At 67.5% G+C, this 892,966-nt stretch carries 838 protein-coding genes, 7 tRNA genes, 6 rRNA genes, 3 pseudogenes and 3 riboswitches (2 of these 857 only partly in view); of the genes and pseudogenes, 499 read left to right on the plus strand and 355 right to left on the minus strand.

What is annotated here, in order from left to right:
* On the minus strand, positions 1-415 hold the 5' portion of the coding sequence (locus ACZ5Z0_RS10200) for a LysE family translocator (protein ID WP_464108317.1). It extends 272 nt beyond the left edge of the window; the window shows 415 of its 687 coding nt (coding positions 1-415); it begins with the start codon at positions 413-415; its stop codon lies beyond the left edge, outside the window.
* Positions 416-520: 105 nt separating this feature from the next.
* Here ACZ5Z0_RS10200 and ACZ5Z0_RS10205 point away from each other — a divergent pair, with 105 nt between their 5' ends.
* Positions 521-976 carry an Lrp/AsnC family transcriptional regulator gene (locus ACZ5Z0_RS10205; RefSeq protein ID WP_464108318.1) on the plus strand — a complete coding sequence of 152 codons (456 nt, stop codon included), beginning with the start codon at positions 521-523 and terminating at the stop codon, positions 974-976.
* A gap of 54 nt (positions 977-1,030) precedes the next feature.
* On the opposite strand, the gene ACZ5Z0_RS10210 is transcribed toward ACZ5Z0_RS10205, so the two are convergent.
* Positions 1,031-1,489, minus strand: coding sequence for an Lrp/AsnC family transcriptional regulator (locus tag ACZ5Z0_RS10210; RefSeq protein WP_464110765.1), 459 nt, complete (start codon positions 1,487-1,489; stop codon positions 1,031-1,033).
* A gap of 327 nt (positions 1,490-1,816) precedes the next feature.
* On the opposite strand from ACZ5Z0_RS10210, the gene gluQRS reads away from it, so the two are divergent.
* Together gluQRS and ACZ5Z0_RS10220 are read left to right on the plus strand one after the other, a co-directional pair.
* Positions 1,817-2,713: a tRNA glutamyl-Q(34) synthetase GluQRS gene (gene gluQRS, locus ACZ5Z0_RS10215; protein WP_464108319.1), complete on the plus strand. Its 897-nt coding sequence runs from the start codon at positions 1,817-1,819 to the stop codon at positions 2,711-2,713.
* A 9-nt stretch (positions 2,714-2,722) separates the two neighbouring features.
* Positions 2,723-3,334: an HD domain-containing protein gene (locus ACZ5Z0_RS10220; RefSeq protein ID WP_464108320.1), complete on the plus strand. Its 612-nt coding sequence runs from the start codon at positions 2,723-2,725 to the stop codon at positions 3,332-3,334.
* Positions 3,335-3,349: 15 nt separating this feature from the next.
* On the opposite strand, the gene ACZ5Z0_RS10225 is transcribed toward ACZ5Z0_RS10220, so the two are convergent.
* The 7 genes from ACZ5Z0_RS10225 to ACZ5Z0_RS10255 form a co-directional block, all read right to left on the minus strand.
* Positions 3,350-4,675: an ATP-binding protein gene (locus ACZ5Z0_RS10225; protein ID WP_464108321.1), complete on the minus strand. Its 1,326-nt coding sequence runs from the start codon at positions 4,673-4,675 to the stop codon at positions 3,350-3,352.
* A gap of 109 nt (positions 4,676-4,784) precedes the next feature.
* The gene (locus tag ACZ5Z0_RS10230) at positions 4,785-6,362 is read right to left on the minus strand and encodes an amino acid permease (protein ID WP_464108322.1); all 1,578 of its coding nucleotides are present in this window, start codon (positions 6,360-6,362) and stop codon (positions 4,785-4,787) included.
* A 27-nt stretch (positions 6,363-6,389) separates the two neighbouring features.
* Positions 6,390-7,805, minus strand: coding sequence for an aspartate ammonia-lyase (locus ACZ5Z0_RS10235; protein ID WP_464108323.1), 1,416 nt, complete (start codon positions 7,803-7,805; stop codon positions 6,390-6,392).
* A 35-nt stretch (positions 7,806-7,840) separates the two neighbouring features.
* Positions 7,841-8,848 carry an asparaginase gene (locus ACZ5Z0_RS10240; RefSeq protein ID WP_464108324.1) on the minus strand — a complete coding sequence of 336 codons (1,008 nt, stop codon included), beginning with the start codon at positions 8,846-8,848 and terminating at the stop codon, positions 7,841-7,843.
* A gap of 74 nt (positions 8,849-8,922) precedes the next feature.
* Positions 8,923-9,630 carry a FadR/GntR family transcriptional regulator gene (locus ACZ5Z0_RS10245; RefSeq protein ID WP_464108325.1) on the minus strand — a complete coding sequence of 236 codons (708 nt, stop codon included), beginning with the start codon at positions 9,628-9,630 and terminating at the stop codon, positions 8,923-8,925.
* A gap of 135 nt (positions 9,631-9,765) precedes the next feature.
* A complete protein-coding gene (locus tag ACZ5Z0_RS10250; protein WP_464108326.1) occupies positions 9,766-10,362 on the minus strand; it encodes a DUF305 domain-containing protein in 597 nt (198 codons plus the stop codon).
* A 113-nt stretch (positions 10,363-10,475) separates the two neighbouring features.
* Entirely contained in the window at positions 10,476-10,883 is a 408-nt protein-coding gene (locus ACZ5Z0_RS10255) for a DUF6153 family protein (protein WP_464108327.1), read from the minus strand.
* A 138-nt stretch (positions 10,884-11,021) separates the two neighbouring features.
* On the opposite strand from ACZ5Z0_RS10255, the gene ACZ5Z0_RS10260 reads away from it, so the two are divergent.
* Together ACZ5Z0_RS10260 and ACZ5Z0_RS10265 are read left to right on the plus strand one after the other, a co-directional pair.
* Complete coding sequence (locus tag ACZ5Z0_RS10260; protein ID WP_464108328.1) at positions 11,022-11,357, plus strand: ArsR/SmtB family transcription factor; 336 nt, start codon at positions 11,022-11,024, stop codon at positions 11,355-11,357.
* Complete coding sequence (locus tag ACZ5Z0_RS10265) at positions 11,354-12,448, plus strand: cation diffusion facilitator family transporter (protein ID WP_464108329.1); 1,095 nt, start codon at positions 11,354-11,356, stop codon at positions 12,446-12,448. Before ACZ5Z0_RS10260 ends, ACZ5Z0_RS10265 begins: the two co-directional genes overlap by 4 nt.
* Here ACZ5Z0_RS10265 and ACZ5Z0_RS10270 read toward each other — a convergent pair.
* The 3 genes from ACZ5Z0_RS10270 to ACZ5Z0_RS10280 all read right to left on the minus strand — a co-directional run bounded on the left by ACZ5Z0_RS10270 (position 12,434) and on the right by ACZ5Z0_RS10280 (position 14,922).
* Positions 12,434-13,390, minus strand: a complete 957-nt coding sequence (locus ACZ5Z0_RS10270; protein WP_464108330.1) for an L-lactate dehydrogenase — start codon at positions 13,388-13,390, stop codon at positions 12,434-12,436. The genes ACZ5Z0_RS10265 and ACZ5Z0_RS10270 overlap by 15 nt on opposite strands.
* Before the next feature lie 35 nt (positions 13,391-13,425).
* A complete protein-coding gene (locus ACZ5Z0_RS10275; protein ID WP_464108331.1) occupies positions 13,426-14,169 on the minus strand; it encodes a glucose 1-dehydrogenase in 744 nt (247 codons plus the stop codon).
* 135 nt (positions 14,170-14,304) lie between these two features.
* Positions 14,305-14,922 carry a uracil-DNA glycosylase family protein gene (locus tag ACZ5Z0_RS10280; RefSeq protein ID WP_138768029.1) on the minus strand — a complete coding sequence of 206 codons (618 nt, stop codon included), beginning with the start codon at positions 14,920-14,922 and terminating at the stop codon, positions 14,305-14,307.
* Positions 14,923-15,353: 431 nt separating this feature from the next.
* Between ACZ5Z0_RS10280 and ACZ5Z0_RS10285 the strand changes: the two genes are divergently transcribed.
* The 3 genes from ACZ5Z0_RS10285 (at position 15,354) to ACZ5Z0_RS10295 (ending at position 18,401) form a co-directional block, all read left to right on the plus strand.
* Entirely contained in the window at positions 15,354-16,487 is a 1,134-nt protein-coding gene (locus tag ACZ5Z0_RS10285) for an EcsC family protein (protein WP_464108332.1), read from the plus strand.
* 179 nt (positions 16,488-16,666) lie between these two features.
* On the plus strand, positions 16,667-17,887 hold the full coding sequence (locus tag ACZ5Z0_RS10290) for an exonuclease domain-containing protein (RefSeq protein WP_464108333.1): 1,221 nt from the start codon (positions 16,667-16,669) through the stop codon (positions 17,885-17,887).
* 4 nt (positions 17,888-17,891) lie between these two features.
* Entirely contained in the window at positions 17,892-18,401 is a 510-nt protein-coding gene (locus tag ACZ5Z0_RS10295; protein WP_464108334.1) for a hypothetical protein, read from the plus strand.
* A gap of 38 nt (positions 18,402-18,439) precedes the next feature.
* Here ACZ5Z0_RS10295 and ACZ5Z0_RS10300 read toward each other — a convergent pair whose 3' ends face one another.
* Entirely contained in the window at positions 18,440-19,801 is a 1,362-nt protein-coding gene (locus ACZ5Z0_RS10300) for an HNH endonuclease (RefSeq protein ID WP_464108335.1), read from the minus strand.
* Between the two features lie 111 nt (positions 19,802-19,912).
* Between ACZ5Z0_RS10300 and ACZ5Z0_RS10305 the strand changes: the two genes are divergently transcribed.
* Positions 19,913-20,437, plus strand: coding sequence for a hypothetical protein (locus tag ACZ5Z0_RS10305; protein WP_464108336.1), 525 nt, complete (start codon positions 19,913-19,915; stop codon positions 20,435-20,437).
* Between the two features lie 13 nt (positions 20,438-20,450).
* On the opposite strand, the gene ACZ5Z0_RS10310 is transcribed toward ACZ5Z0_RS10305, so the two are convergent.
* Positions 20,451-21,971, minus strand: a complete 1,521-nt coding sequence (locus tag ACZ5Z0_RS10310) for an amidohydrolase (protein WP_464108337.1) — start codon at positions 21,969-21,971, stop codon at positions 20,451-20,453.
* A 358-nt stretch (positions 21,972-22,329) separates the two neighbouring features.
* Here ACZ5Z0_RS10310 and ACZ5Z0_RS10315 point away from each other — a divergent pair, with 358 nt between their 5' ends.
* The 7 genes from ACZ5Z0_RS10315 (at position 22,330) to ACZ5Z0_RS10345 (ending at position 28,583) form a co-directional block, all read left to right on the plus strand.
* Complete coding sequence (locus ACZ5Z0_RS10315) at positions 22,330-22,710, plus strand: hypothetical protein (protein WP_464108338.1); 381 nt, start codon at positions 22,330-22,332, stop codon at positions 22,708-22,710.
* Complete coding sequence (locus ACZ5Z0_RS10320; RefSeq protein WP_464108339.1) at positions 22,707-23,762, plus strand: zinc-dependent alcohol dehydrogenase family protein; 1,056 nt, start codon at positions 22,707-22,709, stop codon at positions 23,760-23,762. The genes ACZ5Z0_RS10315 and ACZ5Z0_RS10320 overlap by 4 nt, the downstream gene beginning before the upstream one ends.
* Positions 23,759-24,208, plus strand: a complete 450-nt coding sequence (locus ACZ5Z0_RS10325) for a flavodoxin family protein (RefSeq protein ID WP_464108340.1) — start codon at positions 23,759-23,761, stop codon at positions 24,206-24,208. The genes ACZ5Z0_RS10320 and ACZ5Z0_RS10325 overlap by 4 nt, the downstream gene beginning before the upstream one ends.
* A complete protein-coding gene (locus ACZ5Z0_RS10330; protein WP_464108341.1) occupies positions 24,205-25,914 on the plus strand; it encodes a DUF4389 domain-containing protein in 1,710 nt (569 codons plus the stop codon). The genes ACZ5Z0_RS10325 and ACZ5Z0_RS10330 overlap by 4 nt, the downstream gene beginning before the upstream one ends.
* Before the next feature lie 95 nt (positions 25,915-26,009).
* On the plus strand, positions 26,010-26,789 hold the full coding sequence (locus ACZ5Z0_RS10335; RefSeq protein ID WP_464108342.1) for an SDR family NAD(P)-dependent oxidoreductase: 780 nt from the start codon (positions 26,010-26,012) through the stop codon (positions 26,787-26,789).
* Positions 26,790-26,900: 111 nt separating this feature from the next.
* The gene (locus ACZ5Z0_RS10340) at positions 26,901-27,629 is read left to right on the plus strand and encodes an SGNH/GDSL hydrolase family protein (protein WP_464108343.1); all 729 of its coding nucleotides are present in this window, start codon (positions 26,901-26,903) and stop codon (positions 27,627-27,629) included.
* 72 nt (positions 27,630-27,701) lie between these two features.
* The gene (locus ACZ5Z0_RS10345; RefSeq protein WP_464108344.1) at positions 27,702-28,583 is read left to right on the plus strand and encodes a cytochrome c oxidase assembly protein; all 882 of its coding nucleotides are present in this window, start codon (positions 27,702-27,704) and stop codon (positions 28,581-28,583) included.
* Position 28,584: 1 nt separating this feature from the next.
* On the opposite strand, the gene ACZ5Z0_RS10350 is transcribed toward ACZ5Z0_RS10345, so the two are convergent.
* From ACZ5Z0_RS10350 to ACZ5Z0_RS10365, 4 genes are all read right to left on the minus strand, one after another.
* A complete protein-coding gene (locus ACZ5Z0_RS10350; RefSeq protein ID WP_464110766.1) occupies positions 28,585-29,682 on the minus strand; it encodes a sulfite oxidase in 1,098 nt (365 codons plus the stop codon).
* A gap of 157 nt (positions 29,683-29,839) precedes the next feature.
* Positions 29,840-30,694, minus strand: coding sequence for an SDR family oxidoreductase (locus ACZ5Z0_RS10355; protein WP_464108345.1), 855 nt, complete (start codon positions 30,692-30,694; stop codon positions 29,840-29,842).
* Between the two features lie 3 nt (positions 30,695-30,697).
* Positions 30,698-31,702 carry an aldo/keto reductase family protein gene (locus tag ACZ5Z0_RS10360; protein ID WP_464108346.1) on the minus strand — a complete coding sequence of 335 codons (1,005 nt, stop codon included), beginning with the start codon at positions 31,700-31,702 and terminating at the stop codon, positions 30,698-30,700.
* A 40-nt stretch (positions 31,703-31,742) separates the two neighbouring features.
* Positions 31,743-32,315, minus strand: a complete 573-nt coding sequence (locus tag ACZ5Z0_RS10365) for a hypothetical protein (protein ID WP_464108347.1) — start codon at positions 32,313-32,315, stop codon at positions 31,743-31,745.
* Between the two features lie 213 nt (positions 32,316-32,528).
* Between ACZ5Z0_RS10365 and ACZ5Z0_RS10370 the strand changes: the two genes are divergently transcribed.
* A complete protein-coding gene (locus tag ACZ5Z0_RS10370; protein ID WP_464108348.1) occupies positions 32,529-32,921 on the plus strand; it encodes a YchJ family protein in 393 nt (130 codons plus the stop codon).
* Here the strand turns inward: ACZ5Z0_RS10370 and ACZ5Z0_RS10375 are convergent.
* From ACZ5Z0_RS10375 to ACZ5Z0_RS10390, 4 genes are all read right to left on the minus strand, one after another.
* Positions 32,918-33,841 (minus strand): YrzE family protein, encoded by a 924-nt coding sequence (locus ACZ5Z0_RS10375; protein WP_464108349.1) that lies wholly within the window; start codon positions 33,839-33,841, stop codon positions 32,918-32,920. The two genes, ACZ5Z0_RS10370 and ACZ5Z0_RS10375, sit on opposite strands and share 4 nt — an antisense overlap.
* Before the next feature lie 166 nt (positions 33,842-34,007).
* Positions 34,008-36,023, minus strand: a complete 2,016-nt coding sequence (locus ACZ5Z0_RS10380; RefSeq protein WP_464108350.1) for an acyl-CoA dehydrogenase family protein — start codon at positions 36,021-36,023, stop codon at positions 34,008-34,010.
* Positions 36,024-36,087: 64 nt separating this feature from the next.
* Positions 36,088-36,402, minus strand: a complete 315-nt coding sequence (locus ACZ5Z0_RS10385) for a hypothetical protein (protein WP_464108351.1) — start codon at positions 36,400-36,402, stop codon at positions 36,088-36,090.
* Between the two features lie 236 nt (positions 36,403-36,638).
* Positions 36,639-37,028: a PepSY domain-containing protein gene (locus tag ACZ5Z0_RS10390; RefSeq protein WP_464108352.1), complete on the minus strand. Its 390-nt coding sequence runs from the start codon at positions 37,026-37,028 to the stop codon at positions 36,639-36,641.
* Positions 37,029-37,177: 149 nt separating this feature from the next.
* Here ACZ5Z0_RS10390 and ACZ5Z0_RS10395 point away from each other — a divergent pair, with 149 nt between their 5' ends.
* Genes ACZ5Z0_RS10395 through ACZ5Z0_RS10405 form a run of 3 tightly spaced genes read left to right on the plus strand, consistent with a single transcriptional unit; the run spans position 37,178 to position 42,968 of the window.
* A complete protein-coding gene (locus ACZ5Z0_RS10395; protein ID WP_464108353.1) occupies positions 37,178-38,626 on the plus strand; it encodes a DUF3375 family protein in 1,449 nt (482 codons plus the stop codon).
* A gap of 2 nt (positions 38,627-38,628) precedes the next feature.
* Positions 38,629-39,483: a DUF4194 domain-containing protein gene (locus ACZ5Z0_RS10400; RefSeq protein WP_464108354.1), complete on the plus strand. Its 855-nt coding sequence runs from the start codon at positions 38,629-38,631 to the stop codon at positions 39,481-39,483.
* Positions 39,480-42,968: an ATP-binding protein gene (locus ACZ5Z0_RS10405; RefSeq protein ID WP_464108355.1), complete on the plus strand. Its 3,489-nt coding sequence runs from the start codon at positions 39,480-39,482 to the stop codon at positions 42,966-42,968. The genes ACZ5Z0_RS10400 and ACZ5Z0_RS10405 overlap by 4 nt, the downstream gene beginning before the upstream one ends.
* A 10-nt stretch (positions 42,969-42,978) precedes the next feature.
* Here ACZ5Z0_RS10405 and ACZ5Z0_RS10410 read toward each other — a convergent pair whose 3' ends face one another.
* Positions 42,979-43,473 carry an FBP domain-containing protein gene (locus ACZ5Z0_RS10410; protein ID WP_138768054.1) on the minus strand — a complete coding sequence of 165 codons (495 nt, stop codon included), beginning with the start codon at positions 43,471-43,473 and terminating at the stop codon, positions 42,979-42,981.
* A gap of 390 nt (positions 43,474-43,863) precedes the next feature.
* On the opposite strand from ACZ5Z0_RS10410, the gene ACZ5Z0_RS10415 reads away from it, so the two are divergent.
* Positions 43,864-44,688, plus strand: coding sequence for an SGNH/GDSL hydrolase family protein (locus ACZ5Z0_RS10415; protein WP_464108356.1), 825 nt, complete (start codon positions 43,864-43,866; stop codon positions 44,686-44,688).
* Position 44,689: 1 nt separating this feature from the next.
* Here ACZ5Z0_RS10415 and ACZ5Z0_RS10420 read toward each other — a convergent pair whose 3' ends face one another.
* A complete protein-coding gene (locus tag ACZ5Z0_RS10420; protein ID WP_138768055.1) occupies positions 44,690-44,977 on the minus strand; it encodes a YciI family protein in 288 nt (95 codons plus the stop codon).
* An 80-nt stretch (positions 44,978-45,057) separates the two neighbouring features.
* Between ACZ5Z0_RS10420 and ACZ5Z0_RS10425 the strand changes: the two genes are divergently transcribed.
* Genes ACZ5Z0_RS10425 through ACZ5Z0_RS10435 form a run of 3 tightly spaced genes read left to right on the plus strand, consistent with a single transcriptional unit; the run spans position 45,058 to position 47,799 of the window.
* Complete coding sequence (locus ACZ5Z0_RS10425) at positions 45,058-45,552, plus strand: MarR family winged helix-turn-helix transcriptional regulator (RefSeq protein WP_464108357.1); 495 nt, start codon at positions 45,058-45,060, stop codon at positions 45,550-45,552.
* A 49-nt stretch (positions 45,553-45,601) separates the two neighbouring features.
* Positions 45,602-46,363 carry an SGNH/GDSL hydrolase family protein gene (locus ACZ5Z0_RS10430; protein ID WP_464108358.1) on the plus strand — a complete coding sequence of 254 codons (762 nt, stop codon included), beginning with the start codon at positions 45,602-45,604 and terminating at the stop codon, positions 46,361-46,363.
* Positions 46,364-46,380: 17 nt separating this feature from the next.
* On the plus strand, positions 46,381-47,799 hold the full coding sequence (locus ACZ5Z0_RS10435) for a GH1 family beta-glucosidase (RefSeq protein ID WP_464108359.1): 1,419 nt from the start codon (positions 46,381-46,383) through the stop codon (positions 47,797-47,799).
* On the opposite strand, the gene ACZ5Z0_RS10440 is transcribed toward ACZ5Z0_RS10435, so the two are convergent.
* From ACZ5Z0_RS10440 to ACZ5Z0_RS10450, 3 genes are read right to left on the minus strand one after another with little or no spacing between them, the layout of a single operon-like run.
* Complete coding sequence (locus ACZ5Z0_RS10440; RefSeq protein ID WP_464108360.1) at positions 47,796-48,602, minus strand: FAD:protein FMN transferase; 807 nt, start codon at positions 48,600-48,602, stop codon at positions 47,796-47,798. The genes ACZ5Z0_RS10435 and ACZ5Z0_RS10440 overlap by 4 nt on opposite strands.
* Positions 48,586-49,131: an FMN-binding protein gene (locus ACZ5Z0_RS10445; RefSeq protein WP_464108361.1), complete on the minus strand. Its 546-nt coding sequence runs from the start codon at positions 49,129-49,131 to the stop codon at positions 48,586-48,588. Before ACZ5Z0_RS10445 ends, ACZ5Z0_RS10440 begins: the two co-directional genes overlap by 17 nt.
* Positions 49,128-50,480: a ferredoxin reductase family protein gene (locus ACZ5Z0_RS10450; protein ID WP_464108362.1), complete on the minus strand. Its 1,353-nt coding sequence runs from the start codon at positions 50,478-50,480 to the stop codon at positions 49,128-49,130. Before ACZ5Z0_RS10450 ends, ACZ5Z0_RS10445 begins: the two co-directional genes overlap by 4 nt.
* Positions 50,481-51,042: 562 nt before the next feature.
* Here ACZ5Z0_RS10450 and rpmB point away from each other — a divergent pair.
* The 6 genes from rpmB (at position 51,043) to rrf (ACZ5Z0_RS10480) (ending at position 57,881) form a co-directional block, all read left to right on the plus strand.
* Positions 51,043-51,279 (plus strand): 50S ribosomal protein L28, encoded by a 237-nt coding sequence (gene rpmB / locus ACZ5Z0_RS10455; RefSeq protein ID WP_011693744.1) that lies wholly within the window; start codon positions 51,043-51,045, stop codon positions 51,277-51,279.
* A complete protein-coding gene (gene rpmG, locus ACZ5Z0_RS10460) occupies positions 51,279-51,446 on the plus strand; it encodes a 50S ribosomal protein L33 (protein WP_056737121.1) in 168 nt (55 codons plus the stop codon). The genes rpmB and rpmG overlap by 1 nt, the downstream gene beginning before the upstream one ends.
* A 4-nt stretch (positions 51,447-51,450) precedes the next feature.
* Positions 51,451-51,756 carry a 30S ribosomal protein S14 gene (rpsN, locus tag ACZ5Z0_RS10465; RefSeq protein WP_043485315.1) on the plus strand — a complete coding sequence of 102 codons (306 nt, stop codon included), beginning with the start codon at positions 51,451-51,453 and terminating at the stop codon, positions 51,754-51,756.
* 664 nt (positions 51,757-52,420) lie between these two features.
* Positions 52,421-53,945, plus strand: a 16S ribosomal RNA gene (locus tag ACZ5Z0_RS10470).
* A 483-nt stretch (positions 53,946-54,428) separates the two neighbouring features.
* A 23S ribosomal RNA gene (locus ACZ5Z0_RS10475) occupies positions 54,429-57,552 on the plus strand.
* A gap of 212 nt (positions 57,553-57,764) precedes the next feature.
* Positions 57,765-57,881 (plus strand): 5S ribosomal RNA (gene rrf, locus ACZ5Z0_RS10480).
* Together the 16S, 23S and 5S rRNA genes form the textbook arrangement of a ribosomal RNA operon.
* Positions 57,882-57,995: 114 nt before the next feature.
* Here the strand turns inward: rrf (ACZ5Z0_RS10480) and ACZ5Z0_RS10485 are convergent.
* Positions 57,996-60,359 (minus strand): HAD-IC family P-type ATPase, encoded by a 2,364-nt coding sequence (locus ACZ5Z0_RS10485; RefSeq protein WP_464108363.1) that lies wholly within the window; start codon positions 60,357-60,359, stop codon positions 57,996-57,998.
* 616 nt (positions 60,360-60,975) lie between these two features.
* On the opposite strand from ACZ5Z0_RS10485, the gene ACZ5Z0_RS10490 reads away from it, so the two are divergent.
* From ACZ5Z0_RS10490 to ACZ5Z0_RS10515, 6 genes are all read left to right on the plus strand, one after another.
* Positions 60,976-62,500 (plus strand): 16S ribosomal RNA (locus ACZ5Z0_RS10490).
* A gap of 483 nt (positions 62,501-62,983) precedes the next feature.
* Positions 62,984-66,117: ribosomal RNA gene (locus tag ACZ5Z0_RS10495) — 23S ribosomal RNA — on the plus strand.
* 208 nt (positions 66,118-66,325) lie between these two features.
* Positions 66,326-66,442, plus strand: a 5S ribosomal RNA gene (gene rrf, locus ACZ5Z0_RS10500).
* Positions 66,443-66,792: 350 nt separating this feature from the next.
* On the plus strand, positions 66,793-67,080 hold the full coding sequence (locus tag ACZ5Z0_RS10505) for an HU family DNA-binding protein (protein WP_011776355.1): 288 nt from the start codon (positions 66,793-66,795) through the stop codon (positions 67,078-67,080).
* A 110-nt stretch (positions 67,081-67,190) separates the two neighbouring features.
* Positions 67,191-69,350: a bifunctional copper resistance protein CopD/cytochrome c oxidase assembly protein gene (locus ACZ5Z0_RS10510; RefSeq protein ID WP_464108364.1), complete on the plus strand. Its 2,160-nt coding sequence runs from the start codon at positions 67,191-67,193 to the stop codon at positions 69,348-69,350.
* A complete protein-coding gene (locus tag ACZ5Z0_RS10515; RefSeq protein ID WP_464108365.1) occupies positions 69,350-71,332 on the plus strand; it encodes an NHL domain-containing thioredoxin family protein in 1,983 nt (660 codons plus the stop codon). The genes ACZ5Z0_RS10510 and ACZ5Z0_RS10515 overlap by 1 nt, the downstream gene beginning before the upstream one ends.
* 180 nt (positions 71,333-71,512) lie before the next feature.
* Here the strand turns inward: ACZ5Z0_RS10515 and ACZ5Z0_RS10520 are convergent, their stop codons facing one another.
* The 4 genes from ACZ5Z0_RS10520 to ACZ5Z0_RS10535 all read right to left on the minus strand — a co-directional run bounded on the left by ACZ5Z0_RS10520 (position 71,513) and on the right by ACZ5Z0_RS10535 (position 76,012).
* Positions 71,513-72,505, minus strand: a complete 993-nt coding sequence (locus ACZ5Z0_RS10520) for a hypothetical protein (protein ID WP_464108366.1) — start codon at positions 72,503-72,505, stop codon at positions 71,513-71,515.
* A 106-nt stretch (positions 72,506-72,611) separates the two neighbouring features.
* Complete coding sequence (locus ACZ5Z0_RS10525; RefSeq protein WP_464108367.1) at positions 72,612-74,309, minus strand: helicase HerA-like domain-containing protein; 1,698 nt, start codon at positions 74,307-74,309, stop codon at positions 72,612-72,614.
* Positions 74,310-74,381: 72 nt separating this feature from the next.
* A complete protein-coding gene (locus ACZ5Z0_RS10530; protein ID WP_464108368.1) occupies positions 74,382-75,083 on the minus strand; it encodes a type 1 glutamine amidotransferase domain-containing protein in 702 nt (233 codons plus the stop codon).
* A 59-nt stretch (positions 75,084-75,142) separates the two neighbouring features.
* Positions 75,143-76,012, minus strand: coding sequence for an aldo/keto reductase (locus ACZ5Z0_RS10535; RefSeq protein WP_464108369.1), 870 nt, complete (start codon positions 76,010-76,012; stop codon positions 75,143-75,145).
* A gap of 178 nt (positions 76,013-76,190) precedes the next feature.
* On the opposite strand from ACZ5Z0_RS10535, the gene ACZ5Z0_RS10540 reads away from it, so the two are divergent.
* Positions 76,191-77,195 (plus strand): LLM class flavin-dependent oxidoreductase, encoded by a 1,005-nt coding sequence (locus tag ACZ5Z0_RS10540; protein ID WP_464108370.1) that lies wholly within the window; start codon positions 76,191-76,193, stop codon positions 77,193-77,195.
* Positions 77,196-77,284: 89 nt separating this feature from the next.
* Positions 77,285-78,622, plus strand: a complete 1,338-nt coding sequence (locus tag ACZ5Z0_RS10545) for a hypothetical protein (protein WP_464108371.1) — start codon at positions 77,285-77,287, stop codon at positions 78,620-78,622.
* Positions 78,623-78,647: 25 nt separating this feature from the next.
* Here ACZ5Z0_RS10545 and ACZ5Z0_RS10550 read toward each other — a convergent pair whose 3' ends face one another.
* From ACZ5Z0_RS10550 to ACZ5Z0_RS10565, 4 genes are all read right to left on the minus strand, one after another.
* On the minus strand, positions 78,648-79,706 hold the full coding sequence (locus tag ACZ5Z0_RS10550) for a GmrSD restriction endonuclease domain-containing protein (RefSeq protein ID WP_464108372.1): 1,059 nt from the start codon (positions 79,704-79,706) through the stop codon (positions 78,648-78,650).
* 177 nt (positions 79,707-79,883) lie between these two features.
* A complete protein-coding gene (locus tag ACZ5Z0_RS10555) occupies positions 79,884-80,810 on the minus strand; it encodes an AEC family transporter (RefSeq protein ID WP_138768070.1) in 927 nt (308 codons plus the stop codon).
* Positions 80,811-80,820: 10 nt separating this feature from the next.
* Positions 80,821-81,249: an aspartate 1-decarboxylase gene (gene panD / locus ACZ5Z0_RS10560; RefSeq protein WP_186372184.1), complete on the minus strand. Its 429-nt coding sequence runs from the start codon at positions 81,247-81,249 to the stop codon at positions 80,821-80,823.
* Positions 81,250-81,354: 105 nt separating this feature from the next.
* The gene (locus ACZ5Z0_RS10565; protein ID WP_464108373.1) at positions 81,355-82,263 is read right to left on the minus strand and encodes a LysR substrate-binding domain-containing protein; all 909 of its coding nucleotides are present in this window, start codon (positions 82,261-82,263) and stop codon (positions 81,355-81,357) included.
* Positions 82,264-82,405: 142 nt separating this feature from the next.
* On the opposite strand from ACZ5Z0_RS10565, the gene ACZ5Z0_RS10570 reads away from it, so the two are divergent.
* Together ACZ5Z0_RS10570 and ACZ5Z0_RS10575 are read left to right on the plus strand one after the other, a co-directional pair.
* Positions 82,406-83,869: an amino acid permease gene (locus tag ACZ5Z0_RS10570; RefSeq protein WP_464108374.1), complete on the plus strand. Its 1,464-nt coding sequence runs from the start codon at positions 82,406-82,408 to the stop codon at positions 83,867-83,869.
* Positions 83,870-84,090: 221 nt separating this feature from the next.
* Complete coding sequence (locus ACZ5Z0_RS10575) at positions 84,091-87,621, plus strand: bifunctional proline dehydrogenase/L-glutamate gamma-semialdehyde dehydrogenase (protein WP_464108375.1); 3,531 nt, start codon at positions 84,091-84,093, stop codon at positions 87,619-87,621.
* 92 nt (positions 87,622-87,713) lie between these two features.
* Here ACZ5Z0_RS10575 and ACZ5Z0_RS10580 read toward each other — a convergent pair whose 3' ends face one another.
* A complete protein-coding gene (locus ACZ5Z0_RS10580; RefSeq protein ID WP_464108376.1) occupies positions 87,714-88,052 on the minus strand; it encodes a hypothetical protein in 339 nt (112 codons plus the stop codon).
* A 265-nt stretch (positions 88,053-88,317) separates the two neighbouring features.
* Positions 88,318-89,172, minus strand: a complete 855-nt coding sequence (locus tag ACZ5Z0_RS10585; RefSeq protein ID WP_146336389.1) for a LysR substrate-binding domain-containing protein — start codon at positions 89,170-89,172, stop codon at positions 88,318-88,320.
* A gap of 157 nt (positions 89,173-89,329) precedes the next feature.
* On the opposite strand from ACZ5Z0_RS10585, the gene ACZ5Z0_RS10590 reads away from it, so the two are divergent.
* Positions 89,330-90,706 carry an MFS transporter gene (locus tag ACZ5Z0_RS10590; RefSeq protein ID WP_464108377.1) on the plus strand — a complete coding sequence of 459 codons (1,377 nt, stop codon included), beginning with the start codon at positions 89,330-89,332 and terminating at the stop codon, positions 90,704-90,706.
* A 26-nt stretch (positions 90,707-90,732) separates the two neighbouring features.
* Here the strand turns inward: ACZ5Z0_RS10590 and ACZ5Z0_RS10595 are convergent, their stop codons facing one another.
* From ACZ5Z0_RS10595 to ACZ5Z0_RS10605, 3 genes are all read right to left on the minus strand, one after another.
* On the minus strand, positions 90,733-91,893 hold the full coding sequence (locus ACZ5Z0_RS10595; protein ID WP_464108378.1) for a N(5)-(carboxyethyl)ornithine synthase: 1,161 nt from the start codon (positions 91,891-91,893) through the stop codon (positions 90,733-90,735).
* Positions 91,890-92,039 (minus strand): hypothetical protein, encoded by a 150-nt coding sequence (locus ACZ5Z0_RS10600; protein ID WP_186372181.1) that lies wholly within the window; start codon positions 92,037-92,039, stop codon positions 91,890-91,892. Before ACZ5Z0_RS10600 ends, ACZ5Z0_RS10595 begins: the two co-directional genes overlap by 4 nt.
* Positions 92,040-92,155: 116 nt before the next feature.
* Positions 92,156-92,229: transfer RNA gene (locus ACZ5Z0_RS10605), tRNA-Gly, on the minus strand.
* 550 nt (positions 92,230-92,779) lie between these two features.
* Between ACZ5Z0_RS10605 and ACZ5Z0_RS10610 the strand changes: the two genes are divergently transcribed.
* From ACZ5Z0_RS10610 to ACZ5Z0_RS10635, 6 genes are all read left to right on the plus strand, one after another.
* Entirely contained in the window at positions 92,780-94,357 is a 1,578-nt protein-coding gene (locus ACZ5Z0_RS10610; protein WP_464108379.1) for a sugar transferase, read from the plus strand.
* A gap of 11 nt (positions 94,358-94,368) precedes the next feature.
* Positions 94,369-94,827 (plus strand): FAD synthase family protein, encoded by a 459-nt coding sequence (locus ACZ5Z0_RS10615; protein WP_464108380.1) that lies wholly within the window; start codon positions 94,369-94,371, stop codon positions 94,825-94,827.
* Between the two features lie 121 nt (positions 94,828-94,948).
* Positions 94,949-96,157, plus strand: a complete 1,209-nt coding sequence (locus tag ACZ5Z0_RS10620; RefSeq protein ID WP_464108381.1) for a DUF1972 domain-containing protein — start codon at positions 94,949-94,951, stop codon at positions 96,155-96,157.
* 173 nt (positions 96,158-96,330) lie between these two features.
* On the plus strand, positions 96,331-96,954 hold the full coding sequence (locus ACZ5Z0_RS10625) for a CDP-alcohol phosphatidyltransferase family protein (RefSeq protein ID WP_464108382.1): 624 nt from the start codon (positions 96,331-96,333) through the stop codon (positions 96,952-96,954).
* An 847-nt stretch (positions 96,955-97,801) separates the two neighbouring features.
* On the plus strand, positions 97,802-103,024 hold the full coding sequence (locus ACZ5Z0_RS10630; RefSeq protein ID WP_464108383.1) for a PKD domain-containing protein: 5,223 nt from the start codon (positions 97,802-97,804) through the stop codon (positions 103,022-103,024).
* Between the two features lie 513 nt (positions 103,025-103,537).
* Positions 103,538-106,081: a right-handed parallel beta-helix repeat-containing protein gene (locus ACZ5Z0_RS10635; protein WP_464108384.1), complete on the plus strand. Its 2,544-nt coding sequence runs from the start codon at positions 103,538-103,540 to the stop codon at positions 106,079-106,081.
* A 169-nt stretch (positions 106,082-106,250) separates the two neighbouring features.
* Here the strand turns inward: ACZ5Z0_RS10635 and ACZ5Z0_RS10640 are convergent, their stop codons facing one another.
* From ACZ5Z0_RS10640 to ACZ5Z0_RS10660, 5 genes are read right to left on the minus strand one after another with little or no spacing between them, the layout of a single operon-like run.
* On the minus strand, positions 106,251-107,624 hold the full coding sequence (locus tag ACZ5Z0_RS10640) for an MATE family efflux transporter (RefSeq protein ID WP_464108385.1): 1,374 nt from the start codon (positions 107,622-107,624) through the stop codon (positions 106,251-106,253).
* Positions 107,608-108,702 (minus strand): glycosyltransferase family 4 protein, encoded by a 1,095-nt coding sequence (locus ACZ5Z0_RS10645; RefSeq protein ID WP_464108386.1) that lies wholly within the window; start codon positions 108,700-108,702, stop codon positions 107,608-107,610. The genes ACZ5Z0_RS10640 and ACZ5Z0_RS10645 overlap by 17 nt, the downstream gene beginning before the upstream one ends.
* A gap of 49 nt (positions 108,703-108,751) precedes the next feature.
* Entirely contained in the window at positions 108,752-109,453 is a 702-nt protein-coding gene (locus ACZ5Z0_RS10650; RefSeq protein ID WP_464108387.1) for a polysaccharide deacetylase family protein, read from the minus strand.
* 36 nt (positions 109,454-109,489) lie between these two features.
* Positions 109,490-110,482 carry a glycosyltransferase family 2 protein gene (locus ACZ5Z0_RS10655; protein WP_464108388.1) on the minus strand — a complete coding sequence of 331 codons (993 nt, stop codon included), beginning with the start codon at positions 110,480-110,482 and terminating at the stop codon, positions 109,490-109,492.
* A complete protein-coding gene (locus tag ACZ5Z0_RS10660; RefSeq protein ID WP_464108389.1) occupies positions 110,479-111,528 on the minus strand; it encodes a glycosyltransferase family protein in 1,050 nt (349 codons plus the stop codon). Before ACZ5Z0_RS10660 ends, ACZ5Z0_RS10655 begins: the two co-directional genes overlap by 4 nt.
* Before the next feature lie 122 nt (positions 111,529-111,650).
* On the opposite strand from ACZ5Z0_RS10660, the gene ACZ5Z0_RS10665 reads away from it, so the two are divergent.
* Complete coding sequence (locus ACZ5Z0_RS10665) at positions 111,651-112,583, plus strand: glycosyltransferase family 2 protein (protein ID WP_464108390.1); 933 nt, start codon at positions 111,651-111,653, stop codon at positions 112,581-112,583.
* Here the strand turns inward: ACZ5Z0_RS10665 and ACZ5Z0_RS10670 are convergent.
* Positions 112,554-113,246, minus strand: coding sequence for an arsenate reductase/protein-tyrosine-phosphatase family protein (locus ACZ5Z0_RS10670; RefSeq protein ID WP_464108391.1), 693 nt, complete (start codon positions 113,244-113,246; stop codon positions 112,554-112,556). The two genes, ACZ5Z0_RS10665 and ACZ5Z0_RS10670, sit on opposite strands and share 30 nt — an antisense overlap.
* Before the next feature lie 332 nt (positions 113,247-113,578).
* Between ACZ5Z0_RS10670 and ACZ5Z0_RS10675 the strand changes: the two genes are divergently transcribed.
* Genes ACZ5Z0_RS10675 through ACZ5Z0_RS10685 form a run of 3 tightly spaced genes read left to right on the plus strand, consistent with a single transcriptional unit; the run spans position 113,579 to position 117,771 of the window.
* Positions 113,579-114,949, plus strand: coding sequence for a glycosyltransferase family 39 protein (locus tag ACZ5Z0_RS10675; RefSeq protein WP_464108392.1), 1,371 nt, complete (start codon positions 113,579-113,581; stop codon positions 114,947-114,949).
* A gap of 41 nt (positions 114,950-114,990) precedes the next feature.
* A complete protein-coding gene (locus tag ACZ5Z0_RS10680) occupies positions 114,991-116,466 on the plus strand; it encodes a tyrosine-protein kinase domain-containing protein (RefSeq protein WP_464108393.1) in 1,476 nt (491 codons plus the stop codon).
* A 6-nt stretch (positions 116,467-116,472) separates the two neighbouring features.
* Positions 116,473-117,771, plus strand: a complete 1,299-nt coding sequence (locus tag ACZ5Z0_RS10685) for a hypothetical protein (RefSeq protein WP_464108394.1) — start codon at positions 116,473-116,475, stop codon at positions 117,769-117,771.
* A 73-nt stretch (positions 117,772-117,844) separates the two neighbouring features.
* On the opposite strand, the gene ACZ5Z0_RS10690 is transcribed toward ACZ5Z0_RS10685, so the two are convergent.
* On the minus strand, positions 117,845-119,080 hold the full coding sequence (locus tag ACZ5Z0_RS10690) for a glycosyltransferase (protein ID WP_464108395.1): 1,236 nt from the start codon (positions 119,078-119,080) through the stop codon (positions 117,845-117,847).
* A 263-nt stretch (positions 119,081-119,343) separates the two neighbouring features.
* Here ACZ5Z0_RS10690 and ACZ5Z0_RS10695 point away from each other — a divergent pair, with 263 nt between their 5' ends.
* Together ACZ5Z0_RS10695 and dcd are read left to right on the plus strand one after the other, a co-directional pair.
* Entirely contained in the window at positions 119,344-120,693 is a 1,350-nt protein-coding gene (locus ACZ5Z0_RS10695) for a glycerophosphodiester phosphodiesterase (protein WP_464108396.1), read from the plus strand.
* A 526-nt stretch (positions 120,694-121,219) separates the two neighbouring features.
* The gene (dcd, locus tag ACZ5Z0_RS10700) at positions 121,220-121,795 is read left to right on the plus strand and encodes a dCTP deaminase (RefSeq protein ID WP_464108397.1); all 576 of its coding nucleotides are present in this window, start codon (positions 121,220-121,222) and stop codon (positions 121,793-121,795) included.
* 12 nt (positions 121,796-121,807) lie between these two features.
* Here the strand turns inward: dcd and ACZ5Z0_RS10705 are convergent, their stop codons facing one another.
* Genes ACZ5Z0_RS10705 through ACZ5Z0_RS10715 form a run of 3 tightly spaced genes read right to left on the minus strand, consistent with a single transcriptional unit; the run spans position 121,808 to position 124,932 of the window.
* Entirely contained in the window at positions 121,808-123,004 is a 1,197-nt protein-coding gene (locus ACZ5Z0_RS10705) for a cation:proton antiporter (protein WP_464108398.1), read from the minus strand.
* A gap of 5 nt (positions 123,005-123,009) precedes the next feature.
* Complete coding sequence (locus ACZ5Z0_RS10710) at positions 123,010-123,492, minus strand: cation:proton antiporter regulatory subunit (RefSeq protein WP_138768089.1); 483 nt, start codon at positions 123,490-123,492, stop codon at positions 123,010-123,012.
* A gap of 39 nt (positions 123,493-123,531) precedes the next feature.
* Positions 123,532-124,932 (minus strand): MFS transporter, encoded by a 1,401-nt coding sequence (locus ACZ5Z0_RS10715; RefSeq protein ID WP_464108399.1) that lies wholly within the window; start codon positions 124,930-124,932, stop codon positions 123,532-123,534.
* A 200-nt stretch (positions 124,933-125,132) separates the two neighbouring features.
* Here ACZ5Z0_RS10715 and ACZ5Z0_RS10720 point away from each other — a divergent pair, with 200 nt between their 5' ends.
* Genes ACZ5Z0_RS10720 through mnhG form a run of 6 tightly spaced genes read left to right on the plus strand, consistent with a single transcriptional unit; the run spans position 125,133 to position 131,504 of the window.
* On the plus strand, positions 125,133-128,150 hold the full coding sequence (locus ACZ5Z0_RS10720; RefSeq protein WP_464108400.1) for a Na+/H+ antiporter subunit A: 3,018 nt from the start codon (positions 125,133-125,135) through the stop codon (positions 128,148-128,150).
* Positions 128,147-128,689, plus strand: a complete 543-nt coding sequence (locus ACZ5Z0_RS10725; protein ID WP_464108401.1) for a Na(+)/H(+) antiporter subunit C — start codon at positions 128,147-128,149, stop codon at positions 128,687-128,689. Before ACZ5Z0_RS10720 ends, ACZ5Z0_RS10725 begins: the two co-directional genes overlap by 4 nt.
* Positions 128,686-130,299 (plus strand): Na+/H+ antiporter subunit D, encoded by a 1,614-nt coding sequence (locus ACZ5Z0_RS10730; protein ID WP_464108402.1) that lies wholly within the window; start codon positions 128,686-128,688, stop codon positions 130,297-130,299. Before ACZ5Z0_RS10725 ends, ACZ5Z0_RS10730 begins: the two co-directional genes overlap by 4 nt.
* Positions 130,296-130,841, plus strand: coding sequence for a Na+/H+ antiporter subunit E (locus tag ACZ5Z0_RS10735; protein WP_464108403.1), 546 nt, complete (start codon positions 130,296-130,298; stop codon positions 130,839-130,841). Before ACZ5Z0_RS10730 ends, ACZ5Z0_RS10735 begins: the two co-directional genes overlap by 4 nt.
* Positions 130,838-131,116, plus strand: coding sequence for an MrpF/PhaF family protein (locus ACZ5Z0_RS10740; RefSeq protein ID WP_464108404.1), 279 nt, complete (start codon positions 130,838-130,840; stop codon positions 131,114-131,116). Before ACZ5Z0_RS10735 ends, ACZ5Z0_RS10740 begins: the two co-directional genes overlap by 4 nt.
* Positions 131,106-131,504, plus strand: coding sequence for a monovalent cation/H(+) antiporter subunit G (gene mnhG / locus ACZ5Z0_RS10745; protein WP_464108405.1), 399 nt, complete (start codon positions 131,106-131,108; stop codon positions 131,502-131,504). Before ACZ5Z0_RS10740 ends, mnhG begins: the two co-directional genes overlap by 11 nt.
* 37 nt (positions 131,505-131,541) lie before the next feature.
* Here mnhG and ACZ5Z0_RS10750 read toward each other — a convergent pair whose 3' ends face one another.
* Entirely contained in the window at positions 131,542-131,805 is a 264-nt protein-coding gene (locus ACZ5Z0_RS10750) for a DUF4235 domain-containing protein (RefSeq protein WP_464108406.1), read from the minus strand.
* A gap of 36 nt (positions 131,806-131,841) precedes the next feature.
* Complete coding sequence (locus tag ACZ5Z0_RS10755; protein WP_464108407.1) at positions 131,842-132,399, minus strand: heme-degrading domain-containing protein; 558 nt, start codon at positions 132,397-132,399, stop codon at positions 131,842-131,844.
* A 99-nt stretch (positions 132,400-132,498) separates the two neighbouring features.
* Positions 132,499-132,640, plus strand: a riboswitch (TPP riboswitch).
* 68 nt (positions 132,641-132,708) lie between these two features.
* Here ACZ5Z0_RS10755 and ACZ5Z0_RS10760 point away from each other — a divergent pair.
* From ACZ5Z0_RS10760 to ACZ5Z0_RS10780, 5 genes are all read left to right on the plus strand, one after another.
* Complete coding sequence (locus tag ACZ5Z0_RS10760) at positions 132,709-133,341, plus strand: ECF transporter S component (RefSeq protein WP_464108408.1); 633 nt, start codon at positions 132,709-132,711, stop codon at positions 133,339-133,341.
* 13 nt (positions 133,342-133,354) lie between these two features.
* Positions 133,355-134,974: an ABC transporter ATP-binding protein gene (locus ACZ5Z0_RS10765; RefSeq protein WP_464108409.1), complete on the plus strand. Its 1,620-nt coding sequence runs from the start codon at positions 133,355-133,357 to the stop codon at positions 134,972-134,974.
* Positions 134,971-135,774 carry an energy-coupling factor transporter transmembrane component T family protein gene (locus ACZ5Z0_RS10770; protein WP_464108410.1) on the plus strand — a complete coding sequence of 268 codons (804 nt, stop codon included), beginning with the start codon at positions 134,971-134,973 and terminating at the stop codon, positions 135,772-135,774. Before ACZ5Z0_RS10765 ends, ACZ5Z0_RS10770 begins: the two co-directional genes overlap by 4 nt.
* Positions 135,775-135,908: 134 nt before the next feature.
* Positions 135,909-137,432 (plus strand): UDP-N-acetylglucosamine 1-carboxyvinyltransferase, encoded by a 1,524-nt coding sequence (locus ACZ5Z0_RS10775; RefSeq protein ID WP_464108411.1) that lies wholly within the window; start codon positions 135,909-135,911, stop codon positions 137,430-137,432.
* A gap of 75 nt (positions 137,433-137,507) precedes the next feature.
* The gene (locus ACZ5Z0_RS10780) at positions 137,508-138,725 is read left to right on the plus strand and encodes a glutamate--cysteine ligase 2 (RefSeq protein WP_464108412.1); all 1,218 of its coding nucleotides are present in this window, start codon (positions 137,508-137,510) and stop codon (positions 138,723-138,725) included.
* Here ACZ5Z0_RS10780 and ACZ5Z0_RS10785 read toward each other — a convergent pair.
* The 4 genes from ACZ5Z0_RS10785 to ACZ5Z0_RS10800 all read right to left on the minus strand — a co-directional run bounded on the left by ACZ5Z0_RS10785 (position 138,722) and on the right by ACZ5Z0_RS10800 (position 141,841).
* Positions 138,722-139,930, minus strand: coding sequence for an O-succinylhomoserine sulfhydrylase (locus ACZ5Z0_RS10785; protein ID WP_464108413.1), 1,209 nt, complete (start codon positions 139,928-139,930; stop codon positions 138,722-138,724). The two genes, ACZ5Z0_RS10780 and ACZ5Z0_RS10785, sit on opposite strands and share 4 nt — an antisense overlap.
* Positions 139,931-140,347, minus strand: a complete 417-nt coding sequence (locus tag ACZ5Z0_RS10790) for a rhodanese-like domain-containing protein (RefSeq protein WP_464108414.1) — start codon at positions 140,345-140,347, stop codon at positions 139,931-139,933. It abuts the gene before it with no gap.
* Positions 140,344-140,634 carry a DUF1737 domain-containing protein gene (locus tag ACZ5Z0_RS10795; RefSeq protein WP_464110767.1) on the minus strand — a complete coding sequence of 97 codons (291 nt, stop codon included), beginning with the start codon at positions 140,632-140,634 and terminating at the stop codon, positions 140,344-140,346. Before ACZ5Z0_RS10795 ends, ACZ5Z0_RS10790 begins: the two co-directional genes overlap by 4 nt.
* 37 nt (positions 140,635-140,671) lie before the next feature.
* Positions 140,672-140,787: riboswitch (SAM riboswitch) on the minus strand.
* A gap of 88 nt (positions 140,788-140,875) precedes the next feature.
* Complete coding sequence (locus tag ACZ5Z0_RS10800; protein ID WP_464108415.1) at positions 140,876-141,841, minus strand: aminodeoxychorismate lyase; 966 nt, start codon at positions 141,839-141,841, stop codon at positions 140,876-140,878.
* A gap of 93 nt (positions 141,842-141,934) precedes the next feature.
* Here ACZ5Z0_RS10800 and cls point away from each other — a divergent pair, with 93 nt between their 5' ends.
* A complete protein-coding gene (gene cls, locus ACZ5Z0_RS10805; protein ID WP_464108416.1) occupies positions 141,935-143,410 on the plus strand; it encodes a cardiolipin synthase in 1,476 nt (491 codons plus the stop codon).
* Between the two features lie 17 nt (positions 143,411-143,427).
* Here the strand turns inward: cls and pabB are convergent, their stop codons facing one another.
* A complete protein-coding gene (gene pabB / locus ACZ5Z0_RS10810) occupies positions 143,428-145,497 on the minus strand; it encodes an aminodeoxychorismate synthase component I (protein WP_464108417.1) in 2,070 nt (689 codons plus the stop codon).
* Positions 145,494-146,063: a low molecular weight protein-tyrosine-phosphatase gene (locus tag ACZ5Z0_RS10815; protein WP_464108418.1), complete on the minus strand. Its 570-nt coding sequence runs from the start codon at positions 146,061-146,063 to the stop codon at positions 145,494-145,496. Before ACZ5Z0_RS10815 ends, pabB begins: the two co-directional genes overlap by 4 nt.
* A gap of 95 nt (positions 146,064-146,158) precedes the next feature.
* Between ACZ5Z0_RS10815 and ACZ5Z0_RS10820 the strand changes: the two genes are divergently transcribed.
* Positions 146,159-147,154, plus strand: coding sequence for a S1C family serine protease (locus ACZ5Z0_RS10820; protein WP_464108419.1), 996 nt, complete (start codon positions 146,159-146,161; stop codon positions 147,152-147,154).
* Here ACZ5Z0_RS10820 and ACZ5Z0_RS10825 read toward each other — a convergent pair.
* The gene (locus ACZ5Z0_RS10825; RefSeq protein ID WP_464108420.1) at positions 147,151-147,627 is read right to left on the minus strand and encodes a MarR family winged helix-turn-helix transcriptional regulator; all 477 of its coding nucleotides are present in this window, start codon (positions 147,625-147,627) and stop codon (positions 147,151-147,153) included. The genes ACZ5Z0_RS10820 and ACZ5Z0_RS10825 overlap by 4 nt on opposite strands.
* Positions 147,628-147,749: 122 nt before the next feature.
* Here ACZ5Z0_RS10825 and ACZ5Z0_RS10830 point away from each other — a divergent pair, with 122 nt between their 5' ends.
* The 6 genes from ACZ5Z0_RS10830 (at position 147,750) to ACZ5Z0_RS10855 (ending at position 154,365) form a co-directional block, all read left to right on the plus strand.
* Positions 147,750-148,685, plus strand: a complete 936-nt coding sequence (locus tag ACZ5Z0_RS10830; RefSeq protein ID WP_464108421.1) for an SDR family NAD(P)-dependent oxidoreductase — start codon at positions 147,750-147,752, stop codon at positions 148,683-148,685.
* Position 148,686: 1 nt separating this feature from the next.
* Positions 148,687-149,580, plus strand: coding sequence for an amidohydrolase family protein (locus ACZ5Z0_RS10835; protein WP_464108422.1), 894 nt, complete (start codon positions 148,687-148,689; stop codon positions 149,578-149,580).
* 1 nt (position 149,581) lies between these two features.
* Positions 149,582-150,814, plus strand: a complete 1,233-nt coding sequence (locus ACZ5Z0_RS10840; protein WP_464108423.1) for an acyl-CoA dehydrogenase family protein — start codon at positions 149,582-149,584, stop codon at positions 150,812-150,814.
* A 90-nt stretch (positions 150,815-150,904) separates the two neighbouring features.
* The gene (locus ACZ5Z0_RS10845) at positions 150,905-151,360 is read left to right on the plus strand and encodes a MaoC family dehydratase (protein ID WP_175322334.1); all 456 of its coding nucleotides are present in this window, start codon (positions 150,905-150,907) and stop codon (positions 151,358-151,360) included.
* A 38-nt stretch (positions 151,361-151,398) separates the two neighbouring features.
* Entirely contained in the window at positions 151,399-152,745 is a 1,347-nt protein-coding gene (locus ACZ5Z0_RS10850; protein WP_464108424.1) for an MFS transporter, read from the plus strand.
* A gap of 42 nt (positions 152,746-152,787) precedes the next feature.
* Positions 152,788-154,365: an acyl-CoA synthetase gene (locus tag ACZ5Z0_RS10855; RefSeq protein WP_464108425.1), complete on the plus strand. Its 1,578-nt coding sequence runs from the start codon at positions 152,788-152,790 to the stop codon at positions 154,363-154,365.
* 67 nt (positions 154,366-154,432) lie between these two features.
* Here the strand turns inward: ACZ5Z0_RS10855 and ACZ5Z0_RS10860 are convergent, their stop codons facing one another.
* From ACZ5Z0_RS10860 to ACZ5Z0_RS10880, 5 genes are all read right to left on the minus strand, one after another.
* Positions 154,433-155,056 (minus strand): LysE family transporter, encoded by a 624-nt coding sequence (locus ACZ5Z0_RS10860; protein ID WP_464108426.1) that lies wholly within the window; start codon positions 155,054-155,056, stop codon positions 154,433-154,435.
* A gap of 67 nt (positions 155,057-155,123) precedes the next feature.
* A complete protein-coding gene (locus tag ACZ5Z0_RS10865; protein ID WP_464108427.1) occupies positions 155,124-155,675 on the minus strand; it encodes a dihydrofolate reductase family protein in 552 nt (183 codons plus the stop codon).
* 126 nt (positions 155,676-155,801) lie between these two features.
* Complete coding sequence (locus ACZ5Z0_RS10870; RefSeq protein ID WP_464108428.1) at positions 155,802-156,272, minus strand: hypothetical protein; 471 nt, start codon at positions 156,270-156,272, stop codon at positions 155,802-155,804.
* A 492-nt stretch (positions 156,273-156,764) separates the two neighbouring features.
* Entirely contained in the window at positions 156,765-157,580 is an 816-nt protein-coding gene (locus tag ACZ5Z0_RS10875; protein WP_464108429.1) for a methyltransferase domain-containing protein, read from the minus strand.
* 80 nt (positions 157,581-157,660) lie between these two features.
* The gene (locus ACZ5Z0_RS10880) at positions 157,661-158,164 is read right to left on the minus strand and encodes a MarR family winged helix-turn-helix transcriptional regulator (protein WP_464108430.1); all 504 of its coding nucleotides are present in this window, start codon (positions 158,162-158,164) and stop codon (positions 157,661-157,663) included.
* A gap of 177 nt (positions 158,165-158,341) precedes the next feature.
* On the opposite strand from ACZ5Z0_RS10880, the gene ACZ5Z0_RS10885 reads away from it, so the two are divergent.
* The gene (locus ACZ5Z0_RS10885; protein ID WP_464108431.1) at positions 158,342-160,549 is read left to right on the plus strand and encodes an MMPL family transporter; all 2,208 of its coding nucleotides are present in this window, start codon (positions 158,342-158,344) and stop codon (positions 160,547-160,549) included.
* 52 nt (positions 160,550-160,601) lie between these two features.
* Here the strand turns inward: ACZ5Z0_RS10885 and ACZ5Z0_RS10890 are convergent, their stop codons facing one another.
* Complete coding sequence (locus ACZ5Z0_RS10890; RefSeq protein WP_464108432.1) at positions 160,602-161,564, minus strand: NAD-dependent epimerase/dehydratase family protein; 963 nt, start codon at positions 161,562-161,564, stop codon at positions 160,602-160,604.
* A gap of 132 nt (positions 161,565-161,696) precedes the next feature.
* Between ACZ5Z0_RS10890 and ACZ5Z0_RS10895 the strand changes: the two genes are divergently transcribed.
* The 7 genes from ACZ5Z0_RS10895 (at position 161,697) to ACZ5Z0_RS10925 (ending at position 168,300) form a co-directional block, all read left to right on the plus strand.
* Positions 161,697-162,428 carry a TetR/AcrR family transcriptional regulator gene (locus ACZ5Z0_RS10895; protein WP_464108433.1) on the plus strand — a complete coding sequence of 244 codons (732 nt, stop codon included), beginning with the start codon at positions 161,697-161,699 and terminating at the stop codon, positions 162,426-162,428.
* 114 nt (positions 162,429-162,542) lie between these two features.
* Positions 162,543-163,004: a hypothetical protein gene (locus tag ACZ5Z0_RS10900; RefSeq protein WP_464108434.1), complete on the plus strand. Its 462-nt coding sequence runs from the start codon at positions 162,543-162,545 to the stop codon at positions 163,002-163,004.
* 331 nt (positions 163,005-163,335) lie between these two features.
* Positions 163,336-165,198 (plus strand): molecular chaperone DnaK, encoded by a 1,863-nt coding sequence (gene dnaK, locus ACZ5Z0_RS10905; protein WP_464108435.1) that lies wholly within the window; start codon positions 163,336-163,338, stop codon positions 165,196-165,198.
* Positions 165,199-165,200: 2 nt separating this feature from the next.
* Positions 165,201-165,869, plus strand: a complete 669-nt coding sequence (locus ACZ5Z0_RS10910; RefSeq protein WP_464108436.1) for a nucleotide exchange factor GrpE — start codon at positions 165,201-165,203, stop codon at positions 165,867-165,869.
* Positions 165,870-166,136: 267 nt separating this feature from the next.
* Complete coding sequence (locus ACZ5Z0_RS10915) at positions 166,137-167,120, plus strand: DnaJ C-terminal domain-containing protein (RefSeq protein ID WP_464108437.1); 984 nt, start codon at positions 166,137-166,139, stop codon at positions 167,118-167,120.
* Between the two features lie 10 nt (positions 167,121-167,130).
* Positions 167,131-167,553, plus strand: coding sequence for a heat shock protein transcriptional repressor HspR (locus ACZ5Z0_RS10920; RefSeq protein ID WP_138768123.1), 423 nt, complete (start codon positions 167,131-167,133; stop codon positions 167,551-167,553).
* 348 nt (positions 167,554-167,901) lie between these two features.
* Positions 167,902-168,300 carry a hypothetical protein gene (locus ACZ5Z0_RS10925; RefSeq protein ID WP_464108438.1) on the plus strand — a complete coding sequence of 133 codons (399 nt, stop codon included), beginning with the start codon at positions 167,902-167,904 and terminating at the stop codon, positions 168,298-168,300.
* A 29-nt stretch (positions 168,301-168,329) separates the two neighbouring features.
* On the opposite strand, the gene ACZ5Z0_RS10930 is transcribed toward ACZ5Z0_RS10925, so the two are convergent.
* Entirely contained in the window at positions 168,330-171,713 is a 3,384-nt protein-coding gene (locus ACZ5Z0_RS10930; protein WP_464108439.1) for a DEAD/DEAH box helicase, read from the minus strand.
* Positions 171,714-171,876: 163 nt separating this feature from the next.
* Between ACZ5Z0_RS10930 and ACZ5Z0_RS10935 the strand changes: the two genes are divergently transcribed.
* Positions 171,877-172,779 (plus strand): DMP19 family protein, encoded by a 903-nt coding sequence (locus ACZ5Z0_RS10935; RefSeq protein ID WP_464108440.1) that lies wholly within the window; start codon positions 171,877-171,879, stop codon positions 172,777-172,779.
* Here the strand turns inward: ACZ5Z0_RS10935 and ACZ5Z0_RS10940 are convergent.
* Positions 172,776-173,354, minus strand: coding sequence for a COG4315 family predicted lipoprotein (locus tag ACZ5Z0_RS10940; protein ID WP_464108441.1), 579 nt, complete (start codon positions 173,352-173,354; stop codon positions 172,776-172,778). The genes ACZ5Z0_RS10935 and ACZ5Z0_RS10940 overlap by 4 nt on opposite strands.
* 154 nt (positions 173,355-173,508) lie before the next feature.
* Here ACZ5Z0_RS10940 and ACZ5Z0_RS10945 point away from each other — a divergent pair, with 154 nt between their 5' ends.
* Together ACZ5Z0_RS10945 and ACZ5Z0_RS10950 are read left to right on the plus strand one after the other, a co-directional pair.
* Complete coding sequence (locus ACZ5Z0_RS10945; RefSeq protein WP_464108442.1) at positions 173,509-174,009, plus strand: sigma-70 family RNA polymerase sigma factor; 501 nt, start codon at positions 173,509-173,511, stop codon at positions 174,007-174,009.
* Positions 174,006-174,689 (plus strand): anti-sigma factor family protein, encoded by a 684-nt coding sequence (locus ACZ5Z0_RS10950; RefSeq protein ID WP_464108443.1) that lies wholly within the window; start codon positions 174,006-174,008, stop codon positions 174,687-174,689. Before ACZ5Z0_RS10945 ends, ACZ5Z0_RS10950 begins: the two co-directional genes overlap by 4 nt.
* Before the next feature lie 76 nt (positions 174,690-174,765).
* Here the strand turns inward: ACZ5Z0_RS10950 and ACZ5Z0_RS10955 are convergent, their stop codons facing one another.
* Positions 174,766-175,470 (minus strand): DUF1206 domain-containing protein, encoded by a 705-nt coding sequence (locus ACZ5Z0_RS10955; protein ID WP_464110768.1) that lies wholly within the window; start codon positions 175,468-175,470, stop codon positions 174,766-174,768.
* Here ACZ5Z0_RS10955 and ACZ5Z0_RS10960 point away from each other — a divergent pair.
* On the plus strand, positions 175,432-175,653 hold the full coding sequence (locus ACZ5Z0_RS10960; RefSeq protein WP_464108444.1) for a hypothetical protein: 222 nt from the start codon (positions 175,432-175,434) through the stop codon (positions 175,651-175,653). The two genes, ACZ5Z0_RS10955 and ACZ5Z0_RS10960, sit on opposite strands and share 39 nt — an antisense overlap.
* A gap of 80 nt (positions 175,654-175,733) precedes the next feature.
* On the opposite strand, the gene trmB is transcribed toward ACZ5Z0_RS10960, so the two are convergent.
* From trmB to ACZ5Z0_RS10975, 3 genes are all read right to left on the minus strand, one after another.
* Positions 175,734-176,657, minus strand: coding sequence for a tRNA (guanosine(46)-N7)-methyltransferase TrmB (gene trmB, locus ACZ5Z0_RS10965; RefSeq protein WP_464108445.1), 924 nt, complete (start codon positions 176,655-176,657; stop codon positions 175,734-175,736).
* Positions 176,658-177,166: 509 nt separating this feature from the next.
* Positions 177,167-178,456: an MFS transporter gene (locus ACZ5Z0_RS10970; protein ID WP_464108446.1), complete on the minus strand. Its 1,290-nt coding sequence runs from the start codon at positions 178,454-178,456 to the stop codon at positions 177,167-177,169.
* A 24-nt stretch (positions 178,457-178,480) separates the two neighbouring features.
* Positions 178,481-179,734, minus strand: a complete 1,254-nt coding sequence (locus ACZ5Z0_RS10975) for a M20 metallopeptidase family protein (RefSeq protein ID WP_464108447.1) — start codon at positions 179,732-179,734, stop codon at positions 178,481-178,483.
* Between the two features lie 152 nt (positions 179,735-179,886).
* Between ACZ5Z0_RS10975 and ACZ5Z0_RS10980 the strand changes: the two genes are divergently transcribed.
* The 3 genes from ACZ5Z0_RS10980 to ACZ5Z0_RS10990 all read left to right on the plus strand — a co-directional run bounded on the left by ACZ5Z0_RS10980 (position 179,887) and on the right by ACZ5Z0_RS10990 (position 184,688).
* Positions 179,887-180,918, plus strand: a complete 1,032-nt coding sequence (locus ACZ5Z0_RS10980; protein WP_464108448.1) for an Lrp/AsnC family transcriptional regulator — start codon at positions 179,887-179,889, stop codon at positions 180,916-180,918.
* A 77-nt stretch (positions 180,919-180,995) separates the two neighbouring features.
* A complete protein-coding gene (locus ACZ5Z0_RS10985; protein WP_464108449.1) occupies positions 180,996-182,453 on the plus strand; it encodes an MFS transporter in 1,458 nt (485 codons plus the stop codon).
* 327 nt (positions 182,454-182,780) lie between these two features.
* On the plus strand, positions 182,781-184,688 hold the full coding sequence (locus ACZ5Z0_RS10990) for a DEAD/DEAH box helicase (RefSeq protein ID WP_464108450.1): 1,908 nt from the start codon (positions 182,781-182,783) through the stop codon (positions 184,686-184,688).
* Between the two features lie 113 nt (positions 184,689-184,801).
* Here the strand turns inward: ACZ5Z0_RS10990 and ACZ5Z0_RS10995 are convergent, their stop codons facing one another.
* The 5 genes from ACZ5Z0_RS10995 to ACZ5Z0_RS11015 all read right to left on the minus strand — a co-directional run bounded on the left by ACZ5Z0_RS10995 (position 184,802) and on the right by ACZ5Z0_RS11015 (position 188,116).
* Entirely contained in the window at positions 184,802-185,452 is a 651-nt protein-coding gene (locus tag ACZ5Z0_RS10995; RefSeq protein ID WP_464108451.1) for an MBL fold metallo-hydrolase, read from the minus strand.
* A 21-nt stretch (positions 185,453-185,473) separates the two neighbouring features.
* Entirely contained in the window at positions 185,474-186,484 is a 1,011-nt protein-coding gene (locus tag ACZ5Z0_RS11000) for an aldo/keto reductase (protein WP_464108452.1), read from the minus strand.
* 151 nt (positions 186,485-186,635) lie between these two features.
* A complete protein-coding gene (locus tag ACZ5Z0_RS11005) occupies positions 186,636-187,028 on the minus strand; it encodes a DMT family transporter (RefSeq protein ID WP_464110769.1) in 393 nt (130 codons plus the stop codon).
* A 2-nt stretch (positions 187,029-187,030) separates the two neighbouring features.
* Positions 187,031-187,354: a DMT family transporter gene (locus tag ACZ5Z0_RS11010; protein ID WP_464108453.1), complete on the minus strand. Its 324-nt coding sequence runs from the start codon at positions 187,352-187,354 to the stop codon at positions 187,031-187,033.
* 9 nt (positions 187,355-187,363) lie between these two features.
* Positions 187,364-187,430, minus strand: a riboswitch (guanidine-III (ykkC-III) riboswitch).
* A gap of 83 nt (positions 187,431-187,513) precedes the next feature.
* Positions 187,514-188,116 (minus strand): HutD/Ves family protein, encoded by a 603-nt coding sequence (locus ACZ5Z0_RS11015; protein WP_464108454.1) that lies wholly within the window; start codon positions 188,114-188,116, stop codon positions 187,514-187,516.
* Between the two features lie 106 nt (positions 188,117-188,222).
* On the opposite strand from ACZ5Z0_RS11015, the gene ACZ5Z0_RS11020 reads away from it, so the two are divergent.
* Positions 188,223-188,822 (plus strand): phosphoribosylanthranilate isomerase, encoded by a 600-nt coding sequence (locus ACZ5Z0_RS11020; protein WP_464108455.1) that lies wholly within the window; start codon positions 188,223-188,225, stop codon positions 188,820-188,822.
* A 58-nt stretch (positions 188,823-188,880) separates the two neighbouring features.
* On the opposite strand, the gene ACZ5Z0_RS11025 is transcribed toward ACZ5Z0_RS11020, so the two are convergent.
* The 7 genes from ACZ5Z0_RS11025 to ACZ5Z0_RS11055 all read right to left on the minus strand — a co-directional run bounded on the left by ACZ5Z0_RS11025 (position 188,881) and on the right by ACZ5Z0_RS11055 (position 197,215).
* The gene (locus ACZ5Z0_RS11025; RefSeq protein ID WP_464108456.1) at positions 188,881-189,615 is read right to left on the minus strand and encodes a hypothetical protein; all 735 of its coding nucleotides are present in this window, start codon (positions 189,613-189,615) and stop codon (positions 188,881-188,883) included.
* Positions 189,616-189,855: 240 nt separating this feature from the next.
* Positions 189,856-190,233: a hypothetical protein gene (locus ACZ5Z0_RS11030; RefSeq protein ID WP_464108457.1), complete on the minus strand. Its 378-nt coding sequence runs from the start codon at positions 190,231-190,233 to the stop codon at positions 189,856-189,858.
* On the minus strand, positions 190,223-192,130 hold the full coding sequence (locus ACZ5Z0_RS11035; RefSeq protein WP_464108458.1) for a hypothetical protein: 1,908 nt from the start codon (positions 192,128-192,130) through the stop codon (positions 190,223-190,225). Before ACZ5Z0_RS11035 ends, ACZ5Z0_RS11030 begins: the two co-directional genes overlap by 11 nt.
* The gene (locus ACZ5Z0_RS11040; RefSeq protein WP_464108459.1) at positions 192,127-194,247 is read right to left on the minus strand and encodes a glycosyltransferase; all 2,121 of its coding nucleotides are present in this window, start codon (positions 194,245-194,247) and stop codon (positions 192,127-192,129) included. The genes ACZ5Z0_RS11035 and ACZ5Z0_RS11040 overlap by 4 nt, the downstream gene beginning before the upstream one ends.
* Positions 194,244-195,344 carry a hypothetical protein gene (locus ACZ5Z0_RS11045; RefSeq protein ID WP_464108460.1) on the minus strand — a complete coding sequence of 367 codons (1,101 nt, stop codon included), beginning with the start codon at positions 195,342-195,344 and terminating at the stop codon, positions 194,244-194,246. Before ACZ5Z0_RS11045 ends, ACZ5Z0_RS11040 begins: the two co-directional genes overlap by 4 nt.
* Positions 195,345-195,414: 70 nt before the next feature.
* Positions 195,415-196,413 carry a glycosyltransferase family 2 protein gene (locus ACZ5Z0_RS11050; RefSeq protein WP_464108461.1) on the minus strand — a complete coding sequence of 333 codons (999 nt, stop codon included), beginning with the start codon at positions 196,411-196,413 and terminating at the stop codon, positions 195,415-195,417.
* Between the two features lies 1 nt (position 196,414).
* Positions 196,415-197,215: a glycosyltransferase family 2 protein gene (locus ACZ5Z0_RS11055; RefSeq protein WP_464108462.1), complete on the minus strand. Its 801-nt coding sequence runs from the start codon at positions 197,213-197,215 to the stop codon at positions 196,415-196,417.
* A 598-nt stretch (positions 197,216-197,813) separates the two neighbouring features.
* Between ACZ5Z0_RS11055 and ACZ5Z0_RS11060 the strand changes: the two genes are divergently transcribed.
* Positions 197,814-198,566 (plus strand): glycoside hydrolase family 16 protein, encoded by a 753-nt coding sequence (locus ACZ5Z0_RS11060; protein ID WP_464108463.1) that lies wholly within the window; start codon positions 197,814-197,816, stop codon positions 198,564-198,566.
* Positions 198,567-198,570: 4 nt separating this feature from the next.
* On the opposite strand, the gene ACZ5Z0_RS11065 is transcribed toward ACZ5Z0_RS11060, so the two are convergent.
* Positions 198,571-199,662, minus strand: coding sequence for a metallophosphoesterase (locus ACZ5Z0_RS11065; RefSeq protein WP_464108464.1), 1,092 nt, complete (start codon positions 199,660-199,662; stop codon positions 198,571-198,573).
* A 252-nt stretch (positions 199,663-199,914) separates the two neighbouring features.
* Here ACZ5Z0_RS11065 and ACZ5Z0_RS11070 point away from each other — a divergent pair, with 252 nt between their 5' ends.
* The 3 genes from ACZ5Z0_RS11070 to ACZ5Z0_RS11080 all read left to right on the plus strand — a co-directional run bounded on the left by ACZ5Z0_RS11070 (position 199,915) and on the right by ACZ5Z0_RS11080 (position 201,459).
* Positions 199,915-200,460: a YceI family protein gene (locus ACZ5Z0_RS11070; protein ID WP_464108465.1), complete on the plus strand. Its 546-nt coding sequence runs from the start codon at positions 199,915-199,917 to the stop codon at positions 200,458-200,460.
* Between the two features lie 63 nt (positions 200,461-200,523).
* Positions 200,524-200,925, plus strand: coding sequence for a YccF domain-containing protein (locus tag ACZ5Z0_RS11075; RefSeq protein WP_464108466.1), 402 nt, complete (start codon positions 200,524-200,526; stop codon positions 200,923-200,925).
* A 45-nt stretch (positions 200,926-200,970) separates the two neighbouring features.
* The gene (locus ACZ5Z0_RS11080; RefSeq protein ID WP_464108467.1) at positions 200,971-201,459 is read left to right on the plus strand and encodes an SRPBCC family protein; all 489 of its coding nucleotides are present in this window, start codon (positions 200,971-200,973) and stop codon (positions 201,457-201,459) included.
* A gap of 23 nt (positions 201,460-201,482) precedes the next feature.
* On the opposite strand, the gene ACZ5Z0_RS11085 is transcribed toward ACZ5Z0_RS11080, so the two are convergent.
* From ACZ5Z0_RS11085 to ACZ5Z0_RS11100, 4 genes are all read right to left on the minus strand, one after another.
* Positions 201,483-201,881: a VOC family protein gene (locus ACZ5Z0_RS11085; protein ID WP_464108468.1), complete on the minus strand. Its 399-nt coding sequence runs from the start codon at positions 201,879-201,881 to the stop codon at positions 201,483-201,485.
* The gene (locus ACZ5Z0_RS11090) at positions 201,878-202,030 is read right to left on the minus strand and encodes a ribbon-helix-helix domain-containing protein (protein ID WP_464108469.1); all 153 of its coding nucleotides are present in this window, start codon (positions 202,028-202,030) and stop codon (positions 201,878-201,880) included. The genes ACZ5Z0_RS11085 and ACZ5Z0_RS11090 overlap by 4 nt, the downstream gene beginning before the upstream one ends.
* A gap of 79 nt (positions 202,031-202,109) precedes the next feature.
* Complete coding sequence (locus ACZ5Z0_RS11095; protein WP_464108470.1) at positions 202,110-202,976, minus strand: DUF4031 domain-containing protein; 867 nt, start codon at positions 202,974-202,976, stop codon at positions 202,110-202,112.
* A 9-nt stretch (positions 202,977-202,985) separates the two neighbouring features.
* Positions 202,986-204,320, minus strand: a complete 1,335-nt coding sequence (locus tag ACZ5Z0_RS11100; protein WP_464108471.1) for an FAD-binding oxidoreductase — start codon at positions 204,318-204,320, stop codon at positions 202,986-202,988.
* 162 nt (positions 204,321-204,482) lie between these two features.
* Between ACZ5Z0_RS11100 and ACZ5Z0_RS11105 the strand changes: the two genes are divergently transcribed.
* The 5 genes from ACZ5Z0_RS11105 to ACZ5Z0_RS11125 are packed head-to-tail and all read left to right on the plus strand — an operon-like array spanning position 204,483 to position 208,658.
* A complete protein-coding gene (locus tag ACZ5Z0_RS11105) occupies positions 204,483-204,893 on the plus strand; it encodes a TOBE domain-containing protein (protein ID WP_464108472.1) in 411 nt (136 codons plus the stop codon).
* A complete protein-coding gene (gene modA, locus ACZ5Z0_RS11110) occupies positions 204,890-205,660 on the plus strand; it encodes a molybdate ABC transporter substrate-binding protein (RefSeq protein WP_464108473.1) in 771 nt (256 codons plus the stop codon). Before ACZ5Z0_RS11105 ends, modA begins: the two co-directional genes overlap by 4 nt.
* On the plus strand, positions 205,657-206,490 hold the full coding sequence (locus tag ACZ5Z0_RS11115; protein WP_464108474.1) for an ABC transporter permease: 834 nt from the start codon (positions 205,657-205,659) through the stop codon (positions 206,488-206,490). The genes modA and ACZ5Z0_RS11115 overlap by 4 nt, the downstream gene beginning before the upstream one ends.
* Positions 206,487-207,536, plus strand: coding sequence for a sulfate/molybdate ABC transporter ATP-binding protein (locus tag ACZ5Z0_RS11120; RefSeq protein WP_464108475.1), 1,050 nt, complete (start codon positions 206,487-206,489; stop codon positions 207,534-207,536). The genes ACZ5Z0_RS11115 and ACZ5Z0_RS11120 overlap by 4 nt, the downstream gene beginning before the upstream one ends.
* A gap of 39 nt (positions 207,537-207,575) precedes the next feature.
* On the plus strand, positions 207,576-208,658 hold the full coding sequence (locus ACZ5Z0_RS11125; protein ID WP_464108476.1) for an SDR family oxidoreductase: 1,083 nt from the start codon (positions 207,576-207,578) through the stop codon (positions 208,656-208,658).
* 28 nt (positions 208,659-208,686) lie between these two features.
* Here the strand turns inward: ACZ5Z0_RS11125 and ACZ5Z0_RS11130 are convergent, their stop codons facing one another.
* The gene (locus ACZ5Z0_RS11130) at positions 208,687-209,205 is read right to left on the minus strand and encodes a carboxymuconolactone decarboxylase family protein (RefSeq protein ID WP_464108477.1); all 519 of its coding nucleotides are present in this window, start codon (positions 209,203-209,205) and stop codon (positions 208,687-208,689) included.
* A gap of 482 nt (positions 209,206-209,687) precedes the next feature.
* On the opposite strand from ACZ5Z0_RS11130, the gene clpB reads away from it, so the two are divergent.
* Positions 209,688-212,357, plus strand: a complete 2,670-nt coding sequence (clpB, locus tag ACZ5Z0_RS11135; protein ID WP_464108478.1) for an ATP-dependent chaperone ClpB — start codon at positions 209,688-209,690, stop codon at positions 212,355-212,357.
* Positions 212,358-212,439: 82 nt separating this feature from the next.
* Here the strand turns inward: clpB and ACZ5Z0_RS11140 are convergent, their stop codons facing one another.
* Positions 212,440-212,799: a VOC family protein gene (locus tag ACZ5Z0_RS11140; protein ID WP_464108479.1), complete on the minus strand. Its 360-nt coding sequence runs from the start codon at positions 212,797-212,799 to the stop codon at positions 212,440-212,442.
* A 159-nt stretch (positions 212,800-212,958) separates the two neighbouring features.
* On the opposite strand from ACZ5Z0_RS11140, the gene ACZ5Z0_RS11145 reads away from it, so the two are divergent.
* Positions 212,959-213,726: a VOC family protein gene (locus ACZ5Z0_RS11145; protein ID WP_464108480.1), complete on the plus strand. Its 768-nt coding sequence runs from the start codon at positions 212,959-212,961 to the stop codon at positions 213,724-213,726.
* Here ACZ5Z0_RS11145 and ACZ5Z0_RS11150 read toward each other — a convergent pair.
* Positions 213,698-214,435, minus strand: coding sequence for a septum formation family protein (locus tag ACZ5Z0_RS11150; RefSeq protein WP_464108481.1), 738 nt, complete (start codon positions 214,433-214,435; stop codon positions 213,698-213,700). The two genes, ACZ5Z0_RS11145 and ACZ5Z0_RS11150, sit on opposite strands and share 29 nt — an antisense overlap.
* A 484-nt stretch (positions 214,436-214,919) precedes the next feature.
* Between ACZ5Z0_RS11150 and ACZ5Z0_RS11155 the strand changes: the two genes are divergently transcribed.
* Together ACZ5Z0_RS11155 and ACZ5Z0_RS11160 are read left to right on the plus strand one after the other, a co-directional pair.
* Positions 214,920-215,153 carry a DUF3073 domain-containing protein gene (locus tag ACZ5Z0_RS11155; protein ID WP_082492711.1) on the plus strand — a complete coding sequence of 78 codons (234 nt, stop codon included), beginning with the start codon at positions 214,920-214,922 and terminating at the stop codon, positions 215,151-215,153.
* Positions 215,154-215,471: 318 nt separating this feature from the next.
* Positions 215,472-216,251, plus strand: a complete 780-nt coding sequence (locus tag ACZ5Z0_RS11160; RefSeq protein WP_464108482.1) for a VOC family protein — start codon at positions 215,472-215,474, stop codon at positions 216,249-216,251.
* Between the two features lie 125 nt (positions 216,252-216,376).
* On the opposite strand, the gene purM is transcribed toward ACZ5Z0_RS11160, so the two are convergent.
* The 3 genes from purM to ACZ5Z0_RS11175 all read right to left on the minus strand — a co-directional run bounded on the left by purM (position 216,377) and on the right by ACZ5Z0_RS11175 (position 219,621).
* Positions 216,377-217,546, minus strand: coding sequence for a phosphoribosylformylglycinamidine cyclo-ligase (gene purM / locus ACZ5Z0_RS11165; protein WP_464108483.1), 1,170 nt, complete (start codon positions 217,544-217,546; stop codon positions 216,377-216,379).
* The gene (gene purF, locus ACZ5Z0_RS11170; RefSeq protein WP_464108484.1) at positions 217,543-219,231 is read right to left on the minus strand and encodes an amidophosphoribosyltransferase; all 1,689 of its coding nucleotides are present in this window, start codon (positions 219,229-219,231) and stop codon (positions 217,543-217,545) included. The genes purM and purF overlap by 4 nt, the downstream gene beginning before the upstream one ends.
* A gap of 63 nt (positions 219,232-219,294) precedes the next feature.
* Positions 219,295-219,621, minus strand: coding sequence for a hypothetical protein (locus ACZ5Z0_RS11175; RefSeq protein WP_464108485.1), 327 nt, complete (start codon positions 219,619-219,621; stop codon positions 219,295-219,297).
* Between the two features lie 158 nt (positions 219,622-219,779).
* On the opposite strand from ACZ5Z0_RS11175, the gene ACZ5Z0_RS11180 reads away from it, so the two are divergent.
* Positions 219,780-220,628 (plus strand): class I SAM-dependent methyltransferase, encoded by an 849-nt coding sequence (locus ACZ5Z0_RS11180; protein ID WP_464108486.1) that lies wholly within the window; start codon positions 219,780-219,782, stop codon positions 220,626-220,628.
* 90 nt (positions 220,629-220,718) lie between these two features.
* Here the strand turns inward: ACZ5Z0_RS11180 and ACZ5Z0_RS11185 are convergent, their stop codons facing one another.
* The 4 genes from ACZ5Z0_RS11185 to ACZ5Z0_RS11200 form a co-directional block, all read right to left on the minus strand.
* Positions 220,719-221,666, minus strand: a complete 948-nt coding sequence (locus ACZ5Z0_RS11185; protein WP_464108487.1) for a hypothetical protein — start codon at positions 221,664-221,666, stop codon at positions 220,719-220,721.
* 168 nt (positions 221,667-221,834) lie between these two features.
* Positions 221,835-222,314, minus strand: a complete 480-nt coding sequence (bcp, locus tag ACZ5Z0_RS11190) for a thioredoxin-dependent thiol peroxidase (RefSeq protein WP_464108488.1) — start codon at positions 222,312-222,314, stop codon at positions 221,835-221,837.
* A 105-nt stretch (positions 222,315-222,419) separates the two neighbouring features.
* Positions 222,420-223,232 (minus strand): hydroxypyruvate isomerase family protein, encoded by an 813-nt coding sequence (locus tag ACZ5Z0_RS11195; protein WP_464108489.1) that lies wholly within the window; start codon positions 223,230-223,232, stop codon positions 222,420-222,422.
* Between the two features lie 44 nt (positions 223,233-223,276).
* Positions 223,277-223,441 (minus strand): glycine zipper domain-containing protein, encoded by a 165-nt coding sequence (locus tag ACZ5Z0_RS11200; RefSeq protein ID WP_186372298.1) that lies wholly within the window; start codon positions 223,439-223,441, stop codon positions 223,277-223,279.
* A 102-nt stretch (positions 223,442-223,543) separates the two neighbouring features.
* On the opposite strand from ACZ5Z0_RS11200, the gene ACZ5Z0_RS11205 reads away from it, so the two are divergent.
* A complete protein-coding gene (locus tag ACZ5Z0_RS11205; protein ID WP_464108490.1) occupies positions 223,544-224,230 on the plus strand; it encodes a uracil-DNA glycosylase in 687 nt (228 codons plus the stop codon).
* A gap of 169 nt (positions 224,231-224,399) precedes the next feature.
* A complete protein-coding gene (locus tag ACZ5Z0_RS11210; protein ID WP_464108491.1) occupies positions 224,400-225,317 on the plus strand; it encodes a serine hydrolase in 918 nt (305 codons plus the stop codon).
* Positions 225,318-225,342: 25 nt separating this feature from the next.
* Here ACZ5Z0_RS11210 and ACZ5Z0_RS11215 read toward each other — a convergent pair whose 3' ends face one another.
* Positions 225,343-226,179 (minus strand): alpha/beta fold hydrolase, encoded by an 837-nt coding sequence (locus ACZ5Z0_RS11215; RefSeq protein WP_464108492.1) that lies wholly within the window; start codon positions 226,177-226,179, stop codon positions 225,343-225,345.
* 164 nt (positions 226,180-226,343) lie between these two features.
* Here ACZ5Z0_RS11215 and ACZ5Z0_RS11220 point away from each other — a divergent pair, with 164 nt between their 5' ends.
* Complete coding sequence (locus ACZ5Z0_RS11220) at positions 226,344-226,505, plus strand: hypothetical protein (protein ID WP_186372174.1); 162 nt, start codon at positions 226,344-226,346, stop codon at positions 226,503-226,505.
* A gap of 191 nt (positions 226,506-226,696) precedes the next feature.
* On the opposite strand, the gene ACZ5Z0_RS11225 is transcribed toward ACZ5Z0_RS11220, so the two are convergent.
* From ACZ5Z0_RS11225 to ACZ5Z0_RS11255, 7 genes are all read right to left on the minus strand, one after another.
* On the minus strand, positions 226,697-227,815 hold the full coding sequence (locus tag ACZ5Z0_RS11225) for a phosphotransferase (protein WP_464108493.1): 1,119 nt from the start codon (positions 227,813-227,815) through the stop codon (positions 226,697-226,699).
* Positions 227,816-227,879: 64 nt separating this feature from the next.
* Positions 227,880-229,607 carry an ABC transporter ATP-binding protein gene (locus ACZ5Z0_RS11230; protein WP_464108494.1) on the minus strand — a complete coding sequence of 576 codons (1,728 nt, stop codon included), beginning with the start codon at positions 229,605-229,607 and terminating at the stop codon, positions 227,880-227,882.
* Between the two features lie 155 nt (positions 229,608-229,762).
* Positions 229,763-230,938 carry a glycosyltransferase family 4 protein gene (locus ACZ5Z0_RS11235; protein ID WP_464108495.1) on the minus strand — a complete coding sequence of 392 codons (1,176 nt, stop codon included), beginning with the start codon at positions 230,936-230,938 and terminating at the stop codon, positions 229,763-229,765.
* A complete protein-coding gene (locus tag ACZ5Z0_RS11240; RefSeq protein ID WP_464108496.1) occupies positions 230,935-232,155 on the minus strand; it encodes a glycosyltransferase in 1,221 nt (406 codons plus the stop codon). The genes ACZ5Z0_RS11235 and ACZ5Z0_RS11240 overlap by 4 nt, the downstream gene beginning before the upstream one ends.
* Positions 232,142-233,314, minus strand: a complete 1,173-nt coding sequence (locus tag ACZ5Z0_RS11245) for a glycosyltransferase family protein (RefSeq protein WP_464108497.1) — start codon at positions 233,312-233,314, stop codon at positions 232,142-232,144. Before ACZ5Z0_RS11245 ends, ACZ5Z0_RS11240 begins: the two co-directional genes overlap by 14 nt.
* 302 nt (positions 233,315-233,616) lie before the next feature.
* Positions 233,617-235,149, minus strand: coding sequence for a sensor histidine kinase (locus ACZ5Z0_RS11250; RefSeq protein ID WP_464110770.1), 1,533 nt, complete (start codon positions 235,147-235,149; stop codon positions 233,617-233,619).
* A 5-nt stretch (positions 235,150-235,154) separates the two neighbouring features.
* Positions 235,155-235,835, minus strand: coding sequence for a response regulator transcription factor (locus ACZ5Z0_RS11255; RefSeq protein WP_464108498.1), 681 nt, complete (start codon positions 235,833-235,835; stop codon positions 235,155-235,157).
* Between the two features lie 287 nt (positions 235,836-236,122).
* Between ACZ5Z0_RS11255 and ACZ5Z0_RS11260 the strand changes: the two genes are divergently transcribed.
* The gene (locus ACZ5Z0_RS11260) at positions 236,123-237,043 is read left to right on the plus strand and encodes a 2-hydroxyacid dehydrogenase (protein ID WP_464108499.1); all 921 of its coding nucleotides are present in this window, start codon (positions 236,123-236,125) and stop codon (positions 237,041-237,043) included.
* A gap of 126 nt (positions 237,044-237,169) precedes the next feature.
* On the opposite strand, the gene ACZ5Z0_RS11265 is transcribed toward ACZ5Z0_RS11260, so the two are convergent.
* A complete protein-coding gene (locus ACZ5Z0_RS11265) occupies positions 237,170-237,502 on the minus strand; it encodes a VOC family protein (RefSeq protein WP_464108500.1) in 333 nt (110 codons plus the stop codon).
* Positions 237,503-237,530: 28 nt separating this feature from the next.
* Positions 237,531-238,331, minus strand: a complete 801-nt coding sequence (locus tag ACZ5Z0_RS11270) for an alpha/beta fold hydrolase (protein ID WP_464108501.1) — start codon at positions 238,329-238,331, stop codon at positions 237,531-237,533.
* Positions 238,332-238,705: 374 nt separating this feature from the next.
* Between ACZ5Z0_RS11270 and ACZ5Z0_RS11275 the strand changes: the two genes are divergently transcribed.
* A complete protein-coding gene (locus ACZ5Z0_RS11275; protein ID WP_464108502.1) occupies positions 238,706-240,442 on the plus strand; it encodes an ABC transporter ATP-binding protein in 1,737 nt (578 codons plus the stop codon).
* Positions 240,439-242,469 carry an ABC transporter ATP-binding protein gene (locus ACZ5Z0_RS11280; protein ID WP_464108503.1) on the plus strand — a complete coding sequence of 677 codons (2,031 nt, stop codon included), beginning with the start codon at positions 240,439-240,441 and terminating at the stop codon, positions 242,467-242,469. The genes ACZ5Z0_RS11275 and ACZ5Z0_RS11280 overlap by 4 nt, the downstream gene beginning before the upstream one ends.
* Before the next feature lie 34 nt (positions 242,470-242,503).
* Here the strand turns inward: ACZ5Z0_RS11280 and ACZ5Z0_RS11285 are convergent, their stop codons facing one another.
* Positions 242,504-243,145 (minus strand): GntR family transcriptional regulator, encoded by a 642-nt coding sequence (locus ACZ5Z0_RS11285; RefSeq protein ID WP_464108504.1) that lies wholly within the window; start codon positions 243,143-243,145, stop codon positions 242,504-242,506.
* A gap of 139 nt (positions 243,146-243,284) precedes the next feature.
* Here ACZ5Z0_RS11285 and ACZ5Z0_RS11290 point away from each other — a divergent pair, with 139 nt between their 5' ends.
* Positions 243,285-244,025: an alpha/beta fold hydrolase gene (locus tag ACZ5Z0_RS11290; RefSeq protein ID WP_464108505.1), complete on the plus strand. Its 741-nt coding sequence runs from the start codon at positions 243,285-243,287 to the stop codon at positions 244,023-244,025.
* 27 nt (positions 244,026-244,052) lie between these two features.
* On the opposite strand, the gene tcuA is transcribed toward ACZ5Z0_RS11290, so the two are convergent.
* The 3 genes from tcuA to ACZ5Z0_RS11305 all read right to left on the minus strand — a co-directional run bounded on the left by tcuA (position 244,053) and on the right by ACZ5Z0_RS11305 (position 246,859).
* Entirely contained in the window at positions 244,053-245,519 is a 1,467-nt protein-coding gene (gene tcuA, locus ACZ5Z0_RS11295) for an FAD-dependent tricarballylate dehydrogenase TcuA (protein ID WP_464108506.1), read from the minus strand.
* A gap of 182 nt (positions 245,520-245,701) precedes the next feature.
* Positions 245,702-246,124, minus strand: a complete 423-nt coding sequence (locus ACZ5Z0_RS11300) for a universal stress protein (RefSeq protein ID WP_464108507.1) — start codon at positions 246,122-246,124, stop codon at positions 245,702-245,704.
* A 75-nt stretch (positions 246,125-246,199) separates the two neighbouring features.
* Complete coding sequence (locus ACZ5Z0_RS11305) at positions 246,200-246,859, minus strand: GntR family transcriptional regulator (RefSeq protein WP_261382569.1); 660 nt, start codon at positions 246,857-246,859, stop codon at positions 246,200-246,202.
* Between the two features lie 313 nt (positions 246,860-247,172).
* Here ACZ5Z0_RS11305 and ACZ5Z0_RS11310 point away from each other — a divergent pair, with 313 nt between their 5' ends.
* The 6 genes and pseudogenes from ACZ5Z0_RS11310 to ACZ5Z0_RS11335 all read left to right on the plus strand — a co-directional run.
* Complete coding sequence (locus ACZ5Z0_RS11310; RefSeq protein WP_464108508.1) at positions 247,173-248,291, plus strand: PrpF domain-containing protein; 1,119 nt, start codon at positions 247,173-247,175, stop codon at positions 248,289-248,291.
* Between the two features lie 34 nt (positions 248,292-248,325).
* Positions 248,326-249,423: an ABC transporter ATP-binding protein gene (locus ACZ5Z0_RS11315; protein ID WP_464108509.1), complete on the plus strand. Its 1,098-nt coding sequence runs from the start codon at positions 248,326-248,328 to the stop codon at positions 249,421-249,423.
* On the plus strand, positions 249,420-251,195 hold the full coding sequence (locus ACZ5Z0_RS11320; RefSeq protein WP_464108510.1) for an ABC transporter permease: 1,776 nt from the start codon (positions 249,420-249,422) through the stop codon (positions 251,193-251,195). Before ACZ5Z0_RS11315 ends, ACZ5Z0_RS11320 begins: the two co-directional genes overlap by 4 nt.
* A gap of 37 nt (positions 251,196-251,232) precedes the next feature.
* On the plus strand, positions 251,233-252,348 hold the full coding sequence (locus ACZ5Z0_RS11325) for an ABC transporter substrate-binding protein (RefSeq protein WP_464108511.1): 1,116 nt from the start codon (positions 251,233-251,235) through the stop codon (positions 252,346-252,348).
* A gap of 300 nt (positions 252,349-252,648) precedes the next feature.
* On the plus strand, positions 252,649-254,094 hold the full coding sequence (locus ACZ5Z0_RS11330; protein WP_464108512.1) for an SLC13 family permease: 1,446 nt from the start codon (positions 252,649-252,651) through the stop codon (positions 254,092-254,094).
* Between the two features lie 49 nt (positions 254,095-254,143).
* Positions 254,144-254,783, plus strand: a pseudogene (locus ACZ5Z0_RS11335) (ABC transporter ATP-binding protein); the annotation flags it as partial.
* 72 nt (positions 254,784-254,855) lie between these two features.
* On the opposite strand, the gene ACZ5Z0_RS11340 reads toward ACZ5Z0_RS11335, so the two are convergent.
* The 4 genes from ACZ5Z0_RS11340 to ACZ5Z0_RS11355 form a co-directional block, all read right to left on the minus strand.
* A complete protein-coding gene (locus ACZ5Z0_RS11340) occupies positions 254,856-256,505 on the minus strand; it encodes an MFS transporter (RefSeq protein WP_464108513.1) in 1,650 nt (549 codons plus the stop codon).
* Between the two features lie 577 nt (positions 256,506-257,082).
* On the minus strand, positions 257,083-258,207 hold the full coding sequence (locus ACZ5Z0_RS11345; protein WP_464108514.1) for a GNAT family N-acetyltransferase: 1,125 nt from the start codon (positions 258,205-258,207) through the stop codon (positions 257,083-257,085).
* Positions 258,208-258,372: 165 nt separating this feature from the next.
* Entirely contained in the window at positions 258,373-259,509 is a 1,137-nt protein-coding gene (locus tag ACZ5Z0_RS11350) for a serine hydrolase domain-containing protein (protein WP_464108515.1), read from the minus strand.
* 212 nt (positions 259,510-259,721) lie between these two features.
* A complete protein-coding gene (locus ACZ5Z0_RS11355) occupies positions 259,722-261,311 on the minus strand; it encodes an ORC-CDC6 family AAA ATPase (protein WP_464108516.1) in 1,590 nt (529 codons plus the stop codon).
* Positions 261,312-261,643: 332 nt separating this feature from the next.
* Here ACZ5Z0_RS11355 and ACZ5Z0_RS11360 point away from each other — a divergent pair, with 332 nt between their 5' ends.
* On the plus strand, positions 261,644-262,255 hold the full coding sequence (locus ACZ5Z0_RS11360) for a DUF6308 family protein (RefSeq protein WP_464108517.1): 612 nt from the start codon (positions 261,644-261,646) through the stop codon (positions 262,253-262,255).
* Between the two features lie 125 nt (positions 262,256-262,380).
* On the opposite strand, the gene ACZ5Z0_RS11365 is transcribed toward ACZ5Z0_RS11360, so the two are convergent.
* Complete coding sequence (locus ACZ5Z0_RS11365; RefSeq protein ID WP_464108518.1) at positions 262,381-263,082, minus strand: SCO1664 family protein; 702 nt, start codon at positions 263,080-263,082, stop codon at positions 262,381-262,383.
* A 13-nt stretch (positions 263,083-263,095) separates the two neighbouring features.
* On the minus strand, positions 263,096-263,761 hold the full coding sequence (locus tag ACZ5Z0_RS11370; protein ID WP_464108519.1) for a histidine phosphatase family protein: 666 nt from the start codon (positions 263,759-263,761) through the stop codon (positions 263,096-263,098).
* A gap of 54 nt (positions 263,762-263,815) precedes the next feature.
* Between ACZ5Z0_RS11370 and ACZ5Z0_RS11375 the strand changes: the two genes are divergently transcribed.
* From ACZ5Z0_RS11375 to ACZ5Z0_RS11400, 6 genes are all read left to right on the plus strand, one after another.
* Positions 263,816-265,204 carry a sigma 54-interacting transcriptional regulator gene (locus ACZ5Z0_RS11375; RefSeq protein ID WP_464108520.1) on the plus strand — a complete coding sequence of 463 codons (1,389 nt, stop codon included), beginning with the start codon at positions 263,816-263,818 and terminating at the stop codon, positions 265,202-265,204.
* Between the two features lie 25 nt (positions 265,205-265,229).
* Entirely contained in the window at positions 265,230-267,233 is a 2,004-nt protein-coding gene (locus ACZ5Z0_RS11380; RefSeq protein ID WP_464108521.1) for a vWA domain-containing protein, read from the plus strand.
* 122 nt (positions 267,234-267,355) lie between these two features.
* On the plus strand, positions 267,356-267,679 hold the full coding sequence (locus ACZ5Z0_RS11385) for a YciI family protein (protein WP_464108522.1): 324 nt from the start codon (positions 267,356-267,358) through the stop codon (positions 267,677-267,679).
* On the plus strand, positions 267,676-268,911 hold the full coding sequence (locus ACZ5Z0_RS11390; protein ID WP_464108523.1) for an RNA polymerase sigma factor: 1,236 nt from the start codon (positions 267,676-267,678) through the stop codon (positions 268,909-268,911). Before ACZ5Z0_RS11385 ends, ACZ5Z0_RS11390 begins: the two co-directional genes overlap by 4 nt.
* Positions 268,912-268,998: 87 nt before the next feature.
* Entirely contained in the window at positions 268,999-269,340 is a 342-nt protein-coding gene (locus tag ACZ5Z0_RS11395) for a YciI family protein (protein ID WP_464108524.1), read from the plus strand.
* A 57-nt stretch (positions 269,341-269,397) separates the two neighbouring features.
* Complete coding sequence (locus ACZ5Z0_RS11400) at positions 269,398-269,745, plus strand: hypothetical protein (RefSeq protein ID WP_464108525.1); 348 nt, start codon at positions 269,398-269,400, stop codon at positions 269,743-269,745.
* Here the strand turns inward: ACZ5Z0_RS11400 and ACZ5Z0_RS11405 are convergent.
* Positions 269,742-270,833, minus strand: coding sequence for a cytochrome b/b6 domain-containing protein (locus ACZ5Z0_RS11405; protein WP_464108526.1), 1,092 nt, complete (start codon positions 270,831-270,833; stop codon positions 269,742-269,744). The two genes, ACZ5Z0_RS11400 and ACZ5Z0_RS11405, sit on opposite strands and share 4 nt — an antisense overlap.
* Before the next feature lie 130 nt (positions 270,834-270,963).
* On the opposite strand from ACZ5Z0_RS11405, the gene ACZ5Z0_RS11410 reads away from it, so the two are divergent.
* On the plus strand, positions 270,964-271,284 hold the full coding sequence (locus ACZ5Z0_RS11410; RefSeq protein ID WP_464108527.1) for a hypothetical protein: 321 nt from the start codon (positions 270,964-270,966) through the stop codon (positions 271,282-271,284).
* Between the two features lie 124 nt (positions 271,285-271,408).
* On the opposite strand, the gene ACZ5Z0_RS11415 is transcribed toward ACZ5Z0_RS11410, so the two are convergent.
* From ACZ5Z0_RS11415 to ACZ5Z0_RS11430, 4 genes are all read right to left on the minus strand, one after another.
* A complete protein-coding gene (locus ACZ5Z0_RS11415; RefSeq protein WP_464108528.1) occupies positions 271,409-272,392 on the minus strand; it encodes an electron transfer flavoprotein subunit alpha/FixB family protein in 984 nt (327 codons plus the stop codon).
* Between the two features lie 11 nt (positions 272,393-272,403).
* The gene (locus tag ACZ5Z0_RS11420; RefSeq protein ID WP_464108529.1) at positions 272,404-273,180 is read right to left on the minus strand and encodes an electron transfer flavoprotein subunit beta/FixA family protein; all 777 of its coding nucleotides are present in this window, start codon (positions 273,178-273,180) and stop codon (positions 272,404-272,406) included.
* 131 nt (positions 273,181-273,311) lie between these two features.
* Entirely contained in the window at positions 273,312-274,055 is a 744-nt protein-coding gene (locus ACZ5Z0_RS11425) for an ABC transporter permease (protein WP_464108530.1), read from the minus strand.
* A gap of 112 nt (positions 274,056-274,167) precedes the next feature.
* On the minus strand, positions 274,168-274,740 hold the full coding sequence (locus tag ACZ5Z0_RS11430; protein ID WP_464108531.1) for an MOSC domain-containing protein: 573 nt from the start codon (positions 274,738-274,740) through the stop codon (positions 274,168-274,170).
* Positions 274,741-274,822: 82 nt separating this feature from the next.
* Here ACZ5Z0_RS11430 and ACZ5Z0_RS11435 point away from each other — a divergent pair, with 82 nt between their 5' ends.
* The 3 genes from ACZ5Z0_RS11435 (at position 274,823) to ACZ5Z0_RS11445 (ending at position 276,686) form a co-directional block, all read left to right on the plus strand.
* Complete coding sequence (locus ACZ5Z0_RS11435) at positions 274,823-275,581, plus strand: GOLPH3/VPS74 family protein (RefSeq protein WP_464108532.1); 759 nt, start codon at positions 274,823-274,825, stop codon at positions 275,579-275,581.
* A 333-nt stretch (positions 275,582-275,914) separates the two neighbouring features.
* Positions 275,915-276,175, plus strand: a complete 261-nt coding sequence (locus tag ACZ5Z0_RS11440) for a hypothetical protein (protein WP_464108533.1) — start codon at positions 275,915-275,917, stop codon at positions 276,173-276,175.
* Positions 276,176-276,341: 166 nt separating this feature from the next.
* The gene (locus ACZ5Z0_RS11445) at positions 276,342-276,686 is read left to right on the plus strand and encodes a DUF3846 domain-containing protein (protein WP_464108534.1); all 345 of its coding nucleotides are present in this window, start codon (positions 276,342-276,344) and stop codon (positions 276,684-276,686) included.
* Here ACZ5Z0_RS11445 and ACZ5Z0_RS11450 read toward each other — a convergent pair.
* The 6 genes from ACZ5Z0_RS11450 to pxpA form a co-directional block, all read right to left on the minus strand.
* Positions 276,683-277,936 (minus strand): NYN domain-containing protein, encoded by a 1,254-nt coding sequence (locus tag ACZ5Z0_RS11450; protein ID WP_464108535.1) that lies wholly within the window; start codon positions 277,934-277,936, stop codon positions 276,683-276,685. The two genes, ACZ5Z0_RS11445 and ACZ5Z0_RS11450, sit on opposite strands and share 4 nt — an antisense overlap.
* Before the next feature lie 191 nt (positions 277,937-278,127).
* Positions 278,128-279,114: a 5-oxoprolinase subunit C family protein gene (locus ACZ5Z0_RS11455; RefSeq protein WP_464108536.1), complete on the minus strand. Its 987-nt coding sequence runs from the start codon at positions 279,112-279,114 to the stop codon at positions 278,128-278,130.
* On the minus strand, positions 279,104-280,009 hold the full coding sequence (locus ACZ5Z0_RS11460; protein ID WP_464108537.1) for a 5-oxoprolinase subunit B family protein: 906 nt from the start codon (positions 280,007-280,009) through the stop codon (positions 279,104-279,106). Before ACZ5Z0_RS11460 ends, ACZ5Z0_RS11455 begins: the two co-directional genes overlap by 11 nt.
* A complete protein-coding gene (locus ACZ5Z0_RS11465) occupies positions 280,006-281,358 on the minus strand; it encodes an acetyl-CoA carboxylase biotin carboxylase subunit (RefSeq protein WP_464108538.1) in 1,353 nt (450 codons plus the stop codon). Before ACZ5Z0_RS11465 ends, ACZ5Z0_RS11460 begins: the two co-directional genes overlap by 4 nt.
* Positions 281,359-281,360: 2 nt before the next feature.
* Positions 281,361-281,600 (minus strand): acetyl-CoA carboxylase, encoded by a 240-nt coding sequence (locus ACZ5Z0_RS11470; RefSeq protein ID WP_091248151.1) that lies wholly within the window; start codon positions 281,598-281,600, stop codon positions 281,361-281,363.
* Positions 281,601-281,636: 36 nt separating this feature from the next.
* Positions 281,637-282,326, minus strand: coding sequence for a 5-oxoprolinase subunit PxpA (gene pxpA / locus ACZ5Z0_RS11475; RefSeq protein ID WP_464108539.1), 690 nt, complete (start codon positions 282,324-282,326; stop codon positions 281,637-281,639).
* 186 nt (positions 282,327-282,512) lie between these two features.
* Here pxpA and ACZ5Z0_RS11480 point away from each other — a divergent pair, with 186 nt between their 5' ends.
* A complete protein-coding gene (locus ACZ5Z0_RS11480; RefSeq protein WP_464108540.1) occupies positions 282,513-283,997 on the plus strand; it encodes a PucR family transcriptional regulator in 1,485 nt (494 codons plus the stop codon).
* 28 nt (positions 283,998-284,025) lie between these two features.
* Here the strand turns inward: ACZ5Z0_RS11480 and ACZ5Z0_RS11485 are convergent, their stop codons facing one another.
* Positions 284,026-285,066: a LacI family DNA-binding transcriptional regulator gene (locus ACZ5Z0_RS11485; protein ID WP_146336573.1), complete on the minus strand. Its 1,041-nt coding sequence runs from the start codon at positions 285,064-285,066 to the stop codon at positions 284,026-284,028.
* 290 nt (positions 285,067-285,356) lie between these two features.
* On the opposite strand from ACZ5Z0_RS11485, the gene ACZ5Z0_RS11490 reads away from it, so the two are divergent.
* The 6 genes from ACZ5Z0_RS11490 (at position 285,357) to ACZ5Z0_RS11515 (ending at position 291,702) form a co-directional block, all read left to right on the plus strand.
* A complete protein-coding gene (locus ACZ5Z0_RS11490; protein ID WP_464108541.1) occupies positions 285,357-286,445 on the plus strand; it encodes an asparaginase in 1,089 nt (362 codons plus the stop codon).
* Positions 286,442-287,332, plus strand: a complete 891-nt coding sequence (locus ACZ5Z0_RS11495) for a polysaccharide deacetylase family protein (protein WP_146336574.1) — start codon at positions 286,442-286,444, stop codon at positions 287,330-287,332. Before ACZ5Z0_RS11490 ends, ACZ5Z0_RS11495 begins: the two co-directional genes overlap by 4 nt.
* Positions 287,329-288,723: an MFS transporter gene (locus ACZ5Z0_RS11500; protein ID WP_146336575.1), complete on the plus strand. Its 1,395-nt coding sequence runs from the start codon at positions 287,329-287,331 to the stop codon at positions 288,721-288,723. The genes ACZ5Z0_RS11495 and ACZ5Z0_RS11500 overlap by 4 nt, the downstream gene beginning before the upstream one ends.
* A complete protein-coding gene (locus ACZ5Z0_RS11505; RefSeq protein ID WP_464108542.1) occupies positions 288,720-289,487 on the plus strand; it encodes an SDR family NAD(P)-dependent oxidoreductase in 768 nt (255 codons plus the stop codon). The genes ACZ5Z0_RS11500 and ACZ5Z0_RS11505 overlap by 4 nt, the downstream gene beginning before the upstream one ends.
* Before the next feature lie 19 nt (positions 289,488-289,506).
* Positions 289,507-290,229 (plus strand): SDR family NAD(P)-dependent oxidoreductase, encoded by a 723-nt coding sequence (locus ACZ5Z0_RS11510; RefSeq protein WP_464108543.1) that lies wholly within the window; start codon positions 289,507-289,509, stop codon positions 290,227-290,229.
* Between the two features lie 369 nt (positions 290,230-290,598).
* Positions 290,599-291,702: an oxidoreductase gene (locus tag ACZ5Z0_RS11515; protein WP_464108544.1), complete on the plus strand. Its 1,104-nt coding sequence runs from the start codon at positions 290,599-290,601 to the stop codon at positions 291,700-291,702.
* A 116-nt stretch (positions 291,703-291,818) separates the two neighbouring features.
* Here ACZ5Z0_RS11515 and ACZ5Z0_RS11520 read toward each other — a convergent pair whose 3' ends face one another.
* From ACZ5Z0_RS11520 to ACZ5Z0_RS11530, 3 genes are all read right to left on the minus strand, one after another.
* Complete coding sequence (locus ACZ5Z0_RS11520) at positions 291,819-292,022, minus strand: hypothetical protein (protein ID WP_464108545.1); 204 nt, start codon at positions 292,020-292,022, stop codon at positions 291,819-291,821.
* Positions 292,023-292,357: 335 nt separating this feature from the next.
* Entirely contained in the window at positions 292,358-292,903 is a 546-nt protein-coding gene (locus ACZ5Z0_RS11525; protein ID WP_464108546.1) for a hypothetical protein, read from the minus strand.
* A 104-nt stretch (positions 292,904-293,007) separates the two neighbouring features.
* Positions 293,008-293,553, minus strand: a complete 546-nt coding sequence (locus tag ACZ5Z0_RS11530; RefSeq protein ID WP_464108547.1) for a P-loop nucleotide/nucleoside kinase family protein — start codon at positions 293,551-293,553, stop codon at positions 293,008-293,010.
* Between the two features lie 103 nt (positions 293,554-293,656).
* Here ACZ5Z0_RS11530 and ACZ5Z0_RS11535 point away from each other — a divergent pair, with 103 nt between their 5' ends.
* A complete protein-coding gene (locus ACZ5Z0_RS11535) occupies positions 293,657-294,037 on the plus strand; it encodes a hypothetical protein (protein ID WP_464108548.1) in 381 nt (126 codons plus the stop codon).
* 395 nt (positions 294,038-294,432) lie between these two features.
* Here the strand turns inward: ACZ5Z0_RS11535 and ACZ5Z0_RS11540 are convergent, their stop codons facing one another.
* Both ACZ5Z0_RS11540 and ACZ5Z0_RS11545 read right to left on the minus strand, forming a co-directional pair.
* Positions 294,433-296,139, minus strand: coding sequence for a phospholipase C (locus tag ACZ5Z0_RS11540; protein ID WP_464108549.1), 1,707 nt, complete (start codon positions 296,137-296,139; stop codon positions 294,433-294,435).
* A 60-nt stretch (positions 296,140-296,199) separates the two neighbouring features.
* The gene (locus ACZ5Z0_RS11545) at positions 296,200-297,222 is read right to left on the minus strand and encodes a DUF6454 family protein (RefSeq protein ID WP_464108550.1); all 1,023 of its coding nucleotides are present in this window, start codon (positions 297,220-297,222) and stop codon (positions 296,200-296,202) included.
* 175 nt (positions 297,223-297,397) lie between these two features.
* On the opposite strand from ACZ5Z0_RS11545, the gene ACZ5Z0_RS11550 reads away from it, so the two are divergent.
* Entirely contained in the window at positions 297,398-297,793 is a 396-nt protein-coding gene (locus ACZ5Z0_RS11550) for a DUF7793 family protein (RefSeq protein ID WP_464108551.1), read from the plus strand.
* 118 nt (positions 297,794-297,911) lie between these two features.
* Here ACZ5Z0_RS11550 and ACZ5Z0_RS11555 read toward each other — a convergent pair whose 3' ends face one another.
* On the minus strand, positions 297,912-298,787 hold the full coding sequence (locus ACZ5Z0_RS11555) for a helix-turn-helix transcriptional regulator (protein WP_464108552.1): 876 nt from the start codon (positions 298,785-298,787) through the stop codon (positions 297,912-297,914).
* A 169-nt stretch (positions 298,788-298,956) separates the two neighbouring features.
* Here ACZ5Z0_RS11555 and ACZ5Z0_RS11560 point away from each other — a divergent pair, with 169 nt between their 5' ends.
* From ACZ5Z0_RS11560 to ACZ5Z0_RS11580, 5 genes are all read left to right on the plus strand, one after another.
* The gene (locus ACZ5Z0_RS11560; RefSeq protein WP_464108553.1) at positions 298,957-300,336 is read left to right on the plus strand and encodes an MFS transporter; all 1,380 of its coding nucleotides are present in this window, start codon (positions 298,957-298,959) and stop codon (positions 300,334-300,336) included.
* 80 nt (positions 300,337-300,416) lie between these two features.
* Positions 300,417-301,298, plus strand: a complete 882-nt coding sequence (locus ACZ5Z0_RS11565; protein ID WP_464110771.1) for an aldo/keto reductase — start codon at positions 300,417-300,419, stop codon at positions 301,296-301,298.
* Positions 301,299-301,435: 137 nt separating this feature from the next.
* The gene (locus ACZ5Z0_RS11570) at positions 301,436-303,379 is read left to right on the plus strand and encodes an ATP-binding protein (protein ID WP_464108554.1); all 1,944 of its coding nucleotides are present in this window, start codon (positions 301,436-301,438) and stop codon (positions 303,377-303,379) included.
* A 52-nt stretch (positions 303,380-303,431) separates the two neighbouring features.
* Positions 303,432-303,806, plus strand: coding sequence for an ArsR/SmtB family transcription factor (locus tag ACZ5Z0_RS11575; protein WP_464108555.1), 375 nt, complete (start codon positions 303,432-303,434; stop codon positions 303,804-303,806).
* 22 nt (positions 303,807-303,828) lie between these two features.
* Positions 303,829-304,326, plus strand: a complete 498-nt coding sequence (locus ACZ5Z0_RS11580; protein ID WP_464108556.1) for an SRPBCC family protein — start codon at positions 303,829-303,831, stop codon at positions 304,324-304,326.
* Between the two features lie 68 nt (positions 304,327-304,394).
* Here ACZ5Z0_RS11580 and ACZ5Z0_RS11585 read toward each other — a convergent pair whose 3' ends face one another.
* A complete protein-coding gene (locus ACZ5Z0_RS11585) occupies positions 304,395-304,931 on the minus strand; it encodes a TspO/MBR family protein (protein WP_464108557.1) in 537 nt (178 codons plus the stop codon).
* Between the two features lie 93 nt (positions 304,932-305,024).
* Here ACZ5Z0_RS11585 and ACZ5Z0_RS11590 point away from each other — a divergent pair, with 93 nt between their 5' ends.
* The 3 genes from ACZ5Z0_RS11590 (at position 305,025) to ACZ5Z0_RS11600 (ending at position 308,503) form a co-directional block, all read left to right on the plus strand.
* Positions 305,025-305,804, plus strand: coding sequence for an SDR family NAD(P)-dependent oxidoreductase (locus ACZ5Z0_RS11590; RefSeq protein WP_464110772.1), 780 nt, complete (start codon positions 305,025-305,027; stop codon positions 305,802-305,804).
* A gap of 126 nt (positions 305,805-305,930) precedes the next feature.
* Entirely contained in the window at positions 305,931-307,619 is a 1,689-nt protein-coding gene (locus tag ACZ5Z0_RS11595) for a long-chain-fatty-acid--CoA ligase (RefSeq protein ID WP_464108558.1), read from the plus strand.
* A 2-nt stretch (positions 307,620-307,621) separates the two neighbouring features.
* Positions 307,622-308,503, plus strand: a complete 882-nt coding sequence (locus ACZ5Z0_RS11600) for an MBL fold metallo-hydrolase (RefSeq protein WP_464108559.1) — start codon at positions 307,622-307,624, stop codon at positions 308,501-308,503.
* Between the two features lie 41 nt (positions 308,504-308,544).
* Here ACZ5Z0_RS11600 and ACZ5Z0_RS11605 read toward each other — a convergent pair whose 3' ends face one another.
* Complete coding sequence (locus tag ACZ5Z0_RS11605) at positions 308,545-308,751, minus strand: hypothetical protein (protein ID WP_464108560.1); 207 nt, start codon at positions 308,749-308,751, stop codon at positions 308,545-308,547.
* A gap of 241 nt (positions 308,752-308,992) precedes the next feature.
* Between ACZ5Z0_RS11605 and ACZ5Z0_RS11610 the strand changes: the two genes are divergently transcribed.
* A complete protein-coding gene (locus ACZ5Z0_RS11610; protein ID WP_464108561.1) occupies positions 308,993-309,595 on the plus strand; it encodes a DnaJ family domain-containing protein in 603 nt (200 codons plus the stop codon).
* Positions 309,596-309,631: 36 nt separating this feature from the next.
* Here ACZ5Z0_RS11610 and arfB read toward each other — a convergent pair whose 3' ends face one another.
* Positions 309,632-310,054, minus strand: coding sequence for an alternative ribosome rescue aminoacyl-tRNA hydrolase ArfB (arfB, locus tag ACZ5Z0_RS11615; protein ID WP_464108562.1), 423 nt, complete (start codon positions 310,052-310,054; stop codon positions 309,632-309,634).
* Between the two features lie 279 nt (positions 310,055-310,333).
* Here arfB and ACZ5Z0_RS11620 point away from each other — a divergent pair, with 279 nt between their 5' ends.
* Complete coding sequence (locus ACZ5Z0_RS11620; RefSeq protein ID WP_464108563.1) at positions 310,334-311,029, plus strand: DUF4386 family protein; 696 nt, start codon at positions 310,334-310,336, stop codon at positions 311,027-311,029.
* A gap of 36 nt (positions 311,030-311,065) precedes the next feature.
* On the opposite strand, the gene ACZ5Z0_RS11625 is transcribed toward ACZ5Z0_RS11620, so the two are convergent.
* The 4 genes from ACZ5Z0_RS11625 to ACZ5Z0_RS11640 all read right to left on the minus strand — a co-directional run bounded on the left by ACZ5Z0_RS11625 (position 311,066) and on the right by ACZ5Z0_RS11640 (position 315,436).
* Positions 311,066-311,716 carry an NADPH-dependent F420 reductase gene (locus ACZ5Z0_RS11625; RefSeq protein ID WP_464108564.1) on the minus strand — a complete coding sequence of 217 codons (651 nt, stop codon included), beginning with the start codon at positions 311,714-311,716 and terminating at the stop codon, positions 311,066-311,068.
* A gap of 83 nt (positions 311,717-311,799) precedes the next feature.
* Complete coding sequence (locus ACZ5Z0_RS11630) at positions 311,800-312,117, minus strand: DUF6221 family protein (protein WP_464108565.1); 318 nt, start codon at positions 312,115-312,117, stop codon at positions 311,800-311,802.
* Positions 312,118-312,151: 34 nt separating this feature from the next.
* Positions 312,152-314,029 carry a Na+/H+ antiporter gene (locus ACZ5Z0_RS11635; RefSeq protein WP_464108566.1) on the minus strand — a complete coding sequence of 626 codons (1,878 nt, stop codon included), beginning with the start codon at positions 314,027-314,029 and terminating at the stop codon, positions 312,152-312,154.
* Between the two features lie 63 nt (positions 314,030-314,092).
* On the minus strand, positions 314,093-315,436 hold the full coding sequence (locus ACZ5Z0_RS11640) for an ammonium transporter (RefSeq protein WP_464110773.1): 1,344 nt from the start codon (positions 315,434-315,436) through the stop codon (positions 314,093-314,095).
* A 297-nt stretch (positions 315,437-315,733) separates the two neighbouring features.
* Here ACZ5Z0_RS11640 and ACZ5Z0_RS11645 point away from each other — a divergent pair, with 297 nt between their 5' ends.
* Positions 315,734-316,822 (plus strand): LLM class flavin-dependent oxidoreductase, encoded by a 1,089-nt coding sequence (locus ACZ5Z0_RS11645; protein WP_464108567.1) that lies wholly within the window; start codon positions 315,734-315,736, stop codon positions 316,820-316,822.
* On the opposite strand, the gene ACZ5Z0_RS11650 is transcribed toward ACZ5Z0_RS11645, so the two are convergent.
* The 3 genes from ACZ5Z0_RS11650 to ACZ5Z0_RS11660 form a co-directional block, all read right to left on the minus strand.
* Entirely contained in the window at positions 316,819-318,279 is a 1,461-nt protein-coding gene (locus tag ACZ5Z0_RS11650; protein WP_464108568.1) for a S8 family peptidase, read from the minus strand. The two genes, ACZ5Z0_RS11645 and ACZ5Z0_RS11650, sit on opposite strands and share 4 nt — an antisense overlap.
* A gap of 119 nt (positions 318,280-318,398) precedes the next feature.
* On the minus strand, positions 318,399-319,370 hold the full coding sequence (locus ACZ5Z0_RS11655; protein WP_464108569.1) for a CapA family protein: 972 nt from the start codon (positions 319,368-319,370) through the stop codon (positions 318,399-318,401).
* Between the two features lie 46 nt (positions 319,371-319,416).
* Positions 319,417-320,235 carry an IclR family transcriptional regulator gene (locus ACZ5Z0_RS11660; protein ID WP_464108570.1) on the minus strand — a complete coding sequence of 273 codons (819 nt, stop codon included), beginning with the start codon at positions 320,233-320,235 and terminating at the stop codon, positions 319,417-319,419.
* 259 nt (positions 320,236-320,494) lie between these two features.
* Here ACZ5Z0_RS11660 and ACZ5Z0_RS11665 point away from each other — a divergent pair, with 259 nt between their 5' ends.
* The 4 genes from ACZ5Z0_RS11665 (at position 320,495) to ACZ5Z0_RS11680 (ending at position 324,660) form a co-directional block, all read left to right on the plus strand.
* Positions 320,495-321,220, plus strand: coding sequence for a maleate cis-trans isomerase family protein (locus tag ACZ5Z0_RS11665; protein ID WP_464108571.1), 726 nt, complete (start codon positions 320,495-320,497; stop codon positions 321,218-321,220).
* A 67-nt stretch (positions 321,221-321,287) separates the two neighbouring features.
* The gene (locus ACZ5Z0_RS11670) at positions 321,288-322,610 is read left to right on the plus strand and encodes an MFS transporter (protein ID WP_464108572.1); all 1,323 of its coding nucleotides are present in this window, start codon (positions 321,288-321,290) and stop codon (positions 322,608-322,610) included.
* Entirely contained in the window at positions 322,607-323,881 is a 1,275-nt protein-coding gene (locus ACZ5Z0_RS11675; protein ID WP_464108573.1) for a CaiB/BaiF CoA transferase family protein, read from the plus strand. The genes ACZ5Z0_RS11670 and ACZ5Z0_RS11675 overlap by 4 nt, the downstream gene beginning before the upstream one ends.
* Positions 323,881-324,660, plus strand: coding sequence for an enoyl-CoA hydratase/isomerase family protein (locus tag ACZ5Z0_RS11680; RefSeq protein WP_464108574.1), 780 nt, complete (start codon positions 323,881-323,883; stop codon positions 324,658-324,660). The genes ACZ5Z0_RS11675 and ACZ5Z0_RS11680 overlap by 1 nt, the downstream gene beginning before the upstream one ends.
* On the opposite strand, the gene ACZ5Z0_RS11685 is transcribed toward ACZ5Z0_RS11680, so the two are convergent.
* On the minus strand, positions 324,648-324,899 hold the full coding sequence (locus ACZ5Z0_RS11685) for a DUF2630 family protein (RefSeq protein WP_464108575.1): 252 nt from the start codon (positions 324,897-324,899) through the stop codon (positions 324,648-324,650). The two genes, ACZ5Z0_RS11680 and ACZ5Z0_RS11685, sit on opposite strands and share 13 nt — an antisense overlap.
* 229 nt (positions 324,900-325,128) lie before the next feature.
* On the opposite strand from ACZ5Z0_RS11685, the gene ACZ5Z0_RS11690 reads away from it, so the two are divergent.
* Together ACZ5Z0_RS11690 and ACZ5Z0_RS11695 are read left to right on the plus strand one after the other, a co-directional pair.
* The gene (locus tag ACZ5Z0_RS11690) at positions 325,129-325,695 is read left to right on the plus strand and encodes a type 1 glutamine amidotransferase domain-containing protein (RefSeq protein ID WP_138768284.1); all 567 of its coding nucleotides are present in this window, start codon (positions 325,129-325,131) and stop codon (positions 325,693-325,695) included.
* Positions 325,696-325,855: 160 nt separating this feature from the next.
* Positions 325,856-326,272, plus strand: coding sequence for a VOC family protein (locus tag ACZ5Z0_RS11695; protein WP_464108576.1), 417 nt, complete (start codon positions 325,856-325,858; stop codon positions 326,270-326,272).
* Between the two features lie 61 nt (positions 326,273-326,333).
* Here ACZ5Z0_RS11695 and ACZ5Z0_RS11700 read toward each other — a convergent pair whose 3' ends face one another.
* Entirely contained in the window at positions 326,334-326,567 is a 234-nt protein-coding gene (locus ACZ5Z0_RS11700) for a hypothetical protein (RefSeq protein ID WP_464108577.1), read from the minus strand.
* Positions 326,568-326,772: 205 nt separating this feature from the next.
* Between ACZ5Z0_RS11700 and ACZ5Z0_RS11705 the strand changes: the two genes are divergently transcribed.
* Together ACZ5Z0_RS11705 and ACZ5Z0_RS11710 are read left to right on the plus strand one after the other, a co-directional pair.
* Positions 326,773-327,597, plus strand: a complete 825-nt coding sequence (locus tag ACZ5Z0_RS11705) for an alpha/beta fold hydrolase (protein WP_464108578.1) — start codon at positions 326,773-326,775, stop codon at positions 327,595-327,597.
* 5 nt (positions 327,598-327,602) lie between these two features.
* On the plus strand, positions 327,603-328,325 hold the full coding sequence (locus tag ACZ5Z0_RS11710; RefSeq protein WP_464110774.1) for an esterase/lipase family protein: 723 nt from the start codon (positions 327,603-327,605) through the stop codon (positions 328,323-328,325).
* Here ACZ5Z0_RS11710 and ACZ5Z0_RS11715 read toward each other — a convergent pair.
* On the minus strand, positions 328,322-329,056 hold the full coding sequence (locus ACZ5Z0_RS11715; RefSeq protein WP_464108579.1) for a GAF and ANTAR domain-containing protein: 735 nt from the start codon (positions 329,054-329,056) through the stop codon (positions 328,322-328,324). The genes ACZ5Z0_RS11710 and ACZ5Z0_RS11715 overlap by 4 nt on opposite strands.
* Positions 329,057-329,311: 255 nt before the next feature.
* On the opposite strand from ACZ5Z0_RS11715, the gene mgtA reads away from it, so the two are divergent.
* The 3 genes from mgtA (at position 329,312) to ACZ5Z0_RS11730 (ending at position 333,943) form a co-directional block, all read left to right on the plus strand.
* A complete protein-coding gene (mgtA, locus tag ACZ5Z0_RS11720) occupies positions 329,312-332,059 on the plus strand; it encodes a magnesium-translocating P-type ATPase (RefSeq protein WP_464108580.1) in 2,748 nt (915 codons plus the stop codon).
* Between the two features lie 117 nt (positions 332,060-332,176).
* The gene (locus ACZ5Z0_RS11725; RefSeq protein ID WP_464108581.1) at positions 332,177-333,526 is read left to right on the plus strand and encodes a phosphoribosyltransferase family protein; all 1,350 of its coding nucleotides are present in this window, start codon (positions 332,177-332,179) and stop codon (positions 333,524-333,526) included.
* Positions 333,527-333,529: 3 nt separating this feature from the next.
* Positions 333,530-333,943: a DUF302 domain-containing protein gene (locus tag ACZ5Z0_RS11730; protein ID WP_464108582.1), complete on the plus strand. Its 414-nt coding sequence runs from the start codon at positions 333,530-333,532 to the stop codon at positions 333,941-333,943.
* Positions 333,944-333,970: 27 nt separating this feature from the next.
* Here ACZ5Z0_RS11730 and ACZ5Z0_RS11735 read toward each other — a convergent pair whose 3' ends face one another.
* Complete coding sequence (locus tag ACZ5Z0_RS11735) at positions 333,971-334,384, minus strand: hypothetical protein (RefSeq protein WP_464108583.1); 414 nt, start codon at positions 334,382-334,384, stop codon at positions 333,971-333,973.
* Between ACZ5Z0_RS11735 and ACZ5Z0_RS11740 the strand changes: the two genes are divergently transcribed.
* Complete coding sequence (locus ACZ5Z0_RS11740) at positions 334,383-334,601, plus strand: hypothetical protein (protein WP_464108584.1); 219 nt, start codon at positions 334,383-334,385, stop codon at positions 334,599-334,601. The two genes, ACZ5Z0_RS11735 and ACZ5Z0_RS11740, sit on opposite strands and share 2 nt — an antisense overlap.
* Before the next feature lie 153 nt (positions 334,602-334,754).
* Here the strand turns inward: ACZ5Z0_RS11740 and ACZ5Z0_RS11745 are convergent, their stop codons facing one another.
* Both ACZ5Z0_RS11745 and ACZ5Z0_RS11750 read right to left on the minus strand, forming a co-directional pair.
* Positions 334,755-335,504: an SRPBCC family protein gene (locus tag ACZ5Z0_RS11745; RefSeq protein WP_464108585.1), complete on the minus strand. Its 750-nt coding sequence runs from the start codon at positions 335,502-335,504 to the stop codon at positions 334,755-334,757.
* Entirely contained in the window at positions 335,501-335,965 is a 465-nt protein-coding gene (locus tag ACZ5Z0_RS11750; protein WP_464108586.1) for a universal stress protein, read from the minus strand. The genes ACZ5Z0_RS11745 and ACZ5Z0_RS11750 overlap by 4 nt, the downstream gene beginning before the upstream one ends.
* 150 nt (positions 335,966-336,115) lie before the next feature.
* Between ACZ5Z0_RS11750 and ACZ5Z0_RS11755 the strand changes: the two genes are divergently transcribed.
* Both ACZ5Z0_RS11755 and ACZ5Z0_RS11760 read left to right on the plus strand, forming a co-directional pair.
* Complete coding sequence (locus ACZ5Z0_RS11755) at positions 336,116-336,988, plus strand: NAD-dependent epimerase/dehydratase family protein (RefSeq protein WP_464108587.1); 873 nt, start codon at positions 336,116-336,118, stop codon at positions 336,986-336,988.
* An 11-nt stretch (positions 336,989-336,999) separates the two neighbouring features.
* On the plus strand, positions 337,000-338,031 hold the full coding sequence (locus ACZ5Z0_RS11760) for an aldo/keto reductase (protein ID WP_464108588.1): 1,032 nt from the start codon (positions 337,000-337,002) through the stop codon (positions 338,029-338,031).
* A 46-nt stretch (positions 338,032-338,077) separates the two neighbouring features.
* On the opposite strand, the gene ACZ5Z0_RS11765 is transcribed toward ACZ5Z0_RS11760, so the two are convergent.
* Positions 338,078-338,815, minus strand: coding sequence for a FadR/GntR family transcriptional regulator (locus tag ACZ5Z0_RS11765; RefSeq protein ID WP_464108589.1), 738 nt, complete (start codon positions 338,813-338,815; stop codon positions 338,078-338,080).
* Between the two features lie 134 nt (positions 338,816-338,949).
* Here ACZ5Z0_RS11765 and ACZ5Z0_RS11770 point away from each other — a divergent pair, with 134 nt between their 5' ends.
* From ACZ5Z0_RS11770 to manD, 7 genes are all read left to right on the plus strand, one after another.
* Positions 338,950-340,245: an ABC transporter substrate-binding protein gene (locus ACZ5Z0_RS11770; RefSeq protein WP_464108590.1), complete on the plus strand. Its 1,296-nt coding sequence runs from the start codon at positions 338,950-338,952 to the stop codon at positions 340,243-340,245.
* Between the two features lie 122 nt (positions 340,246-340,367).
* Positions 340,368-341,342 carry a carbohydrate ABC transporter permease gene (locus ACZ5Z0_RS11775; protein ID WP_464108591.1) on the plus strand — a complete coding sequence of 325 codons (975 nt, stop codon included), beginning with the start codon at positions 340,368-340,370 and terminating at the stop codon, positions 341,340-341,342.
* Positions 341,339-342,235, plus strand: coding sequence for a carbohydrate ABC transporter permease (locus ACZ5Z0_RS11780; RefSeq protein WP_464108592.1), 897 nt, complete (start codon positions 341,339-341,341; stop codon positions 342,233-342,235). Before ACZ5Z0_RS11775 ends, ACZ5Z0_RS11780 begins: the two co-directional genes overlap by 4 nt.
* 7 nt (positions 342,236-342,242) lie before the next feature.
* On the plus strand, positions 342,243-343,391 hold the full coding sequence (dgoD, locus tag ACZ5Z0_RS11785) for a galactonate dehydratase (protein WP_464108593.1): 1,149 nt from the start codon (positions 342,243-342,245) through the stop codon (positions 343,389-343,391).
* 5 nt (positions 343,392-343,396) lie between these two features.
* On the plus strand, positions 343,397-344,071 hold the full coding sequence (locus ACZ5Z0_RS11790) for a bifunctional 4-hydroxy-2-oxoglutarate aldolase/2-dehydro-3-deoxy-phosphogluconate aldolase (protein WP_464108594.1): 675 nt from the start codon (positions 343,397-343,399) through the stop codon (positions 344,069-344,071).
* The gene (locus ACZ5Z0_RS11795; protein ID WP_464108595.1) at positions 344,068-345,042 is read left to right on the plus strand and encodes a sugar kinase; all 975 of its coding nucleotides are present in this window, start codon (positions 344,068-344,070) and stop codon (positions 345,040-345,042) included. The genes ACZ5Z0_RS11790 and ACZ5Z0_RS11795 overlap by 4 nt, the downstream gene beginning before the upstream one ends.
* 58 nt (positions 345,043-345,100) lie before the next feature.
* The gene (gene manD, locus ACZ5Z0_RS11800) at positions 345,101-346,330 is read left to right on the plus strand and encodes a D-mannonate dehydratase ManD (protein WP_464108596.1); all 1,230 of its coding nucleotides are present in this window, start codon (positions 345,101-345,103) and stop codon (positions 346,328-346,330) included.
* 126 nt (positions 346,331-346,456) lie between these two features.
* Here the strand turns inward: manD and ACZ5Z0_RS11805 are convergent, their stop codons facing one another.
* Positions 346,457-346,666, minus strand: a complete 210-nt coding sequence (locus ACZ5Z0_RS11805; RefSeq protein WP_464108597.1) for a hypothetical protein — start codon at positions 346,664-346,666, stop codon at positions 346,457-346,459.
* A 210-nt stretch (positions 346,667-346,876) separates the two neighbouring features.
* On the opposite strand from ACZ5Z0_RS11805, the gene ACZ5Z0_RS11810 reads away from it, so the two are divergent.
* A complete protein-coding gene (locus ACZ5Z0_RS11810; RefSeq protein WP_464108598.1) occupies positions 346,877-347,659 on the plus strand; it encodes a phosphatase PAP2 family protein in 783 nt (260 codons plus the stop codon).
* A 48-nt stretch (positions 347,660-347,707) separates the two neighbouring features.
* Here ACZ5Z0_RS11810 and ACZ5Z0_RS11815 read toward each other — a convergent pair whose 3' ends face one another.
* Positions 347,708-347,998, minus strand: coding sequence for a MerR family transcriptional regulator (locus ACZ5Z0_RS11815; protein ID WP_464110775.1), 291 nt, complete (start codon positions 347,996-347,998; stop codon positions 347,708-347,710).
* Positions 347,999-348,147: 149 nt separating this feature from the next.
* On the opposite strand from ACZ5Z0_RS11815, the gene ACZ5Z0_RS11820 reads away from it, so the two are divergent.
* The 4 genes from ACZ5Z0_RS11820 to ACZ5Z0_RS11835 all read left to right on the plus strand — a co-directional run bounded on the left by ACZ5Z0_RS11820 (position 348,148) and on the right by ACZ5Z0_RS11835 (position 351,158).
* The gene (locus ACZ5Z0_RS11820) at positions 348,148-348,573 is read left to right on the plus strand and encodes an Hsp20/alpha crystallin family protein (RefSeq protein ID WP_464110776.1); all 426 of its coding nucleotides are present in this window, start codon (positions 348,148-348,150) and stop codon (positions 348,571-348,573) included.
* Positions 348,574-348,645: 72 nt separating this feature from the next.
* Positions 348,646-349,002: a J domain-containing protein gene (locus tag ACZ5Z0_RS11825; protein ID WP_464108599.1), complete on the plus strand. Its 357-nt coding sequence runs from the start codon at positions 348,646-348,648 to the stop codon at positions 349,000-349,002.
* 64 nt (positions 349,003-349,066) lie between these two features.
* Entirely contained in the window at positions 349,067-349,456 is a 390-nt protein-coding gene (locus tag ACZ5Z0_RS11830) for a hypothetical protein (protein ID WP_138768306.1), read from the plus strand.
* A 115-nt stretch (positions 349,457-349,571) separates the two neighbouring features.
* A complete protein-coding gene (locus tag ACZ5Z0_RS11835) occupies positions 349,572-351,158 on the plus strand; it encodes a glycoside hydrolase family 1 protein (protein WP_464108600.1) in 1,587 nt (528 codons plus the stop codon).
* On the opposite strand, the gene ACZ5Z0_RS11840 is transcribed toward ACZ5Z0_RS11835, so the two are convergent.
* Together ACZ5Z0_RS11840 and ACZ5Z0_RS11845 are read right to left on the minus strand one after the other, a co-directional pair.
* Positions 351,155-352,249 carry an App1 family protein gene (locus tag ACZ5Z0_RS11840; protein ID WP_464108601.1) on the minus strand — a complete coding sequence of 365 codons (1,095 nt, stop codon included), beginning with the start codon at positions 352,247-352,249 and terminating at the stop codon, positions 351,155-351,157. The genes ACZ5Z0_RS11835 and ACZ5Z0_RS11840 overlap by 4 nt on opposite strands.
* A 50-nt stretch (positions 352,250-352,299) precedes the next feature.
* Complete coding sequence (locus tag ACZ5Z0_RS11845; RefSeq protein ID WP_464108602.1) at positions 352,300-353,055, minus strand: DUF72 domain-containing protein; 756 nt, start codon at positions 353,053-353,055, stop codon at positions 352,300-352,302.
* A gap of 89 nt (positions 353,056-353,144) precedes the next feature.
* Between ACZ5Z0_RS11845 and ACZ5Z0_RS11850 the strand changes: the two genes are divergently transcribed.
* From ACZ5Z0_RS11850 to ACZ5Z0_RS11865, 4 genes are all read left to right on the plus strand, one after another.
* Complete coding sequence (locus ACZ5Z0_RS11850) at positions 353,145-354,908, plus strand: glycoside hydrolase family 15 protein (RefSeq protein WP_464108603.1); 1,764 nt, start codon at positions 353,145-353,147, stop codon at positions 354,906-354,908.
* A 119-nt stretch (positions 354,909-355,027) separates the two neighbouring features.
* Positions 355,028-355,330, plus strand: a complete 303-nt coding sequence (locus tag ACZ5Z0_RS11855; protein ID WP_464108604.1) for a YegP family protein — start codon at positions 355,028-355,030, stop codon at positions 355,328-355,330.
* Positions 355,317-356,015, plus strand: coding sequence for an HAD family hydrolase (locus tag ACZ5Z0_RS11860; RefSeq protein ID WP_464108605.1), 699 nt, complete (start codon positions 355,317-355,319; stop codon positions 356,013-356,015). The genes ACZ5Z0_RS11855 and ACZ5Z0_RS11860 overlap by 14 nt, the downstream gene beginning before the upstream one ends.
* Before the next feature lie 221 nt (positions 356,016-356,236).
* Positions 356,237-356,998 (plus strand): SDR family oxidoreductase, encoded by a 762-nt coding sequence (locus tag ACZ5Z0_RS11865; protein ID WP_464108606.1) that lies wholly within the window; start codon positions 356,237-356,239, stop codon positions 356,996-356,998.
* 34 nt (positions 356,999-357,032) lie between these two features.
* Here ACZ5Z0_RS11865 and ACZ5Z0_RS11870 read toward each other — a convergent pair whose 3' ends face one another.
* Genes ACZ5Z0_RS11870 through ACZ5Z0_RS11880 form a run of 3 tightly spaced genes read right to left on the minus strand, consistent with a single transcriptional unit; the run spans position 357,033 to position 360,084 of the window.
* Positions 357,033-357,446 carry a sterol carrier family protein gene (locus tag ACZ5Z0_RS11870; protein WP_464108607.1) on the minus strand — a complete coding sequence of 138 codons (414 nt, stop codon included), beginning with the start codon at positions 357,444-357,446 and terminating at the stop codon, positions 357,033-357,035.
* 4 nt (positions 357,447-357,450) lie between these two features.
* A complete protein-coding gene (locus ACZ5Z0_RS11875) occupies positions 357,451-358,467 on the minus strand; it encodes an asparaginase (protein ID WP_464108608.1) in 1,017 nt (338 codons plus the stop codon).
* A gap of 36 nt (positions 358,468-358,503) precedes the next feature.
* Positions 358,504-360,084 (minus strand): molybdopterin-dependent oxidoreductase, encoded by a 1,581-nt coding sequence (locus ACZ5Z0_RS11880; RefSeq protein WP_464110777.1) that lies wholly within the window; start codon positions 360,082-360,084, stop codon positions 358,504-358,506.
* Between the two features lie 499 nt (positions 360,085-360,583).
* On the opposite strand from ACZ5Z0_RS11880, the gene purD reads away from it, so the two are divergent.
* Both purD and ACZ5Z0_RS11890 read left to right on the plus strand, forming a co-directional pair.
* Positions 360,584-361,897 carry a phosphoribosylamine--glycine ligase gene (gene purD / locus ACZ5Z0_RS11885; RefSeq protein WP_464108609.1) on the plus strand — a complete coding sequence of 438 codons (1,314 nt, stop codon included), beginning with the start codon at positions 360,584-360,586 and terminating at the stop codon, positions 361,895-361,897.
* Positions 361,898-361,899: 2 nt separating this feature from the next.
* The gene (locus ACZ5Z0_RS11890) at positions 361,900-362,847 is read left to right on the plus strand and encodes a phosphoribosylaminoimidazolesuccinocarboxamide synthase (protein ID WP_464108610.1); all 948 of its coding nucleotides are present in this window, start codon (positions 361,900-361,902) and stop codon (positions 362,845-362,847) included.
* Positions 362,848-362,931: 84 nt separating this feature from the next.
* Here ACZ5Z0_RS11890 and ACZ5Z0_RS11895 read toward each other — a convergent pair whose 3' ends face one another.
* Entirely contained in the window at positions 362,932-364,194 is a 1,263-nt protein-coding gene (locus tag ACZ5Z0_RS11895) for a helix-turn-helix domain-containing protein (protein ID WP_464108611.1), read from the minus strand.
* A gap of 130 nt (positions 364,195-364,324) precedes the next feature.
* Here ACZ5Z0_RS11895 and ACZ5Z0_RS11900 point away from each other — a divergent pair, with 130 nt between their 5' ends.
* Complete coding sequence (locus ACZ5Z0_RS11900; RefSeq protein WP_138768328.1) at positions 364,325-364,543, plus strand: hypothetical protein; 219 nt, start codon at positions 364,325-364,327, stop codon at positions 364,541-364,543.
* A 162-nt stretch (positions 364,544-364,705) separates the two neighbouring features.
* On the opposite strand, the gene ACZ5Z0_RS11905 is transcribed toward ACZ5Z0_RS11900, so the two are convergent.
* The 5 genes from ACZ5Z0_RS11905 to ACZ5Z0_RS11925 form a co-directional block, all read right to left on the minus strand.
* Positions 364,706-364,782: transfer RNA gene (locus ACZ5Z0_RS11905), tRNA-Pro, on the minus strand.
* Between the two features lie 91 nt (positions 364,783-364,873).
* A complete protein-coding gene (locus ACZ5Z0_RS11910) occupies positions 364,874-366,706 on the minus strand; it encodes an ABC transporter ATP-binding protein (protein ID WP_464108612.1) in 1,833 nt (610 codons plus the stop codon).
* Entirely contained in the window at positions 366,703-368,520 is a 1,818-nt protein-coding gene (locus ACZ5Z0_RS11915) for an ABC transporter ATP-binding protein (protein WP_464108613.1), read from the minus strand. Before ACZ5Z0_RS11915 ends, ACZ5Z0_RS11910 begins: the two co-directional genes overlap by 4 nt.
* A 447-nt stretch (positions 368,521-368,967) precedes the next feature.
* Positions 368,968-369,915, minus strand: a complete 948-nt coding sequence (locus tag ACZ5Z0_RS11920) for a metallophosphoesterase (RefSeq protein ID WP_464108614.1) — start codon at positions 369,913-369,915, stop codon at positions 368,968-368,970.
* Positions 369,916-369,923: 8 nt separating this feature from the next.
* Entirely contained in the window at positions 369,924-372,242 is a 2,319-nt protein-coding gene (locus tag ACZ5Z0_RS11925) for a transglycosylase domain-containing protein (protein ID WP_464108615.1), read from the minus strand.
* 37 nt (positions 372,243-372,279) lie between these two features.
* Between ACZ5Z0_RS11925 and ACZ5Z0_RS11930 the strand changes: the two genes are divergently transcribed.
* Genes ACZ5Z0_RS11930 through ACZ5Z0_RS11940 form a run of 3 tightly spaced genes read left to right on the plus strand, consistent with a single transcriptional unit; the run spans position 372,280 to position 373,969 of the window.
* Positions 372,280-372,435, plus strand: a complete 156-nt coding sequence (locus ACZ5Z0_RS11930) for a DUF4177 domain-containing protein (RefSeq protein ID WP_003797879.1) — start codon at positions 372,280-372,282, stop codon at positions 372,433-372,435.
* Positions 372,436-372,437: 2 nt separating this feature from the next.
* Positions 372,438-373,040, plus strand: coding sequence for a RidA family protein (locus ACZ5Z0_RS11935; RefSeq protein ID WP_464108616.1), 603 nt, complete (start codon positions 372,438-372,440; stop codon positions 373,038-373,040).
* 17 nt (positions 373,041-373,057) lie between these two features.
* Positions 373,058-373,969 carry an NUDIX hydrolase gene (locus tag ACZ5Z0_RS11940; protein ID WP_464108617.1) on the plus strand — a complete coding sequence of 304 codons (912 nt, stop codon included), beginning with the start codon at positions 373,058-373,060 and terminating at the stop codon, positions 373,967-373,969.
* Between the two features lie 278 nt (positions 373,970-374,247).
* Here ACZ5Z0_RS11940 and ACZ5Z0_RS11945 read toward each other — a convergent pair whose 3' ends face one another.
* On the minus strand, positions 374,248-374,925 hold the full coding sequence (locus ACZ5Z0_RS11945; RefSeq protein WP_011693220.1) for a Crp/Fnr family transcriptional regulator: 678 nt from the start codon (positions 374,923-374,925) through the stop codon (positions 374,248-374,250).
* 230 nt (positions 374,926-375,155) lie between these two features.
* On the opposite strand from ACZ5Z0_RS11945, the gene ACZ5Z0_RS11950 reads away from it, so the two are divergent.
* The gene (locus tag ACZ5Z0_RS11950; protein ID WP_464108618.1) at positions 375,156-376,337 is read left to right on the plus strand and encodes a MarP family serine protease; all 1,182 of its coding nucleotides are present in this window, start codon (positions 375,156-375,158) and stop codon (positions 376,335-376,337) included.
* A gap of 23 nt (positions 376,338-376,360) precedes the next feature.
* On the opposite strand, the gene ACZ5Z0_RS11955 is transcribed toward ACZ5Z0_RS11950, so the two are convergent.
* Together ACZ5Z0_RS11955 and aroQ are read right to left on the minus strand one after the other, a co-directional pair.
* A complete protein-coding gene (locus ACZ5Z0_RS11955) occupies positions 376,361-377,419 on the minus strand; it encodes a DUF2332 domain-containing protein (protein ID WP_464108619.1) in 1,059 nt (352 codons plus the stop codon).
* 2 nt (positions 377,420-377,421) lie between these two features.
* Positions 377,422-377,895: a type II 3-dehydroquinate dehydratase gene (aroQ, locus tag ACZ5Z0_RS11960; protein WP_464108620.1), complete on the minus strand. Its 474-nt coding sequence runs from the start codon at positions 377,893-377,895 to the stop codon at positions 377,422-377,424.
* Between the two features lie 134 nt (positions 377,896-378,029).
* Between aroQ and ACZ5Z0_RS11965 the strand changes: the two genes are divergently transcribed.
* Positions 378,030-378,977: an SMP-30/gluconolactonase/LRE family protein gene (locus ACZ5Z0_RS11965; RefSeq protein WP_464108621.1), complete on the plus strand. Its 948-nt coding sequence runs from the start codon at positions 378,030-378,032 to the stop codon at positions 378,975-378,977.
* Between the two features lie 109 nt (positions 378,978-379,086).
* Positions 379,087-380,091 (plus strand): IS481 family transposase, encoded by a 1,005-nt coding sequence (locus tag ACZ5Z0_RS11970; protein WP_464108622.1) that lies wholly within the window; start codon positions 379,087-379,089, stop codon positions 380,089-380,091.
* A gap of 19 nt (positions 380,092-380,110) precedes the next feature.
* Here ACZ5Z0_RS11970 and acs read toward each other — a convergent pair whose 3' ends face one another.
* Positions 380,111-382,144 (minus strand): acetate--CoA ligase, encoded by a 2,034-nt coding sequence (gene acs, locus ACZ5Z0_RS11975; RefSeq protein WP_464108623.1) that lies wholly within the window; start codon positions 382,142-382,144, stop codon positions 380,111-380,113.
* 189 nt (positions 382,145-382,333) lie between these two features.
* On the minus strand, positions 382,334-382,552 hold the full coding sequence (locus tag ACZ5Z0_RS11980; protein WP_464108624.1) for a hypothetical protein: 219 nt from the start codon (positions 382,550-382,552) through the stop codon (positions 382,334-382,336).
* 195 nt (positions 382,553-382,747) lie between these two features.
* Between ACZ5Z0_RS11980 and ACZ5Z0_RS11985 the strand changes: the two genes are divergently transcribed.
* From ACZ5Z0_RS11985 to ACZ5Z0_RS12000, 4 genes are all read left to right on the plus strand, one after another.
* Positions 382,748-383,002, plus strand: coding sequence for a hypothetical protein (locus tag ACZ5Z0_RS11985; protein ID WP_464108625.1), 255 nt, complete (start codon positions 382,748-382,750; stop codon positions 383,000-383,002).
* 149 nt (positions 383,003-383,151) lie between these two features.
* Positions 383,152-384,525 (plus strand): hypothetical protein, encoded by a 1,374-nt coding sequence (locus tag ACZ5Z0_RS11990; RefSeq protein WP_464108626.1) that lies wholly within the window; start codon positions 383,152-383,154, stop codon positions 384,523-384,525.
* A gap of 7 nt (positions 384,526-384,532) precedes the next feature.
* The gene (gene nth, locus ACZ5Z0_RS11995) at positions 384,533-385,417 is read left to right on the plus strand and encodes an endonuclease III (protein WP_464108627.1); all 885 of its coding nucleotides are present in this window, start codon (positions 384,533-384,535) and stop codon (positions 385,415-385,417) included.
* Positions 385,414-386,094 carry an NUDIX hydrolase gene (locus tag ACZ5Z0_RS12000; RefSeq protein WP_464108628.1) on the plus strand — a complete coding sequence of 227 codons (681 nt, stop codon included), beginning with the start codon at positions 385,414-385,416 and terminating at the stop codon, positions 386,092-386,094. Before nth ends, ACZ5Z0_RS12000 begins: the two co-directional genes overlap by 4 nt.
* 25 nt (positions 386,095-386,119) lie before the next feature.
* On the opposite strand, the gene ACZ5Z0_RS12005 is transcribed toward ACZ5Z0_RS12000, so the two are convergent.
* Both ACZ5Z0_RS12005 and ACZ5Z0_RS12010 read right to left on the minus strand, forming a co-directional pair.
* Positions 386,120-386,290 carry a YegP family protein gene (locus ACZ5Z0_RS12005; RefSeq protein WP_464108629.1) on the minus strand — a complete coding sequence of 57 codons (171 nt, stop codon included), beginning with the start codon at positions 386,288-386,290 and terminating at the stop codon, positions 386,120-386,122.
* Between the two features lie 247 nt (positions 386,291-386,537).
* Positions 386,538-388,247: a bifunctional 3'-5' exonuclease/DNA polymerase gene (locus ACZ5Z0_RS12010; RefSeq protein ID WP_464108630.1), complete on the minus strand. Its 1,710-nt coding sequence runs from the start codon at positions 388,245-388,247 to the stop codon at positions 386,538-386,540.
* A 163-nt stretch (positions 388,248-388,410) separates the two neighbouring features.
* Here ACZ5Z0_RS12010 and ssd point away from each other — a divergent pair, with 163 nt between their 5' ends.
* From ssd to ACZ5Z0_RS12045, 7 genes are all read left to right on the plus strand, one after another.
* A complete protein-coding gene (ssd, locus tag ACZ5Z0_RS12015; protein WP_464108631.1) occupies positions 388,411-389,541 on the plus strand; it encodes a septum site-determining protein Ssd in 1,131 nt (376 codons plus the stop codon).
* A complete protein-coding gene (locus ACZ5Z0_RS12020) occupies positions 389,538-390,863 on the plus strand; it encodes a TadA family conjugal transfer-associated ATPase (protein WP_464108632.1) in 1,326 nt (441 codons plus the stop codon). Before ssd ends, ACZ5Z0_RS12020 begins: the two co-directional genes overlap by 4 nt.
* Positions 390,864-390,871: 8 nt before the next feature.
* Complete coding sequence (locus ACZ5Z0_RS12025; RefSeq protein ID WP_464108633.1) at positions 390,872-391,687, plus strand: type II secretion system F family protein; 816 nt, start codon at positions 390,872-390,874, stop codon at positions 391,685-391,687.
* The gene (locus tag ACZ5Z0_RS12030; RefSeq protein WP_464108634.1) at positions 391,684-392,292 is read left to right on the plus strand and encodes a type II secretion system F family protein; all 609 of its coding nucleotides are present in this window, start codon (positions 391,684-391,686) and stop codon (positions 392,290-392,292) included. The genes ACZ5Z0_RS12025 and ACZ5Z0_RS12030 overlap by 4 nt, the downstream gene beginning before the upstream one ends.
* Before the next feature lie 169 nt (positions 392,293-392,461).
* A complete protein-coding gene (locus tag ACZ5Z0_RS12035) occupies positions 392,462-392,761 on the plus strand; it encodes a DUF4244 domain-containing protein (RefSeq protein ID WP_464108635.1) in 300 nt (99 codons plus the stop codon).
* 38 nt (positions 392,762-392,799) lie between these two features.
* A complete protein-coding gene (locus ACZ5Z0_RS12040) occupies positions 392,800-393,177 on the plus strand; it encodes a TadE family type IV pilus minor pilin (protein WP_464108636.1) in 378 nt (125 codons plus the stop codon).
* Entirely contained in the window at positions 393,177-393,590 is a 414-nt protein-coding gene (locus ACZ5Z0_RS12045; RefSeq protein ID WP_464110778.1) for an Rv3654c family TadE-like protein, read from the plus strand. The genes ACZ5Z0_RS12040 and ACZ5Z0_RS12045 overlap by 1 nt, the downstream gene beginning before the upstream one ends.
* 30 nt (positions 393,591-393,620) lie before the next feature.
* Here the strand turns inward: ACZ5Z0_RS12045 and ACZ5Z0_RS12050 are convergent, their stop codons facing one another.
* Complete coding sequence (locus ACZ5Z0_RS12050) at positions 393,621-396,041, minus strand: DEAD/DEAH box helicase (protein WP_464108637.1); 2,421 nt, start codon at positions 396,039-396,041, stop codon at positions 393,621-393,623.
* 83 nt (positions 396,042-396,124) lie between these two features.
* Complete coding sequence (locus ACZ5Z0_RS12055; RefSeq protein WP_464108638.1) at positions 396,125-396,817, minus strand: GNAT family N-acetyltransferase; 693 nt, start codon at positions 396,815-396,817, stop codon at positions 396,125-396,127.
* Positions 396,818-397,094: 277 nt separating this feature from the next.
* Between ACZ5Z0_RS12055 and trhO the strand changes: the two genes are divergently transcribed.
* Complete coding sequence (gene trhO, locus ACZ5Z0_RS12060) at positions 397,095-397,982, plus strand: oxygen-dependent tRNA uridine(34) hydroxylase TrhO (protein WP_464108639.1); 888 nt, start codon at positions 397,095-397,097, stop codon at positions 397,980-397,982.
* 28 nt (positions 397,983-398,010) lie between these two features.
* Here the strand turns inward: trhO and ACZ5Z0_RS12065 are convergent, their stop codons facing one another.
* A complete protein-coding gene (locus tag ACZ5Z0_RS12065; RefSeq protein WP_464108640.1) occupies positions 398,011-398,652 on the minus strand; it encodes a TetR family transcriptional regulator in 642 nt (213 codons plus the stop codon).
* A gap of 81 nt (positions 398,653-398,733) precedes the next feature.
* Between ACZ5Z0_RS12065 and ACZ5Z0_RS12070 the strand changes: the two genes are divergently transcribed.
* Entirely contained in the window at positions 398,734-399,516 is a 783-nt protein-coding gene (locus tag ACZ5Z0_RS12070) for a DUF981 domain-containing protein (protein WP_464108641.1), read from the plus strand.
* Between the two features lie 58 nt (positions 399,517-399,574).
* On the opposite strand, the gene ACZ5Z0_RS12075 is transcribed toward ACZ5Z0_RS12070, so the two are convergent.
* From ACZ5Z0_RS12075 to srmL, 3 genes are read right to left on the minus strand one after another with little or no spacing between them, the layout of a single operon-like run.
* The gene (locus ACZ5Z0_RS12075) at positions 399,575-400,111 is read right to left on the minus strand and encodes a hypothetical protein (RefSeq protein WP_464108642.1); all 537 of its coding nucleotides are present in this window, start codon (positions 400,109-400,111) and stop codon (positions 399,575-399,577) included.
* 50 nt (positions 400,112-400,161) lie between these two features.
* Positions 400,162-400,617, minus strand: coding sequence for a hypothetical protein (locus ACZ5Z0_RS12080; protein WP_464108643.1), 456 nt, complete (start codon positions 400,615-400,617; stop codon positions 400,162-400,164).
* Positions 400,618-400,667: 50 nt separating this feature from the next.
* Entirely contained in the window at positions 400,668-401,825 is a 1,158-nt protein-coding gene (gene srmL, locus ACZ5Z0_RS12085) for a PheS-related mystery ligase SrmL (protein ID WP_464108644.1), read from the minus strand.
* A 305-nt stretch (positions 401,826-402,130) separates the two neighbouring features.
* On the opposite strand from srmL, the gene ACZ5Z0_RS12090 reads away from it, so the two are divergent.
* On the plus strand, positions 402,131-402,886 hold the full coding sequence (locus ACZ5Z0_RS12090; RefSeq protein ID WP_464108645.1) for a MerR family transcriptional regulator: 756 nt from the start codon (positions 402,131-402,133) through the stop codon (positions 402,884-402,886).
* A gap of 74 nt (positions 402,887-402,960) precedes the next feature.
* Positions 402,961-404,598, plus strand: a complete 1,638-nt coding sequence (locus ACZ5Z0_RS12095) for a DUF7059 domain-containing protein (protein ID WP_464108646.1) — start codon at positions 402,961-402,963, stop codon at positions 404,596-404,598.
* 78 nt (positions 404,599-404,676) lie between these two features.
* On the opposite strand, the pseudogene ACZ5Z0_RS12100 reads toward ACZ5Z0_RS12095, so the two are convergent.
* Positions 404,677-405,894: pseudogene (locus ACZ5Z0_RS12100) on the minus strand (MFS transporter); the annotation flags it as partial.
* Positions 405,895-405,973: 79 nt separating this feature from the next.
* On the opposite strand from ACZ5Z0_RS12100, the gene ACZ5Z0_RS12105 reads away from it, so the two are divergent.
* The 9 genes from ACZ5Z0_RS12105 (at position 405,974) to ACZ5Z0_RS12145 (ending at position 416,050) form a co-directional block, all read left to right on the plus strand.
* Positions 405,974-406,627, plus strand: a complete 654-nt coding sequence (locus ACZ5Z0_RS12105; RefSeq protein WP_464108647.1) for an ArsR/SmtB family transcription factor — start codon at positions 405,974-405,976, stop codon at positions 406,625-406,627.
* 165 nt (positions 406,628-406,792) lie between these two features.
* A complete protein-coding gene (gene topA, locus ACZ5Z0_RS12110; RefSeq protein WP_464108648.1) occupies positions 406,793-409,522 on the plus strand; it encodes a type I DNA topoisomerase in 2,730 nt (909 codons plus the stop codon).
* A 138-nt stretch (positions 409,523-409,660) separates the two neighbouring features.
* On the plus strand, positions 409,661-410,680 hold the full coding sequence (locus ACZ5Z0_RS12115; protein WP_464108649.1) for a type IV toxin-antitoxin system AbiEi family antitoxin domain-containing protein: 1,020 nt from the start codon (positions 409,661-409,663) through the stop codon (positions 410,678-410,680).
* 130 nt (positions 410,681-410,810) lie between these two features.
* Positions 410,811-411,260: an SseB family protein gene (locus tag ACZ5Z0_RS12120; RefSeq protein WP_464108650.1), complete on the plus strand. Its 450-nt coding sequence runs from the start codon at positions 410,811-410,813 to the stop codon at positions 411,258-411,260.
* 66 nt (positions 411,261-411,326) lie between these two features.
* Positions 411,327-412,346 carry a Ppx/GppA phosphatase family protein gene (locus ACZ5Z0_RS12125; RefSeq protein WP_464108651.1) on the plus strand — a complete coding sequence of 340 codons (1,020 nt, stop codon included), beginning with the start codon at positions 411,327-411,329 and terminating at the stop codon, positions 412,344-412,346.
* Between the two features lie 101 nt (positions 412,347-412,447).
* Complete coding sequence (locus ACZ5Z0_RS12130; RefSeq protein WP_464108652.1) at positions 412,448-412,789, plus strand: YciI family protein; 342 nt, start codon at positions 412,448-412,450, stop codon at positions 412,787-412,789.
* A 242-nt stretch (positions 412,790-413,031) separates the two neighbouring features.
* Entirely contained in the window at positions 413,032-413,865 is an 834-nt protein-coding gene (gene proC / locus ACZ5Z0_RS12135) for a pyrroline-5-carboxylate reductase (protein ID WP_464108653.1), read from the plus strand.
* A 56-nt stretch (positions 413,866-413,921) separates the two neighbouring features.
* Entirely contained in the window at positions 413,922-414,500 is a 579-nt protein-coding gene (locus ACZ5Z0_RS12140) for an HhH-GPD-type base excision DNA repair protein (RefSeq protein ID WP_464108654.1), read from the plus strand.
* Positions 414,501-414,520: 20 nt separating this feature from the next.
* Positions 414,521-416,050, plus strand: a complete 1,530-nt coding sequence (locus ACZ5Z0_RS12145; RefSeq protein ID WP_464108655.1) for an FAD-dependent oxidoreductase — start codon at positions 414,521-414,523, stop codon at positions 416,048-416,050.
* 18 nt (positions 416,051-416,068) lie between these two features.
* Here the strand turns inward: ACZ5Z0_RS12145 and ACZ5Z0_RS12150 are convergent, their stop codons facing one another.
* Both ACZ5Z0_RS12150 and ACZ5Z0_RS12155 read right to left on the minus strand, forming a co-directional pair.
* Entirely contained in the window at positions 416,069-416,707 is a 639-nt protein-coding gene (locus ACZ5Z0_RS12150) for a potassium channel family protein (protein WP_186372291.1), read from the minus strand.
* Between the two features lie 40 nt (positions 416,708-416,747).
* The gene (locus tag ACZ5Z0_RS12155; protein WP_464108656.1) at positions 416,748-418,178 is read right to left on the minus strand and encodes a TrkH family potassium uptake protein; all 1,431 of its coding nucleotides are present in this window, start codon (positions 418,176-418,178) and stop codon (positions 416,748-416,750) included.
* Positions 418,179-418,278: 100 nt separating this feature from the next.
* Here ACZ5Z0_RS12155 and ACZ5Z0_RS12160 point away from each other — a divergent pair, with 100 nt between their 5' ends.
* Both ACZ5Z0_RS12160 and ACZ5Z0_RS12165 read left to right on the plus strand, forming a co-directional pair.
* A complete protein-coding gene (locus tag ACZ5Z0_RS12160) occupies positions 418,279-419,502 on the plus strand; it encodes an acetoin utilization protein AcuC (protein WP_464108657.1) in 1,224 nt (407 codons plus the stop codon).
* Positions 419,503-419,591: 89 nt separating this feature from the next.
* Positions 419,592-420,116: an ArsR/SmtB family transcription factor gene (locus ACZ5Z0_RS12165; RefSeq protein ID WP_464108658.1), complete on the plus strand. Its 525-nt coding sequence runs from the start codon at positions 419,592-419,594 to the stop codon at positions 420,114-420,116.
* Positions 420,117-420,119: 3 nt separating this feature from the next.
* Here the strand turns inward: ACZ5Z0_RS12165 and ACZ5Z0_RS12170 are convergent, their stop codons facing one another.
* On the minus strand, positions 420,120-421,478 hold the full coding sequence (locus ACZ5Z0_RS12170) for an alpha-hydroxy acid oxidase (RefSeq protein ID WP_464108659.1): 1,359 nt from the start codon (positions 421,476-421,478) through the stop codon (positions 420,120-420,122).
* A 293-nt stretch (positions 421,479-421,771) separates the two neighbouring features.
* Here ACZ5Z0_RS12170 and ACZ5Z0_RS12175 point away from each other — a divergent pair, with 293 nt between their 5' ends.
* The 3 genes from ACZ5Z0_RS12175 to ACZ5Z0_RS12185 all read left to right on the plus strand — a co-directional run bounded on the left by ACZ5Z0_RS12175 (position 421,772) and on the right by ACZ5Z0_RS12185 (position 423,593).
* Complete coding sequence (locus ACZ5Z0_RS12175) at positions 421,772-422,884, plus strand: 3-deoxy-7-phosphoheptulonate synthase (RefSeq protein ID WP_464108660.1); 1,113 nt, start codon at positions 421,772-421,774, stop codon at positions 422,882-422,884.
* Positions 422,885-423,087: 203 nt separating this feature from the next.
* Positions 423,088-423,300, plus strand: a complete 213-nt coding sequence (locus ACZ5Z0_RS12180; RefSeq protein ID WP_138768374.1) for a helix-turn-helix domain-containing protein — start codon at positions 423,088-423,090, stop codon at positions 423,298-423,300.
* Positions 423,301-423,494: 194 nt separating this feature from the next.
* Positions 423,495-423,593, plus strand: a complete 99-nt coding sequence (locus ACZ5Z0_RS12185; RefSeq protein WP_003792170.1) for a 30S ribosomal protein bS22 — start codon at positions 423,495-423,497, stop codon at positions 423,591-423,593.
* 72 nt (positions 423,594-423,665) lie between these two features.
* Here the strand turns inward: ACZ5Z0_RS12185 and ACZ5Z0_RS12190 are convergent, their stop codons facing one another.
* Entirely contained in the window at positions 423,666-424,484 is an 819-nt protein-coding gene (locus tag ACZ5Z0_RS12190) for an HAD family hydrolase (RefSeq protein WP_464108661.1), read from the minus strand.
* Positions 424,485-424,645: 161 nt separating this feature from the next.
* Between ACZ5Z0_RS12190 and ACZ5Z0_RS12195 the strand changes: the two genes are divergently transcribed.
* On the plus strand, positions 424,646-424,918 hold the full coding sequence (locus ACZ5Z0_RS12195) for a glutaredoxin family protein (protein WP_464108662.1): 273 nt from the start codon (positions 424,646-424,648) through the stop codon (positions 424,916-424,918).
* A 103-nt stretch (positions 424,919-425,021) separates the two neighbouring features.
* A complete protein-coding gene (locus ACZ5Z0_RS12200) occupies positions 425,022-425,717 on the plus strand; it encodes a redox-sensing transcriptional repressor Rex (RefSeq protein ID WP_138768377.1) in 696 nt (231 codons plus the stop codon).
* A gap of 46 nt (positions 425,718-425,763) precedes the next feature.
* Here the strand turns inward: ACZ5Z0_RS12200 and ACZ5Z0_RS12205 are convergent, their stop codons facing one another.
* From ACZ5Z0_RS12205 to ACZ5Z0_RS12215, 3 genes are all read right to left on the minus strand, one after another.
* Positions 425,764-426,570, minus strand: coding sequence for a GtrA domain-containing protein (locus tag ACZ5Z0_RS12205; RefSeq protein WP_464108663.1), 807 nt, complete (start codon positions 426,568-426,570; stop codon positions 425,764-425,766).
* Positions 426,571-426,795: 225 nt separating this feature from the next.
* The gene (locus ACZ5Z0_RS12210) at positions 426,796-427,440 is read right to left on the minus strand and encodes a hypothetical protein (RefSeq protein WP_464108664.1); all 645 of its coding nucleotides are present in this window, start codon (positions 427,438-427,440) and stop codon (positions 426,796-426,798) included.
* Between the two features lie 146 nt (positions 427,441-427,586).
* Complete coding sequence (locus ACZ5Z0_RS12215) at positions 427,587-428,135, minus strand: YceI family protein (protein WP_138768379.1); 549 nt, start codon at positions 428,133-428,135, stop codon at positions 427,587-427,589.
* A gap of 214 nt (positions 428,136-428,349) precedes the next feature.
* Between ACZ5Z0_RS12215 and ACZ5Z0_RS12220 the strand changes: the two genes are divergently transcribed.
* Genes ACZ5Z0_RS12220 through ccsB form a run of 5 tightly spaced genes read left to right on the plus strand, consistent with a single transcriptional unit; the run spans position 428,350 to position 433,354 of the window.
* The gene (locus ACZ5Z0_RS12220; protein ID WP_464108665.1) at positions 428,350-429,015 is read left to right on the plus strand and encodes a histidine phosphatase family protein; all 666 of its coding nucleotides are present in this window, start codon (positions 428,350-428,352) and stop codon (positions 429,013-429,015) included.
* A gap of 2 nt (positions 429,016-429,017) precedes the next feature.
* Positions 429,018-429,629 carry a TlpA family protein disulfide reductase gene (locus ACZ5Z0_RS12225; RefSeq protein ID WP_464108666.1) on the plus strand — a complete coding sequence of 204 codons (612 nt, stop codon included), beginning with the start codon at positions 429,018-429,020 and terminating at the stop codon, positions 429,627-429,629.
* A 16-nt stretch (positions 429,630-429,645) separates the two neighbouring features.
* The gene (locus tag ACZ5Z0_RS12230; RefSeq protein WP_464108667.1) at positions 429,646-430,401 is read left to right on the plus strand and encodes a cytochrome c biogenesis CcdA family protein; all 756 of its coding nucleotides are present in this window, start codon (positions 429,646-429,648) and stop codon (positions 430,399-430,401) included.
* Positions 430,401-432,251 carry a cytochrome c biogenesis protein ResB gene (gene resB, locus ACZ5Z0_RS12235; RefSeq protein WP_464108668.1) on the plus strand — a complete coding sequence of 617 codons (1,851 nt, stop codon included), beginning with the start codon at positions 430,401-430,403 and terminating at the stop codon, positions 432,249-432,251. Before ACZ5Z0_RS12230 ends, resB begins: the two co-directional genes overlap by 1 nt.
* Entirely contained in the window at positions 432,251-433,354 is a 1,104-nt protein-coding gene (gene ccsB / locus ACZ5Z0_RS12240; protein WP_464108669.1) for a c-type cytochrome biogenesis protein CcsB, read from the plus strand. Before resB ends, ccsB begins: the two co-directional genes overlap by 1 nt.
* Positions 433,355-433,651: 297 nt before the next feature.
* Here ccsB and ACZ5Z0_RS12245 read toward each other — a convergent pair whose 3' ends face one another.
* Positions 433,652-434,653, minus strand: a complete 1,002-nt coding sequence (locus ACZ5Z0_RS12245) for a hypothetical protein (protein ID WP_464108670.1) — start codon at positions 434,651-434,653, stop codon at positions 433,652-433,654.
* 597 nt (positions 434,654-435,250) lie between these two features.
* Entirely contained in the window at positions 435,251-435,670 is a 420-nt protein-coding gene (locus ACZ5Z0_RS12250) for a PLD nuclease N-terminal domain-containing protein (protein WP_464108671.1), read from the minus strand.
* Between the two features lie 166 nt (positions 435,671-435,836).
* Between ACZ5Z0_RS12250 and ACZ5Z0_RS12255 the strand changes: the two genes are divergently transcribed.
* Complete coding sequence (locus tag ACZ5Z0_RS12255; protein WP_464108672.1) at positions 435,837-436,145, plus strand: DUF4229 domain-containing protein; 309 nt, start codon at positions 435,837-435,839, stop codon at positions 436,143-436,145.
* Positions 436,146-436,236: 91 nt separating this feature from the next.
* Here the strand turns inward: ACZ5Z0_RS12255 and ACZ5Z0_RS12260 are convergent, their stop codons facing one another.
* The 5 genes from ACZ5Z0_RS12260 to ACZ5Z0_RS12280 all read right to left on the minus strand — a co-directional run bounded on the left by ACZ5Z0_RS12260 (position 436,237) and on the right by ACZ5Z0_RS12280 (position 440,590).
* A complete protein-coding gene (locus tag ACZ5Z0_RS12260; protein ID WP_464108673.1) occupies positions 436,237-437,118 on the minus strand; it encodes a 1,4-dihydroxy-2-naphthoate polyprenyltransferase in 882 nt (293 codons plus the stop codon).
* A gap of 59 nt (positions 437,119-437,177) precedes the next feature.
* Positions 437,178-438,341: an AMP-binding protein gene (locus ACZ5Z0_RS12265; protein WP_464108674.1), complete on the minus strand. Its 1,164-nt coding sequence runs from the start codon at positions 438,339-438,341 to the stop codon at positions 437,178-437,180.
* A 10-nt stretch (positions 438,342-438,351) separates the two neighbouring features.
* Positions 438,352-439,305 carry a 1,4-dihydroxy-2-naphthoyl-CoA synthase gene (locus tag ACZ5Z0_RS12270; protein ID WP_464108675.1) on the minus strand — a complete coding sequence of 318 codons (954 nt, stop codon included), beginning with the start codon at positions 439,303-439,305 and terminating at the stop codon, positions 438,352-438,354.
* Between the two features lie 21 nt (positions 439,306-439,326).
* Positions 439,327-439,767 carry a VOC family protein gene (locus ACZ5Z0_RS12275; protein WP_464108676.1) on the minus strand — a complete coding sequence of 147 codons (441 nt, stop codon included), beginning with the start codon at positions 439,765-439,767 and terminating at the stop codon, positions 439,327-439,329.
* A gap of 73 nt (positions 439,768-439,840) precedes the next feature.
* Positions 439,841-440,590: a lysostaphin resistance A-like protein gene (locus ACZ5Z0_RS12280; protein WP_464108677.1), complete on the minus strand. Its 750-nt coding sequence runs from the start codon at positions 440,588-440,590 to the stop codon at positions 439,841-439,843.
* Positions 440,591-440,802: 212 nt separating this feature from the next.
* On the opposite strand from ACZ5Z0_RS12280, the gene ACZ5Z0_RS12285 reads away from it, so the two are divergent.
* A complete protein-coding gene (locus ACZ5Z0_RS12285; protein WP_464108678.1) occupies positions 440,803-442,263 on the plus strand; it encodes an amino acid permease in 1,461 nt (486 codons plus the stop codon).
* Between the two features lie 73 nt (positions 442,264-442,336).
* Here ACZ5Z0_RS12285 and ACZ5Z0_RS12290 read toward each other — a convergent pair whose 3' ends face one another.
* Positions 442,337-443,107 (minus strand): dienelactone hydrolase family protein, encoded by a 771-nt coding sequence (locus ACZ5Z0_RS12290; protein ID WP_464108679.1) that lies wholly within the window; start codon positions 443,105-443,107, stop codon positions 442,337-442,339.
* Between the two features lie 118 nt (positions 443,108-443,225).
* Positions 443,226-443,402, minus strand: a complete 177-nt coding sequence (locus ACZ5Z0_RS12295; protein WP_138768393.1) for a CsbD family protein — start codon at positions 443,400-443,402, stop codon at positions 443,226-443,228.
* 224 nt (positions 443,403-443,626) lie between these two features.
* On the opposite strand from ACZ5Z0_RS12295, the pseudogene ACZ5Z0_RS12300 reads away from it, so the two are divergent.
* The 4 genes and pseudogenes from ACZ5Z0_RS12300 (at position 443,627) to ACZ5Z0_RS12315 (ending at position 447,326) form a co-directional block, all read left to right on the plus strand.
* Positions 443,627-444,295 (plus strand): annotated as a pseudogene (locus ACZ5Z0_RS12300) (pentapeptide repeat-containing protein).
* A gap of 123 nt (positions 444,296-444,418) precedes the next feature.
* Positions 444,419-445,630 (plus strand): thiolase family protein, encoded by a 1,212-nt coding sequence (locus tag ACZ5Z0_RS12305; protein ID WP_464108680.1) that lies wholly within the window; start codon positions 444,419-444,421, stop codon positions 445,628-445,630.
* Positions 445,630-446,451, plus strand: coding sequence for an enoyl-CoA hydratase/isomerase family protein (locus ACZ5Z0_RS12310; RefSeq protein WP_464108681.1), 822 nt, complete (start codon positions 445,630-445,632; stop codon positions 446,449-446,451). The genes ACZ5Z0_RS12305 and ACZ5Z0_RS12310 overlap by 1 nt, the downstream gene beginning before the upstream one ends.
* Before the next feature lie 2 nt (positions 446,452-446,453).
* Positions 446,454-447,326, plus strand: coding sequence for a 3-hydroxyacyl-CoA dehydrogenase family protein (locus ACZ5Z0_RS12315; RefSeq protein ID WP_464108682.1), 873 nt, complete (start codon positions 446,454-446,456; stop codon positions 447,324-447,326).
* A gap of 68 nt (positions 447,327-447,394) precedes the next feature.
* On the opposite strand, the gene ACZ5Z0_RS12320 is transcribed toward ACZ5Z0_RS12315, so the two are convergent.
* The gene (locus ACZ5Z0_RS12320; protein ID WP_464108683.1) at positions 447,395-447,835 is read right to left on the minus strand and encodes an SRPBCC family protein; all 441 of its coding nucleotides are present in this window, start codon (positions 447,833-447,835) and stop codon (positions 447,395-447,397) included.
* Positions 447,836-447,882: 47 nt separating this feature from the next.
* Between ACZ5Z0_RS12320 and ACZ5Z0_RS12325 the strand changes: the two genes are divergently transcribed.
* From ACZ5Z0_RS12325 to ACZ5Z0_RS12335, 3 genes are all read left to right on the plus strand, one after another.
* Positions 447,883-448,506 carry a GNAT family N-acetyltransferase gene (locus tag ACZ5Z0_RS12325; RefSeq protein ID WP_464108684.1) on the plus strand — a complete coding sequence of 208 codons (624 nt, stop codon included), beginning with the start codon at positions 447,883-447,885 and terminating at the stop codon, positions 448,504-448,506.
* 63 nt (positions 448,507-448,569) lie between these two features.
* Positions 448,570-449,250, plus strand: a complete 681-nt coding sequence (locus ACZ5Z0_RS12330; protein WP_464110779.1) for a tyrosine-protein phosphatase — start codon at positions 448,570-448,572, stop codon at positions 449,248-449,250.
* Positions 449,251-449,262: 12 nt separating this feature from the next.
* Positions 449,263-451,512 carry a S1 family peptidase gene (locus tag ACZ5Z0_RS12335; RefSeq protein WP_464110780.1) on the plus strand — a complete coding sequence of 750 codons (2,250 nt, stop codon included), beginning with the start codon at positions 449,263-449,265 and terminating at the stop codon, positions 451,510-451,512.
* Positions 451,513-451,521: 9 nt separating this feature from the next.
* Here ACZ5Z0_RS12335 and ACZ5Z0_RS12340 read toward each other — a convergent pair whose 3' ends face one another.
* On the minus strand, positions 451,522-451,938 hold the full coding sequence (locus ACZ5Z0_RS12340; protein WP_464108685.1) for a PaaI family thioesterase: 417 nt from the start codon (positions 451,936-451,938) through the stop codon (positions 451,522-451,524).
* A gap of 160 nt (positions 451,939-452,098) precedes the next feature.
* Between ACZ5Z0_RS12340 and paaZ the strand changes: the two genes are divergently transcribed.
* From paaZ to ACZ5Z0_RS12355, 3 genes are all read left to right on the plus strand, one after another.
* Positions 452,099-454,210 (plus strand): phenylacetic acid degradation bifunctional protein PaaZ, encoded by a 2,112-nt coding sequence (gene paaZ, locus ACZ5Z0_RS12345; protein WP_464108686.1) that lies wholly within the window; start codon positions 452,099-452,101, stop codon positions 454,208-454,210.
* 176 nt (positions 454,211-454,386) lie between these two features.
* Entirely contained in the window at positions 454,387-454,794 is a 408-nt protein-coding gene (locus ACZ5Z0_RS12350; protein WP_464108687.1) for a VOC family protein, read from the plus strand.
* A gap of 152 nt (positions 454,795-454,946) precedes the next feature.
* Positions 454,947-455,288, plus strand: a complete 342-nt coding sequence (locus tag ACZ5Z0_RS12355) for a hypothetical protein (RefSeq protein ID WP_464108688.1) — start codon at positions 454,947-454,949, stop codon at positions 455,286-455,288.
* A gap of 38 nt (positions 455,289-455,326) precedes the next feature.
* Here ACZ5Z0_RS12355 and ACZ5Z0_RS12360 read toward each other — a convergent pair whose 3' ends face one another.
* Genes ACZ5Z0_RS12360 through ACZ5Z0_RS12370 form a run of 3 tightly spaced genes read right to left on the minus strand, consistent with a single transcriptional unit; the run spans position 455,327 to position 457,860 of the window.
* The gene (locus tag ACZ5Z0_RS12360) at positions 455,327-455,932 is read right to left on the minus strand and encodes a TetR/AcrR family transcriptional regulator (protein ID WP_464108689.1); all 606 of its coding nucleotides are present in this window, start codon (positions 455,930-455,932) and stop codon (positions 455,327-455,329) included.
* A gap of 31 nt (positions 455,933-455,963) precedes the next feature.
* Positions 455,964-457,301: a phenylacetate--CoA ligase PaaK gene (paaK, locus tag ACZ5Z0_RS12365; protein WP_464108690.1), complete on the minus strand. Its 1,338-nt coding sequence runs from the start codon at positions 457,299-457,301 to the stop codon at positions 455,964-455,966.
* Between the two features lie 16 nt (positions 457,302-457,317).
* Positions 457,318-457,860: a hotdog fold thioesterase gene (locus tag ACZ5Z0_RS12370; protein WP_464108691.1), complete on the minus strand. Its 543-nt coding sequence runs from the start codon at positions 457,858-457,860 to the stop codon at positions 457,318-457,320.
* A gap of 91 nt (positions 457,861-457,951) precedes the next feature.
* On the opposite strand from ACZ5Z0_RS12370, the gene pta reads away from it, so the two are divergent.
* From pta to ACZ5Z0_RS12385, 3 genes are all read left to right on the plus strand, one after another.
* The gene (gene pta / locus ACZ5Z0_RS12375) at positions 457,952-460,087 is read left to right on the plus strand and encodes a phosphate acetyltransferase (protein ID WP_464108692.1); all 2,136 of its coding nucleotides are present in this window, start codon (positions 457,952-457,954) and stop codon (positions 460,085-460,087) included.
* Positions 460,088-460,096: 9 nt separating this feature from the next.
* Positions 460,097-461,266 (plus strand): acetate kinase, encoded by a 1,170-nt coding sequence (locus ACZ5Z0_RS12380; protein WP_464108693.1) that lies wholly within the window; start codon positions 460,097-460,099, stop codon positions 461,264-461,266.
* A 71-nt stretch (positions 461,267-461,337) separates the two neighbouring features.
* Positions 461,338-461,910, plus strand: a complete 573-nt coding sequence (locus ACZ5Z0_RS12385) for a GNAT family N-acetyltransferase (RefSeq protein WP_464108694.1) — start codon at positions 461,338-461,340, stop codon at positions 461,908-461,910.
* A 263-nt stretch (positions 461,911-462,173) separates the two neighbouring features.
* On the opposite strand, the gene ACZ5Z0_RS12390 is transcribed toward ACZ5Z0_RS12385, so the two are convergent.
* From ACZ5Z0_RS12390 to ACZ5Z0_RS12410, 5 genes are all read right to left on the minus strand, one after another.
* Positions 462,174-464,597 carry a hypothetical protein gene (locus ACZ5Z0_RS12390; protein WP_464108695.1) on the minus strand — a complete coding sequence of 808 codons (2,424 nt, stop codon included), beginning with the start codon at positions 464,595-464,597 and terminating at the stop codon, positions 462,174-462,176.
* Between the two features lie 7 nt (positions 464,598-464,604).
* Entirely contained in the window at positions 464,605-465,336 is a 732-nt protein-coding gene (locus ACZ5Z0_RS12395; protein ID WP_464108696.1) for a peptidoglycan-binding protein, read from the minus strand.
* A 119-nt stretch (positions 465,337-465,455) separates the two neighbouring features.
* Positions 465,456-467,672 carry a S9 family peptidase gene (locus ACZ5Z0_RS12400; protein WP_464108697.1) on the minus strand — a complete coding sequence of 739 codons (2,217 nt, stop codon included), beginning with the start codon at positions 467,670-467,672 and terminating at the stop codon, positions 465,456-465,458.
* Between the two features lie 60 nt (positions 467,673-467,732).
* Positions 467,733-468,803, minus strand: coding sequence for an LCP family protein (locus ACZ5Z0_RS12405; protein WP_464108698.1), 1,071 nt, complete (start codon positions 468,801-468,803; stop codon positions 467,733-467,735).
* Between the two features lie 74 nt (positions 468,804-468,877).
* Entirely contained in the window at positions 468,878-469,924 is a 1,047-nt protein-coding gene (locus tag ACZ5Z0_RS12410; RefSeq protein WP_464108699.1) for an LCP family protein, read from the minus strand.
* Positions 469,925-470,200: 276 nt separating this feature from the next.
* On the opposite strand from ACZ5Z0_RS12410, the gene paaA reads away from it, so the two are divergent.
* The 7 genes from paaA to galU (ACZ5Z0_RS12445) all read left to right on the plus strand — a co-directional run bounded on the left by paaA (position 470,201) and on the right by galU (ACZ5Z0_RS12445) (position 476,126).
* Positions 470,201-471,232, plus strand: coding sequence for a 1,2-phenylacetyl-CoA epoxidase subunit PaaA (paaA, locus tag ACZ5Z0_RS12415; protein WP_464108700.1), 1,032 nt, complete (start codon positions 470,201-470,203; stop codon positions 471,230-471,232).
* A complete protein-coding gene (gene paaB, locus ACZ5Z0_RS12420) occupies positions 471,229-471,534 on the plus strand; it encodes a 1,2-phenylacetyl-CoA epoxidase subunit PaaB (protein WP_091251167.1) in 306 nt (101 codons plus the stop codon). The genes paaA and paaB overlap by 4 nt, the downstream gene beginning before the upstream one ends.
* Positions 471,531-472,475, plus strand: coding sequence for a 1,2-phenylacetyl-CoA epoxidase subunit PaaC (gene paaC, locus ACZ5Z0_RS12425; protein ID WP_464108701.1), 945 nt, complete (start codon positions 471,531-471,533; stop codon positions 472,473-472,475). The genes paaB and paaC overlap by 4 nt, the downstream gene beginning before the upstream one ends.
* An 11-nt stretch (positions 472,476-472,486) precedes the next feature.
* On the plus strand, positions 472,487-473,071 hold the full coding sequence (gene paaD, locus ACZ5Z0_RS12430; protein ID WP_464110781.1) for a 1,2-phenylacetyl-CoA epoxidase subunit PaaD: 585 nt from the start codon (positions 472,487-472,489) through the stop codon (positions 473,069-473,071).
* 15 nt (positions 473,072-473,086) lie between these two features.
* A complete protein-coding gene (gene paaE / locus ACZ5Z0_RS12435) occupies positions 473,087-474,319 on the plus strand; it encodes a 1,2-phenylacetyl-CoA epoxidase subunit PaaE (RefSeq protein WP_464108702.1) in 1,233 nt (410 codons plus the stop codon).
* Between the two features lie 39 nt (positions 474,320-474,358).
* Entirely contained in the window at positions 474,359-475,138 is a 780-nt protein-coding gene (locus tag ACZ5Z0_RS12440; RefSeq protein ID WP_464108703.1) for an enoyl-CoA hydratase/isomerase family protein, read from the plus strand.
* Positions 475,139-475,235: 97 nt separating this feature from the next.
* Positions 475,236-476,126 carry a UTP--glucose-1-phosphate uridylyltransferase GalU gene (galU, locus tag ACZ5Z0_RS12445; protein ID WP_464108704.1) on the plus strand — a complete coding sequence of 297 codons (891 nt, stop codon included), beginning with the start codon at positions 475,236-475,238 and terminating at the stop codon, positions 476,124-476,126.
* A gap of 54 nt (positions 476,127-476,180) precedes the next feature.
* Here the strand turns inward: galU (ACZ5Z0_RS12445) and ACZ5Z0_RS12450 are convergent, their stop codons facing one another.
* A complete protein-coding gene (locus ACZ5Z0_RS12450; RefSeq protein ID WP_464108705.1) occupies positions 476,181-476,642 on the minus strand; it encodes an Lrp/AsnC family transcriptional regulator in 462 nt (153 codons plus the stop codon).
* Between the two features lie 159 nt (positions 476,643-476,801).
* Here ACZ5Z0_RS12450 and pdhA point away from each other — a divergent pair, with 159 nt between their 5' ends.
* The 7 genes from pdhA to ACZ5Z0_RS12485 all read left to right on the plus strand — a co-directional run bounded on the left by pdhA (position 476,802) and on the right by ACZ5Z0_RS12485 (position 484,992).
* Positions 476,802-478,019 carry a pyruvate dehydrogenase (acetyl-transferring) E1 component subunit alpha gene (pdhA, locus tag ACZ5Z0_RS12455; RefSeq protein WP_464108706.1) on the plus strand — a complete coding sequence of 406 codons (1,218 nt, stop codon included), beginning with the start codon at positions 476,802-476,804 and terminating at the stop codon, positions 478,017-478,019.
* Entirely contained in the window at positions 478,016-479,128 is a 1,113-nt protein-coding gene (locus tag ACZ5Z0_RS12460; RefSeq protein WP_464108707.1) for an alpha-ketoacid dehydrogenase subunit beta, read from the plus strand. The genes pdhA and ACZ5Z0_RS12460 overlap by 4 nt, the downstream gene beginning before the upstream one ends.
* Positions 479,129-479,130: 2 nt before the next feature.
* A complete protein-coding gene (locus ACZ5Z0_RS12465) occupies positions 479,131-480,537 on the plus strand; it encodes a dihydrolipoamide acetyltransferase family protein (RefSeq protein ID WP_464108708.1) in 1,407 nt (468 codons plus the stop codon).
* A gap of 73 nt (positions 480,538-480,610) precedes the next feature.
* Positions 480,611-481,426 (plus strand): MBL fold metallo-hydrolase, encoded by an 816-nt coding sequence (locus tag ACZ5Z0_RS12470; protein ID WP_464108709.1) that lies wholly within the window; start codon positions 480,611-480,613, stop codon positions 481,424-481,426.
* A 293-nt stretch (positions 481,427-481,719) separates the two neighbouring features.
* On the plus strand, positions 481,720-482,985 hold the full coding sequence (locus tag ACZ5Z0_RS12475; RefSeq protein ID WP_464108710.1) for a MinD/ParA family ATP-binding protein: 1,266 nt from the start codon (positions 481,720-481,722) through the stop codon (positions 482,983-482,985).
* Between the two features lie 16 nt (positions 482,986-483,001).
* Positions 483,002-483,736, plus strand: a complete 735-nt coding sequence (locus tag ACZ5Z0_RS12480) for a GAF and ANTAR domain-containing protein (protein ID WP_464108711.1) — start codon at positions 483,002-483,004, stop codon at positions 483,734-483,736.
* A 41-nt stretch (positions 483,737-483,777) separates the two neighbouring features.
* The gene (locus tag ACZ5Z0_RS12485; protein ID WP_464108712.1) at positions 483,778-484,992 is read left to right on the plus strand and encodes an MFS transporter; all 1,215 of its coding nucleotides are present in this window, start codon (positions 483,778-483,780) and stop codon (positions 484,990-484,992) included.
* A 15-nt stretch (positions 484,993-485,007) separates the two neighbouring features.
* On the opposite strand, the gene ACZ5Z0_RS12490 is transcribed toward ACZ5Z0_RS12485, so the two are convergent.
* Both ACZ5Z0_RS12490 and ACZ5Z0_RS12495 read right to left on the minus strand, forming a co-directional pair.
* Positions 485,008-486,237: an aminotransferase class I/II-fold pyridoxal phosphate-dependent enzyme gene (locus ACZ5Z0_RS12490; protein WP_464108713.1), complete on the minus strand. Its 1,230-nt coding sequence runs from the start codon at positions 486,235-486,237 to the stop codon at positions 485,008-485,010.
* 111 nt (positions 486,238-486,348) lie between these two features.
* On the minus strand, positions 486,349-487,350 hold the full coding sequence (locus ACZ5Z0_RS12495; protein ID WP_464108714.1) for a phosphatase PAP2 family protein: 1,002 nt from the start codon (positions 487,348-487,350) through the stop codon (positions 486,349-486,351).
* Positions 487,351-487,447: 97 nt separating this feature from the next.
* Between ACZ5Z0_RS12495 and ACZ5Z0_RS12500 the strand changes: the two genes are divergently transcribed.
* The gene (locus ACZ5Z0_RS12500) at positions 487,448-488,842 is read left to right on the plus strand and encodes a glycoside hydrolase family 32 protein (protein ID WP_464108715.1); all 1,395 of its coding nucleotides are present in this window, start codon (positions 487,448-487,450) and stop codon (positions 488,840-488,842) included.
* Positions 488,843-489,056: 214 nt separating this feature from the next.
* Complete coding sequence (locus ACZ5Z0_RS12505; protein ID WP_464108716.1) at positions 489,057-490,085, plus strand: o-succinylbenzoate synthase; 1,029 nt, start codon at positions 489,057-489,059, stop codon at positions 490,083-490,085.
* Positions 490,086-490,122: 37 nt separating this feature from the next.
* On the opposite strand, the gene ACZ5Z0_RS12510 is transcribed toward ACZ5Z0_RS12505, so the two are convergent.
* On the minus strand, positions 490,123-491,826 hold the full coding sequence (locus tag ACZ5Z0_RS12510; protein ID WP_464108717.1) for a LamG-like jellyroll fold domain-containing protein: 1,704 nt from the start codon (positions 491,824-491,826) through the stop codon (positions 490,123-490,125).
* Between the two features lie 4 nt (positions 491,827-491,830).
* On the minus strand, positions 491,831-492,448 hold the full coding sequence (locus ACZ5Z0_RS12515) for a hypothetical protein (RefSeq protein WP_464108718.1): 618 nt from the start codon (positions 492,446-492,448) through the stop codon (positions 491,831-491,833).
* 292 nt (positions 492,449-492,740) lie between these two features.
* On the opposite strand from ACZ5Z0_RS12515, the gene ACZ5Z0_RS12520 reads away from it, so the two are divergent.
* The 3 genes from ACZ5Z0_RS12520 (at position 492,741) to menD (ending at position 496,957) form a co-directional block, all read left to right on the plus strand.
* The gene (locus ACZ5Z0_RS12520) at positions 492,741-493,226 is read left to right on the plus strand and encodes a MarR family winged helix-turn-helix transcriptional regulator (protein ID WP_464108719.1); all 486 of its coding nucleotides are present in this window, start codon (positions 492,741-492,743) and stop codon (positions 493,224-493,226) included.
* A 231-nt stretch (positions 493,227-493,457) separates the two neighbouring features.
* Positions 493,458-495,230: an arginine--tRNA ligase gene (gene argS / locus ACZ5Z0_RS12525; protein WP_464108720.1), complete on the plus strand. Its 1,773-nt coding sequence runs from the start codon at positions 493,458-493,460 to the stop codon at positions 495,228-495,230.
* A gap of 65 nt (positions 495,231-495,295) precedes the next feature.
* Positions 495,296-496,957: a 2-succinyl-5-enolpyruvyl-6-hydroxy-3-cyclohexene-1-carboxylic-acid synthase gene (gene menD / locus ACZ5Z0_RS12530; RefSeq protein ID WP_464110782.1), complete on the plus strand. Its 1,662-nt coding sequence runs from the start codon at positions 495,296-495,298 to the stop codon at positions 496,955-496,957.
* Positions 496,958-497,040: 83 nt separating this feature from the next.
* On the opposite strand, the gene ACZ5Z0_RS12535 is transcribed toward menD, so the two are convergent.
* From ACZ5Z0_RS12535 to ACZ5Z0_RS12550, 4 genes are all read right to left on the minus strand, one after another.
* Complete coding sequence (locus ACZ5Z0_RS12535) at positions 497,041-497,817, minus strand: amino acid ABC transporter ATP-binding protein (protein WP_349412332.1); 777 nt, start codon at positions 497,815-497,817, stop codon at positions 497,041-497,043.
* Positions 497,814-498,776 (minus strand): amino acid ABC transporter permease, encoded by a 963-nt coding sequence (locus tag ACZ5Z0_RS12540; protein ID WP_464108721.1) that lies wholly within the window; start codon positions 498,774-498,776, stop codon positions 497,814-497,816. The genes ACZ5Z0_RS12535 and ACZ5Z0_RS12540 overlap by 4 nt, the downstream gene beginning before the upstream one ends.
* A gap of 35 nt (positions 498,777-498,811) precedes the next feature.
* On the minus strand, positions 498,812-499,765 hold the full coding sequence (locus tag ACZ5Z0_RS12545) for an ABC transporter substrate-binding protein (protein ID WP_464108722.1): 954 nt from the start codon (positions 499,763-499,765) through the stop codon (positions 498,812-498,814).
* Positions 499,766-499,968: 203 nt separating this feature from the next.
* Complete coding sequence (locus ACZ5Z0_RS12550; protein ID WP_464108723.1) at positions 499,969-501,387, minus strand: isochorismate synthase; 1,419 nt, start codon at positions 501,385-501,387, stop codon at positions 499,969-499,971.
* An 87-nt stretch (positions 501,388-501,474) separates the two neighbouring features.
* On the opposite strand from ACZ5Z0_RS12550, the gene ACZ5Z0_RS12555 reads away from it, so the two are divergent.
* The 4 genes from ACZ5Z0_RS12555 to ACZ5Z0_RS12570 all read left to right on the plus strand — a co-directional run bounded on the left by ACZ5Z0_RS12555 (position 501,475) and on the right by ACZ5Z0_RS12570 (position 505,955).
* Complete coding sequence (locus ACZ5Z0_RS12555) at positions 501,475-502,266, plus strand: demethylmenaquinone methyltransferase (protein WP_138768441.1); 792 nt, start codon at positions 501,475-501,477, stop codon at positions 502,264-502,266.
* Positions 502,267-502,278: 12 nt separating this feature from the next.
* The gene (locus ACZ5Z0_RS12560; protein WP_464108724.1) at positions 502,279-503,619 is read left to right on the plus strand and encodes a geranylgeranyl reductase family protein; all 1,341 of its coding nucleotides are present in this window, start codon (positions 502,279-502,281) and stop codon (positions 503,617-503,619) included.
* The gene (locus tag ACZ5Z0_RS12565) at positions 503,616-504,716 is read left to right on the plus strand and encodes a polyprenyl synthetase family protein (protein ID WP_464108725.1); all 1,101 of its coding nucleotides are present in this window, start codon (positions 503,616-503,618) and stop codon (positions 504,714-504,716) included. The genes ACZ5Z0_RS12560 and ACZ5Z0_RS12565 overlap by 4 nt, the downstream gene beginning before the upstream one ends.
* Positions 504,717-505,469: 753 nt before the next feature.
* Positions 505,470-505,955, plus strand: coding sequence for an endonuclease domain-containing protein (locus ACZ5Z0_RS12570; RefSeq protein ID WP_464108726.1), 486 nt, complete (start codon positions 505,470-505,472; stop codon positions 505,953-505,955).
* A gap of 129 nt (positions 505,956-506,084) precedes the next feature.
* On the opposite strand, the gene ACZ5Z0_RS12575 is transcribed toward ACZ5Z0_RS12570, so the two are convergent.
* Positions 506,085-506,513, minus strand: a complete 429-nt coding sequence (locus tag ACZ5Z0_RS12575) for a hypothetical protein (RefSeq protein ID WP_464108727.1) — start codon at positions 506,511-506,513, stop codon at positions 506,085-506,087.
* Between the two features lie 14 nt (positions 506,514-506,527).
* On the minus strand, positions 506,528-507,199 hold the full coding sequence (locus ACZ5Z0_RS12580; RefSeq protein WP_464108728.1) for a trimeric intracellular cation channel family protein: 672 nt from the start codon (positions 507,197-507,199) through the stop codon (positions 506,528-506,530).
* 61 nt (positions 507,200-507,260) lie between these two features.
* Here ACZ5Z0_RS12580 and ACZ5Z0_RS12585 point away from each other — a divergent pair, with 61 nt between their 5' ends.
* The 14 genes from ACZ5Z0_RS12585 to ACZ5Z0_RS12650 all read left to right on the plus strand — a co-directional run bounded on the left by ACZ5Z0_RS12585 (position 507,261) and on the right by ACZ5Z0_RS12650 (position 522,398).
* On the plus strand, positions 507,261-507,998 hold the full coding sequence (locus ACZ5Z0_RS12585; protein WP_464108729.1) for a sirohydrochlorin chelatase: 738 nt from the start codon (positions 507,261-507,263) through the stop codon (positions 507,996-507,998).
* Positions 507,999-508,072: 74 nt separating this feature from the next.
* The gene (locus ACZ5Z0_RS12590) at positions 508,073-509,818 is read left to right on the plus strand and encodes a nitrite/sulfite reductase (RefSeq protein ID WP_464108730.1); all 1,746 of its coding nucleotides are present in this window, start codon (positions 508,073-508,075) and stop codon (positions 509,816-509,818) included.
* Entirely contained in the window at positions 509,815-510,525 is a 711-nt protein-coding gene (locus ACZ5Z0_RS12595) for a phosphoadenylyl-sulfate reductase (RefSeq protein WP_464108731.1), read from the plus strand. Before ACZ5Z0_RS12590 ends, ACZ5Z0_RS12595 begins: the two co-directional genes overlap by 4 nt.
* Positions 510,522-511,481 carry a sulfate adenylyltransferase subunit CysD gene (gene cysD / locus ACZ5Z0_RS12600; RefSeq protein WP_464108732.1) on the plus strand — a complete coding sequence of 320 codons (960 nt, stop codon included), beginning with the start codon at positions 510,522-510,524 and terminating at the stop codon, positions 511,479-511,481. Before ACZ5Z0_RS12595 ends, cysD begins: the two co-directional genes overlap by 4 nt.
* Positions 511,481-512,932: a sulfate adenylyltransferase subunit 1 gene (locus ACZ5Z0_RS12605; RefSeq protein ID WP_464108733.1), complete on the plus strand. Its 1,452-nt coding sequence runs from the start codon at positions 511,481-511,483 to the stop codon at positions 512,930-512,932. Before cysD ends, ACZ5Z0_RS12605 begins: the two co-directional genes overlap by 1 nt.
* Positions 512,933-513,017: 85 nt before the next feature.
* A complete protein-coding gene (locus ACZ5Z0_RS12610) occupies positions 513,018-514,184 on the plus strand; it encodes an RtcB family protein (RefSeq protein ID WP_464108734.1) in 1,167 nt (388 codons plus the stop codon).
* 226 nt (positions 514,185-514,410) lie between these two features.
* On the plus strand, positions 514,411-515,574 hold the full coding sequence (locus tag ACZ5Z0_RS12615) for an ABC transporter substrate-binding protein (RefSeq protein WP_464108735.1): 1,164 nt from the start codon (positions 514,411-514,413) through the stop codon (positions 515,572-515,574).
* Between the two features lie 51 nt (positions 515,575-515,625).
* Positions 515,626-516,351, plus strand: a complete 726-nt coding sequence (locus tag ACZ5Z0_RS12620; RefSeq protein ID WP_464108736.1) for an ABC transporter ATP-binding protein — start codon at positions 515,626-515,628, stop codon at positions 516,349-516,351.
* Entirely contained in the window at positions 516,341-517,321 is a 981-nt protein-coding gene (locus ACZ5Z0_RS12625; RefSeq protein ID WP_464108737.1) for an ABC transporter permease, read from the plus strand. Before ACZ5Z0_RS12620 ends, ACZ5Z0_RS12625 begins: the two co-directional genes overlap by 11 nt.
* Positions 517,322-517,450: 129 nt before the next feature.
* Positions 517,451-517,699 (plus strand): SRPBCC family protein, encoded by a 249-nt coding sequence (locus tag ACZ5Z0_RS12630; RefSeq protein ID WP_464108738.1) that lies wholly within the window; start codon positions 517,451-517,453, stop codon positions 517,697-517,699.
* A gap of 223 nt (positions 517,700-517,922) precedes the next feature.
* On the plus strand, positions 517,923-518,219 hold the full coding sequence (locus tag ACZ5Z0_RS12635) for a putative quinol monooxygenase (protein ID WP_464108739.1): 297 nt from the start codon (positions 517,923-517,925) through the stop codon (positions 518,217-518,219).
* 234 nt (positions 518,220-518,453) lie between these two features.
* Positions 518,454-519,722, plus strand: coding sequence for a uroporphyrinogen-III C-methyltransferase (gene cobA, locus ACZ5Z0_RS12640; RefSeq protein ID WP_464108740.1), 1,269 nt, complete (start codon positions 518,454-518,456; stop codon positions 519,720-519,722).
* Positions 519,723-519,763: 41 nt separating this feature from the next.
* Positions 519,764-521,239 (plus strand): FAD-dependent oxidoreductase, encoded by a 1,476-nt coding sequence (locus ACZ5Z0_RS12645; protein WP_464108741.1) that lies wholly within the window; start codon positions 519,764-519,766, stop codon positions 521,237-521,239.
* Positions 521,240-521,408: 169 nt separating this feature from the next.
* Positions 521,409-522,398 (plus strand): DNA topoisomerase IB, encoded by a 990-nt coding sequence (locus tag ACZ5Z0_RS12650; protein WP_464108742.1) that lies wholly within the window; start codon positions 521,409-521,411, stop codon positions 522,396-522,398.
* Between the two features lie 5 nt (positions 522,399-522,403).
* On the opposite strand, the gene ACZ5Z0_RS12655 is transcribed toward ACZ5Z0_RS12650, so the two are convergent.
* A complete protein-coding gene (locus ACZ5Z0_RS12655) occupies positions 522,404-523,261 on the minus strand; it encodes a DUF1206 domain-containing protein (RefSeq protein ID WP_464108743.1) in 858 nt (285 codons plus the stop codon).
* Positions 523,262-523,426: 165 nt separating this feature from the next.
* Here ACZ5Z0_RS12655 and ACZ5Z0_RS12660 point away from each other — a divergent pair, with 165 nt between their 5' ends.
* Entirely contained in the window at positions 523,427-523,963 is a 537-nt protein-coding gene (locus tag ACZ5Z0_RS12660; RefSeq protein WP_464108744.1) for a hypothetical protein, read from the plus strand.
* A 23-nt stretch (positions 523,964-523,986) separates the two neighbouring features.
* Here the strand turns inward: ACZ5Z0_RS12660 and ACZ5Z0_RS12665 are convergent, their stop codons facing one another.
* Entirely contained in the window at positions 523,987-525,429 is a 1,443-nt protein-coding gene (locus tag ACZ5Z0_RS12665; protein ID WP_464108745.1) for a PucR family transcriptional regulator, read from the minus strand.
* Positions 525,430-525,588: 159 nt separating this feature from the next.
* Here ACZ5Z0_RS12665 and ACZ5Z0_RS12670 point away from each other — a divergent pair, with 159 nt between their 5' ends.
* The 3 genes from ACZ5Z0_RS12670 (at position 525,589) to ACZ5Z0_RS12680 (ending at position 529,548) form a co-directional block, all read left to right on the plus strand.
* Complete coding sequence (locus ACZ5Z0_RS12670; RefSeq protein WP_464108746.1) at positions 525,589-527,019, plus strand: aminobutyraldehyde dehydrogenase; 1,431 nt, start codon at positions 525,589-525,591, stop codon at positions 527,017-527,019.
* A 95-nt stretch (positions 527,020-527,114) separates the two neighbouring features.
* On the plus strand, positions 527,115-528,470 hold the full coding sequence (gene gabT, locus ACZ5Z0_RS12675; RefSeq protein WP_464108747.1) for a 4-aminobutyrate--2-oxoglutarate transaminase: 1,356 nt from the start codon (positions 527,115-527,117) through the stop codon (positions 528,468-528,470).
* Positions 528,471-528,675: 205 nt separating this feature from the next.
* Positions 528,676-529,548: a universal stress protein gene (locus ACZ5Z0_RS12680; RefSeq protein WP_464108748.1), complete on the plus strand. Its 873-nt coding sequence runs from the start codon at positions 528,676-528,678 to the stop codon at positions 529,546-529,548.
* 99 nt (positions 529,549-529,647) lie between these two features.
* Here the strand turns inward: ACZ5Z0_RS12680 and rarD are convergent, their stop codons facing one another.
* Positions 529,648-530,568, minus strand: a complete 921-nt coding sequence (gene rarD, locus ACZ5Z0_RS12685) for an EamA family transporter RarD (RefSeq protein WP_464108749.1) — start codon at positions 530,566-530,568, stop codon at positions 529,648-529,650.
* A gap of 292 nt (positions 530,569-530,860) precedes the next feature.
* Here rarD and ACZ5Z0_RS12690 point away from each other — a divergent pair, with 292 nt between their 5' ends.
* The 9 genes from ACZ5Z0_RS12690 to ACZ5Z0_RS12730 all read left to right on the plus strand — a co-directional run bounded on the left by ACZ5Z0_RS12690 (position 530,861) and on the right by ACZ5Z0_RS12730 (position 541,547).
* Complete coding sequence (locus ACZ5Z0_RS12690; RefSeq protein WP_464108750.1) at positions 530,861-532,297, plus strand: FAD-dependent oxidoreductase; 1,437 nt, start codon at positions 530,861-530,863, stop codon at positions 532,295-532,297.
* A 169-nt stretch (positions 532,298-532,466) separates the two neighbouring features.
* The gene (locus ACZ5Z0_RS12695) at positions 532,467-533,879 is read left to right on the plus strand and encodes a GAF domain-containing protein (RefSeq protein ID WP_464108751.1); all 1,413 of its coding nucleotides are present in this window, start codon (positions 532,467-532,469) and stop codon (positions 533,877-533,879) included.
* Between the two features lie 153 nt (positions 533,880-534,032).
* The gene (gene exaC, locus ACZ5Z0_RS12700; protein WP_138768468.1) at positions 534,033-535,556 is read left to right on the plus strand and encodes an acetaldehyde dehydrogenase ExaC; all 1,524 of its coding nucleotides are present in this window, start codon (positions 534,033-534,035) and stop codon (positions 535,554-535,556) included.
* Positions 535,557-535,670: 114 nt separating this feature from the next.
* The gene (locus ACZ5Z0_RS12705; RefSeq protein ID WP_464108752.1) at positions 535,671-536,078 is read left to right on the plus strand and encodes a DUF779 domain-containing protein; all 408 of its coding nucleotides are present in this window, start codon (positions 535,671-535,673) and stop codon (positions 536,076-536,078) included.
* A 172-nt stretch (positions 536,079-536,250) separates the two neighbouring features.
* Positions 536,251-537,861: an APC family permease gene (locus ACZ5Z0_RS12710; RefSeq protein ID WP_464108753.1), complete on the plus strand. Its 1,611-nt coding sequence runs from the start codon at positions 536,251-536,253 to the stop codon at positions 537,859-537,861.
* Between the two features lie 252 nt (positions 537,862-538,113).
* Positions 538,114-539,100 carry an ABC transporter substrate-binding protein gene (locus ACZ5Z0_RS12715; RefSeq protein ID WP_464108754.1) on the plus strand — a complete coding sequence of 329 codons (987 nt, stop codon included), beginning with the start codon at positions 538,114-538,116 and terminating at the stop codon, positions 539,098-539,100.
* Positions 539,097-539,939, plus strand: coding sequence for an ABC transporter permease (locus ACZ5Z0_RS12720; protein WP_464108755.1), 843 nt, complete (start codon positions 539,097-539,099; stop codon positions 539,937-539,939). The genes ACZ5Z0_RS12715 and ACZ5Z0_RS12720 overlap by 4 nt, the downstream gene beginning before the upstream one ends.
* Positions 539,936-540,709: an ABC transporter permease gene (locus tag ACZ5Z0_RS12725; protein WP_464108756.1), complete on the plus strand. Its 774-nt coding sequence runs from the start codon at positions 539,936-539,938 to the stop codon at positions 540,707-540,709. The genes ACZ5Z0_RS12720 and ACZ5Z0_RS12725 overlap by 4 nt, the downstream gene beginning before the upstream one ends.
* Entirely contained in the window at positions 540,699-541,547 is an 849-nt protein-coding gene (locus ACZ5Z0_RS12730) for an ABC transporter ATP-binding protein (protein ID WP_464108757.1), read from the plus strand. Before ACZ5Z0_RS12725 ends, ACZ5Z0_RS12730 begins: the two co-directional genes overlap by 11 nt.
* Before the next feature lie 70 nt (positions 541,548-541,617).
* Here the strand turns inward: ACZ5Z0_RS12730 and ACZ5Z0_RS12735 are convergent, their stop codons facing one another.
* Entirely contained in the window at positions 541,618-543,129 is a 1,512-nt protein-coding gene (locus ACZ5Z0_RS12735; RefSeq protein WP_464108758.1) for a catalase, read from the minus strand.
* A gap of 24 nt (positions 543,130-543,153) precedes the next feature.
* Positions 543,154-543,621: a Fur family transcriptional regulator gene (locus ACZ5Z0_RS12740; protein WP_464108759.1), complete on the minus strand. Its 468-nt coding sequence runs from the start codon at positions 543,619-543,621 to the stop codon at positions 543,154-543,156.
* An 81-nt stretch (positions 543,622-543,702) separates the two neighbouring features.
* Between ACZ5Z0_RS12740 and ACZ5Z0_RS12745 the strand changes: the two genes are divergently transcribed.
* Together ACZ5Z0_RS12745 and htpX are read left to right on the plus strand one after the other, a co-directional pair.
* Positions 543,703-544,974 carry an MFS transporter gene (locus tag ACZ5Z0_RS12745; RefSeq protein ID WP_464108760.1) on the plus strand — a complete coding sequence of 424 codons (1,272 nt, stop codon included), beginning with the start codon at positions 543,703-543,705 and terminating at the stop codon, positions 544,972-544,974.
* A gap of 59 nt (positions 544,975-545,033) precedes the next feature.
* Entirely contained in the window at positions 545,034-545,906 is an 873-nt protein-coding gene (gene htpX, locus ACZ5Z0_RS12750; RefSeq protein WP_464108761.1) for a zinc metalloprotease HtpX, read from the plus strand.
* A 61-nt stretch (positions 545,907-545,967) separates the two neighbouring features.
* Here htpX and ACZ5Z0_RS12755 read toward each other — a convergent pair whose 3' ends face one another.
* Positions 545,968-546,459 carry a YajQ family cyclic di-GMP-binding protein gene (locus tag ACZ5Z0_RS12755; protein WP_138768479.1) on the minus strand — a complete coding sequence of 164 codons (492 nt, stop codon included), beginning with the start codon at positions 546,457-546,459 and terminating at the stop codon, positions 545,968-545,970.
* A gap of 200 nt (positions 546,460-546,659) precedes the next feature.
* On the opposite strand from ACZ5Z0_RS12755, the gene ACZ5Z0_RS12760 reads away from it, so the two are divergent.
* The 3 genes from ACZ5Z0_RS12760 to ACZ5Z0_RS12770 all read left to right on the plus strand — a co-directional run bounded on the left by ACZ5Z0_RS12760 (position 546,660) and on the right by ACZ5Z0_RS12770 (position 547,761).
* Positions 546,660-546,914, plus strand: coding sequence for a hypothetical protein (locus ACZ5Z0_RS12760; protein WP_464108762.1), 255 nt, complete (start codon positions 546,660-546,662; stop codon positions 546,912-546,914).
* A 150-nt stretch (positions 546,915-547,064) separates the two neighbouring features.
* Positions 547,065-547,146: transfer RNA gene (locus ACZ5Z0_RS12765), tRNA-Tyr, on the plus strand.
* A 219-nt stretch (positions 547,147-547,365) separates the two neighbouring features.
* On the plus strand, positions 547,366-547,761 hold the full coding sequence (locus ACZ5Z0_RS12770) for a DUF7793 family protein (RefSeq protein ID WP_464108763.1): 396 nt from the start codon (positions 547,366-547,368) through the stop codon (positions 547,759-547,761).
* Positions 547,762-547,864: 103 nt separating this feature from the next.
* On the opposite strand, the gene ACZ5Z0_RS12775 is transcribed toward ACZ5Z0_RS12770, so the two are convergent.
* Positions 547,865-548,347 (minus strand): hypothetical protein, encoded by a 483-nt coding sequence (locus ACZ5Z0_RS12775; RefSeq protein ID WP_464108764.1) that lies wholly within the window; start codon positions 548,345-548,347, stop codon positions 547,865-547,867.
* 530 nt (positions 548,348-548,877) lie between these two features.
* On the opposite strand from ACZ5Z0_RS12775, the gene ACZ5Z0_RS12780 reads away from it, so the two are divergent.
* Positions 548,878-549,054, plus strand: a complete 177-nt coding sequence (locus tag ACZ5Z0_RS12780) for a DUF1059 domain-containing protein (protein WP_464108765.1) — start codon at positions 548,878-548,880, stop codon at positions 549,052-549,054.
* Positions 549,051-550,238 carry an EAL domain-containing protein gene (locus ACZ5Z0_RS12785; RefSeq protein ID WP_464108766.1) on the plus strand — a complete coding sequence of 396 codons (1,188 nt, stop codon included), beginning with the start codon at positions 549,051-549,053 and terminating at the stop codon, positions 550,236-550,238. Before ACZ5Z0_RS12780 ends, ACZ5Z0_RS12785 begins: the two co-directional genes overlap by 4 nt.
* Here the strand turns inward: ACZ5Z0_RS12785 and ACZ5Z0_RS12790 are convergent.
* Complete coding sequence (locus ACZ5Z0_RS12790) at positions 550,235-551,041, minus strand: hypothetical protein (RefSeq protein WP_464108767.1); 807 nt, start codon at positions 551,039-551,041, stop codon at positions 550,235-550,237. The two genes, ACZ5Z0_RS12785 and ACZ5Z0_RS12790, sit on opposite strands and share 4 nt — an antisense overlap.
* Positions 551,042-551,213: 172 nt before the next feature.
* Between ACZ5Z0_RS12790 and ACZ5Z0_RS12795 the strand changes: the two genes are divergently transcribed.
* The 5 genes from ACZ5Z0_RS12795 (at position 551,214) to trxA (ending at position 554,032) form a co-directional block, all read left to right on the plus strand.
* Entirely contained in the window at positions 551,214-551,750 is a 537-nt protein-coding gene (locus ACZ5Z0_RS12795) for a GNAT family N-acetyltransferase (RefSeq protein ID WP_464110783.1), read from the plus strand.
* 21 nt (positions 551,751-551,771) lie between these two features.
* Positions 551,772-552,176 (plus strand): VOC family protein, encoded by a 405-nt coding sequence (locus ACZ5Z0_RS12800; RefSeq protein ID WP_464108768.1) that lies wholly within the window; start codon positions 551,772-551,774, stop codon positions 552,174-552,176.
* 32 nt (positions 552,177-552,208) lie between these two features.
* Complete coding sequence (locus tag ACZ5Z0_RS12805) at positions 552,209-552,937, plus strand: Type 1 glutamine amidotransferase-like domain-containing protein (RefSeq protein WP_464108769.1); 729 nt, start codon at positions 552,209-552,211, stop codon at positions 552,935-552,937.
* Positions 552,938-552,987: 50 nt separating this feature from the next.
* Positions 552,988-553,533, plus strand: a complete 546-nt coding sequence (locus tag ACZ5Z0_RS12810) for an acyl-CoA thioesterase (RefSeq protein WP_464108770.1) — start codon at positions 552,988-552,990, stop codon at positions 553,531-553,533.
* Positions 553,534-553,627: 94 nt separating this feature from the next.
* The gene (gene trxA / locus ACZ5Z0_RS12815) at positions 553,628-554,032 is read left to right on the plus strand and encodes a thioredoxin (RefSeq protein WP_464108771.1); all 405 of its coding nucleotides are present in this window, start codon (positions 553,628-553,630) and stop codon (positions 554,030-554,032) included.
* Positions 554,033-554,144: 112 nt separating this feature from the next.
* Here the strand turns inward: trxA and ACZ5Z0_RS12820 are convergent, their stop codons facing one another.
* On the minus strand, positions 554,145-554,423 hold the full coding sequence (locus tag ACZ5Z0_RS12820) for a putative quinol monooxygenase (protein WP_464108772.1): 279 nt from the start codon (positions 554,421-554,423) through the stop codon (positions 554,145-554,147).
* 111 nt (positions 554,424-554,534) lie between these two features.
* On the opposite strand from ACZ5Z0_RS12820, the gene ACZ5Z0_RS12825 reads away from it, so the two are divergent.
* A complete protein-coding gene (locus ACZ5Z0_RS12825) occupies positions 554,535-556,211 on the plus strand; it encodes an AMP-binding protein (RefSeq protein WP_464108773.1) in 1,677 nt (558 codons plus the stop codon).
* Between the two features lie 13 nt (positions 556,212-556,224).
* On the opposite strand, the gene ACZ5Z0_RS12830 is transcribed toward ACZ5Z0_RS12825, so the two are convergent.
* On the minus strand, positions 556,225-557,202 hold the full coding sequence (locus ACZ5Z0_RS12830; protein WP_464108774.1) for a DNA-3-methyladenine glycosylase family protein: 978 nt from the start codon (positions 557,200-557,202) through the stop codon (positions 556,225-556,227).
* Between the two features lie 197 nt (positions 557,203-557,399).
* On the opposite strand from ACZ5Z0_RS12830, the gene ACZ5Z0_RS12835 reads away from it, so the two are divergent.
* Entirely contained in the window at positions 557,400-557,825 is a 426-nt protein-coding gene (locus ACZ5Z0_RS12835; RefSeq protein ID WP_138768492.1) for a VOC family protein, read from the plus strand.
* Positions 557,826-557,834: 9 nt separating this feature from the next.
* Here the strand turns inward: ACZ5Z0_RS12835 and ACZ5Z0_RS12840 are convergent, their stop codons facing one another.
* On the minus strand, positions 557,835-558,968 hold the full coding sequence (locus tag ACZ5Z0_RS12840; RefSeq protein WP_464110784.1) for an SLC13 family permease: 1,134 nt from the start codon (positions 558,966-558,968) through the stop codon (positions 557,835-557,837).
* Between the two features lie 141 nt (positions 558,969-559,109).
* Here ACZ5Z0_RS12840 and ACZ5Z0_RS12845 point away from each other — a divergent pair, with 141 nt between their 5' ends.
* The 7 genes from ACZ5Z0_RS12845 (at position 559,110) to ACZ5Z0_RS12875 (ending at position 567,325) form a co-directional block, all read left to right on the plus strand.
* Entirely contained in the window at positions 559,110-560,495 is a 1,386-nt protein-coding gene (locus tag ACZ5Z0_RS12845) for a cystathionine beta-synthase (protein WP_464108775.1), read from the plus strand.
* A gap of 17 nt (positions 560,496-560,512) precedes the next feature.
* Positions 560,513-561,727, plus strand: a complete 1,215-nt coding sequence (locus ACZ5Z0_RS12850; protein WP_464108776.1) for a cystathionine gamma-synthase — start codon at positions 560,513-560,515, stop codon at positions 561,725-561,727.
* Between the two features lie 6 nt (positions 561,728-561,733).
* Positions 561,734-563,011: a glycosyltransferase 87 family protein gene (locus ACZ5Z0_RS12855; protein ID WP_464108777.1), complete on the plus strand. Its 1,278-nt coding sequence runs from the start codon at positions 561,734-561,736 to the stop codon at positions 563,009-563,011.
* 123 nt (positions 563,012-563,134) lie between these two features.
* Positions 563,135-563,662, plus strand: a complete 528-nt coding sequence (locus ACZ5Z0_RS12860) for a winged helix-turn-helix transcriptional regulator (RefSeq protein ID WP_464108778.1) — start codon at positions 563,135-563,137, stop codon at positions 563,660-563,662.
* Positions 563,659-565,011 (plus strand): MFS transporter, encoded by a 1,353-nt coding sequence (locus tag ACZ5Z0_RS12865; RefSeq protein WP_464108779.1) that lies wholly within the window; start codon positions 563,659-563,661, stop codon positions 565,009-565,011. Before ACZ5Z0_RS12860 ends, ACZ5Z0_RS12865 begins: the two co-directional genes overlap by 4 nt.
* Before the next feature lie 92 nt (positions 565,012-565,103).
* Positions 565,104-566,534, plus strand: coding sequence for a glycosyltransferase 87 family protein (locus tag ACZ5Z0_RS12870; protein ID WP_464108780.1), 1,431 nt, complete (start codon positions 565,104-565,106; stop codon positions 566,532-566,534).
* Between the two features lie 8 nt (positions 566,535-566,542).
* Entirely contained in the window at positions 566,543-567,325 is a 783-nt protein-coding gene (locus tag ACZ5Z0_RS12875) for an SDR family oxidoreductase (protein WP_464110785.1), read from the plus strand.
* 27 nt (positions 567,326-567,352) lie between these two features.
* Here the strand turns inward: ACZ5Z0_RS12875 and ACZ5Z0_RS12880 are convergent, their stop codons facing one another.
* Positions 567,353-568,540: an acyl-CoA dehydrogenase family protein gene (locus ACZ5Z0_RS12880; RefSeq protein WP_464108781.1), complete on the minus strand. Its 1,188-nt coding sequence runs from the start codon at positions 568,538-568,540 to the stop codon at positions 567,353-567,355.
* A 66-nt stretch (positions 568,541-568,606) separates the two neighbouring features.
* Between ACZ5Z0_RS12880 and ACZ5Z0_RS12885 the strand changes: the two genes are divergently transcribed.
* The 6 genes from ACZ5Z0_RS12885 to ACZ5Z0_RS12910 all read left to right on the plus strand — a co-directional run bounded on the left by ACZ5Z0_RS12885 (position 568,607) and on the right by ACZ5Z0_RS12910 (position 573,835).
* Positions 568,607-569,260 (plus strand): MOSC domain-containing protein, encoded by a 654-nt coding sequence (locus ACZ5Z0_RS12885; RefSeq protein ID WP_464108782.1) that lies wholly within the window; start codon positions 568,607-568,609, stop codon positions 569,258-569,260.
* 390 nt (positions 569,261-569,650) lie between these two features.
* The gene (locus ACZ5Z0_RS12890) at positions 569,651-571,684 is read left to right on the plus strand and encodes a DEAD/DEAH box helicase (protein ID WP_464108783.1); all 2,034 of its coding nucleotides are present in this window, start codon (positions 569,651-569,653) and stop codon (positions 571,682-571,684) included.
* A gap of 275 nt (positions 571,685-571,959) precedes the next feature.
* Positions 571,960-572,031 (plus strand) — tRNA-Thr (locus tag ACZ5Z0_RS12895).
* A gap of 61 nt (positions 572,032-572,092) precedes the next feature.
* Positions 572,093-572,169 (plus strand) — tRNA-Met (locus tag ACZ5Z0_RS12900).
* 246 nt (positions 572,170-572,415) lie between these two features.
* On the plus strand, positions 572,416-573,036 hold the full coding sequence (locus tag ACZ5Z0_RS12905) for an alpha/beta hydrolase family protein (protein ID WP_464108784.1): 621 nt from the start codon (positions 572,416-572,418) through the stop codon (positions 573,034-573,036).
* A 139-nt stretch (positions 573,037-573,175) separates the two neighbouring features.
* On the plus strand, positions 573,176-573,835 hold the full coding sequence (locus ACZ5Z0_RS12910; RefSeq protein WP_464108785.1) for an NAD(P)H-binding protein: 660 nt from the start codon (positions 573,176-573,178) through the stop codon (positions 573,833-573,835).
* A gap of 99 nt (positions 573,836-573,934) precedes the next feature.
* Here the strand turns inward: ACZ5Z0_RS12910 and ACZ5Z0_RS12915 are convergent, their stop codons facing one another.
* On the minus strand, positions 573,935-576,511 hold the full coding sequence (locus ACZ5Z0_RS12915; protein WP_464108786.1) for an FG-GAP-like repeat-containing protein: 2,577 nt from the start codon (positions 576,509-576,511) through the stop codon (positions 573,935-573,937).
* Between the two features lie 154 nt (positions 576,512-576,665).
* On the opposite strand from ACZ5Z0_RS12915, the gene ACZ5Z0_RS12920 reads away from it, so the two are divergent.
* Positions 576,666-576,920, plus strand: a complete 255-nt coding sequence (locus tag ACZ5Z0_RS12920) for a hypothetical protein (protein ID WP_464108787.1) — start codon at positions 576,666-576,668, stop codon at positions 576,918-576,920.
* 175 nt (positions 576,921-577,095) lie between these two features.
* Here ACZ5Z0_RS12920 and ACZ5Z0_RS12925 read toward each other — a convergent pair whose 3' ends face one another.
* A complete protein-coding gene (locus tag ACZ5Z0_RS12925; RefSeq protein WP_464110786.1) occupies positions 577,096-578,307 on the minus strand; it encodes an ROK family protein in 1,212 nt (403 codons plus the stop codon).
* Positions 578,308-578,438: 131 nt separating this feature from the next.
* Between ACZ5Z0_RS12925 and ACZ5Z0_RS12930 the strand changes: the two genes are divergently transcribed.
* The 5 genes from ACZ5Z0_RS12930 to ACZ5Z0_RS12950 all read left to right on the plus strand — a co-directional run bounded on the left by ACZ5Z0_RS12930 (position 578,439) and on the right by ACZ5Z0_RS12950 (position 583,440).
* The gene (locus ACZ5Z0_RS12930; RefSeq protein ID WP_464108788.1) at positions 578,439-580,145 is read left to right on the plus strand and encodes a glycoside hydrolase family 13 protein; all 1,707 of its coding nucleotides are present in this window, start codon (positions 578,439-578,441) and stop codon (positions 580,143-580,145) included.
* A 77-nt stretch (positions 580,146-580,222) separates the two neighbouring features.
* Positions 580,223-581,140 (plus strand): aldo/keto reductase, encoded by a 918-nt coding sequence (locus ACZ5Z0_RS12935; protein ID WP_464110787.1) that lies wholly within the window; start codon positions 580,223-580,225, stop codon positions 581,138-581,140.
* A gap of 174 nt (positions 581,141-581,314) precedes the next feature.
* Positions 581,315-582,178, plus strand: coding sequence for an HpcH/HpaI aldolase/citrate lyase family protein (locus tag ACZ5Z0_RS12940; protein ID WP_138768521.1), 864 nt, complete (start codon positions 581,315-581,317; stop codon positions 582,176-582,178).
* A gap of 28 nt (positions 582,179-582,206) precedes the next feature.
* Positions 582,207-583,169: a DUF2797 domain-containing protein gene (locus ACZ5Z0_RS12945; protein ID WP_464108789.1), complete on the plus strand. Its 963-nt coding sequence runs from the start codon at positions 582,207-582,209 to the stop codon at positions 583,167-583,169.
* A gap of 46 nt (positions 583,170-583,215) precedes the next feature.
* Positions 583,216-583,440 (plus strand): DUF3188 domain-containing protein, encoded by a 225-nt coding sequence (locus ACZ5Z0_RS12950; protein ID WP_464108790.1) that lies wholly within the window; start codon positions 583,216-583,218, stop codon positions 583,438-583,440.
* Here ACZ5Z0_RS12950 and ACZ5Z0_RS12955 read toward each other — a convergent pair.
* Together ACZ5Z0_RS12955 and ACZ5Z0_RS12960 are read right to left on the minus strand one after the other, a co-directional pair.
* Entirely contained in the window at positions 583,430-585,109 is a 1,680-nt protein-coding gene (locus ACZ5Z0_RS12955; protein WP_464108791.1) for a SulP family inorganic anion transporter, read from the minus strand. The two genes, ACZ5Z0_RS12950 and ACZ5Z0_RS12955, sit on opposite strands and share 11 nt — an antisense overlap.
* Entirely contained in the window at positions 585,106-585,483 is a 378-nt protein-coding gene (locus tag ACZ5Z0_RS12960; protein WP_464108792.1) for an ArsR/SmtB family transcription factor, read from the minus strand. Before ACZ5Z0_RS12960 ends, ACZ5Z0_RS12955 begins: the two co-directional genes overlap by 4 nt.
* 144 nt (positions 585,484-585,627) lie before the next feature.
* On the opposite strand from ACZ5Z0_RS12960, the gene ACZ5Z0_RS12965 reads away from it, so the two are divergent.
* The 3 genes from ACZ5Z0_RS12965 to ACZ5Z0_RS12975 are packed head-to-tail and all read left to right on the plus strand — an operon-like array spanning position 585,628 to position 587,856.
* Positions 585,628-586,125, plus strand: a complete 498-nt coding sequence (locus tag ACZ5Z0_RS12965) for an FAS1-like dehydratase domain-containing protein (protein WP_464108793.1) — start codon at positions 585,628-585,630, stop codon at positions 586,123-586,125.
* Positions 586,126-586,128: 3 nt separating this feature from the next.
* The gene (locus tag ACZ5Z0_RS12970) at positions 586,129-586,566 is read left to right on the plus strand and encodes a MaoC family dehydratase (RefSeq protein WP_464108794.1); all 438 of its coding nucleotides are present in this window, start codon (positions 586,129-586,131) and stop codon (positions 586,564-586,566) included.
* A gap of 18 nt (positions 586,567-586,584) precedes the next feature.
* Complete coding sequence (locus ACZ5Z0_RS12975; RefSeq protein WP_464108795.1) at positions 586,585-587,856, plus strand: MFS transporter; 1,272 nt, start codon at positions 586,585-586,587, stop codon at positions 587,854-587,856.
* A gap of 5 nt (positions 587,857-587,861) precedes the next feature.
* Here ACZ5Z0_RS12975 and ACZ5Z0_RS12980 read toward each other — a convergent pair whose 3' ends face one another.
* Positions 587,862-588,866 carry an IS481 family transposase gene (locus tag ACZ5Z0_RS12980; RefSeq protein ID WP_464108622.1) on the minus strand — a complete coding sequence of 335 codons (1,005 nt, stop codon included), beginning with the start codon at positions 588,864-588,866 and terminating at the stop codon, positions 587,862-587,864.
* 166 nt (positions 588,867-589,032) lie between these two features.
* Between ACZ5Z0_RS12980 and ACZ5Z0_RS12985 the strand changes: the two genes are divergently transcribed.
* Positions 589,033-590,100 carry a UDP-N-acetylmuramate dehydrogenase gene (locus ACZ5Z0_RS12985; protein WP_464108796.1) on the plus strand — a complete coding sequence of 356 codons (1,068 nt, stop codon included), beginning with the start codon at positions 589,033-589,035 and terminating at the stop codon, positions 590,098-590,100.
* Between the two features lie 21 nt (positions 590,101-590,121).
* Here ACZ5Z0_RS12985 and ACZ5Z0_RS12990 read toward each other — a convergent pair whose 3' ends face one another.
* Entirely contained in the window at positions 590,122-590,607 is a 486-nt protein-coding gene (locus ACZ5Z0_RS12990) for a hypothetical protein (RefSeq protein ID WP_464108797.1), read from the minus strand.
* Positions 590,608-590,728: 121 nt separating this feature from the next.
* Here ACZ5Z0_RS12990 and ACZ5Z0_RS12995 point away from each other — a divergent pair, with 121 nt between their 5' ends.
* Complete coding sequence (locus ACZ5Z0_RS12995; RefSeq protein ID WP_464108798.1) at positions 590,729-591,841, plus strand: winged helix DNA-binding domain-containing protein; 1,113 nt, start codon at positions 590,729-590,731, stop codon at positions 591,839-591,841.
* Here ACZ5Z0_RS12995 and asd read toward each other — a convergent pair.
* The 8 genes from asd to ACZ5Z0_RS13035 all read right to left on the minus strand — a co-directional run bounded on the left by asd (position 591,838) and on the right by ACZ5Z0_RS13035 (position 600,116).
* Positions 591,838-592,980, minus strand: coding sequence for an aspartate-semialdehyde dehydrogenase (asd, locus tag ACZ5Z0_RS13000; RefSeq protein WP_464108799.1), 1,143 nt, complete (start codon positions 592,978-592,980; stop codon positions 591,838-591,840). The two genes, ACZ5Z0_RS12995 and asd, sit on opposite strands and share 4 nt — an antisense overlap.
* 73 nt (positions 592,981-593,053) lie before the next feature.
* Positions 593,054-593,272 carry an NF038396 family protein gene (locus tag ACZ5Z0_RS13005; RefSeq protein ID WP_464108800.1) on the minus strand — a complete coding sequence of 73 codons (219 nt, stop codon included), beginning with the start codon at positions 593,270-593,272 and terminating at the stop codon, positions 593,054-593,056.
* Complete coding sequence (locus ACZ5Z0_RS13010; protein ID WP_464108801.1) at positions 593,272-593,865, minus strand: dihydrofolate reductase; 594 nt, start codon at positions 593,863-593,865, stop codon at positions 593,272-593,274. The genes ACZ5Z0_RS13005 and ACZ5Z0_RS13010 overlap by 1 nt, the downstream gene beginning before the upstream one ends.
* Positions 593,862-594,665: a thymidylate synthase gene (locus ACZ5Z0_RS13015; RefSeq protein ID WP_464108802.1), complete on the minus strand. Its 804-nt coding sequence runs from the start codon at positions 594,663-594,665 to the stop codon at positions 593,862-593,864. The genes ACZ5Z0_RS13010 and ACZ5Z0_RS13015 overlap by 4 nt, the downstream gene beginning before the upstream one ends.
* Positions 594,666-594,801: 136 nt before the next feature.
* Entirely contained in the window at positions 594,802-595,770 is a 969-nt protein-coding gene (locus ACZ5Z0_RS13020) for an NUDIX hydrolase (protein WP_464108803.1), read from the minus strand.
* Between the two features lie 8 nt (positions 595,771-595,778).
* The gene (locus ACZ5Z0_RS13025) at positions 595,779-598,043 is read right to left on the minus strand and encodes an RNA degradosome polyphosphate kinase (protein ID WP_464108804.1); all 2,265 of its coding nucleotides are present in this window, start codon (positions 598,041-598,043) and stop codon (positions 595,779-595,781) included.
* Between the two features lie 102 nt (positions 598,044-598,145).
* Positions 598,146-599,144 (minus strand): mycothiol synthase, encoded by a 999-nt coding sequence (gene mshD / locus ACZ5Z0_RS13030; protein ID WP_464108805.1) that lies wholly within the window; start codon positions 599,142-599,144, stop codon positions 598,146-598,148.
* A gap of 273 nt (positions 599,145-599,417) precedes the next feature.
* Positions 599,418-600,116 (minus strand): winged helix-turn-helix transcriptional regulator, encoded by a 699-nt coding sequence (locus ACZ5Z0_RS13035; protein ID WP_146336841.1) that lies wholly within the window; start codon positions 600,114-600,116, stop codon positions 599,418-599,420.
* Between the two features lie 295 nt (positions 600,117-600,411).
* Between ACZ5Z0_RS13035 and ACZ5Z0_RS13040 the strand changes: the two genes are divergently transcribed.
* From ACZ5Z0_RS13040 to ACZ5Z0_RS13065, 6 genes are all read left to right on the plus strand, one after another.
* Positions 600,412-601,146: a permease gene (locus tag ACZ5Z0_RS13040; protein WP_464108806.1), complete on the plus strand. Its 735-nt coding sequence runs from the start codon at positions 600,412-600,414 to the stop codon at positions 601,144-601,146.
* A gap of 183 nt (positions 601,147-601,329) precedes the next feature.
* Positions 601,330-601,944 carry a nitrobindin family protein gene (locus tag ACZ5Z0_RS13045; protein ID WP_464108807.1) on the plus strand — a complete coding sequence of 205 codons (615 nt, stop codon included), beginning with the start codon at positions 601,330-601,332 and terminating at the stop codon, positions 601,942-601,944.
* A gap of 85 nt (positions 601,945-602,029) precedes the next feature.
* Positions 602,030-602,752, plus strand: a complete 723-nt coding sequence (locus tag ACZ5Z0_RS13050; protein ID WP_464108808.1) for a flavodoxin family protein — start codon at positions 602,030-602,032, stop codon at positions 602,750-602,752.
* Positions 602,753-602,774: 22 nt separating this feature from the next.
* The gene (ygfZ, locus tag ACZ5Z0_RS13055; protein WP_464108809.1) at positions 602,775-603,857 is read left to right on the plus strand and encodes a CAF17-like 4Fe-4S cluster assembly/insertion protein YgfZ; all 1,083 of its coding nucleotides are present in this window, start codon (positions 602,775-602,777) and stop codon (positions 603,855-603,857) included.
* Positions 603,854-604,312, plus strand: coding sequence for an ankyrin repeat domain-containing protein (locus tag ACZ5Z0_RS13060; RefSeq protein WP_464108810.1), 459 nt, complete (start codon positions 603,854-603,856; stop codon positions 604,310-604,312). The genes ygfZ and ACZ5Z0_RS13060 overlap by 4 nt, the downstream gene beginning before the upstream one ends.
* A 61-nt stretch (positions 604,313-604,373) precedes the next feature.
* A complete protein-coding gene (locus ACZ5Z0_RS13065) occupies positions 604,374-605,909 on the plus strand; it encodes a DHA2 family efflux MFS transporter permease subunit (protein ID WP_464108811.1) in 1,536 nt (511 codons plus the stop codon).
* Positions 605,910-605,946: 37 nt separating this feature from the next.
* On the opposite strand, the gene ACZ5Z0_RS13070 is transcribed toward ACZ5Z0_RS13065, so the two are convergent.
* From ACZ5Z0_RS13070 to ACZ5Z0_RS13090, 5 genes are all read right to left on the minus strand, one after another.
* Positions 605,947-606,657, minus strand: coding sequence for a GNAT family N-acetyltransferase (locus tag ACZ5Z0_RS13070; protein WP_464108812.1), 711 nt, complete (start codon positions 606,655-606,657; stop codon positions 605,947-605,949).
* A gap of 33 nt (positions 606,658-606,690) precedes the next feature.
* A complete protein-coding gene (locus ACZ5Z0_RS13075; protein ID WP_464108813.1) occupies positions 606,691-607,716 on the minus strand; it encodes a 6-phosphofructokinase in 1,026 nt (341 codons plus the stop codon).
* Between the two features lie 231 nt (positions 607,717-607,947).
* Positions 607,948-608,202 (minus strand): PspC domain-containing protein, encoded by a 255-nt coding sequence (locus tag ACZ5Z0_RS13080; RefSeq protein WP_464108814.1) that lies wholly within the window; start codon positions 608,200-608,202, stop codon positions 607,948-607,950.
* A gap of 3 nt (positions 608,203-608,205) precedes the next feature.
* Positions 608,206-608,460 carry a hypothetical protein gene (locus tag ACZ5Z0_RS13085; protein ID WP_464108815.1) on the minus strand — a complete coding sequence of 85 codons (255 nt, stop codon included), beginning with the start codon at positions 608,458-608,460 and terminating at the stop codon, positions 608,206-608,208.
* A 1-nt stretch (position 608,461) separates the two neighbouring features.
* Complete coding sequence (locus tag ACZ5Z0_RS13090; protein WP_464108816.1) at positions 608,462-610,030, minus strand: PspC domain-containing protein; 1,569 nt, start codon at positions 610,028-610,030, stop codon at positions 608,462-608,464.
* A 125-nt stretch (positions 610,031-610,155) separates the two neighbouring features.
* On the opposite strand from ACZ5Z0_RS13090, the gene ACZ5Z0_RS13095 reads away from it, so the two are divergent.
* Together ACZ5Z0_RS13095 and ACZ5Z0_RS13100 are read left to right on the plus strand one after the other, a co-directional pair.
* Positions 610,156-611,550, plus strand: coding sequence for an ATP-binding protein (locus ACZ5Z0_RS13095; protein ID WP_464108817.1), 1,395 nt, complete (start codon positions 610,156-610,158; stop codon positions 611,548-611,550).
* Positions 611,547-612,236: a LuxR C-terminal-related transcriptional regulator gene (locus ACZ5Z0_RS13100; RefSeq protein WP_464108818.1), complete on the plus strand. Its 690-nt coding sequence runs from the start codon at positions 611,547-611,549 to the stop codon at positions 612,234-612,236. The genes ACZ5Z0_RS13095 and ACZ5Z0_RS13100 overlap by 4 nt, the downstream gene beginning before the upstream one ends.
* 82 nt (positions 612,237-612,318) lie before the next feature.
* On the opposite strand, the gene ACZ5Z0_RS13105 is transcribed toward ACZ5Z0_RS13100, so the two are convergent.
* Positions 612,319-613,536 carry a pyridoxal phosphate-dependent aminotransferase gene (locus tag ACZ5Z0_RS13105; RefSeq protein WP_464108819.1) on the minus strand — a complete coding sequence of 406 codons (1,218 nt, stop codon included), beginning with the start codon at positions 613,534-613,536 and terminating at the stop codon, positions 612,319-612,321.
* Between the two features lie 287 nt (positions 613,537-613,823).
* On the opposite strand from ACZ5Z0_RS13105, the gene ACZ5Z0_RS13110 reads away from it, so the two are divergent.
* The 10 genes from ACZ5Z0_RS13110 (at position 613,824) to ACZ5Z0_RS13155 (ending at position 622,363) form a co-directional block, all read left to right on the plus strand.
* Positions 613,824-613,896 (plus strand) — tRNA-Trp (locus ACZ5Z0_RS13110).
* Between the two features lie 79 nt (positions 613,897-613,975).
* Positions 613,976-614,260 carry a preprotein translocase subunit SecE gene (secE, locus tag ACZ5Z0_RS13115; RefSeq protein WP_464108820.1) on the plus strand — a complete coding sequence of 95 codons (285 nt, stop codon included), beginning with the start codon at positions 613,976-613,978 and terminating at the stop codon, positions 614,258-614,260.
* 111 nt (positions 614,261-614,371) lie between these two features.
* Positions 614,372-615,178, plus strand: a complete 807-nt coding sequence (nusG, locus tag ACZ5Z0_RS13120; RefSeq protein ID WP_464108821.1) for a transcription termination/antitermination protein NusG — start codon at positions 614,372-614,374, stop codon at positions 615,176-615,178.
* 130 nt (positions 615,179-615,308) lie between these two features.
* The gene (gene rplK, locus ACZ5Z0_RS13125) at positions 615,309-615,740 is read left to right on the plus strand and encodes a 50S ribosomal protein L11 (protein WP_003803853.1); all 432 of its coding nucleotides are present in this window, start codon (positions 615,309-615,311) and stop codon (positions 615,738-615,740) included.
* A gap of 140 nt (positions 615,741-615,880) precedes the next feature.
* Complete coding sequence (gene rplA / locus ACZ5Z0_RS13130; RefSeq protein ID WP_138768556.1) at positions 615,881-616,588, plus strand: 50S ribosomal protein L1; 708 nt, start codon at positions 615,881-615,883, stop codon at positions 616,586-616,588.
* Positions 616,589-616,683: 95 nt separating this feature from the next.
* Positions 616,684-617,208 (plus strand): GNAT family N-acetyltransferase, encoded by a 525-nt coding sequence (locus ACZ5Z0_RS13135; protein WP_464108822.1) that lies wholly within the window; start codon positions 616,684-616,686, stop codon positions 617,206-617,208.
* Positions 617,209-617,876: 668 nt separating this feature from the next.
* Positions 617,877-618,986, plus strand: a complete 1,110-nt coding sequence (locus ACZ5Z0_RS13140; RefSeq protein ID WP_464108823.1) for a GNAT family N-acetyltransferase — start codon at positions 617,877-617,879, stop codon at positions 618,984-618,986.
* Positions 618,987-619,282: 296 nt separating this feature from the next.
* A complete protein-coding gene (gene rplJ, locus ACZ5Z0_RS13145) occupies positions 619,283-619,873 on the plus strand; it encodes a 50S ribosomal protein L10 (RefSeq protein WP_138768559.1) in 591 nt (196 codons plus the stop codon).
* 78 nt (positions 619,874-619,951) lie between these two features.
* Complete coding sequence (gene rplL / locus ACZ5Z0_RS13150; RefSeq protein WP_464108824.1) at positions 619,952-620,326, plus strand: 50S ribosomal protein L7/L12; 375 nt, start codon at positions 619,952-619,954, stop codon at positions 620,324-620,326.
* Positions 620,327-620,530: 204 nt separating this feature from the next.
* A complete protein-coding gene (locus tag ACZ5Z0_RS13155) occupies positions 620,531-622,363 on the plus strand; it encodes a bifunctional metallophosphatase/5'-nucleotidase (RefSeq protein ID WP_464108825.1) in 1,833 nt (610 codons plus the stop codon).
* A 109-nt stretch (positions 622,364-622,472) separates the two neighbouring features.
* Here the strand turns inward: ACZ5Z0_RS13155 and ACZ5Z0_RS13160 are convergent, their stop codons facing one another.
* Both ACZ5Z0_RS13160 and ACZ5Z0_RS13165 read right to left on the minus strand, forming a co-directional pair.
* Positions 622,473-623,006: an aminoacyl-tRNA deacylase gene (locus tag ACZ5Z0_RS13160; RefSeq protein ID WP_464108826.1), complete on the minus strand. Its 534-nt coding sequence runs from the start codon at positions 623,004-623,006 to the stop codon at positions 622,473-622,475.
* Positions 623,006-624,205, minus strand: a complete 1,200-nt coding sequence (locus ACZ5Z0_RS13165) for an acetyl-CoA C-acetyltransferase (RefSeq protein WP_464108827.1) — start codon at positions 624,203-624,205, stop codon at positions 623,006-623,008. Before ACZ5Z0_RS13165 ends, ACZ5Z0_RS13160 begins: the two co-directional genes overlap by 1 nt.
* Before the next feature lie 367 nt (positions 624,206-624,572).
* Here ACZ5Z0_RS13165 and rpoB point away from each other — a divergent pair, with 367 nt between their 5' ends.
* The 7 genes from rpoB (at position 624,573) to ACZ5Z0_RS13200 (ending at position 637,278) form a co-directional block, all read left to right on the plus strand.
* Positions 624,573-628,088 (plus strand): DNA-directed RNA polymerase subunit beta, encoded by a 3,516-nt coding sequence (gene rpoB / locus ACZ5Z0_RS13170; protein ID WP_138768564.1) that lies wholly within the window; start codon positions 624,573-624,575, stop codon positions 628,086-628,088.
* Positions 628,089-628,192: 104 nt separating this feature from the next.
* The gene (locus ACZ5Z0_RS13175) at positions 628,193-632,092 is read left to right on the plus strand and encodes a DNA-directed RNA polymerase subunit beta' (protein WP_138768565.1); all 3,900 of its coding nucleotides are present in this window, start codon (positions 628,193-628,195) and stop codon (positions 632,090-632,092) included.
* Between the two features lie 415 nt (positions 632,093-632,507).
* Positions 632,508-632,882, plus strand: coding sequence for a 30S ribosomal protein S12 (gene rpsL / locus ACZ5Z0_RS13180; RefSeq protein WP_011692814.1), 375 nt, complete (start codon positions 632,508-632,510; stop codon positions 632,880-632,882).
* Position 632,883: 1 nt separating this feature from the next.
* Positions 632,884-633,354, plus strand: coding sequence for a 30S ribosomal protein S7 (gene rpsG / locus ACZ5Z0_RS13185; RefSeq protein ID WP_026531948.1), 471 nt, complete (start codon positions 632,884-632,886; stop codon positions 633,352-633,354).
* Between the two features lie 69 nt (positions 633,355-633,423).
* On the plus strand, positions 633,424-635,538 hold the full coding sequence (fusA, locus tag ACZ5Z0_RS13190; RefSeq protein ID WP_138768566.1) for an elongation factor G: 2,115 nt from the start codon (positions 633,424-633,426) through the stop codon (positions 635,536-635,538).
* A gap of 269 nt (positions 635,539-635,807) precedes the next feature.
* Complete coding sequence (gene tuf, locus ACZ5Z0_RS13195; protein WP_138768567.1) at positions 635,808-636,998, plus strand: elongation factor Tu; 1,191 nt, start codon at positions 635,808-635,810, stop codon at positions 636,996-636,998.
* Positions 636,999-637,152: 154 nt separating this feature from the next.
* Positions 637,153-637,278 (plus strand): hypothetical protein, encoded by a 126-nt coding sequence (locus ACZ5Z0_RS13200; RefSeq protein ID WP_261375126.1) that lies wholly within the window; start codon positions 637,153-637,155, stop codon positions 637,276-637,278.
* A gap of 20 nt (positions 637,279-637,298) precedes the next feature.
* Here the strand turns inward: ACZ5Z0_RS13200 and ACZ5Z0_RS13205 are convergent, their stop codons facing one another.
* A complete protein-coding gene (locus ACZ5Z0_RS13205) occupies positions 637,299-638,726 on the minus strand; it encodes a GH1 family beta-glucosidase (protein WP_464108828.1) in 1,428 nt (475 codons plus the stop codon).
* Positions 638,727-639,138: 412 nt separating this feature from the next.
* Between ACZ5Z0_RS13205 and rpsJ the strand changes: the two genes are divergently transcribed.
* The 23 genes from rpsJ to map all read left to right on the plus strand — a co-directional run bounded on the left by rpsJ (position 639,139) and on the right by map (position 652,158).
* Positions 639,139-639,447 carry a 30S ribosomal protein S10 gene (rpsJ, locus tag ACZ5Z0_RS13210; RefSeq protein WP_003803825.1) on the plus strand — a complete coding sequence of 103 codons (309 nt, stop codon included), beginning with the start codon at positions 639,139-639,141 and terminating at the stop codon, positions 639,445-639,447.
* Between the two features lie 17 nt (positions 639,448-639,464).
* Positions 639,465-640,115, plus strand: coding sequence for a 50S ribosomal protein L3 (gene rplC / locus ACZ5Z0_RS13215; RefSeq protein ID WP_003803812.1), 651 nt, complete (start codon positions 639,465-639,467; stop codon positions 640,113-640,115).
* A 4-nt stretch (positions 640,116-640,119) separates the two neighbouring features.
* Positions 640,120-640,740 carry a 50S ribosomal protein L4 gene (gene rplD, locus ACZ5Z0_RS13220; protein WP_464108829.1) on the plus strand — a complete coding sequence of 207 codons (621 nt, stop codon included), beginning with the start codon at positions 640,120-640,122 and terminating at the stop codon, positions 640,738-640,740.
* A complete protein-coding gene (gene rplW, locus ACZ5Z0_RS13225; protein ID WP_018773664.1) occupies positions 640,737-641,042 on the plus strand; it encodes a 50S ribosomal protein L23 in 306 nt (101 codons plus the stop codon). Before rplD ends, rplW begins: the two co-directional genes overlap by 4 nt.
* A 29-nt stretch (positions 641,043-641,071) precedes the next feature.
* A complete protein-coding gene (rplB, locus tag ACZ5Z0_RS13230; protein ID WP_024366131.1) occupies positions 641,072-641,911 on the plus strand; it encodes a 50S ribosomal protein L2 in 840 nt (279 codons plus the stop codon).
* A 12-nt stretch (positions 641,912-641,923) separates the two neighbouring features.
* Complete coding sequence (rpsS, locus tag ACZ5Z0_RS13235; RefSeq protein ID WP_018773666.1) at positions 641,924-642,205, plus strand: 30S ribosomal protein S19; 282 nt, start codon at positions 641,924-641,926, stop codon at positions 642,203-642,205.
* 38 nt (positions 642,206-642,243) lie between these two features.
* Positions 642,244-642,609 carry a 50S ribosomal protein L22 gene (gene rplV, locus ACZ5Z0_RS13240; RefSeq protein WP_003803798.1) on the plus strand — a complete coding sequence of 122 codons (366 nt, stop codon included), beginning with the start codon at positions 642,244-642,246 and terminating at the stop codon, positions 642,607-642,609.
* Entirely contained in the window at positions 642,610-643,443 is an 834-nt protein-coding gene (rpsC, locus tag ACZ5Z0_RS13245) for a 30S ribosomal protein S3 (RefSeq protein ID WP_464108830.1), read from the plus strand. It abuts the gene before it with no gap.
* Positions 643,444-643,860 (plus strand): 50S ribosomal protein L16, encoded by a 417-nt coding sequence (gene rplP / locus ACZ5Z0_RS13250; RefSeq protein ID WP_138768571.1) that lies wholly within the window; start codon positions 643,444-643,446, stop codon positions 643,858-643,860.
* A gap of 2 nt (positions 643,861-643,862) precedes the next feature.
* Positions 643,863-644,192 carry a 50S ribosomal protein L29 gene (gene rpmC, locus ACZ5Z0_RS13255; protein WP_138768572.1) on the plus strand — a complete coding sequence of 110 codons (330 nt, stop codon included), beginning with the start codon at positions 643,863-643,865 and terminating at the stop codon, positions 644,190-644,192.
* Positions 644,189-644,497 carry a 30S ribosomal protein S17 gene (rpsQ, locus tag ACZ5Z0_RS13260; RefSeq protein WP_056737811.1) on the plus strand — a complete coding sequence of 103 codons (309 nt, stop codon included), beginning with the start codon at positions 644,189-644,191 and terminating at the stop codon, positions 644,495-644,497. The genes rpmC and rpsQ overlap by 4 nt, the downstream gene beginning before the upstream one ends.
* 509 nt (positions 644,498-645,006) lie before the next feature.
* Positions 645,007-645,375, plus strand: a complete 369-nt coding sequence (rplN, locus tag ACZ5Z0_RS13265) for a 50S ribosomal protein L14 (RefSeq protein ID WP_003803789.1) — start codon at positions 645,007-645,009, stop codon at positions 645,373-645,375.
* A 3-nt stretch (positions 645,376-645,378) separates the two neighbouring features.
* Complete coding sequence (gene rplX / locus ACZ5Z0_RS13270; RefSeq protein WP_066436866.1) at positions 645,379-645,738, plus strand: 50S ribosomal protein L24; 360 nt, start codon at positions 645,379-645,381, stop codon at positions 645,736-645,738.
* Positions 645,738-646,319, plus strand: coding sequence for a 50S ribosomal protein L5 (gene rplE / locus ACZ5Z0_RS13275; protein ID WP_056737813.1), 582 nt, complete (start codon positions 645,738-645,740; stop codon positions 646,317-646,319). The genes rplX and rplE overlap by 1 nt, the downstream gene beginning before the upstream one ends.
* 80 nt (positions 646,320-646,399) lie before the next feature.
* Positions 646,400-646,798 carry a 30S ribosomal protein S8 gene (rpsH, locus tag ACZ5Z0_RS13280; RefSeq protein WP_056737814.1) on the plus strand — a complete coding sequence of 133 codons (399 nt, stop codon included), beginning with the start codon at positions 646,400-646,402 and terminating at the stop codon, positions 646,796-646,798.
* 18 nt (positions 646,799-646,816) lie between these two features.
* Positions 646,817-647,353 carry a 50S ribosomal protein L6 gene (rplF, locus tag ACZ5Z0_RS13285; protein ID WP_028269576.1) on the plus strand — a complete coding sequence of 179 codons (537 nt, stop codon included), beginning with the start codon at positions 646,817-646,819 and terminating at the stop codon, positions 647,351-647,353.
* A 2-nt stretch (positions 647,354-647,355) separates the two neighbouring features.
* A complete protein-coding gene (rplR, locus tag ACZ5Z0_RS13290) occupies positions 647,356-647,739 on the plus strand; it encodes a 50S ribosomal protein L18 (protein ID WP_018773674.1) in 384 nt (127 codons plus the stop codon).
* Between the two features lie 26 nt (positions 647,740-647,765).
* Positions 647,766-648,446: a 30S ribosomal protein S5 gene (rpsE, locus tag ACZ5Z0_RS13295; RefSeq protein WP_173403037.1), complete on the plus strand. Its 681-nt coding sequence runs from the start codon at positions 647,766-647,768 to the stop codon at positions 648,444-648,446.
* Positions 648,447-648,449: 3 nt separating this feature from the next.
* A complete protein-coding gene (rpmD, locus tag ACZ5Z0_RS13300; protein WP_056626615.1) occupies positions 648,450-648,656 on the plus strand; it encodes a 50S ribosomal protein L30 in 207 nt (68 codons plus the stop codon).
* The gene (rplO, locus tag ACZ5Z0_RS13305; RefSeq protein WP_011692793.1) at positions 648,657-649,151 is read left to right on the plus strand and encodes a 50S ribosomal protein L15; all 495 of its coding nucleotides are present in this window, start codon (positions 648,657-648,659) and stop codon (positions 649,149-649,151) included.
* 184 nt (positions 649,152-649,335) lie between these two features.
* Complete coding sequence (gene secY, locus ACZ5Z0_RS13310; RefSeq protein ID WP_138768578.1) at positions 649,336-650,646, plus strand: preprotein translocase subunit SecY; 1,311 nt, start codon at positions 649,336-649,338, stop codon at positions 650,644-650,646.
* Positions 650,647-650,651: 5 nt separating this feature from the next.
* On the plus strand, positions 650,652-651,221 hold the full coding sequence (locus ACZ5Z0_RS13315) for an adenylate kinase (RefSeq protein ID WP_186372286.1): 570 nt from the start codon (positions 650,652-650,654) through the stop codon (positions 651,219-651,221).
* Positions 651,222-651,330: 109 nt separating this feature from the next.
* Positions 651,331-652,158, plus strand: coding sequence for a type I methionyl aminopeptidase (gene map / locus ACZ5Z0_RS13320; RefSeq protein ID WP_464108831.1), 828 nt, complete (start codon positions 651,331-651,333; stop codon positions 652,156-652,158).
* A gap of 85 nt (positions 652,159-652,243) precedes the next feature.
* Here map and ACZ5Z0_RS13325 read toward each other — a convergent pair whose 3' ends face one another.
* The 3 genes from ACZ5Z0_RS13325 to ACZ5Z0_RS13335 form a co-directional block, all read right to left on the minus strand.
* Positions 652,244-653,590: an ABC transporter substrate-binding protein gene (locus tag ACZ5Z0_RS13325; protein WP_464108832.1), complete on the minus strand. Its 1,347-nt coding sequence runs from the start codon at positions 653,588-653,590 to the stop codon at positions 652,244-652,246.
* Positions 653,591-653,676: 86 nt separating this feature from the next.
* Complete coding sequence (locus ACZ5Z0_RS13330; RefSeq protein ID WP_464108833.1) at positions 653,677-654,609, minus strand: carbohydrate ABC transporter permease; 933 nt, start codon at positions 654,607-654,609, stop codon at positions 653,677-653,679.
* Positions 654,606-655,556, minus strand: a complete 951-nt coding sequence (locus ACZ5Z0_RS13335) for a carbohydrate ABC transporter permease (protein ID WP_186466964.1) — start codon at positions 655,554-655,556, stop codon at positions 654,606-654,608. Before ACZ5Z0_RS13335 ends, ACZ5Z0_RS13330 begins: the two co-directional genes overlap by 4 nt.
* A gap of 235 nt (positions 655,557-655,791) precedes the next feature.
* Here ACZ5Z0_RS13335 and ACZ5Z0_RS13340 point away from each other — a divergent pair, with 235 nt between their 5' ends.
* From ACZ5Z0_RS13340 to ACZ5Z0_RS13375, 8 genes are all read left to right on the plus strand, one after another.
* Positions 655,792-656,823: a P1 family peptidase gene (locus ACZ5Z0_RS13340; RefSeq protein WP_464108834.1), complete on the plus strand. Its 1,032-nt coding sequence runs from the start codon at positions 655,792-655,794 to the stop codon at positions 656,821-656,823.
* A gap of 181 nt (positions 656,824-657,004) precedes the next feature.
* A complete protein-coding gene (gene infA, locus ACZ5Z0_RS13345) occupies positions 657,005-657,226 on the plus strand; it encodes a translation initiation factor IF-1 (protein WP_009358723.1) in 222 nt (73 codons plus the stop codon).
* Between the two features lie 69 nt (positions 657,227-657,295).
* Positions 657,296-657,409 carry a 50S ribosomal protein L36 gene (rpmJ, locus tag ACZ5Z0_RS13350; RefSeq protein ID WP_009358722.1) on the plus strand — a complete coding sequence of 38 codons (114 nt, stop codon included), beginning with the start codon at positions 657,296-657,298 and terminating at the stop codon, positions 657,407-657,409.
* A 183-nt stretch (positions 657,410-657,592) separates the two neighbouring features.
* Positions 657,593-657,970 carry a 30S ribosomal protein S13 gene (gene rpsM / locus ACZ5Z0_RS13355; RefSeq protein ID WP_011775569.1) on the plus strand — a complete coding sequence of 126 codons (378 nt, stop codon included), beginning with the start codon at positions 657,593-657,595 and terminating at the stop codon, positions 657,968-657,970.
* Between the two features lie 45 nt (positions 657,971-658,015).
* Positions 658,016-658,417: a 30S ribosomal protein S11 gene (gene rpsK, locus ACZ5Z0_RS13360; protein ID WP_018773682.1), complete on the plus strand. Its 402-nt coding sequence runs from the start codon at positions 658,016-658,018 to the stop codon at positions 658,415-658,417.
* A gap of 126 nt (positions 658,418-658,543) precedes the next feature.
* The gene (locus ACZ5Z0_RS13365) at positions 658,544-659,554 is read left to right on the plus strand and encodes a DNA-directed RNA polymerase subunit alpha (RefSeq protein ID WP_024366109.1); all 1,011 of its coding nucleotides are present in this window, start codon (positions 658,544-658,546) and stop codon (positions 659,552-659,554) included.
* A gap of 74 nt (positions 659,555-659,628) precedes the next feature.
* Complete coding sequence (rplQ, locus tag ACZ5Z0_RS13370) at positions 659,629-660,216, plus strand: 50S ribosomal protein L17 (protein ID WP_464108835.1); 588 nt, start codon at positions 659,629-659,631, stop codon at positions 660,214-660,216.
* 31 nt (positions 660,217-660,247) lie between these two features.
* Positions 660,248-661,138 (plus strand): tRNA pseudouridine synthase A, encoded by an 891-nt coding sequence (locus ACZ5Z0_RS13375; protein ID WP_464108836.1) that lies wholly within the window; start codon positions 660,248-660,250, stop codon positions 661,136-661,138.
* 35 nt (positions 661,139-661,173) lie between these two features.
* Here ACZ5Z0_RS13375 and ACZ5Z0_RS13380 read toward each other — a convergent pair whose 3' ends face one another.
* Complete coding sequence (locus tag ACZ5Z0_RS13380; RefSeq protein WP_464108837.1) at positions 661,174-662,856, minus strand: sensor histidine kinase; 1,683 nt, start codon at positions 662,854-662,856, stop codon at positions 661,174-661,176.
* Between the two features lie 232 nt (positions 662,857-663,088).
* Between ACZ5Z0_RS13380 and ACZ5Z0_RS13385 the strand changes: the two genes are divergently transcribed.
* A complete protein-coding gene (locus ACZ5Z0_RS13385) occupies positions 663,089-663,853 on the plus strand; it encodes a response regulator transcription factor (protein WP_464108838.1) in 765 nt (254 codons plus the stop codon).
* On the opposite strand, the gene ACZ5Z0_RS13390 is transcribed toward ACZ5Z0_RS13385, so the two are convergent.
* The 19 genes from ACZ5Z0_RS13390 to ACZ5Z0_RS13480 all read right to left on the minus strand — a co-directional run bounded on the left by ACZ5Z0_RS13390 (position 663,850) and on the right by ACZ5Z0_RS13480 (position 680,072).
* Positions 663,850-664,308 carry an Hpt domain-containing protein gene (locus ACZ5Z0_RS13390; protein ID WP_464108839.1) on the minus strand — a complete coding sequence of 153 codons (459 nt, stop codon included), beginning with the start codon at positions 664,306-664,308 and terminating at the stop codon, positions 663,850-663,852. The two genes, ACZ5Z0_RS13385 and ACZ5Z0_RS13390, sit on opposite strands and share 4 nt — an antisense overlap.
* A gap of 96 nt (positions 664,309-664,404) precedes the next feature.
* The gene (locus ACZ5Z0_RS13395; protein ID WP_464108840.1) at positions 664,405-665,286 is read right to left on the minus strand and encodes a type II secretion system F family protein; all 882 of its coding nucleotides are present in this window, start codon (positions 665,284-665,286) and stop codon (positions 664,405-664,407) included.
* 7 nt (positions 665,287-665,293) lie between these two features.
* A complete protein-coding gene (locus ACZ5Z0_RS13400) occupies positions 665,294-666,226 on the minus strand; it encodes a type II secretion system F family protein (RefSeq protein ID WP_464108841.1) in 933 nt (310 codons plus the stop codon).
* A gap of 7 nt (positions 666,227-666,233) precedes the next feature.
* Positions 666,234-667,757 carry a CpaF family protein gene (locus ACZ5Z0_RS13405; RefSeq protein WP_464108842.1) on the minus strand — a complete coding sequence of 508 codons (1,524 nt, stop codon included), beginning with the start codon at positions 667,755-667,757 and terminating at the stop codon, positions 666,234-666,236.
* A complete protein-coding gene (locus tag ACZ5Z0_RS13410; protein ID WP_464108843.1) occupies positions 667,758-668,951 on the minus strand; it encodes an AAA family ATPase in 1,194 nt (397 codons plus the stop codon). It abuts the gene before it with no gap.
* A complete protein-coding gene (cpaB, locus tag ACZ5Z0_RS13415) occupies positions 668,948-669,724 on the minus strand; it encodes a Flp pilus assembly protein CpaB (RefSeq protein ID WP_464108844.1) in 777 nt (258 codons plus the stop codon). The genes ACZ5Z0_RS13410 and cpaB (ACZ5Z0_RS13415) overlap by 4 nt, the downstream gene beginning before the upstream one ends.
* Positions 669,725-669,758: 34 nt before the next feature.
* Positions 669,759-670,736, minus strand: coding sequence for a pilus assembly protein TadG-related protein (locus ACZ5Z0_RS13420; RefSeq protein WP_464108845.1), 978 nt, complete (start codon positions 670,734-670,736; stop codon positions 669,759-669,761).
* Between the two features lie 47 nt (positions 670,737-670,783).
* Complete coding sequence (locus tag ACZ5Z0_RS13425; protein WP_464108846.1) at positions 670,784-671,158, minus strand: TadE/TadG family type IV pilus assembly protein; 375 nt, start codon at positions 671,156-671,158, stop codon at positions 670,784-670,786.
* A 103-nt stretch (positions 671,159-671,261) separates the two neighbouring features.
* On the minus strand, positions 671,262-671,498 hold the full coding sequence (locus tag ACZ5Z0_RS13430) for a Flp family type IVb pilin (protein ID WP_464108847.1): 237 nt from the start codon (positions 671,496-671,498) through the stop codon (positions 671,262-671,264).
* Between the two features lie 59 nt (positions 671,499-671,557).
* Positions 671,558-671,794, minus strand: a complete 237-nt coding sequence (locus tag ACZ5Z0_RS13435; RefSeq protein WP_464108848.1) for a Flp family type IVb pilin — start codon at positions 671,792-671,794, stop codon at positions 671,558-671,560.
* Positions 671,795-672,050: 256 nt separating this feature from the next.
* Complete coding sequence (locus ACZ5Z0_RS13440; RefSeq protein ID WP_464108849.1) at positions 672,051-672,932, minus strand: type II secretion system F family protein; 882 nt, start codon at positions 672,930-672,932, stop codon at positions 672,051-672,053.
* A gap of 17 nt (positions 672,933-672,949) precedes the next feature.
* Positions 672,950-673,897, minus strand: coding sequence for a type II secretion system F family protein (locus tag ACZ5Z0_RS13445; RefSeq protein WP_464108850.1), 948 nt, complete (start codon positions 673,895-673,897; stop codon positions 672,950-672,952).
* Between the two features lie 2 nt (positions 673,898-673,899).
* Complete coding sequence (locus ACZ5Z0_RS13450; RefSeq protein WP_464108851.1) at positions 673,900-675,372, minus strand: CpaF family protein; 1,473 nt, start codon at positions 675,370-675,372, stop codon at positions 673,900-673,902.
* Complete coding sequence (locus ACZ5Z0_RS13455) at positions 675,369-676,571, minus strand: AAA family ATPase (RefSeq protein WP_464108852.1); 1,203 nt, start codon at positions 676,569-676,571, stop codon at positions 675,369-675,371. Before ACZ5Z0_RS13455 ends, ACZ5Z0_RS13450 begins: the two co-directional genes overlap by 4 nt.
* Positions 676,568-677,359 (minus strand): Flp pilus assembly protein CpaB, encoded by a 792-nt coding sequence (gene cpaB / locus ACZ5Z0_RS13460; RefSeq protein ID WP_464108853.1) that lies wholly within the window; start codon positions 677,357-677,359, stop codon positions 676,568-676,570. Before cpaB (ACZ5Z0_RS13460) ends, ACZ5Z0_RS13455 begins: the two co-directional genes overlap by 4 nt.
* 29 nt (positions 677,360-677,388) lie before the next feature.
* The gene (locus tag ACZ5Z0_RS13465; protein WP_464108854.1) at positions 677,389-678,378 is read right to left on the minus strand and encodes a pilus assembly protein TadG-related protein; all 990 of its coding nucleotides are present in this window, start codon (positions 678,376-678,378) and stop codon (positions 677,389-677,391) included.
* Entirely contained in the window at positions 678,366-678,692 is a 327-nt protein-coding gene (locus ACZ5Z0_RS13470; protein WP_464108855.1) for a TadE/TadG family type IV pilus assembly protein, read from the minus strand. Before ACZ5Z0_RS13470 ends, ACZ5Z0_RS13465 begins: the two co-directional genes overlap by 13 nt.
* A gap of 196 nt (positions 678,693-678,888) precedes the next feature.
* On the minus strand, positions 678,889-679,086 hold the full coding sequence (locus tag ACZ5Z0_RS13475) for a Flp family type IVb pilin (RefSeq protein WP_464108856.1): 198 nt from the start codon (positions 679,084-679,086) through the stop codon (positions 678,889-678,891).
* 281 nt (positions 679,087-679,367) lie between these two features.
* A complete protein-coding gene (locus tag ACZ5Z0_RS13480) occupies positions 679,368-680,072 on the minus strand; it encodes a prepilin peptidase (RefSeq protein WP_464108857.1) in 705 nt (234 codons plus the stop codon).
* A gap of 266 nt (positions 680,073-680,338) precedes the next feature.
* On the opposite strand from ACZ5Z0_RS13480, the gene rplM reads away from it, so the two are divergent.
* From rplM to glmM, 3 genes are all read left to right on the plus strand, one after another.
* Complete coding sequence (gene rplM, locus ACZ5Z0_RS13485; RefSeq protein ID WP_015937805.1) at positions 680,339-680,782, plus strand: 50S ribosomal protein L13; 444 nt, start codon at positions 680,339-680,341, stop codon at positions 680,780-680,782.
* Positions 680,783-680,820: 38 nt separating this feature from the next.
* Positions 680,821-681,327 carry a 30S ribosomal protein S9 gene (gene rpsI, locus ACZ5Z0_RS13490; RefSeq protein WP_056737844.1) on the plus strand — a complete coding sequence of 169 codons (507 nt, stop codon included), beginning with the start codon at positions 680,821-680,823 and terminating at the stop codon, positions 681,325-681,327.
* Between the two features lie 140 nt (positions 681,328-681,467).
* The gene (gene glmM, locus ACZ5Z0_RS13495) at positions 681,468-682,829 is read left to right on the plus strand and encodes a phosphoglucosamine mutase (RefSeq protein WP_464108858.1); all 1,362 of its coding nucleotides are present in this window, start codon (positions 681,468-681,470) and stop codon (positions 682,827-682,829) included.
* A gap of 65 nt (positions 682,830-682,894) precedes the next feature.
* On the opposite strand, the gene mscL is transcribed toward glmM, so the two are convergent.
* The 3 genes from mscL to coaA form a co-directional block, all read right to left on the minus strand.
* Complete coding sequence (mscL, locus tag ACZ5Z0_RS13500; protein WP_464108859.1) at positions 682,895-683,296, minus strand: large conductance mechanosensitive channel protein MscL; 402 nt, start codon at positions 683,294-683,296, stop codon at positions 682,895-682,897.
* Positions 683,297-683,362: 66 nt separating this feature from the next.
* Positions 683,363-684,277, minus strand: a complete 915-nt coding sequence (locus ACZ5Z0_RS13505; protein ID WP_464108860.1) for a M15 family metallopeptidase — start codon at positions 684,275-684,277, stop codon at positions 683,363-683,365.
* Positions 684,278-684,282: 5 nt separating this feature from the next.
* A complete protein-coding gene (gene coaA, locus ACZ5Z0_RS13510) occupies positions 684,283-685,248 on the minus strand; it encodes a type I pantothenate kinase (protein WP_464108861.1) in 966 nt (321 codons plus the stop codon).
* Positions 685,249-685,369: 121 nt separating this feature from the next.
* Here coaA and glmS point away from each other — a divergent pair, with 121 nt between their 5' ends.
* From glmS to ACZ5Z0_RS13550, 8 genes are all read left to right on the plus strand, one after another.
* A complete protein-coding gene (glmS, locus tag ACZ5Z0_RS13515) occupies positions 685,370-687,262 on the plus strand; it encodes a glutamine--fructose-6-phosphate transaminase (isomerizing) (protein ID WP_464108862.1) in 1,893 nt (630 codons plus the stop codon).
* A 4-nt stretch (positions 687,263-687,266) separates the two neighbouring features.
* A complete protein-coding gene (locus ACZ5Z0_RS13520) occupies positions 687,267-687,614 on the plus strand; it encodes a holo-ACP synthase (protein WP_138768610.1) in 348 nt (115 codons plus the stop codon).
* 8 nt (positions 687,615-687,622) lie between these two features.
* A complete protein-coding gene (locus ACZ5Z0_RS13525) occupies positions 687,623-689,161 on the plus strand; it encodes an NAD(P)H-hydrate epimerase (protein ID WP_464108863.1) in 1,539 nt (512 codons plus the stop codon).
* Positions 689,162-689,235: 74 nt separating this feature from the next.
* Positions 689,236-691,476 carry a glycogen debranching protein GlgX gene (gene glgX / locus ACZ5Z0_RS13530; protein WP_464108864.1) on the plus strand — a complete coding sequence of 747 codons (2,241 nt, stop codon included), beginning with the start codon at positions 689,236-689,238 and terminating at the stop codon, positions 691,474-691,476.
* The gene (gene treY, locus ACZ5Z0_RS13535; RefSeq protein ID WP_464108865.1) at positions 691,473-693,797 is read left to right on the plus strand and encodes a malto-oligosyltrehalose synthase; all 2,325 of its coding nucleotides are present in this window, start codon (positions 691,473-691,475) and stop codon (positions 693,795-693,797) included. The genes glgX and treY overlap by 4 nt, the downstream gene beginning before the upstream one ends.
* A gap of 36 nt (positions 693,798-693,833) precedes the next feature.
* Positions 693,834-695,600 (plus strand): malto-oligosyltrehalose trehalohydrolase, encoded by a 1,767-nt coding sequence (gene treZ / locus ACZ5Z0_RS13540; RefSeq protein ID WP_464108866.1) that lies wholly within the window; start codon positions 693,834-693,836, stop codon positions 695,598-695,600.
* Positions 695,601-695,615: 15 nt separating this feature from the next.
* Entirely contained in the window at positions 695,616-696,653 is a 1,038-nt protein-coding gene (mgrA, locus tag ACZ5Z0_RS13545; RefSeq protein WP_464108867.1) for an L-glyceraldehyde 3-phosphate reductase, read from the plus strand.
* A 192-nt stretch (positions 696,654-696,845) separates the two neighbouring features.
* On the plus strand, positions 696,846-697,931 hold the full coding sequence (locus tag ACZ5Z0_RS13550; protein ID WP_464108868.1) for an inositol-3-phosphate synthase: 1,086 nt from the start codon (positions 696,846-696,848) through the stop codon (positions 697,929-697,931).
* 84 nt (positions 697,932-698,015) lie between these two features.
* Here the strand turns inward: ACZ5Z0_RS13550 and ACZ5Z0_RS13555 are convergent, their stop codons facing one another.
* From ACZ5Z0_RS13555 to mshA, 3 genes are all read right to left on the minus strand, one after another.
* The gene (locus tag ACZ5Z0_RS13555) at positions 698,016-698,708 is read right to left on the minus strand and encodes an endonuclease domain-containing protein (protein WP_464108869.1); all 693 of its coding nucleotides are present in this window, start codon (positions 698,706-698,708) and stop codon (positions 698,016-698,018) included.
* Positions 698,709-699,052: 344 nt separating this feature from the next.
* Positions 699,053-700,690, minus strand: coding sequence for a formate--tetrahydrofolate ligase (locus ACZ5Z0_RS13560; protein WP_464110788.1), 1,638 nt, complete (start codon positions 700,688-700,690; stop codon positions 699,053-699,055).
* A 189-nt stretch (positions 700,691-700,879) separates the two neighbouring features.
* The gene (gene mshA, locus ACZ5Z0_RS13565) at positions 700,880-702,145 is read right to left on the minus strand and encodes a D-inositol-3-phosphate glycosyltransferase (protein ID WP_464108870.1); all 1,266 of its coding nucleotides are present in this window, start codon (positions 702,143-702,145) and stop codon (positions 700,880-700,882) included.
* A gap of 98 nt (positions 702,146-702,243) precedes the next feature.
* Between mshA and ACZ5Z0_RS13570 the strand changes: the two genes are divergently transcribed.
* On the plus strand, positions 702,244-702,780 hold the full coding sequence (locus ACZ5Z0_RS13570) for an N-acetyltransferase family protein (RefSeq protein ID WP_464108871.1): 537 nt from the start codon (positions 702,244-702,246) through the stop codon (positions 702,778-702,780).
* A gap of 17 nt (positions 702,781-702,797) precedes the next feature.
* Here the strand turns inward: ACZ5Z0_RS13570 and ACZ5Z0_RS13575 are convergent, their stop codons facing one another.
* Positions 702,798-704,210 (minus strand): family 4 glycosyl hydrolase, encoded by a 1,413-nt coding sequence (locus tag ACZ5Z0_RS13575; protein WP_464108872.1) that lies wholly within the window; start codon positions 704,208-704,210, stop codon positions 702,798-702,800.
* An 82-nt stretch (positions 704,211-704,292) separates the two neighbouring features.
* Here ACZ5Z0_RS13575 and ACZ5Z0_RS13580 point away from each other — a divergent pair, with 82 nt between their 5' ends.
* From ACZ5Z0_RS13580 to tsaD, 6 genes are all read left to right on the plus strand, one after another.
* A complete protein-coding gene (locus tag ACZ5Z0_RS13580; protein ID WP_464108873.1) occupies positions 704,293-705,384 on the plus strand; it encodes a carbohydrate kinase family protein in 1,092 nt (363 codons plus the stop codon).
* Between the two features lie 241 nt (positions 705,385-705,625).
* The gene (gene alr / locus ACZ5Z0_RS13585; RefSeq protein WP_464108874.1) at positions 705,626-706,849 is read left to right on the plus strand and encodes an alanine racemase; all 1,224 of its coding nucleotides are present in this window, start codon (positions 705,626-705,628) and stop codon (positions 706,847-706,849) included.
* Positions 706,846-707,463: a tRNA (adenosine(37)-N6)-threonylcarbamoyltransferase complex ATPase subunit type 1 TsaE gene (gene tsaE, locus ACZ5Z0_RS13590; RefSeq protein WP_464108875.1), complete on the plus strand. Its 618-nt coding sequence runs from the start codon at positions 706,846-706,848 to the stop codon at positions 707,461-707,463. The genes alr and tsaE overlap by 4 nt, the downstream gene beginning before the upstream one ends.
* A gap of 2 nt (positions 707,464-707,465) precedes the next feature.
* Positions 707,466-708,137 (plus strand): tRNA (adenosine(37)-N6)-threonylcarbamoyltransferase complex dimerization subunit type 1 TsaB, encoded by a 672-nt coding sequence (gene tsaB / locus ACZ5Z0_RS13595; RefSeq protein ID WP_464108876.1) that lies wholly within the window; start codon positions 707,466-707,468, stop codon positions 708,135-708,137.
* A gap of 47 nt (positions 708,138-708,184) precedes the next feature.
* Positions 708,185-708,637 carry a ribosomal protein S18-alanine N-acetyltransferase gene (gene rimI / locus ACZ5Z0_RS13600; RefSeq protein ID WP_464110789.1) on the plus strand — a complete coding sequence of 151 codons (453 nt, stop codon included), beginning with the start codon at positions 708,185-708,187 and terminating at the stop codon, positions 708,635-708,637.
* On the plus strand, positions 708,634-709,752 hold the full coding sequence (gene tsaD / locus ACZ5Z0_RS13605; protein ID WP_464108877.1) for a tRNA (adenosine(37)-N6)-threonylcarbamoyltransferase complex transferase subunit TsaD: 1,119 nt from the start codon (positions 708,634-708,636) through the stop codon (positions 709,750-709,752). Before rimI ends, tsaD begins: the two co-directional genes overlap by 4 nt.
* Positions 709,753-709,799: 47 nt before the next feature.
* Here tsaD and ACZ5Z0_RS13610 read toward each other — a convergent pair whose 3' ends face one another.
* On the minus strand, positions 709,800-710,951 hold the full coding sequence (locus ACZ5Z0_RS13610) for a glutamate--cysteine ligase (protein ID WP_464108878.1): 1,152 nt from the start codon (positions 710,949-710,951) through the stop codon (positions 709,800-709,802).
* Positions 710,952-711,127: 176 nt separating this feature from the next.
* Here ACZ5Z0_RS13610 and ACZ5Z0_RS13615 point away from each other — a divergent pair, with 176 nt between their 5' ends.
* Together ACZ5Z0_RS13615 and ACZ5Z0_RS13620 are read left to right on the plus strand one after the other, a co-directional pair.
* Entirely contained in the window at positions 711,128-712,759 is a 1,632-nt protein-coding gene (locus tag ACZ5Z0_RS13615) for a glycoside hydrolase family 3 protein (protein ID WP_464108879.1), read from the plus strand.
* 48 nt (positions 712,760-712,807) lie between these two features.
* Positions 712,808-713,608, plus strand: coding sequence for a shikimate 5-dehydrogenase (locus tag ACZ5Z0_RS13620; protein ID WP_464110790.1), 801 nt, complete (start codon positions 712,808-712,810; stop codon positions 713,606-713,608).
* A gap of 16 nt (positions 713,609-713,624) precedes the next feature.
* Here ACZ5Z0_RS13620 and ACZ5Z0_RS13625 read toward each other — a convergent pair whose 3' ends face one another.
* Positions 713,625-714,851 (minus strand): class I SAM-dependent methyltransferase, encoded by a 1,227-nt coding sequence (locus ACZ5Z0_RS13625; RefSeq protein ID WP_464108880.1) that lies wholly within the window; start codon positions 714,849-714,851, stop codon positions 713,625-713,627.
* A gap of 56 nt (positions 714,852-714,907) precedes the next feature.
* Between ACZ5Z0_RS13625 and ACZ5Z0_RS13630 the strand changes: the two genes are divergently transcribed.
* The 3 genes from ACZ5Z0_RS13630 to groL all read left to right on the plus strand — a co-directional run bounded on the left by ACZ5Z0_RS13630 (position 714,908) and on the right by groL (position 717,885).
* Positions 714,908-715,321, plus strand: coding sequence for a hypothetical protein (locus ACZ5Z0_RS13630; RefSeq protein ID WP_464108881.1), 414 nt, complete (start codon positions 714,908-714,910; stop codon positions 715,319-715,321).
* Between the two features lie 576 nt (positions 715,322-715,897).
* Complete coding sequence (gene groES / locus ACZ5Z0_RS13635; RefSeq protein WP_056737866.1) at positions 715,898-716,194, plus strand: co-chaperone GroES; 297 nt, start codon at positions 715,898-715,900, stop codon at positions 716,192-716,194.
* A gap of 80 nt (positions 716,195-716,274) precedes the next feature.
* On the plus strand, positions 716,275-717,885 hold the full coding sequence (groL, locus tag ACZ5Z0_RS13640) for a chaperonin GroEL (RefSeq protein ID WP_464108882.1): 1,611 nt from the start codon (positions 716,275-716,277) through the stop codon (positions 717,883-717,885).
* Positions 717,886-717,969: 84 nt separating this feature from the next.
* Here groL and ACZ5Z0_RS13645 read toward each other — a convergent pair whose 3' ends face one another.
* A complete protein-coding gene (locus tag ACZ5Z0_RS13645) occupies positions 717,970-718,938 on the minus strand; it encodes a DUF389 domain-containing protein (RefSeq protein ID WP_464108883.1) in 969 nt (322 codons plus the stop codon).
* Positions 718,939-719,075: 137 nt separating this feature from the next.
* Here ACZ5Z0_RS13645 and ACZ5Z0_RS13650 point away from each other — a divergent pair, with 137 nt between their 5' ends.
* From ACZ5Z0_RS13650 to ACZ5Z0_RS13660, 3 genes are all read left to right on the plus strand, one after another.
* Positions 719,076-721,178 carry an acyltransferase family protein gene (locus ACZ5Z0_RS13650; RefSeq protein ID WP_464108884.1) on the plus strand — a complete coding sequence of 701 codons (2,103 nt, stop codon included), beginning with the start codon at positions 719,076-719,078 and terminating at the stop codon, positions 721,176-721,178.
* A 181-nt stretch (positions 721,179-721,359) separates the two neighbouring features.
* A complete protein-coding gene (guaB, locus tag ACZ5Z0_RS13655; RefSeq protein ID WP_464108885.1) occupies positions 721,360-722,871 on the plus strand; it encodes an IMP dehydrogenase in 1,512 nt (503 codons plus the stop codon).
* Positions 722,872-723,031: 160 nt separating this feature from the next.
* Positions 723,032-724,873 (plus strand): ABC transporter ATP-binding protein, encoded by a 1,842-nt coding sequence (locus tag ACZ5Z0_RS13660; protein ID WP_464108886.1) that lies wholly within the window; start codon positions 723,032-723,034, stop codon positions 724,871-724,873.
* 37 nt (positions 724,874-724,910) lie between these two features.
* Here the strand turns inward: ACZ5Z0_RS13660 and ACZ5Z0_RS13665 are convergent, their stop codons facing one another.
* The gene (locus ACZ5Z0_RS13665) at positions 724,911-725,516 is read right to left on the minus strand and encodes a hypothetical protein (protein WP_464108887.1); all 606 of its coding nucleotides are present in this window, start codon (positions 725,514-725,516) and stop codon (positions 724,911-724,913) included.
* Positions 725,517-725,680: 164 nt separating this feature from the next.
* Here ACZ5Z0_RS13665 and ACZ5Z0_RS13670 point away from each other — a divergent pair, with 164 nt between their 5' ends.
* The 7 genes from ACZ5Z0_RS13670 (at position 725,681) to ACZ5Z0_RS13700 (ending at position 736,675) form a co-directional block, all read left to right on the plus strand.
* Positions 725,681-726,817, plus strand: coding sequence for a GuaB3 family IMP dehydrogenase-related protein (locus ACZ5Z0_RS13670; RefSeq protein ID WP_464108888.1), 1,137 nt, complete (start codon positions 725,681-725,683; stop codon positions 726,815-726,817).
* Between the two features lie 92 nt (positions 726,818-726,909).
* Positions 726,910-728,661, plus strand: a complete 1,752-nt coding sequence (locus ACZ5Z0_RS13675) for a glycerol-3-phosphate dehydrogenase/oxidase (RefSeq protein ID WP_138768638.1) — start codon at positions 726,910-726,912, stop codon at positions 728,659-728,661.
* 63 nt (positions 728,662-728,724) lie between these two features.
* Complete coding sequence (locus ACZ5Z0_RS13680; RefSeq protein WP_464108889.1) at positions 728,725-729,213, plus strand: PTS sugar transporter subunit IIA; 489 nt, start codon at positions 728,725-728,727, stop codon at positions 729,211-729,213.
* A gap of 63 nt (positions 729,214-729,276) precedes the next feature.
* Positions 729,277-730,143: an SURF1 family protein gene (locus ACZ5Z0_RS13685; RefSeq protein ID WP_464108890.1), complete on the plus strand. Its 867-nt coding sequence runs from the start codon at positions 729,277-729,279 to the stop codon at positions 730,141-730,143.
* A complete protein-coding gene (locus ACZ5Z0_RS13690; RefSeq protein ID WP_138768641.1) occupies positions 730,140-730,652 on the plus strand; it encodes a DUF3817 domain-containing protein in 513 nt (170 codons plus the stop codon). The genes ACZ5Z0_RS13685 and ACZ5Z0_RS13690 overlap by 4 nt, the downstream gene beginning before the upstream one ends.
* A gap of 96 nt (positions 730,653-730,748) precedes the next feature.
* Positions 730,749-732,338 (plus strand): glutamine-hydrolyzing GMP synthase, encoded by a 1,590-nt coding sequence (gene guaA / locus ACZ5Z0_RS13695; protein ID WP_464108891.1) that lies wholly within the window; start codon positions 730,749-730,751, stop codon positions 732,336-732,338.
* 209 nt (positions 732,339-732,547) lie between these two features.
* Positions 732,548-736,675 carry an AAA family ATPase gene (locus tag ACZ5Z0_RS13700; RefSeq protein ID WP_464108892.1) on the plus strand — a complete coding sequence of 1,376 codons (4,128 nt, stop codon included), beginning with the start codon at positions 732,548-732,550 and terminating at the stop codon, positions 736,673-736,675.
* 91 nt (positions 736,676-736,766) lie between these two features.
* Here ACZ5Z0_RS13700 and ACZ5Z0_RS13705 read toward each other — a convergent pair whose 3' ends face one another.
* The 3 genes from ACZ5Z0_RS13705 to ACZ5Z0_RS13715 all read right to left on the minus strand — a co-directional run bounded on the left by ACZ5Z0_RS13705 (position 736,767) and on the right by ACZ5Z0_RS13715 (position 738,633).
* Positions 736,767-737,501, minus strand: a complete 735-nt coding sequence (locus ACZ5Z0_RS13705) for an RcpC/CpaB family pilus assembly protein (RefSeq protein WP_464108893.1) — start codon at positions 737,499-737,501, stop codon at positions 736,767-736,769.
* A 142-nt stretch (positions 737,502-737,643) separates the two neighbouring features.
* Positions 737,644-737,895 carry an FmdB family zinc ribbon protein gene (locus tag ACZ5Z0_RS13710; protein ID WP_138768645.1) on the minus strand — a complete coding sequence of 84 codons (252 nt, stop codon included), beginning with the start codon at positions 737,893-737,895 and terminating at the stop codon, positions 737,644-737,646.
* Positions 737,896-738,003: 108 nt separating this feature from the next.
* Entirely contained in the window at positions 738,004-738,633 is a 630-nt protein-coding gene (locus tag ACZ5Z0_RS13715) for a 5-formyltetrahydrofolate cyclo-ligase (protein WP_464108894.1), read from the minus strand.
* Positions 738,634-738,742: 109 nt separating this feature from the next.
* Here ACZ5Z0_RS13715 and galU (ACZ5Z0_RS13720) point away from each other — a divergent pair, with 109 nt between their 5' ends.
* From galU (ACZ5Z0_RS13720) to ACZ5Z0_RS13745, 6 genes are all read left to right on the plus strand, one after another.
* Entirely contained in the window at positions 738,743-739,648 is a 906-nt protein-coding gene (gene galU / locus ACZ5Z0_RS13720; protein WP_464108895.1) for a UTP--glucose-1-phosphate uridylyltransferase GalU, read from the plus strand.
* Between the two features lie 4 nt (positions 739,649-739,652).
* Positions 739,653-740,273: a GNAT family N-acetyltransferase gene (locus tag ACZ5Z0_RS13725; protein WP_464108896.1), complete on the plus strand. Its 621-nt coding sequence runs from the start codon at positions 739,653-739,655 to the stop codon at positions 740,271-740,273.
* Between the two features lie 144 nt (positions 740,274-740,417).
* A complete protein-coding gene (locus ACZ5Z0_RS13730) occupies positions 740,418-741,368 on the plus strand; it encodes a hypothetical protein (RefSeq protein WP_464108897.1) in 951 nt (316 codons plus the stop codon).
* Between the two features lie 81 nt (positions 741,369-741,449).
* Positions 741,450-742,250: an SDR family oxidoreductase gene (locus tag ACZ5Z0_RS13735; RefSeq protein WP_464108898.1), complete on the plus strand. Its 801-nt coding sequence runs from the start codon at positions 741,450-741,452 to the stop codon at positions 742,248-742,250.
* 47 nt (positions 742,251-742,297) lie between these two features.
* Positions 742,298-742,370, plus strand: a tRNA-Ala gene (locus tag ACZ5Z0_RS13740).
* Between the two features lie 481 nt (positions 742,371-742,851).
* Entirely contained in the window at positions 742,852-743,457 is a 606-nt protein-coding gene (locus tag ACZ5Z0_RS13745) for a hypothetical protein (protein ID WP_464108899.1), read from the plus strand.
* A gap of 167 nt (positions 743,458-743,624) precedes the next feature.
* On the opposite strand, the gene ACZ5Z0_RS13750 is transcribed toward ACZ5Z0_RS13745, so the two are convergent.
* Positions 743,625-745,298: a phosphodiester glycosidase family protein gene (locus tag ACZ5Z0_RS13750; RefSeq protein WP_464108900.1), complete on the minus strand. Its 1,674-nt coding sequence runs from the start codon at positions 745,296-745,298 to the stop codon at positions 743,625-743,627.
* Between the two features lie 325 nt (positions 745,299-745,623).
* Here ACZ5Z0_RS13750 and ACZ5Z0_RS13755 point away from each other — a divergent pair, with 325 nt between their 5' ends.
* On the plus strand, positions 745,624-746,196 hold the full coding sequence (locus tag ACZ5Z0_RS13755; protein ID WP_464108901.1) for a hypothetical protein: 573 nt from the start codon (positions 745,624-745,626) through the stop codon (positions 746,194-746,196).
* Between the two features lie 120 nt (positions 746,197-746,316).
* On the opposite strand, the gene ACZ5Z0_RS13760 is transcribed toward ACZ5Z0_RS13755, so the two are convergent.
* Both ACZ5Z0_RS13760 and ACZ5Z0_RS13765 read right to left on the minus strand, forming a co-directional pair.
* Positions 746,317-747,831, minus strand: a complete 1,515-nt coding sequence (locus tag ACZ5Z0_RS13760) for an LCP family protein (RefSeq protein ID WP_464108902.1) — start codon at positions 747,829-747,831, stop codon at positions 746,317-746,319.
* Positions 747,832-748,047: 216 nt separating this feature from the next.
* Positions 748,048-748,224, minus strand: coding sequence for a CsbD family protein (locus ACZ5Z0_RS13765; protein ID WP_138768652.1), 177 nt, complete (start codon positions 748,222-748,224; stop codon positions 748,048-748,050).
* 399 nt (positions 748,225-748,623) lie between these two features.
* Between ACZ5Z0_RS13765 and ACZ5Z0_RS13770 the strand changes: the two genes are divergently transcribed.
* Entirely contained in the window at positions 748,624-750,216 is a 1,593-nt protein-coding gene (locus ACZ5Z0_RS13770) for an ABC-F family ATP-binding cassette domain-containing protein (protein WP_464108903.1), read from the plus strand.
* 24 nt (positions 750,217-750,240) lie between these two features.
* On the plus strand, positions 750,241-750,570 hold the full coding sequence (locus tag ACZ5Z0_RS13775) for a hypothetical protein (protein ID WP_464108904.1): 330 nt from the start codon (positions 750,241-750,243) through the stop codon (positions 750,568-750,570).
* A gap of 40 nt (positions 750,571-750,610) precedes the next feature.
* Here ACZ5Z0_RS13775 and ACZ5Z0_RS13780 read toward each other — a convergent pair whose 3' ends face one another.
* The 3 genes from ACZ5Z0_RS13780 to ACZ5Z0_RS13790 form a co-directional block, all read right to left on the minus strand.
* Positions 750,611-752,272 carry an ABC1 kinase family protein gene (locus ACZ5Z0_RS13780; RefSeq protein WP_464108905.1) on the minus strand — a complete coding sequence of 554 codons (1,662 nt, stop codon included), beginning with the start codon at positions 752,270-752,272 and terminating at the stop codon, positions 750,611-750,613.
* A 68-nt stretch (positions 752,273-752,340) separates the two neighbouring features.
* Positions 752,341-753,336, minus strand: coding sequence for a magnesium/cobalt transporter CorA (gene corA, locus ACZ5Z0_RS13785; RefSeq protein ID WP_464108906.1), 996 nt, complete (start codon positions 753,334-753,336; stop codon positions 752,341-752,343).
* An 18-nt stretch (positions 753,337-753,354) separates the two neighbouring features.
* Complete coding sequence (locus ACZ5Z0_RS13790; RefSeq protein ID WP_464108907.1) at positions 753,355-753,900, minus strand: Lrp/AsnC family transcriptional regulator; 546 nt, start codon at positions 753,898-753,900, stop codon at positions 753,355-753,357.
* A 157-nt stretch (positions 753,901-754,057) separates the two neighbouring features.
* On the opposite strand from ACZ5Z0_RS13790, the gene ACZ5Z0_RS13795 reads away from it, so the two are divergent.
* Positions 754,058-755,299: an MFS transporter gene (locus ACZ5Z0_RS13795; protein WP_464108908.1), complete on the plus strand. Its 1,242-nt coding sequence runs from the start codon at positions 754,058-754,060 to the stop codon at positions 755,297-755,299.
* 422 nt (positions 755,300-755,721) lie between these two features.
* Here ACZ5Z0_RS13795 and ACZ5Z0_RS13800 read toward each other — a convergent pair whose 3' ends face one another.
* Positions 755,722-756,228, minus strand: a complete 507-nt coding sequence (locus tag ACZ5Z0_RS13800; RefSeq protein WP_464108909.1) for an Lrp/AsnC family transcriptional regulator — start codon at positions 756,226-756,228, stop codon at positions 755,722-755,724.
* 132 nt (positions 756,229-756,360) lie between these two features.
* Here ACZ5Z0_RS13800 and ACZ5Z0_RS13805 point away from each other — a divergent pair, with 132 nt between their 5' ends.
* A complete protein-coding gene (locus ACZ5Z0_RS13805; protein WP_464108910.1) occupies positions 756,361-757,524 on the plus strand; it encodes a trans-sulfuration enzyme family protein in 1,164 nt (387 codons plus the stop codon).
* Here ACZ5Z0_RS13805 and ACZ5Z0_RS13810 read toward each other — a convergent pair.
* Positions 757,521-758,831, minus strand: coding sequence for an MFS transporter (locus tag ACZ5Z0_RS13810; RefSeq protein ID WP_464108911.1), 1,311 nt, complete (start codon positions 758,829-758,831; stop codon positions 757,521-757,523). The genes ACZ5Z0_RS13805 and ACZ5Z0_RS13810 overlap by 4 nt on opposite strands.
* A gap of 92 nt (positions 758,832-758,923) precedes the next feature.
* Here ACZ5Z0_RS13810 and ACZ5Z0_RS13815 point away from each other — a divergent pair, with 92 nt between their 5' ends.
* Complete coding sequence (locus ACZ5Z0_RS13815) at positions 758,924-759,907, plus strand: LysR family transcriptional regulator (RefSeq protein ID WP_464108912.1); 984 nt, start codon at positions 758,924-758,926, stop codon at positions 759,905-759,907.
* 40 nt (positions 759,908-759,947) lie between these two features.
* On the opposite strand, the gene ACZ5Z0_RS13820 is transcribed toward ACZ5Z0_RS13815, so the two are convergent.
* Positions 759,948-760,997, minus strand: a complete 1,050-nt coding sequence (locus ACZ5Z0_RS13820) for a nitronate monooxygenase (RefSeq protein ID WP_464108913.1) — start codon at positions 760,995-760,997, stop codon at positions 759,948-759,950.
* A 36-nt stretch (positions 760,998-761,033) separates the two neighbouring features.
* Between ACZ5Z0_RS13820 and ACZ5Z0_RS13825 the strand changes: the two genes are divergently transcribed.
* Complete coding sequence (locus tag ACZ5Z0_RS13825) at positions 761,034-761,966, plus strand: N-acetylglucosamine kinase (protein WP_464108914.1); 933 nt, start codon at positions 761,034-761,036, stop codon at positions 761,964-761,966.
* 7 nt (positions 761,967-761,973) lie between these two features.
* Here the strand turns inward: ACZ5Z0_RS13825 and ACZ5Z0_RS13830 are convergent, their stop codons facing one another.
* On the minus strand, positions 761,974-763,008 hold the full coding sequence (locus ACZ5Z0_RS13830) for a pirin family protein (protein WP_464108915.1): 1,035 nt from the start codon (positions 763,006-763,008) through the stop codon (positions 761,974-761,976).
* A gap of 65 nt (positions 763,009-763,073) precedes the next feature.
* Here ACZ5Z0_RS13830 and ACZ5Z0_RS13835 point away from each other — a divergent pair, with 65 nt between their 5' ends.
* From ACZ5Z0_RS13835 to ACZ5Z0_RS13870, 8 genes are all read left to right on the plus strand, one after another.
* Positions 763,074-763,526: an NUDIX hydrolase gene (locus ACZ5Z0_RS13835; protein ID WP_138768665.1), complete on the plus strand. Its 453-nt coding sequence runs from the start codon at positions 763,074-763,076 to the stop codon at positions 763,524-763,526.
* A gap of 230 nt (positions 763,527-763,756) precedes the next feature.
* Positions 763,757-764,905: a ribosome small subunit-dependent GTPase A gene (gene rsgA / locus ACZ5Z0_RS13840; RefSeq protein ID WP_464108916.1), complete on the plus strand. Its 1,149-nt coding sequence runs from the start codon at positions 763,757-763,759 to the stop codon at positions 764,903-764,905.
* Positions 764,906-765,118: 213 nt separating this feature from the next.
* Entirely contained in the window at positions 765,119-766,216 is a 1,098-nt protein-coding gene (locus ACZ5Z0_RS13845) for an ABC transporter ATP-binding protein (RefSeq protein ID WP_464108917.1), read from the plus strand.
* A complete protein-coding gene (locus ACZ5Z0_RS13850) occupies positions 766,216-766,917 on the plus strand; it encodes an ABC transporter permease (RefSeq protein WP_464108918.1) in 702 nt (233 codons plus the stop codon). The genes ACZ5Z0_RS13845 and ACZ5Z0_RS13850 overlap by 1 nt, the downstream gene beginning before the upstream one ends.
* Positions 766,914-767,660, plus strand: a complete 747-nt coding sequence (locus tag ACZ5Z0_RS13855; RefSeq protein ID WP_464108919.1) for an ABC transporter permease — start codon at positions 766,914-766,916, stop codon at positions 767,658-767,660. Before ACZ5Z0_RS13850 ends, ACZ5Z0_RS13855 begins: the two co-directional genes overlap by 4 nt.
* Positions 767,657-768,619, plus strand: coding sequence for an ABC transporter substrate-binding protein (locus tag ACZ5Z0_RS13860; RefSeq protein WP_464108920.1), 963 nt, complete (start codon positions 767,657-767,659; stop codon positions 768,617-768,619). The genes ACZ5Z0_RS13855 and ACZ5Z0_RS13860 overlap by 4 nt, the downstream gene beginning before the upstream one ends.
* A 165-nt stretch (positions 768,620-768,784) precedes the next feature.
* A complete protein-coding gene (locus ACZ5Z0_RS13865; RefSeq protein ID WP_464108921.1) occupies positions 768,785-770,005 on the plus strand; it encodes a pyridoxal phosphate-dependent aminotransferase in 1,221 nt (406 codons plus the stop codon).
* A gap of 70 nt (positions 770,006-770,075) precedes the next feature.
* The gene (locus tag ACZ5Z0_RS13870; RefSeq protein ID WP_464108922.1) at positions 770,076-770,930 is read left to right on the plus strand and encodes a polyphosphate kinase 2 family protein; all 855 of its coding nucleotides are present in this window, start codon (positions 770,076-770,078) and stop codon (positions 770,928-770,930) included.
* Positions 770,931-770,939: 9 nt separating this feature from the next.
* On the opposite strand, the gene ACZ5Z0_RS13875 is transcribed toward ACZ5Z0_RS13870, so the two are convergent.
* Together ACZ5Z0_RS13875 and xseA are read right to left on the minus strand one after the other, a co-directional pair.
* The gene (locus ACZ5Z0_RS13875) at positions 770,940-771,182 is read right to left on the minus strand and encodes an exodeoxyribonuclease VII small subunit (RefSeq protein ID WP_464108923.1); all 243 of its coding nucleotides are present in this window, start codon (positions 771,180-771,182) and stop codon (positions 770,940-770,942) included.
* 121 nt (positions 771,183-771,303) lie between these two features.
* The gene (gene xseA / locus ACZ5Z0_RS13880) at positions 771,304-772,590 is read right to left on the minus strand and encodes an exodeoxyribonuclease VII large subunit (protein WP_464108924.1); all 1,287 of its coding nucleotides are present in this window, start codon (positions 772,588-772,590) and stop codon (positions 771,304-771,306) included.
* Positions 772,591-772,793: 203 nt separating this feature from the next.
* Here xseA and ACZ5Z0_RS13885 point away from each other — a divergent pair, with 203 nt between their 5' ends.
* On the plus strand, positions 772,794-773,657 hold the full coding sequence (locus ACZ5Z0_RS13885) for a hypothetical protein (protein ID WP_464108925.1): 864 nt from the start codon (positions 772,794-772,796) through the stop codon (positions 773,655-773,657).
* 22 nt (positions 773,658-773,679) lie between these two features.
* The gene (locus ACZ5Z0_RS13890) at positions 773,680-774,771 is read left to right on the plus strand and encodes a 4-hydroxy-3-methylbut-2-enyl diphosphate reductase (protein ID WP_464108926.1); all 1,092 of its coding nucleotides are present in this window, start codon (positions 773,680-773,682) and stop codon (positions 774,769-774,771) included.
* 14 nt (positions 774,772-774,785) lie between these two features.
* On the opposite strand, the gene ACZ5Z0_RS13895 is transcribed toward ACZ5Z0_RS13890, so the two are convergent.
* Positions 774,786-776,069, minus strand: coding sequence for a DNA recombination protein RmuC (locus ACZ5Z0_RS13895; RefSeq protein WP_464108927.1), 1,284 nt, complete (start codon positions 776,067-776,069; stop codon positions 774,786-774,788).
* Between the two features lie 134 nt (positions 776,070-776,203).
* Here ACZ5Z0_RS13895 and ychF point away from each other — a divergent pair, with 134 nt between their 5' ends.
* The gene (ychF, locus tag ACZ5Z0_RS13900; RefSeq protein ID WP_464108928.1) at positions 776,204-777,289 is read left to right on the plus strand and encodes a redox-regulated ATPase YchF; all 1,086 of its coding nucleotides are present in this window, start codon (positions 776,204-776,206) and stop codon (positions 777,287-777,289) included.
* Between the two features lie 250 nt (positions 777,290-777,539).
* Positions 777,540-778,193 (plus strand): SDR family NAD(P)-dependent oxidoreductase, encoded by a 654-nt coding sequence (locus ACZ5Z0_RS13905; protein WP_464108929.1) that lies wholly within the window; start codon positions 777,540-777,542, stop codon positions 778,191-778,193.
* A 246-nt stretch (positions 778,194-778,439) separates the two neighbouring features.
* On the opposite strand, the gene ACZ5Z0_RS13910 is transcribed toward ACZ5Z0_RS13905, so the two are convergent.
* The gene (locus ACZ5Z0_RS13910) at positions 778,440-779,024 is read right to left on the minus strand and encodes a DapH/DapD/GlmU-related protein (RefSeq protein ID WP_464108930.1); all 585 of its coding nucleotides are present in this window, start codon (positions 779,022-779,024) and stop codon (positions 778,440-778,442) included.
* A 406-nt stretch (positions 779,025-779,430) separates the two neighbouring features.
* Between ACZ5Z0_RS13910 and ACZ5Z0_RS13915 the strand changes: the two genes are divergently transcribed.
* Positions 779,431-780,111, plus strand: coding sequence for a haloacid dehalogenase type II (locus tag ACZ5Z0_RS13915; protein ID WP_464108931.1), 681 nt, complete (start codon positions 779,431-779,433; stop codon positions 780,109-780,111).
* A gap of 232 nt (positions 780,112-780,343) precedes the next feature.
* Here the strand turns inward: ACZ5Z0_RS13915 and ACZ5Z0_RS13920 are convergent, their stop codons facing one another.
* The 10 genes from ACZ5Z0_RS13920 to ACZ5Z0_RS13965 all read right to left on the minus strand — a co-directional run bounded on the left by ACZ5Z0_RS13920 (position 780,344) and on the right by ACZ5Z0_RS13965 (position 789,638).
* Positions 780,344-780,736 (minus strand): hypothetical protein, encoded by a 393-nt coding sequence (locus ACZ5Z0_RS13920; protein WP_464108932.1) that lies wholly within the window; start codon positions 780,734-780,736, stop codon positions 780,344-780,346.
* Between the two features lie 119 nt (positions 780,737-780,855).
* Positions 780,856-782,067 carry a molybdopterin-dependent oxidoreductase gene (locus ACZ5Z0_RS13925; protein ID WP_464108933.1) on the minus strand — a complete coding sequence of 404 codons (1,212 nt, stop codon included), beginning with the start codon at positions 782,065-782,067 and terminating at the stop codon, positions 780,856-780,858.
* 193 nt (positions 782,068-782,260) lie between these two features.
* Positions 782,261-782,938, minus strand: coding sequence for a hypothetical protein (locus ACZ5Z0_RS13930; protein WP_464108934.1), 678 nt, complete (start codon positions 782,936-782,938; stop codon positions 782,261-782,263).
* A 331-nt stretch (positions 782,939-783,269) separates the two neighbouring features.
* Entirely contained in the window at positions 783,270-784,331 is a 1,062-nt protein-coding gene (locus ACZ5Z0_RS13935) for an NAD-dependent epimerase/dehydratase family protein (RefSeq protein ID WP_464108935.1), read from the minus strand.
* Positions 784,328-785,209, minus strand: a complete 882-nt coding sequence (locus ACZ5Z0_RS13940; protein WP_464108936.1) for an MTAP family purine nucleoside phosphorylase — start codon at positions 785,207-785,209, stop codon at positions 784,328-784,330. The genes ACZ5Z0_RS13935 and ACZ5Z0_RS13940 overlap by 4 nt, the downstream gene beginning before the upstream one ends.
* A gap of 49 nt (positions 785,210-785,258) precedes the next feature.
* A complete protein-coding gene (locus ACZ5Z0_RS13945; RefSeq protein WP_464108937.1) occupies positions 785,259-786,728 on the minus strand; it encodes a glycosyltransferase family 87 protein in 1,470 nt (489 codons plus the stop codon).
* Positions 786,725-787,429: a methyltransferase domain-containing protein gene (locus ACZ5Z0_RS13950; RefSeq protein ID WP_464108938.1), complete on the minus strand. Its 705-nt coding sequence runs from the start codon at positions 787,427-787,429 to the stop codon at positions 786,725-786,727. The genes ACZ5Z0_RS13945 and ACZ5Z0_RS13950 overlap by 4 nt, the downstream gene beginning before the upstream one ends.
* Positions 787,426-788,001 (minus strand): TIGR04282 family arsenosugar biosynthesis glycosyltransferase, encoded by a 576-nt coding sequence (locus ACZ5Z0_RS13955; RefSeq protein ID WP_464108939.1) that lies wholly within the window; start codon positions 787,999-788,001, stop codon positions 787,426-787,428. Before ACZ5Z0_RS13955 ends, ACZ5Z0_RS13950 begins: the two co-directional genes overlap by 4 nt.
* Before the next feature lie 101 nt (positions 788,002-788,102).
* The gene (locus tag ACZ5Z0_RS13960; RefSeq protein WP_464108940.1) at positions 788,103-788,825 is read right to left on the minus strand and encodes a glycosyltransferase family 2 protein; all 723 of its coding nucleotides are present in this window, start codon (positions 788,823-788,825) and stop codon (positions 788,103-788,105) included.
* Positions 788,826-788,960: 135 nt separating this feature from the next.
* Positions 788,961-789,638, minus strand: a complete 678-nt coding sequence (locus ACZ5Z0_RS13965) for a hypothetical protein (RefSeq protein WP_464108934.1) — start codon at positions 789,636-789,638, stop codon at positions 788,961-788,963.
* 486 nt (positions 789,639-790,124) lie between these two features.
* Between ACZ5Z0_RS13965 and ACZ5Z0_RS13970 the strand changes: the two genes are divergently transcribed.
* Positions 790,125-790,304: a hypothetical protein gene (locus tag ACZ5Z0_RS13970; protein ID WP_349414682.1), complete on the plus strand. Its 180-nt coding sequence runs from the start codon at positions 790,125-790,127 to the stop codon at positions 790,302-790,304.
* A 397-nt stretch (positions 790,305-790,701) separates the two neighbouring features.
* Here the strand turns inward: ACZ5Z0_RS13970 and ACZ5Z0_RS13975 are convergent, their stop codons facing one another.
* The 3 genes from ACZ5Z0_RS13975 to ACZ5Z0_RS13985 are packed head-to-tail and all read right to left on the minus strand — an operon-like array spanning position 790,702 to position 792,434.
* On the minus strand, positions 790,702-791,040 hold the full coding sequence (locus ACZ5Z0_RS13975) for a YciI family protein (RefSeq protein ID WP_464108941.1): 339 nt from the start codon (positions 791,038-791,040) through the stop codon (positions 790,702-790,704).
* 49 nt (positions 791,041-791,089) lie between these two features.
* Positions 791,090-792,070 carry a TIGR03086 family metal-binding protein gene (locus ACZ5Z0_RS13980; RefSeq protein WP_464108942.1) on the minus strand — a complete coding sequence of 327 codons (981 nt, stop codon included), beginning with the start codon at positions 792,068-792,070 and terminating at the stop codon, positions 791,090-791,092.
* Positions 792,030-792,434, minus strand: a complete 405-nt coding sequence (locus ACZ5Z0_RS13985) for an ArsR/SmtB family transcription factor (RefSeq protein ID WP_464108943.1) — start codon at positions 792,432-792,434, stop codon at positions 792,030-792,032. Before ACZ5Z0_RS13985 ends, ACZ5Z0_RS13980 begins: the two co-directional genes overlap by 41 nt.
* 284 nt (positions 792,435-792,718) lie before the next feature.
* On the opposite strand from ACZ5Z0_RS13985, the gene ACZ5Z0_RS13990 reads away from it, so the two are divergent.
* The 4 genes from ACZ5Z0_RS13990 to ACZ5Z0_RS14005 all read left to right on the plus strand — a co-directional run bounded on the left by ACZ5Z0_RS13990 (position 792,719) and on the right by ACZ5Z0_RS14005 (position 796,248).
* Positions 792,719-793,153, plus strand: coding sequence for an SRPBCC family protein (locus ACZ5Z0_RS13990; RefSeq protein WP_464108944.1), 435 nt, complete (start codon positions 792,719-792,721; stop codon positions 793,151-793,153).
* A gap of 59 nt (positions 793,154-793,212) precedes the next feature.
* On the plus strand, positions 793,213-793,677 hold the full coding sequence (locus ACZ5Z0_RS13995) for an SRPBCC family protein (RefSeq protein ID WP_464108945.1): 465 nt from the start codon (positions 793,213-793,215) through the stop codon (positions 793,675-793,677).
* Between the two features lie 427 nt (positions 793,678-794,104).
* A complete protein-coding gene (locus ACZ5Z0_RS14000) occupies positions 794,105-795,661 on the plus strand; it encodes an alkaline phosphatase (RefSeq protein WP_464108946.1) in 1,557 nt (518 codons plus the stop codon).
* Between the two features lie 74 nt (positions 795,662-795,735).
* A complete protein-coding gene (locus ACZ5Z0_RS14005; protein ID WP_464108947.1) occupies positions 795,736-796,248 on the plus strand; it encodes a hypothetical protein in 513 nt (170 codons plus the stop codon).
* Between the two features lie 298 nt (positions 796,249-796,546).
* On the opposite strand, the gene ACZ5Z0_RS14010 is transcribed toward ACZ5Z0_RS14005, so the two are convergent.
* The 3 genes from ACZ5Z0_RS14010 to ACZ5Z0_RS14020 form a co-directional block, all read right to left on the minus strand.
* Positions 796,547-796,723 (minus strand): CsbD family protein, encoded by a 177-nt coding sequence (locus tag ACZ5Z0_RS14010; RefSeq protein WP_464108948.1) that lies wholly within the window; start codon positions 796,721-796,723, stop codon positions 796,547-796,549.
* A gap of 141 nt (positions 796,724-796,864) precedes the next feature.
* The gene (locus ACZ5Z0_RS14015) at positions 796,865-797,779 is read right to left on the minus strand and encodes a DMT family transporter (protein WP_464108949.1); all 915 of its coding nucleotides are present in this window, start codon (positions 797,777-797,779) and stop codon (positions 796,865-796,867) included.
* A 125-nt stretch (positions 797,780-797,904) separates the two neighbouring features.
* Positions 797,905-798,342 (minus strand): DUF1003 domain-containing protein, encoded by a 438-nt coding sequence (locus ACZ5Z0_RS14020; protein ID WP_464108950.1) that lies wholly within the window; start codon positions 798,340-798,342, stop codon positions 797,905-797,907.
* Between the two features lie 505 nt (positions 798,343-798,847).
* Between ACZ5Z0_RS14020 and ACZ5Z0_RS14025 the strand changes: the two genes are divergently transcribed.
* Positions 798,848-799,291, plus strand: coding sequence for an SRPBCC family protein (locus ACZ5Z0_RS14025; RefSeq protein ID WP_464108951.1), 444 nt, complete (start codon positions 798,848-798,850; stop codon positions 799,289-799,291).
* A 140-nt stretch (positions 799,292-799,431) separates the two neighbouring features.
* Positions 799,432-799,995: a dihydrofolate reductase family protein gene (locus tag ACZ5Z0_RS14030; protein ID WP_464108952.1), complete on the plus strand. Its 564-nt coding sequence runs from the start codon at positions 799,432-799,434 to the stop codon at positions 799,993-799,995.
* A 57-nt stretch (positions 799,996-800,052) separates the two neighbouring features.
* Here the strand turns inward: ACZ5Z0_RS14030 and ACZ5Z0_RS14035 are convergent, their stop codons facing one another.
* From ACZ5Z0_RS14035 to ACZ5Z0_RS14045, 3 genes are read right to left on the minus strand one after another with little or no spacing between them, the layout of a single operon-like run.
* Complete coding sequence (locus ACZ5Z0_RS14035; RefSeq protein ID WP_464108953.1) at positions 800,053-800,820, minus strand: SCO1664 family protein; 768 nt, start codon at positions 800,818-800,820, stop codon at positions 800,053-800,055.
* A complete protein-coding gene (locus ACZ5Z0_RS14040) occupies positions 800,820-801,374 on the minus strand; it encodes a DUF3090 domain-containing protein (protein WP_464108954.1) in 555 nt (184 codons plus the stop codon). The genes ACZ5Z0_RS14035 and ACZ5Z0_RS14040 overlap by 1 nt, the downstream gene beginning before the upstream one ends.
* Positions 801,375-801,398: 24 nt before the next feature.
* Positions 801,399-802,091, minus strand: a complete 693-nt coding sequence (locus tag ACZ5Z0_RS14045; protein WP_464108955.1) for a histidine phosphatase family protein — start codon at positions 802,089-802,091, stop codon at positions 801,399-801,401.
* Between the two features lie 259 nt (positions 802,092-802,350).
* On the opposite strand from ACZ5Z0_RS14045, the gene ACZ5Z0_RS14050 reads away from it, so the two are divergent.
* Positions 802,351-803,358, plus strand: a complete 1,008-nt coding sequence (locus ACZ5Z0_RS14050; protein ID WP_464108956.1) for a LysM peptidoglycan-binding domain-containing protein — start codon at positions 802,351-802,353, stop codon at positions 803,356-803,358.
* Positions 803,359-803,689: 331 nt separating this feature from the next.
* Entirely contained in the window at positions 803,690-803,953 is a 264-nt protein-coding gene (locus ACZ5Z0_RS14055; protein WP_138768708.1) for an antibiotic biosynthesis monooxygenase family protein, read from the plus strand.
* 87 nt (positions 803,954-804,040) lie between these two features.
* On the opposite strand, the gene ACZ5Z0_RS14060 is transcribed toward ACZ5Z0_RS14055, so the two are convergent.
* The 3 genes from ACZ5Z0_RS14060 to ACZ5Z0_RS14070 form a co-directional block, all read right to left on the minus strand.
* On the minus strand, positions 804,041-804,640 hold the full coding sequence (locus ACZ5Z0_RS14060) for a TetR/AcrR family transcriptional regulator (protein ID WP_464108957.1): 600 nt from the start codon (positions 804,638-804,640) through the stop codon (positions 804,041-804,043).
* 101 nt (positions 804,641-804,741) lie between these two features.
* Positions 804,742-805,473: an ABC transporter ATP-binding protein gene (locus ACZ5Z0_RS14065; protein WP_464108958.1), complete on the minus strand. Its 732-nt coding sequence runs from the start codon at positions 805,471-805,473 to the stop codon at positions 804,742-804,744.
* On the minus strand, positions 805,470-806,612 hold the full coding sequence (locus ACZ5Z0_RS14070) for an ABC transporter permease (RefSeq protein WP_464108959.1): 1,143 nt from the start codon (positions 806,610-806,612) through the stop codon (positions 805,470-805,472). Before ACZ5Z0_RS14070 ends, ACZ5Z0_RS14065 begins: the two co-directional genes overlap by 4 nt.
* Positions 806,613-807,141: 529 nt before the next feature.
* Here ACZ5Z0_RS14070 and ACZ5Z0_RS14075 point away from each other — a divergent pair.
* The 3 genes from ACZ5Z0_RS14075 to ACZ5Z0_RS14085 all read left to right on the plus strand — a co-directional run bounded on the left by ACZ5Z0_RS14075 (position 807,142) and on the right by ACZ5Z0_RS14085 (position 811,760).
* Positions 807,142-808,923: an ABC transporter family substrate-binding protein gene (locus ACZ5Z0_RS14075; protein ID WP_464108960.1), complete on the plus strand. Its 1,782-nt coding sequence runs from the start codon at positions 807,142-807,144 to the stop codon at positions 808,921-808,923.
* A gap of 180 nt (positions 808,924-809,103) precedes the next feature.
* The gene (locus ACZ5Z0_RS14080) at positions 809,104-810,645 is read left to right on the plus strand and encodes an ABC transporter permease (RefSeq protein WP_464108961.1); all 1,542 of its coding nucleotides are present in this window, start codon (positions 809,104-809,106) and stop codon (positions 810,643-810,645) included.
* Positions 810,642-811,760, plus strand: coding sequence for an ABC transporter permease (locus ACZ5Z0_RS14085; protein ID WP_395858388.1), 1,119 nt, complete (start codon positions 810,642-810,644; stop codon positions 811,758-811,760). The genes ACZ5Z0_RS14080 and ACZ5Z0_RS14085 overlap by 4 nt, the downstream gene beginning before the upstream one ends.
* A gap of 33 nt (positions 811,761-811,793) precedes the next feature.
* Here ACZ5Z0_RS14085 and ACZ5Z0_RS14090 read toward each other — a convergent pair whose 3' ends face one another.
* The gene (locus ACZ5Z0_RS14090) at positions 811,794-812,423 is read right to left on the minus strand and encodes a PH domain-containing protein (protein ID WP_464108962.1); all 630 of its coding nucleotides are present in this window, start codon (positions 812,421-812,423) and stop codon (positions 811,794-811,796) included.
* Positions 812,424-812,502: 79 nt separating this feature from the next.
* On the opposite strand from ACZ5Z0_RS14090, the gene ACZ5Z0_RS14095 reads away from it, so the two are divergent.
* The 5 genes from ACZ5Z0_RS14095 (at position 812,503) to ACZ5Z0_RS14115 (ending at position 820,110) form a co-directional block, all read left to right on the plus strand.
* Positions 812,503-814,329: an ABC transporter ATP-binding protein gene (locus ACZ5Z0_RS14095; protein ID WP_464108963.1), complete on the plus strand. Its 1,827-nt coding sequence runs from the start codon at positions 812,503-812,505 to the stop codon at positions 814,327-814,329.
* Between the two features lie 281 nt (positions 814,330-814,610).
* Positions 814,611-816,251, plus strand: coding sequence for a peptide ABC transporter substrate-binding protein (locus ACZ5Z0_RS14100; protein WP_464108964.1), 1,641 nt, complete (start codon positions 814,611-814,613; stop codon positions 816,249-816,251).
* Between the two features lie 220 nt (positions 816,252-816,471).
* Entirely contained in the window at positions 816,472-817,401 is a 930-nt protein-coding gene (locus tag ACZ5Z0_RS14105) for an ABC transporter permease (protein ID WP_138768714.1), read from the plus strand.
* On the plus strand, positions 817,391-818,383 hold the full coding sequence (locus tag ACZ5Z0_RS14110) for an ABC transporter permease (RefSeq protein WP_464108965.1): 993 nt from the start codon (positions 817,391-817,393) through the stop codon (positions 818,381-818,383). The genes ACZ5Z0_RS14105 and ACZ5Z0_RS14110 overlap by 11 nt, the downstream gene beginning before the upstream one ends.
* Before the next feature lie 11 nt (positions 818,384-818,394).
* Positions 818,395-820,110 (plus strand): ABC transporter ATP-binding protein, encoded by a 1,716-nt coding sequence (locus tag ACZ5Z0_RS14115; protein WP_464108966.1) that lies wholly within the window; start codon positions 818,395-818,397, stop codon positions 820,108-820,110.
* A gap of 166 nt (positions 820,111-820,276) precedes the next feature.
* Here ACZ5Z0_RS14115 and ACZ5Z0_RS14120 read toward each other — a convergent pair whose 3' ends face one another.
* Entirely contained in the window at positions 820,277-821,164 is an 888-nt protein-coding gene (locus ACZ5Z0_RS14120) for an SGNH/GDSL hydrolase family protein (RefSeq protein ID WP_464108967.1), read from the minus strand.
* 270 nt (positions 821,165-821,434) lie between these two features.
* Here ACZ5Z0_RS14120 and typA point away from each other — a divergent pair, with 270 nt between their 5' ends.
* From typA to ACZ5Z0_RS14135, 3 genes are all read left to right on the plus strand, one after another.
* Positions 821,435-823,363: a translational GTPase TypA gene (typA, locus tag ACZ5Z0_RS14125; protein ID WP_464108968.1), complete on the plus strand. Its 1,929-nt coding sequence runs from the start codon at positions 821,435-821,437 to the stop codon at positions 823,361-823,363.
* A gap of 48 nt (positions 823,364-823,411) precedes the next feature.
* Complete coding sequence (locus ACZ5Z0_RS14130) at positions 823,412-823,768, plus strand: hypothetical protein (protein WP_464108969.1); 357 nt, start codon at positions 823,412-823,414, stop codon at positions 823,766-823,768.
* Positions 823,769-824,130: 362 nt separating this feature from the next.
* Positions 824,131-824,940, plus strand: coding sequence for a type IV toxin-antitoxin system AbiEi family antitoxin domain-containing protein (locus ACZ5Z0_RS14135; RefSeq protein ID WP_464108970.1), 810 nt, complete (start codon positions 824,131-824,133; stop codon positions 824,938-824,940).
* A gap of 227 nt (positions 824,941-825,167) precedes the next feature.
* Here ACZ5Z0_RS14135 and ACZ5Z0_RS14140 read toward each other — a convergent pair whose 3' ends face one another.
* Complete coding sequence (locus ACZ5Z0_RS14140; RefSeq protein WP_464108971.1) at positions 825,168-825,416, minus strand: putative acetyltransferase; 249 nt, start codon at positions 825,414-825,416, stop codon at positions 825,168-825,170.
* Between the two features lie 152 nt (positions 825,417-825,568).
* Here ACZ5Z0_RS14140 and fdxA point away from each other — a divergent pair, with 152 nt between their 5' ends.
* The 5 genes from fdxA to ACZ5Z0_RS14165 all read left to right on the plus strand — a co-directional run bounded on the left by fdxA (position 825,569) and on the right by ACZ5Z0_RS14165 (position 830,048).
* Positions 825,569-825,895, plus strand: a complete 327-nt coding sequence (fdxA, locus tag ACZ5Z0_RS14145; RefSeq protein WP_056737938.1) for a ferredoxin — start codon at positions 825,569-825,571, stop codon at positions 825,893-825,895.
* Positions 825,896-825,907: 12 nt separating this feature from the next.
* Entirely contained in the window at positions 825,908-827,056 is a 1,149-nt protein-coding gene (gene dapC / locus ACZ5Z0_RS14150; protein ID WP_464108972.1) for a succinyldiaminopimelate transaminase, read from the plus strand.
* Between the two features lie 231 nt (positions 827,057-827,287).
* Positions 827,288-828,571, plus strand: coding sequence for a citrate synthase (locus tag ACZ5Z0_RS14155; RefSeq protein ID WP_138768723.1), 1,284 nt, complete (start codon positions 827,288-827,290; stop codon positions 828,569-828,571).
* A gap of 159 nt (positions 828,572-828,730) precedes the next feature.
* On the plus strand, positions 828,731-829,378 hold the full coding sequence (locus tag ACZ5Z0_RS14160; protein ID WP_464108973.1) for a TetR/AcrR family transcriptional regulator: 648 nt from the start codon (positions 828,731-828,733) through the stop codon (positions 829,376-829,378).
* Between the two features lie 58 nt (positions 829,379-829,436).
* Positions 829,437-830,048 carry a hypothetical protein gene (locus tag ACZ5Z0_RS14165; RefSeq protein ID WP_464108974.1) on the plus strand — a complete coding sequence of 204 codons (612 nt, stop codon included), beginning with the start codon at positions 829,437-829,439 and terminating at the stop codon, positions 830,046-830,048.
* Positions 830,049-830,091: 43 nt separating this feature from the next.
* Here ACZ5Z0_RS14165 and ACZ5Z0_RS14170 read toward each other — a convergent pair whose 3' ends face one another.
* On the minus strand, positions 830,092-830,943 hold the full coding sequence (locus tag ACZ5Z0_RS14170) for a hypothetical protein (protein ID WP_464108975.1): 852 nt from the start codon (positions 830,941-830,943) through the stop codon (positions 830,092-830,094).
* A 65-nt stretch (positions 830,944-831,008) separates the two neighbouring features.
* Positions 831,009-832,019, minus strand: a complete 1,011-nt coding sequence (gene dapD, locus ACZ5Z0_RS14175) for a 2,3,4,5-tetrahydropyridine-2,6-dicarboxylate N-succinyltransferase (RefSeq protein ID WP_464108976.1) — start codon at positions 832,017-832,019, stop codon at positions 831,009-831,011.
* A 140-nt stretch (positions 832,020-832,159) separates the two neighbouring features.
* On the opposite strand from dapD, the gene dapE reads away from it, so the two are divergent.
* A complete protein-coding gene (gene dapE, locus ACZ5Z0_RS14180; RefSeq protein ID WP_464108977.1) occupies positions 832,160-833,284 on the plus strand; it encodes a succinyl-diaminopimelate desuccinylase in 1,125 nt (374 codons plus the stop codon).
* Between the two features lie 96 nt (positions 833,285-833,380).
* Here dapE and ACZ5Z0_RS14185 read toward each other — a convergent pair whose 3' ends face one another.
* The 4 genes from ACZ5Z0_RS14185 to ACZ5Z0_RS14200 all read right to left on the minus strand — a co-directional run bounded on the left by ACZ5Z0_RS14185 (position 833,381) and on the right by ACZ5Z0_RS14200 (position 836,686).
* On the minus strand, positions 833,381-834,217 hold the full coding sequence (locus ACZ5Z0_RS14185) for an amino acid ABC transporter permease (RefSeq protein ID WP_464108978.1): 837 nt from the start codon (positions 834,215-834,217) through the stop codon (positions 833,381-833,383).
* Complete coding sequence (locus ACZ5Z0_RS14190; RefSeq protein WP_146337008.1) at positions 834,214-834,864, minus strand: amino acid ABC transporter permease; 651 nt, start codon at positions 834,862-834,864, stop codon at positions 834,214-834,216. Before ACZ5Z0_RS14190 ends, ACZ5Z0_RS14185 begins: the two co-directional genes overlap by 4 nt.
* A 97-nt stretch (positions 834,865-834,961) precedes the next feature.
* The gene (locus ACZ5Z0_RS14195; RefSeq protein WP_138768730.1) at positions 834,962-835,843 is read right to left on the minus strand and encodes a glutamate ABC transporter substrate-binding protein; all 882 of its coding nucleotides are present in this window, start codon (positions 835,841-835,843) and stop codon (positions 834,962-834,964) included.
* Positions 835,844-835,930: 87 nt separating this feature from the next.
* Positions 835,931-836,686, minus strand: coding sequence for an amino acid ABC transporter ATP-binding protein (locus ACZ5Z0_RS14200; RefSeq protein ID WP_138768731.1), 756 nt, complete (start codon positions 836,684-836,686; stop codon positions 835,931-835,933).
* A gap of 155 nt (positions 836,687-836,841) precedes the next feature.
* Here ACZ5Z0_RS14200 and ACZ5Z0_RS14205 point away from each other — a divergent pair, with 155 nt between their 5' ends.
* The 4 genes from ACZ5Z0_RS14205 to ACZ5Z0_RS14220 all read left to right on the plus strand — a co-directional run bounded on the left by ACZ5Z0_RS14205 (position 836,842) and on the right by ACZ5Z0_RS14220 (position 839,837).
* On the plus strand, positions 836,842-837,738 hold the full coding sequence (locus tag ACZ5Z0_RS14205) for an LOG family protein (RefSeq protein WP_464108979.1): 897 nt from the start codon (positions 836,842-836,844) through the stop codon (positions 837,736-837,738).
* A 35-nt stretch (positions 837,739-837,773) separates the two neighbouring features.
* The gene (locus ACZ5Z0_RS14210; protein WP_464108980.1) at positions 837,774-838,145 is read left to right on the plus strand and encodes a DivIVA domain-containing protein; all 372 of its coding nucleotides are present in this window, start codon (positions 837,774-837,776) and stop codon (positions 838,143-838,145) included.
* Between the two features lie 20 nt (positions 838,146-838,165).
* The gene (locus ACZ5Z0_RS14215) at positions 838,166-839,446 is read left to right on the plus strand and encodes a hypothetical protein (RefSeq protein ID WP_464110791.1); all 1,281 of its coding nucleotides are present in this window, start codon (positions 838,166-838,168) and stop codon (positions 839,444-839,446) included.
* A gap of 223 nt (positions 839,447-839,669) precedes the next feature.
* Entirely contained in the window at positions 839,670-839,837 is a 168-nt protein-coding gene (locus ACZ5Z0_RS14220; protein WP_079550332.1) for a DUF3117 domain-containing protein, read from the plus strand.
* Positions 839,838-839,913: 76 nt separating this feature from the next.
* Here ACZ5Z0_RS14220 and ACZ5Z0_RS14225 read toward each other — a convergent pair whose 3' ends face one another.
* Positions 839,914-840,546 (minus strand): O-methyltransferase, encoded by a 633-nt coding sequence (locus tag ACZ5Z0_RS14225; RefSeq protein ID WP_464108981.1) that lies wholly within the window; start codon positions 840,544-840,546, stop codon positions 839,914-839,916.
* A gap of 267 nt (positions 840,547-840,813) precedes the next feature.
* Here ACZ5Z0_RS14225 and sigE point away from each other — a divergent pair, with 267 nt between their 5' ends.
* The 3 genes from sigE (at position 840,814) to ACZ5Z0_RS14240 (ending at position 843,085) form a co-directional block, all read left to right on the plus strand.
* A complete protein-coding gene (sigE, locus tag ACZ5Z0_RS14230) occupies positions 840,814-841,449 on the plus strand; it encodes an RNA polymerase sigma factor SigE (protein WP_138768735.1) in 636 nt (211 codons plus the stop codon).
* Positions 841,450-841,640: 191 nt separating this feature from the next.
* Positions 841,641-842,630: a hypothetical protein gene (locus ACZ5Z0_RS14235; protein ID WP_464108982.1), complete on the plus strand. Its 990-nt coding sequence runs from the start codon at positions 841,641-841,643 to the stop codon at positions 842,628-842,630.
* A 77-nt stretch (positions 842,631-842,707) separates the two neighbouring features.
* Positions 842,708-843,085, plus strand: coding sequence for a twin-arginine translocase TatA/TatE family subunit (locus tag ACZ5Z0_RS14240; protein ID WP_464108983.1), 378 nt, complete (start codon positions 842,708-842,710; stop codon positions 843,083-843,085).
* A gap of 24 nt (positions 843,086-843,109) precedes the next feature.
* Here ACZ5Z0_RS14240 and ACZ5Z0_RS14245 read toward each other — a convergent pair whose 3' ends face one another.
* The 3 genes from ACZ5Z0_RS14245 to ACZ5Z0_RS14255 are packed head-to-tail and all read right to left on the minus strand — an operon-like array spanning position 843,110 to position 846,262.
* The gene (locus tag ACZ5Z0_RS14245) at positions 843,110-844,261 is read right to left on the minus strand and encodes an Mrp/NBP35 family ATP-binding protein (protein WP_464108984.1); all 1,152 of its coding nucleotides are present in this window, start codon (positions 844,259-844,261) and stop codon (positions 843,110-843,112) included.
* Positions 844,262-844,272: 11 nt separating this feature from the next.
* Complete coding sequence (locus ACZ5Z0_RS14250) at positions 844,273-844,998, minus strand: DUF1003 domain-containing protein (RefSeq protein ID WP_464108985.1); 726 nt, start codon at positions 844,996-844,998, stop codon at positions 844,273-844,275.
* A complete protein-coding gene (locus tag ACZ5Z0_RS14255; RefSeq protein WP_464108986.1) occupies positions 844,979-846,262 on the minus strand; it encodes a magnesium transporter MgtE N-terminal domain-containing protein in 1,284 nt (427 codons plus the stop codon). The genes ACZ5Z0_RS14250 and ACZ5Z0_RS14255 overlap by 20 nt, the downstream gene beginning before the upstream one ends.
* A 77-nt stretch (positions 846,263-846,339) precedes the next feature.
* On the opposite strand from ACZ5Z0_RS14255, the gene ACZ5Z0_RS14260 reads away from it, so the two are divergent.
* Positions 846,340-847,215, plus strand: coding sequence for a YflT domain-containing protein (locus ACZ5Z0_RS14260; RefSeq protein WP_464108987.1), 876 nt, complete (start codon positions 846,340-846,342; stop codon positions 847,213-847,215).
* An 88-nt stretch (positions 847,216-847,303) separates the two neighbouring features.
* Here ACZ5Z0_RS14260 and ACZ5Z0_RS14265 read toward each other — a convergent pair whose 3' ends face one another.
* The gene (locus tag ACZ5Z0_RS14265) at positions 847,304-848,887 is read right to left on the minus strand and encodes an aminopeptidase P family protein (protein WP_464108988.1); all 1,584 of its coding nucleotides are present in this window, start codon (positions 848,885-848,887) and stop codon (positions 847,304-847,306) included.
* A gap of 71 nt (positions 848,888-848,958) precedes the next feature.
* Between ACZ5Z0_RS14265 and ACZ5Z0_RS14270 the strand changes: the two genes are divergently transcribed.
* Positions 848,959-849,804 carry a PHP domain-containing protein gene (locus ACZ5Z0_RS14270; protein ID WP_464108989.1) on the plus strand — a complete coding sequence of 282 codons (846 nt, stop codon included), beginning with the start codon at positions 848,959-848,961 and terminating at the stop codon, positions 849,802-849,804.
* Between the two features lie 8 nt (positions 849,805-849,812).
* Complete coding sequence (locus ACZ5Z0_RS14275) at positions 849,813-850,421, plus strand: MarC family protein (RefSeq protein ID WP_464110792.1); 609 nt, start codon at positions 849,813-849,815, stop codon at positions 850,419-850,421.
* Between the two features lie 65 nt (positions 850,422-850,486).
* Here ACZ5Z0_RS14275 and ACZ5Z0_RS14280 read toward each other — a convergent pair whose 3' ends face one another.
* From ACZ5Z0_RS14280 to ACZ5Z0_RS14290, 3 genes are all read right to left on the minus strand, one after another.
* The gene (locus ACZ5Z0_RS14280; RefSeq protein ID WP_464108990.1) at positions 850,487-851,365 is read right to left on the minus strand and encodes a DNA-methyltransferase; all 879 of its coding nucleotides are present in this window, start codon (positions 851,363-851,365) and stop codon (positions 850,487-850,489) included.
* A gap of 8 nt (positions 851,366-851,373) precedes the next feature.
* Positions 851,374-853,125, minus strand: a complete 1,752-nt coding sequence (locus ACZ5Z0_RS14285) for a DEAD/DEAH box helicase (protein WP_464108991.1) — start codon at positions 853,123-853,125, stop codon at positions 851,374-851,376.
* 329 nt (positions 853,126-853,454) lie between these two features.
* Positions 853,455-854,963: an RNB domain-containing ribonuclease gene (locus ACZ5Z0_RS14290; RefSeq protein ID WP_464108992.1), complete on the minus strand. Its 1,509-nt coding sequence runs from the start codon at positions 854,961-854,963 to the stop codon at positions 853,455-853,457.
* A gap of 41 nt (positions 854,964-855,004) precedes the next feature.
* Between ACZ5Z0_RS14290 and ACZ5Z0_RS14295 the strand changes: the two genes are divergently transcribed.
* The gene (locus tag ACZ5Z0_RS14295) at positions 855,005-855,676 is read left to right on the plus strand and encodes a ferritin-like fold-containing protein (protein WP_464108993.1); all 672 of its coding nucleotides are present in this window, start codon (positions 855,005-855,007) and stop codon (positions 855,674-855,676) included.
* On the opposite strand, the gene thiE is transcribed toward ACZ5Z0_RS14295, so the two are convergent.
* Positions 855,673-856,383, minus strand: a complete 711-nt coding sequence (gene thiE / locus ACZ5Z0_RS14300; protein ID WP_464108994.1) for a thiamine phosphate synthase — start codon at positions 856,381-856,383, stop codon at positions 855,673-855,675. The genes ACZ5Z0_RS14295 and thiE overlap by 4 nt on opposite strands.
* Before the next feature lie 138 nt (positions 856,384-856,521).
* Here thiE and thiO point away from each other — a divergent pair, with 138 nt between their 5' ends.
* The 6 genes from thiO to ACZ5Z0_RS14330 all read left to right on the plus strand — a co-directional run bounded on the left by thiO (position 856,522) and on the right by ACZ5Z0_RS14330 (position 861,511).
* Positions 856,522-857,784 carry a glycine oxidase ThiO gene (thiO, locus tag ACZ5Z0_RS14305; RefSeq protein WP_464108995.1) on the plus strand — a complete coding sequence of 421 codons (1,263 nt, stop codon included), beginning with the start codon at positions 856,522-856,524 and terminating at the stop codon, positions 857,782-857,784.
* On the plus strand, positions 857,781-858,017 hold the full coding sequence (gene thiS, locus ACZ5Z0_RS14310) for a sulfur carrier protein ThiS (protein WP_464108996.1): 237 nt from the start codon (positions 857,781-857,783) through the stop codon (positions 858,015-858,017). The genes thiO and thiS overlap by 4 nt, the downstream gene beginning before the upstream one ends.
* A gap of 5 nt (positions 858,018-858,022) precedes the next feature.
* Positions 858,023-858,832, plus strand: a complete 810-nt coding sequence (locus ACZ5Z0_RS14315) for a thiazole synthase (RefSeq protein WP_464108997.1) — start codon at positions 858,023-858,025, stop codon at positions 858,830-858,832.
* Between the two features lie 184 nt (positions 858,833-859,016).
* Positions 859,017-859,295 (plus strand): DUF3311 domain-containing protein, encoded by a 279-nt coding sequence (locus tag ACZ5Z0_RS14320; RefSeq protein WP_464108998.1) that lies wholly within the window; start codon positions 859,017-859,019, stop codon positions 859,293-859,295.
* Positions 859,292-860,986, plus strand: coding sequence for a monocarboxylate uptake permease MctP (mctP, locus tag ACZ5Z0_RS14325; RefSeq protein WP_464108999.1), 1,695 nt, complete (start codon positions 859,292-859,294; stop codon positions 860,984-860,986). Before ACZ5Z0_RS14320 ends, mctP begins: the two co-directional genes overlap by 4 nt.
* Before the next feature lie 153 nt (positions 860,987-861,139).
* Positions 861,140-861,511, plus strand: coding sequence for a VOC family protein (locus ACZ5Z0_RS14330; RefSeq protein WP_464110793.1), 372 nt, complete (start codon positions 861,140-861,142; stop codon positions 861,509-861,511).
* An 86-nt stretch (positions 861,512-861,597) separates the two neighbouring features.
* Here the strand turns inward: ACZ5Z0_RS14330 and ACZ5Z0_RS14335 are convergent, their stop codons facing one another.
* Genes ACZ5Z0_RS14335 through ACZ5Z0_RS14345 form a run of 3 tightly spaced genes read right to left on the minus strand, consistent with a single transcriptional unit; the run spans position 861,598 to position 862,897 of the window.
* On the minus strand, positions 861,598-861,900 hold the full coding sequence (locus ACZ5Z0_RS14335; protein WP_464109000.1) for a hypothetical protein: 303 nt from the start codon (positions 861,898-861,900) through the stop codon (positions 861,598-861,600).
* A gap of 51 nt (positions 861,901-861,951) precedes the next feature.
* Positions 861,952-862,176 (minus strand): DUF3107 domain-containing protein, encoded by a 225-nt coding sequence (locus ACZ5Z0_RS14340; protein WP_138768754.1) that lies wholly within the window; start codon positions 862,174-862,176, stop codon positions 861,952-861,954.
* Between the two features lie 52 nt (positions 862,177-862,228).
* Positions 862,229-862,897 (minus strand): TetR/AcrR family transcriptional regulator, encoded by a 669-nt coding sequence (locus ACZ5Z0_RS14345; RefSeq protein WP_395858386.1) that lies wholly within the window; start codon positions 862,895-862,897, stop codon positions 862,229-862,231.
* Positions 862,898-862,981: 84 nt separating this feature from the next.
* Here ACZ5Z0_RS14345 and moeB point away from each other — a divergent pair, with 84 nt between their 5' ends.
* Together moeB and ACZ5Z0_RS14355 are read left to right on the plus strand one after the other, a co-directional pair.
* The gene (gene moeB, locus ACZ5Z0_RS14350; protein ID WP_464109001.1) at positions 862,982-864,193 is read left to right on the plus strand and encodes a molybdopterin-synthase adenylyltransferase MoeB; all 1,212 of its coding nucleotides are present in this window, start codon (positions 862,982-862,984) and stop codon (positions 864,191-864,193) included.
* Positions 864,194-864,204: 11 nt separating this feature from the next.
* Positions 864,205-865,212 (plus strand): SDR family NAD(P)-dependent oxidoreductase, encoded by a 1,008-nt coding sequence (locus ACZ5Z0_RS14355; protein WP_464109002.1) that lies wholly within the window; start codon positions 864,205-864,207, stop codon positions 865,210-865,212.
* A 17-nt stretch (positions 865,213-865,229) separates the two neighbouring features.
* On the opposite strand, the gene ACZ5Z0_RS14360 is transcribed toward ACZ5Z0_RS14355, so the two are convergent.
* Entirely contained in the window at positions 865,230-866,579 is a 1,350-nt protein-coding gene (locus ACZ5Z0_RS14360) for a glutamyl-tRNA reductase (RefSeq protein ID WP_464109003.1), read from the minus strand.
* A gap of 158 nt (positions 866,580-866,737) precedes the next feature.
* Between ACZ5Z0_RS14360 and hemE the strand changes: the two genes are divergently transcribed.
* A complete protein-coding gene (gene hemE / locus ACZ5Z0_RS14365; protein ID WP_464109004.1) occupies positions 866,738-867,871 on the plus strand; it encodes a uroporphyrinogen decarboxylase in 1,134 nt (377 codons plus the stop codon).
* Between the two features lie 8 nt (positions 867,872-867,879).
* Positions 867,880-869,364 (plus strand): protoporphyrinogen oxidase, encoded by a 1,485-nt coding sequence (gene hemG / locus ACZ5Z0_RS14370; protein ID WP_464109005.1) that lies wholly within the window; start codon positions 867,880-867,882, stop codon positions 869,362-869,364.
* A 148-nt stretch (positions 869,365-869,512) separates the two neighbouring features.
* On the opposite strand, the gene ACZ5Z0_RS14375 is transcribed toward hemG, so the two are convergent.
* The gene (locus ACZ5Z0_RS14375) at positions 869,513-870,016 is read right to left on the minus strand and encodes a hypothetical protein (protein WP_464109006.1); all 504 of its coding nucleotides are present in this window, start codon (positions 870,014-870,016) and stop codon (positions 869,513-869,515) included.
* Positions 870,017-870,284: 268 nt separating this feature from the next.
* On the opposite strand from ACZ5Z0_RS14375, the gene hemQ reads away from it, so the two are divergent.
* Genes hemQ through hemL form a run of 7 tightly spaced genes read left to right on the plus strand, consistent with a single transcriptional unit; the run spans position 870,285 to position 877,695 of the window.
* Positions 870,285-870,998, plus strand: a complete 714-nt coding sequence (gene hemQ, locus ACZ5Z0_RS14380) for a hydrogen peroxide-dependent heme synthase (RefSeq protein WP_464109007.1) — start codon at positions 870,285-870,287, stop codon at positions 870,996-870,998.
* Positions 870,995-872,287: a ferrochelatase gene (locus ACZ5Z0_RS14385; RefSeq protein WP_464109008.1), complete on the plus strand. Its 1,293-nt coding sequence runs from the start codon at positions 870,995-870,997 to the stop codon at positions 872,285-872,287. The genes hemQ and ACZ5Z0_RS14385 overlap by 4 nt, the downstream gene beginning before the upstream one ends.
* A complete protein-coding gene (hemC, locus tag ACZ5Z0_RS14390; protein WP_464109009.1) occupies positions 872,284-873,282 on the plus strand; it encodes a hydroxymethylbilane synthase in 999 nt (332 codons plus the stop codon). The genes ACZ5Z0_RS14385 and hemC overlap by 4 nt, the downstream gene beginning before the upstream one ends.
* A gap of 20 nt (positions 873,283-873,302) precedes the next feature.
* Positions 873,303-874,229, plus strand: coding sequence for a uroporphyrinogen-III synthase (locus tag ACZ5Z0_RS14395; RefSeq protein ID WP_464109010.1), 927 nt, complete (start codon positions 873,303-873,305; stop codon positions 874,227-874,229).
* Entirely contained in the window at positions 874,226-875,206 is a 981-nt protein-coding gene (gene hemB, locus ACZ5Z0_RS14400) for a porphobilinogen synthase (protein ID WP_464109011.1), read from the plus strand. Before ACZ5Z0_RS14395 ends, hemB begins: the two co-directional genes overlap by 4 nt.
* Positions 875,206-876,327, plus strand: coding sequence for an LLM class flavin-dependent oxidoreductase (locus tag ACZ5Z0_RS14405; protein WP_464109012.1), 1,122 nt, complete (start codon positions 875,206-875,208; stop codon positions 876,325-876,327). The genes hemB and ACZ5Z0_RS14405 overlap by 1 nt, the downstream gene beginning before the upstream one ends.
* Positions 876,328-876,363: 36 nt before the next feature.
* Positions 876,364-877,695 (plus strand): glutamate-1-semialdehyde 2,1-aminomutase, encoded by a 1,332-nt coding sequence (hemL, locus tag ACZ5Z0_RS14410; protein WP_464109013.1) that lies wholly within the window; start codon positions 876,364-876,366, stop codon positions 877,693-877,695.
* 100 nt (positions 877,696-877,795) lie between these two features.
* Here hemL and ACZ5Z0_RS14415 read toward each other — a convergent pair whose 3' ends face one another.
* The 4 genes from ACZ5Z0_RS14415 to ACZ5Z0_RS14430 form a co-directional block, all read right to left on the minus strand.
* Entirely contained in the window at positions 877,796-878,638 is an 843-nt protein-coding gene (locus ACZ5Z0_RS14415; protein ID WP_464109014.1) for a MetQ/NlpA family ABC transporter substrate-binding protein, read from the minus strand.
* A 106-nt stretch (positions 878,639-878,744) separates the two neighbouring features.
* Positions 878,745-879,416, minus strand: a complete 672-nt coding sequence (locus tag ACZ5Z0_RS14420; RefSeq protein ID WP_464109015.1) for a methionine ABC transporter permease — start codon at positions 879,414-879,416, stop codon at positions 878,745-878,747.
* Positions 879,416-880,441, minus strand: a complete 1,026-nt coding sequence (locus ACZ5Z0_RS14425; protein ID WP_464109016.1) for a methionine ABC transporter ATP-binding protein — start codon at positions 880,439-880,441, stop codon at positions 879,416-879,418. The genes ACZ5Z0_RS14420 and ACZ5Z0_RS14425 overlap by 1 nt, the downstream gene beginning before the upstream one ends.
* 272 nt (positions 880,442-880,713) lie before the next feature.
* Positions 880,714-881,424 carry an exonuclease domain-containing protein gene (locus ACZ5Z0_RS14430; protein ID WP_464109017.1) on the minus strand — a complete coding sequence of 237 codons (711 nt, stop codon included), beginning with the start codon at positions 881,422-881,424 and terminating at the stop codon, positions 880,714-880,716.
* A gap of 141 nt (positions 881,425-881,565) precedes the next feature.
* On the opposite strand from ACZ5Z0_RS14430, the gene ACZ5Z0_RS14435 reads away from it, so the two are divergent.
* The 3 genes from ACZ5Z0_RS14435 (at position 881,566) to ACZ5Z0_RS14445 (ending at position 888,811) form a co-directional block, all read left to right on the plus strand.
* Positions 881,566-881,982 carry an MGMT family protein gene (locus ACZ5Z0_RS14435; RefSeq protein ID WP_464109018.1) on the plus strand — a complete coding sequence of 139 codons (417 nt, stop codon included), beginning with the start codon at positions 881,566-881,568 and terminating at the stop codon, positions 881,980-881,982.
* 68 nt (positions 881,983-882,050) lie between these two features.
* Positions 882,051-885,293, plus strand: a complete 3,243-nt coding sequence (locus ACZ5Z0_RS14440; RefSeq protein WP_464110794.1) for an ATP-dependent helicase — start codon at positions 882,051-882,053, stop codon at positions 885,291-885,293.
* A complete protein-coding gene (locus ACZ5Z0_RS14445) occupies positions 885,290-888,811 on the plus strand; it encodes an ATP-dependent helicase (protein WP_464109019.1) in 3,522 nt (1,173 codons plus the stop codon). Before ACZ5Z0_RS14440 ends, ACZ5Z0_RS14445 begins: the two co-directional genes overlap by 4 nt.
* 10 nt (positions 888,812-888,821) lie before the next feature.
* Here ACZ5Z0_RS14445 and ACZ5Z0_RS14450 read toward each other — a convergent pair whose 3' ends face one another.
* Both ACZ5Z0_RS14450 and ACZ5Z0_RS14455 read right to left on the minus strand, forming a co-directional pair.
* The gene (locus ACZ5Z0_RS14450; protein ID WP_464109020.1) at positions 888,822-890,033 is read right to left on the minus strand and encodes a macrolide 2'-phosphotransferase; all 1,212 of its coding nucleotides are present in this window, start codon (positions 890,031-890,033) and stop codon (positions 888,822-888,824) included.
* A 108-nt stretch (positions 890,034-890,141) separates the two neighbouring features.
* Complete coding sequence (locus ACZ5Z0_RS14455; protein ID WP_464109021.1) at positions 890,142-890,678, minus strand: ArsR/SmtB family transcription factor; 537 nt, start codon at positions 890,676-890,678, stop codon at positions 890,142-890,144.
* Between the two features lie 75 nt (positions 890,679-890,753).
* Between ACZ5Z0_RS14455 and ACZ5Z0_RS14460 the strand changes: the two genes are divergently transcribed.
* A complete protein-coding gene (locus ACZ5Z0_RS14460) occupies positions 890,754-892,004 on the plus strand; it encodes an MFS transporter (RefSeq protein ID WP_464109022.1) in 1,251 nt (416 codons plus the stop codon).
* A 76-nt stretch (positions 892,005-892,080) separates the two neighbouring features.
* Positions 892,081-892,966, plus strand: partial view of an NAD(+) diphosphatase gene (gene nudC, locus ACZ5Z0_RS14465; RefSeq protein ID WP_464109023.1) — the 5' portion only. 236 nt of this gene lie beyond the right edge of the window; only the first 886 of its 1,122 coding nucleotides appear in the window; its start codon is at positions 892,081-892,083; the stop codon falls past the right edge of the window.

Here is an 892,966-nt window from a genome sequence, read left to right on the forward strand (position 1 = left end):
ACCCCTTCGGGTTGATGCCGCTGGTACCCATGCCCTGCAGGAAGATCCGGAACTGATTGGCGGTGGCGGGGGCGGTGCCCTGCGCGTTGGCCGGGGCCGCCGGACCGGTAACGGGCTGCGCACCGAAGCTGGCACTCCGCCACGACCGCACCGTGCCGGCGCCCAGCCACAGCAGGTAGGCCGCGCCCGCCACCGTGAGCCAGCCGAGGAGCCCGGGCATGCCGGTGATGACGGCGGCAAGCCCCGCGGTCAGGAGCGCTGTATGCACGACGTAGCCGCCGCACAGGCCCGCAACCGCCGGTACAAAGCTGCGCTCCCTCAACCCGGCCGCAATCGAGTAGGCCCAGTCCACGCCGGGGGTGCAGGCGAGGGCCACGGCGACGCCGATGAAGGCGAGGAAAAGCTGGGGATTCATGGCGGTCTCCTGAAGGTGCGGCTACAGAAACAAGCCTAGGAATTTACCGCCCATAAGTGTTTACTGATTTCGCTCAGTTCGCCGCGCCGAGGGTAAGGTTATTGCGTGATAGACCACGTCGACAGAAGTATTTTGCGCTACCTTCGCGAAGACGGGAGGATGACGGCGACCGCGCTCGCCGCGAAGGTCGGCCTCACCGTGGCGCCGTGCCACCGCAGGCTCCGGGAACTGGAGGCCAGGGGGGTCATCCGGGGTTACCGCGCCGACATCGACCCGGCCGCGGTGGGGCTTGGCTTCGAGGGGATTGTCTTTGTCACACTGCGGCAGGTGGACCGCGCCACGATGGAGATCTTCGAAAACCGCGTGGCCGAGAACCCCAACATTGTCGAGGCCCAGCGGCTCTTCGGCGAACCGGACTACCTGCTGAAGGTCATTGCAGAGGATCTGCCGGCGTACCAGCGCTTTTACGACGCCGAACTCACCTCGCTGCCCGGCGTCGAGCGGCTGACCTCCACCCTGGTCATGAAGAACCTGAAGTCGAACGCCGGGCCGCCGGTGTGACCCGGCGGGGTCTGATGCGGCAGTGTCTGATGCGGCAGGGTCTGGCCCGGCGGCTTAGCCGTCCAGCAGGGCTGTGGTCCGGTAGGGGATGACCTCGCGCAGGAACATGCTCGTGGAGGTCCGCACAATGCCGGGGCAGAGGCGGATTTCCTCGGAAACACGGTATAGGTCGTCCGGGCTCGTGGCCACCACCCGGATCAGCAGGTCGGTGTCGCCTGCGGGCGCGTGGCACTCCAGCACCTCCGGGATGTTCCGCAGTGCGGCGATCGCCTCATTCAGGTGGCTCTGGTCCAGCTCCGCACTGACCGCCGCCGCCACCCCGCGGCCCAGTGCGGCGGGAAGCACCCTGCTGCTGTTGGGCCGGAGCGCGCCCGACGCCGTCATCCGCTCCAGGCGGGACTGGACCGTCCCGCGGGCCAGGCCGAGCTTCTGGGCCAGGACCATGATGGGGACCCGCGGGTCCGCATCGAGGGCGAGGAGGATCCGCCGGTCCGTCGCGTCCAGCTGCTGCAATCTGACCACTTCCTGCCAATCATTCTGATGCGATCTGGTCAGTCTGACCAATAAGGACCATGTCTGTTGCACCAACTGTACGACGCCTGCTCAAATAGTGGCAACAAGGGATGCGGGCCACCGCCGGCACCCGAAGGCTACGGATCCCCCGGTACACCACCCGGACTCTGGATGAGGCCCCGCAAGGAGCCCGCCGCTGATTGACTCTTGTTCACGCATCGTCATTCCGCACACCCAAACGGCAAGAGCCCCTGAGCCCCCGACGTCGGATCTCCGAAGTCATCGGTGGCTGAGGGGCTCTTGTGTTGCTCCGCATAGGCTGGTGCCATGACAACAGCCGGTCGTTTCGCCCCCAGCCCCTCCGGCGAACTGCACGTGGGGAACCTTCGCACCGCGATCCTCGCCTGGCTTTTCGCCCGGTCCACCGGCCGCCGCTTCCTGATGCGGGTGGAGGACCTGGACCGCGCCCGGGCCGGCGCCGAGACGGAGCAGCTCCGCGACCTGGCGGCGATCGGCGTGAGCTGGGACGGCGACGTCGTCCGGCAGACCGACCGTGAACACCTCTACGCGGCGGCGATTGAGCGGCTGGCCGCTGCCGGGCTAACCTACGAATGCTTCTGCACCCGCCGCGAGATCCAGGAGGCGCCGTCCGCGCCGCACGCCCCGCAAGGGGCGTATCCGGGCACCTGCCGGAACCTTTCCGAGGCCGAGCGGGCCGGTAAGCGCGCTGTCAGGCCCGCGGCGGTCCGGCTCCGCGCGGCCGTCGCCGAGGCAACCGTGCGGGACGTGCTGCACGGCGGCTTCACCGGCGTCGTGGACGACTTTGTGCTCCGCCGCAACGACGGTGTCACTGCATATAACCTGGCGGTCGTGGTGGATGACGCAGCGCAGGGCATCGACCAGGTGGTGCGCGGCGATGACCTGCTTCCGTCCACCCCGCGGCAGGCCTACCTGGCCACCCTCTTAGATATTCCCGTTCCGGAATATGCCCACGTGCCGCTGGTGGTGAACGCCGACGGCGCCCGGCTGGCCAAACGCGACGGGGCGGTCACCCTCGCTGACCTCGCCGCCGCAGGGGTCCCCGTGGAGCGGGTGCGCGATGCGCTGCTGGCGTCGTTGGGCTTGCCCGCGGGGTCCCTGGACCACGCGCTGGCCGCATTCGACCCAGCCGCCCTGCCCCGGGAGCCGTGGGTGTGGCCGGGGATGGGCGGGCGCGGCGCGTAGGCTGGAAACATGTCAGAACCAGAGTTCCGTGAAGCGTCCTCCCCGAGGCCGGGTTTTACCGTCGAGACTGCCAAAGTCCTCGCCGAGGTGGCCCACAACCGGCAGAAGGACAAGCTCAAGCGGCCCTACCGCGAACACGTGATCGCCGTCGGCGATGCGCTGGCCGACTTCGATGACGACGTCCGGATTGCCGGCTACTTGCACGACATTGCGGAGGACACCCCGATGACGCGGCAGGCGCTGCTGGACATGGGCGTTTCCGAGCGGGCCGTGGACATCATCGAGCGGGTCACGAAGCGCCTCCACGAGAACCCGGATGACTACCAGGCCGGGATCCGCTACATCGCCGAGGACCACGACGCCACCCTGGTCAAGATCGCCGACAACGCGCACAACTCCCTGCCCGAACGGGTCCAGGCGCTGGCCGAGAAGTGGCCGGACAAGCCTCCGGTCACGCGCTACGCCGACGCCCGGCCTGTGCTCTACGCCGCGGTCCCGGTCGAGGAAACCCGCAAGATCCTGGCCCGGATCAATCCGTGGCTGCTGGAGGAGCTCGACGAGATGCTCGACGAGGCCGACGACACCGACTACGAGAACCTGTCCTACGACAGCACCACGTAGGGACAGCCCCGAGGGCTAGACGCGGCCCAGCAGGTCGATGTCCTCCAGGAAATCTTGCTGCACCTCGGCGCTGACGGTAGTCCGGGTGTCCGCGATCGCGTCGAGGTAGTCCTGCGTCACCGGCCCCTTCCGGACCGCCTCGCGGACCGACGCCGCACTCCCCGACGCCGCGCCGCCGTCGCTGTCCATTCCGTAAACTGCGCTCTCCAGCGCGCGCTGGGAGGCGCTGCGCGCCGCGTATTCGATGTCCGCGGGGGAGAAGCCCTCGGTGCGGTCCACCAGCAGCTCGACGTCGACGTCATCCACCACCGTCGCCGGGATGAAGCGCTGCCACATGGCTTCGCGGGCCAGCCGGTCCGGCAGGCCGATTGGAATGACGTAGTCGAAGCGCCCGTGGCGCAGGAACGCGGAGTCCAGGGCCCGGATAAAGTTGGTGGCGCAGACCAGCAGCCGGCCGGGCTGTTCGCGGAAGGCCGGGATGATCTTGAGCAGCTCGTTGGTGACGCCCTGCAGCGGCGACGGCGGATCCCCGGCACGCTGCGAGGCGATTTCCTCCACCTCGTCGATGAAGACGACGGCGTGTTCCAGCTCGGCGATCTCGAGGAAGGTCTCCCGCAGCGCGCCGGCCAGGCCCTTGGGGTCGGAGGCGAGCCGGGACGGGAAGACTTCTACGAACGGCCACTCCAGACGGGAGGCAATCGCTTTGGCAAAGGTGGTCTTGCCGGTGCCGGGCGGCCCGAACAGGACGACCGCGCGCGGCGGGACAACGCCGTACTCGTCGGCGAGGTCTGCCTCGGCCAGCGGCAGGACCAGCCGGCGTTCCAGCAGTTCCTTCTCGTTCCGCATGCCGGCGACGTTTTCCCAGAGGTCGCGGGCCAGGATCCGGCCGCCCAGCTGGCTCAGCGGTTCGAGCTCCTGGCGCTGCACCGGGATCTTCCGTTCGAAGTAGCGCAGGTTCTTCTTCAGCACGAAACCGCGGCTCAGGAAGGCCTCGACGCGGGTTTCGGATTCCGGCATCAGCGCAGAGAGCTTGTTCAGCCCGTGCGGGGCCATCCGGTTTTCGACGGCGGCCAGCAGCGAGGTGCCGATTCCGCGGCCGCGGAACTCGGGGAGCGTGGCCAGGAAGACGATCCAGCCCTGGTCGTGCGCGGCGCGGCCGACGGCGGCGCCCACCACCTGGTCACCCTGCACGGCCACGACGGCGTGGTCCTTCTCGCACGAGGCGAGGACCTCGGAGAGCGCGTAGACCGGCTCGACGTTCGTGGCCTTGAGGGACTCCCAGAGGTGCAGGATCCCGTCCAGGTCGGCCGAGTGGAAATCCCTGATTCGCCAGTTGGTCATGAGGTGTCTCCCGGGTGGTTCGTCGCTGAGCCAGGTGGAACTTCTTCCTCCGAGCTTAGGCGAACCGGACCCGGCGGCAGCGTTCCCGACCCCTCCGTTACGCCGGGTTCTATTCGACCCCGGAGTTCCCCGAAGGACGGTTGGCCACCAGCGGGTACGGCCCGGTGAAGCCGTCGCGGACGGCGGCGATTTCCAGGATCCGGTGCCTGCAGAGGCGCCAGCCGAGCGTCAGGAGCGGCACGATGATAACCAGGGACGCGATCGTCCAGGTGCCCACGGGCGAGTCGAAGGCCATCAGGACCAGGACCGCCAGCAGGAAGGCCAGCGTGATCCAGCCGGTGACTGGTGCGCCGGGCATCCGGAAGGAGGGCCGGAGCAGTTCACCTCGGGCCGCCAGCCGGGCAAGCTGCATCTGGCAGAGGACGATCATGGCCCAGGTGCTGATGATGCCCAGTGACGCGACGTTCAGGACGATCTCAAAGGCCTCGGCCGGGACGACGGCGTTCAGGATGACGCCCAGGACGGCCACCCCGGCTGTGAGGGCGATACCGCCGTAGGGGACGCCCGCCCTGTTCATCCGCGCGGCGAATTTCGGCGCGGAACCCGAGACGGACATGGACCGCATGATCCGGCCGGTGGAGTACAGGCCGGCGTTGAGCGAGGACAGCGCCGCGGTCAGCACCACGAGGTTCATGATGGCGTCCACGCCGTCGACGCCAATGGAGCCGAAGAACGTCACGAACGGGCTTTCGCCGGCCTTGTAGGAGCTGTAGGGCAGCAGCAACGAGAGCAGCACGAGGGAGCCGACGTAGAACACGGCGATGCGCACGATCACGGTGTTGATGGCCCGCGGCATGATCTTTTCCGGGTTTTCGGTCTCGCCCGCCGCGGTGCCGATCAGCTCGATCGAGGCGTAGGCGAACACGACGCCCTGCATCACCACGATGGCCGGCAGCAGGCCGTTGGGGAACAGCCCGCCGTGGTCCGCGATGAGGCTGAAGCCGACCTCCTGGCCGGCGACGGGCGTGCCGAAGACGACGAAGTAGATGCCGACGATCAGGAAGGACATGAGCGCCACTACCTTGATGAGCGCGAACCAGAACTCGAGTTCGCCGAACACCTTGACGCTGATGAGGTTCAGGCCAAGGACCAGGATCAGGGCGGCCAGGGCCCAGGTCCACTGCGGCACGTCAGCGATGGGCGCCCAGTACTTCTTGAAGAAGTTCATGTACAGCGCGACGGCGGTGATGTCCACGATCGCGGTCATGGCCCAGTTCAGCCAGTACAGCCAGCCGGTGACAAACGCGGCTTTCTCACCGAAGAATTCGCGGGCGTAGGAGACAAAGGACCCTGACGACGGCCTGTGCATCACGAGTTCGCCGAGGGCGCGCAGGATCATGAACGCGAAGAACCCGCAGAGGGCGTAGCTGATGATCAGGGCCGGCCCGGCGGTGGCGAGCCGGCCGCCGGCGCCCATGAACAGGCCGGTGCCGATGGCGCCGCCGATCGCGATCATCTGGACCTGCCGGGGTTTCAGGCCCTTGTGGTAACCCTGGTCTTCGGCATGGAGTGCGGCCTCGGAGGCGTGGGCATGCGCCGGAATGGTGTGGTCGGAGACTGCCTGCTGCCGGGTTGGCTGTTCCTGGACCGGCGGTTTTTGGGCGCGGTCAGTTTCTGGATAAGTCATGGGAATCCTTTGGGGTTCGGAGGTGCGCTACTTGCTCAGGTTGGCCAGGCGCTGCGGGCTGAGCAGTTCGGTGAGCTGCTCGGCGGTGAGCAGCCCGTGTTCGAGTACGAGTTCCGCGACTCCCTTGCCGGTGGCGAGGGCTTCCTGCGCGATGGCCGTAGCGGTCGCGTAGCCCAGCTGCGGATTGAGGGCCGTGACGAGGCCGATTGACTGCTCCACCGTGAGGCGGAGCCGTTCGGTGTTGGCGGTGATACCCCGGACACAGCGGGCCGTGAGGGTGCGGCACGCGGCTTCCAGATGCGAGATGCTCTTGTGGAGGCTGTGGACGATGATCGGTTCGAAGGCGTTGAGCTGGAGCTGGCCGGCTTCCGCGGCCATGGTGATGGTGACGTCGTTGCCGATGACCTCATAGGCCACCTGGCTGACCACTTCCGGGATGACCGGGTTGATTTTGCCGGGCATGATTGAGGAGCCGGACTGCACGGCCGGGAGGTTGATCTCGCCGAAGCCGGCGCGCGGGCCGGAGGAGAGAAGCCGGAGGTCATTGCAGATCTTGGAGAGTTTCACGGCCACCCGCTTGAGCACCCCGGAGAGGTGCACGAAGGCGCCGACATCCTGGGTGGCCTCGATCAGGTCCACCGCCGTGACCAGCGGCAGGCCGGTAATCTCGGCAAGGTGCCGGCAGGCAGCCTCGGCATAGCCGGCGGGGGCGTTCAGGCCGGTGCCGATCGCCGTGGCGCCAAGGTTGATTTCGTGGATCAGCAGCTTGGCTTCGGCCAGGCGGAGTCGGTCCTCGCCGATCGTGACGGCGTAGGTGCCGAACTCCTGCCCAAGCGTCATAGGTACGGCGTCCTGGAGCTGGGTGCGGCCCATCTTCACCACGTTGCGGAATTCGAGGGCTTTAGCCGCGAAGGCGTCTTCGAGCTCCGTGAGGGCCTCCAGCAGTTCCCGGGCGGCGAGGATCGTGCCGAGTTTGACCGCGGTGGGGTAGACGTCGTTCGTGGACTGGCTGAGGTTGACGTGGTCGTTGGGGTGCAGCCTCGCGTAGTCGCCCTTCGGGTGCCCGAGGATTTCCAGGGCCCGGTTGGCGATCACTTCGTTGGCGTTCATGTTCGAGGACGTCCCGGCCCCGCCCTGGATGACATCCACGACGAACTGCTCGCTGAGCTTGCCGTTTGTGACGTCGGCGCAGGCGTCCTCGATAGCCCGGGCGCGCTCCGCGTCGAGCAGCCCGAGTTCGTGGTTGGTGCGGGCGGCGGCCAGTTTGACGGCGGCAAGCCCGCGGACCAGATACATGTTGGAGGAGAGCGGCTGGCCGGTGATGGGGAAGTTCTCTACCGCGCGGAGGGTGTGGACACCCCAGTAGGCGTCGGCGGGAACGTCCCGGTCGCCCAGGAGGTCGTGTTCGGAGCGGAATTCTGCGCGTTCGTCGGGCGGGGTCATGACGGTCCTTAAAGGTCTTCGGGGGTGGTGGAGGTCTAGGAGGCGGCGAGGAAATCGGTGGCCTGCAGCAGCCCGACGGGACGGCCGCCGCCCAGCACGGCCGACGTGGCGAGGCCCGCCAGGGCTGAGGTGTCGACGTCGAGAGCCTCCAGGAGCCGGACGGTGACGGGCATCCGGGCGCGGTCTCCGCCGTCGGAGATCTTCACGGCGAGGGCGCGGCCGTCCGGAAGGCCCACCAGCTGGACGCCCTCGAAGCCGTCCTTCGCGAGCAGGCCGGGGACCAGGCGCATGAGGGCGGTGACATCCCGGTCCTCGCCCGCGACCATCGCGGGGTGGCGGCGCATCGCGTTGGCGACGGCGGCTTCCGCGCCGCCGTCGCTGGCGGCCAGCCTGCCGAAGGCGCGGGCCATGCCGGACAGGGTGAGGGCGAAGAGGGGGGTGCCGCAGCCGTCAGTGGTGGCGGCGCGGGGTTCCTCACCGGTCAAGTCCACGACGGTTCGGGCCACGAGTTGCTGCAGCGGGTGGGCCGGGTCGAGGTAACCCTGGACCGGCCAGCCGTTGATGACGCAGGTGGCGGCCATTGCGGCGTGCTTCCCGGAGCAGTTCTGGGTCAGTTGGGTAGCGGTTCCGCCGCCGCCGAGCCATTGCTCGCGCTCGGCGGTGCCATAGGGGAGGTCGGTGCTGTTCTGGAGGTCTTCGGGGGTCAGTCCGTGCAGGTCCAGAATGCGCAGCGCGCCGTCGCGGTGGGCGGCGGCTCCGGAGTGGCTGGCGGCCGCCAGGGCGAGGAGTTCCCCGGGGAGGTCGAGGCCGGCTCGGACCATGGCTACGGACTGCAGTGGCTTGAGGGCGGAGCGGGGGTAGAACGCGGCGAGGGGGTCGCCGGCGCTCAGGAGGGTCCGTCCGTCCGCCGCGGTGGCGATGGCCGAGCCGTAGTGGACGCTCTCAACCAGGCCGTCGCGGGTCTGGACCGCGAGCGGGGCGTGCTCCGGGAGCCGCGCGGGGGCGGGCGGTGTCGGAATGCGGGCGAGGGCTGGAGAAATCATTGCGTCCTTTGGCGGTGGTGTTGTTCGTGGCCTGCGGGGCCGCCGGGCAGGTTCGTTCCGGCGGCTTTCCGGCGTCAGGAACCGGGGCGGGGGTCCAGGATCGAGGCGAGGGCGACGCCGACGGCATGCAGGTGCTGGCTCATCGCGATGCGCGCCGTGGCGGCGTCGCCTGCCTCGATGGCGGCCAGGATGCGCCCGTGCTCCTCATCGGAGGCGTGCTGGCGGTCCGCGACCATGTTCAGGGTCTCGGACTGATGCGCCAGGGCCTCCCGGATTTCCGCGACAACGTTCTCGAAGACCTTGTTCCGGCTGGCCTTGGCGATCAGGGCATGGAAATTCGAGTCCAGGCCCACCCACACTTCGGGGTCGTCCTCGGCGGTCATTGCGGCGAGGACGTCCCGGAGGGTGTCCAGTTCCTCCGGCGACCGGCGTTCGGCAGCGAGCCCGGCGGCCGGAACCTCAATGTGGGGCCGGGCCTCGGTGAGGTCGAGCGCCGAGTACTGGCCGAGGACCAGGTCTTTCGCCACGTGGTCGGCGACCACGAAGGTACCCCGGCCCGTCTTCGTGATGGTCAGTCCCAGCGCGGTGCAGGACCGCAAAGCCTCGCGGACCACCGAGCGACTCACCCCGTACTGCTGGGCAAGCGTGGCTTCGGAGCTCAGTTTGGCGCCGATGCCCAGCTTGCCGGATTCAATTTCGGAGCGGAGGACATTGAAGACCGCCTCGGCCGCGCTGAGGCGGGCGAGGGGTTGTCCTGCTGTCCGGCTGTCTGACAGGTTCACCCCTCAAATATGGCAGGGGTCACATTGGGGTGTCAACTAGCGTTACGCCCCCGCGGGGCCGAACGGACACTTCGGGCCCACAAAGCGACCCGGTGTCGGGGGCCTGAAGTGTCCGTTCGGCCTCATGACCCGGGCTTAGAGCGCGGCCATCAGGTCTTTCATTTCCTTGATCTCGCCTGTCTGGGAAGCCGAGATGTCCTTGGCCAGCGTGACCGCTTCCGGGTTCTTGCCGCTGCGGACCTCCGCGTTGGCCATCTCCACGGCACCTTCGTGGTGCGAGATCATCTGGGTGAGGAACAGCTTTGCGGCTTCGGTGCCGTTGGCGGCGTCGAGCTTCTTGAGGTCATCTTCGCCCACCATGCCGGACATTACGTGGCCGCCCGGCATCTGGGTGGATTCCTTCCAGCCCTGGAGCCAGCCGGTCATCCGCTCGATTTCGGGACCCTGGGCAGCTTTGATCCGGCCCGCCAGGGCGGTCACCTTGGCGTCGATGCCCTGCTTCCTGAGCATCATCTCGCTCATCTCGAGGGCCTGGGCGTGGTGCGGGATCATCCCCTGGGCGAACATGGTGTCCGTGGGGTTGTGGTCCGCCGCTGCGGGCACGGTGCTGGCGCCGGTGGTGCTGTGGTCCATGCCGGGCATGCTGCTGCCGGAGTTGGTCCCGGCCGAGCAGCCGGCCAGGGCGATGACGGCAGCCAGGGCGGTGGCGGAAATTGTCAGTGCTTTGTTCACGATGGATCTGTCCTTTGAGGGAATCCGGCGTGCGCCGGTGTCGGGACGATGCGCGGCGCATGGTGCGCGCAACGGTGGGCATGGGTGCCGGCGAAGCGCGGCACGGATTCCCTTTACGTCCGGCTGATGGACAGCTCGTTGGGCGTGGGCGTCGCCGGAAGATAGGAATATGTGCTGGCCGGACCCGCTGCCGTCGTGGTCCTCGGCTGGACCGCGAGCAGTGTGGTCCCGGGCGGGGGAGCGCTGAGGGTAGCGCCCGAAGGGGCCGGCGTGCAGGAAGCGTGCGCCGTCTGCTGTTCGCCGCAGGATCCGCCGCACCCGCACGACGGCGGCGCCGAGGTTTCGTTGTGGACCGCCGGGTGGGAGTGGTCGGTTGCGGAAGGGGTGGCGGAGGCGTGTGCGCCGTGCGCTCCGACAAGGACGTGCATGCCCAGAAGCCCGGCAAGCACGGCCAGGACCAAAGCCAGCAGGCCGAAGCGGCGGAGGCCCGCTACCGGAACAAGTCTCGGTACTGCGATCACGCCGGTCCTCCTCTCGAGCTGATATCCCGCATTTCAGGCTACCCGGGTTCAACGATGCTCCCGTGGATTCTGTTCCGGCGCACTGACGCCCGTCCGCCGGAAGTTGGTCGGGAGCCACGGATGTGACATTATCTGCGTATGAATGCGGATATGCAGATTGAGGTCGACAGCCCCCACGTGGAACTGGCCGTCGAAGTTTTCGCCATGCTGGCCGACGCCACGCGCGTCCGACTGATCCTCGCCCTGGGGGACGGTGAGCTGCCGGTCAACGCCTTGGCAGAGCGCGTAGGGAAGCCGGCCTCGGCCGTCTCGCAGCATCTCGCCAAGATGCGGCTGGGCGGCATGGTCGCTACCCGTCAGGAGGGCACCAAGGTGTTTTACCGGCTGCAGAACGACCACGCCCGCCAGCTGGTCATGGATGCCGTGCACCAGGCGGAGCACGCGCTCGGCACGGCCCCGAGGCACGGAGCATGAGCGGGCCCGGCAACGCAGTGGGCGAGCACAGCCACGGCGAGTACGGACATGACCATTCGCATGGCGAGCACGGCCACGACCACGACCACAGCCACGACCACTCGCACGGCGAACACGGCGAGCACGGCCACACCCACCCGACGGGGTTGAAGGGTCTGCTGCACGGGCTCTTCGTCCCGCACTCGCATGACGCCGCGGACTCCATCGACGCGGCGCTCGAATCGAGCGCCCAGGGGATCCGCGCCGTGAAGGTCTCGCTGCTGGGCCTCGGCGCCACCTCGCTCTTCCAGTTGGCGATCGTGCTGGTCAGCGGCTCCGTGGCGCTGCTGGCCGACACCGTGCACAACTTCTCCGACGCACTGACCGCCGTGCCGCTGTGGATCGCGTTCCTGCTGGGCCGGCGTAAACCGACGCGTACCTACCCGTACGGCTTCGGCCGCGCGGAAGACCTGGCCGGACTCTTCATCGTCGCCATGATCACACTCTCCGCGATCGTTGCCGCCGTCGAATCCATCCGCCGCTTCTTCGAACCGCAGCCCGTGCACAACCTCGGCTGGGTCCTCGCGGCCGGCCTCGTCGGCTTCGCGGGGAATGAGCTGGTCGCGGTCTACCGGATCCGCGTCGGCCGGCGGATTGGTTCGGCGGCCCTGGTCGCCGACGGCATCCATGCCCGGACCGACGGCTTTACCTCCCTCGCCGTCGTCGCCGGTGTCATCGGCGTCTGGCTCGGCTTCCCGTTGGCGGACCCGATCGTGGGGCTGCTGATTTCGGTGGCGATCATGGTGCTGTTGTGGGGCACCGTGCGCGACGTCGGGCGGCGGCTCATGGACGGCGTCGAACCCCACCTGACGGATGCCCTGGCCGCCGTCGTCCGGGAGCGTTCGCCGTTGGGCGGGACGTCACGGCTGCGCTGGTCCGGCCACCGCCTGCACGCAGAGATCACCGTCCCCATCGGCCGCGACGCCCGGCTGGCCGATCTCGCCGCGGCGGCTGCGCACCTGGAGGACGGCGCCCGGAAGGCATTGCCGCACCTCGGCACGGTGACGGTGGTGCCTTCTGTAACGGCGTCCCCCGCGTCAGATCCCGAGTGAGGCGAGGCTCTGCCGGAGCGTCTCGGAGGAGTGATGCAGCGAGGCCCGTTCGCCTTCGTCCATAGGAGTCTCCAGCACCGCACGCACGCCGCCGTGGCCCACAATGCTGGGCAGCGACAGGGCCACACCCTCGATCCCGTACTGCCCGCCCAGGACCGTGGACACCGGAAGCACCGCGTTCTCGGAGCGCAGCAGCGCCTCGACGATCCGGGCCCCGGAGAGCCCGATCGCGTAATTCGTGGCGCCCTTGCCGGCGATCACCTTGTACGCGGCCTGGGTGACCTCGCGGGCGGTCTCGCTGAGGTAGCCGGACGTGAAGATGCGCTCGCCGTCGACGTTCCAGTCCCGGATCGGCACCGGGCCGATGGTCGCGCCGGACCAGACCGGGAACTCGGTGTCGCCGTGCTCGCCCACCATGCTTGCGTGGACGCTGCTCACCGACACCCCCGCGCGGTGGGCCAGCAACCAGCGCAGCCGCGAAGTGTCCAGCACGGTGCCGGAGGAGAAAATCCGCGACGTCGGCAGGCCGGTGATCTTTTGCGCGGCCACGGTCAGCACGTCGCACGGGTTGGTGACCAGCACGTAGACCGCGTCCGGGGCGTGTTCCAGAAGCTGCGGCATGAGCCGTTCGAGGATGCGGACGTTGGTGCCGGCCAGGTCCAGACGGGTTTGGCCGGCGGACTGTTTGGCGCCGGCGGTGATGACGACGACGTCGGCGCCATCTGTGACGCTGATATCCGCGCCGCCGTTGACGGTGGCCGCCGCCGCGGTGAACTGGGTGCCGTGGGCCAGGTCCAGGACTTCAGCCTCCGCCTTGGCCGCATTGACGTCGTAGAGGGCGACGTGGCTGGCCGAACCGCGGATCAGGGCGGCGTAGGCCAGGGAGGTGCCGACGCTGCCGGCGCCGACGACGGCGAGCTTGGAACCGGAATGTACGGACATGAGCGACTCCATCCTGATCGGTCGGCCCCGTGCGCTCAGCCGGCGGGCGGTGCGACGGTGCCGGCCGTTTCGCCGCCGTCGATGACGAATTCGGCGCCGGTGATAAAGGAGGATTCGTCGCCGGCCAGGTATACGGCGAGGTCCGCGACCTCGGTGGGTTGGCCGATCCGGTGCAGCGGTACGTGGCCGGTGTCGAAGGTCATGCCTTCGGTCATGGGGGTCTGAATGACGCCGGGGTGCACGGAGTTGACGCGGATACCGTCCCGTCCGAGGTCCAGTGCAGCGCTTTTGGTCAGACCCCGCACACCGAACTTGGAGGCCGTATACCCGGAGAGGCCTTCATAGCCGCGCAGCCCCGCGATCGAGGAGACATTGATGATGGAGGCGGAGCCCGCCTTGGCCAGCGCAGGCGCTGCGGTCTTGATGCCGTTGAAGACGCCGGTGAGGTTCACATCGATGATCCGGGCCCACTCTGCGTGCGGGTACGCGTCGATCCGGCCGAAATTCACCATGCCGGCATTGTTGACCAGGATGCTCAGGCCGCCAAACGCGGTGACCGCCTCGTTGACGGCGGCGTCCCAACCCGCCGGCTGGGTGACGTCCAAGTGCACATAACGGGCGCCGTCGCCGAGTTCCGCGAGCAGCCGGGCGCCGTCGTCATCCAGGACGTCGCCGACGACGGCCTTCGCGCCCTCGGCTACGAAGCGCCGCGCGATTGCTGCGCCGATACCGCGGGCGCCGCCGCTGATCAGTGCGACTTTGCCGTCCAACCGTCCCATGGTGGTGCCCCTTCCGCGCTGGTACCGGCCGTGATCCGGGCGGCTCTCCCAGCTTGGCCGCGGAAGGCGGGGTTGTGCAGGGCCGTTGGGCCCAAGCGCGACGTCGGCGGGCGGCGGGCCGACGTCGTGAGGTCGCTAGAGGTGCTGGATGCCGGCCCGCTGCATCGCGTCCTTGTAGACGGCGACGTTCTTGGCCAGGAGCTCCTCTTGCTTGGCCGGGGAGACGGCGAAGGCGCGGCCGCCGAGGGCGGTGGCCTTGTAGATCTTCACGCCGCGGTTCTTCAGCGAGGAGTGGTAGGTCTTTTCGAAGAGCGTCAGGAAAGCGTGGGCGTCGGCGCCGTGCGCGATGATCGCCGAGGTGCGCTTGTTGATCTTCATAAACTGGCGGAAGGGGCGCAGCCCGTCGGTCTTTTCCTGGACATTCAAGGCCGACGGCAATTCCGGATCGCGGACCCAAGGGTAGGCGTTCCACGGCATCACGTAGCGCGGGTCCAGTTCGACGGCTTCGTAGATGGAAGTGGCGCGGCGGGCGGCCTCGTCCTCGTTGAAGTGCGAGACGAACCCTGATTCGCAGCCCTTTCCGGGCGCGGTATGGAGGCTGACGATCCGGCACTCGTCCTCATCATGGACGGGGTCGATGTAGGGAACCACGGATCCCGGCTTCTTCTCCATCAGTTCGTCGCAAAGTTGGGTCACGGCCGCGATGTTCGGTTCCTGCAGCAGGGTCTTCTTTTCGTCCCAGTCAATCGTCACGATTTCTCCCTCAGCACTCGGCGTCCAGAATCAGGCGTCTTGTTCCACTCTACGCTTCTGTTTCGGGGCGCGTTCCCGGGCGTCGCGGAAGAGGCGCTGGCCCCCTAGTCACGGCTCCGGGGACGGGCGTACGCTTAAAGCGCCTGCAGGTAACCACTTGATTAAGCCGGGCTGTTCAGGACATGAAAATGTCCGAGCCGTCTCATAGCGAGATCGCGAAGGTACCTGCAGGTCCCGTGTTTAAGGCGGGGTGCAGGGTCGTGTTGCCAGCCACTGCTCCCACTTCCCTTGCTGCGGGCAATGGGGTGCGCTCTCTTTGGCCGATCGCTTTTTGGCCGACCGCGGCGCCCCCATTGCCGTGCAGCGTTAAATCGATCACGCACGCACTTGCCCTTGCATTGTATTGGGGAGGGCCGACGTTGGTTGGTCACATGGAGTCGACGCCGTCGCGTCTACCTGAGTCAGCGACCGGCAGGGTGGTAACCTGCTGCCTTTGGGACGTGCGGACAGACGTGGGGGCAGTGGACACAATGACAACGATCATGACGGGCTACGAGCAGCAGGCGTGGGAAAAGCTCATCGCCGACGAGCGCTCACGTCGCGGAAGTTGGCGGTCACGTGGGGCAGAGACGGCGGCAAAGGCAGTGGAGGCCGCAGGGGACGCGGTGAAGAAAATCCCTGGCGCCGAGCGGGTGACCGAGGTCGTGGATGACAGCATCAAGGTTGCGCTGAACGGAGCGGCAAAGGCGATCTTCATGCCGGCCGTTGCGTCGGTCTCGATTGAGCGGCGAACCAAGGCCCTCCGCAAGAGACACCCGCAGATCGGCCAGGCTTCCCCTTTCGAAGTGCTGGATCTCAGAGACCTTGATAGGGGCAGGCCCAAGCAACTCCTCCCGTTCATCGGCATGATTGAGTCGGCTGCCGCATCTTTGGCCATCACCGGCGTCGAGGTGTCCACGACCGTGACTGGTGGGGCGACCGCTGGGGCGGTAATCCTTGCGATCGCCGCAGATGTCAGCGCGTCGCTGGCGCTTTTGGGCCGCGCGGTCGCTGAAGTCGCGGTTCACTATGGCTACGACCCGAACGAACCCGACGAGGAAATCTTCCTCATGGGAGTGTTGTCCTACAGTACGGCCGCAAGCCTGGAGGGCAAGACTGCCGCCCTCTCTGCGCTTTCGCGGTTGAGCCAGCAAATGATGCGGCAGGCTACGTGGAAGCAACTCGAAAAGGATGTCCTGGTCAAGATTATCCAGACGGTGTTCGCGAAAATCGGTGTCACCCTCACGCATAAGCGGCTAGCGCAGGCGGTACCTGTCGCTGGTGGACTGGTCTCCGCTGGCCTGAGCTACGACATGCTGCACCGCGCACTGAGGGACGCGACCCGTGTTTACCGGGTCCGGTACCTCGCTGAGAAGCACGGGTTGTCATTCGATGACTGGGTCGAGCGGACGATGGCAAACGAGGCGGCGGATCCTGTTCAGGACGACGCTACTGACGAGGAACCGATCGACGTTGAAGCTATAGTGCAGGCCGCTATGGAAGAGCAGGATCGCCTCCCCCTATAGCGGCAGCCGGTTCTTCATTGTGGATCACGGCCGAATCGACTGTGCCAGAAGTTCGCCTGCAAACGGGAGGCCGAGATTCTTACCCCGCCGTGGCCGGCGGAAACCGTTGTCGGAGGTCGCCAATAGGTTGAGTAGGAAGCTCCTAGACAATCATTAGCGGGCAAAAGTTGGGGGAACAAATGAACGCAGGATTCGCAGTCGTCGACGTTGAAACAACCGGTCTCTTTCCTGGCAGTCACCGCATTGCCGAGATCGCCGTCGTGCACGTCGAACCGGACGGCACCATCACTAACCGCTGGGAGACACTCGTCAATCCCGAGAGGGACTTGGGGCCGCAACACATCCACGGCATTCGGGCCGCGGACATCCTGAACGCCCCGGTCTTTGATGACATCGCCCACGATGTGATGGAGCTGCTGTCAGGCAGGGTTCTGGTTGCCCACAACGTCCACTTCGATTACCGCTTCGTTACCCATGAACTGGGGCGGACGGGACTGGCTCTGCCGTTCGAGGTCCATGATTGCCTGTGCACGATGAAGCTGGCACGGCGTTACCTGCCAGGCGCGGGACGGTCGCTGAAGGACTGCTTTGACAGTTTCGGTGTGAGTCTCGACAAGGCTCACTGCGCCGGCGACGACGCTGAAGCCGCTGCCCATGTGCTGAGCAACTACCTCCGCATGGATTCCGAAAACCCCGAATGGTTCAGCGCTCTCGACCGCGCCTACTTCGCATCATGGCCAACAGTCACGCCGAAGCGCTTGCCGCCCGTCCTTCGCCGTTCAGCCGAAGAGCCGCAGCCGCATTTTCTGGAGCGCCTGGTCAACCGGCTGCCTGAAATGGCTGGCCCCGACGTGCACAGTGCCTACTTGGCCATGCTCGACCGAGCGCTCATGGACCGGCAAATCTCAGCATCCGAGGGGAACAGCCTCGTGGCACTGGCCGACGAGCTCGGAATTAGTCGTAGCTCCGCGGAACAACTTCACGTCGACTACATGGTCGCGATGCTTGTCGCAGCCTGGGAAGACGGGGTCATCACGCCGGAGGAGGAAGCTGACCTTCGGATTGTTGCCGCCCTCTTGGACATTGATCAAGAATCGATTACCCAATCTCTCACCGCTCCGATCACCGTCCGCGGCAGCGACACCGGGGCGGTCCGGCAGGCACTGGTCTTGGCTCCGGGCGACAAGATTGTACTCACGGGAGACATGTCGCGGGACCGAGCCGACATTGAAACAGCCCTCCGCTCCGCCGGCTTCGTCCCGCATCCTGCGGTGACCAAGGCGGTCAGACTGCTGGTCGCTGCCGACCCGGACAGCCTTTCCGGCAAGGCCAAGAAGGCAAGGAGCTATGGCATCCCCGTCGTTGGCGAACCCTATCTCGATAAGCTGCTGCAGAACTGACGCCATGTACTTCGATAAGGAAGGGCTCGCCGCGGAGGGATTTACCGGCTTCCAGTCGTTCGCGGAGCTCGCGGTGGGTGAGTTACCGCAGGATCCCGGCATCTACGCTGTGCTGATGCCGGAGTGCTTCGCGCCACGGTTTCTCGTGACAAGCGCAGGCGGCCACTTCAAGGGGAAAGATCCTTCTGTGGCTGGGGACGCCCTGTCCGCTAAATGGGTTGCCGGGGCCGAGGTCCTCTACATCGGCAAGGCCGGCGCCGGGAAGACCGCCAAGCGCGGACTTCGAAAGAGGATCCAGGAATTTGCCGACTTCGGCCGAGGCATTCCGGTGGGCCATTGGGGCGGGAGGTTGCTGTGGCAGCTCGAAGATTCGCAGGCCCTGCTGATCGCGTGGAAGGTGCTGCCCCCAGAGTTCGTTGACGCAACGGAAGCGCGCTATCACGCAGACTTCCGGACTCTGCATGGCCAGCTTCCGTTCGCCAACCTCGTCCAGGCACGCATCTCGGCCACATAGGTTCAAGGGCTACGCCGCAGCCCTGGCAGTCCCGAGCCTCAGCATCTCAGTGTCTTGACGATTTGCCGGATCTCGCGGCGGTGGCGGGGTGCCGCCAGCAATCCCGTTCCCGGCAGAGGTGGGGCGGTGGAGTGGTAGGTGTGGCCGGTTGGCGTTGTGAGTTGGAGGGTGTGTCGGGGGCCGGGGCGGGGTTGGGCGTTCCAGCCGGGGGTTTCTTTGGTGTGGTTGCACGCTTCGCAGAGTCCGGCGGCGTTGCCGAGGCTGGTGGTGCCGCCGTTGTGCCAGGGGATGATGTGGTCCAGGTGGCGGATGGGGGCGTCGCAGTACGGGGTGCGGCAGGTGTCGTCGCGGGCCTGGATGAACCGGCGGTGTCCGGGCGGGAAGAGCCGGGCGCGGGAGTCCATGGCGACGAGTTCGCCGGTGGCGGGGGCGGTGTAGAGCCGGCGGAGCCAGGTGGCGAAGGCTTGCTGGCCGGTAGCGCCGGTAGCGGTGTTGTTGCCGGCGTCGTGAAGCAGGGATCGCGCCCACCCGGCGGGGACGATGCCGTAGCCGGGGAGTCGGGCGGGTTCGCTGTCGCCTTGGAGGAGGGCCCGGTCGGTCATGATCAGCTGGATTTCGATGCCGGTGATCCCGCCGGCGTTGCCGGTGGTGCGTTCGACGAGGGCGTCGGCCATCAGCTGGCCGCGGGAGCGGGGATCGCCGTCGGCGCGGGGAGCGTCCGCGGCCCGTGTCAGGGCGGCGTGCACGGCAACACCCTGGGCGACGGGGAGCAGGGCGGTCAGGTAGCACATGGTGTCCGGTGCGGGGCGGAGGCTGACGTGGCGTTCGGTCTCGGCGTGGGCGGCGCGGTCGGTGGCGGAGCGGGGGTCGCGACGGTAGGCGGCGGCACGGGCTGCGGCGATGATGGCCCGGTCGCCGGCGCCTTCGAAGGCTCCGGTGTCGGGGGCGAGTTCCTCGTCCACGGCGGCCCGGTCGGCTGCGGGCAGGCAGGCGGTTTCGCGGACCAGGAGGGTGGCGCGCCATTCGTTGAGCTGGCCGGTTTCGAGGGCGGCGAGGGTGTGTGGCATTTCGGTGACGAGGGCCTTGGCGAGGCCGAGGAGCCGGCCGCCCTTGGCGGGGGATTCGCGCCGTGCGAGGGCGATCTGAGCCCCGACGCCGGCCCCCAGCTGGTCGGCCGGCAGGCCGGCGGCGGCTTGGTCGCGGCGCTGGAGCAAATCGAACGTGACGGACAAGCGGGCTTGGCGGGCGGCCAGGGCTGACTTTAGGTCCTCCAGCTTGCGTGTTTCGTCGATGAGCGCCGCGGCACTGGCCGGGGCCGGGATTCCGGCCAGGATCCGCGCAAGGTCCGCGACCGTCACGCTTTCCGTCAGAGCCACGTCGGGCCCTTGCTTGCCGTCCATGGAACCCAGTCAACCAGGCACCTGTGACAATTAACTGCGGCCGATAAGTGCGGCCGCTAAACGCGCCTCCGCAAGCCTCGAGGGGACGCCGTCGCCCGAACCAAGGAACCTATGCCGACCAACAGACAGTCATTGAAGAAGGACGGCTTCACCGGTTTTCGGCCGATCGAGGCGCTGGACATCAACCGGATCCCGCAGAAGCCCGGCATCTTCGCGGTGCTGCTGCCCGAGATCCCCGGACACAGCAGCCCCAAGCCCCAGTTCCTCGCCAAAAGCACGGCGGGCATCTTCAAGAAGAAGGACCCCACGCTGAAGGCGGACGCGCTGGCCGCCGAATGGGTCGACGGCGCCGACGTCCTCTACGTGGGCAAGGCCGGCCCGGGGAGCAAGGGCAACCGCGGGCTGCGCCGGCAGATCCAGGAGTTCGTCGACTTCGGCCGGGGCAAGCCGCCGGGCCACTGGGACGGGCGGCTGGTCTGGCAGCTTGCCGCTACCAACAAGCTGGTCATCGCGTGGAAAGAGCTGCCCGTGGAGCAGTTGGCCGCGGCCGAGGCCGGCTACCACGCCGCGTTCGTCGAGGAGTTCGGCAGGCTGCCGTTCGCCAACCTGGTCCAGGCCCGGGTGAAGGGCGCCTAGCCACCGCGGTCAGTCAGAAGCCCCGGTGCGTGAACCGCCCGGCCACGAGCGTTGCGCCCACCGGCATCGCGGCAAACTCGGCGTCGGAGGCGGCCAATGGGTCGGCGTCGAGCACGACGACGTCGGCCGGGTCGCCGACGCTGATCCGGCGCCGTCCGCGCGAGGAGGCCGCCAGTGCCTCCAGCCGGGTCAGGGCCTGCTCCGGATGCCACGGTTCGCGGCCGTCCTGCCGGGCGCGGGTGGTGGCGGCGGACATGGCGGTCCACGGTTCGAGCGGTGCAACCGGTGCGTCGGAGCCCAGCGCCAGCGTGGCCCCGGCGTCGAGCAGGGAACGGAGCGGGAACGCCCGTTCCGTCCGGCCGGCCCAGTTGGAGTCCGCGGCGTCGCGGTCATCGAGCGCGTGGGCGGGCTGCACGCTGGCAGTGATGCCCAGTTCGCCGAACCGCGCGAAGTCCTGCCGCCGGACAAACTGGGCATGCTCAATCCGGCCCCGGATCCCGGCCGCCGCGAAGGCATTCAGCGCCACCTCGTTGGCGCCGTCGCCGATCGCATGCACCGCCGGGACGAACCCGGATACGCGTGCCTTGACCAGGAGGTCCTGCAGGTCCGCCTCGCTGACCGTGAGCAGGCCGCGGCCGCCGTGCGGGTACGGGTCCACGCAGTACGCCGTGCGGGTGTTGAGGGAACCGTCGATCAGCACCTTCAACGGGCCTACCCGCAGGAGTCCTCCGCCCTCCGGAACCAACTGGCCGGTCCGCATCCCCTCGCCAATCGCGCGGTCCAGGTCCTGCGGGTAGACCCCGGCGTCCACCCGGAGGGAATCAAAGCCGGCCCCGATCCGCCGGAGCCAGGTGTCCCGGTTCCAGACCATCTCGAAGTCGACAATCCCCACAATTCCGCGGGCCGCGGCCGCCCTGCCGGCGTCGCGGACCATGGCATCGACCACCTCGTCGGGCAGGCGCCCCAGTTCCCGGGTCAGTTCAAAGGCCGGCTCCTCGCGCAGCAGCCCGTCCGCATCCACGCCCACGTGGTAGCGGGCCGCCGCGGCACTGTTGAGCCAGATGCAGTGCAGATCGTGGCTGATCAGCGCCGTGGGGACGCCCGCGGTCGCGCCGTCGAGCAGTTCAAGACTCGGCGCGTCCGCCCAAACGGCATCCCGGAACCCGACCCCCACCAGCGTCCGTCCGCCGGCCGGATCGCCACCGGATTGGGCCGTGGTGGAAGCCTCAAGACGGGAACGCACGACGGCGACCGCCTCCCGGGCCGAGGACGCGCCGGACAGATCGATCCGGCCGGCTGCCAGGGCCCACTGGGTCATGTGGACATGCTCATCCCACAGCCCCGGGATCACGTAGCGCCCGTCGAGATCAACCACCCGTGAACCCTCCGCAGACGCTGCCGGCGAACCCGACGGCACAATCTGCGCAACCATGCCGTCTGTAATGAAAATGTCACAAAGTGTCTTTTCGCCCGGCTGCCGGACCGAAGCGAGAACAAGGGCTGGCCGGGAGGCGTGGGAGGCAGGATTCGGCATAGGGACAAGGCTAGGGGCGCATCCGGGCGGTAGCAATTCGCACAACATGGGCCACTGCGTCCCCACGATTCCCATCCCTTCGGCACTCACCCGACGCAAGGGACTTTCGCCCCCTTGCCCGAGGCCGGCGGTGCGGTCATTCTGGAGTTGGGGCGGTTCCTGCACGGCAATTGGGGGATGAACCGCTCGATAGGAAGTATCGGTCTCTCGCTAGGACCTGGGGTGAGGAAATGGCAATTGCACTTTCCGGCTTGGGCAGGAAAGGCAGGAGACCGGCCATGATGTGTATCAAATTCCGAATCGAATTAGACCGTCCAACAACCGCAGCAGCCCCTGGCATCCGGAGCTCTGAGGCGTGATGAGTCCCTTGCACCACCTCAATCATGCCAGCCGGGCCCGCGCCTACCACGCGCACCCATCCCACGGTGATCCGCGGATCAAGGTTGTCATCCGTATCGACAGCGCGGAGGAGTCCGCGCGAGTGGAAGTGCGCGGCGTCGTAACGACCGCCAACATCCGCGCCCTTTACGTCGTCTGCCGCCGCGTGACCTCTAAACTCGCGGGCTACGAGATCGTCGTGGACCTGGCCCATGCCCGGGTTACAGACGCGGCCTTTGAGGAACTCCGCGAGCATGCGCGCCAGTCCATTGTCTCCTCCGGCATCGACACCTCTGTCACCCCGTGCCGCCTGCGGATCGTCGATCCGCCGGTCATCCTCAGAACCAAGGAGCTTGCGTGAAGGCCCTCGTGTACGGCGGCCCGGGAGAGAAATCCTGGACGGACGTTCCTGATCCGGTCATCCAGAACCCATCGGATGTGATCGTCAAGGTGGACACCACCACCATCTGCGGAACGGACCTCCACATCCTCAAAGGCGATGTGCCCGCGGTGACCAAGGGCCGGATCCTCGGGCATGAGGGCGTAGGCACCATCACCGAGACTGGGTCCTCGGTGACCGGACTCAAAGTGGGGGACAGGGTCATCATTTCCTGCATCAAATCGTGCGGGCATTGCGCCAACTGCAAGACCGGCCTCTACTCGCACTGCATGGGCGAGGAGGGCAAATCCGGGACCGGCTGGGTATTTGGACACCTGATCGATGGAACGCAGGCCGAATACGTCCGTGTCCCGTACGCCGAAAACTCGCTGCACCTGCTGCCGGCGGGAGTGAGCGATGAGCAGGCCGTGATGCTCTCTGACATCCTGCCCACCGGGTTTGAGATCGGCGTGCAGTACGGCCGGGTCAAGCCCGGGGACACCGTGGCCGTGATCGGCGCCGGCCCGGTCGGTCTTGCCGCGATCGCTACCGCGGGACTCTACGGAGCGGCCACCATCATCGCGGTCGACCTGGATGCGAACCGGCTGGAAAAGTCCCGCGAGTTCGGCGCCACCGACGTCGTGCTCTCCGGTGACGCCGACTGGAAGGACCAGGTTCTGGCCCTGACTGACGGCCAGGGGGTGGATGTGGCCATCGAGGCTGTCGGCATCCCGGCGACCTTCAGCATGTGCACGGACATCGTGCGGCCGGGCGGCAATGTGGCCAACGTAGGGGTGCATGGCAAGCCCGTGGAGCTGCACGTGGAAGATCTCTGGATCCAGAACATCAACATCAGCATGGGCCTGGTCAATGCCAACACCACCCCGATGTTGCTGAAACTCGTGGCCCAAAAGAAGCTTCCGGCCGAGAAATTCGCCACCCACCACTTCACCTTCGACCAGTTTCTGGACGCCTATGACACTTTTGCCCGTGCCGCGGAAACGAAAGCCTTGAAAGTGGTGATCACGGCATGAAGGCCCATGTCGTCTACGACTCAGCGTTCGGCAATACCAAGTCTGTGGCGGAGGCCGTCGCCGGTTCGCTCGGCGAACTCGACGCCACCCCTGTTGCGGTCAGCGACTTCCGGCCCGACGACCTGGCCGCCGGCGACCTGCTGGTCCTTGGCAGCCCCATCAATGGCTGGCGTCCGACGCCGAAGATCACCGAACTGCTCTCGAACCTCGGCGGCGGTCATCTCAAGGGGGTCAAAGCGGCCGCTTTCGACACCCGCGTCCGGATGTTCATCCACGGCGACGCGGCCAAGAAGATGGCACACGCGCTCCGGGACAACGGCGCCGATATCATTTCCGAGCCAATGCCGTTCTACGTCCAAGGCAGCGAGGGGCCGTTGCGTCCCGGCGAAATCGAGAAGGCGGAACGATGGGGCAAGTCACTGCTGGAGGCGTTGGACCGGCCATGAAACCGGGCCGGATTGTCTTGCTGGTGCTCGGCACGCTTTTCGCGTTGCTGGGCCTGGGACTCCTGGCCGGGGCCGGCTTCACCGGCTGGGCCAACTATCAACAGCGCGACGGCGGCTACTTCACCACGCCGTCGGAGCGCTACACGGCGGACTCCTACGCACTGACCTCGCCGCGGCTGGACATCATGACCGATGCCCGGCCCGGAATCGACCCGGCCGTGATCCCTGGCAGCGTGATGCTTCGCGGCTCCACGGCCGACTCAGCGCGGCAAATCTTCATCGGCATCGCGCCGCAGGCGGATGTGGCAAAGTACCTGACCGACGTCAGGCACTCCGAGCTCACCGAGGTCCGCTTCTCGCCCTTCCGGGCCGAATACCGGGACGTGTCCGGCACTAAACCGCCGGCCCGGCCGGCCGACCAAACGTTTTGGGCCGCCTCCGCCACCGGCGCCGGCAGCCAGGAACTGAAGTGGGACCTGCGCCCCGGGAACTGGGCCGTAGTGATCATGAATGCCGACGCGAGCAGCCCGGTGTCCGTGGATCTTCGCGGGGGCGCGCGCTCGGACCTGCTCTGGCCGGTTTTCCTCGGACTGCTGATCGGCGGCATTGTGCTCCTGGCCGTCGGCGTCCCGCTGATTGTGGCCGGTGCGGCCGGGCTGGGACGCGGCGGCCCGCCACAGGGACCCGGGCAGCAGCCGCACCCCGGGGCTCCCTACGCGTCGGCGGCCTCCACGGGGCAGCCGTACAGCGGGGCCTCCCCGCCGGCGGCCGGCTACGTCTATCCGGCGCGCCTCAGCGGCTATCTGGACCCGCACCTGTCCCGTTGGCTGTGGCTGGTCAAGTGGTTCCTTGCGATCCCGCACTACATCGTGCTGTTCTTCCTGTGGTTCGCCTTCGTCGTCACGACGATCGTGGCCGGGTTCGCCATCCTCTTTACCGGCCGCTACCCGCGCTCGCTGTTCAACTTCAACGTGGGTGTGATCCGCTGGAGCTGGCGGGTGGCCTTCTATTCCTACGCGGCGATCGGTACGGACCAGTATCCGCCGTTTACGCTCGCCCGCACCGGATACCCCGCGGACTTCGACGTCGACTATCCGGAGAAGCTCTCACACGGACTGGTGCTGGTGAAGTCCTGGCTGCTGGCCATTCCGCACCTGCTGATCGTTGGGGTGCTGACGGGGACTACGCGCGTCTGGGGCGGCCGGGAGGGTTATTGGGACGACGGACGGTGGATCCAGCAGAACGCCGGCATCTCGCTGATCGGGCTTCTGGTGCTTATCGCTGGCGTCATCCTGCTGTTCACCGGCCAGTACTGGCGCGGCCTCTTTGACCTGCTGATGGGCCTGAACCGCTGGATCTACCGGGTCATCACCTACGTGGCCCTGATGCGGGATGAATACCCGCCCTTCCACCTGGACATGGGCTCCACTGACCCGGGTGACCCGCAGCCGCTGGCGCCCGCCGGACCTCCGGCTCCCCCCACCTACGGTCAAGCGGGCCCCGCCGCCGGCCCGCCCCAGCAAGGCCAAGCGGCTCAGCCCCCGGGTTTCTACGGCATCGGCGGTCCCTCCGCGTCAGTTCCACCGGAGGTGCATGAGGGCCGCGGCGGTCCGGACAGTCCGCGGCCGCCCGGACCCGGGAACGGGCCCGGATCCGGCCCGCCGCCAGATCCTCAGCCAGGATCCGGGGCCCTGCCGCGCCCCTGACCCGGCCAGGACGCCCGCCCCACCCCCTTGCCACCGGAGTCCGGCGAGAACATAGTTGAGGGAATTCACCACTCCGCGGCGGGAGGCAGGGACAGATGCTGACGAACCAAGTGCCGGCTGGCGGCCTACTGCAGGGCAAAACCGCACTGATTTACGGCGCCGGAGGGTCGATCGGGGGAGCGGTGTCCCGGGCCTTCGCCGCCGAGGGGGCCGCCGTCTATCTCGCCGGCCGCACCGAATCGCGGCTGGAGAAAGTAGCCCGGGACATCAAGGAGGGCGGCGGACGGGCGGACGTCGCCGTCGTCGACGCCTTGGACGAGGAGCAGGTGGAGTCCTTCGTTGATTCGGTGGTCAAGAAGACCAAGCGGATCGACATTTCTTTCAATGCCATCTCCTTCGGCGACATCCAGCAGCCCCTGATGGAAATCGACGTGAACGACTTCACCCAGCCGATCACCCTGGCCACCCGCACCCACTTCCTGACCACCCGGGCCGCGGCCGGCCACATGCTCAAGCAGAAGTCCGGCGTCGTGCTGATGTTCGGCGGGTCCGGCCCGCAGACCATGGCCGGACTTGGCGGGTTCAAGGTGGCCCTGGATGCGATGGAGGGGCTCCGGCGGCAGTGGGCGATGGAGCTGGGAAGGTACGGGGTGCGGGTCGTCACCATGGTAAGCGGGGGCATCGTCGAGACCATTCCCTGGCAGGTGGAGGGGCGGGAGGAGATCGTGGTGGAGATCGCTAAGGCCGCGCACCTGAACCGCACGGCCACCCTGGTGGATGTCGGCAACGTGGCAAGCTTCATCGCCTCGGACAAGGCCGGCGCCATCACGGACGCCACCATCAACATCTCCAGCGGCGCCATCGTGGACTACTAGGCGGGATTCTCGCAGCCTCCGGCAATACCCACGAAACATTCAACACGGGACAATGGTTGCAGGGCGGCACCGCACGGGGCGCCGGCGAATTTTAGGCGGGAGGCGGGAGCTATGACGATCAGCCCGCTGCCGCGTCAACGACACAGACGGCACAGCTGGCTGGTTGCGGCTGGCGTGGCGGCCTGCCTGGCAGTTGCGGCGCTGGCCTGCGCGGCGCAGCCGGTTGTCACGGCTGCCCCGGCGGTGCGGGTGGTGGTTGTTGGCGATTCGCTGAGCACCGGACATGGAACCTCCCCCAAGTACGCGTGGCCGGCCCTGATCCGGACGGACCCCCGCCTCGCCGGATTCCAAGTGGTCAATGCCGCAGAGAACGGCAGCGGCTACGTCAGGCCAGGCGACACCGACGGTACCTTCGGCAGCCAGGTAGACCACTTCGTCACCCGGGACACCGCCGTCGTGGTGTTTTTCGGCTCCGAAAACGACCTTGACTACGATCCGGCGGCCGTCGGAGCTGCGGCCTTTGCGGCCATCACCCACGCCGAAGCCGTGGCCCCCGCTGCGAAGATTATCGTGGTGGGCCCGCCGTCGTACTCGACCGACGCGGACCAGGGCCTCCTGGAGATCCGGGGCCAGCTCAAGTCCGCGGCTCAGGGGGCGGGCGCCGAATTTGTCGATCCGATTGCGGAGGGGTGGATCAGCGACGACGTCGGCGACCTGATCGGACCCGACGGCGATCACCCCACCGTCGCCGGGCAGCAATACCTCCTGGAGCACATCGCTGCCGTCATCGAGCAGGCGGCGCCGCAGCCCGTTGCGGAGCCCGGACGCGCGTCGGAGTGAGCGCCCGCGGAGTATGCGCCCGCAGGGCCGCTTGCCGGGCAAACTCCTAGGAAGCTCAGCTACCCTCAGCCCGTGCCACCTTTCGATGTCGTGATAACTGCCTGGCAGATTGATTGGACCGCCGCGGCGGTCATTGTGTCCTCGGGCGTGCTGTACGCTCTCGCGCTGAAGGCTGCGGCCAATAAGGGCCGGAACTGGCCTCTGTGGCGGACGGCCGCGTTCTACGTCCTGGGTCTCGGCTCCCTCACGGTGCTTACGTGCGGATTCCCGGGCGTGTACAGTGCCGAGCTCCGCTGGGCCTTCACCTTGAAGATCACGCTGATGCTCTTCGTCGTGCCGCTTTTGATTGGGTTGGGGAAACCCATCTCCCTGGCCCGCATGGCACTCAGCGATCGGGGGATAGCCGGGCTGGACGCGGTGCTGTCGAACCGGCTGGTCCGGTTCGTGAGCAACTCGCTGGCGGCGCCGTTGCTCGGGCTCGCGCTGTTCTCAACGTTCCTGACTCCGGCGTTCTACACGCTGCGCACGAACCCGGTGGCCGAGGCGCTCCTGACTGTCGGCATTCCCCTGCTCGGCCTGCTTATGGCGCTTCCCATCATCGAAGAAGCGGACTTCCATCGTTCCAGCGCCTTCATCACGCTGGAGTTTGTCTTCGTCTTTATCGAGCTGCTGATCGATGCGGTGCCCGGAATACTGTTGCGCCTGAACGGACAGGTCCTCGACCACGTTGTGACGCGACAGGCGGGCGCCAGCTGGATTCCCGATCCCCTGCGCGACCAGCAACTCGCGGGAGACGTGTTGTGGTTCATCTGTGAAATTGTGGACCTGCCGCTGATCATCCTGATGTTCATGCGGTTCTCCCGGACGGACAAACGCGAGGCGCGGGGCTTCGACGAGCTGACCGACAGCCAACTCGATGAACTGAATGCCGAGCACCTGAGACGCGGCCGCTAGCCTATTCCACGGTGACTTTGACCCGCTGCACCACGTTGTTGCCCATGCCCTGGTAATTCCACACCGGCTCGAGCGGCTGGGTGGCGCCGCTGGCGTCCGTGGCGCGGCACGAGAGTTCGTGTTGACCGGGATCCGCCACCCACGGCATCGACCAGGCGGACCAGGCGAACGGCGCCGCAGGGTGCTCCAGCTGCGCGGGTGCCCATTGGCCGTCGATGCCCACCTCGACCCGCTGGACGGCGCCGTGGCCGGACCAGGCCCGTCCGGTCAGCATCACGGGGCCCGCGGGCAGGAATCGCTGCCGGGTGAAGAAATCGGGAACCCCCGGCGGCACCATCAGCGAGCGGACCTTGATCCACGTGACCGGAGTACCGGCGTCGTCCGCGTCCTGCTGGTAGCGGTAGGCGACGGACTGCTGGAAGCCGTCGAAGGGCTTGGCCAGCACCTTGATCGAGGCGAGCCATTTGACGCTGGCCATGCCGTACCAGCCAGGGACCACGAGCCGCAGCGGGTACCCGTGCTGCGGCGGCAGTGCGGCGCCGTTCATCTCGTAAGCCAGCACGACGTCGGGCCGCAGCGCCTCGCTGACCGGCAGGCTCCGCGCGTACTGCTGGCGAACCCCGCCCTGGATTCCGGCGTCGGCACCGGTGAAGGCGACCTCGACGGCGTCCTCATCCACGCCGGCCTGGGTCAGCAGGTATGCCAGGGGCACCCCGGTCCAGACGGCGGTGCCGACGCCCTCCATCATCCAGGGTTGGCTCAGCGGCCGCGGCTTCAGCAGCGACCGGCCATTGCCGGCGCATTCCAAGGTGACCGGGACACTGATACTCGGCGCCCGGCGCAGGGCCCGGAGGTTCAATTCCAGCGATCGCTGCACGGCCCCACCGATCCGCAGGTGCCACCCTTCCCCGTCGATGGCCGGGATGTCGAAGTGGTCCAGCAGGTAGTGCAGCCCGGGCGGTGTCACGTCGTTGCGGAGGGCCTCGAGCGGCATCGAATGGTTCCGGACCGCGAGCTGCAGCTCCTCGGCCGTGAGGGGTCCGTGGCTGGGTTCGCCGGGATGTGCTGCCAGCTGTTGCGTCTGCCGGCGCCGGGCCATGACGGGGGAGGTGTGCTTGGATAATTGCTTGGGCATGGGACTGCGATTCTGTTCCGGACCAGCCCGGTTTTGGACCGGTGTCACCGTCTTCAGGTCTACGCCGCGGCCCTGAAGCCGTCAATACCGCCCAGCCCCGCTGCGCTGCCCCGCTGTGCAGCTACAGGGTGTGCGTCTCGGCCAGGAATTCGGCCAGTCCCAGCGGTTCCCGTCCGGTCAGTTCGTGCACGGCCGACGTCGGTCCCGCCAGTTCGCCGGCGGCTATGGCGGTGTAGGTGCTGACCCAGGCGTCCACCTGCCAGGGTGGTGCCCCGTAGGGTTTCCGGGAGGCGTACGCCTCCTCGACGGTCTCGTTGTGGTACGTGATGGTACGGCCGGTGCCGGCTGTCAGCAGCTCTGCGGCGGCGGAAAGCGAAATGTCTTCCGGTCCGGTCAGGTCATAGCTCCGGCCCACGTGCAGCGCCGGGTCACTCAGCACGGTCAGGGCCGAGCGGGCGATGTCCGCCCGGGCCACGGCCGCCATCACGCCGTCTCCGGCCGGGCCGCGGATCACGCCGTCCTCGCCGGCCAGCAGCGGCAGGAAGTCGAGATAGAAGTTGTCCCGCAGGATCGTGTAATCCATGCCGGACGCCTTGATCCGTTCCTCGGTGGCGTAATGGTCGCGCCCCAGCGTGAAGGTGCACGTGGGCGCGGCGCCGAAGAACGAGGTGTACACGATGTGCTGTACCCCGGCCTCGGCCGCCGCGTCGACGAAGGCGTAGTGCTGCTGCAGACGGTCCTCGGCCTCGGCGGCGGACACCATCAGCAAGGTTTTCACCCCGGCCAGGGCCGCCCTGGACTGGGCCCGGTCGGCGTAGCTGGCGACGACCGGCACGGCGCCGTCGAGTTCCGGGGCGCGGCGGGCGTCGCGCACGAGGAGCCTTTGGGGGCTGCCCGCCTCCGACAGCAGCCGGGCCACCTGGCCGCCGAGCTGTCCGGTGGATCCGGTGACGGCGAGTTCCGGCAGCGTCGCCATGGGTCAGGCCTCGCGCGAGGCGGGCGACTTGGTCTGGGCGGGGTCGCGCTCTGCGAGGGATCCGATGGCGGCGTCGATCTTGTCCATGATGGCCGGGTCCAGCTTCACGCCGGCCGCGGCCACGTTGCCGGCAATCTGTTCCGGGCGGGAGGCGCCCATGATCGCCGAGGCCACGTTCTTGTTCTGCAGCACCCACGCGATGCTCAGCTGGGCCATGGTGAGCCCGGCCTCCTCGGCGATGGGCTTGAGCTGCTGCACTCCGGTCAGGACCTCGTCGGACATCCAGCGCTCGATCATCCGGGCGCCGCCCTTGGAATCCGTGGCGCGGCTGCCTTCCGGAGCGGGTTTGCCGGGGTGGTACTTGCCGCTCAGCACGCCCTGGGCCATGGGCGACCACACGATCTGGGAGAGGCCGAGTTCCTCCGACGTCGGGACCACCTCCGCCTCGATGACCCGCCACAGCATGGAGTACTGCGGCTGGTTGGAGATCAGCTGGAAACCGAGATCCTTGGAGAGGGCGTGGCCATCACGGATCTGGCTGGCCGTCCACTCGCTGACGCCGATGTACAGCGCCTTGCCCTGCCGCACGATGTCGGCGAAGGCCTGCATGGTCTCTTCCAGCGGCGTCTCGTAGTCATAGCGGTGCGCCTGGTAGAGGTCCACGTAGTCCGTCTGCAACCGGGTCAGGGAGCCGTTGATGGATTCCATGATGTGCTTGCGGGACAGTCCCAGGTCGTTGTGACCCTTGGGGCCGGTGGGGCCGAAGACTTTGGTGAAGATCTCCAGCGACTCGCGCCGCTCGTCCTTCAGGGCCTCGCCCAGGACCTTTTCCGCCGCGGTGTTGGCGTAGACGTCGGCCGTGTCGAAGGTGCTGATTCCGGCGTCGAGCGCTGCGCGCACGCACTGGGTGGCGACGTCGTTCTCCACCTGCGACCCGTGCGTGAGCCAGTTGCCGAAGGTGATTTCGGAGATCTTGAAGCCGCTGTGCCCGAGGTATCTGAATTCCATGGGTTCCAACGTAGCCCAGATGACCGCCCGGGGTAAGGGTTCAGCTGGCCTTGCGCTGCTGGCCCGGCTGCTGGTCCCGCCGCTGGGCTGCCTGCGGCGGCTGGTGCTTGAGCGCGGTGAGCGATCCGGTGTCCAGCACCGGGCTCTTGGCTGGAAGCGGGGGCTTCGTGAATGCCCGCGGCGCCGCGGCGGGGGCGCCGTTCCGGTCCGTGGCGGACTCGACGAGCGGCGCGACTTCCTGGAGGTCGCGCACCGGGGCTTTCGGGCTGGGAAGTTCACGCACCGAGACCCTGACCTCCGGCGCGGTTCCGGCCTTGGCGCGGGCACTGGCGCGGGCATCGGCGCGCGCGACGGCGGCGGCCCATTCGGGGGAGAGCTGGGGTTCCTTGCGGGCCGGCTTGGCGGACTTCGCCGGCCCGTGCGCCTTGGCCGGCGCGGGAGTGGACCGCCGGCCGCGGAGCAAGGCGGTGAAGGCCGTGGCGATCAGCCTGCCGAGACCGGCCAACAGCAAGGTGATGACGAAGGCGACGAAGACCCCGAGGAACATCACGAGGCCAACACCGAGGGTGCCGAAAAAGGTCAGGTTCATGGCGATCGTCGTCGGGTCTTCCACTTCGCCTCTCCTCTTCCAACCAGCCTGCAGCGAGGCCCGTGCCGCAATGGTCCCGCCGGGCACCGGCCCCCGTTAACCATACGGACAATCTCCAGCGGACACGCGAGGAAATGGGCCGGCCGGGCCGGATGTGTCCAAGCTGATACCTTCGGGCGGCGTCTATAGTCGGAAGCAGCCCATGCCGGAGGTGTCCGGCCAGCCGGAAGGACCCCTTTGACGTCATACCAGGGACATTGCCCGTGCCTGTCCGGTGAGCAGTACGCAGACTGCTGCGGCCGGTACCACCGCGGTGAAGCGGAGGCACCGACCGCGGAGCAGCTCATGCGGTCCCGCTACAGCGCCTTTGTGGTGCTCGACGCCGGCTACCTGCTGCGCACCTGGCATCGGGACACCCGGCCGGCCGCGCTGGAGCTGGATCCTGCCATGCAGTGGCGGCGCTTGGACATTGTCTCGACGGGGCGCGGCGGCCCGCTGGACACGGAGGGCACCGTCGAGTTCAAGGCGTACTTCCGGCACGACGGCGAATCCGGGGTCCACCACGAAACGAGCAGTTTCCGGCGCGAGGACCGCCGCTGGTTCTACGTTGACGCCCTGACGCTGGCTTAGCGTTCCTCGACGGTCTCCACCGGAGTGAAGCCTGCACGGTCCACCTTGCGGTGGAAGCGCATGCCGGCCAGGCCGCCCAGCATGGCCCCAATAAGGGCAACCACCGCCACCACGACCGCGGCGACAATGCTGGTGGTGGTGAGGTCGCCCTCGTTGACGGGGATGCGGGGGAAGCTGTTGAGGTTGGCCAGGACGTTGTACTGCTGGCCGGCGGTCATGGCCAGGACGGCGACGACGATGGCCGCGATGAGTGCCCAGATCCACACCATCAAACCCTGCCGGACTCCGTTGAAGCGCGCCATCCGGCCGGCCACGTAGCCGCCGCAGTAGTAGGAAACGAACAGGATCACGAGCAGCGTAATGATGCCCGCGATCCCTACGCTTTGATTGCCCGAGGCCTGGTTGACGGCGTCGTTGACATTCGTATGGGTGGCAAGGCCGACGGCGGTGCCGGCAGCGGCCACCAAGGCGGTCAGCAGCACGGCCATGCCCGTGGCGGCGAGCCAGCCGAAGAACGCGGACCCGATTTTGACGCCGCCGAACTGTTCCTTCTCGCGGGCAACCACAGTTTCGCGGGTGGGCACCTCTTCGACGACGACGTCGTGGTTGTGGCGGCCGTGGTCGTCGCGGGTCCCGTGGATCACCTGGTTGTCGCGGCCGGCGGCGGCACCGGCAGTTGAGCCTGCTGCGGCGCCGGCGAGGGGTGCGGCGGGGAAGGCGCGGGTCTCGTTGGCGCGCTGCTCACGGTCTGCGGCGCGTGCCTCGGCGCGGTCTTCGGTGCGCGCGTCGGCCGCGACGGGGCCTTCAGCGGTCACGCCGTCCTGACGCGCATCATGGATCCGGGCCTCCCGATCCAGGGTTCCGTCTTCCTCGCGTGCGCGGCGGGGCATGCGGTCTTCGGGGCCTGCTGTGCTGCTCATGATGGCTGCTCGCTTTCATTGATTGACCCGAACTCATTGTTTGAGCCGGGCACGGCGATGCTTCGACCGTCATCAGGTCTTGGCTCCACCTAACCACGCCTCCGGACCAATAGCAAGGATGCTTACTATCTGATCCGTACGGCTTCTCCGCGGGCATCCGCGCACGTCAGCGGTACTTTCGGTGCAGGTTCTCCTTCACCGAGGCACGCGGGCTGGCATCCGCAATCCAGGGGCCGGTCCCCTCGGACTGGTCCAGTACCCCGGCTTCCAGCCACTCGTAGTCGCCGGCGAGCACCGCGCGGGCCAGGACGCGGTCGCCGTCGTCGGTGTTGCGCCAGAGCTGGTCGAAATACTCCTCGACCCGGACCCGCGCCTGCTCGCAGTAGGCGTCGGCGAGTTCGTAGGCCGAGGCCCCCCGTTCCGGGGCGGTCCGCAGCAGCATTTCCGCCCGGGAGCAGCACGCCGCCATCGCGAACAGCTCCGCGCCGATATCCACGATCCGGCCCAGGAAGGCCTGTTTGTGTTCAAGCTTCGCCTGCCAGCGGCCCATGCCGTAGAAAGTCTGCCGCGCCAGCCGCCGCGATGCCCGCTCCACGAAGCGCAGGTGCCGGCCGAGCCGGCCGAAGTTGCCATAGGAGCGCGGATCCATGCCGGTGCCGGCCACCAGCTTCGGCAGCCACCTCGCGTAGAACCCGGAGGCCCCGACGACGGCCTTGGCCTTTTCGGACAGGCTGGCGTCCTCCGAGCCGAGGGCCCCGGCAGCGGCCAGGTGGGCGTCCACGGCCTCGCGTGCGATCAGGAGCCGCATGATTTCCGAGGACCCCTCAAAGATCCGGTTGATCCGCATGTCCCGCAGTTGCTGTTCCGCCGGAACCGCACGCTCGCCGCGGGCTTCAAGCGAGTCCGCTGTTTCGAAGCCGCGTCCGCCGCGGATCTGGACCAGTTCGTCGGCGATCCGGCAGCTGATCTCGGTGGACCAGAGCTTCGCGAGGGCCGCTTCGATCCGGACGTCCTTTTGCCCGGCGTCGGCCAGCTCGGCGGAAAGCTCAAACACGGCGTCCAGGGCGAAGGCGCTCGCGGCGATAAAGGCGATCTTCTTGCCCACCGCCTCGTGCTGGCCTACCGGGCGGCCCCACTGGGTCCGGGCGTTGGACCATTCCCGGGCGATCTTCAGGCTCCAGCGGCCGGACGCCACGCAGAGCGCGGGGATGGAGAGCCGGCCGGTGTTGAGCGTGGTGAGAGCGATTTTCAGGCCCTGGCCCTCGCGGCCCAGCCGGTTGGACGCCGGCACGCGGACCTGATGGAAGCGGGTCACGCCGTTCTCGATGCCACGCAGGCCCATAAAAGCGTTGCGGTTCTCCACCGTGATGCCGGGGGAGTCCATTTCCACGACGAAGGCGCTGATGCCGCCCTTGTGCTCGGTGCCGTCCGCGCCGGTGTGCGCGGGGACCAGCGCCATCACCACCACAAGTTCCGCGATCACGCCGTTGGTGGTCCACAGCTTCACACCGTCCAGCACGTACGACGTCCCGTCCTCCGAGGGGACGGCGGTGCTGCCCATCCGGGCCGGGTCGCTGCCGACGTCGGGCTCGGTGAGCAGGAATGCGGTCACGGCACCGGCGGCGCAGCGCGGGAGGTACTCCTGCTTCTGCTCCGGCGTGCCGAACACCTTCACCGGCTCCGGCACGCCGATCGACTGGTGCGCGGAGAGGAGCGCACCGAGGCTGGGGTGGACCGAGCCCAGCAGGGCCAGCGCACGGCCGTAGTACACCAGTGACAGGCCCAGGCCGCCGTATTCGCGGGGGATCTTCATGCCGAAGACGCCGAGGCCGGCCAACCCGGAGAGGTATTCGTCGGGGATCCGGGCGTCGCGCTCGATTTTGCGTCCGGACATGGTCCGGCAGAAGGCGGTCAGGCGTTCCATGAACGCTTCGCCGCGTTCGACGTCGTCCGCCGGCGCCTGCGGCCAGGGGTGGACGAGGCTGAGGTCGAAGCTGCCGAGGTAGAGGCCCTTGGCGAAACTGGGCCGGTCCCAGCTTGTATCGCGGGCGGCCTCGGCGACGGCCCGGGCATCGGCGGCGGTGGCCTCGGGCCCGATCTTCTGCGCGGCCACCGGTACCTCGGCGGCGGGGCTATCGGTGGCTGGATCTTCAGTGGCTGGGTTGTCGACGGCGGAGCTCACGGGGCATCTCCTCTAACCGGGTTGGCCGGCTCGAGCCCTGGATCCGCCGCGGGTGGAGGACCCTTCAGCTGTCCCGCAATACTACCCGCGGGTAGGTGCCGGTACTAGGGGAAGACTGCCCTATCAGGTCGCCGGGGAAATCGCCCGGGAGCTCCACTGTGCCGGCGTGATGGACCAGCCGGTCCCAGGCGTCGTTGATACCGTGGACCGCCCCGAGCAGCAGGCTCGCCGCAACGAACCAGGCCAGCCGGCCGACGCCCAGCAGGGCCAGCGCAGCGAAGGCCGCCGTCATGATGAAGAAGGTCAGGAGGAGGCCGAATAACAGTGTTCCCAGGAACACCATGGTGGCCGTTTCCACCGCGCTTAGATCGAACTGCATTCTTCCTCCTGCACCGTCGCTTCGGCTGAATCAGTAGCCCGAGCGTAGGGTGCCGGAAGGGGGCCCAGCCAGAGTCGCGGGGCGCGTCGGGAGGTCTTGATATGGGATCGAAATGCTACCCGGGCGTAGGTCACGAAGAGGTCGCGAAAACCTCACCAGTAACAGACGTTACACGCGGGGCCGCGTTGGCAGTGCGCTTTGGCGTTGCCTGCCGCGGTGCATTGGCGCGCGGTACGTCAGTCGTCCAGCTCGGCAGCCCCCTGGGCCAGGACCTGGAAGTCCGCACCGAGCTGGACCTCAACGGTCCGGCCGTCGTTGAGGCGCACCTTCACCTCGTAGGCCGTGCCACCGTCGTTTTCCCGCTCCACTTCGGTGACGCTGCCCTGGCCGACCCTGGCCAGTGCCGCGCTCGCGGCCTGGTCCCGGTCCGCGCCGGTGAGGGGCGCCAGGCCGGAGTCGTCCGCGTCCGAATCGTGCGAGTCGTTATCCGGCTGCGGCGCGATACTCACGCCGGGAACCGGGTTGTTGGGGCCCAACAGGCCGTCCGCAGCGACGGCCACCGTGGCGCCGCCCAGGACTACCGCCGCCGTCGCCGCTCCTATGATCCATGCAGTCTTGGTCCGCATGACGGTCTCCTCCCACGTGGTCTTCCCAGTGTCCTCCCGCTGCGCTGCAGGTTCAACGGTTTTTCCGGAGGCCCTGCGTTAACCTTGTAGTTGGCAGTTTCCTTTGATCCGCTGCCCGACCCCACCCCGCGGCAGCGATTGGAGAATGCGTGTCCCGTTCCGCCGTGTCCTCCGCCGAGGCCATCAGCGCCCGGCTCCGGGACCTCGAACTCCTCACCAAGGGACCTGCGTGGGCGCTGACCCGCTCGGCCCCGTGGGTGATCGCGGTGCTGCAGGCGTCCTTCACCCGTACCCGGCCGCAGCTTCCGCTCGAACAGTTCCATGCCGACGTCGACGCCTTCCTGGAGCAGCTTCGCCGTCAGGAACCGGGACTCGGCGGCTCCGCCAACGGCAAGGGGTTCGGCGACGAATGGACCCGCAAGAACTTCCTGACCCGGCGGAACCAGTCCGGCCAGATCGTCTACGAGGTCACGGAGCCCGCGGCCCGCGTCCTGGCCTTCCTGGACAGCCTCTCCAGCGAGCGTTCCACGCTCAACGGTTCCCGGCTCGGCACGCTGCTGGGCGACGTCGAAAAGCTCGCCAACGAGACCAACCCGGACCAGAGCGCCCGGCTGGAGTCTCTGGAGGAGGAGATCGGCGAACGCCGCCAGCTCATCGAGGAGATCAGCTCCGGCGAGTTCGACGGGCTGCTCGACGACGAGGAAGCCGTCGAGGCCGCCGGCAATATCCTGGACCTCGCGGCGAGCCTGCCCGCGGACTACAAGAAGATGCGTGACCGGATCGAGGAGCTGGTGGGCGAGCTCCGCAATCAGATCATCGAGGAGTCCCTGAGCAAGGGCGCCACCATGGCGCAGGTGCTGGAGGCGGACAAGCGGCTGCGGCAGAGCCCGGAAGGAAGGACGTTCCGGTCCTTCACCGCGTTCCTGGAGGACCCGCAGCAGCAGCTCCGCTTCCGTTCCGCGATCGGGGAGGTGCTCAGCCGGCAGTTCGCGGACGAGCTCAGCCAGGACGAACGCGAGACGTTGAAGAACCTGGTGGCCGAACTGCGCACCCAGCACAGCCAGATCCAGCGGATCTACGGCAAGCTCAGCGAAAGCCTCAACACCTACGTCCAGAGCGACGACTACCGCCAGTCCGTCCGGCTCCGCAAGGTCCTGCGCGAGGCCGAGCAGGCGATCCGTGCGCTGCCCTACGAACGGGAGCGGCCGGGACTGGTCCGCGGCCCGGTGCTCTTTAACGCCGGCTTCGAGTCCCTGGCGATGGTCAAGCTCTTCGACCCCGACGAGTTCGCCGCGCCGCCGAAGCTGGCGGACCCGATCGCGTTCAGCGACTCGGACCGGGTCCGCTCGCCGAGGACCGGCAAGGCCAGCCCCGAAGCCATCCGCGCCGCCGTCGCCGGGGCGTCCACCCTCGCCGAGGCCTGGGAACAGCTCCCGGATACGGAACGCCACATCAACTCCATCCGCGCGCTGCTTTCGCACGCGCTGCACGAGGGCGCCGGTTTCGACCGCGAGGCCTGGGCGCCGCTGGACTTCGAACAGATCGACGGCTCCACGCGCACCGCGTACCTGCCCGTCGTCACGCTCAAGAAGGATTGAAGATGACCGAAGAGACCACGACGGCGGACGTGCCTTCCGCGCCGGCAGCGCCGGACAACCAGGGTGACCACGTCCGCAGCGACCCGTTCACCGTCACCCCGCGCGACACCTTCGTCGACGGCGCCGCCCTCTTCCCGGGCGACACCGGCGTGCTCCCCATGAAGGTCCGCCAGGCCCTGGTGAAGCTCCTCAAGGGCCCGTACATTGACGGCGGCCGCGACGAGAAGTTGTGGACCACCCTGCTGGACAACCAGCTGATCCTGCGCAGCCGCCTCTCCGAGCTCTTCCTGACCCTACAGCTGGACCACGAACGAAAGGTGGCCGTGCTGCGCCCGGTGGATCCCGAGGCGATCGGCGGCAGCACCCGCTCCAGCATCCTGCGCCAGCAGCGGGCCCTGAGCCGCGTCGAAACCATCGTGCTGCTGTGCCTGCGCCTGCTTCTGGACCGCCACGTCACCGCCCAGACCGATCCCACGATCACGCGCGAGGAAATCGCCGACCTCGTGGCCCACTACCAGCCCGCCGGCCAGCAGGACGCCCTGCGCGACGCCGACGTCGTCAACCGCGCCATTACCAAGCTCCTGGCCCGCCAGCTCCTCCTCAGCACCAGCCTGGACGAGGTCTACACCATCTCCAACGCCCTCCCCCTGGCCCTCCCCTTCGAAAACATCGGCGACATCCCGGCCCAGATCGAGGCCCTCATCGCAGCCAGCACCGACCCCACGGGCACCGAACCCCTCCTGGACCTCGACGGCGACGCCGCGCCCGGTGACCCGAGCGAGGAAGACGACGACGGCGATGCCGCCCCCGGTGGGGCCGCGCAAGGCGACAACAACGAAGCGGAGGACGCCAAGTGAGCATCGCGACCATGCTCCCGCTGGGCGAGCTCACGAACCCCGGCCAGATGCGCCTCGCCCTCGTCCAGGTCGTCAACTGGGGCACGTTCCATGGCGCCCACACGATGCACGTGGACCGTAACGGCACCCTGCTGACCGGCAACTCGGGGGTCGGAAAGTCCACGCTGTTCGACGCGATGCTCCGGGTCTTTGATGCCCGGCCGCGTTCGAACGAGGCCGCGGCCCAGCGCGCCGGCGGCGCGGTCGAGGACAAGCGGACCACGTTTACCTACATGCGCGGCAAGGTGGGGGACAAGGCCGTCGGCGAGGGGTCGGCCAGCGCGTTCCAGCGCCCCGGGGCCACCTGGTCCGCCGTCGCTCTGACCTTCGACAACGCCGCGGGCACCCGCGTGACCATCTCCGCGCTCTTCGACCTGCCCAAGAACGGCACCGAGTCGAGCGTCGGCCGGTACTACCTGATCGACAATAAGCCGCTGGACCTGGCCGCGGTCGAGGGTATCGCGGAGAAGCGGTTTACCAAGTCGGCGCTGGATGCGATCTTCCCGGATGCCCAGATCTTCGACGTCCACAAGGCCTTCGCGGAACGCTTCCGGCGTCTGCTCGGCATCAACTCGGACCAGGCACTGCCACTGCTGCGCGTCATCCAGGCCGGCAAGGGCCTTGGCGGCAGCGTCAACACCTTCTTCCGCGACCAGGTCCTGGACGCGCCCGCTACGCTCGCCGCCGCGGACGACGTCGTCGAGGAGTTCAGCAACCTGATGTCCATCCGGCAGCGGCTCGAGGACGTCCGGCAGCAACGCGACCAGCTGGCACCCGTCCCCGGACTGAACAAGGAATATGCCCAGTCCCTGCTCGACGCGAACCGGCTCCGTGACCTCTCCGGCGAGGAATTCGAGGCCTACAAGCAGCAACTGGCCGTCACGGTCCACGAGAAGACCCTGGAGCGCTTCAGGGCGCTGGCCCAGGTGAAAGCCAAAGAGCTCGGCGCCGAGCGCGGTGTCCGCGACGGGCTGGCCAAGGAACTGCGCCAGCTCGAGGCGGACTACAACAACCAGGGCGGCAACGCGATCTCCGCGATCGAGCAGTCGCTGGAGAATGCCCGGGTGGGCCTCAAGCTCCGCCAGCAGGTCGAAGAATCCGCAAGGAAGGCCCTGACCGACGCCGGGCTGGAGCTCGAGTGGACCGCGGCCGGCTGGGATCAGGCTCACGAGCACGCGGCCGCGCGCTCGGCTGAACTCAAGGACGACTCGGAGGCGCTCAAGGAACTGCGCTTCGAGGCCTTCGACGGCCACGCGACCAGGAAGCGGGAGCTCGCTGCGGCCCAGCAGGAACTCGTCTCGCTCAAGACGCGTAAGTCGCTGCTGCCGCCGTCGAGCATCGAAAACCGCAGCGCCATCGCGGCGGCCACCGGCGTCCCGGAGGAGCAGATGCCGTTCGGCGGCGAGCTGATCGACCTGGCCGATGGGCAGGAACAGTGGCGGCCTGCCGCCGAGCGTGCGCTGCGCAGCCTCGCCACCACGCTGCTGGTCCCCGGCGAGCACTTCGCGGCCGTCACCCGTTACCTGAACGACCACCCGGTCCGCGGTGCGCTCCGCGCCGTCGACGTCTCGAAGCCGCTCGCCGGCGGGGCCCTGGCCGTGGAGGACGCGGCCGACGGCGAGCTGCTGACCAAGCTGGACATCCTCACCGCCGGTCCGGCCGCCGAGGCGGGCGAGTGGATCCGCGAGCGGATCGCCCTCGACTTCGCCTACCCCTGCGTGGAGGACCCGGACGAGCTGGCACGGCTGGACAAGGGCCTGAGCCTGGGCGGAGTGGTCAAGCGCAACCGCCACACGGTGGAGAAGGATGACCGTTTCACCTCCCGGCAGGACTACGTCCTCGGCTTCGACAACGCCGCGAAGCTCGAGCTGGTCGCCGCGCAGGTCGAGGACCTGCAGCAGGAGCTCGCCAAGGCCGCCGAACTGGCGCAGAGCCGGGAAGAATCCCACCAGGGCATGACCCGCCAGCTCGAAGCACTGCGCCGGGTGGCCGACGACCACCGGCCCTGGGAACAGGTCTCGGCCGCGGTGGCCGCGGACGAACTCACCCGGATCGAGCAGCGGCTGAAGGATGCCCTCGCCGCGCAGGCCGACCTTGAGCCGCTGCGCGCCAACATCGAGGCCGCCCGGCACAAACACCAGTCCAGCACCGAAGCGGCCGCCGTGCTCCAAAGCGAGTACAAGGCCCTCGACTCGCGGCTGACCACGGCGGATTCGCTGCTCGACGCCGCGCGGGGGCGCCTGGCGCAGTCGCCGCCGTCGGAGGCCACCGTCGTCGCACTGGAGCCCTACTTCGCGGACTTCGGCGAGGTGCTGGAGATGCACGAACTCGACAACCTCGCCAACCAGGTCCGGACCCGGCTGCTGGCCGAGCTGCACGCGGCCGAGTCGCGGGGCCAGGCCACCTCGGAGCGGCTCACCCGCATCTTCGAGGGTTTCGTCCGCGAGTGGGGCACGGCAATCTCCGCCGATCACGGCACCTCGATCGGCGCCGCGGGCGAGTTCGAAACGCGCTACCACGCGATTGTCAGCGATGGCCTGCCCGCGCAGGAGGCCGAGTTCCGGCAGTTCTTCAACCAGCGCACGCACGAGTCATTCAGCACGCTGTTGCACCTGCTGGATGAGGAACGCCGCTCCATCACCAGTCGCATCCTGCCGCTGAACGGGATTCTCTCCGAGGTGAACTTCCACGAAGGAAGCTTCCTGGAACTCGACATCAAGCAGACGTTGCCCGCCACCGCCAAGCAGTTCAAAGACGCCATCCAGAACGCGCTCAAGGTCCGGCACACCCGGCCGGGCAAGGCCGCCGCGCTGGCTTCAGGTGCCGCCGGCGCGGCGGGAGAGGCGGACGACGACGCCGAGCTCACCAGCCGCTACAAGTCGCTCGAGACGCTGGTGAAGCGCCTCGGTTCGCAGACCCCCGAGGACCGGCGCTGGCGCGCCGAGGTGCTGGACGTCCGCGGCCACCTCTTCATCCAGTGCAAGGAGCACCGCGAGGTGCAGGGGCCCGGTTCCAAGGCGGGCAACGGCGGCCGCAAACGGACCGAGGTGTTTATGCACGCGGACACCGGCTCGATGTCCGGCGGTGAGCGGCAGCGCTTCACCGCGTTCATCATGGCCGCTGCGCTGAGCTACCAGCTGGGCATCGCCGAGCAGGGCTTCACCACCTATGGCACCGTGATGATGGACGAGGCCTTCGTGCTCGCCTCGGAGGAATTCGCTGGCGCCGGCATCAAGGCGCTGCACGAATTCGGCTTCCAGCTGCTCCTGGCCGCGCCGGAAAACGTGATCGACCTGTCGAGGCACCTCGGCTCGGTCACGGAGATCCTGCGGGACAAGCGCACCAACCGCTCCGGTGTCCTCACGGCCCCGGTGATCGCCCCGGGCCCCGGCTCCGGGGGGAGCTGGCGGTCCGAGGCGAACCCGGTGGACATCATCCTCCGCTGACCCCGCGCTGCTACGTTCCCTTGACGCGCTCCAGGAACTGGGCGGTCCGCGCCGCCATCCCGGCGATCTGCCGCAGCACGACGGCGGCCGGGTCCGGGTTGATGTCGTTGGCTGGAGGCTCAACCCGCACGTTGCGGCAGCAGCCGAACTCGGCGCAGATCAGGGTGCCCACGGTGTTGCCGTTGCGTCCGGACTGTCCGGCCCGCTTGGCGACCCACAGCACGACGTCGTCCTTGGAGAAGATGTCGCGGCACAGCTCACAGAGGACCGAACGGTTCTTCTTGGCCCCGCCTTCGGGGGCCCGCAGCATGATTCCGGTGGGTCCCTTCGGGCCGGGCACAACCAGATAGCCGCGCAACGGCATCTTCTCGTCCCGCCACCCCAGGAAGTCGAGGCGCTCCCAGTCCAGGGCATCGAAGTTCTTGGGCAGATTGAGCTTGGCCGCTTCTGACCGGCTCGCGTTGATGAAGGACGAACGGATCTGCTGGGCGGTGATTTTTTGCATGGTGAAAACCTTCGGAATCGGATGGTCCGGCCGGTCGGCTGTTCAGCACGCCGGAGCGGAATTGAGGCAGGGCACTGCCAGCCTGTGACTCCGGGTGAAACCGGGCGTTTCCGCGGACTCAGTCCGCAGCGGTACCCGACGGTCCGGGAAGGGCTGGCAACTGTGCGGCCGCGGAGCAGGCCACAACGGCCACCCCGCTCACCGCGGCAACAGTCATCGTGGCGATGCCCATGCTCACTCCCCATCAGAAATCTTCAGGGCCGGTTCCGATCCCCCGGCCGCGCCCATCCTTGCAAAGCTCCGGATGCCTGTCCAGTTGGGCGTTCCCTGTGCGCCGACTGTTTACCCGGCCTTTCCCTGCTGGCCGAGTCGGCTGGTTAGCGTGGAGCTGTGGCCGAAAACCTTCTGCATCCAGGCCCGACCGGGCGGCGGGTCTTCGTTGCCCTCGGGGATTCTTTCACCGAGGGCGTGGGGGACCGCAGCACCAGGCTGCCTAACGGGGTGCGCGGCTGGGCGGACCGCGTGGCCGAGAAGCTGGCGAAGGCGGAGCCCGGGTGGGAGTACGCGAACCTGGCGATCCGCAGCAAGCGGCTGCGGCACATCATCGCCGAGCAGCTGGAGCCGGCCTTGGCCATGGAACCGACCCTGGTCACCCTTTACGCCGGCGGCAACGACATCCTGGACTTCGGCACGGACATCGAAGACCTGATGGACGACTACGAGTACCTCGTGGCCAAGCTCGCCGCCAGCGGTGCCACCGTGGTGCTGTTCACCGGCTTCGACGTCAAGGTCTCGGTCCTGCTCGAGCCGCTGAAGAGGCGCAACACCCTCTACAACCGGCGCGTGAGGGAACTGGCCGAGTGGTACGGCGCAGTGCTCGTGGACTACTGGTGCTTTGAGGCCTTCCACGACTCCCGAATGTGGGACACGGACCGGCTGCACATGTCCAAGGCTGGCCACAAGTACCTGGCCGCGCAGGTCCTGGACCACCTCGGCGTGCCGCACAACATCAACCCCAAGGAATGGGAGCCCCCGGCCCGGCTTGGTCTTCGGGATTGGGAGAGACGGCAGCGCCGCTGGGTGCACGACTGGGTGCTCCCCCTCTTCGGCCGCAAGCTGCGCGGCGTCACGCTGGGGGACCAGCTGAGCCCTCGCTGGCCCGAACCGGTCAGGGTGCCCCGAAAAGGCGGCCTGAAGAAGCTGCTGCCCGGCTGAGCTAGCTGTCCAGCAGGTTCTCGTACCCCGGTGCGACGCGGCTGGCGTGGAACTCCTCGACGTCGAAGTCGGCCACGCCGTTGACGTAAAAGGGGTCCTGGGCCAGTGCGGCGTCCAGATCGGCGCGGTCCGCGTTGGAGAGCAGCAGCCCGCCGGTGCGCGGGATCTTGCGTCCGGCCACCATAAAGACTCCGCGGTCGAAGGCGTCCTGCAGCCAGGCCACGTGCGCCGGGAGGTGGAAGTCGACGATCTCTTCGGGCACCTTGTAGGTCAGGGAGACTACGTACATAGCGCCAGCCTACCGCCTGCCCAAGACGGCGGGCAGGTCGAAGTTGAACCCTCAAGCATCGAGTCTCCTAGAATGGAGCCATGACCGAACCGCGCTGGCTCAATGCCGACGAACGCCGTGCCTGGCTGGCCCAGCTGAGCATCAACACGCTGCTGCCCGCGGCGCTGGACACGCAGCTGCACGCGGCCGGAAAACTCTCGCTGTTCGACTACAACGTCCTGGCCATGCTTTCCGAGGCGGAGGGCCGCTACCTGCCCATGAGCGAACTCGCGGCGCGTACCAGTGCCTCGCTGTCGCGGCTCTCCCATGTGGTGACCAAGCTCCAGAACCGCGGGTGGCTGGAGCGCCGGCCCCACCCCGGAGACGCCCGAGTCACCACGGCCCACCTCACCGACGCCGGCATGGACACCATCGTGGGACTCGCGCCGGGCCACGTGGAGGCCGTACGGACACTGTTCCTCGACGCCCTCGATCCGGACGACGTCGCGCACCTGGCCCGCATCGGCGAGAAGATCGTCTCCCGCCTGGACGCCGGCCACTGGATCCTGCGCGACAGCGAGCTGCCCCCGTCCTAGCGGCAGGGCCTTGGTGGTTGCTCCCAGCAACAGATGGCAAACTGGGCCCATGGATTTTACGGCCCGCTATGTTGCACTCGGAGACTCTTTCACGGAAGGCGTCGGCGACGACGACCCGGCCCGCCCCAACGGGGTGCGCGGCTGGGCCGACCGCGTCGCCGAGCAGCTGGGTGCGGCCGACCCGGGCTTCGGCTACGCCAACCTCGCCATCCGCGGACGGAAGCTCCGCCAGATCATGGCCGAGCAGGTGGATGCCGCCGTCGCGCTCAACCCCACCCTGGTGACCATCTACGCCGGCGCGAATGACATCCTCCGGCCGAAGGTCAACATCGATGACCTGCTGGTCGAATACGACGCGGGTATCCGCAAACTGAAGGCCACCGGCGCCACCGTGGTGATGTTCACCGGCTTCGACGCCCGCGGATCCAAGGTTTTTGGGACCATGCGTGGCCGGACCGCGATCTACAACGAACTGGTCCGCGGCATCGCCGGGGACCACGATGCCCTGCTGGTGGACTACTGGCGGTTCAGCGAGTACTACGACTGGGGCATGTGGGCGACCGACCGCATGCACATGTCCGCCGCCGGCCACGCCAATATGGCCAAGCGGGTCCTCACCGTGCTGGAGCACGACCACTCGATCGACGTCCCGCCGATGACGCCGGTCCCGGAACTCAGCCGCTCCGAGGCAATCCGCGCGAACGCCCGCTGGGTACGCGAATTCGCCGGGCCGTGGGTGGTGCGCCGGGTCACCGGAAAGTCCTCCGGCGACGGGCTCTCGCCGCGGTATCCTCAGCTCACCCGCCTTTAGCCGCAAGGAGCAACAGGATGAACCGCAGCGCCCTCACCTTCCCGGCCGGTTTCCTGTGGGGAGCCGCCACCGCCGCGTACCAGATCGAGGGCGCCACCCGGGAGGGAGGCCGCGGGGAGTCCATCTGGGACGTCTTCTGCCGGGTGCCGGGGGCCGTCGCCGATGCCCACAACGGTGATGTCGCCTGCGACCACTACCACCGCACGGCCGAGGACATCGCGCTGATGAAGAACCTGAACCTGGCCGCCTACCGGTTCTCCATCTCCTGGGCCCGCTGCATGCCCGACGGCGTGACGCCGAATCCCGAAGGCATCGCTTTCTACTCGCGGCTGGTCGATCAATTGCTCGACGCCGGGATCACCCCCTGGGTCACCCTGTACCACTGGGACCTGCCGCAGGCGCTGGAGGACAAGGGCGGCTGGGCGTCACGGGACACGGCCGAGCGTTTTGCCGCCTACGCGGTACTCATGCATGAGGCGCTTGGCGACCGGGTGCGGATCTGGACCACCCTCAACGAACCCTGGGTCTCCGCGTTCCTGGGTTACGCCGCAGGCATTCACGCCCCGGGACGGCGGGACCCCGCCGCGGCGCTCGCCGCTGTCCACCACCTGCTGCTGGGCCACGGACTGGCCATCCGGGAGCTCCGCCGAAGGGACCCAGAGGCGACGCTGGGCATCACCTTGAACCTGACGGTGGCCGATCCTGCCGATCCGGACCGGGACGGGGACCTGGACGCGGCCCGCAGGGTGGACGGGCAGTCCAACCGGCTGTTCCTGGACCCGCTCTTCCGCGGTGAATACCCGGCGGACGTCCTCACCGACGTCGCCCACCTCGGCATGGCCGACGTCGTCCGGCCCGGGGACCTCGACCTGATTTCGGAGCCCATCGACCTGCTGGGCGTCAACTACTACCATGGCGATGCCTTCACGACGGACCCCGAGCCGCTCCCCGGACCGGCGGCAGGCGCTCCAGCGTCACCGCTGGTCGCGGCGGACGGCGTCCGGCAGGTACCGCGCGGCCTCCCCGTCACCGGGATGGGATGGGAGGTGCAGCCCGAGGGCCTCCGCCGGCTGTTGAACCGGCTGCAGCGCGAGTACACCGGCCCGGCCGGGATCCCGATCTACATCACGGAAAACGGCGCCGCCTTCGACGACGTTCCGGATGCCGAGGGATTCGTCGACGACCAGGCGCGGCTTGCCTTCTTCGATGAGCATCTGCGGGCCCTGCACGCATCAATTGCCGGCGGGGTGGACGTCCGCGGCTACTTCGCCTGGTCCCTGCTGGACAACTTTGAATGGGCCTTCGGCTACCATCAGCGCTTCGGGCTGGTGAGGGTGGACTACGAAACGCAGCGGCGTACCCCCAAGGCGAGCGGCCTGTGGTACTCCCGCGTTGCCGCGGCCAACGCCCTGCCCGCGACGGACGGAGAGCCCTAGGCGCGGAACCCCGGTGTCGCGAGGATGCCGCCGTCGTTCCGGATCGCGAGCACCTCAACGTCCCAGCCGCTTGTCGCCCGGTTGAGCATGGGAATGCCGCCGGCCACAATGGCCGTTGCGAGCACATCAGCGGTGACGATGTCCGCCGCTGCGACCGACACCTGCCGGAACGTGCTGACCGCTGCCCCGCTGGTCCAGATGTGATCGCCCCGTTCGGCGGAACCGGAGGTGGCCAGCGCCCGGAAGGCGGTGCTGCCGCCCAGCGGGAAGGCGGCTATCAGGATCCTGCGGTCCTGCGGATCGACTATCCCGGCCTGCCACGAAGCCCGGCCGGCGACGATGGGCGAACCGGCCACGAGCACATCGCCGCCTGCGTTCAGGCACCAGTCGCCGTGCCCCAGCGATTGCAGGGCGGCCCCGGCTTCCTTGATCGCGACGCCCTTCACCAGGCCGGACAAGTCCACCACGCCGTCCGGCCGCTCGGGCGTGAACGCGCCCTCGGTCAGGAGCCGCCAGTCCGCAGCCTCGGCATAGCGGTCCCGGAAGTCCTGCGAGGCCGTCCGGAGCTGCAGTTCGCCGCGGGCCAGCCTGCTGGCCTCGGACTCAGGCCGGTACAGGCTGAAGCGGGCGTCGAGTTCCCGGAAGAGCCGCTCGACGGCGGCTGCCGCGGCCGTGAGTGCTTCCTCTCCCGCTGATGACCCCTCGCCCGGAGCAACCGGCACGGTGAGGCTGATGACGGTGCCCATGCAGGGGAAGGTCTTTGCCTTCAGCTGCGGGACCTCGAGGTCAGAGGTGGGCTGCATCAAGGGCTGCCTGGAGCGAGGTCAGATAGGCGGAACTGGTGACGGTGGCGCCGCTGATGGTCTGGACGTTGGCCGACTGAGCCTTGAGGACTTCGGCTCGCAACAACGGGGCCGCGCGGTTGCTGATCTGCACGGACCGCCTGTCCTCGTCCGTGAGCTGCAAGGCGGTGACGTCGGTAATCTTTCCGCCGGACACACTGATCTGGACCTGGACCGAGCCGAAGCGGGTCTGGACGACGTCGCCGGCGAAGGTGCCTGCGGCGTTCGAGGACGCGCCGGACGAGCCGGTGGACCCGGAGGCGGCTGCAGAACTCCCCGCCGCCCCACTCGAGCCCTTACTGCTTGAACCGGTTCCCGACCCCGCGGAGCCGGGGGTAACGGTGCCGGCCCCTGTGGAGCCGGCGGCCGCGGGCCCGGCCGTGGTGCCGGTGGCGCTGGCAGTATCCGCCACGTGGGTTCCCGACTGCCAGCCGGCTATCAGGATCCCGGCGGAGGCCAGGGTTGCTGAAACTGCTGCGCGAATTCTCACCAGTCGAACCTTTCGTAGTGGAGTTGCTCTTCCCGCACGCCTGCCCGGCGTGCGTCATCGAGGACATTGCGGGCCCACCCGGCCGGCCCACAGACGTAGACGTCGGCGTCGGCCAAATCCGGCACGTAGCTCGCCAGCCCGTAGCCGGAGCGCGCCTCGCTCTCCGGCAGCCAGGTCTGCGCTCCCCGGGGCCGTCGCCCGGTCAGGTGGAACAGGGTCGCGCCGCGGCGCTGGCAGAGCTCGAGGATTTCGTCGCCGAGGTACAGCCCGGACGGGCTGTGGCCGCGGAGGATTACCGTGGCATCCCCGGGCTCGAACGGAGTCCGCTCCAGCAGCGCGCGGATCGGGGTTATGCCGATGCCGGCGCCGATCATGACGACATGCCGGCGGCTGCGGGCGGCGGTGCTGAACAGGCCGTACGGTCCTTCGACCGCAACCCGGGTGCCGGGCTTCAGCCGCGCCAGGGCCGTCGAGCCCCGGCCGAGGTTGCGCACCGTGATCCGCAACCGTCCGCCGCCGTCGGCGTCCAACTGCAGGGGCTCCGCGGAGAGGCTGAACGGATGCGGGTGCCACCACTGCCCGGGGGCGAGAAACCGCCAGATGAAGAACCGGCCGCCACTGCCGGACAGCTCGTCCAGGTGCCGACCGGCCATCTCGATGCTGACCACGCCATGGCCCACCGCCACCACCCGGCTGACGTGCAGTTGGTGCCGGACCGTGGCGACGATCGGCTCAAGGACCCGGTAGTGCACGAGCGCGGCGCCGGTGCCGATGCAGACGGCGAGCCAGTACCAGCGCTGCCAGGTGCCCTCGGCAAAGAGGCCGCCGACGCTGAACTGGTGCGGCAGTGACGTCAGCACCGCCGCGTAGGTCAGGAGGTGGACGGCGTACCAGAACTCATAGGGGAAACGACGGCGGACGGCCACCAGGGAGGTGACGACGACGGCGATAAACAGGGCTATGGATACGTATGCCAGCCACATGTCGGGTACGAGCACCCACAGGGCGACCGCTTCGCTGACCGGGTCGAGGCCCTCGGCCAGGCCGTAGCCGATCGCGAGCAGGACACCGTGCGCCAGCAGGAGATAGAGCGACGGCTTCCCGAGTTTTCGGTGGAATTCAAGGGCGCGGTCATGGCCTACGGCGCCGTCGATGACCGGGAGGCGTGCCGCGAGGAGCAGCATCAGCAGCACCAGGTCCATGCCGGCGAGCCCCGCCACGATCCCCATCGCTGTGAAGGCTCCGGCCAGAGTCGAGAAGCCGGCGGCACCGCCGTCGGCGAGCCACAACGCAACAGCCCCGGCCAGTGACGCCCAGGCGATCACGGTCAGGAGGTCTGCTTGAAGCATCCGCCGACGGTGTTGTCCCTTGAAAGGGTTCCGGGCCCCGGGTGCCTGTCGCGCCGCGGGGTGCACGGCAGTCTGGGTCGTTGTGTTCATGAATCCAGACTCTGCCCGTTGCCTATCATTTTGCTGTGAAAGGACTGCGCCCCTCTTATGACTTCCCTGCGAGAGGCCCGGCGCTTATACACCCTTGGGGGCCGGATTGGTCTTTAATTCCCCTAGCTCGTAGACTTGGTAGGCGCTAGGTGGCGCGGAGCGTGTGCAATTGCTCCGGTTGGCGGGAAAGTCTGCGAAATCAGGCACTTCCGGTGGCCGGTAGTTAGGGGCTCAAGTTGCGTGCACTCCTGTATTCGCCCAGCATCCGGCACTCCCCGGCGGTTTCCCACAAGGTTTCCTCCGCCCCGTGCCCGAGTCCACAATTGTCGCCGCAGTGCAGACTGCAACCGGTTCAGCCGGTTGCCGTAGCACCGCCGGACATACGTGGGAGCTGGATGCGGACGCCGCCTGCCGCACGGTTATGCGGGAACTCCGCCAGCCGTTTCATTTTATTTTCATGAGGAGAGTCGTCATGGCAGCACACTGCCAGGTGACCGGAGCCGAGCCGGGCTTTGGACACAGCATTTCGCACTCGCACCGCCGCAACAAGCGCCGGTTCGACCCGAACATCCAGAAGAAGCGCTACTGGGTTCCGTCCCTGCGCCGGAATGTCACCCTGCAGGTCTCTGCACGTGGCATCAAGACCATCGACGTACGCGGCATTGACGTAGTCGTCGCCGCCATCCTGGCACGAGGAGTGAAGCTCTAGTGGCAAAGGACAAGGACGTACGTCCGATCATCAAGCTCAAGTCGACCGCGGGCACGGGTTACACCTACGTGACGCGCAAGAACCGTCGTAACGACCCGGACCGCATGGTCCTGCGGAAGTACGATCCCAAAATCCGCCAGCACGTCGAATTCCGAGAGGAGCGCTAAACACATGGCTAAGAAGTCAATGATCGCTAAGAACGAACAGCGTAAAGTCATCGTCGAGCGTTACGCCGCAAAGCGCCTCGAACTGAAGAAGGCTCTGGTTGACCCCAACTCAACCGACGAAGCTCGCGAAGCCGCACGCCTCGGCCTGCAGAAGCTGCCCCGCAACGCCTCGCCGGTCCGCCTGCGTAACCGCGACATCATCGACGGCCGCCCCCGCGGCACGTTCCAGAAGTTCGGTATCTCCCGTGTTCGCTTCCGCGACATGGCTCACCGCGGTGAGCTCCCGGGCATCACGAAGTCTTCCTGGTAATTCAGCACGCTTGTTGCCAGAGGCTTGAAGAAGGGCCGGCACCCGTTTGGGTGCCGGCCCTTCTCGCGTTAACCGCCGTTACCGTCCGGCGGTATCCGGGCGAACACGGCGGTGACGGAGCACACACTCGCAACTTCCGACGCCGGCTGCCCGGTCTGGGTGCCTGGCGGCCCGTTTTGCCCCGTCTTTCCGCGGATTCTGCCGCTCGGGGCGCCCGTGGGGGCCGATTTGTTTGGGGTCGGGTTGGTGTGTAAAGTAGTTCGAGTCGCCGCCGCTGATGCGGAAAGATAGCGACAGACCCCCTTCTAAACGGCCTGGAAAATGGTTCGCAAATTTGCGTGCTGATTTCGGGTGGGGGACCTGCTGTGTGGGACTGGCAATCGCGGAAACGTTGATTTGCTAAGGACCGCGTGAGCGGGTAAGTTTGAAAAGTTGCTCCGGAGCGATCCTCGACCGATAAATGGTTGTGGTGGTGCCGGGTGTGTCTGTTGTTTGAGAACTCAATAGTGTGCCAAGTTTGTTGATACCAATTTTTTGTATTGAATTGGTTGATTGTGCCGGATCCGCCACCCCGTGGATGGGTCCGGTGTTTTTAGCTGGTTTCAAATTTTGTGCAACCGGGTTTCCGCGTTTTCCCGTGGTTCCTGGTTGTGTCTGTTTTACTTCAACGGAGAGTTTGATCCTGGCTCAGGATGAACGCTGGCGGCGTGCTTAACACATGCAAGTCGAACGATGATCCCAGCTTGCTGGGGGATTAGTGGCGAACGGGTGAGTAACACGTGAGTAACCTGCCCTTAACTCTGGGATAAGCCTGGGAAACTGGGTCTAATACCGGATATGACTCCTCATCGCATGGTGGGGGGTGGAAAGCTTTTTTGTGGTTTTGGATGGACTCGCGGCCTATCAGCTTGTTGGTGAGGTAATGGCTCACCAAGGCGACGACGGGTAGCCGGCCTGAGAGGGTGACCGGCCACACTGGGACTGAGACACGGCCCAGACTCCTACGGGAGGCAGCAGTGGGGAATATTGCACAATGGGCGCAAGCCTGATGCAGCGACGCCGCGTGAGGGATGACGGCCTTCGGGTTGTAAACCTCTTTCAGTAGGGAAGAAGCGAAAGTGACGGTACCTGCAGAAGAAGCGCCGGCTAACTACGTGCCAGCAGCCGCGGTAATACGTAGGGCGCAAGCGTTATCCGGAATTATTGGGCGTAAAGAGCTCGTAGGCGGTTTGTCGCGTCTGCCGTGAAAGTCCGGGGCTCAACTCCGGATCTGCGGTGGGTACGGGCAGACTAGAGTGATGTAGGGGAGACTGGAATTCCTGGTGTAGCGGTGAAATGCGCAGATATCAGGAGGAACACCGATGGCGAAGGCAGGTCTCTGGGCATTAACTGACGCTGAGGAGCGAAAGCATGGGGAGCGAACAGGATTAGATACCCTGGTAGTCCATGCCGTAAACGTTGGGCACTAGGTGTGGGGGACATTCCACGTTTTCCGCGCCGTAGCTAACGCATTAAGTGCCCCGCCTGGGGAGTACGGCCGCAAGGCTAAAACTCAAAGGAATTGACGGGGGCCCGCACAAGCGGCGGAGCATGCGGATTAATTCGATGCAACGCGAAGAACCTTACCAAGGCTTGACATGGGCCGGACCGGGCTGGAAACAGTCCTTCCCCTTTGGGGCCGGTTCACAGGTGGTGCATGGTTGTCGTCAGCTCGTGTCGTGAGATGTTGGGTTAAGTCCCGCAACGAGCGCAACCCTCGTTCCATGTTGCCAGCGCGTAATGGCGGGGACTCATGGGAGACTGCCGGGGTCAACTCGGAGGAAGGTGGGGACGACGTCAAATCATCATGCCCCTTATGTCTTGGGCTTCACGCATGCTACAATGGCCGGTACAAAGGGTTGCGATACTGTGAGGTGGAGCTAATCCCAAAAAGCCGGTCTCAGTTCGGATTGGGGTCTGCAACTCGACCCCATGAAGTCGGAGTCGCTAGTAATCGCAGATCAGCAACGCTGCGGTGAATACGTTCCCGGGCCTTGTACACACCGCCCGTCAAGTCACGAAAGTTGGTAACACCCGAAGCCGGTGGCCTAACCCCTTGTGGGAGGGAGCTGTCGAAGGTGGGACTGGCGATTGGGACTAAGTCGTAACAAGGTAGCCGTACCGGAAGGTGCGGCTGGATCACCTCCTTTCTAAGGAGCACCTACAATCACCGTGCCGGGCGTTATGCCTGTGTGTCGGGGTTGTCAGGAGTACGCCCGTTGCGCAGACGTAAGTTCTGCGGCGGGTGCTCACGGGTGGAATATCAACGAATAGGTGCCTGGCGGCACAGGCCGGCAGCAAGTACGGATGGGTCCTTTCGGGGTCCCTGTCCTGGAACGCTCGCCGGAATGAACCGTTGGGTAGTGTTTGGCACACTGTTGGGTCCTGAGACAACAGGACCGGGAGGGTTTTCCTTTCCGGGGCTTGTGTTTCTGGTTTCCTGGCTGCACCGAGCGCGCATGTGATGTGTGTGGGGTGTGTGGTACGGGGTTGTTGTTTGAGAACTACATAGTGGACGCGAGCATCTTTTATAAGAAGCAATTTCCAAGAATATGAACCTGGATCTGTCCTTGCGCCTTTGGGTGTGGGGGTGGTTTCTGTGGTTCTCTCGAAATTACTCCTTGATCTTTTGTGGTCAAGTTTTTAAGAGCACACGGTGGATGCCTTGGCATTAGGAGCCGAAGAAGGACGTAGGAATCTGCGATAAGCCTGGGGGAGTCGATAACCGGACTGTGATCCCAGGGTGTCCGAATGGGGAAACCCCGCCAGACGCGCGAGTGATCTGGTGACCCGCATCTGAACACATAGGGTGCGTGGAGGGAACGCGGGGAAGTGAAACATCTCAGTACCCGCAGGAAGAGAAAACAATAGTGATTCCGTCAGTAGTGGCGAGCGAACGCGGATCAGGCTAAACCGTTCCATGTGTGATAGCCGGCGGGCGTTGCATGGTCGGGGTTGTGGGACTTTCCGTTCTGTCTCTGCCGGGACAGTGGGGTGAGAGCATGTGCATAGGTGAACGGTCTTGAAAGGCCGGCCAGAGAGGGTGTGAGCCCCGTAACCGAAATGTAGTGTGCCGCCTGGGAAGTATCCCAAGTAGCACGGGGCCCGAGAAATCCCGTGCGAATCTGTCAGGACCACCTGATAAGCCTAAATACTCCCTAATGACCGATAGCGGACCAGTACCGTGAGGGAAAGGTGAAAAGTACCCCGGGAGGGGAGTGAAACAGTACCTGAAACCGTGTGCTTACAATCCGTCGGAGCAGCCTTGTAGTTGTGACGGCGTGCCTTTTGAAGAATGAGCCTGCGAGTTAGTGTTACGTCGCGAGGTTAACCCGTGTGGGGAAGCCGTAGCGAAAGCGAGTCTGAACAGGGCGTTGCAGTGGCGTGATCTAGACCCGAAGCGAAGTGATCTACCCATGGCCAGGTTGAAGCGACGGTAAGACGTCGTGGAGGACCGAACCCACTTCAGTTGAAAATGGAGGGGATGAGCTGTGGGTAGGGGTGAAAGGCCAATCAAACTTCGTGATAGCTGGTTCTCCCCGAAATGCATTTAGGTGCAGCGTTGCGTGTTTCTTACCGGAGGTAGAGCTACTGGATGGCTAATGGGCCCTACAAGGTTACTGACGTCAGCCAAACTCCGAATGCCGGTAAGTGAGAGCGCAGCAGTGAGACTGTGGGGGATAAGCTTCATAGTCGAGAGGGAAACAGCCCAGACCACCAACTAAGGCCCCTAAGCGTGTGCTAAGTGGGAAAGGATGTGGAGTTGCGAAGACAACCAGGAGGTTGGCTTAGAAGCAGCCATCCTTAAAAGAGTGCGTAATAGCTCACTGGTCAAGTGATTCCGCGCCGACAATGTAGCGGGGCTCAAGTACACCGCCGAAGTTGTGGCATTCAGATATTAGCTAAGCCCTTGTGGTTCAGGCGTCTGGATGGGTAGGGGAGCGTCGTGTGGGCAGTGAAGTCGCGGTGGAAACCAGCGGTGGAGCCTACACGAGTGAGAATGCAGGCATGAGTAGCGAAAGACGGGTGAGAAACCCGTCCGCCGAATGATCAAGGGTTCCAGGGTCAAGCTAATCTGCCCTGGGTAAGTCGGGACCTAAGGCGAGGCCGACAGGCGTAGTCGATGGACAACGGGTTGATATTCCCGTACCGGCGAAAAACCGCCCATGCTGAACAGGGGATACTAACCGCCCGAGACCTGCCCGACACCCCTTGTGGGTGAAGGGTTTTGGTGGAGCGCGGGACCTGATCCTGGGAGGCAAGCGTATTAACAGGTGTGACGCAGGAAGGTAGCCGAGCCGGGCGATGGTTGTCCCGGTCTAAGGATGTAGGGCGAACGGTAGGCAAATCCGCCGTTCATGATGCCTGAGACCCGACGGGACCCCCGTATGGGGGGATTCGGTGATCCTATGCTGCCTAGAAAAGCATCGACGCGAGGTTTTAGCCGCCCGTACCCCAAACCGACACAGGTGATCAGGTAGAGAATACTAAGGCGATCGAGAGAATTATGGTTAAGGAACTCGGCAAAATGCCCCCGTAACTTCGGGAGAAGGGGGGCCCCTATCGTGATGGACACTAGCTGTCCGGAGCGTGCAGGGGCCGCAGAGACCAGGGGGAAGCGACTGTTTACTAAAAACACAGGTCCGTGCGAAGTCGCAAGACGATGTATACGGACTGACTCCTGCCCGGTGCTGGAAGGTTAAGAGGACCGGTTAGCCGCAAGGCGAAGCTGAGAATTTAAGCCCCAGTAAACGGCGGTGGTAACTATAACCATCCTAAGGTAGCGAAATTCCTTGTCGGGTAAGTTCCGACCTGCACGAATGGAGTAACGACTTCCCCGCTGTCTCAACCATAAACTCGGCGAAATTGCAGTACGAGTAAAGATGCTCGTTACGCGCAGCAGGACGGAAAGACCCCGAGACCTTTACTATAGTTTGGTATTGGTGTTCGGAGTGGCTTGTGTAGGATAGGTGGGAGACGTTGAAGCCCGGACGCCAGTTCGGGTGGAGTCATCGTTGAAATACCACTCTGGTCACTTTGGACATCTAACTTCGGCCCGTAATCCGGGTCAGGGACAGTGCCTGATGGGTAGTTTAACTGGGGCGGTTGCCTCCTAAAAAGTAACGGAGGCGCCCAAAGGTTCCCTCAGCCTGGTTGGCAATCAGGTGTCGAGTGTAAGTGCACAAGGGAGCTTGACTGTGAGAGAGACATCTCGAGCAGGGACGAAAGTCGGGACTAGTGATCCGGCGGTACATTGTGGAATGGCCGTCGCTCAACGGATAAAAGGTACCTCGGGGATAACAGGCTGATCTTGCCCAAGAGTCCATATCGACGGCATGGTTTGGCACCTCGATGTCGGCTCGTCGCATCCTGGGGCTGGAGTAGGTCCCAAGGGTTGGGCTGTTCGCCCATTAAAGCGGTACGCGAGCTGGGTTTAGAACGTCGTGAGACAGTTCGGTCCCTATCCGCTGCGCGCGCAGGAAATTTGAGAAGGGCTGTCCTTAGTACGAGAGGACCGGGACGGACGAACCTCTGGTGTGTCAGTTGTACTGCCAAGTGCACCGCTGATTAGCTACGTTCGGATGGGATAACCGCTGAAAGCATCTAAGCGGGAAGCTCGCTTCGAGATGAGATTTCCATACACCTTGTGTGTGAGAGGCCCCCAGCCAGACCACTGGGTTGATAGGCCGGATGTGGAAGCGAGGACTAACGACTCGTGAAGCTGACCGGTACTAATAGGCCGATAACTTACACCACACACCCCCTTCCGTGAACGGATTCAAAAGACGTTCACACCAGGGAAGAGGGTACAAAGAAACAAGACTGCTTGCGTCCACTATGTGGTTCCCAAACAACAAACCCGTTGCTAAGGAACCAAAACAACTGAATACAACACCACAGATGTTGTAACCACCAGATTTCCCACCCAGGGAACGGCTCTCACAGCCCCCAGGGTGCGGACACAGGGTTACGGCGGTCATAGCGTGGGGGAAACGCCCGGTCCCATTCCGAACCCGGAAGCTAAGACCCACAGCGCCGATGGTACTGCACCCGGGAGGGTGTGGGAGAGTAGGTCACCGCCGGACAACCATTACAGCCAGGCCCCGACACACAGTGTCGGGGCCTGCGCCATTTAACACCCAAAATGCTCCGGGAGCGTCGGCTGATGCGCGCCAGTTCGGCCGTCTTGAGCCGACGCGTCAGCGGGGAAACTTCCGGCGGTGGAGCCAGGCAAGGAGCTCAATAGCGAGACCACCGCCGATGCCCGCGGCCAGCGCCGTCACCAGCAGGCCGACCGGCGGCCAGGAGAGGATGAAGAACTCCTGCGCCAGGGGGAGGTTGAGCAGGATCACCAGTGCCGCACACATTGCCGCCAGCACTCCCACCCGGCCTGCGTTGAGCGGCCGGGAAACGACGGCCAGGATCCAGAGCCCCACCACCGAGAGGGTGAGAACCGCGGCGGAACCCATCGTTTCCGGCGTCGTTCGTCCCACGGAGGGCGCGATCGCGTTCAGCGCCAGCAGGGCGGCCGCGACAATGAGCCCCGCCGGCAGGGAGAACCAGAGGGAACGGCGCAGGAACCCTGGCTTGTACCGACGGGCGTTGGGCATCAGGGCCAAAAAGAAGGCGGGGATGCCGATGGTCAGGCCGTCGGTAAAGGACAACTGGCGGGGCAGGAACGGGAAGGGCCACTGCAGCAGACCGAAAGTGACGGCGATGGCGATCGAGTATGCCGTCTTGCTGAGAAAGAGGCTCGATACCCGTTCGATGTTGGCGATGACGCGCCGGCCTTCCGCGAGCACTTCCGGGAGCCGGTCAAAGCGGCCGTCGAGCAGGACCAGGCGCGCAACCGCCTTGGTAGCGGGCGCGGCAGAGTCCATGGCAATGCCAAGGTCCGCGGTCTTCAGGGCGAGGGCGTCGTTGACGCCGTCTCCGGTCATTGCCACCGTATGGCCGCGCCGTTGGAGGGCGGCGACCATGTCTTTCTTCTGGTCGGGACTGACCCGGCCGAACACGATGTTGCTTGCCATCACCTCCTCAAGAAGCAGCGGATCCTCGGGCAGATCGCGGGCGTCGAAGCCCTGGGCGACCTCGAGGCCGACCCGGCGTGCGATGGCCGCGACGGTTCGCGGGTCGTCGCCGGAAATGATCTTCAGCTCCACACCCTCCGCGCGGAAGAAGTCCAGCGTCTCGCGGGCGTCGGAACGCGGCTCTTCCCGGAACGTGAGGAGCGCGACGGGCCGGAGTCCGTCAGGCAGGGTCGCCGACTTTCCCGCACCCGGCAGCCCGTCCGCTCCGGCCAGAAGCAGCGTCCGCAGGCCGGCGCGGGCCAGCTCGCCGGCCTGTTCCAGGACCTCCGCGTGGCCGGCCGGGGCCAGGACCATTTCCGGCGCACCCAGAATCCAGGTAGGCGTCGTGCCGTTGTTGCCGCCGAAGGTCACCCCGCTCCACTTCCGGGAGGAGGAGAACGGAACATACGAGACGGACTGGAACCCGCCGTCGTCCTCAAACGCGGCGGCAAGGCTGCGGGCCGTGGCGTTCGCCTCGGGTTCGGTGGCGAACCAGCCGAGGGCCTGTTGCCAGCCACGGTCCGGCGCGGCGGTCAGCGGGTGGACGGCCTCGAACCTGAGCCCGCCCTCGGTCAGGGTGCCCGTCTTATCCATGCACAGGATGTCCACCCGGGCGAGCCCTTCGACGGCTGCGAGCTCCTGGATGAGCACCTTGTGTCCGGCGAGCCGGAGTCCACCGACGGCAAACGCCACGCTGGTCAGCAGCACCAGTCCCAGAGGAACCATGGCGATCACACTGGCGATGACGCCTACCATTGCTGCGGTCCAGGCGCCGGTGGCGATGGCATCCTGCCAGCCGCCCCGTGCCTGGAGTTCGCCGTTGATCACCACGAGTCCGACGGGCAGGATCCCCCAGGCGATCCAGCGGAGGACACGGTTGAGGCTGTTGCGGATCTCCGAGTTCACAAGGGAGAAGCGGCGTGCGTCCGCGGTGAGCCGGCTGGCAAACGACTCGGCGCCCACTCTGGCCACCCGGGCCTTGCCGTGCCCGGCCACAATGATGGAGCCGGAAAGCACATCGGTCCCGGGATCCTTGTCAACGGGATCCGATTCGCCGGTGAGGAGGGACTCGTCGGCTTCGAGCCCGGCCGCTTCGAGTACCGCGGCATCCGCAGTGACCTGGTCGCCGGCGCGCAGGACCAGGACATCGTCACGCACGACGTCGGCCGTGGCGATCTCGAGGATCTTGCCGTCGCGCAGCACTCGCGCGCGCGGGGCATCCAGGACCGCGAGGCGGTCCAGGGATCTCTTCGCCCTAAACTCCTGGACGGCGCCGATCACGGCGTTTCCGGCAGCCGCCAGTCCGAAGAGCGCATCCTGCCAACGGCCCACGAGCAGCAGGACAAGGAAGCTCGTTCCCACGATCGCGTTGAAGAGCGTAAGGACGTTGGCGCGGAAGATCTGCCACAGGCTCCGGCTGGTCTTATCGGGAACGCGGTTGTCCAGTCCGCTTTCGACGCGGGCAGCGACCTCGTGTTCCGAGAGTCCGTTCACGGCAGGGCCGGACACAGGTCGATGGAGCAAAGCTGGGTCCTGGCGCCGGCGGTCTGCCCTCATCAGCTGATACTAACCGGCCCGGCGGTAGGACGTGATGGAGCATACGGCCCTAATCCACGACGACGGCGCCGCTGGGGGCACGGTGCCGGGGCGGGTTTGCGATTGCCGCCGGCTGGGTGTATTGTTTTCTAAGTCGCCACGAGGGAGACCAGCGGAAATGCTGGAGTACCGGAGGCGGCCAATCCCCCAAATTAATTCAAAACCAAGGTCTTCCGACGCTTCAGGCGCTAGAAGAATTCTGGTGGGGCTGGTTCGTCTGCTGATGCAGGTCCGGAAGACCGGATTTGCATCGGAGGCTGGGACCGGGTAGGTTTGAAAAGTTGCTCCGGAGCGATCCTCGACTGGTTTTGTGGTTGTGGTGGTGCCGGGTGTGTCTGTTGTTTGAGAACTCAATAGTGTGCCAAGTTTGTTGATACCAATTTTTTGTATTGAATTGGTTGATTGTGCCGGATCCGCCACCCCGTGGATGGGTCCGGTGTTTTTAGCTGGTTTCAAATTTTGTGCATTGTGTGTATCCCGTTTTCCCGGGGGCGCATGGTGTGTCTGTTTTACTTCAACGGAGAGTTTGATCCTGGCTCAGGATGAACGCTGGCGGCGTGCTTAACACATGCAAGTCGAACGATGATCCCAGCTTGCTGGGGGATTAGTGGCGAACGGGTGAGTAACACGTGAGTAACCTGCCCTTAACTCTGGGATAAGCCTGGGAAACTGGGTCTAATACCGGATATGACTCCTCATCGCATGGTGGGGGGTGGAAAGCTTTTTTGTGGTTTTGGATGGACTCGCGGCCTATCAGCTTGTTGGTGAGGTAATGGCTCACCAAGGCGACGACGGGTAGCCGGCCTGAGAGGGTGACCGGCCACACTGGGACTGAGACACGGCCCAGACTCCTACGGGAGGCAGCAGTGGGGAATATTGCACAATGGGCGCAAGCCTGATGCAGCGACGCCGCGTGAGGGATGACGGCCTTCGGGTTGTAAACCTCTTTCAGTAGGGAAGAAGCGAAAGTGACGGTACCTGCAGAAGAAGCGCCGGCTAACTACGTGCCAGCAGCCGCGGTAATACGTAGGGCGCAAGCGTTATCCGGAATTATTGGGCGTAAAGAGCTCGTAGGCGGTTTGTCGCGTCTGCCGTGAAAGTCCGGGGCTCAACTCCGGATCTGCGGTGGGTACGGGCAGACTAGAGTGATGTAGGGGAGACTGGAATTCCTGGTGTAGCGGTGAAATGCGCAGATATCAGGAGGAACACCGATGGCGAAGGCAGGTCTCTGGGCATTAACTGACGCTGAGGAGCGAAAGCATGGGGAGCGAACAGGATTAGATACCCTGGTAGTCCATGCCGTAAACGTTGGGCACTAGGTGTGGGGGACATTCCACGTTTTCCGCGCCGTAGCTAACGCATTAAGTGCCCCGCCTGGGGAGTACGGCCGCAAGGCTAAAACTCAAAGGAATTGACGGGGGCCCGCACAAGCGGCGGAGCATGCGGATTAATTCGATGCAACGCGAAGAACCTTACCAAGGCTTGACATGGGCCGGACCGGGCTGGAAACAGTCCTTCCCCTTTGGGGCCGGTTCACAGGTGGTGCATGGTTGTCGTCAGCTCGTGTCGTGAGATGTTGGGTTAAGTCCCGCAACGAGCGCAACCCTCGTTCCATGTTGCCAGCGCGTAATGGCGGGGACTCATGGGAGACTGCCGGGGTCAACTCGGAGGAAGGTGGGGACGACGTCAAATCATCATGCCCCTTATGTCTTGGGCTTCACGCATGCTACAATGGCCGGTACAAAGGGTTGCGATACTGTGAGGTGGAGCTAATCCCAAAAAGCCGGTCTCAGTTCGGATTGGGGTCTGCAACTCGACCCCATGAAGTCGGAGTCGCTAGTAATCGCAGATCAGCAACGCTGCGGTGAATACGTTCCCGGGCCTTGTACACACCGCCCGTCAAGTCACGAAAGTTGGTAACACCCGAAGCCGGTGGCCTAACCCCTTGTGGGAGGGAGCTGTCGAAGGTGGGACTGGCGATTGGGACTAAGTCGTAACAAGGTAGCCGTACCGGAAGGTGCGGCTGGATCACCTCCTTTCTAAGGAGCACCTACAATCACCGTGCCGGGCGTTATGCCTGTGTGTCGGGGTTGTCAGGAGTACGCCCGTTGCGCAGACGTAAGTTCTGCGGCGGGTGCTCACGGGTGGAATATCAACGAATAGGTGCCTGGCGGCACAGGCCGGCAGCAAGTACGGATGGGTCCTTTCGGGGTCCCTGTCCTGGAACGCTCGCCGGAATGAACCGTTGGGTAGTGTTTGGCACACTGTTGGGTCCTGAGACAACAGGACCGGGAGGGTTTTCCTTTCCGGGGCTTGTGTTTCTGGTTTCCTGGCTGCACCGAGCGCGCATGTGATGTGTGTGGGGTGTGTGGTACGGGGTTGTTGTTTGAGAACTACATAGTGGACGCGAGCATCTTTTATAAGAAGCAATTTCCAAGAATATGAACCTGGATCTGTCCTTGCGCCTTTGGGTGTGGGGGTGGTTTCTGTGGTTCTCTCGAAATTACTCCTTGATCTTTTGTGGTCAAGTTTTTAAGAGCACACGGTGGATGCCTTGGCATTAGGAGCCGAAGAAGGACGTAGGAATCTGCGATAAGCCTGGGGGAGTCGATAACCGGACTGTGATCCCAGGGTGTCCGAATGGGGAAACCCCGCCAGACGCGCGAGTGATCTGGTGACCCGCATCTGAACACATAGGGTGCGTGGAGGGAACGCGGGGAAGTGAAACATCTCAGTACCCGCAGGAAGAGAAAACAATAGTGATTCCGTCAGTAGTGGCGAGCGAACGCGGATCAGGCTAAACCGTTCCATGTGTGATAGCCGGCGGGCGTTGCATGGTCGGGGTTGTGGGACTTTCCGTTCTGTCTCTGCCGGGACAGTGGGGTGAGAGCATGTGCATAGGTGAACGGTCTTGAAAGGCCGGCCAGAGAGGGTGTGAGCCCCGTAACCGAAATGTAGTGTGCCGCCTGGGAAGTATCCCAAGTAGCACGGGGCCCGAGAAATCCCGTGCGAATCTGTCAGGACCACCTGATAAGCCTAAATACTCCCTAATGACCGATAGCGGACCAGTACCGTGAGGGAAAGGTGAAAAGTACCCCGGGAGGGGAGTGAAACAGTACCTGAAACCGTGTGCTTACAATCCGTCGGAGCCTCCGCAGCTTGCTGTGTAGGGGTGACGGCGTGCCTTTTGAAGAATGAGCCTGCGAGTTAGTGTTACGTCGCGAGGTTAACCCGTGTGGGGAAGCCGTAGCGAAAGCGAGTCTGAACAGGGCGTTGCAGTGGCGTGATCTAGACCCGAAGCGAAGTGATCTACCCATGGCCAGGTTGAAGCGACGGTAAGACGTCGTGGAGGACCGAACCCACTTCAGTTGAAAATGGAGGGGATGAGCTGTGGGTAGGGGTGAAAGGCCAATCAAACTTCGTGATAGCTGGTTCTCCCCGAAATGCATTTAGGTGCAGCGTTGCGTGTTTCTTACCGGAGGTAGAGCTACTGGATGGCTAATGGGCCCTACAAGGTTACTGACGTCAGCCAAACTCCGAATGCCGGTAAGTGAGAGCGCAGCAGTGAGACTGTGGGGGATAAGCTTCATAGTCGAGAGGGAAACAGCCCAGACCACCAACTAAGGCCCCTAAGCGTGTGCTAAGTGGGAAAGGATGTGGAGTTGCGAAGACAACCAGGAGGTTGGCTTAGAAGCAGCCATCCTTAAAAGAGTGCGTAATAGCTCACTGGTCAAGTGATTCCGCGCCGACAATGTAGCGGGGCTCAAGTACACCGCCGAAGTTGTGGCATTCAGATATTAGCTAAGCCCTTGTGGTTCAGGCGTCTGGATGGGTAGGGGAGCGTCGTGTGGGCAGTGAAGTCGCGGTGGAAACCAGCGGTGGAGCCTACACGAGTGAGAATGCAGGCATGAGTAGCGAAAGACGGGTGAGAAACCCGTCCGCCGAATGATCAAGGGTTCCAGGGTCAAGCTAATCTGCCCTGGGTAAGTCGGGACCTAAGGCGAGGCCGACAGGCGTAGTCGATGGACAACGGGTTGATATTCCCGTACCGGCGAAAAACCGCCCATGCTGAACAGGGGATACTAACCGCCCGAGACCTGCCCGACACCCCTTGTGGGTGAAGGGTTTTGGTGGAGCGCGGGACCTGATCCTGGGAGGCAAGCGTATTAACAGGTGTGACGCAGGAAGGTAGCCGAGCCGGGCGATGGTTGTCCCGGTCTAAGGATGTAGGGCGAACGGTAGGCAAATCCGCCGTTCATGATGCCTGAGACCCGACGGGACCCCCGTATGGGGGGATTCGGTGATCCTATGCTGCCTAGAAAAGCATCGACGCGAGGTTTTAGCCGCCCGTACCCCAAACCGACACAGGTGATCAGGTAGAGAATACTAAGGCGATCGAGAGAATTATGGTTAAGGAACTCGGCAAAATGCCCCCGTAACTTCGGGAGAAGGGGGGCCCCTATCGTGATGGACACTAGCTGTCCGGAGCGTGCAGGGGCCGCAGAGACCAGGGGGAAGCGACTGTTTACTAAAAACACAGGTCCGTGCGAAGTCGCAAGACGATGTATACGGACTGACTCCTGCCCGGTGCTGGAAGGTTAAGAGGACCGGTTAGCCGCAAGGCGAAGCTGAGAATTTAAGCCCCAGTAAACGGCGGTGGTAACTATAACCATCCTAAGGTAGCGAAATTCCTTGTCGGGTAAGTTCCGACCTGCACGAATGGAGTAACGACTTCCCCGCTGTCTCAACCATAAACTCGGCGAAATTGCAGTACGAGTAAAGATGCTCGTTACGCGCAGCAGGACGGAAAGACCCCGAGACCTTTACTATAGTTTGGTATTGGTGTTCGGAGTGGCTTGTGTAGGATAGGTGGGAGACGTTGAAGCCCGGACGCCAGTTCGGGTGGAGTCATCGTTGAAATACCACTCTGGTCACTTTGGACATCTAACTTCGGCCCGTAATCCGGGTCAGGGACAGTGCCTGATGGGTAGTTTAACTGGGGCGGTTGCCTCCTAAAAAGTAACGGAGGCGCCCAAAGGTTCCCTCAGCCTGGTTGGCAATCAGGTGTCGAGTGTAAGTGCACAAGGGAGCTTGACTGTGAGAGAGACATCTCGAGCAGGGACGAAAGTCGGGACTAGTGATCCGGCGGTACATTGTGGAATGGCCGTCGCTCAACGGATAAAAGGTACCTCGGGGATAACAGGCTGATCTTGCCCAAGAGTCCATATCGACGGCATGGTTTGGCACCTCGATGTCGGCTCGTCGCATCCTGGGGCTGGAGTAGGTCCCAAGGGTTGGGCTGTTCGCCCATTAAAGCGGTACGCGAGCTGGGTTTAGAACGTCGTGAGACAGTTCGGTCCCTATCCGCTGCGCGCGCAGGAAATTTGAGAAGGGCTGTCCTTAGTACGAGAGGACCGGGACGGACGAACCTCTGGTGTGTCAGTTGTACTGCCAAGTGCACCGCTGATTAGCTACGTTCGGATGGGATAACCGCTGAAAGCATCTAAGCGGGAAGCTCGCTTCGAGATGAGATTTCCATACACCTTGTGTGTGAGAGGCCCCCAGCCAGACCACTGGGTTGATAGGCCGGATGTGGAAGCGAGGACTAACGACTCGTGAAGCTGACCGGTACTAATAGGCCGATAACTTACACCACACACCCACCCGGGCAAACGGGTTCAAAAGCGTTTGCCACCAACGGGCGGGTACAAAGAAACAAGACTGCTTGCGTCCACTATGTGGTTCCCAAACAACAAACCCGTTGCTAAGGAACCAAAACAACTGAATACAACACCACATGTTGTAACCACCAGATTTCCCACCCGGGCCGGCTCTCACAGCCCCCAAGGGTGCGGAGCAAGGGTTACGGCGGTCATAGCGTGGGGGAAACGCCCGGTCCCATTCCGAACCCGGAAGCTAAGACCCACAGCGCCGATGGTACTGCACCCGGGAGGGTGTGGGAGAGTAGGTCACCGCCGGACATACATTAGGTCGAGAGCCTCCAACCACCAGGTTGGAGGCTCTCCCCCTTTAACACCCAATACACCCAACGCCGGGCGGCGGACGGCCCGTCGCCCCGGCTGGCGACAATCGTAACCGGCCCCGCGGAGGGCCTGTCGACCCTGCGGGCGCCCACCAGGGTGTCGGAGCTTCCGCTGACGGCTGAAAAGCGGCGCCGAAAGCCCTCGGAATCCGGAAATTTTCCCAAAAAAGGGCGAAAACACGCGGAATTTGCCACCTCGGGGGCGGCAAGCTGGTAAGTTTTCGAAGAGTGGCTTGCACGCATGCCGCGTGCAGGCTTCAGAAATTAGAACCGTCCAGGAGGACATAAATGGCTAAGAACCGTAGTGAACTTGTTGCAGAGGTAGCTGGCAAGGCCGGCACCAGCCAGGCAGCCGTCAACTCCGTGCTCGATGCACTGTTCGAGGTTTTCGAGACCTCTGTCGCCGCGGGCGAAAAGATCACCATCCCGGGCTGGCTCGCCGTCGAGCGCACCGACCGTGCAGCCCGCACCGGCCGCAACCCGCAGACCGGCGAGACCATCCAGATTGCCGCTGGCCACAGCGTCAAGCTGACCGCCGGCTCCAAGCTGAAGGCTGCAGTCGCCAAGAAGAAGTAGTCTTCTTCGAACGCTTGAAAGGAGCGGCAACCTGCGGGTTGCCGCTCCTTTTGCGTTAACCCCCGTCGCTCGGATTCGTTGCCCGGGCGGCCGTAGCGGACAATGGAGTTGTGCCTTCCGCAGCAAAACCCCGAACCACATCAGCGTCTCCCCCGACCGGGGGAGCGTTTGGCTCCGGTGCCGGAGCGCGCGGGATTGGCCGCCCCTGGCAGCTCGCCGGCCTGGCCGCAGTATTCGTGGGCCTGACCGCTGCGTTGCTCTTCTCCGGCGCCGCCGGCGCCCGTTCGGTCTCCGATCCCGGAGCGCTGGTTCGCTGGGGCCTCCCGGTCAGCAAGGCTCTTCACAACGTCGCTCTGGCCACGGTGATTGGCGGCCTGATGTTCGCCGTCGGGATCCTGCCCCGGAACCTCAACGGAGCCCGGTCCAAGGATAAGGACGCCGCGGAACATCCCGCATTCACCCGCGCGTTGGCCGTCGCCGCCGTCGCCGGCGCCGTCTGGACCCTCTCCGCTGTTGGGGTGCTGGTCTTCAGCTACTCGGACATCGCGGGGCAGGCGATCTCGGGCGACCCCGAATTCACCAAGTCCCTTGTCTACTTCATGACCGACATCGAGACCGGGCGCGCCTGGTTGACCGTCGTCATCATCGCCGCCGTGGTCACCACCGCGCTGTTCGGCGTCCGATCGCGCGGAGCCTTAGCGCTCACCCTCGTCCTCTCGCTGGTCGGTCTGGCCCCGGCGGCCCTTATCGGGCACTCGTCCAGCTCGAACGACCACGAGGGCGCCATCAACTCCCTTGGCCTGCACCTCGTCGGCGTCTCGGCCTGGCTGGGAGGCATCATTGTCCTGACCCTCCTCTCCGGCATCCTGTCCGCCCCCTCGAGGGCGGCGGTGTCCGGTCCGGGCAAGACCGACATCACCGAGCCCACCCTCCGCCGGTTCTCCGCGGTGGCCGGATTGGCCTTCGCCTTGGTCTTCGCCTCCGGCGTGATCAACGCCGGTATCAGGGTCCACAGCTGGGCTGACCTCTTCGGGTCCACGTACGGGCAGCTCATCGTGGCCAAGGCGTCGGCCACGCTGGTCCTTGGCGGCGTCGGGTTCATGCACCGGCGCTGGGTTATCCCGCAGCTGGGCGTGAAGGGAGCCGGGCTCTCCGCCCGCCGCGTGCTCTGGCAGCTGGTGCTCGTGGAACTGCTCGTGATGGGCGCGACCTCGGGGATCGCCGTCGCGCTTGGCCGCTCTGCCCCGCCGCAGGGCGAGGCGCCTGTCCAGAACGCCTCGCCGGCCTTCATCCTCTCCGGTTATGAACTGCCTCCGGAGCTGACACCGCAGCGCTGGCTCACCGAGTGGCGGTTCGACTGGCTCTGGGTCGCTGTCGCGGTCTTCGGCCTTGTGTCCTACGTGCTCGGGATCCGCAAGGTGCGCCAGCGCGGCGACTCCTGGTCCTGGTTCCGGACCGCGAACTGGGTGATCGGACTGGTGGTCCTCACCTACGTGACGTCCGGGCCGCCGTCGGTCTACGGAAGGGTGCTGTTCTCGGCGCACATGGTGGACCACATGGCGCTGACCATGGTGACCCCCATCTTCCTGGTCCTGGGTGCGCCCGTCACACTGGCGCTGCGGGCACTGACCGCGCGCCGCGACAGCTCCCGCGGGCCACGGGAGTGGCTGCTGATCTTCGTGCATTCGAAGTTCTCGCAGCTCGTCACGCACCCGCTGTTCGCCGCGGCCAACTTTGCCGGGTCAATTGTGCTGTTCTACTACTCGGACGCCTTCGGTTACGCCATGCGCGACCATGTGGGCCACGAACTAATGAACCTGCACTTCGCGCTGACGGGCTACATCTTTGTGCTGACCATGATCGGCACCGACCCCCTCCCCCGGCGGGCGCCCTACCCGATGCGGCTGCTGCTGTTGCTGGCGACCATGGGCTTCCACGCGTTCTTCGGCGTCGCCATCATGGGCGGCACCGGCCTGCTGGCAGCCGACTACTTCGGGAACCTGGGCCGCCCCTGGGGTCCCGCGGCCCTGTTGGACCAGCAGATGGGCGGCGCGGTGGCGTGGGGGATCGGCGAAGTGCCCACCCTGCTGGTGGCGATCGGCGTCGCGGTCATGTGGTCCCGCTCCGACGCGCGGGAGTCCAAGCGCACCGACCGCGCGGCGGACAGGAATAACGACGCCGATCTCACCGCTTACAACGATATGTTTGCCCAGCTCGCAGAACGCGACGCGAAGCTGGCAGAACGCAATTCAAAGCTGGAAGGACGCTGATGAGCGAAACCGTACGCACCCACCTCCGGGTCCGGGCCTCCGAACTCGTGGGCCGCGGCTGGCTGAACACCGGCGGCAAATCCCTGGACCTCGAATCCCTGCGCGGCAAGATCGTGCTGCTGGACTTCTGGACCTTCTGCTGCATCAACTGCCTGCACGTCCTGGATGAACTCCGCCCGCTCGAACAGCAGTACTCCGACGTCCTCGTGACCGTCGGGGTGCACTCGCCGAAGTTCGAGCACGAAGCGGACCCCGTGGCCCTGGCCGCCGCCGTCGAACGCTACGAAATCCGCCACCCGGTCCTGGACGACCCGGAACTGGAGACGTGGAAGGCCTACACCGCCCGCGCCTGGCCCACCCTGGTGGTCATCGACCCCGAGGGCTACATCGTGGCGCACCTCTCCGGCGAGGGCCACGCGGACGGCCTGGCCGTGCTGCTCCCCGAGCTGATCGCCGAACATGAGGCCAAGGGCACCCTGCACCGCGGCGACGGTCCCTACGTGGCTCCGGAGCCGACGTCGGGCACGCTGCGGTTCCCGGGCAAGGCGCTGTACCTGCCGGCCGGACGCGGCAGCTCGGCCGCCGCCGGGGACGCGGAGCCGCAGGACGCCGCCGGAACCTGGCTGGTCACCGACACCGGCCACCACCGGCTGGTGGAGCTCGCCACCGACTTCGAGACCGTGTTGGGCACCTACGGTTCGGGCGAGAAGGGCTACGCCGACGGCGGCGCCGCCGACGCCCGCTTCAATGAACCCCAGGGCCTGGTGCTGCTTCCGGAGGACGTCGCCGCGAAGGCCGGCTACGACGTCGTCATTGCCGACTCGGTCAACCACCGGCTCCGCGGGCTCTCGCTCACGGACGGCACCGCCACCACGCTCGCCGGCAACGGCGTGCAGCGGCTGCTCGAAACCGGGCCGGCCCGCGTGGACGAGGAAGGCGCCGCCTACGGTGCCCGGCTGGAAGCGGACCCGCTGCAGGTCTCGCTGAGCTCGCCCTGGGACGTCGTCTGGTCAAGCAAGCTCAACGCCGTTGTGGTGGCGATGGCCGGGGTGCACCAGATCTTCAGTTTCGACCCGGTCACGGGAGCGGTGTCCATCGTCGCCGGCAACGGCCTCGAGGGCCTGCTCGACGGACCGGCCGCGGAGGCCTGGTTCGCGCAGTCCTCCGGCCTGGCCGAGGACGCGGACGGCAACATCTGGGTCGCCGACTCCGAGACCTCGGCCCTGCGCAAACTTGTCATCACGGACGACGGCGCCATCACGGTCGAATCGGCCGTGGGCAAGGGACTGTTCGACTTCGGCTTCCGGGACGGCCCGGCGGCCGAGGCCCGGCTCCAGCACCCGCTGGGCGTGACGGTGCTGCCGGATGGTTCGGTGGCGATAGCGGATACCTATAACGGTGCCGTGCGCCGCTACGACCCCGCCACGGGGACGGTCTCCACGCTCGCCCGCGGGCTGTCCGAACCCTCGGACGTGATTGTGGACCACACCCGGGTGGCCGGCGCCGAGCCGCTGCTGGTGGTGGTCGAGGCGAACAAGCACCAGCTCGTCTATGTGCCGATCCCCAAGGAAGCGCAGCAGGTGGACGAGGGCGCCGTGCAGACGCACCGGCCCAAGAGCCCGGTGGCGCCCGGGCTGCTGTCCCTCGCGGTCCGTTTCACCGCCCCGACCGGGCAGAAACTGGACGACCGCTGGGGCGACCCCACGCAGCTGAAGATCTCCTCCACCCCGCCGGAGCTGCTGGTGGCCGGGGGCGGGACCTCCGTGGGGCTGCTCCGCACCCTGGAGCTCTCGTCCGATGTCCCCGAGGGCGTGCTGCACATTACCGCCCGCGCCGCGGCCTGCGACGGCCCGGAAACCGAGGACGGCGAGATCCCCGACCATGCGGCCTGCCACCTGTACCAGCAGGACTGGGGCATCCCGGTGCTCCTGCAGGCCGACGGGGACACCGAGCTGGTCCTTGACCTGCGCGGCATGGACTGAGGCGTCCGACGCCTTAGGGCTGCTGTCCGTGGCTTGCGTGTCACGGACGGCAGCCTTTTGCGCGCCCCGGGGCACAGCCGCCTTGGTTCTCCGAGGGAGTACGGCATTGGCAAGGCCAAAAGACTGCGGTGAATGACGCTCGACGGCACGCCACTGTTCCGGTTGCGGGCTGCGGCGGCGCTAGTTGCTGAGCTGCGGGGTGAGCTTGACCGTGTCGCCGTCGATGTCCAGGCGGGCGGTGAAGCTGAAGTCGTGGACCGCGTTGAGTTCGGTGACCGCACCGGTGAAAAGGTCCGTCTGCCGTGCCTTAATCCGGGCCTTGCCGTCCAGCGGCGCGACCACCCAGCGGCCGCCGAAGGGCTCAATCTTCACCACGGGGTAGTCGGTGATGCTCCAGTCGATGGTTCCGTCCGCCACCCGGTTGTTGGTGATGTGGTAGAAGGGGCAGTCCGGCTGAAGCTGCTGTTTCTTGTCCGCCTGGTCGGCGCAGTCGTCGAGGAACTGCTTGACCTTGGCGCTGACCGCGTCCTTGAGGCCGCCGGTGGCCTGGGTCAGCAGATTCAGCGGCGCCGGGGGTGTGTCCCGGCCGGAGACGGTTGCCCGGGTCGCGGGGGCCGCGAAGAACTGGCCGTTCAGTGAGGCCTCGTATTCGCCCGGGTAGAACACGGCGAAGGTGTTGCGGCCGTTGGGCATGTTCACGGGAACCCCGTTGAGCGAGGCCTGGTTCGAGTTCACCACGGTGACGCTCAGGGTTGGCAGCTCCGCCGGGACGAAAGACCAGTCGTGGAAGAAGAGCCACTGGGTGCCGGAGCGTTGCAGCAGGAACTCGGTGCGCAACTGGGTCCCGTCGATGCTGTAGTTGACCGGTACCATGACTTGGTCCCCGCCCCGGTCTTCAGCGTCGCCGAATTTCAGCCCGGAGATCTTCGCGGCCGCGGTCTTCAGCGCTTCGCCGTCCAGCATTGCAGGGTTGCTTTGCGGCACCCTTGCGTGCAGCAGGCCCAGGGCCTTCTCGCCTTCGCCCTTCTGCAGCGCGTCCAGATACTCGCGTACCGGCTGCTGCGGGCTGGCGATGGAGTCGTTCACCAGGTTGATGGCGAGTACGGCGCCGGCCACGGCGAGCATCAGGCCCATCAGCCACCCGGCTGCAATCCTGACCAACGCCTGACTCATTTGCACGTCCCTTACGTTACCTGCACGCCCGCTGAATACACGTGTCACAGGAGTCACGTGTGACGCGCACCATCACCGCCGGGCGGACCCGGCTGCCTCAACGTGCCTAGCGCCGACGGCTCCGGGATGCGGTTCCGAAGACGCCGCGGAGCAGCTCCCGGCCGAGCTGGGTACCAAGTGAGCGAGCCATGCTTTTGAGCCCGCCGCCGAGGGCGCCACCTAGGGCCCCGGCGAGGTCTCCGGCCATTCCGCCGCCGGCTTGCTGCTGCTCCCGCCGTTGCGGTGCACGTTCCGGTTCGGGCTCCGGCGCGGGACGGCTGCTAGGCCGGCCGAGGATTTCTTCCTCGATCCGGCGGGCATCGGCGTCGACAGCGTTGGGGTCCAGGCCCGCCCCTGCACCCGAGCCGGCTTCCGCCGCGGAGCCGCGGGCAGCGGGTCCGGTTGACGCGGCCGTCCGGCCGGCCAGCTTCTCGTAGGCGGAGATGTTGTCCACGGCCGTGCCGTACTTGGCGAGCAGGGCGGAGCCGGCCACGGTGCCGGCAATCAGCGCATTATCGCTCGGGCCCATCACGGACTCGGGAGCCCGCAGCCGGGTCAGGGCCACCGGAGTCGGCGCGCCCTTCTCGTTCATGACGGTGATGACCGCCTCGCCGATTCCGGCCGAGGTGAGGGTTTCCTCAAGGTCGTAGTCGCTCATCGGGAAGGTGGAGACAGTCGCCTTGAGCGCCTTGGCATCCTCCGGGGTGAAGGCCCGCAGGGCGTGCTGCACACGGTTGGCGAGCTGGCCAAGGACCTCCGCCGGCACGTCCTTCGGCGTCTGCGTGACGAAGAAGATACCCACCCCCTTGGAGCGGATCAGCCGAACGGTGGTGGTGATCGCGTCCAGGAAGGCCTTGGAGGCGTCGTTAAACAGCAGGTGTGCCTCGTCCAGGAAAAAAACGAGTTTCGGTTTGTCCAGGTCGCCGGCCTCGGGCAGGTCCTCGAACAGGTCGGCGAGCAGCCACATCAGGAAGGTGGAGAACAACATCGGCTTGGTCTGCAGGGTGGGCAGCTCGAGGCAGGTCACGACGCCGCGGCCGTCCGGGGCAGTCCGCAGGAGTTCGGCGGTGTCGAACTCCGGTTCGCCGAAAAACTTTTCCATCCCCTGCGCCTCGAGCGTGACAAGTTCGCGGAGGATGACACCGGCGGTGGACTTCGACAAGCCGCCCAGGTTTTCGAGTTCGTCCTTGCCCTCGTCCGAGGTCAGGAACTGGATGACCGCCCGCAGGTCCTTGAGGTCGATCAGCTCGAGGTCGTTTTTGTCCGCGAAGTGGAAGACCAGTTGCAGGCTGGACTCCTGGGTCTCGTTGAGTTCCATCACCCGGGACAGCAGGATGGGGCCGAAGGAGGTGATGGTGGAGCGGACCGGGATACCTGCTCCGTCACCGCCGAGGGCAAGGAATTCCACCGGGAACGTCTTGCCGGACCAAGGCTGGCCGATGCTGTCGGTGCGGGCCTTGAGCTTCTCTGATCCGGCGGCGGCTGTGGCAAGTCCGGAGAGGTCGCCCTTGATGTCCGCGAGGAATACCGGTACACCGGCCGTGGAGAGCTGCTCCGCCATCATGTGCAGGGTAACGGTCTTGCCGGTGCCGGTCGCGCCCGCCACCAGCCCGTGCCGGTTCATCATGGACAGCGGCAGCCGGACAGGCGCGTCCTTGTGGAGTTCGCCGTCGACGATCGCGGCTCCCAGCTCGATGGTGGGCCCCTCCAGGGTGTACCCCTTCTGGATGGTGGCGACTTTATCAGCAGTGGATTTGATGGCCATGCCGCTAGCTTAGCCGGGTCCGGCTGCCCGGACCCGGCATCAGCCTAGCTTTTTTGCCGCTTGCAGGAGGCGCTACTCAGAAAGGGCCTTCAGGACTTCCTTCGCCACGTCCTCGCTGGACCGCGGGTTCTGCCCGGTGATGAGGTTGCCGTCGCGGACCACATGGGAGCTCCAGGCGGCGGCATCCTCGACGACGGCGCCCTTCTCCTTCAACACGTCTTCGACAAACCAGGGCGTGTTCTCCCCGGTGCCGCCGCCCAGTTCCTCTTCATTCGTGAACACGGTGAGGCGGCGCCCCGCGAAGGCGAACTTCCCGGCGTCGTCGACGGCGCTTAGCAGGCCGGCGGGGCCGTGGCAGAAGGGCGCGATAACCTTGCCGGCCTGGTTGGCCTCGATCAGCAGCCGGCCGAGGCCCGCGTCCTCGAACAGGTCGGCCATGGGGCCGTGGCCGCCAGGCATCACGATCGCGTCGTACCCGGCCAGGTCGACGTCGGCCAGCACCAGCGGGGCGGAGAGTTCGGCGTCGATGTCGGCGAGGTACCGGCGGAAGCCGTCGGCGCGGTCCTGGCCGCCGGCTGAGTCGGCTGCCAGGCTGACCTCGTCCACGGTGGGCTTGGCGCCGCCGGGAGTCGCGATCTGGACGGTGTGGCCGGCGCCGCGCAGGGTCTGGTGCGAGACGACGAGCTCCTCGGCCCAGTAGCCGGTGGGGTGCTTGCTGCCGTCGCGCATGGTGAGGGAATCTGCGGCGGATACGACCATCAGGATGTTAGCCATGTTGTGCTCCTGTTCTGCCGGCGCGAGGGCCGGTCACGGGGTGGTGATGGGGGTGGGGCTTAGCGTGCGGCTTCGAGCTCCGCGAAGGTGGCGTCATCGAGGACGACGCCGCCGGCGGCAAGGTTCTCTTCGAGGTGCTTGATCGAGCCGGTGCCGGGGATCGGCATCATCGCGGGGGAGCGGCGAAGCAGCCAGGCGAGGGCCACCTGCGAGGTGGTGGCGCCCAGCCGGGTGGCGGCCTCGTCGAGCGGGCGGCCGGGCCGGGCGAGTTCGCCGGCCGAGATCGGAGCCCAGGGGATGAAGCCGATGCCGTTCGTCTCGGCGTAGTTCAGGACGTCTTCCGAGCTGCGGTCCGTCAGGTTGTAGCGGTTCTGCACGGTGGAAACGGTGAAGTAGCGCCCGGCCTGCTCGAGTTCGGCCACACTGACCTGGGACAGGCCCAGCGCCTTGACCTTGCCTTCCTTCTGCAGGTCGCGGAGCACGCTGAACTGCTCCTCCTGGTCCACCTTGGGATCAATCCGGTGCAGCTGCAGCAGGTCCAGCGCGTCCACCTTGAGCTTGCGCAGGCTCAGCTCGGTCTGCTGGCGCAGGTACTCGGGACGTCCTACCGGCACCCATTCATTCGGGCCGGTGCGGGTGAACCCGACCTTGGTGGCGATCAACAGGTCGTCCCGGTAAGGGTGCAGGGCCTCGGCGAGGATCTCCTCGCTGATGTTGGGCCCGTAGGAATCGGCGGTGTCGATGAAGTCGACGCCGAGTTCGACGGCGCGGCGGACGACGGCGATGGCCGTGTTCCGGTCCGCGGGTTCGCCCCAGACTCCGTCGCCGACAATGCGCATGGCGCCAAAGCCCAGCCGGTGCACAGTTCCCAGGTCCTTCAGATCGATCGTTGCGGATAGTTCCGGATGCTGTGAGTTGTGGTGGCCCATAAGGTCGGCAACCCACTAAGGGTGCTGAGTATTCCTCCCGCGCAGTCCAGCCGGTGATTCCGGCCGCGCAGAAATAAGCCGGGCGTCGGCGTCGTTGGCATCAGTGTGCGTCCGCCGGATCCCGGCGCGGCTGACACCTGATCTAGACCATGCTCCGCAACGAAAGGCCGGCTTTTCCGTGACTGTTCCGCTTTCCATCCTTGACCTGGCAATCATCGGCAAGGGCCAGACGGCGGCAGAAAGCTTCGCCGGCAGCGTGGCCATGGCGCAGCGCGCCGAGGAACTGGGCTACCGCCGCATCTGGTACGCCGAGCACCACAACATGTCCTCCATCGCCTCCTCCGCGACCAGCGTCCTGATCGCTCATATTGCCGCGCAGACCAGGAGCATCCGGCTCGGGGCCGGCGGCGTCATGCTGCCCAACCACTCCCCGCTGACCATCGCCGAGCAGTTCGGCACGCTTGAGACCCTGCACCCCGGAAGGATCGACCTGGGCCTGGGCCGCGCCCCCGGCAGCGACCAGAACACCATGCGTGCCCTGCGCCGCGATCCTATGAGCGCGGACAGTTTCCCGCAGGACGTCCTGGAGCTGCAGGGCTACCTGACGGGCCCGACCCGCATCCCCGGCGTTGAGGCCACGCCGGGCAAGGGCACCAATGTGCCGCTCTACATCCTGGGGTCCTCGCTCTTCGGCGCGAAGCTGGCGGCCCAGCTCGGACTGCCCTACGCCTTCGCCTCGCACTTCGCCCCGAACGCCCTGCAGGATGCCGTGGCCCTCTACCGCCGCGAATTCCGGCCCTCGGGGCAGCTGGAGGCCCCGCACGTGATTGCCGGCGTCAACGTGATCGCCGCGGATTCCGCCGCCGACGCCCAGGAAATGTTCCAGGCCACGAAACGGGCCCGGGTGTCGCTGTTCTTCGGCAACGGCCGCGTTTTCAGCGACGACGAGGCGGACATGATCCTGGACTCGCCGCAGGGCCAGCACCTGGCGCAGATGATGAAGTACTCCGCCGTGGGCACCCCGGCTGCCGTGGTCGAATACCTGGAGGAGTTCGCCGCCCACGCCGACGCCGACGAACTGATCGTCGCGCACCAAAGTGCCAGGGTGGAGGACAGGCTGCGGTCCGTGGAACTCCTCGCAGAGGCCGCCGGAATCGTTGACTTGGCCGTGGGCCGCCCCTAGCGTTAAGCCTGCCGCGGGCTGTATTCCGGCCGCCGGCCACAACGCCGCTCCGCGGCCCCGGATTCATCTTCAGAAGCCCAGGTGTCACTATGAAGATCAAGTCCATAGCTGCACCCATGCTGGTGGTCCTCGTGCTGCTGGGAGGTTCCCTTGCGGGAATCTGGGCACCGGCGTCGGCTGCCGGGACCACCTACTTCCTCAGCGTGGACGGCAACGACGACAACGACGGAACCTCTCCCGGAACCCCTTGGCAATCGTTGCTGAAGCTCAACAACACGGTGCTGAAGGCGGGCGATTCCGTGAGCTTCCGGCGGGGCGATACCTGGACCGGCGGCGTCGTCGTCAACCAGAGCGGCACGGCCGACGCCGCCATCACCCTGAACAGCTACGGCGCCGGGAGCGCGCCGACCGTCACCGGCGGCGAATCCAGCGGGCAGGGCGCGAACTGCGTCACGATCAACGGGAACTTCATCACGGTGGACGGCCTGCGCGCCCAATCCTGCGGTTATGCCGGGTTCAGTGTTTCCGGTGACCACACCACCCTCAAGAACTCCACGGCGACCCACAACGCAGCGGGCATCAAGGTGGGCCAGGGCTCCGATTTCGGACACTACGTGAACAACAACCTGGCCGATAACAACGTCATGAACGTCAACACGCCCGGGGTCAACTGCGGCACGCCGCAGGCCGTCAACTGCAACGACGACTCGGGCGCCTTCGGTGTGCTGATCAACGGGAGCGACAACGAGTTCACCGGCAACACCGTCACCGGATCAGCCGCGAAGTCCTACGATTTTTCGATCGACGGCAGCGCCTTCGAAATCTTCAACGGGAGCCGGAACAGCATCCACCACAACGTGGCGGTGGACAACAACGTGTTCTCTGAGATCGGCCGTTCGCCGGGGGGCGCCGCCGACGGCAACACCTACCGCTACAACCTGATCCGAGCGAGCTGCGGCGAAAACTGCTCTAAGGCCGGCGGGCTGATCGCACGAGGGTCGAAGTCAGTGTTCGGTCCGACGAACGGCACCGTCTTCGAATTCAACACCGTCTGGCTGGACGGGCCGGAGTCCCAGGCCGTGGTGTGCCACGCGGCGTGCCCCGCCTCAACGGTGATCCGGGGGAACATCCTCGTCGCCGTGCGGAATTCGCTCTGGATCGACGGCTCGGGCTGGACCGAACAGGCAAACGTCTTGAACGGACCCAGCTCGGTGGAACCCAGCGGCACCTCCACAAGGGAGGCCGCCGACTTCGTGGACGCCCCGACCGACCTCCACCCAACCAGCCTGAGCCCCGCGATTGACCGCGCCGGCAGCAGTCCCTTCACCGTGGACCTGGACGGGCAGCCCGTCGCCCAGAATGGCGACTGCCAAGGCGACGCGGGGGCCGACGCCGGAGCCTACGAGTACCAAGCGCCGGCCTGCTAGCAGTCGGAGTGCGGGCCCGCCGCGCCTACTCGCAGGCGATCCCGTCGCCGTCGCGGTCCAGTTTGCTGCTGTAGCCGGGCTGCCCGCGGCGGATGGGCGCAGCCCCCGCCGCACGCACCGCGGCGCAGTTGGCGTAATACACGGCAGCCGGGGCAGGTGCTGCCGGGACGGGCGCCGGGGCCGGTGCCGCGGGCGGTGCGGCGGGCTGGGCGGGTGCAGCCGCCGGGGCAGGAGCGGCCGCCGGTGGCTGCTCGTTGGTGGGGGCCATGGCGTCCGGGCAGTCGCCCAAGATCCGGGCCATGGCGTCATGCTCTGCCTGGGTGACCCACAGCGCATAGCTGGCCTTCACCGAGATCTGCCGGGCCACGTACGCGCAGCGGTAGGACTTGTTCGGCGGCAGCCACGTGGCGGCGTCGCCGTCGCTCTTCTGCATGTTCGCGGGGCCGTCCACGGCCAAGAGGTTGAGCGGGTCGTTGGCGAAGGCGAGGCGCTGGGCCGGGCTGAGCTGCTGCGCGCCCTTCTGCCAGGCGTCACTGAGCGCCACGACGTGGTCGATCTGGACAGCGCTGCTGCTGCTGTTGCCGCGGACGAAGTTGATCAGCTTCGCCGTGTAGGGGTCGTTCAAGGCGCCGGAGAGCACCACGCAGTCGCGGGTTCCGGCCTTGAGCGCGACCGCCGTGAGATCGCGGCGGAGCGTGTCGTTGCGGGTATCGCAGCCGTTTCGGTCGACGTCGGCCCAGGCCTGGCCGAACTGGTCGCGCGAGTAACCGGTCTTGGGCGCCCTGCCCTTGACCGGCAGGGTGGCGAGTACGTCGAGCGCCTTGCTGGCATACGCCGGCTGCTGACGCGGGGCCGAGGCTCCGGCCAGGCTCACAACCGGGGCCGTGTCCGGGTCCAGCGGGGCGCCGGCGTCCGCCGACGCGGTCGGCGTGGATGATGGTGTCGAGGTGGGCGCGGCCAAAGTGACCGACGCGCTGGGCCGCGCCGATTCGACGGCGGTCTTCTCCGCGGTCGGGGCGGGTCCGCCGCAGGCCGTGGAGGAAACCAGCAGCAGCCCTGCCGCGGCGTAGGAGATCCAGTCCACGGCACCCCGACGGCGCGTGGTTCCCCTGCCGCCTGTCCCAACGACTCCGGCTTTAAACGTGCGCACCCATTCCCCCAAATTCTGCCTGCTACCGGGCCTGTGTTCGGCCTTTCACAGCCTACCGGCGCAGTCGCCGGAGCCCGGGCAGGCCACGCGGGTGCGCCGCGCCGGGTGGCGTCAGGCCAGGAGCAGCGCCACCCCGATCATGGCGGGGACGGCGACCACGGTGGTGATCAGGACGGTGTCTTTGGCGACGGTAAGCCCGGTCCGGTACCGGTTGGCCACAACAAAGACGTTCTGGGCCGTGGGCAGGGCGGATGTCACCACCACGGCGAACAGTGCCTGGTCCTGCAGGCCGAGCGCGAAGCGGGCGAAGAGGAAGGCGAGCAGCGGGTGGACGATAAGCTTGAAGCCGCTGGCCAGCAGCGTGTCGGCACGCCGGGCGGCCGAGGCCTGCAGCGGCCGGGAACCGTTCAAGCTCATGCCGAAGGACAGCAGCATGGCGGGGATCGCCGCCCCGCCGATCAGGTGGATAGGCTGCAGCACCAGCGCCGGCACCTCCCAACCGGTCCCTGCCACGAGCAGGCCCAGACCCGAGCCCACGATCATGGGGTTCCGCAGGATCATCAGGACGAAGGTCAGCGGCGTCGTCCGGTGGGCGCTGGTGGTGGCGTCGAGGACCAGCAGATAGAGCGGCGTGAAGAAAGCGAGCTGGAAGATCAGCAGCGGCGCCACGTAGCTGGCATCGCCCAGGACAAAAACGGCGATCGGAATGCCCAGGTTGGCGGAGTTGGCCAGGGACGAACTCATGGAGGACACGAGGGCCTCCGGCAGCGCCCGTTTCAGCGCGAAGCGCACGATGCCGAAGTAGAGCGCCGCCGTCGTGATCGCGCCCACGGCGGTCACCAGCAGCGGGGCCGCGAAGACGTCGTGGAGCCGAGCCTTGCTGAGGGTCTCGAACAGCAGGGCAGGGCTCGCCACGAAGAAGGTCAGGGCGCTGAGGACGGAGCGGGCGTTCTCGCCCAGGATGTTGCGCCGGCCGACGAACATGCCAACCAGGATGATGAACCAGACGACGAAGAATCCAGCCAGGACGCCTAGCACTCCGGCGCTGCTAGTTCAGGGTGGCGTTGTTCAACGCGTGCGGCGGGCGCAGGAGCCCGGCCGTGTGGCTTTCCGCCGGATCGTTGCCGATCTGCACGACCTTGTTGTCCTTGTCCACGTGGACCACCTTGGGGTTGTAGGCCTTGGCCTCTTCCGTGGTCATTTGCGCATACGTGATCAGGATGACGATGTCGTTTTCGTGCATCAGGTGCGCGGCCGCCCCGTTGATGCCAATGACGCCGGATCCGCGCTCGCCGGCGATCGTGTACGTCTCCAGCCGGGCGCCGTTGGTGACGTCGACGATCGCGACCAGCTCACCGGGGAGGATGTCGGCGGCCTCGAGCAGGTCCAGGTCCACGGTGACCGAGCCGACATAGTGAAGGTCCGCGTGGGTGACCGTGGCGCGGTGGATTTTGGACTTGAACATTGTTCGATTCATAACGTCATCAGTCTAACGCCGGCGCGGTCAGTGCGCTGTGAGCCAGCGAACACAGGGCCACGGAGCCCGCCTCACCAAGGCGCGCTCGATGGACCAGGCGGTGCTTCAGGCGGCCGGCGCGATGGACGCGGCGGTCTCGGCGAGGATTTCCCGCGCGGCCACGATGGCGGGCCGTTTGGCGCTGGAGCGGCGAACGGACGTGAAGACGGTGCGGTGCGGATTGCCGGGGAGATCAATCAGCTGGGCCGTGGTGCCCCGGCCGGTCCAGACCAGGTCCGGCATCAGGGCCACCGCGTTGCCCGACTCGATCAGCCGGATCTGCGCCTGCAGGTCGGCGGTCTCGAAGCGCACGTCTGGCTCGAAACCGGCGCTCCGGCAGGCCTGCTCGGCCCAGTGCCGGGATGCCGCGCCCCGGGGTTCCATAACCCAGGACAGCCCATTGGTGTCGGCGAGGGAGGTGATCGCGGGGCGGCCCGGGGACGCGGGCGGAACCGCCAGCCGGATCGCGTCCCCCGTCAGGCGGACCCGGTCCAGTTCGGCGTAGCGGGGCGCGGCGTGGCCAGGGTACTGCTCGGCGATGACGAGGTCGAAGTCACGCGCCCAGGTCTCGTGGAGCGCGGTCTCGGGCTCCCGCTGGACCATCTCAATCCGGACCTCCGGGTAGCTTGCGGACATCCGGGTCAGGGCGTCGGGCATCAGCGCCAGGGCCGCGGACTGGAAAACGGCGATCCGCACGGTCCCGGTCACGGTGGTCAGCGAGGCCGCGAGGTCGGCCTCCGCCTGCTCCAGCGTTTCCAGGAGTTGGGCAGTGTGGGCGACCAGCACCTCGGCCTGCGGGGTGAGCTGCACCCGGCGGCCCGTTTTCCGGAGCAGTTCGACGCCGGCTTCCTTCTCCAGCAGCGCCAGCTGCTGCGAGACCGACGACGGGCTGTACTGCAGCGCCTCGGCCACCTCGGCAAGCGTGCCCCGGATTTTGAGTTCGCGCAGCAGGCGCAACCGCCGGACGTCGAGCATCGCTATTCCTTTGTGAATTCTAATGGTTATTGATTAGGAGAATTCACTTTATCTAATGGAATCCGGCTTGCATACTGTTGTGATCCAGTAACCCCCATCACAGGGCGGTTTGATGGGCGACACCCCACTGCAGGAGACCCTGATGAGCACCAGAGACCTGACCAGATCGATCATGCGGCGCAAGCCCATCGACGACATCGAAGAGGAAAACAAACACAGCGGCCTGTTCAAGAGCCTCGGCCTCTGGCAGCTGACCGCGATCGGCGTCGGCGGCATTATCGGCGTGGGCATCTTCTCGCTGGCCGGCCTGGTGGCCCACGGCAGCGGGAGTGAACCCGGCGTGGGCCCCGCTGTGCTGTTCTCCTTCCTGATCGCGGGACTGGCGTCCGCGGCCGCCGCCTTGTCCTACGCCGAATTCGCGGGCATGATCCCCCGGGCCGGCTCGGCCTACACCTACGGGTACGTGGCGCTGGGCGAGGTGATCGGCTGGTTCATCGGCTGGGACCTGCTGCTGGAGTACATCGCCATCGTGGCCGTGGTGGCCATCGGTATTTCCGGCTACTTCGACGCGTTCCTCTCCGGCATCGGCATCCACATGCCCGTCTGGATGACCTCGACGGTGGATGAGGGCAAGGGCGGCGTCGTCAACATCCCTGCCATCGTCGTGTGCCTGGTCGTGACCTGGATCCTCTCCCGCGGCACCAAGACGTTCGGACGCTTCGAGCTCGCGGCCGTCGCCATCAAGGTCGTCCTGATCCTGTTCATCATCGGCCTGGGCATCTTCTACATCAACACCAACAACTACAACCCGTTCATGCCCAGCGGCTTCGGCCCGGTGCTGGCCGGTTCGGCGACGGTGTTCTTTGCCGTGTTCGGCTACGACGCGATGAGCACGGCGGCGGAGGAGGCCACAGACGGCAAGAAGCACATGCCCAAGGCGATCATCATGTCCCTCATCGTGGCCATGCTCCTCTATGTCGCCGCCACCCTGGTGCTCACCGGCATGCAGAACTACAAGGACATCGACCCCAAGGCCGGCTTCGCCTCCGCCTTCAACGGCGTGGGCCTTCCCGTCATCGCGACGATCATCTCCGTCTTCGCCGTGCTGTCCATCCTGACCGTCATGCTGACCTTCCTGCTCGGCGTCACCCGCGTCTGGTTCTCGATGAGCCGGGACGGGCTGCTGCCGGGCTGGTTCGCCAAGACCGACCGCCACGGCACCCCGCAGCGTGTCACCTGGATCGCTGGCGTGGCCTCGGCACTGCTGGCCGGCGTCTTCCCGATCAAGGCCGTGGCCGACCTGACGAACATCGGCATCCTGGCCGCGTTCGTCGTCGTCTGCCTCTCCGTGATCATCTTCCGCTACAAGAAGCCGGATGCCCCGCGCACCTTCCGGCTGCCGTTCATGCCGGTGGTGCCGCTCTTCGGCATGCTGGCCTCGGCGTTCCTGATGGTCCAGCTGCACTGGGAGACCTGGGTCCGCTTCGGCGTCTGGCTGGTCGTTGGGCTGACCATCTACTTCGGCTACGGCCGGAAGCACTCGCTGATGAACCCGGACAGCCCGCGGCACCAGGAAGCCGTGGAGATGCACCGGCACGTCGGCTAGCTTCACCCCACGTTGCGCTATCACTTACGGCTCCCCTCCGCAGGATTTGGGGGCCGTAAGTGATAGCGCTTTTTTGGTGTCCGGGGCCGCGTCGACCCGCTTCCGGAACGTTCGAGTTTTCTAACCAGTATTGCTCAGAAAACATCGCTTTATCTTATGAAAATTTGCTCTCATACTGATTTCAAGAACGGTCCACATTTTGAGAAAGAACGAGTGCCACCATGACCAACACCTCAATGGAATCCGGCCTGACCACCGGCGCGGACGCGGGCAAGGAAGCCACGCACGCCGCAGTCTCGGAAGGCTCGCCAGTGCTTGAGGCAGCAGCCCTGGCCGAAGAGGCCATCACGCTGGTCCGCCGCTGGCTCACTGAGGCTGCCAAGGTTCCGGTTGACGCCTCCGCGGAGCAGCTCGCGGGCGTCCTGAAAGACCCGAACGGCCTGGACTTCACCGTCGGGTTCGTCGACGGCGTCGTGCGCCCCGAGGACCTGCGCGTTGCCGCGCACAACCTTGCCGCACTGGCCCCCAAGGTCCCGGCCTTCCTGCCCTGGTACATGCGCAGCGCCGTCCGGCTCGGCGGCACCATGGCCCCGGTACTGCCGCAGGTGGTCATCACGGTGGCCCGCCGCGTGCTGCGTGAAATGGTCGGCCACCTCATCGTCGACGCGACCGACGCCAAGCTGGGCCCGGCCATCGCGAAGATCCGCCGGGACGGCATCAAGCTCAACGTCAACCTCCTTGGCGAAGCGGTGCTCGGCGAACACGAGGCATCCCGGCGGCTAGAAGGCACCCACACCCTGCTGGCCCGGCCCGACGTCGACTACGTCTCGATCAAGGTCTCCTCGACCGTGGCCCCGCACTCCGCGTGGGCCTTCGATGAAGCCGTGGAGCACGTCGTGGAAAAGCTCACGCCGCTGTTCAGCCGCGCCGCCTCCTTCGCCACCGGCGGCAAGAAGGCCAAGTTCATCAACCTGGACATGGAGGAGTACAAGGACCTGGACATGACCATCGCGGTCTTCACCCGGATCCTCGACAAGCCCGAGTTCAAGAACCTCGAAGCCGGCATTGTGCTCCAGGCCTACCTGCCGGATGCCCTCGCCGCGATGATCCGGCTGCAGGACTGGGCAGCGGCCCGCCGTGCCGACGGCGGTGCCGCGATCAAGGTGCGCGTCGTGAAGGGCGCCAACCTGCCGATGGAACAGGTCGAGGCCTCCCTGCACGACTGGCCGCTCGCCACCTGGAACACCAAGCAGGACTCGGACACCAACTACAAGCGCGTCATCAACTACGCGCTGCACCCGGACCGGATCGGCAACATCCGGATCGGCGTCGCCGGCCACAACCTCTTCGACATTGCCTTCGCCTGGCTGCTGGCCAAGCAGCGCGGTGTTGAGTCCGGCATCGAGTTCGAGATGCTCCTCGGCATGGCCCAAGGCCAGGCGGAAGCCGTGAAGAAGGATGTCGGCTCGCTCCTGCTCTACACGCCGGTGGTCCACCCCGCCGAGTTCGACGTCGCCATCGCCTACCTGATCCGCCGCCTGGAAGAGGGCGCGAGCCAGGACAACTTCATGTCCGCCGTCTTCGAACTCAGCGAGAACGAATCCCTCTTCGAACGCGAGAAGCAGCGCTTCCTCGCCTCCCTCGCCAAGCTCGACGACGAGGTCCCGGCCCCGAACCGGCGGCAGAACCGCAGCCTCCCGGCCGAGCCGCTGCCGCATGATTCCTTCGAAAACACCCCCGACACCGACCCCTCGCTGCCGGCCAACCGCGACTGGGGCCGTGCCATCCTGGGCCGTGTCGCGGGCTCAACGCTGGGCAACGCCGCCGTCGAGGCCGCCACCATCAACGACGCCGAGACCCTGAACAAGGTCATCGCCACCGCCGTCGAGAAGGGCAAAGCCTGGGGCGCACTCTCCGGCGCCGAGCGCGCCGAAATCCTGCACCGCGCCGGTGATGTCCTCGAATCCCGCCGCGCCGACCTCCTCGAGGTCATGGCATCAGAGACCGGCAAAACCATCGACCAGGGCGACCCGGAGGTCAGCGAGGCCGTCGACTTCGCGCACTACTACGCCGAATCGGCCCGCAAGCTCGATCACGTCGACGGCGCCACCTTTGTCCCCGCCAAGCTGACCGTGGTCACGCCGCCGTGGAACTTCCCGGTTGCCATCCCGGCCGGCTCCACCCTCGCGGCACTCGCCGCCGGCTCCGCCGTCGTGATCAAGCCCGCCAAGCAGGCCCGCCGCAGCGGTGCCGTGATGATCGAGGCGCTGTGGGAGGCCGGCGTGCCGCGCGACGTGCTCACCATGGTGCAGCTCGGCGAGCGGGAGCTGGGCCAGCAGCTGATCTCCCACCCGGCCGTGGACCGCGTCATCCTGACCGGCGGCTACGAGACGGCCGAGCTGTTCCGTTCCTTCCGCAAGGACCTGCCGCTGCTGGCCGAGACTAGCGGGAAGAATGCCATCATCGTCACCCCGAGTGCCGACCTGGACCTCGCCGCGAAGGACGTGGCGTACTCCGCGTTCGGCCACGCCGGCCAGAAGTGCTCCGCGGCCTCACTGGTGATCCTGGTGGGCTCGGTGGCGAAGTCCAAGCGCTTCCACAACCAGCTGATTGACGCCGTCACCTCGCTCAAGGTCGGTTACCCGGAGGATCCTGCCAGCCAGATGGGCCCGATCATCGAGCCGGCCAGCGGCAAGCTCCTCAATGCGCTGACCACCCTTGGCGAGGGCGAGGCCTGGGCCGTGGAGCCGAAACAGCTGGATGACTCCGGCAAGCTGTGGAGCCCGGGCGTGCGGCACGGCGTCCGGCGCGGCTCCTACTTCCACCTCACCGAGTTCTTCGGCCCGGTCCTCGGCGTCATGACGGCGGAGACCCTGGAGGAGGCCATCGCGATCCAGAACCAGATCGAGTACGGCCTGACCTCCGGCCTGCACTCGCTCAACTCGGACGAGCTGACGCTCTGGCTGGACACCGTCCAGGCCGGCAACCTCTACGTCAACCGCGGCATCACCGGCGCGATCGTGCAGCGCCAGCCCTTCGGCGGCTGGAAGAAATCCGCCGTCGGCGCCGGCACCAAGGCCGGCGGGCCCAACTACCTCGTCGGACTCGGCGAGTGGGTCAGCAAGCCCAGCACCGCCGACACCATGCCGGCCCACTCCGGTGTGCGCCGGATCGAGGACGCAGCCAAGGGCTTCCTGACCGCGGAGGAGCTGGCCCCGCTGCAGCGTTCACTCGCCTCGGACGCCCTGGCCTGGGCCGAGGAGTTCGGCACCGCTAAGGATGTTTCCGGGCTGAGCGCCGAACGCAACGTTTTCCGATACCGCCCGTTGCCCGTCACGGTGCGCCTCTCGGAAGGTGAACCGCTCGGCCGCCTCGTCCGGGCCGTTGCCGCCGGCGTGCTGGCCGGGTCGGACGTCACGGTTTCCAGCGCGGTGGACGTCCCCTCCCAGCTGCGGGCCGTGCTGTCCGGGCTCGGAATCGCCATCGCTGTGGAGAGCGACGCAGAGTGGCTGACTTCCGCGGCCAAGCTCGCCGGGGCCGCAAAGCTGTCCATGGCGCGGATCCGCCTGATCGGCGGCGACGCTACGGCGCTGGCCGAGGCGACCGGCGGCCGCCCCGACCTGGCGGTTTACTCCCACCCGGTCACGGAGGCGGGGCGGGTGGAGCTGCTGCCGTTCCTGCATGAGCAGGCCGTCAGCATCACGGCGCACCGCTTCGGCACCGCCAACCACCTCTCGGACGGCCTGGTCTAGGCAATCCCCGGGGCGCGCCCCGGCCAGACAGCGTCGCCGCCGTGACCGCACGCAAAGTGCGGGCACGGCGGCGACGGCCGTTTAAGGGGCGCTCAGCCCAGGTACCATCCGGGCGGCACCCAGGACGCCGGGACGGCATGTGCGGAGAAATCTTCGCAGCCGGAGCAAAAGTAGGCCACCTCGCCCAGTTTGCTGACCGAGCCGTCGCGGCGGTGCTTGGCCGGGACGAACGACTCCAGGTAGACAAACTCATCCGTACCGCAACGCTCGCAGAACGGGATGCCCACGTAGTCCTCGTCGGCGCGGACAGGGGCAGCGTGCGGGTCGAGGCGGCCCAGGGGCGGATGCGGCACAGAATCGAGCGGCGGGGCCGCCGGCAGCGGCCGGGCCGGAGCCAACGGGCGGCCGTGCCGCATGGTGCCCGATCGCATGGCGGGGTGGGGACGGTTTATGGCTGGCATCATTGCTGGCCTATCCCGAACAAGTTCCCGCGGGTTGCCGCCATGGCGGTATGGCGGCAACCAGCGACAACGTTCGTTGTGTCGAATTCCTGGTGGCGGGCCTCTGCTTGACCTTCAACACAGTCAGGATAGGACAAGTACCACCCGCGTTCAATGGCCGCGTACTGACCCGGCCAGCCAAGTATTTTGGGGCAGGTACCGCGGCGGCCTGCGTAGGTACCCCGGGGTCCGCGGACTAGGTGGAGCGGTTGAGGGCGCGTCCCACGATGGTCTGGGTGAGGGCCTCGATGACTTCGGTGTTGGCCAGCGGATTGCGGATCAGGGTGAAGTCGACGTCGCCGACGCTCGGCAGGTCAAAACGCCGGGTGATGATTTTCAGGTCCTCCGGAACCAGGGACGAGGGCATCACGGCGACGCCGATGCCGGCGCGGACGGCGGCGAGCACCCCGCTGATCTGCCGCGTGGTGCAGGTGATCCGCCAGGTGCGGCCGGTGGCTTCGAGGGCATCGATGGCCAGCTTCCGGCTGAGGCTGGGGGCGGGGTAGGCGATCAGCGGCACGGGGTGGCCAGGGTCCAGGGAGGTCTGCTCGAGCCCCACCCAGGCGAAGGAGTCCTGCTGCACCACGGTGCCGTCCTTGGCGCCGGCGACCCACTTGACGAAAACGAGGTCCAACTGGCCGGCGTTGAGCCGCTTGTACAGCTGGTCGCTCTGGCCCACCGTGAGTTCGAGGTTGATCTGCGGGTAGATCTGGCGGAACTCGCGGAGGATGCGGGGCAGTCCGGTGATCGCCAGGTCGTCCGCCGTGCCGAAGCGAAGCCGGCCGCGCATCGCCGAACCGGAGAAGTAGCGGGCCGCGGAATCGTGGGCTGCGAGGATACTGCGCGCGAAGCCCGCCATGGCATCGCCGTTGTCGGTCAGGCGGACGTCGCGGGTGTCGCGGGCAATCAGGGTTCGCCTGGCCGCGGCTTCCAGCTTCCGGACATGCTGGCTGACCGTCGGCTGCGCCAGGCCCAGGCGCTCGGCCGCGCGCGTGAAGCTGAGCGTCTCGGCCACGGCCAGGAAAGACCGGAGCTGGGCGGGTTCAAACATGCGGCTTCCCGGCCAGTTGGTCGACGTACCGGTCCACTCTCAGTCCTCCCATTGCGATTCGTGATGCTAGTTATATGCAGAATCGCCTTCCATAATCGTTTCGGGTCAGCATAGCGTTAAGGCGACCCCGTTGACCCCGTTCCCTTGAGGACTTTCCGTGGCACCCCCTCCGCCTTTCCAGGCCGCCGACCCGCAGCACGAAAAACTCCGGCAGGTCCCCCTGCCGCCCACCACCGCGCCCACCACGCAGCCGATCGGCGTCGTCAGCGAGCGGCTGCCCTGGCGGCACACCTTCATTTCACTCAAGGTCCGCAACTTCCGGATCTTCGCGATCGGACACTTCATCGCCGTGGTGGCGCTCTGGATGCAGCGCATCGCGCAGGACTGGCTCGTCCTCCAGCTCTCCGGCTCCGTCACCGCCGTCGGCGTCACCGTGGCCCTTCAGTTCCTGCCCTCGCTGTTCCTGGGCCCCTGGGCGGGCATGATGGCGGACCGTTTCGCCAAGCGCAGGATCCTCATGCTGTGCCAGTCCGTCGCCGCCGTGCTGGCGGCGCTCCTCGCGGCTCTGGCGCTGAGCCAGCGGATCGAGGTCTGGCACGTTTACGCGATCGCCCTGACGCTGGGCCTGGTCACAGTGCTGGACCAGCCGGCCCGGCAGGTCTTCGTCAACGAACTGGTGGGCCCGGCCTACCTGCGCAACGCCATCAGCGTAAACTCCACGATCTTCCAGCTCGGCGGCCTGATCGGCCCGGCCTTCGCCGGTGTGCTGCTGGGCGCGGCCGGGGCAGGCTGGGCCTTCGCCGCCAACGCCACCGCGTGCTGCTCCACGGTGACCATGCTGCTGGTCCTGCGCAAGGACGAGCTCCACCTCACGCTGCCCGCCGCCAAGCGGAAGGGCATGCTCAGGGAAGGGCTGCGGTACGCCCTGGCCAAGCCCACGATCTACTGGCCCTGGCTGATGGCCGGCTTCGTCGCGGTGTTCGCGATGAGCCTGCCGGTGCTGCTGGCGGCCTTCGCCGACCAGGTGTACGACGCCGGGGCCGGCGGCTACGGCCTGCTCAACGCCTTGGTGGCGCTCGGGGCGCTGGCCGGGGCCATCACCTCCGCTCGGCGGCGCCAGCTCCGGCTGCGCTCCGTGGTGTTGGGCGCCGGGATGTACGGGTTGATGCTCTGCCTGGCCGCCGCGGCTCCCTCGATGGAATGGTTCGGCGTGGCCATGGTGCTGGCCGGCTTCTGGTGCCTGATGTTCCTCACCGCCGCCAACCAGCTGGTGCAGGTCAGCGCCAACCTGGGGATCCGCGGCCGGGTGATGAGCCTCTACATCATGGTGCTGATCGGCGGCCAGGCCATCGGAGGCCCCCTGATGGGCTCGCTGGCCGAGCACCTGGATCCGCACACGGCGATCCTGGTTTCCGGCGGGGTGCCGGCACTTGCCGCGGCGGCGGTCGCCGTCGTACTGGCCCGGCGCGGCCAGCTGATGCTGAAGGTGGACCTGAAGGACCGCCGTCGGCTGCTGCGGATTGTCGCCGCCTAGCTTTCCGCACCGAAAAAGGACAGCCGCTAGTCCGCCAGCCGAAGGTGCGGGTAGACAGGCTGCCGGTGCTGGAACTCCAGGACGTCCGGGTTGAGCACCACACCGTCCCGGATTTCAATGGCCCGGCGGATGGTTTCGTTGCCGTCCCAAGCCGCAGGCCCCGCGAGCACTGTCTCCAGGAATGGCAGCAGTGCCTCACTGATCTCCCAGCTGGCGGAGTTCCAGAGGTAGGACGGGCTGTGGTCCACAGCGTAGTAGTCAATGTGGTCGCCCACCGTGAACATCGGCGCGGCGAAGGTGGTGGTCGTTGCCCAGCTGAAGCCCATCCCCTCATCGCAGGACACATCCACGATCAGGCTGCCCGGCCGGAAGGCAGCCAGGTCCTCGGTGCGCAGGTAGGTCAGCGGGGCATTGGGATCCTGCAGGGTGCAGTTGACCACGATGTCGCTCTCCGCGAGGAAGGGCGCCAGCGGAACCCGGCCGCGGTCGGTGATGACCTCGCTCAGGAACGGCGCCTTGCTGTCGTGGTCGAACTGCGCGATCCGCACCGAGTGGATCGGCGAACCCACCGCCGCGACGCCGCGGTTGGTCAGCACCTGAACGTCGTGGATGCCGTGGGCGTTGAGGGCCGTCACTGCTCCGCGGGCGGTGGCGCCGAAGCCGATGACCACGGCACTGAGCCGGCGGCCGTAGTCGCCGGTGGTGCCCGTGAGGGCCAGGGCGTGCAACACCGAGCAGTAGCCGGCGAGCTCGTTGTTCTTGTGGAAGACATGCAGGCCGAAGCCGCCGTCGCTGGCCCAGTGGTTCATCGCCTCGAAGGCGATCAGGGTGAGTTTCTTGTCGATCGCCAGCTGGGTGATCGCCGCGTCCTGGACGCAGTGCGGCCAGCCCCAGAGGACCTGCCCGTCACGCAGCTCGGCCAGGTCCGCGGGCTGCGGCTTGGGGAGGAGGACGACGTCGGCGTCGGCCAGGAGCCGGGCCCGCGGCACGATGCCGCCCACGAGACCGGCCAAGTGGGCGTCCGAAACGCCAAAGCGCTCGCCATAGCCTTCTTCCAGGATCAGCTGCTGCCTGAGCTCCGGGGCGATGCGTTCAAAGTGGCGCGGATGGATGGGAAGGCGGCGCTCGTCCGGCTTCCGCGTGCCGGCGAGGACGCCGAGGGTGAGGTGGTTCGGGGAACCGGTCACTTCTTTTTGGGGCTCGCCGTCTTGGCTGCGGTCACTTTGTCGAGGGAGCTGGGCGGCGCTGCCGCGGCCCTCTTGTCGGCGCGCTTTTCCTTGATGGACTTGGCGGATTTCTTGGATGCTGCTTGACGGGGGGATTTGTCAGCCATGATTGCTCCTGTAGCGGAACCGAAGAGGTTCCTGACTCCTGACGATACAGGTAGCCACCTAACCGGCCCCGTGGCGGCGGTGCGGGACAGGCATGCGGGACAGGCAGCGGGAGAACTGGAGCGGCTGACGGGAATCGAACCCGCGTATCAAGCTTGGGAAGCTAGCGCTCTACCATTGAGCTACAGCCGCAGCGCCGCAGCGGGATGGTCCAGGATCCTGGGCCGCTCCTGCGGAACAACGAAACTTACCTTACCCCAGCCGGGGGACTTCCCAGAACAGCGACGCCGAGTCCCCGGATTGCGCTATCCCGCTTGAGGTGGCCAGGTGGAGAGTGCCCCGGCGCAATCGCCCCTTGCCGGGCAACGATCCCGTTTAGCGCGGCGACGTCGACTCACGCTCGGCTCCTGACACCGACCCGTCCCCGGCCGCCGCGCTCCGATGTCGGCACCGGACCAGCCGGTGGATTATCAGGTAGTCCTATCTCAGCTCCGGGTGTCCGCCGAGTAGTCATCACGTCCAATAGGGGTAGGACCCACTCGTGTGCCGCCAATAATCATCTATTTTACTTGGGGAGACCACAGCCAACCCAGTTGCTAGAAGGTCTCTCTATGTTTAATCAGGCGTTCGAGGCTGTCCATCTTTCGGTGCTTTCGGATGGACTTTGCCGATCCGCTTCCGTGCACGTCGAAGCAAATCGTCCGAGTTATACCGATCCTTTCCTGTCTTCAGGTAACCGGTCATGAGCGAACTCAAACATCGCCGTCCTTTCCGCGCACCGACGCACCTGGCGGCCCCAACCCGGCCCTTTGAACGAACTCACGTCTCCGCCCGGCCCCTACATTCGGTTTGGGATGACGAATCGCGGATTGACATTTCGGCGTCGAGGAGGGCCGTCACCCAAACCTGGAGAAAGTTTGCGAACCGCCTCCGAATTGCGGATTCGTCAGCCATTCTGGTCGCGGTCGCGTCGGCCTACGTGCTCCGGTTCGGTGCCGATGCGCCGACTTCCTTCGGGGACAACTCTGAGGCGAGATATCTCGTGGTCTCCGTGCTGCTGTTGGTGGCCTGGATCGCCGTCCTTGAGGTTTACCCCACCCGCGACAACCGTACCTTCGGAGTCGGAGCCGTCGAGTACAAGCGAGTGGCGCAGGCAACCCTCAAACTCTTCGGTGCTCTGGCCATAGCGATGGTCTTTGTCCGGGTCGACGTGGTGCGTGGCTACTTCGCCGTGGCACTGCCCCTGGGGCTCATCCTTCTCACGGGCGACCGCTGGATATGGCGAAAGTGGCTTAATCGGAGGCGGACCGAGGGCAAGTACCTTTCCAAGGTGATCGTGATAGGGGAAGCGGCCGACGTCGAGTACGTGATCAACCAGATCGAGAAGAACCCAGCGGCCGGCTACCAAACGGCCGGGGTGGCGCTACCAACGCTCGACAAGTCCATGGAGCTTCGGCCTCCATGGTACAAAATTCCTGTCGTATCCACCCTGACCGATGTCTCGCGGATGGTGGAAGTAGCCGGCGCGGACGCTGTCATCGTCGCAGGACCCGTCCCGGGCGGTAGCAAGTACATCCGGGAATTAGGGTGGAAACTCGAGGCTTCCGGAACCGAGCTCGTCCTGGCCTCCAGCCTCACGAACGTTGCAGGTCCCAGAATCCACTGGCGGCCGGTCGACGGGTTGCCCCTTGTTCACGTGGAGCTGCCCCAGTACGCCGGCGGCAAGCACGTCTTGAAGCGGGTCGTCGACATCGCCGTTGCTTCGATGGCGTTGCTGGTCTTGTCCCCCGTGTTGCTCGCGCTCGCAGTCATCGTCAAACGGGATAGCGCCGGCCCCATTATTTTCCGCCAGCTGCGTGCGGGCCGGAACGGGGTTCCCTTCCACATGTTGAAATTCCGGTCGATGGTTCAAACGGCAGAGACGGATTTGGAATCGCTTCGGGAACTCAATGAAGGTGCGGGTCTGCTATTCAAGATCCGCAACGATCCGCGGGTTACCAAATGCGGCCGCTGGATGCGCAAGTACTCGCTGGACGAGCTTCCCCAATTTTGGAATGTGCTGACTGGCGAAATGAGCTTGGTTGGCCCGCGGCCGCCGCTGCCTAGCGAAGTCGAACGCTACGAGAGGTTTACCAACCGGCGGCTCCTCATCAAGCCCGGAATCACCGGACTGTGGCAAATCAATGGCCGGTCCACCCTCCCCTGGGAGGAGAGCATCCGTCTGGACCTCTATTACGTCGAGAACTGGTCGCTCACCGGCGACCTGATCATCATGTGGAGGACCTTCAGAGCCCTGCGCAGCCCGGCCGGCGCCTTCTAAAGGAGAAACCCATGACGACACGAATCGGCTACGCGGCCGGCGCTTTTGATCTATTCCACGTTGGCCACCTAAACCTGCTGCGCCAAGCGAGGGCACACTGTGATTTCCTGATCGCCGGTGTCGTCTCGGATGAACTCCTGGTCGCGTCCAAAGGCCGTCCGCCGGTGATTCCCCTGGCGGAGCGCCTCGAAATCGTCCGCCAGATCCGATACGTCGACGACGCAATAGCTGAGACTCTTCCACACAAGATTGACACCTGGCGGCGCCGTCCCTTCGACATCCTCTTCAAGGGCGACGACTGGAGGGACACGCCCAAAGGTCTCGCCCTGGAACTGGAGTTTGCCGCTGTTGGGGTGGAGGTTGTCTATTTCCCGTACACGATGCACACATCCAGCACCTCTCTAAGGAGAACCCTGGAACTCCTGAATGCGGGACGCCAGGAGCGAGCGACTCTTCAGAGTTTGCCCTAGACGCCACTTCGCCCGATCAACTCGGATAGTTGCCGGTCTCAGCAAAGGTTCCAATCCATTGCACGGTCTTTATCCATAGCTAGGTCTCGATCAACAAAATAGAAACTTCCCGGGGGGAAAAGTGAAGGAATCAACTCCTAAGCGTGCTGGATTGCGCATCGCATTAGTCGGTACGCGGGGCGTACCCGCACACTATGGCGGGTTTGAAACCTGCGTGGAGGAAGTGGGACGCAGGCTTGCCGAGCGAGGGCATCTGGTAACCGTCTACTGCCGAACCGGAAACGGAGCGGACAACGGCGCAAGAGAATTCGAGGGCATGCGGCTTGTGCATCTGCCGGCCCTCCGACGGCGCTCACTCGAAACACTCAGCCACACCGGGCTGTCGGTAGCCCACCTTTTGGGCCGAAGGGCAGACGCCACGATTGTCTTCAATGCGGCCAACGCGCCTTGGCTCCCGCTACTCAGGCTGGCCAAGCTGCCGGTCGCCACGCACATGGACGGCCTGGAATGGAAGCGCGCAAAATGGGGACCGGTCGGGAAGCGATATTACCGCTGGGCTGAAAGCTTTGCCGTGCGGTTCTCCAATGCCTTGATCGCCGATGCCGCCGGAATCCGCGACTACTACCGGACGACCTTCGATGCCGCGACGGAACTGATTTCCTACGGTGCACCGCTACTGCCACCGAAACAGCCCACTCGCTTGGCCTCGGTCGGCCTGGTTGCGGGCCAATACCACTTGGTGGTCGCCCGGCTGGAGCCGGAAAATCACGTCCACACGATTGTGGAAGGCTACGTCCGCAGCAATGCCCGGCTTCCGCTGGTCGTCGTCGGTTCCACGCCGTACGGCCATGAGTACAACCAGCAGGTACAGGAATCTGCGGACGCGAGAGTGAAATTCCTCGGCGGCGTGTGGGACCAGACGCTTCTGGACGAGCTATACGCCAACGCCCTGGTGTACTGGCACGGACACTCGGTGGGAGGCACCAACCCCTCGCTGCTCCGGGCAATCGGCGCCGGCGCGGCGACGAACGCCTTCGATGTGAACTTCAACCGCGAGGTACTCGGTTCGGCAGGCAGATATTTCCAGAGTCCGGACGACGTCGCACAGTTGGCGGAGGAGTCGGAAGCACACCCCGGCAGAATCCGGTTTAGGGCGGAACACGGGCGGCAGATCGCCGCCGAGTATGACTGGGACGTTGTAGCCGACGGTTACGAGGCCCTCTGCTATGCGCTGGCTTCCCGCACCCTCACCCGCGCTCAAGGCCGCGGACGCAACACGAGAGCCGCGAGGGTCAGCCAGGTCCGGGACGAAAGTCGGGTGGCCTCTTGAGCCCCGGAAGCACGCAGCAGACAGGGGCATCTCTGTCGCGGCCCAGTTTCCACGAAACTATGGCGGCGCTTGGCGCTGCCCAGAAGGCCCCTGCCGCGGGGGCTCCACCGTATTCAATCCTGGTCAACCGGAGGCTGGGCCGATATGCCGCCGCGCTGACATATCGGGTGAAAATGACACCAAATCAGGTCACCTGCATTAGCGCGGTCTTCACCTTCGGGGGAATCTTTCTGCTGGCGCTGGCCAACCCAGAGTGGTGGGTTGGGGTCACGGTCTGGGTTGCCTTGGCGCTCGGATACATCTTCGATTCAGCCGACGGGCAGTTGGCACGCCTCCGGGGCGGCGGGTCTGTAGCTGGTGAGTGGTTGGACCACGTAGTGGACAGCACGAAGATCGTAAGTTTGCACCTCGCGGTTCTGGTGGTGGCGTTCCGCCATTTCCATCTTCATCCGGAAGCTTGGTTCCTGGTGCCCATCGGCTACGCCATCGTCGGGACGGTTTCGTTCTTCGCCATGATCCTCAATGACCAGCTCAAGGCGATCGTCCTCCTCAAATCCGGCCGGCAGGCCATCCGGAGGCGGGGATCGGCAGTCAAGTCCGTCCTCCTGGCCCCTACGGACTACGGCGTGCTGTGTTTGCTTTTCATCCTACTGGGCGCACCGCTTCTCTTCTTCAGCATCTATTCCTTGTTTTTCGCCGCCAACACCGTGCACCTTGTTCTGGCTTCAGCCCGGTGGTTCGGCGATATGAAAAGCCTGTCAGTGTCCCAACCGATCTCGACTCGGAGCGAATCATGAACAGCACGAAAACCAAAGGAAACCCTTCTCCCGAAGACTGGAGAAGGAAGAAGACCCTGGCCATCGGACTTGCCTTGGTCGGGATTCTGGTCGGTGGCGGTATCTGGGGATCCAGCCTGTCTGCCCCCGGCACACCCGCAAGCGCGGTGGACGCGACACAGGCCGGGGCCGCCGGGCCCGCGGGAACGCCGGCGCCGACTGCGCGGGCGACCGCGGCCTCCCCTGGAACGGCTACAGCACCGGTTCCCCTCCCCTCCAAAGACGCGAGCACTGCCGGAACACCCGCGGCAGCTGCTAACGGAAGATCCGAGGCAGAACTTGCGGCCACGCCGCAGCTCGTCTCCGCGCCTGTAGCGTTCACCGACTCAGCGGCGCTTCTGCCGGGGGTGAGTGCCTCAGTCTCCGGCTTTCAAGCGGTCACAGGAGAGGCTTCAGGACCCGGCGAGATAGCCGGCCCGGCGGTTCGATTTACGGTTTCCGTTCATAACCAGTCCGAGAAGTCCGTGTCGCTAGAAGGCGCGCTTATCAACGTCGATTACGGAGGCGGCCTTATCCCTGCGCTGCAGTTGAGCGGACCAGGGGCGACGAGATTTCCCGCATCCCTTGATGCGGGTGCTACGGCCTCCGCCGTTTACGTGTTCCTACTACCCCTGGACCAGCGTGACCAGGTTCGTATTTACCTGAATTACGAAGTTTCTTCACCCATTGCAGCTTTTGCCGGGTCCATCACAACGTCTGAGGGGAAGTCATGAGCATCGAACCGAGATTCGATAGTGTTCCGGCGCGACCGCGCGGGGACAAGAATCATCCATCTAGTGCGCCACCGCGAGGATTGACAGTGCGGTCTGTGTTGGAAGTCACTAAGAGACTGCTCGTGCTCGGGGTGTCCGTCGCAATGATGCTGGCTATCGCGGTTTTGCCGGTTCCGGCTGCCACGGCGGACACTGCGCCCTTGGATCCGGCCAACCCGGCCACGCCACCCACGGTCTCTGCGGATGCGTTGCCGACGGTCCAGATTAATGGTGTGGCGTGGCAGCAGCTCGTGGTTGGCAATACCGTGTATGTGGTCGGAAACTTCACGACGGCGCGGCCTGCCGGGTCCGCGCCGGGCACCAACACGGTGGTGCGGAACAACATTCTGGCGTATGACATCACAACCGGTAAGCTCAATACGACGTTCGTGGCGAACCTGAACGCCCAGGCGAAAGCCATCACCGTCTCCCCAGACGGTTCCCGGATCTATGTCGCCGGGGCTTTTACCCAGGTCAATGGTGTGTCGAGGCCGTACGTGGCGGCACTGAACCCGGTCACCGGGGCATTGATCACAAGCTTCGCGCCGAATGTAAATTCGCGCGTCTATGCCCTGGCGGCCACGAACACTGCTGTCTTCATGGGCGGCTGGTTCAGCGGCGTCGGTTCGGTCAGCCGGCCGCATCTTGCCGCAGTCCGCGCCTCCGACGCCGGGCTGCTTGGCTGGAATCCAGTGGTGGCGGGCGGGGATGTAAACAACATGGTGATTTCCCCTGACGGCACCAAGGTCGTGGTCGGAGGTAATTTCACGAGCATCAATGGTTCAAGCAATCCGGGGTATGGCATGGCTGCCCTGGACACGTCGACTGGGGTGCTGCTCCCGTGGGCCGTGAACAGTCTGGTACGCAATGGTGGAACGCAGGCTTCAATCTATAGCCTCACGTCCGACGGTACGAATGTGTACGGGACCGGCTATGTGTTCGGGTCGGGCGGCAATCTTGAAGGTGCGTTCTCTGCAAGTTGGAATGGGGGGGAGCTCAACTGGGTGCAGGACTGCCACGGTGATTCGTACGGAGTCTACGCCTCGGATACGGCGGTCTACACGGTGAGTCATGATCACTATTGCGGCAATATCGGCGGCTTCCCTCAGACCGACCCGAAGTGGACCTTCCACCACGCATTGGCTTTCAGCAAGGCAGCAACGGGTACTATAACGGCAGATCCGTATGGCTACTATAACTACGAAGGTACCCCCCGGCCCTCTTTGCTGCCGTGGTTCCCGGACCTTGACGTCGGGTCGTTTACGGGCCAGAGCCAGGCAGCCTGGACGATCAACGGAAATTCCCAGTACGTAATTTTGGGCGGGGAGTTTCCCACAGTTAATGGAACTGCGCAACAGGGTCTCGTGCGTTTTGCCACCAAGAACATCGCCCCAAATAGGCAGGGGCCCGTACTGACCGGAAGTGCCATGAATCCCACCGTACTGTCACTTGCGGCCGGATCTGTCCGCGTCGCCTGGCAGGCGAACTGGGACAAGGACAATGAAAACCTTAAGTATGACGTCATCCGTGACGATCATCAGACCACTCCTATTTTCACCACGACCAAGGCCTCCACTTTCTGGAAACGGGCGGCAATGGGCTTTCAGGACACTGGGCTCGTGCCTGGCTCGACCCACAGCTACCGCATCTTCGTTACCGACCCGTTCGGGAACATAGCCAGGTCGGACGGAGTCACGGTAACAGTCGCCTCCGCTGGAAGTATGAGTGCTTATGCCACTGACGTTTTGGCCGATGGTGCCGGCAGCTACTGGCGGCTCGGCGAAGGCAGCGGCAGCTCCCTCGTTGATTGGGCCGGCTGGGCCGACGCCGTCGCAGGGACAGGCGTGACGCGAGGAACGCCCGGCGCCATAACTGGTGACACCAACACGGCAACCACCTTTGATGGCACAGTGAGCGGCTCTGCCGCCACTCAAACATCGATTCCGGGTCCGGACGTCTTCAGCGCGGAGACCTGGATTAACACCACGACGACGTCGGGCGGAAAGATTCTTGGGTTTGGTAACAACCCCACGGGTAATTCCAACAACTACGACCGTCATATCTATATGGACAACGCAGGCCACATCTACTTCGGCGTCTACACCGGCTCGACCGATACATTGCGCACCGCCGGTACATACAATGACGGCCAGTGGCATCAGATAGCGGCCAGCCTCGGGGCCAACGGAATGATCCTGTATGTGGACGGAAAGCGAGTCGGCCAACGCGGCGATGTGACACAAGGCCAGCCGTATACCGGATATTGGAGGATCGGCGGGGACAACATCTCAAGCTGGCCAGGCGGCCCCTCAAGCGATTACTTCCAGGGCGCCATTGACGAAGTGTCAATCTACCCGGCCGTCATCACGCTCGAACAGGTGCAGAAGCACTTCACCGACTCTGGCCGCACTTTGAACATTCCCGTCGCGCCGGCCGATAAATACGGCAAAGCCGTGTTCCAAGCGGCACCCGATTTGTACTGGAGGCTCGGAGAGAGCAGCGGGACTACCGCGGCAGACAGCAGCCCCTCGGATAATCCTGGCACCTATGTCGACGGTGTGACTCTTGGTGGCCCCCCCGGGGTTGCCGGGACGACCAACACTTCGGCCACGTTCAATGGGACGTCCGGACTTCTGTCCAGCGCAAATGTATTTGTAAATCCGACAACGTATTCGGAGGAACTCTGGTTCAACACGACCACGCAACAAGGCGGCAAGCTGATCGGCTTTGGTGACCAGCCAACAGGGCTTTCGAACGGTTACGATCGCCACGTCTATATGGAGTCCAACGGCGCCTTGACCTTTGGAGTCTGGACGGGGCAGACAAACACCATAACGTCGCCGCAGCCTTACAACGACGGACTGTGGCACCACATGGTGGCGACACAATCTTCAGGGGGGATGAAGCTATACGTAGATGGAACCCTCGTCGGAACTAACCCCCAGACGCAGGCCCAGGTCTATTCCGGGTACTGGCGGGTCGGTAGCGATAGGACCTGGGGTCCGCAGCCATACTTCGCCGGGGCAATCGACGAAGTAGCGGTCTATCCAGTTGCGCTTTCCGACGCCGACGTCGCCAACCACTTCGCGCTAGGAAGCGCTGGGCAGCCGGCGAATCAGTCGCCGGTGGCGGCGTTTACGTCCTCGGCGGTGAATCTGGCGGCGTCGTTTGATGGGTCGGGTTCTTCTGATCCGGATGGCACGGTTGTTTCGTATGGTTGGGATTTCGGTGACGGGACTGCGGCGGGTTCGGGTGTGTCTCCTTCGCACACGTATGCTGCTGCGGGCACGTTCCAGGTGAAGCTGACGGTGACGGATAACCAGGGCGGCACGGGTTCGGTGACGAAGCCGGTGACGGTCACGGCGGCGAATCAGTCGCCGGTGGCGGCGTTTACGTCCTCGGCGGTGAATCTGGCGGCGTCGTTTGATGGGTCGGGTTCTTCTGATCCGGATGGCACGGTTGTTTCGTATGGTTGGGATTTCGGTGACGGGACTGCGGCGGGTTCGGGTGTGTCTCCTTCGCACACGTATGCTGCTGCGGGCACGTTCCAGGTGAAGCTGACGGTGACGGATAACCAGGGCGGCACGGGTTCGGTGACGAAGCCGGTGACGGTCACGGCGGCGAATCAGTCGCCGGTGGCGGCGTTTACGTCCTCGGCGGTGAATCTGGCGGCGTCGTTTGATGGGTCGGGTTCTTCTGATCCGGATGGCACGGTTGTTTCGTATGGTTGGGATTTCGGTGACGGGACTGCGGCGGGTTCGGGTGTGTCTCCTTCGCACACGTATGCTGCTGCGGGCACGTTCCAGGTGAAGCTGACGGTGACGGATAACCAGGGCGGCACGGGTTCGGTGACGAAGCCGGTGACGGTCACGGCGGCGAATCAGTCGCCGGTGGCGGCGTTTACGTCCTCGGCGGTGAATCTGGCGGCGTCGTTTGATGGGTCGGGTTCTTCTGATCCGGATGGCACGGTTGTTTCGTATGGTTGGGATTTCGGTGACGGGACTGCGGCGGGTTCGGGTGTGTCTCCTTCGCACACGTATGCTGCTGCGGGCACGTTCCAGGTGAAGCTGACGGTGACGGATAACCAGGGCGGCACGGGTTCGGTGACGAAGCCGGTGACGGTCACGGCGGCGAATCAGTCGCCGGTGGCGGCGTTTACGTCCTCCGCGGTGAATCTGGCGGCGTCGTTTGATGGGTCGGGTTCTTCTGATCCGGATGGCACGGTTGTTTCGTATGGTTGGGATTTCGGTGACGGGACTGCGGCGGGTTCGGGTGTGTCTCCTTCGCACACGTATGCTGCTGCGGGCACGTTCCAGGTGAAGCTGACGGTGACGGATAACCAGGGCGGCACGGGTTCGGTGACGAAGCCGGTGACGGTCACGGCGGCGAATCAGTCGCCGGTGGCGGCGTTTACGTCCTCGGCGGTGAATCTGGCGGCGTCGTTTGATGGGTCGGGTTCTTCTGATCCGGATGGCACGGTTGTTTCGTATGGTTGGGATTTCGGTGACGGGACTGCGGCGGGTTCGGGTGTGTCTCCTTCGCACACGTATGCTGCTGCGGGCACGTTCCAGGTGAAGCTGACGGTGACGGATAACCAGGGCGGCACGGGTTCGGTGACGAAGCCGGTGACGGTCACGGCGGCACCGCTGGCTCAGGACGGGTTCGCTCGAATCGTAGCCAATGGTTTCGGGAAAGCCGATGTGGGCGGTAACTGGAGTACCTCAGGGGGAAATGCCAACTTCGCCGTGAACAATGGCAGCGGCAAGATGATCACGGCCAAGGGCGTACAGCTCACGGCGACCCTCGGATCCGTTTCGTCTACGTCGTCTGATACCCAGGTCCAGCTGTCGCTGGACAAGCTGTCGGACGGGGGCGGATTCTTCACAACCGTCATCGGCCGCCGCGTATCAGGGGCGGGGGATTACCTGGCAAAGATCTGGATCTCAAAGTCCGGGGCGATGACGTTGGATCTGAAGTCCACGGCGGGAGGAACTGAGACCACCCTAAAGAGCATCACGGTGCCGGGCCTGACCTACACAGCGGGCATGCAACTGGCGGTCCGACTGCAGGTCTCCGGGATCTCACCGACGACCCTACGTGCCAAGGTGTGGAACACGGCCGTTGCCGAACCCACAGCCTGGCAGGTGACGGCAACGGACGCCGCAATTGCCATGCAAAGCGCCGGATCCGTGGGCGTGATGACGTATCTTTCTGGCACCGCAACCAACGGCCCTGTCACACTGTCCCTTACCAACTGGGTGACTAGGAGAGTGGAGTGATCGACCCGGCATAGCAAAACTGCACCGACGGCTGGTCCGGATCCTCTTCGAGGGTCCGGACCAGCCGTGTTTTTTGCCGCGAGGAGATCCCGGCAGCGCCCGATCTTTGCCGGGGCCGCGACCATCGGAGGAGAACGGCGGAGTCGATCAGTGGCCGCCCGCGGTTGTCGCACGGTTAATATCCGTCGTACGGCCCGCGGAGAGCGGCCTCAAGGTCCAGATTGCACAAATCGGAAAGTACAACTTGTGGCTGCTGAGGGTGATCCTGGATGGCCAGCAGATTTGATCGAATATTTCATCCCGTGTAGTGTGACCGTTTGCAGCAAAAGTATGCTTTTCGCGTACCTGTAAACTGCAAATTGGTCTCTGGTTGTGTTATAGCGTCCCGCTGGGGGAACGGTCTGAGGACGGCGTCAACGTTCGTCTTCGCTGAGTGTATTTACCCACGGCCTGCAAGCTCGTTGATACCCGGCGGGCTTGTCTTGGTTGCCATCATCCACGAGGAGCCCCTAATTGACGCGCAAAATAGACGATCCCCCCGGCGACGGCTGGCCAAAGCAATTAGTAGCTCCCCTGATCTGCGCTGTATCTCTCGCGATGGCAGCAGTCAGCCTGGCTCCTGCCGCCAACGCGGCAGTCACCCGCCCCGAAAGTGCCTTCACAACGTCCTCCGAAGTTGCCCGCGACACTTTTAGCCGCACTTCCCTGGCCGGCTGGGGCAACGCCGAAACCGGAGGCACCTATGCAATGGACAACCCGGCCAAGGCGGGTCTCACCGTTGCGAACGGCACAGCCAGGGTAAATGGACTGCCGCCAGGGCAGTCACTGTCTGCCGTGCTGCCCGCGGTCTCTGCGACCGATGTCAACGTCCAAGGGGCGCTGATGTTACCTTCGGTTCCCTCGGGTCAATTCGGCTTATACCACGCCCTCGATGTTCGCCGGCAGAGCTCCGGTTCCGCCTACCGGGGGCGCCTGGAGGTGATGAGTGGGGGCAAGTTATTCCTTGCCGTCTCGAAGATTGCCAACGGGACTGACGTAAATCTGGGAAAAGTGCAGTTGCCGCAGTTCCTGAGCGCCAACCAAAAGGCCCATATCGAATTCAGTGTCACGGGTACGTCTTCTGTGTCCATACAAGGACGCGCCTGGCTTGACGGAAGCGCGGTCCCGAACTGGCAGCTATCGGTCGCGGACACTTCCGCCACTCGGATCGCCAGTGCGGGAGCCGTTGGTATCTGGGAGTACATGTCTGGCGGCAACTCGACGCCGGTCAGTACTGTCCTGGACGACTTGCACGTCGTTAACATCGGAGCCACTCCGGCTCCGGCCCCGGCCCCGGCACCGGCACCCGCACCGGCTCCGGCCCCGGCCCCGGCACCGGCACCCGCACCGGCTCCGGCCCCGGCCCCGGCCCCGGCCCCACAACTGGGACGTGGAGCATCCGCCGTGGGTTCGGCTGTGTACGCCGCGCCCGCCGACGCAATATATGTCGACGTCGCCAAGGGCACGGATTCACAACCGGGCAGCCAGGCTGCTCCCTTGAAGACCCTTGCTAGCGCCGTCGCTCATGCAAAGTCCGGCCAGGTCATAGTGCTGCGAAAAGGCACCTACAACGAGTCGGTCACAATTCCGTCCAACAAGTCGCTGACGATTCAGTCTTACCCCAACGAGGCTGTTTGGTTGGACGGGTCCGTGCCGGTGGCTTCCTGGCAGAAATCGGGTGCCACCTGGCTCGCATCAGGATGGACCCCCGAGTTCTCGAATTCCATGGACGGTGTAGCAGACAACCCGAGATACGTGAATTCGGCGAAGCCCATGGCGGCCCGGCCGGACCAAGTGTTCTTGGACGGGGTCTCGCTCAAGCAGGTCGGGTCCGCTGCTCAGGTGGTTGTGGGGACGTTCTACGTGGATAACGCAGCCAATACGATCCGGCTCGGGAGCGATCCCGCGGGGCACGACGTGCGGGCCAGCAATCTGGGCCAGGCCATCTACTCTTCAGCCACTAAAACCACGCTGCAGGGATTCGGGGTGCGCCGCTACGCCACGCCTTATGAGTCCCGCGCCGCCATTGTCCTGGCCGCCACGTCCGCCGCGGCCCGGAATCTCACCGTCGTTGACAACGCCATGATCGGCATTGCAATTCAAAACAACGACAGCATCGCCGAACGCGTCACCGCGCAACGAAACGGCATGCTGGGCATCGGTGTCAATGCCGCCTACGGTCTGGTTATCAAGGACTCGATTGTTTCGTTCAACAATGCCGAGGGATTCAAGCCGGAGCCGGTCGCGGGAGGAATCAAGGTGACTCGTTCGCGTGGCATTAAGATTGTCAACAACGACACCAGCAATAACCAGGGCAGTACCGGGATTTGGTTGGATGAGTCCGTCAACACTGCAAACGTCTCCAATAACACCTCGTCCTCAAACGGGATCAACGGCATTGAAATCGAAATATCCGATACCGCGATCGTTGCAAACAACGAGACCAACGGCCAAGAGACCGGAATCCTCATTTACAACACGGGAAATGTAAAGGTCTTCAACAATAACATAGGCGGAAACCGACTGTTCGGGGTCAAGTTGGCCCAAGATGAACGCCGGCAGGCAGTCTCGAGCTTCGCCGGACAAGACCCGCGCCAACCGGCCGTCGATCCGACAACTCCGTGGCTGACACGCAACATTACGATATCTAACAATGTATACGGGAACGGGGGCCGCTTTCAGTTCTATGCGCTTGACGGCGTCACCAAGATTCCCGTGGATAACATGAATGTCGTAATTACAGGAAACCTTTTTAACAAGCGAGTTGTCACAACGGACCCGACAATGGTTGCGTGGGGCGGCAATGACGGAGTTACTCTTGCGCGCTACGAAACCCCCGCCGCTCTAGCCGCCGCCAAGGGTGCAAGCTGGAAGAATGCCAGCACCAACACCAGCGTCCCGATTGACCAGATGGCAGCTCTGGCAGCGAAGTCGACCGCCATCGCTGTTCCGCTGCCACAGGACGTGGCCACGGCGATCGGCAAGCCTGCAGGCAGCACAGTGGTCGGGCGCTACTAAGCCGGAACTAGGCCTGTGCGGCCCGGTCCGGCCAGCGGTCACGGTACACGCCGCACTCGCGGCGTGCCGTGGCCTCTGGTCCGCGCACCCAGCGACGAGCAGGGAATACAAGCCCTTGCGGGCCCCGAAGGATGTTGTGAGGCCGCTTCGACTCCTCCCGGGATGCAACCTAGATCGGCTCCGACGCGAGTGCCGCCGCCCTACGTCGTTTCAGGTCCCTATTCACGTACCAGATGTTCGGGCCGATCTGGCAGACAGCTACGGAAATGGCCGAACCGACGATAGGGCCGCCAGCGCCTAATAGGCCGATCAGCCACCAAGAGAGACATAGGTTTAAAGGAACCATAATGAAGATCGGAATGGTTTGAAAGCGGAGTCCCTGGTGATCTGTCATGTACATACCTACCGGGTATTTTGCTGCCTGCAGGCCAACGAACACAACGAATCCGAAAATCAGCCAGTTGTCGAGCTGAATTTTTCCGCCGGAGATGAAATCCACTACCAAGGGTGAAAGCGCGGCTAGAACGATCCCCAGCCCCACGCCGCCCGTAGCAAACCAGAGAGTCGGAATCAACGGAGACTCCACCCGGGACGCGGAGCGGGCTTTGGCGTATATAGGCCAGAAGGCGATTCCTGCGGCAGCAACGGTTTGGATGACGATTCCGTACAATTGGGATCCCAGGTTGTACTGGGCCAATTCGCTCCCCGCTGTCAAATGGCTGAGCAAAAGGCGATCTGTCTGCATCGCCACGGGCAACGCGATCATCTGAAGAAGCATAGGCCAGGCCAGATGGGCTGCCCGGACTCCATGATGGCGCCTGACGTGGGGAATTGCACGAATAGCGGACTTGAGCTGAGGCGAGATAAGACGCCCTGCAATGATCAGGCAGATAAGAGAATTTACGGCATTTGCAATGTAGGAAAACGTTGCCAGGAAACTTTCTGCGGGGGCTGCGATTCCCACGGTGATGAGAACGGCGGTCAAAATGAGTGGCGCTACAACAATCTGACTCATGACCTGGACGTTTGTCCGCTCAAGGCCGACGAGAATGCGCTGACCGATCGATAACGGGAGCGCCAGGCCAAAGAGCGCCAGGCAGGCGCAGGCCGCAACGGCGCCCTCCCCCGGGAGGAGGCCATTCCCCAGAATGGTAGGCCACCAACCGAGCCAATAGACCGCAAACGAAATAACGATCAAGAGCAGACCTGAGACCAGGAGGATACGCATGGCCGTGAGAATCGCGCCGAGCACATACTCGTCGGTCTTAGGCTTCGACGACCCCGCCACAGCGTTGATAACGACCGCAGCGATGCCAAGGTCCGCGAAGGGCAGCAGGCTCGGGATCGATGACAGCAATCCGTATTGTGCATAGGCGTCCGTGCCGAAATGGGCGATTATCAGTTGACTGGTTACGATGCCCAGCAGCCCCGAAACTCCCATAACCGCGACTTTGGTCGCTGCCGTGCCGCCCACTGTTGCCAGCAGGCCTCGGCGTCCGGCCGAACGGTCCTGTTCGGACTTCCGATCAAGTCTGGTAGGCACGTGAATCCGTCTCAAAAAGCCACGAATCGGCGGCCAGACGTCCGTCTAGCTGCGGCAGCGTGGCGATGACGTCGCTGCGCCGCGCGGCCCGGAGCAACTGGTCTTTGATCGCTTCTCCCAAGGCACCGGCGGAACACCCAGCTGCCACCACGGAATGACCATGCTCTGTCAGCCACGATGCCAGTCCCGTCTCGGTCGTCGTGACGACCGAACAACCATGCGCCAAGCCTTCGACGATGGGAAGCCCCACCTGCTCACGCCAGATCGGCGTGGACTGCGAGGGCAGGACAAGCACTTGGGCGTGCCGCAAATGGCGGTGGATTTCACTGCGAGGCGGGTCGATGACAACGTCGATACTGCTATCCGCCGCAGCGCTGGCGAGAGCCTTGTTGACCAGGGCTCCTTTGCCGACGATAGTGAGCCGGGCTGCCGGGTCCGAGTTCCGAACCGAGGGCCAAGCTTCGAGTAGAAGGGGAAACCCCTTGCGTTGCGACAAGTCCCCCAAATAGATCACTCGATGGGGGTCACTGAACTGTTCGGGCTCGCATGAACAAGCGGCGGGAACGGCGGGGATGAGCACCTCCGTACGGCGGTCAGATTGCGGCAATAGCCCGTGATATGTGTCCCGCGCGGCCGCAGTGCCAAAGGCCAGCCGGTCCACTCTCTTCCAGACAATGGCCGCGAGTCGCCGCTCGACTACCTTGCGCAGTGAGGACTTCCACGTGGGGCGCAGGCGCTGCGGATACGGGTCGCTGTTGCCAATGGCATAGCTCACCACCAGCACGCGCCTGCCGCCGAGCAGCCTTCGGGCAGCCAATGCCAATAGCGCAACCGCCGTGCCCGGAAGGCTGGATAGCATCAGTGGTTCGTTGACCTCCAGAGCGGTCACGTCGGAGCGGGCGAGGATCAGTGCCGCCCTGAGCGGGCTGGCCTCGATCAGTTCCAGGCCACGAGCCAGGTCTGCGTCAAAATCGTAACGCCGCTCGCGATAGATTATTGCGGCCGGCGTCAGCTGATGGGCGCGCTCCAGATGGGCGGTGCGGATCGACTCATATAGCCGGGCGCGTTTGAGTTTCATCCGGACCATTGCCATAGTTCCACCCCCACGTTCGCTGTTCGGAATCGGGTCATCTCTTGAACCAGGCCGCCAGCGCCGGAGTGCCGTGCTGCAAGGATTCGCGCAGCGCCCATGCACCTAGCCCGGCGTCGGCGTACGCGTCGAGGATGCGGGCTGTAAGATCCCCCCGGTCCAACAACGGCGGGGGGCCGTCGTCGACGCCGTCTCCCAAGCCGGCGTGACCGTCGTGGGAGAGGAGGATAGCCCCCGGAGCCGCCCCGGTCATGGCTTTCTGGACGCGGTCGGCCTGGGACGCCACCTTGGAATCCCAGCTGGTCGCCCCCCACATGACGGGCATGAGTCCGGCGGACCGGACAGCGCGCCAAGTAGCCAGTGTCTGCCGGCCATACGGGGGACGGACCCATTCGACCCGCTTACCTGTCAGGTCTTCGAGTTCGGAACGGCCATCCTTGGTCCGTTGCGAGACTTCGCGGGAGGAGAAGCCGGTCAGCCGTTGATGATCAAGTCCGTGGAGGGCGATCTCGTGGCCCGCGGCTGCGACCTCTGCCAGGAGGCCGGGATGACGGCGGGCCCGGCTGAGCAGAACGAAGAACGTGGCGCTGAGCTGCCGCTCATCCAGCACCTGCAGGATTCTGTCAGTTCCGCCGGGTTCCGGACCGTCGTCGTACGTCAGGACAATGTTCGGAACTGCCGTATTGACGGCGACGATGGAGCCGACAAAAGCGGAATGGGCGCGGATAACGGGCTTCACGACCCGGCTTACGATCCGCCTCACTTCTTTCATCGGCTACCGCCCTGTCTGCCGGGATTGCGCCCGTTTCATCCACGGGCGCAAATGCGCTTCCCGCGAGTACTCGAGGTAGGCGACTCCGACTCCTCCGGCCAGCATGCCGGCCCCGCGATAGGCGGTGCGCAACCCTCGGGCCTGATGGCGTTGGGAATCGGCTATCACCCCGAAACCGAAACGTAGCGAACCGCCGCACATGCGCAGCATGCCGCGCACAACGGATCGCAGGCGTGCCGTGCTCTTGTGCATGGCCCTTTGCGTCGAATGGATGTCGACCAAAGCGGCTGAATTTCCATGGCTCCACGCTCTCCGGAGAACCCATTCACGGGTGGTGCGTTCCGCCGGAACAAAATCGGTGGCCACGGATTCGTCGCACCAAAGGATCGTTCCCCCCGCCCGCACCAGCAACCTGCTGAAAAGCGTGTCCTCGCCCCCCGTGAGGCCGAAGCTGTCGTTGAAACGCACGCCGGCCTTCCGGATTTGGTGCATGTCGAGGAGTAAATTTCCTGCGGCTGCCGTCGGTATCACGGTCCCCGTCGGCATCCGCCGTCGACGGAAGAAGGCGCCCGCGGCGATCCACGGGTCAAGTTCAGCTTCGAACTGCGAGACCACCCTCCCCATGACAGCAGCAGGGTTGGTCTTCCGCCACGTGTCCAACAGCGGTTCGAGCCAATGTTCTTGCGGCTCCTCGTCGTCATCGATGAACACAAGCAAATCATGGTGCTCAGCTTCATCTAATGCCCGATTTCGACCGGCGGAGATGCCGGGCATTGGTTCGGCCACGTATCGGATCAATTCCGAGTTTAAGGCTATGACAGTATCCTGGGCGCTTTCCGCCGGATCATTGTCAATAACAACGATGCTGGGCGAAATTGAGCGGTCTGAGTCCTGGGCGAGTTTTGTCACGTGCTCGAGCATGGTTTCCAGACCGCGCTTAAGCGTGGTGGGCCTCCGATACGTCAGCACTGCAACGAGAAGCGACTGCGGCTTCATGGGCGCATGGCCTTCTGTAGTTGAGGCGCCTGGCCGGCGGCATAAGCCACTGCCTTTTCGTAGGCTTCCTTGTGCGCAGACGAGCCGTTGCGCCAGTCTCGCCGTCCAAGGTCCGGGCGAGTGTGCGAGGCATCCTCTGCGAGGGACGCCAATGTTTGGAGGATACTCTCCGGTGTCAGCGCGCCGGTGTACTGAAATACCCAGCCCGGGCCTACCTCTTCGGATAACGCATGGTTGACTTCGTTGGCGGGAACCAGCACCGGCCGATCCAACGACAGGGCGGCCAACGCTCCCCCCGAATTGTGCATGAATCGGTAGGGGAGGACCACGAGCTCTGAACTGGTAATGGTGTCAACGAGTTCCGCGTCGGAGACATATTCCAAATTCAGGAGGATGCGGTCATCCCCATAGGACAAGGCCGCGATCTTCTCGCCGATTTCCCGGGTGGAGGGATTGCCTCCCAGCCGAAGTGAGAGTCCGGGGTGGGATATCGTTGTCTGTCGAAAGGCCTTGATCAGATCCTCAACGCCCTTGTATCGCCGTATCAGCCCTACGTATCCGATTCGGCCCGGTATCTTTTCTGACTTCGGAAACCGGGAAAACCAGTCACGATAGTGGCCGTGCGGGATTGTGACGCTGGGCTTCTCCGTTGGAAGCGGCGTTTCGGAGTTGAGGCGAACATAAAGCGTAGTTCGGCGGTTTATCAGGCGCAGCAGCCATACCTCAAGGACGGAGATGTCGCTTGGGATTCCGATGTTATGAACGGTCCGCACGATGGGGGTCTTCGTGAGAGCGAGCCGGCCCAATAGGGCCGCGGTGAGCACCTGTCGAACCAGTTTCTTTAGCGGGTTGTGTCCACTGACCAGAATCTCGGGCCAGTGAACGTGGAAAACGTCGTACTTTCCGAGGAGCGCCACGCGCCAATTAAAGTTCACCACGGTCACTCCCGGCAGTTCCTGTAGCCCGCGGGCCAGCTGAACAAGGTACGGGTTGGTCGTGGAACGCGGCACCGGGAAAGACTGCAGGACAGCGAGTGAACTGTTCAATAGTCAACACCTCGTCGAGTGAGCAGCATTTGAATTCATTACGCATGTGGCTTGGACGTATCCTCTCACAATGACCTCAAATTACTAGGCCCGCTTCGGGGCGAAGGGATAGTCTTCCCACTATGACGCGCTCCAAACTTCCGCCGGTGGCGATTGTGGTGGTGAACTACGGCTCCCATGAGCTCTTGGAGAGGAACCTTGTACCGGTGTCCAGGCACTCGGCGGACGCAAGGGTGGTTGTTGTGGATAGCTTCTCTGACATCTCGGAGCGGGTAGAGGTCGTTAGGTTGGCGGAACGGTATGGGTGGTCAACCGTGCTTCCGACGACAAACGTTGGTTTTGGGGGCGGGATGAATCTGGGCGTTGCCAAGGCCCATGAGGCGGGTGCCCGGTTCTTTCTCCTACTGAATCCGGATGCCTCGCTAGATGCTGAGAGTCTTCGATCGTTAAGGATTGCTGCAAACGCGGAACCTCTGACGTTATTGGCACCGAAGATCTTCCGACCCGACGGTTCGGTCTGGTTTGATGGGTCCCATCTCGACCTGAAGGATGGCTCTACAAGGGCGAGCCGAAAAATCCCCGCGGCTGCCTCCGAACGGAATGTCCCTTGGCTTACAGGTGCCTGCCTGATGGTCAGCTATGACTTGTGGCAAATGGTCGGAGGCTTCGATGAACGGTATTTCTTGTATTGGGAAGACGTGGACCTGTCATATCGGGTCCTGTCCATCGGCGCCAATATCCGCGTCTTGCAAAGCGCACCAGCCGTGCATGACGAAGGAGGCACCCACCCGGATGCGGCGAAACGGACAGAAAGTCGGGCCAAGTCGGCTACCTATTACTACTACAACGCCCGCAATAGGTTGCTATTTGCGAGCCTCAACCTCGGACCGGACATTCAACGTGACTGGAAGCGCACGGCGGTCCGCGCAGCCGGCGACATTCTCTTGCGCGGGGGCCTGCGACAGTTCCTTCGGCCTCTAACACCCTTGCGAGCGGCCGCTACAGGAACCTGGGAGGGCCTGCGGTTACTCAGGGATGCCCAAAAGGCCCGCTAGGCCGGACCCGATGGCTTGACTTGCGAGCGCCACTTCCCGGAGTGCCTTTCGGTGCACCCGCATATTTCCCCAATGACCGTCCGCTATTTCTACATGGGCGGTGGAATCTGAAGTACGGCGAGGGAAGACCGCCAAAGACGGCTTAGGCGCCGCCAGCTTGCCCATTCCGCGCATGTCATTCATTTGCCGGACGATCAGGCCCACCGCGTTCTCCGGAGCTCCCGGTCCGCGCTGCGGGCGCAGTGCCGGGTCAGCAACCATGCTCTGTATGAACACGCTTGCCTCTTTCATCGTAAAGGTCTTCCGCCTGGCCGCCGGACGCAGCTGAGCTACGGCAGTGCGGTGCTCGTAGGCAGCCACCAGGACCAAGTCGGCGTCGTCGACCAGCTGTGCGGTCAAACGCCGCGCCCGATGACCGCCCGGGCCGCTCCCGGAGCCTGTCATCTCCGACGCCCGTTCGCACATTGATTGGTCGGGGACAGCCGCGGTGCCAGCACTCCCAAAAGCTAGACCGCGGAGACCCCTCTGTTCACGAAGAATGGCCGCGGCGAGAGGGGAGCGGCACACGTTTCCGGAACATACGAGGAGAATGGTGGACATTTTGCGCCGCTTCCCGGATAGCGATGAATCATGGCAGGATTCAAAGGTAGTCCAAGCTTCCATACAGAGGCCAGAACATCCAATGCAGTGCTATTATCACGCCACCGCCGCATTGGCGTTCACGCGTTTCAGCGCCACGGAGTTCGAGGGGGAGTATGCTCCGATCTGCGGATCACGCCGCCGCTGACTCAGCCCTGCCGGGAGGAATAGGGCAAGTTCGACGGGCAAGATGGGTATGGACTCTGCCAACTGGTCGCCATCACGGCACCCGGGCCGCTTTGATCGGCGGCTTTGCTGCGTTAGTGGCTCTAACGGGTTCCTGGGGTGTTTCCTTATGGACCGACGAAGCCGCAACCATCGCTGGCGCACGTCGTACCCTCCCCGAGCTATGGCGAATGCTTCAAAACGTTGACGCCGTCCATGGCCTTTACTACCTTTTGATGCACTTTTGGATCGAAGGGTTTGGCGCGTCCGCCGTGAGCCTGCGTATGCCGAGCGCGTTGGCTGTCGGGGCGGGAGCGGCCGGTGTGTATGTGCTGGCGCGTGGACTGGGCGGGTCTCGGCTGGCCCTGTGCGGTGCATTGATGTTTGCGGTGCTACCAAGAGTCACATGGACCGGTATTGAGGCCAGATCTTATGCTTTCAGCGCGGCTGCTGCTGTCTGGCTGTCGGTGCTCTTGATCGGGGCGATACAACGCAACACAGGATGGCGTTGGATCGCCTACGCAGCAATGTCGGCAGTGTCCGTGGCGACCAATCTCTATCTTGTCCTACTGATTGCTTCACATGCCGTAACGCTGTTTGCGCTGCGAGACGTGACCTGGAGGCAGCGTTTCAGATGGCTCTCGGCTGCGACTGCGGGGATGTTGGCGTGCGCCCCCGTGCTGTATCTGTCGATGAGACAAGGCAGCCAGATCAGTGATCAAGAACTGGGCTGGACACGGTGGATCCAGAATGTGGTCGTTAACCAGTGGTTCCTCGGGGATACGCCCACCACGCAGGAAGGCGGGACGGGTACGAGCCAGCCGTGGGTGATCGCGGCCGTGACGTTGGCCGGCCTGTGCTGGTCCGTAATGGGCTTTGCCGTCCACTGGGCGCTGATTCGGAGACGGAAGGCATCTCCGCCCCGATGGCTCGTTTGGGTTGTTCCGCAAATCTTTCTTCCGACCGTGGTCATAGGGCTTTACTCACTCTTGATCCATCCCATGTACAACCCGCGGTACCTGTCCATGAGCACGCCAGCAGTCGCCATCTTGATAGCTGCTGGACTGAGGCTGTTGCCAGGGTACTGGACGCGGGCCGCCGCCGGGATAATGATCGTGTTGTGTGCAACTCCCGTCTACCTCTCACAACGCGAGCGTCAAGGAAAGAGCGGAACTGACTGGATGGAGATTGCGAATTACATGAGCGCGCACGCAGATGCTCCGGATGCGGTGTATTTCAGCCCCCGATATCCCCCATCAGAAGCGGAAACGGGACTAACCCTAAGGCGTATAGCAGTGGCCTACCCCGAGGCTTTTTCAGGTCTCCGGGATCTGACCCTTCATGTTTCAGGAGCCGCCAACGGTACCCTCGATGGATCGTCGAGACTCATTGGGGATTCCCTGGATAAGTTGACGGGGGTGCAGAGGGTCTGGATGATCCGGCGACTGGATTATCCTGATGTCTTTGCGCAGGCTGATGACCAGAAACTGGAGGCCGCGGGGTTCAAATCGCGCCTTGCTTGGTCGGGGCCGGTCGATTACATTTTGGAATTCACAAGGTGACTTCTATGAATATTGCTCGACTAGCGCCGGTAGCATGAGGCATGGAGACGAAGAAATACCTGGGAGACGGGCATATGGATTTTTCGGAGTATTTGGGGGCACTGAAGCGGTGCTGGGTTCTCTTGTGTGTTTTGACTCTGCTGGGTGGGGCAGTCGGCTTCGGATATGCCCGTAGCGCCCCGCCCATGTACAAGGCCAGTGCCAGTGTTTTTGTCTCCGCCCAGCGTGGCGAGACGACATCAGAATTAGTCCAAGGATCAACATATACGCAAAATCTCATCCAGTCCTATGCCCAGCTCGCGAAGTTGCCCTCTGTGCTGGAACCGGTCATCCTTCGCTTGCGACTGGACACCACTGCGGAAAAGCTGGGTAATTCTGTTTCAGCCGTGGCGCCGCTAAATACCGTCCTTATCGAAATTTCGGTCACCGATTCCTCTGCGGCGCGGGCGGCACTCATCGCTAACGCCGTCACATCATCCCTGGCCACCACGGTCCAAGGCATTTCACCAAAAACTGCTGCAGGAACGCCCGCGGTCGCCATGCAGCAAGTCGCCGAAGCCCAGGCTCCCACGTACCCTTTCGCGCCTAACACCAGCCTCGCCAGTCTCACCGGGGCAGTGATTGGGTTGGCGCTTGCGGCTGTCTACGCTTTGGGCCGGGAATTGCTGGATACCCGGATCAAGGCGTTGAAAGACCTCAGACGAGTCACCGATGTCCCCCTGCTCGGCACCATTCCGGGGCCCAGACGGCAGAGCACCAATGACATCGTCATGCGAGTGGCACCGCACGGACGCTCGGCCGAATCGTACCGGCGTCTGGCCGCGAATCTTGAATACATTAGTCCTGATGCTGCCGTTCAATCGGTGGTCGTTACGTCCGCCTCCGAGGGAGAGGGGAAAAGCGTGACTGCCGTCAATTTGTCGCTGGCCCTCGCGGAGAAGTTCGACCGCGTGCTGCTGGTCGACGCCGATCTCCGGCAGCCGCGGATAGCCGACTACTGCCAGATCGAGGGACAGGTCGGGCTCAGCAACGTCCTTGCCGGCACGGCCGAACTGCGGGACGTCATCGAACCCTGGGGCGCAATCGATGTCATGCCGTCCGGGGCCATGCCTCCGAACCCGAGTCAGCTGATTAGCTCAGAGGCCATGGCCGCGCTCGTCCGAGTTTGCGCGGGGGACTACGACATTGTTGTCCTCGATTCCGCTCCGTTGCTGCCAGTGACGGACAGCCTTGCGCTGTCCCGGATTACGGACGGCGCAGTCCTCGTCGCGCGGGCAGCGTCGACCAGACGGGGGCAGTTGGGTTCCGCCTTGGATGCCATCGACGGCGTCAACGGACGCGTGCTTGGCATCATCCTGAACGGCGTGAAAGTATCCCGCAACGAGCGCTCCTACGGCTATGGAAACGGGGGACGCGCGGCGGCGGCGACAGCCGGGGCCAATCCCGCGGACTTGCCTAAGGTGACGTCCGTTTCCGGCGAGCACAAGGACCCTGCGCGGGTGCGCGCACGGTCGTAGCCAAAGATGGCCGAGATCGGCGGGGACACCACCCCTCGTGGCTCCCCCGGAGTTGTCGCTCTGACCGTGCGGCCCTTGCCGTCGCGTCCGGACACAGCTGCGAAGATTGCGGCTTTCGTCCTGCTCGCTTTGTTGGGCCTGCGCCAAGAGATCAATCAGGCTCTGACCCTCGGCGATGTTGCGGCCTTGGCGATTAGCCCCGTGTGGCTGTCCAGCCTCGGGCGCTACCGGGGAGGGAGAGCCTGCATAACGATCGGGGCGGCGGCGCTCCTACTCGGTTTTTTCCTGTCTGGTTTCAGCGTAGCTGACCATGGATTCGACCGGATCAGCTACTTCAATAACTCCGTGGTCTTTGGCAGTCTCTTCCTCACAGTCGGGGTAATACTCTGGGCCCGGACGCTGATGCCGGATTGGCTCGTGGGATTCGCCATGGGGTCTGGATTTGTCTTAGGTGTTTCGGGTGCGGGACGTGCAACGGAGAACCCCTGGAAATTCGGGTACGCCGTCCCCACGATCATCGTGGCGCTGTCACTGGCCAGCTACGCGAACCGGAGATGGGGGCCGAGCCCGCGCAGCATGGAGACCGGGCTGCTTCTGGTACTGGCCGTCGTGTCGGGAGCAAACGATGCCAGGTCTCTGTTCGGGATGCTCATGCTCGCATTCACCCTGGTCCTCTGGCAGATGATCCCGCAGGGGCGCACCGTCCGGCGGTCGGCGGCTAAGACTCTGATGGCCTTCGCAAGCCTGATATTGATTATTTACAATGTGGGGACCGGATTATTGGTTGAAGGATACCTCGGTGCGGGGGCCCAACAGCGTTCTGTGGAACAGATCGCGCTGACTGGCTCACTCCTTGTGGGGGCGCGACCCGAGATGGCCGCAACTGCTGCGTTGTTTCAATCCCGGTCGTGGGGATTTGGGGTGGGAATCACTCCGTCACTGGAAGATATCCTCGTGGCCAAAACGGGTATGGCAGCGATCCACTATCAGCCCAATAACGGGTATGTCGAAAACTACATGCTCGGAACCCACTTCGAATTGCACTCCGTGCTGGGCGACTTCTGGGTGCTGTTTGGTCTTGGAGGTCTTGCCGCGGCCGTTGTGGTTCTGACGCTCATGATCCATTGGATCGTCACGGCCGTCGCCGGCCGGCGGGCCACCGGACTGGTGCTTTTCCTGTCCATCATTACGCTTTGGAACATCGCTTTCAGCCCTATGTACACATCGGTCCCGACGATGGCCTTGGCCGTGGGCCTTATCCTGGCCCGAAAGACAAGCGCCTCGGCGCGCCCCCGTCGTTATTAACCTACAGGCCGTAAGTACCGATCCCCGACCGGCATTGCTGCCGGTGGATGGGAAGGGGCCGGACGCGATGCGGTCACGGTAGGACGGCTCTCACCTCCGCGCTGATCCGGGCGCCGTACGCTTCCGGGCCGTGCTTGGTCAAAGCCTTGGTTGCGTCGATCTGTGCATGATCCCGGTAACCAGTCCAGTTGTCGACGACTCTTTCAACTGCCTGTGCTAACGCCTGCGCATCCCCCGGGGCCACCAGTTGAGCGCTCGCATAGCCGCCGGCAGCTTCCCGAAGGCCGGAAGTGTCGCTGACGATAACCGGACGTCCGGCCAGGACAGCTTCGACTGCCGTGTTTCCAAAAGGTTCGTCCAGCCGGGAGGGCACGAGCACGACATCGGCGCGGGCGATGTGCGGCCAGACGTTGGGCGCAAATCCGTGGAAAGTCACGAAGTCCTGGAGGCCAAGCTTTACCACCAGCCCGCGTAACTCCTGCTCATACCCCTCATAGCCCGGGAAGACGGCACCAACGATGTCGAGCGAGGCGTCTTGACCATGCTGCTTGATGTGGCTCAGAGCGCTGATGGCGACGTCGACTCCTTTCCGCGACGACAGACGCCCTATATAGAGAAGCCGGACAGACGATGCGATCGCCTTGCGCGCAGCATCCGGCTGATTGGGACCAGGGACCCCGTTATAGACGACGACGGTGCGTGCGGACAAGCAGTGAACAGCCTCCGCTAGGACGGAGGCGCTATATGCGCTGTTGGCGACGATCGACGTCGAGAGCAGAAGCGGCGCCGACAGGAGAATCTGCAGGATTTTGGGAGCAGAGCCTTCCGCCTCGTGGACATGCGTGAGAACCGGCTTCCGGAACAGCTTCGCCAGAACGAACCACAGGGGAATGGTTAGGGTGTTGATGTAGACGACATCGGGATTGCAGTTCCTCAGCACGCGAAGACCGGAGGCAGTTCCCGTGGCGATCTGGGCGCTGAATAGCGCGAAGCCTCTGGGTTTTAGGATGCTTTTGCGAAGTACAGGTGAAGGACAAATAACGACGGTGGCCCCAGTATCTTCGAGGGCTGCCACCAGGGGGCCTGCGGATGGGAGCGCTACCGTGACCCGCATGCCGCCAGCCACAAGCCCCTTTACGCTCTCTATCAGGACCCGGTCTGAGCCATACAGGTCCGGACTGGGGTGCGCTACCAAAACGGTGGGAGCACCGTCGGCTGCAGCGCACTTTCGATTCCGTCCTACACGGAACCCGGTCAAGAAAGCAGGAAAATACATCCTCGCTCCGATTATAAGTGCGGCACTTCTCATATGCCAGATGGTTGACCCGGGCGGGTAGCATACAGCCTATACAACTTCAGCCTGGCATCCCAGAGTCTGGGAACACGCCTTCTACACCGTGACCGGATATCGGGTTGGCGAAGCGGTTGATGTCCATTAGGAACAATCGAGAAGGTGATGTGTTGGAGAATGGCACTCCCCGCGGAGTTGACAAGACAGTTCAAAGGCGGCGATTCTCGCGCAGGGAATTTCTAATCGCCTCGACGACTACCGTCGCCCTAGCCGGTTGCGGCGTGGATACAGCAGCGCAGGTGCCCCGCAATAATTTCACTATTGACAGCCTGATCGGTACAAGCCCGTTTTACATCGCGCACCGTGGGTCAGGTGATAACTGGCCTGAACACACTGCGCTGGCATATTCATCGGCAATTGAATTTGGCGTTAAGGCCATTGAAATCTCCGTCTGTGCGACCTCCGATGGTGTCTTGGTCTGCCACCATGATACGAACACTCTGCAGTTGACCGGCCATGATCTTGAGATTTCCAAACAGACCTATGCCGTAATCTCGGAACTCCGCAATGATGCCCGGCAGTGGCTGGGGCCGGCCTCACTGCCTCAGCCAATTTCAAAATTAGAGGATGTCCTCGACGCGTACGCCGGAACGCACGTCATTTTCATCGAAGACAAGCAGGCGACCAATACCAAGTCGCTCCTGGACCTCATGGACCGTTACCCGGATTCAACGAGTCATTTTGTGTGGAAACAGCCAGCGTCCTCCACGACACGGGTGGAGGCTGCGGCCCGAGGGTACAAAACGTGGGGCTACTTCCTCAATGGAAGCAGCGCCACATATACTAAATACGCCCCGAATTTTGACTTCCTAGGTTTGTACCATGCAGCGACCGACGCCGAGGTGACTGCGCTGCAGGTCTTCGGGAAGCCTGTAATCGTGTGGGAAGTCCACACGCGATGGATGCGGGACCGTTTGCTGGCCTTGGGTGTGCGGGGACTCATGTGTTCAAACATCCCATATGTGACGAACGATGTTCCGCTCTCAAAGTCCGACGCCTTCGCCTCCGGCATCCGGAGCGCGGGCGATCTGCCTTGGACTATCAACTGGAAGTTGCAGCCCAAGATTCAGCCCGGCAGTAGTTCTTCAAGGCTCGATGATGGGTCCGACTTCAGCTACTCCATGGGATCACTATGTCCGGTTTCGGCGGATGCATATTCAATCGACTTTGAGGTGCGGTGGGCAGGGGTAATCCCCCAGGAGGGAGGATGGGTGGGCGTCGCTTTCTGCTTGCGGGACGACCGTCCGTATCTTCCGAATGTCCCCGGCGCCTCGGGTGGATACCATCTATTGATCAATGAGGCCGGAAGAGTCGAGCTTTACCGCCGGGACGCCGACGGAGCCAGGTCCGTCCTCATAGCGTCGTCGGAGACTGCCGCCCCTCATGACGGTCAATGGATGAAGTTTTCCGTCAACGTGACCTCCGGTGGCATCCGCTGCTCACGGTTGGACAATGGTCAGCAGGCCATTGCCGTTGCGGACACTAAGTACAGGGGCGGGTATTTCATGCTCTGCAAGGCCCATGACGGAGAGCAGCCGGTGGAGTTCCGGTCGATCTCAGTTGTGCCGTGAGCCTCGGGCGGCCGCCTTTGAGAAACGCTTCGGTAAAGGCTTCGGAGTCGCCGTGGAACGGGCGTCGTCACTGAATATCCTGATCCGGTTAGCTGAGGTTCCGGGGAAGCGGGCTACGCCCATCAGCCGTCCGTCGATCAGGGATACCAGTGGCATTCGCACACTATGACATCGTCATCGAGCGCGGTGCCATGAGCGTCTACAACTTCCTGATGAACGCCAGGAACCTCCCGACGGCCGCCCGCATGGCGGCTACAACTTGAGCACGGAAGGAACCAGTGCCCGCGCCCGTTTCGCCGTGGAATACGAGGCCAAGGGATTCATTGCCAGCGTGACGAACTCCTTCCGCGGGCGAATGAGGGCAGACGTCTGGCAGTTGGAGCGGCTTACGACAGTGATGGAAGATATGGCCGCCTAGGAATGACTCGGAGACTGGCTGCCCGGGGCGGGGCAGCGTTGAGGTAACGCCAAGCCCTCTCCCCAGCGTGTGCGGCCGGCCGGCGATTAGTGGGGTATTTTGGAACCTGTGCTGATCTCTGACCGCGACATTCGTACCGAAATCGATTCCCAGCGGATCGTGCTGGAGCCGTTCGACCCCAACATGGTTCAGCCGTCGTCGGTGGACGTGCGGATCGACCGGTTCTTCCGGCTGTTCGACAACCACAAGTACGCGCACATCGACCCGGCCGAGGACCAGCCGGAGTTGACCCGACTGGTGGAGGTCGACGCGGGGGAGCCGTTCATCCTGCACCCGGGTGAGTTCGTGCTGGGCTCCACCTACGAGACCGTCACCCTGCCGGACGATATCGCGGCGCGGCTGGAGGGCAAGTCCTCGCTGGGCCGTCTTGGCCTGCTCACGCACTCGACCGCGGGGTTCATCGACCCGGGATTCTCGGGCCACGTGACCCTGGAACTCTCCAACATGGCGACGCTGCCGATCAAGCTGTGGCCGGGCATGAAAATCGGCCAGCTGTGCTTCTTCCGCCTGAGCTCCGCCGCCGAGCACCCGTACGGGTCCGGCGAGTACGGCAACCGCTACCAGGGCCAGCGCGGCCCGACGGCGAGCCGCAGCCACCTGAACTTCCACCGCACCGACATCTAAGCCGGTACCGCCTCAGCTGGCCGGACGGACCGGGAGAGTTGCGCGCCGCGCCGGGCGGCGCAGCATCCGCACGACCGGCTCCACGAAGCGTGCTGCCAGCGGACCCATGATCGCCATGATCAGCACGTAGGCGGTGGCCAGCGCGGCGAGCTCGCGGGGCACCACGCCGGAGGCCACCGCGAGCCCGGCGATCACAATCGAGAACTCACCGCGGGCAATCAGGGCCGCCCCGGCACGGAAGCGCCCGGGGATGGCGATGCCGGCCCGTTTGGCGGCCCAGATTCCGGTGATCATCTTCGTGGCCGCGGTGACAACGGCCAGGACCAGGGCCCATCCGAGCACCGGCGGGATCGACGTCGGATCCGTGTTCAGGCCGAAGACCACAAAGAAGATCGCCGCGAACAAGTCGCGCAGCGGCTCAAGGATCCGCGTGGCGCTGTGGGCGGTGGCGCCGGAGATCGCAATCCCGAGCATAAAGGCGCCCACCGCAGCCGACACCTGCATGGCGGCCGCCAGCCCCGCGACCAGCAGCGCTGCGCCCAGCAGGTTGAGCAGGAACACCTCGGAATTTTCACTGTGCACGGCCTTGGACACGTGATGCCCGTGCCGCAGCGCGACCACCAGCACCAGCGTGACCACCGCGAGCGAGATCCCCACGGTCTGCAGCCCCACCAGGAACGTCACTCCCGCGAGGGTGGCCGTCAGGATCGGCAGGTAGACCGCCATGGCCAGATCCTCGAATACCAGGATGGACAGGATCACCGGCGTCTCGCGGTTACCGATCCGGCCCAAATCGGTGATCACCTTCGCGGCGATTCCGGAGGAGGAGATGTAGGTGACGCCGCCCATCACCATGGCCCCCACGAGTCCCCAGCCCAGCATCACGGCCAGGGCCGCCCCGGGCAGGAAGTTCAGCACGAGGTCCAGGACGCCGGCCTGCCAGGACCGCCGGAGGCCCGTGACGAGCTCGGCCGCTGTATATTCCAATCCGAGCATAAGAAGAAGCAGGATGACGCCGATCTCACTGGAGAGGTGCGCGAACTCGTGCATTCCTTCGAGCTTGACCGGCCCGCCGGCCCCAAAGAACAGGCCGCCGACGAGGTAGAGGGGGATGGGGGACATGCCGATCCGCCCGGCCAGCCTGGCCAGCAGGCCAAGGCAGAACACGACGGCCCCCAGTTCGATGAGGGTCAGGGCGAGCGGATCCATACCGTTTATCCGTTGCGCAGGATACCGGCCGCGGTGTCCAGGCCCTCTTGGGTGCCCACCGCTACCAGCAGATCACCGGGGTGCAGGACGACGTCGGGGCCCGGCGAGGGGAGGACTTCCCCCTCACGCATGATGGCAACAATCGAGGCTCCGCTGCGGGTCCGGATGCACGCCTTGCCCATCGGCTGGTTCTGGAAGGGGGAGTCCGCGGCAATGGAGAACTGCCGGGTGACGATCCCCGGGACCTCCCGGTGCGCCTCGGACAGTTGCATGGCCAGGCGCTGGCCGCCCAGAAGATTGCCCAGGGCGGCGGCCTCGTCGGCGGTCAGCGGGATGGACGCCTGGCAGGTGTCCGGGTCGTCCCAGGTCGAGACGATCAGTTCGGTTTGGCCTTCGCGGTACTCGACGACGCCGATCCGGCGCCCCGAGGCGGTCATGAAGTCCTTGCGCCGGCCCAGGCCGGGAAGGTCGGTCTCATCCACGTTCATGCCTCCAGCCTAGTGCGCTGGCAGCTTTTTGGGGCAGGTTCAGGCCTCGGGCACGACGGCGATTTCCGTCTTGCCCGGCGGCTTGACGGGCAGCATCACCAGCAGCCCGGCCAGCAGGACGACCATGATGCCGAGGATGCCCCAGCGCTGCGCTTCGCCGGGGGCAACAAGTGGCGTCGCGACCGTGATGCACAGGGTGAACAGCGCCGGTGCCAGGAAGCTGACGGCCCGGCCGGTGGTGGCGTACAGGCCGAACAGCTCGCCGGATTCACCGTGCGGGGCCAGCCGGGCCAGGTAGGCGCGGGACGAGGACTGGGCCGGTCCCACGAACAGGCACAGGAACAAGCCGAATACCCAGAAGGTCGTACTGCCGGACCACTCCATGCCGAGTAAGGCATAGTTGCCGTTCCCCAAGGCCAGGAGGACGCTGCCCGCGACCAGCAGGCCGGCCAGTGAGGCGATGATGACGGCCTTGGGGCCCACCTTGTCGTCCAGGAAACCGCCCAGCAGGGCGCCGACGGCGGCCACAACGTTTCCGAAGATGGCGAAGAAGATGACCTGCTTGAGCTCGAAGCCAAAGGTGCCGGCGGCGATGATCCCGCCGAAGGTGAAGACCGCGGCGAGGCCGTCACGGAAGATGGCGCTGGCCAGCAGGAAGAAGATGGTGTGCGGGCTGGTCCGGTAGATGGCGCGGATGCGGCGCACGAGCAGGCCGTAGGAGGCGAAGAAGCCCAGGCGGGCCTGCCTGGCCTTGGGCACTTCCGGGACGGCGAGCATCACCGGAATCGCGAAGACCAGGAACCAGAGCGCGGAGAACACCGCCACCAGGCGGATGTTCAGGCTTTCCTCGGTGGAGGCCCCGAACCAGTCGATGCTGGGCTGGACGAAGAGCTGCAGCACGATCAGAAGCGCCACGATGCCACCGAGGTAGCCCGAGGCCCAGCCGAAGCCGCTGATCTTGCCGATGTTCGCGGGAGTGGAGATCTGGGCCAGCATGGCGTTGTAGTTGACGCCGGCAAATTCGAAGAAGACGTTGCCCAGCGCGATCAGCGTCACGCCGAGCAGCAGGAACTCCGGGCGGGGGAAAACGAAGAAGCAGAGCCCGGTCAGCAGTGCGACCGCAGCGGTATTGACCCCCAGCCAGAGCTTGCGCCGACCGCCGTTATCGGAGCGCTGGCCGGTGACCGGGGCCAGCAGCGCGATGGCCGCCCCGGCAATGGCCAGGGCTCCGCCGAGGACCGCCGAGGCTTCGTCTTCGCCGCCAAAGGCTTTGGAGGTCAGGTAGACGGTAAAGACGAAGGTGGTCATAACGGCGTTAAAGGCTGCGGAACCCCAGTCCCAGGCGGCCCAGGCGAGGACCTTGCCCTTGCCGGTGGCGCGGCTGCCGGACTCGAGTTCCGAGGCCGGACGCATGGCCTCGGGGGCGGTGGCGGAGTTCATAGCCTGATGTTAGCCGTCCGATGAGGCCCACCCGGGGAGGAAACGGTTCGGACCGCACCGGCCCGTCGTGGCCCGGGACTCGGCCCGTCACGCGGAAAAGAATTTGTGCACGCTTGGTAAACTGGCCGCACCGAACCTAACCAATGCCCCGCCTGCTCCAACTTTTTGACAATCGAGTTCCTGACGTTGCGGAGATTCCAGTGATCACAGTCCTTGCCGTGCACTTCGCGGTGGCTGCTGTGGCGCCGTTCCTGTTCCCCAGGATGGGCAGGAACGCGTTCTTCGCGCTGGCGGCAGTGCCCGCGGGATCGTTTGTCTGGCTGGCCTTCCAGCACGACGCGGTGTACTCCGACGCCGGTTCCATCACGGCAGTCCTCCCGTGGATCCCGGACCTCCGGCTCGAGCTGGCCTTCCGGATGGACGCTCTGGCGTGGGTCATGTCGCTGCTGATCCTGGGCGTCGGGGCGCTGGTCCTGGTCTACTGTGCCCGCTACTTCAAGGACAAGGACAGCTACCTGGGCGGCTTCGGAGCCCAGCTGCTGGCGTTCGCCGGGGCGATGTTCGGGCTGGTCACCGCCGACGACCTGCTCCTGATGTTCGTCTTCTGGGAACTGACCACGGTGCTGTCCTACCTGCTGATCGGCTACGCCCGCACCAGGTTGTCTGCCCGCCGTTCGGCGCTGCAGGCGCTGGTGGTCACCACCGCCGGGGGCCTCGCCATGCTCGTCGGGCTGATCATGCTGGGCGCAACCGCGGGAACCTACCGGATCTCGGCCCTCCTGGCGATGGCGCCGGAACTGGTGACGGGTCCCGCCGCGGCCACGGTGGCGGCCGCCGTCGTGCTGGTGCTGGTGGGTGCGATCACGAAATCCGCACTGGTCCCCTTCCACTTCTGGCTTCCCGGTGCGATGGCCGCGCCGACGCCGGTGAGCGCGTACCTGCACGCCGCTGCCATGGTCAAGGCGGGCATCTACCTCGTGGCGCGGCTTGCCCCCGGATTCGCCGAGACGACGTTCTGGCTCCCGGTGGTGCTCGGCCTGGGGCTGGCGACCATGCTGGTGGGCGGCTACCGCGCCCTCCGCCAGACCGACATCAAGCTCATTCTCGCCTACGGCACGGTCAGCCAGCTGGGCTTCCTGACCATGGTGGTGGGCCTTGGACAGCCCGACGCTGCGCTCTCCGGTCTCGGCCTGCTGCTAGCCCATGGACTCTTCAAAGCCACGCTGTTTCTGGTGGTCGGGATCATCGACCACCAGGCCGGGACCCGCGACATCCGCAAGCTCTCCGGGGTCTACCGCTCGTCCCGGGCCTTGGCCATCGTGGCCGCCGCCGGCGCGGCATCCATGGCCGGCATCCCGCCGCTGGCCGGATTCGTGGCGAAGGAATCTGTCTTCGAGGCGTTCGTGCACCACGGCACCGGCGCCGCCGCCGGCCCGTGGGGGCCCGTGCTCCTTGCCGGCCTGGTCGTGGGCTCCATCCTGACCTTCGCCTACAGTGCGCGGTTCTTGTGGGGCGCCTTCGCGGCCAAGCCCGGCGTCGAGGCCACCCCGTTCAAGGCCGTCAAACCGGCCTTCCTGGCGGCCCCCGCCGTGCTGAGCCTGCTGACCATCGTCTATGGACTGTGGCCGGCCCCGGTGGACGCGTGGATCCAGCCCTACGCCGCACTGTTTGTGCGCGAGGGCGAGGACCCTGCGGCCGCCGCCGGTCACCTGGCGCTGTGGCACGGCTTCACCCCGGCGCTGGGGATGACGGCGGTGACATTCGCTCTGGGGGCGGCGATGTTCTACGGACGGAGCGCCATCTCCCGTGTCCAGGACCTGGTTCCCGGCTGGGTCGACGGCGACCGCGCCTACCAGCTCTCCATTGGCGCCCTCGATGATGCTGCCGTCTGGGTCACCGGCCGCACCCAGCGTGGCTCGCTCTACTTCTACCTCTCCGTCATCCTGACCGTTGCCTTCGTCCTGCCCCTCACGGCGCTGCTGCTGGCCAATAAGCCGCTGCCCGGCGGCCTGTACTTCATCGATCCCGGCTCGCCCCTGCAGCCCGTGGTCGGCGCAGGCATCGTGATCGGCGCACTCGCCGCGGTGCGCGCCAACAAGCGTTTCCTGGCCGTACTGATGGTCTCGGTCACCGGCTACGGCATCGCGCTGATGTTCGCGCTCCAGGGCGCCCCGGACCTGGCCCTGACGCAGATGCTGGTGGAGACCATCATCCTGGTGGCCTTCGTCCTCGCCATGCGGAGCCTGCCGGCCGAACTGCGGGACCGCACCGGCGGTAAGTACCGGGTCGTCCGGGTGATCATCGGGGCGGCGTTCGGCGTCACGATGATCTTCGTGGCGATCTATGCCCTGGGCGCGCGCGTCGCCACGCCGGTCTCGCTGCAATTCCCGCGACTGGCCTATCAGGAGGGCGGCGGCCTGAACGTCGTCAACGTCACCCTCGTGGACATCCGGGCTTGGGACACCTTCGGCGAGATTTCCGTTTTGGCGCTCGCGGCGACCGGCGTCGCCAGCCTGATTTTCATCCGCGGCCGCGGCGACCGGATCGGGCCCTCCGCGTCCGTGGCGGCGGGGACGGTCGGGCGCCGGGCGGGCGTGGCCGGCAACACCCGGGACAACGCGGCGCTGGCCATGAGCCGGCGCTTCGCCGCCTCGGCGCGCGACGCGTGGCTCGTGGCCGGCCGGACCATGGCCCCGGAACGCCGATCGATCATCTTCGAAGTCGTCACCCGGCTGATCTTCCACTCGATGATCGTATTCTCCCTCTACCTCTTGCTCGCCGGGCACAACCTGCCCGGCGGCGGTTTCGCCGGCGGGCTCACGGCCGGCCTGGCGCTCGCCATCCGCTATCTCGCCGGGGGCCGCTTTGAACTGCGCGAGGCCACGCCGCTCAGCGCCGGCGCCCTGCTGGGGATCGGCCTCGCCACCGCCGCCGCGTCCGGCGTCGCCCCTCTGCTGCTGGGCGGGCAGGTCTTCCAAAGCGCCATCATCGAACTGTGGCTGCCGATCTTTGGCGACATCAAATTCGTCACCTCTACGATCTTCGACATCGGCGTCTACACCGTCGTCGTCGGCCTGGCCCTGGACGTGCTGCGCAGCCTGGGCGCGGAAATCGACGAGCATTTCGAGGAACAGCCGGAGGAACAGCCCGCGGAACCGTCAGACCGCCGGCCGTCCGACGGCGTCCCGGTAGAAACCACCGCCAAGGGGAGAACATGAGCGTCAACCTGACCCTGCTCACGGTGATGGGAGCCCTCTATGCCTGCGGCATCTACCTGCTGCTGGAACGGAGCCTCACCCGGGTCCTGCTCGGCCTCATGGTGCTGGCCAACGCCACCAACCTGCTGATCCTGGCCACCGGCGGCTATGCGGGGCTCGCCCCGCTGTTCACCAAGGACACCGCCGCCGGGGAATACAGCGACCCGCTTCCGCAGGCGCTGATCCTGACGTCGATCGTGATCTCTTTTGCGGTCACGGCCTTTATGCTGGGCATCATTTACCGCACCTGGGTGCTGGCCCGCCAGGACGAAATCCAAGACGACGCCGAGGACCGCCGCGTGGCCGAAACGCCCAGCTTCGATGCCGAGGACGACGCCGTCATCCCGGCCGAGACCTCCGAGTTCCCGCTCGTGTCGGCGTCCGGCGGCGAAGAGGTCGTGCAGGCCGGCGCCCGCCGGATGCCGGCCGCGGACGCCGCCGCCGAGGAACAGCCCGGATCCCAAAACATCGCCCGCGGCACGGAAGGAGGGACCAAGTGAACATCGTCAGCTTTGCCCCGCTCGCCGTCGTCATCCCCATTCTGGGTGCCGCCCTGACCTTCTTGCTGATCCGTCATTCCAGGGCGCAACGGACCGTGAGTATCGCGCTGCTGTCGCTGACCCTGCTGCTGGAATGCTGGCTGCTGGCCTCCGTCTGGGAGGGCGGCACGGCGGCGGTGAATATCGGCGGCTGGCTGCCGCCCTGGGGCATCGTGATGGTGGTGGACCAGTTCTCCTCGCTCATGCTGGTGGTGTCCTCGGCGGTCAGCCTCGCCGTGCTGGTCTACGCCACCGGCCAAGGCATGGCCGACGGCGACAGAGACGCCCCCGTGTCGATCTTCCACCCCACCTACCTGATCCTCGTCGCGGGCGTGTCCAACGCCTTCCTCTCCGGCGATCTTTTCAACCTTTACGTGGGCTTTGAGATCCTGCTGACCGCCAGTTACGTGCTGATGACCCTCGGCGGGACGGGCCCGAGGGTCCGTGCCGGCGTGACCTACGTGGTGGTCTCGGTGGTGTCCTCGGTGCTCTTCCTAATCGCGATCGCCATGATCTACGGCGCCACCGGGACCATCAACATGGCGGACCTGGCCATCAAGCTGGCCGACCTGGACCAGGGCACGCGAAACCTCCTGCACGTGCTGCTACTCGTGGCGTTCGGCATCAAGGCGGCCGTGTTCCCGCTGAGTTTCTGGCTGCCGGACTCGTATCCGACGGCGCCGGCCCCGGTCACCGCCGTGTTCGCCGGCCTGCTCACCAAGGTGGGCGTCTATGCGATGGTCCGTACCGAGACCCTGCTCTTCCCCGGGGACACCTTCAACACCCCGCTGATGGTCGCGGCGCTGCTGACCATGGTGGTGGGAATCCTCGGCGCCCTGGCGCAGAGCGACATCAAGCGACTCCTCTCCTTCACACTCGTCAGCCATATCGGCTACATGGTGTTCGGCCTGGCGATGTCCTCCGTCGCCGGGCTAGGGGCCGCGGTGTTTTACGTGGCGCACCACATCACCATCCAGACCAGCCTGTTCCTCGTGACCGGCCTGATCGAGCGCCGTGCCGGGAGTTCCTCGGTGGACCGGATCGCCGGGCTCGCCAAGCTCTCGCCGCTGCTGGCCGTGCTGTTCTTCGTGCCGGCAATGAACCTGGCCGGCATCCCGCCGCTCTCCGGGTTCCTTGGCAAGCTCGGCCTGCTGCAGGCCGGCGTCGCCCTGGGGACCCCGCTGGCCTACGTCCTGGTGGCAGGCGGCGTGCTGACCAGCCTGCTGACCCTGCTGGCCATCGCCAGGGTCTGGAACCGCGCGTTCTGGCGCAAGCCCGAGGACGCCGAACACCCGGACCCCGTGCTGCTCGCCGGCCCCGGCAGCCAGGCCACCGGTGACCGCGCCGGCCAGCAGAACGTGACCCTGCTGCCGCGCACCATGGTGGGTTCCACCCTGGCCCTGGTGCTGTTCGGCGTGGCGCTGACGGTCTTTGCCGGGCCGCTGTTCAGGGTCGCCGGGCAGTCGGCCTCGGAGATGCTGGACCGGTCCTCCTACATCCAGGCCGTGCTGGGGGACGAAGCCCCGGTTCCGGTCATCGCGCAGATGCCGCGGCAGGAGGGGCCGAAATGACGCGGAAGAGAATCTCGCTGCGCCAGGAACTGCCGCTGCTGGTCTGGCTCGTCATCGTCTGGGGCGCCCTCTGGCAGGACTTCAGCGCGGGCAACCTGCTCTTCGGCGCCCTGATCGCCGTGGTGGTCGCGCGGCTCTTTTACCTGCCGCCGGTGGAGCTGGGCGGCCGTTTCAACGTGCTGCGCGCCGTACCGTTCGCCGTGGTTTTCCTGGGCAAAGTCGTGGCAGCCAGTTTCCAGGTCCTGTTCCTAGCCCTGGTCAAGGGGCCGCGGGTGATCAGCGCCGTCGTCGCCGTCCCGCTCCGGAGCCACTCCGACCTGCTGGTGACCGCCACCGGGCACGTCATCTCGCTGATCCCGGGGTCGCTGGTGGTGGAGGTGGACAGGTCCACGTCCACGCTCTATATCCACGGCATTAACGTCCGCGACGCCGAGGACGCCGCCAAGCTCCGTAAGGAGGTCCGCGACACCGAGGCCGGACTGATCCGGATCATGGGCACCCCGGCCGAATTGTCCGCCCTGAAACAGGAGGTGGGCGCATGATGCCTCTGGTCCTGACCGTCACCGCCTTGGTGCTGTCCCTCGCCGCGGGCGGCGCGATCATCCGCATCGCGCGCGGCCCCTCGCTGCTGGACCGGGTGCTGGCCGCCGACGTGCTGCTCGCCATCCTCGGCGCAGCGCTGTGCATCGACATGGCAGTGAACCGGCACCTGAACAACCTGATGCTCCTGGTGTCCATCTCCATCATCGGCTTCGTGGGCTCGGTGACGGTGGCCCGTTTTGTGGCAGACCGGAGGAAGCAGCCCAATGAATCCTGAGACGTTCTCCGCCGACGCCGTGATCGATACCGTCTCGGCTGTGTTCATGGTGCTCGGGGCGCTGATGTCCCTCGGCGCGGCCATTGGCCTGCTGCGCTTCCCCGACCTGATGAGCCGGATGCACGCCGCGACCAAACCGCAGGTCCTGGGGCTGTTCCTGCTGCTCTGCGCAGTGGGGCTGCAGCTGCGGTCCTGGTGGGTGTGGCCGGTGCTGGTGGTGGCGTGGATTTTCCAGCTGCTCACCGTGCCGGTCTCGGCCCACATGGTGGGCCGGGCCGGCTACCGCACCAAACACCTCCACCCCGAACTGCTCAGCGCAGACGAGCTGGAGGCCGTGGTGCAGCAGGCGGCCGGCAAAAGCGGATTTGCCGACGACGACGTCGAGTGACGCCGCCGCCCGGGCTGTTCGCCCTTGGCGAGTTGGCTTAGACGATGTCCTGGGTCTTGGCAAAGCGGGTGATCGCCCGCTGCGTGCCGCGGTTGGCGAGGACCTGGATGACGGCGCTGACCGAGGCCGAAATCAGGGCGAAGGTCAGGGCCTGGCGCAGCGTGGTGGGGACGTCGTCGTCGTGGCCCTTGGGCGGCTTGTTGCCGGTGGTCTTTTCCCAGACGGTGTCGACTACCTTGGTGCCGACGAAACCGGCGACGAGGCTGAGGCCGGTGCCAAGCAGTTTGATGAAGATGTTCATACGTCGTACTCCTTGCGGGAGGGAACAGGGCTTCCCCTAGCCTAGCGTCCCTGCCGAGGTGTCCGAACGGCTGAGGATTTCGGTCAGGGCCTCGACCACCAGCTCGTGGTCGGCCTTCTGCGGCAGCCCCGAAACTGTGACCGTGCCGACAGCCCCCGTCCCGCGCAGGTAGATCGGAAAGGAGCCGCCGTGGGCGGCAAACTCCTGCTGGTCGAACCAGGCGTTGTCCTCGATCCTCCGCCCGGCGGCCCTGGCCCGGAGGCCCACCAGCAGCGACGGGACTTCGTACCGGGAGGCCGTGCGCTGCTTCGCCCTGATCCAGCGCTCGTTGTCCGGCGTGGCGCCTTCGAGCGCCGCGTGGAAGAGCACCTGCTCACCCTTGGTGATGTCGATGGCGATGGGGTGGTTGCGTCGCCGGCCGAGTTCCACCAGCAGGAAGCCGAGTTCCAGGGCGTCGTCCTTGCTGAAGGAGCGGAACTGCAGTTCGTCGATTTCCGTCAGGATCCGGCCGATGAGCGCGGCCAGGGCCCCGGGCGGCTGCGGTTCCGCGGAGTCCGGGTCGTAGTCGGGGGAAGGAACGGGTGCCTCGCTCATGGGATTCAGCTTCCGTTAGGTGGGTGCCGTTGCGCAACCCCAACTGCGAGTCACTTGAGCTCCGGCGGGTGTAAACTGGCCCAGCCCACAAGGGTGATTTTAATACGACAGGGGAGCGCCGCCGTCGGCATCACTGGACCAGTCCAGGGAACCGTAGGTGGGCGCTGAGAGTGCGGACAGCCGCAGACCCTCGAACCTGATCCGGTTAGTACCGGCGCAAGGGAGTCGAGTTCTCAGGGTGCCCGGCATCCGTGGCGAAAGCCGCGTGCAGCCGGAACACCCTCCCCTCCTGTACCTCAGGAGGACGACATGACTGATATTTCTGCGAAACAGACACTGGCCACCGGCAAATACAGCTGGCGCGTGGTCGACATTGTGCTGGCCGCGTTGATCGCTGTTGCCGGCGGCGTGATCTTCTGGGCCTGGGACCAGGGCGCCAACCTCGTGACGGCCCCACTGACGGCGGTCTACCCGCCGCTGACCGGGCTCTACGCCGGCGGCTGGATGCTCCCGGCAATCCTGGGCATGCTCGTCGTCCGCAAACCTGGCGCTGCGCTGTTCTGCGAAGCGGTGGCCGCCACCGGCGAGCTGATCATGGGCTCGCAGTACGGCACCACGGTGTTGATCTCCGGCATCCTGCAGGGTCTCGGCGCCGAACTCATCTTCGCCGCCTTCCTCTACAAGAAGTTCAACCTGCCGGTGTCCCTGCTGGCCGGCGCCGGTGCGGGCCTGTTCTGCGGCCTGAACGACTCCTTCCTGCCCTGGGGCTGGAACATCGCCTACGAACCCGGTGACAAGCTCGCCTACATCGTCTTCTGCGCTATCTCCGGAGCAGTGATTGCCGGCGGACTGTCCTGGCTGGCCACCCGCGGGCTCGCCAAGACCGGGGTGCTGGCCTCGTTCGCGTCCCGCAAGGCGGCATCGGAACCAGTCTTCTCCTGATGCCCGCACACGCATGACATCTGTCGACGCCGTACGACCGGCCGCGGTCACCGCCCGCGGCTGGGGCTGGCGGCACGCCGGCCGGCCCCGGCCCGCCGTCAGCGGACTGGACCTGGACATCAGCCCAGGCGAACGTGTCCTGTTGCTGGGCCCCTCCGGCGCCGGCAAGTCCACGCTGCTGCACGCCCTGGCCGGGGTGCTGGGGGACAGCACCGCCGACACCTCCGCGGCCGGATCCGCGGACGCCGAGGACTCCGACGAGACCGGCAGCCTGCTGATCGACGGGGCCCCGCCTAGGGCACGGCGCGGCCGGGCGGGGCTCGTGCAGCAGGACCCGGAAACCCAGGTGGTGCTCTCGCGCCTGGGCGACGACGTCGCCTTCGGGGCCGAGAACCTCGCCGTTCCCCCGGCGGAGATCTGGCAGCGGGTGGCGGAAGCGCTCGACGACGTCGGGCTGGGGCGGCTGCCGCTGGACCACCCGACGTCGGCGCTCTCCGGCGGGCAGAAGCAGCGGCTGGCGCTCGCCGGTATCCTTGCGATGCGGCCGGGCCTGCTGCTGCTGGACGAACCCACCGCCAACCTCGACCCGGCCGGCGTCCTGGAGGTCCGCGACGCCGTGGGGCGCTGCCTGGACAAGACCGGGGCCACGCTGGTGGTGGTGGAGCACCGCGTCGCCGTCTGGAAAGACCTCGTGGACCGGATCGTCGTGCTGCAGCCAGGGTCCGCCGGGGACTCCGCCGTGCTCCTGGACGGCCCGCCGGACCAGGTCCTGGAGCAGGCGCGGGACATGCTCATCGCCGCCGGCGTCTGGGTGCCCGGCCATGTGCCGGCCGCGCGGGCGCGCACCGCGGACACCAGCGCGGGCGGAGTCGCTGGGGCCGGTCAAGGTCCCGCCCAGCTGCTGCTGGCCGCCGAGGGGCTGGCCGTCTCCCGCCAACGCCCACGCCGTGCCGGCCTGCTGGCGGGCTTCCGGACCGTCCCGCCGGAACCGGTGCAGTCCGGGATTACGGCCCAGGTCAGGGCCGGGCAGGCGCTGACCATCACCGGCCCCAACGGCTGCGGAAAGTCGACCTTCGCCCTGACCCTGGCCGGGCTGCTGCCGCCGGTTGCGGGGGCCGTGTCCGCCACCACCGAGCTGAGCGCCGGCGCCGGCATCGATCCGTACAAATGGAAGGCCCAGCAGTTGATCGCCAGGATCGGCACCGTGTTCCAGGAACCCGAGCACCAGTTCGTCACCGGTCGCGTGCTGGACGAACTGATGTTCGGCCCCCGCCACCTGGGCCGGGGCGAAGAGCGTGTGGACGAACTGCTGGAGCGCCTGCGGCTGCGCGACCTCGTGGACGCCAATCCCTACACACTCTCCGGCGGCGAAAAACGGCGGCTCTCGGTGGCCACCGTGCTCGCCGCCCACCCGCAGGTGCTGGTGTTGGACGAACCCACCTTCGGCCAGGACGCCAACACCTGGGCCGAGCTGGCGTCCTTCCTCTCCGAGCTGCTCGACGCCGGCACCGCCGTCGTCTCGGTGACCCATGACGCGGAATTCAGCCAGGTCCTCGGGGGCGCCGAGCTCACCCTCGGCGCCCCTCAACCAGGTCTGCCCGGCCGGACGACGCCGGGGGCGGCGGCGCCGTGAGGGACACCCTGACACTGCGGGGCAACGAAGCGCTGCTGACCCGCGCCAACCCGCTGGCCAAGTTCTCCGGCGTCTTGTTCATCACCGTGGCGTTGGCGCTGTCCATCGACTGGGTCTCCGCGTCGGTGGCGCTCGGGTTCGAACTCCTGCTGCTCCCGCTCGCCGGCCTGACCCTGGCACTCCTCTGGCAGCGCGGCTGGCCGCTGATCCTGGCGGCGGCAGTGGGCGGCTGGAGCACCGCGATCCTGGCCGCGGACCACGGAAGGACACTGCTCGACGTCGGCGTCTGGTCCATCAGCGAAGGCTCGCTGCAGCTCGGGCTCGGGTTCCTGTTGCGCGGCCTCGCGATCGCCCTGCCCGCGGTCCTGCTGATGAGTTGCACGGACCCGACGGACCTGGCCGACGCCCTGGCGCAGCAGGCCAAACTGCCGCACCGCTTCGTCCTGGGCACCCTCGCCGCAATGCGGCTGGTGGGCGTTATGGCCGAAGAGTGGGAGACCATCGGCATGGCCCGCCGGGCCCGGGGGGTGGGCTCGCACGGAAATCCGGTGCAGCGGCTGAGGGCCACGCTGGGGCAAAGCTTCGGGCTGCTGGTCCAGGCGGTCCGCCGCGCTTCCCGGCTCGCGGTGACCATGGAAGCGCGCGGCTTCGGCGGGGCGGAGCGGACCTGGGCCCGGGAGGCGGCGTTGAGCCGGCTGGACGCGTGGGTGGTACTGGGCGGCGTGCTGATCGCGGGGGCCGCCGTGGCCGCCGCCGTCGGGGCCGGTACGTGGAACATGGTGTTCCTTGGCCAGCAGTAGCCGGTGCCCCCGGGGACCGCAATGGAAGAAGTGATATCGCACGAGGCGAATCGCGAGGTGAATATCGTGTGAGATTTACTGCTATTCGGGCAGTGTGGAGGGCGTCAATAACTCATCCATGATATTTGTTGGATATGACTCAACAGACTGCCGAATACGTTGGCGCCGTGCTCCGGGACGCCCGCGGCGAGAAGGGCTGGACCCAGGGACAGCTGGCCGCCGAGCTGGGAACCAGCCAGAGCGCCATCGCCCGGATGGAGCAGGGCAAGCAGAACCTGAGCCTGAAAATGATCCAGCGGCTCGAATCGATTTTCGGCCGCACCATCGTCAAGGTGGGCCGGCCCCAGATGACCCACCTCCGGGTCGAGGGCGGCCGCACGCTCTCCGGCGCCGTCGACGTCAACAGCAGCAAGAACGCCGGCGTCGCCCTGCTCTGCGCCAGCCTCATCAACCGCGGCACCACGGTGTTGCGCCGGCTGGCCCGGATCGAGGAGGTCAACCGGATCGTCGAGGTGCTGACCAGCATCGGCGTCGAATGCACCTGGCTCAACGCCAACGACCTGCAGATCCGCCGCCCGGCCGTGCTGGACCTGGCCTCGATGGACGTGGAGGCCGCCCGGCGCACCCGCAGCGTCATTATGCTCCTGGGCCCGCTGCTCGATGAGTCCACCGAATACCGGCTGCCCTACGCCGGTGGCTGCGACCTCGGCACCCGTACCGTGGAACCGCACATGCAGGCACTGCGGCAGTTCGGGCTCAGCGTAGAGGCGAAGTCCGGCTTCTACAGCGTGCAGGCACCGCCCTCGGACGGCCACGACCGGTCTTTCGTGCTGAGTGAACGCGGCGACACCGTGACCGAGAACGCCATCATGGCCGCCGCGCACCGCCGCGGCAGCACCATCATCCGCAATGCCAGCCCAAACTACATGGTCCAGGACCTCTGCTTCTACCTGCAGATGCTGGGCGTGCAGATCGACGGCGTCGGCACCACTACGCTGAAGATCGTCGGCCGCCCTTCGATCAACGTCGACATCGAATACTTCCCGTCCGAGGACCCGATCGAAGCGATGAGCCTGATCACCGCCGGCATCGTGACGAATTCCGAGGTCACGATCCGCCGGGTCCCGATCGAGTTCATGGAGATCGAGCTGGCGACGCTTGAGCAGATGGGCCAGCGGCTGGAGGTGTCGGCGGAATACGTCGCCCGCAACGGCCGCACCCGGCTCGTGGACGTCACCACCCAGCCCTCGGAGCTGAGGGCGCCGGAGGACAAGATCCACCCGATGCCCTTCCCCGGCCTGAACATCGACAACCTGCCGTTCTTCGCCGTCATCGCCGCCAACGCGCAGGGCCAGACGATGATCCACGACTGGGTGTACGAGAACCGGGCCATCTACCTCACCGAACTGAACAAGCTGGGCGCCCAGGTCCAGCTCCTGGATCCGCACCGGATCTACGTCAACGGGCCCACCAAATGGCGGGCCGCGGAAGTCGGCTGCCCGCCCGCCCTGCGCCCCGCCGCCTGCCTGCTTCTGGCCATGCTCGCCGCGCGGGGCGTGTCCGAGCTGCGCAACATCTACGTGATCGAGCGCGGCTATGAGGACCTGGCTGAACGGCTCAACACCATCGGCGCCAAGATCGAGTATTTCCAGGACTGAATCGGCCGGTTCCCGCTGCTAAATGACCGCACTGGGGGTAGCGCGACGGGGCGGGTGCGGACGGACAATAGTTGCATGCGCACCTTCGGCGTCGAGGAGGAACTGCTGATCGTGGACCCCGTCACCGGGGTCCCGTCGGCACTGGCCGATGCGCTGCTGGCCGGCCTCAAGCCGGCGGCCGCCGCCGTGGAGCCCGCGGCCGCCAACAGTCCCGCCCACGACGATTCGGGCTTCAGCTTCGAGCTCAAGCTCGAGCAGATCGAGACCCAGACGCTGCCCTGCCTGGACCACGGAGCCCTGCTCCGGCAGATCCGGCAGTCCCGGGCCTTCACCGACCGGGCCGCCCAAACCCACGGGGCCAGGGTGGCCGCCCTGGCCACCTCGCCGCTGGCGTCGGTCACGCACACGACGCCCAATCCGCGGTACGCAACCATGCAAAGGCGCTTCGGCCTCACCGTGCAGGAGCAGCTGACTTGCGGGTTCCACGTCCACACTTTCGTGGAGTCGCCGGAGGAAGCGGTTGCGGTGCTGGACCGGATCCGGGACAAGCTCGCGGTGCTGATCGCCCTCAGCGCCAACTCCCCCTACTGGAACGGCACGGAGACCGGGTTCGAAAGCTACCGCACCCAGGCGTGGAACCGCTGGCCGGGGTCCGGGCCCACGATGATCTTCGGCAACCTGCCGGTCTACCGCCGGGTTGTGAGCCGGCTGGTGGAGACCGGGGTCCTGATGGATGAGGGGATGGTCTACTTCGATGCGCGGCTGTGCCGGCATCATCCCACCGTGGAGGTCCGGGTCGCCGATGTCTGCCTGCGGGCGGACGACGCGGCGCTGATCGCTGTCCTGGTGCGGGCGCTTGTCGAGACGGCCGCCCGGGAATGGGACGACGGCGTCGACCCCGCACCGGTGCCGACGTTGCTGCTGCGGATGGCAGCCTGGCAGGCCAGCAACTGCGGACTGCGGGGGCAGCTGCTGGACTTCGGAACCTTCACCCCCGCTCCCGCGGCCGAGGTGGTGCATGCCCTCGTGGACTTCCTGGCCCCCGTGCTGGCTGAGCAGGGGGAGCTGGACCTGGTGCGCCACGGAGTCAACCGGATCCTGGCGGACGGCACGGGCTCGCAGCAACAGCGCCAGGCTCTCTGCGCTCCGGGGCTGGACACCCCCGTCGACGACGCCGGACTGGCCGCCGTCGTCGCCCATGCCGTGCGCGTCACGACGCGCGGCGCGGAGACCGAGGAGACGGAGGGGACGCCGGAACCGGCCCCCGTGCTCTCCCGGGTCCGCCGGAGCTAGACCTGCTTGAGCGCGTAACCGAGGTCCCGGATCAGGTCCTCCACCTCTTCCAGACCCACCGACAGTCGCACCACGCCGTCGCTCAGCCCGATCGCCGCCCGACCCTCCGGACCCATCGCGCGGTGCGTCGTGGTGGCCGGATGGGTGATGAGGGACTTTGAATCGCCAAGGTTGTTGGAGATGTCGATGATCCGGAGGGCGTCCAGCAGGGCGAAGGCGGCCTCCTTCGCCGTCCGCCCCGGGGACGGGGACAGCTCGAACGTCAGCACGGTGCCGCCGGCCTTCATCTGCCGTGCGGCCAGCTCGTACTGCGGGTGGGACGGCAGCAGCGGGTACTTCACCCAGCTGACGGCGGGCTGCTCCTGGAGCCAGCCGGCAAGCCTCAGTGCGGAGGCAGAGGAATGGTTCACCCGCAAGCCCATGGTCTCCAGCCCCTTGGTCAGCACCCAGGCATTGAAGGCCGAGAGCGCCGGACCGGTGTGGCGCATGAGCTGCTTGACCGGGCCGTCGATGAACTCCTTGGAGCCCAGGATCGCCCCGCCGAGCACACGGCCCTGGCCGTCGATGTGTTTGGTGCCGGAGTAGACGACCACGTCCGCGCCGAGCTCCCCGCAGCGCTGCAGCAGGGGAGTGGCGAAAACATTGTCGACGACGACCGTCGCGCCGGCGGCGTGCGCCAGCTCGCTGACGGCGGCGATGTCCACGATTTCCTGCATCGGGTTCGACGGGGACTCGAAGAAGACCGCCGTCGTGGGTTCCGACAGGGCGGCGCGCCATTGGCTAAGGTCCGGGCCGTCCACGAAGACCGTCTCCACGCCCCAGCGCGGCAGGATTTCGTTCAGGATCACGAAGCACGAGCCGAACAACGAGCGGGCCGCGACAACACGGTCCCCGGCGGCGAGCAACGCCCCGAGCGCGGTGAACACCGCGGACATGCCCGAGGCCGTGGCGAAGCACGCCTCGGTGCCTTCCAGCAGACGGAGCCGTTCCTGGAAGGTGGCCACCGAGGGGTTGCCGTAGCGGGAGTAGACGAAGCGCTCATCCTCGCCCGTGAAGGCACGCTCGGCCGCGGCGGCGGATTCGTAGACGAAGCCGGAGTTCAGGAAGATCGGCTCGGTGGTCTCCTGGAACCCGGTGCGGTCGAGGCCGCCGCGGACGGCCTGGGTATCCGGGCTCCAGCCCTGGGCGTCGGGATTGAAGCCCACTTAGTGCTTTCCGGAGTTGGTAGGGAGGCCGCGGTTCTTCCAGCCGTTGACGGTGCGGGCACCGGATGGGTCCGGGTCGCCCTCAAAGCCCTCAAGGACGTTGTAGGCGGTGAAGCCCGCCGCGGTGGCGGCGTCCGCGGCCGCCGCGGAACGCGCGCCGGAGCGGCACAGGAAGATGAGTTCGGCACCGTCGGCCGCGGGCACCTGCTGGCGCAGCTGCTCCACGAACTGCAGATTCGGGGTGCCGCCGGCAAAGGTCCACTGGATGAACAGCGGATCCCGCTGGCCGCCGGTATCCGCGGTATTTGGAACACCGATCTGGGCCCATTCGCCCTCGGTGCGGACGTCGACCAGGACGGCGCCGGCTTCAAGCCGGGCCCAGGCCTCCTGCGGGGTCAAGTCTCCGGCGTAGCTCACGCGTGGCCTTCGCCCTCGAACTCGACGGCGTCGAGCTCATCCACCGCGTTGGCGACGGCGGCGTCGGCGCTGGCGATCGCGGCCGGCAGCACGAGCGCCTGGGCAACGATCACGGTGCTGCCGTTGAACGTGGCAGAGGGGCTGCCGTGCAGGACATAGCCTTCGGCCAGCGCGGCGGACACGCGCTCGCAGAAGGCACGGTCATCGGGGCCGGTGAACAGGCGGTAGGCCAGCTTCACGTCGGCGCCGGGGGCGGCGGGGGACGGGGCTGGGGCTGTGGCGGGCACAGCGGGGGCGGACGCGTCAGGCACGACGGATCTCCTTCTTTCACGTTTGCAGCTCGAATGGGTCGATATGCCGAGTATTCACCTGAGGCACCCCGCCGCGAAAGGGAGGGTTGCCGACCGGCCAGTCAGGGCTTGGCGCCGGGTCTCATTACTCACAAAAAACGTAACACCTGCGACGCCGGCCCGCAGAGCCGCCGTCGTCATGTTAAGTAACCGGACCGGAGCCGGCCGGCCCCCGGGACTAGTCGATCGTGGCGTACAGCGCGTTGAGCTCGGCCGTGAGCTGCCGGCGCAGTTCGGGGGTACCAATTTCCTTGCCGTCGATGTGGTTCACCGGTGCGAGGAGCCGGATGCTGGAGATCAGCCACACGGCGTCGGCGTCGTAGAGGTCGTTGGGGACCAGCGGGCCGTAGCCCAGTTCCCAGCCGGCTGCCTTGGCCGCGGTGAACAGGGCGCCCTGCGAGGTCCCGGGAAGGATGCCGCTGTCCAGCTGCGGGGTGATCAGCCGGCGCACGGTGCGGCTCCCGCCCGCTCCGTCGTCGCTGGTCTCCAGGTGTGCCAGCAGGACGGTCGACGTCGGGCCCTCCAGGACCCGGCCGTCGGCGGACGTGAAGATGACATCGTCCGCGCCCTGGTGGTGGGCGTAGCGGAGTGCCGCCATGTTGACGGCGTAGGACAGGGTCTTGGCGCCCAACAGCAGCCAGGGGGCGCGTTCGCCCACCTCGCTGTCATAGCCGCGGTCCAGCAGGATCACGTCGATGCCGGTCTCGCGCTGGACGCGCCCGGCGGCCGGCGGCGGGGAGGCCTGGACCCAGCAGGTGGGGGTGGCAGCGCCCTCGACACCCCGGGTGGCCAGCAGCTTCACCACAACCTCGTCCGCCCCGTCGGCGCCGCCGCCAGCCGGGCCGGCGTGGCCGCGGAACTCGCCGATCGCGGTTTCAATCGCACGGCGCCAGGCGTCCTCCGCCGGAATATCCAGCTCCAGCGCCCGGGCGGAACCGGCCAGCCGGCTCAGGTGGGCCTGCAGCTTCCGCGGCTTTCCGCCCACCGCCAGCAGCGACTCAAAAACGCCGTCGCCGCGGGTCGCGCCCTGATCCGTGGCCATCAGCTGCGGTGCGGACGAGTCGGCGATCCGGCCGTTCTCAAAGGCGGGGTCGAGGAACACCAGCACCGTGGCGGGGGCCGGAACAGAGGCGGAGGTAGTCATGCCTTCAGCTTAGTGTGGCCCGCGGCGGGATAAGCTGTGCGGGTTGCCCGTTCCGGAACTGTTCCGCGGGTCTGGAGCTTGAGGGGTACGCCTGTGCTGTGGCCGTTTCCGCTGACCGGAATATTCCCGTCCTGGGTGATTCTGATCCTGACCGTGATTGACCTCGTCATCCGGGTGCTGGCGTTGGGAATCATTCCCGGCAACCGCCGGCCCACCACCGCGATGGCCTGGCTGCTGGGCATCTTCTTTGTGCCGGCGCTTGGCCTCGTCCTGTTCCTGCTGTTCGGCAACTTCCGGCTCTCCCGCCGCCGCCGCGCCCAGCAGGAAGCCGTGAACACCCGGGTGCGGGCCGGGACCTCGGCATTGGCCGCCGTCGAAAGCCAATATGCCGGGCCCGAGTGGGTGGCGTCCGCGGCTGAGCTCAACAAGACCCTCGGCTCGCTGCCGATGGTGGACGGCAACAGCGTCGAGCTGCTGTCCGGCTACCCGGATTCCATCAAGGCGATGGCCGCGGCCGTCCGCGAGGCCACGTCGTTCATCAACGCAGAGTTCTACATCATGAGCTCGGACCACGTCACCGACGATCTGCTGACCGCCCTGGAGGACGCTGCCGAGCGCGGCGTCGAGGTCCGGATCCTGTTCGACCACCTTGGCACGCTGCGCATCAAGGGATACCGGAAGCTGATCGCCCGGCTCGAGGCCAGCAAGATCCGCTGGCGGCCGATGCTGCCCCTCAATCCGGTGCACGGCCAGTGGCGTCGGCCGGACCTGCGCAATCACCGCAAAATCATGGTGATCGACGGCGAGGTCGCCTTCACCGGCTCGCAAAACCTGATCGAACCGTCCTACAACAACCCGAAGCACCGCAAGGTGGGCCGCGAGTGGGTCGAGCTGATGACCTGCATGCGCGGCCAGATCGTCACGACCTTGAACGTGGTCTTCGCCACCGACTGGCTGAGCGAAACCGACGAATCGCTGGAGCACCAGCTGGGGCACAGGCCCGAGTCCGCGCCCGGAAACGTGACCGCCCAGGTGGTGCCCAGCGGCCCGGGGTTCATCACCGAGAACAACCTGCGGCTGTTCAACACGCTGATCTACTCGGCGCAGCACAAGCTTTCCATTTGCAGCCCGTACTTTGTCCCGGACGACTCGCTGCTCTATGCGGTGACGACGGCGGCCCAGCGCGGCGTCGACGTCGAACTGTTCGTTTCGGAGAAGGGTGACCAGTTCTTGGTCCACCACGCCCAGCAGTCCTACTACGAGGCGCTGCTGGAAGCCGGCGTGCGGATCTACCTTTACAAGGCGCCGTTCGTGCTGCACGCCAAGCACTTCACGGTGGACAACGAGGTGGCCGTGCTGGGCTCGAGCAACATGGATATGCGCTCGTTCTCGCTGAATCTCGAGGTCTCCGTCATGCTGCTCGGCGAAGACATCGTGCAGCGGATCCGCGCCGTGGAGGACACCTACCGCGGCATTTCGCGCGAACTCAAGCTCGAGGACTGGATCAAACGGCCCATGGGCGTCAAATACGTGGACAACGTCGCACGGCTCACGGCCACCCTGCAGTAGGCCGGGACGCCGGACCCTTAGCCCCGCGGGAACTCCGCGCCGAGCGCCGAGAGGACCCCGAAGGCCTTGGTCCGGATTTCCTCGTACTCCTCCTGCGGGGAGGAATCCGCGGTGATCGCGCCGCCGACGCCGAGGCTCACGGTGGTGCTGTCCGTGCCGGCGGCGGCCACCAGGGTCCGGATAGCCACCGCGAGGTCCGTGGCGCCGCTGAGCGAGAAGTAGCCGATCGCCCCGGAGTAGACCCCCCGCGGCGCGGCCTCGAGCCGGTCCAGGATCGCCATGGTGCTGACCTTCGGCGCCCCGGTCATGGAGCCGGCCGGGAAGCAGGCCGCCACGGCCTCGGCCCGCGGCATTCCGGGCCGGAGCCGCGCGTCGATGGTGCTGACCATCTGGTGCACCGTGGCGTAGCTTTCGATCGCGCACAGCCGGCTGACCGAGACGGACCCGGGCACCGCGAAGTGGCTGAGGTCGTTGCGCAGCAAGTCCACGATCATGATGTTCTCGGCCCGGTCCTTGGGCGAGGATTCCAGTTCGCGGCGCAATCCCTCGTCCCGGGCGGCGTCGTCGGACCGGCGCCGGGTGCCCTTGATCGGCTCGGCCCGCATGGCGCCGTCGGCGGAGATCCGCAGGAAGCGCTCCGGCGAGGTGCTGGCCACGGTGAGGCCCGACAGTCGCAGGAAGCTGGCGAAGGGTGCCGGATTGCGGCGCCGGAGGGCCAGGTACGCCTGCCACGGATCGAGCTCCCCGGCTGGCGCGCTGGCCGTCAGGGCCGTGGTGAGGCAGACCTCGTAGCTGTTGCCCTCGGTGATCTCGTGCTGCGCCGCGGCGATCTTGGCCTTGTAGGCGGCCTCGGTGTCCCGGGCGCTGAAGTCCAGGGCGGGGGCGGGGCCGGCCGAATGCCCGACGCCGCCGGCTGCGGGTTCGGGGCCCTGGTCCGCGGCCAAGACGGCGGCTCGGGCGGTAGCCAGCCAGTCGCCGGCGTCCGGGGCGTCGAGGGCGAGCAGCCACGCCGTGCGTTCCCGGTGGTCCAGGACCACGGCGCGGCCGGCGAAGATCAGGCAGGCATCCGGGGTGGCGGCCTCGACATTGCTGCCGCCGGTCTCGCGCTTGAGTTCGTAGCCGAGGTAGCCGAGCCAGCCGAGGGTGAACTCGCACGGGTAGCCCTGCGGGGCGCGCAGCGCGCGGCGGCCCCATACCCCGTCAAGCCAGCGGAAGAACCCGCCGTCGGTCTGTACGGTCGAGTTGCCGACGCTCACCCGGGTCCGTCCCGAACGGTGCCGGACGGACTGGCCGAAGCTGCCGCCGTCGTCGGCCAGGATGCTGAAGCGGCTGCGTTCGGCTCCCGCGCCGCCCTGCCGGTTCGGTTCGCCGGCGCCGCCCTCGGCCAGGGAGGAATCAAGCCACACCGCGTTCGGGGAGCCGCCATAGAGCAGCTCGAAGAGCCTGGCCGCGTCCGGTGCGGCGTCCAGCCGCTCGGCCGTCAGTTGCAGCCCGCGGCGGGCCGAAAGTTCCGGGAGCAGCACCGGGGACAGCGCGGGAAGGTACTGGAGGGCCTGCAGCACCTCGGCGGGCGCGGCGCCGTCGGCTAAGTTGAGCACCCGCACGTCGGCCCGGGACGGCACATCGTCCGCAGCGAGCCACTCGTCTTCCTGCCCGGCCCATTGATCCCAGTAGGGGCGGTAGGTCTCGCCGTCGCGGGACAGGGCCCGCGTGCGGCGGTCCTGGTCGGGGGAGTCGGCCCAGATCACGGCGTCAAGGAAGGGCATGGCGGCCGCGGCGCCCGCACCCACGCCTTCGACCAGGACGATTTCGGCCGGTGGGGTCAGCCGGGTGTCGCCGTCGTAATGCCGTTCCCAGTCCCAGCTGACCCAGAGGGCAGCTTCGCCGCGGCGCAGCGGGGCCAGCACGGTGGCTGCGTAGCGCTCGATGCCCGCCGCCAGGCCGTTCCAGCCGGGGTAGATGTCCTCGAGGTGGAAGAGGGAGACTTTGTGGTGTTCGCGGAGCCGGGCCGCGAGTTCGATGGCCAGGGTGGTTTTGCCTGCCCCGGAGCGTCCGTCGATGGCGATGATGACGGGTGCGGGGCTCATGAACTAGAGCGTACCCGGTGCCCTGTGCTGCCCTGGTGCGCCTGCTGCCGTCCCCCGGTCTGCAGCCGGGCTGCGCGGACGTGGCCCAGAATGCCCGGGACCGCGGCCTGGATCAGATCCCAGGTAATGTCGAAGTCGGCGTGTCCGCCGTACCAGGGGTCCTCGATGCCCTGGTCCAGGGGATCCTTGCCGGCGACAGCGGGGTCGAAGCTGCGCAACATCCGGATCTTGGCCAGCGAGGCCTGATCCGGCGCGGCCTGGCGCAGCCAGCCGTAATGGTCCACGTCCAGGGCCAGGATCAGCTCGCGCGACTGGAACCAGTCATTGCGCCACTCGCGCGCGACGTGCAGCTCGGAGCCAATGTTGTGGGCCGCGAGCTTGCGGGCGGCCCGCGGGTCGATCGGGCGGCCCACCTCATAGGCGGTGATCCCAGCCGAATCTACCTCGACGCCGGTCAGCTGCGCCGCGGCCGCGGCCTCTGCCAGCATCAGTTCGGCCATCGGAGACCGGCAGATGTTTCCGGTGCAGACCGTGATGATCCGGTACTGGCTCGACATAGAGGTCATGACTAAGCATGACGGATCACCTAGGGTCCCGGCCAGCCGGGCCGCCGGGTCCTTTGGCTCTGGACCGTCGGCCCGGCCGTCCGCAGACTGTCTCTATGACGGATCGGGAGTCCCCTGCCGTGCCGGCGGTCATGCCCCGGGATGCGGACGGAGACGCGCCGTATGGTGCCCCGGCGGGGGCCGCCGCGGTCCCGCCGCCGTCGACGAATCCAGGGGCCGTCGCCGAAGCGCCGGGCCGCGGCCCCGAGCGGCGCGCGAAGCGCTTCTCCCTCGGTTTCCTCCAGCTGCTGGGGCTCGTCCTGGTTGCCGCGCTGGCAGGCGCCGGATCGTCACTGCTGGTCGCGCGGTTCAGCGGCTGGGGAAACGCGACCGTGGTCAAGCAATACGTCACCACCGGCGGCGCGGTCTCCGACCACCCCACGGATATCAAAGGCATCCTGGCAACCTCGCTGCCCGCCGTGGTCTCGGTCAAGGCCACCACCACGCAGTCCAACCCCTTCCTGGATCCGAGTGGCGCCAACCGGGTGACGGCCGAGGGGACCGGGATAGTCATCGGCAGCACGGGGGAGATCCTTACCAACGCCCACGTGGTCCGGGGCGTGGTCAGCGGAGCATCGACCGTGAGCGTGACCTTCCAGGACTCGAGCAGGCTCGCGGCCCGGATCGTCGCCTCGGACAGCGATAACGACGTGGCGCTGTTGAAGGTCTCCGGTGTGACGGGCCTGGCGGTGCTGGAACTGGGGGACTCCGGAGCCATGGCGCCGGGCGACCCCGTCATCGCCATCGGCTACGCCCTGGGGCTGGACGGCGGCCCCAGCGTCACGACCGGCATCATCTCCGCGACCGGGCGGGCGGCCCCGACCCAGACCGGCGTCGGCGCCGCTTCCCGGCTGACCAACCTGTTGCAGACTGATGCGCCGATCAGCTCGGGAGACTCCGGCGGCCCGCTGCTCAACACCGAGGGCCGCGTGATCGGCATCAACACCATGGTGGCCACGTCCACCTCGCAGACCGCGGCGAACGGCATTGGTTTCGCGATCGCGGCGGACACGGTCAAAGCGCTTCTGCCGGCCCTCCGCGCGGGCGGTTAGTCCCGGCTCCAGAGTGCCTTCCGGAGGAGCGCCTTCAGCTCTCGGACCTCGGGTTCGCTGAGGCTGGCGAGGGCCGCCGCTTCGGCTTCCCGCGCGGAGGCTTCGGCCCGCCGGAAGAGGGCTGCGCCATCAGCGGTGGCGGACACAATCTTGGCCCGGCGGTCCAGTTTCCCGGGCGCGCGGATCACCAGGCCGCGTTTTTCCAGTTCGTCAATGAGGGCGACGATCTGGCTGGGGTCGAGGCTGAGGAACTCCGCCATCTCGCGCTGGGTGGGCTCGAGTTCGCTGTTGGCCAGGGCCAGGACCGAATAGGAACGTTCCTTGAGGCCAAACTCGGCCAGCGCACGGTTATTGAGGATCGACCCGGCGGCGTGAAGCTTCGCCAGCAGGAAGCCCGCATCCAGGCTGATGGAGGCCGCCACGAGCTTGTCCTGCTGCGCGGTGCCGGGCTGGGCGTCTACTTCGGTCGTCATGCCAGCTCCAATAGTCCAGAAAATAAATCATTGACATTTTCAATTATCCATACTTTCATGGATGCAGACCAGCATCCCACGTCACAGGACCGGATGCACACGGCAGCTAGCAAAGGAGCAGCATGAGCCTGTCAGGAAAAGTAGCAATCGTCACCGGAAGCGGCCGTGGCCTCGGCCTGGCCTACGCACGGGAGCTGGCCCGCCAGGGCGCCGCCGTCGTCGTCAACGACGTGGACGCCGCCGTCGCCGAAGAGGCGGTCCGGACCATTCAGTCCGACGGCGGCCGGGCCGCGGCGGTCGTGGCCCCGGTGGGCTCTTCCGACGTCGCCAAGCAGCTGGTGCGGGCCGCCGTGACCGAGTTCGGCAGGCTGGACATCCTGGTCACGAACGCCGGCATCCTGCGGGACAAGAGCCTGCTGAAGATGACGGACGAGGACTTCGACGCCGTGATCAACGTCCACCTCAAGGGCACCTTCACCTGCGCCCGGGAAGCGTTCGGCTACTTCAAGGAGAACGGTATTCCCGGCCGCATCATCACCATTGGCTCGCCCACCGGCCAGCGCGGCAACTTCGGCCAGACCAACTACGCCGCCGCGAAGGCCGGAATCGTGGGCATGGTCCGCACCTGGGCGCTGGAGATGAAGAAGGCGGGCGTCACCGCCAACGCCGTCATCCCGGTGGCCGCCACGGCGATGACCAAGACAGTGCCGTACTTCCAGAAGGCCGTCGAGGCTGACGAGCGGGGCGAGGCCATGCCGGCCTTCTTCCGCCACGACCTCGGCTTCGGCACCGCCGACGACGTCGCCGGGCTGGTCGCGTTCCTCGCCTCCGACGCCGCAGCCGGCGTCACCGGCCAGGCCATCGGCGCCGGCGGGGACCGCCTGCAGCTCTGGACGCACCCGGAGGCCGCCGCCACCGAATATCGCGAGGGCGGATGGGGCTATGAGGACCTCGTCGAAAACTTCGGGGCGCTCTTCGGGGACAAACTGCAGAGCGTGGGCGAGGAATTCCTGCCGCTGCCGGAGGAACTGCAGCCCGAACCGGCCCAGGTCCGCTGACATGGCCGCCGCACGTTATGAACTCGGCATCGAGGCCGCCAGGCTCGATGCGATTGACATGCACGTCCACCTGGAGGTGGACGGCCACGGCCACGGTTCGCTGCCGGCCGAGCTCACCGAGGCCTCCGCCAAGTACTTCAAGGCCGAGGACCGGACACCATCGCTGGACCGGATCGCTGAGCTCTACCGCGAACTCAACATGGCGGCCGTCGTGTTTACCGTGGACGCCCGCACCCAGCTCAAGCACGAACCCAACAGCATCCCCGAACTCATCGCCGGGGCCGCCCGGAACAACGACGTGCTGATTCCGTTCGGCAGCGTCGACCCGCGCACCGGCGCCGAGGCCATCCAGGGCGCCAAGCACCAGGCCGTGGACCTGGGCGCGCGCGGCTTCAAGTTCCACCCGTCCCTCCAGGGCTTCGATCCCTCGAGCGAGCAGTTCTATCCGCTCTGGGAAGCACTCCAGGAGCTGGGACTCCCGGCGATCTTCCACACCGGCCAGAACGGCATGGGTGCCGGCCTGCCCGGCGGCTACGGCATCAAGCTGGCCTACTCCAACCCGCTCCTGCTCGACGCGGTCGCCGCCGACTTCCCGGAGCTGCAGATCATCATGGCCCACCCCTCGGTGCCGTGGCAGGACGAGGCCAACTCGATCGCCACGCACAAGGCCAACGTCTTCATCGACCTCTCCGGCTGGTCCCCAAAGTACTTCCCCGAGTCGCTCGTGAAGATGGCCAACTCGGTGCTGCAGGACAAAGTGCTGTTCGGCACGGACTTCCCGCTGATCACGCCGCAGAAGTGGCTGGGGGCCTTCGCGGACCTGCCGCTCAAGGACGAGGTTCGGCCCAAGATCCTCAAGGACAACGCCGTCCGCCTGCTCGGGCTGGAGAGTTGAGATGACTGCCGACACCGCCGTCGCGGCCGACAGCGCCGCGCAGGAGAGGCTGTACGGCGTGTGCGATTTCTACGACGCCGAATCCCTCCTCACACCCGCCGAACGCCGGGTCCTGGACCGGCTGCGCGCCTTCCTGGACGAGCAGGCCCGCCCGCTGCTCGCCGACTACTGGGAGCGCGGGGAGTTCCCGGACCAGCTGGCCCAACCGCTGATCGACCTGGACCTGATGGAACCGGCCGAACTCACCGGCGGCCCCGGCGCCGGGCAAACGCCGGCCCGGGGGATCTACCAGGGGTTCCGGATTTTCGAACTCGCCCGGACCGACGCGTCCCTGGCCACCTTCTACACAGCCCAGGCAGGGCTGTTCCGGACAGCCATCACGGTCGGTGCCTCCGCGGAGCAGCAGGCCGAGTGGATGCCGAAAGTCCTCGATTTCTCGCTCAAGGGCGTCTTTTCGCTGACCGAGCCGGAGTCCGGCTCGGATATTGCCGGCGGCCTGTCCACGAGGGCCCGCCGCGACGGCGACACCTGGGTCATCAACGGCGCCAAGCGCTGGATTGGCGGCGCGGCCACCGCCGACGTCCTGGCCGTCTTCGCCCGCGACGAGGCCGACGGCCAGGTGAAGGCGTTCCTCGTGGAGCGCGAAGCCGCCGGCGTGACCCTGCAGAAGATCCACGGCAAAACTGCGCTGCGGATGATGCAGAACGCGCACATCACCCTCGACGAGGTCCGCGTCCTGGAATCAATGCGCCTGCACAACGTCAACTCCTTCAAGGACGTGGCCGCCATGCTGCGGGCAATGCGCTCCGATGTCGCCTGGATCGCGACCGGCATGGCCGCCGGCGCGTTCGAGGCCGCGCTGCGCTACGTCACGCAGCGGGAGCAGTTCGGCCGGCCGGTGGGGTCCTTCCAGCTCGTCCAGGAGAAACTCGCCCGGATGCTGGGCAACGTCACCTCGGCCCTGTCCCTTGTGGTCCGGCTGACCGAGCAGCAAGCCAAGGGCATCTACCGGGACCAGGATTCGGCCCTTGCCAAGATGCAGACCTCCCTGCTGATGCGCGAGACGGTGGCGCTGGCCCGCGAGGTGGTGGGCGGCAACGGCATCACCCTCGAGACCGACGTCGCCCGGTTCCATGCCGATGCGGAGGCTGTCTACTCCTATGAGGGCACCCACGAGATCAACGCCCTGATCATCGGACGCGCCCTCACCGGACAGAGCGCCTTCACCCGCTAAGTCTTTACCTTCTTGCCACCAGGCGGTGCCGCCCAGATCCGGGCCCGCCGTCATCCTTCAAAACCCGCCACACCAGCACAGGAGCCAAAGATGCCCAACCTCGTCGTCGACTTCGACAAACTGCTTACCCTCGCCGGCACCGACCTCGGCGTCACCGAATACCGCGAAATCACCCAGGAGCAGATCAACAAATTCGCCGACGCCACCGGCGATGACCAGTGGATCCACGTGGACCCGGAACGCGCCAAGGACGGCCCCTTCGGCGCCCCGATCGCGCACGGCTTCCTCACCCTCTCGCTCATCATCCCGTTCTGGGGCGAGCTGTTCGACGTCGAAGGCGTCACCACCAAGGTCAACTACGGCCTGGACAAGGTCCGCTTCACGTCCCCGGTCAAGGTCGGCTCGCGGATCCGGATGCGCGCCACCATCGCTGAGGTCACCGAAGTCAAGGGCGGCGCCCAGATCAAGGTGTCCAACACGATCGAAATCGAAGGCCAGGAACGGCCCGCCGTCGTGGCCGAATTCCTCGCCCGCTTCTACAAGTAATCCCTCACCCACCACCCCCACTGCCCCAAGGAACAACGATGTCCCAGATTTTGCAGTTGCAGGCCATGGACGCGGGCACGCGTCGCCGGGAGGCCCGGACCGTCATCGCCTCCAGCTACCTCGGCAGCACCATTGAGTACTACGACTTCCTGCTCTACGCCACGGCCGCGGCCGTGGTCTTCCCCAAGGTGTTCTTCACCGGCCTGGACGACTGGGTCGGCGTCGTGGCCGCCTACGGCACCTTCGCCGCCGGCTACGTCGCGAGGCCCCTGGGCGGCATCATCTTCGGCCACTTCGGCGACAAACTCGGACGCAAGGGCATGCTGATCGTCTCGATGCTGGTCATGGGCATCGCCTCCACCCTGATCGGCCTCGTGCCGGACGCGTCCGTGGCCGGCCCCTGGGGTGCGGTCCTGCTGGTGATCCTCCGCGTGTTCCAGGGCATCGCCGTCGGCGGTGAATGGGGCGGGGCGGCCCTGATGGCGCTGGAGCACTCCGAGTCCGGCAAACGCGGCTTCGCGGCCTCCTTCGTCAACGCCGGCGCCCCCACCGGCGCGGTGCTCGGCACCCTCGTGATGGGCGCCTTCTCCGCCCTGCCGAACGCCCAATTCCTCGCCTGGGGCTGGCGGGTGCCGTTCCTGCTGTCCTTCGTGCTGCTGGGGGTCGGCATGTTTGTCCGGCTCAAGGTCTCCGAAAGCCCGATCTTCAAGGCCGCGCTGGAGAAGGAGCAGGCCGAAGAGGCCCTCCAGGGGGCCGCGGGCCGACGCGAACTCCCGCTACTGCAGGTCCTGCGGCGTCCCAAGACCCTGATCTTCACCATGCTGGCCGGGGCGGCAGGGTTCGCGCTGCAGGTGGTGCTGGCAACCTTCTCCGTCACCTACGCGGTGTCCAAGGGCGCCGACCGGCAGGGCGTGCTGTACGCGTTTGCGGCGGCGTCGTTCGTCTCGATCATCTTCGTGGTCATGGGCGGGCGGCTCTCCGACAAGCTGGGCCGGCGGCCCGTGATGATCGGCGGCCTGGTCCTCTTCATCGCCTACCTGGTCCCGATGTTCCAGCTGCTGTCCTCGAACAACATCGGCCTGATCTTCGTAGCGTTCGCGGTGGGCCTGATGATCCACTCCACGCTGTTCGGCCCGCTCGCGGCGTTTGTCTCCGAGCAGTTCGGCACGACCTCCCGCTACACCGGGGCCTCGCTGGGCTACCAGCTCGCCACCCTCCTCGGCGCCGGATTCACCCCCGGTATCGTCGCGCAGATCTTCAAGGACTCCGGGCAAAACACCTCCTCCGTGGTGTGGTACCTCGCCGTCATGTCCGTCGTGTCCATCGTCTTCATCCTGCTGACCCGGGAGCCGAAGAACAACGATCTGGAAGCAGTCCGGTCCTAACCGGTGCCGCAGGCCTTAATGTCTAACTGGAAAGGAATTGCCGTGGAGAATTTTGGCATCGGCTCGTGGTTGCAGCGACGCCGCCCGAAGTCCGGCACCAAGACGGCCATCATCAGCGGCGGCCGGGAGCTCAGCTATGAGCAGTTCGCGGAGCGCGCCGCCCGGCTGTCGAATGCCCTGCGGGACCGCGGGGTGGGCAAGGGCGACCGGGTCGCCTACCTCGGCGAGAATGATCCGTCCTTCCTGGAAACCCTGTTTGCCGCAGGGCTCATCGGTGCGGTCTTCGTCCCGCTCAACACCCGGCTGGCCCCGCCGGAAATCAAGTTCCAGCTCCAGGACAGCGGGGCGGTGCTCCTGGTCCACGCCGCGACCCTCGCCGGCCTCGCCGAGCGCGGTTCGGCGGAGACCGCGGTGCGTGCGCGCATCGTCGTCGACGACGCCGGCAATGCCGCCGACGCCGCTGCCTCCGAGGCCGGCGGCGCCGCCGAAGCCGAAGCGTACGAAGCCGTGCTGGCGTCCGGCGCCGTGCCGGCCCCGGATGAATCCGTGGGGCTCGACGACGGGGCGATGATCCTCTACACCTCGGGAACCACGGGGAACCCCAAGGGGGCGCTCCTGACGCACGGCAATATCACCTGGAACTGCATCAACGTGCTCGTCGATTTCGACTTCTCGTCCGCCGATGTGGCGCTGATGATCTCGCCGATGTTCCATGTGGCCTCACTGGACATGGGCGTCCTGCCCACGCTGCTGAAGGGCGGCACCGTGGTTCTGGAACCCAAGTTCGACCCCCGCCGCACGCTGGAGCTGATCCAGCAGCACCGGGCCACCACCATCAGCGGTGTTCCGACCACCTACCAGATGCTGTGCGAGCACCCGGACTGGGAGGCCACGGACCTCAGCTCGCTGAACAAGCTGACGTGCGGCGGTTCCGCGGTGCCGATGCGGGTCCTGGAGGCCTACGAGCGGCGTGGCCTGCGGTTCTCCAACGGCTACGGCATGACCGAGACGGCCCCCGGCGCCACCACCCTGCCGGCCGCACGGTCCCGGGACAAGGCCGGATCCTCCGGCCTGCCGCATTTCTTCACGGACGTCCGGGTGTCCGATCCCCTGGACCCGGAGGCCGGCCACGCCGCACCGGGGACCGTGGGGGAGATCCAGATCAAGGGGCCCAACGTCATCCACGAGTACTGGAACCGGCCCGAGGCCTCGGCCGATTCCTACACCCCGGACGGCTGGTTCAAGTCCGGCGACATGGGCTACAAGGACCCGGACGGTTTTGTGTTCATCTCCGACCGGCTCAAGGACATGATCATCTCCGGCGGGGAGAACATCTACCCGGCTGAGGTGGAGCAGGCGATCGCCGAGCTGGACGCCGTCGGAAGCGTCGCGGTGATCGGCGTGCCGGACGAGAAGTGGGGCGAGGTGCCGCGGGCCGTGGTGCTGCTGCGGGACGGTGCCCGGCTCACGGAGGAACAGCTGCGCGGCCACCTGGAAGGCCGGCTCGCACGGTACAAGATCCCCAAGTCCGTGGTCTTTGTGGACGAGATGCCCCGGACCGCCAGCGGCAAGATCCGCAAAGCCGATCTGCGGAAACTCGCACCGGCGACCGGGCAATAGCGCGAACGGACACTTGCGGCCCGGGCCGGCAGCGCGAACGGACACTTGCGCCCCGGGCCGGCTGCGACTAGTGGATCAGCGCGAGCAGGACGCCGACGGCCATAAACAGCACGCCGAAGGTCCGGTTGAGGGTCCGCTGGCCGCGGGCGTCATGGGTGAAGCGTTGGAAGGTCGTGGCCGCCGCGGCGAAGAAAAACCACATGACCAGGATGTCGATGACGATCACGGTGGCGGCGAGGACGAGGTACTGCGCCACCAGCGGTTGCTCCGGCCGGATGAACTGGGGCATGAAAGCCAGGAAGAAGACGATCGCCTTGGGGTTGAGCAGATTGACCCACAGGCCGCGGCGGAAAATCGAGAACGCGGGCTCGTTGCGCAGCGCCGCGGCTTTCTCCTGGTCCAGGTCGGGCTTGTGCCGGAACTGCTGGATGCCCAGGTAGACGAGGTAGGCCGCGCCGGCGTAGCGGATGATGTTGAAGGCCAGCGGCGAGCTCGCCACGAGCACCCCGACGCCGAGGGCCACAATCAGGATGTGCACCACCAGGGCGGCCTGCTGGCCCAGGATGCCCCAGATGGAACGCCGGAAGCCGGAGTTAAGGGAGTTGCTCATGGTGTTGATCGCGCCGGCGCCGGGGGTGAAGCTGATCAGGACGCCGGCGCCGACGAGGGCCAGCCAAAGGGAGAGTTGCACCTGTCAAGTTTACGTTTTCTCCGGCACGCCCGCGTTGATGACGGGGAGGAGCCCGCGCGGACTCCGGTCAGCCCTGGCGGAGACCGTATTCGAGGATCATGTTGCCTTTGCTGGTCTGCTGGGACGACTGCAGCTCAAGCCGGGTGACGGGGTCGCCGTCGTTGAACAGCCGCCGGCCGCTGCCGGCAATCACCGGATGGACGATCAGCATCAGGCTGTCCAGCAGTCCGGCGAACAGCAGCTGGCGGACCAGCGAGATACTGCTGAAGACGCCGACGTCGCCGCCGACGCCGTTCTTCAGCTCGGCGACGAACTCCTCCAGCGGCCGATCCATCAGCCGCGAGTTCTGCCACTCGAGGTCACCGGTCAAGGTCCGGGAGGCCACATATTTCGGCAGCGGGTTGATGAAGCCGCCGAAGTCGGCGTCGGCTTCGGCGTTCGGCCAGTACTGTGACCATTGCTGGTAGCCGACGCGGCCCAGGATCCCGGCGTCGATCCGGCTCATCATCTCGCCCATCCCCGCCCCCAGTTCCTCGTCGAAGCTGTCGAACTGCCACAGGAACGGGTCTTCCACCACACCGTCCACGGAACTAAACAAACCGGCCGTCACCTTGCGCATGCTTTCTCCTCACCGTTGGTCTTTGACTGCACCCTAGCGGCCGTTGGGATGTCTGGGAATGGCCGGCAGGAAGTTGCTCCGGACCGCGGCCGGGCCGCAATCCGGAGCAATCCGCCCCCGCGGTGGTCAGCCGTTGGCGGCGGAACCGTCCGATCCGGCATCGCCCGGGCCGCCCTGGCCGCCGCCGGGGCCGCCGTGGCCCGCTTGGGTGCCGGTCACGCTGAAGTTGGCATCCAGCAGGACGGTGGCGCGCGTGCCGTCGGCCTTGGTGATGTGCGCTTCGTACGTCGCGCCGTCGGCGTCTGTCTCCATGCGTTCGATCGTCGCACCGGGCTGGGCTGCCTTCACTGCCGCTTCGACCTTTGCGGCGGTGTCGCCAGTGAGGATCTCCTCGGTCTTGCCGTTGGCTTGGTGCGGACCGCGCGTCGCCCCGCCGGTCCCGGGTGTGCCGCTGCCAGTGGTGGCGGCGGGGCTGCTCGACGACGTCGTTGCGCCGGCGTCGTCGGCCATCGCCGGGAGGGCCGAGGCGCCGATGGCGCCGCCGCCGATTACCGCGGCGAGCATGAGTGCCGCTGTGCCTTTGTTGATCTTTGCCATGGTGATACTCCTTCGCTGGGGTCCGGGAATCCGGACCTGCCGACTTTGCGGCTGTGACCAGCTTGGTCCGCGCAGATTTGGCGGGACTTTGGCGTCACTGTGGCGGCGCTGTGAGTGCTGGGACGCCGTCGGCGCGGCAGTTTGAGAGAACATCGGGCATACGCACGAGTTTCAGCCGCACTTGCCGGCGTCGAATGAAGCCAACGCAACATGGTCCTGGGAAGATCGTCGTGGCGCGGATACTGGTCAAAGTACGAGCGCGCGCGGGCCGACATGTAACCCGTTTTACCCAAGGCGAAGTGGCCGATCAGCGGCATGCCCCGTTCGGATGCTTTCGCTTCCAATGCGCGAGCCTCGTCCAAGAGTGGATCCGGCTCGCCGTAGGCTTCACCGAAACTGCCAGGATGGGCGATCGCGAAGGACCTGATGTATGCCGGATCCCGTGGGACGCCGTCAGCAGGGATCAAGGCTATGTGGACAACTGCCTGTTGCTCAGGCCCGGGCTATCACTTCGCCGTTCGGGATCAGGAACCAGCCGTCGTCCGTGGAGCCCCAGCGGTGCCAGCCCGCGGAGATCCGGGCCAGGTCCGCCGCGGTGGCGAACCCGTACTCGAGCGCCTGGTCCGCGAACGCAGAATGCAGCACCCGTTCGCCCCACACCCGGGCCTGCCAGCGGCGCTGCTGTCCGGTCGCGTAGAGCCAGTTGCTGCTGGAGGGCGCGACGTCGGTGAACCCGGCAGCCTGTGCCCAGGACACGAGCCGCCTCCCGGCGTCGGGCTCGGCACCGTTACGCCGCGCGATCCGCTGATAGAGCTCCATCCACTCGTCGAGTTCGGGAACCGCGGGGTACCAGCTCATGCCGTGGAAATCTGCGTCGCGCACCGCCACGATCCCGCCGGCCTTGGCGACCCGGCGCATCTCCCGCAGCGCGGCCACCGGATCGGTGAGGTGCTGCAGCACCTGGTGGGCATGCACGAGGTCGAACGTCTCGTCTTCGAAGTCGAGGTCGTAGATGTTGCCGGCCACGAACTCGACGTTCTGCACGCCGCGCTCGGCCGCGAGGACGGACGCCTGGCCGATCACCTCGGGGGAGCGGTCCAGCCCGGTGACCCTTCCGGGGGAGACCAGACCGGCGAAATCGCACGTGATGCTGCCCGGCCCGCAGCCGACGTCGAGCACCGAAACCCCCGGGGTCAGGTGCGGGATCACAAAGGCCGCGGAGTTCTCCGCCGTCCGGGAGGCATGGGCGCGGACCACCGACTCGTGGTGGCCGTGGCTGTACACATCTTCAGGCTGCTGCGCACTCATAAGGAAACGCTACAGCTGCACACCGGGGAGGAACCCAGCTGACTGGCACGTGTTGTCGTTTAGGCCCCGCTGAACGACAGCTAACGCGAGTCAGTTGGGGGAGTGGCCGCTTCCCGCCCGGCCATGACCGTCGCGTCGATCATGGCCTTCATGAACCGGGTGGCGAGCTCGAGTTCCTGCGGCGTGAAGTCCGCCAGGGCGGCGCCCATGTGGCGGGCCAGCGGTGCGAACATGGCGCCGCCGTCGCGGTAGGCCTTGGGGGTCATGCGGAGCTGGACCTGGCGGCGGTCCGGGCCCTCCCGCTCGCGAATCACGTGCCCGGAGCTGTGCAGCCGGTCAATCAGCGCCGTGGTGGCGGGTGAGCTCAGGTGGAGTTCCTTGCGGAGCACGCTCGGCGTGACGATCTGGTTCCTCGCGGTGTGCTGCATGATCACGGACAGGGCGTTGAGGTCGGTGCGGTGCATGTCGTTCCGGGCTCCCGCCGAGTCCGCATAGCGGTTGGCTTCGAGGCTGAACTCCTGAAGCAGGCTCACCAGCGGCGGCGGCCCGGCGGCGTCGGGGATTGCCGGCATCTCAGTTGACATTGCACCCTTCCTGCTCGGTGCCCCTGGAGGCATGCGCGGTTGCGCCTTCCGGAGTTTACTCCAGCCCTTCAGCGTCCTCAGGCAGAATCTTTCTAGACACTCACTTATGTCTATGATGGAGATACTCTATTATGGATTCAATTCTACTCTTCCGAGGCCGCACCCCAGAAGGACGTCATGAAAAACATCCCCAAGCACACCGCCCGTGTCCCGTTCTGGCTGCGCTGGCTCGTACCCGCCGTCCTGGTGGTCGCCTGGCTGGCCATCGCCGGCATCGGCGGCCCCACCTTCGGGCGGCTCAGTGAGGTCTCCTCCAACGACCAGGCCTCGTTTCTCCCGGCCGGAGCCGAGGCCACCGCGGCCCAGGAGTGGCAGGCCAAGTTCCGCGATTCCAAGGAGATCCCGGCGGTCATCGTGATCGAAAGCGATTCCGCGCTCACTCCGGCTCAGCTCGGTGAAGCGGCCGCCCTCAAGGGCAAGCTCGCTGCCCTGCAGGCCGGGAGCACCGTGATCGGCCCGATCCCGTCGGCGGACGCAAAGGCCGTGCAGTTCGTCGTGCCCATCGCCTCCGCCGGGGAGGTGAAGACGGTCATCAAGGAACTCCGGGACGAGGTCAGGGCCTCGGCGCCGGAGGGCATGCGGACCTTCGTCACCGGACCGGCCGGGCTCACGGCGGACCTTGTCAGTGCCTTCGCCGGAATTGACGGCATCTTGCTGCTGGTGGCCCTGGGCGCGGTGTTCCTGATCCTGCTGGTCGTTTACCGTTCGCTGCTACTGCCCATTGCCGTGCTGTTCACCTCGGTCTTCGCACTCTGCGCAGCCATCCTGCTGGTTTTCGGGATGGCGAAGCTGGGCTGGATCCAGCTCAACGGCCAGAGCCAGGGCATCCTGTCCATCCTGGTGATCGGCGCCGCCACGGACTACGCGCTGCTCTACGTGGCGCGCTTCCGTGAGGCGCTGACGCACACCACCAACCGCACGGCCGCCGCACTGACCGCTTGGAAGGCGGCCTGGGAGCCGATCCTGGCCTCCGGCGCCACCGTCATCATCGCCCTGCTCTGCCTGCTGTTCTCCGACCTGAACTCCAACAAGGCCCTCGGCCCGGTCGCAGCGGCCGGCATCCTGTGTTCCCTCTTCGCAGCACTGACCCTGCTGCCGGCCATGATGGCGCTGCTCGGCCGCGCCGCGTTCTGGCCCTTCCGCCCCAAGTTGCTCCCGGCGACCGAGCGCGAGCCGGAACTGGTCACCGGCCTCGAAGGCCAGAAGGGCCTGTGGGGTGCCACCGGCTCCCTGGTCTCCCGCCGGCCCCGCACGGTCTGGATCGCTTCCGTGCTCCTGCTGTTGGTGGCCGCCGCCGGCGTCCTGCAACTCAAGGCCAACGGCGTCCCGCAAACCGATGTCATCCTCGCCGCCTCCAACGCCGTCGACGGCCAGGACGCGCTGGCCCGGCACTTCGACGCCGGCTCCGGCAGCCCCGCCGTGATCGTCGCCGACGAGGCGAAGGCCCAAGAGGTGCTGGCGAAGACCAAGGCAAGCGCCGGCGTCGGGGACGCCTACCTGCTGGCCGAGGGCAGCGTGCCCATCGTCGCTGGCGCGCCTGGTGCCCCCGCCGCCCCGGCCGTCAGGGACGGGAAGGTGCTGATCAATGCGACGCTTAACTACGCCGCGGACTCCAATGAGGCCGAGAACGTCGTACTGGATCTCCGCCGGGAACTGAAGCAGGCCGACGGCGGCGCCCTGGTCGGCGGCGTGACCGCCACGGCCCTGGACACCAACACCACGGCCCAGCGCGACCTGGTCACCATCATCCCGGTGGTTCTCGCGGTCATCCTCGTGATCCTGATGCTGTTGCTGCGCTCCGTCCTGGCGCCGGTTCTGCTGGTCGCCTCGGTGGTGCTGTCCTACGGGGCGGCGATGGGCGTCTCCGCCGTGGTGTTCAACCACGTCCTGGGATTCCCGGGCGCCGACGCCACCGTTCCGCTCTTCGGCTTCGTTTTCCTCGTCGCCCTGGGCGTGGACTACAACATCTTCCTGATGAGCCGGGTCCGCGAGGAGTCCATCAAGCACGGGACGCGGCCCGGTATCCTGCGGGGCCTCGGCGTCACCGGCGGGGTCATCACCTCGGCCGGAGTGGTCCTGGCGGCGACCTTCGCGGCCCTGGGCGTCATCCCGATCATGTTCCTGGTGCAGCTTGCCTTCATCGTGGCCTTCGGGGTGCTGCTCGACACAATCCTGGTCCGCTCCCTGCTGGTCCCGGCCCTGGCCTACGACATCGGCCCGCGGATCTGGTGGCCGAGCAAGCTGGGACGCCCCGCGACGGATGCCGCCGCGCGTGACCTGCCGGCCGCCCCGGAGCCGGAAACCGCCGACGCGGGAATCCGCTAGCCGGATCCCCGTCTGCGGGATCCGCTTGCCGGACTCATTGCCGCAGCCGCCGTCACCGCTTCTGGTCCCCCCACCAGGCAACCGTGGCGGCGGCTGCTTCCGTGAGAGGCGTCGGCTGCAGCCCCAGCGCCGCCTGGCTCGCGGCGGAGTCCATCACGAACGGCTTCTCGAACTGGTAGAGCATCTCCGCGACCTCCCGGAGATCCGGTGAGAACAACCCCAGGGACCGGAGTGCCCAGCCCGGTAGCGCTGCCATTCTGGGTCTTGCGACGCCGGCAGCTTCAGCGAACGCAGTTGCCAGCTGACGTTGCGTGACGGCCGGTACAGAAGGCGTGTGCCACACCTGGTTCCAAAGCTGCGGCGCCTGGGCGGCATGGATCATGGCGGCCGCCAGGTCGGGCACGTACGTAAACGCGTGCGGCTGGTCCGCGCTGCCGACCACCCACAATTTCCTTTCGGCCAAAACGGGCGCCACCATGCGCTCGCCGCCGTGGGAGGTCCTGACGCGTGGACCAAAGAAATCGCCGGCGACCATGCTGAGGGTGTTGGCGGCCGACGCGGCCCGCGCCTTGAGCAGCGCGGTGCGGATGCCGCGCTTGCCGCCCCTGGCCTCCCGGGGACCCTCCTCGGTCATCGGCCGTCCCGGCTCGCTGTAGGAATACAGGCTTTCCGGAAACACGACGACGGCGCCGGCCTCGGCCGCAGCGGCCAGTACCGTCTGCTCGGCGCCCGGAAGCTCGGCTGCCCAAGCCCGGGCCGTGTACTGCGAGCCGTGGATGCAGTGGAAGACCGCTTTGGCGCCCCGGAACAGCTGCCCCAGCCGCGCCGGGTCGGAGACGTCCACGGCGATTCGCTCGACGCGCGGATGGGACGGCCCGCTGCCGGAACGGGTGAGCACCCGCACCCGGTGGCCCGCCGTGGCGAGTTGCTCGGCAACCGTCCAGCCGACCGGACCGGCGCCGGTGACGACGAAGAGTGCGGGGCCCGGGCTATCGGGGAACTCGGACGGGGACATGGCGTTCTCGCTTTCGCTGCATGGTCGGGGGAGAGCAGTGCTCTCAAAATCAGGATGCAGCGGTTCCACATGCAAGTCAAGAGCGGTGCTCACATTTGTTGACACTGCTCCGGATTGTGGAATGCTGGGGGCATGCCGCAGACCGCCACCGCTCCGCCTGCCAAGCCCTCCACGCCCCGCGAGCGGGCCCGGGCGCGGACCATCCAGGACATTGTGCGCATCGGCCGGGAACATCTTGCCCTGCATGGCGCCGCCGCGTTGTCCCTGCGCGCCGTCGCCAGGGAGCTCGGCGTTGTTTCCTCTGCCGTGTACCGGTATGTGGAGAATCGTGAGGAACTGCTGACCCTGCTGTTGGTCGATGCCTACAACGAGCTGGGGGACGCGGTGGACGCCGCCGTGCAGGCTTGCGCGGGGGACGATTTCCAGGGAAGGTTCGAGGCGCTCGGGCTGGCGGTCCGGGGCTGGGCGCTGGCGCAGCCGCCCGGCTATGCGCTCCTCTTCGGCAGCCCGGTACCCGGCTACAAGGCCCCTGCGGAGCGGACCATAGGGCCGGGAACGAGGGTCATCTCCGCCTTGATGACTCTCCTGGACGGCGCCTACCGCTCCGGCCGGCTGGCGGCGCCCGACGGTTCGGCCGCCGTCGCTCCTGCCCTCGCCGCTGACCTGGAGCGCATCCGCAGTGGAGCCGGACTGGCTGTGCCCGACGCGTTGCTGGCGCGTGGTGCGCTGGTCTGGACCTCGCTGTTCGGCGCCGTCAGTTTCGAGGTCTTCGGCCAGTACGGCGAGGACACCTTCGCGGCCCGGGATGAGTTGTTCGCGCACCACCTGGCCGTCCTCGCCGGGGTCGCGGGTCTGCGGCCGTAGGTGCGCCCCGACTGTTCCGCGTATCGTCGCCGGCCCCTGTTGCCTCCCTGCGGCGCTCGATAGACTGCGACTGCGCCAACGTCGGCGCCCACCGCCTGCAGGAGGGATCCACACATGTCCGAAAACAGTGAGTTTGATCGAACGGCAGCACACGAGCACCCCGGCGCCGCCCCCGTTCCGGCGGCCGACGAGCAGGTGGTCGAGGAGCCGGCGGTCGAGGGCGACGCCGGCCAGTACGTCGAAGGCGACTACGGCCGGGCGGGTGTTGCGGGGGAGAACCCGGCATCGGCCCCCGAAGGCGAGTACCCGGAGGGGGACTACGGCAAGGCGGGAGTGGCCGGCGGGTCGCACGTAGGCGCGGAGGCCGGGGACTACCCTGAAGGCGACTACGGCCGGGCCGGCGCAACCGGGCCGGCCTCCGTCGTCGGCGAAGAGGGTGAATACCCCGAGGGTGACTACGGCACCGCGGGCGCGGCAGGTGTCCGGCGCACCGGGCGCGGGGCCGAGGTACCCGCCGACGAAACGGTTGGACGCGATGGCGCCGTCCGCGACGACGCGGGCCGCGAGGACGCCTAAGCCCTGAATCGGGCGCACTAACCTCCGTCTCGCTGCGTTCTCGCACAGCGAAATCGCCACCACGACGCTTCATCCTGCCAAAAAACCGCGGAAATCCGGGGCGGTAAGACCCTCCTGGTGTCCGTAAGATACCCCTGCGTACGAAGTTGAGTGAACTTGACTCAACTTTGGATTGACATCCTCCGGGCTCTGGGTAAAGTTGAGTGCAGAGCGCTCAATAAGTGGGCGCGCCTCGTCCTCGACGGGCTCGAACTCCGGGTATGCCCCGGCCGCCGGGCACCCGCCCGATTACCGGGGCCAGCAAGTTTCCAAGGAAAGAAGGAAGCAACACATGTCACGTGCAGTAGGTATTGACCTCGGAACCACTAACTCCGTCGTCTCCGTTCTCGAAGGTGGCGAGCCCACCGTTATTGCCAACGCCGAGGGTGGCCGCACCACGCCGTCGGTCGTTGCGTTCTCCAAGTCTGGCGAAGTCCTGGTCGGCGAGATCGCCAAGCGCCAGGCAGTCAACAACATCGACCGCACTATCGCCTCGGTCAAGCGCCACATGGGCACCGACTGGAACATCGCGATCGACGACAAGAAGTACACCGCGCAGGAAATCTCCGCGCGCATCCTGATGAAGCTCAAGAACGACGCCGAGTCCTACCTCGGCGAGAAGGTCACCGACGCCGTGATCACCGTTCCCGCATACTTCAACGACGCCGAGCGCCAGGCCACCAAGGAAGCAGGCGAGATCGCGGGCCTCAAGGTGCTGCGCATCGTCAACGAGCCCACCGCGGCAGCCCTCGCCTACGGCCTGGACAAGGGCAAGGAAGACGAACTCATCCTCGTCTTCGACCTCGGCGGCGGAACCTTCGACGTCTCCCTCCTCGAGGTGGGCAAGGACGAAGACGACTTCTCCACGATCCAGGTCCGCGCCACCGCCGGTGACAACCGCCTCGGCGGCGACGACTGGGACCAGCGCGTCGTTGATTACCTGCTGAACCAGCTCAAGGTCAAGGGCATCGACCTCTCCAAGGACAAGATCGCCCTCCAGCGCCTCCGCGAGGCAGCGGAACAGGCCAAGAAGGAACTCTCCTCCTCCTCCAGCACCAACGTCTCGCTCCAGTACCTCTCCGTCACCCCCGACGGCCCGGTCCACCTGGACGAGCAGCTGACCCGCGCCAAGTTCCAGGACCTCACCAAGGACCTGCTCGAGCGCACCAAGAAGCCGTTCCACGATGTCATCAAGGAAGCCGGCATTAAGCTCTCCGACATCGACCACATTGTGCTGGTCGGCGGTTCCACCCGCATGCCCGCCGTCTCCGAGCTGGTCAAGGAACTCGCCGGCGGCAAGGAGCCGAACAAGGGCGTCAACCCGGACGAGGTAGTCGCCGTCGGCGCCGCACTCCAGGCCGGTGTCCTCAAGGGCGAGCGCAAGGACGTGCTGCTGATCGACGTCACCCCGCTGTCCCTCGGCATCGAGACCAAGGGCGGCATCATGACGCACCTGATCGAGCGCAACACGGCTATCCCCACCAAGCGCAGCGAAACCTTCACCACGGCCGACGACAACCAGCCGTCCGTCGCGATCCAGGTCTTCCAGGGCGAGCGCGAGTTCACCCGTGACAACAAGCCGCTGGGCACCTTCGAACTGACCGGCATCGCCCCGGCTCCGCGCGGCGTCCCGCAGGTCGAAGTCACCTTTGACATCGACGCCAACGGCATTGTGCACGTCTCCGCGAAGGACAAGGGCACCGGCAAGGAACAGTCGATGACCATCACGGGCGGTTCCAGCCTCTCGAAGGAAGACATCGACCGGATGGTCCGCGACGCCGAGGAGCACGCAGCCGAGGACAAGGCCCGCCGCGAGGCGACCGACACCCGCAACACCGCAGAGCAACTCGCCTACTCCGTGGACAAGCTGATTGCCGACAACGCCGAGAAGCTGCCGGCAGAGGTCAAGACCGAGGTCCAGGCCGACGTCGACGCCCTCAAGGCCGCGCTGGAAGGCACCGACGACGCGGCTGTGAAGACCGCGTTTGAGAAGCTCCAGGCTTCGCAGACCAAGCTCGGCGAGGCCATCTACGCCCAGCCCGGTTCCCCCGACGGTGCCGCTGGCGCCCAGGGTGCCCCGGCCGGCGAGCACGCTTCCTCCGACGAGGACATCGTTGACGCCGAGATCGTTGACGAAGACGAGAAGAAGAAGTAATCATGCCGCATCACGGTAACGAAGAAGAGCACGGTGCTCCCGGGGGCCGTCGCGACGCCGAACAGCCGAACGAGCCGCAGAAGCCGGTGATCCACGACAACCGCAAGGTTGATCCGAAGACCGGCCAGGCGCGCCATCCCGACCAGGAGCGCGCCGCAGGGGAGTCCGACACTGGGGACGCACTGTCTCAGGCCGAGGACATCCTCAACAGCGTGGACGTTCCGGCCGCGGAGTCGGTCGCCCAGGGCGTCAACGCCGGGGAGGCGGAGGAACTGAAGAACGACCTCCGCCGCCTGCAGGCTGAGTACGTCAACTACCGCAAGCGGGTCGAACGCGACCGTGCCGTGGCAGGGGAAATGGCCGTCATCGGCGTCCTGAATGCCCTGCTTCCGGTACTCGACGACGTCGACGCCGCCCGGCAGCACGGTGACCTCGCGGACGGACCGTTCGCCGCGATTGCCGCCAAGCTGGAAAACGCGCTGAAGACCTACGGCCTGATGCGCATCGACGAGACCGGCGTGGAGTTCGATCCCACGATCCACGAGGCCCTCATCCAGCAGCCCGGCCCGGACGTCGAAACCGACACCGTCAGCCAGGTCCTGCGCTCCGGCTACAAGTCCGGCGACCGGGTGCTCCGCGCAGCCCAGGTCATCGTGTCCGTCCCGGCGTAGGTACCTCTGGCGCTACGCCGGATAGGGGGCGGTGCCCGCTTCGCGGTGCCCTCCACACCGCCGCCCCCTAACCGGCCTCCGCGCCAGCGCATTGCTCGCTTAAAGTGAGTGGACAAGCAGCGCGAAGCAGATGATGGGCTCCGGGAGTGGCATCGGGCCTGTCGGAGCCGGGTGGCTTGGGATCGCAGATCCCAAGCCACCCCGCGAAGGGGCGGGGGCCCATCATCTGTGAAGCGCACTCTGCATGACTTTTGAAAGGAAACGCCATTGGCTAGCCAGGACTGGGTGGACAAGGACTTCTACAAGATCCTTGGTGTCGCCAAGGACGCTTCCGACGCCGACATCAAGAAGGCGTACCGGAAGCTTGCGCGGCAGCACCACCCGGACACGAACGCCGGTGACACCGCGTCGGAGAAGAGGTTCAAGGACATCTCCGAGGCCTATTCCGTGCTGTCCGACCCGGACGAGCGCCAGCAGTATGACGCCATCCGCGCGATGGGCGGCGGCGCCCGCTTCGCACCCGGCGGTGCCGGAGCGGCCGGCGGCGGCGCGGGGTTCGAGGACCTCTTCGGCGGCCTGTTCAGCGGCGGCGGGGGACGGCACTCCGGCGGCTACAGCACCGCCGGCGGCATTCCGCCCGAGTTCGCCGACCTCTTTGGCGGTGGCGGCGGCTTTGGTGGCGGCCAGTCCTTCCAGCGCGGACCGCAGAAGGGCGCCGACCGCACCGCCTCGACCACCATCTCCTTCGCCGGATCGATCCGCGGCACCACCATCGGGCTGCGCGAGCCCGACGGCGAGGTGATCGACGTACGGATCCCGGCCGGGATCAAGGACGGCCAGAAGGTCCGCGTCCGCGGCAAGGGCCAGTACGGCCCGGCCGGCAACGGCGACCTCATGGTTACCGTGTCCGTGAAGCCGCACGATTTCTACACCCGTGACGGTGACAATCTGCGCATCCATGTGCCGGTGACGTTCCCGGAAGCCGCCCTCGGCGCCGACATCGAGGTCCCGACCATCGACGGCGACAAGGTCAAGGTCCGCGTGCCGGCCGGGACACCGTCCGGCCGGACCCTGCGCGTCAAGGGACGCGGCGTGAAGCACACCAAGGCCACCGGGGACCTGCTGGTCACCATCGACGTCGCCGTGCCGAAGAAGCTGGACAAGGCCGCGGAGGAAGCCGTGAAGGCCTTCGCCGCGGCCACTTCCGGCGAGGACGTCCGCGCCGGCCTGGCAGCCAAGGCCCGGCTGTAGGAGTCCTGGCATGGACATCGAGTTCGACCAGCCGATTTTCGTCATCTCCGTCGCCGCGGAGCTGGCGGACATGCACCCGCAGACGCTGCGCCAATACGACCGGCTCGGCATCGTCTCGCCGAGCCGTGCGCCCGGCAAGTCCCGGCGGTACTCGCAGCGTGACGTGAACATGCTCCGGGAGGTGCAGCGCCTCTCGCAGGAGGGGGTTTCCTTGGAGGGGATCAAACGGATCCTGCAGCTGGAAAACCAGGTCGCCGCCCTGCAACGGCGCGTCACCGAGCTGAGCGAAGAACTCGAACGGCGGCCCCGTGCCCTCGATTCCCGGATCTTTGCCGCGGGAACGGCGGGCGACGTCGTCAGCCTGGCCCGGGGCCAGCGTCCCCGGGCACGGTCCCAGGCGCTGGTGGTGTGGCGGCCGCGCGGCATCGAATAGCAGAAGCAGTGCCCGGGACCCGACAGGGTCCAGGGCGCACTTTCGCTGTGACCTATTTTCCGGCCATTCGAAACCCCTGGCGCGGCATCGCCGGCCGGTCCAAGTAGTCGGGCTGCCGGAACTGAGTACTCCCGTCCAAAGTCGGGTGGTCGCACCCGCATAGTCGCGTACCGGCAGCCAGTGACTCGGACCCCGGCTGCCGGTTGAATTGTTGTTGCAGCCAGGTGGCGGCCGATGGGACGGAAACCCAAGACAGGGTCCCAGTGCAAATGTCGGGGGGCAGCACATGTTCACTTCAATGATTTCGGACGCTCCAGCGCCGGCGTCCGCAGCGATCGCGGACCGGCCATGAACTCCGGACTGCACGCAGTCGCCGTCTTCGGAAGCTCCTTGCCCGGGTTGCTCCTGCTGACGCTCGGACAGGCGCTCGTCGTCGTCTGCGTCTGTTTCGATCTGGTCCGGGCCGTCTCCGTGCCGCGGTCCCGCCGCCGCTACGTGGCCAACACGGTGTTCCGCACCCTGGCGCTGCCTGCGATCCTCAGCATGGCCCTCATCGTGTTGGTCCATGCGGCATCGGGTGCCTGGGAACAGGTCGCCGGAGGGGTGTTCGTCCTGGTGTCCGTCATCTTCCGGTGGCATCACGATACCGACGAGGACAGCTGGTGGAAGGGAAGGGGCAAACAGCTCGGCCGCTGGCTCCGGAGCCGTGCCGTGTCCCGGCTCGTCACCGCCCCAGCCGCCGCCTGAGCCCGGCCCGGGGAAGAACGCGTCGCGGGTTATTCGTTGAACAGCCCGGCGAGGTCTTCGGCCGTCAACGCCCCGCCGGAGAGCGCGTCGCCCTCCATCACATCGGCGAATAGCTGGGACTTCTTTGCCTTGAGCGCCATGACCTTTTCCTCGATGGTGTCCTTCGCCACGAGCCGGTAGACCATCACGTTGCGGGCCTGGCCGATCCGGTGGGTCCGGTCCACAGCCTGCGCTTCCGATGCCGGGTTCCACCACGGGTCCAGCAGGAAGACATAATCCGCCTCGGTCAGGTTCAGGCCGAAGCCGCCGGCCTTGAGGCTGATCAGGAACACCGGCGCCGCGCCGTTCTTGAACTCGTTGACGACGTCGGTGCGGTTGCGCGTGCCGCCGTCGAGGTAGCAGAACTCAATGTTTTCCGCGACGAGCCGCTCCCGGACCTTGCCGAGGAAGCCGGTGAACTGGCTGAAGATCAGCGCCCGGTGGCCCTCCGCTATGAGGTCCTCCAACTGCTCGAACAGCACGTCGAGCTTGCTGGAGCGCACCCCCGAGAGCGACGGGTCGATCAGGGACGGGTCGAGGCTGAGCTGGCGCAGCAGGGTCAGCGACTGGAAGATCGTGAACCGGTTCTTGTTGACGTCCTCGATCAGGCCGAGGATCTTTTGCCGCTCGCGCTGCAGATGCGTCTGGTAGACCTTCTGGTGCCGCGGGTTCAACACCACCTCGAGGACCTGCTCCTGCTTGGGCGGCAGGTCGTGAATGACCTGTTCCTTGGTGCGGCGCATCATCAGCGGGCGGACCCGGCGGCGGAGCTTGTCCAGCTGCGCCTTGTCGCCGTTCTTTTCCACGGGCTTCTGGTAGTACTCGGCGAAGCGCTTGGGACTGGAGAAGAGCCCCGGCGCCACGATCGAGGTCAGCGCCCAGAACTCCATCAGGTTGTTCTCCAGCGGCGTGCCGGTGATGGCCAGTTTGAAGCCGGCGGGGAGCTTCCGGGCGCACTGGTACGCCTTGGACTGGTGGTTCTTCACGAACTGGGCCTCGTCCAGCACCAGGCCGGCCCACTGCCGGGAGGCATAGGCGTCGTAGTCGATGCGGAACAGCGCGTAGGACGTGATGACGATGTCCGCGCCGGCCATCGCTTCGGCCGGTGACGAGCCACTCTTGGCGAAGGTTTCGCTGATGGCCCGGACCGTGAGGCCGGGCGCGAAGCGCGCGGTTTCGGCCTGCCAGTTGCCCACGACGCTGGTGGGGGCCACCACCAGGAAGGGAGCCCCGCCTGGCGCCTCGCCGGAAGCGACCTTGGCCGCGCACATCAGCGCCAGCGCCTGGACGGTCTTGCCCAGACCCATGTCGTCGGCCAGCACCCCGCCCAGCCCGTGGCGGTAGAGGAAGCTGAGCCAGTTGAATCCTTCCAGCTGGTACGGGCGCAGCTCCGCATTGAGCATGGCCGGCAGCGGCAGCCCCTTGACCCCGCCCTCCAGCAGACCGCCCACCGCCTCCCGCCAGGCGGCGGCCTGCTCGTCGACGATGCCCAGCTGGGCCAGTTCATCCCAGAGTCCGGCCTGGAAGCGGCTGATCTGCAGCGGCGCGTCCTTGTTGTCCTGCAGCTCCCGGGCCTCCTCGATCAGGGCCCGCAGCTGGTGCAGTTCGGGTAGGTCGAGGGAGAAGTAGGCGCCGCTGGGCAGAAGCATCTTGGTCTGGCCCGCGGCGAGGGCGGAGAAGACGGCGGCGAAGGAGACCGGCTGGCCTTCGAGGGAAATCTGGATGCCCAGGTCGAACCAGTCCCGCTGCTCGGTGGCCTTGGTGGAGATCGAGACCACCGGGGCTTCCTCGGCCTCGCGGTATTCGGCGATCTCGCCGGCGGTGTCCACGGAGACCTCGGGAAGCTCACGGAGCGCGGGCAGGACCTCCTCGGTGAATGCGAGCGTGTCCAGGCCGCTGAGTTCGGCGGACGCCGCGAGCCGGGGAGTGCCCCAGCCGCCCGTGGCGGATTCCCCGAGCTTCGGCACAACGTCCCAGGGCTGGCCCACGGTCTCAAGGATCCGGGCCTCGGCGGCGTCGTCGCGGTAGCCGTGGTCGCCCGGGTGCCGCCACAGGGGCTGGGCCGTGACCAGGGTGCCCGACGTGTAGTGCCATTCCCAGTGCAGCCGGACGCGGTGGTCGGCCCCGTAGTTGGCCAACAGGGACAGGGTGGGGACGGCCAGGGTGGGCAGCTCGACGGATTCGTCGGAGGCCGTGACGCGGGCGGTCTGCTTGAGCTTGGGGTAGAAGCCGGTGAGGAAGCGGCCTTCATCACGGGCCGGGATGCGCAGCGTGGTGCCGGCGGTGACGAAAGTCAGGAGCTCCTCGCTGAGACCGGCCTCCAGGGGCGCGAGGGTGATCGCGGAGTCACCCGGGGCCACGCCGGGCAGCGCGTCGGCGTCGGAGGTCAGGAAGATCCCGTGGGCGGGCCGGCCGATGGTGCCGACCGACGCGGGATCAACCACGGCGCCCTCGACGGTGATGGTCGGTGCGAGCGCCAGGCCGCCGCCGTCGAGCTCCTCGGCGCCGAGCCGGGTCAGGTTGAGTCCTACCGCGGCCGGCTCCCCGGCCAGGTGCACGGCATCGTCGCCCCGGCCGTGGACCAGCGCGAGGCCGATCTTCTGTGCCTCGGCCAGCAGGCTCCAAAGGTTCTTGCCGGCGTAGGTGTTCAGCCCCAGCCAGGGAGCCGTGCCAGCGTGCTGGCGGTTCGCCAGGGCCGTGTGCGAGGCCAGGAATTCCTGCATCCATTCCACATGGGCTTCGTTGCATTCGCGCCGGTAGTTCAGGTAGCTCAGGGTGTTCCACGAAACATCGCCCTTGATCCATTTGCCCTTGGCCCCCATGATGACGGGACGGGCCTTCAGCTGGCGGACGCTGCGCAGCGGATCGCGGCGTCCGGTGTAGGAGAAGTGCGGCGCCGGTTCCTCGATCTCGAACTGCAACGCCAGCGGGACGCCGTTGGTCGAGGTGGTGATGCCCGGCCGGGCGAGCAGTGGGCTGAGGGCCTGCTCCCAGTCAGGCAGGTCCTGTGCGGGGGGCTGGCGCGATAGCCGGGAGGAATCCGCGGGGGCCAGCAGCTGGACGCGGGTCGCCGGGTTGTCCTCGGCGGCGAAGAGCAACGCGGCCACATGCTTGCAGTCCTTGCGGACGGGACAGCTGCAGACCCCGACGGTGCAGCTCCAGCCGCCTCCCTTGCGGACCAGCTTCGCCGTCGTCGAATACGGCACCTCCGCGCCGCCGCGGACCTTGCCGAGCATCAGGCCGGTGGCGGCATCGAAAGAAATCCCGGAAACCCGGCTCCCCATGGCGTAGGCAAGCCCGGCCGCGAGGGAGCGGTCGTTGATCGCGGGGGTCTGTATTGCCAGTGCCGCACTCTCGTCCGGATGGGATGGCATGTGCGCACTACTTTCAGCAGTTGGTCATCTGATCCATCTTAGCCAGCCCGGAGGGGCCCGGAAACTTCGCCTGACGTTCACCTGTAGCTCGGGCCGCCGGCAACGGGGCAGATCTACGGTGGAAGGGACCGGAGCACCGCCCGCCACCACCGTGAGGATTCCCATGAGCAGCAGCCCGACCGAGACCCCGACCGCCGCCGGCCACGCCCCGGTCCTGACCAGGGACAGCCTGCACGGCGGCAACGTGGATGTTGTGGACGCCAACGTGGACGTCGTCAATGCCATGTACGCGGAGCTGCTCGACGCGGAGGAGATCGCACCCACCGCGCTGTGCAGCTACTACGTGGATTTCTACCTGACGCAGGCACTCGACGGCGGCTTCGCCCAGTACGTCTTCACCCTGCCGGAGCGTGAGGAAATTGACGGCTACATCCGTGCAGGGCTCGCCGGCATGGGAGCCACGGCGCATCTGGACCTGTTCAACCGTAGCGTGGCCGCCTTCGACTCGCTCTCGGACGAGGAAGCCGACGCCTACCTCGACGGGGATGCCGGGCAGGGGATCGGCGACGACGCCCCGCCGGCGCCCGCGGCCGTCCAGCTCCTGGAGCGGCTCGACGACGAATTCGAACCGCTGCTGGAAACCGAGGACATCGTCGCGCTCAACGCCGCCTGGCTCCGCAGCCAGCCGGACTTGCTGGTCCTGGACGCGGACGAACTCGACCGGCACATCCACGAGCGGGTGTCCCGGATCCCCAACCTGGCGGAACGCCAGGCTGAGGCAGCCGAGGAAGAACGCCTGAGCGCACCGGAGTTTGAGCTGATCATCCGGGAGCTCTGTGAGGTGGCCGGACATACCTTGCTGAAAATCACCATGGGCGACCCGAACCATGATCACAACGGCGAACGGGTCCTGGCCTGGCATTTCACCACGGACCAAGGCGAGTTCCTCATGCTGGAGGACGACGAGGAGGCGTACATGATCCACCCGGAGACCCGGGAGATCGTGGCCGCCGTAGAGTTCGTGGACGACGACGAGGACGACGACGAGTCCGGAGCCGGCTTCTAGTAGCCCCCTCCAGCGGACCTGATCATGTCGCCTGCGGGGTTCACGAGGTACCAGACGCCGCCGACGGCCTGGCCTGTGATGTCGCCGGGGGCCTTGTCCTTGACGTAGTGGTACACCGGCATCCCGTTGATGGTCAGCTGCTTCTTGCCATCGGGCGTGGCGATGGTCCCTATCTGGCCGGTGATTCCTTCCACCACGGGCGCGTCTGAGCCGGCGAGCACTGGCGGCCACGCCGCGGCGCACGAACCGGTGCAGGCGCTCATGCCGGAGTCCTTTGTGTCCTTGGCGAAGAGGTAGACGCTCATGCCCTTGGCGTCCACGACCACCTGCCCGGCGTTGGTCGCTGCGGTCTTGAGGGCGGGGGCCGACGCCGGGGCGCCGGACTCGGTGCCCGCCGCTGGTGTGGTTGCCGCCGGGGCGCTGGGCGCCGGGGCGCTGGACGAGGCCGTGGCTGAGCCCGTCGTCGTGCTGGCGGGGGGTGCCGACGATGTGGAGGTTCCGCTGCCGCCGGCGCAGCCGGAAAGGACCGCGGCGAGGGCGAAGACGGACAGGGTGGCGCCGAAGTGCTTTGTCATGATTGGCTCCTTGGCTGGGTGCCGGCCCTCTCGCGGTCCGGCTAGTTGATACGACGGCGGCGGGTGAAGAATGGTTCAAGGGCGATCCTTTGAACTTTTTCGCCTGCGTGGACGTCCTAGTGGGGCAGCAGGACCAAGCCCGGGGAGGTGCCGCATGCCGCTGGATGAAGATGTGGTTGCTGCGATTTACCGTGACCACGGCACGGCCCTGCGCCGGTTCGTCCTGGGTGCCTGCCACGACCCGCAGCTGACAGAAGACGTCGTGCAGGAAACGGTGTTGCGGGTCTGGCAGCAGGCGCCGCAGCTCACCGGCAGCATGCGCAGCTACCTGTTTCGGACCGCGCGCAATATCTTGATCGACAACTACCGCCGGGCCCAGCACCGGCCGCGTGAAGCAGCGGAGCGGGACGTGCCCGACCCTGCGGGGGCCTCCGACCGGGTAGATGAACTGCTGAACCGGGTCTTGATGGAGGAGGCCCTGCTGCGCCTCAGCGCCGAGCACCGCGACGTGCTGGTGGCCCTCCATTACCGCCGATTCACCGTCCAGGAGGCTTCCGACCAGTTGAATATTCCAGCCGGCACGGTGAAGTCCCGGGCCTTCTACGCGGTCCGGGCGCTCCGGACCATCCTGGACGAAATGGGGGTGCAGCGGTGAATGGACCCGTACTCCACCAACTGCTCGGCGCATACCTGCTCGGTGGGCTGCCGCCGGACGAGGCGGCCGCCTTCGAACGGCATCTGGCCGGATGCCGGGACTGCCGCGCCGAACTCGATGAACTGGCCAGCCTCCCGGCGCTGCTGGACGCGGTCCCGGTGCCCGACGCCGTGGCGCTCGGCGCCGCTGCTGACGCCGCCGGGCGCGCATCGGCACGGTCGGACCCCGCGTCTCCCGCCGTGCCGCGGCGGCTCCTCGACGAGCTCTCCTCCCGCCGGCGGAAGATTCGACGCCGGTGGGGCGCGGCGCTCGCAGCCGCGGCGGCGGCGTGCCTGGCGCTCGGAATCCTGGTCGCGCCGCTGGTGAACCAGCCGCCCAAACCCGACGCCAGCTACTCGGTCCAGGCCGGCGACGGACTGCAGTTCACCGTGTCCCTGGTCAAAAAGAGCTGGGGCACGGAGCTTGCCGTTGACGGCCGGAGCTTGCCCGTGGACGGAACCTTGTCGCTCTGGGTCAAGGCCGGCGACGGCGGCGAAGACCGCGCCTGCGCATGGACGGCGACGCCGAGCGGGAAGGCCAGGGTCACCGGAGCCACGCCCCTGCAGTTGGCCAACATCGCACGGATTGAGCTGCGGAACGGCCAACAGAGCATGGCTGTCATCGCCGTGCCACGAGGATAGCCGGCCAACCGGCGGCGGTGGAGCCGGGGCCGGGTGGTGGTCCACGACGACTTCAAGCCGTAGCCGCGGCCCGCACCTACATCCGGGCCAGCCGGGCCCGGACGGCCATGAAGACGCCGTAGCAGATCAGCCCGGCGCCGACGGCCGCCAGCATGTACATGCCCAGCGGCTGATCGCGCAAGGCCTTCAGCCCGCCGTCGAGGCCGGTCGATTCGTCCGGGTCCGCCTTCACTGTGGCGATGACGACCAGCAGCCCCGTCAGCAGCAGCGCCACCCCCTTGGCTGCGTAGCCCGCGATTCCGGTGACGGACACCGCGGTCCGGGCATGCTCATTGGAGGGCATGCGCAGATACTTGATGAACGACTTCCTGAAGCCTCGGATGGCGTAGACAACCCCGGTCACTGCCACCCCAGCACCGATGACGATCAGCAACAGCACGCCGCCCGGAGCCTGCATGAGCTGCAGGGTGAGGTCGCTGGTGGAGCGCCGGTGGTCTGCATGGGCGCCGATCGCGACGGAGGCCAACGTGAGCGCGAAACCGGTGTAGACGACTGCCTGGAGGGCGGCTTTGAGTTTCTTGGCGATTTTCTTCTTGGTCGGCAGATGTGAGAAGTCGAAGATGGCATCACTGGTCTGCCAGATTGCCAGCGCGACGCAGGCGGCGAAGGCGCTCCACAGCAAGATGGGACCCGCCGGTTGCTTGGAGAGCGATTCGACGGCGCCGCTCACATCAGCCTGCCCGTGGCCACCCATGGCGAGCTTGATCGCGACCAGCCCGATCAGGAAGTGCAGGATGCCGGAGACGGCAAACCCGGCCCGTGCCGCGTATTCGAGCGGCTTCGAATTGGTGACGTCCTCGGCGACTTCCGCGGCGTCCTGAAGTTCTTTTTTAATGATCGGTCCCTTGCGTCATTGAGCTTTTCCGCTGCGGTGTTGCTGCCGCCAGCCATGCATGTTCCGTAATCGTGCCACGGGAATCGGCCGCGTGACAGCAGCTACGTGGCACTAACGGCGGACGTGGTCCCGGCGGGAAGCCTGCGGCGTCAGCGGCGCCGGTAGCTGAGATCGAAGATGAGCCTGCCAGCCTCGTGGGCCTTGTTTTCGAAACTGGTCAGGATCCGGCCTTCAAACCGGGGTGCCCAGCCGCCGACGTCGTCGACTCCCTCGTTGGGGCCGGTGTGTTCGGTGCTGACCGGGGCGCGGCCTTCCTTGACCGGGGCCCCGCCCACCACGGATTCCACCCCGGACTCCCATACCTGAGTGAGCGGGCTGTCGTCGCCGCTGCGTTCGCCTTCATGCAGATTTTCGAAGTCGGCCGAGCCGGCCAGGACCTCACGCACGTGCACCGCGTAGTTGGACCAGTCCGTCGCGATCCGCCAGATCCCGCCCGGCTTGAGGGATCGTGCGGCCAGTTCCGCGAAGGCGGGCTGGATGAGGCGCCGTTTGTGGTGACGGGACTTATGCCACGGGTCCGGGAAGAAGACCCACAGTTCGGTTACCGAGCCCTCCGGGAGCATGCTGGCCAGGACCTCGGGAGCGTTGGCCTCCACCACCCGGACGTTGCTCAGCCCGCGGCTGTTGATTTTGATGAGCGTGTTGGCCAGACCCGGGGTATAGACCTCAACGGCCAGGAAGTCCTTGTCCGGATTCTGCTCGGCCGCATGGCAGACGGCGTCGCCCAGTCCCGAGCCGATCTCCACGATCAGCGGCGCCTTACGGCCAAACTCTGCCTCGGCGTCGAAGACGTAGTCGGGATGCACGGAGGTGTTGGCGACGTGCCGCGGCACGTCGACCGCCCACCGGTCCGAGTGCTCTTCCCACGCGGCCTGGCGGCGGCCCTGCAGGCGGGTGCCGCGGCGCACGAAGCTGACCGGACGGCCGCCATAGGTGCCAAAGGAAGCCTGGCTTCCGGGCGTAACCGGGCGGGGATCCTGCGGCGGCTGGTGGGATTCTGGAGATTCGCTCATCACCTCCAGAATAGTGGAGTTCGGTGTCCGACTGGCCGGGCCGGTTTGCTGATGGGGACCACCGCCAGTATCGCCGTTGAAACGGCAGGCGGCACGGAGCCTGCCAGAATGGCGTCCGTGACTGCGTCGAAACGCTCCCAGGGCTCCTCTGCCCGCAGCGCCGCCGGCGGCCGCCCGGAGCTGCGGCTGGATCCCCTGGTGGACGCCGAGATCGACGACGTTCCCGCCGCGGTGCCGACCGTCGTCGGCGGCCCCCGCACGCTGGCCCACCTTGGCGTCTGCCCGGTGCTGATCGGACTGAACCTGCGCACTTTTCGCCAGTTTCGCCGCGGTCCTTCCGGAGGCGACGGCCGACGTCGGCCTGCCCGCCTGGGCCGTTGCCGCGCTGTGCTGACCGCAGGCCTGCTGGCCAGCTGCTGCGCCCCCTGGACGTACCCGGCGTCGGCCACCTGCCCGCGCTCAGCGGGATCCTTCGCCGCGGGCGGATGCTCCCCGGAACGGCAGCCCGGTCAGAAGGTGAGGTCCTTACCCTTCGTTTCCGGGATGGTGAAGACGAAGACGGCGGAGACGGCCAGGAGCAGGACAGCGTACACGTTGAACAGCTGCGGCAGCTGCAGGCTCGTGCCGAGCCACTGCTGGAGGTACGGCGCGGTGCCGCCGAACAGGGCCACGCAGATGGAGTACGGCACTCCGACGCCCACGGTGCGGATGCTCGTCGGGAAGAGCTCGGCGTAGACGGCCGGGACGATCGCAGCGCTCGCCGCGATGAAGATCAGCATGACGGACATGCTGACGGCCAGTTGCCAGGCCGAATCCTTGAGCAGTGCGGTCATCGGAAAGTGCATGATGCCTGCGCCAATCGCACCGGACCAGAGGACCTTCTTGCGGCCAATCCGGTCGGACAGCTTCCCCCAGAAGGGCAGCGCCGCGATGAAGACGATGTTGCCGATCACGCCTGCCCACAAAGCTTCGCCGCGGTCGATCTTCAGTGCAGTGGTGGCGTAGCTGGGGGCCACGACGCCCCAGATGTAGTAGATGACAGTGAGACCGACCGTCAGACCGATCACCTGCAGGGCCTGCTTGCGGTGGCGGACAATCTGCGGCCAGATCGGCGCGCGCTTTTCGGCGGCCGCCTCGCCCGCAAAGACGTCCGATTCATGCAGCCGCGACCGCATGATCAGGGCGTACAGGCCCATGGCAGCGCCGACCAGGAACGGGATGCGCCAGCCCCACGCATTCATCACCTCTGTGCTCAGGGCCATGTTAAGCACGGCGCCCAGCAGCGTTCCGAACAGGATTCCCACCGTGCCCGAGGTATAGATCAGGGTGGCCCAGTAGCCGCGGTGGTTCCTTGGCGCCATCTCGGAGAGGTACGTCTGCGACGACGGGAGCTCGCCGCCGTGGGCCAGGCCCTGGACCAGGCGCGCCACCAGCAGCATCAGCGACGCCCAGGCCCCCACCGCCGCGAAGGTCGGGGCGATGCCGATCATCAGGCTGCCCGCGGACGCGAGACCCACGGCCAGGGTCATCGACGCCTTCCGGCCGATCCGGTCACCGATCCAGCCGAACAGGAAGCCGCCGAAGGGGCGGGCCACGAAGCCGACGGCGAAAATCGCCAGCGTGGACAGCACCGCAGACGCGGGATCGGCCTTGCTGAAGAGCTGGCTGGCGATGAATGGCGTGAACGTGGCGTAGATGGCCCAGTCGTACCATTCGACGGCGTTGCCGATGCCGGTGCCGATGAGCGTCTTGCGGGTGGAGGTCCGGATTGCCGTCGGCATGGACGCGGTTGCAGTCATTGGTCTTCTTTCTCGGGGGCGGGGCTAGGAAAGAGCCGGGGCGGCGTTGGCCGCGGCGGGTGCGTTTGCTGCCGCAAGCGCGGCCAGCCTGGAAGTGGCGAGCTCCGCGTAGAGCGCGGCGCCGTCGGCCAGCACGCCGTCGTCGAACGTGGCGTACGGGGAATGGTTGAATGCGGAGGTGGCGTGGTCCGCGTCCCGGGGGACGGCGCTGAGCCCGATGAACGTGCCGGGGACCTCGGCGAGAACCCTCGAGAAGTCCTCCGAGCCGCTCAGTGGGGTGGCCCAGCGGGCGAGCCGGGAATCGCCGAACAGCCCCTCAATGACGTTCTCCGCGGTATGCGTTTCGTCCTCGTCGGTGATGGTGAGGGGGTACTCCTGCTGGTAGTCGACGTCGACGTCGAGGCCGTGCGCCGCCGCGATGCCTTTGAGCAGGCGCGGCACGGCGTCCATCATCTTCTGCCGGGATTGCTCGGAGAAGGTCCGGATGGTGGCCTCGATGCGGGCGGTTTCCGGGATGATGTTGCGTTTGGTGCCGGCCCGGAGCACCCCCACAGACAGGACCACGGGATCGAACATGTTGAACTGGCGGGTCACCATGACCTGGAGGGCGGTGACCATTTCGGCCGCGGCCGTGACGGGGTCCTTGGCCGAGTGCGGGGCCGAGCCGTGGCCGCCGGCGCCGAGTACGGTGACGGTCAGCCCGTCGGAGGAGCTGAGCATCACGCCAGGCTTGGTGCAGAACGTGCCGTACGGTTCCAAGGCGGAAAAGACGTGCATGCCGTAGGCCGCGTCCACACGGCGGCCGGCGGCGTCCAGCACGCCTTCGCGGATCATGTGGCTGGCGCCGTCGAAGCCCTCCTCGCCGGGCTGGAACATCAGCACGACGTCGCCGTCCAGCCGGTGCCGGCGTTCGGCCAGCAGGGTCGCGGCCCCGGCGAGCATGGCCGTGTGCAGGTCGTGGCCGCAGGCGTGCATGGCGCCGTCGATCCTGGAGGTGTAGTCCACGCCGGTCTTTTCCTGCACCGGGAGGCCGTCCATGTCCGCGCGCAGGAGCACGGCGGGGCGGGCGCCCGGGCCGGAAGCCTGGCCGCGCAGCACCGCGGTAACCGACGTCGTGTCCTGACCGAGCGTGATCTCGTAGCCGAGCCCGTCCAGGGCCTTGAGCACCTTCTCCTGGGTGCGCGGCAGCGTCAGGCCGATCTCGGGCTCCTGATGCAGTTCGTGGCGGAGCCGAGCAAGGTCCGGCTGCATCTCCCTGGCGTCTGCGGTGATCGGCACGTGGTCTCCTTCGTGGTCAGTGCGGCCGGGGTTCGGCCTGAGGTGGACTTGCGTCTATTCTGAAGTGACCTGACTCACAGGGCCGGAAAGGCCTGAAAATATGCAAAAAGAACCGCTTTCTACAGGTTTTATGCAGCAATGAAGGGGAAACCATGGAACTCAGCGAGGAAGACCTCGCCCTGATCAACGTCCTGCAGATTGCACCGCGCCTGAGCTGGGCAGATGCCGCGGAGGTCCTGGGCGTTCACGCCACCACCCTCGCGGCCCGCTGGGAGCGGCTGCGGGCCTCCGGCGTTTCCTGGATCACCGCCCACCTGATCGGCGACCCCCACCAGATGTGCCTGGCGTTTGTCGCCGTGGACTGCGAAATGAACCGGCGCGAGGAGGTCACCGCCCGGCTCGCCGGGATGCCGGAAATCATCACGGTCGAGGAGGCCGCCAGCAACCGGGACTTGATGCTGACCGTCATCACCTCTTCCCTGGACGAGTTCAACACGAAGGTGATCCAGCGGCTGAAGGAGATTGACGGTCTGCTCAAGTACCAGACCGCACTGTGCACTCGGCTGCACGCCAGCGGCGGATCATGGCGGCTCAACCTGCTCAGCCGCGCACAGCAGGCCGCGGTCAAGGCCATGGCCGGACCCGAGGCCACCGGAGGCGTCCGGGCCGCCGCCAGGGAGGACCTGCCCGCCAGCCACCTGGCGCTCCTCCCGTACCTGGCCAAGGACGGGCGGGCGACGGCGGCGGAGATTGCCCGCGGGCTGGGCCGGCATCCGGCCACGGTCCAGCGGCAGCTCAACCGGGTGCTCGCGAGCGGAATCCTGTCCTTCCGCTGCGAGGTCGCCCAGCGGTTTTCGGCCTTCCCGGTGACCTGCCAGTGGTTTGTCAACGTGCCGGCCGGCCGGCACGAGGAAGCGGCCGCCGAGCTGAAGACGATGCGGAACGTGAGGCTGAGCGCCTCCACCACGGGGCCCACCAACTTCGTGATCGTCATGTGGCTGCAGTCCCTGGCGGACGTGATGAGCGTCGAGTTGGCGCTGCAGCAGAAGGTGCCGGGGATCGTGTTGGTGGAAAGCGTCGTCATGCTGAGCACAGTGAAGCGCGTGGGCTGGATGCTGAACCCGGACTCCAGGGCCAGCGGCGCCGTCGTGGTTCCGGCCGAAGGCATCGGTGCGGCCGAATGAGCATCCCGCTTAGGGTGGCCGGCGGTCCGGCCCAGCCGCCATCGCGGGAGGAGAGCCCCTCTTGTAGGCTGTGGCACGTGGCCAGAACAGACCCGCCCCCACGGCGTGGAGATCCCGAACCGGAAGCGGCCGGCATTTTCCACCGCCGCTACCTGCTGGTCACTCTCGGCGCCCTGGCCCTGGTGTTCCTGGCGGCCTTCGAATCGCTGGCGGTGACCACCATCATGCCGCTGGTCAGCCGCGAACTCGACGGCGCCAGCCTCTATGCACTTGCCTTCGCCGGGCCGCTGGCGACGGGGGTCATCGGGATGGTCGCGGCCGGCAACTGGTCGGACCGGCGCGGGCCGGTGGGTCCGCTCTATGCCTCCGTGGCACTGTTCGGCCTGGGCCTGCTGATCGCCGGATCGGCGGGGACCATGCCGGCCCTCGTTGCCGGGCGGCTGGTGCAAGGACTGGGCGGCGGTGCGATGACAGTGGCGCTCTACGTTGTGCTCGCCCGGGTCTATCCGCCGGTGCTGCACCCGAAGATCTTCGCCGCTTTTTCCGCAGCCTGGGTGATCCCCTCCCTGGTGGGCCCCTTCGCAGCAGGTCTAGTGGCACAGCTGGCCAGCTGGCACTGGGTGTTCCTTGGCGTCGTGGGACTGGTGGTGCCGGCCTTGCTGATGATCGTGCCGGCCCTGTATGGGCTGCGTGGCGGTCCCGAAAACGCGAAGGGAACCGCAAAGGAAACTGCGCCGGGGGAAGCAGCTGTGGCCGGCGCGAGCCGCTCCCCGGGCTACGGCGGGCTGGCCTGGGCCGCGCTCGCGGCGCTCGCAGTGCTCGGCCTGAATCTTTCCGACCGGCTTCCGACGGCGGGCGGAATGGTAGCGGTCGCAGCCGTCGCCGTCGCCCTGATTGCCGTCCGCCCGCTCGTGCCCCGCGGAACCCTGACCGCCCGGCGTGGCCTCCCCAGCGTCATCCTGACCCGCGGACTGGCCTCGGCTGCGTTTTTTGGCGCCGAAGTCTACCTGCCGTACCTCCTGGTGGAACGCTATGTCTTCTCGCCCACCTTCGCCGGACTGACCCTTACCGGGGGCGCCGTCGCGTGGGCTGCCGGTTCCGCGGTCCAGGGCAGGCTCGGGGCGCGCCTTGATCACCGCCGCGCGGTTCGGACCGGCGCAGCACTGGTGCTGGGCGCCATCATCCTGGTGCTGGCGACCACGGTCCTGCACTGGCCGGCCGCCGTCGTGATCATCGCCTGGGTGTTCGCCGGCGGTGGCATGGGGTTGATGTATGCGCGTCTGAGCGTGATGACCCTGGCTTTGTCCGACCAGCACAACGAGGGTTTCAACAGCTCGGCGATGTCCATCTCCGATTCTCTCGGCGGCGCCTTGGCGCTCGCCGGCACGGGGCTGGTCTTCGCGGCGTTCGCGCCAACGACGCCGGCGGCGGGCATCGGCATCGCGCCCTTTGTGGGGGTGTTCGCGCTCACCGCCGCGATCGGCGTTGGGAGCGTGGCGGTGGCAGCGCGGGTGCCGAGGCGGCAGCAGCCGTAGCCCGTCGGAAATGAGAGGGTGGCCGCAGATGCTAGACTGGGGGAACTTGATGTGCAGTGATGCCCACTTTTGATTCGGTTGACCGGCTTCGGTCCATCAGTCGGATCCCTGCCGGATTCCCTCGGGAATCCGCACGCAGGCAGTGGGACTTTTTCATGTGAGAGGCACATCCTGCGTCGATGAACGCGTTCTATTTGGTCCCGGCGGCCTGCGAAATATCGCAAGCAGCCCGGTTGATCACCTGACTTTTCTTCGGCGAACCCCTGGTCCAACCGGCGCCGGGGGCCGATATCCGCATGGATACCGCCTGAAAGACCTTTGAAACACATGACTACTTTTGCTGCCCTCGGCACGCCCAAGGCCCTCGCCGACACCCTCACCGCACAGGGGATCGTTGAACCGTTCCCCATCCAGGTCAAGACCCTCCCGGACACCCTGGCCGGACGCGACGTCCTGGGCCGCGGCCGCACCGGTTCCGGCAAGACCATCGCCTTCGCCATCCCCTTGGTGGCCCGGCTCGCTGAGCGGGAAGCCGCCCACTTCCGCAAGCCCGGCCGCCCCATGGGCCTGGTCCTTGCACCCACCCGCGAGCTGGCCACCCAGATCAACGCCACCATCGAGCCCATGGCCAAGGCCCTGGGCCTGACCACCACCGTGATCTACGGCGGCATCTCCCAGGCCCGCCAGGAAAAGGCCCTCCGCGCCGGCGTCGACATCGTCATCGCCTGCCCGGGCCGCCTGGAGGACCTGATCCGCCAGCGCATCCTGACCCTCGAAGCCGTCGAGATCACCGTCCTGGACGAGGCCGACCACATGGCCGACCTCGGTTTCCTCCCGGTGGTCAAGAAGCTCATGGACATGACCCCCAGCCAGGGCCAGCGCCTCCTCTTCTCCGCCACCCTGGACAACGGCGTGGACAAGATCGTCCAGCGCTACCTGTCCAACCCGCTGACCCACTCCGTGGACGACCCGCAGGCCGCGGTGACCACCATGGAGCACCACGTCCTCGTCGTCAACGACCAGACCGTCAAGAAGCAGCTGATCGTCGAGCTTGCCTCGGGCGCCGGCCGCCGGGTGCTCTTCATGCGCACCAAACACCACGCCCGCAAGCTGGCGAAGACCCTGACCGACGCCGGGATCCCCGCCGTCGATCTCCACGGCAACCTCTCGCAGAACGCCCGTGACCGCAACCTGGCGGAGTTTTCCTCCGGCGACGTCCGCGTCCTGGTGGCCACCGACGTCGCGGCCCGCGGCGTCCACGTCGACGACGTCGAGCTGGTCATCCACGTGGATCCGCCCACGGAGCACAAGGCATACCTGCACCGTTCCGGCCGTACGGCCCGTGCAGGCTCCGACGGTACCGTGGTCACGCTGACCCTGCCGGAGCAGCAGTCCGACGTTAAGAAGCTCATGAAGGCTGCCGGCGTCGAGGTCAACTTCGAACGCGTTACCGCCAACTCCCCGCTGGTTGCAGAACTGGTCGGCGAAATGGCCGAGAAGATCGATCCGCGCACCCGCGCCGCGTTGCTGGCCGCCAAGGCCAAGCAGCAGGGCGGCGGCACCTCCACGGGTGCCAACGCCGAGCGCAAGCGCGCCCGCCGCACCAGCCAGGCTGCACCCACCGCGGGCGGCCGGGGTGGCCGTGGCGGACGCGGGCGCGTCACCGCCGAAGCGCCCCGCACGGATCTTCCCCGCGCTGAGCGCCGCGCCGTGGCCTATGAAGGCCAGGCCGCTGCCCGCGACGCGGCCGAGCGTGTCGCGGAAAAGAACCAGGACCGGGCCGACGCCGAGCGCGCCGAACGCCGCAACGCACGGGGCCGTGGCCGCACCACCGCCTACGCGCACCACAACGATGTTCCCGCCGCCGGCGGCCGCGCCTCGGCCGGCCGTGGTTCGGACGGACGCGCTGCCGAGGGCCGTAGCGACTCCCGCGGCGGTTCCGCTCCCCGCGGCGGCGCACCGCGCACCGGCGGCGCACCGCGCACGGGCGGCGCACCCCGCACCGGCGCCTCGGCCGGTGGACAGCGCGGCGGACGCCCCGCAACTGGCCAGCGCGCCGCTGCCGGCGCCAAGTCCGGCGGCTCCGCGGCCGTCTGGTCCTCCAACACCGGCGGCACCTCGGGCGGATCCTACGCGGGCGGCGGCAACGGCCGCTCCGGCGAAGGCCGTCCGGCACGCAGCGGCGGCCCCCGCCGCGCGTCGGCACCGGCGTCGAACGAACGCCGCAGCCGCTAAGGTCGCTTGTTCGCTACGTTAGGTAGCTGATGACACGCAAATGCCGGTCGCTTCGGGAATTCCCGCAGCGACCGGCACTATGCGCAGCGCAAAGTCACAACCTCGAGCGCCAGTTACCAGCCGCGGGCGCGCCACTCTTTTAGATGCGGTCGTTCCGCACCCAGGGTGGTGGGCTTGCCGTGGCCGGGGTGCACCACGGTGTCATCCGGATACACGTTGAACAGTCGCTCGCTGACATCGGTGATCAGCTGGGCAAACCGGGCCGGATCCTTCTGGGTGTTGCCCACCCCTCCGGGGAACAACGAGTCGCCGGAGAAGATGTGTGCCGGGCCCTCCGGGTCTTGGTACACGAAAGCCACCGAGCCGGGGGTGTGGCCTCGCAGGTGCACCGCCGTCACGTCGAAGCCGTCGAAGTTGCCGACGTCGCCGTGACCCAGCAGCACATCCACCTTCACCGGCAGCTCGGCGGCGTCGTCGGTCCCGGCCGCCGTCTTCGCCCCGGTCGCTTCCACCAGGCCCGGCAGCGCACGGACGTGGTCCCAGTGCTGGTGCGTCGTGGCGATCAGCGCCAGCTTCGGCGTCGCCTCGGTGTCCGCGGCGGCGTCGGCGAGCAGACCCTGGATGGCGGCAAGATCATCGGCCGCATCGATCAGGAGCTGCGCGCCGGAGGCCTTGGCCGTGAGCACGTACACGTTGTTGTCCATCTCGCTGACCGAAATTCGGCGGATGGTGATGTCACGTAACGAGTGAATAAGCGAGTCCATGGGCTGCAGTCTACAGATTCGCTATTCACGGCCCTGGGACACCCAGTTGGGGTCCGCGGAGCGGGAACCGACGACGGCGTCCGCGGCGGCGTCGAGCCGCTCAAGGTGCGCCGGAGTCAGCGCCAGGGCCAGGGCGCCCAGGTTCTCGTCGATCCGGTCCGCCTTGCGCGTGCCGGGGATCGGGACCACGGGCAGCCCGTGCTTCCGGCCCTGCGCAAGCAGCCAGGCCAGTGCCACCTGGGCCGGCGTCGCGGTCTGTCCGGGGCTGCTGAGCTCGGCGGCGACGGACTGGACCGCGGCCACCACGGCCTGGTTGGCGTCCAGCGCGGCGTCGGCGAAGCGCGGGATGTTGCGGCGGAAGTCGTTGCTGCCCAGCTTTGAGGCGTCGACGGTACCGGTGAGGAATCCCCGGCCAAGCGGCGAGTACGGCACAAAACCAATGCCAAGTTCGGCCGCGGCAGGGACGATGTTGCGTTCCACGTCGCGACTCCAGATGGACCATTCGCTCTGGACCGCGGCGATCGGGTGGACGCTGTTGGCCTCCCGCAGTTCCTCGGCCGTCACCTCGGACAAGCCCAGATGCCGCACTTTTCCGGCCTGCACCAGCCCCGCCATGGCCTCAACGGTTTCCACAATCGGAACGCGGAGGTCGCGGCGGTGCATGTAGTACAGGTCGATGGTGTCGGTACCCAGGCGCTGCAGGCTGCGGTCGACGGCCTGCTTTATGTAGCCGGCGTCGCCGCGGATGTCCGAGTAGCCGGTGGACGGGGTTCCCACGAGGCCGAACTTGGTGGCCAGCTGCACCTCGCCGCGGCGGTCCTTGAGCAGCCGGGCTATCAGCTCCTCGTTGCTGCCGCCGCCGTAAATGTCCGCCGTGTCGATGAAGCTCACGCCAGCGTCCACTGCATGGTGCAGGGTGGCCAGGGCCTCGGCCGGATCCACTTCGCCGTAGACCGGGGTCAGGGCCATTCCGCCGAACCCCAGCGGGCTGACGCTGAGGCCGTCACCGAGCTGGATTGTTGCTGAAGTCATCTTTGGTCTCCTGTCACTGATGGTGCCGTCCCTGCCAAGAACTCCGGCGGCCGCGCCGCTATTCCGGGAATAGGCGCCCGTTTCTCCCCACCTTTGACCGCTGCCGGGCCCCGACGACGGCGCGCCGCGGGGGACACGCCGTCGTACTGCCTCAGACGTTGGGGGATTGCGCGGGGGAGGACGGCTGCAGCTTCAGCCCGGCCGCGCAGCCGACGATCCCGGCGATAAACAGCAGCTTCAGCGGGTTGGCGGGCTCGACGCCGGTCGCCATCGCCCAGCCGACGGTCAGGGCTGCGCCGATCCCCACCCAGACGGCGTAGGCGGTCCCTAGCGGGATGCGCCTGACGGCGAGGCCGAGCCCCGCCAGGCTCAGGGTTGCCGCCACGGCGAACACGGCCGTGGGCAGCGGCTTGGTGAAGCCGTCGGACTGGCCGAGCGCGGTGGCCCAGACACCCTCCAAGACCGCGGAGGCCAGCAGGATGAGCCACGCCGGCGTCGCCGCGGGTGCCTTGGCCGCCGGATCCGGCCTCCGGTTCGCGGCCATGGTCACGCCACCAACTTCAGGCCGGCCACGCACGCCACGATCCCGCCGAGCAGCAGAATCCGCCCGGCGGTCGCAGGCTCAACTTTGGTGGCCATGGCGTAGGCAGAGGTCAGGACCACGCCGACGCCCACCCAGACGGCGTAGGCGGTGCCGGTCGGAATGGACTGCATGGCGATGGCGAGTCCGCCCGTGCTGGCCAGGACGGAAACGAGGAAGACGGCGGCCGCCGGAATCCGGCGGCGGCCCGTGGCCTGCGACGTCCGGTGCAGGGCAGCGGCCCAGACGGCTTCCAGTGCGCCGGACAAGATGAGAATTAACCACGACATGACTGCTCCTGTGGCCAGTCTTGTCGCGTGCCGGGTACTGAACCGTCGTCCGGAGGCCGCAGAAGGGCGGCCTTGTTTTCCAGCGTAGCAACGCAGGGGTAGAGGGACGGACTTCCCGCGCGACCCCGGCCGCGGCTCAGGGGGCAGCGGCCCGAAGGGTCAGCCGGCGGCGGGGTCGATCGACACAACGGCCAGGAATCCGCGGCCTAGGATCTCGGGGGAGGCGCTGTCCGAACCCACGACGGCGTCATAGCGGTCCAGCGTCCGGGGCTCGGCGCCGGCTGCGATCCCATCTGCAGCTCCTGGCGTGACCGCGGCCTGGCCCTGCAGCAGGATGCCCAGTTGGCCGTCGAACACCGGATGCGACCGCTTCTTCGAGAGTTCGATGATGGACGTGTAGCCCTTGAAGGCCCCACGGCGCGTGATGACGTTCAAGTCGCGGACGTCGCCCGTCGGCAGGGCACCGGTCGCGGCGGCGTCGCCGGAGAACCGGAACGGCCGGTACTTCTCCAGCGGGTGCTCGGCGCCGTCGACGCTCAACAGCAACAGCTCGCCCTCGACCACGGTCAGGACGCGGTCCATGCCCGGAAATGCCGAGAAGTCGCCCGCCTTCGAGATCTCCGCGATGCTCACCCGCCAGTCCCAGCTTCCGTCCGCCGCGCCCTGCCCTCTGGCCTCCGGGAATCGGGCCACTTCGCGGGTTACCCCGCCGCCGTTGCGCCAAGGGCGGGGTTTGAGCTCGGCATAGCGGATGATCTGCATGACCTCAGCCTAGCCATCGGCCGTGTGGCCCCGTCAGCGTAACCTCGGCGCGGCCGGGGTGGGCTTGCTAACGTCAAAGCAGCAGAAGGCTACGAAGGGATCCGCGATGTTCGTCAAAGTATGCGGCCTCAGCACCGCCGAATCGGTGCGGGCAGCGGTCGACGCCGGGGCGGATGCGGTCGGCTTCGTGCTCACCCCTAGTCCCCGGCAGGTGGCACCGGAACGTGCCAGGGAGCTTCTCGACGGGGTGCCGGCCGGGGTTGCCGCGGTCGGGGTCTTCCGGCACGAGGCGGCGGCCGACGCCGTCGAGGTGGCGCGCGCAGCCGGGCTGGAATGGGTGCAGCTGCACGGCGAACGCACCCCGGAGGATGTCCGGACGGTGCACGGTGCGGGCCTGAAAGTCATCCGCGCCGTCACCATGGCCGCCGCGCCGGAAGCGTTTGCCGACTGGGGGGAGGAGCTGCTGCTCATCGATGCGGCCGTTCCCGGCTCCGGCGAAGCCTGGGATTATGCATCGGTCCGGGACCTGGGGCTGGCCGGCCGGAAATGGCTGTTAGCCGGTGGCCTTGATCCGGCAAACGTCGCCCGGGCCGCCACGGCGGCCGACGCGTGGGGAGTGGACGTCTCCTCCGGCGTCGAACAATCCCGGGGGGTCAAAGATCTTTCCAAAATCAGGGCCTTCGTTAAGGCGGCTAAGGGCGCCTGACCGGCACGCAGCGGCGGCCGGGGAGAATTCCCCGGCCGCCGCTGCGTGTGTCCTGCAACTAGGAGCGCTTGATAACTACGTCATCAATGTTGCAGTCGCCCATCTGGCGGTTGTGTTCGGCTCCGAGTTGGACCTTGCTCAGTCCGGTGCCGGCCATGCTGACCGCGCTGCTGGAGTACTTCAGCACTCCGTCAAACCAGACCTGGATGGTCGACTTGGTGCCATTACTGGTGACCCGCATCTGGACCCGGTGCCAGGCGTTGAGGGTGATGCTTCCGGCGATCAGCTTGGTGTAAACGAACGTTCCGTTGGGATCGGTCACCCGAAGCCAGAGCTGGCCGTTGCTGTTGTAGCGGTATACGTCGGCTACCCGGGTGCTCCCGGAGAAGAACCGGAAGTAGGGGACGTCGTTTCCGGCCAACCCGGCCTGCGTGACGTCGAACCAGCCGTCCGCGTAGACGGTCTTGGTTGTGGATGGAAAAGCCGGGGTGGAGAGGTTGGCGAGGGACCCTGCATCCGAGGTGACGTGCAGCTTAGCCGAGCAGGTCCCCGTCTTGGCGAGGGGGCTCGTGACGGCGGCCGTGCCCGTTCCCGACACTTGCGGAATGAGCGGAGAAAGGCTGCCGGATTCAAAGTTCGTGGCGACCGCGACAGTGCCGGGGAAGGTGTTCGTGGGCACGGGTGTGCCCGCCTTGCAGGTGGCCGCAGAGCTTGCCTGCGCTGAGCCGAACAGCATGCCAGTGACGAGCAGGCTCAGGGTTCCTAACGTGCCGAGTGCTTTTAGTGTTCTCATTTGATCAACTCTCAGGATTTCGTGCGAGCGGTTACTTCAACTGATCCAGCGGGTGCGATCCGCCGGCGCTGGTTTATGGCAGCTCCATGAACTGCCCGATCAGCGTCACGCCAATGAAGAAAAGCAGGGCCCCGGCCGTGCACGGGCGGCCGGGAACCGTTATTACTAGTGGTGCGGGTCCGCGCCACCGCCGGCAGCCCTCAAGCCCCGGAACGACGGGGAACCCGCGTGTCTGGAGAATCATTTCGCCACTATCAGGTCGCTCCTGGTTCTCCGGAAGTCCACGGCCAATAGGCCGAGGGTGGCAAGGGCAAGAAGGCATACTCCCACCGGAGGCGCCCAGAGATGCGCATAAATCATGGCGGTGGCCACGAGTGTGGAGAGGGTAAGGCTGACGGCGACGGCGAGCGCGGTCGCCAGCGGGATCGCTCCGGCCGCCACCGTTGAGCTGGCAGGCGCGAAGCGGATCAGGAGGACCAGCGCCGTGCCTGGTCCCGCGAGCAGGAACAGGCCGACGACGGCGAGCCGGAGTGACTCTGGCCCTAGGAAAGAGAGCGGTATGGCTGCTACCGCCACGGCTGCCGTTGCGTAGCCCACGTGCGTGCGTTCAATTGCCATTTTTTGCTCCTTCGATGTGGAAGATGACACCGCCGGCGTTTTCGCTGACCTTCTGCCAGCCCGGTCCGGTGCCGCAAGTGTCGATAAAGCGTTGAAGGTCCCCGGCCGGCCTCGTGCCGCGAAGCTCCGCGGCGTGCTGCTGGCTGGCCGTGACGATGAGGTACGCTCCGGCTCGCCGGGCGATCTGGTTTGCCGTGTCGCAGCTCAGCGGTGCAGCATCGGGCCGGGGTTCGACGGCGGCCAGGGCACGGTAGTCGTAGCTGGCGTACTCCTGGTATTTCCAGGGGGTGTTGCGGATCGCCTCGATCAGCACGGAGCCGGGAGGTGCCGTCGCGTAGAGCCGGTCAACGAGGGCGATTTCAGCGCGTGAGAAGGTCTCCATGCTGTCGTTGCCGTACCGCGTGACGAGGGTCGTAGTTGCCAGCGCCGCGCCAAGCACGAGCAACACCACACCGCGCACCAGACCGGGTCCGGCCGGCCGGTCCCACATCAGCGGGAGCACCACCAAGCACGCCGCGAACGGCAGGCTGAACAGGAAGAGCCGCAGCAACAGTTCGCCGCCGTAGGGCTGGACCGACACCAGCAGGAGCGGAGCCAGGGCGCCAACCGCGGCGGCCAGCCACGGTGTGGCCCTCCGGTGGCCCATAACGGCGCCGATGATCGCGAGGATCCAGATCACCCCGACCTCTGCCATGCGGGTGTAGACCACCGCGAGGTGCGGACCGCTGCCGGAAATCCTGTCGTTCAGTGCCCCGAGCGTGTTTGCGCCAATGTCGCCGAAGGATCCGAAGAGCTGGTCCTGGTGGCCCTGGAAGTAGGCGGAGGCGACAAATACGAGCCACATCACGGGGAGGACCAGTGCCAGAAGCGGTAGGAACCGCGAGCGCAGCCGCCCAATCAGCATGAAGGCCACGAGGACCGGGACAGCGGCGAACGGGGTCAGCTGGTGCGAGGCCGTCATGGCCAGCAGGATCAGCGCGCAAATCCCCATGAGGATCGCTGAATCCCGCTGGGAGGGCTGGATGAGTCCCTGCTGCGGTCCTGAGCTATCCAGTCTGTCCACGGTGCGGCCAAGCGCCGTGGTAAAGCGGTTGCCACCGGTGGGCCAGGCCCAGCCGGTGAACGTGCTCAGGAGGCAGGCGAAGAGCGTGACGAGCAGGATGAACGCGTAGGCCTGCGGCGCCAGGTAGTCCTGTCCGACCCAGCTGGTCAGGTAGAAGATCCAGATGCCGGCCCAGGCATGGCGCCGGTTAGCCGTGAGCCGCGTGGCCAGTGCCAGCAGGGGAGCAAGCAGCAGGAGATTGATGCCTACCGGCGCCCAGGTGGCGATGACCATAAGATCCTTTGCGCCGGTTGCGCCGGAAAGCATCCCCAGCAGGTCGAAAAAGCCCGGCCAGTTGAAGTAGGCGTCCAGGTTCGGGTTCAGCTGCCCGGACTGGGCGATGCTGTCGGCGATGCCGAGGTGCCGGTAGCTCGCTTCAAGCCGGGGCAGTCCGTGGATTATTGGATCGGCGCCATGCAGGATGAGCACGGTGACCAGCACCTGGCCGGCAAGGAGCGCCGGAACGAACTGCCGTAGGTTCAGCGTGGCGACGAAGCCGGTCAGGCTGAGGGCCAGGGCGACGAAATACACGGGGGGAAGCAGGGCGATGAGCCCGGTCCCGTCGGTCTGGCCAGGGTCGACCTGCCGCAGTCCCCAGATGCCCAGGATCAGGGCCAGGGCTGCGATTCCCGCCAAGGCGCCGATCTGCCAGAGGGGGCTTGATTCTACCCGGTGCTCGGCAGACGGGGGAGTGGCGCCGTGTTTCACGCCGTGTTTGGCCTCGTCCCTGGCGCCTTCGTGGCGCCCATGCGCCGACGGAGCAGCGGGGACAACGGTTGAGGGTTCGGGTGTCATGATTTCTCGATTCCAGTGGGCTCGTTGAATGCCGCTGAAGAGACCGGGTCAGGTGCAGCGGGCTTCACTCGGGTCAGAGTGATCAGACGCCAGACGGCGATGAGCGCCGCGGCCGCCTGGGCGGCGGACCAGAGCACGGACACGCCGGTAAGGCCGTATTGCTGGGCAACGGCGGCGGCCGGGAGGACCACCAGCGCGGCCGTCAGGACCGCGACGAATGTCGATTCCAACAGGCGCCCCCGGGCGCGGCACAGGCCGTAATAGACCTGGGTCACGCAACTGAGCAGCAGTGCCGGTACGAGGACCGGCAATAGGACCCAGGCGGAGGCGTAGTGCGGACCGAGGAACTGCAGGAGATAGGGCCCCAACAGCAGGAGGATCAGCCCCGCCGCGAGGGTGAGCAGCAGGCTTGCGCGGATGGCGGAGGCAACCAGCCCTGGTTTGGCCCGCGTTCCGGCCAGGGCAGTCTGAAGTGAGAACCCTGCCGACTGCGGGACAAAGAAGACTGCGGAGGCCATCATCCACACGATGTACCAGGCGGCGGTCGACGCCGGGCCGAGGGTGGCGGCGACGATCAAGGGCAGGAGGTAGCCCGGGGCCCGGTCCGCCAGCATGAGGGCGTGGTTGGGCAGGCCCGGCCTGAGCAGGCCGACGGCCGACCGGGGGCGCAGGCCGTGCCGCCAATCCGGTTCCAGGCGCGCCCGGCGAAGCTGGCGCAACCCCGAGAGGACACTGACCAGGGCCCCCGCTCCCACGGCGCCCACCACGACCGACAGATCGCGGATCCCGGCGGCGAAGGCCAGACCGAGGACGCCCAGCTGCACCAGGCTTTGCAGCAGGCTGCGCACCAGTGCACGGTCCGCCCGCTCCTGGGCCACGCCGATGTGGTCCAGCTGGTAGGCCGCGCTGGCGAAAAGTGCCGTCGCGAGGAAGATGACCGTCACGAGCGGGTTCTTCCACGCCTCTCCGACGCCCGAACCCAGCGCGTAGGTGACCACCGCGAGCACCCCGCCGACCACCAGTGCGGAAACCGCGACGGTCAGCAGGCTCGTGGCGGTCAGCCGGCGGCCGCCGTCGGGCTCGCTGGGCAGGAGCGTCAGGGTTGCCGGTCCGACGCCGAGCATGCCGAGTTGGACGGTGAGGAGGGCGGCGGAGACCACCGCTGACCCCAGCCCGATTTGTTCCGGCGGCAGCAGCAGCGCGGCGAGCGCCCAGAACAGGAAGCCCGTCACCATGGGAGCGATCCGTGCCGCCGCGAGCCAGGCCGCGTTGCCGCCGACGGAGAGCGGGCGCGACTGGGGGCGGAGGATCTCGCCAAACATCGCTCGGTAGTTGTAGAGCAGGAAGCCGGCCCAGTAGGGCAGGAAGCGGGGGGCATGGACCAGGGACAGGCCCACCCCGCGCACGGAGGCCAGCAGCGGCAACACGGCCAGCCAGCCGGCCCGGCCCGGGTGCTTCCGGATGGTCCGGGCCATGCCGGCGCCGTCCTGGAGCCACTGGTCGCGGGCGCAGTCGAACGTATCGGCGAAGCGGTGCCGGACCACGGTGGTGGGGGAGACGCCGAGCTTGTAGCCGCCGTTCTCGAGCCGGATCCGCAGTTCGATGTCCTCACCGGAGCGGAAGTTGTCATCGAAACCAACGGACAGCAGCACCTCGCGGCGCATCAGCGTGGCGCTGACACCGAACCACGAGCGGACCCGGCTGTGGTTGTGGTGCCACGCCAGGGCGGCGCCCCAGTAGCCGGGGCCGTCGGACTCGCTGGCCAGACCGAACTGCAGGCCGTCGTAGGCGCCGTCGTCGAACTCGCGCAGCAGCCGCTTGAGGGTGCCCGGCGGCAGCACGACGTCGGCGTCAATCAGCGCCACGACCTCGCAGCCGGCATTCTGCACGCCCAGCATCCTGGCGGCCGGCAGGCCGCGGCCCTCGTCGGAGAGGACACGGGCCCCAAAAGACCGCGCAATGCTGGCCGTGTCGTCGAGTGAACAGCCGTCGACCACGATAATCTCGCGCGGGTTCTGGGCGCGGACCGATTCCAGGCACTCGCCCAGCCAGGCCGCGGCGTTCCGCGCCGGAATGATCACGGACACCTCAAGATCCCCCACCGGCCCGTACCTCACTCATCCAATTTCGTGCGGACCAGGTTGGCCACGTAGTCCGAGGTCCGGTCGGCGGACCAGGCTGCGGGGATCCGCAGGAGCGAGCAGGGCACGTCTTCCAGCGCCCGGCGCACAACTGCCGCCTTTTGGCCGAAATGGTCCTCGAGGGGCACGAGGCCGGTCGCCCCGAGCGCTTCGACCAGCCGCCGGGACACCATCGGCAGTTCGGAGTGGAAGTTGCCGATGATGCGGGAAGTCATCCACTCGCGGCTGCGTGCCTCCAGCCTCGCTTCGGAACCGTCGAACCGTTCGAGGAAGATCGCCAGCCGTGCCGGCGCTGCGGAGGAGATCCGTTCGGCCCCGAACACCTGGTCCGGTTGCACCATCCGGTGTTCGGGGGACCAGCGGCGGGTGAACGCCGCGGTCTTTGGGTACCGGACGATGACGGGGTGCACGGCCGTGGCCAGCCGCGCGACGGGGTTGGTGAGCCAGCCCGGTGCGAGGGGCTTGCGGGTGCCGTGGAAGAGGTCGGGGTAGATGGCGCGGTGGTGCGGCTTGATGAACATCGGCTTGGCGTAGCCCATGAGCATGCCGTCCGCCCCGGTGAAAGCCCAGTCGTCGGCCATGAACCGCACGCCCGGAGTGGCGACCAGCTTGGCGACGGTGCTGGTCTTGCCGACCCCGCCCCAGGCCGGCAGCAGGACCCCGGAGCCACGGAAGTCCACGACGGCGGCATGGATCATGGCGGCGTCCTCGCGGACGCACAGCCGGTCGAGCAAGGGGATGACGGCGGTCAGGAGTTCACCCTGGCCTTGGACCCGGTAGCCGTCGCGGGTTTCGATGATCTGCACACGGTCGGCGGGAAGGTAGAGGGAGTCGCCGGTGAAACGGTAGGCGTCCTCTGCATGTGACTGCTCGGCAATAGGCGAGACGGCTCCGCTGATGTGCAGGCGAAGCGGCGCCCGTGAACCGCGAAGGAAGGGCGCGAGCATGTCGCGCAACTGAGCCTCGCCCGGAGTGCCGGGCTCGACGTCGATGCCGACGAGGCCGTGGATGTCGAAGCTCGCGCCAGCGGAGGCGCCCGCAGGGGTCAGCACGTCCCGCTCGGACTGGCTCATAGTTCGAGCCGCCTGGAACCAAGACTGCGGCCGCGGGCGATTTCGCCGGCCCCGCCTACTGAGATCGCTTTCACTGAACTTCCCTCCACAGATCGTCGGGTGCTGGCTGGCTGGTTTCTTGCGGCGCGGGGGCAGGAGGCAGCCGGCGCCCGCGCACGTACCCGAAGGCAGTCGTGGCGAGCACAGCCATCACCATGGCCGAGCGGCCGAGTCCGGCCAGGTCATTGCTTCGCACCGCGTCGCGAAGTCCGGCAAACACGGCGCGCGGCAGGACCTGCCTGACGTAGCGCCGTTCCGGGCCGAGCGCCCGCTTGTGCCCGACGAGCCGGCTGACCCGGGCCTTGGAGATCCCCTCGGACCAAGACCGCGAGAGCATGTACTTCAGCGTGCCGCGCTCCCTAGGAACGTGGTGGTGCACAACGGCGGCGGGCTCGTAAACGACCCGCGAACCGGGGGCGCCGATGACCGCCCGGATGCACAGCTCCGTCTCTTCGCAGCCGAGGGGTTGCGCGTCCTGCCGGCCGAGGTCCGGATTGAACCCTCCAACGCGCTTCAGCACGTCGGCCCGGAAAGACATGTTCGCGCCGATCACGTTGCGCACTTCGGCGGCGACTTTGGGCAGTCCGTGGTAGGTGCAGCCGACGATCCAGTCGAGTTCCTGGGCGAAGTAACGCGGCCGGCCGGCGTCCCAGACAGGCTGCACGCTGCCGCCAACGGCGAGCACATCGTCGTCGTCGTACATCGCCGCGAGCCGTTCAATCCAGTCCGGGGCAGCCTCGGCGTCGTCGTCCAGGAACGCCACGATCTCGGCGGTGGCGACGCCGGTTCCGGTGTTCCGGGCTCCGGACAGGCCCTTGGGGCCGGTGTTTTCCACAATCACGACGTCGGGAACGGTGAAGATGAGCCGCTTGTACAGTTCCACGTTGTAGTCGACGACGACGATGGTCTGCTGCGGGCTGTGCGTCTGGATCCGGAGCGAATCGAGGGCGCCGATGAGCATGTCCCATCGCTCTTCCGCGTAGGAGCAAATAACGACGGACACACTGGGCAACCCCGAAATCTGGGACATCCTATTCCCCTACCGCTAAGCCGAGGACACTCCGCGGATCCGTGGGAATATGCGGGAATGCCTGGTTCGGATACTTGTATTTGACTCGCCGCAGGGCCTCGGGCCGGGCGCCGGCGGTGGGTGCCTCCCAGCTGATGCGTTCTCGGGTCAGGGTGCGGAGGACCCGCCACCCGTCCCGGAAAGTGTGGAGGTTCGAGTTCCCCGAGATCCGGGCCAGTTCGCGGCTGGGCACCTCGGCGATCCGCAGCCCGGCCCGGGAGGCCCGCACAATCAGCTCGGTTTCGATTTCGAATCCGTCCGACTGGAGCTCCAGCACTTCGACGCATTCCCGTCGAAGGGCGATGTAGCCGTAGCAGAGGTCGGAGAAGTCGCTGCCGAGCACGAGGTTGGCAAGCGCGGTCAGCATCCGGTTGCCGGTGGTCCGCAGCAGGGTGATGTCGTCGGAGCCGCCGCCCGTGACGTAGCGGGATCCCTTGACGAAGTCGTACTCATGCTGCAGCGGGGCGACCAGCCAGCCGATTTCCTGGGGGTCCATGCTGCCGTCGCCGTCCAGCATGACGATGATGTCGCCTGAGGCGGCAGCGAAGCCGGCGCGGACCGCGGCCCCCTTGCCTGCCCTGGACTCGTCCACCACCACGATGTCGAGACGCAGTGCCTTGGCCACTTCGACCGTGCTGTCCAGCGACCGCCCGTCAACGATGACAACCTCGTCCACGTAGGACGGCATGCGGCGGAGGACCCAGGGCAGGTTCATGGCTTCGTTCAAGGTGGGGATGACCACGCTGACGGAAGCTGGAATCATGGGCGGCGTCGTCTGAGGGCGCGATTTTGATGAAAGATTCGGGATGGACATTTGCCTCACCACTCAATGACGTTGTTTGCTTTCGCCCCAACTGCAGTCGATTCCCGGTTTCTCAGGAACCAGCCAGTAGATCTACGTGCGTACTGCCCGCTGCGGCAACTTCCGTGATTTCCCCCTTTCCATAATCGGCTCAGGAGCTTGTAAAAACCTTGGGCAAGGTTGCAGCTTCAAGTTAAAATTGACGGGCTGCAAAACCGTTGATCGGAGCCGCCGTCGGTGTCAAACTGGCGCAATGCGGATACCCGGTGAAGGCGGCGTTACCCGACAGGCCAGGGGTCGGACGCCTCGTTTGAGGCGCCTGCTCGTTCCGGCCGTCGTCCTGCTACTCGTCGGGTGCTCCAGCGTGGCCAAACCGGATGGGGCGGCCCCGTCAACGCCGCCGACCGCACCCAGTGCCGAGTCCACGACGGCCACCCCCGGTGCCCCGTCGACGCTGCCGAATGCGCCGGCTCAGACGGCGCCGCCGACTGTGCCGGCTCAGTCGGCTCCGGCCGCATCCGCCCCCCGGCCTGCTCCGCCGCCATCAACCCTCTCGGACTTGGAACTGGCCTCGTTGCAGACGATGCCGGTGGGGGATCTGCCCGGCTGGAAACAGGTTTTCACCGAGGACTTCACCCAAGGCGATGTCCCGCTCGGGGCTTTCCCGGGGCCCGCCTACCAGGCGCGCTGGAGCGCCGGCTACAAGGACGGGACACCGGACACCGCGGGCCAGGCCAGCGGAGGCAAATCCGGCTATTACCCGACCAAGGTGCTTAGTGTGACCAATGGCGTCCTTGACTGGTTCGTGCACTCGGAAAACGGGGTGTTCATGGGCGCCGCCCCGACGCCCAAGATCCCGAACGCCAGCACCGCCCCGCCGCGGGCCAACAGCCTGCTCTACGGCCGGGTTTCGGTGCGGTTCAAGGCCGATTCGCTGGCCGGGTACAAGACGGCGTGGCTCTTCTGGCCGGACAGCGGGGTCTGGCCGCGGGACGGGGAGATCGACTTTCCCGAGGGGGACCTGGCCGGCATCATCTACGGGGCGGCGCATTATGCCGCACCGCAGGACGGGTTCGACGTGTTCGGCTCGACGTCGAAGTACACGTCCTGGCACGTCGCCACCACCGAGTGGAGTCCGGGGCGGGTGGAGTTCCTTCTCGACGGGCGATCCCTGGGGGTCAGCACAAAACTGGTCCCCGCCACGCCGATGCACTTCATCCTGCAGACCGAGGCCTGCCTCCCGACGTGCCCGGCGCCGCAGACCCAAGGGCATGTCCAACTGGACTGGATCGCTGTCTGGTCACGGCTTTGAGCTGCTACTTCCGGCGGATCTCGAAGGCGTCGGTGTGGCTGTAGCCTTCGGCCGGAACCAGTCTCGCGGTCAAGGAGCCCTGCCCCGCCGTTACGTCCAGGGTGCCCAGCGTGGCGTTGCGGTTCTTGCCTGACCAGCTGGCGAAATACCCGACTTCGGGGTCGTCGTCGTGGACGTTGTAGTGTCCGATGCCGCCGATGCCGACGCCCACAAAGACCGTCCCGGCCCCCTGCACCATGGTGTTGTCCGTGTCGGCCAGGCACTGTGCCGAGAACGATGCCGGGACCAGAGCGGGGCAGCCTCCGGAAAGGCCCAACTGGTGCGTTCGCTGGTACACGTGGTCATGGCCGGACAGGACCAGGTCCACCTTCTTCTCGATCAGCATGTTGGTGAACTCCTCGCCGGGCTGGCAGCCGTAATTGCCCAGGCTGAAGCACGGGGCATGCATGCCCACCACCGTCCAGGGGATATTGCGGGCCTTGGCCCCGTCCAGCGCGTCCGAGGTCCACCGCCAGCGCTCGCTGCCCCGGGAGTAGTCCAGCGGCTGCCCGCCACGGAAGTCGATGCCGGGCGAGACCATGACGATCCGCACCACCGGATTCTTTTCGGGCACGTCCACGTACCACTGTGTGCCGTATTCGCCCTGCAGCCCGGGCAGCCTGTTGGGCAGGCACTTGACGATGTTGGCGATATCCCCCTCGTGTCCGTCACTCTCGTGGTTGCCGGTGACGACCTCGTAGGGGAAGCCGGCCCCGAGCTTTTCGGTCACCAGGTCGCAGAACTGTTGCTCGATTCCCGCCTTGTAGGTGTAATCCCCGAGGGCCAGGTTCATTTGCGGCTTGATCCGCGCGATCACGTCCAGCACCTTCCGGGCGCCGGAGCCGACGCCGGTGTCCCCCTGGGCGGTGAAATGCACGGAGGAGCCCTCGATGGGCGCGAGCGAAGGCCCCGGCGAGGCGGGCGACGTCGGAAGCCCCGCTGAACTGGACGGCGGCGGCTGCGGGGTCTCCGGGGTGCACGCGGCGAGCAGCAGGCCGGCCGCCAGCAGGGCCGCCGCAACGCCGGCCCTGCGCGGTGAAAGGGATATTCCGGCCACGATTCCTCACATCAAGAGTCTGAGCCCGGCCGGCGGGACCAGGCAGCGACGGACAACTCGGCGGCTGCTAGGCCTAGGGTAAGCCCGGTCGCGTGGCCGAAGCCAGAGGTCATGGGGCTGCGGGCGGCCGGCCGGCCGCCGGACCCGGCAGCCGGCGCATCTATCGCCGCCCGGGCTTCCTCGTTAGCATGCATCTTGGGACTTCAGATTCCCGGCGGCCATGCCCGCCACCGATGCGAAGGAGAAACGGCGATGACCCTGCCCGAAGGATTGACCCCCGGTGTCTGGACGTTGGACATGTCCCACAGCGAGATCGGTTTCAGCGTCCGCCACGCCGGAATCAGCAAAGTGCGCGGTCGCTTCAACGAGGCCTCGGCGGAGGCGCGTGTCCGGGATTCCCTGGCCGACGCCAGCCTGCACGCCACCATCAAGACCGCCAGCTTCGATTCCGGCGACGCTAATCGCGACGGCCACGTGCGCGGACCCGACTTTTTCGACGTCGAGAACTTCCCCGAGATGACGTTCCGCGCGACGTCGGTCAGGGGCGACGGCGAGGACTACGTGCTCACCGGTGACCTCACCATCCGGGGCGTCACCAAGCCGGTGGAGCTGGAAGTCGAGTTCACCGGCGTCGCGGTGGACCCCTTCGGCGCGACCCGCGCAGGCTTCAGTGCCGAGGCCGATATCAGCCGCAAGGAATTCGGCCTGACCTGGAACGCCGCCCTCGAAGCCGGCGGACTGCTGGTCAGCGACAAGGTCAAGATCAATGTTGAAGCGGCGATGGTCAAACAGGCCTGATTCAGGGGCGGCTCAGGGCAAACCCCTGATCCGGATCCGCGGCCGGCGGGAGACAATGGAGCCATGAAGACACTGCTCAACATCATCTGGCTGGTTTTCGGCGGCCTCTGGCTGGCGCTGGGATACTTCCTTGCCGGCATCATCTGCTGCCTGCTGGTCATCACTATTCCGTGGGGGCTGGCTTCATTCCGGATCGCCTCCTACACCCTGTGGCCCTTTGGTCGCATGGTGGTGGACAAGCCCGGCGGCAACGGCGTCTTTACCCTGCTCGGAAATGTCATCTGGCTGCTGGTGGCCGGCATCTGGATCGCGATCGGGCACGTCGTCACGGCGTTCGCCATGGCGATCACCATCATCGGCATCCCGCTGGCTATCGCCAACCTCAAGCTCATCCCGGTGTCGCTGATGCCGCTGGGCAAGCAGATCGTTCCCACCGATCGGCCCTTTGTGACCGGCTACCGCTAAGCCCGGCCCGGGCGCACCACCACGAGGAAGCCGAGGAAGAGCGCAGTGCCAGAGTCAACGTCTCCCGAAGCAGTGCCCAGCGATGATGAGCTGATGCTGGTCATCACCCGCGAGTTCCAGGTCCCGATCGCGGCAGTCTGGTCAGCCCTGACCGACGCTGACCAGGCGCCCGCCTGGTGGGGTCCCCGGGGGTTCCACGCCCCGCGGGAGAGCATTGATGCCGACCTTGAAATCGGCGGCCTCTACCGAGCCTGCCTGGTCCAGGACGCCACCGGGCAGGAGTACTGGTGGAGCGGTGTCCACACGGACATCGAGCCGCCCCATCTGTTCGTGTTCACCCACGCCTGGGACAAACCGGACGGGACCAGGGGCTTCGAGACTGAAGTGGCGTTCCGGCTGGAGGAGATCGACGGCGGCACCCGGATGACGTTCACGCAGGGGCCCTTTGACTCGGCGGAGAACCGGGACAGCAACGGCACCGGCTGGCGGGAGTCCTTCGACCGCCTCGCCGAACATCTCCGCAGCGGCACCTAAGTGGCCCCGCGACGTGGTTGCGGCTACGGTTTCAGGGCCGCGGACTCGCGGATTTCGTAGCTCAAGCCCTGAAGCTCCGCGTCGGCCTCGTTGACCTGGATGCGGTAGCCGTCGGGGTCCTGCACGGTAAAGAACCGGCCGAAAGTCTCATCCACGATGGGCGAGGGCTCGTAGCCGGCGGCGGCCAGGCGCTCCGCCACCGCGTCGAGGCGCTCGTCGCTGGTGAACTGCAGGGCCACCGCGCCGGCGTCGTCGTGCGTTCCCGGGTGTTGGGCGATGTGCAGTCCCAGCGAGCCGCCGGCCGCGCCGAGGTCGGCCCAGGTGCCGCTCGTCGCCTCGGTCCGTTCGGCCAGGCCCAGCACTACGTAGAAGGCGCGGGAGGCCTCAACGTCGCGTACGAAGCGGATCGGGGTGATTCTCATTCGCTGTGGCCTTTCTTCGAGTCCAGGGTCCGGGCCAATGCCTCTTCCACAAAGGCGGACAATGACAGTCCCTCCTCGATGGCGGCATGCTTGACCCGCTTCACCAGCGGCGCCGGCAGATAGACGTTGAACTGCACCTTCTCTGTCATGGCTAGAATGCTAGCAATCTAGCCCTCGTCGCGCAATGGGCCGCCGTCTATTGCCCGGCGCTCGGGCACCGGATCCGGATTAGTCCAGTTCGCTTTGCAGGTTCCGCCGGGCCGCGTCCTGCCACAGCTCGCGGCCGCGCGCGGTGTGGAAGAGCGGGTCCAGCTCCAGCAGCTGGCGGACGACGGCGGCGCGCCCGGCGGCGAAATCGGCGTCGCCGATGTGCGCGAAGTCTTCCCGGACCGCCGCGAGGTAGCGGGCGTAGGCCGACGGCTCCCCGGCCAGGACGGAGAGATCGGCGTCGCTGAGCAGGGCGGCCGGTTCGTCGTCGGGATCCGGACGGTGCTCCGCCGTCATCCTGACCAGCCGCGCGACCTCCGCCACCTCGCCCGCCGGCAGCCGGGCGTGCTCCAGCCGCTCCTCCGCAAGCCGGGCCGATTCTTCTTCGTCGTCGCCGGCGATGCCGCGGTAGACGGCGTCGTGGAACCAGGCCGCGAGCAGTACGGCCCGGGACGGGCGTGCCGGCGCCGCCAGCAGATCGAGGGCCTCCAGCACGGCGAGCAGATGGGTGCGGCCGTGGTACTTCCGGTGCTCCTCGCCCCAGCGGTCCAGCAGGTCCAGGAAGAGCGCGTCGTGGCCCGGCAGCACCTCGTTCCACCGGGTCAGCAGCGGGAGCTTCAGGGATGCGTTGCGGCGGCGCGCCGGAATCCGCAGGCCGCTTCCGATCAGCTTCCGCACGAGGACCCGGCCCTCCACCGGGACCGCGCCCGCGGCCACGAGCGCACCGTAGCGGGCCTCGGCCACGTCGTAGTGGTCGCCGTCGAACGCCCGCTCCGGGATGTCCGCGGCCCGTGCGAAGGCATGCAGTTCGGCCAGGGAGCTGTCGGAGATGAGGTGCGAAAAGTGGGTTCCGTGCGCGGGCCACAGCGGCGGATCAAGGTAGATCATGCAGGCAGTCTACGAGGCGGACGGCAGGATGTTCTGGTTGCCGCGGAAGACGTTGCCCGGATCAAACTCGCGCTTTACCCGGGCCAGCCGGGCGTAGTTGTCCTCGCCGAAGGCCGCCCGCACGCGCTCCGCGCCCTCGTCCCCGACGAAGTTCAGCCACACGCCGCCGTTGGCGTACGGGGCGATGTCCTGGCGGAACCTCTTCACCCAGGCTTTGGCCTCCTGGCCGCCCTCCGGCGTCTCCTCGATGCCGAAGGGGTGGGTGACCCACTTGGCGCCGCGGTTCTGCAGCGGCGTGCCGGCTGCGGCCGGTCCCGCGACCGCGCCGCCCCAGCGGGCGACGAGCTGCTGGGAGTGCGCGCCCGGAAGGTGCCGCGCCGAGTCCACGATTACGTCCAGGGCTGCGTCCGGCAGCTCGTCGTGGTAGTCCGCACTCCAGTAGTTGTAGAGGTTGGGCGGGTCGTCGATCATGCACTGGAAGTCGGCGTAGTTCATGTCGCCGACCAGGTCCACTGCCGGGCCCAGCTCGCGGAACGGGGCCGCGTGCTCCGCCCCGGCAGCCGGATCGCCGGCGTAGAGGTAGGCGAGGCCAACCGCCTGCTGGCCGACCATGTCCTCCGGGACAAAAGGTTCCGGCGGCGCCGTCAGGTAGACGAGGGCACTGCCGACGGCGTCCGGCGCGGCCAGCGAGAGGTCCCGGTAGGCACGCGCGAGGTCGGCGGAGGCGGCTCCGGGCCAGAGCATCAGGCCGGCCTGCACCGTGGGCCCCAGCTCGTGCAGCCGGAAGGTAAAGGCGGTGGCGACGCCGAAGTTCCCGCCGCCGCCGTGCAGCGCCCAGAAGAGTTCGGGGTTCTCCTGCGCGCTTGCGGTGACCCGTTCGCCCGCCGCCGTCACGAGCTCCACCGACAGCAGGTTGTCGCAGGCGAAGCCGAACGAGCGTTCCAGCCACCCCGAGCCGCCGCCGAGGGTGAATCCGGCCACCCCGGTGCTGGAGGCCCGTCCGCCGGTGGTGGCGAGGCCGTGTTCCTGGGTGGCGCGGTCGAACTCGCCCCAGTTGACGCCGGCCCCCACCGAGACAGTCTGGTTCTCCCGGTCCACCGTGATGGACTTCATCGGCCGGACATCCACCACCAGTCCGTCGTCGTTGGTGGACATGCCGGCCACGGAATGGCCGCCGGCCCGGACCGCGACGTCGAGGCTGTTGTCCCGGGCGTAGGCCAAGGCATCGGCCACGTCGGCTGCATCCGCGCATTGGGCGATGACGGCCGGGCGCCGGTCGATCATCGCGTTGAAGAGTTTTCGAATTTCGTCATAGTCCGTGCTGTCCGGCCCGACCCATTTCATGGCAGTGCTCCCTAGCCGACCGCGGCTCCACCCCACCCCAAAATCGTACGGCTGATGGACCGGCCGGGCTACAGCTTCCCGCTTCCCGCCGCAACCGGCGTGTCCCGAAGATGATGGGCTTTGGTCGAGTAGATTGACGCAAATACGGACTACAGTGTCCGTATGACTCGTATTCGCGTCTCCGAAGCCGCGCGGTTCCTCGGCGTCAGCGACGACACTGTCCGTCGCTGGACCGAGAACGGCAGCCTGACGCCGCTCAGGGATGAGTCGGGCCGGCTCGCGGTCGACGGTCTGGAGCTCGCCACCCTCGCCCGGGAACAGGCGAAACTTCCGGATGACCCGGCCCGGGCCGGGAGCTCGGCCCGGAACCGTTTTGTCGGACTGGTCACCGCCATCACCGCGGACACCGTCATGGCCCAGGTGGAACTGCAGTGCGGTCCGTTCCGGGTGGTCTCCCTAATGAGCAGCGAGGCAGTCCGCGAACTGGGCCTGGAACTCGGCTCGGTGGCCACCGCCGTCGTCAAGGCCACGACGGTGATCATCGAAAGCCCGCACGTAAGGGCCTTGATATGAGACGGCCCGGGAAGGCAGCCGCGCTCCTGCTGGCGGGAGTTCTGGCGGCCGCTGCCGCCGGCTGTGCCGCCCCCGACGGCGGGAGCGGGACCGGCAAAACCCTGACGGTGTTCGCCGCGGCGTCGCTGAAGGCGCCGTTCACGGCGTTGGCCCGGGAGTTTGAGACCAGTCACCCCGGGACCAGGGTCGCGCTCAGCTTCGCCGGCTCCGCCGACCTCGCCACCCAGCTCGGCCAGGGCGCCCCGGCGGATGTCTTCGCCTCTGCGGACCGGAAAAATATGGCCAAAGTCGCGGACGCCGCCCTGTTGGAGGCTGCTCCCAGCGACTTCGCCAGCAACGTCCTGGCCATCGCCGTCCCGCCGGCCAACCCCGCGCACATCGGCTCCTTCGCCGATCTGGCCCGGCCGGGGACCAGGCTGGTGGTCTGCGCGGCCCAGGTCCCCTGCGGTGCGGCCGCCGCAACGATTGCGGGCAGGGCCGGCGTGGCGCTGAAGCCGGTCAGCGAAGAATCCGCCGTCACGGATGTGCTGGGCAAGGTCACCTCCGGGGAGGCCGACGCCGGGCTCGTCTACGTCACCGACGTCAAGGCCGCCGGAGACAAGGTCAAGGGGATCGCCTTCCCCGAGTCCGCCTATGCGGTCAACAAATATCCGATTGCCGGGGTAAAGACGAGCAGGAACAAGGAGCTCGCGGCGGCCTTCGTTGCCCTGGTCACCGGTTCCGAGGGGCAGAAGATCCTCGCCGACGCGGGCTTCGGGCGCCCGTGACGCGGCACGGCTACAGCGGCATTCCGCGCTGGGTGCTGGGTATCGCCGCGGCCGGGGCGCTGTTTATCCTGCTGCCGCTCGCGGCCATGGTGGCACGGGTCAAGTGGGCACTGTTCATCCCGCTCCTGACCTCGGACGCCTCGCTCACCGCCCTGGGACTGAGCCTGCGGACGGCCGCGGTGAGCACCGCGCTCTGTGTGCTCCTCGGGGTCCCGCTGGCCCTGGTGCTGGCCCGGGCTGACTTCCCGGGCCAGCGGCTGCTGCGCTCCTTCGTGCTGCTGCCGCTGGTGCTGCCGCCGGTGGTGGGCGGCATCGCGCTGCTCTATACCTTCGGCCGGCAGGGGCTGCTGGGCCGGAGCCTCGAGGTCGCCGGGATCCAGGTCGCGTTCTCGACGACGGCGGTGGTGCTCGCCCAGGCTTTTGTGGCGCTGCCGTTCCTCGTGGTCAGCCTCGAGGGTGCCCTCCGCTCCGCCGGAAGCCGGTACGAAGCCGTGGCCGCCACCCTCGGCGCCCGCCCCACCACGGTGCTGCGCCGTGTCACCGTGCCGCTGGTGCTGCCCGGCCTCGCCTCCGGAGCGGTCCTCTCCTTCGCCCGCAGCCTCGGCGAGTTCGGCGCCACCCTCACCTTCGCCGGCAGCCTCCAGGGCGTCACCCGCACCCTGCCGCTGGAGATCTACCTGCAGCGCGAAACCGACGCCGACGCCGCCGTCGCGCTCTCGCTGCTGCTCGTCGCGGTGGCGGTCATCGTCGTCGGGCTGAGCTACCGCGGCCCCTCGCCCGCCGGGCGCCCGGCAGCCAGCCCTGCGGCGGCCGAGCGGGAACGGCCATGACGTTCACGTTCGACGCCGCCGTCGCTGACCGCGGCTTTGACGTCTCGCTGATCCTAGGGGAAGCGGAGACCGTGGCGGTGCTTGGGCCGAACGGGGCCGGAAAGTCCACCCTGCTCTCCGTGGTGGCCGGCCTGCTCCGCCCCGATGCCGGCCGGGCGGAGGTGGACGGACGGGTCCTCTTCGAGCTCGGGCCCGGGCAGAGCACCTGGACCCCGCCGCACCGCCGCGGCACCGCCCTGCTGGCCCAGGAACCGCTGCTGTTCCCGCACCTGAACGCGCTCGAAAACGTTGCGTTCGGTCCCCGGAGCACCGGCGTCCCACGGGCCCAGGCGAGGCAAGCGGCCAGGGGCTGGCTGGCGGAGGTCGACGCCTCGGATCTTGCCGGCCGTCGGCCCGCGGAACTCTCCGGGGGCCAGGCCCAGCGGGTGGCCGTGGCCAGGGCGCTGGCCGCCGACCCGGGACTGCTGCTGCTGGACGAGCCGATGGCTGCCCTCGACGTCCACGCGGCCCCGCTGCTGCGGCGCCTGCTGAAGCGGGTCCTGGCCCGGCGCCGGGCCATCATCGTTACGCACGATGTGCTGGACGCCTACATGCTCGCCGACCGGGTGATCGTGCTGGAGGAGGGCCGGATCACCGAGGACGGCCCCACCCGGGACGTGCTGCAGCGGCCCCGCAGCCGCTTCGCCGCAGGCCTCGCCGGGCTGAACCTAGTGGCCGGCACCGTCACCCGGGCGGGGCTCCGGACGGCCACGGGCCAGGACTTCGCCGGCCGGCATGAGGATCCGCCGGTTCCCGGCCAGAGCGGCGTGGCGGCCTTCCCGCCGTCGGCCGTCTCCGTTTTCCTCGACGAAGCGCACGGCAGCCCGCGCAACTCCTTCCCGGTCACCGTCACCGACCTGGAACCGCGCGGTGACCAGATCCGCGTCCGGGCCGGTGAGCTGTCCGCGGACGTCACCCCCGCCGCGTCGGCCGATCTTGGCCTGGCGCCGGGGGTGCGGGCCTACTTTGTGGTCAAGGCGGCCGCGGTGTCGATCTACCCGGCCTAGGGTGGAGAGAGGCTTGCCCCGCAACCAGGAGGAAATCACGTGCAGCACAATCCAGCCCCGGCCCATGGACGCACCGCTCTGGTGGTCGGAGCCAGCGGCATCGCCGGCTCCGCCCTCGTCGCTCTCCTTGCGGAAACAGGCAGGGATGTCCTGGCCATGTCCCGCGGCGGCGTTGCCCGCCCCGGTGTGCGGCCCGTCAGTGCGGACCTCACTTCTCCGGAGAGCCTCGCGGCCGCGCTCGCCGGAGAAAACCCGACCCACGTGTTCTTCACAGCGTGGTCGCGGCAGGACACGGAACGCGAAAACATCGACGTCAACGCCGCGCTGCTGCGGAACCTGCTCAACGCGCTGCAGGGCAGCCCGGTGAAGCATGTGGCCCTGATGACCGGGCTGAAGCACTATCTGGGCCCGTTCGAGGCTTATGCCGCGGGGGAGATGCCGGACACGCCCTTCCACGAGGAGGAGCCCCGGCTGCCGGTGCCCAACTTCTACTACGCCCAGGAAGACGAACTGTGGGCCGCAGCGGAACGCCAGGGATTCAGCTGGTCGGTTCACCGCGCCCACACGGTGATTGGCCACGCGGTGGGCAACGCCATGAACATGGGGCTCACCCTCGCGGTGCAGGCGTCGATCTGCAAGGAACTGAACCGGCCGTTCATCTTCCCCGGCTCCGAGACGCAATGGAACAGCCTCACCGACATGACCGACAGCGGGCTGCTGGCAGAACACATGGTCTGGGCCGCCACGGCGGAGTCAGCGGGCCACCAGGCCTACAACATCGTCAACGGCGACGTCTTCCGCTGGCGCTGGATGTGGCCGCGCCTGGCCGCCTACTTCGGCGTCGAGGCCGTCGGTTTCGAGAAAGAGCCCCGGCCGCTCGAAGAGCAAATGCGGGGCATGGAAGGGGTGTGGGCGGACATGCCCGCCGGGCACGGGCTCGCCGAGCCGGACCTCGCGCGGGTTTCCACGTGGTGGCACACCGACGGCGATCTGGGGCGAAACATCGAGGTGCTGGCCGATATGAGCAAGAGCCGCCTCGCTGGCTTCACCGGATACCGCCGGACCCTGGACTCGTTCACGGGGCTGTTCGACCGGCTCCGGGCGGACCGGCTGATCCCCTGACACCTGGCCGTGCTCGGTGGTCCGAAGACTACCCGGGCTGAGTGCTTTGGTCCTTGGTTTCCCTGGCCTTGTTGCGGACCGGGTGCTGGCTGACGATCGAGACGCGGTTGAAGGCGTTCATCGTAATGGCGAGCCAACTAATGGCGGAAAATTCGGCGTCGCTGAGGTGTTTGCGCGCCAGGCGGCCCTCGTGCTCGCGGGCGGCGGCGTCGGAGATGTTGGTGATGGCCTCGGCCAGGGTCAGCGCGGCACGTTCCTTCTCGGTGAAAAGGTCCGTGTCACGCCAGGCCGGGAGTACCGCCAGGCGCTGGGCCGATTCGCCGTTCTTGACGGCGTCCCCCACGTGCAGGTCCAGGCAGAAAGCGCAGCCGTTGATCTGCGAGATGCGCACGTTCAGCAACTCGATCAACGTCTCGTCCAGGCCTGCCTCGGTGGCGGATTCCTTGACTTTGAGGCCCAGCCCGTTGAGCGCCCGCCATGCCGCGGGGTGCTCTTTATCCAGGAAGACGCTGCGCCGGCCGTGCTCGGGGGTCGAAGTCTCACTCATGCGTCCCAGCGTACAGAGGTCCGGCCAGCCCCGCCCGCGCGGCGTGTGACAAACTTGTCAAACGTGTGACAGACTTTATGCGTAGCCATTATTCGATCCGGTGGTCGGTTCCTTGGGGGAGCCGACCGCCGGATCGCTTCTTTATGACGGACATGCCCATCCTTCGGCCCCGCAAGCGGGCATGCCCATTGCTCGGCTTGAACTGGTCCCCGGAATCAGAAATGGAAATCCAAGTCCAACTTCCGGGGACCAGTTCAGCGCCCAGGGTGGGCATGTCCAGCGGCCCGCGTCCAGGATGGCACAGGATGGGCAAGTCCGCCAGCGCATGTCCCTCAGCCCGGGAGCGCGCCGCATCCCCCGGGGGCCTGTGGCACTAGACAGCGGTTTCGCCGTGGGCAAACATGGAGCCAAAGGGGCCGAATCCAAAGTTGAGCGGGCTAGACTCAACTTTGACGATAGTCTCATCCCGGAAGGAGCTCTCTTTGGACGCCAAATTCACCACCAAGAGCCAGGAGGCTCTTTCGGCAGCCGCCATGAACGCCTCGACGGCCGGAAACCCGCAACTGGAACCGGCGCATCTGCTCAAGGCCCTCATGGACCAGCGCGAGGGGGTCGCCGTCGCGCTGCTTCGCGCCACCGGCACGGACCCCGACGCCGTCAGTGTCCAGGCGAGCTCGGCGATCAAGGCGCTGCCCTCAACCTCGGGCAGTTCCGTGCAGCAGGCCCAGCTGTCCCGAGCGGCGATGAACGCCATCAAGAACGCCCAGAACGAGGCAGAGCGCCTGGGCGACACCTTCGTTTCCACCGAGCATTTGCTGCTGGGCCTCGCGTCCGGCAACGACGACGTCGGCCGGCTGCTCCGGGACGCCGGGGCCTCCCACGAGGCGCTGCTCGCGGCCCTGCCGGGGGTCCGCGGCGACCGCAAGGTGGACAACGCGGACCCCGAAAACACCTTCCAGGCGCTGGAGAAATTCGGCACCGACCTGACCGCGATCGCGCGCTCCGGCAAGCTGGATCCGGTGATCGGACGCGACGCCGAGATCCGCCGGATCATCCAGGTCCTGAGCCGCCGCACCAAGAACAACCCGGTGATCATCGGCGAGCCCGGCGTCGGCAAGACCGCCGTCGTAGAAGGCCTGGCCCAGCGGATCGTGGCCGGCGACGTACCGGAGAGCCTGCGCGGCAAAACCCTGATCGCCCTGGATCTCGCCTCGATGGTGGCCGGCGCCAAATACCGCGGCGAATTCGAGGAGCGGCTCAAGGCCGTACTCGAGGAGATCAAGAGCTCCGAGGGCCAAATCGTCACCTTCATCGACGAAATCCACACCGTGGTGGGCGCCGGTGCCTCCGGCGACAGCTCGATGGACGCCGGCAACATGCTCAAGCCCATGCTGGCCCGCGGCGAGCTCCGGCTGATCGGCGCCACCACCCTGGACGAATACCGCGAGAACATCGAAAAGGACCCGGCGCTGGAACGCCGCTTCCAGCAGGTCTTCGTCGGCGAGCCCAGCGTGGACGACACCATCGGCATCCTGCGCGGCCTCAAGGAACGCTACGAGGCGCACCACAAGGTAGCCATTGCCGACTCCGCCCTCGTGGCCGCCGCCGCGCTGTCCAACCGCTACATCACCGGCCGGCAGCTGCCCGACAAGGCGATCGACCTCGTGGACGAAGCCGCCTCCCGCCTCCGCATGGAGATCGACTCCGCCCCGGAGGAAATCGACCAGCTGCGGCGCCAGGTGGACCGGCTCACCATGGAGGAGCTTGCGCTGGCGGGCGAGACCGATGCCGCCTCGGTGGAGCGGCTCGCCGCCCTGCGCGCCGACATGGCCGACAAGAAGGAAGAGCTGGCGGGGCTCAACGCCCGCTGGGAAGCGGAAAAAGCCGGCCTGAACCACGTCGGCGACCTCAAGGCCAAGCTGGACGAACTGCGGTCCGCCGCGGACAAGGCGCAGCGCGAGGGCGACCTGGAGACGGCGTCGCGGGTGCTGTACGGCGAGATCCCGGCCCTGGAGCGTGAACTGAACGCGGCCGCCGAGGCCGAATCGGCCCGGGTGGCCGGCGGCGGGGCCAAGCAGGACCTGATGGTGGCCGACGAGGTCACCGCTGATGACATCGCCGAGGTGATCTCCGCCTGGACCGGCATCCCCGCTGGCCGGATGCTGCAGGGCGAGAGCCAAAAGCTGCTGGAGATGGAGCATGTTCTCGGCGAGCGGCTGATCGGCCAGAGCAAGGCCGTCACCGCGGTGTCCGACGCCGTGCGCCGCGCCCGCGCCGGGATCAGCGACCCCAACCGGCCCACCGGCTCCTTCCTGTTCCTGGGACCCACCGGCGTCGGCAAGACCGAGCTGGCCAAGTCGCTGGCCGACTTCCTCTTCGACGACGAACGGGCCATGGTTCGGATCGACATGTCGGAGTACTCGGAGAAGCACTCTGTGGCCCGCCTGGTCGGGGCGCCTCCGGGCTACGTCGGTTACGAGGAAGGCGGCCAGCTGACCGAGGCCGTCCGCCGTCGGCCGTACTCCGTGGTGCTGCTCGACGAGGTGGAGAAAGCCCACCCGGAGGTCTTCGACATCCTCCTGCAGGTGCTCGACGACGGCCGCCTCACCGACGGCCAGGGCCGCACCGTGGACTTCCGCAACGTGATCCTGGTCCTGACCTCCAACCTGGGCAGCCAGTTCCTCGTGGACCCGAACCTAGACGCCGACGCCAAGCGGGACGCGGTCATGGCCACGGTGCACGCCTCCTTCAAGCCCGAGTTCCTGAACCGGCTCGACGAAGTGGTGCTCTTTGACCCGCTAAGCGTCGAAGAACTCGCCGAGATCGTGGAGCTGCAGGTCAAGGAGCTCGGCGAACGGCTCAAGGGACGCCGGCTCAACCTGGAAGTCACGGAGGGCGCCCGCGCCTGGCTGGCCGTCACGGGCTACGACCCCGCCTACGGGGCCCGGCCGCTGCGCCGCCTGGTGCAGCGGGAGATCGGCGACCGGCTGGCCAAGTCCATCCTGGCCGGCGAGATCGCCGACGGGGACACCGTGCTGGTGGACACCGCGCCCGACCTGTTTGAGCTCACCATGGGCGGCCCGGACGTGTCCGCGCGGCCCGACGGCGGGGCCTCCACCGGCAGCGGCCTCTCGGTGCGCCGCAAGGAGTAGGTGCCGCCGGGCCGCCGGCAGAGGGCCGCCATCCGCGTTGTGCGGCTGGCGGCCCCTTTTGCTGGCTGCTGTTAGGCGGGCATCAGCCGAGGCAGAGGCAGAACGGATGGCCGGCCGGGTCCAGGAAGACCCGGAAGGTTGTCCCCGGCTGATGCCCGTGCTTCCTCGCGCCCAGTTCAAGCGCCGCGGACTCGGCGGCATCGAGGTCATCAACCACGAAGTCGAGATGCATCTGTTGTGGGACGTCCTGGCCGGGCCACTGCGGCGGCGTGTAGGACTCGACCTTCTGGAAGCTCAGCGAATCACCGTAGTCAGCGCGGATGGAGCACCAGTCGTCGTCGTCCTGCTCCACCTTCCAATCCAGCAGGGCGCCGTAGAACTCGGCCAGGGACTTGGGATCAGGGCAGTCCAGTACAACGACCGGGAAGCGTGCGATAGCCATGGCGACACTCTAGGACCATTTCCGACGGACCGCACCGGAAATGCCGGATGCAGGCAGACCTTGCCCGAAGATGCCGGATGCAGGCAGACCTTGCCCGAAGATGCCGGTGCAGGTCACAATGATCCGGCCGAATCCAGCCCGGCCGAAAGGACGTCTTCCATGACGGCGCGCGACACCTCCTCCGTCGGTGCGCCGTGCTGGGTCGACACCTGGCAGCCCGATCCCCGGGCCGCGAAGGACTTCTACGGCCAGCTCTTCGGATGGACGTTCGACGACCCGGTCCCGATGCCGTCCGGTCTCGACGGCGACTACTACAGCGCGCGCCTTCGCGGGCAGTTGGTGGCCGGCATCGGGCAGGCCCCGCCGCAGTCTCCGCCTGGCTGGCTCACCCACGTCCGCGTCCATGACCTCGGGGAATCCCTGGCTCGCGCCGAGCGGGCAGGAGGCAAGCGCCTCGGGCCGGCTGACGACGGCCCCGAGGCACGATTTGCGGTGCTCGCCGACGCTGCCGGCGTCCCGTTCTGCCTGCGGCAGTCGGGTGCGGCCGACGGGGTCGAGCTGGCCGACGAGCCGAACTGCTGGGCCATGAGCTCGCTCCACGCCCCCGACGTGGGACAGGCCCAGGCCTTCTACGGAGCCATGTTCGGCTGGGAGCTCAAAGCGGTGCCTGACGCTCCCTATTCACTTTGGCTCCTCTCCGACCGCGTCGTGGCCGTCGTGGCGGCCACCGACGGCGTCGAGGTTCCGCCGCATTGGAGCGTCAACTTCGCGGTCCGCGACGCCGACGCCACTGCTGAGCGTGCTGTTGCCCTGGGCGGTGGCGTCTTGATGGCGCCGGCGGATGCTCCGGGATTTCGGAGCGCCGTGATCAAGGACCCGCAAGGCGGCGTCGTTGCGGTCAGCGCTGCGGCAGCAGGGATTCCATGATGACGTTTCCGGCGTCCGCGGCGACGTAGCAATCCACCCGCCGGTCGCCGGTGCCCCAGCTGGAAGAGCTGGGGTAGGCAAGCTTGTAGCTGAGCATGTAGTCGCTGGACTTGTCGGTCAGCAGGGCTGCCTTGCACGCGTCGAGCGCTTTCTGCTTCAGCGGATCACGGCCGGGGTAGGCGTCCGAGGCGGCGTAGGACTCGATGGCCACCAACTGCGCCGAGTGTCCGGTATCGCACGCCACGACCGTGGACGTCGGGGAATTCGGGTCGAAGTCCTTGAAGCAGTCGCCGAGCCGGAAGTCCATGGGGTTGACCCCCTCCAGCGGCAGCGCCCCACGGGCCGCGGGGGTACCCGACGAGGACGCGGCCGGTGCGGGCGAGGTGCCGGCGGCCGGCTGCTGTTTGGCTGCGCCCAAGGCGGTCAGCCACCAGATCACCAGGCCGAGCACCACGACGGCGGCGAGGGCCGCGCCCACCTTCGCCAGGCCCAAGCGCTGGGCGCCGGCCCACAGGGTGCGGCCCAGCCGTTGGATGCCGGCCCACAGGTTGCCGGCTGGCCCCTGGGTGCCGGCCGGCCCTGGGGTGCCCGCCGAGCGCTTTGAACCCCGCAGCTTCGCCGTCCTGGCCGAAAGGAGCTTGCCGAACTGGGCGGCGCCGGAGGCCGGTTTACGGTTCGGGCGGACTTGCGTCGGGCGGACTTGCGGCATCGCCGACGTCGGCGGAGCCGAAGGCCGCGGCGGGATGTGGACGGAAGAGGGATGGCGCGTCGGCGGGGTCGTTGCCGCGCGATCGCCGGTGTCGCCGGTGCGCGGAACGTCAGGCATTCCTGCATCGCCGAGCCTGGCGTTCTCGTTGCTCTCAGGCCTTTCGGTCACTCGGGAAATCACCTCTTCCATGCGTTGCGCCGGGGCTGGACGTCCGGCTCGAAGCCCCGTTGGCGGGAGCCCGTCAAGAGACTCTATCGAAGAAGCGCGCGGGCCGCGGTGTGGGCCGGGGCCCAAGCCGCGGCCCGGCGGCCGGGGCGGGAGGCCCAGCCTGCACGGTGACGCCGTCCACAGCGGCCGGGCCGGCGAGCAGTACCGGCCGAAAGCATGTAATCTAGGTGTACGACAAATTGACCAAACATTCCGGGGCCTCACCGATCGCCAAAAGGTGACCACCTCCGGTCCGAGTACAAAAGGGGGTCACGCCATGGGGCGCGGCCGTCAAAAGGCAAAAGCTACCAAGCAGGCTCGGGATATTAAGTACTATTCCCCGAACACTGACTACTCTGCGCTTCAGCGTGAGCTGAAGAGCTCCGAGGGTCGTGCACCGAGTCGTTTCTCGAGTGAGCCCGTTGAGCCGGACTATTCGGCTTATGTGGATAAGTACGCGGACGATGTGGAAGAGGACGACGACGAGGTAGATTCCCGTCGGATAGGTTAGTCGCCACTCTCTCCGGGTTCCCCCGCAGGCTAGGGACCCGGCCATGTTTTTCAGGCCCGCCGGCCACACCCCGCCCGGGGCGTGCCCGGCGGGTTTCTTGCGTCCGCCCCTCCGCCGCCGCGCCCTCCCCTCACCGCCCCCACCGCCCCTCACCGCCCCCACCGCGCCGTTTAGACGGTTCCGCGCCCACTCGACGTTTGTGAGCGTCTTACCGGCAGGGAACCGTCGAATCGGCGTACGTGCGTCGGTTGCCGCCCCCTGGGCCGCAGGCTAGTTTGGATGTGCCGGAGTGCCCGGCGTTCTCTCGGAAGGACTGCCATGGCCATTCGATCGGGGTTCTCCGAAGGTGAGGTCTGCTGGGCCGATCTCCAGACGTCGGATGTCGCGGCGGCCAAGGACTTCTACGCAGCCCTCTTCGGCTGGAGGTACGAGGACCTGCCTACTCCCGACGGTCGCAGCTATGCCAAGGCGTTCCTGGGCCAAGAGTTGGTGACGGTGATCGCGCCGCAGAACCCTCAGCAGCAACGGGCGGGGGCACCGGGCCAGTGGAACGTCTACTTCGCCGTCGACGACGCCGCCGGGCTCGCTGCCGAGGTGCCACATGCGGCCGGGAGCCTGGAACTCGGCCCGGAAGCCGTCGAGGGCACCGGCGTTATGGTCTTCTTTTCCCCGCCCGGGGGAGGGACCACCGGGGCCTGGCAGGCGGACAGCCACTTCGGCGCGGCACGCACCGAGGAGCCCGGAGCCCTGGCCTGGGTCGAGCTGCTGACGCCCGAGCCGCAGGCCGCCGTCGGCTTCTTCCAGCAGCTGCTGGGCCATGAGGTGACCGAATACCCGCAGGACGACGGCGGAACCTACACGACGCTGATGGTGGACGGAACCGAGGTGGCCGGGATCGCTACGGTCCCGGCGGCCGAGCCCAACCTCGAGCCCGGCTGGCAGGTGTACTTCGGCGTCGCAAGCGTGGCCGACGCCGTGGCCGCCGCGCGTGCGGCGGGCGGCGTGGTGCTGGTCGAACCGGAGGACGGCGAGGAAGCCGGAACCGTCGCCACCCTGGCGGATCCGCAGGGCGGCGTGTTCAGCATCCTGGAGGTTTAGAAAACCAATCGAGTGCTCCCCACCGGCGCCCTAGCCGCGCAAGCTCGGCCAGGGAACCCTGCCGGCGTGGGCCCGACCGCCGTTTTGAAACTGCTAGACGGCACTTAGGGAGCACTCGGTGGAGGTTAGGCGTAGGCGTTGACCATCCGGACGGCGCCGCCGTCGACGCCCTTGGCGCCCTGGACGTAGTCGGGGCCGGACTTGAGAACCGAGTCGGAGTTTTCCCCGACGGTGCCCATGATCCAGGAGGGCAGGCCGCGAGCGTTGAGATGGTTCACCGCGGCGTCGGCGGCCTCCGGGGAGACGATCGCGACCATGCCCACGCCCACGTTGAGGGTGCGCTCGAGGTCGGCCAGCGGGACGTTGCCCAGCTCGGCGACCAGCTTGAAGATGGCGGGCAGTTCCCAGGTGGCGCGGTCCACGGTGGCCAGCAGGCCCTGCGGCAGGACGCGGGCCAGGTTGGCGGCCAGGCCTCCGCCAGTGACGTGGCTGAAGCCGTGCACGGCCTGGCCGGCGGCGGAGCCGTCCACCGGGAAGGTGCGGGCCAGGTCCAGGCAGTCGGCGGCGTACACGCGGGTGGGTTCCAGGAGTTCCTCGCCCAGGGTGCGCTCGAATTCGGAGACGTGGCGGTCCAGGGCCCAGCCGGCGTGGTTGACGACGCGGCGGACCAGCGAGTAGCCGTTGGAGTGCAGGCCGGAGGAGGCCATGCCGATCACCACGTCCCCGGCGCGGACCCGCTCCGGACCCAGCAGGGACTCGGCCTCGACCACGCCGGTGGCTGCACCGGCGACGTCGTACTCGTGTTCACCGAGCAGTCCCGGGTGTTCGGCGGTTTCGCCGCCCACCAGGGCGGTGCCGGCGACGGAGCAGGCGGCCGCGATGCCGCGCACGATGTCCGCGATGCGCTCCGGGACGACCTTGCCGCAGGCGATGTAGTCGGTCATGTAGAGCGGCTCGGCGCCCACCACCACGATGTCGTCCACCACCATGCCCACCAGGTCGAAGCCGATGGTGTCGTGGATGTCCATGGCCTGGGCGATGGCGACCTTGGTGCCAACGCCGTCGGTGGAGGTGGCCAGCAGCGGCCGCTTGTAGGTCAGCAGCTTCGACACGTCGTACAGGCCGGCGAAGCCGCCGACGCCGCCGATCACCGAGGAGTTGTGGGTCGCCTTGACGGCGTCCTTCATGAGCTCGACGGCGCGGTCGCCCGCTTCGACGTCGACCCCGGCGGAGGCGTAGGTGATGCCCGTGTTCTGGGCGGAGTTCATGTCAGCGGCCGGGGCGGCGGAAGTCATACTGGCTCTTTCTTGTCGGCATCATGCTTGTCGGCGGGTACGCGGTCGGCGTCGGTGAGCAGTTGTTCGAATTCGGCGTCAGGTCCCGGATCGCAACCGGTGGCGCCGGCCTTCTCGGCGGGGTCCTGGTCGGCGGGGATGGCGGCGTCGGACGCGGCGTCGGCGGCGGCGTCGGCAGCAGAAGTACCGGCGGCGGGCAGTCCGCCAAGCTGTCCGACAGAGTCGGTGCGCTCCAGCAGGTTCTTGCCGAGCTTGTCCGCGCCGGGCAGCTCGATCGGGTACTGGCCCGTGAAGCAGGCCGTGCACAGGCGTTCGCGCGGCTGCCGGGTGGCGCCGATCATGCCGTCCTCGGAGATGTAGGCGAGCGAGTCCGCGCCGATGGCCTGGGAGATCTCGTCGATGGTGGCGCCGTTGGCGATCAGTTCCGCGCGGGAGGCGAAGTCGATGCCGTAGAAGCAGGGCCACTTCACCGGCGGGGAGGAGATTTTGATGTGCACGGCGGCGGCGCCGGCCTCGCGGAGCATCCGCACGATGGCGCGCTGGGTGTTGCCGCGGACGATCGAGTCGTCCACCACCACCACGCGCTTGCCGCGGATGACGGATTCCAGCGCGTTGAGCTTGAGCCGGATGCCGAGCTGGCGCAGCGTCTGCGAGGGCTGGATGAAGGTGCGGCCCACGTAGGCGTTCTTGACGAAGCCGTGCGCGAAGGGGATGCCGGATTCCTCGGCGTAACCGACGGCGGCCGGGGTGCCGGATTCCGGCACCGGGATGACGATGTCCGCTTCCTGGGTGTTTTCGCGGGCCAGCTGGCGGCCCATCTCGACGCGGGATTCGTAGACCGAGCGGCCGGCGATCGCGGCGTCCGGGCGGGCGAGGTAGACGTACTCGAAGACGCAGCCGGCCGGCGTCGGGTCGGCGAAGCGCTGGGAGCGGACGCCCTGTTCGTCGATGGCGATGAATTCGCCGGGTTCGATCTCGCGGATGAAGCTCGCGCCGACGGTGGCGAGGGCGGACTGTTCCGAGGCTACGACCCAGCCGCGCTCCAGCCGGCCGAGGACCAGCGGGCGGATGCCGTAGGTGTCGCGGGCGGCGTAGAGGGTGCCTTCATCCATGTAGACAAAACAGAAGCCACCCTTGATCTTGGGCAGCAGTTCCAGGGAAGTCTGTTCGAGGGACTTGCCCTCCTCGCCCTCCAACAGGGCGGTGACCAGGGCGGTGTCCGAGGTGTTGCCCTGCTTCATTTCGCCGCTGAGCTGGCCGCCGTTGCGGTCCATGATCATGGCCTTGAGCTCGGCGGTGTTGGTGAGGTTGCCGTTGTGCGCCAGGGCGACCGTGCCGGTGGCCGTTGCGCCGAGGGTGGGCTGGGCGTTGGCCCAGTGGCTCGCGCCGGTGGTGGAGTAGCGGCAGTGGCCGACGGCCAGGTGCCCGGTCAGGGTGTTCAGCGTGGTCTCGTCGAAGACCTGGGACACAAGGCCCATGTCCTTGTACACGTTGATGCGTTTGCCGTCGCTGGTGGCTATGCCAGCCGACTCCTGACCACGGTGCTGCAGCGCGTACAGCCCGTAATAGGTGAGTTTTGCTACCTCTTCGCCGGGAGCCCAGACCCCGAAGACGCCACATGCGTCCTGCGGGCCTTTTTCGCCAGAGAGAAGATCATGAGAAAGTTTTCCATCGCCGCGTGCCACTGGTCGATTATCTCACGTTGTGCGCTGGGACTTTTCCGGGCGCCCGTTTGTGACCTGGCGGCCTCAGGCGCGGTCGCCGTCGTCGGTGTCCGGAACCGAGTCCGGAACGGATTCGACGACGGCGTGCTCCGCACGGCGGACGCTCAGCCGGTCCAGTACGAGCGCGACGACGGCGCCCAGGATGGCGCCGCCCGCGGCGCAGAAGGTCAGGAAGAAGCCGAAGACGGAGTTGGCGTCATAGCCCTCGTCGCCCGGCAGGCCGTAGGCGATGAGGGCGGCCACGACCACGCCCAGCAGGCCGCCCAGGATCAGGAACGGCACGTACTTGGGTGCGCGGCGGACGGTGACGGCGCGGCGTTCGGGCGCAATGGGGGAGTCTTCAGGAGCCATGCTGTTAAGCCTACTGCCCCCGCCGGCCCGGTTTTTCGCCGCTTTTTCGCGGCGGCCCGGTTTCGTGGCGGATATCCGGAAGCCTAGCGGGAACGCCGACGGCGGGGCAGACTATGGGATGGGGGAGGGTGCGGTCCGGATTCTTGTAAGGACGCACCATGGCAATCACAGCGGACAGTATCCGTGACCAGCAGCGGCTCACCTGGGACCGGTTTGCGGCCGGCTGGAAGAAGTGGGATGCCGAACTGATCGCCTGGCACCGTCCCTTTGGCGACGCCGTGATCGAGGACGCCCGGTTGCGCCCTGACTCCGTGGTGCTGGATGTTGCGGCAGGTTCGGGCGAGCCGGGACTCACGGTCGCGGCGCTGGTGCCGGGCGTCGAAGTGGTCTTGGCGGACATCTCGGCCGGAATGCTGCAGGTGGCCGAGGAGAAAGCTGCGGCCCAGCGTCTGGGCAATGTCCGCTTCAGCGTCTGCGCCGCCGCCGACCTGCCCTTCGACGACGGGACGTTCGACGCCGTGCTCTGCCGGTTTGGGTTTATGTTCTTCCCGGAAATGCGGACCGCGCTGCGGGAGATGGTGCGGACGGCCAAGCCCGGGGCGAGAGTCAGCGCCGCCGTCTGGGGCCGGGCCGCGGAAAACCCCTGGGCAAGTCTTGTACTGGGCACCCTGGCGCATCACACCGAGCTGCCGCCGCCGCCGGCCGGGACCCCGGGGCTGTTCCGCTGCTCGGCTCCCGGGTTCATGACGCGGCTGTTCAAGGAGGCCGGCCTCGCGGAGGTGACGGAGCGGTCGGTCAGCACGGACTTGGTGCACCGCTCCCCGGACAGTTACTGGGAGTTTATGGAGGACATCGCGACCACGGTGGCCGCCGGGCTGGCGAACGCCGACCAGCATGCCCGGTCACTGATCCGCTCCGATGTGTTCCAGATGCTGGGCCGCTATGAGCACCAGGGTGCGCTACGGCTGCGGTCCACGGCGACAATTGTGGCCGGCACCCGGGCGTAGTCCGCTTCCGCTCCGATTTTGGACAGCTGCGGCGCGGATCCGGGCCGCGGCTGTCCGATTCCGGCGCGGATTTCCGGAGCCGCCGCGGGATTACCGGCGGCAGGCCGGTCGGATCCGCCGCTGGATGCCCTGGGCCGTGAGGAAGGCCGCGAACTTCGCCGGCCCGGAGATCTCCGTCCAGGTCCAGCGGACGACCCGGCGGCCGGTCGATCGGATCCGGTCCTCGCGGCGTTTCTCGTCGATGACGGCCTCGGAGGGGGTCCTGCCTTGGAGGTATTCAGCCTTGCGGTACTTGACCAGGCCGTCGAATTCCCCGCAGAGGCGCTCCTCGGGCCATTCGAAATCGGAGTAGCCGGCCAGACCTCTGGCATCGCGGATCTCGGCCTGTAGCTCCGGGGCCTTGAAACCGAGCCGATGCATGAGCGCCCGGCTCACCGATTCCCCGGGCGATCCCGACGCCGGGTCTGCGAAGTCGAGCGCGGCCCGGATTCTGCGCGCCGCGGCTGCGCTGTAGTCGGCTCCGATGCCGGCGTCGAGCTCCTCCTTGCTCAGGGCAGGCAGCCCGGGCTGTGGTTTCAGCACGTGGTCAAGCGCGGCGGTTGCCTGTACGAAGGACTCGAAAGCGGCCAGGTCCAGAACCGTCCGGACCCGGGTAGTGACCAACAGTCCCCGGCGCTCTTCGACCTGAAGTGACTCGGGGTCGGCGAAGTGCCGCCGGACGCCCGCTCGGGAACGGCCGCCGCCGTCGTCGGACGTGCAGGCATGCACCAACGGTGAACTGCCCAGCACCGGAAGATCCCACAGCGCAGCGGAGGACTGTCGGCAAAACACCGTCCGGCTTTGCAGCGTCGACGCGGCCGCCTGGATTAGGAGCGGATACCGGTCCCAGCGCGGCAGTGCGTCCCACGCCGCGGCGGGCACGTAGACGCCCTGCCGGATGCGGCGCAGTTCCCCTGCCGCGGCCCGGCGGGCCAGTGTGCGGGTGTCCCGGCCCAGGCGGGTCGAATCACTGCTGAGGATGAGCTGGGGGAGGTCCATGCCCCGATGCTGTCCCGCCGCCCGGTCGTCGGCAACGGCCACGACGCCGGATGTGGACAACTGCCGCTACTGCTCCGGATTTTCGCTGCGGGTTCGGACGGGCGCACTCCGGACCCGGGGCGCGGTGGTCCTAAAGCGCAGCGGTTTTCCGGAAGCAGGGCGGATTCGCTAGACGCCGAGCTCTTCCTTCAGGGCGGCGACGTGGCCCTCGGCCTTGACCTGGTACTGCGCGAGCTTGACCTTGCCCTCGGGGTCGAGGACCACGGTGGAGCGTACGATGCCCTCGGTGATCTCGCCGCGGACCAGCTTCTCGCCCCACGCGCCGTAGGCGAGGGCAACGGAGTGGTCCTCGTCGGCGAGCAGCGGGAACGTCAGCGCAAAGTCGCCCGTGAAGTGGGCCAGTGCCTTGGGGGCGTCCGGGGAGATACCCAGGACTTCGTAGCCGGAACCCTGCAGGGAGGCCAGGCTGTCGCGGAAGTCGCAGGCTTCGGTGGTGCAGCCCGGGGTGGCGGCCTGCGGGTAGAAGTACACAATGACGTTCTTGCCCCGGTAGTCGGCGAGGGACACCGGCTTGCCCTCGGCGTCGGGCAGGGTGAAATCGGGGGCCGGGGTGCCGGGCTGAAGCTTGACGGTGAGGTTCTGGCTCATGGAAAGTCCTTCGCTGGGAGGGCGGTGGCAAAGTGGTCTGTGGTGCACAACACTAGGGGCGGATCCGGTATTCCGGTGGCCCCCGGGCGGGTTCAGCCGGCAGGTTCAGCCGGCGGTTCGGCGGGCCGTGCGCTGGCGGAGGGCCCAGTCGAAGGCGGTTGCCGCCGGGGCCTTGTACTCGAGGCCGACGTAGCCCTCGTAGCCGAGCTCGCGGCTGCGGGTGATCCAGTGCTCCAACGGAAGGTCCCCGGTGCCGGGGGCTCCGCGGCCGGGGGCGTCCGCGATCTGGATGTGGCCGAAGTCGCCGGCGTGGCTTTCGATGACAGCGTCGACGTCGTCCCCGTTGACCGCGAGGTGGTAGAAGTCTGCAAGCACCCGGATGTTGTCCGCGCCGGTCTCCCCCCGCACGCGGGCGATGGTGCGGAGGGCGTCGTCGGCGGTGAGGAGCGGGTAGCGGGGCGCCCCGCTGAGCGGTTCGAGCAGCACGGTTCCGCCAATCCGGGCCACGGCGCCGGCCGCGGCTGCGAGGTTCCGGACCGCCAGTTCGTCCTGGGCTTCGGGGGCGTGCCCGTCCTGCCGGTTGCCGTAGAGGGCATTGAAGGAGGTGCAGCCGAGCCGCGCGCCGATGCCGGCCACAACGTCGATGTTGTCCCGGAACTCGGAGTCTCGGCCGATCCAGGACACCAGGCCGCGGTCGCCGGCGGGCATGTCGCCGGCGTCGAAGTTCAGGCCGGTGAGCTGGACGCCGGCGTCCGTGATCGCCCGCTCGAAGCGGCTGAGCTCCGCGTCCCCCGGGACGGAGCCTGCGAACGGCCACCAGAATTCGACGGCGTCAAATCCGGCAGCCTTCGCCGCGGCCGGGCGCTCGAGCAGCGGCAGTTCAGTCAGCAGGATGGAGCAGTTCACGGAAAAGGTCACGGTGGGCTCTTTCTGGAGTCATTCTGGTCCGGGCAGGGACGGGCCTATCGACGCTTCCGGGGATCCTTCCGGGCGGCCAAGCCCACCAGCGCGCCGACGCCGATGCCGATCAGCAGCCCGGTAAAGGGCTTGTCGACCGTGGCCACGCCAATGGAATAGCCAAGGGCGGCGCCAACGAGCATTCCTATCCACAGGGACTGGTATTTCACAGCCTCAGGCTAGCAAGCCCTGCCGAGTGGGCGCTGGCCGGCGGTCAAGCTGCCCCGACTATGACAGAGCCTGTGACACGGCCGGCGGCCTATAGTCGGAGGGTGGAGCACAGCATCCCCGGCGATCCCGGCCGGGCGTCCGAGATTGATGGGTTTGTGGACCGGCTTGCGGCAGTGGAAACCGGCCCGGGCTGCGCCAACTTCTTCGATCACAGCGTGGCCGCGAACGCGATCCGCCGGCGGAACCTGGCGACGTACCTGCAGGAAATGCGGGAGCGCGCCCCGGAAGTGCTGCTGGTGGGGGAGGCCCCGGGCTTCCGGGGCATGAAGATCACCGGCGTTCCGTTCACCAGCCGAACCATCCTCGAGGGCCCGGCCAACGCGTTCGGGCTGTTCGGGCCCGGAAAGGGATACGTGCTGCCGCCGGAAGCGCAGGGCGTTGCGGCGGAGCCGACAGCCACGGTGATGTGGGATGTGCTGGCGGAGCTGGACTTCCTGCCGCTGCTCTGGAGCGCGTGCCCCTGGCACACCCACGTGCCGGACCGGCCGCTGTCCAACCGAACCCCGACAGCCGCCGAAGCCGCGCTGGGGAGCCGGTTCTGGCAGGAGCTGGCCGAGATGTTCGCGATCGAGACCGTGGTGGCTGTGGGCAACGTTGCACAGCGCAGCCTGCACCGGAACGGCGTCGAGGCGCCGAAAATCAGGCATCCCGCCCACGGCGGCCGGTCCGGGTTCAAGCGGGGGCTGGAAGAACTCATCGTGGCCGGCGGCTGGGTCGGCCAGGCGTAGCTTTCCATCTTGCTGGCCTGGTGACAGCTGGTTCATAGCTTTTCCATAGCCGGCGTGGCTAGCTTGGCAAACTATGGAAGAGCGCACGCCCCGGCAACCCGGTTACCGTCCCGCCGGCAGTTGTAACTCCCGGCGTCGCTCGCGGGCGTTCCGCCGTCGTCGGGCCTTGATGATGGCCTTGTGCGCCGCCCTGCTGGCTGCGGCTCTGGGTGCCGGCGTCCACTCAGCCGCCCAGGCAGGCTCGACGGCGTCCGTCCGGACAGACAGCGTCTCCGGCGCCGCCGCGGGCGCCACGGCGCCGGCCCTCGGCGCGCCGGCGAAGCCGGCCACCCCAGCCGCCACCCCGGCGGCCACCCCAGCCGCCACCCCGACCGCCACGGGTGGCTTGGGCGCGGCGCTGGATGACAAGATCAACGACATTGTCGCCGCGAATCCGGAGTACCAGATCGGTGTGGCGCTGCTTGATGTGTCGGACGGGGCGGCCGCTTCCGGTGAGGTCCGCCGTTACGGGGTGGACTCAGCGTTCGTCGCCGCCAGCACGGCCAAGGTCCTGGCCGCGGAGGCGTTTTACCATCTCGTGGAAACGGGGGCGGCGTCGCTCGATGACCCCCTGGGTGACTACACCGCGGAATTCCAGCTGCAGGCGATGATCCAGCAGAGCGACAATGACTCCTGGTCGCTGATCATGGACTCCGTGGGCCATGCGGCATTGACGGACTACGCGGCCTCGATCGGTGTGGACTACAGCCCCGAAAGCAACACGCTCACTCCCGCCGACATGACCCGCATCCTGGCCGGCCTCTACACCGGAACGCTGCTGAAGCCCGCGGACACCGCCCAGTTGCTGGCCTTCATGCAGAACACCAACTATGAAACGCTCATCCCGGCCGCCGTGCCGGCCGGCGTCGCCGTCTTTCACAAATACGGGCTGCTGGGCGGGGAGTTGCACGACGCGGCCATCCTCGCCGAGGATGGCCGCGCCTACGCCCTTGTCGTCTATACCAAGGGCGATGACCTGGGCAGTGTCCCCGAACGGACGGAAGTCATCCATCAAGTGACACAGGCCGTGGCGGACTCCTTGTTCTAGGGGCAGCTCGGGGCGGAAGAGGCGGCTACTTCGCGAGGAACCCCAGCAGCGCCTCGTTGACCTCTGCGGCGTGGGTCCAGAGCATCCCGTGCGGGGCGCCGTCGATCTCCACGTACTCCGCGCTCGGCAGAGCCTTGGCGAAGCGGCGGCCGGTGACGTCGATCGGCAGGATCCGGTCCGCGGTGCCGTGGACAATCAGGGCCGGGACGTCGATCTTGGGGATGTCGCCGCGGAAATCGGTGAGCCAGGTGGGCTGGGCGGCGACGGACGCCGTCGGGCCGCCCGAGGTGGCAAGGTTCCAGCCGGCCCGCAGGACTTCCTCGCTGAGCCGCGGGGTGCCCAGGAAGGTATCGCTGTTGTAGAAGTTCTTGAAGAAGTCGGTGAAGAAGGCGTAGCGGTCGGCCGTGACCGCCTCCAGCAGGCCGTCGAACACGGACTGCGGGACGCCGTCGGGGTTGTCGTCGGCCTGCAGCACGTAGGGTTCCAGTGAGCCGAGGAACACGGCCTTGGCCACCCGTGCCGAGCCGTAGCTGCCGAGGTAGCGCCCCACTTCGCCGGTGCCCATCGAGAAGCCCGCCAGCACGGCGTCGTTGAGGTCCAGCTCCGTCATCAGGGTGTTGAGGTCGGCGGCGAAGGTGTCGTAGTCGTAGCCCTCGGTGGGCTTGCTGGACTTGCCGAAGCCGCGCCGGTCGTAGGTGACCACGCGGTAGCCGGCGGTCAGGAGCGCGGTGGTCTGCTTTTCCCAGGATGACCCGTCCAGCGGGTAGCCGTGGATCAGGACCACCGCCTGCCCGGTCCCGTGGTCCTCGTAGTAGAGCTCGACGTCGGTACTGTTCTCGGTTCCAACCTTGATGTATGCCATGAAGCGATCCTCTCGGTACGGTCTAAAGTCGGTACGTGCGTCCCGCAGCGGGTCCCACTGTAGGAAACCAACGCCCCGCCCGGCCAGGGCGTTCCACGAATTTGCGCCAGATACCCCCGGGGGTATAGTGGAAGCACTAGACCTACCAATGAGGGAGAAGCCAGATGTGCCGACAGGTTGCATGCAAGAAGTGCGGTAAGACCACCTGGGCCGGCTGCGGCCAGCACGTTGACCAGGTCATGCGCGGCGTCAAGAGCGCCGACCGCTGCAAGGGCCACGAGAACGAGCCCAAGACCGGCTTCTTCGCCAAGCTCTTCGGCCGCTAGGCACTCCGGGCGCGGAACGACGACGGCGGCCCTGGCTGAGGAAGGCCTCCGCCAGGACTGCCCATTGGGGCCGGAACGAACATGGGCAGCCGGGCGGGGCAGCCGGGTCGCCTTGACGTAGCGTGGGACCGGCCGCGGGTGGCCCCCAGGGCCTCCGCGGTCGACACGACCTGGCAAAGGACCCGGTTTCCCTAACCTCGCTTGCGAAGCTGGACAGGTGCGGACTCATAGCCGGACGTGAGCGGAACGTGCGCGGCACGTTCGCCGAGCACAGCCAGGGCCCTGGCCGAGCGATTGGGAAACGGGGAACAGGCCAGCCGGAGCCAGGCGCCGTCGGAATAAGCATGGAACCGGTCCGGGCTGACGTGCAGATCTTCCGCTGCAGCTACGATTCGCCTGTGGGCCGCCATGTACCGGTCCGGCGAAATGCAGGGTATGCGGGCACTCAGTTCCAAATGAACGTCCAGGTTGGCCAAATCCAGTGCGGCCTCGGCCTGGGCAGTATCGTCGAAATCCAGCAGACCCAGCGGCGAGGCGCCGTCGGCGAGGATTTGCTTGTCGTGGAGGTCGCCATGCGCCCAGCCCAGCGGGTCCGGCGCGGTCCGCAGCAGATTCCGGATCACGTCCTCGGCCCGTGCGCTTAGGGTGGCGCGTTGGGATGCGGCTTCCTGAATGTCGTTGTAGTGCCGCAGCCAGCGGTTCACCCAGCGCCGCAGATCCGCGACCTCCGCCTCCGGGGAATGGACGGGTAACGCGGCCAGGGCTGCGTGCCCGGCGGAGCTACTCACCTGGGCGGTCCAGGCGTCCTGCCATCTCTCCCACAGCCGGTCGAACTCTTCATCACTGAGACCGGCGGTGTCGTCGCCCAAATCTCCCAGGGGTTGGCCGGGAACGGCGCTGAAGACGATGACGTCCGGAGAGTTCCGCAGCAGCCGGGGTGCGGTGAAGGTCCCGGGGGCGAGGAGGAGCTCGGTCTCCGCGCAGCGTTGCGCGGGGACGATTGCACCGCCGGGCGGGAAGACCTTGATGTAGCCGGCATCGGTCCGGACGACGGCACGCAGGTGCGGCCGGTAGGACACCAGTTCCCCGCGCCGGGCCTCGGCCCGCAGGGACGGCAGCCCCGGATCGTCCGTGGGCAACAGCTCGAACGCTCCGCCGCATAGCACGCCTCCCCGGACGCCGGCCTGCCCCGGCGCAACTACCTCCAGGATGTAGTCCCCGACCGTTCTGTCCGGCCACACCCGGTGGATCTTCCAGGTTTGCCCGGAAGAGTCGACGGCGGACCGCGGGACCTGCGAGTGCCAGCTCATGTGATCAACTCCGTCGATCGGTGGATATGCCAGTCCGGAGGCCAGTGTCCCTGCCGTGCCATGCTCATTTCGGCACCTTGAACAGTTCACCCGGTTCTGCGGTCTGCTGCCGATGGACCCAGCCGGCAAAGCGGGAGTCAGGATCAACAAGCAATGACTGCGGCGCCCCATCTTCGAGAATTTCGCCGTCTTCGAGCCAGATCACCCGGTCGCACGATTGGGCAGAGTTGACGTCGTGGGTAATGGCGATGGAGGTCCGGCCCTCGGTGAGTTTGTCCAAGGCGTCGAGGACCGAATCCCGGGAGGCCGGATCAAGCCCGGCGGTCGCCTCGTCCAGGATGACGATGGGAGCCTTGCGGAGCATGGCGCGGGCTACGGCCAGCCGTTGACGCTGTCCCCCGGAAAGATCGTTGGCCGCCTCGCCGAGCACAGTTTCGTAGCCCTCGGGCAGTGCGCGGATGAAACCGTCGGCCTGTGCAAGGACAGCCACGGCTTCGATCTCCTCATTGGTGGCATCCAGGCGCCCGAACCTGATGTTTTCCCGGACCGAAGTTCCAAACAGCACGGAGTCCTGGAGCAGGATGGAGACATGGGCACGCACGGAAGCGATGGTCAGGCCCCGAAGGTCCTTCCCTGCGAGACTGACACTGCCCTCCCAGGGGTCCACCATCCGAAGGATCATGCTTGCCAGCGTGGACTTCCCGGCCCCGGAGGGCCCCAGCACGGCGCAGTGCTGACCCGCCGGTATGGTCAGGGTGATCCCCTTGAGCACCGATGCCCCGTCGAAGTGGCCGGCCCAGACGTTGTCGAACACGACGTCCGGGTGCCGGCTCGCCAAGGGGACGGCGTTGGGCGCCTCGGGCACATCACTCTGGGCGTCGAGCAGGTCGGCCACCCGTTCCCCGGAGGCCGTCGCGCGGGCGATACGGCTGGTGTACCTGGCCACATCCTTGAGCGGCCTCATCCCGGTTTTCAGGTAAAACAGGAAAACGGTCAGATCTCCGGGGGTCATCGCATGTTGCATCACCCTCCAGCCGCCGGCAGCGAGGACCACCCCCGTCGCGATTCCGGTCAGGACGTCGGTTTTCCGTTGCAGGCTGGCGGACAGCCTCAGCGTGGCCACCCCCGAGCCAGACGCTGCCTGGTTGCTCTTGCCGAAGCCCGAGCTGAGGGTGTCTTCGAGTCCATAAGCCTGGACTTCGCGCATTGCTCCCAGGGTTTGTGCGGCTGTGGTGGCCAGGGCACTTTCGCCCTTGCGTGATGTGCGGGCCGCGGTGGTAATCGATCCCGAGCTCTTACGGGAAAACAAAATGAATATCCCGATGGACACGAACGTCACCAAAGCGATAAAAGGATCGAGCCAGAGCATGATGATCATCATGGCGATCAGGGACACGACGTTGCCGATGAGGGGGAGCCCTGCTGTGACTGCCACGTCCTGCAGCCGGGATACGTCCGCGACGAGCCGTTGGACCGTGTCGCCGGTGGAGGCGTGGCTGTGGTGGCGCATCGACAGGCTCTGGAGGTGGCGGAAGGTCCGGGCACGCAATTCGGAGGAAACGCGGGTGCCCACGAGGGCAAACGAGATCGCGGACAGGTAGCTTGCCACGGCCCGGACTAGGCTGATGACAACTATTGCGCCGGCGCAGAGAAGCAGCACCTCGGCGCTTGCCTCCACGCTGAGCGGGGACCTGCGCAGATTGGCGCCGAGTGAGTGTGAGACGGAGTCGAGGACGATCTTCACCGGCCACGGTTCAAGAAGCCGGAAGAGGATTTCCACGGCCATGGCCATGAATCCCCAGGTGATCAGCAACCTGTGCCCGCGCAGATGCGGGCGGATGCACCGCAAGGTCCGCTGCATCGGAGTGGGTTCGGAGGGCGCGTTGGTGCCGGTCCTTCGCCACAGCGTTCGCCAGCTACGGGGGTGTGAATGCCTGGCAGCGGTGGTCATTGCATGGCCAGTCTGCGGGCAGGCGGCAGGGCCCCGGTGATCCGGGACAGCACACCGCTCCAGCTGAATCTCTGCACCGCGTCGCTGCGGGCCTCGAGCCCGAGCCTCTCCCGCAGGTTCGGGTCTTCACCGAGCCGGATGAGGGCATTCGCCAGTGCGGCCGGCTCCCCGGGCGGGACGAGGATTCCGGTGCGGCCGTCCTGGACGATGGACGGGATCTGGCCCACGGCGCTCGCGATCACGGGCAGCGCGGCCGCCATGTACTCAAAGACCTTCAGCGGTGAGAAGTAATCGTCCTCGCCGGGGGCGTCCGGGGGATAGGGGGCAGCGGCGGCGTCGAATTCTGCCATGAGCCCGGGCACGGCGGCCGGCGCAACGGCGCCCGTGAACACCGTTGGCACGCCGAGAGACACGGCGAGGCGTTCGAGATCCGCCCGCCCGGGCCCGTCACCGACCACCTGGACCTGCCAGCGCAGGCGCGGGTCAAGGGTCTGCTGGTTGGCCAGGGCCACACCGTGCAGCAGGCCGGGGACGCCATGCCAGGGCTTCAGCGTTCCCACAAACCCGACCGTGAGGTGGTCCGGGTTCCGGCGCCCGGGGCGGCGGGCCGAAATCCGGTCGACGTTCACGCCGTTCGCTGCCAGCACGGTTCTGGCCGCGGGCACCCGCGCCCGCACCCAGTGCACCACGGGATCCGAGACGCAGGCCACGACGTCGGCCGTGGCCGCGTTGCGGCGGAACACCGTCTCGGCCTTCTTCACATCCAGCAACTGGCGGTACCGCTGCTGCTCCTCGATGAGGGGGGCGTTGACCTCCAGTACTGACGGCACGTCCAAAATGCGGGCCACCACGGACAGTGCCGGGCTGAACAGGGAATAGCGCTCGTATAACAGCCCGCAGCCGTTGCGCAGGACCTCGTCCGCCAGGCCCAAAGCGGCGTCCTGTACGGCCCGTTCCCGCGCGGGCCCCGGGACGGATTCCGGCCTGACTTCGACGACGTCGAGATCGGCAAGATCGCTGGGCCGCTCGGTGCCGAGCCGGGTGCAGTAGACCGTGACTGCGGCGCCGGTCCCGCGCCACGCCCGGACGATTTCTTGGACGTGCACCGAGGAGCCCTTGGTGCCGAAAACAGGCACGCCGGGGTCGGCGCAGAGGTAGGCCACGTGTGTCATGCGGCGCTCCTTTCAGAACGGGCGAGGGATCTCAGGAGCTCGGCCTGGCGGTGGACGTCGTAGTCCTCCTCAATCAAGGCCCGGGCATTGCGGGACATGGCAACCCTGTCCGTGGCGGGGGAGCCTAGGGTGAGGATCCCGCGGGCCAGGGCGCGCGGGTTGCCCGGCCGGACCAGGACTCCGGTGGAGCCGTTCCGGACCACCTCGGGTATCCCGGTGACGGATGTGCTGACGCAGGGGAGGCCGGTGGCCATGGCCTCAAGCAGGACCGTGGGCATGCCGTCCGCGTTACCGTCGGCGCCGATCACGCAGGGCGCCACGAAGATATCGGCGGAGTGGAGCAGTTCGTGGACCTCGTCCTGGGTCTGGGGGCCGAGGAGGCGGACCTGCCCGCGGAGCCGGAGCTGATCGATGCTGGCCTCCAGCTCCTCGGCCATGGGCCCCGTCCCGGCGATCCGGAGGTCCATTTTGACGCCCTGGTCCAGGAGTTCCGCTGCCGCGGGCAGCAGATGCTGGAAGCCTTTCTTCTCCACCAGGCGGCCGATGGCGGCGATCCGCAGGGTGGTTCCGAGCGGGTGGGGCTCCCGGTAGGGGAAGCGTTCCAGCTCCAGTCCGTTGCGCACCAGATGGAGCCGGGACGTCGAGCCCGGGAAGCGGTGGCGCAGGTAGCGCATGTTGTACTGGCTGATGGTCACGGCGTGGTGGGCCTGCTCCAGCTTGAGCCGCAGATCCTCGTCCTGGACTGACTCATGGAAGATATCCACCGCGTGGGCCGTGAACGAGAAGGGGATCCCGGTAATGAAGGACGCCAGCCGGGCGACCGTTGTGGCGCCCGAGGCGAAGTGGACGTGCATGTGCCGGATGTTCCGGCCGTGCAAGGCGGTGGCCAGGTTGATGGCCTGGACGGCTTCGTCCGCCGTCACAGCGGCGAGTTTGGCGAAGTTCAAGCCAAGGGCTGCCGTGAGCCCCGCCTCCTCGGCCAACTGGAGGGCCTCCCACAGGGCTATCGTCTTGATTGGGCGGTCAATGTAGGTCACCGGTGCCTGGACGCGGGCGAGCTCGGGGTGGAATCGGGCGTCGTTGGTGGGCAGGAGCGAGAAGATCTCGATCCGGTCCCCCGCCGCTTCGCGGGCCAGGATTTCCGCAACGATGAACGTTTCGGAGAATCGCGGATACATCTTGAGGACATACGCCGTCCCCGGTTCAGACGGCGACACGGCCCGCACCGCCCTTCGATCGGGCTGCGGCCACGCTTTCGTCCGCCCCGAAGTGAGGTGCACTGACCTCGTCGGGACTGAACTGATCGGAATCGGCCTGGGGCTGCAGCAACTCGGCGGCAAGTTGGGGAACGCGGACCAGCCCGTCGAGGACTGCCCGACGGCGGTCCACGGTGGTGCCGAGCCGGGAGGCCAGCCAGCCGGCGAGGAACGCCGGCGTCAGCGTGCCTATGTCGTGCTGCTCCAGGTACCCCGCCGCGGCGAGGGACGCGGCCCGGATCTGCTGCTCGGCGCGCGACTGCGTTCGGGGCACGATTAGCGCGGGGACAGAGGTGCTCATGATCTCGCACACCGTGTTGTAGCCGCCCATGGAAACGACGGCGCCGGCGTGCCGGATATGGAACACGATGTCATCCACAGTGGCCACGACTTTCACACCGGGACGGGCTCGCTGCCGGAGGTCGGTGAGCTGCTCTGCGGGCATCTGCGGTCCGGCGACCACCAGATGCCCCAGCCCATCCGGTACCGGGGTGGCGACGGCGATCCGGGCCAGGGCATACCCGTCCGAGCCCCCGCCGACGGTCGTCAGGCAGTACCGCCCGGGCATGCAGCTGGTTCCGGCGGCCGAGGGGCGTCCCTCTGCCAGGTAGCCGGTGTAGCGGATGAGCTTCCGGAGGGCGAACGGTATCTCGCCGGCGGCCACGGGATCATGGACGGCGGGATCGCCGTACACCCAGATGGCATCGAACAGGGCCTTGACCACGCGCGGGCCGCCCACCCTGGCCCATTCGGTGGCGGCCGTGGCGGGCGAGTCAAGCACCTCCCGGAGACCGAGCACCACACGAGCAGATCCGGCGCGTGCGCGTCGCAGCGCTGTTTCGAGTTCGCCGTGGACGCCGGTCGCGTGGCGGTCCACGATCACCAGGTCGGGGCGGAGCCCGGCCAGCGTTGCCTGTAACAGCCTGGCCCGCAGCGGCACGAGGTCCTGCATGGTCAACGCCAGGTTCCGGGGAAGATAGCCCTGGGAACCTTTCTCGACGCCGGGAAGCAGCACCCAGTCCCATCCCTCGGGTAGCTCGAACGCCGGTGCCAGGGCGGTGCCGGTGATGAGGATGCCGGTAACGGCGCGGCCGGTAAGACCGGGAAGCTGATTATTCAACGCATGGGCAAGGGCCAAGTTCCGGCGCACATGTCCCAAGCCCACCGAGTCATGGGAATACAGCACTATCCGTATCGGCTCCACGGCATTTCCTCCCCCAGGTTCCGGCGTTCCGGGCTGCGCTGTAGTGGCCGCCGTGTCCGGTGCTGGCGCCGCTCTGATGATGATCATCAGCCTGCGCCGCAAGAGTGAAGACGGGATGAGGGGAAGATTAAGGACTTCTCATTCAGGGACCTCACAGCCGGTTCGCGGGTGCAGCGGAGCGACGGTCCAGCAGAGCACCGGTTGAACGTAGCGCCCGGTCAGGCCCTGACGCCGACGGCCTGCAGCGGAATGCTGATCATAAAGCGCGATCCCTGGCCGTAGGCTGATTCCACGGTGGCCGTCCCGCCGTGGGCCTCGGCGATAGCGGTAACGATGGCCAGGCCAAGGCCGGATCCTTCCTCCCCGCGGCCCGGGCGGGCCCGGCCGAAACGCTCAAAGATCCGCTGCTGGTCCTTCACAGCTATGCCGGGGCCGGTGTCCCGTACCCATAGCACCAGCGTGTCGGAGCCGGGCAACTCGGTGCCGTCCGGCGCCGTCGGGCATTCGATCCTGCTGCCCAGGGCGATCGTGGAGGAGTGCCCGGTGAACTTGACGGCGTTGGCGGCCAGTTGGACGAAGGCCTGGGTGAGGCGCTGGGGGTCGGCCTCCACGGTGCAGTCGGCGCATTCATCGATTTGCCAGTGACGGTCCGCGAGGACCCGGATTTTCTCCATCACCTGGTGGAGGAAGTCGGGGATCCGGACGGGCGCCTTTCTGAGGAAATCAGGGTGGCCGGCGTTGGCGAGCAGGAGCAGGTCATCCACCAGGCGCTGCATCCGGTCCACCTCTTCCAGCAGTACCTCCCTCGTGGCTGTCACATCGGCGGGGTCGTCGACCGACACCAGTTCCAGGTGTCCGCGCAGAATCGTGAGGGGGGTCCGGAGTTCGTGGCCGGCGTCGTCGAGGAACTGTTGCTGCTGCCGGGCGCCCTCATCGAGTCTTTCCAGCATGGTGTTGAACGTCTTCGCGAGAAGCGTGACATCGTCCTCGCCGTCGCGGACTTCCACCCGTCTGGTGAGGTCCTCGTGGCTGACCACCAGGGTAGCTTCGCGCAGGCGCCGGAGCGGATCCAGCAAGCGCCCTGCCACCAGGCCCCCGATCAAGGCGGCGGCAAGCAGCGTGCAGGCGGCCACCAGAGAGTACGTCTGGACCGAGGCGAGATTGTGGTCCCTTTGGTCGGCGGCGTCCCGGCCAATCAACAAATACGTCCCGGTGTTTTCACCTGCTGTGCCCGGCACCGGCAGGGCCACCGTCCTGAGCGGGCGGCGGCCGGCGTCGAACGCGCCGAAGGCGGCGGCCCAGCGGTTGGGGAGCCTGGTGACTGAAGACTGCAGGGTAGCGTCAAGCAGAGGCTCCTTCGGGTTCCCCTCTTTGATCCAAGCGATGCGCCCGTCAACGATTCCGGCCATCACTTCGTTACTGCGGGGTTCGATGTCCTCGGCGGCTTCGTGGAGCCTGCTTCCGTACGAATCACCGCTGGAAGCGCTGTTGGTCCCGACCAGCTTGACCACTGAATTGCCCTTGTCCAAGATGGCCTGGTCCACCCGGGCGTCGGAGTCCTGGAACTGGACGATGAACGCGATCAAGCCCGCAGTTACCAGACCGGCGATCATCATGCCCAGCATGGCAGCAATGACCCGGAAACGCACCGAGTGGAACTTCGCGCTCCACCCGGACGGGTCCGCGCCGGCGCCGGGAGAACCTCCGCCGGGCGGCCGGCTGCGGCCGCTTTGACGCAGCCGGTTCATCATGGAGGTCACGATTCCCCTTCCTTGGCAAGGCGGTATCCGGCGCCGCGCGTGGTGACGATGTGGTCCGCCCCGATCTTTTGCCGTAGCTGGCGTACATAGACGTCCACCACGTTGGACGTCCCGTCAAAGTCGTAGCCCCAAACGTGGCTGAGAAGCTGTTGCCGGCTGAGGACCTGCCCCGGATGGAGCAGGAACATTTCCACCAGCGCGAACTCGCGGGCCGAGAGTTCCACCGTCCTGTCCCCGACGCTCACCGAGCGGGTGTGGAGGTTCAACTCCAGGACGCCATAGCGGATGATGTGGTCCGCGGGCGGATCGTTGTTTTCGCCCGGACGGACCCGGCGGCGGATCCGGGCGACGAGTTCCTCGAAGCGGAACGGCTTGGTCATGTAGTCGTCTGCGCCGCCGTCGAGGCCTGCAACGGTGTCCGCGGCGGAGCCTCGCGCGGTAAGGATGATCACGGGGAGGTCCACCCCGTTTTTTCGGAGCGCGGTCAGGACGGTGAAGCCGTCGAGACGGGGAAGCCCGACGTCCAGGAGCAGGAGATCGAACTGGCCGCTGGACGCGTAATCCACGGCCGTCACGCCGTCGGTTACCACAGTGGGGACAAAGCCGGCCGCCCGCAGGCCCTTCTCGATGAAACGGGAAATGCGTTCTTCGTCTTCGGCGATGAGTATGCGGATCACTTCGACCCCAAGGAGTTCGAGCCTGCTCGAAAACTGTGGCGTCTCCTGCATATGAGCTGGGAGGAACGTCAGGGACCCCAGCAGCCCCGATCGGCCCGGACAACGGGCGAAAGTCGGACATTGCTAATGTCCGTGCGCAAAGTTCCGGCATCCGCGATTGGCTTGGGATCCGGTTTCCTCCCATCCTGCCCCTGCGGCCGGGCCTACGCTAGCCCCTCGCGGTACGCGTTTTTCCGCACCGCGACTTATCACGACGACGTCGGCGCCCGCCCGCTAGGCTGGCAACCATGCTCAGGAAACTAACTGTCAGCCTGCCCGACGCGACCCTGCGTGAATACCTCCAGCCCCACCCGGACGTCACCGTCCTCGAGTGGGATCTGTCCGGTGAACCGCCGCAGCCCCGCCTGGACATCGTGGTGCCGCCGTACATGGGCGGTACCAAGGTCCTGCGCGGTCTGGAGGGCGTCGAGACCGGGCTGGTGCAGAGCCAGTCGATCGGCTACGACGGCGTGGAGGAGTTCCTGCCTGCCGGCCGGACGTTCGCCAACGCCGCCAGCGTCCACGAAACGTCCACCGCCGAGCTGGCGCTGGCCCTGATCCTGGCCAGCCAGCGCGAGCTCCCGCGCGTGCTGCAGAACCAGCGGGAGGGCCGCTGGGAGAGCCGCCCCACCGCCAGCCTCGCGGACCAGCGCGTGCTGATCGTCGGCTACGGCGGCGTCGGCAAGGCGATCGAGGACCGGCTGCTGCCGTTCGAAACCACGGTGACCCGGGTGGCCAGCCGGCGGCGGACCGATGACCGCGGCCACGTCCACGGCATCGACGAACTCCCCGGCCTGCTGCCGGAGCACGACGTCGTGATTGTGGGGGTCCCGCTCAGCGACTCCACCCGCCACCTCATCGGCGACGCCTTCCTCGCGGCAATGCCCGATGGCGCGCTCCTGGTCAACGTGGCCCGCGGCCCGGTCGCGGACACCGAGGCGCTGGTCAAGCACACCTCCTCCGGCCGGCTGCGTGCTGCGCTGGACGTCACCGATCCCGAACCGCTCCCCGAAGGCCACCCGCTGTGGGGGATCCCCGGCGTCATCATCAGCCCGCACGTGGGCGGGGCCAGCGCGGCCATGCGCCCGCGGATGGGAAAGCTTGTCCAGCGGCAGATCGAGCTCATGCTCGCGGGCGAACCGCCGGTGAACGTCGTAATGAACGGCTAAGTCAGCCCGGGCTTCTCGTCGGGCGTCTCGTCCTGTTGTCTTTGGGCGAGCCGCTGTACTTGCCATTGATGTACGTCGGGCAGCCATTCCAAAGGGGCCGAGGTGCCGACCCGCGTGTCGTCGGGGTCAGCTGTTGCCCTCCGGATGGGCAAGGATCACGTAGTCCGCGTCCGCCGGCCGCTTGCTCCACGCGACCCGGGTGGCGCCCAAGCCTAGGAGCCGCTGCACTTCGGCGTCCTGTTCGTCGGTATACAGGTCCAGGTGCAGGCGCGGCGGGATCTGGAGGGCCGCGGGAACGCGGTCCAGCGAGATGCAGATGCCGGCACCGCCCGGCGGCTGCAGGATGACAAAGTCGTCGTCGGGCTGGTGCCGCGGTTCGTAGCCCAGCGCGGCCTGCCAGAAAGCCATCTGTCGTTCGAGGTTGTCCACCCGGATCACGATCGAACCAATGCTCAGCATCCGGCCAAGCTACACCTTGGCGCCGAAATTAACTGACGGCTCTTCCCAGAAATAAGTCGATCACGGCCGGGGTGACCTGCTGAGCGAACTCCTCAAAAAATCCATGCCTGCCTCCGGGATAGACCTGCAGGCGCGCAGCTGGAATCCGGGCAGCAAGGAGGCGGGCATTCTGCACGGGCGTCATCAGATCATCCTCCCCATGCAGGACCAGCGTCGGGGCAGTAATCGAGGGTAAGAGGTCCCAGGCGTCGTGGCGCCTGCTCGCCTTGCGGTGCGCTGCCAGTTCCTGCGGAGTCATCGAAGCATCACCGAGCAGGACACTTTCCTCGGGTGAATGTGGCCAGGCCGGGGTGTAGAACAGCTCATGCAGAACCTTGAGCCGGTCAGCCGGAGACGACCGGGCGAGTTCCGCAATGACCTCTTGGGCGCGCCCGGCAGCGTTCGGTCCGCCAGGCGTCGTACACGCAAGGACCAGGGCAGTCACACGCTCCGGGTAATGGGCCGCGATCATTTGGCCGACCCGCCCGCCCATTGAGGTCCCATAAACGAAGGCACTGGAGATGCCGGCGCGATCAAGTATTTCCACAGCATCGGCCGCGAAACTCTCCGTGGTCCACGCAGCGACGGGTCCGCGGCTTGAGCCTGTTCCTCGGTAATCCATCGTGATGGTCTGGAAATCGGACTCAAAGGCGCTCCGAGGGCCGTCCCACCAGACGTGGGAATTCGCTTGTCCCTGCAGCAGCAAGAGGGCCGGCAAGCCGGCGGCACCGCCCACCTGCACTGCAAGGTAAAAGCCGTCCCTGGTCTGACAGGCATATTCTGTGAGCAACCCTCGGCTTCCCTCTCGATCTGGAGCGCGGTCGTTTTCCGGCGGACGGACGCGTCGCAGCGTGCCGGGCCTCCCGATGCCACCGCTCGTTTCTCGGTGTGCGGCTAGCCGAGGCTCTCGAACACCATGGTTGCCTGGATGCGGTCACCGCCGCCGAGTCCCTTGCGGCCGCTGCTAGCGGTGGTTGGAGCCAACGCTACTCGACGTTGCCCAGTGTCACCGCAAGCTCAGCAGTACGCCCGCGTGCATGCCCGCTGCCCCGCCCCGCATTCGCCCTGAGAGGAACCCCGTTCACTCCCAGCATCCGGACGTAAACTGGCCTCCAAATCACGCGCGCCAAACAGCGCGTGCAGCAGCGTGAAAGTGGAGACCGGATGCTCTGGAAACTGCTCGTCGAATACCTGAGGCCGCAGCGGCGGCTGCTGCTCGCCGTCGTCGTCTTCCAGCTGGCGGCCTCCATCGCCTCGCTGTACCTGCCCACCCTGAACGCGGACATCATCGACCAGGGTGTGGCGCGAGGGGACACGGACTACATCATGCGCACCGGCGGCGTGATGCTGATGGTCACGCTGCTGCAGATAGCCTGCACCATCGCCGCCGTCTACTTCGGCGCGAAGGCCGCGATGGCGCTGGGCCGGGACGTGCGCGGCGCGATCTTCACCCGGGTGGCGGAGTTCTCCGAGCAGGAAGTGACCCGGTTCGGCGCGCCCAGCCTGATTACCCGCTCCACCAACGACGTCCAGCAGGTCCAGCAGTTGGTGCTGATGTCCGCCACGCTGATGGTCACCGCGCCCATGCTGAGCATCGGCGGCGTCATCATGGCGGTGCGGCAGGACGTGCAGCTGTCTTGGCTGATCGCGGTCAGCGTGCCGGTACTGCTCATCGCCGTCGGCCTGATCGTCACCCGGATGGTGCCGCTGTTCCGGCTGATGCAGACCCGGATCGACACGGTGAACCGGGTGCTGCGCGAACAGCTCACGGGCATCCGCGTGGTCCGCGCCTTCGTCCGGGAGGACATCGAGGCCGCCCGCTTCGGCCGCGCCAACGAGGACGTCACGGACACCGCGCTGCGCGCCGGCCGGCTGATGGCGCTCGCGTTCCCCACCGTGATGCTGGTGCTCAACGTCTCCTCCGTGGCCGTGATCTGGTTCGGCGCGTTCCGGATCGAGGACGGCTCCATGCAGGTGGGCACCATGATCGCGTTCCTGAGCTACCTGATGCAGATCCTGATGTCCGTCATGATGGCCACCTTCATGGCGATCATGATCCCGCGCGCCGCCGTCTCCGCGGACCGGATCGGCGCGGTGCTGGGCACCGAATCCAGCGTCCGGCCGCCGGAGTACCCGGTCAGCCTCGCCGGTGCAGCCCGCGGCGAACTGGAGATGCGCGACGTCGGATTCGCCTACCCGGGTGCCGAGGCGCCCGTCCTCTCCGACGTGGATTTCACCGCCCGCGCGGGGCAGACGACGGCGATCATCGGGTCCACCGGCTCCGGCAAGACCACCCTGGTGAACCTGATGCCGCGGCTCTTCGACGCCACCTCCGGTTCGGTCCGGATCGACGGCGTGGACGTGCGCGAGCTGCACCCGGACCTGCTCTGGGGCCACATCGGTCTGGTCCCGCAGAAGCCCTACCTGTTCTCCGGCACGGTCCGCAGCAACCTGCTCTACGGCAAACCCGACGCCACCGAGGACGAACTTTGGCGCGCGCTGTCTATCGCGCAGGCGGAGGATTTTGTCCGGGAGATGGAGGGCGGGCTGGACGCGCCCATCTCGCAGGGCGGCACCAACGTCTCCGGCGGGCAGCGGCAGCGGATCGCGATTGCCCGGGCGCTGGTGAAACGGCCCGAGCTCTACATCTTTGACGACTCGTTCTCCTCGTTGGACACCGCCACGGATGCGCGGCTGCGGCAGGCGCTCCGGCAGCATACCGCCGGCGCGACCCTGGTGATCATCGCCCAGCGGGTGTCCAGCATCGCGGATGCGGACCAGATTTTGGTGCTCGACGACGGCCGGATCGTCGCGCACGGCACGCACGAGGAGCTGCTGGAGACCTCGCCGACGTACAACGAGATTGTGAATTCCCAGCTCGCGGCGGAGGAGGCGGTATGAGCAAGGTCGAGTCCCGGACGCCCGGCGCCCCCGCTGGTGCCGGCCCTGGTGGAGGAGCGGGCGCCGCTAAGGACGCGCCGCTGCGCATTCCCCGTCCGGCCGGCGGGCCCGGCCGCGGCGGCCCGTTCGCCGGAATGAACATCCCCGCGGAGAAGGCGATGAACTTCGGCCCCTCCGCCCGGCGGCTGCTGGGCGAACTCCGCCCCGAGCGGATCTGGCTGACGCTGGTACTGGCCCTCGCCGTCGTGAGCGTAACGCTGTCCGTGATCGGGCCGCGGCTGTTGGGCGAGGGCACCAACCTGATCTTCGCCGGCGTCGTGTCCAAGCAGCTGCCCGCCGGGGTGAGCAAGGCCCAGCTGATCGCGCAGCTGCGGGCCGCGGGGGAGAACCAAAAGGCGGACATGCTGGGCGCCATGGCGCTGACGCCCGGGACCGGGATCGACTTCGCCGCTCTGTCCTCCGTGCTGCTGTGGGCGCTGGTGCTGTATGTGCTGGCGTCGTCGTTTATGTGGATGCAGGCATATCTCCTCAACGGCGTGGTGCAGCGCACCGTGTACCGGCTGCGCGAGCGGATCGAGGCGAAGATCAACCGCCTGCCGCTGCGCTACTTCGACACCGTGCAGCGCGGCGAGCTGCTCAGCCGGGTGACCAACGACGTCGACAACATCTCCCAGAGCCTGCAGCAGTCCATCAGCCAGGCGGTGACCTCGCTGCTGACCGTGGCCGGGGTGCTGGTGATGATGGTGATCCTGTCGCCGACGCTGGCCATCATCGCCCTGGTCACCATTCCGCTGACCCTGGTGACGACGGCGGTGATCGCCAAGCGCTCGCAGAAGCTGTTCGTGGCGCAGTGGAAGAACACCGGCGAGCTGAACGGCCAGATCGAGGAGACCTACACCGGGCACGCGCTGGTGAAGGTCTTCGGCCGGCAGCGCGAGGTGGAGGAGCGGTTCCGGCAGAAGAACGTGGAGCTGTATCAGGCCAGCTTCGGCGCGCAGTTCATTTCCGGGCTGATCATGCCGGCCATGACGTTCATCGGGAACCTGGTCTACGTGGGGATCGCCGTGGTGGGCGGGCTGCAGGTGGCGTCCGGGGCGATGCAGCTGGGCGACGTGCAGGCGTTCATCCAGTACTCGCGGCAGTTCACCCAGCCGCTGGCCCAGCTCGGCTCGATGGCGAACCTGCTGCAGTCCGGGGTGGCGTCGGCGGAGCGGGTGTTCGAGCTGCTGGACACCGAGGAGCAGTCGCCGGATCCGGTGCCAGCTCAGGCGCCCGACGGCGGGCGGGGCCGGCTGGTCTTCGAGAACGTGTCCTTCGCGTATTCGCCGGACAAGCCGCTGATTTCTGACTTGAGCCTAGTGGCGGAGCCGGGGCAGACGGTCGCGATTGTGGGCCCGACCGGGGCGGGCAAGACCACGCTGGTGAACCTGATGATGCGCTTCTACGAGCTCGACGCCGGTCGGATCACGCTCGACGGCGTGGAGGTGGCCGCGATGTCCCGGCACGAGCTGCGCTCGCGGATGGGCATGGTGCTGCAGGACACCTGGCTGTTCGGCGGGACCATCCGGGACAACATCGCCTACGGCCGGCCGGATGCTTCCGAGGCGGAGATCCTGGAGGCGGCGAGGGCGACGTATGTGGACAGGTTCGTGAAGTCCCTGCCGCAGGGCTACGACACCGTGCTCGACGACGAAGGTGCCAACGTCTCGGCGGGGGAGAAGCAGCTGCTGACCATCGCCCGGGCGTTCCTGGCCCGCCCGTCGGTGCTGATCCTGGACGAGGCGACGAGCTCGGTGGATACGCGGACCGAGGTGCTGGTGCAGAAGGCCATGAGCGCGCTGCGCTCGGACCGGACGTCATTCGTCATTGCCCACCGGCTGTCCACCATCCGCGACGCCGACCTCATCCTGGTGATGGAGGCCGGCCAGATCGTGGAGCAGGGTACGCATGCTTCACTGCTGGAGGCCGGCGGGGCGTACGCGCGGCTGTACGAGGCGCAGTTCGCGGCGCCGGTGGCGGAGGTTTGAGGAAAGGGCTCCCCGCAGCCGCAGAAGGCACGCCCTACAACCGGTGCGGGTCCTCGGCGTACATCTGCAGCCGGATCTCCAGCGCTTCGGTCATGTGGTGGGCGGCGATGTCGCCCGCCACAGTCGAGTCGCCGGCGTCGATAGCCGCAACCAGGGCCTCGTAGTCGGCCAGCACCGCGTCCCAGCGGCCCGGGTGGGTGAGGGTGGTCAGGCTGTAGCGGCGCACCTGCTGGTCCAGACCGGTCAGCAGCCGCATGAGGGACGGGCTGTGGGCCGCGGACCAGATCAGGCCGTGGAACTCCCGGTTGGCCTCGGCCAGCGCCGGCCCGTCCGACGGATCGAGCACGCGCATGCCCTGGTACTTTGACCGCAGCAACCGGACGTCCAGGTCCGTGCGCTTCCGCGCCGCCTTGGCCGCGGCGGCCTCCTCCAGCACGATGCGGGATTCGTAGATGTCCACGATCTCTTCGGCCGTATGGGTCCGGACCGCCAGCACCTTCCCGCGGCGCTCCAGCAGGCCATCCTGCTCCAGCCGCTGCAACGCCTCGCGGATCGGGGTGCGGGACGCGCCGTACCGCTCCGTCAGCTTGACCTCGGTGAGGGTCTCCTCCGGCGTGATCGCCGAGCTCAGGATGTCCTCCCGCAGGCGGCTGTAAACCGACTTCTCCAACACCACACACGCTCCTCGCCGGGCCCGGACCTGGCGTCCACGGGCAATTATCCGGGTTCCCATTACCCAGCTCGCAGTATACATTTGCATTCAATCGCGGCGCCGGAGCCCGGCGGCCGCGTTCAGCACCACCGAAGGAGCATCCATGCCCGCCGAGATCCTGCTGGTCCACGGAAGCATGCTCGGCGCATGGTGCTGGGAGGAGACCATCGCCGAGCTCGCCGCCCTGGGCACGGAGGCTGCCGCGTTTGACCTTCCCGGCCACGGAAATGACGAAACCCCGCGCGGCTCGGTGACCGTGGCCGACTACGTTGCCGCCGTCGTCGAGCGCCTGGACGCTGCCCCGGGGCCCGTGGTCCTCGCCGGGCACAGCATGGCCGGGTACCCGATCGCGGCCGCGGCCATGAAGCGCCCGGACAAGGTCCGGCACCTGGTCTATTTCAGCGCCCAGGCCCGCAAACCCGGCCAGTCCTGGGCGGACACCCTGGACCCCGCCATCCGCGAGACCTACGAGCGGGAAGCCGCGGCGCGGGGGGACGGCAGTTACGTAGTTCCCGAAACTGTGGTGGCCTCCCGCTGGCTCTCCTCGCTGGACCGGGAGGACCCCGCGGTCCGGGCCATCCGATCTCGGCTCACCCCGCAGCCCGCCGGGCCGCTCTTCGAACCATGGACCCTGACCGCCGGTGCCCTGGACGGCGTCCCCGTGACCTACCTCTGGCCCGAGGAGGACCGGCAGAACACCGAACGGCGAATGCGCATGTCCCTGTCCAATCTCCCTGCCGCCACCCGGCTGGTCACCATCAGCGGCGACCACTGCGCCATGCTGACCAACCCGAAGGTCGCCGCGGCAGCCCTCCACGACGTCGCCGCCGGGTACCGAAACTAGGCACCCGACGGCGGTGACGGCAACGGCTCAGGCGACTGAGCCGGCCCTCCTGCCGAACACCGCGCCGGCCGCGAGGCCGCTGCCGCCCGGGTAGTTGCCGCTGAACAACCCGCCCAGCGCTTCGCCGCAGGCCAGCAAGCCCGGGACGGGGGCGCCGTCGTTGTTCAAGACGCGCCCGAAGGTGTCCGTCTTCAGCCCGCCGAACGTGAAGGTCACCCCGCACGTGACGGGGAAGGCGTAAAACGGAGCCGTCTCCAGCGCCAACGCCCAGTTGCTCTTGGGCGGCACCACGGCCGCCGCCCTCCTGTCCTTGACGTTGGGGTCGAACGCCCGGCCGGTATCGATGGCGGCGTTGTAGCCGGCAACCGTGCGTTCCAGCCCCGCCGGGTCGATGCCCGCACGCTCGGCCAGGGTGGCCAGGTCATCGGAGACGATGACCGAGACGCCGGGCATCTCGTACTCCTCGGCGCGGAGCATGGGCCGGGTGGTGGCGTCGAACAGCTGGTACGCCACGGCTCCGGGCTGCTGCAGAATGTCCCGGCCGTAACGGGCGTAGGTGTAGTTGCGGAAGTCGGCGCCCTCGTCCACGAAGCGCTCGCCCGCCTGGTTCACCACGATGCCCAGCGGGTATCCGCCGCGGGTGAGCTGGTTGGTCAGCTCGTAGTTGCTCTCGTTCTCCGCGACCCCGGCGTCCCAGGCGACGCTGTGGCAGGTGGACCAGTCCCCGCCCTGCGCCGCGCCCGCGTCCAGGGCCGAGCGGATCATCTCGCCGGTGTTCCCCGGGGTGCCGCGGACCTTCGCGTTCTGCCAGCCCTCGCCAAGGTAGCGGCGCCGCATCTCGGGGTTGGCCTCGAAGCCGCCGGAGGCCAGGATGACGGAACCGGCCCGCACCTCTTTCTCCACGCCGTCGCCGTCGCGGAACCTCGCGCCCACAACGCGCTCATCCTCGACGATCAGCCCCGTCGCGGCGTGGCCGTAGCGGACGCCGACGCCGGCGCGTTCGGCCGCCGCCGCGTGGTCCTCCATCAGGCCCTTGCCGCCGCCGACGTTGCCGATGTGCAGGCCGCCCCAGAACAGGAACGATCCGTCCGGCCGGCTGTAGGCCTGGCGTTCGTACATCAGCCGGTACTTCAGCCCCTGCCGCTGCAGCCAGCGCAGGGTCCCGTGGCTCTCCTCCACCAGCACCCGGGAAAGCTCGGGATCGTTACGTCCGCCCGAGACTTTGTCCAGGTCCGCCAGGTAGTCCTCCTGCGTGTACGGCGGGAGCTCGGTGACGGTGTGCCGCTCGTCGGGTTCGACGACGTCGGCCAGGTCTTCCAGCCCGCCGTGCGGGATGCGGGTGGCGCCCGCGGTGTAATAGCTGTTGCCGCCGGCGCGGTCCTTCTCCGCCTTCTCCAGCAGCAGCACCGAGCGGCCGTTTTCGGCCGCGGCCAGTGCCGCCGTGAATCCGGCGTTGCCGCCGCCTACCACCAGAACGTCGACGTTCTCGATCATTGTTTAGCTCCTGTCTATGAATGGATACGAATGTATACAACAGAATGCAAAGTGACAATAGGGTGCTGGAAGATGACGCGAACGGCGCCTTGAGCGTTGGGGAAACGCAGCAGGGAGCCCGACCGTATCCCGGTTGGGCTCCCTGCTGATCCAGTCGCGCCGCCGCTATGGGCGCGCTGTGGTCAGTTGGTTTTGGCGATGAAGACGTCGCACGGTGCGTTGTGGGCGACCGTGTTGGCCACGCTGCCCAGAACCCTTCCCAGACCCTGCATTCGGCGGTTTCCCACGACGATGATCTTCGCTTCGAGGCGTTCGGCCTCGCTGACGAGGACCTCGTGGGGCTTCCCATGCGCGGCGGTGTACGTGGTGGAGACGCCCGATGCGCCCAGCAGCAATGCCACGCGCTGCGCCACCTTGTGGGCCTGCTCCGAGTCGGAGACTGTCCAGTCCTCGCCCGCGATCTCCACCACCTCGGTCTTGTCGCTGGCGTACGCGGTGACCACGTTGAGGGTGGCGCCCATGGCCTGGGCCAGGTCCGCCGCGGTACGTGCTGCCTTCATGGCTGTTTCTGATCCGTCGACGCCGACGATGACAATGCCTGACACTGGTCGATCTCCTTCGTTAGTTCCTCATGGCTGTGCTCCCGGTGCCCCGCGGGCACCGGGTGACGTGCGTGGGTCTTACGGCGCAGGGATCTCCTGGGCGTCGATGTACATCTCGATCCGGATGTTCTTGGCAACTTCCAGGTGGGCACTGGCGATCTTGCCGGCCCGCTCCGCGTCGCGGTCGCGGATGGCGGCCACCAGTTCCTCGTGTTCCTTCAGCACCTGGTTCCAGCGGGCCGGCGTGGCCAGGGTGGTGCCGGGGTAGCGGATGAAGTGGACCAGGATGCGGTCCAGCAGATCCAGCAGTGCGGCGCTGTGGCTCGCTGCCCAGATGCGCTCGTGGAAGGTGCGGTTCACGGCGGCCAGCTGGGCCGCAGTGGCCTCCTCGAACTTCAGGTCCACCATGCTCTGGTGGGCGCGTTCGATCAGCATCAGGTCCATGTCCGTGTGCCGCAGAGCTGCCGTCTTGGCGGCGGCTTCCTCCAGGAAAGAGCGCACCTCGTAGAGGTCCAGCATCTCCTCGGGCCGGTACTCCCGGACCTGCATCCGGGAGCCGATCCGCTCCACGAGGCCCTCGGTTTCCAGGCGGCGCAGGGCTTCCCGGATAGGGGTACGGGACACGTTGTATTTCTTGGCGAGTGCGGTCTCCACCAGCTGGGCCTTTGGCGGGAACTCCTGGGCAATGATCGCGTTGCGAATCATCAGGTACGGACTCATGAGTGCCGGATTGCTCATCGCTGGTCTCCTCCTTGTGGCAGCAGCTGTTGTGAACATCAGGCGGTCCTGATTCAACTCAACATACAGTCGCAGGCCATTTTAACACACGGTATACATTCTCCGCGTTCGGTCGACACGGAAGGAGCGCCGTCCCCGGCTTTATGTCACGGTTCGGTAACGGGTGTGTGCCAACACACATTTTTGTTGCTCGCTTCTCTCAAACGGTATACATTCGAGCGAAAGCGAGGACAGTTTTCCAAAACTGTACCGAAAGTGTTTCAAAGATCGACCGGTACCAACGACGGTACGCAGGCACCATTGAGGAGAAACCATGACCAGCCCCACCGGCACGGTCCAACTGGGGGAATCGGACTCCCCACGAACGTCAGTAATTCAGGTCCCGGCCGCCCTGGTCCGCGGCGGGACCAGCAAGTGCTGGATCTTCCGCCAGAGCGACCTGCCGGCGGACACCGCGGACATCGAACGCCTGCTGATCCGCACCTTCGGCTCACCGGACCTCCGCCAGATCGACGGCGTCGGCGGCGCATCCTCCACCACGAGCAAGGCGATCATCGTCGATGACCTCGGCTCGGCCGACGGCGTGGTGAACTACTGCTTCGCCCAGGTGGCCATCGACAACCCCTCGGTGGAATGGGACAGCAACTGCGGCAACTGCGCCACCGGCCTGGGCCTGTACGCGCTGCACGCCCGGCTGGCGACACCGGCCGACGGAGTCTCCCGGGTCACGATCGTCAACACGGTCACCGGACTCAGCCTGGTCTGCGAGGTTCCCACCCCCGGCGGCGAGGTCCCCACCTACGGCGCCCGGCAGATCCCGGGGCAGTATTACCCGGGCGTGCCGGTGGACATAATCTTCGAGAGCAGCAGCTGGACCAGTTTCGAGACGGAGCTGCCCACCGGCAACCCCATCGACGAGGTCACCGTGCAGGGGCGCACCTTCCACGCCACCCTGATCGACGCCGGCGCGCCGGCCGCGATCTTTGATCCCCGCGACTTCGGCTTCACCGGCCGGGAAAGCGCGGAAGAACTCGAGCAGCTGGTCGACCTGGCGCCCGCGCTGCGGGCCGCGGCCGCGAAAGTCATGGGCATCCCCAGCCACCTGACTTCCATTCCCAAAGTCGGCATCGTCGGGCCGCCGCCGGCCGGAGAAACCGGGGTCTCCGCGCGGATGATCTCCATGGGCGCCCTGCACCCGGCCATCGGCCTGACCAGCGCGGTGGCCATCGCCGCCGCCTCCGGCCGCGCGGGGTCCGTCGTCGCGAACGCCGCGGTGGCCCGGCCGGACCACGGCGGCGAAAACAGTTTGGCGATCCATCTTCTGAACGGCGCGACCAGGACGGCACTGGACGCAGCGGTTCCCACCAAGGTCGCATTCCAACGGTCCGCCAGGGTCATCAGCGAAGGAACAGTGCTCGTCCCCGGCGACTGACCGGGCGGCAGGCTTACATTCACAAGGACGTGTCATGAAAATCAGCATCCAGAATTTGCAGCTCAAGTACGGCGATTTCGTCGCCATCGAGAACCTCAACCTAGATATCGGAGACGGCGAGGCCCTGGTTCTCCTGGGTCAGTCCGGCTGCGGCAAGACCAGCACTATGCGCTGCCTTGCCGGCCTGGAAGAACCCAGCTCCGGCCGGATCATCATCGACGACGTCGTGGTGTTCGATTCGGAAAAGGGCATCAACCTGCCGCCGAACAAGCGCAACGTCGGCATGGTCTTCCAGTCCTACGCAGTGTGGCCGCACATGACGGTCTTCCAGAACGTCGCGTACTCCCTGAAGCTGCAGCGGCTCTCCAAGGCCGAAACGCAGGACCGGGTGATGGAAGTGCTCACTATGGTGGGCCTGGAAAAGTTCGCGGACCGCGGCGCCAGCCTCCTCAGCGGCGGCCAGATGCAGCGCGTGGCCCTGGCCCGCAGCCTGGTGATGCGCCCCAGCGTCCTGATGCTCGACGAACCGCTCTCCAACCTGGACGCCCGGCTCCGCGACCGCCTCCGCGTGGAACTCCGCGAGATCCAGCTGCGCCTCGGCCTGACCTGCGTTTACGTCACCCACGACCAGCACGAGGCCTTCGCCCTGGCGGACCGCATCGCCCTGCTCCAGGGCGGAAAGATCGTCCAGATCGGCGGCCCGCGGGAAATGTACGAGACCCCGGCCAGCGCCTCGATCGCCCACTTCCTGGGTGTCTCCAACGTCATGGACTGCGAATCGGTGCCCGCCCCGGACGGCTCAGCCACCGCCAAGGTTGCCCACCACGGCCTCACCATCCACTCCGCCCAGCGCGCTGCCGCGGCGCCGCAGCAGATGAAGGTCTGCATGCGCGCCGAAGACCTCCAGATCAGCTCCCGGCCCACGACGGCGCCCAACGCCTGGCAGGGCAAAGTCATGGTGGCCGGCTTCCAGGGCAACGACGTGCGCTACGCCGTCGAACTGGAGGGCGGGCTGGAACTGGACGCCCTCGGCACCATCAAGCGGGGCGAACAGCACGAGGTGGGCGACTCGGTCTGGGTCAGCATCGACCCCTCGCAGGTCCAGATCCTCCCGGCGGAGGTGCTGGTATGAGCCTCAAGACTCCGCTGGCGGACCCCGTCGTCACGGCCAGCCCCGTCCCCGTCGCCTCCCGCGGCACCAAGGCGCTGGGGAACCTGCGCAAGAGCACCCCCGCCATGATCATCATCGCGATCCTGGCCGTCCTGGTCCTCCTGCCGCTGGCCCTGGTGCTGCTGGCGGCGTTCTCCGACGCCGTTCCCCGCCCGGGCAACATCTCCCTGGGCGGGCTGACGCTGGACAACCTGATCCTTCTGGCCAGCCCGGAAGCCCTGGGGGCGCTCGGCAACTCGCTCATGGTGGGCGCCGGGTCGGCCGTGGTGGCACTGGTCATCGGGGCGTTCATGGCCTTCGTCTGTGCCCGCACCGACGCGCCGCTGCGGAAGTTCATCTTCTTCATCGGCATGGCCCCGATGTTCATCCCGGCGCTCGTCGGTGCCCTGGCCTGGTCGCTGCTGTCCTCCCCGAGCGCCGGCTACCTGAACATCCTGCTCCGTGACCTCGGCATCGACTTCATCATCAACATCTACAGCCTGCCGGGGCTGATCTTCGTACTCGGGATCTTCTACGCCCCGTACGCGTTCCTGCTCATGCACAGCTCGCTGTCCATGATGAACGCCGACCTCGAAGAGGCCGCCACGGTCCATGGGGCCACCCTGAAGACCATGCTGCGCACCGTCACGCTGCCGCTGGCACTGCCGGCCGTCCTCGGCTCCGCGATCCTGGTCTTCGCCCTGACCATGGAGAACTTCCCGGTGGCGCAGGTGATCGGCAATCCGGCCGGCATCGACACCCTGCCCACCTACATTTACCGCCTGATGAGCGCGACGCCGGCCAAGAGCAACCAGGCGGCCAGCATCGCGATCGTCCTGACGGCTGCCCTGCTGATCATCACCGTGATCCAGCAGCGCATCATCAACAAGCGCAAGTTCACCACGGTGACCGGCAAGGGCAACCGGCCGCGCCAGGTCCCGCTGCGGAAGCTGCGCTGGCCGTTCACCATCATCGCGCTCGCCTATTTCGCCGTCGCCGTCGTCCTCCCGATGCTCGCGCTGCTGGCAGCGTCCATGCAGGCCACCCCGTTCGTGGCGTCCATCTCCCAGCTCTTTGAGACCGGGGCGATGAGCTTCGCCAAGCTCGCCGACGTGCTCGGCTCCCACGATTTCCAGCTGGCGCTGCGCAACAGCGTGATGGTGGCCCTCCTCGCCGCGATCGCCGGCACCACACTGAGCTTCATCGCCTCCTACGTCCGCTACCGGACCAAATCGCGCCTCGGCCAGCTGATCGAGCTGATCGCCATGACGCCGCTGGCGGTTCCCGCCATCGTTATGGGCATCGGCCTCCTCTGGACCTGGCTGCTGCTGCCGGTTCCGGTCTACGGAACGCTGGCCATCCTGGCGATCGCCTGCGTGGCGGTCTTCCTGCCGCAGGGTTACCGGGGCATCTCGGCGTCGATGCTGCAGATGGACCAGGACCTGGAGGACAGCGCCGTTATGCTCGGCGCCCGGCGGGCCAAGGCGATCGTCTCGGTCACCCTCCCGCTGATGCGCGTCGGCATCACGTCCTCGTTCCTGCTGTTCCTCATGCTCTCCATGCGTGAGCTCAGCGCCTCGATCTTCCTCTTCACCTCCAACACCCGGATCCTCTCGATCCTGGTGTTCGACAACTTCGACAACGGGCAGAGCCAGGCCGCCGCGGCCGTCAGCGTTCTGTACATCGTCGTGATCGCCGTGCTGGCGGTGATCGCCCAGAAGGTGGGCGCCGACCGCAAGCTCGGTGCCAAGTAACGCTTCCCAAACCACACCATTTGAAAGGGTCTAAACAATGAAGTTAGCGTCCAAAATCCCCCTCCTCGGCCTCGGCGTCGTCCTCTCCCTGAGCATGGCCGCCTGCGGCGGCTCCGCCCAGGGCACCAGCGTTGTCACCGCCACGGCGGAGGTGAAGACCGACGACGGCCTAGTCATCAGCGGCGAAAACATCGCGGACAAGGCCACCTATGACAAGGCCAAGACCCAGACGCTGAGCCTGTACTCCGGCTACACCGAGTCCTCCGAGAGCGCCCTGGTGGCGGCCTTCACCAAGGACACCGGTATTAAGGTCAACGTGGTGCGCCTGACGCCGAACAAGCTCGCCGAGCGCGTCCAGTCCGAGCAGGGCGCCGGCAAGCTGGGCGCGGACGTCATCCGCACCTCCGACTACCGGATCGCCAAGACCCTGGAGGACGCGAAGGTCTGGAAGGCCTACGACGTGCCGGGTGCGGCGCAGTTCAAGGACGTCTCGATCGACGGCGGCCAGTTCACCCGCATGTTCAACTCCGTCTACACCCTCGGGTACAACACCCAGCTGGTCAAGGAAGCGGATGCGCCGAAGTCCTGGGCCGACGCCGTCGGCGGAAAGTGGCAGGGCAAGCTGGGCATCGTCCAGGGCGGCTCCGGCGGCAGCACCGCCTCCTTGAGCCGGTTCATGGAGTCGAAGATGGGCCAGGACTACTTCGCCAAGTACGCGGCGCAGAAGCCCACCATCTATGACTCCCTTGGCGCCGAGGCCACCGCGCTGGCCCGCGGCGAGGTGGCGGTGGGAACCGTGACCATCAGCGGCACCAACATCTCCGCCGTGCAGGACAAGGCCCCGGTGAAGTTCATTGTTCCGGACGAGGGACTCGTGGCCTACGACTACTACCTCGGCATGGCCGGGTCCGCCACGAACGTTGAGGCGGCCAAGGTGTTCATGAACTACAACCTGTCCAAGCAGGGTCAGAAGGTTTTCGCACAGCTGGGCGAATACCCGGCCCGCACCGACGTTGAGCCGCCCACCATCATGGGCATCAAGCTGCCGGCCGCCGACTCCGGCAAGGTCTATCGGATGGCGAACTCCGACGCGACCACGTTCGGCAAGGACGACCTGGCCAAGTGGAACAAGGTCTTCGGCTACAGCAAGTAACCCGCAAGCTGCCCGGGCCCTGAGGCCGCGGGCAACGGACCGCAGTGGGGCGGCGAATGATGATCACCGGGATCATCGCCAATTCGCAACGTGCGCCGCCCCGCTGCGCCAACCCGCAATCCCTGAGCGCCGGTCCGTAACTAATCCGCGCAGACTCCCAGCGCCGGATATGCTCTACCAAGCCGCTGCAGACACCCTCCGCCGCCGAGCAAGGGTTCCGGTCCGCCCCTGCGTGAGCCGGCCGACGACAGTGCCGTAAGCGGCTGTCTCGCAGTAGCCGCTCTCAAGGAGGAGACCAAGGTGACTAAGACCGCGCAGCGCACCGCTGCTCCTGCCGGCGACGCCCCCGGCAAACGTCCGCAGCGGACTGCCCCCCGCCGCCTTGTCCTGCTGATGGCTGCGAGCGTGATCGCAGTCCTGGCTCTGGGTTTCCTCGTTCTGTCCGGAGGCATCTTCCAGCCCGCGTCCGGCGTGGAGCCGGAGGGGACCATGACCGCTGTCCAGATCATTCCCCTTGTCATCCTCGTCGTGATGTTTGTCGTCGCTACTAAGTGGCCGTTGAACATCGGCGTCATGGGGCTGGTCGCATCCTTCGGCGTAGGGTACTTCATGCTCGGCATGACCGATAAGGAGATCCTGGCGGAGTTCCCCGCCAGCATTGTCCTGACGATCATCGGGGTGACCTATTTCTTCAGCATGGCCCAGCGGAACGGCACCATCGACATCATCGTGCAATCCTGCGTGCGCCTGGTCCGGGGCAAGACCATGCTCTTGCCCTGGGTGTTTTTCCTCATCGCAGCCACGCTGACGTCGCTGGGTACTTTCTCTCCGGCCGCTGTCGCGCTGCTGGCACCGGCTGCCCTGGGCTTCGCCTACGAATCACGCATCCATCCCGTGCTGATGGGTGCCTTCATCATCAACGGAGCCCATGCTGGCGGCTTTTCCCCGTTGTCCGTTGCCGGCGTGCTGGTACACGACGTCGCACTGAAGAACGGCTTCCCTATTTCCCAGGGGGCACTCTTCACGGCGAGTTTCGCCCTCAACCTCATTCTCTCCGCCCTCACCATTGCCGTCTTCGCCCTCCTGGGCAGGCTTCGCGAGGGTGAGAACGGCCAACATGCGGATCTCGACACAACCCGTACTGCTCGTCCCCACGGCCAGCAGATCCTTACCCTCACGCTGATCGCCATCATTCTGGTGTGCACCCTTGGGTTCCACCTACCGATCGGCTTTGTCGCCCTTTCTGCCGGCCTCCTGCTGGCCTTGATCAACATCAACGAACACCAGACGTTCATCGGCGGCATCTCCTGGTCCACGGTCCTCCTCGTGGCCGGCATGATCACCTATGTCTCCCTGCTCCAGCACGTGGGCGTCATCGACACGCTCGCCAAGCAGGCCTTGGCGCTCGGCGCCCCACTGCTGGTCGCACTGGTCCTCTGCTACGTGATCGGCGTCAGCTCAGCCTTCGCTTCCTCGACGGCACTGCTGACAGCGTTCATCCCCCTCGCCGGTCCGCTCCTGGCCACCAGTTCGTTGAGCGCTTCGGGAACAGTCGCGGCGCTGGCTATTGCTGCCACAGTTGTGGATGTCTCCCCGTTCTCCACTGACGGTGCGCTCGTGGTGGCCAGCGCAAGTGAGAGCGACCGGCAGCGCGTCTACCGCCAGCTCATGGCCTACGCCGGCGCAGTCGTGCTGGTCGGTCCGGCGCTAGCCTGGGGACTGCTGGTACCGACCGGCATCATGTGATCGTTCCTGCGACCCGTCCAGATAGCCACGGCGCTCCGTCTCGTGGGCGCTGGGGCCCACCGGTGCGGGGAAGACCAGGCTGGTGAACCTGATGATGCGCTTCTATGAGCTCGACGCCGGGCGGATCACGCTGGACGGGGTGGACGTCGCCGCGATGTCCCGGCACGAGCTGCGCTCGCGGATGGGCATGGTGCTGCAGGACACCTGGCTGTTCGGCGGGACCATCCGGGACAACATCGCCTACGGCCGGCCTGCTGCTATCGAGGCGGAGATCCTGGAGGCGGCGAAGGCGACCTGCGTGGACCGGTTCGTGAAGTCCCTGCCGCAGGGCTATGACACCGTGCTCGACGACGAGGGCGCCAATGTTTCGGCGGGGGAGAAGCAGCTGCTGACGATTGCCCGGGCCTTCCTGGGCCGGCCGTCAGTGCTGATCCTGGACGAAGCAAACGTCGTCCGTGGATACCCGGACGGAGGTGCTGGTCCAGAAGGCGATGAGCGCGCTGCGGAGCGACCGGACGTCGTTCGTCATTGCCCACCGGCTGTCCACTATCCGCGACGCCGACCTCATCCTGGTGATGGAGGCCGGCCGGATCGTGGAGCAGGGGACGCATGCTTCACTGCTGGAGGCCGGCGGGGCGTATGCGGCGCTGTACGAGGCGCAGTTCGCGGCGCCGGTGGCGGAGGTTTAGGGACGGCAAACTCCCCAGCCGGTGATGGGCTGGGGAGCGGCCGGACTAGTCATGTTCGCTGAGGGGCGGGCCCTACGGCTGGGCCGCCACGGGAGCGGCCTCGTTTGTACCCTCGTCCTCCCGGCGCATGGCTGGAAGTGCGATGGTAGCCAGCAAGCCGAGGAGGATGATGCCGGCGGCGCTCAGCGTGGTGATCCGGGCTGCGGCCACCATTGCTGTCTCGGCCGCGGCCTGGGCGGCCGGACCGCCCTGGGGCAGCGATCCGATCTCGGGAATTGCCGCTCCGGCGGAGCCCTTGACGACCGAGACGATCGTTGTACGGGCATTCGAATCGAGGCCTGGCACTGTACTCAGGTTCTCGGTGGCCTGGGCTGCAAGGGTCGAGACGAGCAGTGTGCCGAGCACGGCGATGCCGAGTGCTGAGCCGAGCTGCCGGAAAGTGCTCTGCAGGCCGGACGCCTGTCCGCTCTGGCTGACCGGGACATCCGCGAGGATCACGCTCGTGAGCTGGGCCGTGGCCATGCCCACGCCGATGCCGTACAGGAACAGCCAGGCCGCCAGCACCCATCCGTTCGCGGTGAGGCTGATGCTGAGGCCCAGCCCGGTGATGGCGACGGCCTCGAGGAGTAGGCCCACACGCACCACGCCGCGACCGCCGAGCCGGCGGGTGAGCTGGGCTGAACCGCCGGAGATCAGGAAGGTGCCAACGGCCAGGGACAGGATCAGGAGTCCCGTGTCCAGGGCCGTGTATCCGAGAGCGCCCTGCAGGAATAGCGGCAGCGCGAAGAGCATGCCGAATTCACCCAGCGCCACCACCAGGGCCGCGATGCTGCCGTAGCGGAAACTGCGGATGCCCATCAGTGTCAGGTCGAGCAACACCGGTTTGCGGGCGCGCGCCCGGGACCGCTCGACCAGCACGAACGCGACGAGCATGGCCGCGCCGAGCACAAAAGCGACCGGGACCGGCGAGATCGACCAGCCCCAGTGGAAGCTGCCGACAGTGAGCTGCTCCGTGGTGGTCCACCAGCCGTAGCGCTGGCCCTCGATCAGTCCGAAGACGATTGCGCCGAGTCCGAGGACGGACAGTCCGACGCCGGCAATGTCGGCACCGCGTTCGGCGTGCGGGTCCTTCGTCTCCGGTACCCAGAGCAAGGTGCCGACCAGGACGATCACGGCGATCGGGATGTTGATCAGGAAGGCCCAGCGCCAGCTGAAGTCGGTGGTCAGCCAGCCGCCGACAAGCGGCCCGACCGCTGCCATACCGCCGATGGTCGAGCCCCAGATTGCGAAGGCGATTCCACGTTCCCGCCCGGTGAAGAGGGCGTTGACGGTGGAGAGGGTCGCTGGCAGGATCATGGCGCCGCCGGCACCCTGGAGGAGCCTCGCCGCGATCAGCGTCGCCCCGGAGTCCGACATGGCGGCCAGAACGCTCGCGATGCCAAAGATAATGATGCCGACGATGAGCAGGCGCCGCCTGCCGAAGATGTCGCCAATCCGACCGACCGTAATCAGGAGCGCGGCGAAGACCAGGGCGTAGACGGAGTTGACCCACTCGGCGTCGGCGGCGGTCAGGTTGATGTCGCGGATCAGCACGGGGAGAACGACGTTGACGACCGTGGCATCCATGATGATGATCGAGACGGCGAGGGCGATGATTGGCATCGCCTTCCAACGCTTGGGGTGCAGCGTGGTGTCGGCAGGGCCGGGAAGCGCGTCGGTCACGGTGGTTCCTGATCTCTCGTGGTGTATGGGTAATACAGTAGCTTACTGACATGCTGTCAGCATCCTAGGCCTTCGTTGGGAACCTCGTAAACTGGCGTCTCCACTGGCTGGCTCGCGAACAGGGCTGGCATGCCGAAGATCTCCGCCCCGACCGTCGGAGAGCACCGTGTGCGCCAGCGCTCCCTCTCCTCGAGGCGGCAAATGAGCTGCTCGTCAGCGGGGGGGTGAACGCAGTGACGCCCGCCGGAGGGCTCGATGAGTATGGGCGCGTGACACTGCAGCTCGTGCACGAGTGCGCGCACCGGCCGGCCGGGCGCTTTTCGCCGCGCAGCAGCTTCCGAAGGAGCGTCTGGCCCGGTTGGATGAATGCACCGTGAGCAGGCTGCGCCGTTTAGGCAGGTGCTACGGGGAGCTCCGGGTGCCCGAGGCCGCGGGCGGGGCGTACGCGCCGCAGTTCGCTACTCCGGTCGCGGAGGTTTAGGGGAATACCCCCTAGTGCGACGCCCCGGCGGTCACCTCTTGAGCGCCAGATGTTGCGTCACCGCCTCGAGCATTTAGCCGACCAACGGTCGATCCCTCATCGTGAACCGACCGCGGACTGCGTCCTCCCCGCAGGCAGACGCCAGCCCTGCTGTTGCTTCATGATCGAATCCGTTGACCGGGCTGACGAGGCGGGGAGTACGAAGATTCGCGCGCTGCACCGGCACGGCCGGCCGCAGGTGGGGCATGAGTAACCCTCACGAATCGAATCCGCCTTCCAGAATTCTTGGACGTCTCCCCGCGCCGTAAAGCCCAGGGTTTCTAGAGGACCCTGAATGTGGCAGCCTTCGTCGTCCATCCATCCGATGGAGACGACGCTCGTGGCGCCCTTAGCGAACAGCGCTTCCACGACCGTTCTAGACACTTCCGTTCCAACGCCCGTTCCGCGGGCCTGGGAGTCAACGGCTACGGATTTCAGTAGGCCCGTCAGGTTGAAGGCAAGTTCGGGCACCAGGTCAGCTACTTTTTGTCTCTGGTCCTCAGGGAACATTGACAGAAGATCGTCGGCGGAGGACGGGATTACACCGGTGGCCGCTGCGACGACCGCAGTCCGCGACGACGAAGATGCAACATAGGCGACCTTTTCGGGGTCTTCCGTATATTCGAGTAGCTCTTCGCGGCTAATGTATCGGGCACCCAAGGCGTTTCCGAGTACCGAGAGGGCCGCCGGTACGTCCGCTACGGTCATTGGTCGTGCGACTATCTCATTCATGCGCCGGAAGTAGTAACGTCCAGAGCTCACCGTCTTGTTCTCGGAGTCATATCCGGTCCACATACCTTCCAGCGAGTGATCAGGTGTCATCTCTAGGAAGAATGCTCCGAGGCCAACGTCGTGCGGGTCATCTGCGACATACCTGCCGTGAATTCGTCCACTCCTGTCGATGTCGCCTTCAAGCAGCCACCGTCGGTTAGTGCCAACCTCTTGTGTGGGTCCCCAAACTTTGTGGCCGCGCTGACGCAGTTCTGCGATGGCTTTGGTATAGATCGTCTTACCGTCTTCGATGTCCTCGAACGTGCTTCGGTAGAGGCCAGCAACGGGAAAACGGCGGCTCAACATCGCTCCTCGGACGACTTTGTATCCAAACGTGACGCCCGTCAGTACTCCTGCGCCTACCAAGCCAATTGACACTTGATACGCCATTTCAGCGATGTCAAAGTTCATGGTGTTCCCCCCAATTGAATCCGCGGCCTACGTCGAGGACGCCCCATTCGATGCCCCAGAGTACCAATTGAAACAATTGAACTCTCACAGGACTGGCCAATGGTGGCTGGTCCTAGGTAAGGGCCGTTTCGTTCTGGTCCAGCAGCCAAAAGTCGAACAAGTTCCTCATCTCCCCGCCCGGGCGGCGGCGACGGCGAGGTCGGCGATCGCCGTGCGGAGGGGCTGGAGGCCGCCACGGTCGCGTGAAGGGTGGACGCGATTGGTCAGCAGAACGACGCTGACCTGCGTGTCGCGGTCGAACAGCAGGGAGGTTCCGGTGAATCCGGTGTGCCCGCGCATCGTGGCAGTGGCTCCCATGAACTCGGCGTCGCCGATGCGGAGGCCGAGCGAGGATCCAAAACCGCCTTCGGGTGATGCGGTCGCGCGGCCCAGCATTGGCGTGAGCGCGTCGTCCCACATCCATCGCCCGAGAACCCGTCCTGAGCCCACGCGGAGCTGCTCAGCGAAGCGCAGCAGCCCGCGGGCCGTTGCGAAAAGCGCGGCATTACCGGCCGCGCCGCCCAGCGACCAGGCAGCCTCGTCGTGGACGACGCCGTGCACCACTCCGCGGTTGAATTCCGGCTGGTACTCGGTCGCGGCGGTGAGCGCCGGCTCCGGGTCGGCGGTCACCCCGCTCAAGCCCAGTGGCCCCAGGGTGTATTCCTGCACCAGTTCCCGCCATCGGCGGCCGGTCACCGCTTCGAGGTACGACATCGTGATGTTGTAGTTGACGCTCGAATACATGAACCGGGTGCCAGCCGGCGCCTCAAGCGGCGTCGCGAGGAGGTCGGCGATGAGTGCCTCCCGCCCGGTCGGCGGCGTCGACGTGAACGGTGCCCCGGAAGGCCCGCTTTCCAGCTGCCGGGCCAGCGGTTCACGCCAGCCGACCCACTCTGCCGGCAGCCCGGAGGTGTGGCTGAGCAGCTTTCGCAGCGTGACCCGCGAGCGCTCGCCGTCGCGGTAGGCAGGGAGTGCGGCAGCGATGGGGGCGTCGAGTTCGACCACCCCGGCGTCGGCCAGCGAGAGGGCGGCGTGGGCGGTGAAGACTTTGGTGACGGAGGCGAGGTCGAACATGGTGTCCGGCGTGACGGGACCCTGTTCCTCGACATTGATCCGTTCCAGCGCCCCGCGCCACATGGCCTGGGTTCCCAAGTAGAGCTCAGCGGCTGGCTCTCCCGCAATGGCCACGGCGCATGCGGCGCCCGAGAACCGACCCGCCTGGATGCCGCGGCTGAGCTGCTCAAGGACCTCATCCTCCAACACACCCCAACTCTCCGATGCCGGCTCGGAGCGGGTCAGCACCCCCGCCCGTTTGCCCCCGAAGCTGCTTTGGCCAGGACGCTGGGCTGCAGCAGGCTTGCGGCGCCCTCGTCCAAGACGAGGGTGGCGCGGTGAAACGTTCACGGCCATCTGGACCGATGATGATCGTCTTGGAACTGGGAGGCCAGCAGACTCAAGACATCCTGCGGGCTACCTCATCTGGAAAGTTCAAATATTTTGGGGTCAAGAATGACTCGTCGGATGCTTCGCTTGTCGGCGAAGGGAACGATACGTTCCGTATTAGCGGGGTCATCTAGCTCAAACAGAAACTCAAAACCCTCTGGTTCATTCCGTGTTCTCTTGAGGTCGACGTAAGTTCCATAATCCAATGAGTAGATATTGTACCGAAGTCCCGGATTATCTCGGTCGCTGTATCCGCGAGAGATTAGATGGATGAGTCGAAGGTCAAATAATGACTCGATCATCGGATGGCCAGAGTGCTCCCGAGCCAGTAGGAACATCTTAGCCTGACGAGTTCCAATCACGTCAGTCATAATGCGGTTTAGGGCAACTCGTTGCGCCGCAGACAGAACGGTTGACTTGTCCGTCTCGTACCAGTCGCGAGCGGCCTCTTCTACCGAATTAAGATCTATCTTTTTGCGACCGGAACGGGTTGCACGAAAATAGGCCGAAGTGAATATTCCCAGGAAATCTCTGACAACCCCTTCGCCGGCGCGGACGAGTTCGACGAAAGTTGCTGACTCCGTAAAGAATTTGGTTCGAAATCCAACCGCGCTCTTCACGCCGCGGTTGGCCAGAAAATTCCTAGGCAACTCAGCATCTACGTGTTTGTGCAGCAATTCAAGGAACATATTGACGACATGTTCGGGATTTCTGTCGTATACGTAGTAGTCATCTAAATCGAGGTTCGCCGAAAGGTCGCTACCTACTTCAAATCCAACGACACCGCCCGCTTCGTTCGACAAAGCAAAATGGGATCTATATTCCAAAGATGCAATCTTGACAGTTACCCGTGTGCTGGGAAAGAAACCTCGCTTTAGAAATTCAGCTATGTAAGGTTGAACGTCGGGGGGAATGGCTGTCCATTCATCTATGAGGACATATAGTGACTCAACGCCAAGAGCAGACAGGGCAGAGTCCAGTAATGTCGAGATCTCGGCGAAGACCACCGTATCTCGAAGTACCTCACTAAATTCTTCACGCCTGTCAGTCTTTGACTCGGAGCCCGTCTTCAGTTTGGCTCCGATGTTCACTGCTGGAAATAATGTAGCATCTAAATCCACGGAATCATTCTTTGTCCGCGAATTCGAGGTATTGACATTTCTCGACGTTATCTCAGAACTCTTTTGAACGACGGCCTGGGCAAATAGAGATACCTCCTCGATGCCGGAACCATCTCGTTTGGGGTCAGTGGCAATATCGAGCAGTTGTGCCTGCATAAGCGAGAGTAAGTCCTTGAAAACACTTACGCAGCGTACCGTGAGGGGTTGGGAGTCATCCGACATGAGCTGAGCGCTACCGAGCAGGCGGATATCGATGTAGATCACGCTGTGCCCGGCACGCTTATTTACGTCGGCGCCAAGGACTTGAAGAACATGGGACTTGCCGGTACCCCGGCGGCCGTAGAGGATCTGGTTATTAGGATTTGCCAGCTGCGGCAGGACGCCGGTTTCAACGTAGGTCTTTTCAAGTACCGCAACATCCGGTTGCCGCTCCGACCTGGGGCGAATATTGCTGATTGCTCGCGCAAGGTTTTGATCGCTGAGAAGTAACTCCGAAGACATGATTCCCCCAAATGAACGTGACGGGCCGGACGCGAGCACGAGGATTCGCAGCACCTCACGGACTTCTTTGCCGGTTCTTTATATGAGCATAGCGCCCGATCATCGGATGTGGGGTCATTACAGGTTGCAGAGTGAAGAATCCACTCGCGGCCACGTTCTAGGTGAGCATATCGGAGATTGGCTGCTAGCGATGCAGTGGGATCTGGGCCGTTCAATCGCCGCGCTAGATCGGAATTTACCGCGAGCCATGAACTTGGTGAGGTCGGTAGCATTTAGGCTTCTGAAATCGACCTAAGCCAAAACCCGACGCAGGACCTAAAAGGAGAACCTCGATGTCGCCCAGAAGTCTGGCTTCGCTAAAGCTATCTGCTGCCGTAACGCTGGCGAAATATACTGATCCAGCGCTTCACTACGCCTTCCTCACATACGATCGACAAGGTGAGGTCGACGGGCCTCTGGGCCCTGCCGACGTTCTATCGGCCAACCTGCTGAGCATGAAGCTCGGTTGGAAGGAAGTCGTTCCAATGTTTGCGACCGGCGATGGTCCAGAGCAGAAGTTGCGTCTAGCACTCGACAGGGCCCTTGATGAGCTAAGGGATGCCAGTCCGTTTGAGGCCTATGAGTCGACCGAGGAGCTTGAGGAAGCGGTTGGTACGCTGGCGGCGGCAAATGCGGCTACGGATGGAGTGGTGAACTGGACTCCAGTGACTGTGTCGAAGGTGCTGCACCGGCGACGGCCCCATATCGTGCCCATCAATGACTCTCGCGTTCGAAAGTTCTACGATGTCAAGACCAATGAATCCAAGAAACTGCGGGCGGCTCTCTGGACGGATATTCGCGCCAACGAGGACTGGATGCGCCCTCTAGCCTCGTCGACCACTACTCCAGATGATCGGCCACTGAGTCTCCTTCGGCTAGCAGACATTCTGATTTGGGGCTCCTAGGCCGCTCGGAGAAAAGCACGGTGCGCCGAGCGAACCGCGGCACCGGCCATCCTTGGATCACGATGGCCGCTGGGCGGCGCTGCCGCAGAGACGCCCGGGGTAGCATGCGCGCGGACGGCTGGCGCCTACACAAGCGGCCACGGATACCGCATGCCCGTGCGGTCCACCGGCAGCGTCCCGGCGAGCAGCATCCGCTGGACGCGGAGCTTCAGCGCGGTGACCTCGTCGTCGTCGAGCAGTTCCGCCAGCTCCGCGGGGACGGCCTCGGCAAGCGGGGCGATGTCCTGGAGCAGGGCCTCGGGGATGGGGTCGCCGGCGAAGTCCCAGATCACGGTGCGCAGTTTGAACGCCGCCGCGAAACACAGCCCGTGGTCAATGCCCCAGATCCGGCCGTCTTCGCCGCGGAGCACATGGCCGCTTTTGCGGTCGGTGTTGTTGGCGACGTAGTCGAACAGGGCGATTCGGGCCAGCTGGCGGTGGGTCTCCGGGGCGTCCTCGAACAGTGTGAAGTAGTGCTCCTGGAAGTCGCACTCGATGAACCACTGCAGCGACCCGACGCCTAGGGGAGCGTCCTCGCGGATCACCGTGGGCGGTACGAAGCCCCAGCCCATCGATTCGCTGAACAAGTAGGCGGCGCGTTCCCGCTTGTGGAGTCCGGGCTCGAAATCGGACAGCGGCCGTTCGCCAGCCTCCGGCTTGTAGACCGCGTACCCGACATCCTCCCCGCAGGTGACTTGGACCAGGAACGTCTGGTTGCTGCTGCGCGGGATGAGACCGAGCAGCTCAATGCTGCCCTCGGTGAGCAGCCTCAGCTCGTGGCCGGACACCAGCTGCCTCGTTTCATGATGTCCTCAGTCCGCTCAGCGGTTCCGCCGTCGAATTCACCATGAGCACCGCCGGATCCTGGCCTTCCACAAACGAGATGGCCGACACCGTGCCCGGACTGATGACGATGCGCTGGAAGAGGTCCAGTGGCGTGCCGAGGGCGTGGGCGACGGCGGCCTTGATGGGATCGGCGTGGGAGAAGCACACCACCACACCGCCTGCGTGGGCCGCGCACAATGCCTCCAGCGCACCGACAATCCGGCCCTGCATCTCCGGGAAGCTCTCGCCGTCCGGGAAGCGGAACGCGGACGGGTTGTGCTGCACGGTGTGCCACTCCGGCAGGACCGCTAGATCGGCAATCGCGGCGCCGGTCCACTCGCCGAAATCACACTCCAGCAGCCCGTCGTCGTGCTTAACCGCCAGTCCCGTGCGCACCGCCGTCGGCTCCGCCGTCTCGCAGGCGCGCTCCAGCGGCGAGGAGTAGAGGGCGTCCACTGGCAAGTCGGAGAGCTGTTCGGAAACCCGTTCCGCTTGGGCCCGGCCCCTGTCGGACAGGTGCAGTCCCGGCGCCCTGCCCGGCAGGACCATGCCCGTCGTCGGCGTCTCCCCGTGGCGCACCAACAGCAGGAGCGTTCCCTGCCGTGGGGGCTCCGCTGAAGGTCCGGACGTCACTGTAGTCATCACTTTTCAGCGTAGGGGGTGCCATGCTCCCGAGGCGAGGTCTACGGTGGAGGAGTGAGTGATCGCCCCGAAATCTTCACTGTTGGTGAACTGCGTGCCTCCGGGCACGTCCACAAGGACCTGCGCCGCGAAATCCGCGACAACCTGCTGGCCGCGCTCGCCGCCGGCCGCGACCCGTGGCCCGGGATGTACGGCTTCAGCCGCACCGTCCTGCCGCAGCTCGAACGCGCCCTGCTCGCCGGGCACGACGTCGTCCTGCTCGGCGAACGCGGCCAGGGCAAGACCCGGCTGCTGCGCACCCTGGCCGGGCTGCTGGACGAGTGGTCGCCGGTGATCGAGGACTCCGAACTGAACGAACACCCCTACGAACCCCTCACCGAGCACTCCCGCGCCCGCGCCCTCACCGAGGGGGACCGGCTGCGGGTGGCGTGGCGGCACCGCTCCGAACGCTACGTCGAGAAGCTCGCTACGCCGGACACCTCCGTCGCGGACCTGATCGGCGACGTCGACCCGATGCGGGTGGCCGAGGGCCGCCGCCTGGGTGACCCGGAAACCATCCACTACGGCCTGGTCCCGCGCTCCAACCGCGGCATCATCGCCATCAACGAACTTCCCGACCTCGCCGAGCGGATCCAAGTCTCCATGCTCAACGTGATGGAGGAACGGGACATCCAGATCCGCGGCTACGTGCTGCGGCTGCCGCTGGACGTCCTGGTGGTCGCCTCCGCCAACCCGGAGGACTACACAAACCGGGGCCGGATCATCACCCCGCTGCGGGACCGCTTCGGCGCCGAGATCCGCACCCACTACCCGATCGAGCTCGACGACGAGGTGGCCGTCATCCGGCAGGAGGGTCACCTGGTGGCCGGCGTCCCGCCCGTCATCCTCGAAATCCTGGCCCGCTACACCCGGGCGCTGCGGCAGTCCCCGGCGATCAACCAGACCTCCGGGGTGTCCGCCCGGTTCGCCATCGCCGGCGCCGAAACCGTCGCCGCGGCCGCCCTGCGCCGCGCCAGTGTGCGCGGCGAGGACCAGGCCGTGGCCCGGATCATCGACCTGGACGCCGCCGTGGAAGTCCTCGCCGGGAAGATCGAGTTCGAATCCGGCGAGGAAGGCCGGGAACAGGACATCCTGGACCACCTGCTGCGGATGGCCACAGCCGAGGCCGTGCGGGCGCACTTCCACGGCCTCGACATGGGCGCGCTCGTCGCCGCCCTCGACGGCCACACCACGGTCACCACCGGGGAGCTGGTCACCGCGCGGGAGTTCCTCGACAACCTCCCGTCGCTCAACGGATCCAGCCTCTACGACGACATCGGCGCGCGCCTCGGCGCGGAAAACGACGGGCAGCGCGCCGCCGCCGTCGAACTGGCCCTGGAGGGCCTCTACCTCGCCCGACGGATCTCCAAGGACTCCGACGACGAGGCGACGGTTTACGGTTAGGCGCCGTTACGGCTAAGGAGGGCCCATGACCGCTCACCACCGGTCCCGCTACAGCCGCTACGCGGGCGGGCCCGATCCGCTCGCCCCGCCGGTGGACCTGGCGGAGGCGCTGGACGCCGTCGCCGAGGACGTGATGGCCGGCTACTCGCCCCGGCACGCCCTGCAGGAATACCTCCGCCGCGGCGGCCACAACCGGGAAGGCCTCGACGAGCTCGCCGGCCGCGTCCAGCAGCGGCGCAAGGACCTCTTAGGCCAGCACAAACTGGACGGCACCCTCAACGAGGTCCAGAAACTGCTGGAGACCGCGGTGCTGGAGGAACGCAAACAGCTGGCCCGCGACGTCCGGATGGACGACACGGACCGCGCCTTCCGGGAGATGCAGCTGCAGAACCTGCCCAAATCCACGGCGGCGGCGGTCAACGAGCTCGCCTCCTACGACTGGCAGTCCAGCACCGCCCGCGAGGCCTACGAGCAGATCAAGGACCTGCTGGGCCGCGAAATCCTGGACCAGCGGTTCGCCGGGATGAAGGAGGCGCTCGAGGGAGCCACCGAGGAAGACCGCGCGGCCGTCGCCGAGATGCTGGCCGACCTCAATGAGTTGCTCGAGAAACACCGCCGCGGCGAGGACACGGGCGCCGATTTCCAGGAATTCATGGCCAAACACGGGCAGTTCTTCCCGGAGAACCCGCAATCCGTGGAGGAGCCAATCGATGCGTTGGCGAAGCGCGCGGCCGCCGCCCAGCGGCTCATGCAGTCCATGTCCGCCGAGCAGCGCGAGGAGCTGATGCGGCTCTCCGCGCAGGCGTTCGGCTCGCCGGAGCTTATGGCACAGCTGGGCCAACTCGATGCCAACCTGCAGGCGCTGCGCCCCGGGGAGGACTGGTCCGGCTCCGAACGCTTCGAGGGCGAGGAGGGGCTGGGGCTCGGCGACGGCACCGGCGTGCTGCAGGATCTCGCCGAGCTGGACGAACTCGCCGAACAGCTCTCCCAGTCCTACAACGGTTCCCGCCTGGACGACCTGGACCTGGACGCCCTGGCCCGGCAGCTGGGTCAGGACGCGGTCGTCTCCGCCCGCACCTTGGCGGAGATTGAGCGGGCCATGCACGACGGCGGCTTCCTGCAGCGCGGCGCCGACGGCGACCTGAAGCTCTCCCCGCAGGCCATGCGGCGGCTGGGCAGATCGCTGCTGCGGGACACCGCCAAGCAGCTCTCCGGCCGGCAGGGCCGCCGGGACACCCGCGTTGCCGGGGCGGCGGGGGAGCAGACCGGCTCCAGCCGGCCGTGGGAGTTCGGCGACGCCGAACCGTGGGACGTCACCCGGACCATCACCAACGCGATCCGCCGCACCATCGCCGACGGCCGGGACCCGCGCCACGGCCTGCGCCTGGCCGTGGACGACATCGAGGTCACCGAAACCGAAGCGCGCACGCAGGCGGCCGTCGCCCTGCTGGTGGACGTCTCCTTTTCGATGGCCGCGGAGGGGCGCTGGGTGCCGATGAAACGCACCGCGCTCGCCCTGCATCACCTCGTTTCCACCAAGTTCCGCGGCGACCGTCTGCAGCTGATCAGCTTCGGCCGCTACGCGCAGACCATGGACATCGGCGAGCTCACGGCCCTGCCGGCCCTGCGGGAACAGGGCACCAACCTGCACCACGGGCTGCTGCTGGCCGGCCGGTTCTTCCGCCAGCACCCGTCCATGCAGCCGGTCCTGCTGGTGGTGACCGACGGCGAACCCACCGCGCACCTGGAGTCCGACGGCGAGTCCTGGTTCAACTGGCCGCCGGACCCGGAGACCATCCGCGTCACGGTCGCCGAGCTGGACCGGCTGGGCCGGGCCGGCACCCAGGCCACGTTCTTCCGGCTCGGCAACGACCCCGGCCTGGAACGGTTCGTCGCCCGGATGGCTCGGCGGATCGACGGCCGCGTGGTGGCGCCCGACGCGGGGGACCTGGGTGCCGCCGTCGTCGGCGAGTACCTCCGTTCGCACTTCCGCGGCAGGGCCTACGGCGACGACGACTGGGCGACGTAGGCCGGCGGTTCCGACGGCGGCAGAAATCAGGGCGTTTCCTGTCGAATAGCGGCAGAGTTGTTCGTAGTAAAGGTGAGCGGCCGCCCACGAGGGGCGCCCCAAACCGCAGGAGATGACTCGAAATGCAGTATTTGCTGTCCGTGATCCACGACCAGCTCGAGCTCGCGCCGTCGGACGAGATGGCGGCCATCGACGAGTTCAACGACCGGCTCCAGGCCGACGGTCACTGGGTTTTCGCTGGCGGCCTCGGATTCCCGGATACGGCGACCGTCATCGACAACCGGGGAGAGTCCGCAGTGGTCACCGACGGGCCCTTCGTGGAGTCCAAGGAGTACCTCGCCGGCTTCTGGATCATTGAGGCCCCCGACCTCGACGTGGCGCTCAAACTCGCCGCCGAGGGATCGAAGGCCTGCAACCGGAAGGTCGAGGTGCGGCCGTTCCTGTGAACGCACCCGACGTGGGCGGCGCCGTCAGCCAGGCCTACCGGGAGAACTGGGCCCGGGTGGTCGCCGCCCTGGGCCGCCGTTTCGGGGACCTCGACCTCGCGGAGGAGGCGGCGGCCGAGGCGTTCAGCACCGCCGTCGAACGCTGGCCGTCCGACGGCGTCCCCGCCAACCCCGGAGCGTGGCTAACCACCACGGCCAAGCGCAAGGCCATCGACCGGCTCCGGCGCGAAAACAAACGCGACACCAAACACCAGGAGGCCCAGTTGGTCTTCGACGACGACCCTCCCGAACCGCTCGGCGCCATCGACGACGACCGGCTCCGGCTGATCTTCACCTGCTGCCACCCGGCCCTCGCGCTGCCGACCCGCGTGGCCCTGACCCTGCGCATGGTCGGCGGCCTGACCGTGCCCCAGATCGCCCGGGCCTTCCTCGTGCAGGAAACCACCATGGGGCAGCGGATCACCCGCGCGAAGGCCAAGATCAAGGCCGCCCGGATCCCGTACCGGGTGCCGGCCGCGGAGGATCTCCCGGCGCGCATCTCCGGCGTGCTCGCCGTGCTCTATCTGGTCTTCAACGAGGGCTATCTGGCCACGGGCCCGGACACCGGGCCCGTCCGTACCGACCTGACCGCCGAAGCCATCCGGCTCACCCGCCTGCTGCGGGAACTCCTGCCGGACGACGGCGAGGTGGCCGGCCTGCTGGCCCTGATGCTCCTCACCGAGGCCCGCAGCGCCGCCCGGATCTCGGCAGGCGGCGAACTCGTAACCCTAGACGAGCAGGACCGGAGTGCCTGGGACAGGACACTGATCGCCGAGGGCCACCGCCTGGTGCGGGAGCGGCTGGCCTCCGGGAAGGCGCCGGGGCCGTACCAGCTCCTCGCGGCCATCAACGCCGTCCACACCTCTGCCGGCGATATCCACGAGACCGACTGGTCACAGATCGTCGCGCTTTATAACCAGTTGGTCACCCTCGACCCGTCGCCGATCGTCGCGCTCAACCGGGCCGTCGCGGTAGCCGAGCTGGACGGGCCGGACGTGGCCCTGGCCGCCGTCGATCGGCTGGGGCCGGACCTGGCCGGCTACCACGCCTACTACGCCACCCGCGCCGAGCTGCTGCGACGGGTGGGCCGCACAGCGGACGCGCGTGCGGCGTATGAGAAGGCCATCGAACTGGCGGGCAACTCCGCCGAAGTCGCCGCGCTAAAACGGCGCCGGGACCAGCTGGGTAGTTGAGCCGGGCCCAGCCAGACCCTTGCGCGGCACTGTGCCGTCCGCGAGGATGAACGCCATCCGCCGTCCTGCGAACAAGGAGCCCACCCGATGACCAAATATCTGATCTCGTTCCCGAGTGCGGCCATGGTCTTCCCCGAGGAAGAGCTGCAGGCAGTTGCTGACGCGGCGCACGCCGTCGTGCAGGAGGCCAAGGATGCCGGCGTCTGGGTCTTCGGCGGCGGCATCGACGAGAGCATTCCGCCCGTCATGGTCGACGGCGACGGGACCGTCCGCGAGGGCACCTACCCGCAGACGGCGCAGCTTGAAGGCGGCTATTCGGTGCTGGAGTTGCCCTCGTATGAGGCGGCCTTGGAGTGGGCCGCGAAGATCGCGGCCTCCTGCCGTTGCGCGCAGGAGGTGCGCGCGTTTCAGTACGACCCGGGCAGCTGAGGGCGCCGTCGTCATTGGCGCTGCCGGAGGCGGGCGCCCCGTGCCAGAATTTCAGCCATGGAACCCATGGATTGCCTGGTCATCTACGTCCCTACCGACGCTGCGGACGCGGTCCGGCGGGCCATCGGCGACGCCGGGGCGGGCAGGCTGGGCAACTATTCGCACTGCTCGTTCAGCCTTGACGGCACCGGGCGCTTCACGCCTCTGCCGGGCGCGTCCCCGGCCATCGGTGCCGTCGGTTCCCCCGAGGAAGTCCGGGAGACGCGGATCGAGGCCATCTACCCGCGCTCCCGGCGCGACGCCGTCGTCAGCGCCGCGCTGTCCGCGCACCCGTACGAGACGCCGGCGTTCATGACCTTCCCCATCGACGTCAGCCTGCCGGACGAGGCGGAGCCTCGGAGCTAGCGGCTGCTCACCTTCCCGAACAGCTTGGCGAGGGGTGCCAGCACGATCGGGCGTGCGGCGTACCAGCCGGCAGTGGTGATGGCGATGGCGGCCGCGAAGAGCCAGAACCCCACCCAGTTCACCTCGTCGGTGCCGGCGAACATATGGTTCAGGTTGCGCAGCGCACCGGTCGCGAACACCAGGAACACGTGGATGAGGATGAACAGCACGAAGAACAGCATCGTGGGGAAGTGGATCGCGCGCGCCACCTCCACGGGGTAGGCCTTGTTCATCGTCTTCGCGTTCTTTGGCCAGAACTCGCTCATTCGCACGCCCGTGATGGCCGCGAGCGGGGCGGCGATGAAGACCACCAGGAAGTACATCAGCTGCTGCAGGCTGTTGTAGTTCACCCAGCCGTTCTCCACGGGCCAGTCGAGGGTCATGTACTGCAGCAGCGCGGAGAGCGCGTTCGGGAACACCTCCCAGCTGGTCGGGACGATCCGCATCCAGTGACCCGTGGCAAACAGCAGCACCGCGAAGATGAGGCCGTTGGCCAGCCACAAGATGTCGAGCGACTGGTGCAACCACAGGGTGATGCTGATCTTCTTGCCGCCGCGCTTGGGCGTCCAGAAGGCCGGCGGCTTCTGCTGGGTGCGCACCTGGTATCCCGAGCGGATGATGAGCACCATCAGGAAGATGTTGAAGAAGTGCGCCCACTGCGCCCACCAGGGGAAGCCGGCCTCCGCCGTCTGCGGCAGCTCGTATTCGCCGGGGTACCTTTCGAGGAACTCGGGCACGCCCGGCAGCGTCGTCACACCGCGCGCGGCCAGCACCAGAATTCCGGCGGCGGCCACTGCGCCGACGGCGAGGAGCACGACGCGCGCGATCCACTGCGCCAGGGTGCGCGAACCGTAGAGCTTGGCCTCGGCCTTGGGAGCCACGGGCTTTGCGGGCTTTTCGACGACGGCGGGAGGTACGGCCGCGGTCGGGGCGGCTGCGGGTTCATGCGGCGGCGCTGGCGGCGTCTTGTCGGCAACGGTCTCCGCGACGACGACGGCGGCGGCCGGAGCGGCAGCCGGTGAAGGAGCCTGGGCAACGGGTTGCGGCACGGCCTCTGCCGCGGGAACAGGTGGGGCAGAGGCTGCCGGGGCAAGGCCTGCCGGCGGCCACGGTTCACCGCCGGGGATACGGGGGAGTCCGCGTCGAAGCTGAGCGGCTCCCGCCGTCGACGTGGCCGGTGTGGCGGCAGGCTCAGTCGACGACGCCGCCGCAGCCGGCGCTGCCTTCTCGATCGGAGCAAGCGGAGCCACCGGGGCGGTCGGCGCCGGAGCGGCAGCCGGAACCGTCGCGGGCTCGGCGACGGCGGCCGGAGCCGCGGACCGATTCGCAGCCGACGCCAACACCTCGCCCGCCGGCGGCCAGGGCTCGCCGCCCGGCACGCGTGGCAGGCCACGGCGCAGCCGCCCCGCCACCGGGGCCACCGGGGCTGCCGCCGCCGCGCCGGCATCGTTCACTGCTCCGACCGGAACGGACTGCGCCGCCGCCGGCACCGTGTCCTGAACAGCGGCCGTCGCCGCGCCCGCCGTGATGAGGTGTGCGGGGGCTTCGCCCGCAGGCGGCCAAGGCTCGCCGCCCGGCACGCGCGGCAGGCCCCGCCGAATGGACCCAGACTGAGTTGCCATCGCTATTTCTTCCGGGCCTCAAGGGCGCTGATGAGCTGGGGCACAACCTTGAAGAGGTCGCCCACCACACCAAAGTCGGCGATCTCGAAGATTGGGGCGTCCCCATCCTTGTTGATGGCGACGATCGTCTTGGCGGTCTGCATGCCGGCCCGGTGCTGGATTGCGCCGGAAATGCCCAGCGCGATATAGAGCTGGGACGACACGGAAACCCCGGTCTGCCCCACTTGCTGCGACTGCGGAACGTAGCCTGCGTCCACCGCGGCACGCGAGGCACCAATCGCGGCGCCGAGGGTATCGGCGAGCTGCTCGACGAGGGCGAATTGTTCCGCCGACCCAAGACCTCGGCCGCCCGCGACGACCTTCGCCGCACCGCGCAGTTCCGGCCGGGTGGTGGCCGCGACGGCCTCCTCGAACGAATCGATCCGGGCGGCCTTCCTCCCGGAGGGCGTGACTGCCAGGGTCTCCGACGCCGGCGGCTGGGCCGCAGCACGGGCCTCGATGGAGCCCTGGCGGACCGTGATGACCGGCGGTCCGAATGTGGCCGTTGACGTCACATCGTAGGCGCCGCCGTAGACCGAGTGGTGTGCCACCACGCCCTCGTCGTCGCGGGAGACCCCGACGGCGTCAACGGACACCGCCGCGCGCGCACGGGCGGCGTACCGGCCGGCCAGGTCCCGCCCGTTCAGGGAATGCGAGATCAGGATCGCATCCGGTCGCACCCGCTCGACGGCGGCGGCCAGCGCGTCCACGCCCGGCACGCCCAGCGCGGACGGATCCGGAGTCTCGGCGATCAGTACGTGCGCGGCACCAAGCTCCGCGGCCTCAGCGGCGGCGGCGCTCCCGGCGTCGGGGGCGGCCAGCACCAGGGCAACCGGCGTGCCGACGCCGGCGGCGGCGCCGAAGAGACCGGCCGCGGCCTTCTCGAGGTCACCGGAGGCCCGGGTTTCCACGACCACCAGGATTGCGTCAGGAGGGAAATCAGTCATGTCGTTACTCCCTAAGCCAGTCGGTTTTCGATCAGGAACTCGGCCAGCTTCTCGCCGGCATCGCCCTCGTCGACGATCTTGACGCCCGCCGCGCGCGGAGGCTTCTCGGCGATGGTCAGCATGATCGCCCGCGCCGCGTTGGGGTCGTCGGCCGTGATTCCGAGGTCCGCGAGCGTCAGCACCTCCAGGGGCTTCTTCTTCGCGGCCATGATGCCCTTGAAGTTGGGGAAACGCGGCCCGGGAAGCGCCTCGGTGATGGAAATGACCGCGGGCAGGTCCGCCGATACCTGCTGCACGCCGGATTCAACGCCGCGGGTGCCGGACACCGCGCCGTCGTGGATTTCCACGGAACTGAGGCCGCTGGCCAGCGGCACGTCCAGCAATTCCGCAAGCATCGCGGGAATCATGCCGCCGGATCCATCGGTGGAGACGTTGCCGGCAATGACCAGGTCAAAGCCGGTGCGGCGGATTGCTGCCGCGAGGGTTTCAGCGGTCAGTCCAAGATCCGCACCCCGGAGCTCCCCGTCACAGATGTGGATGGCGCTCCCGGCGCCCATCGCAAGCCCCTTGCGGATCGTCGCCGTCGCCCCCTCGGGGGCGAGGGACAGGACGGCGACGTCGGTGCCCTCATTCGCGTCAGCGTAGGTCAGTGCCAGTTCCAGAGCCCGCTCACCGATCTCATCGATAACGGTCTCGCTGGCTTCCCGCTCGGCGAGACCCGTTTCAAGGTTCAGTTTTCGGTCCCCATAGGTGTCGGGGACCTCCTTGACTAGGACGATAATCTTCATCGATGGCTCTTCCTGTGGCGGGCATGTCTCCAGAGGGGACACGTCGGATCTCCATAGAGTCTACGAAAGTGGCGCCCGGCTTGTTTCATGGGGGTCGTGTCGTGCAGTGTTCGGCCCTGGCGGCTTTTGGTTTAGAGGCGGTCGGGGCGGACCCGCACCGGCGCGAGCCAGGCGGTAAGTCCGACTGCGACGAGGGCACCGGCGCCGATGATGGCGGCGAGCACCACGATTTGGAACCGTCCTGCCTCCAGCGGTGAAACGCCGCCGAAGATCGCACCCACGAACGCGCCGGGAAGTGTGACGAGCCCCGTGGTCTTGGTTTGATCTACCGTGGGAACGAGCGCAGCTGAAATGGCTCGACGAACTTGGTCCGCGGTCGCCTGGCGTGGGCGTGCGCCGAGGGCGAGCCAGCCTTCGACCTCCTCCCAGCGGTCGTTGACCAGCTCAACGAACCGGCGACCGGACAGCGTAGCGATCGTCATTGCGTTCCCGATCACAATTCCGCCGATCGCCAGAATGTACCTGGGCGTGAACGCGATCGCCCCGGTGGCGAACACCACGATGCCAGCGGCGATGACCCCCGCGCCCATGCACGCCGCCACGGGGATGAACCGTGCGCGGAGCGACCCGAGCCTACGTGCCGAGGTGCTTGCCGCAATGGTGAACATGACCGTTAGCGCAACGGCGACCAGCCAGGGCGACTGGATAACGCCTGACAGGATGAAGCTGATCACCGCGAGTTGCACTACCCCGCGGGCGACGGCGAACGCGGCCGACCACGGGGCTGGCACCCGTGCGCTCACCAACACGATCGTCGCCACCCCGACCAGGATGACCACGCCAAGGGCGGTCCGTAACGACTCGTCGAACGTCACGCCGGTTTACGCCGGATCTGGGACTTGGTCATAGGCCGATTTTTGCACGCGTTGCACATGGGTCCTGGTATCCAGTTCGGCGTCGAGGCCGTGGACGTTGGCCGGCGTCGGGCTAGGGCAGCCGCGACGGGCGCAGGAGCGCCGCCTCGCCGGCGAGGCCAGGATCGAGCGGCACCGGGCTGACCAGCACGGCCGGTCCGCGGTGCAGGACGCCGTCCGAAAGCACCTGGCACCGCACGCCGCCCCGCCCACGCATGGCCTTATGGGCGCCCGGGGCGAGCATCTCATCCATCCACGCGCACGGGTGCGCCGGCCGCCCGGCCTTGAACCGCACCAGCTTGCCGCGGGACTCAATGGCGAAGTCGTGGCCCAGGAGGGGCGGCAGCTGGGCGCCCCTGAGGTGCACGTTCCGGCGCGTCAGCAACGGGTCAAACGGGGCAGCCCCGAGCTCGGCGGCGATCGCTTCGAGGGCCTCGACGGCGAAAACGGTGACTGCGGCATCCATGTGCGCGGCCTTGCCGAAGAACCGGTCGCCGACGATTCCCTTGCCTGCCACGAATCCGGCCCGGTCGGCGTCCGTGGTGGGGACGTCGGCGGCACCCTCGCGTGCGCGGCCGAAGTAGGCATGGGCCGGTGACACGAGCAGGTGCAGGACCTCGACGTCGTACCTGTAACTGGCCGTCATCCCACCAAACTATCGCCTCACGGAGACGGATCGGGACGAAATCCTCATGTGGCGGCTCCTCCAACAGGGCCACGATGATCGTATGAATGCTGAAATGCCGAAGACGACGGAGCTGAGCCTTCCGCAGGCCTTCCTGCTGCTGGCAACGAAGGACCACGACGGAACACCCGAAATCCCGGTGTTCGCCCTCAGGACCACGCTGGCCGGGGCCATCCTGGCCGAGCTGGAACTGGCCGGTGCCATCGAGCTGCAGGGAAAGCATGTCCGCGCTACTGGTGGAGCCCCGCCAACGGACTTCCAGCACGAGCTCGAGCTCATCCGCGGCAAGTCGCGGCCGCACACTCCCAAGCGGTGGGTCTCCATGCTGGAGGGCCGTGCCGAAGTGCAGCGTGTCTACGAGACGATGGCGTCGCGCGGAATCGTGGAGCACGTCGGCGAGAAGCACCTGGCTCGGTTCCGCGCCGTGCGGTACCCGGAAAAGGACCATGCTCCGGAAGGTGCGGTTCTGGAACAGCTTGAGGCCGCCCTCAGCGGTCCGCCGTCGGCCCAGACGAAGCCCGATGCCGCGTCGACACAGGCCGCTGCGACGGCTACGGCGTCGGGCGCCGGGGAGTCGGAACCGGGGAAGCCGGAAACCTCGGCGAGCGAAGCGGCGGGATCTGATGACAGGATCCTGGCGCTGATCGCCCTGCTGCACGCTGCCGGGCTGCTCGGCAAGCTCTTCCCGGCGGCAGACCGAGTCCGCGCGGACGAGCTGGCCAAGGACTACTGGCCTGCCCGGGCCGTGGAGGATGAACTTCGGCTCATCAGGCTGGCCCAGGAAGAAGCAGCAACTCTTTGATGGGGTTTGAGCGTCCGGGTCGATCCATCGGCGCTGTATCCTCCTTACGCCCTGGCTTCCGAATGTGGAAGAAGTGACTGGGAGTTCTGCCAAGCAGAATTTAGCACTCGGCCTATTTGTAGATCTGCCGGAACTTGCAGGAGTCTAGCGCCGCGCAGATCCGGGAAAATAAATTCGCTTTCCGGGATTTGGACCTACACAACGCTGGGTGCTGTTGGGATTTTATCCGAGGCAGCCTTTGCGCGCTTCGATTCCGTCTTCGCGCGAACTCCGGCAGTCGCCAAATTCCGCCACGTGGGCCGGGAGCCGCCCAGGGGCATGGATGATGCCCGGATGCCGCGCCAAGCCTCGGGGAATCGCGCGCTTTGTCGAATTTTTGTGTCCGCGTTTTCCCGGGCTGGCATAAAAAATATAAGTGTGTATGGTATTGGGTACACGCAAGCACGGAAAGGTGTGATTACTTTGTCGGGGAAATTGCCAAAAGGTGGCAGCGCCAAAAAAGCAGGAAAAACAATTCTCGAAAAACGGGCCGAGAAAAGGGCTAAAAACGAATCCAACGACTTGTTCGTAAAGCCGCGCAAAAACCAGCGCTGACATGCCGCGGGCGGCCCGATGGGGCATTCCTGGTTGTACAGCCCGTCGGCCGCCCTCCCGCTCCTGCCGCCCTCGCGCTCCCGCCGCGCGGCGGATCTGGCCAGCCCGTTCCGCCGTCCGACCCGGGAGCCGGACGCCATTCGTTTCAGTCCCAAGGAAATGAACCATGAACACCACGTACAACGCCCTTATCGTTCCAGCCCGACTCACTCAAACGGTGCGCATTCAACCCGTGGAGGCCGACGTCGGTGAGTTGCAGAAACTGGTTGCAGGGAATGTAGGGTGCATCAGCGGCGCGGATTGGCACGTCTATTTCAACGACGAGGGGTACCGCCTCCCCCATAACGACCGGGCCGAGGTGCTCATCCGCGAGGCGGGCGTCCGTCTCGACGACACACTCAACGGGGTGGCGGTGTTCCTTGGCCATGGACGCTTGGAAGAGGAGTCTTCTGCTCCGGCTCGCCTCATCCGGCTAGCCGAACGGCTTTTCGACCTGCCGTTGGCGGCCTAAGACTCGTCGGCGCGGTCCTCCAGCAGGCCGCCGCTGGCCCAGCGGCGCAGGGCGAGTTTCTCGGCGTCGTCGAACTCCATGAGCGCAACCCGGCACAGCTCCTCGACGTTCCTCGTCCACGCCGCCGCCAGTTCCCGGGCCGGGAGCTCGTCGGTGAGCGGAACCCCGGCGTACCCCAGGCCCTGGAGAACGAAGTTCACAGCCGCCCGGGAGACCGGCTGCCCTGCCGCGACGCAGTCGTCCCTCACGGCCTTGGCGAGCTCAGCTCGGGTGGCCAGGTGCTCGCGCAGCTTGGCCTCCAGCGACACGAAGACCTGCCTGTACTGGCCGGACGACAACGCCGGCACATCGGTCACCCGGATGATCTGCTCCTCGATGGCCGGCCGGGTTTCCCCGGCGCCGGGCAGCAGGTCCGGTGAGAACCGCTCCGCATCCCAGACCCAGCCCGGCGAGGGGGTTGACGCGTAGGCAATGCCCGGGCCGGCTTGGGCAATCCAAGCGCTGAACTTCCCGTGGCCGCCCCAGTCCGTCTTGAGGGAAGGATCGGCGGCCAGCGCGCGGTGCGCCGCCACCGACCCCGTGACCGGTCCCGGCGCAGCCCGCACGAGGGCGAGGACTTCCGCGGCGGCCGTCGTTGCGGGTCCGGGGGTGAGCGTGGCCGCCGGCTGGCTCGTGGCAGGTTTGGCCGAACGGACCAGCCTCGGGGCATCGGCTGCGGTTCCGTTGAGGATGGCCACGAAGTCGTGGGACTCCACGACGCTGTCCGCCATCTCCCGGTAAGCGAACGCCACGGCGCCGGCGGCGATCACCGTCGTCATCCGGTCCGCGGCGCGGAAGCGTTGGACCAGCGAGGTGAAATCCGCATCCGCCGAGGCGACAAAGAACTCTTCGATGTGCGCCGCGCCGGACAGGGCGTCCATCGCGTCAAGCACCAGGTTGATGTCGGTGCTGCTCTTGCCCCGCTGCGTGAGGGACGGGCAATCGATCACCCGGAAGCCTGCCCGGGTCCAGTAGGGCCGGTACTTGGAGTAGATGACGGGGTTGAGGTAGCAGTTGCGGATCAGGAAGCGCCGGGAGTCGTCGCCCGCGACGCCGTCGGCCAGCGCCTCGGTCCAGTGTTTGGGGTCCTCGGCGAACCTCTTGGCAGCCGCCGGGTCCAGTGCCTGCAGCCCGGTATAGACGTTGTCGAAGTCCACGAACATCGCGGCGCGGATCCCGGGCCGCCGGGACTGATTGAGAGGTTCGGTCATCGGCTCAGTCTGCCAGCACGACGGCGGGGCGGACCAGAAGGGGCTTTGCGCGAGTTGCGCTGGATGCCTGGCCGGTCGTCAGGGCTCGGCTTCCCTCCGACGCCCACGTGGTTTCTCGGGACCGGCAAATATTTCCAGACCTAAGGGTTGGTAGGGCCGCCGGGTGCGGAAGCCCTCCACACCCGCACGAATCAACCGCTGAGGCCGAGTGCTGCCTTCGCGTTGTTCTTGCGCTCAGCGAGCTCCCTGCGTGCTGCCAACGCTTCATCCATGCTCACGGCGACGAACCTGGTGGACGTGCCGGGGGCGGCACGGGCCACCAAGTCCATGTCGGCGCTGATGACTGTTCCCACCATGGCATAGCCGCCGCCGGAGACGGCATCGCGGTGCAGAATGATCGGCTGGGTACCGCCCGGAATCTGGATGGACCCGACGGCGTAGCCGGCATCCACGATGTTCGACGGGTCGGAACCGGCCCCGAAAGGCTGCTCCCGTTCCTTCCACTTCACTCCGGGACCGGAGTACCGCAATCCCATCCGGTCGGCCACCGGAGTCACCTTCCACTCGCCGTTCAGGAGATTGTCCAGTCCCTCGTCGGTGAGGCGGTGGTCATAGAGTCCCAGCACTATCCGGACGGTCTGCTCCTTGGCGAAGGCGGGCCGGAACTCTTCCGGAACCGTATCCGCGTCGGGCACGGCTCCGTCGTTGAGCGGGCTGCCGACAGAAATCCGGTCGCCGGCCTCCAGCTTGCGGCCGTGGAATCCGCCGATTGCGCCCAGGCTGTAGGTGGATCGGCTACCCAGCACCTCGGGCACATCAATGCCGCCCTGGACCGCGATGTAGTACCGTGTGCCGCCCCGGATGACGCCGAAGCTGAGTTCGTCGCCGGCTTTCAGTTGCAGTCGGCTCCACTGTGGCCGGGGTTCGCCATTGACCCTGACCTCAACCGGGGCCCCCGTGACGGCAATGACAACATCCTGGTCGGCGGTCAGCGCCGGGCCCAGGTACGTGCATTCAAGGACCGCTTCCTTGGCGGTGTTGCCCACCAGTGCATTGCCGAGTTCGGCCGAGTACTGGTCCAGGGAACCGCTCTGCGGGATGCCGACGTTGTAGTGCCCGGTGCGTCCCTGGTCCTGGACCGTGGTGGCAAGCCCGGGGCTCGTGATATCAAATGCCATTGAGGGCCTCCATGATTTCTTTGTTGTAGCCTTCGGGATTCGCCAGCGCTTTGGACAGATCGAAGGTCACGGGCGACTGCCGGTAGCGGAACGTCCCCGCGGCGATTTCGGTCTGGATGCTGTTGTACTCGGCCTCGGTCACAGGCTTGAACTTCACGATGTCGCCCGGCCGGAAGAACACCATAAAGTCCTTGAAATCGGCCAGGGCCTGCGCCGGATCGAAGATTGGCGCGGCAGCGATTCCGAACATCTGATACCCGCCCGCTCCCCGTACCGAGTAGATGCAGCCGAAGCAGCCACCGTGGCCCACCGTCAAGGCAGGCGTGTCCGTGCGGGGGCTTAGGTACTTAGGGACTTCCAGCTGTTTCTCGCGCTCTACCAGCTGGAAGAGGAACGGCAGGCCGGCGACGAATCCGACCATGGAGACGAGCCACGGCTGCTCGTGGTGCCGCTTTATGAACTCCGCGGCATCCTTGAGGTTGTTGACTTTGGCGGCGTAGTCAATGTCGCTGCCGCCCGGCTCCTGGTGGAATCCTTCGCGGAAGCGCTTGGCTACTTCGGCCGTGAACGGATCGTCGTACCAGACGGGCACTTCGATGATCCGGGTTTCGAGGGCCTGCTGCTGGTGGTGCGCCAGGTCCGCCTCAATGGTCCGGACGGTCTCTTCAAGGCTCGACGGCGGCAGGACGTCGGGATCGAACCGCACCAGCAGCGAAGCGTTGGCAGGGCAGATATCCACGATGCCCGGCAGCCCCAGTTCTGAAAGCTTCTCGGCAATGGACATGACCCTGAAATTGGCGGCCAAGCTCATGGACTCGGAGACCTCGACGAACAGGAATTCGTCTCCGCCCCAGGTGTAGCGGGCCTCCAGCTCGGCGGGTGCGGGGCTACTCATGGTGCCTCCATCAGATTGTCGACGGTTTCTATGAACTTTGAGTGGTGTTTGACGGCGGCGAATTCGAGCCGGTCCAGCAGTTTCTTGAGCACGGGAATGGTTGTCTTGACCCCTTCGATCCGGGTCCTGTGCAGGGCCTCCAGCGCCCCTTCGATGGCGGCTTCGCGGGTGTCCTTGTGGACAATGAGCTTGGCGAGCATGGAATCGTAGTACGGGCTGACCGTGGACCCTGCTTCCACGCCGGCATCGATGCGGATCCCGTCGCCTGTCGGCCATTCCAGGGAGGTGATGAGGCCCGGGCTGGGAAAGAAGTTGTTGTGCGGGTCCTCGGCGTTGATGCGGCACTCGATGGCGTGGCCGCTGAAGTGGATGTCCTCCTGCCGGACCGACATGGATCCGGTGGAGGCAATGAGCAGCTGTTCTCGGACCAAGTCGACGCCGGTGATTTCCTCGGTGATTGGGTGCTCCACCTGAATCCGGGTGTTCATTTCGATAAAGGCGGCCTCGTGGCCGGCCGGGTCGTAGAGGAATTCGACCGTTCCGGCGCCGCTGTAGCCGCATTCGCGGGCGAGTTCCACCGAGGATTCGCGGATGGTCCGGCGGACGGCGTCAGGAAGGTCGGGGGCAGGGGCTTCCTCAATGACTTTCTGGGAGCGCCGCTGCATGGAGCAGTCGCGGTCTCCGAGGTGGATGAAGTTGGTGCCGTCGCCCAGGACCTGTACCTCCACGTGCCGGGCGTGCTTCACGAAGCGCTCCAGATAGACGGTCGGATCGCCGAAGACCGACGCCGCTTCCCCGCGCGCCAGCTCTATGGTTTCCAGAAGTTCGCCCTCGTTGTGCACAAATCGGATGCCCCGGCCCCCGCCGCCGGCGGAGGCCTTGACCACCAACGGGTAACCGATGCCGCGGGCCGCTTCCACGGCGTCGGCGTCGGGGTCGAGCGGCCCGTCGGAGCCGGGGAGGATTGGAACGCCCGCTTTGCGGGCGGATTCCCTGGCCAGGGACTTGTTGCCCATCATCTCGATCGCGTCGGCGTCGGGACCCACCCACGTGAGCCCCGCTGCTGCGACCTTGCGCGCAAACGTGGCGTTTTCGGAGAGGAATCCATAGCCAGGGTGAACGGCGTCGCAGCCGTTATCCACGGCTGCGGCGATGACGGCGTCCTGGTTCAGGTAACTGGCGGGGGCAGGGGCCGGGCCTATCACGACGAAATTGTCGGCCGTGCGCGCTGCCAGGGAATCGGCGTCGGGTTCGCTTACGACGAGGAGGGTCTCAATGCCCATCTCGCGGGCGGTCCGGGCAATGCGCACTGCGATTTCGCCGCGGTTGGCGATGAGCAGTTTCTTCATCACTAGCCTTCTCGGATGACGATGATGGTGTCGCCCGGATTGACCATTTCGCCCTCGTTGACCTTAAACGATTCGAGGGTCCCGGCGACATCGGACTGGATTTCGGTGAATTGCTTCATGATTTCGATGATGCCTACGGTCTGGCCGACTTCTATGGTGTCGCCCTCGTTGGCGAAAGGCGGCTTGCCCGGGCCGGGCTTGCGGTAGAAGACTCCGGGGAGCGGGGAAACAATGTTTGCCATGGGGTGCTCGCTTTCAGGTGGTTGGATTAATCGGCTCTAGCCCAGGACCGCACGCACGGCGCTGGCCACGGCAGTGGAATTGGGGGCGTCGGAGTGCACGCAGATGCTTCTGAACGGAATGTCCAGTTCGGTGCCGTCAACGGCCAGTACCGGCTCACCGGCCAGGGCGCGGCTGACGCGTTCGGCGGCGGCTGCGGGGTCAGTGGGAACCGGGCGTCGCTGGATCAGCAGCTCGCCTGCAGGACCGTAGTTGAGGTCCACATAGAGTTCCGGCACGAATTCCACGCCCATCGCCCGGCACACCTTTTCGTGGGCGGTCCCGGCGAGCCCGTAGAACGGAACTCCGTACTGCAGGGCCGCTCCGGCGGCGGCCTGCATCAGCTCCTCGTCGCCGGCCAGCATTCCGTAGAGGGCGCCATGGGGTTTGATGTGGTTCAGCGAGAGCCCGTGCTTGCCCAGGAACGCCGTCAGGGCCCCGGTCTGGTACAGGATGATCGACTCGACCTCGTCAGGGCTAAGCACCATCCGGCGGCGGCCGAAACCCACCACGTCGGGGAGCCCGGGGTGCGAACCGACAGCCACGCCGTGCTCGGCGGCCAACGCCACGGTCCGGTTCATCACGTCGGGATCACCCGCGTGGAACCCGCACGCCACGTTGGCAACGTCGATGACGCGCATGAGTTCCTCGTCGTTTCCGAACTCGTGGAGGCCCAGGCCCTCACCCATGTCGGAATTCAACAACACACGCCCCTCCGGGCGGGGAGAAGTGTCGGGAGTCACATTTGTTTGCATGGTGCAACGCTACTCAGCATCCGGGGGCGCCGATATTGTGCAGGTCGATGAATCGAAGGGCCTGACTTATGATGTTTGCACTATCTGGAGGGTTTGGCCCGCCACACATTGGAGGCTCCCGTGAGAATCTCAGACCTGATTGACGACGCCGATCTCAACATCCGGCTTCGTGTTCGGGGCGCCGAAGGCCGTCTGGACCGGCCGATCACCTGGTGCGCGCCCGCCGAACATATGGACCCCACGCCTTTCCTCAGCGTCAATGCCCTGCTGCTGACCAACGGCATGGGGCTGAACGTCAGAGACTTCAGGACCTGGGACGCCTACGTGGAACGGCTGGTCTCCGTCCCCGTGTCCGGACTCGCGTTTGGCCTGGGCGCCGCGCACCGCGAGCTGCCGGAGGGCCTGCTGCAGGCCTGCGAGGCGCACGGACTGCCGCTGCTGGAGCTCCCGCCGGATGTGCCCTTTGTGCTGGTCATGCGCCACGTGGAGCGGATCATTGCCGCCGAGCGCTATGAGGAACTGCGGACGGGCTGGGAGCTGGCAGACGAATGCACCCGCCTGGCGGCCGACGGACATTCCTTGGGGGAGGTGCTTGGGCGGGTGGCGGGCGCCGTCAACGCGAGGGTGGCCGTGATCGATCAGAATGCATTCGAGCTCGTAGCCGCAGGCACTGCCCACGGCCATACCGCGCGGACCACGCTGCGCCTGCCAAGCGGCGCATCCGAGCAGTTCAGGCTGGCCATCGAGGGGATCGGTAGCGACATTGTGCTGCAGCCCGTCCTGGGCCCGGTTGCGGCAGTCATCGGCATGCAGCTGAGCTACACCCTTGGCTCGCGATCGCCCCTGCATTCCCGGGAAGCAGCGCGCTTTATGGAGGCCCTCTATGCGGATCGCGGTGAGCCGTCCCTGCCGCTGCGGCGCTATGCACTGGAGTCCGGCTTCGATCCCGACGGTGACTGGAGCACGGTACTCATCGGCAGCTCGGAGGAGGTCGCGCCCGCCAAGCTGCGTGCCATCGCATGGCGCGCCCGGGTGGGATTGCAGGCCACGTTCAGCACGGTGCGCTTCATGGAGGAAAACGGACTCACCTCGCTGTTGCTGCAGCGCCGGCAGGGAACGGCGGACCTGCTTGCTGCCGTGCGGGAGTTCTTTCTGGACGCGCCGGAATTCTCTGTCATCGTCACCGAGTCCGCGAGCCTCAGCGAACTGCCGCTGACGCTTCAACTTGCCCGGCGCCAGGTGGGGCGGCCGGGCGTGCGTAGGGCGCCGCTGGCCGACCTCGCCGGCATAGTGCAGGGGCTGCCCAGCCCGGGGTTGGTGGCGATGTGCCAGCGACTGCTGGCCCCCTTGACCTCTGACGGCGGCATTGCGTTGAGGGAGACGTTCGACGCTTACCTCCGGCATAGCGGGAATTCCACGAAAATCTGTGACGAGCTCTTCATCCACAGAAACACGCTCAGCTACAGGCTGAGGAAGATCCAGGAGCTCCTGCGGCTTGATCTGGCCGACGGCGAGGTCCGTGCCACCTACATGCTGGCTTTGAGCATCGTCGCGGCAGCCCGCTCAGGCAACGCGATACACGGCGCAGGCGCGCCGTCCGGCTGATCGCAGATCTCTCCGGGAGTCTTCGAGATCACCCGGGGATCGCCTGAGCGCTGCTTTCCCGGATGCATAGGGTCGGTTCGAGCAGGACAGGTTCGACCGGTTCGCCGTCCAGCACGCGCTTCAGGAGCTGCATGGCGGTCCGGCCGATATCCAGCATCGGTGAGCGGACCGAGGAAAGAGGGATGGGAAGCTCCGCGGCGACCGACGTGTCGTTAAAGCCCACCACCGCGACGTCACGGCCGACGGTGAAGCGATGGGACCGCAACACGCCCATAGCCCCGATTGCCGCGAAGTCGTTGACGGCGAACACGGCCGTGGGATGAGGCTTCCCGCTGGCCAGGATGGTTTCGGTTGCTTCGCGTCCGCCGGACGTGTCGAATCGGGACCACACCACAGCGTCGTCGGGAATTTCGCCGCCCAGGGATCGCCACCGGTCCACGAACCCGGCCGTCCGGTCAACGGCTGTGCTGGCGTACGGTTCACCCGCGACCACGGCCACGTTCCTGTGGCCTTTGCTCCACAGATGGTCCGCCGCAAGACGGCCTCCGAGGACATCGTCGCAGGTGGCCGAGGGGTAGCCGGGAACGCGGCGGTTCACGAGCACGAAAGGGACCTTGCGCTCGGTCAGCTCACGCAGCTGGTTGCCGTCCAGGTGCGCATCTCCAATGATCAGCCCGTCCACCCGGCGGGCCAGCATGGTGTCCGTTTTTCGGCGCTGTTCCTCCGGGTCGTCCCGGGAGTTCATGACGAACGTCGAGTAGCCGAGCTCAGCCGCGGCCTCTTCAATGCCCTCGTACATGATGGCCAGGACGAGGTCCGAAAGCCGGGGAACGATTACGCCCGTGAGGCGGGTCCGCCGCGTCCGCAGGCCGGCGGCCTGGGGGTTGGGGGAGTAACCCCGCTTCCGCGCCAACTCGCGAACGCGTTCGGCCGTCGCCACGGACGCGGCGCCGCGTGCCACGTCCGAGCCGGAATGAAGAATCCTGGACACGGTCGACGGGTGGATGCCGAGCTCATTTGCAAGGTCCTTAAGCGTGACCGTGCGGCCATCGGCCGTGATTTCTTTCATTTGCTCCCCTGCCGCAGCTCAAGAAGGCGTCATACAAGACTGCCCGATGCTGCGCGAATCCTCAGCACTGGGACCCTTGACGTGTCCCAAGTCACATCCTATAGTCAGTTTAACCTCTTACCCAATCGATTGGGTAGCCCGGCGAGTCGCATTCCACGCCAAAAGTGTTTACATCGCCGAAACGCCGGGCGCCATGTGGGCGAAACATCGCACAGATACTTTTTAGCCAGATACCCAAACGATTGGGTAAGCGTTCGCCGGAGGCGGATGCAGGAGTAACGGAGTCGAACATGACCGTCACAGATACGGGCCAGGCACACGTGGTACTGCTGGCCACGGGCGGCACCATCTCCTCCCGCGGGTCAGAGGGGGGCGGCGGAGCGGTGGCCTCGGACACGGGAGAGCAGGTCTTTGCCAGCGTGGGCGGCCGGGCTGCCTACCCGGTTCGCGTGGTGGACGTCTTCCGGAAGGGCTCGTACCTGCTGACCGTTGACGACATGATCGCCATCTGCGCCAGGATCCGCGAGGCCCTGACGGACCCGCAGGTTCTCGGGGTAGTGGTCACGCATGGCACGGACACGATGGAGGAAACGGCGTACCTGGCGGAACTCACACATGACGATGCCAGGCCGGTCGTCTTCACCGGAGCCCAGCAGGCTGCCGACTCCACCACCCCTGATGGCCCGGGAAATCTAGTCCGTGCGATCGCCGTCGCCGGTTCCCCCGCAGCCCGGGGGAAGGGTGTTCTCCTGGCCTTTGCCGGGACCATTTTCCCTGCGGCTGGAGTGCGGAAGTGCCACACCACAAGACCCGAAGCCTTCGCCAATCCGGATTTCGGAACGGCCGGATCGGTCAGCGATGCGGGCGAAGTCAGGCTGACGGCGGTACGGCCGCCGATTGAGGCGTTGCCGTTGCCGGGCGACGGGGCAGGTTCGCCCCGCGTGGACCTCATAGCCGCCTACCCCGGCGCGGACGCCGCCCTGCTGCGAAGTTCCCTCCAGGCCGGTGCGGCGGGAATTGTCCTCCAAGGAACTGGAACGGGCAACGCCAACCGCGAGATCTGCCGGGAGGTCGCCGCGGCCACCGCGGCCGGCGTCGTGGTAGTGACAAGCACCCGCGTGGAGGCCGGCGCCGTCGTGCCGATCTATGGCGACGGCGGCGGCGACGATCTGCGCGCGGCGGGCGCCATATCCTCTGGGCTGCTCCGGCCCTCCCAGTCGCTGGTTCTCCTGAGCCTGCTGCTCCGCCTCGGCGCACCACCGGACCGCATCGCGGCAGCCTTCGCCCAGCGTGGCAGGTTGCCGGACCCCGACCACCCCGAAGCCAGTACCTCACCACACAACTCCAACAAAAAGCCCAGTGAAAGGTTGATCTCATGACTAAGGACATCCAAGTCGCGTTCGGCGTCGACGTGGACGCCGTTGCCGGAATGCTCGGCTCCTACGGAGGCGAAGACTCTCCGTGTGACATCTCCCGCGGTCTGTTCAGCGGTGAAGTCGGCGGCCCCCGCCTTATCCGCCTCTTCGAGAAATACGGGCTGCCGGCCACCTGGTTCGTCCCGGGCCACTCGATCGAGACGTTCCCGGATCTGACGCGGATGATCGTTGACGCGGGGCACGAAATTGGCGTCCACGGGTACTCGCACGAGAACCCCATCGCAATGACGCGGGAGCAGGAGACGGCCATCCTTGATCGGTCGATCGAACTCATCGAAAAAGTCTCCGGCCGCCGCCCCACGGGGTACGTCGCTCCCTGGTGGGAATTTTCGCAGGTTACCAACGAAATCCTCCTCGAACGCGGGATCAAGTACGACCACTCTCTGATGCACCGCGACTTCGAGCCCTACTACGTCCGGGTCGGTGACAGCTGGAAGAAGATCGACTACACCAAGGACGCCGAAACCTGGATGGAGCCGCTGGTCCGCGGCAAGGAAACCGACCTGGTCGAAATTCCGGCCAACTGGTACCTCGATGACTTGCCTCCCATGATGTTCATCAAGGCGTCCCCGAATTCGCACGGCTTTGTGAGCCCCCGCGACATCGAGCAGATGTGGCGCGACCAGTTCGACTGGGTGTACCGGGAAATGGACCAGGCCGTCTTCACCATGACCATCCACCCGGACGTCTCGGGCAGGCCCCAGGTCCTCCTCATGCTCGAACGCCTCATCGAACACATCAACTCCCATGAAGGCGTCAGCTGGCTCAAGTTTGACCAGATCGCAGACTCCTTCCTCGCTCGCAGCCCCCGAAAGGAAAACCAGTCATGACCATCCAGCAGCCCGCCGTCGACCTGACGAACCCGACACCTGACGAGAAGCGCCGTTTCCCGGTCTTCTCCAAGCGCAACACGACCACCGCCACGGTACTGGCCCTGCTGGCCTGGACCATCGCCGTTTTCGACTACGGCCTTTTCGGCACCCTCTTGCCGGCCATGCAGGAAGAGTTCGGCTGGACAGCAACCGAGGCCTACGCCATCAACACCTGGATCGCCGTCGGCACTGCGATCGTCTGCTTCGGCATCGGCCCTGTCATTGACCGGCTCGGCCGGCGCAAGGGCATGATGACCACGATCGGCGGCACCGCCGTCGTCTCCGGCCTGACGGCCCTGATTCCGACTGGCATCCCGTTCCTCAGCAACGGCATGCTCGTGCTGGTCCGGTCCTTCGGCGGCCTCGGCTTCTCGGAGCAGGCAGTCAACGCGACCTACATGAACGAGGTCTACCAGGTCACCGAGGTTGCCGATAAGCGAAAGCGTCCCGGTTTCCACTACTCCTTCATCCAGGGCGGCTGGCCGCTGGGCTTCCTGCTCGCCAGTGCCCTGGCCCTCGCTTTCCTTCCCTCCCTCGGCTGGCGCGCCCTGTACCTCATGGCGACGATTCCGGCAGCGATCATCGTGTGGGTCATTTCCAAGAAGCTCAAGGAGACTCCCCAGTTCGAACTGCACCACAAGCTGACCCAACTTGAGAAGAGCGGCCAGTCCGGGGACGCGCACGCCCTGGCCCATGCGTACGGTGTCGAACACTCGTCCGCGGCCCCGCTGAAGCGCATCTGGGAACCGCACCTGCGCCGGAACACGATCGTCTTCTCGCTGGCCTGGATCTTCAACTTTTTCGGGATCATGATCTTCAGCATCCTCGGCAGCTCCGTACTGAAGAACGCCAAGGGCGTGGAACTTTCGGATGCGTTCTGGATGCTGATTGTCATCAACATGCTGGCGTACTTCGGTTACGTCTTCCACGGATGGCTCGGTGACAAGATCGGCCGCAAGCGGACCATCATCGGCGGCTGGATTCTCTCCGGCCTGTCCTTCACCATCATGCTCAGCCCCATCGCCACCAGCCCGTTCATGATCATCCTCACCTACGGCGCCGGGCTGTTCTTCCTGGTCGGACCCTACGCCGCCATCCAGTACTTCATGGCCGAGTGCTACCCCGTCAGCTGCCGTGCCACCGGCACCGCATTCATCGGTGCCATGAGCCAGCCCGGCACCATCCTGGGCGGCGCACTGTTCACCGCAGCGGCAGCCAGCGCGGGCACCGGCGCTGCAGCCCTCTGGGTCGGTGCAGCCGGAACCCTGTTCTCGGGGCTCCTGATGATCGCTGCGAAGCCGCCGGCTGAGGCCCTGCTCGAGGACCACCCGCACGAGGTCGACGCATGACAGCGGACACGAGGGTGGCCGTGATTACCGGGGCCGCCAGCGGAATTGGCCGCGCGCTCGCCGTTCATTACGCCAAGCATGGCGTGCGGTCGGTGATCGGCACCTTCCCGGGGGATCCCCACGACCCGGAGGAAACCCTGCGCCTGGTGAAAGATGCGGGGGGCCAGGCGGTGATCCACGAAGTGGATGTCCGCAGCACTCCCTCGGTTGACGCGTTCGCCGAACGCGCGGTCAACGAATTCGGCCGGCTGGACTACGCCGTGGCGAACGCCGGAGTCCTTCGAAACTCGCCCCTCGGCGAGATGACCGACGAACGCTGGGACGACATGCTCGACGTCGACCTCACCGGCGTGTTGCGGACCCTGCGGGCGGGATCCGCGCAGATGACCGAGGGCGGGGCGATGGTTGCCGTGTCCTCAATCGCCGGCGGTGTCTACGGGTGGGAGGAGCATGCCCACTACGCGGCCGCCAAGGCCGGCGTGCTCGGGCTGATCCGCAGCGTAGCCGCAGAGCTGGGACCGCGTGGCATCCGCGCCAACGCCGTCATCCCCGGGCTCATCGAGACGCCGCAGTCCCTGGACCCAGTGAACTCGCTGGGGCCCGAGGGCCTGCAACGCGCCGGGCGGGACATTCCGTGGGGCCGGGTTGGGCGGCCCGAGGAGGTTGCCAGCGTGATCGGCTTCCTGACCTCCGATGACGCCGCCTACGTCACCGGCCAGTCGGTAACAGTCGACGGCGGCCTCACGATCAAAATGCGGGCCTGAGAAGCACTGGAAGGAACGAATGAACAACACGCACACCTCACCCAACCAATCGGGCCGGGCTGTGGTGGTCACGGGCGGCGCCAGCGGCATCGGCAAAGCCATCGCCGAGGCCTTCACCGCCAATGGCGACAGAGTGGCCGTCTTGGACCGGTCGGGCGCGGGGGGAGCCATCGCCGTCGATGTCTCGGATGAAGAGAGCGTGAAAGCCGCCTTCGCCACGGCACGGGACCAGTTGGGCAGGATCGACATCCTCGTTAACAGTGCGGGGCTGCTCACCGAATCGCGGCTGGAGGACATGACCCTGGCCATGTGGAACGAGACTATTTCCGTCGACCTGACCGGCGTCTTCCTCTGCTGCCGGGAGGTCGTGGGGGAGATGCGGCAGCAGAAGTGGGGCCGCATCATCAACATCGCCTCCCAGCTGGCCATCAAAGGCGCAACCGGGCTCAGCCACTACAGTGCCGCCAAGGCCGGGGTGGTGGGGCTGACAAAAGCCTTGGCCCTGGAAACCGCCGGCGATAATGTGCTGGTAAACAGCATCGCCCCGGGTCCGATAGAAACCCCGCTGGTTGACGGAATATCGGAAGACTGGAAGGCGGCCAAACGTGCCGAGCTTCCGCTGGGGCGGTTCGGAAAACCGGCGGAGGTGGCACCCACAGCTCTCCTGCTGGCGAGCGACCCCGGGGGAAACCTTTTTGTTGGGCAAACTCTCGGCCCCAATTCCGGCGATGTAATGCCCTAGAAAGGGGAAGCCGCATGTGCGGTGCCTGCGGACGAACCGTGGTGCTAGATCCCATCCTGGGCCCGGTCAGAACGATGCGGCAACAGCTGATTGTCGCTGCCACGATCAACAGCTTGTGTCAGGGCCTGCCGGGAGCCCCCAGGGTGACCGCGCTCAAAGAGGGCTGGATCATGACAGGCCCTTCCGGGGCTTCAAAGCAATGCGAGACCCTTGAAGAACTAGGGGCAGCTGTCCTCGCTTGTTTTACTGAAGCCTCGGTTCGCGGACGCCTGCGCAGGCGCCAGGAAGACTACGCGGCCGACCCGTCCAATGAAGGGCTGCCCGCTCGTGCGGCCGGCATGCTAGCAACAAATCGCAGAGGAGATTTTCATGACTGACTTCACCCCCCTTTGGTCACCCCTTCAGATCGGTTCCACTCACCTCGACAACCGGGTGGCGCTGGCTCCGATGACACGGATCAGTGCCACCGAAGACGGACTCGCCACGGAACGAATGGCCTCTTATTACCGGACGTTCGCCCGCGGTGGTTTTGGACTCCTCATAACCGAAGGGATTTATCCTGACACGGCGCACAGCCAGGGCTACCACTACCAGCCAGGCATTGCGACCGAGGAGCAGACCCGGTCTTGGGCCACCGTCGTCGACGGCGTCCACTCGGCTGGCGCACGAATGTTCGCCCAGCTCATGCATGCAGGAGCGCAAAGCCAGGGAAACCGGTTTGTCACGTCCTCGATCGGTCCATCAGCAGTGGCTCCCAAGGGGGAGCAACTCGCGTTTTACCGCGGTGAGGGGCCGTATCCAGTTCCCGCGGAGATCACCCCTGACCAGATGACCGACGTCCGGAAAGGCTTCGTCACGGCTGCGCTGAACGCCAAGCGGGCCGGTTTCGACGGCGTCGAAATCCACGGCGCCAATGGGTATCTGCTGGATCAGTTCCTCACGGACTACCTGAACCAGCGCACAGACAGCTACGGAGGGTCGCCGGAAAACAGGGTGCGCTTCGCTGCGGAGATCTGCCGCGACGTCCGGGACGCGGTGGGCCCCGACATGACAGTGGGCATACGAATTTCACAGTCGAAAGTCAGCGACAATGACCACCGATGGAGCGGCACCGGGGAAGAAGCGGAAGTCATCTTCTCCACGCTGGGGGCCACCGGCGTCGACTTCATCCACACCACGGAATACCAGGCGAGCGAGCCCGCATTCGAGGATTCGGAGGAGACTTTGGCCGCACTGGCCAAGGCGCATTCGGGAGTGACAGTGATCGCCAACGGCAAACTCGACGATCCGGAAACCGCGGTGTCCATGTTGCGTGACGGTGCTGCCGACGTCGTCGCGCTCGGCAAGGCCGCCCTGGCCAACCGGAACTGGCCGCATCTGGTCCGGAACAACTTGGAATTCGACGAACTCGACCCCGGCGTGTTCGCTCCCCTCGCGGATGTCAAAGACTGGGAGTTAGAACCTCCCGCCTAAGCCCCAAGACCGCCGTACGCGGTGCCCGGGCGTCATTGCTTTTGCCGCGCCCACAGACGCGACGACGACGGCGGGAGCCTCCCGCCGTCGTCGTCGTTTAATGCTGGGTTATGTTCTTAGGCGGAGGCCGAATCCAGGTTGGCTGCACCGTTGTTCAGGCTGAGCGTGAAGGTGTTGGGGCCGCTGGCGTGGACCGCAATGTTGGACTTCGGGGTGTTGTGGCGGACCGAGAGGTCGTGGACCAGGGCGTCCAGCTCGTGGTGCATCGTGGAGCGGTCCCAGAGCTTGTGGGTGACAGAGTTGGCAGTTTCAAACGTCATTGTTCAGTGCTTCCATTCATGATTCCGGGTGTCCGGCTGCCGCACCGATGCGGAGCCGCCGTATCCATACCAGGAACACCTGAGACCAAGGGGCAGCTCTGCGAGCTCACCGGTTTGGCCTCATTGCGTCCACCAGGATGGTGCCCTGGCCCGCTTGGGACGCGTGGCGTCAAGCGAAGACCGGGGCTGAACGGGCGGGGGAGTCGACGCCCCTGCCTGCCATTTCATGATGCACAGCGGCCGGTTGCCGGCTCAAGCCAGATGGCGATTATTGCGGGTGAGACTCATCACAGCCACCCCCGGGCACGCTCCAACGGGCCGCCTTGTCCCGGCATTCAGGCGTCGAGGGTGTGGGCCGTGGCGGCGGAATTCCCTGGTGCGATCTGCCGCTTGACCTGCGCGAGCTCTTCTTTGAGCTCATCTACGGTGGCACGGTATTTGTCGAAGTCCGCCGCGCGGCGCCTGGCCGCGGCGAAACTGACGACGGCGGCGAGAACGGCCAGCGGGAACGACACCAGCAGCGCCCAGCCGGACGTGCCAAGGAAATCCAGCGCCACGGGCAGTGCGTGCTTGAAGGCCAGGAAATCGTTGACCCCGCCCACCACGCCGTTCAAGGCGGAGTCCAGGGGGCCCAGAAATTGCCCCACCACGGGCGTGCCGGAAAACGACGGCGCGCTCAGCGGCGGTTCATTCCCGGGAGACCAGCGCGAATCACTGAAATGGTTCAGGACGTAGATCCCTGCGCCCGCGTTGAGGGCCGCGAAGAGCAGCACGGAGCCCAACAAAGTCCAATGAAGCCTGCGCGGACGCCAGGCGCCGGCCACCAAGGCGAAGACGGCGGCCGCGACCCACGCATAGATCCGGAGTTCGTCGCGGCTCATGCCTGCCAGTAGATCCAAAGAGTTCCCCGCCTTTGAGGTTGACGTCGATGCTTGTTCAGGTCCCGAGTGAGCCTATCCCAGTGGCCGCGGGCCTGCCGTCGTTTTTACCGGTCCGTCGCGGCACGCGCCGCGGCGCTTACCGCCGCCAGCTGCCCGGCCAGGGACGCCGCATTGACCGGCGCGGAGGTATCGACCCTGAAGGTCCGGCCTACGCCGAGGGGTACCGCGTTTGCCGCCCATTCAGCCCAGTCCCGTTCTGCAGCGTTCCCGGTGGGATGAATCTCGTGGCGACTGCGGGCCAGGTATCGTTCCCACGCCAGCCCGGAAGGGAGTTCGCACCAGAGCTCGATGGCCAGCGGCTTCCCGGAGTGGGCTAAGCCTTCACGGACAAAGCCAAGATCCCGGGGCCGGTACCACCACGATTCGGCGATGGCCGTGCCCGGAATCGCGGCCACCACCTGCCACATGGTTTCCGAGGCAATCTGGCCGAGCCTGCCGCTGCCGACCTGGCCGAGGCATACGTCCGCCAGGGCTTCCTTGATGCTGTCCTTGGAGACAACCGGCACGCCCAATTCGTCTCCGAGCTGCGCAGCGAGGGTGCTTTTGCCCGCGCCGGGGAGTCCGTTGACCAGGATTACAGATTCAGCCATTGGTTCATTGTGGCCTGTCGGTGCCGTCTGAACCGGCCGCAAGCGGAAAGATTCGCCTGAGGCGCGCCCCGATTGTGGCGTGGCGGCCGCTAGTCTTCAGCTCATGACCCCCGTAATTGCCCTCGCATTCTGTGCGGTGCTTGCTGCCCTTGCTTCTTTCCAGCTGCTGCTCATTGTTGGCCTTCCCCTTGGGCGGTTTGCCTGGGGCGGCCAGAGCGCGGTGCTTCCGGCGCGGCTCCGGGCCGGAAGTGCCGTCGCGGTCGTAGTCTATGCGGCCTTTGCGACAGTCGCCCTAGACCGCGCTGGGCTGATCCGGGTCCTGCCGGGGGACATGGTTGCGGTGGTTGCGATGTGGGTGGTTGCGGCCTACTTGTTGCTGAGCGTGCTGCCCAATCTCGCGTCGAAGAGCCGGCACGAAAAGCGCGTCATGGTGCCGGTGTCCCTTGTGCTCGCCGGCCTGGCGATCCTCATCGCCCTGGGCTGAGGACGCACGTTCCTTGCATTCTTACTTCAAGCCCCAAGGGTGGCTACGAAGCATTCAACAGCGGTGAATGCCTGGGACTGGGCTGCTAGGGAGGCGCGCGAGGCGTTGCCCGGCGGGCGGCGCCTCGGCGAATGCCTGTTCCACGGCCCGGGCAGCGAACCCGTGCGGTCATCGCCGGGCTCGTCGTTGGTCCAGCGAACCGCGCGGACGTGCCAGCCGCGGTCCTTGAGCAGTTCTGATGTTGAGGGTCAGCCAAAAGGAATCCGTAGGACCCAAGAATGCTCTTTCCGGGAACCGTCCCCGGCCGGGACGGCAACGGAAACGCCACCCGTCAACTGGCGGGTGGCGTTTCCTGGCGTTCCCTGTGCCGGCAGAGGGAGTCCGGCGAGCGGGGCCTACTTGTCGCGGGTTTCGGCGTCGTCCTCGTTCTTGGTGATGGACTCTACGGCGCCGGTGCGTTCGTTGAGCAGGACCTTGTCGGTGCGGGGCTCATCGAAGTTGAACATCGCCTTCAGCGAGCCGGCGGCGGCGTCGGCAGAGGAATCACCGACCTGGCCGGTGTGCCAGTTGTCCTCAATGAAGCGCAGGATCGAGGCCTGGTCCGTTTCAGTGTGGTCAACGAAGTTCTTTTTGGCGTAGGGGGAAATTACGACCAGCGGCTGGCGCGGGCCCGGGCCGCAACGGTCGGCGTAGCCGCCGGCCATGGGAACTCCGCTGGCCGCGGCGCTCTGGCACCATGCGTCGTCGTCGGCGGTGTTGGAGGAGTTCTTCACCTTCGCGGCGGCGTGGTCGTACCAGCCATCCGAGTCGTCGTAGGCGAGGACTACGGCGGTGTTCTCCCAGTTCTTGGACTTCTGGATCTGGTTGACCGTGGCGGTGATGAAGTTCTGCTCATCGATCGGGTCGGAGTAGGCGGCGTGGCCGTCCTGGTACATGCCCGCCTTCAGGAAAGACACGGCCGGCATGTTGTCCGTGTTCACCACCTTGTTGAAGTCGGTCAGGTCGTACTGGTGGTTTGCCTGGCCGTTGTGGCCGATCTCCGCGTCCGAGGCCGGGGCGAGGTGGTGCGGGTTGGCGGTGGAGGCGTAGTACTGGAACGGCTGGTGGTGCGGGGAATAGTCAACAACGCTGGCACCGGCCGCGTTCGTGTGGCTGGACAGGCATGACGCCGGAGTCGTGGCGGTGGCTGCGGTGGTCGGCGTGAAGCCGCCCTGGAACCAGCCCCACGACGTGCCCTTGGCGTTGAGCAGGTCCCCGATGTTCTTGCCGTTCATGCCGGCAAGATTGTTGGTCTTGGCGTGGCTGTTGTTCGAGCAGTCGTCGTAGACCGGATCCGGGTCGTTGATGACCGTGCCGACGCCCTTGGCATCCGGCTGGCGGACGGCGTAGTCGCTGGTGGCAGACGCGGCGGGCTGCCCCGTGGCGGTGTATTCGGTGGCCCCGTGGGTCTGGCCGGAGACCAGGTTCAGCGCGCCCGGGGTGGACGGGCCGAAGACCGTGCTGTAGTGGTTGTCGCTCATGGCGTAGTGCTGGGCGTAGTTCCAGATGCCGGTGACGGTGTTGCCGTCGTAGTAGTCCATGGTCAGCCCGTTGCGGCCGTACTGGTTGGCGCCGCAGGCATCCCGGCTGGTGTACTCAACGAACTTGTTCATGAGGCCGCCGTTGTACGCCTTCTGCTCGGCGCCGTAGTTGTGGTCCTGGTCGCAGGTGACGGCCTGCTGGGGCGTGAGCCGGGAGGGCTGGACGGAGTTGGGGTTGTTCGGTGCCAGCAGGCCGGCGGCGGCCAGGGTATCGATCTTCTTGGGCGTGTTCTTCGCGGCGGTGAACGTCGCCGTCTTGGTGCCCGAGCCCTGCTGGGTTTCCCCGGGGATGTTCGCGGCCTTCGGGTACGTGGCGAAGTAGTGGTCGAAGGAGACGTTCTCCTGGAAGATGACGACAACGTGCTGGATGGGCGTCGCCGTCCCGCCGTGGTGGTCGTCGCCGCCGGCGGTGGCCGGGCCGGCGCCGACCAGGCCGGCCGTCAGGGCCGAGGCCGCCAGGGCGGTGGCGCCGGTGGCGGCGGCGATGCGCCTGCGGGTGGAGCGGTGAGCTGGAGGAATCATGATTTTCCGATCTTTCGGGTCCTGCGGGGGTGCCGTTTTAGTTGGCAGGGGAGGGGGCGCTTACTTAGCTGGCGTGACGGTCGCTTCGTAGCTGAGGATTTCGGTGCCGTTGCCTTCGTCGCCGTTGTCCGGGGCCACCTTCAGGGTGAGGTGGTCGCCGTCGGCGGTCATCTTGAAGGGGTTGCGGGTGGCGACGTGTCCGGCGGTGGACCACTGCTGGAACGGCACATCGCGGGTGACGTCGTGGGACTTCAGGTCGATCATGGCCATCCCGCCGAGCTCATAGGTGGCGCCGGTGCCGCCCGCCGCCGGGGTCTGCGGGAGGTTGGTGATGCCGCCGCAGAGCATCTTGGAGTTGGGCACGTACTGGCAGTCCTGATAGTCGATGAAGAAGTTCGGGTTCTGCCAGGTGGCCAGCTGCTTGCCCTGGAGGTCCCATTCGGCGAAGCGCCGGGAACCCCAGGTATTGCCGACCAGGTGGCCGGTCTCCTTGTTCATCACGATGCCGCCGAAGTGGTCCTTGACCTCGAACTGTTTGTGCACGTCGAGTGTCTTCGCGTCGACCTTGTAGATGATCGCGCTGCTGTTGGGCCGGTACTGGGCCACCGGGACCCAGACGTTGGTGCCGTCGAAGTCGATGCCGCCGGGGTGGTACATGTCGCCCTCCCCCAGGGTGATGTCCTTTTGCAGTCTTCCGGCCTTGTCCATGACAAACAGGTGGCCGATGCCCTTCCCGGGGGTCCGGTCGAAGCCGTTTTGCGGCGTCGCGAACTTGGTGGTGGGCTCGGTGATCTGGACGGCCGAGAGGAAGATGTGGTCCTCGCTGAAGGCGATTCCCTCTGTGTGGTAGGTCGGGAAGTCCAGCTTCAGTTTGGACGTCTGCTGCCATTTCGTGTTGCGGTCGACGCCGTTGAACGCGTCGGCCAGTGCGGTGTTCGTTTCGTGGTGCGTACCGGCGTCGTTGGTTCCGTTCTGAGCGTTATTGCCCGCGGCCTCGGCGGCAGCGGTGCCGCCGATTGCGGACACGGCCAGGACCAGGGTAGTGGCGGCCATCAGGATGCTTCGGGCGCGGGGGGTGCTCATGGGGGAGCCTCTCAAAGGTTGGATCTCTGGGACGTCCCCAAGTTACTTACTGGTAATGAACCCCGGATGGAGGGATGGTGAACAGCAAGCTGACTATCTGCCGGGAGGCGCGGCAGTGTGCCTACTGCGCCGTGTTGTCCCGTTGTGTGGCCACACCGCGCCTAGACTGGGCCGAATGACGCCCGAACCAATCCTTGCTGCGAGCGGGAAGAACTCCCTCTGCGTCAATGGCGGAATCATTGAATCCGTGTGGGCCCCGGGTTCGTTCGTGGACGTCGTCGACGCCCGGGACGCCATGCGGGCCACGGCGCTGCTGGCCCAAGCCGGGCGGATGCCTATGCTCTCGGTCATGATGGACGTGGAGATCAGCGCTGCGGCCCGGTACGAGTTTGCCAAGTCGGCCGATGTGCTCGCCATTGCCGTCCTGGGATCCAGTGCGGTCGACCGCGTCGTGGCTGCGGCAACGAGCCGGGACACGCAGTACCCGCACGAGTTTTTCACTTCACGGGACGACGCCGTGGCGTGGCTCAGCGGGTTCGTCCCCGGCCCCGGTGGGCTTGCACAGGACTAATTCGACGCCACGGTGCCGGTGCCCCGCTCCCGCTGAGTCCCGGTAGGAATGGCCCACCACGACAGGCTCCGTCAGGCACCGGTCCACGGCCGCTAGAGAGCCGCGGTGCAGGCGAGGGTCAGCGCTTCGCGGCGGCTTTCGCCGTTTCGCGCTGGGTGGCGGCCCAGCTGGCAAGGACTTTCAGCGCATCCTCGGACGGTGTGCCGGGATCTGCCGTGTAGACATTGATGCGCAGCCCCGGGTCGGCCGGCAGTTCAAGCGCTTCAAAGGCCAAGTCCAGGTCCCCCACGATCGGGTGGTGGAGCCGCTTCCGGCCGGTGCGGTGGTATTTCACATCGTGCCGGGCCCACCGGGTACGGAACTCCTCGCTGCGGGTGGAGAGCTCCCCGATCAGGTCCGTGAGGTCCTTGTCGTACGGGTTCTTGCCGGCCGCGGAGCGCAGCACAGCGACAATGTCATCCGCCGCGCGTTCCCAGTCGGAGAAGAATTCCCGCGCCTTCGGGTTCAGGAAGGTGAACCGCGCGCTGTTCGGCGCGGTGGTCTGTTCGGCCATCAAATCCAGGTAAAGCGCACGGCCCAGCTCGTTGGCGGCCAGGACGTCCCCGCGGTCGTTGCGGACCCAGGCCGGCGCGGCCGTGACCGCGTCAATGACGCGTTGCACGCTCGGCCGCACTGTCTGCGGGCTGCGCTTCCGCCGCACCCGGGGAGCGGACGTGGCGGCGCGGGCCAAGTCGAAAAGGTGGGCCGTTTCGGCGTCGTCGAGCTTCAGGGCCCGAGCTAGGGCCTCGAGGACGCTGTCTGAGGCGCCGGAGAGGTTTCCCCGCTCGAGGCGGATGTAGTAATCGATGCTCATCCCGGCGAGCATCGCGACTTCCTCGCGGCGCAGGCCGGTAACGCGCCGGTTCCCGCCGTAGGCTGGCAGCCCGGCCTGATCCGGCGTGATCCTTGCGCGGCGCGAGGTCAGGAACTTCCGCACGTCGTCACTGTTTGTCATGGCTCCACGCTACGCCGCAGCCCCGGGTCGAGGGAGGGTCTGCCGTTACCCTGAACAACCGTGACTCCCCGGCGGGAGGAGATCACGCTTGCATTGAAGGCATGAAACCTGCACCCGCCATCGCTCCCCGCCCCGCAGCGACCTGACGATCATCCTCGTCAGTTACTTCATGATCCTGCTGGACAACTCGGTCATTTTCACCGCCCTGCCGAGCCTGCAGGCAGAATTGCGGCTGAGCGCCGGTGAACTGTCCTGGGTCCAGGATGCGTACACGCTGGTCTTTGGCGGCCTGCTGCTCCTCGGCGCCAGGGCCGGAGACCTGCTCGGCCGGCGCCGCACCTTCGTCTTCGGGCTACTGGTGTTCTCGATCGCGTCACTCCTGATCGGACTGGCACCGGCGGGATGGTGGGCGATCACCGGCCGTGCCATCCAGGGCATCGGGGCCGCGATCGTGGCGCCCGCTTCGCTGTCACTGCTCACGGCGAGCTTCCCGGAAGGACGGGAGCGCGCCCGGGGGTTGGCGTTGTACGGCGCAACCGCAGGAATCGGCGCCAGCCTTGGCCTGGTGGTTGGGGGCGCGCTGGCCCACTGGATTTCCTGGCGCGCCGGGTTCTTTGTCAACGTGCCCATCGGCGCCGCGATGATAGTCCTGGCCCCGCGATTCCTCCCGGAATCGGACCGGGCCCGCGGCCGCGTTGACCTGTCCGGGGCACTCAGCGCGACGTTCGGCGTCGGGGCCCTGGTGTTCGGCATCATCAACACCGCCGACGCCGGCTGGGACTCGCCGGTTACGCTCACGGCTGTCAGCACCGGCGTCGTCCTCCTGATTGTGTTTGTCCTGATCGAACGCCGGGCTGCCCAGCCCATCATGCCGCTGCGCCTGTTCGGGAGCCGCCGCCGGGCCGGGGCCTACGTGGCCCGATTCCTGTACCTGGGCGCGATGATCGCGTTCTTCTTCTTCACCACCCAGTTCCTGCAGGAAGTGCTCGGCTTCGACCCGCTGCAGGCCGGCCTCGGGTTCCTGCCAATGACTGCGGTCAACTTCGCCGTCGCAATGAGCGTCCCCCGGTTGCTGGGCAGGATGCCTGGTTCAATTCCGCTCGCGGCCGGTATCCTGATCACCCTCGCCGGGATGTTCTGGCTCAGCCGGGTCGGGGTCGGCTCCGGCTATCTGACCGGGGTGGCGCTGCCGATGGTCCTTATTGGCGCGGGCCAGGGGCTCGCGTTTGCGCCGCTGACCTCCTTCGGCATCATCGGCGCCCCCGCGGCCGACGCCGGCGCCGCATCGGGGCTGGTGAACACATTCCACCAGGTGGGCACCTGCCTGGGGCTTGCCATAGCGGTTGCGGCCGCGGCGACGGTTCCCGCCGGTCCCGCTACCGCCCACTTGGCCGCGCAGGTCAGCGCCGCCCTCAGCACGGGCAGCGTCCTGCTGCTTCTCGCCCTTGGTGTCACCGCGGCCCTCATCCTGCCGGCGGACCTGGCGGCGCAACGGCGCACGACACCCCGGGCGGGAGTGCCTTCACCTGAGGCCGAGCCTGCCCGCTGACCCGCCGCCGGGCACGTGATGGGGGTACTGATATGAACTCCCACAACACCGAACACCTCGATACCGTGAAAGGCATGAACATGGAACTCACCCTCAACAACGGCGTCACGATGCCAGCCCTCGGCCTCGGCGTCTTCCAAAGCCCGCCAGAGCAGACCACTGCGGCGGTCGAAGCCGCCCTGGCCACCGGCTACCGGCACATCGACACTGCCGCCGCCTATGGCAACGAGCGGCAGGTTGGCGAAGGCATTCACAACTCCGGCCTGGACCGTGCGGAGGTGTTCATCGAAACCAAGGTCTGGGTCAGTGACTACGGCTACGACCAGACCCTGCACGCCTGGGACAAGGCGGCAGGCAAGCTCGGCGTCGACTACCTCGACCTGTTCATCCTGCACCAGCCAGCCCCGGACCGGTTCGAGAAGACCATCGCCGCCTACAAGGCGCTGGAAACCCTGCTCGGTGACGGACGCGTCCGGGCGATCGGCGTCAGCAACTTCATGCCGCACCACCTGAAGCAGCTGCTCGAGTCCACCGACGTCGTCCCGGCCGTGAACCAGGTCGAGCTGCACCCCTACTTCACCCAGCCAGACGTACAGGCGGCCGACGCCGGGCACTGGATCCTCACCCAGGCCTGGTCGCCGATCGGAGGAATTACGTTCTACCCGGGGTGGGGCGAAGACCGCAAGAATGTGATGGCGGACGCCACGATCGCCGCCATCGGCCAGAAGCACAGCAAGACCCCTGCACAGGTGATGCTTCGGTGGCACCTACAGCAGGGACGCTCAGCCATTCCGAAATCAACGAACCGGGCCCGCATCGCCGAAAACTTCGACGTGTTCGACTTCGAACTCAGCGCCGACGAACTCGCCGGCCTCGATGCGCTCAACACCGGCAGGCGGAGGGGCCCCGACCCCGACGAAGCCCGCGCGGAGCGCTTCGCCATGGTCATCCCCGAAGCCTAAGGGAAGGAGGGACCCGGCCGTCGTCGCACACCCGTACCAGATAGCGCGGAACTGCTACGCTCCAGGTAACGGCCCGGTGCGGTGCCGGCCGGTTGACGGACGGTGCGCACCAGCTTCAGGTGAGCGAGGGAATCAGCATGACGGTTGCCGAAATCCAAGTGGACCAGCGCGTGATCGGGATCGACTCGCGGCGCTTCGCCTCGGTGGAGAAGGCGCTGGTGGAGCTGGTCACCAACAGCGACGACAGCTACGCCCGCCTCGAACGAACCGGTGCGCACGCAAGCGGCCGGATCGACGTGCGGTACGAGCGGCACCATACCGGCGCGGTGATCATGGTCAGCGACCAGGCGGAGGGCATGTCCTTCGAACAGGCCGGCAGGATCCTCAGCTACGGCGGTGCGCACAGTCCCCTCGCGCGCGGCGAGGGCGACGGCCGGGGGTACTTCGGCCGGGGCCTCAAACAGGCGATATTCGGCCTGGGCCATGGCTGGATCGAGACCATCCAGGGTGGCCGGTTCACCCGGATCGACGTCTTCCGCGGCGAGAACGGCGGTTATCTCTACGACGACGGCGGCGAGGACCGGCGCGCTTTCCCGGCAGACTATGCCCGACTCGGCGTCGACGAAGCGCCTGACGCCAGCGGCACCCGGGTGACGGTCGTTGTCGACAATCCCCACGTCCGGATCACCCAGTACAGCACCCTGCTGGAGTCCCTTGCCGACAACATCTACCTGCGCGGAGTGCTGGGCCGCCGGAGCGTCGAGCTGGAGCACGGGCACCCGGGAACGGGGGAATACCACCGCGAGCCGGTCCGGTTCCGGGAGCCGGCGGCGGCACTGCTGCTCGGCCCGAACCTGCCGGGCAGTGTCAGCTTTGAGGACCAGGAGTACCCGTTCGTCCTCACGCTGAAACGCGCCACGGACACCGAACTGACACTCAAGGGCGACGAACGCACCAACGGCCTCCTCGTCCTCTCCGGGCAGGCCGTCCTGGATTGCCAGCTGTTCGACTTCGAAAACCAGGTGGGCACCGAATACCTCTTCGGCGCGGTGCGCTGCGACGCCCTGACCGGCATGCTGGGCCGCGGCCGGGCGGTCATCAGCGACGAGCGCGAGGGCCTAAACCCCCGGGATCCCTTCGTCGCCGCGTTCGCCCGGGCCGTCAGCCGGATGCTCGCCGACGCCGTGCAGGCCGAGAAGGAGAAGCTCACGCACCTGGAGCGCGCCACCACCTCCGGCCGCACCGCAGAAATGATCGAACAGCTGCTTCAGCACATGAACGAGGCCGCCGTCGTTGATCTGGGACTGGAGACCGCGCCGGAGCCCCAGCCCGGTCTCCCGTCAGGGGACCAACCCGCGGCGCTGCGCTTCACCACCCCGTTTTACTACCGTCCGCCGGGGCGCCCGTTCCATGTGTCGCTTCTGCTGGACCCGGCCCGGTTGCCCGACGGCGACACACTCACCTTCGAGGTGGACGTGGCCGACTCGATCAGGATGGAGCCAGTCCCGGAGCCGGTGGCCGTTGGCGCGCTGGGGCAGACGCGGCGGCTGGAGTGGGCCGTCACGGGGGAGCGGTCCGGCGACCGGGGCGAGCTCACGGCCCGGGCCGGTGATTATTGGGCGCTGTGCGAAATCGTCATCGCCGAGCACGCCTCGCACCGCGGCGCCGAGCAGCCGCCGCACCTGGCGGCACCCAAAGACGCGGCGGCTGCCGAGGTGGCCGCGCCGCACCGTGAGGCCCACCGCCCCGTCCGGGACCACGGCGTCGACCTCTTCACCGGGTATGAGTTCCGCAGCCTGCACAACAGTGCCGACCGGGCCGTCTACAGCAGCGAGGAACGGAAAGTCATCATCAACACCGCGGCCCCAACGGTCCAGCTGTACGTCGACGGCCGCGGCCGGTTCCGCGATTCAGCCCGGCTGTTGCTGGCGGAGCTCTTCCTGGACGTGATCGCGGACGAACTCGCCCGGCGCCGCGCGGAGCAGCACGGCCACGCCGGTGACCTAGAGGCCTTCAAGAGCGCCAAGCGGGACATCATCCGCCGCTACGGCAGCGACGTCCACCGCACGTTCATGGGGTGAGGCGCCGCCAACCCATTGACGGCCCAGAGCCGGTGGTCTATTCTACAACCAAATGGTTGTAGATCAGTTAAGTGACGAAGCGGTGGACCGCCTGTTCCAGGCGTTCGCCGACTCCACCCGTCGGGACATCGTGCGCCGCGTGACGGCGGGGGAGTACTCCGTTTCCGGGCTCGCCGCGCTCTACGCCATGAGTTTCGCCGCCGTCCAGAAGCACGTGGCGGTGCTGGAACGCGCTTCCCTGGTGACCAAGGAAAAGCGCGGAAGGGAGCAGATTGTGCGGGCCAACCACGCCGGACTCCAGAAAGCCCGCAGGCTGCTCGACGAGTACGAAGTCATCTGGCGGCAGCGGTCCGAGCGGATCGCGGATCTGCTCGCAGAAACAAAACCCCACGCAAGCCAGCAGGATGCACCCCCCAGAAGCCAGTGAAGAAGGATAGGAAGGGTTCGACATGACAGTCATTAGTTCAGTCAAGAATCTTGAGGCGCTGAGCCTCAGCGTCGTCGCGGAGTTCGACGCCGGCGTCGAGCGTGTCTGGCAGATCTGGGAGGATCCGCGCCAGCTGGAGCGCTGGTGGGGGCCGCCCACCTGGCCGGCCACCTTCGAGAAGCACGATTTTGTCCCGGGCGGCGAGGCCAGCTACTACATGACCGGCCCCGACGGGGAGAAGGCCCGCGGCTGGTGGCGGTTCGTCGCCATTGATGCCCCGCACAGCCTGTCGTTCGACGACGGCTTCTCGGACGACAACGGTGAGCCGGTGGCCGAGATGGGCACGATCCACGGCCTCGTGACGCTGGAACCGATCGGTGACCGCACCCGGATGACGGTGCTCTCCACCTTCGAGAACGAGGACCAGATGGAGAAGATCGTCGCCATGGGCATGGAGGAAGGCATGAAGGGTGCGCTGGGCCAGGTGGACGCCATCCTCGCCGAATCCGTCCGCGCCTGACGGCAGCAGGGGGCAAGCACTACGGGAGGACGACGGCGGGTATCCCGCCGTCGTCCTCCCGCTGTGAGCTAGTTGTGAACCGCGGCGTACAGGTTCAGGCTGGCCGAGAACACCAGCCACGAAACGTAGGGCAGCATCAGCAGTCCCGCCGTCGTGCTGATCGGTCCGAAGCGCAGTACGGCAACGGTCGCCACCGCGGCGTGGGCTGCGATCACCAGCAGCGCCAGCCACAGGGCGGCGGTCCCCAGCAACGGGTACAGGCCGAAGAACATCAGCGGCCACGACAAATTCAGCAGAAGCAGGCCGGCATAGACCGTAAGGGCCTTCCGGCGCGGGAAGAGCTGCTGCCGCCAGACGAGCCATGCCGCCAGCGCCATCGCCGCGTAGAGTGCCAGCCAGGCCGAGCTGAACATCCAGCCGGGCGGGGTCCACGGCGCTTTGTCTGCCGCCGCGTACCAACCGCCGTTCATCCTGATCGGTAGGGAGCCCAGCAGCGATACCGCCAGGGACGCCGCGAGAAAACCGATGAGGGCAGCAATCTGCCGCCGCGGGCGGGTGCCGGGGGCAAAGGTGCCCGGGGCGCTTTGTTCAACGTTCAAGAGCACTGACTCACTGTGGACAACCGCACGCCCTCCCGTCAAACTACGACGGCGGGACTTTGCGCAGTCGTCACCATCATCTACGTCTGGAAGGACATCATGGGCAACGAAGCTTCATGGCAGGAAACCATCACTCCGGGCCGTTTCGCCGGCAAGACCGTGATCGTCACGGGCGCAGGCTCCGGCATCGGCCTGGCCACCGCGCTCCGCGTCGCGAAGGAGGGCGGCAGGGTGGTCGCGGCGGACATCAGCAAGGAACGCCTGGATGACCTCGTGACCCAGAACGCAGGCCTGGACCTTGTGCCGGTGGCCGGCGACATCTCCACCGAGGAAACCGTCGCCGCCGTCGTGGCCGCCGCGGGCGGGCGCGTGGATGCGCTCGCGAACGTCGCGGGCATCATGGACAACTTCGCCCCGGTCCACGAGGTGGACGACGCCGTCTGGGAGCGGGTTTTCCGGATCAACGTCACGGCCCTGATGCGCCTGACCCGCGCCGTTGTCCCGCTGATGCTCGAGGCCGGCACCGGCTCCGTGGTCAACGTGAGTTCCGAGGCCGGGCTGCGGGGGTCCGCCGCCGGCGCCGCCTACACCGCGTCGAAGCACGCCGTCGTCGGCCTGACCAAGAACTCCACGGTGATGTACGGGCCGAAGGGCCTGCGCTTCAATGCGGTGGCGCCCGGGGCAACGATCACCAACATCGTGGCGGACTGGGGCTCCCAGCTGGCCGCCGAGCGGCTCGGCCCGCTGATGGGCGCCAACATCCCGACCCCGGCCACGGCGGCGCAGCTGGCGGCCTCGATCACGTTCCTGCTCAGCGACGACGGCACCAACGTCAACGGCGCCATCCTCGCGTCCGACGGCGGCTGGTCCGCGCTGTAGCGTCTCACCCAACTGACTGGCAGTTGGTGCCGTATTGAGGGCTCACAACGGCGACAACTGCGAGCTAGTTGGGTGCGCGGCGGGCCATGATTCGCCCCCGCGCGCAGTTCGCGAAATGATGTGGGCATGGAGCAAACGGACCAGCAGCCCTGGGTGAAGAACTACCAGCCGGGCGTCCCGGCCGAGATCGAACTGCCCACGGAGTCGCTCGTCGCCATGTTGGAGCGGTCGGTGGCCGAGGCCGGCAGCGCCCCCGCCCTGGAATTCTTCGGCCGCCGGACCAGCTACACCGAGCTCGGCGAGCAGGTGGACCGGGCTGCCGAAGGCCTGCGCCGGCTCGGTGTCCGGGCCGGCGACCGGGTTGCCCTGATCCTGCCCAACTGCCCGCAGCACGTCGTCGCCTTCTACGCGGTGCTGCGCCTGGGCGCCGTCGTCGTCGAACACAACCCGCTGTACACCTCCCGCGAACTCCGCCACCAGTTCGAGGACCACCAGGCCCGCGTCGTCATCGCCTGGGACAAGGCCGCGGCCGCGGTCCGCGAGTTCCCGGCGGACATCGAAATCGACCACGTGGTCTCGGTCAACCTGCTGGACGCGTTCCCCGCGGCCAAGCGCATTGCCCTGTCCCTGCCGGTGAAGAAGCTGCGCGAGACACGGGCGTCATTGACGGCCCCCGCGCCGGGAACCTTGCCCTGGAAGGAACTCCTGGGCCACGGCCGGATCGACCCCGCGCACCCGCGCCCCGCGGTATCCGATCTCGCCGCCATCCAGTACACCTCGGGCACCACCGGCAGGCCCAAGGGTGCGATGCTCACGCACTTCAACCTCTACGCCAACGCCCTGCAGGGCGAGGCCTGGATGGCCGGCGCCGAGTACCGCAAGGAAGTCTTCTACGCGATCCTGCCTATGTTCCACGCCTTCGGCATGACGCTCTACCTGACCTACGGCATCCGCAAGCAGGGCCTGCTGGTCCTCTTCCCCAAGTTCGACCCGGACCTGGTGCTGGCCGCGATGAAGAAATCGCCCGCCACCGTCTACTGTGCGGTCCCGCCGATCTACGAGCGCACCGCCATGGCCGCGAAGGAGAAAGGCGTCTCGCTTCGGTCCTGCAAGTACTGCATCTCCGGCGCCATGAACCTGCCGGACCACGTGGTGGAGCTCTGGGAATCGGTCTCCGGCGGCCTGCTCGTGGAGGGCTACGGCATGACCGAATCCTCCCCGGTGGCGCTCGGCAACCCCTTCCACCCGACCCGCCGCACCGGCACCATCGGGGTGCCGTTCCCCTCCACCCTCATGAAGGTCGTCGACCTCGACAATCCCGCCGTGGAGGTCCAGCAAGGCCAGCCCGGCGAACTGCTGATCAAGGGCCCGCAGGTGTTCCAGGGCTACTGGAACAACCCGGAAGAGACCGCGAAGACCCTAACCGCCGACGGCTGGCTGCGAACCGGCGACGTGGTGACCGTGGACGAGGACGGCTTCACCACAGTGGTGGACCGGGCCAAGGAACTCATCATCACCGGCGGCTTCAACGTCTCGCCCACCGAGGTGGAAGCCGTGCTGCGCCTGCACACGGACGTCCGGGACGCCGCCGTCGTGGGCAAGCCGCTGGAACGCGGCGGAGAAATGGTGGTGGCCGCCGTCGAACTGGAACCGGGCACCGCACTGGACGAGGAAGCGCTGCGCCTCCACTGCCGCGAGCACCTCGCCGGTTACAAGGTTCCGCGCCGGATCGTCCCCATCCAAGACCTGCCGCGCTCGATGCTCGGCAAGATCCTCCGGAAGCAGGTCCGCGAACAGGTCCTGCCGGGGCTGTAGCGATGGGCGACGCCGCAGCGATCGACTTCACCTCAGGCGTGCCACGGCCCGGCAACCTCGCCGTGTCCTGGATCCACGGCTCGGAGTCCGCGAAGCACAACACGGATCCGGACATCCAGGTCCACGCCTACGATGAACACACCTTCGTGCTCCGCCAGAACATGGCGGTCAACTATGAGGCGCCGTTCATGTTCCTGCTGTTCGGCAATGCCCGGGCCGTGCTGATCGACACCGGGGCCACCGCCGCGGCCGAGTTCTTCCCGCTCCGCCACATCGTCGACGGCCTGATGGACGGCTGGCTGGCCGCCCACCCGCGCGACGGCTACGGGCTGCTGGTCCTGCACACGCATCCGCACGGCGACCATGTTGCGGGGGACGGCCAGTTCGCCGGCCGGCCCGGCACCCTCGTGGTGGACGCCGGGCAGCCCAGCGCGTGGGACTTCTTCGGATTTGAGGACGACGACGCCGGCCCGCCGGCCCGGGTGGACCTGGGCGGGCGGGTGCTCCAATGCTGGCCGAGCCCCGGGCACCACAGCACCGCCGTCACCTTCTACGACCGGTACACCGGGTTCCTGCTCACTGGCGACACCGTCTATCCCGGACGCCTCTATATCCACGACTGGCCGGCCTTCGTCCGCACCATCGACCGGCTGGTGCGTTTCTGCGCGGCGAACCCGGTCAGCCACGTCCTGGGCTGCCACATTGAGATGGCTGGGGCGCCCGGCGTCGACTACCCGGTCTACACCAACTACCAGCCGGACGAGCCCCCGCTGCAGATGACCGTGGATCAACTGGGGGACCTCCGGCGGGCCATCGACGAGGTGGACGGACGGCCGGGACGGCACGCGTTTCGCGACTTCGTTCTCTGCCTCGACGGGGACTGACACGCCCCGTGGCAGGCCCTGCCGGGCCAGCGGCGCAAAGCCTAATGCGCCGCGATGCTCTCCGCCTCCTCGGGCCCAACGAAGCTGCACGCCCCCGGGTGGCGCATTGGCAGGGTGCAGGTACGCCCTGTGGGCAGATGGACGTTGGCGCACCGCCCGGTCACGGCCACATCCTCCCGGACATGGGTGACGTGCACGCTGCTCAGGTCTTGGGGCGATGCCCCGCCGCCGGTGGGGACGGGGCTCACGGACGGATTGTGCTCTTGGCTGTTCACGGCTGAAACTCCTTGCGATCTGCGGTGCAGGAAGGGTTCTGTGCTAATCCGAAGTCACCAGCCTCGCACGGGCGGATTAACGCCGCGTTACCGCGGTGTTAGGTTCCTGTCTCATCGAGGCCGCACCTTTTGCCGCCGCCCGGTCGTTGCGCATACTGGAAGGCAAACCCAGACACAGCTCCGGGATTCGCGCAGGCGGGAAGGACGGTGGCCCATGAGCGGCGGGGGAGGCTCGGCGTTCCGGCGCCGGGTGGAACGGGCGGCGGAGTTGCGCTCGATCCGGGCCAGCGGCAGCACGGTCCAGGAAAATGACGAGCTCAGCGCGGCCGAGGAGGAACTCCGGCAGAAACGGGCCGCGGTGGACGACGCCGCCAAGGCCGAATACCTGATCCGCGACGCCATGGCCCAAGGTAAGTTCGACAACCTGAAGTACGCCGGCAAGCCCATCCCGGACCTCGGCGAGGTGTACGACCCGGACTGGTGGGTGAAGGGGCTGCTCCAGCGCGAGAACATCACCGGGCTGGGCCCGACGGCCATCCTGCTGCGCACCGAGGATGCCGCACTCGAGGCCCGCCTGGACGAGCAGTTCTCGGAGAAACAGGTGCGGGACATCGTGGCGGACTTCAACGCCCGGGTGATCGACGCCCGGAGGCAGCTTCAGGGCGGGCCGCCGGTGGTCACGCGGACCCGCGACGTCGACGCGGAGGTAGCGAGGTGGCGCGAACGCCGGGCCGCGCTGGCTGCCGCGGCTGCCGCTGCCGCGCCCGAACCGGAACCCCGGCGTCCCTGGTGGCGGCGGCTCTGGAGCCGAGGCTAGGCACAGGCGCGGCCAATCACTCCGGCCCGTCCGGCGTCACTCGGCGGGCGGCCGCCTTCGCTGCTGCTTCGTCGCTGCCCGTTGCTCTTTCGCTGCGAGGCGGCGGCGGTTCGAGGCCCGGGTGGGTTTCGTGGCGCGGCGGCGGGCAGGCTCAGGAGCAAGGCCTTCTGCCACGAGGACGGAAAGCTTGGCCAGTGCGATCTCGCGGTTGCGCAGTTGGGAGCGCCGCTCGGACGCGGATACGGTGAGCACCCCGTCGACGAGGCGTTGTCCCAGCCGCGTGACCAGCCGCAACCGTTGGACGTCCGAAAGCGCCGCGGACTCGGCGACATTCCAGGACAGCTCGACGCGGCTGTCGGAGGTGTTGACGTGCTGGCCGCCCGGCCCGGACGACCGCGAAAACCGCCAGCCCAGTTCGGACGCCGGGATCGTGAGCGTGGGCGACACCTCCAGATCCATGCCCCTAGCCTCGCACGATATCCGCGCGGGTGTCCCGCCTTTCGCGCGGGCGGCGGGACCGGCGGGTCTGGCGGGACCGGCGGCAAACCACCGGGCCGCAGGACACGGTCGCCCCGCGGGCGCAACCGGCGTACCCTGCGCTTAAACGCACCCAGCGCGCAGCCGCGCGCCGTCACGAAGCGGGCGATGCCCATGAAGCAGCTCGGGTCCGAGGGGAATCAAAGCTCCCGGTCGGACAGTCCCGCGGCATCCGGGCGGCGGACACCGCACCGCGCACCCTTGCACCTGGCCGCCGCACTGGCGTTTGCCGGCGTCGTCGTGTCCCTGGTCGCCGGACTGTTCCATGCCGATTCCGCCAATGCGAACGACCACCCCGCGACCTTTGCGGAGTACGCCCGCAGCACCATCTGGACGGCGGTGCACCTGGGCCAGTTCGTCGGCATGGCACTGCTGATCGCGGGCCTGCTGGTCCTGCTGGTCGTCCTGACCCCGCCGGACGGTGCCCTGGCCTGGACCGCCCGGTTCGCCATGGTCGCGGCGGTCACAGCGCTGGCTCTCTACGCGGCGCTCCAGGCCGTGGACGGGGTTGCGCTGAAGCATGCCGTGGACGCCTGGGCCGCCGCCGCGGAACCGGCGAAGGCCAGCCAGTTTGCGACCTCCGAAGGCATCCGCTGGCTGGAATGGGGCATGCGCAGCTACCAGAGCTTCGTGCTCGGTGCTGCCCTGGTCCTTACCGGTGCCGTGGTTGCGCGCACCGGCCGTGTTTCCCGGCCGGTCGGCTACCTGATGGCACTGTCCGGGGCCGCCTACCTTGCGCAGGGCTGGATCATCGGGGCCGAGGGTTTCTCTTCAGCGAACGCCATCCCTACGCTAGCGGGGATCGTCCTGGTTCTGGTGTGGTCGGCGTGGCTGCTGGCCAGCGCCTGGGCGCAGAAAGATCTGCGGGCCGGCGCCGGAACGCCAAGGGCGCGGTGACGACGGCGGGAGGTCCCGCCGTCGTCGTTGCGGTCCCTAGTGGGCGGAGACGGTGCGTGGCGCTTTCGCCAGGTTGTCCCGCAGTTCGGCGGCGTTCTGGCGGACCACGTAGGCCGGGCGGTCCCGTTCCACGCGCCAGCTTTCGGACAGCGGGCCGATGTTGACGGCGTCGAAGCCGAACTCATCGTAGAGCCGGGTCACGAGCTCGGCGGCCTCCGGAAAGTCGCTCGCGGTTGCCAGCGCGCGGCGGTTGTCCGTGCCGGCGGGCGTGCCGTCGGTGGTGATCTGGGTGGCCATGATGTGGTTGAAGCCCTTGGCTACCTTGGCGCCGGGCAGGTGCTCCTGGAGCAGCCCCGACGTGGTGGCCTCGCCTTTGTCCAGCGCCGGGAACCGACCGTCGCGCTCCCAGTAGTAGTTGTTCGTGTCGATCACGATTTTGCCCGCCAGGGGCTCGGCCGGGATGTCCTTGATGTTCTTTAGCGGGACGGTCACGACGGCGAAATCGCCGGCCGCGGCGGCTTCTGCCGCTGTGGCCGCGCGGGCATGAGGCCCCAGTTCGGCGACGAGTTCCGACAGGGTTTCCGGGCCCCGGGAGTTGCTGATCACGACGTCGTAGCCGAGCTGCACTGCCTTCCGCGCGATCTGGCTGCCAATGTGTCCTGCACCGATGATTCCGATTGTTGTCATATCCGGGCCAACGACATCCCGGCTGCGGATATTTCAAGCAGGGGTATTCCAGGCAGGTATACACCGCAGGCGCGCTGCCGCCCTCAGGGCCGCAGCCAGCCCTGCTCGAAGTCCGGGTGGTCGAAATACGGCAGCGCCAGGGCCTGGAGCGAGCGTTCCATCCAGTCCAGCGACCGCGGAGCCCAGTGGACCTCCTGGAGGGAATCGCTCACCATCGCGGCCAGCGCCGACTGCCGTGCCGCCTCGACGACGCCGATCAGCCGCCGCTTCGCCTCGCATTCGAGCAGCAGGCGCTGTTCGTACCATTCGCCGGACTTGGAAACGGTCCGGTCGCTGAGCAGGGTCCGGGCCGCGGCCTCGTCCTCGGAAATACGCTCGGACAGAAACTCGACAATGTCCACAAACCGAGGGTACGCGCGGTGGGCGGCCTTGGCATCACCCCAGCAGGTCGTCCTCATAGCACCAGCGCCAGTCCTCGCCCGGCTCGATGCTGCGCATGACCGGGTGGCCCGTGGCCTCGAAGTGCCGGGAGGCATGCGTTCCGGGCGAGGAATCGCAGCAGCCCACCGACCCGCACGCCAGGCACATCCTGAGGTGGACCGGCGTCGTGCCTTCGCGGCGGCAGTCCGCGCAGAAGGGGTCGCGCGGCACTTCCGGGTCCGCGGCGGATTCGAGGTGCCCGCAGACACCGCCGGGCCTTGCGATGCCTTCCCCGCCGCCGCCGTCGCCGGCGGTGTCCAGTTCCTCCAAGGAGATGTCGAGCATGGATTCCTCCACGTCCAGACGGTCCAGCACTTCGCTGAGGACCTCGTGGGCGTACTCGCCCCCGCGCCGCAGCTCCAGCACCTTGGCCCGTTCCGCGTCCAGCATGGCAAGCCGCAGCTGGGCGTAGCGCTGGCTGGGGGTGGCGGCCTCCGCCGTCGGTCGGCCCAACCGCTCCCAGGCCGCCAGCCCGCGCTCCTGGGTCCGCCGTTTCAGCATCGCCACGACCTCCGGGGGATCGTTATCGGTGCGCAGTTCCTGCAGTCGTGCCACCCCGGCCGCGGTGGCCAACTGCATCAGTGAAGCCTGGTTCAGGGCATCCTCGCGCTGGTCCGGACCCTGCACCCGGAGCAGCCGCACCAACGCTGGCAAGGTGAAGCCCTGCAGCGTCAACGTACCGCCGACCACCACGAGCGCGGCCAGGATCAGCACCGGCCGATGTTCCAGATCCGCGGGCAACACCAGCACTGCCGCAAGCGTCACCACCCCGCGCATCCCGGCCCAGGACACGATCGCGGCGAACTGCCACGGCGGCGCGGGGTCTTTCCGCCGGATGGACGGAATCAGCCGGGGCAGGTAGGTCGCGGGGAACACCCACACCGGCCGGAGCAGCAGCACCGCCAGCAGGATCACGGCGCAGCCGGCCCAGATCCGGCCAGCGCCCAGCGAGTCGTCCTGGACGCCTTCGATGATGGTCCGGACCTGCAGGCCGATCAGCAGGAACACCGAGTTTTCCAGCAGGAACTGCACCGTGTTCCAGTTGCTGCGCTGGCTCAGCCGGGCTGCTCCGTTGGGCATCGACGGCGCCTTGGTTCCCATCACCAGCCCGGTGACGACGACGGCGAGGACACCGGACGCGTGGATCGCCTCGGCCGGGAGGTAGGCGACGAAGGGTGCCATCAACGACGTCGAGGTGTTGATCGCGACGCTCCGGATCCGCTTGCGGAGCTCGGTCAGGACGTAGGCGGCGGCCAGGCCCACCACCAGCCCGCCGCCTGCCGCGAGCACGAAGCCGCCGGCGATCCCGGCGGCGGACACCGTTCCGGCGATGGCCGCGATGGCCGCCCGGAGACAGACCAGCGCGGTGGCGTCGTTGACCAGGGATTCGCCCTCCAGGATGGTGACAATCCGGCGGGGCATGCCCACCTTCCGGGCGATGGCGGTCGCGGCCACGGCGTCGGGCGGGGCCACCACCGCGCCGAGCGCGATCGCGGCGGCCAGCGGAATTTCCGGGAAAAGCGCCCACACCACGAAGCCCACGGCGAGGGTTCCGAAGATGACGTAACCCACCGAGAGCAGCCCGATGGCACGGCGGTTGGAGCCGAAGTCGAAGAGCGAGGTCCGCAGCGCGGCGGCATAGAGCAGCGGCGGCAGCAGCCCGATGAGGACCAGTCCCGGATTCAGCTCGATGGGCGGGATGAAGGGCAGGAAGGACCCCGCGACTCCAGCCAGCACCAGCAGCAGGGGAACGGAGACATTGAGCTTGCGGCCGAGGGCGCTCCCGGCACAGACAACGGCCACGAGCACCAGGAGTCCGAGGGCGAGTTCCATGAGGCCATTCTGTCAGGCTGGTTGTTCGGCGGATCCGACGGGCTTCCGGGCCGCCCCGCAGCGTTACGCGAAGCTGTCTTCCCTCACACGCTCCGGCTGGCCGTGCTGCGGGCTGTGCTGCGCGGCGGCGGCGGCCTGGTGGGCCTGGACGGGGTGGCCAAACGGGTTGAAGCGGCTGTGCGCCAGGCCATCGAATTCGTAGGCGCTCTCGGCGTGCTCCGAGCGGTCCACGCCGGCCACCTCGGCCTCATGGCTGACGCGGAAACCGACGGTCCGGTGCAGTGCCAGACCGATGACCGCCGTGCCCAGCCCGGAAAGCGTGACGGTGATCAGCACGGCCGCCGTCTGGGCAACCAGCTGGTGCAGGCCCCCACCGTAGAAGAGACCGCCGCCCTGGCCGTCCGCCGGCAGGGCGATTAAGCCGAGCGCCAGCGTTCCGATCAGCCCGCCGCCGAGGTGCACGCCGACGACGTCGAGCGAGTCATCGAAGCCGAACTTGAACTTCAGGTCCACGAAGACGCAGCATGCGGCCCCGGCCACCAGGCCCAGGCCGATCGCGGCCAGGGGGCTGACATTGGCGCAGGAGGGCGTGATCGCGACCAGTCCGGCCACGACGCCGGACGCCGCGCCGAGCGAGGTGGGGTGGCCGTGGCGGACCTTTTCGGCCACCAGCCAGCTGAGCATGGCCGCGGCCGGGGCGGCGAGGGTGTTGACCCAGATCAGGCCGGCCTGCTCCACCGTCGTCGCGGCACCGGCGTTGAAGCCGAACCAGCCGAACCAGAGGATGCCGGCGCCGAGCATGACGAACGGGATGTTGTGCGGCCGGTGGGCCGGGTCCTTGCCGAAGCCGTGGCGGTTGCCCAGGATCATGACCAGCACCAGGGCGGCGGTGCCCGAACTGATTTCGACCACGGTGCCGCCGGCGAAGTCGATCACCTGGCCGAAGACGGAGCTCACGGCCCCGCCGGCGCTCATCAGGCCACCGCCCCAGACCATAAAGGCCAGCGGGCAGTAAACGAGGGTGATCCAGACCGGCACGAAGAGCACCCAGGCGGTGAACTTGGCACGGTCGGCGATGGCACCGCTGATCAGGGCGACGGTGATGATCGCGAAGGTTGCGCTGAAGCCGGCCTTGAGGAGGTCGGGGGAGCTCATAAGCCCGTTCAGCCCGAAGCTGGCGAATGGGTCCCCGAAGATGCCGAGGACGCCCTTGCCGCTGGTCATCGAGTAGCCCCAAAGTACCCAGACCACACCGACGATGCCGGCCGAGACGAAGCTCATCATGATCATGTTCAGTGAGGCCTTGGCGCGGGTCATGCCGCCGTAGAAGAGGCCCAGGGCCGGAGTCATGAGCAGCGCGAGGGCCGCCGAGACCATGATCCAGATGTTTCCCGCGGTGAGCTCCACCTGCGTGTCCCTTCTCAACAAATCGCCGTACCGGGACACTTCGCCGCCGGCCCCCAACCGGGTTCAATCCTCCCGGGGCCGTGTTTCAGGCAGTCGGGAACTACGTTGCGGGGAAGTTACAGGAATTGGCATTGTGCGAAGACGGCGTCACGGGCGTGTTTCGGGCATGTTAACGGGGGCTCTCCTGCGCCGTTTCGACGGTTCCCCGCGCGCTCGATGTGTCCCGGCGTCGAGCGCGCACGGAACCGTCGAAGTGGTCCCCGGAATGAAACCTGATACTTGAATGTTCAATAAAACATGGACTTTGGCATTTTTACCTTCGGCGAGCTTTCCCGCAACATCAGCACCGGCAGTGCGCTGTCCCCCCAGCAGCGGCTGAAGGAGATCATCGAGCTGGCGAAGCTGGCCGACCAGGCGGGTCTGGGGTTCCTGGGCCTCGGGGAACACCACCGCCATGACTTTGCCCTCTCGGCACCGGAAATCGTGCTCGCCGCGATCGCCCGGGAAACCAAGAACCTGCGGCTCGGCACCGCGGTGACGGTGCTCTCCACGCAGGACCCGGTGCGCCTCTTCGAGCAGTTCGCCACGCTGGACCTGATCTCCGACGGCCGCGCCGAAATCATCGTGGGCCGGGGCGCCTTTGTGGAGTCCTACCCGCTGTTCGGCCACCACCTGGAGGATTACGACGCCCTCTTCGAGGAGAAACTGCAGATGCTACTGGAGCTGCGGGACCACGCCGTCGTGGACTGGCAGGGCCGGCTGACGCAGACCCTGGCCGGAATGGACGTCGCGCCGCGGCCGGTGCAGGCCAAGCTGCCGGTCTGGGTGGGCGTGGGCGGGACGCCGGCGAGCTTTGCCCGGGCCGGACGGCTGGGCCTGCCGCTGTTTGTCGCGCTGCTGTCCGGGCCCGCCCGGTTCCGCCGCCTCGTGGAGCTCTACCGCCAGAGCGCGGCCGACGCCGGCCACGACCCCGCCGGGCTGCAGGTGGGGGCGGGCGGCCACTTCTACGCTGCGCCCACCTCGCAGCAGGCCCGGGACACGTTCTACCCGCACTACCGGGCGTATTTCGAGCAGAACATGCCGCGCCCGGTGGACCACTTCCCGCGCTCCACCTTCGACGAGTGGGCCGAGCCGGGAGGCGGACTTCTGGTGGGTAGCCCCCAGCAGGTCATTGAGAAGCTGCTGGAAATCCATGCCACCCTCGGAAACCGCCGCTACCTGGCCCAGATCGGACTCGGCGGGCTGCCCTTTGCCGAGACCGCGCGTTCCATCGAGCTGCTGGCCACCGAGATCATGCCCGCCGTCAACCGCGAGATCAGGGCGGCCGGTAACGGCGCTGCACGGCTGCCCGCGGTCCCCGGGAGCCGACGGGACCGGAACACCTAGAACTGGGTGATCGTGGTCAGGTAGCCGTAGTACTTCGCGCCAGCCGGACGCATCGGATCTCCGGCGAAGCCGAAGTCGTGGTGCCGCTCGTTGTACGACTCGGCAAGATCGAGGAACTGCTCGCTGATGTCGGCGCCGGAACCGCGGCAGGCCTTGTGTTTGATGCACTGGGCCATCGCGCCGGCCACTGCGGGACTCGCAAAGCTGGTGCCGTGGCTGACGCTGTAGCCGCCGGGGGCCGTGGACAAGATGCACACGCCCGGCGCCGCCACGGTGTGCCGCTGGTCCTTGATGTCGACTGCGTAGTTCGAGAAGAATGCCGGCTGGTCATCCCGCTGGCCGATGGCGCTCCAGTCGTCACGGCCGCAAATACTGGGCGCGAGCCCGTTCGGGTGCCCATCGAAATCTGCCATGGCGGTGGCCGTCACCACCTCGTGGTATGCCGCGGGCACCGTCCCGGCGATGTCCGATGCGGCGTTTCCGGCAGCGACCGCATAAGCCACGCCTGCCCGGACCGAGCGGCAGATGGCGTAGTGCATCGGGTCCGTGCCCTTGCCGCAGTTGGGCGTGTTCGAACCGGGCCCGGCGATGCTGATGTTGGCGACGTCGATGTCGTTGGTCTTGTCGTTGTCCCGGCGGGTCGAGGTAACCCAGTCAATGGCGCAGATCAGGCTCGCCTCGGTGATGGTGCGGGAGTCCGACACCACCCGGACAGACCAGAGCGCCGTTCCCGGCGCCGTGCCGATGATGCCGGAGCCGTTGTTGCGGGCCCCGATGATGCCGGCCACTGCCGTCCCGTGGCCCATCACGTCGATGGGCGTCACTTTGACCGGTTCGCCGCTGGTGCAGTCCACCCCGCCCCGCACATTGAGGTCCGGGTGGCTGCCGTCGATGCCGCTGTCAATGACCGCCACGTTGACGCCGGAACCGCCGTCGTCCTTGCTGGCCCGCTGGTTGGCGCCTTCCCTGGCGTCTTCCAGGTTGCCGCCGATCCGCAGCCACCAGAACGGGGCCACCTCGGTATTAGGTGCTTTGGGCTCCAGCGGCTTGTCGAAGTGCCGGCCGAGCGTGACGAAGTCGACGCTCGGGTCGGCCGCCAGGCTGCTGGCCTGGGCCGCCGTCATGGTGCCGGCGTAGCCGTTCACCGCGTCCCGGTAGACCTTCGACGCGGTGACGCCGAACTTGCCCTGGTGCGCCGTGGCCACAGCCCCCGGGTCGCCGGCGGTGTCCTTCAGCACGACGATGTAGCTCTGTGCCGGCCCGGCAGCGGCAGCCGGGGCGGCGGCGGCCAGCCCGCCGCCCGTGGCCAGCACGAGGGCGGCCGACGCGGCCAGGAAGCGCAACGGCCGTGTGCTGTCCGGCGGGGAAGAGGAGGCGCCGGGCCGGGGGCGCCGCCAGCCTGCAGCCACGAATGTTTTCTGCGGACGCGGGAAGAATGTGCGGACAGTGGTGAACATCGTGGCCTCCAATAAGCGTGGTCGCTTTCGAGTGCCCCCCGACCATCATGGTAGGCCTGCGGCGCGGAAAAATCAGGGGGCAAAAGGAAGCTGCGGCGAGAATCCGGGCCGGGCGGCGATTAGGCCAGTGGAATCTCGAGGTAGCCGCCGCCGCCATCCCACCCGCACGCGGTGCCCAGTTCCGCGCACAGCCGCTGCATCCGGCCGGCGATATCCCGCGCACTGCGCCCCGCCAGCCTGGCCTGGAAGGCTGCGATGACGGTGGGGACCATCCGGAGCCGCTGCGGCGACCCGCCGTCGGTCTCCAGGACGAAGATGAAGGACCGGTCGTTGCGTTCCTCCGGGTCCACGGCGTAGTCATCGACGAAGTCCCCCGCGCCGTAGATGACGGGCCGCCCCCGGTACACCTCGATGCCGCGGACGACATGCGGCGAATGCCCGAACACGACGTCGGCGCCGGCGTCCACCAGCCGCCGCGCCAGCGCCCTGTGTTCGGCCGGGGGATCGGATCCCCAGTTGCCGCCCCAGTGCGCAGACACGATGAGCAACTGGACCCGTGACGCAGTCCGCCGGACCAGCTCAAGGAGCTCCTCGACGCCCTCCCCGACGGCGGTCGCCGGGGCGTAGTGGACGCCGGGGGAGCCGGCGTCCGCCTCCCAGTCCGGCTGGTTGTCCGTGAACGCCACGAACCCTACGGCGTCGGCTCCCACCCTAAGCACGGCCGGCCTGCGGGCCGTGTCCCGGTCCGTGCCGGCGCCCGCGTGGAGGATCCCGTGCCGGTCCAGCGCCGGCAGCATTTCCCGCAGTGCGTCCGGCCCGTAATCGAGCACGTGGTTGTTGGCCAGTAACACCACGTCCAGCCGGGCGACGAGGAGGCTGTGCACGTTCTTGGCATCGGTACGGAACGTGAAGACCTTGCCCGGGTCGGGGGCGCCGCCGTCGGCCAGCACGCACTCCAGATTGGCGACCCTCAGATCCGCCCGACTGAGGACGGGCAGGGTGTCACCCCAAGGATAGGCCGGGCCCGCGGTCTTGAGCCGCTCGTTCACGAGCCGGCCGAGCATTACGTCGCCCACGAACGCGATCTGCATGGCACCAGCATGCGCCGCCCGTCAGGGAAGGGGAAGCTACGGCGGGTCAGCGTGTGGCGGCCCCGCGCGACCGGCCGGCCTTGGGCGGGGCCGCGGCGGTGTGGTGCCCCAGGGCAACCGACGCGGCCCTGGCCGCCTCCGACACTGCGGGACCCAGACGCCCGACGTCGGCAACGGTCACCCGCTGCGTGGGGAAGCCCAGTCCGAGGACCCCGGCGAGCTCGCCGGTGTGATCAAAGACCGGCGCGCTGATCGAGCCCACGTCACTGTTCCGTTCACCGAACGCCGCGTAGAAACCCTGACTGCGCGCCTGCTCGACCTGCGCGTCCAGCACGTCCCAGCTGGCGGGGGTGTTCGGAGTGAAGCGCGTCAGCTCCATACCGGCGAGCGCCTCCCGCGCTCCGGGGTCGAATGCGAGGAAGATCTTGCCCGGCGCCCCGGCATGGATCGGCATCACCTGCCCCACGCGGAACGGGCGCATCACCACATGGCGGGTCTCCGCGACGGCGACGACGGTTCGGAAGGCTCCGTCCCGGATGTAGAGGCAGGCCGTTTCCCCGGTGTCGTCACGCAACTGCTGCAGGATCGGACGCACGATGCGCACGATGTCCAGCCCGAAGGTGCCAGGGCTGGCCCATTGGACCAGGCGCAGGCCGATCCGGTAACGGTCTCCGTCGCGGTCCAGGAAGCCCTCGCGGACCATGTTCTGCACGAGCCGCTGGCAGGTGCTGGTGGGCAGGCCCGTCTGGCGCGCGATCTGGGCCAGGGTCGGGTCCGGCTCCTCGAGCGAGAAGCAGTTAAGGATTTCCGTCACCTTGCCCAGCACGAGCAGCGGGGTCGATCCGGTGCCCTGTTCTCTTGCCAACGCGCGGTTTTCCTTTGTTCGGGGCGGACCCCGCCGTGCGACGGGCGCCGTAGCGGAAGGGTCCTTAGAGGGTATTGACATCAGACTAACATTTCCCGCAGGATGGGTCACGGCCTCACAATGTGGGATTTTATGCACTCGGACAACGACTTGGAGACAGACTGTGAGCACACCGCGGGGCGTGGAGCAATCAAGTACGGTGCGACCGGCCGCCGGCCCGTCCAGGATCGGGCTGATCGTTCCCAGCTCGAACAGCACGATGGAAACAGAGCTTCCAGAACTCTTCCGCCGGCAGAGCGAAGTGACGGGCCACCGGTACACCTTCCACTCGGCCCGGGCGGCCCTGAAGAACGTGACGCCCGCCGAGCTTGCCGCCATGGTGGCCAAGGCGGCGGACTGCGCCACGTCCGTCTCCGACGCCGACGTCGACGTCATCGCCTATGCCTGCCTGGTCGCGGTGATGGCCCAGGGCCCGGGGGCCCACGCCGGCTCCGAGGAGATCATTGCGCAGGCCGCCGAAGCCAACGGCCACCCGGCGGCGGTCACCAGCAGCGCCGGCGCCCTGGTGCGCACCCTTCAGCACCTGGGCGCGCGCCGTGTGGCAATGGTGACGCCCTACCTGCCGGAGCTGACCAAAACCGTCAGCGACTACATCGAGGGCGCGGGCATCACCGTGCAGGACGTTATCGGCCTCTCGGTGGCCGACAACCTCGAAGTGGGCCGGCTCGATCCGCTCGCCCTGCCGGGCATCGCGCGCCGGCTCAACACGAGCGGCGTGGACGCCGTCGTCCTGTCCGCCTGCGTTCAGATGCCGTCGCTGGCCGCCGTGCAGACTGTCGAGGACGCACTCGGCCTGCCTGTCATCACGGCAGCGACAGCCACCACCTTCGAGATCCTCAACGCACTGGGACACATGCCGGCGATGCACGGCGCCGGACGCCTGCTGGCCGGCGCCGTGCGCAGCGGCGTCCCGGTTCCTGCATGACCTTCCACCGCGCCACCACGGCGCCATCCATACGGGCGCGAGCCCTCCACATCAATACAACGGAGTGATGATGACAACCCAAGCAGTGACCCGGGAGCAGGCGGCACGCCGCGCGACCGTTGCCAGCGTCGTAGGCACCACCATTGAGTGGTACGACTTCTTCCTCTACGGCACGGCGGCCGCCCTGGTGTTCCCGCAGCTGTTCTTCCCCGGCCAGAACGCCTTCGCCGGTGTTCTCTTCGCCTTCGGAACGCAGTTCGTGGGCTTCGTGGCCCGGCCAGTCGGCGCGGCCATCTTCGGCCATTATGGCGACCGAATCGGCCGCAAGACCACGCTGATGGTCACCCTGTTCCTGATGGCCTTCGGAACCGTGCTGATCGGCTTCCTGCCCACATACCAGGCAATCGGCGTCGCGGCCCCGATCCTGCTGACGCTGCTCCGGATCATCCAGGGCATCGGCGTCGGCGGCGAGTGGGGCGGATCCGTGCTGCTGAGCATGGAGTGGGGCCACAAGGGACGCCGCGGTTTCTCCGCCAGCTGGCCGCAAATCGGCGTGCCGCTCGGCCTGGTCCTCTCGACCGGCGTTGTCCGCATCACCTCCGGAATCACGGGCACGGAAGGCTTTGCCTCCTTCGGCTGGCGTATCCCGTTCATCATCAGCATCCTGCTGATCGGAGTGGGCCTCTTCGTCCGCCTGCGTGTGATCGAGAGCCCCGAGTTCGAGGCAGTCCGCAAGTCCAACAAGATTGTCCGGAACCCCCTGATCGAGGTCATCAAGCGCCAGCCCAAGGAAATCCTGCTCTCTGCGCTGGTCCGCATGTCCGAGCAGGCGCCCTTCTACCTCTTCATCACCTTCGTGATCACCTACGCCGTCAAGCACCTGCAGCTGAACAGCAACTCGATCCTGGACGACACGTTGATCGCGGCTGCCCTGGGCCTGGTGAGCGTGCCGCTCTTCGGCTGGCTCTCTGACAAGTTCGGCCGGCGCAAGGTGTACGGCGTGGGCATCGTGCTGACGGCCCTCTTCGCGTTCCCGTACTTCGCGATGCTGGACACCCGCGAGCCCTTCATCGTGGGTGTGGCGATCGTCGTGAGCCTGATCCTGCACGACATCCAGTACGGACCGCAGGCGGCGCTCATCGCGGAGAGTTTCGACGCGGACATCCGTTACACCGGCGCCGGCCTGGGGTACCAGCTGGCCAGCGTCGTGGCCGGCGGCCCCGCTCCGCTGATCGCCGCCGCGCTGCTGGCCCAGTACGGCAATTCGACCGCGATCGCGCTGTACATCATCGCCTGCTGCGCCATCGCCATGCTGGCCCTGATCTTCCTGCCGAAGGCTGCCCACCGCTTCGAAGAAAGCCCTGAGATCAAGACGGAAGCAACTGTATGAGCCTGACGCATGCGGGCATCGCCCCGGACCAAACGGCAGGCGCCGACCCCCTGGCGGCGCCGCAGCCGGCGGACCCGGCCCTGGCCGGACCGCTCAAGGACCTGCTGGTCCTCGACCTAAGCCGGATCCTCTCCGGCCCCTTCGCCACCATGACCCTGGCGGACCTCGGGGCCGACGTCATCAAGATCGAACAGCCCGGACAAGGAGACGACACGCGGCAGTGGGGGCCGCCGTTCCAAGGCGAGGAAGCGGCCTATTTCCTCTCCGTGAACCGTAACAAGCGCAGCCTCGCGGTCGACCTCAAGTCACCCGAGGGCCTGGCCGCGGTCAGGCGCCTGGCCCAGAAGGCGGATGTGCTGGTCGAGAACTTCCGGCCCGGCACGGCGGCGAGGCTCGGTCTTGGGTACGAAGAGCTCTCGCGGGACAACCCCGGACTGGTCTACGCCTCGATCAGCGGCTACGGCCAGACGGGGCCGGACGCCCTCCGGCCGGGGTATGACGCGATCGCCCAGGCGCGCAGCGGCATCATGAGCGTCACCGGGGAGGCAGACGGGCCGCCGGTGCGGGTAGGGGTCAGCAGTGCCGACCTCGTCGCCGGAATGTGGGCGACCATCGGTGTGCTTGCCGCGCTGCACGAGAAGCAGCGCACGGGGAACGGACAGTGGGTGGACATCAGCCTGCTTGACGGATCCGTCTCCTGGCTGACCTACGTCTCCAGCGGATACTTCGCCAGCGGCGAGGTCCCCAAACGCTACGGTTCGGCCCATCCGACGATCGCCCCGTACCAGGCGTTCCCCACCTCGGACGGCTTCGTCATGGTCGCTGTCGGCAACGACGGGCTGTGGCGGCGCTTCGCCGCTGCGCTCGGCGACGAGGGTCTCGCAGCCGACCCGGACTACGCCACCAACCCCTCCCGGGTAGCGCACCGGGACACCCTGATTCCCCGGATTGAGGCGGTCCTGTGCACGCGCAGCGCCGAGGACTGGGTGCGGATCCTGGACGACGCCGGGGTGCCCGTGGGGCCGATCCAGACCGTAGACCAGGCCCTGGCCGACCCGCAGGTCCGGGCCCGGGGCATGGTGGCCGAACTGAACCACCCCACAGCGGGGCCTATGAAGGTGGTGGGCTGCCCGGTGCGCCTCACACGCACCCCGGCGTCCGTGCGCACGGCGCCACCGCTGCTGGGCCAGCACACCGACGAAGTCCTGGCCAGTCTTGGCCTGGATGAGCCTTCGATCGCCGGGCTCCGGCGCACGGGTGCGGTCCAGTGATGGCGGGGCAGCAGACCATGGAAGCCGTGTCCCTCGAATACTCGGGGCAGGTGGCCACCATCACGCTGGGAAGCGGGGAGCGCTTCAACGCGATGGGGGCGGCCGAATGGCGCTCACTCGGGGAAGCCGCCCGTTCCTTGGCCGCACAGGAGGTGCGCGCCGTCGTTATCCGTGGCCGCGGCGGCACCTTCTGCTCGGGCTCGGACCTGCGGGAATGGGAACACTCCGCCGCAGAGGACGTGCAGGAGATCTTCGCCACGATCGAGTGGGCCCTGCAGGCGGTCGAGGCCCTGCCGATGCCGACTGTGGCCCTCGTCGAGGGTGCCGCGACCGGGGCGGGCTGCCAGTTGGCCTTGGCCTGCGACCTGCAGCTGATGGCCGAGTCGGCCCGGATCGGCATGCCGATCGCCCGCCTCGGAATCCTGGTCCCGCCGTCATTTGCGAACAGGATCAGCCTGCGGATCGGGCCGTCCCGCACCAAGGACCTGTTCTACCGGGGCACGCTGCTGCGGGCGCCCGAAGCACACGCCATGGGCCTGGTCAGCTCATGCGTGGCGGACCACAAGACCGAGGCTGAGCTTGCTGAGTTGCTCGCGCTCTGGGAGCGGCTCTCGACGGCCTCGCTCCGGGCCGCCAAAGCCGCGGTCGACACCGGCCTCGGACCGCTGTCCCAGCCCGCCCGCGACTTGCCCGTGGGCCCGGCGACGGACCCGGCCGAGTTTGGCTGGCGGGTCGGGGCGTTCCTGCACCGCAAGAGCCACCCGGCTCAGCCGTTGTAGCCCTCCACCTGCGTGACAGGCCGAGCCTCCGCATCGTCCGGATTCTCGCCGTATTGCCTCTTCGCACGCCGTTGCCGCAGCAGGTCCCAGCACTGATCGAGGTCCTCCTCAAGCTGCCGGAGCCGGAGCCGGTCGGGGACGTGGTCATGGTCGGCGCTTGCGGACTCTGCCCGTTCGCGGAGCTCTCGTTCCTCTTCCACCAGCGAGGTGATGCGCTGGAGGATGTCCCGTTCGTCCATGGTGGCCTACTTCCTGCATTCCTGAAGCACTGTGGTACCCGCCAGCGTAATCACGGTCCTTCTCGCTGACCAGAGGGTGAGGGGTGGCATGGCGCCATCCCGGAAGATTGTCAGCTTGCTTATTATTTTTCGGCTTTTTAGAGTTGAGTCTGTAAGGCACCAATCTCTCCGAGTGGGACATGTTCGGCCGGACAGCCGACGGCCCCTCGCGCTGGCTAGAGGAGGACACATGTCGGAGCACACCATTGCAGGCAAGAAGGTCGCATTTCTGCTGACGGACGGCGTCGAGCAGGTCGAGCTGACCAGCCCATGGAATGCGGTCAAGGATGCCGGCGGCGAACCCACCCTCGTAGCTCCCAAGAGCGGAAAGCTGCAGGGCTACGACGGCACCGAAAAGGGCGAGACGTTCGACGTCGACCTCACGGTGGACCAGGCCAGCGCCTCAGACTTCCACGCCCTGGTGATTCCGGGCGGCGTCGTGAACGCTGACCATCTCCGGGTCCACAAGGGAGCCCAGAACTTCGTCCGCGGTTTCTTCGAACAGCACAAACCGGTGGCCTCGATCTGCCACGGCCCCTGGCTGCTGATCGACGCCGGCGTCGTCAGCGGACGGAACCTGACCTCCTACCACACGCTCCAGACCGACCTGAAGAACGCCGGCGCCCACTGGACCGACGAGGAAGTGGTCGTGGACCAGGGGCTCGTGACCAGCCGGAACCCGGACGACCTGCCGGCATTCAACAGCAAGCTGCTGGAAGAAATCGCCGAGGGCGAGCACGCCGGCCAGACGGCCTAGTCGGGCGTCACAGCCCGGCGCCGCCAGGCGGCACCGAGGCCCGGCAGGGCCTATGAAGTGTGCCCGATTTCGGGCAGGATATGCCCTGTAAGCCGCGCCGGAGCGGTGGCTACCGTCCGCCTGCTCCGCCGCCGTCACCAGCCATCAAGGAGTCCCGGATATGACCACGCTCAACCCCTACCTTGGCTTCCGCGACAACGCGAAGGATGCCATGACCTTCTATCAGTCCGTGTTCGGCGGGGAGCTGAACATGAGCACCTTCGCCGAGTTCCACGCGAGTGAGGACCCGGCCGAGCAGGACAAGATCATGCACGCCATGTTGACTGGCGAAAAGGGGCTGGTGCTGATGGGCGCCGACACCCCCAACAGCATGGACTACACCCCCGGCAACAACTTCTCGGTGTCCCTCAGCGGCACGGACGAGGCCGAGCTCCGCGGCTACTGGGACAAACTGTCCGAGGGCGGCACTGTGAGCGTGCCCCTGGCGAAGGCCCCGTGGGGCGACACCTTCGGCATGTGCAAGGACAAGTTCGGGGTGGACTGGCTCGTAAACATCGCCCCCGCCGCTGCCGGCTAACAATTCTCCACAGGCCGGGCGCCCCCAGGTGAGGGTGCCCGGCCTGTGCCGCGCCGGTGGACTAGTCGGGGCTGGTGTCGGTGGTGAGGCCGCGGTCGTCCGCCGTCTTCTCGTCCTGTTCCTCGGCCGGCCCGGGCACCTTGTGCGCGTCGCCTTCGCCGGGGGCGTGGCCCTCCGTGGCGTCCGACGCCGACGCCGCGCTTCCGGCGCTGCCGCCGTCGCGGGGAATTGGCTTCCCGTCTTCCGCCACCCCGTCGATCACGATGTCTTCGGGTTCGGTCGGTTCGTTGCTCATGCGTTCCTCCGATGCTGGCCAGCGGGACGTCCGCCCCGGATCTTCCACCCAAGGTACAGGGGGCGCCGCGCCGGCGTACAGGCGGACCATTCGGCGTCGCCGGTTCGACGGTTCCCTGCGCACACGCCGCTGCGACGCGTCGCGGCGGCGGGGAACCGTCGAAACGGAACCCTGGGTTGTCAGTATGCTTACTAGACGCTGACCAGTGGCGCTGAACAGAAACGAGACCACCATGAGCAGGCCCGTGCGCATCGAGGTCGAGGCCGCAGGACACCTGGGCCACGTCTTCGCCTCCCGACGGCCGGGCGGCACGACGGCGGCACCCGCCGTCGTCCTGATCCACGGGATCGGCGCCTCGCACCGTTACCTGCAGCGGCTGCACGGACTGCTGGCCGAATCGGTGGACACGTTCTCGATCGACCTGCCGGGCTTCGGCGCCACCCCCAGGCCGGAGCACACCCTCAGCGTGGCGGAGCAGGCCACCTACATCCTCGGCGCCCTCGAACAGCTTGGCGTGCTGGAGTTCGTTATCGTCGGCCACTCAATGGGCACCCAGTTCGCGGTGGAAGCGGCGCGGCAGCAGCCCTCGCGGATCCCGCATTTGGTACTGATGGGCCCGGTGGTCAACGACCGGCGGCGCACCGTGGCGCAGCAGGCCCTGGCGCTGGGCCGTGACTGCCTGTTCTACGAGAGCCCGTCCTCCAACGCCCTGGTCTTCACCGACTATCTCCGCTGCGGGCCGAGCTGGTACCTCAAGAACCTGCGCGTCATGATGGACTACCCCATCGAGGAGAAAATCGGCGGCGTCGCCGCGCCCGTTCTCGTGCTGCGGGGCGAAAACGACCCCGTTGCGCCGACGGACTGGTGCCTTCGGCTGGCCGCCCGCGCAGCCTCCGCAACGTTCCTGGAAATCGAGGGGACCGGACACGTGGTCCAGCACAACCGTGCCGTGCAGGTCGCCGACTCAATCCTCGCCTTCGCCGGCTCCCCGGCCGGCGGAAGCGGAGCAGCCCGCGGGTCCACCGATTGAGCACGGTGTTCCAGATCGCCGGCTGGTGGGCCCGCGACTACGCCTACGCCGTCGGCCGGCAACTGCGCAGCGCGGTGTCCCGGGTGAGCCCCGACGAGTTCCTCAGCGGTGCCGGCCGGCCGGTCGTCGTCATCCCCGGCATCTTCGAAGACTGGCGCTTTATGCTGCCGCTGATCCGGGAACTGCACGCGGCCGGGCACCCCGTGCACGTCGTCACGGTGCTGGAACGCAACCGGCTCGCCGTCCCGAAAGCGGCGGCCCTGATTGCCGACTACCTCCGCGCACGGGACCTGCGGGACACCCTGATTGTCGCGCACAGCAAGGGCGGACTGATCGGCAAATACGCGATGATGTCGCTGGACCCGGAGCGGCGGATCAGCCGCATGGTCGCGGTTGGATCCCCGTTCTCGGGTTCCCGGTACGCGGGCTACATGCTCCTGCCGAGCCTGCGGGCCCTGTCGCCGCGTAGTGCGGTCACCGTCCAGCTCTCCCGCGAACAACGGGTCAACGAGCGGATTACCTCCGTCTACGGGCTCTTCGACCCGCACATCCCGGAGGGCAGTGTGCTCCCCGGCGCGCGAAACGTGCCGCTGGACACGGGCGGCCACTTCCGGATTCTCGCCCATCGGGACACCATCAGCACCGTCCTGGCGGAAGCGGCCGCGCCAGAACACGTGCCGCCCGCACCCCTGCCGCCCGCCGCCCCCAAGGCCGGCCCGGAAAGCTAGTCCTCGAAGTGGGTCCGCGCCGGACCCTGGCCCAAGGCATCCACGATCGCCGCGGCGACGGTGTGCAGCTTGACGTTGCGGGTGCTGGAGGCCGTCTTGAGCAGCTCGAACGCCTCGGCCTGGCTGCAGCGGTTCTGCGCCATGATGATGCCAATCGCGACGTCGATCGCGGTGCGGGTTTCCAGTGTTGCCTTCAAGTTGACCGCCGTCTCGCTGAAGTGCGCGAACCGCACGGCCAGCCCGAGTGCCATGGTCGTCTGGCTCACAAAGATGCTGGCCAGCTGCTGTGCCCGTTCGTCGAAGCGGTGCGGCCGGTGCGAATACAGATTGAGTGCGGCCCGGGTTTCGCCGTCGAGCAGGAAGGGGACGGCGAGGATGGAGCGCATGCCGTGTTCCCGCACCCTGGCAGCGCACTGCGGCCACCGCGAATCACCGTCCAGATCGGCAATGTGCACCGTGACCTGTTCCCGGGACGCCGTCACGCAGGGGCCGTCGCTGAAGCCGTACTGTATCTCGTCCATGGCCTGCGCCGCTGCGCTGCTGCTGGCCACGGTGGCTGCCTTCCGCTGCCGGAGCAGCGTGATCCCACACAGGACCTCGTCGCCGGGCTCGGACAGGCTGCGCGCCGAAACCCTGGCTAACTCGCCGAGGAATTCCTCTACGTCGGCGCTGTTCAACACCAGCTGATGCAGGTGCTGGTTGATTGATGTTGCGGTTGACTCGCTTACCACTATTCCTTGATGCCGTTTCGCTCGAATCGAATCGAACCGGCCAGGCGCGACGCACCACAGCAGGGAAGGAGGGCGGTGGTAGCGGCAGCGAAGCCGGATCGAAGAACTATCCAACGGCCTTCTGCTAAACCGTACCAAAAAGAGATTATATACAGGACTCTGCCGCCGTTTCATCTGCACTTCACCCGCACAAATGACTCCCGGGGGCCGCCGACGTAGTGTTAGCGGTACCTTGAGGTACCGGACGGAATCTGTATGCCACAGCTCGACACCAGGGAGTCTGCCTCCCCGCCCCTGACCATCGCCGATGCCGCCCGCACCGAGGCGGCCACGGTGCTTGCCCGGGTGGGTTCGTCCGCGGGCGGGCTGTCCCAGACGGAAGCCGAGGAGCGGCTCGCCACACTGGGGCCCAACGCGGTCCGTACCCACGAGGCAAGCGGCTGGTCGGTGCTGGGCCGGCAGTTTCGCAGCCCTATCCTGATCCTGCTGCTCATCACCGCCGGGCTCTCGCTGTTCCTGGGGGACGCCACCAACTCGATCGTGATCGGCGTGATCCTGCTCGTGAGTGTGGGCTTGGGATTCAGCAACGAGTTCCGGGCCGAGCGGGCCGCCGAGGCGCTGCATTCGCGTGTCACGCACACCGCCGTCGTGCTCCGTGACGGGACCGCCAGCGAGGTGAACGTAACCGCCCTGGTGCCCGGCGACGTCGTGCAGCTGGGACTCGGCGCCATCATCCCGGCCGACCTGCGGCTGCTGACCGTCAAGGACCTGCTCTGCGACGAAAGCATCCTGACCGGGGAGTCGCTGCCGGTCGCCAAGGATCCGGCCCCGGTGGCCGGCGGCGCAGCGCTGGGCGACCTGACATCCTGCCTGTTCATGGGAACCGTGATCCAGGCTGGCAGTTGCACCGGGGTGGTGGTGGCGACCGGCGGCCGGGCGGAATTCGGCCGAATCGCGCTCGGCCTGGGCGAGCGTCAGCCGCAGACCGAATTCCAGCTCGGGCTCAAGCGCTTCTCCTTCCTGCTGCTGCAGGTGGCCATCGGATTGACCTCGCTCATCTTCGTCGCGAACCTGCTGCTCCAGCGCCCGCTGATCGAATCGCTGCTGTTCTCCCTGGCGATCGCCGTGGGGATCACCCCGCAGCTGCTGCCCGCCGTGGTCAGCACCAGCCTCGCCACGGGCACCCGGCAGCTGGCCAAACGCAAGGTGCTGGTCAAACGGCTGGTCTGCATCGAGGACCTCGGCGACATGGACATCCTGGTCACGGACAAAACCGGGACCCTGACGGAGGGCCGGATCAGCTTCACCGCCGCCCTGCCGGTGGACGGCGGTGTGTCCGCGGACCAGCTGTTCACGCTGGGGCTGCTCGCCACCGAGGCCGATTACACCGAGGCTAAGCGGTCGGTGATCGGGCAGAACCCGCTGGACGCCGCGCTCTGGGAGTCCCCGGACGCCGCGGCCTTCGAGCCCGCACGCTTCGAACGGCTTGACGTGATCGATTTCGACCACCAGCGCCGGCGGACCAGTGTCCTGGTCCGCGACGACGGCGCCCCGGCCCGGATCATCACCAAAGGCTCGCCGGAGGACGTGCTGGCGCTGTGCGGCGCCACGCCGGCGGCGGTGCAGGCCCTGCTGGACGAACAGTTCGACGCGGGCTCCCGAGTGGTGGCGGTGGCGACCCGGGACGCGGCCGGAATGGAGGACATGTCGCCGGCGGACGAGAAGGACCTGGAACTGGCCGGTTTCCTGGTCTTCCTCGACAAGCCCAAGGCCAACGCGCGGGAGTCCCTGGACCGGCTGGAAGCGCTGGGCATCACGGTCAAGATTGCCACCGGGGACAACGCCAAGGTCGCCGAGCGGGTCTGCGACGAACTCGGCGTGCTCTCCGGCGGGACCATCGCCGGGGCTGAGGCGGAGGCCATGTCCGACCCGGAACTGAGCGCCGCCGCCCGCGAGGCCAGCATCTTCGCCCGCGTCTCCCCGGAGCAGAAGGCCCGGATCATCCGGCTGCTGCGCCAGAGCGGCGGCGCCGTCGGGTTCATGGGCGACGGCGTCAACGACGCGCTCGCGCTGCACCAGGCCGACATCGGCATCTCCGTGGACAGCGCCACCGACGTCGCCAAGGACGCCGCCGACGTCGTGCTGCTGGACAAGGACCTCGGGGTGCTGGCCGACGGCGTTATGGAGGGTCGGCGGATCTTCGCCAACACCATCAAGTACGTGTTGATGGGCACCTCCAGCAATTTCGGCAACATGTTCAGCGCGGCGACGGCGTCGGTGGTGCTCAGCTTCCTGCCGATGCTGCCGGGACAGATCCTGCTCAACAACCTGCTCTACGACACGGGCCAGCTGGCCATCCCCGGTGACCGGGTGGACAAGGAACAGTTGCTGGCCCCGGCCCACTGGAACATCTCCTTCATCCGGCGCTTCATGTTCCTCTTTGGCCCCATCAGCTCGGTCTTCGACTTCGCGACCTTCGCCCTGATGCTGTTCGTCTTCGACGCTGTCCCGGGGGAGTTCCGGGCTGGCTGGTTCATCGAGTCGATCGCCACGCAGACGCTGATCATCTTCGCGATCCGGACCCGCCGGGTCCCCTTCCTCCGCAGCCGCCCCTCGCTCGGACTGCTGTGCGCCTCGCTCGGCGTGGTGGCCCTGGGCGTGTTCCTGCCGCTGTCCCCGCTCGCCGGTGTGCTGGGCTTCGATCCGTTGCCGGTGCCCTTCTTCCTGGCTCTGCTGGGCATGACCGTGGTGTACCTGGTGCTGGTGGAGATTGCCAAGCAGTGGTTCTTCTCCCGTGCCGCCCAGCAGCCCACGGCGCCGGTGCTGCCGCGGGTCCGGCGGCGGGGTAAGGACCACCACGTGGCCCGGCGCGCGGCACGCTTCAGCACGACGAACGCCGCGACGGCGCACGCCCGCCGGGCACCGTTGGCGCCCCGCCGGGGCCGGCCGGGCCGGGGCAAGCGAAACCGGGTACAAGGGCCCTCACATCCCCGGAACTCCTGACGGATAGTGGGAGAAAGCGCCAAGCTGCTCCGATGCCCAGCCTGCTCCGATGCCCAGCCCGCGGAGCGCATCACTGGATGGGCCCGTCGGCCGGCGCCCGACTGGAAAGCCAATACAATGAGCATTTTTGAAGACAGGGTTGATGCCGGGCGGCAGCTGGGGCGGCGTCTGGCGGACCTTCGTGGCAAGGACATCGTGGTGCTGGGCCTACCGCGCGGCGGGGTTCCGGTCGCGTTCGAAGTTGCCGCGGCGCTGGACGCACCCTTGGACGTGATCGTGGTTCGGAAGCTCGGGCTGCCCTACCAGCCAGAGCTCGCCATGGGGGCGACCGGCGAGGGCGGTGCCCGGGTCCTAGAGGAGCACGTGTTGGCGCAGGCCCGCGTCAGCGATGCGGAACTGCAGGCCGTCGAAGACCGCGAGCGGGCCGTGCTTGAAAACCGTGTCGCGCAGTTCCGGAAAGGCCGCACCCGCCAGGACCTCACCGGGCGCATTGCAGTGATCGTCGACGACGGGATCGCCACCGGCTCCACCGCCCGGGTCGCCTGCCGCATTGCCCGGAAACTGGGCGCCGCGCGGGTGATCCTGGCCGTGCCCGTTGCTCCGGCCGACACGCTCGCGGCCCTGAGCGAACCCGACGAAGTGGTCTGCCTTGCCACACCCCGGCAGTTCTCCGCCGTCGGCTATCACTACCGCGACTTCTCGCCCACCGAGGATGACGAGGTGATCCAGCTGCTCGACGCCGCCGCCCGGCGGCTGAAGGATTCGCCGCCAACGGGGGGAACGCCGACGGCCACCGCGGACCTCGCGGAATTCGACGAAGAGGTGGAGATCCCCTCCCGGGGAGTCCGGCTGCAGGGGCAGCTTCACCTGCCGGTGCCGGCCCGCGCCGTGGTGGTTTTCGCCCACGGTAGCGGCAGCAGCCGGCACAGCCCGCGGAACCGCTTCGTGGCCAGCGTGCTCCAGCGCGCAGGCCTCGGCACCCTGCTGCTGGACCTGCTCACACCGGCGGAGGAGCGCAACCGGGCGAACGTCTTCGACATCGAGCTGCTCGCCCGCAGGCTGTCCTCGGCCACCGACTGGCTGGCCACGCGCGATGACACCGCGTCCAGCGCCATCGGCTACTTCGGCGCGAGCACCGGCGCGGGCGCGGCGCTGTGGTCCGCGTCCGAACCCTCCGCCAGGATCTCCGCCGTCGTATCCCGCGGCGGACGTCCCGACCTGGCCGGTCCCCGGCTCTCCGCCGTCCGGGCGCCGACGCTGTTGATCGTGGGAAGTTTCGACTACGAGGTGCTGGAGCTGAACCGCAAGGCCAAGGCCATGATGCGGTGCCCCAACCAGCTGGCCGTCGTCCAGGGCGCCACCCACCTGTTCGAGGAACCCGGGACGCTGGCCGCAGCGGCCATCCTTGCCCGGGACTGGTTCGCCAAGTACCTGCTGCCCGCGACCGAACCATCCCGCAAGGAGTGAGCCATGAGCTACACCTACAGCACCGCCGTCCAGCTCAGCTGGGCCGAGGCGGTGGAGAAGACCCGTGCCGCCCTCGCGGACCAGGGCTTCGGAATTCTTTCCGAGATCAACGTCCGCGACACTTTCGCGGCGAAGCTCGGCGAGGAGGCGGCGAAGGCCGTGGGCGACTACGTGATCCTGGGGGCCTGCAACCCGCAGCTGGCGAGCCGTGCCCTGGCGGCCGAGCCGGAACTGGGAGCCCTGCTTCCTTGCAACGTGGTGGTCCGCCGGGGTCCGGGCGCGGCCGAAACGACGGTGGACGCGATCGACCCGCAGACAATGGTGCAGCTCAGCGCCAGCCCGGCGGTCCGGGAGGTGGCGGACGACGCCGGCGCCCGGCTCCGCGCAGCCCTGGCCCAGCTGGCGGGCAACTCCTAGGAGCGCTGCTGGATTCGCTGCCGGATTCTATGCGCCGTGCACCTTGTGCTGGCCGCCCCGGCGCGCGCGGTAGGCGTAGACCAGCAAGGCGATCCCGCCCAGGATCATGCCGACCGGGACGGCGAAGTCCAGGGCAATGAGCACCGCCGTGGCCTGAAGGGCGAAAATCAGGCCCAGGACGCCGAGGACGGCGGCTGGAATCAGCGGCCATTTCATCCGGCCCGGGTGCTCGGAAATTCCGTCGGAAAGCCGGACCCGGACCAGGGACAGCAGGCCGAACGTGGCTGCCAGGCCCAGGAACAGGACGGCGGCCACGGCGGTGCCCGGCAGCCCTGGCGGAAGGGCCACGATGACAGCGAGTGTGAACATCACCCCGCAGGGGATCAGGGCCCACCAGTTGCCGCGTTCGCGCAGGTAGACCGCGGCGAATCCGGCCGCCATGAACAAGAACAGGTATGCGCCCGCCGTCGCCGGGGGAGAGCTGCGTGGCGGTGATGACCGCGGCAAGGCCAAGGAACACCGAACCGGGGATGGCCGCCCACCAGTTCTCCCGGCTGCGGACGAACAGGGATGCGAACACCAGACCCACCGCGGCGAAGATCAGCGGCGGCAGGAACGCGGCAACCTTGAAGATGCCGAGCAGGTCCAGCAGCAATAGCGCGCCCACCGTCATAAGGACGATACCCGCGACGATGCTTGACTTTGCCGATTTCACCGTGGGCCTCCCGGAATCCGGCGGGCGGCCGCGCCGCTCTGTTCATTCAGGCTATGACGCCCCGGCGGGCCGCCGTAGGGCACAAAGCCCCCGCCCTCAGCGTCCCCGGCGGCGCCTGCTGCGGGGACGACGGCGCTCGACGCGGGCGCGGATGCCCAGGAGCATCCGGCGCTCCATCAGGAACTGCAGCGGCTCGAGCAGGACACGCAGTGGAATGCTGAGCACCAGAGGCGAGTAGTCATACCGGGTCCTCGCCAGCAACCGGGTGCTGCGGGCGCCGAGGGGCTGCAGCACGAACGTCCAGCCAACCTCCAGCCGGGGACCGGCCACGCGCCGTTCAATCCCGGCGCCCTCTCCGGCCACCTGCCCGGTGCGCGGGTCCATGGTGCCGCCCAAGGCCAGCACTCTTTCGGGCTCGAGCCGGCGGACCGGAACGCCGCCGCTGGGGGCCAGCGGAATGACGTCGCCAACGGCGAGCTGCTGGAACTCGGGGATGATCCGGTCAGCGCTGTGCATGCCGAGACCGGCCGCATTCTCCAGGGCGTCGAAGCTGTACATGCCGCCGCGTCCGGCCCCGAGCTGGACCAGCCATGGCCACACCGCCGACGGCGGGGCTGCGATGCTTACCGCGCGCGTGCTTTGCAGCCGCGGCGCGGGCACCAGTTCGTCGCCGGCCAGGGGGCCGGCGGCTTCCTGCGCCGTCGCTCCCCAGTTGAGCAGCCGCGGCCGGACGGCGAGGACGTAGCCTGCCGCCGCCGCCGCGGCGCCGAGCGCCGCGAGCGGGCCTTTCCATCCGGCCGGTGGCTGCACGCGGGGCGCGGCCCCGCCGTTGCGGCCGGCACTCATTCGCCCGGCTGGCCTTCACGGGCGTCCTGGCCGACCACCAGGACCGGGCAGTGGGCGTGGGCCGCGCAGGCGCCGCTGACGGAGCCCATGACCTGGGCGAGGAAGCCGCCCTGGCCGCGCCGGCCGACGACGAGCAGCTGGGCATCCTTGCTCTCATCGATCAGCACCTTGGCTGGCGGCCCGAATTTGACCTGCCGGGTGAGCCGCTCCGGGCGGGAGTCCCCGAAGGCCCGCTCCAGGGACTGCTCCACGAGGCGCTTCGCCGTCTCCTCGAGCTCGCCGGCGGAGGGCGTGCGCTCCTCCGGCAGGTGGGAAGCGAGGAAGAAATCCGAGGTGCCCAGGCACGTGACGACCTCCAGCGGGGCGTTCAGGCTGCTGGCCATGCGTCCGGCGAGCCGGAGCGCCGTCGTTGAAAACTCGGAGCCGTCCACGCCCACGACAATCCGCTGATCTCCGCTCATGGCACCCACCTTTCCGGGTCACCCCGGCAGTGCCTAGGGCCAAAGGTCACCGCGCCCCGCAGCGTCCCCTCGGCCGTCAGGGGTGCACCGCCCTTGCCGGCCGTTCTAGGGTGGAGGGATGGCAGGCACCCGACCACCGAGGAGACCCCGATGAAAATTGCAGTGACCGGAGGAAGCGGAAAGCTCGGCAGGAACGTCGTCCGCAGGCTCGGCGACGACGGACACCAGGTCACCAACCTGGATCAAACGGGGGAGCGGGGGCCCGGATTCACCCGGGTGGACCTGCGCGACTACGGGCAGGTGGTGGATGTCATCCTGGGCCTGGATGACCGGCACGCCGGGTTCGATGCGATCGTGCACCTGGCCGCCATCCCGGCGCCCGGCCTCGCCCCGGACGCGGCGACATTCGAAAACAACATGCAGGCCACCTACAACGTGTTCCAGGCAGCACGCCGCGCCGGCATCAAGAAAATCGTCTACGCCTCCAGTGAGACGGTGCTGGGCCTGCCGTTCGACGTCGACCCTCCCTACCTCCCGGTGGATGAGGACTACCCGGCCCGGCCGGAGAGCACCTATTCGCTGGTCAAGCACCTCGAAGAGCAGATGGCGATCCAGCTCACCCGCTGGGACCCGGCGCTGAGCATCACCGGCCTGCGCTTCTCCAACGTGATGGATCCGGAGGACTACGAGGAGTTCCCATCCTTCGACGCCGACGCCCGGCTGCGCAAGTGGAATCTCTGGGGCTACATCGACGGCCGCGACGGCGCGCAGGCGGTGGCCCGGGCGCTGGAGCACGGCAAGCCCGGCTTCGAGGCCTTCATCGTCGCGAACGCGGATACCGTGATGAGCCGCCCCAGCAGCGAGCTGGCCGCCGAGGTGTTCCCGAGCGTCTTGGTGGTTAAGGAACTCGGCGAGCACGAGACCCTGCTCTCGATCGAGAAGGCCAAGCGGCTCCTGGGTTACGCTCCGGAGCACAGCTGGCGCAACTACCACTCGCTGCGCACCACCCCCACCGAAGACTGATCAGGAGTCCCATGGAATACCGCACTTTGGGCGCCAGCGGCGCCGTCGTTTCCAACTACGCGCTGGGCACCATGACCTTCGGAGCGGAAGCCACCGAGGAACAATCCCACGACATCCTTGACGGTTACCTCGCGGGGGGAGGCAACTTCATCGACACCGCCGATGTCTACTCGGCAGGGGCTTCCGAGGAGATCATCGGCCGCTGGCTCGCCGCGCGGCCGGAAGCGCGGGACCGCGTGGTGCTCGCCACCAAGGGCCGTTTCCCGATGGGCCAGGCTCCAAACGACGTCGGCACCTCCCGCCGGCACCTCAACCGCGCACTGGATGGTTCGCTCCGCCGCCTGGGCGTGGAACAAATCGACCTGTACCAGTTGCACGCCTGGGATCCCATAACGCCGCTGGAAGAAACCTTGCGCTTCCTGAACGACGCCGTCAGCGGCGGGAAGATCGCGTACTACGGCTTCTCGAACTTCCTAGGCTGGCAGCTGACGAAGGCCGTGCACGTGGCCCGTTCGCACGGGTGGAGCCCGCCGGTGACGTTGCAGCCGCAGTACAGCCTGCTGGCCCGCGAGATCGAGTCGGAGATCGTGCCGGCCTCGCTCGACGCCGGGATCGGCCTGCTGCCCTGGTCGCCGCTGGGCGGGGGCTGGCTTTCCGGGAAATACCAGCGGGACCAGCCGCCGTCGGGCGCCACCCGGCTGGGCGAGAACCCCAAGCGGGGCATGGAGGCCTGGGAGGCCAGGAACGCGGATCCGCGCACGTGGGAGATCCTGGATGCCGTGAACGACATCGCCGGTCAGCACGACGCAAGCGCCGCCCAGGTGGCGCTCGCCTGGCTGGCGGAGCAGCCGGCCGTGACCTCGGTGATTCTGGGCGTCCGGAGCACCAGACAACTCGCGGACAACCTCGCGGCAGCGCACCTGGAGCTTTCCGGGGAGGAACTGCGGCGGCTGGGTGAGGTGAGCCGTGCACGCGTCGGGGTGTACCCCTACGGCCCGATGGCCCAGGATCAGCGGAGTCGGAAGATCGAGGGCGGCCGGTAGCGTCCAACTTGAGCCGAAGCTGATCCCGCGTCGTGGTGGGCTCGGGCTAGTGGGCTTCGGGCTCGTGGTGGCTGGACCAGATGTCGCCGATTTCCTCGGTGGACTGTTCCACGATCCTGCGCATGGCCGCGTGCGCCGCATCCATCTCGCCGCGCTGGATGGCGCTGGCGACGTCGACGTGCAGCTGGAGCGCCTCATGCTGCGGCAGATGGGGCATCAGGCCATGCTCGGTCCGGCCGGTCAGGACCTCGGCGACGAGGTTGTGGAGCTGGGAAAACATCGGGTTGCCGGAGGCCCGGAGGACGGCGGCGTGGAACTCGATGTCCAGCCGCAGGAACTCGCCCTGGTCGCCGCGCTGGCCCGCAGCCCAGAGCCGCGCGGCCTGCGAGACGAGGTCACTGCCGGTGTCCCAGGACGCCCGCTCGGCAGCCAGACGGGCAGCCTGCGGCTCGATCGCGCCGCGGAGTTCGTTCAGGGCGCGCAACTGGTCCACCCGCCGGGACGAGGCCAGCCTCCAACGGATCACCTGCGGGTCATAAAGGTTCCAGGACTCCTCCGGCTGCACCACGGTGCCCAGCCGGCGTCGGGATTCCAGCATGCCCATGGATGCGAGCACCCGGGTTGCTTCCCGCACGACCGAACGGGACACACTGTGCTGCGCCTCCAGCTCGTCCAGGCGAAGGATGGAGTGCGGCGCCAGGCTCCCCTCGGCAATGGCGAGCCCCAGGGTCTGGACCAGCACGGAGTGCAGGTCAGCTGGAGACTCCGCCTTTGGGGTTTGCATGAATAAATCATACGGGTGGGCGCAAGGGGTTGTTTAAGTCTGCTTTATTTCTCTAAGATCGCTCCAGAGCAGATGTAAAGATGCATCCGCGGGTGGCTGGAGCTTGATCCGGCCCTGAAGACAAGGGAGTCGTAATGAAGCGGCGTTCAATTGTGAAGTACGCGGCCGTCGCCGCGGCGCTGTCGCTCGGCCTGACCGCCTGTGGCGGCGGCAGCGGCAGCGGCGATGCCAAGGCCGCCGGCACGGTCCGGGTCACACTGGCCAACCACGTGTGGACCGAGGGCATCAAGGCAGCCATTCCGGAATTCGAAAAGGCCACCGGCCTCAAGGTCGAGCTCACCCAGCTCGGCGAGGACCAGCTTTCGGACCAGTACAACGTCAAGCTCAACGCCGGCAGCGACGAAATCGACGTCATGATGTACCGCCCGCTCCAGGAAGGCAAGGCGTTCGCGAAGAACGGCTACCTCGCCGACCTGACGTCCAAGGTCTCCTCGGACGCCGGCTGGGACTGGAAGGACTACCAGGAGGGCCCGGTCAAGGCCTCCACCGTTGACGGCAAGGTGGTCGGCGTTCCGATCATCACCGAGCGCGAGGTGCTCTACTACCGCAAGGACCTGCTGCAGGCAGCCGGCGTCGCGGTCCCCAAGACCATGGACGAGCTGCAGGCCGCCGCCAAGAAGATCTCCGAAGCCACCCCGGATACCGCCGGGTTCGTGGCCCGCACCGGCAAGTCCGCCGCGGTCACCCAATTCTCCAGCTTCCTCTACAGCTTCGGCGGCGACTTCATTGACGGCAGCGGCAAGTCCGCCGTCGGCAGCGACGCAGCGAAGAAGGCCTACTCCTTCTACGGCGGCCTGATCAAGAACTACGGCCCGAAGAACGTCAGCACCGACATGAGCTGGCCCGAGGCGATGGCAATTTTCACCCAGGGCAAGGCCGCCTTCTACACCGAGGCCGACTCGCTGTACAAGAACGCCACCGATCCGGCCAAGTCCAAGGTCGCCGACAAGGTCGGTTTCGCGGCCCTTCCCGCCGGCCCGGCCGGTTCCAAGCCGTACAACATCCCGTCCTGGGGCCTCGCCGTGAACAAGGCCTCGGGCAACCAGGACAACGCCTGGAAGTTCATCCAGTGGGCCACCAGCAAGGACCGCACCCTGCAGGCCCAGAAGGCCGGCGTTCCCGGTCCGCGTGCCTCGGTCTGGGCTGACCCGGCCGGTACCTCCACCTACCCGAAGGACCTGGCTGAGGCCATCGCTGCCAGCGCCAAGAACGGGGTCGGCCACGACCGTCCCGAGGTTGTCACCGTGGGCAAGGCCCGCGAAATCGTGGGTGCTCCGATCGTTTCGACCATCACCGGTGCCGATGCCGCGGCCGCGGCCGACACGGCGAACGACGCCTTCCAGAAGTTCCTGGACAGCGAAAAGAAGTAACGCCGCGGCGGGACGCGCCTGACGCGAACCCCCTGCGCACACCGCTGCGGCGGGACGGCTGCCGAGCCGCCGTCCCGCCGCAGCCACGCTCTTAACTTCACCCCCAACTCCTTAGGTGAACCATGTCTGTACTGAACACCTCCCGCGGCGACACCGCCCGTGACACGGCCCGCGGCGCCGGCCGCACGGCCCGCACGCCCGGCCCGCGGAAAGACTTCTCCGCCTGGGCCAACCGGCACCGCAAGTGGCTCTTCGCCGCACCGGCGATGATCTTCGTCGGCGTGCTGATCGTCTTCCCGCTCGCGTGGACGCTCTACCTGAGCCTCACCGACTCGCAGGGCTCGGTCCGCGCCGCCTCCGAGTTCGTCGGCCTCGAGAACTACCTGACGGTGCTCTCCGACGTCGAACGGTTCTGGCCCGCCGTCGGCCGCACACTGAGCTTCACCGGCGTAGCGCTGGCCTGCGAAGTTGTTCTGGGCATGGGCATCGCCCTGCTGCTGTGGCGCCCCTTCCGCGGCGAAAAATGGGTGCGGGTCGCCATCCTGCTGCCGCTCGTTGCCACCCCCGTGGCCGTCGGCATGATGTGGCGGCTGATTTTCGACCCCAACATCGGCTTCGTCAACCAGCTCCTCGGCATGATCGGTATCCCCCCGCAGCCGTGGCTCTCCGGCCAGGACACCGCGCTGGGCACCACGATCTTCATGGACATCTGGCAGTGGACCCCCATGGTGGTGCTGATCCTGCTCGCCGGCCTGACCTCGCTCTCCGAGGAACCGGACGAGGCAGCCCGGATGGACGGCGCGAACGCCTTCCAGCGCTTCTTCTTCATCACCCTGCCGCTCATGATGCCGACCGTGATCGTCGCCATCCTGCTGCGCGGCATTGACGCTCTGAAGACCTTCGACATCCTCTACGCCACCAAGGGCAAGGGCGGCGGTTCCTTCCACGAGGTGGAGACCCTCAACGTCTACGCCTACGGCCTGAGCTTCGATTACAACCAGTACGGGCTCTCCTCCGCGGTGCTGATCCTGTTCTTCATGATCATCATCGGCACCATGTGGCTGCTGACCATGCGCAAGAAAGCGGTAAGCAAATGACCGTCCTGAACACGAACATCGAAAACACCAGCACCACGGCTGCCCCCCGGCCCGCGCAGGCCCCCCGCCGCCGCAAGCCGCTGGCCACCCGCGCCTACAAGGTGTTCCGGGTTGTTGCCCTGATCGCCGTCGTGCTGTTCCTGATCGCCCCGCTGTTCTGGATGCTGCTGGCCTCCTTCAAGACCAACGTGGACATCTACGACACGGCCAAGTCCTTTGTCTTCACCCCCACCGGCGAGAACTACGCCAACGTGCTGCAGCGCAACAACTACTTCGTCTTCATCTTCAACAGCTTCTGGGTGGCGTTCGTCTCCACCGCGCTGTCCCTGGTCCTCGGCGTCCCGGCGGCCTACGCGATGAGCCGCTTCACCATGCACCGCTCGGCCCTGGTGGTCCTGATGGCCCGTGTCATCCCCGGCGTCTCGCTGCTGGTGCCGTGGTACTACGTCTTCTCCAACCTGAAGATGGTGGGCGGCTTCGAGGTCCTCATCCTCAGCCACATGTTCGTGGCACTGCCGCTGATCGTGTACATCATGATGAGCTACTTCGATTCGCTGCCGCTGGAGCTGGAGGAATCCGCCCAGGTGGACGGGCTCACCCCGATCGGCGCGTTCCGGCGCATCACGCTGCCGCTGTCCGTCTCCGGCATCGCCACCGCCGGCATCCTGTCCTTCATCTTCTCGTGGAACAACTTCATGTTCGCCCTGGTGCTGTCCGGGTCCAAGACCAAGACGCTGCCGGTGGCGATCTTCGACTTCGTCTCCTACGCCAGCATCGACTGGGGCGGACTGATGGCCGCCGCCACGGTGGTCACCATCCCGATCATGATCATTGCGCTCTTCACGCAGAAGTACATCGTCTCCGGCCTCACCGCCGGCGCGACCAAGGGCTAGGCAGCATATGACACGCATCAGCAGGATTGAGACGTTCCTCGTCGCGCCGCGCTGGCTCTTCGTCCGGATCGAGACCGACAGCGGGATCGTCGGCTGGGGTGAGGCCAGCTGCGAGGGGCGCAGCGAAACGGTCCGCACGGCCGTGGACCAGCTCTCCGAGCTGCTCATCGGCAACGACGCGCTCCGGATCGAGGACCACTGGCAGGTCATGACCAAGGGCTCCTTCTACCGGGGCGGACCCATCCTGGCCAGCGCCGTCTCCGGCCTGGACCAGGCCCTCTGGGACATCGCGGGCAAGCACTTCAACACTCCCGTGCACCAGCTCCTGGGCGGCCACGTCCGCGACCGGATCCGGATGTACGGCTGGGTGGGCGGGGACGAGCCCAACGAGGTGGCCGACCAGATCAGCGCGCAACTGGAGGTCGGGCTCACCGCCGTCAAGATGAACGCCAGCGGCCGGATGAGCCCCATCGCCTCGGTGGCGGAACTCGACGGCGTCGTCCGCCGGGTCGCGGCCGCCCGCGAGGTCCTCGGGGACCACCGCGACGTCGCCGTCGACTTCCACGGCCGCTTCAGCCTGGCCAACGCCCGCCGGGTGGCGCCGCTGCTGGAGCCGTACCGGCCGTTCTTCCTCGAGGAGCCCGTGGTCCCGGAAAACACGCACCTGCTCCGGGAATTCACCGCCAGCACCACGACGCCGGTCTCCACCGGCGAGCGGCTCTACAGCCGGCAGGAATTCCTGCCCGCGCTGCAGGCCGGGATCGCCGTGGCCCAGCCGGACCTCTCCCACGCCGGCGGCATCACCGAGGTCCGCAAGATCGCCTCGCTGGCCGAAATCTACGAGGTCCAGCTGGCGCCGCACTGCCCGCTGGGGCCGCTGGCGCTGGCCGCCTGCCTGCAGGTGGGCTTCGCGACGCCCAACTTCCTGATCCAGGAACAAAGCATCGGCATCCACTACAACCAGGGCGCCGAAGTCCTGGACTACGTGGTGGACAAGAGCCCGCTGAAATTCGTCGACGGGCACATCGAGCGCCTCACCGGCCCGGGGCTGGGCATTGAGATTGACGAGGCCGTCGTCCGGGCCGCGGACAAGCGCGGCCATGCCTGGCGCGGCCCCGTCTGGCGCCACCCCGACGGCGCTTTCGCGGAATGGTGAACGAGATGATCTCCGAGCCCACCCCCGGGGCCCTGCTGGCCGGGATCCGTGAGACCCGCCTCGTGGCGATCGTGCGCGGTACCGACGGCGGAGCCGCCGCCCAGGCTGCCCTCGCGGCCATGGCGGAAGGCTTCCGCTACGTCGAGATCGCCCTCACCACCCCGGACGCGCTCGCCGCCATCCGCGCGGTCCGCGCCGCGGCCCCCGCAGGCTGCTTCGTCGGAGCCGGCACCGTCCTCACCGCCGCGGATGTGGCGGAGGTGGCCGAGGCCGGCGGCCAGTTCATGGTGACGCCCTCGCTGGCGAGCTCCATCCAGGAATCCGCACGCCTCGGCATTCCCGTCCTGGCCGGTGCGCTGACCCCCAGCGAGGCCTACGAGGCCATGAACCGCGGCGCCACCGCGGTGAAGCTCTTCCCCGCCTCGATCGGCGGCCCCGGCTACCTCAAGGCGCTCCGCGACCCCTTCCCCGGCATTCCGTTCATCGCGGTGGGCGGCGTAGGGCTGGACGAGGCCGCCGGCTACTGGGACGCCGGCGCGATCGCCGTCGGACTCGGCGGGCCGGTGTTCGGCGACGCAGGCTCGGGCGGGGACCTCGCCCCGATGCGTGAGCGGGCCCGGGCGTTCGTCGGCCTCGCCGCCGGCTACGGCCGGCCGGGAGCCGCGGAGCGGGCGCGATGACGGTTGACCTGCTCACGCTTGGCGAATCGATGGTCTCGCTGCGGTCGGGCGGGCCGCTGTCCGCCGGCGGCAGCCTGTCCATGCACGTGGCCGGGGCGGAGTCCAACGTCGCCGTCGGCGTCGCCCGGCTGGGCCACAGCGTCGCCTGGGCCGGCGTGGTGGGCGCGGACCCGCACGGCGAGTTCATCCTGCGGCAGCTGCGCAGCGAGGGCCTGGCGGTGCAGCACCGGGTGGACGCCGCCCGCGCCACCGGAGTGATGTTCCTGGAGCGGCGCACCGCGGACATCAGCCGCGCCTACTACTACCGCGCCGGGTCCGCGGGCTCCACGATCTGCCGCGAGGATGTGGACCGGGCCTTCGCCGCCGGCCCCCGGGTCCTGCACCTCACCGGCATCACCGCCGCCCTCAGCCCGGACGCGCGGCGCGCCGTCGAATACGCGGCCGCACGCGGTGCGGCCGAGGGCCTGGTGGTGTCCCTCGACGTCAACTACCGCAGCAAGCTGTGGTCCCGCGACGAGGCCCGCGCCGTCCTCACCCCGCTCGCCCGGCACGCCGGCGTCCTGGTGGCCTCCGACGACGAACTCGGCCTGGTTGCCGACGGCGGCGGCGCAGCCGGCGGAACGGACCCGGACGGGTCCGAACTGGCCCTGGCCGCCGAGCTCCTGGACCGCGGCGTGCAGGAGGTCGTGGTCAAGCGCGGCGCTGCCGGCGCCGGGGTGCACACCTCCGCCGGCCGCTGGGAAGCCCCAGCCGTCCCGGTGACCAGCATCGACACCGTCGGGGCCGGGGACGCCTTCACCGCGGGCTACCTTTCGGCCCTGCTCGACGGCGGCGACATCGCCGAACGCCTGCGGCGCGGCACCCTCGCCGGCGCCTTCGCCGTCAGCACCGCGGGTGACTGCGAGGGCCTGCCCAGCGCCGCGGAACTGGCGCTGCTGGGCGCCGCGCCGGACGGCAGCACCCAGCGCTAAAGACCCCCAACCCGCCCCGGACCCCCATCCCGATCGATACCGAAAGCCTGGACCCGCCGTGAAAATCATTGCCGCCGAAGTCTTCGTCACCAGCCCGTCCCGCAACTTCGTCACGTTGCGGATCACCACCGAGGACGGCGTCACCGGAATCGGCGACGCCACCCTGAACGGCCGTGAGCTGGCCGTCGCCGCGTACCTGAAGGAACATGTGGCGCAGCTGCTGATCGGCAAGGACCCGCACCGGATCGAAGACACCTGGCAGTTCCTCTACCGCTCCGCGTACTGGCGCCGGGGTCCGGTCACGATGGCCGCGATCGCCGCCGTCGACATGGCCCTGTGGGACATCAAGGGCAAGCTGGCCGGGATGCCGGTGTACCAACTCCTCGGCGGCGCGTCCCGGAACGGGCTGCGCGCCTACGGGCATGCCTCGGGCTCGGACCTGGAATCGCTGTTCGACTCGGTCCGGGAACACCTGGAACTCGGGTACAAGTCCATCCGGATCCAGACCGCCGTGCCCGGCATCAAGGCCGTCTACGGCGTCGCGGCCCAGGCGCAGGCCTCCGGGGAGCGGTACGACTATGAACCGGCCGGTCGCGGCGCGTTCCCGCAGGAGGAGGACTGGGACACCCGCGCCTACCTGCGGCACCTGCCCTCGGTGTTTGAGGCGGTCCGGAACGAGTTCGGTCCCGAGCTGCCGCTGCTGCACGACGGGCACCACCGGATGACCCCGATCCAGGCCGCGAAGCTGGGCAAGGCGCTGGAGCCGTACGACCTGTTCTGGCTGGAGGACTGCACGCCGGCAGAGAACCAGGAGGCGCTGCGCCTGGTCCGGCAGCACACCACCACCCCGCTGGCGATCGGTGAAATCTTCAACACCGTGTACGACTACCAGAGCATCATCAAGGAACAGCTGATCGACTACGTCCGGGCCGCCTCCACGCACTTCGGCGGGATCTCGCCGCTGAAGAAGGTGATGGACTTCGCCGCCCAATACCAGATCAAGTCCGGCTTCCACGGCCCCACGGACATCTCCCCGGTCGGCTTCGCCGCGCAGCTGCACGTGGGCCTGGCCATCCACAACTACGGCATCCAGGAATACATGCAGCACTCGGACAAGACCAACGAGGTCTTCGAGCAGTCCATGACCTTCGTGGACGGCTACCTGCACCCGGGGGACAAGCCCGGCATCGGCGTCGAATTCAACGAGGAGGCCGCCGCGGCCTACCCGTACCAGCAGGCCTACCTGCCCTACAACCGCCTCGTCGACGGCACGGTCCATGACTGGTGATGGGCCACGGCAGGTGCGCGGCCGCTAAACAAAGAAGGTCCCGGGCGGCGAGTCGATGCTCAGCCGCCCGGGACCTGGCTTGTTCGGGCCCGGAGCCTGGCGGCCCGGTCCCGCGGTGCATCCGCCCTAGTGGACGAGTTCCCGGGTCATTCCGAAGGGAACCTGGTCGGAGAGCGCTGCCGTGTAGTGGCCCGGCTTGACGCGCGTCAGCAGGATGCCGTGGGTGCCCGTCAGCATGGCGAGCCGCTGCAGCCCCAGGACCGCGTCGTTGAGCCGTTCGTCAAGCAGCCGGGGGCTGTCGATCTGGATTTCAATGCACTCGCTTGCTGTCGTCATCGCACAGTCTTCCTGAAGGTGGTCGCCTTGGTGGCCAAGGGCTGAAGCGAGAGTAACGTCTGATTTAAACGTGAGTCAACTCACCACGCGGGCGGCCTTGTGGGCGTGTCGATCCGGCGGCAGGCATGGCTGAAGTGAACAGCGCAACCGGAACCGCGATAATCTTCACGGAAGAAAATAACAACACACGTGCAGAGGCGGATGCGGGCAATGGCTCAAGACCAATCAAGGAAATCATCCGGCTGGTGGCGGGGCTTCCACGACAAGTTCGTGGTCGAAGAGCGCTACATGGACGTGGAGGCACGCAGGAACCTCTACCGGACCGCCGTCGGACTCATGGTCTTCGGTGCCGTGTTGTTCACCTTCATCCTGGTCAGTGTCCTGCAGCACGGTGGCATCAGCGTCGTCGACGAGCCGGTGCGATCCTGGCTCGTGACGCTGCGCGGGGAGCCCACCACGACCATCATGATCATCCTGGCCATCGTCTTCGGCCCGATCGGGCTGCCGATCATCATCCTGGTAGTCACCGTGGCCTGGGGGCTGCTGGCCAAGCATGCGTGGCGGCCGGTCGTCCTCGCCGGCGCCATGCTGACCGGCGTCATCCTGGCCCAGCTCATCGGCCGGACGGTTGAGCGGCACCGGCCGCCGGTGGATCTCATGCTCTTCGGGGCGGACTCCACCTTCTCGTTCCCCTCCGGCCACGTCCTGGGCGCGTGCGACTTCCTCCTGGTCACGACATTCCTGGTCTTCTCGCGCCGCAAAAACCCGAAGGCTGCCGTGGTGGGCTTCGTGGTGGCCGGCATCGGGATCTTCTTCGCCGCCGTGAGCCGGCTCTACCTCGGTTACCACTGGACCACCGACGCCCTCGCCTCCCTGTCGATCTCCTTCGTGATCCTGGGCGCGGTGATCATGCTGGACACCTGGCGAACGGCCCGGATCCCCGGGGAGCAGGTCACCGGCGAACTCTCCAAGCATGAGACCGGCGCGGACTAGGCAACAACGGAATGAGGGGCGCCTGCCGGTCAGCGCGCCCCTCGTCGTTTAACGCCTCGGCTTACGCCGCTCCAGCTCCGCCCGGAGGATGGCATTGGCCGCCTCCAGCTCCAGCACCTTGGCCACCCCGGCCAGGTTCAGGCCCTCCTCCAGGAGTTCGCCGATCCGCCGCAGCACCACCAGATCCGTGTCGCTGTACTGCCGGGTGCCGCCCGCCGTCCGGTCCGGCCTCAGCAGCCCCTTCCGTTCGTACAGCCGGATGTTCTGCTGCCCGGTCCCGACCAGCTGCGCCACCACCGAGATCGCGTAGACCCCGACGTCTGCCCCGCGGTCAGCCATGGCGCCACCCCCTTCATTCGTCACAAAATTTCCTCTTGCAGTAGTCTCGCACTGGTGCTATAAAAAATCTATATCCACCACCACAGATAATTGGGGGCTGGATAGTCAACAAGAATTCAGGACTCACTGTGATGAAGGAGTGGTAAATGATGTTGATGCGTACGGACCCGTTCCGTGAACTGGACCGGCTGACGCAGCAGGTTTTCGGAACGACGGCCCGGCCGGCCACCATGCCGATGGATGCATGGCAGGAGGACGGCGAGTTCGTCGTCGCGTTCGATCTTCCCGGCGTCAACGTTGACTCGGTGGACCTCGATATCGAGCGCAACGTCCTGACGGTCAAGGCCGAAAGGCGCGACCCGACGCAGCCCAATGTCGAGCTGCTGGCCTCGGAGCGGCCCCGCGGTGTGTTTAGCCGCCAGCTGATCCTGGGCGACACCCTCGACCTGGACAACGTCAAGGCCAACTACGCCGACGGCGTCCTGACCCTCCGTATCCCGGTGGCGGAGAAGGCCAAGCCCCGGAAGATCGAAATCACGCACAGCCAGGACAAGCCGCAAGAGATCGCGAAGTAGCCGCGCCGGCCGGTGTGGGCGGCCGGCGCGAGCGGGGATCCGCGAAGGATCCCCGACGGAGGGGGTGGAATCATGAACCGTGACCCGCGTGGTTTCTACGCCGCCCTGCACGTCGCGCCGGACGCCACGCAAGCTGAGATCCAGCGTTCCTTCCGGGCACTGATGCGGCTCCGGCACCCGGACCGGGAGGCGTCCGCTCCCGTCGTGTCCCGCACCGCGCCCGACGGCGGGGACGAAGTCCGGCTCATCCTGGAATCGTTCGCCGTCCTCAGGGACCCGAGGTCGCGGGCGGAGTATGACCCCGCTGCCCGCACCGGGGACGCCGCGCCCGCCGGGGCGGGAGGCCGCGACATCCCGGTCCGCCGCCACCGGGAGCGGGAACCCGTCCTGCGGGTGAGCCCGGTGCGGTGGGAACGGGGTCCTGAATGACCGCGGCGCCGGCAGCGCGGTGGCGCCGCACCAGCCAAGGAAGTCCACGGGAAGGAGTACTGCCATGAGCGCATGGCGGCGTTACGATTCGCACCTGATGCCGGCGTTCCACGAACGGTTCGAGGAACGGTGGGGCGAGGGGACAGCGCCGTTCCTTGACCCCGAGGCCCACGAGTTGCCACTCCCGCGTGCGCAGTGGATCAACGTGGACACCGGCGCTGCGCTGGCCGTGGTGCCGATCTGGTCCGCCGAGGACAGCCAGCAGCGCTCCTTCGGTGTGTTTTACCTGCCCCCGGCCGGGGACATCTGGGTACTCCGGCCGGGCTTCACCGGCTACCTCGAGCCCGCGGCGGACGAGGCGGAGCAACTGGTGAGCCTGCGGAATGACGCCTTCAAGAAGGCCGTGGCGCATGCCAAGGAGTTCCTCCTGGGCCCGGAGGGTTCAACGTACTGAGCGAAGCCCGGTACAAAGCGACCCGGGGCCACCCCGACGCGCCGGTTGTGGCGCGGGCCCCTGCCGGGGCCTAAAATCAATCAACCACCAGCGCAACTGCATAGGGGATCCGCCAATGAACGCTTCCGCCCACGATCTGGCTGCCCTGCTGCCTTCCGGTTTCACCATGGGGGTGGCGACCGCCGCGTTCCAGATCGAGGGGGCGCTGGACGAGGACGGGCGGGGCCCCTCGGGGTGGGACGCCTTTGCGGCCAGGCCCGGCACCATCGTCGAAGACCACAGCCCCTCCATGGCCTGCGACCACTACCACCGGATGCCCGAGGACGTGGCGCTGATGAAGGAACTGGGCATCGATTCGTACCGGTTCTCACTGTCCTGGCCCCGTATCCAGCCCGGCGGCAGCGGTCCGGTGAATCCCAAGGGGCTGGACTTCTACGACCGCCTGATCGACCTGCTGCTGGCCAACGGGATCTCCCCGATGGCTACCCTGTACCACTGGGACACGCCGCTGGAGCTGGACGAGGCCGGCGGCTGGATGAACCGGGACACCGCCTACCGGCTGGGGGAATTCGCCGCCATTGCAGCCGCGGCCTACGGCGACCGGGTGGCCCGCTGGGTGACCATCAACGAACCGGCCACGGTGAGCGCCAACGGCTACATGCTGGGCGTGCATTCCCCGGGCGAAGCCCACATGCTCAAGGCGCTCCCGAGCGTCCACCACCAGCTGCTGGGCCACGGGCTGGCGATGCAGGCGCTGCGGGAGGCCAAGGTACCCGGCGAAATCGGCCTGACCAACGTCTACTCGCCGATGGTCCCGGCCTCCATCAACCCGTTGGACAAGGTCAGCGCCGGGCTGATGGACATGGCCCAGAACCGCCTGTACGCGGATCCGGTGCTGCTGGGCAAGTACCCGGATGCCATCAGGGCCGCCACGTTCTTCTCCTCGTTCAGCCCGTCCAGCGAGGACATGGAGCTGATCTCCCAGCCCCTGGACTTCTACGGGCTGAACTACTACATGCCCACCCGGGTTGCCGCCGGACCCGGCGAGGGCACCGTGCCGAAGGGCATGGCCGAGGCCATGGGCAACGACCTCAACGGCGGCGGATCCGGAACGCCCTTCCACATCCAGAGCTTCCCCGACACCGAAATCACCGCCTACGGCTGGCCCATCAAGCCTGACTACATGGCCGTGGCGCTCGCGGAAATGGCCGAGCGCTACCCGGAACTGCCGCCGGTCTATATCACCGAGGGCGGCGCCAGCTTCGAGGACCTGGAGATCCACGACGCCGAGGGCCGGCTGATCGTCCCGGATGAGCGCCGCGTGCGGTACCTCGCCGAGCACATCGGGGCCGCTATCGAGGCGACGTCGCCCGGGGGCGCCGCCGAGTCGATCGAACTGCGCGGCTACTACGTGTGGTCGCTGCTGGACAACTTCGAATGGTCCGCCGGCTACAAACAACAGTTCGGCCTGATCCATGTGGACCGGGACACCATGGCCCGGACGCCGAAGGCCTCCTACTACTGGATTCGGGAGCTCATGGCGGCCCGGAACCGCGACGCGGCCGGCGTCGGGGCGGCGGACGCCGCACTACCCAACGCCGCAACGCCGGACACAGCAATACCGGACGCAGCAATACCGGACGCAGCAACGCCCGACGCCGAAGCCCCCGCGGCGGAAGCCGGAACCGCGGCCGGGGGCTAGAGGAGCTCCAGCTCCCGCAGGCGCTTGGCCATCCCGGCGCCGTCGGGCGAATAGACCCAGGGGACCGTCGAGCCGGTGTGGTCACCGTTTTCGGAGTGGCCGCCGGCCAGCACCGCTTCGCCGGTGGAGAGCTGGCGGATGCCGATCGCGGCCACCTGGTCGGCGTGGGCCTGGGCGAACTGCGAATAGATGGACTCGTCGTGCTGGCCGTTGTCTCCGAAGAGGAGCCAGCGCATGTTGGGGAACTCCTTGGCCAGCAGCTCCAGGTTCCGGCGCTTGTGGTCCTGGCCGCTGCGGAACCAGCGGTCGTGGGTGAGTCCCCAGTCCGTCAGCAGCAGGGTCCCGGAGGGGTACATGTTGCGGGTGATGAAGCGGGCCAGGGTCGGGGCGGCGTTCCACGGCCCGGTGGACAGGTAGATCACCGGTGCCTCGGGGTGTTCCACCAGCAGCCGGTCCATCAGGACAGCCATGCCCGGGGTCGCCATCCGGGCCCGTTCGTTGAGCACGAAGGTGTTCCACAGCGCCAGGAACGGCCGGGGGAGTGCCGTGACCATGATCGTGTCGTCAATGTCGGAGACGATGCCCAGCGTGGTGTCCGGAGAAATGACGTAGATCTTCGCCTCCGCAGGCTCGGTCCCCTCGGCGCGCAGGACGGCGGTGTGCCAGCCGGGCGTGAGCTGAACCGGGACCACGGTGTCCACGATGCCGCCGCGGTCGGCGTTCACCCGGATGGTCGTGCCGCCGATCTCGATGTCCACCTCGACGAACTGGATCGGGACGGAGGTAAAGGCGCGCCAGCCACGGACATTCTGGTTGCCGTTCTGCGCCGCCTCCTCCGCCCGGCTGCCGGGCGTCGGCTTGCTGGTGAGCACCACGCGGCCCAGGATCCGGACCCACTCGGTGGAACCGTAGCCCTGATAGGCGACCGTTTGCGGGGCGAACTTCCAGCGCCTGGCGGCTTTGAGGCGGAGATGGTTCACGGTGTCCGAGACCCGGTGGGCCAGTCGGAATGCCTGGCTGCCCTGGACCCGATTGTTCGGGGCCGGGCAGTCCGAGTCCTTTTGCGGTGGTCCCTGCGACGCCATTTCCATACGTCCACTCTCCCACAGCAGGCACAGCGGCCGGAGATTACGTCGGCGGATCAGCCGTTTGCCAGCAGCTCGCGGAGCCGGGTGGCGTTGCGCACCGCGTTGCCCCGGCCGTCGTTGTTGAAGTACGCGTAGACGTCCCGGCCGGACGCCTGCCATTCGCGGATCCGGTCGGCCCACCAGCCCAGCTCCTGCTCGGAGTAGGACCCGGCGTAGAGGTGGTCCCGGTCCGGGCCGTGCAGCCGCACGTAGACGAAGGCGGCGGTGGCCCGCAGGATGCAGGGAAGCTGCGCCCCGCTCATCACGCAGTAGGCGGCCCCGTGCCGCTCCAGCAGCGCGTACACCTCCGGGTGGTCCCAGCTGCGGTGGCGGAACTCCACGCTCACGCGGATCCACCCCGGCAGCGCCGCCAGGAAGTAGTCCAGCCGGGCGTCGTCGCGGGCGAAATCGGGCGGCAATTGCACCAGCAGCACGGCGCGCTTGTCGCCGAGCTCGTGCCAGCACCGGGTGATCCGCTCCACCCAGGCCTCCGGACCGTACAGTTTTTTCCCGTGCGTCAGCCCCCGCGGCGCCTTGACGGACATGGTGAACCCCTCGGGCAAGCGGCGCTGCCAGCCGGCAAAGGATGACTCCCGGGGCCAGCGGTAGAAACTCGCGTTCAGTTCCACGGTGGTGAACCGGGACGCGTAGCGGGCCAGCCGGTCCCGGGCCGGCAGCCCCGGCGGGTACAGCACGTTCTCCCAGTGGTCGTAGCTCCAGCCGCTGGTTCCGATGTTCGCCGCTCCGCGGCCCATTCCCTGTTCCGGCATGCTGGGATCCTAGCCCGCCGGCACGGCCGGGCCCATCCCTGCCGCCGGAATCCTCGTTGGCGGTGATGCCATGTGGCACTGTAAGACCCATGGCACGCATCGAGGATTACGCAATGGTCGGCGACCTGCATACCGCCGCACTGATCAGCACGGAAGGCTCCATCGACTGGCTCTGCCTGCCCCGGTTCGATTCGCCGGCCTGCTTCAATGCACTGCTGGACAGCCCCAAGGCCGGCCGCTGGTTGCTCGCACCGGCCGCCGGCGGCGAATGCACCAGGCGTCGCTACCGCAAGAACACCCTCATCCTCGAAACCGAATGGGAAACCGAGGACGGCAAGGTCAAGGTCATCGACTTCATGTCTCCCCGCGACGGCGCGGCGGACATCGTGCGGATCGTGGTGGGAATCCGCGGGACGGTCCGGATGCGGGGCGAACTGGCCCTGCGGTTCGACTACGGCCATATCGTCCCCTGGGTCCGTCACGACGAGCACGGGATCCACGCCGTGGCCGGCCCCGACGCCGCGTACCTCGTGACCGAGGCGCCGCTCCGCGGCGAGCACATGCAGACAGCCAGCGACTTCACCGTCAAGGCCGGGCAACGGATTCCCTTTGTGCTGACCTGGGCCCCCAGTCACCTGGGACGACCGCGCAGGGTGGACCCGGAAGGCGTCCTCGCGGCCACCGAATCGTTCTGGCAGGAGTGGTCGGCCAAGTGCAGGGTCACCGGCCCGCACCGCGATGCCGTGCTGCGCTCGCTGATCACGCTCAAGGCGCTGACATTTGCCCCCACCGGCGGGATCGTGGCCGCCGTGACCACGTCGCTGCCCGAGGAACTCGGCGGGGAACGCAACTGGGACTACCGCTACTGCTGGCTTCGTGACGCGACCCTGACGCTGGAAGCCCTGCTCTCCTCGGGCTACTCCGAGGAGGCAGGGGCCTGGCGGAACTGGCTGCTGCGGGCAGTGGCCGGAGATCCCGCGGATCTGCAAATCATGTACGGGCTGCATGGCGAGCGCCGGCTGCCCGAAATGACGCTGGACTGGCTGGCCGGCTACGAGGGGTCGAAACCGGTGCGGATCGGCAACGGCGCGGCCGGACAACTGCAGTTGGACGTCTGGGGCGAGGTGCTGGACTGCCTCGCCCTGACCCGCACCGCGCTGCTGCGGGACGGCGACGATTCCTGGGACGTCCAAATCGCCCTGATGGAGCATCTGGAGACAGCCTGGGACCGGCCGGACAACGGCCTCTGGGAAATGCGCGGACCGCGCCGCCACTTCACCCACTCCAAGGTGATGGCCTGGGTGGCGGCGGACCGGATGGTCAAGGGAGTCCGGGATTTCGGCCTCCCCGGCCCCGCGGACCGCTGGGAGACCCTCCGCGACACCATCCACGCCGACGTGATGGCCCACGGATTCGACGCCGAGCGCAACACCTTCGTGCAGTCCTACGGCCGGCCGGAGCTGGACGCCAGCCTGCTGCTGATCGCGCGGGTGGGCTTCCTGCCGCCGGACGATCCACGGGTGGTCGGGACCATCGATGCGGTGCAGCGGGAACTCACCCATGACGGCTTCCTGCTGCGCTACCGGACGGAGCAGAGCGACGACGGGGTACCGGGCGGCGAGGGCGTGTTCCTTGCGTGCTCCTTCTGGCTCGTGGACGCGCTGATCGGTGCCGGCCGCCGCCGGGAAGCCACGGAACTGTTCGAGCGGCTGCTGGCGCTGCGCAACGACGTCGGGCTGTTGAGCGAGGAATGGGACGTCCAAGAAGCGCGGCAACTCGGGAACACGCCGCAGGCCTTCAGCCACTTCGCCCTGGTACGCAGCGCACTCCAGTTGCAGGCGGGCGGCCACTGAACACCAGCCCGCCGCACCGCCCGCCGTCGATCCGCCTCGAAACCCGACTTTTCTCCAGAGCTTAGATAAGTATACTTACTAATATCCCCGCAAGGGGTGCAGGATTGAAGGAGTATGCAATGGCTGGCTATTTCGAGCTCGTGGATGCGCCCGACGGCGGTTACCGGATTCGGATGTTGGACGCTGCGGGCGACCTCATGGCCGTCTCCGTCACGTTCCCCACGAAGCGGGCAGCCGTGGCGGGCATCGCCCAGGCCCGGGAGATCGCCGGAACCGGCCTCATCAGGGACCGCAGCGGCGACAGCCAGTCCGCTGTGATGGCGTCCCTGGCGAAGCGGCGGACCGGCGGCGGCGCAGGCCGCGGCTCCTCGCTCTCTGGAGGCACCCTGGCGGCAACGAAGCGCACCCGTGCCCACCACTGACCCTGCCCGCACCGGGGCGGTCCTCTTCGACGTCGACGGGACGCTGGTCGACTCTTCCTACATCCACACCCTCGCGTGGTGGCAGGCGTTCCGGCAGGCCGGCTATGACGTCCCGATGGCAAGCATCCACCGCTCGGTGGGAATGGGCGGGGACAGAATCCTTGACCACCTGCTGCCGGAAGACCGCGATCCCGACGGCGACGCCGACATCATGACCTCCCATGCCGCCGTGTTCTCCACCTTCTGGCCGTCGCTCCGGCGGCTCGACGGCGCCCGGGACCTGCTGGCGCAATGTTTCGACTCCGGCCTCGCCGTCGCCCTCGCCTCCTCGGCACGAGACCGCGACCTGGAGATTCTCCGCGCCACCATCGACGCCGACGCCTACATCCACGCCGCCACCAGCTCCGCCGACGCGAAGGAAAGCAAGCCCGCGCCGGACATCCTCGCCGCTGCGCTTGAGGCCGTGGGGGTGGCCGCCGAGAATGCGGTCTACGTGGGCGACGCCGTCTGGGACATCTACGCTGCCGGCGCCTTGGGCATTCCGGCCATCGGACTCACCTGCGGCGGCACCAGCGAAGCCGAGCTCCGCGAAGCGGGCGCCGTCGAGGTCCACGAGAGCCCGCGGGCGTTGCTGGACAACCTGGCCGGCAGTGCCATCGGCAGGCTGGCCGCGCGCGTCCGCTGACGTTTCACCCGGCATCCCGGAGCGCGGCCACCCAGGCTCACGACGACGGGAACTTCTGCCAAAGCTTCAGGAAGGCCCGTTCCGCGGCGGCCGCCTGTACGTCCTCGGTGCGGTGGTGTGGCAGCTTGCGGCAATGTTTGCGCCCGACGGTGCCGCCGAGGGCCATCTCGGCATAGGCTGTCCGGGACCGGACACCAGCCCGCTACCCCAGGGAGCCCCGCATGACACGCCAGCATCACCTCGGCCGGGTCGCCGTCGTCACCGGAGCCGGCTCCGGAATCGGGCGGGCGGTGGCGCGGCTTATGCTCGCCGAAGGCTACCGGGTGGTGCTCGCCGGCCGCCGGGAGGCGCCGCTGCTGGAATCCGGGGCCGGCCACGCACAGGCGCTCGCCGTTCCCTGCGACGTTACCCGGCCCGACGACGTCGAACGGCTCTTCGCCGTGGTGCTCGAACAGTGGGGGCGGGTGGACGTGCTGTTCAATAACGCGGGCGTGTTCGGCCCCGCCGCGGCCGTGGACGAGATCAGCGTCGCCGACTGGGACGCCACGGTGGCGGTGAACCTGACCGGATCCCTGCTCTGCGCCGCCGCCGCCGTCCGGGCCATGAAGGCGCAGTCGCCGCAGGGCGGCCGGATCATCAACAACGGTTCCATCGCGGCACATTCGCCCCGGCCACGGACCGTTGCCTACACGGTCACCAAGCATGCGATGACCGGGCTGACCAAGAGCATCGATCTTGATGGCCGCGGCTTCGGCATCAGCTGCGGCCAGATCGACATCGGCAACACCGCCACGGACCTGATGGATGAGATCGGTGTTGGCGACGGCGCGCTCCAGGCCGACGGAAGCCGCCGGGTGGAGCCGACGTTCCCGGTCGAGGACGCCGCCCGCGCCGTGCTGCTGATGGCCGGCATGCCCGCGTCCGCGAGCGTGGGGTCGATCGTAATTACCGCGGCCGGGATGCCGTTCATCGGCCGCGGCTGAGGCCCTGCCGCCGGCAGGCTGCCGGCCCCACCCGCTAAAAAAGCGGCAGCAGCCCGGACAGGTCGCCCCGCAGCCCGGAAGCGGCCACCGTGCCGGCGTCGACCGCGTCCGCCCAGTCCAGTCGGCCGGTCACCATCGCCAGCCAGGTGGCGGCGTCGCACTCGATGACGTTCGGGGGAGTGCCGCGGGTGTGCCGCGGGCCCTCGACGCACTGGGTGACGCCGAACGGCGGCACCCGGACCTCCACCGAGTTCCCGGGCGCACGGGCGGTGACTTCCTCGAGGGTGTAGCGCACCGCCGTCGCGAGCGTGTTGCGCGAGACGGCCGGCGCCTCTGACGCTGGCACTTCTGACGCTGGCACTTCTGACGCTGGCGCCTGGGCGTCGCGCCACGCGGCCAGGGCGGCGCGGCCTTCGTCCACCGGGATCCGGCGCCGTTGCACTGCCACGGGCCTAGTCCAGCAGCGCCGAGACGGCGTGGCCGAGGCGGATCTTGCCGACCTGCCGGCCACCGCCCAGGACCGGGTCCACCACCTTTTCCAGCACGCTGGAGACTTCCGGAACCTCGACGGCGCCCGCGGCCGCCAGCAGGGTCAGGCCCACCAGGGTTGTGGCGCGGATGCTGCCGTCGAGGACCTTGATCGCCACCGACACGCCCTGCGGGGTGGCCATCACCAGCACCCCCTCGGCGCCGATCTTGGCGATGATTCCCAGCTCGTCCATGACAATCGTGTTCGCCTGCCCCCGGCCCTGCACGGCCCAAGGGTAGTCCAGCATGGATGTGGCGATCGTGGCGGCGCGGGCGTTGGAATTGTTGTCCCCGGGCGCCTTGGCCAGACGCGAGTAGGCCCGGGCGAGGCCGGTGAGGGAGACGGCCGCCACCGGAGCGCCGCAGCCGTCGATGCCGAGGTGGGCAATGCGCTCGCCGCAGTACTCCTCGATTACGGAGCGGATCCGCTGCTGCAGGGGGTGGTTCGGTTCGAGGTAGCTGTGCGTATCCCAGCCGTTTTCCGTGCAGGCCCAGAGGAAAGCGGCGTGCTTTCCCGAACAGTTGAAGGCCAGCCGGGACTTCCCGCGTTCCGTCTGGACCAGCCAGGTCCGGGCCGTCTCGTCCTCGGGCCACGCGGCCGGGCATTGGAGCTGGGATTCTTTGACGCCGGCGGCCTTCAGCATGCCTTCGACCACGTCCATGTGGTCGAGGGAGCCGACGTGGCTTCCGCACGCGATCGCCACCTGCGCGCCGCGCAGCGCCACACCGGACTGCATGGACGCCAGGGCCTGCAGCGGCTTGAGCGTGGAGCGCGCGTAGATCGGGGTGGTGATGTCCCCGAGTTCGGTGACGACGTTGCCGTCCGCGGACAGCACGACGGCGGAGCCGATGTGCCGGGACTCGATGAAACCGCTGCGTTCTATGACTGCCAGTTCGACGGCGGACTCAACAGTGAAGGTGGCATGCGGGTTCGAAGGCATGCTGCAATTCTATGGTGCGATGCGGGCCCGGCCCGGTTACTCCACGGTGACCATCACGGACTGCCAGCCGGAGGCGCCGTCGGGTACGGGATCGGCCCGCTTGTCCGTCTGAACCTCGCCGGTGCCGTCGGTGGCGCGCGCTTTGATGTAATGCGGGCCCGGGGTGGCTTCCCAGTCGAAGGACCACTGCCGCCAGGTCACCACGGAGGCCTCGGCCGACAGCACCGCCTCCGTCCACGGGCCATTGTCGATCTGGACCTCCACCTTCGTGATACCGCGGGTCTGCGCCCAGGCCGTGCCGCCGATCGCGACCTTCCCGGCGGCGACCTTGGCGAAGGACTTGGGGACCTCCACTCGGGCCATGGTCTTGATCGGGCCGCGCTCGGACCAGCCGCGCTGGGTCCAGTATGCCTTGTTGTCCGCGAACCGCGTCACCTCGAGATCGACCACCCATTTGGTGGCCGAGACGAAGCCATACAGCCCGGGGACCACCATCCGGACCGGGTAGCCGTGCTCCAGTGGAAGGGCCTCGCCGTTCATGCCGATCGCCAGCATCGCGTCCCGGTCATCCTGCAGGACCTCCAGCGGCGTGGAGGCGCTGAAGCCGTCGACGGAGGTGGAGAGCACCATGTCGGCACCCTCCTTCGGCCGGGCCCTCTTGAGCGCGTCACGGATGGGCATGCCCAGCCATTTGGCGTTGCCGGCCAGGTTCCCGCCCACCGGGTTGGAGACGCAGGTCAGCGAGACGTGGGATTCGATCAGCTGGGCGTCCAGCAGGTCCTGGAAGCTGAGCCGCACCTCTTGTTCGACCATGCCGTGGATCCGCAGTTCCCAGTCCTGGACGTTGATTTCCGGCACGCTGAGGGCGGTGTCGATCCGGTAGAAATCCTTGTTCGGGGTCAGCCAGGGGGTGACACCGGGTGCCTTGGACTGGACGCCGGCGGGCACGGCGGCGGCTGGCCTGGCCGGAGCGGGCAGCTTGAGGGCCTCACGGGCCTGCGCCACATTGCTGCGGGCGGCGCTCAGGAGCCGTCCCCCGGTGGCAGCGGCGGCGGCCGCCACTGCGGTGATGCCGGTGGCGGTGAAGAAGGCGCGGCGGCTGGTGGCGGGTCGTTCCGGTTCCTTTGCGCCGCGGTCCGAAGCCACCTCAGGCCATTCCCGCATCAGCCACAGCCTGGTGATCAGGAGCCGGAGCACAATGAGGCCGGCCACCGTGCCGACCAGCGAAGGAATGGCATCGAGGGGCTTAACGCTGGCCCGGGTAACCACGCTGGCCACGATCACCGACCCCATCAGGAGCACCCCGGCCACACCGAGGGCCCACCTGCGGTAAGCCACGACACCGAGCACGCACGCCAGCAGCAGGATGGTCAGGCCCATGCCCGCGAACAGGGCGGCCTTGTCATTCGTGCCGAACGTAGCGATGGCGAAGTCCTTCATCCACGGCGGGGTGAAGTCGATGAAGGTGGAGCCGAGGGCAATCAGCGGCGTCGCGCGGGCCGTAAAGAAGGCGCCGAGCAGTTCCGCGACGGCCAGCACGACGGCGGCCGAGACCACCCCGGCCAGCGCTGCGAGGGCTACGGGCCCTGACAGCAGGCGCTTCCTGCGCTGGTGCATGCGCTGGTTCGTGCCCTGGGGGGTGGTGCCGGGCTTCGGGGTGCTGGGCGTCGTCATACAGGGTGTTCGGAGCGGCGCGGCCCGCGGATTGACCGCCCGGGCGATCGGGCGGGTCGGGGAGTGGGGATGTCCGGCGGATCGTGCGGTGCATTGCGGCGGACATGCCCATCCCTGGGCGAGAGGAGTGGACATATACGCACTATGTCCAGTGGCTGCGGCGTGGGCTGGGCATGTCCTGTGGAACCTGGGCCTGGGAGGGCATGTCGTGAAGATCGGGCGGCTTCGCAGGGACGGGCATGTCCATCCGTGGGCATGAGGAATGGACTTATACGCACTATGTCCAGTGGCTGCGGCGTGGGCTGGGCATGTCCGGTGGGACCGGGCCCGAAGGATGGGCATGTCCGTCGGAACCCGGGGTCCACGGGCCGAAGACAGGCCAACTCCGGCCGGCGGTCACAGCTTAGGAGCCTGCAGGGTCCACCACGTACCCTTGGGAACTGTGAAAGTACTTGTCATCGGCCCCGGCGGCCGCGAACACGCCATTGTCCGATCCCTGCTCGCTGACCCGAATGTTTCCGAGGTCCACGCGGCCCCTGGCAACGCCGGCATTGGCAAACTGGTCCCCACCCACGCCATCGACGCGAACGACCCCGACGCCGTCGCCGCCCTGGCCACGAGGCTCGCCGTAGACCTCGTGGTGGTGGGACCCGAAGCCCCGCTCGCCGCAGGCGTGTCAGATGCCGTCCGCGACGCCGGAATCCCGGTCTTCGGGCCCAGCAAGGCCGCCGCCCAGCTTGAGGCCTCAAAGGCCTTCGCGAAAGAGGTCATGGCCGAGGCCGGCGTGCCCACCGCGATGGCCCGGGTGGCATCCAACGCCGCTGAAGCCGCCGACGCGCTGGACACCTTCGGCGCGCCGTACGTCGTCAAGGATGACGGGCTCGCCGCCGGCAAGGGCGTGGTCGTCACCCGCGACCGGGACGAGGCGCTGGCCCACGCGCAGAGCTGCTTCGACGCCGGTGGCACCGTGGTGATCGAGGAGTTCCTCGACGGCCCCGAGGTCTCCGTCTTCGTCTTGTGCGACGGCAGCACCACCGTGGCGCTGTCCCCGGCGCAGGATTTCAAGCGCATCTTCGACAACGACGAGGGCCCCAACACCGGCGGCATGGGCGCCTACACCCCGCTGGACTGGGCCCCCGAGGGCCTGGTCCAGGAGGTCATCGACCGGGTTGCGCAGCCCACCGTCAACCAGATGGCGCACCGCGGCACCCCGTTCGTCGGCGTGCTCTTCGTCGGTCTCGCCCTGACGTCCCGCGGCACCCGCGTGATCGAATTCAACGTGCGTTTCGGCGATCCGGAGACCCAGGCCGTCCTGGCCCGGCTCAAGACGCCGCTCGGCGGCCTGCTGATGGCCGCCGCCAAGGGCGAGCTGGACAAGGTCCAGCCGCTGCGCTGGTCCAAGGAGTCGGCCGTCGCCGTCGTCGTCGCCGCCGAAAACTATCCCGGCACGCCCCGGACGGGGGACCGGATCCGCGGCCTGAAGAAGGTCGAGGCGATCGAGGGCGTGCACGTCATCCATGCCGGCACCAAACTCGACGACGAGGGCAAAGTCGTCTCCGCGGGCGGCCGCGTCCTCGCCGTGGTGGCCCTCGGAACCGACCTCGTGGAGGCCCGTGAGCGTGCCTACGACGGCGTCGAACTGGTCCAGCTCGACGGCGGACAGTTCCGTACCGACATCGGCGGCAAGGCCGCCCGCGGCGAAATCAAGGTGACGGCCCCCGGCGCGGCCGCAGCTGCGGCGAAAGCGAAGGCTTGATCATGAACGCGACTGAATCCTCCCTGCCCGCGGGCGGCCTGGACACCGAGACGCTGGACCTGCCCGGCTGGACGCACGTCTACTCCGGAAAGGTCCGCGACCTCTACATTCCGGCCGACTCCTCCATCACGGAACGCTTCGGCCACGAGTGCGTCCTGGTGGTGGCCAGTGACCGCATCAGCGCTTTCGACCACGTCCTCGCCAGCGAGATCCCGGACAAGGGCCGCATCCTCACCCAGCTGAGCCTGTGGTGGTTCGAGCAGCTCGGCGTGGAGCACCACGTGCTCGCATCAACGGTCGACGGCGGCGTCCCCACCGCTGTCGAGGGCCGCGCCATGATCTGCAAGAAGCTCGAGATGTTCCCGGTGGAATGCATCGCCCGCGGCTACCTGACCGGGTCCGGGCTGGCCGAATACAAGGAATCCGGCAGTGTCTGCAGCATCCCGCTGCCGCCCGGCCTCGTGGACGGGTCCCGGCTCGCCGACGCCATCTTCACCCCCTCCGCCAAGGCCGAGGTGGGGGAGCACGACGAGAACATCACCTACGAGGACGTGGTGGAGCTGGTGGGCGAGGACATCGCCGGCCGGCTCCGAGAACTGACCCTGGAGATCTACACCAAGGCCGAGGAGATCGCCCGGAGCCGCGGCATCATCCTGGCTGACACCAAGGTGGAGTTCGGCATCGACACCGCGACCGGCGTCATCACCCTCGGTGACGAGGTCCTGACCCCGGACTCCTCGCGGTTCTGGGACGCCGCCACCTACGAGCCGGGGCAGGCGCAGCCGTCCTACGACAAGCAGTACGTCCGCGACTGGCTGACGTCCGCGGAATCCGGCTGGGACAAGGCCTCCGACACGCCGCCGCCAGCGCTGCCTGCCGACGTCGTCGCCCGCACCCGCAGCCGCTACGTGGAGGCCTTCGAGTTGCTCACCGGGCGGCCCTTCGCCTGAGGCGCCGGAACCGGGGCAGCCGGATGACGGGCCCGGGCAGCCGGATAACGGCTGCCCGGGCTCAGCGCGTACTCACGCTTGCGGTCAGGTGCCGGCGGCTGCCGCGGCGCGGCGCTGGGCCAGCCGGATTTCCAGCACGGCGTCCATGGCCTGCTGGACCCGGTCCGAGGCGCCGGCCGCGCTGAATTCCTTCTGCGCTTCCTCCAGGTACACGAGGGCCTCCTCGGACTCGCCGGCGGCCTTGAGCGCCTTGCCCAGCAGGAGCGAGACTTCGCCCGCGGTGTGTTTGGCCAGCACGTCCCGCTCGGCGTGGATCTCGCGCAGCTTCTGCACGGCGCCCACGATGTCGCCCGTGAGGTAGAGCCAGCGCGCCCGGATAAAGGCAACCTCCAGGTGGTCCGTCTTGTTGCCGCCCACGATCGAGAGGGCCAGTTCCGCGCGCTCGATGGAGGACAGGGTTTCCGGTTCCACGATCCCGGACGAGAGGCGCACCGCGGCGGAGGCCTTGTTGAACCGGGCCCAAAGGTCAATGTCGTTCGCGGGGGAGAGCAGCTTGGCGGCCTTCTCGTGGTACTTGATGCCCTCGGCGTAGTCATGCCGCATGAACGCGACGTTTCCGACCACCCAGGCCACTTCGCCGGCCAGCTGGGACATGGACTGCTCGTCCATCTGCTCGTTCATGTCCTGGCAGTACTTCCAGGCTTCGTCCAGCCGCCCGCTCTCGGCCAAGGCGCCGATCAGCGCGCGCAGCGCACCGATGATGAGGGTGGAGCCCTTGGGCAGCTGGGAGCAGAGCCGCACGGCTTCCTGGGCTTGCTCCACCGCTGTGGTCAGCTGGCCCTGGCCCTGCGCGGCCGCGGCGAGCATCTGCCGGGCACGGACTCCAAGGCCGGCGGACTCGGCGGCCATCGGATGGTCCAGCAGGCGCTGCACGATCGCCTTGCAGTCGGCCCACATGCCCTGCTTGATCATGCATTCGGCCTGCATATAGGTCATGTTCCACCAGGCGCTGGTGTTTTTCGCCTCGAGGGCGATTTGGGCGGCGGCCGCCGCATGCACCGCGGCCAGCGGGTAGTCCCGGAGGTCCCAGGCCTGGCGGGCGTACAGTCCGGCCAGCACGTATTCGGCGTCGCTGACGGAAACCGGCTGGCTCCACGCTTCGAGGGCCTTGGGGGCCAGCTCAAGCCGCCGGGCGAGCTCCTCGATGACATCCGCGGTTGGTTCCCGGCGGCCGGTTTCGAGCAGCGAGATGTAGCTGGGCGAGTAGAGATCCTTCCCCAGTTCCGCCTGCGTGAGCCCACGCTCCAGCCGTTCCGCGCGGAGTTTCTCCCCGAATCCGTTCCCCACGGATACCACCTCATTCCGGACACTTCATGTACTAAATGCTTGACACTCTCTGTGGAAAACATTTTACAATGTATGTCAACAAGGGCAGTGCTGACTTGGTAACGACTCCGACTCAAAATTGAGGAACTCTATGTTGAAGAAGATTGCAGCCGGCGCGGTTCTCGCGGGCGCCCTGGCTTTCTCCGCAGCGGCTCCGGCCGTTCTGTCCGCAGGTTCCATCGCCGATACCACCAACATCACCGCCGTTGGCAACTGGCCCGACCCCATGCGCACGGCCACGGCCGTGGGCAACTGGCCCGACCCGATGACCTACTCCACGAACGTCGGCAACTGGCCCGACCCGATGTAACCAAACGCTCAGCGAACGGGCCCCGGTGGCACCGAAAGGTGTCCCGGGGCTGTTTCTTGCCCGGAACCGCGATCCGCTGCTCCGGCGGCGGGTGCCCGGGCGGCCGGGTGACCGCCCGCAAACACAAAAGAGGGCCTTCCGAATGGAAGGCCCTCATTTGACTGGTCGGGATGACAGGATTTGAACCTGCGACCTCGTCGTCCCGAACGACGCGCGCTACCAAGCTGCGCCACATCCCGATCCGTTACTTCAAAAGCAACTTCACAAGAGTATCCGATTCGGGCCCCGGATGCGAATTCGGGGCCGCGCGGGCCGCCGCATACGTCGGACTCAGACCAGCGAGTCCTTCCACGCCCCGTGCAGCTTGGCGAAGCGGCCGCCCCCGCCGATCAGCTCCGCCGGCGTGCCGTCCTCAACCACGCGGCCGTCATGGACCACAAGCACGCGGTCCGCGGTCTCCACGGTGGAGAGCCGGTGCGCGATGATCAGCGCCGTGCGGCCCGCCTCGCCGGAGCTCACGCCCCGTAGCAGGCTCGCCAGGCCGGCCTGGACCAGCCGCTCGGAGGGGATGTCCAGCGAGGACGTGGCCTCATCCAGGATCAGCACCGCAGGCCGTGCCAGGAAGGCCCGGGCAAAGCTGATCAGCTGGCGCTGGCCGGCGGAGACGCGGCCGCCGCGCTTGTTGACGTCGGTGTCGTAGCCGTCCGGAAGCGCGGTGATGAAGCCGTGGGCGCCCACGGCCTTCGCGGCGTCCTCAATCTCCTGGCGGGAAGCCTCGGGCCGGCCCAGGGCGATGTTGTCCGCCACGGATCCGCTGAACAGGAACGCCTCCTGGGTGACCATCACGACGTTCCGGCGCAAGTCCGCCGTCGTGAGCTGCCGCAGGTCCACGCCGTCGAGCGTGAGCGAACCGGAAGAGACATCGTAGAAGCGGGCGATCAGCTTGGCGAGGGTCGACTTGCCGGCGCCGGTCTGGCCCACGAGGGCGACCGTCTGGCCGGCGGGAATGTGCAGGTCCAAGGCGGGAATGACGACCGGGCCGTCGCCGTAGCGGAACTCGACGTTCTCGAAGTCGATGCGGCCCTCCGCCTGCGGCAGGGCCACGGGGTGCTCCGGCGGCCGGACGGTGGGCACCTCCTCGAGCAGCCCGGAGACCTTCTCCAGCGCCGCCTGCGCGCTCTGGAAGGAGTTGTAGAACATGGCCATCTGGTCGACCGGCTGAAAGAAGCGCTTCGCCGAGAGGATCAGTGCCAGCAGCACGCCCACGGCGAGTTCGCCGGAGAGGACGCGGAAGCCGCCGGTGAGCAGGACGACGGCGACGCAGACGTTCCCGATCAGGACCAGGCCGGGCTGGAGGATGCCGTTGAGGTTGATCGAGCGGACGGTGACCTTGCGGTAGTCCTCCGAAAGCTCCGCATACCGCTCGGCGTTCTGGCGCTCCTTGCGGAAGGCCTTGACGGCGCGGATTCCGGTCATGGTCTCGACGAAGTGCACGATCAGCCGGGCCGAGACGACGCTCGATTCGCGGAACGCGATCTCGGAGTGCTTCTGGTACCAGCGGGCCAGGAAATACATCGGCACGCCGGCGGCCAGCACCAGCAGCCCGCTGCGCCAGTCGAGGGCGAACACCGTGACGGCGGTGAAGATCATGAACAGCATCCCGGACGCGAGCGAGCTGACCCCGGAGTCGAGCAGTTCGCGCAGTGCCTCGAGGTCCGACGTCTGCCGGGCGATGATGCGGCCCGAGGTGTATTTCTCGTGGAACTCCAGGCTCAGCCGCTGGGTCTGGCGGAAGACCCGCACACGCAGGTCCAGCAGCATCGCCTGGCTCAGGCGGGCGGTCGAAGTCACATACAGGGCCGTGAGGCCCGCCGTCGCGACGGCCGCGGCGAGGTACGCGGCGCCGGCCAGCATGAGCGGCAGGCTGTCGCCGGTGCGCAGGGCCGGCAGCGCGTGATCGATCCCGAACGCGATCAGCGCCGGGCCGGCCACGCGGGCCGCCTGGGACAGGACGACGGCGGCGATGGTGAGCCAGAAGCGCCGGCGGACGGGACGGATCAGCGAGCCGAGCAGCGCCAGGGAGCGGCGCCGGACGGCCCGGCTGTCGGACTTGGACAGGTGTGCGTTGTCCTCGTTGGCGGTGCCGAAGGTGGCCGTGCTCATCGGGACACCTCCTCGGCCTCGAGGGCGGACAGTTCGGAGTCCAGGTCCCGCGGTTCCGGGTCCAGGCTGGCGATCACGTAGCGGTAGTGGCTGTTCTCCGCGAGCAGTTCGGTGTGGGTTCCGACGGCGGCAATCCGGCCGTCCTCCAGCAGCGCCACCCGGTCGGCGAGGGCCACGGTGGAGGGCCGGTGGGCCACGATCAGGGTGGTGGTGTCCGCGAGGACCTCCCGGAGCCGGGCCTCCACCAGCTCCTCGGTGTTGACGTCCAGGGCCGACAGCGGGTCGTCCAGGACCAGCACCTTCGGCCTGGCGGCGACGGCCCGGGCCAGGGCGATGCGCTGCCGCTGGCCGCCGGACAGGCTCAGGCCCTCCTCGCCGATCAGCGTGTCCAGGCCTTCGGGCAGGGAGTACGCGAAATGCGCCTGGGCAGTGTCCAGCGCCTCCGCCAGAATCTCCTCCCGGCGCTCCTGCGACTCCTCGCCCTGGACGCCGAGCAGCACGTTGTCCCGCACGGAGCTGGAAAAGAGCGTGGTGTCCTCGAAGGCCACGGAGACGACGGTGCGCAGTTCCTCGACGCTGAAGTCGCGCAGGTCCACGCCATCGATCGTGACCGAGCCCGCCGTCGCCTCGAACAGGCGCGGCACCAGCTGCAGCAGGGCACTCTTGCCGCTGCCGGTGATGCCCACCAGGGCCATGGTCTCGCCGGGCCGGACGTCCAGGCAGATGTCCTTGAGGATGGGCTTGTCCGGGGCATCCTCGAAGGCGAAGGTGGCGTGGTGGAAACCTAGGGCGCCTTTGAGCTCCGCGGGCCGGCGCGGCTGCGGCGGGCTCGTGATGGTGTTGGCGGAGTCCATCACCTCAAAATGCCGGTCCACCGCGGTCTTGGCGGTCAGCGCCATGGCGAGCAGCATGCCGCAGAACTCCACCGGCGTCGCGATCACGGCGGCGGTGGCGAAGAACGCCACGAGTGACCCGATGCTCAGCTCCCCGCCTGCCGCCAGCATGATGCCGACGACCAGCCCGGCGCCGAGGGCCAGCTCGGGCAGCAGCGTGACGACGAGGCTGAAGGCGGCCAGGTGTTTGGCCTTCACAATTTCGGTCTGGCGCAGTTCCTCGGCCTGTTCGTTGAAGTTTTCCAGCGCCTCGCGGCTGCGTCCGAAGGCCTTGAGCACACGGATGCCGTGGACGGATTCCTCGACCGTGGTGGCGAGGTCCCCGGCCTGGTCCTGGCTGCGGCGAGCCACCTTGCTGAAGCGGGTCCGGAAACGGAAGCCGTAGATCATGATCGGCACGGCAGCGGCCAGGAAGATCAGCGCCAGCTGCCAGCTCATAGCAAACATCACGACGACGCCGATCACCACCGTCAGGGTGGTGACCACAAGCATGATCGCCCCGAACGCCATCCAGCGCCGGAGGAAGTTCAGGTCCGTCATGGCGCGTGAGAGCAGTTGCCCGGAGCCCCAGCGGTCGTGGAAGGACACGGTCAGGTCCTGCAGGTGGTCATAGAGCGAGACGCGCATCCGGGTTTCCACCGTGGTGGCCGGGTTGATGACGAACTGGCGTCGCAGCGCCACCAGCCCGGCTTCGGCGATGCCCAGGACGAGGATCACCCCGGAGGCGATCCAGACGGCCTGGCTGCTTCCGCCCGGCCTCAGCCAGTCGTTGATCAGGACCCGCAGGACCTGGGGGATGGCCAGGGCGACAATGCTGGCCATCAGGGCAGAGACCAGGCCCATGACAAGCCGCGGCATGATCGGCCTGACGTGCGGATAAAGACGACTGATTGACGAGAAAAACGGTGTCTGCTTGGCCATGCCTGCTTCTTAACTGCAACTGCGGAATGAATTACGCAACTGGATGTAGTTTCCTGTAGCAACTACCCTAGGCCATTTCGTGACCCGGTTCACAGGATATCGGTCCGTTCCGCAATCTGGCCCAGTAATTATGTTCCGCAATGGCCCGGGTCCGGGGGTCGGCCGGGTACTCCGCCGGCGTGCCTTGGGGACATGCCCATGCTGCTGGCCGCTCAGGGGAGCATGCCCATTCGTTGCGAACCACACCTAGGGACATGCCCATCCCTGGACCCCGGGGTTGGGCATGATGCCGTTATGTCCATTGCTCGGCGTGGAGACTGGGCATGTCCCGTGGAAAGTTGGTCTCGGGGATGGGCATGCCCATCCGAAGCAATGTCCCATGGAATCTTGGTCCCGGGGGATGGGCATGTCCCTCCGGAGCGGGCGCACGGGGAGGGGCCCGCAGCCTCAGTTCCGGGCGGTCAGGGTGAGCAGTACGGCCTCGGGCTTGCAGGCGATTCGGACCGGAGCGAAGCGCGAGGTGCCGATGCCGCCGGAGACGTTCACCGGCGTCGTCCGACCCTTGCTTTCCCAGTCGTGCAGGCCTTTGGCGCGCCAGGTCGGCAGATCGCAGTTGGACACCAGTGCCCCGTAGCCCGGGACGCAGATCTGGCCGCCGTGGGTGTGCCCGGCCAGGAGCAGGTCCGCGGCGTCCTCGGTGAAGTGGTCCAGCACGCGCTGGTAGGGGGCGTGCGCGACGGCGACCCGTAGGTGCGGCTTGGCGTCCTGGCCCTTGGTTCCGCGGGGCCAGCCGGCGTAGCGTTCGAGGCGCAGGTGCGGATCGTCCACCCCGGAGAAGTCGACGCGCAGGCCCTTGAGCACCAGCGACTGGCAGCGGTTGGTGAGATCCACCCAGCCGGCCATTCCGAAGCCCGCCCGCAGCCTTGGCCAGTCCAGCTCTACCGGCTTCTTCGGACGCCCCGAGGGGCCCCGGAAGTAGGCTGCGGGGTTCTTGAAACCGGGGGCATAGTAGTCGTTGGAGCCGGGAACGAAGACGCCGGGGAACGCCATCAGCGGCCGCAGGGCTTCGAGGACAGGTTCCACGGCCTTGGGGTGGCTGAGGTTGTCCCCGGTATTGACCACCAGGTCCGGTTCGAGTCCGGCGAGGGACGCGAGCCAGGCGGCCTTCCGGCGCTGGCCCGGCACGAAGTGGATGTCGCTCAGGTGCAGCACCCGCAACGGCCCGAAGCCCGGCGGCAGGATCGGGAGGCTTTCCTCCCGCAGGACGAATTGGTTCTTCTCCCACAGCCCGTAGCCGGCCGCGGCGGTGCCTGCGGCTGCTCCGGCGGCGGCGGTTACGGCAAAGCCACGCCCGATGGTCCGGGCGCGGCTAGCCAGTGTGTCGGCGGGGGCCATCGGCAACCCTACTTCTTCGGGCTGGGGGGATTGGTCGGCGGGGCCGACGGCGCTGGGTTGTCGGTGGGGGCCGGTGCCTGGGTCGGCGCCGCCGGCGCCTGGGTCGGCGCCGCCGGTGCCCTCGGAGCCGGAGCCGTGACGGCGCCGGAGACCATGTTCGACGGCGGGGCCGGGAACGGGTCCGTGCCGAATGCCGGGGCCACCTGCGCCATGAAGTTCGAGAACTGCGGGCCGGCGATCATGTAACCGTCGATGCCCTTGTAGAACTGGCCGTTGATGGTGATGTTCTGGCCCGGACGGCGCTGGTCGCCCAGCGGATCGCCGAACCAGGAGGCCGTGGCCAGACCCCGGGTGTGGCCGACCACCCAGGTGGACTCGTTGTTGTTCGAGGTACCGGTCTTCGCCGCGATCGGGAAGTTGGTGCGGGTGGAGATCCGCGGCTTGATCAGGGCGCCGGAACCCCTGTTCAGGACTTCCTGCAGCGCGTAGTTGACGCCCCGGGCGACCTCGGGCTTGATGGCGTCCCGGCAGTTGGTGGCCTGCGCCGGCAGCTTTGCGCCGTTTTGGTCCGTGACCGAGGTGATGGCGATCGGCTCGCAGTATTTCCCGTCGTTGGCGAAGGTTGCGAACGCGCTGGCCATGGACAGCGGGGAGGTCTGCGTGGCACCCAGCAGGTTGGCCGTGGTGAACATGTTGATCTTCGGGTTCGGATCGGTGATTTTGCCGTCCTTGTCCACTGCGGGAAGGCCGGAGTGCAGGCCAACGGAGTCAACGATCTTCTGGATGCCGCAGAAGTCCAGCTGGGCGGCGGAGGCGAACGTGATGGTGTTGATCGAGTTGTAGAGGCCCTCGAGGACGGTCAGGGGGCGGTACCAGGTGTCTTCGGCGTTCTGCAGGTCGTCCGCCGCACCGAGGCTCTTCTCGTCGGTGTTGTAGGCACCCGTGGTGACGCCGCAGGAGTTCCGCCATTTGAAGTCCAGCGGGTACTTCCGCACGGCGCCGTTGAGCACCTGATTCATCGACTTGCCCTCATTGAGCCACTCGGCAAAGGTGAACGGTTTCATGGTGGAGCCCGGCTGCGCGCCTCCGAGACCGTTGATGTCGTTGCCCTTCTCATCGAGTTTGTCGACATTGAAGTTCAGTTCCGTGTTGAACTTTCCGTCGGCGGGGAACCACACAGTGTTTTGAGCCATGTTGATGATCTTGCCGGTGCCGGGCTGGACCGAGACAAGGGCGGCACCCCACTTGTCCGGGTTCGCTCCGGCCGAAGCGTCCACCTGCGCCTGGGCGACGGCCTGGGCGTTGGGGTCCAGCGTGGTCTTGATGGTCAGGCCGCCGCGGAAGATCTTCCGGTTTCGGGCGTCGGCGTCGGCGCCGTAGGCGGGGTTGTTCAGCAGCAGGTGCAGCACATAGTCACAGAAGTACGGCGCCGTGGCGGCGTACGCGCAGCCCTGCTTGGCCTGGGTGACCTTGGTCTGCACCGGCGTGGCCACGGCGGCGTCATACTCCGGCTGCTTGATCTTGCCCTGCGTCAGCATCGCCTTGAGCACAAGGTTCCGGCGCGCCTTGGCGTTATCCGGGTTGGTGATCGGGTCGTAGAAGGACGGGCTGTTGACCACGCCGGCCAGAAGCGCGGCCTGCGGCAGGGTGAGGTCCTTGGCGGTGGTGCTGAAGAAGAACTTCGAGGCGGCTTCGATGCCGTAGGCGTCACGGTTGAAGAAGACGATGTTCAGATAGCCCTCGAGGATCTGCTCCTTGGTGAACTTCTTCTCCAGGGCGATGGCGAGCTTCATCTCGCGGAGCTTGTCCCCGACGCCCTTGTTGACGCCGTTGAGGAGGACCTGGTCGCCCTTACCCTCGGACTCCAGCGAGGAGTTGATGACGTTGTTGACGTACTGCTGCGTGATGGTCGACGCGCCCTGCTTGTTGCCGCGGGCGGTGCTGACGAGGGCACGCAGGATGCCGGTGGTGTCCACGCCGCCGTGCTCGTAGAAGCGGCTGTCCTCGATGGCGACGATGGCGTCCTTGATGTACGGCGACATCTTGTCCAGCGATACCCGGGTCCGGTTCTCCGAGAAGAGGTTGGCGATCACGCTGCCGTCGGCAGCCAGGATGGTGGTGGACTGGCTCGGCGGATCGACCTGCAACTCCGCCGGCAGGGTCTCAAAGAACTTAATCGACCCGGAGGCGCTGTTGCCGGAGAGGGCGGCCGCGGGGACCAGCAGTCCGGCCACGAGCACACCACAAATGGCGCTCACGCCCAGGAAAAGAATGATCTTTCCGAGGGTGGTGGCCGTGTCGAATAAAGGGTTCTTACCAGTCGCCATGTTTTCCACTTTACCGGCAAGGACTAGGCTTTACTTCATGACCAAATGGGAGTACGCCACGATTCCGCTCATTATCCACGCGACCAAGCAGATCCTGGATCAGTGGGGCGACGACGGCTGGGAGCTTGTCCAGGTTGTTCCGGGCCCCGATGGAAACGGCCTGGTTGCCTATTTGAAGCGGGAGAAGCAGTAGCCATGAGCACCCCTGAAACGGCCGCTCCGGCCGCCGGCCTCGGCGCTACAAACAGTCCCGTAAACGGCGCCGAAAGCGCCGTGGCAACCGCCGAAAACGCCGTGGGTACCGGCGCGTCGTCCGCCGTCGAACAGCGCCTCGCCGAGCTTGGCCTTACGCTTCCCGCAGTGGCCGCTCCGGTGGCCGCGTACGTCCCCGCTGTCATCTCCGGGAACCATGTCTACACCTCGGGCCAGCTGCCGTTCATCGACGGCAAGCTCGAAGCCACCGGCAAAGTCTCCTCCGGAACCGAAGGCACCTCGGACGAGCCGACCGTGTCTCCGGACGCCGCCAAGCGCTACGCCGAGGTCTGCGCCGTTAACGCGCTGGCGGCGGTGAAAAGCGTGATCGGCGACCTGGACCGCATCACGCGGATCGTTAAGGTCGTCGGCTTCGTCTCCTCCGACCCCTCCTTCACCGGCCAGCCCGGTGTCATCAACGGCGCGTCCGAACTCCTGGGCAAGGTCCTTGGCGACGCCGGCCAGCACGCACGTTCCGCCGTCGGCGTCGCCGTTCTGCCGCTCGACTCTCCGGTCGAGGTAGAACTGATCGCCGAATTCGCCTAGAAGGCCGGTCGTTTCCCTTGCCGCACTTAGCACGACGCCTGTTCGTCCTCCCGCCGGATCTTGAGGGGGCAGCCCGCAGCTGGCTTGAACACGGCGAGCGGACCCCGCGCGCCCCCCGCTACGCCTCCTCCGTGGTCCTGCTGCGGGACTCGCCCACCGGCCTGGAAACGTGGCTGGGTTACCGGCCGGGCTCCTCGCCGCTGGGGGTGCTCGCCTTTCCCGGCGGCTCGCTGGAGGCGAGCGACGACGACGCCGTCGGCTGGCTCGGCCCTGCGCCGCAGTACTGGGCCGAGAAGATGGGGACGTCCGACGTCGGCCTGGCGCGCCGCCACGTGGTGGGCGCGATCCGCGAGCTGTTCGAGGAGACCGGTATTCTGCTGGCCGGTCCGGACCTGTCCACCACGGTGGAGGGAACCTCCACGGCCGAGTGGATGCGCGCCCGGGAGGCAGTGGCCGATCAGGAGAAATCTTTCACCGACCTGCTGGCCAAGCGCGGACTTTCGCTGCGGACCGACCTGCTGAAGCCGCTGGTGAACTGGCTCAGCCCGGACTTCTCGCACCGCCGCTTCAACACCCGGTACTTTGCCGCGACCGTCCCCATGAACCAGCAGCCGTCGCTGCTGGCCAGCAAGGGCATCTGGGGTCGCTGGGTCTGCGTCCGCAAGGTCATCGCCGAACGTGACACCACCGCCCTCGGCGACGAGGTGGGCCAGCCGAACACCGTGGGCCTGAAGCTGGGCCAACTCCTGGTGCCGGGCTCGGAGATCATGCTCGAGAAGATGGCAGCCGCCAACGGCTGCATCGCCTACCTCAGCTACAAGCGCACGGCGCACGCCTACCAGCCGACCCTGGTGGAGGAGGGCGGCCAGTTGATGCTCGAAGTCGAGGCCGCCAAGACCGTCGCCGGGGAACCCCAGCGGGAACGCTGACCCGGCCGTTGACCGTCCCGGGGCTGTGGGGACTCCGGACGTGACCTGCCACCGGACATGCTCATCGTTCGAGCCGGGCAATGGACATGCCCGTCGGGACTGGAACTCGTTGCTGGACTTGCTCATCGTTCGAGCCGGGGAATGGACATAGTGGGCATATGTCCATCCCTGGCGTTCAGGGATGAGCATGTCCGGAGGTGCCTGCCGCGAAAACCACAGAGGGCCGGCCCGTTGTCACGGGCCGGCCCTCTGTGGTTTTCGGACGTGTTGCGGAACCCTTAGCGGGAACGCTGGCGCAGGCGCTGCATGTCGAGGATCACGACGGCGCGGGCTTCCAGGCGCAGCCAGCCGCGCTGGACGAATTCGGCGAGGGCCTTGTTGACCGTCTCGCGGGAGGCGCCGACCAGCTGGGCCAGCTCTTCCTGGGTGAGCTCGTGGGCTACGAGGACGCCGTCGGTCGCGGGACGGCCGAAGCGGTCCGCCAGGTCGAGCAGGGCCTTGGCGACGCGGCCCGGGACGTCGGAGAAGACGAGGTCGGACAGGGAATCGTTGGTGCGGCGCAGGCGGCGGGCCAGTGCCTGCAGCAGCTGCGCGGACACCTCCGGGCGGGTGCGCAGCAGAGCGTTGAGGCTCTCGTTCTTCAGCCCGGCCAGGCGGGTTTCGGAGACGGCGGTCGCCGTGGCGGTGCGCGGGCTCGGGTCAAACAAGGCCATTTCGCCGAAGAGTTCGCCCGGGCCGAGGATGGCGAGGAGGGACTCGCGGCCGTCCGGGGAGGTGCGGCCGAGTTTTACCTTGCCGGAGACGATGAAGTAGAGCTGGTCGCCCTGGTCGCCTTCCCGGAAAACCGAGGCTCCGCGTGAGAGGTCCACCTCGGTGAGTTCGTCCGTCAGCAGACGGAACGCCTCGTCGTCGAGCGTGGCGAAAAGGGGTGCGCGGCGCAATACCTCGATATCCATGAAATCTCCTGACTTACTGTGTCGGCTGGGGCGCTTCAGCCATTGTTTCAGAATTTTGCGGCTTCTGTGACGTAGTTGGCATCGAAACGCGCGAAACGGCGCCGGAGTACGCCCCCGGAGCCCCGACGGTCAGTTGGGGGCCGGGATCCGTCGGGGCAGGACGCCAAACACCCGACAAAGTGTCTGTGCGCGCCGGTAGAATGAGGGCCTACAAGTTTTAAGGAGCCCCGGTGTTCGGCTTGACCATTTTGGACCTGGCGTTGATCCTCACACTCCTGTCCTACCTGATCTACGGCTTCCGCAACGGCTTCCTGGTGACGCTGGGCGGCATCGCAGGTTTCGCGGCAGGGGCTGTGGCCGCCTTCGTGTCGGTGCCCATCGTCAGCGACCTCGTCGACGACCCCAGTTGGCGGCTCACCGCGATCATCGCCACGGCCGTGCTGCTGATGATGCTGGGCCACGGGCTGGGCACCATGATCGGACGGCGCATCCGCAGCGTCGTCAGGATCAGCCCGCTCCGGCTGGCCGACCGGGTGGTGGGCGGCGGCGTCAACGTTGCCGTGTCCGCCCTCGTGATGTCCATGCTGTCCTTCAGCATCAGCGCCCTGGGCGTTCCGTTTGTTTCCCAGCAGCTTGCTGATTCGAAGGTGATCGGGTTTATCGACGGCGTCACCCCCACGCCGCTGAAGACGTCCATGGCCCAGCTGCGGTCGGCCGTGATCGGCGACGGCATTCCGACCCTGTTCGAAGGCATCGGCGGCCAGCCGGTTCCGGTCCCGAATGCCAGCACCGACACCCCGGCGCTGAACAAGGCGGCTGCGTCCGTGCTGAAGATCGCCGGCACCGCGTACCAGTGCGGACAGAACCAGACCGGAACCGGGTTCGTCGTCTCGGCCGGCCGCGTTGTGACCAACGCCCACGTGGTCGCCGGCGTCCCCGAGCCGGTTGTCGAGGTCCCGGGCGGCGGGGCCCTTCCGGGCAGGATTGTCTACTTCGACAGCCGCCACGATCTCGCCGTGCTGGCCGTGGACGGGCTGCCCTCGGCGCCGCTGCCGCTGGGGCCCAACCTTCCCGCCGGCAGCCCCGCGGCGTTCGCGGGTTATCCGCACGGTGGGCCGTTCCAGTCCAAACCGGCCACCGTCCGGGACATCGCGACCGTGCTGGTACCGGACATTTACGGCAACAATGCCGCGGCAGAGGACGTCTACCGGCTCGCCGGCGACGTCCAGCCGGGGAACTCCGGCGGACCGCTGCTGACCATGGACGGGCAGGTGTCCGGCGTGGTCTTCGCGAAGTCGACGTCGGAGGCGTCGCTCGGTTTTGCCATCACTATGAACGACCTCGGCCCCGTGGCCGCCCAGGCCCCCGGGCTCGGCGCCACCGTCTCGCCCGGCCAGTGCATCAAGAAGTAGCCGTGGCCGGGGCGTAGGCTCCGTCAGCCGGAGGCCGCCTCGATCCACTCGAGGCTCTGGCCGTGGGGTCCGGCGATGGCCACCGGCAGGCCGTCCTCGAGCAGCAGGAAGCGTCCGCCGAGCCGCGCCTCGTCCATTTCCGGAACCACACTGGAGCCGTCGGCCTGCACGATGACCGTGTGGCCCTCGTTGGAAAGCCAGTGGCAGCCACGGTCCGCGGCCAGCATCGAGATGCTGTCCCGGAAGCGTTCACGCCCCGTCGCGTCGAGGTAGGCCATCACCGCGCTGTGGAACACCACCAAAGCGGCGTCCGCCGGGGCCTGCCCGGCGAGGGCCATGAGCTGTTCGTTGAGGTCCCCGGCGACCAGCAGCGGCGGGTCAGCCTGCGCAATCGCGATCGCCTGGCGCAGCCGTTCGCGGCGGAAGTCCTGCTCCGGCCAGACCAGCGCCTCGAGCCAGGCGACGTCGTCGGGGTCGCGGATGTCGAGCGGATTCAGGTCGATGCCGGCGCGCCACGCCACCGCGGGCAGCCCGGCCGGCAGCGGCACGGGGCCGGTGGTGGCGCAGCGCAGGACCGGGTAGCTTCCGGGCGCCGCGCCGGCCGGAGCCAGCCGCGTCACACCACCGGATCCGGCGCCGGCCACGCCGTCATACTCGTAGCCGTAGCGGTCCGGGAACAGTGCCAGCCCGGCCGAGGCGCCGACTTCGATGAGGGCCAGCGGACGGCCCTCCGCGGCGGCGATGCGGGCAAGGGACGGGAGCCGCGCGGCGCAGCGGCCGGCTTCGTTCGTCTGCGTGGACCGGGAGAGGACAATCCGGGAGACGTCGTCCCAGTGGGCGTCCAGGAAACTCCGGAACTCCCGGTACGGGCCGACCCGGGCGCCGAGGAAGCGGGAGGCGGCCAGCATCAGCAGGGGCTGGCGCTTGTTATGCGGCCAGGCGTCGATGCGCCGGAGGAGTTCGGGGTCGTCCGCGATGCCCACCGACCATTCGGAGTAGCAGGCGGAGTTCCCGGGGGCATCGACGGTACCGAAGTGGCGGTACCAGTCAGCCGTCCCGGCCTGCTCCGACGCGGCGGACATGGCTAGTCCCGGCCCGCGTAAAATTCGGCGAGGTATTCGACGGCGAAGCGGTACCCGAGGATTCCGGCCCCGGCGATCACGGCTTTGCTGACGTCCGAGAGGTAGGAGTGGTGCCGGAACTCTTCCCGGGCGTGCACGTTGGTGATGTGGACCTCGACGGCGGGCAGCTGCACCGCCGTGATCGCGTCCCGGATCGCCACCGAAGTGTGCGTGTAGGCGCCGGCGTTGAGGACGATGCCCAGCGCCTTGCCGCGGGCGGCGTGGATGGCGTCCACGAGCGCGCCCTCATGGTTGGACTGGAAGCATTCGACGTCGAGCCCGTGCGCCGCACCGGCGTCCTTGGCGAGCTGTTCGACGTCGGCCAGCGTGGCCGTGCCGTACTTCTCGGGCTCGCGGGTGCCCAGCAGGTTCAGGTTGGGCCCGTTGAGGACCAGGACGGTGCCGCGTCGGACGTCCGCGGAGGTGGCTTCGCTCATGCCAGCCAATGTACCGCGGAACCGTGGGCTCTGGCCCGCGCCGGGCCCGCTGCCTACACTGAAAGGACCATCGTGCGGAGCCTCCGTAACGGTCGGTCCGCGCACAACAAGCCCATTTCTCATGGAGCGTCATCATGCGCAATATTCACGCAGTGAAAGCAATCCGCCGGGCCGCGGTGGCCCTCCTGGCGGCGGTTGCCGTGCTTGTGCCGGCGCCGCTGTCCACCGCCGCAGGAACCGACCCCGGACACGGCCGCTCTGTGATCACCCTTCCCGGCGCCACCGGAGCGGAAGGCATCGCGGCCGGTGAGGGGTCCACGTTCTTCGCCGGGGACCGGCTCAACGGGAACATCTACCGCGGCGATATCCGCGGCGGGACGGCAAGGAGATTCATTACCGCACCCGCCGGCAGGGCCGCCCTCGGCATGAAGGTGGACCGGCGCCACGACCTTCTCTTCGTCGCCGGCGGCGGCACCGGACAGGCCTACCTCTATGACCTCAAGTCCCGGACGACCGAAGCCACATACCAGTTGGCCGCGGCCGGGGCGAGCTTCATCAACGACGTCACCCTGACCAGCCGCGGCGCCTGGTTCACCAACTCCCAGGCCGGCGAGCTCTACTTCGTGCCGGTGGGCAGCGACGGCGAACCCGGAACCGCCCGCACGCTGAAGCTGAAAGGCCCGGCCGGGACCGTGGACCAGGGCTTCAACCTCAACGGCATCGCCGCCGCGGGGGACGGCGACACCCTGATCGTCGCTCACACCGCCCGCGGCGTGCTCTACACGGTGAACCCCCGCAACGGGGCGAGCGCCGAGATCGGCGGCGTCAGCGTGCCCAACGTCGACGGGATCCTGCTCAAGGACGGCACCCTGTGGGCCGTGCAGAACCTGGACAACCAGGTCAGCCGCATCCGGCTCGACAGCAGCCTCGATTCCGGGGAGCTGAGGCACGTCATCACGAGCCCGAACTTCGACATCCCCACGACGGCGGCCCTCTTCGACGACACGCTCGCCGTGGTCAACTCGAAGTTCACCAACCCGGGGGCCACCAGCTTCGAGGTAGTCCGGGTCCAGGCCCGCTAGCTGTACTGTCCCGGCACGTTAGTGACACGGGGACTGATTTGACGCAATAAGAGGACCTCCGGGTGTTGTGTGGTGCTTGTCGAGAGCGAACACAACCCAGGAGGTCCTCGTGTCCCACCGTAACGCGTTTTTGGCTCACTCGGGCCGTCTTCGGCTGGCTCGCTGCATCGTTGATGATGGTTGGCCGTTGCGCCGGGCGGCTGAACGGTTCAGTGTCTCCGTGCCGACCGCAGCCCGTTGGTCGCAGCGGTACCGTGATTTCGGCGAGGACGGGCTTCAAGACCGTTCAAGCCGACCGGCTGCCTGTCCGCACCGGACCCGGGTGCGCTCCGAGCGGCGGGTGTTGGGTCTGCGGGTCAACAGGCGCTGGGGTCCGGCCCGGATCGCGTATCACCTGCACTTGAACATCTCCACTGTTCACCGGATCCTGGCTCGTTACCTCTGTCCCCCGCTGCGGTTCACCGATCCGGCCACCGGAGTCAGGACCCGGGGCCGGGACCGCGCCCGCCGATATGAATACGCCTGGCCCGGCGAGATGGTCCACATCGATGTCAAGAAGCTCGGCCGCATCCCCAACGGCGGCGGCCACCGGATCCACGGGCGCGTGCAGGGCGAGGCGAATGCCCGGGCCAGGAACCTCGCCGAAGGCCGCCGTAAAGACCGCGGGCAGGTCAGGGGCTACTCCTTTATTCATCACGCCGTCGATGACCATTCCCGGTTCGTCTACTCCGAGATCCTTCCCGACGAAACCCAAGCCACAGCGGCCGCATTCATGCGCAACGCCATCGCCGCTTTCCAAGCCCAAGGCGTTCGGATCAAGCGGGTGATGACCGACAACGGCTCCTGCTACCGGTCCAGAGCTTTCGGCAAAGTCCTTGCCGAGGCCGGCATCAGCCACAAACGCACCCGGCCCTACCGGCCCCAGACAAACGGCAAGGTCGAACGCTTCAACCGAATCCTCAAAGAGGAATGGGCCTACGCCAGGGCCTACCGCTCAGAAACGGAACGCCAAGCCTGTTACCAGGACTTCATCGACTACTACAATCACCACAGGCCACACACCGCCCTCAAAGGCGCCTCACCCGCCAGCCGTGTCACTAACGTGCCGGGTTAGTACAGCTAGCGGCCGGAGCCTACTTCTTGAGCGAGTTCGCGATCTGGGCCATCACGGTGTTGTCGGCCAGCGTGGTGGCGTCGCCGACCTCGCGGCCTTCCGCGACGTCCTTGAGCAGGCGGCGCATGATCTTGCCGGATCGGGTCTTGGGCAGTTCCGGAACGATCAGGATGGTCTTGGGCTTGGCGATCGGACCGATTTCCTTGCCCACGTGGTTGCGGAGCTCCTGGACCATCGCCTCGCCCGAGTCCACCGCGTCCCCGCGCAGGATGACGAACGCCACGACAGCCTGGCCGGTGGTCTCGTCCGCCGCACCGACGACGGCGGCTTCCGCCACGGCCGGGTGGGACACGAGGGCGGATTCGATCTCGGCGGTGGAGAGCCGGTGGCCGGAAATGTTCATCACGTCGTCCACGCGGCCAAGCAGCCAGATGTCGCCGTCGTCGTCCTTCTTGGCGCCGTCGCCGGCGAAGTACATGGTTTCGAAACGGGACCAGTAGGTTTCCTTGAACCGCTCCGGGTCGCCCCAGATGCCGCGCAACATGGCCGGCCACGGCTCGCGGATCACGAGGTAGCCGCCGGCGCCGTTGGGCACGGACTCGCCGGCTTCATCGACGACGTCGACGGCGATGCCGGGCAGGGGGACCTGCGCGGAGCCCGGCTTGGTCGCGGTCACCCCGGGCAGCGGGGCGATCATCTGCGCACCGGTCTCGGTCTGCCACCAGGTGTCCACGATCGGGGCCGGGTGGTCCTTCCTCTCCCCGTGCGCGCCGGCGTTGGCGCCGATGACCTCCCGGTACCACATCCACGCCTCCGGGTTGATGGGTTCGCCCACCGAGCCCAGGACGCGGATCGAGGAGAGGTCCGACTTGGCCGGGATGTCCTTGCCCCACTTCATGAAGGTGCGGATCGCGGTGGGGGCGGTGTAAAGGATGGAGACCTTGTACTTCTCCACGATCTCCCACCAGCGGCCCTGGTGCGGGGAGTCGGGGGTGCCCTCGTACATCACCTGGGTGGCGCCGTTGATGAGCGGCGCGTAGGCGACGTAGGAGTGGCCGGTGATCCAGCCGACGTCGGCCGTGCACCAGTAGACGTCCGTTTCCGGGTGCAGGTCGAAGACCGCCTTGTGGGTGTAGGCGCCCTGGGTGAGGTAGCCGCCGGTGGTGTGCAGGATGCCCTTGGGCTTTCCGGTGGTGCCTGAGGTGTAGAGGATGAACAGCGGGTGCTCGGCGTCGTGGCCGACGGCGGTGTGCTCTGCGGAGGCGGTCCCGACCGTATCTGCCCACCAGTGGTCCCGGCCGTCATGCCAGTCGACGTCCTGGCCGTTGCGCTTCACGACGACGACGTTCTGCACCGTGTGCCCGCTGCCGTCGCCCTCGTGGGCCAGCGCCTCGTCGACGGCGTGCTTGAGCGGGCTGGGCTTGCCGCGGCGGTAGGTGCCGTCGGCGGTGACGACGAGCTTGGCTTCGGCGTCGTCGATCCGGGACCGCAGGGCCTCGGCGGAGAAGCCGCCGAACACCACGGAGTGGATGGCGCCGATCCGGGCGCAGGCCAGCAGCGTGATGACGGCTTCGGGGATCATCGGCAGGTACACGGCGACACGGTCGCCCTTGGCCACGCCGAGGGATTCGAACGCGTTGGCGGCCTTCTTGACCTCTTCGGTGAGCTGCGCGTAGGTGTAGGTCCGGGTGTCGCCGGGCTCGCCCTCGAAGTAGATGGCGACGCGGTCCCCGTTGCCGGCCTCGACGTGCCGGTCCAGGGCGTTGTACGCGGCATTGATCTCGCCGCCGACAAACCACTTGGCGAACGGCGGGTTGGACCAGTCCAGCGTCTGGGTGAAGTCCTTGCTCCAGCTGAGCAGGCTGCGGGCCTGCTTGGCCCAGAAGGCGGGCCTGTCGGCGTCGGCCTCGGCGTAGTCGGCGGCCGTGACCACGGCGTTGGCGGCGAACTCGGCCGAGGGGGCGAACTTCCGGTTCTCCTGCGACAGGTTTTCGAAGGCATCGCCCTGCCGGGGCGCCTGGGTTGTCGTGGAGCCTGGGGTCTGCTGGGACATGGTGAACCTCATCATTCATCGAGCCGTGCCGCACGGAACGTCCGTTGCGCAGCAGCGCCCGGCCACGTGCGCGGCATCGGGCATCGGCTGGTCACGGACGTGCCGCAAGAGCTGTTCCGAAATACACACTAACCCTTGGCTCCGGCCGAACGTGTGCCCCGTCACAAGGGGAGCCGTAAGCGGTGTTTATTATGCGCCGAATGGCGGCTGTTGGCCTTTGGCGCGCATCACCCGTTGCATGTGACGGTGGACCAGCAGAGCCCATCCAGTGAGCAGCAGGGTAATGGTTATCAGTACGATGGCGATCGCGGGTGCCGAGGGCAGCAGGATGCCCGCGACCACGGCGGCCACGGCGAAGAAGCAGACGCCGCGCCAGAGAAAGACGGGGGTCGCGTTCAGGAGCTCCATGCCCAAACCCTACTCCCCGCGAAGCTTCCCCTCGCCCCACACCTGACGGGCTGCGCCGAGCCGCCCAACGCGGCGGACCGCAGCTACCGGGGCATGCTCTCGACGCCGTCCGCAGGGCCGGGTGCACCGTCCGGTGCGCCGCCGGGTGCCTCTCCCGCGCCGCCGCTGTCCCTCGGAGAACCGTTGACGGCGTGGGTGGACAGGCCCCGGCGGTTCGGCATCACCCTGTGGGGAAGCTCCAGTTGCCCGGCCGTCCCTTCCCGGATCGAAGCTACCGCCCCGGACCGGGTCAGCATCCGCGTCGAACCGTCCGCGGGAAACCCGTGCACCGTGGACCTGGCGCCGACCTCGCACGAATTCAGTGTCCCGGCCGGCGTGGGCACACTCCCGCTGACGATCACGCTGTTTTACGCGCAGGGCGAAAGGACCCGCACACTGGTGCTGGAGTGACGGCCGGTCAGCTAGTGAACAGTCCCGCACTTGGCTAGGCTGAGATGGAGTTGTGACATCCGATGGGGGCGACAGGACCGCTGGCGGTCCTGTCTTTGCCTGCCGTTAGGCTGCACTGTCCAGGGTGCGGCCACGCTAAGGAGAACAGAATGAACGAGCAAAGCAACGGGCAGCTCCACGTGCCCTCCCGCAACGACGCGACGGCCGGGCCCGCGCAGACCAGCGGGCAGGGGGAACAGCCACGCTTCACCGTGGACAAGCCGAACGCGAAGAACAACGAAGCCGTCCTCGGGCCCTTCACCGTCCGCGACCTCACTGTCTTCGGGTCCACGCTGGTTCTCTTCATCGCCTCCCTCATTCCGATGTTCGCCATCCGGTACAACCTCTGGAACCTGGGCAGCCTCTTCTTCCTGGGCTTGGGGATTCTGCTGCCGCTGATCGTCACCGCCCTCTTCGTGGCACGCCGGGTCAGTCCGGGCACCAAGATCCGGATCGGTTCCCTCTCCGTTGACCAGTTCGGCTCAGTTGTGGCGTCCTTCAGCCTCGCCTTCTACTTCCTCGCGGCAGCCGGCGCGTTCGTGCCCAGTATGCTGTTGGGCCTGGTGGGGGCCCTCGGACTCTTCGCCGCCACGGTGCTGGCACGCCTGATTCCGGTCCTTGCCGGCGATTTCCTGCACCGCCCCGAAACCCCCGCGCACGTTGTGGCGCGCGAAGCCGCGGAACCGGTCCGCAAGCCGCGCGCCCCCAAGGCGCCCAAGGCCCCGAGGGCCGCTGGCGAGGCCACGGCCGCCAAACAGGCAAGCAGCCCGCTGGCCGGCTGGGCCAAGAAGATTGTCCCCGGTAAGCAGACTGCAGGTTCGGAGCCCGCAACGCGCGGCCAGGAAACCACCGGGGCGTCGCACGGCGCTGGCGCCGCCGCGGCCGGTGCTGCTGGTGCAGCCGCTGGTGCCGCCGCCGCTGGTCCTGCGCGCCCGGCGGCCCAGGAGCCGGCCACCCAGGCGCACGGCGTCGTACCCTCCGCATCCCCGGCGCCGACGGCGGCTTACGCACCGTCCCCCACGGCCGCCCCCGCGGCCAGCCAGGAACCGTCCGCCTCCGAGCAGAGGCAGGCTGCGGCGGCGCCGGCCGCCCCTGCAGCACCGGTCGCCCCGGCGGAGCAGCACTCCGGCCTGGAGGAAACCCAGGCGGCCGGAGTTCCGGCGGCGGCAGCGCCGGCTGCCGCAAGCTATGCTGCCCCCACCGCGCTCACGCCTCAGGTCCGTTCGCAGGAGCCGGTCGGCGCGACCGTGGATCCGGCGAGCCGTCCGGAAACCCAGGCCCGCCAGCCCGCCTACGAGGCGTTCTGGTTCGCCGTCGCCCAGCCCCGCACCGCCGTGGACGAGCACACCGGCGCGCCGGCGTTCGTTGTCGAGCCCGGCGGCTGGGTGCTGGCCCTTGAAGACCGCGGCCACGAGTTCCTGGTCCAGCACACGGACGGCCGCGTCGGCGTGTTGCGGGACCTGAGCAACATCGAACGCGGTTAGCCGGACCATGCCCACCGAAGCCGGGAGCGTCGGGCCAGGACGTGCGCACCCCGGCGCCACCGGGCCGACCAGCGGAAAGCCCGGCGGTGCGAACTCGCGCCGCTGGGCTGCCGGAGAGACGCTGTTGGGCCTCAAACGCCGGGCCCGCCGGATCAACAAAGCGCTGGCCGAGCAGTACCCCTACGCGCATGCGGAGCTGGATTTCCGCAGCCCGTTCGAGCTAGTGGTGGCCACCGTGCTCTCGGCCCAGACCACGGACGTGCTGGTCAACCAGATCACGCCGCTGCTGTTCGCCCGCTACCCGGACGCCCGCAGCATGGCCGAAGCCGAGCCTGCCGAACTCGAGGCCATCATCAAACCCACCGGGTTCTTCCGGGCCAAGGCACGGAACCTGATGGCGCTGTGCACCAAGCTTGTCGACGACTACGACGGCGAGGTGCCGGGCCGGCTGGAGGACCTGGTGAAGCTCCCCGGCGTCGGCCGGAAGACCGCAAACGTCGTCCTGGGCAACGCGTTCGGCATCCCGGGCATTACGGTGGACACGCATTTCGGCCGGCTGGCCCGCCGCTTCGGCTGGACGGAGTCGGACGATCCGGTCCGGATCGAGTCCGATGTCGCCGAGCTGTTTGAACCGAGGGACTGGACCATGCTCTCGCACCGCGTGGTGTTCCACGGCCGGCGCGTCTGCCATTCCCGGAAGCCGGCCTGCGGCGCCTGCGCGGTGGCGAACTGGTGCCCCAGCTACGGTGAGGGCGAAACCGACCCGGAGAAGGCCAGGAAGCTGCTGAAATACGAGCTGGCCCCGGGCCAGGAGGACCTGTTGGCGAAGCTGCTGGCGGAAAGCAACCGTGCCGCCGAAATCCGGATGGAATCGCAGCGGAGGTCGCGGTGACCGCCCGCCAGGACCTGGTAGACCTCGTGGCTGCGGTGGAGGCCGGAACCGCGCCGTCTCCGGACCCTCGCTGGCGCGAACTGGCGGTGGAGCCGGGCGAACGCGTGCGCCGCGCGGCCGTGTTGATGCTGTTCGGGTCCCTCGACGATGTGCCCGCGACGTCGGTGAAGCTGCTGGCACCGGCGGACCTGGACGTGTTGCTGCTGCAGCGCGCGCAGACCCTCGACGACCACCCCGGGCAGGTCGCCTTTCCCGGCGGCGGCATCGACGCCGGCGAAACCGTCATCGAGGCAGCCCTGCGCGAGGCCGAAGAGGAAACCGGCCTGGACCCGCGCGGTGTGGAGGTCCTCGGCGTCATGCCCGAACTGGCGCTGCCGCGCGGGAACTTCCTGGTCACCCCTGTCCTGGGCTGGTGGGCGTCGCAGTCGCCTGTCCGGGTGGTGGACTACGGCGAATCCGCCCAGGTGTTCCGGGTGCCGGTCCGGGACCTGCTCGACCCCGATAACCGGGTCATGGCGACCGTCAGCCGAGCCGGCCAGACGTTCCAGAGCCCGGCTTTCACCGTCAACGGTGTGGTGGTGTGGGGCTTCACCGGAATGATCCTCAACCAGTTGTTCGACCAGTTGGGCTGGTCCGTCCCCTGGGACCGTACCCGCCTCCACGGCATCGACGTCTAGTTGTAGGCGGCGGACGCCAGGCGCCCTACCGCGACGTCACGAGCGCGTCGGGCAGCGATGCCGACCTGGCCGGTCTGGCTGGCTTGGCGGCGTGGGCGGAGTGGTCCACGACCAGGCCGGTGGCGGCGTTCTCGCGCACCGCGGTGATGCCCGCGGCTGCCCCCTTGATGGTGCTGAAAAGCGGTGAAACAGCCACAACTGTCCCGTCCGGTGCCGTCAGCCTGAAGAAATACGACTCTTCTCCGGCCGCTGCAATCTCGAATACGCCAGCCACTCTGCTGCCTCCCCGTTCCCTGCCTCATTGCATTTTTGCGCCGGCGGATCATTCGGGATCATCACCGGCCTTTTCGAGCGTAACGGGGCTCACAGAGCGGGCGCAACGCTACTGGCGGGTACGTTACCCCGGGTGTCCGGGCCCGGCGTCCGGCGGCGGTTGGCGTAGGCTATTTGGCGTTGTCGTAGGAGTCGACGACGGCGATGCTCACCGGGAATTCCACCGGAATCCTGCCGAACAGCAGCTCCTTGGCGGCGGCCGCGGATTCCTCGATGGCCCGGATGCCGGCATCGACGGCGTCGGCGGGGCAGTGCACCATGACTTCGTCGTGCAGGAAGAAGACCAGCTCCCCGGCGGGGGTGCCGCCAGCGCGCAGGGTCCGGAGCCGGCGTCGCAGTTCCGCCAGCCAGCAGGCGGCCCAGTCGGCGGCGGAACCCTGCACCACGAAGTTCCGGGTGAACCGCCCGCGCGAGCGAGCCAGCGACTCGGCCCGGCGTTGTTCCTCGGCGGTGGTGGATTGCTGGCTGCGCAGCCACCGCTCCGAGGGCGGCGGGCTGCTGCGGCCAAGCCGGGAAGTGACGGTCTTGCCCGTTTCGCCGTCGCGGGCGGCCTGCTCCACGAAGCCGACGGCACGCGGATAGGTGCGCGCCAGCTGCGGCATCAGCCGCCCGGATTCGCCCGTGGTGGCGCCGTAAATCGCGCCGAGCAGGGCGACCTTGGCCTTGGCCCGGTCGCCGCCGAAACCCTGCGCGGCGATGCCGGCGTAGAGGTCCTTGTCGCGGGCGGCCTCCGCCATCCTGGAATCCTGGGCCAGCGCCACCAGCACGCGGGGCTCAAGCTGGGAGGCGTCGGCGACGATGAGTTTGTGGCCCGGGTCGGCGTGCACGGCTCCGCGGATCTGCCGGGGGATCTGCAGGGCTCCGCCGCCGCGGGAGGCCCAGCGCCCGGACACCACGCCGCCCACCACGTATTCGGGCTGGAAGCGGCCGTCCCTGACCCAGGCGTCCAGCCAGGCCCAGCCGTTGGCGGCGTGGAGGCGGGCCAGCTTCTTGTAGGCCAGCAGCGGTTCGATCGCCGGGTGGCTGGATTCCTTCAGCTCCCACTGCCGCGTGCTCTTCACCTCGATGCCGTTCCGGTGCAGGGCGCGCATCAGTTCCTGCGGGGAATCCGGGTTCAGCGCCGGGGAGTGCAGCAGGCTGCGGAGTTCGGCATTGAGCGCCTCCAGCTTGGCCGGCCGGTGTCCTTGGGGCGGGCGCGGGCCGAGATAGTCGGCGAGGATCCGCTCGTGCAGCTCTTCGCGCCAGGGCACTCCGGTGTGCTGCATTTCGGCGGCGATCATGGCGCCGGCGGACTCGGCGGCGAGCAGGAGCTGGAGCCGCTGCTTACGGCGGTCGCCGTCGGGGGCGACTCCGGCCAGGGATTCCTGCTGCGCGGCGTACTCGGCGCGGAGCTCCTCGGGGGAGTGCCTCGGCGCGGGGCGCAGCCCGGGGTCATCAAAGAGGGCGCCCTGGTCCGCTGGCGGGAGAGGCGGCTGCAGTGCCCGCGGCGGCTGCTGGACGTCGTCGTCCTGGGTCAGCTTCTCCGCGTTCCGGGCGTACGCCGTGTGCGCGGTGAACTCCGAGTGGGCCAGGATGGCGCCGCACAGGGTCAGGTCGTAGCAGCGTTCCAGGTCGACGCCGGCGGCCAGGAGAGCCGGGTACCAGTCCTGCGTGCGGTGCCAGATCCAGCGCGGGTGCTGCTGTTCCAGCTGGCGCACGATGCCGGGAAGCTCGCTGGTGGAGACCAGGCGCGGCTCGGGCATGGCGGGATCAGGGGCGCCTGCGGGCGTGAGCCGTTGTAGGGCTGCGCCGTCGGCGTGGGCGGCGAGCAGCAGGTGCATAGGCTCAATTCTGCCCTGCGGGCACGTCCGCGAGGGCCACGGCCCGGATCCGCCGAGGCCAGGTGCCGGAATCCGCGGTTCTCCTCGGTGCTTTCCGCGCCGCTTTTCCACATAGCCGGCGACGGCGGTTTTGTCCCGCGCCCGGGGCGTCCACAGTGGTGGCATGAGCAGGCACCAGCTACCCGAGACCGGGACGCCCCAGCCCGGAATCCAACCCGTGTCCGTGGCCCCGCCTCCTGTCTGGCTTCCGGACCGGGCGGCGGAGACGTTGCTCATCACCGGATCCGAGGTCCTGCGCGGCGAGGTGGAGCGCATCGTCGCCGCCGCCGGGCGCCAGCTGAGCCGCGCACGGGACGCCACGGAGGCGGCCCCGTACTGGGACTCGGCTGTCGCGGTGCTGGTCGGCAGCGATGTGCGCGAACTGCCTGTCCGGCACCGCGCCCCTGCCGTGCTCGTGGGCCTAAGCGGCGAAGGAGACAGCCTCTGGCAGCTGGCCGCCGTGATGGGGGCCGACCGCGTGGCTGTGCTTCCCGAGGGCGGCCCGTGGCTGGCGGAGTACCTGAGCCGCTCACAGGTCCCCGATCCGGGCGGCCACGTCCTCGGTGTGACCGGCGGCTGCGGGGGCGCCGGTGCCACCACGGCCGCGATCTGGCTGGCCCAGGCCGCGGCGGCCCTCGGCGCCCGCGTGCTCCTGATCGACGGGGATCCCTGGGGTGGCGGGCTCGAACTGGCTCTTGCCGCCGAGGACGCCCCCGGTCTCCGCTGGCCCGACCTCGCCGAGGCCAGCGGCAGCATAGACCCGGATCAGCTCCACGAGGCGCTGCCCGAGGCGGGCGGTTTCTCCTTCCTGTCGTGGCCGGGCAACCGGGAGCGGCCCGGGGGCATCGACGCCGCTGCGGTGGCCGGAGTGCTCGATGCGGCGCGGCGGTTTTACGAGCTTGTCCTGCTGGACATCGGCCGCGGACGGGAGGCGCTGCGGACCTTCGCGTGGGAATGCGACCGGGTACTGATCGTGCTGCCGGCCCAGCTCCGGGCCGCGGTGGCGTCCACCCGCCTGGTCCCCGAACTTCCGCCGGTGGATGCCGCGCTTGTGGTCCGGGCGAGACCCCGGAACTCCCTGGACCTCCAGCTCATTTCCGAAGCCGTGGGGCTCCCGGTGCAGGCCATCATGCCCGAGGTCCGCGGAACCGCGGACGCCACGGAACTCGGGCGCCTGCTGGACGCCGGCGGACGGCGCGGCGTGCAGCGTTTCACGGACGCCGTCCTCGACCTCGACGGGGACCGCTGCCCATGAGTTCGCATGCGGCAGCAGATCCGCCGGACGCGGTTGGTCCATTCGGTCCGGCCGGTCCAGCCGGCCCGGCCGGGGCCCAGTCCCGCCGGCAGCTGCGCGGCCCCCAGCGGCGGGTGGATGCGCGGCTGCTGGAAGCGGTCCGCGAGTCCGTCATGGCCGACGCAGGCCCTGTCACGCCCTCCCGCGTGGCCGCGGCCGTGCAGGCCAGCGGCAAGCTCCTTGGCACCGCCGGGGCGCTGGCCGCCGTCGAAAGCATCAGCGCCGAACTGAACGGGCTGGGACCGCTACAGCTGCTGACCCGGGACCCGCTCGTGACGGATATCTTCGTCAACGGCCCGGCCTCGGTGTGGCTGGACCGGGGCCGCGGGCTCGAACGCGCCCCGGTAACCTTCGCCGGTGAGGCCGAGGTCCGCGCGCTGGCGGCCCGGCTGGTGGCCGCCGGCGGGCGCCGGCTGGACGACGGTTCGCCCTGCGTGGATGTTAGGCTCGAGGGCGGCTATCGGGTCCACGCGGTGCTACCGCCGATCTCCACGGCCGGAACGCTGCTGAGCGTGCGGATCCGGCGCGAGTCGGTCTTCTCCCTGGACGAGCTCGGCCGGGCCGGCATGTTCGGCCCCCTCGTGCGGGAGGTGCTGGAACGGATGGTGGCGTGCCGGCTGAGCTTCCTGGTCAGCGGCGCGACGGGGTCGGGAAAGACAACGCTGCTTGCCACGCTCCTTGGCCTGTGCCGGCCCGGAGAGCGTCTCGTCCTGATCGAGGACGCCGCGGAGCTGAACCCCGTCCATCCCCACGTGGTGTCGCTGGAATCGCGCCACAGCAATCTTGAGGGCGGCGGCGCCGTCGATCTCGGCGAGCTGGTCCGGCAGGCCCTGCGGATGCGTCCCGACCGGCTGGTGGTGGGGGAGTGCCGGGGTGCTGAGGTCCGGGAACTGCTCTCCGCGATGAACACCGGGCACACCGGTGCCGGCGGCACCATCCATGCCAATACGGCCGCCGCGGTCCCGGCCCGGCTGACGGCGCTCGGCGCGCTCGCGGGCATGGGGCCCGACGCCGTCCGGCTCCAGGCGGCCAGCGCCCTCGACGTGGTTGTCCACCTGGAACGGGCCCGTCAGGGCCGGCAGGTGGCGTCCGTCGGGCTGGTCGGGGAAAACGGGTCCGGTCTGGCCGTCTCGGTGGCCCTGGAATCCGTCGGCGGCGCGGTCCTCCCCGGTCCCGCCTGGCCGGAGCTGGCGGCCCGCCTCGGCATGGACCCGCTTGCCGCTCCCGGCAGTATTGACCACGCCGGAAGCGTCCGCTCCGCCGTGAACTCAGGCCTGCCATGACTGCCGCGATGACCGGGATCCTGGCGCTGGCGCTTTGGCTGCTCCTCGCACCGTCGGGCGGCCCGGGCCGGCGCCTTCGGCGGGTCCTCTCTGTTCCGTCGGGCAGGCATCTGCCGGAAGTGGTCGCGGCCCGCCTGCGCCGCTGGCGGGGCCGTTTCCCGCGCCGGGGCAGGGGTGCGGCCGCATCGGAGGTTCCCATGACCGGGCTGGTGCAACAGCTGGCCGCACTGTTGAAGGGCGGCCGGTCGCCTGCCCGGATGTGGGAGGACCTCTGGCTGCTCTACGGGGACCCGGCGTCTGCGCTGCAACCGCCGGACGGCCCCGGGCGGCACGACGGTGCGCTGGGTGCGACGTCCCGGGAGATCCTGGCCGCTGCCCGGGCTGCGGCCCTGCGGGGGTTGCCGGTGGCCGTGGCCATCCGAACCCGAGCCTCCCCGGAACGCGGCCGCTCGGCACCCTGGAGTTCCGACCGCGGGGAACAGGCGGTCTGGATGGACCTTGCCGCGTGCTTCGACGTGGCCGAGGCCAGTGGCTGCCCGCTCGCCGACGTCCTGACGCGCTTCGCCGCCCACCTGGAATCTGAGGGCGACGCCCGGGCCGCCCGGGAGACCGCGCTCGCCGGGCCCAAAGCCACGGTCCGGCTCCTGACCTGGCTGCCTTTCCTGGGGCTCGGGCTAGGGCTATTGCTTGGCGTGGATCCCTGGACCATCCTCCTCGGCAGTCCCTGGGGCGTGGCGGCGCTTATCGCGGGGCTCGCACTCACCGCTTCTGGCCGGATCTGGTCGGCCCGCCTCGTCCGGGGTGCCGCCGGGCGGCAGCCGTGACCCCGCCGGGTGGCCTCGCGGTGGCCGCACTGCTGGCCGCGGCTCTGGTCGTAGCGGGCGCGGACCAGCGGCGGTCGGCCCGGCGTTGGAGGGAGCAGGGCCCGCACCGGCCTGGCAGGGCGACCGGCGGCGTCAAGGGTGGCGGCGATGACCGGGCGGCCCGGGACCACGGACTCCGGGATCCCGCGCTGATGCTGGAACTGATCGGCGCCATGCTGGACGCCGGATCCGGGCTCGGCCGCTCGCTTGAACTCATCGCCGCGCACGCCGAGCCCGGGATCAGCCGCCCGCTGGGTCCGGTCGTGTCCGCCCTTGCGATCGGTGCCGACTGGGAGACCGCCTGGCGGGGCTCCCGCAGCGTTCCCGCCCCGGTGCTGGCGCTCCGCAAGGCCATGGGTTTTGCGGCGCTGACCGGCGTTCCGTCATCGGCCATCCTGTACGCACAGGCCGCCCGGCTGCGCCGCGAGCAGTTCCGGGACGCGGAGCGGCGCGCCGCCGCACTGGGCGTGAAGCTCGTCATCCCGCTGGGACTCTGCTCGCTGCCCGCCTTCGTCTGCCTGGGCATTGTGCCGGTGCTGCTCGCGCTGCTGCCGCCGGGGGCATGACTGGCGTCGGGCGGACTGCCCGCTGCCGGAACTTGGCCGGTGTGCCGGGACTCCTCCTCCACAGCCGGACTTATCCACTTGGCAGCGCAGCGCCCTTACCTGCGGGGAACAGACGACGGAGATTGGAATGAGCCGGTGACTGCGCCGGAATCTCCCGAGAGGAACGCTCATGACTTTCCACCGCAACGCCCCCGACGGCCCCGACAAGGTGCCCGACGGGACCGAAACCGCCGAAGTACGCGAAATCTATCCGGGCGCACGGCAAGCCCGTCCGGTGCAGGTCTTCCCGAGGCCGGAGCGCCGGCAGAGAAAACTCCTCCGCTCCGAAGCGGGGATGGCGACGGCCGAATACGCGATCGCCACACTTGCAGCCGTAGGATTCGCGGGCCTGCTTGTGCTGATCATGCGCAGCGACGAGGTCCGGGGGTTCCTGCTGAACCTTATCCGCACGGCCCTCGCCCTGCCGTGAACGGGGCGCCGCCGGCCTCGGAAGCGTCCCGGGGCGCCGTGACGGCCGAGTTCGCCGTCGCGTTGCCGGCCGTACTCCTGGTCCTTGGCCTGTTGCTGGCCGGGTCGGCCGCCGGGCTGACACAACTCCGGCTCGAAGAGGCAGCCCGGGCCGGCGCCCGGGCGCTGGCCCGCGGCGAAGACACTGCCGCCGTCGGCGGCATCGTCCGGCAGCTCGCCGGGGATTCGGCGCGGACAACCGTGACAGCCGACGGCGTCTGGCTCAGCGTCACGGTGTCTGGAACCGTCAGCGGAGCAGCGGGTCCACTGATCCCGTGGACGCTCACGGCGAGGGCCTGGGCACGGCGTGAATCCGCGGGTGCCCCGGCGCTTTCCTCGCCAGCGAAGATGCCCCTGGTCCTGAGCAGGGACGCGTGATGCGCGCCCTGGTCCGGAACCCCGAGGTCGGAGCGGGCACGGTCCTCGCGGCCGGCCTCGGGCTGGTGCTGCTGTTGGCGCTGACCGGGGTCGTCCTGCTGGCGCAGGCCGCGGTGATGGCTTCGAAGGCCGCCGCGGCTGCGGACCTGGCGGCGCTGGCGGCTGCGGATGCCGCCCGTGGACTGACCGCCGGCGAGCCGTGTGCCGTCGCTTCTGAGGTCGCTGGCCGGCATGGCGCGCGGCTGGTGGGCTGTTCGGTGGCTGTCGGTGACATCGTCCAGGTTCGGACGGAGCTGCCCTTCCGAAGCCTGTTCGGCCCGGCTTCGGGGCTCGCCCGGGCGGGACCGCCGCCGGCCGTGGACGCCGGGGTGTCCGGGCCTGGCCGTCCGCCGCCGATGACGGGCGCGGGGTAGCCGGACGCCGGCCTATCAGTCCTTCTCGGACTACCCGGCCGGGCTCGTCACCTGACCGGGTGCCCCGGCGGCCGGGGTCACGTCCTCCCCGGCGGCGCCGCCCATGACGTCCGTGGCGTCAGTCAGCAGCATCTCAATCAGCGTGACGGCGGCGTCCTTGTCCAGGGGGTTGTTCTTGTTGCCGCATTTGGGGGACTGAACGCAGGACGGGCAGCCGGACTCGCATTCGCAGGCCCTGATCGCGTCGCGCGTCGCGGAGAGCCACACCCTGGCCTTGTCGTAGCCGCGCTCGGCGAAGCCGGCCCCGCCGGGATGGCCGTCGTACACAAAGATCGTGGGGACTCCGGTGTCGGCGTGGATGGCCGTGGACACCCCGCCGATGTCCCACCGGTCGCTGGACGCCACCAGCGGCAGCAGTCCGATGGCCGCGTGCTCGGCCGCGTGCAACGCGCCCGGGAACTGCGCTTCGATCAGCCCCGCGCCCGTGAGGGAGCGGTTGTCCATCACGAACCAGACCGCCTTGGTGAACAGGTCCCGGGCGCCCAGCTGCAGCGGCTCCTCGCCGAGGATCTCGTTGGAAATCAGCGCCTTGCGCTGGAAGGAGACCACCTGTGTCGTCACTTTCACATCGCCGAAATGCACCGCCACGTCGCCCCACTGCGTGGTGCGGAGCGTCTCCAGGACCTCGATCTGGGTCACGTCGCGCGCCGTCGTGTAGTAGTCGGGGTTGGCGCGCCGCACCACGACGCAGTGCTCGCCTTCGTTCAGGTCCTCGACCACATAGCTCTCGCCCTGATGCACATAAATCGCACCGGTGTGCGCCTGGTAGTGCGTCTGGGGTGAATCCATGGTGCCGAGCAAGGAACCGGTATCGGCATCCACAATGCTCACCGGACCGCCGCCGTCGGCCCGCAGGTTCACCATCGCCGCGGCGCTCTGAGGGTGCGTCCAGAACCAGCCCGCCGGACGCTTGCGGAGGTAGCCCTGGGCGACCAGCTGGTCCAGCAGCTTCTCGGCAGTCGGGCCGAACAACTCAAGCTCCGCGTACCCCAGCGGAAGCTCCGCCGCGGCTGCGCACAGGTGGGGGCCCAGCACGTACGGATTCGAGGGGTCGAAGACTGTGGCCTCCACCGATACGTCGAAGATCGCCTCGGGGTGGTTCACCAGATACGTGTCGAGCGGATCGTCACTGGCGACGAACGCGGCGATGGCATCCTGTCCGGCGCGGCCCGCCCGCCCGATCTGCTGAAACAGCGACGCCCTGGTTCCCGGCCAGCCGGCGACCAGGACCGCGTCCAGGCCCGAGATGTCGATGCCCAGTTCCAGCGCCGACGTGCTGGAAACGCCCAGCAGCTCGCCGGAGCGCAGCGCCTTTTCCAACGCCCGCCGCTCCTCCGGCAGGTACCCGGAGCGGTAGGCCGCCACCCGTTGCGGCAGGCTGGGGTCCACTTCGTCGAGGAGGCGCTTGGTGATGGAGGCGATCGTCTCGGCCCCGCGCCGGGACTTGATGAAGGCGATCGTCCGGATCCGGGACGAGACCAGGTTGGCCAGCAGGTCCGAGGTTTCGGCCACGGCGGTACGGCGCTCCTTGGCGCCGTTCTCGCCGCGTAACTCCGTCAGGGCCGGCTCCCAGAATGCCACAGTGGTGGCACCGTGCGTCGAGCAGTCCTCGGACACCGCCCGGACCGGAGCGCCGATGAGACGGCCGAAGGACGTCCCCGGGTCGGACGCGGTGGCCGAGGCGGCGATGAACACGGGCCCGGGATGGTCGGCGCCGGGACTGTAGTAGGCGCAGATCCGCCGCAGCCGGCGCATCAGGTTGGCCACGTGCGAGCCGAAGACGCCGCGGTAGCTGTGCGCCTCGTCCACGATCACGTAGCGCAGCCGGCGGAAGAACCGCGCCCACCCGGCGTGGTTTGGCAGGATCCCGAAGTGCAGCATGTCTGGATTGGCCAGGATTACGTTGGCGTGGTCCCGGATCCAGCGGCGGGAGGCGGGGTCGGTGTCGCCGTCGTAGGTTTCGGCGCGGACGGTGGGGACCCGGAGCGAGCGGATGGCGGCCAGTTGGTCGGCCGCCAGAGCCTTTGTGGGGGAAAGGTAGAGGGCCACGGCGCCGTCGTCGTGGATCTTGCCCGGGTCGGCCAGGACACGCAGTTCGGAACGGTGGACCGCATCCAGCGCCGGCAACTGGTAGGCAAGGGACTTGCCGGAGGCCGTACCTGTCGCGACGACCACGTGTTCGCCCGCGTGGGCCAGGTCGGCCGCCTGGACCTGGTGGCGGTAGGGCTCGTGGATGCCGAGGGAGCCGTACGCCTCCACGAGATCGGGGTGGACCCACTCCGGCCACGGCTCGTTGACAGCCTTCCGTGCCGGGATCGTCCGCACATGGCGCAGCTGTTCCGGGTCCGGGCCGCGGCCCAGCAACGGAATCAGGGACTCATGTGGATTCACTCCAACATTGTTTCACCCGGGCTCAAATCGCCCGGCAGGATCCGCGCCCCGCCCGGCCCCGCATCCCGGCGCAGGACTCCGCATCACTCCACGGAGAGGTCGGCACCCTCGTCCGATGAAGAGAGCATCAGCACGTGGCTCACCGTGGTCCAGCCGAGATGTGAGTACAGCTGCTGGCCGTCCAGCGAGGCCAGCAGGAGGCCAGCCTCGACATCGTGCTCGAACGCCTGCGCGGCCAGGGCACGCATGATGAAGCTGCCGAGCCCACGGCGCTGGAACCCGGGCTCGGTCACGATCTTGTCGAAGACGGCGGTGTGGTCGGCGACGAACACCCGTCCACTGGCCGCGACCTCGTCGCCGGCATAGACGACGGCGTGGTGGACCCCGTCCGCGGTCGACGGTACCCACCTGAGGTCGTCGTCCGGAAGCCAGGGATCCTCGGAGTCCTGGGTTTCCATGTCCACGATCATCATGGTCTGCGACGCAGAGGTGACGTTCAGCCGGTGCTGCGCGGCCAGGGAGGTGTAGCGGGGCACGTTGTTCGTGAGGATCGTGAGGATCCGGGCCGGGACCTCAGCGGTCTTGGCGGCCAGGTCCGCGAACTCCGAGTCTGAGGGATCATGGGCGAAATATTCCCATTCGTGGGTGGTGTCCGCTCTCAGCACGGCAGGGAAGCGGCCCTCCATGCGCGTCTCATACCCCCGGCAACCGGCCCACCCGGCAACCCAGACCTCAAGGAGGTGGGTGGTGTCTTCAACCATGGCGTCAAGACTCATGAGATGAGAGTATTCCAGCCCCGGCACAAGCAACAGGGGCCGGGTTCGGTGAGGACGCTTGCTTACGCAATTGTGACCCCAATCGGCGGGGAGAGGGGCAGCCGCCGGGGGAGGAGAGCGCCCGGCGGGCCGCGCCGGAGGCCCCTGCCATGGCGACGGCGGGCCTCGCCGGCAGCCCCCCGCCGCTGCGACGTCCGACTGCGCGGCGGACTGCGCATCGGCATGGTCCGTGCCCGACCCGGCACTGCGTTTTGCCCCGCCCAGTACGCTTAAATACGTGAATCGAATTGTGCTCTTTTACGGCTTTACCCCGATCGCGGACCCGGAAGCGGTCCGGCTCTGGCAGCGCGCCCTCTGCGAGAAACTCGGGCTGACCGGCCGGATCATCATCTCCAAGGACGGCATCAACGCGACCGTCGGCGGCGAGATCGGAGCCGTCAAGCAGTACGTCAAGACGACCCGCGAATACAAAGGCTTCCGCGGCATCGACGTGAAATGGTCCGACGGCGGGGCCGAGGACTTCCCCCGACTCAGCGTCAAGGTGCGGGAGGAGATCGTCTCCTTCGGCGCCCCGGGCGAGCTCAAGGTAGACGAAAACGGCGTGGTCGGCGGCGGCACCCACCTTGCCCCGGAAGAACTGCACCGGCTCGTGGAGGAGAAGAAGCAGGCCGGTGACGAAGTGGTGTTCTTCGATGGACGCAACGGCTTCGAGGCGCAGATCGGCAGGTTCAAGGACGCCGTCGTCCCCGACGTTGCCACCACGCATGATTTCATCAGGGAACTCGACTCGGGCAAGTACGACGCCCTCAAAGACAAGCCTGTCGTTACCTACTGCACCGGCGGCATCCGCTGCGAGGTCCTCTCCAGCCTGATGGTCAACCGCGGCTTCAAAGAGGTTTACCAGCTCGACGGCGGGATCGTCCGCTACGGGGAGGCGTTCAAGGACCAGGGGCTCTGGGAGGGATCGCTTTACGTGTTCGACAAGCGCATGCACCTCGAGTTCAGCGAAGACGCGAAAACGATCGGCCAGTGCGTCCGCTGCGAAGCCCCCACGAGCAAGTTTGAGAACTGCTCCAACCCGAGCTGCCGGACGCTGACCCTGTACTGCGGCGTCTGCGCCTCGGACCCCGCCACGCTGCGCTGCCCCGACGGCTGCGCCGCCTAAAGCTACCCGATCCCGCCGCCGGGAATATCTAGCAGGAACGTGTGGGGCTCTCTGGGTCGACACCGGTCATCGGCGCAATGCTCACATCCAACAACTCCAAGATTCGGGCGATCGAACGGGCCGAGTAGCCGAGCACGTCATCTTCCCCGAGGGCAGAGCCATACAGGAGCGACGCCCCGATGGTTTGCATGAGCATTGTCATGTCATCGCTCGCCAGCGTTTGGCCCGTCATCCGTTCCAGCCCGATGTTCAAGGCCGCCGCCAGCAGCGGCTGGTGGTTGCGGATGATCTCTTGCAGCTCAGGGTCGTGGCCAGCCTCCAGAATCGGATTGAGCCTGGTTGTCACCACATTCGAGCTCAGCTTGGGGGCAAAGTAGATGGCCATCAGCCGGAGGGCAACCGACGCCAGGCTCTCCTCCCCGCCGCGGCATTCGCGGGCAACCTTCAGGGCGCTTTCTGACCGAAGGTCCTCGGCTCCTGCGACAGCGGCCCGAAACAGTTCCTTTTTGGATGGAAAGTAGTAGCTTCCCGACCCCGCGGCCAGCCCGGCAGCCTCGGCAGCGCGACGATGCGTGACCGCGGACGGACCCTCATCAATCAGTAATCGTGCTGCGGCCGCGGCCATCAATTCTTGCTTTTCCTGACTGCGATGCTGTTTGAATTCCCTCACCCTCTCAACCTAGGAGCAGCCGGAATAAATCCACCGTCCCCATCGCTACATTAAAAGCCATACAACAGTATGGGTTTAGTAATGGACCATGGCGGCCCACGCAAAAAGGGAAGCGATTGCATCATGAGCATGACAACTGAAGCTCTAAAAATCGACTGGGCGACGATGCCCACCTACAACACCATCATGTCACTGGCCGCCGGGGCGGCCTTGTTGGCTGTGGTGATCTTCACCCGCGACCTTTTCCGGTTCCGCCGCAGCAATGAGGCAACTGTCAGCACGGACGGCTGGTCTTTGGCTTTCGGCGTGCTCGGCCTGATCCTTACCACCACCGGCCTACACATGACCCTGACGTGGCCGCTTGCGGCAGGTGGCTTCCCGTTCGACAACATCATCTTCGGCGAAACCAGCCTGGGCTTCGGCGTGCTGCTCCTCGGGGCTGCCTTTTACCTGTGGCGTCGCGGCGAGGTCCTCATCTCCGCCCCCGACCCGATTGCCTCTGCAGCAAATACGGTCCGCCCGTTGTCACTCTTCATTGGCGGTCTCGGCCTGAGCCTGATCGCGATCGCGGCTGCCGGAATTACCTACCAGCTTTTTGCGGCCCCGCCCCAGGAACCAATTTCTGGAGCCTTCGCCGCCTATCCCATGATTGAAGCAACCTTTATGTCCGGGCTCTTTGCCCTCGTGGGGGTCGGTGCCGTGCTGTTTCCCTTTGCCGTTGCCAAGCTCCGCACCTCGGGCACAGCGGCGTCCGGGCTGGTCAAGACCATCGGCATCGTTTGGCTTCTGACCGGGCTGGCCTTCCTGCTCTTTGGCGCCATGAACTACTTCACGCACATCGGCCTGATTGTCAACACCATGTAGGGAGTCTGGGCGGGCCCTCGTGGATGAGTCCGCGGGGGCCCACTGCTATCCACATCCTTTAGAGGCGGCTGACGCGGTAGGCGAAGTCCGCCGTCGCCAGCGACTCGACCCGGACTGTCAGCACGGTGTCCGCGGGCAGCTGCACCACGTTGACCCGCGAGGTGCCGCACCGCAGGCTCAGGTCCACCAGGATGCTTTCCTTGTCCCGGATGGTGAAGGACACGCGCCGGGTGCTCCGGCAGACCAGCGTGACGGCGTAGGTTCCGCTGGGCAATTGCGTGGTGGTTTCGTTCCGCGTCGCCCCGGCGTCCAGCAGCCCGTAGCCGGTATGAAAGACCTGGCCTTGAAGCTCCGGCAACACTTCCGCCACCCAGTGGTTCAGGTCCGCCCCGTACACCGGCCGGTTCATAGAAGGATCCTGGGGGAGCGCTGCGTCCGTATACGTCACCGACGGGGAGGGTGTGTCGTCGGCGGACAGGCCGTCGTCGTACTCATACTCGCAAGCTGACAGCCCGGAGGCCAAGGCAACGGCCAGCGCGGCGGCGGCGACCGCGCCGCGCGACCGCTGCAGCCGGGGTGCCTGCGCGGTGGGCATACTCCGACTTTAAGCCCGGCCGCGGCACCGGACCAGAGCCGATGGGCCCGTCAGCTGGAAGGCACCAGCTGGTAGGCAAAGATGAGCGGGGCGTCCACGCTGGACGCGCTGATCGTCAGCCGGCCGGCTGCGGGCACCTTGATCCTGGCGGTTTCCCGGCTCCCGTTGCAGGCGGCCCCGGCCTCCGCAAGCCGGTTGCCGTCGAGGGAAACGTCGAAGAATTCCTTGCCGCCGCCGTCGCAGCTCATCGTCAGGGTGTAGCTGCCCGCCGGCACGGTTGCATCTTTGGCAATCGGATCCCGGTTCAGGATCTTGCCCGCGTCCGCCAGGACGATCCCGCTGGCAGACGGCAGGGCGGTGGCCTTCCAGCTGTCCACATTGGCGGATTCGATGGAACCGGCGGGGGAGCAGGCCGAGGCGCCGAGCACGACGGCGGCACCGGCCGCCGCCACGAGGGCGCGCCGAACGGCTCGGGCGCGGGGCGTCTGAGGGGGAGCGAAAAGCATGCCTCCAACTTACCGGCTCCAGCGCCCCTCCCCGGCCGTGCCCGGTCACGCTAGCCGGCGATCAGCTCCAGCACCCGGCCGCGGTGCAGAGCCATGTAGATCCGGTCCCGCAGCCGGTTCGCCTCCGCATCCGTCAGCGTCCGGTCCAGCGGCTGCAGCACCAGGCGGACGAGGACGTTCACCTGGCCCGGTGCCGGCCGGAGGCGTTCGACGGCGGCCTGCGGAAGCTCCGCAGCCGGCGTCACCGCCAGGATCTCCAGCGCAGCCAGAAGCTCGGCGTCCGCGCCGATTGCGGCGCGGACCAGGTCACCCAACAGCTCGCCGTCGGCCTCCTCAACCGCGTCCAGGACCAGGGACAGGTCACGCCGGATCTCCGGCATGACGGACACCGGCCGGTACGGCCGGAGGTCCTGCAACTGCGCCTGCACCTCCGGATGCTCCGAGCGAAGGAGCCGGATGTCCTGGATGCCCTTGCGCAGCATCAGCGCCCGGTCCAGCCCCAGGCCCAGGGCCAGCCCGGCCCAGCGTCGGGGATCCAGCCCGGAGCCGCGCAGCACCCGCGCGGCCACAAGCCCGCACTCGGCCAGTTCCAGCCACTCCCGGCTCCCGTCGGGCCGGGTCACCAGCACGTCCAGTTGCTGCCCCATCGCCGTATAGCTGTGTTCCGCCGGCGTGGCGCGCCACTGCACGTCCGGATACTCGGCGGCCGGCAGCACGGCTTCCACCACGGCGGCCATCATGGCATGAAGCTCTGCCGGCCCCAGCAGGCCGCGGGCCTTGAGCCGCCACAGATCCACCTGGTGCGGCGTGCCGACATGGGTCCGGTCCACGGCATCGCGCCGGTAGACCAGGCCTGGCAGCACGTGGAGCCGGTCGTAGTGGCCGGTCTCTCCGCGGAGCGTGTCCAGCAGGGCCGGGATCCCGGCCGAGGTGTGGCTGCGGAGCATCACGGTGGGGCTGACGTGGCGGGAATAGCGCGAGTCCCGGGTGACGTCGCCGCCCGAGTAGCCCAGGCGGTCATAGTTGTCTGCGGTGGCCACGAGGGGGCTGTGGCGGTGCGTCGTGGCTGGAGTGTCCCAGAGCCGTTCCAAACCGGCCACCACCTCGGCCAGCAGCAGCTGGAGGGCATGTGGTCCGGCGGCCGGATCAGATAAGTCGCGCACGGCGAGGGCGGAGTTCAGTTCGGGCAGGGAAAGGTAGGTCTTCATGGCGGGGTCCTTGGTTTTCAGCGGCGGGCAGGGGAGTCACCCTCAGCCGCTGCGCCGGACGGACCCCGGCGGCCGCGGTTAGGCGCGCGTCAGGAAGCCCGTGCGGCCGGTAAGCGGCCGAGGGCTGATAAATCGCTGCTGCCTGTGCATGGGTCAATGGTACGCCTGGGTCGAGTCCGGTAAACCGGCACACCGGCCGGCCGGCCAACTGGGCAGGGCTTGACCTTGACGCAGCGTCAAGATTTAAGCTCGCAGTAGCGGCCCGGAAAGACCGGGATGCGGGAGGAGTCGTCGTGGAGTGGGCTGTGGAGTGGTCAGTGCAGCAGATCGCCAAGCTTGCCGGCACCACGAGCCGGACCCTTCGCCACTACGACGGCGTTGGGCTGCTTAAGCCAAGCCGCACCGGGGAGAACGGCTACCGGTACTACGACCAGGCCGCGCTGCTCCGGCTCCAGCGCATCCTGCTCCTGCGCGAGCTGGGCCTGGGCCTGCCGGCGATCGCCGAGGTCCTCGCCCACGAACGGCATACGGAGCGTGCGCTGGCCGGCCACCTGGAGTGGCTGCGGCAGGAACAGGACAGGCTGGCCCGGCAGATCGCGTCGGTCCAGCACACCATCGAGGCAGTGCAGGCAGGAAAGGAAATCATGGCAGAGAAGATGTTCGACGGCTTCGACCACACCCGTTACCAGCAGGAGGTACAGGAGCGCTGGGGCAAGGACGCGTACGCGCAGGGCGACACATGGTGGCGCGGCCTGGGTGCCGCCGACAAGGAATCCTGGAAGCGGGCCTCCAAGCAACTCAGCGACGACTGGACCGCGGCCGCGGAATCTGGGGCCGCCCCGGACGGTCCGGAAGCGCAGGACCTGGCCCGGCGCCAGGTCGAGTGGCTCAGCGGCCTTCCGGGGACCCCGGCCGCAGCCGGCGGGAGCGTGAAGGAGTACGTGACCGGGCTGGGCGACATGTACGTGGCGGATCCGCGCTTCTCCGCAAACTACGGCGGGGCGGCCGGGGCGGCCTTTGTGCGGGACGCACTACAGGCCTACGCGCGCAAGCACCTCTAGCCCGGGAACGCTTCCACGGCCAGGGCCGGCACGGGCCGGCAGGGACCTGCATAGCCCGCGCCTAAACTTGTCCGGTGACCCCTTCAACGCTTTTCACGGCCGGCAACACCCCCGACGCTCCCCGCAGCGACCTCCCCGAGCTGCTCCAGGCGCTCGCCGCGGACCTGCGCCGGATCGGCTACACGGTCGACGGCGTCGCCGGGCTCCTCGGCGAGGCCGCGCACGCGGCGCTGGCCCGGGATCAGCTCATCCCGGCCCTGATCGCCACCGAGGCCGCGGCCCGCAGCACACCGGCGACGGCGGCGCTTGCCGCCGTCGTCCGGCTCTGGTTGCTGGCCGAGCCGCAGGAAACAGGAACCCTCGACGCCGCCCTCCCGGGCATCCGTACCGACGGGCTGCTGGAGCTGGACCTGGTGGAGCCCTCCGGGGACGACCGGGTCCAGGCGAAGGTGGACCTCCGTCCTTACGGCTGGGAAGGAACGTCCGGGGAAGACACCGTCAGCAGCGGCGGCGCCGAACTCTGGGTGGCCAGCGACCTGGCCGCGCACCAGCGGCCGGGCGTGCTGCGCCACGACCACGTGCTGGGCATCGGGCAGGCATCCACCACCCTGGTCCAGGTCACCGCCCGCCGGCATGTGGCTCGCGCCCTGGACCTCGGCACCGGCTGCGGCATCCAGACCTTCCACCTGCTGCACCATGCCGAACACGTCACCGCCACCGACATCTCCGAGCGGGCGCTGGCCTTCACGCGTTTCAACTTGCTGTTCAACGCTGCCGCGCTGCACCTCGATCCGGCCGAGCTCGAGGCCCGGGTGAGCCTGCGGCTGGGCTCGCTGCTCGAGCCCGTGGCGGGGGAGGAGTTCGACCTCGTGGTCTCCAACCCGCCCTTTGTGATCACCCCGCGCGGCGGCGGGGAGACCGCCGCGGACCAGTTCACCTACCGCGACGGCGGCCTGCCGGGGGACGAGATTGTGTCCTCGCTGGTCCGGGACCTCCCGACCGTCCTCGCCCCCGGCGGAACAGCCCAACTTCTGGGCAACTGGGAAATCCCGGCCGGTGCAGGGTGGGCGGGCCGGCCGCAGTCCTGGGCCAGCCCGGACGCGGACGTATGGTTCATCCAGCGCGAGCAGGTCAGTCCGGAACAGTATGCCGAGACCTGGCTGCAGGACGCCTCGGAGGCCCGCGACCGCCGGCTCTACCAGGCGTCCTACGCCGCGTACCTGGACGACTTCGCCGCGCGGGACGTGGAGGGCATCGGCTTCGGGATGATTTGGCTGCGGCGCCCCGCGGCCGGCACCCGGCCGGTGATCTCGCGCTTCGAGGAGATCACCTACCCGATCGAACAGCCCGTCGGCCCGCACCTGGGCGCCGCCGTCGAGCGCGCCGACTGGCTTGCCTCCCACGAGCTGGCGGCCGCGCACCTGCTGGTCGCCGACGACGTCACCGAGGAACGGCACCAGCGCCCCGGTGCTGAACACCCCGGCGTCATCCTCCTGCGCCAGGGCGCCGGACTGCGCCGGACCAACCTGCTCAGCACCGAGCTGGCCGGCTTTGTCTCAGCGTGCGACGGCGAGCTCTCCGTCGGGCAGATCATCGGCGCCCTGGATGCCCTGCTGGGCGGGTACGAGGGCTATGACAGCAGGGCGTTCCGCGAGGGGCTCCTCGGCGAAGTCGGCGACCTGGTGCGCGACGGCTTCCTGCTCCCCGCCTGAGACGGACCCTTCCGCCCGCGCTTCCGTCCCCGGCACCGCGCCCTCGCGGCCGAACCGGGGCAGCACATAGGCGGTGACGGCCAAGGCCACCAGCACCCCGCCGGCCCCCGTGATGAGGAAACTCAGCCGAATCGGCAGCAGCGCGCCCAGCAGGCCGCCAATCGCCAGGGCGGCGATGGAGACCGCCCGGGTCATGCCGCCGATTATCGCAATCGCCTGGCCGCGCCCGCTTTCCGGCATGCGCAGGATCGCGATGGCCCCGAAGCACGCGTTCAGGGCGCCGCAAGCCGCGCCCATCGCCGTGTAGGCCACAAAGAGCAGCTCGACGGTGGGCACCAGCGCCATCACCGCCAGGAACGCCGAGGTCAGGACCATGGAGGCCAGCAACACCCGCAGTCTGGCCGGCGGCGTCGTGATCCGGCCCGCCAGCGCCGCGCCGGCAGCCATACCGAGGCCGAAGGCCGCTGCCAGCAGCCCGTACTGGGTCTCGGTGGCGCCAAGTTCACCCCGGGCCAGGAAGACCTCGAGCACGTTGGTGGCCTCGCCCACGACGATGAAGAACAGGGCGCCGAGCACCAGGGCCCACACCAGGGGGTCCCGGCGGATCAGCCGCAGGCCGTCCATCAGGGCGGGGGCCTGGCGGCCGGCCCGTTCGGCCGCGGTGCCGCGCCGGGTCCGGATCAGCAGGGCGCCGGCGCCCATCGCCAGGTAGCAGCCGCTCGCGACGCCGAACACGAGCCCCGAGCCGCCCCAGCCGCTGAGCAGGCCGCCCGCCGCCGGCCCGGCCATACCGGCAATCATGATGGTGGCCTGCATGGTTCCCATCGCCCGCGGGGTGCGTTCCTCGCCGACGATCCGGGGCAGCAGTGCCTGCCAGGTGGGGCCGGCCACGGCCTGCGCGGCGTCGAGCAGGAAGGTCATGGCAAACAAAACCGGGATGTGGTTGTCCATGTACTGCATGCTGACGCCCATCCCCGCCACGGCGGCGGCGCTGACCGCGGATGCCGCCGTCGCGAGCGTGCGGGAGTCCCGGGTGTCGGCCAGCCGGCCCGCCCACGGCGCCAGCACCACCAGCGGCAATGCCGAACACAGCAGGTAGCCGGCCACAAGCCACGGCCCGGCGTCCGCAGCGACGGTCGCAGCGACGTTCTGGAGGTGCAGCATGACGCTGACGACGACGGCGCCCATGCCGGCCGTGGCCAGGAAACGGGAGCTGCTGGCGAGCAGGAAGTCGCGGTTGCGCCAGAGCGACGGTCCGGCGGATCTGCTCCGCATTTTATGAAGTATATGTTTCATAGAAAGCAAAGTATCCGTGGCGCTGCCATAGTGTCAAGCATTCCTTTCATAGTTTGGCGGGCCTCGGTAGACTGGAGCTGTGAATGCAGATATCCCGAAGGCGGAGCTGTCCGCCGCTCCGGCCGCCAAGCGCAGGCAACGTCCGGAAAAGAAGGTCGAAATCACCGACCCGAAGGCGATCCGGGCCCTGGCCCACGCCGCACGGCTCGAAGTGATTTCCGAGCTGTATTCCACCCAGGTCAGCCGCACGGCCACCGAACTGGCCGCGCAGACCGGCCTCACCCCCAGCGCCATGAGCTACCACCTTCGTGCCCTGCAGAAGTGGGGCATCGTGGTGCCCGCGGCCACCTCCGGCGACGCCCGGGAACGGCGCTGGAAGGCCGCCGGCACCGACTTCACCATCCACTCGCTCGGGGGAGTGGCCAGCGGGGAACTCGCGGTTGTCGACCTCGAACTCGATGCCTACCGCCGCCGGGTTCTTGCGTACGCCAAGGCCCGCAATGAACGGCGCGAGGCCGGCGACACTGCCGAGGGCCCGTCCGCGGTGGTGCTGGCCAGCAACCTGCTGTACCTGACACCCGCCCAGCGCGCGGAACTGAACGAGAGGCTTTTTGACCTCCTGAAGGACTACGAGCTCGAGGACCCGGACCGGGTGCCCGAGGGTGCGGAGCGGATGGCCACCATGTGGTCCATGATTCCGGACGACCGGGGCAAGGCCGCGCCGGCTTCCTGAAATGCCGCACCGCCTTGGCGTCCGGGAACGCAGTGCCCTGTGACGTCAGTAAGTCGTGGCGGGAAGCCTGGGATTTCCCTCCGGATGCGCGGGAATCTGCAAAATATGGTGAACTAGGCGGGTATGGGCGCATCTGCCCGAGCAACCATTTTCTGTAGGAGTACCGTGCCAAGCAAGGCCCCCACCGGCAAGAAACTCGTGATTGTGGAGTCTCCCGCCAAGAGCAAGACCATCGCCAAGTACCTGGGCGAAGGTTTCATCGTTGAGGCCTCCATCGGTCACATCCGCGACCTTCCGCAGCCATCGGAGCTCCCTGCAGACCTGAAGAAAACGCCGCTCGGCAAGTTCGCCGTTGACATCGAGCACGACTTCAAGCCGTACTACGTGGTGTCCCCGGACAAGAAGAAAAAAGTCGCCGAGCTCAAGGCCCAGCTCAAGGGCGCCGACGCGCTCTATCTCGCAACCGATGGGGACCGCGAGGGCGAGGCCATCGCGTGGCACCTGCTTGAAGTGCTCAAGCCCAAGGTCCCGGTCTACCGGATGACCTTCGGTGAAATCACCAAGGAAGCCATCCACCGCGCCATGGACAACCTGCGCGACGTGGACCAGGACCTGGTCGACGCCCAGGAAACCCGCCGCGTGCTGGACCGCCTCTACGGCTACGAGATCTCACCGGTGCTGTGGCGCAAGGTGGCCCGCGGCCTGTCCGCCGGCCGGGTGCAGTCCGTGGTGACCCGCATGGTCGTGGACCGCGAACGCGAACGGATGGCCTTCAAGTCCGCGGCCTACTGGGACCTGACCGGCCAGTTCGGCGCGGAATCCGGCTCGTTCAAGGCCAAGCTTGCCTCCGTCGACGGTTCCAAGGTCGCCAGCGGACGGGACTTCAACGACGACGGCGAGCTCACCTCCCGCAACGTCGTGCACCTCAACGAGGAGCGGGCCGCGTCCCTCGCCGCCGGACTGCAGGACGCGGACTTCCGGGTCCGCTCCGTCGACACCAAGCCCTACACCCGCCGCCCCGCGGCGCCGTTCACCACCTCCACGCTGCAGCAGGAGGCCGGGCGCAAGCTGCGCTTCTCCTCGAAGAGCACCATGCAGGTGGCCCAGCGGCTCTATGAAAACGGCTACATCACCTATATGCGTACGGACTCGTCCGCGCTGAGCAACGAGGCCATCACGGCGGCGCGGCGCCAGGCCTCCGAGCTGTACGGCCCGGAGTACGTCCCGGCCTCGCCCCGGGTCTACTCCGGCAAGGCAGCCAACGCGCAGGAGGCCCACGAGGCCATCCGTCCCGCCGGTGACTCCTTCCGCACCCCCGCGCAGGTCGCGAAGCAGCTTTCCGGCGACGAATTCCGCCTTTACGAGCTGATCTGGAAGCGCACCGTCGCCTCGCAGATGGCCGACGCCAAGGGCTCGACGGCGACCATCCGCCTCGGCGCCGTCGCTACCGACGGCAGGAACGCCGAGTTCTCCGCCTCCGGCACCGTCATCACCTTCCCGGGCTTCCTCGCCGCCTACGAGGAAGGCAAGGACGAGAGCCGCGGGGACGAGGACTCCGAGGAAGCGCGCCGGCTGCCCAACGTGGCCAAGGACGACGCCCTGACCGCGTCGGAGATCGTCGCCGTCGGGCACGAGACCTCGCCGCCGCCGCGCTACACCGAAGCGTCCCTGACCGCGGAACTGGAAAAGAAGGGCATCGGCCGCCCGTCGACCTACGCCTCCACGATTTCCACCATCCAGGACCGCGGCTACGTCCGGAAGCAGGGCTCGGCCCTGGTCCCGAGCTGGATCGCGTTCTCCGTGATCCGGCTGCTCGAACAGCACTTCCACGACTACGTGGACTACGACTTCACCGCAGACATGGAAGCCGACCTGGACAAGATCGCCAACGGCCAGGAAGCCGGACCCGCCTGGCTCAAGCACTTCTACTTCGGCGCGGATTCCGAGCCCGGGCTGCTGAGCATCGTCAACAACCTGGGCGAGATCGACGCCCGCGAAATCAACTCCATCCCGATCACCGACGGCATCACGCTGCGCGTGGGCAAGTTCGGCCCTTACTTGGAGAGCTCCGTCCCCACGGTGGACCCGAAGACCGGCGAAGTCGTCGAGTCTGCCCGCGCCAACGTCCCCGAGGACCTGGCCCCGGACGAGCTCACCGCTGCCAAGGCGATCGAGCTGATGGAGACCGCCGCCCCCGAGGAACGGGTGCTCGGCGAGGACCCGCACACCGGGCACACCATCGTGGCCAAGAACGGCCGCTACGGGGCGTACGTCACCGAGATCATCCCCGAGATGACCGAGGAGCAGCTCGCCAACCAGCCGGTGGAGTACTACAAGAACGGCAAGCCGAAGCCGCCGAAGAAGCCCGTCAAGGCCAAGCCCCGCACCGGGTCGCTGTTCGCCTCCATGGGCGTGGACACCGTCACCTTGGATGAGGCGCTGCAGCTGATGAGCCTGCCGCGTGTGCTCGGCCAGGACGCCGAGGGCAACCCGATCACCGTGCAGAACGGCCGCTTCGGCCCGTACCTGAAGAAGGGCACGGACTCCCGCTCGATCGGCTCGGAGGAGGAAATCTTCACCATCACGCTGGAGCAGGCACTGGAGATCTACTCGCAGCCCAAGCAGCGCGGCGCCCGCGCCGCCGTCGCGCCGCTGGCCGAATTCGGCCCGGACCCGGTCTCGGAGAAGAACATCGTGGTGAAGGAAGGCCGCTTCGGCCCGTACATTACCGACGGCGTCACCAACATCACCGTGCCGCGCAGCACCGCCATCGAGGAACTGACCCGGGAACAGGCTGTCGAGCTTCTCGCCGAGAAGCGCGCCAAGGGCCCGGTCAAGCGCACGACGACGGCCCGCAAGGCCCCCGCCCGCAAAAAGGCCCCCGCAAAGAAGTAGGGCGGCTCGCTCCCGCTCGCGGGTTCCTTCCCAGCTCGACGTGTCAAAACGTCGACGGCGGACGGAACCCGCGAGTCGTTGTGCACATAGGTGGTTCGCGGACTTTCGGACACGTGGCAGCGGCGGCAGGCTGGCGCCATGGAATACCCTGCAGCCCAGCGTGAGGATCCCCTCGCCGCTGTGTGGGCCGCAGAGCCAGCCCGGCCGTTGACGCCCGGCCCGGTACCTTCGGCAGCAGCCCTGACCACAAAGCTTCCCGAAGCCGCTAATCTGTGGCGCACCGAGGAACTGCTGGACCGAGGCCTGTCCGCACGGCAGATCCTGCAGTTGGCTGCCGACGGCACCCTCGTCAAACTGCGCCGGGGGTGCTACGTCCGCCGCTCCTTCTGGACAGCACTCGATGCGAATGGTGCCTCGCGCTGCCGGATCGAGGCCTACGCCCACCGCTGCCTGACGAGCTCAACGGGCGCCTACGTGTTCAGCCACACCTCGGCAGCCCGGCTTCACGGCCTCTTTCTCTGGAAAGTAGACGACACCATCCACCTCACGGTGCCGTTTCTTCCTTCGTCCGGCGGCCACGCGAGCGATGTCAGGGCGCATACCCGTGCGCTGGGTCCCGCCGACGTCGTGCACGTGGCAGGGCATCGCGTTACGTCGCTGGCCCGAACGGCCGCGGACAGCTGCCTCGTCCTGAACTATGCGCAGGGACTGATACTGATGGACCATGCCCTGCGGCTCGGTGCCGGCCGGGAGGCGGTGGAACTGGAGTGCGCCCTGCTCCGCGGGGCACCGGGCGTCGCGACCCTGAAGAAGGTTGTTTCCAATGCGGATCCGCTGTCCGAGTCGCCGGGTGAAACCCTTCTCCGCGACCTGGTCAGGCGGCTAAGGTTTCCCGCTCCGCAGCTCCAGTTCGAGATCCGGACGCGGCTGGGGATATGCAGGCTGGATTGCGCGTGGCCGGAGCGGCGGGTGGCGTTGGAATTTGACGGTCGCGGCAAATATTTCAACTACGCCCCCACCGCCGAGGCCATTTTTGCAGAGCGGCGCCGCGAGAAGGCCCTGATGGAACTGGGCTGGAAGTTCATTCGGGTCGAATGGCGGGATCTGTTCCGCGAGCAGGAGTTGAAGACGAGGCTGCTTCGGGTGCTTGGGCGCTGAGATTGCCGCCTGCTCGCGGCTTTGATCCGGGCTCGTGGTGTCCAAACCGCGAACGTGGACGGAACCCGCGAACCGGCCGCCCGGGCGGGGAGGAATTGCGGTGCACGGCGCAACGTGATCGAGTAGGAACATGACTGAACAGCCCGCACACCTGGACAACCAGCCGTTGAACGAGCTCGAAGAGCAGCTTGCCCGGGGGGAGCAGCCGGACGCCAACCCGGTGGACGTCATCCTGGCGTTCCTCAACAACGAGGTGTACATCGTCAGCACCGACACGATCGAGGGCCCCGATTCCCAGGTCGAGCCGCTGGTGCTGGCGAACTCCGCCGGCAAGCCTGTGCTGGCCGTCTTCTCGCACCCGAGCCGCGTCACCGAGCAGTACCTCGCCGCGGCGCCGAACGTGCTCGGCACCCAGGGCGCGGCGATCATCGGCAACCTTGGCGACGAGCTGGGCATGGTTATCAACCCCGGTGCCGTCTACGGTTTCGAAATCGATCCGGAGGGTGTGGCCAACATCCGCCGCGACTTCAAGCCGTCCGACGAGGAGCCGGGCGCGGACCAGGGCAACGGCAAGGCCTAGCCGCGTTAACCGCCCGGGCAGGGCGCCCGGTTAGGGCACGGCCACTCCGGGGACAATAATGGCCCTATGCGTCTTGGCGTCCTCGACATCGGTTCAAACACCGTCCACCTCCTCTTGGTGGATGCCCACCCCGGCGCGCGCCCGGTCCCGTTCGCCTCGCACAAGCGCCCGCTCTCCCTGGTGCAGTTCCTCGACACGGACGGCAATATCAACGACGCCGGCCAGCACGAACTGATCGAGTTCGTGCTTGAGGCGTGGGAGTTCGCGGCGAAGCACAAGGCCGAGGACCTGCTGGCGTTCTGTACCTCCGCGATCCGGGAGGCCTCCAACGGACCCGCGGTGCTGGCCCGCGTCAAGGACGAAACCACCGTTACGCTCCGGGAACTGACCGGCAGCGAAGAAGCCTCGATGACGTTCTTCGCTGTCCGCCGCTGGTACGGCTGGGGCGCCGGACCCATGCTGAACCTGGACATCGGCGGAGGTTCCTTTGAGATGGCCTACGGGGAGGACGAACTCCCCGAACTTGCCATGTCGGTCCCGCTCGGGGCGAGCAGGCTTACCCAGGACTGGCTGCAAGAGGACCCGCCGTCGGCGAAAAGTGTCAAGGAGCTTCGCCGCTACATCCGAACCACCCTGAAGCCGGCGGTCCGGGACGTCGCCAAGCTTGGGAAGGCCAACCACGTGGCCGGCACCTCCAAGACGTTCCGTTCGCTGGCCCGCATCGCCGGGGCCGCGCCCAGCGGTGCCGGGCCCTACGTCAAGCGGGAGCTGCACGCCACGGACCTGGGACTCTGGGCCCAGCGGATCTCCGCCATGGAGGTGGAGGACCGGTTGAACCTTCCCGGCGTCTCCGAAGCCCGTGCCCCCCAGCTGCTGGCCGGCGCGCTCGTGGCCGAGGCGGCCCTAGAAATGTTTGAGTTTCCCAGCCTGGAGATTTGTCCCTGGGCCTTGCGGGAGGGCCTGATCCTTCGCCGCTTGGACCAGCTGGTCTCCGAGGGCCCGCTAGAGCCCGCGCCGCACGTCGCCCTGGCCGACGAACCGGCCGAGCCGCAGTCGCCGAGCGCCGAGGGGCCGGACGCGGCCTAGGCACGGCCCGCCGTCGCCCAATGTCGAACCGGACGCGGGCCATTCGTCTAGTTGGTGGAGGCCGGTAAGGAACCGGCCCGTCAATCAAGGAGGACAGCACCATGGCACAGTATCTGCTCAGCGTTTTCCAGCCCGTCGGCCCGGCTCCGGCGCCGGAAGTCCTGGCGCCCATCATGGCGGACCTCGAGGCCCTGAACCGCGAGATGAAAGCTGCCGGCGCCTGGGTGTTCGCGGCGGGGCTCCACCCCACCGACACCGCCACGGTCGTGCGGCAGCGGGGCACGGAGACGCTCATGACGGACGGACCTTTCGCCGAAGCGAAGGAGCATCTCGGTGGCTTCACCGTCATTGAAGCGCCGGACCTCGACGCGGCGCTCGGCTGGGCCGGAAAAATGGCCCGGGCCACCACCCTTCCCATCGAAGTGCGGCCTATCCAGCATTAACTATCAGCCGTCCCTGGGCGTCACAAACAGATCCTTAAAAGAGAATGCACCGGGGGCCTGCTGCGGGAAAATGGGGGAAACCCGCTGCAGACCCCCGGTGCCGGGCAGACATCCGCATGACTGCCTATCATCACTCGCACCCTCAATGAGGTGGTACCCACGTTATTCGCGGAGTTTGGGAGCAAGCTGCGCTGAGGATGTGAGCTGGCTGTGAATCGGGGCGGACTGCAATGATGGGGGACATGAGCAACCGAATCGCATTCCTGGGCTGTGGGTCAATGAACGAGGCAATCATGGGCGGCATGATCGCGGGCGGGACGGACCCCGCCGACGTCGTCGCCACGGTCCGCCGGGCCGAACGGGCCGCCGAGCTCGCCGAGCGGCACCACGGCATCACGGCCATCGCCAGCGAAGAAGAACCGGAAAACAATGCGCAGGCCGCCACTGGCGCCGCCGTCGTCGTCCTGGGCGTCAAGCCCGTGGGCATCGCGGACCTGGCCCGCGAGATCAGCGGCTCGCTCTCGCCTGACACCATCGTCGTCAGCGTCGCGGCGGCAGTGTCGCTCGAGCAGCTGGAAGCGGCACTGCCGGCCGGACAGCCGGTAATCCGCGCCATGCCGAACACGCCCGCCCGGCTGGGCCGCGGTGTCGTGTCGGTCTCGGCCGGGAAGCACTGCTCGGCGGCGCAGCTCCAGCAGGCGAAGGACATCTTCGCGGCCGTCGGCACCGTCGTCGAGATTCCCGAAGAGCAGGTCGACGCGCTGTCCGCGATCAGCGGCTCCGGCCCGGCCTACGCGTTCTACCTGGCCGAGGCGATGGCGGCAGCCGGGGTGGAACTGGGCCTGGACGCCGAGCTCTCGCTGCTGCTGGCACGCGAAACGGTGGCCGGTGCAGGGCTCATGCTCGCCGAGCCCGGGGCCGACCCGGCCGCGCTGCGCAAGGCCGTGACCAGCCCGAACGGCACCACGGAGCGGGCCATCTTCACCTTTGACGAGCGGGGCCTCCCGGCGATCATCGCCGACGGCGCCCGTGCCGCCGCCGAGCGGGCCGCGGAGATCACCAAGCAGCTCGGCTAGCGGCGCCGCAGGCGCAGGCCATGACGCGGACGGCACCCGGTGGCAGGATAGGACCCATGGAACTGCACATCACAGGGGACCCTGCGGCGGACAAACTACTCAGCGATGACGCGTTTGCGCTGCTCACCGGCATGCTGCTCGACCAGCAGGTGACCATGGAGTCGGCCTTTGCCGGCCCCGAGAAGATCCGGACGCGCCTCGGTTCCCTGGATCCGGCCGCCATCGCCGAACACGATCCGCAGGCATTCGTCGAGCTCTTCAAGGAACGCCCGGCCGTCCACCGGTTCCCCGGATCCATGGCCGGCCGGGTCCAGGCCCTCGCGGAGACGGTGCACCGCGACTGGAACGACGACGCGACGGCCATCTGGACGCAGGGTGACCCGGACGGGCCGGAGGTGCTGCGCCGGCTCAAGGCGTTGCCGGGATTCGGCGAACAGAAGGCAAAGATCTTCCTGGCGCTGCTGGGAAAGCAGTGCGGGCTCCAGGCTGCGGGCTGGCGCGAGGCCGCCGGCCACTACGGCCAGCAGGACGCCTTCCTGTCCGTCGCCGACATTGTGGACCCGGAGTCGCTGACCAAGGTGCGGGCCAGCAAGCAGGCAGCCAAGGCCGCCGCGAAGGCGTCAAAGGGAACATAGGGTGCGTGGAGGTCGGGACCGTGACTGAACAGCCGGCAGGACGCCTTCTTTCGCTCTGGGCTGCAACCGGCGGCGCCGACACTTACGCTCCCCTGGATTCGGACGTGGACGTGGACGTTGCCGTGCTTGGCGGCGGCATCGCTGGACTGACCGCCGCGCTGGCCCTGAAACGGGCCGGCCTGACGGTCGCCGTGCTGGAGGCCGCACAGGTTGGCACCGGCGTCACCGGAAACACCACGGGCAAGGTCACCTCCCTGCACCGGCTGGCCTACTCCGAGCTCGCGGCCCGTCACGGCGTCCACGCTGCCGGCGTCTACGGGCAGGCCAACGAAGCGGCAATTGAACACGTTGCCGGCGTCGTGGCCGCGGAGAGAATCGAGTGCGGCTTCCGGCGGGTGGCCAACTACACCTACGCCGAATCCGGGCGGGCTCTGGCGCTGGTCCGGGAGGAAGCGGCGCTGGCCGACCGGCTGGGGCTGCCGGCGTCCTTCACCACGGACGTGCCGCTGCCCTTCGCCGTCCGGGGCGCGGTGCGTTTCGACGGCCAGGCCCAGCTCCATGCCCTAAGATACGTGCAGGGCCTGGCCCGCGCCGTGCACGGGGACGGCAGCTTCGTCTTCGAGGAGTCGCCCGCCACGGGTTTCCGGGACGGCTCCCCGGCCGTGGTGGACGCGGAGCGGGGATCGGTCCGGGCCCGGGACATCATTGTGGCCACCAACCTGCCGTTCGGGGACAACGGCCTGTTCGCCCGGCGATGCTACGCGCACCGCTCCTACATCGTCGCCGGCCGGAGCGCGGCTCCTCCGCTGGACGCAACCTTTGTCAGCGTGGACGAGCCGATGCGCTCCATCCTGACCGTCGACGTCGACGGTGCCAGCTACGTCCTGGCCGGCGGTGAAGGGCATCCGGCCACCGAGAGCGTTGATTCCGCCGAGCGGTACGGACGGCTCGCCGCCTTTGCCCGCGACCGCCTGGGCGCCGGGGAGATTGCCTTCCGCTGGTCCACCCAGGACGCCATGCCTGACGACGGGCTGCCCTACGTGGGCCTCATGGGTCCGGAGTCCCGGCATGTCCACGTGATCACGGGGCTGCGGAAATGGGGCCTCACCAACGGCACCGCCGCTGCCTTGATCCTCCGCGACACCCTGTGCGGCACCGCCAACCCGTGGGCCGCAGTGTTCGACAGCAACCGCAGCGGCAGTTCGCGGCGCGAGATGCCGCTCCCGCCGGAGGAGCCGACGGCCGAAGGGGAACCGGCCGTGGGCGCTGTGCCGGCTGGCATCGCTCCGGGCGAAGGGACGGTGGTGGACGTCAGGGGCGCCAAGACTGCCGTGTACGTCAGCCCCGCGGGGGAGGTCCAAGTGGTCTCGGCAGTTTGCACGCACCTTGGCTGCACCGTCGAGTTCAATCCGACGGACGTGACGTGGGACTGCCCCTGCCACGGCTCCCGGTTCGCCACGGACGGCACCGTCATCCAGGGGCCGGCCACGAGGAACCTGGCCCCCAGCCCGGCCCCGGACGCCACGGGCTCGGGCCGTGGCGGCGCCTAGTCCCGGCCGCCGCCGGAACTAAGGCCTCGCGGCGAACCGTTCCAGCAGGTCCACGTGGCCGGAAACGATCAGCATGTCCCGCGCGGACACCTTCGTCTCGGGCCGGGCGTAGGTGAAGTCCTCGCCCGGGGATTTCACGCCCACGATCGTCACGCCGTACTTGGAGCGCACCTTGGACTCATCGAGGGTGAAGCCCACGGTTTCCCGCGGCGGGTACATCTTGACGATCGCGAAGTCGTCGTCGAATTCGATGAAGTCCAGCATGCGGCCGGAAACCAGGTGCGCGGCCCGGACACCGGCGTCGGCCTCCGGATAGATCACGTGGTTGGCGCCGATCCGGGTCAGGATCTTGCCGTGCGACGGCGTGATTGCCTTGACCCAGAGGTGTTCGATGCCGAGGTCGACGAGGTTGACCGTAATCAGCACCGAGGACTCGATCGAGGTGCCGACGCCCACGACGGCGGAGCTGAACTCCTGGGCGCCGAGCTGGCGCAGGGCGTCGATATTGGTCGCGTCGGCCTCGACGACGTGGGTCAGCACGCTGGCCCACTTCTGCACGAGGCTCCGGTCGCGTTCGATCGCCAGCACCTCGCGGCCCTGCTTGACCAACTGCTCTGCGGTGGATGCGCCGAAGCGGCCCAGCCCGATCACCAGCACGGGCGCGTTGTGGGCGGGGCGGTTGACGGCGCCTGAGGAACTAGCCAATGATCGGTCTCTCTTCCGGGTAGTGGTACAACTGGCTGCGCTGGCGCAGGGCCAGTCCAGCGGCGAGGGTGACGGTGCCGACGCGGCCGGCGAACATCAGGACGGTGAGGACGTAGACGCCCGCCGGGGGCAGTTCGGCACTGAGATTGGTGCTCAGGCCCACCGTGGCAAAGGCGGAAATCGTTTCAAACAGCACCCGGTCAAGGGACGCGCCGCTGATCTGCAGCAGCAGCAGGGCCGAGACTGCCACGAGGGTGGCGCCGGCGACGATGACCGAGATGGCCACCCGCATGGTGCCCTCCGGGATGGTGCGGCCGTAGACTTTCACATCCGCGTCGCCGCGGGCCTCGGCGATGATCGCCAGGAACATCACCGCGATGGTGGTGACCTTGATGCCGCCGGCCGTCGACGCCGAGCCTCCACCGGCGAACATGAGCGCGTCGGTCAGCAGCATGGTGGTGGAGTCCATCTGGTTCTGGTCCACCAGGTTGAAACCCCCGGAGCGCGTCATCACGGAGGCGAAGAGCGCGTGGGTGACCTTGTCACCGAGGCTCATGCCGCCTATGGTGCGCATGTTCTCCCACTCCATCAGCCCCCACAGCACGGTGCCGGCGGCCAGCAGGATCAGGGAGACCTGGATGGTCAGCTTGGTGTGCAGGTTCCACTTCTTCCAGTTCAGCCCGTTCTGCTGCAGCACCATGACCACCGGGAAGCCCAGGCTGCCCAGGAAGACGCCGATCATCAGCGGGATGAGGATCCACAGGTCCGTCTCGTAAGGGACGATGCCGTCCGAGTGCGGCGTGAACCCGGCGTTGTTGAACGCGGAAATGGAATAGAAGACACCGTGCCAGACGGACTGGCCGAAGCTTTCGCCCAGCGCCAGGAACCGCGGGATCAGCGCCACGGCCAGCGCCGCCTCGATCACCACCGAGGTGACGATGACGATCCGCAGCAGGGTGCCGACCTCGCCGAGGCGCCCGGCGTTCATGGCCTCCTGGGCGATCAGTTTGCCGCGGACGCCGAGCTTCTTGCTGACCATCAGCGCCAGCAGCGACGCCAGGGTCAGGGTACCGAGGCCGCCAACGAAAATGCCGACCAGAATGACCAGCTGGCCGAAGAAGGACCAGTGCACCGCGGTGGAAACAACGGTCAATCCGGTGACGCACACAGCCGACACCGCGGTGAAGAGAGCCTGGTGCAGGGGTGTCGCCTGCCCGGCAGCGGAGGACACCGGCAGGGAGAGCAGGGCGGTGAAGATCAAGACCACCACGGCGAAGGCCGAGACCGCCAGACGGGCCGGGGAGGTGTTGGCGATGTTGTCGATAAAGTCGCGCAACCGTGTGAAGATCCAGAGTCCCTCGCGCTCCGGCTGGCCGGGGTGCCAGCCGGCGGGGCTCGGTGACCTCGACTGGCTTTGCGTCATGTGGGGCTTGTCCTCGGTTGAAACGGCGTCCTCAGTAGTAAACCACTATATTCCGCGCAACGACGGGGGACTGGCGGTGCCCTCCGGTAGCCTGTGATTGATGACATTCCTGCCCGGACTCGCCCAGACCGCCCCGCCGACGACGGTGGTGTGGGATTCGGCCATGACGGCGTACAACTTCGGTCACAGCCACCCGATGGCGCCGGAGCGGATGGAACTCACCGCGCGGCTGGCCCGCAGCCTCGGGCTGCTGGACCTGGGGCACGTGTCCGTTGCCGCGCCCCTGGTGGCCACCGACGAGGAACTGGGATCGGTGCACAGCGCGGAATATATTGCCGCCGTCCGCCGCGTCTCCGCGGACCCGGACGCCCCGGACCTGGAACGCGGCCTGGGCACCGAAGACGACCCGGCCTTCGCCGGCATGCATGAGGCCAGCGCCCGGCTGGCCGGCGGTTCCCTGCTTGCAGCCGCTGCGATCCTGGACGGCAGCGCCGTCCGGGCCGTGAACTTCGGCGGCGGCATGCACCACGCGGCCCGAGAGCGGGCCAGCGGCTTCTGCATCTACAACGACGCCGCCCTGGCCATCCAGCGGCTGCTCGACGGCGGCGTGCAGCGGGTGGCGTACGTCGACGTCGACGCACACCATGGCGACGGGACGCAGAGCATCTTCTGGGATGACCCGCGGGTGCTGACCATCTCCCTGCATGAGACCGGGCTGACCCTGTTTCCGGGCACGGGCTTCGCCAATGAAATCGGCGGACCGAATGCCCAGGGCAGTGCCGTCAACGTGGCGTTGCCGGCCGGAACCGGGGATGCCGGCTGGCTCCGGGCCTTCCACGCGGTCGTCCCGCAGCTCATCGGCGCGTTCGAGCCGGAGGTCATCGTCAGCCAGCACGGCTGCGACTCGCACCGCCTAGATCCGCTGACGCACCTGAACATCAGCGTGGACGGGCAGCGCGAGGCGGCCACCGCGATCGGCAACCTCGCGGCCCGATACTGCGAAAACCGCTGGATCTCGACCGGCGGCGGAGGCTACAACGTCATCACGGTGGTCCCGCGTTCGTGGAGCCACCTGATCGCGATTGCGGCCGGCCGGCCGGTCCCGTTGCGGACCCCCGTCCCGGAGGACTGGCGGCGCTATGTGCAGGAAAAGTACGGAGCCAAGTACGGCGTCGAACCGCCCAGGGTGATGGGCGACGACGTCGACGTCTGGTGGCGCTCCTGGGAGGTCGGGTTCGACCCCAACGACGAGGTGGACCGCACGGTCATGGCCACCCGCAAGGAAGTTTTCCCGCTCTACGGCCTGGATCCCTGGTTCGACTAGGCCGCTATTCCGGGTTGCCGGCATGCGGCCGCGGGCACGCCCGCAAATAGTGGATGCCATCTGGCGTATATGTCGCTAGTGTGGAGGACATGGTGACCGACGACGTATTTGCCGTCATTGCTGAGGCAACCCGGCGTGACATTCTGGTATCCCTCCGCGAGGGGGACAAAGCGGTGGGGGAGCTGGTCCAGGAGCTCGAGGCTAGCCAGCCCACCATTTCCAAGCACCTCAAGGTCCTGCGCGAAGCGGACCTGGTCAGCATGCGCGCCCAGGGCCAGAAACGCTACTACGCCCTGAACCCCAAGCCGCTGGCCGGCGTCGCCAGCTGGCTGGAGACGTTCGACGTCGGCCGTCCGGCTGCAGCGGAGCCGGCGACCGCTGCCCGCAAGCCGGCGGCCCCGGACAGCCTCGCCCCCAGCGTGAGCGCCGCGGCGCCTGCTCCGGCGCTCCCTGAGGTCCACGCGGGGAGCGCGCTGAGTCCCGCCGTCGCGCTGCCGGTCGGGACCGCCGGGGAGGACAAGCGGCCGCAGCAAATCGGCCGCACGGTGGGGCGCGCGGCTACCCGGGCCGCGGACCTGCTCGCCAACCTGCCGAAGTTCGGCCGCAAGAAGTAGCGGCTAGCTCTTGAGCAGCCGGACGTGGTCCGGGGTCAACTCGGAGATCCTGCTGACGCCCAGCAGCGCCATGGTTCGGAGCATGTCCTTTTCCAGGATCGCGATGGCCCGGTCCACGCCCGCCCGCCCGCCGGCCATCAGGCCGTAAAGGTAGGCGCGGCCGACCAGCGTAAAGTCGGCGCCGAGGGCCAGTGCCGCGATGATGTCCGCGCCGCTCATGATGCCGGTGTCCAGGATGACCGCCGCGGCACTGTTGTCGGCCTTGAGTGCCGCCGAGACGTCCGGGAGCAGGTGGAACGGGATCGGGGCGCGGTCCAGCTGGCGTCCGCCGTGGTTGGAGAGCACCACGCCGTCGGCGCCGTGGTCGACCACCTTGCGGGCGTCGTCGACGGTCTGGATGCCCTTGACCACCAGCTTGCCCTTCCATGTCTCGCGCAGCCAGTCCAGGTCCTCGAACGTCAAGGTGGGATCGAACATGGAGTTGATCAGGTCCGCCACGGTCCCGGTATAGCGCGAGAGCGAGGCGAAGGTCAGGGGCTCATGCGTGAGGAAGTTGAACCACCACGCCGGCCGGTAGGAGGCATCCAGCACGGTCTTCAGGGTCAGCGCCGGCGGGATGGTCATGCCGTTGCGGACATCGCGGAGGCGGGCGCCGGCGACGGCGGTGTCCACTGTGACCATGAGGGTGTCGTTGCCGGCCCGGGCCGCGCGCTCGATCAGCTCCAGCGACCGGTCCCGGTCGGTCCAGAGGTAGAGCTGGAACCAGTTCCGGCCGTCCGGAGCGGCGGCGGCCACATCCTCGATGGAAGCCGTGCCCATGGTGGACAGCGTGTAGGGGATGCCGGCGGCAGCGGCCGCCTGCGATCCGGCGTACTCGCCCTCTGACTGCATCATCCGGGTGAAGCCGGTGGGCGCGATGCCGACGGGCAGCCGGGAGGGTTTGCCCAGGATCTCCGTGCTGAGGTCCACGCTGGAGACGTCGCGCAGGATGCCGGGGCGGAACTCGATGTCCAGGAACGCCTCGCGGGCCCGGCGCAGGGTGATCTCTGCTTCGGCGGCGCCGTCCGTGTAATCGAAGGGCGCCTTGGGCGTGCGCCGCTTGGCCATGTCCCGGAGTTCCCAGATCGTGCTGGCCCGGCCCAACCTCGCCTCGCGGCCGAACTCCGGCTTTTTGAACTGCATCAGCGGCGCGAGGTCGGCGTATTTCGGCACCCGGCGCCGGAGGGCGGCAGGCAGGCCGGCGGCCGGCACTGCGCCATGGTCCGCGCCGCCGGAGGGCGTCCCGTCGGTGTGATGGCTGGTGGCGGTGTCCTCCGGCGTTGTCGGGGCCTCGGGGTTGCCGGTGATTGGGGGTTGCGTCATTGCTGCCTCCGGTGCGTCTCGTCACAGTCTGTGGTCCAACCACACTCTAAGGGACGCCGTCGGAATATTACGGACCAGCTTTGCCCTCCCGGCTGCGCCGGGGATATGGTCGATGGCATGACAAACCGTTGGTATGCGTATTTTTCGTTGGCTCTGGAGGGGCCCGCGTCTAACTGACACGCATCCACACACCTTCAGAGCCAACAGGGCAGAGATCATTCTCTGCCCTTCGCCATTTCTCCGGCGGGTTCTGATCAGGGCCCGCTCCGCACCCCCGGAACAGGACCCGAACCATGAGCATCGAAGCAGCCCCCGCCAGCCAGCAGTCCACCTCTAACCTGCGGGTTAGCGAATTCACCGCGCTGCCCACCCCGCAGGAAATGATCGCGGAGTTCCCGCTGGACGCGCGTGGCTCGGACGTCGTCGGACGCGCCCGGGACGAGGTCCGCGCGATCCTGGACGGCGTGGATGACCGGCTCCTGGTGATCGTCGGCCCGTGCTCCATCCACGACCCGAAAGCGGGGCTGGAATACGCCCGACGCCTCGTCAGCCAGGCCGAACGCCACCGCCAAGACTTGCTGATCGTCATGCGCACGTACTTCGAGAAGCCGCGCACCACGGTGGGCTGGAAGGGCCTGATCAACGACCCGCGGCTCGACGGCAGCCACGATATTGCCGCCGGCCTGCGCGCCGCCCGCCAGTTCCTCCGCCAGGTCACCGCCCTGGGGCTGCCCACCGCCACGGAATTCCTCGAACCGATCAGCCCCCAGTACATGGCTGATCTCGTGGCCTGGGGGGCCATCGGGGCCCGGACCACGGAAAGCCAGATCCACCGCCAGCTCGCCTCCGGACTGTCCATGCCGATCGGCTTCAAGAACGGCACGGACGGCGGCCTGCAGGTAGCGCTCGACGCCTGCAGCGCAGCGGGCGCCGCCCAGGCGTTCCTGGGGATCGACGACGAGGGGCGCGCCGCCCTCGTGAGCACTGCCGGCAACCCGGACACCCACATCATCCTTCGGGGCGGCAGTGGCGGGCCCAACTTCTCAGCCGCCGACGTCGGGGACGCCTCCGCCCGGCTCGCCGCCCGGCAGCTGAACCCGCGGCTGATCGTGGATGCTTCCCACGCCAACAGCGGCAAGAACCACCACCGGCAGGCCGAGGTTGCGCTCGAGATCGGCGCCCAGCTCGAGGACGGCGGCGCCTCCGCGTCCGCCATCGCCGGCGTCATGCTGGAAAGCTTCCTGGTCGGCGGGGCGCAGTCCCTGGACGTCGCCGACCATGCCGCCGGAAGGGACGAGCTGGTGTACGGCCAGAGCGTTACGGACGCCTGCATGGACTGGGACGTGACCGCCTCGGTGCTGGGCCAACTGGCGGCGTCGGCGCGCACCCGGCGCACGCGGAGCTGAGGCAGCCGGATTCGGGCGGGCCCGACGTCGGCCGGTGGGGAGTTCCTGCGGAAATCCTTGACAGATTCCTGCGGAAACCTTTCACATTGGCACCACGAACCCCTAGAGTATCTAGCACATGGTTGTTTGATGGCTCAGCATCGGCACACCGCCATGTCGTTCAGACGGGGCAGCCGTTCGCTTGAGCAAAAGGAATTAGGGAAATGTCTTCGGAGGCCAACTTCTCCAACGCGCGCTTTCTCACCGTGGCCGAGGTCGCGGATGTGATGCGGGTGTCAAAGATGACCGTGTATCGCTTGGTGCACTCCGGCGAAATGCCGGCGGTGCGCTTTGGCCGCTCTTACCGGGTTCCGGAAAACGCCGTCGAACAGTACCTCAAGGGTGCTGTTGTCGACGGACATACTGAGACGGCCTGAGTCTTCTGCTGTCGCACCGGGCCACAGCAGACCCCCTCGCGGGGCCTGCGGTCGTGGTGTGCCCCGGATAGGCGGTACCCTGTTAAGGAACGTTTTACGTCATTGTAAGAACCTGTCAGTTGTTCAGTTCGCTTGCTTAGCCCGCGGACCTTTCCCAACGGGCAGGTACTGCATCTAGCCGGTAAGGAACTTTCGTGGGTTCAGTTATTAAGAAGCGTCGCAAGCGTATGGCCAAGAAGAAGCACCGCAAGCTGCTTCGCAAGACGCGCCACCAGCGTCGCAACAAGAAGTAGAGATACTTCGTCCAGCGTCAATGCCCGTTGCCTGTCCGGCAGCGGGCATTTTCTTTGCCCAGGCGCGGGCGGCTAGACCGTCGGGCCCCGGAAGCGGGAGAAGCCCCGCCAGAGGCCGTAGATGGCCCCGCCCACCGTCGCGGCCTTCAGGCCCAGGGTCGCCGCCCGGCGTCCGGACCGGAAGTCGTAGACCGGCCAGTTGTGTTCGCGTGCGTGGCGGCGCAGCCGGGCATCGGGGTTGATGGCCACGGGGTGGCCCACCATGCTCAGCAGCGGAATATCGTTGTGCGAGTCGCTGTAGGCCCAGCAGCGGTTCAGGTCCAGGCCCTCGGCCTCGGCGATCCCGCGGACGGCCACTGCCTTGGCCGGCCCGTGCAGAATCTCGCCCACGAGCCGTCCGGTGTAGGACCCGTCGCGGATTTCGCCGACGGTCCCGAGCGCGCCGGTCAGGCCCAACCGGGTGGAGATCACGGTGGCGACTTCAATCGGGGTGGCCGTAACGAGCCAGACCGGGCGGCCCATGCGCAGGTGTTGTTCGGCCAGCGCCTTGGTGCCGGGCCAGATCCGCGACTCGATCATCTCGTCGTAGACCTCCTCGCCGAGGGCCGCGATGTCCTCCACGGTGAAACCCGAGGCCAGGCTCAGGGCGGTGTCGCGGACGGCGTGGACGTCATCGATATTTTCGCCGCGGAACACGAACATCAGCTGCTTCCAGGCGAAACCGGCTGCCTGTGGGATCGTGAATGCCCCGCGCTGGTACATCTTCCGGGCCACGTGGAAGAGGCTCGCGCCCCGCATGAGGGTGTTGTCGACGTCGAAGAAAGCGGCCTCGCCGTGCTGCGCTGACGCAACCGGCCTCGTGGCCGCGGCGACGATCTTCTCCTCGGGCATGCACCGAGTCTAGTCAATGCCGGGGATTCCCATGCGCACTCGGCCCCGCCGCACCGCGCGGGCCGGGCGCGGAACGGCACACGGTACGGAGCACGCCGCCGAATCGGGATACTGAACCGGACGCGTCGACGTCGGGCGGCGCGCCGGGCTACGGTGGATCCATGGCCTCACCCGCGTCCCCTCCCGAAGTAGTCCTCATCACCAAGGCTGACTGCCACCTCTGCGCCGACGCGCGCGACGCCGTCGGTCGTGTCACTGCCGCGCTGGGGCTGGGCTGGTCGGAGCGGTCAATCGACGACGACGCGGAGCTGCGCGAGCGCTTCGCCGAGGAGATTCCCGTGCTGCTGGTGGACGGCGTCCAGCGGGATTTTTGGCGGATCGACGAGGTACGGCTGGCCAGGACCCTGCGGCGGGCACTGGAACGTCCCGCCTGAGCGCGCCCGGACCCCTGGCCCGCGGGACCGCCGGCGCCTGCTTTGTGGCCCGAACTGCGGGGGCTCTAGAGTGGAGTCACAACGCGACGCAACGGAGCAGATAGTGACCTCGCTGGATTCATCACCCGACGCCCTGCCCGGGGGAGCCGGGACTGCGGCCAAGCAGATCCCGCCCGCGGCCGTGGCCCGGCTGACGATCTACCTGCGCGCCCTGACGACCCTGCTGGCTGAGGGCGTGGACCGGGTTTCCTCCGAGTCGCTGGCCGAGGCCTCCGGCGTCAGCTCCTCCACCCTCCGCAAGGACCTCTCTTACGTGGGCTCTTACGGAACCCGGGGCGTGGGCTATGAAGTCCAGTACCTGAACCGTCATATTGCCGCCGCGCTGGGCCTGACCCGCGACTGGAAGGTCGCGATCGTCGGCGCCGGCAACCTCGGCAAGGCACTCGCCCGGTACGGCGGGTTCGAATCCCGGGGCTTTGACATCGTGGCGATTTTCGACGCCGACCAGATGGTGGTGGGCAGCGAGGTGGGCTGGCTGCGGGTGAGCGACGCCGCCGACCTCGAAGCCGTGCTGCATCGCACCGGCGCCAATATGGTGGTGCTCGCCCTGCCCGCGGCGGTGGCGCAGGGCGTGTGCGACCGGGTGGTAGCCGCGGGCGTGCGCAGCATCCTCAGCTTTGCCCCGGTCATGCTGCAGGTCCCGCCCGGAGTGAACCTGCGCAAGGTGGATATGGCCACCGAACTGCAGATCCTTGCCTACCATGCGCAACGGGCGCAGGACCCGGAAGACGCCGACTAGATTCCGTTGGCGGTCCGGATGCTGCGCCCGTTGGCGGGGCCCTGGACTAGCGGCCGTAAGGGTTCTGCGAATACGGGTTGGCGAAGGGCTGCTGCTTCTGGAAGTACGGGGCGACGGCCGGCATGTACAGGATCACGATGCCCGCGACGCCCATCAGAATCACAGCGAGCTGCAGGATGCCGGACAGGACGCCGAAGGCGAACATGCCGCCAAAGAGGCCCAGCAGCGAGAACGCGGCAAAGACGGTCCCCAGGATGCGGGCCCAGTTCTTGCCCTTGCGGACCGGGAAAGCGACCAGCGAGTAGAGCCCGAAGGAAATCAGGCCGCCGATGACGCCGCTGACCGGGATGATGGTGCGCATCGCACCGAGGTCGTCCGCCGTGAGCCTGCGGCCCTGCTGGGCGGCCGCCTGCTGCATGGCGGTCTCGAAGTACCCGGCCCCGGAGAAGGAGACAACCAGGCTGTTGATGAGGGAAAGCACGCCCGCGCCGATGATGAGCCAGAAGGCCAGGTCAAGCTGGGACGGCCGGGCCCCGACGCCGCCGGTGGGGAGCTCCGAGGGGTACTGCCCATAGGGCGACTGGCCGTAGGGGCTCTGGCCGTACTGGCCCTGTCCGTGAGCCGGCGGCTGCTGGCCATACTGGCCCTGTCCGTAAGCCGGCGGCTGCTGGCCGTACTGGGGCGCGTTTTGGCCGTACTGCGGGCCCTGCTGGCCGTATTGCGGCGCCGGCGGCTGCTGGCCATACTGGGGCGCGTTCTGCCCATACTGGGGCGCGTTTTGGCCGTACTGCGGAGCCTGCTTGCCCGACTCGGGTCCCTCCGGACCGGAAGGCTCGACTGGCGGGTTACTCATGGCGGTCCTTTGCATTCGATGGCGGGGTGGACGCCGGGACCAGTGCCTAAAACCTGCCCCCAGCGTGGTTTAACTCCACCGTACCCCGGGCCCGCGGCGCTTTGGGTGATTCGGCAGCGGTATTCTCGGCCGCATTTTCCGCGCGACGCAGGGGCCGGCGGGCCGTACATTCCGACCCGGCGGTGGGACCGGGCCCGGGCCGGGACCCCTTCGCTTGACCGAGGCCTAGAAGCGGCCCTTCTCCGCGGTGAACCACGGCTGGGAGTTGGGCATCCACATCAGCACGGTCGCGGCAAGGCTGATGAGGAAACCCGGCCAGCTGCCGCCGCCCGCGACGCCGGCGCTGATGGCTGCTAGCACCAGGCTGACGCCGGCGGCGATGGTCAGGGCGAAACGCGCCCATTCCCAGCCCTCCTTCATCTTCATCGCGAGCGTGATCTGGGCACCTGCCAGCGCGAGGGCGACCAGGACCAACAGCAGGAGCAGAATGCCGGCCGGTGGCGAGACCACAAACAGCACGAGCGCGCCGAAGAGCCCGATCACCCCGGCGAGCAGGCCCAGCAGGCCGCCGATCACCCACACCCAATAGGAGATCTTCAGCTCCGTGGGCATCGCAGGGACGGTGGACATCCCGGAATAGCCACCCGCGGGCAGGACTTCGCTGAACGTCCGCGGCCGGTGCGCCGGCACCCGGAAACGGGATCCGGCGGGCAACCCTGGACCGCCCGGCTGCCCTGGCCCGCCCGGCTGCCCTGGCCCGCCCGGCTGCCCGTGCTCGTCCGGCTGTCCCGGTTCCGGCGGGACGCGGCCCTGATCCTGGGAATTGTCATCCGGCTGCTCGGGTTCGGGGGCGTCGCCGGTAGTGCTCATGAATTTCACTCTAGACCGCGGCCTCAGTGCTTTCCAGCGGCCCCGGTTAAGCACAGCACCCCGCCCCATCCGTGGATGGCGCGGGGTGCTTGCCGGGTCTCCGGCGAGTGGCCGGAACAGCCTGTCCGCTTCTTGCGGAGGCGGGACTAGGCTGCGGGGGCGATGAAGGCCAGTTCGAGGTTGATGGCAACCTTGTCGCTGACCAGCACGCCGCCGGCTTCGAGGACGGCGTTCCAGGTCAGGCCGAAGTCCTTGCGGCTGATGGTCGTCTCGGCGGTCAGGCCGGCGCGGGTGTTGCCGAACGGATCAACGGCAACACCGTTGAGCTCGGTCTCCAGAGCCACCGGGCGGGTGACACCCTTGATGGTCAGGTCGCCCTGCAGTTCGTAGGCATCGCCCTTGGGGACGATCGCGTTGGAGACAAAGGAGATCTCCGGGAACTTCTCGACGTCAAAGAAGTCCTCGCCGCGGACGTGGCCGTCGCGGTTGGCGTCACCGGAGTCGAAGCTCGCCGTCTTGATGGTCGCGTTGACCTTGGAGTCTGCGACGTTCTCGGCGAGGTCCAGGGTAGCGTCGGCTTCCTTGAACTGGCCGCGGACCTTGCTGATGCCCGCGTGGCGGACAGTGAAGCCGATCTCGCTGTGCGAGGAGTCGAGCGTCCAGGTGCCGGTGGTGAGGTTGGCGGGAAGTGCCATGGTGGTTCTCCTTGAGTCGGGTGGGTCTTGCGGAAGGTCATCTGATCGTCGGTCGTGACTTCATTGGTTGAAGTCTCAACTAACTGCTTCACCCAGTATAAACATGCATTTGCATCTTTTATTCCGCCGCTGGGGAACATTTCTCAAAAAGTTTCAGTTCTACTCCCTGTAGAAGATTTCGTCATTGCCCCTGCCCTTTGAGAAACTGGTACACATGCCCCAAGCCACCGTTCATCTGCTCCGCCACGGCGAGGTCCATAACCCCGACGGCGTCCTGTACGGACGGCTGCCTGAGTTCCACCTCTCCGAACTCGGCCGGGAGATGGCCAGGACCCTTGCCGGGCATTTCAGTGAACGTGCCGCGCAGGGGGCCAAGATCGTGCATCTCGCAGCCTCCCCGCTGACCCGCGCCCAGGAAACGGCGCAGCCGATCTCGGAGGCCCTCAACCTGGACATCGTCACTGAGGACCGGATCATCGAGGCCGCCAATTACTTCCAGGGGATCCGGGTCTCCAAGGCCGAGATCCTTAAGCCCAAGCACTGGCCGATGCTGCGCAACCCGCTCCGGCCATCCTGGGGCGAGCCCTACAAGGAGCAGGCCGCGCGGGTGACCGCCGCGGTGCAGGACGCACGGCTGCGGGCCATCGAGCTGGGTGGCGACGGTGCGGAGGCGATCCTGGTCAGCCACCAGCTGCCCATCTGGGCCACCCGGCTCAGCGCCGAAGGCCGGCCGCTGTGGCACGACCCGCGGAAACGTGAATGCACGCTCACCTCCGTCACGTCCCTGGTGTTCGACGACGCCGGCAAGCTGCAGCGCGTCGACTACAGCGAGCCCGCAGCCGCCCTCCTGCCGGGTGCCTCCAGCACCCCGGGGGCTTGAGTATGTCCGGGAACGACCCCAGGCTGACCCGCCGCAGCATCCTCACCGCCGGCGGCGCGGCCCTTGCCGGCATGCTGGGGCTGTCCGGCTGCGCCCAGGAAGACGACCTCGCCAAGCAGGCCAAGGCGGGGGACAACAAGAACTACGTCGCCGGCGACGGCTCGGTGACCGAATTCGCCGTCGCCGACCGGAAAAAACCCGTGGACATCAAGGGGACGCTGTTCGACGGGACCGCCGTGGCGGCGTCGGACTTCTCCGGCAAGGTCACGGTGCTCAACTTCTGGTTCGCCGCCTGCGCCCCGTGCCGGGTGGAGGCACCCTCGCTGGAGGCCCTGCACCAGGAGTTCAAGGCCCAGGGCGTGCAGTTCTTCGGCGTCAACCTGCGCGATGAAAAGGCCACGGCCGAAGCCTTCGACAAGACGTTCAACCTGAGCTACCCGAGCTTCAACGACAAGGACGGGGCGGTCCTGCTGGCCGTCTCCGGCCTGGTTCCGCCGGGCGCGGTTCCCACCACGCTGGTGCTCGACAAACAGGGCCGGGTCGCGTCCCGGGTGCTCGGCGAAATCCAGAAGGGCACCCTCAAGTCCCTTATCGCCGCCGCCGTGGCCGAGTAGTGGAGTAGACGACGCAGTGAACAGCCCCTTCGCCGAAGCCATCCTGAGCGGGTCGCTGCTGCTCGCCATCCCGGTGGCGCTGCTGGCCGGACTCGTCTCCTTCCTCTCGCCCTGCGTGCTGCCGCTGGTGCCCGGCTACCTTGGCTACGTGACGGGACTGACCGGCGTCGACCTGCAGAAGCAGAAGCGCGGCCGGATGCTGGCCGGCATCGGGCTCTTCGTCCTCGGATTCTCGGTGATCTTCGTCTTCCTTGGCGGGGCCTTCGGCCAGCTCGGGACCCTGATCACCGGCTCACAGAACGCGTGGATCACGCAGCTGCTGGGTGTGCTGGTGATCATCATGGGCATCGTGTTCCTGGGCGGTTTCTCCTGGTTGCAGCGCGACGCGAAGATCCATGCCAAACCGCCAGCCGGTCTGTGGGGAGCGCCCCTGCTGGGCATCACCTTCGGCCTGGGCTGGGCGCCGTGCATCGGACCGACCTACTCGGCCGTCCAGCTTCTGAGCCTTTCCGGCGGGTCCTCCGCGGCGAAGGGCGCCCTCCTGGCCTTCGTGTATAGCCTGGGGCTGGGTATCCCCTTCCTGCTGATCGCCCTGGCCGTGCGCCGCGGCATGGGCGTGATGTCCTTCTTCCGCAAGCACCGGCTCGCCATCCAGCGCACCGGCGGCGGCATCCTGATTGTGCTCGGCCTGCTGATGGCCAGCGGCGTGTGGGGTGCCTGGGTGTCCGGGCTGCAGTACTGGTTCCAAACCGATGTGAAATTGCCGATCTGATGAGCGAGCGAGTGAACGTAAAGAAGAAGACCCCAGCCAACGGCACGAAGCGCCCCGGCACGCCCGACTCCGGCTCCCCCCACACCGGGAAGAAGCCCGCCGACGCTGCCGTGTCCGCCGCGAAGGCCGAGGCTGTCCTGCCCTCGCTGGGACCGGTGGGCATGCTCCGGTGGGCCTGGACACAGCTGACCAGCATGCGCACTGCGCTGTTCCTGCTGCTGCTGCTCGCCGTCGCCGCCGTTCCCGGATCGCTGTTCCCGCAGCGTCCCGCGAACCCCGCGGTGGTCACCCAGTACATCAAGGACCACCCGGACTACGGCAAGGTCCTGGACGCGCTGCAGCTCTACGATGTGTACTCCTCGGCGTGGTTCTCCGCGATCTACATCCTGCTGTTCATCTCGCTGATCGGCTGCGTGGTGCCGCGGGCCATCGTGCACTACAAGGCCATGCGCTCCCAGCCCCCGCGCACACCGGCCCGGCTGTCGCGGCTGCCCGAGTACGGCACCCTGGTGATTCCCGCCGACGCCGGGATCCCGGCGTCGCGCGCCATTGACGACGCCGCAGCCCTGCTGAAGAAGCGCGGCTACCGGGTAGAGGTCAGGGACCGCGACGGAGCCCGGCCGTCGCTGGGCGCGGAACGCGGCTTCCTCCGGGAGGTCGGCAACCTGGTCTTTCACACCGCGCTGATCGGCGTGCTGGTGTCCGTCGCGGCCGGCGGCCTGTTCGGCTACAGCGGCCAGCGCATCCTGGTCGAGGGCGACACCTTTGTGAACACCTTGGTGGGCTACGACCAGTTCACGCCGGGCACGAATTTCCAGAGCAGCCAGCTGCAGCCCTATTCCATCCAGCTGGACAAGTTCCAGATCACCTTTGACCGCGAATCGAAGGGCAAGTTCGGCCAGCCGATCGACTTCAAGGCAGACGTGACCACGAAGGAGAACCCGGGAGCGCCCGCCGAGCACCAGGTGCTGAAGGTCAACGATCCGCTGAACCTGGGCGGCACCAGCATCTACCTGACCGGCAACGGCTATGCCCCGGTGGTCACGGTGCGCGACGCCGCCGGCAACGTCGCCATGCAGGGCCCGGTGGTGGCCAAGCTCCAGGGCGACAACTACTATTCCTCGGTGGTCATCAAGGTTCCCGATGCCAAGCCCGAGCAGCTCGCCTTCGCGGGCTTCTTCCTGCCCACCGCATTCGTCACGCCGGAAGGCGTTTCCTTCAGCGGCGATCCCGAGCTGTTCAACCCGCAGCTGACACTGAACTCCTACTACGGCGACCTCGGGCTGGACAGCGGCTCGCCGCAGAACGTGTTTGAGCTGGACGTGAAGAAGCTGACGCCGCTCAACGCCCGCAACCTGCCCACCAAGGGCATCGTGCTGACCCCCGGCGCCACCCACACCCTGCCGGACGGCAAGGGCACCATCAGCTTCGACGGGGTCAAGCGCTACGTGGGCGTGGACATCCACCACAACCCCGGCCAGGGCTACGCTCTGTTCTTCGCGCTCCTCGCGGTCGCAGGCCTGGTCACCTCGCTGTACGTGAACCGCCGCCGCGCCTGGGTCCGCGCCGGTTCGCACGAGGACGGCCGGACGATGGTGGAATACGGCCTGCTGGCCCGCGGCGAGGACCACCGCCTGGCCGGGGAAGCCGCCGCCATCCGGGCCCTGCTCGCGGCTGCATGGCCGCTGGACGACTCGGGTTCCCAGCCCGTTCCCAGCGCGGGGGCGGATAATGACCGGGCGGACACCGGCGCAGGCGCTGATGCCGGACCGCAGAGCTCCCCCGAACAGCCCGCAACAGACTCCCTCCAGACCACAGCAGGCTCTCCTGAGTCAAAGAAGGATCAGTAATGCCGTTCTCGATCAACGAAACCATGGGCCAGTACAGCGAGCTCTTTATGCTGCTCGCCGCCGGGACCTACACGGTGGCCTTCATTGCCTTCGCCTGGGACCTGGCCAAGAGCAGCAAAACCCTGCGCGCGGTGGACCTTAAGGCGGCGGAACTGTCCGGCGTCGGGGCCGCCCGCGTGCCGGTGGGCGCCGGCGTCGGGGCTTCCTCAGGGACCGTTGACCGGGCCCAGTCCGACGTGGCCGGACCGATCGGCCGTGCCGAACGTCCGACGTCGTCGGTCGCGGGCAACCAAGGCGCCGGTGCCGGCCAGACCGCCGACGGCGGAATGCGCTATGGCGACGAGCGCCGTGTTCCCGCCCGGGTCGCCGTCGCATTGACCGTGCTGGGGGCGGCCATCCACGCGGCCGGCGTCATCACGCGGGCCCTCGGCGCGGGCCGGGTCCCGTGGGGCAACATGTACGAGTTCCTGACCACCGGCGCGTTTGTGGCTGTGGCCGTCTTCCTGGTGGTGCTGATCCGCCGCGACCTGCGCTTCCTGGGCACCTTTGTGATCGGCCTGGCCATCATCATGCTCGTGGCCGCGTCCGTTGCCTACTGGACCCCGGTGGGACACCTCGTGCCGGCGCTGCAGAGCTACTGGCTGATCATCCACGTCTCCATCGCGGTGATGTCCTCGGCCCTGTTCACCCTGACCTTCGCGATGTCCGCGCTGCAACTGGTCCAGTCGCAGCGGCAAAAGACCCTTGCCGCCGGCGGCGCGGACAAGCTCGGCTTCATGCGCCTCGTGCCCAACGCCCTGAGCCTGGAGAACCTGTCCTACCGGATCAACGCGATCGCGTTCGTGGGCTGGACCTTCACCCTGATGTTCGGTGCCATCTGGGCCGAGAAGGCCTGGGGCCGGTTCTGGGGCTGGGACACCAAGGAAGTCTGGACCTTCGTGATCTGGGTGGTCTACGCCGGCTACCTGCACGCCCGCGCCACCCGCGGCTGGACCGGCACGCGCGCTGCCTGGCTCTCGATCGTCGGCTACTTGTGCGTGGTCTTCAACTTCACGATCGTTAACCAGTTCTTCAACGGACTGCACTCCTACTCGGGGCTGTAGGCTCCGGGCTCTTGCCAGCAATTCGCCATGAATGGCCGCTAAGCCGCCCGGCTTAGCGGCCATTTGTGTCAGACGGGTAAGTGGGGCTCGACGCCGTCGCTTCGACTTCGGGCTCTGCGCCGGCCTCGAGCCTCGGCTTCGACGCAGGCCTCGAACCTGGGTCCATCACCGCTGTCCAACCTTGGCGCGGATGCCGACTCGCTGGTGACGTCCGTCCGCGCCCCTGTCTGCCGTCTTGTGTGTCTGTCCGCTGAGCAAGTTCACGATTCGCCATGAATGGCCGCTAAGCCGCCCGGCTTAGCGGCCATTTGTGTCGGATCGACGACGGTTGGGTGCAGGACGCGGGCCAGACCCGGGATGTTGCCGCTGCTTCGCACCAAGGCTGGGCCTCCAGCCGCGGTCCACCAGCGCCGCCCGCACCCTGGTAACTGCCGTAGGCTCCACGCCGGGGGCGAACCGGTTCAGATCCCACTGCGTCAATACAACTACCCGCCACCCAGCGTCTCGGGCATTCTCATCCCGGAAGATATCGCTACGACGTTGTGCAGGACTGGCATGATGGCCGCCGTCGTACTGGATCGCGACCTTTTCCCTTTCATAGGACATGTCGGGGTCCTGGATCCAGCCGCCGGTCTCGTCGAACATGGGGACGTTGATTCCAGGTTCGGGCAGTCCGTGGCGGATCAGGAGCAGCCGGAGTTCGGTTTCTTTGGGGGAATCCGTGCCGGCACGGACCAGGGCACGGGCCCGCATGGCGCGCCGGTAGCCCGGCGTGCCTCGCTTTCCTTCGAGATAAGCGTCAAGGTCAGCGAGCGTGGTCAGGGGATTCCTGCGTTGGAGCAGGAAGTCGCCGGCAGTCACCAAATCATCGAGACTGAGCATGCCCGCGAGATCGAACCATGTCCGCAAGGGGGAGGTGCAACTTACCTTGGCCCCGGCAACGATCTCCTCCGGTTCGAAAGACTGCTGATGGCCTACGACGTTCTTTCGCCGCACAGCGCGACGGCCCGGCGGGCTCGTCAGATGGACGAGGGCCGTGGTCGCCAAGGATGCCGGCAGGGGGAAGCCCCACAGCACGGCTGCGGATGAATGGCTCACCACCGCGGTGGTTACGGCAGCCAAGGCACGAACGCGTTCGAGGAGTGTGTCCGTGATCGTGGCAGTGGTGCGCACGCCGTAACAAGGCGCGACGAGATCCCGGGCCCGGGTTCGACGTCGGCTCAGCCCTGCTGCGCGGGCGTCCGCCATGGTGAACGGCTTGTTTCGAAGCTGCGCGGGAAGCTCACTGGGTTGGCGCATGAGTGAATTCTGCGCCCGACGGGAGGCGGCCCGGACGTTATCCACAGAGCGGGCCGTGTGTGGGGGAGTAGTGGGCCGACGGATGGAAGTTCGTGCGGCGCGGGTGCATGGCGGGGATTTGCCAAAGATGGCCGCTATGCGGGGTGGGATTCCGGCCGTGTGTGGCGAATGGACGGTCGCGTTGATGGGCCAGGCCATAGGTGGCAAAGAACGGCGGCCCGGCCGCGGCAATGGGTGGCTCAGGACAGTATGGCGCCGGTGCGAGGCGCCGGTTTGCCAAAGATGGCCGCTATGCGGGGTGGGATTCCGGCCATGTGTGGCGAAGGGAGGCGGCTGCCTGCTCGTGGTGGTGGGCCAGGCCCTAGGGGCGAGAGAGGCGGCCGTGAGAGGTCATTGTTGGTCCAGGGAACCGTTCGGCGCGGAAAGGGCGCGGTGATTTGCCGGTGACGGCCGTAATACGGGTGGGATTCCGGCCATGTGTGGCGAATGGGGAATGGTATTCGCCGGGGCGTAACCCTGTGGCTAGACCTGGAATAAGGGCGCCGCAGTGTGGCGTAAAGACCTCAAGCCCCCGGGCGGTGCTGCATGCCCGTGGTGCTACTTGACTTCGTCGGTGCCCTGCGTGGTGTCGCCGCTGGCTTCGCCGGACTCCGGGCCGCGGGACGGGCCGGTGCCGCGGCCAAGCTCGCGTTCCTTGGCGTCCAGTTCGTCCTTGAGCTTCTTGAGCCGGTCGGCCTCCGCCTGGTTGCGGCGGCGCAGCTCCAGGTTGCGGAGGAAGTCGGGATCGTCGTCCGGGGCGGTCGGGTGGCTGTAAGCGGCCGGGGACGCGGCGGCACTGCCGCGCGGCCTGCCGATGAGGAACCACAGCGCGGCGCCGATCAGCGGTAGGACGATTTGCACGACGATCCAGGCCGGCTTCGAAATGCCCCTGGTCTGGCGTGCGTCGGTCCGGATCAGGTCGATGAGCCCGTAGACAAACACGACCAGCAAGATGATGGGTACCACAACACGGAGCATAGCTTCAGTTTAGCCTCCGGGAGGGTTTCCGGCGCCGGGTCCGGGAGGGCCGGGGCAACCGTGCAGGACAACGGCGCCGGGGCAATCAGGCGAGGCCATCAGGCGGGCAAACAGGCGGGACAACCGGGCGGGGCCGGGCCCGGTCCGCGACGGCTAAACTGGGAGAGTGGCTTTCCTGAAATACTCCCTGATCCGTCTGGCGCTGTTTGCGCCGTTGTTCGCCCTGTTTGTCTACCTGCAGCTGGGCTGGCTGCTGGCTGCACTCTGCGCCGGGATGATGGCCTTCGCGATCAGCTTCCTGTTTTTCCAGAAGCAGCGGGACGCGGCCACCGCCTCCATTTACCACCGCTTCTCCGGCCAGGCGAAGCCGCTGCGCAGCGCTGGCGAGGCCGCCGACGCCGCCGCGGAGGACCGGCTGGTGGACGAGCACCCGGACGTCACCGTGCGCACCGACAGCCGTCCCAAGGACTCCTAAGCAACTCGGGCGGCACGACGCCGGCGGCTCGGCGGTGCCACGCCGGCGGCACGACGCCGGCGCTCCCGGCAGGCCGCCCCCGGAACCTGCTCTAGAACCCGTGGCTCAGCACCAAGCCGAGCGAGAACAGCAACGCGTAACCGAGGTTGATCAACCCAGTCTGCTTCAGCACCGGAATGAGGTTCTTGCGGCGGCGTCCCGCAATCATCAGCCACGACGGCATCAGGATGGCCGGGATCAGCAACAACACGATCAGCATCCACGGCTGCCGGGGCGCAAGCACGATCACCAGCAGGATGGCAACGGCGAGCATCAGCACATAGCTCTCCCGGGCATGCTTGTCACCGAGCCGGACGGCCAAGGTCTTCTTCCCCGCGACCCGGTCGGTGGGGATGTCTCGGACGTTATTGGCCATCAGCAGGGCGCAGGCGATGAGCCCCGTACCCATCGCGCCGATGACTGCCGCGAGGCTGATCTGGCCGGCCTGAGTGTAGGTGGTGCCCAGTGTGGCCACCAGCCCGAAGAACACAAAGACGAACACGTCGCCCAGGCCGAGGTAGCCGTAGGGGTTCTTTCCCCCGGTGTAGCCCCACGCGGCCAGGACGCAGCCCACGCCCACGAGGATCAGCCACCAGGCCTGCGTGATGATGACCAGGGCCAGGCCGAATAGCATCGCCAGGCCGAACGCCGCGAACGCGGCCCGCTTGACGTGCGCCGGCGCCGCCGCCCCGGAGCCGACCAAGCGGAGCGGGCCAACCCGGTCCTCGTCGGTGCCGCGGATGCCGTCGGAGTAGTCGTTGGCGTAATTCACGCCGACCTGGAGCAGCAGTGCCACCATGGCGGCCAGCAGTGCGTTGACGGGTCGGAAGGCATCCAGCTCATAGGCGGCTGCGGACCCGATCAGAACCGGCGCGATCGCGGCCGGCAGGGTGCGCAGCCGGGCGCCTTGGATCCATTGTGCGGCTGTGGCCACGTTCAGTACCTCGTTGGTTTTGGTGACGATCTGGTTGGACAGACTAGGTTGAAGCTTTTCTATTTTCCCTGATGCAGGGCTTCCAGCCGAACCGTCATGCCCAGCCGGTCCGGTTTTCCGTTTGGAAGCATCAGCAGTTCCGCCGCGGTCAACACGGTTTTCGGGGCCAAGGCACCGGTCAAAGCGCCCGAACTGCCGTCGGCGAAACGCGCCCTGAAATCGTCCGCCGCTTCCGGGGAAGGATCCGCCAGCACCACGTAGGCCGCCAGCGCTTGGCCCCATTCGGCAGACGGAACCCCCGCCACGAAAGCCGCCCGCACACCGTCAAGCCGCTCCAGCTCGGCCTGCACTTGTGTGGCGGACACCTTGACGCCTCCGGTGATGACGACGTCGTCTGCACGGCCCAGCACGGTCAGCGTGCCGTCCGCGGACACTGCCCCGAGGTCGCTGGTGCGGTACCAGCGCACCCCCTCGTCCTCGACGAACGTCTCCGCACTCAGTTCGGGGGCTCCTAGGTATCCGGCGGCGATGGTGGCCCCGCCGAGCAGGATGCGTCCGTCGTCTGCCAGCCGGACTTCGACGCCCTCCAGCGGCACACCGTCGTAGACGCAGCCGCCGCAGGTCTCGGCGGACCCGTAGGTGGTCACCACCCTGACGCCTGCGTCACGGGCCGCGTCGAGCAGCCCGGCCGAAGCGGGCGCGCCGCCGAGCAGGACCGCGTTGAAGCGGCGGAGCGCGGCCAGTGTCTGCGACGAGGGCGTGTCCAGCAGCCGTTGCAGCTGGGTGGGCACCAGGGAGGTGAAACGGAGCTTGTCGGTGAGCTCCTGGGCCGCGGCGGTGAAGGCCTCCGGGGTGAAGCCGCCGGAGAGGTCCATCGCCCAGGGCCGGGTGCCGGCGAAGAGGGACCGGACCAGCACCTGCACGCCGGCCACGTACTGCAGGGGCAGCGCCAGCAGCCACTGGCCTTCGCCCTTGAGCGCCATCGCCGTCGCCATGGAGGAAGCCGCAAGGGCATCCACCGTGAGCACCGTGGCTTTGGGCACCCCGGTGGAGCCGGAGGTACGCACCACCACCGCGGCGTCCTCGAACCCGGGGGTCTCCACCAGGCCGACGACGGGGGACCCGTCCGCGCCGGCGGACAGCTCGACGGCTGGGCCCTCCCCGCGGAGGGCCGCGGCCAGCGCGGCCAGGGCGGGCTCGATGTTCACCTCTCCGGAATTCACGGCGTCAGCCTCAGAAGTAGTACGGGAACTGGGACCAGTCCGGATCGCGTTTCTCCAGGAAGGCCTCCTTGCCCTCCACCGCCTCGTCCGTCATGTACGCCAGCCGCGTCGCCTCGCCGGCGAACACCTGCTGTCCGGCCAGGCCGTCGTCGGCCAGGTTGAAGGCGAACTTGAGCATCCGGATGGCCTGCGGGGACTGCCGGGCGATGTCGGCGGCGTATTCCAGCGCCACCTCCTCAAGGCGTTCGTGGTCCACAGCCTCGTTCACGGCGCCCATCCGGACCATGTCCTCGGCGGAATATTCGCGGGCTAGGAAGAAGATTTCGCGGGCGGCTTTCTGGCCGATCTGGCGGGCCAGCAGGGCCGAGCCGTAGCCGGCGTCGAAACTGCCCACGGTGGCGTCGGTCTGCTTGAACTTGCCGTGCTGGCGGGAGGCGAGGGTGAGGTCCGAGACGACGTGCAGGGAGTGCCCGCCGCCGGCCGCCCAGCCGTTGACGACGGCGATGACCACCTTGGGCATGGTCCGCATCAGCCGCTGGACCTCCAGGATGTGCAGCCGGCCGGCGCGGGCCGGGTCGATGGTCTCCTTCGTCTCGCCGTCCGCATAGCGATACCCGTCGCGGCCGCGGATCCGCTGATCGCCGCCGGAGCAGAAGGAGTGGCCGCCGTCCTTGGCGGAGGGGCCGTTGCCGGTGAGCAGCACGGTGGCCACATCCGGGCTCATCCGGGCGTGGTCCATGGCCCGGTAGAGCTCGTCCACGGTGCCGGGGCGGAAGGCGTTGCGGACCTCGGGCCGGTTGAAGGCGATCCTGACGGTGGGCAGATCCCGGACCACGGTGCCGTCGTCGGACCGTTCCACCTGCCGGTGATAGGTCATGTCCTGGAAGTCGTCGAAGCCGGACACGGTGCGCCAGCGGGTGGGGTCAAAAACGTCGGATACCTTGGCGGGGATTTCGTTGCTCACAGTCCGAGTCTAGTAATCGGCTCAGCTGATGCAGAACTCGTTGCCTTCCGGGTCCGCCATGGTGTGCCAGGAGTGCGGGCCCTCGTTGGCGGTCCAGAGGTACGTTGCGCCGCGGGCTTCCAGGGTGGCGCGCACCTCGTCCTTGTCCGCGCCGGCCAGGTTCACGTCCCAGTGGACCCGGTTCTTCACGGTCTTGGCCTCCGGCGCGGTCTGGAACAGGATCCTCCGGGTGGCCGGTTTGGTGTCCAGGTCCTCGGGCGGCCGGATGGCGGCTCCGGTGCGCCAGACCAGCTTGCCGTGGTGCAGCTTGGTCTCGGACTCCGTTGCGAACCCCTGCTCGATCATGGAGCGGATGAAGTCCTCGTCCTGGGGCTCCACGGCCCAGTCGAGGGTTTCGGCCCACCACTCCGCGAGGCCGTGGGGATCAGCGCAGTCGACAGCGATCTGGATGTTCAATGCCATGGGAAGAACCTACGACGCCGGCGGCCGCCGCGCTAGGCCTAGGGGCAACGCGGCCCGTGGATGTTCACGGCGGCTATTGCAACTGCTCGAGGACTTCCGGCGGGACGGCGTAGATGAAGATGACCGCCAGCAGGTTCTTCGCGGCATGGACGAAATAGGAGAACATCACGTTCTTGCCCGTCCAGACATAGACGAACACCAGGACGGCGCCCATGGCGAGGTACGGCATGAGGACGGGCAGCGAGAGCGCTTCCTGGCCCACGATGTGCACGGCTGCGAACAAGGCGACGGAGAGGGCGCAGCAGAGCCAGATGTTCAGCTTCCCGCTCAGCTTGCCGATCAGCAGGTGCCGGAAGATGTACTCCTCCACAAAGGGGCCCACCACCACAAGCAACGGCACCATCAGCCAGGCCGGGACCTGCTGCATCAGGGCTTGCAGGCCGGCCTGGTTGGCCGAGGTCTGCGGCGGGCCGGTCACGGCCACCAGGACGGCGGTCAGGATCATTGCGGCGAGCACGGCCAGCGGCACCATCAGCAGCGTGAACCAGGGCCTGGTGGCCAGGACGCGGAGGTCCCGGCGGGCCACGTGGCGCGCCGCGGCCAGGGCGAGCAGGCCGATGACCCCGTAGAAGACCAGATTGACGGCGTACGATGCGATCGCCGGGTTGGGGGAGAGCTGCAGCAGCAGCGGGGCCAGCAGTCCGGACGCGGTGGCAAAAAACGCGCTCACCGCCGTGTAAATCCCCGCCGTTGCGTAGTCCAGCCGGGAAAAAACGTACAGGTCCGGACGTGGCGCAGGTAGTTGACGGAGAGCGGTGCCCATGGCTTCAGCCTAGCTCCCCGGGAGGGCCCGCAATGTAGCCCGCGTCACGGTCGGGTGCCGAAAGCTAGTACTATGGATGAGCCGCGCGACGCTGCGAGCCATTGCGGTCTCCGGTACCACCGCTGACCCCACGCCCCGGGCTTACCCCTTGATTTGGCGCGCCCCGGCCCGCCTGCCCGTCCCGGCGACACCCCGACCCACAAGGAACAGTTGTGCCACAAAGTACTTCCACAGAAACCCAGAGCACGACGGCGCCATCCGCCGTCGTCGACTCCACCCTCAGTGCCGAGGGATACAAGAAGTCCCTGAGCGGCCGCCAGGTCACGATGATCGCCATGGGCGGCGCCATCGGCGTCGGACTCTTTATGGGTGCCGGCGGACGCCTGGCCTCCACCGGCCCCGCGCTGATCTTCTCTTACGCCATCGCCGGCGTCATCGCCTACCTGCTGATGCGTGCCCTGGGCGAACTCATCATGTACCGCCAGACCTCCGGCTCGTTCGTCAGCTACGCCGGCGAGATGTTCGGCAAGAAGGGCGCGTACCTGTCCGGCTGGATGTACTTCATCAACTGGGCCATGACCGGCATCGCGGAGCTGATCGCGATCGGGCTGTACTTCCAGTTCTTCTTCCCCAACGTCCCGGTGGAACTGACCGCCATCGCGGCGCTGCTGCTCCTCGTCGGGGTGAACCTGCTGAGCGTCAAGGCGTTCGGTGAATTCGAGTTCTGGGCCTCGGTCCTCAAGGTCGCGGCCATCCTGATCTTCCTGGCCGTGGGCACCTTCATGGTGGTCACCAACGCCAAGGTCGGCGCCGGCCACGCGTCCGTGAACAACCTCTTCGCAGCCGACGGCGGTATGTTCCCCAAGGGCGCCCTCGTGATGATCCTGGTGCTCAACGCCGTGATCTTCGCCTACAACGCCATCGAACTGGTGGGCATCACCGCCGGGGAGATGGAGGACCCGGCCAAGGAGGTCCCGAAGGCCATCCGCGCCGTCGTGATCCGCATCGTCGTGTTCTACGTCGGCTCCGTGACCCTGCTGGCCATGTTGCTGCCCTCGGACCAATACAAGGCCGGCGAATCGCCGTTCGTCACCGTCTTCGGCCAGATGGGCCTGCCGTGGATGGGCGACGTGATGAACATGATCGTCATCACCGCGGCCCTGTCCTCCAGCAACTCGGGCCTGTACTCGATCGGCCGGATCTTCCGCACCATGGCCAACAACGGCCACGCCCCGCAGTGGCTGACCCGGATGTCCAAGAGCCACGTGCCCTACGCCGCCATCCTGGCGATCGGCGCGGTGTACCTCGTCGGCATCCTGCTGAACATCTGGCTGGGCGGCTCGCACGCCTTCGACCTGGCGCTGAATACAGCCTCGATCGGTGTGATTTTCACCTGGGGATCGATCTTCGCCAGCCAGATCGCCCTGCGGAAGACCAAGGGCAAGGCTTCGTCGCTGCCCATGCCGGGCTCCCCGTGGACCAGCTGGGCCGGCCTGGTGGCGCTGCTGGCGATCACCGTGCTGATCGGGTTCGACACCATGACCAGCAAGTCCGGCGAGGTCTTCCAGCTGGGCTTGTGGACCCTAATGACCATTCCGTTCTTCGCGGTGGTGCTCTGGCTCGGCTGGCAGAGGGTCAAAAACAACGAGCCCAAGAGCGAGCTCTTCTGCTAACCAATCGAAACCAGTAACGACGGCGGGGGCCACCTTGCATAGGTGACCCCCGCCGTCGTTGTGTTTGCGGGAGTCAGTCCTTCAAATACCGGGCAAAATGGTCTTCGATCCGGCTCCAGGCCTCGGGGGCGGACTGCGGGTCCGGCCCGACGCCGAGCACCCGGAACAGCGGGCGCAGTGGCCTGGGCCCGGCCTCCGCGTCGTTGAGGAACGCGTGCCCCGCCGTTTCGAATTCCTTGACGTCGTGCTCGACGCCGAGGGACTCGAGCACGGAGGTCAGCCGTGCCGCGGCCCCACGAAGGGTCCGGTCCCTCGCACCGAAGTTGGCCACGATGGGGCAGGCACCGGCAAGCTCCGTTTCCGGGTCCTTCGGCAGCCTTCCGTAATTGACCGCCGCGGCGTCGAAGCCGTCGTTGGCCATCAGCAGGGCAAAGCTGCCGCCCATGCAGAAACCGATCACGCCGATTTTTCCCGTTGTGCGGCCTGAGTCCAGCAGCCACTGCCGGGCGGTCGCCAGGTCGGTGAACGCACGTCCTTGACCGGCCGCCAGGGAGCGCATGGTCGACACGAGGCACCGGCGCGCGCCGCCGTCGCTGTACAGATCCACTGCCAGGACCAGATATCCCGCGGCTGCCAGCCGCTCGGCGTGCCGGACGGTGATGTCGTCGAGGCCGAAGGCTTCATGGACCATAAGCACGGCCGGGAACGGTCCCTCCCCTTCCGGCTCCGCCAGGTAGCCGCGGAGTTGGGGCGATCCGCCGGCGGCGCTGCTGGCCGCGCTGAGATCGAGATTGTGCAGATACATGTCCGGCACTTGGGGCCGGTCTGCTGGATTCCTGGCCATATGCACTCCTGGGTCGTGCTGCAGACGGATGTTCCGTTGGGGACAGTCTTGCATCCGGGCACAAAAAACGGCGCCGGACATCCCCCAAAGGAATGTCCGACGCCGTCGACGCTAAGGACTAGTCGCGCTTGACCGCGTCCTTGACGTTCTCGCCGACCTTCTTCGCGTCAGCGACGACCTGGTCCTTCTGGCCCTCGGCCTTCAGACGGTCATTGTCCGTGGCGTTACCGGTAGCTTCCTTGGCCTTGCCGCCGAGGTGCTCCGCTTCGTTCTGAATCTTGTCTCCGATACCCATGGTGTGTTTCACCTTTCGTTTCCGGTTGAAATTCAACGCACTTTCACCATAACACGAAGCATGCTTACTAATTCAAGTGGTTTCACCGGTTCAGTTCATTCGCCCTGCACCGCGGGCCTGCTATGCGGGTTTCCGGCGCCCCGGGCTAGGCTCGAACCCATGAACTTCAAGACCACCCCCGCTTCAGCCCTCGCCGAGTCCGCGGCCAAGGCGCAGTCCCGCTGATGGCACGGGCTTCGGACGGGCATAGGGTGGCCGCCCCGCGCCTCACGCCGGTCCGGCTGGCGGACCTCCTGCAGGACCGTGCCCCGGAGTTCCGCCGCGGCGAACGCTACGACGGCGTCCAGTAGAGCCGGGCGGCCGCCGACGGGCTGGAACTCAGCGGCACGGAGTTTGCCGAATGCGAGTTCAATGGCGCCTCGTTCAACGAAACCCAGCTGCGCGGCGTCAGCTTCCGCGACTGCGTCCTGGCCGATGTCTACGCCCCGGTGTTCATGGCCGCACGCTCGAGCCTGCGCGACGTCGAAATCCGCAATCCCCGCTGGGGCTCGGCGGAACTGTATGAAAGCGGCTGGCAGTCCGTGCGGATCGACGGCGGCAAGCTGGACTACCTCAACCTCCGCGGCTCCAAGCTCGTGGACGTCCAGATCAGTGACTGCATCATCAACGAATTGGACCTGGGCTCCTGCACGGCCACCCGGGTGGCACTGAAGAACTGCACGGTCGGAAGCCTGGACTTCACTGGCGCCCGGCTCAAGGACTTCGACCTGCGCGGCACCGACTTCCGCTCGCTCAGCGGCCTCGGCAGCCTTGCGGGTCTCGTCGTAGACGACTACCAGCTGACCCTGCTGGCGCCCCTGCTGGCGGGCCACCTTGGCATTACGGTGGCCTGAGCCGCCGCGCGTCATCCGGGGGCCTCCGGTTGACCCCCTTGCCCCGCCGTGTAATCTTTATAGAACGAACGGTCGGTAATTTACCCTGCTGCCGGCCCTGCTCCCTTGGTGAAGGATGTTCTCATGGTCGAGGCTTTTCTTGTTGGCGGTGCCCGCACTCCCGTGGGGCGGTACGGTGGGGCCCTCTCCGCTGTCCGTCCCGACGACCTGGCGGCGCTGGTGGTCCGTGAAGCCGCGGCCCGCGCCGGAGTCGACCCGGACGCCATCGACGAGGTCATCCTCGGCAACGCCAACGGCGCCGGCGAGGAAAACCGCAACGTCGCCCGGATGGCCACCATCCTGGCCGGCCTCCCGCTCCACATCCCCGGCATCACCGTCAACCGGCTCTGCGCCTCGGGCCTAAGCGCCATCATCATGGCCAGCCAGATGATCAAATCCGGCGCCGCGGACGTCGTGATTGCCGGCGGCGTCGAATCCATGAGCCGGGCCCCCTGGGTGCAGGAGAAGCCGCAAACCGCCTTCGCCAAGCCGGGTCAGATCTTCGATACCTCCATCGGCTGGCGCTTCGCCAACCCGCTCTTCCAGAAGGGCGAACTCTCCCGCGACGGCAAAATGACCTACTCCATGCCGGAAACAGCCGAGGAAGTCGCCCGCGTGGACGGCATTTCCCGCGAGGACGCCGATGCGTTCGCCGTCCGCTCGCACGAGCGTTCCCTCACCGCGATTGCCGCCGGCCGCTTCGCCCAGGAAATAGTTCCCGTGACCGTCAAGACCCGAAAGGGGGAGACGGTCGTGGACACCGACGAGGGCCCCCGCGCCGGCACCACGATGGACGTCCTGGCGGGCCTCCGCCCCGTCGTCTCAGGCGGTTCCGTGGTCACCGCCGGCAACTCCTCCACCCTTAACGACGGCGCTTCGGCGATCATCGTCGCCTCCGAAGCAGCCATCAAGAAGCTCGGCCTCACCCCGCGGGCCCGCATCATCGACGGCGCCTCTGCCGGCTGTGAACCCGAGATCATGGGCATTGGCCCGGTCCCCGCCACGCAAAAGGTGCTCGCCCGGACAGGGCTCAGCGTGGGGGACCTTGGCGCCGTCGAACTCAACGAGGCCTTCGCCACCCAGTCGCTGGCCTCCATGCGCCGGCTTGGACTGGACCCGGAGATTGTGAACCGCGACGGCGGAGCGATCTCCCTGGGGCATCCGCTCGGCTCGTCCGGCTCCCGGATCGCCATCACCCTGCTGGGCCGGATGGAACGCGAAGACGCCAGGATCGGACTCGCCACGATGTGCATCGGCGTGGGCCAGGGCACGGCCATGCTGCTGGAGCGCGTCTAATGGCGGCCCCGGCCCTGGAGCCGGCAGGGTTTGCGACGCTCCGGGTCGAGGAACGCGAGGACCGGGTGGTGGTACTGCTCAACCGCCCCCAGGTCCGCAACGCGATTGACCAGCAGATGGTCGACGAACTCCACCGGGTCTGCGCGTACCTGGAGCAGACCCCCAAGGTGTTGATTATGGCGGGCACCGAGGGCGTGTTCGCCTCCGGCGCGGACATCGCCCAGCTGCGCGAACGCCGCCGCGACGACGCACTGCAGGGCATCAACTCGACCATCTTCGTCCGGATCGCCAAACTGCCGATGCCCGTCATCGCAGCCATCGACGGCTTCTGCCTGGGCGGCGGCGCCGAGCTCGCCTACGCCGCCGACTTCCGGATCGGCACGCCCGGGGTCCGGATTGGCAACCCCGAGACGGGCCTCGGCATCCTGGCGGCCGCCGGGGCCAGCTGGCGCCTCAAGGAACTGGTAGGGGAGCCCGTCGCCAAGGAAATCCTGCTGGCCGGCGCGGTGCTCCGCGCCGACCGGGCGCTCGCCGTCGGCCTCATCACCGAGATCCACGACCCCGCGCAGCTGATGGATGCCGCCCATGCGCTGGCGGACCGGATCGCGCAGCAGGATCCGCTCGCGGTGCGGATCACCAAGTCCGTGTTCCACGCCCCGGCGGAGGCGCACCCGCTGATCGACCAGCTGGCGCAGGGCATCCTGTTTGAATCGCAGGCGAAGTTCGACCGCATGCAGGCCTTCCTGGACAAAAAAGCGGCCAAGACGTCTGCCAAAAAGGCTGCCACAAAACCAGACCACACCACGGACCGGAAGAAGTAGATATGAGCAACTCGGTACTCCCCGCGAACCTGCCTGCCACCGTTGGAGTTCTCGGCGGCGGCCGGATGGGCGCGGGCATCGCCCATGCGTTCCTGATCAACGGTGCCAATGTCCTCGTCGTCGAGCGTGACGAGGAGTCCGCTGAGGCGGCCCGCGAGCGCGTGGAGTCCGCGGCGGCCAAGAGCATCGAGCGCGGCGCAACCGACGGAAACCTCGATGAGATGGTCTCCCGGCTCTCCGTGACCGTGGACTACGACGACTTCAAGGACCGGCAGCTCGTCGTCGAGGCCGTGCCCGAGGACTGGGACCTGAAGGTGGCCTCGCTGCGCGGGATCGAGGAACGGCTCGCAGCAGACGCGTACCTCGCCTCCAACACCTCCTCGCTCTCCGTGAACGGACTGGCCCGCGAGCTGAAGCGTCCGCAGAACTTCCTGGGCCTGCACTTCTTCAACCCCGTCCCGGCGTCCACCCTGATCGAAGTGGTCCTCGGCGAGCAGACCTCGGAGGCCCTCGCCCAGGCCGCCCGCGGCTGGGTGGAAGCGCTGGGGAAGACCGCCGTCGTCGTCAATGACGCCCCCGGCTTCGCGTCCTCGAGGCTGGGCGTCGCGATTGCCCTCGAAGCGATGCGCATGGTGGAAGAAGGCGTTGCCTCGGCCGAGGACATCGACAATGCCATGGTCCTGGGCTACAAGCACCCCACCGGCCCGCTGCGCACCACCGACATCGTGGGCCTGGACGTCCGGCTCGGCATCGCCGAATACCTGGCCTCCACGCTGGGTGAGCGCTTCGCCCCGCCGCAGATCCTCCGGGACAAGGTGGCCCGCGGCGAACTCGGGCGCAAGACCGGCAAGGGCTTCTTCGGCTGGACCGCCTGAGCCGATCCCGGGCGGGTACTCATTGGGGGATCCGCCCGGGCCGTGCGGCGCGGCCCGGCTGTAGCCGGTTAGGACCGTGCCAACGAGTCGAGCGTCCTCTTCATCCCGTCCATGGCGGGGCCGGCGAGGGAGTTGAAGGCCGGCCGCGCAATCGGTTCGGCGAGCTTGAGCCAGCCCTTGAGCTGGAACTCAGCCGTGTAATCCACCGTGGACCCGTCCCCGGCCGGCGACACCTCGATTGTGTCCACGGAAATGACTGACTTGTTCTCGCCGCGCAGTTTTATCCGGCTGGCGCTCAGTTCAATTACCTCGTAGGTCAGTGCCTGCCGTTTTCCGCGGAACTCGGCCTCGGCGTGGTACCGGTGGCCAACGGCAACCGGCCCCTCCGAGAGCTTTTTCACCACGGGGGTCCCGGGATCCCACTCCGGGGTGTGTTCAAACGCTGACAGGTAGGTGAAGACCCGGGCGGGTTCAAGGGCAGTATGGACGGTGCCGTGGACTGTGATCATGGGCCCAGCCTACCCAGACCGCCGGCCGGCATGCCTAGGATGGTCCGGTGACTTCCCTGGACCGCCCCGCGATCTCGCCCATCACCCTGACCGGTAACTACGTCGTCCTCGAGCCGCTGAGCCACGGCCACCACGACGGCCTGGTGGACGCGGTCCGGGACGGCGAACTTTGGAAGCTCTGGTACACCTCGGTCCCTGCGCCCGAGGCGATGGCCGCCGAGATCGACCGGCGCCTGGCGCTCCAGGACAGCGGCTCGATGCTGCCGTTCGCCACCCGGCGGCTTGACCCGGAAACCGGGGCCCCGGGCAAGGTGATCGGGATGACCACGTACATGAACATCGACGCCGCAACCCCCCGGGTGGAGATCGGTTCCACCTGGAACGCCGCCTCCGCGCACGGCAGCGGCAGCAACCCTGACTCCAAGCTGCTGCTGCTCCGGCACGCCTTCGAAACCCTGGGCTGCCCCGCCGTCGAATTCCGCACGCACTGGCTCAACCACCAGTCCCGCGAGGCGATCGCCCGGCTGGGCGCAAAACAGGACGGCGTGCTGCGCAGCCACACCCGGACAGCCGACGGCGTCCTGCGTGACACCGTGGTGTATTCCATCCTGGAACATGAGTGGCCGATGGTCCGGAGGGCCCTCGAATTCAGGCTGGCGAAGCGGCGCTAGCGCGGGCTCGGCGGGTAGATGGGATGGGGTGATTCCGTGAAGGAGCAGAATCCTGGCGGCGCCATCGCCTGGGACGGCGCTGTCAATGCCTGGCACATTGCCGGCGGCGTCTACCGGATGGGGCGCCGGGAGTGGCTCACCGAGACCGGCTGGCGGCAGGCGTACGACGGCGGGATCCGCACCGTGATCGACCTCCGCAACCCGGAGGAGATCCGCCGCCGCGGCACCGATCCGCGGGTCGGCGCGGAGACCCTGGCGGCGTTCGACGTCGTGCACACGCCCACCGAGGACCCCGGCAACAGCGAATTCCGTGCACTGTGCATTCCCTACCTGAACGACCCGGCGTTCTATCCGGACAACGCCCGGATCTTCCCCGGCAGGCTCGCGGCGGTGTTCAAGGCCGTGGCGGCGGCGCCCGGCGGCGTCGTGATCCACTGCTCGGCCGGCAGAGACCGCAGCGGAATGATTGCGGCGATGCTCCAGGACCTCGCGGGCGCTGGAGAGGAAGCCATCGCCTTGGCCTACGAGCGCGCGATGCGCGGCATTAATGAGCACCATCGGACGTCCCCGACCCCTCATCAGCATGAGCGGTATCTGCCCGAGGACGTCCTCGCGCCGCTGATCCGGAGCCGCCAGGAAAGCCTGCTGCGGTTCGTACGCCACGTGAAGATCGCCGAGTTCCTCGGCCACAATGGGGTAACGGTCGGGGAGATGGCAACCCTTGTAGGCAAACTGGGGCGCTAAAGTAACCGGGTGATGACTCCCAAATACGCGCTGGTGATGAGAGCGGTGGCAGCCGCAGCCGTTGTGCTCGCGGGCTCGTCTCTGGCCGTCCCGGCGTTTGCCGACGCCGGGCAGGCCGGCACAGCGACTGCGGCGCCGTCCCCGTCGGCAACGCCCAATGCGTCGACTTCGCCGGCTCCGTCACAGTCTTCGGCGCCCGCCGCCCCCGCCATCAGCGACGCCGGCCTCGCCGAGGCCCTCCGGCGCGACCTCGGCCTGACGCTCGAGGAATTCAACGCGGCAGGACAGCTGGCCAAGCGCGCCGCCGACGCCGAACCGTCCCTGCACGGGCTCCCAGGGTATGTGGGAATAAGCCTGAAGGGCGGCCAGATTGTCGTCGAAGGCCGCGGGGCGGAGTTGCAGACCATGATTGATGGACTGAACGCGGCCGGGTCGACGGCGGATTTCGTGCTCGCACCGCCTGCCGGAGCCGCTGCGAAGGGGCCGACGGCCGCGGAGCAGCTGGCCTGGAGTGCGGACCAGTTGTTCGAGGCCTACGTCCGCGAGGTCGGGCCGGCCGGCCTGCAGGCGGTGGCCTACGCCGACGGCCACTTTGTCATCCGGACCGGCGGGAGCACCTCAGCCGAGGCCGCACTGCCGGACTTCCTGGCCCCTCGGCCGCCGGTGGCATCCGGGACTCCCGTGCCGGGCAAGATTACAGCTGCGGAATTTGTGGCCCGCTACGGGAATGTCCAGCTGGAAAAGGGTGCCCCGCTCACGGCCGAAGCCCCGACCACCTCGGACATCTTCGGCGGGCAGGGCTACATCACGGACGTCAACTTCAGTTGTTCTGCCGGCTTCGGCGGATATGACCGCACCACCGGTGCCCCGCTAATCCTGACCGCCGGCCACTGCGCCGGTGACGGAGCCAGCCACGCCACGGTCATAGAGCCGCCCACCGCGTCGCCGGCAGGGGGCGCGACGACGGCCCGGCCGGCTGTTCCCGAGCCGCTTGGAATCTTTGGGTTCAGCCAGTTTGGCGGTGCCAACAACACCCCGACTACCGGAACCAATCCCGGCAACATCGGAACGGACATCGCCGTGATCAAGGACATTGCGGCCGGCGTCAGGGTCCAGCCGGCTGTGACCAAGTGGCTCGGTGGGGAGCCAGCATATAACACGGCGGACCCCGCAAACCCGGGGCCCACGGCCGTCAAAATCATCGGAGCGATGGCCCCGAAGGTGGGCCAAGCGGTGTGCCGGTCCGGCCGGACCACCGGGTGGAAGTGCGGCACCGTCGACTCGGTCGGGATCTGGCTGATCCCGGGACCGAAGAGCCTGCCGCAAAACTATGACAACGACCTCCGTGCGGTCAGGGCTTTCGATTCCAGCACGGTCACGTCGGACGGCGGTGATTCCGGTGGCCCCTGGATCAGCGGCAACTTTGCGGTGGGAACCCATACCGCTGCCGAGAAGCAAGGCAGCACCCAGTTGCGTGCCATCGCCGCCACCCTCGAGGATGCCCTGAAGCTGGTCCCGGACGTCCAACTGCAGTTGTTCCTGAACAAACCGGAACTCGTCGCACCCGCCAACCCGGCAGCTAACCCGGCGGTCAGCCCCGGGAGATTCATCTCCGGGCAGGTTCGGGCGGCGCCCGCCTCCGCCGTACCCGCTGGGTCTGCCGTCCGCATCACCGTGCCCGGACAGCCGGCGTCGGAAGTGCCCGTGGACCAGTCGGGACTCTGGTCCTTCCCCGCTCCGGCGGCCGCGGGCCACCTGACCTTCACTGCAGAGACGGTCAACGGCTTCAGCCGCTCGGGCGCGGTACTGCTGGCCGTGGACGTCTCCGCGCCGGCCGCACCGGAGACCGCCGCCGCCGGCGCAGCTGCCGCAGCAGCGGCCCCGGTGGTGCAGCCAGCGGCCCCGGTCGTCCGGCCCGTCGCCACGCCGACTGGCCCGGCCGCGCAGGCCGCGGAGTTGCCCGACGCCGACGCTGAGTCGCCGCTGGTGCCTTCGGGGCTGCCCGGGCCGATTGACGTCGTGCCGGAAGCTCAGGCCGACCACCCGGCGGGCCTGCCGGCCGCTAGTGCGCCGATAGCTGGTCTTCCGACCGCGGCCGCCGCCGCACCCGCGCGGCCGCCGGCAAGTTCCGGACAGGCGCCAGACGCCGGTACCGGGTGGCTGCTGCCGGCCGCAGGGCTGGCCGGCGGATCCGTGCTGCTGGCCGCTGCGCTCCTGATCCTGCGGCGCCACCGGGCCGTCAGGGCCGCGCCGCCGCGGTAGCAGCCGGGCCTAGCCCTTCCGGTCCAGCAGCAGGTTCGTGATCCGCAGCGTGCACAGCCGCTCGCCGGCCTCATTGGTGATCAGTACCTCGTGTGTGGTGACCGTGCCGCCCAGGTGGATGGGGGTCGCGGTGATCGTGATCAGCCCCTCACGGGCCGATTTGTGGTGCGTGGCCGAGACATCGACGCCCACCGCCGTCTTGCCCAGCGTGCTGGCGTGAATGACGGCGGCCCAGGAACCCACCGCCTCGCCCACGGCGAGGGAGGCACCGCCGTGCAGGAGCCCGAAGGACTGCCGGTTGCCCTCCACCGGCATGGTGGCCACGACCCGGTCCACCGACTGCTCCACGATCTTGACGCCCATCTTCTCGTCGAGTTCGCCGAGCGTGATCTTCCACGGCTCGGCGGCGCGGGAATCGGCTGTCATAACGTCTCCTCGGGGCTTGGGCCCTTCACGGGCCGGTCGGTGCTGCCGCTACTAGTGTGCCGCAGGGCTCATTCATGTACTGTAGACATATTACCGAACGGACGGTCAGTAATGCGCTGGCCGTGTTGATCTTGCCCCGCGTTGGAAGGACCCGTCAACGATGACCACCACTGCAACAGCTCCGGAACCCACTGTGGGCACCGTCGAGATTGTCCCCAGCTTCATCCGCGGCTCTTGGTGGACCCCCGATGCGGCCGCCGCGGCCGGAGCCGCCTCCGTCCTGGACGCCAGCACCGGCGAACTCCTGGCCAAGGTGAGCACCGAGGGCCTGGATCTGGCCGCCGTCGTGGACTACGGCCGCACCACCGGCCAGGCGGAACTGGGCAAGCTGACCTTCCACCAGCGCGCCCTCAAGCTCAAGGAACTCGCGCAGTACCTCAACGGCCGCCGCGAGGAGTTCTACGCACTCTCCGCGCAGACCGGCGCCACCAAGGTCGACTCGATGATCGACATCGACGGCGGCATCGGCGTGCTCTTCACTTTCGGCTCCAAGGGCCGGCGCGAACTGCCCAACGCCCAGGTAGTGGTGGACGGGCCCATGGAGGTGCTGTCCCGCGACGGCTCCTTCGCCGGCGAGCACATTTACACCCGGATCCCCGGCGTCGCCGTGCAGATCAACGCCTTCAACTTCCCGGTCTGGGGCATGCTCGAAAAGCTCGCCCCGGCCTTCATCGCCGGCGTCCCCACCATCGTCAAACCCGCCACCCCTACCGGCTACGTCGCCGCGGCCGTGGTGAAGGCAATCGACGAGTCCGGCATCCTGCCCGAGGGATCGCTGCAGCTCGTCTCCGGCTCCGTCCGCACCCTGCTGGACCACCTCGACTACCGTGACCTCGTCGCCTTTACCGGCTCCGCGTCCACCGCCAACACCCTGAAGTCCCACCCCAACGTGGTCAAGGGCGGTGTTCGGTTCACCTCCGAGACCGACTCGCTCAACGCCGCCATCCTGGGCCCGGACGCCGTGAAGGGCACCCCCGAATTCGACGCCTTCATCAAGTCCCTCGTCACCGAGATGACCGCCAAGGCCGGCCAGAAATGCACCTCGATCCGCCGCGCGATCGTGCCGCAAGACCTGGTGTCCGACGTCGTCGCCGCCGTGGGGGAGCGGATCAACGAACGCGTTGTGCTCGGAGACCCGCGCGCCGACGGGGTCACGATGGGCGCCCTCGCCTCACTGGAGCAGCTCGCCGACGTGCGCGCAGCCGTCCAGTCCATGCTCGACGCCGGCGGCGAGCTCGCCTACGGCACCCTCGATTCGCCGAAGGTCACCAGCGCGGACGGGAGCGTCGGCGTCGTCGACGGCGGCGCGTTCATGTCCCCGGTGCTGCTGAGCTGGGCCGACCCGGAAGCCGAGGAGGTCCACTCGCTGGAGGCCTTCGGCCCGGTGTCGTCCGTGATCGGCTACAGCGACCTCGCCGACGCCGTCCGCCTCGCCGCCCGCGGCGGCGGCTCGCTGGTCGCCTCGGTCTGCACCAACGATCCGGAGGTGGCCCGCGAACTGGTCACCGGCATCGCGGCGCACCACGGACGCGTGCTGATGCTCAACCGGGAGGACGCCCGCAGCTCCACCGGGCACGGCTCCCCGGTCCCGCACCTGGTCCACGGCGGCCCCGGCCGCGCCGGCGGCGGCGAGGAACTGGGCGGCATCCGCTCGGTCATGCACCACATGCAGCGCACCGCCATCCAGGGCTCGCCGAACATGCTGACCGCCGTGACCGGCGTCTGGCACACCGGCGCGGACCGCAACTTCACGGTCGAGACCGAGGGGCTGCACCCGTTCCGCAAGCCGCTGGCCACCCTGCGCATCGGCGATGCCGTCCGCTCCGGGCTGCGCGAGGTCTCGCTGGAGGAGATCACCAAGTTCGCCACTTCCACCGGCGACACCTTCTACGCCCACACCAACCAGGAAGCGGCGGAGGCCAACCCGTTCTTCCCCGGCATTGTGGCGCACGGCTACCTGCTCCTGGCTTGGGGCGCCGGGCTGTTCGTGGAACCCGCGCCGGGCCCGGTACTGGCCAACTACGGCCTGGAGAACCTGCGCTTCATCACGCCGGTGGCCGCCGGGGACTCCATCCGGGTCACCCTGACGGCCAAGAAGATCACCCCGCGTGAGACGGACGAGTACGGCGAGGTGGCCTGGGACGCCGTCCTGACCAACCAGAACGACGAGATCGTGGCCACCTACGACGTGCTTACCCTCGTGGAGAAGTAGCCTTTCGGGGCTCCCCTCATCAGGTGCGCTTTCCGCGGTGACGCTCCCGCAGTTGGTGCGGGAGCGTCGGTGGTTGGGTCGCCGGAGGTGTGGGAGCGTCACGTGCCCGGGGGCGCAACTTGCCGGCTCTTTCCGCCCCGCCCCGGCGTAAAATTTGCCTCGTAGGAGGTGGCGAAATGACCCTCGTTTTAGACAAAGCCACAACGGTCCTGCCAGTCGATGATGCAGAGCGAGCCCACCGCTTCTATGCGGACACACTGGGCCTGCCTCACCGTGGGGTGACAGACGATGGAAGTGAACTGTTTGGCTCGGCCGGCGGCCCGATGCTGCAGCTGATGCCAGTCAGGGATGGAAAGCATTCAGAGCACACCACCCTGAGTTTCGAAGTCAGCGAGATCGAACGCACGGTCAAGGAGATGGAAGCCAAGGGCGTCATGTTCCAGGACTACGATCTCCCCGATCTCAAGACCGAGAACCACATTTGCACAACGGACTCCGAGAAGTGCGCCTGGTTCATGGACACCGAGCACAACATTCTCTGCGTGCACGAGAACATCACCACGGCGGCCGATTACCAGCTCTGATCGGAGGCTCAGCGGCGTCCCGCATGAGGCACGGCACCCCGGTTTCCGGGGTGCCGTGCCTTCGTCCGGCTGGGTTCGGGGTGCCTGTCCGCGGCGGCGCCCCGGGTGTAGTTTGGGACCAGATTCCCGGCCGCCGGAGGGAGACGCGCAGCATGAGCCATTCCCGGTCCGGGCCGGTGCCCGAGGCCCGGAGCCGCGGCGTTGTCTGGTTCCCGATCACCCGAATGGGCAAGGTGGCCCTGACGATGGCCTACGTCACCGTCCTGTCGCCCGCCTGGGTGCTCATGGTCCTGGGGCAGGCCGTATTCCAGGCCGGAGCCTCCGACGACATCGTGGTGATCCTGCTGGTGGCCACTGTGGTGATGCTCTGGGCAACCCTGCTGTGGGCGAAGGATCGTTCCCTCCTGGTCGCGGCGTTCACCGTGATCCTGTCCGCGGCCCTGATGTATTTCCTCGGGTGGGTCATGACGGCCCCGGGCGGAACGGCGGGGTGACGGCGTCCGCGGCCTAAACCCGGGGCGGTCTAGCTGTACTAACCCGGGACGTGCAGGCCGTGGAACGCCATGGTGATGACGTCGTCGGCCAGCTTCTTCGGGGACAGCGAGCCGCCGGGTTTGTACCATTCGACGATCGAGTTGATGGTGCCGAACAGCAGCCGGGTGACCGTGCGGGGGTCGATGTCCTGGCGGAGCGAGCCCTCGTCGCGGGCCGCGGAGATCAGGGCCGCGACCTTGTGGTCGAAGGTGCGCCGGCGCTCTAGGGCGTCCCGTTCGATCTCGGTGTTGCCGCGGAGCCGGAGCAGCAGCGTGACGAACGGCAGCCGCTCCACCAACACCGAGATGGTCTCCCGGACCACGAATTCCAGCCGGGCGTCAGCCGAGCCGGTCCGCGCCTCGGGTCGATCCAGGATGGCTTCGAGGCCGCCCAGGGCGTGGTCGAGGGCAAGCTTCAGGAGGTCGCCCTTGGACGGCACATGGTGGTAGATCGCGGACTTGGAGATGCCCAGGTTCTCGGCGAGGATGCCCATGGACGTGGCGTCATAGCCATGGCGGTTGAAGACGTCTACGGCGATCAGCAGGACCGACTGCTGGTCATAGCCGGGGCGGCCGCGCTTGGCGCTGGTTACTGTGCTGGGCATACTCGCTAGTTTCTCATGAACGGTCGGTCGGTCAGGCCTTGGGGCGCAGGTCGTAGATCCGGCGCAGCTTGCCGTTGGAGCGCTCCAGCGAGCCCGGTTCGACGACGTCGACCGTGCAGGAGGACCCCACGTGGATCTTGATCTGCTGCTGCAGGACCTTCGCGGCCGAGGCGACCACCTCGCCCGTGACGGACTCGCGGCGTTCGATCCGGACGGTCAGCTGGTCCATCCGCTGGCCCTCCGGGCGGGTCAGTTCCAGCTGGAAGTGCGGGCTCAGTTCCGGGATCCGCAATGCGATCTCCTCGATCTGCGAGGGGAACAGGTTCACGCCGCGCAGGATGATCATGTCGTCGCTGCGGCCGGTGATGCGGCCCATACGGCGGTGCGCGGGGCGCGCGGTGCCGGGCAGCAGCCGGGTGAGGTCCTTGGTGCGGTAGCGGATGATCGGCAGCGCTTCCTTGGTGAGCGAGGTGAAGACCAGCTCGCCGGGTTCGCCGTCGCCCAGGACCACCGAGGGATCAAAGGCGTCGATGATTTCGGGGCGGAAGTGGTCCTCCCAGATGTGGCTTCCGTCCTGGGTTTCCACGGCCTCGCCGGCAACGCCCGGGCCCATGACCTCGGAAAGCCCATAGATATCGCAGGCCTTGATGTTCATGGTGACTTCGAGCTCGTGCCGCATTTCCTCGGTCCAGGGCTCGGCGCCGAGGACGGCGTACTTGAGCGAGGTGGAGGCCGGGTCGATGCCCTGCTTCATCATCGCGTCGGCGATGGTCAGGAGGTAGGTCGGGGTGGCCAGGATCGCGTCCGGCTTGAAGTCCTGGATCAGGGTGATCTGGCGTTCGGTCTGCCCGCCGGAGATCGGGATGACGGTGCAACCGAGGGCCTCGGCTCCGGCGTGGGCGCCCATGCCGCCGGTGAACAGGCCATAGCCGTACGCGTTGTGGACCTTCATCCCGGGCCGGACGCCGGAGGCGCGCAGCGAGCGGGCCACGAGCTTGGCCCAGTCCGCGAGGTCCTTCTTGGTGTAGCCGACCACCGTGGCGCGGCCGGTGGTGCCGGAGCTGGCATGGATCCGGGCAACCTCGTGCTGCGGCACGGCGAACATGCCGAAGGGGTACTCCAGGCGCAGGTCCTCCTTGGTGGTGAAGGGGAACTTGCCCAGGTCCGAGAGTTCACGGAGGTCCGTGGGGTGCACGCCGGCCTCGTCGAACTTCCGCTTGTACAGGGGAACGCGGTCGTAGGCGTACGCCACGGTGTGCTGCAGGCGGCTGAGCTGCAAGGCCTCGAGCTCGTCACGGGAGATGGTTTCTTCGCGGTCCAGGACGGCGTCACTGGCGGCGAGGGCAGATTCAGCGGTGGGGGTGGTCATCTGGGGTTCCCTGTTTCTATTTCTTGGAGATGGTGCGGCTGCGGCCGCGGAACTCGGCGACGAGTTCCCACGCTGCGGCGTTGGTGGCGGCGTCGGCGGGAAGTTCGCCGGGGGCCGTGGGGACAGGGGCCGAGCCGGCTGGCGCCGTCGTCGGAATGTCTGTGCCCGGGTCCGCGGCGTAAATCTGGATGTCGTACAGGCCGCTGCGGCCGGTGCTGGCGCGGCGGTTGGCGACGGCGGTCAGGATCTGGCCGCGGAAGGCAGGCTTGATGAAATTGATGTCGACGCCCGATGCGACGGTGATGGTGCCTGTGTCGATCCCGGCTTCGCCGGGCCCCGGCGTCACCGGGTTGCAGGCGAGGGCGAAGGCAGTGTCGCCGAAGGCGAAGATCATTCCGCCGTGGGCCATGCCGAAGCCGTTGAGCATTTCCTGTCGGAGCGGCATCCGGATGGTGGCGTGGCCGTCGCTGAGCGCCAGGACCTCAATGCCCATCCACTCGGAGGCGTAGTCGTCTTTCAGGATGGGGTGTGTGAGCCCGGAAATCGTCAGTTCAGCCATGCGTCGTTGCCTCCAGCTTTATTTACCGAATGTTCATTAGGTAATCCCATTCGGGTGCCCGCTGTCAAGAGGGGTAAGTATGCTGGGACACATGGCCAAAGGAATCTACGTCAGTGCGACCACTCCGGGATCCGGGAAGTCGCTCATTGCCCTGGGCCTGGCGGATACCCTGCACCGGCACGCGGACCGCATCGGTTTCTTCAAGCCCGTCGTCCACGGCCGCGCCGATGCGGACCCGATGGTCGCGCTGATGAAGTCCCGCTTCGACCTGGACGACGACCGTTGCCGCAGCGGCCTGACGTTCGCCGAGGTCCGCGGGCTGCTCGCGGAGGGGAAGCGCGAGGAAATCGACTCCCGCTGCGTCGAGATCTTCGCGGAGATGGCCCGGCACTGCGACGTCGTGATCATCGAGGGCACGGACCTGACCGGCCAGGACGCCGCCGTCGAATTCGACCTGAACGCCCGGCTCGCCAACAACCTCGCGGCGCCGATGGTCGCCGTCGTCGGGGCGAAGGGCCGGACCGTGGCCGAAACCGCGGACGCCGTCGAGGTGGCCCGGAAGGAACTCTTGGCGGAGCGGTGCAGCCTGCTGGCGATCATGGTCAACCGCGCCGACCCCGAGGACCTGGAGGCGATCGCCGCCGCGGTCCGCCCGGGCGCCTCGGGACGCCCGGTGTACGTTTTCCCCGAGCTTGAGGACATTGCCCGGCCCACCACCGGCGAGGTTGCCGCCGCGCTCGGCATCGGCCAGGTGGCTGGGCTGCCTGACCTGGAACGCGACGTGCACTCGGTCAAGGTGGCCGCCATGAACGTGGCCAATTTCCTGCACGTGCTCGACGACGGGGCGCTGGTGATCGTTCCCGGTGACCGGGCGGACGTGCTGGTGGCCTGCCTGGCCTCCTCGTTCTCGCCGGAATTCCCGGTCCCGTCGGCGCTGATCCTGACCGGCGGCCTGGCCCCGGACCCCACCATCTACTCGCTGCTGGCGCAGGCCCCGTTCCCGATCTTCGCCGCTCCGGAGGACACCTATGTGACCGCCAAACGGGTCTCCGAGGTCCGCAGCGAAATCTGGTCCGGCCACCGCCGCAAGGTGGCCTCCGCGCTGGGTCTGTGGGCCAAGAGGGTGGACGAGACCGAACTGCTGGAGCGGCTGCATCTGCCGCGGCCGGAGCGGATGACGCCCCTGCGGTTCCTGCATGACCTGATCGAACGGGCCCGCTCGCAGCGCCGCCACATCGTCCTGCCGGAGGGCACGGACGTCCGGATCCTGCGGGCCGCGGAGATCCTGCACCGCCGTGACGTCTGTGAGCTCACCGTGCTGGGCCGCGAGACCGAGGTCCGCGAGCTGGCCGCCACGCAGGGGATCGACCTCGCCGGCATCAACATCGTGGACCCTGCCACGTCCGAGCTGCGCCAGGGTTTCGCGCAGAAGTACGCGGAGCTCCGGGCGCACAAGGGAGTGGACCTGGCGAAGGCGCTCGAGGTCATGCAGGACGAGAGCTACTTCGGCACCATGATGGTCCAGTTGGGCGTGGTGGACGGCATGGTTTCCGGCGCCGCGCACACGACGGCGCACACCATCAGGCCGGCGCTGGAATTCGTAAAGACCCGCGAGGGCGTGAAAATCGTCTCCTCGGTGTTCCTGATGCTGATGCCGGACCGGGTGCTGGTCTACGGCGACTGCGCCGTCAACCCGGAACCCAATGTCGAACAGCTCGCGGACATCGCGCTGGCCTCGGCGGAAACCGCCGCCCAGTTCGGCGTAGAGCCGCGTGTTGCCATGCTGTCCTATTCCACCGGCGGCTCCGGCGCCGGCGAGGCGGTCGACGCGGTCCGGCAGGCCACCGAACTGGTCCGCCAGCGGCGCCCGGACCTCGCGGTGGAGGGCCCCATCCAGTACGACGCCGCCGTCGACGCCGCCATCGCCGAGTCCAAGATGCCCGGGTCGTCCGTGGCCGGCCAGGCAACGGTGTTCATCTTCCCGGACCTGAACACCGGCAACAACACCTACAAGGCGGTCCAGCAGTCCTCCGGTGCGGTCGCCGTCGGGCCCGTGCTGCAGGGGCTCCGCAAACCGGTCAACGACCTGTCCCGCGGCTGCACGGTGGATGACATCCTTAACACGGTGGCCATCACCGCGATCCAGGCCCAGTCTGCCAAACCGGCGGCCGCGCCCGCGGGGCAGGCCGGGCAGGCCGCGGTGCAGCCCGTAGACTCCAAGGCCTAGGAGGCCCCCATGCTCGTGCTCGTCATCAACTCCGGCTCGTCCTCGCTCAAGTACCAGGTCCGCGACGTCGAGGCGGGCAGCGTCCTCGCCGAGGGCCTGGTCGAGAAGATCGGGATGGGCAACGGCGGGGACGGCGACGGCGAGATCGAGGGCCCGCGCGACCACGCGGAGGCGCTGGAACTGGTGGACGGGGAGATCCACGGGGCACTCGGTGACCGCCCGCTGGACGCCGTGGGCCACCGTGTGGTGCATGGCGGCGAGCGGTTTTCCGAACCGGTGCTGGTCAACAACGAGATCACCCGCGCCATCGAACGGCTCAACCCGCTGGCGCCGCTGCATAACCCGGCCAACGTGCTCGGTATCCGCGCGATCGCGAAGAAATGGCCGGAGCTGCCGCAGGTGGCCGTCTTCGATACCGCTTTCCACCGCACCCTCCCCGAGCACGCCTGGCGCTACGCGGTGCCGGATGAGCTGTACACGAATCACGGCATCCGGCGCTACGGCTTCCATGGCACCTCGCACGAGTACGTGGCGCACCGGGCCGCGGCGCTGCTGGACCTGCCGGTGGAGGAATTCGACGCCGTGATCGCCCACCTGGGCAACGGCGCCTCCGTCACCGCCATCCGCGGCGGCAAGTCGATCGACACTTCGATGGGCTTCACCCCGCTCGAAGGGCTGGTGATGGGCACCCGCTCCGGCGACCTGGACCCCTCAATCCTGGTGTTCCTCGGCCGGGCCGGCTGGTCCGCCGAGGACATCGATTCCATGCTCAACCGCCAGTCCGGGCTCAAGGGCCTCGCGGGCAACAACGACATGCGGTCGGTCGTGGAGGCCGCCGAAGCCGGGGATGCCAGGTCCGCGATGGCCCTCGCCGTGGCCTCCTACCGGCTGTCGAAGTACATCGGCGGCTACCACGTGGCTGTCGGCGGGGCGAAGGCGCTCGTGTTCACCGCGGGGATCGGCGAGAACTCGCACCAGTTCCGCAGCCTGGTCGCGGAACGGCTGGGGGCGCTCGGTGTGGAGCTCGACGCCGGCCTGAACCGCGAACGCTCCAAGGAGCCCCGGGTCATCTCGACGCCGGACTCCGCCGTCCCGGTGCTGGTGGTCCCGACCGACGAGGAGCGCGCGATCGCGGAGGCGACGGCCACCGTCGTCGCCCAGTCATCGGTTGCTCCGTAACGGCTCTTTTTGGCGGCGCATAACGGCACCTCCGGAGCAGTCGACGGCAGTGTACGTCCTAGGCTGGGGACATGACCGAACTCAACCTGCCAATCCTGTTGCCCCTCCGCACGCAGCGGTTGGTGCTGCGCCGCTTCGAGGCCGCTGACCTGGATGCCTACCACGCCTACCACTCGCTGCCCGAAACCGCCCGGTTCCTGCCGGGGGAGGCGAAGAGTTACACGAAGTCCATGGAGTCCGTGGGAAAGTACGCCAATTTCGTCTTCGAAAAGGAGGGCGACTGGATCTGCCTGGCCATCGAAGCCGCGGACTCGCCCGGGCTGCTCGGCGAAGTAGTGCTCAAGTGGCTGCCCGGCTGCGGCCAGGCCGAGATCGGCTGGAGCCTCGCGCCGGAAGCACGCGGCAGGGGGATCGCGTCCGAGGCCGCTGCGGCGCTGCTGAAGCTGGGCTTCGAGGACCTCGGATTCCACCGGATCGACGCCAAGCTGGACGCCCTCAACACGGCCTCCGCGGCGCTGTGTGAACGCCTGGGTATGCGCTTGGAATCGACCCAGGTGGACAAATGGCACTACAAGGGCAAGTGGGCGACCGAGTTGGTCTACGCCATGCTCGCCGCGGAGTGGCGGGCCCGGCAGCCGGGCTGACGCTCCCGCCCAGTTGCTCCCATCCACGCCGAGTCCGGTCTCCTGCAGCCCCTGAGATCCCGCGGCTCGTCTGCTCCCGGCCAGGTTCGGGCATCCATGAACCGGGATGGAGCGTTGGCGTTCGGGATGAGCTGGCTGCCCTCGGTGGCGCCACAGGGATCACCGCTTCGCCAAGCATGGCCGCCATGGGGGTCCCCATGGCGGCCATCTCTGGCGAACCGGCCTGCTTCGTGCTAAACGGACGAGCGCAACTACGCCCCGGCCTATGGTGCCGGCGGAGCCGTGGCGGAAGGAGCAGCCGACGTCGAGCCGGGGGCCGGCGCAGTGGCTGTGCCCGGGGGTACCGCGGGCTGCGGTTCCGGCGCCGACGTGCCCGGGGACGTGGCTGGCGGGGCGGCCGGGGCAGGGACCGGGGGAACGGTCGCAACCGTGCCCCCCGAAGTGGGCAACGGCATAGAGTCCGTCGCGCCGGGGGTCGGGGTCGGGCTGGTTCCCGCTGGCGAGCTGCCAGGGGTGGCCGGAGCCGGGCCAGCCCCTCGCGGTGAAGCACTGGGGTCGGTCCGGACGAGCTCCATGATCTGTTCCTTGAAGCCCTCCAGTTTCCCCTGGATCTCCGAGAGGGGGACGTTTCGCAGGTTCCGGCCGTACTCCGCGATGTGCTGCCATAGCGCGTTCAGCTTGGCCATGCCGTCGGCGCTTAGCGGCCCGTCGAGGGTGAGGACCAGCTGGTTCGCCAGAGCGTACGTGAGGCACCTGAGGCAGTTGTAGTTAGCCGCGGCCGAAAGGTTCTCGGGGACTATCACATGGGCCTGTCCCACGATCAGGACTACCTGGAAACCGACCGCGACGGCCGCGCAGTCCTTGCAGCTGGCGAAGGCGTAAGCCTCGTTGGTGTTGCGGACGTCCGACCCGTCGTCGGCCCAGACCAGGGCGAAGGCGACGTCGTAGACCACTGAGCCGTCCTTGGTGTTGACAGCCAGCGACTGGTTGCCGCCCTCTTCGGGCGCGGCCGGTTTGTCAAAGGGGAACACCCACGACGGTGCCGGCGTCGTGGTGCCGGACGCTCCCGGCGCGGCCGAGGACGCCCGGGGGACCAGCACCATGCTCAGCTGCGGTTCCTCGCGGGTGGGTTTGCGGGCGCCCTGGGGCCAGAGCGCCACCGTCCGGCCCGCCTGCCCCTGCTTCAGGTCCCGCCCGGTTGCGGCGGGGAAGATGGCGGTGGTGGCATCGGCCAGGGTGCCGCGTTCGTAGGGTTGGACCGGGCGATAGCTCTCCGCGCCGGGCCACCAGGCCCACGCCAGTCCCGCAGCGAGGGCGGCAATCGCGGCGATCGCCGTCCCGCGCTGCAGTGCCTTGCCGCGGGTCCGCTGCCAGAGGCCGGTGACTACCTGCCGGATCAGGCGCAGCAGGATGTGTAAGATGCCCAGGATGGGCAGGGCGATGCAGATGATGGCCAGCGCGCGCACGGCGGCATCGACAAAGTCGCCGGCGGCCACGCTGTGCGACAGCATGGCTTGCTGCTTCCATCCGTTGTCCCAGGCGGTACCAAGAACCCGAGGCAGGGTGAGGACCATCGTGACGAGGCTGAAGACCAGCAGCGGAACCGTGACAAGTACCCAGGCGGTGACAACGGCCCGGGCCCACGGCTTGAGGAGCTGGGCTTCGGGATCGGTCTTGCGCCAGGGGATCAATGCCAGCAGGGTCGGTTTGATCCGCTGGAACAGGTCCGGCACGCCGGTGGCGTCGGCGAGGATATGGTAGCCGTCGAAGCGGACCATCGGCAGCAACTGCCGGACCATCTGCAGGATCTGGGTTACCACCACCAGCAGCAGCGCGTCGAAACCGGTAGCCCACCAGACACCCATGATGGCCACGGCGACGATCGCGTTGAAGTAGAGTCCACCCAGGTCGGTGCGGATCCGGCCAGCGCGGCCCAGCCGGTAAGAATCGGTGACGTCGGTGTAGAACGCGGGCCACATAAGGTACAGGCCGGTGCCCATGGCCCCCGGCGTGGCGCCCCCGCGGCGGGCCGCGGCGGCATGCCCGAATTCGTGGAAGCCGGCGGACAGCACGGTGACCAGGAGGATCAGCAGCACCAGGCCAGGGTTGGAGAAGGCCTCATGGGTGGCCGAGGCCAGTCCCTTGACCATCAGCACCCACCAGCAGGTGGCGAGGAAGGCGGCCGTCACGGCGACGACAATCAGCGGATTGAACAACGTGGCAAACGGCGCGGTGAGCTTTCGAGTGCGCTCCGGGTCCGTGACGGAGTAGCGGAACCGCATGCCCAGGAGCGGGTTGGACTTCTTGACTTCCGGCTGCGAGCCGTCAGCCAGCCGCAGCAGACCGAGGGGGAGCAGTTGGGTGTCGATCAGGGTCCGGACATTGTCTGCACTGACCTGCTTGCCGAAGACGCTGCCGGCGTGCTGCGCGATCTCCTCCAGGCTGCGGCGGCCATCGATGGCTTCGAGCACCAGGTAAAGCAGTCGCGTCAGCTGGATCGTCTGGCCGTCCGCGCGCCGGACCAGCGACGGGGCCTGCTTGTAGCCGGACCCCTTGGTCTCGCCGATCAGTCGGACGCCGTCGGCCAGCGCCGGGGGTGGCAGGGTGGCGGGAGCTGTGCCCGCGGATGCCGGGGCAGGGGCCGGCGGGCCGTCCTGCATGGACGGCCCGCCTTGCACGCTAGTCATTGACTGGCTACTGCTTCAGGGTGGACTGCTGTTCGGCACCAGCCGTGGCGTTGCCGTGGATGTCCTGGTTGATGATGGCGTCCTGGTGGGCCACGGCGTAGGCGTTGCTGTCGATCGAGCCGATGTTGGCTCCGACTGCGGCATCGATCGGCGCGGCGACGTTGGCGTTGGCGGCCACGGCACCGTTGATGGGTGCGGCGATGCCGGCGTTCGCGTCCAGGTTGACGTTGACGTTAAGCAGGTTGCCGTTGAGGGCCCCTGCCGCGCCCGCGGTGGCCGCGCCGAGGTCCGGGGTGCTTCCTGCCGGGAGGACGCCGCCGGGGACGACTCCGCCGCCGGGCGTGCCCGCCGGAGCGGTCGCGGCCGGAACAGCTGCCGCGGGGTCCGTCGCCGCCGGGGCGGGTGTGGTGGCGGTGCCGTGGTCGATGCCACTGTTCTGCACGGAATGTGCCGTGGCATCGCCGGTGATGCCCTGGTTGATGAGGGTTCCTTGCTGGGCCAGCGCCTGGGATTCGGACCCGAAGGAGAGGACGTTTGCGGAGGCGCCCGCGTCAATCGGGGCTGCGACATTGGCGTTTGCCGCGACGCCCAGGTCGATCGGTGCCGCGGCGCTGATGCCGAGGTTCAGGTCGGCATTCAGGTCCAGAACTGATGCGACTTCCTTGTCGGGAAGTGCCGTGGCGCCCTCCGCCATCAGTTCAGCGTCGCTGAGCGGTGTCAATTCCTGTTCGTTGCTCACAATTACTCCAGTTCCGGCACGGTTTCTGCTGCCCCCAGTGAGCAGTGTCCACCCGGATGTGCCTAGTGACGGTTAATAGTAAGCATGATGATCAAATCTTGGCACCACCCGGGCCGGTTTTACTTCAGCCCGGCGCCTGGGAGCAGTTCCGTTGCGCCGAGGGAGTCGGCGACGAAGGCGTAGTCCCAGGCGCGTTCCTTCCACTGCACGTAGCGGCCGGAAGCGCCGCCGTGGCCGCCTTCCATTTCGATCTTCATCACGATCGGCTCGGTCCCGGTGTTCACCTCGCGCAGCCGCTGCACCCACTTGGCCGGCTCCACGTAGAGCACCCTGGTGTCATTGAATGAGGTGACTGCCGCGATCTTCGGATATGCGGCCGCCCGGACGTTTTCGTACGGCGTGTACGACTTCATGTAGGCGTACACCTCCGGGTCCGTGATCGGGTTGCCCCATTCCTCCCACTCCAGCGCCGAGAGCGGCAGCTCCGGGTCAAGGATGGTGGTCAGGGCGTCCACGAACGGGACGGCTGCGACGATCGCGGCGTACTTCTCCGGTGCCAGGTTGGCCACGGCGCCCATCAGCAGTCCGCCGGCGGAGCCTCCCATGGCGGCGATCCGGGCCGGATCCACCCAGCCGGAAGCCGCGAGCCAGTCTGTGGCAGCGATGAAGTCGGTGAAGGTGTTCTTCTTGTGCAACTTCTTGCCGTCGTCGTACCAGTGCCGGCCGAGTTCACCGCCGCCGCGGACGTGGGCGATCACAAACACGATGCCGCGGTCCAGCAGCGAGAGCCGCGGAATGCCGAAGCCCGGATCCATGCTCAGCTCGTAGGAGCCGTAGCCGTACACCAGGCCGGCGGCGGTCGAATCGCGCGCCACCGAGGCGTGCCGGAGCACCGAGAGCGGGATCCGGGTCCCGTCGGAAGCGACCGCCCACTCCCGGGTCGCGACATAGTCCGCGGCCGAGTAGCCGCCCAGCACCGGGCTCTCCTTGCGCAACAGCAGCTCACCGGCGGGCTGCTCCGCCGTCGGGAGCACGAAGTCGTAGACGCGCGACGGCGTGAAGTAGGAGGTGTAGCCCATCCGGATCACGGGGGCCTCGTAGTCGGAGCCGGCCACCCCGGCGGTGTACAGCTCCTCGTCAAAGGCAGGTTCCACGGGAGAGCCCTGGTGCGGGGTGCCGAGTCCGGCCAGCGGCAGGACCTGCACGCGTTCGATCGTGTCCTTGCGGATGGACAGCACCAGATGGGTGGAGGTGACGCCGGCGCCGTTGACCCGCACCTGGTCGGAGTGTGCGACGACGGTGTGCCAGTGCTGCTGGGCGGCCGGCTTGGCGAGCTCCGCCGGGTCGACGAGGGAGACCATCGAATTGATGGCGTCCTTATTGTGGGTCAGCAGGATGGTTTCGGACGCGACCCCGTCCGGGCCCGCCAGCAGGAACGGCTCGGCCTCGTAGAGGATGCGCTCGTCGCGGGAAATCACAGTTGTCAGCCCGGCGTCGGGAGCGTCGAAGCGCAGCAGCCGGGTCTCGCTGAACTCGGAGCAGCCGATGCCCAGGACCAGGTGCCGCCGGTCCGCGGAGAGCTCGAAGCCCAGCCACATGGCGACGTCGTCCTCCTGGTAGATGACCTCGTCCTCGGCCACCGGGGTGCCCAGGACGTGGGCCTTCACCTGGTACGGGCGCCAGGACGCGTCCACCACGGTGTAGAAGATTCGGGTGCCGTCGGGGGAGAAGGAGAGGCCGTAGAAGACGTTCTCGATCACGTCCGGCAGCAGCTCGCCGGTGCGGAGGTCTTTGATGCGCAGCGTGAAGCGTTCGTCGCCGGCATTGTCCACCGCATAGGCATACAGGTTCCCGTCGATGGTCACCGCGGATCCGCCGACGGCGAAGAAGGGCTTGCCTTCGGCTTCCACGTTGCCGTCCAGGAGGACTTCCTCGCCGGGAATGTCGACGCCGACCTCGACGGCGGGCGGCGTCCAGTCCGCCACCCGGTCGCCGCTGTCCTCTGCGCGGAGGCGGCACTGGATGCCGTACTCCTTCCCCTCGACCGAGCGGGTGTAGTACCACCAGCCGTCCTTGCGGCTCGGCACGGAGAGGTCGGTTTCCTGGGTACGGCCCTTGATTTCCTGGAAGATGGCCTCGCGCAGCGGTTCCTGATGGGCTGTGACTGCCTCCTGGTAGGCGTTTTCGGCCTTCAGCAGGTCCACAACCTCGGCGGATTCCTTGTCCCGCAGCCACTCGTAGTTGTCCTCAAAGACGTCACCGTGGTGGGTCCGGGGGGCGGGGACCTTTTTGGCGACGGGGGGCTGCGGGGAGGGCTGCACGGGAGTCTGCGTCATGGACCCAATCTACCGCCGGGCAGGGCCGCAACCGGACCCCGGGGCCGGGCCGGGCGTGCCTCAGTTCCCGTTCCGGAACCCGTGGGCCACCACGTAGTTGCCCAGCCCTCCGGATGCCAGTGCCGCGGCCACCTCTGCGGTGCCGGCGGTGTCTTGCAGGACAATCGACTGGCCGTCCGCGCTGGTGCCGGTGCCCGCCGTCGGAAGCGTGAAGAACACCCCGTTGCCGGCCTGCACGGAGCGCAGGCCAAAGGCCAGTCGCTCCAGTGTGTCCAAGGTCAGTCCGGGGGTCGCGGTCACGTGGGGCAGCACGCCGGTGACGAACGCGTGCGCGGTGGCACGGTCCGCCAGCACGCCGCCGCCCAGGGCCTTGGCGAGGACGGCCCTGAGGAAGGTCTGCTGGTTCCGGACCCGCTGGTAGTCGCCGTCGGCGAAGGCCTTGCGCTCGCGGACGAAGTCCAGGGCCAGGGCACCGTCGAGTCGGTTAACCCCCGGCGGGTAGTAGTGCTGGGACTCGATCGTGCCGGTGAACGGCCGTGTCACGTCCACGTCGATTCCTCCCAGCGCATCGATCAGCGCGGCAAAGCCCTCGAAATCGACCATGACAGTGTGGTCAATGCGTGTGCCGAGTAGAGACTCCACCGTCTTTGTCTGCAGCGGGATCCCTCCCAGTTGGAGCCCGGCGTTGACCTTCCCCCCGCCGTAGCCGGGAATGTCCACCCACAGGTCCCGCATGATCGAGATGCCGTACATACTCTGCCGGTCGGCCGGGAGATGAAGGAGGACCAGGACGTCGCCGCGCTGGTCGGATTCGTTGCCGGCGGCGGCCTCCGCACGGGCGTTGACGCGGCTGTCGCTGCCCACCAGCAGGATATTCAGGTCCGTCGGCGCCGGTTCAGGGGTGGGCGTGGGGGTCGGCGTGGGGGTGGGGGTCGGCGTCGGGGCGGGGGCGGGGGCGGAGCTCGGCGCGGGGGCAGCTGTTTCGGGGCGGGGCCCGTTCAGCAGCCAAGCCGCGGCGCCGACGGCGAGGACCGCCAGCCCGGCGATGATAGCGAGGATAATCCGACGGCGGCGTGCCCCGACCGGCGTCCCGGCGGCGGCTGCTCCTGCTGGTTCCGGTGACGTTCCCATGGCCGGACACTACCACCGCGGTCCATCAAAAAGTCGCAGGCGGCACTGTTCCAGCCCGCGGCCCGCGCCGTCGGTCAGTTGCCGTTTTGGAAGTGGTTCTCTGCCACGTAGTTGCCCACGGTGTCCGAGGCCAAGGCCTCGGAGACGTGCCCGATGGCCGCGGGAAGGGGCAGGACGATGGACTGCCCGTCGGCTGAGGTTCCCGTGCCGGCCGTGGGCAGCGTGAACATCACGGTGTTGGCCGAGCGTACGTCCTTCAACTCCAAGGCAAGTCCTGCCAGCGTCGCAGCATCTAAGGTCTTGTCGACGCTGACGAAGGGCGAGAGGGCGCCCACCAGGTTGTTGATCGTGACCGGGTTGGAGAGCGTCTGGCCGTCGATGGATTTCTTGAGGACGGCTTTCAGGTAGTCCTGCTGGTTGCGGACCCGCTGGTAGTCCCCGTCGGCGTAGGCGTAGCGCTCCCTGACGAATGCCAGCGCCTCGTCTCCGTTGAGGGTGTTCATCCCAGCCGGGAAGTAGCGACCTTTGAGATGGCTTGAGTTGAAGGGGACTTTGACGTCCACGGTGACCCCGCCCAGGGCGTCGGTGAGCCCCTTGAACCCCTGGAAATCAACCATGGCGACGTGGTCGATGCGCTGCTTGAAGACGGATTCAACGGTCTGCACCATGAGCGGCGTGCCACCGAGGGCCAACGCCGCATTGATTTTGGCCTGACCGTGCCCGGGAATATCCACCCAGAGGTCCCGCATGATTGACATCGTGTAGATGTTCTTCCTATCGGCAGGAATATGGACGAGCATCAGTGTGTCCGCGCGCTGGTCGGTGGGGGCGCCCCTTTCCGCGTCAGCCTCCGTGGCGCCGCGGCTGTCGCTTCCCATCAGCAGGATATTCATTGGCGTCTTGCCAGCCTGACCAGGCGCGGGCTGGGGCTTCTCCGGCCTCATGGACTCCGCCGGAAAGGCCTGCTCAATCTTGGTGCTGTGTGAGTCGAACGTCTGCGCCAAGTTGAAGACGTACCCGCCGGCAATCAGTGCGGCCACGGCCGCCAGGAGCGCGACGCCGAGCAGCAGCCGCGTGAAGGCCACCAGGATGCGCTGTCGAGCGCTTTTGCGGCTACCCATCCTGGGCGCCGGGGAGTGTCGCGCGGAGTCCTGGCTGGGTCCGTGGCCCGGAGTTGTCCGTCTATAGAGTGCTGCACGGTTCGACATGAGCGTCCCCTACTATCGGGCGGCCCGAGGCGAGGGACGCCGTGACAGGGCTGCAATCGATTTTGGAGAGGCTACGGGGAGGACCTTGAGTTAACCTTCGGCACCGCGGGTGCTTGACTCCTTTCCCGCCCGCCGCATATCCTGAACGAACGGTCGGTAATTATTTATCGGAAACGCATAGGAGCAACCATGGCATCGCAGACCCTGCAGTCAGTGCCCACAGGGCCATCGTCGGCACGGCATGAAATGAGCCCCGAGGACGCGGCGCGCCGTGATGCCGAGGGCCAGGCGTACTTTGACAAGGTCATGGCGGAGGATTCCCGGATCGAACCCCGCGACTGGATGCCGCCGGCCTACCGCAAGACCCTGCTGCGCCAGATCTCGCAGCACGCCCACTCGGAAATCATCGGTATGCAGCCCGAGGCCAACTGGATCTCCCGCGCCCCGAGCCTGAAGCGCAAGGCCATCCTGATGGCCAAGGTCCAGGATGAGGCAGGCCACGGACTGTACCTGTACTCCGCCGCCGAAACCCTCGGCCAGCCGCGCGATGCGATGATGCAGGACCTGATGGACGGCAAGGCCAAGTACTCCTCCATCTTCAACTACCCCGCCCGCACCTGGGCGGACATGGGTGCCATCGGCTGGATGGTCGACGGGGCCGCGATCGCCAACCAGGTGCCGCTCTGCCGCGCCTCTTTCGGCCCCTACGGACGCGCCATGGTCCGCGTCTGCAAGGAAGAATCCTTCCACCAGCGCCAGGGCTTCGAGATCCTGCTGGAACTCTCGCACGGCACGCCGGAGCAGAAGCAGATGGCCCAGGATGCCGTGAACCGCTGGTACGCCCCGGCGCTCATGATGTTCGGCCCGCCGGATGACGATTCGCCCAACTCCAAGCAGTCCATGGCCTGGAACATCAAGCGCTTCAGCAATGACGAGCTCCGCAACCGCTTCGTCGGGATGATGATGGAGCAGGTCAAGGTCCTGGGCCTGACGCTGCCGGACAAGGACATCCGCTTCAACGAGGAAACCCGCAAGTGGGAGCACGGACCGCTGGACTGGGATGAGTTCCACGAAGTCCTCGCCGGCCGCGGCCCCTGCAACGCCCAGCGCCTGGAACGGCGCCGCGAAGCACACAACAACGGCGCCTGGGTGCGCGAAGCCGCTGCCGCCTACGCGGAAAAGCAGGCCAAGAAGCAAGCAGAGAAGGAATCCGCAGCATGACAACCCCCGAACCGCACGCAGGCAACGTCTGGCCCATCTGGGAAGTTTTCGTCCGCTCCAGCCGAGGCCTGTCACACGTCCACGCCGGCTCCCTGCACGCGCCCGATGCGGCCATGGCCCTGCGCAACGCCCGTGACCTCTACACCCGCCGCAACGAGGGGGTGTCCATTTGGGTCGTCCCCGCGGATGCCATCGCCTCGTCCGACCCGGACGCCAAGGGCGCCTTCTTCGAGTCGCCGCAGGGCAAGGACTACCGGCACGCGACGTACTACACCAAGAGCGAGGGTGTGAAGCACCTGTGAGCGCACCCGAAGCAGCCACCCAGATCAACGACAGCGGCCACGCGGAAGAAACAGGCGGCCACGGTGACATCTCCGTCGGCGTCCAGGGCACGAGCGGAAGCGGCGAGGCCACGGCCAGCGCCACCCGAATCACCCCGGGCAACGCCCTCCGGCCGGAGGACATCGCGTTGGCCGTCAGCCGCGGTACAGCCAAGCCGAGCGAAGACGTCGCCGAGTTCGCCCTGCGCCTGGGCGACGACGCCCTGGTCCTGGCGCAGCGCCTCGGACACTGGATCTCCCGCGCCCCGGAGCTTGAAGAAGACATCGCCCTCGGCAACATCGCGCTGGACCAGCTGGGACACGCCCGCTCCTTCCTGAGCTACGCCGGGGGCCTGGACGGACGCAGCGAGGATGACCTCGCCTATTTCCGCCGGGAGCACGACTTCCGGTCCGTCGAGATCTTCGAAATCCCCAACGGCGACTTTGCGGTCACCATCGCCCGCCAGTTCGTTGTGAGCTACTACCAGTTCGAGCTGTACCGCCGGCTCACGGAATCCACCGACCCCACCATCGCCGGCATCGCCGCCAAGGCCGTCAAGGAAGTGGACTACCACCGTGACCACAGCGCGCAGTGGGTGCAGCGCCTGGCGCTCGGCACGGATGAGTCCCGCGAGAAGATGATCCACGGATTCAAAGTCATCTGGCCCTACGTCGACGAGCTGTTCCGCGACGACGAGCTCACCGGCCGCCTCAGCGAGTCCGGCGCAGCCGTCCAGCCCTCCAGCCTGCGCGCCGATTTCGACCGGCTCACCGGCGAGGTCCTCGCCGCGGCAGAACTCGACGTTCCGCAGGTCCAGCCCGCTCCCGGCGGCGGACGACGCGGACTCCACTCGGAGCACCTGGGCTACCTGCTGGCAGAGATGCAGGTGCTGGCGCGCGAGTTCCCCGGAGCGAGCTGGTAACCATGCCGGAGATGTACGTCAGCCACCCCACGGCCGGCTCCTCGGGGCCCGGGGAGCAGAAGACTGCAGAAAAGAAGACTGCTGACCAGAAAGCGTGGGACCTCGCCGCCACGGTCTGCGACCCGGAAATCCCGGTCTTGACGATCGCGGACCTGGGGATCCTGCGCAACGTCGAGGTGACGAAGGAACCAAACGCAGCCGACGGCGCGATGGTCCCGACAGTTCATGTGACCATCACGCCTACCTACTCCGGCTGCCCGGCCATGGACGCCATCCGCGACGACCTCACGGCCGCCTTCAAGCGCGAAGGCTACCCAAGCGTCAACGTCGAGCTGGTGCTGTCCCCGGCCTGGACCACGGACTGGATGAGCGAGTCCGGCAAGGCCAAGCTGCAGGAGTACGGCATCGCGCCGCCCTCCGGACATTCCAACGCAATGCGGCACGCCGGTCCGGTCCGGCTGTCCCTCGCCGTCAAGTGCCCCCAGTGTTCGTCGCTGAACACGAAGGAACTCACCCGCTTTGGTTCCACCTCCTGCAAGGCGCTTTACGTCTGCCAGGAGTGCAAGGAACCGTTCGACTACTTCAAAGTTTTGTAAGGAACAGGTGCTCCCATGACTGTTGTCCGCCAGACCGCCGCTGAAACGGCTGCAGCCACCGGCCGCCGTCGTGCGTCCTTCCACCCACTGGCGGTGGACGAGGTCCGCCGCCTCACCGACGACGCAATCGAGGTCACCTTCGGGGTACCGGCTGAGCTGGCGGGGCAGTTCGACTACCTCCCGGGCCAGTACGTGGCGCTGCGGACCACCTTGCCGGACGAGTCCGGCGAGCCGAAGGAAGTCCGGCGCAGCTACTCGATCTGCGCGGAGCCGCGCAGCTTCTCCGACGGCAGCAGCGAGATCCGCGTCGCGATCAAGAAGGACCTGGGTGGCGTGTTCTCGACCTGGGCGAACGCCGAGCTCAAGGCCGGCGACGTCCTGGACGTGATGAGCCCGATGGGCGCCTTCGTGTCCAAGCACGGCCGGGACGGCAAAGAGCAGAACCTGATGAACTCGATGAACCACCCGGAGGAGATGGCCAACGCCATGGCGGGAGAGCCCGGCTCCTTCGTCGCGATCGCGGCCGGCTCCGGCATCACCCCGGTGATCGCGATTGCCCGCACCCTGCTCGCGGCACATCCGGACACCCGCTTCGACCTGATCTACGCCAACAAGGCCGCCATGGATGTCATGTTCCTCGAGGAGCTTGCCGACCTGAAGGACAAGTACCCGTCCCGGCTCGCCCTGCACCATGTGCTTTCCCGCGAACAGCGCATCGCCCCGCTGCTCAGCGGCCGGATCGACGCGGAGAAGCTGCAGTCCCTGCTGGGGACCGCCATCCACGCCGACGACGTCGACGAGTGGTTCCTATGCGGCCCGTTCGAACTGGTCCAGCTGTGCCGGGACACCCTGGCCCAGCGCGGCGTCAACCCGGACCATATCCGCTTCGAACTGTTCACCACCGGCAAGCCGGACCGCCCCGAGGGCAACGCCGGCCGTCCGGTGATTGTGGACGAGTCCCAGGCTACGTACAAGATCACCTTCAAGCTCGACGGCCTCCAAGGTGAGGTGGCGAGCCCCACGCACGCCCGCGAATCGATCCTGAACGCGGCGCTGCGGGTCCGCCCCGATGTTCCGTTCGCCTGCGCCGGCGGCGTCTGCGGCACCTGCCGCGCCAAGGTCGTCACCGGCTCGGTCACGATGGACGAGAACTACGCCCTGGAACAGGATGAACTGGACAAGGGTTACGTGCTGACCTGCCAGTCCCATCCCACCACTCCCGAAGTCACCGTCGACTTCGACGTCTAAGTTTTTTTCGACGCCCGCCCCACGTAGCCAAGGAGCCGCATGATTTCCCTGACCATCGCCGACGCCGTCGCCGAGATCGTCCTAGACGCACCGCAGAAGCTGAACTCGCTGGATGAGCAGGCGCTGCAGGAGCTGGCACAGGCGTACGACGACGCCGCCGAAGCCGCCACGCGCGGCGAGGTGCGGGCACTGCTGCTCCGTGGCGAAGGCCGCGCCTTTTGCGCCGGCAGGGACATCGCAGGCGTGACTCCGGAGAGCGACGACGCCCAGGCCTACCTGGGCGGGCTGGTCCAGCCGCTGCTGAAGAAGATGAGCGCCTTTCCGGCCCCCACCTTCGCCGCCGCGCAGGGCGCCTGCCTCGGCGTGGGGCTCGGGCTGCTGCTGGCCACGGACGTGGTGTACGTCGCCGAGAATGCGAAGTTTGGCTCCCCCTTCGCCAAGCTGGGCGCCACGCTGGACTCCGGCGGGCACTGGTACTTTAACGAGCGGCTCGGCATGCACCGCACCCTGGACCTGATCTACACCGCCGAGCTCATGAGTGGCGCCGAGGCGGTGGCGCAGGGCCTGTTCAGCCGGGCCATGCCCGCGGACGAGCTGCTGGAGACCACCCGCGGGATCGTCGCCAGGGTGGCTACCGGGGCCACGGGGGCGTTCAACGCCAGCAAGGAGTTGGTGGCGCACCTCCGCGACCAGCGACTCGGCCTCTGGGAAGCCATGGAGGAGGAGAACGCCGAGCAGGCCCGTCTCTGCAAGAGCGAGGACTATGCCGAGGGGTTCCGGGCGTTCCAGGAGAAGCGCGCCCCGGTCTTCAAAGGCTGACCATCCTCCCGGAGGGGCCAGGAAGGCCCCGGACGCCCCGGTACTTGTCTTTTTTCCAGCCATTCTCATTTGCAGAACGCGCTTGTACAGTGCGGATATGACTTTGGGGAAACCGGTTCGAAAAGCTGTCATACCCGCGGCCGGCTTGGGGACACGCTTCCTGCCGGCAACGAAGGCGATGCCCAAGGAAATGCTGCCGGTGGTGGACCAGCCGGCCATCCAGTACGTCGTCGAAGAGGCGATGAGGGCCGGCCTGAGCGATTTGCTGATGATCACCGGCCGGCAGAAGCGTGCCCTCGAGGACCATTTCGACCGGGAGCCCACCCTCGAACGGACACTTGAGGAGAAGGGCGACCTGGACCGGCTCGAAGCGGTCAGGTACGCCTCCAGCCTCGGTCCGCTGCACTACCTCCGGCAGGGCGATCCGAAGGGTCTCGGGCACGCCGTCCTTTGCGCCCGCCAGCACGTGGGCGATGAGCCTTTTGCGGTACTGCTGGGCGATGACCTGATCGACGAACGCGATGAGCTGCTCACCACGATGATGGACGTGCAGCAGAAGACCGGCGGGTCCGTGATCGCACTGATCGAGGTGGACCCGTCACGGATCAGCGCCTACGGCTGCGCGGATATTTCGCCGGTGCCGGGCGAGGATCACTTCAGGGTCAACCGCCTGGTCGAGAAGCCTTCCCCGGGGGAAGCGCCGTCGAACCTTGCCGTCATCGGTCGCTATGTGCTGCACCCGGCCGTTTTTGATGTCCTGGAGGACACCGGGCCCGGCCGCGGCGGGGAAATCCAGCTCACCGACGCCCTGCAGGTCCTCGCCACCTCCGACGCCGAAGGCGGCGGGGTCCACGGCGTCATCTTCCGCGGGCGCCGCTACGACACCGGGGACAAGCTCAGCTACCTCAAGGCCGTCATCTCGATCGCCTCCGAGCGCGTCGAGTTCGGCGAGGAGCTCAAGACCTGGCTCAAGGCCTTCATCAACTGACGGGCCCCGCCTGCGCCGGACCGGGCGCCTCGGCGGCTTGGCCGGCCCGTGCGTCTACCGGGTATCCACATCCTCAAACACCAAAAACGTCTGCGTATCCAGCACCCCGGGCATGGACTGCAGCTGGTCGAAAATCACCCGGCGCAGGTCAACGTTGTCCACCGCGCGGACCAGCAGGATCACGTCGAAGTCCCCGCCGACGAGGGCGATGTGGTGCACCTCGGGGATCGCCCGGAGTAGTTCCCGCAGTTCGCGCCAGGAATGTTGGCGAACCTTGAGAGTCACGTAGGCGGAGGACTTCAGGCCGGCCTTGATCGGGTCCACGAGGGCGGTGAACTTGGTCAGGACCCCTTCGCCGGTCAGCCGGGCAATCCGGGTATAGGCGTGGGCGCGGGAAATGTGGACGTTTTCGGCTACCTGGGTCACGGACATCCGCCCGTCCCGGGTCAGTTCCGCAATGATGTTCCGGTCCACGTCGTCCAGCGGTACCGCTTGCTCCGGGTCCGTGCCTGCCATTTGTCTACAACCTCCGCCGGTAATCCAGCTCACACTTACATTCTGTCTTCAACATTAGGTCAATATTCGGGACTTCTCCACGATTCTGCCCGGAGGTGGATACGAAACGGCCTCCGGGACCATACTGAATGCGAATAGTGGCTACAGAAGGACGGACCAATGACGATCTCCGCAGACCACACTGCGCAGCAGCCCGCGAACGAGCCGGCGCCCGCAGCCCCGGCGGAAAACGCCGCCAGCGAGGCCGTGCGCAAGTTCGGCATCACGGTCGAGGACTACATGCTCCCGGCCCGCCACCCGATCCAGATCGTTGGCCCGGACGGCGCGCTGAACGCGGACACCGAGCAGGGCGCCCAGCCCGGCCACGAGTACAGCCTCCCCGGAGATGCGGAGTTGCTGGCGGCTTACGAGCAGCTCGTCGTCGGACGCCGCGTCAATGACCAGAACTCCGCCCTGGTGCGGCAGGGCCGGATGGCCGTCTACCCCTCCAGCCACGGCCAGGAAGCGTGCCAGGTCGCGGCGGCGCTTTGCCTGTCCGACGGCGACTGGATGTTCCCGACCTACCGCGACTCGGTGGCCGTGATGGCCCGCGGCGTGGACCCGGTCCAGACCATGACGCTGTTCCGCGGCGACTGGCACGGCGGCTACGACCCGGCCAAGCACAAGGTCGGCATCCAGTGCACCCCGCTGACCACCCAGCTGCTGCACGCCGTCGGCGTCGCCCACGCGGCCAAGCTCCGCGGCGAGGACACCGTCGTCCTGGCCATGTGCGGCGACGGCGCGACCAGTGAGGGGGACTTCCACGAGGCGCTGAACTTCGCCGCGGTGTTCCACCTGCCCGTGGTCTTCTTCGTCCAGAACAACCAGTACGCGATCTCCGTGCCCCTCGCCCACCAGTCGGTGGCGCCGTCGCTGGCGCACAAGGCCGTCGGTTACGGCATGGCCGGCGAACGCGTGGACGGCAACGACGTTGTGGCCCTGCTCGCCGTGCTCGGCCGGGCCGTGAGGCTTGCCCGCGAGGGCTCCGGCCCGCTGCTGGTGGAGGCCCACACCTACCGGATGCAGGCCCACACCAACGCCGACGACGCCACCCGCTACCGCCAGGACAGCGAAGTGGCCGAATGGGTGGCCAAGGACCCGCTGAGCCGGATGAAGACCTACCTCACCGACCGCGGACTGCTCGACGACGACGGCGCCGCCCGGATCGCCGGCAAGGCCGAAACGGTCGCCACCCAGCTGCGCGAGGGACTGAGCGAAGAGGTCCCGGTGGAACCCCTGGACCTCTTCAAATACGTCTTCTCCACGCCCACGCCCCAGTTGAAGGAACAGTCCGCCATGCTCGCCGACGAGCTCTCCCGGGAAGAGGCAGCGAAATGAGCCCCACCGTCACCACCTCCTCCGAGGCGAACGGGAACGTCAGCGCCGCGACCGCCCGCGCCGCCGCCAAAGCCGCCGTCGAAGCCGAAAAAACCGGCCCGCAGACCATCACCCTCGCCAAGGCCCTCAACACCGCCATGGCCGACGCCATGCACGCCGATGAATCGGTGCTGGTCTTCGGCGAGGACGTCGGCATGCTCGGCGGCGTTTTCCGTATCACCGACGGCCTGACGGCGACCTTCGGGACGAGCCGCTGCTTCGACACCCCGCTTGCCGAATCCGGCATCGTGGGCATGGCCGTGGGCATGGCGATGAACGGCATGCGGCCGGTGATCGAGATGCAGTTCGACGCCTTCGCCTACCCGGCCTTCGAACAGATCGTCAGCCACGTCGCCAAGATGCACAACCGCACCAAGGGCACCGTCAAGCTGCCCATCGTCATCCGCGTCCCGTACGCCGGCGGTATCGGAGGAGTGGAGCACCACTGCGACTCCTCCGAGGCCTACTACGCCCACACCGCCGGTCTCAAGGTCTTCACCCCGGCCACGGTCGCGGACGGCTACCGGATGCTGCGCGAAGCCATCGACTCCGATGACCCGGTGATTTTTATGGAGCCCAAGAAGCTCTACTGGTCCAAGGACCAGGTGGACCTGGACGCACTCCGCGCCCAGCATGCCGAGAACACCGAACACGGGACCTCATCCGAGGGCCGCGCCGCCGTCGCCCGTCCGGGCACCGACGCGACGCTTATCGCCTACGGGCCGTCCGTCCCGACGGCGCTTGCCGCCGCTGCCGCCGCCGCCGAGGAGGGCCGCTCGCTCGAGGTGATCGACGTGCGCTCGATCGTGCCGTTCGACGACGAGACCGTCTGCGCGTCTGTCCGCAAGACCGGCCGCGCGGTGGTCATCGCCGAGGCGCACGGCTTCGCCTCCGTGGCCTCGGAAATCGTGGCCCGGGTACAGGAACGCTGCTTCCACCACCTGGCCGCCCCGATCCGCCGGGTCACCGGCTTCGACGTGCCGTACCCGGCGCCGAAACTCGAGCACTACTACCTGCCCGGCGTGGACCGCATCCTCGACGCCGTAGACGACCTCCAGTGGGAAGACTGACCATGAGCGAACCGAAAGTATTCCTCCTGCCTGACCTCGGCGAAGGCCTCACCGAGGCCGAACTCGTCAGCTGGCTCGTGGCCGTGGGTGACGAGATCCGCGTGGACCAGCCGATCGCCGAGGTGGAGACCGCCAAGTCCATGGTCGAGGTTCCTTCGCCCTACGCCGGGACCGTGGCCGTGCTGCACGGCGAGCCCGGGCAGACGCTCGACGTCGGGAAGCCGCTGATCTCGGTCATGCCGGCTGGGGCTTCGGCGACTGGCGCTGCTGCTGACTCGCCGGCTGCCGTTGCCGCCGAGGTTTATCGCGAGGAGGAGAAGGCTGGGTCCGGGAATGTGTTGATTGGGTATGGCACTCCGGGCGGGCATGGGGTTGCGCGGCGGACTCGGGCTCCGAAGCGGGGGGCGGTTCAGGTGTCGGAAGCTGAGAAGGCTGCTGACGACCTTTTGCTCCAGCGGACGCGGGTTCCCGGGAAGCTGGGGGCAGTTATTTCGCCGCTGGTCCGGCGGATGGCGCGGGATCACGGGGTTGATTTGGGGGAACTCCAGGGCTCGGGCACCAGCGGGCTGATCATGCGGCGCGACGTCGAGGCCGCCATCAAGCCCCCGGTCGTTGAGCGCCCGGAGGCGCCGGCCGGAACCCCCGCTGTGGCTCCGGTCCAGGCTGGCGGCACGGACGCCCGGACCGGGCTAGGCATTGCCGGCCGGACCCCGGTGCGCGGTGTGCGCAAGGCCGTCGCGGCGAACATGGCGCGCAGCCGGTCCGAGATCCCGGAGGCCACCGTGTGGGTGGACGTGGACGCCACGGCGCTCGTCGAAATGCGGGCCGTGCTGAAGAAAGCGGACCCGCACAACACGCCCGGGCTGCTGGCGTTCATCGCCCGGTTCGTGACCGCTGGACTTAAGAAGTTCCCGGAGCTGAACACCCGGATCGTCACCACCGAGGACACCACCGGCGGGGCGTCGCAGGAGATTGTGGCCTTCGACGGCGTCAACCTCGGCTTTGCCGCCCAGACGGACCGCGGCTTGATGGTCCCCTCGGTGCGCAACGCGGACAGACTCAGCGCGCGGGAACTGGACGCGGAGATCCGGCGCCTCACCGCCGTCGTCCGAGACGGCAGGGCCACGCCCGCGGAACTGGGCAGCGGAACGTTCACGCTGAACAACTACGGCGTCTTCGGCGTCGACGGCTCGGCGGCGATCATCAACCACCCGGAGGTGGGAATCCTCGGCGTCGGGCGGATCATCGACAAGCCCTGGGTGGTCAACGGCGAACTCGCCGTCCGGAAAGTCACTGAGCTGACGCTCACCTTCGACCACCGCGTCTGCGACGGCGGGACCGCCGGCGGCTTCCTGCGCTACGTGGCCGACGCGATCGAAAACCCGGGTTCGGTGCTGGCCGATCTCTAAGGCCCGTTGGGTAGAATCGACACCTGAACATCGCACCAACCATGCCGGCGGAGCGCCGGACTACGGAGATTTCATGTCACGATGGCTCGAGGTCGGCCAGGACAACTACGTGCTGACCACCCAAGGATCCCTGCTCAACACCGGGCTGATCGTCGGCACCGAACGTGCCATGGTGATCGACACCGGCGGCGGACCTCGACAGGGCCGCGAGATCCTGGACGCCGTCCGGGAAAAGACGCAACTGCCGCTGGTGGTGGTCAATACGCACGCCCACTATGACCACTTCTTCGGCAATGCCGTATTCGCCGACGACGGCGTGACCGAGTTCTGGGGGCACGAGAACTGCGCCGCGGACATCGAGGAGAACGGCGACGCCCAACGGCGCTTCGTGGGGGCCGCGGAACCGGAGATGGCAGCCGGGGACGGCGGCTCGGTGGAGCTTGTGGTTCCGAACGCGATCGTCAAGGACCAGCCGGTCCTGGTGGATCTGGGCGGGCAGACCGCAACCCTGTTCTACCTCGGACGCGGACACACGGACGGCGATCTGCTCGTGGGCACAGGCACCACGCTTTACGCAGGCGACCTGGTGGAGCAGGGCGCGCACCCCTCCTTCGAGGATTCCTTCCCGGAGGAATGGGCCGATGCCCTCCGTCACTTGTCCGCCCTGCGGCACCGCTACGAGTTTCTCATCCCGGGCCACGGCGAACCGTGCAGCGACCAGTTCGTCAAGACCATGGCAAACACCATGAGCACGGCGGTACGGCAGGCCACCCAGGCCACCCGCGAAACGCCGAACGACGCCACCAAGGCGGTCCCGATCCTCCCCTACGGCCCGGAGCAGTCCCGGTGGTTCATCCGGCGCCTTCAGGAGACCCGCGCCCACCACTGAGCCAGCCCCGGCGGCGGGCCACTTTTCCGGGCCCCGACCGGGCCGGGGGACAGTCGACGGGCCAGCAAAAGATAAGGGTGCTCACGACTGCGCCTAGACTGGCTCTTGGAAAGAAGTCACAACAAGCGCCGCTGCGTGCTCCGCGGTGAGTCCTGGGGAGAAACCAAAAGATGCCCGAACCGGTGGAAGACAACTCAGCTACCACTGCTGAAAACTCAGGTCAGCCTGAACTCCGCCGCCGCCGCGACCTGCGTCGCACCGACGGTGAGAACTCGGCTGCCCGGACAGGAACCATGCCGGTCGTCAATCCTCGAAGTGCCCCCGCGGAAACCACGGAACCCCCCACGCGCCCGGCACCGCCGCGCAGCAGCTCATGGGCCCAGGCGGCGGAGGCTGCAGATGAGCGCTTTGGCTACCCGGCCACCGGCGCCACCCCGGTGATCAGCCAGGTTCCCGCGGCGCCGCGTCCTCCCGCCAGCGCGCCGACGTCGGCGGCTCCGCAAGCAACGGACGAGCCGCACACCACCGAAACGGCCCCTGCGACCGGCTCTGCACCCGGCTCCGTGCCCCCGCAGCCCACCCGTGCCACCCGCTCCGCGAGCCGGGCCGCCGCCCTTGCCGAGGCGCCGATGCCGGACTTCATCAGCTCGCCGGGCCTCTTTGTCCGGGAACAGAGGCCGCGGCCGGTCGGCGGACTGCGCGGCGCGCTCTACAACCTGACGGGCGGCAGCCTGAACTTGGGCCCGAGCGCCCGGCAACGCGAAGAAGACGAGCTCGCGCGGCGGATTTCCCGCCAACTCCAGGGCAGCTACAACACCGCGGTGCTGAGCCTCAAGGGCGGGATCGGCAAGACCTCCACCACGGTCGGCGTCGGGCTGACCCTGGCCGAATACCGCGGCGACCCGCCGTGCGCCATCGACGCCAACCCGGACTCGGGCGACCTCGTGGAGCGAGCCCTCGGCGAAGGAATCTACCAGCAGCAGGCCCCGCGCACCATCAGCGACCTGCTCCGCAACGTCGAGTCGATCGATTCACTCACGGCCCTGGCCCGGTACATGCACCACGCAGGCCGGCTGCACCTCATCGCCGGGGAACAGGACCCGGAGGTCTCCGATTCGCTCACGGCGGAGGAGTACCTGCGCATCCGCAAGCTGATCTCCGGCTACTACTCCGTGGCCCTCACCGACTGCGGCACCGGCGTGACCCACAACGCCATGAGCGGGATCCTGCAGTCCGCGGACAACCTCATCATCGCGGCGGGCTACGCCGTCAGCGGCGCCAAGCGGGCTAGGAGCACCCTGCACTGGCTCGCCAGCCACGGCTACGAGGACCTGGCCCGGAACGCCGTCGTGGTCATCACGGACAAGGACGAGGTGTCCTCGCGGGTGGACAAGGACGCCATCGAGGACCACCTCTCGGGCATCTGCCGCCAGCTGATCGCGGTCCCGCACGACCGCGGCGTGGCCGACGGCGACCTCGTCACCCTCGACGCGCTCCGGCCGGAGACCCGGCGGGCCTACCGCGAGATCGCCGCGGCGATCGTCGACGGCTACGTCTAACCGCTACATTTAGGCCATGAGTAAGTACGTCGAGGGCGAGGCCGCCGTCCATCTGCAAGACCTCATTGCGGGCACCGAAACCGTTGAGGATTTCCTGGACGGGCTCTCGGAGTTCGCCGCGTCCACCCTGAGCCACTTCTCCGGGACGGATATCGAATGCGGCGTGACTCTCCAGCGACGGAAGAAAACCATGACGGTGGCCGGCAGCAGCCAGACCGCCGTCGTCCTGGACCGGATCGAGCAGAGCCTGGGGGACGGGCCCTGCATCGAGGCGCTGCGTACGAAGACCGTGGTACTCCTGGCTGACGTGGACACCGACCCACGCTGGCCCGAATACCAGGCCCAGCTGGCCGCGCACGGCTGCCGCAGCACCCTCGGCGTCCCGCTGGAAATCGGCGACGACTCCACCGCGGCGCTGAACTTTTTCGCCCCCGCGACCGGCGTCTTTACCGCCGAAGTTGTGTCCGAGGCCGCCGGACTGGCCGACATCGCCGGCCGGGCCTTGCGCCTGGCTGTCCGGATCGGTACCGCCCAGACCCGCGCCGAGGACCTGCAGGCAGCCATGGAGCACCGCACGTCCATCGACCTGGCCTGCGGCGTCGTGATGGCGCAGAACCGGTGCTCGCAGGAGGAAGCGATGGCCATCCTCACCCGGGTCTCCAGCAACCGGAACCAGAAGCTCCGCGACGTCGCCGCCGAGGTGCTCGGGAACGTCACGGGCGAGGAAATCCACACCCATTTCGACAGCTGACCCTGCGGCCGGGCTGACCGTCCGGCCCTAGGATGAAGGGGATGACCACCACACGCCCCGCCGCCTTCAGCCTCCGCAGCATCGCCCTCCCCGCCTTTGGCCCGGCCCTGCTGTTCAGCATCGGCGAAGGCGCGATCCTGCCCGTGGTGGCTCTGTCCGCCCGCGACCTCGGCGCCTCGGTGGCCGTCGCGGCGCTGATCGTGACACTGATCGGGCTGGGCTCCTGGTTCTTCAACCTGCCCGCCTCGCTCATCACCTTGAAATTCGGCGAGCGCTGGGCGATCGTCGGCGCGGCCGCCGCGAGCGCCGTCGCCCTCGCTGCCGCCGCCTTGGCACCTCTGGTGCCGCCCGGGATCTGGCTGCTGGCCGCGGCGATGGTGGTGGTCGGGATGGCCGCCAGCGTGTTCAGCCTGGCCCGGCAGAAGTACTTGACCGAGGCGGTCCCTGTAATTCTCCGGGCCCGGGCGCTGTCCACCTTGGGCGGGGTCAACCGGATCGGCATCTTCATCGGCCCCTTCATCGGCGCGGCGGTGATGCAGTTCGGCGGCATCAGCGCGGCCTATTGGGCCGGTGTGGTGGCCATGGCCGCAGCCGCGGGTCTGTCCGTGACCATCCCGGACCTTGTCGCCGGGCCCGCGCCGGCCGACGGTGCCCCGGCCCGGCAGCCCACGCTGCGCAGCGTTGCGGCCTCCCACGCCGGGGTGTTCCTGAGCGTGGGCATGGGGGTGCTACTGCTCAGCGCGCTGCGGGCGTCCCGCCAGGTGGTGATCCCGCTCTGGGCCGATCATCTGGGGATGGACGCGACCCAAGCCTCGCTGATCTACGGCATCTCCGGAGCCATCGACATGCTGGTCTTCTACCCGGCCGGCAAGCTGATGGACCGCAAGGGCCGCCAGTGGGTGGCGGTGCCGTCCACGCTCATCATGGGCATGGCCATGATGCTGATCCCGCTCAGCACCGGGTTCGTGGGCCTCCTGCTCGCGGCGCTCCTGATCGGCTGCGGTAACGGCATCAGCTCCGGGCTGAACATGACCCTCGGTGCCGACTTCTCGCCGGACAACGGCCGCGGCCAGTTCCTCGGCATCTGGCGGTTTATGGCCGACGCCGGCGCCACCGGGGGCCCGGTGCTGCTCTCTGGCGTCACGGCCGCGGCCTCGCTGGGTGCCGGCGTGGGCGCCACCGGAGTGCTGGGCTTCGCCGCTGCCGCCGTCTTCGCTGTCACCATTCCCCGGCTCAGGCACCGCCGCAACTACTAAGGGCCCCGGCTCCGCCTAAGACTGAGAAGGCAGCGGCCCGGTGCCGGCTGAGCGCCGGACCGCCGCGGCAAAGAACGGCAGGCTGCGCTCGATCATCTCCTCGCTGGCGGTCAGCGAGATCCGGAAGAACCCGGGCGTCTCGAACAGGGTTCCGGGCAGCACAAACACCCCGTCGTCGGCGAGTGCGTCGGCGAACGCGTCGTCGTCGGCCCCTTCAGGGGTGCGCACGAACAGGTAGAACGTGCCTTCGGGCCGGTGCAGCCGGTAGCCCATCGCGGTAAGCGCGTCCACGAACACGTCCCGCTTGTGCTGAAGCCGTCGGATGTCGATCGAGAACTGCTCAAGCCGGGGCAGGGCGTACTGCATTACGGCGTTGGGAAAGATCCAGCCGCCGGCCATTTGCAGGGCGGCGATGGCACCCCGCAGCTCAGCGCGGTCCGGCATGGCGGGGGAGACGGCGAGGTAGCCGATCCGTTGCCCCGGCGCCAGATGGGTCTTGCCGTAGGTGTAGGCCAGGAGGGTGTGGGGGTAGAACTCGGCCGGGCTGTGGAAGCGGGCTCCGTCAAAGATGATCCGGTTGTAGGCCTCGTCGGAGACGAGGTAGATGCGGTGCCCGATGCGGGACGACTCGGCCTCCAGCATCGCGCCCAGCTCGGACAGGAGGGCCGGCGGATAGATCCGGCCGGTGGGGTTGTTAGGCGAGTTGACGATTACCGCGCGGGTCCGCTCCGTGATGGCCGAGCGGATGGCCGAAAGGTCAAGGTCGAGGCTCTCCGCGTCGATGCCGACCTTGACTGGGACCAGCCCCGCCTCGACGGTGAGGGGCTCGTAAAAGAACCATGGCGGCAGGCTGAAGATGACCTCGTCACCGGGATCGCCGACGGCTTTCAGTGCCACGCTGATGGCCGAGAACCCGCCGGTGGTGAGGAAGATGTCCTCGGGCTCGAAGCCGATGCCAAGATGGGACCGCAGCGAGTCCGCCGCGGCGGCCTGGGCCGCTGCCTCATTGGTCTTGTAGGCAAACCACTTCTCGGTGCGCGGGGTCAGGACCTCCCGGAGCGCGGTGACGTAGGCGTCCTGGGGCATCTCGTGCGGGTTGCCGAAGGTGAAGTCGCAGACCCCGGGCTCGTCCTGCCGCCGGGCGTACACGGAACCGGCCAGGTAGGCGTTGATCCGCAGTTGCGACGGCACCGCGGCGAGCCCTGCGGCCCGGCGGGACACCGGTGCTGGATCGCTGCGGCCCATGGCGGGCTCCTCTGGGTCAGGATGACGGATGCCATCACGCTGCTGAGCCAGTGGCGGCTGCGGAGGTGATTATTCTGGCCCCGCTCCCCGCGGATGTAAAGGGACCGGCGGTCAGGCTGCGGAGGCGGCGGTGGCGGCGGTGGCGGCGGTGGCGGCGGTGGCGGCGGACGGGGCACGGCACCGGGCGGCGTGGCCAAACAGCCACACGCCGGCAATGGTGGCGAGGTAGCCGGTGATGACGATCAGCGAGGTGCCGGCCCAGAAGTAGTTGGTGGTGCTGCCTTCCTGGCCCGGCCCGGGCGCGATCTTCAGCAGCGAGTAGGCGGCCACGGCGGCGGAGGCGAGCCCGGCCAGCACCGGGACGGCGGCCCACAGCCGGGCGGACGCCCAGTGGCCGTTGTAGCCCTCCCAGACATTCCAGCGGCCTCCGGTGCGCATGATCAGCCAGCCCGCGGGAAGCGTGAAGACCCCCACCACCAGGAACGCCGCCACCACGTCGGCTGGCCGGTGCCACTGGTTGATAAGCGTGGACACCCCGGTGGCAACGGCAAAGCTGCCGCCCAGGAACCCCGCCAGCGGCCGCCAGCGCGGCGACACCATCAGGAACACCGCGGCCGCGGCCGAGGCTGCCAGCGTGGTGTGGCCGGAGGGGAGGGAATTGAGCTCAAGGGTTTCGATGCCGCGGAACGGCCGGACCGGGACCAGGTCCTTGAGGACCTGGGTGGCGACGTTGGCGCCTACGGCGGCCAGCACGGCGATGCCAGCGGCTTTCCAGCGGCGGCGGGCCACCGTCACGAACAGGACCACCACGGACGAGATCAGCACGGACAGGGCCGGGAGCCAGTCCAGGAGCTTGTTGCTGGCCTTGCCCGCGGCACCGTGGATTTCGACGGCCTCGACCAGCGCCGATTCATCAATGAACTGGCCGGTGGTGGTGCGCACGAAGAAGTAGTACGTGGCCGCGAGGGCGGCGGCGCAGCCAAGGGTGGCCAGCAGGAAGAGGGAGCCGGTGGTCCTGCCCGGGGCAGGGCGCGACGGCGCACGGCCGGGGGAGCGCACCTCCCGGGCCCCTGGCGACGCCTGCCCGCTGCTGGGTTCCTGCCGAAATCTCATCGATATACAGGTTCCCACAGAACACTAGGAGCCGCCTGACGGCCCGGCGGGAACCCGCAGGATTGACCGGCGCAGCGAACCAGACCAGAGTCGTCCCATGAGCAACCTGGAGCGCGGCGCCGACTCGGCGGCCGTGGCGGCACGGCACCCGGACCCGGCTTTCCCCCGCTTCCACCCGCGGCCGGCGCGCGGCTGGATCAACGACCCCAACGGCCTGTCCTTCGTCGGCGGCAGGTACCACGTTTTCTTCCAGTACAACCCCGACTCGGCACGGCATGACCGGATCTGCTGGGGGCACCTGAGCTCCCCGGACCTGCTCCGCTGGGAGGAACACCCCGTCGCGCTCCGGCCCCAGCCCGGCGGCCCGGACGCACTGGGTTGCTGGACCGGCGTCGTCACTGACGACGACGGCGTCCCCACCGCGGCGTACTCGGGCGTCAGCACCGCGGGCGGACATGCCCAGGTGGTGCTGGCCCGGGGTTCCCGGGGACTGACGGAGTGGCGGCAGGACGGGCAGGTCGCGGCGCCGGTGCCGGCGGACCCCCACATCACGGCGGTGCGCGACCCGTTTATCTTCACCTTCCACGGCCGGCGCTATGCCCTCCAAGGGGCCGGCCTAGCGTCGGGGCACGCGGCCGTTCTGCTCTACCGCGCGGACGAGCTGCGCGACTGGCGCTACGAAGGTATCTGGTTCAGCACCGAGAACGCCTTGGCGGCCCGGCATCTTCCGGCCGAGATCTGGGAGTGCCCGCAGCTGGTCCGCGTGCCGGACTCCTCCGGGGCGGAAACCTGGCTGCTGATGGCCTCCCTCTGGCTCGCCTCTGACTACCACCACCACCCCAATGGTGTGGGCTACCTGCTGGGGTCACTCGCCGAGGATGCCGTCACCGGCCTGCCGGTCTTCACCCCGGCGAAAGGCGGCAAGGCGGATATGGGCCCGGACTTCTATGCGCCGCAGATCCTGTCCCGGCCGGACCGCACCCTGCTGTGGGGCTGGTCCAACGAGGTGTCGGGCCTGGACGGACGTGCCGGCCGGGGCCAGGAGCAGACGGACGCCGCCGGCTGGGCCGGACTGCTGACCTTCCCGCGGCAGCTTGCGGTGCACGGCGGGGTGCTCGCGGTCGAGCCGGCACCGGAGCTGCGGGGGTACAGGGGTGCTCGCCGTGCCAAGGGAGCCGCGGGAACCCTGAGCCTGCCGGCCCAGGCCGAAGCGGTGGTCACCGGCGGGGAAGGCCGGATCCGGCTGGTCCTGGCGTCCGCGGCGCAGCTCCGTCCGGTTTTCGCGGACACCGTGGCCGGCGGCGACGAGCTGCGGATCTTCGTGGACGGCTCGATCGTGGAGGTCTACCGCCACGGTTCGGTGCCGGCGACGGTACGCGCCTACCCCGCGGCCGGCGAGGAGTGGCGCCTGGAACTGCCGCACGGCGCAGCGGCCGACGTCTGGGAGCTGCAACAGCCCGGCCCACGTAGCGCCCTCTCACAAGTCAGGTAGCCACTACTCGTGTCCGCCCAGAGGTGGGGTCCCTAGACTCGCAGGACCGGTGCGGCTGATCCCGCCGGAAGCTCCTTGGGCGGGGCCGATGCAGACGAGTGTCCTAATCCAGGAGCTCACCCCCAGTCGACGTCGGCCCGCCCAAGGCCTCGCGCCCGCTTGCAACCAGACCGCCGCCCGAGGGACCCGTGCGTACCGCCGGTAGAGTACATCCATGCCCACCAGTGCCGACACACCTCCCGCCCCAGGCCTCAACCCGGGGGGAGTGGACGAACTCCTTGATGTGGCCCGCGTGGTCAGCCTGCCAATGCGGGTGAAGTTCCGCGGCATCACCCAGCGCGAGGCACTGCTGCTGCCCGGCCCCCTCGGCTGGGGCGAGTTCTGCCCCTTCCCGGAATACGGCGACGCCGAGGCTTCCCGCTGGCTGGCCGCCGCCGTCGAGGCAGGCTGGCAGGGCTTCCCGGAACCCCGGCGGACCAGCATCCCGGTCAACGCCACCGTTCCGGCGGTCGCCGCGGAACGGGTGCCGGAGATCCTTGCCCGCTTCGGCCGGGTGGACGCCGTCAAGGTCAAGGTCGCGGAGCCGGGCCAGACGCTCGACGACGATGATGCCCGGGTGGGTGCCGTCCGCGCCGCGCTGCCCGACGCCGCCATCCGGGTCGACGCGAACGGCGGATGGGACGTGCGGACCGCCGTCGAGGCATTGACCCGGCTGGCCGCCGTTGGGCTGGAGTACGCCGAGCAGCCGGTTCCGGACATCGCGGGCCTCGCCGAGGTGCGGCGACGGCTCCGTGCGGCCGGGGTGCCGGTGCTCATCGCCGCGGATGAAAGCGTCCGCAAGGAGGATGATCCCCTGAAGGTGGCGCGCGCCGGCGCTGCGGACTTGATTGTGGTGAAGGTGGCGCCGCTGGGGGGTGTGCGGCGGGCACTGGAGATCGTGGCACAGGCCGGCCTGCCCGCCGTCGTCAGTTCCGCCCTGGACACTTCCGTGGGGATACGCGCCGGGCTGGCGCTCGCCGCGGCCCTGCCCGATCTGCCCTACGCCTGCGGGTTGGGGACGGTGCAACTGCTCGCCGCCGACGTCAGCCGGGATTCCCTGGTTCCCGATGACGGTTCTATCCGGCTCCGGGACGTCACGGTGGACGCCGGGCTGCTGGCCGAATATGCGGCCGCGCCCGAGCGCAGAGACTGGTGGCTGGCCCGGCTCCGGCGGGTCTATGCCGTGCTGGAAGCAAGGCGATGAGGCTTTCACCTACCTGATTGCGGCAGCCGCGGGTCAGTCAGCGGCCGGCCGCGTACAGGGCTCCAACCTGGGATTGGGTCAGTACCGTCGAGTAGACGGCCGCGTTGTCGACGCTGCCGCGGAAAATCGTGTTCTCGGTGGCCCCGGGCCAATCGCGGTTCTTGTCGAAGTCCATGCTGTCGTAGCCGACCCGCCAGTAGCCGTCGTAGTTGCGCTCGGCAACTAGACGCGGGTTGTCCGCCTTCGGGACGCCGTCGACGTACAGCACCGATCCGGCGGGACCGGAGGTGGCCGTGGCGAGGTGCCAGCGGCCGTCGTTGTAGCCGGCCTGAGTGGTGAGGCCGGCGGCCTTGTACTGCTGGCTGTTCCCGTTGCGGGTGGCGACGCCGAACCCGACCCCTCCGTTGTCGGTGAGGTACAAGTGCCGGTCAGTGAGCGTTGACGTTCCGGTCTGTGTGTTGCCGAACCCCAGCAGCCGTCCGCCGGAGGTAGTCCCCGGTATTGTCTTGAACCAGACAGAGACACTGAATGTCTCCGGGGCGCTGACCAGCAGACGGGTGCTGACCATTCCCGCGGCACTGCCGAAGGACAGCGCGGGGCTGTCGCCGGCGCAGGATCCGGCGGTGCGTTGGACGGCGCCGGAGAGGATGCCGTCATTTCCAGTCCCGCTGCCGTCCTCGGCCGCCGGTCCGGACGCCTCGTTGAAGCCGAAGAACAGTGCGGGGTTCTCCTGGGCAGGGCGGAACAGGCAGTCGTATGAGCTTGCAGCGGCAAAGGTGCCGGCCTGGGTGGGCGTTGCGGCGTAGAACGCGGCGTGGGCCGGAGCCGCCGTCAACAGCTGAGGCGTGACGAGGACCGGAAGTGAGGCCAGGCAGAGCAGGGTGCGGACGGCGGTGGCCCGTCGCGCCGCAGTCCGGGCATGCCGCCGGATAGCCCTGCGGGTGGCGGGGATGTGCCGGTGCGGCGACTGCCGCGGGGCGCGGGCGGCAGCGGGCGTGGCGTGCGCTCCGCCGTCGTGCTGGCCCGCGCTGGACCCGGCGGCCGCGGCCACTGTCAGCGCTGAGATTCCGGCGAACAGGGCGGCGAGATTGCCCCAGTTCTTTTCGGCGAACCAGACAACGGGAAGTCCCACGAAGGGGACGCGCAAAACGGCTACACCGTGAACTGCCTCGGGTGCCACCGCAGAGGAGTCGTTGGCCGGGTTCGCGTCGCCGCGCAGGATGAGCTTGCCGTCGGGGGCGTCCTGCACGTAGCGGTGCAGCCGCAGCCTCCCGGCGTGGTCCGGGTCATCGACCAGCAGGACATGGCCCAAAGCGGCTGTTCCGGTGGGGATGGGCCGGGCGATGATCACGTCACCGGCTGATATCCGGGGCTCCATGGATCCGGTCATGACGGTGGTGGGCATCCAGCCGAGGGCGAAAGGGAGCAGGGCCCAGGCCAGCATCCCGAGGAGTGCGAAGAGGATGGACTGCGCAGCGAGGGTGACGGCGAGGCGCACGGGCCCAACGACGACGACGGCCTCCGGGCCGCCGTCGTGCGGTGAAACGGGAATGCCTGCAGTTGCGGGGCTCGACTGGGGAGAAGTTGCTGCGGAACCGTGGTCCTGGAGGACACGTGCATGCACCCGGCGCCGGAGAGCCGGCATACGGGCGGCGCCGCTGTCCGGTGCCCCGCCGCTGCCGCGGGATGCCCGGGCAGCACGGTGCCCGGACGTCGCGGGCAGTTGGCTCGGTCCGGGCATCGGCTTAGTTGTTCTGTGCTTCCCAGGTGAAGCCCATGGAAGCGGTGCCACCCTGGGTGCTGTTCGGGGCATCCGTCTTCAGCGTGTAGGTGATCTTGTAGGTGCGGGTCTCGGGTGCGGTACCCGTGGGCGCCCAGGAGCCCCAGCCGGTCGCGTAGCTGCTACTTGCTCCACCGAAGGCTGCGAGAGTGCCCGAGTAAGCTGGAGCTGCCGGGCTCAGAACCTTGAAGTCGTTGCAGGCGCTGTTAGCGCCGGTCCCCTCGGTGATGTCCAAGGTGATGTAGGAGCTGAGATTGTTGGTCGAGGCCGGGGCCGTAGCGTAGAGCTTCACGGCGGAGGCCAGCGAACCGCCGGAGGTCACCGTGATGCACTTGGTGCCGGTCGAGCCCGGCTTCAGGTTCGATGCGGTGAACATGGCGGTGGAGGCATTCGAGCCCGCGGCACTCCCGGCGCCGCTGTCGAGCTTGACCGTGCCCGCGGCCCAGTTGCTCGCGGAGCTCTCGGTGGTGGCGCTGAACGCGGAGTAGGAGGCCTGGGAAACGGCGACGCCGCTCACCAGAAGTGCTGCCGGGACGACTGCCCATTTGGCCAGAGTGACCGTACGCGCTGAGACCTTTGCCATGACAAGCTCCTGGTGGTGTTGAGGGGCCCCCGCCCCGAATGAGACCTAGTACAAGATCCCTGAGGGAACCTGTTGAGAAAAAAGTACACTCAAGTGACTTGATAATCAAGCTAACGAATAATCTATCTTGTTTGCTGTGATGACATCCTCTTTGTTGCAGCGTTTTTAACGACTTAGCTTGAGAATCAAGTAGATCTTGACGCGGTTGAATATCGATCCACTGTGCAGCACGAGGCCGGGGCTTATGATGAATTGCCCGCAGATCGCAGGGCGCGGCAACAAGGAGCTAGACATGTCAAACCAGGCGGAGGGATCACCGGGTAAGAAGGATGCGCTGCTGCGCATCACGCAGGGGCTGCGCCGCGTGGACGTCGGGACCTACGCCCTCCGGATCCGGCTGGCCGAGAAACTGGGCATCGGCACTATTGATATCAACGCGATGGCCTTCGTGGGCGAGGTTGACGGCATGACGCCCAAGGCGCTCGGCCACCTCCTTAACATCACCACCGGATCTGTGACCGCCATGGTGGACCGCCTGGAGTCCAAGGGATTCATGGTCCGCAAGCCTAACCCCGCGGACCGGCGGAGCGTGCTGCTGCACCTGAGCCCGGCCGGGACCCATGCGATGCAATGGGCCACCGAGCACTTTGCCGAAGCTGCCTCCGCCGTACTCGATGGCGCGCCGCAAGGGAGTATCTCCGACGTCGCCGGCTTCCTTGAGGGAATCGGGCAGCGGCTGCTTGCTGCCGCCAGCGAGCCGGAAAAGCCGGGGGCCTGAGGGCGCTGCCGCCCAGCTCACAGCAGACGCTCCGGCACCGCCCCACCACCCGCCCCGTGAGTCAACCGGATTTTCACCGTCAGGACCGCTCCGCGTTCTCGCGCGCTGGCCGGGTGGCGGAGACGCATCCCCTGCCTTGGCAGGTCTCACCCATGACCCCGCGTTGCTCCTGAGGGACCGTCCGGGGCGGCGGGAACTGATAATTTGAACAGTGTGAATAATCCGGCCGAATTGGTTGTCCCCAGAGTCCAGGCAGCTATTGCCCACGCCTTCGGCGAGGAGTTCCGCCAGACGGATCCGGTCATCAGGCCCTCGCAGTTTGCGGACATCCAGATCAACGCCGCCATGGCGCTGGCCCGCAAGGTCGGCCTTCCGCCGCGCGACGCCGCGGCCAGGATCGTGGAGGCGCTCGACCTCGACGGCGTCTGCAGCCTGGTGGAGATTTCCGGGCCGGGCTTCATTAACCTCACCTTCGACGGCACCTGGATCGAAGAGCTGCTGAACGCACCGGCGCCAACGGGCAGCCAGCCCGACCCGCTGCACCGCGTCGTCGTCGACTATTCCTCCCCAAACGTGGCCAAGGAAATGCATGTCGGCCACCTGAGGACCACAGTGGTCGGTGACAGCATCGTGCGTGTTCTCGAGGCACTGGGCCACACCGTGATCCGGCAAAACCACATCGGCGACTGGGGCACCCCGTTCGGAATGCTGATCGAACATTGGCTCGAAGTGGGGGAGGACTCGCCCGAGGCAGCCCTGCTGGTTGATGACCCGAGCGCCTTCTACCAGGCCGCGCGTGCGAAATTCGATGCCTCCGCCGCGGACCCCGACGGTTTCGCCACCCGCGCCCGGCTGCGCGTGGTGGCGCTGCAGGGCGGAGATCCGGAGACGTTCGCCGTCTGGCAGCGGCTCGTGGCGCAGTCGAAGCGCTACTTCAACGCCATCTACGCGATGCTCGGGATCAGCCTCACCGACGACCACATCGCCGGCGAAAGCTCCTACGACGCGCATCTGGCACAGCTGTGCCAGGAACTCGAGGAACGCGGCATCGCCCGGATCAGTGAGGGCGCGCTCTGTACCTTCCCGGCCGGCTTTACCGGGCGCGACGGCGACCCGCTGCCGCTCATCATCCGCAAGTCCGACGGCGGCTACGGGTACGGCACCACGGACCTCGCCACGATCCGCTACCGGGTCCGCGAACTCGAGGCCGACCGTGTGCTCTACGTGGTGGGCGCCCCGCAGAACGTGCACCTGCGGATGGTAATGGCCACCGCCCGCGACGCCGGCTGGCTGCCGGACACAGTGGAGGCCACCCACGTCCAGATCGGCAACGTGCTCGGCGAGGACGGCAAGATCCTCAAGTCCCGCGCCGGCAACCCGGTCAAGCTGATGGCGCTGTTGCAGGAGGCGGTGGACCGGGCCCGGGCCGTCATCGACGCCAGCCGACCCGAGCTAAGCGAGCAGGAGCGGGCTGTCACCGCCCGTCAGGTGGGCATCGGCGCGGTCAAGTATGCGGACCTCTCCACCGGCCACGACACGGAGTACGTCTTCGACTTCGACCGGATGCTCGCGCTGACCGGCAACACCGGCCCGTACGTCCAGTACGCCGCCGCCCGGATTCGGTCGATCCTGCGTAAGGCCGGCGCGTTGGAGCAGCACCTCGGCGCGGCGGTGACAGGGGCTGGGGGCGCAGCCACCGCGCCGGCAGCGACCGTGCCCGCGGCGACCATCGCCGTCGTCGAACCGGCCGAACGCGCGCTGGCCCTGCACCTGCTCGAATACGACGCCACGCTGCAAAAAGTCGGCGAACTGCTTGAGCCGCACCGGCTGTGCACGTACCTGTTTGAACTGGCGCAGCTGTTCACCTCGTTCTACGACCAGTGCCCGGTGCTCAAGGCCGAGGATACGGTGCGGGAATCGCGGCTGGCGCTGTGCGGACTCGTGCTGCGGCGGCTCTCCGACGGCCTGGACCTGCTCGGCATCGAGACGCCGGAGAACATGTGAGCCCGGACGTTCCTCCCGCCGACCCTCCAGCCGCAGGCAGGCTGGCGTCGGTCGAGGCCGCGCGGATGGCCGTTGCGGCCCTGATCGGCTCCGGGGTGCGCTACGTGGTGGTGGCCCCGGGATCCCGCTCCGCGCCGATGGCCTACGCGCTGGCCGAGGCCGACGCCGCGGGCCGGGTCGAGCTGCTGGTCCGGATCGACGAACGCGACGCCGGCTTCACCGCACTGGGCCTGGCTCTAGCCACCGGTGCCCCCGCCGCCGTCCTGACCACCTCGGGCACCGCCGTCGGGAACCTGCTGCCGGCCGTGATGGAGGCCAACCACGCCGCAGTTCCGCTCGTGGTCCTCTCGGCCGACCGGCCCGAGGAACTCCGCGGCACCGGGGCCAACCAGACCACCGTGCAGCCGGACCTGTTCGGCGAGCACGTCCGTTTCGCCGCCGACGTGCCCGCCGGCGACAACCCGCTCCGGGCCGTCGAGACGGCGCTGAGCGCCGCCACCGGCGCCTTTGAGGACATCCCGCCCGGCCCGGTGCAGCTGAACCTCGCCTTCCGCGACCCGCTGGTCCCTGCCGCGCGGGACGGCTTGGGCGAGGGCTCCGGTCGCCGGATCCACCAGGCGGCGCGGCACCCGCTGGCGCTGGACTTCCCGGCCGCATCCCCGGCGCTGCCCGACCGGCGCACCGTTGTCCTCGCCGGACACGACGCCGGCCCGGTCGCCGAGGCCTTCGCCCGCGCCCACGGCCTGCCTCTGCTCGCCGAACCGTCGTCGAACGCCCGCTTCGGCCCGAATGCGGTGGGTCCGTACCGGCTGCTGTTGGAGCACTTCGGTCCGGAATCCGGCCAGCCGATCGAACGCGTTGTGCTGTTCGGCCGGCCCACGCTGTCCCGGCCGGTCTCGGCCCTGCTCGCCCGCGCCGACGTCCCGTCCGCCCTCTACCAGCCCGTTCCGGTGGCCTGGTACGAGCCCGGCCGGCGCACCGAACTGCCGCTCGAGACCCTCGCTGACCTGGCCGACTTCGCCGGCCGGGGAAGCCCTGCCTGGCTCGATGCCTGGCTGCTGGCCGGGGCCGCCGCCCAGCACGCGCTGGACCTGGTGCTCGTTGGTTCGGCCGCCTCCGGGCCCGCCGTGGGCGCGCTGGTCTGGGGCCAGACGCGCGGGCAGCTGGTTCTGGGTTCCTCCAACGGGATCCGCGACGTCGACCTCGCCGGCGCCCCGCCCCAGGAACCCCAGGCCACCGTCTTCGCCAACCGGGGACTGGCCGGGATCGACGGCACCCTTGCCACCGCCACCGGCATCGCCGTCGGCGGCCGGCAGGAAACCACCGTGCTGCTGGGCGACGTCACGTTCCTGCACGACGCCGGCGGGCTGCTGCTCGGCGCGGGCGAGGCCGTTCCGGCGTTGCGGATCGTGGTCCTCAACGACGCTGGCGGGGCCATCTTCGGATTGCTGGAGCACGGCGCCGTCGAGCAGTCCGGCCGTTACGGCACCGCCGTCGAACGCCTCTTCGGCACTCCGCACACGGTGGATTTTTCCGCCCTCGCCGCGGCGTACGGCGTCGCCCACCGCGCGGTCAGCACGACGGCGGAGCTCGCCGCGGCGCTGGCGGAACCCGTGCAGGGCCGCAGCATCATCGAAGTGCGGACCGGGCGGCACGGCCTCCGCGAACTGCACGGGCGCATTCGCGGCGCCGTCTCCGCCGCCGTGGCCGGGGTCCTCGGGCGTTAGCACCCGGTTTCCGCTACGAAAACGGACAGCCGCTACGTGATTCCACGTAGCGGCTGTCCGAAATCGTTGCAGAAAGTTGCTCCCTAGAGCACCCGGCTCAGGAACTCCTTGGTCCGGGCGTGCTGCGGGTTCGCGAGCACCTCGCGCGGGTCGCCGGATTCCACCACGACGCCGCCGTCCATGAAGGTCAGGCGGTCGCCTACCTCCCGGGCGAAACCAATCTCGTGCGTCACCACGATCATGGTCATGCCTGACTTGGCAAGATCCTTCATGACGTTCAGCACGTCACCCACAAGCTCCGGGTCCAGTGCGGACGTCGGCTCATCGAAGAGCATCAGTTCCGGGTCCATGGCCAGGGCCCGGGCGATGGCTACGCGCTGCTGCTGCCCGCCGGACAGCTGCGAGGGGTAGTGGCCGGCCCGGTCCGCGAGTCCTACCCGGTCCAGCAGCTCCAGTGCCCGCTTCCGGGCGGCGTCCTTCGGCTGGCCCTTGACCTGGACCGGAGCCTCCATGACGTTCTGCAACGCCGTCTTGTGCGGGAACAGGTTGAAGCGCTGGAAGACCATGCCGATCTCGCGGCGCTGGGCCGCGATTTCCTTGGTCTTCAGATCATGCAGGCGGCCGTTGACCTCGCGGTAGCCGATCAACTCACCGCCGACGGAAATCCGTCCGGCGCTGATGGTTTCAAGCAGGTTGACACAGCGCAGCATGGTGGACTTACCGGAACCAGACGGTCCGATCACCACCGACACCTCGCCCTGGTTGACGGTCAGGTCAATGCCGCGCAGCACGTGGTGCTGCCCGTAGAACTTGTGGAGGCCTTCGATTTTGACCAGCGGGTTCTCAGTGGTGATCGTCATTTCGCCTCCTCCTCGGGATCCAACTTCAGTGCCGGCTCGGCCTCGGCGCTCGGCGCCACCGCCGCGGATGCCCTGGCGGCCGCCGGGTTGATTGCGGCCGGAGCCAGGTTGTCAACGCCCTTGCCGTAGTACGCCTCGATAAAGTGCTGGCCCACCATCAGGATGCTCGTGATGACGAGGTACCAGATGGCAGCCACAATCAGTAGCGGCACCGGCAGGTACGTGCGGTTGGCCAGAGTGTTCGTGGCGAACGTCAGGTCGAGGGTGAACGGCACCGCGAGCACCAGCGAGGTGGTCTTCAGCATGCCGATCGTTTCGTTGCCGGTCGGCGGGACGATCACCCGCATCGCCTGCGGCAGGATGATTCGCCACATGATCTTGGTCTTGCCCATGCCCAAGGCTTCAGCGGCCTCCATCTGGCCTCGGTCCACGGACTTGAGGCCGGCCCGGAAGATTTCGGCGAGGTAGGCCGATTCGTTGAGGCCCAGACCCAGGATCGCCGCAACAGTGGCGGTGATGATGGTGCTGGTGTCGACGCTGAAGAGCTCCGGTCCGAACGGTACGCCCGCGCTGATCTTCGGGTAGAGCACGGAGATCAGACCCCAGAACACCAGCTGGGTGTACACGGGGGTGCCGCGGAAGAACCAGACCCAGACCCAGCTGGACCAGCGGAAGACCGGGTTCTCGGATTGACGCATGAAGGCCAGCAGGATCGCCAGGACGATGGCGAGGACCATGGAGCCAACGGTGAGGATCAACGTCCAGCCAACGCCCTGGACGACCTTGACGTCCAGGATGTAGGTGCCGACGATGTCCCAGCGGAAGTTCCGGTTCGTGACGAGGGACTGCAGGAACACCGCGAGGAAGCCGAGGATGATCAAGGCGCTGATCCAGCGGCCCGGGTGCCGCACGGGCACGGGCTTGTTCAGGACCGGTGCTGCGTGGTTGTGACTTTCCATCCCTACCCCTGATGAGTGGTCGGTGGCGGGAAGACTCAAGACGCGGCCGCCGGGTTGACCTCGGACTTGGCGATGGCACCTTCAGCGTTGCCCCAGCCTTCGAGGATCTTCTTGTAGGAGCCGTCCTCGATCAGCTTGGTCATCGTCTTCTGGATGACGTCGGCGAGCGCAGTGTCCGACTTGGCAACGGCGATGCCCTGCGGGGCGGCGTCGTAAACGTCGCCGAGCTTCTCCAGCTGTCCGTTGGTCTGGGTCAGGGCGTAACCGATGATGGGGGAGTCAGCCGCCATGGCGTCGATGCTGCCGTTGACCAGACGCGTGGTCACGTCCGTCTGGTTCTTGAGCGTGACGATATCGATCGGCTTCTTGCCTTCGGCCGTGCACTTCTTGTTCCGGCCGGACAGGTCCGGGTCCTCCTGCACGGTGCCGGTCTGGACGCCAATCGACTTGCCGCAGACGTCATCGAGGGAGAAGTTCTTCGGGTTGCCCTTCTTCACAGCCCAGGCGGTGCCGGCGTTGAAGTAGCTGACCATGTTGACTGCGCCGAGGCGCTCCTTGTTGATGGTGAAGGAGGAAATGCCGAGGTCGTACTTCGGGCCCAGCGCGGGAAGGATCCCGGTGAATTCTGCGGTCTGCACCTGGACCTTGAGCCCCAGGGTGGCGCCGATAGCCTTTGCAATGTCGACGTCGTAACCTACCGGGGTCTGGCCGTCGGTGCCGAGGAACTCTGCCGGAGCGTAGCTCGTGTCAGCGCCAATGGTGAGGGTCCCCTTGGACTTGATGGCCGCCGGAACCATGGCCGCCAACGCATCGTCTTTCTGAACCGTCGTGGGGTCGAAGCTTGCCTTTGCGCTGCCGGACGGCGTCGCCGCCCCGCCCGTGCCGGTCTCGGAGGCATTGGTGCAGGCCGAGAGGGCCAGGGCGCCGATAGCAAGCACGGCTGCAGCCTTGACCTTGGAATTGGTCAGGAGCGAACGGGAGATCTGCATTTTTTTACCTTTTGTTGCAGGGGCATGCGAAAACTAAGTCGGGGTATATTGTATCGCCGAAGAAGAGATGTACGTCACAGGAAACTTAGTTTCACTATTGGATAACTAAATCGAGACGGTTTTCAAGGGGCCACACCAGGCTGCTGTCTGTAATGACGGATTCGGCGCGCGCCGCGGGCCGCCGCTGACGGAGGGGTGCCGGCTCAGCTGTCGATGCCCAGGGATTCCAGCATCGGCCTGAACTTCGCCCAGGTCTCGGCCAGCTCCGCCTCGGGGACGGAGCCCTCGACGACGCCGCAGCCGGCGTAGAGCCGGACCGTGTCCGGGCCCTCGATGACCGCGCCGCGCAGCGCGATGCCCCACTCGCCGTTGCCGGCGGCGTCGAGCCAGCCGACCGGGCCTGCGTACGGGCCGCGGTCCAGGTGCTCGAGTCTGCGGATCAGCGCCCCGGCCACGGCGGTCGGGGTGCCGCAGACAGCGGCGGTGGGGTGCAGGGCGTTGATCAGTGCCAGACAGGTGGGCACGTGGCCCTCCACCTCGGTCAGTTCGGCCTTGACGTCGGAGGCCAGATGCCAGACGTTTGGCAGCTCCAGGATGAACGGCTCGCTGTGGGCGTTCATGGCCTCGGAGAAGGGGGCCAGCTGGGTGGTGAGCGACTGGATCGCGATGTCGTGCTCATGCCGCTGTTTTTCGGAACCGGCGAGGACGCGTTCGGCGAATTCCAGCGGCGAGCCAGCCATGCCCTCGGCGTCACGGCGATCCAGCGTGCCGGCCAGGACGCGAGCCTGCGCCGTGCGGCCTTCCACCTGGATCAGCATTTCCGGGGTGGAACCCACAAGGCCGTCGACACCGTAGGTCCAGCATTCGCGGTAGCGGACCGCGAGCTGGCGCAGGATCTCGGCGGCGTTCACGCCGTCGGGCACGGTGGCGACGATGTCCCGCGCCAGCACGAGCTTCTCGAGCGCCCCGGTGCGGATTTCGGCGACGCCCTCGGCGACGGCGGCCATCCAGTCCGCCTCGCTGAGTGAGCCGGTGCTGAGCTTGGCCTCCCGCCCGGCCTGCGGTTCCGACGTCGCCTGCCGTTCAGCCGGCGCCTGCCGTTCAGCCGGCGCCGGGTCGCCGGAAGCCCGGGCGCCGGGTGCCTCCAGCCAGCGCCGCAGGGCGGCGCGGGCGCCGGGTGCCTCCAGCCAGCGCCGCAGGGCGGCGCGGGCGCCGGCCTCGGTGAGCTCGCCGTCGTCGAAGGTGAGCTGGGTAAGCCAGGCGTTGCCGTCGCGCAGGCCCACCACGATCTCGGGAACAATCAGGCGGGACTCGTGCGCGGACACCTTGGAAAAGGCGAAGGAGCCGAAGGCCACGGGGCCGGTCCCGGGGCAGCCGACGGCGTCGGTGACATCCGCTTCGAGGACCAGGTGCCGCCACCAGATGTCCGCCTCGAGAAACCGCTCCGGGCCGGTGGCGGTGAACCGCGCCACCTCGCCGAAACCGACCAGGCCGGCCTCGCGGCGGGTCCAGCACAGCACGTCGTCACGGACCAGAAACGACGGCAGCCCCCCGGGGAATGAATCGGCATCGAGGGGGACTGTCAGTGTCCTGATAATTCTGGTACGGAACGCGCTCGTCATGATGAGACAACACTACTCCCGCCGCACGCCGCGCCCCGGACCGGCCGGTGGTTAGGGGGTGCGTCGAAGATTTGAGACAATAACGGGGTGAACCGAGCATCCTTGGATAAGCGTCCGGACGAAGTAGCCACGATGTTTGACGACGTCGCCCCGAAATACGACGTCGTCAACGACGTCCTGTCGATGGGACAGACGCGCCGCTGGCGCCGGATCGTCGTCGAAGCCATGGACGTGAAGACCGGCCAGCGCGTGCTGGACCTCGCCGCCGGAACCGGCACCTCCAGTGAGCCGTACGCCGACGCCGGGATCGACGTCGTCGCCTGCGACTTCTCCCTGGGCATGCTCAAGGTCGGCAAACGGCGCCGCCCGGACATCAACTTCGTTGCCGGTGACGCCACCCGCCTGCCCTTCGCGGACAATACCTTCGACGCCAGCACCATCTCCTTCGGCCTGCGCAACGTCAACGAGCCCAAGAAGGCCCTCGCCGAGATGCTGCGGGTCACCAAGCCCGGCGGACGCCTGGTCATCGCCGAGTTCTCCCAGCCGGTGGTGCCGCTCTGGCGCACCATGTACACCGAGTACCTGATGCGCGCCCTGCCCGCCATCGCCGTGAAGGTCTCCTCCAATCCGGACGCCTACGTCTACCTCGCCGAATCCATCCGCGCCTGGCCGGACCAGGACCACCTCGCGGCCTGGCTGCAGGAAGCCGGCTGGGAGTCCGTCACCTACCGCAATCTCAGCGGCGGCATCGTGGCCGTCCACCGCGCCCAGAAGCCGGCTGGACCGGCATCCGGACCCGCCGCCGGCGCGGCGGCGCTGGCCAACCACACCGGCCCCGTGGCCAAGCTGCGCCGCAACATCACCCGGCCCGAGCGGTAGCTGGCAGCTGCCGTGAAAGTACTGATCGTCGGGGCGGGCCCGGCCGGATCCACCGCCGCGTTCTACCTTGCCCAGGCCGGGATCAACGTCACGGTGCTGGAAAAGACCAGCTTTCCCCGCGAGAAGGTCTGCGGCGACGGGCTCACCCCGCGCGCGGTCCGGGAGATCCAGAAACTCGGCCTGCCGCACCCTGAGGCCGAGGGCTGGCGCCGGAACAAGGGCCTGCGCCTCATTGCCGGCGGCCGCACCATCGAACTGCCCTGGCCCGAGGTCTCCGACTTCCCGCAGTACGGACTGATCCGCACCCGCCTGGGCTTCGACGAGGAACTGGCCCGGCACGCCCAGGCCGCCGGCGCCGTCGTGCTGGAACGCCACAGCGTCACCGAGGCGCTGCGCTCCGAGGACGGCCGGGTCACCGGCGTCCGCGCCGCGCTGCTCGATGAAGCCGGCCGGAAGACCGGCGAAACCCGGGACTTCACCGCCGACGTCGTGCTCGCCGCCGACGGGAACTCCACCCGCACCGCCGTCTCGCTGGGCATCCAGAAACGCGACGACCGTCCGCTGGGCGTGGCCGTGCGGACCTACTTCACCAGCCCGCGGCACGACGACGAGTGGATGGACGGCTGGCTGGAACTCCCCGGTAAGGACGGCAAGCTCCTTCCCGGTTACGGCTGGGTGTTCGGCGTCGGCGACGGCACCTCCAACGTCGGCCTGGGGATCCTGAACTCCTCCAAGGAATTCGGCAAGCTGGACTACAAGCAGGTCCTGCGCGAATGGACCGCCGGCATGCCCGCGGAATGGGGCTTCACCCCGGACAACCAGGTGGGCGAGATCCGCGGCGCGGCGCTGCCGATGGGCTTCAACCGCACTCCGCACTACTCGCCCGGGCTGCTGCTGCTCGGCGACGCCGGCGGCATGGTCTCCCCGTTCAACGGCGAGGGCATCTCCTACGCCATGGAGTCCGCCCGTTTCGCGGCGGAGTTCATCATCGACGCCTCGTCCCGGGCCGCTTCGGCAGGCTGGAGCCCGGCCGACGCCGATGCCCGGCTGGCGGGGTACGCGGACTATGTGCGCGGGCAGTGGGGCTCGCACTTCACCCTGGGCCGCGCCTTTGCCGCGGTGATCGGCAAGCCGGCCGTGATGAAGCTGGCACTCCGGACGGGCATGCCCATCCCGGTGCTGATGAAGTTCGTCGTCCGGTTGCTGGCCAACCTCACCGACCCCTCGGCCAAGGGCATCGAGGACCGCATGATCCGCGTCCTCGAAGCACTCGTCCCGGCCACCTCGAACACCCGGCCCCTTCCAGACTCAACCCCGCGGATTCCGCAACAAAAAGTTAGGGTTAACCCGTGACCAACTCTGCAGACCAAAGCTGGACGCACGCCGGGCACGGCCTGCCGAGCGCTGAACCGGACCTGAACACCACCGCCATTGCCACCGGGCTCCAGTTGCCGGCCGGCTTCGCGGCGATTGCAGGGGACCCCGAACTCGGCCCGGCCATCACCACCAACCTGGCCCGCGTGGAGAAGAAGCTGCGCGAGGCCATTGCCAACTCGGACCCGCTGGCCGACGCCACGTCGCGCCACCTGGTCGAAGCCGGCGGCAAGCGCATCCGGCCGCTGCTGACCCTGCTCTGCGCCCACCTCGGCGACGCCTCGCTGCCGGCGGTGGTGCAGGCCGCCGTCGTCGTCGAACTGACGCACCTGGCCACGCTGTACCACGACGACGTGATGGACTCCGCTCCGTTCCGCCGCGGCGCCCCCACCGCGCACGAGGTATGGGGCAACTCCGTGGCCGTCCTGACCGGTGACCTCATCTTCGCCCGGGCCTCCATCCTGGTCTCCGAGCTGGGGTCCCGCGCGCTCGGCATCCAGGCCCGCACCTTCGAGCGGCTCTGCCTCGGCCAGCTGCACGAGACCGTGGGGCCGCGCCCGGACGAGGACCCGGTGGAGCACTACCTCTCCGTGATCGCGGACAAGACCGGCTCGCTCGTGGCCGCGTCCGGCCAGCTCGGCGCGATCTTCGCCAACGCCGATCCGGCCTACGAGAGGCTGCTGGTCGAGTACGGCGAGAAGGTCGGCGTCGCCTTCCAGCTTGCCGACGACGTCATTGACGTCACCGGCGTCAAGGTCAAATCCGGCAAGTCGCCGGGCACCGACCTGCGCGAGGGTGTGCCCACCCTGCCGGTGCTGCTGCTGCGCAAAGCGGCGGACGACGGCGACCAGTCCGCCGTCGACCTCCTGCAGCTCATCGACGGCGACCTCAGCTCGGACGAGGCCCTCGCGGCCGCCGTCGCCGGGCTGCGCGAACACCCCGTCACCGCGGAGTCCTGGACGGTGGCCCGCGCTTGGGCCGACGAGGCCATCGCCGCCCTCGCCCCGCTGCCGGAGGGCGTGGTCAAGGATTCGCTGACCAGCTTCGCGCATGCCGTCGTGGACCGCAGCAGCTAGCGGTTCCCGGAGCCGCCTGGCGTACCGGCCGGCAACCCGGCGCCGGCGGGCGCGGGCTTGACGTTAAAGCGGAATGGCCCCGGTTCCTCACAACGTTACGAGTCGTCCGTTGTGCGGAACCGGGGCCATTTCTCCGTTCGCATCAGATTCACCGGAGGCATTTGGTGAACCCATGAACGAGCTTATGACAGTTGTGTCATGTTGTCTAGCGATTCTGTAAATTGATTGTCACGGATTTGCGGGGTGGCCGGGGCGGGGACTCTCCCCAGTTTTGGGCGCCGCGGGCGTCGGCTACCCAGCAAGTCGCGACGACCCGCCGTCGGGCGTCTCCGAAGTTGGGGAGAATCAGCCCGCCAGTTGTCCACATAGCAGTGGGGCAGCCTCCCCGCTGTGGGTGTGGGCAGGTCTGCTGGACGCATGGATGTCACGACCTACATGAAATTTGCCGGCTCGGTCGCACGGACCGGAACGCTGCTTCAGGCTGGGTTCTCGGGACGGAGTATCCGCAACTCGCTTACCTCCGGGGAAATGCTCCGGTTGCGTCATGGTGTCGTTGCGTTGCCGGGTGCGGCGCCGGACCTGGTGGCCGCAGTCTTGGCTAATGGCTTGCTGTCCTGTGTCTCGGCGGCGGGACACCACAGGATCTGGAGACTCCACGAACCGGCGCAGCTGCACCTTTTCTGCCGCCATGGTTCGGCCATCGGGGTGGTTGTTCACCGGGGCAGTGTGGTCCCGCCGGAGTTCCCGCGGCCCGTGGCTGGGCTGACGGATACTCTGCTGCACGCCCTGCGATGTCGGCCGCCCATGGAATCCGTGGTCATGGTGGAAAGCGCCCTCCTGCAGGGTCGGACCACTCTCGAATATCTCAGAGGGCATCTTCCCGGCAACCGCAACGGTTCGGCCCGGGCGGCGCTGGAATTGGTGGACGGTTCGGCAGGATCCGCGATCGAAGTTGTAGCCAGGCTCCTGTTCCGGAGCGAAGGGATCTTCACGCAGACCCAGGTCGATCTCCCGGGGATCGGGATCGTGGACTTCCTGCTGGAAGGGTTCCTCATTGTGGAGATTGATGGCGGCACGCATTTGGAACCGGCGCAGGTCAAGAAAGACCGTCGGCGCAACAACGCCAGCACCCTTATCGGGTACGCGGTGTTGAGGTATGGCTACCAGGACGTCGTTTTCAACCCGGAGAAGATCGTCGCGGAAGTGTGGCAGGTGCTGCGCGGCAGGGTCGTCCGCTGAATCTCCCCATGTTTGGTCAGCAAGGGCCGCAATGGACCGGCGGTTCTGCGCAACACGCCGGCCGGCCGGCTCAAACCTGGGGAAACTCGGCGCCCCGCGGCGTGGGGAGACGGGAACCCGGGGCGGCCCTTAGTCCTCGTCCTCGTCGGTGAACGCCCACTCGAACATGTCGAAGACGAACTCGGAGAAGGTGCCTTCTTCGCTCTTCCACTGGCCGCGGGCGTTGTTGCGGCGGTACACGATCGGGTCCGGAATGCTGAGGTCGCCCACACGGAAGCCCCAGGTGAACTGCTCTTCCTCGTCCTCGAGGAACATCAGGAAGCCTTCGTCGTCGACTTCGAGTTCCTCGGGGTCCCAGAAGTAGTGGTAGGCCTCCATCAGGTCCTCGCAGCCGCCGAGGGCCAGGTAGAACTCGCGCAGGACCAGCGGGACCTGGAACTGGTGCTCGGCGAGGGCCGCGTCCAGCTCGTCCTCCGGCAGCCCGTCCTCTTCCTGCCATTCGTCCTCGAGATACTTCGGAACAAGCGCGCGGAACTTCTCGAGGAACATGTCAGTCATGCTTCTTATCCTAGCTAATCCCGGGGGCCCTTTTCGGCCTGGTCCAGGCCCAGGCGGTGCCAGCCTCGGACGGCCAGCGGCACGTACCAGTGGCGCCGCCAGGCGGTGACGCGGAAGGCGAAGACCAGGGCGGCCACGGCGCTCGCCGTCAGGGCGGTGAACACCCCGGTGACGGACAGCGTCACGGTCAGCGCGGCCCCGGCAAACGCCGGCAGGGCGTAGATGTCTTTGGGGTCAAAGAGCTGCGGGATCTCGTTCGCGGTGATGTCCCGCAGCAGTCCGCCGCCCACCGCCGTCGTGACCCCCAGGAGCACCGCGGCTACCGGGTGCATGCCCGCGGCGAGGGCCTTCAGGCTGCCCGTAATGCAGAACAAGGCCAGTCCGCCGGCGTCGAACAGGACCAGCAGGGACGTGAAGCGCTGGACGCTGGAAAACAGGAAGTACACCAGGACCGTGGCCAGCAGCGGGGGAGCGAGGTACGCGGGGTTGGTGAAGGCTGCCGGGGGTCCCGTGTTGATGATGATGTCGCGGATGACCCCGCCGCCCAGGCTCACCACCGAGGCCAGCAACCAGGACCCGACAATGTCGAACTGCTTGCGCGCCGCGAGCAGCGACCCGGAGACGGCGAAGAAGAAGACGCCCGCCAGGTCCAGCCAGACCATCACGAGGCTAAAGGAGAAAGTCATGGGGCGTCCCGGTCGGTAGCAGGGCGGCGGATAGGGCGGCTCCAAGGTTACGCTAACGGCTATGAATAGCCCCATCCTGATCGCCTGCGCCCACGGCACCTCCAGCCCCGAGGGCGCGGCGGAGGTCAACGCCCTGCGGGCCGGGATCGCCGCGCTGCGTCCCGGGCTCGACGTCCGCGAGGCCTACGTCGACGTGCAGGACCCCGAGCTGCCCGCCGTCGTGGCGGGGCTGCCGGCGGGGGAGACAGCCGTCGTCGTTCCGCTGCTGCTGAGCGAGGGCTACCACGTCAAAGTGGACATCGCCCGGGCCGTGAAGAGCCGGCCGGGCACCCTTGCCGCCGTGCCGCTGGGCCCTGACCCGCGGCTCGCGGCCCTGCTGGACCAGCGGCTGCGAGAGGCCGGGGTGACCGACAACGACGCCGTGATCCTCGCCGCCGCGGGCTCCTCGGACCCCACCGCGGCGGACAACGTGGAGGAGCTCGCCGGTCAGCTGCGGGCCCTCCGCTCGAACCGGATCGTGGCCGCCTACGGCGCCTCGGCGTCGCCCTCTGTGCCCGAGGCGGTGGCCATGCTGCGTGAGGAGGCCGCCGGGGGTGCCGGCGCGGGCCTCTCGGCCGGGGCCGTGGACCTCGGCGGCCGGGTGGTGATCGCGTCCTACCTGCTGGCACCTGGCTTCTTCCATGACCAGCTCGCCAAGGCTGGTGCGGACCTGGTCACCGCGCCGCTGCTGCCTTCCCCGGTGCTTGCCGAGATCGCTCTGGCGCGCTTCGACGCGGCCGTCGCCGGTAGCGGTTCATGACGAATTGTTGCCCTAGGTGACCCCGCGTTTCTGAACCATTGTGAGGCCGTTGCGGGCGCTCCTACAGTCAATCCATGACTGATACAGCTCTAGCCGGAGCGTCCCCGGACCAGGCTGCCGCAGGCCGCGCCAAACGACCCGCCCGCCCCGCGGCCAAGCCGCACGGGCAGTGGAAGGTGGACGGCACCACCCCGCTGAACGCCAACGAAACCTGGAAACAGGAAGACAACGGCCTGAACGTGCGCGAGCGCATCGAATCGGTCTACTCCAAGCATGGCTTCGACTCGATCGACGGCACCGACCTGCACGGCCGCTTCCGCTGGTGGGGCCTGTACACCCAGCGCAAGCCCGGGATCGACGGCGGCAAGACCGCCACCCTGGAGCCGCACGAGCTCGAAGACAAATACTTCATGCTCCGGGTCCGGATCGACGGCGGCGCCCTCAGCACCGAGCAGCTGCGCGTCATCGGGCAGATCTCCGTCGACTTCGCCCGCGACTCCGCCGACCTCACCGACCGGCAGAACATCCAGCTGCACTGGATCAGGGTCGAGGACGTGCCGGAGATCTGGCGCCGCCTCGAGTCCGTGGACCTGTCCACCACCGAGGCCTGCGGCGACGTGCCCCGCGTCATCCTCGGCTCCCCGGTCGCCGGCATCGCCAAGGACGAGATCATCGACCCCACGCCGCTGATCCACGAACTCGCCGAACGCTTCATCGGCGACCCGGAACTGGCCAACCTGCCCCGCAAATTCAAGACCGCCGTCACCGGCCACCCCAGCCAGGATGTGGTCCACGAGATCAACGACGTCGCCCTGGTGGGCCTGGTCCATCCCGAGCTCGGCGTCGGCTACGACCTCTGGGTGGGTGGCGCACTCTCCACCAACCCGATGCTGGGCAAGCGCCTCGGCGCCTTTGTCCGTCCGGACCAGGCCGCCGACGTCTGGCTCGGCGTCACCAGCATCTTCCGCGACTACGGCTACCGGCGCATGCGCACGAAGGCCCGGCTGAAGTTCCTGCTGGCCGATTGGGGGACGGAGAAGTTCCGCCGGGTCCTCGAGGAAGAATACCTCGGCTACCAGCTCGACGACGGCCCCGCGGCCCCCAAGGCCGCCACCCCTGGCGACCACATTGGCGTGCACGAACAGAAGGACGGAAAGTTCTTCATCGGTGCCACCCCGCTGGCCGGCCGGCTCTCCGGCAGCCAGCTCGTCAAGCTCGCGGACACCCTGGAGGCCCGCGGCTCGCGGCGGCTGCGTACCACCCCGCACCAGAAGCTCGTGGTCCTCGACGTGCCCAAGGACGAGGTGGAACCGCTCGTCGCAGAACTCGACGCCCTGGGCCTGTCCGCCCGGCCGTCCGTGTTCCGCCGAGGCACCATCGCCTGCACCGGCATAGAGTTCTGCAAGCTCGCCATCGTCGAAACCAAGGTCACGGCCGCAACGGCGGTCGCCGAGCTGGAACGCCGCCTCGCCGACCTGGTCGAGTCCCGCCAGCTCCCGCAGGCTCTCTCGCTGCACATCAATGGCTGCCCCAACTCCTGCGCCCGGATCCAGACCGCGGACATCGGCCTCAAGGGCATGATGCTGCCAACGCCCGACGGCGACCCCACCCCGGGTTTCCAGGTGCACCTTGGCGGCGGTCTGGCATCCGAGAGCCGCGAGGAGGCAGGCCTCGGCCGCACCGTCCGCGGCCTCAAGGTCACGGCCGAGGAACTGCCCGACTACGTGGAGCGAGTGGTGCGGAAATACGTGACGGACCGCACCGAGGGCCAAAGCTTCGCCGAATGGGCCTTCGCCGCCGATGAGGGGGACCTGCAATGACCGTTGCACTCCGCACCCGCGACGAGCTTCAGGCAATCGCCGAGGCCGGCTCGGCCGAGCTCGGCTGGGACGCCCCGGCGCGCGAGGTCATTGCCTGGGTGGCGCGCAATTTCGAGCTCCCCGCCGTCGCCGTCGCCTGCTCCATGGCCGACGCGGTCCTGCCCGCACTCGTCGCCGACCAACTCCCCGGCGTCGACGTGCTCTTCCTCGAAACCGGCTACCACTTCCCGGAAACCTACGCCACGCGCAACGAGGTCGCGGCCAGCCTCCGGGTCAACGTCGTCGACGTGCTGCCCGAGAACACCGTGGAACAGCAGGACCGGCTCCTGGGCAAGGACCTCTTCGCCCGCGACCCCGGGCAGTGCTGCGCCCTGCGCAAGGTCGCGCCGCTGCACCGTACCCTCGCCGGCTACGAGCTCTGGTTCACCGGCGTCCGCCGCGACGAGGCGCCCACCCGCACCAACACGCCGCTGGTCACCTGGGACGAATCCAACGGCCTGGTCAAGGTCAACCCGGTGGCGGCCTGGAGCTTCGACCAGCTGGTCCAGTACTCCGACGACAATCTCCTCCCCGTCAACCCGCTGCTTTCACAGGGCTACCCGTCCATAGGCTGCCAGCCTTGCACCCGCAAGGTCGCGCCCGGCGACGACCCCCGCGCCGGGCGCTGGGCAGGAACCGACAAGACAGAATGCGGACTACACGTATGAGCATCAAGATCATCAACGAGGACCTGGAGCTGTCCGGGGCGGCAATCGGCGTCGCAGCCCCGGCCCGCCTCTCCAGCCTGGATACCCTCGAGTCCGAGGCCATCCACATCATCCGCGAAGTGGTCGCCGAGTTTGAGAAGCCGGCGCTGCTGTTCTCCGGCGGCAAGGACTCCGTGGTGATGCTGCATCTGGCCACCAAGGCGTTCTGGCCGGGGAAGGTCCCGTTCCCGGTGCTGCACGTGGACACCGGGCACAACTTCCCGGAGGTGATCGAGTTCCGTGATCGGACCGTGGAGCGTCTGGGCCTGAGGCTCGTTGTCGGCTCCGTCCAGGAGTTCATTGATTCCGGCGAGCTGGCCGAGCGTGCTGACGGTACGCGCAACCCGCTGCAGACCGTGCCGCTGCTGGACGCGATCCAGCGCAACAAGTTTGACGCCGTCTTCGGCGGCGGCCGCCGCGACGAGGACAAGGCCCGGGCCAAGGAGCGCATCCTCAGCCTGCGCGACGAGTTCGGCCAGTGGGATCCGCGCAACCAGCGGCCCGAGCTGTGGAACCTTTACAACGGCCGCCACACCGTGGGCCAGCACGTCCGGGCGTTCCCGATCAGCAACTGGACGGAGCTGGACGTCTGGCGCTACATCGAGCGGGAGAACATCGACCTGCCGGGCCTCTACTACGCCCATGAGCGTCAGGTCTTCGCCCGCGACGGCATGTGGCGCGCGGTCGGGGAGGTCTCCCAGCCGCGCGAGGACGAGCAGGTCATCACCAAAACCGTCCGCTACCGGACCGTCGGCGACATGTCCTGCACCGGCGCCGTGGAATCGGACGCCGCGACCGTGGGCGACGTCGTGATCGAAGTTGCCGCCTCCACCATCACCGAACGTGGCGCCACCCGGGCCGATGACCGCATCTCCGAGGCCGCCATGGAAGACCGCAAGAAGGACGGCTATTTCTAATGAGCACCACCGCAACCTTGCCCGAGTCCGCCCCCGGCAGCCTGCAGCTCTCGTCCGCATCACTGTTCAGATTCGCCACCGCCGGATCGGTCGACGACGGCAAATCCACCCTGGTGGGCAGGCTGCTGCACGATTCCAAGGCGATCCTCGCCGACCAGCTCGACGCCGTCGCCCGCACCTCGGCGGACCGCGGCTTCGGCGGCGCGGGGGACATAGACGCCAACGGCAAACAGCGGATCGACCTGGCCCTGCTGACCGACGGCCTGCGCGCCGAGCGGGAACAAGGCATCACCATCGACGTCGCCTACCGCTACTTCGCCACGGCCCGGCGCAGCTTCATCCTCGCGGACTGCCCCGGGCACGTGCAGTACACCAAGAACACCGTCACCGGCGCGTCCACCGCGGACGCCGTCGTCGTGCTTATCGACGCCCGCAAGGGTGTCCTGGAACAGACCCGACGGCACCTCTCGGTGCTGCAGTTGCTGCGCGTTGCCCATGTGATCGTCGCCGTGAACAAGATCGACCTCGTGGACTTCAGCGAGGACGTCTTCCGCGGGATCGAAGCCGAGGTGCAGCAGGTGGGCCGCGAACTCGGGCTGGGCCGCGACGACTCACAGCCAGGCAGCGTCGCCGACCTTTTCGTGATCCCGGTGTCAGCGCTCGACGGCGACAACGTCGTCGACCGCTCCGACCGCACCCCCTGGTACCGGGGGCCGGCCCTGCTCGAAGTCCTGGAGGCACTGCCGGCCGCGGACGAACTGGAAAGCCACCTGGAGAGTTTCCGCTTCCCCGTCCAGCTGGTTATCCGGCCGCAGGGCGCGCTGGCGCCCGATGCCGTCGCCGCCGGCCTCGACGTCGCCGGCTACCGCGACTACCGGGCCTACGCCGGGCAGATCACGGAGGGCTCGGTGAAGCTGGGGGACAGGGTCAGTATCCTCACCCCGGGCCAGGCACCCCGCACCACCACGGTGGCCGGCATCGACTTCGCCGGGCATTCGCTCACCAAGGCCGTGGCGCCGCAATCGGTGGCGCTGCGCCTCGCTGACGAGTTCGACGTCGCCCGCGGGGACACCATCGCCGCGGCCGGGACCGTACCGGAAGCTTCGGCTGACCTGTACGCCGCCCTGTGCTGGCTCTCGCCCAAACCGCTCCGGGAGGGGGCCAAAGTGCTCATCAAGCACGGCACCCGGACGGTCCAGGCCCTGGTCCGGAACGTCACCGGCAAGCTGGACCTCGCCACCTTCCAGCTCGAGCCCACCACCACCCTCGAGCTCAACGACATCGGCCACGCCCAGCTCCGGCTCGCCGCCCCGCTGCCGCTGGAAAACTATTTGCACCACCGGCGGACCGGCGCGTTCCTGGTCATCGACCCCCAGGACGGGAACACCCTCGCCGCGGGCCTGGTCAAGGACCATCCCGGCGACCACGAGGACGAGCGCTACTCCATCTGAGGCGGCCCGCGCCGCGGGGCCCGCCGCTCGGCGCCCTTGCCACCGTGCCGGCGGCCCGCGATCATCGTCGTGGGAGGGCAGATCCTTGGAAGCCATCAACAGCAGGCTCATCAGCTGGGCATCCATCCTGGACGACGGGACCCGCAGGCAGGCACTGGCGACAGCGACGCTGCCGATCATCTACCCGCATCTGGCGCTGATGCCCGACGCCCACTTGGGCAAGGGGGCCACGGTGGGATCGGTCATCCCCACGGTAGGCGCCATCATCCCGGCGGCTGTGGGCGTGGACATTGGCTGCGGCATGATCGCCGTTCGCACCCAGTTCGTGCGGACGGACCTGCCCAAGGACCTGTTGCGGCTGCGCGAGGGAATCGAACGTGCCATTCCCTTATCGGCGGGCCATTTCAACCGCAGGATCTCAGCCAGCGCCGGGCCCCGGCTGGCCGAGCTGCGAAGGATGGCGGCCAAGGCCGGCTTCGACCCGGCCCGGTACGCGGCGAATTGGGAGCTGCAACTCGGGTCGCTCGGCTCGGGCAACCACTTTATTGAGGTCTGCGTGGATGAGGAGTCTGCCGTGTGGCTGTTCCTGCATTCGGGCTCCCGTGGAGTGGGCAACAAGATTGCGCAGCGCCACATCGCGGAGGCCCAGAGCGTGTGCTCGCGCCGGAACATCGCCCTGCCGGACCGGGACCTTGCCTACCTGCTCGAAGGCACTCCCGAGTTCGAGCACTACATCAGGGAACTCCGGTGGGCGCAGCACTTCGCCCTGCTGAACCGGGAAGAAATGATGGACCGGGTCGTCCAGCAATTCGAAGCCTGGATCGGCGGCCGGGTCCGGGAACTCGAACGGATCAACTGCCACCACAACTTCACGGCGCAGGAAACGCACTACGGCAAGTCCGTCTGGGTCTCGCGGAAAGGCGCCATCAGGGCCCAGGCGGGGGACCCGGGCTTGATTCCCGGTGCCATGGGCACCGCGTCCTACGTGGTCGTCGGACTCGGGAACACCCTCGCGCTGAACTCCTCCCCGCACGGCGCCGGCCGGGAGTACTCGCGGACCGCCGCCCGGAAGGCCTTCTCGCTGACGCAGCTGAAGACGGCCATGCAGGGAATCGAATTCCGGCCCCGGGAGGCCTTCATCGACGAGATCCCCGCGGCCTACAAGCCCATCGACACGGTGATGCGCGACTCGGCGGACCTCGTCAGGGTGCGGCACAAGCTCCGCCAGCTCGTCAACGTCAAAGGCGACTGATCCGCCGGCCGGCGCCGAAGCAGGGACCCGCATGTGACGCCGCATGAACTAGCGTGACCCCGGGTTTCCGCACCATTGAACCCGGTTCCTGACCCTCCCTAGGGTGAAGCCATGACTACGCCAGATTGGTTCGACAGCCCCTCCCTCGGGGCACCCCGGGGGCGATGTCGCCGGCGCTGACCACCCGCCCGGCCCCCGCTCACCCTCGAAGAACCAGGACCCCGCCATGTCATCCTCACCCGTTAACCCCACCCCCGGCACCACCCGGATCGTCGCCGGAGAATCGGCCAAGCCGAAGCGCAAGCGCACCACCGAAATCGCCGTCGCCGTCGGACTGGCCCTGCTGATCGGTGCCGGCGCCGCCGTCGCCTCCACGGCGTCCCACAACGACGCCGCCGCCGCGCCGGCCGCCGGGACCTCCCCGGCCGCTGAACTCCGGCTCGGCTATTTCGGCAACATCACCCACGGCCCGGCCCTGGTCGGCGTCACCAAGGGGTTCATCGCCAAGGAACTGGGCCAGACCAAGCTCAGCACCCAGGTCTTCACCGCCGGCCCCGCCGCAATCGAAGCCCTCAACGCCGGCGCCATCGACGCCACCTACATCGGCCCCAACCCGGCGATCAACTCCTTCGTCAAGAGCAAGGGCGAATCCGTCAGCATCGTCGGCGGTGCGGCATCCGGCGGCGCGCAGCTTGTGGTCCGGCCGGACATCACCTCGCCGGCCGAGCTCAGGGGCAAGAAGCTCGCGACGCCCCAGCTCGGCGGCACCCAGGACGTGGCCCTCCGCGCCTGGCTGGGAAAGCAGGGCTACCGGACCTCCCCGGCCGGCGGAGGCGACGTCACCATCAACCCCACCGAGAACGCCCAGACCCTGAAGCTGTTCCAGGACGGCAAGCTCGACGGCGCCTGGCTTCCGGAGCCGTGGGCCTCCCGGCTGGTGCTCCAGGCAGGAGCCAAGGTCCTGGTCGACGAAAAAGATCTCTGGGATGGTTCACTCTCCGGCAAGCCCGGCGAGTTCCCCACCACCGTGCTGATCGTCAACAAGAAATTCGCCGCAGAGCATCCGGACACCGTCAAGGCGCTGCTGAAGGGCCATGTCGAGTCCGTGGACTGGTTGGCCAAGGCCCCGGCAGGCGAGAAGGCCGGCGTCCTCAACGCCGCGCTGCAGGAGTCCGGCGGCGCCTCGCTGCCCGCCGACGTCGTCGACCGGTCGCTGAAGAACATCGCCTTCACCGTGGACCCGCTCGCCGGGACGTACCAGAAACTGCTGCAGGACGGCGCCGACGCCGGCACCACGAAGCAGGCGGACATCAACGGCATCTTCGACCTGACCGCCCTGAACGCGGTGGCCCCGGCGAAGACGTCGGCGCACGGACTGGGCAAGGACTAGCCGGTTCCACCGCCCATCGCCCCACCCGCCCCAACAACCAAGGACGTGACCATGCCAGTCGTATTGGAAAACCTGGGCAAGCGCTTCGGCGACGGCGCCCCGGTGCTGGACGGCGTCAACGCCAGCATTGGACAGGGCGAATTCGTCGCGCTGCTCGGCGCCTCCGGCTGCGGCAAGTCCACCCTGCTGAACATCATGGCGGGGCTGGAGGCCCCGACGTCGGGCGCCCTCGAGGTACCCAGCGACGGCGCCGCCTTTATGTTCCAGGACGCGGCGCTGTTCCCGTGGCTCACCGCCCGGGAAAACGTGGAGCTTGCCCTCAAGCTGCGCGGCGTGGCCAAGGCTGAGCGCCGGATGCAGGCCGGGGAACTCCTGGACCTGGTGCACCTGCGCGGTGCCGGAGACAAGCGGCCGCACGAGTTATCCGGCGGCATGCGCCAGCGCGTGGCACTTGCCCGGTCACTGGCCCAGGACCGGCAACTGCTCCTGATGGACGAGCCCTTCGCCGCGCTGGACGCGATCACCCGCGACCTGCTCCATGACGAGCTGGAGCGGATCTGGAAGGAGACCGGCCGCACCATCGTCTTTGTCACGCACAACGTCCGGGAAGCCGTCCGGCTGGGCCAGCGGGTGCTGCTGCTCTCCTCGCGGCCCGGTCGCGTGGTCCAGGAATGGAACGTCTCCGAGGACCACCGCACCGACGCCGGCCTGGCAGGCCAGCTGACCGGTATCATCACCGCCCGGCTACGCGAGGAGATCCGCCGCCATGCCCAATAAGTCTCTATGGCGCTCCACGCCCGTTGCCGCCCCCTTCGCTGACACCGCCGCTTCGGCCGAAGCCCACGCCGAGACCCGCAAGGTCCACGCCGCCCTGACCCGTTCCTCGACCGGGGCCGAGGACCTGCGGCAACTCGAAGCCGGACTCGATTCGCTTCAGTCCGATGCCGACCGCAGGGCGCGGATCGACTGGAGCCGGGTGCTCCTGCCGGTAGCCGCGCTCGCCGTGCTCCTCGTTGCGTGGCAGGTGTACGTCTCGCTCGGCATCAAACGCCGAGACCTGGTGCCCGGCCCACTGGATGTCATCGGCCAGCTCGGCACACTGTGGGGAGAGGCCAAGCTGCAGGAAGCCGTCTGGACCTCGCTGCAGCGCGGCATCGCCGGCTTCCTGGTCAGCGTTGCGATCGCGACGCCGGTGGGCCTGCTGCTGGCCCAGGTCGCCCCGCTCCGCCGTGCCTTCGGGCCGCTGATTTCCGGGCTGCAGGTGCTGCCCTCGGTGGCGTGGGTGCCGGCCGCCATCATCTGGTTCGGCCTGAGCGACGCCACCGTGTACTTCGTCGTGCTGATGGGCGCCATCCCCTCGATCATCAACGGGCTGATCTCCGGCGTCGACCAGATCCCGCCGCAATACCGCCGCGTCGGCACGGTCCTGGGCGCCTCGCGCCTGCAGCTTGCGCTGCAGATCGTCCTCCCGGCCGCCCTGCCGGGCTACCTGAGCGGCCTCAAACAAGGCTGGGCCTTCTCCTGGCGCTCCCTCATGGCCGCGGAAATCATCACGGTGGGCGGCAGTATGGGCTTCGGCCTCGGCTCGATGCTGAACCAGGGCCGCGACCTGGCCGACATGACGATTGTGCTGACCGCCATCCTGTTGATCCTCGGCGTCGGCATCCTGATCGAACTGCTGGTCTTCGCGCCGATCGAGAAGCGCCTGCTGCGCCGCCGGGGCCTCCTCGCCGGCAGCACCCGCTAGGGACCTCCCGCTAACCACCCCGGCAAGCGCCCCGAAGCGACTACCGCCGTCGGCACCGGCCCCCCCAAGTACCCGCCCAATTCCGGGGAGGCAGCCGTCGGGGCCCGCCGTGTCTGGCAGACTGACGGCATGACCGTGAGCTTCGTCTGCCGCACCGAATCCGTCCTGCCCGCGGAACAGCTATTCGACCGGGCGCGCAGCATCGACGCGCATGTGGAGACGATGGCGGCCTCGGGAGGGCTTGCCGTTGCCGGGGTGACCGCAGGACTCATCGGCGCCGGTGAGGAAGTGACCTGGCGGGCCCGGCACTTCGGTGTCCCCCTGACCATGACCAGCCGCGTGACCCGCCTCGACTATCCGGCCTCTTTCGTGGACTAACAAACCGACGCTGGCCCGTGATGACGGACAGGATTGAGTTCACGGGGCCTTTGGACCCGTGGGCTGGTTGGTCGAACGAGTCGTCCTGCGCCGCTATCTGGAACGACTTATTGCCGGACGCGGGGCCCTCCTCGCGACGCCTTGTCCGGACCCCGGGACGGGCCTACACTCGCGGCTATAGGCCGGTTTCCGGCCGATCCAGTCCAAATCTGAGGAGACAGCCGTGGCGCCAAAATACGGAGTGCTGGCACTGGTCGAAGCCAAGCTGGGAAAGGAACAGGAGGTCTGGGACTTCCTCAACGGGGCCCGGGAGATCGTGCTTAAAGAACCCGGGACACGGACTTGGTACGCCTTCCGGATCAACGATTACACCTTCGGCATCTTCGACACCTTTGACAGCGAGGACGACCGGCAGACCCACCTCAGGGGGGCCATCCCCGCGGCGCTCGGCGAGCACGGGCCCACGCTGCTGTCCAAGGACCCCGACATCAAACTGATCGAGCTCATCGCGGTGAAGTAGGCGCGTGGCCGCCCAGCCGCCCGGCAGCTCGCCTGCCGAACGGGGGCACATTGGCACGGACACGCCGTCATGTGAGCCGGCATCGGCTGCTCCGGCCGTCAAAGTGCCCCTGGACCGCTGACAGGTGGGCCGGCGTGCCCCCGAAACCCCGGCTTTGTGACTCAGCGTTACCCCGCGTGAACGGGTGTTTCCGCACCGTTGTTGCCCTTTCGGCCCCCGCCCTATCGTCGATGCATGGCAATTCAGGACATTTACCCCACGGCGCTGCGCCTCCTCGGCCGTACCGTGCTCGTGGTCGGCGGCGGCCCCGTCGCCGCACGCCGCGCCAAGGGACTGCTCGACGCCGGTGCCCGCGTCACCGTCGTCGCCCCGCTCGCCTGCCCCGCCCTGAACGACCTCGCCGCCGCCGGGCTCCTCGACTGGCAGCCCCGCCCGTACCGCGGCTCCGACGTCGACGGCGCCTGGTTCGTCCAGACCGCCACCGGCAATCCGGCTGTGGATGCCCAGGTTGCGGCCGACGCCGAGGCGCAGCGCATCTGGTGCGTCAACGCCTCTGACCACGAAGCCTCCGCCGCCTGGACGCCCGCCGTCGCCGTGGTGGACGACATCAAAATCGCCGTCAACGCAGGGGGAGACCCCCGCCGCGCCATGGTTCTGCGCGACGCACTCGCCACCGCCCTGGAGACGGGTGACCTGCCGCTGCGCCGTCGCCGGGCCCGGGCCGATGCGGCTGCCGGCACCGTCGCCCTCGTGGGCGGCGGCCCGGGCGACGCCGGGCTCATCACCGTGCGTGGCCGGCGGCTCCTGGGCCAGGCCGACGTCGTCGTTGCCGACCGGCTCGGCCCGCGCGAACTGCTCGCCGAACTGGCCCCCGACGTGCGTGTGATCGAGGTCGGCAAGACCCCCGGCCACCATCCCGTCCCGCAAGCCGAGATCAACCGGATCCTCGTCGACGAGGCCCTCGCGGGCCACCGGGTGGTCCGGCTCAAGGGCGGCGATCCGTACGTGCTGGGCCGCGGCGGCGAGGAGGCCGAGTTCTGCCGGCAGCACGGCGTCGATGTCGAAGTGGTGCCCGGCGTGACCTCGGCGATCTCCGTCCCGGCTGCGGCCGGCATCCCGGTCACGCACCGCGGGCTGGCCAAGGGCTTCAGCGTCGTCACCGGCCACGAGGAGCTCTCCGAGGTCCCGGCCCGCGCCGACCACACCGTGATCCTGCTCATGGGAGTGGGGCAGCTGCGCGCGTCCGCGGACTCCCTGGCCCGCGCCGGTTTGCCAGCGGCGACGCCGGTTGGCATCGTAGAGAATGGTTATTTGCCGAACCAGCGGGTGACCATCGGAACGCTCGGGACCATCGCGGACCAGGCGGAGGCCGCGTCCGTCGCGAATCCCGCGGTGATCGTGATCGGCGACGTGGTCCGGGTCAGCCCGTTCGCGCCGTCGCACTTCAAGACCGCGGACTACGGCACCACGTCCCCGAACGCCCCGCGCGTCCCCGCCCGTTAGTTTCACCCGCACCACCCGGAACGACCCAAAGGAACACAGCCGTGTCAACGAACACCCCTGTAGGAACCGCCGCCCGCCCGCTGCGGGTCGCCGTCGTCGGCTCCGGCCCCGCCGGCGTCTACGCCGCAGACATCCTGACCAAGAGCGAGGCCGTCAAGAGCGGCGAGCTCACGGTCAGCATCGACCTCTTCGACCGCTACCCGGCGCCTTACGGACTGATCCGCTACGGCGTGGCCCCGGACCACCCGCGGATCAAGGGCATCGTCAACGCCCTGCACAAGGTCCTGGATCGCGGCGACATCCGCTTCTTCGGCAACGTGGACTACGGCACGGACCTGACCCTGGAGGACCTCCGCACGCACTACGACGCCGTCATCTTCGCCACCGGCGCCATCAAGGACGCGGACCTGAACATCCCCGGCATCGAACTCGAGGGCTCCTACGGCGGCGCCGACTTTGTCTCCTGGTACGACGGCCACCCGGATGTGCCGCGCGACTGGCCGCTGGCGGCCAAGGAGATCGCCGTGATCGGCAACGGCAACGTGGCCCTGGACGTGGCCCGGATGCTTTCCAAGCACGCCGACGACCTCCTCGTCTCCGAAATCCCGGACAACGTCTACCGGGCGCTCAAAGACTCTCCGGTCACGGACGTGCACGTCTTCGGCCGCCGCGGGCCGGCCCAGGTGAAATTCACCCCGCTGGAGCTGCGCGAACTCTCCCACTCCAAGGACGTGGACATCATCCTCTACCCCGAGGACTTTGAATTCGACGCCGAATCGGACCGGCAGATCCAGAACAACAACCAGACCAAGACCATGGTGGGCACGCTCACCAACTGGATCGCCGAGCAGCCCGAGGACCTCTCCGAACTCACGGCCTCCCGCCGCCTGCACCTGCACTTCCTGCACAGCCCGGTGGAGGTGTACGCGGACAATACCGGCGACGCCGCAGCCCCCGGACGCGTCGCCGGCATCAAGTTCGAGCGCACCGAACTGGACGGCACCGGCAACGCCCGCGGCACCGGCGAATACGTCGACTACCCGGTCCAGGCCGTCTACCGCGCCATTGGCTACTTCGGTTCTGCGCTGCCCGAGGTCGAGTTCGACCACAGCAAGGGCGTTGTCCCCAACGACGGCGGCCGCGTCCTGGATGCCGCCGGCACCCACGTGCCGGGGATCTACGCCACCGGCTGGATCAAGCGCGGGCCGGTCGGCCTGATCGGCCACACCAAGGGCGACGCCCTCGAAACCGTGACCTATCTGCTGGAGGACCGCGACAAGCTGCCCCTGGCGTCGGCGCCCGCCCCGGAGGCGATCGTCGAATTGCTGGAGACCCGCGGCGTGCGGTACACCAGCTGGGAAGGCTGGCTCGCCCTGGACGCGCATGAACGTGCCCTGGGCGAGCAGGCCAGCGCGGCCGGCGAGTCGCACGGCGTCGCCGTCCAGCGCGAGCGCATCAAGGTGGTCCCCCGCGAGGACATGGTGGAGATCTCCCGCGGCGCCGCCGTGGAGGTCTAAACGCCCACCTCAAACTGCAACGCGGGGTCACATCGCGCCCATCCCGGAGGGATTATGGGCGCGAAGTGACCCCGCGTTGCTGGATGTAGGGGCATTCCCGGCGGGTAGTCAGTAGGCTTACCGTTATGGATGAGCAGCGCAGGCAAACCCCCGGCCCGGGAAACGGCCGATGAGGCTCCGTCACAGCAACGCGTCCGGCCGCGGTTACCGCCGGGTCGCGGCAGGGACCGGCTTCAGCTACAAGGACCTGGACGGGTCAACCCTTCCGCCCGGCCCGGTGCGGGACCGGCTGGAAAGCATCGGGATACCGCCCGCCTGGACGGATGTCTGGATCGCCCCCTACGAGAACGGCCACATCCAGGCCACCGGAGTCGACGCCGTCGGCCGGCGCCAGTACATCTACCACCCCAGCTGGCGGGAGCGGAAGGACCGGCTGAAGTTCGACCGCTCGCTTCAGCTCGCCGAGACCCTGCCGTCCGCGCGCCGGCTCGTGACACTGGACCTGCGCTCCGAGGGGCTCACCCGGGAGCGCGTGCTGGCGGCTGGATTCAGGATGCTGGACAGCGGATCGCTGCGGGTGGGCTCCGAGCGGTACACCAACGAGAACGGCAGCCACGGCCTGGCCACGCTGCTCTGCGCGCACGTGAAGGTGCGCAAGGACGAGCTGCGGCTCACCTTCCCGGCCAAGAGCGGCGAGACCTGGGAGTCCCGGATCGTCGACGCCGACCTGGCCGACGTCGTCCGCTCGCTCAAGCGCCGTGGCGGCAACGCCCGCCTGCTCGCCTACAAGAACGGCCGCAGCTGGCACCCGGTCACCAGCGCCGACATCAACGACTATGTCAAGGAACGCACCGGCGGCGACTTCACCGCCAAGGACTTCCGCACCCTGCGCGGGACCGTCGCCGCGGCAGTGAGCCTGGCTCGGAGCGGACCGCAGGCGAAAATCTCGGCCCGGAAACGCGCGGTGAGCCGCGCCATGGTGGATGCCGCGGCGGTTCTGGGGAACACACCGTCGATCGCCCGGAAGAGTTACGTGGATCCCCGGCTGCTGGACCACTTCGAAGCGGGGGAGACCATCGATCCGCAGCGGCTGGACTCGGCCGAGTCGGAAATCCGGGCGCTCCTCTACCAGGAGGGTTCGGTCGTTCCGCTGCGCTGACCGGGCTACATCCGCCCGAACCTCGCGCGGATCAGGGCGAACACGCCGTAGGCGACAAAGCCGGCGCCGATCGCCAGGAGCAGGTAGGGCCCGAACGGGTGGTGCTGCAGCGCCTTGAGGCTGCCGTCCAGCCCGGTGGACGAGCCTGGGTCGTCGGTGGCCGCGGCGATCACGAACAGCAACCCGGTCAGGACCAGCGCCGCCCCCTTGGCGACATGGCCGGCCACGCCCAGGCCGCTGACGAGGTGGCCGCGGTGGGTCCCTTCGAAGTGCCGCAACTCCTCCTTGAATTTCTTTCCCAGGCCCTTCACCACAAAGTAGATGCCGATCCCACTCACGGTCAGGCCGAGGCCGATCAGCAGCGGCGCGCCCAGCGGCCGGTTCATCAGGGCCTGGCTGAAGGCTGCGGTGGAATCGCCCGAGTCACTGCGGACCCCCAGGGCGAAACCCGCGAAGGTGAAGCCGACGCTGCCGTAGGCGATGGCCAGGAATCCCGAGGAAACCAGCTTGCCGAGCCGCTCGCCGCGGGGCAGGTGCCGGGCCCGCAGCGTCGCCTCGCTCAGCTGCCACAGGGCGAGCCCGACGCAGCCGATGAAGCCCGACCACATCACCGCGGGACCCCAGGGGTTGTCGGCGAGTTGCTCGATGGCGCCGGTGGGCTCGGCCTGGCCGTCTGCGCCCAGGACCAGGGCGACGGCGATCGCTCCGATGACAATGTGAAGCAGGGCCATCACGGCGAATCCCCAGCGCGCGACGACGTCGAGCACCCTGCTGTTGGACGCGGCCTCCGCGGCATCCGCGGCGTCGCCGAGGACAGCGCGGCTGTCCGGCTTCGGCGTCCAGCGCGGCAGTCCTTTGCTCAACCGTCTTCTTCCATGGCTACGAGCTTACGTGTTGCGGCGGCCGCAGTGCCGCCGGGAAGCCGGGACTACCAACTTGTTGGTAAGTGTGCTTACTATATGCGAGGCGGGGCCTGGCATTTGGCCGCGCCGTTTCCGGATTCGACTTCACACGATAGGACGCTCACCATGGCAGGTAATCTCGTTGCCCGATCCATCCACGATCTGACCGCCGGCGCGTGGTTCGGCGGTTCGCTGATGGGCGCCATCGGGCTGAACGGCGCGACGGCGGAGGCCAAGGATCCCGCCGAGCGCACCCGGCTGTCCAGCCTCGGCTGGAAAAAGTGGGCCCCGTACCAGACCGCCGCTTTCGGCGCGCACTTCCTCTCCGGCCTCGCCATCATGTGGGAGAACAAGGGCCGGATGGCCAAGCAGGACGGCGTGACGCGACTGAGCGTCTACAAGTCCATCGTCACCCTGGCCGGTGCCGCCGTCACGCTGTACGCCGGACTGCAGGGAGCGAAGGTCGACAAGCTGGCCGCCGAAGGTGCCAAGGGCGCCACGGAGCCCAAGCCGGGGGCTTCGGAGGAACTCCGCTCCGCCCAGCAGCAGCTGAAGGTCCTGCAGTGGGCCATCCCGGTCTTCGCCGGCTGGGTGATCATCCTGGGCGCCAAGCACGGCGAAATGCAGCGGCCGAAGAACGTTTTCAAGGGCCTCGCCCGCTAGGACAAAGCACGCGGGATGAGGCGTCAGCGCGGGTGGCGGGCGCTGAGCCGCTGGACGGCCAGCGCCAGCCACAGCTGCACCCGGTCCGCGGTCTGGGCCGGGTCGTAGCCGGTCAGCTCGGTGATCTGGGCCAGCCGGTACCGGACCGTGTTCCGGTGCAGGGTGAGCTCCTCGGCGACGGCGGCAACCGAGCCGTTGTTAGACAGGTAGCTCTCCAGCGTGGTCATCAGTTCGGCGCCATGGGCTGCATCGAACGTCCGGAGCGGGTTGAGGGACTCATTCGCCATGTCCGCCAGCGGAACATCCTCGCTGGCCAGCAGCAATGAGGTCAGGCTCAGCCGCTCCGGTTCGTTGACGGGCAGGCCATGGCTCGCCGCGTCGCGCGCCTCGAAGTAGCTCCAGCGCAGCCCGTTGGGCTTGGTGTAGGCCCCGCCGATGCCGATGGTGGCATGGATTCCCGCCTCCGCCAGGTGGTCGCTGAGGCTCCGGGCCAGTGCGCTGGCTCCGCTGCCGTCGTCGTGCACCAGCACCACCAAATCCTTGCCGACGACGGCGGACACCGCCGCCGCCAGCGGCTGCGGCAGCGAGCAACTCCCCAGCTGTTTGGCATGGGCGGCCGATTCCGCCAGCAGCACCACGTTCTTGCGGGTGCTGTTGACGCCGATGCCTGCCAGGCGCCGCGTGGCCTCGGTGGGATCCAGCGTCCCGTGGATGACGTCCTCCAGCACCTGCCCGGCCAGGGCGCGCTGCGACTGGCGCTGCTTGACCATGTTGTTGAGTTCGACGCTGATCAGGTTCTGCGCGTAGCCGACGATCCCGGAGTCCTCGAACGGGTGCCGCACCCACAGGGTACAGGCATCGCGGCGTCCGGTCGGGATCGGGTAGGTCGCCCAGCCGTCCGCGGTGGGGGACGGGCCGCCGGCGGCGCTGTTGTAGAGCTGGGCAGTGAACTGCGTCAGGACGATCTCGGTGCGCAGCATGGAACCCAGGTGCTTAAGCAGTTCGGCCAGGCCGCCGCCGGTCAGCAGGGCGCGGGCCAGGACCTGGTGCCCGGCGATCAAGCGCTCCAGCTTGGCGTAGTGGTCCGCGGACTGGGCATCCGCGACGAGCTTGCCGATCGCAATGAAGGGTGTTTCGTAGGGCACTTCCACCACCGGAAGGCCCCAGCGGTTGGCCTCCGCTACCAGGGCCGGCGGCACCACCTCGTGGGTGAGCCCGACGCCGAAGCCGATCCCGACCGCGCCGGCGCGTTGGACCTGGCGGACGAAACGGCGCTGCTCGGGCGCGCTCCGGAGCCGCATCCCGGTGGTGAGGACCAGCTCGCCGCCGTTGAGGAAGCGCTGCGGGTCCTCCTGCTCGGTCACTGCGACCCAGTGGATGTCCTGGTGCCACGTGGTCTCCGCGAGGCCCGATTTGGTCAGCTTGAGGGACGGAACCCCCAGCAGGGCCGCGAGCGAAATTGCCATGGAATCAGGATAACCGGGCGCTGGTCAACCGCACTAAATCACTGCGGCATCGGTGTGCAGCTGCCTATTCCCCGGCTTGCCCGCCTGGCATAGGCTCGGAGCAGTCGCAGATCCCTTCTCCCTGCCTTCGCCAGGCCAGCTCGAAAGAGGTTGTACACCGTGGTTCAAACCTTGCAGAACTTCATCAACGGCGAGTTCGTCACCCCCGCCGGCACCGCCCTGCTGGACATCGTCAACCCCACCAACGGCGAGGTCGTGGCCAAGTCGCCGGTCTCGGTGCAGGCCGACGTCGACGCCGCCATGGCCGCCGCGAAAGACGCCTTCAAGACCTGGAAGCACGTCACCCCGGGCCAGCGCCAGCTGATGTTGCTCAAGCTCGCCGACGCCGTCGAAGCCAACAGCGACGAACTCGTCGAGGCCCAGCACCGCAACACCGGCCAGGTGCGTTCCCTGATCGCCGCGGAGGAAGTCGCAGCGGGCGCGGACCAGTTGCGCTTCTTCGCCGGCGCCGCCCGCATCCTGGAAGGTAAGTCCGCCGGCGAATACCTCGACGGCCACACCTCCTACGTGCGGCGCGAACCGATCGGCGTCGTCGCGCAGGTTGCCCCGTGGAACTACCCGTTCCTGATGGCGATCTGGAAGATCGGCCCCGCCCTCGCAGCCGGCAACACCGTGGTGCTCAAGCCCTCCGACACCACGCCCGAATCCACTCTGGTCCTGGCCCGCCTCGCCGGCGAGATCCTTCCGGCCGGCGTCCTCAACGTCGTCCTCGGCACCGGTGAGACCGGTTCCCTCATGGTCGAACACAAGGTCCCGGGCCTGGTCTCCATTACGGGTTCCGTGCGGGCCGGCATCGCCGTTGCCTCCGGAGCCGCCAAGGGACTCAAGCGCGCCCACCTGGAACTCGGCGGCAAGGCCCCCGCGATCGTGTTCAAGGACGCGGACATCAAGAAGAGCGCCGCGGCCATCGCCGAGTTCGCCTTCTTCAACGCCGGCCAGGACTGCACCGCGATTGCCCGGGTGCTCGTCGAGGATGCCGCCTACGATGACCTGCTCGCCGCCATGGTGGAGCACACCAAGACCCTGCGCACCGGTTCGCAGAACGATGAGGACAACTACTTCGGTCCGCTGAACAACGTCAACCACTTCAACACGGTCAAGGCCCTGGTGGAGTCGCTGCCGGAGAACTGCAGGATCGAGACAGGTGGCCACCAGGCAGGGGACAAGGGTTTCTTCTTCGAGCCCACGATCGTCACCGGTGCCAAGCAGAGCGACGAGATTGTGCAGAAGGAAGCCTTCGGCCCGGTCATCACGGTGCAGAAGTTCAGCACCGAGGCCGAGGCGATCGAGCTGGCCAACGACGTCGACTACGCGCTGGCCTCCAGCGTCTGGACCACGGACCACGGCACCGCCATGCGGGTCAGCCGCGACCTGGATTTCGGCGCCGTCTGGATCAACACCCACATCCTGCTCACCGCCGAGATGCCGCACGGCGGCTTCAAGCAGTCCGGCTACGGCAAGGACCTCTCGATGTACGGCGTCGAGGACTACACCCGCATCAAGCACGTCATGAGCGCACTCGATGCATGACGCTGATGCATAACGCTGTCGCGTAACGCCCCGCCTGCCCCCCGACTGACTGACCGGCTTCGCCGCCCACCCCGCACGCTTAGAAAGGCGTACCCATGACCACCACAGCAAACGACATCACCTACCGCCTGGAGCAGAAGCGCCGCGTGCAGGCCGACTTCCCCGGCCCCAAGTCCGTCGCCCTGACCGAGCGCCGCAGGGCCGTTGTCGCCTCCGGTGTCGCCTCCAGCGTGCCGGTCTACGTCGCCGACGCCGACGGCGGCATCATCCACGACGTCGACGGCAACTCCTTTATCGACCTCGGCTCCGGCATCGCCGTGACGAGCGTCGGCGCCTCGGACCCCGCCGTCGTCGGCGCCGTCAAGGAAGCCGTCGAGCACTTCACCCACACCTGCTTTATGGTCACCCCGTACGAGGGCTACGTTGCCGTCGCCGAGCAGCTGAACCGCCTCACCCCGGGCGACCACGAGAAGCGCACGGTGCTCTTCAACTCCGGCGCCGAAGCCGTGGAAAACGCCGTCAAGGTGGCCCGCCTCGCCACCGGCCGGGACGCCGTCGTCGCCTTCGACCACGCCTACCACGGCCGCACCAACCTCACCATGGCGCTGACCGCCAAGGCCATGCCGTACAAAACCAACTTCGGCCCGTTCGCGCCCGAGGTCTACCGGATGCCGATGAGCTACCCGTACCGCGAGGAAAACCCGGAGATCACCGGTGCCGAGGCCGCCAAGCGCGCCATCACCATGATCGAGAAGCAGATCGGCGGCGAGCAGGTTGCCGCGATCATCATCGAACCCATCCAGGGCGAGGGCGGCTTCATCGTCCCGGCCGAGGGCTTCCTTCCGGCCCTCGCGGCGTGGGCCAAGGACAAGGGCATCGTCTTCATCGCCGACGAGGTCCAGTCCGGCTTCTGCCGCACCGGTGAGTGGTTCGCCGTGAACCACGAAGGCGTCGTCCCGGACATCATCACCATGGCCAAGGGCATCGCCGGCGGCATGCCGCTCTCCGCTATCACCGGCCGTGCGGAGCTGCTCGACGCCGTGCACCCGGGCGGCCTCGGCGGCACCTACGGCGGCAACCCGGTGGCCTGTGCCGCCGCGCTGGCCGCCATCGGCTCGATGGAGCAGTACGACCTCAACGCCCGCGCCCGCCACATCGAGGAACTGGCCCTCGGCAAGCTGCGCGAACTCGCCACCGAGCTCCCCGTGGTCGGGGATGTCCGGGGCCGCGGCGCGATGCTCGCCGTCGAACTTGTCCAGGCCGGCTCCAAGGAGCCGAACCCGGAGCTGACCAAGGCCGTCGCCGCAGCCTGCCTCAAGGAGGGCGTCATCATCCTCACCTGCGGCACCTACGGCAACGTGATCCGGCTGCTGCCGCCGCTGGTCATCAGCGACGAACTTCTGCTCGATGGCCTCGAGGTCCTGGCCGCGGCGGTCCGGGCCAACGCCTAGCAGCGCACCACCCGCACAGAGGAGCCGCGGACCCCGGGGTCCGCGGCTCCTCTGTGCCTGAGCGGAGTACCTGCAAAATCCGCACTAATCCCGGCGTCGCTGGGCTAGAGTCGTTCCTACCACTGCAGGAACGCAGACCGGCCGACGTCGCCCGGAGTCCCGGAGCCAAGCTGGATTCTGCCCCAGACCCATAAGGGGTTCTTAGATGCGATACGTAGTTGGCTACACACCCAACGACCGCGGCGCCGACGCTGTCGCGCTGGCTTCGGCCATGGCCCGGGCACAGGGCGCCCATCTGGACCTGGTCCATGTCGTGGACCGGAACACCCCCTACGTCGCGCTGAACCCGCAGGGGAACCGCGTCAGCGCGGCGGAGCAGGCGGTCCTGACCGCCGAACGGCAGGGCCTTTCCCTGGTCCCGGAGGGCCTCGAAGCCCGCTTCCACGTCCGTCAGGCGGACTCTTTCGCCGCGGGCCTGATCGACGCCGCACTGGAATACCGCGCCGGCCTGATTGTGGTGGGCGCCGCGAGCAACGGCCTGTTCAAGCGCTACAGCGTCGGCAGCGTGGCCAACGCCCTGCTGCACGCCTCCCCGGTCCCGGTGGCGCTGGCGCCCCGCGGTTACCGGCGCACCGAGCCGATCACCCGGCTGACGCTCGCCGTCGGCCAGCGCACCGGAGCCGAGGCCGCGATCGACGTCGCGATTGCCTCCGCCGGGCGCCGCGGCGTGCCGCTCCGGCTGGTCTCGCTCGTCGAGCTGGATGTCGAGGGCGACGGCGGCGAAAACGTCAACGCCGCGCATGTCCACGCCAACACCGTGCTCAAGGCCGCGGCGGAACGGCTGCCCGCTGGTCACCACGTGAGCGTGGAGGTTGCGCACGGCCGGACGATCGAGGAGGCCATCGACGACCTCGAGTGGGACGACGCGGAGATCATGATCGTGGGATCGTCCCGGCTGGCGGAAAAGAACAAGCTGTTCATCGGGAGCACGGCCAACAAGGTGCTGCGCGCCCTGCCGGTTCCGATGGTCGTGGTGCCGCGCGACTACGTGCGCATCGACAGCAGCCCGGAGGACTGACGCCACCCGGGCGCGAACGTACACTTGGGGCCTTGTTTTGCGGGGGAAACGGGGGCCGCAAGTGTACGTTCGCGCCGTGGGTGGCTCCGGGCGGTGGACTCAGGCGGCGGCGCGGGCCCGCCGGCGGGTCACGACGTTCTTCCGGGTGGTGCGCAGCATGTCGGCCGTCAACACCAGCAGGGCGAGCCAGACAACGCCGAAGCCGATCCAGCGGTCGGTCGTCATGGGTTCGTGAAACACGGCCAGCGCCACGATGAACTGCAGCACCGGGGCGAAGTACTGCAGCAGCCCGATCATCGTCATCGGAAGCCGCCGCGCGGAGGCACCGAAGAACAGCAGCGGAACGGCGGTGATGACACCCGAAGCGGCCAGCAGCCAGAAGTGCCCGGCACCGTTGCCGGTCAGGGTTGCGGCCCCGGTCAAGGCCAGGACGATCATGGTCACCCCCGCGACCGGTGCCAGCACAATCGTCTCCACCGAGAGGCTGGTGATGGCGTCCACCCGCGGGCCCACGCGTTTCTTGACGAAACCGTAGAGGCCGAAACTGAAGGCCAGGGTCAGGGCGATCCATGGCAGTTTGCCGTAGGAAACCGTGAGGACGCCAACGGCAATGAAGCCGATTCCGACGGCGGCCCACTGCAGCGGCCGCAGTTTCTCCTTCAGCACCACCACGCCCAGCAGTACGGAGACGAGCGGGTTGATGAAGTAGCCCAAAGAGGCTTCCACGGCCTGACCCGTGGTCACACCGAAGACGTAGGTCAGCCAGTTCACGGCGATCAGGACTGCGGCGATCATCAGCGGGACGATCAGCGTGCGGTTCCGGAAGGCAGCGCCCAGGACCCGCCAGGAGCGGGTGGCGGTGATCAGCAGGACGCAGAAAATGAGCGACCAGAGGACCCGGTTGGCCACAATTTCGACGGCGCCGGCCGGTTGCAGCAGGAAGAAGTAGAGGGGCATCAACCCCCAAAGCCCGTAGGCGCCGACGCCGAAGAGGATCCCCGCCGTCGTGTCCTTGTCCACGGCCTTAAGCTCTCCCGCCTTCAGAGCTGGGGTTCCGACGGCGTCCCCAGCGGCGGGGGCCGCAGCACCCGGCGGGGTCACGGTGGCGGGGGCAGTGGGTCGGTCGGAGATAGGCACAAGACCAATAACACCACCCCGGGTACTCCTATTCCTGCCGCAAGGCGCGGCGAAGCGCGTCCGGGGCCTGCGATTTCAGTCACGCCGGGCGCCACGAAGTCGCAGGGGACATTTAGAATGGGGGACTGTGCGCTGTATTTTGCCGGCGCACCCGCCAAGACTCAGAAGGGCTCCCGTGTCCAACTCGGCCGAATCTTCGTCCAAACGTCCCCTCCGCGTTGCGATCGTCGGCGCCGGGCCGGCCGGCGTCTACGCCGCGGACATCCTGACCAAGTCCAACGAGGTCAAGGACGGCGACTTCGACGTCAGCATCGACCTCTTCGAGGCCTATCCGGCGCCTTACGGCCTCATCCGCTACGGCGTGGCCCCGGACCACCCGCGGATCAAGGGCATCGTCAACGCCCTGCACAAGGTGCTGGACCGCGGGGACATCCGCTTCCTCGGCAACGTCACCTACGGCCGGGACCTCACCCTTCACGATTTCCGGGCGTTCTACGACGCTGTGATCTTCTCCACGGGCGCCATCAAGGACGCGGACCTGGACATTCCCGGCGTCGAACTCGAGGGCTCGTTCGGCGGGGCCGACTTTGTCTCCTGGTACGACGGCCACCCCGATGTGCCGCGCGACTGGCCGCTCGAGGCCAAGGAAATCGCGGTAATCGGCAACGGCAACGTGGCCCTGGACGTCGCCCGGATGCTGGTCAAGCACGCCGATGACCTGCTCGTCACGGAGATCCCGGACAACGTCTACCGGGCGCTCAAGGACTCCCCGGTCACGGACGTGCACGTCTTCGGCCGCCGCGGCCCGGCCCAGGTGAAATTCACCCCGCTGGAGCTTCGGGAGCTCAGCCACGCCCGGGACGTCGACATCGTGCTCTACCCCGAGGACTTCGAGTTCGACGAAGCGTCCGACGAGGCAATCCGCACGAACAACCAGATCAAGACCATGGTGAACACCCTCGGCAATTGGCTCGTCGAAGAGCATGCCGAGGCGGAGGAACCGTCCTCCCGCCGGCTTCACCTGCACTTCCTGCACAACCCGGTAGAAATTCACGACGACGCCGCGCACCCCGGCAAGGTGGCCGGGATCAAGTTCGAGCGGATGCGGCTGGACGGTAGCGGCAACGTCAAGGGCACGGGGGAGTTTGTCGACTACCCGGTCCAGGCCGTGTACCGCGCCATCGGGTACCACGGCTCACCTCTGGATGAGCTGGAATACGACGCTCGTCGCGGCGTCATCCCCAACGAGGGCGGCCGGGTGCTCGACGCCGAGGGCAATCCGGTACCGGGAATCTACGCCACCGGCTGGATCAAGCGCGGCCCGGTCGGCCTGATTGGCCACACGAAGGGCGACGCGCTGGAGACCATCGGCTTCCTGCTCGAGGACCGCCTGACCCTCCCGCCGGCGCAGAACCCCGATCCGCAGGCCATCATCGACCTGCTCGAAGAGCGCGGCATCGAATACACCACGTGGGAGGGCTGGAACAAGCTCGATGCCCACGAACTGGCCCTCGGCGCGGAATGGTCCGCCTCCGATCAGGCCGACGGCGTCGTGCGTGAACGCATCAAGGTTGTGCCCCGCGAAGAGATGGTCAAGATTTCCCGCGGCTAGCCTTTCCGCGGCTCGACCGGGAAACCCGGAAGTCCCAGCAAATCGTAGCCCGCCTCGGCGGAACGAGATGCGTTTCCAAACGCGCCGCCCGGAACTAGACTTGGCCGGACGTGGCGGCTTTCAGTACGCCGCCGCGCACCGACGACGGTGCCAGCCAGGTGGGAGTTCAATGAGGAATCCGGTCCAGCAGGCCGTCCCGCGCGGCTCCGGCATGAGCCCTGAGCTTCGCCAGCACTACGCCCGTGCGGGGCACGAGCAGCTTGGGTCACTGGCCCCCGGGGCCGAGCAGCTACCCGGGCTGCGCAGCCTGATCCGGGAGTCCTGGCAGCGTTCCGCCCAATTGCACGCGAATCCGGACAACCCCGAAGCGCCGCTGGCCATGGACCGCGAGGAGCTCGAGGAATACCGCCGGCAGCACCCGCTGGCCGCGATCATGCCCGTCATCCACAAACTCCTGGTCCTGCCCAGCCACGACAGCGGCATGCTGGTGGCCGTGGGGGACGAGGTGGGACGGCTGCTGTGGGTCGAAGGGGACCCCGCCATGCAGCGCCGCGCCGAGGGCATGATGTTCGTCCCCGGCGCCGACTGGTCCGAGGCCACCGTGGGCACCAGCGCGCCCGGCACCGCGCTCGCGCTGGGCCGCGGCATCCAGATCGCCGGCGCCGAACACTACAAGCGTTCGGTGCACCCCTGGAGCTGCACCGCCGTCCCGTTCCACGATCCGGATTCCGGCGCCCTGCTGGGTGTCGTGGACATCACCGGCACCGAATCCGCCGTCGCGCCTCATACCCTGTCCCTCGTCGAGGCGACGGTGGCCGCCGCGCAGGCGCACCTGCGGGTCGAACGGCTCCAGCTGGCCGCCGCCCGACAGACGGCCCCGGCCCGGCGCCGGGCAGCAGCTGCCGCGTCCGTCACTGCGTCAGCCGCCGCGCCCGGCGGCCAGGTGCGCACCGCTGGAACGCGTTCCTGGGCGTCCGGCAGCCTCTACCGCAACAGCCTGCAGCTGCTCGGCCGCGATCACGCCGTGCTGAGCCTCGGCGGCCGCACCGTCACGCTTTCGGCCCGGCACAGCGAAATCCTCGCCCTGCTCAGCACGCACCCGGAGGGGTTGAGCGCGGAGGAACTGAGCGCGCTGCTCTACCCGGGCGGCGGCTCCACCATGACACTGCGCGCCGAAATGGTGCGCCTGCGCAAGGTCCTGCAACAGCTCAATCCCGACGCCGTCCCGGAGTCCCGGCCCTACCGGCTGCCCGTGGACCTCATGCCGGACTCCGGCCAGGTCCTCAGTTGCCTGCAGCGCGGCGCGCACCGGATCGCCCTGGAAATCTACCGCGGCGCGGTCCTGCCGCGCTCCGAGGCGCCGGGGATCAGCGAACTCCGCAACCGCGTCTCCGCCCTGCTGCGCGAGGCCGTCCTGACCGACGGCAGCGCCGAGTCGCTGCTGAAGTACGCGGAGCTGCCGGAAGCGCGGGACGACGTCGGGGTCCGCACCGCGGCGCTGAAGCTGCTGCCGCCGCGCTCGCCAAAGCGGGCCGCCGTCGTCGCGGACCTGGAACGGCTGGAAGCGGAGCTGAGCGCCTGAGCCCGTCCGCTGCCGGGCGCCACGGAACGGGCGTGATCCGGCTCACATGGTTGCAACCTGCTTGCAACCTCCGCGCTCCTAAGCTGATGCCAGCGGCGGCCGCAGGAATCCTGGCCGCCTCCGCCACCATCTTGCACAGCAAAGGAGCTAGCAATGACTGTCTACGCACAGCCCGGTACCGAGGGCTCGAAGGTCACCTTCAAGGACCGGTACGAGAACTGGATCGGCGGGGAGTGGGTTGCCCCGGTCAAGGGCCAGTACTTCGAGAACATCACCCCGGTGACCGGCAAGGCGTTTTGCGAGGTCGCCCGCGGCACCGCCGAGGACATTGAACTCGCGCTGGACGCCGCACACAAGGTCGCACCGTCCTGGGGCAAGACCTCCGTCGCCGAGCGCGCCGCCATCCTGAACAAGATCGCCGACCGGATCGACGAGAACACTGAGATGCTCGCCGTCGCCGAGTCCTGGGACAACGGCAAGCCGATCCGTGAGACCCTCAACGCCGACATTCCGCTCGCCGCGGACCACTTCCGCTACTTCGCATCGGCCGTCCGCGCCCAGGAGGGCCGGCTGTCCCAGCTCGACGACGACACCACCGCCTACCACTACCACGAGCCGCTCGGCGTCGTCGGCCAGATCATCCCCTGGAACTTCCCGATCCTGATGGCCGTCTGGAAGCTGGCCCCCGCGCTCGCCGCCGGAAACGCCGTCGTCCTCAAGCCGGCCGAGCAGACCCCGTCCTCGATCCTGGTGCTGATGGAACTGATCAGCGATCTGCTGCCGGCGGGCGTCATCAACGTCGTCAACGGCTTCGGCGTGGAGGCCGGCAAGCCGCTGGCCTCCAGCCCGCGGATCCGCAAGATCGCCTTCACCGGCGAGACCACCACCGGCCGCCTGATCAGCCAGTACGCGTCCCAGAACCTTATCCCGGTCACCCTGGAACTCGGCGGCAAGAGCCCCAACATCTTCTTCAACGACGTCGCCGACAGCAATGACGCCTTCTACGACAAGGCCCTCGAAGGCTTCACTCTCTTCGCTTTCAACCAGGGCGAAGTCTGCACCTGCCCGTCCCGCGCCCTGGTCCAGGAGGGTATTTACGACTCCTTCATGGCCGACGCGCTGGCCCGCACCCAGAAGATCATTCAGGGCAACCCGCTGGACACCGACACCCAGCTCGGCGCCCAGGCCTCCAACGACCAGCTCGAGAAGATCCTGTCCTACATCGACATCGGAAAGCAGGAGGGTGCCAAGGCACTCACCGGCGGCGCCCGCGCGGAGCTGTCCGGTGACCTCGCCGGCGGCTACTACGTCCAGCCCACCATCTTCGAGGGCCACAACAAGATGCGGATCTTCCAGGAGGAGATCTTCGGCCCGGTGGTGTCGGTGACCCGCTTCAGCGACTACAGCGACGCCATGGGCATCGCGAACGACACCCTCTACGGCCTCGGTGCCGGCGTCTGGTCCCGCAACGGCAACGTCGCCTACCGCGCCGGCCGCGAGATCCAGGCCGGTCGGGTGTGGGTCAACAACTACCACGCCTACCCGGCCGGTGCCGCGTTCGGCGGGTACAAGTCCTCCGGTATCGGCCGCGAGAACCACGCCATGATGTTGGACCACTACCAGCAGACCAAGAACCTGCTGGTCAGCTACAACGAGAACAAGCTCGGCTTCTTCTAGGCCGACGCGGCGGGGCGGACCCTCCGGTCCGCCCCGCCCTGGTCCCGGCGCCGGGACCTCCGGCGCCGGGACCTCCGGCGCCATCCGACCCCACCCCTGCCAGGAGAAGCCCCGATGACCCAGACCAGGCTCGACGCCGCCGTGACGATGGCCGGCGAAGACTTCTCCCGCGTGGCCCTTACCCCCGAGGCCGTGCAGCTGCTGCGCAAACTCTGGCTCCAGCACGGGCCCCTGATGTTCCACCAGTCCGGCGGCTGCTGCGACGGGTCCTCGCCCATGTGCTACCCGGCGGGGGAATTCCTCACCGGCGACTCTGACGTGCTGCTGGGGCTGTTCGATATTTCAGACGGCCTGGAGCCGCAGCCGCTGGAGTTTTGGATGTCGCGGGAGCAGTTCAACTACTGGAGCCACACGCACCTGACGGTCGACGTCGTATCCGGCCGGGGAAGCGGCTTCTCGGTCGAAGCGCCCGAGGGGAAGCGATTCCTGATCCGCTCGACACTGATGGACTGGCCGGTCTGAACCGCTGACATCTGAGCGCGAACATACACTTGGGGCCCCGCGGGAGGGGCCCCAAGTGTACGTTCGCGCTCTTTTGCGTCTCACAATGTGGGATGAAAGCGGCCGTCCAGTGGATGGACACTACGCTTAATAGGTCTGTTTCCAACCAGCTACCGAGATTTTGGACTTTGCTATGAACCTTTTCCGGACCAAATCCATTGAGCAGTCGATTGCCGACGCCGATGAGCCCGGACGCAAGCTGAAGCGCTCGCTCAGCACCTGGGACCTGATGATCATGGGCGTCGCCGTTGCCGTCGGCGCCGGAATCTTCTCGGTCGGAGCCAAGGCTGCCGCAAACTTCGCCGGCCCCGCCGTCACCATCTCCTTCGCGATCGCCGCCGTCACCTGCGCCCTCGCCATCATGTGCTACGCCGAATTCGCCACGGCCATTCCGGTGGCAGGCTCCGCCTATGTCTTCACCTACGCCACCATGGGCGAGGTGCTCGCCTGGATTATCGGCTGGAACCTCATCCTCGAGCTGTTCACCGCGGCCGCCGTGATCGCCAAGTACTGGGGCATCTACCTCAGCAAGGTCTTCGCGCTGATGGGATTGGACATTCCGCCGTCGATCTCCGTGGCAGGCGTCGACCTCTTCTGGGGCGCCTTCCTGATCGTCGCCGTCTTCACCGTCCTGCTGGTCCTGGGGACCAAGCTCTCGGCCCGCGTCGGCAACGTCTTCACGCTGATCAAGATCGCGGTCGTGCTCTTCGTGATCGTGGTTGGCTTCAGCTACGTGAAGTTTGAGAACTACGCCCCGTTCGTCCCGGCCTCCGAGCCCACCGGCGGCACCGGCGCCACGGACGTGCTCAAGCAGTCCTTCTTCGGCTTCCTCACCGGCGCGGCCCCCGCGCAGTACGGCACGCTGGGCATCTTCGCCGGCGCCGCCCTGGTCTTCTTCGCCTTCATCGGCTTCGACGTCGTCGCCACGTCCGCCGAGGAGGTCAAGAACCCGCAGAAGACCCTGCCCCGCGGCATCTTCGGCGGCCTCGCGATCGTCACCGTGCTCTACATCCTGGTCTCGCTCGCGCTGACCGGCATGGTTTCCTACACCAAGCTGGCCGAGGCAAAGAACCCCACGCTGACCACCGCTTTCGAGGCCGTCGGCAACACCGATGCCGCCAAGGTGATCGCCTTCGGCTCGCTCGTGGGTCTGACCACGGTGATTATGGTCCTGCTGATGGGCCTCTCCCGCGTGGTCATGGCGATGAGCCGCGACGGCCTGCTGCCGCGCTCGCTGTCCAAGACCGGCACCATCCGCGCGACGCCGGCCCGCCTGCAGATCATCTGCGGCACCGCCGTGGCGCTCGTGGCCGGGCTGACCAACGTGGACCTGCTGGAGGAAATGATCAACATCGGCACGCTCTCCGCGTTCGTGATGGTCAGCCTCGGCATCCTGGTGCTGCGCAAGAAGCGCCCCGACCTCAAGCCGTCATTCCGTGTGCCGTTCGGGAAGGTGCTGCCGGTCGTGTCGGCCGTCCTGTGCCTGTACCTGATGACCAACCTGGCCGTGGAGACCTGGATCTTCTTCGCCATCTGGCTGGTCATCGGCATTGCGATCTACTTCGCCTACGGCCAGCGCCACTCCCGCCTCAACGAGAAGTTCGCTGAGGCCAGGGCAGCTGTCAACCGCCCCGGCGTCAAGACCGCCGGCATGCCGGCCGCGCACACGAACGACGGCGACAACGCCGAGACCAACGCCGACGCGGACCAGTCCGAAAACGCGGAGTCGCTTACCCGCTCCTAGCCGCACCGCGGAAATCCAGCGCGGGGTCACCTTCGGCCCGTCCGGCCAGTCCGGATGGGCCTCAGGTGGCCCCGCGTTTGTCATCCGTGCGCAGCCCCTTCCGCCGTCGTCTCAGAGGTGTAACAATGCGCCCAATGTGGTTGACCTCACAGTAGCCTTGGGCAAGACTTATTTTTGAACGATTGTTCGAAAAGCGAACACAGGGGCTTGGGGGCTAGTCACTCCCACGCCAATGCGCACACAGGAGTGAACATGAAACGTCGTATTATCACCGTGCTGGCGGCCGCATCGGTCCTCGCACTCTCGGCCTGCAGCAGCGGATCGCCGAGTTCCACGGGCGGTGGCACCGCATCCGGTGGCGCCTCGGGCGGCGGCGAGTTGACCAAGGTGAGCGTCGGTGTGATCCCGATCGTCGACTGCGCCCCCATCTACCTGGGCAACAAGCAGGGCTTCTTCAAGGACGAAGGACTCCAGCTGGACATCCAGACGGCCACCGGCGGCGCGGCGATCGTGCCCGGTGTGGTCAGCGGCAGTTTCGACTTCGCCTTCTCCAACCTGATCTCCGTCATGGTGGCCAAGGACAAGGGCCTCGACCTGAAGTTCGTCGCCAACGGCGCCTCGACCACAGGGCAGAAGGGCAAGGACATCGGCGGCGTCGTCGTCCCCGCCGGTTCCAGCATCCAGTCCCCGAAGGACCTGGCAGGCAAGACCGTCTCGGTGAACAACCTCTCCAACATCGGTGACACCACCATCAAGTCCGTCATCGAAAAGGACGGCGGCAGCGCCGCGGACGTGAAGTTCGTTGAGGTGGCCTTCCCGGATGCCCCCGCGGCGCTGACCAACAAGCAGGTGGACGCGGCCTGGATCCTGGAGCCCTTCCTGTCCAAGGCGGTGGCCGACGGCGGCAAGATCATCTCCTCGAACTTCGCGGACATGAGCCCCGAGCTGGACATTGCCGGCTACTTCACCAAGGCGGACACCATCAAGGGCAAGGCCGACCTGACACAGAAGTTCACCCGGGCCATGAACAAGTCCCTCGAATACGCCCAGGCGCACCCGCAAGATGTCCGCGACATCGTGGGCACCTACACCAAGATCGACGAAGCCACCCGGGCCAAGATGATCCTGCCGCGCTACCGCGTGGAGTTCAACAAGGACGCCTTCAAGACGCTCGGCGACGCCGCCGCCCGGTACGGCACGCTGTCCAAGGCCCCGAGCGCGGGCGACCTCCTTCCGTGAGCCAAACTGCTCCACTCGCCGGCGGTTCCGCCCCCATCGCGGGGCGGGACCGGCGGCAGTCCCGCAAACTGCCGGTAAAACAGCTGCTCGGCCTCGCCGGGATCCTGGGATTCCTGGCCACCTGGGAACTCATTCCCCGGCTGGGCATCATCGACGAACGGTACCTGCCGCCGGCCAGCGAGGTCATGGCGGCCCTGGTCCGCGACGTCAGCCTGACCGCTTTCTGGGTCTCGGTCGGCGAAACCATGAAGGCATGGTTCCTCGGACTCCTCATCGCGGTGGCCCTCGCCGTGCTGGCCGGCTTCATCATCGGCTCCAGCACCTTCCTGCGCAAGGCCACCAACTCCACCATCGAATTCCTGCGCCCCATCCCGTCCGTGGCGCTGATTCCGCTGGCCGTGCTGCTCTTCGGCGTGAAGATTGAGTCGTCCCTCATGCTGATCACCTACGCCGCCTTCTGGCAGGTGCTGATCCAGGTCCTCTACGGTGTGGCCGACGTCGACATGGTCGCCAACAACACCGCCAAGACCTACGGGCTAGGCGCGATGGCACGGATCCATTACGTCGTGTTCCCCACCGCCCTGCCGTACCTAATGACGGGCGTCCGGCTCGCCGCCACGGTGGCGCTGGTGCTGGCCATCACGGCCGAGCTGGTAATCGGCTCGCCCGGCCTCGGCCGTGAAATCGCCCTCGCACAGTCCGGCGGCGCCATCTCCGGCATGTACGCCCTGGTACTCGCGACGGGCCTGATCGGCGTCCTGATCAACGCCCTGATGCGGTTCATCGAAAAGAAGACCCTGTCCTGGCACTCCTCCGTCCGTTCCGAGGCGATCGTATGAAAGCACTGAAAACCGCGGGCTATGTGCTGGCGCTGCCCGTCCTGCTGGTCCTGGCCTGGTGGGCCGCCACGCTGGGCTCGGTCAACTTCTTTGTCCCTACGCCCGCCGCCCTGGTCAGCAAGTTCGGCCAGGTGTGGTTCGGCCCCCGCTTCCTGACGGACGTGCTGCCCAGCATCGGCAGGCTCCTGGTCGGCGTCGTCGCGGCGATCGCGATCGGCGTCGTCGGCGGTGTGCTGATCGGGTCGGTCCGGTGGCTGCGGGCCCTGATGGAGCCGGTGCTGGAGTTCTTCCGCGCCATCCCGCCGCCGGTCCTGGTCCCGGTGCTGATCCTGCTGATGGGCATCACCGACTCCATGAAGATCGCGGTCATCATCTCCGGCTGTGTCTGGCCGGTCCTGCTGAACACCATTGAAGGTGTCCGTGCCGTCGACGGGGTCCTCTCGGATTCGGCGCACACCTACGGCATCGACGGCTGGGCCCGGGTCCGCTACCTGGTGCTGCCCTCGGCCAGCCCGCAGATTCTCGCCGGCGTGCGCCAGTCGCTGTCCCTGGGGCTGATCCTGATGGTCATCTCCGAAATGTTCGCCTCGTCCTCCGGGCTGGGCTTCACCATTGTCCAGTTCCAGCGCTCCTTCGCCATCCCGGAAATGTGGTCCGGCATCGTGGTGCTCGGACTGCTGGGCGTGGCCATGTCATTCATCTTCCAGTGGGCCGAGCGGAACATCCTGCGCTGGTACCACGGCCAGAAAGAGGTAGAAAATGCAGCCTAGTGCAGCCCCGGCGGCCCAGGAAGCGATGCTTTCGGTCCGCGGCTTGAAGAAGGTCTACCAGACCGACGGCGGCGACATCGAGGCGGTGCGGAACCTCACCTTCGATCTCCGCGCCGGGGAACTGGCCTGCCTCGTTGGCCCCTCGGGTTCCGGCAAGACCACCCTGCTCAAGTGCATATCGGGCCTGATGGCGCCCACCGAGGGTGAAGTGCTCCTCGACGGCAAGCGGGTGTCCGGGCCGCCGAAGAAGATGGCCGTGGTGTTCCAGGAGTACGGCCGGTCGTTGTTCCCCTGGATGCGCGTCCGGGACAACGTGGAGCTGCCGCTGAAGAACCAGGGCGTGCCCAAGGCCGAACGTGACCGGCTGGTCGACGAGGCTCTCGAGGCAGTGGGCCTGGCGCACGTGCCGCGCTCCTACCCCTGGCAGCTCTCCGGCGGCATGCAGCAGCGCGTGGCGATCGCCCGCGCCATCGCGTACCAGCCCGAGGTCCTGCTGATGGACGAACCGTTCGCGGCCGTGGACGCGCAGACCCGCGCGGACCTTGAGGACCTGATCCGTGTGGTGTGGAAGAAGCTCGGCGTGACCGTGCTGTTCGTCACCCACGACATCGACGAGTCTGTGTACCTGGGCGAGCGGGTCATCATCCTCTCCAGCTCCCCGACGGTGGTGCAGGAGGACATCGTGATCGACCTTCCGGCCGAACGCGACCAGTTGGAGACCCGTTCACTGCCGCGGTTCACGGAGCTCCGCCACCACGTCTACGAGCAGATCCAGCTGGCCAAGAAGGGCCACCGGCCCGCGGCAGCCGGCTCAACCGCCAGTTCGACGTCGGCCTAACCTTCCGAAAGCAAACGAAAACACCCCGCCGCGGGTTACCGCGGCGGGGTGTTCTTCGGTGCTGAGCCAGTTAGCCGACCTTGTTGGCGGCCTCGGCGTCGGAGGTGGCAACGCCGGCAGCCGCAGCACCCAGGTTGGCGCGCAGCTTCGCGCCGAGCTCGGCGTCGACGTTGGTCCAGTACTGGATGGCGCGTTCCTTGATGGCCGGGCTCTTCACGCCGCCGACGGCGCCGGTGATGGTATCCAGCAGGCGGGCCTTGGCGCCGTCGTCGAACACCTCGCGGTACAGCGTGCCGGCCTGGCCGAAGTCGCCGTCCTCAGCGTGCAGGGAGTGCGCGGAGAGCGTCAGCTCGCCGTCGTTCTCCCAGCCGCCGGCCGGGCTCTGCGGTTCCACGGCAGCCGGGCCGCCGACGGAGCTCGGGGCGTACACCGGAACCGAGGGCGCGTTGAAGTGGTAGCGCCCCTGGCCGTCCTGGCTGTAGTTGTTGACCTGGCTCTTGGGCAGGTTGACCGGCAGCTGGGCGTGGTTGGTGCCCACGCGGTAACGGTGTGCGTCGGCATACGAGAAGATGCGGGCCTGCAGCATCTTGTCCGGGGACGCGGCGATGCCCGGCACGAAGTTCGACGGCGCGAAGGTGGCCTGCTCGATCTGCGCGAAGTAGTTCTCCGGGTTCTTGTTCAGCTCCATGGTGCCGACCTTGACCAGCGGGTAGTCGCTGTGCGGCCACACCTTGGTGAGGTCGAACGGGTTGAAGCGGTAGGTCTTGGCGTCCTCGTAGGGCATGACCTGCACGTGCAGGTCCCAGGACGGGAAGTTGCCCGCGGCAATGTTCTCCTGCAGGTCGCGGATGTAGAAGTCCGCATCCGAGCCGGCCAGCGACTCGGCCTCATCGCCCGTCAGGGACTTGACGCCCTGGTTGGACTTGAAGTGGTACTTGACCCAGAAGCGCTCGCCCGCGGCGTTGATCCACTGGTAGGTGTGCGAGCCGTAGCCCTGCATTTCGCGCCATGAGGCCGGCAGGCCGCGGTCGCCCATGAGCCAGGTGACCTGGTGCGCGGACTCGGGGGAAAGGGTCCAGAAGTCCCACTGCATGTCGGCGTCGCGCAGGTGGGTGCCCGGGAGGCGCTTCTGCGAGTGGATGAAGTCCGGGAACTTGATGCCGTCGCGGATGAAGAACACCGGGGTGTTGTTGCCGACCAGGTCGTAGTTGCCCTCGGTGGTGTAGAACTTCACGGCGAAGCCGCGGGGGTCACGCCAGGTGTCGGGGGAGCCGTTTTCGCCGGCCACGGAGGAGAAGCGGATGAGCATGTCCGTCTCGGTGCCCGGCTGGAACAGCGCGGCCTTGGTGTACTGGGACACGTCGCCCGTGGTCTTGAAGGTACCGAACGCGCCGCCGCCCTTGGCGTGCACGACGCGCTCCGGCACGCGCTCGCGGTTGAACTGGGCCAGCTTCTCGATCAGGTAGTGATCGGTGAGGATGATCGCGCCGTCGGCACCGACGGACTGCGAGTGGGCATCGGACGTGACGGGGGCTCCGGACTGTGTCGTGGACACTGCGGGCGCAGAGATGTTCTGAGTCATCGTTCTCCTATTTCTGTTTCTAACTTAGTTACGGTCGGCGGGAAGTTTTTGGGTGCGCTGGCAGTCCTCGCAGATGCCCTGGTACAGGACGTCCGCGATCTGGATGGTCATGGGCCTGGAGCCGGCGTCCCAGTGCGGCGTCAGGCAGGGCGCGTGGCCGACGGCGCATTCGACGTCCTCGACGCGGCCGCAGCTGATGCAGACCGCGTGGTGGTGGTTGTCGCCCACCCGGGTCTCATACAGCGCGGGGGAGTGGGGAGGTTCGAACCGGCGCAGCATCTGCATCTCGGTCAGGTCGCCGAGGACCACGTAGACGGATTGTGCCGTCAGGTCCGGCAGTTCCTCGCGGGCGGCGGCAAGGATGCCCTCCGCTGGCGAATGCGGATGGCGTGCGACGGCGGCCAGCACGGCCAGCCGCTGTTTGGTCACCCGGCGTCCGTGGGCGCGCAGGGCGGCAGCCCATGCCTCGCTGCTGCCCGCGGTATCCGTCATGGCCCCATTCAAACACTTATTTTTAGCAGCTCACAATAAGGTTCGGCTTATTTCGCTTTTGTGTCCCACTAGAGTTGCCGGGTGGGGAAATTCTTGGCGGACATCACGCCGTTGCGCGAGAGCCCGGCGTTCCGCCGCCTGTGGCTGGGATCCGCCGCCTCGGCGCTCGGCAGCCAACTCACCCTGGTGGCCGTCAGCCTCGAGGTCTACCGGCTCACCCAGGACAGCCTCTACGTGGGCCTGCTGAGCATTTTCGCCCTGGTCCCGCTGGTCTTTGGCGGCCTCCTCGGCGGATCCATCGCAGACGCTCACGACCGCCGCAAGGTCGCACTCCTCGCCTCCGCGGTGCTCTGGCTGACCACCGGCGCGCTGGCGCTGCAGGCCTGGCTGCAGCTGGGAAATGTGTGGCTGCTGTACCTCCTGGTCGCCGTGCAGAGCGGTGCACAGGCCATCAACCAACCGGCCCGCAGCGCCATCATCCCGGTGCTCGTGCGCAAGGAGCTCCTGCCGGCGGCGAATGCCCTGAGCATGATGATCTTCGGCCTGACCATGACCGCCGGTCCGCTGCTGGCCGGCGTGCTGGTTGCCACGGTCGGCTTCGCCTGGACCTATACGGTCGACGTGGCCAGCTTCGCCTTTGTCGTCTGGGCCCTGCTCAAGCTCCCGGCGATGCCGCCGGGGCAGGCCTCGCACCGGGTGGGCCTGCGCTCCGTCGTCGAGGGCTTCCGTTTCCTCGGCACGCGGCCCAATCTGCGCATGACCTTCGTCGTCGACCTGGTGGCCATGATCCTGGCCCAGCCGCGGGCCCTGCTGCCTGCCATCGGCGCGGTGATGATCGGCGGCGGCGAGGCGACGGTCGGTCTGCTCCTCGCCTCGACCGCCGTGGGCGCTTTCCTGGCCGGACTCTTTTCCGGGCCCCTCGGCGCGGTCCGTGCCCAAGGCGCCGCGGTGGTCTGGTCCGTTATGGGCTGGGGCGCCTCGATTGCGGGGCTGGGCCTGGTTGTCGTGCTCGCCGGGCGGTCCGGTGCCGGCGGTGTGACCCTGTGGCTGGTGCCGGCCGCCGTGTGCTGCGCGCTCGCCGGCATCGCCGACTCTGTCAGCGCAGTCTTCCGCACCACGATCCTGCAGTCGGCCACCCCGGACCACCTGCGCGGCCGGCTGCAGGGGGTCTTCGTGGTGGTCGTCGCGGGCGGGCCCCGGGTCGGGGACATGCTGGCGGGCGGCGCGACTAAGCTGCTCAGTGAGGGCTGGGTACTGCTCGCGGGCGGCGTGCTGTGCGCGGTGGTGGCCTGGCTCGTGGCCCGCCGGCAGTCCGGCTTCCTGGCGTACGACGCGCGGAACCCGGTCCCGTAGCGGTTCGTTTCTCAAGTGGGTGATCCTTTGGGGACACCCGGGGCATAACGGGAGGACCTGTGCACAACCATCACAACGGCCTGAAGACGGCGGCCCTGTTCGGGGTGCTCTGGGCGGTGCTGCTGGGCCTCGGCGCGCTGATCGGATCGGGCACGCGCAGCGCGGCGCCGATCTGGATCATGGCGCTGATCGGCGTCGGCACCACGGCCTACGGATACTGGAACAGCGACAAGATCGCGATCCGGTCCATGCAGGCCTACCCGGTGACGGAGGCCGAGGCGCCCCAGCTGTACCAGATTGTCCGGGAGCTCTCGGCCCGCGCCAACCAGCCGATGCCCCGGATCTACGTCTCGCCGACGATGGCGCCGAACGCGTTCGCCACCGGCCGGAATCCGCAGAACGCGGCGGTCTCCTGCACGCAGGGCATCCTGCAGCTGCTCGACGCCCGTGAACTCCGTGGCGTGCTGGGCCACGAGCTGATGCACGTCTACAACCGGGATATCCTCACGTCCTCGGTGGCTGCCGCCGTCGCCGGCGTGATCACCTCGGTGGGCCAGATGCTGCTCTTCTTCGGCGGTGGCGGTGACCGGCGCAACGGCAACCCGCTAGCGCTGCTCGCGATGGCGCTGCTGGCGCCGTTCGCCGCCTCGCTGATCCAGATGGCCATCTCCCGGACCCGGGAGTACGACGCCGACGAGGACGGCTCGGCGCTCACCGGGGACCCGCTGGCGCTGGCCTCCGCCCTGCGCAAGATCGAGCAGGGCGTGCAGCTCGCGCCGTTGCCGCAGGACCAGCGGCTGGTGAACGCCTCGCACCTGATGATCGCGAACCCGTTCCGCGGCGGCGGCTTGGCACGGATGTTCTCCACGCACCCGCCGATGAGCGAGCGGATCGGACGGCTCGAGCGGATGGCGGGCCGGCAACTGGGGTAGGCACGAAAAGGCCGGGCCCCGGCATCGGTGATGACGCTGGAACCCGGCCGGGATGGCGCTCCTAGCTGCGGAAGTTCACGAACTGCAGGTCGGCCTCGTCGAAGCCCTTCAGCAGGTTCATGGTCTCCTGCAGGTCGTCTCGGGACTTGGAGGTCACGCGGAGCTCGTCGCCCTGGATCTGCGATTTGACTGACTTGGGCCCCTCATCGCGGATCAGCTTGTTGATCTTCTTCGCCAGGTCCTGGGCGATGCCTTCCTTGATGGTGGCCTCGAGCCGGAACTCCTTGCCGGACGGGTAGGGCTCGCCCGTGTCGAGGGACTTCAGCGAGATACCGCGGCGGATGAGCTTGGACTGCAACACGTCCAGGACGGCCAGTACCCGCTCTTCCGAGTTGGCTTTCATGAGGATCTTCTCGCCGCTGAAGTCGACCTCGGCGCCGACGCCCTTGAAGTCGTAACGCTGCGCCAGTTCCTTCTGCGCCTGGTTCAGCGCGTTGGCGACCTCCTGCTTGTCGACCTTGCTGACGACGTCGAATGTGGATTCGCCTGCCATGACTGTCCTCCTGATGGTTGTCCGGGCGCCCTGCTGAGGGCGGTGTTTTCTGCATTCCAGCCTAGTACGGATGCTCCGGTTGTGAAGGTGCCGCGGGTGGACCGGTTCTCACAGTTGGCTCAAAGCTGAACCACGGGGGGAACGAAGCCTGCTCCGGCAGAGTTGTACCCGTTGGAAGAGCCGCTTGAAAGGCAAGGCACATGAACCGCAAGGCCGTCCGTTACGTCACCAGCACCACCGCCGCAGCCGCGAACTCCCTCACGACGGCGGCGACCTCAATAGCGGCCGCGGCGCTCGCCGCCTCGATCATCCTCAGCCCCGCGGCCGACGCTTCCGCCCGCCTGGACGGGGTGCAAGCGGACCTGGCCCGGGCAGTGCAGCTCAACCAGGTCACGGCGGAGCAGGCGGCGAAGTTCGAGGCCAAAATTGCCGGCCGCATCCTCGGAGAAGCCTGATATTCCGGCCTTCCCGGGGCCGCCGTGAGCCGATTCGATTCTTCGGCGGAAGTTCTGTAAAGTTGTCTTGCCCGCGGTTGCTGGAAGCGGAACGGACTGGAAACAGGCGTTCCGATCACGGAGGCCGCGAGTGATCTTCTTTTGAAGTTCGGCAGATTACCCGAGCGGCCAAAGGGGGCTGACTGTAAATCAGCTGGCAACGCCTACGGGGGTTCGAATCCCTCATCTGCCACCCTCGAGAAAGCCTCCGGAACCCATCGGTTCCGGAGGCTTTTTCTTTTGTCCGGCCTCGCGGGCCGAAGCGGGTGCTCCCTAGTCGCCGTTATGGGCCGTGAAACGGCCGTTGCGGAGCAACCGATGTGCGCCGGACCGTCATTTTTTGGGTGAAAAAGTAACTGGCGTCACGTTTTGGCCCGCGACACGCTAGTCTGTCGCGGGAGGGGGAACCACGATGGAAATAGTCCTGGCGGCTGGCAAGGGTACGCTCAGCCTGGATGAGAGCGGCATTCTTCAGCTGGTCTGGGCCGGGGGTTCCGCGCTCGGAACCGCGGACGCGGCCGAATCCGTGCTGGCCATATCAAAAATCAGTGCCGGCAGGATGCTGCCCCTGCTGATCGACATCAGCGACGTCAAGCCGAGTGCCGGCGCTCGCAACCACTACCTGGAAAGCCGCTTCGTCTCCTCCGTGGCCTTGGTCGGTCAATCGAACGTGGACCGCGTGGTCGCGGCTTGGATGCGCCGCGGGAACGAATGCCCGCAACGTTACTTCACCTCCACCGCGGACGCCCTTGAGTGGCTGGCCGAAGTGGCCGCCAACGACGGCGCCACCCCAAACGTCACCGGCTGATCGGTTACGCCTCGGCCTGCAGGCACGGCTGAGGGGCGCCGCATGAACGGTGCCCCCACTGTTCCCGTCGAGCGGGAACGTTTCAGTCAGCCTCCGTTGCTAGCTACTCCTTGCTCCACTTGTCGTGGACCTTGTGGACGTTGTCGTCTGACTTGTGATCGGAGCGGTGGTCTCCGGAGTTGCCGTTGTCATGGTCGTGGCTCCAGGAACTGTGGTCTTCGCGGCGATCGTCCCAGTTGAACCTGCCGTCATGGCTCCACCAGCCCCAACGATCATGCTGGCAACCATTCCCGTCGTGCCAACTGCCGTCGGTGTCGTCGTCGGAACGCCAGTTGCAGTTGTCATCGCGCCAGCCGCTATTGTCATCGCGGTCGTGGAAACGGCCCTTCGAGTCCCACGAGCCGTGGGAGGAGTCGTGCCGGGTCATACAGGTATCATCCTTGAAATCCCTGTGTTCGCCCGACATGGTTGCTGTTGTCTTCAGCCCGGTGTCCGCTGATGCCGCTGCCGCGGAGAGGACGGTGCCGCCGAGGCCTAGTCCGCTGGCAAGCAGGGTGACGCCGACCAGTCGTAGTGAGCTCTTCATGAGGTTTCCTTGCGTGAGTTCCATTTTGGTGAACCGCGGCCGCCCGACATGAAGCCCTCCGAAGCGTCTGCGGTGATGGCCCCGAAACAACCCGGCGCAGGCTCGCGCTCCACTGGTGCCATGGTGGCCAAAGGGCCGCGGCAAGCGGAGAAGCGCGTCGTCAGCGGATTCGAGGCTCCGTGCCTGGTATGAGTGGTGCGCGCCTGTCGCGCCTGGGCACGGATTGATTTTTACTTGGGGACCCCCCGCGCCTGCCCCAACGCCAACAGGGGGTTCACGGAACGGTAATCCTGGACCCGCTGTGGCCGGAACGACACCCCGCCTCGTCATTGAGTCTACGGAGAGGGTCGTTCACCAACCACCATAGCCGGACGAGGGTGGTGACAACAGGGGGCCGGAGCATTAATTCCTGTGACCGGCGGGACCGGCGGCGGCGGCCCGTAGGACGACACCCGGGGCCGCGTATCGGCCGATTCACCCCTACCGCGGAGTAGGGTTGGTCCGTTGGTGATTGAGTCTTAGGAGCTGAAGTGAAGTCGTTTGCATGTGGTGACGTCGTTCCCGGTTGTGAAGCCCGCTGGGTTTGCAGCACCGAGGACGAGATCCTGGTCCAGGTGGGGGCGCATGCCGCTTCCGTGCATGGCCTGACCGATCTGCCTGCCGAGCTGGTCGAATCGGTGCACAAAGCAATCCACCCGGTTAGTTGATACCAGCGGCAGGCGGCCCAGGCCCTGAGCCCGCGCCGCCCGCGCCGCCCGACTGGGACAACCTGCTGGCCTCGGCCTGCCGCGGCGAAGGACTGGCAACGGCCTATCAGCCGATTGTTGATACCGCTCGCGGCGCCGTGGTTGGCTATGAGGCTCTTGCGAGGTTCCCCGGCTACGCCGAAAAGAACCCCGAAGTCTGGTTCTCGGCTGCACGGGAACGCGGAAGAGGCGCCGAGCTTGAGTCCGCCGCGCTGCGGACGGCGCTGAAGGCCCGCGCCGCGCTGCCGGCCAACTGCTTCCTTACCCTCAACGTCTCGCCGGAGCTGCTGGGCTCGGAAGAGATCCGAAGTGTCTGGCGCGAAGAGGGTGCGCTGGGGGGACTCATCGTCGAACTGACGGAGCAAACTCCCATCGATTCGTACCTGGAGCTGGAACCGGATCTCAACCAACTGCGCGCCGCCGGAGCCTTGATTGCCGTCGACGACGCCGGAGCGGGCTATGCGGGACTGCGCCACCTGCTGGCCCTGCGGCCTTCAATGATCAAGATCGACCGGGCACTCATCCAGGACGTCGACCGCGACGAGGCGAAACGCGCCCTCATCGGGATGCTCGGAGCCTTTGCGAGCCGCGTGGATGCGTGGATCCTGGCCGAGGGTGTGGAGCGGGTTGAGGAACTCGACGCGCTGGTCTCGCTGGGGGTCCCGCTCGTACAGGGCTACTACCTTGCCCGGCCCGCCCCGCCGTGGGCCGGTATCGACCTTGACGTGGCGCACCGCTTGGCCAGCGCCCGTCCGGTGACCCACAAGACGGTCATCCGCGACGTCGTCGAACCGGCGACGGCGGCGACTACCGTCGCGCAGGCGGCCGAAGCGTTCGCGGCCAACCCGGCGCTGGACGCCGTCGTGCTGCTGGGCGAGCGCCTGCGGCCGGTTGCCGTGCTGGGCGCCGGGGCGTCCGCGCTTGGCGTGGTGAGCCCCGGAATGCGGGTGAACCTTGATACACCGCTCAGCCAGGCCCTGGCCCGCTCGATGACGAGGCCGCAAAACCAGCGCTTCGACCCGCTCCTGGTGACGGACAACGCGGGCCGCTTCGCCGGCATCGCCCGGATGGAGCGCATGGTCATGGCCCTGGCCGGGGCCGCCGACCAGTCGACGGACCCGCCCGCGGACGAGTCCGCAGACTAGCCCTGCCCCTTCCCGGGCGGCACCAGCCGGAACGAGTACTGCCCGGTTCCGCCGGCGGGCGCCATGCTCAGCTCGGCGCCGTCGGAGGGCAGCTGGAGATCGGTGCTGATGACCTCCCCGCATGGGACGGTCACTTCAGCCAGGGCCGGCGCGCCGTTCCAGCTGCGGATGGACAGTTGGGTCGCTGCCGTCCCGCGGCAGGCGAAGTTCAATTCGTAGCCGCCGGCGGGGGCGGCGAGCCCAAAGCTGGTCGGCGCATCGGACGTGGCGGACCCGCGGTATTCGCCGGGTTTGGACGGGTCCAGGACGTCCCGTGCCCAGGCGCTGGCGCCGAAATTCTCGCGCAGTGATTCGTCCGAGTTGGGCTCGATCTTCACCCCGGCGACCCCGGCTTCGAGTCCGTAGAGCGCGGTGGCACGGGCCGTGAGCGTTCCGCCGGTGTGGCGGAAGAACGAGGCGCGGGCTTCACCGCACGGGTAGTCCCAGGCTTCCGGAAGTCCCTGGACACGACTCACCGTCAGTTCCAGCCGGGTAGCGCCGGAGCAGGCCGCCGTCAGCAGGTAGTCCCCGGCTGCAAGCTCGGCGGTCCATTCGGCGGTCTTGCCGATGGCATACGGGAGGTCGGAGCCGGCGGGCGGTCCCCCGAGCTGCCGGGTCACTGCGGCCAGGAATACCGCGGGATCGGCTGAGTGCGTGGCAGTCGGCGCAGGCGCGGGCGGCTCGTCGGGGCTGTATTCGCAGGCGGCCAGCGGCAGGAGCAACACCAGCAACACCACTTTTACGCGCAGGATCCGCGCCCCCACAGAGCCGACATGCCCCGAGTCTAACTTGCCTGGCCGGCCGGCCGGTCGGTCAGCCGGTCGGGGCAGGGGCCAGGGGGAACCGATCCCCGGCGGCCCCGCGGGCGGCGCGTCGCTGACGGCGGCAGTTGCGGGGACCCGGAAGGATGGGGACGTGACGACTGACGGTTCAGACATGCTGGCGGGGGACTTGCCCGGCGACGTCCACATCAGGCTGCTTCAACGGTCCGACGCCAAGTGGCTGGGCGCCGCCTACCTGCGGAACCGGGAGCATCTGGAGCCCTGGGAGCCGGCGCGGACGGCGGAATTCTTCACAACCGAGGGGCAGAGCGCCGACATCGGGGGAAAGCTCGACATGTTCGCCGCTGGAACCGGAGTGCCCTGGATCCTGCTGGCCGGCGACCGCGCCGTGGGAACCATGACGTTGAGCGGCATCGTGCGTGGCCCTTTCCGCAGCGCAAACCTGGGGTATTGGGTGGACCGGGAAACCACCGGCAAGGGCATTGGCTCGGCCGCGGTGGCGCATGTTCTTGATGCCGCCCGCAGGGCGCTGGACCTGCACCGGATCCAGGCGGCCACCCTGCCGCACAACGCAGCCTCCCAGGCCGTGCTTCGGCGGGCCGGCTTCCAGCAGATCGGCGTCGCGCCCGAATACCTCCACATTGCCGGTTCATGGCAGGACCACGTCCTCTTCCAGCGCGTCCTGTACTGAGTCGCGTGCCAGACTCTCACAGTGACTGACGAATCTTTTGGTGCGCTGCACCACGTGGAACTCTGGGTGCCGGAGCTAGCCAGGGCCAAGGACCAATGGGGCTGGCTGCTGACCGGGCTCGGCTATGAGCAATACCAAGACTGGCCCCAAGGGCGCAGCTGGCGGCACGGACCGACGTACATCGTCGTTGAGGAATCGCCGGACCTAAGCAGCCGAACCCACCGGCGCACCGCCCCCGGGCTGAACCACCTGGCCTTCCACGCCGGGACCCGGACGCAGGTGGACACCATGGCGGCGACCGCTCCCGCCCACGGCTGGACCGAGCTGTTCCCGGAGGAATATCCCCACGCCGGCGGTCCCGCGCATTTTGCCGCCTACCTGGTGAATTCAGACGGCTTCGAGATCGAGCTGATCGCCACAGACTGACGCACAGGCAACCCGGCAGGTACCGTGAACCCATGAGCATCATCCTCGTGGGCGGCGGCCCGGACACTGTCACAACCCCGGTGGTTTTTGACCGCTTCGTGAAGGATGTCCGGCGCCGCGCCGGCGGAAGCAGGCCTCCCCGGATCGCGGTCGTGCTCTTCGACCGTGAGGGAAGTTCGGAGTACTTCCTCCCCGCCTACCTGGAACCCCTGCGGAGCCGCATACCCTGCGATGTGGCGCCCACCCTGCTGCGCACCGGCGAACCGGCCGATCCGGCGGCGTTCGACGACGTCGACGGGATTGTCGTCGGGGGCGGTCCCACCCCCGAATACCTCGCCGGGCTGCTCGGCTCGGCGGCAGCGATCCGTGCGGCCGCCGCAGCCGGTGTGCCCTACCTGGGGTTCTCCGCGGGGGCGATGATCGCGCCGCAACGGGCGCTCGTGGGCGGCTACCGGATCCGGGGCACCGAGGTGTGCTCGGTCGAGTGCTCCGAAGGCCTTGATGAACTCGACGTCCGCGACGGCCTGGGACTGGTTCCGTTCGCCGTCGACGTCCATGCCGCGCAGGCCGGCACCCTGAGCCGGGCGGTGGGGGCCGTGGCGGAGGGCCTCGTGGACCGGGCCGTGGCGGTGGACGAGAATACGGCGCTGCTGCTGCGCCATGCGGAGCTGGAGGACCTGGAAGTCATCGGCACCGGACATTGTTGGACCATCCGGGCCTCCGGGCGGAAGGCCACGGTGGCCGTCCTCTCGGCCGACTGAGGCGGGGCAACCCCTTGGCACCTTTGTTACTCACGGGTAACATAGTGTGCATGCACCTGCTCCTCCGCACCCTCCTCCTGCTCATCACCTCCGCCCGGCGCCCCCCGCTGGGCATCTGGGATGCCTCGTCGCTGCCGCTGCGCGTCCTGCCGACGGACATCGACATCGCGCTGCATGTCAACAACGGCATGTATTTCTCGCTGATGGACCTGGGCCGGTTTGACCTGATGGCACGCAGCGGGACGTGGAAGGCCATCCGCAGGCGCGGCTGGACCCCGGTGGTGGCGGGGGAGACCATCGCGTTCCGCCGCTCCCTGCAGCTGTGGCAGCAGTACACGATCGAGACCAAAGTCATCGGGCTGGACGAGAAGGCCATCTACTTTGAACAGCGGATGGTGGCCGACGGCGAAATCTACGCCCGCGCCCACATTGCCACCCGGCTGGTCAGCAAGGGCAAGCCGGTCAGCCAGGACGAGATCATCGGCGAATTCGGGGCGCCCCCGGCGGACCTGGTACTGCCTGAGTGGATCCATGACTGGCGCGAAACAAATGCGCTGCCCGGCGCCCGCCGTGCGGCCCCGCACGTCTGGGCCTGATCTGCCGGCCTGATGTACCGGCCTGGGCCGCCCGGGATGAGCCATCAGCGAAACGCGGGGGACATTCGCGGGCCGCTCGCGTACCGTTGAAGCCATGGCAACCGTAGACATTACAGGTGAACAGTTCGCATCGACCGTCGAGGACAACGATATTGTCCTTGTAGACTTCTGGGCCGAATGGTGCGGCCCGTGCAAGCAGTTCGGCCCCACTTACTCTGCCGTCTCCGAGAAGCACCCCGACGTCGTCTTCTCCAAGGTGGACACCGAGGCGGAGCAGCAGCTTGCCGCCGAGGCCGGCATCACCTCGATCCCCACGCTGATGGCCTTCCGCGAAAAGGTGCTGGTCTTCTCCCAGCCGGGCGCGCTAAACGCTCAGCAGCTGGAGCAGGTGGTCGACGCCGTCAAGGCCCTGGACATGGAGGAAGTCCACGCGCACGTGGCGCGCTCGCAGGCAGAGGCCGCCGCCCCGCAGGACGGCACCCAGATCCCGGACGCCTAGGCCGGCAACAGAAACTTAAAGCAACGCGGGGTCACTTCGCGCCCATCCTTGACGGGATTATGTGCGTGAGGTGACCCCGCGTTTGTGTTGTGCGCCGTGGCGCCGGTGGGCCCTAGAGCTTCTCCAGCTTCACGGGCTCGGCCAGCAACGCGCTCAGTGACTCGTTCAGGTCCTGGAGAGCGGTGCCTTTGGCGTGCCTGTCCAGGTCCTCCTGCGAGGCCCACTGTTCGCTCAGCACCAGTTTATTTTCGCTCGCCTCGGTCAGCTCGTACCGGAGGCAGCCGGGTTCGTTGACCACCTCGTCGATCGCGATCTCGAGGGCAAGTTTCACGCGGAAGAATTCGCCGTCGTTGGGGATGAAAGTGGCCTGCAGGTCAATAGGTGCGCTCATGGTTTCACCCTACCCGGCGTCCACCGGCGCACCGGAGCATGTGCACAAGATTTCCTAGGACTTCCATGCTTTACCCTTCTCATGCCGCCGCCCTGTTGGTAGCGTCGCACCATGCTTGCCTACACAGCCGGGGACACTGACGTCCCGTTGCTCCATGAGACTATCGGCGACAATTTCGAGCGGATCGTCGCCCGGTTCCCCTACCACGATGCCTTGATCGAGGCGGCGGCAGTCCCGGGCGGGGAAGCCCGGCGGTGGAGCTACACCAAGATGAACGACGACGTCGACCGGCTTGCCCGCGCGTTGCTCGCCGTCGGCGTCGATAAGGGCGACAGGGTGGGCATCTGGAGCCCGAACTGCGCCGAGTGGACCATCCTGCAGTACGCCACGGCGAAGGTCGGGGCCATCCTGGTCAACGTCAATCCGGCCTACCGCAGCCACGAACTCGAGTTCGTCGTCAGGCAGAACGGCATGCGGATGCTCGTGGCGGCGCCGTCGGACAAGAACAGCGACTACACCGGCATGGCGCGTCAGGCCCTGGCCGAATGTCCCGAATTGCTGGAACTCGTGTTCCTGCCGGACGGCGGCCAGCCCGACCTCGCCGCCGGGGTTCCGGAAGGCGCGGCGGAGCAGACGTACGCCGAACTGCTGCGGCGGGCCGACGACGTCGCGCATTCCGGGCTGAAGGCGCGGATGGCCGAACTGGACCCGCACGACGCGATCAACCTGCAGTACACCTCCGGGACCACCGGCTTCCCCAAGGGCGCCACGCTGACTCACCACAACCTGCTCAACAACGGCTACTCCATCGGGGAGCTGCTGGGCTACACCGAGCACGACCGCGTGGTGCTGCCGGTGCCGTTCTACCATTGCTTCGGCATGGTGATCGGAAACCTTGCCGCCTTCAGCCATGGCGCCGCCACCATCATTCCGGGCCGCGGGTTCTCGCCCGCCGCGGCGCTGGAGGCGGTGCAGGACTTCGGCGGGACCTCGCTCTACGGCGTGCCAACCATGTTCATCGCCGAACTTGCCCTGCCGGACTTCGCCTCCTACGACCTCTCAACGCTGCGCACCGGCGTCATGGCCGGCTCCCTGTGCCCCATCGAGGTGATGAACCGGGTGATCGCCGAGATGAACATGCGCGACGTCGCCATCTGCTACGGCATGACGGAGACTTCCCCGGTCTCCACCATGACCCGTGACGGGGACACTCTGGCCCAGCGCACGCAGACCGTGGGCCGGACCATGCCGCAGCTGGAGAGCCGGATTGTGGACCCGATGACCGGGGACGTTTTGCAGCGCGGCGAGATCGGCGAGCTGTGCACCCGCGGATACTCCGTGATGAAGGGCTACTGGAACCAGCCGGACAAGACCGCGGAGGCGATCGACGCCGAGGGCTGGATGCACACCGGCGACCTCGCCCGGATGGACGAGGACGGGTACATCGTGATCGAGGGCCGGATCAAGGACATGGTGATCCGCGGCGGCGAAAACGTCTACCCGCGCGAAATCGAGGAGTTCCTCTACACCCACCCGGACATCCAGGACGTGCAGGTGATCGGCGTCCCGGACGCAAGGTACGGCGAGGAACTGATGGCCTGCGTCATCCTCAAACCCGGCGCCGGCCCGCTCGACGCCGACGCGCTGGCGGAGTTCTGCCGCGGGAAGTTGGCGCACTATAAGATCCCGCGCTACGTGGACGTCCGGGAGAGCTTCCCCATGACCGTCTCCGGCAAGATCCGCAAGGTGGACATGCGCCAGGAAGCGGTGTCCCGGCTGGGGCTCTGACCGCAATGCGGGGTCAGTGGTCCCGGTGGTCCTGGATGGTCATCCGCGGGCCGAAGACCGGCTTCCGGAAGCCGCTTAGGCCGATCAGGCGGACCACCCGCTGCCGATGGCCGGCCCAGGGGGTGAGCAGCCGCAGCATCCCGGCGTCGTCCGTTCTACGCCCGGTCAGGGCGGCGCCCACGTAGGCGGCCAGATGGTAGTCGCCCACCGCGATCGAGTCCGGGCAGCCGTGCGTGCGCTGCACCACCTCGGCCGCCGTCCAGACGCCGATTCCGGGCAGCGTCTGCAGCTTCGCGGCCGCTTCGGCGGCGGGCACTGCCGCCAGCCGTTCCAGCGCGACGGCGGAGCGGAGCGCCCGCATGACGGTGTCCGAGCGCTGCGGGCCCACGCCGGCCTTGTGCCATTCCCAGGACGGAATGCGCAGCCACTGCTCCGGCGTGGGCTGCACGAGGAGGTTGGCCGGGGCGACGGTGCCGGCGCCGGGGGCCGCGGTCCCAAAGCGGTACATCAGGTAGCGGTAGCCCCGTCGTGCCTCGATCACGGTGACTTTCTGCTCGAGGACCGTGGGCACCAGCGCGTCGATCATCCGGCCGGTGGACGGCAGCCGGAGGGTCTGGTTGCGGCGCCGGGCTTCGACGACCATCCGGGGGAGCGTGGCGTGAAAGCCCGGTTCGTCGAAGGCCGTCCAGTCGTCGTCGCGGCCGAGCAGCCGCGGGACACCCCTGACCGCTTCGGCCGCACCGAGTCCCCAGGCCCGAGCCTCGACCCAGGGCGCGGCCTCCGGGCCGGCGGTGGCCAGGTGCAGCGTGGCAGGGCCCGACGCCGTCGTGAATGCCATCCAGAAGCCGTCCGGGGCAACCCGGATGGAGGGGTCACCGTGGCCCCGGCGGAGCGTGCCGAGGGTCTGCAGGAGATCGTAGGGGCCGCCCGGGTGCCACCGGAGCGAGGCGTCCGCGGCGGCTGCGCGGGCCGGGAGCTCTGCGGTGGTCATCCGAATATGTTCCCACGCCCGGCCGGCGGCGGAGGCATCCGGGGCTTCGCAGGGACGCCGCAGGGGGAGCATCAGCGGCAGGGGGGCGGCGGGTCCAACGGCCCTTAGCCGCGGTGACGTGCCGGGCATAGAATCCGGCTGGGCGCGGGTTCCCGCGTCCGCCCGGGACCGGATCCCTTGATGGTCAGGAGAATGTGATGGCTGGTGGAGTGGTGCACTTCGAGCTTCCCGCGGACGACGAAAACCGCGCCCGAGAGTTCTATAGTTCGGTGTTCGGGTGGGGTTTCCAGGTCATGCCGGAGATGGAATACAGCCTGGCGATGACCACACCGATGAACGAGGAAGGCCGCCCGGCGGTCTCCGGGTCCATCAACGGCGGCCTGTTCCGCCGCGGCGACCTTACCGCCCCCGTGGTGACGGTCGACGTCGACGACATCGACGCCGCCTTGGAGCAGATCGTGGCCTTGGGCGGCTCGGTCCACCGCGGCAAGATGGAGGTCCCCGGGTCCGGCTGGAACGCGTACTTCAAGGACACGGAGGGCAACGTTGTGGGGCTCTGGCAGAACGCCGCCCCGGCGCCGGAAACGGCCGGCGAGGCGGCGGGCAACGATCTAGGAGCCTGACGCCGCGCCTTAGTGCATCCCGCTTGCGAGCCACAGCGCCACAACCGCCGCGGGAACGGTGAGGACGACGGCGGCGAGGCCGGCCAGCGCGAAGCCACCCCAGCGGATTTCGACGTTGAGCGCCCGCAGCCGTTCGTGCCAGAGCAGGGTCGCGAGCGACGCCCACGGGGTGACCAGCGGACCCAGGTTCACGCCGATAAGCAGCGCCGCGAGCCGCACCGGCGAGCCGCCCACCGGCTCCAGCGCGAGGTAGGCCGGCAGGTTGTTGACCGTGTTGGCGGCGCCCACCCCGAGCCCCGCCAGCTGGAGCAGGGCGGGCAGGCTGTCCCCGGAACCTGCGACGCCGGCCAGCACCCGGGCCAGGCCGTTGGCGTGCAGCGCCTCCACCACCATGAACAGACCGATGGTGAGCATCAGCGGCCGCCACGGGACCATCGACCAGCGCAGGCTGGACCGGCGCCGCCACAGGAACAACGCCAGCAGGACCGCGGCGGCGGCAGCGGCCGGCAGGTATACCGGCACCCCGGACACCAGGGCCGGCAGCAGAATCAGCATCACGCCGGCCGAGGCGTAGAGCAGCAGCTTGTCCCGCACGCGGTGGACCGGCTGCGGCGCGTACCGGCCCCGCAGCTCTTTCCGGAAGGCCAGCCAGAGCAGCGCCAGGGGGAGCAGGATTCCCACCAGCGCCGGGGCCCAGACCAGCGAGGCGAAGGCGGCCGGGCTGAGGCCCAGCCGGGCCTGGGCCAGCAGGTTGGTCAGGTTGGACACGGGCAGCAGCAGCGACGCCGTGTTCGCGAGCCAGATGGTGGTCAGGGCGAACGGCAGCGGCGGGAGGCGCGCGTGGACGGCCAGCAGCACGACGACGGGCGTGACCAGCACCGCCGTCGTATCCAGCGAGAGGAACACGGTGGACACACAGGCCAGCGCAATCACCAGGAGCCAGAGCAGCAGCACACGGCCCCGGCCCAGGGCCGCCAGTCGGTCCGTCACCGTCCGGAACAGTCCGGCGTCGTCCACCAGTTCCGTTACCAGGGACATGGCCACCACGAACCCCAGCACCGGCACCGTCCGGCCGGCGAGCTCCTCGAAGGCCGGCCAGGGCAACAGCCCGGTGCCCAGCGTGGCGGCCCCGGCCAGCAGCATGCCGCCGGGGACCAGGTAGCTCCGCAGTGACTTCAACCAGGTCCTTCGCTTCACCGCCCCATCGTCGCACCCGCGGGGCTGCGGCGGCCACGCGACGTGCTGAATCCGCTTCTGCCAGCAGCAGACGGTAACTTTGTACCTATGAAGTACGCCCAGTCCGTCCTGGACCTCATCGGCAACACGCCGCTCGTCAAACTCAACCACGTCACCGACGGCATCGCCGCCACGGTCCTGGTGAAGCTCGAATACCTGAACCCCGGCGGTTCCATCAAGGACCGCATCGCGGCCAAGATGATTGAAGAGGCTGAACGCAGCGGCAAGCTCCAGCCCGGCGGGACCATCGTGGAGCCCACCTCCGGAAACACCGGAGTGGGGCTCGCCCTGGTGGCGCAGCAAAAGGGCTACCGCTGCATCTTCGTGGTCCCGGACAAGGTCGGCGAGGACAAGCGTGCCGTGCTCCAGGCCTACGGTGCCGAGGTCGTGGTGACGCCCACCGCCGTCGCCCCGGACAGCCCGCAAAGCTACTACGGCGTCTCGGACCGCCTGGTCACCGAGATTCCCGGCGCCTACAAGCCGGACCAGTTCTCCAACCCGGCGGCGCCGGCAAGCCACTACGAGTCCACCGGCCCGGAGATCTGGAAGGACACGGACGGCCTGGTCACGCACTGCGTGATCGGCGCCGGCACCGGCGGCACCATCACCGGTACCGGCCGCTACCTCAAGGAAGTCTCCGCGGACCGGCCCGAGGCCGACGGCGGTGTGGTCAAGATCATCGGGGCCGACCCCGCAGGCTCGGTCTACTCCGGCGGCACCGGCCGGCCGTACTTCGTCGAGGGCGTCGGCGAGGACATGTGGCCGGCCAACTACGACAAGGCCGTTCCCGACGCCGTCATCGCCGTCAGCGACGCCGACTCCTTCGCCATGACCCGCCGGCTGGCCCGCGAGGAGGGCCTGCTCGTGGGCGGATCCTCGGGGATGGCCGTCGTCGCAGCCCTTCAGGCAGCCAAGGACCTGCCCGCCGACGCCGTCGTCGTGGTGATCCTGCCCGACTCCGGCCGCGGCTACCTGGCCAAGATCTTCAACGACCAGTGGATGCGCTCTTACGGCTTCCTGGCCAGCGGCGACGAAGCCTCGGTGGGGGAGGTGCTCAAGGCCAAGACCGGCGAACTGCCCGACCTGGTGCACATCCACCCCAACGAAAGCGTCCGCGACGTCATCAACATCATGAACGAATACGGCGTCTCGCACATCCCGGTACTCTCCCAGGAGCCTCCCGTGGTGATGGGCGAAGTCCTCGGCGCCGTCGACGAGCGCACCCTGACCGCCAAGCTCTTCCGCGGGGAGGCCCAGCTCACGGACAAGATCTCCGAACACATGGAGGCCCGGCTGCCGGTGATCGGTTCGCTCGAATCGATCTCCACCGCCCGCGAACTCCTCTCCGACACCGACACCCTGATGGTGACGTTCGTCGGCGCCCCGGTGGGCATCCTGACCCGCCACGACCTCCTCGCCTACCTCAGCAACTGACCAGCCCAAGGAGTCCCATGTCCCAGCCAGAAAGCTCTTCCGCGGCAACCGCCGGCTTCAACACCCGCGCTGTGCACGCCGGCCAGGCCTTCGAGCCGCGCACCGGCGCCGTGGTGCCCCCGGTGCACTTCTCCTCCACCTATGCCCAGGACGGGATCGGCGGCCTCCGGGCAGGCTACGAATACGGCCGCGGCACCAACCCCACCCGCGACGCCCTGCAGGAACAGCTTGCCGCGCTGGAGGGCGGTTCCGCCGCGTTCTCCTTCGGTTCGGGTCTGGCCGCCGAGGACTCGATGATCCGCGCGCTCACCCGGCCCGGGGACCACATTGTGCTCGGCAACGACGCGTACGGCGGCACCTACCGGTTGATCAGCCGCGTCCTGGGCGAGTGGGGGATCGGCAACACCCCGGTGGACATGTCCGATCTTGGCGCCGTCGCGAAGGCCGTGGCCGCTGGAGGATCGAACGGCGGCGCGGCCGGCGGCAAGACGCAGTTGGTCTGGGTGGAGACGCCGTCAAACCCGATGATGAAGATCACCGACATCGCGGCCCTCGCAGAGGTGGCGCACGACGCCGGCGCCCTCCTCGTGGTGGACAACACCTTCGCCTCGCCGTATCTGCAGAACCCGCTGGCGCTCGGCGCCGACGTCGTGGTGCACTCCACCACCAAGTACATCGGCGGCCACTCCGACGTCGTCGGCGGCGCCATCATCGTCAACGACCCGGAGCTCGCCGAGAAGATCGGCTTCGTGCAGTTCGCCGTCGGCGCAGTGTCCGGGCCGATGGACGCGTTCCTGACCACCCGCGGGCTTAAGACCCTCGGCGTGCGCATGGACCGGCACAGCGACAACGGCCAGGCCGTGGCCGAATGGCTGCTGCAGCGCCCCGAGGTGGAGGCCGTGCTGTACCCGGGCCTGCCCTCGCACCCGGGCCACGAGCTGGCCAAGAAGCAGATGAAGAAGTTCGGCGGCATGGTCTCCGTGCAGTTCAAGGGCGGCGAGGCGGCGGCACGCAAGGTGGCCGAGTCCACCTCCGTGTTCACCCTGGCGGAATCCCTGGGCGGCATCGAATCCCTGATGAACTACCCGTCGGAGATGACCCACGCCTCGGTCAAGGGCACCGAGCTGGCGGTCCCGGTGAACCTGATCCGGCTCTCCTGCGGCATCGAGGACGTCGAGGACCTGATCGCGGACCTCGAGCAGGCCTTCGCGCGCCTTGAGCCGGGCAGCTAGCCTCCGGTGACCACCCTTTCGAAGCCGGCCGGCTCCACGACCCGAGGCTGGATCGCGACGGCGGCCGGCGCTTCCGCCGTCGTCGCCGCCTTGGTGGTGCTGTACTCGGCCTACAACCCGCTGCTGAACGACTTCGAGGTCTACTTCTACGGCGGGAACCGCGTTCTGCAGGCCGGTGAGACCGGCGTGAACGAGCTGTACGCGCCCAGGGACGGGCTGCCGTTCACCTACCCGCCGTTCGCCGCGCTGATCTTCGCCGCCATGGCGACGCTGGGCCAGAGCGTTGGCGGCATCGTCTTTACCGCCACGGCGCTGCTCGGAGCCGCCGTCGTGTCCGCCTGGCTGACCCGGCACTACTTCGGTCTGGGCCGCTGGCGGGACGCGGCCGCGGACTGGCGGTTCCGCGCCGTGGCCCTGGCCGGCGCCGCTGCGATCCTTCTGCTGGGGCCGTGGCGGGACACCTTCGACTTCGGCCAGATCAACATCATCCTGATGGGCCTGATCCTGGCCGACTTCGCGCTATACGGAAAGTCGCGCGCGGGCGAGCTCCGCTGGCCGGCGGGCCTGCTGATCGGGATCGCGGCCGGGATCAAACTGACCCCGCTCGCGTTCGGGCTGTACTTCCTGGTCCGGCGCGACTTCAAGGCCCTCGGCTGGATGGCCGCGGGATTCTTCGGCTCGATCGCGCTGGCCTGGGCCATACTGCCGACGGCGTCGGTGACGTTCTGGACCAAGATCCTGCCGGACACCGGACGGATCGGTGGGCCGGCGTACGTGGACAACCTCTCCGTCAAGGGCCTGCTGCTGCACCTGGGGCTGCCGGACTCCACCCTGACGTCAGTGGTGTGGCTGGTGCTCGCGCTCGGTCTGGCCGCGGTGGCTGCGCTGGTGATCAAGTGGGCGGTCGACGTGGAGGAGAACTTCGTCGCCGTGTCCGCCACCGCCCTGCTGATGCTGCTGATCAGCCCGGTGTCCTGGTCCCACCACTGGGTCTGGATGGCCGTGGCGCTGCCGTGCATGGGTTTCGCGATCCACCGGGTGCCCTCCCGCAATGGTCGGATGCGGCTCGCCGGCTGGATCATCGTGGCCGCGTCCGTCGTCGCCTTCTACCTGACCCCCAAGTACCTCGCGGTCATGGCCGGGGCCCAGGAATGGGGCAAGGACCCGCAGACGCAGTGGCAGCTCATCGTGGCGAGCCTGGGCGTGGTCTGCGGGATGGCGATGCTGGTTTACTGGGCGTTGGCCTACCGGCCCTCCCGGGCCGCGCTGCGCCAGCTCCCCTAACCCCCGGCCCTGGCGCGGAACGGACACTTGCGGCCCGGGTTTCGGCCGCAAGACAGGGCCCCCAGTGTACGTTCGGCCGTCAAAGATGTGGCTTTCTTCAAGATAGTCAGCTACTCTGCGGGTATGGCACTTCGATCCGACTGGTCCCGGCGCAGCTGCAGCATGGCCCGCGGCCTCGATATCTTGGGCGACCCGTGGGGCATGCTGGTCCTCCGCGAGGTCTTCTTCGGCAACGGGCGATTCGACGCCATCAAGGCCCGGCTCGGCGCGGCGGACTCCGTCCTGACCCGGCGGCTCGCCGCACTTGTCGACGCCGGCCTGCTGACCCGCCGGCCCTACGACGACGGCGGCCGGCAACGCCAGGAATACGTGCTCACGGCCAAGGGCGAGGACGCGCTGCCGGTGCTCAACGCCGTCGTGATCTGGGCCGAAAAGCACCTGCCCGCACCATCGGAGCAGGCGCACATGTTCGTGGTCCACAGCGGCTGCGGCCAGCACACCACCTCCGCGGACAGCTGCACGGCCTGCGGTGAACGGCTCACGGCCGACAACACCAGCTGGCACAGCCTCACCCGGACCGACCACCCGGTACCCCTCGCCACCGCTCCGGCGTCACAAAAGAGTGCCCAGCAGAACGGAACAGCAGCATGAGCGCGCCCCGGACCACCTCTCGACCCCCGGCCCGGCGTCGGCTTCACCCCGCCTGGATCGTCGCCGCCGTCGCGTTCCTGGCGCTGGTCGGCGCGGCCGGCTTCCGGGCCGCGCCGGGCGTGCTGATGGTGCCGCTGCAGACCGAGTTCGGCTGGTCCACCACCGTGCTCTCGGCGGCGGTCAGCATCAATCTGGTGCTGTTCGGCCTGACGGCGCCCTTCGCCGCGGCCCTGATGGAGCGCTTCGGCATCCGCGCCGTGACCTCCGTGGCCCTGGTGCTGATCGGGGCCGGCAGCGCCCTGACCGTGCTGGTGAACCAGTCCTGGCAGATCTTGCTGACCTGGGGGCTGCTGATCGGACTCGGCACCGGGTCCATGGCGCTGGTGTTCGCGGCCACGATTGCCAACACCTGGTTCGCCAAGAGCCGCGGCCTGGTGATCGGCATCCTCACCGCGGGCAGCGCCGCCGGGCAGTTGGTGTTCCTGCCCTTCATCGCCGCCCTGGCGCAGAACCCCGGCTGGCGGCAGGCCTCGCTCCTGATCGCCGCCGGCGCGCTGGCCGTGGTGCCGCTGGTGCTCAAGTTCCTGAAGAACTCACCGGCCGACGTCGGCGCCCTGCCCTACGGCGCGGACACGGCCACCGAAACCCCTGAGACGCCGGAAGCCCCGTCAACCGCTGAGGCGCGGGTGACGCCGGCCGGAACGGCCGAACCCCGCCGCAACGCGGCGGTCCGGGCGCTTCAGGTGCTCAAGCGCGCCAGCAAAGTCCGCACCTTCTGGGCACTCGTGGCCGGCTTCGCCATCTGCGGGGCCACCACCAACGGGCTGATCGGCACGCACTTCATCCCGTCCGCGCACGACCACGGCATGGCCGAAACCACAGCCGCCGGCCTGCTGGCTGTGGTCGGGATCTTCGACATCCTCGGAACCATCGCCTCCGGCTGGCTCACGGACCGGTTCAACCCGCGGATCCTGCTGGCGGTCTACTACCAGTTCCGCGGCATCGGGCTGCTGGTTCTGCCCCTGCTGCTCAGCGCCGAGGTCCAGCCCAGCATGATCGTGTTCGTGGTCATCTACGGCCTGGACTGGGTGGCCACCGTCCCTCCGACGGCCGCGATCTGCCGGCAGGTGTTCGGCGCGGACGGCAGCGTGGTGTTCGGGTGGGTCTTCGCCGCCCACCAGCTCGGTGCGGCCGCGGCGGCGCTGGCCGCGGGGGCCGTCCGGGACGCCACCGGCCAGTACACCTACGCCTGGTTCGCCGCCGCGGCGATGTGCACCATCGCCGCCGTCATCAGCGCGACCATCCGCAAGGACGCCGGACAGAAGGCCAGGGTCCCGGTCCCGGCCTGACCACTCGGTAGGATGAACGGCGGGGACCGGCGCAGCCGCCGCCAGCGCGCTGCGCCTTGGTCCCCTGCAGCAACTATTGGGGGGATCCACACATGTCACTGCTCGACGCGGAAAGCCCGCACGCGCCGCCGTCCGTGAACCGGGGAGCCCCGCCGTCCGGGAACCGGGCCGCCCCGCCACCGGCCCCGGGCCGGAACAGCCGCCCCCCTCTCCGCCAGTCCTTCGCCGCCGCCCTGTTTCCGCTGGGCCTGGCCGCCGTCGCCTTCGCGGTGTGGCACTGGCTGGCCGTCTGGGGTGAACAGGGGCTCGACTTCAGCGTCTACTGGTACGGCGGGAAGATCCTCAACGACGCGGGCGCAGCGGCGTCGGACCTCTACGAAGGCAACGTTGACTGGGCCGGCGGACCCGGCCTGCCGTTCACCTACCCGCCCTTCGCCGCGCTGCTCTTCAGCCTGCTGGCCCGGATGCCGGAAAAGTCCGCCCTGGACCTGTTCAATACCGCAGGCGTCCTCACGGCGGCCTGGGTCACGGTCCGCGCGCTCCGCTACTGGACGGCCAAGGCAGACTGGCGCGCCGCCTTCCGTTCCCCCGGCAACCGCTGGGCCGCCGCCGTCCTGCTCCTGGCCGTGCTCAACCTCGGTCCCTGGCGGGAAACCCTGGCCTTCGGACAAATCAACATCCTGCTGATGGGCCTGATGGCCGCGGACCTGCTGGCCCGGAACCCCCGCCGGGCCCATGGCATCCCCGGCAGCGGTTTCCTGGTGGGCGTCGCCGCGGGCATCAAGCTGACCCCGCTGGTGTTCGGGCTCTACTTCCTGGTCCGGAAAGACTGGCGCGGCCTGCTGAACATGGGTGCAGGATTCCTCGCCACCGTCCTGTTGGGAGCGCTGCTGCGCCCGGCCGAGTCCCTGCAGTTCTGGCTCCGGGTCCTGCCGGACACCTCGCGGATCGGCGGGGCCGGCTACGTGGACAACCTCTCCCTCAAGGGCGCACTACTGCACTTCGGCGTTCCCGAGGACGCCGTGACCGCGCCCTGGCTGGTGCTGAGCCTGCTGGTGGTGGCACTGGCGGCCGGCATCATCAAATCCGCGAGTGAGCAGGGCGCACGGGTGGTCGCCATCTCAACGACCGCCCTCACCATGCTGCTGATCAGCCCCGTTTCCTGGTCCCACCACTGGGTTTGGGTCGCTGTCATCCTTCCCGCTTTCGCCTGGACCCTGCGCGAAATGCCGCACCGCTGCCGCGGAACCCGCTGGCTGATGGGCGCTGTGCTGGGGGTCTCCGTGCTCGTGTTCGTCTTCTCACCGAAGACGATCGGCACGGCCCTCGGCGCGCAGGACCTCAACGTCCAGACGCCCGGGCTCTGGATCATGGCCTCCAGCGCCGGGGTCTTCTGCGCCCTGGCCCTCCTGCTGTGCTGGCAGCTCGCCCTGCGCCGCGGGTCCCTGGCCCAGGCCTTCGACGCGCACACAGCGCCGGCGCAGCTCCGGGAACCTGCCGCCGCACCGGCCCGGCTAGGCTGAAGCGCATGATGCAGACTCCCGGTTATCCCGCCCCTGCCCCGGTCCAGCGCAGGACGGCCCTGGTCACCGGCGTCGGACGGCTCGCGGGTCTCGGCGCCGCCATTGCGCGGCGGCTGGCCGCCGACGGCTGGGACCTCGTGCTCACCTACTGGCAGGACTACGACACCCGGATGCCCTGGGGCGTCCAGCCGGACGACGTCGAACGCCTAACCGCCGAACTGCAGGCCACCGGCGCAGCAGTGGTGGCTGTGCCCGCCGACTTCGAGAATCCGCAGGCCGTGGACCGGCTGATGGCCGCGGTCGCGGATGAGGCCGGCACCCTGCAGGGACTGGTGCTCAGCCACGCGGAATCCGTGGACTCCGGCATCCTGGACACGTCCCTGGAGAGCTTTGAGCGGCACTTTGCCGTCAACACCCGCGCCAGCTGGCAACTGATCGCGGCTTTTGCGCGGCAGGCGCCGGCCGAAGGCGGCGCGATCGTGGCGCTGACCAGTGACCACACCGCGTTCAACCTCCCGTACGGGGCGTCCAAGGGCGCCCTGGACCGGATCGTGATAGCCGCGGCGCGGGAGCTCGGCCCGCGAGGGATCAGCGCCAACGCGCTCAACCCCGGCCCGGTCGACACCGGCTGGATGGACGCGCAACTGCGCGACGAACTGGCCCGGCGGCAGCCCGGCGGACGGCTCGGCACCCCCGCGGACGTGGCCGGGACGGTGGCGTTCCTGCTCTCGCCCGAGGGCCGCTGGGTATCCGGCCAGCTGGTCAAGGCCGACGGCGGCTTCTCCGCCTGACGCCCAAAGAACCCGCGGCCGCTTGCCCTAGCGGAAGGCGGCCAGACCGGTGATGTGCTGGCCCAGGATCAGGGTGTGCACCTCGTCGGTGCCCTCATAGGTGCGGACCGACTCGAGGTTGGCGGCGTGCCGCAGCGGCGAGTAGTCCAAGGTGATGCCGTTCCCGCCCAGGATGGTGCGGGCCTCGCGGGCAATCGTGATCGCTTCCCGAACGTTGTTCAGCTTGCCGAGCGAGATCTGCTCCGGCCGCAGCGTCCCGGCGTCCTTGAGCCGGCCCAGCTGCAGCGCCAGCAGCGTGCCCTTCTGAATCTCCAGCAGCATGTTCACCAGCTTTTCCTGGGTGAGCTGGTATCCGGCCAGCGGCCTGCCGAACTGCTGCCGCTCCTGCGCGTACCGCAGGGCCGCCTCGTAGGAGTCCCGGGCCGCGCCCATCGCACCCCAGGCAATCCCGTACCGCGCTTCGTTCAGGCAGCTGAAGGGTCCGCGCAGGCCGCGCGCGGCGGGCAGCAGCGCCTCGGGGCCCAGCCGGACGGCGTCGAACGTCACATCGCACTGGATCGAGGCGCGCATCGAGAGCTTCTGCCCGATGGGCGTCGCGGTGACCCCGGGAGTGGTGGCGGGGACCAGGAAGCCGCGCACGCCGTCGTCGGTCATGGCCCAGACCACCAGGACGTCCGCCACCGAGGCCAGGCCGATCCAGCGCTTCGCCCCGTCCAGGACCCAGCCCGCGTCGTCGCCCGTCCCGTCCCGGCGGGCAAACGTCTGCATGGCGGCGGGGTCCGAGCCCGCGGTGGGTTCGGTCAGGGCGAAGCAGCCGATCAGCTCGCCGGCGGCCATCCGGGGGAGCCACTCCTGCTTCTGCTCCTCCGAGCCCCACTTGTGGATGGCCGTCATCGCCAGGGAGCCCTGCACGGAGACGAACGTGCGGATGCCGGAGTCGCCCGCTTCCAGCTCCATCGCGGCCAAGCCGTATTCGACGGCGGAGCGGCCGGGGCAGCCATAGCCGTCCAGATGCATGCCGAGCACCCCGAGTTCGCCCAGTTCGGGGGCCAACTCCAGGGGGAAGACGCCGTCGTCATACCAGCGCGCGATGCCGGGCCGGATCCGCTGGGTGGTGAAATCCCGGACCTTCTCCCGTACGGCCAGCTCGTCTGCGCTCAGCAGGGAGTCGATCGCCAGGACATCGGACACATCTGTTGCTGCAACACTGCTCATTGGAGCATCCTACGTTCCGGCGCGGGCGGCGTCCCCGACCTTGTGCCCCGGGCCTACACTGGTGCCATGGACACCGCTTCCGTGCTTGCCGTCTGCCGGGTACACCAGCTGCTCAGCGATGCCGGAAGCGTGGGCGTGACCGCGATCGACAAGCGGCCGGTGGAGGGCCCGGTAAGAGTCCACCGGCTGGGACTCCACGGCGACATCCAGGCCAGCCGCATCCACCATGGCGGCGAGGACCAGGCACTCTACGCCTATTCCCAGGATGACGCCGATTACTGGGCCGAGGTGCTGGGCCGGGACATCCCGCCGGGCTACTTCGGGGAGAACCTCCGCGTCGCCGGCATTGATGTCACCGACGCGGTGATTGGGGAACGCTGGAAGATCGGGCTCGACGTCGAAGTCGAAGTGACCTCGCCCAGAATGCCCTGTGCCACGTTCCAGCGGCGGGTGGAGGTGCCGAACTGGGTGGCGCGGTTCGGCGAGGCCGGTCGGGTCGGGAGCTACCTCCGGGTGGTTCGGACGGGCACCATCCAGGCGGGGGACCATATCCACCGGATCTTTGTCCCGACCCACGGCGTCACTATCAGGAAGTGGTTCAGTGATCCCGCGCTCGAGGACATGGAAGCCTTGCGGGACGCCGACGCCGATGGCGAGATCCGTCTTCAGCCCGAGTATCACGAGTATTTCGAGAAGCTGAGGCGCCGGCTCGGGAGCTAGGGCGGAAGCGGCAGTGTGCGCAAGCTCACCGCCGCCGTTGTGTCCTCCGTTAGTACCTGTGCCACTGCATGCCTTACACTTGAAATATCCCCCACTCCGGAAATCCCTTATTCCTGCCCAATTCTTGAGGCAGGACTGGTAAGTGTTGGGGCCCGCAAAATGTGATGCGGGCATTTTCATAGGGAGAGCCGGCTAAAGAAAACGCTGTACAGACTGCTGGGATAGCAGCCAAGAGATGCAGCGGGAAGTCCTGCCACGGGATTGCGAAAGCGCCGGGCTTCTATGTGACCGGCCGGTCAAAGTATGCCCGGCACCCCGTGTCACGCGTACTGCGGCTCCGCTCACCTCGGGTTGTGCCGCCTGGCCCCTATGGATGAGGAAGATTCCCCTATGCCCGAAAATCAGGACAACTCCGTCGACACCGAGAACACCCGCACCGACGTCGAGTTCACCGAACCTGCTGCCCCCGCTGCAGCCGACACCACCAATGACACCACCGCCGAGAACTCCGGCGACGACGACGGCGGCCTCCGCTTCGTTGACCTCGGCATCGACGCCCGCGTCCTTGCCGCCCTTCAGGACGTCGGCTACGAGAAGCCGTCCCCGATCCAGGCAGCGACTATCCCGGTCCTGCTCGAGGGCCGCGACGTCGTGGGCCTGGCCCAGACCGGCACCGGTAAGACTGCAGCATTCGCAGTACCGGCGCTGTCCCGGCTGGCCGAACTCCACGACCTGAACGGCCCGTCCCGCAAGACGCAGGCCCTGGTGCTGGCTCCGACCCGCGAGCTCGCGCTCCAGGTCGCGGAGGCCTTCACCTCCTACGCCAAGCACATCGACGACTTCACCGTCCTGCCGGTCTACGGCGGCTCCGCCTACGGCCCGCAGCTGGCCGGCCTGCGCCGCGGCGCCCAGGTTGTTGTCGGTACCCCCGGCCGCGTGATCGACCACATCGCCAAGGGTTCGCTGGACCTGTCCGAACTCCAGTACCTCGTGCTGGACGAAGCTGACGAGATGCTGCGCATGGGCTTCGCCGATGACGTGGAGCAGATCTTCCAGCAGACCCCCGAAGGCCGCCAGGTTGCCCTGTTCTCGGCCACCATGCCGAGCCAGATCCGCCGGCTGTCCAAGCAGTACCTGAACAACCCGGCCGAGATCCAGGTCAAGTCCAAGACCACCACCGGCGCCAACACCCGCCAGCGGTACTTGCAGGTCATGGGCCCGCACAAGCTCGACGCGCTGACCCGCATCCTCGAGGTTGAAGAGTTCGACGGCGTCATCGCGTTCGTCCGCACCAAGATGGCCACCGAGGACCTGGCTGACAAGCTGCGCTCCCGCGGCTTCCAGGCGGCCGCCATCAACGGCGACATCCCGCAGCAGCAGCGTGAGCGCACGGTCGAGGCACTCAAGGAAGGCCGCATCGACATCCTCGTCGCCACTGACGTCGCCGCCCGCGGCCTGGACGTCGAGCGGATCAGCCACGTGATCAACTACGACATCCCGCACGACACCGAGTCCTACGTGCACCGCATCGGCCGCACCGGCCGCGCCGGCCGCTCCGGCGACGCCGTGCTGTTCATGACCCCGCGGGAGAAGTACCTGCTGCGTTCCATCGAGAAGGCAACCCGCCAGCCGGTGGAGCAGATGCACCTGCCCACCGCGGAGACCGTCAACACCCTGCGCCTGGGCAAGTTCGCTGACAAGATCACCGAGACCCTCGAGTCCGAGGACGTTTCGGCCTTCCGTGACCTGATCGCCTCCTACGAGGAGGAGCACAACGTTCCGGCCGCCGAGATCGCCGCCGCACTGGCCGTCATGGCGCAGGGCGGCCAGCCGCTCCTGGTCAAGGAACTGCCTGCCGCTCCGGAATTCCAGAAGCGCGAGCGCTCCAAGGACGGCTTCGGCTCCCGCGGCCCGACCCGCACCCTGACCGAGGGCAATGCCACTTACCGGATCGCCGTCGGACGCCGCCAGCGCGTCATGCCGGGTTCCATCGTCGGCGCCATCGCCAACGAGGGCGGCATCTCCTCGGCCCAGATCGGCGGCATCGACATCCGCTCGGACCACTCCCTCGTGGAACTCCCGGCGGACCTGAGCCCGGATCAGCTGAAGGCCCTGTCCCGCACCCGGATCGGCGGCGAGCTGATCCACCTCGAGCTGGACAACGGCCGCAAGCCCTCCGGTGACCGTGGCTCCTACCAGGGAAACCGGGGCGGAGACCGTGGCGAGCGCGGCGGCTACTCCGGCGGCAGCGGCAACTTCAAGGGCAACGGCGGCTTCAAGCGCGAATTCCGCAAGAACGACGGCGAGCGTTCCTCTGCTGACCGCGGCGGCCGCTCGTTCAGTGACCGCAACGAGCGCAGCGTCGGCACCGACACCCGCAAGCCCCGCACCGAGGGCGGCTTCAAGCCCCGGAACAAGTGGTAACCACTAGTTCATAGGCAGTGCCAGAACGGGCCGGCTCTTTTGAGCCGGCCCGTTCTGTGCTTAAGGCGTGGAGGCCGTGACGGGCGTGATGCGATCCCGCGCCGGACCCGCGAGTCGGCTTCGTCACATCCGCGGTGCGGAACCGCCATGATGGCCTCGCCGGACCCGGCCCGGGCCCCGGAGATCCAAGGAACTACGCGGGTTTTGCTGCGATGGCCGGGGGACGCCAGCCGATTTGTTGGGAGCGGGATCTTCCGGTAGAGTATTTACTCGTTGCCCCCCTAGCTCAGTGGTAGAGCGCGTTCTTGGTAAGAACGAGGTCACCGGATCGATTCCGGTGGGGGGCTCTGGATGAGGGCCTGCGTCAAGGCGGTTTTGACCGGCTTGGTGCAGGCTTTTCTCATTCGTGGCGGTGTAGCTCAGTTGGTTAGAGCGCACGACTCATAATCGTGAGGTCGGGAGATCGAGCCTCCCCACCGCTACCAAGTAAGACCCCCGCAGGCCCTGCCTGCGGGGTTCTTTTGTTTTAGTCTGCCCCAACCCCTCATCGGATGAGGCGCGCGGGGCGGTAGGCTGGGGCGTTTAGGGGGTGCGTCGTGCGTCGTTTGTTAGTTTGGCTGCTCGGACTACTAGTCGCACTGGAACTGGCCGGGTGCCGCGCGGTGGCTGCTCCTGCACCGGAGGCGACCCAACAAACCCTACGATCCGTCATCGGCCCGGACAATGTCGCTGTGACGATCCCCGCGAGGCCCAACGGGACGCTCATTGTTGCGGCGCACGGGCACGGCGGAACCGTCGATGAGTGGCAGGCCGGCCCGGAACAGGCTGCCATGCGGGAGGCCCTGCTGAGGGCCGGCTACAGCATCGCCAGCTCGGACGGTGGCGGGGACGTATGGGGCGCCCCGGCCTCGGTCAAGGCTTATGAAGACCTCTCCCACTGGGCGGCGCAGCAAACAGGTGCGAAGGATGTCGTCCTGCTGGGGCAGTCGATGGGTGGGCTTCCCGCGCTGCAGCTCGTCGGGCGCGTCCCGGCCACCGCGTTCGTGGGGATCTACCCTGTCTGCAACCTAGAGACCATGACCGACAAATTTCCCACCTTCCGGCAGGCGTGGCCGGATGGCGCCCCGGGCAGCCTTTCGCCGGTGACCCCGGCCTACCCTGCCGGGTTCAGGGCCCTGTACTTCGCGTCCCCCCAGGACACAACGGTTCCCAAGGCCACCAATACTGACGCATGTGCTGCCGGTGCAAGAGCGGCGGGCGCTGACGTGACGGTGGTGGCGGTCCGGGGCGAGCACGGCGACCCGTCAGAGTTCCAGCCCGCCCGGGTTGTTGAGTTCCTCAACGCCCGGTAACCACGGACTGACGCTTTTTACGCTCGGGCGGTCCTGCGGTCCGCCCTCGTGGACCAGCCGAAGTAACGCCCGATAAACCGGCTCGGTAAGTGCTGGGATACCGAGTGCGGGGCCGGTTCAATTGGGACAGAATGGGACGATGACGCGCATCGCAATCATCGGCGGCCACGGCAAGGTGGCTCTGGAACTGTCCGGCATCCTGACCAAGGACGGAGCCGACGTGACATCGATCATCCGCAATCCGGACCATCGCGACGAAGTGGCCGCCACCGGCGCCACACCGGTGGTCCTGGATGTGGAGCAATCCACGACGGCGGAGCTCGCCACGGCATTGAAGGGCCACGACGCCGTGGTCTGGTCCGCCGGAGCCGGCGGCGGCAGCCCCGAACGCACCTACGCCGTGGACCGGGACGCTGCCATCCGTTCGATGGAAGCCGCAGCGGAAGTCGGCGTTCCCCGCTACGTCATGGTTTCCTATCTCGGCGCGGGGCCGGACCACGGCGTCCCCGCGGACAACAGCTTCCACGCCTATGCCGAGGCCAAGGCTGCTGCGGATGCGTACCTGCGCGGCACCAGCCTGGATTGGACCATCCTGGGACCAGGGTCCCTGACCGACGGCCCAGGTAACGGTCTTATCGACGTCGACCCGGTGGATACTTCTAGTGGCACCGGTACCGCGCGCGCCAACGTGGCCCTGGTCGCCGCCGCTGTGCTGGGGTTGCCCCAGACCGTCGGCCGGACCATCGAATTCAGGGACGGGACGCTGCCGCTTGCTGCGGCCTTGGAGCCAGTGAACTAGCGAGCGCCGGACTTCTTCCGCTTCGGATACGCAAAAGAGCCGGACCCTCAGGATCCGGCTCTTTTGCGTTTTGGCCGCACTGCCTAGGAGCGGCGCGCCCTAGGACAACTGGGTGGAGAACATCCGGCCAAGATACCCCTCGTTGGGCTGCATGCCAGTGCCCGAGTAGGCCCACAGTGATCCGTCCGGCCGCCGGGCGACCATGTCGGGATAGCGGTCACCGTTGAGATTCCAGGCGCCACGCACGGCGTCGTAGATGTTCCAACCGGTTCCCACCTTCCGGGGCGTGGTGAGGCGGCCCGCGCCGTCACCGGGGTAGAGCCACAGGGTGCCATCGGGGCGTCGGGCCAGTACGTCGTTCTTGCCGTCGGCATTGTAGTCCCCGACGCCGAAGAGCTGGTCGAAGACCTCCCAGCCGAAGTTTCCAATCTTTGTGGGAATGCCAAGTCCGGAGCTGGTGCCGTCTACCCGGCCGGTGCCCGGGTACACCCAGAGCGATCCGTCGGAGCCTCGCGCCAGCAGGTCAACCTTTCCGTCGCCCGTCAGGTCCCCGGTCCCTGAAAGCGCCGTGAACGCCTCCCAGCCGAAATTGCCGATCTTGCGCCCCGGCGCGTAGCCGTTACTGGTCGAGTTCACCTGCCCGGTGCCGGAGTACAGCCAAAGGGAACCATCGGGTCTGCGGGCAATCAGGTCGTTCCTGCCGTCGCCGTCCAAGTCGCCGACGCCGGTTATTGCGTTGAAGGCATCCCAGCCGAAGTTGCCGATCCTGACCCCGGCGCCGTACGAGCCCGCGCCGTCGCCGGCATAGAACCACAGAGTCCCGTCGGGGCGGCGCGCGATCATGTCCGCGACCCCGTCGCCGTTGAAGTCGGGCGTGGCAACGAGCATGTCAAAAGCATCCCACCCGAAGTTGCCGATCTTGCGGACACCGGAGTAGCCCTCGTCACGCATACCTGTGCCAGCATAAAAGTACACCGAGCCGTCCGGCTGGTTGGCGATCATGTCGGCCATGCGGTCGCCGTTGGCATCGCCCGTGCCAAGGATTGTGGTGTAAACGCCCCACCCGGACCCGATCCGGGTGGGATTGATAAGTTTTGCCTGCCCGGTGTTGGAGTACATCCACAGCGTGCCGTCCGGTTTCCGGCCAACGAGGTCATTGGTGCCGTCACCGTTGAAGTCCTGGATAGCAACCAGCTGGTCGAAAATCTGCCAACCGAAATCGATCTCGCGCGGTGCGCCGGGCCGGCCCGTGGCAGTGCCGGGGTAGAGCACAAGGACGCCGTCCGGACGCCTGGCCAATAGATCGGGTTTGCCGTCGCCGTCGAAATCCCTGACGCCCAGAAGGGCATCGAATGCGTCCCAGCCGAAGTCGCCGACCTTCACACCCCCCGAGTAGCCCTCGCTGGTGCCGGACAAGGAGCCGTTTCCGGCGTAGAACCACAGCGACCCGTCCCATTTCCTCGCCACGAGGTCGTTTCTTCCATCGCCGTTGTAGTCGCCCACGCCGATGACGCTGTCGTAGATCTCCCAGCCGGTTCCAATCCGCCTGCCCGCACTCTGACGGCCGGTTCCGTCGCCGGGGTAGAACCACAGCTCACCGTTTGTCTTGCGCTGGAGCACGTCGGGGACACCGTCGCCATTGAAGTCGCCGGGGGCGATGAGCAGAGGCTTGGCGGGAGGAAGGGTGTCAATGGTGATGCCTGCGGCAACGTCGGAAATCCAGTCCACGGTCACCCGTGTTCCGGCGTGGGTAGTGAAGGTTTGACCGGCCTGCCAGGCGGCGTTTGCGGTGTAGTACGTCGAGTAATAGGTGGTGGTGCTGGGCGGTAGTGAGATCGAACCTGCGCCGAAGGATTGGACGATCTTGACGCCGCGGTTCCCGTTGACGGCGGCGGCAGCGTCGCCGCCGATGGGAAGGCGAAGTTCCACGTAATAGATTTCCCCGCTGAGCGGGTCGGTGAATTTCACGGCCCGGTTATCTGCCGCGCTGCTCCATGCCTGCAGCTGGTACGAGGCCTTTCCGGATGCCTTACCGATGTTGTACACCTCATTGCCGGCGCCGAACCCGCCGTACTCGTACATTGGGGAACTGATGACCGGCCGGCTGGGCTGCGAGACGCCCATCAGGTCCAGGTTGTCCTTGTATTCCTGTACCGAGCAGCTTGGGTCGGCGAAAGAGCCGTCGGCGTTGGTCGCCACGTCCACCGCCCCGCTGGTGCACTGCAGCGCGTTGGCGTGCATAAGGCCCAGCACGTGTCCGAACTCGTGTGACAGCACACTCTTGGTCAAGTTGGCAGGAAGCGGCATGATGACTTTTCCGCTGGTTCCGTTGTAGCTCCAGCCTGCGCCGTAGGCTCCATCGGAAAGAGTACCCGTCGAAACGAAAACCACCAGTGCGGTGTTGGAGCTGGGGGCCCACCCCAGTTCGGCGGTGATGGTGTTCATCATGTCCGAATACCGCTGGGTGGAGGTCGCCTTGCTGACCGGGTATTCCACCGACGCGACGCTCATGGACAGGCGTCCGTTGGACATCGCCTGCCAGTAGTCACTGCTGGTGGTGATCGCGGCCCGGGCGTCCGCCTCCGAGATGGCCGCTTTCTTGTCGGCCAGCTGCACCAGCGCGAGCCGGACCTTGATGTCGCCCTGGCGGTCGAGGGCGTAGGCCTCGGTCGACACCGAGGGACGCTTCGGAACGCCCTTGTTGCCCGTCGGCGGCGGTGTCTCGAAAGTGTGCTCGACGAACGGCGCATCGGCAGGCGCGGTCGCGTCCGGCGTGGGAGCCGGCGCAGAACCGGCCGGTGCGGCACCGCTGGGCTGTGGCGACGCTGAGATGACCGTCGTCGATGTGGGCGCCGTCGGGGCCGCCGCCGCGGGGGACGTGGCGCTGGTTCCGGAAGCCGTCGGCATGGCAGTCGGCGTCGCCACAGGGGTCGCCGCAACGGGCGTCGCCGCGGCGGTTGGACTGGGCGCTGATTCGGCCGATGCCGGCGAACTTGTGATTGCGGGCAAGGTGGCCAGAGAAAGGGCCAGCGCTGTAAACAACGCGGTCCTCTTCCGTATTGAATTCACTTTATGTCTTTCATGAGACCGCCGCCCTGCTGAAGGCTCAGCAAGACGGCCGGGGAGACCGGGAAGTGAGGCCAGTCTACGGACGGCACGCCTTCAGACCCGGCAAGCTGTAGCAATCTTTCGGCTTAGATGGCGAATCGTTGCCTAAACCTGAGCAAAGCCTGCGACGGCCACGGCCGCCGTCGCGGGCTTCACGCCGGCGCGGCCAGCTCCAGTTCCAGCGCGTTGGCTTCGACAAAGTCCAGGGCATGCCGGATGGCGCCCACGGTCACGATTCCGTCGCCCAGCGGGGAGACTGTCACGCGCGGGGGAGTGGCGGTAAACCGCGGCAGTGCCGCGGTGATGCCTGGCAGCAGCGCTCCGGCTGAGTCTGCGACGGCGCCGCCGATGACCACCTGCTCGGGGTTGATCAGGCTGGCGATCGCGGCGATGACCCGGGCCATCCGCTCCGAAAGCCGGTCCAGGATCGCCACTGCGGCGGGCTCCCCGGCGGCAGCATCCTCGAAGACCCGCAGCGCGCTTGCCTCACCGCCGTCGGCGGGGCCGCCGGCCGCCGCCTGCCATTGCCGGGCCAGGCTCGCGATTCCGTCGCTGGAGCCGACGCCCTGCACCATGTCCAGGAAGCCCATTTCGCCCGCGCCCCCGGCGCGGCCGTGCAGCAGCCGGCCGGACTCCAGCACGCCCGCGCCGAGACGCTCACCAGCCAGCAGCACCACAAGGTCATCCACCCCCGCGCCGGAGCCGCGCCAGCGTTCGCCGAGGGCGGCCAGGTTGGCGTCGTTCTCCAGCAGCACCGGCCAGCCGTGCAGCTCCTGCAGCGCCGAGCGGAGCCCTACGTCGAACAGGCTCCAGAAGTGTTGGGCGGCGAGGACCTTGCCTTCGCGGTCCACCGGGGCCGCGATGCCGGCGCCCACGGCCAGGACTTTTTCGGGCGCCTCGCCGGCAACGGCCAGCGCTTCCTGGCACGCCCGGTCGACAACGCTGATCCGTTCGCTTGCCGGGATGTCCGCAGCGCGGAAGTGCCCGCTGGCGCGGCCGAGAATCGTGCCCCGCAGGTCCGCGACCGCCGCGGTCGTGGTGGCGGCGCCGATGTCGATGCCGAGGACGACGCCGGCTCGGGAGCGAAGTTCGAAGCGCCGCGCAGGCCGGCCTTTCTGCACGCTGCCGGCATCCTGGCGCTCTGCCGGCATGGCGTCTTTCCGGGGCGCGTCCAGTTCGCGGATCCAGCCGCGGCGGATCAGGTCCTCGCAGACGGCAATCACCGTGGCGCGGGTGAGGCCGGTTTCAGCCATCAGCTCCGTGCCGGTGGCCACGTCGGTGCCGCGGATGGCAGCCAGCACCAGCCGGGCATTGACCCGGCGGAGCAGCTGCGGCGTCGCGGCGGCCTGCGGTTTCTTCGGAATCTTGACCTCCCCGTAAGTGCGGACCCATAATTGTTCCGGCAATAGATTTAGCTTCTATCTAAATTATCAGACACGCATTTATCAGACACCGCATTTTTCAGACACCGCTCCCCAGCCCCGAAGGATTCACCTTGTCGAACACAGCCACGCTGGCAACCCTGTCCGGTTCCGACCTCGCCGCCGACCCGAATTGGTGGCGCCAGGCCTCGGTGTACCAGATCTACCCGCGCAGCTTCTCCGACTCCAATGGTGACGGCCTCGGCGACATCAAGGGCATCACCGCGAAGGTGCCCTACCTGAAGGAGCTCGGGATCGACGCCGTCTGGCTTTCCCCGTTCTACCCTTCAGCCCTGGCCGACGGCGGTTACGACGTCGACGATTACCGCGACGTCGACCCCAAGCTCGGCACGCTGGAGGACTTCGATGAGATGTCCGCCGCGCTGCACGCCGCCGGCATCAAGCTGATCGCCGATATCGTCCCGAACCACTCCTCCAACCGCCACGTCTGGTTCCAGGAGGCCCTCGCCTCGCCCCGCGGCTCGGACGCGCGCGAACGCTACATCTTCCGCGACGGCAAAGGCGAAAACGGCGAGATCCCGCCGTCGGACTGGGAATCCGTCTTCGGCGGCCCGGCTTGGGAACGCATCACGGAACCCGACGGCACCCCCGGTCAGTGGTACATGCACATTTTCGCCAAGGAACAGCCCGACCTGAACTGGTCCAACCGCGAGATCCGCGACGATTTCCTCAAGACGCTGCGCTTCTGGTCGGACCGCGGCGTGGACGGCTTCCGCGTGGACGTGGCGCACGCCCTCACCAAGGACCTCACCGAGCCCCTGCTGTCCAAGGTCGAACTCAGCGAGGCCAACTCCGGCACCGACGGCTTCGATGACGGCTCGCACCCGTTCTGGGACCGCGACGAGGTCCACGAGATCTACGTCGAATGGCGCGAGGTGTTCAACGAGTACAACCCGCCGCGCACCGCCGTCGCCGAGGCCTGGGTGCACGCGTCCCGCCGCGCCCGCTACGCCAGCCCGGAAGGACTGGGCCAGGCCTTCAACTTCGACCTGCTTCAGGCCGACTTCGACGCCGACGAGTTCCGCGAAATCATCACCCGCAACCTCGCCGAGGCGACCGAATCCGGCGCCTCCTCCACCTGGGTCTTTTCCAACCACGACGTCGTCCGGCACGCCACCCGCTACGGCCTGCCCAAGGGCGGCGGGCGTCACGCCAAGGGCCAGGACGGCAAGGGCTGGCTGCTGGCCGGAGCCCCCTCCGAGGAACTCGACGTAGAACTGGGTCTGCGTCGCGCCCGCGCCGCGACCCTGCTGATGCTGGCTCTGCCCGGGTCGGCCTACCTGTACCAGGGCGAGGAACTGGGCCTGCAGGAAGTCGCCGAGATCCCGGACGCCCAACGCCAGGACCCCACCTTCTTCCGCAACAAGGGGGTGGAGATCGGCCGCGACGGCTGCCGGGTGCCGCTGCCGTGGGCCACGGAAGGTTCCTCCTTCGGCTTCGGCGACGGCGGCGCCCACTTGCCGCAGCCCGCCTGGTTCGCCCGCTACGCCGTGGCCGCCCAGGACGGGACCGACGGGTCCACCCTGGAGTTCTACCGCAAGGCCCTGAAGCTGCGCCGCGAACTGCAGACCTCGGAGGAGCTTGAATGGCTGGAGACCGTCAACGCCGACGTGCTGCACTTCCGCCGCCTCGGCGGCTGGCAGTCTGTGACCAACTTCGGGGACGACGCCGTCGAACTGCCGGCCGGTGAGGTGCTGATCAGCAGCGGCCCGCTGGACGGTCAGCTGCTCCCGGGCAACACCACCGTCTGGCTCCGGTGAGTGCCCCGTCCCCTGGGCCTGCGGGTGTGCAGACCGGACCGGAACTGAGCCCTGTCCAGGAACTGATTTACGGTTGCATGGGCCTGGGCGGCAGCTGGTCGGCCGAGCCGTACTCGTCCGCGGACGTGGACGAGGCGGCCGCAGCCGTCGACGCCGCCCTGCAGGCCGGCATCACCCTGTTCGACCATGCCGACATTTACCGCAGCGGCAAGGCCGAAGCGGTCTTCGGCGAGGTGCTGGCGCAGACGCCCGGGCTGCGGGAGCGGATCCGGCTGCAGACCAAGTGCGGCATCCGGCTGGGTGAACAAGGCCTCGAGGCGTACTACGACCTGAGCCGGGACGGCATCCTGGACCGGGTCAACGGAAGCCTGGCCCGGCTCAAGACCGACTACGTCGACGTGCTGATGCTGCACCGCCCGGACCCCCTGATGGATCCGGCCGAGGCGGCCTCCGCCGTCGCCCAGCTCACGGCCGAAGGCAAGATCCGCGCGGTGGGCGTCTCCAACATGTCCGCGCCGCAGATCGAACTGCTGCAAGACCGGCTCGAGGCGCCGGTCGTGGCCAACCAGCTGGAGATGAGCCTCTCGGCCCGGGCCTGGCTGGAAAGCACCGTGCTGGTCAACCACGCCGAGGGCACCGACTACAGCTTCCCGCACGGCACCGTGGAGCACTGCGTCCGGCACGGCATCACCCTGCAGGCCTACGGGGCCCTGTCCCGCGGGCTCTACACCGGGGCGCCGGCGGGGACCCCGAGCGCCGCGGAGGAGGCGACCGCTGCACTCGTGGCCGCCATGGCCGCGGAGAAGGGCACCACAGGCGAGGCCGTGTTGCTGGGCTGGCTGATGAAACACCCGGCCGGCATCGCCCCCGTGATCGGAACGGCCAAACCGGACCGGATCCTCGCCTGTGCCGGCGCCGCAGAAGTGGCCGCGGCCATGACGCGCGCCGAGTGGTACCGGCTCTGGATCACCGCCCGGGGCAGCAACATCCCCTAGGCCCGGCCTAGGCCCGGACCCGCCCAACTAGCTCGCAGTTATGTCGTTTTGAGCCCTCCAAACGACAACAACTGCGAGCCAGTTTCGCGCGCCGGGGCGATTTTGGTCGTATTGGTCGCCCCGAACGGAGGCAATACTTGGCGGCGGGCCGCCCGGGGCGACTAGCGTAGAGGCATGACCTCTACCACCACCGCCGGGATTGTCCGGCCCCAACGCAACGTCCCGGCCGAAATCGCCCGCTCCTGGCTGCTGGTCAACGCCATGAAGCCGGAACTCTTCGGACAGTCGGCGGAGTCCCGCGCGGACGCCATCATCCTGGACATCGAAGACGCGGTGGATCCCTCCCAGAAGGATGCCGCCCGCGAGCACGTCGTGGACTGGCTGACCGCCGGCGGCAGCGCCTGGGTGCGGATCAACGACGCCACGAGCCCCTTCTGGGCCGACGACCTCGCCGGACTCCGCGGTACGCCCGGACTCCTCGGCGTCATGCTCGCCAAGACCGAATCCGCGGACCAGGTCACCGAGAGCTTCCACCGCATGGACGGCAAGACCCCGGTCATCCCGCTTGTCGAGTCGGCCGTGGGCATCGAGGAAGCCAACCACATCGCCAAGGCCCAGGGCGCGTTCCGGCTGGCCTTCGGCTCGGGCGACTTCCGCCGCGACACCGGCATGGCGGCCACCCCGGAGGCGATGGCCTACCCGCGCGCCAAGCTCGTCGTCGCCAGCCGCGTCGGCAACCTGCCCGGTCCCATCGACGGCCCCACGGTCGGCACCAACCACCCGATCCTGCGCGAGCAGACCGGCATCACGGTGATGATGGGCATGACCGGTAAGCTGTGCCTCGCGATCGACCAGACCCACGTGATCAACGAGGTCATCAGCCCCACACCGTCCGACGTAGCCTGGGCCACCGACTTCATGGCCGACTTCGAGGCCAGTGGCCGCGTGATCCGGGACGGCTCCGACCTGCCGCGCCTTGGCCGCGCCGAGAAGATCATGAAGCTCGCGGTAGCCTTTGGCGTGGAGCCGGCCCTGTAACCGGTTCCCTGCCCAGCAAGGAGACCCCGTGACCGATACCCGTTATCTGGTCCACGGGGTCTTTTGGGATGGTCCGGCGCCGGCCTCGGGTCCCGTTCAGCCCGGTCCCGTCCCGCCGGGCGCCGTCCGCGCTGCCCTGCGCCTGCAGGACTCCGCCGGGGCCTTCACCGACGTGGCGCTCGACGCCGGAACGCGGCTCGGCTTCCGGCTCGCCGGCCCGGGGAAGGGATGCCTGGGCCACCACAGGGTGCACGGCCCCGCGGACCGCGACCACGTCGTCTGCCCGGAACGGGCGCCGGCTGCCCGCGGCAGCCAGTGCGGGCCGTGCTTCGCCGTCGACGATTCACGGTTGATCCACGACTTCCACCGCGGCGGACGGGTCACGCCCGGCTTGCGCGCCTACCTGATGCAGCCGCACTGGCTGTACGTTGCGAGCTTCGCCAACGGCGCCAGTAAGATCGGCACCGCCTCACAGCTGCGGAAGTGGCACCGGCTCGCGGAGCAGGGCGCCGTAGTCGCCCGCTACGTCGCCCGCGCCGCAGACGGCCGGATCGTCAGGATCCTGGAGGACCTCGTCACGCGCGACGCCGGACTGCCGCAGCAGGTCCGCTCGGCCGCCAAGGCTGCCGGACTCACAGCGCCGGTGCCCGCCGTCGCGCTGGAGGAGCTGAACAGCCGGCTCGCTGGCGGGGTCCGAACACTGTTGGGCGGCGTCGTCCTGGAAGGTTTCGACGTCGTGGACGAACGCTGGCAGCGGCCCGGACTCGCCGATGCCGCCTGCACCCCTGCCCTCCGCCACGCCTACCCCCATGACCTTGGCTCGGATGCCCACGGCTTCGTCGTCTCCTCGTTGAGCGGCAGCGTCGCGCTGGCCCGGCTCGACGGCGCCGACCTGGACTTCGTCGTCAACCTCGGCGGCCTCAAGGCACGGACCATCGAACTCGGGGACCACGGTTCCGAGGTCCCCGCCGTCCAGGAGTCCCTGTTCTGAGCCACTGGCCACGGGCCGTGCACCAGGGCCCCGGTAGACTGGCACGGTGCTGAACGAATTCTGGGCCACCGCGCCAACTACCTACAAGGTGCTCGTTTTCAGCGCCATGGGGCTGATCGCCGCCGGCATCATCCTCAACCTCGTCGGCAATACCACCGGCAACCAGGGCCTGGCGCTGGCCTCCCTGGCCGTGATCGGGCTCGGACTCGTCCTGCACATCGCCGGAATCGTGGTCCGCGGCCAGACGATCCGCAAAAACCTCAGGCGGTAGCGGCGGCGTTCCGCGCCACGTGGCTCCGGGCATGTTCCACGGCCCCGGACAGCGTGTCGAACAAATGCTTGTGGTGCCGCAGCGAGCGGATCACGCCCACGTTCGTCACCAGGTCCAGGTGCTGGGGCTGGACGCCCTTGAGCAGCACCGTGACCCCGCGCAGTTCCAGCGCCGAAATCACCTCCACCAGTGTGTGCGCCCCGGTCGCGTCGAGCATGCGGACCTGCGAGAGCCTGATGATCGCGACCTGGATGTCCCTGACCTGGCTGATCTCCTGCAGGACCCGCTCCGCCGCACCGAAGAACATGGCGCCGTCCAGCCGGAAGATCGCAATGTGGCGGTCGCCGGGCGCGGGCGGACCCGGGATCTCCTCGCGCTGCACCCCGCTGAGCGAGGCAAACTTCCGCAGCGTGAACACCGCCGCCGCGACCAATCCGATCTCGATCGCCACGATCAAGTCAAACGCCACGGTGATTAGGGCCGTCAGGACAAAAACGAAGGCATCGGCCCGGGTGGAGCGCAGCACCGCCGCCACGGTTTGCCTCGACACCATGCGGGTTGCCGTTACCATCAGGATCCCGGCCAGCACCGCCAGCGGAATCCTGCCGACCAGCCCGGCCGCGAGGTAGATGATGGCCAGCAGCACCAGCGCGTGCACGATCGCCGCGAGCCGCGTCCTGGCTCCGGAGCGGACGTTCACGGCCGTCCGGGCGATCGCGCCCGTTGCCGGCATGCCGCCGAAGAGACCCGCCGCCACCGACGCCAGGCCCTGGCCGGTGAGTTCGCGGTCGGGGCTGTACCTTCCCGTGGGCCGGCCGTCCGGACCCACCATGCCGGCGGCCACGCGCGCGGACAGCAGGGACTCGATGGCCGCGAGCGTGGCAATGGACACGGCCGGCATGAGCAGGCCGCCAAGGGCCGACGGGTCCACGGCCGGCAGGGACGGGGCGGAGAGCGAATGCGGCAATGCGCCGATCCGCGGGACCTGCAGATCCAGGACTTCGGCAGCCAGGGTGGCCAGCAGCACCGCTGCCAGGCTTGCCGGGATGGCCTTGTTCAGCCGGGGGAGCAGGACCATTACCGCGGCGACGCCCGCCACTATGGCCAGCGTCTGCAGCACGGCCGGAGCCGAGGCGTGGGACGCGCTCTCGACGGCGGCCAGCAGGGTGTTGTGGCCCGGCACCCCCTCGGTTCCGGTGGCCATGGGCACCTGCTGCAGGAAGATGATAGCCGCAATGCCCAGCGTGAAGCCCTCCACCACGGGCCACGGGATGAAGGCGACCGCCCGGCCCAGGCCGCTGATGCCCAGCACAATGACCAGCAGCCCGGCCAATACGGACACCAGGGCAATGCTCCCGGCCCCGTGGGCAGCAACCACGGGAGCCAGGACCACCACCATGGCGCCGGTGGGCCCGGAAACCTGCACATGGGATCCGCCCATCACCGCGGCCACAAGCCCGGCGACCACCGCCGTGATAAGCCCGGCCTCGGCGCCTACGCCCGAACTCACCCCGAACGCGAGGGCCAGCGGCAGGGCCACAATGCCCACGGTGACGCCGGAGAGCAGATCCGTCCGCCAGGACCTGCGCAGCCCGTCGTAGTCGCGAAGGGACGGCAGGAACCGGACGAGGTAGCCCCGGAAACTGTGGCCCGCTGTCCGGGCCGTCACGAGGCGGAACCCTGCAGGGGAGAGTCCGGCAGTTCCTGCGCGAGCCGTAGCTGCTCGCCCGACTCCGCGAGGTTGTCCAGCAGGAAGATCCGGGCGATCGCCAGCAGTTCGGCAATCTTCGGGTGTGCCAGCCGGTACGTCACGGCGTTGGCCGTCCGGACCGAGGTCACCACCCGGTGCCGGCGGAGCGTGGCGAGGTGCTGGGACAAGTGCGAGGCCTCCAGCCCGGTCTCGGCCAGCAGGTAGCTGACCGGGGCTGCGGTGTCCGGCGCGGCCGCCAGCAGTTCCAGCACCCGGATCCGGGCCGGGTGGGCGAGGGCCTTGAACAGATTGGCCTTGATCTCGTACAGAGGAGCCTGTGCTGCGGGCATCATCGGAAGGACCTGCGCTCTCTCCGCGTACGCCGGAAGCCGCCGCGGATTAATGGATTGATGTTTTCATCATACCGTGCGGATGCAAGCCCGGCCCGGAAGTGTAACGCGGACGACCCGCCCGGGGCTGGGCGCTAGGCTGGAGCCATGACTATCAATCCGGATCTCCAGGGCCGCAGTTACCCTGCGGCAGAGGTGTATGACGTCGGCCGCGAGAAGATCCGCGAGTTCGCGCGCGCAGTCAAGGCCACCCACCCCGCCCATTTCGAGGTGGACGCCGCCCGGGCCCTGGGCCACGGCGACCTGGTCGCCCCTCCCACCTTCGCGATCATCGTCGCCCAGCGCGCCGACGCGCAGCTGATCGAGGACCCGGAATCCGGCATCGATTTCTCCCGCGTCGTCCACGCCGACCAGCGCTTCGTGCACCACCGGGCCATCGTCGCCGGTGACCGGCTCGTTGCCGAACTGCACGTCGACGGCGTCCGGGCCATGGGGGGAGGGGCGATGATCACCACCCGCTCCGAGATCTTCGCCCTCACCGGCAGCGACGCCGGCGGCGATTCGGCCGGCGGCGATCCTTCCGGCGGCCGCGAAGCCGTCGCCACCACCACCTCGTCCATCCTGGTCCGCGGAGAGGGACAGTAAGCCATGCGCCCCACACTTTCAGAGCTGACCGTCGGCCAGGACCTCGGCAGCCGCAGCATCGAGGTCACCCGCACCGACCTCGTCAAATACGCCGGCGCCTCCGGTGACTTCAACCCGATCCACTGGAACGAGGCCTTCGCCACCGGCGTCGGCCTCCCCGGCGTGATCGCCCACGGGATGTTCACGATGGGTGCCGCCGTCCAGCTCGTGACCGACTGGGCGGGCGACCCGGCCGCCGTCGTCGACTTCCAGACCCGCTTCACCAAGCCCGTCCCGGTGGCCGACACCACCGGAACCGCGGAGCCCGGTGCGGTGATTGAGGTCAGCGGCGCCATTGGCGCGCTCGACGCCGACGCCGGCACCGCCCGGGTGGATCTCACCGTCGTTGCCGGCGGCCAGAAGGTCCTCATGAAGGCCCAAGCCGTCGTCAGGCTGGCCTGACCGGATGATGCTGCCGTGATGGCGCGGGCCGCGCAGGCCGCCGAAGTCACCCGGTGGCGCAACGCCGTCGTCGCCGCCTATGCCTTCAGCGGCATAGCCTTCGCCAGTTGGGTGTCGCGGCTGCCGGCCATCCGTGACGGGCTCGACCTCACGCCCGGGAACGTCGGCCTGCTGCTGCTGTGCATGACGCTGGGCTCCTTTGTCTCGGTGTCCGCGTCCGGACTGATCGTGCTGCGCTTCGGCTCCAAGCAGACCATCCGGATCGGCAGCATCATGGTGGGCGTCGGCCTGGTGGTCGCAGGGTTCGGCACCTCCGTCCTGGTCAACCCGCTGGCGGTCGCGGCCGGACTCGTGGTGGTGGGCCTCGGTACGGCCAGCTGGAACACCGCCTCCAACGTGGAGGGCGCCGCCGTCGAGCGCGCGGTGCGCCGCCATATCATGCCGCGGCTGCACGGTGCCTTCAGCCTCGGCACCGTTGCCGGTGCGGCAGCGGGCGCGTGGGCGGCCGGTGCCGGAGTGCCGGTCTTCTGGCACTTGGGCGCCATAGGTCTGCTGGTCGCCGCCTCCGTGGCCACGGCCGCCGGCTGGTTCCGCGCCGACGTCACCCCGGTGGAGGAAAAGGCCTTCACCCCGGCCGGGACCGACACCTTCGAGGATCCCTCCACGGGCCCGCTGCCGATCATCAGCCAGGCCGCGCAGGGCCAGGAAGTGCCGCTGGATAACAAGCGGCAGATCGCGCAGGCCTGGCGGGACCGCCGGACCATTCTGCTGGGCGTCCTGGTGCTGGGGCTGGCCCTCGCCGAGGGCGCAGCCGGGGACTGGGTGGCCCTTGCCCTGGCCGACGGCCACGGCCAGTCCGACGCCGCCGGGGCCGCCGGTTACGGCCTCTTCGTCACCTTCATGACCGTGGGCCGCTTTGCCGGCACCCTGGCGCTGGACCGCTTTGGCCGGGTCCCGGTGATGCGTTGGTGCGCGGCGCTGGCCGTGGCGGGACTGGGCCTGTTCGTTTTCGCGCCCGTTCCCTGGCTGGCCTACGTCGCCCTGGCCATCTGGGGGCTCGGCGCCTCGCTGGGCTTCCCGGTCGGCATGTCCGCGGCCGCCGACGACCCGGTCAAGGCCGCCGCACGCGTCTCGGTGGTGTCCACCATCGGCTACGGGGCATTCCTCTGCGGGCCGCCGCTGCTGGGCCTCCTGGCCGAGCACGTGGGCATCCTGCACTCGCTGCTGGCCGTCATGGTGATGCTGGTGGTCAGCTTCCTGCTCTCCCCGGTGGCCCGCAAGGCCGCCTAGCTGTACTAACCCGGCACGTTAGTGACACGGCTGGCGGGTGAGGCGCCTTTGAGGGCGGTGTGTGGCCTGTGGTGATTGTAGTAGTCGATGAAGTCCTGGTAACAGGCTTGGCGTTCCGTTTCTGAGCGGTAGGCCCTGGCGTAGGCCCATTCCTCTTTGAGGATTCGGTTGAAGCGTTCGACCTTGCCGTTTGTCTGGGGCCGGTAGGGCCGGGTGCGTTTGTGGCTGATGCCGGCCTCGGCAAGGACTTTGCCGAAAGCTCTGGACCGGTAGCAGGAGCCGTTGTCGGTCATCACCCGCTTGATCCGAACGCCTTGGGCTTGGAAAGCGGCGATGGCGTTGCGCATGAATGCGGCCGCTGTGGCTTGGGTTTCGTCGGGAAGGATCTCGGAGTAGACGAACCGGGAATGGTCATCGACGGCGTGATGAATAAAGGAGTAGCCCCTGACCTGCCCGCGGTCTTTACGGCGGCCTTCGGCGAGGTTCCTGGCCCGGGCATTCGCCTCGCCCTGCACGCGCCCGTGGATCCGGTGGCCGCCGCCGTTGGGGATGCGGCCGAGCTTCTTGACATCGATGTGGACCATCTCGCCGGGCCAGGCGTATTCATATCGGCGGGCGCGGTCCCGGCCCCGGGTCCTGACTCCGGTGGCCGGATCGGTGAACCGCAGCGGGGGACAGAGGTAACGAGCCAGGATCCGGTGAACAGTGGAGATGTTCAAGTGCAGGTGATACGCGATCCGGGCCGGACCCCAGCGCCTGTTGACCCGCAGACCCAACACCCGCCGCTCGGAGCGCACCCGGGTCCGGTGCGGACAGGCAGCCGGTCGGCTTGAACGGTCTTGAAGCCCGTCCTCGCCGAAATCACGGTACCGCTGCGACCAACGGGCTGCGGTCGGCACGGAGACACTGAACCGTTCAGCCGCCCGGCGCAACGGCCAACCATCATCAACGATGCAGCGAGCCAGCCGAAGACGGCCCGAGTGAGCCAAAAACGCGTTACGGTGGGACACGAGGACCTCCTGGGTTGTGTTCGCTCTCGACAAGCACCACACAACACCCGGAGGTCCTCTTATTGCGTCAAATCAGTCCCCGTGTCACTAACGTGCCGGGACAGTACACCTAGCCCCACGCCGGCAGCCTTTCCCGGCATCGCCCGGACCCGGCTAGGCTGGAGGGGTGACCCAGACACTGCTTTCCGCCCTGACCACGGCCGGCGTGGGCGGCCCCGCCGCCCACTACGTCGAAGCCCGCACCGAGGCGGAGATCATCGATGCCGTCCGCGACGCCGACGCCGCCCGCGAACCGCTGCTGATCATCGGCGGCGGCTCCAATCTGCTGGTCGCCGACGCCGGGTACCCCGGCACGGTCCTGAAAATCGCGTCGGAGGGATTCACCGTCAACGCCGAGGACTCCTGCGGCGGCGTCGCCGTCGTGGTCCAGGCCGGCCACAACTGGGATGCGCTCGTGGATCACGCCGTCAAACATGCCTGGTCCGGCATAGAAGCGCTGTCCGGGATCCCCGGCTCAACCGGGGCGACCCCGGTGCAGAACGTGGGGGCCTACGGCGCGGACGTCTCGCAGACCATCGCCGCGGTCCGCACGTGGGACCGGGAACGCAACACCGTGCAGACCTTCACCAACTCGGAACTGAAGTTCGGGTACCGCGACTCCCTGCTGAAACAGACCACCTCCAACGGGTCTCCGCGGTACGTGGTGCTCACTGTGGAGTTCCAGCTGCCGCTGGGCCGGATGAGCGCGCCGGTCCGCTACGCAGAACTGGCCCGGGCGCTCGGCGTCGACGTGGGCCAGCGGGCCTACTCCAACGACGTCCGGCGTGAGGTGCTCCGGCTCCGGGCATCCAAGGGCATGGTCCTGGACCCGGCGGACCGGGACACCTACTCCACCGGCTCCTTCTTCACGAACCCGATCGTACCGGCCGAGGCGGCCGCCAAACTTCCGGAGGACGCCCCCCGCTACCCGGGCGGCGCCGATGGGCTGACCAAGCTCTCCGCGGCCTGGCTGATCGACCAGGCGGGCTACGGCAAGGGCTTCGGGCTGGATCCGGCGAGCGTCTCGGGCGGCCGGGCATCGCTGTCCACCAAGCACACCCTGGCCATCACCAACCGGGGAGGGGCCAGCGCCGCGGACCTGCTGGCCATTGCCAGGGAGGTGTGCCGCGGCGTCGCCGAACGCTTCGGGATCGAGCTGCACCCCGAGCCGCTGCTGATCGGCATCGAGCTCTAAGCCATCCGGCATCAGCCGGGCCTAGTTCCTGCCGCGCTGCGGGGCCACCTTGCTGAAGAGCATGAACGTGAAGCCGGAAGCCGCCGCGCCGAGGAGGAAGACCTGGCAGAACGCCACGGACTGGGCGCTGGGCCCGCTTCGCAGCAGGAGCCCGGCGCAGGCGAAAGCCACCGCCCCGGCCAGCAGCGCCAGCGACCCGAGCAGGAAACTGCGCACCGTCGCCGGAAACTCGCCGCCCGGATCGAGATCGAGTTCCCGGCGATCGCCGACCCGACGGGCAGGGGTCCGCGGCTGGAGCGACGCGGCAGTCACAAAACTGGCCACCGCGACCGCCATGCACACCGACGACACCGCCTGGAACGTTGTCATCATGGGGGAGAGGCGGGTGCCGCTGGCAATGGCGACGGCGAGGCCGGCCCCCATGCCGGCGGCGCTGGCGGCCCAGCCGAGCAGGGCCAGCCTCCTGCACAGGGGCCGCAGGCGCGGCCACACTTCACCCAGAGTCATGCCTCTACCTTAAGGAAACCGGCTGGGCGCAGGCTGGGAGGGCGCCGGGCATCGGCCCGGCAGCTCCCGGGGCGGGGACGGAGTCTGCGGGAATGTCCGGCCCCCGGCCTAGGATGATGCCATGGCAGCAGTGGAGCGCACGCGTCTGAGCCCGGCCGTGATGGGCCGGCTCCGGCTGGCCTCGCAGGGGCTCGTCGGTCCGGGCTTCGGCTCCGTCCCGGAAGCCGTCAGATCGATGCCGGCACTGCAGGCGCAGGACCTGCAGGCATCGCTGTGGGCTGTGGGACAGCGCGTTCCGGGCTCCCGCGTGGCCGAGGTTCGTGCGGCCCTGGACCGCGGCGAAATCGTCCGCTCCTGGCCGATGCGCGGCACGCTTCACCTGCTGGCACCGGAGGACCTGAAATGGATCCTGGCCATCACGTCCAACCGCCTCATCAAGAGCCTCGCCGGGCGGCACCGGGACCTCGGCATCTCGGCCGCGGACGTGGACGCAGCCGCCGAAGCCGCGCTGGCGCGGGTGGCGGGCGGCGGCGCGGCAAGCCGGGCGGAGATGTTCCAGGCCTTCGAACAGGCCGGACAGTCCACGGCGGGTCAGCGCGGCATCCATTTGCTGGCGATGCTGTGCCAGCGGGGCTTGCTGGTGCAGGGGCCGCTGGCTGGCAACCAGCAGCTGGTGGTGGCCGTCGACGACTGGATCAAGAATTCGCGGAGCCTGGACCGCGCTGAAGGCATTGCAGAGTGGCTGCTCCGCTATTTCCGCAGCCACGGCCCCGCCACCGAGCGGGACTTCGCCTGGTGGTCCGGCATTCCGCTGACGGAGACCCGCGCGGCACTGGCCGAGGTACGGGACCAGTTGGTGGAGCTGCACTTTGAGGGAACGCCATACTGGCTGTCGCCGGAGACGGCGGCCCTGCTCGAGGACGGCGTCCCCGGCCAGCGTGCCGTGCTGGCGCTGCCCGGGTTCGACGAGTTCCTGCTGGGCTACACGGACCGGTCGATCGCACTGCCCGCGCACCACGCGGACAAGATCGTCCCCGGCGGCAACGGGGTGTTCAAGAAGACCATCGTGGCCGGCGGCGTTGTGGTCGGCACCTGGGCGGCGCCCGGCAGTGCCGTCGTGCCGGAGCCCTTTGACGGGGTTAACGGACTGCGGCCCGCAGCTCGAAGGTCCTTTGAGCTGCAGGCCGCGAAGTACCGGCGGTTCCTGGGGTTGAAGGACCCTGGCCGGCCCTAGAGTGTGCCGGTGGCGATTTTGAGCATGCGCCGCAGGGGCTCGGCCGCGCCCCAGAGGAGTTGGTCGCCCACGGTGAAGGCGCTGATGTATTCCGGGCCCATTTCGAGCTTGCGGATGCGGCCCACCGGGATGTCCAGGGTGCCGGACGCCGCCACCGGGGTGAGATCCGCCATCGAGGCTTCCTTGGTGTTGGGCACCACCGTGGCCCATTCGTTGTCCGCGTCGAGCAGCTTCTCGATCTCGGCAACGGAGAGATCCTCGCGGAGCTTGAGCGTCAGCGCCTGGGAGTGTGAACGCATGGCGCCGATCCGGACGCACAGGCCGTCCATGATGACGCGGCCCGCGCCGGAGGTACCCAGGATCTTGTTGGTTTCCACCCCCGCCTTCCACTCCTCCTTGGACTGGCCGTTGCCGAGGTCCGCGTCGATCCAGGGGATCAGCGAGCCCGCCAGCGGAACACCGAACTGGGTGGCGTCGATGTCGGTACGCTGGTGCGCCAGCACCTTGCGGTCGATCTCGAGGATGGCCGACGCCGGGTCGTCCAGTTCGCTGCTGACCTCGGCGTTGAGCGTGCCGAACTGGCTCAGCAACTCGCGCATGTGCCGGGCGCCGCCGCCGGACGCGGCCTGGTAGGTCATCGACGTGCCCCATTCGACGAGACCGTTCTTGAACAGGCCGCCAAGGCCCATCAGCATGCAGGAAACGGTGCAGTTGCCCCCGATGTAGTCCTTGACGCCGCCGGAGAGGCCGGCGTCGATGACGTCGCGGTTGATCGGGTCCAGCACGATGATCGAGTCGTCGTTCATGCGGAGGGTGGAAGCTGCGTCGATCCAGAGGCCGTCCCAGCCGCGGCTGCGCAGCTCGCCGTGCACCTGCTTGGTGTAGTCGCCGCCCTGGGCGGTCACGATGATCGGCAGCTTCGCCAGCGTCTCGACGTCGAACGCGTCCTCAAGCTTGCCGGCGGCACCTGCCGCCGCGCCGGCGACGGCCGGGGAGGCACCTCCGGCGTTAGAGGTGGAGAAGAAGACCGGGTTGATGTTGGCGAAGTCGCCCTCGTCCTGCAGGCGCTGCATCAGGACGGAGCCGACCATGCCACGCCAACCGACCAGTCCGACGGACGGGGTAGCTGCTGTAGTCATTGGGCCAGTTTAGACTTTGCGGTGGCCAGGCCGCAGTCGGTTACGTCACGGCCGCCGCTGGGCGTGCGGGGCGCTAGTCGGCGTCGGGCTCTGCCAGCAGGGCGCTCTTGCGCCGGCGCAGCGCGAACACCGCACCGAAGGCGAACACCTGGGTGACGACGACGAGGACGATCGCGCCGGCAATCTTGTTGCCGCCGAGGATCATGGTCAGCCCCACGATCGCGGACAGCAACGCTAGCAGGGGCAGCAGCATGTAGCCGAGGACGAAGAGGGTCTCAGGTTTGCGCAGCACTATTTGGCCTCCGTCCGGCGCCACAGCGTGATGCGGTAGCGGGTGCCGTTCGCGGCGGTCAGCCAGCCGTCAGCGGGGAGGCTGGCTTCCGCGGCCCAGTCGTAGCCGAGTTCCGGGGCGAAGGTGTCGCCCTCCGTGGCGGTGTCGATGGTGGTGACCACGGCGACGTCGGCCAGGTCGAGGGACTGCGTGAAGACCTCGCCGCCGCCGATGATCCAGACCATTTGCTGGCCCGGCGCGAACTGGGATTCCAGCAGCGCGTCATCGAGCGACTTGACCGCCAAGGCGCCTTCCGCTTCCGGCGACCCGCCCCAGCCTTCCTGCCGGGTGATGACGATGTTCGTCCGTCCGGGCAGGGGGCGGTACTTGTCCGGGAAGGAGTCCCAGGTCTTGCGGCCCATGATGACGGGGTGGCCGGCCGTGAGCCGGCTGAAGTGCGCCATGTCCTCGGGCAGGTGCCACGGCATGGATCCGGCCTGGCCGATCACTCCCGTGTTGGTCTGTGCCCACACCAGCCCGAGCCCGGTGACGGTGCCGCGGAGCTGTTCGGTGAAATCGACGGGTTCCATGTGTTTGCTCGTCTCGTTGCTCATACGGCGATCGGGGCCTTGATCGTCGGGTGGTGCTGGTAGCCGACCACCTCGAAGTCCTCAAGGGTGTAGTCGAAGATGGATTCCGGTTTGCGGGTGATCTTCAGTTGCGGATATTCGTAGGGTTCCCGGCCCAGCTGGGTAAGGACCTGGTCCAGGTGGTTCTCGTAGATGTGGACATCGCCGCCGGTCCAGACGAACTCGCCCGGTTCCAGTCCGGTCTGCTGGGCCAGCATGCAGGTCAGCAGGGCGTAGGAGGCAATGTTGAACGGCACCCCCAGGAAGGTGTCCGCGGAGCGCTGGTAGAGCTGGCAGGAGAGCTTGCCGTCGGCGACGTAGAACTGGAAGAAGGCGTGGCACGGCGGAAGGGCCATGTTCTTGAGTTCGGCGACGTTCCAGGCCGAGACAATGTGGCGGCGCGAATCGGGGTTGGACTTGAGGTTCTCTACGAGCTCGGCGATCTGGTCGATGTGGCCGCCGTCGGGCGTGGGCCAGGAGCGCCACTGAACGCCGTAGACCGGCCCGAGTTCGCCGTCAGCGTCGGCCCATTCATTCCAGATGGTGACGCCCTGGTCCTGCATCCACTTCACGTTGCTGTCCCCGCGCAGGAACCACAGCAGCTCAACGGCTACGGACTTGAAGTGCACCCGCTTGGTGGTGATGAGCGGGAAGCTCTTGCCCAGGTCGAAGCGGAGTTGCCGGCCGAACACGCTGCGGGTGCCCGTCCCGGTGCGGTCCGATTTGTGCGTGCCGTGCTCCAGCACGTCGCGCAGCAGGTCTTCATAGGGCGTAGGGATGCTCACGCCCCCAGTCTACTGAGAAGTGGCGTCCGGGACTTATTCGCCGTCCCGGCCGAGCCGGGTCTGTACGACCGCCCTCCGCAATAAGACGGTCGACGGCGTCGATCAGCGGGGGCCGCGGGGCGTCGGGGTCAAGGACCTAGTCGTCGAAGGGCCGGAACTGCTCCACAGCGACAACCTTGCCCTTGGTGCGCGAGACATGGCAGACGATGATTTCTCCGGGGGAGAGGTAGGGGTCGTTGGCCGGCAGCAGCGCACGCAGCCGGGAGTTCATGTGCTTGCCGAGCTGCGCGAAGACCGTGGGCAGGGCGGGGCGGTGCGTGCAGAGGGCGACGGCGCGCTCCTTGTCGAACAGGGACTCGACGACGTTGGCGGTCTTGTGCGGGCTCCGGCCGTGCAGATGTTCGGTCAGGGACTCGTGCAGTTTCACCTTCGCGTCGACGGCCTTGGCGTAGGGGGCGACCGTGGCCACGCAGCGAAGCCACGGGCTGGTCACCACCCGCGAGGGGCTCCAGGCCTGCAGCAGCCGCCCGACTGCCTGGGCCTGGCGGGCACCGGTGGCGGCCAGCGGGCGGTCGCCCTCCGCCTTGGACCAGGATGAGCGCGGCTTGGCCTTCGCATGGCGGACCACCAGCAGCGGCCAGGTTTCCAGCTCGTTGCGGGCATGGGCGGCGGCGAGGTCCTCCAGCGGCGCGCGGTCGCTGGGGTTGCTCAGCAGGCCCGCCGCCTTCTCCGGCGAACACCACAAGACGCTGTCAACCTCTTTGCCGTCCGGGTGCAGCGGGGCGCCGTCGACGTCGACAGCCCAGTAGTGCACAACCTTCAGCCCGGCCGCCACATGATAGTGAATGGGCGGCAGCGGGATTCCCAGGGGTGCCTTGAGGCCAATCTCCTCTTCCACCTCACGGGCGGCGCACTCGGGAATGGTCTCGCCCGGGTCCAGCTTGCCCTTGGGCCAGGACCAGTCGTCATATCGGGGCCGGTGGATCAGGAGGACCTCGAGCTTGTCCTTGTTGAGGCGCCATGGCAGGGCGCCGGCCGCGACGACGGCGATCGCCTCGCCGGGGTGGTCGGTCTGGTCCGCTACCAGCGAATCGCTGTTTGCCACCGGTGGCCCTAGCGCAGGCTCGTCGAGCGCTGCCGCGAACGGGAGGCGAGCAGCCATGACTGGACGTCCTGCAGCGCCGTGCCGTCCTCGGCGAGGTGGTGACGGATCCATTCGCCGTCGTGGTCCAGGTGCCAGCTGGCGGTGCCCGGATCCATGTAGCGGCGGAGCATATCGAGGACGTAGGAGGTGTCGTCCCCGCTGCTGAGCTGCACGAGGGCCTCCACCCGGCGGTCCAGGTTGCGGTGCATCATGTCGGCCGAACCGATGTAAACCACCGGGTTGCCGGCATTGGCGAACGCAAAAACGCGGGAGTGTTCCAGGAAGCGGCCCAGGATGGAGCGGACCGTGATGTTTTCGCTCAGGCCCGGCACGCCGGGACGCAGCGAGCAGATGCCGCGGACAATAACGTCGACCTGCACGCCGGCCTGCGAAGCCCGGTAGAGCGAGTCGATGATGGCTTCGTCCACCATCGAGTTGACCTTGATCTGGACGCGGGCGGCAATCCCGGCGCGGGCGTTCCGGATTTCGGTCTCGATCCGGTCGATCAGGCCCGAACGCACCGAGCGCGGGGCGACCAGCAGCCGCTTGAACGTGGACTTCGGGGCGTAGCCCGAGAGCTGGTTGAAAAGCTTGGACAAGTCCTCGCCCACCTGCTCGTTTGCCGTCAGCAGGCCAAGGTCCTCGTAGTAGCGGGCCGTGCGCGGGTGGTAGTTGCCGGTGCCGATGTGGCAGTAACGGCGCAGCCCGTCCACTTCCTGGCGGACCACGAGGGAGAGCTTGCAGTGGGTCTTCAGGCCCACGATCCCGTACACCACGTGCACACCGGCCTGCTCCAGTTTCCGGGCCCAGGAGATGTTGGCCTGCTCATCGAAGCGGGCCTTGATCTCCACCAGGGCGAGCACCTGCTTGCCGGCCTCGGCGGCGTCGATCAGCGCATCGACGATCGGCGAGTCGCCGGAGGTGCGGTACAGGGTCTGCTTGATGGCTTGGACCTTGGGGTCAGCGGCGGCCTGTTCGAGGAAGGCCTGCACGGAGGTGGAGAACGAATCGTAGGGGTGGTGCAGGAGGATGTCCCGCCGCCGCATGGCTGCGAAGACATTCGCCGCCTTGGACGTTTCCGATTCGTTGAGGTACCGGGACGTGTGGGGCACGTGCTTGGGATAGTGCAGGTCCGCGCGGTCGATGCCGGCGATGACCGAGAGTCCGCGCAGGTCCAGCGGGGCCGGGACGGAGTAGACCTCGGATTCCTCCACGCCTAGCTCACGGATCAGCAGCGCCCGGATGTTGGGGTTGATGTCGTTGGTGACTTCGAGCCGGACCGGCGGACCGAAGCGGCGGCGCAGGAGTTCCTTTTCCAGCGCCTGCAGCAGGTTCTCTGCGTCGTCCTCTTCGACCTCCACATCCTCGTTGCGGGTGACGCGGAAGGTGTGGTGCTCCAGCACCTCCATCCCGGCGAAGAGCTGGTCCAGGTGGACGGCGATGACTTCCTCGAGCGCGATGAACCGCGCCACCCGGCCCGGGACCGAGCCGGCCCGCGGGCCGTCGATGGAGACCAGCCGCGGCAGCTGGTCCGGGACCTTGACGCGGGCGAAGAGTTCCTTGTCGCTGACCGGGTTGCGGACCACCACTGCCAGGTTCAGCGAGAGCCCGGAGATGTACGGGAACGGGTGGGCCGGATCCACGGCCAGCGGCGTCAGGATCGGGAAAACCTTTTCCGCGAACATGGCGCTGAGCTGGTCCTTGGCCTGGTCGTCCAGCTCCTCCCAATGCATCAGGTGGATGTGCTCGTAGGCCAGGGCGGGGCGGATCTGCTCGGCGTACACACGGGCGTGGCGCTGCTGCAGCCGGTGGGCCGCTTCGCCGATCTGTTCCAGCACCTGCATGGGGCTCAGCCCGGCGGGGGAGGGCACGGCGAGCCCGGTGGCGATGCGGCGCTTGAGCCCGGCGACGCGGACCATAAAGAACTCGTCCAGGTTGGAGGCGAAAATGGAGAGGAAGCCCACGCGTTCCAGCAGGTAGAGGTTGGGATCTTCGGCCAGTTCCAGCACGCGTGAGTTAAACGCGAGCCAGCTCAGCTCCCGGTCGAGGAAACGGTCGGGGCTGATGTCGCCTTCCGGTTCCAGGTTGGGGGCGAACTCGGGAATGTCGATCCGGTCCTGGGTGGCGCGCGATGCGGGCACTTCGGAGGAGCCGAAACGCGCACGCACTGGACGCGCTGCCTTGTCCGGCGTAGCGGTTCCAGACGTGGCTGTCCGGGCAGAATCCCGTTGCATGGTCTCTCCTAATGCTGGCGCGAGTTAGCTTCAACCTTACAAGGAATCAGCTCCGGATGAGCCCAGGTTTCGGCCGCCCCTGGGGCCCGGCCGCCCGTGCCGTTACTGCCCGTCCCGCGGCGCGTACATCACGTCCATGTCCCAGCGCGAAAACCCGAGCCGGCGGTAGAGGGCGACGGCGGGAATGTTGTCGCCGTCGACGTACAGCATGACGGCGTGCAGCCCCTGCTGCTGCAGGTGCCTGATACCGGCGACCGTGAGTGCCTTGCCCAGGCCGGTGCCCTGCGCCTCGGGGGCGACGCCGACGACGTACACCTCGCCGATCGCCGGGTGCTCGCCGTGCCGGGGGTGGACCTTGGTCCAGTGGAAGCCCAGGATCCGGCCGGCGGCGTCGACCGCGAGCAGGAAGCCTGCCGGGTCGAACCACGGCTCGGCCATCCGCGCATCCAGGTCGGCGCGGCTCATGTTCCCCTGTTCCGGGTGGTGGGCGAACGCGGCCCGGTTGACCGCGAGCCACGCCTCCTCGTCCTGGCCCGGCACGAAGCCGCGCAGCGAGACGCCGTCGGGCAGGGCGACGTCGGGCAGTTCCGAGGCGGCCGTGGCGAGCCGCATCTTCCAGAGCTCCCGGACCGGGGCATAGCCGTAGCGGGCGGCCAGGTCCGCTGCGGCCTCGTGATTGCCGTGCGACCAGGCCTTGAGGCCGGCGAAGCCGCGCACCCTCTGCAGTTCGCCGACCAGCCGGTCCGCGACGCCCTGGTTGCGGTAGCTCGGGTGCACGGCCACTTCCAGCACCCCGGTCCCGTCCGGTTCCCCGATCACCACGGCGAACCCGGCCAGGTCGTTGCCGCGTCCCGCGCCGGCGCGGTGCCGGGCCGGGGAGTCCTCGCCGGAATAGTCGGGGGAGTAGAGGGCCAGGGCCAGCACGGTGTGCGGACCGGCATCGCGGGCGCGGAGCGTCACGAGGGTCTGCTCGGACAGCGGCGGGTTGCCGTCGGACTCCTCGGCGGCCGCCACGAGCGTCGTGACGTCCCGCAGCAGCTGTTCGTCGACAGCTCCCTGAAGGGTGAGTACGGGCCAGTTCTCCGGATGCGCGGGACTCATGGTGCAAGGCTATACGTCCGCCGCCTGCCGTCGCGCGAAATCCCCCGGATTTGATGCATCCGCCCGGGGGACGTATAGTCGATATCTCATCCGGCTGAACGGTGCGAAACCGTTGAGTGGATGTGAGGGGGATCCACCACTGGGGTGGCCTCGATACGTTCGACCCGTATGTCCTCCACTGAAACGCCAAACGACGAAACGTAAAGCCCCGGACCTTCAAGGTCCGGGGCTTTTTCGTTTCCTGCTCGTGTCCCGCTGCGGCGGTGCGACCGTTCAGGCCTCGGTGAGTTCCTCGTCCGGCTGCCGGACCAGGGTCAGGCGGTAGCCGACGTTGCGCACCGTGCTGATCAGGTTTTCGTGGTCGGCGCCGAGCTTGGCCCGCAGCCGGCGGACGTGGACGTCCACGGTGCGCGTGCCGCCGTAGTAGTCGTAGCCCCACACCTCGGTGAGGAGCTGCTGGCGGGTGAAGACGCGGCCGGGGTGCTGCGCCAGGTACTTGAGCAGTTCAAATTCCTTGAAGGTCAGGTTCAGCGCGGCCCCGTTAACCCGGGCCGTGTAGCTGGCCTCATCGATGACGACGCCGGCCGCCCTGATCTCCGTGGGGGTGTCGTCCGCATCCGGCAGCGCGCGGGCGACACCGAGCCGGATGCGGGCTTCGACTTCCGCGGGGCCGGCGGATTCGAGCAGGATGTCGTCCACGGCCCAGGCCGAGGACACGGCCGCCATGCCGCCTTCGGTCAGGATCAGCATGAGGGGGGCGCTCAGACCGGTCGCCTTGAGGAGCTGGGTGAGGGAGCGGGCACCAACGAGGTCCTTGCGCGCGTCGAGCAGGACGATGTCGCACGGGTCGGTTTCCAGCAGGGCCGTCGGCTCTGCGGGAAGAATATGGACGCGGTGGTTGAGCAGTTCCAGCGCAGGCAGGACATCCACCGATGAGCCGGTGCTGTTCGTTAGTAGCAGGATGTGCGACATGGTTCCTCCAAGGGGTGTCCGCGCATCTTTGGGCGTCTGAGCCGGGCTTTCACCGGCCGGTACTGAGCTTCCTGTCGGTGCCCTGCCTGCGGCTGCCGGAGGAAGCTAGCTGATTCTTGAGTATACCTAACCGCCCTTTCGCAGACACTGTTTCGCCGCTCCAGCGGCCTACTTTTGCGACACAAAACGTCCAGATAGGGCAGGATTGATCCGGAGAACCGCATTGGAAAGATCCGCAGGTGACGATCCGCAGGGGGAAAACAGCGTTGGGAACAGCAGCATTGAGAAGAGCCGCGTGAAGTCCTGGAGCGTCGGGGTCATCGGCCTGGTCGGGCTCGCCGCGATCATCGCCGGCGCCTACTCCACGCCGGAGGCGCTGCTGGCCGTCGCCGCGCTCACCGCCGCCTGCGTCGGCATCGGCTGGCCGCACTTCCTGGGCATCCCGGCCAAGAAGACCCTCGCCGCGCTGATCGGCCTGCCCGGAATCGGCTCGGCTTTGGCAGCCACCTACCTGCCTGCGCCGGGTTTCCTGGACTGGACGCCTGCGTTTGTGGCGGCCGGGGTGATGGCCGTCTTCGTGATGCAGCTGATCCGCGGCACCGGCCAGGCCCAGCGGCTCGAATCCACCCTGGGCTCGTGCGCCGGCGTGCTGCTCTCCTGCCTCGGGGCCGGCTGGATCGCCTGCTCCCGCTTCAACGGCGTGCGCGAAATGCTGCTCATCGCCGCCATCAGTGCGGCGATCGCCCTGATGGCCGGCCTGATCCGCTGGCCCGACCGGATCGTCGCGCCGTTGGGAATCATCGGGGCGGGGCTCGCGGGTCCGCTGGCCGGCCTGGTGCTCTCCGATATCGCCGTCGTGCCGGCCGCCCTCGTCGGGATCGTCGTCGGAGCCGTCCTGGTCAGCTTCCGCCGGCTCGTGATCCTGCGCGGCGAAACGCTGAACCTGCCGGCCGTGCTGGGCATGGGCCTGGGCCCCGTCTCCGCGGTCGGTTCCTTGGCCTACTTCATAGACAAACTACTCCTTCACTAAAGCGTTAGGATGGCATCATGTCCGTACTTGCATATGAGATTTTCTTCCTTGTTCTGCTTGGCGTTGCCAGCCTGGCCATGGCCTGGTTCGCCGGCTTTGTGGTGTACCGGCTCTTCAAAGGCCAGAAGTAAGCGGCCGGAGCCGCCACCTATCCAGAACCCGTAGTTTCCAGAGGTAGCTGCTGTGCCGATTGAAATTCCTACCGATCTGACACCTGAAATCGTTCCGCTGTCCTGGCTCATTGGTGAGTGGGAGGGCAGGGGCAGGCTGGGCGCCGGGGACGAAGATTCCGAGCACTTCCTTCAGCACGTCTCCTTCACCCACAACGGCCTGCCGTACCTGCAGTACCGGGCCGAGTCGTGGTTGACCGATGACGAGGGAACCAGGCTCCGTCCGCTGACCGTGGAGACCGGTTTTTGGGCTCTTGAGCGCAAACAGCGCGAGGAGGACGGCGGTCCCGGCCTGATTCCGGCCGACATCGTGCCCGTGCTCAAGAGTGCCGACGAAGTCGAGGAACTGCGCAACAGCGACGGAGGCTTCGACATCTCCGTCTCCATCGCGCATCCGGGCGGGATCTCGGAGCTGTACTACGGTCAGATCAAGGGCCCGCAAATCCAGCTCAGCACTGACATGGTGATGCGCGGCAGTCATTCCAAGGAGTACACGGCGGCCACGCGGATCTTCGGCCTGGTCGACGGGAACTTGCTCTGGCGGTGGGATGTCGCCACCGGCAAGGGTTCTACCCCCGGCGGCGGCCTGGAGGCGCATGCCTCCGCCATTCTCAGCAAAGTCGGCTGAACCGCACGGCTGAACCGCACGTCCGGCCGGCGGCCGGGGTCTCACTGAATTTCCGTTCTCCGCAGCGAACACAGGGAGCACCACAGTGAACGGCATCACAAAACCGGCCCAGTACAGCGACCTCAAGGCGGTCTTCTTCAACGGCACCCTGAAGAGGTCACCGGAGAAGTCCCATACGCAGGGCCTGATCGAGATCAGCCGCGGGATCATGGAGAAGCAGGGCGTCGCCACCCGCGTCATCCGCACGGTGGACCACGACATCGCCAGCGGCGTCTACCCGGATATGCGCGAGCATGGCTGGGCCACGGACGAATGGCCGGAACTCTACCCCGCCGTGCAGGAGGCGGACATCGTCGTTGTCGCCGGTCCGATCTGGCTGGGCGACAATTCGTCCCAGACCAAGAAGCTGATCGAACGGCTGTACGCGCACTCCGGCCAGTTGAACTCCAAAGGCCAGTGGGCGTTCTACCCGAAGGTGGGTGGCTGCCTCATCACCGGCAACGAGGACGGCATCAAGCACTGCGCCATGAACGTGCTCTACAGCCTCCAGCACATCGGCTTCACCATCCCGCCGCAGGCCGATGCCGGCTGGATCGGCGCGGTCGGCCCGGGACCGAGCTACCTGGACGAAGGCTCCGGCGGCCCGGAAAGCGACTTCACCAACCGCAACACCACCTTCATGACGTGGAACCTGCTGCACCTGGCCCGGACCCTCAAGGACGCCGGCGGAATTCCCGCCTACGGCAATCTGCCGGACGAATGGAAAGCCGGCACACGATTCGACTTCGAAAATCCGGAATACCGCTGAGGGCTGGGGACTTCTACTTCATATGACTACCAAGAGCCCCCTGCTGTCGCGCCCGGGCGCGGTCGAAGCGGCCGGCGCCGACGCCGGCGTCGCCGCCCACTACGGCGAGCCGCTGCGCGAACAGCGCGCGCTGGCCGCCGGCACCGCCGTCGTCGATCTCTCCCAGCGCGGCGTGGTCACGGTGAGCGGGCCGGACCGTCTGAGCTGGCTCAACACCCTGTCCTCCCAGCAGCTCACCGCCCTGGCACCCGGACAATCCACTGAACTGCTGCTGCTGAGCGTGCAGGGCCGGATTGAATTCGATGCCCGCGTGGTGGACGACGGCGCCACCACCTGGCTGATCGTGGAGGCGGCCGAGGCCGCGCCGCTGGCCGAATGGCTCACCCGGATGAAGTTCATGCTCCGGGTCGAGGTTGCCGATGTGTCCGCAGACTGGGCCGTGGTGGGAGCTACCAGGCTCGTTCCGGAGTGGTCCGGGCGGCTGGTCTGGGAGGACCCCTGGCCGCACGTCGGCGCCGGCGGATATTCGTACGCGGTGGTCGGCGAGGACTCGCACCCGGGCCTGGAGCGGCCGTGGTTCGAATACCTCATGCCGGCTGCCGAACTTGAGTCGGCCGTGGACGGGCGCCCGCTGGCCGGCGTCCTGGCGGCCGAGGCACTGCGCATCGCGGCGTGGCGACCCCGCTGGGGAGCCGAGACCGACGACAAGACCATCCCGCACGAGTTGGACCTGCTGCGCACCGCGGTGCACCTCGCCAAGGGCTGCTACAAGGGGCAGGAAACCATCGCCCGGGTACACAATCTGGGCCATCCCCCGCGGCGGCTGGTGTTCCTCCAGCTGGACGGTTCGCAGCACACCATGCCCGCTGTCGGCAGCGAAGTGCGGGCCGGCGAACGCAAGGTCGGCACCGTCACCTCCGTGGCGCAGCACTACGAAATGGGTCCGGTGGCACTGGCCGTCATCAAGCGCTCCGTGGCGCCGGACGAGGTCCTGACCGTGATGGACGGCGAGGAAGCCTACCCGGCGGCACAGGAACTCATTGTCGCGCCCGACGCGGGGCAAGTCGTCGGACGCCAGACCGGGTTCCTCCGGGGGACCCGATGAACGCCGGGCCGGAGCACACCGTGCCGGCCGCGAGCGAGCCGGCCGCGGATCCGGAGCCGGCCGCGGACGCAGTTCCGGGGCCCGACGACGGGACCCTCGCCCTGGCCCATGCCCTGTTCGACGCCGCCCGCCAGGGCGACTCCACCATGCTCGGCGGCTACCTCGCGGCGGGCGCTCCGGCCACACTGACGAACGCGGCGGGCGATTCGCTGCTGATGCTCGCTGCCTACCACGGCCACGCCGACACCGTCCGGCTGATCCTGGCCCACGGCGGCGACGCCAATACGGCCAACGACCGCGGCCAGACGCCGCTGGCGGGGGCCGTGTTCAAGGGCTACCCGGACGTCGTGCGGGTGCTGGTGGACGCCGGCGCCGACCCCGACGCCGGAAACCCCTCCGCCCGGGCGGCCGCCCAGATGTTCGCCCGAAACGATATTCTGGCTCTTCTTGGCTGAAGAGCCGCACACCAGACCTTCCCCAAACTTCAGCCGGCACCACGCACCGTAAGGAACCCCGATGGAAAACGTAGCGAGGCCCTGGGCCGCACTTTGGTCCCTGGTCATCGGATTCTTCATGATCCTGATCGACACCACCATCGTCTCGGTGGCCAACCCCAGGATCATGGAAGGCCTGAACGCCGACATCAACTCGGTGATCTGGGTGACCAGCGCCTACCTGCTGGCCTACGCAGTCCCCCTGCTGATCACCGGCCGCCTCGGCGACCGCTTCGGTCCGAAGCGGCTCTACCTGGCCGGCCTGGTGGTGTTTACCCTGGCATCGCTCTGGTGCGGGCTCTCGGGCGACGTCCACACCCTGATTGAGGCGCGGGTGCTGCAGGGCCTCGGTGCCGCGATGATGACGCCGCAGACCATGGCCGTCATCACCCGGATCTTCCCGCCGGACCGCCGCGGCGCGGCCATGGGCATCTGGGGCGCCACGGCCGGCGTCGCCACGCTGGTGGGTCCGATCCTGGGCGGTGTCCTGGTGGACGGCCTGGGCTGGGAGTGGATCTTCTTCATCAACATCCCGGTCGGCATCGCCGGCTTTGTCCTTGCCTTGCGCTTCGTCCCCTCCCTGAGCACGCACCCGCACAAGTTCGACATCCCCGGTGTGCTGCTCAGCGCCGTCGGCCTCTTCCTCCTGGTGTTCGGCATCCAGGAGGGCGAGACCTACAACTGGGGCACCATCACCGGCCCCGTTACGGTGTGGGGCCTGATCATCGGCGGCATCGTGGTCCTGGTTGCGTTTGTGGCCTGGCAGCGGGTTAACAAGGGCGAGCCGCTGCTGCCGCTGGGTCTGTTCAAGGACCGAAACTTCTCGCTCGCGAACGTGGGCATCACCACCGTCGGCTTCACGGTGACCGCCTTCAGCCTCCCGCTGATCTTCTACTACCAGGTGGTCCGCGGCCTCACCCCGACCCAGTCCGCGCTCATGATGGTCCCAATGGCGGTGATCTCCGGCGGCCTGGCCCCGGTGGTGGGCCGGATCATCGACCGGGTCAACCCGAAATTCATCACCGCCGGCGGGCTGACCCTCATGTCGGTGGCGCTGTTCTGGAATGCCTCGCTGATGCATCCCGACACCCCGATCTGGCTCTTCCTGCTCCCCAGCGCAGTGCTCGGCTTCGCGAACGCCGGGATCTGGGCTCCGCTGAGCTCTACGGCCACCCGGAACCTGCCGCCTCGCCAGGCCGGGGCCGGCTCCGGCGTCTACAACACCACCCGCCAGATCGGCGCCGTGCTCGGCAGCGCGGCCATCGCCGTGCTGATCCAGGCCCGGCTCGCGGCCGAACTCCCCGCAGCCCCGGGTGCATCAGGAGGTCCGGCCCCGATGGCCTTTGGCGGCAAGCTGCCGGAGGCACTGCACGAGGGATTCTCGACGGCGATGGGCCAGTCCATCCTGCTGCCGGCGGCGGTGATCCTGCTCGGCGCGGCCGTGGCGCTGTTCTTCGCCAAGCCCCAGCCACAACGGGGCTGGGATACCCCGGGCGCGGTACCGGCGGCCAGCAGCGAACACTCCGTGGCGGACAGCACCGAGGCCAGGCGGGGCTAAGCCCGGATGCCCCCTGGGCCAGGCTCCCGCGGTGAGCCTAGTCCAGGAGCACGCTGGTCTGGATGCCGCCGGCGGTGAAGCCAAGGCTCCGGGCCAGGGCCAGCGAGCCCTTGTTGCTGACGTCGGCGCGCCACTGCAACGTCAGGCCCGAGGCGAGGGCCTCATGGGCAGCAATTGACGCGGCGAGCGTCCCGACGCCGCGGCGCCGCCACTCCGGTGCCACCAGCACCCCGAGCTGCGCCAGGATGCCTTCCCACTCGGTATAGGCGCCACACGCCACCGGCGTCCGGCGGCCGTCTTCCACGTGCATGATCGTGAAGCGGTGCTCCAGGTCCGCCAGGCCGACCTCATTGACGTCGTCCGGCGGGCACAGCGCTTCAAGCTCGATCGCTTCCGGGTTCCCGCGCGAGACGGTCAGCTCCTCGGAGGGCTGCTGCAGGGGCAGGTCGTCGGCGAAGAACAGTGCGGCGGCGCCCAGCCCGTGGCCGCCGTGCCCGCGGGTGATGGTCAGCAGCGTGACATGCTGGGCCAGCTCCTCGTCGGTGTAGCCGCCGGCGGCGTCGAGCGCCCATTGCGGTCCCACCAGCGCCGAGCTGCCGAACAGGCGGACGAACTGCAGGGAACGGCCAGCATCGTTGGCCCGGGTGAGGCGGCGGCCCGCGGCGCCCGCGAAGGCGCCGTCGTCGAATCCCAGCCTGCGGTCCCACGCGAGCTGGACAATTTCGGCGGAGCCGGGCTCAAGAGTCATGACCCAACCCTACCCACCGGCCGCGCTGAAGCCTTAGCCGAAGAGAACCGCGGCCTCCTCGTAGCGGTTCTTCGGCACGCTCTTGAGGTTGCCGAGGGCGGCGTCGAAGCCGACATGGACGATGTCGGTGCCGTGCAGGGACACCATGGTGCCCCAGCGCTGTTCGACCACGGAATCGATCGCGGCCATGCCGAGGCGGGTCGCGAGGACCCGGTCGAACGCCGTAGGGACGCCGCCACGCTGGATGTGTCCCAGCACGGTGGCCCGGGTCTCGATGCCGGTCCGTGCCTCCAGCTCGGGGGCCAGCAACTCGGCGATGCCGCCCAGGCGAGGGCGGCCGAACGTGTCCAGTCCACGCTCGGAGTGCGGCGATTCCTGGCCCTCCGGGACGAAGCCCTCGGCGACGACGACCAGCGGGGCGCGGCCGCGGTCGCGGGCCGAGAGGACCCATTCGGTAATCTGCTCCATCGAGGCCTTCTGCTCGGGAATCAGGATGGCGTGGGCGCCGGATGCCATCCCGGCGTGCAGCGCGATCCAGCCGACATGGCGGCCCATCACCTCCGCGATCATGGTCCGGTGGTGGGATTCCCCGGTGGTGCGCAGCCGGTCGATTGCCTCGGTGGCGATCTCGACGGCGGTATCGAAGCCGAAGGTGTAGTCGGTGGCGTCGAGGTCGTTGTCGACGGTCTTGGGCACGCCCACGATCCTTAGGCCGGCGTCGGTCAGGCGCTTCGCAGCGGCCAGGGTTCCTTCGCCGCCGATGGCGATGATGGCGTCGAGGCCGAGCCGCTCCATGTTCGCCTTGATGACCTCGGGGCCGCCGTTGTTCTCGAACGGGTTGGTCCGGGACGTTCCGAGGATGGTCCCGCCCTGCTTGGCAATGCCGCGGACGAGGGCGCGGGGAATGTCGACGACGTCGCCCTCGACCACGCCGCGCCAGCCGTCGAGGAATCCCACGAATTCGTGGCCATGCACGGCGATGCCCTTCAGGACGGCGCCGCGGATAACGGCGTTAAGTCCGGGGCAGTCTCCGCCGCTGGTGAGGATTCCAATTTTCATGTCTCGGCTCAAATCCTGGTTCGAAGGGGTACAGGCAGAGCGCCACGCTGAGCTCACCTAGAAGTCTACTGGCGCATGTGGGGCAGGACACAAACCGTGACCAACGACCAGTGCCCCCGCCGGCGGAGGCGGGGGCACTGGAACTGGGTGCCGGAACATGGTGGGCGGCCCGGGGGACCGGGAGCCCCGGGGACCTGCCTCGGCGGCCGGCTCGGCGGCTGGCCGGGCCGGCTAGGGCTGGCCGGCGCGCCGCTCGAGGAAGGATTCGAGGACGATCACATTCCGTTGGTCCGGCAGCACCAGCCAGGCGGCCAGGTAGAAGACGAAGGCTGGGCCGGGGAGGAGGGCGAACAGCAGGAACGCGATGCGGACGAACGCGACATCGACGTTCAGCTTGGCGGCAATCCCGCCGCAGACGCCGCCCAGCCAGCGCTGCGGACCGCGTTTCAGGCCGAAGCCCCGGACGATGCTGAAGAACTTATCCATGGTTCAAGCCTTCCCTGTCGTGGTGTCTTTGTCACGTCCGCGGGCGGACAGCAGCCCGCCGATCATGAGCGCTGCTCCGGCGCCGATCATCAGTCCGATCAGGACGTAGGTCCCGTTCAGGGTGACGATGCCGAGCCGGGAGATGATGGTCAGTGCGGCCAGGGCCAGCACAATCAGCCCCCAGACCACGGTGCCCACGCGGGCCCGCGGGCTGGCGGGAGTTTCCGTCGGGTTCGCTGCGGGGTCATAGCTGTTCATGTCAATTCCCTTCCTTCACGGTGATGTTGCTCAGCGTCCCCGAGATTTTGACGATCAGGCGCCCGCCGGCCTTGTCCGTGTTGTAGTCGCTCTGCTGGGTGGTCATGCCGCCGTGGTTGCCGCGGCCGTCGTTGAGGTTGCCCATGGTCAGGTCCGTTTGTACCTGGACCGGGACGGTGGCTGGAATTGCCACCGTGACGTTGCTCGCGGTGGCGTCCAGCCGGACCACGACGTCGGAGCCCAGCGGCGGGTTCAGGTTCAACTTGGTCAGGTCAACCGTTCCGGTCCCGCCGGTGATGTCGAAGCCGCCCGTCGCCTGCGCAATGCTCAGCGGGCTCCAGTCGACGTTCTGGAAGCGGGCCCGGTCGGCGTTGGGCACCAGGTTGAAGATTCCGCCGATGATCAGTGCGACGACGGCGAAGAAGCCCAGAATGCCGGCCGTGCGGCCGCGGAGCCCGGAAATGAGGATGCCGAGCCCCAGCACCGCCGCGCCGCTGGCCCACACCACGGCGTTGCCCGCGGTTCCCAGGCTGATCGCGTGGACGGCGTCGAGGGCCTTGATACCGCCGCCCACCAGCAGGGCGAGCCCCACGGTGACGGCAACGGCCGGGGCGCCGGGGCCCAGGTTGCGGGTCTTCGGGGCGGGCGCCGGGGGCGACACCGGACCGTAGGCGCCGTACCCGCCGCCGCTGCCGCCGCCGTAGGGCGGCGTGGGACCGGTTGCGGAGTGGTCCTGCCAGCCGCGGTCCGGGACGCCGTCCAACGGCAGGGTCGGGTTGGGCAGGGTCGGATTGGGCACGGCCGGGTTCGGTACGCCCTGACCGGGGAAGCCGGGGGCCTGTCCGGCCGGGCTGTAGGAGGGGTTGCCAGGGGCGCCGGGGTGGCGGGCCTTGTTGCGCTGGGTTAGGTAGTAGATGACGTAGATGGCGCCGCCCACCCAGAACACCGTCCAGACGAAGGCGCCGAAACCGTAGCGGTCCCAGCCCCAGGCGCCGCTGCCAAGGCTGGGGAAGCCGATGATGGTTGTCACGAGGGCGCCGGTCATGCCCGAGCTCCAGCGGCCCGCCGCCGCCTCCTGGACGTGGATCCGTCCGTCGGGCTCGGGGAGCAGGGCCCACGCCAGGCCGTAGAGCAGGACGCCGACGCCGGCGAACACCGTCAGCACGATCAGGATGCCCCGCACAATCAGCGGGTCGACGCCAAGGCGCTGCGCGATGCCGCTGGCGACGCCTCCGATCCATCGCTCGCGGCCCCGGTAAATGCCGTGGCCGCGGATCCAGTCAAAGAAGTTCTGCGGCTGCGCTCCGGGGGCGCCGGGGTAGGGCGGCGGCGTGGCGCCCGCGTGGGCGGGGTACGGCTCGCCTGGCGGGAGGAGGGGAGGCGCTTCCTGGCCGGGTCCGCCGTCGGGCGCCGGCTGATCAGCGGAACCGGCGGAACCGGCGGAACTTGCGGAGCCGGCGGAACTGGCGGAAGGAGCGTCCCACGTGCCGTCTGGCGTGCTGTCCGGTGTGCTTTCCGGACGGCCCGGGAGGCTCGGGTCTTCATCTGGGTGCGGAGTGTGCGGGTTCATACCTCGATCCTCCTGCCCGCGGGGGCCTCCGCTCTACCGGGGAACACCCTGAACTGTCCCTGAGCGGCCCCCGGTTCGGCCCGAAAACGGCTCCGGGAAACCCCGGTCCGTGCTTGGATTGAGCCATGACAACAGCCGTTTCCCGCCCGCCGCTGGCCCGTAGCAGCGAGCGCATGATCGCCGGAGTCTGCGCGGGCCTCGCGAACCACCTCGGCTGGCCGGTGCAGATGGTGCGGATCGGCATGGTTGTGGCGGCGCTCGCGGGCGGAGCCGGGGTCGCGTTCTATGCCTGGCTCTGGATCATGGTGCCCACAGCGGACGAGAGAGCCAAGCGCAACGCCCGGCAGCCGGCGTCGCCGATTGCCCCGGCGGTCAGTGACCGGGCCGGGGACGGCCTTCCCCCCGGCCCGGCCGCCGCCCGCCCCGGTGCGCCGGGCGGCTCCTGGCGGACCCGGTTCCCGGGCATGCCGTACGGCAAGGAGATCCTCCTCGGCGCCGGGCTGCTCATGGCCGGCGGCATCCTGATCGCGCGGCTCTTCGGCCTGGACGTCCCGCTCGGCACCCTGATCCCGGTGGCCGCGATCCTGGGCGGCGCCGCGATCGCCTGGATGCAGCTGGATGAGACCCGGCGCGCGGGCATCGTGGACAAGACCAAAGCGGACCAGGCCGGCGGCTGGGCACGCCTCGCGGCCGGCCTCGGCCTGGTGGTGGCCGGGGTGCTGCTGATGGTCTCGGGCTCCGGCTCCTGGGAGCAGACTTGGCTTGCGTTGCTGGCCTCCGTCGCCGTCCTCGGCGGGGTGGCGCTGGTGCTGCTGCCCTGGGGGCTGAAGTTCTGGCGGGACCTGGAGGCCGAGCGCGCCGGCCGGGTGCGGGCCACCGAACGGGCTGAGATCGCTGCCCACCTGCACGACTCGGTTCTTCAGACCCTGGCACTGATCCAGCGGCGGGCCGGCAACGAGCACGACGTCGTCCGCCTGGCCCGCGCCCAGGAACGGGAACTGCGGGGCTGGCTCTATCGTGACCCGGGACGTGAAACGGGCCAGCTCTCCGACGCGCTCCAGGCCGCCGCAGCCGAGGTGGAAGATTCTCTCGGGCACGCCGTGGACGTCGTAACCGTCGGCGACTGCGCCCTCACCGAACGCCTTGAGGCGATGGTCCAGGCCGCGCGCGAGGCCATGCTCAACGCCGCCCGCCACGGCGGCGGCGCGGTCTCGGTCTACCTGGAAGTCACCGACGACGCCGCCGAGGTCTTCGTCAAGGACCGCGGCCCCGGCTTCGATCCGGGGTCCATCCCCCCCGACCGCCTGGGCGTGCGTGAATCCATGATCGGACGGATGCGGCGCCACGGCGGCACCGCCACCATCGCCAGCAGCCCCGACGGCACCGAGGTCCGGCTGAGACTGCCGCTGGCTGCCACCGCGGGAACCAGTGGCAGCGCGGGAAGCAACGGGACCGCCGGAACCAACGGCACCGCCGGAACGAACAGGACCGCCGGAACGAACGGAGAGGACACACAGTGAGCAACCAGCCAGTCGCCGGCGCCGGGGGACGGACCCCATCCGGTGCCACGCGCGTCGTGATCGTCGATGACCACGCCATCTTCCGCTCCGGGCTGAAGGCCGACCTGGATGCCGATATCGTCGTGGTCGGTGAGGCCGGGACGGTGGAGGAAGCGGTCGCCGTGATCGCCGCTGCACGGCCCGACGTCGTCCTGCTGGACGTGCACCTCCCCGGCGGACTGGGCGGCGGCGGCCGTGACGTGCTGGCTGGCTCCGGGCCGCTGCTGGGGAGCACCAGGTTCCTCGCGCTGAGCGTCTCGGATGCCGCCGAGGACGTCGTATCCGTGATCCGCGCCGGGGCTAGGGGCTACGTCACCAAGACGATCTCCGGGGCAGAGATCAGCGACGCGGTGCGGCGGGTAGCGGGCGGCGACGCCGTGTTCTCACCCCGGCTGGCGGGCTTTGTCCTGGACGCCTTCGGCACCGCCCCCGCGGACATCGCCGACAACGAGCTGGACCGCCTGTCGGCCCGCGAACTCGAAGTGATGCGGCTGATCGCCCGCGGCTACAGCTACAAGGAAGTCGCCAAGGAGCTGTTCATCTCGATCAAGACGGTCGAGACCCACGTTTCCGCGGTGCTGCGCAAACTCCAGCTCTCCAGCCGGCACGAGCTGACCCGCTGGGCCGCGGAGCGCCGCCTCCTCTGACATAAAGATGCTCTATCACTTAGGGTCCCTATGCCCCCGGCATAAGGACCCTAAGTGATGGAGCATCAGAGGTTCGGGGCTGCTATTTGGCCTTGCCGAGGAAATCCTGGAGACGGCCGACGCCGGTGGCGAGGTCTTCGTCGCCCAGCGCGTAGGAGAGCCGCAGGTAGCCGGAGGGGCCGAAGGCCTCACCGGGGACCACCGCCACCTCCACCTCATCCAGGATCAGCGCGGCGAGCTCGGCCGACGTCGAGGGCCGGACGGGGCCGTTCGCGGTGGGGAACTCCTTGCCCAGCAGCGCCCGGACGTCCGCGTAGACATAGAACGCGCCCTTGGGGGTGGGGCAGTCCACGCCCTCGATCGCGTTGAGGCCGGCCACGATGGCCTTGCGCCGGCGGTCGAAGGCCACCTTCATCTCATCCACCGCGGTGAGGGGACCGGACACGGCCGCGAGGGCCGCGATCTGCATGATGTTGGAGACGTTGGACGTCGCGTGCGATTGCAGGTTGGTGGCGGCCTTGATGACGTCGGCAGGGCCGATCATCCATCCGACCCGCCAGCCGGTCATGGCGTAGGTCTTGGCGACGCCGTTGAGGATGACCACCTTGTCGCCGAGTTCGGGGGCCGCGGTGGCGATCGAGGTGAACGGCACGCCGTCGTAGGTCAGGTGCTCGTAAATCTCGTCGGTGACCACCCAGAGGCCCTTGGCGGCGGCCCACTGGCCGATCTCCTTGACCTGCTCCGGCGAGTAGACGGCGCCGGTGGGGTTGGACGGGGAAACGAAGAGCAGGATCTTGGTCCGGTCCGTGAGGGCCGCTTCCAACTGCTCCACGGTGACCAGGTAGCCCTGCTCGGGGCCGGCGAAGACCTCCACCGGAACACCGCCGGCCAGCCGGATGGCTTCGGGGTAGGTGGTCCAGAACGGCGTCGGGACAATCACCTCGTCGCCCGGGTCCAGCAGCGTGGCGAAGGTGTTGTAGACGGCCTGCTTGCCGCCGTTGGTGACCAGCACCTGGGAGGCTTCGGCCTTGTAGCCGGAGTCCCGGAAAGTCTTGTCCGCGATGGCCTGCTTCAGCTCCGGCAGCCCACCGGCAGGGGAATACCGGTGGTACTTCGGCTGGCCCGCTGCCTCGATGGCGGCGTCGACGATGTACCCCGGAGTGGGGAAGTCGGGTTCGCCGGCGCCGAAACCAATGACCGGCCGGCCGGCCGCCTTCAACGCCTTCGCCTTGGCATCAACAGCCAGTGTGGCGGATTCGGCTATGGCGGAAATGCGCTGGGAGATGCGGGCGGCAGGCATTGGGGTCCGTTCTTCGCGTTCAGCTCGTGGCTGGATGTGGGATTCGACGAAATCTACTCTATGCTGTTCAGCGGATCCTCCGGGGTGCCGGGTGTGAATGTGACCCATCGCGGGAATGGGACCTCAGGGTCCGCCGATTTCCGCAGGCCGCCGGGGTCCGGAGGGAGCCGGTTCGACGTGGACGCAGTTGTTGCGTAGACTGGTTCTCCGGTGTTGAAAACACGATGATGGCGTGCGCCTCAGGGAAACCTGTGGAATACGCGCAGTCTGACCGGTTTTCGATCCATAGGGTAGTGGCGCAATTGGTAGCGCAGCGGTCTCCAAAACCGCAGGTTGCAGGTTCGAGTCCTGTCTGCCCTGCGCAAGCTGTTCCGGGGTTTATCGGAACCAGCGCAGCAACCATGGTTCAGTCCAGAGCCGGGTATCCGACATCGCGAGGATGAGTGAGGATCAGGTGACCGAAACAGCTGCCAGCAGCTCCCAAGGCCGCCCCGCCAAGAATGCCCCCAAGGCAGGATTCTTCGCTCGGATTGCACTCTTCGCCCGCCAGGTCATCGGCGAACTGAAGAAGGTCGTTGCACCCACCCGCAAGGAACTGATCAACTACACGCTCGTGGTGCTGGTGTTCGTGGTCATCATGATGGTGATCGTCACCCTGCTGGACCTGGCCTTCGGGACCGGAGTGAGCTGGGTCTTCGGCAAAACAGGCGCCACGGACCGCTAAGGCGACCGGTCCGCAGACTGCGTGGACTCCGGGAAACCGGAGCTTCCGCGGGGTGTGCGGAATTGAGTCATTTAAATAGGCATGTTAGGCAATGAGGAAGCAGGAGACCAAGTGTCTGAGCAGGAGCTCGAGGTAAACGAGACTGAGCTGGATAAGAGCCAGGACGCCGCGGTGGAAACCACGGAAGAGTCCGAGGCTGAGTCTGCTGCGCCCGCATCCGACGACGCCGAGGAGTCTGCCGACGAAGCCGTAGCCGCCGAGGAAACCGAAGCCGGCGAGGAGGGCGACGCTCTCGCCGTGGCCGCCGCCGCTGCCGAGGTCGACCCCGCCGAAGAGTTCAAGGCCAAGCTGCGCCGCCAGGAGGGTGACTGGTACGTCATCCACTCCTACGCCGGCTACGAAAACCGCGTCAAGGCCAACCTTGAAACCCGCATCCAGACCCTGGACATGGAAGATTACATCTTCGAGATCCAGGTGCCGATGGAGGAAGTCGTTGAGATCAAGAACGCTCAGCGCAAGGTCATCAACCGAGTCCGCATCCCCGGCTACGTCCTGGTTCGTATGGACCTGACGGACGCCTCGTGGGGCGCCGTCCGCCACACCCCGGGCGTCACCGGCTTCGTGGGCAACGCCCACAACCCCGTGCCGCTGCGCCTCGACGAGGTCTTCTCCATGCTCGCGCCGGTCTTCGAAGAAGAGCAGGCCGAGAAGGGCAAGCCGGTCAAGCACGCTGCCGCCGCGGTCGACGTCGACTTCGAGGTTGGCGAATCGGTTATCGTCAAGGAGGGTCCCTTCGAGACCCTGCCCGCCACGATCTCCGAGATCAAGGTCGATTCGCAGACCCTCGTGGTGCTGGTCTCCATCTTCGAGCGCGAGACCCCCGTCACCCTGGCGTTCAACCAGGTCAGCAAGATCTAGCTTCATCCACAGAATTCGCCCCGGGCTGCCCGCTTAGCAGCCCCGGAGCGGCCGGCCGCCTCGCCATGGCGGCCACCAACCTGAGGCACGCTCCTGTGTCCCAGGACGTAATTGAGAGAAGGACCCTACATTGGCTCCCAAGAAGAAGGTCACCGGCCTCATCAAGCTGCAGATCCAGGCAGGTGCCGCCAACCCGGCCCCGCCGATCGGTCCTGCGCTTGGCCAGCACGGTGTCAACATCATGGAATTCTGCAAGGCGTACAACGCTGCGACGGAAGCCCAGCGCGGCAACGTTATTCCGGTGGAAATCACGGTCTACGAGGACCGCTCGTTCACGTTCATCACCAAGACCCCGCCGGCTGCGGAGCTCATCAAGAAGGCTGCAGGCGTCGCCAAGGGTTCGGCTACCCCGCACACCGTCAAGGTTGCCAAGCTGACCCAGGCCCAGGTCAACGAGATCGCCTCCACCAAGATGGAAGACCTCAACGCGACCAGCCTGGAAGGCGCCGCGAAGATCATCGCCGGCACCGCCCGCTCCATGGGTATCACCGTCGAAGGCTAATTGCCTTCCCCGCCGGGAGACCGGCACCACCTAAACATTGAGATGTCGGACATCCGGAACGGATCAACCGTTCAGTAATCCGACTGTGGCAGGGCCCAGCGCGGTCCGCAGACCACAACTGCACAAGGAGAATAAGCAGCATGGCAAAGCGCAGCAAAGCATATGAGGCAGCCGCCGCCAAGATCGACGCGGAGAAGTTCTACGCGCCGTTCGAGGCAGTGACCCTCGCCAAGGACACCAACCCGTCCAAGTTCGACGCCACCGTTGAGGTCGCGTTCCGCCTCGGCGTCGACCCCCGCAAGGCCGACCAGATGGTCCGCGGCACCGTCAACCTTCCGCACGGCACCGGCAAGGTCGCCCGCGTCCTCGTCTTCGCCACCGGCGACAAGGCTGAGGCCGCCATCGCCGCCGGCGCCGACTTCGTTGGTTCCGACGACCTGATCGAAAAGATCGCCGGCGGCTGGACCGACTTCGACGCAGCCGTCGCCACCCCTGACCTCATGGGCAAGGTTGGCCGCCTCGGTAAGGTCCTCGGCCCGCGCAACCTGATGCCGAACCCGAAGACCGGCACCGTGACCGCTGACGTCACCAAGGCCGTCAACGACATCAAGGGCGGCAAGATCGACTTCCGCGTCGACAAGCACTCGAACCTGCACTTCATCATCGGCAAGGTATCCTTCGACGCCATCAAGCTGGCCGAGAACTACGCGGCCGCACTGGAAGAGGTTCTTCGCCTCAAGCCGTCCGCTTCCAAGGGCCGCTACATCCAGAAGGCCACCGTCGCCACCACGTTCGGCCCGGGCATCTCGGTTGACCCCAACGTCACCAAGGTCCTGACCGAGGTCTAATCCTCAACAGGCCTGCCGGCATAAGCAGCGAAAAGACCGTCCCGCATCCGCGGGGCGGTCTTTTCTGCATTCCGGGCGCCCGTTAGGCTGACCCGGTGAACGCCGCCACGTACCGCATAGAAGCCCTGGCCCTCCCCGAATCGCTCGACGCGCCGGACGCCGCAGAGTTCCTCGAAGTCGGCCGACTCTGTGACGCCCTGACGCTGGAAACCTGGGGCAGCCTGGACCGCGCGACGATGCCGCAGGCGCGGCTGCGCTATTGGCGGGACAACGCCTATACCCGGATGCGGATCTTCTTCGTGCGCGTCGACGGACAGATGGCGGCGAGGTCCTGGGTCCGATTCGAGCAACAGGAAAACCTGGGCAGTGCGCTCCTGCACGTTGCCGTGCTGAAGGCATACGCCGGACGGGGGATGGGCCGCGCGCTGCTCGAGCACGCCGAAGCGCTGGCCGCCGCCGACGGCCGCACCGTCCTGAAGAGCCGACATGCTCGCGCCGCTGACCGGCACCGGTGCGGTGCCGGCGGCTGCGCGCGCTGTCCGCTTCGCCACCAAGGCGGGCTACCGGCTCGAACAGGTGGAACGGTACAGCAGCCTGGACGTCACCGCCGCCGCCCCTGAACTTGACCGCCTGGAAAACGAAGCGCGGACCCGGGCAACAGCGTACGAACTGTTGAGCTGGACGGACCACTGCCCGGAGGAGCACGTGGCGCAACTTGCCGTCCTGATGTCGCGGATGAGCACCGACGCGCCGACGGGGGGCCTCAGCTACGAGGAGGAAACCTGGGACGCCGCCCGCGTCCGCCACGTCGAGGACACTTGGAAGCGGGCCGGCAACACCTCGCTCGTGACGGCCGCACGGCACCGGGACAGCGGCGAGCTGGCGGCCTATTCCGTGCTCGAACTGGCGCCCGGCAAGCCCTGGCTGGCGGAGCAGGACGACACCCTCGTCGCCGCCGCCCACCGCGGCCACCGCCTGGGGATGCTCGTCAAGATCGCCAATCTCCGGCGCCTCTCGGACTACCCGGACGTCCGGCGGGTCACCACCTTCAACGCCGCCGAAAACGGCCACATGCTGGCGATCAACGTCGCCCTCGGATTCCGGCCGGCAGGCTGGGACGGGGAGTGGCAGAAGTCCGCCGAGGCGGGCAGCACGGTCGCGCCGGACTGAGTTCCGCCAGGGGAGCCCGGAGGGCGGAAAACTGAGCCCGCCGGGCCATGGAATGCGGGCCCGAACGGGCATATGCTGACGCTTGAAAGGCGGCAGAATGGCTGGGAACATGCCCGCTATGGCAAACGAGGTACAGGTCGAGCAACTCTGGATCCCGGATTCGCTGGACGGACCGGATGCGGCGGACTTCCTTGCCGCCGTCGAAGTGGGCCGGAAGGTCCGGATGCAGACCTGGGGGAGCGACGACCTCGCCTACGCCCCGCTGGAGAAGCTGCTCGAAATGGCCGACCCCTATGAACGGCAGGTGATCCTGGTGGCCAGGGTCGACGGCGAGATCGTGGGGACCGTGGACATCGCGCTGCCGCTCTCCGACAACCTGGACCTCGCCGAATTCACCCTGGACATCCTGCCCGAGTTCCAGGGCCGGGGCGTCGGCCGGCGGCTGCTGGAGGCGGCGGAGCGCTTCGCCCGGGACGAGGGCCGCCACACCATCCTGATCGACACGAACCATCCCGGTGCCACGCTGGCGGACAGCAAAGCGGGGCAGCTGATCCCCGGCTCCGGCCTCGGGTTCGTTCCGCTGAACAGCCGGGAGGTGGAGTTCGCCCAGCACACCGGCTACACCTTGCAGCACATCGAACAGTTCAGCTCCTGCGCCCTGCCCCTGGACAGCAAGCTCGTCGCCGACCTGCAGGCGGAGGCGGAGGAGGCCAACGCCGGGCGGTACCGGCTGCACCACTGGACGGACCGCTGCCCCGAGCAGTGGCTTGAGGCCGTGGCGGCACTGGAGAACCAGGCCCGGGAAGACGGGATCCCCGGGACTGAAGACGCGGACCTGGTGTTCGACGGCGGGATCCTCCGCGAGGCGGAAGACGTCGCCATCGCGCAGGGCCGCCGGACCGTGGTCACCGCCGTCGAACACATCGCCAGCGGGGCACTGGTGGGGCTGACGACCATCAGTGTCCTGGCGCTGCGCCCCGACGTCGTCTTCCAGGACGACACCGTCGTCCTCCGGGAGCACCGCGGCAACAAGCTCGGGCTGCTGATCAAGGTGGCCAACATGGAACGGCTCACCGAGCAGTTCCCGGACGCGCGGGTCCTCTACACCTGGAACGCCCCGGAAAACCGCTACCTCCTCACCGTGAACAAACAGCTCGGCTTCACGACGGCCGGCGTGACGGGCATCTGGCAGAAGGAACTGCCCGACTTCGGACCCAGCGTCAGCTGAGCCGATTTGGAACGCGCGGGCCTCGTCCCGTAAGCTGGGAAGACCAAAGACCGTCGGTTGTTGGAAATCCACTCTCCCAAGCAAGGCTCACTTCTGCAGCCGCGCCGGGGAGGCGCAGTGAATCTCCAGACGAAGGACCCTGAACATAGGGCGGCCGGCGCAGGTGAACGAAGCAAAGCTCCGCGGTCATTGACCGCGTCGAGACAAGCCCCGTGCATCTGCGCGGGGCGTTTTTAGTTGTTAGCTCATCCGAGCGGGGACCCGGACATACCGGCACTATCCCCGGAAGGAGGGTTATGGCAACGCCTACCAAGGTTTCAGCAGTAGCTGAGATCACTAACGATTTCAAGGAATCGAACGCCGCTGTCCTGACCGAATACCGTGGGCTCACCGTTGCACAGCTCAAGCAGCTGCGTGTTTCTCTCGGCCAGGACACCAAGTTCGCGGTCGTCAAGAACACCCTGACCGCCATTGCAGCCAAGGAAGCCGGCGTCGAAGCATTCGACGGCCAGCTTGCCGGCCCCACTGCAATCGCGTTCATCAAGGGTGACGCAGTTGCAGCTGCCAAGAGCCTGACGGATTTTGCCAAGGCCAACAAGCAGCTGGTCATCAAGACCGGTTACTTCGAGGGCAAGGCACTGAACGCCAGCGAAGTTGCTGCCCTGGCAGCACTCGAGTCCCGCGAGCTGCAGCTCGCCAAGGTTGCAGGCATCCTCAAGGCTCCTGCTGCCGCTGCTGCACGCATCATCGACGCCCTGCGCCTCAAGCTTGAAGAAGAGAACGGTGCACCGGCAGCTGCCGAAGCGCCCGCCGCTGAAGAAGCCCCGGCCGCAGAAGCAGCAGAGACCGAAGCTCCGGCCGAAGCCGCAGCCACCGAAGAGAACTAACTCTCTTTCAAACCAGACTCCGGTGCGAAGGCAACGGCCCCCGCCGCCAAGCACCACCTATAGGAAGGACGCCACACCATGGCGAAGCTCAGCAACGAAGAGCTCATTGAAGCTTTCAAGGAACTGACCATCATCGAGCTCTCCGAGTTCGTCAAGCTCTTCGAAGAGACCTTCGAAGTTACCGCTGCCGCTGTTGCAGTTGCCGGCCCCGCCGGTGGCGCTGCTGAAGAGGTTGAAGAGAAGACTGACTTCGACGTCATCCTCGAAGGTGCTGGCGAAAAGAAGATCGCAGTGATCAAGGAAGTTCGCGCCATCACCTCCCTCGGCCTCAAGGAAGCCAAGGACCTGGTTGACAGCGCACCGAAGGCCGTCCTCGAAGGCGCCACCAAGGAAGCTGCCGAGAAGGCAAAGGAGCAGCTCGAGGCTGCCGGCGCCACCGTTACCCTCAAGTAACACGCGCAGCTCCGGGAGGCTCGCAGCCTTCCAGCTCCGGGAAACCCCGTCCACTTCGGTGGGCGGGGTTTCCTGCATTCCGGCGCCGACGCAGGCACGTGAACGTTGAGTAAATGATTGCTGGCTCTCCTTTTCAGGACGGGACGGGACCCCTAGACTTTGGCTTTGTGCCGATCGGCCGCCAACCCCTGAGGAGCTCACACAATGACAGATCCGGACCCGTCGTTCTCCCGCCGCGCCATGCTGGCCGCGGCCTTCGTCGGCGGCAGCACCGCCGCCGCGGTGCTCTCCGGCGCCCCCGCAGCCCAGGCTGCGCCCGGCAACGCGAAAAAGCAGTTCAACCTGACCGTGCTCGGCACCACCGACCTGCACAACAACGTCTTCAACTGGGACTACTTCAAGGACGTCCCCTACTCGGACAAGGCCGGAAACAGGATCGGCATCGCGCAGGCGTCAAGCCTGATCAAGGCCGTCCGGGCCGAGCGCGGCGCCGCCAACACACTCACCATTGACTCCGGCGACACCATCCAGGGCACGCCGCTGGCCTACTACTTCGCCAAGGTCAACCCCATCTCCCACACCGTCAAGCACCCCATGGCGCTGGCCATGAACGCCGTCGGCTACGACGCCGTTGCGCTCGGCAACCACGAATTCAACTACGGCATCCCGATGCTGCGGACCTGGGAGAAGCAGCTGGACTTCCCGCTGCTCGGCGCCAACGTGCACGACGCCGTCACCGGCCAGCGCGCCTTCACCCCGTACGTCATGAAGCGGGTCAAGACCGAGAACGGCTGGCTGACCGTCGGTCTCGTCGGTTTCGTGACCCCCGGCTGCGCCCTCTGGGACCGCGACAATGTCCAGGGCAAGCTCGACTTCAACGGCATCGTGGAGGAGGCCAAGACGGTCATCCCGCAGATGAAGGCTGCCGGGGCCGACGTCATCATCGTCTCCAGCCACTCGGGCGCGACGCCGGGCTCCTCCTACGGCGACGCGCTGCCGTTCGCCGAAAACGCCTCCACCCAGCTCGCCGAGGAAGTCCCGGGGATCGACGCGATCCTGGTCGGGCACGCGCACTTGGAGATCCCGGAGCGGTTTGTCACCAACAAGGAAACGAAGCGGCCGGTGCTCCTGACCGAACCGCTGAAGTGGGGCATGCGCGTCGCGGTCATCGACCTGGAGCTGACCAAGGACAAGGGCCGGTGGACCGTCACCTCGGCGCACTCCCACCTCCTGAACGCCAACACCGCCGATCCGGACCCCGCCGTCGTCAGCGCCGTGCAGGCCGGCCACGAGGCGACGGTGAAGTACGTGAACCAGGTGATCGGCACCTCCACCGCGCCGCTGACCACGGCGACGGCCTGCTGGGGCGACTCGGCCGCGATCGACGCGATCAACTATGTCCAGGCCAGCACTATCAAGGCGGAGCTGGCCAACGGCCCCGCCGCCGGGCTGCCGGTGCTTTCCATCGCCGCGGCCTTCTCCCGCTCCGTGGACGTCAAGGCCGGTCCGCTGACCATCCGCGACGTGGCCGGGTTGTACATCTTCGACAACACCCTGCTGTCCATCAAGGTCACAGGGGCCCAGGTCAAGGCCTACCTCGAGTGGTCGGCGCAGTATTTCAAGCCGGTGGCCACGACGACGGCCCTGGCCCAGGATGTCACGAACGCCGCCACCGCAATGGCGCCGAACGGCACCCCGGACTACAACTACGACGTCGTCTACGGCCTGGATGCGCCGCTAAACTACGAGATCGACCTGGCCCGGCCGGTGGGGGACCGGATCATGAACCTGAGCTACGGCGGCTCGCCCGTGCCGGCGGGCCGGGAGTTCGCAATGGCGATCAACAACTACCGCCAGAGCGGCGGCGGTAATTTCCCGGCCGTGAAGACGGCGCCGGTACTCTCGAACAGCCAGCAGGAAATCCGCCAGCGCATCATCGACTATGTTGTGGCGCACGGCACCCTCGACGCCGCCGTGTTCAGCCAGAGCAACTGGCGGCTCACGGTCAACGGTGAGCCCCTGACAGTCACCGCCTGACACCTGGCCGGCCCTTCCGCCGAAAACAGCAACGCGGGGTCACTTCCCGCCCATCCCTTGGCCTCGGATGGGCTGGAAGTGACCCCGCGTTGGTTTTAACCCGGGTGACTTAGGCGCCCTGCACCGGATCGGTGATGTCCGCGACGACGGCGCCGAGGGCTGCGGTGAGCGCGTCGGCGTCGACGAAGGCGCTGTACCCGTGTTCCCCGGCCCCCATCGAGATCCGACGGCCGGTGATGGTGCTGTCGGCGTAGACCGGCCAGGCGGAGGTGCTCCCGAGCGGGGTGATGGTGCCGCGCTCGTAGCCGGTTGCCGCCAGCGCGACGTCGGCGCTGGGCAGCGAGAGCTTGTTGACGCCGACCAGCTGGCGGAGCTTGGGCCAGCTGATCTGCCGGTCGCCGGGAACCAGGGCGAACAGGAAGCTGCCGTCCTTGTGCTTGACCACGAGGGACTTGACGATGTCGGCGGGTCTGATGCCGAGGATCGCGGCGGCCTCCTCGAGGCTGTGAGCGGCGAGGCGTTCCACCAGCTCCACCTCAAGCCCGCGAGCGGCGGCGTCGGCCAGGAAGCGCTTCCTGCCGTCAGTGCCGCCCTGCTCCCGGCCGGACGTCAGCCCGGCCGGTCGCGCTGCCGGATCGGTCATCAGTCGCGGTACAGCAGCAGGGCCTCGCCCTGGCCGCCTCCGCCGCAGAGCGACACGGCGGCCTTGCCGGCGCCGCGGCGTTTGAGCTCGTGGGCCGCATGCAGGGCCAGCCGCGCCCCGGAGGCGCCGATCGGGTGCCCCAGCGCGATGGCGCCGCCGTGGATGTTGCACTGCTCCAGCGGGTAGTCAAGGTCCTTGAGGGACTGCACGGCCACCGAGCCGAAGGCCTCGTTGATCTCGATGAAATCCAGGTCCGCGGCGGTCCAGCCGGCTTTCTCCAGCGCGCTCTTGATCGCGTTGGACGGCTGGGAGTGCAGCGAGTTGTCCGGCCCGGCCACCTGCCCGGGCTTGCCGACCACGGCCAGGTATTCCAGGCCGTGCTCCTCGGCGAACTTCCGCGAGGTGAGGACCAGGGCGGCGGCGCCGTCCGAGAGCGGGGAGGAGTTGCCGGCGGTGATGGTGCCGTCCGTGGCGAAGGCCGCGCGCAGGCCGGCCAGGGAGGCAACCGAGGTATCCGGCCGGACACCTTCGTCGGTGCCGACCTGGATCGGGTCGCCCTTGCGCTGCTTGACGCTGATCGGCGCGATTTCGCCGTCGAAGACCCCGTCCTTGGCGGCGCGGGCGGCGCGCTGGTGCGAGGCCGCCGCCACTTCGTCCTGGGAGGTCCGGTCGATGCCGAGCGTGACGTTCTTGCTCTCGGTTGACAGGCCCATCGACTGTCCGTCGAAGGCATCGGTGAGGCCGTCGTGGGCGGCGGCGTCAAGCGCCTGGACCGAGCCGTAGGTCCAGCCCTGCCGGGAGCCGGGGAGCAGGTGCGGGGCCCGGCTCATGGACTCCTGGCCGCCGGCGACGACGACGGTGGCGTCGCCGCTGCGGATCATCCGGGCCGCGTCGATTACCGCGGTGAGCCCGGAGAGGCAGACCTTGTTGATGGTGACCGTGGGGACGTTCCAGCCGATGCCGGCGCCGATGGCGCTCTGGCGGGCCGGGTTCTGGCCTGCCCCCGCCTGCAGGACCTGGCCCATGATGACCGAGTCGACCTGGTCCGGCTTCACTCCGCTGGCGGCCAGCGCCGCACGGATCGCGTGGGCGCCGAGTTCGACGGCGGTGAAGCCCGCCAGCTGCCCATTGAGCCGGCCCTGCGGGGTGCGGGCGGCGGCGAGGATGACAACATCATTGTTGTCCGCGGAGTTGTTCATGGTTATCTCTTCCGATCTCTAATGATGTACTCCAAGGTTATCGTGAGCCCCATCACGGAGCCATTCGGCCGGACCGGCGGGGAGCGGGGGCCGTGCTTGCAATCACGCCGCAAGTGGGGTAGACAAGTAGGTTGCTTTGCCGTATCGTAGATATTTGCGTCTTCCCTGTTTACCTTCAGCCTTCATATAGCGGTGGGCTTAGCCTGACAGCTGCTCCATCAATGTGCCGTCTACAACGTGCACCAGCATGGTCAGCCAGGTCCCGGGTCATATAGCGGAACCGGACTGGTAGCACTGCGAAGTCACTTCGCAGGGTGCATAACGGGGGAGATCTGAAAACGCCTGAAGGTCTGTGGAAGGATCCCTCTTGGTCGCCTCGAGCACCTCTAATGTAAACAACGCTACCGCTATCAATGCCGACAGCACCGACGGTGCAACCCGCCGGCTCTCCTTCGCAAAGATTCACGAACCGCTTGACGTTCCGAATCTGCTTGCCCTGCAAACCGACAGCTTCGACTGGCTGGTCGGAAACGAACGCTGGCAGGCACGCGTTGCGAAGGCCGTCGAAGAAGGCGACCTCAGTGTCGCCACCACGTCGGGCCTGTCTGACATCTTCGAAGAGATCTCCCCGATCGAAGACTTCCAGGGCACCATGTCCCTGAGCTTCTCCGAGCCGGAGTTCGCTGATCCGAAGTACACCATGGCCGAGTGCAAGGACCGGGACGCTACGTACTCCGCTCCGCTGTACGTCAAGGCCGAATTCATGAACAACAACACGGGCGAAATCAAGCAGCAGACCGTGTTCATGGGTGACTTCCCGCTGATGACCGAGAAGGGCACCTTCGTCGTTAACGGCACCGAGCGTGTCGTCGTGTCCCAGCTGGTCCGTTCCCCGGGCGCCTACTTCGAGCGCACCGCGGACAAGACCAGCGACAAGGACATCTTCACTGCGAAGATCATCCCGTCCCGTGGCGCCTGGTTCGAACTCGAAATCGACAAGCGCGACCAGGTCGGCGTTCGCCTCGACCGCAAGCGCAAGCAGTCCGTCACCGTGCTGCTGAAGGCCCTCGGCTGGACCGAAGGCCAGATCCTCGAGGAGTTCGGCCAGTACGACTCCATGCGCGCGACGCTGGAGAAGGACGCCACCGAAACCCGCGAAGACGCCTTGCTGGACATCTACCGGAAGCTGCGACCGGGCGAGCCGCCCACCGTCGAGGCTGCCCAGTCCCTGCTGGACAACCTGTACTTCAACTCCAAGCGCTACGATCTGGCCAAGGTCGGCCGCTACAAGATCAACCGCAAGCTCGGCATCGACCGCTCCCTTGGCGACAAGGAAGCATCCGTGCTGCACGTTGAAGACATCGTTGCCATGATCAAGTTCCTGGTAGCCCTGCACGCCGGTGAGAAGACCCTCATGGGCAAGCGCGACGGCCAGGACCACGAGCTGCGCGTCGAGATCGACGACATCGACCACTTCGGCAACCGCCGTATCCGCGCCGTCGGCGAGCTCATCGAGAACCAGGTCCGCACCGGTCTGTCCCGTATGGAGCGCGTTGTCCGCGAGCGTATGACGACCCAGGACGTCGAGGCCATCACGCCGCAGACCCTGATCAACATCCGCCCCGTCGTGGCAGCCATCAAGGAGTTCTTCGGAACGTCCCAGCTGTCCCAGTTCATGGACCAGAACAACCCGCTCTCGGGCCTGACCCACAAGCGCCGCCTGTCCGCGCTGGGCCCGGGCGGTCTGTCCCGTGACCGCGCCGGCATGGAAGTCCGTGACGTGCACCCGTCCCACTACGGACGCATGTGCCCGATCGAAACTCCTGAAGGCCCGAACATCGGCCTGATCGGTTCGCTGGCTTCCTACGGACGCATCAACCCGTTCGGTTTCATCGAAACCCCGTACCGCCTTGTCTCCGAGGGTGTCGTTTCCGATGAGGTCCAGTACCTCACCGCCGACGACGAGGCCGAGGTCCTGATCGCACAGGCCAACGCCCCGCTCGACGAGAACAAGCGTTTCGCCGAAGAGACCGTGCTGGTCCGCGCCCGTGGTGGTGGAGGCGAGCCCGTGCTGGTTCCCGCCGCCGACGTCGAGTTCATGGACGTTTCCCCGCGCCAGATGGTGTCCGTGGCTACCGCCCTGATCCCGTTCCTCGAGCATGACGATGCCAACCGTGCACTCATGGGTGCCAACATGCAGCGCCAGGCCGTGCCGCTGGTCCGCTCCGAGGCGCCGTTCGTCGGCACCGGCATGGAGCGCGCCGCCGCCGTCGACGCCGGTGACGTTGTCATCGCGAAGAAGGCCGGTGTGGTCACCGAGGTTTCCGCCGAGCTCGTCATCATGCTCAACGACGACGGCACGGAAACCAACTACCGGATCAACAAGTTCGCACGCTCCAACCAGGGCAACTGCTACAACCACCGCGTCCTGGTGAACGAAGGCCAGCGCCTGGAAGTCGGCGGCATCATCGCCGACGGCCCGGCAACGGACCAGGGCGAGCTCGCCCTCGGTAAGAACCTGCTCGTGGCATTCATGTCATGGGAAGGCCACAACTTCGAGGATGCCATCATCCTGTCCCAGCGGATCGTGGCCGAGGACGTCCTCTCCTCGATCCACATCGAGGAGCACGAGATCGATGCCCGCGACACCAAGCTTGGTGCCGAGGAAATCACCCGTGACATCCCGAACGTGTCCGAGGAAGTCCTGGCAGGCCTGGACGAGCGCGGCATCATCCACATCGGTGCCGAGGTTGAAGCCGGCGACATCCTGGTCGGCAAGGTCACTCCCAAGGGCGAGACCGAACTGACCCCGGAAGAGCGCCTGCTGCGCGCCATCTTCGGTGAGAAGTCCCGCGAAGTGCGCGACACCTCCCTGAAGGTCCCGCACGGCGAGTCCGGCACCGTGATCGGTGTCCGCGTCTTCGACCGCGACAACGACGACGAGCTGCCCCCGGGCGTCAACCAGCTGGTCCGCGTCTACGTGGCCGCCAAGCGCAAGATCACCGACGGCGACAAGCTCGCCGGCCGTCACGGCAACAAGGGTGTTATCTCCAAGATCCTTCCGATCGAGGACATGCCCTTCCTTGCCGACGGCACCCCCGTTGATATCGTCCTGAACCCGCTGGGTGTTCCGGGCCGTATGAACGTCGGCCAGGTGCTTGAAACGCACCTCGGCTGGGTTGCCAAGACCGGCTGGAAGATCGAGGGCGAGCCGGAGTGGGTCAAGCAGCTGCCGAACCTGCCGCGCGAAAGTGGCCAGACCACTGTCGCTACGCCGGTCTTCGACGGTGCGCGTGAAGAAGAAATCACGGGCCTGCTCGACTCCACCAACGTCACTCGCGACGGCGACCGCCTGATCAACTCTTCGGGCAAGACCCGCCTGTTTGACGGCCGCTCCGGCGAGCCGTTCCCGGATCCGATCTCGGTCGGCTACATGTACATCCTGAAGCTCCACCACCTGGTGGACGACAAGATCCACGCGCGCTCCACCGGCCCGTACTCCATGATCACGCAGCAGCCGCTGGGTGGTAAGGCACAGTTCGGTGGCCAGCGCTTCGGTGAAATGGAAGTGTGGGCGCTCGAAGCCTATGGCGCCGCCTACACGCTCCAGGAGCTCCTCACGATCAAGTCGGATGATATCCACGGTCGTGTGAAGGTCTACGAAGCCATCGTCAAGGGCGAGAACATCCCGGAGCCGGGCGTTCCTGAGTCCTTCAAGGTCTTGATCAAGGAGATGCAGTCGCTGTGCCTGAACGTGGAAGTACTTTCCACGGACGGAACCACAATTGAAATGCGTGACTCTGATGACGCAGTCTTCACGGCTGCGGAAGAACTGGGCATCGATCTGTCTCGTGCAGAGCCCAGTTCCGTAGAAGAGGTCTAGCAGGCGGGTTCGACGGCGGGTCACCACCCGCCGTCGAACACCACCTCCCTCTTCCCGTAACCCAAGACTTCAGAATTTAGAGAACAAGAGAGAACAGGGACCATATGTCCAGCGAATCCTCCTTCGGCCTCATGCAGATCGGCCTCGCCACCGCGGAAGACATCCGTGGCTGGTCTTACGGCGAGGTTAAGAAGCCGGAAACCATCAACTACCGCACGCTCAAGCCCGAGAAGGACGGCCTCTTCTGCGAGAAGATCTTCGGCCCGTCCCGCGACTGGGAATGCTACTGCGGCAAGTACAAGCGCGTGCGCTTCAAGGGCATCATCTGCGAGCGGTGTGGCGTTGAGGTCACCCGCGCCAAGGTCCGCCGTGAGCGCATGGGCCACATCGAGCTGGCCGCCCCGGTCACGCACATCTGGTACTTCAAGGGTGTTCCGTCCCGCCTGGGCTACCTCCTTGACCTGGCACCGAAGGACCTCGAAAAGGTCATCTACTTCGCCGCCTACATGATCACCAGCGTCGACGCCGATGCCCGCCACGAGGAACTGCCCAACCTGCAGGTTGAGCACGACATCGAGAAGAAGCAGCTGATCGACAACCGCGACTCCGACATCGCCACGATCGCCCGCGACCTCGAAAACGAGATCGCGCGCCTCGAGGGCGAAGGTGCCAAGGCTGCCGACAAGAAGAAGGCCCGCGACTCCGCCGACCGCCAGATGGCCAACGTCCGCAAGCGCGCGGACGCTGAGATCGAGCGCCTCGAGCAGGTCTGGGACCGCTTCAAGAACCTCAAGGTCGCCGACCTCGAGGGCGATGAGGGCCTGTACCGCGAGTTGCGTGACCGCTACGGCATGTACTTCGAAGGCTCCATGGGTGCCGAGGCCATCAAGAAGCGTCTTGAGGGCTTTGACATGCAGGCCGAGTCGGACCTGCTGCGCGACATCATCGCCAACGGCAAGGGCCAGCGCAAGACCCGCGCCCTGAAGCGGCTCAAGGTGGTCAACGCGTTCCTGACGACCAACAACAGCCCGCTCGGCATGGTGCTGGACGCCGTCCCGGTGATCCCGCCGGAACTGCGCCCGATGGTCCAGCTGGACGGTGGCCGCTTCGCGACCTCCGACCTCAACGACCTGTACCGCCGCGTGATCAACCGCAACAACCGCCTCAAGCGCCTGCTTGACCTCGGCGCCCCGGAGATCATCGTCAACAACGAGAAGCGCATGCTCCAGGAAGCCGTTGACAGCCTGTTCGACAACGGCCGCCGCGGCCGTCCGGTCACCGGACCGGGCAACCGCCCGCTGAAGTCCCTGAGCGACATGCTCAAGGGCAAGCAGGGTCGTTTCCGCCAGAACCTTCTGGGTAAGCGCGTTGACTACTCCGGCCGTTCGGTCATCGTCGTCGGCCCGCAGCTGAAGCTGCACCAGTGCGGTCTGCCGAAGCAGATGGCCCTGGAGCTCTTCAAGCCGTTCGTGATGAAGCGCCTGGTTGACCTCAACCACGCACAGAACATTAAGTCGGCCAAGCGCATGGTCGAGCGTTACCGCCCGCAGGTCTGGGACGTTCTCGAAGAGATCATCACCGAGCACCCCGTGCTGCTGAACCGTGCACCTACCCTGCACCGTCTCGGCATCCAGGCGTTCGAACCGCAACTGGTCGAAGGCAAGGCAATCCAGCTTCACCCGCTGGTTTGTGGCGCCTTCAACGCTGACTTCGACGGCGACCAGATGGCAGTCCACCTGCCGCTGAGCCCCGAAGCCCAGGCCGAGGCCCGGATCCTGATGCTGTCCTCGAACAACATCCTGAAGCCGTCCGACGGCCGCCCGGTGACGCTGCCTTCGCAGGATATGATCATCGGCCTCTACCACCTGACCACCAAGCGTGTCGGTTCAGCTGGCGAAGGCCGGATCTTCTCCTCCGTTTCGGAAGCCATCATGGCGTTCGACCTGCACGAGCTGCACCTGAACTCCAAGGTCAAGATCCGGCTCGAGGACTTTGTCCCCTACGCCGGCTGGGAAGCTCCCGAGGGCTGGGAGCCGGGTCAGACCGCACTGGTCGAGACCTCCCTGGGCCAGGTCATCTTCAACCAGACGCTGCCTGCGGACTACCCGTGGGTCGAGGCTGTTGCCGACAAGGGCGAGCTGTCCCGGATCGTCAACGACCTCGCCGAGCGCTACCCGAAGGTCGTCACGGCGGCAACGTTGGATAACCTGAAGGATGCCGGTTTCTACTGGGCAACCCGCTCGGGCGTCACGGTCGCCATCTCGGACATCGAGGTGCCCACGGACAAGCCGCAGATCCTCGCCGGTTACGAGACCATGGCCGCGAAGATCCAGGGCCAGTACGACAAGGGCCTGATCGACGACGACGAGCGTCGCCAGGAACTGATCGAGATCTGGAACAAGGCAACCAACGAGATCGCCCAGGCGATGCGTGACAGCCTGTCGCCGATGAACACCATCAACCGCATGGTGTCCTCCGGTGCCCGTGGTAACTGGATGCAGGTCCGCCAGATCGCGGGTATCCGTGGTCTGGTGGCCAACCCGAAGGGCGAGATCATCCCGCGCCCGATCAAGTCCTCCTACCGCGAGGGCCTGTCGGTGCTGGAATACTTCATCGCCACGCACGGTGCCCGTAAGGGTCTGGCAGATACCGCCCTGCGTACCGCCAACTCGGGTTACCTGACCCGTCGTCTGGTGGACGTCTCGCAGGACGTCATCGTCCGTGAAGAGGACTGCGGCACCGAACGCGGCCTCGTCACCCCGATCGCTGTGGCTGACGCCAACGGCGAGCTGGTCCTGGACGAGAACGTCGAGAACAGCGCCTACGCCCGCACCCTGGCCGTGGACGTCGTCGACGCCAAGGGCAAGGTCCTGGCAGCGGCAGGTACTGACTGCGGCGACGTCGTCATTGCCGAGCTGTTCGCGGCCGGCATCACCGAGGTCAAGGTCCGCTCCGTACTCACCTGTGAGTCCAGCGTCGGCACCTGCGCCCTGTGCTACGGCCGTTCGCTGGCCACCGGCAAGACCGTGGACATCGGCGAGGCCGTCGGCATCATCGCCGCACAGTCCATCGGTGAGCCCGGTACCCAGCTGACCATGCGTACCTTCCACACCGGTGGTGCTGTCTCCGCCGGTGGTGGCGACGACATCACCCAGGGTCTGCCCCGTATCCAGGAGCTTTTCGAAGCCCGTACTCCGAAGGGTGTCGCGCCGATTGCGGAAGCAGCCGGCCGCATCGCCATCGAAGAGTCCGAGCGCCAGATGCGCCTGGTCATCACCCCGGATGACGGATCCGAAGAGATCGCCTACCCGGTGCTGCGCCGTTCACGTCTTCTCATCGAAGACGGCGAGCACGTCAGCGTCGGACAGAAGCTCATCAACGGTCCGGTTGACCCCAAGCAGGTGCTGCGCATCATGGGCCCCCGTGCCGCGCAGAAGTTCCTGGTGGACGAAGTCCAGGGCGTGTACCGCAGCCAGGGCATCGGTATCCACGACAAGCACGTCGAGGTTATCGTCCGCCAGATGCTGCGCCGCGTCACGGTCATCGAGTCCGGTGAATCGGATCTGCTGCCCGGCGAGCTCGCCGAGCGCAGCCGCTTCGAGGACGCCAACCGCCGCGTTGTATCCGAGGGCAAGACGCCGGCCTCCGGCCGTCCCGAGCTCATGGGTATCACCAAGGCATCCCTGGCGACCGAGTCCTGGCTGTCCGCGGCTTCCTTCCAGGAGACCACCCGCGTCCTGACGCAGGCGGCCATGGAAGGCAAGAGCGACCCGCTGCTGGGCCTCAAGGAGAACGTCATCATCGGTAAGCTCATCCCGGCCGGCACGGGTCTCCCGCGCTACACCGAGGTCACAGTGGAACCGACTGAAGAAGCGAAGGCCAACCTGTTCACCGGCCCGAGCGCGTTCAGCGACTTCTCCTACGATTCCCTGGGCGGTGATGGAGCTCCTGAGTTCCACGCCATCCCGCTGGATGACTACGATCTGGGCAGCGACTTCCGCTAACGGAAAGCCTTTCCCAAGGATGGTCCCGCACCGCAAGGTGCGGGACCATCCCCGTTTAACAGGGGGCGTCCCACCGGGGCGATGGGCCGCAGTTTCCCGCCGATTAAGGGCTCGGGGCCGTCCGTGTTAGACTGGAGACTAATTGTTATTGTGGCAGTGGATGAGTGCGCCGGTTGCAGCCGAGGGGCTGGACCAGGACGACGTTTCCGGTTTGCAGGGTTCTTGTGCAACGTATGCCACATTTTCGCATGCCTAGGGGCCGTTCAGGATGGAAGTCCGGAGCCCCGGTGTGCGGTCCGACTATTAAGGCTTCGCCTCAGCTGCTCTGGAGAGAACTTCAAAGCTCGAGCGGCGAGGCGCAGCGACAAGAGAGCGGCTGCCAACGGCCGCTCCGGATAAAACGGAGAACACGAGAGTGCCTACGATTAACCAGCTGGTCCGCAAGGGCCGCACGCCTAAGGTCAAGAAGACCAAGGCTCCCGCGCTTAACGGCAGCCCGATGCGCCGCGGTGTTTGCACCCGCGTGTACACCACGACCCCGAAGAAGCCGAACTCGGCTCTGCGTAAGGTTGCACGTGTGCGCCTCAACGGCGGCGTTGAAGTTACCGCCTACATCCCCGGTGTTGGCCACAACCTGCAGGAGCACTCCATTGTGCTCGTCCGTGGCGGCCGCGTTAAGGACCTCCCGGGTGTCCGTTACAAGATCGTCCGTGGCGCCCTCGATACCCAGGGTGTGAAGAACCGTAAGCAGGCACGCAGCCGCTACGGCGCAAAGATGGAGAAGAAGTAATATGCCTCGCAAGGGTCCGGCCCCCAAGCGGCCGCTAGTACTAGATCCCGTTTACGGCTCCCCGCTGGTCACGCAGCTGATCAACAAGGTGCTGGTTGACGGCAAGAAGTCCACCGCAGAGCGCATCGTCTACGGTGCCCTCGAAGGCGCACGCGCCAAGTCCGGCGGCGACCCGGTTGCAGCCCTCAAGAAGGCCATGGACAACGTCAAGCCTTCCCTCGAGGTCCGCTCCCGCCGCGTCGGTGGCGCCACCTACCAGGTTCCCGTCGAGGTCAAGCCGGGCCGTTCCACGGCCCTCGCCCTCCGCTGGCTGGTCGGCTACTCCAAGGCCCGCCGCGAAAAGACGATGACCGAGCGCCTCCAGAACGAAATCCTGGATGCCTCGAACGGTCTCGGAGCCGCTGTGAAGCGTCGCGAAGACACCCACAAGATGGCCGAGTCCAACAAGGCCTTCGCACACTACCGCTGGTAATACTTCCCGGACGCCGCCGGCTCAACCGAGTCGGCGGCGAACGTGCAGTCCATCCGAAAGGGAGACACCGTGGCACAGGACGTGCTTACCGACCTTAGCAAGGTCCGCAATATCGGCATCATGGCCCACATTGATGCCGGCAAGACCACCACTACCGAGCGCATCCTGTTCTACACGGGTGTGAACCACAAGATCGGCGAAACGCACGACGGCGCGTCGACCACCGACTGGATGGAACAGGAAAAGGAACGCGGCATCACCATCACGTCTGCCGCCGTGACCTGCTTCTGGGAAAACAACCAGATCAACATCATCGACACCCCCGGCCACGTGGACTTCACGGTTGAGGTCGAGCGCTCCCTGCGCGTCCTCGACGGTGCAGTCGCCGTGTTCGACGGCAAGGAAGGCGTGGAGCCGCAGTCCGAGACTGTGTGGCGCCAGGCCGACAAGTACAACGTGCCGCGCATCTGCTTCGTCAACAAGATGGACAAGCTCGGCGCTGACTTCTACTTCACCGTCGACACCATCGTCAGCCGCCTCGGTGCCAAGCCGCTCGTCATGCAGCTGCCGATCGGCGCCGAGAACGACTTCATCGGCGTCGTCGACCTGCTCTACATGCGTGCACTGGTCTGGCCCGGCGACTCCAAGGGTGACGTCACCATGGGTGCCAAGTACGAGATCCAGGAGATCCCGGCTGACCTCAAGGAAAAGGCCGAAGAGTACCGCGCAACGCTCGTTGAGACCGTTGCAGAGTCCTCCGAAGAGCTCATGGAGAAGTACCTCGAGGGCGAAGAGATTTCGATCGACGAGCTCAAGGCCGGCATCCGCAAGATGACGATCAACTCCGAGCTCTACCCGGTCTTCTGTGGCTCCGCGTTCAAGAACCGCGGCGTCCAGCCGATGCTCGACGCCGTCGTGGACTACCTGCCGAACCCGCTCGACGTCCCCCCGATGATCGGTCACGATCCTCGCGACGAAGAGAAGGAACTGACCCGTAAGCCTTCCGCTGACGAGCCGTTCTCCGCACTGGCGTTCAAGATCGCCGCGCACCCCTTCTTCGGCCAGCTCACCTTCATCCGCGTGTACTCCGGTCACGTGGAAGCAGGCGCACAGGTGGTCAACTCCACCAAGGGCAAGAAGGAGCGCATCGGCAAGCTGTTCCAGATGCACGCCAACAAGGAAATGCCGGTCGACGGCGCTACCGCGGGCCACATCTACGCAGCCATCGGCCTGAAGGACACCACCACGGGCGACACCCTGTGCGATTCGTCCAACCAGATCGTCCTTGAGTCCATGAGCTTCCCGGAGCCCGTGATCTCGGTTGCGATCGAGCCGAACACCAAGGGTGACCAGGAGAAGCTCTCCACGGCCATCCAGAAGCTCTCCGCTGAGGACCCGACCTTCCAGGTCTCCCTCAACGAAGACACCGGCCAGACCATCATCGCCGGCATGGGCGAGCTCCACCTGGACATCCTGGTGGACCGCATGCGCCGCGAATTCAAGGTCGAGGCAAACGTGGGCAAGCCCCAGGTTGCCTACCGCGAAACCATCAAGCGTGCTGTAGAGCGTCACGACTACACGCACAAGAAGCAGACCGGTGGTTCGGGCCAGTTCGCAAAGATCCAGATCGCCATCGAGCCGCTGGACACGTCCGAGGGCGAGATGTACCAGTTCGAGAACAAGGTCACCGGTGGCCGCGTTCCGCGCGAATACATCCCGTCTGTTGACGCCGGTATCCAGGATGCGCTGAACGACGGCGTCCTGGCTGGCTACCCGGTTGTCGGCATCAAGGCAACGCTGATTGACGGCGCGTACCACGATGTTGACTCCTCGGAAATGGCGTTCAAGATCGCCGGCCGTATGGCTTTCAAGGAAGCCGCACGCAAGGCGAACCCTGTCCTGCTTGAACCGCTGATGGATGTCGAGGTCCGCACCCCTGAGGAATACATGGGTGAAGTTATCGGTGACCTCAACTCCCGCCGTGGCCAGATGCAGTCGATGGAAGATGCCCAGGGCGTCAAGGTCATCCGCGCGCACGTTCCGCTGTCCGGCATGTTCGGCTACATCGGTGACCTGCGTTCGAAGACCCAGGGCCGCGCTGTGTACTCCATGACGTTCAACAGCTACGCGGAGGTCCCGAAGGCAGTTGCCGACGAGATCATCCAGAAGAGCCGCGGCGAGTAGTCCTCCGGGACTACACGCAGCAGCGACAAAAACTCGGGTGCGTTTCCTCAACAGGGGATTCACCTGGTGCTGGCGGCCGGTTCCCGGTCGGATGCAGTCCGGTCAGGCCGGGGCACGGCCGCCAGCACGAACAGGCACTAGGCACTAGTATTAGTTCCTGAATCTGCAATTTCACCAATCCAAAGCCCCCCAAGTAGACTTGCTGGAGTTTCGGCCGCGACAAGCGCGGACGAAGGGTAAGTCATTTGAAAACGTTCTAGGAGGAACCTGTGGCAAAGGCAAAGTTCGAGCGGACTAAGCCGCACGTTAACATCGGTACCATTGGTCACGTTGACCACGGTAAGACGACGCTGACGGCCGCCATTTCCAAGGTGCTGTACGACAAGTACCCGACTCTCAACGAGAAGCGTGACTTCGCGTCGATTGACTCTGCTCCCGAAGAGCGTCAGCGCGGCATTACCATCAACATCTCCCACGTTGAGTACCAGACCGAAAAGCGCCACTACGCACACGTAGACGCTCCCGGTCACGCTGACTACATCAAGAACATGATCACCGGTGCTGCTCAGATGGACGGCGCAATCCTTGTGGTTGCCGCTACTGACGGCCCGATGGCTCAGACCCGTGAGCACGTTCTGCTCGCCCGCCAGGTTGGCGTTCCCTACCTGCTGGTCGCGCTGAACAAGGCTGACATGGTTGAGGACGAGGAACTCCTCGACCTCGTCGAAATGGAAGTTCGCGAACTGCTCAGCTCGCAGGGCTTCGATGGCGACAACGCCCCGGTCATCCGCGTTTCGGGCCTGAAGGCCCTGGAAGGCGACCCGGAGTGGGTCAAGTCGATCGAGGACCTCATGGAAGCCGTCGACGAGTCCGTTCCGGACCCCGTACGTGACCGTGACAAGCCCTTCCTGATGCCGATCGAAGACGTCTTCACGATCACCGGCCGTGGCACCGTTGTTACGGGCCGCGCCGAGCGTGGAACCCTCGCCATCAACTCCGAGGTCGAGATCGTCGGCATCCGCCCGGTCCAGAAGACCACGGTTACCGGTATCGAGATGTTCCACAAGCAGCTCGACGAAGCATGGGCCGGCGAGAACTGTGGCCTGCTGCTCCGCGGTCTGAAGCGCGACGATGTCGAGCGTGGCCAGGTTGTCGTCAAGCCGGGTTCCATCACCCCGCACACCGACTTCGAGGCCAACGTCTACATCCTCTCCAAGGACGAAGGCGGACGTCACAACCCGTTCTACTCCAACTACCGCCCGCAGTTCTACTTCCGCACCACGGACGTAACCGGCGTTATCACCCTGCCGGAAGGCACGGAAATGGTTATGCCTGGCGACAACACTGAGATGACCGTTGCGCTCATCCAGCCGATCGCTATGGAAGAGGGCCTCGGCTTCGCAATCCGCGAAGGCGGCCGCACCGTTGGTTCGGGACGCGTCACCAAGATCATCAAGTAACTACTTGCTGATCCGAGCTTGATACCGACCGGCTACGCCGTCTGACAGCCGCCGGAAGGTAGGAACAGCCCCGCTGCACTGCAGCGGGGCTGTTCTGTTTAACTCCCTGCTACGGTTGCCGGAGAGGAGTTGTGGGGACAGAAGGGAGTCGGACATGGAGTGGATCATTTTCCTCGCGGTGGTCGTTGCCGTCGCCGCGGGAGGCCTGTGGGCCAAGAAGTACTTCCGGCACGAAATCGAGCGCGCCAAGCGCATCGACCGGGCCAACAAGAACCGGTAGAGCCGGGGGCCGGTACCTGCTTAGGGCCGCCTGGCCTGGCTAAGCGCCTGGTACCAGTAGAACGACTCCTTGGGGGTCCGCTCCTGGGTCTCGAAATCGACGTGGACCAGGCCGAAGCGCTGGGAGTAGCCGGCCGCCCATTCGAAGTTGTCCATCAGGGTCCAGACGTAATAGCCGAGGAGTTCGACGTCGTCGGCGATGCCGCCGGGGGCGGTTGCCGCCAGGGCATGACCCAGATGGTCGGCGAGGTAGTTGATCCGGCCCGTGTCCGCAATCGGCCCGTCCACGTGGTCCGGTTCGGGGAAGCTGGCACCGCTCTCCGTGATGTAGAGCGGGGGCAGCGCTGCGCCGTAGCGGTCCTTCATCTCCCGCAGCAACGGCCCCAGGTGATCGGGCGCAACCGGCCAGCCAAAGCCGGTGGTCTCGTACTCCGGGAAGGCCGCCATATGGAACGGCAGGCGCACCATCGCCTCCGCCGGACCCACGGGGCTGTCCGCGGGCCCGCGGCCGGTGGCCACCTTCACCGGGTAGTAGTAGTTCAGCCCGTAGAAGTCCAGCGGCTGGTGGATGTCGCGTAGGTCCGCGTCCGGGATTTTGCCGAGGGACCGGAACCACGGGAGGGCCAGCAGCGGCGGCTTCGGGTAGCTCCCGAGCAGGATCGGGTCGGCGTAAATGCGGTTCAGCGCCAGATCGAAGACCTTGGCCAGCAGCCGGTCCGTGGGTGCTCCCGTTGCCGGGCGGACGGGGGAGTGCAGGTTGGTGACGCCGACGGCGCCGCTGACCCCGGCGGCTCGTAGCGCCTGCACCGCCAGGCCGTGGGCGAGGAGTTGGTGGTGCACCGAGGGAAGGGCATCGAACAGCAGGTCATGCCCGGGGGCGTGCACGCCGAGGGCGTAGCCGTTCAGGGTGACCGAGGCGGGCTCGTTCAGCGTCACCCACTGCGTCACCCGGTCGCCGAAGCGGGCGCCGGCGGCGGCGCTGTACTCGGCGAAACGCTCCGCCGTCGTACGGTTCATCCAGCCGCCCCGGTGTTCGAGCGGAAGCGGTGTGTCCCAGTGGTACAACGTGGCCATCGGGGAGATCCCCGCCTCCAGGAGCCGGTCGATCAGCCGGTCGTAGAAATCGAGGCCTTCGGCATTAAAGGGGCCCGTGCCGTCGGGCTGGATCCGCGGCCAGGAAATGGAGAAGCGGTAGGAATCGATGCCGAGGTCGCGCATCAGCCGGACGTCTTCGTCCGAGCGGTTGTAGTGGTCGCAGGCGACGGCGGGGGAGTGGCCGTCCTGGATGCTGCCGGGCTTTTCGGAAAAGGCGTCCCAGCCTGAGGGCCCGCGGCCGCCGGCCGAGAGGGCGCCCTCGATTTGGAAGGCGGCCGAGGCCACCCCGAGCATAAAGCCGGGCCGCAGCCGGGCGGCGAGGTCCTGGATTGCTGGGGAATCCTGCACGGTCATGCCCCCTATCTTCGTATCGACCGTTGCTGAAGGCAATGACCCGGGGACTGCCCCGGTGCCCGGCCAGCCTCCGGGAGGGTGCTGACGGGCGTTGATTCGCTTCTTCCGATTAATTCCGGCATACTAGATGAGTTGTTCAAGCGCTCTTTCGCGTCCCGATCCGGATAATGCCGGGTGCCAGGGTCCAAGTAAGAGCCCAAACATAACCCACTTCCCAAGGAATTGCGGACGAGTACGCGTGCAAACCGCGACACGCCCGACCGCGGGGGTCGGTTGCGCCGGCAGGTTGAGGAACCCGGATCCATCCGGATTCAGCTTGTGCGGCGGGTGGTAGTTACGACTTCAAATGCTTCGGCAGCCGCACAACAGGTAAGTAAACAGAGCAGCATTTACTGAAAGAGAGTCAGGCGACATGGCGGGACAAAAAATCCGCATCCGGCTGAAGTCATACGACCACGAGGTCATTGACGTTTCAGCACGGAAGATCGTTGAGACGGTCACGCGCGCAGGCGCAACTGTAGTCGGCCCCGTGCCGCTGCCGACGGAGAAGAACGTTTACTGCGTAATCCGCTCTCCGCACAAGTACAAGGACAGCCGCGAGCACTTTGAAATGCGCACGCACAAGCGTCTTATCGACATCATCGATCCCACGCCCAAGGCTGTTGATTCGCTCATGCGTCTCGACCTGCCGGCCGACGTGAACATCGAAATCAAGCTGTAGGGAGGTGCTGAGAGACTATGACCGCAACCCGTAACGTAAAGGGCCTGCTGGGCACGAAGCTCGGCATGACCCAGGTCTGGGACGAGAATAACAAGCTCATCCCCGTCACTGTGGTCCAGGCTGACTCGAACGTCATCACGCAGCTGCGCAACGCAGAGACTGATGGCTACGTCGCCGTTCAGATCGGCTACGGCCAGATCGATCCCCGCAAGGTCACCAAGCCGCTGGCTGGTCACTTTGAAAAGGCAGGCGTCACGCCTCGCCGCCACGTCGTAGAACTGCGCACTGCAGATGCTGACTCTTACGAGCTGGGCCAGGAGCTCTCCGTTGAGCTCTTCGAAGCCGGCCAGAAGATCGACGTCGTTGGCACCACCAAGGGTAAGGGCTTCGCCGGTGTTATGAAGCGCCACGGCTTCCACGGCGTTGGAGCTTCCCACGGTGCCCACAAGAACCACCGTAAGCCCGGTTCCATCGGTGGCGCATCCACCCCGAGCCGCGTCTTCAAGGGCATGAAAATGGCCGGCCGCATGGGCGCCGTTCGTCACACCACGCTGAACCTCACGGTCCACGCGGTTGACGTCGAGAAGTCGCTGCTCCTGATCAAGGGTGCCGTCCCCGGCGCCCGCGGCCAGGTCGTACTCGTACGCACCGCCGTGAAGGGAGCCTAGTTCAATGACTAGCACTGTCAAGGTTGACCTGCCCGCAGAGATCTTCGACGTACAGACCAACGTGCCGCTGCTGCACCAGGTCGTCGTTGCACAGCTCGCTGCTGCTCGCCAGGGTACCCACAAGACCAAGACCCGCGCCGAGGTTTCCGGTGCAGGTCGCAAGCCGTTCAAGCAGAAGGGCACCGGCCGCGCCCGTCAGGGTTCCATCCGTGCTCCTCACATGACCGGTGGTGGCATCGTCCACGGCCCGACGCCGCGTGACTACAGCCAGCGCACCCCCAAGAAGATGATTGCTGCTGCACTGCGCGGCGCTCTCTCTGACCGCGCCCGTAACGGCCGCATCCACGTCGTTGCTGAACTGGTCGCCGGCACCAAGCCGTCCTCCCGTGAAGCACTGGCAACGCTGCGTGGCGTCTCCGATCGCAAGAACCTGCTCGTTGTCATCGACCGCGCGAACGATGTTGCTGCACTCTCCGTGCGCAACCTCCAGGATGTTCACGTTCTGTACGCAGACCAGCTGAACACCTACGACGTGCTCGTTTCTGACGACGTAGTCTTCACCAAGGCTGCCTACGAAGCATTCGTTGCTGACAAGGCTGCAAAGAACGAGGAGGATGCCAAGTGAGCGCAGCCACCATCAAAGACCCGCGCGACGTCGTGCTTGCACCCGTCGTCTCGGAAAAGAGCTACGGCCTGATCGACGAGGGCAAGTACACCTTCCTGGTGGACCCCCGCTCGAACAAGACCGAGATCAAGCTGGCCGTGGAGAAGATTTTCTCCGTCAAGGTCGAATCGATCAACACCATCAACCGTGCCGGTAAGCGCAAGCGGACCAAATTCGGATGGGGTACCCGCAAGAACACCAAGCGTGCCATTGTGAGCCTCAAAGAAGGCACTATCGACATCTTCGGCGGTCCGCTCTCGTAGCGGAGACCACTTTAACGAGGAAATAAATTATGGGAATCCGTAAATACAAGCCGACTACCCCGGGCCGTCGTGGCTCGAGCGTAGCGGACTTCACCGAAATCACGCGGTCGACGCCGGAAAAGTCGTTGGTACGTCCCCTCCCGAAAAAGGGTGGCCGTAACAACACCGGTAAGATCACGACCCGTCACAAGGGTGGTGGCCACAAGCGCCAGTACCGTCTGATCGACTTCCGTCGCCACGACAAGGACGGCGTCAACGCCCGCGTTGCCGAAATCGAGTACGATCCGAACCGCACGGCTCGCATCGCCCTCCTGCACTACGTTGATGGCACCAAGCGTTACATCATCGCCCCGAACAAGCTGGCCCAGGGTGACACCGTGGAAGCAGGTGCCGACGCTGACATCAAGCCCGGCAACAACCTGCCGCTGCGCAACATCCCGGTCGGTACCGTGATCCACGCAGTTGAACTGCGTCCGGGTGGCGGCGCCAAGATGGGCCGCTCTGCCGGCGCATCGATCCAGCTCGTTGCAAAGGAAGGCCGTTTCGCCCAGCTGCGTCTGCCTTCCGGCGAAATCCGCAACGTTGACGTGCGCTGCCGCGCAACCGTCGGCGAGGTCGGCAACGCCGAGCAGTCGAACATCAACTGGGGCAAGGCCGGCCGTATGCGCTGGAAGGGCGTCCGCCCGACCGTCCGTGGTGTCGCGATGAACCCGGTCGACCACCCGCATGGTGGTGGCGAGGGTAAGACGTCCGGTGGACGTCACCCCGTCAACCCGAACGGTAAGCGCGAAGGCCGCACCCGCCGTCCCAACAAAGAGAGCGACAAGCTTATTGTTCGTCGCCGTCGTACTGGCAAGAACAAGCGATAGGAGCCTGGACACATGCCACGCAGCCTGAAAAAAGGTCCTTTCGTTGACCAGCACCTCTTTGTGAAGGTAGCCAGGGAAAACGAAAAGGGCACCAAGAACGTCATCAAGACCTGGTCCCGCCGTTCGATGATCGTCCCCGACATGCTCGGCCACACGATCGCCGTGCACGACGGACGCAAGCACATCCCGGTGTTTGTCACTGAGTCGATGGTCGGGCACAAGCTCGGCGAATTCGCTCCCACGCGGACATTCCGCGGCCATGTCAAGGACGACCGTAAGGGCAAGCGCCGCTAGGCGCCTGCACTTACGTCAAAGACGAGAGAAGGAAAGCAATGGAAGCCAAGGCAATTGCGCGTCACATCCGCGTAACGCCTATGAAGGCCCGGCGCGTCGTCAACCTTGTTCGTGGTAAGCAAGCGAACGAGGCTCTGGCAATTCTGAAGTTTGCCCCGCAGGCAGCTTCTGAGCCGGTATTCAAGGTAGTTCAGTCGGCAATCTCCAACGCCCGGGTCCTCGCGGACCGCGACGGCGTGGCGTTTGACGAAGGTGACCTCATCATCAGCGAAGCGTTTGTTGATGAAGGCCCGACCATGAAGCGGTTCCAGCCGCGTGCCCAGGGTCGTGCATTTCAGATCAAGAAGCGCACGAGCCACATCACCGTGGTAGTCGCTACCCCGGAGAAAGAGGAGGCTCGCTAAGTGGGACAGAAAGTTAACCCGCACGGGTTCCGACTCGGTATCACCACCGATCACGTATCGCACTGGTTCGCCGACAGCACCAAGTCCGGCCAGCGGTACAAGGACTTCGTTCGCGAAGACATCCGTATCCGCCAGCTCATGTCCACTGGCATGGAGCGCGCCGGCATCGCCAAGGTTGAGATCGAGCGCACCCGCGACCGTGTCCGCGTGGACATCCACACGGCACGTCCGGGCATCGTCATCGGCCGCCGCGGCGCCGAGGCAGACCGCATCCGCGGCGAGCTCGAAAAGCTCACCGGCAAGCAGGTTCAGCTGAACATCCTCGAGGTCAAGAACCCCGAGATGGAAGCCCAGCTGGTTGCCCAGGGCGTCGCAGAGCAGCTGACTTCCCGTGTGGCTTTCCGCCGCGCGATGAAGAAGGCAATGCAGTCCGCACAGCGCGCCGGTGCCAAGGGCATCCGGATCGCTTGCTCCGGTCGACTGGGTGGCGCAGAAATGTCCCGCTCGGAGTTCTACCGCGAAGGCCGTGTGCCCCTGCACACCCTCCGCGCGAACATCGACTACGGCTTCTACGAGGCCAAGACCACCTTCGGCCGCATCGGCGTGAAGGTCTGGATCTACAAGGGTGACGTCACCGCCAAGGAACTGGCTCAGCAGGCAGCTGCTGCTCCGTCCCGCGGCCGCGGTGCCGGCGATCGTCCGGGCCGCCCGGGTGGCGCTGACCGTGGTGACCGCCGTCGTCGTAACGACCGCCCGGCCGAGGCTGCACCTGCTGCTGCCGAAGCTCCGGCTGTCGAAGCAGCTGCACCGGCAGTAGAAGGAGGACAGGCTTAAATGCTTATCCCGCGTCGAGTAAAGCACCGTAAGCAGCACCACCCGGGTCGTTCCGGCGCTGCCACGGGCGGCACCGAGGTCTCGTTCGGTGAGTGGGGTATCCAGGCTCTGAGCCCGGCATACGTCACCAACCGTCAGATCGAATCTGCCCGTATCGCGATGACCCGCCACATCAAGCGTGGCGGAAAGGTCTGGATCAACATCTACCCGGACCGTCCGCTGACGAAGAAGCCGGCCGAAACCCGCATGGGTTCCGGTAAGGGTTCTCCGGAATGGTGGGTTTCAAACGTCAAGCCGGGCCGGGTTCTCTTCGAACTCTCCGGTGTTAGTGAAGAGGTAGCTCGCGAGGCCCTGCGCCTGGCAATCCACAAGCTGCCGTTGAAGGCACGCATTGTGCGTCGCGAAGGTGGTGAGTAGAAATGGCAGTAGGATCCAAGGAACTTGCATCCGCACAGCTGGACGGTTTCGACAACGAGCGTCTCGTTGAAGAACTCCGCAAGGCCAAGGAAGAGCTGTTCAACCTGCGTTTCCAGTCCGCCACCGGCCAGCTGGAGAACCACGGTCGTCTGCGCGCGGTAAAGAAGGACATCGCACGCATCTACACCGTTCTCCGTGAGCGCGAGCTGGGCATTCGTGCCGAGGTTGCCGCACCGGTTGTGGAAGCCAAGGAAGAAAAGAAGTCCAAGAAGGCTTCGACCAAGAAGGCTGACACGGCTGAAACGGTTGAGACCGAGGAGGATGCCAAGTGAGTGAAAAGGACGAGAACGTGACGGAAACTGTTTCCGACGCAGCCAAGGCTGACGAGCGCGGTTACCGTAAGACGAAGCGCGGCTACGTGGTCTCGGACAAGATGGAGAAGACCATCGTTGTCCAGGTCGAGGACCGCGTGAAGCACGCCCTCTACGGCAAGGTTATGCGCCGCAACACGAAGATCAAGGCTCACGACGAAGAGAACAGCGCCGGCATCGGCGACCTCGTTCTCCTCGCCGAGACCCGCCCGCTCTCCGCTACCAAGCGGTGGCGCCTGGTGGAGATCCTCGAGAAGGCCAAGTAACACCTGCAGCACCCCGCAAGGGAAGCTGTGCCGAAACCCCCGTTCCCTTCTGGGAGCGGGGGTTTCCTCGTTCCCGGCCGGAGACGCCCACGCCTCCGCGCGAACGCGCACTTCGCGCCCCGGCAGGACGCGTCTCGCGGGCCTCAAGTGTACGTTCGCGCTTTGGGCGGGGGAGCGGAGCCAGCGGGCGGGCCTCAAGTGTCCGTTCGCGCTTTGGGTGGGGCGGGGGCGGGAAGCTGTGATATGGGGATGCGGCGGAAACGTGCTAAGATTTTGAGTTTGTATGGTGCCTTTCGTGCGTCATCGTCAACCTCGTAAACAATCGTGCCACGGCATAGTGCCCCCTCGCGCCTCGCGCGCCCGGGAAGCAACTGTTTTTGGCACGGGCGTTTAGGCCTGGTCTGGCAAAATCCAGGCAGGTCAAGAGACACCCCGATCAACCGTTCCGCAAGGCTCATTCCGTAGGAAGATTTTCGGTCTGAGAACCGGCGCGACGCAAGGAGTAAATAGTGATTCAGCAGGAGTCGCGACTCAAGGTCGCCGACAACACGGGTGCTAAGGAAATCCTTACCATTCGCGTTCTCGGTGGATCTGGCCGTCGCTACGCAGGCATTGGCGACGTGATCGTCGCTACCGTCAAGGACGCAATTCCGGGCGGCAACGTAAAGAAGGGCGACGTCGTCAAGGCTGTCATCGTCCGTACCAAGAAGGAACGCCGCCGTGCGGATGGTTCCTACATCAAGTTTGACGAGAACGCAGCTGTGATCCTGAAGAACGACGGTGACCCCCGCGGTACCCGTATCTTCGGACCGGTTGGTCGTGAACTTCGCGACAAGAAGTTCATGAAGATCGTTTCTCTGGCTCCGGAGGTGCTCTAGTCCATGGCTAAGATCAAAAAGGGTGACCTCGTTCAGGTCATCACTGGCGCCAAGGCTGAGCGCGGCGGCGACCGTGGCAAGCAGGGCAAGGTTCTGCGCGTATTCCCGGAGACCAACCGCGTGTTGGTTGAAGGCATTAACCGCGTAACCAAGCACACCAAGGTCGGTCAGTCGCAGCGCGGCACCAAGACCGGTGGCATCGAGGTCGTTGAGGCTTCAATCCACATCTCCAACGTGGCCCTGGTTGACCCCTCCACCAAGAAGCCCACCCGCGTCGGTTTCCGCACCGAGACCGTTGAGCGCGATGGCGTGAAGCGTGAAGTGCGCGTCCGCGTGGCCAAGAGCTCAGGGAAGGACATCTAATGACTGAGACTCTCGAGACTCCGGCAAGCAAGATCGTTCCTCGTCTGAAGACCAAGTACGCGGATTCCATCAAGAGCGCGCTCGTTGAGGAATTCAAGTACGAGAACGTCAACCAGGTTCCCCGTCTGGTGAAGGTCGTTGTGAACATGGGTGTTGGAGATGCCGCCAAGGACTCCAAGCTGATCGACGGCGCTGTCCGCGATCTGACCCTGATCACCGGCCAGAAGCCGCAGGTAACCAAGGCCCGCAAGTCGATCGCACAGTTCAAGCTGCGCGAAGGCATGCCGATCGGTGCGCACGCAACTCTGCGTGGTGACCGTATGTGGGAATTCCTGGACCGTCTGGTCACGCTGGCACTGCCGCGTATCCGCGACTTCCGGGGCCTCAGCGGCAAGCAGTTCGACGGCAACGGCAACTACACCTTCGGTCTGACCGAGCAGGTTATGTTCCACGAGATCGACCAGGATTCCATTGACCGCGTTCGCGGCATGGACATCACCGTCGTGACCACTGCCAAGACCGACGACGAAGGCCGCGCGCTGCTCAAGGCGCTTGGCTTCCCGTTCAAGACCGAAGATTAATCTAGCTACGTAAAAGGTCCGGCTGGCTGGCTCTGACGCCAGGGCAGCGGAAACCGTTATGAGGAAGGGCAAGAGCCCACATGACTATGACAGATCCTGTCGCAGATATGCTTACGCGTCTGCGCAATGCAAACTCGGCATACCACGATTCCGTGTCTATGCCTTACAGCAAGCTCAAGGCACGCGTTGCTGACATCCTGAAGGCAGAAGGCTTCATCGCCTCCTGGAAGGAAGAAGACGCGGAGGTTGGCAAGAAGCTGACCCTCGAGCTCAAGTTCGGTCCGAACCGCGAGCGGTCCATCGCTGGCGTTCGTCGTATTTCCAAGCCGGGGCTGCGCGTTTACGCAAAGTCCACCAACCTGCCGCACGTGCTCGGTGGCCTGGGTATCGCAATCCTGTCCACCTCTTCCGGCCTCCTGACTGACAAGCAGGCCGGCAAGAAGGGCGTGGGCGGCGAAGTCCTCGCTTACGTCTGGTAACGGGAAAGGAAGAGAATAATGTCACGTATTGGACGTCTCCCCATCACCGTTCCTGCCGGCGTTGAGGTCAAGGTTGACGGCTCTGTCGTCAGCGTCAAGGGTTCCAAGGGCGAGCTGAGCCACACTGTGGCCAGCCCGATCGAGGTCACCCTGGAAGATGGCACCCTGACTGTCGCCCGCCCGAACGACGAGCGCGCCTCCCGTTCGCTGCACGGCCTGACCCGCACCCTGATCGCCAACATGATCCAGGGCGTTACCGCAGGCTACGAGAAGAAGCTTGAGATCGTCGGTACCGGTTACCGCGTCCAGGCCAAGGGTTCTGACCTGGAGTTCGCTCTGGGCTACAGCCACCCGGTCAACGTCTCGGCTCCGAACGGCATCACCTTTGCAGTTGAGACCCCGACCAAGCTCTCTGTTTCAGGTATCTCCAAGCAGCAGGTCGGCGAAGTTGCTGCCAACATTCGCAAGCTGCGGAAGCCGGACCCCTACAAGGGCAAGGGCATCCGCTACGCCGGCGAAGTCATCCGCCGCAAGGTCGGAAAGGCTGGTAAGTAACCATGGCCATCGCAATTAACAAGAAGCGTACGAACAAGAGCAAGTCTGCCCAGCGCAGCCGCCGCCAGCTTCGTATCCGCAAGCGCATCTCCGGTACGGCTGTACGTCCTCGTCTGGTCGTCAACCGTTCCGCCCGCCACGTATTCGTCCAGGTTGTCGATGACACCAAGGGCCTGACCGTAGCGAGCGCCTCCACGCTGGAAGCCGACCTTCGTGCATTCGACGGTGACAAGACTGCCAAGGCCAAGCGCGTTGGCGAGCTCGTCGCCGAGCGTGCCAAGGCTGCCGGTATCGAAGCTGTTGTCTTCGACCGCGGTGGTAACAAGTACCACGGCCGGATCGCCGCCGTCGCTGACGGCGCACGTGAAGGTGGGCTGGCACTGTGACCGAAAATAACGAAAAGGACATTCAGGTGACTGAAGCTGTAGCTGCTCCGGCAACTGAGACCGCTGCGCCTGCTACCACTGACGACCGCCGTGGTGGCGCCCGTCGTGGCGAGCGTGGCGACCGCGGCCAGGGCCGTGGCGACCGTGGTGGCCGTGGTGGCCGCGACGGCGGCCGCGAAGCCGAGAAGAGCCAGTTCGTAGAGCGCGTCGTAACCATCAACCGTGTTTCCAAGGTCGTCAAGGGTGGTCGTCGCTTCAGCTTCACCGCCCTCGTCGTCGTCGGTGACGGCAACGGTATGGTCGGCGTCGGCTACGGCAAGGCTAAGGAAGTTCCCGCCGCCATCGCGAAGGGCGTTGAAGAGGCCAAGAAGTCCTTCTTCCGCGTTCCCCGCATCGGCAGCACCATCCCGCACCGCGTACAGGGTGAAGCCGCTGCAGGCGTCGTCATGCTGCGTCCGGCTTCCGCCGGTACCGGTGTTATCGCCGGTGGTCCGGTCCGTGCAGTACTGGAGTGCGTGGGCATTCACGACATCCTCTCCAAGTCGCTCGGTTCCTCCAACGCCATCAACATCGTTCACGCGACCGTTGATGCGCTGAAGCGCCTCGAAGAGCCGGCAGCAGTGGCAGCACGCCGCGGCCTGCCCCTCGACGAGATCGCTCCGCCGGCAATGGTGAAGGCGCTCCTGAACCAGAAGGCAGGTGTCTGAGTCATGGCTAAGAACCTGATTCCCTCCGACGCTCAGTTGGAGATCACTCAGATCAAGTCCGCCATTGGCGGCAAGCAGAACCAGCGCGACACCCTTCGGTCCCTCGGCCTGAAGCGGATCGGACACACCGTTGTCCGCACCGCCGACGCCGTGACCGTCGGAATGCTCAACACGGTTCCGCACCTGGTAAAGGTAGAGGAGGCGAAGTAAATGGCAGAGAAGAACACCGCCGAGAAGGCACAGGGCGCCGCTGCTGAGAAGCAGAACGCACTGAAGGTTCACCACCTGCGTCCCGCCCCGGGTGCCAAGACCGCCAAGACCCGCGTTGGTCGTGGTGAAGGTTCCAAGGGTAAGACCGCTGGTCGCGGTACCAAGGGTACGAAGGCCCGCTACCAGATCAAGGCTGGCTTTGCCGGCGGCCAGCTGCCGCTGCACATGCGCCTGCCGAAGCTGCGCGGCTTCAAGAACCCGTTCCGGGTTGAGTACCAGGTTGTAAACCTGGACAAGCTCAACGAGCTGTTCCCGGAAGGTGGCGCAGTCACCGTGGAGAACCTGGTCGAAAAGGGTGCCGTTCGCAAGAACCAGCCCGTCAAGGTGCTGGGCACTGGCGACATCACCGTCAAGGTTGACGTCACCGTCCACGCATTCTCGGCCAGCGCCGCAGAAAAGATTGCAGCAGCAGGCGGAAGCACCACCGCCCTCTAACGAGGCGGCGGGGCAGTCGCCCGTTGTTGAAACTCCCGGCACCGGGGCTCACGCCCATGGTGCCGGGAGTTTTTTCATTTTCCCGCCCTGCGGATTGTTCGCCGGGCACATCCACCCGTTAGACTCGGTTGTTGGGTTTATTTGACCTATCTCACACGAATTTACTTATTACTCAGGAGGACGCTTGCTTAGCGCATTTGGCCGGGCCTTTCGCACGCCTGATCTGCGACGCAAGTTGTTGTTCACGCTGGGAATCATCACAATCTTCCGCTTGGGTGCCTTCATCCCCTCGCCTGGTGTGAACTACCAGAATGTCCAGCAATGCTTGCAGAACGGTCAGACCTCGGGCGGGATCTACCAGCTCGTCAACCTGTTCAGCGGCGGTGCATTGCTGCAGGTCTCAATCTTCGCGCTCGGGATCATGCCGTACATCACGGCCAGCATCATCGTCCAGCTGCTCCGCGTGGTCATTCCCCGGTTCCAGCAGCTCTACGACGAGGGTGCCTCGGGCCAGTCCAAGCTGACCCAGTACACCCGGTACCTCACGATCGCCCTGGGCCTGCTCAACGCCACCACGCTGGTGTCGCTGGCCCGTTCCGGCCAGTTGCTGCCCAACTGCCAGCTGCCGATCATCCCGGACGCGAGCATCATCACCACCATCCTGATCATCATCACGTTGACTGCCGGCACCGGCCTGATCATGTGGATGGGCGAGCTCGTGACCGAGAAGGGCGTGGGCAACGGCATGTCGCTGTTGATCTTCACCTCGATCGCCGCCGGTTTCCCGACCTCCCTCGGCGCCATCTGGACTTCGCAGGGCCCGGGTACCTTCTTTATGGTCCTGGCCATCGGCCTGCTGACCGTGGCGCTCGTCGTCTTCGTGGAGCAGTCCCAGCGCCGCATCCCGGTGCAGTACGCCAAGCGCATGATCGGCCGGCGCACGGTGGGTGGCACCAGCACGTACATCCCCATCAAGGTGAACATGGCAGGCGTCGTGCCCGTCATCTTCGCGTCTTCGATGCTGTACCTGCCGGGCCTGATCTCCCAGTTCAACCGTCCCGCGCCCGGTGAGCCCATGGCGCCGTGGGTCGAGTGGATCAATAACAACCTCACCCGCGGTGACCACCCCATCTACATGGCGCTCTACTTCGCCATGATTGTGTTCTTCACTTACTTCTATGTTGCGATCACTTTCAACCCTGAGGAAGTTTCTGACAACATGAAGAAGTACGGCGGCTTCATTCCGGGTATCCGTGCCGGCAAGCCGACCGCGGATTACCTGCAGTATGTGCTTTCCAGGATCACCCTGCCCGGCGCGTTCTACCTGGGCCTCGTGGCCCTGATCCCGCTGATTGCCTTGGTCTTGATCAACGCCAACCAGAACTTCCCGTTCGGTGGCACCTCGATCCTGATCATGGTGGGCGTAGGTTTGGAGACCGTCAAGCAGATTGATGCGCAGCTACAGCAGCGTCACTACGAAGGGCTTTTGCGATGACGAGAATGTTGATTATCGGACCTCCCGGTTCTGGCAAGGGGACGCAGGCGGAACGCATTTCGGAGCGCCTCGGCGTTGTTGCGATTTCCACCGGCGACATTTTCCGTGCCAACGTCAAGGGTGAGACGCCGCTCGGCATCGAAGCCAAGAAGTTCATGGACGCGGGCGACTTCGTCCCGGACAGCGTCACCAACAAGATGGTCCGAGACCGCCTCACCGAGGACGACGTCGAAGCAGGCTTCCTGCTCGACGGCTACCCGCGGACCACCGCGCAGGTGGACTACCTCGATGCGATCCTCGCGGACGGCGAGCAGAAGCTCGACGTCGTACTGCAGCTCACGGCCGACGACGAGGAACTCGTTAAGCGCCTGTTGGGCCGCGCCAAGGACACCGGCCGCAGCGATGACAACGAAGCCGTCATCCGCCACCGGCTGGACCTCTACCACGGCCAGACGGAGGCTGTGGTCGCCAAGTACGCCGACCGCGGCATCCTCACCCAGGTAGACGGCATCGGCGGCATCGACGAGGTTACCGACCGCGTCATGCAGGCCATCAAGGCGGCTCAGTCCGCCTGATCCGGGCCCGTAACCATTGAGGCTCCTCCCGCAGCGTCGGGAGGAGCCTCAGGCATTTCCCCGTGCAGCCCCTCCCGGGGCAGCCGGAACCACCGAAAGGACGCTGAGGATGGCATTCGGCCAGACCCGCATTGAATACAAGACCAACGCCCAGATGCGGACCATGCAGGAGGCCGGACTGGTCCTCAGCCGGGCCCTGGACGCCGCCGTCGCGGCCGCCGTCCCCGGCGTCACCACCCGGGACCTGGACGCCGTATTTGCCGGCGTGCTGCAGGAGGCAGGGGCGAAATCCAACTTCCTGGGCTACCACGGCTTCCCGGCTACCATCTGCACGTCCGTGAACGAGGAAGTGGTGCACGGCATCCCGGGCGACCGCGTCCTGCAGGACGGGGACATCATCTCGATCGACGGCGGTGCGATCGTGGACGGCTGGCACTCGGACTCGGCCCGGACCGTCATCGTGGGCACGGCCGACCCCGAGGACCGCCGGCTCTCGGACGTCACCGAGGCGGCCATGTGGCACGGCATCGCTGCGCTGGCCACCGGGAAGTTCGTGGGCGACATCGGCAACGCCGTGGACGACTACGTCTCCTCGGTTCCCGGCAAGCCGCTCGGCATCCTGGAGGACTACGTAGGCCACGGGATTGGCTCGGAGATGCACATGGCCCCGGACGTGCTGAACTACCGCACCGGCCACCGCGGGGCCAAGATCCGCCCGGGACTGTGCCTGGCCATCGAGCCCATGCTGGTCCGCGGCAGCATTGACACCGCCGTGCTTGAGGACGACTGGACGGTCGTCACCACTGACGGCAAACGCTCCTGCCAGTGGGAGCACTCCGTTGCGGTCCACGAGAAGGGCATCTGGGTGCTCTCCGCCCCCGACGGGGGAGCCGCGAAGCTGGCGCCGCTCGGCGTCGTGCCTGTCCCGATTCCCTAAGTCCCCTTAAAGCCAAGTAGCTCGCATTTGTTGTCGTTCCGAGCGTTCGAAACGACAACAAATGCGAGCTACGTTGGCTTAAGGCCTAGCTCTTCAGCTTGGGCTTCACGTCCTTGGTGTAGATGCCTTCGAGGGTCGTCTTGAGTTCGGTCATGGTGGCCTTGACGTCGCCCTGCTGGGTGAGGATCTTCGCGGCAGCCTTGGCCATTTCCTGGTCGGCGCCGGGCAGGAACACGCGGGCGTTGTCCTGGACGTGGGTGACGGCGAGCTGGTCCATGGCGGTCTTGATCTGCGGCGTCTTGGCCAGCACTGCCCCCATGTCAGCCGACGTGCGTGTCGGCATGTAGCCGGTGGCTGCCGAGAACGCCGCCGTGTTCTCCGGCTCCGTCATGAACTTCAGGAAGGTCGCAGCCGCGAGCTGGACTTCCTTGCTCACACCGCTGGGGATGCCGAGCCCGGCGCCGCCGGTGGGGCAGACGCCGGTGTCGTTCTTGGGGCCGCCCGGCAGGAAGCCGACGCCCACGTTGAACTTCGCAGACTTCAGCACCCCGAGCAGGTCGCCGGTGGACGAGATCGTGGCGGAGGCAATGCCCGCGGCAAAGTCGTCCGCGGCGTTCTTGGAGGAGACGCCGGCCCACTTGTCCTTGTAGACGGAATCCTGGGCCCACTGCAGCGCCGCCACGGATTCGGCCGAGTCGCAGTTGATATCCCAGCCGTTGGACCAGCTGCCGCCCCAGCCCCACAGGTTGTTCTGCAGCGTCCAGCCGGCGTATCCGGCCAAGGCCGGGTACATGTACGCGTAGCTCGCGCCGGAAGCGGCTTTGAGCTTGGGAGCCCACTCGCCGAATTCCTGCCAGGTCTTCGGTGCCCGGTCCGGCAGGCCGGCGGCCTTGAAGTGGTCCTTGTTGTAGTAGAAGAGCGGCGTGGAGCGCCCGTAGGGGAGGGCCCACTGCTTGTCGGCGTACTTGTAGTCGGCCACGAGGGACTTCTGGAAATCGTCGATCTTGAAGTCCAGCTGCTTGATCAGCCCGTCCAGCGGGATGATGTTGCCGTTGGTGTAGTACCGGAACCACCAGACGTCCGAGAGCACTACCAGGCCTGGGAGTGCGGACTTGGCAGCCTGCGAGGTCTGGAACTTCTGCGCGATTTCCTCGTAGTTGGCGCCAGCGGTCACCAGGTTGACCTTGATGTCCGGGTACTTCGCCTGGAACTTGTCGATGATGGCCTTTTCCACGTCCTGGGACTTGCCCGGGTGGCTGGTCCAGAAGTCGAACGAACCGGCCGGCTTCACGCCGTTGAAGTCGATGTCGGACGCGCCGCTGGTGGCGCTACCGCCGCCGGTGGACGGTCCGCCGCAGGCAGCCAGCGCTGCTGCGCCGGCGCTGGCGCCGGCCAGTCCAAGGAAGTTTCTGCGGTCAAGGTTCATGGCCATAGTGGGTCCTCTCAAAAGAAGTTTTGACTCGGTTAGATGCAGTGATGGAGACGGGGTGGAGAAAATGGGTTTGGCGCTGTCAGGCGTTATCCGGTGACGCTGCCCTGGGTGAGGCCAGCGACGATGTAACGCTGCAAGGCGGCGAAGACCAGGAGAATCGGAACGATCACCAGCATTGCGCCGGCCATCAGGATGCCCCAGCCGGCGCCGTTTCCTTCAGAGTTCTGCAGCAGGGTCAGGCCGACCGGCAGGGTCATGGTCTCGGGGCGGTCGGTGATGATGAGCGGCCAGATGTAGTCGTTCCACTCGCTGACCACCGTCACGAGGGCCACGGTGGCAATGGACGGCAGGGACACCGGCGCGACAACCTGCCAGAGGCGGCGCCAGTGCCCGGCACCGTCGATCTCGGCGGCTTCCAGGATGGAGCCGGGCAGCGTCATGAAGTGCTGCCGCAGCAGGAAGGTGCCGAAGGCCGTGCCCAGGCCCGGAAGAATGATGCCCCAGAGCGTGTTCTTCCCGCCGATGCCCGCGATCAGGATGTAGTTCGGCAGGATCGAGACCTGGGGCGGCACCATGAGGGCCACGAGGATCACCACGAAGATGACGTTCTTGAACGGGAAGCGCACAAAGACCAGCGCGTACGCCGTCAGGATGGCGAGGATGACTTTCACCGTGGAGCCGACGGTGGTGACGATCAGGCTGTTCAGGAAGAACTGGCCGAACGGCACGGTGGTCATGGCGGTGCGGTAATTGTCGAGGTTGAGGCTTTCGGGGAGGATCTTCAGATCCGTGGTGACGATCTCGCCGGGCTGCTTGAACGAGCTCAGCAGCATCCAGAGCAGGGGCACGACCACCACGAGGGTGGCGAGGATCAGCGGGACGTAGCCGCCGGCGATGGTCTGGACCAGATTGGCGCGGGAGAACGGCCGGTTGCGCTGCAGCGGGACCTCCGGACCGCCGTCGGGAGCGTACCCGGTGCCTGCGGTGGGATCAGGACTGACAGGGGAGAGCGTGCTCACGAGTAGTGCACCTTCCGTTCGACGAACCGCAGTTGCAGCACGGTGATGATAAGCAGGATGGCGAAGAGGACCACGGAGATCGACGCCGAGTACCCTGCTCGGTTGTAGGCGCCGAACGCCTGCAGATATGCCTCGTAAATCAGGGTGGACGTGCCGTTGCCCAGCGGGGTCATGATCCGGATCAGGTCGAAGGCCTGCAAGGAGCTGAGCATCGTGGTGATCAGCAGGAAGAAGGTGGTGGGGGAGAGCAGCGGGACGGACATGCTGATGAAGCGGCGGAAGCCGTTCGCGCCATCCAGCGAGGCCGCCTCCATCACGTCCTTCGGGAGCGACTGCAGGCCCGCCAGGTAGACCACGGCGCAGTAGCCGAGGTTCTTCCAGATGTAAACGATGATCACCATCACCAGGGACAGCTGCGGGTCGTTGATCCACTGCGGGCTCTGCTGGCCGATCCCTCGGAGCAGCCAGGACAGCACCCCGTAGCCCGGGTCGAAGATGAACAGCCAGACGAGGCCGACGCCGACCCCGCTGAGCACGTAGGGGGCGAAGACGGCGGACCGGGCGAAGGTGGTGCCCCGGACCTTGGAGTTCAGCGCGAGGGCCACCAGCAGCCCGAGGACCATGGAGCCGCCGACCGTGACGACGGTAAAGATCGCCGTGGTCCCCAGCACTGTGGGGGCGTCCGTACTGGTGAAGAAGTTGATGTAGTTGTCGAAGCCGACCACTGTGGCGTTGGCGGAGCCCAGCGTCCAGTCCAGTGTCGAATAGTAGATGTTGTTGATCAGCGGGAGGTAGGTGAACACCGCGATCAAAGCCAGATTTGGCAGGGCCAGCGCCAGGAACACGATGAAGTCCCTGCGGGTCCGGGCGGACCAGCGTCCCCTGCGCTGGTCCGGTGCGACGGTCCGGGCGGTAGCCGCTGGACGGTCAGTTAATTGTCTAGTCATAGGGGTCTCTAACGGATCCAGGCCTGCCGATGGCAGGCGGTTTGGGCGGGGGATCAACTTAACTTCACCACACGGTGGGTGGGCGAAACCCCGCACAAGGCCTTGCCAGAGCTTTGTTTTGCCAGGCTTCTTTGCCCGTTTACCTGTTGTTGGTTGCAGTATTCCACAATGTTCGCTTGCAGGCAGAGCGATCGCGGGGGCGGATTTCCGGGCAGCGCGGGCGCACAATGGTGCCATGACTGCGATTACGGACGTGCCCGGCATCCGAGTGGGCCATGCGTCCCGGACGGGGGAGGGGTGGCTGAGCGGCGTCACCGTGGTGCTCCCGCCCTCGGGCACGGTTGGCTCGGTCGATGTCCGGGGCGGCGGTCCCGGCACACACGAGACCGACGCGCTGGACCCCACCACGCTGAGCACCGCCGTCGACGCCGTGGTCCTCACCGGCGGAAGTGCCTTTGGCCTGGCCACCGCCCACGGCGCCCAGCGCTGGTGCGAGGAGCAGGGCCGGGGCTTCGCCGTTCCCGGCGGCGTGGTGCCGATCGTTCCCGCGGCCGCTATTTTCGACCTTGGCCGCGGCGGGGACTTCGCCGCACGCCCCGATGAGGCCATGGGTTACGCGGCAATCGCCGACGCCGCCGCCCGCAAGGACGGGCACCACGTCGAACGCGGCAACGTCGGCGCCGGCACGGGAGCGGCCATCGGGCGGGGAGCCTACAAAGGGGGAGTAGGCACCGCCTCGGTCACCTTGGACAACGGCGTCGTCGTAGGGGCGCTGGCAGTAGTGAACGCGCTGGGACTGCCGTTCAGCACATCGCCGCAGCGGACGGAACCCGGCAGCGTGCGTCTAAGCGAGGAACGAGCGAGCACGCAGAGGGTTTCGGCCGCTGCGGCGAAAGCCGCACCGGTCCCGGAGTCGGGGCCGCCAGCCGGACCGCCGCCCCTCAACACCACGCTCGTCGTCGTCGCGACCAACGCAGTCCTGGACAAGGCCGAATGCAAACGCACGGCCTCGGCAGCGCACGCAGGCCTCGCCCGGGCCCTGAACCCTAGCCACACCCTGGCCGACGGCGACACGGTGTTCGCGCTGGCCACGGGCGCCGTCGGGCTGGACCGGAGTACCGAAGCAGCGCGGCAGGTGAGCCTGATTACGCTGCAGAGCGCGGCGGCCGACGTCGTCCGGCTGGCCATCCTGGACGGGATCGCGGCGGCGGCGGCGGTGGAGACGCCGGCGGGGCGTTTTCGTGCATACGGGGACGGAGTGCGCTAGCATGGCTGGATTTAACATTCGGCCCGTAATGCCGTAGTGTTGACTGTTGGTTGTCTGCCCTGTTGTGCCCTTTTGTGGCCCAGGGGCTGTAGGCAAGCATGCAAAACAAGCAATTAAAATCGTCCGCAGTGATCGCCGGTGCAAGCCGGAGGGGCTGTGGCAACAACAGTTAGCGGAGGGTATGGCCAAGAAGGACGGGGTCATTGAGATCGAGGGCGTTGTGACTGAGGCGCTGCCCAACGCGATGTTTCGCGTTGAGCTCACCAACAAGCACATCGTTCTGGCACACATCTCTGGAAAGATGCGCCAGCACTACATCAGGATTCTCCCTGAGGACCGGGTAGTGGTGGAGCTGAGCCCGTACGACCTGACACGTGGTCGTATCGTCTACCGCTACAAGTAAACACTGGGCGGCCAAGGCAATAGCCTCGGGCCGGTCCAGCTGACCAACTGCAACACGCAAAGGAACGCCATGAAGGTCAAGCCGAGCGTCAAGCAGATCTGCGAAAAGTGCAAAGTGATCCGCCGTAATGGCCGGGTCATGGTGATCTGCGAGAACCCGCGCCACAAGCAGCGCCAGGGCTAATTTCCTTCACAGGAAATCCTGGGTTGCTAACCCACGCAAGTAAATAAAAGGCAGCACAAGCTGATCTGGGACATTGAGCTAGAACGAGTCCGGACAGCTAACCCCCGGTCGGAGGCTGGGGCCGTACGGAATGTGCGGGTGTACTGCCTACGACCTCCGGTTTATTCAAGGAGCACTGCCACTATGGCTCGTCTCGCTGGCGTAGACATTCCCCGCGAAAAGCGGCTGGAAATTGCGCTTACTTACATCTACGGCGTGGGCAAGACCCGTGCACACGAAACCCTGGCTGCCACCGGCATCAGCGCTGACGTTCGGGTCAAGGACCTGACCGACGCTGAGCTGGTCCAGCTGCGTGACTACATTGAAGGCAACTACAAGGTTGAGGGTGACCTTCGCCGCGAGGTAGCCGCCGACATCCGCCGCAAGGTTGAGATCGGCAGCTACGAAGGCCTGCGTCACCGCAAGGGCCTGCCCGTACGCGGTCAGCGTACGAAGACCAACGCCCGTACCCGCAAGGGTCCGAAGCGTACCGTCGCCGGCAAGAAGAAGGCCGGACGCTAAAAATAGCGTTCTCCCTTCCCCCAATAACTTTCTGTAGGAGAAATAATGCCCCCGAAGACTCGTGGCGCGGTTCGCAAGCCGCGTAAGAAGGACAAGAAGAATATCGCGCTGGGCCAGGCGCACATCAAGAGCACCTTTAACAACACCATCGTCTCCATCACGGACCCGAACGGTGCTGTCATCTCCTGGGCTTCGTCCGGTGAGGTTGGCTTCAAGGGCTCCCGTAAGTCCACCCCGTTCGCCGCCCAGATGGCCGCCGAAGCCGCCGCAAAGCGTGCACAGGAGCACGGCATGCGCAAGGTTGACGTTTTCGTCAAGGGACCGGGCTCCGGACGCGAGACCGCCATCCGTTCGCTGCAGGCCGCTGGCCTCGAGGTTGGATCCATCCAGGATGTAACCCCCAGCGCGCACAACGGCTGCCGCCCGCCGAAGCGCCGCCGCGTCTAAGTCTTAGCCGGAGCTTGCCCGGACCCTCACCGGTCCGGGCAAGCCCAGCCGCGTTAAGTCATTAGACCGATCTTTCCACCACCTGTGTTGCGTCATATAGCGGATGCTCGCCGAAAGGAAACCTAAGTGCTCATTGCACAGCGCCCCACCCTCTCCGAAGAGGTCGTCTCTGACAACCGGTCCCGTTTCATCATTGAACCGCTGGAACCGGGCTTCGGCTACACCCTAGGAAACTCCCTCCGCCGTACCCTGCTCTCCTCCATCCCCGGTGCCTCTGTCACGAGCATCCGGATCGATGGCGTGCTGCACGAGTTCACCACGGTTCCGGGTGTCAAGGAAGATGTCACCGAGATCATCCTGAACATCAAGAACCTGTCGGTCTCCTCCGAGCACGACGAGCCGGTTGTTGCTTACCTGCGCAAGCAGGGCCCGGGAGTCGTCACCGCCGCGGACATCGCTCCGCCGGCCGGCGTCGAATTCCACAACCCGGATCTGCACATCGCCACGCTGAACTCGAAGGGCAAGTTCGAACTCGAACTGACCATCGAGCGCGGCCGCGGCTACGTTTCGGCAGCTCAGAACAAGTCCGGCGACTCCGAGATCGGCCGCATCCCGGTCGACTCGATCTACTCGCCGGTGCTGAAGGTTACTTTCCGCGTGGAAGCTACCCGTGTTGAGCAGCGCACTGACTTCGACAAGCTCATTGTCGACGTCGAGACCAAGCAGGCCATCGCCCCGCGCGATGCGGTTGCTTCGGCAGGCACCACCCTGGTGGAACTGTTCGGTCTGGCCCGCGAGCTGAACACCGCAGCTGAAGGTATCGAGATTGGCCCGTCGCCGACGGATGCTGCCCTGGCAGCAGACATGGCCCTGCCGATCGAGGATCTGGACCTCACCGTCCGTTCCTACAACTGCCTCAAGCGTGAGGGCATCCACACCGTGGGTGAACTCGTTGCCCGCTCCGAGGCTGACCTGATGGACATCCGTAACTTCGGTGCGAAGTCCATCGACGAGGTCAAGGCGAAGCTCGTCGAACTGGGTCTGTCCCTCAAGGACTCCCCTCCCGGTTTCGACCTTGCAGCCCGCGCCGCAGCCATCGAAGAGGACGACGCCGCTTTCAGCGACGACGAGCTCTAAAACAGATCTTGGCCAGCAGGCTGGACGCACCGCAGCGTGCACAGCCCGCCGGCTCCATATGAGGAGAAATAGTTATGCCTACCCCCACTAAGGGTCCGCGCCTCGGAGGCGGCCCGGCTCACGAGCGTCTTATGCTCGCGAACCTGGCAGCCGCACTGTTCGAGCACAAGCGGATCACCACCACGGTGACCAAGGCCAAGCGGCTCAAGCCCTACGCTGAGCGCCTGGTGACCTTCGCCAAGCGCGGCGACCTGGCTTCCCGCCGTCGTGTGCTCGGTCTGATCAGCAACAAGGGCGTCGTCCACGAGCTGTTCACCGACATTGCGCAGGCAGTGGAGAACCGCGACGGTGGCTACACCCGCATCACCAAGATCGGCAACCGCAAGGGCGACAACGCTCCCATGGCTGTCATCGAACTGGTCCTCGAGCCGGTTTCCGCCAAGCAGGCCGTGGTAGCCGAGGCTACTTCCGCAGCGAAGCGCGACGCCGAGAAGAAGGACGCCGACAAGGCTGAAGTCGCTCCGGTCGCCGAGACCGAAGCTGCCGAAACCGAAGAGGCTCCCGAGGCTGAGGTTACTGCGACCTCTGAGAACGAGGCAGCCGAAACCGAAGAGGCTCCCGCCGCTGAGGAAGCTGCCAAGGGCGAGAAGGACGCGAAGTAATTCGCTAAGCGCTTCTTATAGACTTGAGTCTATGAACGAGCTCAAACCCGCTGCCCCCGTTTTGGGGGGCGGCGGGTTTTTGCGTATCCGGCTGGACCTTTCCTACGACGGCGGGCCGTTCAGCGGCTGGGCGTTGCAGCCTGGGCTCCGGACCGTCCAGGGTGTGCTGGAGGAGGCCCTCGCGCTGTTGATCCGGCGCCCGGTCCGGGTCACCGTGGCAGGCCGCACCGACGCAGGGGTGCACGCCAGGGGACAGGTGGTGCATCTGGACCTGAGCGAGGCGGAGTGGCGCGGCCTGAACCGCGGTGCCGAACTTGACCCCTCGGCCGCCTTGTTGCGGCGGCTCCGCGGTGCACTGAGCCGTGGGCTGGGAGAACTCAGCGGGGCCATCGAGGTGCACCACGCCGCCCTCGCACCGGCTGGCTTCGACGCACGGTTCTCCGCGCTCTGGCGGCGCTACAGCTACCGGATCGCCGACGGTCCGGCGCGCTGGGATCCGCTGGCCCGGTACTCGACGCTCTGGCACAAGCAGCGCCTCGACACGGCGCTGCTCAACGAGGGCGCCTCCCGGCTCCTGGGCCTGCAGGACTTCCGTTCCTACTGCAAGCCCCGCGAGGGCGCCACGACCATCCGGGAACTGCAGCGTTTTGAGTTCACCCGCGGCGCCGACGGCGTTATTGTCGCCACCGTTCAGGCCGACGCCTTCTGCCACAACATGGTCCGCTCGCTCGTGGGATCCGCCCTCTATGTGGGGGCCGGGGAGGAACAGCCCGGCTGGCTGTACGAGCGGCTGATCGCCCGGCAGCGCGACGCGCGCTCCGTGCTCGCCGCCCCGCACCCGCTCGTGCTGGAAGAGGTGGCCTACCCGTCGTCCAGCGAACTACTGGCCCGGGCAGAGCTGACACGCGCCCGGCGCGAGTAGGGGACTGGTTCGGCCGCCCGGAGGCTGCCCGTGGGTCAGAACGCCGGCGGTGCACCCCCGGCCGGGAGCTCCACGGTAAACGTGCTGCCGCGGCCGGGGAAGGTGCTGCACGAGATCGAGCCGCCGTGTCCCTCCACAATCGCCTTGGTGATGGACAGGCCGAGTCCGGCCCCGGGGATCGAACCGTCCCGCACGGCCGGGCTCCGGAAGAAGCGGGTGAATACCCTGGCTGCGTCGGCGGCGGTCATACCGATGCCGCTGTCCGCCACCTGCAACAGCACCCGGCCGCCCTCGGATCGGGCCGAGACCGTCACAGCCCCGCCGTCCGGTGAATATTTGATGGCGTTGGAGACGAGGTTGTCCAGGGCCTGGCCGATGCGCAGCGGGTCCACGTTTGCCCACAGCGGGACCGGAACGTCCATCCCCAGCGAGACCCGGGAGGCCTGAGCGTGGGCCTGCGCGGAGCCTAGGCTCGCCTCCACGAGGCCGGCCAGGTCGGTCTTCCGCGGGTGGACCTGGACCGCGGAGTTGGCGGACATCAGCAGGTCCGAGACCAGCGCGAGCAACCGCTCGGCGTTGCGCTGCGCGACCTCGATCCGGCGCAGCACCGGCAGCGGCAAATCTTCGCCCAGCACCAGATCCAGGTTGCCAATGATCGACGTCAGCGGGGTCCGGAATTCGTGCGAGACGGTTGCGACCACGTCCTCCTTGGCCGCCAGGGCGTTCACCAGTCCGGTCACCTCGTTGTAGACGACGACGGCGCCGCGGAACTCGCCGTCGTCGTTCTTCAGCGGCCCTGCCCCGGTGGACACAACACGGCTGCCGGGGGACTCCCCGAAGCAGACCAGATGGTCGGCGAAGGATTCGCCGGCCAGGGCCCGACGCAGCGGACGCCGTCCGGCCGGGAGCGGCGTTGTCTGGTCCCGGCCCGTCAGCAGGAGCTGCTCTTCCCATCCCGGGTCGGCGGGGCCGGCGCCGCCGGGCTGCGCCGCGGACGCCTCCAGCCGTGCCTGCCAGCTGTTGGTGAGCAACCGCCGTCCGTCGGCCCCGATGGCCACGATGCCGACGTCGACGGTGTCCAGGATGGTGTTCAGGAGTCGTTCACGCTCCCGGCTTTCCGCCAGGAGGGCCTGGAGCTCCGCCTCCTTGGACTCGACCTTGCGCTGCTGGCCCCGCAACTGCGCCCTGGCGAACTGCATGGCCAGCGACACGGCGAGGGTCATCAGGGCCAGGAGTGCCACCGTGGCGATGCGCCCCGGACTGTTGTCTACACCGCCGGCGAAGAACCAGGGCAGGCCGGCCAGCAGCGGCCCGAAGAAGCTGAGGGAGAGAATGGCGGCGGGCGCGAGCCGCGACGCGGAGATCCAGACGACTGGCAGCACGGAGAGCACCCCGAGGCCAGGTAGCTCCTCCGCGGCAGCGACCCGGCTCAGCCCGATCGCGGCCAGGTCCAGGACCGGAATGACCAGGGAAGCGAGCGGCCCGAACCTTTGCCACGGCACAAGGAAGCAGGCGAGGAAAAGCGTTGCGTGGAGGGCCAGGGCGGACTGGCCCCAGGTGCTGGCGAGGTGGAGGTTCCAAGCGGCCGGCGCGGCTGCCACCCCGGCGGCCAACAGCATGGTGAGGGGCAGCTGGCTTGCCAGCACCCGGGCGCGCGGACGCAGGGCGCCAAAGCGCCGGTCGACGCCCACGCCTCTGACCAGCGGCCATTCACTCAAAGACTCGTGCCCCTTCCTCGCAACTGGAGTTTACATTGCTGTCACACAAACTTGACTCAAAACCTATGATTGTTGCCCGGGATATTGCGCCGGTGCCCCAAATCGGCGCCTGGGGTGGGTATTCTGGCAGGACATGCGTACGCCGTCGCCCTGCGGCGGGGCGCGGCAGCCGGGCATGGGGGCCCGGTTTGTAACGGCGCTTTAGCTGAACAGCATCGGATGTGAGGGTGGCATGACTGACCTTGGGGTGGCCGTCGTTGTTGAGGACGACGCGGATGTGCGCAACCTCGTGGAGGCCGTGCTCCGGCAGGCCGGCTTCGAGGTGCATTCGGCAGCCGAGGGCCGGGAGGGTGTCGAAGTGGTCCGGCACCGGGAAGCGAATGTGGTCACGCTGGACGTTGGCCTGCCCGATATCGACGGCTATGAGGTGCTGCGCCGGATCCGGCAGTTCAGCGACGCGTACATCGTGATGCTGACCGCGCGGACCGATGAACTCGACACGCTGACAGCGCTCCATACTGGAGCCGACGACTTCCTGACCAAACCGTTCCGGCCCCGAGAGCTACGTGCCCGGGTGGCGGCAATGATGCGACGGCCGCGGCACGACGGCCAGGGGGTGTTGACGCTGGCCCCGGCGCGGCCCGCAGTCGCTCCTGAGGTTTCCGATAACGTGCTGCGGCACAACGGCCTGGCCCTGAACCCGGAGATGCGCTCGGTGACGGTCGACGGAGAGCCGCTCGCCCTGACCCGCAGCGAGTTCGACCTCCTGCAGGCGCTCCTGCGTGGTGCCGGCGCCGTGAAGTCCAAGACCGAGCTGGTGCGCGTGGTGCGCGGGGAGTATTACCGTGCCGATGCCTACATCAGCGAGTCCGATGAACGGGCCGTCGAGGTGCATATCGGCAACCTGCGCCGGAAACTCCGGGAGGATCCGGTGCAACCGCGGTGGCTCCAGACGGTGCGCGGCGTGGGCTACCGGCTGGCGCCTGCCCGTTCCTAGCGCTCCCAGAGAATGTAGCTGAACTGGAGCTCGTCCACGGTTGCGCTGCCGCGAGCGGCGACGTCGCCCAGACGGGACGCTGCCTGCGCCAGGCTGCCCGACCGGATGACGTCTTCCAGCTCGGCAGCGAGCTCGGCCAGGCGCAGGCCCCCCACCATCGACGAGGACGTCTTGAGGCTGAGCACGGCGTCCAGCGCCGCTGCCTGGTCGCGGCGGTCCAGGGCGGTGGCCAGGGCGTCATAGCGCTGGTCCCACATCTGCGCGTAGTCGCGGGCGAAGCCCTTGGCGACGGCGGCACTGTTCAGCTGCTCGCCCAGGTCCTGCAGGGCGGTAGGGTCCACCAGCGGCGCCGCGTCGGTATTGGGTGCCGCCGGTACGGCTCCGCCGGCGGGGGCTTCGGCGGCGGGCAGGGGGCCCGTTTTCCCGTCGTCGGGGCAGGCAGCTAAAAGAGACATGGCACTACGGTACTAGGTGTCCGGATCGGTGCCGCAGGCGGCGAGGTATCCTGCGGAAACCTTGCGGCTATCCTTGTCCCGCCCCGGCGGCGCCCGTCAGTGGCCACTGAAAGTCTCGATGGCGTTGATTACGGCGGGTCCCAGGATGGCGATAAAGAGCACCGGAAAAATGAAGAACAGCAGCGGGAACAGGATGGTGACCGGCAGTTTCATGGCCTTCTCCTCGGCCCGCTGGCGGCGCTTGACGCGCATCACCTTGGCCTGGATCCGGAGTACCCGGCTGATCGCAATGCCGTAGGTGTCGGCCTGCACCACGGCTTGGACGAAGCTGCGCAGCTCCGGGATGTTGGTCCGCCCCGCCAGGGCCTGGTACGACTCGCGGCGGCTGCGCCCCACTTGCATGTCCTGCAGGGTGCGGATCAGTTCCTCGGCGAGCGGGCCCTTGCCGTTTTCCCCGGCCCGGGCCATGGCGCCTTCGAAGCCGAGCCCGGCCTCGACCGAGATGAGCATCTGGTCCAGGGTGTTGGCCAGTTCCAGCTGCATGATCTTTTGGCGTTCCTGGCCCTTGCTGTATAGGAGCAGGTCCGGGATGAAGTAGCCCAGCAGCATCACGAACAGCCCGACCAGCTTCAGAACCGGCGTCGGCGTGCTGGCGAGCCACAGGCCCAGGAGGGCTCCGACCAGCCCAAGCAACGGCTTGGCAGCCAGCACCCGCCCCAGCGGGAGCGAGGCCGGGCGGCCGGCTAGGGAGAGCAGCCGGTCAAGTTTACGGACGTACGCCGGGGGCGTCAGCCGGTGGCCAATCCGCTCAAGCAAGGCCGTCTCCTTGGGTCCGGCGGACTCCGCCGACCCGGAGCTCAGCGACAAGATGTCCCGGATGGCGCGCTGGGATTTCCGGTCCACGGAGAGCAACGACCAGGCCAGGTAGGCCAGCGGACAGCAGATCAGCAGTAGTGAGCTAAGGATCAGGGGACTCATCGGGGCCTCAGAACTTCAAATCGATGATCTTGCGCATCCACAGGCCACCGATGGTCATCAGGATCACGGAGGCAGCCATCATGGCCCAGCCCAGCGGGTTGGTGAACATGACGTTCATGTAGCCGGGGTTGACCAACATCAGCATAAGGACGATGCCGACGGGCATGGCCATCAGGATGTACGCGGAGAACTTTCCCTCGGCCGCGAGGGACTTGATGTGGCCCTTGATCTCGGCGCGCTCACGGATGGTCTCGTTCACCTGGTCCAGTACCTCGGCAAGGTTGCCGCCCACCTCCCGGTTGATCTGGATGGCCTGCGCGATCCAGACAAAGTCCTCGCTGCGCATCCGCTCCGCAGTGTCACTGAGCGAGGCCAGCAGATCGCGCCCGAGCGAGGTTTCGGTGATGACGCGACGCATTTCCTCCGCAGTAGGGCTCTGCGATTCGCTGCCAGCGGCGTCGATGGCGCGCAGAATGCTGTGCCCGGCCCTCAGGCCACCGGACAGCAGCTGCAGGGTGTCGCCCAGCTGGTCATCGAATTTCGCGCGGCGTTTGCCGGTCAGGAAGGTGAGAACCAGATGCCCGGCGACCGGGGCGAGCGCGACGAACAGGATGGCCAGCAGCAGTCCGCCCACAACCAAGCCGGCCACTGCACCCACGAAGGCGCCGACGGCAAGCAGGACGTAGAAGTCGCCCTGGCCCATGCGCAGCCCCGCCTGTTCCAGCGAGTCACGGTTGAAAAGCCGGACCTTCCGCTGCGCGAAGAAGCCGTCCGCCAGATTGGCCGCGGATCCGGCGAACCGGCTGAGCGAGGAATCCGGGGAGGCCTGGACCGGACGCCGTCGGTCCAGCGGAACGCGGACGGCCCCCGGCGAGAGGAACGCCGTCGCCAACAGGAGGACGGCAGTGACGAGGAAAGCGACGCCGAAAGTCAGGGTCATGGCCGGTTCACGCCTTGCCGGCCGGAGTCAGGGGAGCCGCGAAGACGCCGGGGGACACGAAGATCCCCATGTCCTCGAAGCGGTCGATGAAGCGCGGCCGGATACCGGTAGCCACCGGCTTGCCAAGGAACCGTCCGTGAGCGTCCACCCCGGCGGAGTAGTCGAAGACGAAGGCGTCCTGGAGGGTGACAATGTCGCCCTCCATGCCCTGCACCTCCGTGACATGGGTGATGCGGCGGGTCCCGTCGCGCAGGCGGGAGATCTGCACGATCAGGTTCACCGCGGAGGCGATCTGCTCACGGATGGCGCGCAGGGGCAGGTCCATGCCGGCCATCAGGACCAGCGTCTCCAGGCGGGCGACGGCGTCGCGCGGCGAGTTGGAGTGAACCGTCGAGAGTGAGCCGTCGTGGCCGGTGTTCATGGCCTGGAGCATGTCGAGGGATTCGCCGCCGCGGACCTCGCCGACAACAATGCGGTCCGGCCGCATACGCAGCGAGTTGCGCAGCAGGTCGCGGATAGTGACCTCGCCCTTGCCCTCGGTGTTGGGCGGCCGGCTTTCCAAGCGCACCACGTGCTCCTGCTGAATCTGCAGTTCCACCGCGTCTTCGATCGTGACGATGCGCTCGTCGTGCGGCAGGAAGGAGGAGAGGACATTGAGCAGCGTGGTCTTGCCCGTGCCTGTGCCGCCGGAAACGATGATGTTCAGCTTGGCCCGGACACAGGCATTCAGCAACTCCGCCATCTCCGGGGTCAGGGTACCGAAGTCGATCAGGTTGCGGACCGTGAGGGGCACCTTGCTGAACTTTCGGATGGTCAGCGAGGAGCCGCCGACCGCCAGCGGGGGGATGACAGCGTTGACGCGGGAGCCGTCCTCGAGCCGCGCGTCCACAAGCGGGGACGACTCGTCGATGCGGCGGCCCACCTTTGAGACGATCCGCTCGATCACCTTGCGCAGGTGCTCCTCGGAGCTGAAGCGCGAATCGGTGAGGGTCAGCTGGCCCTTCCGCTCGACGTAGATCTGGTCCATCCGGTTGACCATGATCTCGGTGACCGCCGGATCGTCGAGCAGCCGCTGGAGCGGGCCGTAGCCCAGCACGTCGTCGGCGACGTCGCGGACCAAGCGGGTGCGTTCCTCGGTGGACAGCGGCACCTGTTCGGCGTCGATGATGCGGGTCAGCTCGTCACGGGCGGTGGCGCGAAGCTCATCCTCCTTGACCGCCGAATCACTGAACCGCGTGCCCATGCGCTCGAACAGGGCGGTGGCAGCGCGTTCCTTGAGTGCAGCAAAGGCGTCCACGGGCTGCTGGCCCTTGGCCCGGGCGGTGTCCGGGTGTTCAGCAAACGCTGGAGCCGCCGCCGCGGCGAGACGGGACGGCTCAGGCCGTGACGTTTCGGGACGCGACGGGTCGACGAGGGCCGGTTCGCTCAGGGAACGGGCGGCCGGGACGGGGTACAGCGTGGCGGTCGACGACGGCGCCGGGGCCGGCCGCGGGCCGGATTCAGCCGCAGAGAGTCGCTCGGACAGTTTCACCTAGACCACCACCCGTCGGTGCAGCTTCTTTTGGGCGGTCGCACGCCAAGCAGGATCGAAGCGCGTCACCAGCTGCCGCAATCCCTTCACGGCCGGATCCCTGCGGCCGTCCTGCAGGACCGGGATCCCGCGGTTCGTGGAGTACGCCACGGCCTTGGACCGCGGAATGCTGACGTCCACTGGGGCGCCGATGGTGGCCTCGACGTCCTGGACGCTGAGGCCAGACTTGGAGTCGGCCATGTTCAGGACCACGTGGCGGGTCTCCGGAAGGAGATCCAGCCGGCGCAGGATGTCCAGGCCGGACCGCAACCCGCGGATGCTGGGAACGTCCATGGCCGTCACCCAGACGACGTCGGTGCACTGCTCCAGCGCGGCCAGGCCAACCTCGGGCAGGCCGGGGGCGGTATCTATCACGACGTACTGGAACTGTTCTGCGAGCTGTTCGATCAGCCGGCTGACCTGCTGGGGCGTGATGTCATCGGCTTCCACCGGGGTCCGGGGCGCGCACAGGGCGTAGATGCTGCTGGGGTGGACCGTGAGGAAGGCCTTGAGCACGAGCGAATCACGGCTTGCCGCGGCGGAGACGGCGTCGGTGATGGTGTGCTCCGGTTTCAGGTACAGACCGGAGGACACGTCGCCGAACTGCAGGTCCAGGTCCACGATCACCACGCCCATGGGGGCAACCTTGCCCAGGCCGATCGCAATGTTCGTGGCAATCGTGGTCTTGCCGACACCGCCCTTGGGGGAGAACACTCCGATCACCAGCCCCCGGGGTCCGCTGTCCGGCTGCTGCGCGGCGGTTGTGCGGTTGCGGCTGGCGAACGACTGGCAGGCGCGTTCCAGCATGACCCGGATCTGCGCCGGATCCGCCGCCGGGCTAAGGATGTCGCGGATGCCGGCGCGCATGGCCAGAAGCACGAACTCGGGGCCCGCATCACCCACGAGGATGACGCGCAGTTCCGGAAGCTGCACGTCGAAGACGGTGGCGAGCCGGAGGGCGTCCTCGACGGGGACGTCAGGGCCAAGGATGAGCACCTCGGGACGTTCCTGGTTGAGGTTGGCGAACAGCTCGCCGGGGTCCGCCGGATTGACGAAAGCGAAGGTCTGGACGCCGCCGGGCAGGCCCCCAGCGACAGCCTGGCGTACCCGCGCGTCGAAGTCGGTGTTGGGCGTGATCAGCACGAAGCGGCTCACTTGTAGACCTCCGGTCGGGTGATAATGCCGGGTCGGCCGCTGTCCGAGGCCTCAAGCGGTTCCCTGCTCAACCAGATGCTTGCGGCGTCGCTAAAGTTCGACGCGTAGACAATCTTTGTGGCTTCGACGTCGTTGACTGCCACGGTCACGATCATTGAACCGACCGGCAGTGAGGTGTCCGCTGTGGCCGCCCCCGGGCCGCTGGCCGAGGGCTGCGGGGTGGGGGTGGCGACGGGTGCGCGCTGCACCGCGGTGACCAGGGCCTTGTGGATAGTCAGCTGGGTAGTTTGTTTATCTGCCTTGCCTTCGATTCCCCCGTCTTTGAGGTTGATGAAGACACCGACGTGGTCGCCTGCAGAAATGCGGCCGCCAACCACGCGCTGCGGTTCGAGCTGGAAGGAAACCTCCTGCAGGCCCTTGGGAATGTCCACCGTGCCGCTGGTCTTGAGCTCAGAGGGTTCGACCAGCCGCTCGGCCACGAGCTGTTCGCCGGGCAGCAGGGCGACGGCGGTGACCTTCCCGGCCAGTCCGTCGAGGTTTTTCAGCGCCGTCTTGGAGACGGCCTTGCCGGGGAGTTCCTGGCTGGTGACGAAGGCGGCGAGCGTGGCAACGGGCGTGCCGGCGGGGACGGCTTTTTGCACCACCAGCACGCTGACAGGTTCCAGGTTCTGCACGGCCCGGCTGTCGGCGCCCTGGGCGTAGCTGACGACGAGGATGGCGCCGACGATGGCCAGCACGACGGCGGCCAGTCCTGCCAATAAGCGTGACTTCAAAAACTGCTCCTGAACTTGTTGGTGGACGAGTCTGCTATTGCGTGAGGCGGACGACGGCGGCGCCATAGTCGTCCGTAGATCCAAGCGAGTATCCGTCGGTCAGGGAAACGAAGGTAATGAACGTTCCGATGATCCCGCGGCAACTGCCGGTGCATTCCAGCGCGGATGGCACGTCGGGGCGCGCGTTGCGGAACGAATATGGCAAGGAGCCGTTTCCACTAAATTTCCAGCCGGCGACCGAGAAAGCAGCAAACGCGATCAGGCCGTACGCGGCGTTTCGCCCGGACCCGGTCGTCGTGTTAAAGATCGGCAGAAAAACGGTCACCGGCCTGCCTGCAGTGATGTCATCGGCCCAGCGCTGGAGGAGGCCAGAACAGTTGCCGGGCGGGTTGTTTCCGGGATCGCTGGCCGCAACGCCGCGGGCGAGGTCGATCGTGGCGCCGCAGGCGCCGTTGTCTTGCATGAGCCAACCGAAACCGCCTGGCACGGCTGCACCCGAAGGTCCATACATGCAGTCGGGGTTGGTGCCCTTGCCGTGATTTTGAAGCAGTTGCATGGGGCCGTTGACCTGCCCCTTGACCTGGCATATCGAAAACGCCAGCGGAAAGGGCGCCTGGCCCGCTACGGGGCGGCCCCATTGCACGGCAGACCCGGCCGTTACCTCTGTGGTGTCGAACCCCAAGGCCCGTGCGAAGAACAAGGAAACCCTGTTGGGGTCCTTGCCGGGTTCCTGGGCTCCGGCGGAGACGGTGACAGTGCGGTTTGCCTTGTCCAGCAGCAGGGCCTGGACGTTGCTTGCGCCGTCGGCCGCGTTGCCGTTGGCAAGAACCCGTGCGAGCGTGGACGTGGGGGAGCACTCGACGTCGTTGATGTCTTTCGCGCACTTTTGCGCCACGGCCAGGGCCGCGGCATCGGCGCCGTTGCGCAACTGGGTGCGCTCCGCATATAGCATGCCGACGTCGACGGCCAGGGCACCGAAACCCAGCAAGACCACCATGAGGATCGCGACCATAACGGCGATCCCGCCGCGCTCGCCGTCCGAACCGGCGCCCGGAGTGCTTACCCGCCGCACAGCATGACTCCTTTGCCTTCCATCGGGAACGGTCCGGCGATTCCTGTCATGGTCGACAGCGTGTAGGTGATACTGACCGTCACCTGCGCACCGGACGTGCAGGGCGTGGGACTGATCGTGATGTTGGAGTCGGACAGGGCCGGCTGAAATCCGCTGGCGGCGTTCTTCACCGCCGTTTTGGCGGCAGAAGCGTTGTTGTTGATGGCCATCACCCGGACGCCTTCCCGGGCCGCGCTGGAGAGCGAAATCTGCACGTTGTAGGCGCGGCCGAATTCCATAATGCCCAGCAGGATCATGACCAGGACCGGCGCCAGCAGGGCAAACTCCACCGCGACGGCGCCCCGTTCGCTTGTCTTGGACATGGGGGACGGCCTTCCTGTGTTCTGTTGCTGGCGCGTGAAGACAATCAGGGTTGGGAAAGGCCGGAGCCTTCCCCAACCCTGACTGGTGGATCGCTGGGCGCTGCTACTTGGAGCACGTCGCAGCGGTGCCGGCTGGCGAACCCGCGGCAACCGCCATCGAACCGCCCTTGACGCTGCAGGCAACGTTTTCGAAGGTGGAATTGAGGTTTCCGCCGAGCATGGTGACGGCGACGATGATCACGACGGCGATGAGGGAAACCATGATGCCGTACTCGACGGCGGTGGCGCCGCGCTGGTCACGGCGAAGACGGGCGGCGAGACTGCTGAAGAACGAACGCACGGATGCCTCCTGGGCGATGGCTGCGGCCCGGGTGGGCCCTGAGACGAACGGTCGGAAGACTACTTGGAGCAGGTCGCAGCGGTGCCGGCCGGCGCTCCCGCGGCCACGGCCATCGAACCGCCCTTGACGCTGCAGGCGACGTTTTCGAAGGTGGACTTGAGGTTTCCGCCGAGCATGGTGACGGCGACGATGATAACGACGGCGATGAGAGAGACCATGATGCCGTACTCAACGGCAGTAGCGCCGCGCTGGTCGCGGCGCAGACGGGTTGCGATGTCGGAGAAGAAGGAACGCATTGGTGACTCCTGAGCGAGTTGGGCGGCTGGCCCTGCACCAGCACTGAGAGGAACTTAGCAAGCGCCGACACGCCGTCAATCCGACTTGGGAACATCCTGTGCCAAGACTTCCCTTAATGCCCATTTCCTGTCCTTTCCCTGCGCGTATCCTGCGCCAGCGGCGGCGGGCAGCGCACTGGCACAAGGAAGGACCCCCCTCAGCTCTGGGTTCCAAGGGGGGTCCGGTCTTTGGGCGGCCCGAAGGTGGGCCGCGTGCTTACTTGTTGGCGAAAAGCTCCATGATGCTCAGCACCGTCGGTCCCAGCACGACGATGAACAGCGTGGGCAGGATCGAGAAGATCAGCGGAAAGAGCATCTTGACCGGCATCTTCATGGCATGTTCCTCCGCACGCTGGCGCCGCTTCACCCGCATGTCCTTGGCCTGCGCGTTCAGCACGTTCGCGATGGCGATGCCGTAGGCGTCCGCCTGGACCACGGCCCGGACGAAGGACCGCAGATCCGGTACGTCCACGCGCTGGGCCATGGCCAGGTAGGCGTCCTTGCGAGAGCGGCCCACCTGGATGTCTTGGAGCGTCCGGATGAGTTCCTCGGCGAGAGGGCCCTTGCCGTTCTGGCCCGCCCGGGCCATGGCTGTTTCGAAACCGAGGCCGGCCTGCACCGAGATGAGCATCTGGTCCAGGGTGTCCGGCAGTTCCAACTTGATCTTCTCGCGCCGCTTCTGGGCGTTGTTCCGGATCAGGATGTCGGGCACGAAGTAGGCAAGCGCCGTGACGCCCACCATAAGTACATAGTTGATTGCCGTGGGGCTTCCGGCAACGAGGAAGATGCCCATCACGGCCCCGGCGAGGGCCAGCAGCGGCTTGACCATGATGACGCGGCCCAGCGGCCAGTCCTTCGGCCGACCGGCGCCGGCGAGCTGCTTGTCCAGCCATGCCGTGTAGCCCTTGGGGGTGACCTTCCGGCTGAGGGTGGCGATTTGGCCGGTTGCGGACAACGCGGAGCCAGAGGCCTCAGGGCGCCGGCCGAGGTTGGCCTGGACATTCCGGAGGCCGGCCCGGTCTCCGGTGAAGGCAAGCCAGGTCATGATCGAGAGTGGGGCGATGACCGCCAGGATTGCTGCGTAGGCAATAGTTTGCACTGTTCTCTCCCTTCGTCTCAGAACTTCGGTTTGATAAGTCGGCTGAGCCAGAAGCCGCCCACCGCCAACAGGACGACGGCGGCGAGGATCATCAGGAATCCGGGAAGCGTAGTCAGGAAGACCCTTGAGTACAGCGGGTTGAACAGCGTCAGCCCAATGAACATGACGATGGGGAGCGCCATCAGGACTACCGCCGACATGCGACCTTCCGCGCTGAGCGCCTTGACCTGCCCGCGGAGCTGGTTGCGGTCCCGGACGGTCTCGCCGACGTTGTCCAGGACCTGGGCGAGGTCACCGCCGACTTCCCGGTGGATCTCAATGGCCCGGGTTATTGAGGCAAAGTCCTCGTTGTCGGTCCTCCGGGCAACTTCCGCGAGCGATTCGCCGAGGTCCCTGCCGATCCGCGTTTCATTGACAACCCGGTTCAGCTCCTCCTTCATCGGGGCCTCGTTCTCCTCGGCGGCAGCATCTACAGACCGGAGCAGGCTGTGCCCTGCCCGTAGACCCCCGGCGAGCATCTGCAGCGAATCGGGGACCTGCTCGTCGAATTTCTTTTGGCGCTGCGCAACCAAAACGTTCAGGAGGAGAAGGAGGCCCACGGGGGCCAGCAACAGCATCAGCACGGCGAACAGGGCGCCGCCCAACAGGAATCCAAGGACCACCGCCACGAAGGTGACGGCTCCGGCCATCAGCAGGTAGTCGCCGGGCTGGTTCTTCAGTCCGGCGCTGTCCAGTTTCTCGCGGTTGAGCAGCCCGGAACCGCGGCTCCGGAGCCCTTGGTTGAGCGTGTGAACGGCGTGGTCCGTGAGCTTGGTCAGGTTGGAGGAGTGGACGGCCGCCTCGTCCGGGCGGCGCCGGCTCAGCGGTACCGACCGTGATTTGAAGGCGACGGCGACGAGGATCGCCAGGGCCGCGTAGGTCAAGAGGAGCCCGCCGACGAAGACAAGCGGCGACTGGTCCAGCACGGTTACCGCCCCCTGACGGGTGCAGCGCCAAAGACCGCCGGCGAGATCGGGATCCCGAGTTCGGCAAAGCGGTCCGTGAACCGCGGCCGCACGCCGGTCGGGATGGGTTTGCCCAGGAACCTGCCGCTGGCGTCGATTCCGGCTGAATAGTCGAACACGAAGGCATCCTGCAGGGTGACGACGTCGCCCTCCATACCCTGGACCTCCGTGATATGCGTGATGCGCCGCGAACCATCGCGGAGCCGGGAGATGTGCACGATCACGTTGACTGCCGAGGCCACCTGTTCGCGGACGGCCCGCAGGGGCAGGTCCATGCCGGCCATCAGAACCAGGGTTTCCAGCCGCGCAATGGCATCCCTGGGGGAGTTCGCGTGGACTGTGGAGATGGAGCCGTCGTGGCCGGTGTTCATGGCCTGGAGCATATCCAGACACTCCCCGCCGCGGACCTCGCCCACCACAATCCGGTCCGGCCGCATGCGCAGCGAGTTGCGGACCAGATCCCGGATGGAGATTTCGCCCTTGCCCTCGATGTTTTGCGGCCGGCTTTCCAACCGGACCACGTGGTCCTGCTGCAGTTGCAGTTCCACGGCATCCTCGATCGTGACGATCCTGTCGTCGCTCGGAATGAACGAGGAGAGCACGTTGAGCAGGGTGGTCTTGCCGGTACCAGTACCGCCCGAGACGATGATGTTCAGCCGGGCCAGCACACAGGCCTGGAGCAGTTCGGCCATTTCCGGCGAGAGGCTGCCCATCGAAACCAGGTCGTGGACGGTCAGCGGGTCCCGACCGAACTTTCGGATCGTCAGGGCAGGCCCGTTAACAGCAAGTGGGGGGATGATGGCGTTAACGCGGGAGCCATCCGACAGCCGGGCATCCACGAGGGGGGATGACTCGTCGATCCGGCGTCCCACGTTGGAGACGATCCGCTCGATGACCCGACGCAGGGCATCGTCGGAGGTGAACTTCGAGTCGGTGAGCTGGAGGTGCCCCTGGCGTTCCACGTAGATCTGGTCGAAGCGGTTGACCATGACCTCGGTGACGGTGGGGTCGTCCAGGTACCGCTGGATGGGACCGTGGCCGAGCACGTCGTCGATGATCTCGCGGATCAGCCGCTGCCGTTCAAGCGTGGTGAGGGGGATCTGCTCCTCGTCCACGACGGCTTTCAGCTCGTCCTTGACCGATTGGTGCAGTTCCGCCTCGTCGATCGAGGAGTCGGTGATCCGGGAACCGAGCCGCTCGAAGAGGGCTTGGCTGGCGCGTTCCTTGAGCGCGTTCAGGGCCTCGCTGGCCACGGTGGCAGTCTGCTGGAGCTCGATGAACCCGGGCTGCGCCTCTGCCGCCGTCTTGGCTTCGAGGATCCGTCCGAGCGTTGCTGGCGGCGTATGCGAGGCGAAGACGTCGACCGCGGGCTTTTCCTCGGCCGCGTCGGGCTTAGTGCCGCCGCGCAGTTGCTGGAATCGGTCCGTGAGGCTCATTGGACTACCGCCCTTCTGTGGAGTTGCTTGTGCGGCCTGGCTTCCCAACCGGGCTTGAAGCGGTCGACCAGCTGACGGAGGCCCTTCAGGGTTGAATCCCTGCCTCCCTCCTGGAGGACGGGAACGCCTTTGTTGGTGGAAAACGGGAGAGTCCGGGAGCGTGGCAGCACGACGTCCACGGGCGCTCCGATGGTGGCTTCAACATCCTTGAGGGAGAGCCCCGCCCGGCGGTCGGCCATGTTGAGGACGATGTGGCGGTGAGCCGGCACCAGGTTCAGTTCGTCGAGGATCTGGAAGCCCGTCCGCATGCCGCGAATGCTCGGCACGTCCATGCCGCAGATCCACACCGCATCCGTGGCCTGTTCCAGCGTGGCCAGGACGTGTTCGCCCAGCCCCGGCGCGGTATCCACCACGATGTACCGGAACTCCTGCCGCAACTGCTCCAGCAAGTGGGAAACGTGGGCCGCACTGATGCGGTCCATCTCCACCGGTGTCCTTGGGGCGCACAGCGCGTAGATGCCTGCCGGATGGACGGTGAGGTAGGTCTTCAACACCATGGAGTCCTGGCTGGCCGCCCCCATCACGGCGTCGGTGATGGTGAAGTCCGGCTCGAGCAGCAGCCCGCTGGCCACGTCGCCGAACTGGAGGTCCAGGTCCACGATCACGACGCTCATGGGCGCAGTCTTGCCGAGCCCGACCGCGAGGTTGGTGGCCACCGTGGTCTTGCCAACGCCCCCCTTGGGCGACATCACTGCGATGACGCGTCCGGAGCCGTGGTCCGCGTGCTCGGTGGCCTGCGGGCCCAGGCCTCGACGCCGGCCGGCGGCGGCGAGGCTGGCCCGCTCCAGCATGACCCTGATGGTGTCCGGGTCAGCCCCGGGGTCCAGCAGGTCCCGGACGCCGGCACGCATCGCCTGGACTACTATGTCCGGGCTGGCAGCAACCGCCAGGACCACACTGATCTCGGGGTACTGCAGGTCCATTACGGCCGCCAGCTTCAGGGAGTCAGCCACGGGTACGCCGGGACCGAGAATCAGGACCTCGGGCGGGTCGCCAACCATTTGACGCATGATGTCGGCGGGGCCTTCGGGCAGGTAGTCTGCTTTGAAGACGTGCAGCTCGCCGTGCATGCCGCCGATTGCTAGGCGTACCAGCCGCTCAAAATCAGTGTTGGGAGTGATCAGGACGAAGCGGCTCATCGGAACAGCCCTGCCGCGTCCACGGTGCCCGTGCTCGAACCGGGTGCATCGCCCGGCTCCTTGGACAGGTAAATCTTGCCGAACTCGGCGGCGAAGACGATCCGCTCAGCGTCCGCAGAGTTCCTGGCCAGCGTGATGAGGTAGCTGCCGTCGCCCTGCGACTTGGTGGACGTGGTCGACGACACCTGGCTGGCTCCGGCTGAAGAGTCAGCGGTTCCGGTCTGCGTTGCTGCACCGTCGCTGTATTGCGCCGCCGTCACCAAGACTTTGTGGAAGGTCTGCTGCGTCTTACTCAGCTTGGCACCGACCGCACCGTCGGCTCCGGTGGATGCTACATCCAGTGACAGGAAAATGCCGACGGTGTCTCCGGCCTTCAGGATGCCGCCGGCGACGCGCTCGATAGGCAGCTTGAGCGTGATCTCCTGGAGTCCCGCGGGCACCTGGACGCGTGAGGGACCGACGAAAGCCTGCTCCTCCACGAGGCGGCTAGAGAGGAGTTGTTCGCCCGGCATGAGTGCCACGGCGGTGACCTTCGATCCGAGTGAAGCAAGGTCGGTGACGTTGTTGCTGGCAAGCGCAACTTTGGGTACTTCCTTCTTGGTGACCAAGCCAGCGATCTTGTCGGCAGGTGTGCCGGCCGGAATGGCCTGCTGAACGACGTAAATGCTTTCCGTCTCTGTACCGGCCATTGCGCGTTTGTCCGCATTCTGAACGTACGAGACCAGCAATACGGTTCCGATAATTGCCACAAGTAATGCGGCGATGCCTCCCAGTAGGCGCGTTTTCATTTTCTTTCCCCTCTAATGCATTTAGGAAACTATTTAATAAGATGGACCGAAGTTTTTTGATAATAAGGCCCGTTTGGATTGCTCCGTTGCGACCACGGGATGAAAGCCTGGAATTGTCCGCAAATGCCGCGATCGCTTCCCTTCTTGGATAGGGCAGTGCATGTGGGATCCGCTTTGGGAGCTGCCAGGCCGTCGCTGTCTTTGACGAACGACCAGCCATGGATCTCAACTTTCGCAAAGCCGGATAGATGAAAGCGCCCGTGGCTCCCCCCGCTGTCACCGTCATCAAAAATGGGGAAATAAGCAGTGGCGTACTGTTTCTTCGAAAAGTCGATGGCCGCCCGCCAGACGTTCAGCGTCGTGGAGCAGTCCGCCGGCGTTTTGCTGTTTCCGGGGTCGGAGCCGACCCAGCCGGCGGAGTCCGCACCGGTGTCACATACGCCGGTCTCATCGAGCCAGCCAAATCCACCTGGGATATGGTGCCCGGAAGGGCTCCCGACGCACGGACTCTTGCCGTGCTCTTTGAGTAGAACAGTTGTTCCCGCGGGCGCGAACGCCGGGGTGATTTGACATTGGTCGAAGACCAGCGGGAAGGCTCCGGAGGAAGCGCCAACCTGCCAGACCGCGGTCGCCTTGGCACCGACGGACACGGGGCCCGCATTCAGCGCTGACGCAAACATCTTGGTCAGGAAGCCCCCGCCCTTACCATCTGAAGTTTGCGTGCGGACCGTGACCTGGCCCGGGACCGCAAGATCAGTCGTGGCAGAACTGAAGCCGTCGTTGGAGTTTGCGTTCGCCAAGGGCCCGGCGAGGGCACCAACGCACGAGCCGGCCGCGCAACTTTGGGCCACGGCCAGTGCGCCCGCGTCCGCAGCGTTCTGCAGTTGCGCCCGCTCGGCGTAGATCTGGCCGACATCGACGGCCATCGCGCCGGCTCCGATGAGCACCAGCATCATGATCGCGACCAGAACACCCGCAGCTCCACGGTCGTTTCCCTGGTCGTCCATCAGCCGCCGCATCGCATTGCTCCTGTTCCACGGACAGTGACGGAGCTGCCGAACATTCCCGTCAGGGAATTTGCCGTATAACCAACGGCCACCTGCGTGTTGCCTGTGGCGCCCGCTGGGCACGCACCTGTGAAGGTGTACGTGAAGCCGGCCGCATTGAGACCTGGGGCGCCTGCCACTGCAGCCGCCTGCGCCTTGCCCTGATCATTGAAGATCGCCATGGTCCGGGCGGACTCGCGGGCTGCCTGGGTGACGGAGATCTGCAGATTGTACGTGTACGAAAACTCGATGATCCCGCCAACCAGTGCGAGCAGGATAGGGGCCACGAGGGCGAACTCGACGGCGGCGGCCCCCCGTTCCCGTCCCTGCGCCCTAGACCGGGGCGTCGGTAAACTGCTGCGCTTCATTGGATCCCCCCAGGGATAGATGCAGCCGAAGAATTAAGAACTGTGCCGCGTCCGCGGACACGGACGCGGCACAGTCGGTGTTGCTGAGACCAGAGGTTCTGCCGGAGGAGGCGACCTATTTGTTGCTCCAGCCTCCGACGGTCTTGCCGAGTCCGTCGAACCATCCACCCAGTTGCTGCCCGAAGAACGTCACTCCGCCGATGATGAGGAAGGCGATGAAGGCGACGAGCAGTGAGTATTCGGTTGCGGTTGCGCCCTTTTCAGGGGTGAGCCGGTTCTTGACGCCGGCGATGAAAGAAAGCATTGAGACCATGAGACCAGTCATTTTAAAAGTCCTTTTCCAGAGTTATGAGTAGTTTTACGGAATTCCAGCAAATCCCCTTTTGCTACTTGGTGGAGCTCCGATGGGACAACAATTGCACGCCGATTAACGGCCCCGCAACGAATCGAGATACTCGATTTCTGAAGGCAAAATTGGGCTTTTACGTACCCCTCTGGAAAGGTGTACTCAGTTCCTCCGAGCGCGCCAACAGCCACTACTTGCTTTGATAAGTCGACTTACTGGTTCGCCTACGTGGGAGGCGGGAATGGGCGCTACGCGAAGAGCAGGATGGCGAGCAGTGCGGCGGCCAGCATGGACGGCCCGTAGGCCACTTCTTTAGGCTTGTTTCCGCGGTTCATGAGGACGAGCACCAACGAGACAAGGCCGCCAGCGACAAAGCCCAGGGCACCGCCATAGAACAGCGGCGCCCAGCCCAAGTAGCCCAAGTACAGCCCGAGGGGCGCGGCGAGCTTAACATCGCCCATTCCGAGGCTCCTGGGGCTGATGAGAGCCAAGATGAAGTAGAAAAAGAAGAGAATGACCCCGCCGGCGAGCCCCCGGACCAGCTCCGCCCATGCCCCCAGGGCGACAGAAGCCCCTCCGAGCAGCACTACGCCGGCCCCCAGCAGGGGTACCACCAAGCGGTTGGGCAGCAAATGGTGGACAATATCGATTCGCGCCAGCTGTACGCCGGTAATTGCAAGCAGTAGAAATGCCGGCAATTCCGGCGAAGCCCCGAAGCGCCAGGCCAGCAACGCGCATAGCGCCGCGGCGGCCGCCGTCGTCGTCGTCCGCTGCAGGGGAGTGGGGCTGCCCGCCAGCGCGGGCAGGGCGCGCCGGACCACGGCGTCGCCCAGCAGTCCCAGGCCCAGCCCGGCGGCGGCGATTGCGGCGATGAACAGCAGCGGCGCGGCGCCTGCGGCGGCGGGGTCGGGCACGGTACCTCCAGGATCGCGGCGGGCCGGACTGCGCGGCACACAGGGCAGCGTGCCACCGACACCCCATTTTGACCCACGGCCCCGGCTTCCGCTATTCTTGGTAGTCGTTGTGCGTGTCCTATCTCGATGATGCGTGCCCGCTTGAGAATCCGGTTGCAGGATAGCTACTCAACGTGCACATTCGAGACCACTGGATGACTGGTTACATGGAGCCCTCACCTCTGTTCCGGTAGCGCATAGATAGTAGGTGCACCTTTGCGTGACGCCTAAAACAAGAACGCCAGAACAAGAACGAGGCAAACACCGTGCGTACGTACACCCCGAAGCCCGGCGATATCAACCGCCAGTGGCACGTCATTGACGCCACCGACGTTGTCCTTGGTCGTCTCGCCAGCCAGACCGCAATCCTGCTGCGCGGCAAGCACAAGGCCACCTTCGCGTCCCACATGGACATGGGCGACTTCGTCATCATCATCAACGCTGAGAAGGTCGCCCTCACGGGCGCCAAGCTGGAGCAGAAGCGCGCATACCGCCACTCCGGTTACCCGGGCGGCCTGACCTCCGTCAACTACGCGGAGCTGCTGGAATCCAACCCGGTCCGCGCCGTGGAGAAGGCCATCAAGGGCATGCTCCCGAAGAACTCCCTCGCTGCGCAGCAGCTGGGCAAGCTGAAGGTTTACCGCGGTGCAGAGCACCCGCACGCCGCCCAGCAGCCCAAGACTTTCGAAATCACCCAGGTCGCCCAGTAGTCCTGGCCACCAAACAACTTATTAATACAAGGAGAACCGTGGCTCAGAACGAAGAGACCACCGAAGCCGTTGAGGCTGAGGAAAACCTGACCAGCTACACCTCGGAAAGCGGAGCTGCGGATGCAGCGGCGCCGAAGAAGGAACGTCCGGCACTGACCGTCGCCGGCGCAGCCGTTGGCCGCCGCAAGGAAGCCGTTGCACGCGTTCGCGTTGTTCCGGGCTCCGGCAAGTGGACCATCAACGGCCGCGAGCTGTCGAACTACTTCCCGAACAAGCTGCACCAGCAGGACGTCAACGAGCCCTTCAAGATCCTCGATCTCGAAGGCGCCTACGACGTTATTGCCCGCATCCACGGCGGTGGCCCCTCCGGCCAGGCCGGTGCACTGCGCCTCGGCATCGCCCGTTCGCTGAACGAGATCGACGTCGAGAACAACCGCGCCACCCTGAAGAAGGCCGGCTACCTTACTCGTGACGCACGCGTCATCGAGCGTAAGAAGGCTGGTCTCAAGAAGGCACGTAAGGCTCAGCAGTACTCCAAGCGCTAAAAAGCGCCTTCCCGACCGGCATCCGCCGGTTGGTCCCGGAAGCCCGTCCCGCACTTGTGCGGGGCGGGCTTCCGTCGTTTAACGCCCGTCCGCCCGCCCGGGGCGGGAGCCGGGCGTGCCATCGACTAAACTTGGACACGATGTCTAGATTATTTGGAACAGATGGAGTCCGAGGCCTGGCTAACGGTCTGCTGACGGCAGAGCTTGCGATGCAGCTGGCGCAGGCCGCCGCCGTCGTCCTCGGCCACGACCGCAGCATCGACGGCAAACGGCCCCGCGCGGTCGTCGCCCGCGATCCGCGGGCCAGCGGGGAATTCCTCGCTGCCGCCGTGGAGGCCGGGCTCTCCAGCTCCGGCATCGATGTCTACGACGCCGGCGTGCTGCCCACCCCTGCCGCTGCATACCTCGTGGCGGACCTCGACGCCGACTTCGGCGTGATGATCTCCGCCTCCCACAACCCGGCACCGGACAACGGCATCAAGTTCTTCGCCCGCGGCGGCCAGAAGCTCCCCGACGACGTCGAAGACGCCATCGAAGAACAGCTGTCCAAGGAGCCCTACCGCCCAGTCGGCGGCGAGGTGGGCCGCATTCAGCGCTTCTCCGACGCCGAGGACCGCTACATCGTGCACCTGCTGGGCACCCTCCCGCACCGGCTTGACGGCCTCAAGGTGGTCTTGGACTGTGCGCACGGCGCCGCCAGCGGTTGTTCTCCCCAGGTCTTCAAGGACGCCGGCGCCGAGGTGGTGGTCATCGGAGCCGAACCCGACGGCCTCAACATCAACGACGGGGTCGGCTCGACGCACCTCGGCCCGCTCAAGCAGGCGGTCCTGGAATGCGGCGCCGACCTGGGCATCGCACACGACGGCGACGCCGACCGCTGCCTCGCGGTGGACCACGAAGGCAACGAGGTGGACGGCGATGAGATCATGGCCATCCTCGCCGTGGCCCTCAAGGATGCCGGCAAGCTCAAGGATGACGTCCTGGTGGCTACCGTGATGAGCAACCTGGGACTCAAGCTCGCCCTGCGTGACGCCGGCATCAGCCTCCGCGAGACCGGCGTGGGTGACCGCTACGTGCTCGAGGGCATGCGCGAAGGCGGCTTCAACCTCGGCGGCGAACAGTCCGGCCACGTCATCTTCGCGGACCACGCCACTACCGGCGACGGGGTGTTGACCGGCCTCCAGCTTGCCGCCCAGGTGGCGCTGACCGGCCGTCCGCTCAAGGAACTGGCCAAGGTCATGACCAAGCTCCCGCAGGTGCTGATCAACGTCAAGGGCGTCGACCGTACCCGCGTTAACGGCGACGAGGCCGTGGCGGAGGCCGTGGCCCAGGCCGAAGCGCAGTTGGGCGACACCGGACGCGTGCTGTTGCGGCCGTCCGGTACCGAACCGGTCGTCCGGGTCATGGTGGAAGCCGGCGACCACGACACCGCGCAGGAAGTCGCTGAAGGGCTCGCCCAGGTGGTCCGGACCGAACTGGCCCTGGCCCTCGTTTCCGACTGACCCCATATTCCACAAAAGGCGGCCCGTTTCCGGAAGGAAGCGGGCCACTTTTGTTTGCTGCGGAACTAGTTGGTGCGGGCCAGAGCGTCGCGGATCTCGGTCAGCAGGGCGATCTGCGGGTCCTCGGCCGCCTCTTCCTTGACATCCTGGCTGATGCCCAGCCGGCGGTTGCGGCGTTCGATCATGTGGTTCATCGGCACCACCACCACGAAGTAGATGGCGGCCGCGACGAGCAGGAAATTGACGATCGCCGTCAGCAACACGCCGAACTTGATGTCGTTGCCGTTCAAGGTGACGACGGCGAAGCTGTCGAAGTTGGGCGAGCCAACCAGGCCGGCGATGAACGGCATGAGGACGCTTTGGACGAGTGCCGTTACCACGGCGCCAAAGGCGGCGCCGATGACGACTGCGACGGCAAGGTCTACGACGTTGCCCTTAAGAATGAAGTTCTTGAATCCTGTCAGCATGCCCTCAAGATAACCCCGCCGCATGAACTAGCCGTGTCGTCCACGTAAGGATTCCGTTCCGTGTCGTCAGAGATAGGCAGGTGCCGGTTCCAGGCCGAAGTACTCCTCAAGCGTGGCAACGCCCCGGGCGTGCATGTCGACGGCGGCCTCAACGCCGATGTAGCGCAGATGCCACGGCTCGTAGTAGTAGCCGGTAACTTGGTGGAACATCCAGGGGTAGCGGACTACAAAGCCGAAACGGTGCGCATTGGCCTTGGCCCACACGGCGGCCGGCTGTTCCGCGAAGCACGGCTGGAAACTGCAGGCGCCGCCGCCGTCGCCGATGTCGAAGGACCAGCCGGTCTGGTGCTCCGAGTGGCCCGGGCGGGCCGACGCGGTGTCCGCCTCGGCGCGCCCGCGGGAGTTCACGTAGCTGTTGTAGGTGGCGGTTTGAGTGGCGAAGGAGCGGTAGCCGCTCGCCAGGACAAGGACGACGCCGGCCGACGCCGCGTCCGCGAACATCCGCTGCGCCGCCGCCGCCGTCGAGCTGTTCAACAGCGCAGCCTCCCCGGACACCGCGAGCCGCACGGCCGGCTGCACCAGGTCCGCCGGTACGAAGGCCGTGGGGGAGAGCGGACGGTGCTTGTTCACCACCACCCACGGGCTCGTGGGATCCGTGAGGGAATACTGCCGACCGGGCGCGGCGGCCGCCGGGGAAGTGGGCGCCGCGGAAGCGGCCGGGCCGGGACCCGCGGGGTTCGCGGGGCCCGTCGTCGCCGTGGCCGTGGCGGCTGGTGATCCCGAGGAGGCCTGGACCGTGGGGGAGGGGGTCACAGTTGGCACGCCTGTGCCGGAAGGAGCGGCTTGTGTCCTGCCATCCGGGCTGCAGGCGGCCACGGCGGCCAGACCCGCGAACCCGGCGCCCGCGGCCACGATGCGCCCGAACGCCCGTCGGCTAGGGCTTCCCGGGTTATCCGCGCCGCCGCCGGCGTTCTGGCACACCTGCGCTAGACCTTGCGCAGCAGCATACGGCGGATGGAGTGGTCGGCGTCCTTGGTCAGCACCAGCTGGGCCCGGCCGCGGGTGGGGAGGACGTTTTCCTCCAGGTTCGGCTCGTTGATGCGCTTCCAGATATCGCGGGCGGTCCGCTCGGCCTCGGAGTCGGATAGTGTCGCGTAACGGTGGAAGTAGGATTCCGGCTGCGCGAAGGCGGTGGTCCGCAGCTTGCGGAAACGGTCCACGTACCACTCCTCGATGTAGGAGGTCTTGGCGTCCACGTAGATCGAAAAGTCGAAGAAGTCGCTCAAGGCGAGGCCCTGCCTCCCGTCGTGGCGCGGACGGGCCGGGGCCAGGACGTTGAGCCCCTCGACAATGAGCACGTCCGGCCGGCGGACCACGACCTCTTTGCCCGGAACGATGTCGTAGGTGACGTGCGAGTACCAGGGGGCACGCACTTCCTCTGCGCCGCCCTTGACCTCGCTCACAAAACGCAGCAGGGCACGGCGGTCGTAGGACTCCGGGAAGCCCTTGCGGTCCAGGAGCTGCCGGCGTTTGAGCTCGGCGAGGGGGTACAGGAAGCCGTCGGTGGTGATGAGTTCCACGTTCGGGGTGCCCGGCCAGCGCCGGAGCATTTCGCGGAGCACCCGGGCGATGGTCGATTTCCCCACCGCGACCGAGCCGGCCACGCCGATGACAAACGGGGTGCGCTGGGTCTTCTCGCCCAGGAATGTGGTGGTCGCCGCGTGAAGCTGGTTGGCGGCCTCGACATAGAGGTGCAGTAACCGGGACAGCGGCAGGTAGACCTCCCGGACCTCCTTCATGTCGAGGGGGTCGCCCAGGCCGCGGAGGCGGAGCACGTCCTCTTCGTTGAGGGGCTGCTCCATCTGGGCAGCGAGCCGGGACCAGGTCTGCCGGTCCAGCTCAACGAACGGGGAGACACCCTCGCCGTTCGCGTCGTTGCGTTGCAAAGTCACCCTAGAGATTCTGCCCTTGACGACGCCCAGAGCGAAATGGAGGCCCTCGCGGCGCGCGGGAGGCGGGCGCGGGCCGCTCATCCTACGTCGGACGACCGGGAAACCCGCTAGGCTTGAGCCCATGTGTGGAATCGTTGGATATGTAGGCCGCTCGGCTGGCCGGGAAAATACCGAACACAAAGCCCTGGACGTTGTGCTGGAAGGTTTGCGGCGCCTGGAGTACCGCGGCTACGACTCGGCGGGGATCGCCGTCGTGGCGGACGGTGCCATTTCGTCGCGCAAGAAGTCGGGGAAACTGAGCAACCTGATCGCCGAACTCGAGGCCAACCCGCTGCCCGAGGCCATGACCGGGATCGGGCACACCCGCTGGGCGACCCATGGCGGCCCCACGGACCAGAACGCCCACCCGCACCTGTCCGACGACGGGAAGCTGGCGCTCATCCACAATGGCATCATCGAAAACTTCGCTGAGCTGAAGCAGGAACTCGTCCGCAAGGGCGTGACGTTCCACTCCGAGACCGACACCGAAGTGGCCGCCGCGCTGCTCGGCGACATCTACCGGAACCAGCTCGGCGGCGACCTCTCCAAGGGCGGCCTGACCAAGGCCATGCAGCTTGCCTGCCAACGCCTCGAGGGCGCCTTCACGCTGCTCGCCGTGCACGCGGACCAGCCCGACGTCGTCGTGGCCGCCCGCCGCAACTCCCCGCTGGTGGTGGGCCTGGGCGAGGGTGAGAACTTCCTCGGCTCCGACGTCTCCGGCTTCATCGACTACACCCGCCGCGCCGTGGAACTGGGCCAAGACCAGATCGTCACCATCACGGCGGACACCGTGGAGATCACGGACTTCTTCGGCGGCCCGGCCGAGGGTAAGGAATACCACGTCAACTGGGATCCCGCCTCCGCGGAGAAGGGCGGCTTCCCGTCCTTTATGGAGAAGGAAATCCACGACCAGCCGGACGCCGTGCTGCAGACCCTCCTCGGCCGCTCCGACGTCCACGGAAAGCTGACACTCGATGAACTCCGGATCGATCCGGAACTGCTCAAGACCGTCGACAAGATCATCGTCCTGGCCTGCGGCACCTCCGCGTACGCCGGGCAGGTTGCGAAGTACGCGATCGAGCACTGGTGCCGGATCGCCACCGAGGTGGAGCTCTCGCACGAGTTCCGCTACCGGGACCCGATCGTCGACGCCAACACCCTGATCGTCTCCATCTCCCAGTCCGGCGAGACCATGGACACCCTCATGGCCGTCCGCTACGCCAAGGAACAGGGCGCCAAGACGGTCTCCATCTGCAACACCAACGGGTCGACCATTCCGCGTGAGTCCGACGCCGTGCTGTACACCCACGCCGGTCCGGAGATCGCCGTGGCCTCGACCAAGGCCTTCCTGGCCCAGATCACGGCCGCCTACCTGCTGGGCCTGTACCTGGCACAGCTGCGCGGCAACAAGTTCCAGGGCGAAATCAAGGACATCCTCGCCGACCTGGGCAAGATCCCGGCCAAGATCCAGCAGATCCTGGACAACGAGGGCCAGATCAAGGAACTCGGCACGGCCATGGCAGACGCCAAGTCCGTGCTGTTCCTGGGCCGCCACGTCGGCTTCCCGGTGGCTATGGAGGGTGCGCTCAAGCTCAAGGAGCTCGCCTACATCCATGCCGAGGGGTTCGCTGCCGGCGAGCTCAAGCACGGCCCGATCGCCCTGATCGAGGAAGGCCAGCCGGTCTTCGTGGTGGTTCCGTCGCCCCGCGGCCGCGACTCGCTGCATTCCAAGGTCGTCTCCAACATCCAGGAAGTCCGTGCCCGCGGCGCCAAGACGATCGTGATCGCCGAGGAGGGCGACGAGGCAGTCAAGGCCTACGCCGAGCACGTCATCTACATCCCGGAGACGCCGACGTTGCTGGCGCCGCTGCTGTCCACCGTGCCGCTGCAGATCTTCGCGCTCGCCCTCGCCAGCGCCAAGGGCTACGACGTGGACCAGCCGCGGAACCTGGCCAAGAGCGTGACCGTAGAATAGCCGCATGATTGTTGGCATCGGCGTAGACGTCGTAGACATAGAACGGTTCGGCCGGCAGCTTGAGCGCACCCCCGGGTTGCGTGACCGGCTCTTCGTCCCGGCCGAGCGGGAGCTGAACACCCGGTCCCTGGCGGCGCGGTTTGCCGCCAAGGAAGCCGTGGCCAAGGTCCTCGGCGCCCCGGCCGGCATGAACTGGCAGGACTGCTGGATCGGCCTGGACCAGCACGGCCCCACGGTCCAGGTCAAGGGCACGGTGCTGGCCGTCGCGGAGTCGAAGGGCGTCAAACGGTGGCACCTCTCGATCAGCCATGACGGCGGTATCGCTACCGCCACGGTAATCGCCGAGGGCTAAGCAGCACCATGATCAGCGCCTATACCGGAACCCACATCCGAGAAGTCGAAAAGCAGCTTCTTGAGGCAAGTGCGGACACCGGTATGGGCGCTGTTCTGATGCAGAGGGCCGCCTACGGCCTCGCCAACACGGTGATCCGCGAACTGCGGGACCGCGGCCTGCGGGCCTACGGCTGCAGCGTCACGGTGCTTGCCGGCAAGGGGAACAACGGCGGGGACGGCCTCTACGCCGCGGCGCTGCTGGCCCGCCGTGGCCTCCGGACGACGGCGGTGCTCACTGCCGGGCAGGCCCACCCGGCCGGCCTGGCGGCATTCCGCGCAGCGGGCGGCCGGGACACCGTCCTCACCGAGTCCAACGCGGCTTACCTCGCCGCGGCAGCCGCCCGGACCGACGTCGTGCTTGACGCGGTCCTCGGAACCGGCGCCCAAGGTGGACTGCGCGGTCCGGCGGCAGCACTGATCGAAGCGCTGGGCCGTTCCCGCCCACGGCTGGTGGTGGCCTGCGACATCCCCAGCGGCGTCGACGCCGATACCGGCGAGGCGTACGGCCCGGTCCTGGCGGCCGAGGTGACAGTAACTTTCGGTGCGGCGAAGGCCGGCCTGCTCGCCGACCCCGGCGCGGACTTCACCGGCCGGCTGCGGACCATCCCGATCGGCATCGAGCACGCCCTTGGGGCCCCGGCGCTGCGCCGCCTCGAGGCCGCTGACCTGGCCGCGCTGCTGCCGCACGCCGGCCGGCGCTCCCACAAGTACTCCCGGGGCGTGCTTGGCGTCGTCGCCGGTTCCACGCGCTACCCGGGGGCCGCCGTGCTCGCCTGCCGGGGCGCCCTGGCGGCCGGCGCCGGCATGGTCCGCTACCTGGGGCCTCCGGAGGTCGCTGACCTGGTCCGCCAGTCCTGTCCGGAGGTGGTGTGCGGCACGAGCGTCGCGGACGCCCACGTTCAGGCCTGGCTCCTCGGCCCGGGGCTGGACGAGGGAGCCCACGAACAGCTGGAGCGCGTCCGCGAGGCGGCGTCCACCGGGCTCCCCATCGCGGCCGACGCCGGCGCGCTCCCGGCGCTGCCCCGCCAACTTTCCCCGCAGACCGTGCTCACCCCGCATGCCGGCGAACTGGCCGCCCTCTTGGGCCGCTATGGCGCCGGCCCGGCGCGCTCCGGCGTCGAGGACGCAACGCTCTCCGCCGTCGGGCAAGCCGCCGGGCTGACGGGGGCGACGGTGCTGCTCAAGGGCGCCACCACGCTCGTGGCCGCACCGTCGGGGGCAGTCTTCAGCCAGGCCGAGGCCAGCCCCTGGATGGCCACCGCCGGCAGCGGCGACGTCCTCGCCGGTGTGCTCGGGTCCCTGCTGGCCCAGCTCGGGGACGATGCCGCGGTCTTCGGTGCCCGCGGCATGGGCGGCCCGGACCGGTGGGCCGCCGTCGCCGCGCTGGCCGCCAGCCTGCACGGCCGCGCCGGAACCCTCGCCTCCGGCGGCGGACCGATCACGGCGTCGGCCATAGCGGACGCGCTGCCGGAGGTCATCGGGAGGTGTAACAAAGCCCGCGCATAGTACGCCCGGTCAATTAGTAACCCTACTTACCAGTAGTCTGTCTAGAGATAGTTCGCATCGCACGAGGAGTACACATGGAAGTCTGGCCCGGAACGGCTTACCCGCTGGGAGCCACCTTTGACGGCACCGGCACCAATTTCGCCCTGTTCAGCGAACAGGCCGAACGGGTCGAACTCTGCCTGCTGGCTGATGACCTGAGTGAAACGCGGATCGAGCTGACCGAGGTGGACGGCTACGTCTGGCACTGCTACCTGCCGCAGATCCAGCCCGGCCAGAAATACGGCTACCGCGTCCACGGCCCGTACGAACCCGAAAACGGCAACCGCTTCAATGCCAACAAGCTGCTGCTGGACCCCTATGCGAAGGCCGTCCAGGGCCAGATCGACTGGGACCCGGCGCTCTTCACCTACGAATTCGGTGACCCCGACTCCCGCAACGACGCCGACTCGGCGCCGCACACGATGCACGGCGTGGTCATCAACCCGTTCTTCGAGTGGGACGGCGACCGCCAGCTGCGGATCCCCTACCACCAGTCGGTCATCTACGAAGCCCACGTCAAGGGCTTGACGGAGTTGCACCCGGATATTCCGGAAGAACAGCGCGGCACCTACGCCGGCGTCGCCCACCCGGCGGTCATCGAGCACATGAAGAAGCTCGGTGTCACGGCCATCGAGCTTATGCCCGTCCACCAGTTCGTCAACGACGGGACGCTCGTGGAGAAGGGCCTCAACAACTACTGGGGCTACAACACCATCGGCTTCTTCGCCCCGCAGAACACCTACAGCTCATCCGGCGACGTCGGACACCAGGTCCAGGAATTCAAGGCCATGGTCCGTGAGCTGCACCGCGCCGGCATCGAGGTCATCCTCGACGTCGTCTACAACCACACGGCCGAAGGCAACCACCTCGGCCCAACGCTGTCCTTCAAGGGCATCGACAACCAGGCCTACTACCGCCTGGTCGACGGCGACCTGAAGCACTATATGGACTACACCGGCACGGGCAACTCGCTCAACGTGCGCCACCCGCACTCCCTGCAGCTGCTGATGGACTCCCTGCGCTACTGGGTGACAGAAATGCACGTTGACGGCTTCCGCTTCGACCTCGCCTCCACCCTTGCCCGCGAGTTCTACGACGTCGACAAGCTCTCCACCTTCTTCGAACTGATCCAGCAGGATCCGATTGTGTCCCAGGTGAAGCTGATCGCCGAGCCGTGGGACGTCGGCCCCGGCGGCTACCAGGTCGGCAACTTCCCGCCGCAGTGGACCGAGTGGAACGGCAAGTACCGGGACACCGTCCGCGACTTCTGGCGCGGCGAACCGTCAACCCTGGGCGAATTCGCCTCCCGCCTGACCGGCTCGGCGGACCTCTACGAGAGCTCCGCCCGGCGCCCGGTGGCCTCCATCAACTTCGTCACCGCGCACGACGGCTTCACCATGCGGGACCTGGTCTCCTACAACGAGAAGCACAACGAGGCCAACGGCGAAGGCAACAACGACGGCGAATCGCACAACCGCTCGTGGAACTGCGGCGAGGAAGGCGACACCGACAACGACACCGTGTTGACCCTCCGCGCCCGCCAGCAGCGGAACTTCATTGCCACGCTGCTGCTCTCGCAGGGCGTGCCGATGCTGCTGCACGGCGATGAACTGGGGCGCACCCAGCAGGGCAATAACAACACCTACTGCCAGGACTCCGAATTGAGCTGGGTGCACTGGGAAGCCATGGACCAGCCGCTCGTGGAGTTCACCGCCTTCGTCAACAAGATCCGCCACGACCACCCGACGTTCCGCCGCAGCCGCTTCTTCGACGGCCGGCCGGTCGTCCGCGGTGAGGGCGAGAAACTGCCCGACATCGTCTGGCTGAAGACCGACGGCAGCGAAATGCTGCCCGAGGACTGGGGCAGCGGCTTCGGCCGGACCATCGGTGTCTTCTACAACGGCCACGGCATCCAGGAGCAGGACTCGCGCGGCCGCCGGATCACCGACGACAGCTTCCTGATGGCCTTCAACGCCCACGACGACAATGTGGACTTCGTCCTGCCCAACGAGGAGTACTCGCCTTTCTGGGAGCTGCTCGTGGACACCGCGGACCAGGCCGACAAGGAAGAACCGCTCAAGGCCGGTGCCGCGCTGACGCTGGCGGCCAAGTCCATGGTGGTGCTGCGCGCCTACTCGGGGCCCGAAGTTGAGGTGGACTACTCCGCCGCCGCGTCGCTGGCCTCGATGGCCGAGCACGAGGACGCCCAGGAGGAGATGGTGGAGGCGCAGACCAAGGCTGCCGAAACCAGCGCCGCCAAGGCTTCCGCTTCATGAGGACCCCGGCCTCGACCTACCGGCTGCAGATCCGGCCGGGCTTCACCCTGCAGGATGCCGCCGCCACCGTGCCGTACCTGAAGGCCCTGGGCGTCGACTGGGTCTACCTGTCGCCGATCCTGACGGCGGAGCAGGGGTCGGACCACGGGTACGACGTCACCGACCCGGCCTCGATCGACCCGGACCGCGGCGGCCCGGAGGGACTGGCGGCAGTCTCCCGGGCCGCGCGGGACGCCGGCATGGGCGTGCTCGTGGACATCGTGCCCAACCATGTCGGCGTCGCCACCCCGGTGCAGAACCCCTGGTGGTGGTCGCTGCTCAAGGAAGGCCAGCAGTCGCGGTACGCCCAGGCGTTCGACGTCGACTGGGACTTCGGCGGCGGCCGGATCCGGATTCCGGTCCTCGGCGACGACTCTGACGTCGACGCCCTCGAGGTCCGCGACGGCGAACTGCGGTACTACGACCACCGGTTCCCGCTGGCGGAGGGCAGCTACACCGCAGGGGAGGACCCGCGCGAGGTCCACGACCGGCAGCACTACGAACTCGTGGGCTGGCGCCGCGCCGACAACGACCTCAACTACCGCCGGTTCTTCGCGGTCAACACCCTCGCCGGGATCAAAGTCGAGATCCCGGAAGTCTTCGATGAGGCGCACGCAGAGGTGGTCCGCTGGTTCCGTGAGGGCCTGGTCGACGGCCTGCGCATCGACCACCCGGACGGCCTCGCGGATCCGGCCGGCTACCTCCGGCGGCTGCGCGAAGTGACCGGCGGGGCCTACCTGCTGATCGAGAAAATCCTGGAGCCGGGGGAGGAACTCCCCGCCGGCTTCGAATGCGAGGGGACCACCGGGTACGACGCGCTCGCGGACGTGGACAGGGTCCTCGTGGACCCGGCCGGGCAGGCCGGCCTCGACGCGCTGGACGCCTCGCTGCGCGGCGGGGACACCGCGGACTACGAGGAAATGATCCGCGGCACCAAGCGCCGGATCACGGACGGGATCCTGCACTCGGAGATGCTGCGGCTGGCCCGACTGGTCCCGGCGCACACCGGGCTCACCACGGAGGCAGCGGCGGACGCGCTCTCCGAAATCACCGCGGCCTTCCCGGTATACCGCAGCTACCTGCCCGAGGGGGAGGACGTGCTGCGCGAGGCCTGCGAACTCGCCGTCCGGCGGCGCCCCGAACTCGAGGCGGCCGTCCAGGCGCTGCTGCCGCTGCTGCTCCGTGCCGGCCCCGGTGCCGACGAGGAACTGGGCCGGCGCTTCCAGCAAACCTCCGGCATGGTGATGGCCAAGGGCGTCGAGGACACCGCCTTCTTCCGGTATACCCGGCTGGGCACCCTCACCGAAGTCGGCGCCGACCCCACCGAGTTCGCGCTGTCGACGGACGAGTTCCACGCCCGGATGGCCCGACGCCAGGCCCGGCAGCCGTTGTCCATGACCACGCTCAGCACCCACGACACGAAACGCAGCGAGGACACCCGGGCCCGGATTTCGGTGCTCGCGGAGCTGGCCCCGGAATGGACCGCATCGCTGCGCCGGCTGCAGGAGCTCGCCCCGCTGCCCGACGGCCCCCTGGCCAACCTGCTGTGGCAGGCGGTCGCCGGTGTCTGGCCCGCGGACCGGGACCGGCTCCAGTCCTACGCCCAGAAGGCCGCCCGCGAGGCCGGCAACTCGACCAACTGGCTCGACCCCAATGCGGAGTTCGAAGCGAAGCTGTCGGCGGCGGTCGACGCGGCCTTTGACAACGCCGAGGTGCGCGCCGAACTCGATGCCCTGGTGGCGCTGCTGGACCCGTACGGCTCCGCCAACGCGCTGTCCGCCAAACTCGTCCAGCTCACCATGCCCGGAGTGCCGGACGTGTACCAGGGCACCGAGTTCTGGGACCGTTCGCTGACCGACCCGGACAACCGGCGCCCCTTCGACTTCGGGGTCCGGCGCGCCGCCCTCAAAGCGATCGACGCGGGCGAGCTCCCGGCGTCGTACCGGCACGACGCCGCGAAACTGCTGGTCACCTCCCGGGCCCTCCGGCTGCGGCGGGACCGGCCGGAGCTGTTCACCGGCTACGCCGCGGTTCCGGCCACCGGGTCCGCCGCCGGCCACCTGATCGCCTTTGACCGCGGGTCCGGCACGCCGGGGGCCATCACCCTGGCCACGAGACTGCCCCGAGGCCTCGAACAGCGGGGAGGCTGGCAGGACACCGCTTTTCGTCTCGCCGTCGCCGTGACCGACCAGCTCAGCGGCCGGTCCTTCGGCCCGGGCACGGTGGAAGTCGCGGACATCCTGCGCGACTACCCGGTGGCACTGCTCGTGCCGGCCGCCTGAACGCACGTCCTGACGAACCAATAGAGGGGAACGGCAATGACTCTGCCCGCACACGGAACCGAACGCTTCGACCTCTGGGCACCCAAAGCCCAGCACGTCACGCTGCTCGCCGGCGGACAGCGGTACCCGATGGGCCCCGCGTCCGGCGACGGCCGTGACGGCTGGTGGACCGCCCCGGAGGCGCCTGCTTCGGGCGAGGTGGACTACGGCTACCTGCTGGACGGGGACACGACGCCGCTGCCGGACCCGCGGTCCCGCCGCCAGCCCGACGGCGTGCACTCGCTCTCCCGGACGTTCGACGCCGGCGCCCATGAGTGGGCCGACGGCGCCTGGCAGGGCCGCGGGCTGCAGGGCGGCGTGATCTACGAGCTGCACCTGGGCACCTTCACGCCCGAAGGGACCCTCGACGCAGCGGCCGGAAAGCTCGGCTACCTGGCGGACCTCGGCGTCGACTTCGTGGAACTGCTGCCGGTCAACGGGTTCAACGGCACCCATAACTGGGGCTACGACGGAGTCCTCTGGTACACCGTGCACGAGGGCTACGGCGGGCCGGCCGCCTACCAGCGTTTCGTCGACGCGGCCCACGCGGCCGGGCTGGGCGTCATCCAGGACGTGGTCTACAACCACCTCGGTCCCAGCGGTAACTACCTGCCCCGGTTCGGGCCCTACCTCAAATCCGGGGAAGGAAACACCTGGGGCGACTCGGTCAACCTGGACGGCCCCGGCTCCGACGTCGTCCGCGACTACATCCTGGCGAACGCGGCCATGTGGCTGCGCGACTACCACGTGGACGGGCTCCGCCTCGATGCCGTGCACGCCTTCAAGGACGAGCGCGCGGTGCACCTGCTCGAGGACTTCGGTGCCCTGGCCGATGCCGTCGCGGCCGAAACCGGGCGGCCGGCGACCATGATTGCCGAGTCGGACCTGAACAACCCGCGCCTGCTCTACCCGCGGGACGTCAACGGCTACGGCCTGGCCGGGCAGTGGAGCGACGACTTCCACCACGCGGTCCACGTCAACGTCAGCGGCGAAACCACCGGTTACTACAGCGACTTCGATTCACTCGCGGCGCTGGCCAAGGTCCTCGTCGACGGGTTCTTCCACGACGGCAGTTACTCCAGCTTCCGGGAACGGCACCACGGCCGTCCCATCAACCCGTCACTGGTCCGCCCTGCCGCCCTGGTGGTGTGCAGCCAGAACCACGACCAGATCGGCAACCGGGCCACCGGCGACCGGCTCTCCCAGAGCCTCGGATATGGCCCGCTGGCGCTCGCCGCCGTCGCGACCCTGACCTCGCCGTTCACCCCGATGCTGTTCATGGGCGAGGAGTACGGCGCCACTACGCCGTGGCAGTTCTTCACCTCGCACCCGGAGCCCGAACTGGGCAAGGCCACCGCGGAGGGCAGGATCAAGGAGTTCGAACGGATGGGCTGGGACCCCGCCGTCGTGCCGGACCCGCAGGACCCGGCAACGTTCACCCGCTCCAAGCTGGACTGGGCCGAGGCCCAGGCCGGCGACCACGCGCGGCTGCTGGAGCTGTACCGGAAGCTGATCGCGCTGCGCCGCGCGACCCCGGAGCTCGCCGGGCTCGGTTTCGAGGACACCGCCGTTGCCTTCAGCGAGGCCGACCGCTGGCTGCGCCTGCGCCGCGGCAGCGTGGAGGTGGCGATGAACTTCTCCGCCGAACCCCGCCAGGTTGCCGTGGGCGGCGGCTCGCTGCTACTGGCCACCGAGGACGGGGTCGCGCTTGCGGCCGGCCAGGTCGAGCTGCCCGGCCACAGCGCCGCCGTCGTCTCGAAATAGGAAAGGATAGTACCCATGACGTACCTTGCAGCAGAGAACCGCTATGACTCCATGCCCTACCGCCGGGTGGGCCGCAGCGGCCTGAAACTGCCCGCCATTTCGCTGGGCCTCTGGCACAACTTCGGTGACGACAAACCGTTCGAGGTCCAGCGCGCCATCCTGCGCCGCGCGTTCGACCTGGGCGTCACCCACTTCGACCTCGCCAACAACTACGGCCCGCCCTACGGCAGCGCCGAGACCAACTTCGGCCGCCATTTCAAGGACGACTTCGCCCCGTACCGGGACGAACTGGTCATCTCCAGCAAGGCCGGCTACGACATGTGGCCGGGGCCCTACGGCAACTGGGGCTCCCGCAAGTACCTGCTGGCCAGCTTGGACCAGTCGCTGACCCGCATGGGCCTGGACTACGTCGACATTTTCTACAGCCACCGGCCCGACCCGGAAACCCCGCTGGAAGAAACCATGGGTGCCCTGGACCAGGCCGTCCGCTCCGGCAAGGCCCTGTACGCCGGCATCTCCTCCTACACCCCGGAGCAGACCCTCGAGGCCGCCCGGATCCTCAAGGAACTTGGCACCCCGCTGCTGATCCACCAGCCCAGTTACTCGATGCTGAACCGCTGGACCGAGAACGGCAGCCCCAGCCTCTACGAGGCGCTGGAGCAGGTGGGCGCCGGAGCCATTGCCTTCTCGCCGCTGGCGCAGGGCATGCTCACCGACCGCTACCTCGACGGCGTTCCGAAGGATTCCCGCGCGGCACAGGACAAGTCCCTGGACCAAGGCATGATTTCAGGCGAAAACCTGGACCGGGTGCGCGGGCTCAACCGGATCGCCGAGGGCCGGGGCCAGACCCTGGCCCAGATGGCGATCGCCTGGATCCTCCGCGAGCAGGGCAAGGGCACCTCGGTGACGTCCGCGCTGGTCGGCGCGTCCAGCGTCCGCCAGCTCGAGGACACCCTGGCCGCGGTCGACAATCTGGAATTCACGTCCGATGAGCTGGACGCGATCGACGAGTTCGCCGTCGAGTCCGACATCAATCTCTGGACCCAGAAGTAACCCGGCACGGGGCCGACCCTGGCAGCACGTGCCGGCCGTAACAGATTCGGTGCCGCGGCCGGGAACAACTTGAGTCCCGGCGCCGTTGACTAGAATGCAAGGGCGCCGCATGGCGTTGTGCCCGTTTGCCGCCGTCGTACATCAGAGTGCGGCCGCGCCGGGCGCGTGAAGTTTGTTCTCAAAGGGAGTTTCGTGTCTGCAAATCCGATTCGTGTTGCAATCGTGGGCGTGGGTAACTGCGCCACGTCGCTGGTCCAGGGTGTCGAGTACTACCGGGACGCCGATCCCGAGGCCACGATCCCGGGTCTGATGCACGTCCAGTTCGGCAAGTACCACGTCAATGACGTGCAGTTCGTCGCGGCTTTCGACGTCGACGGCAAGAAGGTTGGCCAGGACCTGTCCGCCGCGATCCTCGCCAGCGAAAACAACACCATCAAGATCGCCGACGTCCCGCCCACCGGCGTCACGGTCCAGCGCGGCCCGACCCTCGACGGCCTCGGCAAGTACTACCTCGAGACCATCGAGCAGTCCCCGGAGGAGCCGGTCGACGTCGTCCAGGCCCTCAAAGACGCCCAGGTCGACGTGATGGTCTGCTACCTGCCGGTCGGTTCCCAGCAAGCCGCCGAGTACTACGCCCAGTGCGCCATCGACGCCGGTGTGGCGTTCGTCAACGCTCTGCCGGTGTTCATCGCTGGGACCAAGGAATGGGCGGACAAGTTCACCGCCGCCGGCGTGCCGATCGTGGGCGACGACATCAAGAGCCAGATCGGTGCCACCATCACGCACCGCGTCATGGCCAAGCTGTTCGAGGACCGCGGCGTCACCCTGGACCGCACCTACCAGCTGAACGTCGGCGGCAACATGGACTTCAAGAACATGCTCGAGCGGGACCGCCTCGAATCCAAGAAGATCTCCAAGACGCAGGCCGTCACCTCCAACGTCGAGGCCGAACTCGCCGCCAAGGATGTTCACATCGGCCCGTCGGACTACGTCCAGTGGCTCGACGACCGCAAGTGGGCCTTCGTCCGCCTCGAGGGCCGCAACTTCGGCGACGCGCCCGTCTCGCTCGAATACAAGCTGGAGGTCTGGGACTCGCCCAACTCCGCCGGCGTGATCATCGACGCCGTCCGTGCCGCCAAGATCGGCCTGGACCGCGGCATCGGCGGCCCGCTGCTCTCGGCGTCGAGCTACTTCATGAAGTCCCCGCCGGAGCAGTTCAACGACGACCTCGCCCGCGAAAAGGTCGAGGCCTTCATCCGCGGCGACCTGGAGCGCTAAGCCCCACCGTCCCTCGAGTTGCCCTATCACTTACGGCGCCTAAACAGCCGGTTTAGCCGCCACAAGTGATAGGGCAACCGGCGTTTAACGGCCGTGGAGCGCTAGGCGGACCCGTCGGACGGCACCGCGGAAGTCGTCCGCCAGGTCGTCGGCGTTGAATTTAAAGTAGCACCAGCCAGCCGCGTTGAACCTTTCGTCGCGGCGATTGTCGCGGGACTGTTGTTCGCGCGTGAGGTGGTGGCCGCCGTCGTACTGGATTGCAACCCTTTGCCTCCGGTATCCGAGGTCGGCCGCTGGGGAGAGAGGCTCGTCCGGCACCATCCTGAGCTGCAGCTCCGGCTCCGGCAGCCCGGCCGCGGTCAATGCCAGTCGCAGGAAGGTTTCCGGCGCGGAGTCGGAGCCGGGCCGGATGAGCTCCAGCGCCTGGCGCGCTTTCACGATTCCTTTGAGCTTGGGGTGCCGGGTGAGCATGTCCCGCAGCTGGGGGAGTGTCGCCCACGGCACCGAACGGCCCTCCAGCTCCAGGCGGGGCTGCCGTACGAGCTGATCGCCGACGGCTACGAGATCCTCCAACGGCAGGATGCGGGCAAGGTCCAACCACGTCCGGGCAGGCGTTGAAATCCGGATGCCGTCCCAGACCATGAGCTCGTCGTCGAACGCAAGAACGGTATGGCCTACAACGCCCTCGCGCCGGACGGGCGGCAGCGCCTTCGGCTTGCTGAGATGGAGCTCCCGGCAGCCACGAAACCACGACGGGAGCCACAGTCCCAGCAACACAGCGGCCGTAAGGTGCGAAATCCACGCGCCCGGCGTCGCGGCAGAAAGGGCGCGGGCCAGGCCGCGGAGCTCGAACTCCCAGCCGGCGGGCAGGTAGAGCGACCGGCCGGCCGTCGCGAGGTCGGAAGCGCGGAGCCGTGACGTTCCCAGCGCCGCGGCCCGCGCTTCATAGACGGTAAACGGGGCGAGGCGAGGTGGGCCGGCAAGGCAACAGGTGGTCGCATGCGGACCATTCTTGTCCGAACGCCGGATCCCCGCTCCGGATATCCACAGGTGCCCGTTGAGCTATCACTTTTGGCCCCCATCCGGCGGGAATGGCAGCCAAGAGTGATAGCGCAACGGGGTTAGAAAAGGCCGACCGGGTTGCCGTCGGCGTCGACGTCCATCCGCATCGCGGCCGGGACCTTGGGCAGGCCCGGCATGGTCATCACCGCGCCCGTGAGCGCCACGATGAACCCGGCCCCGGTCTTGGGAATCAGGTCGCGAACGTGGACCGTGAAGCCCTTCGGAGCGCCCAGCTTGGTGGCGTCGTCGCTGAAGGAGTACTGCGTCTTCGCCATGCAGACCGGCATCCCGGACCAGCCGTTCTTCTCGATTTCTGCGAGCCGCTTGAGCGCCGGGACGGAAAAGTCGACGCCGTCGGCCCCGTAGATCTCCTGCACGATGGTGCGGATCTTGTCCTCCACGGTCATCTCCAGCGGGTACAAGTGCCGGAAGCCGTGCGGGGCGTCGATGGCGGCGGCGACCTTCGCGGCGAGTTCATCGCCGCCGTCGCCGCCTCCGCCGCGGCCCCAGACGTCTGCAACGGCGGCCTGCACGCCCTCCGCGGAGCACCAGTCCAGCAGCCAGTCCAGCTCCTCCTGGGTATCCGTGCCGAACCTGTTGATGGCCACCACCGGGGTGATGCCGAACCTCTCCACGTTGCGCACGTGCCGCTGCAGGTTGGCGACGCCGGCGGCCAGCGCCTCGACGTTGGGCTCCTTGAGCTGGTTCTTGGCGACGACGCCGTGCATCTTGAGCGCGCGGATGGTCGCCACCACCACGACGGCGGACGGCGCGACGTCGGCCATCCTCGCCTTGATGTCCATGTACTTCTCGGCGCCCAGGTCGGCGCCGAAGCCGGCCTCGGTGATGACGACGTCGGCCAGGGACCGCGCCGTCTGGGTGGCGATCAGCGAGTTGCAGCCGTGGGCGATGTTGGCGAACGGACCGCCGTGCACCAAAGCCGGGGTGCCGGCGATGGTCTGCACCAGATTGGGCTTGATCGCGTCCTTGAGCAGCATGGTCAGGGCGCCCTGGACGCCGAGGTCGGCCACCGTGACCGGCTCCCGGTCGTAGGTGTAGCCGAAGGTGATCCGGCCCAGCCGGGTGCGCAGGTCGTTCAGGTCGGTGGCGAGGCAGAACACCGCCATGATCTCCGAGGCCACGGTGATGTCGAAGCCGTCCTGCCGCGGCACGCCCTGCGTCGGGCCGCCCAGGCCGATCACGACCTCGCGCAGTGCCCGGTCGTTCATGTCCAGCACCCGCTTGAATGTCATCCGGCGCGGATCGATGTTGAGCGCGTTGCCCTGGTAGATGTGGTTGTCCACGAGCGCCATCAGCGCGTTGTTCGCCGAGGTGATGGCGTGGAAGTCCCCGGTGAAATGCAGGTTGATCTCGTCCATCGGGAGGACCTGGGAGTAGCCGCCGCCGGTCGCGCCGCCCTTCATGCCCAGGATCGGCCCCAGTGAGGGCTCGCGCAGCGCGATCATCACCCGGTGCCCAGCCCGGGCCAGGGAGTCGGCCAGGCCCACGGTGGTGGTGGACTTGCCCTCGCCGGCCGGTGTCGGGGACATCGCCGAGACCAGCACCACCTTGCCGGGGGCGTGTGCACCGTCCAGTTCCAGCTTGGCCGGGTCAATCTTCGCCTTGTAGCGGCCGTAGAATTCCAGTGCCTCGGGGTTGATCCCGGCGGCGGCGGCGATATCCTCGATCGGCCGCATGGTGGCCCGCTGCGCGATTTCCAGGTCGCTCGGGACCGGCACCTGGGCGGCCCCGCTGGCGCCCCCATCGGCGGTGGCGTGCCCGGCTGCTGCGGTTTCCGTGGTGTTCTCAGACATCGTTGTCCTTCGGCTCGTGGCGTCGTGGCGCTCCCGCCGGTGGTTACGGCGGGGCGCCCGGTCTGATCCCGGTCAAGGCGTGTGGGCCACCGGGATGCTTCGTGTTCCAAAATACTGGACCAGGGCGGCCTGGTAGCTCTCCAGCGTGATCGCGGCGGTGCGCTGCCACCCGAAGCCCTGGGCATGCACGGATGCCGCGCGGCCCATGTCCTCCCGGGTGGCCGGGTCGTCATGCAGGGCCTCGAGCGCATCGGCCCAGTCCGCTGCCTTGTGGCCCTCCACCAGCAACCCGGTCCGGCCGTCGAAGATGGCCCGGGACAGGCCGCCGACCCTCGTGGCCACCACGGGGGTGCCGCAGGCCTGGGCCTCCAAGGCGACGAGACCGAAGGACTCACTGTAGGAGGGCATCACCACGACGTCGGCCGAGCGGTACCAGCCGGCCAGCTTGGGCGCGCTGACCGGCGGGTGGTGCGTGACGACGTCGTCCATGCCCGCGGCGGTGATCAGCGCCTTGAGGTCGAAATCCTTTGTCCCGCTCACCGCGCCCAGGATGGTGATCTGCAGGTCGATGTCCGGGCGGCGGGCGCGCAGCAGCGCGGCGGCCTTGATCAGGATCTGCGGGCCCTTGAGCCGCTGGATGCGCCCGGCGAACAGCAGGTGGAAGCGCCCCGGCGGGACACCGTGCTGGCTGCGGGCGCGGCTCCGGAAGGCGGGCGTGAACACGGAGAGGTCGACGCCCGGCGGCGCCACATCGATGCGGTCGGGGTCGGCGTCGTAATGCGAAACCAGTTCGGCGGCCTCGGTGCCGGTGTTGGCGATCAGCCGGGCGGCGCCGTCGACGATCCGGTGTTCGCCCTCCTCACGCCGACGCGGCTCCGGCTGCTCGCCGGACTCGAGCAGCAGGTTCTTGACCTTGGCCATGGTGTGCATGGTGTGTACCAGCGGCACCCCCCACAGCTCCGAAAGCTCCAGCCCCGCGACCCCGGAAACCCAATAGTGGGAGTGGACGACGTCGTAGCGGCCATGCGGCTGCAGCTGCTTGATCCGGTCGATTTCTGCGACCATGCTGTGCAGCAGCGCCGGCAGTTCCTCCTTGGGAAGCTTCCTCGGCGGCCCGGCGAGCACGTTGTGGACGCAGACCCCCGGGGACGGGTGCTCGACGGCGGCCTGGCCGGCCGCAGTGGACCGGGTGAAGATCTCCACCTCGACGCCGGTCTCGGCCAGGGCCGCGGCCAGGGCGCGGACGTACACGTTCATGCCCCCGGCGTCACCGGACCCGGGCTGTTCCATCGGCGAGGTGTGCAGGGAGAGGAAAGCGACGCGACGAACCAACGGCATCCTGCTTCCCTCCCTTCGCGCGACGTGGATTCGGTAAAACACTACTCCTGAACCGCGGACCGGTTCGCCGGCGGTTGCGGGCTGCTAACGTGGCGGCTGTGAGCGCAACCGCAGAAACCGCGCCGGCCCCGGCCCCGTGGGCGATCCGTGAGGCCACCCCAGCGGACTGGCCCGCCATCTGGGAGATCCTGGAGCCCGTCATCCGGGCCGGGGAGACCTTCACCTGGGACCGTGACACCACCGAGGCCCTGGCCCACGCCAAGTGGTTCAAGACGGCCCCGGGCCAGACTTTCGTGGCCGTCGGCCGGGGCGAGACCGACGGCGTCGTGCTGGGCACCGGCGAGCTGCACCCGAACCAGGCGGGCGGCGGCAGCCACGTAGCCAACGCCGGCTACATGGTCCGCGCCGGGTATGGCGGCCGGGGCGTGGCCCGCGCGCTGTGCGCCTACTCGCTGGAGGCTGCCCGGGCCGCCGGGTTCCGCGCCATGCAGTTCAACGCCGTGGTGGAAAGCAACGTCCGGGCCGTCGCCGCCTGGCAGGGCATGGGCTTCGAGATCCTCGGCACCATCCCGGAGGCCTTCAACCACCCGCGGCTGGGCTACGTTGGCCTGCATGTGATGTACCGCCGGCTCTAGTACTCCGCGCCCCAGAGTTACGCCGTGCTCCAGAGCGCCGCGAGGTCCGGGAACGCCGCCTCGTAGCCGGCGAGCAGCCGGACCGCGAGCTCCTCCGAATCGACCAGCGGATGCCGGGCGAACGCGGCCAGGGCGGCCTCGCGCCGGCCCCCGCCGTCGGACGCGGACTGCGGGCCGGTGGCCCGAACCACGAGCCGTTCGACCTCTTTGACCCGCCGCATCAGCGCCAGTTGCGCCTCGGCGGGCCGGTCCTGCGGGATCGGAACCACGCCGCCCGGGCCCACCCGGCAGGGGACCTCGACGACGGCGTCCACCGGCAGGCCCGGGATCGCAGCGGCCAGCGCCCCGCCCGGAGCCGGCACCGCGTTGGGGGTGTTGAGCACCAGTTCTGCGTCGCCGCCGCCGGACAGCGCCCGCATCGCCGCCAGGGCAACGCGCTCGTAACCGCCCCCGGCCAGATCATCCTCGTCCCGTTGCTCGCCGGCGGCCCGGGCCTCGGCCAGGTAGCCCTCCTCGCGGGAGCGGCGCGCGGCATCCCAGAGCCGGTACGCCTCCCCGCCGGCGGACGCGAGCCGCGGATAGAGCTCGGCCTGCTGTCGGTGGATGGACTCGCCGCGGGTCTGCGACGCGGCCCGCATGGCGGCCATGGCCCGGGCCGTCTCGTAGTAGTAGTACAGGTACTCGTTCGGGAGGCAGCCTAGCCGGGCCAGGAAGGGCTGGGGAAAGAGCCGGCCCTCCTCGAAGGCGGCCAAGACCCGGGCGTCGGCCAGCAGACCGGGAAGGACGTCCGTGCCGGCGGCCTCCAGCCGGTACAGCCAGCCCAGGTGGTTGAGCCCGTAGTAGCCCGCGCCGTCGAGCCGGCCCTCCGGGAGCGGGACCCCGGCGGCCCGGGCCGCGCGGTGCACCAGCCCGCCGGCCGAATCGCAGATGCCCACCACCCTGCGGCCCAGCACCGGGACCAGCGCCTCGGTCACCATGCCCGCCGGGTTGGTGAAGTTCACCAGCCACGCCTCGGGGCGGAGGCGTTGCATCGCCCGGGCCAGCTCCAGCATCGGCGGGATGGTGCGCAGGGCGTAGGAGATCCCGCCGGCCCCGGTCGTTTCCTGGCCCAGCAGCCCCAGGTCCTGCGCCACCCGCTCGTCGACGGTGCGTCCGGCCGTGCCGCCGGGCCGGATCGCGGCGAACACCATGTCCGCGCCGGTCAGTGCGTCGGCCAGCGAGGTGCTGGTGCGGATGCGTGGTCCGCCGCTGCGTGCCCCTTTCGGTGGCGGCGGCACGGAGGCCAGCACAGCCTCGACGGCGGCGAGCCGGCCGGCGTCGACGTCGTACAGCACCAGCTCCCCGACCAAGCCGGCGAACGGTCCGGCGGAGAGCGCCCGGTAGAGCAGCGGCACCCGGAATCCGCCGCCGCCGGCAATCATGAGCCGCATGCCTGCAGTCTATTCCGCGAGGCGCCGGAGAGCCCGGGGCGCCTGCTACCGCGGGCTACTGGGACGGCGTAGTCTGCCGTGTATGGACGCCATTCCAGCGCCGCGCTTCGACCCGCTCGCCGCCGTCCGGAACCCGGCGGCGAAGGGTCTTGATCTGCTCCTGACGGGCACCGTATTCCAGGACATCATCTTCACCGGGCTACCGCACGCACCCCGGCCAGGGACCGAAATCTGGAGCGAGGGGATGGGCAGCTGCCCCGGCGGGGTGGCGAACCAAGCCATCGCCGCGGCCCGGCTGGGGCTGCGGACCGGGCTCGCCGCCGCGTTCGGCGACGACGGCTACGGCGACTACAACTGGAAAATCCTGGACCGTCAGGAACACGTGGACCTCTCGCTCTCGCGGCGCGTCCCGGGCTGGCACTCGCCGGTGACCGTGTCGCTGAGCGTTGAGAAGGACCGTTCCATGGTGACCCACGGCCACCCGGCGCCGGTCACCTCCACCGAGCTGATCGGCTGCCCGCCGCCCGCGCTCGCCGCCGTCGCGGAGCTGGGCGAGGAGTTGGAACCGTGGGCAGTCGACGCGCACCGGGCCGGCGTGCGGCTCTTTGGCGACGTCGGCTGGGACCCCACCGGAACCTGGGCGCAGGCACGGCTGGACAACCTGCAGTACTTCCACGCCTTTATGCCGAACCAGCAGGAGGCCATGGCCTTCACCGGCAAGGACAACCCGTGGGCCGCGCTCTACACGCTCGCGGACAAGGTCCCGGTGGCTGTGGTGACCCTGGGCCCGCAGGGATCCATGGCGGTGGATTCCGAAACCGGTGAAGAGGAGTGGGTGCCGTCACTGCCGGTTCCGGCCTTCGACCCCACCGGCGCCGGGGACTGCTTCGGAGCGGCGTTCATCGTCGGCTGCTTGGCCGGCTGGCCGCTGGGCGACCGGCTCCGCTTCGCCAACCTGTGCGCCGCCCTGGCCGTGCAGCACGTCGGCGGCTCGCTCGCCGCACCCGGCTGGGGCGACCTTGCCGACTGGTGGCAGCGCGCCAACGCCCGCAAGGAACGCCAGGGCAGCCAATGGCTGCGCCGCTACCGCTTCCTCGAGGAGATCGTGCGCAACGTGCCCCCGGAGGCGCAGCGGCGGGCGACGGCGACCATCGCGCACCTCTCCGACGCGTAGCCCCGGCAGCGCTGGCGCGACATGGGCTCCGCTGGTGGTGATGGGTTGCCGGCCGACGGACATGCCCTCTGGCCGGGCCGGGGATTGGACATATTCCCCATATGTCCACTCGTGGCCCCGACGAATGGGCATGTCCCCCGGCGAGGAATGGGCATGTCCCACAGCGAAGAATGGGCATGCTCCTGGGGCGCGGGGCCGGCCCGAATTCAGGAGCATCTGCCGCCACCCGTAGAATCGTAAAGTGATATACCCAGCAGCAACAGGTGATTTCCGGCCCGTGGCGGAAGCAGGTACCGGCCATGTCGAGGAGCGCTCGGCCGTGATCGACCTTGACGCCATCCGGCACAACGTCCGGCGGCTGGCGGCCGTGGCATCGCCGGCCAAGGTGATGGCGGTCGTCAAGGCCGACGCCTACGGACATGGTGCGATCCCCGTCGCCCGTGCCGCCCTCAGTGCCGGGGCCAGCTGGCTCGGCGTCGCACATATTTCCGAGGCGCTGGCCCTGCGGGTCGCCGGAATCGAAGCCCCCCTGCTGGCCTGGCTGCACACCCCCGAAAGCAATTTCGCCGCCGCCGTGGCCGCGGGGATCGACATCGGCTGCTCCGGCTGGGAACTCGGCCGGATCGTCGCCGCCGCCCGCGAGCAGGAACGCCCGGCCCGGATCCACTTGAAGGTCGACACCGGACTCGGCCGCAACGGGGCCACCCTGGAGTCCTGGGACACGCTGCTCGGCGAGGCGATGGAATACCAGGACCAGGGACTGTTGCGCGTCGTGGGGATCTTCTCCCACCTGGCCGTCGCCGACGAACCCGAACGCCCCGAAACCGACGAGCAACTGGCCGCCTTCCGCGAGGTGCTGGCGATGGCCCAGGACGCCGGCGTCGACCCCGAGGTCCGCCACCTCGCCAACACTCCGGCGACGCTGTCCCGGCCGGACACGCATTTCGACCTGGTCCGCGTGGGCCTCGGCATCTACGGCCTCTCACCGTTCGAAGGGCAAAGCTCCGCGGAAGTCGGGCTGCGCCCGGCGATGACCGTCCGCACCGTCGTCGCGCACTGCAAGGACGTGCCTGCAGGCCAGGGGGTCTCTTACGGGCTGAACTATCGCACCGCAGGCAAGAGCACGCTGGGACTCGTCCCCCTGGGCTACGCCGACGGCGTGCCGCGGATCGCCACCGGCGGCCCCATCCGGGTGGATGGTCGGACCTACCCCGTGGTGGGCCGCATCGCCATGGACCAGATGGTGATAGACCTCGGTCCGCTGCACGTCTCCGCGGGGGGGACCACCCTGCTGGGCGCCGAGGCCGTGATGTTCGGCGACGGCGCCGACGGCGGCCCCACCGCCGAGGATTGGGCCCGGGCGGCCGGCACCAACAACTACGAGATCGTCACCCGCATCAGCCCTCGGGTGCCGCGCCGTTACATCAATGAAGAGCCAACGCCCGGCGACGGAGCCGGACAGTGAGCGAAGCGGCCTGGCAGCGGACCCTTACCGTCTGGACCGCCGAGCAGACGCATGCCCTTGCAGCCTCCCTCGGCGCCGGGCTGCAGCCGGGGGACCTGCTGGTCCTCAGCGGCGAACTCGGCGCCGGCAAGACCACCTTCACGCAAGGGCTCGGCGAAGGCCTCGGCGTCCGCGCCGGGATCATCTCGCCCACCTTCGTGCTGGTCCGGATCCATCCCAACCTGCCGGACGGGCCGCGACCCGGCGGCCCGGACCTGGTCCACGTCGACGCCTACCGTCTGGGATCGGCCTCCGAAATCGACGACATCGACCTGGAAAACACCATGGACAGCTCCGTGACCGTGGTGGAATGGGGCCGCGGCCGGGTGGAACACCTGAACGAGAGCCGGCTCGAGGTGGAGCTGCACCGCCAGCTCGGCGGCACCCCGCCCGGCGCACTGACCGGCGGCCAGGCCGCCACCCAGCCCGCCGGCACTGAAGTGCTGGACTTCGACACCGACGACGCCGACGAGCCCCGGACCGTGGTGTTCCGCGGCTTCGGTCCGCGCTGGGCCGAGCCGCCGGCCGCCCTGGCGGCCCTCCCGTCCCTGCCCGCGACCCCGGAAACGGACTGAACATGCTCATCCTTGCCATCGATACCTCGGCCGTTGCCAGCGCGGCGCTCGTCTCCGACGCTTCCCTGGAGTCCGCCGTTGGCAGCTTCGCCACCGCGGACACGCGCAGCCACGCCGAGGTGCTGGCCCCGGGGATCGAACAGCTGCTCTCCGGCGCGGGCCTTCGCGGCGCCGACGTCGACGCGATCGTCACCGGGGTCGGACCGGGACCGTTCACGGGCCTCCGCTCCGGCATCGTCACGGCGCGCAGCCTGGCCTTCGTCTGGCAGAAACCGCTGTACGGGCTGATGAGCCTCGACGCCATTGCCCTGGAGGTGGCCGAGTCCACGGAAGCGGCGTTGGAGTTCATTGTGGCCACCGACGCGCGGCGCAAGGAGGTGTACTGGGCCCGCTATTCCCAGGCCGCCAGCCAGCTGCCGCAACTGCTTGACGGACCGCATGTGGGTTTCGCCGCCGATCTGCCGGACCTTCCGGTCTACGGCGCCGGCGCCGGCCTGTACCCGGACGTCCTGAACGCGGTGCCTGAATTCGCCGGGCGGCAGCCCGAGGCGCTCTCGCTAGGCCAGTTCGCCCTCGCACGCCTCGCCGCGGGGGAGCAACTCCTGGACAGCACCCCGCTGTACCTGCGGGAATCCGACGCGCAGGTCCCCGGGCCGCGGAAGCGCGCGCTGTGAGCGCCCCGGAAACACCGCCGGGGCCGCCCGGCGTGGATCTCCGGCCCATGGTTCCCGCGGACATCCCCGCCGTCCACGCCCTGGAGCGCCGGCTGTTCCCGGTCGACGCCTGGCCCCTGCAGATGTTCGTCGACGAGCTGGCTCAGACCGACACGCGGCATTACCTCGTCGCCGAGGCCGCGGGCGCCATCGTGGGCTACGCCGGGCTGATGTGCATCGAACCCATCGCGGACGTCCAGACCATCGCCGTCGTGCCCGAACAGGAGGGCAAGGGCATCGGGTCGGCCCTGCTGACCGAGCTGATCCGCGAAAGCCGGAGCCGCCATGCCGCCGATGTGCTGCTGGAAGTGCGCGCCGACAACCCCCGGGCCCAACAGCTCTACCTGCGCTTCGGCTTCGAGCAGATCCACGTCCGGCCGCGCTATTACCGCGACGGCGTGGACGCGCTGATCATGCGCCTCCAACTGCACACACCTCCGAGCGAAACAGGCCGAGCATGAACCACATTCCGCACAGCTCCCAGCCGCTGGTGTTGGGGATCGAGTCCTCCTGCGACGAGACCGGCGTCGGCATTGTCCGCGGCACCCGGCTGCTGGCGAACACGGTCTCCTCCTCCATGGACGAGCATGTCCATTTTGGCGGCGTCATCCCCGAGATCGCCTCGCGCGCACACCTTGACGCGTTCGTCCCCACCCTCCGCGAGGCCCTCGCCGCGGCGGACGTAACGCTGGCGGACCTTGACGCCATCGCCGTGACCTCCGGCCCGGGGCTCGCCGGCGCGCTCATGGTGGGAGTCTGCGCGGCCAAGGCGCTCGCGGTCGCCACCGGCAAGCCGCTCTACGCGATCAACCACCTGGTGGCGCACGTCGGCGTCGGCCTGCTCGAGCCGGGCGACGGCGCCCCGGGCGTTTTTGCCGCGGACGGCGGGAACGCGTTGCCGGACAACCTCGGCGCGCTCCTGGTCTCCGGCGGGCACACCGAAATACTGCGGATCCGGAGCATCACCGACGACGTCGAACTCCTCGGTTCCACCATCGACGACGCCGCCGGCGAGGCCTACGACAAGGTGGCCCGGCTGCTGGGGCTGGGCTACCCGGGCGGGCCGGCCATCGACAAGCTGGCGCGCACGGGAAACGCGAAGGCCATCCGATTCCCGCGCGGCCTCACCCAGCCCAAGTACATGGGCACCGTCGAGGAACCCGGCCCGCACCGCTACGACTGGTCCTTCAGCGGCCTCAAAACCGCCGTCGCCCGCTGCGTCGAGCAGTTCGAGGCACGCGGCGCGGAGGTGCCGGTCGCGGACATCGCCGCCGCCTTCCAGGAAGCCGTGGTGGATGTGATCACGTCCAAGGCGGTGCTCGCCTGCCGCGAAAACGGCATTACCGAGCTGCTGCTGGGCGGGGGAGTGGCCGCGAACTCGCGGCTGCGCCAGCTGACGGAGCAGCGCTGCCGTGCCGCCGGGATCCGGCTGACCGTACCTCCGCTGGCCTTGTGCACCGACAACGGGGCAATGGTCGCCGCACTTGGCGCGCAACTGGTGATGGCCGGAACCGCACCGAGCGGGATCGGCTTCGCGCCGGACTCCTCGATGCCGGTCACCTCCGTGTCCGCCTAGCAGCAACGCTCAGGAACGCCTAGGAACAGGGATGCGGTGCCGGGAAGCTAGGCTTCGGGACCCTTGCGCATCTGCTTGACCAGGTCCAGCACGACGGCGCGCAGGTCGCCGCCGTGTTCGGCCGCGACGCGGCGCTGGCGCTGGTAGCCCGCGCCCCGTCGGATGATCTTCTCCACGTCGGCCAGTTCGGCACTGCAGCCGAGCTTGGCGGCGACGGGCTGCAGCCGGGTGAGCGTCTCGCGCAGGTGCTCGGTGACGAGCTGTTCGTTGCCGTCGGCGTCGAGGATGATGATCGCGTCCAGGCCGTAACGGGCCGCACGCCACTTGTTCTCCTGGACGTGCCAAGGCGGCATGGTCGGGATGGTGCCGCCGTTATCCAGAATGGTGGAGAACTCGTCCACGAGGCACTGGGTCAGGGCCGCGATCGCGCCGACCTCCTCAAGCGTGGCCAGGCCGTCGCAGATCCGCATCTCGATGGTGCCGAGGTTGGGCACCGGGCGGATGTCCCAGCGGATCTCGGAGAGGGTGTCGATGACGCCGGTGGTGAACATGTCCTGGACGTAGGCCTCGTATTCTTCCCAGCTCGCGAACTGGAACGGCAGGCCCGCCGTCGGCAGCTGCTGGAACATCAAGGCGCGCTGCGAGGCGTAGCCGGTGTCCTCGCCGCCCCAGAACGGGCTGGAGGCGGAGAGCGCCTGGAAGTGCGGGAAGTAGTTGACCAGGCCGTCGAGGACGGGAAGTACCTTGTCGCGGCTGTCCAGGCCCACGTGGACGTGCACCCCGTAGATGACCATCTGGCGGCCCCACCACTGGGTGCGGTCGATCAGCTTGGCGTACCGCTCCTTGTCCGTGACGGGCTGCAGCTGCGGCGGGCTGAAGGGGTGGCTGCCGGCGCAGAAGACCTCGACGCCCATGGGGTCGGTGACCTCGCGCAGTGCGGCGAGGGAACTGTCCAGGTCCGCCTTGGCTTCAGCAACGGTGGTGCAGATTCCGGTGACGAGTTCCACCGTGTTGAGCAGCAGTTCCTGTTTGATGTGGGGATGTTCGTCATCCTCGTTCAGCTCGGGATGGCGGTCGGCCACGCCCCGGAGCACCTCGCCGGCCACCGAGGCCAGCTCGCCGGTTTCGGCATCGACGAGCGCGAGCTCCCATTCCACACCAAGAGTTGATTGCCTGGATGAAGCGAAATCAATCTTCATGTGGTCCCTTTGCTGTTTTGTTGCCCGTTTTGACGCCAGCTGGTTTGCTGCCCGCAGCGGCATGCTGTGGCAAGGCAACGGTGGTTCAAGTCTAGTGCAGGGGTAGCATCGAGCCGGTGGCCAAGTTACAGCTGATACGTGAGAGTCTTCACAGGGGAAGCCGGTTGCCGGCAGTCGTGGCGCTCCTGACGGGGTTGGCGGTTGCTGCGGCGGGCTGCAGCGACCCGGGCACTTCGGGGCCGGGACAGTCCCCGGACCAGGGCTCCACTGCCGGGGCGCCGGCGCCGGACAACGCCGCGCACGGGACGCCGCGCCCGCTCGGCTGGGGTCCGGACCAGCGCGACACCGATGCCGCCGCCACCGCCGTGGCGGCCATGAGCCTGGAACAAAAGGCCGGGCAGGTGCTGCTGCCGTTCTTCCAGGGACTCGACGCCGAAGCCCACGCCCGGACGATTGAACGACTCCATCTCGCAGGTTCAATTGTCATGGGGGACCACGTCCCCACGGCCCCGGACGGGCAGGTGGACACTGCCGCCATGCGGGACGCCAACGGGCGCCTGCAGCGGGCGGCCCGGGCTGATGGCCGCGGCTGGCCGGGCATGATCGGAGTCGACCAGGAGGGCAGGGCGGTGGCACGGCTGCGTGCACCCCTCACCGAGTGGCCTGCCCCGATGAGCTACGGGGCCGCCGACAGCAAACCGCTGGCCTCCGACGCCGGCCGGGCCATCTCCGCGGAACTGGCCGGGCTCGGCTTCAACGTCGATTTCGCGCCGACCGCGGATGTCACCGCGGGTCCCGCCGATCCCACGATCGGCGCCCGTTCCATCTCCGGCAGCCCGGACATCGCCGCGGAAGTGGGCACCGCCTTCTCAGAGGGAATGCTCGACGCCGGCATGCTCCCGGCCGCCAAACACTTTCCCGGGCATGGGTCGGTGACCGTCAACTCGCACGAGGCGATGCCGGTGCAAGGGGCGAGCCTGGACCAATTGCGGGCCAAGGACCTGAAACCCTTCCAGGCTGCCATCGACGCCGGCCTGCCAATGGTCATGACCGGGCACATTGCCGTGCCCGCACTGCAGCCGGGCGTCCCCGCCTCGGTCTCGCCGGCCTCCTACGCCGAGCTGCGCCGGATGGGCTTCGAAGGCGTCGCGGTGACCGATGCCATGAACATGGGTGCGATCACGCAGCAGTTCCCGAACGACTCCGCCGCCCCGCTGGCCCTCGCCGCCGGAGCGGACCTGGTGCTGATGCCGGCGTCCGTCGAGACGGCCCACGCCGCGATCGTGAACGCGGTCCGGAACGGTTCACTGCCGGCCGCGCGCCTGGACGAGGCGGCGCGGCGGGTGGCCACGATGCAGCTCTGGCGCGGCCGCAGCCACGCGCCGCAGGTCATTCCGCCGGGCAGCGGCTCGGCACTGTCGGAGAGGGTCTCCCAGGAAGCCATTACCGTCCTTGCCGGGCCGTGCGACGGCCCGATGGTTCCGGCCAGCGTCCGGGTCAGCGGCGGATCCGAGCAGGACCGCGGCCGTTTCGCGGCGGCGGCCAGGCAGGCCGGCATCGGCGTCGGCGCCGGACCGGTGGTGGCGCTGATCGGCTACGGCGGAGCCCCGGCGACAGCGGATGTGGCCGTCTCGCTCGACGCCCCGTGGCCGCTGGAGAAATCCGCCGCGCCCGCAAAGATCGCGCTCTACGGCCGGAGCCAGGAGGCCTTCGACGCGCTGCTGGAGGTGCTCGCCGGCAAAGCGACCGCCCCCGGGAAGCTGCCGGTCGCCGTCGGGCCGCAGGGACCGGGCTCCGGCTGCCGCTGAACCGGTGCGGTGGCGTTTAATGGTGCTGTGCCCATCCTGAATAAAGACATGACCCTGTGCATCTCGCTCTCGGCCCGGCCGAGCAACAACGGGACCCGCTTCCACAACCACCTGTACGAACAGCTGGGCCTGAACTGGATCTACAAGGCCTTCGCCCCCACCGACCTGGCCCAGGCTATCGCCGGCGTGCGCGGCCTCGGCATCCGCGGCTGTGCGGTGTCGATGCCGTACAAGGAGGACGTGATCGACCTCGTGGACGTCATGGACCCGTCCGCGAAAGCCATCGATTCGGTCAACACGATCGTCAACGACGGCGGAACGCTCACGGCCTACAACACCGACTACACGGCGATCGAGCAGCTGCTGCGGCGCAACGCCGTCCCCACGGACTACTCCGTGTGGCTGCTGGGCGCCGGCGGCATGGCGAAGGCAACCGCGGCGGCCCTGCGCGACGCCGGCTTCCGGAACGTCACCGTGATCGCACGCAAAGAGGAGGCCGGAAGGGCGCTCGCCGGGCTCTACGGGTTCGCCTGGCGGGCCGACGTCGATCCCTCCGGCACTGCCGACATGCTGATCAACGTGACCCCGATCGGCATGGCGGGCGGCCCGGATTCCGAGGCGCTGCCTTTCCCGCGGGAGGCGATCGACGCCGCGAAGGTGGTCTTCGACGTCGTCGCGCTGCCCGCCGAGACGCCGCTGGTCAAGGCCGCCCGGGCCGCGGGCAAGCAGGTGATCACCGGCGCCGAGGTCGCCACGATCCAGGCCCTGGAGCAGTTCGTGCTCTACACCGGCATCCGGCCAGGCGACGAACAGGTCCGGGCAGCCGAGGAGTTCATGCGGGCCCAGTAGCGCCGCCCGCCAAGCCCTAGACCGGCTCCACCGAAATGGCCACCCGCTCCTCGCCGATCCTGGTCAGGACCAGGGTGGCCGTCTTGTTGGCGCCGTTCCTGGCGCTCCTGCCGCCGGGCAGAATCTGTTTGCGCAGTTCCTCCGGCGTGACCGAGGTGCCGCGCTTCTTGATGTCCAGGACGCCGATTCCGTTGTCCCTGACCCAGGACTTGAGCGCCTTGACGTTGAACGGCATCACCTCAAGGACCTTGTAGGCCCTGGCGAAAGGGGTGTCGGTCAGGTCCGGGGCGCAAATGTAGGCGATGTGTTCGTCCAGCAGGTGGCCGCCGACTTGGAGCGCGACGTCGGCGACCAGACCCGCACGGATCACGGCGCCGTCCGGCTCGTAGAGGTAGCCCTCCACCGCGCCCACCGGGGCGACCGGTCCGGCGTCGAACTCCTCGGAGCTGGTGAGTTCCGCGGCGCCCTGCGGCCCCAGGACCAGGGCGGCGCGGCGGATTCCGGGCCGGCGGACCGCGTTGAACCAGAGGGTCACCTCGGTGACGTCGCCGCCCACCGAGACCCACTGCGCCTCGCAGCCCGCCGGAACCGACGCATGCGGCATGCCCGGGCCCATCTTGACGCCGACGGCCCGGCCGGTCGCGGCCAGGGACTCCACAAAGGACAGTGGCGGGGAGAAGTCTTCCGGGTCCCAGAGCCGTTTCGTTCCGGAGCTGGACGTGGTGCGGCGGGCCGGGTCGAGCCAGACGCCGTCGATCCCGTCGAGCGGCACGGCGACGGCGTCGGCGTGGACCACGGTGGCGTTCCGGAACGGGATCAGGTTCATGGTGGCGCAGGCGGCCGTGGTCTCGTCGAGTTCCACGGCGGTGACCCGGATGTCCAGCGAGGCCAGCGCCATGGCGTCCGCACCCAGTCCGCAGCCCAGGTCCGCCACGTGCGCAATCCCGGCCTCGGCGAACCGCTGCGCATGCCGTGCCGCGACGTTGAGCCGAGTGGCCTGCTCCAGCCCGGCCCGGGTGAAAATCATCTGCCGGGCGAATTCGCCAAACTTGGACTCCGCCTTGGTCCGCAGGCGGGACTGCGTGAGTGCCGCCGAGACCAGCTCGGGGGAATGGCCGGCCTTCCGGAGCGAGGCGTTGAGCCGGAAGGCCTCCTCCTCGCGGTACGGGCCCAGCGAGGCCAGCAGCTCCCAGCCCTCCGGATTGAGAAGCGGGGCGATCTGGTCCTGCGTAGTCTCAGCCATGCAATCAAGCGTAGTTCAGGCGCGGGAGGCCCGGCGCGACCGATAGGCTGGACGGCATGGACGACAGGGACACAGAGGACTTCGGCGCGGCAGGCACCCGGGAGCAGGGGGACGGGGAGAATCCGGGCCGGCGGGGGCTGGTCCGTTTCGCCCGGCCCGCGCTGATTGCGGGCAGTGTGGTGGCCGTCGTCTGCGTGGCGCTGCTGGTGATCATCTTCGCCCTCGACTCCTTCAACGCCACCGTGTATTCCGTTGGCGGCAAGGACGTCACCGATGCCACCGACGAGGCGCGGGCCATCCGCGACACCTATGCCGCCGCCCGGGTGGGAAGCATCATCTTCCTGGTCCTCGGCGCACTGGCTGCCCTCGCCGGCGGCTTTGTGCTCTACCGCGAACGGAACACCTCCGCGCAGGTCGACGAGGACGACGACGGCCAGGACTGGGACTACGAGGACCTCGCGGGGGAGTAGGCCGCCCGGGGTTGGCCTGCTTGGGCGGGTGGGCCCGCATGGGGGGCTTTGCCCGCTTGGCCCGCTGGAACTTTGGGCATTGGCGTGTTTAGCCCGCTGGGATGTAGGGGATTGGCGTGGCCTGGCGCGGCGCCGGTTGGGTCCACCCACTCCGGACATGCCCGTTCCTCGCGGCCAACACTGGACATATTGCGTGTATGTCCATCGGTGGCGGCCAGCAACGGACCTGCCCATCGCTCCCGAACGGAATGTCCATCGCACCGGACCAGCAATGAGCATGCCCAGCGCTCAGCACCAACAATGGACACGAGCTCCGCGCCCTGGGCGGCATGTCCGTCCGCCAAGCCGCCGGATGGGCATGTCTCGCCCGATCTTCACCCGGGACGAATTTCTGGCACTCGCCTTGACCGAGTGCTAACTCCTTACATAGAGTCGTCATTAGCACTCTCCCTAGGCGGGTGCTAACACATGAAGCACGCTCCGCCAAGCTACTGCCGGCACCGCGACGACGGTCTGTACGCCATGGCATCACCGCTTCATAGTCCACGAATTTGCTGACGAAAAGGAGAGGTCCGAGTGTCGGTCTCTATTAAGCCTCTTGAGGATCGTATTGTTGTCCGCCCGCTCGAAGCCGAGCAGACCACGGCTTCCGGCCTGGTTATTCCGGACTCCGCACAGGAGAAGCCGCAGGAAGGCGAAGTTGTTGCAGTAGGCCCCGGCCGCTTTGACGACAACGGCAACCGCGTTCCCGTCGACGTCGCCGTCGGCGACGTTGTCATCTACTCCAAGTACGGCGGAACCGAAGTTAAGACCGGCGGCGTCGAGTACCTCGTGCTGTCCGCCCGCGACGTTCTGGCGATCGTCGTAAAGTAACTCTCTTGGACCCCCGCGCCGCCGCTCCTTCGCTTTGAACGGAACGGCTGCGCGGGGTTCTGTCTTGAAAGGACAAAACCATGGCAAAGCAGCTTGCGTTTAACGACGCTGCCCGCCGGTCGCTTGAAGCCGGCATCGATAAGCTCGCCAACACGGTCAAGGTGACGCTCGGCCCGCGCGGCCGCAACGTCGTGCTGGACAAGAAGTGGGGCGCCCCCACGATCACCAACGACGGCGTCACCATCGCCCGTGAAGTCGAACTGGACGACCCGTACGAAAACCTTGGCGCACAGCTTGCCAAGGAGGTCGCCACCAAGACCAACGATGTCGCCGGCGACGGCACCACCACCGCCACCGTGCTCGCCCAGGCCCTGGTCAAGGAAGGCCTGCGCAACGTTGCGGCCGGCGCCGCCCCGGGACAGATCAAGCGCGGCATCGAGGTCTCTGTCGAGGCCGTCGCCGCCCGCCTGCTTGAGAACGCCCGCCCGGTCGAGGGCACCCAGGTGGCCAACGTGGCCGCGATCTCCGCACAGAGCGACGAGGTCGGCGAGCTCCTGGCCGAGGCCTTCGGCAAGGTCGGCAAGGATGGTGTGATCACCATCGAGGAGTCCTCCACTACGCAGACCGAGCTGGTCCTCACCGAGGGCATGCAGTTCGACAAGGGCTACCTGTCCCCGTACTTCGTCACCGACGCGGAACGCCAGGAAGCAGTCCTCGAGGACGCCCTCATCCTGATCAACCAGGGCAAGATCTCCTCGGTCCAGGAATTCCTGCCGCTGCTGGAGAAGGCGCTGCAGAGCTCCAAGCCGCTCTTCATCATCGCCGAGGACGTTGACGGCGAGGCACTCTCCACGCTGATCGTCAACCGCATCCGCGGCACCCTGAACGTCGTCGCCGTCAAGGCGCCGGGCTTCGGTGACCGCCGCAAGGCAATGCTGCAGGACATCGCGACCCTCACCGGCGCGCAGGTCGTCTCCCCGGAACTGGGCCTCAGCCTGGACACCGTGGGCCTTGAGGTGCTGGGCACCGCGCGCCGCATCACCGTGACGAAGGACAACACCACCATCGTCGACGGCGCCGGCTCCGCCGAGGACGTCGCGGCCCGGGTCGCCCAGCTGCGCGCCGAGCTGACCCGCACCGACTCCGACTGGGACAAGGAAAAGCTGCAGGAACGCCTGGCCAAGCTGGCCGGCGGCATCGGCGTGATCAAGGTCGGCGCTGCCACCGAGGTCGAGCTGAAGGAAAAGAAGCATCGCATCGAGGACGCCGTGTCCTCCACCCGCGCTGCCCTCGAAGAAGGCATCGTGGCCGGCGGCGGTTCCGCCCTCATCCACGCCCTCAAGGCGCTCGACGAGGATCCGGCCGTCCAGGCGCTCGACGGCGACGCGGCAGCCGCCGTGGGCATCGTCCGCCGCGCGCTGACCCAGCCGCTGCGCTGGATCGCGCAGAACGCCGGCTTCGACGGCTATGTCGTCGTTGCCAAGGTCGCCGAAGCCGCCGTCAACCAGGGCTTCAACGCCAAGACCGGCGAGTACGAGGACCTGATCGCCGCCGGCGTGATCGACCCCGTCAAGGTGACGCGTGCGGCCCTCCGCAACGCGGCCTCCATCGCCGCGCTGGTTCTCACCACCGAAACCCTCGTGGTGGAGAAGCCGGCCGACGAGGACGAACACGCCGGACACCAGCACTAAGCGTCCTTAGGGCACAGTGCAACAAAGGGACCGGACCAGCGTGAGCTGGTCCGGTCCTTTCCGTTGGCCCGTTGGCCCGGCCGGTCAGCGCCGGGGCGCCTGCGACTTCCGCCGCAGCCGCGGTGCGGCGTCGCGTGGCAGGCGCTTGGTGATGACCCGGTAGAACAGCAGCACCGCCACGGCCGACACGACGATCCCAACCAGGTTCAGCAGAAGCTGCAACGCGGACCCCGCAGCCTTCTGGTACTCACCCAGCACCAGCGCCACCGCGACATATCCGGCTGCCGGGACCGTGGTGACGGAGATGAAGACGCCGATCAGGGCCGCCGACCGCCGGCCGATCACGGACAACATACCGGCAGTTCCGGCCAGCAGGGCCACAATCAGGGAATACGGCCCCGGGTGGTAGATGAACTCCACCGCCGAGCCGCGGTCCAGCGCGTCGGCGGGAAAGAGCCCCAGCGGGACGGAGAGCCAGGCCGTCAGGGCCGCAGCGAGCATGGCAACCGGGAAGCCGACCCCGAGCGCCAGCGCCGCCCCGCGTCCCAGCCGCCACTGGCGACGCACCAGCGCCACGGCCAGCGCGGCGAGCGGCCCGAACTCGGGACCCACGGCCATGGCGCCCACGATGGCGATGGTCGAGTCGGTGACGATCCCGATAGCGGCCAGCTGGGTGGCCAGGACGAGGAATGCCAGATAGCTCCACGTCAGCCTGGAGTCCTCCCCGGTCTGCCGGGACACCTCATCCCAGATCATGGCGTCCGCGCCCTCGCCGGGGGCCGCCGCCACCGCCTCGTCCGCGCGGTCGGAGAGCAACAACTCGGGAGTGGTCACCGAGATGGAGCCGACCTCCTGGACGTTCAGGGCGTGCAGCCGTTCGATCAGCGCCTCGACGGATTCGCGCGCGATAAAGACCAGGATGACGTCTCCCGGCGGCAGCACCGAAGCGCCCGGGTGCAGCGCCACCTCCGCCACACCGAGCCCGTCCGAACAGCAGTCCACCACGGCACCGGAAAGACGCTCCGGGACACATATCCGTAACTGCACAATCACTCGCTGCCTCCTTCGACTCGTTACAGACTAGGGCCTGCCGCTGAGTCGGCGCCCCTACTGGACCTCCCGGCGATTGGCGCAAAAAATTACGGTTCGGTAACATCGATGTTTTTGGAACCGCGCCTGAGGGGTCAGAAGTGTCGAACGAGCAAGCGGCAGCCAGCCCGTCGCCGGCGCCCGCGTCTGCGGGGTCGCCGGCGCGCCGCAAATCGGGCTACCGGCCCGAGGTGCAGGGCTTGCGTGCGCTCGCCGTCCTGATGGTGGTGACCTACCACGTGTGGCTGGGCCGCGTCTCCGGCGGGGTAGACATCTTCCTGCTGATCTCGGCCTTCCTGATGACCCTGAGCTTCGCCCGGAAGGTGGGGAGTGGGAAGCCGCTTCGCCTGCTGAGCCACTGGCTGCACCTGCTCAAGCGGCTGCTGCCCGCCGTCGTCGTGGTGGTGCTCGGGGTATTGATCGGCACCCGGGCCATCCTGCCGGCAAGCCGCTGGCCCGATATCCTCGACCAGGCCTGGGCATCCCTGCTGTACCGGCAGAACTGGCTGCTTGCCGACACCGCCGTCGACTACTATGCCCAGGACCACTCCGGTGCCAGCCCGCTGCAGCACTTCTGGTCCCTGTCCATCCAGGGCCAGGTCTTCCTGCTCTGGCCGCTGGTCTTCGCCGGGGCCGCCCTGCTGCACCGCGTTCTGCAGCGGGCGCTGCGCCGCTGGACGAACCTAAGCGGGCGGGTGGCGAACTACCGGCTGATCCTTGCCCTGGCATTCGGGGCCATCTTCGCCGCCTCGCTGGCCTACTCGATCGACCAGACCGCCAGCAACCAGGGCTATGCCTACTTTGACACCCGCACCCGGCTCTGGGAGTTCGCCCTCGGCTCGCTGCTCGCCCTGGCGCTGCCGCACCTGAAACCGGGCAAGGCGCTGCGCGTGCTACTCGGCTGGGCGGGCCTGGCCGCGATGCTCTCCTGCGGGCTGCTGCTGACCGTGGACCGGTCCTTCCCCGGCTTCATCGCGCTGTGGCCCACGCTGGCCGCCGCAGCCATCATTGTGGCCGGGCAGAGCGGCAGCCGCTTCGGCGTCGACCGGCTCCTGACCTGGCGTCCGCTGGTTGCCCTCGGCGACAACTCCTACGCCCTCTACCTCTGGCACTGGCCGCTGCTGGTGCTGGCGCTGGCCGGGATGGGCCTCAGCGCGCCGAACCTGGTGCAGGGCCTCGCGATTGTCGCCGCCTCCGTGGTGCTGGCCGTCCTCACCACCCGCTTTGTCGAGAAGCCGCTGCGCGACTGGCACTGGCCGCAGCGCCGGGCCTGGCGCACCGCCGTCGTCATCGCCGCCTGCGGCGCCCTGCTGGCCGGCCCGGTGACCGTATGGCAGAGCCAGCTGATGGCCGACGAGGCCGCCGCGGCTGCCCAGCCCCGGGACTTGACCCCCGGCGCGGCCGCGCTGGCGCCGGAGAACGCCGGCAAGCCGACACCGGCCGCCAAAATCATTCCCGGCCCGGCCGCCCTGAAGAACGAGTGGGCCGATATCGACGGGCTCTGCACCGACGCGAACATGCCCAGCGACCCGTTGCTCTCGGGCTGCCTGCAGAACAGTAAGCCGGACAAGGTGACCAAGCGGATCGTCGTGCTCGGCGATTCGCACGCCCAGCAGTACATGGCCGCGCTGGGCCCCATCGCCAAGAGCCACGGCTGGGAAGTCGTCACCCTGCTCAAGGGCAACTGCCGCTTCGGCGGGGAATCGCCCGAGCGCGACGCCGACTGCAACGCCTTCAACAAGGCCAGCACCCAGTACGTCCTGGAACACAAGCCGGACGCCGTCTTCACAGTCGCCTCGCTCACGCACAAGGACGCCCCGTACGAGACCGAGGTCCCGCAGTACCTTGAGGGCATCAGGCCGTTCACCGACGCCGGGATGGAGGTGGTGGGCGTGCGCGACAACCCCCGGTTCACCATGAACATGCCCGAGTGCGTGCAGAAGAAGGGCACCGATGCCGCGGCCTGCAACGTTCCGCTGCAGGAGTCGCTGGCCGACTCCTCGCCGCTGGACGCCTACCGGGGCAAGGTCGCAGGGCTGCACCTGATGGACATGAGCGACTTCATCTGCGCCGACGGGACCTGCCCCGCCGTCGTCGGGAACGTCTACGTCTACAAGGACGACAACCACCTCACCAAGACGTACGTGCAAAGCATGATCCCGATGTTTGAGCAGCGGTTGCTCGCCGCCACCGGCTGGAAGTGACGCGCGCGGCGCCGCCCGCGGGATGCCGTTGCTCACATTCGCGGCCCGGAATATGGGGATTGCCGCCAAGGTTCTAGTATTTACACAACACTTCTGCACAGGCCACGCCCGTAATGACGGGCTGGTCATCTGCTGCAACCCCTACCCGTGAACCCAGAAACCCAAGGTAAGAGGCGCACTCATGACCCAGCCAGAACACGACCCTTTTGGCTTCGTTGGCCTGACCTACGACGACGTCCTGCTGCTGCCGGGACACACCAACGTCATCCCCTCCGAAGCTGACACCTCCTCGCGGATCTCCAAGCGCATCACCGTGAACACCCCGCTGCTGTCCGCCGCGATGGACACGGTCACCGAGTCCCGGATGGCCATCGCCATGGCCCGCCAGGGCGGCCTAGGCGTCGTGCACCGCAACCTGTCAATCGCCGACCAGGCCGACCAGGTGGACCGGGTGAAGCGCAGCGAGTCCGGCATGATCACCAACCCGCTCACCATCGGCCCCGAGGCCACCCTCGCCGAGCTGGATGAGATCTGCTCGCACTACCGGGTCTCCGGGCTGCCGGTCGTGGATGAGGGCATGCGGCTGCTCGGCATCGTCACCAACCGCGACACCCGTTTTGTGCCGGAATCCGACTTCCCGATCCGCCTGGTCAGCGACGTCATGACCAAGATGCCGCTGGTCACCGGACACGTCGGCATCAGCCGCGAAGAAGCCTCGCACAAGCTCGCCACCAACAAGATCGAGAAGCTCCCGCTGGTCGACGAGCAGGGCCGGCTCAAGGGACTCATCACCACCAAGGACTTCACCAAGGCCGAGCAGTACCCGCTGGCCACCAAGGACGAGGAGGGCCGGCTGCGCGTGGGTGCGGCCATCGGCTTCTTCGGTGACGGCTGGGAGCGGGCCATGGCCCTGATCGACGCCGGCGTGGACGCCCTCTTCGTCGACACCGCCAACGGCCACTCGCAGGGCGTGCTGGACATGATCCGGCGGCTGAAGTCCGATCCGGTCGCCGCCCACGTGGACATCATCGGCGGCCAGGCCGCCACCCGCGAGGGTGCCCAGGCCCTGATCGACGCGGGCGCAGACGGCATCAAGGTGGGCGTGGGTCCGGGATCCATCTGCACCACCCGCGTGGTGGCCGGCGTCGGCGTCCCGCAGATCACCGCCATCTACGAGTCCGCGAAGGCGGCCATCCCGGCCGGTGTGCCGCTGATCGCCGACGGCGGGCTGCAGTACTCCGGCGACATCGGCAAGGCCCTCGTGGCCGGGGCCGACACCGTCATGCTCGGCTCCCTGCTGGCCGGCTGTGACGAGTCCCCGGGGGACCTGATCTTCGTCAACGGCAAGCAGTTCAAGAGCTACCGCGGGATGGGCTCGCTCGGGGCCATGCAGACCCGCGGCAAGAACACCTCCTACTCCAAGGACCGCTACTTCCAGGCCGACGTCTCCGGCGACGACAAGCTCATCCCGGAAGGCATCGAAGGGCGCGTGGCCTACCGCGGCCCGCTGTCCTCGGTGGCCTACCAGCTGGTCGGCGGCCTCCGCCAGACCATGTTCTACACCGGCGCGCCGACCGTCGCCGAGCTCAAGGCCCGCGGCAAGTTCGTCCGGATCACCCCGGCCGGGCTGAAGGAATCACACCCGCACGACATCCAGATGACGGTGGAGGCACCGAACTACGGTTCGCGCTAATCCCCACCCGCCCCCTAACCACGCAAGCTCGGTCAGGGAACCCGGCGGGAGTGGCCCCACCCGGCGCCTCCCACCCCGCCCGCACAACGTGAGGGGCCGCGGGATTCGTCCCGTGGCCCTTTCGCGTTCCGTCGCATCGGCCCGCAACTAGGCTGGAGGCATGTCCGAACTCCTGCCCGCGCGCGAAGCCAAGCGCAAACTGGCACTGCGGCCCTATGCGCGGGCCGTGGCGCAGGTGCTGCGGGTCAGCTTCCGCGCCTCGCCGGCCGCCGTCGTGATGAAAATCGTTGGCTCGCTGATCTCGGCGCTGCTGCCGCTCGTCACCACCTACTTCGCCGCACTGACCACGACGGCCCTCGCGGCCGCCTACGCCGGTAACGCCGAGGCCGGGCGGCAGGCGATCGTCTACGTCGTCATCACGGCGGCGCTCGGCCTCTTCTGGGGAGCGTTCAGCAGCGTGGACCGCTACATCCAGCAGCTCATGAGCTTCCGGGTCGGCGCGATCGTCGGGGACCTGATGTACGAGCGGTTCCTCGCCCTCGACTTCTGGCGCTACGACGACAAGGAGACGGTGGATCTCTACGACCGGGCCAAGCGCTTCTCCGATTCCTACGCCCGCGTCCTGGACCGGATCGCCGCCATCTTCACCCAGCTGGTCTCGGTGATCCTGGCGATCGGCGCGCTGCTGCTGGTCAGCTGGTGGATCGCGGTGATTGTGCTGGCCGCGATCGTGCCCAGCGTCTACTTGCAGTTCAAACTCTCCCGCGAACAGATCGCGCACTGGAACACCCAGGTCGATTCGCGCCGGCAACGCAGGATGATCGAAATCAACCTGCTGCGGCCGCAGCATATCGCCGAGATGCGGCTCTATGGGATCGTCGGCTATCTGATGGGGCTGCGCTCCCGGCTCCGGGACGCGGACGAGAAGCGACGGCTGGACTTCCAGAAACGCTACATCCCCAAACAGCTCGCCGCCGACGCCCTGCAGTACGGCGCCGAGGTAGTCTCGCTGATCTGGGTGGTGGGACAGATCATCGCCCGGGCGCAGCCGGTGGGGCAGTTCCTCTACGTCCAGCAGATCGTCAGCCGCGCCCTGTCCACCGCCAACAGCCTGGTCTCCTCGCTCAGTTCGATCGACGAGGACCTCGCGAACCTCAAGGACTACGAGCTGTTTATGGCGCTGCCGGTGCACTCCGAACACGCCCCGCCCCTGCTCGAGGCGCCGCGGACCGTTGAACTGCGCGACATCCGCTTCACTTACACCGGCAGCGAGCTGGAGGTCATCAAGGGCATCTCGCTGACCATCCGGCAGGGCCAGCACATCGCCGTGGTGGGGGAGAACGGGGCCGGCAAGTCCACCCTGATCCGGATCCTCGCCGGGCTCTACCGGCCCGACTCGGGGCAGGTGCTGCTCGACGGCGTCGACCTCGCCGCCGTCGACGTGAAGTCCTGGCACCGCCACCTCGCGGTCCTCAGCCAGGAATTCCTGAAGTACGAGTTCGCCACCGCGGCGGAGAACATCTTCTTCGGCGACGTCGACGCGCCCCGGGACGACGCGCGGATCAGCCGCGCCGCCGCCGACGCCGAGGCCCTGGAGTTCATCAACAAACTGCCCAACGGGCTGGACAACCACGTCAGCAACTGGATGGAGGATCCGCGCGGCCGCAAGGGCAGCGGCCTCTCCGGCGGCCAGTGGCAGCGCCTGGCCATGGCCCGGAACTTCTACCGCGACGCGTCCTTTATGGTGATGGACGAGCCGACGTCGGCGATCGACGCGCTGGCCGAGCACCGGATCTTCACCCGGCTCTTCGCCGACCGCAGCAGCACCATCATCGCCATCAGCCACCGGCTCGCGACGATCGAGAAGGCGGACATCGTCTACATGCTGGAGGACGGCCGGATCGTGGAGCAGGGCACGCACAAGGAACTCGTGGCCCTCCGGGGCCGCTACTTCCGGATGTTCGAATCCCAGCTCGCCGTGGACGAGGCTGAAGGGGTCTGAGGGGCCGCGCGGTGAAGCCTGCCGGCGTGTCCGCGGGCTAGGTCGCCGTCACGGTGGTCCGCACCCGCGCCAGGCTGGGGGCGGCGGGAACGCTGCTGAAACCGAAGGTGACCGCGGGCCGGACGGCGGCAAGTGACCCGGCGTCGGCGCCGTCCCAGCTCACGCGGGCGGTCCCGATGTGGTGCAGATCCGTTACGCCGTAGTACTCCGTCCGTCCGCCCTTGGCGGCGCCCGCGGTGCGGGCTCCGGGGCTGATTCTGGCAGCGAGCGGACTGACGGCCCGCAACCACAGCGGGTGCACCGCCACCGGGCGCGGGACCAGGCGCACGACGCTGCCAAGCCGGGTGCGAACTCCGACGGCGGCCCGCACGCTGAGGGGACCGGCGTCGACGGTGAGCTGTCCTGCCTGATATGACGCCGCCACATCCACCACGAGGCTCTCGTCAAAGTTGTAGACCGAGGCGATGAAGTCACAGATCTCGGCGGTCGGAGCCAAGAGAATCCTGTGGCCCGAGGGAAGCTCCACCATGGCGTCGGCGAAGGATCCGAAGGGGGACCGCTGCCAGAGGCCCACCACCGCGCGCAGGCCGGATTCCGTTCCCAGGCCTGCAATATGGCCATCGAAGATCCACCCTTTATCCATGCCGCCAGCGTACCTCCCGCGGGAAACCGGCCATCCGCCGGTTACCGGTTCCGCCGGCGGCACATGCCCTCCCGTGACCGCGGCCCATGGACAAGGTGCCACAATGCAGGACCTGCGGGCACGGGCCGCGCCGGTCCAACGGCCGCGTCAAGTAAAGTGGGCACGTGACTTACGAGATTGAGATTGGCCGTGGCAAGCGTGGGCGTCGTGCCTACTCCCTGGACGACATTGCGATCGTCCCCAACCGGCGCACGCGCGACCCCAAGGACGTGTCCGTCTCCTGGCAGATCGATGCCTACAAGTTCGACATGCCCGTCATTGCCGCGCCGATGGACTCCGCGATGTCCCCGGAAACGGTCATCGCGCTGGGCCGGCTTGGCGGCCTCGGCGTCCTCGACCTGGAAGGGCTGTGGACCCGGTACGAGGACCCCCAGCCGGTGCTGGACCAGATTGCCGCCCTCGAGAACGAGACCAACAGCCCCGCCGTCACGCGCCGGATGCAGGAGCTGTACCAGGCCCCGATCCAGCCCGAACTGATCACCTCCCGGCTGGCCGAGATCCGTGCAGCGGGTGTCACAGTGGCCGGCTCGCTGACCCCGCAGCGCACCCAGGAGCACTACAAGACCGTGGTGGCCGCCGGCGTCGACATCTTTGTCATCCGCGGCACCACCGTCTCGGCCGAACACGTCTCCAAGGACCACGAGCCGCTGAACCTCAAGCAGTTCATCTACGAACTCGACGTCCCCGTGATCGTCGGCGGGGCGGCCGGCTATACCCCGGCCCTGCACCTGATGCGCACCGGCGCCGCGGGCGTCCTGGTCGGTTTCGGCGGCGGCGCGACCTCCACCACCCGCCGGGCCCTGGGCATCCACTCGCCGATGGCGTCCGCCATCTCCGACGTCGCGGCCGCCCGCCGGGACTACATGGACGAATCCGGCGGCCGCTACGTTCACGTGATCGCCGACGGCGGCATGGGAACTTCCGGCGACATCGTCAAGGTCATCGCCATGGGCGCCGACGCCGTGATGCTCGGCAGCGCCCTGGCCCGGGCCGAAGAGGCACCCGGCAAGGGTTGGCACTGGGGCCAGGAGGCCCACCACCTGGAACTGCCCCGCGGCGACCGGGCCAATGTCGGCACCGTCGGCCCGCTCGAGGAGGTCCTGTTCGGCCCGGGCCACCACACCAACGGCACCTCGAACCTGATCGGCGCGCTGCGCCGCTCGATGGCGACCACCGGCTACTCGGACCTGAAGGAATTCCAGCGCGTCGACGTCGTCGTCTCGCCCTACGCCGGGAACTGAGCCCTGCGCCGGGGCCGGTAAAGCCCTGCCCATCCGGAGAACTTGGAAGTAGTGTGGTGCACTACGAGGTTTGATCCGGATGGAGGCGTGAGATGAACAGTTTTCCCGGTGGTGCTCCCTTGGCCGGCGGTGCGCTTGGACCCGCGGAACGCGAAGCGTCCCTCGCGGTGCTCAAGGCCAGCACCGAGCCCGGCAAGGAACTCGACATCCTTATCGTCGGCGGTGGCATCGTCGGCTCCGGGGCCGCCCTTGATGCCGTGACCCGCGGCCTGAGCGTCGGCATCGTCGAGGCCAACGACTGGGCGGCCGGCACCTCGTCCCGGTCCTCGAAGCTCATCCACGGCGGACTGCGCTACCTGGAGATGCTCGACTTCGCCCTCGTCAAGGAGGCCCTGCACGAGCGCGGGCTGATCCTTTCCGTCCTCGCCCCGCACCTGGCCCGGCCCGTCCCCTTCCTGTACCCGCTGACCAAACGTTTCGTGGAGCGGCCCTACGTCGGATCCGGCATCGCCCTTTACGACGCCATGTCCATCACCGGCGGCCACAGCCGCGGCGTCCCGTTCCACAAGCACCTGAGCCGCCGGGGCACGCTTCGGGCGGCCCCGAGCCTCAAGGACGACGCCTTCGTCGGGTCCATCCGTTACTACGACGGCCAGGTCGACGACGCGAAGTACGTCGCCAACCTCGTGCGGACGGCGGCCTACTACGGCGCGCATGCCGTGAACCAGATGTCCGTGGTGGACTTCCTGCGCGAAGGCGAGCGGGTGGTCGGGGCCAAGGTCGTCAACCACGAGGACGGCTCGAGCTTCAACATCCGGGCCAAGCAGGTCATCAATGCCACCGGGGTCTGGACCGACGAGACCCAGGCCATGGTCACCGACCGCGGCCAGCTGAAGGTGCGTGCCTCCAAGGGCATCCACCTGGTGGTGCCGCGGGACCGCTTCCAGTCCACGGTGGGTCTGATCCTGCGGACCGAGAAGTCCGTGCTCTTCGTCATTCCGTGGGGCCGGCACTGGATCATCGGCACCACCGACACCGACTGGCACCTGGACAAGGCGCACCCCGCCGCGTCCAGCAAGGACATCGATTACATCCTCGAACACGTCAACAAGGTCCTCAAGCGGCCCCTGACCCGCGAGGACGTCGAAGGCGTCTACGCCGGCCTGCGGCCCCTGCTGGCGGGGGAGAACGACTCCACGGCCAAGCTGTCCCGCGAGCATGTGGTGGCGCACCCGGTTCCGGGCCTCGTCGTCGTCGCCGGCGGCAAATGGACCACCTACCGGGTCATGGCCAAAGACGCTGTGGACGAGGCCACACGCAGCATGGACGAGCGCGTCCCGCCGTCGTGCACGGAATCCATCCCGCTGCTCGGCGCGAGCGGGTTCAAGGCGGCGTGGAACAAGCGCAACCGGATGGCCGAGGAAACCGGCGTCCACGTCGCTCGGATCGAGCACCTGCTCAACCGCTACGGCTCGATGGCGCCGGAGGTGCTGGCCCTGATCGGAGAGAACCACGAACTGGCCGAACCGCTGCCGGGGGCGGACGACTACCTGGCGGCCGAAGCCGTCTACGCGGCCCGGTTCGAAGGCGCCCGGCACGTCCAGGACGTGCTGACCCGCCGGACCCGGATTTCGATCGAGGCCTGGGACCGCGGTGTGTCCGCCGCCCCGGTAGTCGCTAAACTGATGGGTGAGGTTCTCGGCTGGAGCGATGCGCAGCGCGAGAGCGAAATCAAGCACTACCTGGCCCGGGTCGACGCCGAACGGTTGAGCCAGGAGCAGCCGGACGACGAATCCGCGGACGCCGCACGGATGGGCGTGGAGGACATCGTCCCGCTGCGCTGACCGGGGCGCCGCACGGCGCACCACCAGTCGGCGTGCACCGACGCCAGATCGAAGGGACACCTCTTGGCGGAACCACTGGACCGGTACGATGCCGACCTCACCACGCCGCAGATGGTGATCCTGGAGCTGGACGCGAAGGACAAGTTCGACGCGGCGGCCCAGCTCGCGCAGCGGATGTACGACGCCGGCCGGATCTCGGACCTCGAGGGATTCCTCGGCCACGTGAACGCCCGCGAGCACCAGCTGGCAACCGGCCTGCCCGGCGGGGTCGGGTTGCCCCACGCACGCAGCGAGTTTGTCTCCCGCACCTCGATCGCGGTCGGCATCACGAAGTACGGCAAAGCGCTGGACTTCGGCGCCGCCGACGGACCGGCCACCGTGGTCCTGCTGATTGCGACCCCGGCCAGTTCCTTCTCGGACCACCTGGAGGTCCTCGCCACCCTGGCGCGCTCGCTGTCGAAGGAGTCCTTCCGGGAGTCCCTCCGCCGCGCCTACGACCCCGAGGTGATCTCCGAACTGATCAACTCGTCCCTGGTGTTCTTCGATCACTAGCACCGCCTTGTGCCGCCGTAGCCCGTTTCGTTGTTCTACGCAGGGACGAAGTACGGTTAAGGGGTGCTGAAAACCGCCCTCAAACCCCGCTGGATCGCAGGCCTCGTGCTTGCGCTCGTGATCTCCGGGGTCTTTGTGCTGCTGAGCCAGTGGCAGTTCGGCCGCTCCACGCGGGCCGAGGTACCGGTTTCCACCGGGACCGAGGAGCCCCGCCCGCTGACCTCGGTCCTGAAGCCCGGACAGTTCTTCCCCGGCTCGGTGGCGGACCAGGTGGTTACCCTCACCGGCAGCTACGATCCGCAGAAGCAGGTCCTCGTACCCGGGCGGATCCACGACGGCGCCAAAGGGTTCTGGATCGTCTCCGCCTTCGCCGTGCAGGGCGCCCCGGCCCTGTCCGGTGCCGGAGCTTCGGCGCAGACCTGGATTCCGGTGGCCCGCGGCTGGGTGGCCGACGCCGCGGACGCCGCAGCGCCGCCGTCGGGCCCCATTGAACTGACCGGCCGGCTCATCCCGTCCGAGGCGCCGGTACCCAACACCGACGCCGGACCCGGCCGCGCCAGCGCCGTCTCCGTCGCCGAACTCATCAACCTTTGGGACGTCAGCAGCTACCCCGGCTTCGTCGCTGCCAGCTCCGAGCGCTCCGCCGGGGCGGATGTGGCAGCCTCCGGCGCCATCAAGCCGCTGGCGATCGGCCCGCAGCCGCCGGCGCAGACGGTGAACTGGCTCAACCTGTTCTACGCCGCCGAATGGGTGGTTTTCGCCGGCTTTGCGCTCTTCATCTGGTGGCGCCTGGTCAAGGACGACTACCGCCGCGGCCTCGAAGACGCCCAGGATGAAGAGGCTGCCCGGCTCGCTGCCGCGGGCAGTCACGGCGACCTTCATTCTTCCGAAACCGACCCGCATCCCATCGAACCGAGAGTGCAACCATGATCGAGCCCAAGCCGGCCATCCAGCCGCAGCAGCCCCACGGAACGGGAACTCCCGGCGGCCGGAAGCGCCGCTTTGGCGGCACCGAGGCGCAGATCCGCTCCGCCCTCAAGTTCTACAAGGTGCTCGCGTACCTGACGGGCTCCATGCTGCTCCTGCTCTGCGCCGAGCTGATCGCCCGCTACGTCTTTGGCCACTACCTCTTCGCCGGCGGCACGAATGCCGTCACCGGCCAGCCGTTCGGCTTCGGCTTCACCGACGCCGAGCCTCCGGGGGTCATCGGGGGAGTGAACGTTTCGGTTGCGGTGCTGATTGTGCACGGCTGGATGTACGTCGTCTACCTGATGTCCAACTTCCGGCTCTGGTCGCTGATGCGCTGGCCGTTTGCCAAGCTCATCATCCTGGCCCTCGGCGGCGTCGTGCCGTTCCTGTCCTTCTTTGTGGAGAAGAAGTTCCATGCCGAGGTGGAGGCCGAACTCGCGGCCAACCCGCAGGCGCCGCAGCGCTACTGAACCGCCCTGCGGGACAGTGGAGCGCCCTCCTGTGAGTTCGCTTACCCGGGGCTTCTCAAGGTGCGGGGGACCAGCGGCGCAACGTAGGCTAGGACGGTGACCACTCCCACTGCATCCCAGACGTCCCACAGGCCGGTGCTGGTTGTTGACTACGGTGCCCAGTACGCGCAGCTGATTGCCCGCCGCGTCCGGGAAGCGAATGTGTATTCGGAAGTCGTTCCGCATACCTACAGCACCGAGCAGCTGCTGGCCAAGAACCCGGCCGCCATCATTCTCTCCGGCGGCCCCGCAAGCGTCTACGCCGAAGGCGCCCCGAGCGTGGGCGCAGACCTGTTCGAGGCCGGGGTCCCGGTGTTCGGCATCTGCTACGGCTTCCAGGCCATGGCCAACGCCCTGGGTGGCAAAGTGGCCCGGACGGGCCTGCGGGAGTACGGCTCCACCGAGACCACCGTCCTCGGGGAGGGCCGCTCCATTCTTGAGGGAATGCCGCAGCACCAGAGCACCTGGATGAGCCACGGCGACTCCGTCCACGAGGCCCCGGAGGGCTTCGAGGTGCTCGCGACGACGGCGGGCGCCGACGTGGCCGCCTTCGCCAACGAGGAGAAGTGCCTCTACGGCGTGCAGTGGCACCCCGAGGTGAAGCACTCCGCCTACGGCCAGCAGGTCCTGGAGAACTTCCTGTTCAAGGGCGCCAAGCTGGAACCTAACTGGACCACGGGCAACATCCTCGACGAGCAGGTTGAACGGATCCGCGAGCAGATCGGTGACGCCCGGGTGATCTGCGGGCTCTCCGGCGGCGTCGACTCCGCCGTGGCCGCGGCCCTTGTCCAGCGCGCCGTCGGCGACCAGCTGACCTGCGTCTTCGTGGACCACGGACTGCTGCGGGAAGGCGAAGCCGAACAGGTCGAACGCGACTTCGTGGCCGCCACCGGCGTCAAGCTTTACGTCGCCAATGAGCAGGAACGCTTCCAGGCGGCCCTGACCGGCGTGAGCGACCCCGAGACGAAGCGGAAGATCATCGGCCGCGAATTCATCCGCGCCTTCGAGGAAGCCGAACTGGCCATCATCGCCGAGGCCGCGGCGCATGGCGAGAAGATCAAGTTCCTCGTCCAGGGCACCCTCTACCCCGACGTCGTCGAATCCGGCGGCGGCGAGGGCGCAGCGAACATCAAGAGCCACCACAACGTGGGCGGCCTGCCGGAAGACCTGCAGTTCGAACTCGTTGAGCCGTTGCGCGCGCTGTTCAAGGACGAGGTCCGCGCCGTCGGCGCCCAGCTCGGCCTGCCGCAGGAAATCGTCGGCCGCCAGCCCTTCCCGGGCCCGGGCCTCGGCATCCGGATCGTCGGAGAAGTGACCAAGGAACGGCTGGACCTGCTCCGGAAGGCCGACGCCATCGCCCGCGCCGAGCTGACCGCCGCCGGCCTCGACAACGAGGTCTGGCAGATGCCGGTCGTGCTGCTGGCAGATGTCCGCAGCGTCGGCGTGATGGGCGACGGCCGCACCTACGGCCACCCGATCGTGCTGCGCCCGGTCTCCTCCGAGGATGCCATGACGGCCGACTGGTCGCGGCTGCCCTACGATCTCCTGGCCCGGATCTCCAACCGGATCACCAACGAGGTGGAGGGCGTCAACCGCGTCGTGCTGGACGTCACCAGCAAGCCGCCGGGAACCATCGAGTGGGAATAGCAGTGTGAATGGCCGGCCTCCTTTTGCGGGGCCGGCCATTCTCTTTTCCGGCCCGTTGCACGGAAGCGATTTGCCCCACGAATTTGACCCGCGCCAGTGTTGCGGCCCGGCACCGACGCCTGATTCGGGCTACCCTCGAAAGCATGCCGGTATGGTCCAGGGCGTCCCGCGCGAACTCAGAAACCGTGAGCACAGAAAAGAAGGCAGAAGTGTCAGTTGGTCAAGGCCACCCCGAGGGCTCCGAGGAGTTCAGGAAATGGCTGTCGGGTCTCAAGCCCGTCACCGGAGCAGACACCATGCTGCGTTTCACGAAAACGCCCGAAGGCTCCATTGACCTGACGCACGCCCATCCTTCCGGCCTGGCCCAGCTGATGGCCGGGCGCCGCACCCGCCTGTCCACCCTGATCCGGGACCGCCAGCAGTACGTCGTCGCGGCGCGCGCGTCGCGCAACCTCCGCTCCAAGATCTTCGAGCTCGCCAACGACCGCGGCATCGACGCCGGCTACCTCTCGGCCGGAACCGTCGTCTGGACCTCCGCCGTCGGCGGCAAGCCCCAGCGCGTGTCCGCGCCGGTCATGCTCACCGCCGTTTCCCTGACCGTCCGCCCCGGCGAGGACGACTACGAACTGCAGCTCACCGAACAGGCCCGGATCAACCCCGCCCTGATCCGGCACCTGAAGACCATCCACGGGATCGTCTTCGACGTCAATGCCGTGACCCGGATGGCCTACAGCACGGCCCGGTACGACCCGCAGCCGGTCCTGGACCGCCTTGGCACCCTGATCCAGTCGATCCACGGTGCGGACATCGAGCACAACCTCCTGGTCTCCACGTTCGCCGACCTCTCCGGGAACCTGGATGACCCCTGGATCAACCAGCACAACCCGCTCGTGGCCTCCCTCGGACGGGCCGCCGCCGGCACCCCGGTTGACGTCCCCGAGCTCAAGGAAGGGCGCTTCCCGAGCACCGATGAACGCAGCCCGGCCGACGAACTCCTGCTGCTCGACGCCGACACGGACCAGCAGTATGTCGTGGACGCCGTCCGTGCCGGCGACTCCCTGGTGGTCAGCAGCCCGCCCGGGACCGGCCAGACGCAGACCGCCATCAACACCATCGGCGCCCTCGTCGACGAGGGCAAGAGCGTCCTGGTGGTTGGCGACCGGCGGGCCAGCCTCGGTGAGATCTCGGCCCAACTGGAGTCACTCGGGCTCGAGTCGCTGCTGGTCCAACTCGCCGGCAACTCCACGCCGCTGCAGCTCAAGGGCCAGCTGGTCCGGGCGATCGTCCGGAACGAAAAGTCGCTGGAACCGCAGCTGAAGAACCTGCACTCCACGCTGACCGAGCACCGGCACGCCCTCATGGACCACGTCGCATCCCTGCACAACGTGCGCCAGCGCTGGGGGTGCTCGCCATACGAGGCCATGCAGTCCCTTGCGGCGCTGACCGCCATCCACCCGGCGCCGGCCACCACGGTCCGGCTCAAGCGCAGCGTACTGGACAACATCCGGGACCGCGAGGAACTGGCAGGACGGCTCCGCCGCGCTGCCGAGCTGGGCAGCTTCAGCCGCACCTCGACCATGAGCCCGTGGCACGGCGCCCGGCTGCTGACCCGCAAGGAGACCCAGGAAGCCCAGCAGGTGGCCCGCTCCGTCGCGGAAAAGCTCCCGCAGCTGCGCGAACGCATGAGCGGCGTCGCCGAGCACGCGGAGATCCGGCTCGGCGAAACCTTCGCCGAGTGGGGCGACCAGATCGACCTGCTGGTCGCAGTCCGCGAAAGCCTGGACAAGTTCACCCCGGACATCTTCGACCGGCCGGTCCACGACCTCATCTCCGCCACCGCCCCGTCCGCGTGGCGCCGTGAGCGGAACATCGACATGCCCTCGATGCAGCGCTCCCGGCTGCGCCGCGTGGCGAAGGAGTACGTCCGGCCCGGTGTGCACATCGCGGACCTCCACAGCTCGCTGGTGCTGGTCCAGGACCAGCGGGCCACCTGGGCCGAGTACGCCACCACCCAGCGGCACCCGGCCGTGCCGTCCGGACTCGCCGAGATCACGGCCCTCTACCGGGAGCTGGAGGCCGAGCTGGCTGAGCTCGCTGCGGCCGTGCGGCATACCCGCGCCGGGGGAGCCGTGCACGAGACCCCGTACAACGAACTGGTCGAGCGCCTGGAGCGGCTCGTCGCGGACACCGGCACGCTGGAAACCCTGCCCGAGCGGACGCTGCTGGTGGAGAACATGCGCGAGCACGGCCTGGGCGAACTGCTCGCCGACCTGGCCGAGCGCGAGGTGCCGGCCGAGTCGGTGGCGGCGGAGCTCGAGCTGGCCTGGTGGCAGTCAGCGCTCGAAGCCATGATCAGCGGCGACGACTACCTCGCCATGTCCGACGGCGATGCGCTGCGCCAGCTCGAGGCGGAGTACCGCCTTGCGGACAACGCCCACATCGCCAGCGGCGCGGCCCGGCTGCGCTGGAAACTGGCCGAACGCTGGCGTGGCGCCCTGACCGAGCACCCCCGGCAGGCCGAGCTGCTGCGCAGCCTGCTGAAGGACGGACGGGTCACGCCGGCGGCGCTGACCGCGCAATCGCCCGAGCTCGTGCCCAGGCTGGTGCCGGTCTGGTCCGTCAGCCCGTACCTGCTGACCACCCTGCTGCCGGCCGAGCAGCGCTTCGACGCGGTGGTGATCCTGGACGCCGAGGCGACATCCCTGCAGGCTGTGCTGCCCGCCGTCGCCCGGTCCCGGCAGGTCATCGCGTTTGGCGACGACAAGATCGCCAGCCCGCGCAGCTTCTCGGTGGGCGTCGAGCGGCTCGCCGCCGGCGAGAACCCGCACCAGCGCGTGGACAGCGCGTACCAGGCCCTGACCGCGGTCCTGCCTGTCTGGAAACTCAGGACGGTCTACCGTGCCGTCGACGAGGACCTCGTGCGGCAGCTGAGCAAGGGTTTCTACGCCGGCGAACTCCGCCGTCTTCCCGAGGGCCAGTCCGCCACCGGCCTGGACCGCACGCTGACGGTGGAATACCTGCCGGACGGGACCGGCCTGCCGAGTGCGGACCACGACGGCGTCGAATCGGTGGTCGCCGAGGTGAACCGTGTGGTGGAACTGGTCTTCGAGCACGCCCGGCTCCGGCCGCGCACCTCGCTGGCCGTGGTCACCGGCAGCCTGCGGCACGCGGCCCGGATCGGCGAGGCCATCCGGCTGCAGCTGCCCAACTACCCGCTGCTGGGCAGCTTCTTCACCGCCGGAGACGAGTCCTTCCGCGTGGTGGACCTGGAGCGGGCGCAAGGCCTGGTCCGGGACCGTGTCATCTTTTCGCCCGGTTACGGCCGCACCCCCCACGGCCGCGCGCTGCACAGCCTCGGCCCGCTCTCGGCCGACGGCGGCCGCGCCAAGTTCGCCCTCGCGATGACCCGGGCGCGGCGGTCGCTTCACGTGCTCAGCTGCTTCCGCCCGGAAGACCTGGACGTCAGCCGGCTCAGCCACGGCGCGGTGGACTTCTACGAGCTCCTGGACCGCGAAATAGCCGGCAACTCGGATCTGGGCAGCCCGGCATCCCGGGCCGCGGCCAGCGAACAAGCCCTGGGCGCCGACCCGCTGGTGGCCGACCTCGGCGACCGGCTCCGGGCCCGCGGGGCGCGGGTCTGGCATCAGTACGACGGGGTCCTCGACATGGTGGCCGCGGCGGACCCGATGCACACGATCGGCCAGGACGACGCCGAGATCCCCAGCCCGGTGGCCATCGAGTCCGACGGCACCGAGCGGTACCGGCGGATGAGCGTGCGTGAGCGCAGCCGCCTCCGTCCGCAGCTGCTGGAGCGTATGGGCTGGCGCTACATGCCACTATGGACCATAGAGGTGTTTACCGATCCGTCGGCCTGCGCGGACCGGATCGGCGGCTACCTCGGCCTGGAGAAGCCCGTGGCACCCAGCCGCTTGCGCAGCTCGCCGGGCTTTTCCGATGACATTGAAAACCTGAGCGTCGAGGACGGGCGGCACAGCTACGGCGGATCCGCCACTGCGCCCCAGGGGTGGTCCGCGGACGGTGACCGCGGGCAGGAATCAGCTATTGGCAACAAGGAGGGCGGCGGCATGAACGCAGACGGCGACAACCAGAACAACAACACCCGCGGCGGCGACCGTGACCAGAGCGCTCCAGAGGCCACGTCTCGGGATGCCCCCGCCCGGGAAGCGGTGCCCGCCGACACGCGGCAGCGGCCGGCCGCCGGGGGAGTGCTGCCCAACAAGGCTGCTGAGGACGATCCCCGGCGCTGGGGCGACCAGCCCGGCAGCTATGACCATGACGCCTGGTTGCAGGAACAGAAGCCTCCGCACTGGGGCTGAACGCCGGCCGGTGCTCCGGCTGAACGGCCCGCACACCCGGGCTGAACGGCCCGCGCGCTCCGGCTGACCGGTCCGGTGCCTGGCTATCCGGCTAGCCGGTCCCGGACCCGACCAGGACAAAGAACAACTTGCCCTGCGTGGATGCCCCGGCGAGTCGTCCGGCCTGGTCCGGGTTTGCCGCCACCACGATCAGCCCGTCGGTCTCTGCGGTGTCGAGCCAATGGCCGGTCCTGCCGCCGCGGGCGGAAGTCCACAGCACCGGAACCGCCGAGGCGAGCAGCTGGGACGGCGCGGCCTGCTCCGGGCCGCTGCCGCTGGTCATCACCACATTGATGAGCTGGCCGGGGGAGACCAGCTGGATGGAGGCGGGGTCGGCCATCCGAAGCGGCACGGCGGCCGCGCCCGGCGGGCTGCCGGCCAGCAGCCCCGGGCCGACAAGTAGGGAGTCCGCCAGGAGCTGGCCCTTCCGAAGGGCAACGGCGAGCTGTTTGCCCTCCAGCACGGTCCGGTCGAGAGTGCCGCCGGGGAGTGCCGCGGGCGGGATCTGGACGGCGACGAGGTCGGAGGTCGCCAGCACCCTGCCGGCCGGGAGATCCTTGGCCGCGGCCCACGCCGAAACAGTTGAATCTGGTGCGGGCGTCAGTTGCTGCACGGCCAGTCCGGTGGCGAGGCACAGCAGGAGGGCGACAGCCAGCCTCCGGTTGCGCCGGAGCCAGCCGCGGAGGCGCCTCGTCGGCTGGATTTTACGGACACCGCCGGACCCAAGGGCGGCGCGGGTCGGCCGGGACCGTGGGGTTGCGAGCGGTGGGCGGAGACTGCGGGCCATGGCACCACGCTATGGCCGCCCCGCGCGGCGGGGCAGTCACTGGCACGGCCATGTGGATAAAACGCAGCGGGACCACCCCGCAGGGGACGGCATAGTAGCCGAGCGCGCCGGGTACCGGCGTCGGCGGACCTAGCTGGCGGACCTAGCTGGCGGCGGCGGAAGCCGAAGCGGCGGGTGCTGCCGGGGCGGCCGCAGGGGCCACGGCGCTGCCCTTGGAGTCGCGGGAATCGGTCCGGTAAAAACCGGAGCCCTTGAAGACGACGCCGACGCTGTTGAACTTCTTGCGCAGGGTCCCCTCGCACTCGGGGCAGGACGTCAGCGAGCTATCCGTGAAGGACTGCACGATCTCGAAGGCGTGGCTGCAGTCCTTGCAAGCGTATGCATACGTGGGCACTGGGTTCCTCCTCTGGGACAAACGAGCAGGTCCCGGGCTGCTCGCCGAAAACTACGGCGTTAGCAGTCGCAGGGCCTGAGTGCCAATTCTATCACCCGGCGGGCGTGCCTAGGGTAGCGCGGAAAGCCGGATGAGGCCGCCCGGGGTCAGCGCGGCGGCAACCTTCCGGTCGAAGGACTCCGCGGGAATGCTGCCGGCGGCCAGCACCTCTGCGTCGTACACGATGGCCGCTGTCGGCAGAGGGCCGGTCTCGGACACCGGGACGCCCCACGGCAGGTCCCCGAGGGCGGCCAGGAACTTGTCGTAGTAACCGCCGCCCTGGCCGATCCTATTGCCGTCGCGGTCCAGGGCCGTGGCCGGCAGGAAGATCCCGGCCACGCCGAGCATGACGGAGGTATCGAACCGGGCGCCGACAGGCTCCTGGATGGGGGCGTAGCGGCTGCGGACAAACTCTGAGGCCGGAGTCCAATACACCCAGCTCAGCGCCAGGGCCGGTTCGCAGACCGGAAGCAGTACCCGGTGGCCGGCGCCGTGCAGCGCGGCCAGGAGGGGCAGGGTGGGGGGTTCGGAGCCGACGCCGAGGTAGGCCGCGAAGGTGCGCTTCCCGCCGTCGGCCAGCCCGGATGCCCAGGCGAGCCCGTGGCGGGCGATTGCCGCTCCGGCGGCGTCCAGCTCGGGCTGCGAGAGGGCGGCCCGGCCCCGTCGGTGGCGGGAGCGGATCTCGTCCTTGGCGCTCATGTGCGGGTGTCCTTTCGGCTAGGCGGCGCCGTCTGGCTGGGTGGCCGCTGCAGCCTTGCCGGCGGGGGACAATTACCTGAAGATTTGACCCCTCCGCTAGATTAGTCGAGTGATTACACCCAACGCCTCTGTTCGCAAGGCCGTCATCCCCGTAGCGGGCCTCGGCACCCGTTTCCTTCCCGCCACCAAGGCGATGCCCAAGGAAATGCTGCCCGTTGTGGACAAGCCTGCCATCCAGTACGTCGTCGAGGAAGCCGTCAACGTGGGCCTCAATGACATCCTGATGATCACCGGACGCAACAAGCGGGCCCTTGAGGACCACTTCGACCGCGTGCCCACCCTGGAGGCAACGCTGGAAGCCAAGGGCGACACCGCCAAGCTGGAATCCATCCAGGCTGCAAGCAACCTCGGCGACATCCACTACGTCCGCCAGGGTGACCCGATGGGCCTCGGCCACGCGGTGCTGCGTGCCAAGCAGCACGTCGGCCACGAACCGTTCGCCGTCCTGCTCGGTGATGACCTCATCGACGCCCGCGACGAACTGCTCAGCACCATGATCGAGGTCCAGGCCAAGACCGGCGGCTCCGTCGTCGCCCTGATCGAGGTCGACCCCTCCCAGATCAGCTCCTACGGCTGCGCCGACGTCGAGGCCGTCGAGGGCGAGGAATACGTCCGAATCAAGCAGCTCGTGGAGAAGCCCGACGTGGACGAGGCACCCTCCAACCTGGCCATCATCGGCCGCTACGTCCTGCACCCGGCGGTGTTCGAGGTCCTCGAGCGCACCGAGCCCGGCCGCGGCGGCGAAATCCAGCTCACCGACGCCCTCCAGGAACTCTCCGCCGGCGAGGGGGAAGGCTACGGCGTGTACGGCGTGGTCTTCCGTGGCCGCCGATACGACACCGGGGACAAGCTGAGCTACCTCAAGGCCTGCGTCCGGCTCGCCTGCGACAGCGAGGACCTGGGCCCCGGCCTGCGCGACTGGCTGCCCGGGTTCGCCTCCAGCCTGACCAAATAATCCAGTGGGGGGCAGCTTCGCCTGGCCGGTGACACTGGAGTGCGGCGACATCGTGCTGCGCCCGATCCGGTACCGGGACCGCAAGGAGTGGAGTGAAGTGCGGGCCCGCAACGACAAGTGGCTGGCCCCCTGGGAAGCCTCCAACCCGGTACCAGGCGGCGGGCTGCCCGACTACCGCCAGATGGTGCGCTCGCTCAAGGCGCAGGCCGCCCAGGCCACGGCGCTGCCCTTCGTCATTGCGGCCTGGACCCCGGGCTTCAAGGAACCGGTGATCGTGGGGCAACTGACGGTCTCGTCGATTGTCTGGGGTTCGGCCATGATGGCCACGCTCGGGTACTGGGTGGACCAGGACCGCGCGGGCCAGGGCATCGCCCCGACAGCCGTGGCGATGGCTACGGACTACTGCTTCCGCACCCTGGGGCTGCACCGAATGGAAATCAACATCCGCCCGGAAAACCGTCCCAGCCTGCGCGTAGTGGAGAAACTCGGGTTCCGCGACGAGGGGTACCGCCCGCGTTTCCTGCATATCAACGGACAGTGGGCGGACCATCGCAGCTTCGCTTTGACCGCCGAGGAAGTGCCCGAGGGGCTCTTGGCGCGGTGGCTGGAAAACCGCCCGGCGTAACGGCCGGATACCCCAGCCTGACCAGCGCTTTCGTCATTATTCCAGTGTTTTGGCAGTTGCCTTGCGACACACCGCCGGCAATGCCGCCTGCTCTGCCGTCTTGCTCATACGGTTTTGATTGTGGACTTCCCTCTTAGCAGCTCAGTGATCCTTGTCATTGCTGTTGCGCTCTGGATCGTATGGGTGGCTCCCTACATGCTCCGGAACGGCCGCCCCCAGCTGCAGCCGGCGGGCGAGCTCCTGATGGATGCCGCCGACGTAGGAAAAGCAGACCCCCAAGCCGGATCCGTCCTGACGATGACGGCCCCGCAGGAGAAACCGATGACGAGTACGCAGCGCCCCGAGTCCGCCCCGGGTTCCGTTGAGCCCGACGGCCACCGGAAGCCCGCAGCGGCCGGCCCGGCATTCCGGATCCGTTACGGTCGGCTGGTGCTTGCCCTGGCCGGACTGCTCTCGCTGCTGACCGGCGTCGTGTCCGCCGCCTTGCGGCTCTTCGGCCTGGGCTCGGGCTGGCTTGCCGTCTTCGCCTTGCTCGGAGCCGTCGTGGCCGTCGTGGTGCTGCGCAGGCTTGCCGTCCGGGACCGCCGGCGGAAGCTCAATGCCGCGTTCCGCTCGGCCATGGGCGCTCCGGCGCACGGGGCCTCCACGGCGCCGGCCGCTGACCGGGCCGATTCCGTCCGTGCCGCGGTTCCGGCGAAAGAAAGCCCGCTGTTCGACGCCGAAGCCGGCGCCGCGGCACCCAAGCCAGCCCCCAAACCCCTGACGGCCGACGAACTGCGCCAGGCCGCTCTGGCCGAGGCCGCCGCATCCGGCGATACCTCTGTCCGCCGCGTCGGCGATCCAGGCTCCGCCGAGGGCTCCAGCTGGGAGCCCGTGGAGGTGCCGAAGCCGACCTATGTCGAGGCGCCCAAGGCCGAACGCGCCGCTCCGCAACCACTGGACCTGCCGGAAGCCCCGAAGGCGGTGGGCAAACCGTCGCTCAAGCAGGCCACCGTGCGCCAGCCGGAGACCGCCGCCCCCGACTCGAAGCCGCTGGGCAAGGGCCAAAGCGCGCTCAGCAACCTCGACGACGTACTGCAGCGTCGCCGCGCCTGACCCTGGACTTCCGCCCCGGACAGACCCGTTATTTCGGCCGTCCGGGGCTTTTTGTTGCCCGCGGCAGGTAGCCTGAGGCGCATGACTAGCATCTGCGTTGCCGGGGGAACCGGGCAGGTGGGCCGCGAAGTGGTGCGCCAGGCTGTCGCCGGCGGGCACCGGGTGGCCGTGCTCAGCCGCAATCCGCCAGCGCCGGGCACCGCCGGACACGACGACGGCGCCGAGTACTTCCGCGGCGACGTCACCACGGGGGAGGGGCTGGCGGCGGCGCTGGCCGGCGTCGTCGTCGTCGTCGATTGCCTTGAGGGGCTCACGGGCAAGGCGCTGAAGAATTTCGCCGCTGGCGGCGGACGGTTGTTGGCCGCAGCCCAGGACGCCGGCGTGGAGCGGGCGGTGATGCTCTCAATCGTCAACTGCGACCGCAGCAGCGTCGGCTACTACCGGTCCAAGGCGGCGAAGGAAAGGGTCTATGAGCAGTCCGGGCTCGAGACCCTGGTGCTCCGCGCCACTCAGTTCCATTCCCTGCTGGCAGGCGTATTTGCCGCCGGCGCGAGGATCCGGCTGGTTCCTGTGGTGAAGGGAGCCCGGTTACAGCCGATCGCCCACTCCGAAGTGGCGGCTGCCCTGTTGGCGGCGGCACTGGAAGCCCCTTCCGGCGTCCGGCATCGCGTCCGGACCATCGGCGGTCCCGAGATTGTGGACATGCGCGAGCTGGCACGTTCCTGGCAGCGGGCAACGGGTGCGCGCGGCCGTCTCGTGGAGCTGCCGCTGCCCGGAGGGATGGGCAGGTACCTGCGGGCGGGCCTGAATCTGGTGCCCGAAGAACGACACGGCACGCAGACATTTGAGGGCTGGCTGGCAATGCGGGCGGATAGTTTGTAGCCTAAGAACGTTGATAGCGCCGTTCCCCTCGGGAGCGGCGTTGTTGCGGGGCTATAGCTCAGTTGGTAGAGCGCTTCGTTCGCATCGAAGAGGTCAGGAGTTCGAATCTCCTTAGCTCCACAATTTGCAGGGGTCCTTGAGACCGCGAGTTGCATTAAACACTTTGATGACACGTTGGGCCGGTAGACGACTCAATGAACCCAACGCGAGACAGGCCTTGTGTGCGAGGTGGGTCAGCCTAGCGAAGCCGCGGATCCCGATGCGGACGCGGAAGAGCCGCGTTGATGCGGAGTAGCTCTACCGTGCCCGTCTCATTGCCGAAGGCACGAATGCCTCGCACGCCGCCAAGACCATCGGCTGATCCAAAGCCTCCCTCTACCGGTTTGTATACGGTGAAGTTCGCGTTCCCGAACGCACCCGGGGTCCGTCCAGCACGTCGCCCGGGAGGTGCTGTCGGCCCGTGACGCAGGAATTGCCAAGGATCGGCCCAGTATTGCGAGAACGCTCTGACGTATTTCGATCTGTCGGGTAACGTGGCGCCCGGATGGCCGCGGGGGCGGCCTGGCACACTCAAGTAGGTCTTCAGGAAGGACCAACACTCATGGCAGGAATCTTCTCTCTTCTCGGCGCCCTTGGTACCACCGGCAAAGTGGTTGTTGTAGCTTCGGTGGTCGCCACCGGCGGCGCCGGCGCAGCAATCGCTTCCACCGCGACAGTCGCCCCGAGTGATCCGGCCGTCACCACGGTGACGCCGGTCCCGTCGGCCACGACCGACCCGACGGTTACCCCGACCACCGCTCCGGCAGCTCCGGCACCGGTTGCGCCCGCTCCGGCGACCACGTCCCCGGCTGCGATCCCGTCGGCACCAGGGACGGACCCGGCAGCTCCAGCCCCGGTGGCCACGGCTCCCTTGGCTCCGGCACCTGTCGCTCCGGCCCCGGCCGCATCCGAGCCCGCTGAAGCCAACGAGGCAGGCGAGGTCGGCGAGGTCGAGGTCGGCGAGGTCGGGGAGCACGCGGACGGGAACAACGAAGCCGGTCAGGCGAACGCCGGAGAGCATCGCGACGAGCAGGGTGAGCACAACGAGCACCCAGCCGCTGCCCCGGCCGCTGCTGCGTCGGCTGCTCCGGCCACCGGTCACGGTGAGTCGGGCCGCAATGACTCCGGCCACGGCGACTCCGGCGAGCACGGCAAGTCCCGCAAGTAACACCTGGCAGAAGGGCCCCGGAGCGAACGTGCTCCGGGGCCCTTCTTGTTGCGTCTGCGAGTATGTCGAGATTATGGTGCGCTCCCGGGCGCCTCGCCATCATCCACTTGTTCGCAGGCTGGCGTCCGGCGGTCAAGACGGCGGCATTACGCCGGCCGGTGTTTGCTCTATTTCGCCGCGTCCTGCTGGTCGTCCTTGCGGGACGGCAGCACGAGGAGAGCGTCCCCGACTGCCCGTTCGGCCCCACCGGCCGGGGCATTGAGAACGGCTCCGCCGGCGACTGCCGTTGTGGATCCGCCGCCGTCGAGGTTGATCGCCTGGACCATGCCCAGGGACCTGGCGACGTCGGCCTCTTCCTTCAGACTCAGGCCCAGCGAGTTGGTCGACCGTCCGTCGGCGGTGACCAGCATCGTTTTGCCCTGCGCGTCGATACCCGCAAAGGTCCTCGGATTCCGCTTATGGACCCAGCCGTAGTAGAAGCTGTTCCCGTCGTTGGCGTGAACCATGCCGTCGCGCTTGACGGTGACGTCCTCCTGGCCGTCCTTGACGAGCACCGGTCCGCCGTTCACAACGCTGGTGGCTTTGTTGGCGTGGAGGACTTTCCCGCCCAGGTCGACAAGATCGGTGCCGATTCTCAGCTTGGCGCCGACCGGGGCAAGCGCCCGGAGTTTCGCCACGTCGTTGCCGGTGGCCTGGACGGTGCGCCCGCCGGCGGGAACGGCCTCGCCGCGGGTCTCGGAGACGGCCATGACGGTGTTGTGGCTGTCCACCGCGACCTCGAGCCCGGGGCCGGCAGGCGTTGAGGGCCCGAATTCCGGGGTGAAGGTGACGATCTCGTTAGCGTTCGTGCAGGTCACGTCATGCAGGGCCAGCGGGGTCGGCAGGTCGTTGGCGCCACCGCAGTTGCGGATCAGGCCCGGCACACGGTCGATGCCGTCCAGGGCGACCTCACCGGCGGCGGAGGAAAGAGACCCGGACCAGGTCAGTCGCTCGACTGAGGTTTTGTTCTTCTCCCCGTCAATGACGAGGGCAGGACGGTCCGCCACGGGCTCGCTAAGTGTCTTGCCGCCGTAGACGCCGACGCCGGCTGGATCCCCCTCCGCTCCTGCCTTCGGGTCAAAGACGAAGAAGCCGGCGTTGACCCCGGCGATGGCGTGCGCGTCGGCCGCCAGTTGGCTGGTTGTCTCGCGCTTCTCCAGGTCTGGGCCGAAGGAGGCAGAGAGCTGTCCCTGGTAGGCCTTCGGGTCGATCGTGATGACGTCGAGGTTCCATGGGCCGCGGGTTTTGGTACTGGTGTCGCTGTCGCCGTCCCAGCCGGTGTAGACCACCGACGAGGCGAACCCTGCGGCCTTGATCCGCGCAGCAATAGGATCCCCGCCGGCTTTCGTGGTGAACCGGCCGGCCCTGACCCGGTAGCCCAGGTCGCCGCCGGCGTCGGCCAGTTGCGGGGACTGGACATGTTCGACTCGGGCGTCGACGCCGGCGGCCTTGAGCTTGTCAGCCGTAGCCTGTGCCGTTGCCTGGCTGGAAAGCGCCGAGGAGGGCGCGTCCGGATCCGGCGAGTCGGCCGGGATGGCCACCTCGGCAGTCCAAAAGAGCGCGGCGTCTGTCCCGCCACGGCTGATTTTGGTCAGCGTCACACCCGGGGCCAGGGTGCTGACCTCCCGTTTTTCCGGCAGGTCAGGGGCACCCAGGGTAAGGTGGGCGCCCTGGTTGGCGCCCGCATCACCTTTCTGCCCGTCGGCCGCCTGAGCGGGGCCCGAGGGGCTGAGGAGTGCTGCAAAGATGGCGAGGATCAGGCCGCCGGTCAGTGCGTTACGGTGCGTCGGGGAGGAATTCATGGGTCAACCGTATAGAGATACCTCGGCGGGATCCGGCCAAAAGCCGGCCCGGGGATATTTGTTGACCAGGGCTTCAAATTAGGTTCACGCGAGCCGCGCCGGTCTGAGCGGTGGCCAAGACGTCTGTGCCCGGGCGAATGTCTTTCCAAGGTGAAGACGAGGTGAACAGTAACTCAGGAATCCCGCAAGAAGGCTGAATACCGCTGGTGACTATGCCTACCTTGGTTGTGGGCGGTCGGCTAGTCCGAGCACGCGGTGAGGCAGCCGCAGCCTGATCCGAGAAATATCCAATGAGCAATCAAGACGAGAAATTCCGGAGGTCTCTATGCCTATTCTGACCAGTTTTGCAGCCAGCAAGTTCCTCATCACCTCGGTGACCGCGGGTGCGGTCGCCCTTGGCGGCGGCGCGGCAGCGTTCACGAGCATCACCACTGTCGACGGCGGCAGCCAGCCGGCGATTACGGCCCCCGCGCCGACTGAGACGCCTTCAGGAACACCGACGGCACCCTCGTCGCCCGCCGCGGAAACGCCGTCGCCCGCCCCGACTACCTCGGCGCCGGCACCCGTCCCTTCAAGTCCGGCCGCTTCGGCGCCGGCCATTGAAACGCCGGAAACCGGCGAAGGCGACAAAGCCGGAGAAGATGCCGTAGGCGCGGAAGAAACTGAGGCAGACGGAGATGGCGCGAAAGCCGAGGCCGCAAAGCCTGCCGCGCCAGCGGCGGAGCCTGTACAGGCCAAGCCCGCCGCAGCCGCTCAAGCCTCGGAAGACAAGGAGGTCTCCGAGCATGCAAAGACTCGCCACGATGAGGGCCTTCAGCGGGGCCGTGCGGACCAGGACGGCCACGACAACAGCCGGCACGGAGACCATCACGAAGGGTCCGACCGCTTCGGACGCTAACAACTGACACGTCAGGGAGGGCCTTGGGGGCCCTCCCTGACGTGTGTTCTAAACCCGGCAGCGCAGCGCGCCCCTCGGGAGGCCGGTCCCTCCGGTCCAGCAGGCCCGGCGCTTAGCTGCTTAGCCTCCCTGGCTGGTGGCCTGGCAGGTCTGGTCGCTGGCCGTCTGGGAGACCGCACCGTCGGCATTCGACTCCGGGGCTGACGGCTTGGTGCCCGCGGCGAAGTCCTGGCCGGCGTAGAGCTGGACACCGTGGACGCCGGCTACCTGCTGGACGCTTGCGGGCGGCAGGCCGAACAGTGCAGCGACGTCGGAGGCGACGTCCGCGAAGCCGGCGCCGTAGTAGACCATGGTTTGCGGCCGCGGCTGGGCCTGAATCCGGGCAAGTTTGGTGAACCCGGCCCCGGTGAGGAGCGCCCCGATCTCGCTGCTCCTGCCGGGCAGGTTGGTGCCGTTGGCGACGGTGACCGGCTGAAGGGCCTTGTCATAGGCCGGAGCCGCGGGCGCGCTGGGCGCCTCGGCCGGTGCTTCCGACGACGGCGCAGGCTGGGAGAGATCGGGGCTGCGGCGCAGGGCAGCAAAGAGATTTGAGGCGGCGGGTTCGTCCAGGCTCAGCCGGTTGGGATCGGACGCGGCGGGCACGGTCGGGGCAGTGATGAAGTTGACCTTGGCCGGGTCGATGTTCTTGAGCCGGCCGGCGAGGGTCAGCATGGTCGGGACGGAGGCGAGCCCGTCGTCGACCGTGAGGTTCTTGGTCATGGTGTCGGCAATGCCCAGGACCTTTTGGGGATCGCCCAGGGTGCCGTCGGCCTTGAGTTTCCTGGTCAGCGAAGCCAGGAAGGACTGCTGGGCCTTGATCCGGCCAAGGTCCCCGCCGTCGGCGAAGGCGTGACGGGTCCGCAGGAAGGCCAGGGCCTGTTCGCCCTGGACCTGGGAGGTGCCCTTCGGCAGGCGCAGGCCGGAATCGGGGTCGTTGACGGCGGAAGCGACGCAGACATCAACGCCGCCGACGGTGTTGGAGAGTTCCTTCACGGCGTTGAAGTCGGCCATCATGAAGTGGTCCACTTCGAGTCCCGTGAGCTTGCTTACCGTGTCCACGGCACAGCCAATCCCGGCCTCTGCCATGGCGCTGTTGATCATGGCCCCGGGACGGGCCGCGTGATCCTGGTTGGTGGCGCTGTCCTTACAGGCCGGGACGTCCACCAGCAGGTCCCGGGGGAAGCTGACGACGTTGACGTGGTTGTTGTCCGCCGAGATGTCCAGCAGCATCATCACATCGGACTGACCGTAGCCCGAGGAATCGGCCGCGGACCCGTACTGGCCGTTCTTGCCGCTGCGGGTGTCGCTGCCCAGGACGAGGATTTGCAGCCGGTCCTTGCTGTCATCGACGGGGCCTTCGGTCCGCACACCACCGGCGCCCAGGGCAGAGGTGCTGATGTTGGACTGGAGCCGCCAGAGCCAGTAGCCGCCGAATGCGACAACAGCGACCAGGAGCGCTACAGCGACGATGCCGGAGACTTTGAGCCAGCGAGGACGCCGCCGGCCGGGGTGATTAAGGCTGCTTTCTACCAGAGTGCCACGCCCGGGATACGGGGCGGGGGCGCCGGTTTCCCGGCCGGGCAAATCGTGACGCAATGGGGCTACCTCTCCGGGGACGTGCGGACCCGGCCATGTTACTGGGTGTTGCTGGGAAGCCACCCAGCAACACCGTATGCGGGGCGCCCGAATCGCCCAGGTATGTCATGATCGGGCAACGAAACTTTCTGGACCCGAGACTCTGTTCTGGCAGGTCCGTCCTGACGCAACGAAGGGCGCACCAATGCAGCAGTGCGCCCTTCGGTTGGATAGAGGCTAGTCCTTCTTGAAGGCGTCCTTGACCTTTTCGCCGGCCTGCTTCAAATCACCTTTGGTCTGGTCAGCTTTGCCCTCGGCCCGCAGGCTCTCGTCGCCCGTTGCGCTTCCGGCCGCTTCCTTGCCCTTGCCGCCAGCCTTCTCGGCAGCGTTCTGAATCTTGTCACCTAGTCCCATGCTGTTTCCTCCTCAGGTTGGCGGCCAATCGATCCGACCGCAACCTCATCATAAGCATGCTTACTGTGAGGATTTCAAGTAGTAAAGGGTCCAGGCAGCCTCGGATCCTACTCATCGCCCGCTCCCCGCGGTCACTCCGGCGCCGACGGTCACTCCGGCGCCGACGGTCACACCCACCCCGACGGCGGATCCGGGGGGCCTTCCTACGGTGAACACCCCTGCCGTCCCGATGCCTGCTGCCGCGCCGAAGGACGCACCCAGCCGGTAGGCACGTCCGACTTGTAGAGCCTTTCTCGTCTTCAGCTGCGGCCGCCAGCTCCATCGGTCCGGTCCCGTCCGGCTGCCCCGCCGGTTCACGATAGTCTGAAACGGAACCCCGCCCTTGAGAGGACAGCATTAGTGAGCCTGATCCGGCTGCATGACGTCAGCGTCCGCTTCGACAACACCCAGATCCTCCGCGAGGCGTTCTTCCGGCTCGAACCAGGGGACCGGGTGGGCCTGATCGGCAAGAATGGATCCGGCAAGACCACCATCCTCAAACTGATCCTCGACCAGGTGGCTCCGGACAGCGGCACAGTCAGCATCGAACTCGGGACCAGGGTGGGATACTTCTCCCAGTTCTCTGAGCTGAACGGCGACTCGACTATCACCGAGGTCCTGGACGGCCTTTTCGGCGAGATCAAGGCCCTGGAGGCCGAGCTCGCCGCCATTGACGCAGCCATCGCCAGAGACCCTGCCGCCGACGACCTGGACCGGCTGATCGGCCGGCAGGCTGCGCTGTTTGAGGACATGGACCGGCTCGACGGCTGGGACTACCCGCGGCGCATCGACACCGTGCTGACCACCCTGGGCTTCGACGACGCCCACCGCCACTGCGCGATCGACGCGCTGTCCGGCGGCTGGCGCAACCGCGCCGCCCTGGCCAAGATCCTGCTCGAACGCCCGGACGTGCTGCTGCTCGACGAGCCCACCAACTTCCTCGACGTGGCCGGCGTCGAATGGCTGGAGAACTGGTTCCGCGACTTCAAGGGGGCCGCCGTGATCGTCTCGCACGACCGGACGTTCCTTGATTCCGTCGTCACCCGGATCATCGAGGTGGAGAACTACCACCTGCACGAATACCCCGGAAACTTCGGCGAATACGTGGTCCAGAAACAGTTCAGGCTCAAGACCCTCGAGCAGCAGTTCGTGCACGAATCCGAACTGCTCGCGTTTGAGGCCGAGGGGATCGCCGACCGCCGCGAAGCCGCCAAGGCCGCCGGCCGCGGGCTGGGCAACCAGCTGGCCAAAATCAAGAAGTCCCGCACGCCCCGCCCCGTCGACCAGATCGTCACCGAGATCTACGGCGGCCTGCACGTCAAGGACGTGCTGTGCCGGGTGGAAGGGCTGTGCAAGGCCTACGGCGAAAAACTCCTGTTCGAGGACTTGAGCTTCGAAATCCGCAAGGGCAACCGGATCGCGGTGCTCGGCGCCAACGGCAGCGGGAAGTCCACCCTGCTGAAGGTCCTGACCGGCGAGGAGCAGGCCGATTCCGGGGCGGTGGCGTGGGCCAAAGGTCCCGGCTTCGTTTCCTACAACCGGATGCTGGAAGAGCTCGACGACGGCGACACCGTGTCGCACGCGGTCAATGCCCTGCCGGACAGCCTGGACTATAGCGCCACGAAAAAGTCCGTCAACCGCTTCCTGGCGATGTTCCAGTTCTCCGAGGCTGACCTCAAGCAGAAGATAGGCAACCTCTCCGGCGGCCAGAAGGCCCGCGTGGCCATGGCGCAGTGCCTGCTCTCCGGCGCCTCGGTGCTGCTGCTCGACGAACCCACCAACCATCTGGACCTCTCCAGCACCCAGGTGATGGAGCGCGCGCTGCTGCATTTCCCCGGCGCCGTCGTTGTGGTCAGCCACGACCGGTTCTTTACCGAGAAGATCGCCACCCGCCAGCTCATTTTCGGCGCGGCCGGTGCAGGGCCCGGCGAGGTCGGGCAACGGGCCGCCTAGGCACCAGCGCGGGATAATAGGACTATGGCCGAACAGCGGCGCGACCACGACTCTGATCCGTGGGAGGAATTCGACCGGCTCGAACCGGCCGCGCAGGACCGCGTCGGCGGCTACCCGGGCGGTGAACCTCTCGGTTTTGGCTTCCGCACGGGCGTGCGCAGCGCCCGCGTCGCCTTCGGTTTCGCCGTGTACGCCCTCGTCCTGGGGAGTGTGCTGGTCTCGCTCGGAGCGGTCTACTTCATCGGCCATGCGCAATGGCTCTGGCTCGGGTTGATGGGCTTGATCGAGACCTGCTTTGTCCTGGCCTTCCTCCGCCTTGTGGCCCTGGCCCGCAACCGCCGCGGTGCGCGCTAGATGTGCTTCCCACAGCCGGGCGCCTATCGCGGTGGGCTGGTCAGCTCCGCCGCCGGTGCCTGGAGGTGACGGCCAGGTAGCCGCCGAGGGCGCCGACCCCGCCAAGGCCGGCAGTGACGAGGGCCTTCGGCCAGCCGCGCCAGCGCTCCGGCTGGACGGACACGAGTTCGCCCACGGCGCCGATCAAGGCCGCGGTGATCAGCCCCGCCACTATCCGGTTGCCGGTCCGTTCGGCCTTGTCCAGCAGCCGGTCCAGCTCGTCCGCCCGGAAGTGCACGTCCAGGCCGCCGCGTTCCAAGACCCCGAGTAGCCGGCGGGCCATCTCCGGCGCCTCCGTCCCGAACTGCAGGGCCTCCCAGCCAAGCTTTTTAAGCCTCGACGCCAGAGCCTCCGGGGACAGCGATCCGAGGAGGATCCTGCGCGTGAAGGGTGCCAGCTGGGCGGTCAGCTCGAACCCGGGATCCAGCTGCTTGCCGAGCCCGTCCGCCATGATCAGCATCTTCAGCAGGAGCGCCGTCTCGCGCGGCAGCCGAAGCCGGTGCGCGCGCAGCAGCCCCGCCAGCTCGGTCAGCACCGGGACGATCGGCACCTGCGCCAGCGGCCGGCCGGCGTATCGCCCGACGAGGCGGCCCAGCGATGCCTGCAGGCCGCTGGCGTCGGCGGCCGCCGTGGCCCCGCAGAGCTGCACCATGGCGGTGGTGAGCCGTCCGGCGTCCTGTTCGACGACGGCCAGCAGCACCCGGACCAGGTTCCAGCGTGCCGTGTCGCTGATCTGGCCCACCATCCCGAAGTCGATGATGCCGAGGCGTCCGTCGGGCTCCACGAAGAAGTTTCCCGGGTGGGGGTCGGCGTGGAAGAAGCCGTCCTCGAACACCATCTTGAGCAGGATGTTGCAGGCCCCGACGGCGAGCCCGCCGGTGTCGATCCCCGCCGCGTGCAGGGCCCGGACGTCGTTGACCTTGATGCCGCGGACGCGCTCGAGGGTCAGGACACGGGAGGTGGTGGTGTCCCAGAAGACCCGGGGGATATGGACACGGCTGTCGCCGGCGAAATTCTCGGCGAACTGCTCCGCGTTCCGAGCCTCCTGCAGGTAGTCCAGCTCCGCGCGCATGTTCTGGGAGAACTCCTCCACCAGCGCGAAAACGTGGAAACCGGCGATGGCCGCCGACGCCTGCTCGGCCCGTTTGGCGAGCTCGGCCATAATCTCCAGGTCCTCGTTCACCTGTGCCACCACGCCCGGGCGCCGAACTTTCACGACGACGTCGTCGCGCCCGCCGGCCTGTTCGACCGTCGACTCGTGCACCTGGCCGATGGAGCCGGTGGCCAACGGAACGTCCTGCAGCGATGCCAGCAGCCGGTCCGCGCGGGGCCCGAGCTCCTCGGCGATGACGGTGCGGATCTGGTCGGCGGGGACGGGCGGCGAGGCGTCCTGGAGCTTCGCCAGTTCGGCGGCATATTCCGGCGGGAGCACATCCGTGCGGGTGGAGACGATCTGGCCGAATTTGATGTAGACCGCCCCCAGGTCCTCCAGCGCCAGCCGGATCCGTGCCGGAAGCGGAACTCCGGCGGCTTCGGGAAGAAGCGGTGAGGGGCGGCCGGGCAGGTGCAGCCGGTCAAGGCCCAGATGGCCGAGTGCGAAGCCCAGCCCGTGCCTGCTCAAGGTTTCCACGATGTGCCGGAACCGGTCCCGCCGCGCGCTCATGACGCCAGACTACACGGGGCGCCGTGCGCGCCTGCCGTGCGGAAAGCTGTGCCGCGGCGCGGGGCCGGCTAGAGCCAGCCCTTTCGTTTGAAGATGCCGTACATGATCGTCGCGGTGGCCGCCATCAGGCCGATCGCCATTGGGTACCCGTAGGTCCAGTGCAGCTCAGGCATGTTGTCGAAGTTCATTCCGTACACGCCGGCGACAAAGGAGGGCGCGAAGAAAATCGCGGCCCAGGATGAGATCTTCTTGACCTGCTCATTCTGTTCGGCGCTGGCCTCGTTCTGGCGGTTGGCGGTCAGGGTGCCGTCCAGGGTCAGCGCATTCTGCAGCAGCTCGCGGAAGGAATCGGCACGCGAGATGAGACGCTCCACGTGGTCCTCGACGTCGCGGAGGCTGTGCTGCAGCTCGGTATCCACCTCGTATTTCTCGAAGCCGCGACGAAGATGCTCCATCATGGCCGGCAACGGATGGATCGCCCGCTGGAAATGGATGACCTCGCGGGCGAGTTCGTAGATGCGCCGGGACACCAGCGGGTCGCCGCTGAAGAGCTGGTCCTCAATCTCATCGATGTCGTTCTCCAGCCCGGCCACCACGGGGCCGTAATCGTCCACCACCTGGTCCATCAGGGCGTAGAGGACCGCCTCCGGGCCGTGGCACAGCAGGTCGGGGCGGCGCTCCAGCCGGCGCCGGACCAGGCCGACGACGGCCGTTTCGGCGTGCCGGACGGTCACCACGAAGTTCCGGCCCGTGAAAACGTGCAGCTCGCCGAACTCCACCGTTTCGGATTCGTCCAGGTACCTGGCCGGCCGGAGCACGGTGAACAGATTGTCGTCGTAGCGTTCCAGCTTGGGGCGCTGGTGCGCGGAGATCGCATCCTCCACAGCCAGGCCGTGCAGGTCGAATTCAGCGGCGACGGCGGCCATTTCCTCTTCGGTCGGACGGTACAGGCCGATCCAGGCCATGCCGCCGTACTCGGCCAGGGTCTCAAAGGTTTGTTCCAGGCTGCCGGGCTCGGCGCGGCGGACGCCGTCGACGTAGACGGCGTTGTCAATGATAGTCACCGGCCCATTATCCAGCCTCTAGCCGGGTTCCGCGGCACCGGACCGGCGCGCGGCGGACCGGCCGGGGGCCAGTGCGCTGCCCTGCGCCAGCCGGCTGATCAGCGGTTCCGTGCGGTACGGGATGTGGGTGTGCAGGGCGAGCACGGTTTCGGTGCGGATCACGCCCTTGATCCGCAGGATGGAGCGCAGCGCGGACTGGAGGTTGTGCGTGTCGGTGGCGACCACCCGGCACCAGACGTCGCCGCGGCCGGAGATTTCGTGGACCTCAAGGACCTGGGGGATCAGGCGCAGGGCGCCCACCACGCCGTCGAGTTCGCGGTGGTTCACCTCGATCGTCACGAAGGCGACGACGTCGTACCCCACCGCCTCCAGGTCGATTTCCCGGCCGCTGTCGTGCAGCAGGCCAGAGCGCAGCATCCGGCGGACCCGCGACTGGGCGGTGTTCCGGGCGATGCCCAGGATTTCGCTGAGCTCGCCGATCTGGATCCGCGGATCCTTGATCAGTTCCAACAGAATCTTGAGATCGGTGGGGTCAAGACTGTTCAAATCGTCACTCCGGTTCATGCTGACAGGTTCCGATTGATGGTTTTGATCAATTTTGGCACAGAACTTGGCCTGAAAGCTCACCCATGCCACATTCTTGAGGTACCAATTTTCACCGGGTCGGCGCCTCCCCACAGGGAATGCGCGCGGCCCGCTTCAATGCAGCAGGGGCACCGCCATGACCGTCTTCAGCGAACTTCGCATGCGCCCGGCCACGGCAGAACGCTGGGGCTGGGACGCTTCCGTCACCGCACGGCTGGTGATGGCCGGCGTCGTGATCTTCACCCTGCTGGTCGGCGCCAACCTCGCGACCCCGCTGTACCCGCTGCTGCAGGCCAAGCTGGGCATTACAGCTCTGGACGTCACGGTGGCCTTCTCCGCCTACGTGCTGGCGCTCGTGGCCACCCTGGTCCTTGCCGGTCACTGGTCGGATCACATCGGCCGGCGGGCGGCGCTGGTGCTGGCGGTGCTGGTGGGCCTCGCCGGCGGCTTCGTCTTCGCCACCGCGGACGGCCTGCTGGAGTTGTGCGCGGGCCGGGCCTTGCAGGGGGCAGCGGTGGCGCTGGCCACCGGCGCAAGTTCGGCTGCCCTGCGCGAGCTGCTGCCCAGCCGGCCGGAGTGGGCCTCGCGGTTCACGCTGCTGGCCTCCGCCGGCGGCGTGGCGGCCGGGCCGGCCATCGGCGGGATGCTCTCCGTCCTTCCCGGACCCACCTCCACGCCGTATTACCTGCACTCGGTCGTCCTGCTGGCGCTGCTGGTGCCGCTCTACCTGCTCAAGGCCCGGCCCGCCCTCACCTCGGTCGCGGGTCCGCAGCCCTTGAAGGTCCTCGCACCCCGGCGCCCCTCCGTGTCCAGCGAGGCACGTGGGGCGTTCTGGCTCGCCTCGGCCGTGGGGTTCCTCAGCTTCGCCGTCTTCGGCTTCTGCCTCTCACTGGCTCCGGGCTACTTCGCCCAGATTGTCCACGCGGACTCCCGTCCGCTGATCGGGCTGCTCGCCGGGCTGACCCTGGCAGCCTCGGCGCTGAGCCAGTTGCTGGCCGTGCGCGGCCGCTTTGTGGTGCCGGCCGGGTTGTCGCTGTTGGCTGTGTCCGTGCTGCTGATCGCGGCGGCCGCGGCCTGGAGCAGCCCATGGCTGCTGATCGCCGCCAGCATCACCGCCGGCCTGGGCCAGGGCGTCTCCTTCCGCACCGTCTTCAACGACGTTGCCGGCAAGGTGGAGGCGTCCCGCCACGCCCAGATCATCAGCACCGTCTACGTGATCACCTACCTCGGCAGCGCCTTCCCGGTGATCGGGCTCGGCGTGGCGGCCGGCGCCTTCGGCCTGCAGGCTGCCGTGTCGGGCTACGTCGTGCTCTGCGCCGTCTTTTCCCTCGGCCTGGCGGCCGTCACGCTGCGGAACGCCCCGCGCGCGCGGGTCTGAGCGCCTACCTGAGGCCGCCCGGCGCCGGCCGCGGCTAGCTGTACTGAGTCGAGCCCAAGCGCCGGGGCGAAGGATGGGCATGCTCGTCGGCCGGCTGGGGACATGTCCTGTGCTGGGCCCGAGCAATGGACATAGTGCTGCTATGCCCACCCGCCGGCAACAAGAACGGGCATGTCCCACCGGGCCGGCGTGAGGAATGGGCATGTCCCACCGGACCGTCACGAGGAATGGGCATGCTCGTCGGCCGGCCGGGGACATGTCCTGTGCTGGGCCCGAGCAATGGACATAGTGCTGCTATGCCCACCCGCCGGCACGAGGAATGGGCATGTCCCGCCAGGCCGGGGCGAGGGATGGGCATGTCCACCGGACCGGCACCGGAACCACACCCATCACTCGGGCGCAACCAACGTCACGGCCGGCGGTTAGTCCGGCAGCGGCCCGTGGTTGCCCTGGATGTGGTCGAAGACCAGCGTGGTCTCGGTGTGGCCCACCACCGGATCCGTCGCCAGGTTGTCCAGCACCCAGTCGCGCAGGTCCTCGGTGGTGGCGACGGCGATATGCAGCAGGTAGTCCACCGAGCCCGAGGTGTGGAAGGTGGACAGCACGGCGGGCAGTTTGGGAACCCGGGCGGTAAAGCGGTCGATCTGTTCGCGGTCGTGGGCCCGCAGCCGGACGGCGATCAGCGCCTGCACCGAACGGCCCACGGCGGCGAGGCTGAGCTTGGCCTCGAAGCCCTGGATGATCCCGCGCTCGGACAAGGCCCGGGTGCGCATCAGCGCCGTCGACGGGGCAATGCCCACCAGTTCGGCCAGGTGCTTGTTGGAGATCCGCGCGTCCGCGACCAGGGCCGCGAGCAGGCGCTCGTCGATGGCGTCCAGGGGTTCGCTGGTCCCGGCGGGGGGCCGAACATTCTTCGTGGGGCTGCTCACGGATCCTCCTTGATGTGGTGTCAGTTCATCATAAACGGCGCTTTCTGGCAGTTCCATTCACGACCTCTATAAATCTCCGAATTAGTGCCAGATACTTACCGCATTCAACGGTGAATATTCATAAGGAGTACGGTGCTTTCTCAAGACTCGCTGGCGGTCCACGCCGGCCGCAACGGCCTCACGGAACTCGGAGTCCATGCCGTTCCAATCGATCTATCCACCACGGCCCCGCTGCCCTCGGTCCACGACGGCGGACTCGCCTACGAGCAGATGGCCACCGGCGGCCCGCACCTGGACGGGCAAAGCACGGTATATCAGCGGCTGTGGAATCCGACCGTCGCCCGGTTCGAGGAGGGCGTCGCCCTGCTCGAGGCTACGGAAGAAGGCGTGGCGTTTGCCACCGGCATGGCCGCCCTGAGCGCGGTGCTGCTCGCCGTCGTCGCCACCGGCAAGAGGCACGTGGTGGCGGTCCGCCCGCTCTACGGCGGCAGCGACCACCTGCTGGCCTCCGGGGTCCTGGGGACCGAGGTCACCTTCACCACGCCCGACGGCATCCGCGCTGCACTTCGCCCTGACACCGGGCTGGTCATCCTGGAGACCCCGGCCAACCCGAGCCTGGAGCTCGTCGACATTGCCGCCGCGGTGGCTGCGGCGGACGGGGTGCCGCTGCTCGTGGACAACACCTTCGCCACCCCGGTACTCCAGCAGCCCTACCGGCACGGGGCGGCCATGGTGCTGCACAGTGCCACCAAGTTCTTCGGCGGCCACGGCGATGCCATGGGCGGAGTGGTTGCCGTTTCTCCGGAGTGGGCCGTCCGTCTGCGCCAGATTCGGGCCATCACCGGCGGCATCCTGACACCCTGGCCGGCGTACCTGCTGCACCGCGGGCTGGCGACGCTGCCGGTGCGGGTGCGGGCGCAGCAGGCCAGCGCCGAGAAAGTCGCGACCTCGCTGGCCGGGCATGAGCTGATCCGCCGGGTCTACTTCCCGGGCCTGCCCGAGTGCGATCCCCGGGGCCTGGTCGGAACGCAGATGGCGGGTCCCGGGTCGCTGCTGGCATTTGAGCTGACCAGTGCCGAACACGCCGAGCGCATCCCGGCTGCCGTCCGCATGATCACGCACGCCGTCTCACTCGGCGGCATCGATACGCTCATCCAGCACCCGGCCGGGCTGACCCACCGGCCGGTGGCCGCGGAGGCCAAGCCGCACGCGGCACTGCTGCGGCTGTCCGTGGGGCTGGAGGATCCGGCGGATATCGTGGCGGACCTGTTCCAGGCCCTGGAAGCGACCCGCTAGCGCGCCGCTGTCCGCGCCGGGCCGTCCGCTGCGCCGACATTCCCCGTCCCTGCGTTCGCCGCGCCGGCCGGATGCACGACGGCGGTGATGACCGCCGTCGTGCAGGCCAGTCCCATCACCGCGAGGGCCAGGGCCGTCCAGCCCAGGGACTGGAAGAGCAGGCCTCCGGCCCAGCCGATGACGCTGGAGCCCAGGTAATACGCGAGGTTGTAAAGCGAGGCGGCCTGCGCGCGGCCGGTGCTCGCGATCACGCCGGTCCAGCCGGAGCCGATGCTGTGGGCGGCGAAGAAGCCGCCGGTAAAAAGCAGCAGGCCCGCCAGGATCAGGGCCAGGAACTGGGTCAGTGTCAGGGCGAGTCCGGCGACCATGAGGGCCGTGCCCGCTAGCAGCACACTGCGCCGGCCGAAGCGCAGCGTCAGCCCGGCGGCCCAACGGGCGGAGACGGTGCCGGAGAGGTAGGCCAGGAAGATCAGGCTGATCAGCGTGGCCGGCAGGCTGAACGGCTCGCCGGACAGGCGGAAGCCGAGGTAGTTGTAGACCGCCACGAAGCCGCCCATGAGCACGAAGGCCTGGACGTAGATGGCCAGCAGCCGGGGGTTGCGGCCGTGGCCGGCCAGGGTGGCGAGGGCTCCGCGGAAGCCGCCGGCGGCAGCAGCGGTGAAGTTGCGCGCCGGCGGCACCAGGACCAGGAACAGCGCGGCCGCGGCGGTCGCCATGAGGGAAACAGCCAGCGCCGCGGCACGCCAGCCCCACAGTTCGCCGACCGGTCCGGCGACGAGCCGTCCCGCCAGCCCGCCGAGCGTGGTGCCAGCAACGTAGGTGCCGGCCGCCAGTGCGGCATGGGCCTTGTTGACTTCCTCGTTGAGGTAGGCGATGGCGATGGCCGGGATGCCGCCCAAAGCCATGCCCTCGGACATCCGCAGGCCCAGCAGGACGGGAAAGCTGGGTGCAAGCGGGGCCAGCAGACCCAGCACTGTGGCAGCGGAGATGCCCCAGGCCATGGCGCGGACCCGGCCGATCCGGTCGGCGAGGAAGGACCACGGAAGCACCGTCACAGCCAGGCCCACGGTGGCCAGCGAGATGGTCAGGGCCGCCTCGGCCGCCGTCACCTGCAGTTCCTGGGCGATGATCGGCAGAACGGCCTGGGTGGAATAGAGCTGGGCGAACGTTGCGACGCCGGCGAAGGCCAGGCCGGCCAGGATCCGCCGGTAGGCCGCGGAGCCCTTGGGGTGGCCTGCCCAAGCGGGAAGGGCCGCCGTGCCGGCATCTGGTACGGCAGCGGGATGGCGGAGCGGAAGGCGGGGCATCCCACCAGAATAGGCCTCGAAAAGACATGCCTCCAATGCATGTTTCTTATAGGATCAATAGCAAATACGGAACGGTTAAGGAGCGGTGTGCCGTGGACGTGGAGCACAAGCAGCTGGTCCAGCTGCTTCCCCTGCTGCCGCTGCTGGCCGAGCTCGGCCGCACCCAGCACATCACCGCCACCGCCGAAGTGCTGGGACTGCCACAGTCCACCGTGAGCCGGGGGATCGCGCGGGCCGGCAGCATCATTGGGACGGAACTGCTGATCCGTGACGGCCGCGGCGTGCGGCTGACCCCCGCGGCCAAGACCCTCCTGCCGCACATCGAAGCGGCGCTGGGCGAATTCCAGGCCGGGCTGGATCTGGTCCGGCACGAGTCCGAGGTGGTGCGCGGGCGGATCTCGGTCTCCTTCCAGCACACCTTCGGGGAAGCGATGCTGCCGCTGCTGATCAGCGCATTCCGGCGGCGGCATCCCCAGCCGGCCTTCCACCTCAGCCAGGGCGCGCGGGACGGCTGCCTGGCCGAACTGGCGGCGGGGGACGCGGACCTCGCCCTGACTGCCCCCATTGCGGCACCGAGCCGGCTGATCTCCTCGGCCGCCCTGTACCGGGAACCGCTGCGGCTGGTCGTGCACCACTCGCACCCGCTGGCCACGCGCCGCCGCGCCCGGCTCGCGGAGATAAGGCACGATCCGTTCGTTGCAATGGGGCCCGGCTACGGCATGCGCTCGCTGACGGACGCACTGTTCCGGGAAGCGGGATTCCGGCCCCGCATCGCCTTCGAAAGCCAGGACTCCCACACGGCCCGGGGCCTCGTATCCGCCGGCCACGGCGTCAGCATCCTCCCGCCCGGCGGCCTGGCCCCTGGCCGCCACACCCCGGGGCAGCCAGGGGACCTGGGCTGGGTGGAGCTCGCGCTGGAGTCCGGCCTGGCCTTCCGGGAGATCGGCCTGGCCTGGCGGGAACGGCGCGGGGGAGCGGACGCCGAACCGGACCCGGTGCGGCTGTTCCGGGAACTGGTGCTCAGCGAGGGCCCGGCGCTGCTGGCCGGCTTCGTCCGCGGGCGCTCCGGCAATTGAACGGATCCGCGCGCGCACCTTAGCCGCCGCCGGCGGCTCCTCAGCCCAGCAGCCCAGCCATGACCTCCGCGACGGAACCGGCACGCGCCCGCTGCCAGCCCGTCCCGGCCCAGAGATTCAGCCGCTCCGCGTCCCCGGCGGCAGCAGCGGCTGCCCGCAGCGGGGCGGTGAGGTGGTGCACGGCCGGGTATGCCTCCGGCGCATTGGGGTGGTCCCGGACAAACTCATTGACCAGCGCCCGCGCCGGGCGTCCGGTAAAGGCCCGCGTCATTTCGGTCTGCGTGAAGCGCGGGCTGGCCAGCGCGTCCTTGTGCAACTGCCGGGCACCGCTCTCCTCCGTGCGGAGGAAAGCCGTGCCCAGCTGGCCGGCCTCGGCCCCCGCGGCCAACACCTGATCCAGGCCGGCGGCGTCCATGATGCCGCCGGCCGCGGCGAGGGGGAGCGCGACGGCGGCGCGCACCGCCGTGACCAGCTCCGCCGTCGTGCCCGGCGCAGCGGAACCCGGCAAGGCGGAACCCGTGGCCGCGGAAACCTGCAGGAAAGCTGCGCTGTGGCCCCCGGCGCACGCGTGCTGCACCACCAGGGCATCCACCCCCTGTTCGGCCGCCTGCCGGGCCTCGGACACCGAGGTGACCGTGGCCAGCACCGCCGACCCGGCCCGCTGCAAAGCGCGGACCACCTCCGCACCGGGGAGCCCAAACGCGAAACTGACCAGCTCCACCGGGTCTGCCAGCAGGGCATCGATCTTGCCCTGCCACTCGTCGTCGTCATCGAGCCGCAGGGGCGGAAGCTCCACACCGTAGCGCGCCGCGTCGGCGTGCAAACTGAGCCGGTACTCCTCCAGCTCCGCCAGGACCGCCGCGGACGGGGCCAACTGGTCCGGGTCCGGGACAAAGACGTTCATGCCGAACCGCGCGCCGGACTCACGGGTGGCGCGGATATCCGCCTGCATGGCGGCAACGCCCTTGTACCCGGCGGCCAGGAAGCCAAGGCCGCCGGCGGCATGCACGGCCGTCACGAAAGCCGGCGTGGTCGTCCCGCCGGCCATGGGGGCTGCGAGGACCCTGGTGCTCAAGATGCCGTGCGACATTGCTTACTCCCGCCGGTGGTTCAGTAGGCTGTTCAGGTGACCCATTCTGACATCCCGGCCGCGCCGGCACCCTCCGCCTCCACCCCCTCCGGTGCCGTGATCGGACTCGATATCGGCGGGACCAAGACCCGGGGAGTCCGGTTCGAGGCCGGAGCCCCGGTGGCGGACGAATCGGTGGGAAGCGCCAACGTCCAGAACGTCACCCGGGAGGAGGCCGTCCGCAACCTGGCGGAACTCTTCGGCCGGATCGGCGGGGGAGACGTCGCCCAGGTGTACGCCGGAGCCGGCGGCATCGATACCGACGACGACGCCGCGGCGCTCGCCGCGCTGATCGCCCCGCACGTGCCGGGCGCCAAAGTCACCGTCGTGCACGATTCGCGCCTGCTGCTGGCAGCCGGCGGTGCCAGCACCGGCGTCGCCGTGATTGCGGGAACCGGCTCGGCCGCGTGGGGCCGGAACAGCCACGGCGCCGAGGCCCGGGCCGGCGGCTGGGGCTACCTGCTCGGCGACGAAGGCAGCGGCTACTGGCTCGGCCGGGAAGCCGTGCGCCACAGCCTGCGCCGGATGAACCAGGGGCTCGAACCGGATGACCTGACCCGTGCCCTGCTGGACTCCTGCGGGGTGGACCACCCGAACAAGCTGATTGCGCTGTTCCACTCGCCCCAGACCGGCCGCCGCTTCTGGGCCCAGCAGGCCCGGCTCGTCGTCGAAGCGGCCGACGCCGGCCACGCGCCCAGCCAGGCGCTGATCAACGAGGCCGGCCGCGACCTCGCCGGGCTCGCCGAACAGACTGTCCGGCAGCTTGGCATTGAGGGGCCGGTCATCCTGGGCAGCGGGCTCGGCATGAACGTGCCGCGGCTGCAGGAAGCATTCCGCGCGGCCCTCGCCGCCGCCGGGATCACCGACGTCCGGGTCCTGCAGCAGGAGCCGGTGTTCGGCGTGCTCCAGCTCGTCGCCGAGCAGGGCTAGCGGACCATCACTGCCGGCGCCGGGGGCGCAGGGGCACCCCGGGCAGTGGCGGCGCCGGGATCCGCCCGGACTCGGGACCGGCGTCGGGACCGTGGCCCCGCACCAGCCCGAACCGCGCCCGCGAGGCGTCCTCGTCCGAGAGGCCGGCCTGGGCTTCCCAGTCGAGCCGCGACTGCTCCACCTCTTCGTGGCTGCGGCCCACGAAGTTCCACCACATCAGCAATTCCTCTTCGAACGGCTCGCCGCCCAGCAGCATGAAGCGGGTGCCCGGGGCTGCGTCCAGGTCCAGGCTGCTGCGCCCGGTGCCAAGGTAGCCCAGGGGGCCCGGGGGCACATCCTGGCCATCCAGTGCCAGGGACCCGTCGAGCACCAGCACGGCGTGTTCGAAGCCCGGATCCAGCGGCAGGTTGATCGGGCCGGCGCAGCTGACGTCGGCCCCCACGATCGGCGAGTACACGCTGGCCGGGGAGGTGGCGCCCGCGAGGGTCCCCACGATGACCGTCGCGGTGAAGCCGTCACCGCGAACCACGGGCAGCTCGCGGTGCTGTTCGAAGGCCGGTGCCCGGTGCCGGTCGGCGTCCGGCAAGGCGACCCACAGCTGCAGGCCGCGCTGCAGCGGCAGCTCGTGCTCCGGGCGGTCCGCCCCGACTGCGGGCAGTACCGCGAATTCGGAGTGCGAGACCCCGCGGCCGGCGGTCATGATGTTCAGTTCGCCCGGGCGGACGAGCACGTCGCTGCCCACACTGTCGCGGTGATGGATGGTGCCGGCCAGCGGCCAGGTGACGGTCTGCAGCCCGGTGTGCGGGTGCGGCAGTACCGACATGGCCACCCGGTCCGGGCCGAAGCTGTCCAGGAAGCACCACGCGCCCACGGTCGGCAGCCCGCGCTGCGGCAGCGTCCGGGAGACGTTCATGGCACGGACGCCGCCCAGCGGGACCTCCCTGGCCGGCCACAATTGCAGGCACGGCCCGCTGGCGGCGCCCTCCACACTGTGGGCGGCGGGGCAGACTTCTTCGGGCGGAAGAACTTCGAGGTTGGTCACCCTCAAACTCTAGGGCCAGGACGGGAGATCCGGCAGGGCCAGCCCTGCGCCGTTACGCTGGATCAATGACCCTGCCATTCGACACCCGCCCGGCCGCCTACGGAATCATCATCCGCGAGGACTCCCTCCTGCTGGCGTACTGGAAGCAGGGCGGCCGCGAGGGCTGGACCCTGCCCGGCGGCGGCCTGGACCTCGCCGAGCATCCGGTGGACGGGTGCCGCCGGGAGATCTACGAGGAGACCGGCTACGATGCCGAGATCGGCGCCCTGCTCGGAATCGACGTCGGTCATTGGCCGGCCGAGACCCGGCTCGACGGCGGCCAGCGCGACTTCCAGTCCCTGCGGCTGGTCTACGAGGCGAGCATCACCGGCGGCGAACTGCGGCACGAGGTGGGCGGCAGCACCACCCACGCCGCCTGGATCCCGCTGGCCGAAGTGGCGGGCCTGAACCGGGTCTCGCTCGTGGACGCGGCGCTGCGGCTCTACCGGGAGCGGCCGCTGGACGGAAAGCTCGCCTGAAAACCCTAGCCACCCGCGGCCCGGGCGGCTAGCCTAGAAAAACCGCGGCCGGGATGGCCGCCAGATGCCCGGGGAGGTGGAACTGATGACTGCAACGGACCTGCGCGCGCAGCGCACAACCTCACACCTCATTATTCCTGCCCCGGCCGTCCGCATTTCCTAGCCCAACACCGCTGACCGGTCTGACCGCAGCGGGCAGCGCACTCCCGGGGCCCATCAAAGGGTTTCCATTGAATCTTCAGCACAGTCAACAAACGGCTCTTCAAGGGCCGGTCCGTTTCGGTTTCACCGACGCCGTCACGGAACTCTTCTCCGCCCATCCGGTCCCCGGCGGCACCGGCGCCGGACGGGTGGTGCGGGTGGACCGCAACCTCGTCCTGGTGGCGGCCCACTACGGCCAATCGCACCTGCCGTACCCGCGGACCGGGAAAGTTCCGGCCACCGGCGACTGGGTCTGGCTCGGCAGCAACCCGGTAGGTGAGCCCGCCATAGTTAGCGTGCTGCCCCGCCGCTCGGAGCTGAGCCGGAAGCGCGCCTTCGAGGCGTCCTCGGAGGCGCAGGTGCTTGGTGCCAACATGGACCTCGTCGGCGTCGTGGTGCCGGTGGACCGTCCGCTCACACACAACAGGCTCGAGCGCACGCTCGTCGCGGCCTGGGATTCCGGCGCCACCCCGCTGGTGGTGATCACGAAGGCGGACCTCGCCGAGGTGGCGGACGACGTCGTCGGGCAGGTCATGCTGCAGGCCGCCGGCGTCGACGTGGTCACCACCTCGGCCGAAAACGGCGACGGCCTCGACGAGCTGCTGGGACACCTTCCGCCCGGCGGCACCATCGTGCTGCTCGGCCCGTCGGGCGCCGGCAAATCCACCCTGATCAACGCCCTTGTTGGCTTCAGGGCGCAGGAAACAGGCGCGGTGAGGTCCGGCGACGGCAAAGGCAGGCACACCACAACCTCCCGTGAACTTGTGCCGTTGCCGGGCGGCTCGGTGCTGATGGACACGCCCGGGGTGCGCGGCTTCGGATTGTTCGACGCCGAGGACGGCCTGGACGAGGTGTTCGGGGACCTTGAGGACCTCTTCGCCCGGTGCCGGTTTGCCGACTGTGCGCACGGCCGCGAGCCAGGCTGTGCCGTGCAGGCTGCCCTCGCCGAGGGGGAGCTGGAGGGCCGCCGCTGGGAGAGCTACCTCAAGATGCAGCGGGAGGTGGCGGCATTGGAACGGCGCCACGACGCCGCGGCCCGGCGCGCCTACCAGCGGGAGTGGCACCAGAAAGTGGTAGTTGCCAGCAGGAGCCAACGCGCCGCCGAGCGGCTCAGCCACGACCAGCCCGGCGGGGGCAGGGAAAGCGGCAAAGGAAAGGGCAAACGCCGAGCGAAATAAGACCGGCCCATCCGGAACACGAATGGTGCCGAATGCCTCAGGTAGTCCGGGCTCCGCCGGCCGTATCGGACCCGATTCTTCGAATTGGTCCCCGAGCTGGTCGGCGGCGCCCGCTACGCTGAGTCGTACCCGCTTTACAGCCAAAAATCAGCGTGCATATGATCAGTTGGCTGGACCGTCCCATGTTGCCGCCAACAGATAGGTAAGCCCGGAATGGCAGAGGCCATGATCGAGTTCCAGAGCGTCACCAAGCAGTATCCGGGCGGCCAGGCCGCCGTTGACGATCTGAGCATGTCCATCGACAAGGGCGCCATCACCGTCTTCGTCGGACCCTCCGGCTGCGGCAAGACCACCTCGCTGCGGATGATCAACCGGATGGTGGAGCCGACGTCGGGCACCATCACCGTGGACGGGCGGGACGTCACCTCCGTGCCGGCCGCGCAGCTCCGCCGTTCCATGGGCTACGTCATGCAGTCCTCCGGGCTGATGCCCCACCGCTCCGTACTGGACAACATCGCCACCGTGCCGCGGCTCAACGGGGTGTCCAAGGCCGTGTCCCGGAAGCGCGCGCAGGAGCTGCTCGACGTCGTCGGGCTCGCTTCCGGGCTTGGCCGGCGCTACCCCTCACAGCTCTCCGGCGGCCAGCAACAGCGCGTGGGAGTGGCCCGCGCCCTCGCCGCCGACCCGCCCGTGCTGCTTATGGACGAACCCTTCAGCGCCGTGGACCCCGTGGTGCGCGATGAACTGCAGAAAGAGCTGCTCCGGCTGCAGCGCGACCTGGCCAAGACCATAGTGTTCGTCACGCACGACATCGACGAGGCGACCGTGCTGGGGGACAAGGTGGCCGTCTTTGCCGGCGGAGGGAAGCTGGCGCAGTACGCCACCCCGGAAGAGATCCTGCGGGCCCCGGCCAATGACTTTGTCGCGTCCTTTGTGGGCCGCGACCGGGGCTTCCGGCACCTCGCGTTCAGCCCGTCCGACGGCGTCGCGATCCACCCGGTACACACCGTCCGCGCGGACGAACTCGCCCGCCGCGGCGGCCCGGACGCCGACGAATGGCAGCTCGTGGTCGACGACGAGCACCGGCCGCTGGGCTGGAGCGCGCCGGGCGCCGGTCCCGCGACGGTCCCGGGCGGATCGCTCTTCCACAAGGGGGAGACGCTCCGCCGGGCCCTTGACGCTGCCCTGTCCTCACCCTCCGGACTCGGCGTGGCCGTGGACGCTGACGGCCGGGTGGCCGGCGTCATCACGGCCGGGGAAGTGCTCGCCCTGATCGAAGCGGACCGCCGGGTCCGGCAGGGCGCGCGCTGATGGAATGGTTCCTGGCGAACAGCGGACAGGTCTTCAGCCTCGCGGGACAGCACCTCGTCCTGGCCGTCCTGCCGATGATCTTCGGCCTGCTGATCTCCATTCCGCTGGCCCAGCTGGCCCGGCAGAACCGGACCCTGCGCACCGTGGTCCTGACGGCCTCCTCGCTGCTCTACACCATCCCCTCGCTGGCGCTCTTCATCATCCTGCCGACCGTGCTGGGAACCAGGATTCTGGACCCGGCCAACGTCGTCGTTGCCCTGACCATCTATGCCGTCGCGCTGCTGGTCCGGGCCGCCCTGGATGCCTTCGACTCGGTGGACGATGACCTGCAGCAGGCCGCCGTCGCGATGGGCTTCAAACCCCTGGCTCGGTTCCTGCAGATCGACCTGCCGCTGTCGCTGCCCGTGCTCTTCGCCGGACTCCGGGTGGTCTCCGTCAGCAACATCTCCCTGGTCAGCGTTGCCGCCCTGCTCGGCATCGGGAACCTCGGCATGCTGTTCACTTCCGGGCTCCAGCGCGACTTCGTGACCGAGGTGCTGGTGGGCATTGTCGCCATCCTGGTCCTGGCGCTGCTGATGGACGCTGTGCTGGTGCTCCTTGAGCGGCTCCTGACACCCTGGACCCGGGCCGGAACCGGAAGGTCCGGCGAGCCGGCCTCGGGCCGCCGTCTTTCCGAGTCCGCCGCGGGGGCGTCAGCATGAGCAATGTTTTCACCGACACCTTCGCCTGGCTCACGGACCCGGAGCACTGGGCCGGCAGCACCGGCATCCCCGTGCGCCTTGCCGAGCACCTGCAGTACACCGGGCTCGTGATGTTGATCGCGACGGCCATCGCGGTCCCGATTGGCCTGTACGTCGGCCACACTGGCCGGGGGCGGGTGGCCGTGGTGGCCCTCGCCGGTGCGCTGCGCGCACTGCCGACTCTCGGGCTGCTGACGCTGTTCGTCCTGCTGGCCGGCATCGGGCTGATGCCGCCGGTCTGGGCGCTGGTGATCCTGACCGTGCCGCCGCTGCTCGCCGGGACGTATGCGGGAATCTCCAGCGTGGACCGCGACGTCGTGGATGCCGCCCGCGCTATGGGGATGACCGAACTGCAGGTGCTCTTCCGCGCTGAATTCCCCAACGCGTTGCCGGTGATGTTCGGCGGCTTCCGCACCGGTGTGCTGCAGGTGATCGCCACGGTGTCGGTCGTCGCCTACATCAACCTGGGCGGGCTGGGCCGCTATCTCTTTGACGGCCTCGTGCTCTCGGACTTCCCGCAGATGCTCGGCGGGTCGCTGCTCATCGCCGTGCTCGCCATCGCCGTCGACCTTGTACTTGTGCTGTTCCAGCGGCTCTTCCTCTCCCGCGGGGCCGCACGCAAACCCGACCGCAGCCACAAGGCCGCGGCACATCTCACAGACCCCGCGACCGCGGAGGCTGTTGTTCAAGGAGGTACGTCATGAAGGAAACCCGCCAACGAGCCCTCGGCAGGCGCGCGTTCGGAGGCCTGGCCGCCGGCGTCGGTCTGGCCCTTGCCCTGTCCGCCTGCGGAGGCTCATCCAACCCGCTGTCCTCGGCCCCTGCCAGCGGCGGTTCGTCCGGCGCAGCCGGCGGCGCGCTGGTGATCGGTTCCGCCGACTTCACCGAGAGCCAGATCATCGCCGAGCTCTACGCCGGGGCGCTCAACGCCGCCGGGGTAACCGCGAGCACCAAGCCGAACATCGGTTCCCGGGAGGTCTACTTCAAGGCCGTGCAGGACGGATCCGTCGACGTGATCCCCGACTACAGCGGTAACCTCCTGCTGCACGTCAACAAGGGCGCCACCGAGATCTCCGCCGACGACATCGCCAAGGCACTGCCGGGCAAGCTTCCCGACGGACTGGCGGTGCTGGATGCGGCCAAGGCCGAGGACAAGGACGCCATGGTGGTCACCAAGGCCACCGCCGAGAAATACAAGCTGAAGTCCATCGAAGACCTGGCCAAGGTCTGCAAGGAGATCGTGGTCGGTGCGCCGGCCACCTTCGCCGAACGCGCCTACGGCCTGCCGGGCCTGAAGAAGAACTACAACTGCGAGCCCAAGAAGCTCGAACCCTTCAGCGACGGCGGCGGCCCCGTCACCGTCAAGGCCCTGCTCTCGGACCAGGTCCAGGTGGCCGACATCTACACCACCACCCCGGCCATCGCGGACAACGACCTGGTGGTGCTGGAGGACCCGAAGAATAACTTCATCGCCCAGCAGGTCCTCCCGCTGTACAACAAGGCCAAGATGACGGACAAGGCCAAAGAGGCCCTCAATGCCGTCTCCAAGCTGCTCACCACCGAGGACCTGATCAACCTCAACCGCGCGGTGGGCGGCAGCCAGAAGCAGAACCCGAAGGACGCCGCGGCAGCGTGGCTCAAGGACAAGGGCCTGGTCAAGTAGACCGGAATCCCTGACTGTCCGACGGCGGCTGCCGGCCCGGTTGCTCCGGCCGGCAGCCGCCGTCGCTGTGTCCCCATCCCGGCGGCAGAACCGGCGTATGACGCGGGCTTCGGCTGTGAGACAAGTCTCAAGGGAAGTACATCCGCCATATGGCATATTTGATGAATGGCAGAATTCAAGCAGTCCACCAAGCTTCATAATGTCCTCTACGACATCCGTGGACCGATTCTTCAGGCCGCCCAGCAAATGGAGGCAGAGGGTCACCGTATCCTCAAACTGAACATCGGAAACCCGGCCCCGTTCGGGTTCGAAGCGCCGGACGCGATCCTGGTGGACATGATCCGCCACCTGCCGCACGCCCAGGGCTACAGCGACTCCCGCGGCATCTTCTCCGCCCGGACCGCCGTCTCGCAGTACTACCAGACCCGCGGGATCCAGAACATCCACGTCGACGACATCTACCTCGGCAACGGCGTCAGCGAGCTCATCACCATGTCGCTGATGGCCCTGCTGGACGACGGCGACGAGGTGCTCATCCCCACCCCGGACTACCCGCTCTGGACCGCGTCCGTGGCCCTGGCCGGCGGGAAGCCGGTGCACTACCTGTGCGACGAGGAATCCGGCTGGCAGCCCGACCTGGACGACCTGGAAGCGAAAATCACGCCGCGCACCAAGGGCATCGTGGTGATCAACCCGAACAACCCCACCGGGGCCGTCTACCCCGAGGAAACGCTCAAGAAAATCGTGGCGCTGGCCGAAAAGCACGGCTTGGTCCTGTTCGCCGACGAGATCTACGAAAAGATCCTCTACGAGGACGCCGTGCACGTGAACATGGCCAGCCTCACCGGCGACGACGTGCTCTGCCTGACCTTCAGCGGTCTGTCCAAGGCCTACCGGGTCTGCGGCTACCGTGCAGGCTGGATGGCCATCTCAGGCCCCAAGAAGGATGCGGCGGACTACCTCGAGGGCATCAACCTGCTGGCCAATATGCGGCTGTGCGCCAACGTGCCGGCGCAGCACGCCATCCAGACGGCCCTCGGCGGGTACCAGAGCATCAACGACCTGATCCTGCCCGGCGGCCGGCTGCTGGAGCAGCGGAACAAGGCCTACGACATGCTGAACGCCATTCCTGGTGTCAGCACCCAGCAGGCCCGCGGCGCGATGTACCTGTTCCCGAAGCTGGACCCGGAGGTTTACCACATCCGCGACGACGAGAAGTTCGTCCTGGACCTGCTGCGCCAGCAGAAGATCCTCGTCTCCCACGGCAGGGCCTTCAACTGGGTCCGGCCGGACCACTTCCGGATGGTGACCTTGCCGAACGTCAAGGATCTGGAGGAGGCAATCAACCGCATGGCGGACTTCCTGAGCCGGTACCAGGGCAACTAGGATTCGGGACAGCAGCGCTGCAGGACGATCGTCCGGCGGGCCGGCTGCCCGAACCGGAAAGAGGCTCTCAATGGCAGACGCTGTGAACTTCGACAAGCACCCCTCCGAGACCTTGCGTGCCGGAAAGGGATTCAAGCTCAAGGACTGCGACCCGGATTCGACCCCCGGCTACGCCGGGGACAAGTCGGACGGTGAGATGTTGCTGGACGAACTGGACGGAAAGCTCGCCCAGCTCCAGGAGCAGCTTTTCGCGGAGTCCCGGTTCGGCGGCACCAAGCGCATCCTCCTGGTCCTGCAGGCCATGGACACTGCCGGCAAGGGCGGTATCATCACGCACGTCATGGGTGCCATGAATCCGCACGGTGTCCAGTTGAAGTCCTTCAAGGCGCCCACTCCCGAGGAAAAGTCCTATGACTTCCTGTGGCGGATCGAAAAGGAAGTGCCCGCCGCCGGCATGGTCGGGGTCTTTGACCGCTCCCACTATGAGGACGTTCTGATCCACCGGGTGCACCGCTGGGCCAATCCCGAGGAGCTGGAGCGCCGCTACCAGGCCATCAATGAATTTGAAGCCCGGCAGAGCTCTGCCGGCACCAAAATCGTCAAGGTGATGCTCCACATCAGCCGCGACGAGCAGAAGGAACGGCTCCTAGCCCGCCTAGATGATCCGGCCAAACTCTGGAAGTACAGCAGCACCGATCTGAAGGAGCGGGCCTTCTGGAGCGACTACATGGACGCGTACCAGAAGGCGTTCGAGAAGACGGGCACCGAGATCGCTCCTTGGCACGTCGTGCCGGCCAATAAGAAGTGGTTCGCCCGGATCGCCGTCCAGCAGCTGCTGCTGGACGCGCTGGAGGGACTCAAGCTTCAGTGGCCCGTGCCGGAACTCGACGTCGAGATGGAACAGGAGCTGGTGCGGCGCTCCTAGCCGGCCCGCTCAGCCTTCCTGGCCGGCCTGGTCCCGGGCTGCCGCGAGCCGCTTGCGGGCACCCTCGAGCCACTGCTCGCAGCGCTTTGCGAGGGCTTCCCCACGCTCCCAGAGGGCCAGGGATTCCTCGAGGCTGGCGCCTCCGGCCTCGAGCTTGCCCACCACGCCCACAAGCTGTTCGCGGGCCTCTTCGTAGCTCAGTCCGTCGAGGTCGGTGTCCGGTGCCGGGGTTGCTGTGTTCTCTGTTGCCATGCTGTGCTCTTTCTCTGGCTCCCGGGGTGGACCGTCAGGGCGGGGCCGGGAAGGGGATGTCGGGTTTGTCAGGTCTGTCTCTGTTGTCTGGGGGCGGCGTTGTCTGGGCGCGGCGCCCCGGTCAGTCTTCGGCGGCGTGCTGGCCGCCGGTGGACTGGGCCGTGAACCTGCCGCCCGCCACGCGCACGGCCAAGGCCGTGCCTGCCGGCGCCTGGCCGGGATGCCGCACGACCTCGTGGCGGGTACCGGGGAGGATCGTGCCGTCGTCGAGCTGGACGACGGCGTAGCCGCGGTCCAGTGTCTTTTGCGGCGACAGGGCCCGGATCTGGGCCTTGAGGTGGACCAGCTGGTCAGCCGCCCGCACGACGGCGGTGTTGATGGCCGCGTGCGCTCGGCCCTTGAGCCGTTCGACGTCGTCGTGCCGCGCGGTGACCATGCCTTCCGGCGCCGCCAGCACCGGGCGGGAGCGAAGCGACGCGAGCCGGTCCGTTTCCCGCTCCACCAGGCGGGTGACCCCGCGGCGAAGCTGGTCGCGGGCCTGCCGGACCCTGGCCAGTTCCTCCGTCACGTCCGGGACGATCCGCTTCGCGGCGTCGGTGGGCGTCGAGGCGCGCAGGTCGGCGACGTCGTCCAGGATGGGCCGGTCGGCCTCGTGGCCGATCGCGCTGACGACAGGCGTGGCAGCGTCCGCCACGGCCCGGATCAGTTCCTCGCTGCTGAAGGGGAGCAGGTCCTCGAGGGCGCCGCCGCCGCGGGCGATGACAATGACGTCGACCTCGGGGAGGGCGTCCAGTTCCTGCAGGGCCCCGATGACCTGGGCCACGGCGGTATTGCCCTGGACGGCCACTTCGCGGATTTCGAATTCGACCGCGGGCCAGCGGAGCGCCGCGTTGCGGAGCACATCCTTCTTGGCATCCGAGTCGCGGCCGGTAATCAGGCCGATCCGGTGGGGGAGCAGGGGAAGGCGCTTCTTGCGGGAGTCCGCGAAGAGTCCCTCCGCCGCGAGGGCCTGGCGCAGCCGTTCAATCCGGGCCAGCAGATCGCCGAGCCCCACCGGCCGGATGTCCTTGACGGACATGTTCAGCCGGCCCGTCTTCAGCCAGAACTCGGCCTTGATCAGCGCCACCACGCGGGAGCCGCGCTCCAGCGGCATGGTCTGGCGGTCCAGGATGTTGGTCCAGATTGACGCGGGGAGGGAGATCTCCGCGTCAATGTCCCGCAGCGTGAGGTAGGCGTTGGTGCCGCGCCGGTTGAGCTCGATGACCTGGCCTTCGACCCAGGCCGAGGGCGCGCGGTCGATATACCCCTTGAGCTTCTGCGAGAGCATCTGTAAGGGCCAGGGGTTGTCCGGGCTGGTGCCGGCCGCGGTGGCCGGTAGGGTGCTGGCCGCGGCGGTCTCCTCAGACATGCCGGTGACCGCCGGCGGTGTGTGCCGCGTGCAGGTGCGGGTGCTGGTGCATGTGGTGCGGGGTCCTTTGATGGAGACGGGGAACTGCTTCAACTCTATCCATAGCTCTACCAGCAGGGCCGGACGTTCTACCCGCCGCTTTCCGGTTCGCCGAAATGCCCCCGTAGGATGGCACTACTCCCAACCCCCGCCAGGAGATTTTCGTGCGCACTTTTGTCTCGGCCGTCGCCGTCCTGATCGGCCTTGCCATGGCGGCTGTTGCCGTCCCGGCCATGTGGGTGGACCGCAACCTCGTCCAGGAGGACGGGTTTGTCGCGCTTACCGCGCCGCTCGGCAAGGACCCTGCCTTCCAGAAGAGGCTGGCCACTGCAGCCGTGAACGGCATTGGCTTCGGTGACCAGCAGCTTCCCGACGCCCTCGCCCACTTGGTCAAGCCGATTCTGGCGGAGGCTGCACAGTCCCTGACCTCCATGCCCGGCTACTCCGACGCCTGGGCCGAGACGCTGCGCCGGAGCCACCGGCTGAGCTTTGCCGATCCGCGCACCCTCCCGCCGGACGTCGACGGCGCCACCTCCTTGACCCTGGACGTCGCCCCGCTGGTGGGGCTGGTGGTCAAGCGGGTCTCGGAGTCCTCGCCCGTGCCGTTGAAGGCGCCGGAGACGGTACGGATCGGCATCGGACAGTCCAACCAGCGCCAGCTGATCGAACGGGTATCTGCGTACGCCCCGATGGGCTCCGCGGTGGCCGTGGGGTCGGCTATCGCCTTCATCCTGGCGTTCATCGCCGCGAGGCGGAAGTGGACGGTCGTGGTGGCAACGGGCATCGGCGCCCTCGTGCTGGCCGCGGTGTGGAAATTTGGTGCGGATGCCGCGGGCCAGGCGGTCCTGGGAACCCGAAGCGGCAACGACGTGGCGGAGATCTTCAAAAGCGAGTTCGTGGCCGCCTCCTTGGCGGGCTTCGGACCGTGGATCGTCGCGGCACTCGTGGCGGGGGCGTTCCTGCTGGTCGCAGGGATCGTGCTCCGTATTGTCGCCTCCCGCCGGCCGGCCCGAAGCATCGGGCAATAACGAACACCGGTAGCATTGGGGCATGACCTCCACCGCTGTATCCATCCCGATGCCCTCCGTTCCGCGCCGGCGGCGAACGCCGGAGGAAGTGTTGGCGGCGGCCCCGGTGACCGGGGCGAAGAAGGTGCTCCTGGCGGCGCCGCGCGGTTACTGCGCCGGCGTCGACCGTGCCGTGATTGCCGTGGAAAAGGCGCTCGAGCACTACGGACCGCCCGTTTACGTCCGCAAGCAGATCGTCCACAACGTCCATGTGGTGAGCTCCCTCGAGGAAAAGGGCGCGATCTTCGTCGATGAGACCGATGAGGTGCCCGAAGGTGCCCTCGTGATCTTCTCGGCACACGGCGTCTCGCCGGCGGTCGTGCAGTCCGCCGAGGACCGCGGCCTGAGGACCATCGACGCTACATGCCCGCTGGTGACCAAGGTGCATAAAGAGGCTGTCCGCTTCGCGAAGGACGACTTCGACATCCTGCTGATCGGCCACGACGGCCACGAGGAAGTCGAAGGGACCGCCGGCGAGGCCCCCGAGCACATCCAGATCATCAACGGCCCGCATGAGGTGGACAAGGTGACGGTCCGCGACCCCGAGAAGGTGATCTGGCTCTCGCAGACCACCCTGAGCGTGGACGAAACCATGGAGACCGTGCGCCTGCTTAAGGAGCGTTTCCCCACCCTGCAGGATCCGCCCAGCGATGACATCTGCTACGCGACCACGAACCGCCAGGTCGCCATTAAGAAGATCTCGCCGCAGGCCGATCTCGTTATTGTGGTTGGTTCGGCCAACTCCTCGAACTCCGTGCGCCTGGTGGAAGTCGCCCTGGAATACGGTGCCAAGGCCTCCTACCGCGTCGACTTCGCCAATGAGGTGGATGAGTCCTGGTTCGAGGGCGTCGCCACGGTCGGCGTGACCTCCGGCGCATCCGTGCCCGAGGTGCTGGTGAAAGACGTGCTCCGGCTCCTGGCCGACTACGGCTACGGTGACGTCGAGGAAGTCGTCACGGCGGAGGAAGACCTGCTCTTCTCCCTGCCGAAGGAACTCCGGGCCACCCTGAAGCAGGCCGGGGATGTCTCCCGGGCCTTGGGTGGCCGCGGCGCGCGCCCCGCGGAACGGCCGTAGGCGGCAGAAAAGTCCTAGGCGGCGGACTCTTCCGAGTCGCTGCCACTGTCGCCGTCGCCCTCGTCGCCCTCGTCGACGCCGGTGTTCCCGGCGGTGATACCCGGCTGCAGCTCCGGCGCGGCCACTGACCGTGGCGTCGCCTCGACAGTGACCGGAGTCGCAAGACCCCCGGCGTCCATAGCGTTCAGCTTGCGTGCGGTGGGGAGCACCCGGGCCTCCAGCGTGCCGACTAGGGAGTTGTAGCGGTCCACCGAGGTCTTCAACGATGAGCCCAGCTTGGAAACGTTGTCGCCCAGGGTTCCCATCCGCTCGTAGAGCTGCTGGGCCAGTTCGAACAGTTCCCGCGCGCTGTCCGTCAGCACGTCCTGCCGCCAGGTGAACGCCACCGACTTGAGGACCGCCAGCAGCGTCCCGGGCGAGGCGAGTACGACGTTCTTGGACAGGGCATAGTCCAGCAGGGCCGGATCCGCCGTGAGGGCGGCGGCCAGGATGGACTCGGCCGGCAGGAAGCAAATCACCAGTTCCGGGGCGTTGCCGGGAATGTCCCAGTACTTCTTGTTGCTCAGCGCATCAACGTGGGCTTTGAGGGCCTTCGCATGGGTGGCCAGCAGGGCCTGCTGGCTGTTACGCGACACCGACCCGGGGGTCCCGCCGCCGGCGGGGGAGCCCAGCTCCTGCGCCTCGAGGTACGCCGTCAACGGCACTTTGGCGTCCACCACGAGCTGCTTGTCGCCCGGGAGCTGCACGACCAGGTCGGGCCGGACCGTGTTGTCGGACCCGGAACTGTGCAGCTGCTCGTGGAAGTCAACGTGCCGCAGCATTCCCGCCGCCTCCACCACACGGCGCAGCTGGACTTCGCCCCATTGGCCCCGGGCGCTATTGGACCGCAGGGCCGACTCAAGCGCGTGCGTTGACCGCAGCAGCTGCTCGTCCGAGAGCCTGGCCTCCTGCAGCTGCTGGGCCAGCTGGCCGTACTGTTCCAGCCGGTCCCGCTCAAGTAGGGATACCTGTTGCTGGACCGCCGTCAGCTTTTCGGCCACAGGGGCCAGCGCCCGCAGCACGCTTCCGTCTTGGGCCCTCGCATCTCCCAGCTCCCGGTTCTGCGCCGCCAGCAGGCGGCGTTCGGCGTCGGCGGCGGCGAACCGTGCGCTGACTTCAGACAGGCGCGCGGAAACGCCGTCGAAGTCCTGCTCAAGTGCGGAACTGCGGCGCCGCAACGCCACGAAGGTGAAGGCGGCGCCGGCCACGGCTCCGATCAGCAGCATCAGCAGGGCAAGAATGAGTGCGAAAGCGTCCATGCCTTCACTCTGGCACGCAGCCCTGACAGTTTTGCCGAGGACGCAAGGAACGCGGCGCTCCGGGGCGACGCCGACGGCGAACAGCGCCCAGCCGCCGCAGGGGACCGGGCCGTTTACCGGTAGAATCAATACTCGTGGCTCTTACTATTGGCATCGTCGGACTGCCCAACGTCGGCAAATCAACCCTTTTCAACGCACTGACCCGCAACCAGGTGCTCGCGGCGAACTACCCGTTCGCCACGATCGAGCCCAACGTCGGCGTCGTGAACCTGCCGGACCCGCGGCTCGCGAAGCTGGCCGAGATTTTCGGCTCGGCGCGCCTGCTGCCAGCCGCCGTGTCCTTTGTGGACATCGCCGGCATCGTCAAGGGCGCCTCCGAGGGTGAAGGCCTGGGTAACCAGTTCCTGGCGAACATCCGTGAGGCCGAGGCGATCGCGCAGGTTGTCCGCGTGTTCGACGACCCCGACGTCATCCACGTCGACGGCAAGGTTGACCCTCGCTCGGACATGGAGACCATCAACACCGAGCTGATCCTCGCGGACCTCCAGACCATCGAGAAGGCCGTCCCCCGGATCGAAAAAGAAGTCAAGATCAAGAAGCGCGAAGCCGCCGAGCTGGCCGCAGTCAAGGCTGCCCAGGCTGTGCTGGAACGCGGCGACACCATCTTCTCCTCGATCAAGAGCGACAAGCTGGAGATGGAGCACCTGAAGGAGCTCGGCCTGCTCACGGCCAAGCCCTTCATCTACGTCTTCAATGCGGACGAGGGCATCCTTGGCAGCCCGGAAAAGCAGGCGGAGCTGCGCGCGATGGTTGCTCCGGCGGACTGCATTTTCCTCGACGCCAAGCTCGAGTCAGACCTCGTCGAACTGGACGAGGAAGAGGCGCGCGAAATGCTCGAGATGAACGGCCAGGACGAGTCCGGCCTCGACCAGCTGGCCCGCGTCGGGTTCCACACGCTGGGGCTGCAGACCTACCTGACCGCCGGCCCCAAGGAAACCCGGGCCTGGACGATCCACCAGGGCGACACGGCTCCCCAGGCCGCCGGTGTCATCCACTCCGACTTCCAGCGCGGCTTCATCAAGGCCGAAGTGGTCTCCTTCGACGACCTGATTGAAGCCGGCTCCATGGCCGAGGCGAAAGCCCGCGGCAAGGTCCGGATCGAAGGTAAGGAATACATCATGGCCGACGGCGACGTCGTGGAGTTCCGCTTCAACGTGTAGCCCGCAGGATTTTGAGACGGCCCCGGATGCTTCCGCATATGGGCCGTCTCTGTTGGGGCGATGGTGGCGCCCGGGGGTTATGGGTGCCGAGTGTGATAGCCGGTGTGCGGTGTCTCGGATGGCGGCCAACGGCAGTTCCGAAAGGTGCATGCTAAGCCTGCTTCGTTGCATGGGGGAGTACCGCAGCCGTCCAGCCGCAGGAACCCGACCCGCGCTGGGCTACTTACAACACGTGACCTAGGATCTAGCCATGACGACTCTTCAGGGTGCGGTTGTTCTGGTAGCCGGCGCCACCGGTGGACTCGGTTCGCGCATCGCCGCTCAGCTGGAGAGCAACGGCGCCGTCGTCGCCCGATCGTCAAAGTCTCTTGGGCACGATCTGCGCTCACCTTCCGTGATCCAGGAGGTGCTGGATCACACGATTGCGCAGTACGGACGTCTCGACGGGCTAGTGGTTGCATCCGGCGTCGTCGCCTTTGGCGCGGCATCAGACCTTGAATCCGCCACGGTGGACGAACTCTTTTCTGTGAATACCACCAGTCCGATCCAACTCATTACCCAGAGCCAGCCCTACCTCGCGGTCTCGGCACGTGAGGGCCGGGAGCCCTTCGTGGTCACACTGAGCGGTGTTGTCGCCGAGGCACCAGTCGCCGGTCTGGCGGCGTACTCGGCGTCGAAGGCTGGGCTCGCGGCCTTTGTTGTCGCAGCGGCGCGCGAGTATCGCCGCGCGGGCATCCGAATCGTGGACGCCCGCCCAGGCCACACTGGTACCGCGCTGTCCGAGCATCCGATCGCCGGGTCAGCGCCGCGATTCGGAGCGGGGCTGGATCCAGACCTGGTTGCAGCGCGCATCATCACCGCGATCGTCGATGGCGAGAAGGATCTGCCCAGCACCGCCTTCTAGGCTCGGCCGAGGTCCTGCAACTGAGCGGTAAAGAAGCTAATGGGTTCCGAAGTGCGCTCATTGCTAACGGCGGGGGAGTCGAAGCTACCTTGCCCCCACATCGGAACAGACCTGAAGCGGGCTGGCGGATTTGAGGCCGGCAGTGAGTAGCTGGTCGCGAAGGCACTGCAGATGTTACCCCGGCTGGTTCGGGATTGACTGCCAGTTCGGGTTGAACCTGCAGAGCAGTTACTCACGGCCAGGGAATTACCCTTCGGGAACCGTGCCAACCTGCTTTGCTGGCACCCCAACGACCACTGCCCTCGCGGGCACGTCCTTTGTGACGACTGCACCTGCGCCCACCACTGCCCCATCGCCAATTTTCACGCCTGGCAACACCGTCACGTTCGCCCCGAACCACACGCCCAAGCCGATCACTACGCGCGCCGGGTGCATGTCGGCTCGTCGGCTCGGCAGCATGTCGTGGTTCAACGTCGTGATCACGGCATTATGTCCGATGAGGGATCCATCGCCGATTTCGATACCGCCCTGGTCCTGAAACCGGCAGCCGCTGTTCACGAACACATCCGAGCCGAAACGGATGTTCTTGCCGAAGTCAGCGCTAAACGGCGGGAAGAGCTGGAAGGACTCGGGGACCTCGCGCCCGGTCAACTCACTTATCAGGGCCCGCACCTCGCCGGGGGAGTGGTATCGCCCGTTGAGCTCGGCGGTGATGCTCAGCGACTCCTGGCTCGCAGCGTGCATAACTTCATGGTGCGGCGATCCTCCGGGAATCGTCTCACCGGCGTTTAGTGCAATCAGAAGGTCGTCGAGTCCGCGAATTTCGGCCATATGCACACGATATCGTTCCCTTGGCTGCACCTGAGTCCCCATCCAAATGAATTCAACAGAAGCTCCTGAGTTGCTCGACCCACGAAAACCTTTCGTCACCGGGCTGCCGCGAGATGTGTTGCCGGGACGACTCAGCTCCCAGGCCGTCCTGCAGGACCCGTGCCCCTGGCGCTAGCGGGTACGTCAGGTTCTTCGGCTACGGAATGCGGTGGAATTTAGGTTTAATGTATAGTTCCTGACCTCCCTGAAACCCTGCAGCCTGCGACCCTGAACGCATCTACAGTTGGCCGCCGTTAGGGAGCATCGGGCCCCGATACTCCCGTTTGGCGCAGCTGCTGGTTCCGTCTCTCTCCGGGAAGGAGGCAGACTTTCCTGGAGACGTACACGAGACCCTTAGGAGAACCCCATGACCGCCGCCATCTCAGTCATTGTCTTTGATGTGAACGAAACCCTCTCGGATATGTCGCCCATGGGGGAACGCTTCAGCGAGGTCGGGGCGCCGGTTGAGCTGGCTAAACTTTGGTTCGCGACGTTGTTGCGTGACGGCTTCGCACTGGCGGCTAGCGGGGAGAACGGATCGTTCTCCGCCATCGGGGCCGACGTTCTTCGGGAACTCCTGACCGGGGTTGAGCTCAACCGTACTCTCGCTGAGGCGGTCGACCATGTGATGGGGGGCATGAACGGCCTTGGGGTACACCCGGATGTCGCGGACGGGATCAGCGCCCTCGCCGCTGCAGGGTTCCGGCTGATCACGCTCAGCAACGGCTCGGCCGGGATCGCCAGCAAGCTGTTGAGCGAGGCCGGGTTCCGGGACGCGTTCGAGGCTCTGCTGTCGGTCGAGGATGCGCCCGCGTGGAAGCCGGCCAGAGGCTCCTATGAATATGCCGCCGCCGCTTCCGGGGCTGACCCGGCTAGCATGCTGCTGGTGGCCGTGCATCCATGGGACATTCACGGTGCCGCCCGTGCCGGGCTGCGGACGGCCTGGCTTAACCGGACCGGGGCAAGCTACCCGGGCTACTTTGCGGCTCCCGACTTCATCGTCACAGCACTGACCGACCTCCCCGCGGCCCTGGTTGCAGCGCACTGACCGGGACCGTCCGCTCGGACCGGTGCGGGCCGCCGCCTACTGATTTGTAGGGCGAAACAGCTGACCGGGTGGGTGCCGAAGCCCCCTTCCACTGCGCGTCCGCCGACTGCCGTGTGGCAGCGGCGGACACGCCTGCGGGATGATGTGGAGTGAGACTGGGTGAAGCCTGCAGGGCCGGACCTGTATCGCGTTCTTATGCGGTCGGTTGCATGGTGCCATAGGTGCTGCGTGTTTAGGAATCTGCCTGCTGGTGGTTTGCCTTAGTGTTCGGAATCCTTCCGGAGTGTTCGCGGGCGAAGATGGCAGCAGCCGCGGCCAAAACCAGAATTGCCCAGAACCAGAGGAGGTGTCCGGCGTAGTCGGCCTCCAGCACGGTGGTGTTGCGGGCCACGGATTGTGCCTTGAGCAGGATTCCCGTGATCAGAGTGACAATGGCGCCTGTCATGAGGGCCCCTCGCAGCACCGCTGCGGAGGCGGGCCGCAGGCCGGAGCCGAGCCGGGTTAGTCCGGCGCCGGCAAGAGTTGACAGCGGCACGATGACGCCGTCGTGGAGCAGTACGGCGACGGCCATCCACGTTAGCAACCCCAGCAGTTGGGAGGGGCCGAGCTGGGTTGGCAGGCCCATCAGTCCGTATCCGATGAGCCCCGCACCGGCCACGCCGAGGCCTATCCTTGTGACTCTGACGGTTCTGGCTGTCTTTACGCCTCGGTCTGTAGTGTGAGGCGGGGTTTCCTCGAGCGGGGTCACAGGATCTCCAGGGTTTGAAGCCATTTGGTTTGGAGGACGCCGGGCCGTCCGGGGGCAATGATCCTGGCGGGATAGCCGTGGTCCAGATCCAGGATGGACCCGTTGAGTTCGAGCGCGACGAGTGTGCGTTCTTCCTGGGTGTATTCCGCCGGCATGGACATGAGCCTGTACGCGCCCTCGGGTTCGAGACTGGTCACCCGCAACGCCGAGTCGGGCGGTGCCCCGGCAGCACCGAGCAGGTCCCGCATCGTCACGCCGCGCCATTGGGCCATCTGGCTCCAGCCCTCGACGCAAGCGATCGGGAGCTCGTGAGTGCTCTGCGGGAGCGCGCGGAGTTCGGCCAGGCTGAACTTTGTGCTGGATCCGTTGTGCACCACGGTCAGGGACCAGTCTCCGGCCCGGGCAAGGTCCGCCACTTTCGCGTCGGCCGCGGTCCGGTTGACCGGGACGGATTGCGGGCCGGTCCCCATGCTGCGGGGGGCAAAAAGGTTCAGGGGGCCGAGCCAGGAAAAGGACTGCCCGGCCGTGGTGAGGACGAGCGCGGCACTGCTCGTTCCGACCCCGGTAAGAAAGGCCCGCCGTGACCACCGGCCCTGCGTCGCCGCGGCTGCCGGTACGGGGTGCGTGGCATCTGCCTTGACGCCGGCCGCAGGACCGGCCAGCGTAGACGCCTCGATGGCCCGGCCGCGCCAGTGAGCCATGATGGCAGGAAGCTTCACGCCGATGTGCAGCAGCAGGGATCCCCAAATGACCCATGCCATCCAATAGTGGGTCTCACGGAAGGGGAATGGCCAAGGATACCACTTGTAGGTGTTGATTAGACCGGTTGTCAGCTGAAGAAGCGAGGAAGCAATGAACAGGGCGATCGAGGCCCGTTCAAAGGCATGGGCCAGTGACTTGACCGGTGGCCACTTGAGTAGCTCCGGATAAACGGACCAGAGCTTGGCGAGCAGCAGCGGAATCGATGCGATCCCGGAGGTGATGTGGATTCCTTGGGTGAGCTGGTAGATCCATACCGGGCGGGTGGGGAAGAACATCCAGGACGGCGGATTTTGCAGGCCGTGGCTGAACAAACCGGTCAGGAAGCACACCGTAAAACTCAGTCCGAGCCAGCGGCCCAGGACCACCGTGAGCCGCGTGCTCCGCGTCGGGGAGGCAAACCGGGCGGCCAGGGCCTTCGTCAGCCTTTGAGGGTCGGGCCTTTGCATGCTTACATCACACCACTATTCAGGATCAGGCGGGTAGAAGACCGGGAAATGAGCGGAAGCACCACGGAGAACTGCTTCAACCAGGTGAAAAGGTCCCGGGCGTCGGGGTGACGCGAAACGTGCCACGGACCTTGAGGGTCCGCGGCACGTTCCTGCCGGTGCAGACCATGCCTCCGGCAGGTCTTGGCGGGTGTTATTTGGTGTTGACGGTGATTTTGGCGATGCCGACGAGCATGTCGGCCTTCACGGCGTCGGTTTTGAAGGTTTTGTTCAGCAGGCCGGCGGCGGTGTCGGAGATCAGTACTCGGGTGCCTTCCAGGACCGCGGTGTCTCCGGACTTCGCGAGGGGCTTGAGGGTGGAGCCGTCAAGGTTGAAGATGTAGGCCTGCTTGACGGCGGTCGTGCCGTTGACGGCGACGTCGCCGTAGAGCTTGGAGGTGCCGGGGTCGATGGTGAAGTTGGTCAGGTCGACCTTGGTGTCCCCTGCTGTCAGGGAGAATCCGGAGCCGGCGTGGTTGATCAGGCCCTGCACGTAAGGCCGGTAGTCCTTGGCCGGGTCGTAGTAGTCGACCTTGCCGCCGGTGATCGGGAAGATGAGGGAGCCGTCGGTGAGGGCGGCGGTGCCGATGACGCCGGGGGTGAGCTTCAGGGTCTCGAGGGCCTTGGCGAACGAGGCATCGAGCTTGACCGCGGTGGACGTTCCGGTCAGGGCCGGGATGGAGGCCAGCGGCTTGGCCATGTCGGCGGACGCGGAAGATGAGGAGGACGACGGGGCCGAGGAGGTGTTGTTTGCCGGGCTGCAGGCGGCCAGGGAGAACATCAGTGAACCGGCAGCGGCGATTCCTGCGAAGGTTTTGAGGGAGGTGCGCATGGGAGTGCTCCTTGAAGTCTTTGGGGGTGGTCCATCCCGGTGCGTGGCCGTGGGTGCGGGCCGCGGATTGTCAGCGGGGCGGGTCTTTGTCTGTCAGGAGTACTTCGGGGTCAACGCCCGCCCGGATGGGTTCCGAGCGCCCCGGGCCATTCCGTAACACCAACCACGCGCGCGTCACGGCCACCGGGACAGGCGGTGATCTACCCCGAGAGCGTGGCCGCAGCCCCGGAGCTCATGGCCGGCCATCACTGATCGGGGCTGGTCATTTTCCTGAACTTTGCTTGGGAACCGGCGGCGCGGATTAGTGTGCGCGCCGCCAGACCTGCAGGCCTCAGCCTCGTTCCCCGCGTAACGGAGCTGTGGCGAATTCCTTCATCCCCTCGTTGAAGCCTATGGCCGGCGCCCAGCGCAGGTCCGCCTTGATCCGCCCGGAGGAGGCGGTGACGTGACGTACGTCCCCGAGTCGGTACTCGCCGGTGATCACCGGCGCCGGACCTCGACTGAATCGGCTTAGCGCCGCTGCGACGTCGCCGATCGTCCTGACCTCGTCGGCGCCGACGTTGTAGGCGCGGAAGGCTGCGCTGCCGGGACCGGCCAGCGAGTCGACTGCGGCGATGTTTGCAGCCGCGACGTCCCGGACGTGGATGAAGCTGCGCCGCTGGCGGCCGTCTTCGAAGACCCGGGGCGCTTCGCCTCGGGCCAGGGCCGAGCGGAACAGGGAAGCGACCCCTGCATAGGGGGTATCTCGTGGCATTCTGGGGCCGTAGACGTTGTGGTAGCGCAGAGCGATGGCTGTACCGGCGGTGCTCCGGGCCCATACGGCAGCGAGGTGCTCCTGGCTGAGCTTCGACGCCGCGTAGACGTTTCGAGGATCGAGAGGCGCATCCTCGGTGATCATCGCGGGGATCAGGGCTGCTCCGGTTTCCGGGTTGCGGGGATCGAAGTTGCCTGCGCGCAGGTCGGACTCGGCGCGGGGGCCCGGCCGGGCGGATTGGCCGGTGACGGGGTCTGTGTAAGCTCCCTCTCCGTAGACCACCATCGAAGAGGCCAAGACCAGGCGCTTGATGGCCCGGCGCTCCATGGCGGCTAGCAGGACAGCCGTGGCGTAGTCGTTGTTGCGGATGTAGTCCGGCGCGTCGGCGAAGCTGACGCCGAGTCCGACTTTCGCGCTTTGGTGACAGACTGTATCGATGCCCTGCAGCGCAGCGCCGACGTCGTCCGGGTTCGTGACGTCCCCTTCCTGAAAATCCACCCGAGGGTCCCACAGAGGCGGTTGCGGATGAAGGACTGGGTCCAGCGAGTCCAGCACCCGCACGTACCAGCCCCGGGCCAGGGCTGCTTCGACTACGTGTGAACCGATAAAGCCGGCGCCTCCGGTGACAAGGAGTCTCATCTGAGGCTCCCCGCTTCCCGGACGGTGGGCAGCGCCAGAATCCCGCCCACGGCTTCGGGGTCCATCAGCTGCGGGGCAACATAGTCCCCACCGATTGATGCGACTGTCGCTTCAAGGACGGCCAGAACGTTTTTTTGGGCGCCTTTGAGACGGGAGAAGACGGCGTCGGCGGTCACCGGGGCGGAACCGTCATGTCCGGTGTCAGAATCGGTGATGAAGGCCAGATTCGCAAAACCCATATTCAATTCCGCGGCCAAGACCGGTTCGGGGTACTGGGTCATACTGATGATGTCGGCGCCGCCGGAGACATACCAGGCCGACTCGGCCTTGGTTGAGAACCGCGGCCCGTTGATCACCACCACCGTTCCCCGCGGGGCATAGGGAAGGTTCCGGGCAGCGAGGGCGGCGTCCAGGTGTGAACGCAGCGTTGGGCAGAACGGTTCTGATGCCGGCAGGTGCTGGACGCCAGCCGCGGCGACTCCATCGGCAACCGTGCCATCAAAAAATGTGTCGTGTCGTCCCCAGGTGCGGTCGATCAGCTGGTCGGTCACGACGAATGATTCAGGTCCGAAGCCTTGCCTCAATCCGCCCACGGCCGAGGACGAGAGCACCCCGCGGACTCCGAGGCGTTTAAGCGCCCACAGGTTGGCACGGTAGTTGATCTTCTGGGGCGGGAGCGAGTGTCCGTCGCCATGGCGTGGCAGAAAGGCGACGGCCTGTCCGGCCACGTCCGCGATCGTGACGGGTCCGGAAGGCGGCCCGTAGGGGGTGGCGATGGCGACGGTAGTGAGGACCCTCGCGCCGGGGAGCCGGTACGTGCCGGAGCCGCCGATGATGCCGATGCGCGCCTGTGGCGCGTCGGGAAACGCTGTGTGCATGGTGCAATCCTGCCATTCGGGGGTGCTGGTGGTTTGAGGCGGCAGCCGTTTACTCGGTTGGAATCATCTGGGTGGGCACTCCGGTTTGGAGCCCGTCGGCGGCAGCCTGTCGTATGTCGTTGCGGCGCCTTAGCCAGCCGCCTGCGGCGATCCCGGCGGCTGCCGTGAGGAGCGCGGCCTGGTCCAGCGGCTGGGTCCAGGGGGCGACGGTCGGGGCCATATAGACGAAGTCAAGGGCAAGGATCACTCCCACGTACTCCCATCGGCGGCTCAGGACGATGAACGGCAACAGCATGAGGGCATACCAGGGGTAGTTGGGACTGACAATGAGCAGTGTCAGACCGATCATGACGGTCTGCTTCTCCCAGACGTTCGCCGCGCGTGTTTGTCGCAGCACGGCCAAGGCGACGATGGCCATCGCTGCGGCGCTGAGGACCGGCGGCCAGGGGCCGGAGGAGAGAATCTGTGCGAGGCCGAACCGGACACCGCCGCTCTGGCTGTATCCCTCCTCTTTGAGGTAGCCGGGCAGGAAACCCAGGACACCGGTCCCGGCGGCCGCCAGATACGGTAGGTAGAGCAGGACGAATGTCAGGACCGCTGCGGCGATGAAACTCACCGGGCGCCGGAACAACAACGCGGGGGCTGCAATGACCGGAATGAGTTTTGTTGCCACGGCTGCGCCGAAGGCTACTCCGGAACGTAAGGGCCTTCCTCCAGCCAGAAGCATCCCGGCGGCGAGCATCAAGGCGGCACCCAGCAGGTCAACGTGGGCGTTATTCACAGCCTCGAGCTGAACGAACGGGCTCCAGCCCCAGATCGCGGCGACGTGCAGCGGCAGGCCGCGTCTGGCCAGGGCGGCCATCAGCATGATCCCGACGGCGGCGCTGAGAAGCAGCCCCCCGAGCTGGAAGGGAAGGTATCCGACTGAGTCCGGGACCGCGGCCCGGACGCCGAGGAAGTAGATTTCGGCCGTGGGCGGATAAATCGTGGGCGCGTGGGGCCGGTTGATGGCGGTGCACAGGGGATTGCCTGAGGGAAAGCCGAAAGCTGCGACGGACTCCGTGCCGAACAGGTCCTTGGCACACAGCGGCCGGCCGTCGGGATCGGAGGTGCCGGGCGCGAAGAGCCACCCCGGCCTCAAGCTACTGAGAGTCTCATCCACCGGCACATAGGAATAGGGGGACAGCCCCGCCTTCTGCACGATACCGTCCCAGGCGTAACGGGCGGAGTCGTTGCTCGTCCGCGGCGGTGCGCTCACGGCAACCAGACCGAGAAGTACCGTGCCTATGATGATCACCGCGCGCACCCGCCGTTGGGGCATGCGCCGCAAGAGGCGGACGGCGGCGATGAGAACCAGCCATGAAAGGCAGGTGCCGGCAATCGGGGCTGATTCGAACGGATTGCCGGGGACCACCATCCACCACAGCAGACCCGCGAGCACGAAGAATAGCGCGGCCAGTGTAATGAAGATCCGCACCGTGCTGGACCCGCAGGATGCTGCGGGCCGAGCGGTCGTCATTCCACGTGCCCGTCCGCGGCGGGGATGGGGGAGAGCCGGCAAAAAACCCGTCCCTGCACGCGTTCGATGGTGGTAACGGTCCATCCGCTCCGCCGGGCCCGGGACACGAGCCCGACTGAGCCTGACCGTGCCCATCGGAACGGCTCGCTTTGGTTTCCGTTCTCGTCCTCCAGCACCGCGGAAAATACGACGTCCACGCTATCGTCTGTGTCCAACTCGGCCAGGAGAATCCCCTCGGGGGCGATGAGCTCGCGGCATCTGCGCAACAGGGATGTAATGCTTCCGCCGATGCCGATGTTGCCATCGAGCAAGATGACAGATTGCCAGAGACCGGAATGGGGCACAGGGGCGAACACCGATTGTTCAATCGCGCTCGCCCCACGCCCGCGCGCCCGCCGGACCGCATCGGCGCTGGTATCAATGCCCAGCGCCGTTAGGCCGATTCCCTGTGCTGCCCCCAGCATCCTCCCCGGACCGCAACCGACGTCGAGGACCGGGCCTTGGAGGGTGCGCAGTAACGACCGCTCGAGCAGACTGGCGTCCTCGCACCACACGCGAACGTCGAAGTCCACCGCTTCCGCATGGTGAACGCCGTCCGGGCGAAGCGTCAGCGTGCCGGAACCGCTCGCAAGGGCCCTGGCGAAAGGCTCGTTATGGCCCTGACCGAAATGGGTGGCAGACGCTACGCCGACAGCAGTCATCGGTCTGCTCCCGTAACGGCTGCGGGGTGCCGAGCCTCGAGTGCGGCCTCATCGACGAAATGGGAGAAGCTGCTGCCTGGAATCAGGGCGGCGATCTCAAGGGCATCAGTGAAGTGGTCCATGTCCCGCAGCTCGGGAAGGATTCCGACGCTTAGCCCCGCGGCCAACAGGCGGGCATGCTGGCTGGCCCCTGTCGTTTCGGTGGACATCGTCACACCCCGGATCAGCTCCCCGGCGGGGCGGCGCAGCGCGAGGGCCCAAAAACCGCCATCGGTGGCCGGGCCCATCCATGCGTCGTTGACGGCCGGGTGTGTTGACCAGTCCCGAAGCAAGGGGGCGACATCGTCAAAAGAGAACTGGGGGGTGTCCATGCCAATGATAAGGAGCGGGCCGGGGGCTGCGTCGCAGATGGCAGCGAGTCGTTCGTCCAGGCCTCCGGATGCCTGAGCGATGACTTTGAAGTCATGGGTGTCGGAAGCAACCGGGGTGCCGTCCATGACAAGCACCCGGTCCCGGACCGGCAAATCCCGGACGGTGTCCAGGGTGCGGCTGAGACTCAGTTGTGCCAGCACTGCAGCTCTTTGGGGCGTCAGCGGAGGGCTCAGTCGGGTCTTCACTCGCCCTGGAAGGCACTCTTTGGCGATGACCGCCACTGTCAGATCCATGCTTTTCCTCATGTAGGTTCTTCGATGTCGCCGGGATTCCGGACCGGTCCAGCCGACGCGGCCGCCGCTGCCTTGAGCTGGGCGGACATGTCGCGCACCGCGGTCAGCGTTCCGCGAAGGGTTCCGGTGACCTTGGACTTGCCGGTGCGCGGGGCATAGGGCACGGGCAGCTCAACGATCCGCCAGTGGCGCAGGCTTGCCTTGAGAAACATCTCCAGGGGATAACCGCTGCGGCGGTCTTCAAGACCCAGGGAGAGCAATTCAGCCCGCCGTGCTGCCCGCATGGGGCCAAGATCAGTCACGCGTTCCCCGGTCAAACGTCGCAGTCGCCAGGCGAGCACCACATTGGCCGCGCGGGCATGAACCGGCCAGGACCCGCGCTGCGGTTGTCGGCTGCCCAGCACTAAATCTGCGGTCCCGTCCATGACCGGAGCCAGGATCCCCGGCAGCTGCGCCGGGTCCAGTGAGCCGTCACAGTCGCAAAAGGCAACGAATTGTGACGTAGCTGCAAGCAGACCGGCATGCGCGGCGGCCCCAAATCCCCGCCGGGCCTCACGGACAACCATCGCGCCAAGGCCTGCCGCGAGTTCCGCGGAACCGTCCGTGGAACCGTTGTCCACCACGATTGCCCGGTACCCTTCCGGCATTCTGGACAACACCCACGGCAGGGCGCCCTTTTCGTTCAGGCACGGCAGAATAACGTCCACCACGGCTCCGGTCATTTCGGACATCCTCTAACGCTAGGTGCTGGGGCCGCATCCGTCACCGGACACGGCGGGGGTGACGCGAAACGTGCCACGGACCTTGAGGGTCCGCGGCACGTTCCTGCCGGTGCAGACCATGCCTCCGGCAGGTCTTGGCGGGTGTTATTTGGTGTTGACGGTGATTTTGGCGATGCCGACGAGCATGTCGGCCTTCACGGCGTCGGTTTTGAAGGTTTTGTTCAGCAGGCCGGCGGCGGTGTCGGAGATCAGTACTCGGGTGCCTTCCAGGACCGCGGTGTCTCCGGACTTCGCGAGGGGCTTGAGGGTGGAGCCGTCAAGGTTGAAGATGTAGGCCTGCTTGACGGCGGTCGTGCCGTTGACGGCGACGTCGCCGTAGAGCTTGGAGGTGCCGGGGTCGATGGTGAAGTTGGTCAGGTCGACCTTGGTGTCCCCTGCTGTCAGGGAGAATCCGGAGCCGGCGTGGTTGATCAGGCCCTGCACGTAAGGCCGGTAGTCCTTGGCCGGGTCGTAGTAGTCGACCTTGCCGCCGGTGATCGGGAAGATGAGGGAGCCGTCGGTGAGGGCGGCGGTGCCGATGACGCCGGGGGTGAGCTTCAGGGTCTCGAGGGCCTTGGCGAACGAGGCATCGAGCTTGACCGCGGTGGACGTTCCGGTCAGGGCCGGGATGGAGGCCAGCGGCTTGGCCATGTCGGCGGACGCGGAAGATGAGGAGGACGACGGGGCCGAGGAGGTGTTGTTTGCCGGGCTGCAGGCGGCCAGGGAGAACATCAGTGAACCGGCAGCGGCGATTCCTGCGAAGGTTTTGAGGGAGGTGCGCATGGGAGTGCTCCTTGAAGTCTTTGGGGGTGGTCCATCCCGGTGCGTGGCCGTGGGTGCGGGCCGCGGATTGTCAGCGGGGCGGGTCTTTGTCTGTCAGGAGTACTTCGGGGTCAACGCCCGCCCGGATGGGTTCCGAGCCCCCCGGGCCATTCCGTAACACCAACCACACGCGCATCCCCTTCCGGGATGCGGGGCCGGGCGACGTTATTGGGCGCACGGCGGCGGTGATTACGGCCATCAAGCACCATCAAGCACGGTCAGCGAATATGTCGCGGGCACGCCGTGTTGCGTAGGCGTGGGCCGCGGGTATTGATGAGTTGCGCAAGTCACCACCGCTGGCAGCAGGCGACGTGGTTGCTCAGATCGCCGAGGCCAGTCCGTCGGAGTCTCCAGCTAATTGAGGTCCATCAACTTTCCATGGGCAACAAACTCATTCTGTCCGGTGTGTGGCGCCATCCTTGTGGGACCACGTCTCGAATCACCTGCATGAACTATTACAGCCCTGCGGCGCAGGAGCGGGTACGGGACGCCGCGTACGATGCAATCGAAAAAGTGCTCAATAGCGTGTTCGAGCCCTTAAGTCGGCAGGCCCTCGCAGCACGGTGGAACCTGGCTTGTGAGGCGATGGCCAAGCACCTTGAGGCATTGGACACTGGCGAGGAATGATGTGTCTGGCCCTGAAACATCCGGACGAGCGCTTAGCGCGCCCTCATCCGGATCTCTAACTGCGCGCTCCCGCTTCCCGGAAACCTTCCGAACCCGGCTGGGCCGCCGGATGGTTTGAACGGCGAAAACCGTAGGCCGGGTGGGAGCGGCAGACAGAAGTTCTGTTCCAGCCGGCCGGGTCCTCAGGCATCGGTCACGGGACGGCGGGCAGCTCGAGTTGTGTGCCCGCGTCAGCGGCCGCCTGGATTTGGTTGAACAATGGCTCCCGGCGGCAGAGCAGCCACGCTCGCATCATGAGGTTGGTTTTGCCTATGTCTTCACGGCAATGGCTGGCCGCGCTGCGTTCCGTTATCTGTGCCACGCACCCGACCGGCTGTGCGCTGAATGTGGTCCGCCTCTACATTCCGGGGATCTGCTGGGCTTCGTGGACCTCGATTTCGCAGCCGCCGGGCATGTTAAGGTGCGGGTGCACCTTGGCGAGGTCCACGGCTGCCTCAAGGCTGTCGGCCTCGATGATGCTGTATCCGGCGACCTCACGCTGGCTCGGTGCGGTGGCCCCGTCGGCGGAAACGCGGGTGCCGTTGGCCAGGGGCGTGCCGAAATCGATCAGGCCCTTGCCGACCTTGCCGGCCCAGACGTTCCACTGCTCCATGGCGGCGGCCATGTCCTCCGGGGCCGGCGGGGCGGCTTCCGCCGGGGTCATCGGGGCGTGGTAGATGAAGACGAACTTGGACATGCTGTTCCTGCTTTCCTTGGTTTTCTTACGGATTACTGGGTGGAGATCTTTAGGCGGCTACGGACCGGCCGGTGAACCCGATCAGGCGCTCAAGACTCCCGGCGCTCTCTGCGACAGGCTGGGCAGCGGCGAAGCTGCCGCTGGCGCGGACCTGCTCGGAGATGGTCAGCTGGGCAAGGCCCTCGACGTAGTCGGTGACGACGTCGGAGACGACGAGCTCCTGTCCGGTGGCTTTCGCGAAGTCCCAGGCGTGAACGAGCAGTTCCAGGTTCAGGATGCCGGCCACGACGGTGGCCGGGAGTTCGGCGAAGCCCATGTCGATGGTGCCCTCGGTGCCTCGGCGGGTGAAGGCTTCCAGGGTGGACTGCGCCAGTGCGGCGATGCGCACCTCGGGAGAGGCGTCCGGGTGGTCTGTCACGTTCGCGCCGAGTGCGCCGCCGATCTGCTTCAGCGATCCGGCCAGGTGCTCGAGCAGTTCGTGGGCGGTGAAGTCCGCGCAGGGGGTTGCTTTCTCCCGGTCTGCCGGGGTGAGCTTGCGTAGCACGCCCAGGAGCACGGCGAGCGATGCGTCGGCCGAGCTGAGGGGATCGATCCCTTCGGGAGCAGCGGACCATTCGTCCGGTCCGGCGCCGGCAGCGGTGGACGTTTCGGCGATGAGGCGGTCCAGATAGTGGTTCCAGCCCTCGGCGTGCGCTGTGGCTTGTTCGGTGGTGAGTCCGTCGTGCACCAGGCGCAGCGAGGTGCCCTCGGCGTCGGGCTCCAGCGTGATGGTCACGGTGGATGCCCCGGGTGCCAGGTCCATTCCGGATTCCCAGCCCCAGGTGAAGACGACGCGCTTTCCCGGTTCGATCTCCTGGAAGGTGCCGGTCGCGTGGTGGCCCGGGGTGACTGTCCAGCGGTACTCGCCCCCGATCCGCAGGTCGACACGTGCGGCGACCGTCTGCCAGCGGCGCAGACGCTCAGGGTCGGTGATGAGCGCAAATGCCTCGTCAGCGCCGACGGGCAGGTGGATGGTTTGATCGAAGCTCATGGGAGGGGTCCTTAGTCTTGAGGGAATTATCCGAATGGGACTGGTGATGTTTCGGGGGTCCTTGGCGCTGGGCGGCTAGCTCTGCGGCGTCGGAGGCCAGCAGATCCAGTTCGTCGGTCCAGAACTGCTCGACGAGTTCACGCAGCCGGCCCATGCCCCCGGGGTCGAGCCTGTAGTACCTGTTCCGCCCTTCTTTGCGGGCAGTCACGAGCCCGGCCTGCTCAAGCAACAGCAGGTGCTGCGAAACCGCAGAGCGGCTCACTGTGAATTCGGCGGCCAGCTCACCTACTGTCTGTTCCCGGCCTACCAGGAGATGCAGCAGCCGGCGCCGGTTCGGCTCTGCGGCTATCTCCAAGGCGTCCAACACAAGAAATACGTTAGTGGACGCTAACGTATTGCGCAAGGCGTCGGGGAGAGCCCGTGACTGACCGACTCCACCGGTGACGGCAGGCCGGTCAGGAGCCCCGGGGCAACGTTCGGCACTTGCGGCGCCGCCGGGCCGGGACGCGGGCACCACATGCCCGGGGACCGCTCCGACGATCTACGTTCACCCGTCCTTCCTGCTGGCCGGGTGTCCGGAGCTCCGGCCTGCGGAAGTGCGGGTATTCTCTCAACAGGTCCAACCTCGCCCCACCCGAGAGGAACACAATGGCACACGCCGAAAACGAGATCACCATCGACCGCCCCGCGACGGAGGTCTACGCATTCCTCGCGGACGGGCTGAACAATCCGGCGTGGCGGCGGACCGTGCAAAGCATCGCTCTCCAGAGCGGCGCCCCGGGCGAAACCGGCGCCGTTTACAGCCAGACCCTGACGGGACCGCGCGGCAAATCCATCCAGGGCGACTACCGGATCACCACCGCCGATCCAGGTCGCTCTTTGGCCTTCCAGGTCATTGCCGGCCCGGCGCGTCCCGAAGGCCAGTACCTGCTGGCAGAGTCCGAGGGCCGCACCACCGTCCGCTTCATTTTGGACCTCAAGCCGTCCGGCCTGATGAAAGTCCTCGACGGACTTATCACCAAGACCATGAAGTCCGAAGTCGGCCAGCTGCAGGACCTGAAAACGGTCCTCGAAGAAGCCTGAACCTGCCGCGGCGGCCGGTCTGATACCCTGCCGGATTGGCCACACCCTAGGATTGCCTCATGTCCACATATGAAGTCACCCGCACCGCAGTCATCCCGGCCCCGGCCGAAGAAATCTTCCCGCTGGTCAACAGCTTCCATGAGTGGGCCAAATGGTCACCGTGGGAATCAGTCGATCCGGCCATGCAGCGCAGCTACACCGGCTCCGACTCTGGCGTCGGTGCCAAGTACGCGTGGAGTGGCAATCGCAAAGCTGGCTCCGGAACCATGGAAATCGTCCAGTCCGCCGCCCCGAACTCCATCCGGATCCGCCTGGAGTTCACCAAGCCCTTCAAGACCGTCAACCCGACCACCTTCACCTTCACGCCGGCCGGCAACGGAACCCAGGTGACCTGGACCATGACGGGGGAGAACAAGGGTCTCGGCAAGATCTTCGCTCTGTTCATGAATATGGACAAGATGGTCGGCGCGGATTTCGACAGGGGCCTAGCATCGCTCGCCGCAGCGGTCCAGCGCAGGTCCTGAGGACCGGGTCGAATAAAACCAGGGAATAGAGCTATAGACGGCTTTGGCGCGATCGTCAACGGCTCCCCGACGTGGATATCTGGTTTGATAACCAGCTGAGTCCAAACCGCAACAGGAAGTCGTGGCGCAGGCCTTTTATGCGGCTATGCATTTTGCGTCCCACGCGGAAATCTCCCCCAAGGAAAACCGGCGAATGGCGCAGCCCCCTGAGACCCGGGCAGACAAGCACTGACCTGCTGGAAGCCGCGGCAGCACCCTTCCTTGCGGAGACTCGCGAGTTGACCCCGGGGGGTCGAGTCCCGTAGCTATATACCTCGGTCAGCTCCTGTTTACCTGCTCAACCCCTGTGTGTTTCCTGAGACTTCTAGTTTGGGCATTGTTCGGTCCGGCCCGTGGCCGTATGTTCTCGCCCAACTTGGAGGAACCCATGAAGCGCATGACCACTGCGCTCGCTTCGGCCTGCGCGGCCGGAGCGATCATCACCGCTGCCGTCGGCGCCGGCACAGCCGGTCCCGCTGCGGCCGCACCCGCCGGCAACAACGGCGATGTAAAGAATGTCATCTACCTGCTCGGCGACGGCATGGGTCGCACCCACGTCACAGCCGGCCGCGAGCGGTTCTACGGCGCCAATGGGCGCCTTGCCATGGAGACCATGCCGTCCCACGGCTTCGTGAGCACGTACTCGGTGGAGAAGAAGTCCGGCCAACCGGGCCAGCCGGGCTTCGCGCCGAACTATGTCACCGACTCGGCCTCCGCGGCGACGGCCTGGTCGTCCGGGGTGAAGACCTACAACGCCGCCCTCGGCGTTGATGCCAAGGGCGAGCTCGCGCCGACCGTGATGGAGATGGCCAAGCAGGCCGGCTACCGCACGGGCAACGTCAGCACCGCGGAGATCACGGACGCAACTCCTGCCGGCCAGATGAGCCACGCCCTCGCGCGGGGCTGCCAGGGCCCGGTCTATTCCGCGAAATCCTGCCAGGACACCGCGGTGACCGGCGCCGAGTTGCCGGCCAGCGACCTCCGCGTGACCCCGATCGCCAAGCAGATCGCGCGCAACGGAACCGCAGATGTGATCTTCGGCGGCGGCCTGAGCCGCTTCGACACCGCGGATGAGAAGGCACTCCGGGACCAGGGCTATGACGTCCTGAGCTCGCCGGCGTCGCAGAAGGTCGCCACCAAGGACGACCTCGCCAAGGCCCAGGGCGGCAAGGTCTTCGGTCTGTTCAACAAGGGAAACCTTACGATCGAGAAGTCCAAGCAGGACAATCCTGCAGCGGCCGAGGCTAAGGAGCCGACGCTGGCCGAGATGACCCGCAAGTCCATCGAGCTGCTCAGCTCCGGCAAGGGCACCGGGGGCAAGGGGGCCAACGGCGACAACGGCAACCGCGACGGAGACAACAACGACACTCAGGGCAAGGGCTTCTACCTCCAGGTCGAGGGCGCCCTCATCGACAAGCGTTCGCACGCGAACGACGCCGCGCAGACGCTCGAGGAGATCAAGGCCTTCGACGACGCGGTCGCCGTCGCCCTCGACTTCGCCAAGAAGGATGGACACACCCTCGTGATCACCACCGCCGACCACGAGTGCGCAGGGTTCAACATCATCGAGAAGGGCAGCTTCACCAACGCCGAGGCGGCCAACCCGCCGGTTAACACCGACGGCGGCAACCCCGCCAACAACTCGACCCCGGCCCGCACGGGCGGCAACTCGAAGGATCCCTCCCGCTCGAGCGGCATCGTGAACGGCGCGGGCGCGGGCGACCCGCACAACTTCGCCCCGGCAACGTTCCGCACCGCCGACGACGCCGCCGGCGTCACGGACGGGACAAAGGACGCCAGCCTGTGGCTGACCTACCTCTCGGGTAACCACACCGGCGCCGACGTCCCAATTTACTCCTACGGCGCAGGCTCCGAGAAGCTACAGGGCACGGTGGACAACATCGACCTCTTCGGCATCGTCACGGACGCCCTCCGGCTCCGCTGACCAGCAGGGGGAGGGCGGCGGCCCCTGGCCGCCCCTTCCCCCAATGCTCTCCCATCTCGACCACCAGGATTGCCATGAAGCCCCTCCTCGCCTCCGCCCTCGCGGCCGCCGCCCTCCTCTCCGGCTGCGCGGCCCCGGCCCCGGCCCCGTCGGACACGCCCACTCCCGAGCCGGCCGCGGTCCACACACAGCTGCCCGGCCTGACGGCCCCCACCGGCGAGCCCGACCTCCCGTCCCTGACGAACGCCCACCCGCAGCCTCGCCAGGCTGTCCGCGCCGCCGGGCCGTTCGACAACCGCTTCGAGATCGACCGGCTGGCCTTTGACGGCAACAACGTCACAGGCTCCGTCCGCATAACCTCCGATGTGAGCGACCTCCTCGAACTCGTCGTGGTCGCGGGCTTCTACGACGCCGGCGGGCAGCTGGTGGGCGAGGCCCGGTTCGAGCACCACGCCGACGGTGACGCCGGCCACCAGCACTCCGGACCACCCAGTGAGACCGAAGAGTTCAGCATCGCCGTCCCGTCCCAGGCCGCCGGCAAGGCCGTCTCCACCGCGGTCGGGGTGCCGGTCCTTGTCAACGAATAGCGGGCGGCCCGGGCCCGGCGACAACGCAGGTCTGGTTTTCGAGCTGACCATGCGCACGGCTTATGGGGCGGAATTCCGGCAAGATGTTTGTGGCCTGCGGGGGTGAGGCACCGCAAGTGCAGATTTTGAAGAATTCGGGATTCCGGCCACCACACAAGTCCTGGATTGCCATCGCCGAGCGCAAGGAAACCGTGGCCGGCCGCCGCCCCCGGCAAAGACGAGTAAAACCAGAGTCTCAGCCCACGGAAGTTGAACCGGGGAGCTGAGACCCTGGTACTGCTGTATTACTCAGTGCTTCTCAGTGCTTCCTGAAGGCGTCTTTGACTTTCTCGCCGGCCTGCTTAAGATCGGCTTTGACCTGATGGCCTTTGCCCTCGGCCTTCAGCCGGTCGTTGCCGGTGGCGTCTCCGGCGGCTTTTTGGCCCTTGCCGTGGAGTTTCTCGGCAGCGTTGTGAATCTTTTCTCCCAAACCCATGGCGAATCTCCTTATGTGGCCGCTTCTGCGGCATGATGCCGCCGAAACCGACAATTAATTGTAGGTGCGAATCGTCACTCCGGGGCCTTTCGGTGGCAACATCCAGGTTGCACCGGCGGTCCGTTGGATGCAGAGCCCCGGCTATTCGGCCGCTGTGCTGGCCGATGCCTTTTTGACGGTGGCCAGCAGGAGGACTCCGGCGACGGCTGTTGCGCCGGCGGCTAAGAATGCGATGAATGCTTCTGCCGGGGCCGAGTCGGCCTCACCGAGGACGGTGATGCCTAGGGTGACGGCGACGAGCGGATCGATTACGGTCAGGCCTGCGACGACGAGTTCGGGTGTCCCCCGAGTGTGGGCGTTTTGGACCAAGAATGTCCCGAACAGGGCGGCGACGATCAACCCTGCCAGACAGGTCAGGGATAGCCATTCGAAGTCGCCCTGGAAGAGTCTGGCAATGACGGTTTTGGCCAGCGCCGCGACGAACCCGAAGAGGATCCCGGCTCCGGCGGTGAACACGACGGCGCTCCAGCGGTGGCGCCAGAGACTGAAACCCGTGCCAAGCGCGGCGAGGACGGCGCCGAGCAGCATCAGAATTGTGATGAGGTGCCGGTCGCTGATTTCAACGTCGCGCGCGGAAACTGCTGCGACTGCAACGAACACCCCGACACCGGCGATGCACAGGGCCACGGATGTGAGCGCGCGGCGGCCCGGGGACCTTCGTGTCATCCTGGCCGTGGCCAGGGTCGTGACCACTAGGGCGACCGCGCCGATGGGCTGCACAACGATCAGGGGGGAGAATTTCAGACTTGTGAGCTGCAGCAGTATGGCTGCGCCCAGCATGGCTGTGCCGGCGAGCCATGCCGGTTTGCCAAGGAGGGCCTGCAACCGGCCCCCGCCCATGCTCCCGGCGGCACGCCCCGGTGCTGGTGCCTGCTCGCCTACGGCTTTGTGTTGGAAGAGGGTGCCGAGGGCAAGCAAGATCGCCCCGGCGACGGCGATCGGGATGCCAAGCCAGTGATAGGACGACAAGATCGGCACGGCGACAGTGTGAATCATGATCCGACCCTACAGGTGGCCTGCAGCGCTGACGGCACCGCCTCGGCGCCTTCCGGGACAAGGGGCCGGGTGCCTAGAAGGACCACCGGCTACCGGCTTGGCCTTATCGGGACAACGGGTGCAGGTCAGACGCCTGCAGGATCGATGACGTTGTGGCGTTCAATGGTCGCCAGTTCCTTCAGCTCCTGCAGAATCTCCAGCTGCTGGCTATTGATTGCCATAAGCAGCTCAATCTCTTCCTTCGCCTTTACATTGGTGTCGTAGTCGTGTTGGGCCATGGCGGCGGCGATGGCATCCTGCCTTTTGGCGGCGATCAGCAGGATGGCGCCTTGGAGGCCGGCCAGCATCGAGAGCAGGAGGTTTAGAAGGATGTAAGGGTACGGATCCCAGGAACTGGTGGCCAGGGCCCAGGTGTTGATGGCGGCCCAGATGAGCATGAAGGCGATGAAACCGCCCACGAATGGCCAGCTTCCCATGCCGTTTCGCATGAGGTCGGCGGCGCGCTGGCCTCTAGTAAGGGTGGCTTGGTGCCCGTCGTGCCAGGTCTTTTGGTGGTCGGTCATGACTCAGGGTAGCCGTGGAACGCCCCCGCCCAGCCTCTGCTTGCCAGTAGGCGGACAAGCGGCAGGATGCTAAGCTTGCTTAGTTTCTCTTTCTGTCAAGCAGAGTGCGGCGAGGGCTAACTTGAAAGGTCCCGCCGGTCGTTGCGTCTGGCGGGGCTTCATACGCTTGCCTTCCGTCACTTACTGGTCTGTCGCGTCGGCGAAGCTGACGCCGGGCGTGCAGATCGCCGTGAGCATCGTGGTGAATGCTGCAATTGTTGTGGCTGTGGGCGGCATTGCGGTGTTCCTGCAAGCACGTCCGTTATGGACTAAGCGGCACAGATGGGTAACCGGCAGACTACTCGGCGCCGTCGGCGTGAAACTCGCCATCGACGCGCCTCTCTCGGCAACCCCTTAACGATGCCCGGGCCAGCCGGGACCTTCTGCTCTAGAGCCCTCCGCCCAACCTGCCTAGCGTCGAAGTACAAAGACTGGAAACCGTCCATATTTGAGGGAGCTAAGAGCAGTGGCCACACTGACACGCAGCATTACGATCGACGCGCCGGTCGAGACAGTATTCGACTTCGCCTTGGACATCAGTAATTTGTGGACGATGAAGGACGTCGAGTTGACGGATGTCGACATCAAGCCTGAAGGTGTCGGCACTTCCGCCCGCCTGACCACGCATCTCCTGGGCTTCCGCCTGGTAGGGGGTGTCGAGTACACCGAGGTCGTCCCCGGTCAGCGCATCGTCGCGCAGGTCCACTTCTTTGCGGAGAAGCCGACATGGAGGTTCATGTTCGAACCCGCCGACGGCGGCACCAAAGTGACCGCACAGGCCGAGTGGGACGTGAAGGTCCCGCTCGTGGGCGAGCCTATCGAGCGAATGATGGTGAAGGAACACGAGCCCTACGTGGAGGCGATGCTCGCCGAGCTCAAGTCAAAGGTGGAGGCCAAGACCGCCGCCTGATGCCGCGAAGCCGCTTGCGGCATCCCCGTGAGGCATCTGCTTGGCGTGGTGGTCAACGGGCTCTCGGTGTGGCACTGACCGATGGCTTTCCCCCCATGCCGGTGTGTACAGCGAATACCCCCACACGGGAGACTGACGCCATGCGGAAATTGACCTTCGGTATGAACCTGAGCCTGGACGGCTACATCGCCGCGCCGGGTGGCGACATCGGCTGGAGTGTACCGAGCGACGAGTTGTTTCAATGGTGGTCCGACCGGGTGGGGGCGACCGGGCTGGCGCTTTACGGGCGCAGACTGTGGGAGACGATGAGCTCCCACTGGCCGACTGCGGACCAGCAGCCTGGCGCCACACCGGCGCAGATCGAGTTCGCCCGCCGCTGGCGGGAGATGCCCAAGGTGGTGTTCTCCACGACGGCCAGCACGGTCGGCGGCAACGCCCGCCTGGTCACAGGCGATGCGGTCACCGAGATCACCCGGCTCAAGGCCGACGACGGCGCCTCCATGGACATCGGCGGTGCTACGCTCGCCGCGGCGGCCATGCGGGCCGGGCTGATCGACGAGTACGCGATCGTCACCCATCCGGTGCTGGTCGGCGGCGGCACGCCGTTCTTCACAGCCCTGGACAACTGGGTGAACCTGAACTTGGTGGAGACCCGGACATTTCCCGGTGGAGTGGTCCTTACCAGGTATGAGACCCGGCGCTGAGTGCCCGACGTCGAGTCAGTGCGACTCAGCCTGCGAAGCCTCTAAAACGTATTTCCCCTAGAACAGCGGCCACGGCACCGCGGACATCTCACCGCTCGGCGCCGGAAACCGAGCTGTCCGGCGCAACCGCTCGCAGCGCGCGGCGAGCGAAACGATTTCTTCGGCGCTGAGCAAGTCCGCCAGGTTTCGGCCCAGCTGGCCGTGCAGTCCTTCGCTGACACGATCGATGCCAGCCTGTTCCTCGGCGGTCAGGGCGTCGCCCAGCCATCCCCACAGCACAGTGCGCAGCTTGTGCTCACGGTGGAAGGTGAGCCCATGGTCCACGCCATGCCGGTGTCCGTCCGTCATGGCAAGAATGTGGTCGCCTTTGCGGTCGGCGTTGTTGACGATGATGTCGAACACCGCCATGCGTCTGAGCGCTGGGGTGTCTTCGTGAACGAGGGCGACCATGCGTCCGTTCTCATCTCGTCCTTCGAGAACGCGTTTCCAGCCCGTCTCCGGCACTTGGTCCGTCGCGACCAAGTCCACGGCGCTTTGGGCGGGGTCCGGCTCTTGCCAGAGCTGCACCATTCCCTCGCCGTGCGGACCATCGCGCAGCCAGGTGCGCGGCACGATGTCCCAGCCGAGGACCTGCGAGACCAGGTAGGCGGCCACCTCCCGGTGAGCCAGGGTGCCGTCGGGAAAATCCCACAGCGGACTTTCGCCTGCTAGCGGCTTATAGACGACCACAACGTCGCCGATGCTGCCCAGGAAAGTAGCGTTTGACGCCGTCGCGATGCGGCCAGTGAGCGTCAGCTCGGCGGTCACTAGGTCCGGCGCTGGCATCAGACCTCGGGGAGGGTGCAGATGTGCCCGTCGGCATCTATGGGGTAACCGCAGAGTGGGCACGTCGGGCGCCCGGCGCCCACGATCTCACGGGTGCGCTTGGCGAATGCGCGGGCGGTGCCGACCGGCATTCTCACCAGCAACATTTCGGGCACGTCAGGGCCGACCTCATCAAGGGATTCGTCGTTGTCATCAGCATCCACATCGGCGATGGGATAGGCCTCAAGTACGACCTGGGCCGTTGTTGGGTCCCACCCTAGGCTCATGGCGCCGGTGCGAAAGTGCTCCTGAACGGCCTCGAGCTGGTCATTGTCGACCAGTTCAATGGGAGTGCTCGTAGGAATGCTAAAGGGGTTGCCCTCGACAGTGATGAGCTGGTCGAGAATCTCGTCGATCTTGTCGGCGAGCAGAGCCGACTGCTGCTTCTCGAGGGCAATACTCACGATCTGCTTCCCTGCGCGCACCTGCAGGTAGAACGTGCGCGCCCCCGGAACGCCAATGGTGCCAACGACGACCCGATCAGGCCAGGCAAACTCGTGAACACGTGTAGGCATGTCAGTATTTTAGGCACATCAGGATCATGGCGCGTCGTGCCCGGCACCGCCGCCCACCGGCGCATCGCCAGAGTGGATGCCGTTCGACAGCCACGACAGGTCACCGGCGTCGGTGTTGGTCGCGTAGACGCTCGGCCGGCTGGCGCTGTAGCGAACGATCGATACGGAGGCGGGGCCCACGTTGATCCGCTGGAACAGGTCAAGGTGCATGCCGAGTGCGTCGGCAAGGATTGACTTGATGATGTCACCGTGACTCACCGCCACCCACACGGCATCTGGTCCGAACTCGGCTTCGAAGGCTGCGTCGTGGCGTCGAATCGCTGCCACCGACCGGGCCTGCATCGCCGCCATGGATTCGCCGCCGGGAAAGACGACGGCGGACGGTTGGGACTGCACAACCGTCCACAAGTCCTCGGCCGCGAGATCACTGAGGGTGCGGCCCTGCCACTGGCCGTAGTCGCACTCGGTGAGGTTGTGATCGACCGGCGCGGACGGCGTGCCAGCCTGGCGGTCGAGGATGAGCTGGGCGGTCTGCTGACAACGCTCAAGAGGGCTCGACACCACCCCGACTAAGGGGACGGCCGAGAGCCGGTCTCCGGTCAGAGCCGCCTGGTCGCGTCCGATCTGGTCCAAGCTGACGCCGCCGGCACGACCGGCCAGCACTCCGGTTGCATTGGCTGTGGTGCGGCCGTGCCGCACGAGAATAACTGTCGCCATCCACCCAGCCTAACCACCCGGTCGACGGCGGTATGAACCGCGGGCCAAGGGCCGGTCCGACAGGGAGCCGAGTACCGCATGCCGTGCACATGCGCCAGCGGCCGATCGCGGTCCCGATGCAGGGGCTGGCTGTCGGCTGGCTGACGGCTCAGCTTTCCGGCACAATCGTCACCACGAGTGCCAAAGCTACGCATGATCATGGCTGGCAGAGGCCACCTGCGCCAGGGCCACAAGCCCGCTCATCTATTGGGGGAACAACTTGAAGAAGCGCACCACGCTCCCGGCGGCCGCGGCTCTGGCCGGCCTTCTACTCACCGCGACGGCCTGCACGGCACCCGAACGGAACACCGAGCCGTCCACCCCGGCGGCCGCCGCCAGCACCCCGACGGCCGGCGTCGGAAAACGCTCGGCGCTGGGGCCTGTCGTGTCAGATTCGTTCGGCAACGCCGACTATTACACGACGCTCCCGGGCGACACGCCCGCCATGGTGGCTGGCTCCTTCCGAATCTCCGAGGCGAAACTCGCCGAGTTCAACAACCTGCAGCCCGGGACGCCCCTGGCGCCGGGCACGAAGCTCCGCCTGATCCCCGCCCCGGGACCGATCACTGGTGCGCAAGGAACGGCCGTCATCGACGCCAACGGCATCCCCACCAGCTATGTCGTTGAAGCCAAGGACACCCTGGACGGGATCACCTATCGGTTCGGCATCAATGCAAAACAGCTGGCGGAAGCGAACCAAGTACCGTACGTCGGCGAGCAGGGCGGCGTGTACTTCCTCCTTGCGGGCAAACACCTCCAGCTGCAAAAGAAGCCTGTCGACAGCCGGTCCGGCACAGGGCCCACCGTCGACAATTCATTCCATCAGCCGATCTTTTACACGACTGTGGACGGCGACTCCCTGGACAGCCTCGGCTACAAGTTCCGCTCCACCACGGCCCAGCTAATGCAATACAACCCGTCTCTCACCGCGGATCGTGCCATCCCGGCGGGGACTAAGGTGCGGCTCATGCCCGGTGAGCTCAAGATCGACGGCGCCAAGGGCACCTTCACCGCCGACGCCGACGGGATCCCCATCTCCTACACCACGGCGCCCGGGGACACTGAGCACCAGATCGAGGCCCGGTTCAAAGTACCCGACCTTGGCTTGGCGAACCGTCCGCTCACCGGCAACGCCACCGCTTGGTACACGATGACAGACGTTCCCAGCGGGGAGATCGCCCCGGGGCAGACCATCAGCCTCACCCTGAGCAAGCCCATCAATAAATAGCTCCCCGCCGCGACGACCAGCCCTGGCGGCGGTCTTGCGCCGGCAGTGTGCCCCGCCGTGTCAATCCGCTATCTCGGCGAGATTGAGAACGCCGTCGAGAACCGCGACGGGCCCGCCGTCGGGCTGCGCGAGAGCTAAGTACAACGGCCGCTAACCACCTGGGCACGGGTTTCTCCGCTGAGAGCACGTGTTCTTGGCGGCGCTCGCTGGTGCGAACGGTGCACCCCTCGGTCCTGTCGCCGCGGCCGCCACCGGCGTAGGCTTCGGCTGTGCCGGCCCTGTCCGTGGGACCTGTCCGCGCGGCCGGCAGTCGCCTATGAAGGAGTCCGCCATGACTGTTCTGGTCCAAAACCTTGTGCCCGGCCTGACCCGGGAACAGTACGAAGGCATCGCTGCGGCCCTGAGGGACAAACTCAAGGCCACCCCCGGATTCAACGCCCATTACGCCTATGAGAGCGACGGCGGAATGACGGTCGTGGAAATTTGGGAGGAGGCAGCGCAGCACGATGCCTGGTTCGACAACAATGTCAGGCCGAACCTGCCGGTGGAGATCACCCCGGTGAAGCACGAACTGGCGAACAAGGTGACAATCTAGGGCGCCCGTGCGCTCAGTTCATACCGTCGAGCATTCCGACGTCACCGGCGTGGGGACGTCACCCCTGGACGGTGGTCCCTTGCGGACCTAACGTCCGGTGGCTGCGGCGGTTTGGCGTTCTGTCACGAAGGGACCCAGCAGCGTCCTGAGGTGGGAGTGGACCTGTTCCAGCTTTTGACCGGATTCGAGCATCCGGGTGCCGGCGTGGACGACGGAGTTGATCATCTCTGCGACCGACTCGGGGTCGGCTACGCCGAGTTCGGCGAGGGTCTCGATGAGCGGTTCCTGGAGCTGGCGGTGCATCCGGGTCGCTTGCTCGTCGAGTTCGGCGCCCGGCGCCAGCGCGGCCAATGCTGCCCCGACGGCGTGCGCTCCTTCAGCGACAAGATCCACGTTGGCCATGGCGTAGGCCAGGATGCGGTCCGCCTTGGTGGGGGCATCGGCCATGGCTCCGGTGACGCGTTCGGTCCAGCGCGGGAAGATGTCGCGGACCAGGGCCTGGAGGAGGTCCTGCCGGGAGTCGAAGTACTGGTAGACGCTGGGCCTGGATAGTCCGGCCCTCGAGGCGACATCGGCCATGGTCGGCGCTTCGGAGGTTTCCTGCAGAATTTCGTGGGCCGCGTCCAGCAGTGCGCGCTCCTGTGCGGCGCGGTGTTCCGCGACGGTGGCGGCGCTAATTCTAGGCATTGCGGGATCCTTTGACTCTGACTGGCCTACACATCAAGAGTACGGCGCGCGACGGCGGCCCGCTGAGCAGGCCGCCGTCGTCGTGCCCGGGGGATCGCCTGCTAGCGGGCCGGAGCCGGGGCGCCCAGACGGCCGTCCACCATTTCCACAACGCGGTCGCAGTAGCCAAGGACATCGTGGTCGTGGGTGACCATGACGGTTGCGACGCCGTGGTCGTGGCTTTGCCGGGCGAGGAGTTCCACGACCTCCCGGCTGCGGGCCCGGTCCAGGGACGCGGTCGGTTCATCCACGAGAAGGAGTTTCGCCCCGGTGACGAGTGCCCGCGCGATGCCGATGCGCTGCCGTTCACCGCCGGAGAGCTGGCCGGGACGGTTGGCGGCACGGTGGGCCATGCCGACGGAGTCCAACAGGGAGACGGGATCGAAATTCTTCGGTCCGCCCGCAAGCCGGTTGACGAGCCGGAGTTGGTCCGCCGCAGTGAGGGCCGGAATGAGGTTGCCGGACTGGAAGACGAAGCCAATGTTCGCCAGCCGGAACGCAGCGCGTTTGCCCTGGCTCAGTTGGGAGAGGTCTTGGCCGTTGACGCTGACCGTACCGGAATCCGGGGAAGCGAGAGCGCCGGCAACCGCGAGCAGTGAGGATTTGCCGGAACCTGACGGCCCGACAATGGCCAGGAATTCGCCGGGGGCGACATCGAGGTTGACGTCATCCAGGGCTGCCACCTTGGTGTCGCCGTCGCCGAGTTCCATCACCGCGTGGCGGACGGACAGGCCGGTGGTTCGGGGTGCGCCGGCGAGGCTTGCGCCGGCCGCCGTGAACGTGGGGTTGGTCATCGCTGTCCTCCAAGGGCATTAAGCGGGTCGATGCGGGAAATGCGGACCACAGCCACGGCGGCACCGATCAGGCCCAGGCCAATGGTGAGAGCCGTGGCAATGGCGATCGGTGCGGCCTCAAGGGCGAATGGCATGGCGTCAGGCATGGCGGCGCCCAGCCCCAGGCCGGCGGCCACGCCCAGCGCGGTGAATCCCACCAGCAGGATGGCGGCCTGGGCCAGGCCGTCCCGCAGCAGGTAGCCGGTAGAGGCCCCGATGGCCCGCAACACCGAGATTTCGTGCTTGCGTTGGATCGTCCACACGGTGAAGAACGCGCCGACTACAAGGGCACAGATCGCGTAAAGGAAGACCTGGATCATGCTCAGGGTCATGGTCTCGGCCTCATAGCCGGGAGATGCGTTGAAAGCGGCGGACAGTGATTTGCTGGACGTTCCGGCCGAGGCATCGCCGGCGGCGAGGTCCAGCTTGGCGCCGGACTTCGCCTGGATTGCAACGACACTCGCTGTATCAAACGTGAGCGCGGACAATTGTGCGGCGCTCGGGGCTCCGGAGGCGGCCTGGCCGGAGGCGATCAGCTGCCAGGTTTTCAAGGGCAGGTAGGCGACGTCGACGTGCCCGAAGGTGGCCTGCCCTTCGGTGAAGCCAACCACCTTAAGCTTCGTGCCGATCCGGTCCAGCGTCACAACCGTGCCGAGTTCGATGCCTTCAGCCTTTGCGGTCGAAGACACAACAATGCCGTCAGCTTCTGCGAGTGCGGTGCCTGCGGAGCGGGACGGTTCCAGGAAGGAACCGGGCTCGACGCCGAAAAGCGTGAGGTCGATCTGCTTGCCGGAATCGGTGGTGGCGTTGGCCATTCCGACGCCCATTTTCTCGGCGGCGGCCACGCCAGCTACACCGCGCCAGGCGTTGAGCTGCTGGTCATCAATGACGGAGCGGGAGAAGGCGTTGTCGGTCTTGGTGCCCTGGTCGAAGGCGACGGCGGTCACGGGCATCGATTTGAGGCCGGACACGCCGTCGTTGACGAGGCCCGAGGAAAGGCCGGAGAGCATCACCATCAGTACAGCGATGAGTGCGATGACACCGCCCATCAGGCTGAAGCGGCCACGCGCGAAGATCAATTCGCGGAGTGCAAGGAACATTGGAAGTCCTAAGTTGGAGTGGGGGATAGGCATTTGCTGACGCGACGTCAGCATCTTGCCGACAGTTTGTCAGGAAAACGTTGACGTTTCAAATCCCAATGCTCCAGGGCGTGGATGACGCTGCCGCATGGGCTTCCCTTTGCTCGGCGGCAGAGGCGCTGTGGTGCGCGGACGTGGTGGCACGGCCGAAGGCCGCCATGTGGTGCGGCGGTCCGGTAATTGCGCGTTAACTCGGGAAGACCCTAAAAGCCCCGATCCCCATGAATCGGGGCTTTTTTGCCGCATTCCTCCATATCCCGGAGTTCAGCATCCGTCAATGAATTTTCACAAAATTTACTTTAGGGGGGCGCCAATTGTTGCAGCTCGATAACGAACTATATTTGCGGTCAACTTTCGTGCCGCTCCGCCGCTTCGCGGGTTTACGCTTCATGCCATGTGAGACGGGCCACACTGCCGCTGGGGGAGTGTGGACGTCTGTCTGGCGCCTACGGCGCCGGTCTCATCCACACCACAGAAACAAGGAGGCGGAATGCGCTTCGGTCGTATTTCCAAAGCAGTGGGGGTCGCGGCGGCAGCTGCACTCGCACTGAGTGCCTGCGCCGGCAACAGCGGCGGGACAACCCCGCCGTCGTCTGCCGCGGCCGGCAAAACTGGCGGCTCGGCAACGGTAGTGGAGGTGAACGCGTTCAACACGTTCAACCCCAACACCGCTGACGGCAACACTGACATCAACTCGAAGATCAGCTACGCCACCCACTCGGGGTTCTACTACATCGACAATAAGCTGAACGTTGTACGCAACGAGAAGTTCGGCAAGATGGAAAAGACCTCGGACAACCCGCTGACGGTCAAGTACACCATCAATGATGGCGTTAAGTGGTCTGACGGAACGCCTGTCACCGCCGCCGACCTCCTGCTGCAGTGGGCCGCCTTCTCCGGTTACTACAACGACGCCGATGCGGAAGCAAAGACTGGAACGTCTTACTTCTCCTACGCCGGCGACCCGACCGGCATCGCGCTGACCGACTTCCCGGAAATGGGCGCCGACGGCCGCTCCATGACCATCAAGTACTCCAAGCCCTTCGCTGACTGGGAAATCGCCCTGGGCGGCCCCGGCATTGACATCCCGGCGCACGTCCTGGCCAAGAAGGCCGGCCTGGCCGACACCAAGGCGTTCGTTGACCTGCTCAAGGGCATGCCGCGAGGCGACGCAAAGGCCCCGAAGCCCGTTAGCGCCCCGCTGAAGGCCATGTCGGACATGTGGAACACCGGCTTCGACACGAAGACGCTGCCGGCGGACCCGAGCCTGTACCTCTCCAACGGACCGTACATCGTCAAGAGCGTCAACCAGGACCAGTCCCTGACCATGGTCAAGAACAAGGACTACAAGTGGGGTCCGGACGCGAAGCTGGACGAGATCACCGTTCGCTACATTGGTGACTCGGCCGCCCAGGTCCAGGCGCTGAAGAACGGCGAAGCGGACATCATCGCTCCGCAGGCCTCCGCGGACACCGTTGATCAGCTCAAGGCTCTGCAGAGCCAGGGCGTTACGGTCGACGTCGGAAACCAGCTCTCGTACGACCACATCGACCTGAACTACAGCGGCCCGTTCAAGGACAAGAACGTGCGTGACGCGTTCCTCAAGGCCGTTCCCCGCAAGGACATCGTCGACAAGATCGTCAAGAAGCTTGACCCCAAGGCGGCGCCGCTGGATTCCCAGCTGTTCGTTCCGGACCAGGCTCCCTACGCCGACTCGGTCAAGGACAACGGCTCCGCCGCGTACAAGGATGTCGACATCGAGGGCGCCAAGAAGCTCCTCAACGGCGCCACTCCCGAAGTCCGCATCATGTACAACAAGGACAACCCCAACCGCGTTGACGCTTTCTCGCTGATCCGCGAATCCGCCACCAAGGCCGGCTTCAAGATCGTCGACGGCGGCCTCGGCAAGTCTGACTGGGGCAAGGCCCTGGGCAAGGGTGGCTACGACGCCACCATCTTCGGCTGGATCAACTCGGGTGTGGGCGTCTCCGGCGTTCCGCAGATCTTCAAGTCCGGCAATGACTCCAACTTCAACAAGTTCTCCGATCCCGAAGCCGACAAGCTGATGGACGAACTGATTGTCACCACCGACAAGAGCAAGCAGGATGGCCTCATCCAGCAGATCGACAAGAAGATCTGGGGTTCCTCCTACGGCTTGCCGCTGTTCCAGGCAGTCGGCGTGGATGCTTACAGCGACCGCGTCACCGGCGTGAAGTACATGCCGAACCAGACCGGTGTCTGGTGGAACTTCTGGGAGTGGGCACAGAAGTAGCCGACGACCGCAAGTAACACTTGCTAGCTAAAGGCGTCGGGACCACGGCTTTACGGTCCCGACGCCTTTCTAGCGACACCCCGACGATGGCCCGGCTGCCACCGAATCCCCGCGGCACCCGGCCGAACTCTGCGACCGGTCCTGGCAATCCCTGGGCCCGAATACCGAGGTTGTATTCCAATGGTGACTTACATAGTCCGGCGGCTCATGACAGCCGCCCTCATTCTTCTCGGCGCTTCCTTCCTGGTGTATCTCCTGACAGCGGCGTCCGGAGACCCCCTCGAGGAATTCCGCGCCAACAACTCCCCGCAAAAGCAGTCGCTCATGGACGCTCGCGTCCAGCTCCTGCAACTGGATGTCCCGGCCCCCATCCGCTACTTCAAGTGGCTCGGCGGCGCCGCCCAGTGCCTCATTCCGTTCGCCAACTCCTGTGACCTCGGCAAGAACATCGCCGGCCAGCCTGTCACCGACGCTCTGGGCCACGCGCTGATCCAGACCCTGACGCTCGTTACCGGCGCCACGGTGCTGGCGATCCTGATCGGCATCACGCTGGGCATCATCACGGCACTGCGCCAGTACAGCGCGCTGGACTACGGCGTGACGTTCATGGCCTTCCTGTTCTTCTCCCTGCCGATCTTCTGGGTCGCCGTCCTGCTCAAGGAATTCGGCGCGATCGGCTTCAACGACTTCCTGCGGAACCCGGAGGTACCGCTGCCGGCGGCCCTGGGTATCGGCCTCGGGCTGGGAATCCTGATCGCCGTCGCCGCCGGCGGGGCACCGAGGCGGCGCCTGATCACCGGCGGCATCGTCTTCGCCTTCGTCAGCGCCGTCCTCATCTACTTCTCAGCCACCGAATGGTTCAAGACCCCGGGACTGGGCCCGGTGGTCATCGCCATTGCCGGCGTCGGCATCGCCTTCGCGGTCACCCTGCTTTCGGCCGGGCTCAAGAACCGCAAGGCGCTGCAGTCGGCGCTGATCGCCGTCGCCGTCGGGGTGGTCCTGTACTTCGTCGTGCAGCCGCTGCTGGACCAGGCCACCTTCCTGATGATCGTGCTGCTGGCCATTGCCGCCGTCCTGGTAGGCGTGGGGATCGGCTACTTCATGGGTGGTTACGACCGCGGCCAGTCCATGCGTGCCGCCGGCATCACCTCGTTCCTGGTCGGGGCCCTGATCTTGCTTGACCGCTTTATGCAGGCCTGGCCGAGCTACTTCAACAACAGCCGCGTCCGGGGCCGACCGGTAGCGACCATCGGCGCCAACACCCCCAATATCGAGGGCGACTTCTGGGTCCTGGGCCTGGATTCCTTCACCCACCTGATCCTGCCGACGCTGGCCCTGATCCTGATTTCCCTGGCGAGCTACACACGGTTCACCCGGGCCTCGATGCTGGAAATCATGAACATGGACTACATCCGGACGGCGCGGGCCAAGGGCGTCTCGGAACGCACCGTCGTGATGCGCCACGCCTTCCGCAACGCGCTGATCCCGATCGCCACCATCGTGGCGTTCGACATCGGCGGCCTGATCGGCGGCGCCGTCATTACCGAGTCGGTCTTCTCGGTCCGCGGCATGGGCTTCCTCTTCCTGGACGGCATCTCCCACATCGACCCGAACCCGGTCATGGGCGTCTTCCTCTGTGTGGCCATCACGGCCATGGGTTTCAATCTCATTGCGGACCTCGCGTACTCCGCACTTGATCCGCGCGTAAGGGTAAAAGCATGAGCCAGCCAAGTCAGCAGGACGAAATCATGGCCGAGGAGGCCGCACTGCAGCCAGCCCCCGCGGCCGGCATAGAGCCCATCCTCGAAGCGAAGGGCCTGAGCCAGGGCCAGATTGTCCGCAAGCGTTTCCTCGGACACACCGGCGCGATCATCGGCCTGGTGGTCTTTGCCCTGATCTTCCTGATGGCCTTCACCTCGGTGGGCTACCTGGGCATCCCCGGCTGGTGGAAATACAACCACGAGCAGGTTTCGCCGCTGGTCAACGACGGCGTTCCAACCTCCTCGCTGTGGCCGCTGGCGTGGGGCGAACACCCCTTCGGCCAGGACCGGATCGGCCGGGACCTCTTCGCGATGACCATGCGCGGTGCGCAGCAGTCGATCACCGTGATGGTGGTGATCGGCCTGATCGCGGGCCTGATCGGCGTCGTGGTGGGCGCAATCTCCGGCTATTTCCGCGGCTGGGCGGAAGCCATCCTGATGCGCCTGACCGACGTCATCATCATCATTCCGGCCCTGCTGCTCGCCGCCGTGATGGCGCAGATGGCCGGCCGTCGTGACTCCGGAAGCTGGTTCGCATCGTTTGCCAGCACCAATGGCGTCCTGGCCCTGGGCATCTTCCTGGGCCTGATCAGCTGGGTGAGCCTGGCCCGCCTGATGCGCGGCGAGTTCCTCTCGCTGCGGGAACGTGAATTTGTCGACGCCGCCCGGATTTCCGGCGCGAGCAACGCCCGCATCATTTTCAAGCACATCCTGCCCAACGCCGTCGGCGTGCTGATTGTCAACGTCACGCTGACGATGTCCGCGGCGATCCTCACCGAAACGGCGCTGAGCTACCTGGGCGTCGGCGTCAAGGCGCCGGACACCTCCCTGGGACTGCTCATCTCGCAGAACCAGCAGGCGTTCTCCACCCGGCCTTGGCTGTTCTGGTTCCCGGGTCTGTTCATCGTCCTGATCTGCCTGAGCATCAACTTCATCGGCGACGGGCTGCGCGATGCCTTCGATCCCCGGCAGAAGAAGTTCAACGCCAAAAAGGCCCGCGAGGTAGCGGCGCCGGCCGCGGGGACACCCCCCGAGAAGACCGCCGTCACCGCGTTCGACGGACCCAAGGACAGCTAGGTGCGCTGCAGCGTTGCCCCCGGAGGGAGCCAGCTACTGGGCGGCAACCGTCCAGTAGCTGGCGGCAAGCAGGAGAGCGGCCGCGCCGATGGCGGTCCAGCGGGGCGTCACGACGGCGGCCGTGGTGCCGGCCTCGCCTGCGGCGAGGGCCCCGCTTTCCACCAGGTGTTGCCACCGTGTGCGCACCAGGCGGGCGGCCTGGCCGGAATCGGTGGTCTTCAGGTCACCGGGCCGGACCGATTTCCCGGGGCCGTAGCTGGTGTCGGGAAGCCCGTGCATGTCTTCGGGGCGGGCGTTGCGTCCGCCCCAGATGCCGGGCGCGGGTGCGGCCCACGCCGCGTAGCTGGCCTTCGCAGTGACGAGCGTCAGCGCGTATCGGGTGTCCACATGCACGAGGGCGGCCCAGGGCACCAGGACGGACCGGAACGGGTTCTCCAGGGTCACGCCACCGTCGTGCACCACGACAGCCGGCATCCAGAAGAACTGCCAGCCCAGGAACGCGAGCAGCAGCAGCGGCGCGGTACTTGCCAGCCCCTCGACTCCGGCCGAGGCGACCCTGACTGCCAGGCCGACGGCCGCCACGGCCCAGGACAGCCAGGCGAACCATTTGTTCGTCCGGCCCTTGAAGATTTCAACGTTTCCGGCATCGGGCACAGTGCTCATGCCCCCCATAATTCAGTATTCCGGGTCACAGCACTAATTGCCGGTGCGACGGCGGCCCGGGTGGAAGGAACAACCCATCATGACTGACTTCATCACCCTGGATCCGGCCCCGGCCCCCGTGCCCGGCAAAGGTGGCACCGTCCTGGAGGTCCGTGACCTCAGCGTCGACTTCGGCGTGGACAAAAAGTGGGTCCCCGCGGCGATCGGACTGAACTACGAGGTACGCGCCGGTGAGGTCCTGGCCATCGTGGGGGAGTCCGGCTCCGGCAAGAGCGCCAGCTCGATGGCACTGCTGGGCCTGCTGCCGAGCAACAGCCGGGTCAGCGGCAGCGTCAAGCTCGCCGGCAAGGAACTGCTGGGCGCGAACGAAGCAAACATCCGCTCCGTCCGCGGCAAGGATGTCGCGGTCATCTTCCAGGAGCCCATGACAGCGCTGAACCCGGTCTACACCGTGGGCGCGCAGATCGTCGAAACCATCCGGCTGCACAACGAGGTGTCCCCCGACCAGGCCCGTGAGCGCGCGCTGCGGATGCTCGAACTCGTGGAATTGCCGGACCCGGAGAAAGCCTTCAAGTCCTACCCGCACCAGCTCTCCGGCGGCCAGCGGCAGCGCGCCATGATCGCCCAGTCGCTCTCCTGCGACCCCAAGCTGCTGATCGCGGACGAGCCCACCACGGCCCTTGACGTCACCGTCCAGGCGGAAATCCTGGACCTTATGCGCAACCTGCGCAACAAGCTCGACAGCGCTATCGTCCTCATCACCCACGACATGGGCGTCGTGGCTGACCTCGCCGACCGGATCGCCGTGATGCGCCGCGGGCTGATCGTGGAGACGGGCACCGCGGGGGAGATCTTCCATAACCCGCAGCACGAGTACACCAAGGCGCTGCTGGCCGCCGTCCCGCACCTTGGCCAGGGCGGCGCGGAGAACGACGGCGACGTCGACGTCACGGCCGCCCTCGCTGCCGCCACGCAGGCCGACATCCAGGCCATCCCGCGCTCGGAGCTGCTGCGCCGCGAACGTGAAAACGCAGCCGCGCTGGCCGCCGCGGAGCCGGTGAAGCCGCAGGGCGATCCGGTCCTGGAACTCACCGACGTCGCCATCGAATACCCCAAGCAGGGGCGCGTGCCGGCCTTCCGCGCCGTCGAGGGTGCCAACCTCGCGATCTACCCCGGACAGGTTGTTGGCCTCGTGGGGGAGTCGGGCTCGGGCAAGACCACGATCGGTCGCGCCGCCGTCGGCCTGCTGCCCGTGGCAGCCGGCACCATGAAGGTGGTGGGGCAGGACATCTCGGCGGCCAAGAAGAACGGCCGGCAGCTGCACGACATGCGCCGGCACGTCGGCATGGTCTTCCAGGACCCCTCCTCCTCGCTGAACCCGCGCCTGCCGATCGGCGAGAGCATCGGAGAGCCCATGTTCCTCGCCGGTGTGGCCAAGGGCGCCGAGCTCCAGCACCGGATCGAAGCCCTGCTGGACCAGGTGGAGCTGCCCCGCGACTACCGCAACCGCTACCCGCACGAGCTCTCCGGCGGTCAGAAGCAGCGCGTGGGCATCGCCCGGGCCCTGTCGCTGAAGCCGAAGCTGATGGTGGCGGACGAACCCACCTCGGCGCTTGACGTCTCCGTCCAGGCCAAAGTGCTGGAACTCTTCCAGAACCTGCAGAAGGAACTTGGCTTCGCCTGCCTGTTTGTCACCCATGACCTGGCCGTAGTGGACGTCCTGGCCGACCGGATCTGCGTGATGCAGCGTGGCCGGATCGTCGAACAGGGCAGCCGGGACCAGATCCTGCGGAACCCGCAGGAGCCCTACACCCAGCGGCTCCTGGCTGCCGTCCCGTTGCCCGATCCGGACAAGCAGCGCGAGCGGAGGGAACTGCGGGCACAGCTGCTCACCGGCGCCAGCTAGGCCGCGGTCAGGGGTGATTTTCGGTTAGTGGCGCATAACCGGGAGGCGGCGGGGGCGAATACTACCAGCGAGTATTGTGTGACTTGAAACGCAGGGCGTTTGACGCTAACCGTCATGAACTTGTCGGATCACGGTTTGGCAACGGAGTTCCAACATCCGGACATTTTGCGGTTAGGCTACTTCCATATGTAGGCCACGTCACAGGGGATACCCCTGTGCCCGGGCCTGCCGGGAAGCACAAGTCTCTCCCGAACGAACTCCCACAACTCTTAGGAGGCGGAATGCGTTTTTCGCGCACTTCCAAAGCACTGGGCATGATGGCGATCGCCGCCATGGCCCTGACCGGTTGCGGCGGCGGCGGGTCCAACACCGCCGGCGGCAGCACCGGTGGCGACGCCAGCAAGGTCATCATTGCCGACGGCTCGGAGCCCCAGCGCCCGTTGATGCCGGCCGACACCAACGAAGTTGGCGGCGGCAAGGTCATCCAGATGATGTTCGCCGGCCTGGTCAGCTATGACCCGAACGGCAAGCTCGTGAACGAACTGGCCGAGTCCATCGAAGGCAAGGACGGCCAGCACTTCACCATCAAGATCAAGAAGGACCAGAAGTTCACCAACGGCGAGGCCATCACGGCCAAGACATTCGTCGATTCCTGGAACTTCGGTGCGGCTGCCAAGAACGCGCAGCTCAGCGGCAGCTTCTTCGAGAGCATCAAGGGCTACGACGAGGCCAGCGCCAAGGGCTCCACGGTCGAGACCATGTCCGGCCTGAAGGTCGTCGACGACCAGACGTTCACCGTTGAACTCTCGCAGCCGGAATCCGACTGGCCGCTGCGCCTCGGTTACACCGCCTTCGTGCCGGTCCCGTCCGGCGCGCTGAAGGACCCGAAGGGCTTCGGCGAGAAGCCGGTCGGCAACGGCCCGTACAAGATGGCGGACGGCGGCTGGCAGCACAACGTGCAGATCCAGCTCGTTCCGAACCCGGACTACAACGGCCCGCGCAAGGCCAAGAACGCCGGCGTGACGTTCAAGATCTTCCAGAACGACGACGCCGCGTACCAGGACCTGCTGTCCAACAACCTGGACATCCTGCAGACCATCCCCACGAGCGCCCTGAAGAACTTCAAGTCCGACCTGGGTGACCGCACCATCAACAAGCCGTACGCCGGCAACCAGACCATCGCCATCCCGGAATACCTGCCGGAGTGGAGCGGTGAGGCCGGCAAGCTGCGCCGCCAGGCCATCTCCATGGCCATCAACCGCGACGAGATCACCAAGGTCATCTACAGCGGGGCACGCCAGCCCGCCAAGGACTTCACCGCCCCCGTCCTGGACGGCTACAGCGACTCGATCCCGGGTTCCGAGAACCTGAAGTTCGACGCCGAGAAGGCCAAGGCTGCCTGGGCCAAGGCTGACGGCATCCAGAAGTGGGATGCCGAGAAGACCTTCACCATCGCCTACAACGCCGACAAGGGCGGCCACAAGGCATGGGTCGAAGCTGTTGTGAACCAGCTCAAGAACACCCTCGGCATCAAGGTCGAGGGCAAGCCGTACGCCACCTTCAAGGAAGCCCGCAACGACGCTACCGCGAAGACGCTGACCGGTGCGATCCGCGCCGGCTGGCAGGCCGACTACCCGTCGCTGTACAACTTCCTCGGACCGATCTACAAGACCGGTGCAGGCTCCAACGACGCGAAGTACGCCAACCCGGCGTTCGACAAGGCCATCACTGACGGCCTGAACGCCTCCTCCGTCGCCGAGGGCAACAAGGCCATGAACAAGGCCCAGGAGATCCTCCTGACCGACCTTCCGGCCATCCCGCTGTGGTACCAGGTTGCCCAGGGTGGTTGGAGCGACAAGGTCACCAACGTTGACTACGGCTGGGACGGCGTCCCGCTGTACTACAACATCACCGGCAAGTAACAACTGAACGACGGCGGGGGCTGCCTGGATCGGGGCCTCCGCCGTTGTTTTGCTTCCACACCAATTTCTCCCTGACGGCCAAAGCCTCGGGCGTACTTTCGCCGCCCGGCGACCGTGACATTCCCGGCGTCGGACTGCACCAATAGTGAAAAGGTTCTTTGATGAACAACTCCGCCGCATCCCTGGCCGGGATGCCTGCTGACAAGGGTGTGCTTCGCTGATGGCGACATACATCCTCAAGCGCTTTCTCCAACTGATTCCCGTCTTCCTGGGCGCAACACTGCTGGTCTACTTCCTGGTCTTCAGCCTCCCCGGTGACCCCATCGTCGCCCTGTTCGGAGACAAGCCCGTCAACGAGGCCGTCGCCGCGAAACTGCGGGCCCAGTACCACCTGGACCAGCCGTTCTTTATCCAATACCTGCTCTACCTCAAGAGCATCTTCACCTTCGACCTCGGCCAGGACTTCTCCGGCCGGCCGATCGCCGCGGTGCTGGGCGAGGTCTTCCCGGTGACCGCCCGGCTTGCCGTGATGGCCCTGATCTTCGAAGCCGTCTTCGGCATCATCTTCGGCCTGATCGCCGGTCTCCGTAAGGGCAAGTTCTTCGACGCAACCGTCCTGGTGGCGTCCCTGGTCGTCATCGGCATCCCGATCTTCGTCCTGGGCTTCCTGTTGCAGTTCACCATCGGTGTGCAGCTGGGCTGGGCGAAACCGACCGTCAGTTCAGCGGCCACGGTGCAGGACCTGATCCTGCCGGCCATCGTGCTGGGCCTCGCCTCCTTCGCCTACGTGCTGCGCCTGACCCGCACCTCCGTCATCGAAAACATGAGCGCGGACTACGTGCGCACCGCCACCGCGAAGGGCCTGTCCCGCTTCCGCGTGGTCCGGGTGCACATCTTGCGCAACTCCCTGATCCCCGTCATCACCTTTCTTGGCGCGGATCTGGGCAGCCTGATGGGCGGCGCGATCGTCACTGAAGGCATCTTCAACGTGCCCGGCGTCGGCAACCGGCTCTACCGGGCCGTGCTCTCCGGCGAAGGCCCAACGGTGGTCTCGATCGTCACCGTGCTGGTGCTGATCTACTGCCTCTCCAACCTGCTCGTTGACCTGCTGTACGCCTGGCTTGACCCGAGGATCCGCTATGACTCCTGATTCCAACATCGCAAGGCCGGATGCTTCGGCGCCCGCCGAGCGCCACATCGAGCACTACGTTGCCGACTTTGCCGAGACGCCCCTGCAGGCGACGGACAAGGTCAAGGAGGACCAGGCTCCGCTGAGCCTGTGGGCCGAGGCCTGGCGGAACCTGCGCAAGCAGCCGCTGTTCCTGGTCTCCGCGTTCCTGATCCTCGTGGTCGTGGCCGTATCGCTCTTCCCGGGGCTCTTCTCGTCGATTGACCCGTCTTCCGAGGCGTGCCAGCTGGCCAACTCGGACGGGGGCCCCTCGGCGGGGCACCCGCTGGGCTTCACCCAGCAGGGCTGCGACGTATACGCCCGTGTCGTCTTCGGCACCCGCTCCTCGGTCACCGTCGGCCTGTTCACCACCATCGGGGTGCTGGTGATCGGCGGCATCATGGGCGCCCTGGCCGGTTACTACGGCGGCTGGGTTGATGCGGTGCTTGCACGCATCAACGACATCTTCTTTGCCCTGCCCCTGATCCTCGGCGCCATCGTCGTGATGCAGCTGCCGATGTTCCGGGCCAACCGGACCGCATGGACCCTGGTCCTGATCCTGATGACCTTCGGCTGGCCGCAGATCGCCCGGATCACCCGCGGCGCCGTGATCGAGGTCCGCAACGCGGACTTCGTCACCGCCGCACGGTCCCTCGGCGTCTCCAAGTTCGGGGCCCTCATGCGGCACGTCATGCCGAATTCGCTCGCCCCGATTATCGTGGTGGCCACGATCTCGCTCGGTACCTTCATCGTCGCGGAATCCACGCTGTCGTTCCTCGGAATCGGGCTCCCGCCCAGCGTGATGTCCTGGGGCAACGACATCCAGGCCGCGCAGGCTTCCCTGCGCTCCAACCCGATGCCGCTGCTCTACCCGGCCATCGCCCTCTCCATCACCGTTCTGAGCTTCATCATGCTGGGCGATGCCCTGCGTGATGCTCTCGATCCCAAAGCGCGCAAGCGATGAAAGGGGAAGCCATGAACGCCCCTGTTGAAATCCGCGAAGAAGGTACGGCCGCGCAGCGTCCGCTGCTCGAGATCCGGGACCTGGCGATCAGCTTCAAGACCAGCGGCGGTGTGGTCAACGCCGTCCGCAACGCCCACCTGACCGTGATGCCCGGCGAGACCGTGGCGATCGTGGGGGAGTCCGGCTCCGGAAAGTCGACGACGGCGCTGGCCGCCATCGGCCTGCTGCCGGGCAACGGCGCGGTCTCCGGCGGGCAGATCCTGTTCGACGGCGAGGACATTTCGCACGCCAGCGAAAAGCGCATGATCGAACTTCGCGGCAACAGCATCGGCATGGTCCCGCAGGACCCGATGTCCAACCTGAACCCGGTCTGGAAGATCGGCTACCAGGTCCGCGAGACGCTGAAGGCCAACGGCCTTCCGGACGGTCCGGACGACGTCGCGAAGGTGCTGTCCGAGGCGGGCCTTCCCGACGCAAGGCGGCGGGCCAAGCAGTACCCGCACGAGTTCTCCGGCGGCATGCGCCAGCGTGCCCTGATCGCGATCGGCCTGTCCTGCCAGCCGCGCCTGCTCATCGCCGATGAGCCGACGTCGGCCCTGGACGTCACCGTGCAGCGCCAGATCCTGGACCACCTGGACAAGATGACCACCGAACTCGGCACGGCTGTCCTCCTGATCACCCACGACCTCGGCCTGGCCGCCGAGCGCGCGGACAAGGTTGTGGTCATGTACCGCGGCCAGGTCGTCGAATCCGGGCCGTCCCTGGAACTGTTGCAGAACCCGCAGCATCCGTACACCCAGCGGCTGGTCGCCTCGGCGCCGTCGCTGGCATCACGGCGCATCCAGGTGGCCAAGGAACTCGGCGTCGAGTCGGAAGACCTGCTGGCGCCCGCCGAGGACGTCGTCGTCGAACCGTCCAAGCCTGAGGACGTGCTTCGGATTGAGAACCTGAAGAAGGTCTTCAAGCTGCGCTCCGGCCTTGGCCGCTCCACCGACTTCACCGCGGTGGACGACGTCTCCTTCAGCGTCAAGCGCGGCACCACGACGGCGATCGTGGGGGAGTCGGGCTCCGGCAAGTCCACCGTGGCCCAGATGGTCCTGAACCTGCTTCAGCCCACCGCGGGCAAGATCGTGTTCGACGGCGTCGACACCTCCACGCTGAACAGCAAGGAGATCTTCGCCTTCCGCCGCCGGGTGCAGCCGATCTTCCAGGACCCGTACGGTTCCCTCGACCCGATGTACAACATCTTCCGGACCATCGAGGAGCCGCTGCGGACCCACAAGATCGGGAACAAGGCCAGCCGCGAGAAGAAGGTCCGCGAACTGTTGGACCAGGTGGCGCTGCCGCAGTCCACCATGCAGCGGTACCCTAACGAGCTCTCCGGCGGCCAGCGCCAGCGTGTCGCGATTGCGCGGGCCCTGGCCCTCGACCCGGAGGTCATCATCTGCGACGAGGCCGTCTCGGCGCTGGACGTTCTGGTGCAGGCCCAGGTGCTGAACCTGCTCGCCGACCTGCAGTCCCGGCTGGGCCTGACGTACCTGTTCATCACCCATGACCTCGCGGTGGTGCGGCAGATCGCGGACCACGTGTGCGTGATGGAGAAGGGCAAGCTCGTCGAGACCGGCTCCACGGATGAGGTCTTCGATTCGCCGCAGCAGGACTACACCAAGGCCCTGCTCAACGCCATCCCGGGCGCCCGGCTCATGCTTCCTCCGGAAGTTGCCTGACCGGCACACCCGCTGACGCAGCAGACCGGCTAACGAAGGAGCCGGTGTCCACCCCGCGGGGTGGACACCGGCTCCTTCTGTCGTTGTGAGCCTGGTGGCGTTGTGAGCCTGGTGGCGTTGTGGGTCTGGTGGCGTTGTGGGTCTGGTGGCGAGCGGCGCCTCAGGGTCAGCGGACCGCGGCGGTGTCGTCCGCCCGGACGCCCATCTCCTCCAGGCGCTGGCCCAGCAGCACGCCGAGGGCGTCGTTGCCTTCGGCAGTCATGTGCGTGCCGTCCGCCAGCAACCGGGTGAGGTTGTACCTGCTCAGCCAGTCACCCACGCTCACGAAGGGGATCTCCTGCTTGGCCGCGATCGTCCCGAGCAGGGCATCGACCTGGGTGCGGCGGCCGCCGCCGTAATTCGCGCCGCGGGCCAGGGTTCCGATCATCAGGAGCTTGCTGCGGGGGTAACGCTGCCGGAGGGTCGCGATCAGCCGCTCCGCGTTGGCGACGATCTGGGCGTCGGTGGCCCCACGGGTGGCGTCGTTGCCGCCGCCCTGGATGACCACCAGCGGCGGGGACCCGTAGGGAAGTTTCCAGTCGCCGCGCTGCAGAGCGTCGATGTAATTGCCGGTCTTGCCGTTCGCCGCGACGAATCCGGTGCCGCTGAGGCCGCAGAAGAACACGCCGTAGCCGGCCTTGCCCAGGCCCTGGCGGGTCCACGCGGTGGGGGGTTCGGACTGCGAGTCACCGATCAGCACGGCGGTGTGCCGGATGTCCGCAACGATCGCCTCGTCACGTCCATTGGCGGGATTGCGGTAAAGCGATCCCTCCGGCAGGGTTTCGGGGTCCGGGCCCGTGACGAACTGGGACTTCGCGCCCAGACCCGCGGCGACGGGCTCGCCCGGGGCGCCGGCGGGGACGCGGATGGTCTTGCCGCGGGCGTCTTGCCCGGCATTAACGCTGGGCGCTGGAGCGGCGGTGGACTGGATCGGGCTTTGGCCGCAGCCGCCCAACAGTACGCCTGCGGCGATCATCGGTGCGACGAAGCGGTACCGGGCCGAGGCGTTGCGCATTGATGTCTCCGGGCTGGCGTGCTGTTATCACAGCCATCATGGGGCACGCCCGGCCGAAAACCAAGTGACATTGCTCACGTGGCGGGCGTGTTTCTCGCCAGTTGGCACCCGGGTGCGCTCCGCCGGCCGTCGCGTTTTTAGGCCAATAAATGCCCTAGCGTCTAGAATGGATGAAGGTGCCCTGTGCCAAAGGGACTCATCCGTCGTGCGTTCCGGTTGGAAATGTCGCGATACAACAGCTGACTTCACCACTGAATCGAGCAATAACGCATGTCTGAAACCACCACCAACACTGCGGTAGCCACTGCATCGCGCAGTGACCTGCGCAACGTCGCGATCGTGGCCCACGTTGACCACGGCAAGACCACCCTGGTCGACGCCATGCTCAAGCAGACCAACTCCTTTGCCGAGCACAACCACCTCGAAGACCGCGTCATGGACTCCGGTGACCTGGAACGCGAAAAGGGCATCACCATCCTGGCCAAGAACACCACCGTGGCCTACAACGGTCCGTCCTCCAAGGGCGAGACCATCACGATCAACGTGATCGACACCCCCGGCCACGCCGACTTCGGCGGCGAGGTCGAGCGCGGCCTGTCCATGGTCGACGGCGTCGTCCTCCTCGTCGACGCTTCCGAGGGCCCGCTGCCGCAGACCCGCTTTGTGCTGCGCAAGGCCCTGGCCGCGCACCTGCCGGTGATCCTCCTGGTCAACAAGACCGACCGCCCCGACGCCCGGATCGAAGAAGTCGTGCACGAGTCGATGGACCTGCTCCTCGGCCTGGCCTCCGATCTCGCGGACGAAGTTCCGGACCTGGACCTGGACAAGATCCTCAACGTGCCCGTCGTCTACGCCGCCGCCAAGGTTGGCCGCGCGTCCCTCGAGCAGCCGGCCGACGGCACCGCCCCGGAGAACGAGGACCTCGAACCGCTCTTCAAGGCCATCATCGAGCACATCCCGGCACCGACCTACAACCCGAACGGTGTCCTGCAGGCGCACGTCACCAACCTGGACGCCTCCCCGTTCCTCGGCCGCCTCGCCCTGCTGCGCATCTACAACGGCACCCTCCGCAAGGGCCAGACCGTTGCCTGGGCGCGCGCCAACGGTGAACTGAAGAACGTCAAGATCACCGAGCTGCTCGCCACCAAGGCCCTGGACCGCGTCCCGGCCGAGTCCGCAGGCCCGGGCGAGATTGTCGCCGTCGCCGGCATCGAGGAAATCACCATTGGTGAGACCCTGACCGACGCCGAGAACCCGCAGCCGCTGCCGCTGATCACCGTGGACGATCCCGCGATCTCCATGACCATCGGTATCAACACCTCGCCGCTGGCCGGCAAGGTCAAGGGCGCCAAGGTCACCGCCCGCCAGGTCAAGGACCGCCTGGACAAGGAACTGATCGGTAACGTCTCCATCAAGGTGCTCCCCACCGAGCGTCCGGATGCCTGGGAAGTCCAGGGCCGTGGCGAGCTCGCGCTGGCCATCCTGGTCGAGCAGATGCGCCGCGAAGGCTTTGAACTGACTGTCGGCAAGCCGCAGGTTGTCACCAAGACCATCGACGGCAAGGTCCACGAGCCGATGGAGCACATGACCATCGACGTGCCGGAAGAGTACCTCGGCGCCGTCACCCAGCTCATGGCAGCCCGCAAGGGCCGCATGACCAACATGGCCAACCACGGCACCGGCTGGTGCCGCATGGAGTTCATCGTTCCGGCCCGTGGCCTGATCGGTTTCCGCACCAAGTTCCTCACGGACACCCGTGGCGCCGGCATCGCCGCCTCCATCTCCGAAGGCTACGAGCCGTGGGCCGGCCCGATCGAATACCGCACCAACGGCTCGATGATCGCCGACCGCGCCGGTGTTGTGACGCCGTTCGCCATGATCAACCTGCAGGAACGCGGCTCCTTCTTCGTCAAGCCCACCTCCGAGGTCTACGAGGGCATGATCGTTGGCGAGAACTCCCGCGCCGACGACATGGACGTCAACATCACGAAGGAAAAGAAGCTCACCAACATGCGTGCCGCTTCCTCGGACACCTTCGAGAACCTGACGCCGCCGCGCGACCTGACCCTCGAAGAGTCCCTCGAATTCGCCCGGGAAGACGAGTGCGTCGAGGTCACTCCGGATGCCATCCGCATCCGGAAGGTCATCCTGGACACCAACGAGCGGGCCAAGGCCAACCGCGCCCGCGCCAAGGTCTAGTCTCCGCGTTTTCGCGCTGAGGCCTTTGTGAACAGAAGAGCTGCCGGTATGGCAGGCGGCATTGCCGCCGCCGTGCCGGCAGCTCTTTTTGCTGCCCTCGCAGGCACCATGCTGCATGGGCAGCACCTGGTGGTTGACGGCGTCGATCTTCCGTGGGGCGCCGTCGCCGCGTTGGTGCTGCTGGGCGCCGTCGAGCTCTGGCTCGGCGCCGCCTTCCGGTCTCCACTCCCAACGGCAGCCTGCGGTGCCCTGTGCTACGCGCTGGCGGGCTGGTGGTCCACCCTGGGTCCAGGCAAGCGCCTGATCATCGGGGACCTCGCCGGGAATGTTTGGGTGTACGGCATCGTCGGGGTCACGCTCATGACGCTGGCCTGGAGCCGGCGCTACGCACGGCGGAGCCGGTAGCGCACTGCCCCCGGGAGGGACATGCCCATCCTTGGTTCATCCGGACGGACATGCCCGTCCTTCGACCAACCCCCTGGGCATGCCCGTCCTCCGTCCCCGCACTGATTGGACATGCCCAGCTTTCATTCACGCTGATGAGCATGCCCGCCGTTCGCGACCGCCCTGGCGGGACATGCCCATCCTTCGTTCCCCAGAGTGGACATATGGGCACAATGTCCACTGCTCGGGCCGTGCACTGGACATGTCCGTCGGCCGGGAAGGGACATGTCCATTCCCGGCCGCCGCTTCGGCGGCCACCCGCTTGTGCACATAGCGGGAGCCAGGGCTGTTGCGCTCGGCCCGGCCTCGAAACCATGGTGCGCATGGTCAAAATCAATGAAGTCATGTCAAGCTACGACGGCGTTGCGCGAGCCAAGCATCTGGCAGCTGCCGGGATATCGGGCTTTCAACTCCGGACGGCCCTGGCATCGGGCGCCGTCGCCCGGGTGTCCCGCGGCGTGTACGCGACGCCGGGAGCAGACCCTCTACTTATCGCTATCCGTTACCTCCCCGCCGAGCCCGCGTGTGTCAGTGCAGCGCATTTCGGCGGCCTGTGGGTCCTCGAAGCGCCTCAGCAACCACACGTCGGACTCACCCATAGCCGGACCTATCCGGGTTTCGTTTGCCACCGGTCGACTCATCCACCGACCCTGCTGGACACGGTGGTGCAGAGCCTGCGCTGCCTGCCGGAGCTTAACGGTCTTGTGATTGCCGAATCCGCCGTCGTACTGAAGGGACTTCCCTTGGCGTCGCTTCGCCTGCGCCTGGCCGGCCGGAGTGACGCCCGGGAGCGCAGGATCGTCGCATCCATCGTTCCGCAGTCGCAATCGGTCATCGAGTGCCTCGCGCGGTTCCACCTTCGGCGCGCAGGCTTCCACGTTGAATCCCAGGTCAACGTCACGGGGATGGGACATCTGGATCTCAAGGTCGACGGGCGGCTCGGAATCGAGACCGACGGCGCCGGCTTTCACATGGACCGGTTGAGTTTCGAAGAAGATCGACGCCGGTGGAATGTCACCACCAGACTGGGGGTTCCCACCCTGGTCGTCACCTATCCGCTGCTCAAATACCGGCCGGAGGAATTCATCGCCATGGTCCGGGAGGCGCTCAACCGGATCTCCGCCGCCGCGTGAATCCTGCCGTTGCGGGATTGGAGCTGTCTGTGCCGCGAGCAATGGGCATGTCCGTCGGGGCGTCCCAGCGGGAATGGGCATGCTCTCCCTGCAGAGCGGCGGATGGACATAACGGCACTATGTCCATCCTTCGAACCTCGGAACGGACATGTCCCTTGGCGGAGGGCGCAGCCGATGGGCATGCGCGTCGGCGCGACTTGGGGATGGGCATGTCCGTCGCGGGCGGCCTAGGGGAGGAAATGTCCACGGGGGCGGCGCGGCGGGGCCGGCGGGACTGCCTTGGCGGCCACCACCAGCCCGAGGGCAACGACGACGTCGGACCGCCGGGTCCGTACGGTGCACTCCCTGGCGGTGCGGGCCACCAGCTCGCCCAGGGCATCCGTCAGGCCGCCCTCAACCCTGTAGCGCACCACCACGCGGGTCCCCAGCGGGGCGTCGGAGAGGAACTGCTGCGGCTGGGGGATCGGTGAACTCACCCGTCCATCGTAGGGTGCGCGGGCTCTGTGACGCCCGGCTAGGTTCGCGGGACCGGGCTGGGAGATAATAGGCTCAGAAGTCAGCAGCCCGGCGCTCAGGCCGGGAGCAAAATCCGGCGGGATGCCGGAACCAACGTGGAGAGGCCAGGGACGTGACGTACGTAATCGCGCAGCCGTGTGTAGATGTCAAAGACAAGGCATGTATCGAAGAATGCCCCGTCGATTGCATCTACGAGGGTGAGCGTTCCCTGTACATCCACCCGGATGAGTGCGTGGACTGCGGTGCCTGCGAGCCGGTGTGCCCCGTCGAGGCCATCTACTACGAGGATGACACCCCCGAGGAGTGGGCCGACTACTACAAAGCCAACGTCGAGTTCTTCGACGTCCTCGGCTCGCCCGGCGGCGCTGCAAAGATCGGCAACACCCACACGGACCACCCCATGATCGCCGCGCTGCCGCCGCAGAACCAAGACAACTAGGACGGCATTCCGGTGACTTCTGCGGTGCGCAGTTTCGGCCTCAGCCTGCCCGACTACCCCTGGGAGGCGATGGCACCCTACCTTGCGCGCGCCGCCGCGCATCCCGGGGGAGCGGTCAACCTCTCGATTGGCACCCCGGTCGACGCCACGCCTGCCCTCGTCCAGGAGGCGCTCCGGGCGGCCGCCAACGCCCCCGGGTACCCCACGGTGCACGGCACGCCGGCACTCCGGGAAGCGATCGCTGCCTGGTTTGACCGCCGCCGCGGCGTCCCCGGGCTGGATCCGCAGAACGTCATGCCCACCGTCGGGTCCAAGGAACTCGTGGCCTGGTTGCCGTTCCTGCTCGGCCTCAAGCCGGGCGACGTCGTGGTGCGGCCCACCGTCGCCTACCCCACCTACGACATCGGCGCCACCTTCGCCGGCGCCGAGCACGTGGCCGCTGACGACACCGACGAGCTCGACGCCGACACCAGGTCCCGTGTCCGGCTCGTCTGGGTTAACTCACCCGCCAATCCCACCGGCAGCGTCCGCGACGCCGATTCGCTCAGGCGGATCGTCGGCCAGGCCCGGGAACTCGGCGCCGTCGTCGCCTCCGACGAGTGCTACGCCGAACTCGGCTGGGGCGAGTGGGACGTCCAGCGTGGCGGCTCCCCCGTCCCCAGCATCCTGGACCCTCGGGTGGCCGAAGGGTCGCACGAGGGTCTGCTGGCGGTCTACTCGTTGAGCAAGCAGTCCAACCTCGCCGGCTACCGCGCCGCGTTCGTGGCCGGCGACGGCGCGATCATGGCCAACCTGGTCAACAGCCGCAAGCACGCGGGCATGATCGTGCCCTACCCGGTCCAGGAAGCCATGCGCGTGGCCCTCGGCGACGACGGGCACGTGGCCGCGCAAAAGGACCTCTACCGCGGACGCCGCGAACGCATTGTCCCGGCGCTGGAGCGTTTCGGGCTGACGATCCACGAATCCCGTGCCGGACTCTATCTCTGGGCCTCCGCGGGCGAGGCCAGCTGGGATACCGTCGGCAGGCTCGCCGACCGCGGCATCGTCTCGGGTCCCGGCGTCTTCTACGGGGACGCCGGCCACGGCTTCATCCGGGTGGCACTGACCGCTACGGACGAACGGATCGACGCCGCCGTCGAGCGGCTGGCTACGGGACCGTAACAATGCTGTGATGCCGGACACAAGAAGCGCGATTTGGACGCTTTGGAGAAGTCCCGGATTAGTGCCACCCGGGAACTGGCGGTAGTTTTTAACTGACTATCAATGGTGGCTTTCCACAAGAAGGCAGCGCAGCCGTTGGAACCCGTGTCCAGACACGGGCTCCGTGGGCCGCTTCACCAGATGTTGGATCAAGCTTTCAACAGGGGCCCTGGCGCCTCATGAGGAGAATCCATGACTGAGACCACCAGCGCAACCCTGCGTCATGCGGGCGGCGAGCTCGAGCTCCCCCGCATCAAGGTTGTTGAAGGGAACGAAGGCTACGACGTTTCCAAGCTGCTGAAGCAGACCGGCGCAGTTGCCTTCGACCCCGGTTTCATGAACACCGCGGCCACCACCTCGGCAATCACCTACATCGACGGCGACGCCGGCATCCTGCGTTACCGGGGCTACCCGATCGAGCAGCTCGCCCAGCACTCCAGCTTCCTGGAAGTCTCCTACCTGCTGATCTACGGCAACCTGCCGACTCCGGCCGAGCTGGAGGCGTTTGACCAGCGGATCCGCCACCACACCCTGCTGCACGAGGAGCTCAAGGGCTTCTTCAGCGGCTTCCCCCGCGACGCCCACCCGATGCCGGTGCTGTCCTCCGCCGTGTCCGCGCTGTCCACGTTCTACCAGGACTCGCTGGACCCGTTCAACGCCGAGCAGGTTGAGGTCTCCACCTACCGGCTGCTGGCGAAGATGCCGGTCATCGCCGCGTACGCGCTGAAGAAGTCCGTCGGCCAGCCGATGCTGTACCCGGACAACTCCCACAACCTCGTGGAGAACTTCCTCCGCCTAAGCTTCGGCCTGCCGGCCGAGCAGTACGAGGTGGACCCGGTGGTGGCCAAGGCCCTGGACCTGCTGCTGATCCTGCACGCGGACCACGAGCAGAACTGCTCCACCTCCACGGTGCGGCTGGTTGGCTCCTCCAACGCCAACCTCTTCGCCTCCGTTTCCGCCGGCATCAACGCCCTCTTCGGCCCCGCCCACGGCGGCGCCAACGAGGCCGTGCTCAAGATGCTCCGCCAGATCCAGGCCGACGGCATCAAGCCCGAGGACTACATGGAGAAAGTCAAGAACAAGGAAGACGGCGTCCGCCTGATGGGCTTCGGGCACCGGGTCTACAAGAACTACGACCCGCGCGCCAAGATCGTCAAGGCCACCGCCCACGAGATCCTCAGCAAGCTCGGCGGCAACGACGAACTCCTGGACATCGCCCTCCGCCTGGAAGAGAAGGCGCTGCAGGATGACTACTTCATCGAGCGCAAGCTCTACCCGAACGTGGACTTCTACACCGGCCTGATCTACAAGGCCATGGGCTTCCCGGAGAAGATGTTCACCGTGTTGTTCGCGATCGGCCGCCTGCCGGGCTGGATCGCGCAGTGGCGCGAAATGATCAGCGACCCGAACACCAAGATCGGCCGCCCGCGGCAGCTCTACACGGGAGAGCCGGAACGGAACTACCCCTCCGTCTAAGCACAACCCGTCCACGACGCCGGCCGCGCACCTCGAGCATGAGGTGCGCGGCCGGCGTCGTTGCTGCCGGGGGCAGGTGACCCGGCCCTGGTGCTGGAGTTGCTGGTGCGACCGGCGTGGGAGGACGGCGTGCGGGCACGTCCGTGCTAAAAAGGAGCAATGCCCAAATTTGTCGACGCTGCTTTGCGGCGCCAGGAAGTTGTCGAAGCCGTTTTCAGGATTGTCGCGGCAGACGGGCTCGAGCGGGCCTCGCTCCGCGAGGTCGCCGACGAAGCCGAACTGGCGGTGGGCTCCGTGCGGCACTACTTTGCCAGCAGCGACGAGCTTCTGGCGCACTCTTTCGGCGTCGTGGTGGACCGGATCGCCGGCCGGCTCGACTCCGCGGAGGCCCGGCTGGCGGAAACCGCCCCCGGCTCCGCCGAGCACCGCAGCGCCGTATTAACCCTGCTGGGGGAACTGCTGCCGCTGGACGAGGAACGCGCCGTCGACGCCTGCGTCTGGATGGCCTTCAAGAACGCGGCCCGGACCAGGCCGTTCCTTGCCCCGGAAGCGGACCGCAGCCACCGCACGGTGGCCGCCGTCGTCGGCCGGCTGATGATGGACCTGGCCGCGGCCCAGGGCGATGACGACGGCGCCGGCGGTCCGGACCGGCAGCAGCTCGTCACCGAGGCGGAACGGTTGCTCGCCACCCTGGACGGGCTCACCATGCACGCCTTGCTGCAGCCGGAGTGGATGACGGCACAAATGTGCCACGATGTACTCGAGGCCCATCTGGCCAGCCTGGTCGGCAGCGGTGCCGGCCATTAACGTGCACTACCTTCAGGAATAGACTGGAAAAGTACGTCTTGCCAAGGGAGGCAATCGGATGCACCACACAGGCGGGCCGGGCTGGCAAATCACCATGGACACCTCAGGACCGCTGCTCATAGCGCTGTACGTCCGAGACGCGGCCGGCCTGGAGACTGTCGGCCACCCCGCACTTTGCCACGCGGCCCCGAAGATCCGTGCCTCCGACCATTCGCACCTGATCGACGAGGTCGGCGGCATCAGCGCCCTGAAGACCGAGTGGGAGGCCTGGTGGGCCCAGCTCCTGAAAGCCCATCCGGAGATGGAGCCCGAGCTTGGGCCGCCGGGATTCCGCGCGTTCGGGAACTCGCCGGCCCTCCGTCGGGTCCTGCAGGCGCACTTCGGTGCGGCCCTGAGCTGGGCCCGCGAACGCCGGGGGGAGTACCTGGCCCTGGAAGCCGAACGGGATGCCAGCGGAGCCACCGAGTTGCTCTCCGACCTGGTGGAGGACCGGCTGCTGGAGGTCGGCCGGGCCGCTCGGGACTTTGAGCTGACCATCATCGAGCTTCCCCTTGCCGAGCCGCGGGCCTGGTATCTGGAGCCGGACAAGATCATCATGAGCTCGGCGCTGCTCTCGGAGCCCGAGCTGTTCCGCAGCTACGTCCAGCCCGTCATCGAACTGCTGGTCTGAGCCCGGCGGCGTCGGACCGGTTCGGATTTCCGGACGGACTGCGCTACGGCGCAGGCTTCCCGGCGACCGTGATGGCCACCTGGCCCGACGGTGCGTCCCCGGCCTGCCAGCCGTTGTGGGACGACCGGGTCCAGGTCTGCCCGGCCACCCGGACCTCGCTGATCGACAGGGCCTTGGCGTTGGCCACCGCCCACTGGGCGACCGCCCAGGCCTGGGTGTCCTGGGCCTCCACCATGACCGTCCTTCCGGCCGCCGTCGCAGGGATGGCGCCGAAGGCCGCGGCCAGGCGCTGCTGGAGCTGCGCGGGGTCCCCGGCCGTGTCCGGCGTGCGCAGCGAGCAGTCGAGGCCCTGCGCGGTGTGGCCGGTCAGGGCGGAGGCGAAGGCGCGGGCCATCCCCTCGTGCTGGGCGTAGGCCCCCGGATACGCCGACCGCTGGACCTGCTGGGCGGCCGCGGTGATGGGAAGCGATTCGTAGCCCGGGATCGTCTCCAGCGCGTCGTAGAAGGCGTTTGTGGCGTGGTAAGGGTCCATCACCTCCTGCTCGGTGCCCCAGCCCTGCGAGGGCCGCTGCTGGAACAGCCCGCGGGAGTCAGGTCCGGCCTGGTCGCCGTGGCCGATGTTGCGCAGCTTGGACTCCTGCATGGACGTGGCCAGGGCGATACTCGCGGCGCGGGCCGGCAGTCCCCGCCGGACCGCGATGGCACTGATGAGGGCAGCGTTGGCGGCCTGGTCGGTCGCGAGATCGTCACCGCCCGAGCCCACCGCGGTGCAGCGCTCGGTGATTAGGGTCTCGGAGCGCTGCAGGAATTCCACTGCCGTATAAATCGCGCCCGCCACCATGGCTACGGCCAGCAACAGCACGATCCGACGGCGCCAGCCACCTCTGCGTGCCACGTAACAACTCCCTCAGGCCCTGCCGGGCCGGTCCAGTCTTCTGCCGGTCAATGATCGGCCGGTGCCTAGTTTGCGTGCAGAGCCTCGTTGAGTTCGACGGTCTGCCCCTTGCGCGGGAGTACCTCCACCTCGCCGGTGGAGGAGTTGCGGCGGAACAGCAGGTTGGGGACGCCGGAAAGTTCAACGGCCTTGACGATCTGGCTGGTGTCCTCGCCGTCGGCGTCCTTCTGCCCGACTACCCGCACCCGGGTGCCGGCCGTGACGTAGAGGCCGGCCTCGACGACGGAGTCGTCACCGATGCTGATGCCCACTCCGGAGTTGGCGCCGAGCAGCACCCGTTCGCCCAGGGAGATCTTCTCCTTGCCGCCGCCGGAGAGGGTGCCCATGATGGAGGCACCGCCGCCGACGTCGGAGCCGTCACCGGCCACCACGCCGGCGGAGATGCGGCCCTCGACCATGGAGGAGCCGAGGGTGCCGGCATTGAAGTTCACGAAGCCTTCGTGCATCACGGTGGTGCCTTCGGCGAGGTGCGCGCCGAGGCGGACCCGGTCGGCGTCGGCGATCCGGACGCCGGAGGGGATGACGTAGTCGACCATCCGCGGGAACTTGTCCACGCCGTAGACGGTCACGGCGCCGCGCCGGCGCAGCCGCACGCGGGTCAGTTCGAAGTCCTCGACGGCGGCCGGGCCGAAGTTGGTCCACACAACGTTGGGCAGCTTGCCGAAGATGCCGTCCAGGTTGATGCTGTTGGGCCGCACAAGGCGGTGCGAGAGCAGGTGCAGGCGCAGGTACGCGTCCGCGGTGTCGGCCGGGGCCTCGTCGAGGTGGACCTGGACAAAGACGACCTTCTGCTCGGTGCCGCGGTCCGCGTCGGCGCCCGCCGCGGCGATGTCGAGCAACGACTGGTCCGCATTCGCCACGTCGCGGAGGCTCTCCGTCGCGGTCCCGAGCGCCGGCGCCGGGAACCAGACGTCCAGCACGGTGGCCTCACCGTTGCGGGTGGCGATGGTCGCGACGCCGTAGCCGTAGGCGGAGCGGGAGTCGTCGGGCACGGCAGCAGAAGCGGTTTCAGTCATGACCCCAAGTCTATAGACGGCGCCCGCGCTCACCGAAACCCGTGACACCCCGACTGGGTCGCACGTGTTGTCGTGATGACGCCTCCGAACGACAACTACTGCGAGCCAGTTGGGGGAACGGGGGCAGATACAGTGGAACCGTGACTGAACTTCTTGCCCCCGCCCGCCTGGACCTGCGCCGGGACGTTGCCCTGCTGACCGCGGACATCATCGACATCTTCAGTGTCTCGGGGGAGGAAGGCCGGCTGGCCGACGCCGTTGAGCACGCCCTCCGCGCCATCCCCCAGCTGGAGCTGGTCCGCGACGGCGACGCGATGATCGCCCGCACCCGCCTCGGCCGGCCCGAGCGGGTCATCCTCGCCGGGCACCTCGACACCGTCCCGCTGCCGACCACCGAGGGCGCGCTCGGCACCGTCCCGTCCTACTGGCCCTCCGGGGCGCCGGGGGAGGGCATCCTGTACGGCCGCGGTGCCACCGACATGAAGAGCGGCGTCGCGGTGCAGCTCGCGCTGGCCGCCGGCTTGTTCGACGGCGGCGCGGAGCCGGACAAGGACGTCACCTTTGTCTTCTACGACCACGAGGAAGTCGAGGGGGTCAAGAGTGGCCTCGGCCGGCTGGTCCGGAACCACGGGGCCCTGCTGGAAGGCGACTTCGCGATCCTGCTGGAACCGACCGACGGTACGGTCGAGGGCGGCTGCAACGGCACCATCCGGTTCGAGGCGACCACCCTCGGCGAGGCTGCCCACTCGGCGCGCGCCTGGATGGGCAGCAACGCCATCCACGCCGCGGCCCCGATCCTGGCCCGGCTGGCCGGCTACGAGCCGCAGACCGTCACCGTCGACGGCCTGGACTACCGCGAGAGCCTTAACGCGGTAAAGATCCACGGCGGCACCGCCGGAAACGTCATTCCGGACCGTTGCGTGGTTGAAATCAACTACCGGTTCGCCCCGGACAAGTCCATGGCGCAGGCTGAGGAACACGTGCGCGAACTGCTGGCCGGCTTCGAGCTGGTCCGCACCGACGGCGCCGCCGGAGCGCGGCCCGGACTGAACCACCCCGCAGCCGCCTCCTTCGTCGCCGCCGTCGGGGCCGAGCCGAAGCCCAAGTACGGCTGGACCGACGTTGCGCGCTTCAGCGAACTGGGGGTGCCCGCCGTGAACTTTGGCCCGGGCGATGCGCTGCTGGCGCACAAGGACGACGAACACGTCGACGCCGAGGCGATCCGGGAGTGCCTGCGGGCGCTGCGGAGCTGGCTAGGCGTGTAGCCAGGAGACCAGGGCACCTGACGGCCGGTTAAACAGTGAAGGTCCGGAACCCGACGGGTTCCGGACCTTCATCCATTGGGGCTTCGCCCGGCCGGCCTACTTGGCCGGGGCGGTGCCCGCGACCGGGACGTGGGCCATGCCGCCGGCGGCCTTCTTGGAACCGCGCTTCTCGATCATGATCGCGATGCGGGAAACGGTCAGGTTGATCGCAATGTAGATGGCCGCGGCCACGAAAAACACCGGGAACAGGAACTGCGGACCAAGGAAGTCGGCCATCACCTGGACCGCGCGGAGCAGCTCGCCGTAGGCGACGATGTAACCGAGCGAGGTGTCCTTCAGGAGCACCACGAGCTGCGCCACGAGCGAGGGGAGCATGCGGCGGACGGCCTGCGGCAGTTCGATGGTCAGCCGCGACTGGAAGCTCGTGAGGCCGATGGCAAGCCCGGCCTCACGCTGTCCCTTGGGCAGCGACTGAATGCCGGCCCGGATGATTTCGGCGAAGATGGCCGAGTTGTACAGGACCAGGCCGGCCACCACGGCGATGAAGGAACTGGTGGCGAAAACGAGCAGGACGAACAGCATCATCAGAACCACGGGCATGCCGCGGAGGAACTCGAGCACAATGCGGGTGGGGATGCGGATCCAGGCCACATCGGAGATCCGCATCAGGCACAGCAGCAGGCCGAGGGGAAAGGCGATGACGGCCGAGACCGCGGCGGCACTGAGGGTGGCGCCGATGCCGTTGGCGATCAGGGTCCAGACGTCGGCCTGGCCGAAGATAGCCCACCGCCGTCCTTCGAAAATGCCCTGCTGGGCCAGGGTCATCACGGCCAGCACCAAGAGGACGCCAATCACGACCACACCGATGACCGAGCCAATGAGGGAAACGCGGCGGGCCTTGGGACCCGGGACGTCGTAGAGAACGGAGCTCATCGTGCGATCGCCACCTTTCGTTCAACCACGTTGGCAAGGTAGCCAAGCGGGACGGTTATCAGCAGGTAGAAGAACGCGACGCCGACCAGGACCCACATGACGGCGTCGCCGTGGTCGTTGGCCAGCTGCTTGCCGTAGCCGAAGAGTTCCAGTACGTAGAACGCGCCGGCGACGGAGGAATTCTTCACCAGGGCGATCAGGATATTGATCAACGGCGGGATCACCGTGCGCACGGCCTGCGGAAGGATAATCAGGGAGAGCACCTGGCTGAACTTCATGCCGATGCTGCGGGCGGCCTCGGCCTGGCCGACCGGGACGCTGTTGACGCCGGAGCGCACGGCCTCGGCGATGAAGGCCGAGGTGTAGGCGCTCAGGGCGATGATGGCTGCGACTTCGAACTGCTGGAACGTAACGCCCAGGCGGGGCAGCACGACGGCGGCGAAGAAGAACGCGATGGTCAGCGGGGTGTTCCGGACCACTTCCACGTAGGCCATGCTGAAGCCGCGCAGCGCGGCGATGGGGGAGACGCGGGCCGCCGCGAGCAGGGTGCCGAAAATGAGGGCGAAGATTCCCGAGACCACTGCCAGGAAAAGGGTTCTGAGAAAGCCGTCCCAGTACTGGGGCAGGCTTTCAATGATGACGTCCATAGGTTCCTTCAGCTGCGTTGAGGGGGTTCAAGCGTTAACAGGGCAGTGGCGGCCGCCGGACCGCACGTCGCGAACTCCGGCGACCGCCACGCCTTGCTTAGTAGCGGTTGATGGCGGGGAGCTTCGGGGCCGTCTTGATGACGGCGCCTGCAGTTGCTTCCCAGGCCTTCTTGTACGAGCCGTCCTTGTCGAAGGCTTCCAGCTGGTCGTTGATCCAGTTGCGGAAGACCTTGTCGTCCTTCTTCAGGCCGATGCCGTAAGGCTCCTTGGTGAAGGTCTCGTCGGAGGCGAGCTTGAAGGCATCCGGCTCCTTGTTGACGAAGCCGGCCAGGATGACGTTGTCGGTGGTGATCGCTTCGACCTGCTTGTTGCGCAGCGGCTCAAGGCAGGCGGAGTAGGTCGCGGCCGGGACCAGGACTGCTCCGTACTTCTCCACAATCGTGGAGGCAGGGGTGGAACCCGTCACGGAGCAGACGTTCTTGCCCTTGACGTCTTCGGGCTTCTTGATGGAGTTGTTGTCCTTGTTCACCATCAGGGCCTGGCCTGCCTCGTAGTACGGGCCGGCGAAGTCGACTTCGGTCTTGCGTTTGTCGTTGATCGTGTAGGTGGCGACGATGATGTCGACCTTGCCCTGCTTGATGAACTGCTCGCGGTTGGCCGAAACCGTCTCGACCCATTCGATCTTGTCGGCGGAGATGCCCAGCTTGGCGGCGATCAGCTTGCCGATCTCGACGTCGAAGCCGACCGGCTTGCCGTCGAGGCCCTTCTGGCCGAACAGCGGCTGGTCAAACTTGGTGCCGATGGTGATCTTGCCGGCGGAAGAAAGCTTTGCCATGGTGCTGTCGGCGGCGAAGCTCGGCTTCTCGGCTACGGGCGGATTGGTAGTGGAGGAGCTGCCGCCGCAGGCGCTCAGGCTCAGGGCCAGAGCTGCGGATGCGGCAACCAGAAGGGATTTCCTTCGGGTCAAAAATGCCATCATGACATTCCTTTCATTGGTCGGCCGCCTCACGGCGGCCTGGGTGCGAACTCTGCGGAGGTTCAGTGGTGGTGTGGCGCAGCGGAAAGGTCAGTGCGTCAGCAGCTTGGACAGGAAGTCCTTGGCGCGGCTGCTCTTGGGGTTGGTGAAGAACTCTTCGGGCGTCGCGTCCTCGACGATCTGGCCGTCGGCCATAAAGACCACGCGGTCCGCTGCCTTGCGGGCGAAGCCCATTTCGTGGGTGACCACGATCATGGTCATGCCTTCCTTGGCCAACTGGATCATGACGTCGAGGACCTCGTTGATCATTTCCGGGTCCAGCGCGGAGGTGGGCTCGTCGAAGAGCATCACCTTCGGCTTCATGGCCAGGGCGCGGGCGATCGCCACGCGCTGCTGCTGTCCACCGGAGAGCTGGGCCGGCAGCTTCGGCGCCTGGTGCCCGACGCCGACACGCTCCAGCAACGCCATGGCGTCTTTGTCCGCCTCGGCCTTCGACACGCCCTTGACCTTGATCGGTCCAAGGGTGACGTTTTCCAGGATCGTCTTGTGCGCGAACAGGTTGAAGGACTGGAACACCATCCCGACGTCGGCGCGCAGTTTGGCCAGTTCCTTGCCTTCTGCGGGCAGTTCGTTGCCGTCGATGGTGATAACGCCGTCGTCGATGGTTTCCAGACGGTTGATGGCGCGGCAGAGCGTTGACTTGCCGGAGCCCGAGGGCCCGATGACAACAACAACCTCGCCCTTGCGGACGTTCAGGTTGATGTCCTTGAGGACGTGCAACTGGCCGTAATGCTTGTTGACGGCATTCAGGGAGACGAGGGCATCGCCGGGCACTTGAGTAGTCATAAGAAGAATCTAGCGAACATTAGCCGCATATGACCGCAATCACTCACAGTTGGTCCACATCGTGACCCAAGAGATATCCGCAGGTCAGGGTCCTACCGTACGCTCCGACGGCCATGACGCGCCGGAACGCTGGGGGCGCCGATCCGCGCTAGCCTATGGGCATGAGTACCGAGCCGCAGCCCACCCCAGACCAGACCGCAGGGAACGCCGGTTCCGGCCGCCGGCGTGAGGTCCCGCCGGCCAACGGCATCCGGCATAAGGGGCCCCTGGAGCTGCGCCGCAAGGCGGCGAAGGTCACGATGTCGGACCAGACGCTGCTGGACACCAAGGGCCCGGGCCAGTTCGTGCACACCGACCCGTGGCGTGTGCTGAGGATCCAGAGCGAATTCGTGGAAGGCTTCGGCGCCCTCGCCGACCTCGGGCCGGCGGTCAGCGTGTTCGGTTCCGCCCGGACCGTGCCGGGCAGCCTCAACTACGAACTGGCCGTCGACGTCGGCCGCAAACTGGCCGACGCCGGCCTGGCCGTGATTACCGGCGGCGGCCCCGGGTCCATGGAAGCGGCGAACAAGGGGGCGGTCCAGGGCAACGGGGTCTCGGTGGGGCTCGGGATCGAGCTGCCGTTCGAGCAGGGCATGAACCAGTGGGTGGACCTGGGCATCAACTTCCGCTACTTCTTCGCCCGCAAGACCATGTTCGTGAAGTATGCGCAGGGGTTCATCGTGCTGCCCGGCGGCCTCGGCACCCTCGATGAGCTCTTCGAAGCCATGGTCCTGGTGCAGACCCGCAAGGTGACCTCCTTCCCGATCGTCCTGATCGGCACCGCCTTCTGGAGCCCGATGCTGGAATGGCTCCAGACCACCCTGGTGGCCGAGGGCATGATGGCCGAGGAGGACCTGGACCTCGTGCAAGTGGTCGATGACCCGGCGCTCGCGGTGGAACTCATCGTCGAAGGTGCCTCCCGGCACCGCAACCCCACCGGAAACAACCCCGGCGCCGGGACTAACGGCGCCGGGACCAACGGCATGGGGAACGGCAACAGCCCGCGGGCCTGAGCGTTCCGCCCGGCCGCGTCTGGCACGATGGAGCTGTGAGTTTCTTCCTGGTCTTCGTGGCGATCGTGCTGGTCGCCGTCGCCATCCTCGTCGGCACCGACCTGGCGCCGCGGCTCTTCCGGCGCCGTGCCGGAGGGCAACCCTTCGAAGACGGGTTCGACGAACCGGTGGCCTCGCTCCCGGCCGTGCTGCTGCCCGACGACGCGGAACCCGCCGACGTCGACCGCATCCGTTTCGCCGTTGGCGTGCGCGGCTACCGGATGGACCAGGTGGACCAGGTCCTCGACGAGCTGCGGGACCAGATCGCCCGGAAGGACCGCGAAATCGCCAGCCTTCGCACGGAACTCGATCGTCCAGAACCCGGACGTCCGCGGCTGGAGGGCCCGGAGCCGGATCCGGCCCCGTGAACGAAACCGCACAGGACGGCCTGAACGTTGCCGTGTGGCACCGGATCGCGGCGGCCGGCGCGCGCAGTGCCCGCTGGCCATGGTGGCTCCAGGCCGGCGGCCTCTACCTCGCCGCCCGCCTGGTCAGTGCCTGCATCTTCATGGCCGCAGCCCTCCAGCAGGGCGTGAACCCGTGGTTTCCCCCGAAGCCCGACTACTGGAACTTCATCAACATCTGGGACGCGCGCTGGTACGGCGAGGCGCTGACCCACGGGTACCCGGCCGTGCTGCCGACCGACGGGACCGGCAACGTGCAGGAGAACGCCTGGGCGTTCTACCCGCTCTTCCCGCTGCTGGGCAGGATGCTCTCCGGGCTGACCGGGATCGCCCCGGCCGCCTCGCTGACCATGCTCGCCATGCTCTCCGGGGTGGCGGCAGTCCTCGTCATCTACCGGCTGTTCCGGCTCAGGGCCACCCACCGCACGGCACTCTGGGGCGCGGTGTTCGTCTCCACCTTCCCCGTCGCACCGGTCCTGCAGGTGCCGTACGCCGAGTCGCTGAACCTCCTGCTGCTCGCCGCGGCGCTGCTGCTGGTGGTGCGAAGGCATTACCTGTGGGCCATGCCGGTGGCGTTGCTGATGTGCCTGTCGCGGCCCACCGGGGTGCCCTTTGCCGCCATGGTTGGCCTGCTCTTCCTGTACCGCGCGTACCCGCACCTGGAGGCCCGCTTCGGCCTGCGCCCGCGGACCGCCGGGGAACCCCGACCCGGGCTGGCCGCCGAAGCGGCCCCCGGTACCCGGCAGCACAGCACCGGCGAGCTGTGGTCCCTGGCCGGGCTGGCCGCCGTCAGCAGCATTGGCGCGTTGATGTGGCCGGCCATCGCCTGGGCCGTCACGGGCGACATACAGGCCTACACCAAGACCGAGACCGTGTGGCGGGGCCACGACCTGGTGCCGTTCAAGCCCTGGTTCGACACCGGCATCCAGCTCTTCGGACCCGTCCTGGGGCTGCTGGCGCCGTTCGTTTTCGTGGCCGCCTTTGCCCTGCTGATGATGTCCCGTCCCGTGGTGGCGCTGGGAACGGAGTTGCGGCTGTGGTGTGTTTGTTACGTGGGGTACCTGCTGGTCTTCCTGCACCCGCAAACCAGCACGTTCCGGATGCTGCTGCCGCTGTTCCCGCTGGCCCTCGGCGCGGCCCTCGTTTCCCGCTCCCGCGCCTACCGCGGGACGGTTGTTGTCATGTTTTTACTGCTGCAGCTGGTGTGGATCGTGTGGCTCTGGGCATGGGCGCAACTGCCCGGCGGCGGCGACTACCCCCCGTGACGCCGGACACCTTTCCGGACCCGAGCCGCGGCATTACCAAGGGTCCGGGAAAGTCCATCGATTAGCTACAAGCGCGTAATTACGGGATAATGGCCCTAAGCAAGGAAAACTGAGTGTTGAGCCACGGCGGCTGCCATCACGGCCGCCAGGCGGCTTGTTTGACCAAGCGGACGCAGCCCGGCCGGGCTGGCAAGTCACGGGACTACTAAGGGGGATATTCCTCATGGCGGCTATGAAACCACGCACCGGCGACGGCCCTATGGAAGTGACCAAAGAGGGCCGCAGCCTGATCATGCGTGTTCCGCTCGAAGGCGGGGGGCGGCTTGTGGTCGAACTCAACGCTGCCGAAGCGACCAACCTCAAGGAATGCCTGGTCGGCGTTACCGAATAGCTTCACTATCGTGCCGAAGGGGCCCGCTGCCGGTTGGCGGCGGGCCCCTTCCGCTTTTGCACCACAGGGGCGGGAACTATTTCTTGACCGCGACCAGCAGTCCGTCGCCGGTGGGTAGCATCGCGGAGGCGAGCCGGTCGTCGTCGCGGATGGACTTTCCAATCTGGCGCAGCACCACGGTGGTCGCCTCCCGGGCGGCCGGGTTGGAGACCCGGTCCTTGTCCAGGGCGTCGTTGACGATCAGCAGGCCGCCGGACTTGAGCAGCCGGATGGCCTGGTCCACGTAGCCGGGGTAGTTGGGCTTGTCCGCGTCGATGAAGACGAGGTCGTAGGCGCCGTCGGTAAGGCGCGGCAGTACGTCCCCCGCCCGGCCGGAGATGGTGCGGGTGCGGTTGGCCGGGCTGCCGGCCTCCTGGAAGGACTCGCGCGCGGCACGAAGGTGCTCGACATCGACGTCAATGGTAGTCAGGACGGCCTGCGGGCCGAGGCCCCGGAGGATGCACACGCCCGAGACGCCGGCGCCGGTGCCGATTTCCACGGCGGTCTGCGCCTTGGAGGCGGCCGCGAGCACGGTCAGGACGGCTCCGACGCCCGGTCCGATCGGGGTGACGCCCAGTTCGAAAGACCGTTCGCGCGCGTGCAACAGAACCTCATCCTCGGCAGGCAGATCTTCTGCGTAGGACCAGCTCGTGGACTTATCGGCGCTCATGGGTATCGCTTTCCGGGCAGGAGGGGAGTGTTTCATACAGCGTACTGTGTCCATCACTGAGTCCCCGTCAATGCGTTCCCGGGCGGCGTTCCGGGGCGGTGTTCCGCCGTTGGCGGAAGAAACCTCCGGGTCAGGAAATTCCCAGCATATTTTGAAATGATGGGTATCCGCTCATCCGCGAGGTGACCGGCGCCGAATCAACGATGTAGGGCCTTGCATCCGCAAGATCCGTCCAGGCGTAAGCACCATCCGCGAGGGGAGTGGACAATGTCGGTTCTGGCAGGTGTCCCTGTAACTGATGAGTCCCAGCCGACGGCCGAGGCCGAGTGGGTCAGGCCGACGTGGGAAGAGGTGGTGACCAACCACTCCGCCAAGGTCTACCGCCTGGCATACCGGCTTACCGGTAACAAGTTCGACGCCGAGGACCTCACCCAGGAGGTGTTCGTACGCGTTTTCCGCTCCCTGGAGAATTTCAAGCCGGGAACCCTCGACGGCTGGCTGCACCGGATCACCACCAACCTCTTCCTCGACCAGGCGCGCCGGAAGAGCCGGATCCGCTTCGATGCGCTTGCCGAGGACGCCGAGTCGCGGATCCCCGGCCGCGAACCCGGCCCGGAACAGAGCTTTGAGTTCAACAACCTCGACCTGGACGTGCAGGCCGCGCTCGAGGAGCTGCCGCCGGATTTCCGCGCCGCCGTGGTGCTCTGCGACCTTGAAGGCCTGTCCTACGACGAGGTTGCCGTGGCGCTGGATGTCAAGCTCGGCACCGTCCGGTCCCGGATCCACCGCGGCCGCACGATGCTCCGCGAGAAGCTTGCCCACCGCGACCCGAGGCCGCAGCCGGCCGCCAAGCAGTCCCTGAAGCCGCGGCTCAAGATGCCGCGCATCGCCGGCCTCCTCTGAACCGGGCAATGGGTCAGCTGAAACACTTACTGGGTGGCCTTGCGTGCAGGTACTTCGGCCGCACGCCGAGGCGTCCCCGGCTTGGAACGCCGCCGCTCTCCCGCAAGGCCCAGGACCGGCGCCGGAGGCACCTGGTGCGCTGCGCGGAGTGCCGGGTCCGGCAGCAGCGGGAACGCCAATACCTTGAGAGGTTGCGCGGCGCCGCTGTGCCCGCCGCCAGCGACGACCTCACCGCCCGGCTGCTCGCCCGCAAGGGGGAGCTGGCCGCCGGGTCTGCGGACGCAGGGCAAACGCATTCCGCGCCCGCAGACGCCGCCCCGGCGGCCGCCGTTGGGCCCGTCACTGGGCCCGGCGCAGTACCCGGGCCGCAGCGTTCGCCGCGGGGACCGCAGGCTCGCCGGGCGCGGCCCTGGCGCCTGGCAGTGCAGATTGCGGGCGGAGCCGCTGCCACCGCGGCCCTGATGGGCGGCGCCGCCTACCTCGTTGGCAGCGACACGCCGCCGACTGCCGACGGTGCCTTTGCCGCGGCCCTTCCCGGCCGGCTGCCCGGGCCGGCTGACTCCTCCGAGAGCGTCTCAGGGGCTGCATGGAAACTCAGCAGCGGTCCCGACGTCGCGCCCGCCGGTGCGCTGAACACGGGCCAGCTCGCCGCGCTGCGCGGCCGCGGCTGGACCTGCCCCGAACTGCGGGAACTGGGCTACCACCTCCTCTGGGCGCGCGGCGGCGTCGCCGACGGCTCGGAGGTGCTGGAGCTCCGCCTGACCGACGGCTCGCACTTTGCCACCGTCCTGGAACAGCATCCTAAAGCGCTCCCTGACGTCCCGGGCGCCCGGTCCGGGCAGCTCCCCAGCGCGCCTCCTGTCAACGTGCTCACCGGGCACCCGGCCACCGAAGACGGCTTTGTGGCCGTCCATCGGGGCGAAGCGGCCGCTCCGGAGAATCCCGTGCCGGCCGAGGGCACGCTGTGGGTGAACCGCCAGGCACCCTTCCGGGCCATCTACCGGACGCCAGCGGCCACTTTCACCTATGTGTCCCAGCTGCCCGAAGAGCAGGCCGACGTCGGCGTGGGCGCCCTCGTGCAGTCCCGTCCTGGCGACGCGCCCGAGGCCGACAGCGGTGAGGGGATCGAGGCCCGGCTGGAGCGTGGCATGGAACGGATTGTGGAACTGCTCGTCCGCTGAGGTCCTTTCCCGCCCGGGGCCCCGGAGGGGTCCAGCCGAATCGTCGCACGCCTGAGTGAGAGGGTAATCTTCCTAGAGTGTTTGGAATCAACGGACCGGAGTTCCTAATTCTGCTGATCGTCGGCCTTCTGGTGATCGGTCCCAGCAGGTTGCCCGAATACGCCCAGAAGCTCGCCAATATCGTCAAGGAAGTACGGCGGATGGCCTCCGGCGCCCGCGAGCAGATCAAAGAGGAAGTCGGCATCGACATCGACGATGTGGACTGGAAGAAATACGATCCCCGGCAGTACGACCCCCGGCGGATCATCAAGGAAGCCCTCCTTGATGACGACAGCAAACCCGTCAGCGCCGGGGCGCCGGCCGCCGTGGCCACCGCGGAGGAGCGACCGCCGGCCCGCGTCATCGAGCGGCTGCCGGAGGGCGAAGCCGCCCCGTACGACTCCGAGGCCACCTAGCCCGACGTCCGGGGCGGGCCCGGCTCAGCGGGGCTGGAGACCCAGCGACAGGCCGTTCAGTCCCCGCGGGCTGGACGCCAGCTGCCCGGCAATCCCCGCCAAAGCCCTCGCCGCCGGCGTTTCGGGACGGCCAAGCACCAGCGGAACGCCGGTGTCCCCGCCTTCGCGCAGCAGGATGTCGAGCGGGATCTGGCCGAGCAGCGGCACTTCGGTGCCCACCGTGGCGGAGAGACGCTCGGCGAGCACGGCGCCGCCGCCACTGCCGAAGAGTTCCATCCGGGCGCCGTCGGGCATTTCCAGGTAGGACATGTTCTCCACGACGCCGGCCACGGACTGGCCGGTCTGGACGGCGATCGCCCCGGCCCGCTCGGCGACGTCGGCGGCGGCGGCCTGCGGGGTGGTGACGACCAAAATCTGCGCCGCCGGCAGCAGCTGGGCCACGGAGATGGCGATATCCCCGGTGCCGGGCGGCAGATCCAGGAACAGCGCGTCCAGGTCGCCGAAGTAGACGTCCGTGAGGAACTGCTCGAGCGCGCGGTGCAGCATCGGCCCGCGCCAGGCCACCGGCTGGTTGCCCGTGACGAACATGCCGATCGAGATGACTTTGACCCCAGAGGCCACCGGCGGCAGGATCATGTCATCCACGCGGGTGGGCGTCTGACTGATGCCCATCAGGGCGGGGACGGAGAAGCCATACACGTCGGCGTCGACGATTCCCACCCGCAGCCCCTGGGCGGCCAGCGCGCAGGCCAGGTTCACGGTGACGGAGGATTTGCCCACGCCGCCTTTGCCGCTCGCCACGGCGTACACCTTAGTCAAGGAACCCGGAGCGTTGAACGGGATGCCGCGCTTCCCGCCGGTGCCCCGCAGCTGCTCCTTGAGGGCATCGCGCTGGTCCTGGCTCATGACCTTCAATTCGACGTCGACGGCGCTGACCCCCGGCACGGCGGACAGCGCCGCTTCGCAGTCTGCGGTGATGGTGCCGCGGAGCGGGCAGCCGGCGATGGTCAGGAGCACGGTGATCCGGACCCGGCCGCCGTCGGAGACGTCCACCGAATCCACCATGCCAAGTTCCGTGATGGGACGCCGGAGTTCGGGGTCGATCACGGTGCGCAGCGCCGCGTGCACGGCCTGTTCCAGGCGGGACGCCTCGGCAGGTCCCTGCGGGGTGTTCATGCGGGCTTGGCTCAGCTTTCGGGGGAGGTGCGGGGGCCAGAGGTTCGCGGGCCGTCGGGCCTGCCCTCGGTCCGGACGCGCGGGATCTGCTGGGTGCGCGGGTTGCGCTGTTTGTCGCGGCGTTCCTTGAGCTTTTCCTTGACCTTGTCGCGGGGGGACTCGTGGGCTCCGGCGGAAGGGTCGTGGGTGCGCAGTTCCTCCTGCGCCTCCAGCATGTCCTCCAGCAGGCTGCGCAGCTCGGCCCGGACGTAGTCGCGGGTGGCGACCTCGCGGAGGGCAATGCGCAGCGACGCGAGCTCCCGGGTCAGGTACTCGGTGTCCGAGAGGTTGCGTTCGGCGCGCTGGCGGTCCTGTTCCAGCGAGACACGGTCCCGGTCGTCCTGGCGGTTTTGCGCCAGCAGCAGCAGGGGCGCGGCGTAGGAGGCCTGAAGGGAGAGCATCAGGGTCAGCAAGGTGTAGCCGAGCGCCTGCGAGTCGAACTGCCACTGTTCCGGCGCAAAGGTGTTCCAGACCAGCCAGAAAACGCAGAACACCGTCATGTAGACCAGGAACGTCGGAGTGCCCATAAACCGGGCGAAGCCCTCCGTGGCGTGGCCGAAAGCGTCCGGGTTGGGTGAGAATTTGGGCAGGATCCGCGCCCGGCCGCTCAGGGGCGTGTCGAGGCCGCCGGTGGTCCTTGCCCCGGGGCGGACGTTGGAGTTCCGTGGGGTGTTGCTATCAGCCAATGCGGCCTCCAAGTTTCCTTATCGGGGCGTCATCCTCGTGGGCGCGCCAGTCATCGGGCAACAGATGATCAAGCACGTCATCAACAGTCACCGCCCCGACGAGCCGGCCGTCCTCGTTGACCACGGGGAGCGAGTTGAGGTTGTAGGTGGCCAGGGTGCGGGCCACCTCGCTGATGTGGGCCTGGTCCGAGACCGGCTCGAGGTTCTTATCCACCAAGTTGCCCAGCGGTTCGGGCGGCGGAAAGCGCAGCAGCTGCTGAATGTGCACGACGCCGAGGAAGCGCCCGGTGGGAGTCTCCAGCGGCGGGCGCGCGATGAAGATCGAGGAGGCCAGCGCGGGGGAGAGCTCCTCCCGCCGGACGTGGGCGAGGGCCTCGGCGACGGTCGCTTCGGGGGGCAGGATGACCGGAACGGGCGTCATCAGGCCGCCGGCGGTGTCCTCGTCGTATTCGAGCAGGCGGCGCACGTCCTCGGCGCCTTCGGGTTCCATCAGCTGCAGCAGTTCCTCGGCCTGGGCGCTGGGGAGTTCGGCGAGGAGGTCGGCGGCGTCGTCGGGATCCATCTCCTCCAGCACGTCCGCGGCGCGCTCGACGTCGAGCGCGGAGAGAATTTCCACCTGGTCGCCCTCGGGCATTTCCTGCAGCACGTCGGCGAGGCGTTCATCCTGGAGTTCGCTGGCGACCTCGAAACGGCGCTTGTCGCTCATCTCCTGGAGGGCCTCGGCGAAGTCGGCGGGCTTGAGGTCCTCGTGGGTGGCGACGAACTGGGTGGCGGCCTGGGGTTCCGTGCGGGCACCCTGCTGGGCGTCGGCCCAGTCGATGATCATGGTTTCGTTGCGGCGCAGCCGGCTCAGCGGCGAGAGGGAGTGGCCGCGGCGCACGAAGAGCTTGCTGACGAACCAGTCGCCGGAGCGGTGCCGGTCCATGGCGATGTCCTCGATGGTGGCGTCCCCGCTGCCGTCCGCCAGGGTCACCCGGCGGTCGAACATCTCGGCGACCACCAGGGTTTCCGCGCCGCGCTGTTCGAAGCGGCGGAGGTTCACCAGCCCGGTGCAGATGATCTGGGTCTGGTCAATCGAGGTGATCCGGGTCATCGGCACGAAGACGCGCTTCTTGCCGGGGACCTCGACGACGATGCCCACCACGTGCGGGGCGCCGCGGTTGCCGCGGGAGAGCACCACGACATCGCGCAGCCTGCCGAGACGGTCGCCCAGAGGGTCGAAGACGTCCAGTCCAAGGAGGCGCGCGACAAATACCCGCGAAAGAGTTGTGCTCACACCTACAGGCTACCGAGTCCGCTCTCTTTTAGCTGAATTTGCAGGCGCCGCCCAGCCGGATGGGTGAGAATGGGCGTATGTCAAACATTTTTGGTGGTCCAAAGGCCGGCGCCCCCGGTGGGGCGGACGAGTCACGCGCTGTCCCCAAGGGAGACACCGTCGGTTCCTACAACTCCTATCTGGACGCCCAGAAGGCGGTGGACTACCTGGCGGACCAGCAGTTTCCCGTGCAGCTCGTCTCCATCGTCGGCAACGACCTGAAGATGGTGGAGCGGGTCACCGGCCGGCTCACCTATCCCCGCGTGGCACTCTCCGGCGCGCTGAGTGGCATGTGGTTCGGCCTCTTCGTCGGGGTCATGCTGTCCTTCTTCTCGACGTCCGAAGGCTACTTCTCGATCGTCACCTCCGTACTGATGGGCGCGGCTTTCTTTATGCTCTTCGGCATCGTTACGTACGCGATGCAGCGCGGCAAGCGCGACTTCACGTCGACCAGCCAGGTCGTGGCGACCAACTACGACGTCGTGGTGGCCTTCGAGGCCGCCCATGAGGCCCGCCGCCTGCTGCACCAGCTGCCGATGACCCAGCATGATGCCTCCGTCCCGGGCTACCAGCAGTTCGACCACCAGCACCAGCCCTACCAGCAGCACCAGCCTCACCAGCAGCGTCCGCAGCAGCCCGGGCAGCCGGGACAGGCGCCCATGCCGCAGCGTCCCGCGGGCTGGAGCGACCCTTATGGCCAGCGGTCGGCCGACGCCGCCCCGCAGCAGACCGGCGCCGGCGAGCCGGTGGAGCAGGAACCGGCCCGCCCCTCCGGCGTCAGTTACCCGGACCTTCCCGACGGCCGCCCGCAGTACGGCGTCCGCGTGACGGACGCCCAGCGCGGTACGGGACAGCAGGGACCGGCACAGCAGGGAACTCAGGGAGAACCGCGCCAGGGCGGCGAGCAGCACTAAGCCGCGCCGGCACATGAGTCCGGCACCTGTGTCGGGCAGTCAAAAGGGAGGGCCTGCGGCCCTCCCTTTTGCGTTCCTGCCAGGCCCGTTACGGTTGCTGGGCGTCAATTTCCTGGTAGATGCCGGCCATCCAGGACTCGACGTCGTCGGCTTTGCGCGGCAGCGCGGCGCTCAGGTTGACCGGACCTTCGGCCGTCATCAGGATGTCGTCCTCGATCCGGACACCGATGCCCCGGTATTCCGCCGGAATGCCGAGGTCCTCCTCCTTGAAGTAGAGCCCGGGTTCGATCGTGAAGACCATGCCCGGGGTCAGGACGCCGTCCAGGTACAGTTCGCGCTTGGCCTGGGCGCAGTCGTGTACGTCCAGGCCAAGGTGGTGGCTGGTGCCGTGCGGCATCCAGCGGCGGTGCTGCTGGCCCTCGGTGCTGATGGCTTCTTCGACCGAGACCGGCAGCAGTCCCCACTCGGCAAGGCGCTCGGCCAGCACGGTGGTGGCCGCGGTGTGGATATCGCGGAACTTGGTTCCGGGCTGCGCGGCGGCAAAGCCGGCGTCCGCGGCGTCGAGCACTGCCTCGTAGACCTTGCGCTGGATCTCGGAGAAGGTGCCGTTGGCCGGCAGCGTGCGGGTGATATCGGCGGTGTAGAGGGAGTCCGCCTCAACGCCGGCGTCCAGCAGCAGCAGCTCGCCGGCGTTGACCTTGCCGGTGTTCCTGGTCCAGTGCAGCACGGTGGCGTTGTTGCCGGCGGCGGCAATGGTGTCGTAGCCGAGCTCGTTGCCTTCTTCGCGGGCGCGGGCGAAGAACGCGCCCTCGACCACACGCTCCCCGCGGCGGTGGGTGAGGGCCCGCGGCAGGGCCTTGACCACCTCGGTGAAGCCCTGCACCGTGGCGGCCACGGCGGCCTTCATCTGCTCGACTTCCCACTCGTCCTTGATCAGGCGCAGCTCGGAGAGCGCCTCGCTGAGCTTCTCGTCGAAAGCGTCCAGGACGCCCAGGTCCAGATTCTCCGGATCCTTGGCGGTGTTGTAGCGCGCGGTGTCCACGAGCGCGTCGATGTTCTCGTCCACCTTGCGCACCAGCCGGATGGAGATGCCGCCGATTTCCGGGGCGCCGATGTCCTTGGTGATGGCGAGTTCGAGTTCGGCCAGATCCGCGGTTTCCAGGCCCAGCTGGGCCTTGAACTCGGCGAGGGTCGGCCTGGCGCCGATCCAGAACTCACCCGAGCGGGAGTCGGCGTAGAACTGTTCGGTGTCGCGACCGGCCAGCGGACGGAAGTACAGGGTAGCGCGGTGGTGGCCGCCGTCGTCGCCCTTGCCCTCGTCAGTGGGTTCCAGGACCAGCACGGCGTCGGGCTCGTGGTCCAGGCCCAGCCCGGTCAGGTGCGCGAAGCCCGAGTGCGGACGGAAGCGGTAGTCGCAGTCGTTGGAGCGGACCTTTAGCGGGCCGGCGGGGATGACCAGGCGTTCACCTTTGAACAGCTCGGAGATGGCCCGGCGGCGGTTGGCGGCGTGGCCTGCGACGGCGTCCAGTTCGGGCAGCTGCTGCCGGGACGGGGCCCAGTTGCTGGCCATGAACGCCTTGAAGGCGTCGGAGCTGGGCCGCTGGGAGCGGTTGTTGACGCGCTCGTCGAGGGGCTGGGAAGCGGAGACTTGGGTGTTATCTGCATCGTTCACCGTCCCATAGTCTCACCAGCGGCGCGGCAGAGGCCAACAAGGCGCCCCGGTGAATCTACTAGGCTGGGGAGGTGAGGATCGACCTGCATGCCCACTCGAATGTTTCCGACGGCACCCAAGCGCCCGCGGAGGTGATCGCGTCCGCGGCGCAGGCCGGGCTGGACGTCGTCGCCCTGACCGACCACGATTCCACCGATGGCTGGACCGAGGCCGCCGCCGCCGCCCGGGAGCTCGCCGTGGCCCTGGTCCCCGGTATGGAAATTTCCTGCCGGACCCACGAGGGCATCAGCGTCCACCTGCTCTGCTACCTGCACGACCCGGCCCACCCCGGGCTGCTGGAGGAGATCACCAAAGCAAAGGATGCACGCTTCACCCGGGCCGAACGGATGGTCAGCCTGCTCTCCGAGGACTATCCGCTGAACTGGGACGACGTCATCCACCACGTTGCCCCGGGTGCCACCCTGGGCCGTCCGCACATCGCCGACGCCCTGGTCGCAGCCGGCGTCGTGGCGGACCGAAGCGAGGCCTTCGAAACGATCCTGACCTCACGCTCCCGCTACTGGGTGCAGCATTACGCCCCGGACCCTGCCTACGCCGTCGAACTCGTGCGCGAGGCCGGCGGCGTGCCGGTCTTCGCGCACCCCGTCGCGTCCTCCCGGGGACGGATCGTGGGGGACCGCACCTACCGGGAGATGATCGACGCCGGCCTGGCCGGCCTGGAGATTGACCACCGGGACAACCCGGAGGAGGGCCGGGTCTACCTGCGCCGCCTCGCGCAACGGCACGGCCTGCTCGTGACCGGGTCCTCCGACTACCACGGGGCCGGGAAGCCGAACCTGCTGGGCGAGAACCTGACCGCGCCGGAGGTGCTGGCCCGGATCGAGGAGCTCGGCACCGGATCGTCCGTGGTGCGTTGATGGAGTGGATTGACCTTCAGCTGCTGGCCTCCGTGATCGTCACGCTGTTCGTGATCATGGATCCGCCCGGGACGGTGCCGATCTTCATGTCCCTGACAGCGCAGATGGACGCCAGGGACCGGAACATGTCGGCATTGCAGGCCCTGCTCGTGGCAACCGGGGTGATCGTGACCTTCGCGATTTTCGGGCAGTCCATCCTCAACTACATGCACATTTCGCTCGCTGCGCTGCAAGGTGCCGGCGGTCTGCTCCTGGTGCTGATCGCGCTGCAGCTGCTCACCGGGTCCACCAGCGGCGAGGAGAACGCGGCGAAGTACAAGAACGTCGCGTTTGTGCCGCTGGGCACGCCGCTGATGGCCGGCCCGGGCGCGATCGTGGCGGTGATGGTCTTTGTGCAGCGCTCTGGCAGCATGGCGCAGTACCTTGCCGTTGGGCTGGGGATCGCTGTGACGCTTGCGTCCCTGTACCTGGCGATGCGCTTCGCCGGCGTCGTGCAGCGCGCCCTGGGCGAGAACGGCGTTGAACTGGTCACCCGGATCGCGGGCCTGTTGCTCTCCGCGATCGCGGTGCAGATGATCGCCGACGCCGTGCACGCGTTCGTCAAGAGCTGGACCTGACGGCGCCGCCCAACTGGCCGGCAGGTGTTGTCGTTTTGGGTCGCCCTAACGAAAGCTAGTGCGAGCTAGTTGGGTGCCGTGCCGGGCCGGGTGAACGCGGCGTGCGGGCCGAGCCGGGTGGCCATCACGTCGACAGCGGCCTGGTTCTGGTCCACGCACACGAACTTCCGGTCGAGCTTCGCGGCGACGGCGCCGAGCGTGCCGGAGCCGGCGAAGAAGTCCAGGCACCAGTCGCCGGGACGGCTGGAGGCGGCGACCACCCGGCGGATCAGGCCCTCGGGCTTCTGCGTCGGGTACCCGGTCTTTTCCTTGCCGGTGGGCGAGACAATCGTGTGCCACCAGACGTCGGTGGGCAGCTTGCCGAGTTCGCGTTTGGCCGGGGTGACCAGACCGGGCGCCATGTACGGTTCGCGGTCCACCTCGGCGCTGTCGAAGTGGTATTTGGCCGGGTTCTTCACGTACACGAGGATGTTGTCGTGCTTGGTGGGCCAGCGGAACTTGGCGCGGGCGCCGTAGTCGTAGGCCCAGATGATTTCGTTGAGGAAGCACTCGCGGCCGAAAATCGCATCCAGCATGACCTTGGCGTAGTGCACCTCGCGGTAGTCGAGGTGCAGGTACAGGGTGCCGTCGTCGGCGAGCAGCCGCCAGGCTTCGACGAGCCGAGGCTCCAAAAAGGACCAGTAGTCGCTGAACGCGTCGTCGTACTTGTGCAGCGCGCCCTTGATCGTGTCGTAGGACCGGCCCTTGAAGCCGACGCGGTCTCCCTCGCCGCCGGCGTTGAGCACCATCTTGGTTTCCTGGCGCTTCTGGACCCGGCCGGTGTTGAAGGGCGGATCCACATAAATGAGTGTGAAGGCGCCGTCCGGCAGCGTCGGGAGGTACTCCGCGTTGTCCGCGTGTACCACCAGATTGCTGCCGTCCGGCGCCCAGACGGTGTCAGTCATGGAGCGGATTAGGCCTCGGCGCTGCGTGCCGGGGTGCCGCCCTGGGCCTCGCCGGTGACGACTTCGCCGTTGCGGCGGCGGGTACGGGTCCGGCGGCGCGCCCGGGTGGCCCGGTCGACCTCGGTCGGGGCGCTGGCCGTTGCGGCGGCCGGAGCCGTCGCCTCGGCCGGGCCGGTGGCGGTTTCCGCCTCGGGGGAACGACGACGGCGCTCGCCCGAGCGTGCGCTGTCGCGCCCGCCCTCGCGGGAGCCGGAGCGTCCGCCGTCACGGGTCGAGCGTTCGCGTCCGCCCTCACGGGAACCCGAGCGTCCGCCTTCGCGGGAGCCGGAACGGCCGCCGTCTCGTCCGCTGTTTTGTCCGCTGGAGCGGGTGATCTTCTTGCCGGTTTCGCCGAGGTCCTCGAGGACTTCGGCGTCAACGCCGGCGAGCACCCGCTTGTCACGAGGGAGACGGCCCTTGGTGCCCTCGGGAATGTCCAGCTCCTCATACAGGTGCGGCGAGGAGGAATAGGTCTCAACCGGCTCGGGCACGCTCAGGCCCAGGGCCTTGTTGATCAGGCCCCAGCGGGGCATGTCGTCCCAGTCGACGAAGGTCACGGCGGTACCCTTGTTGCCGGCACGGCCCGTGCGGCCGACGCGGTGCAGGTAGATCTTCTCGTCTTCGACGCACTGGTAGTTGATCACGTGCGTGACGTCGTCGACATCGATGCCGCGTGCCGCGACGTCGGTGGCGACGAGGACATCCACCTTGTTGTTGCGGAAGGCGCGCAGTGCCTGCTCGCGGGCGCCCTGGCCGAGGTCGCCGTGGATCGCCGCGGCGGCGAAGCCGCGGTCCACCAGTTCCTCGGCGACCTTCGCCGCGGTGCGCTTGGTCTTGGTGAAGATGATGGTCCGCCCGCGTCCGCGGGCCTGCAGGATGCGGGCCACCACCTCGATCTTGTCCATGCTGTGGGCACGGTAGATCAGCTGGCGGATGTCGCGCTTGGTCAGGCCCTCGTCCTCGGGGTCCGCCGCGCGGATGTGGGTGGGCTGGGTCATGTAGCGGCGCGCCATCGCGATGACCGGGCCGGGCATGGTGGCGGAGAACAGCAGGGTCTGGCGGACGGCCGGGGTGCCGGCGATGAGGGTCTCGACGTCGGGCAGGAAGCCGAGGTCCAGCATCTCGTCGGCCTCGTCGAGGATGACCATCTTGACGTTCTTGAGCACGAGGTGCTTCTGCTTGTAGAGGTCGATCAGGCGGCCCGGGGTGCCGACGACGATCTCGACGCCCTGCTGCAGCGCCTCGACCTGTGGCTCGTACGCGCGGCCGCCATAGATCGTGGTGATGCGTGCGTTGCGCTTGCGGGCGGCGTTCTGCAGGTCGCCGGCGACCTGCACGGCCAGCTCGCGCGTCGGGACGATCACGAGGGCCTGCGGGGCTCCCGGAGCCGGAAGCGCGGCGTAACCGGCGTCGTCGCGGCCGACGACGCGCTGCAGGGCCGGGATGCCGAAGCCGAGGGTCTTGCCGGTGCCGGTCTTGGCCTGGCCGATGATGTCGTGGCCGGCCAGGGCGACGGGCAGCGTCATGGCCTGGATCGGGAACGGGTGCGTGATGCCCGCGTCGGCGAGGGATTCCACGATGTCGGCGCGGACGTTGTAGTCGGCAAAGGCCTTTTCCGCGATTTCGTGGGGCTTTTCGTCCGAGATGATGGTCTCTTCCGGCTCGATCGATTCCGTGCCGGATTCGTCGGTTAGAAGCTGGTGCGTGTGCAATTCACTCACAGGGGAGTTTCCTTATTCATTTGGGCTGCGCTGCTTGCTCAACGGGGCCGGCGCTTGGCCGTTCCGGAGCACGCTCAGATGCGCAGGCAAGTCCAGTGGAAGCCGATCGCGGGCTATCTGAATGCTGGCACTGGGACCAGCGGGTGTTACTCAAGATCGCGTAGGGGCGGGCTTGTTGAATTCGAAAAACATGGAAATCAACGACCGGGCATCCATTACTACCCTTCCAGTCTAGCCGTTCGCCGTTGCGAACCTCGACCGGGGGCCGCGGTGCGGCGCGGCTGTGTGCCCGGCCGGCGCGGAGCCGGGACCGAACCGGCGCCGGAGAATCAGCCGACGAGCTCCAGCCGGACTTCCCGCTTAGCGATGTCCGAGGACACAACGCGCACCCGGACCTGGGTGCCGGATTCGAGTTCGCCGGGGCAGCGGGCCGTCACCGCGGGCTCGGCAATCTGCACGATCCCGGACGGTCCGTTCCCGTTGCCGTTTGCCTTGCCGTTGCTGGTGCCGTTCCCATTGCCGTTTGACCCCGCAGCGCCGTTCTTGGCCGGCTTTGAGCCGGAAATCACGACGGCATCAAACTCCTGCCCGATGTGGTTGATCAGCAGGGCGGCTTCCACCGTGTCCAGCGACAACCGTTCCAGCTTGGCGGCCAGCTGGTCCGAGGCTGCCATGATGGCCGGCAGCGAGGGGAGCGCCTCGCGGGCCCAGCCGGGAACCTCGGCGCCGTTGGACAGCGCCTCGCAGATGACGAGGACGAAGCGGTCGATCAGGCGCCGCAGCGGGGCGGTGGAGTGGGCATACGCCGCGCCGATGGCCGACTGGATCGCGTCCTCCGGGACCTGGCCGTCGAAAGGGGTGTAACCGGCGCCGCGGAAGAGCATGCCGGCCGAGTGGACAATCGCCAGCTGGCGGGGGTCCGTGGGGTCCAGGGTGCGCAGGTATTCCCCGTAGCTGACCTGGCCGTCCCACGGTTTGCCGAGGGCGCCGGTCTGGCGCCGGAAATGCCGCAGCGAACGCTCGTCCGGTGCGGGCATGGTGCGCAGGATGCCCACCTTGCCCCGGAGCATCAGCTCGGCGGCGGCCATGCCCGTCATCAGCGAGATCTGGGCGTTCCAATCCTCCACCGGCAGCGGCGGGGCCGCGACAATCCGGTAGCCGCCGTCGGGCAGCTGCTCGATTTCCTGTTCCGGCATGTTCAGGCTGGCCCCGCCGCGCAGGCGTTCCAGTTCCACCCGCTTGCTGCCGACTTCCTTCAGTAGTTGCAGCAGGGGGTCAGCGGTACCGCCGTCAAGTTCGGCCTGCACGCCGTGGTAGCTGAGCTTGGCCCGGCTGCGGACCTGTGCCCGGCGCACCATGACGGAGGACACCTCGGCGGCGGCGTCGAGCTCGAACTCCCAGACGAAGGCCGCGCAGAGCTGGCCCGCGAGCAGGCTGCCGGCCGCCTCGCTGATGACCTCGGGGTGCAGCGGAATGCGGCCCTCCGGGGTGTAGAACGTCTGGCCGCGGCGGCGCGTTTCGGCGTCGAGCGCACTTCCGGGGGCGACGAAGGAGGGGACGTCCGCGATCGCGTAGAAGACCTTGTACCCCTCCCCGGCGCGGTCAATGAACAACGCCTGGTCCAGGTCCGTCGAGGACGCAGGATCGATGGTCACGAACTCCACATGCGTCAGGTCCAGTACCGGCAGCTCGTGGCCGGCCACGGCCGCCTCGGCGTCGCGGAGCACGTCTTCCGGGAACGGACCGGGCAGCTCCAGCGTGGTGCGCAGGGCTTTGAGCGCCTGGGCCAATTGGTTCTGCTGCTGGCGCACGCTCGGGGTCAGGCGATGATGAGACACGAAAATCAGGTTAGCCCGATTTCCGCCATTAGTCTTGAAGCATGAGCACTTCCCCGGCCGACCCCGTCCGTGACCCGCGTTTTCTCCGGGACCTGCTGGGCGTGATGGCCTACGGGGAACTTTCGGCCTTCGAACGGCTGTCCTCGGACGCGCGCTATTCGCCCACGCTGCGCGACCGTGCGGTGCTGGGCGGCCTTGCCGTCAGCGAGTTCCAGCACTTCGAACTGGTCTGCGCGAAACTGGCGGAGCTTGGCGTCGACGCGGAGGAAGCCATGCTGCCGTTCCAGCCGTCCGTGGACCATTTCCATGAGCGCACCCGCCCTTCTGACTGGTACGAGTCGCTGATGAAGGCGTACGTCATCGACACGGTCTCAGCAGACTTCTACCGGTCCATTTCCGGCTACGTCGACGCCGACACGGCAAGCCTGATCCGCACGATCCAGTCGTCCGAGGGAGCGACGGCAGTGCTGGGCGAGCGGCTCAAGGCGGCGCTCGCCGATGATCCCCGGCTGGCCTCCCGGCTGGCCCTGTGGGCGCGGCGGCTGCTGGGCGAGGCGCTCACCCAGGCCCAACGCGTCAGCGTGGACCATGAGCTCCTCGGCGGCCTCGCCGGGGTGGACGAGGCACGGGCCGGAGAGCTCGTCCGCGAACTGACGTCCGAGCTCGCCGCCGCCCACTCCCGCCGGATGTCCCAGCTGGGGCTCGCGGGCTAGTTGGACCCGGCGTCGGCTTCCGGCCCGGCGTCGAGCGCGGCGAGCAGCGCCCGCGCCGCCCCGGCGGGATCGTCCGCCTCGGTAATCGCCCGGACCACCACGATGCGGCGGGCGCCGGCGTCAACCACCTGCTCCACGTTGGAGAGGTCGATGCCGCCGATCGCGAACCACGGCACCACCCCGGAGACCCTGCCGCTGTCCCCGCCCCCGGCCCGTTCAATCGCCCCGGCGGCGTAGCGCACCAGGTCCGGCCCGACGGCGGCGCGGCCCGGCTTCGTGGGGGTGGCCCAGACCGGCCCCACGCAGAAGTAGTCCAGCCCGCTCCGGCCGGGGGCCGCGGCGATGGCGGCGTCGACCTGCTCCGGGGTGTGCGTGGACATCCCGATCACGGTGCCCTTGCCCAGGAACTCCCGGGCCGCGGCGAAGGGAATGTCCTTTTGACCGATATGGAACACCGGTGCGCCGGCCAGCGAGGCGAGGTCGGCGCGGTCGTTCACGGCCCAGAGCCGGCCGTGCCGCTGCGCCACGGAGTGCAGGACCTCCAGCAGTTCGAGCTCCTCGGCCGCCTCCAGCGACTTGTCCCGCAACTGGATGATGTCCACCCCGCCGGCAAAGGCGGCGTCGACGAAATCCTCGAAGTCGCCGCGGCCCTTCCGGGCATCGGTGCACAGGTACAGGCGGGCGGTGGTGTGGACGTCTTGGCTCATGTTCCAAGCCTAGTTCCTCTAAACTGGGCGAATACCGCGGGAGCCCGCGCCGCCCGATACCGGGCCGCAGGGCTGAGAGGGCGTCAGAGCCGACCGCTTGACCTGATCCGGCTAGTACCGGCGTAGGGAAGGAAGCCCATGGACCTGTCCGTCTCACCATCCGCCGCACCAGCGGACCCACCAGCGCAGTGGTACGACGTCGCCGTGATCGGCGGCGGGGTGATCGGCCACGGGATCGCCTGGGAAGCACGCCGCTCGGGCCGTTCGGTGGCCCTGATTGACGACGCGCCCGGGAGCGGGGCCAGCTGGGCCGCCGCCGGCATGCTGGCGCCGGTGAGCGAACTGCACTACCAGGAAGAAGGGCTCCTGGCCCTCATGCTGGAAGCCGCACGGCTGTGGCCCGGCTTCGCCGCCGGCCTGGACGGCGGCGCGGCGGAGGCGGGCGGCACCGGGTATCTCACGACGCCGACCCTGGCCATCGGCGCGGACGCGGCCGACCGCCGGGCGCTCGCGGACCTGCGGGAGGTGCAGCAGGCCTGCGGGCTCGCCGTGGAGCCGTTGACCGTGCGTGAGGCGCGTGCCCGCGAGCCCCTGCTCAGCCCCGGCATCTCCTGTGCCTTCGACATCCCCGCCGACCACCAGGTGGACCCGCGCCGGCTGCTGGCCAGGATCGGTACGTTGCTGGCCGCGGACGGCCGGTTCACGGCCGTGGCCAGACGCGCCGGCGGGCTGCTCTGGGACGGCGGACGCGTCGCCGGTGTCGGACTCGAAGGTGGCGGGGAGCTCCGCGCCGGGGAGACCATCGTGGCCAACGGCCTGGGGGCGGCGGACCTGCAGGGTTTGCCCGAGGGACTGGCCTTGCCGCTGCGGCCGGTCTACGGGGACATCCTCCGGCTCCGGGTGCCTGAACGGCTCCGGCCGCTCTTGCGCTCCACGGTGCGGGGGCTGGTCCGGGGGGTTTCGGTGTACATCGTACCGCGGGCGGACGGCACCGTCGTGATCGGGGCGACCCAGCGCGAGGATGCACCCTCGGACCCTGGCGCCGTCTCGGCCGGTGGCGTGTACCAGCTGCTGCGCGACGCCCAGCAGCTGCTCCCCGCCGTCGCCGAACTGGAACTGCTTGAGGCCACCGCCCGGGCGCGGCCGGGAACACCGGACAACGCCCCGCTGCTGGGCCGCGCATCCCGCCCCGGAAACGGTCAGGATATCGAAGGACTGATCATTGCCACCGGCTTCTTCCGGCACGGTGTCCTGCTGACCCCGGCGGCCGCCGCGATCTGCCGGGCGCTGCTGGACGGGCAGCCGGACCCGCGCTGGGCCGGGTTCCGCCCCGACCGCTTCTCCGGCCCCCGGGATTCCGCGGCTCAGGACTTTTCACCGAAAGACAGGACAACAGCATGAACATCAAACTCAACGGGGAACAGCACGCCGTCGCCGACGGCGCCACGGTCAGCGCCCTGGTCAGCGTCGTCACCGGCCGGAGCCTGGCCGCCGACGGGCAGGCCACGGACGGCCGTAAGCTCGGCGTCGCCGTCGCCCGCAACGCCGAGGTGGTCCCGCGCAGCCAGTGGCACGCGACGGCGCTCGCCGAGGGCGACGACGTCGAACTCGTCACGGCAGTCCAGGGAGGATGAACACCATGGAAGAAACAACGCTGACGCCTTTGCAGCAGACCGGCAGGGACCCGTTCACGGTGGACGGGGTGGAGCTGGGCTCGCGGCTCATTATGGGCACCGGCGGTGCGCCGAGCCTGGACGGACTCGGCGCCGCGCTTGTGGCTTCCGGCACGGAACTCACTACAGTGGCCATGCGGCGCTACTCGCCGGCCGAGACCGGGTCGCTGTTCCAGCTGCTGGCGGAGCAGAACATCCGCGTGCTGCCCAACACGGCCGGCTGCTTCACCGCCCGGGACGCCGTCCTCACGGCCGAACTGGCCCGCGAAGCACTCGAGACGGACTGGGTGAAGCTCGAGGTGATCGCCGACGAGCACACCTTGCTGCCTGACGCCGTGGAGCTCGTGGAGGCCACCGAGCAGCTGGTGTCCCGCGGCTTCAAGGTCTTCGCCTACACGAACGATGACCCCGTGCTGGCCCTCCGGCTGGAACACCTCGGCGCGACCGCCGTCATGCCCCTGGGCGCCCCGATCGGCACCGGACTGGGCATCTTGAACCCGCACAACATCGAACTGATCGTTTCCCGGGCTTCCGTGCCGGTGGTCCTCGACGCTGGCATCGGCACAGCCTCCGACGCCGCGCTCGCGATGGAACTGGGCTGCGACGCCGTGCTGCTCGCTACGGCTGTGACCCGCGCCCAGGACCCGGCGCTGATGGGGGAGGCGTTCAAACACGCCGTCATCGCGGGCAGGCTTGCCCGGAAAGCGGGCCGGATTCCGCGCCGGGAGCATGCCCTTGCCTCGTCCGCCATGGAGGGCCGGGCCGAGTTCCTGTAGGGGATACCTGTCCCGGTCCGGAAAATCGCACCGGGACTGACAGTGCAGGGTAATCGAGCACTGTCGAAGAATTATTCCAGTGTCTATCCTGTTGCTTAAGACCGCGGAAACAAGGTCTGCAGGCCGCCGGCATGTCCCGGGAAGCCTTCCCGCTCCGGGGGCCCGCCTCGACGAGGAGGCGTGCATGTCCAGTCCTGAAGTGCCCACGCGGGGACCGGCCAGGCCGGGTCCCTATGTGATTTCCGGAATCCTTTTGCTTGTAGCCATAGTGGTTCCCTTGTATGTGCCGGCGTATTCGTACGACGAACCGCGGTTGGGCGGTATCCCCTTCTTCTACTGGTATCAGATGGCATGGATACCGGTCACCGCAGCCCTGGTGGGGATCTCCTACTGGCTGGTCACTAGGGAAGACCGGCGTCGCCGCGAATCCGTCCGCGGCCTGGCCTACGGGGTGGAACAGTGAACGGGGCCGGCGTGCCGCTGGCAGCCCCGGACCGACCGGTCAACGGCGTAGCACTCACCATCGTGATCATCCTCTTCCTCCTGGTGGCGGTCCTGGGTTTCTTTGCCGCGCGGTGGCGGCGGGAAAAGACGACAGGGCTGCATAGCCTGGACGAATGGGGCCTCGGCGGCCGGGGCTTCGGAACCTGGGTGACCTGGTTCCTGCTCGGAGGCGACCTCTACACCGCTTACACCTTCGTGGCGGTGCCGGCGGCAATGTGGGCCACCGGGGCCGTGAGCGGCTTCTTCGCGGTGCCCTACACCATCGTGCTCTATCCGATCGTGTTCTTGCTGATGAGCAGGCTGTGGTCCGTCTCGCACCGGCACGGCTTTGTCACGCCAGCCGACTTCGTCGGCGGCCGCTATGGCAGCAGGGCGCTGACTGTTGCGGTGGCTGTCACCGGCATCGTAGCCACCATGCCCTACATTGCCCTGCAACTGGTGGGTATCAAGGCCGTGCTCACCGTGCTCGGTCTGGGCAGCGCAGAGAACGTGCTGCTGACCGACCTGCCGCTCATCATCGCGTTCGTGGTCCTGGCCGCCTATACCTACACCTCCGGCCTACGCGCGCCGGCCCTGATCGCCGTCGTGAAGGACCTGCTGATCTATCTCGCCGTGATCGTCGCGGTGATCTACCTGCCCATCAAGTTCGGGGGGTGGGGCACCATCTTCGACTCTGCCCAGGCGAAGCTGGCAACGGTCAGCCCTGCGACCGGCAAACCGGCGGGGGCGTTCATCCCGGGCGCGTCCAGTTACTCCGCGTATTGGACGCTTGCCCTGGGCTCCGCACTCGCCCTGTTCATGTATCCGCACTCGATCACGGGCGTCCTGGCCACCAAGAGCAGGAACACCATCCGCCGGAACGCCGCGGTGCTGCCGCTGTACTCCCTGATGCTGGGTTTCCTGGCGCTCCTGGGTTACGCGGCCATTTACGCCGGTACGAAGCCCACGGACCTAAACGGCGCCGTCAACCCGCAACTGGTAGTTCCGCAACTGTTCCTTGACCAGTTCCCGGCGTGGTTTGCCGGCATTGCCCTCGCCGCCATCGCCATCGGGGCGCTCGTCCCGGCCGCCATCATGTCCATCGCCGCGGCGAACCTGTTCACCCGAAACATCTACCGGGACCTGATCAAGCCGGACGCCACTCCGCGGCAGGAAGCCAGCGTCTCCAAGATCGCCTCGCTGGTGGTCAAGTTCGGTGCCCTGATCTTCGTCATTGCCATGGACCAGTCCGCGGCCATCAACATGCAACTCCTCGGCGGCATCTGGATACTGCAGACCTTCCCGGCCATCGTGGCGGGACTCTATACCCGCTGGTTCCACCGCTGGGCCCTGTTCGCCGGCTGGGTGGCCGGCATCGCGTACGGCACCATCGCGGCGTACAACGTGGTCAACCCCGTCACGAAAGCCCACTTTGGCGGTTCCATCGCGGCCATCCCCGGCACCGACGTCCAGGTCTATATCGCCGTCGTGGCCTTCGCGATAAACCTCGTCGTCGCGGCCGTCCTGTCCCTGCTCTTCCGTGCAATGAAGGTCGCCGACGGGAAGGACATTACCCGCACCTCGGACTACGGCGCCGACGAGAACGACCCGAAGGTTGCCCAGCTGCAGCGCGAGCACCCGCTCGCCGAGCCAGGGGGCCCCACGTACTGAAGCCCGAAGTTCAACAAGGCCCTCGACCGGCGGGTCCCGCTCCCGTGTCCACCGGCAAATCGACTCCGATCGGGAGTGCCAGAGGGCCAAGTGTCCTTTTACCGGCCCTTTGGCGGAGACCCGCCGAGAGGAACCGGGAGTACTGTGATCAGCATGGAGATGCGCCTGGAAGTCGTACAAGTACCGGTCGCCGACGTTGATGCGGCGAAATTGTTCTATACCGAGAAGCTGGGGTTCGCGCTGGATCACGACGTGGAATACATTCCGGGAATGCGGGTCGTGCAACTCACGCCGCCCGGTTCCGCCACCTCGATAGTCGTGGGCACGGGAATGACCACGATGGTCCCCGGGAGCCTTGAGGGGCTGCAGTTGGTGGTCCCTGACATGGCGGCCACGCGCGCGGAACTGCTACGACGTGGAGCCGAGATCAGTGAGGTCCAGGACATGGGCGGGATCGCCTTCGCCTACTTCAGCGACCCGGACGGAAACCGCTGGGTCATCCAGGAGTCCACCGCCCCGGCGTAAACCGCTTAAAGCGGAAACCGCTTAAAGCAGTGTGGCCGCTCACCCTAGGGGGAGCGGCCACACTGTTGAGGTCTTTTGCGTTCCGGTTAGAGCCGCAGGATCGCAGACATCCGCTCGGTGTCCAGCCGGGTCCGGGACCGGCCGAGGTAGATCACGGCGCCGATTGCGGCGGCCGTGCCCAGCAGTAGCGGCAGGACCCACGGGATCCAAGTCAGGCCGGGCAGGTAGCCTAAGCCGGCCGCCATAAAAATGATCCAGCTCAGCATCGCTACGCCGAGGGCAATTCCCGCGGGCACGCTGATGCCGTACTTGGCGTGCCGCTTGTCATTGGCCCAGACCACGAACCCCGCGGCCACGGCCACCATGGCGACCACAATCAGGGACAGCATTCAGACTCCTTTGGGAACTGCGGATTGGACGGGGGATCCGGTCGGCCGTGCCTAGAGCGCGCCGAAACCGACCCGGCGGACTTCCTCGGCGCCGATTTCGACGTAGCCCAGGACGTTGGCCGGGATGATGACCTGGCGGCCCTTCTCATCGGTCAGGCGGAGTTCGGTGCCCTTGGAAATGGCCTCGCCCACAAGCTTCGCCACCGCGTCGGCGTCCTGGTTCGATTCCAGGGCAATTTCGCGGCCGATGTTCTGAATGCCGATCTTTACTTCCACAGCAAGGCCTCCCAGCCAATCAAAGTATTCACACGTGTTCTCTATTTGTAGTCTAGGACTCTTTGGGGAAGCGGGAGATTCCGCGCCAAGCTAAACGGTAGATCAGGTCGCTGGCCACATCGAGGTCCAGGTTCCCGTCAGTTTCCAGCCAGTACCGGGCGCTGACCTGCGCCATTCCGGCCAGCCCGCGGCCCAGCAGCTGGGCTTCCAGCAGCGGCAGCTTGGTGTCCTCGGCGATGACCTTCGCGATCGCATCGGCGAACGTCTTGTTGAAGGTTTCCAGCCGGGCGCTCACATCGACGTCGTTGACCAGATCCGATTCGAAGACGAGCCGGTGGGCCTGGTCGTCGCTGGCGATGAAGTGGTAGTAAGCCCGCATGACGGCCTGGACGCGCTCGTCGTTGTCCGTGGTCGAATTCAGGGCACCCAGCATGAGTTCGGTCAGTGCCGACAGATGCCTGTCCAGCAGCGCCAGGTAAAGGTCCCGCTTCGATGGAAAGTGCTGGTACAGCACCGGCTTGCTCACATGCGCCGTCTCGGCGATTTCATCCATGGCCGCACCGTGGTAGCCATTGGCCACGAAGACCTCCTGCGCGGCGGCGAGCAACTGTGCGCGCCGTTCGTCGCGCGGGAGCCGCGCCGAACGCTGAGTCCCGCCGCGCGTCTGGCCGGCCGTTGACTTTCCGGTATGTCCCCGCTCAACCGGTGTCTGATGAACCACTGTCGGCCTACTTTCCCTCGCTGTTAGCTCCACTTTACGCGGGGGTAATATGACCTGGCGGCAACTTCGGGCATAGATTGAAGTATGGCTTCCAAGTTGACCGCACACGGCACCACCGCATCACCGGCACCGGCGCCCGGACCCCTGGTTGAACCGGCGGACGGGCTCACCCCCGACGAGGTGGAGCGTTACTCCCGCCACCTGATCATTCCCGAGATCGGGGCACTCGGGCAGCGCCGCCTGAAGAACGCGAAGGTCCTGGTGATCGGCGCCGGCGGCCTCGGCTCGCCCACCCTGCTCTACCTGGCCGCAGCCGGCGTGGGGACGCTCGGCATCATCGACGACGACGACGTGGACCTGAGCAACCTCCAGCGCCAGGTGATCCACGGCGTGGCCGACGTCGGCCGGCCCAAGACCGAGTCCGCACGCGACGCCATCGCCGCGCTGAACCCCCTGGTGGAGGTCCGGCTGCACAACGTCCGCCTTGACGCCGCAAACGCCCTGGACCTCTTCGCCGGCTACGACCTGATCATCGACGGCGCGGACAACTTCGCCACCCGTTACCTCGTCAACGATGCGGCCGCGATCCTCGGCAAGCCCTACGTATGGGGCTCGATCTTCCGTTTCGACGGGCAGGTCAGCGTCTTCTGGGAACAGCACGGCCCGACGTACCGGGACCTGTATCCGGAGGCGCCCCCTGCCGGGTCAGTCCCCTCGTGCGGGGAGGGCGGCGTCTTCGGCATGCTGTGCGCCGCCGTCGGGTCCCTCATGGTGACCGAGGCGGTCAAGCTCATCACCGGCGTCGGGCGTTCCCTGCTGGGGCGGGTGGCGCTGTTCGATGCCCTCGGAGGCAGCTGGCGCGAGATCAAGGTCTCCCGGGACCCCGAGGCGCCCCGCATCACCGAACTCACCGACTACGAGGCCTTCTGCGGGATCACACCCGCCTCCGACGCCGGCACCGAACACACCGTCACCGCCACCCAGCTCGCCACCATGCTGGCGTCGCGGAAGGCCGGATTGAAGGACTTCCAGCTTGTGGACGTCCGCGAGAGCGGCGAATTCGAGATCGTCAACATCGAAGGCGCCCGACTCATCCCGCAGGGCCGGATCCTGGCCGGCGACGCATGGGCCGAGCTGCCGCAGGACACCGACATCGTCTTCCACTGCAAGGGCGGCACCCGTTCCGCCGCCGTCCTGGCCGCGGCCCGTGCGGCCGGCTACGAACGGGTCAGCCACCTCGAAGGTGGCATCCTCGCCTGGGTCCGCGACGTCGAACCCGGCAAACCGGTCTACTGAGAGGCACTGCGATGAGCAAAGACACCGGCCTGACCCCGCAGCACAAGATCGGCTCCGGCTTCGGCCCGCGTTCGACGGCGGCGGAGGTGGTCGCGGGGCTGGACCTGACCGGGAAGACCGCCGTTGTCACCGGCGGCTACTCCGGGCTGGGCCTGGAGACGGTGCGGGCCCTGGCCTCGGCCGGAGCCCGGGTGATGGTCCCGGCACGGCGGCCGGAGCACGCACGCCAGGTCCTGGACGAGGCCGGACTCGACGGCGTCAGCGTCGCCGGGCTGGACCTTGCCGAGCTGTCCGGCGTGCGGGAGTTCGCGGCCGGTTTCCTCGCCTCGGAGTTCCTCGGTGAGGCCGGCAGCCTGGACATCCTGATCAACAACGCCGCCATCATGGCCAGCCCGGAACGCCGCGTCGGCCCGGGCTGGGAATCCCAGTTCGCCACCAACCACCTGGGGCACTTCGCGCTGACCAACCTGCTGTGGCCCGCGCTGGTTGCGGGGGAGGGCGCCCGCGTGGTGGCCCTGTCCTCCACCGGCCACAAGCTGTCGCCGATCCGTTTCGACGACATCAATTTCGACTCTGGCTATGACAAATGGAAGGCGTACGGGCAGGCGAAGACGGCGAACGCGCTGTTCGCCGTGCAGTTGGACGCGCTCGGGAAGGACTCGGGGGTGCGGGCCTTTGCCGTGCACCCGGGCGGCATCATGACCGAACTGCAGCGCCACCTGCCCCGGGAGGAAATGATCGCCTCGGGCTGGATGGACGCGGACGGCAACCTCAACGAACGGTTCAAGACGCCGGCCCAGGGCGCCGCGACGTCGGTCTGGGCGGCGACCTCGCCGCTGCTGGCGGGCAAGGGCGGCGTCTATTGCGAGGACTGCGACATTGCCGAGCCCACGGTGCCGGGGACGCCGGAGGCGCGGATCAGGGGAGTGGATGCCCACGCCGTGGACCGGACGGACGCCGCTCGCCTCTGGGAACTGTCCGCCGAGCTGACGGGCATTAACGCCTTCGCCCCGGAGTGAGACTGGGCCGTCGTGGCCTAGGCTGTTTCCCGGCCGCCCTCGACGGGGGTGGCCGCGCTGTGGTCGACCGGGCACGCGGCCTCGGGGGCGGTGGCCGCGCTGCGGGCCGCCGGCTGTTCGACCGTGATGCCGTAGACGGCTTCAAGGCCGGCCACGTAGTCGTCCTGCTGGCCGTTCGCGGCTAGTTCGCGGGCGCGGACGGTGGGTATGTGCAGCAGCTGCTTGACCATCCGGCGCAGGGCGAACTCGACTTCCTCCGCCGCGGCGGTGCAGCCGTGGCGGGCGCGCACCTTTTCCATCTCGGCGTCGAGCACGTCCATGGTGTGCCGGCGCAGGGCCACGATGGCCGAATCGACCGAGCGCGCCTCGCGTTCCTGCTCGAAGGCGGTCGCGGCGCCGTCGACGATGCCGCTGGCCTGGTTCAGGGACTCCGCCTGCTCCTGCGGGGCGGCAAGCCGGACCGATTCCAGCGTGAGCAGCTCAACGCCGTCGAGCTCTGCGACGGCGGGGTCGAAATCGTGGGTCAGGGCCAGATCGATCGCGATCAACGGCTGCGGCGACGAGGAGCGGATCCTGGCCAGTTCGGCGGCTTCGACGCGGTTGTCGGAGCCGCTGCAGCCAATCATCACGTCGGCGGCCGCGACGGCGCCCGGCAGCGAAGCGCTGTCCAGGGCGGTGCCGCCGCGGGTGGCGACGAAACCGGCGGCGCGGCCGGAGGAGGAGAACACCGAGACGTCGGTGCAGCCGCGTTCGCGCAGCAGCGACATGGTGGCGCCGGCGTAGGCGCCGGTACCGAAGACAACGGCCTTCTTGCTGGACCAGTCCGGATTCTCGGACAGGTCGGTCGCGAGGTCCAGGGCGACGGAGACGATGGAAAGCCCCCGCGAGCCGAGCGCCGTCTGCGCACCGACGTCCTTGGCGGTTTTCGATGCGGCTTGGAAAAGCCGCACGAGGCCCGAGCTGGCGGTGCCCTCATGCTGTGCCGTGATCAGCGCGCGCCGGACCTGGCCGGCGATTTCACGTTCGCCGACGACGGCGGAGTCCAGGCCCGAGCTGACGGCAAACAAGTGCCGGGTGACGTCGGGGCCGGTGCGGGTGTTAAAGGCGCGGGAGACGAGTTGTTCGTTGAGGCCGCTGGTGCCGCTGATCTGGGAAACGAGCGCGGCGCGGGCCGCTTCGACATCGTCCGGGTGCGGGGCTTCGCCGTAAATCTCGAAGCGGTTGCAGGTGGCAAGGACAACGGCACCCGCCACGGCCGGCGATCCGGCGAGGGCGGATGTGGCAAGCCCCGAAGCGCCGGTGCTCAGTTGAGCAACGGTCTCGAGGTCGATGTCGGCGTGTGTAGCCACCAATGAGAAAAGAACCACAGCAGGACAATCATAGCTTTTTCGCGTCCGTGTAGAACAACTACCGGGCGTGGGACTGCCCACCCCGGGCTGTGATTCGTGCCACGACCGGGCCGGCACCGCCGCGGCTGACAGGTTGTCGTTATCTTTTGGGGCCGATTTTCGGCACAATCAAAGGCATGACTCCTAGCGCTGCGGCAATGAACGGCACGGCAATGAACGGCACTGCACCCGACGGCACGGCACACAACGGCCTCGACGCCGGCCACCCCCTGATGGACGGCCGCACTGCCGACTCGCCGCTGATCACCGCCTACCGCGGCGGTAAGCCCTCCCGGCGCCCCGTCTGGTTCATGCGTCAGGCCGGCCGCTCGCTGCCGGAATACCTCAAGGTGCGCGAAGGCGTTGCCATGCTGGACTCCTGCCTGCGCCCCGAGCTCGCGTCTGAGATCACCCTCCAGCCCGTGCGCCGGCACGACGTCGACGCCGCCATCTTCTTCTCCGACATCGTCATCCCGCTCAAGCTGGCCGGCGTCGGCGTTGACATTGTCCCCGGCGTGGGGCCCGTGCTGGACAAGCCGGTGCGCACCGCGGCTGACGTCGCCGCCCTGCCGCAGCTGACCTGGGAAGCCCTGGAACCGATCCGCGAAGCCGTCCGGCTGACCGTGGCTGAACTGGGCAGCACGCCGCTGATCGGTTTCGCCGGTGCACCGTTCACGCTCGCGGCCTACATGGTGGAAGGCAAGCCCTCCCGCGACCACCTTGGCCCGCGCACCATGATGCACGCGGATCCGGAAACCTGGACGGCGCTGGCGAACTGGGCCGCCGACGCCTCCGGAATGTTCCTCCGCGCTCAGCTGGAAGCCGGTGCCTCCGCCGCGCAGCTCTTCGATTCCTGGGCAGGTTCGCTGGGGCTGGCCGACTATGAACGCTTCGTGGCCCCGGCGTCAGCACGCGCCCTGGACCACGTCCGGCACCTCGGGGCACCGCTGATCCACTTCGGTACCGGCACCTCCGAATTGCTCGTGGCGATGCGCGACGTCGGCGTGGACGTCGTCGGCGTCGACTACCGGCTGCCGCTGGACGAGGCCAACCGCCGGCTCGGCGGGTCCGTTCCGCTGCAGGGCAACATCGACCCGGCGCTGCTCTCCGCGCCGTGGGAAATCCTCGAAGCCCACGTCCGGGACGTCATAAAGGCCGGCTCCGCGGCCCCGGGGCACGTCCTGAACCTGGGCCACGGTGTGCCGCCCGAGACTGACGCGGCCGTCCTGACCCGCGTGGTCGAACTGATCCACTCGATCGCCCCGGAGTAAGCCCCGCGATGGCCACAGGTACTGACGCCGCCGCCGATTCCACTGCTTCCACCGCCGCTGCGCCGACCGCCGTGGTGGTGGGCGGCGGCATCTCCGGACTGCTGGCCGCCCGGCAACTGGCCCGGGCAGGCGTCCGGACCACGGTGCTGGAAGCGTCCGGGGACTGGGGCGGTTGCGTGGGCAGCCACGTGGTGGCAGGCCTGACCCTGGACAGCGGCGCCGAATCCTTCGCCACTCGCACCTCGGCGGTGGCCGGGCTGGCCAAAGAACTGGGCCTCGGCGCGCAGATCGTCCTGCCCAACCCCGGCGGCGCCTGGGTCCAGCTGCCCGAAGGCCCCCGGGAACTGCCAAAGACCGGGGTGCTCGGCATCCCGGCCAACCCCTGGGACCCGGAGGTCCGGCGCAGCCTGGGCCTGGGTGGCTCCCTCCGCGCCTCCGTGGACGCCCTGCTTCCGGCATCAGTCGGCACCACAGCCGAGGCCACCAGCGTGGCCGCCCTGGTCCGGGTCCGGATGGGCAGGCGCGTGCTGGACCGGCTCGTCTCACCCGTGGTCGGCGGCGTGCACTCGGCCGACCCGGCGTTGCTCGACGTCGATATGGTGGCGCCCGGCCTGCGCGCCGGCATCCGCACCCATGGCTCGCTGGCCGCAGCCGTGGCCGCGCAGCGCCGTGCGTCGCCCGCCCGCCCGGACGCCCGGCAGCCCGGGCCGCTGAAGGCGGGCTCCGCCGTCGCCGGCCTTCGCGGCGGCATGCACACCCTCATCGCGGCCCTCCTCGCGGAGCTGCGCCGGCTGGACGCCACCCTGCTCAGCGGGAGCCGAGCCGAAGCGGTGGAGCGCGTCCCGGGCGGCTGGCGCGTCACCGCCGGAGGCGACTCTTTCGACGCCGAACGGCTGGTCGTGGCGGTGGATGGCCCGGCCGCCGTCGAGCTGCTCTCCGGCACGCTGCCCGCCCTGGCCGCACTCCGCCCCGAGGCCGGGCCCGATGTACGGCTGGTGACCCTGGTGCTGGACCGCCCGGACCTGGACGCGGCGCCGCGCGGCACCGGCGTCCTCGTGGCCCCGCAGAGCGCCGGCATCCGGGCCAAGGCGCTGACCCACGCCACCGCCAAATGGGCCTGGCTGGCCGAACGCGCGGCACCCGGGCGGCATGTCCTGCGCCTCTCCTACGGGCGGGGCGACAACGCCCCTAATGGCGGCGCGGCGCACGCCGAACCGCGGAGCGACGAGGCACTGTTCGCCGCCGCACTCGAGGATGCCTCCACACTGCTCGCCGTCCCCCTGTCCGCGGCCGACGTCGCGGGCTGGGACGTGGTGCGCTGGTCCGGCGCGCTGCCCTTCGCGGCGCTCGGCCACAAGCGCCGCGTAGAGCAGGTCCGGCAGATCTGCGCGGCGGAGGGCGGCCTGGCCGTCGTCGGCGGCTGGCTGGCCGGAAACGGGCTCGCCGCCATTGTGGCCGACACCCCCAGGCAGGTAGCTGCCCTGCTCCCTTAATTGGGTGCCGGCGGGCCGGAATCCGGCCCGTAAGGTGCCCGCTAGCCGGAACGGGGCCCATCCGGCAAATTTTCCCCGCCGGCGTTCTGCGGCTAGGCTCGATGACCATGGTTATGCACAGGTCCGAAGTTCCGGAAACGCCGGCCGGTCACCATGGGGGACTTCGACGCGGCACGGCAGTGGCGGCGCTCGGAGCGGTACTGGCTCTCACCGCAGGGGTTCCTGCCACCCAGGCTGCGACGCCGACGCCCAGCCCGGACGCGCCGACAGCCTCAATTTCCGTCGGCATCGACGGCGTGATCGGCAGCCTGCTGGGGTCCACGTCGCCGTCCCCGACGCCGACATCCGGCAGCACCGCCCCCACCCGCAGCACGCCTCCGCCGACGTCCACCGCGCCGGCCCCGTCGGAGACACCGGAGCAGCGGGCTTCAGCCTCGCCCGTGGCACCCGGGACCTTGGCCCCGCAGCCGGTCCCGGCGGCACCCCAGCCGGTTTCCGGCCAGGCATCCGGCAGCCAGCAGGCACCGGCGCCGGGCCAGGCGCCCGCCGCTGAGACCCCCGCCGCCGAGGCTGCCCCTGACGCGTCGGCGGGCACGCCGTCGGCCACGTCGAGCGGCACGCCCCAGTCCGCCACGACGATGTCCGCCGCCAAGGCTGCCTCGCCGGCCCCGACCGCGACGTCCGGTGACAGGATGCAGGCCGCTTCCGCCGTCGAGCCCTCCGGGCCCTCAGCCCTGGTGGGATGGGGGATCTGTCTGGTCGCCGTGTCACTGGGCGCCGGCGCCGTGGCCTTGCGGATGCGCCGGATCTGAAGCCTGCGGCCCCCCGTCCCCGCCCCGCCTTGTGAAATAGAGCACTTCTACGCCTTGTAGAAGTGCTCTATTTCGACTTACCTCGGGGGAGGGGGCAGACTGGTATCCATGAGCCACACTTCTGCCGAATCTGTCACTAAAACCGGAGCAGCAGCCGAGGAATCCACCGAGCAGTTCTTTACGCTCTGGACGGTCTTCAAGCGCTCCGCCGACGTCCTGCGCAGCGGCGACGCCGCCGAGGACTTCGAAGCCCTTCTTGGGCGGCTGGCCGGGGACGGCGTTGTCCACCGCGGCAGCTACGACGTCTCCGCGATGCGGGCGGACGCTGACATCATGATCTGGCTGCACGGCCCCAAGGCCGAGGCGCTGCAGCGGGCGGTGCGCGACATCCGCCGCAGCAAGCTCTTCACCGGCACCGAGATCGCGTGGTCCGCCATGGGCGTGCACCGCGAAGCAGAATTCGCCAAGAACCACACCCCGGCCTTCTCGCGCGGTGTGGAACCGGCGGAGTGGCTCTGTGTCTACCCGTTTGTGCGCTCCTACGAGTGGTACCTGCTGCCGGACGCCGAGCGTGGCGCGATGCTCCGCGACCACGGCCTGCTGGGCCGCGACTTCCCGCAGGTCATCTCCAACACCGTGTCCTCCTTCGCCCTCGGCGACTGGGAATGGATCCTGGGCCTCGAAGCCCCGGAACTCGTTGACCTTGTGGACCTGATGCGCCACCTGCGCGCCACCGAGGCCCGCCACCACGTCCGGGAAGAGATCCCCTTCTACACCGGCCGCCGCGTCAGCGCCGTCGAAATTGCCGAGGTCCTCGCATGAGCCCGCTCGAAGCGCAGGACCCCCAGGAGAACCCGGTCACCGCCGTGAACCCCGTCACCGAGGCCGGCCGGATGGCCGCCAAGGACTACGACGCCGTGCTGCTCGCCTCCTTTGGCGGCCCGGAAGGCCAGGAAGACGTCATCCCGTTCCTGCGCAACGTCACCCGCGGCCGCGGCATCCCCGACGAACGGCTCGAGGAAGTCTCGCACCACTACCGCGCCAACGGCGGCATCAGCCCGATCAACGCCCAGAACCGCGAACTCAAGGCGGCCATGGAGACCGAACTCGCCGCCCGCGGCATCGGCCTGCCGGTCTTCTGGGGCAACCGCAACTGGGACCCCTTCATCCCGCAGACCCTGCAGGAAATCTACGACGCCGGGCACCGCAAGGTCCTGATGATCACCACCAGCGCCTACTCCTGCTACTCCAGCTGCCGGCAGTACCGCGAGGACATCGGCATGGCGCTCACCGAAACCGGGCTGGACGGCAAACTCGAAGTGGACAAGGTGCGCCAGTACTTCGACCACCCGGGCTTCGTGGAGCCGTTCATCGAGGGCACCGCCGCCGGCCTCGCCGACGTCCGCGCCCAGCTGGCCGCCGCCGGAACCCCTGACGCCCCGGTCCACATCCTGTTCGCGACCCACTCCATCCCCACCCGCGACGCCGAGGCCGCCGGCCGCTCCGACGCCGAGCCGCGCCAGTTCGAGGAGGACTCCGCCTACGTGGCCCAGCACCTGGCCACCGGCAGCGAGGTCATCCGCCGGGTCGAAGCCGAATCCGGCGACACCGCTCCCTGGTCACTCGTGTACCAGTCACGCTCCGGCGCCCCGCACGTGCCGTGGCTGGAACCCGACATCAACGATGCCATCGAGGAACTCGCCGGCCAGGGCGTCAAGGGCGTCGTGATTGTGCCCCTGGGCTTTGTCAGCGACCACATGGAAGTCGTCTGGGACCTCGACACCGAGGCCCTGGAAACCTGCGGCAAGCTGGGCGTCGCGGCCACCCGCGTCCCCACGCCCGGGACGCACCGCAAGTTTGTCGCCGGCATCGTGGACCTGATCTGCGAGCGGACCGCCGCCAACAACATCGCCGACCGCCCGCACCTGACCAAACTGGGCCCCTGGTACGACGTCTGCCGGCCCGGCTGCTGCGCCAACTTCCGCGGCGAGAAGCCCACCATCGCGGGCGCTGACACCACCGTCGGGACCGGGCACAGCCCCTACCCGGCAGCCGCCGAACCGGCGAGCCCGGCCGGCTCCTCCGCTCCGGCTGGCCAGGGCGCGCCGTGACCGTTCGGATCGGCACCCGGGCCAGCAAACTCGCCCTCACGCAGACCCAGCAGACCGCTGACCAGCTGGCCGCCGTCGGGGGATTCCCGGTCGAACTCGTGCACATCCGGACCGACGGCGATGTCCTGACCGGCTCGCTGTCACAGATGGGCGGCACCGGCGTGTTCGTGGCCGCGCTGCGTGACGCGCTGCTGCAGGACGCCTGCGACGTTGCCGTTCACTCGCTCAAGGACCTGCCCACCGGTGCCGCAGTGGGCCTCACGCTCGCGGCGACGCCGAAGCGCGTCGACGTCCGGGACGTGCTCTGCGCCCGCGACGGGCTCCGGCTCGCCGAGCTGCCAGCCGGCGCCACGGTGGGAACGGGATCCCCGCGGCGGGCCGCGCAGCTGCGGGCCGCCCGCCCCGACCTGGACATCCGTGACATCCGTGGCAATGTCGACACCCGCCTGGGCCGGGTGCCCGGCCTGCCGGGCAACAGCACCGACGCCGTCGTCGAGGGCAAGTCCTGCGACCTCGACGCCGTTGTGCTCGCCGCCGCCGGGCTGCACCGCATCGGACGGCTCGACGCCGTCAGCGAGTACCTCGAAACCGAGGTGATGCTTCCGGCTGCCGGGCAAGGTTCCCTCGCGATCGAGTGCCGCACCGCCGACGCTCCCCGCAAGGCCGGGTCCACCGAAGGGTCCCAGGGCGTCCTCGCCCAGGCCCTCGCGGCCCTGGATGATCCGGACACCCGACTGGCTGTCACGGCCGAACGGGCGCTCCTGGCCCGGCTGGAAGCCGGCTGCGCCGCGCCGGTGGGCGCCTACGCGCACCGCAAGGGCAGCATGCTGCACCTCGAAGCCGTGGTCTGCGCCGTGGACGGCACTGCGACAGTCCGCGACAAGAAGGCCACCGACGGGCTCACGGAAGTCGGCGCCACCCTGCTGGGAATCGAACTGGCCGAGGCGCTGCTGGCCGCCGGCGCCGCCGACATCGCCGACCTGGCCGCTTCCTGAGCCGAACGGATTCTTCTCTGATGGGACGCCGCAGCGCCAACATCCGGCCGGACGGGAACGCCGGGCCCAGGGTGCTCGAAGGTGCCCGGGTCCTGGTCACGCGAAGCCCGGACCGGGCCGGCGAGCTCGTGTCCGCCCTGCGCGGGACCGGCGCCGAGCCGCTGTTGCTGCCCCTCATCGACTTTGAGCACGCCTCCGACCAGCACTCCCTCGACGTGGCCTTCGACGCGCTCGGGGCGGGTGCCTACTCCTGGCTTGTGGTCAGCAGCGTCACCACGGTCCAGGTCCTCGAGGCGAAGGCGGCCGAACGCGGTGCTGCGCTCAGCGCCTGGCTGCCCGGCAGCCTGCAGGTCGCCGCCGTCGGACCTGCCACCCGTCGCGTCCTCGAAGCACTCGACATCGCCGTGGACCTCGCCCCCGCCGGGCAGCAGTCCGCTGCGGGGCTGCTCGACATCTGGCCGCGGAGCCGGGCCAGCGTGCTGCTGCCCCAGGCCGACATCGCCGACCCGCGGCTCCGCCGGGGACTGGAGGCGCGCGGCGCCTCGGTCCAGGCAGTTACCGCATACCGGACCGTCGACTACCCGGCGGACCCGCGCCGCGGCCTGTCCCGGCCCGCCGGGCGCCGGCAGCAGGAGCACGACGCTCCCGTCCTCACTCCGGCCGAGGCGAAAGCCGATCTCGACGCCGGCACCCTGCACGCCGTCGTCGCCGCCTCACCGAGCGCCGTCCGCCGCGTCCACACCGAGCTGTCGCCGCTGGGGGAGTGCCGCCTTGTCGCGATCGGACGGTCGACGGCGGCCGAAGCCCGGTCCCTTGGACTCCCGGTCGACGCCGTCGCCGAAGAACCCACCGTCTCCGGCCTCGTCGCCGCCGTCATCGCAGCCCTGGACCCAGGACAACCGACCCCACATCCCGTCCACCCGCAGACCGTGAAGGACCAGACATGAGCTTCCCGACCCACCGCCCCCGCCGGCTCCGCACCACGCCCGCGATGCGCCGGCTGACGGCCGAACACCGCCTCTCCGCCGCCGAACTCGTCCTTCCCGCGTTCATCCGGGAAGGACTCTCGGAGCCGAACCCGATCGCCTCGATGCCCGGCGTGCAGCAACACACGACCGACTCGCTCAAACGCGCCGCCGCTGAGGCCGTCCGGCTGGGCGTGGGCGGCATCATGCTGTTCGGTGTTCCCGCCGAACGGGACGCACGCGGCACCGCGTCACTGGACCCCGACGGCGTGCTGAACAAGGCCATCCGGGACGTGAAAGCGGAGGTCGGCGACGAGCTGGTCATCATGAGCGACGTCTGCCTCGACGAATTCACCGACCACGGCCACTGCGGCGTCCTGGACGCCCACGGCTACGTGGACAACGACGCGACCCTCGAGATCTACGGACAGATGGCCGTGGCCCAGGCCGAGGCCGGCGCGCATGTGCTCGGCCCCTCCGGCATGATGGACGGGCAGGTCGCCGTGATCCGCCAGGCGCTGGAGCAGGCGGGACACGCCAATACCGCCGTCGTGGCCTACGCCGCCAAGTACGCGTCCGCGTTCTACGGCCCGTTCCGCGAGGCCGTCGACTCCCAGCTGACCGGGGACCGGCGCACCTACCAGATGGACGCCGCCAACCGCCGTGAAGCGATCTTCGAGGTGGAACTGGACCTCGAGGAGGGCGCCGACATGGTGATGGTGAAGCCCGCCATGAGCTACCTCGACATCCTCGCCGACGTGGCCGCGATGAGCCCGGTGCCGGTGGCCGCCTACCAGATTTCCGGCGAGTACTCGATGATCGAAGCCGCCGCCGCGAACGGCTGGATCGACCGCCGGGCCGCCATTACCGAGTCCGTGCTCGGCATCAAACGGGCCGGCGCCAACATGGTCCTCACCTACTGGGCGTGCGAACTCGCCGGCTGGCTGAAGGAGTCCTGATGAGCGGCCCGAAACTGCCCGACCCCGCGTCCGGGGCCAGCCCCATGGCCCCCGTGGGCCCGGAAACGATCCTGCTCGGACTGAACACCTTCGGCGACGTCGGCGTGTTCCCGGACGGGCACCCCGTCCCGCACGCGCAGGTGCTCCGGCAACTGCTCGAGCAGGCCGAGCTTGCGGACCAAGTGGGGCTGCACGCCTTTGGCGTCGGGGAGCACCACCGCCGCGACTTCGCCGTCTCCGCGCCCGAGGTGTTCCTGGCCGCGGCGGCCGCCCGGACCAAGCGCATCCGGCTCGGCTCGGCCGTGACCGTGCTCAGCTCCGATGACCCGATCCGGGTCTTCCAGCGTTTCGCCACGGTCGACGCCCTCTCCAACGGCCGGGCCGAGGCCATGCTGGGCCGCGGCTCGTTCGTGGAATCCTTCCCGCTCTTCGGACTCGACCTGGCCGACTACGAGGTCCTGTTCGAGGAAAAGCTCGAGCTCTTCGACAAGGTCCGCGCGCAGAAACCCATCAAATGGGAGGGCCGGACCCGGTCGGCCATCAACGGACTCAGCGTCTACCCGCCGCTGGAGCACCACCTGCTGCCGGCCTGGATCGGCGTCGGCGGCACCCCCGAGTCGGTCCTGCGCTGCGCCGAATACGGCTACCCGATCATCTTTGCCATCATCGGCGGCCAGCCCCGTTCCTTCGGCCCGCTGGCGGACCTCTACCGCGAGGCCATGGCCAAATACGGCCACCCGATGCAGCAGATGGCCACACATTCGCCCGGGCACGTCGGCGCCACCGACGAGGAAGCGCGGGAGGAGTTCTTCCCGCATTGGCTGGCCCAGCGCAACCAGATCGGCGCTGAACGCGGCTGGGGCCCGGGCAACCGCGCCGAATTCGACTACCTGTGCACCCCCGAGGGCGCGCTTTACGTCGGCTCGCCGGATACGGTCGCCGCCAAGATCGCCCTGCTCAAGCGGACCCTGGGCGTGGACCGCTTCGACCTCAAGTACAGCAACGGCACGCTCCCGCATGCCGCCATGATGCGCTCGATCGAGCTGTTCGGCACCGAGGTGGCACCGCGCGTGGCCACCCTGCTGGCAGACGCGGGGCCCGCCCGTGACCAGCCGTTGTGAGAACGACCCGCGAGAACCACTGAAAGAAGAGGAACCATGACTTCCAGCCACCCTCGCAACGAGGAACTATTCGACCGCGCCCGCCGACTGATGCCCGGCGGCGTCAACTCGCCGGTCCGGGCCTTCGGCTCGGTGGGCGGCACGCCGCGCTTTATGGTGTCGGCCAAGGGCCCGTATCTGACCGATGCGGACGGGGCCGAGTACGTCGACCTGGTCTGCTCGTGGGGCCCGGCGCTGCTGGGACATGCCCACCCGGCGGTCCTCGCGGCCGTCCACGCCGCCGTCGACCGCGGGCTCTCCTTCGGCGCGTCGACCCCGGATGAGGCCAACCTCGCGGCAATCGTCCAGGAACGCGTCCCCGCCGCCGAGCGTGTCCGGATGGTCTCCACCGGCACCGAGGCCACCATGACCGCCATCCGGCTGGCCCGCGGCTTCACCGGACGCAACCTGGTGATCAAATTCGCCGGCTGCTACCACGGCCACCTCGACGGCCTCCTCGCCGCCGCCGGCTCCGGCCTCGCGACCCTCGCGCTGCCCGGCTCGGCCGGCGTCACCGCCGCCACGGCCGCCGAGACCCTCGTGCTGCCCTATAACGACCTGGCCGCCGTCGAAGCCGCCTTCGCCAAGCACGGCGACAGCATCGCCGCGGTCATCACCGAGGCCGCACCGGCCAACATGGGCGTCGTCACCCCGGGCGAGGGCTTCAACGCCGGCCTGGCCCGGATCACGCGCGAGCACGGTGCCCTGCTGATCCTGGACGAGGTCCTCACCGGTTTCCGCACCGGCTACTCCGGCTACTGGGGCCTCACCGGCGGGGCGGCCGACGCCGCCGAGCCCTGGGCCCCGGACCTGCTCACCTTCGGCAAGGTGATCGGCGGGGGCATGCCGACGGCGGCCCTCGCCGGCCGCGCCGACGTCATGGACTACCTCGCCCCGGTGGGCCCGGTCTACCAGGCCGGGACCCTCTCCGGGAACCCGGTGGCGATGGCCGCCGGCGTCGCGACCCTGACCCATGCCACGCCCGAGGTTTACGCGTTCGTCGACGCCCGCTCGCTGGAACTCTCCGCCGCACTGTCCTCGGCACTGGACGCGGCCGGCGTGGACCACTCCATCCAGCGCGCCGGGAACCTGTTCTCCGTGGCCTTCGGCACCTCGTCCCGCGGCGTCCACAACTACGACGACGCCCAGGCCCAGGAGGTCTTCCGCTACGCGCCGTTCTTCCACTCGATGCTGGACTCCGGGGTGTACCTGCCGCCGTCGGTGTTCGAGGCCTGGTTCCTCTCCGCCGCCCACGACGACGCCGCGATGAACCGGATCGTCGACGCGCTGCCGGCAGCGGCGAAGGCCGCCGCGGCCGCGGCGGCCTAGGCGCCCGGCGGCGCATCCGTCGTCGTCGCTATTAAAGACTTTGGGCACCCGCCGTGGCGGGTGCCGAAAGTTCTTTATGCAGGGCCTATTTAAGGCGGGCCTAGAAGGCCGGGGTTACGTCGCCGTTGGGCCATTCCTTCGCGATGAAGGCCTTGACCTCGGGGGAGTGCAGCAGCTCCTCGAGCTTCTTGATCCGGACGTCGTCCTTGGAATCTTCACGCCAGGCCAGGAAGTTGGCGTACGGGTTGTTGTCCACCGACTCCACGGCCAGGGCGTTCTTGGTGCTCAGCCCGGCCTTGAGGATGAAGTTGCCGTTGATCAGGGCCAGGTCCACCGACGGGTCCTTCAGGTCGTTGATCAGCAGTTCCGGCTGGTTCTCGGAGAACTTCAGCTTCTTGGGGTTCTGCGCGTCGCTGAGCGTCAGCACCGAGGTGTCGTCCTTGATGTCCTTGACCAGGCCGGCGACCTGGAGGACCTTGAGGGCGCGGACCTGGTTGGACGGGTCGTTCGTGATAGCGACCTTGGCTCCGTCCTTGATGTCCTTGATGTTCTTGACCTTCTCGGAGAAAGCCGCGTAGGGCTCGATGTGCACGCCCGCGCCGTGGCCGAACTTGTAGCCCTTGGTCTTGACCTGGTCTTCGAACCACGGCAGGTGCTGGTAGAAGTTGGCGTCGAGGGAGCCGTCGCTCAGCGCGGTGTTCGGCGTCTGGTAATCCTCGATCTCCTTGATTTCCAGCTTGAGGCCGGCCTTGGGGGCGAGCTCCTGGTTGATGAATTCGAGGATCTTGGCGTGCGGGACCGGGCTGGCGCCGACCTTGAGCGTAACGGGCTTGGCCGGGTCCAGGGTCGTGACCTGGGCGCTGGGGGTGGACGAACCACCGCAAGCCGTCAGCGCCAGGGCAGTGACAATGCCGGTGGCCAGGAGGGTGAGTGACTTACGCATTCGATGCGTTCCTTTCGAAAGAGGCGGACAGCACGACGGCGGGGGCCGTGGGCCGCGCAGATGCAGAGGGCGGCTACCCGCTGCAAGACTGATGTGGTGGTTTCGGTCAGCGGTGGTCGAGGCCGCGGGAAATCCGCTCGCCCACGAGTTGGATGACCTGGACGAGGACGACGATCAGGACGATGGTGACGATCATGACCGTGACGTCGAAGCGCTGGAAGCCGTAGTTGTAGGCCAGCTTGCCGAGGCCGCCGCCGCCGACAAGGCCGGCCATCGCGGAGTAGCCGACGAGGGTCACCACCGTGGTGGTGGCGGCCGCAACGAGGGCTGGCAGGGATTCTCGCAGCATCACCTTGCTGATGACCTGCATGGTGGTCGACCCCATCACCTGGGCGGCGTCGATCTTGCCGTGGTGGACATCGCGCAGGCAGGATTCCACCAGCCGGGCGAAGAAGGGGATCGTGCCGATGGACAGTGAAACTGACGCGGCGATCGGACCGAGGCTGGTTCCGGTGAGGGCCCGGGCCAGCGGGATGAGGGCCACCATCAGGATCGCGAACGGGATGGAGCGGGTGATGTTGACGATCACGTCGCTGAGGATCCGGTTGGTGACGGGCATCGGGCGCAGTCCGCCCGGGGCCGTGACGTGCAGGAAGACGCCCAGCGGCAGGCCGATGAGTACCGTGAAGAACGCGGAAATGCCGACCATCTGCAGGGTTTCCACGATCGCGTCAGGCAGGGCCTTGGCCAGGACGGGGTTGCCGAAAATGTCGTTCATTAGTTCGCTCCTTCTTCCGCCGGGGCAGCATCGGCGGCCACACGCTTGGCACTGATGCCACGCTCGTGCAGGTAGCGCAGGACGGCGTCGACGTCGGCACCTTCGTCGAGCTGAACGCGGAGGTGGCCGAACTGCTGGCCGCCCAGCGTCTCAACACTGCCGGCGAGGACGTTGAAGTCCATGTTGAAGTGCCGTGCGACGCCGGTCAGCACGGGCTCCTTGGCGCTGTCGCCGGAGAAGAGGATCTCCAGCACCGGTCCGCGCTGCAGCGCCCCGTGCAGCGGCTCCGAGGGCGGCAGCGGCAGCAGGGCGCGGGCGAGCTTACTGTCCAGCTCGCCGGCCACCTCCTGCAGGGCGCCGTGTTCGATGATGCGGCCCCGGGACAGCAGCGAAACGGAATCGCAGACGCGCTTCACCACGTTCATCTCGTGGGTGATGATCAGCACGGTCAGCTGCAGCCGCCGGGTCAGGTCCCGGATCAGGTCCAGGATCTCTTCGGTGGTGGCGGGGTCCAAGGCCGAGGTGGGCTCGTCGCAGAGCAGCACCTCGGGGTCCGAGGCGAGGGCGCGGGCGATGCCGACGCGCTGGCGCTGGCCGCCGGAGAGCTGGGACGGGTACGCGTTCTCGAACCCCTCGAGTCCCACCAGCCTGAGCAGCTCGGCCACCCGCGTCCGGATCTTGTCCTTCGGGGTCTTGACCAGTTCCAGCGGGTGCGCCACGTTGCCGGCCGCGGTCCGGGAGTCCATCAGGTTCGCATGCTGGAAGACCATGCCGATGCGCCGCCGCGCAGCACGGATCTCCGAGTCCCGCACGGAACTCAGCTCGGTGCCGTCGATGCTGACGGATCCGGAGGTCGGGCGGTCCAGCAGGGTCAGGCAGCGCACCAGCGTCGACTTGCCGGCCCCGGAGTGGCCGATGATGCCGTGGATCGAGCCCTTCGGTACGGCGAGCGTGACGCCGTCGAGCGCCACCACTTCCTTCTTGCCCTGCCGGTAGACCTTGCGAAGGTCGGTAACTGTGATCATTTATCCCTTGGCGGTTGGGTCTGGGCGCGACATAACACACGCCCTCTTCTGAACTAAATTATGTCAGCGGCGCCAAAGGGCATCCACTTGCGCATCACGTTCGTCACAAAGGGAAATAGGGTGCAGATAATTCGGTCCTGAGGTCCGGCGGGCGGGATTGGGGCCGGGTGCGGTTCCGGGGGCGGAATCCCGCACGGCAGTATCGGCCGGCGGGCCAGGGCGGAGCTCCTGTGATCTCCGTCCCAGCGGGTTGCCCGGTCCGCGGGCGAAGGCTAGAAGTCGCCCCGGCTGGCGTCCTCGGGCGGTAGCACGGGCCAGTCACCCTCGATCACGGCGGCCGGCTTGGTCTTGCGCAGGTAGCTCTGGAAATCGGCGGCCTGCGCGGAGGCCCACTCGACCTGGAGCTGGTGGAGGTGGCTGGCCGGCATCCGCAGCTTGGGGAACTTTCCGGCCATCGCGTCGAGCACGCGCAGCGTCGCCAGCGCATCGGCTGCGGAGGTGTGGGCATTGTCGAGGCCGACGCCGTACTCCTCGCAGAGTGCGGTCAGCGTGCGCTTGCCCTTGCGGTACCGGTCCACCTGCTTGTTCATGATGTACGGGTCAAGGACGGGAAAGCGGCTCAGCTGGGGGACGCCGTAGCGGGCCGATTCGGCGGCCAGCACGGTGAAGTCGTAGCTGGCGTTGAAGGCAATCACCGGCACGCCGGTGTCGAACAGCTCCTGCAGGACAGCCGCCAGCTCCCGGGTCACCTCGGCGGCAGGCCGGCCCTCGCGGCGGGCCCGCTCGGTGGTGACGCCGTGGATGTCGCTGGCCTCGGTGGGGATTTCCACGCCGGGGTCGGCCAGCCATTCGTGCTCCTTGATGACCGAGCCGTCGGCGTCCACCACGGTCACCGACGCCGTGACGATCCTCGCGGCGCGGGAGTTCCGGCCGGTCGTCTCGAGGTCGAAGGCTGCGCGGGGAAGGGTGTGCCAGGTGCTCATGCTTCAACGCTACCTGCTGCCGCCGACAGTTTTGTGATGCCCCGCAGAGCCCAGGGACAACCGGCAACACCCGGCAACATCCGGCCACGCCCGGCGCTGCCCGCGACGCCCGGCGGCGGACGGCAACGGTAACCTTGGTCCATGCGGACGGAGTATGTGGAGGCAGTGCTGGAGCTCGCGGCGATGGTCCCGCCGGGTACCGCCGTCGCCTACGGCGACGTTGCCGAACTCCTCGGCGCGGGCGGCCCGCGCCAGGTCGGTTCGGTCATGAGCCACCACGGCAGCGCCGTGCCCTGGTGGCGGATCCTCAAGGCCAACGGGGACGCCCCGCCCGGCCATGAGCGCGAGGCCCTGGCCCTCTACCTGGCCGAAGGCACACCGCTGCACGGCAGCTTTGTGGAGTACCAGCGCACCGGAGAGGGCCGCTGGCGCGTCGACCTGGCGGCTGCCCGCTGGGCGCCGACCGAGGAGGAGTTCGACCAGATCGACGCCATTGCCGAGCGCCTGGAGCGGGAGCTGCGCACGTTGTCTGTCCCCACTGATGAAATGTCCGTGTGAGTAGCCCCAGCAGCCAAACCGCTCCCAGCCAGGCCCTCCCGGGCACCACAGCACCGCACCGGGCCGGCCTGCGCCTGCTTCCGCCCCGGACGCAGCACAGCGCCGCCCCGGACCTGTCCGCGGACCAGCGGGCCGCCGTCGACGTCGAACACGGCGCCGGCCCCGTCCTGGTCCCCGGCGCGCCCGGCACCGGCAAGTCCACGGTCCTGGTCGAAGCTGCCGTCCGCCGGGCCCAGCGCGACGGCTTGGACCCGGAGCGGATGCTGATTCTGGCTCCCGGGCGGCTCGCCGCGGACGCACTGCGCGACCGCTTCACCGCGCGCCTGGACCGCAGTTTGAGCACGACGCCGGCCCGCACCTGGGCGTCGTACGCCTTCGACCTGATCCGGCGGGCCAAGGCGGAAGGCATCCTGCCGCTGCCGCGCGCGCCGAAACTGCTCTCCGGCCCCGAACAGGACCTCATCATCAAGGAACTCCTCGAAGGCCACGCCCAGCCGGGGCTGGAGCTGCCCTGGCCGGAGGACCTGGGTGCCGCCCTGCAGACCCGCGGCTTCCGGCAGGAGGTCCGCCAGCTCTTTGACCGGATCATCGAATCGGGGCGCACCGCCGAGGACCTCGCCGCCCTTGCGCAGCGCTGCGGCCGCCCCGACTGGACCGCCGCGGCGGCGCTCTACGCCGAGTACCGTGACGTCCTGGACCTGCGGATGCCCGAATCCTTCGACCCGGCCGGGATTATCACCGCCGCGCGCCAGATCTTCCAGGACGCCCCGGAATTCCTGGCCGCCGAGCGGGGCCGGCTTCAGCTGATCCTCGTGGACGACATCCAGGAGGCGAACCCTGCCGTGTTCGAACTGCTCGCGGACATCGCCGCGGGCAAGGACGCCATCGTCACCTCCTCCCCGGACACCGTGGTGCAGGGTTTCCGCGGTGCCCGGCCGGACCTCGTGGCCGAACTGCCCCGGCTGCTCGCGCCGGCCGGCGGCACCGTGCTGGAACGGCCGCTGTGGACCGCGCACCGCCACGCCCCCGCCGTCGCGCAGGCCTGGCAGGCTGTTGCGGAACGGATTTCGCTGCGCTCCGGCGGCACCTCGGCGCGCCGGCTCGAACCGGTGCCGCGGGGGACTGCGGGCCAGGACGCCGGCGACGGAGTAGTCGAGGCCCACCTGCTGCCGTCCCCGGTGCACGAACTGCGCTATGTGGCCCAGCGGATCCTGGAAGCCCAGCTCAACGACCGCCGGGATCTGGGCGACATCGCGGTGATCGTGCGCAACGGCGGCCAGCTCAGCCAGCTGCAGCGCCACCTCGCGGGCCAGGGCATCCCGGTCCGGATCCCGGTGGCCGAGTCCGCGGTCCGGGACGAGGTAGCCGTGCGGCCGCTACTGGACGCCTATGCCGTGGCCCTTGATCCGGCCGCACTCAGCCCCGAATCCGCCGTCTCGCTGCTGACCTCCCGGATCGGCGGCGCAACCTCGATCGAGCTGCGCCGGCTCCGCCAGTCCCTGCGGCGCGAAGAGCTGCTGGGCGGCGGCGGCCGCACCAGTGACGCGCTGCTGGTGGAGGCGCTGCTGGAACCGGGCGCCCTGGCCACGCTCGGCATCGAGGGGAACTCGGCCCGTCGGGTTGCCCGGATGATCCGGGCCGGGCGGGAAGCCGCGGGGGCACCCGGCGGCAACGCCGAAACCGTGTTGTGGGCATTGTGGCACTCCACCGGGCTGGCCGGACGCTGGACCGAGGCCGCCCTGGCCGGCGGCGCGGCGGGGGCACGCGCGGACCGGGACCTCGATGCCATGATGGCGCTGTTCCACACGGCCGAACGTTACGTGGACCAGCTTCCGGGTTCCGGCCCGGAGCAGTTCCTCGAGTACCTGCTCAGCCAGGAACTGCCGATGGACACCCTGGCGGCACGGGCGCAGCTCGAGGACGCGGTGGAACTCATGACACCGGCCAGCGCCGCGGGACGTGAATGGCCGGTGGTGATTGTTCCCGGGCTCCAGGAAGGCGTGTGGCCCAACACCCGGCTTCGCGGCGAGCTCCTGGGCAGCACCCTCTTCGCCGACGCCGTCGAACACGGCGTCGAGTACGCCCTGCAGCTGGATCCGTTGAGCCGGCTCCGCGAGATCCGCTACGACGAGCTGCGCAGCTTCTCCACCGCCGTCTCGCGCGCCCGGGAGGTGCTGATCTGCACCGCCGTGTCCTCGGAGGACGAACAGCCCTCCTCCTTCCTGGACTACGTCTCGCCCCTGCACCCGGACCAGGACCGGCGCGGCTTCACCCCGGTGGAGCGGCCGCTGACCCTGCGCGCCCTGGTCGCCGAACTGCGCCAGTATGCCCAGCTCGACGGCGGTTCCGCCGAGGCGGCCGAGGCCACCGCCGTGCTCGGGGCCCTGGCCGCCGCCGAACCGGCCGTCCCCGGCGCCCACCCCATGAGTTGGTGGGGTCTCGCGCCGCTGTCGTCGACCGACCCCGTGGTGCCGCCCGGCAGCACGGTCTTCGTCTCGCCCTCCAAGGTCGAATCCGTGCAGAAATCGCCGCTGGACTGGTTTGTCCAGGCCGCCGGCGGCGAAGCCGCGACGGATTTCGCCCGCAGCCTGGGCACCCTGGTCCACGCCATCGCCCAGGACCTCCCGGACGCCTCCGGCGGGGAATACGTGGCCGAGCTGGTCAAACGCTGGCCGTCGCTCGGGATGAAGGACAACTGGGAAGGCAAACTCGACTACCAGCGGGCCGAGACGATGGTCCGCAAGCTCGCCCAGTACGTGCTGGTCATGCGGAGCGAGGGGCGGAGCCTGGTCGGCGTCGAGCAGGACTTCGAGGTGAAGCTGCCCGACGTGGCTGCGCCGGATGCCCCCGGCGCGGACGAGGCCTGGCCGGCCCGTCCTGCCGTGCTCCGCGGCCAGGTTGACCGGCTGGAGATCGACGCCGACGGCCGCCTCGTGATCGTGGACCTCAAGACCGGGAAGCGGCAGCCAGGCAAGGCGGAGCTGGAACGCCACCCGCAGCTTGGCGCCTACCAGGCCGCGGTCCTCGCCGGCGGGTTTACCGGCCCCGACGACGGGCCGCCCCCGCTGCCCGGCGGCGCCGTGCTGGCCCAGCTGGGCACCAGCACCAAAAGCCCCGGCGTGCAGAGCCAGCCGCCGCTGGATCCGGAGGCGAACTGGGCCCTGGACCTGGTGGGCGAGGCCGCCCGCGTTATGTCCGGCAGCACTTTCGAAGCCCGCCACGACCCCGCAAAAGGCGGGCACGGCGGCCACGGCTGCAGGCTTCCCGAAGTCTGCCCGCTGTGCGCACGCGGAAAGCAGGTCACCGAATGAGTATCGAGCCAATGACGGCCGCCGGGCAGGACAGCACCGCGGGGCCGGACGCGCTGCCCGAACCGCGGTTCAGCCCCGAGGAGCTTTCGGCGATGCTGGGGGAGAAGAACACCCCCACCGCCGAACAATCGCTGATCATCTCATCGCCGCTGGCGCCCCGGCTCGTCATCGCCGGGGCAGGATCCGGCAAGACCGCCACCATGGCGGACCGTGTGGTGTGGCTGGTCGCCAACGGCTGGGTCCGGCCCGAGGAAGTGCTGGGTGTGACGTTCACCCGCAAGGCCGCCGGTGAACTCGCCACCCGGATCCGGGCCAAGCTGGCAGCCCTGGCCCGGATTGCCGCGGCCGACCCGGAGCACAAGGTGTTCCCCGCCGGGCTGCTGAGCACCGACGCCCTGGAACCCAAGGTCTCCACCTATCACTCCTACGCCAGCGGCATCGTCTCGGACTACGGGCTGCGGCTGGGCGTCGAACGCGACGTCGTGCTGCTCGGCGGCGCCCAGTCCTTCCAGCTCGCGAGCGAGGTCGTGGAGGCATTCGACGGCGACTACCAGCATTTCCGTTCCGCCAAGTCCACCCTGGTCAAGGCAGTCATCCAGCTCGCGGGGGAGTGCGCCGAACACCTGCAGGACCCCTTGCAGGTCCGCGGCTGGCTGCTGGACCGGGTCGCGGAGTTCGAGGCCCTGCCGTATCTCGCCACCGCCAAGAAGAACCCCAGCCAGGCCGCGGGGGACCTCAGCGCGCTGCTGCGCACCCGCGCCAGCGTCGCGGACATGGTTGGCCGCTACGCGGAGGCCAAGCGGGCCAGGGGCGCCCTGGACTTCGGCGACCTCGTGGCGCTCGCGGCCCGGGTGGCGAGCGAAATACCGGTGGCGGCGCAGACCGAACGCCAGCGCTACAAGGTGGTGTTGCTGGACGAATTCCAGGACACCTCGCACGCGCAGCTCGTGCTGTTCTCCCGGCTCTTCGGCGGTGGCCACGCCGTCACCGCGGTGGGGGACCCGAACCAGTCCATCTACGGCTTCCGCGGCGCGTCTGCCGGCCAGCTTTTCCACTTCGTCCGCGAGTTTCCGGTCCGGGTGGATGCCGGCGACGGCGGCAGCGACGCCGGAAGCGGGCCGCCGAGGTTCGCGGTGGCGCCGACGTCGTACCTCACCACCGCCTGGCGCAACGGCAGGAACATCCTCGAGGCCGCGAACGTCATTTCCGCCCCGCTCAGCAAGCCGGCGGACCACGCCGGCGCCGCCGGCGCCCGGGACAGCGCCGAAACCGTGGCGGTCCCACCGCTGCAACCCAGCCCCGCCGCCGTCCAGGGCCGCGTGGTGATGGGCCGCTTCGGCACGGACGAGGACGAGGCGGCGGCCATCGCCGCGGACGTGCTGAAATTCCGCCGGACCGACTTCGACGCCGGGAAGGCGGAGGAACCCGAGCCGCCGGCGATGGCCGTGCTGTGCCGCCGCCGTGCCCAAATGGAGTGCGTCCGCCGCGAATTCGAGCTGCGCGGAATACCCTACGAAATCGTGGGCCTCGGCGGTCTGCTGGACACCCCCGAAATCGTCGACCTTGTGGCGACCCTCAGGGTGCTGGCCGACCCGGGCCGCTCGGACTCGCTGATGCGGCTGCTCGCCGGTGCCCGCTGGCGGATTGGCCCTGCCGACCTGATGGCGTTCCGCGACTGGTCGAGCTTCCTGGCGTGGCGCCGCGGCCGCCCCGCGAACGGCACCGATGCCGACCCCGGCACGGATACTGACACTGACACCGCCGAAACCGTCATCGAAGGGGACCTCACCGACGCGGCGAGCCTCGTCGAGGCACTGGACTGGCTACCCCGGCCCGACTGGATCTCCGCTCACGGCCGCCGGCTGAGCCCCGAAGCCCAGGACCGGCTGCAACGGCTCTCGGCCGAGCTCCGGCAACTGCGCAGCTTCATGGGCGATGACCTCAGCACACTGCTGGGCGAAGTGGAACGTGCCATGCTGCTGGACATCGAGGTCGCCGCCCGGCCCGGCATCAGCATCCACCAGGCCCGGCGCAACCTGGACGCCTTCCAGGACGCCGCCGCCGGGTTCCTGCACACCTCGCAGCGGGTCGACGTGCTGGCATTCCTGGCCTGGCTGGAGGCGGCTGCCGCGGAGGAAAACGGGCTCGATGCTGCCGCGCCGGACGTCAACCACGAAGCCGTCCAGCTGTTGACCGTCCATGCCTCCAAGGGGCTGGAATGGGACGTGGTGTTCGTCCCCGGGCTGAACGCCGGGGCGTTCCCGAGCAGCCGGGATTCGCGCTGGAGCAGCGGCTCCGCTGCGCTGCCGTGGCCGCTGCGCGGCGACCGCGCCGACTTGCCGCAGTGGGACCTCGACCAGCCGGACCAGAAAGGCTGGCTCGACGCCGAGAAGGACTTCAAGTCCGCGGTCCAGGCCCACGGCGAAGCGGAGGAAAGGCGTCTGGCCTATGTGGCCTACACCCGCGCGAAGCACGTGCTCTGGGTGTCCAGCGCTGCCTGGGTTGGTTCCCGGGCGGGCTTGGCCGGAATGTCGCCGTTCCTGGCCGAACTCGAAACCCTGACTGCGGCCGGAGCGGCGGAGATCCACCCGCTCTCCATCGCCGAGGATGCGCTCCCTGACGAGAGCCCCCTGACCTCCGAGCTCGAGCTCGCCCTGTGGCCGTACGATCCGCTGGAAGGGCCCGTCCACCCGCGGACCGGGGCACGGCTCCGGCTGGTGCCGGGCCGCCGCGCCGCCATGGAGGCCGTCGCCGCACGGGTCCTGGAGCGGCTGGAGCGGTCCGACGCCGCCGAGCTGCCCACCCCGGGGGCCGGAGCGCGGCAGCTGCGCGGGCCGGCGGCCGGCTGGGCGCAGGAAGCGGCCACGCTGCTGGACCGGCGCTCCCGGCGCACCGCCGGCCAGGACGTCCACCTGCCGGGCCACATTTCCGCTTCCACCCTGGTGGACCTGGACGACGACGCGGCCTCCGTGGTGGCCCGGCTGCGGCGGCCCGTCCCGCGTGAACCCGGGATGTCCGCCCGCAAGGGAACGGCATTCCACGCCTGGGTCGAGGAATACTTCGGCACCTCGGGGATGCTGGACCTCGGTGAGGCGGCGGGCTCGGATAACCACATTGACGAGGCCTACGGACTGGACGCCATGGTGGAGACCTTCCGCCAGTCCGAGTGGGCCCACCGGGCGCCGGCCCATGTCGAGGTGCCCGTGGAAACCCGGATCGGCGAGGTGGTGGTCCGCGGGCGCATCGACGCGGTCTTCCGGGACGCCGACGGCGGCTGGGACCTCGTGGACTGGAAGACCGGCCGCCGGCCTTCGGCCGCCCAGCTGAAGACCAAGGCCGTGCAGCTCGCCGTCTACCGGCTGGCCTGGTCCCGCCTCAAAGGTGTCCCGCTCGAGGATGTCCGGGCGGCCTTCTACTACGTGGCGGACAACCAGGTGGTGCGTCCGCACGATCTGGGTTCGGCGGATCGGCTGGAAGAGATCGTCGCCGCAGCCCTGGGACAGACCGCAGGGGGCTGACGGACCGGAGCTAGTCCTGCTTCGCCGGAACGACTGTGAGGGCCGTCGTCGAGGTGTCATCCGCCGTGGCCGGGCCGTCGGTTGCGCTCTCGTCGGCTGCGTTCTCCTCGGCTGGGCTATGGTCGGCTGCGCTCTCGTCGGCCAAGCCGAGGTCCTCATCGCGGGGGATCGGCGTGACGTGGACGGCTGCCACGGGGCCGCCGGCGGGCAGCGGGTCCGGGCCGGGCGCCGTGCCCTCGGCATCCGGGCCGATCGGTTGTACGGTCACGGCCGGCTGGGGCAGCGGTTCCACGCTGATCGGCTGCCCGCCGTGCTCGGCGACGTCCTCGGCCAGCGCCGCCAGCATCGACTCCGCCTCGTCCGTCATGTCCTGGTCCCCGGCCGCGAGCCCCTTGACCAGGTACTGGGCCAGGGCGAATTCCGCGGACAATGCGGCGCGGCGCAGCAGGTGGGCGTCGGGCGCGTCCCGGCGGCTGGAGGAGTAGTGCGCAAGTACCGTGTCCACAAAGTCCTGGTCGTTGGACGCGACCAGCCAGGCCATATCGTCGGCCGGGTCGCCGATACGCAGGTCCGTCCAGCCGGTCACCGCTGTGACCCGGTCGCCGTCGACCATGAGGTTGTCCTCGTGGAGGTCGCCGTGCACCACGCTGGGGTTGAAGCGCCACAGCGACACGTCCTCCAGCGCGTGTTCCCAGCGGCGCAGCAGCAGGGGCGGGATCTTTCCCGTCGTTGCCGCTTGGTCGAGTTCATTGAGCCGGCGCTGGCGGAACTCATTCGGCGTGTAGCTCGGCAGGTCGGCGTTGCTGACCAGCGAGTGCGGGAGGTCGTGGATGGCCGCGAGGGCGGCGCCGATTTCCTTCGCCAGCGCGGCGGAGGCCTCGCTGAGTTCCTCGACCGTCCGGGTTGCCCCGGACAGGTGGGAGTAGACGAAGGTGCTGAGCTCGCCCTGCCGGACGGTGCCCGCCACCGTCGGCATCAGGAACGGGAGTTCGGCGCGGATGCCGGGGGTGAAGGCGCGCAGCACCAGGAACTCGGTTTCCAGCCGCGCACTCGCCTCGGCGTGCCGGGGTGAACGCACCCGCCAGCGCTTGCCTTCGGTGTCCAGGAGAAGGGCGGCATCGAAGTCCGCCGGATCGTCGGGCGCGGAGCTCACGGCAGTCGGGGTCAGGCCGGGGACTGCCGCCGTTGCTACTGCTGCCAGTTCGATTGGTTTTCTTCTCACGCTTCCACGGTAGATTGAGCCGCGCCCAAGACGGCGATGCATCACGGCGAGTCTGAAAGATCGGGCCGAAATAGCGCCGGGCGGTCAGTGCCGCCGAGGGCCATCGGCCTAGTCCGACGACCGGTGCAGGACAAAGATGCCGCCGTATACCGGCTGCTCCGACCGCTGCCGGTCGCTGGCGGTGTATTCGCTCAGGACGGCGTGGACGCGCGTGAGGAGGTCTTCGGCGTCGGCCTCGGAGAGGTGCAGGACGAAGCGGGAGAGGCTGGCGAGTGCGTCCGGCCCCGCTTCCGTCAGCTCTTCCCGAAACGCGTCCACCGGTGCCAGCGGACCGTCCGGACCAGCCTCACCCAGTGCGGTGTCCAGATGCCAGGACCGCCCGGTGGAACGATACGGCTTCTCCAGCGCACCACTTTCTCCCGTGCGGACGTCGGCGGGTTCAAGGAATCCGGTGGAGAGCAATTGCCGCACGTGATAGAGCATGGTGCCCGGATCCTGGCCCAGCCGGTCGGCGAGCTGCTTGTTGGTCAGCTCGTGCAGCCCGCACAGGCGCAGGATCCGCAAGCGCAGCGGATGGGCCAGTGCCTTGATTTCCCGGGCGCTCGCGGCCGGCCTCTCTTCCTCCGCGCTCGGCTGCTCTCTCATGGACCCATCCTACAAACCGATGTACTGGAGTCCAATCCCCTTGAATTTTCTCAATCGATGCGGAATGGTTCAGCTATGACCGATCAAACCGCGCTGGTGTTGGAACGCAACCGTGCGCCGCTGGGCGCGTCCTACTGGAAGCTCTGGACCTCGTCCGGGCTGTCGAACCTCGCGGACGGGGTCTTCAAGATCGCCCTGCCGCTGCTGGCCATTCAGCTCACGCAGTCACCCACGCTGATTGCCGGGCTGAGCGTGGCGGCGACGCTTCCCTGGCTTGTCTTCGCTCTGACTGCCGGAGCGCTGGCCGACCGGCTGGACCGGCGCAAGCTCATGCTGTGGGCCAACCTCGGCCGGGGACTGCTGCCCGCCGCCCTGATCGCCGTCCTCCTGCTGGATCTCGGCTCCATCTGGGCCCTGTATGTTGTCGCCTTGATGGTCGGCGTGGCCGAAACGCTCTACGACACCTCCGCACAGTCGATCATGCCCCAGGTGGTGCACCGGGATCAGCTTTCGCGTGCCAACGGCCGCCTCTACGCCGTCGAGCTCACCGCCAATCAGTTTGTTGGCCCTCCGCTGGGCGGACTGCTGGTGGCCGTGGGCGTCGTTGCGGGTCTTGCCGTGCCGGCGGCGCTGTGGCTTGCCGCCGTCGGTTGCCTGTTCCTGGTCCCCGGGACTTTCCGCATGGAGCGGGAACAAAAGACGACGTTGCGTTTCGATATCGGTGAGGGTCTGCGGTTCCTCTGGCACCAGAAGGTCCTCCGCACGCTCGCGGTCATGACGGGAGTGTTCAACTTCGCATCCAGCGCCGCTTTCGCCGTCCTGGTGCTTTTTGCCGTGGGGCCGACGTCGGAAATGAAACTGTCCGAGGCGGGGTTCGGCCTGCTGCTCACGGCGTCCGCCCTCGGCGCCTTCATTGGTTCCTTCACCTCCGAATGGGCGGAGGCCAGGCTGGGCAGGTCGAAGTCCCTGATGCTCACGATTTTCGGGTGCGCGCTCTTCGTGGGCGCACCTGCCATGACCAATAACCCCTACGTCCTGGGCCCCCTTCTCTTCGTGGGCGGCATCCTGATCGTGCTCTGGAACGTCATCACCGTATCCCTGCGCCAGCGCATCACTCCCAACCGCCTGCTGGGCAGAGTCAACAGTGCCTACCGCCTGCTGGCCTGGGGCACCATGCCACTCGGTGCTGCGGCGGGCGGCTTGCTGGCCCAGTGGCTGGGCCTTCAAGTCATGTTCGGCATCATGGGGGTGCTCACCCTCGCGCTGCTCGCGATGATGCCCGTCCTCACCGACAAGGCAATTGCCGCAGCCGACGTCGAATCCTGAGTTGGTTCAGAGGCGGGGCGGCCCCGCCCCGCCCGGGGAAATGTCAATTGTCGGCGGGGGTCGGTACGGTGGGTACATGAGTCTTGCGGAGTCACCGGAGTCCGGTCCCGGCCCAAGTACCGGCCAAAGTACCGGCCAAACTGCCGGGCCAACTACCGAAAACATTGCCCGAGCCGCGGCGGCCCACGCCGCTATCGAGAGCCCGCCCGCGAACCGGCTGCGGGACACCGTTCTTCCGGTCCGCCCCGCGCTGATCGACCGCGGTTCCGCGGCCAGGCTAAAACCGGACATGCTGGCGGACCTGCTGCGTACCGGCGGTGTGCAGGCGATGCTTCTCTCGCGGCGCCAGGCCCTGGTCAGCGGCGAAGGCCTCGTCTTCCTGGACGCAGCCGGCCTCGCCGCGCGGCTTCGAGGAACCGAGCACGCGCCGGAACACGTGATCTACCTGGGCTCGGCCCTTTCCGGGGCCTCCACGGCCGCCGGAACGCAGTACGTGCTGTTCATCCTTCCCGAACAGTTCGAGGTCCGGGCCGAGCCCTTCGAGGAGCACGTCGAGGGCATCCCGGCAGGGGCCCAGTGGGCGGGCTTCCGCGAGGTGGCGGCCCAGCTGGACCCCACCGACACCGCCCTGTTCATCGAGGCCAGCGCCATCGCCAACTGGCACGCCACCCACACCCACTGCCCGCGTTGCGGCGCCGCGACCGTGCCGGAAGCCGGCGGCTGGGTCCGGCGCTGCCACTCGGACAACTCCGAGCACTACCCCCGCACGGACCCGGCCATCATCGTCACCGTCGTCGGCCCGGACGACCGGCTGCTGCTGGGCGGCGGGGGCCCGCTTGATTCGCGGACCTACTCCACCCTGGCCGGCTTCGTCGAGCCCGGCGAATCCCTCGAACAGGCCGTCATCCGCGAAATCGGCGAGGAGGTGGGCGTGCGTGTCACCGCGTCGCAGTACCTCGGCT

It is taken from the genome of Arthrobacter sp. T2-23 (genome assembly GCF_055398325.1).

What these genes read in the sequence shown, in the direction of transcription:
- gluQRS (WP_464108319.1), top strand. Translation starts at nt 1,817, where the DNA reads ATGACAACAGCCGGTCGTTTCGCCCCCAGCCCCTCCGGCGAACTGCAC.
- ACZ5Z0_RS10220 (WP_464108320.1), top strand. Translation starts at nt 2,723, where the DNA reads ATGTCAGAACCAGAGTTCCGTGAAGCGTCCTCCCCGAGGCCGGGTTTT.
- ACZ5Z0_RS10225 (WP_464108321.1), bottom strand. Translation starts at nt 4,675, where the DNA reads ATGACCAACTGGCGAATCAGGGATTTCCACTCGGCCGACCTGGACGGG.
- ACZ5Z0_RS10230 (WP_464108322.1), bottom strand. Translation starts at nt 6,362, where the DNA reads ATGACTTATCCAGAAACTGACCGCGCCCAAAAACCGCCGGTCCAGGAA.
- ACZ5Z0_RS10235 (WP_464108323.1), bottom strand. Translation starts at nt 7,805, where the DNA reads ATGACCCCGCCCGACGAACGCGCAGAATTCCGCTCCGAACACGACCTC.
- ACZ5Z0_RS10240 (WP_464108324.1), bottom strand. Translation starts at nt 8,848, where the DNA reads ATGATTTCTCCAGCCCTCGCCCGCATTCCGACACCGCCCGCCCCCGCG.
- ACZ5Z0_RS10260 (WP_464108328.1), top strand. Translation starts at nt 11,022, where the DNA reads ATGAATGCGGATATGCAGATTGAGGTCGACAGCCCCCACGTGGAACTG.
- ACZ5Z0_RS10265 (WP_464108329.1), top strand. Translation starts at nt 11,354, where the DNA reads ATGAGCGGGCCCGGCAACGCAGTGGGCGAGCACAGCCACGGCGAGTAC.
- ACZ5Z0_RS10270 (WP_464108330.1), bottom strand. Translation starts at nt 13,390, where the DNA reads ATGTCCGTACATTCCGGTTCCAAGCTCGCCGTCGTCGGCGCCGGCAGC.
- ACZ5Z0_RS10275 (WP_464108331.1), bottom strand. Translation starts at nt 14,169, where the DNA reads ATGGGACGGTTGGACGGCAAAGTCGCACTGATCAGCGGCGGCGCCCGC.
- ACZ5Z0_RS10285 (WP_464108332.1), top strand. Translation starts at nt 15,354, where the DNA reads ATGGAGTCGACGCCGTCGCGTCTACCTGAGTCAGCGACCGGCAGGGTG.
- ACZ5Z0_RS10290 (WP_464108333.1), top strand. Translation starts at nt 16,667, where the DNA reads ATGAACGCAGGATTCGCAGTCGTCGACGTTGAAACAACCGGTCTCTTT.
- ACZ5Z0_RS10295 (WP_464108334.1), top strand. Translation starts at nt 17,892, where the DNA reads ATGTACTTCGATAAGGAAGGGCTCGCCGCGGAGGGATTTACCGGCTTC.
- ACZ5Z0_RS10300 (WP_464108335.1), bottom strand. Translation starts at nt 19,801, where the DNA reads ATGGACGGCAAGCAAGGGCCCGACGTGGCTCTGACGGAAAGCGTGACG.
- ACZ5Z0_RS10305 (WP_464108336.1), top strand. Translation starts at nt 19,913, where the DNA reads ATGCCGACCAACAGACAGTCATTGAAGAAGGACGGCTTCACCGGTTTT.
- ACZ5Z0_RS10310 (WP_464108337.1), bottom strand. Translation starts at nt 21,971, where the DNA reads ATGCCGAATCCTGCCTCCCACGCCTCCCGGCCAGCCCTTGTTCTCGCT.
- ACZ5Z0_RS10315 (WP_464108338.1), top strand. Translation starts at nt 22,330, where the DNA reads ATGAGTCCCTTGCACCACCTCAATCATGCCAGCCGGGCCCGCGCCTAC.
- ACZ5Z0_RS10325 (WP_464108340.1), top strand. Translation starts at nt 23,759, where the DNA reads ATGAAGGCCCATGTCGTCTACGACTCAGCGTTCGGCAATACCAAGTCT.
- ACZ5Z0_RS10330 (WP_464108341.1), top strand. Translation starts at nt 24,205, where the DNA reads ATGAAACCGGGCCGGATTGTCTTGCTGGTGCTCGGCACGCTTTTCGCG.
- ACZ5Z0_RS10335 (WP_464108342.1), top strand. Translation starts at nt 26,010, where the DNA reads ATGCTGACGAACCAAGTGCCGGCTGGCGGCCTACTGCAGGGCAAAACC.
- ACZ5Z0_RS10340 (WP_464108343.1), top strand. Translation starts at nt 26,901, where the DNA reads ATGACGATCAGCCCGCTGCCGCGTCAACGACACAGACGGCACAGCTGG.
- ACZ5Z0_RS10350 (WP_464110766.1), bottom strand. Translation starts at nt 29,682, where the DNA reads ATGGCCCGGCGCCGGCAGACGCAACAGCTGGCAGCACATCCCGGCGAA.
- ACZ5Z0_RS10355 (WP_464108345.1), bottom strand. Translation starts at nt 30,694, where the DNA reads ATGGCGACGCTGCCGGAACTCGCCGTCACCGGATCCACCGGACAGCTC.
- ACZ5Z0_RS10360 (WP_464108346.1), bottom strand. Translation starts at nt 31,702, where the DNA reads ATGGAATTCAGATACCTCGGGCACAGCGGCTTCAAGATCTCCGAAATC.
- ACZ5Z0_RS10375 (WP_464108349.1), bottom strand. Translation starts at nt 33,841, where the DNA reads ATGAGCAGCACAGCAGGCCCCGAAGACCGCATGCCCCGCCGCGCACGC.
- ACZ5Z0_RS10385 (WP_464108351.1), bottom strand. Translation starts at nt 36,402, where the DNA reads ATGCAGTTCGATCTAAGCGCGGTGGAAACGGCCACCATGGTGTTCCTG.
- ACZ5Z0_RS10390 (WP_464108352.1), bottom strand. Translation starts at nt 37,028, where the DNA reads ATGCGGACCAAGACTGCATGGATCATAGGAGCGGCGACGGCGGCGGTA.
- ACZ5Z0_RS10400 (WP_464108354.1), top strand. Translation starts at nt 38,629, where the DNA reads ATGACCGAAGAGACCACGACGGCGGACGTGCCTTCCGCGCCGGCAGCG.
- ACZ5Z0_RS10410 (WP_138768054.1), bottom strand. Translation starts at nt 43,473, where the DNA reads ATGCAAAAAATCACCGCCCAGCAGATCCGTTCGTCCTTCATCAACGCG.
- ACZ5Z0_RS10420 (WP_138768055.1), bottom strand. Translation starts at nt 44,977, where the DNA reads ATGTACGTAGTCTCCCTGACCTACAAGGTGCCCGAAGAGATCGTCGAC.
- ACZ5Z0_RS10425 (WP_464108357.1), top strand. Translation starts at nt 45,058, where the DNA reads ATGACCGAACCGCGCTGGCTCAATGCCGACGAACGCCGTGCCTGGCTG.
- ACZ5Z0_RS10430 (WP_464108358.1), top strand. Translation starts at nt 45,602, where the DNA reads ATGGATTTTACGGCCCGCTATGTTGCACTCGGAGACTCTTTCACGGAA.
- ACZ5Z0_RS10435 (WP_464108359.1), top strand. Translation starts at nt 46,381, where the DNA reads ATGAACCGCAGCGCCCTCACCTTCCCGGCCGGTTTCCTGTGGGGAGCC.
- ACZ5Z0_RS10440 (WP_464108360.1), bottom strand. Translation starts at nt 48,602, where the DNA reads ATGCAGCCCACCTCTGACCTCGAGGTCCCGCAGCTGAAGGCAAAGACC.
- ACZ5Z0_RS10450 (WP_464108362.1), bottom strand. Translation starts at nt 50,480, where the DNA reads ATGCTTCAAGCAGACCTCCTGACCGTGATCGCCTGGGCGTCACTGGCC.
- rpmB (WP_011693744.1), top strand. Translation starts at nt 51,043, where the DNA reads ATGGCAGCACACTGCCAGGTGACCGGAGCCGAGCCGGGCTTTGGACAC.
- rpsN (WP_043485315.1), top strand. Translation starts at nt 51,451, where the DNA reads ATGGCTAAGAAGTCAATGATCGCTAAGAACGAACAGCGTAAAGTCATC.
- ACZ5Z0_RS10505 (WP_011776355.1), top strand. Translation starts at nt 66,793, where the DNA reads ATGGCTAAGAACCGTAGTGAACTTGTTGCAGAGGTAGCTGGCAAGGCC.
- ACZ5Z0_RS10515 (WP_464108365.1), top strand. Translation starts at nt 69,350, where the DNA reads ATGAGCGAAACCGTACGCACCCACCTCCGGGTCCGGGCCTCCGAACTC.
- ACZ5Z0_RS10520 (WP_464108366.1), bottom strand. Translation starts at nt 72,505, where the DNA reads ATGAGTCAGGCGTTGGTCAGGATTGCAGCCGGGTGGCTGATGGGCCTG.
- ACZ5Z0_RS10525 (WP_464108367.1), bottom strand. Translation starts at nt 74,309, where the DNA reads ATGGCCATCAAATCCACTGCTGATAAAGTCGCCACCATCCAGAAGGGG.
- ACZ5Z0_RS10530 (WP_464108368.1), bottom strand. Translation starts at nt 75,083, where the DNA reads ATGGCTAACATCCTGATGGTCGTATCCGCCGCAGATTCCCTCACCATG.
- ACZ5Z0_RS10535 (WP_464108369.1), bottom strand. Translation starts at nt 76,012, where the DNA reads ATGGGCCACCACAACTCACAGCATCCGGAACTATCCGCAACGATCGAT.
- ACZ5Z0_RS10545 (WP_464108371.1), top strand. Translation starts at nt 77,285, where the DNA reads ATGAAGATCAAGTCCATAGCTGCACCCATGCTGGTGGTCCTCGTGCTG.
- panD (WP_186372184.1), bottom strand. Translation starts at nt 81,249, where the DNA reads ATGAATCGAACAATGTTCAAGTCCAAAATCCACCGCGCCACGGTCACC.
- ACZ5Z0_RS10565 (WP_464108373.1), bottom strand. Translation starts at nt 82,263, where the DNA reads ATGCTCGACGTCCGGCGGTTGCGCCTGCTGCGCGAACTCAAAATCCGG.
- ACZ5Z0_RS10570 (WP_464108374.1), top strand. Translation starts at nt 82,406, where the DNA reads ATGAGCACCAGAGACCTGACCAGATCGATCATGCGGCGCAAGCCCATC.
- ACZ5Z0_RS10575 (WP_464108375.1), top strand. Translation starts at nt 84,091, where the DNA reads ATGACCAACACCTCAATGGAATCCGGCCTGACCACCGGCGCGGACGCG.
- ACZ5Z0_RS10580 (WP_464108376.1), bottom strand. Translation starts at nt 88,052, where the DNA reads ATGCGATCGGGCACCATGCGGCACGGCCGCCCGTTGGCTCCGGCCCGG.
- ACZ5Z0_RS10585 (WP_146336389.1), bottom strand. Translation starts at nt 89,172, where the DNA reads ATGTTTGAACCCGCCCAGCTCCGGTCTTTCCTGGCCGTGGCCGAGACG.
- ACZ5Z0_RS10600 (WP_186372181.1), bottom strand. Translation starts at nt 92,039, where the DNA reads ATGGCTGACAAATCCCCCCGTCAAGCAGCATCCAAGAAATCCGCCAAG.
- ACZ5Z0_RS10610 (WP_464108379.1), top strand. Translation starts at nt 92,780, where the DNA reads ATGAGCGAACTCAAACATCGCCGTCCTTTCCGCGCACCGACGCACCTG.
- ACZ5Z0_RS10615 (WP_464108380.1), top strand. Translation starts at nt 94,369, where the DNA reads ATGACGACACGAATCGGCTACGCGGCCGGCGCTTTTGATCTATTCCAC.
- ACZ5Z0_RS10625 (WP_464108382.1), top strand. Translation starts at nt 96,331, where the DNA reads ATGACACCAAATCAGGTCACCTGCATTAGCGCGGTCTTCACCTTCGGG.
- ACZ5Z0_RS10645 (WP_464108386.1), bottom strand. Translation starts at nt 108,702, where the DNA reads ATGAAACTCAAACGCGCCCGGCTATATGAGTCGATCCGCACCGCCCAT.
- ACZ5Z0_RS10655 (WP_464108388.1), bottom strand. Translation starts at nt 110,482, where the DNA reads ATGAAGCCGCAGTCGCTTCTCGTTGCAGTGCTGACGTATCGGAGGCCC.
- ACZ5Z0_RS10665 (WP_464108390.1), top strand. Translation starts at nt 111,651, where the DNA reads ATGACGCGCTCCAAACTTCCGCCGGTGGCGATTGTGGTGGTGAACTAC.
- ACZ5Z0_RS10670 (WP_464108391.1), bottom strand. Translation starts at nt 113,246, where the DNA reads ATGGAAGCTTGGACTACCTTTGAATCCTGCCATGATTCATCGCTATCC.
- ACZ5Z0_RS10675 (WP_464108392.1), top strand. Translation starts at nt 113,579, where the DNA reads ATGCTTCAAAACGTTGACGCCGTCCATGGCCTTTACTACCTTTTGATG.
- ACZ5Z0_RS10680 (WP_464108393.1), top strand. Translation starts at nt 114,991, where the DNA reads ATGGAGACGAAGAAATACCTGGGAGACGGGCATATGGATTTTTCGGAG.
- ACZ5Z0_RS10685 (WP_464108394.1), top strand. Translation starts at nt 116,473, where the DNA reads ATGGCCGAGATCGGCGGGGACACCACCCCTCGTGGCTCCCCCGGAGTT.
- ACZ5Z0_RS10690 (WP_464108395.1), bottom strand. Translation starts at nt 119,080, where the DNA reads ATGAGAAGTGCCGCACTTATAATCGGAGCGAGGATGTATTTTCCTGCT.
- ACZ5Z0_RS10705 (WP_464108398.1), bottom strand. Translation starts at nt 123,004, where the DNA reads ATGGATCCGCTCGCCCTGACCCTCATCGAACTGGGGGCCGTCGTGTTC.
- ACZ5Z0_RS10710 (WP_138768089.1), bottom strand. Translation starts at nt 123,492, where the DNA reads ATGAACGTGGATGAGACCGACCTTCCCGGCCTGGGCCGGCGCAAGGAC.
- ACZ5Z0_RS10715 (WP_464108399.1), bottom strand. Translation starts at nt 124,932, where the DNA reads ATGAACTCCGCCACCGCCCCCGAGGCCATGCGTCCGGCCTCGGAACTC.
- ACZ5Z0_RS10725 (WP_464108401.1), top strand. Translation starts at nt 128,147, where the DNA reads ATGAGCGTCAACCTGACCCTGCTCACGGTGATGGGAGCCCTCTATGCC.
- ACZ5Z0_RS10735 (WP_464108403.1), top strand. Translation starts at nt 130,296, where the DNA reads ATGACGCGGAAGAGAATCTCGCTGCGCCAGGAACTGCCGCTGCTGGTC.
- ACZ5Z0_RS10740 (WP_464108404.1), top strand. Translation starts at nt 130,838, where the DNA reads ATGATGCCTCTGGTCCTGACCGTCACCGCCTTGGTGCTGTCCCTCGCC.
- mnhG (WP_464108405.1), top strand. Translation starts at nt 131,106, where the DNA reads ATGAATCCTGAGACGTTCTCCGCCGACGCCGTGATCGATACCGTCTCG.
- ACZ5Z0_RS10750 (WP_464108406.1), bottom strand. Translation starts at nt 131,805, where the DNA reads ATGAACATCTTCATCAAACTGCTTGGCACCGGCCTCAGCCTCGTCGCC.
- ACZ5Z0_RS10755 (WP_464108407.1), bottom strand. Translation starts at nt 132,399, where the DNA reads ATGAGCGAGGCACCCGTTCCTTCCCCCGACTACGACCCGGACTCCGCG.
- ACZ5Z0_RS10760 (WP_464108408.1), top strand. Translation starts at nt 132,709, where the DNA reads ATGACTGATATTTCTGCGAAACAGACACTGGCCACCGGCAAATACAGC.
- ACZ5Z0_RS10765 (WP_464108409.1), top strand. Translation starts at nt 133,355, where the DNA reads ATGACATCTGTCGACGCCGTACGACCGGCCGCGGTCACCGCCCGCGGC.
- ACZ5Z0_RS10775 (WP_464108411.1), top strand. Translation starts at nt 135,909, where the DNA reads ATGACTCAACAGACTGCCGAATACGTTGGCGCCGTGCTCCGGGACGCC.
- ACZ5Z0_RS10780 (WP_464108412.1), top strand. Translation starts at nt 137,508, where the DNA reads ATGCGCACCTTCGGCGTCGAGGAGGAACTGCTGATCGTGGACCCCGTC.
- ACZ5Z0_RS10800 (WP_464108415.1), bottom strand. Translation starts at nt 141,841, where the DNA reads ATGACTACCTCCGCCTCTGTTCCGGCCCCCGCCACGGTGCTGGTGTTC.
- pabB (WP_464108417.1), bottom strand. Translation starts at nt 145,497, where the DNA reads ATGAGCCCCGCACCCGTCATCATCGCCATCGACGGACGCTCCGGGGCA.
- ACZ5Z0_RS10815 (WP_464108418.1), bottom strand. Translation starts at nt 146,063, where the DNA reads ATGACCTCTATGTCGAGCCAGTACCGGATCATCACGGTCTGCACCGGA.
- ACZ5Z0_RS10820 (WP_464108419.1), top strand. Translation starts at nt 146,159, where the DNA reads ATGACGGATCGGGAGTCCCCTGCCGTGCCGGCGGTCATGCCCCGGGAT.
- ACZ5Z0_RS10825 (WP_464108420.1), bottom strand. Translation starts at nt 147,627, where the DNA reads ATGACGACCGAAGTAGACGCCCAGCCCGGCACCGCGCAGCAGGACAAG.
- ACZ5Z0_RS10830 (WP_464108421.1), top strand. Translation starts at nt 147,750, where the DNA reads ATGAGCCTGTCAGGAAAAGTAGCAATCGTCACCGGAAGCGGCCGTGGC.
- ACZ5Z0_RS10835 (WP_464108422.1), top strand. Translation starts at nt 148,687, where the DNA reads ATGGCCGCCGCACGTTATGAACTCGGCATCGAGGCCGCCAGGCTCGAT.
- ACZ5Z0_RS10840 (WP_464108423.1), top strand. Translation starts at nt 149,582, where the DNA reads ATGACTGCCGACACCGCCGTCGCGGCCGACAGCGCCGCGCAGGAGAGG.
- ACZ5Z0_RS10845 (WP_175322334.1), top strand. Translation starts at nt 150,905, where the DNA reads ATGCCCAACCTCGTCGTCGACTTCGACAAACTGCTTACCCTCGCCGGC.
- ACZ5Z0_RS10850 (WP_464108424.1), top strand. Translation starts at nt 151,399, where the DNA reads ATGTCCCAGATTTTGCAGTTGCAGGCCATGGACGCGGGCACGCGTCGC.
- ACZ5Z0_RS10865 (WP_464108427.1), bottom strand. Translation starts at nt 155,675, where the DNA reads ATGCGCAAGGTGACGGCCGGTTTGTTTAGTTCCGTGGACGGTGTGGTG.
- ACZ5Z0_RS10870 (WP_464108428.1), bottom strand. Translation starts at nt 156,272, where the DNA reads ATGGCAAAGATCAACAAAGGCACAGCGGCACTCATGCTCGCCGCGGTA.
- ACZ5Z0_RS10875 (WP_464108429.1), bottom strand. Translation starts at nt 157,580, where the DNA reads ATGAGTGCGCAGCAGCCTGAAGATGTGTACAGCCACGGCCACCACGAG.
- ACZ5Z0_RS10880 (WP_464108430.1), bottom strand. Translation starts at nt 158,164, where the DNA reads ATGTCAACTGAGATGCCGGCAATCCCCGACGCCGCCGGGCCGCCGCCG.
- ACZ5Z0_RS10885 (WP_464108431.1), top strand. Translation starts at nt 158,342, where the DNA reads ATGAAAAACATCCCCAAGCACACCGCCCGTGTCCCGTTCTGGCTGCGC.
- ACZ5Z0_RS10890 (WP_464108432.1), bottom strand. Translation starts at nt 161,564, where the DNA reads ATGTCCCCGTCCGAGTTCCCCGATAGCCCGGGCCCCGCACTCTTCGTC.
- ACZ5Z0_RS10895 (WP_464108433.1), top strand. Translation starts at nt 161,697, where the DNA reads ATGCCGCAGACCGCCACCGCTCCGCCTGCCAAGCCCTCCACGCCCCGC.
- ACZ5Z0_RS10900 (WP_464108434.1), top strand. Translation starts at nt 162,543, where the DNA reads ATGTCCGAAAACAGTGAGTTTGATCGAACGGCAGCACACGAGCACCCC.
- dnaK (WP_464108435.1), top strand. Translation starts at nt 163,336, where the DNA reads ATGTCACGTGCAGTAGGTATTGACCTCGGAACCACTAACTCCGTCGTC.
- ACZ5Z0_RS10910 (WP_464108436.1), top strand. Translation starts at nt 165,201, where the DNA reads ATGCCGCATCACGGTAACGAAGAAGAGCACGGTGCTCCCGGGGGCCGT.
- ACZ5Z0_RS10920 (WP_138768123.1), top strand. Translation starts at nt 167,131, where the DNA reads ATGGACATCGAGTTCGACCAGCCGATTTTCGTCATCTCCGTCGCCGCG.
- ACZ5Z0_RS10925 (WP_464108438.1), top strand. Translation starts at nt 167,902, where the DNA reads ATGAACTCCGGACTGCACGCAGTCGCCGTCTTCGGAAGCTCCTTGCCC.
- ACZ5Z0_RS10930 (WP_464108439.1), bottom strand. Translation starts at nt 171,713, where the DNA reads ATGCCATCCCATCCGGACGAGAGTGCGGCACTGGCAATACAGACCCCC.
- ACZ5Z0_RS10935 (WP_464108440.1), top strand. Translation starts at nt 171,877, where the DNA reads ATGAGCAGCAGCCCGACCGAGACCCCGACCGCCGCCGGCCACGCCCCG.
- ACZ5Z0_RS10940 (WP_464108441.1), bottom strand. Translation starts at nt 173,354, where the DNA reads ATGACAAAGCACTTCGGCGCCACCCTGTCCGTCTTCGCCCTCGCCGCG.
- ACZ5Z0_RS10945 (WP_464108442.1), top strand. Translation starts at nt 173,509, where the DNA reads ATGCCGCTGGATGAAGATGTGGTTGCTGCGATTTACCGTGACCACGGC.
- trmB (WP_464108445.1), bottom strand. Translation starts at nt 176,657, where the DNA reads ATGAGCGAATCTCCAGAATCCCACCAGCCGCCGCAGGATCCCCGCCCG.
- ACZ5Z0_RS10970 (WP_464108446.1), bottom strand. Translation starts at nt 178,456, where the DNA reads ATGACTGCAACCGCGTCCATGCCGACGGCAATCCGGACCTCCACCCGC.
- ACZ5Z0_RS10980 (WP_464108448.1), top strand. Translation starts at nt 179,887, where the DNA reads ATGGAACTCAGCGAGGAAGACCTCGCCCTGATCAACGTCCTGCAGATT.
- ACZ5Z0_RS10990 (WP_464108450.1), top strand. Translation starts at nt 182,781, where the DNA reads ATGACTACTTTTGCTGCCCTCGGCACGCCCAAGGCCCTCGCCGACACC.
- ACZ5Z0_RS10995 (WP_464108451.1), bottom strand. Translation starts at nt 185,452, where the DNA reads ATGGACTCGCTTATTCACTCGTTACGTGACATCACCATCCGCCGAATT.
- ACZ5Z0_RS11000 (WP_464108452.1), bottom strand. Translation starts at nt 186,484, where the DNA reads ATGACTTCAGCAACAATCCAGCTCGGTGACGGCCTCAGCGTCAGCCCG.
- ACZ5Z0_RS11005 (WP_464110769.1), bottom strand. Translation starts at nt 187,028, where the DNA reads ATGGCCGCGAACCGGAGGCCGGATCCGGCGGCCAAGGCACCCGCGGCG.
- ACZ5Z0_RS11010 (WP_464108453.1), bottom strand. Translation starts at nt 187,354, where the DNA reads ATGTCGTGGTTAATTCTCATCTTGTCCGGCGCACTGGAAGCCGTCTGG.
- ACZ5Z0_RS11015 (WP_464108454.1), bottom strand. Translation starts at nt 188,116, where the DNA reads ATGCAGATCATCCGCTATGCCGAGCTCAAACCCCGCCCTTGGCGCAAC.
- ACZ5Z0_RS11020 (WP_464108455.1), top strand. Translation starts at nt 188,223, where the DNA reads ATGTTCGTCAAAGTATGCGGCCTCAGCACCGCCGAATCGGTGCGGGCA.
- ACZ5Z0_RS11025 (WP_464108456.1), bottom strand. Translation starts at nt 189,615, where the DNA reads ATGAGAACACTAAAAGCACTCGGCACGTTAGGAACCCTGAGCCTGCTC.
- ACZ5Z0_RS11030 (WP_464108457.1), bottom strand. Translation starts at nt 190,233, where the DNA reads ATGGCAATTGAACGCACGCACGTGGGCTACGCAACGGCAGCCGTGGCG.
- ACZ5Z0_RS11035 (WP_464108458.1), bottom strand. Translation starts at nt 192,130, where the DNA reads ATGACACCCGAACCCTCAACCGTTGTCCCCGCTGCTCCGTCGGCGCAT.
- ACZ5Z0_RS11045 (WP_464108460.1), bottom strand. Translation starts at nt 195,344, where the DNA reads ATGAGCCAGTCCGAGCGGGACGTGCTGACCCCTGCGGGCGCCTCCGCT.
- ACZ5Z0_RS11050 (WP_464108461.1), bottom strand. Translation starts at nt 196,413, where the DNA reads ATGTCCCAGATTTCGGGGTTGCCCAGTGTGTCCGTCGTTATTTGCTCC.
- ACZ5Z0_RS11055 (WP_464108462.1), bottom strand. Translation starts at nt 197,215, where the DNA reads ATGATTCCAGCTTCCGTCAGCGTGGTCATCCCCACCTTGAACGAAGCC.
- ACZ5Z0_RS11070 (WP_464108465.1), top strand. Translation starts at nt 199,915, where the DNA reads ATGACCCTGCCCGAAGGATTGACCCCCGGTGTCTGGACGTTGGACATG.
- ACZ5Z0_RS11075 (WP_464108466.1), top strand. Translation starts at nt 200,524, where the DNA reads ATGAAGACACTGCTCAACATCATCTGGCTGGTTTTCGGCGGCCTCTGG.
- ACZ5Z0_RS11085 (WP_464108468.1), bottom strand. Translation starts at nt 201,881, where the DNA reads ATGAGAATCACCCCGATCCGCTTCGTACGCGACGTTGAGGCCTCCCGC.
- ACZ5Z0_RS11090 (WP_464108469.1), bottom strand. Translation starts at nt 202,030, where the DNA reads ATGACAGAGAAGGTGCAGTTCAACGTCTATCTGCCGGCGCCGCTGGTG.
- ACZ5Z0_RS11095 (WP_464108470.1), bottom strand. Translation starts at nt 202,976, where the DNA reads ATGATCTACCTTGATCCGCCGCTGTGGCCCGCGCACGGAACCCACTTT.
- ACZ5Z0_RS11100 (WP_464108471.1), bottom strand. Translation starts at nt 204,320, where the DNA reads ATGAAATGGGTCGGGCCGGACAGCACGGACTATGACGAAATTCGAAAA.
- ACZ5Z0_RS11105 (WP_464108472.1), top strand. Translation starts at nt 204,483, where the DNA reads ATGACTCGTATTCGCGTCTCCGAAGCCGCGCGGTTCCTCGGCGTCAGC.
- modA (WP_464108473.1), top strand. Translation starts at nt 204,890, where the DNA reads ATGAGACGGCCCGGGAAGGCAGCCGCGCTCCTGCTGGCGGGAGTTCTG.
- ACZ5Z0_RS11120 (WP_464108475.1), top strand. Translation starts at nt 206,487, where the DNA reads ATGACGTTCACGTTCGACGCCGCCGTCGCTGACCGCGGCTTTGACGTC.
- ACZ5Z0_RS11130 (WP_464108477.1), bottom strand. Translation starts at nt 209,205, where the DNA reads ATGAGTGAGACTTCGACCCCCGAGCACGGCCGGCGCAGCGTCTTCCTG.
- ACZ5Z0_RS11140 (WP_464108479.1), bottom strand. Translation starts at nt 212,799, where the DNA reads ATGGCTATCGCACGCTTCCCGGTCGTTGTACTGGACTGCCCTGATCCC.
- ACZ5Z0_RS11145 (WP_464108480.1), top strand. Translation starts at nt 212,959, where the DNA reads ATGACGGCGCGCGACACCTCCTCCGTCGGTGCGCCGTGCTGGGTCGAC.
- ACZ5Z0_RS11150 (WP_464108481.1), bottom strand. Translation starts at nt 214,435, where the DNA reads ATGCCGCAAGTCCGCCCGACGCAAGTCCGCCCGAACCGTAAACCGGCC.
- ACZ5Z0_RS11155 (WP_082492711.1), top strand. Translation starts at nt 214,920, where the DNA reads ATGGGGCGCGGCCGTCAAAAGGCAAAAGCTACCAAGCAGGCTCGGGAT.
- ACZ5Z0_RS11160 (WP_464108482.1), top strand. Translation starts at nt 215,472, where the DNA reads ATGGCCATTCGATCGGGGTTCTCCGAAGGTGAGGTCTGCTGGGCCGAT.
- purM (WP_464108483.1), bottom strand. Translation starts at nt 217,546, where the DNA reads ATGACTTCCGCCGCCCCGGCCGCTGACATGAACTCCGCCCAGAACACG.
- ACZ5Z0_RS11175 (WP_464108485.1), bottom strand. Translation starts at nt 219,621, where the DNA reads ATGGCTCCTGAAGACTCCCCCATTGCGCCCGAACGCCGCGCCGTCACC.
- ACZ5Z0_RS11180 (WP_464108486.1), top strand. Translation starts at nt 219,780, where the DNA reads ATGGCAATCACAGCGGACAGTATCCGTGACCAGCAGCGGCTCACCTGG.
- ACZ5Z0_RS11185 (WP_464108487.1), bottom strand. Translation starts at nt 221,666, where the DNA reads ATGGACCTCCCCCAGCTCATCCTCAGCAGTGATTCGACCCGCCTGGGC.
- bcp (WP_464108488.1), bottom strand. Translation starts at nt 222,314, where the DNA reads ATGAGCCAGAACCTCACCGTCAAGCTTCAGCCCGGCACCCCGGCCCCC.
- ACZ5Z0_RS11210 (WP_464108491.1), top strand. Translation starts at nt 224,400, where the DNA reads ATGATGGCCTTGTGCGCCGCCCTGCTGGCTGCGGCTCTGGGTGCCGGC.
- ACZ5Z0_RS11215 (WP_464108492.1), bottom strand. Translation starts at nt 226,179, where the DNA reads ATGGCATACATCAAGGTTGGAACCGAGAACAGTACCGACGTCGAGCTC.
- ACZ5Z0_RS11220 (WP_186372174.1), top strand. Translation starts at nt 226,344, where the DNA reads ATGTGCCGACAGGTTGCATGCAAGAAGTGCGGTAAGACCACCTGGGCC.
- ACZ5Z0_RS11225 (WP_464108493.1), bottom strand. Translation starts at nt 227,815, where the DNA reads ATGAGCTGGCACTCGCAGGTCCCGCGGTCCGCCGTCGACTCTTCCGGG.
- ACZ5Z0_RS11230 (WP_464108494.1), bottom strand. Translation starts at nt 229,607, where the DNA reads ATGGCCATGGCCGTGGAAATCCTCTTCCGGCTTCTTGAACCGTGGCCG.
- ACZ5Z0_RS11235 (WP_464108495.1), bottom strand. Translation starts at nt 230,938, where the DNA reads ATGACACACGTGGCCTACCTCTGCGCCGACCCCGGCGTGCCTGTTTTC.
- ACZ5Z0_RS11250 (WP_464110770.1), bottom strand. Translation starts at nt 235,149, where the DNA reads ATGATGAACCGGCTGCGTCAAAGCGGCCGCAGCCGGCCGCCCGGCGGA.
- ACZ5Z0_RS11260 (WP_464108499.1), top strand. Translation starts at nt 236,123, where the DNA reads ATGCTCAGGAAACTAACTGTCAGCCTGCCCGACGCGACCCTGCGTGAA.
- ACZ5Z0_RS11265 (WP_464108500.1), bottom strand. Translation starts at nt 237,502, where the DNA reads ATGCTGAGCATTGGTTCGATCGTGATCCGGGTGGACAACCTCGAACGA.
- ACZ5Z0_RS11275 (WP_464108502.1), top strand. Translation starts at nt 238,706, where the DNA reads ATGCTCTGGAAACTGCTCGTCGAATACCTGAGGCCGCAGCGGCGGCTG.
- ACZ5Z0_RS11280 (WP_464108503.1), top strand. Translation starts at nt 240,439, where the DNA reads ATGAGCAAGGTCGAGTCCCGGACGCCCGGCGCCCCCGCTGGTGCCGGC.
- ACZ5Z0_RS11290 (WP_464108505.1), top strand. Translation starts at nt 243,285, where the DNA reads ATGCCCGCCGAGATCCTGCTGGTCCACGGAAGCATGCTCGGCGCATGG.
- tcuA (WP_464108506.1), bottom strand. Translation starts at nt 245,519, where the DNA reads ATGATCGAGAACGTCGACGTTCTGGTGGTAGGCGGCGGCAACGCCGGA.
- ACZ5Z0_RS11305 (WP_261382569.1), bottom strand. Translation starts at nt 246,859, where the DNA reads ATGAGCAATCCGGCACTCATGAGTCCGTACCTGATGATTCGCAACGCG.
- ACZ5Z0_RS11310 (WP_464108508.1), top strand. Translation starts at nt 247,173, where the DNA reads ATGACCAGCCCCACCGGCACGGTCCAACTGGGGGAATCGGACTCCCCA.
- ACZ5Z0_RS11315 (WP_464108509.1), top strand. Translation starts at nt 248,326, where the DNA reads ATGAAAATCAGCATCCAGAATTTGCAGCTCAAGTACGGCGATTTCGTC.
- ACZ5Z0_RS11320 (WP_464108510.1), top strand. Translation starts at nt 249,420, where the DNA reads ATGAGCCTCAAGACTCCGCTGGCGGACCCCGTCGTCACGGCCAGCCCC.
- ACZ5Z0_RS11325 (WP_464108511.1), top strand. Translation starts at nt 251,233, where the DNA reads ATGAAGTTAGCGTCCAAAATCCCCCTCCTCGGCCTCGGCGTCGTCCTC.
- ACZ5Z0_RS11345 (WP_464108514.1), bottom strand. Translation starts at nt 258,207, where the DNA reads ATGAACTTTGACATCGCTGAAATGGCGTATCAAGTGTCAATTGGCTTG.
- ACZ5Z0_RS11355 (WP_464108516.1), bottom strand. Translation starts at nt 261,311, where the DNA reads ATGTCTTCGGAGTTACTTCTCAGCGATCAAAACCTTGCGCGAGCAATC.
- ACZ5Z0_RS11360 (WP_464108517.1), top strand. Translation starts at nt 261,644, where the DNA reads ATGTCGCCCAGAAGTCTGGCTTCGCTAAAGCTATCTGCTGCCGTAACG.
- ACZ5Z0_RS11370 (WP_464108519.1), bottom strand. Translation starts at nt 263,761, where the DNA reads ATGACTACAGTGACGTCCGGACCTTCAGCGGAGCCCCCACGGCAGGGA.
- ACZ5Z0_RS11380 (WP_464108521.1), top strand. Translation starts at nt 265,230, where the DNA reads ATGACCGCTCACCACCGGTCCCGCTACAGCCGCTACGCGGGCGGGCCC.
- ACZ5Z0_RS11385 (WP_464108522.1), top strand. Translation starts at nt 267,356, where the DNA reads ATGCAGTATTTGCTGTCCGTGATCCACGACCAGCTCGAGCTCGCGCCG.
- ACZ5Z0_RS11395 (WP_464108524.1), top strand. Translation starts at nt 268,999, where the DNA reads ATGACCAAATATCTGATCTCGTTCCCGAGTGCGGCCATGGTCTTCCCC.
- ACZ5Z0_RS11400 (WP_464108525.1), top strand. Translation starts at nt 269,398, where the DNA reads ATGGAACCCATGGATTGCCTGGTCATCTACGTCCCTACCGACGCTGCG.
- ACZ5Z0_RS11415 (WP_464108528.1), bottom strand. Translation starts at nt 272,392, where the DNA reads ATGACTGATTTCCCTCCTGACGCAATCCTGGTGGTCGTGGAAACCCGG.
- ACZ5Z0_RS11420 (WP_464108529.1), bottom strand. Translation starts at nt 273,180, where the DNA reads ATGAAGATTATCGTCCTAGTCAAGGAGGTCCCCGACACCTATGGGGAC.
- ACZ5Z0_RS11430 (WP_464108531.1), bottom strand. Translation starts at nt 274,740, where the DNA reads ATGACGGCCAGTTACAGGTACGACGTCGAGGTCCTGCACCTGCTCGTG.
- ACZ5Z0_RS11435 (WP_464108532.1), top strand. Translation starts at nt 274,823, where the DNA reads ATGAATGCTGAAATGCCGAAGACGACGGAGCTGAGCCTTCCGCAGGCC.
- ACZ5Z0_RS11440 (WP_464108533.1), top strand. Translation starts at nt 275,915, where the DNA reads ATGCCGCGCCAAGCCTCGGGGAATCGCGCGCTTTGTCGAATTTTTGTG.
- ACZ5Z0_RS11445 (WP_464108534.1), top strand. Translation starts at nt 276,342, where the DNA reads ATGAACACCACGTACAACGCCCTTATCGTTCCAGCCCGACTCACTCAA.
- ACZ5Z0_RS11450 (WP_464108535.1), bottom strand. Translation starts at nt 277,936, where the DNA reads ATGACCGAACCTCTCAATCAGTCCCGGCGGCCCGGGATCCGCGCCGCG.
- ACZ5Z0_RS11455 (WP_464108536.1), bottom strand. Translation starts at nt 279,114, where the DNA reads ATGGCATTTGATATCACGAGCCCCGGGCTTGCCACCACGGTCCAGGAC.
- ACZ5Z0_RS11460 (WP_464108537.1), bottom strand. Translation starts at nt 280,009, where the DNA reads ATGAGTAGCCCCGCACCCGCCGAGCTGGAGGCCCGCTACACCTGGGGC.
- ACZ5Z0_RS11465 (WP_464108538.1), bottom strand. Translation starts at nt 281,358, where the DNA reads ATGAAGAAACTGCTCATCGCCAACCGCGGCGAAATCGCAGTGCGCATT.
- ACZ5Z0_RS11470 (WP_091248151.1), bottom strand. Translation starts at nt 281,600, where the DNA reads ATGGCAAACATTGTTTCCCCGCTCCCCGGAGTCTTCTACCGCAAGCCC.
- pxpA (WP_464108539.1), bottom strand. Translation starts at nt 282,326, where the DNA reads ATGGGTGAGGGCCTGGGCCTCCACGAGTTCGGAAACGACGAGGAACTC.
- ACZ5Z0_RS11485 (WP_146336573.1), bottom strand. Translation starts at nt 285,066, where the DNA reads ATGAAAGAAATCACGGCCGATGGCCGCACGGTCACGCTTAAGGACCTT.
- ACZ5Z0_RS11490 (WP_464108541.1), top strand. Translation starts at nt 285,357, where the DNA reads ATGACCGTCACAGATACGGGCCAGGCACACGTGGTACTGCTGGCCACG.
- ACZ5Z0_RS11495 (WP_146336574.1), top strand. Translation starts at nt 286,442, where the DNA reads ATGACTAAGGACATCCAAGTCGCGTTCGGCGTCGACGTGGACGCCGTT.
- ACZ5Z0_RS11500 (WP_146336575.1), top strand. Translation starts at nt 287,329, where the DNA reads ATGACCATCCAGCAGCCCGCCGTCGACCTGACGAACCCGACACCTGAC.
- ACZ5Z0_RS11505 (WP_464108542.1), top strand. Translation starts at nt 288,720, where the DNA reads ATGACAGCGGACACGAGGGTGGCCGTGATTACCGGGGCCGCCAGCGGA.
- ACZ5Z0_RS11510 (WP_464108543.1), top strand. Translation starts at nt 289,507, where the DNA reads ATGAACAACACGCACACCTCACCCAACCAATCGGGCCGGGCTGTGGTG.
- ACZ5Z0_RS11515 (WP_464108544.1), top strand. Translation starts at nt 290,599, where the DNA reads ATGACTGACTTCACCCCCCTTTGGTCACCCCTTCAGATCGGTTCCACT.
- ACZ5Z0_RS11520 (WP_464108545.1), bottom strand. Translation starts at nt 292,022, where the DNA reads ATGACGTTTGAAACTGCCAACTCTGTCACCCACAAGCTCTGGGACCGC.
- ACZ5Z0_RS11525 (WP_464108546.1), bottom strand. Translation starts at nt 292,903, where the DNA reads ATGAGCCGCGACGAACTCCGGATCTATGCGTGGGTCGCGGCCGCCGTC.
- ACZ5Z0_RS11530 (WP_464108547.1), bottom strand. Translation starts at nt 293,553, where the DNA reads ATGGCTGAATCTGTAATCCTGGTCAACGGACTCCCCGGCGCGGGCAAA.
- ACZ5Z0_RS11535 (WP_464108548.1), top strand. Translation starts at nt 293,657, where the DNA reads ATGACCCCCGTAATTGCCCTCGCATTCTGTGCGGTGCTTGCTGCCCTT.
- ACZ5Z0_RS11540 (WP_464108549.1), bottom strand. Translation starts at nt 296,139, where the DNA reads ATGATTCCTCCAGCTCACCGCTCCACCCGCAGGCGCATCGCCGCCGCC.
- ACZ5Z0_RS11545 (WP_464108550.1), bottom strand. Translation starts at nt 297,222, where the DNA reads ATGAGCACCCCCCGCGCCCGAAGCATCCTGATGGCCGCCACTACCCTG.
- ACZ5Z0_RS11550 (WP_464108551.1), top strand. Translation starts at nt 297,398, where the DNA reads ATGACGCCCGAACCAATCCTTGCTGCGAGCGGGAAGAACTCCCTCTGC.
- ACZ5Z0_RS11555 (WP_464108552.1), bottom strand. Translation starts at nt 298,787, where the DNA reads ATGACAAACAGTGACGACGTGCGGAAGTTCCTGACCTCGCGCCGCGCA.
- ACZ5Z0_RS11560 (WP_464108553.1), top strand. Translation starts at nt 298,957, where the DNA reads ATGATCCTGCTGGACAACTCGGTCATTTTCACCGCCCTGCCGAGCCTG.
- ACZ5Z0_RS11565 (WP_464110771.1), top strand. Translation starts at nt 300,417, where the DNA reads ATGGAACTCACCCTCAACAACGGCGTCACGATGCCAGCCCTCGGCCTC.
- ACZ5Z0_RS11570 (WP_464108554.1), top strand. Translation starts at nt 301,436, where the DNA reads ATGACGGTTGCCGAAATCCAAGTGGACCAGCGCGTGATCGGGATCGAC.
- ACZ5Z0_RS11575 (WP_464108555.1), top strand. Translation starts at nt 303,432, where the DNA reads ATGGTTGTAGATCAGTTAAGTGACGAAGCGGTGGACCGCCTGTTCCAG.
- ACZ5Z0_RS11580 (WP_464108556.1), top strand. Translation starts at nt 303,829, where the DNA reads ATGACAGTCATTAGTTCAGTCAAGAATCTTGAGGCGCTGAGCCTCAGC.
- ACZ5Z0_RS11590 (WP_464110772.1), top strand. Translation starts at nt 305,025, where the DNA reads ATGGGCAACGAAGCTTCATGGCAGGAAACCATCACTCCGGGCCGTTTC.
- ACZ5Z0_RS11595 (WP_464108558.1), top strand. Translation starts at nt 305,931, where the DNA reads ATGGAGCAAACGGACCAGCAGCCCTGGGTGAAGAACTACCAGCCGGGC.
- ACZ5Z0_RS11600 (WP_464108559.1), top strand. Translation starts at nt 307,622, where the DNA reads ATGGGCGACGCCGCAGCGATCGACTTCACCTCAGGCGTGCCACGGCCC.
- ACZ5Z0_RS11610 (WP_464108561.1), top strand. Translation starts at nt 308,993, where the DNA reads ATGAGCGGCGGGGGAGGCTCGGCGTTCCGGCGCCGGGTGGAACGGGCG.
- arfB (WP_464108562.1), bottom strand. Translation starts at nt 310,054, where the DNA reads ATGGATCTGGAGGTGTCGCCCACGCTCACGATCCCGGCGTCCGAACTG.
- ACZ5Z0_RS11625 (WP_464108564.1), bottom strand. Translation starts at nt 311,716, where the DNA reads ATGACAACAATCGGAATCATCGGTGCAGGACACATTGGCAGCCAGATC.
- ACZ5Z0_RS11635 (WP_464108566.1), bottom strand. Translation starts at nt 314,029, where the DNA reads ATGGAACTCGCCCTCGGACTCCTGGTGCTCGTGGCCGTTGTCTGTGCC.
- ACZ5Z0_RS11645 (WP_464108567.1), top strand. Translation starts at nt 315,734, where the DNA reads ATGGACTTTGGCATTTTTACCTTCGGCGAGCTTTCCCGCAACATCAGC.
- ACZ5Z0_RS11650 (WP_464108568.1), bottom strand. Translation starts at nt 318,279, where the DNA reads ATGTTCACCACTGTCCGCACATTCTTCCCGCGTCCGCAGAAAACATTC.
- ACZ5Z0_RS11655 (WP_464108569.1), bottom strand. Translation starts at nt 319,370, where the DNA reads ATGCAGATCGCGTTCGTGGGCGACGTAATGCTCGGCCGGCTCGTGAAC.
- ACZ5Z0_RS11665 (WP_464108571.1), top strand. Translation starts at nt 320,495, where the DNA reads ATGGAAACAGAGCTTCCAGAACTCTTCCGCCGGCAGAGCGAAGTGACG.
- ACZ5Z0_RS11670 (WP_464108572.1), top strand. Translation starts at nt 321,288, where the DNA reads ATGATGACAACCCAAGCAGTGACCCGGGAGCAGGCGGCACGCCGCGCG.
- ACZ5Z0_RS11675 (WP_464108573.1), top strand. Translation starts at nt 322,607, where the DNA reads ATGAGCCTGACGCATGCGGGCATCGCCCCGGACCAAACGGCAGGCGCC.
- ACZ5Z0_RS11680 (WP_464108574.1), top strand. Translation starts at nt 323,881, where the DNA reads ATGGCGGGGCAGCAGACCATGGAAGCCGTGTCCCTCGAATACTCGGGG.
- ACZ5Z0_RS11685 (WP_464108575.1), bottom strand. Translation starts at nt 324,899, where the DNA reads ATGGACGAACGGGACATCCTCCAGCGCATCACCTCGCTGGTGGAAGAG.
- ACZ5Z0_RS11690 (WP_138768284.1), top strand. Translation starts at nt 325,129, where the DNA reads ATGTCGGAGCACACCATTGCAGGCAAGAAGGTCGCATTTCTGCTGACG.
- ACZ5Z0_RS11695 (WP_464108576.1), top strand. Translation starts at nt 325,856, where the DNA reads ATGACCACGCTCAACCCCTACCTTGGCTTCCGCGACAACGCGAAGGAT.
- ACZ5Z0_RS11700 (WP_464108577.1), bottom strand. Translation starts at nt 326,567, where the DNA reads ATGAGCAACGAACCGACCGAACCCGAAGACATCGTGATCGACGGGGTG.
- mgtA (WP_464108580.1), top strand. Translation starts at nt 329,312, where the DNA reads ATGCCACAGCTCGACACCAGGGAGTCTGCCTCCCCGCCCCTGACCATC.
- ACZ5Z0_RS11725 (WP_464108581.1), top strand. Translation starts at nt 332,177, where the DNA reads ATGAGCATTTTTGAAGACAGGGTTGATGCCGGGCGGCAGCTGGGGCGG.
- ACZ5Z0_RS11730 (WP_464108582.1), top strand. Translation starts at nt 333,530, where the DNA reads ATGAGCTACACCTACAGCACCGCCGTCCAGCTCAGCTGGGCCGAGGCG.
- ACZ5Z0_RS11740 (WP_464108584.1), top strand. Translation starts at nt 334,383, where the DNA reads ATGAACAAGAACAGGTATGCGCCCGCCGTCGCCGGGGGAGAGCTGCGT.
- ACZ5Z0_RS11735 (WP_464108583.1), bottom strand. Translation starts at nt 334,384, where the DNA reads ATGGCGGCCGGATTCGCCGCGGTCTACCTGCGCGAACGCGGCAACTGG.
- ACZ5Z0_RS11745 (WP_464108585.1), bottom strand. Translation starts at nt 335,504, where the DNA reads ATGAGTGCCGGCCGCAACGGCGGGGCCGCGCCCCGCGTGCAGCCACCG.
- ACZ5Z0_RS11750 (WP_464108586.1), bottom strand. Translation starts at nt 335,965, where the DNA reads ATGAGCGGAGATCAGCGGATTGTCGTGGGCGTGGACGGCTCCGAGTTT.
- ACZ5Z0_RS11755 (WP_464108587.1), top strand. Translation starts at nt 336,116, where the DNA reads ATGAAAATTGCAGTGACCGGAGGAAGCGGAAAGCTCGGCAGGAACGTC.
- ACZ5Z0_RS11760 (WP_464108588.1), top strand. Translation starts at nt 337,000, where the DNA reads ATGGAATACCGCACTTTGGGCGCCAGCGGCGCCGTCGTTTCCAACTAC.
- ACZ5Z0_RS11765 (WP_464108589.1), bottom strand. Translation starts at nt 338,815, where the DNA reads ATGCAAACCCCAAAGGCGGAGTCTCCAGCTGACCTGCACTCCGTGCTG.
- ACZ5Z0_RS11770 (WP_464108590.1), top strand. Translation starts at nt 338,950, where the DNA reads ATGAAGCGGCGTTCAATTGTGAAGTACGCGGCCGTCGCCGCGGCGCTG.
- ACZ5Z0_RS11775 (WP_464108591.1), top strand. Translation starts at nt 340,368, where the DNA reads ATGTCTGTACTGAACACCTCCCGCGGCGACACCGCCCGTGACACGGCC.
- ACZ5Z0_RS11780 (WP_464108592.1), top strand. Translation starts at nt 341,339, where the DNA reads ATGACCGTCCTGAACACGAACATCGAAAACACCAGCACCACGGCTGCC.
- dgoD (WP_464108593.1), top strand. Translation starts at nt 342,243, where the DNA reads ATGACACGCATCAGCAGGATTGAGACGTTCCTCGTCGCGCCGCGCTGG.
- ACZ5Z0_RS11790 (WP_464108594.1), top strand. Translation starts at nt 343,397, where the DNA reads ATGATCTCCGAGCCCACCCCCGGGGCCCTGCTGGCCGGGATCCGTGAG.
- ACZ5Z0_RS11795 (WP_464108595.1), top strand. Translation starts at nt 344,068, where the DNA reads ATGACGGTTGACCTGCTCACGCTTGGCGAATCGATGGTCTCGCTGCGG.
- ACZ5Z0_RS11805 (WP_464108597.1), bottom strand. Translation starts at nt 346,666, where the DNA reads ATGACGACAGCAAGCGAGTGCATTGAAATCCAGATCGACAGCCCCCGG.
- ACZ5Z0_RS11810 (WP_464108598.1), top strand. Translation starts at nt 346,877, where the DNA reads ATGGCTCAAGACCAATCAAGGAAATCATCCGGCTGGTGGCGGGGCTTC.
- ACZ5Z0_RS11815 (WP_464110775.1), bottom strand. Translation starts at nt 347,998, where the DNA reads ATGGCTGACCGCGGGGCAGACGTCGGGGTCTACGCGATCTCGGTGGTG.
- ACZ5Z0_RS11820 (WP_464110776.1), top strand. Translation starts at nt 348,148, where the DNA reads ATGTTGATGCGTACGGACCCGTTCCGTGAACTGGACCGGCTGACGCAG.
- ACZ5Z0_RS11825 (WP_464108599.1), top strand. Translation starts at nt 348,646, where the DNA reads ATGAACCGTGACCCGCGTGGTTTCTACGCCGCCCTGCACGTCGCGCCG.
- ACZ5Z0_RS11830 (WP_138768306.1), top strand. Translation starts at nt 349,067, where the DNA reads ATGAGCGCATGGCGGCGTTACGATTCGCACCTGATGCCGGCGTTCCAC.
- ACZ5Z0_RS11835 (WP_464108600.1), top strand. Translation starts at nt 349,572, where the DNA reads ATGAACGCTTCCGCCCACGATCTGGCTGCCCTGCTGCCTTCCGGTTTC.
- ACZ5Z0_RS11840 (WP_464108601.1), bottom strand. Translation starts at nt 352,249, where the DNA reads ATGGAAATGGCGTCGCAGGGACCACCGCAAAAGGACTCGGACTGCCCG.
- ACZ5Z0_RS11845 (WP_464108602.1), bottom strand. Translation starts at nt 353,055, where the DNA reads ATGCCGGAACAGGGAATGGGCCGCGGAGCGGCGAACATCGGAACCAGC.
- ACZ5Z0_RS11850 (WP_464108603.1), top strand. Translation starts at nt 353,145, where the DNA reads ATGGCACGCATCGAGGATTACGCAATGGTCGGCGACCTGCATACCGCC.
- ACZ5Z0_RS11855 (WP_464108604.1), top strand. Translation starts at nt 355,028, where the DNA reads ATGGCTGGCTATTTCGAGCTCGTGGATGCGCCCGACGGCGGTTACCGG.
- ACZ5Z0_RS11865 (WP_464108606.1), top strand. Translation starts at nt 356,237, where the DNA reads ATGACACGCCAGCATCACCTCGGCCGGGTCGCCGTCGTCACCGGAGCC.
- ACZ5Z0_RS11875 (WP_464108608.1), bottom strand. Translation starts at nt 358,467, where the DNA reads ATGCCTTCGAACCCGCATGCCACCTTCACTGTTGAGTCCGCCGTCGAA.
- ACZ5Z0_RS11880 (WP_464110777.1), bottom strand. Translation starts at nt 360,084, where the DNA reads ATGCACCAGCGCAGGAAGCGCCTGCTGTCAGGGCCCGTAGCCCTCGCA.
- ACZ5Z0_RS11890 (WP_464108610.1), top strand. Translation starts at nt 361,900, where the DNA reads ATGAACGCGACTGAATCCTCCCTGCCCGCGGGCGGCCTGGACACCGAG.
- ACZ5Z0_RS11900 (WP_138768328.1), top strand. Translation starts at nt 364,325, where the DNA reads ATGTTGAAGAAGATTGCAGCCGGCGCGGTTCTCGCGGGCGCCCTGGCT.
- ACZ5Z0_RS11910 (WP_464108612.1), bottom strand. Translation starts at nt 366,706, where the DNA reads ATGAGCACGGCCACCTTCGGCACCGCCAACGAGGACAACGCACACCTG.
- ACZ5Z0_RS11915 (WP_464108613.1), bottom strand. Translation starts at nt 368,520, where the DNA reads ATGGCCAAGCAGACACCGTTTTTCTCGTCAATCAGTCGTCTTTATCCG.
- ACZ5Z0_RS11920 (WP_464108614.1), bottom strand. Translation starts at nt 369,915, where the DNA reads ATGGCCCCCGCCGACACACTGGCTAGCCGCGCCCGGACCATCGGGCGT.
- ACZ5Z0_RS11925 (WP_464108615.1), bottom strand. Translation starts at nt 372,242, where the DNA reads ATGGCGACTGGTAAGAACCCTTTATTCGACACGGCCACCACCCTCGGA.
- ACZ5Z0_RS11930 (WP_003797879.1), top strand. Translation starts at nt 372,280, where the DNA reads ATGACCAAATGGGAGTACGCCACGATTCCGCTCATTATCCACGCGACC.
- ACZ5Z0_RS11935 (WP_464108616.1), top strand. Translation starts at nt 372,438, where the DNA reads ATGAGCACCCCTGAAACGGCCGCTCCGGCCGCCGGCCTCGGCGCTACA.
- ACZ5Z0_RS11945 (WP_011693220.1), bottom strand. Translation starts at nt 374,925, where the DNA reads ATGGATATCGAGGTATTGCGCCGCGCACCCCTTTTCGCCACGCTCGAC.
- ACZ5Z0_RS11955 (WP_464108619.1), bottom strand. Translation starts at nt 377,419, where the DNA reads ATGTCCGCCGCGTCGGAGCAGGCCGGGACGGCTGACTGGTACCGCCAC.
- aroQ (WP_464108620.1), bottom strand. Translation starts at nt 377,895, where the DNA reads ATGAGCGAAGCCACCTCCGCGGACGTCCGACGCGGCACCGTCCTGGTC.
- ACZ5Z0_RS11965 (WP_464108621.1), top strand. Translation starts at nt 378,030, where the DNA reads ATGCGCAATATTCACGCAGTGAAAGCAATCCGCCGGGCCGCGGTGGCC.
- acs (WP_464108623.1), bottom strand. Translation starts at nt 382,144, where the DNA reads ATGTCCCAGCAGACCCCAGGCTCCACGACAACCCAGGCGCCCCGGCAG.
- ACZ5Z0_RS11980 (WP_464108624.1), bottom strand. Translation starts at nt 382,552, where the DNA reads ATGGAGCTCCTGAACGCGACCCCCGTCTTTCTCTGGCGCGGCGTCTGC.
- ACZ5Z0_RS11990 (WP_464108626.1), top strand. Translation starts at nt 383,152, where the DNA reads ATGAACGAGCAAAGCAACGGGCAGCTCCACGTGCCCTCCCGCAACGAC.
- nth (WP_464108627.1), top strand. Translation starts at nt 384,533, where the DNA reads ATGCCCACCGAAGCCGGGAGCGTCGGGCCAGGACGTGCGCACCCCGGC.
- ACZ5Z0_RS12010 (WP_464108630.1), bottom strand. Translation starts at nt 388,247, where the DNA reads ATGCACCTGCTGCTCGCCGCCCACGCCGACGGCGCAGCCCTACAACGG.
- ssd (WP_464108631.1), top strand. Translation starts at nt 388,411, where the DNA reads ATGAGCAGGCACCAGCTACCCGAGACCGGGACGCCCCAGCCCGGAATC.
- ACZ5Z0_RS12020 (WP_464108632.1), top strand. Translation starts at nt 389,538, where the DNA reads ATGAGTTCGCATGCGGCAGCAGATCCGCCGGACGCGGTTGGTCCATTC.
- ACZ5Z0_RS12025 (WP_464108633.1), top strand. Translation starts at nt 390,872, where the DNA reads ATGACCGGGATCCTGGCGCTGGCGCTTTGGCTGCTCCTCGCACCGTCG.
- ACZ5Z0_RS12035 (WP_464108635.1), top strand. Translation starts at nt 392,462, where the DNA reads ATGACTTTCCACCGCAACGCCCCCGACGGCCCCGACAAGGTGCCCGAC.
- ACZ5Z0_RS12045 (WP_464110778.1), top strand. Translation starts at nt 393,177, where the DNA reads ATGCGCGCCCTGGTCCGGAACCCCGAGGTCGGAGCGGGCACGGTCCTC.
- ACZ5Z0_RS12055 (WP_464108638.1), bottom strand. Translation starts at nt 396,817, where the DNA reads ATGAGTCTTGACGCCATGGTTGAAGACACCACCCACCTCCTTGAGGTC.
- ACZ5Z0_RS12070 (WP_464108641.1), top strand. Translation starts at nt 398,734, where the DNA reads ATGGACCATGGCGGCCCACGCAAAAAGGGAAGCGATTGCATCATGAGC.
- ACZ5Z0_RS12075 (WP_464108642.1), bottom strand. Translation starts at nt 400,111, where the DNA reads ATGCCCACCGCGCAGGCACCCCGGCTGCAGCGGTCGCGCGGCGCGGTC.
- ACZ5Z0_RS12080 (WP_464108643.1), bottom strand. Translation starts at nt 400,617, where the DNA reads ATGCTTTTCGCTCCCCCTCAGACGCCCCGCGCCCGAGCCGTTCGGCGC.
- srmL (WP_464108644.1), bottom strand. Translation starts at nt 401,825, where the DNA reads ATGAAGACCTACCTTTCCCTGCCCGAACTGAACTCCGCCCTCGCCGTG.
- ACZ5Z0_RS12115 (WP_464108649.1), top strand. Translation starts at nt 409,661, where the DNA reads ATGGAATACCCTGCAGCCCAGCGTGAGGATCCCCTCGCCGCTGTGTGG.
- ACZ5Z0_RS12120 (WP_464108650.1), top strand. Translation starts at nt 410,811, where the DNA reads ATGACTGAACAGCCCGCACACCTGGACAACCAGCCGTTGAACGAGCTC.
- ACZ5Z0_RS12125 (WP_464108651.1), top strand. Translation starts at nt 411,327, where the DNA reads ATGCGTCTTGGCGTCCTCGACATCGGTTCAAACACCGTCCACCTCCTC.
- ACZ5Z0_RS12130 (WP_464108652.1), top strand. Translation starts at nt 412,448, where the DNA reads ATGGCACAGTATCTGCTCAGCGTTTTCCAGCCCGTCGGCCCGGCTCCG.
- proC (WP_464108653.1), top strand. Translation starts at nt 413,032, where the DNA reads ATGAGCAACCGAATCGCATTCCTGGGCTGTGGGTCAATGAACGAGGCA.
- ACZ5Z0_RS12140 (WP_464108654.1), top strand. Translation starts at nt 413,922, where the DNA reads ATGGAACTGCACATCACAGGGGACCCTGCGGCGGACAAACTACTCAGC.
- ACZ5Z0_RS12155 (WP_464108656.1), bottom strand. Translation starts at nt 418,178, where the DNA reads ATGACGCAAAGCCAGTCGAGGTCACCGAGCCCCGCCGGCTGGCACCCC.
- ACZ5Z0_RS12160 (WP_464108657.1), top strand. Translation starts at nt 418,279, where the DNA reads ATGACATTCCTGCCCGGACTCGCCCAGACCGCCCCGCCGACGACGGTG.
- ACZ5Z0_RS12165 (WP_464108658.1), top strand. Translation starts at nt 419,592, where the DNA reads ATGGTGACCGACGACGTATTTGCCGTCATTGCTGAGGCAACCCGGCGT.
- ACZ5Z0_RS12170 (WP_464108659.1), bottom strand. Translation starts at nt 421,478, where the DNA reads ATGACGCAACCCCCAATCACCGGCAACCCCGAGGCCCCGACAACGCCG.
- ACZ5Z0_RS12175 (WP_464108660.1), top strand. Translation starts at nt 421,772, where the DNA reads ATGAGCATCGAAGCAGCCCCCGCCAGCCAGCAGTCCACCTCTAACCTG.
- ACZ5Z0_RS12180 (WP_138768374.1), top strand. Translation starts at nt 423,088, where the DNA reads ATGTCTTCGGAGGCCAACTTCTCCAACGCGCGCTTTCTCACCGTGGCC.
- ACZ5Z0_RS12190 (WP_464108661.1), bottom strand. Translation starts at nt 424,484, where the DNA reads ATGCCCGAGGAGAAGATCGTCGCCGCGGCCACGAGGCCGGTTGCGTCA.
- ACZ5Z0_RS12195 (WP_464108662.1), top strand. Translation starts at nt 424,646, where the DNA reads ATGGCCTCACCCGCGTCCCCTCCCGAAGTAGTCCTCATCACCAAGGCT.
- ACZ5Z0_RS12205 (WP_464108663.1), bottom strand. Translation starts at nt 426,570, where the DNA reads ATGAGTAACCCGCCAGTCGAGCCTTCCGGTCCGGAGGGACCCGAGTCG.
- ACZ5Z0_RS12210 (WP_464108664.1), bottom strand. Translation starts at nt 427,440, where the DNA reads ATGAGCACTACCGGCGACGCCCCCGAACCCGAGCAGCCGGATGACAAT.
- ACZ5Z0_RS12215 (WP_138768379.1), bottom strand. Translation starts at nt 428,135, where the DNA reads ATGGCACTTCCCGCCAACCTCACCACCGGCACCTGGACGCTCGACTCC.
- ACZ5Z0_RS12220 (WP_464108665.1), top strand. Translation starts at nt 428,350, where the DNA reads ATGCCCCAAGCCACCGTTCATCTGCTCCGCCACGGCGAGGTCCATAAC.
- ACZ5Z0_RS12225 (WP_464108666.1), top strand. Translation starts at nt 429,018, where the DNA reads ATGTCCGGGAACGACCCCAGGCTGACCCGCCGCAGCATCCTCACCGCC.
- resB (WP_464108668.1), top strand. Translation starts at nt 430,401, where the DNA reads ATGAGCGAGCGAGTGAACGTAAAGAAGAAGACCCCAGCCAACGGCACG.
- ccsB (WP_464108669.1), top strand. Translation starts at nt 432,251, where the DNA reads ATGCCGTTCTCGATCAACGAAACCATGGGCCAGTACAGCGAGCTCTTT.
- ACZ5Z0_RS12245 (WP_464108670.1), bottom strand. Translation starts at nt 434,653, where the DNA reads ATGCGCCAACCCAGTGAGCTTCCCGCGCAGCTTCGAAACAAGCCGTTC.
- ACZ5Z0_RS12250 (WP_464108671.1), bottom strand. Translation starts at nt 435,670, where the DNA reads ATGCTCCGTGTTGTGGTACCCATCATCTTGCTGGTCGTGTTTGTCTAC.
- ACZ5Z0_RS12275 (WP_464108676.1), bottom strand. Translation starts at nt 439,767, where the DNA reads ATGGCATTGAACATCCAGATCGCTGTCGACTGCGCTGATCCCCACGGC.
- ACZ5Z0_RS12280 (WP_464108677.1), bottom strand. Translation starts at nt 440,590, where the DNA reads ATGGGCACCGCTCTCCGTCAACTACCTGCGCCACGTCCGGACCTGTAC.
- ACZ5Z0_RS12290 (WP_464108679.1), bottom strand. Translation starts at nt 443,107, where the DNA reads ATGGCCAGGAATCCAGCAGACCGGCCCCAAGTGCCGGACATGTATCTG.
- ACZ5Z0_RS12295 (WP_138768393.1), bottom strand. Translation starts at nt 443,402, where the DNA reads ATGGGTATCGGAGACAAGATTCAGAACGAAGCGGAGCACCTCGGCGGC.
- ACZ5Z0_RS12305 (WP_464108680.1), top strand. Translation starts at nt 444,419, where the DNA reads ATGGTCGAGGCTTTTCTTGTTGGCGGTGCCCGCACTCCCGTGGGGCGG.
- ACZ5Z0_RS12310 (WP_464108681.1), top strand. Translation starts at nt 445,630, where the DNA reads ATGGCGGCCCCGGCCCTGGAGCCGGCAGGGTTTGCGACGCTCCGGGTC.
- ACZ5Z0_RS12315 (WP_464108682.1), top strand. Translation starts at nt 446,454, where the DNA reads ATGAGCAACTCGGTACTCCCCGCGAACCTGCCTGCCACCGTTGGAGTT.
- ACZ5Z0_RS12320 (WP_464108683.1), bottom strand. Translation starts at nt 447,835, where the DNA reads ATGATCACAGTCCACGGCACCGTCCATACTGCCCTTGAACCCGCCCGG.
- ACZ5Z0_RS12335 (WP_464110780.1), top strand. Translation starts at nt 449,263, where the DNA reads ATGACTCCCAAATACGCGCTGGTGATGAGAGCGGTGGCAGCCGCAGCC.
- ACZ5Z0_RS12340 (WP_464108685.1), bottom strand. Translation starts at nt 451,938, where the DNA reads ATGACAGCCGATTCCCGCGCCGCCGAGCCGTGGAAGATCACGCTCGGC.
- paaZ (WP_464108686.1), top strand. Translation starts at nt 452,099, where the DNA reads ATGACCACCACTGCAACAGCTCCGGAACCCACTGTGGGCACCGTCGAG.
- ACZ5Z0_RS12350 (WP_464108687.1), top strand. Translation starts at nt 454,387, where the DNA reads ATGACCCTCGTTTTAGACAAAGCCACAACGGTCCTGCCAGTCGATGAT.
- ACZ5Z0_RS12355 (WP_464108688.1), top strand. Translation starts at nt 454,947, where the DNA reads ATGAGCCATTCCCGGTCCGGGCCGGTGCCCGAGGCCCGGAGCCGCGGC.
- ACZ5Z0_RS12360 (WP_464108689.1), bottom strand. Translation starts at nt 455,932, where the DNA reads ATGCCCAGCACAGTAACCAGCGCCAAGCGCGGCCGCCCCGGCTATGAC.
- paaK (WP_464108690.1), bottom strand. Translation starts at nt 457,301, where the DNA reads ATGACCACCCCCACCGCTGAATCTGCCCTCGCCGCCAGTGACGCCGTC.
- ACZ5Z0_RS12370 (WP_464108691.1), bottom strand. Translation starts at nt 457,860, where the DNA reads ATGGCTGAACTGACGATTTCCGGGCTCACACACCCCATCCTGAAAGAC.
- pta (WP_464108692.1), top strand. Translation starts at nt 457,952, where the DNA reads ATGGCCAAAGGAATCTACGTCAGTGCGACCACTCCGGGATCCGGGAAG.
- ACZ5Z0_RS12380 (WP_464108693.1), top strand. Translation starts at nt 460,097, where the DNA reads ATGCTCGTGCTCGTCATCAACTCCGGCTCGTCCTCGCTCAAGTACCAG.
- ACZ5Z0_RS12385 (WP_464108694.1), top strand. Translation starts at nt 461,338, where the DNA reads ATGACCGAACTCAACCTGCCAATCCTGTTGCCCCTCCGCACGCAGCGG.
- ACZ5Z0_RS12390 (WP_464108695.1), bottom strand. Translation starts at nt 464,597, where the DNA reads ATGACTAGCGTGCAAGGCGGGCCGTCCATGCAGGACGGCCCGCCGGCC.
- ACZ5Z0_RS12400 (WP_464108697.1), bottom strand. Translation starts at nt 467,672, where the DNA reads ATGACGCAGACTCCCGTGCAGCCCTCCCCGCAGCCCCCCGTCGCCAAA.
- ACZ5Z0_RS12405 (WP_464108698.1), bottom strand. Translation starts at nt 468,803, where the DNA reads ATGGGAACGTCACCGGAACCAGCAGGAGCAGCCGCCGCCGGGACGCCG.
- ACZ5Z0_RS12410 (WP_464108699.1), bottom strand. Translation starts at nt 469,924, where the DNA reads ATGGGTAGCCGCAAAAGCGCTCGACAGCGCATCCTGGTGGCCTTCACG.
- paaA (WP_464108700.1), top strand. Translation starts at nt 470,201, where the DNA reads ATGGCATCGCAGACCCTGCAGTCAGTGCCCACAGGGCCATCGTCGGCA.
- paaB (WP_091251167.1), top strand. Translation starts at nt 471,229, where the DNA reads ATGACAACCCCCGAACCGCACGCAGGCAACGTCTGGCCCATCTGGGAA.
- paaD (WP_464110781.1), top strand. Translation starts at nt 472,487, where the DNA reads ATGTACGTCAGCCACCCCACGGCCGGCTCCTCGGGGCCCGGGGAGCAG.
- paaE (WP_464108702.1), top strand. Translation starts at nt 473,087, where the DNA reads ATGACTGTTGTCCGCCAGACCGCCGCTGAAACGGCTGCAGCCACCGGC.
- ACZ5Z0_RS12440 (WP_464108703.1), top strand. Translation starts at nt 474,359, where the DNA reads ATGATTTCCCTGACCATCGCCGACGCCGTCGCCGAGATCGTCCTAGAC.
- galU (WP_464108704.1), top strand. Translation starts at nt 475,236, where the DNA reads ATGACTTTGGGGAAACCGGTTCGAAAAGCTGTCATACCCGCGGCCGGC.
- ACZ5Z0_RS12450 (WP_464108705.1), bottom strand. Translation starts at nt 476,642, where the DNA reads ATGGCAGGCACGGACCCGGAGCAAGCGGTACCGCTGGACGACGTGGAC.
- pdhA (WP_464108706.1), top strand. Translation starts at nt 476,802, where the DNA reads ATGACGATCTCCGCAGACCACACTGCGCAGCAGCCCGCGAACGAGCCG.
- ACZ5Z0_RS12460 (WP_464108707.1), top strand. Translation starts at nt 478,016, where the DNA reads ATGAGCCCCACCGTCACCACCTCCTCCGAGGCGAACGGGAACGTCAGC.
- ACZ5Z0_RS12465 (WP_464108708.1), top strand. Translation starts at nt 479,131, where the DNA reads ATGAGCGAACCGAAAGTATTCCTCCTGCCTGACCTCGGCGAAGGCCTC.
- ACZ5Z0_RS12470 (WP_464108709.1), top strand. Translation starts at nt 480,611, where the DNA reads ATGTCACGATGGCTCGAGGTCGGCCAGGACAACTACGTGCTGACCACC.
- ACZ5Z0_RS12475 (WP_464108710.1), top strand. Translation starts at nt 481,720, where the DNA reads ATGCCGGTCGTCAATCCTCGAAGTGCCCCCGCGGAAACCACGGAACCC.
- ACZ5Z0_RS12480 (WP_464108711.1), top strand. Translation starts at nt 483,002, where the DNA reads ATGAGTAAGTACGTCGAGGGCGAGGCCGCCGTCCATCTGCAAGACCTC.
- ACZ5Z0_RS12485 (WP_464108712.1), top strand. Translation starts at nt 483,778, where the DNA reads ATGACCACCACACGCCCCGCCGCCTTCAGCCTCCGCAGCATCGCCCTC.
- ACZ5Z0_RS12490 (WP_464108713.1), bottom strand. Translation starts at nt 486,237, where the DNA reads ATGGGCCGCAGCGATCCAGCACCGGTGTCCCGCCGGGCCGCAGGGCTC.
- ACZ5Z0_RS12495 (WP_464108714.1), bottom strand. Translation starts at nt 487,350, where the DNA reads ATGAGATTTCGGCAGGAACCCAGCAGCGGGCAGGCGTCGCCAGGGGCC.
- ACZ5Z0_RS12500 (WP_464108715.1), top strand. Translation starts at nt 487,448, where the DNA reads ATGAGCAACCTGGAGCGCGGCGCCGACTCGGCGGCCGTGGCGGCACGG.
- ACZ5Z0_RS12505 (WP_464108716.1), top strand. Translation starts at nt 489,057, where the DNA reads ATGCCCACCAGTGCCGACACACCTCCCGCCCCAGGCCTCAACCCGGGG.
- ACZ5Z0_RS12510 (WP_464108717.1), bottom strand. Translation starts at nt 491,826, where the DNA reads ATGCCCGGACCGAGCCAACTGCCCGCGACGTCCGGGCACCGTGCTGCC.
- ACZ5Z0_RS12515 (WP_464108718.1), bottom strand. Translation starts at nt 492,448, where the DNA reads ATGGCAAAGGTCTCAGCGCGTACGGTCACTCTGGCCAAATGGGCAGTC.
- ACZ5Z0_RS12520 (WP_464108719.1), top strand. Translation starts at nt 492,741, where the DNA reads ATGTCAAACCAGGCGGAGGGATCACCGGGTAAGAAGGATGCGCTGCTG.
- menD (WP_464110782.1), top strand. Translation starts at nt 495,296, where the DNA reads ATGGCCGTTGCGGCCCTGATCGGCTCCGGGGTGCGCTACGTGGTGGTG.
- ACZ5Z0_RS12535 (WP_349412332.1), bottom strand. Translation starts at nt 497,817, where the DNA reads ATGACGATCACCACTGAGAACCCGCTGGTCAAAATCGAAGGCCTCCAC.
- ACZ5Z0_RS12540 (WP_464108721.1), bottom strand. Translation starts at nt 498,776, where the DNA reads ATGGAAAGTCACAACCACGCAGCACCGGTCCTGAACAAGCCCGTGCCC.
- ACZ5Z0_RS12545 (WP_464108722.1), bottom strand. Translation starts at nt 499,765, where the DNA reads ATGCAGATCTCCCGTTCGCTCCTGACCAATTCCAAGGTCAAGGCTGCA.
- ACZ5Z0_RS12550 (WP_464108723.1), bottom strand. Translation starts at nt 501,387, where the DNA reads ATGACGAGCGCGTTCCGTACCAGAATTATCAGGACACTGACAGTCCCC.
- ACZ5Z0_RS12575 (WP_464108727.1), bottom strand. Translation starts at nt 506,513, where the DNA reads ATGACTGACATGTTCCTCGAGAAGTTCCGCGCGCTTGTTCCGAAGTAT.
- ACZ5Z0_RS12580 (WP_464108728.1), bottom strand. Translation starts at nt 507,199, where the DNA reads ATGACTTTCTCCTTTAGCCTCGTGATGGTCTGGCTGGACCTGGCGGGC.
- ACZ5Z0_RS12585 (WP_464108729.1), top strand. Translation starts at nt 507,261, where the DNA reads ATGAATAGCCCCATCCTGATCGCCTGCGCCCACGGCACCTCCAGCCCC.
- ACZ5Z0_RS12590 (WP_464108730.1), top strand. Translation starts at nt 508,073, where the DNA reads ATGACTGATACAGCTCTAGCCGGAGCGTCCCCGGACCAGGCTGCCGCA.
- ACZ5Z0_RS12595 (WP_464108731.1), top strand. Translation starts at nt 509,815, where the DNA reads ATGACCGTTGCACTCCGCACCCGCGACGAGCTTCAGGCAATCGCCGAG.
- cysD (WP_464108732.1), top strand. Translation starts at nt 510,522, where the DNA reads ATGAGCATCAAGATCATCAACGAGGACCTGGAGCTGTCCGGGGCGGCA.
- ACZ5Z0_RS12605 (WP_464108733.1), top strand. Translation starts at nt 511,481, where the DNA reads ATGAGCACCACCGCAACCTTGCCCGAGTCCGCCCCCGGCAGCCTGCAG.
- ACZ5Z0_RS12615 (WP_464108735.1), top strand. Translation starts at nt 514,411, where the DNA reads ATGTCATCCTCACCCGTTAACCCCACCCCCGGCACCACCCGGATCGTC.
- ACZ5Z0_RS12620 (WP_464108736.1), top strand. Translation starts at nt 515,626, where the DNA reads ATGCCAGTCGTATTGGAAAACCTGGGCAAGCGCTTCGGCGACGGCGCC.
- ACZ5Z0_RS12625 (WP_464108737.1), top strand. Translation starts at nt 516,341, where the DNA reads ATGCCCAATAAGTCTCTATGGCGCTCCACGCCCGTTGCCGCCCCCTTC.
- ACZ5Z0_RS12630 (WP_464108738.1), top strand. Translation starts at nt 517,451, where the DNA reads ATGACCGTGAGCTTCGTCTGCCGCACCGAATCCGTCCTGCCCGCGGAA.
- cobA (WP_464108740.1), top strand. Translation starts at nt 518,454, where the DNA reads ATGGCAATTCAGGACATTTACCCCACGGCGCTGCGCCTCCTCGGCCGT.
- ACZ5Z0_RS12650 (WP_464108742.1), top strand. Translation starts at nt 521,409, where the DNA reads ATGAGGCTCCGTCACAGCAACGCGTCCGGCCGCGGTTACCGCCGGGTC.
- ACZ5Z0_RS12660 (WP_464108744.1), top strand. Translation starts at nt 523,427, where the DNA reads ATGGCAGGTAATCTCGTTGCCCGATCCATCCACGATCTGACCGCCGGC.
- ACZ5Z0_RS12665 (WP_464108745.1), bottom strand. Translation starts at nt 525,429, where the DNA reads ATGGCAATTTCGCTCGCGGCCCTGCTGGGGGTTCCGTCCCTCAAGCTG.
- gabT (WP_464108747.1), top strand. Translation starts at nt 527,115, where the DNA reads ATGACCACCACAGCAAACGACATCACCTACCGCCTGGAGCAGAAGCGC.
- ACZ5Z0_RS12680 (WP_464108748.1), top strand. Translation starts at nt 528,676, where the DNA reads ATGCGATACGTAGTTGGCTACACACCCAACGACCGCGGCGCCGACGCT.
- ACZ5Z0_RS12695 (WP_464108751.1), top strand. Translation starts at nt 532,467, where the DNA reads ATGAGGAATCCGGTCCAGCAGGCCGTCCCGCGCGGCTCCGGCATGAGC.
- exaC (WP_138768468.1), top strand. Translation starts at nt 534,033, where the DNA reads ATGACTGTCTACGCACAGCCCGGTACCGAGGGCTCGAAGGTCACCTTC.
- ACZ5Z0_RS12705 (WP_464108752.1), top strand. Translation starts at nt 535,671, where the DNA reads ATGACCCAGACCAGGCTCGACGCCGCCGTGACGATGGCCGGCGAAGAC.
- ACZ5Z0_RS12710 (WP_464108753.1), top strand. Translation starts at nt 536,251, where the DNA reads ATGAACCTTTTCCGGACCAAATCCATTGAGCAGTCGATTGCCGACGCC.
- ACZ5Z0_RS12715 (WP_464108754.1), top strand. Translation starts at nt 538,114, where the DNA reads ATGAAACGTCGTATTATCACCGTGCTGGCGGCCGCATCGGTCCTCGCA.
- ACZ5Z0_RS12725 (WP_464108756.1), top strand. Translation starts at nt 539,936, where the DNA reads ATGAAAGCACTGAAAACCGCGGGCTATGTGCTGGCGCTGCCCGTCCTG.
- ACZ5Z0_RS12730 (WP_464108757.1), top strand. Translation starts at nt 540,699, where the DNA reads ATGCAGCCTAGTGCAGCCCCGGCGGCCCAGGAAGCGATGCTTTCGGTC.
- ACZ5Z0_RS12735 (WP_464108758.1), bottom strand. Translation starts at nt 543,129, where the DNA reads ATGACTCAGAACATCTCTGCGCCCGCAGTGTCCACGACACAGTCCGGA.
- ACZ5Z0_RS12740 (WP_464108759.1), bottom strand. Translation starts at nt 543,621, where the DNA reads ATGACGGATACCGCGGGCAGCAGCGAGGCATGGGCTGCCGCCCTGCGC.
- ACZ5Z0_RS12755 (WP_138768479.1), bottom strand. Translation starts at nt 546,459, where the DNA reads ATGGCAGGCGAATCCACATTCGACGTCGTCAGCAAGGTCGACAAGCAG.
- ACZ5Z0_RS12760 (WP_464108762.1), top strand. Translation starts at nt 546,660, where the DNA reads ATGAACCGCAAGGCCGTCCGTTACGTCACCAGCACCACCGCCGCAGCC.
- ACZ5Z0_RS12770 (WP_464108763.1), top strand. Translation starts at nt 547,366, where the DNA reads ATGGAAATAGTCCTGGCGGCTGGCAAGGGTACGCTCAGCCTGGATGAG.
- ACZ5Z0_RS12775 (WP_464108764.1), bottom strand. Translation starts at nt 548,347, where the DNA reads ATGAAGAGCTCACTACGACTGGTCGGCGTCACCCTGCTTGCCAGCGGA.
- ACZ5Z0_RS12795 (WP_464110783.1), top strand. Translation starts at nt 551,214, where the DNA reads ATGCTGGCGGGGGACTTGCCCGGCGACGTCCACATCAGGCTGCTTCAA.
- ACZ5Z0_RS12805 (WP_464108769.1), top strand. Translation starts at nt 552,209, where the DNA reads ATGAGCATCATCCTCGTGGGCGGCGGCCCGGACACTGTCACAACCCCG.
- ACZ5Z0_RS12810 (WP_464108770.1), top strand. Translation starts at nt 552,988, where the DNA reads ATGCACCTGCTCCTCCGCACCCTCCTCCTGCTCATCACCTCCGCCCGG.
- trxA (WP_464108771.1), top strand. Translation starts at nt 553,628, where the DNA reads ATGGCAACCGTAGACATTACAGGTGAACAGTTCGCATCGACCGTCGAG.
- ACZ5Z0_RS12820 (WP_464108772.1), bottom strand. Translation starts at nt 554,423, where the DNA reads ATGAGCGCACCTATTGACCTGCAGGCCACTTTCATCCCCAACGACGGC.
- ACZ5Z0_RS12825 (WP_464108773.1), top strand. Translation starts at nt 554,535, where the DNA reads ATGCTTGCCTACACAGCCGGGGACACTGACGTCCCGTTGCTCCATGAG.
- ACZ5Z0_RS12830 (WP_464108774.1), bottom strand. Translation starts at nt 557,202, where the DNA reads ATGACCACCGCAGAGCTCCCGGCCCGCGCAGCCGCCGCGGACGCCTCG.
- ACZ5Z0_RS12835 (WP_138768492.1), top strand. Translation starts at nt 557,400, where the DNA reads ATGGCTGGTGGAGTGGTGCACTTCGAGCTTCCCGCGGACGACGAAAAC.
- ACZ5Z0_RS12840 (WP_464110784.1), bottom strand. Translation starts at nt 558,968, where the DNA reads ATGCTGCTGGCCGGGGCCGCCACGCTGGGCACCGGGCTGTTGCCCTGG.
- ACZ5Z0_RS12845 (WP_464108775.1), top strand. Translation starts at nt 559,110, where the DNA reads ATGAAGTACGCCCAGTCCGTCCTGGACCTCATCGGCAACACGCCGCTC.
- ACZ5Z0_RS12850 (WP_464108776.1), top strand. Translation starts at nt 560,513, where the DNA reads ATGTCCCAGCCAGAAAGCTCTTCCGCGGCAACCGCCGGCTTCAACACC.
- ACZ5Z0_RS12860 (WP_464108778.1), top strand. Translation starts at nt 563,135, where the DNA reads ATGGCACTTCGATCCGACTGGTCCCGGCGCAGCTGCAGCATGGCCCGC.
- ACZ5Z0_RS12865 (WP_464108779.1), top strand. Translation starts at nt 563,659, where the DNA reads ATGAGCGCGCCCCGGACCACCTCTCGACCCCCGGCCCGGCGTCGGCTT.
- ACZ5Z0_RS12870 (WP_464108780.1), top strand. Translation starts at nt 565,104, where the DNA reads ATGTCACTGCTCGACGCGGAAAGCCCGCACGCGCCGCCGTCCGTGAAC.
- ACZ5Z0_RS12875 (WP_464110785.1), top strand. Translation starts at nt 566,543, where the DNA reads ATGCAGACTCCCGGTTATCCCGCCCCTGCCCCGGTCCAGCGCAGGACG.
- ACZ5Z0_RS12880 (WP_464108781.1), bottom strand. Translation starts at nt 568,540, where the DNA reads ATGAGCAGTGTTGCAGCAACAGATGTGTCCGATGTCCTGGCGATCGAC.
- ACZ5Z0_RS12885 (WP_464108782.1), top strand. Translation starts at nt 568,607, where the DNA reads ATGGACACCGCTTCCGTGCTTGCCGTCTGCCGGGTACACCAGCTGCTC.
- ACZ5Z0_RS12890 (WP_464108783.1), top strand. Translation starts at nt 569,651, where the DNA reads ATGCCCGAAAATCAGGACAACTCCGTCGACACCGAGAACACCCGCACC.
- ACZ5Z0_RS12910 (WP_464108785.1), top strand. Translation starts at nt 573,176, where the DNA reads ATGACGCGCATCGCAATCATCGGCGGCCACGGCAAGGTGGCTCTGGAA.
- ACZ5Z0_RS12920 (WP_464108787.1), top strand. Translation starts at nt 576,666, where the DNA reads ATGACCGTCGTCGATGTGGGCGCCGTCGGGGCCGCCGCCGCGGGGGAC.
- ACZ5Z0_RS12935 (WP_464110787.1), top strand. Translation starts at nt 580,223, where the DNA reads ATGGGCCTGGGCGGCAGCTGGTCGGCCGAGCCGTACTCGTCCGCGGAC.
- ACZ5Z0_RS12940 (WP_138768521.1), top strand. Translation starts at nt 581,315, where the DNA reads ATGACCTCTACCACCACCGCCGGGATTGTCCGGCCCCAACGCAACGTC.
- ACZ5Z0_RS12960 (WP_464108792.1), bottom strand. Translation starts at nt 585,483, where the DNA reads ATGATGCCCGCAGCACAGGCTCCTCTGTACGAGATCAAGGCCAATCTG.
- ACZ5Z0_RS12965 (WP_464108793.1), top strand. Translation starts at nt 585,628, where the DNA reads ATGACTATCAATCCGGATCTCCAGGGCCGCAGTTACCCTGCGGCAGAG.
- ACZ5Z0_RS12970 (WP_464108794.1), top strand. Translation starts at nt 586,129, where the DNA reads ATGCGCCCCACACTTTCAGAGCTGACCGTCGGCCAGGACCTCGGCAGC.
- ACZ5Z0_RS12975 (WP_464108795.1), top strand. Translation starts at nt 586,585, where the DNA reads ATGGCGCGGGCCGCGCAGGCCGCCGAAGTCACCCGGTGGCGCAACGCC.
- ACZ5Z0_RS12990 (WP_464108797.1), bottom strand. Translation starts at nt 590,607, where the DNA reads ATGACTCTGGGTGAAGTGTGGCCGCGCCTGCGGCCCCTGTGCAGGAGG.
- ACZ5Z0_RS12995 (WP_464108798.1), top strand. Translation starts at nt 590,729, where the DNA reads ATGGCAGCAGTGGAGCGCACGCGTCTGAGCCCGGCCGTGATGGGCCGG.
- asd (WP_464108799.1), bottom strand. Translation starts at nt 592,980, where the DNA reads ATGACTACAGCAGCTACCCCGTCCGTCGGACTGGTCGGTTGGCGTGGC.
- ACZ5Z0_RS13010 (WP_464108801.1), bottom strand. Translation starts at nt 593,865, where the DNA reads ATGAGCAACGAGACGAGCAAACACATGGAACCCGTCGATTTCACCGAA.
- ACZ5Z0_RS13025 (WP_464108804.1), bottom strand. Translation starts at nt 598,043, where the DNA reads ATGCAACGGGATTCTGCCCGGACAGCCACGTCTGGAACCGCTACGCCG.
- mshD (WP_464108805.1), bottom strand. Translation starts at nt 599,144, where the DNA reads ATGAGTCCCGCGCATCCGGAGAACTGGCCCGTACTCACCCTTCAGGGA.
- ACZ5Z0_RS13035 (WP_146336841.1), bottom strand. Translation starts at nt 600,116, where the DNA reads ATGTCGCACATCCTGCTACTAACGAACAGCACCGGCTCATCGGTGGAT.
- ygfZ (WP_464108809.1), top strand. Translation starts at nt 602,775, where the DNA reads ATGACTACCAAGAGCCCCCTGCTGTCGCGCCCGGGCGCGGTCGAAGCG.
- ACZ5Z0_RS13060 (WP_464108810.1), top strand. Translation starts at nt 603,854, where the DNA reads ATGAACGCCGGGCCGGAGCACACCGTGCCGGCCGCGAGCGAGCCGGCC.
- ACZ5Z0_RS13065 (WP_464108811.1), top strand. Translation starts at nt 604,374, where the DNA reads ATGGAAAACGTAGCGAGGCCCTGGGCCGCACTTTGGTCCCTGGTCATC.
- ACZ5Z0_RS13070 (WP_464108812.1), bottom strand. Translation starts at nt 606,657, where the DNA reads ATGACTCTTGAGCCCGGCTCCGCCGAAATTGTCCAGCTCGCGTGGGAC.
- ACZ5Z0_RS13075 (WP_464108813.1), bottom strand. Translation starts at nt 607,716, where the DNA reads ATGAAAATTGGAATCCTCACCAGCGGCGGAGACTGCCCCGGACTTAAC.
- ACZ5Z0_RS13080 (WP_464108814.1), bottom strand. Translation starts at nt 608,202, where the DNA reads ATGGATAAGTTCTTCAGCATCGTCCGGGGCTTCGGCCTGAAACGCGGT.
- ACZ5Z0_RS13085 (WP_464108815.1), bottom strand. Translation starts at nt 608,460, where the DNA reads ATGAACAGCTATGACCCCGCAGCGAACCCGACGGAAACTCCCGCCAGC.
- ACZ5Z0_RS13090 (WP_464108816.1), bottom strand. Translation starts at nt 610,030, where the DNA reads ATGAACCCGCACACTCCGCACCCAGATGAAGACCCGAGCCTCCCGGGC.
- ACZ5Z0_RS13095 (WP_464108817.1), top strand. Translation starts at nt 610,156, where the DNA reads ATGACAACAGCCGTTTCCCGCCCGCCGCTGGCCCGTAGCAGCGAGCGC.
- ACZ5Z0_RS13105 (WP_464108819.1), bottom strand. Translation starts at nt 613,536, where the DNA reads ATGCCTGCCGCCCGCATCTCCCAGCGCATTTCCGCCATAGCCGAATCC.
- secE (WP_464108820.1), top strand. Translation starts at nt 613,976, where the DNA reads ATGAGTGAGGATCAGGTGACCGAAACAGCTGCCAGCAGCTCCCAAGGC.
- rplA (WP_138768556.1), top strand. Translation starts at nt 615,881, where the DNA reads ATGGCAAAGCGCAGCAAAGCATATGAGGCAGCCGCCGCCAAGATCGAC.
- ACZ5Z0_RS13140 (WP_464108823.1), top strand. Translation starts at nt 617,877, where the DNA reads ATGGCAAACGAGGTACAGGTCGAGCAACTCTGGATCCCGGATTCGCTG.
- rplJ (WP_138768559.1), top strand. Translation starts at nt 619,283, where the DNA reads ATGGCAACGCCTACCAAGGTTTCAGCAGTAGCTGAGATCACTAACGAT.
- rplL (WP_464108824.1), top strand. Translation starts at nt 619,952, where the DNA reads ATGGCGAAGCTCAGCAACGAAGAGCTCATTGAAGCTTTCAAGGAACTG.
- ACZ5Z0_RS13155 (WP_464108825.1), top strand. Translation starts at nt 620,531, where the DNA reads ATGACAGATCCGGACCCGTCGTTCTCCCGCCGCGCCATGCTGGCCGCG.
- ACZ5Z0_RS13160 (WP_464108826.1), bottom strand. Translation starts at nt 623,006, where the DNA reads ATGACCGATCCGGCAGCGCGACCGGCCGGGCTGACGTCCGGCCGGGAG.
- ACZ5Z0_RS13165 (WP_464108827.1), bottom strand. Translation starts at nt 624,205, where the DNA reads ATGAACAACTCCGCGGACAACAATGATGTTGTCATCCTCGCCGCCGCC.
- ACZ5Z0_RS13175 (WP_138768565.1), top strand. Translation starts at nt 628,193, where the DNA reads ATGTCCAGCGAATCCTCCTTCGGCCTCATGCAGATCGGCCTCGCCACC.
- rpsG (WP_026531948.1), top strand. Translation starts at nt 632,884, where the DNA reads ATGCCTCGCAAGGGTCCGGCCCCCAAGCGGCCGCTAGTACTAGATCCC.
- ACZ5Z0_RS13200 (WP_261375126.1), top strand. Translation starts at nt 637,153, where the DNA reads ATGGAGTGGATCATTTTCCTCGCGGTGGTCGTTGCCGTCGCCGCGGGA.
- ACZ5Z0_RS13205 (WP_464108828.1), bottom strand. Translation starts at nt 638,726, where the DNA reads ATGACCGTGCAGGATTCCCCAGCAATCCAGGACCTCGCCGCCCGGCTG.
- rpsJ (WP_003803825.1), top strand. Translation starts at nt 639,139, where the DNA reads ATGGCGGGACAAAAAATCCGCATCCGGCTGAAGTCATACGACCACGAG.
- rplC (WP_003803812.1), top strand. Translation starts at nt 639,465, where the DNA reads ATGACCGCAACCCGTAACGTAAAGGGCCTGCTGGGCACGAAGCTCGGC.
- rplD (WP_464108829.1), top strand. Translation starts at nt 640,120, where the DNA reads ATGACTAGCACTGTCAAGGTTGACCTGCCCGCAGAGATCTTCGACGTA.
- rplB (WP_024366131.1), top strand. Translation starts at nt 641,072, where the DNA reads ATGGGAATCCGTAAATACAAGCCGACTACCCCGGGCCGTCGTGGCTCG.
- rpsS (WP_018773666.1), top strand. Translation starts at nt 641,924, where the DNA reads ATGCCACGCAGCCTGAAAAAAGGTCCTTTCGTTGACCAGCACCTCTTT.
- rplV (WP_003803798.1), top strand. Translation starts at nt 642,244, where the DNA reads ATGGAAGCCAAGGCAATTGCGCGTCACATCCGCGTAACGCCTATGAAG.
- rplP (WP_138768571.1), top strand. Translation starts at nt 643,444, where the DNA reads ATGCTTATCCCGCGTCGAGTAAAGCACCGTAAGCAGCACCACCCGGGT.
- rpmC (WP_138768572.1), top strand. Translation starts at nt 643,863, where the DNA reads ATGGCAGTAGGATCCAAGGAACTTGCATCCGCACAGCTGGACGGTTTC.
- rplX (WP_066436866.1), top strand. Translation starts at nt 645,379, where the DNA reads ATGGCTAAGATCAAAAAGGGTGACCTCGTTCAGGTCATCACTGGCGCC.
- rplE (WP_056737813.1), top strand. Translation starts at nt 645,738, where the DNA reads ATGACTGAGACTCTCGAGACTCCGGCAAGCAAGATCGTTCCTCGTCTG.
- rpsH (WP_056737814.1), top strand. Translation starts at nt 646,400, where the DNA reads ATGACTATGACAGATCCTGTCGCAGATATGCTTACGCGTCTGCGCAAT.
- rplF (WP_028269576.1), top strand. Translation starts at nt 646,817, where the DNA reads ATGTCACGTATTGGACGTCTCCCCATCACCGTTCCTGCCGGCGTTGAG.
- rplR (WP_018773674.1), top strand. Translation starts at nt 647,356, where the DNA reads ATGGCCATCGCAATTAACAAGAAGCGTACGAACAAGAGCAAGTCTGCC.
- rpmD (WP_056626615.1), top strand. Translation starts at nt 648,450, where the DNA reads ATGGCTAAGAACCTGATTCCCTCCGACGCTCAGTTGGAGATCACTCAG.
- rplO (WP_011692793.1), top strand. Translation starts at nt 648,657, where the DNA reads ATGGCAGAGAAGAACACCGCCGAGAAGGCACAGGGCGCCGCTGCTGAG.
- ACZ5Z0_RS13315 (WP_186372286.1), top strand. Translation starts at nt 650,652, where the DNA reads ATGTTGATTATCGGACCTCCCGGTTCTGGCAAGGGGACGCAGGCGGAA.
- map (WP_464108831.1), top strand. Translation starts at nt 651,331, where the DNA reads ATGGCATTCGGCCAGACCCGCATTGAATACAAGACCAACGCCCAGATG.
- ACZ5Z0_RS13325 (WP_464108832.1), bottom strand. Translation starts at nt 653,590, where the DNA reads ATGGCCATGAACCTTGACCGCAGAAACTTCCTTGGACTGGCCGGCGCC.
- ACZ5Z0_RS13335 (WP_186466964.1), bottom strand. Translation starts at nt 655,556, where the DNA reads ATGACTAGACAATTAACTGACCGTCCAGCGGCTACCGCCCGGACCGTC.
- ACZ5Z0_RS13340 (WP_464108834.1), top strand. Translation starts at nt 655,792, where the DNA reads ATGACTGCGATTACGGACGTGCCCGGCATCCGAGTGGGCCATGCGTCC.
- infA (WP_009358723.1), top strand. Translation starts at nt 657,005, where the DNA reads ATGGCCAAGAAGGACGGGGTCATTGAGATCGAGGGCGTTGTGACTGAG.
- rpmJ (WP_009358722.1), top strand. Translation starts at nt 657,296, where the DNA reads ATGAAGGTCAAGCCGAGCGTCAAGCAGATCTGCGAAAAGTGCAAAGTG.
- rpsM (WP_011775569.1), top strand. Translation starts at nt 657,593, where the DNA reads ATGGCTCGTCTCGCTGGCGTAGACATTCCCCGCGAAAAGCGGCTGGAA.
- rpsK (WP_018773682.1), top strand. Translation starts at nt 658,016, where the DNA reads ATGCCCCCGAAGACTCGTGGCGCGGTTCGCAAGCCGCGTAAGAAGGAC.
- rplQ (WP_464108835.1), top strand. Translation starts at nt 659,629, where the DNA reads ATGCCTACCCCCACTAAGGGTCCGCGCCTCGGAGGCGGCCCGGCTCAC.
- ACZ5Z0_RS13375 (WP_464108836.1), top strand. Translation starts at nt 660,248, where the DNA reads ATGAACGAGCTCAAACCCGCTGCCCCCGTTTTGGGGGGCGGCGGGTTT.
- ACZ5Z0_RS13385 (WP_464108838.1), top strand. Translation starts at nt 663,089, where the DNA reads ATGACTGACCTTGGGGTGGCCGTCGTTGTTGAGGACGACGCGGATGTG.
- ACZ5Z0_RS13390 (WP_464108839.1), bottom strand. Translation starts at nt 664,308, where the DNA reads ATGTCTCTTTTAGCTGCCTGCCCCGACGACGGGAAAACGGGCCCCCTG.
- ACZ5Z0_RS13395 (WP_464108840.1), bottom strand. Translation starts at nt 665,286, where the DNA reads ATGAGTCCCCTGATCCTTAGCTCACTACTGCTGATCTGCTGTCCGCTG.
- ACZ5Z0_RS13400 (WP_464108841.1), bottom strand. Translation starts at nt 666,226, where the DNA reads ATGACCCTGACTTTCGGCGTCGCTTTCCTCGTCACTGCCGTCCTCCTG.
- ACZ5Z0_RS13420 (WP_464108845.1), bottom strand. Translation starts at nt 670,736, where the DNA reads ATGGTCGCGATCCTCATGGTGGTCTTGCTGGGTTTCGGTGCCCTGGCC.
- ACZ5Z0_RS13425 (WP_464108846.1), bottom strand. Translation starts at nt 671,158, where the DNA reads ATGTCCAAGACAAGCGAACGGGGCGCCGTCGCGGTGGAGTTTGCCCTG.
- ACZ5Z0_RS13435 (WP_464108848.1), bottom strand. Translation starts at nt 671,794, where the DNA reads ATGCGTTCCTTCTTCTCCGACATCGCAACCCGTCTGCGCCGCGACCAG.
- ACZ5Z0_RS13450 (WP_464108851.1), bottom strand. Translation starts at nt 675,372, where the DNA reads ATGAGCCTCACGGACCGATTCCAGCAACTGCGCGGCGGCACTAAGCCC.
- ACZ5Z0_RS13455 (WP_464108852.1), bottom strand. Translation starts at nt 676,571, where the DNA reads ATGAGCCGCTTCGTCCTGATCACTCCCAACACTGATTTTGAGCGGCTG.
- cpaB (WP_464108853.1), bottom strand. Translation starts at nt 677,359, where the DNA reads ATGAAAACGCGCCTACTGGGAGGCATCGCCGCATTACTTGTGGCAATT.
- ACZ5Z0_RS13465 (WP_464108854.1), bottom strand. Translation starts at nt 678,378, where the DNA reads ATGCGGCGGCTGATGGACGACCAGGGAAACGACCGTGGAGCTGCGGGT.
- ACZ5Z0_RS13475 (WP_464108856.1), bottom strand. Translation starts at nt 679,086, where the DNA reads ATGGTCTCAATGCTTTCTTTCATCGCCGGCGTCAAGAACCGGCTCACC.
- glmM (WP_464108858.1), top strand. Translation starts at nt 681,468, where the DNA reads ATGTCTAGATTATTTGGAACAGATGGAGTCCGAGGCCTGGCTAACGGT.
- mscL (WP_464108859.1), bottom strand. Translation starts at nt 683,296, where the DNA reads ATGCTGACAGGATTCAAGAACTTCATTCTTAAGGGCAACGTCGTAGAC.
- glmS (WP_464108862.1), top strand. Translation starts at nt 685,370, where the DNA reads ATGTGTGGAATCGTTGGATATGTAGGCCGCTCGGCTGGCCGGGAAAAT.
- ACZ5Z0_RS13520 (WP_138768610.1), top strand. Translation starts at nt 687,267, where the DNA reads ATGATTGTTGGCATCGGCGTAGACGTCGTAGACATAGAACGGTTCGGC.
- ACZ5Z0_RS13525 (WP_464108863.1), top strand. Translation starts at nt 687,623, where the DNA reads ATGATCAGCGCCTATACCGGAACCCACATCCGAGAAGTCGAAAAGCAG.
- glgX (WP_464108864.1), top strand. Translation starts at nt 689,236, where the DNA reads ATGGAAGTCTGGCCCGGAACGGCTTACCCGCTGGGAGCCACCTTTGAC.
- treY (WP_464108865.1), top strand. Translation starts at nt 691,473, where the DNA reads ATGAGGACCCCGGCCTCGACCTACCGGCTGCAGATCCGGCCGGGCTTC.
- treZ (WP_464108866.1), top strand. Translation starts at nt 693,834, where the DNA reads ATGACTCTGCCCGCACACGGAACCGAACGCTTCGACCTCTGGGCACCC.
- mgrA (WP_464108867.1), top strand. Translation starts at nt 695,616, where the DNA reads ATGACGTACCTTGCAGCAGAGAACCGCTATGACTCCATGCCCTACCGC.
- ACZ5Z0_RS13560 (WP_464110788.1), bottom strand. Translation starts at nt 700,690, where the DNA reads ATGCGGCCGATCGAGGATATCGCCGCCGCCGCCGGGATCAACCCCGAG.
- mshA (WP_464108870.1), bottom strand. Translation starts at nt 702,145, where the DNA reads ATGCCGTTGGTTCGTCGCGTCGCTTTCCTCTCCCTGCACACCTCGCCG.
- ACZ5Z0_RS13575 (WP_464108872.1), bottom strand. Translation starts at nt 704,210, where the DNA reads ATGCGGCTCATGATTGCCGGCGGCGGCGGATTCCGGGTGCCGCTGCTC.
- ACZ5Z0_RS13580 (WP_464108873.1), top strand. Translation starts at nt 704,293, where the DNA reads ATGGACGCCATTCCAGCGCCGCGCTTCGACCCGCTCGCCGCCGTCCGG.
- tsaB (WP_464108876.1), top strand. Translation starts at nt 707,466, where the DNA reads ATGCTCATCCTTGCCATCGATACCTCGGCCGTTGCCAGCGCGGCGCTC.
- rimI (WP_464110789.1), top strand. Translation starts at nt 708,185, where the DNA reads ATGGTTCCCGCGGACATCCCCGCCGTCCACGCCCTGGAGCGCCGGCTG.
- tsaD (WP_464108877.1), top strand. Translation starts at nt 708,634, where the DNA reads ATGAACCACATTCCGCACAGCTCCCAGCCGCTGGTGTTGGGGATCGAG.
- ACZ5Z0_RS13610 (WP_464108878.1), bottom strand. Translation starts at nt 710,951, where the DNA reads ATGAAGATTGATTTCGCTTCATCCAGGCAATCAACTCTTGGTGTGGAA.
- ACZ5Z0_RS13620 (WP_464110790.1), top strand. Translation starts at nt 712,808, where the DNA reads ATGACCCTGTGCATCTCGCTCTCGGCCCGGCCGAGCAACAACGGGACC.
- ACZ5Z0_RS13625 (WP_464108880.1), bottom strand. Translation starts at nt 714,851, where the DNA reads ATGGCTGAGACTACGCAGGACCAGATCGCCCCGCTTCTCAATCCGGAG.
- ACZ5Z0_RS13630 (WP_464108881.1), top strand. Translation starts at nt 714,908, where the DNA reads ATGGACGACAGGGACACAGAGGACTTCGGCGCGGCAGGCACCCGGGAG.
- groL (WP_464108882.1), top strand. Translation starts at nt 716,275, where the DNA reads ATGGCAAAGCAGCTTGCGTTTAACGACGCTGCCCGCCGGTCGCTTGAA.
- guaB (WP_464108885.1), top strand. Translation starts at nt 721,360, where the DNA reads ATGACCCAGCCAGAACACGACCCTTTTGGCTTCGTTGGCCTGACCTAC.
- ACZ5Z0_RS13660 (WP_464108886.1), top strand. Translation starts at nt 723,032, where the DNA reads ATGTCCGAACTCCTGCCCGCGCGCGAAGCCAAGCGCAAACTGGCACTG.
- ACZ5Z0_RS13665 (WP_464108887.1), bottom strand. Translation starts at nt 725,516, where the DNA reads ATGGATAAAGGGTGGATCTTCGATGGCCATATTGCAGGCCTGGGAACG.
- ACZ5Z0_RS13675 (WP_138768638.1), top strand. Translation starts at nt 726,910, where the DNA reads ATGAACAGTTTTCCCGGTGGTGCTCCCTTGGCCGGCGGTGCGCTTGGA.
- ACZ5Z0_RS13690 (WP_138768641.1), top strand. Translation starts at nt 730,140, where the DNA reads ATGATCGAGCCCAAGCCGGCCATCCAGCCGCAGCAGCCCCACGGAACG.
- ACZ5Z0_RS13705 (WP_464108893.1), bottom strand. Translation starts at nt 737,501, where the DNA reads ATGGCCCGCAGTCTCCGCCCACCGCTCGCAACCCCACGGTCCCGGCCG.
- ACZ5Z0_RS13715 (WP_464108894.1), bottom strand. Translation starts at nt 738,633, where the DNA reads ATGAGCGCCAAGGACGAGATCCGCTCCCGCCACCGACGGGGCCGGGCC.
- ACZ5Z0_RS13735 (WP_464108898.1), top strand. Translation starts at nt 741,450, where the DNA reads ATGACTAGCATCTGCGTTGCCGGGGGAACCGGGCAGGTGGGCCGCGAA.
- ACZ5Z0_RS13745 (WP_464108899.1), top strand. Translation starts at nt 742,852, where the DNA reads ATGGCAGGAATCTTCTCTCTTCTCGGCGCCCTTGGTACCACCGGCAAA.
- ACZ5Z0_RS13750 (WP_464108900.1), bottom strand. Translation starts at nt 745,298, where the DNA reads ATGAATTCCTCCCCGACGCACCGTAACGCACTGACCGGCGGCCTGATC.
- ACZ5Z0_RS13755 (WP_464108901.1), top strand. Translation starts at nt 745,624, where the DNA reads ATGCCTATTCTGACCAGTTTTGCAGCCAGCAAGTTCCTCATCACCTCG.
- ACZ5Z0_RS13765 (WP_138768652.1), bottom strand. Translation starts at nt 748,224, where the DNA reads ATGGGACTAGGTGACAAGATTCAGAACGCTGCCGAGAAGGCTGGCGGC.
- ACZ5Z0_RS13775 (WP_464108904.1), top strand. Translation starts at nt 750,241, where the DNA reads ATGGCCGAACAGCGGCGCGACCACGACTCTGATCCGTGGGAGGAATTC.
- ACZ5Z0_RS13780 (WP_464108905.1), bottom strand. Translation starts at nt 752,272, where the DNA reads ATGAGCGCGCGGCGGGACCGGTTCCGGCACATCGTGGAAACCTTGAGC.
- ACZ5Z0_RS13790 (WP_464108907.1), bottom strand. Translation starts at nt 753,900, where the DNA reads ATGAACCGGAGTGACGATTTGAACAGTCTTGACCCCACCGATCTCAAG.
- ACZ5Z0_RS13795 (WP_464108908.1), top strand. Translation starts at nt 754,058, where the DNA reads ATGACCGTCTTCAGCGAACTTCGCATGCGCCCGGCCACGGCAGAACGC.
- ACZ5Z0_RS13810 (WP_464108911.1), bottom strand. Translation starts at nt 758,831, where the DNA reads ATGCCCCGCCTTCCGCTCCGCCATCCCGCTGCCGTACCAGATGCCGGC.
- ACZ5Z0_RS13820 (WP_464108913.1), bottom strand. Translation starts at nt 760,997, where the DNA reads ATGTCGCACGGCATCTTGAGCACCAGGGTCCTCGCAGCCCCCATGGCC.
- ACZ5Z0_RS13835 (WP_138768665.1), top strand. Translation starts at nt 763,074, where the DNA reads ATGACCCTGCCATTCGACACCCGCCCGGCCGCCTACGGAATCATCATC.
- ACZ5Z0_RS13845 (WP_464108917.1), top strand. Translation starts at nt 765,119, where the DNA reads ATGGCAGAGGCCATGATCGAGTTCCAGAGCGTCACCAAGCAGTATCCG.
- ACZ5Z0_RS13850 (WP_464108918.1), top strand. Translation starts at nt 766,216, where the DNA reads ATGGAATGGTTCCTGGCGAACAGCGGACAGGTCTTCAGCCTCGCGGGA.
- ACZ5Z0_RS13855 (WP_464108919.1), top strand. Translation starts at nt 766,914, where the DNA reads ATGAGCAATGTTTTCACCGACACCTTCGCCTGGCTCACGGACCCGGAG.
- ACZ5Z0_RS13860 (WP_464108920.1), top strand. Translation starts at nt 767,657, where the DNA reads ATGAAGGAAACCCGCCAACGAGCCCTCGGCAGGCGCGCGTTCGGAGGC.
- ACZ5Z0_RS13865 (WP_464108921.1), top strand. Translation starts at nt 768,785, where the DNA reads ATGGCAGAATTCAAGCAGTCCACCAAGCTTCATAATGTCCTCTACGAC.
- ACZ5Z0_RS13870 (WP_464108922.1), top strand. Translation starts at nt 770,076, where the DNA reads ATGGCAGACGCTGTGAACTTCGACAAGCACCCCTCCGAGACCTTGCGT.
- ACZ5Z0_RS13875 (WP_464108923.1), bottom strand. Translation starts at nt 771,182, where the DNA reads ATGGCAACAGAGAACACAGCAACCCCGGCACCGGACACCGACCTCGAC.
- xseA (WP_464108924.1), bottom strand. Translation starts at nt 772,590, where the DNA reads ATGTCTGAGGAGACCGCCGCGGCCAGCACCCTACCGGCCACCGCGGCC.
- ACZ5Z0_RS13890 (WP_464108926.1), top strand. Translation starts at nt 773,680, where the DNA reads ATGACCTCCACCGCTGTATCCATCCCGATGCCCTCCGTTCCGCGCCGG.
- ACZ5Z0_RS13895 (WP_464108927.1), bottom strand. Translation starts at nt 776,069, where the DNA reads ATGGACGCTTTCGCACTCATTCTTGCCCTGCTGATGCTGCTGATCGGA.
- ACZ5Z0_RS13905 (WP_464108929.1), top strand. Translation starts at nt 777,540, where the DNA reads ATGACGACTCTTCAGGGTGCGGTTGTTCTGGTAGCCGGCGCCACCGGT.
- ACZ5Z0_RS13910 (WP_464108930.1), bottom strand. Translation starts at nt 779,024, where the DNA reads ATGGCCGAAATTCGCGGACTCGACGACCTTCTGATTGCACTAAACGCC.
- ACZ5Z0_RS13915 (WP_464108931.1), top strand. Translation starts at nt 779,431, where the DNA reads ATGACCGCCGCCATCTCAGTCATTGTCTTTGATGTGAACGAAACCCTC.
- ACZ5Z0_RS13920 (WP_464108932.1), bottom strand. Translation starts at nt 780,736, where the DNA reads ATGGGCCTGCCAACCCAGCTCGGCCCCTCCCAACTGCTGGGGTTGCTA.
- ACZ5Z0_RS13925 (WP_464108933.1), bottom strand. Translation starts at nt 782,067, where the DNA reads ATGCAAAGGCCCGACCCTCAAAGGCTGACGAAGGCCCTGGCCGCCCGG.
- ACZ5Z0_RS13930 (WP_464108934.1), bottom strand. Translation starts at nt 782,938, where the DNA reads ATGCGCACCTCCCTCAAAACCTTCGCAGGAATCGCCGCTGCCGGTTCA.
- ACZ5Z0_RS13935 (WP_464108935.1), bottom strand. Translation starts at nt 784,331, where the DNA reads ATGAGACTCCTTGTCACCGGAGGCGCCGGCTTTATCGGTTCACACGTA.
- ACZ5Z0_RS13940 (WP_464108936.1), bottom strand. Translation starts at nt 785,209, where the DNA reads ATGCACACAGCGTTTCCCGACGCGCCACAGGCGCGCATCGGCATCATC.
- ACZ5Z0_RS13945 (WP_464108937.1), bottom strand. Translation starts at nt 786,728, where the DNA reads ATGACGACCGCTCGGCCCGCAGCATCCTGCGGGTCCAGCACGGTGCGG.
- ACZ5Z0_RS13950 (WP_464108938.1), bottom strand. Translation starts at nt 787,429, where the DNA reads ATGACTGCTGTCGGCGTAGCGTCTGCCACCCATTTCGGTCAGGGCCAT.
- ACZ5Z0_RS13960 (WP_464108940.1), bottom strand. Translation starts at nt 788,825, where the DNA reads ATGTCCGAAATGACCGGAGCCGTGGTGGACGTTATTCTGCCGTGCCTG.
- ACZ5Z0_RS13965 (WP_464108934.1), bottom strand. Translation starts at nt 789,638, where the DNA reads ATGCGCACCTCCCTCAAAACCTTCGCAGGAATCGCCGCTGCCGGTTCA.
- ACZ5Z0_RS13970 (WP_349414682.1), top strand. Translation starts at nt 790,125, where the DNA reads ATGAACTATTACAGCCCTGCGGCGCAGGAGCGGGTACGGGACGCCGCG.
- ACZ5Z0_RS13975 (WP_464108941.1), bottom strand. Translation starts at nt 791,040, where the DNA reads ATGTCCAAGTTCGTCTTCATCTACCACGCCCCGATGACCCCGGCGGAA.
- ACZ5Z0_RS13980 (WP_464108942.1), bottom strand. Translation starts at nt 792,070, where the DNA reads ATGAGCTTCGATCAAACCATCCACCTGCCCGTCGGCGCTGACGAGGCA.
- ACZ5Z0_RS13990 (WP_464108944.1), top strand. Translation starts at nt 792,719, where the DNA reads ATGGCACACGCCGAAAACGAGATCACCATCGACCGCCCCGCGACGGAG.
- ACZ5Z0_RS13995 (WP_464108945.1), top strand. Translation starts at nt 793,213, where the DNA reads ATGTCCACATATGAAGTCACCCGCACCGCAGTCATCCCGGCCCCGGCC.
- ACZ5Z0_RS14000 (WP_464108946.1), top strand. Translation starts at nt 794,105, where the DNA reads ATGAAGCGCATGACCACTGCGCTCGCTTCGGCCTGCGCGGCCGGAGCG.
- ACZ5Z0_RS14005 (WP_464108947.1), top strand. Translation starts at nt 795,736, where the DNA reads ATGAAGCCCCTCCTCGCCTCCGCCCTCGCGGCCGCCGCCCTCCTCTCC.
- ACZ5Z0_RS14010 (WP_464108948.1), bottom strand. Translation starts at nt 796,723, where the DNA reads ATGGGTTTGGGAGAAAAGATTCACAACGCTGCCGAGAAACTCCACGGC.
- ACZ5Z0_RS14015 (WP_464108949.1), bottom strand. Translation starts at nt 797,779, where the DNA reads ATGATTCACACTGTCGCCGTGCCGATCTTGTCGTCCTATCACTGGCTT.
- ACZ5Z0_RS14020 (WP_464108950.1), bottom strand. Translation starts at nt 798,342, where the DNA reads ATGACCGACCACCAAAAGACCTGGCACGACGGGCACCAAGCCACCCTT.
- ACZ5Z0_RS14030 (WP_464108952.1), top strand. Translation starts at nt 799,432, where the DNA reads ATGCGGAAATTGACCTTCGGTATGAACCTGAGCCTGGACGGCTACATC.
- ACZ5Z0_RS14035 (WP_464108953.1), bottom strand. Translation starts at nt 800,820, where the DNA reads ATGCCAGCGCCGGACCTAGTGACCGCCGAGCTGACGCTCACTGGCCGC.
- ACZ5Z0_RS14040 (WP_464108954.1), bottom strand. Translation starts at nt 801,374, where the DNA reads ATGCCTACACGTGTTCACGAGTTTGCCTGGCCTGATCGGGTCGTCGTT.
- ACZ5Z0_RS14045 (WP_464108955.1), bottom strand. Translation starts at nt 802,091, where the DNA reads ATGGCGACAGTTATTCTCGTGCGGCACGGCCGCACCACAGCCAATGCA.
- ACZ5Z0_RS14055 (WP_138768708.1), top strand. Translation starts at nt 803,690, where the DNA reads ATGACTGTTCTGGTCCAAAACCTTGTGCCCGGCCTGACCCGGGAACAG.
- ACZ5Z0_RS14060 (WP_464108957.1), bottom strand. Translation starts at nt 804,640, where the DNA reads ATGCCTAGAATTAGCGCCGCCACCGTCGCGGAACACCGCGCCGCACAG.
- ACZ5Z0_RS14065 (WP_464108958.1), bottom strand. Translation starts at nt 805,473, where the DNA reads ATGACCAACCCCACGTTCACGGCGGCCGGCGCAAGCCTCGCCGGCGCA.
- ACZ5Z0_RS14070 (WP_464108959.1), bottom strand. Translation starts at nt 806,612, where the DNA reads ATGTTCCTTGCACTCCGCGAATTGATCTTCGCGCGTGGCCGCTTCAGC.
- ACZ5Z0_RS14075 (WP_464108960.1), top strand. Translation starts at nt 807,142, where the DNA reads ATGCGCTTCGGTCGTATTTCCAAAGCAGTGGGGGTCGCGGCGGCAGCT.
- ACZ5Z0_RS14080 (WP_464108961.1), top strand. Translation starts at nt 809,104, where the DNA reads ATGGTGACTTACATAGTCCGGCGGCTCATGACAGCCGCCCTCATTCTT.
- ACZ5Z0_RS14085 (WP_395858388.1), top strand. Translation starts at nt 810,642, where the DNA reads ATGAGCCAGCCAAGTCAGCAGGACGAAATCATGGCCGAGGAGGCCGCA.
- ACZ5Z0_RS14090 (WP_464108962.1), bottom strand. Translation starts at nt 812,423, where the DNA reads ATGAGCACTGTGCCCGATGCCGGAAACGTTGAAATCTTCAAGGGCCGG.
- ACZ5Z0_RS14095 (WP_464108963.1), top strand. Translation starts at nt 812,503, where the DNA reads ATGACTGACTTCATCACCCTGGATCCGGCCCCGGCCCCCGTGCCCGGC.
- ACZ5Z0_RS14100 (WP_464108964.1), top strand. Translation starts at nt 814,611, where the DNA reads ATGCGTTTTTCGCGCACTTCCAAAGCACTGGGCATGATGGCGATCGCC.
- ACZ5Z0_RS14105 (WP_138768714.1), top strand. Translation starts at nt 816,472, where the DNA reads ATGGCGACATACATCCTCAAGCGCTTTCTCCAACTGATTCCCGTCTTC.
- ACZ5Z0_RS14110 (WP_464108965.1), top strand. Translation starts at nt 817,391, where the DNA reads ATGACTCCTGATTCCAACATCGCAAGGCCGGATGCTTCGGCGCCCGCC.
- ACZ5Z0_RS14115 (WP_464108966.1), top strand. Translation starts at nt 818,395, where the DNA reads ATGAACGCCCCTGTTGAAATCCGCGAAGAAGGTACGGCCGCGCAGCGT.
- ACZ5Z0_RS14120 (WP_464108967.1), bottom strand. Translation starts at nt 821,164, where the DNA reads ATGCGCAACGCCTCGGCCCGGTACCGCTTCGTCGCACCGATGATCGCC.
- typA (WP_464108968.1), top strand. Translation starts at nt 821,435, where the DNA reads ATGTCTGAAACCACCACCAACACTGCGGTAGCCACTGCATCGCGCAGT.
- ACZ5Z0_RS14130 (WP_464108969.1), top strand. Translation starts at nt 823,412, where the DNA reads ATGGCAGGCGGCATTGCCGCCGCCGTGCCGGCAGCTCTTTTTGCTGCC.
- ACZ5Z0_RS14135 (WP_464108970.1), top strand. Translation starts at nt 824,131, where the DNA reads ATGGTCAAAATCAATGAAGTCATGTCAAGCTACGACGGCGTTGCGCGA.
- ACZ5Z0_RS14155 (WP_138768723.1), top strand. Translation starts at nt 827,288, where the DNA reads ATGACTGAGACCACCAGCGCAACCCTGCGTCATGCGGGCGGCGAGCTC.
- ACZ5Z0_RS14160 (WP_464108973.1), top strand. Translation starts at nt 828,731, where the DNA reads ATGCCCAAATTTGTCGACGCTGCTTTGCGGCGCCAGGAAGTTGTCGAA.
- ACZ5Z0_RS14165 (WP_464108974.1), top strand. Translation starts at nt 829,437, where the DNA reads ATGCACCACACAGGCGGGCCGGGCTGGCAAATCACCATGGACACCTCA.
- dapD (WP_464108976.1), bottom strand. Translation starts at nt 832,019, where the DNA reads ATGACTGAAACCGCTTCTGCTGCCGTGCCCGACGACTCCCGCTCCGCC.
- ACZ5Z0_RS14185 (WP_464108978.1), bottom strand. Translation starts at nt 834,217, where the DNA reads ATGAGCTCCGTTCTCTACGACGTCCCGGGTCCCAAGGCCCGCCGCGTT.
- ACZ5Z0_RS14190 (WP_146337008.1), bottom strand. Translation starts at nt 834,864, where the DNA reads ATGGACGTCATCATTGAAAGCCTGCCCCAGTACTGGGACGGCTTTCTC.
- ACZ5Z0_RS14195 (WP_138768730.1), bottom strand. Translation starts at nt 835,843, where the DNA reads ATGATGGCATTTTTGACCCGAAGGAAATCCCTTCTGGTTGCCGCATCC.
- ACZ5Z0_RS14200 (WP_138768731.1), bottom strand. Translation starts at nt 836,686, where the DNA reads ATGACTACTCAAGTGCCCGGCGATGCCCTCGTCTCCCTGAATGCCGTC.
- ACZ5Z0_RS14205 (WP_464108979.1), top strand. Translation starts at nt 836,842, where the DNA reads ATGGGCATGAGTACCGAGCCGCAGCCCACCCCAGACCAGACCGCAGGG.
- ACZ5Z0_RS14220 (WP_079550332.1), top strand. Translation starts at nt 839,670, where the DNA reads ATGGCGGCTATGAAACCACGCACCGGCGACGGCCCTATGGAAGTGACC.
- ACZ5Z0_RS14225 (WP_464108981.1), bottom strand. Translation starts at nt 840,546, where the DNA reads ATGAGCGCCGATAAGTCCACGAGCTGGTCCTACGCAGAAGATCTGCCT.
- sigE (WP_138768735.1), top strand. Translation starts at nt 840,814, where the DNA reads ATGTCGGTTCTGGCAGGTGTCCCTGTAACTGATGAGTCCCAGCCGACG.
- ACZ5Z0_RS14245 (WP_464108984.1), bottom strand. Translation starts at nt 844,261, where the DNA reads ATGAACACCCCGCAGGGACCTGCCGAGGCGTCCCGCCTGGAACAGGCC.
- ACZ5Z0_RS14260 (WP_464108987.1), top strand. Translation starts at nt 846,340, where the DNA reads ATGTCAAACATTTTTGGTGGTCCAAAGGCCGGCGCCCCCGGTGGGGCG.
- ACZ5Z0_RS14280 (WP_464108990.1), bottom strand. Translation starts at nt 851,365, where the DNA reads ATGACTGACACCGTCTGGGCGCCGGACGGCAGCAATCTGGTGGTACAC.
- ACZ5Z0_RS14295 (WP_464108993.1), top strand. Translation starts at nt 855,005, where the DNA reads ATGAGCACTTCCCCGGCCGACCCCGTCCGTGACCCGCGTTTTCTCCGG.
- thiE (WP_464108994.1), bottom strand. Translation starts at nt 856,383, where the DNA reads ATGAGCCAAGACGTCCACACCACCGCCCGCCTGTACCTGTGCACCGAT.
- thiO (WP_464108995.1), top strand. Translation starts at nt 856,522, where the DNA reads ATGGACCTGTCCGTCTCACCATCCGCCGCACCAGCGGACCCACCAGCG.
- thiS (WP_464108996.1), top strand. Translation starts at nt 857,781, where the DNA reads ATGAACATCAAACTCAACGGGGAACAGCACGCCGTCGCCGACGGCGCC.
- ACZ5Z0_RS14315 (WP_464108997.1), top strand. Translation starts at nt 858,023, where the DNA reads ATGGAAGAAACAACGCTGACGCCTTTGCAGCAGACCGGCAGGGACCCG.
- ACZ5Z0_RS14320 (WP_464108998.1), top strand. Translation starts at nt 859,017, where the DNA reads ATGTCCAGTCCTGAAGTGCCCACGCGGGGACCGGCCAGGCCGGGTCCC.
- ACZ5Z0_RS14330 (WP_464110793.1), top strand. Translation starts at nt 861,140, where the DNA reads ATGGAGATGCGCCTGGAAGTCGTACAAGTACCGGTCGCCGACGTTGAT.
- ACZ5Z0_RS14335 (WP_464109000.1), bottom strand. Translation starts at nt 861,900, where the DNA reads ATGCTGTCCCTGATTGTGGTCGCCATGGTGGCCGTGGCCGCGGGGTTC.
- moeB (WP_464109001.1), top strand. Translation starts at nt 862,982, where the DNA reads ATGGCTTCCAAGTTGACCGCACACGGCACCACCGCATCACCGGCACCG.
- ACZ5Z0_RS14355 (WP_464109002.1), top strand. Translation starts at nt 864,205, where the DNA reads ATGAGCAAAGACACCGGCCTGACCCCGCAGCACAAGATCGGCTCCGGC.
- hemE (WP_464109004.1), top strand. Translation starts at nt 866,738, where the DNA reads ATGACTCCTAGCGCTGCGGCAATGAACGGCACGGCAATGAACGGCACT.
- hemG (WP_464109005.1), top strand. Translation starts at nt 867,880, where the DNA reads ATGGCCACAGGTACTGACGCCGCCGCCGATTCCACTGCTTCCACCGCC.
- hemQ (WP_464109007.1), top strand. Translation starts at nt 870,285, where the DNA reads ATGAGCCACACTTCTGCCGAATCTGTCACTAAAACCGGAGCAGCAGCC.
- ACZ5Z0_RS14385 (WP_464109008.1), top strand. Translation starts at nt 870,995, where the DNA reads ATGAGCCCGCTCGAAGCGCAGGACCCCCAGGAGAACCCGGTCACCGCC.
- ACZ5Z0_RS14395 (WP_464109010.1), top strand. Translation starts at nt 873,303, where the DNA reads ATGGGACGCCGCAGCGCCAACATCCGGCCGGACGGGAACGCCGGGCCC.
- hemB (WP_464109011.1), top strand. Translation starts at nt 874,226, where the DNA reads ATGAGCTTCCCGACCCACCGCCCCCGCCGGCTCCGCACCACGCCCGCG.
- ACZ5Z0_RS14405 (WP_464109012.1), top strand. Translation starts at nt 875,206, where the DNA reads ATGAGCGGCCCGAAACTGCCCGACCCCGCGTCCGGGGCCAGCCCCATG.
- hemL (WP_464109013.1), top strand. Translation starts at nt 876,364, where the DNA reads ATGACTTCCAGCCACCCTCGCAACGAGGAACTATTCGACCGCGCCCGC.
- ACZ5Z0_RS14415 (WP_464109014.1), bottom strand. Translation starts at nt 878,638, where the DNA reads ATGCGTAAGTCACTCACCCTCCTGGCCACCGGCATTGTCACTGCCCTG.
- ACZ5Z0_RS14420 (WP_464109015.1), bottom strand. Translation starts at nt 879,416, where the DNA reads ATGAACGACATTTTCGGCAACCCCGTCCTGGCCAAGGCCCTGCCTGAC.
- ACZ5Z0_RS14425 (WP_464109016.1), bottom strand. Translation starts at nt 880,441, where the DNA reads ATGATCACAGTTACCGACCTTCGCAAGGTCTACCGGCAGGGCAAGAAG.
- ACZ5Z0_RS14430 (WP_464109017.1), bottom strand. Translation starts at nt 881,424, where the DNA reads ATGAGCACCTGGCACACCCTTCCCCGCGCAGCCTTCGACCTCGAGACG.
- ACZ5Z0_RS14435 (WP_464109018.1), top strand. Translation starts at nt 881,566, where the DNA reads ATGCGGACGGAGTATGTGGAGGCAGTGCTGGAGCTCGCGGCGATGGTC.
- ACZ5Z0_RS14445 (WP_464109019.1), top strand. Translation starts at nt 885,290, where the DNA reads ATGAGTATCGAGCCAATGACGGCCGCCGGGCAGGACAGCACCGCGGGG.
- ACZ5Z0_RS14455 (WP_464109021.1), bottom strand. Translation starts at nt 890,678, where the DNA reads ATGAGAGAGCAGCCGAGCGCGGAGGAAGAGAGGCCGGCCGCGAGCGCC.
- ACZ5Z0_RS14460 (WP_464109022.1), top strand. Translation starts at nt 890,754, where the DNA reads ATGACCGATCAAACCGCGCTGGTGTTGGAACGCAACCGTGCGCCGCTG.